This is a genomic window from Microbacterium sp. TW_SC_2, assembly GCF_055361165.1.
In genome coordinates this window covers 112,237-1,021,586 of sequence record NZ_CM143952.1, presented here as the reverse complement: position 1 = coordinate 1,021,586, position 909,350 = coordinate 112,237, and the positions used below count along the sequence as shown (strand labels likewise).

Here is a 909,350-nt window from a genome sequence, read left to right as displayed (position 1 = left end):
GAGCCGGAGCCTTCCCCGCGGGAGCCTTCTTCGTCGCGGCCTTCTTCGCGGGCGCCTTCTCGGCAGCCGGAGCCTTTTCGGCAGCCGGGGCCTTCTCGGTAGCCGGAGCCTTCGCCGCAGCCGGAGCGGCCGCGGCATCCGCGGCGGGACGCGGTCGGGCAGCGAACTCTTCGAACACGTAGCGCGGGTTCTGTACGGTCTCGAGGTTCACGAGATCCCGGCCGAGCCACAGGTTGTTCCACCAGCCCCAGACCACGCGGAACTTGCGCTCCCACGTCGGCATCGCGAGACCGTGGTAACCACGGTGCGCGACCCAGGCGACGAAGCCCTTGAGCGCGATCTTGCCGGACTGGAACACGCCGTTGTACAGACCGAGCCCCGCGACGGCGCCGAGGTTCTTGTGGAAGTACTCCTTCGGGTCCTCACCGCGCAGCACGGCGACGATGTTCTTCGCGAGCAGCTTCGCCTGGCGCACGGCGTGCTGGGCGTTCGGGACGCAGAAGCCGCCGACGCCACCGCCGGACAGGTCGGGAACCGCCGACACGTCTCCGGCGGCCCACGCGCCCTCGACGAAGGACTCGGGGGTGCCGACGCGCAGATCGGCGCGGGTCTGGATGCGACCGCGCTCTTCGATCGGCAGATCGCCGCCGCGCACGACCGTCGGGTTCGCCATGACACCGGCGGTCCAGACGATCAGATCGGTCGGGATGATCTCGCCGGTGGACAGCTCGACGTTGCCGTCGACCGCGCTGGTGAGCTGCGTGTCGAGGTGCACGTTGGCGCCGCGCTTGGCGAGGTCCTTGAGCACCCATTCGCTGGTCTGCAGCGACACCTCGGGCATGATGCGGCCCATGGCCTCGATCAGGTGGAAGTGCGTGTCCTCGAAGCGCAGCTGCGGGTACTTGCTCACGAGAGAGGAGGCGAGCGAGCGCAGCTCGGCGAACACCTCGATGCCGGCGAAGCCACCACCGACGACGACGACCGAGAGCAGGCGGTCCCGCGCGGGGCCGGCGGGCAGCGATGCCGCCTTGTCGAAGTTCGACATGAGGCGGTCGCGGATCGCGACGGCCTCTTCGATGGTCTTCAGTCCGATCGCGTTGTCGGCGATCCCCGGGATCGGGAACGTGCGCGACACGGCGCCGGCGGTCACGACGATCTGGTCGTACGCGAACTCGTACGGCTCGCCCAGCGGCGGCGTGATCGTGGCGACCTTCTCGGCGTGGTTGATGTTCGTGATCTTCGCCGTCACCACGTGGGTGCGCTTCAGGTGACGACGGTGCGCGACCACGGAATGGCGCGCCTCGATCGATCCGGCGGCGACCTCGGGGAGGAACGGCTGGTAGGTCATGTACGGCAGCGGGTCGACCATGGTGACCTCGGCCTCACCCTTGCGGAGGTGCTTCTCGAGCTTCCAGGCGGTGTAGAAACCGGCGTAGCCGCCACCGACGATCAGAATCTTGGGCACAGGGAAGAACTCCTTGGAGTCAGGGTTGTGGCGTGCGATTCGCGCGCGCCGATCGGATGCGCCGGGCAGCAGCGGTGACGCCAAGCGCTATCAGGATACCAGGGACTGTGACCGCGACCAGCGGAAGGGTACCGTAACGCAGTGAATCGGCGCTGGGAAGGAGCGGGGAACCGGCTTCCGTGGGGGCATCCGCATCGGGCAGCGGAGGGATCGTGACGGGGGTGACAGTGGGCTCCGGCTGCGGCTGCGTGTCGGCTCGGCGGAACAGACGGATCCACTCCGCGAGATCCCCCATCGGGTTCTCGTCCACCGACGGCAGGCTCGCGGAGATCGCGGCCTCGGCGTCGATCAGCCCGAACCCGTACAGCGGATCGCGCGGCTTGACGGCGCCGTCGACCGGGATCGCGGTCTTGATGATGCGGTTGATCACATCGTTCGCCGAGAGGTCCGGGTGGGCTGCGCGGATGAGCGCCGCGATGCCGGACACGATCGGTGCCGCGCCGCTGGTGCCGCTCCACGAGGCCAGCTTGCCGTCGGCCGACATCCCCAGCAGTCCCTCGCTCGGCGCCGAGATGCCGATCGTGATGCCCTGCGTGGAGGCCTCGACGCTCGCGATGCCGGTCTGATCCACACCGGCGACCGTCAACACGCCGGGGATGGTGGCCGGTGCGCCGATGATGCTGGTGCCGCTCCCCCGGTTCCCCGCCGCGACCACGACCACGACATCGTTCTCGAACGCGTACAGGAAGGCGTCGTCCCAGCTCTCGTCCCAGTCCAGGGTGTTCGTCGTGAAGGACAGGTTGATGATGTCGGCTCCGTTGTCGACCGCCCAGCGCATCGCCTCGGCGACCTGCTCGGTGAACGGGACCGCAGCGGCGGCGCCGAAACCGACCGAGATCGACAGCAGGTCCGCCTCGGGGGCGACGCCGATCATCCCGGTCCCGTCCGCGGCGCCGCGGCCGGCGGCGAGGGAGGCCACCCACGATCCGTGGTTGCCGTCGAGTGCGCCCAGCGGCGTTCGTCCGTCGGGGGTCCCCGATCCCGACACGTCGGTGCCTCCGACGACCGCATCGCCGAACGTCCCCGGAATCTTTCCGATACCGGTGTCGATCACGGCGATCGTGACACCGTCACCGCGCGTCGTCTGCCAGGCCTCCCGGATGCCGGCGCCGTCGAGCCAGTACTCGGCGGCGCGTACCGGGTCGCTCGGGTCATCCGGTACCGGCCCCGTGCTGGGCGGCGCCGTCGCACCGAGCAGCAGCACGGATGCCGCCACCACCGCGACGGCGGCGACGCTGCGCCATGGCCTCCGTCGCGTCATGCCGTGGGCGCATCCTCGACGCGGAGGGCGGCTCCGGGATCCTCGCACCGACACACGGTCGGCGACCAGGCCGATCGCGCCAGGGCCTCGTCGCCGATCGGGTTGACGCCGGGGCCCGCCGCGAGGGCGTGCCCCGCGAGGGCGTGCAGGCACTTGACGCGCGTGGGCATGCCTCCGGCCGAGATGCCGTCGATCTCTGCGACATCCCCGAACCGCGTGCGGTCGGCCAGGTACGCCTGGTGCGCCGCGAGATACGCGGCCGCGACCATCTCGTCGTCGGTGAGCAGAGCGGCGAGCTCCGGCATGACCTGGGTCGCCTCGAGCGTCGACATCGCCGCGGTCGCCGCGGGATGAGTGAGGTAGTAGAACGTGGGGAAAGGCGTGCCGTCGGGCAGTCGGGGCGCGGTCGCGACGACGGTCGGGTTTCCGCAGGCGCAGCGCGCGGCGATGCCGACGACGCCGCGCACGGTACGGCCGAGCTGGGCCGACACCACGGCGAGCTCGGCGGGCGTCGGGGCGGAGAAGGGCGGCGTGGTCACCTCACCAGCGTACGGGAGCGGACCCGGGAGGATGCCGCGACGCGGTGTGTGTGGAGGGGCGAGGTCAGGGCGCGACGGCGGCGGTGTCGCTGAGACCCGCGGACGTCAGCGTGCGCAGCAGCTGCGGCATCCAGTCCGACTGCTTCTCCTCGAGCGTGTCGCTGACCGGATCCTGCTCGCGCGGCAGATCCGCGGCATCGAGATCGTTGTCGATCAGGTAGACCACCTCGCCGGGCTTGACGTAGTAGAGGCGCTCGCGCGCCTGCGTCGTGATGTACGCCGGGTCCTGCCAGCGATCGCGCTCCTTCTGCAGCGCGATGATCTCGGTCTCGCTCACCTGCACGGAGGCTTCGAGCGCGGCGATCTTCTGGCGCTGGTCGATGAACGTGCCGAGCGTGGGGACCAGCACCCATGCCCCCAGCACCACGAGCGAGAGCATGATCACCGAGAATGCCGACAGCCGGATGCCGGACGCCCACTCGCGGACGTCCACGCGGTCGGCGCCGCCGCGGTCGGTCCGCCGAGCCTTCGTCGATCGTCCCGACCGCCCAGGCGGGACCGATCGGGATCCGGACGCCGTCGGAGACGACGAAGGAGGAGCCGGTCGACGTGCCACGGCCCCTCCTTCTGCCACTGCATCAGTGGCGTGTCCTCTCACACCGCCGAAGCGGCATGTCCTGTCTCAGCTGCGCTCAGCGCTGCGAGCGCGGGAACGCCGAACGACCGGCGAAGACCGCGGCGTCGCCCAGCTCTTCCTCGATGCGCAGAAGCTGATTGTACTTCGCGACGCGCTCGCTGCGAGCAGGCGCACCCGCCTTGATCTGACCCGCGTTGGTCGCGACCGCCAGGTCGGCGATCGTGGTGTCCTCGGTCTCGCCGGAGCGGTGCGAGAGCATCGCCGTGTAGCCGGAGCGCTGCGCGAGGCTGACCGCGTCGAACGTCTCGGTGAGCGTGCCGATCTGGTTGACCTTCACCAGCAGCGAGTTCGCGACGCCGCGCTTGATGCCCTCGGCCAGACGCTCGGGGTTCGTGACGAACAGGTCGTCTCCGACGAGCTGGACCTTCGAGCCCAGAGCGTCGGTGAGGTGCTTCCAGCTGTCCCAGTCGTCCTCGGCCAGGGCGTCCTCGATCGTGACGATCGGGAAGTCGTTGACCAGACCCACGTAGTACTCCGTGAGCGCGGCGGCGTCCCAGTCCTTGTTGTCGAGGCGGTAGACGCCGTCCTTGAAGAACTCGGTCGCGGCGACGTCGAGACCCAGCGCGATGTCGGTACCGGGGGTGAAGCCGGCCTTCTCGATCGCCTTGACCAGGAAGTCGAGGCCCTCGCGGTTGCTGGGCAGGTCGGGGGCGAAGCCGCCCTCGTCGCCGAGACCGGTCGCGTAGCCCGCGGCCTTCAGCTCGGCGCGCAGGACGTGGTACGTCTCGACGCCCCAGCGCAGCGCCTCGGAGTAGGTCTCTGCACCGACCGGCGCGAGGAAGAACTCCTGCATGTCGATGCCGTTGTCGGCGTGCTCGCCGCCGTTGATGACGTTGAACAGCGGAACGGGCAGCACGTGCGCGTTGGGTCCGCCCAGGTAGCGGAACAGGGGCAGGTCGGCCGAGTCGGCCGCCGCCTTGGCGACCGCGAGGCTCACGCCGAGGATGGCGTTCGCGCCGACGCGCTTCTTGTTCTCGGTGCCGTCGACCTCGTTGAGGATCTCGTCGACGATGCGCTGCTCGCTCGCCTCGACGCCCTCGAGCGCCGGTCCGAGCTCGTCGATGACTGCCTCGACGGCCTTGCGCACGCCCTTGCCGCCGTAGCGGCCCTTGTCTCCGTCGCGCAGCTCGTACGCCTCGAAGGCGCCCGTGGATGCCCCGGACGGGACGGCAGCGCGCTGGACGATGCCGTCGTCGAGCAGCACCTCCACCTCCACGGTCGGGTTACCGCGCGAGTCAAGAATCTCGCGTGCGCCTACAGCCTCGATCAGTGCCACTGATGTGCTCCTTGTTCAGGGGAAAGGTGTGTGTGGAGCGTCGTCGATCCGCGCTCAGTCTAGCTCGCCCCCGCCACGCGCCCCGTGTCCGTTCCGACGCTGTTCAGACGACGAGCGCGATGGCCACGCCGTCCCAGCCCTTGACACCGACGGTCTGCAGTGCCGTCGCGTCGAAGCGCGGGTCCTCCCCCAGCATCCGCAATCCCGCGCGGGTGCCGATCACCTTCGAGTCGGTCGAGTCCTCGCGCACGATCTCTCCCTCGCGCCCGATGTTGTCCAGCACGATCACCGTGCCGGGGTGGCCCAGCTTCGCCGCCCAATCGAGGTAGACGGTGTTCGACTCCTTGTCGGCGTCGATGAACACCAGGTCGAATCCCCCGACCAGCGTCGGGAGCACGTCGGCGCCCCGGCCGATGCGGATGTCGACGCGATCGCCCACCCCGGCGGCGTCGATGCTGGCCCGCGCCACCACGGCGTTCTCGGCCTCGGCCTCGATCGAGACGACGCGCCCGTCCGGGCCCACGGCCTGGGCGAGCCAGATCGTCGAATACCCGCCGAGCGTGCCGATCTCGAGCACCCGGCGCGCGCCGCTCAGGCGGGCCAGCAGATGCAGGAGCTTGCCGCTGACCGGGGCGACCTCGATCTCGGGGAGACCCGCCGCACGCTGCGCCTCGAGGGCATGCTCGAGGGCGGGGTCGTGACCGACGAGCGTGTCGGAGAGGAAGGCGTCGGCGTCGGCCCAGGCGGCGGGAGTGGATTCCATGGGCCTCAGCCAACCGCGGGCATCCGCGAGCGTCAAGGGGTTCGCGTGGTCAGGAGCGGGGCGCCGAGAGCAACCGTCCCTGTGCGCCGGCGAGCTCGGGCTGCTTGCGGAACTGCCCCGTCAGCATGAGCACGACGACGACCACGGCGATCACGATCCACGCCGCCACCCCCAGGGGACCTGCGAGGGCGAGATCGGGCTGGGTCGCCGCGAAGATCACGATCATGCCGCCGGCGGCGTTCAGGGAGCCGTGCGCGATCACCGCGGGCCAGACCGAGGCGGACCGCAGGCGCAGCCATCCGAACAGCACGCCCCAGGCCACACATCCGCCGATCATGAACAGCACGCCGGTGATGTCGGTGCGCCCGAAGTTGTAGCCGAGCAGGATCACCGGGCTGTGCCAGACGCCCCAGATCGCGCCGCTGATCAGCAGCGCGGGCCAGGTGCCGAGCGGACGCAGGGCAGGGACGAGCCAGCCGCGCCAGCCCAGCTCCTCCCCGAAGGCGGGGATCGCGTTGATCAGGGCGCCCAGCGGGATCGACGCGATCTGCGCGAGCACGATGAGCTCGATCGGCGGCGCGGCGACCCCCGCGGGCAGCAGAGCCTCCAGCTGCGCCGCGAACGTGGCGAAGGTGAGATCGAGCTGAACGACGCCGAGGGCGGTGGCCACCAGGATGCCGAGCGCGACGAGCACCGGCGGGACGAGCCAGGCCAGCACGATCATCCAGACCACCCGCTTGGCAGGGCGCAGCGGCCAGAGTCCGAGGAAACGGAGCCGTTCTCCCTTCGCGGGGACCCCCAGGGCGACCATCACCACGATCGCCGCGATGGCCGGCGTGAACATCATGATCGGCAGGATGACGGCCGTGAGGGGTTCGGCCAGACCGTCGCCGAGCCACAGCGGCAGGCTGACGAGCCAGGCCAGGGCGCAGGCCAGCACCGTGAAGGCGATGATCGCGCCCCACGCGACTCGGTTCGAGGACGAAGCGTTCGGGTACGTCATGGGTCTCACCCTTTCTCTCGTGCGGAGGTCGCTCGGGCCGCGGTCGCCAGGACCGATGCCGCCGTCTCGGCGTCGTCGATCGTGACCACGAACCGCCGTCCATCCGTCCGTGTGACCTCGAGCGCGTCGCCCGCCCGCAGGACCACTCCGGAGCGGCCGTCGAGACCGTGACGCAATCCCCAGCCCCCGAAATCGCCGAAGGGGCTGACGGTGACCGCGCGCACGGCGGTGACCTCGGACGCCGGGATCTCGATCGTGGGCCAGCCGGCCGCCGACCGCACGCGCAGTCCGTTCGGGCCGATGCGCACGCGGAAGACGAGCGTCACGAGGAACGCGACGAGCAGGAGCACCGCCGTCGCGACGAGGATCGCGGACGCCCAGGCATCCGCCGTCCCCGTACCGATCAGCACCGTGTCGAGCGCGAAGACGAACACCACCAGACCGCCGAGGATGCCCCGGCCGGCGCGGGAGACGGTCGCGGTCCCGATCCAGATCACCCGTTCGGAGGGCGCGAGCCCCAGCGCGTCAGCCGGGGCGGTGGCCCCGGAAGGCGCGGGGCGGACGGAAGGCTGCGCGAACCAGCCGATCGCGGTGAGGGCGAGCAGGGTCGAGAATCCCGCGAACGCCGCGGGGCCGCCGACGTTCGGGGCATCCACCGCCTGCTCCACACCGCGCTGGGCGCCGACCGCGGCGAGCGCCGCGACCGACATCAGCCCGGCCAGACCGAGGTTCAGTGCGCCCAGGAAGCGGGCGGTCACCGACCACGGCGAGCGCGGGTGGCCGGGCGAGCTCGCCCCGGCAGGGCCGTCGTCTTCCGGACGGTGCGCGAACCGCACCAGGAGGGCGGAGGCCAGGACCATGCCACCGCCGAGACCTGCCTGGATGGCGAGGAAGGTCCAGCCGGGTGCGAAACCGTCGACCCGATCGCCCGCCCAGTGGATGGCGGCCGGTTCGGGGATCTGCGGGAGCCACGCGGCGATGACGAGGGCGGACACCGCGATCACGAGGAGCGGGACGATGACCCCGACCCAGAGGAACGCGACGCGGGCTCGACGGATGTCGGTGGTCATGGGGAGATCTCCTTCACGAGAGCGGCGAGCGAGGCGGGTGGGAGGCCGAGTGCCGCGGCCCGGGCGACCAGGGCGCGGATGTCGTCGGTGAGTTCGGCGAGCGGCCCGACGGAGGCGGCGACCACAGCCCCTCTGCCGCGGCGCAGATCGACGAGGCCCTCGTCGCGCAACTGCTGGTAGGCGTGCAGGACCGTGTGCAGGTTGATGTCGAGGGTCTCGGCCACCTCGCGGGCGGACGGCAGGCGGTCGCCCGCCGCGAGCCGACCCGCGACGATGTCGGCGCGCACCGACGCGGCGACCTGTTCGTAGAGCGGCCGCGCACTGTCGACATCGATCCGGATCAGCATCTCGCCTCCCTCCCGCTTCTTTTATAAGTTCTACTAAAACTATAACAAATGAAAGCGACGTTCTCCCGCGTCGGCGGCTACCCGCCGTTCATCGGTGCATGCCACGATGAGGGGGTGCCGCTCGCCCGACGACTGACCCTGAACGACGCCGTGGCGATCGGTCTCGGTTCGATGATCGGCGCCGGCGTCTTCTCGGTGTGGGGTCCGGCCATCGGCGTCGCCGGCAGCGGTGTGCTGGCCGCCCTCGCCATCGCCGCCGTCGTGGCCTACTGCAACGCCACCGCATCCGCCCAGCTTGCCGCGGCCCACCCCGTGGCCGGCGGCACCTACGCCTACGCGCGGGCGGAGATCGGTCCCTGGTGGGGGTACATCGCCGGGTGGAGCTTCATCGTCGGGAAGATCGCGAGCTGCGCGGCCATGTCGATGACCTTCGCCGCCTACGCCGCCCCCGCGGGATGGCAGCCGCTCGTCGCCGCCGTCGCGGTCGCCGCCCTCGCGACCGTGAACTGCTTCGGGGTCACCCGCACGGCCCTGCTCACCCGCATCCTGGTCGTGGGCTCACTGCTCGGCCTCGCCCTGGTCGTCGCGCTCGGCCTCTCCGGCGCCTCCACCGCATCCCCCGCTCCCCTGCCCGACGTCACCGCCTACGGCGTGCTGCAGGGAGCGGGGTTGCTGTTCTTCGCCTTCGCCGGCTACGCGCGCATCGCCACCATGGGCGAGGAGGTCGTCGATCCCGCGCGCACGATCCCGCGAGCGATCGTGTTCGCCCTCGCGGGCGCAGCCGTCGTCTACACGCTCGTCGGCATCACGGTGGTACTCGTGCTCGGGGCGAGCGCCACGACCAGCGCCGCCCCGCTCGCCGAGGTCATGGACGTGGTCGGCTGGCCTGCACTGGCCCCGGTGGTGCGCATCGCCGCGGCCGCCGCCTCGCTCGGCGCCCTGCTCGCGCTGCTCACGGGGATCGGCCGCACGACGCTCGCCATGTCCCGCGAGGGCGACGTGCCGCGGTTCTTCGCCCGGATCGACGAACGCTGGCAGGTGCCTCGCCGGGCGGAGGTGACGATCGCGCTGCTGGTCATCGTGATCGTGCTGCTCGCCGACCTCCGCGACGCGATCGGCTTCTCGTCCTTCGGGGTGCTGCTGTACTACCTCATCGCGAACGCGGCGGCGTTCCGGCAGCACGGCGCCGCCCGGCGGTACCCGCGCTGGCTGCAGGTCGTCGGGGCGCTCGGCTGCCTGCTGCTCGTGAACACCCTGCCGATCGGGGCCTCGCTCGTCGGCACGGCGGTGGTCGTGGTCGGCGTGCTCGCGCGCCTCATCCGCCTGCGCGTGCCGCGTCGACGCGCCTGAGGGCGCGCGTGGCGGCCCTCGTCACGGCGGGCAGCAACGCCTCCGCCGTGCGGCGATAACCGAGCGCGCTGGGGTGGAAGCGATCGAGGCTGAACATCTCCTCCGGTGCGTCGAAGAACAGCGGTCCGACCGACCGGCGAAGGTCGACCGGCTCGGCACCCGCGTGACGCGCGGTCTCGGCCTGCACATCGGCGAGGCGTCGCGACAGGCTCGACGCCAGGCGACGCAGCGGTTGCGGCACGGCGCGCAGCGCACCGAGGTCGGGGCAGGTGCCGACCACCACTTCGGCGCCGCGCTCGCGCAGTCGCCGGATCGCGTCGTTCAGGTGGCTCGCCGACACCGAGACGGGCAGGCGGTGGGTGACATCGTTGCCGCCCACCACGATCACCGCGACGTGGGGACGGCAGTCCTCGGGCAGCGCGTCGAGCTGGCGGGCGAGATCCGGGGACTCGGAGCCGACCATCGCGGCGGTGCGCAGACGCACGGGTCGATGCATCCGCTGTCCGAGGCCCTTCGCGAGGCGTCCGCCGAGCGTCTCCTTGCGTCGGGCAGCGCCGAGACCCGCCGCGAGCGAGTCGCCGAGCAGCAGCAGGTCGATCGGCTCACCCTCCAGGGCAGGGCGCCAGACGCGATCGGCGTCGAGTGATTCCTCCCCCAGCGGCTTGCCGATCCTGCGCCGGGCGATCGCCGCCTGCCTCGCCAGCAGCGTCTTCGCGCCGACCAGCATGCCTGTGATCGCGACGATCCCTCCGGCGACGACCACGTGTGCGCGTCCCATGCCCCGATTCGACAGCCTCGGCGTGAACGTCGAGTGAACGGGATCCGATTCGGTGCTGTGTGCTCGTGCCGTGCGCTCGTGCCGCGCGCGCCGCATGCAGGAGGATGTGCGGGATGCAGGGCGAAACGCCGCCGAATGCTCCTGCATCCGGAGAACACTCCTGCAGATCGCGCGCCTCACGCTGCCGTTCAGGCGACGGATGCTCAGGCGAGGGGCTTGACCTCGGGGGCGGCTCCCCCGGCCGAGACCGTCGCGAAGCCGGTGTAGCCGTCGGCGGAGGCGCGTTCGAGCAGCGCCTTGAGGTTCTTGGTGCGCCGCTCCAACCGCACCCGCGCGCCCGATGCGATCAGCGCCGTCTTGTGGGCGACGAGCTCGGCCACCGGCACGTCGGCGTCGTGGATCAGGACAATCGCCTGCGCGTCGGTGTCGGGGCCCGTCGAGACCAGATCGACCAGCCGCTCGAAGCCGAGCGAGAATCCGACCGCCGGCACCTGCTGGCCGAGGAAGCGGCCGATCATGCCGTCGTACCGACCGCCGCCGCCGAGCGAGTAGTCGACCGAGGGGTGCGCGAGCTCGAAGATCGTGCCCGTGTAGTAACCCATGCCGCGCACGAGGAACGGATCGAACACCAGCGGGATGTCGGTCGACGCGCGACCGGCGGCGACCGCCTCGCCGATGCCGACGAGGTGGGCGACGATGTCGTCGGGCGCCCCCTCGGGCAGGGCCTTGCGGATCTGACGCTCACCGTAGACGTTGTACTCCAGGGTCTGCGGACGACGCAGGAAGGCCTCGAACGCATCGACGGCAGCGGGGGTGGCCGCACGACCGCGCAGCTCGGCAGCCACACCGTCGGGGCCGATCTTGTCGAGCTTGTCGATGGTGATGAGCACGCCGGGTCGCTCGTCCGCGGTGAAACCGAAGCTGTCGAGCATCCAGTCCAGGGCGCGGCGGTCGTTGATGCGCACGGTCGCCCCTTCGAGGCCGAGGGCATCGACCGCGTCCAGCGACGCCACCAGGAGCTCGGCCTCGGCGCGCGCCGAGTCGTCGCCCATGATGTCGATGTCGCACTGCACGAACTGGCGGTAGCGCCCCTTCTGCGGGCGTTCGGCCCGCCAGACGGCGCCGATCTGGATCGAGCGGAACACGGCGGGCAGCTGGCCGCGGTTGCTGGCGTAGAAGCGGGCGAGCGGCACCGTGAGGTCGTAACGCAGCCCCAGATCGGACAGGGCTGCCGGGTCGTCGGCACCGGCGCGGATCGCGTCGGCGTCGAGACCGCGGCGGAGCACGTTGTAGGCGAGCTTCTCGTTGTCGCCGCCGATGCCGGCGTGCAGCCGCGAGTACTCCTCGACGACGGGAGTCTCGATCTCGTCGAATCCGTGGGCGAGGTAGCGCTCGCGGATGACGGCGAGCACGCGCTCGCGTCGAGCCTTGTCGGACGGGAGGATGTCGCGCATGCCGCGCGGCGGGTTCACAGTGGCCACGACTCCATCTTTCCAGGTCCGCCCGCCCGCGCGCGCGGTCAGGGTGCGGCTTCGGCCGCGTGCACCTCGTCCTCGAGACCGCGGAGCCGTTCGCGCAGCGCCCGCTCGGCGTCCCACCCCGCCGTCCGCGCCTGCACGACGAGCGCCAGCAGCGCCTCTCCGAGCTCCTCCTCCGACGCGGGAGCGCGCGAGACGGAAGCGGGCACGGCGGGCATCACCCCGACACCGGCCGCGCGACCGACGATCTTCTGCGCCAGGGCGAGAGCAGGCATCCCTCGCGGCACGCCGTCGAGGACGCTGCGGCGCGTGCGCTTCTCGGCCGCCTTGGCCGCGTTCCAGTGCACCAGGACCTCGTCGGCCGTGGCGGCGCTCTCCCCGGCGAAGACGTGCGGATGCCGGCGCACCATCTTCTCGTCGAGCGTCCGGGCCACGTCGTCGATGTCGAAGGGGTCCTCGGGGTCCTGCGCCGCGATCGCCGAATGGAACAGCACCTGCCAGAGCAGATCGCCCAGCTCCTCCCGCAGGTCGGCACGCGTGCCCCCCTCGACCGCGTCGATCACCTCGTGCGACTCCTCGATCAGGTACGGCACCAGGTCGCGATGGGTGATCCGCTGCGACCACACGCACCTCTCCCGCACGGCGCGCATCGTGTCGGCGACGGCGCGCAGCGGGTCGACGGCATCCGCGCTCTCCGCTGGGGACGACATGGTTCCTCCTTCGACGACGCGGCACCACCGCTCGGAGGTGCCGCTCGCCCCATGCTAGGTCGTCACCGTCGGTCACACCTCGTCATGCGTTCACCCGGTCGCGCCGACCCGGGATACGCTCGAACGGTGACCCCCGAACACACCTTCCCCGAGCCCACCAACACCGAGGCGATCCGCGTGATCGGCCGTTTCGAAGCCGGTCGCGGTATTCCGGATGCGATGCGCTCCGACGTCCGCATGCTCGGCGGCCTGCTGGGTCAGGTCCTGCGCGAGGCCGGCGGCGACGATCTGTTCGACGACGTCGAGCGCCTGCGTCTCGCGACGATCCAGGCCTACGACGAGGAGACCCCGGACGCGTTCGAACGGGCGGCCTCCATCGCCGAATCGTTCACCGTGGGCCGCGCGGACGAGGTCGCACGCGCCTTCACCTGCTACTTCCACCTCGTGAACCTCGCGGAGGAGCACCAGCGCGTGCGCGTGCTGCGCGAGCGCGCGGGACAGCCCGGACGGGAGGATGCTGCCGACACGGTCGCCACCGCCTACGCCCGCCTGCAGCGCGAGGTCGGCGACGACGAAGCCCGGCGTCGCCTCGACGGCCTGCGTTTCCACCCCGTGTTCACCGCACACCCGACCGAGGCGCGCCGCCGCGCCGTATCGTCGAGCATCCGTCGTCTGTCGGAGCTCCTCACCCAGCACGACGCGGCGAGCGACGAGGGCGCCGAGGCGCACCGCGCCCAGCGACGGATGCTGGAGGAGATCGACACGCTCTGGCGCACGGCGCCGCTGCGGTCGCAGAAGCCGTCCCCCACCGACGAGGTGCGCACCGTCATGGGCGTGTTCGACGAGACGCTCTTCACCACCGTCCCGCATGTCTACCGCCGCATCGACGACGCCCTGCGCGGAGAGGCCTCGGGATCCAGCGCCCCGGTCGTCCCCGCCTTCGTGCGCGTCGGCTCCTGGGTCGGCGGCGACCGCGACGGCAACCCCTTCGTCACGGCCTCCGTGACGCGCGAGGCGTCGGACATCGCCGCCGACCACGTCCTGCGCGGGCTCGAGCGCGCGCTCGAGCGCATCGGACGCGCTCTCACGCTCGACGCGGAGGGCACCCCGCCCAGCACCCGGGTGCAGGCGCTCTGGGAGCGCTTCGCCGCGGCCGAGCCGGTCGCAGCCGGCGAGCTCGCGGCGCGCTCCCCGGAGGAGCCGCACCGTCGAGTCCTCCTCGCGCTCGCACGCCGGGTCGCCGCCACGCGTGCTCGCGAGAGTGCCAACGCGTACGCCCGTCCGGAGGAACTGCTCGAAGACCTGCGCGCGGTGCAGTCCTCACTCGCGGCGAGCGGTGCCAAGCGTCACGCCTTCGGCGGGGTCCAGCACCTGATCTGGCAGGTCGAGACCTACGGCTTCCACCTCACCGAACTCGAGGTGCGCCAGCACTCGCAGGTGCACGCCAAGGCTCTGGCCGAGATCGAGAGCGGCGAGCCGGTCAGCGCGCAGACCGAGGAGGTGCTCGAGCTGTTCCGCGTGATCGCCGACATCCAGCGCGACCGCGGTCTGCGGGCGGCCGGTCGCTACGTGGTGTCGTTCACCCAGGCGGCATCCGATCTCGCGAACGTGTACCGCCTCGCCGCGCACGCGCTCGGCGACCAGGCACCGGTGCTCGACGTCGTGCCGCTGTTCGAGACTTTCGCCGATCTGCAGGCCGCACCCGAGATCCTCGCCGAGGCCGTGATCTTCCCCGAGTTCCGGGCGCGCATGGCCGAGACCGGCAACCGGCTCGAGGTCATGCTCGGGTACTCCGACTCCTCGAAGGACGTCGGTCCCGTCGCCGCGAACCTCGCCCTGTACGAGGCGCAGGAGAAGATCGCGCTCTGGGCCAAGGACGCCGACATCGAACTGACCCTGTTCCACGGTCGCGGCGGCGCCCTGGGCCGGGGTGGCGGACCCGCGAACTCCGCGATCCTCGCGCAGCCGCCGCACTCGGTCGACGGCCGGTTCAAGCTCACGGAGCAGGGCGAGGTGATCTTCGCGCGCTACGGCGAGCCCGCCATCGCGATGCGCCACATCGACCAGGTCGCCGCGGCGACCCTGCTGGCCTCCTCCCCCTCCGTCGAGGAGCGCACGAGCAGCGCCGCCGCCCGCTACGCCGAGGTGGCCTCGATCATGGACGCCTCGTCCCGGGAGCGCTTCTTCTCCCTGGTGAAGGCGGAGGGCTTCGCCCCGTGGTTCGCGACGGTCACCCCGCTGGAGGAGATCGGTCTGCTCGCGCTGGGGTCCCGACCCGCTCGTCGCGGCCTCTCGGTGGAATCGCTCGAGGATCTCCGCGCCATCCCGTGGGTGTTCGCGTGGACCCAGGCCCGGATCAACCTGGCCGGCTGGTTCGGACTCGGCACGGCCCTGCAGGCCGTCGGCGATGAGGACCTGCTGATCGAGGCGTATCGCGAATGGCCGCTGCTGCGCACCATGATCGACAACGTCGCGATGAGCCTGGCGAAGACCGACGAGCGCATCGCCCGGCAGTACCTGGCGCTCGGCGACCGTGACGACCTCGCGGCTCTCGTGCTCGACGAACTCGCGCTCACCCGGGAATGGGTCATCCGCCTGACCGGCGGAGAGGGCCTGCTCGTCAACAAGCCGGTGCTGCAGCGTGCGGTGCAGCTGCGCAGCCCGTACGTGGATGCGCTGTCGCTCCTGCAGCTCCGCGCGCTCCGAGCGCTCCGCTCCGCCGCGAGCGAGGACGCCACCGGATCGGGCGCGGACGCCGAGCAGCAGCGACTGCTGCTGCTGTCGGTCAGCGGCGTCGCCGCCGGCCTGCAGAACACCGGGTGACCCCGGGGCGGCGCCCGCGACCCCGGGCGATAGAGTGAAATATTGCGCTCATCCGGCGCCGCATCCTGCGACACGATCGCCTGCCCCTCGTTTCCCTTCAGAGAGCCTTCTTCGCGTGACCGCAACGACTTCCGCCGATTTCCATCCCCTCGCCGCCGCCGTGCAGCCCGTCTTCGACACCGTGCTGTCGCGCAGCCCGCACGAACCGGAGTTCCACCAGGCCGTGCACGAGGTGCTGTCCTCGATCGCCCCGGTGCTCGAGCGGCGACCGGAGTTCGTCGACGGCGGGATCCTCGAACGCCTTGTCGAACCCGAGCGGCAGATCCTGTTCCGCGTGCCGTGGGTCGACGACGCGGGCCGGCTGCAGGTCAACCGCGGCTACCGCATCCAGTTCTCCTCCGTCCTCGGCCCCTACAAGGGCGGACTGCGGTTCCACCCCTCGGTGAACCTGTCGATCATCAAGTTCCTCGGCTTCGAGCAGATCTTCAAGAACGCCCTCACCGGGCAGGGCATCGGCGGCGGCAAGGGCGGGTCGGACTTCGACCCGCACGGCAGGTCCGACGCCGAGGTCATGCGCTTCTGCCAGTCGTTCATGAACGAGCTGTACCGCCACCTGGGCGAGCACACCGATGTCCCCGCGGGCGACATCGGCGTGGGCGGGCGCGAGATCGGCTATCTCTTCGGGCAGTACCGCAAGGTCACCAACCGTCACGAGTCGGGCATGTTCACCGGCAAGGGCACGGGCTGGGGCGGTGCGGAGGTGCGCACGGAGGCGACCGGCTACGGCGCCGTGTTCTTCGCGCAGGAGATGCTCGCGGTGCACGACGACTCCCTCGCCGGCAAGCGCGTCGGCATCTCGGGCTCGGGCAACGTGGCCATCTACGCCATCCAGAAGGCGACGCAGCTCGGCGCGACCCCCGTCACTGCTTCGGACTCGTCGGGCTACGTCGTCGACGACGCCGGCATCGACCTCGATCTGCTGCGCCAGCTCAAGGAGGTCGAGCGCGCCCGCATCGTCGAGTACGCGAACCGTCGGCCGAGCGCGCGGTTCGTCGAGGGCGGCAGCGTGTGGGAGGTGCCGGTCGACATCGCGGTGCCCTCCGCCACGCAGAACGAGGTCACCCTCGCCGACGCCGAGGCCCTGATCGCAGGCGGCGTGCGCGCGGTGTCGGAGGGGGCCAACATGCCCTGCGTCCCCGCGGCCGTCGACGCGTTCCAGAGCGCGGGGGTGCTCTTCGCCCCCGGGAAGGCGGCGAACGCCGGCGGTGTCGCGACCTCGGCCCTGGAGATGAGCCAGAACGCCTCGCGCCAGCGCTGGAGCTTCGGCGACAGCGAGAACAAGCTGCGCGAGATCATGTCGGACATCCACGCCGCCGCCTTCGAGGCCGCCGAGCGTCACGACGTCGCGGGAGACTACGTCGCCGGCGCCAACATCGCCGGCTTCGAGCGGGTCGCCGCCGCGATGCTCGCCCAGGGCGTCATCTGACCGTCGGCCGCTGACCGGCCGCCCCTGTCCAGGAGAAGAGCCGCCCCCGTCCGGGAGGCGGCTCTTCCGTGTGCGCGGCGCGTCGTCAGCGCTCGTCGGCCGGCACCGGGACGACCTTGTTGTATCCGGTCACCGCCTGGTTCTCGTCGAAGGCGACCACCTTGTGCCGGAAGCCCTTCGTGATGACGGCGAGATAGACCAGACCGATCGCGGTCCACACCAGTCCGCCGCGCAGGGCGTCCTCGTGCAGGTTCACCCACAGCAGTCCCGTGAGCAGCATGCCGATTCCCGGCATCACGATGAAGCTGAAGATCTCGCCCGGGGTCTTGCGGCGCCCCTGGCGGACCGCGAACCAGGCGATCACCGAGATGTTCACGAACGTGAAGGCGATGAGGGCACCGAAGTTGATCCACGCGGCGATCAGCTCGAGCGTGAACGGGATCGCGAGGAGGGAGATCGCCCCGACCAGCACGATGTTGAACGTGGGCGTGTGCGTGCGCGGGTTGATGTAGCCGAACGCCTTCTGCGGCAGCACGTTGTTGCGCCCCATCACCAGCAGCATGCGCGACACCGAGGCGTGGGAGGCCAACCCCGAGGCGAGCGTCGCACAGAAGCCCGCCGCCGTCAGCACCGCCATGAGCACGGGGCCGCCGACCAGGTTGCCGATGATGGGCAGGGTGGAGTCCTCGACGAACTGCATGTCGCCGTCGGGGGCGAACTCGTTCCAGTCCGGGAAGCGCAGCTGCGACAGGTAGCCGGCGATCAGGAAGATCGCGCCGCCCAGCATCACCGTCAACAGGATCGCCTTCGGCATGATCTTCGGGTCCTTGGCCTCCTCCGCATACATGGTGACGGCGTCGAAGCCGATGAAGGAGAAGCACACGATCGTGGCGCCCATCAGCACCGCACTCATGGTGGCGCCGTCGTGCAGGAACGGAGCGACCGAGGCGATGGTCCCCGCGCCCTCGCCGCGCATCAGCTGAGCGACGACCAGCACCACGAACACGGCCATCACGACGATCGAGAAGACCAGCAGGATCATGTTGAGGTTCGAGGTGCCGCGCATGGTCATGTAGATGATGCTCGTGACGACGATGCAGTACAGCACGACCCAGATCCAGCCCGGGATCTCGGGGAAGAGTGCTTCCAGGTAGCTCCGGATGATGAGGCAGTTGACCATCGGCAGTAGGACGTAGTCGATGAGCGAGGTCCAGCCGACCATGAAGCCGAGGTTGGGGTGGATCGACTCCCGCACGTAGGTGTAGGCCGATCCGGCGCTGGGGATCGCGCTCGAGATCTTGCCGTAGCTGATCGCGGTGAAGACCATGACCACGAGCGCCGCCAGATAGGCGGCCGGCACCACGTTGTCGGTGTCGCGCGCGACCATGCCGAAGGTGTCGAAGACGACGGTGGGCGTCATGTAGCCGAGGCCGAGACCGACGATCGCCCACAGTCCGAGGTTGCGTTTCAGGGTTCCGCCGCCCTGGGCGAGCGGCTTCGTCTTGGTGGCCATGTGTACTCCTCGAGGAACAGCGCATGGGTCGGACTTCGGGGCGTCCGACGCTGAGGATCAGTATGGACCCGAGGTATTCCTCAGCGCGACCCCCATTCCTGATACGAAATACGCATTTAACAATCGAAAAGGGAACGGGATTCGAAGAAGACCCCGCGGAGGCTACCACCCGGTGTCGAGCACCCGATCCAGCATCGCGACCACGTGATCCGCGCTCTCCGCGGTGAGGCAGAGCGGCGGCTTGATCTTCAGCACGTTGGAGCGCTCCGAGGCCGTCAGCACGATCACCCCGAGTTCGCGCAGCCGTTCGCAGATCGCCGCCGCCTCGGCGGCGGCCGGCTCCAGAGTCTCCCGGTCGCGCACGAGCTCCACGCCGAGATACAGCCCCTCGCCGTGGACGACGCCGATCAGCGGATGCCGCCGCTCCACCTCGCGCAATCCCTCGGCGAGGCGGCGTCCGATCGCCGCGGCGTTGCGCTGCAGATCGTCCTCGACCATCGCATCGAGCACCGCGATGCCGACCCGGCAGCTGAGCGAGCTGCCGCCCGCGGAGGAGAAGAACTGGCCCTGCGACGAGAGCGCGTCGGCGATGCGGCGCGACGTGATCACCCCGCCGATCGGGAAGCCGTTGCCCATCGGCTTCGCGATCGTGACGATGTCAGGGACGACGCCGGCGAGCTCGAACCCCCAGAACGCGGATCCGAGGCGCCCGAACCCGACCTGCACCTCGTCGGCGATGCACACTCCTCCCGCCGCACGCACCCGCGCGTAGGCCCCGGCGAGGTACCCCGGCGGCAGCACCACGCCTCCGGCGTTGCCCAGCAGCGACTCGCACAGGAACGCGGCGATCTCGCGCCCCTCGCCGGTGAGCCCGGCGATGTCGGCGTCGAGATCGGCGAGATAGGCGGCGGCGGTGTCGTCGCCGCGATGGGTGCCGCGGAACGCGTTCGGGACGTCCGCGACATGCACCCAGTCGGGGCGCGTGGCCAAGGCGTGGGGATTGTCATAGGCGCTCGTGGTGACGGCATCGCTGGCCATGGTCCAGCCGTGATACGCCTCGCGGAGCGCGACGACCGTACGCCGGCCGGTCGCCGCCTGCGCGAGTCGGAGTGCGAGGTCCACGGCCTCCGACCCGCTATTGACCAGCAGCACCGTGTCGAGATCGCTCCCGGACGGCATCAGCGCCAGCAGGCGTTCGCTGTACTCGGCCAGGTCACGGAACAGGAACCGCGAGTTGGTGGCGAGCGTGCGCAGCTGCCGGTGCGCGGCGTCGGCGACCTTCGGATGGGCGTGCCCGAGACCGGCGACGTTGTTGACCATGTCGACGTAGGTGCGGGCGGTCGTGTCGATCAGGTGATGCCGCCAGCCACGCTCGATCTGCGGCGGATGCGTGTAGTAGCGCTCCTGGGCGGCGGCGAAGATCCGTCCGCGCCGCTCCAGCTCCTCCGCCGCACCATCCGCCTGCGCGCGCGAGGGCAGCCCGAGCAGGGGCGCCGGATCGGCGGTGAGGCGGCTCCATGCCGGAACCCGGTCCGGCGTCACGAGCGCCGCACCGTCCTCGGGGGTCGGCGCGTCGTCGCGGCGGATCCCGACGGTCAGACGCCGGGGTTCGAACGATGCGGCGAGCCAGCCGATCGTCTCGGCGGCGCTCACGGGGCGTTCACGACGTTCCTGCGCGTCGAGCCCGTCGATCTCCAGAGTCCAGTCCGGGCCTGATTCCGATCCTGCCCGATCCAGGACGAGGCGCAGGAGTCCGCCCCGCTGCGTCGCTCGACCCGGCGCGGGAGCGGTCACCCGCACGCGCGGTCCGGGCGGGAAGTGCATCTCGCACACGGCCGGCCAGGTCGCCGCCGGATCCGCGGCGTCCACGCGGGCGCGCGTCAGCCGGAAGACTCCGTACGGGACGACGGCGACGGCGGCGCCGGTCTGCATCGCATCGGCGATCAGTCCCTGTTCCCCGGTGTCCTCGAGCCAGCGTCCGGCGTCCAGGCCGGCGGACTCGACGCCGGGGTCGATCACGAGCACCCGACCGGTGACGTCGGGCAAGAGCCCCGCGAGCGGCGGGGCATCCGCGGGAGTCGGGGCCGCGATGAACTCCGGCGCCGCGATGCCGACCGTATCGAGCACGTGCTCGGTCATCTCGACCAGCGGCAGCAGGGTCGCGGCATCGAAGATCGCCTGCTCGCCCGCGATCCGCTCCCGGGCATAGTCGTTCGCGCCGTCGATCTCGAGCTGACGCCAACCGCTCGCCACGAGCAGAGCAGCCCGCAGCACCAGCAGCGGCCAGACCGCCCGGGCCTCCGCCTCGCTGAGCGGGGCATCGCGATGGAAGGCGGCGACGGTCGCCAGGACGCGCAGGGGGCGTTCCGGCTCGTGGTGCAGCATCGACGAGGCGCACACCGCGAGCTCCGCGACGCGCCAGCCGAACCCGAGGTCGCCGAGATCGAGAACCATGTGGGGGTGCAGACGAGAGTCCGCGCCCCGCTCCCCCATCACGTTGTCGTCGGTCAGGTCGCCGTGGATCGCCTGCACGGGGAGAGCGTCGGCGAGCGGGGCGAGCGCCGCGGCCGCCTCGTCGGACGCCCGGAGCACACGCGCGCGCAACCCGGCATCGGCGATCGCCGGGGCGAGCGCCTCGGTCTGCGCGTGCGCGACCCGCATGTCCCACATCTGTGCGCGCTCCAGCCCCGGATGCCGCAGCGAGGCGAGCGCGTTCACCGACGCGGCGGCGAGCGCTCCGAACTCGGCCAGCACGACGGGGGCGAGATAGCCCGCATCCACCAGGGGCTCCCCCGGGGCGAACGCACTGCGCCGCGCCGCGAATCCGTTCCAGCGCTGCGTGAGGGCGCCGTCGAGTCCGGGCAGGACAGCCGGCACGCTCACGCCGGCCTCGCGGTACGCGTCGAGGGCGGCGTGCTGGGCGTCGCGTTCCTCGTCACGGAACACCGCGTTGTCGATGCGCAGCACGCTGCGCGCCCCGTCATCCGCCGTCAGCAGGAAGTTGCGGTCCTGGTTGCTGCCCAGCTCCTCCGCGGTCGCCGTGATCCCGTAGCACTCGAGGGCGATGCGGGCCGCATCGGTCGTGCTCACCTCGGGTCGGACAAGCCCCGATCCCTCCCTCATGCGCGGTGCTGCCGGGTGTGTCCGTCGCCCAGGGGCACGTCGTACGCGTGGCGCGCGAGCGAGCTTCCGTAGCGCTCGGTCAGCTGCACCATGAGATCGGGCGTGTCCCGGTCGACGCCGAACACGTGGCCGGGGAAGTCGAGGTCCGGCTGTGCGGCGGCGATCTCGTCCTCGCGATCCGGCGAGAGCAGTCGTACCGGATCACCGACGGCCACCCAGCCGATCGGCACCACCGTCCCCTCCGGCAGCACCGCCCGACGCAGCACGATCGCGTTGACGCGCACCTCGCAGCGCGGTCCGATCAGCGCCCCGTTGAACAGCCGTGAACCGGACGCCAGGAACACTTCCTCGCCGACCGTGGCTCCGGCGATGCTCGACAGCGTCCCGATCAGGGTGTGGGGCCCGATGTGCACCGCGTTCGCGGCGGTCGCCCGGATCAGCGCATTCTCCATCACGATGACATGCTCGCCGAGGGTGATCGGTCCGCCCTCGGCCGTGATCACGGCTCCGTGCAGGATCTGGCACCCCGCGCCGATCTCGACGTCGCCGGAGATCACGGCGGTGGGAGCGACGACGGCGGTGTCATGGATCCGGGGCCGAGCCCCGAGGTGCTCGTACAACATGACGTCAGGATAGCGGGCGGCAGGCGCTCCGCGACCCCGGATCTCGACCGGCGCAGCGCGCTTCTGCGGGGTCTACAGTTTGGTCGCGGCGCGTCGTCGGAGCATCCCGACCACGAGGGTCACCAGGAACAGCACGATCCCGAGCACGGCGAGCCACAGCAGGCCCTCGACGACGAAGCCGAGCACGGCGATCCCGGCCCACGCCAGGAGCAGGATGATCAGCAGAATCCACATGGGGACAGCATGCTCCTGTTTCCCGTGACGCGCACCCCGTTGACCGGCACCCGGAGGTGGGCTACCGGATCCGCGCCGTCATCCGGCCTTCACCGGTTCGGGGAAGATCGCGGTGAACAGCTGGTTCACCCACTCCAGCAGCGCCTCATCGGGCAGGGGTTCGAGCCCGACACCGACCGCCGCCGGCACCGTGGGCATCGGCACGACCATGGCCTCCCCGCTCGCCACGATCTTCGCCTTCGGATACAGCCGCTGCAGTCGCACCTTGATGGAGTCCTCGAGGTGGGCCGGCGCGATGCGCAGGTTCGATCCCATCACCACGACGTCGGTCAGCCCGGCACGAGCCGCGCGCCGGCGGAGACGCGCCACGGCGAGGAGCCCCTCCACCTCTTCCGGCGGTGTGCCGTAGCGGTCGGTGAGCTCCTCGATCACGAGGTCGAGTGCGTCGTCCTTCGCGGTCGCCGCCGAGGCCGCCGACAGCTTCTGGTACGCCTCGAGGCGCAGGCGCTCGCTGTCGATGTAGTACTCCGGGATGCGGGCGTCGAGGGGCAGCTCGAGCCGCAGCTCCTGTCCCGTCTCGACCTCGTCACCGCGGAACGTCGCGACCGCTTCGCCGATCATGCGCAGGTAGAGGTCGAACCCGACGCCGGCGATGTGCCCGGCCTGCTCCGCGCCCAGCATGTTGCCCGCACCGCGCAGCTCGAGATCTTTCAGGGCGACCTGCATGCCCGAGCCGAGCTCGTTGTTGACGGCGATCGTCTGCAGACGGTCGGCCGCGGTCTCGCTGAGCGGCTTCATCTCGTCGTACAGGAAATACGCGTAGGCGCGCTCGCGCCCGCGGCCCACCCGACCGCGCAGCTGATGCAGCTGGCTGAGGCCGTACTTGTCGGCGCGATCGATGATGATCGTGTTGGCGTTGGCGATGTCGAGCCCGGTCTCGATGATGGTGGTCGAGACCAGGACGTCGAACTTGCGCTCCCAGAAGTCGTCGACGACCTGCTCCAGCTGATGCTCGCCCATCTGCCCGTGCGCCACGGCGATCCGCGCCTCGGGGACGAGCTCGGCGAGTTCGCTCGCGACCCGCTGGATGGACTGCACGCGGTTGTGCACGAAGAAGATCTGCCCCTCGCGGAGGATCTCGCGACGGATCGCGGCCGCCATCTGCTTGTCGCTGCGGGGCCCGACGAACGACAGGATCGGATGCCGGTCCTCCGGGGGCGTCGCGAGGGTCGACATCTCGCGGATGCCGGTGACCGCCATCTCGAGCGTGCGCGGGATCGGCGTGGCGCTCATCGCGAGGATGTCGACGTTCGTCTTCAGCTTCTTGAGCGTGTCCTTGTGCTCGACCCCGAACCGCTGCTCTTCGTCGATGATCATCAGTCCGAGGTCCTTGAACAGGACCCCCTCGGTGAGGATGCGGTGCGTGCCGATCACCATGTCGACGGATCCCTCGAGGAGGCCCTGCAGCGTGAGCCGGACCTCCTTGTCGGTCTGGAACCGGGACAGCGCGCGCACCTTCACCGGGAACCCCGCGAACCGCTCGGTGAAGGTCTCCATGTGCTGCTTGACGAGCAGCGTCGTCGGCACGAGCATCGCGACCTGCTTGCCGTCCTGGATCGCCTTGAACGCCGCGCGCACCGCGACCTCGGTCTTCCCGAAGCCGACATCGCCGCTGAGCAGCCGGTCCATCGGGATCGGCCGCTCCATGTCGGCCTTGATCTCGTCGATGGTCTGCAGCTGGTCGGGCGTCTCCGCGAACGGGAACGCCTCCTCCAGCTCGCGCTGCCAGGGGGTGTCGGGGCCGAAGGCGTGGCCCTTGGCGCTCATCCGCGCCGAGTACAGCTTCACGAGCTCGACCGCGATGTCGCGCACGGCCTTGCGCGCCTTGCCCTTGGCCTGCGCCCAGTCGCTGCCGCCCATCTTCGACAGGGTCGGGGCCTCGCCGCCGACGTACTTCGAGAGCAGGTCGAGCTGATCCGTGGGCACGTAGAGCTTGTCGCCGGGGTAGCCGCGCTTGGACGGCGCGTACTCGAGCACGAGGTAGTCGCGGATCGACTTGGTCGCGTTGCGGCCGCCCGTCGACACCTCGCGCTTGGTCATCTCGACGAAACGACCGATGCCGTGCGTGCCGTGCACGACGAAGTCGCCCGGCTTGAGCTGCAGCGGATCGACGACGTTCTTGCGGCGGGAGGCGAGCTTCTTGACGACGCGCTGGTCGCCGCCGATCGTGCGGCCGTAGAACTCGTTGTCGGTGAGCACCGCGAGCCGGGCCTCGGCGACCTGGAACCCCGCCTCGACCGAACCGCACACGAGGGTGGCGATGCCGTGCTCGGGTGCCTCGGTGAGCTCCTCCACGATGCGGGCGGCGATGCCGCGGTCGGCGAGCACATCCCGCGCGCGGTCGACGAGCCCCTGACCGGTCGCGATCACCACGACCCGCCAGCCGTCGGCGAGGCGCGTCTCGACGAACGAGATCGCCCCGTCGACGTTCCCGTGGAACGAGGGGATGACGGTCGCATCGAGGTTCGTGGCATCCGCATCGCCCTCGCCCAGGCCCGCGCCGAAGGGGCTGAGCCGCCACCACACGCCTCCACGGTCGCGCACGACCTCGCGCAGCCGCGCGATCGTGAGGAAGTCGCCGGCGCCGAGATCGATCGGTGCCGATGCGCCCGAGGTCGCCGCGCTCCAGGCGGCGTCGAGGAACTCGCGGTTCGTCTCGCCGAGGATGATCGCACGGGCCGAGGAGCGCTCGGGGTCGACGACGGCCGTGGCGGTGCCGGCCGGCATGTATTCGACCAGCGACTTCAGCGGGCCCGACACCGCGGGCAGCAGGGACTCCATGCCCTCGACGGGGATGCCCTCCGCCATCTTCTCGAGCATGCCCGCGATGGCCGGGAAGCCGCTGATCAGGGCACGCGCACGGTCGCGCACGTCGGCGGTGAGCAACAGCTCGCGGCTCGGCGGCAGGTCGACCCCGTCGACATCACCGGGGAGCGAGCGCTGGTCGGCCACCGAGAACGCGCGGATCTGATCGATCTCGTCGCCGAAGAACTCGACGCGGTAGGGGTGCTCGGAAACAGGGGGGAACACGTCGAGGATGCCGCCGCGCACCGCGAACTCGCCGCGACGCGAGACCATGTCGACGCGGGAGTACGCGCGCTCGACGAGCTGCTCGGCGACCGTGTCGAGCTCGTTGCCGCGGCTGCCGGTGCGCAACTCGAGCGGGGTGATCTCGCCGAGGTTGCCCGCGATCGGCTGCAGCGCGGCGCGCACGGAGGCGACGACCACGAGCGGGCGCTCCTCGGACCACTCGGCGATGCGGCGCAGCGTCTGCAGGCGCTGGCCGACGGTGTCGGGGCTCGGGCTCAGCCGTTCGTGCGGCAGCGTCTCCCAGGCGGGGAAGGTGAGGATCTCGGCATCCGGCAGGTACGCGCCGAGCGCCTGCGCCACGCTCTCGGCTCGGCGGCCGGTCGGCGCGACGGCGAGCAGGGCCGCCGGATGCCCCGCGGCGCTGCGCTTGGCGAGCAGACCGGCGAGCGTCGGGGCGTCGAGTCCGTCGACCAACCCGAGGTCGGCATCGGTCTGCGCCCAGCCCAGGGCGTCTCGATACAGGGTCGCCTCTTCCAAGGCGCGCAGAATCCCGGGAACAGTCACCGGACAAGCTTAGACGCGGCATCCGACATCGCAGCGCGCCGTGGAGCCCGCCGCACACCGCCTGCCGCGCCCGTATCGTGACCGCATGGAGAAAGCGACACTTCAGACCGCACGACTCGTCCTGTCCGCACCGACGGACGCCGACATCGACGCCATCACGCGGGCGTGCCAGGATCCGGAGATCCCGCGGTGGACGACGGTGCCCCACCCCTACGCCCGGCAGGATGCCGCCGACTTCGTGCGCCTCGTGGACGAGTGGTGGGCGGACGGGAGCCAGACCGTCTGGGCGATGCGCGCAGGCTCCGAGCTGGTCGGGATGATCGGGCTGCACCACATCACGGCGCACGCCACCGGCGGTGACGCCGAGCTCGGGTTCTGGGTCGCGGCGGAGGCCCGCGGGTCGGGCTACCTCGTCGAAGCCGCGCGCCCGGTGCTCGACTGGGGCTTCCATGAACTCGGCCTCGTCCGCGTCCGCTGGCGGGCCGTCGCAGGCAACGTCCCCTCGGCCCGGGCCGCCCGCGCGCTCGGCTTCCGCTACGAGGGACTGCAGCGACAGGCGCTGACGAGCCCTCGGGGCCGCGACGACGGATGGTCCGCGGGTCTCCTCGCCGCCGACGACCGCACCCCCGTCGACTGGCCCGTGCTCTGACGGCATCCTCTCCTCCTGCCCTCCCCCTCTTCCTCTTCCTCTCTTGCTCTCCCCGCCTGCTCGTCGAGCCACCCCTTTGTGTGCGACCCACCCCTTTTTGTGCAGGCACAAAGGGGCCGTTCGCACAGAAGGGGGTGGGTCGTCAGTGGAGGGTGAGGGGGAGTCTGCAAGCAGGGTGTGTGGGAAGGGGAAGACGGAGGTGACAGTGTCGGACGGCGGTGACAGGATGGCTCCATGCCCGAGATGCCGGAGGTCCAGGGGCTCGTCGCCTTCCTCGGCGAGCGCGCCGTCGGTCGCACCATCACGCGCGCCAGCGTCGCGGCGATCGCGGCGCTGAAGACGTACGATCCCCCGATCTCCGCGCTGCACGGCGCGACGATCACGGCGTCGGCACGTCTGGGCAAGTTCGTCGTGCTGTCGTGCGGCGACGACCTGCACCTCGTGTTCCACCTGGCGAAGGCCGGCTGGCTGCGCTGGTACGAGACCCTGCCCACGACCCTCATCAAGCCGGGCAAGTCGCCGATCGCGTTGCGCATCGCCCTCGACGACGGCAGCGGCTTCGACCTCACCGAGGCGGGCTCCAAGAAGTCGCTCGCGGTCTCCGTGGTCCGCGACGTGCAGGAGGTGCCGGGCATCGCGCGACTCGGGCCCGACCCCCTCGACGCCTCCTTCACCCGCGACACCTTCGCGGGGCTGCTGGAGGATCGGCGGATGCAGATCAAGGGCCTGTTGCGCGATCAGGCCGTGATCGCGGGCATCGGCAACGCCTACTCCGACGAGATCCTGCACGCCGCGAAGATGTCGCCCTACGCCGTCGCCGCGAAGCTCGACGACGCCGAGGTCGACCGTCTGTTCGCCGCGATGCAGCACACGCTGACGGATGCCGTGGCCGCGGCCTCGGGCAAGCCCCCGGCCGACCTGAAGGATGCCAAGCGCCGTGGTATACAGGTGCACGCCCGCCGCGGGGAGACGTGCCCGGTCTGCGGCGACACGGTGCGCAGCGTGTTCTTCGCCGACAGGTCGCTGGAGTACTGCCCCACCTGCCAGACCGGCGGCAAGGTCCTGGCCGACCGTCGGCTCTCACGACTGCTCAAGTGAGGCGGTGCCGGGCGCCGGGGCCCGACATCGGTCAGCGCTGAGGCGGCGGCATCACCGAGGCGCGGTCGACGAAGCGGGTGCTCAGGGTGTGCAGCCGGGCCGGACCCGACTCGCCGTCGATCGCCGCGAACAGCACCTCGGCCGCGCGAGCGCCGAGCGCCAGGGTCGGTTGCTCGATCATGGTGAGCGGCGGCTCCATGACGGCGGCCCACGAGCTGTCGTCGAAGCCGATGAGGGAGACGTCGGCTCCGACGCGGAGACCGCTCGCCCGCAGCGCGCGCAGCGATCCCGTCATCGCGTCGTTCTCCGTGCAGAACAGTGCGGTGGGCGGTGCGTCGAGCGCGAGCATGCGCGACACCTCGGCCTGGGCGTGCTCCTCGTTCTTCGCGCCGACCATCACGAGGTCGGCATCGAACACGATGCCTTCGTCGTCGAGGGCATCGAGATACCCCTGCAGGCGCTCTCCGTCGGTCCAGAGGTTCCGGGAGGCGACGTCGATGAGGTCTCGGCGGCGGCGCGGCCGCTCGTCGACCGGCGGACCCCACACGAATCCGATCCGGCGGTGCCCGGCCTCCAGCAGGCGCGCGACGGCCTCGCGGGCCGAGGCGCGGTTGTCGATGACCACGGCGTCGAGCGCGAGTCCGGGCACGGCACGGTCGACCAGCACCACCGGGATGTCCCGCGACCGCGCCTGCTCGATATGTCCGGCGGACGCCGCGTCGAGAGCCGCCGATGCGACGATGATGCCGTCGACCCGCTTGTCGATGAGCACGTTCGTCGCCGCGATCTCCTCGTCGAGGTCTTCATGCGTGCTCAGCACGAGCGTCTCGAAGCCGCGCGCCCGCGAGGCGTCGGAGATGCCGCGCACGACGGCGCCGAAGAACGGATTCGCGATGTCGGCGACGATCACGCCGAGGGTCTTGCTCACGCCGGTCGACATGCTGCGCGCCAGGGCGTTCGCCCGGTAGCCCAGGCGCTCGGCGGCCGCGAGCACGCGCTCGCGCAGCTCGGGGCTCACGTAGCCGTAGCCGCCCAGCGTGCGGGCGGCCGTGGACCGGCCCACCCCCGCCGCCTCCGCGACTTCGGAGATGGTGGGAGGGACGGAGCGTTCGGAGGTCATCGCCCTCGCCCCTTTCCGCATCAGACGTTCACCACATGCTAGCCGGGACCGGGTCCCCGCTCCGGCGCCCGCGCGCGAACGCTCCCTCGACGAGGCACTGGTCGTGCGCGGCATCCGCTCCGGCTTCGAGGGCGGCCTGGAGGGCGGATTCCGACGGCGCCGACTCGCGTCGCCAGCCGGAGGCGTGCAGATCGACGAGGAATCCCGCGAGGAACGCATCGCCGCAGCCCATCGTGTCGACGAGCCTCTCGGCGTCGGTGAGCAGCCGCGCCGACGCCGTGCGCCGCACTCGACCGTCGGTGACGAGCGCGCCGTCGGTCCCCCGCGTGCCGAGCGCCAGCCGAGCGCCGTGCGCCACCGCGTGATCGAGCAGAGCGAAGGCGGCACCCTCGTCGAGGCCGGCGCAGGACAGCAGCACCAGGTCGGCGTGGGGCGCGACGCGCTCGAGATACGCCGAGGTGCGGAACTCCGTCTCGCTGGAGAGATCGAAGGTGACGAGCGTGTCGTGTCGGCGGAGCCGTGGCAGCTGCGACTCGGTGCGCGAGTAGACGCTCGAGTGCACGAGGTCGAATCCGGCCGCGTACGCCTCTCTCTCGTCGTCGAGATCGATCGGGTCGGTCACCGTCACTCCCCCGCCGTTCCAGCCGAGGAACACGCGCTCGCCCTCGTCCACCCGCAGCGAGGAGACACCGGATTCGCCGGCGCGGATGACGCTGTGCGCCGTGCCGACACCGGCATCCTCGATCGCGGCGCGGAGGAAGACGCCGGCGTCATCGTCGCCGAACACCCCGAGATAGTCCGCATCCGCGCCGAGTCGATGCGCGTACACGGCGACGTTGACGGCATTGCCTCCCGGGTAGTCGACACCACGATCGAGGAACCGGTCGACGATGTTGTCGCCGAAGCCGAGTACGCGCATGTCCTGCTCGCCTCTCGTCTCAGTAGTCCATGACGCGGTAGTACCGGCGCAGGTCGAGGGAGTGCTCGCGCACACGCTCGAGGTGCTTGCTCACCCGGCCCATGACCGTGTCCAGCACGATCGGCGCGATCAGAGCCCGGTTCTCCGCGCTGAAGCCCTCCAGCGCGTAGTCCCGGGTGTCGAAGACGGTGACATCCTTCGAGATGCGCTTGCTGAACGCCTCCGCGCGATCGGTGAGAGGGCGCGTGCTGTCCTCGCCCTGGAAGATGAGCACGGAGGTGTCCTCTTCGAGCAGTTCGAGGGATCCGTGGAAGAACTCCGCGCTGTGCACCCGCGTGGTGCGCAGCCACTGCATCTCCTCCAGGATGCACATCGAGTACAGGTACGCGAAGGACCAGAGGGGTCCCCCACCGATGAGGAAGTAGTAGTCGGTGTCGGCGTGCGCCTCGGCGAAGGCCGCGGCGACGGGCTCCGCCTGCTCGGCGGCGGCGACCAGAGCGTCGGGAAGGTTCACCAGCTCGTCGGCCAGCGAGGTGTATCCGTCGAAGTCGCCGCGCTGGTGGAGCAGTCGTCCGACGAGGAGAAGCAGCTGCATGTCGAACGGCCAGGTCTTGGGCTCGGAGATCAGGGCGTGGTCGACGCCCGTCGCGATGGGCGAGTCGGCGTGACCGGTGAAGGCGACGGTCGTCGCTCCGGCCGCCTTCACGAACTGAATCGCGTTCACGACGTCCTCCGTCGTCCCGGTGACGGAGGTGACGACGACGGCGGTCCGCTCGCTCAGCGACGCGTCGCCGGCGACCACCAGCTCGGCCGCGATCGCGGTGCGCACAGGCAGGGTCGACCGCTCCCGCGCCAGCAGTTCGTACGGCCACATCTGGCTGTAGGTGCCACCGGCGCCCACGAGCATCACGTTGTCGATGCCCTTCGCGAGCAGCTGGTCGACCAGCTCCTCGATCTGCGGGCGCAGTGCGACCGCGCTGGCGATCTGGGTCCGGAAGGCGGTCTCGTCGAAGCCGAGCATCATTGATCCTTTCGCGGGGGAGGCCGAGGCCTGCCCGAGTGGGTGTGGTACCGGTGTCAGGTGGAAGTCATGGTGACACATCGGAGGCGAGGTCGTCAAACATCATTGATATTCCGGTCTTCTGAGGCGAGATCATGAGATTTCTCTCTGGTCCGCTGGTACCGGTGTCAGCTTTTCGCTACACTCACTCGACAAGGCACGCACCGAAGTTCCAACGGCGGATCGGTGACCGCGACTCCCGCGGCCCTCGGTCCGCCCCCTCAGAGAGGCAGACCATGCGCACGTCACGCACATTTCCGATCGCCACCGCCGTCGCGGCGTCCGCGCTCGTCCTCGCCGGTTGCGCGGGCGGCACGCCGCAGCCCCCCGCTGCGGACATCACTGCCGATCCCGTCTACGAGGGCACCCTGTCGATCCTCACGAAGTTCGGCGGAGCGCCGCTCGAGACCTACTTCGAGGATCTCGCCGCGGCCTACGAGGCCGAGCACCCCGACGTCGAGATCGAGCTGATCCAGGAGACCGATCAGTCGGTCAAGGACAAGACGAAGACCCTCACGGCATCCCAGGCGCTGCCCGACATCTACTTCACCTGGACCGGCGACTGGGCCCAGAACTTCATCGACGGGGGCCTCGCCGCCGACCTCACCGAGGTGATCGCCCCCGGCACGGAGTGGGGCGACCGCTTCGGGGAGGCATCGCTGTCCGCCTTCCGGTACGACGACAAGTTCTACGGTGTCCCCCTCTACAACAACGGCAAGTTCATGGGCTACAGCAGGTCGGCATTCGACGCCGCGGGCATCGAGGTGCCCACATCGCTGGAGGAGCTCATCGACGCGTGCGGGCCGCTGCGTGACGCGGGATACGAGCCGATCGCGTTCGGCAACAAGGACGGATGGCCGGCCCTGCACTACCTGCAGCAGCTGTTCGCCTACAACGTGCCCGGTGACGTGCTGCAGGCGGATTTCGACCCGGAGACGGCGGAGTGGAGCGACCCCGGCTACATCGCCGCCCTCGAGCAGTTCGACACCCTGGTGACCGAGTGCACCGACAGCGGCCAGGGCACGAACGGCGTGCTCTACACCACGGCTCAGGAGGCACTCGCCGGCGGTCGCGCGGCGATGTACTTCCAGGAGATCCTCGAGTTCGACACCGTCACGGCCGAGGGCTCGACGCTCACCACCGACGACTTCGGCATCTTCCCGCTGCCGGCTCCCGAGGGTGCGCCCGGTGACACCTCCGCCATCGAGGGATCACCCGAGGGGTATCTGATCAACGCCAGGTCGCCGCAGGCGGCCCTCGCGGTCGACTTCATGAAGTTCGTCACCGATCCGGAGAACGCCACCGTGCTCTCCTCTCCCCCGTACGGCCAGCCGAGCACCGTGGTGGGTGCCGTGACCGAGGAGACCTCGAGCGCTGCGGTGTTCGAAGGCATCACCGCGGTCAACGAGGCATCGCAGATCGTCGTCTGGCTCGACACGGTGACGGTGCCCGAGGTGGCCGACGCCTGGCTCGCCGGAGGCGAAGCCATCATCAGCGGCTCCACCACTCCCGAGGAGGTGCTCGAGAGTGTCCGCGCCGCCAACGACTCCGCGCGGTGACACGACGTCGGGGCCGGGCTTCCGCCTGCCCCCGACCGTGACCGAGGCGATCACGACCGGCCGCGGCGCCGGGCGACCGGGCAGCCGATCGCGCCGTTCCGGTCTTCGGCGCCTCGCCGGCCTGGCCTGGGTGGTGCCGGCGGTCGTCGTGCTCGCGGTGTTCGTGTACCTCCCGCTGGCGCAGAACATCGCGTTCTCGACGCAGGAGTGGGACATCTACTCCGGGGTCACCGAGTTCGTCGGCCTCGCCAACTACGAGAAGCTCGTGAGCGACCCGGTCTTCTGGACGGCCCTCGGCAACAACGTGCTCTACGCCGTGCTGTCGATCCTGTTCCAGGTCGCCGGAGCGCTCGTGCTCGCGGCCATGATCGAGAGCCTGCGCAGCATCGGCTGGCGCAAGGTACTGCGCGCGATCTACTTCGTGCCGTCGGCGATCTCCCTCACGGTCGCCGGCCTGCTGTTCTACTTCATCTACGAGCCCAATCTGGGTCTGCTGAATCATCTCCTCGATGCGCTCGGGCTCGGCGCACTCGCCCAGCCGTGGCTCGGGCAGGAGTCCACCGCCATGGTCGCCATCATCGCGATGAGCCAGTGGCAGGGCTTCGGCTACTCGACCCTGCTGTTCGCCGTCGCGATCCAGCGCATCCCGTCGGAGCTGTACGAGGCCGCCGCGCTGGACGGCATCGGACCGGTGCGACGGTTCTTCCACGTCACGATGCCGCTCGTGCGCGAGATGACCGGCCTCATGATCATCGTCACCATCTCGGGCGCCTTCCAGGTGTTCAACGAGGTCATGGTGATGACCAGCGGCGGACCGAACAATTCGACGCAGGTGCTGTCGACCTGGCTGTACCGCAGCGGATTCGTCCGCAACGACTTCGGCTATGCCGCCGCCATCGCCACGGTGATCTTCGTGGTGACTCTGCTGATCGCACTCGCGCAGCTCTGGTACACACGACGCAGAAGGGTGGAGTTCTGATGACCCGCACCGGATTCCTCGGCGCGATCACCCGCGTGTTCCTGTGGGCGTTCCTGCTCGCGCTCGTGGTGGTCGTCGTCTATCCCCTGCTGTGGATGGTGATGAACGGGTTCAAGTCGAACGCCGAGCTCTTCGGCAATCCCTTCGCGCTGCCGCTGCAACTCGACTGGGAGAACTACGCGGACGCCTGGAACCGCGGTGTCAGCGACTACCTCACCGCCAGCGTGCTGGTGACGGTGACCTCCACGATCGCCACCGTGTTCATCAGCGCCTGGGCAGCCTACGGCCTGACGCGCGTGCGGATGCCGTTCGGCCGCGTCGCCTCCGGTCTGATCCTCGGGGGCCTGATGCTGGCGCCCGCCGTCGCTCTCGTCCCGCTCGTGCGCATGTTCCAGGCGATGGGGCTGTACAACACGTTCTGGGCGCTGCTCATCCTCTACACCGCGTTCCGCATCCCGTTCACGACGTTCCTCATCCGTGCGTACATGATCGATCTCCCGCGCGAGGTCGACGAGGCGGCCGAGGTCGACGGTGCGAGCCGCTGGACCACCTTCTGGCGCATCACGCTGCCGATGTGCAAGCCGATCATCATCTCGACGGTGATCCTGCACGTGCTGTTCGCGTGGAACGAGTATCTGTTCGCGATGGTGTTCACGAGCGGCACGGGCGTGCAGACGCTTCCCGTCGGTCTCACCAGTCTGATGAGCAAGCACGGAACCGACTATCCGGTCGTCTTCGCCGGCATGGTGATCGCCGCCCTGCCCGTGATCGTGCTGTTCTTCGTCAGCCAGCGCTACTTCATCAAGGGCCTCTCCGAGGGGATCGGCAAGTGAGCGGCCGCCTCCGCTGAGCGGTGGGGCGCCGTGTCCGCGGACGCGCGGCCGGACGCGGAATGAAATGCGTCCGGTCGCGTTGAGTACACTCAGAGCATCGAACGTGCTCCGGGGTCGGTGGGAATCCGAACCGGCGGTGACAGTCCGCGAGCGTCACGGTTCATCCGCGATGCCGATCCGGTGGAATTCCGGGACCGACGGTGATGCGAGGGAGACCTCGCTAGTCCGGAAGGGAGGCAGCACGAGGCGCCGCTGTGCGCGCCTTCTGCCTTCCTCTCCGTTCAGGGAGAATCCCCGGAGCCTCACAGGAGGACGACGGATGGCAGTCAACGGGACGGAGCGCGAGGCCATGAGCCGCGCGCTCGCACTCGCCGCCCGCGGGCCGCGTGGCGTGAATCCCCAGGTCGGCGCCGTCATCCTCTCCCCCGACGGCGACGTTCTCGCCGAGGGGTGGCACCACGGCGCCGGAACCCCGCACGCGGAAGTCGACGCGCTGTCGAAGCTCGCCCCGGGCGAGGCGAAGGGCGCCACGGCGGTGGTCACCCTCGAACCCTGCAACCACACCGGACGCACCGGCCCCTGCTCCGTCGCGCTCCTCGACGCGGGTATCGCGCGTGTCGTCTACGCACTCGACGACCCCGGCGCCGCATCGGGCGGCGGAGCGGAGCGACTGCAGGGCGCGGGCGTGAGCGTCGAAGCCGGAGAGCAGGCGGATGCCGCGCACGCACTCATCGACGGGTGGCTCACGGCGCAGCGTCTCGGGCGCCCGCACATCACCGTCAAGTGGGCGCAGAGCCTCGACGGACGCGCAGCCGCCACCGACGGGTCCAGTCAGTGGATCACCGGACCTGCTGCTCGCGCCGACGTGCACCGCCGCCGCGCCGCCGCCGATGCGATCGCGGTCGGCACGGGCACGGTGCTCGTCGACGATCCCTCCCTCACCGCCCGAGACGGCGATGCCCTGCTGTCGCACCAGCCGATCCCCGTCGTCATTGGATCACGCCCGACGCCGGCGGACGCGGCCGTGCACCGCCACCCGCGCGCACCCCTTTTCTACGACACGCACGAGCTGCCCCAGGTCCTCGCCGATCTGCACGCCCGCGGCATCCAGCGCCTGTTCGTCGAGGGCGGCCCGACCCTGGCCAGCGCGTTCATCGCCGCCGGCCTCGTGGATCAGGTGCTCGCCTATGTCGCGCCGATGCTGCTCGGTGGCGGCCGTCTCGCCCTCACCGATATCGGCGTCGACTCCATCGACCACGCTCTGCTGCTCACCGTCGACGAGTGGGTTCCGCTCGGGGCGGACCTGCTCGCGATCGCGCACCCCACCCACGCATCCCGCACCCCGACGGAAGGAGCCGCCTGATGTTCACCGGAATCATCGAGGAGATCGGCGAGATCACCGCCATCGCTCCGGCCGGCGACGGCTGGCGCCTCACGGTACGGGCGCCCCGCGCCGCCATGGACGCCGTGCACGGCGAATCGATCGCGGTGTCGGGCGTCTGCCTGACGGTCGTCGCGTCGACTCCGGAGACCTTCGACGCGGACGTCATGAAGCAGACCCTCGACGTCGCGGCGCTGGGCGGCGCGACCGTGGGAACCCGCGTCAACATCGAGAAGGCCATGCCCGTGGGTGCGCGCCTGGGCGGACACATCGTGCAGGGCCACGTCGACGGCACCGGCGAGGTGCTCGAGGTGCGCCCCGGCGCACAGTGGAGTGTGCTGCGGATCAGCCTCCCCGACGATCTCGCACCGCTCGTCGTCGACAAGGGATCGATCTCGGTCGACGGCACCTCGCTCACGGTGAGCGCGGTGAGCCCGCCCCCGGGCGCGGGAGGCTCGGACGGCCACTGGTTCGAGATCTCGCTGATCCCCGAGACGCTCGCCGCGACCACGCTCGGGGCCCGCGCGATCGGCGATCGCGTGAACCTGGAGACCGACATCCTCGCCCGCCACGTCGAGCGCCTGCTCGCGTTCCGCACGTACGACGACGCCGCACCGGAAGGAGGCTCACGATGAGCCTTTCCACCATCCCTGAAGCGCTCGACGCTCTGCGCGCCGGGCGCCCCGTCCTGGTCGCCGACGACGAGAACCGCGAGAACGAGGGCGATGTCATCCTCTCCGCCGAGCTCGCCACACCCGAATGGGTCGCCTGGACCGTGCGCTGGTCGTCAGGATTCATCTGCGCTCCGATGCCGACCGACCTCGCCGACAACCTCAACCTGCAGCCCATGGTCGCCGCGAGCGAGGATGCCCGCTCCACCGCGTACACCGTGAGCGTCGATGCCGCCGAGGGCGTCACCACCGGCATCAGCGCACACGACCGCGCCCGCACGCTCAACGTGCTCGCGAACCCCGAGTCCACGGCATCCAGTCTGATCCGCCCCGGTCACGTGCTGCCGCTGCGCGCCGTCGACGGAGGCGTGCGCGAACGCAGCGGACACACCGAGGCCGCGGTCGAGCTGATGCAGCTGGCGGGACTCCGTCCGGTCGGCGCGATCGCCGAGGTCGTGGCGGAGGACGGCAGCATGATGCGCCTCCCCGGGCTGCTCGAGCTGGGTGCCCGCGACGGGGTGCCCGTCATCACGATCGAGCAGCTGATCGCGCACCTGGAGGAGACCGATCCGCAGAGCGGACCGGCCAGCGCGCACCGCGGTCGACGCGTGAGCCTGCGCGCGGATGCGACCGTGCCGACCACGCACGGCACCTTCCGCTTCCTCGCCTACAAGGACCGCGTGACCGGGACCGACCACATCGCGGTCGTATCGGGTGAGATCGGCGAGACCGCCCTGGTGCGCGTGCATTCGGAGTGCCTGACCGGCGAGGCGTTCGGCTCGCTCAAGTGCGAGTGCGGACCGCAGCTCGACGCCGCGCTCGACGCGATCGAGAAGGACGGCGGCGTCGTCATCTACATGCGCGGCCACGAGGGCCGCGGCATCGGTCTGATCAACAAGCTGCGCGCCTACAGCCTGCAGGAGGAGGGCCTCGACACGGTCGACGCCAACCTCGCGCTCGGCCTCCCCGCCGACGCCCGCGAGTACGCGGCCGCCGGCGGCATCCTGAACGATCTGGGTGTGTCGAAGGTGCGCCTGCTCACCAACAACACCGACAAGGTGAATCAGCTGCGCACCCTCGGCCTCGATGTCGTGGAGCAGGTGCCGCTGATCGTCGGCGTCGGGCCGAACAACCACCAGTACCTCGAGACCAAGCGTGACCGGATGGGTCACATCATCGGCGCCGCGGAGCTCGCAGAAGCTCTCGCGGACGGAAAGGACGACGCATGAGCGGCGCAGGAGCACCCCGGACCGAGAAGATCGACGCACGCGGACTGAAGGTCGTCGTCGTCGCCGGCACCTGGCACGATGTCATCACGAACGGCCTGATCGCCGGCGCGGAGCGCGTGCTCGACGCCGCGGATGCCGCCTACCGGATCGTGCGCGTTCCCGGCTCGTTCGAGCTGGCGCTCGCAGCCCAGGCCGCCTTCGCGGGCGGGGCAGACGCCGTGGTCGCGCTCGGCGTGATCGTCCGCGGGGGCACGCCGCACTTCGAGTACGTGTCGGCCGCGACCACCGACGGGCTCACGCGGGTGTCGCTGGACGCCGGCAAGCCGGTGGGCTTCGGCGTGCTCACGCTCGACGACGAGAAGCAGGGCCTGGATCGCGCCGGGCTCGAGGGCTCGCATGAGGACAAGGGGGCCGAAGCCGCGGATGCCGCGCTGCGCACCGCCCTCCTGGTGCGGGAGCTGCGCGGCTGAGGCGAGCCTGGCCTTGCTGGCGGAATGACGGGCGGAATCGTACGGTGAGGGCATGGAGACCCTGCGCCACATAGTGCTCTTCGTCCACCTGATCGGCTTCGCCGTGCTGTTCGGAGCCTGGGCCGTGCAGGCCTTCGGCGGCAAGCGGCAGTTCACGCGCCTGATGAGCATGGGATTGGCCATCGCCGCGGTCGCGGGCCTGGCCCTCGCGGCGCCGTGGGGCATCTCGTACGAGCTGAACTACGTCAAGATCGGCGTCAAGCTCGTCCTGCTGCTCGTGATCGGCGCCCTGCTGGGCATCGGTACCGCGCGGCAGAAGCGCGGGGCCGCCGTGCCGCCGGCGATGTTCTGGCTCGTCGGCATCCTCACGGCAGCCAACGCCGCGATCGCCACGATCTGGCGCTGAGCGTTCAGCGTCGAGGCGGCGGAGCGGTGCTGCCGCGCACCACGAGCTCGGTACCCACGAGAGGCGTCCGCTGCCTCTCACGGCCGTCGAGCTCGGCCAGGAGGGCGTCGACCGCGAAAGCACCGACACGTTCCGGGTGCTGCAGCACGGTCGTCAGCGGAGGCCAGAGCTGCGCGGCATCCGGGAGTCCGTCGAACCCGACGATGCTGACGTCCTCGGGCACCCCGCGTCCGGCCTCGCGGAACGCCCGCAGCACGCCGATGGCCATCTGGTCATTCGCCGCGAAGACCGCGGTCACTCCCTCGATCTCCCGCAGAGCCACACCCGCCTCGTAGCCTGAGGCCGCGCTCCAGTCTCCCGGCAGCGGCTCCGGCACCGGGCGTCCGCCGGCCTCGAGCGTCGACTGCCAGGCCTCACGGCGGCGCTCCGCCGAATAGGACTTCGCCGGACCCGCGACGTGCCACACGGTCTCGTGCCCGAGAGCGAGCAGGTGCTCGGTCGCGAGCCGTGCCCCCTGCGCCTGATCGGTGTCGACGAAGGGATGGTCGGCCGCGCGGTTGGAGTCGACGAACACGACCGGGAGACCGCCGGGGATCTCGATGTCGGCCTCATCCAGCTGATGCGCCTCGATCACGATGATGATGCCGTCGACCGCGTGCTCCTCCAGGCGGCGGAAGGCCCCGACCACGGTATCCCTGGCACTGGACTCCACGGGGATCAGGGTGAGGGCGTAGCCGAGTTGGGCGGCGCGCACGGCGATCGCGTCGAGCGTGCGCTGGTTGCCGTAGGAGCTGAACGAGAACATGACGACGCCGATGGTGCGGAATCGCCCGGATCGCAGCGCTCGGGCCGCGCTGTTCGGACGATAGCCGAGGCGCTGCATCGCATCCTCCACACGGACCCGAGTACCGGCGCCGACGTAGCCCCGCGCGTTCACGACGCGGGAGACCGTCTGTCCGGACACCCCGGCCTCGCGCGCGACGTCCTCCATCGAGGGCTCTCTGCGGCGGGGCGACTGCTCTGTCGAGGGTTCCAGGGTCACAGGGGATCATCCATTCATGTGTTGACGTTGACACACTAGCAACACATCGCATATGTTGACGTTGACACACAGCGCATCGCGCGCCACTACCCGGAGAAGGTCTCGTCGATGACGACTGAAATCATGGCAGCGCCCGTCGCGGCCGCCCCCCGCCGCGAGAAGCGGGACTGGAGAGGATGGGCCTTCGTCGGCCCGTTCATGATCGTGTTCGCACTGGTCTTCCTGACACCGCTCGCCTACGCGCTCTACCTCAGCTTCTTCCAGGAGAAGCTGGTCGGCGGCACCGCGTTCGTCGGCTTCGACAACTACGTCCGCGCCCTCGGCGACGCGCAGTTCTGGGAGGCCTTCGGCCGCGTGCTGCTGTTCCTGGTGGTGCAGGTGCCGATCATGCTGGCCCTCGCGCTGGCCGCCGCGCTCGCCCTCGACAGCGCGCGCCTGCGAGGCGCCTCCTTCTTCCGCATCCTGATCTTCCTGCCGTACGCGGTTCCCGCCGTCGTCGCCGTGCTGATGTGGGGCTACATCTACGGCGACCAGTTCGGTCTGGCCTCCAACGTCAACGACCTCCTCGGCAGCGACCTCATCACGCCGTTCGCCAAGGAATGGATCCTGGTGTCGATCGGCAACATCGTGACGTGGCAGTTCGTCGGCTACAACATGCTGATCTTCTACTCCTCGCTCAAGACGATCCCCACCGACATGTACGAGGCGGCGTCGCTCGACGGCGCGGGTGCCTGGCGCACGATCTTCTCGATCAAGATCCCCTCGGTCCGCGGCGCTCTCGTGATCGCGACGATCTTCTCGATCATCGGCAGCTTCCAGCTCTTCAACGAGCCCAACATCCTGCGCCCCCTGGCCCCGAACGTGATCACGACGTACTTCACCCCCAACATGTACGCGTACAACCTCTCGTTCGCGGGACAGCAGTTCAACTACGCCGCGACGATCGCCATCATCATGGGCATCATCACCGCCGTTATCGCCTACGTCGTGCAACTGCGCGGCTCGAAGTCGGAGGTGCGCTGAGATGGCACTCCCCCTCGCCCGTCCCGCCCGCCGGAGCACCGGCCACCTGACCCCGCGGTCATCGAAGGTGCTGCTGACCGTCATGGTCGTCTACGCGCTGTACACGCTGGTGCCGCTGGTCTGGCTCCTGTTCAGCTCGACCAAGACGCAGTCGGGGCTGTTCAGCTCCTTCGGACTCTGGTTCGCCGACGACTTCGCGTTCTTCGACAACCTGGTCGCGACCTTCGCGTACCGCGACGGCATCTTCCTCCGCTGGCTCGGCAACACGCTGCTGTACGTCGTGGTCGGCGCCGGCGGCGCGACGCTGCTGGCCACCATGGCCGGGTACGGGCTGGCGAAGTACCGCTTCCCCGGGCGTCCCGCCGTGTTCGCGATCGTGCTCGGCGCGGTCGCGGTGCCCGGCACCGCCCTCGCGGTCCCCACGTTCCTGCTGTTCAGCGAACTCGGCCTGACGAACACGCCCTGGGCCGTCATCATCCCGTCCCTGATCAGCCCGTTCGGCCTGTATCTGATCTGGGTGTTCGCGACCGAGTCCATCCCGACCGAGCTCCTGGAGGCCGCCCGCATCGACGGTGCCGGCGAGTTCCGCACCTTCTTCACGATCTCGATGCGGCTGCTCGCCCCGGGGATCGTCACGGTCGCGCTCTTCACGGTCGTCGCGACCTGGAACAACTACTTCCTGCCCCTGATCATGCTGTCCGACCCCGCGTGGTACCCCCTCACGGTCGGCCTCAACCAGTGGAGCTCGCAGGCGATCGGCGCCGGATCCCAGCCGATCTACAACCTCGTGATCATGGGCTCGCTGCTCACGATCATCCCGATCGTCATCGCCTTCCTGCTGCTGCAGCGGTTCTGGCAGTCAGGTCTCACCGCGGGAAGCGTCAAGCAGTAGCTCCTCGCCTCCTCGGCATCACCCCGTCGGTCCGACGCCGGATCGCCACCCCCCGAAAGGACACAGCAATGAAGCACCTTCCTCACCCCGCTGCGCGCCGCACCCTCTCGGTGCTCGCCGTCGGAACCGTGGCCGCCCTGGCCCTGGCCGGCTGCGGAGCCGGCGACTCCGGCGCCGGCAGCGGTGCCGCCGCCGGCGACGGCACGTTCGATCAGGTCGAGGCCGCGCTCGAGAAGGGCGGCGAGATCACGTACTGGTCCTGGACCCCCTCCGCCGAGGCGCAGGCCGAGGCGTTCATGAAGGAGTACCCGAACGTCACGGTCAACGTCGTCAACGCCGGCACGAACAACGACGAGTACACCAAGCTGCAGAACGCGATCAAGGCCGGCTCCGGCGCGCCCGACGTCGTGCAGATCGAGTACTACGCCTTCCCCCAGTTCTCCCTCACCGACGCCTTCACGGACCTCTCGCAGTACGGCTTCGCCGACTTCGAGGACGACTACACGGCCTCGACCTGGAACTCGGTCACAGAGGGCGATGCCATCTACGGCCTGCCGCAGGACTCCGGACCCATGGCGCTGTTCTACAACAAGGCCGTCTTCGACGCGGCCGGTCTCGCCGTGCCGACCACGTGGGACGAGTACTACGAGGCGGCGAAGGCCATCCACGCCGCGAACCCGAACGCCTACATCACGAACGACACCGGTGACGCCGGTTTCGCCACCTCGATGATCTGGCAGGCGGGCGGACAGCCCTTCTCCACCGACGGCACCGACGTGTCGATCGACCTGGAGGACGCAGGGTCGAAGAAGTGGACCGAGAACTGGAACCGTCTCGTCGAGGAAGACCTGATCGCGCCGACCAGCAGCTGGAGCGACGAGTGGTTCCGTGCGCTCGGCGACGGCAGCATCGCCACCCTGGTGATCGGCGCCTGGATGCCGGGCAACCTGATCTCGGGCGCTCCCGACGGTGCCGGTGACTGGCGTGTGGCCCCGATGCCGACCTACGACGGCACCCCCGCGAGCGCCGAGAACGGCGGCGGCGGCCAGGCCGTGACGAAGCAGAGCGAGAACCCCGCCCTCGCGGCCGGGTTCCTGTGGTGGCTGAACAACTCCGAGGACAGCATCTCGCTGTTCATGGAGAGCGGCGGATTCCCGTCGACCACGGCCGAGCTCGCGAGCCCGGAGTTCCTCGCCGACGCCCCCGAGTACTTCGGCGGTCAGAAGATCAACGAGGTCCTCGCGGCCGCCGCGGACGACGTCGTCGAGGGGTGGAACTACCTGCCCTACCAGGTCTACGGCAACAGCATCTTCGGTGACACCGTCGGGCAGTCGTACCAGAACAGCACCGACCTCAACGCGGGTCTGACCACGTGGCAGGACGCCCTGGCCGAGTACGGCAACGCACAGGGCTTCGCCGTCAACAAGTGACCGTGTCGGGGTCGGGCGGGGGCCATCCCCCGTCCGACCCCTGCGCGGTCCGGCCCGACACACTCTCACGGAAAGCACTTCGACTGTGACCTCCTTCTCCCTCGGCGAGACCGACTTCCTCCGCGACGGCCGACCGCACCGGGTGATCTCCGGTGCCCTGCACTACTTCCGCGTGCACCCGGATCAGTGGCAGGACCGCATCCGCAAGGCGCGGCTGATGGGCCTCAACACGATCGAGACGTACGTCGCCTGGAATGCGCATGAACCGCGGCGCGGCGAGTGGGATGCCACGGGATGGAACGATCTGGGCCGCTTCCTCGACCTGGTGCACGCCGAGGGGATGGACGCGATCGTGCGTCCGGGACCGTACATCTGCGCCGAGTGGCACAACGGCGGCCTGCCGACCTGGCTCACCGGCGGAGAGCGCGCGCTGCGCTCCTCCGACCCGGCGTTCCTCGCCGAGGTCAGCACCTACCTGCGCCGCGTCTACGAGATCGTGGCCCCTCGGCAGATCGACCGCGGCGGCCCCGTGGTCCTCGTGCAGATCGAGAACGAGTACGGCGCCTACGGCTCCGACAAGGCATACCTCGAGGCACTGGTCGCGCTCACGAAGGACGCCGGGATCACCGTGCCGCTCACGACCGTCGACCAGCCGCAGGACCGGATGCTCGCCGACGGCAGCCTGCCCGGACTGCACAAGACGGGCTCCTTCGGCTCGCGCAGCGCCGAGCGTCTGGCCACGCTGCGCGCGCACCAGCCGACAGGACCGCTGATGTGCTCGGAGTTCTGGGACGGCTGGTTCGACTGGTGGGGCGGAGTGCACCACACGACCGACGTCGCCGCGGCCGCATCCGACCTCGACGCCCTGCTCGCCGCCGGCGCCTCGGTCAACATCTACATGTTCCACGGCGGTACCAACTTCGGTCTGACGAACGGCGCGAACCACAAGGGACGCTACCTGCCGATCGTGACCTCCTACGACTACGACGCCCCGCTCGACGAGGCCGGGAATCCCACCGAGAAGTTCTTCGCCTTCCGCGACGTCATCGCGAAGTACGCCCCGGTGCCCGCCGAGGTGCCGTCGCACGCCGCCGAGGCTCCGGTGACGACCGTGCCGCTGACGCCGGTCGGCGCGTGGACGGATGCCATGGCATCCACTGCGACCACCGACGCCCCGCTGACCTTCGATGCTCTCGGACACCTGAGCGCGCTGGTGCGCTACGACGTCGCGCTGCCCGAGATGTCCGGCCCCGGTCTGCTGACCATCGACGCCGTGCGCGATCTCGCCTGGGTGCGCGTCGACGGCCAGCCCGTCGGCACCCTCTCCCGCACGCGCCACGACCGGACGCTGCGCATCCCCGCGGGGCGGACGCTGAGCATCCTCGTCGAGGACCAGGGGCGGGTGAACTACGACCAGCGGCTCGGCGAGGAGAAGGGAATCCTCGGCTCCCCCGCGCTCGACGGCGCACCGTTGACGGGGTGGACCTCGACTCCGCTCGACGTCGTCGAGATCGCCCGTGGCGTCGCCACCCGCGCGGATGCCGCACGGCCCTCCTCCGCGCCCACCGCGTGGATCGCGGACGTCAACCTCGACTCCCCCACCGACCTGTATCTCGACACCGCGGCGTGGAGCAAGGGATACGCCTTCGTGAACGGCTTCTTCCTGGGCCGCTACTGGCGCAACGGCCCCCAGCGCACGCTCTTCGTTCCGGCCCCCGCGACGCGCGCGGGCGGGAACAGACTGGTGGTGCTGGAGCTCGAGGACCTGCGGGCGCCGGAGGCGTCCTTCGTCGACGGTCTGCGCCTCGGCGACACCGAGGAGTGAGGCGCCGCGCCGGGTGACCTCTCAGTCCGCGGTGCTCTGCTGCCGGTACAGCAGACCCGAGAGCCGGGAGACGTCGTCGTCCCTGATGCGCTGCCAGTTGCGGCCGCCACGAGCGAACGTGGCACGGACGGCCGCCGGCACGCGGCTCTCCGGCACCGGGGCGGGCAACCAGGCGCAGGGGCGGACATGCACGAGATCGACGGCGGACGCCTCCGCGGCGGCGTCGTAGTGCCAGGAACCGGTCAACCGGCCGAGCCAGGCGAGACCGTCGACGTCGCGCGTCCACACGAACGCGCCGTCCGGAGCATCCGCGAACCGCTCGAGGCGTCGCGCCGTGCGCTCGTCGAATCGCGCGTCGACCGCGGCGAGCGCCTCGGTGAGCGCGGGCGGAGGGGCGTCCAGTCGGCCGCCGATCCCGCAGAGGCCGAGCGCGAGCGCCCGCTCCACCGCGCCGCCCGGCGGCACGCGGTCGTCACGGGAGCGCATCGGGGCGCGGTACACGGGTGGTCCGTGTCGGGGATCGCCGTTCGGCGTCACGAGAGCGGCACCAGGGTGGCGTCGATGCCACGGCCGTCGATCTCGACCGTCATCATCGTGTGCACCGGCTGACGCCGGCGGTCCGTGGGAGAGCCGGGGTTCAACAGGCGCATCCCCGCGGTCGACACCGAATCCCAGGGGATGTGGGAGTGCCCGAAGACGAGGAGGTCGGTCTCGGGGAACTGCGCGTCCATGCGGTGCTCGCGCCGCGCCGCCTGTCCGGTCTCGTGGATCACCGCGACGCGCACGTCCTCCACGGTGAACCGGGCGATCTCCGGGAGCCGGGCGCGCAGCTCCGCACCGTCGTTGTTGCCGTACACGCCCTGGAGGACCCGCGCCCGCGAGGCGAGCAGTTCGAGCGTCGGGAGGTCGACCCAGTCGCCCGCGTGCACCACGACATCGGCCTCGTCGATCGCGCTCAGCACCGCGTCCGGCAACGTCCGCGCGCGTTTCGGCACGTGCGTGTCGGCGAGCAGCAGCAGCCTCGTCGTCATGTGTCTCCCTCTCGCCTGCCCGTCGGGCATCGGCCTCGACTCTACGCACCCGAGCAGGGGGCGCCGGGAAGTGCGCACGGCGCACCCAGGCAACTCCCAGGAAGGCGTAAACTCACCCGGGTGCCTGGGAGAACCAGGGCCTGAATCGGAGGACATCCCTTGAGTACCACCACTGCGCCGGCCAATCCGCGCTCGCGTGTCATCACCGCGAGCCTGGTCGGCACCACGATCGAGTTCTACGACTTCTACGCGTATGCGACGGCCGCTGTGCTCGTGTTCCCCGCGCTGTTCTTCCCCACGGGGAACGACACCACCTCCCTGCTCTCGTCGTTCGCCGTGTTCGGTGCCGCGATGGTCGCCCGCCCGATCGGCGCGGTCGTCTTCGGCCACTTCGGCGACAAGTTCGGTCGCAAGGCCACGCTGGTCGCCTCGCTCCTCACGATGGGCATCGCGACGTTCGCGATCGGACTCCTGCCCACGTTCCAGGACATCGGCTGGTGGGCTGCGCTGCTCCTGCTGATCCTGCGTCTCGCGCAGGGCTTCGCGCTCGGCGGCGAGTGGTCGGGGGCCGCACTGGTCGCCACCGAGAACGCGCCGAAGGGCAAGCGCGCCTGGTACGGCACCTTCCCGCAGCTGGGCGCACCGCTCGGGTTCATCATCGCCAACCTGCTGTTCCTCGTCATCAACTGGCTGCTGCCGCACGCCGACAGCCCGATCCTGAAGTCCGAGGCGTTCCTGTCATGGGGATGGCGCATCCCCTTCCTGTTCTCGGCCGTGATGGTGATCGTCGGGCTCTGGGTGCGGCTCAAGCTCGTCGAGTCCGACACGTTCAAGAAGGCCGAGAAGACCGGCACGATCCGCAAGCTCCCGCTCGCGACCGTGTTCCGGTACCACTGGAAGCAGCTGATCCTCGGCACGTTCATCATGCTGGCGACGTACGTGCTGTTCTATCTGATGACGAACTTCACCCTCGCCTACGGCACCAAGGCCTCCTCGCTCGAGACGGCATCCGCCGCCGCGCAGGCCGCTGCAGAGGCCGCCGGAACGGACTTCGACGCCTCCGCCTTCGCCGCGCAGTTCTACCCCGGCCTCGGCTTCGGGTACACCGACTTCGTGCTCATGCAGATCATCGGTGTCGTGTTCTTCGGCATCTTCACGCTGCTGTCGGGCCCGATCGCCGACAGGATCGGCCGCCGCACACTGCTGCTCTGGGTCACCGGGCTCATCATCGTGTTCGGTCTGACCTTCAACACGTTCCTGCTGCCGACGGTCGACCCGAAGTTCAGCGGTGCCCTTGTGCAGGCGTTCCTCGTGTTCGGGTTCCTTCTGATGGGGGCGACCTTCGGCCCGATGGGTGCACTGCTGCCGGAGCTGTTCCCGACGAACGTCCGCTACACGGGCTCGGCGATCTCGTACAACGTCTCCTCGATCCTCGGAGCCGCGGTCGCCCCGCTGATCGCGGTGGCGCTGTGGGAGCTGGGCGACGGCGAGCCGTGGCTCGTCGGCCTGTACCTGTCGGCGATGGGCGTGCTGACCTTCATCGCCCTGCTGCTGAGCACGGAGACCAAGGACGTCGACTACGAAGACGACCTCGGCGTCGCCGCGAAGGCGTAGCCGGAGCATCCGATCACAGATCGTCGATCGTCGATCACCGGAAGGCACCCGCTTCCTCCGAGGCGGGTGCCTTCCTGGGTGTCAGGAGCGTGCGGTCGGCGAGCGTTCTACCAGGAACTCCTCGATCGCCGCGATCGTCGCCGCGTTGTCGCGATGCAGGATGCCGCGGATGCCGACGACTGCAGCTCCCTCGATGGGTGCCGTGTTGTCGTCGATGAAGAACACCTGCTCCGGCGCAGCACCGAGCCGTTCCAGCGCACGGAGGTAGGCCTGCGGCTCCGGCTTGTTCACGCCCTGTTCGTGGCTGTAGCAGATCGGGTCGAAGATCGTCGAGAATCCGAAGCGGCGCTCTTCCTCCTCGCGGGCGCCGTCGACCGAGTTCGACAGGATGGCGGTGCTCGCGCGTCCGCGCAGGGAACGTGCGTACGCGATCAGCTCGGTGTTGCCGGTGCCGCAGTAGGCGTCCCAGAAATCCGCACGCATCGTGACGCGGTCGGTCTCCCCGAGCTCGAGAGCCGTGGCGAGCCTGTCCCAGAATTCGTTCTGGGTGCCGACCGTCACATCGATCGCGGGCAGCTCCGCGCCCTCGACGCGCGCGTCGAACTCCGTCCGCGGGAGCCCGCTGCGGACGCACCAACGCTGCCACCACTGCTCCTGCCAGGTGTCGTCATCGACCAGCTCGAGCACGCCCCCGACGTCGAACAGGATCCATTTCGCGTCGTTCATCCGGTCACCCTAGGACAGAGTCCTGGGAGTCAGGCTTCGGGGAGTCAGGGTTCGGGGAGTCAGGGTTCTGGGAGTCAGGGTTCTGGGAGTCAGCGTCAGAACTGCGCGGTCAGCGTCCGGGTCTCGCCGTCGAGCGTCATGATGCCGCCGTAGGGCAGGATCCACTGCGGGCGCGTGTGGCCGAACGGCGGGCCGATGCACACCACGGCCTCGGGGTTGTAGCGGTCGACGGCATCGATCACCGCATCCCGCTGCGCGTCGCGCAGGGCGCGGGCCTCGTCGGGCGACGGCTGGAACTCGAAGTCACTCACCGGGGGCCGGGCGACCACGATGCCGGAGACGGCCGAGAGCACCCCGCGCTCCCCCAGTCCGCGGAGCCACCGGGCCACCCAGCTCGCGGACGGACGCTCCTCGCTGGTCTCGAGCAGCAGGATGCCGCCGGTGAGATCGGCGACGGGTGGTAGCAGGTCGGCGAGCGCGAGGGAGTCGATGACCTCGAGGCATCCGCCCCAGGTGCGCCCCTCGACCCGTCGCTCCGGGCCGGACCAGGTCCACGGCTCGGTCGCGGTACGGATGCCGAACTCGGTCAGCGCGCGAGGATCGTCCCAGCGCCGACCCACATCCTCGGACTCCCCTGGTTCCGTGATCTCGACCGTGCCCCCGTCGATCAGCGCCGCCCGGAGCGAACGGAGGTGCACATCGTCGACGCCGGGCCCGGGGCCCAGGTGCACGGCGGTCGATCCGCCGTAGTACCCGCGGATGCCGAGCGACCACAGCCAGTTCAGGATGTTCGTGTTGTCGCTGTACCCGAGGAAGGGCTTGGGATCGGCGAGCGCGAGGGCCGAGTCGAGGTGCGGCACGACGAGGATCTGGTCGTCGCCGCCGATCGTCGCGAGGATGGCCCGGATGCTCGGGTCGGCGAAGGCCGCGTTGACATCGGCCGCGCGCGCTGCGGGGCTCGCGTCGAGCAGCCGCGTCGTCGGATACTCGACCGGCACGAGACCCGTGAAGGCGCGGAGGCGGCGCATGGCCTGCTCGTGCAGTTCCGGCGCCACGGCAGGCGCGGCGAACGCCGGGGAGAGCACGGCGACGCGGTCGCCGGCATGGAGTCTCGGTGCGGTCAGCATCCCTCCAGTCTGGCGCAGGGCGCCGGCCCCTGTTCTCTTCCCTCCGCCGCCCGACTGCGGAGGAGATCCAGGTTGCGGAGGACCGATGCCGCGCAAACCTCCTCCCGAACCGGGATCTCCTCCCCACGCGCATCGATACCGCGAGTCACGCGAGAACGCCACGGACCGGCGTCCGATCCCCTCCGCAGGAAGTACGGTCGTAGTACCCCCTTTTTCTCAGAACGAGGTCACCCATGTCCCGCACGGCGACTCCCCGCCGACGCGGACGCGGCGCGCAGCAGGACGGTCCGCGCGCCACGTTCCGCCAGCTCCTCCCCTTTCTGTTCGAGCACAAGCCCACGCTGATCGTGGTCGCGGTGCTCAGCGTCGTCGGCGCGGCCACCTCGCTCGTGCAGCCGCTGCTGGTGGGGCAGGTCATCGAAGCCGTGCAGTCGGAGGGCACCATCACGCTCCTGGTGTGGCTGCTCGTGGGCTTCGTGATCGCCTCGTCGATCATCTCCGGCTTCCAGCACTACCTGCTGCAGCGCACCGGCACCGCCGTGGTGCTGTCCAGCCGCCGTCAGCTGATCGCCCGCATCCTGCACCTGCCGACCTCGGAGTTCGACGCGCGTCGCACGGGCGACCTCGTCTCGCGGGTGGGCACCGACACGACGCTGCTCTATGCGGTGCTGACGCAGGGACTCGCGGATGCCGTCGGCAACGTCGTGCTGTTCCTCGGAGCCCTCATCGCGATGCTCGTGATCGACCCGATCCTGCTGCTGCTGATCGTGATCGTGATCGGGGTGTCGGTGGTCGTGGTCGTCGCGCTCAGCGGGCGCATCCGCACGGCGTCGACCGCCCAGCAGGAGAAGGTCGGCGAGCTGGCCTCCGGAGTCGAGCGCGCGGTGGGGTCGATCCGCACGATCCGCGCCTCGGGTGCCGCCGAGCGCGAGACCGCCGCCGTGTCGGGACTGGCGACCGAGGCCTACGGGATCGGCGTCCGGATCGCGAAGATCTCCTCACTCGTCGTGCCGATCGCGGGCATCGCGCTGCAGCTCTCCCTGCTCGTGGTGCTGGGCGTGGGCGGATTCCGTGTCGCCGCGGGCGCGATCACGATCGCCTCCCTGATCGCCTTCATCATGTTCCTGTTCCTGCTGGTGATGCCCCTGGCCTCGACGTTCGGCGCGATCACCTCGGTGAATCAGGCCCTCGGCGCCCTCGGCCGCATCCAGGAGGTCCTCGACCTGCCGACCGAGACGCAGCGCGATGCCGAGATCGCCGCCCGCATCACCCGCGACGATCCCGATCCGGACGCTCCGGCCCTGGAGTTCCGCGACGTGCACTTCCGCTATCCCGAGAACGTGGTCGCCGCCCGCCGGGCCGCCGCGAAGGAGGCGCAGAACGTGCTCGCCGACGCGCACCTCGAGAAGACGGATGCCGAGGCCGCTCCGGTCGCCGACGAGCACGACGTCCTGCGCGGCGTGTCCTTCGCCGTCCCGCGGGGCGCCCGCGTGGCGCTGGTCGGACCGAGCGGGGCGGGCAAGAGCACGATCCTGTCGCTCGTCGAGCGCTTCTACGACCCCACCGGCGGCTCGATCCGCCTGTACGGGCACGATGCCCGCACCTACCCGCGCGACGAGCTGCGCGCCCAGTTCGGGTACGTGGAGCAGGACGCCCCGACGCTCGCCGGAACGCTCGCCGACAACCTGCGCCTCGCCGCCCCCTCCGCCACCGACGCGGAGTGCGAGCAGGTGCTGCGGGCCGTGAACCTCGGTGACGTGCTCGAGCGGAGCCCGCTCGGCCTGGAAGCACCGGTCGGGGAAGACGGCGTGATGCTGTCGGGCGGCGAGCGCCAGCGTCTCGCGATCGCGCGCGCCCTGCTCACCGACGCCCCCATCCTGCTGCTCGACGAATCGACATCGTCGCTCGACGGCGTGAACGAGCAGCGGATGAGGGAGGCGATCGACGCGGTCTCGACCGACCGCACACTGATCGTGATCGCGCACCGGCTCTCGACCGTGGTCGACAGCGACCTGATCGTCGTGCTGCAGAACGGCGAGGTCGTCGGCCAGGGCACGCACGCCGAGCTCGTCGTGTCGACTCCGCTCTACCGAGATCTCGCGCGGCACCAGCTGCTGGCGTAGCGGGACGCACGCCGCGGCCATGCGCCGTCGCTCGCGCAGACGGCACAACGCGAAGGCGGGATGCCGGAGACCACTCAGCCATGGGTTCGTCTCTGACTTCCCGCCTTCGCGGGTTCGGGGGGCACGTCGGCGCGGAGCCGTCCTGCCCGGAGGGAAGGTGCCGACTCCCCCGAGTCGGCACCGGTCTGTGGGGCGGCGGGGCTAGGCCTTCGCCAGCCGGTACCGCAGCGAGGCGAGCTCGCTGCGCAGCGCCGCGGGGACCTTGTCGCCGAAGGTGTCGTAGAACGCCTCCGTCAGATCCGCCTCGGTCTTCCAGGCCTCGGCGTCGACGGAGAAGAGCTCCTCCAGGTCGGCCGCGGGGATGTCGAGTCCGTCGAGGTTGAGGTCCGACGTGACGGGCAGACGTCCGATCGGGCTGTCGACGGCCGGCACGTCGCCCGCGACCCGGCGGATGATCCAGTCGACGACACGCGAGTTGTCGCCGAATCCGGGCCACAGGAAGCGGCCGTCGTCACCGCGGCGGAACCAGTTCACCTGGAAGATGCGCGGCGCGCGGTCGAAGCGCAGGCCCCGACCGACCTTGAGCCAGTGCGCGAAGTAGTCCGCCATGTTGTAGCCGCAGAACGGCAGCATCGCGAACGGGTCGCGGCGCAGCTCGCCGAGGGTTCCTTCGGCTGCGGCCGTGCGCTCGGACGAGATGTTCGAGCCGAGGAAGACGCCGTGGGTCCAGTCGGTCGCCTCCACCACGAGCGGCACGTTGCTCGCACGGCGTCCGCCGAACAGGATGACGTCCAGCGGCACCGCCTGCTCCCAGTCCTCGGAGATCTGCGGGCACTGCGCGGCCGACACCGTGAAGCGGGAGTTGGGGTGCGCGGCGGGACGGCCGGAGTCGGGCGTCCACGGGTTGCCCTCCCAGTCGATCAGGTTCGCGGGGGCCGTGTCGGTCAGCCCCTCCCACCACACGTCGCCGTCGGGGCGGAGAGCGACGTTCGTGAAGATCGTGTTGCCCCACAGCGTCTCGACCGCGGTGACGTTGGTCGACTCGCCGGTGCCCGGCGCGACGCCGAAGAACCCGGCCTCGGGATTGATCGCCCACATCCGGCCGTCCTCGCCGGGACGGATCCACGCGATGTCGTCGCCGAGGGTCTCGACCTTCCAGCCGGGGATCGTCGGGCGCAGCATCGCGAGGTTCGTCTTGCCGCAGGCCGACGGGAACGCGGCGGCGACGTGGTAGGCCTTGCCCTTCGGGTCGATCACGCGGATGAGGAGCATGTGCTCGGCGAGCCACCCCTCGTCGCGGGCGATCACCGAGGCGATACGCAGGGCGAAGCACTTCTTGGCGAGGATGGCGTTGCCGCCGTAGCCGGAGCCGAAGGAGTAGACCTCGAGCGTCTCCGGGAAGTGGACGATGTACTTGTCGTCGTTGCACGGCCATTCGACATCGGCCTGACCGGCCGCGAGAGGCGCACCGACCGAATGCACGGTCTTCACCCACGGGGCACCGTCGGCGATGCGGCGCGTGACGGCATCGCCGACGCGGGTCATGATGCCGATGGATGCCACGGCGTAGGCGCTGTCGGTGATCTGGACGCCGATGTGCGAGAGCGGCCCACCGACCGGGCCCATCGAGAACGGCACGACGTACATCGTGCGGCCGCGCATGGAGCCGGCGAAGATCTCGTCCATCTTCCGGTGCATGTCGGCGGGATCGGCCCAGTTGTTCGTGGGACCGGCATCCTCCTCGCGCTGCGAGGCGATGAAGGTGCGGCCCTCCGTGCGGGCGACGTCGCTGGGGTGCGACCGGGCGAGGTAGGAACCGGGCCGCCACTCGGGGTTCAGCTTGATGAGCTTGCCCTCGGCCACCAGGCCGCGCAGGAGCCAGTCGTTCTCGGCCGCCGACCCGTCGACCCAGTGCACGGAGTCCGGCTGGGTGAGGGTGCGGATCTCGTCGACCCAGGCGGCCAGCTCCGCCATCGCGGGAGTGTCGTAGCTCGGCGCCGCACCGAACGTGCGCACGGCGGCGACGGGAGAGGTGCGAGGGGCGAAGACTTCGGCGATGGCCACGATGGTGCTCCTTCGATGTGTGGGGCGTTGAGTCCATCTTCTTCCGGGTTTGGGGAGTCTTTCGGCCAAATCGGCGGATAAGAAACGCAGTTCTTTCGCTAAGCTCAAACTATGGCTCCTTCCGGCATCCACCTCACGACTCTCGGCCACCGCATCCGGCATCACCGGCTCCAGAACGGGTTCACCCTCGACGAGCTCGGTGCGCTGGTCGGCGTGGCCGGCTCACAGCTCAGCCTGATCGAGAACGGCAAGCGCGAACCCAAGCTCTCGCTGCTGCAGGCGATCGCGCAGGCGACGAGCACCGAGGTCACCGACCTGATCTCCGGTGAGCCGCCGAACCGCCGCGCGGCGCTGGAGATCGAGCTCGAGCGGGCGCAGGAGAGCCCCGTCTTCCGGCAGCTCGGCGTCGCCCCCGTGCGGGTGACGAAGGGCATGAGCGACGAGACGATCGAATCGCTGCTGGGACTGCACCACGAGCTGCAGCGCCGCGAACGCGAGGCGATCGCCACCCCCGAGGAGGCGCGCCGCGCGAACACCGAGCTGCGGTTGCGCATGCGGGCGCAGCACAACTACCTCGGCGACATCGACAAGCTCGCCGAGAAGCATCTGCGCTCGGCGGGGCACGTGCAGGGAGCGCTCACGCATCGCACGGTGAGCATCATGGCCGAGAAGCTCGGGTTCGAGCTGATCTACGTCAACGACCTCCCGCACTCCACCCGCTCGGTCACCGACCTCGAGAACGGTCGCATCTATCTGCCACCCGCGTCGATCCCCGGCGGACACGGGCTCCGGTCGATGGCGCTGCAGGCGATGGCGCACCGGATCCTCGGACACACGCCGCCCACCGACTATGCGGACTTCCTGCAGCAGCGGCTCGAGATCAACTACTTCGCGGCATCCTGTCTGATGCCCGAGGCCGCCGCGGTGGCCTTCCTGCAGCAGGCGAAGAAGGATCGCAACCTGGCCGTCGAGGACTTCCGCGACGCCTTCGGGGTGACGCATGAGGCCGCCGGCATGCGCATGACCAACCTGATGACCCAGCATCTGGGCATGTCGCTGCACTTCCTGCGCGTCGACGTCACCGGCGCGATCACCCGGGTCTACGAGAACGACGATCTGCCGCTGCCCATGGACGTCACCGGTGCGGTCGAGGGCCAGCGCGTGTGCCGGAAGTTCCAGGCGCGCGCGGCGTTCACACAGCAGAACCGCACCACGGAGCACCACCAGTACACCGATACGCCGTCGGGGACGTTCTGGTGCTCCACGCAGACCGGTTCGTCGCGTGACGGCGAGTTCTCGATCACGGTGGGAGTGCCCTTCGACGACGCCCGGTGGTGGCGCGGGCGCGAGACGAACGACCGAGCCGTCTCGACCTGCCCGGACGAGGCCTGCTGCCGCCGACCGTCGGCCGAGCTGCAGGACCGGTGGAGCGGACGCGCGTGGCCGAGCGCCCGCGTGCACACGCACATGTTCTCGCCGCTCCCCCGGGGCGCGTTCCCCGGGGTCGACGACAACGAGGTCTACAACTTCCTCGGACGGCACGCCGACGAGTGAGGCGCCTGCGGGGCGGACGGTGCAGCCGCCGGTTCCGTTGACCTCGGCCGATCTCAGCCGTCGAGGAACCGGCGGAAGCGCGTGAGAGCGGTACCCACCGCGTCGGGGTCGGGGGCATCGGCATCGGCATCGGCATCGGCATCGGCATCGGGCTGGAAGTACTCCGGCGGCGCGTCTCGCGCGACGCTCGCGGGGCTCCAGCATCCGACCGCACGCCCCTCGGACAGCAGGATCGGGCGCACCATGCCGTTCTTGCCGGGGCCGACCGTGGCGAGGTGCGCGGGCGGGCAGACCGCGGAGCGATCGGCGTAGGAGATGTAGTACTCGTCGAAGGCGCCGAGGGCGTGCACGGACGCCGCGCGTGGAGACCGTCGCGGTCGCTCGGCGCACACGAAGACGCCGCTCTCGACCTCGACCAGGCGCGCGGACGCTCGCTCCGCCGCCTCACGGGAGAGACCGAGCGTCAGCCCCGACCACCAGGCGAAATCCGCGACACCGGCCGGGCCGTGACCGGCGATGTAGCGCACGAACAGCTCGGCGAGCGGGTCCTCAGGGCGCGCATGATCACGGATGTGATCGTCGACGAGCACGAAACGCTGCTCGCGGGTCACGCCGTCGCGCGCGACGACCGGCCCCTGACAGAGCAGCCCGTCGATCGTCAGGGTGAAGAGCAGATGGAGCCCGCGCTGCCCGCGCGGGTCGATGCCGATTCCGTCGAGGATCTCGAAGACCTCCGCTCGCGTGCATCCGCCGTCGCGCAGCGCCGGGATGAGGGCGGATGCCGCGGCGGCGACCATCGCGTCGTCGATTCCGAGGTCGCGGTGCCGTCCGGCCGCCTGCTGCCGCTGCCTCTCCGCCGTGACCGACAGGATCCAGCCGAGGTCGCGCGCGGGAACCGTGTGCAGCGTGCCCCGCATGGTCCAGGCCCGCACGAGATCACCGCGGTCGAAGGCGCGGTCGAGGGACCGGAGCGTGGGCTGACCCGTCGTGCGCACGGCGAGCGCCCACCGTCCGGCGGTGAAGTCCTGGCTCTGCACCGCGAGCATGTGGCTCGCGGCCTCCGTCACGGTGCGCGCCGGCGCGGTGAGCCGGTGCGACCGCAGACGCTCGGACAGCAGAGTCGTGCTCTTCATGCCCCCATCATGCCCTCCCCTTCCCCCCGCCTCCCCGTGCCGACCGGCCCCTCTGTGCACGACCCGGCCCTCTTTGTGCGTTCACAAAGGGGTGGCTCGCACAAAGAGGGGCCGGTCGGCGAGGAGGACGGCGGAACGAGGGGTCAGGCGTGCAGCGTCACCTCGCGACGCGCGGGGAGCACGACGGGGTGGGAGCCCGCCATCACCTCGAGCACACGGATGACCTGGCACGAGTAGCCGTACTCGTTGTCGTACCAGACGTAGAGCACCACGTCGCGATCGTTCGCGATGGTCGCGAGACCGTCCACGATGCCGGCGCGGTGCGAACCGACGAAGTCCGTCGACACGACCTCGGGGCTCTCGACGTAGTCGATCTGCTGACGGAGCTTCGAGTGCAGCGACACCCGCCGCAGGTAGTCGTTGAGCTCATCCCGGTCCGCTGCACGCTCCAGGCTCAGGTGCAGCACCGCGAGCGAGACGTCGGGCGTGGGCACCCGGATCGCCGACCCGGTGAGCTTGCCCTCGAGCTCCGGCAGCGCGCGGGCGACGGCCTTCGCGGCTCCGGTCTCGGTGATGACCATGTTCAGCACGGCCGAGCGCCCTCGGCGGTCGCCGCTGTGGAAGTTGTCGATCAGGTTCTGGTCGTTCGTGAACGAGTGCACGGTCTCGACGTGGCCGCGCACGATGCCGTACGCCTCGTCGATCGCCTTCAGCACGGGCGTGATGGCGTTCGTGGTGCAGGAGGCCGCGGTGATGATGCGATCGTCCGGCGTGATGGTGTCGTCGTTGATGCCGTGCACGATGTTCTTCAGCGTGCCCTTGCCCGGAGCCGTCAGCAGCACCCGGGCGACGCCCGGCGCCTCCAGGTGGCGACGAAGGCCCTCCTCGTCCCGCCAGCGCCCGGTGTTGTCGACCACGATGGCGTCGCGGATCCCGTACGCCGTGTAGTCGACGGATGCCGGGTCGTTCGAGTAGATCACCGGGATGCGGGTGCCGTTCGCGATCAGCTGCTCCGCCTCCTCGTCGACCGTCACCGAACCGGCGAAGCGCCCGTGCACGGAGTCGCGCAGCAGGAGCGATGCCCGCTTGATCAGGTCGTTCTCGGAGCCGCGGCGCACCACGATCGCCCGCAGGCGCAGTCCGCTGCCCCCGCCGGTGTGGGCGATCAGGATGCGCGCGAGCAGGCGCCCGATCCGACCGAATCCGTAGAGCACGACATCCGTCGGTGCCGCGGCGACCGCATCGATCGCGGGCGCGAGCACCTCCTCCAGATACGCGTCGAGCGGCAGCTCGCTCTCGGCATGCCCCTCGGCGAGGCGGGCCACGTCGAGCGACGACGCACCGGGGGCGAGCTCATGGATCGCCTCCAGCACCGCGAGGGTGTCATCGAGCGGCAGCTGCTCGTGGCCGAGCTGGGCGACGCGCTCGTGCACCTCGACGAGTCCGGTCGCCGAGAGTCCGAGAAGTCGATGTCCGTGCAGCGAGGTGACCACGTCGCGCTCGCGCTTGAGGGCGCCGATCAGCGGGATCATCCGCTCGGCCAGTTCCTCTTTCGCGGTCCAGTCGTCGTGGGGTGCGGGGGTGACGTTCATCTGCGTCCTTGCATTGTGAGCGCGCGCCGAGGAGTCGCCGGCGCGCGAGGTTGCCGGGTGAGCTTCGGGGGATGCCTCCAGGGTACGCGCCCCGGGCGACGGCTTCGAATCAGGCCCGCGCCCGTTCACCGACAGGACAGGGAATCGTGCGAGCATCCGACACGTTGTCTCTCCCGGACACCCTCGAAAGGCGACCGCATGCCCTCCCCGCCCCGCCGCTCGGCCGGCCGCTCACGCCGTGCCTCCCCCTGGCCTCCCCTCCTGCTGGCGATCGCGCTCGAGGTGACGGCGACGCTGTCCCTGCGCGCGGCCGAGGGTGTGACGCATCCCCTCTGGCTCATCCCCGTCGTGATCGGCTACTCGTCGTCGCTGTGGCTGCTCTCGATCGTGCTGGATCGCGGGATGCCGGTCGGCGTCGCGTACGGCATCTGGTCGGCGATCGGGGTCGTGCTCACGGCGATTCTCGGCACCGTCCTGTTCGGCGAGCTGCTCGGCCCCGTGCAGCTCGTCGGCGTCGGGGTCATCGTGGTGGGCGTGCTGCTGGTCGAGCTGGGATCGCACGCGCGCCCGTCGAGCACGTCGACCGCGTCGGCCGCATCGACCGAGGCCGTCGCATGACCTGGCTGCTGCTCGCCCTCGCGATCGCGAGCGAGGTCACCGCGACGCTCAGTCTCCGTGCATCCGAGGGGCTGCGGCGTCGGCGGTGGATCCCGGTGATCGTGGTCGGCTATCTCGCCGCGTTCACGCTGCTCGGGACGATCCTCGCGCTGGGGATGCCGGTCGGCGTCGCCTACGGCATCTGGGCCGCCGCCGGGGTCGCCGTGACCGCGGTGCTCGGACGTGTGATCTTCAAGGACCACTTCTCCCTGCTGATGGGCGTCGGCGTCGCCCTCATCGCCACCGGAGTCGCGCTGATCGAGTTCGGCGGGCACTGAGGCAGGCGCTGAGAGCCCGGCACCGCGAGGCAACCCGACGCTGAGAGGCAGGCGCTCGCTCAGAACTGCGCCGAGAACGCCCCGTCGCTCTTGAGCAGCTGACCGGAGATCCATCGGCCCTCGTCCGAGACGAGGAACTCGACCACGGCGGCGATGTCGGTCGGGCGGCCCAGACGGCCGAGCGGCGTCATCTCGCTGAGGCCGGTGCGCGTCTCGTCGTCCATCCATCCGGTGTCGATCGGACCGGGATTGAGCACATTGGCCGAGATGCCGCGCGGGCCGAGCTCGCGCGCCGCCGAGATCACGAGCCGGTCGAGCGCCCCCTTCGAGGCGCCGTACGGCAGATTGCCGGTCACATGATCGCTCGTGAGCGCCAGGACGGCTCCCCCGTCGTCGCCGATCTGACGCGCGAAGGCCGCGATCAGCAGCAGGCTCGCCCGGGCGTTCACGGCGACGTGCCGGTCGAAGCTCTCGGCGGTCGTGTCGAGGATGCCGGACTCCACATCGTGCGCGTGGCTCAGGATGAGCGCCGAGATCGTGCCGTGCCGGCGGGCGACCTCGGAGATCAGCGCCTCCGGTCCCTCCGGCGTCGAGAGATCGGCGGGATGATCCGCGTCGTGCAGATCGCTGGTGACGACGGTCCAGCCGGCGGCGCGCAACCGCGGGACGATGCCGGCGGCGATGCTGTTCGCCCGCGCGGCGCCGGTGATGAGAGCGAGAGGCATCCGGCCACGGTACCGGAGGACCCGGGCGTCTCCCGTCAGGACAGCGCGGCGATCGCGTTGCGCAGGATGCCGTCGGCGTCGCGCAGCGCGAAGGCGGCGGACTCGGCGTCCGCACCCGTCATGACCATGAGCAGGGCGAGCTTCACGGAGCCCTCGGCCTCTTCCAGCGCCGCCGACGCCTCGTCGACATCGACGCCGGTCAACTGCGCCACCGTGCGGATCGATCGCGCGTGCAGCTTCTCGTTCGTCGCGAGCAGGTCGACCATCACGCCCTGATACGTCTTACCCAGCTTGATCATGGACAGCGTGGTGAGCATGTTCACGACGAGCTTCTGCGCCGTGCCGGACTTCAGTCGCGTCGAGCCGGAGATGAACTCGGGGCCGGTCACGACCTCGATCGCGATCTCGGCCGCGGCACCGATCGCGGACGACGCGTTCGAGGCGATCGCGACCGTCAGAGCGCCGAGACCACGCGCATAGTCGAGGCCGCCGATGACATAGGGCGTGCGACCGGAGGCGGAGATCCCCACCACCGTGTCGAGGGACGACAGACCGAGGTCGCGCAGCGACGTCTCGGCAGCCTCGCCGTCGTCTTCGGCGTTCTCGACGGCCGAGCGGATGGCGGTCTCTCCCCCCGCGATGAGTCCGACCACGAGCGACGGGTCGGTGCCGAAGGTGGGCGGGCACTCGCTCGCATCGAGCACGCCGATGCGGCCGGCGGTGCCGGCGCCGATGTAGATGAGGCGGCCGCCGCGGCGGAACCGCTCGGTGATGCCGTCGACCGCCGCCGCGATCTCGGGGGCGCATTCGGCCACCGCGACGGGGACCCGCACGTCCTCCGCGTTCATGCGCCGCACGAGTTCGACGGTGTCGAGGAGGTCGAGGTCGCCGCGCTCGGTGGTCGAGGCCTCCGTGTCGAGGCTCGAGAGCACGGAGAGGAGTTCGGTCAGTCGGGTCTCATTCGGCACGGTGCACGAACCTTTCGTGGGGAAGATCGGAGTGGCGGGCGAGCAGCAGGGCCCCGTCGAGGGCGCTGCCCGCTGCCGGGATGCTGTGGCGGCCGGCGGCCTTCAGCGCGCGGGCGAGCGTGTCGTGGAAGCCACGATGGTCGGTGAGCCCGCCGTGCACGACGACGTCGAGTGTGCGCGTCGACGCGGCGACCGCGGATGCCGTGAGCAGGCGCGTGGCCTCGCGAGCGATCTCCACGGCCACCGGATCGCCGTCGGCGGCGGCGTCGAGCACCAGCGGCGCGAGCGTCGCGAGCCGTCGCGGCAGAGGTTCGGGCTGCGCGAGCCAGCCCACGATGTCGGATGCCGCGCCGATGCGCTCCTCGATCGCCTCGCTCAGCACCGTGCCGCCGCCGAGGCCGGCGGAATGGCGGAGCACGGCGCGCAGCGCTTCTCGTCCGAGCCAGGAGCCGCTTCCGAAGTCGCCGAGCTCCGGACCCCAGCCGTCGACCAGTCGCGCACCGTCGTCGTCGATGCCGAGCGCGGCAGCGCCCGTTCCGGCGATCAGCAGCACGCCCGCACCGCCGTTCAGGGCTCCCGCGTGGGCGGTCACGACGTCGGAGGCGACGGCCACTCGGGCGCCGGTCTCCGCCGCAAGGGCGTCGGCGAGCTGCTGGGCGGCGACGGGAGCGGTCCAGGCGCCGGCCGCACCGACGCCGAGCAGGTCGATCGAAGAACCGTCAGCGGGCAGCAGCGGTACGATCGCGGCCAGGGCGTCTTCGACGCCTGAGCGGGCCGCGAGGCCCGGGGCGCCGATGCCGTCGGCCGCGTACGCGCCTGCAACGACCCGGCACCGCGATTTACCGAGGTCCACAGCGACGGCTCGGACAGAAGAACTCATGAAAATAGTGTACGCATTGATCGGCGTACATGAAACAATTATTCAGATGCGGGTCGACGCTGAACACCTGCGCACCGAGGGAGAGCAATGAGCATCCAGACGACCATCGCGACGGCCGCTGAGACGCTCCCACCGTCCCTCGCCCGGATCGCCCGCGTCATCAGCGACGATCCGACGACAGCGGTCGAGAGCACCATCTCCGAACTCGCCGCACTGTGCGAGACCTCGGTCGCCTCGGTCGTGCGGTTCTGCCGCGTGATCGGTCTGCGCGGCTACGCCGCGCTGCGCATGGCCCTCGCCGCCGAGCTCGGGCGCGAGTCGGTGCAGTTCAGCGCGCCGGCCGGATTCGGCTCCGAGATCGCGGTGGGTGATTCGCTCCGCGACGCCGCCGGGAAGATCGCCGCACTCGAACTCCTCGCCATCGAGGAGACGGTCGGCAACCTCGACTACGACACACTGGCCACGGCTGTCGATGCGATCGACGACGCGCACCGCATCCTGCTGTTCGGTGTCGGGGCGAGCCGGCTCGTCGCGGACGACCTGGGTCACAAGCTGCTGCGCATCGGACGGACGGCGATCGTGCTGTCGGACGCGCACGAGGCGAGCGCCGCGGCCGCCCTGAGCACACCGAAGGCTGTCGCGATCGGCTTCTCGAACTCCGGCACCACTCTCGAGACGTTGCGCTTCCTGCAGGCTGCCCGCGCTGCCGGGACGGCGACGATCGCCGTCACCAGCACCGTCGGCTCCCCCGTCGCGGACACCGCTGATCACCTCCTGCTCACGCACGCACGCGAGCCGCGCTTCCGCGCCGGAGCCATGGTGAGCCGGATCGCGCAGCTCGCCGTGGTCGACTGCATCTTCGTCGGCGTCGCGCAGCGCCGCCACGCGCACACCGTGCACGCGCTGCAGCGCACCGCGGATGCCGCCAGGGCGCTGCGTTCGGAGTGAAGGCGGACGACGCCGCTCCGGCGTGATCGGCGGCCCCTGTCCGTCGGGTTAGCCTGGTCGGGTGACCGAGACCCTCCACGCCCGCGCCGTCCTGCTCGACATGGACGGCACCCTCGTCGACTCGACCTCCGTCGTGGAGCGGCTCTGGCTCGCTTGGGCGGAGCCCCACGGCATCGACCCGGCGACGGTGCTGCGGGTCGTGCACGGGCGACAGGGCCATCAGAGCATGGCGATCATGCTGCCCGAGCGCGACCACGCCATCAATCTCCGGGAGAACGAGATGATGCTGGCGAACGAGTCGAGCGACGTCGAGGGCGTCGTCGCGATCCCCGGTGCCGATGTCCTGCTGGACGCGCTCGCCCCCTTCCCGCACGCCGTCGTCACGTCCGCGAACATCGCGCTGATGACCGCACGGATGCAGGCCGCCGGTCTCACGGTCCCCGATCTCGCGGTCACGGCGGAGAGCGTCTCGGCGTCGAAGCCCGACCCGGAGGGATTCCTGCTGGGCGCCCGCCTGCTGGGTATCGATCCGGCGGAATGCATCGTTTTCGAGGACTCCGGCGCCGGCATCCAGGCCGGTCTCGCCGCCGGCATGCGCGTGATCGGCGTGGGACCGCACGCCGCGGCGCACCAGCCCACGGTCACCGTCGACGATCTCACCCAGGTCAGCATCGCTCCCACCGCGGAGGGTTTCGCGCTCACCGTCCGCTGACCGGAAAGGTTCCGCGGCGCTCCGAGCGGATCACGTCCGGATACGATGAGCCGATGCGACGCTTTCCCGCCTCGGTCTACGGCATCGGTGAGGAACCCGATCCTCGATTCTCGATGGCGAACGAGCGGACGTTCCTCGCCTGGACACGCACCGCGCTGGCATTGATCGCCGGAGGCGTCGCCCTCGAGGTGCTCGGACTCGATCTCCACCCCGGATTCCGACTCGCGGCATCATTGCTCCTCATCGTCGCGGGGACGATCTTCGCGCCGCTCGCGTGGGTGGAGTGGATGCGCGCCGAACGGGCATTGCGCCAGTCGAGGCCGTTGCCGAGCGCCTCCTCCGCCGTGTTCCTCATGGTGGTCGTCGTCGCCGTCGGGCTCCTCGTCGTCGCCGGCGTGCTGTGGCGATGAGCGAGCGGGCGCTGTTCGATCCCGGGCTGCAGCCGGAGCGCACCGAGCTGGCGTGGAGACGCACGGCTCTGGCCATCGCGATCGGTTCCCTGCTCTCGCTGCGCGTCCTGCCCCTTGCGCTTCCGCCGGCGCACGAAGCCTGGGGGTTCGCTCCCGGGCTCGTCGGTCTTCTCGCGGCGGGCGGAGTGTGGCTCGCCGCGCGACGCCGCCAGGTGCGGGTGAGCGACGTCCTGACCGGGCCCTCGCCGGGAACCGGGTTCCCGGGCGCGAGCCTGATGCTCGTGCTGACCGTGCTCGGGGTCGGGTTCGGGGCAGTGGCGCTGGTGTTCGTGGCGCTCTCGGTGCAGCCTTCGGGCATCTGACATGCCGACGCAGCACTGCGTCACTATCCGGTGAGGGTGGTGGGGAGCAGGGGGCGGGGTGTGCGCCATCGTCGGGCGGGGTCCCACCACGCCGGGCCGCGCACCAGCGGGGTCCCGTTGGTCATGCGGATCTCCCACCCGGAAGTGTCGAGGGTGCGGTGATGGTGCCAACACAACGCGACACCGTTGTCGGTATGGGTGGGTCCACCGCGGGAGTGTTCGTCGACGTGATGGATCTCACACCACGACGCGGGGACATGACACCCGGGGATGAGACATTCCTTGTCCCGGAGGGTGATCGCCCGTCTCTGGTGGACGGTGAAGATGCGGTCGGTGACCCCGATCCCGATGATGCGGCCGTCCGGGTCGAACAGCACCCGCTGTACCGTGCCTCCGCATGCGGTGTGCGCGGCGGTGGCGACGGAGACCGGAGTGTCGATGCCGTCGACGTGCGCCCATCCGCGCCCGGTGGCGTAGTCCTCTGCCGTCACGGACACGGTCAACGTGGGCGCGGCGCCGCCGAGTCGGGGCATGTCGTCGTGCCGCGCCGCGATTCCGAGCGCCGCGGCGAGAGCGTCGTGCTGTTTCTGCGGCCGGGTGCGGGTATCGATCATCCCGCCGTCGTCACCCGACGGAAGGGTGACGTCGTCGTCGAACTTGTCCGCACCGAATCCGTCACCGGTTACGACTGCTTCGTCGTCTGACGGGGTGAACTGCACACCCGGAAGGGGTGGTCCGTCGACTTTCGGGTTCAAGTACGCGTCCCAGATCCGCTGCATCTGCGCCGCGACTTCGGGGAGCAGGTCGCCGTGCAACGGGATCAGTCCGTCCTTCTCCCGCCCGAACCGCACACCACGCCCCCGCATCGCGGTCTCCGCGGAGGGCTTCGCACCATCGGGGTCGAGGTAGGCCATGATCACCCGGGCGAACAACCGCAGGTCTCCCGGTGTCGCCGGAGGGGCGGAATCAGCAGCGTCCTCACCGTCGACGGCACCCTCGCCGTCGCCGTCCGCCGCAGTCATCCCGCGCGCCAGGTCCGCCAACTGCGCGTCCGCCTGCACCCGCTCCTCGACGGTGATCCGCCGCCCCGCACTGAGGATCGGCCCCGTGGCGGCCGCGAACCCGGAGACCCCGATCACGCCATCCATGAGCGCCTCCCGCAGCGCCGGGAACAACGCCGGCTGCCACCCGCCGGTCGAGAAGTTCAACTCCCGGTGCACCCCGGCGGCGACCTTCAGCACCCGTGCCGCTTCCCGCCCGTCCACGCGCAGAACCCGCTGCAGCAGCTCGTTCATCGTCGCGCAGCCGAACAGCCCGCAGAACCCCGGAGTTCCCGACCCGGCCGGAATCGACGGGACCGTCGCGACGGTCTCCACCACCACCGCATCCACGAGCCGCTGCAGCTCACCCGCCTGCCGCAACAGCTCCATCTTCTCGGCATCCGACAGGACGGCGATCGCATCGGTGGGCACACGACCACGGCCGTTCACGACCGTATCGATGATCCCCGCAGCACTGTTCATACCCCACAGTCAACCCCCGACCACCGACATTCCGACCTTGAAAACCGCAGATCACGGCGGTATTCCGGTACTCCAACCGACCCGGCCCTTCATGCGCCGAACGGCCCCTTTCCGTCCACGACAAGACCGCACACGGGCGCGAACAACCCACGCCTCACACCTGCGTGAAGTCCTCGAAGATCAGAATCGTGCGGGTCGAGCGGATCGACGGGATCGCCTGGATGTCCTCGAGCACGATGCGGCGCAGGTCGCGGGCATCGCTCGCGCGGACGAGCAGGATCACGTCGTAATCCCCGCCCACCAGCGCCATGTGCTCGATCTCCGGAATCGCCCGCAGACGCGCACTCACGTCCTGCCACGTCGCCTGCTCGATCGCCAGGGTCACGTACGCACTGGCGTGATGTCCGAGCAGCACGGGGTCGGTGCGCACGGTGTACCCCGTGATGATGCCGGCATCCGTCAGCCTCTTGATGCGCGCGTGCGCACCGGCGCGGGAGATGTGCACGGCGTCGGCGATCGCGGTCATGGAGGACCGGGCATCACGTCGCAGCTCCCGCAGGATCGCATGGTCGATCTCGTCGATCATGGTCATGGCCACCCCTTCGTCACGTCCCCGAATTCTGTCACTTCGACACCGAATGCGGCAATCGGGCGACATTCGTCCAGCATCCGCCGACATCTGTTGGACGAGTGACGATCCCGCGGCAAGCTGTCCTCATCGAGTTCGGCAAGGAGGGCGAACAGATGGAACACACCGACCTGCTCCCCCGCGACACCCCGGTGCGTCTGATCGGCGAAGACGGCGTCGCCGTCGCCGACGCGGACTATCCGATGCCCGAGGCGGACGCACTGCTGCGCGCCTACCGCGGGCTCGTCGAGGGACGACGCATCAACGACCAGGCCGGGGCGCTCGTCCGGCAGGGCCGGCTCGCCGTCTATCCGTCGTCGCACGGGCAGGAGGCCTGCCAGGTCGCGGCGTCGCTGGTGCTCGGCGACGGCGACTGGCTCTTCCCCACCTACCGCGATTCGGTGGCGGTGATCGCCCGAGGCGTCGCGCCGGCCGACGCGCTGGTGCTGCTCAAGGGCGACTGGCACTCCGGATACGATCCGCACACGCACCGCGTCGCCCCGCAGACCACGCCGCTCGCCACCCAGTTGCTCCACGCGGTCGGCTTCGCCCAGGCGGCCGTGCACCGCGGTGAGGACACCGTGGTCATGGCTCTGTGCGGCGACGGCGCCACGAGCGAGGGCGACTTCCACGAGGCCCTGAACTTCGCGGCGGTGTTCCATGTGCCCGTCGTGTTCTTCGTGCAGAACAACGAGTTCGCGATCTCAGTTCCGCTCTCCCGGCAGACCGCGGCGCCCTCCCTCGCCCACAAGGCGATCGGCTACGGGATGCCCGGGCAGCGCGTCGACGGGAACGACGTGGCAGCTGTGCTATCCGTGCTGGGCGAGGCCGTCGCCCGCGCGCGATCAGGAGGCGGTCCCACACTCGTCGAGGCGCACACCTACCGGATGCAGGCGCACACCAACGCCGACGACGACACCCGCTACCGCGAGCGCGCCGAGGTGCAGACCTGGGAGGCGCGGGATCCGCTGCGGAGGATGCGCGCCCATCTGACGACCGCCGGGATGCTCGACGCCGATGCCGAGGAGCGATTCGCCACCGGCGCCGAGGAGATCGCGACCGCCATGCGCGCCGCGTTGAACACCGACACGGACCTCGACCCCGAGGATCTGTTCCGCTTCGTGACCGCCACGCGCTCCCCGCAGCGCGCCGAGCAGTGGGAGTTGCTGCGCGGCGAGATCGAACGAGCCGAGCCCGCGACCACCGGAGGTGCCGCATGACCATCGCCCACGATCACCTGCTGCACGGGACGACGACCACGCAGCGCGACGTGACGACCATGAGCATGGCGGCGGCGCTGAACCTCGCCCTCGCCGATGCGATCGAGGCCGACCCCGACGTCGTCGTCTTCGGCGAGGACGTCGGCGCGCTCGGCGGGGTCTTCCGCATCACCGACGGCCTCACCGCACGCTTCGGCGAAGCACGCTGCTTCGACACCCCGTTGGCCGAGGCCGGCATCATCGGCACGGCGGTCGGCATGGCGATGAACGGCCTGCGCCCGGTGGTCGAGATGCAGTTCGACGCCTTCGCGCTTCCGGCTTTCGAGCAGATCGTCAGCCACGTCGCGAAGCTCGGCAATCGCACCCGCGGAAGCATGCGGATGCCGCTCGTGATCCGCATCCCCTTCGGCGGCGGCATCGGCGGCGTGGAGCACCACTGCGACTCGTCGGAGGCCTACTACGCCCACACCCCCGGGCTCACGGTCGTCAGCCCCTCCACGCCGCAGGACGCGTACTCGCTGCTGCGTGCCGCGATCTCCTCCCCCGATCCGGTGATCTTCCTCGAGCCGAAGAAGCTCTACTGGACCAAGGGCGAGGTCGACACCGCGGTCGCGGCTGAGATCGGGACGGCACGCATCGCGCGCGACGGCACGGATGTCACGCTGCTCGCCTACGGCGCTTCCGTCCCGCTGGCGCTCGAAGTCGCCGAGGCTGCGGCCGTCGAGGGCCGCAGCGTGCAGGTGGTGGATGTGCGCTCCCTCTCCCCCTTCGACGACGAGACCGTCACCGCTGCCGTGCGATCGACCGGGCGCGCCGTCGTGATCGCCGAGGCGCCGGGATACGTCTCCGTGGCCTCGGAGATCCAGGCGCGGGTGTTCGAGCGCTGCTTCGAGTTCCTCGCCGCGCCCGTGCGGCGGGTGACGGGCTTCGATGTGCCCTACGCACCGCCCAAGCTGGAGCACTGGTACCTGCCCGACGTCGACCGCGTGCTCGACGCGATCGACACGCTGCACTGGAGCGAAGACGAATGAGCACCGGCCCGACGAACGACACGACGCAGGTGTTCCGGCTTCCCGACCTCGGTGAGGGCCTGACCGAGGCAGGGCTCGTGCAGTGGCTGGTCGCCGTCGGCGACACCATCACGACGGATCAGCCGATCGCCGAGGTGGAGACCGCGAAGAGCGTGGTCGAGCTGCCGTCGCCCTTCGCAGGCGTCGTGCGTGCCCTGCACGGCACCGCCGGCGACACGATCGACGTCGGCGCCCCGGTGCTGGAGGTCGGCGAGTCGGCGGCATCGCCCGCGTCGTCGGACGCGGCGTCGACGCCGTCCGCATCACCGGACACCGCGTCCCCCGGCTCGGCCTCGGGCGATCTCGAACGCGAGTCCTACCGCGAAGAGGAACGCGCGGGATCCGGGAACGTCCTGATCGGGTACGGCACGAAGGAGCGCTCCGCCCGGGGGCGACGTCGTCGTCCGGTCACGGCGGCTGCGTCCCGGGAGGCACCCGCTCCGGCGGCGCCACCCGCACCCGCACCTGCACCCTCCCCCTCAGCCGCACCCGCACCCGAGGCTCCCCGCGGACCCGTCGCCGTGCGCTCGCCGCTCGTGCGGCGTCTCGCGCGCGACCTCGGCCTCGACGTCCGCACGATCGTCGCCACCGGAGCGGACGGCGCGATCACGCGTGCGGATGTCCTCCGCACCGCGGTGGACAGCGCCGTCGACGGCGCCGCGGCGCAGCACCGGGACACCGCGGCGGTCGCCCCACCGGTCGACGGCGAATCCGTCGACGGCCTCACAGTGCGGGCACGCGAGCGCCTGTCTCCCCTGCGCAGAGCGGTCAGCGCCACGCTCACCCGCAGCCGCTCGGAGATCCCCGAGGCGACGGTGTGGGTCGACGTGGATGCGACCGAACTCTGGACCCTGCGCACCCGCATGGCACCCGAGGGCACCAGGGCTCCCTCGATCACGGCACTGATCGCCCGCTTCGTGCTCATCGCCCTGGAGGATCACCCCGTGCTCGCCTCGCGCCTGAGCGAGAGCGCGGACGAATTGATCTCCTTCGACGGCGTGAACCTCGGCGTCGCCGCCGACACCGCGCGCGGACTGATGGTCCCCGTGATCCCGCGCGCGCACGACCTCCGCATCGAGCAGCTCGACGAGGCCCTGCGAGAGCTCGCATCCTCGGCGCGTGCCGGATCCCTGCCACCCGAACGACTGCGCGGTTCGACCTTCACCCTGAACAACTACGGCGGACTCGGCGTCGACGGCTCGGCCGCGATCATCAATCACCCCGACGTCGCGATCCTCGGCATCGGCCGCATCATCGAGCGCCCCTGGGTGATCGACGGCGCGATCGTGGCCCGGCGCATCGTGCAGCTCTCCCTCGTCTTCGACCACCGGGTCTGCGACGGCGGGTACGCGGCGTCGTTCCTGCGCCGCGTGACCGAGCTCATCGAGCATCCGCTCCGCGCGTTCGGACGCGTCTGAGGCGATCGCCCTCGATTCCGACGCCCCGGATGCGCTACGCTCGGCAATTACTGACCGATCATTCGGTTATGCAACAGGGGGATGCTCCGCATCCTCTCCCCACAGGATCAGAACAACGGAGTTCTCATGACGTCAGCCGTCTCCGACCAGCCGCGAACCGGGCGGATGCCCGCCGAGGAGCGACGAGTGCTCGCGAGCACCCTCGTCGGAACCTCGATCGAGTGGTACGACTTCTTCATCTACGCGCAGGCCGCAGGACTCGTCCTCGCCCCGCTCTTCCTCGCACCGATCGCCGAGGAGAACCGCGGCTTCGCCCAGGTGCTCTCCTTCGCGACGATCGGCATCTCGTTCCTGTTCCGCCCCCTGGGCGCGATCGTCGCGGGTCACCTCGGTGACAAGCTGGGACGCAAGAAGATGCTCGTCTTCACGCTCATCATGATGGGGCTCTCGACCTCGCTGATCGGTGTCCTCCCCACGTATGCGGCGATCGGCGTGGCGGCTCCGATCCTGCTCATCCTGCTGCGTATCCTGCAGGGCTTCTCCGCGGGCGGCGAGTGGGGCGGTGCGGCCCTGATGGCCGTCGAGCACGCACCGCGCGGACGGCGCGGCCTGTTCGGTGCGTTTCCGCAGATCGGCGTCCCGATCGGCATGATCCTCGCGACGTTCACCCTGTGGGCGCTGACGAGCTCGATGTCTCCCGAGGCCTTCCTCGAGTGGGGCTGGCGCATCCCCTTCCTGCTGTCGATCGTGCTGATCGGCGTCGGCTACGTGATCCGTCGCGCGGTCGACGAGAGCCCGATCTTCGAAGACCTGGTGCGTCGCCGCAAGGAGGCCTCCGCACCGCTCAAGCGGCTGTTCCAGAAGAACACCAAGCAGGTCATCCTCACGGCGGTCATCTTCATCGCGAACAACGCCGCGGGCTACCTGCTCATCGCCTTCTTCGCGACCTACGCCGTCACCGCGCTCGGCATGGAGCGCCCTCCCGTGCTGCTCGCGACGACGCTGGCATCCTTCGGCTGGCTCGCCTTCACGCTGTGGGGCGGCCATCTGTCCGACCGCCTCGGCCGGATCCGCACGTTCCAGATCGGGTACGTCGCGCTCGCCGTGTGGGCGGTGCCGATGTGGTTCCTGATCGACACCGCGAACATCCTCTGGTACTTCGTGGCGCTGTTCGTGATGACGTTCGCGCTGGGGCTCTCCTACGGACCGCAGGCCGCGCTCTACGCGGAGATGTTCCCGGCGAACGTGCGGTACTCGGGGGTGTCGATCGGGTACGCCCTCGGCGCCATCCTCGGCGGCGCGTTCGCACCGATGATCGCCGAAGCGCTGATGAACCAGTTCCAGGCGTCGTGGACCATCGGGCTGTACATCGCCGTGGCGGCCGTGATCTCGCTCATCGGCGTCTCGATGGTCAAGGAGACCAAGGACGTCGACCTGACGGTCTGACCGATCACCCGGCACCGCCCGACCGTCACGACAACGCAGTCAGGAGATCCGCATGACCGAGGCCTACCTCGTGGGAGGCACCCGCACCCCGGTCGGACGCTACGGCGGGGCACTCGCCTCCGTGCGACCGGACGACCTCGCCGCCGTCGTCGTCGGTGAGGCGCTCCGGCGCGCGGGCATCGATCCCGGGCACGTCGAGATCGACGAGGTGATCCTCGGCGCCGCGAACCAGGCCGGGGAGGACAACCGCAACGTCGCTCGGATGGCGGTGCTGCTGGCCGGCCTCCCCGACAGCGTTCCGGGCATCACGGTGAATCGACTGTGCGCCTCCGGGATGTCGGCGGTCACGATGGCGGCGCAGGCGATCCGCGCCGGAGACGCCGACGTCATCATCGCCGGCGGCGTCGAGTCGATGACGCGCGCCCCCTGGGTGCAGGCCAAGCCGGAGAAGGCGTGGGCGAAGCCGGGGGCCGCCTTCGACACCTCGATCGGCTGGCGGTTCCCGAACCCCCGCCTTCTCGCCCGCGACAAGGCGACCTTCACGATGCCGGAGACCGCGGAGGAGGTCGCCCGCCTCGACGGCATCAGCCGGGAGGAGGCGGACGCCTTCGCCGTGCGATCCCAGCAGCGCGCCGCCGCAGCCATCGCGGCAGGACGTTTCGCGGCGGAGATCGTCGGCGTACGGGTGGGCTCCGACGAGATCCTGGTCGACGAGGGGCCGCGGCCCGACACCACGCGGGAAGCGCTCGCGCGCCTGCGCCCGGTGGTCGCCGGCGGCAGCGTGGTGACCGCCGGCAACTCCAGCGCACTCAACGACGGCGCCTCCGCGATCGTCGTCGCGAGCGCGGAGGCCGTGGAACGCTACGGCCTCGTGCCGCGGGCGCGGATCGTGGTGGGCACGAGCGCGGGACTCGCCCCGGAGATCATGGGACTCGGCCCCGTCCCCGCGACGGAGAAGGCGCTGCGCCGGGCCGGTCTCACGATCGACGACATCGGATCCGTCGAGCTGAACGAGGCGTTCGCGACCCAGTCGATCGCCTGCATCCGGCGACTCGGGCTCGACGAGGCGAGGGTCAACGCCGACGGCGGCGCGATCGCGCTCGGTCATCCGCTCGGCTCCTCCGGCTCCCGCCTGCTGGTCACGCTGCTCGGGCGCATGGAGCGCGAGGGTTCGCGTTACGGCCTCGCGACCCTGTGCGTCGGTGTCGGCCAGGGTGCGGCGATGATCCTGGAGAAGGTGTGATGTCCCGGGATCCGTCGACCACCGAGACGTCTCTGCGCATCGAGTGGGGCGCGGATCGCGTGGTCGCGACGATCGATCGCCCCCACAAGCGCAACGCGATCGACCAGACGATGATCGACGCACTGCACCTGCTCTGCGCCGAACTCGAGGAGACGCCACGAACGGTGATCCTCACGGGCGCCGGAGGCGTCTTCGCCGCGGGTGCCGACATCGCCGAGCTGCGCGAGCGACGAGCCGCCGATGCGCGACGGGGCATCAACGCGAACGCCTTCGTGCGCCTCGCCGAACTGCCGATGCCGGTCATCGCGGCGATCGACGGGTATGCGCTCGGCGGCGGCGCCGAACTCGCCTACGCGGCCGACATCCGCATCGCCACACCCTCGCTCGCGATCGGCAACCCCGAGACGGGCCTGGGCATCCTCGCCGCGGCCGGAGCCAGCTGGCGGCTGAAGGAGATCGTCGGCGACGCCCGGGCGATCGAACTGCTGCTGACCGGGCGCACGGTGAAGGCCGAGGAGGCTCTGCGCATCGGACTCGTCTCCGCGATCCATGAACCCGCCGACCTGCTGCCCGCGGCGCACGCGATCGCCGATCGCATCGCGCGCAACGACCGGGCGGCCACGATCGCCACCAAGCGCGTGTTCCGCGCGCCCCGCCACCAGCACCCCGCGGTCGATCAGGAGGCGCAGGCCGAGCTGTTCGAGAGCCCGGAGAAGTTCCGGCGGATGACCGACTTCCTCGAGCGGAGAGATCGATGAGCGACCGCACCCCCACCACCCCCGCGCATATCGGAGTGCTGGGCGGCGGGCGCATGGGCGCCGGCATCGCGCACGCGTTCCTGCTGGCGGGCTCCCGCGTCACCGTCGTCGAACGCGACGCGGAAGCCGCGGCCGCCGCATCGACGCGCGTGCTCGAATCGGTCGACGCCTCGCTCGCCCGCGGCACGGCCACCGAGCCGGTCGAGGCCTATCGCGCACGCTTCGAGACGGGCACGGACGCCGCGCTCTTCGCCCCATGCGCGCTCGTGATCGAGGCGGTGCCGGAGGACCTCTCCCTCAAGATCGACGCGCTCACCCGCGTGGAGGCGCAGATCGCCCCCGACGCCGTGCTCGCGTCCAACACCTCCTCGATCTCGATCGATGAGCTCGCCGCGGTGCTCGCACACCCCGCCCGCTTCGTCGGCATGCACTTCTTCAACCCGGTGCCCGCCTCCACGCTCGTCGAGATCGTCCGCGGGGCGGCCACCGCTCCCGCGCTCACCGACGCCGCCCGTGGATGGGTCGAGGCGCTCGGCAAGACGCCGATCGTCGTCGCGGACGCCCCGGGTTTCGCCTCCTCGCGTCTGGGACTCGCGATCGGCCTCGAGGCGATCCGGATGCTCGAGGAGGGCGTCGCCTCCGCGGCCGACATCGACGCCGCCATGACCCTGGGCTACAAGCATCCGGTCGGCCCCCTGCGCACCACCGACATCGTAGGCCTCGACGTGCGGCTGGGCATCGCCGAGTATCTCGCCGCGCACCTCGGGGACCGCTTCGAGCCCCCCGCGCTGCTGCGCCGTCTCGTCGCCGAGGGTCACCTGGGTCGAAAGAGCGGACGCGGCTTCTATGAATGGAACGCCTCAGGAAGGGAACAGACATGACCGAGATCCTCCCCAGCTATGTGCAGGGGTCCTGGTGGGTGCCCGCGTCGGCGGCGGACGCCACCGAGGTCCGCGACGCGTCGACCGGAGACATCGTCGCCCGCGTCTCGACGGAGGGCATCGATCTGGCCGCCGCCCTGGAGTTCGCCCGGAGCACCGGCCAGGCCTCCCTCGGGGAACTCACGTTCCACCAGCGCGCCGTGCTGCTCAAGAAGCTCGCCCTCGCCCTCACCGAGCGCAAGGCCGAGCTGTACGAGATCTCCAGCCGCACCGGCGCCACCACCCAGGACTCGTGGGTCGACATCGACGGCGGCATCGGCGTGCTGTTCGCTTACTCCGGCAAGGGGCGACGCGAGATGCCGAACGCGAAGGTGTACGTCGACGGACAGGTCGAGAACCTCTCCAAGGACGGCTCCTTCCTGGGGCGCCATATCTACACACGGCTGCCCGGGGTCGCCGTGCAGATCAACGCCTTCAACTTCCCCGTCTGGGGCTCGCTGGAGAAGTTCGCGCCCGCATTCCTCGCCGGGGTGCCCACGATCGTGAAGCCCGCGACCCCGACCGGCTATCTCGCCGAGGCCATGGTGCGCATGATGGTGGAGTCCGACCTGCTCCCCGCGGGCTCCCTGCAACTCGTCTCCGGCAGTGTGCCCGGACTGTTCGACGAGCTGCGGTTGGGCGACCTCGTGGCCTTCACCGGATCGGCGTCCACGGCGGAACGCCTGCGCTCCCACGACTCCGTGCAGACCGGAGGAGTGCGCTTCACGAGCGAGACCGACTCCATCAACGCTTCGGTCCTGGGGACGGATGCCGTGCGCGGCACTCCCGAGTTCGACGCCTACGTGAAGCAGCTCGTGGCGGAGATGACCAGCAAGGCCGGACAGAAGTGCACCGCCATCCGGCGGGCGATCGTGCCGGATGCCGCCGTCGATGACGTGATCGACGCCGTGCGTGCCCGGCTCGACCAGCGCGTCGTGCTCGGCGACCCGCGGGCCGAGGGCGTCACGATGGGTCCGCTCGCCTCGACCGCGCAGCGCGACGAGGTGCTGCGCCAGGTCGAGCGGCTGCGGGCCGGAGGAGGCGAGCTCGTGATCGGCTCCCCCGACGCCCCGGCCGTCCGTCACGGCGACGGCAGCGAGGGGCCGGCTCCCGACGGGGCCTTCGTCGCGCCGATGCTGCTGCGGTTCGCGGATCCGGAGAGCGCGGCCGTCAACGAGATCGAGGCGTTCGGACCGGTCTCGAGCATCGTGGGGTACGGCTCGCTCGCACAGGCGAGTGCGCTCGTCGCCCGCGGCGGCGGGTCGCTCGTGACCAGCGTGGCCACGCATGATCCCGAGGTCGCCGTCGCCCTCGCCACGGGGATCGCGGCCTTCAACGGACGACTGCTGTTCCTCGACCGCGACGACGCCCGCAGCTCGACGGGCCACGGCTCCCCGCTCCCCAATCTCGTGCACGGCGGCCCCGGCCGCGCGGGCGGAGGCGAGGAGCTCGGCGGCATCCGCGCGGTGCTGCACCACATGCAGCGCACCGCCGTGCAGGGATCCCCCGAGATGATGACGGCCCTGACCGGTGTCTGGCATCAGGGGGCTGCCGCGCGGCCGTACGCGGAGAGCGGTGCGGTGCACCCGTTCCGCAAGTCGCTCGCCGAACTGCACATCGGCGATCAGGTCGCCAGCGGCTCCCGCACCGTGACGCTCGACGACATCGAGACGTTCGCGACGTTCACCGGCGACACCTTCTACGCGCACATGGATGAGGAATCGGCGGCCGCCAACCCCTTCTTCCCCGGTCGCGTCGCGCACGGCTACCTGCTGGTGTCGTGGGCGGCGGGCCTCTTCGTGGAACCGGCTCCCGGGCCGGTGCTCGCGAACTCGGGCCTGGAGAACCTGCGCTTCCTCACGCCCGTCTCGCCCGGAGACTCGATCCGCGTGGAGCTGACGGCGAAGCAGATCACGCCGCGCGAGACCGACGAATACGGCGAGGTGCGCTGGGACACCGTGCTGAAGAACCAGCACGACGACATCGTCGCGACCTACGACGTGCTGACGCTCGTGTCGAAGGAGCAGGCCGCCGCCTAGCGACGGCTCACGACTGCCGGCGTCGGGTCAGACGGCCGCGGCGTCGGCAGTACCGTCAGCAGTGTCGTCGACGGCGCGCCGGCGAAGACCGTCGAGGGCGATCGCGACGACGTCGTCCGCGAGCCGGTCGGCGCTCTCGCGTCCACCCGGCCGGTACCACTCCACGATCGAGTTGATCATGCCGAACGCGAGACGGGCGACGACGCTGGCGTCGATGTCGGTCCGCAGCGCGCCCTCGGCCTGTGCCTCGGACACGAGCGCCGTGATCCGCCGGTCGAACGCCCGACGACGGGTGAGCGCCTGACGCTCCACCTCGGTGTTCCCGCGCACGCGCAGCAGCAGCGTGACCGCGGGCAGCTGCGCGACCAGCACGTGGACGGCGCCGCGCAGCACATGTTCGAGACGATCGGCCGCGCTCCCTGCGCGGTGTCCCTCGGCGGACTCCGCCGGATGCCGGACAGGGAGCGGGTCCTCGACGACGGCCTCGAGGCCGCTCAGGGCGGTGTCCAGAGCGCGAGCGAGGATCTCGTCCTTGGACCCGAAGTGGTGATAGATCGCCGACTTCGACAGACCGAGACGCTCGGCGAGCATCCCGATCGACGTCGCGTCGTATCCGTACTCGTTGAACGCCGCGACCGCGACGGCGAGGATTCCCTGCTGGTCGTACCCCGGGCGGCCCCGCCGCGTGCTCTGCATCTCGGACATCACCCCCAGTGTCGCATCTCGCCGTGCTCTCGCAGCCCACCGCGGCGTCGGGTCTCACCGCAGGTCGTACACCCGCTTGTATTTCCCTTCGCTCCGGGGCAGCGAGCCCGGTTCCTCCAACTGCACCGCGACCGTCGAGCCGATGTGCACCTTGATCCGCTGCACCAGCACCGCGGCCGCGCTCTGACAGGTCTCGATCGACAGCTCGGGATGACGCTCGATGCGCACCGTCAGCGCGTCCAGACGTCCGTCCTTCGACAGTTCGAGGACGAAATGCGGCGTGAGGTGCTCGATGCCGAGCACCAGCTCCTCGATCTGCGTCGGGAAGAGGTTCACACCCCGCAGGATGATCATGTCGTCGTTGCGCCCGGTGATCTTCTCCATCCGTCGCATCCCGGGGCGCGCCGTGCCGGGCAGGAGCCGGGTGAGGTCGCGCGTGCGGTAGCGGATGACCGGGAACGCCTCCTTGGTGAGAGACGTGAACACCAGTTCGCCCAGCTCGCCGTCGGGCACGGCGGCGAGCGTCTCACCGTCGATGACCTCGGGCAGGAAGTGGTCCTCCCACAGGTGCGGGCCGTCCTTGGTCTCCAGGCACTCGCTGCCGACGCCCGGGCCCATGACCTCGCTGAGTCCGTAGATGTCGAGCGCGTCGATCCCGAGGCGGTGTTCGAGTTCGCGGCGCATCTCGTTCGTCCACGGCTCGGCTCCGAGCACCGCGACCTTCAGCGATGTGGAGCGGGGATCGATCCCCTGCGCGACCATCGCGTCGGCGATCGTGAGCAGGTAGCTCGGCGTGCACAGGATGGCATCGGGCTCGAAGTCGCGGATGAGCTGCACCTGACGCGCGGTCTGACCCCCCGACATCGGGATGACGGTGGCGCCGAGCGCCTCGATGCCCGCATGCGCGCCCAGGCCGCCCGTGAACAGCCCGTACCCGTAGGCGTTGTGCACCTTCATCCCTCGGCGGATGCCGGCCGCACGCAGCGACCGAGCGACGAGCGTCCCCCAGCGGTCGAGGTCGCCGCGGGTGTAGCCGACGACGGTCGGGCGCCCTGTGGTGCCGCTGGACGCATGGATCCGCGCCACGTCGGACATCGGCACCGCGAACATGCCGAACGGATAGGTCTCGCGCAGGTCGGCCTTGGTCGTGAACGGCAGCCTCCGGACGTCGGCGAGCGTGCGGATGTCGTCCGGATGCACTCCCGCCTCGTCGAACTTGCGGGTGTACAGCGGCACGTTCGCGTAGGCATGGTGCACCGTCCACTGCAGGCGCTCGAGCTGGAGCGATTCGATCTCGCCCCTCGTCATCCGCTCTTCCGCATCGAGCTCGGACGCGGCGGGGGGCCGGACACGGGAGGGGGCTGCGGTCGTCATCGACACGGGATTCTCCATCAGGCTCATGGCGCGGTCAGAGGGTCTGTCCGGTGATCCGGGAGCGACCGCGGAACTCGGCGACCGGATCGCCCTGTTCGTCGGCCACGGTGACGTCGTAGATGCCGGAGCGGCCGGACAGCGACCGCCGCACCGCTGTCGCCGTCAACGTCTGGCCGGACACGGTCGGCTTGAGGAAGGAGATGTCGGCACCGGCGGCGACCGTCACCCGATCGTCCTCGTTGCAGGCGATGGCGAAGGCCGTGTCGGCGAGGGCGAAGACGAAGCCGCCGTGCGTGATGTGGAAGCCGTTGGTCATGTCCTCGCGCACACGCATCGACACCACGGCGTGACCGGGATCGTCGCGTTCGACCACGAGACCCAGCGAGGCCGAGGCGCGATCGCGCTCCATCATGGCCCGGTTCGGGCGCACGGCATCCGGCGCCTGCGTCGTCGCTTCCGTCATCGTCGACCTCCTCGTCGCGGGGACGCCGCAACGGCGTCCGACGCGCTAATACTAACTGAACGATCGGTTAGTATTAAAGGGTTCCGCGGAAGGTGTACTCACGACGGAGCGTTGCGTCCTCCGCCGTGATCCCCACGATCATCGCGCCGTCCTCGGCGACCTCGCGGTCCGTGTGGAACAGGATCACCCGCCCGTCGCGCGTCGCGACCTCGTAGGAATACAGCCCGGCCGACACGATGCGGACGGCCGTTCCCTGCGGGAAGGCCGCGACGGCGCTCGTCACCGGGTCACCGACACCGACGCCTCCTGCGCGAGGAAGGACGCTGCCGTCCGGCGGCGCCTCTCCGTACAGCCCGATCACGCCGGCGCGGAGGGTGGCGACGGCGCTGCCGTTCTCCTCCGGCGTCACCGTGAGGCGTGTGCTGCCCTCCGGGGAGGTGAGCTGCGATTCCCCGATCCCGGTGTCCACGATCTCCGCGCCTGGCGCAGCCGCGAGAACGTCGTCGAGCTCCTCACCGACGCGCAGCGGCCCGATGCCGTCGAAGCCGATCTCCCAGGCGCTCCACGGCGCGGCCGGATCCACATCGGGCATGTCCTCCTCGGCGGCCGGAGGGGTCGCCGTCAGCTCTTCGACGAGGCGGTCTCGGGCCTGCGCGACGCGATCGCTCAGCAGGTCTGCGGCAGCGGCGTCGTCGAGCGCCGGCTCCCCCGCGAACGGCTGCCAGAACTCGACCAGCACGTTGCCCACGGACGCGATCCCGAAATACGTGTTCCCCTGGTCGTCCGCTCCCGCATCCTGCGAGAATCGGAGCGCGCCGGCCATGGCTCGCACGCCGTCGCCGCCGTCGACCACGGTGTGCGCATATGACGACGCCTGCCCGTCGATCGAGAAGTCCGAACAGGCCCCCGCCGCGGCCGCATAGTCATCCATGCGATTCTGCGCCTGCGCCTCGTCGGCGAACTGCAGCACACGCAGCACCCCGTCTCGCTGGTCTCCGGCCGCGCCGGTCCAGGCCACGGTGCGCGCGCCGATCGAGCCCAGTGACGCCTCGGTGAGGAAGACCGTGCAGATCTCCGGCTGCAGCACGGAGCCGAATCCGTCGGAGACCTGCACCAGCGACGCGTCGGGCTCGGCGATGTCGGCGGAGCCGGGGATCGTGGTGGCGATCTCGTCCGCCGTGAGGAGGAACCAGTCCAGCTCGTCGCCCACGAAGTGCAACGGCCCGGCGTACGGTTCCGGGGCGGGAGTCTCGGGTGCGGCCGTCGCCGTCTCGGTCGCCGCAGGCTCCGGCTCGGGGGCACACGCCGAGAGGACGAGGATCGAGGCGGCGACCACCGCACCGACCAGGATCGTGATCGACGGACGCGATCGCGGCATGTCACCCTCCCACGGAACTCGGGCGTCGCCCATCGACGCGCTCGGGTGCGAGCCTAGGCCCGCGGGCCCCTCGCCGCGAGCGCTCACCCCGGATGCGCCGCGGCGACCGCTGCACGCGCCTCGCCCGCGGTGGAAGCCGCGACCGCCGCCTGCGCGGCCCGACGGCAATCGTCCGCCGTCATCGCCCTGAGGGCCGCGGCCACACGGCCGAGCGCGCGCGGTGTCATCGACAGCGAGGTGACCCCGAGCCCCACGAGCACCGGCGCGAGCGCCGGGTCGCCGCCCGCTTCCCCGCACACCCCCACCGGTTTGCCCGCCGCACGACCGGCCTCGCCGACCATGCCGATCAATCGCAGCACCGCCGGCTGCCACGGATCGTTCAGATCTCCCAGCTCGCTGAGCAGACGGTCCGCCGCGAGCGTGTACTGGGCCAGGTCGTTCGTGCCGAGGCTGACGAAGTCGACGATCTCGAACAGCTCCGGCGCGAGGAGCGCGGCCGAGGGCGTCTCGATCATGATGCCCACGCGTGCCAGCCCCGCGGTCCGACAGCGCCGCGCGAACTCCCGCGCCTCCTCGACGGTCGCCACCATCGGCGCCATGACCTCCACGAGCGCCGACTCCGCCTCCGCGGCGAGGGCGAGCGCGCGCAGTTGGTCGTCGAGCAGCTCGGGACGGTGGCGAGCGATACGCAGACCGCGCACACCGAGGGCGGGATTGTCCTCGTGCGCCGCGTTCGCGAAGGGCAGGGGCTTGTCGCTCCCCGCGTCGAGCGTGCGCACCACCACCTTGCGCCCGGGGAAGGCGGCGAGCACCCCGCGGTACGCGGACACCTGCTCGTCGATGCCGGGCGCGTCTTCGCGGTCCAGGAAGCAGAACTCCGTCCGGAACAACCCGACCCCCTCGGCGTGCGCGGCCGAGGCGGCCTCCGCATCCGCTGCTCCCCCGACGTTCCCCGACAGGGGCACCGGACCGCCGTCCGCGAGCACCCCGGTTCCGTCGAAGGCGAGCACGGTCGCCGCGGCCGTCACCTCCGCGATGCGTGACGGGGACGGGTCGACGTCGACGGAGCCGCGGTCGCCGTCGATCAGGACCATCGTGTCCGGTGGGATGCGGGTCGCCCCGGACACGCCGACGACGGCGGGGAGACCGAGCGAGCGAGCGATGATGGCCGTGTGCGACGTCGGCCCTCCCTGTTCGGTGACGAGGCCGACGCAGTGCCCGCCCTCGAGCGCCGCCGTGTCGGCGGGGGCGAGGTCGGTCGCGACCAGCACGAACGGCTCCTCCCGTTCCGGCGCTCCGGGCAACGCCGTCCCCTGGATCTCGGCGACGATCCGATCGCGGACGTCGCGGATGTCGGCCGCGCGTTCGGCCGTGCGCCCGCCGAGCCGTCGCAGCGCCTCGCTCTGAGCGCCCGCCGTCTCCCACACCGCGCGTGCGGCGCTGCGGCCCTGCGTGCGAACCAGCGCCGTGGCGTCGGATACCAGCTCCGGGTCGGAGGCGAGCAGTCGCGATGCCTCGAGGATCGCTCGCGCCTCTCCGGTCGCCTCCGCGCTCCGGGACAGCAGCTGATCGGCGACCACTCCGACCGCACGTCCGATCGCGGCGGCCTCGTCTGCGCGATCATCCGGCGGGATCACCGTCGACGCCGCGGGCTCGGGAAGCGGTGGTGCGAGACGCACGACGGGCGCCGCGACCTGACCGGGACTCACCCCGCGCCCGCGCAGCACCGCACCGGGAGCGATCGCTGCCGACGCTGCCGCCGGGCCGGCAGGGGCTTCGGCGGGCAGCGGCACCGGAGCAGGCGCATCCGGGCTCGCGGCGTCCGGCGACGCATCCGAGCTCGATGCCTCCATCCCCTCGCCGAAGCCGTCCGCGAAGAGCGTCGCGATCCGCTCCAGGGCGGCATCCGCCTCCGGGCCCCGCGCGGTCAGCTCGACCTCGTCCCCCGCGCGTGCGCCGAGAGTCAGCAGCCGCGTCAGGCTCGCGGCCGATGCGTCCGGGCCGTCGGGCAGACGACGCAGCCGGATCTCCGCCCCCGCCGCGGTCCGGGCGATCAGCGCGGCAGGCCGCGCGTGGATGCCGAGCGGGTTGCGCACCCGGACGACGCGGGTGACCGCGGGGCCGGCGTCGATCGTCGCATCGGGTACTCCCCCGCGCCCTGACGACTCCGGCACGGACGTCCCCGGATCCGGCTCCCCGGCAGGCTCTGATCCCGGCGTCGCGAGCTGGCCCTCTTTCGCCCCCAGCGCGGCGCCGGCCTCCGCCGCCACGGCAGCGAGCGTTCCTCCCGCCGCCGCCGACACCACCGCGGCGAGGAGGCCCTCGACGAACGGCGCGGGCGCCAGCGTCACCGGCACCTCGCTCGCACGCAGCTCCAGCGCGAACTCGGCGCTCAGCACGGCGGATCCCAGGTCCATCAGCACGAGCACCCCGTCGCAGTCCGCGGCGAGTTCGTCGATCGCGCTCGCGACCGCCACGGCGTCCGTGCCGAGGATCGGTGCACCCTCGGCATCCGTGCCCGCTCCCGCGGCGACCGTCACGCGCACGCCTCCGCCGGGGACCATCTGCAGGGCAAGCTCCAGCGCCGCCTCCCCGAGCCGAGCACTGTGGGAGACGGCGACGATCCCGATCATCCGGGGCTGCCGGAGAGCGCTGCGGAGAGCGTGTCGAACAGGATCGCCGTCGAGGCCGCCCCGGGGTCGAGGTGCCCGGCGCTGCGCTCTCCGAGGTAGCTTGCGCGGCCCTTGCGCGCCACGAGGGGTTCGGTCGCATCACGCCCGGCGGCCGCGGCCTCCGCGGCCTTCCGCGCCGAAGCCGGCAGGTCCTGCCCCTCGGCGATCGCCGCGTCGAACGCGTCGACGGCCGGCGCCATCGCGTCGAACATCGTCTTGTCGCCGGCTTCCGCCTTGCCGCGGGCGACGATGCCGTCGAGCCCCGCGCGCAGCGCCCCGGCGAGTCCGGCGGCATCGAGTTCGGTCACCGCCCCGGCGGACATCCCCATCCGCAGGAAGAACGTGCCGTAGAGCGGACCGCTGGCACCTCCCACCGAGCTCACGAGCGTCATGCCGACCGTCTTGAGCAGCTCGTCCGCCGTGGCCGGCACTCCCGCGCCGAGCTTCTCGCTCACGGCACTCATGCCGCGCGCCATGTTCGCGCCGTGGTCGGCGTCGCCGATCGCGGAGTCGAGTTCCGTGAGCCACTCGCGATTCTCCGCCATGGCCGCACCGAACCGAGAGACCCAGTCGGCCAGAAGAGCGGTGTCGACGGCCGCCATCAGGCGCCCCACCGCAGTCCGGCCGTGTTCACGGGGGCGTCCCACAGGCGCAGCAGCTCGTCGTCGGCCTTGAGCACCGTGACCGAGCACCCGGCCATGTCGAGCGAGGTGATGTAGTTGCCCACGAGGTTGCGGGAGATCTGCACGCCCGCCTTCTCCAGCAGAGCGGCGACCTCGGCATACATCAGGTAGAGCTCGATGAGAGGCGTCGCGCCCATCCCGTTCACCATCACGATCGCGGGCCCCGCGAAGTCCAGGTCGGCGAGGATCGGCTCGACCAGCTGTCGCGCGATGTCGGCTGCCGGTGCGAGGGGCTCACGATGGCGGCCCGGTTCGCCGTGGATGCCGATGCCGATCTCCATCTGGTCGTCGGGGAGGTCGAAGGTCGGCTTGCCCGCGGCCGGCACCGTGCAGCTCGTCAGAGCCATGCCCATCGATCGGCCCTGACCGTTGATGCGCTTCGCGAGCTCGACGACCGCAGCGAGGTCCTGCCCCTCTTCGGCTGCCGCGCCCACCAGCTTCTCCAGGAGCACCGTCAGTCCGACACCGCGGCGGCCCGCGGTGTACAGCGAGTCCTGCACGGCGACGTCGTCATCGACCACGACCGTGCCGACCTCGATGCCGTCCATCGCGGCGAGTTCGGCCGCCATCTCGAAGTTCAGCACGTCTCCGGTGTAGTTCTTCACGATGTGCAGCACACCTGCGCCGCGATCCACCGCCTTGGTCGCCGCCTGCACGCGATCCGGCGTCGGCGAGGTGAACACCTGCCCCGCGACCGCGGCATCCAGCATCCCGACGCCGACGAACCCGCCGTGCAGCGGCTCGTGTCCGGACCCTCCTCCCGAGACGACCGCGACCTTGCCCTGCGCCTTGGGCGTCGCGCGGGTGATCACGTGCGTCTCCAGATCGACGGACAGCTCGGGGTGAGCGAGAGCCACGCCCTTCAGGGATTCGACCAGTACGTCCTCCGGGGCGTTGATGAGCTTTTTCATCGTGCGATCTCCTTCGATCCTTGATGTCTCGCGATCTCGCCGCGAAATTCCGAAAGCAATTCGTTAATGTCGAATATGCTCGGGACCGCTCGGGTTGTCAAGATCGTTCCGGAACACCGGAACGACGATCCGGCTCGACGATGAATCGGACGATGAAGGGATGCCCGTGATCCAGGCGATCGACCGCGCGGCGAAGATCCTCGAACTGCTCCAGGGCGCCCGCCATCTGGGCATCACCGATCTGGCCGCCGCACTCAGCCTCCCGCCCTCCACGGTGCACGGCATCGTGAAGTCGCTGCGCTCGCACGGGCTCGTCGCCAAGGAACGCGGCGGCCAGCGCTACATGCTCGGACCCACGCTGCTGCGCCTCAGCAACGTCTATCTCGACACCCTCGACGTGCGCGCCCGCGCGATGCGGTGGACGCAGGACCTCGCGCGCCGCACCGACCTCTCGGTGAGGCTCGGCGCCCCGCACTTCACCGATGTGCTCGTCATCCACCACAACCTCCGCCCCGACGACAGTCAGCAGATGCTCGAGACCGGGGTGGCGATCCCCGCTCACGCGTCCGCGATGGGCAAGGTGCTGCTCGCCTACGACCTCGGCTTTCAGCGGAGCGTCTTCGAGCTGCCGCTGCGCAGTCTCACCGGCGACACGGTCACCGACATCGCGCGACTGACTCTCGAGTTCCCCGCGATCGTCGAACGCGGCAGCGCACGCGAGTCCGACGAGGCCGTGCTGGGCGAATCCTCGCTCGCCGCGCCCATCGCCGACGCGTCGAACGACATCGTCGCGGCGGTGGCGGTCGTGATGCCGACCTCGCAGGCACCGGCATCGGACGCGGTCGTCCACGCCCTGCGCGAGACCGCGCGCAACATCTCCCGCGAACTCGGCGCGACCGCGTGGCCTCCGCGCGTCGCCCCCGCCGAGGACTGAACGGGGCGCGCGATCGGGCCGCGTGATTCAGCCGCGAGCGGCGAGCGCGAACGGGAGCACGCCCGTGGCCCCCGCCCGACGGAGCACTCGTGCGGCGACCGTCATGGTCCACCGACTGTCGACCAGGTCGTCGACGAGCAGCACCGGGCCGGCCGGCACGTCGAGGTGCTGGGCGCGGAAGCGGTCCCAGACGCCGGCGAGCCGGAAGACGCTGTTCCCGCCCGCCTGTCCGGTGGGGCCGCCGTCCACGGCGTCGAGCGCCCCGAGGTAGGGCAGTCGCCCGATCTCAGCCAGGCCGCGGGCGAGGGAGTCGACCCGCAGCGGATACGAGCGCGAGGGCATCGCGACGACCGCGACCGGGCGCTCGGCCCAGCCCCAGCCGGCCAGCACCCGCACGCATCCGTCGAGCACCTGCGGCGTGACGGCCGCGTCGGGCGCTCCCGCGGCGAACAGCTCGCGCAGGGTGTTGCCCCACCCCAGGTCGGTGAGGCGGGCGAGCGCGCGTCCCTCGGCGGCCTGCTCCTCGACACCGATGCGTCCCTTGACCGGCACGTTCAACCGGTCGGCTCCGGTCGGCCACGCCCGACGCGGCTCGATCGGCACCCCCACCCGGTCGAGCGACGCGGCGGCGTGCGTGCTCGCGGCCGCTCCGATCTCGGTCGGGAACCACGCCCCCGCACAGTTGTCGCACCGCCCGCAGGGGGCGGCCGTGTCGTCGTCGAGCGACCGCTGCAGGAACTCCATGCGGCATCCGTCGGTCTGCTCGTAGTCGATCATGTGCTTCTGCTCGGCGAGGCGCTCGGCGGCGATGCGCGCGTAGCGCTCGGCATCGTAGCTCCAGGGCTGGCCGGTCGCGACCCATCCGCCCTGCACACGCCGGACCGCGCCGTCGACGTCGAGCACCTTGAGCAGCAGCTCCAGCGGCGTGCGGCGGATGTCGACCATCGCCTCGAGCGCGGGCGTCGAGACCGGCGCATCGCCGAGCGCCCCGATCACCCGCTCCGCCCGCTCCCTGTCCGGCATCGACGCGGTCGCGAAATAGTGCCAGATCTCGCGGTCCTCGACTCCGGGCAGGAGCAGCACGTCGGCGCTCTCGCTCGCACGCCCCGCTCGGCCGACCTGCTGGTAGTAGGCGACCGGCGACGAGGGAGCACCGAGGTGCAGCACGAACCCGAGATCGGGCTTGTCGAACCCCATGCCCAGCGCACTGGTGGCGATGAGCGCCTTCACCTCGTTGCGCTTGAGCATGCCCTCCGACTCGGCGCGCTCCTCCGTGTCGGTCTGGCCGGTGTACGCCCGCACGTCGTGCCCGCGCTCGCGCAGCAGGCGGGCGGTGTCGACGGCCGCGGCGACGGTCAGCGTGTAGATGATGCCGGAGCCGGGGAGCTCGTCGAGGTGGCTGAGCAGCCAGGCCAGGCGGCTCGCCGAGTCGCGCAGGCGCAGCACGCCCATACGCAGGGAGGTGCGGGCCAGCGGGCCGCGGATCGTGAGCACGGGCTGCGCGCCGCCCGCGGTCCCCGCGTCGTCGTGCAGGCTCTCCAACTGCTCGGCCACATCCGCCACCACGCGGCTGTTCGCCGTGGCCGTGGTCGCCAGCACCGGCACGTCGGCGGGCATCTGCGCGATGAGGTCGCGCAGCCGACGGTAGTCGGGGCGGAAGTCGTGCCCCCAGTCGCTGATGCAGTGCGCCTCGTCGACCACGAGCATGCCGATGCGGCGCACGAGGGCGGGCAGCTGCTGCTCGCGGAACGCGGGGTTGTTGAGGCGTTCGGGCGAGACCAGCAGCACGTCGACCTCGTCGCGCTCGAGCTGCGCCAGCACCTCGGTCCACTCGTGCGCGTTGGTGGAGTTGATCGCGACCGCTCGCACCCCGGCGCGTTCGGCGGCGGAGATCTGATCGCGCATGAGTGCCAGCAGCGGCGACACGAGCACGGTCGGGCCTGCTCCCTGCCGCCGCAGCAGCAGCGTGGCGACGAAGTAGACCGCGGACTTGCCCCACCCGGTGCGCTGCACCACGAGGGCACGGCGCCGACCCTCGACCAGGGCCTCGATCGCCTCGTACTGCCCGTCGTGGAAGTCGGCGTCGGGGCGCCCGACGAGTTCGCGCAGGGCGCCGAGCGCGGACGTGCGCGGGTCAGAGGGAGAGACGGAGGTCATGTCCCCACTCTGCCTCACGCGTCCGACACCGCGATCCGCTGATCCACAGGTTCGCCGACCCTCGACTCGGATCACGTCGTCTAGCGTGGAGGGGTGATCACCCGAGAACTCGCTGTCGCCCTGCGTGATGCCGGCCTGTCGTGGCATCCGGCCGAAGGAGACCGCTTCCAGCTGGACCTCCCCGACGACGTGGAGCTCGAGGCGGAAGCCGACGTCTTCACGGTCAGTGAGATGACGATCGAGGCGCGGCAGACTCCGGCCGGCACCGATCTGGCGTTCAACGGCACCACCGAGTGGGCGCTCGATGCCGTGACCCTCGCGGACGCCGTGTGGCTTCCCCGGGAGGATCAGCTCCGCGACCTCCTCCGTGCGACCTTCCGCTCTCTCACCCGCCTTCCCGATGCCTTCGTCGTGGAGGTCGAGATCGCCGGCGAGACGCTGCGCTTCGAGCATCCGGACCCCTCCGAGGCCTACGGCCGAGCGCTGTACGACCTCATCTCGCGCTCGCACTGAGTCCCTCGCCCCGCACCGGCGCTGAGCCTCCCGTCTTGCGCGCCGCGGACCGTCGTGTGAGAATTACCTAACGAGCGGTCAGTAAAGCGGATCGCCTATCGAGGAGTCGATGATGACCAGCCCCGCAGACCTCAGCCTCGTCGAGGGCGAGCAGTCCCCCGAGGAGCGCCTGTTCGACGAGCTCATCGCGAACGAGCAGCGCATCGAACCGCGCGACTGGATGCCCGAGGCGTATCGCAAGACCCTGATCCGACAGATCTCCCAGCACGCGCACTCGGAGATCATCGGCATGCAGCCGGAGGGCAACTGGATCACGCGCGCGCCGAGCCTCAAGCGCAAGGCGATCCTGATGGCGAAGGTGCAGGACGAGGCGGGTCACGGCCTGTATCTCTACTCCGCCGCGCAGACCCTCGGCATCGCCCGCGACGAGATGATGGACCAGCTCATCAGCGGCAAGGCCAAGTACTCGTCGATCTTCAACTACCCCACCCCCACCTGGGCCGACATGGGCGCGATCGGGTGGCTCGTCGACGGTGCCGCGATCGTCAACCAGGTGCCGCTGTGCCGCGCGTCGTACGGTCCCTACGGGCGTGCGATGGTGCGCGTCTGCAAGGAGGAGTCCTTCCATCAGCGCCAGGGGTTCGAGATCCTGCTCAGCCTCATGCAGGGCACCGAGGAGCAGCGGCAGATGGCGCAGGACGCCGTGAACCGCTGGTACTGGCCGAGCCTGGCCATGTTCGGCCCGCCCGATGACCAGTCGCCGAACTCCGCGCAGTCCATGAAGTGGAAGATCAAGCGCTTCTCGAACGACGACCTGCGCCAGCGCTTCGTCGGGATGCTGGTGCCGCAGGCCGAGATCCTCGGCATCACGCTGCCCGACCCCGAGCTGCGGCTCGACAGCGAGACCGGCGAATACGTGATCGGCGAGATCGACTGGGACGAGTTCTTCGAGGTGGTGCGCGGCAACGGTCCCTGCAACGCCGAGCGGCTCGAGCGTCGCCGCACGGCGCACGAGGAGGGCGCCTGGGTGCGCGAGGCCGCGGCCGAGTACGCCCGCAAGCAGTCCCTCCGCCGGGCTCAGGGACCGGTCGGGAGCGTGGCGTGATGGCGACCCCGGGTTCCGACGAGCGCGAACCCTGGCCCCTGTGGGAGGTGTTCGTGCGGGCGAACCGCGGACTGAGCCACGTGCACGTCGGCTCGTTGCACGCCCCGGACGCCGACATGGCGATCCGCAATGCCCGCGATCTCTACACGCGGCGCGGTGAGGGCGTGTCGATCTGGGCCGTCCCGGCGGACGCCATCACCACGAGCGACCCCGACGCCAAGGGCGCCTACTTCGAGAGCCCCGCCGGCAAGAACTACCGGCACGCCGTGTACTACACGGCATCCGAGGGGGTGCCTCACCTGTGACCGCCGCCGCCCCTCAGAACGCCGACGTGCGCGCGGACGTGCACGGCGACGTCTCGGTCGACGAGCTCCGCCTCGCGCAGGAGCTCTCCGGAACGGGCGCCGCAGCGGCATCCGCCGACATCGCCGAGTACGCGCTCCGTCTCGGCGACGACGCGCTCATCCTGTCGCAGCAGCTCGGTGCGTGGATCTCCCGTGCCCCCGAGCTCGAGGAGGACGTCGCGCTCGGCAACATCGCCCTCGACCTGCTCGGCCACGCCCGCTCCTTCCTGCACTACGCCGGTTCCTACGACGGACGCAGTGAGGACGACCTCGCGTTCTTCCGCGATGAGCCGGACTTCCGCTGCGCGTGGATCGTGCAGCAGCCGAACGGCGACTTCGCGCAGACCATCGCCCGCCAGTTCGTCGTCTCGACCTTCCTGTTCGAGCTCTACTCCGCGCTGCGCGCCAGCAGCGACGAGACCTTCGCCGCGATCGCCGAGAAGGCGCTCAAGGAGGTCGACTACCACCGCGATCATGCCGTGCAGTGGATGCTGCGCCTCGCCGGGGGCACGGAGGAGTCGCGCGAGCGGATCATCCGGGCGAACCGCGACGTGTGGCCGTACGTCGACGAACTGTTCCGCGACGACGACCTCATCGAACGCCTCGGCGACGCCGCCGTGCGGCCCTCGAGCCTGCGCGCGGGCTTCGACGGCGTCGTCGACACGGTGTTCGCCGACGCCGAGCTGTCCGTCCCCGCGGTGGTCGCGTCCTCCGCGGGCGGACGCCAGGGGGCCCACGCCTCCCCGCTCGGGCATCTGCTGGCCGAGATGCAGGTGCTCGCACGCCGGCATCCGGGGGCATCGTGGTGACCCGCGCGTCGCGCCCCCTGAGCGAGGATGCCGCCGACGACCCGGCCGGGACCCGGGCCTGGCGCATCGCCGCCGCCGTTCCCGATCCCGAGGTGCCGGTGCTCACGATCGAGGATCTCGGTGTGCTGCGATCCGTCGTGGTCGACGGCGACCGCGTGCAGGTCGACATCACTCCGACCTACAGCGGATGCCCCGCGATGGACACGATCCGCGACGACGTGATCCTGTCACTGACCGCGGCGGGCTTCGCCGATGTCGATGTGCGCCTCGTGCTCTCTCCCGCCTGGACGACCGACTGGATGTCGGATGCCGGGAAGCAGAAGCTGACGGAGTACGGCATCGCCCCGCCGTCGGGACGCGCGGCCGTCTCGACCGGCCCCATCCGTCTGGCGATCAGCGTGCGCTGCCCTCGCTGCGGCTCGCTCGACACCCGCGAGGTCTCCCGCTTCGGCTCGACGTCCTGCAAGTCCCTGTTCGAGTGCCGGGCCTGCCTGGAACCCTTCGACCACTTCAAGGTGCACTGAGATGCCGCTGTTCCGCTCCGCCCCGACCGCCGCTCCGGCATCCGCTCCGCCGCGCCGGGCCGGCGAGCGCACCCGCGCGCGGTTCCACACCCTCACGGTCGAGGACGTGCGACCGCTCACGGCCGACGCGGTCGAGGTCACCTTCACGGTGCCCGCCGCCCTCGCCGATGACTACGACCACCTGCCCGGTCAGTACGTCGCGCTGCGCACCACGCTCGACGGCACGGAGGTGCGCCGCTCGTACTCGCTCTGCCGTGCGCCGGAGCACCGCGGCGACGGTCTCGACACGCGGCTCAGCGTGGCCGTGAAGCGCGACGAGGGCGGGCTGTTCTCGACGTGGGCGCAGACCGGACTGCATCCGGGATTCCGCATCGACGTGATGAGCCCGCAGGGCACCTTCACCTCGGGTCTCGACGACCTCGACCATCGGCATCTCGTCGGCATCGCGGCCGGTTCCGGGATCACCCCGCTCATGGCCCTCGCCCACACGGTGCTGTCGCGCTCCGAGACCTCGCGGTTCACGCTGCTCTACACCAACCGCTCGGCGCTCGACGTGATGTTCCTCGACGATCTCGCCGACCTGAAGGACCGCTATCCGACCCGCGTCACCCTGCATCATGTGCTGTCGCGCGAGCAGCGCACCGCGCCCGTGCTCTCGGGGCGCATCGACGAGGAGAAGCTGCGCACGATCCTCGGCGCGCTGATCGATCCGACCGACGTCGACGAGTGGTTCCTGTGCGGCCCGCTCGCGCTGGTCGACCTGTGCCGCGAGGTGCTCGCCGATGTCGGCGTGGCGCGTGAGCACATCCGCTTCGAGCTGTTCACCACGGGTGACGAGCCGGTGCGCGCGGCGCGGCCCGTGGAGGTGCGCGCGGGGGCGAGGACGTTCCGCATCGAGGTCACTCTCGACGGTGTCTCCTCGACCGTGGAGAGCCCGGTCGACGCGCACGAGTCGGTGCTGAACGCGGCGCTGCGGGTGCGCCCGGATGCGCCGTTCGCGTGCGCCGGCGGGGTGTGCGGCACGTGTCGCGCCCGCGTGCTGGACGGCAGCGTCTCGATGACCGAGAACTACGCGCTGGAACCCGACGAACTCGCGCGCGGCTACGTGCTCACCTGCCAGTCCCACCCCACGAGCGACCGCGTCGTCGTCGACTACGACGTGTGATCGGATCGAGAGGATCCCCATGATCGACCTCCGCATCGCCGACGACGTCGCGCACATCACGCTGAATGCCCCGGCCACGCTGAACGCGCTCGACGAGCAGGCGCTGCACGGCCTGGACGCCGCCTACGCCGAGGCGGAGGCGGCCGAGGTCCGCGCGCTGATGCTGCGCGGCGAGGGCCGGGCCTTCTGCGCCGGGCGCGACATCTCGGGCGTCGATCCCCGCGACGACGACGTGATCGGCTACCTCGGCGGACTCGTCACACCGTTGCTGCAACGCATGTCGCGGTTCCCCGCGCCGACGTTCGCGGTCGCGCACGGCGCCTGCCTCGGCGTCGGGCTCGGGCTGCTGATCGCCACCGACGTCGTCTACGTGGCGGAGTCCGCCAAGATCGGCTCGCCGTTCGCCGCACTCGGGGCGACCCTCGACTCCGGGGGCCACGCGCTCTTCCTGGACCGGCTGGGCGCCCACAAGACGCTCGACCTCATCTACACGGGACGCCTGATGAGCGGGTCGGAGGCCGTGGCATCCGGACTCTTCTCCCGCGTCTTCCCCGACGACGAGGTCGTCGCCGCGACCACGGATGCCGCGGCTGCCGCTGCCCGCGGGGCGACCGCCGCCTTCCGCGCGAGCAAGGAGCTCGTGGCACGCATCCGCGACGAGCGGCTGGCGCTGTGGGAGTCGATCGATCTCGAGAACGCGGCGCAGGCCGCACTCTGCGACACCGACGACTACCGCGAGGGCTTCGCCGCCTTCCAGGAGAAGCGGAAGCCGCGGTTCCGCGGGGTGTGACGCCCTCAGCACCATCCCTCCTCGGCGATGTCGGTGCCGGGTGGGAGAATTCGGGAATGCTGCTGTCGGAGCTCGTCACCACGACCGAAGAGGTCACCGCCACGTCGTCGCGTCTCGCGAAGATCGACATCCTCGCGCGCCTGGTGCGCGATGCGGCGCCGGACGAGATCCTCCCCCTCACCGGTCTGCTGCTCGCCCACCCGCGCCAGGGTCGGCTCGGCGTCGGCTGGCGCGGGATCTCCGCCCTCGAGGTCTCCCCCGCAGACACGCCGACGCTGAGCATCGCCGACGTCGATGCCGCCCTGACGGCTCTGGCGTCGGCGCTCGGCTCCGGCTCCGCGGCCGTGCGCACCGGACTGCTCTCCGATCTCGCGCACCGCGCCACCGCGACGGAGTGGGACTTCCTGGTCCGCGCGATGCTCGGCGAGCTGCGCACGGGTGCACTCGGCGGCGTGCTGCTCGACGCGATCGCCCGCGCGGCGGATCGCCCCGTCGCCGTCGTCCGCCGAGCCGCGATGCTCTCGGGCGACCTCGGTGAGACGGCGCGCATCGCCCTCACCGCCTCTGCCGAAGAACTCGATGCCGTCGGCCTGCGGGTGGGGCGCCCGGTGCTGCCGATGCTGGCCGGCACCGCGTCGACGGCGGCAGCGGCCGTCACGGAGACCGGTGAGGCATCCGTGGAGTTCAAGCTCGACGGCGCGCGCATCCAGGTGCACCGGCACGGCGAGGAGGTCGGCGTGTACACGCGCTCCCTCGCCGACATCACGCACCGCGTGCCCGAGATCATCGAGATCGTGCGCGGTCTCCCCGCCGACGACCTGATCCTCGACGGCGAGACGCTGTCCCTCGACGAAGACGGCGGGCCCCGCCCGTTCCAGGAGACCATGTCGCGCTTCGGCGCCGATGCGTCGCGCGACCTCGTGCTGCGGCCCTGGTTCTTCGACGTCCTGCACGTCGACGGACGCGATCTGCTCGACGAGCCGCTCTCGACCCGTCTCGCCGAACTCGAGCGCGTGGCCGGAGACTGGCGGATGCCGGGCATCGTCACGGCCGACGCGGAGGCCGCCGAGCAACTGTCGCGCGAGGCTCTCGCCGCCGGACACGAGGGCGTCGTCGTGAAGGCGATCGACTCGCCCTACGCCGCCGGACGGCGCGGCAAGTCCTGGATCAAGGTGAAGCCGGTGCTGACCTACGACCTGGTCGTCCTGGGTGCGGAGTGGGGCTCGGGGCGCCGGCAGGGCTGGCTGTCGAACCTGCACCTCGGCGCCCTCGACCCCGAGGGCGAATTCGGCGAACCCGGCGGCCACGTCATGGTGGGCAAGACCTTCAAGGGACTCACCGACGCGCTGCTGCGCTGGCAGACCGAGACGTTCCCCGAGTTCGAGACCCGGAGGACGCAGAACACCGTCTTCCTGCGCCCGGAGATCGTCGTCGAGATCGCGATCGACGGCGTGCAGCGCTCCCCCCGGTATCCGGGCGGGATCGCCCTGCGTTTCGCTCGGGTGAAGGGCTACCGCTCCGACAAGACCGCGGCGGGGGCCGACACGATCCAGACACTGCGCGCGCTGCTGCGGGCCTGAGCCCGCACAGGGGGCTCAGGCGGCACAGGCAGCGCAGGCGCCTCACGCCGACGGCGTGAGGCCCTCATCCTCCTCGCGCACCGTGCCCTGGAACGACCACGGGAAGTCGATCCAGAGGTCGGTGTCCTTCCAGGAGTAGTCGGGCTGGATGATGGTCGACGGCTTGGTGTAGATCGTCACCGAGCGCACCTCGGCGCCCTTGTCCTGCAACAGCTGCACCGCGAGCGCCAGCGTGCGCCCCGAGTCGGCGACGTCGTCGACCAGCAACACGCGTCGCCCGTCCAGGTAGGCCATGTCGAGCTCCGGGGGGAGCACCTCGGGAGCGTCGAGCACCGTGCCGATGCCGGTGTAGAACTCGACGTTGATCGCGCCGCAGTTCTTGGCACCCAGCCCGTACGCGATCGCCCCGGCCGGGAGGAGTCCCCCGCGCGCGATCGCCACCACGACCTCGGGCTGGAAGCCGCTGTCGAGGATCGTGCGCGCGAGCGCGCGGGTCGCCGCGCCGAAGCCGTCCCAGGTGAGCGTCTCGCGCTCGATCGTCGTATCCGTCATCCGGTCATTCTCCTGCATCGCCGCCCTGCCTGGCCTTCCTGCATCGCCTTCCTGCATCGCCGCGTCAGTCGAGACGGGTGACCTCGACCGAGACGAACAGCTCCGACACGCTGGGCCCGGCGTACACGCCGCGCAGGGGCGCCACGTCGGAGTAGTCGCGACCGTGCCCCACGTAGACGTGGGATTCGGCGATCTCCGCGAGGTTGGTGGGGTCGTAGCCGTGCCACTCCCCCGAGTACCACTCGACCCAGGCGTGCGACTCTCCGATCACCGGTTGACCGACCGGGGCGGTCGGGTCGGGATGCAGGTAGCCCGAGACGTAGCGCGCGGGGATCCCCACCCCGCGCAGCACTCCGATGGCGACGTGGGCGATGTCCTGGCAGACGCCGGAGCGCGCCTGCCACGCGTCGCGTGCCGTCGAGTTCACCCCGGTGACGCCGCTCTGATACTCCATGGCCTCACCGATCGTGCGGCAGATGTCGAGCGCCGTCTCATCGATCGACGCGCCCCGCGCACGGGCGGTCACCGCGAGCTCGCGCAGCTCGGCATCCGGCGCGGTGGCCGGGGTCTGCACGACGCACTCGGCCAGCGACAGCGACAGCGGGATGCGCGCCGCGAGCTCGTCCCAGCCGAGGCTCCCCGCCATCTGCGGGACGGCGCGCACATCCACGACGCTCGTGGCGGTGACCGACAGCAGCCGGTGCGGAGTCAGGACCTCGAACGTCGACACCCGGGTGTCCCAGTAGTCGGCGTAGGAGTGCTGCGTCGCGGTCGGGGAGATCTCCAGGCCGGCCTGCAGCACGAACTGCCCCTCACGCGCATGCGGCAGCATCCGTGCCTCGTTGTAGGAGGCGGTCGCGGGCTCCTCGTACCGATACCCCGTGCGATGCACGATCCGCAGGCGGCTCACAGCGCCTCCCCGATCCACACCGGCATCGCGATGGAGGGGAAGTAGCGTTCTCTGATCGCATCGCTGGCCATCGACATCCCCGCCTGCACCTCTTCCATGCTCTCCGACAGCCGCTGCACGATGTCGCCGACCGGACGATACTCGAGCTCGGAGCGCATCCGCCCCAGCACCCGATGTGCGCGGTCGGGCGTGCCGAACGCTCCGGCCGGATCGATCCCTCGCAGGCACTCCTCCGCCTGGAGGACGCTGGCGAGCACCGACCGCGGGAAGAGCTTGTCCACGAGCAGGAACTCGACAGCGGAGGCAGCCGTCGGCACCGCCCGGTGGCTGCGCAGATGTGCTTCGTAGGCCCCGCAGCTGCGCAGCAACGTGGTCCAGCTCGGCCCGCCGACATCCGTCAGCGACCTCGTCGCCAGCAGCCGCGCCGTCATGTCCGCCCGTTCGATCGACCGACCGAGCACGAAGAACTGCCAGGCCTCATCGCGGCTCGTCGAGGAGTCGACCACGCCGAAGGCCAGAGCGGATCGATCCCGGACCCACCGGAAGAACGGGTGCGTCTTGTCCGAGGCGACCCAGCGCGGCATCCGCGCATTCGACTCGTTGAGGGTCTCCCAGAGGTCGGTCGAGATGATCTCCCGCGCGCGGCGGGCGTTCTCCCGGGCGGCGGCGATCGAGTGCGCGATCGACGCCGAGTGCTCGCGGTCGAGGGCGAGCAGGCGCACCACGTCGTCGCGGCCGACGGCGCTGTCGTCGTCGACCGTCGCGCCCATGACGGACAGCAGCGCGCGACAGGCGGTGTCCTCCTCGACCCAGGGGTCTTCGAGCAGCAGCTGCAGGTGTACGTCGAGGATGCGCGCGGTGCCGTCGGCGCGCTCGACGTACCGCCCGATCCAGAAGAGCGCCTCGGCGATGCGGCTCAGCATGTCCCCTCCCCCGTCCCCGCCTGCTGCTGTTGCTGCTGTTGCTGTTGCTGCTGCTGCTGCTGGTGATGGCGCGTCTCGACGTCCTCGTCCTGCGGCGACGAGAGGAACGGCGGGTTCGGCTCCTCCCGCGGCGAGACGACCGTGATGGCGCCGGTGGCGAGCGAGACCTCGTCGGATGCCGGATCGGAGTCCCCGTCGAGCGTGGTCATGGGGCCGGTGAACAGCGAGGGGTCGAGCACCCAGGTGTCTTTCGAGCCGCCGCCCTGACTCGAGTTCACCACGAGCTGTCCCTCGGGCAGGGCGACCCGGGTGAGTCCGCCGGGAAGCACCCAGATGTCCTGGCCGTCGTTCACCGCGAAGGGACGCAGATCGACGTGGCGAGGACGGAAGCCGTCCTCCACGAGGGTCGGGATCGTCGACAGCTGCACGACGGGCTGGGCGATCCAGCCCCGAGGGTCTGCCCGCAGGCTGGCGCGGAGGGCGTCGAGCGTCGCGCGCGAGGCATCCGGTCCGACGACCAGCCCCTTCCCTCCGGATCCGTCCACCGGCTTCACGACGAGCTCGTCGAGGCGGTCGAGCACCTCCTCCAGCGCCCCCGGGTCTTCCAGCCGCCAGGTGTCGACGTTGGGCAGCACGGGGTCCTCCCCGAGGTAATAGCGGATGAGGTCGGGAACGTAGGTGTACACGAGCTTGTCGTCGGCGACGCCGTTGCCGATCGCGTTCGCGAGCGTGACGTTGCCGAGTCGGGCCGCGAGCATCAGGCCGGGGGCTCCCAGCACGGAATCGGGCCGGAAGTGCTGGGGGTCGAGGAACTCGTCGTCGACCCGTCGGTAGATGACGTCGACACGGGTCGGGCCCGCCGTGGTGTGCATCCAGACGCGACCGCCGGAGCAGAACAGATCGCGGCCCTCCACGAGTTCGATCCCCATCATGCGGGCCAGGAGGGTGTGCTCGTAGTACGCGGAGTTGTAGACGCCCGGGGTCAGCACGACCACGGTCGGATCGTCGACACCGGCCGGGGCCGCCGCGCGCAGTGCCTGCAGCAGGCGCCCGGGGTAGTCGACGACCGGCCGCACGCGCAGGCTCGTGAACAGCTCGGGGAGCGTCTGGGCCATGATCCGACGGTTCGCGAGCACATAGCTGACGCCGCTCGGCACGCGCACGTTGTCCTCGAGCACCCGCCAGGCGCCCTTCTCGTCGCGGATCACGTCGATCCCGGCCACGTGGATGCGCACCCCGTTCGCCCCCACGATCCCGGCCGCCTGCCGATGGAAATGCGACGACGAGCTGATCAGCGATGCCGGGATCACGCCATCGCGCACGGCGAGCTGGGGACCGTAGACGTCGGCCAGGAAGGCCTCCAGGGCGCGCACCCGCTGCTTCACCCCGGATTCGACATCGGTCCAGTCGTCCGCGGCGATCACGCGCGGGACCACGTCGAGCGGGAAGGGGCGCTCTTCGCCGGCGAAGTCGAAGGTCACGCCCTGGGCGAGGTACGAGCTCGCGAGAGCATCCGTCCGCGCTCTCAGCTCCGCATCGTCCATCCCGGCGAGGGCGGGATACATGTCCTTGTAGGGCAGCCGCACGTCGATCCCGCCCGGCCGGGCGTCCGCCGGGAACATCTCGTCCCAGGGTTCCGGGCCGCGTCGCCGCGCCGAGCGTCGAGAGGTGTATCCGCCGAACAACGAGTCCATCTGCGCATACTTCCGTGACCGGATTTCGATGATGTTTCGCCGGGAAGACGACGCGGCGACAGCGCCGCCCCGCCAGTACACTGAGGAGGTCCGGCCTCTCCGCGCCGGTGCCCGAAAAAGGGGCACGAAGTTCTCCGCATCGATGCGCGAGCGAGACACATACGGATCCTCTGGTTCTCCGTCCCTGTCTCGAAAGGCTCTCGCATGCCCACCGTCTCCGCGCACGTCGCCCTCACCCTCGCCCAGCACATCGACGCGGTCTTCGGCGTGATGGGCAACGGCAACGCCTATTTCCTCGACGCGATCGAGACGCAGACCGAGGCGGTCTTCACCGCGGTCCGCCACGAACAGGGCGCGGTCGTCGCCGCGGACGCGCACTTCCGTGCGTCGGGCCGCATCGCCGCCGGAACGTCGACGTACGGGGCAGGCTTCACGAACACGCTGACCGCGCTGGCCGAGGCCGTGCAGGCGCACGTGCCCCTCGTGCTCGTGGTGGGCGACGAGCCGACCTCCGGCCCCCGCCCCTGGGACGTCGACCAGATCGCCCTCGCCTCCGCCGTCGGCGCCCGCACCTATACCGTCGGGCGCGCGGATGCCGCGGCCACCACCGTGATCGCGATCGAGCACGCGCTGACCTACCGCGTGCCGGTCGTCCTGGCGATCCCCTACGACGTGGCGGCGCTCGAGGCCGGGCCCGTGCCGGAGGCCCCCGCGCCGCGGCTCCCCGCCCCACTCGCACCGCGCGGCGAGTTCGCCGACGGCATGCTCGACGAGATCGCCGCCGCGCTCGCTCAGGCGCAGCGCCCGTTCCTGCTGGCCGGACGCGGCGCGTGGCTCGCCGGGGCGAGTGCGGCGCTCGGCGCCCTCGCCGAGGCGACGGGCGCGCTGACGGCATCCTCCGCCCTGGGTCGCGGGGTCTTCCCCGATGACCGCTACGACCTCGGCGTCACCGGCGGCTTCGGCGCGGACGGCGCCATGGAGCTCGTGCGCACCGCCGACGTGGCCGTCGTGTTCGGCGCCTCGCTCAACCAGTTCACGATGCGCTTCGGCGAGCTGTTCGCGCCCGGCACGCGCGTGTTCCAGATCGACATCGCGCCGGCGGCGACGCACGCGCACGTCGGCGGATTCGTGCGCGCCGACGCCCGCATCGCGGCGGAAGGACTGGTGGCCCGGATCGCGACCCGCTCATCTCTTCCCTGGCGCGAGAGCGTCGACGTGGCCGCCGCCCGCGCGTACGCCCCGGGCGACGAGCTCGCCCCCGACGGCCGCGTGGATCCGCGCTCTGCGGCCCGTCGCATCGCCGCGCTGCTGCCGGAGGACCGCGTGGTCGTGTCCGACGGGGGCCACTTCATCGGCTGGGCGAACATGTACTGGCCGGTGGCGGCGCCCGATCGCATGATGATGATCGGCACGGCGTTCCAGTCGATCGGACAGGGCTGGCCGAGCGTCGTCGGTGCGGCGCTCGCGCGCCGGGACTCCACGATCGTGCTGACCTCCGGCGACGGCGGGGGGCTGATGGCGATCGCCGACCTCGAGTCCGCGGTGCGGGCGGCAGGCGGTCGCGGGTTGGCCGTGATCTGGAACGACGCCGCCTATGGTGCCGAGATCAACCTCTACGGGCTGAAGGGCCTCGCGCAGGGGCCGATGCGCATCCCCGAGGTCGACTTCGCGGCGTTCGGTGCCGCCGTGGGCGCCGAGGGCGTCGTCGTGCGTGCGCTCGGTGACCTCGACCGGCTCGGCGAATGGGCCGCGGAGGATGCCGCGACCCGGCGGTTCCTGGTGCTCGATCTGCGCATCTCGGGCGACGTGATCGCGCCGTACCAGCAGGAGATCATCCGCGTGAACTCCTGACGGAGGGCGTGCGGCTCTTTCCGGGGCGGGAGGAGCGGCGCCGACGCATCGTCCGCGTCGGCGCCACTCCGCCCTCTGACTCCGCGGCTCAGCCGAACCGGCGCCGACGGATCACGAGCAGCCCGGCACCCGCGGTCAGGAGCAGGAGCGCCGCGACCACGAGCGGCATGCTGTCCGCGCCGGTCGTCGCCAGGCCGCCGTCATTCCCTGTGCCGGTGCCGGTGCCGTCCGTGCCGGTGCCGGGAGATGTGCCCCCGCCTCCGGACGTGTCGTCCGGGTCACCGGTTCCCGGCTGCTCGACCACGGGCAACGCGGTCACCGCGAGGGCGGCCTCGGTCTCCCGGCCGGATCGGTCGATCACGACGATGCGATGCGCACCCGCCGGCGTCGCGGCCGGAACGGTCACGGAGGTGCGGAACGCGCCCGCGGCATCCGCGGTCACCGTCCCCACCTGCACGGGAGTGGAGCGAAGCTCGATCGTGAGTCCCGCGTCCGGGGTGAAGCCGCTCCCCGACACGGTGACGCTGCCGCCCGCCACCACGGACGCGGTGTCCAGCGCGACCGTCGCGGGTTCGGGCTCCGTCTCCGCGCAGCCGTCGGCGCAGATGTGGAAGTTCGCGAGCACCGCCTTGTGGTCCGAAGGCCAGACGGCATCCGGGGTGAGGATCTCGTCCGCGCTGTCGTCGACGACGCGCTCGTTGCGCACGATCGTCGACTGCGGTCCGACGACCGAGGCACCGTCGATCGACAACCGCTCGTCCGGCGTCGCGAAGATGTAGTCGATGCGGTCGCGCTCATCCGCCTCGGGTGCCCAGGTGAGGGTCGAGGTCGGGAACAGCGCGTTGTCCGACGGCCAGGTGAAGCCGGGGTTCGCGGCCGGGTCGGGGTGCACGGTGCGGAAGGCGTCGACCAGTCCCCCGTCGAGCAGCGTCTGCGTCGTCTGCCAGGGGATCACGACACCGTTGTGGTCGAAGAGATCGGCGGTCGCCTCGGTCCAGTCCTGCGAGGGCGGCTCGTTGAAGTCCCCGCCGACGATCGCGAGCCGGCCCGCGGCCCGCTCGGTCGCGATATCGGCGACCAGTTCGGCCGCGGTCGCGGGACGCCCGGATTCCACGTTCGCGGCGAGGATCGAGTCGACGTCGGTGACCGGGGCGTCGAGCTTGTCCCACGTGTTCCAGCCGGGAGGCCAGTCGCCGTGGATCTCGCCGCCGTAGCCGCGCGGCAGGTAGGTCGTGTACCAGCGGTACTCCAGGTGACCGCCGTAGACGACGACCTCGGAGCCGTTCACGTCGATGACGGCCTTCGACCACCACTTCCCGACCGTGTCCGTGGACAGGATCGGATAGCGCGAGACGATGCCGGTGTCCGTGGCGATCAAGTGGTCGTATCCGAGCAGCGCCGCGACCTGCGCCGGGGCCTGTCCCACCTCGGGGAGGAAAGTGACGTCGGCGTCGGTCTCCTGGATGATGTCGGCGATCTGCTGCGCGCCGTCGGCGACCTGGGTTCCCCCGTGCCAGACGTTGAACGTGAGCACGTTCAGGCTGCTGACCCCGTCGACCTCGGGCTTGGGTTCGGCCGGCGGCCGAGGCGGCTCCATGCCCTCGCCGGTGATCGCGAGGTCGATCGGGCCGGCGAGCACGGTGTAGCCGTCGTCTTCGAGCAGATAGACGTCATAGTCGCCCGGGTCGACGGTCGCGGTGTTCCGGGTCCATCCCTCACGGTCGGAGGGGCCCCAGCGGAGTTCGCCGCTCGCCTCCGGCACGTAGCGCCAGTCGAGGGACGCCGGACCACCGGGAGTCGCACCGTCGCGGTAGATGCCGACCCAGTTGCGGTCGTGGACCGCGTCACCGGCGTCGAAGGTGATCGACACCGTCTCGTCGCTGCGGATGCTGGCGGTGTCGAGCGACAGTGCGGAGTCGGCCGCGTGGGCGGGCGGAGCGATGAGGAGGCCGGCGAGGGCGGCGCCCGCACCGAGAAGGGCGAGAAGCCCTCTCCGTGGTCGGCGGGAGGGGGAGGTCATGAACAGCGGTCCTTTCGAGAGCGGGGATGCCTCGGGAGAGTAGGAGCGACGGATGACCGGTTCGTGGCGCAGGGGTGAACGCGGTGCGGGTGGGGCGGACGGAGGGCGGTTACGTGCCGGGGTCGTGGGGTGGGCGGGCGAGGGGATGGCGTCATTGGTGGGGGTGTTGTGTGCGCAGAAAGGGGTGGTTCGACACTCTTCGGGCCGGGTGGATTGGAGTATTGGAATACTGCGTTGAACTGGGCTTTTCGGGGTCTGAATGTCGGTGGTCGGGGGTTGACTGTGGGGTATGAACAGTGCTGCGGGGATCATCGATCAGGTCGTGACAGGCCGTGGTCGTGTGCCCACGGACGCGATCGCGGCCCTGTCGGATGCCGAGAAGATGGAGTTGCTGCGGCAGGCGGGTGAGCTCCAGCGGCTCGTGGATGCGGTGGTGGTCGAGACGGTCGCGACGGTGCCGTCGATTCCGGCCGGGTCGGGAACTCCGGGGTTCTGCGGGCTGTTCGGCTGCGCGACCATGAACGAGCTGCTCCAACGGGTGCTGCGCGTGGACGGGCGGGAAGCGGCACGAGTGGTGAAGGTCGCCGCCGGGGTGCACCGGGAGCTGAACTTCTCCACGGGTGGGTGGCAGCCGGCGTTGTTCCCGGCGCTGCGGGAGGCGCTCATGGATGGCGTGATCGGGGTGTCGGGGTTCGCGGCCGCGACGGGGCCGATTCTGACGGCGGGGCGACGGATCACCGTCGAGGAACGGGTGCAGGCGGACGCGCAGTTGGCGGACCTGGCCCGCGGGATGGGTGCGGCGGACGGCGGCGACGACGCCGTTGGTAAGGATGCCGTCGATGGCGACGTCGCCCCGCCGGCGACCCCGGAAGACCTGCGACTGTTCGCCCGCGTGATCATGGCGTACCTCGACCCGGACGGCGCGAAACCCTTCACGGAGACCGCGATGCGGGGCCGCGGAGTGCGATTCGGGCGGGAGAAGAACGGCCTCATCCCGCTCCACGGCGACCTGCTCCCGGAAGTCGCCGCGCAGATGCAACGGATCTGGGACGCCTACCTGAACCCGAAAGTCGACGGACCACCCCTCCCGGGTGTGCAGTTCACGCCCTCAGACGACGAAGGCGACGCCTCGGACAACGACCGGTTCGGTGCGGACAAGTTCGAGGACGACGTCACCCTTCCGTCGGGTGACGACGGCGGGATGATCGACACCCGCACCCGGCCGCAGAAACAGCACGACGCCCTCGCGGCGGCGCTCGGAATCGCGGCGCGGCACGACGATATGCCCCGTCTCGGCGGCGCCGCACCGACACTGACCGTGTCCGTGACGGCGGAGGATTACGCGACCGGGCGCGGTTGGGCGCACGTCGACGGCATCGACACTCCAGTGCCGGTTTCCACCGCCGCACACACCGCATGCGGCGGGACCGTGCAACGGGTGCTGTTCGACCCCGACGGCCGCATCATCGGAATCGGAGTCACCGACCGCATCTTCACCATCCACCAGAGACGAGCCATCACCCTCCGCGACAAAGAGTGCCTCATCCCCGGATGTCACGTCCCCGCATCCTGGTGCGAGATCCACCACGTCGACGAACACGCCCGCGGCGGACCCACCCACACCGACAACGGTGTCGCGTTGTGTTGGCACCATCACCGCACCCTCGACACTTCCGGGTGGGAGATCCGCATGACCAACGGGACCCCGCTGGTGCGCGGCCCGGCGTGGTGGGACCCCGCCCGACGATGGCGCACACCCCGCCCCCTGCTCCCCACCACCCTCACCGGCTGAACCCCACCGCGCCCACCCCGCGATCGCAGCATCCCCGCGATCGCCTGACAGACTCGGGGGATGGCGGGCTTTCATCACGTGGAGTTGTGGGTGTCGAGCGTGCACGAGATCCACACGGACTGGCGCTGGCTGCTCACGCATCTGGGCTTCTCGCTACACAGCGAATGGGAAGAAGGTGAGTCCTGGGTTGCTGACGGCGGCTATCTCACCCTCGTGGTCTCACCGAACCTCTCCGACCCTGTGCACGACCGCCGTCGCGCCGGACTCAACCACCTGGCGTTCCGTGCACGGACGCGCACCGAGGTCGACGCACTCGTCACCAGCGCGCCCGCCCACGGCTGGCGACCGCTCTATCAGGAGCGGTATCCGCATGCCGGCGGGCCGGACCACTACGCCTGTTGGCTGGAGAACGACACCGGATTCAAAGTGGAGATCGTCGCGGATGACGGCTGACACCGACGACGCGCACGATCCGGGGAATCAGGAGTCGTAGCTCGGCAGCTCCTGCAGCGTCCAGGTGTTGCCATCGGGGTCGGCGAACGTGACGAACCGGCCCCAACCCTGCTCGTCGACGCCCTCAGCCTCCACGCCCAGACCGCGCAAGTGCGCGAGTGCCTCGTCGGCATCCGGCACCACGACCTGGATCGTGTTCTGCTGCCCCGGCTCCAGGCGGATGCCGAGACCCGTCCCGAAGGCGATCGAACAGGCCGACCCGGGTGGCGTGAACTGCACGAAGCGCAGCCCCTCCATGGGCGTCTGATCATGATCGGCATGGAAGCCGATCTTCGAGTAGAAGTCCTTCGCCCGGTCGACATCCGACACCGGCACGAAGATGAGCTCGATCTTCCAGTCCATCACGCACTCCTCCTGGTGGGCGCCGTCGCCCCTCCGCGCTCACGGTACGCCGGAGCACCGACATCTCACCACCCTGTGCCGCTTCGACACCGTGCCGCCGCCACGTCAGGAGGAGGTCACGGCGTCGGGAGGAGGCTCGCCCGCGAATCCTCCGCCCCACGGCGCGAACTCCGCCCCCACGGCACACCCGCCGACCCGCGGCCCACGGCACACCCGCCGACCCGCGGCATCAGGATGCCGGCAACAGCGCGCCTTCCAGGAACTCCGCGAGCTCGATCGTGTCGCTCAACGGCAGGACGGCCGCGACGTACTGGTCCGGGCGCACGACGACGACCACTCCGTCGCGTGACAGATCGCGCGCGGCGAAGATGTCCGTCTCCGTCCACTTGCTGGGCCCGGCCGCGTACACCTTCTCCCAGTCGGTCAGCCCCAGCGGGCCCGACTGCGGTCGGAACAGCGCCGGAGCCGACGTGACCTCGAGCTCCTCGAACGGTTGCTGGTACACAGCCTTGACGTCGAACACCGCATCCGCGTCCGCATCCACCGGGGTGAACCGCGCGAACAGCGGCTCCGCCTCTGCGGCCCACGCCGCGAGGACCTCGCCCGAGCGGTCGCCGAACGCGTACACACGCCAGCGTCCGTCGGCCTTCGCGTGATGCCCGAGGTGGATGACGTTGCCATCGCCGACCCGCACCACCTCGGCCGACTTGAAACGCTTGCCGAGCGGGAATCCACCCGCCAGCGCCTGATGCGCGTCGGAGCCGGTGATCATCGACGGCGTGTACTGGGTCATGAACCCCGAGGGGAACTCCGCGGTGGCGAGGTAGTAGGTCGCGAGCTCGTTCGGGTCGGAGATCTCCTCCGGCTTCCGCGCCATCAACGAGGACCACTCCCGATCGAAGTCGATCAGCTGCTGCGCGACCGGTCGCCGCTCCGCTCCGTACGTCGACAGGAGGGTGTCGGGTGCCCGTCCGGTGAGCACGGAACCGAGCTTCCATCCGAGGTTGAAGCCATCCTGCATCGAGACGTTCATGCCCTGCCCGGCCTTGGCGCTGTGCGTGTGACAGGCGTCGCCGGTGAGGAAGACGCGCGGGGTGCGGTCCGAGTCCTGCGGCACGTCGTCGAATCCGTCCGTGACCCGATGCCCGACCTCGTAGACGCTGTGCCAGGCGATCTCCTTCACCTCGAGCGTGTACGGGTGCAGGATCTCATTGGCCTTGCGGATGACGTCCTCGATCGGGGTCTGTCGCACCCGCCGGTCGTCGCCCGCGGGGACCTCGCCGAGATCGACATAGACCCGGCTGAGGTAGCCGCCCTCGCGGGGGATGTGCAGGATGTTGCCGGCCTGCGAGTTGATCGCGCACTTGGTGCGCCAGTCCGGGAAGTCCGTGTTCACCAGGACGTCCATGACACCCCAGGCGTGCGCGGCACTCGCCCCCACGTGTGTGCGGCCGATGGCCTGACGCACGCCGCTGCGCGCGCCGTCGCAGCCGACGACGTACTTCGCCCGCAGGGTGCGCTCCTGGCCGGCGTACTCCCCCGCGACCTGCCGCACGCGCACCTCGACCGGATACTCGCCCTCCTCCCGCACCGTCAGCCCGAGGAACTCGACCCCGTAGTCGGGCGCGATGCGCGCGGGTCCGTCGGCGGCGGCCTCGGCGAAGTAGTCGAGCACCCGCGCCTGGTTCACGATCAGGTGCGGGAACTCGCAGATGTCGTACGCGTAGTCCGCGGTGCGCGAGGTCCGTACGATGTTCCGCGGGTTCTGGGGGTCGGGGCCCCAGAAGTTCATCCAGCCGATGTTGTAGGCCTCGGCCATGATGCGCTCGGCGAACCCGAACGCCTGGAAGGTCTCGACGCTGCGCGGCTGGATGCCGTCGGCCTGCCCGAGGACCAGCCGCCCCTCACGCCGCTCGATGAGTCGCGTCGTGACCTCGGGGTACTGCGACATCTGCGCCGCGAGGAGCATGCCGGCCGGCCCGGAGCCCACGATCAGCACGTCGACGGTGTCGGGGAGGCCGTCCGGGCGATCGAGCCCGACCCCGGCGGCGTTCTGCACGCGCGGGTCTCCGGACACGTAGCCGTGGTGGTGGAACTGCATCGTCATCGATTCCTTCCGTGAGCTCTCATCATGCGCCCCGTCAGGCCTTCGCGAGGCCGCGGATCGGGCTGACCGACTGCTCGTCCTCGTGGTCCGGTCCGAGCGGGATCCCGGAGCGGTCGCGCAGCAGCAGCGTCGCGACGAGGCCGAGCAGCGTCATCCCGGCGAGGTACCACGTGACGGCCTGGGTCGAGCCGGTCGCCTGCACGATCGCGGTCGCGATGGTCGGCGCGAACGCACCACCGGCGATCGCACCGATCGCGTACGAGATCGAGACGCCCGAGAAGCGGATGCTGGCCGGGAACAGCTCGGTGTACAGCGCCGCCTGCGGGCCGTACGTGAAACCGAGGCCGATCGTCAGGATCGCGAGACCGGCGAACAGCAGACCGATCTGGCCGGTGTTGACGAGCGGGAAGAGCGTGAACACACCCACCAGCTGGAGGACCCAGCCGATGATGTACGTCGTGCGACGCCCGATGCGGTCGGACACCCACCCGGCGAGAAGCGTCGTGATCAGCCAGGTCACGGCGGAGCCCGCGACGGCCCAGAGCACAGCCCCGCGCTCGAGCCCGATCGGACCCTCGGGGTTCGTGGCGTAGTTCTGGATGTACCCGCCCGTGGTCATGTAGCCGACGGCGTTGTTGCCCGCGAACACGAGGGCGGCGATGATCACGAGAAGCGCGTGCTTGCGGAACAGCTGCACGATCGGCATGCGCGCCTTCTCCTTGCGCGCGGCGAGCTCCGTGAACACCGGGCTCTCCTCCACCTTGCGGCGCACGTAGTAGCCGACGAGGATCAGCACGACGCTCAGCAGGAACGGCACACGCCAGCCCCACTCGAGGAACTGGTCGCCCGGGGCCACGACGGTCATGATCGCCATGACTCCGGAGGCGAGCAGGAGTCCGAGCGGCACGCCGATCTGCGGCGAGGCGCCGAAGATGCCGCGCTTGGTGCGCGGGGCGTGCTCGACGGCCATCAGGACCGCGCCGCCCCACTCGCCACCCGCCGAGATGCCCTGCAGGATGCGCAGGAGCACGAGCATGATCGGCGCGGCGATGCCGATCGCCTCGTATGTGGGCAGGACGCCGATGAGAGCGGTGGCCGCACCCATCAGGATCAGGGTCCACATCAGCACGGTCTTGCGTCCGAGCTTGTCTCCGTAGTGACCGGCGAGGAAGGCGCCGAGCGGACGGAACAGGAAGCTGACACCGACGGTCGCGAAGGCGATCAGCGCGCTGTTGGCGCCCAGCGGCTCGAAGAACAGCTGTCCGAACACCAGCCCGACCGCGGTGGCGTAGATGAAGAAGTCGTACCACTCGACGGTGGTTCCGACGACGGTGGCGAACACCACACGGCGACGATCGATCGCGGAGGCGATGGTTCCGGTGGGGGTGAATCCCACCTGTGACTGCCCGCTCATGGGGTGTCTCCTTCTGTCTGTGACTGCACTGTCACGGCCTGCGAGGGATCGAGATCCGATGCTTGCCGGGGGTTGAAGCGATGATATATGATTTCGAATACGACGCACAAGGCGTCGACGACAGCGCGAGGAGGCGCCCCGTGACGGATACCATCGCCCGCCCCGGCAAGATCATCGCGATCCATCTGAGCTACGCCTCCCGCGCCGATCAACGAGGACGACGCCCCGCTGCTCCCTCCTACTTCTTCAAGCCGGCGAGTTCCGTCGCATCCACCGGCGGCACCGTCGAGCGCCCCGCGGGCACCGAGCTGCTGGCCTTCGAGGGCGAGATCGCCCTCGTGATCGGCACCGCGGCCCGTCGCGTGAGCCTCGCCGACGCCTGGGCGCACGTCGCCGCCGTCACGGCGTCGAACGACCTCGGGCTGTACGACCTCCGAGCGAACGACAAGGGCTCCAACGTCCGGTCCAAGGGCGGCGACGGCTACACCCCGCTCGGCCCGAGGCTGATCGACGCCCGCAGCGTCGACCCGACGGCGCTGCGCGTGCGCGCCTGGGTCAACGGCGAGCTGCGCCAGGACGACACCACCGCGGGGATGATCTTCCCGCTGGCCCAGCTCGTCGCCGACCTCTCGCAGCACTTCACGCTCGAGCCGGGGGACGTGATCCTCACCGGCACTCCCGCCGGCTCCTCCGTCATCGTGCCCGGTGACGTGGTCGAGATCGAGGTGGATGCGCCGGATGCCGAAGGCGCCCCCACGTCAGGCCGCCTGGTCACCACCGTCACCCAGGGCGAGGCCCCCTTCGACGGCGAGCTCGGATCACTCCCCGCGGTCGACGATCTGCAGCGCGCCGAAGCCTGGGGCTCGCGGGAAGCGGCCGGCCTGCCCGCGGATGCCGTGGATCCTGCCCCCGCGCCGGCACCGGATCCCGCCCCCGCCCCCGCGTCCGAAGCGGGTGACGGCCGACTGTCCCCCGAGCTGCGCGCGGCGCTGCTCGAGGCACCGACGGCGGGACTCTCCGCCCAGCTGCGCAAGCGCGGCCACCTGGCGTGCTTCATCGACGGCGTCTCCGCGAACATCCCCGGCACCAAGATCGTGGGCACCGCCAAGACGCTGCGGTTCGTGCCGTTCCGGGAAGACCTCTTCGCCCGCCACGGCGGAGGCTACAACGCCCAGAAGCGCGCGTTCGACGCCGTGGACGAGGGCGAGATCATCGTGATCGAAGCGCGCGGCGATGCCACCACCGGCACGCTCGGCGACATCCTCGCCCTCCGTGCCCTGACCCGTGGCGCCGCCGGCGTGGTCACCGACGGCGGGGTGCGCGACTTCGCGGCGGTCGCCGAGATCGGGCTCCCGGTGTTCTCGCAGGGTGCCCACCCCTCGGTGCTCGGGCGCAAGCACGTGCCGTGGGACGTCGACGTCACGATCGCGTGCGGCGGCGCCGCCGTGCAGCCCGGAGACATCATCGTCGGGGACAGCGACGGCGTGATCGTCATCCCGCCGTCGCTCGCCCGGGAGGTCGCGGATGCCGCGGTCGCCCAGGAGATCGAGGACGCCTGGATCGCGGAGCAGGTCGCGGCGGGCCACCCGGTGGACGGCCTCTTCCCGATGAACGCGGAATGGCGCGCGCGATACGAGCACCATCGCTCCGCGAGCGCGGAGCGGTCGTGAGCACCGTGGCCACCACGAGCAAGTCGGAGCAGGCTTACACCTGGATCCGCTCCCGCATCTCCAGCCACACCTTCGGTCCGGGCTACCGGCTCGTGCTCGGATCGCTCGCGGAAGAGCTCGGCATGAGTGTCGTTCCGGTCCGCGAGGCGATCCGCCGGCTCGAAGCCGAGGGTCTGGTCACCTTCGAACGCAACGTCGGCGCTCGCGTGACCCTGGTCGACGAGAGCGAGTACGCCCACACCATGGAGACGCTCGGTCTCGTGGAGGGGGCGGCGACCGCGCTGTCCGCTCCCTTCCTCGACGCCGGCGCTCTCGACGCCGCCGCCGAGGTCAACGAGCGGATGACCCGCATGCTGGGCGATCTCGACGCCCACGCCTTCACCGAGCTGAACCGCCGCTTCCACTCGGTGCTGTTCGAGCCGTGCCCGAACCCGCACCTGCTCGATCTCGTGCACCGCGGCTGGTCGCGGCTCTCCGGCATCCGCGATTCGACGTTCGCCTACGTCCCCGGCCGCGCACAGCACTCCGTCGAGGAGCACACCCAGATCCTGCAGCTGATCCGCGACGGCGCCGACCCGCTCGAGATCGAGCTCGCCGCCCGCAACCACCGCCTCCGCACGAGGGATGCCTTCCTCGACGCGCTCCACGCCCGTTCCCACAGACTCCATGGAGAAGCATCATGACCGACTCGCGCATCCCCGCCGATCTTCCTGACCACATCCAGCACTACATCGACGGCGCCTTCGTCGACTCGGTCGACGGCGACACCTTCGACGTGCTCGACCCGGTGACCAACCGGACCTACACGACCGCGGCCGCCGGCAAGAAGGCCGACATCGACCGCGCCGTCGCCGCGGCGGCCCGCGCCTTCACCGAGGGCCCCTGGCCGCGCATGCTCCCCCGCGAGCGCTCCCGCGTGCTGCACCGGATCGCCGACATCGTGGAATCCCGCGATGCACGGCTGGCCGAGCTCGAGTCGTTCGACTCCGGCCTGCCGATCACGCAGGCGCTCGGTCAGGCCCGTCGCGCCGCCGAGAACTTCCGCTTCTTCGCCGACCTGATCGTGGCGCAGTCGGATGACGCGTTCAAGGTGCCGGGGCGCCAGATGAACTACGTCAATCGCAAGCCCATCGGCGTCGCCGGGCTCATCACGCCGTGGAACACGCCCTTCATGCTCGAGTCCTGGAAGCTCGGCCCGGCGCTCGCGACCGGCAACACCGTGGTGCTCAAGCCCGCCGAGTTCACGCCGCTGTCGGCCTCCCTCTGGGCCGGCATCTTCGAAGAGGCCGGACTCCCCCAGGGCGTCTTCAACCTCGTGAACGGTCTCGGTGAGGACGCCGGCGACGCCCTGGTGAAGCACCCCGACGTGCCGCTGATCTCGTTCACGGGTGAGAGCTCGACCGGCCAGCTCATCTTCGGCAACGCGGCTCCGTTCCTCAAGGGGCTGTCGATGGAACTCGGTGGCAAGTCTCCTGCCGTGGTCTTCGCCGACGCCGACCTCGACGCCGCGGTCGATGCCACGATCTTCGGTGTCTTCTCGCTCAACGGCGAGCGCTGCACCGCAGGGTCCCGCATCCTGGTCGAGCGCTCGATCTACGAGGAGTTCGTGGAGCGCTACGCCGCGCAGGCGAAGCGCGTGAAGGTCGGTTATCCGCACGACCCGGCGACCGAGGTCGGCGCGCTGGTGCACCCGGAGCACTACGACAAGGTCATGAGCTACGTCGAGATCGGCAGGAGCGAGGGCCGGCTCGTCGCCGGGGGCGGACGCCCCGAGGGCTTCCCCGAGGGCAACTTCGTCGCCCCGACCGTGTTCGCCGACGTCTCCCCCGATGCCCGGATCTTCCAGGAGGAGATCTTCGGACCGGTCGTCGCGATCACCCCGTTCGACTCGGATGAGGAAGCGCTGTCGCTCGCGAACAACACGAAGTACGGGCTCGCCGCCTACATCTGGACCAACGACCTCACGCGCGCGCACAACTTCTCGCAGTCCGTCGAGGCGGGCATGGTGTGGCTGAACAGCAACAACGTGCGCGATCTGCGCACCCCGTTCGGCGGCGTGAAGGCCTCGGGGCTCGGGCACGAGGGCGGCTACCGCTCGATCGACTTCTACACCGACCAGCAGAGCGTGCACATCACGCTCGGCGGCGCGCACAATCCGACCTTCGGCAAGAACTGACACTGCCCGCTCTGATCTGCAAGGACGCTGACATGACCGACCGCGAAGACATGACCCTGACCTCCGCCGGATACTACGTCTCGCAGGAGGCGCCGATCCGCACCGACAACCCGGTGGCCACGCCGACGAGCCTGCCGCCCGACATCCTGCGCTGCGCCTACATGGAGCTCGTCGTGACGGATCTGGCGGCCTCCCGCCAGTTCTACGTCGACGTCCTCGGCCTGTACGTGACCGAGGAGGACGATCAGGCGATCTACCTGCGCTCGACCGAGGAGTTCATCCACCACAACCTCGTGCTCCGTGTCGGCCCGGTCGCCGCGGTCGCGGCGTTCTCGTACCGGGTGCGCACCCCGGAAGACCTCGATCGCGCCGTGGAGTTCTACACCGAGCTGGGCTGCGACGTCCGGCGTGCACCCGAGGGGTTCGTGAAGGGCGTCGGCGATTCGGTGCGGGTGGTCGACCCGCTCGGCTTCCCGGTCGAGTTCTTCCACCGGTCCGATCACGTCGAGCGGATGTCATGGCGGTACGACCTGCACATCCCCGGCGAGCTCGTGCGCCTCGACCACTTCAACCAGGTCACCCCCGACGTCCCGCGGGCCGTGAAGTTCATGCAGGACCTCGGCTTCCGCGTCACGGAGGACATCCAGGACGACGAGGGCACCGTGTACGCCGCGTGGATGCGCCGCAAGCCCACCGTGCACGACACCGCCATGACGGGCGGCGACGGACCCCGCATGCACCACGTGTGCTTCGCGACCCACGAGAAGCACAACATCCTCGCGATCTGCGACAAGCTCGGCGCCCTCCGGCGGTCCGATGCGATCGAACGCGGTCCCGGCCGCCACGGCGTCTCGAACGCGTTCTATCTCTACCTCCGCGACCCCGACGGACACCGGGTCGAGGTCTACACGCAGGACTACTACACGGGCGACCCGGACAACCCGGTGATCACGTGGGACGTGCACGACAACCAGCGGCGGGACTGGTGGGGCAACCCCGTGGTTCCCTCCTGGTACACCGACGCCTCGCTCGTGCTCGATCTCGACGGAGACCCGCAGCCGGTCGTCGCCCGCACCGACAGCTCCGAGATGGCCGTGACGATCGGGGCCGACGGCTTCTCGTACACCCGCGCCGATGAGGGCGAGAAGAAGCTGGGCAACCAGCTCTAGAGAGGAAGACGGATGCTGTCCGCAGACACCATCGCGCAGATCGCGGCCGAACTCGCCGAAGCCGACCGCGCCCACTCCGTGATCCCGCGCATCACCGCACGCCACCCCGAGGCGACCGTCGAGGACTCCTACGCGATCCAGGGCGTCTGGCGTGACACGCAGATCGCCGCAGGCCGCCGACTCGTCGGACGCAAGATCGGGCTGACCTCCAGGGCGATGCAGCAGGCGACCGGCATCACCGAGCCCGACTACGGCGTCATGTTCGACGACACCGTGTACGCGTCCGGCGCCGAGATCCCGGTCGACCACTTCTCCAACGTCCGCATCGAGGTCGAGCTCGCCTTCGTGCTGAAGCACCCCCTCGCGGGGCCGGACTGCACGCTCGACGACGCCCTCGCCGCGATCGACTACGCGGTCCCGGCCCTCGAGGTGCTGAACTCGCACATCGAGCTCGAGGGGCGCACGATCGTCGACACCATCAGCGACAACGCCGCCTACGGGGCGATGGTGCTGGGCGATGTGCACCGCCGCCCGGACGAGATCGACCTGCGCTGGGTCCCCGGCGTGCTGTCGCGCAACGGCGAGATCGAGGAGACCGGGGTCGCCGCCGGGGTGCTCGGGCATCCGGCGACCGGGGTCGCCTGGCTCGCGAACAAGTTCCACCAGCACGGCGCGCGTCTGGAGGCGGGCGAGATCATCCTGGCAGGATCGTTCACACGCCCGATGTGGGTGTCGCGCGGCGACGAGGTGCTGTGCGATTACGGACCGATGGGAACGATCGCATGCCGCTTCATCTAGCCCCCTCCTTCCGCGAGAGGCTCACCGACTCCGAGCGCGCGCTGATCGGGATGTGGGCGTGCTCCGGCAGCTCGCTGGTGACCGAGGTCGCCGCCGGCTCCGGACTCGACTGGCTCCTGATCGACATGGAGCACTCGGCGAACACGCTCGAGTCGGTGCTCGTGCAGCTGCAGGTCGTCGCCGCCTACCCGATCACCCCGGTCGTGCGGGTGGCGTCGAACGACGCGGTCGCGATCAAGCAGGTCCTCGACCTCGGCGCGCAGAACCTGATCGTGCCCATGGTGTCCTCCGCGGACGAGGCCCGGGCCGCGGTCGCCGCCACCCGGTATCCGCCGGAGGGGGTGCGCGGAGTCGGCAGCGCGCTGGCTCGCAGCGCGCGCTGGAACCGGGTGGACCGGTACCTGCAGGAGTCCGCCGCGCACACGTCCCTCACGGTGCAGATCGAGACCTCCGCCGGCGTGGCCGCGGCATCCGAGATCGCCGCGGTCGACGGCGTGGATGCCGTGTTCGTCGGCCCGTCCGACCTCTCGGCCTCGATGGGACTGCTCGGACGGCAGACCCACCCCGATGTCGTGACGGCGGTCGAGCGCGTGTTCGCCGCGGTGACCGAGGCCGGGAAGCCCGTCGGCGTCAACGCCTTCGATCCGGCCGCCGCCGACGCCTACCTCGCCGCCGGTGCGCGCTTCGTGGCCGTCGGTGCCGATGTGGCCCTGCTCGCCCGCGCCTCCGAGGCACTGGCAGCTCGCTTCCTCCCGGACGGCGACGCCGGGCGCGCCAGCTACTGAACGACGCGCCTCGGGCCGGTGGCGGATTCATAGCAACCCGGGCGAAACTGTACGCATGACCTTCGCCGCGCTCCAGCCCCTCGCCGACCGTGCCGCCCTGTACACCGCACTCCGTCAGGAGGCCCTGTCGGCTGCGGCCGATGCTCTGGGCGAGCACCGCTGGGATGCCGACATGGCGGCCGGCACCCTCACCTTCACGGCGAACGCCGATCCCTCGCGCCAGCTGGTCGCCCGGGCGCACCTGATCGCGACGATCGCGCCGGGTCCCCGGTCGATGCTCTGGGCCTGGGCGCACCCGCAGGGAGACCCGCAGGGTGTCGCCGCCCAGCTGCGGGCCTACGGGGCCGAGCACGGCATCGCCGAGCTCACGAGCCCCGAGGTCCCCTTCCCCGCCGACTCCCCCGCCGACGACGGCTGGATCGCGCAGGCCGCGCACACGGTCGGCGGCGTCGCGGTCGAGCTCAGCGGTCGCGCTCCCTCCTACTCGGCACCCGTCGGGGGCGGCACCCGTGCGGTGTTCCTGCTCGACGCCCCGCTCGCCCCGCTCACGGTGGCGGATGCCGTCGTCGCGCTGCCGCGCGTGCTCTCCGGCCTCTCCCTCGCCGACGCCCGGACGTCGGTGTGGGACCTCGCCCGGCTCGCGAACTGGACCCTGACCTGGACCGACGAGGCGTTCTCGGGCGCCACGGTGGTCGACGCCTCGGGCTCCGCGACCTTCCGCTTCGACGAGCAGGCCCGCATCTCCGGCATCGAGAGCACGCTCGCGCCGCAGGCCTGACCGGCACCCCGCAGCCCCGGACAGAGAGAGGCGTCCGATCCTCGGGATCGGACGCCTCTCTCTGTGCGCGCGTTCGCGGCGGCAGCGGGTCAGAGCCGCTCGGCCGCCTCCACGACGTTCGTCATGAGCAGGGCGACGGTCATCGGCCCCACCCCGCCCGGGTTGGGCGAGAGGAATCCGGCGACCTCCGCCACATCCGGGTGCACGTCGCCGAAGACCAGGCTCTTGCCCGTCTCGGGGTCGGTCTCCCGCGTGACTCCGACATCGAGCACGGCCGCGCCGGGCTTGACGTCCTCCGCACGGATCAGGTGCTTCACCCCGGCGGCGGCGACGATCACGTCGGCCTCTCGCAGGTAACGGGGCATGTCGACGGTGCCGGTGTGCGTGAGCGTGACCGTCGCGTTGAGGTCACGACGCGTGAGCAGCAGACCGATCGAGCGACCGATCGTCACCCCGCGTCCGACCACGACGACGTGCTTTCCCCGCAGGTCGTAGCCGTTGCGCAGCAGGAGCTCGATCACGCCCCGCGGGGTGCACGGAAGCGGCGTGTGGATCGGGCTGTTGACGTTCAGCACGAGCCGGCCCAGGTTGGTCGGGTGCAGGCCGTCCGCATCCTTCGCCGGGTCGATGCGCTCGAGGATCGCGTCGGTGTCGAGGTGCTTCGGCAGCGGCAGCTGCACGATGTACCCGTGGCACTCGGGATCGGCGTTGAGCTCGTCGATCAGCGCCTCCACCGCGGCCTGGGTGGCGTCGGCGGGCAGCTCGCGCTGGATCGAGTTCATCCCGATCGCCTCGGACTGCCGATGCTTCATGCCCACGTAGAGCTGCGACGCCGGGTCGGCGCCCACCAGCACGGTCGCGATGCCGGGCGTCACGCCCTTCGCCTTCAGGGCGGCGACGCGCTCGGTCAGCTCCGCGCGGATCGCGGCGGACGCCGCCTTCCCGTCGAGGACGACAGCGGTCACTGCTGCAGGTCCGGGTAGAGCGGGAAGCCGGCGGCGAGCGCGTCGACCCGCGCGCGGAGAGCCTCGACGTCGGCGCCGGGCAGCAGGGCCAGCGCGATGATGTCGGCGACCTCGGTGAACTCGGCGTCGCCGAAACCGCGGGTCGCGAGCGCCGGCGTGCCGATGCGCAGACCCGAGGTGACCATCGGGGGACGCGGGTCGTTGGGCACGGCGTTGCGGTTCACGGTGATGTGGATGTCATGCAGCAGATCCTCGGCCTGCTTGCCGTCGACCTCGGCGTCGCGCAGGTCGACCAGCACCAGGTGCACCTCGGTGCCGCCCGAACGCACGGCGATGCCGGCATCCGCGACGTCCTGCTGCGAGAGCCGGTCGGCGATGATCGCCGCGCCGCGCAGCACGCGCTCCTGCCGTTCCTTGAACTCGGGGGTCGCCGCGAGCTTGAACGCGGTCGCCTTGGCGGCGATCACGTGCATGAGCGGCCCGCCCTGCTGGCCCGGGAACACGGCGGAGTTGATCTTCTTCGCCAGATCCGCGTCGTTGGTCAGGATGAAGCCCGAGCGCGGGCCGCCGATGGTCTTGTGCACGGTCGACGAGACCACGTGCGCGTGCGGCACGGGGTTCGGGTGCAGACCGGCGGCGACGAGACCGGCGAAGTGCGCCATGTCGACCCAGAGCAGCGCACCGACCTCGTCGGCGATCGCGCGGAACGCCGCGAAGTCGAGCGTGCGGGGGTAGGCGGACCAGCCCGCGATGATGACCTTCGGCTTGTGCTCGATGGCGAGGCGACGCACCTCGTCCATGTCGATCGTGGAGGTCTCGGGGTTCACGCCGTACGCGACGATGTTGTAGAGACGGCCGGAGAAGTTGATCTTCATGCCGTGCGTGAGGTGGCCGCCCTGGTCGAGCGACAGCCCGAGCAGCGTGTCGCCCGGACGCGCGATGGCGTGCAGCACGGCGGCGTTCGCGGATGCGCCGGAGTGGGGCTGCACGTTGGCGAACTCCGAGCCGAACAGGCTCTTGGCGCGCGAGATGGCGAGCTCCTCGGCGACGTCGACCTCTTCGCAGCCGCCGTAGTAGCGGCGGCCCGGGTAGCCCTCCGCATACTTGTTCGTGAGCACCGAGCCCTGCGACTGCAGGATCGAGACGGGAACGAAGTTCTCGGACGCGATCATCTCGAGGAAGGTCTGCTGGCGCTTCAGCTCGCGGTCCAGGACCTGGGCGATCTCGGGATCGACCTCGGAAAGCGGGGCGTGGAAGTAACGATCGGTCATGATGACATGCTCCTCTGACGACGGATTCGAAGGGTGTACCAATCGGCCCAGGCGCGCGGTCGAATTCCGTGTTCAGTCGCTCCCCGGTGGTAGTCCACCCAGACGCCAGTCGCGACGGTTACGAGCATAGCGGATTCCTCCTGTGGCTCTCGCCTTCCCCGGGGTAGGTTTTGTTTATGGTCCTTCCCCATTCCCTTCCTCTGGTCCCCCTCCCCGCCGTCGCCGACGCCGGAGAAGGACGGATGCCGATCGGCGCGACGTCGCGCGTGCTCGGCGTCTCCCCTCTCGTGGCAGAGCTGAGCGATCGCATCGCGGCACGCACGGGCATCCGGCTCGCGTCGACGATCGACGGGGAGCCGACCGCGGGCGACATCGTGCTGCGCCTCGACCCCGCCGTCGGACCCGCCGAGGGCTACCGTCTGCGCGTCGCCGAGCACGTCGAGATCGTCGGCGCCGATGAGGCCGGTCTCTTCTACGGCGTGCAGACCCTCCGGCAACTGCTCCGCGAGTCCGACGACGGCTGGGCGATCCTCCACGCCGAGATCGAGGACAGCCCGCGCTTCTCGCACCGCGGCGTCATGCTCGACGTCACGCGTCACTTCTTCGACGTGGACGAGGTCAAGAAGTTCATTGACGCCACGAGCGCGCTCAAGCTGAATCGCCTGCACCTGCACCTCAGCGACGACCAGGGCTGGCGCGTGCAGATCGATTCCTGGCCGCTGCTGACCGAACGCGCGTCCGCGACCGCGGCAGGAGGAGACCCGGGCGGCTTCTACACGAAGGACGACTATCGCGAACTGGTCGCCTACGCCGCCGCGCACCACATGGTCCTGATCCCCGAGATCGATCTGCCGGGGCACACGCACGCGATCGGGCTCGCCTATCCCGAGCTCGTCGAGGCGCCGGTGCTGAACGACGCGCTGCTCGCCGATGCCGAGCGCCTGAACCAGGCCCTGCCCGTCGCGGGAGAGCCCTACCTCGGCTGGGGCGTCGGTCACTCGAGCGTCCGCATCCACGAGGAGCGCACGTACGACTTCGTGCGCGACGTCGTGCGCGAGCTGGCCGAGATGACTCCGGGGCCGTACCTGCACATCGGCGGCGACGAATCGCTCGGCACCCCGCAGGCGGACTTCGATCTCTTCGTGGCACGCGCGACGCAGATCGTCGTCGAGGCGGGGAAGGTCCCGATCGCCTGGCACGAGGTCGGCGCCGCCGCGGGGATCGCCCGCGGCACCGTCGGGCAGTACTGGGGCATGAAGGTCCCGATGGGCTCGCACGCCGAAGAGGCGGCCCGCTTCGTCGAACGCGGCGGATCCCTCATCATGTCGGCCGCCGACGCCGCCTACCTCGACATGAAGTACACCCCCGAGTTCCTCCTCGGCCTGACCTGGGCCGCCGTGGTCGATGTGCGCGCGTCGTACGACTGGGAGCCGACCGCCGTCCTCGACGTGCCCGATACCGCGATCCTCGGCATCGAGGCGCCCCTGTGGTCGGAGACGACGCGCACCCTGCGCGACGTCGAGCAGCTCGTGTTCCCCCGCGCTGCCGCGCAGGCCGAGATCGCGTGGTCGGCGCAGGAGGCTCCCGGGCGCACCTGGGACGCGTTCCGCGAGCGGCTCGGATCACTGGCCCCGCTGTGGAAGGCTGAATCGATCGACTTCCACCCCGCCGACGATGTTCCCTGGAGCGAGCGATGACCGTGCATTCTTCCGAACGCGGATCCCTGGTGATCCACTCCGCCCGCCTGATCGACGGCGGCGGGATCACCGACGACGCCTGGCTGCGGATCGAGGCCGGTCGGGTGACCGCCCACGGCACGGGTGCGGACTGGACGCCCGCCGACGACGTCGTGGACGCCGCGGCGGTCGCAGGACCCGGCGCGATCCTCACTCCCGGCTTCATCGACATCCACGGGCACGGAGGCGCCGGCGTCTCGTTCGACGACGGCGCCGAGGCGATCCGCACCGCGCGTGCGCTGCATCGCGCGCACGGCACCACGCGGGCCGTCGTGTCGCTCGTGACCGCGAGTGTGGACGACCTCGCTCGCAGCGTGTCCCTGATCGCGGATCTGATGCGGACGGATGCCGACATCCTCGGCTCGCACCTGGAGGGACCGTTCCTCGACCCGGGGCACCACGGCGCGCACGAGCCCACGCTCCTCCGGGAGCCGGTCGCCGCCGACGTGGCACGTCTGCTCGACGCCGGGAGGGGCACGATCCGCCAGGTCACGATCGCCCCCGAACTGCCCGGTGGACTCGACGCCATCCGTCAGATCGTCGCCTCGGGCGCCGCCGCGGCCGTCGGGCACACCGACGCCGACGCCGCGACCGCCCGTGCCGCGTTCGCGGCCGGAGCGTCGATCCTCACGCATGCGTTCAACGCGATGCCCGGCATCCATCACCGCGCCCCCGGCCCCGTGCTCGCGGCGGCGGCGGATCATCGGGTGGTGCTCGAGGGCATCGCCGACGACGTGCACCTCGACCCGCAGGTGATCGCGCTGCTGTTCGCCGCAGCGCCCGGGCGGGTGGCGCTGGTCACCGACGCGATGGCGGCCGCGGGCAGCGCCGACGGTCACTACGACCTCGGGGCCGTGAGCGTGACCGTCACGAACGGGATCGCCCGCGCGGATGACACGGGCTCGATCGCCGGGTCCACCCTGACGCAGGACGTCGCCCTGGCGCGCGCGGTGAGTGCCGGCGTTCCCCTGGCGGAGGCGGTGCGTGCGTTGACCGAGACGCCGGCGCGGGCCATCGGTGTCGATTCCGAGATCGGCGGTCTGACCCCGGGGCGCATCGGCGATGCCGTGCTGCTGGATGAGGAGCTGCGCGTCGTCCGCGTATGGCTGGGAGGGCGCCTCTCCGTGTGAGAGGCCCGTCCGCTGATCGCGTGACGACGCGCAGCTCTGCGCTCTCCGGTCCCTTCGACCGCGCCGGGGGCCACCGTTCCCCAGGATTGGTGGCCCCGCTTCGCGGTCGGAGTGAGGGGCCGAGAACTCCTCCCCCGAGGCTCCCGACCCGCCCAGCCGGTGCGGTCTCCCGACACCGGCGCCTGAATCTCGCCCCCCGGTGAGTTTCGTCTGGCTGTCTCCATGTGATGAGACGAGCTTCTGCCCGATTCATTACGCGAACCTCGGAGGTTTTTTGAAGATTCTCCGCCCCGGTGCGCGAAAGTAGCTTGGGAACAGGGATTATCTGCTTCGAAGAGATTCGGAGACTTCCTCAGAGGGGTGGTTCTGCGGGACGATCCGCGTCAGAATGAACGAGGCGCGTGATGAAACGCCCTTCCGCGCGTCTCTCTTGAGAGGGCACGCACGCGCCCCGAATCCCGACGCTTGCGCTTCCCGAGACAGATGGACCCCTGTGCACCACGCCACCTCCCCGAACGACGAGCCGATCGCTGACGCCGATCTGATCCTCCGCACCCGCTCCGGCGACACGGAGGCATTCGGGGAACTCTGGCGACGCCACTACGTCTCGGGAATGGCGGTGGCCCGCTCGGTGACATCGTCGATCGACCCCGACGACCTCGTGCAGGAGTCGTACACGCGCATCTACCAGGCGATCGTCAAGGGCGGCGGCCCGAACGGTTCCTTCCGCGCCTATCTGTTCACCAGCATCCGCAACACGGCCGCGGCCTGGGGACGATCGCGTCGCGACTCCGCGATCGACGAGCTCGACTCGATCGCCGACCCGGACAGCAGCGAGCAGGCGGCGAACGAAGCCCTCGATCGCAGCCTCACCGCCCAGGCGTTCCGCAGCCTCCCCTCCCGCTGGCAGGAGGTGCTCTGGTACACCGAGATCGAGCAGATGAGGCCCCAGGAGGTCGCGCCCCTGCTGGGCATGAAGTCCGGCGCCGTCTCGCAGCTGGCGTTCCGTGCCCGCGAGGGGCTGCGAGAAGCGTGGATCCAGGCGCACCTGCGCAGCGCCGCCCCCGGCTCCGAGTGCCAGTGGACCATCGAGCACCTCGGCGCATACTCCCGAGGCAACCTCAGCACGCGCGACCACAAGCGCCTCGAACTCCACCTGGACGAGTGTGCGCGATGCATGATCGTCGCGGCTGAGGCCAAGGACGTCTCGATGCGGCTCGGCCTCGTGCTGCTGCCTCTCGTGCTCGGCATCGGCGGCTCCGCCGGATATCTCGCCTCGCTGCAGTCCGGCGGCGTGCCCGTGATGGCCGCCGCCGCGGCACCCGTCGCGATCCCGGCCGCGGTGTTCGCGGGGGCTCCCGATGCGGCCGCGTCTGCCGCTGTCGGTGGTGGCGCGATGACCGCTGCCGGATCGAGCGCCAGCGGAGGTGCGGGCGCCGGCGGCGCGGGTGCGGCCACGGGAGGAGCGGCCGGCGGTGTCTTCACCGGCATCGGCGCTCTCGTCGGCGCCGGATCGGCGGCGGTCCTGGTGGCCGGAGTCGTCGCGGCGGCGACCATCGTCCCCGGTCTCATCGACCCCCGCCCCTCCTCGGTGCCCAGCGCCGGAGATGCGGACTCGTCGTCGATCACTTCGGAGATCTCTCCGGATGAGTCGATGAACAGCGACCAGTCGATCGTCATCGAGATCCCCGCACCCTCACCGCGCCCCGAGCCGGAGAAGAAGACCGTCCCGCCCGCCGACGACGCGGAGGAAACGGATGCGGAGTCGGTCGGTCCGCTCGTCGACGAGCGCCCGACCCCGCCGATCGTGGTCCCGCCGGTCATCGCCCCTCCCGTCGATCCCGTCGATCCGGTCGATCCGGTCGATCCTGTCGATCCTGTCGATCCGGTCGATCCCGTCGACCCCGTCGACCCCGTCGACCCCGTCGACCCCGTCGACCCCGTCGACCCCGTCGACCCCGTCGATCCTGTCGACCCGGTCGACCCCGTCGACCCCTCGGTCCCGACCGAGGCGCCGACCTGGGGTGCGGCGACGATCACGCTCGACCTGAACCTGGTGCTTCACTACAGCGTGCCCGTCCAGGGTCTGCCCGGCGCGACGATCGAGGCCTTCATCGGCTCCGGCGGGCGCGGCAGCACGGTCACGCTCGATGAGAACGGCGCCGGCGTCGTCGACCTGCGACCCACGGCCCTCCAGCACCTGTTGGGCACGGCGAGTGTCACGTTCCGCTACGTGCTCGAATCCGGCCCCGGACCGTCGGGCGAGACCACACTCGGCGCCCTCGCCCAGGGCACGCTCATCGAGCTGCCCAGCGACGAGACCGCCCTGGGCGACGAGAGCGCCCTGGGCGACGAGAGCGATCCTGCGGTCGACATGGCCGTCGTCGAAGAGACCGCGCCCGCCGCGGAGACTGTGCCCGCCGCGGAGACCGCACCCGTCGAAGAGACTGCGCCCGTCGAACAGACTGCGCCCGTCGAAGAAGCCGTACCCGCCGAGGAGACCGCACCTGTCGCCGACCCGGCGCCCCCGGTGGAGGTCGCCCCTGCGTCCGAGACCGAGGTGACGGACCCGCTCGCGACCGAGCAGCCTGCCCCGCTCGACGCGGACGATGGGCTCGCGAGCGCCGAATAGACTGGTGCCATGTCCTCGGATCCCGCTCCCGTCCCCGGCGTCGCGCGTCCGGTCATCACCGTCCTCGACGTCGTCCGCGCCATCATCCTGGTGATCGCCATCGGCTCCCTCGCCGTGTGGGGGTTCCTGACGTGGGAGTTCCCCTGGAACATCGTGGCGGGCATCGGCGCGCCGGTCGTCGTCCTGCTGGTCTGGGCGCTCTTCCTGTCCCCGCGTCCCGTCCTGCGCGTGCACCCGTTCCTGCGCGCCGCGGTCGAACTGTTCATCTACGCCGGCGTCACCATCGCCTGGTGGTCGATGGACCAGGCCCTGATCGGCTCGGCATTCGGCCTCGTCGCCATCGCCACCGGCGTCATCTCCGGGCGACGCGCACTGTCATGACCGCCCTGGCGCAGCTCCAGGCAGCCCTCGGCCCCCTCGTGGACGTCGATCCCGTCGCCCTGGACGCTGCCAGAGCCGACCGTTCCGGTCACGCCGCACAGGGCTCGCCGATCGCCATCGTGCACGCCGAGACCGTCGCGCAGGTGCAGGAGACGCTGCGCATCGCGACGGCGACCCGCACCCCCGTGGTCGTCCGCGGAGCGGGAACCGGGCTCGCGGGTGCCGCGAACGCGGGAGAGGGTGAGATCGTGCTGTCGACCGCGCGCATGACCGCCCTCATCGAGGTGCGCGCCGATGATCTGCTCGCGGTGGTCGAACCCGGCATCCTGAACGCCGACCTGAACCGGCAGCTCGCCGGGCACGGCGTGTGGTGGGCCCCCGATCCGGCCAGCCGGGACATCTCGACCGTGGGCGGCAACATCGCCACCGGCGCCGGCGGACTGCTGTGCGCCAAATACGGTGTCGTGCGCGACGCCGTCCTCGGCGTCGATCTCGTGCTCGCCGACGGGCGCCTGGTGCACCTCGGTCATCGCAGCGTGAAAGGCGTCACCGGGCTCGACCTCACCTCGCTCGTGATCGGCTCGGAGGGCACGCTCGGCGTGATCGTGGGAGCCACCCTGAAGCTGCGTCGTCTCATCGAGGGGCCCGTCTGCACGATCACGGCGATCTTCTCCGATGTCCGCACCGCGGCTGCGGCCTCCGCGGCCGTCACCGCCTCCGGCGTGCAGCCCGCGATCATGGAGCTGATGGATGCCGCGAGCCTCGCCGCCGTGCATGCGCTGCTCGCGCTGCCGGCACCGGTCGCGGGCGTCGCACAGCTGACGATCCAGACCGACGGCCCCGCCGCCGTGGCCGAGGCGGAGACGATCGCCGCGGTGCTGCGCGCGCACGCAGGCGCGACGACGCTCACGCACGACCCCGTCGAGGGCGAACGGCTGCTCGCGATCCGGCGCTCCATGCACGCGGCGATGGCCTCGCTGGGAACGACGCTGATCGAAGACGTCGCGGTGCCGCGCAGCGCGATGCCGGCCATGTTCGACGAGATCGCCCGCATCGAGCGCGACTACGACCTCGTGATCCCCACGGTCGCGCATGCCGGCGACGGGAACCTGCACCCGAACTTCATCTTCGAGGGCAGCGAGACCCCGGCCCACGTCTGGGCGGCGGCCGACGAGATGTTCCGCGCCGCGATCCGGCTGGGCGGCACCCTCACGGGAGAACACGGCATCGGTGTGCTGAAGAGGCGCTGGCTGGCCGATGAGCTCGGCGACGCGCAGTGGGAGCTGCAGCGGGAGATCACGCGCGTGTTCGACCCCCTCGGCATCCTGAACCCCGGCAAGGTCTTCCTCCCCGACGCGGAAACGCATGCCTGACATCCACGTGAGCGCGGCCGTGATCGTCGACGCGGCCGACCGCGTCCTGGTGGTGCGCAAGCAGGGCACGGTGCGGTTCATGCAGCCGGGGGGCAAGCCCGAAGCCGACGAGACCGCCGTACAGACCCTGATCCGCGAACTCGAGGAGGAGCTCGGGCTGCGTCTGCCCGAGAGCGCCCTCACGCCACTCGGCACGTTCGTCTCCGCTGCCGCCAACGAGCCGGGGCACCGCGTGGTCGCCGCCGCCTTCTCGGCCACGATCGATCCGGCCGCGGTGACGGTTCAGGCCGAACTGGCCGAACTGCGGTGGATCACTCCGGCCGACGTCGGCACCCTGCCGCTCGCGCCGCTGAGCGTCGAGCATCTGCTGCCGCTCGCCTGGCCCGCGCTGCACCGCTGACCATGACTCAGAGGTGACGACGGCTCAGAGCGGGGGACGGTTCAGATCCCCTGCCAGGCCGGCTTGTTCGCGAAGGTGTACCGGTAGTAGTCGGCGAGCTTCAGCTTCGAGGCCGCGGCCTCGTCGACGACGACCGTCGCATGGGGGTGCAGCTGGATCGCCGAGCCCGGGAGGATCGCCGCGAGCGGCCCCTCGACGGCATCGGCCACCGCCTGCGCCTTGCCCGCGCCGAACGCCAGAAGCACGAGGTGACGGGCCCGCAGGATCGTGCCGAGCCCCTGCGTGATGCAGTGGCGCGGGACGTCGTCGATGGAGTCGAAGAAGCGCGCGTTGTCCTCGCGCGTCTGCTCGGTGAGCGTCTTCACCCGCGTCTGCGACGCGAACGACGATCCGGGTTCGTTGAATCCGATGTGGCCGTCGGTGCCGATGCCGAGGATCTGCAGGTCGACACCCCCGGCCGCGGCGATCGCGGCCTCGTAGTCGCTGCCCGCGCGCTGGATCGTCTCCAGCGCGCCGTTGGGCACCTGGATGCGCTGCGGGTCGAGCCCCAGCGGCTCGATGACCTCGCGGGTGATGACCGACCGGTAGCTCTCGGGATGCTCCGGAGCGAGCCCCACGTATTCGTCGAGCGCGAAACCGCGCACCTGGGAGAGATCACGGCCCGCCAGCTCGCGGCGCAGCGCCTGGTAGACCGACAGCGGGGTCGATCCCGTCGCGAGGCCCAGCACGGCGTCCGGACGCTGCGCGATGAGTTCCGCGATCTCGGTGGCGACCAGGGAACCGGCGGCTTCCGCGTTCTCGACGATGACGACCTCAGCCATGGGGGACGATCTCCTTCTCGGTGATGGAAGCGCCGACGAGTGCGGCGCCGAAAGCGGCAGCGGGTGAGCCGGACGCGAGCATCTCGATCCTCTCATCCAGGCGCAGGGAACGCATGAACGGTGACGCCTCCGCGTCGGTGAGCAGCGAGCGGCGGATGCCGGCCTCGAGCCGGTCGCCGAGCGCCGTGAGGCCCCCGCCGATGATCACGGTCTCCACGTCGGCGGACAGCACGAGCACGCGCACGGCGGCGGCGGCTCCGCGATGGAGGTCGTCGCGCAGGGCGAGCGCCATCCGATCACCCGCCTCGGCGGCGTCGAGGATGTCCTTCACCGGGAGAGCGCCGGGGCGGTCCCAGGCCCGCGCGAGAGCGCCCCCGCCGCAGAAGGTCTCGATGCAACCGCGCTGACCGCAGCCGCAGAGTCTCCCGTTCGGGTCGACCGAGATGTGCCCCACCTCTCCCGCGGTACCCCGTGCCCCGCGCCAGATCCGGCCGTCGACGACGATGCCCGCCGCCACGCCGGTGCCGAGGTTGAGGTAGGCCATGGAGCCCGTCATCCCGCGGAGGGCCGCCGCGCCCAGCGCCGCCGCCTTCACATCGTTCTCGACGCGGAAGGGCACCCCGAGCGCACGCTGCGCCTGCACGGCGAGGTCGAGCGACTCGACGCCGAGGTTCACCGCGTGCAGCACCCGTCCGGAATCGGCGTCGACCAGACCGGGGATGCCGATCCCGACCGAGCGGACCTCCGACAGGGCGATGCCGGTCTCGTCCGCGAGCGCCGAGACCGCCAGGACGATGCTCTCGACCACGGCGTCCTCACCCCAGCCCGTCGGTCGCCGCAGCCGGCCCAGGATGTCACCGGACGGGGACACGGCGACCGCGTCGATCTTGGTGCCGCCGACGTCCAGGCCCACGCGAATGTGCCGACCGTCGAGGTCGGCGAAGTGTGCATCCGTCATCGGATGCCGCCCCCGGCGCCGGTCAGGGCCGCGCTCACGAGACACCCAGCTGTGCGGAGAGCACCATGACGGCGGCGCCGCGGAGCACGATGTCCTCCTGCGCGGTGAGACGGATGAGCGTGTCCTCGAACACGCCCTCCAGCGTCCTGGCGTGGAGGGTCTCGATCGCGGAGTCGATCAGGATGCCGTCGAGCAGATCCGCAGGACCCGAGACGACGACCTCGGACAGGTCGAGGGCGGCGACGATCGGGGCGATCGCGATGCCCATCCGGGTGCCGGCGTCGCGGAGGATCGCATCGCGCGACGCGGGCTCGGCCGCGAGGGCCGCGCGCAGCCGGCTCACGCTGAGCCAGGCTTCGAGGCAGCCGTCCTTCCCGCAGGCGCACCGCGGTCCGCCGTCGGTGCCGACGACGACGTGACCGATCTCCCCCGCGGCGAATCGGCTGCCCAGCAGGGGCTGGCTGCCGGTGATGAGCCCGGCACCCACGCCTCGACCGATCTTGATCAGCATGAAGTCGGCCTTGGCGTCGCCGAAGGTGTACTCCGCGAGCACCGCGGCGTTGGCGTCGTTGCGCGCGAGCACGGGAAGATCCAGCTCGGCGCCGAGCTTCGCCTCGAGCGGGAAGTTGGTCCAGCCCAGGTTGGGCGAGCTGAGCACGAGCCCGTCCGGCCGCACGACGCCCGGGGTGCCGATGCCGACGCCGAGCAGGGGCCGCGTGGATGCCGCGACGAGCTGTCGGGCGAGATCGAGCGCGGCGGCGTAGACGCCCTCCCCCGCGGCTTCGGCGGGGCGCGCCACCTCACGGCGCTCGAGCACGTCGCCGTCGAGGCTGAGGACCGCCCCGATGAACGCGGTGGGTCCGGACAGGTCCAGACCGATGATCTGATGGCCCACGCGATCGATGTCGATCAGGATCGGGGGCTTCCCGGGTCCGACCGTCTCGCGGACTCCCATCTCGATCACGATGCCGTCCGCGATGAACTCGGCGACGAGGTCGGAGATGGTGACGCGGGTCAGACCGGTCTCGCGGGAGAGATCCGCGCGGCTCATCGCCCCCGCGTGATACAGCGTCTGCAGCACGAGCGCGCGGTTGTGTCCGCGGGCGTGCTCGGGAAGGACCTTCGCGCGGGAGCGCAGATGACGCCCTGGCCCGAAGGCGTGGTTGTTCCCTCCGACGTACGCTGCCGTCATGGCGGGACGCGATGGATCCGAAGCGGACATGTTTGTTAGTAGACCTTACGAACCAGGTTTGTGCAACTTCCCTCGCGCGGGGCGCAAGGAGGGTTACCGAAACGTTACTTTTACTGCGGTGCCGGATCTGCCGCGTCGGCGGCCCGTCTGACGAGCCGCTCCACCAGTCCCGCGACGATCTCCTCGCGCGCCCGGATCGTCATCGGCTTGCCGGCCACCCCGGGGCGGCGCTGATCCGGAGTCGGTCCGTCGAGGGGACGATACCGCACCCCGGACGCCGCGAGTCGGATGAGGTGGGTCGGCAGACGCCGGGCGAAGTCCGGGTAGTCCCCCGCCTCCCCTCCGGCCCACAGCCGTTCGGCGATCGCCGCGAGCCGCGGGAACATCGCGAAGTCGACCCGCTCCCTCGTCGGCAGGTGCTCGGTCCAGACGTTGGCCTGACCCCCGACAGCGCCCTCGGGGACCCGCAGCGAATAGGCGCGTTCGATCGTCAGCGGCGGCCCGACCCGCACGGGCTCGTCCGGTGAGTCGGACTGCGCGTAGTCGAGGTACACCTCGAGATCGGGGCATGCGATCACCGGGATGCCGCGGCGCAGCGCCTCCTGCATCGCGACCGGGCCCCGCCAGGCGAGGATCCGCATCCCCTCCGGCACATCCCCCTCGAGCACCTCGTCCCACGCGAGTGCGGTGCGGCCTCGGGCGCGGACGTGCGCGGCGAAGTGCGCCGTGAACCACGGCTGCACGTCGTGCGGCGTCTCGAGACCGAGCTCATGCATCCGCTCCTGCGCCGCCGGGCTCTCGGCCCACTCGGTCACCGGCACCTCGTCGCCGCCGATGCCGATCCACTCCGCGTCGAAGATGTCGCACAGCGCATCGATCGCGGCCCGCCCGAACGCGAGCGACGTCTCGGTGGGCGCCAGCGTCCGCGGGTTGACCCCGAACCGTTCCCACGGCGTCGTGACCGGGGCCCCCACATCGGTGTTGCCGAGCTCGGGATAGGCCGCCAACGCCGCCTGGATGTGTCCGGGCAGCTCGACCTCGGGCACCACCGTCACGAAACGCTCGGCCGCGTACTCGACCAGAGCACCGAGCTCCGCGGTCGTGTAGTACCCCTCGTGCACTCCCGGTTCCACGGTGGCCCGCGTGCCGTGCCCGAGCTGGGTGGCAGGCCGGCGCGCGCCGACCTCGGTGAGCCGCGGGAAGCCCGGCACCTCGAAACGCCAGCCCTGGTCATCGGTGAGGTGCAGGTGCAGCACGTTCAGATGATGGTCGGCCAGGAGGTCGATCAGTCGGCGGATGTCGTCGACGGGACGAAAATGACGCGCGACGTCGAGCATCGTGCCGCGCCAGGCGTGGGCGGGCGAACCGTGCCAGACGCCCGCGGGCAGCAGCGCGGCCTCGGCATCCGGCGAGCGCAGCTGGCGCAGGGTCGTGGCGCCGCGGAACACGCCGGCGGCGGTCGCACCGACGATCTCGACGGCATCGCTCGCGACCGTGATCCGGAACGCCTCGGCACCGATACGACCCGATGCCGCGGCGTCTTCGCCGATCCGCTCGTCCACGCGGAGACGGATGACCGGCTGTGCGGGCTCGACCGACGCCCCCGCGCCGAGGCGTGCCGCGATGCCGGCGAGTTCCGCGGGAGCGTCGACGGGGGTGTGCACGGTCCAGGGGAAGCAGGGCGCCGCGGGGTCGATGCGCGACTCGATCAGCGGCAGCGTCGCACGGTGCGGCACCGGTGGCATGCGCAGTGCGCGGCCGGGGGTTCGTCCGGTGGTTTCCCCGTCCGACACCACGGGCACGCCGCCGACCAGCACCTCGATCACTCCGACCGGCGGGGTGAGTGGCGCTTCGAACGTGGCGCCCGCGGCGATCGTATGCGGGTCGAACAGGACCAGGTCCGCCGTGGCGCCCGTGCGGATCACACCGCGGGGCGCGTCGCCGCGGTCGAGTCCCAGTCGCGCCGCCGGCGTGCCGGACAGGTGACGCACTGCCTCTTCCAGGCTGAGGATGCCGAGCTCGCGCACGTAGTGTCCGAGATAGCGCGGGAAGGTGCCTCGCCCGCGGGGGTGCGGGCGTGCGCCGATCAGGATGCCGTCGCTGCCGGCGGTGTGTCGCGGGTGGCGCATGATCTCGCGGACGTTGTCCTCATCGCCGATGTGCATCAGGATGCCGGTGGCCCCGGCGTCGGCGATGATCGTGTCGATCACGATGTCGACGGCTGCCCGGCCGCTGCTCTCGGCGATCTCGGCCACCGTGCGACCGATCAGTCCGGCGAGCTCGGGTCGCGCGGTGCCGGAGATCTGGATGGCGCTCCAGTCGGCGCGTTCGCCGTGGAAGCCGTCGCAGCCGATGTCCTCGAGCTCGGCCCGCACGCGCTCGCGCCCCTCGGCATCGAGCTCCGCGAGCACGCGGACGAGGTCGCCGCTCTCGGCGAGACGGCTCGGCAGGAGTGCGGAGAGAGTCGTGGCCCCCGGGAGGTATGGGTATGTGTCGAGCGTCACGTCGACCCCGTCCGCGAGCGCCTCGTCCACGAGTGCGAGGAGCTCCCCGGCACGCCCGCGGTTGGGCGCGAAGTTCATGGTGGCGTGCGTCAGGTGGATCGGGCATCCCGTCCGGCGGCCGATGTCGAGCGCCTCGCGGTAGGCGTCCAGCGCGCCGCCGCCGTAGCTGCGGGTGTGCGGCGACCAGTAGCCGCCGCGCTCGGCGACGACCCTGCACAGCGCCTCGAGCTCGGCCGTGTCGGCGTACATGCCCGGGGTGTAGGTCAGACCGCTCGACATGCCGAACGCTCCGGCGTCGAGCGCGGCTCCGAGCAGCTCCGACATGCGGGCGATCTCGGCGGGTGTCGCCGGCCGATTCTGATGGCCTACGACCATCATGCGCAGGTTGCCCTGAGGTACGAGCACGGCGGAGTTCCCGACCGCGACCGTGTCGATCGCCTGCAGCAGATCATCCATGGTGCGCCACGGTGCGGACGGCGGCAGGCCGTTCCATCCCGCGATCTGCGCGGGGATGACGGCCGCGGTCGCGTCGTCGAGCGGTGCGTAGCCGAGACCGTCCTGGCCGAGGACCTCGGTGGTGACGCCTTGACGGATCTTGGCGGTGTGCGCGGCGCCGCTGAGCACGGCGAGCTCGCTGTGCGCGTGCATGTCGATGAACCCGGGAGCCAGCACCAGACCGCGGGCGTCGATCTCGACCGTCCCCTCCGGGAGATCCCCCTGCTCGGCGCCTGCTTCACCGGCAGCGTCTAGCCGGTGGATCGCGACGATCCGTGCGCCCTCCACGGCGACGTCGGCCTCGTACCGAGGCGCCCCGGTGCCGTCGACCACGCTCGCTCCGCGGTAGAGGCGCACGAGCCCGCCGGCCGCCTTCTCGGCGCTCAGAAGCATGTCGCCACCGCCCCGATCACCCGCGGATCATCGGCGTCGGGGTCGTCGATCACCGCGACGACGCGCCACTTGTCGAAGGCCGTGCACGGATGCGAGAGGCCCAGCCGCACGACGTCGCCGACCGCGACCGTCGCGTCCGCGGCGAGCCGTAGGAACGCGTGCTGATCGTTGAGCGCGGTGATCTCCCCCGCCACGGACTGCGGCGTGGGCAGGTCGATGTCGAACGGCACGTCGCGCCGACCGGCGTCGAGCAGAGCCAGATCGTCTTCCGGATGCGACAGCACCCTCGACCAGGCGTGCATGGCCGAGCGCAGCGGCGCCGTGCCGGCCACCGGACCGAACGGCGACATGCGGGAGTAGAAGCCGTCATCGTGGATCTGGAAGGCACCCGAGCGCAGCACGACGTCCGCGGACTCCCGGTGCGGAGCCAGCACCGCGGCGACGCGATCGGGGAAGGAACTGCCGCCGGCGCTGAGCACGGGACGTGCCCCCGCGGGATAGGTCAGGCGGTGGTGGAGCTCCACGAGCGTCCCCAGGTAGGCATCGACCGCGGCAGTGGACGCGGACGCGCGATCGGGACCGAACGGCCCCTCATAGCCGGCGACGCCGGCCAGACGCAGTCCGGCCGCGTCCGCGATCGCTTCCGCGATGCGCTCCCCTTCCTCGATCGTGCGCGCTCCCGTGCGTCCGTGCGCCCCGCCGAGTTCGACCAGGATCTCCAGGGGGCGTTCGGCCTCGCCCAGGGCCCCCGCGAGGATCTCGACCGTCGCGACGGAGTCGGCCCAGCACAGGATCCGCAGGGCCGGCTCCGCGGACAGCAGCGCTCCGAGATGGGCGGCGGCTGACGCGTCGGTCACCGCGTTCGCGATCAGGACCGTGCGCACCCCGGCCGCCACGGCGACCTCGGCCTGCCACGGGGTCGCGACCGAGATCCCCCATGCGCCGGCGTCGAGCAGGCGCTGCCACAGCGCGGGGGCCATCGTCGTCTTGCCGTGCGGCGCGAGCAGCACTCCCTGCGCACGAGCCCAGGCGAACACGGTCTCCTCGTTGTGCGTGAGCGCGGCCTCGTGCACCGTGAGCACGGGCGTCGACAGGTCGGAGAGCCGCAGGCCGGCGCCCGCCACGTCGGAGAGCCGGAGCCCGGCCGCGCGCGCCGGGAACCCCTTCGCCCAGGGGCCGAGCACGGGGTCGGGGATTTGTAGAGGCATCTAACAAGGCTACTAGGCTGGCCTCATGACTGCGAAGATCCGCGTTTCGACCGACGCCGCCCCCGCTCCCGCTCACACGTTCTCCCAGGGTATCCGCAAGGGGCCGTTCGTGCAGGTGTCGGGTCAGGGTCCCGTCGACCCGGCGACGAACGAGTACCTGTTCCCCGGCGATGTCGCCGCCCAGACGACCCGCACTCTCGAGAACGTCAAGGCGATCGTCGAGGCCTCCGGCGCGACCTTCGATGACGTCGTGATGCTGCGCGTCTACCTCACCAAGCGCGAGGACTTCGCCATCATGAACGACGCCTATGGCGCTTTCGTGACCGCCCACACCACCACCGATGTGCTGCCCTCCCGCACCACGGTCTTCACGGGCCTCCCCCGCGAGGAGATGCTGGTGGAGATCGACGGCATCGCGATCATCGACTGACACCGTCCCGCCCAGGGGTCGGGAGCCGCGGCCGGAGGCCGGCGGCGCCCGGCCGCCCCAGGACCGTTGCCTCCCCGTTACCTCCCATCCCGTACCATTGTCAAATAGGACACGTTTGATGACCGGGGGGTGAGTGCGTGACCGATCTGATTTCCGCGCAGAACGCGAGTACCGAGCCGATCGGCGAGACCCGCACCACCGCGATGCCGTCGTCAGACGAGACCTCCTCCGCGCAGCCGCCCACCGGCGAGCAGCCGCTGGCCTGGGCGCCGATCGAGCCCACGCCCAGGAAGCGTCGTCTGGGTCTGTGGATCGGGCTCGGACTGGGCGTGGTCGCGCTGGGTGCCGGCACCGCCTCGCTGTTCCTGATCGCTCCCGGCACCTCGGTCGCCGGAATCCCCGTGGGATGGATGACGCCGGGCGCAGCCGCCGAGGCCGTCGACGCGCACCTGGCGTCGACCGAGATCACCCTCACCGGCGCGGGAGGAGACGTCGTCCTCTCCGGCGCCGACCTGGGCGCCGCGATCGACGCGGAGACACTGACCGAGACCGCGTTCGCGGAGCGCCCGATGTGGAACCTCAGCACATGGATGGGCGAGCCCGTCCCCGGCGAGATCACGCTCGACCCCGCGCTCGCGACCGAGGCCCTCCGTGCCGCGGTACCCGGCAGCTACGTCGATCCCGTGGATGCCGGCGTCGTCTTCGACGCCGCGACGCTCGCCTACACGGTGACCCCGTCCGTGACCGGCACGGGCATCGACGTCGACGATCTCACGACCGCGATCAGCGCCGCCGTCGCGGACGGGGCGACCGCGCTCGAGTACCCCGGCGGACCCGCCGAGGCCCCTGCCGCGATCTCCGACGCCGACGCGGCCGCCATGGCCGCCTCCATGAACACGATGCTGACGACCATCGGCTTCTACGTCGGTGACGAGCGCACGGTCCCGGTCGCGCCCGCGCTGGCGGCGACCTGGCTGTCTGTGGTCGACGACGACGGGCAGCTGCGCATCGCCGCCGACGCCTCCGTCATCCAGCCCACCGTCGACGGTCTCGCCGCGGTCGTCGACCGCGCCGCCGTCAACGAGACCAACATCGTCGACTCCGCGGGAACCGTGCTCCGACAGGAGCAGGTCGGCGCGAACGGACGCGCCCTCGGCGACACCTCGGATGTCGCCGCCGACTTCGCCCAGCAGCTCGAGGCCGGCGACGGGGTCTTCGCCCTCGAGGTCGCCGAGACGCCCTTCGAGGTCGTCTCCCTGGCGCGCCGTATCGAGATCGATCTCGGCTCGCAGCGCGCGTACCTGTTCGAGAACGGCTCCGTCGTGCAGTCCTGGGCCGTCTCGACCGGCCTGCCCGGCACGCTGACGCCGACCGGCAACTTCAAGGTCTTCGCCCACACGGCCATGCAGGACATGGGCTGCTACCCCGGGGCTCCGTACTGCACCGAGGACGTGCCCTGGATCACCTGGTTCACGACCAACATCGGCTTCCACGGCACGTACTGGCACAACAACTACGGCACGCGCATGAGCCACGGCTGCGTGAACCTGCCCATCGACCTCGCGAAGTACGTCTACGACTGGTCGCCCGTCGGCCTCGAGGTCGCGGTCTACAACTGATCCTCCGGGCAGCCGACACCGGGTCGCCAGCCCTTTTCGTGTCGGCAGCCGACACCGAGTCGCCGTCCGTCGCCGCGTCACGAACGACGAAGGGGCGGATGCCGCAGCATCCGCCCCTTCGTGGTCTCCGACCGCGGCTCAGCCGAGGGCGTCGATGATCCCGTTCAGCGTCGCCGACGGACGCATGGCGGCCTCGACCAGCGCGGCATCCGGGCGGTAGTAGCCGCCGATGTCGACCGGCGAACCCTGCACCGCGTTCAGCTCCGACACGATCTTCTGCTCGTTCGCTTCCAGGTCGGCCGCGATCGGGGCGAAGGATGCGGCGAGTTCGGCATCCGCCGTCTGCTTCGCGAGCTCCTGCGCCCAGTACAGGCCGAGGTAGAAGTGGCTGCCTCGGTTGTCGATGGTGCCCAGCGCACGCCCCGGTGAACGGTCCTCTTCGAGGAACGTGCCGGTCGCGGCGTCGAGGGTCTGCGCGAGCACGCGGGCCTTCTCGTTGCCGGTGCGGTCGGCGAAGTGCTCGAGCGAGGCCGCCAGCGCGAAGAACTCGCCCAGCGAATCCCACCGGAGGTAGTTCTGCTCCACCAGCTGCTGCACGTGCTTGGGCGCGGATCCGCCGGCACCGGTCTCGAACAGTCCACCACCGGCGAGCAGCGGCACGATCGAGAGCATCTTGGCGCTCGTGCCGACCTCGAGGATCGGGAACAGGTCGGTCAGATAGTCGCGCAGGACGTTGCCGGTGACGGAGATGGTGTCGAGACCGTGACGCAGACGCGCGAGCGTGTAGCGGGTGGCCTCCTCCGGCGCGAGGATCGTGAGAGTGAGACCGTGCGTGTCGAGCAGCGCCAGCCCCTGGTGCACCTTCGCGATGATCTGCGCATCGTGCGAGCGGTTGGCGTCGAGCCAGAACACGGCGGGGACACCCGACGCACGCGCACGCGTGACGGCCAGCTTGACCCAGTCCATGACCGCGATGTGCTTGGTCTGCGTCGCGCGCCAGATGTCGCCGGCGCCGACCTCGTGCTCGATGAGCGCGTTGCCCTCGCTGTCGAGCACCTGCACGACGCCCGCCGCGGGGATCTCGAACGTCTTGTCGTGGCTGCCGTACTCCTCGGCGGCCTGGGCCATCAGCCCGACGTTCGGCACCGTACCGATCGTGGTGGGATCGAGCGGGCCGTTCGCGATCACGTCGTCGATCACGGCCTGGTAGACGCCTGCGTACGAGGAGTCGGGGATGACGGCGATCGTGTCGTCCTCTCCGCCGTCCTGGCCCCACAGCTTGCCGCCGTTGCGAACGAGCGCCGGCATCGAGGCGTCGACGATCACGTCGCTGGGCACATGGAGGTTGGTGATCCCCTTGTCCGAGTTCACGTACGAGAGCCGCGGGCCCTCCGCGATCGCCCGGTCGAACGCGGCCGCGATCTCGTCTCCACCGGAGATGCCGGAGAGACCGGCGAGGATCGATCCGAGCCCGTCGTTCGGGGTGAGACCGGCCGCGGCGAGCTGGTCGCCGTACTGCGCGAACACGTCGGCGAAGAACACCCGGACCACATGTCCGAAGATGATCGGGTCACTGACCTTCATCATCGTGGCCTTCAGGTGCACCGAGTACAGCACGTCGTCCGCCTTCGCCTGCTGCAGCGTCTCGGCGAGGAACGCGTCGAGGGCCGAAGCCGACAGGAAGGTGGCATCGATGATCTCGCGCGGGAGGACCTTGAGCCCCTCCTTCAGCACCGTGACGGTGCCGTCGGTCGCGGTGTGACGGATGCTGAGCACGTCGTCGCTCGCGGCGACCCAGGACTTCTCGTTCGCCTTGAAGTCATCGTGGCCGAGCGTCGCGACGCGCGTCTTGGACCCCGCGGGGAAGGGCTTGTTGCGGTGCGGGTGCTTCTTGGCGTAGTTCTTGACCGCCAGCGGCGCTCGACGGTCGCTGTTGCCCTCGCGCAGCACGGGGTTCACGGCGGAGCCCTTGATGCGGTCGTAGCGCGCGCGGATGTCCTTCTCCTCGAGCGTCGAGGGCTCGTCGGGGAACGACGGGATGTCGAAGCCGTGCTGCTGGAGCTCGGCGATCGCCGCCTTCAGCTGCGGGATCGATGCCGAGATGTTCGGCAGCTTGATGATGTTCGCCTCGGGGAGCGTGGCGAGTCCGCCGAGCTCGGCGAGGGAGTCCCCCACCTGCTGCTCCGGGTCGAGCTTCTGCGGGAATGCCGCCAGGATGCGGCCGGCCAGCGAGATGTCCCGAGTCTCGAAATCAATGCCCGCCTGCCCGCCGTAGGCCTGGATGATCGGCAGGAACGAGGCGGTGGCGAGCGCCGGTGCCTCGTCTGTGTAGGTGTAGATGATGGCGTCGTCGGTCACCGGGAGGTTCTCCGTTCACGAGGTCGATTTGTCTCGATACCAAGATACCTGAGGACCCTCCGCCCGCGTTGCGCACCGGATTCCGGTGCGCCTTCGGGGCGACACCCCGGCCCACCGCGGGGAAAATCTGCGTCGCGATGCGTGTGCGCTCGCGCGGGAGGCGTTAGCCTGGGGGCATGTCCGAACTGCGCATGGTCGAACTCTCCGCTGCGACGATCGTCGCCGTGAACAACCTGTCGCTCAAGCCCGGACAGGAGCAGTTCCTCGCCCCGGTCTCCTACGGCATCGCGGCGACCGTCATCAACCCGCAGACCTCCTGGCAGCGCGTCGTGCTCGACGGCGACGACGTCGTCGGCTTCGTCAGCGCGAACTTCGACGACGAGGCCCCGGAGGAGCACTTCCGCTCCGTGCTGTGGCGCATCAACGTCGACGCCGAGGGCCAGGGTCGCGGCGTCGGCCGCTTCGCGGTGGAGAGCCTGCTCGACGAAGCCCGCCGTCGCGGCGTCGATCACCTCAACGTCATCTACGAAGCCGGTGACGACGGACCGGAAGCCTTCTTCCTGCGGGTCGGTTTCACTCCGGTCGGCGAGACCGAGTACTCCGAGGTCATCGCCCAGATCCGCGTCGACTCCTAGGCCGGCGGCGGGGTCTCGAATCCCCTCCCCCATCGAGGCTCCGTCGCCCTCCTCGGGATTTCGTTGCTCCTTGGAACAAAATAGTGGCGACCCGCATTAGGGTGTGATCATGTCTTCTCTGTCGACCTGGTCGTGGCCGGCGCTTCACGACGCGCAACGCAGCGTGCTCCTGGAAGTCCTCGTGCATGGGTCGCGGTCGCGCGCCGACCTGACTCAGCGCACCGGGATGTCCCGGGCATCGCTCTCCCGGCTCTCGCACGATCTGATCGACCTCGGATTCGTCATCGAAGGCGAGGTTCAGGCGCGACCGGGCCGAGGACGCCCCTCGGAGACGCTCCACGTCCGACCTGATGCCGCCCAGTTCGCGGGGATCAAGCTCACGGGCGATGCCCTCTATGCGGCCGTCATCGATCTCTCCGCCACGGTCATCGACACCGTCGAGCATCCCCTGCCTTCCCGAGAGGTCGACGATGTGGTCGAGCTGATCGGAACGGTGCTCGAGGAGATGCGAGCGCGTCACGCCCGCATCTCCGCGGTGGGGGTCTGCCTGGCCGGAGACGTCGTGGGTGTGGAAGGACAGCGTCGCATCGTCGGCTCGCACTTCCTGGGATGGGAGAACGTACCGCTCGCCGACCTGGTCCGCGCCCGCACCGGGTTGCCGACCGAGATCAGCAACGACGTGCAGTCGCTCACGGCGGCGCACCACTGGTTCGGCGCCGGCAGAGGCATGAGCTCGCTGGCCCTCATCGGTCTCGGAGCCGGCATCGGCGCCGGTCTCGTGGTCGGAGACCAACCGATTCGCGGCGCGCACGGGCATCCCGGCAAAGTCGGACATCTGCGCGTGTCCGACCGAGGGCCGACCTGTGACCGCGGGCATGTCGGCTGCGTCTCCGCGTTCGTCACGATTCCCGCCATCGAGCGGCACGCCGGAGGCACTCCGTTCGACGAGGTCGTGAGCAAAGCCCTCGACGGACAGCCGGCATGCCTGGAGGTCATTTCCGGGGCCGTGCGGGCTCTCGGCGTCGTGATCGCCGACCTCATCTGCATCGTGGACGTCGAGAAGGTCATCCTCACGGGCGAAGGGCTGCCCCTCGCCGCGGAGTTCCCCGAGATGCTCGCGGTCGCGATCAGAGAATCGCTCGACCCCGCAGCCGAAGTGCCGCCCGTGCACCTCCAGCCCTTTCAGTTCGCAGACTATGCCTGGGCGGGGGCCGTGAGCGCCATCCGCCTCGTGCTCTGATACCGAGGACCCCGTGATCGCCGCACCCCGCCCCGCCCTCCGACCGTCATCCCTTCTGTTCGGCGGCGACTACAGCCCCGAACAATGGCCGGAGGCCCTGTGGGCCGACGATGTGGCACTGATGCGAGAAGCCGGCGTCAACACCGTGACGCTCGGCGTCTTCTCGTGGGGACTGCTCGAAGTGGACGACGACCGCTGGGACTGGGGGTGGTTCGATCGCATCATCGACCTGCTGTCCGAGGCGGCCATCGGGATCGATCTCGCGACGCCCACCGCGTCGCCGCCGATCTGGCTGCACCGCGATCACCCCGACATCCTCCCGATGGACCGCCGGGGCCTTCGATACCATCAGGGCGGCCGCCTGCAGTGGTGCCCGAGCCATCCGGTGTGGCGCCGATATGCGAGCCGGGTCGTCGAGCGCCTGGGCGAACGCTACGGTGACCATCCTTCCGTCATGATGTGGCACGTCAGCAACGAGCTCGGGGGCGGCAACCGACGTTGCTACTGCGATCACTCCGCCCGAGCGTTCCGGGCCTGGCTGGAGCACCGCTATGAGCGGGTCGACGCGATGAACGCGGCGTGGGGCACCGCGTTCTGGGGGCACCGGTACCGGGGCTTCGACGACGTCATCCCTCCCTTGGACAGCGAGTCGCAACAGAACCCGTCTCTGCTCCTCGATTTCGACCGCTTCAGCTCGGACGCCTTGCTCGAGCACTACCGACTCGAGCGAGACACGCTGCGACACATGGGAGTCCGTACACCGATCACGACCAACCTGATGGTGGCGCCGCACGGCAGCGTCGCGGATTACGCCGCCTGGACGGATGAGCTCGATGTCGTCGCGATCGATCACTACACGACGGCGGCGGACCCGCATCGGGAACGGGAGCTCGCCTTCGTCGCCTCCCGCACCCGGGGACTCGACCCCGCACGACCCTGGCTCGTGATGGAGCACTCGACTTCGGCGGTGAACTGGCAGCCTCGAAACGTTCCCAAGGCTCCGGGAGAGATGACCAGGAACAGCGTGCAGCACATCGCGCACGGCGCAGACGGCGCTCTCTTCTTCCAGTGGCGTGCCTCCGCCTCCGGGGCTGAGCAGTTCCACTCCGCCATGGTGCCGCACGCCGGCGTCGACACCCGTCAATGGCGGGAGGTGGTCGAGCTCGGCGGTGTGCTCCGCCGCATCAGCGAGACCGTCGGCAGCCTCGTGGAGCGGTCCGACGTCGCGATCATCACCGACGACGTCTCGCTGTGGGCCTGGGACGCCGGACAGAAGCCGTTGCACCACCACCGCCTGCACCACGATGCACTGCGATGGTTCGACGCCCTCGCGGCCCGCGGGCTGGGCCCCGACGTGGTGCCACCGCGCGCCGATCTGCACGGACGGAAGCTCATCGTCGTGCCCTCGCTCTACCTGGTCGATGAGGAGACGTCCGCCCGGATCTCGGCAGCGGCGGAGGCCGGCGCCACCGTCGTGGTCGGCCCGCTCTCCGGCATCGTCGACGCCGACAGCCGCGTACGTCTGGGCGGATATCCCGGCGCCTTCCGCGATCTCCTCGGGGTGGTCGGCGAGGAGCTGGTACCGCTACTCGACGGACAGCGCTTGATCCTCTCGTCCGGCGCACAGGTGGCGGACATCTCCGCACGGGTTCGCGCCCCGGACGCCGAGACGGTGTGGGTGCACCGCGGCGGAGATCTCGACGGATCGCCGGCTGTCACGCGACGCATGATCGGGGCTGGAGCCGCCTGGCACGTCGCCGGATTGATCGACGAAGGGTTCGAAGACCTCGTCGATCGCATCGCCGCCGATGCCCGTGTCAGTCGCCGCCTTCCCGGTTCCTCCGACGTCGAGGCCGTGCGCCGAGTGTCGGACGAGACGTCCTGGCTGTTCCTGATCAATCACGGCACGACCGACGCTCTCGTCCCGGCGAACGGCCTCGATCTGGTCTCGGGTCACAACGCCGACGGACGATTCGCTCTGCCCGCCGGCGCCGTGGCCGTGCTCAGAGAGCCACGCGCCTCCTGAGCCACTCGGCCTGCCGCACCCACTGATGGGTCTGGCCACCCTCGTGTCCGTTGAACGGATAGACCGCGATCTCACGATCCGGTGTCGCGAGGTGGTTGTACGCGGCGAAGACACTCGACGGCAGCACGATGCCATCCATGAGGGCCACCGAGAACAATGTGGGGGCGTTGATCCGACGGGCGAAGTTCACCCCGTCGAAGTACGAGAGTGTGCGGAAGACGCGCTCATCCTCATCGCGATGGACCGCCAAGTAGCGAGTGATCTCCATGAACGGCTGGTCGGGCGTGAGCTGCACCGAGCGGCCGAAGTGGCAGAGGAACGGCACATCCGGAAGGATGCCTTGCAGGCCAGGGACCAGACCGCCCACGGCCAGCGCGATCCCGCCGCCCTGGCTCGCGCCGGTCACGGCGACACGCGACGCATCCACGAACGGGAGCGCGCGAACCGCGTCGATGAGTCGAACAGCATCGGTGAAGAGACGTCGGTAGTAATACGTGGCAGGATCACGGATCCCGCGGGTCATGAATCCGGGTACCGCTCCATCCGAGCCATGGGGATCGGGGGTGTCGCCGCCGCTCCCCCATCCACTGCCTTGGCCTCGGGTATCCATCAGCACGTGTACGTAGCCGGCCGCCGCCCACTGGAGTTTCTCGCCCGCCAGCCCGCGACCTCCGTTATAACCGATGTACTCGACCACGGTCGGGCGCGGCTGGTCGCCCTTCGGCCTGGTGACCCAGGCGCGCACGGGCTCTCCCGCATAACCCGGAAATGTCAGATCCTCGATCATGAGCTCGTGGATGGGGGTCTGGGCTGGCAGCAGCTCGACACCCCCACCGGCCGCGCGCGATTCGGCGATCGTCTCCTGCCAGAACTGGTCGAAGTCCTCAGGCTCGGCGACCACCGGCCGGAACTCGCGCAACTCTTCGATGGGCAGATCGGTCAACGGCATGGTTTCTCCTCGGCATACATCCGATCAATTTCGGATAATCACTTGACTTTATGTTTCAGCACGACACAAAATAGCATCAGCAGCCTCCGACTCTGCTTCCTCGGCAACGAAGCCCTCCCGAGTCACTGACATCGCCGTCTGAAAGGAACTATTCCATGACATCGATCCGCCCCCGCACGCGGACTGCGACCCGCTGGGCCGCTGCACTGGTCGCCCCTGCTCTGGCCGTCACGGCTCTCTCCTCGTGCGCGGGCAGCGCCGGGGAACCCAGCGCCGACGATCCCGTCACGATCGACTTCTGGGGCTGGGTACCCGGCCTGGAAGATCTCGTCGCGGAATGGAACGCGGAGAACGAGGGCATCCAGGTGACCTTCCATCGCATGACCGGGGACGACGGCCAGAAGGTCGAGGCCGCAGTCGACGCCGGGCAGGGTCCCGATCTGGTCCAGCTGTCGACCCACGGGCTTCCGGAGTACGTGATCACGGAACGCGTCGTGGACATCACGGACTACGTCGCGGAATACGCAGACGATTACACCCCGGCATCCTGGGCGGCCGTCTCCTTCGATGGGCGCGTGTTCGGAGTTCCGCAGGGCATCGGGCCCGCCGGCACGATGTACCGCACCGACATCTTCGCGGAAAGCGGGCTCGAGTTCCCCGAGACCTGGGACGACTACCTCGAAGCCGCTCGGGCGTTGAAGGCCGCGAATCCCGATGTGCGGATCGCCAACATCTCACCCGGCGAGATCGGTCAGTGGGCCCAGGAGATCCAGCAGGCCGAGAGCAGCTGGTACGGCATCGAGGGTGACTCGTGGACTCTGGGCGTGAACGATGAGGGCAGCAAGCTCGTCGCCGAGCGCTGGCAGACCCTGCTCGATGAGGACCTCGTCACGACCGAGCTCATGTGGACCCCGGAGTACTGGGCACTCGTGAACAGCGGGAAGATCGCCACCATCTCCTACGCCGCTTGGTTCCCCAGCATCCTCGCCGAGAATGCTGCCGACCTCGAGGGGAAGTGGGGCGTCGCGGCGATGCCCAAGAACGCCGGCTCCGAGAACTCGGGGGACTCCGGCGGTGCTGCCGTCGTCGTGTTGAAGAACACGAAGAACGCCGAAGCCGCGGCGACCTTCGCCGCCTGGCTCAATGGCTCGGATGAGACGCAGGAAGCACTGATCACGGTCGGTGGACTCTTCCCCTCCACTCAGAACGGACTCGATTCGCCGGCCCTGCTGCAGGAATCCGACTTCTTCGCCGGGCAGGTCATCAACGAGGTCTTCATCGACTCCGCACGGCAGACTCCTGACACCTGGGTCGAGGGTCCGAACTACGGCACCATTCAGACAGCCCTTCTCGACGAGTTCGCCAAGGTCGTCGCCGGCCAGCAGACCTTCAGCGAAGCCCTCGACATCGCTCAGGCCGCCGGAATCGCAGACCTCACGTCGCGCGGTCTCAGCGTGACGGAGTGATCTCCCCGTGACCACGCCCTCCGCCTCGATTTCCCGGCGTCGGTTCTCCGGCGCCGGGAAGCCCTGGGTCCCGTACGCGTTCATCGCGCCGTTCGTTGTCCTGTTCCTCGTCTTCCTCGTCGCCCCGATCGTCGTCGGCATCGTGAACAGCCTCTTCTCCCGCCGCTCGACCGGCCTGGGGTTCGGCGGTTCCACGATCGATTTCGTGGGCATCGACAACTTCGCCCGTGCGCTCGCCGACACCGACTTCCTTCTCGGCTTCCCGAAGGTGCTGCTCTACGGTGCGATCCAGGTGCCGGTCATGATGATCATCGCCGCGGGCCTCGCCCTGCTCTTCGACACCGCCTTCGTCAAGGCGAAGCGCTTCTTCCAGTTCGCCGTCTTCCTCCCCTATGCCGTGCCCAGCGTGATCGCCGCTCTGCTCTGGGGATTCCTCTACCAGCCGTCCGTGAGCCCGATCCTGCAACTGCTCTCATCGCTGGGTATCCGAGCCGACCTCCTCGCCCCCGGAACCGTCTGGTGGGCGATCGGGAACATCAACCTGTGGTCCCTGATCGGCATCAACATGATCATCCTCTTCGCAGCGCTGCAATCAGTGCCGCGGGAGATGTACGAAGCCGCCCGCATCGACGGCGCCGGCGAGGTGCGCACCGCGATGCAGATCAAGCTCCCGATGATCGCGCCCGCGCTGCTGCTCACCACGCTCTCTTCCGTGATCGGCACTCTGCAGCTCTTCAACGAACCGCAGGTGCTGCAGTCGATCACCTCCAACATCCCCAGCGACTTCACTCCGAACATGGCGGTTTACGCCGCATCGACGCTCGGCAAGGACCCGAATCTCTCCTCCGCGATGGCCGTGATCCTGGGACTCGCGACGCTCGTCGTCTCGCTCGTCCTGCTCGCGGCGAATCGCCGAACCACGAAGGCGGCATCCGATGGCATCTGACACGCTCACGCCGGAGGCCCAGTTGCACACGCGGGCGGTGGTGACGGGCGGCGCGCAGGCCCGGCGGCGGACCACCTTCGTGAACGGGGACAGGGTGCACCGCGGTTGGATGGTTCTCGTCACCGCCGTGATGGTGATCATCGCCGCCTATTTCCTGATCCCCGTCGTCTGGCTCGTGATCGCGTCGACCAAGTCGACCGGCGACCTGTTCTCGACGCCGGGCTTCGCCTTCGCCGACTGGCATCTCTGGGAGAACCTCGCCGCTCTGAGCTCCTACGATGACGGCATCTTCTGGCGATGGAGCCTGAACTCGATCATCTACAGCGTCATCGGATCCGCGTTCACCACGCTGGTCTGCGCGGTCACCGGATACGCGCTCGCGGTCTACCGCTTCCGCGGACGCAGCACGCTGGTCGCCGTGGTGCTCGGGAGCCTGCTCGTGCCGGGAACCGTGATCGCCCAGCCCACGTACGTCCTCCTGGTCGGCATGGGGCTCAACAACACTTACCTCGGGCTGCTTCTGCCCGCGCTCGTCTATCCCTTCGGGGTGCTCCTCTGCTTCATCTACGCGCAGTCCTCCGTGCCGATCGAACTCATCGAGGCTGCCCGTCTGGACGGCGCCGGTGAGTTCCGGATCTTCGGCACGATCGGCCTGAGGCTGATGTCGACGGGCATGGTCACCGTCCTGCTGTTCGCATTCCTCGGAAGCTGGAACAGCTACATCCTCCCCCTGCTCGTGCTCACCGACTCCTCCCTGATGCCCCTCACCGTCGGGCTCACAGGCTGGAGCCAGGCCTCGATCACGATTCCAGGCCTCCAGATCCTGACCGTGGTGGGATCGCTCGTCTCGATCATCCCGATCGCGATCGTGTTCCTCTCATTGCAGCGCTTCTGGCGGGCAGGGCTCACCGCGGGAAGCGTGCGCGGCTGACACATGAGTTCGATCCGACTGACCGGCGCCGCCCGGACCTGGCTGGAGTGCCTTCCCCTCGGGGACGGCCGCATGGGCGTCATGACCGATGGAGGTGTGACGCGCACGACCCTGCATCTGAACGACGCGGGAGCATGGTCGGGGTCACCCGACAGCGAAGGGGTGGACGGGTTCCCCGACTCGCTCGCCTGCGCCCGCCTGCTCTCCGACGCCAGAGCGGCGATCGATGCGGGCGATCCGGTCGCGGCAGAATCGCCTCTGCAGGGGATGCAGACGCGCTACGCCCAGTCCTTCCTGCCTCTCGGCACCGTCGTCGTCGACGTCGCCGAGCCGGAGGGCGGTCCCGTCGAACGTGCGCTGGACCTTCGCTCGGGGGTCCATCGCGCGACGGACGGTCGCCTCCGCACCACGACGTTCCTGGTCGAATCCGAGAGTGTGCTCGTGCACGTGATCTCCGCGCCCGTCTCCGTCACCGTGGCCCTGCACTCGCCGCTGCGCGCGCCCGACGGCGCGGAACCGACGGCGGAGCAGAACGGCGACGCCACCGCCCTCCTGCTCCGATTGCCGAGCGACGTCGCTCCCGGACATGAGCCCGATCTCCCGGCAGCGCGCTGGGACCACGGAAGCGTGGAAGCGGCGGTCGTCTCCCGTGTCGTCCGGCACGCCGACCGGACCATCGTCCTGGTGGCGACCGCGACGACGTTCACCGGTCCGGGAGCACGCCCGCTCGGCACCGCTCAGGATGCGTATGCCGATGCCGTCGCGCGCACGGACCGGGTCGCGACAGGGGATATCGATACGCTGCAGCGCGAGTCCTGCGCCGGAATGCACGCGCTTCTCGATTCCGTGGTTCTGCGCCTCGACGCCCCCTCCGGCACCGAAAGTGAGGAGCACGACACCGCGACACGATTCGCGGCGGCTCGCGCCGATCCTCGCGGCGTGGCGGCAAGCGATCCCGGGCTGGTCGCGCTGCTCTTCGACTTCGGCCGGTACCTGCTCGTCTGCTCGTCCCGGCCCGGCGGCCTCCCGGCCAACCTGCAGGGGCTGTGGAACGCGGACATGCGGCCGCCGTGGGGCAGCGGCTACACGCTCAACATCAATACGGAGATGAACTACTGGGGTGCGCATGTGACGGATCTCTCTTCCCGTGCCGCTCCCCTCACCGATTTCACCATCGCCCTCGCGACGGCGGCGTCCTCGCACACCCGTCGCCTCTACGGTGTCGCGGGGTGGACCGTGCATCACAACACGGACGCCTGGCTCTATGCGACGACCCCGGGTCGCGGTACCGGTGACCCGCGCTGGTCGTTCTGGCCTCTGGGTGGAGCCTGGCTCGCGAGCCAACTGACCGAGTCCTGGAGATTCGGTGCGTCCGCCGCGGAAGAGCTCGCGCGTGTCTGGCCCACGCTGAGGGGGGCGGCGGAGTTCCTGCTCGAGTGGCACCGGGACGGCAGCACCTCACCGGCGACCTCCCCGGAGAACGCCTTCATCACCGGCGGAGGCCGATCGGCATCGCTGGTGCGCACGAGCACGATGGACCTCGCACTCGTACGCACCACCCTCGATCGCACGGTCGAGACGGCCGCGGCCCTCGGCCTCGCAGACGACGCGGTCGCCGCCGCGGCCGCAGAACGGCTGGGGAATCTGCCCTCGCAGCCGACGATCGGCGCCGACGGCGGGATCCTCGAATGGGAATCAGACCGGACGGAGGAAGACCCCCGACATCGACACCTCAGTCCACTGTTCGGACTTTTCCCGGGCGAGGAGGAGTGGGATCCGGCGCACCGTGCCGCCGCGGCCGAGACCCTGAACCGTCGCGGCGACGACTCGAGCGGATGGTCCCTGATGTGGAAGATGGCTCTCTGGGCACGTCTCGGTCGTCCAGATCGGGTCGACGACCTCCTCGCCCTGGCGCTGCGCGATGCCGATGATGCCAGCGGTCCCTGGGCGGGCGGCCTCTACCCGAATCTGTTCGCCGCCCATCCGCCCTTCCAGATCGATGCGAATCTGGGTTTCGTCGGCGCATTCACCGAGGCACTGCTCCAATCACACGACGACATCCGGTTGCTCCCTGCCCTGCCTTCCGCCCTGTCCACGGGCTCGGTGACGGGCCTCGTCGCACGCCCGGGCATCACGGTCGACATCGCGTGGAGGGGCGCGCGGCTCGTCGAGGCGCGACTTCGCGCGCGCCACGACGGCGCGGCCGGCGCCCACCGCGTGCACTGGAACGGCCGCTCGATCGTCGCGCGCATCTCCACGACGCACGAGACCGTGCTCGACCCCCGTTCTTTCCCCACCGAGGAGGTACACCCGTGAGATTCACCGACGGGTTCTGGCAGCTGCGTGAGGGCGTCACCGCTCAGTACGCCCGCGAAGCGCACGACATCGAGGCCGCCGAGGGTCGCCTCATCGTGACCGCCCCGACCAAAGTCATCGAGACCCGAGGCGACACACTCAATCGCCCCGTGCTGACCGTGACCCTGTCTGCCCCGCACGACGGCGTGATCGGGGTGCTGATCGAGCACCACACGGGCGGTCGCGCTCACGAGGGCTTCGATCTCCCCGGTCTCGACGCGGCTTCCCTCGGCGGCATCGCCCGCGTCGATGAGAGTGGCGGAACGCTCACCAGCGGATCACTGCGTGCGACCGTGCGCACGGGAGCAGGATGGTCGCTCTCCTTCGATGACGCGGGTCGTTCGCTGACACGCGCCGAAGAGAAGTCGATCGCGATGATCGACGTCGATCCCTCGGTCGCTCTCGACGGGCAGCTGGAGGATCAGCTGCGCGAGCACCGGGGTGGCGGCTCCCAGCGATATCTGCACCAGCAGCTCTCGCTCGGTGTCGGCGAACTCGTCTACGGTCTCGGTGAGCGATTCGGCCCCCTGGTGAAGAACGGGCAGTCGATCGAGACCTGGAACGCCGACGGCGGCACCTCGAGCGAACAGGCGTACAAGAACGTGCCGTTCTACGTGACGAACCGTGGTTATGGCGTGCTCGTCGATCACCCGGGACATGTGTCTTTCGAAGTGGGCTCGGAGAACGTGGAGCGTGTGCAGTTCGCCGTGGCAGGGGAACGCCTGCAGTACTACGTCATCGCCGGAGCCGGCCCTCGCGAGATCCTCGATCGGTATACCGCGCTCACCGGTCGACCCGCCCTGCCCCCCGCGTGGTCCTTCGGCACGTGGCTGTCGACGAGTTTCACGACCGACTACGACGAGCAGACGGTGTCCTCCTTCATCGACGGCTTCGCCGAGCGCGACCTTCCGCTCTCGGTCTTCCACTTCGACTGCTTCTGGATGCGCGAGTTCAACTGGTGCGATTTCGAGTGGGACCCTCGCGTGTTCCCCGACCCCGCGGGGATGCTGCGGCGCCTGCATGCGAAGAACCTGCACGTGTCGGTGTGGGTGAACCCCTACATCGGGCAGCGCTCGCCGCTCTTCGAGGAAGCCAGGAGCAACGGCTATCTTCTGCATCGCCCCGACGGCGCCGTCTGGCAGTGGGACATGTGGCAGGCGGGCATGGCGATCGTCGACTTCACCAATCCGGCCGCTCGCGCCTGGTACCAGCAGAAGCTGCGCGCCTTGGTCGCTCAGGGCGTCGACACGTTCAAGACCGACTTCGGCGAACGCGTGCCGCTCGATGTCCTCTGGCACGACGGCAGCGCCCCCGAGGGGATGCACAATCGCTTCGCGCAGCTCTACAACGAGGCGGTGTTCGAGGTGCTGCAGGAGCGGGACGGGACCGATGCGGTCGTGTTCGCTCGCTCCGCGACCGTGGGAGGACATCGTTACCCGGTGCATTGGGGAGGAGACAGCGCCTCGACCTTCATCTCGATGGCGGAGACGCTACGCGGGGGGCTATCGCTCGCCTTCGGCGGGTTCGGGTTCTGGAGTCACGACATCGGCGGGTTCGAGGGCACGCCCGACCCGGCGGTGTTCAAGCGCTGGACAGCGTTCGGATTCCTGTCGAGTCACAGTCGCTTCCACGGCTCCCGCTCGTACCGGGTCCCGTGGGCTTTCGACGAGGAGGCCGTCGAAGTGACCCGGATGTTCTCGACGTTGAAGATGCGCCTCATGCCCTACCTGTTCTCGGCGGCTGCCGAGTCCGCCGCCGCCGGAGTGCCGGTGATGCGCCCGATGCAGCTCGCGTTTCCCGACGACCCGGCCGTGGCCTACCTCGACCGGCAGTACATGCTCGGGCCGGACATCCTTGTCGCGCCCGTGTTCACGGAGCAGGGCGACGTGGAGTTCTATCTCCCCGAGGGCGGGTGGACCCATCTGCTCACAGGCGACCGTGTGAGCGGAGGCGGGTGGCGCCGAGAACGGCACGACTTCACGAGTCTTCCGCTCTATGTCCGCGACGGGGCCGTGCTGCCGTGGGGGGCCCGCGATGATCGTCCGGACACGGACTGGCTGGAGGGGCTGACGTTGCGCGTCTTCGGGTCGCCGGAGGATCAGGAGATCCGTGTCACGGACCCATCCGGCAGCTCCGCCACGTATCTGGTGGCATCCCGAGATGGCGGAGTGTCCATCACGACGGATCACCCGTCCGAGTTCGGCATCGCTCGCGGCAACGGACCTGCTATCACGGCCATCGATGGAAAGGCATGGATCACCCGATGACCACCCCCCTTCCCCCCGCCGACGACTACCGAGGATCCGGTCTCGTCCTCCCCGCGGACTTCACCTTCGGTTCGGCGACGGCCTCGTACCAGATCGAGGGCGCCGCCGCCGAGGACGGCCGCACGCCGTCGATCTGGGACACGTTCAGCAAGACCCCGGGCCGCGTCTGGAACGGCGACACCGGCGACGTGGCGTGCGACCACTACCACCGCACCGAGGAGGACCTCGATCTGATGGCGGAGCTCGGGCTCGAGGCCTACCGCTTCTCGATCGCCTGGCCGCGCATCGTCCCCGAGGCCACCGGCGACGTCAATCAAGCCGGCATCGACTTCTACTCGCGGCTCGTCGACGGGTTGCTCGAGCGCGGCATCCGCCCGGTCGCGACGCTGTACCACTGGGATCTGCCGCAGTACCTCGAGGATGCCGGAGGCTGGACCTCGCGCGCGACGACCGACGCCTTCGAGCGGTACGCGGAGATCATGGGGCATGCACTCGGCGATCGGGTGCACACCTGGACCACGCTCAACGAGCCCTGGTGCTCGGCGTACCTCGGCTACGGACAGGGCGGTCACGCACCGGGACGGCACGAGCCGGCATCCGCGCTCGCCGCCGTGCATCACCTCAATCTCGCGCATGGCCGTGCCGTGCAGGCGCTCCGTGCGACGTCCACGGGCGACCCCGACTACTCCGTCACGTTGAACTTCCATGTGCTGCGCGGACAGGGCGACGGCGCCGCCGAAGCCGTTCGTCGTATCGACGCGCTCGCGAATCGGGCGTTCACGGATCCGCTCCTGCGCGGTGAGTATCCGGCGGATCTGCTGGCGGACACCGCCTCCGTGACCGACTGGGGCTTCGTGCGCGAGGGCGATCTCACCGAGATCCACCAGCAGATCGATGTGCTGGGCGTGAACTACTACTCCACCGCGACCGTGCGGCTCTGGGACGGCGTCTCGGAGAAGCAGCAGAACGACGGGCACAAGGGCGCCGCGGGCGGCACCGCGTGGCCGGGCAGCGACCAGGTCGTGGAGTTCGTCGCACAGCCGGGTCCGTATACGGCCATGGGCTGGAACATCGCCCCCGAGGGACTCGAGGAGCTGCTCGTGTCGCTCTCGGAGCGGTTCCCCGAGCAGCCGCTCATGGTGACCGAGAACGGCGCGGCCTTCGACGACACGGTCGCGGACGACGGTTCGATACCCGACCCGGAGCGCACCGACTATCTCCGGCGGCACTTCACGGCCGCGCACCGTGCGCTCGCCCGCGGCGTCGATCTGCGCGGGTACTTCGTGTGGTCGCTGTTGGACAACTTCGAGTGGGGATACGGCTACGCCAAGCGGTTCGGGATCGTGCGTGTCGACTTCGACACACTCGAGCGCACCGTCAAGGACTCCGGTCTCTGGTACCGCGAACTGGTGCGCACCCGGACGATCGAGGGCTGACCCGAGGAGCGCCGGCGCTACCGCGTGTCGCGCGGGGGCTCGGGATCCTTCCGCCCGCGCTTCGTCCACGTGCTGAGAGCGGATGCCGCCATCCCCGCAGCGCGATCCAGGGCTGCGGCGGAGCGCGTCAGGGCGTCCTGCGCCGCGTCCTGCCATCCGGGCGCCCCCGAGATCTCCCCGGCCGTGACGCGCGCCGAGTGCTCGGCGACGTCGAGGGCACGGGCGAGCTGGGCCACGGCGTCCCGATAGGCCGCGAACTCCGCCGGGGTCGGCCGGTCGCCGGCCTCGCGCCGCAGGTCGGTCGCACGACCCGCCGCGCGCAGATAGGCGGCCGTCGCGGGCTGCTTCACGTCGGTCATGCCGGGATAGGCGATCTGCCACGCGGGGTCGGTCTCGTACTGCATCCACCGCACCACGATCGCGTCGTGCTCGGAGCGCAGCCGGTCGAGCGGCCGCGGGGCGGAGGCGGAGGGGATGGCCGCGCGGGCGGCCGTCAGTCGGGCGTTCCGGGCCTTGATGTCGGCGATCGCCGCCTTGACGTCTCGCTCGGCGTCGCGCAGCATGCGCCGTGCGCTCGCGACCTGCTCGGGGGACGCCCGACGGGCCGCACGTTCGGCCGAGACGTGCGCGACGTCGGCCTTCGCGATCTTCACCGCGGCACGCTTCTCAGCGATCCCCGCACGCGCGATGCGGAGGTCGTGCCGGGCCGCGTCGACCGCGAGACGGCGTCCGCTCGACCTCGCGCGATGACGCAGGCCGATCGCCCCGGCCGTGACGCCGCCGACGGCGACGGGCGCGATCCACCACAACTCGACGGCGAGCGACAACGGATCCATACGTCGATGCTACCCAGCCCGCGATCCGCCCGCTCCGGTGTCCGGGGCAGGATGTCCTGACCCGGACGTCCCGCCCCGACCCGTCGCGACCTAGACCAGGGTCTCCTGCCACGCGGCGTGCAGCTGCGCGAACTTGCCCGTGCCGCTGATGAGTGCCGCGGGGGTGTCGTCCTCGATGATCTTCCCGTGCTCCATCACGAGCACGCGGTCCGCGATGGCGACGGTCGACAGCCGGTGCGCGATGATGATCGCCGTACGGTCGGCCAGCAGCGTCTGCAGGGCGTCCTGGATCAGCCGCTCCGAAGGGATGTCGAGCGAGGCGGTGGCCTCGTCGAGGATCAGCACCGCCGGGTCAGCGAGGAAGGCGCGGGCGAACGAGATCAGCTGACGCTGCCCCGCCGACACGCGACCGCCGCGCTTGTTGACGTCGGAGTCGTAGCCGTCGGGCAGCGCCGAGATGAACTCGTCCGCGCCGACCGCCCTGGCCGCCGCCCGGATCTCCTCCATCGTCGCGTCGGGCTTGCCGAGCGCGATGTTGTCGGCGACCGTGCCGCTGAACAGGTAGGCCTCCTGCGTCACCATCACGATGGCGCGGCGCAGATCCTTGGGGTGCAGGGAGCGCAGATCGACGTCGTCGAGGGTGACATGCCCGGCGGAGGGATCGTAGAACCGCGAGATGAGCTTGGCCAACGTGGACTTGCCGGCGCCGGTCGTGCCCACGAGGGCGATCGTCTGCCCGGCCGGGATGTCGAGCGAGAAGTTCGGCAGGATCGTCTTGTCGCCCGAGTATCCGAAGGTCACCTCGTCGAAGCGGACGTGTCCCTGCGCCTCCCACAGGTCGACCGGCTTCTCGGGGTCCGGAACCGTCGGGACCTCCTCCAGCACTCCCGACACCTTCTCCAGCGCCGCCGTGGCGGACTGGTAGGAGTTCAGGAACATCGCGATCTCCTGCATCGGAGCGAAGAAGTTGCGCACGTAGAGCACGGCCGACAGCAGCACGCCCACGGTGAGCGCGTCGGTCGAGACGCGGATGCCGCCCCAGAGGACGACGAGCCCGAGCGTCAACGCGGCGACGCCCATGAGTCCCGGCTCGAACGTGCCGAACAGCAGCATCGAGCGACGGTTCACATCGCGGTACTCCCCCGCGACGCCCTGGAACGTCACGTCGTTGCGCGGCTCCTTGCGGAACGCCTTGACCGCGCGGATGCCCGTCATGGTCTCGACGAACTGCACGATCACCTTGGCGCTGATCACGCGCGACTCGCGGTACACCAGCTGCGAGCGCGAGTAGAACCAGCGCATCAGGAGCACCAGCGGCACGCCGGCCAGCGCCAGGATCACGCCGGACTGCCAGTCCCAGATCAGCAGGGCGATGAACGTGAAGGCTCCGAAGAGCACGCCCGAGACGAGGTTGTTGAGCCCGCCGTCGAGCAGCTCGCGGATCGAGTCCAGGTCGCTGGTCTGACGCGAGATGATGCGACCCGACGTGTACGACTCGTGGAACTCGAGGCTCAGCCGCTGGGTGTGCAGGAAGATGCGCTTGCGGAGGTCGATCAGGATCGCCTGCGTGATGCGTGCCGCGATGATCACGTACCACGCGATCAGGGCGGCTGCCGCAGCGCCCGCGAGCAGGTAGATCCCGCCGATCATGAACGTCGGCATCCAGTCCGCCTGCTCCAGCACCGCCGGGAGGGCCCGATCGATGCCGATGCTGATCAGGATCGGGCCGGCCACCTGCAGCGCGGTCGACAGGACCAGCACCACGGCGGCGACGATGACCTGCGGGCGCAGCGGACGGATCAGCGACCCGAGCAGGCGCAGCGAACGGCGACGGATCGCCCTGCTCTCCTCGCGGGTGTAGGTGGAGCGGTCCTCGTCCTGGGTTCCGGTGATCGCGGAGCTCATGCCTGGACCTCCCTCTCGGTGACTCGTGCGTCGTCGTCGGTGGCGCCGTCTGCTTCGTCGGTTGCGGAGCCTGACGACGCATCGCGGATGATGGGGATCGCCCCGGTCCGCGCCGCCTCCTCCGCTTCGAGGCTGGAGATGACGTGGCGGTAGTGGCGGCTCGTGCGCAGCAGCTCGCTGTGCGTGCCGACCGCGGTGATGCGGCCGGCCTCGAGCAGCGCGACGCGGTCGGCGAGCGCCACGGTCGAGGGGCGGTGCGCGACGATCATGGCCGTGGTCTCGGCGAGCACGCGGCGCAGGGCTTCCTCCACCAGAGCCTCGGTGTCGACGTCGAGCGCCGACAGCGGATCGTCGAGCACGAGGACCTTCGGTGCCGCCGCCACGGCGCGGGCGAGCGCGAGTCGCTGGCGCTGACCGCCGGAGAGGCTGAGCCCCTCCTCGCCGATGATCGTCTCGACGCCCTCCGGCAGCGCCTCGACGAAGGAGGCCTGGGCGACCTCGAGCGCCTCGCGCAGCACGAGTTCCGCCTCCGGGCTGTGCACGTCGAGCTCGGCGCGTCCGAGCAGCACGTTCTCGCGGACGGATGCCGAGAACAGCGTGGCGTCCTCGAAGGCCATGGCGATGTGTCGGCGCAGCTCCGCCAGCGGCAGATCGCGCACGTCGACACCGTCGAGAGTGACCCGACCTCCGGTGACGTCGTAGAGACGTGTGGGAAGCGTGGTGAGGGTGGTCTTGCCGCTTCCGGTCAGGCCGACCAGCGCCATCGTCTCACCGGGACGCAGCACCAGGTCGATGCCGTCGAGCAGATCGCGTTCGTGCGCGCCGGCATCCTGATAGCGGAAGTGCGCGTTCTCGAAGGCGAGCTCACCGCGCGGTTCCGCGATGTGCACGGGGTTCTCCGGGTCGGTGATCGCGTTCGTCTCCGAGAAGATGTCGAACACGCGGTCGGTGGCCGTGCGGGCATCGAGCATGAACGAGAACAGGAAGCCGATCGATTCGATCGGCCACCGCAGCACGACGGCCATCGCGAAGAACGCGAACAGCTGCGCCTCGTCGATCTGGCCCTGCGAGATCAGCCAGATGCCGGACATCAGGCTGAGGCCGAACGCGATCTGCGGCATGAGGTCGAGCCAGAACCAGATCGACGCGACCGCACCGGCCTTGCTCATCTCGGTCTCGCGCAGCGTCTCGGCCTGACGGCTGAAGCGACGCAGGGCGTGCGAGCCCCGACCGAACGCCTTCAGCACGCGGATGCCGTGCACGCTCTCCTCGACGCTGGTCGCGAGGTCGCCGGCCTGATCCTGGCTGCGACGGGTCAGCGCCCCGTAGCGCTTCTCGAACAGGTATCCGCGCACCCACAGCGGGATCGCGGTCACCAGGAAGATGGTGCCGAGCAGCCAGTGCCAGCGGAACAGCAGCACGGATCCGATGACGATCGTGAGCACGTTCACGACCAGCAGCACGAGACCGAAGGCGAGCCAGCGGCGGATCAGGCCGATGTCCTGCATCATGCGGCTCAGGAGCTGCCCCGACTGCCACCGGTCATGGAACGAGACCGGCAGCGCCTGCAGGCGCGAGTAGAGCGTCGTGCGCATCTGGTACTCGACCTCGGTGGCCGGATTCAGCACGAACTGACGTCGGAGCCACACCATCACGGCCTCGCCGAGAGCGAGGGCGAAGACGATCAGCGCGCCGACGACGATCGCGCTGATCTCGCCGGAGCGCACGGGACCGGCCATGATCTGCTCGAGGACGATCGGGATCATCAGGGCGATGATCGCGGCGATGAGCGCGCTGGCGGCACCGCCGGCGAGTCGCCAGATGACCGGCTTGACGAAGGGCTTGAGCCGCCACAGCGCGGCAGGGGTGGACAGGGGCGCGGTGTTCTGCGGGGAAGGCGAGGAAGACATGTCTCTCAGATGAGTTTCGTATGGAAAGCGGTTACTGACGGGGCCGGGCGCAGGAACGGGCTCTCGGAGCCCGGCGTCCGGTGACGAGATGACGGGTGGTGGCTCTAGCGGAGCGGTCGCGCCGGGTGGGTGCCGAGAGCCGCGATCTGCACAGAGGCGATCGATGTCATGGTGTCCTCCTCAGGGGCTCGGCGTCGTCGTCCGGTCGGTGCGACAGCCCACCAGCCTATGTCTGTGAACCAGCTGGGTGCAAGAGTCATTCCCGATCGGCGTGTCCGAATGCGCGGCCTCCCCGGGCACCTCCCCCGAGGGCCGGGCCGAGCGGAGTGCGGTCCCTAGCCCCGCGCGGCGGACTCGCGGGCCAGGAGGCGCTCCTTGACACCGAGGCCCCAGGCGAACCCGCCGAGGGTTCCGTCCGTGCGCAGCACGCGGTGACACGGCACGAACAGGGCCGGGGCGTTGCGCGCGCAGATCGACGCGGCCGCCCGCACCGCCCGCGGGTTGCCGAGCCGAGCGGCGAACGAGGAGTAGGTCAGCGGCTCTCCCGGCGCGATCCCGCGCAGCGCAGTCCAGCCGGTCAGCTGCAGCGGGGTGCCGGTCTGAGCCACCGCGACCGAGTCGATCGCCGTGACATCACCGGCGTAGTACGCGGCGACGGCGTCCGCGGCCTCGGTCTCCGTCTCGCGCACATCCGCCGGGCGCCGTGCGGCGGGCAGGCGACCGAGCACGGTCTCGGCATCGGCGGTCCAGCCCGAGGAGAGCACGCGCTGACGGTCATCGGTCAGGATCGTGAACGGCCCGTCCGGCGTGTCCACGGTCTGGATCAGCGCGGTCGTCAGCATCAACGCGGTCATGAGTTCTCCTTCGAGGTCGAGCCGGGCTCGATGATCGGTCGGCGGCGGGCGGCCGCAGGGCGGCGCACCGGAGCGGCACGCCAGAGGTGCGCGGTCAGGTAGCTGCGCCAGGGCGCGGTGCGCTCGGCCCAGGCGGTCAGCGGGGCGGGGTCACCCGGGAGGCCGGAGGCGGCGGCTCCCGCGCGCATCGCGACATCGCCCGGCAGCAGGATGTCGGGATCGCCGAGCACCCGCATGCGCACGTAGTCGGCGGTCCACGGCCCCACTCCCGGCAGCGCGAGCAGGGCCGCGCGCTGCGCGGGCCCGTCGTCGCCGACGCTGAGCGTGAGCGAGCCGTCGGCGAGCGCGGCCGCTGCCCCGGTGATCGCGCGGATGCGGGCGGCCGGACCGCGCAGCACCTCGGGTCCGTGCGCCGCGATGGCGTCCATGGTCGGGAACAGGAGTCCGTCTTCGGTCCGCTCCCCCAGTGCCTCGGCGAGCGCCGACAGCGCCATACGGGCGGCCACCACGGTGATCTGCTGGCCGACCATCGCGCGGATCAGCATCTCGTGGGGGTCGGCGGATCCCGGCACCCGGATGCCGGGGGTCTGCGCGACGAGCGGTGCGAGCTCCGGGTGCGCCGACAGCGCTTCGTCGATCGCCTGCGGATCGGCGTCGAGGTCGAAAAGGCGCCGCACCGTCGAGACCAACGGCGCGAGGTCGGCGAGCTGGGTGACGCGAGCGCGCAGGTGCAGGCGCTCGGCGGCGTCCTGTCGCACCTCGAACCATGCCGGGCCGCCGGACATCCGCAGGTGTCGCGCGAAGGAGGTCGGCGTGGTCTCCTCGACGCCGGGCAGGGCACGCGCCTGCATCCACGCGAAGATACCGCCGGCATCGAGCGGACCCCGATAGGGCAGCACCAGATCGATGGTGCCCGGCACCACGGATGCGTCGGTTCGGCGCCGTGCTCTGAGCTCGCCGGGGGCGAGGCCGAACACCTGGCGGATCGTCTCATTGCCCTGGCGGATGCTGGCGAACCCCGCAGCGTAGGTGACGTCGGAGATGGGCATGTCGGTGCCGACGAGCAGCATGCGGGCCGTATGGGCACGGTGCGCCCGGGCGAGGGCGAGCGGGCCTGCGCCCAGCTCGCCGGCGAGCAGCCGCGTGAGGTGCCGGGGCGAGTAGCCGAGTCGGGCGGCCAGTCCCGGCACCCCCTCGCGCTCCACCACTCCCGAGGAGATCAGCCGCATGGCGCGCGCCGCGGTGTCGCCCCGCACGTCCCACGCCGGGGAGCCGGGCGCGGCCTCGGGGAGGCAGCGTTTGCAGGCGCGGTATCCGGCCTCGTGCGCGGCCGCACTGGTCGGATAGAAGGTGACGTTCTGCGGCTTCGGCGTGCGCGCGGGGCAGCTCGGCCGGCAGTAGATGCCGGTGGAGCTGACCGCGGTGACGAACTGGCCGTCGAAGCGGGTGTCCCGCGCGCTGATCGCGCGGTACCGCTCGTCGAAGTCGGTCACGGGGAGGCTCATGCCTCCACTCTGCCACGCACCGCCGACTCGAACTGGCGGAAATCGGACATCGCGGTGGCGCCTCCCCGTGCAGGACTCGGGGACCGGTGCCTCAGTGGAAGAAGTGCCGCTCTCCCGTGAAGAACATCGTCACGCCGGCCTTGCGCGCCGCATCGATGACCTCGCCGTCGCGCACCGAACCGCCGGGCTGCACGATCGCGGTGACACCCGCGTCGATCAGCACCTGCGCACCGTCCGCGAACGGGAAGAACGCGTCGGACGAGGCCACGGATCCGGCGGCCCGGTCTCCTGCGCGCTCGACCGCGAGACGGCAGGAGTCGACGCGGTTGACCTGGCCCATGCCGACGCCGACCGTGGCGTTGTCCTTCGCGAGCACGATCGCGTTCGACTTCACCGCGCGGCAGGCCTTCCACGCGAAGATGAGGTTCTCCATCTCCGCGTCGCTCGGACGCTCGCCCGAGACGAGCTCCCAGTCCTTGGCCACCGAGACGATGTCGTCGGGGAACCGGTCCGCGTCCTGCAGCAGCAGACCGCCCGAGACGAGGCGCACGTCCATCCGCTCCTGCTGCCAGTCCTCCGGCAGCTGGAGCAGACGCAGGTTCTTCTTCGCCTTGAACACCTCGAGCGCGGCCGGTTCGAACGAGGGGGCGACGATGACCTCGGTGAAGATGTCCTTGAGGTTCTCGGCCATCTTCAACGTGACCGTGCCGTTCGCGGCGATGACTCCGCCGTACGCCGAGACCGGATCGCACTCGTGGGCGCGCAGGTGCGCGCTGGCGATCGGGTCGAGCGCGTTCGGGGCGGTGGTGGCGATGCCGCACGGGTTCGCGTGCTTGATGATCGCGACGGCCGGCTTGATCATGTCGTAGGCGGCGCGCAGCGCGGCATCCGCGTCGACGTAGTTGTTGTACGACATCTCCTTGCCCTGGAGCTGGGTGGCCTGCGCGATGCCGTGCCCGCCGGCGCGCGTGTAGATCGCTCCGCGCTGATGCGAGTTCTCGCCGTAGCGCAGCGTCGCGAGCCGCTCCGCCTGGATCGTCAGGTGGGCGGGCAGATCACCGCCCGCGTTGAGCGTGCCCTCGGCGAACCAGGAGGCGACGGCGGTGTCGTAGGCCGCGGTGTGCGCGAACGCGCGGGCGGCGAGCTCGCGGCGCTGCGACAGCGTGGTGCCGCCGTCGGCGATCGCGGAGACGACGGCGGGGTACGACTGGGGCGAGACCACGATCGCGACGTTGGCGTGGTTCTTGGCGGCCGCGCGCACCATCGCCGGACCGCCGATGTCGATCTGCTCCACCACGTCGTCGCCCTCGGCGCCGGACGCGACCGTCTCCACGAACGGGTACAGGTTGACCACGACGAGATCGAAGGGGGTGATGTCGAGCTCGGCGAGCTGACGCTCGTGCTCCTCGAGGCGCAGATCGGCGAGCAGACCGCCGTGGATCTTGGGGTGCAGAGTCTTCACGCGACCGTCGAGCATCTCGGCGACGCCGGTGACCGCGGCGACGTCGGTCACCTCGAATCCCCCGTCCCGGATGGTCGCGGCCGTCGAGCCGGTCGAGACGATCTCCGCTCCCGCATCGGCGAGCGCCGCGGCGAGCGTGAGCAGCTCGGTCTTGTCGCTCACGGAGACGAGCGCGCGGCGGATCGGCACCGTGTCGCGATCGCGGTAGAGCGAGTGGTCGTGGCGGGGGCCGGCCATGAGGGGCTCCTTCGTGCGTGAGAGGTGAGGCGTACGGATCGGTGGGTCAGGAAGCGGGGGTCAGGGCGAGCTCGCCGGTGGCGATCGCGCGGACGACGTCGATCAGCAGGCGGCGTTCGACGGGCTTGATGCGCTCGTGCAGGCTGTGCTCGGTGTCGCCGCCGAGGATGGGCACTCGCTCCTGCGCGAGGATCGGACCGGTGTCGACGCCGTCATCGACGACGATGACGCTCGCGCCGGTCTGCGTGGCTCCGGAGGACAACGCATCGCGGACTCCGTGGGCGCCGGGGAACTCCGGGAGGAAGGCCGGATGCGTGTTGATCAGACGCGGAGAGTACCGGGCGACCAGCGACGGGGGGAGCAGACGCATGAGCCCGCTGAGCACCACGAGATCCGGCGTCCAGACGTCGAGCTGACGCCCGAGCTCCTCTCCCCACGCCTCGCGACTGTCGTGCTCGTGCCACGGGACGGTGAAACTGGGGATGCCGAACTCCTCGGCGTGGGCCAGCCCGTCGGCCTCGCGGTCCGCGCCGACCACGACGACCCGCGCAGGGAAATCGGGATGACGAGCGGCCTCGAGGAGGGCGCGAAGATTCGAGCCGGTGCCCGAGATGAGAACGGCGACCGTGAGCACGCGCCCAGTCTACCGGGGCACGGCACGTCGTTTCGTCGGCGGCCGCGCGCGGCCGGAGCTCAGTCGCGGCGTTCGCTCGGAGGACGGAAGCGGTCCGCGTCGAGCGGCGCCGTGTCATCCAGCCCCGCCGCGTCGATCCCCGCCGCTGCCCCGCGCGCGCGGTCCGGCGCCGACATCTCGGCGTTCCAGCGATCGAGACGTTCCTCGGCCAGCTCGTCGCGATTGCGGGGCGCCAGCAGGAGGATCGCGGCACCGAGCAGCACCTCGCCGCCCAGGGCGAGCGCGAACGGCAGGGGCGCGGGCCCGACCTCCGCCAGCCTCCCCGGCCCCATCGAGCCGTGCACGAACACCGCGGAGAGCGCGGCGACCCCGGCCGTGACCGCTCCGATCCCGACCGCGATGAGTGCGCGAGGACCCATCGTCAAGGGCGTCCCCTCCCACACCAGACGCGAGCGGACCGCCCACCCGGCGACCGCTCCGGCCGCGATCGGGATCAGGATGACGATCAGCATCCACATCGAGCTGTTCTCGGGCAGCAGTCCCAGGATCGGGATGCCGGGGACCACTCCGAGCTGCGTGCCGGCCGGCGAGACGGCCGTGCCGACCCCGACGGCGAAACCGGGCCCGGCGAACCACGACACCGCCCAGACCACCAGGGTGGGCAGGTAGACGAACTGTCCGAGCGCCAGGATCACAGCACCGAGCGCATCCACGCGCGACGACTGGAAGAGTGCGACGACCTCTCCCCCGCGCACGAGGGTCATCACCGCGATCGCCGATGCCCCGGCGCCGAGGAGTGCGGTCACCGTGAACGCGGTCCCCCGCACGATCGCGGCGGGTACCGGACCCCAGTCTCCCCAGGAGTCGACGATGTCATGCCCGCGGTCCACGAGGCCGCCGTCACCGTCCTCCCAGGCGATGCGCACCGCTCCGATGATCGCGCCGACGAGGTACGCCGCTGCCGGGGCGATGATCGCGAGCACCGGAGACGTGCCTGCGGCCTCCACCCACGACGTGAACGCGACGGCTGCACTGATCGCGGCGAACACGACCGAGCCGGAGAGGACTCCGGTCAGCCACGCGCCGGACTTCGCGGCGCGGGTGCCGGAACGCGCGGCGAACAGCACCGTGAAGAGGAGGAACGCCAGCGGAGTGATCGACACCGTGAACGTCGCGGCGGCCGGCGGGATCGCGAGGGCCACGAGCAGTTCGGGCGGGATCACGACGTCGATCGGAACGCCGTGACCGAACGCCCACAGCGTGCCGGTGAGCGGCCAGAGCGCTCCCCAGTCGGCGGTGATGCCGAACGCCAGCGTCCACAGCAGCGTCAGGGGCGCGAGCAGCACGACGAGACCGACTGCCGCCGCGATGGCGGCGTCGATGGCGGCGAGAAGCGCGACGAGGAGGCGTTGCATAGCGATTCGAGACTACGACGAGAACCCGCTCACCCCCTGCGGGCGCGCGCGGGGCGGGCGACACGATAACGTCTTCTCCGGAGGTTCCCCCGATGACAACTGCCCCGTCCCCTGTCCGCCCCGACGCCGAGCCCAAGAACGCTCTCGATCGCTTCTTCGAGATCAGCAGACGCGGATCCACCGTCGGTACCGAGATCCGAGGCGGACTGGTGACCTTCGTCACCATGGCGTACATCGTGATCCTCAACCCGATCATCCTCACCGGCGCCGCCGATGTCGACGGCACGACGCTGGACTTCAGCGCCGTCGGCGCCGCGACCGCCCTGACCGCGGGTGTCATGACGATCCTGTTCGGTCTCGTCACGCGCCTCCCCTTCGGCTTCGCCGCAGGCCTCGGCATCAACGCCTTCGTGGCCTTCTCCGTCGTGGGTCAGATCACCTGGGCCGAGGCCATGGCGCTCGTGATGATCAACGGCATCGTGATCGTGCTGCTGGCGGCCACCGGGCTGCGCAAGCTGATCTTCGACGCCGTGCCCTTCCAGTTGAAGATCGCGATCACGGTCGGCATCGGCTTCTTCATCGCGTTCATCGGCTTCGTGAACTCCGGTTTCGTCACCGCGACCGGCGCGGCGTCTCCGCCGGTCGGGCTCGGCGTCGCCGGCTCGATCGCGACGGTTCCCACCGTGCTGTTCGTCGCGACGCTGGTGCTCACCGGCATCCTCGTGGCCCGCAAGGTCAAGGGCGGCCTCCTGATCGGCCTGGTCACCGGCACCGTGCTCGCGGTGATCGTCGAGGCGATCTGGCACCTCGGCCCGCAGGTCGGCGCCGACGGCGAACTGAACCCCGGCGGCTGGAGCCTCACCGTCCCCACCCTGACGGGATCTCCCGTCAGCCTGCCGGATCTGAGCCTGATCGGCGCCGTCGACTTCGGGTTCGACTTCTCGAAGGTCAGCCTCGTCGCCCTCGTGATGATCGTCTTCACCCTGGTGTTCTCGAACTTCTTCGACGCCATGGGCACCATGACCGGTCTCGCGAAGGAAGCCGGTCTCGCGAACGAGAAGGGCGACTTCCCCCGGATCAAGTCGGCGCTCATCGTGGAGGGCGTCGGAGCGATCGCCGGTGGTGCGACGTCGTCATCGTCGAGCACCGTGTTCATCGAGTCCGGTGCGGGCATCGGCGAAGGAGCCCGCACGGGACTCGCCAACGTGGTCACCGGCGGGATCTTCCTGCTGGCGATGTTCCTCACCCCGCTCACCTCGATCGTCCCGACCGAGATCGCGGCGGCGGCGCTGGTCATCGTCGGAGCCATGATGATGGCGCAGATCAAGTACATCGATCTGGGCGACTTCAGCGTGCTGCTGCCGGTGTTCCTCACGGTGACGGTGATGCCGCTGACCTATTCGATCGCCAACGGCATCGGAGCCGGCTTCGTGAGCTGGGTGCTCGTGCAGTCCCTGTCGGGCAAGGCCAAGCAGATCAGTCCACTGCTGTGGGCCGTCGCCGCCGGGTTCGTGCTGTTCTTCGCACGCGGTCCGATCGAGGCGCTGTTCGGCGTCGGGATCTGACACACGGATTCACGAGAGGGGCGGATGCTGCGGCATCCGCCCCTTCTTCGTGCCTGTCCCGTGCGGCGTTCAGCGTCGTCATCCGGGCATGAAAGAAGGCCCCAGAGTGGAGTCCGGGGCCTTCTCTTCGATCCTAACGCAGATCAGAGCGCTTCGACACTTCGACGCGTCGCTGTGCTCCTCGCTCAGCTACCGGTCGGAGTCGCTCCGCGACTAGAGCGATTCGATCAGTGCGCGCATCAGGTCGGCCGTCTCGGACGGCGTCTTGCCGACCTTGACGCCGGCGGCCTCGAGGGCCTCCTTCTTCGCCTGCGCGGTACCGGCGGAACCGGAGACGATCGCGCCCGCGTGCCCCATGGTCTTGCCCTCGGGAGCCGTGAAGCCCGCGACGTAGCCGACGACCGGCTTGGTGACGTGCGCCTTGATGTACTCGGCCGCGCGCTCCTCGGCGTCTCCGCCGATCTCGCCGATCATGACGATCGCCTTCGTCTCGGGGTCGGCCTCGAACGCGGCGAGCGCATCGATGTGCGTCGTGCCGATGACCGGGTCGCCGCCGATGCCGATGGCGGTCGAGAAGCCCAGGTCGCGCAGCTCGAACATCATCTGGTAGGTCAGGGTGCCCGACTTCGACACGAGGCCGATCGGTCCCTTGCCGGTGATGTTCGCGGGGGTGATGCCCACGAGCGCCTCACCCGGGGTGATGATGCCGGGGCAGTTCGGGCCGATGATGCGCGTCTTGTTGCCCTTGCTCTGGGCGTACGCCCATGCCTCGGCCGAGTCGCCGACGGGAACGCCCTCGGTGATCACGACGAGCAGCGGGATCTCGGCATCGATGGCCTCGATCATCGCGTCCTTCGTGAAGGCGCCGGGGACGAAGGCGATCGACACGTCGGCGCCGGTCTCCTTCATGGCCTCGGCGACCGAGGCGAAGACGGGCAGCTCGACGGCGTTGCCGTCCTTGTCGGTGTGCGAGACCGTGGTGCCGGCCTTGCGGGCGTTCACGCCTCCCACGACCTGGGTTCCGGCCTTCAGCATGAGCGCCGTGTGCTTGGTGCCCTCGCCGCCGGTGATGCCCTGGACGATGACCTTGGAGTCCTTGTTGAGGTAGATCGACATTCTCTTAGTCCTTAAATTCCGGTCCCTGAGCCCGACGAAGGGTCAGGCGTTGGCGAGCTCGGCGGCCTTGTCGGCGCCCTCGTCCATGGTGGCGGCCAGGGTGACGAGCGGGTGCGCATACTCGGCGAGGATCGCGCGACCCTCGTCGACGCGGTTGCCGTCGAGGCGGACGACGAGCGGCTTGGACGCCGTGGCGCCCAGCGTCTCGAGGGCGCCCTTGATGCCGTTGGCGACGGCGTCGCACGCCGTGATGCCACCGAAGACGTTGACGAACACGCTCTTGACCTGCGGGTCGCCGAGGATGACGTCGAGGCCGGCGGCCATGACCTCGGCCGAGGCTCCGCCGCCGATGTCGAGGAAGTTCGCCGGCTTCACGCCGTCGTGCTTCTCGCCGGCGTACGCGACGACGTCGAGCGTCGACATGACCAGCCCTGCACCGTTTCCGATGATGCCGACCTCGCCGTCGAGCTTCACGTAGTTCAGACCGGCGGCCTTGGCCTTGGCCTCGAGCGGGTCGGCGGCGTCCTTGTCCTCGAGCGCCTCGTGCTCGGGGTGACGGATCTCGGAGGCGTTCTCGTCGAGCGTGACCTTGCCGTCGAGCGCGATGATGTCACCCTCTTCGGTGAGGACGAGCGGGTTGACCTCGACGAGCGTGGCATCCTCGCCCTTGTAGACGTCGTAGAGCGTGACGAAGACGTCGGAGACCTTCTCGATGAGCTCGTCGGGGAAGTTCGCCGCACGAGCGATCTCGACGGCCTTCTCCTTGTCGATGCCCGTGAGCGGGTTGACCTCGATGCGCGCGAGCGCTTCGGGACGCTCGACGGCGAGCTCCTCGATCTCCATGCCGCCCTCGACCGAGCAGAGGCTCAGGTAGGAGCGGTTGGCGCGGTCGAGCAGCACGGAGAAGTAGAACTCCTCGGCGATGCGGGCGCCCTGGGCCACCATGACGCGCTTGACGACGTGGCCCTTGATGTCGAGGCCGAGGATGGCCTTCGCGGCTTCGTAGGCCTCGTCGGGGGTCTTGGCGACCTTGACGCCGCCCGCCTTGCCACGGCCGCCGGTCTTCACCTGGGCCTTGACGACGACCACTCCACCGATCTTCTCGGCGGCCGCCCTCACCTCTTCCGGGGTGTCCGCGACGATGCCGGCGAGAACCGGCACTCCGTACTTTTCGAAAACGTCTCGTGCCTGGTACTCGTACAGATCCACTGTGGTTCCTTCACTGGGCTGCTGTCTGGTAATTCTCTCGATGTCGAGACATCGACCAGTCCCCCAGCCTACTACCTCGGCGTCGACGTTCTTCCTGCCCCTGCGCCCCGCGCGCGGCGAGGTCTAGGCTTTCGCCCATGCACGAATCCGCAGAACTGCGCACCGGCGTCGTGGCCGCCGCGCTCGAGCTCTTCGCCACCCAGGGCTTCGACCAGACCTCCGTGGAACAGATCGCGAAGGCGGCGGGAGTCTCGCGGTCGACCTTCTTCCGCCAGTTCGGCGGCAAGGAGGACGTGGTCTTCGCCGATCACGAAGCCCTGCTGAACCGGCTGCGGGAGTTCCTCGCCGAGGGGCACGACGACCCCTGGGGCGCGGTGTGCGCGGCATCCGAGTCGGTCTTCTCGCATTTCGCGAACGATCCGGAGCTCGCCCGGCGCCGCTACCAGATCGTGCGCGAGGTGCCGGTGCTGCGCGAGCGCGAGATCATCACGGTGTTCCGGTACGAGCGGCTGTTCGACGAGTACCTGCGCGGCGCGCTCCCCGGAATCGATCCTCTGGATGCCGTCGCCTTCGCCGCCCTCGTGACCGCCGTGCACAACCATGTGCTGCGGCAGCTGCTGCGCGGCACGAAGAAGGTGCCGCTGTCGACCCTGCAGTCCGCGTTGGCCGATGTCCGGCGCCGCTACGGCGTCGCCGCGGAGACCCCGCCGAGCGCTCCGGATGACGTCGTGGTCGCGGTCTTCCCGCGCTCGATGCCGGTCGCGGAGATCACCCGCCGCCTGCGCAGCCAGCTCGACTGAGCACTGCTTAGCCGTGCGGCGTGCGTCCCGGCGCGCCGCGACGCACGTCCTGCTGCGTCAGGTGGTGGAACCGAGTATCGAGGCGTACGATACCTGGTGTCATCGAAGGAGTCTCCATGAGCAGCGAAGCCCTCCCGTTCCCCGGCGAGCGCGTCTCGTCGTACGACGTCACCGGACGTCGGGACAGCGACTACTACGCGGTGTTCAGCGACATCCCCGCCCCTGACCGCGCCGTCTGGGATCGGGCGAAGGCCTACATCGACGAGGTCGGCCCGCAGATGGCGGATGCCTGGGATCGCGCGGAGTATCCCCTCCACGCCGCCCGACGCATGGGCGAGCTGGATCTGGTGGTCGACGGCATCGAGCACCCGGGCCTGACCCGTCTGTCCCCTCTGGCGGCGGGGCTCGTGAACATGGAGATCTCCCGGGGGGACGGCTCGCTCGGCACGATCCTCGCCGTGCAGGGCGGCCTCGCACTGCGCACGCTCGCCCTGTTCGGCTCGTCCGCTCAGCAGGAGCGCTGGCTCGCGGCACTGGCCGATGCCTCGGTCCTCGGCTCCTTCGCGCTCACCGAGCCGGACCACGGCTCGGACTCCGTCTCGCTCGAGACCACGGCGCGGCGCGACGGCGAGAGCTGGGTCATCCGCGGCACCAAGAAGTGGATCGGCAACGGCGCCTCCGGCGGCATCACCTTCGTGTGGGCGCGGGTGGACGACGAGACCGCCGACGAGCACGGTGCCGTGCGGTGCTTCCTCGTCGAGCAGGACACTCCCGGGTACACCGGCACGGTCATCCGCGGCAAGGCCTCGCTCCGCGCGATCCATCAGGCGCACATCGTGCTCGACGACGTGCGCGTGCCGCTCGACGCCGTGCTGCCCGGCACCCACAGCTTCAAGGACGCCTCGGTCGTGCTGTACGCCACGCGCTCCGGCGTCGCGTGGTCGGCGCTCGGCCATGCCACCGCCTGCTACGAGGCCGCGCTCTCGTACGCCCAGCAGCGGGTGCAGTTCGGCAAACCGCTCGCGAAGTTCCAGATGGTGCAGGAGCGCCTCACCCACATGCTCGAGGATCTCACCGCCATGCAGCTCTACTGCCGGCGGATGGCCGACCTGGAGACCGCGGGTGCGCTGCGACCCACCCAGGCGTCACTGGCGAAGTTCCACAACACCCGAGCCGCCCGCCGCATCGCGTCGACCGCCCGCGACCTGCTGGGGGGCAACGGCATCCTGCTCGAGAACGGCGTCATGCAGCACATGGCCGACATCGAGGCCATCCACACCTACGAGGGCACCGAGAGCGTGCAGGCGCTGCTGCTCGGTCGCGACATCACCGGGATGAGCGCCTTCGCCTGAGCAGGGCACCGCGCACTCAGTCGCAGCCGCAGCCTCCGGAAGGCGTCTTCACCATGAAGCACACGTCGCACACGCCGTAGTCGCGCTCCTCGACCGGTTTGGACCCCTTCTCGACCCGAGGCGCGGAGACGCGCGGAGTCGTGGCGCGCTTCGCCGCGCGGGCGGGAGCCAACGGGATGAACTCGCTCGGGTGGCTGACGTAGAAGTACGGCGCCCGCCCCTCGCTCGGCTGCAGGCGCAGCGGCGTCGCGCCCACGATCAGCCGCTCGTCCTCGGTGAAGCCGTTGGTGTACGTTCGGCCGATGTGCAGGGCCGCACCCTCACCGCGACGGATCGCCTCGATGTAGCGGCCGCGGTCGATGAACGAGGAGATGCCGACGGCATCCACGATCGCGGTGATGAACGCGTGGTTCGACGGATCGATGCGGTGCGCGCGCAACGCTTCCGGGAGTGAACGGTATGGACGGGAGGTGCCTGCGGGGGTCGGCCCCTGTACTTCTTTCATCCCCTCCAGGATCGCACGTCCAGAGACCCGGTCCGGCCGTTCTCCGTATTCCTGCGTGCAAGACTGGGGGCATGGCACGTGCAACCGTGATCGGCTCCGGCCCGAACGGCCTCGCAGCGGGGGTCTCCCTCGCTCGCGCCGGCTACCGGGTCCGCGTCCTCGAAGCCGCCGACAGCCTCGGCGGCGGCGTCCGCACGGCCGAGTCCACCCTCTCCGGCTTCCGTCACGACGTGTGCTCCACCGTGCATCCGGCCGCCGTGGTGTCCCCGTTCTTCCGCGCGTTCGGGCTCGCCGACCGCATCGACTGGGTCCGACCCGAGATCGCGTACGCACACCCGCTCGACGGCGGTCGCGCGGCGATCGCCTGGAACGACATCGAGCGCACGGCGGCAGGCCTCGGGATCGACCGGAACGCCTGGCTCTCCCGGCTGCGTCCGCTGAGCACCCACGTCGACGGACTCGTCGACTTCACGAACAACCAGCTCCTGCGCCTGCCGCACGACCCGCTCACCGCGGCACGCTATGCGATCCGGATGCTGGATCAGGGCACTCCCCTCGCCCGACACTCATTCCTCACCGATGGGGCGGCCGCGCTCATGGCGGGCGTGGTGGCGCACGCCAACGCGCCTCAGCCGACGTTGGCCGGAGCAGCCGCCGGGATGCTCCTCGGCGCGCTCGCCCACGACGGCGGGTGGCCGTACCCCCGCGGCGGGTCGCAGCGGATCGCCGATGCGATGATCGCCGACATCGAGGCCCACGGCGGCACCTTCGAGACCGGGATCCGCGTGACCGATCTCGCCAGTCTCGACGCGGGCGATGCCCGACGCGGCGACCTGGTCATGCTCGACACGACGCCCCGGCTCGCCCTCACGCACCCGGACGTGCCGGCGGGGTACGAACACGCCGTCACCCGGTTCCGCTACGGTGCCGCGGCGGCGAAAGTCGACTTCGCGCTCGACGGCCCCGTGCCGTGGACGAACCCCGAGGTCCGCCAGGCCGCGACCGTGCACGTCGGGGGGACCCAGGCCGAGATCTGGGCGAGCGAGAACGCCGTCGCCGCAGGACGCGTGAGCGAGCGTCCGTACGTGCTCGCGGTGCAGCCCTCCGTGCACGACGACTCGCGCGCTCCCGCGGGCAAGGCCGTGCTGTGGGCCTACATCCATGTGCCGAACGGGTCGGATCTCGACCCGACCGAGCTCATCACGGCGCAGATCGAGCGTTTCGCACCCGGCTTCCGCGACCGGATCCTGGCGCATCACGCGGTCCCGGCTTCCTCGCGCGAGGCGGTCAACCCGGCCGAGATCGGCGGGGACATCTCCGGCGGCGTGTTCGACATGCGGCAGGCTCTGCGCCGACCGGTGCTGTCGACCGCCCCGTGGCGCACGCCCATGCGCGGGGTGTATCTCGCCTCCGCCTCCGCCCCTCCCGGCCCCGCCGTGAACGGCATGGCCGGCTGGCACGCCGCGCGAGTGGCTCTCGCGGATGCCGGCACCCCGATGTCCCTCGCCGACCTGTTCGGCTGAGCAGACCCGCCCCGCACGCGTTGCGCCCTTCCGCGGCGCCCGCCCGGCGGCCAGGATGGGACCATGCCCTACGACATCCCCGCCCCGATGCTCGCGAAGGCGGCAGCCGCGGTCCCCGACCCTGCGAGGACGACGGGCGGGCTGCTGTACGAACCCAAGTGGGACGGTTTCCGCGGCCTCATCTCCTGGGACGGTGAGACCGTGGAGATCGGTTCCCGCGGAGCGAAACCGCTCACCCGCTACTTCCCCGAGCTCGTCGACGCGGTTCCTCAGCTGCTCCCCGGACCGTGCCTGCTCGACGGCGAGATCGTGGTCGCGACCGGACCCTTCGGGCGGCAACGGCTCGACTGGGAGGCTCTGAGTCAGCGCATCCATCCCGCGGCCTCACGCGTGACGAAGCTCGCCGCCGAGACACCGGCGATGTTCATCGCGTTCGACCTGCTCGCGATCGGCGACGACGACCTGCTCGGTGCCCCGTTCCAGGATCGCCGCGCGCGACTGGAGACCCTGATGTCGGGCGTCGCGCATCCGCTGCACATCACCCGCACCACCCGCGACCGCGATGCCGCCGTCCGGTGGCTGGCGGAGTTCGAGGGCGCGGGGCTCGACGGCGTCGTCGCGAAGCCTCTCGACCAGCCCTACGCCCCGGGCAAGCGCACCCTGATCAAGATCAAGCACGCGCGAACGGCCGATGTGGTCGCCCTCGGGTACCGCGTGCACAAGTCGGGGTCGGGCGTGGGGTCGCTGCTCGTCGGTCTCCACGACGAGGACGGCGTGCTGCGCCAGGTGGGCGGGGTCGCCGCCTGGAGCGATGTGCGCCGTCAGGAGCTCGTCGCGGAACTCGCGCCGCTGGTCGAACGCGACGACGAGGGCGCGGTCGTCACCGGTGCCGGCGAGCGATCGCGATTCTCGGGTTCGAAGGACGTGTCCTTCGTGCGACTGCGACCCGAGCGCGTGCTCGAGGTGCGCTACGACCAGCTCGAGGGCGCCCGATTCCGCCACACCGTGCAGTTCGCGCGCTGGCGCCCGGACCGCGAGGCCCGCTCCTGCACCTACGGTCAGCTCGACACGGTCACCGGCTACGACCTCGCCGACGTCCTGGGCTGAACCGGATCAGCCGTCTGCGGCGGGCGACCCGTCGGCATCCCAGTTCGCGGCGACCTTCTTGCTGGGCTGCACGCGCGGCGGCTCCCCGGGCATCTTGGGGAACTCCGGAGGGAAGGGCAACTCGCCGAGCCCCTCGGCGACGTCGCGCTCCCACCAGGCGAGCAGCGTGTCGATGCGCCCCGGGGCATCCTGCATGTGCGCCCACGGGTCGCCGACGTCGGAGAGGCGCTGCGGGAGGCTGCGCACCGTGAACGAGGCAGGATCGAGGCCGTCGAGCTCCTCCCAGTGCACCGGGGTCGACACGGTCGCGGCGGGGAGCGCGCGCGGGCTGTAGGCGCCGGCCATGGTGCGGTCGCGGTTCGCCTGGTTGAAGTCGACGAAGATCCGCTCCCCTCGCTCCTCCTTCCACCAGTTCGTGGTGACCTGCGTCGGCATCCGGCGCTCCAGCTCTCGCCCGGCCGCGATCACCGCATGGCGCACGTCGAGGAACTCGTGAGCGGGCTCGATCGGCGCGAAGATGTGCAGGCCGCGGTTGCCGCTCGTCTTGGCGAAGGCTTCCAGTCCGGCCTCGCGCAGCACCTCGCGCAACGCATGGGCTGCCCTGACGGCATCCGCGAAGTCCGTGCCCGGCTGCGGATCGAGGTCGATGCGCAGCTCGATCGGGTTGTCGGCGTCGGTCGCGAGCGAGGCCCACGGGTGGAAGACGATCGTGTTCATCTGCACGGCCCACACGATCGCGCTCGGTCGGTTCAGCACGATCTGCGGATGCTGCCGCCCGCTGTTGTAGGTCACGGTCACGGCGTCGACGAAGTCGGGGGTGCCCTTCGGAGGATTCTTCGAGAAGAAGCCCTCGGCCCGGGGACCGGCAGCGGGCCCGATGCCGTCGCGGAACCGTTCGAGGGACACCGGACGGTTGCCGTTGGCCGCGAGGAACGGGGTGGCGACGGTCTGCACGTAGTCAGCCAGCTCCGCCTTCGTGATGCCGACGTCGGGCCAGATCACCCGGTTCGGACTCGACAGCGCCACGTCACGGTCCTGATCGGAGTCGGCGACGGTCAGGGTCACACGTTCGGAGGCCATGCTCCGACCCTAGGCCGCGGCCGCGCGACGGGGAACCCCCCGTGAGCTCACTCCCCCAGGTCGACCGCGAGCACCAGGACGGGCGCGAGCGCGGCCCGATCGACGAGGATCGAGGGACCCGCGGCGTCGACGATGACCCCGGCCATCTCGGCGTGACTCGAGATGACCTTCGCGAGCTGCTCCGGAGTGAACGGCAGCGGGCGGTCTCCACGCCCGAGAGCGATCACCTCGAGCGGGTGGGAGAAGAGCTGAAGGAACCGCTTGCCGTCGGCGGTCTGCGACTCCGCGATCCCCACCTGGCCGCTGCCGGTGCCGTCATTCACGGCCACCCACATCCGCGTGGACGCCAGCGCTTCGCCGACCTTCTTCGGGGTGTCCTGCGCGCGGGGCGCGGCGAGGAGCGACTTCACGCGCATGTCGACATCGGCCTGCTCGAGCGTCTTCTCCAGCAGTTCGGTGGGGAAGATCACCCGGTGCGGAGCCGAGGCGTTGTCGACGATGAGGCCCGCGAAGTCTCCGGAGACGACCTGCTGCAGCACCGACGTGACCGGCTGTGCGACAGCGGAGGTCGCCGCGGGGTCGGACTCCAGCTTCACGGAGTCGCGGACCGCGGCTGCCGAGCTGAAGGCGAGCATGAACTGGCGATCGTCGTCGCGCACGACCGCGACCGAGAGGGGCTTGCCCTCGCTGATCTGCGCCCGAGCATCACCGTTGACGCGGATGTACAGGTGTCCCTGCAGCGCCTGCCGCATGACCCCGAGAAGCTGTTCGTTCGTCGCGCCCGCTTCGATCTGGGCGAGCGCCTCCCGCAACAGGACGTTGTCCTTCATGCCGGCGACGGTCTCCGTCTGCTCCGGCGGCAGCACGGGCGCGAGGGGCAGGCGGCGTGCCTCCGGGTCGGCCGGGACCGTCGGGGCGACAGGCTGAGCCGGTCGGGGAGGCGTGATCGACGGACTGGCCGACGTGGGCTTCTCGTCCGCGTCCGGCAGGGTGACCGCGGGGCCGGCGGCGGCACCGACTCCCCGGAACGCCTGCACGGAGATCCCGATGGTGGGCACGGCGGTCTCGGTCTCTGCGGTCTCGGACGCCGCCGTCTCGGACGCCGCCGTCTCGGACGCGTCGTCGTCGGATGCCGCGGTGTCGGCCGCGCCCGTGGCGGCGGGCTCCGCGGGCGCCGCCGTCTCGGTCACCGGCGCCGCGAGGGACGACCCGTCATCGGTCGCGGACACATCGGCGGAAGCGACAGCATCGTCGTCGGACTTCTTGCGGCGAGAGAAGAGGGCCATATCTGCCAGCCTAACCCGCCGCCGGGCGCGGATCACGCGGGAGAGATCTTCTCGATGGGTGCCACCTTGATGAGCAGCTTCTTCTGCCCCGCCGAGTCGAAGCGCACGTGCGCGATGCGTTTGGCACCCTCTCCGGTCACGGCGTCCACACGTCCCTCACCGAAGTCGGAATGCCGGATGCGGTCGCCCGCGGTGAGTTCGAGGTCGCCGTTGTCGCGCATCTTGGCGGTGACGCGATTCGGGAACTTGTCCATCGCGGTCGACAGCGGGCGCAGCGAGTCTCCGCCCGACAGCGGCTTCACGCCGAAGCGGTCGCCCGATCCCGAACCGGATCCGCCGTAGCCACCCGATCGGCGGGCATTGAGAGCCCGGGACTGCGTGCCACCGCGGGAGTTCACATCACCGGGCGACTGGCGCCAGTCGATCAGCGCGGCGGGGATCTCCTGCAGGAACCGGCTCGGCATCGCGACGGTGACCTCGCCGAACTGCGCCCGGGTCATCGCGAGCGAGAGATGCAGCCGCTTGCGTGCGCGGGTGATGCCCACGTAGAACAACCGGCGCTCCTCCTGCGGTCCCCCGGGCTCGCCCGCCGAGATGCGGTGCGGGATGAGGTCTTCCTCGACGCCCGTGACGAAGACCGCGTCGTACTCCAGTCCCTTCGCGGTGTGCATCGTCATGAGCGACACGGTGCCGGATTCGTCGTCGAGGTCGTCGGCGTCGGAGACGAGGGTGACCTCCGTGAGGAAGTCGACGATCGTCCCCTCCGGGTTGTTGCGGGCGAAGTCGCGGGTGACCGCGACGAACTCGTCGAGGTTCTCGACCCGCGCCTCGTCCTGCGGATCGCGGCTCGCGCGCAGGGCGTCGAGGTAGCCGCTCTTCGACAGCAGCAGGCTCAGTCCCTCCGCCACCGAGGTGGGCGGGGGCAGCTCCCCGGACGCGGGCAGCAGGATCTCGGTCGCCTCGGCCAGCACGGCATCAAGATGCGCGATCGCGGCCTGGATCTTGGGCCCGAAGCCCAGTTGGGTGGAGTTGGCCAGAGCATCGCGGAAGCTGATGCCGTGCTCCTCCGCGAAGCGCGCGATCGCGGTCTCGGTGACGTCTCCGATGCCACGGCGCGGCTTGTTCAGGATGCGACGCACCGACATCTCGTCGGCGGGATTCGCGACGGCCACGAGATACGCCAGGGCGTCCTTGATCTCGGCGCGCTCGTAGAACTTGGTGCCGCCCATGATCTTGTACGGCACGGCGGAGCGGATGAAGATCTCCTCCAGCGCGCGCGACTGCGAGTTCGTGCGGTAGAACACCGCCATCTCGGAGTACGCCATGCCGGCGCGGTGCAGCGCCTCGACCTCGTCGGCGACGAACTGGGCTTCGTCGTGCTGCGAGTAGCCGGTGAAGCCGATGATCCGATCGCCGTCGCCGCGGTCGCTCCAGAGCTTCTTGTCCTTGCGGTCGAAGTTGTTGCCGATCACCGCGTTCGCGGCCGAGAGGATGTTCTGGGTGGAGCGGTAGTTCTGCTCGAGAAGCACCACGCGTGCACCCGGGAAGTCGCGCTCGAACTCGCTGATGTTGCGGATGTCCGCCCCGCGGAAGGCGTAGATCGACTGGTCGGAATCGCCGACCACCGTGAGCGAGGCCCCTGCGGTGTCCTCCGCGGCCGGAGCGGGGTCGGGCTCGAAGATCATCATGCCGTTGGAGGCATACGGGTCGGGCGCGGAGCCCGATGCCGCCCCCGAGACGGGGCGGGTGAGCTCGTGGATCAACGCGTACTGCGCGTGGTTGGTGTCCTGGTACTCGTCGACGAGGATGTGGCGGAAGCGCCGTCGGTACGTGTCGGCGACCTGCGGGAAGGCGCGGAACAGATACACGGTCTGCCCGATCAGGTCGTCGAAGTCGAACGCGTTGGCCTTGCGGAGCTGTCGCTGGTAGTCGGCGAACAGCTCGACGAAGATGCGCTCCGCCGGATCGGACATGTTCGCGTCGCGCGCGTAGGACTCGGCATCCGACAGCTCGTTCTTGAGCTTCGAGATCCGCGACTGGACCGCGCCGGGGGTCAGCCCGTAGGCGTCGGCCTCGTGTTCCTTGACCAGGCGCTTGATGAGCGCCCGGGAATCACCGGAGTCGTAGATCGTGAAGGTCTTGGTGAAGCCGAACTGCTCGGCCTCACGGCGCAGGATGCGTACACAGGCCGAGTGGAAGGTCGAGATCCACATCCCGCGGGCGACGTCTCCGACCAGGCCGGCCACGCGCTCGCGCATCTCGCCGGCGGCCTTGTTGGTGAAGGTGATCGCGAGGATCTGGCTCGGCCAGGCCTCGCGCTTGCGCAGCAGGGAGGCGATGCGGCGGGTCAGCACGCTGGTCTTCCCCGAACCGGCACCCGCGACGATGAGCAGGGCGGGGCCGCGGTATGTGACGGCTTCGAGCTGCTGGGGGTTGAGTCCGGCGAGGAGCTCGTCCTGACCCTCGGCCCCTGAGGAGCGAGGGCCGACGGTTCCGGGGACGATGAGAGGGGCTTCGGTCATGGCCTTACGAGTCTAGGCGGCGGCACCGACACGGCGGCACGGATCGGACGCGCGGAGGGGCGGAGGAGACGAGCTCCCCCGCCCCTCGCAGGACCGATCCGGATCAGACCTCGCGCCGGCGGGCCCGGAGAGCGATGCCGCCGGCCGCCAGGAGCAGCAGGGCGATCACCGCTGCGGCCACCGGCAGCTCGGAGCCCGTGGTGGCGAGGGAACCGTCGCCGGCGCCGTCGCCCGTCGAGCCGTCTCCGGCCGAGCCGTCTCCTCCGCCCCCGTCGGCCGGCGGGGGCGTGGTGTCGTCGGGGTCCTCGGCATCGACGCCCGGGAGGGTGCCGACCCGGAGCGCCTCCGACGCGAAGCCGTCCGCGAACCACCACACCGGCCGCTGTCCGTCGACCGAGAGCGAGGCGGGGGCCGTGGCGAAGCCCTCGTTGTTGATGTCGGGCATCCCGGCCGGCCGATCGTGCTGCACGATCGCGGGCTGCGCGGTGCCGTTCAGGGTGATCTCGGCGGAGCGTCCGCCGCAGCCGTCGTCGCACACCGCCCAGAGGACGCCGCGCACGCTGTCGTGGTCCAGCGCCATCACGCCCGCGAGTCCGGGATCGATCTCCGAGACGAGGGTGGCGCCGCCGTCCGCGCCGAGGGCGAAGGCGTACACGTGCCCGCCGTCCTCGACCGCGACGAGGAACAGTCCGTCGCCGTGACCGGGATGCGAGGCCGGGTCGTACGCGGCACCCGTGGTGTCGTCGAACAGCGCACCGGCGAGCGCGGCATCCGGCACCCACTGCACCGCCTCCATGCCGAGGTTCGCACCGACGGCCGGCAGCAGCGCGGTGAGATCCCACTCCTGCTGCGCGACGAGGTCGCCCGCCGCGGCATCCGGATCGACCTTCAGCAGGATGTTCTGGTTGACGCCCTTGGCGCTGTTGTCGCGCTCCGAGGCGACGTAGACGAACCCGTCGCCGTCGACCGTGATGCCCTCGGTGTCCGGGCCTGCCGCGCCGGGATCCGCGGCATCCTTCGCGAAACGCACGCGCTTGCCGTCCGCCCAGCCGTCCACCAGGGCGACCGAGCCGTCGGCCTCCGCCGCGAGCTTCCAGATGCGCCCCTCGCCGTTGTCGACCGCCCACAGGAACGCGCCGTCGGCGGTCTCCTGCACGTCGAGACCCGAGCTGTCCTCCAGGAACATCGGGACGTCGTCGAGCACGCGCACCTCGGCAGAGCCGGGCCACGGCGTGACCTCGACCTCCCCGATGCACACGTTGGGTGCTCCCCTGGTCGATTCCGCCGTCGCCGCGAACGCGCCGGTCGTGTCGGGGCACCGCCCCCAGGTGGGGGACGCGTGGCCCTCGCCCCAGGTGGTCTCGTCGATCAGCAGGTCGCCGTCGAACAGGCGCACCGCGTCGCCCCCGCCGAGCCCGAATCCGAGCGCTTCGCGGTCGATCACGAGGTGGCCGCCTGCCGCGATGCGCGTGCCGGCCGGGATCGTGTAGGCGTGGGTGTCGTCGTCGTCCTTCACGATCACGCCCGCGACGTCGAGCTCGCTCGCGGTCGGATTGACCAGTTCGATCCAGTCATCGGGCGATCCGCCGTCGGACTCGACCTCGTTGATCCGCACCGGGTTGCCGCAGGCGTTGCGCAGCCCCTGGGTGGAGACGGCGATGTCGACGAACTCCCCGATGCCGTCCGCGCAGCGTGCCAGGACGCCGGCCGCGTGCGCCGTGTAGACGTGCTCGGCCACGGTGGTGCCGTCGGCATCGCGGATCGTCACGGTGTCGCCGTTGCCGAGACCGAACACGAAGTTCGTCGGCTGGTCGAACACGAAGTAGGCGCCGGGTGCCAGGGTCGTGCCGGCCGGCAGCGGTGTGGTCTCGTTCGCGTGGCCGTTCGGGTCGGCGTCCATCACGGTCCAGCCCGACAGGTCGACGGCCGTCGTCCCGGTGTTCATGACCTCCACCCAGTCCGTGGCGTCGCCGTTCGACTCGATCTCGTTGATCACGACCGAGGGCAGCACGCAGGAGTTCGTCGCCCCCGGCGTGGCGTAGGCGAGCACGAGATCGCCGACGCCGTCGGGGCAGCGCGCCAGCGTCGCCGCGGCGGTGTCGCCGTCGATCGCGGCATGCCCGTTCCACGGCTGCGTGTCGTCGATCGGCGCACCGGTCGTGTCGAAGAGGCGGATGCGGTCAGCGCTGCCGATGCCGATCGGATCGCGGAACGCCGTCTCGACCCCGTCGACCAGACCGATCGTCCCTTCCTCCACGAGCAGGTACTCCCCCGCGGCGATGGTCGTCCCCGGGAGGAACTGCCAGCGGTGGTCGTCGGAGTTGTCGCGGATCTCGTAGCCGGAGATGTCCAGCTCCGCCGTCCCCGGGTTGTGGAACTCCACCCAGTCGGCGGGCTGCGAGTCGACCTCGTTGATGCGCAGGGACCCCGCCACGGGTGCGATCGAGCAGTCGTTCGCGCCCCCGGGCGTCGCCGCCGTCGCGGGCGCCCAGTCACCGGTCCCGTCGGGGCAGCGTGCCCAGACCGAGAGCGGCGCCGTGTTCTCGTAGGCGTGGGCGTCGACGACGGCGCCGCTCGGGTCGTACAGCACGACCTCATCGCCCTTGCCGAGTCCGAAGTCGAAGTCGACATCCTTCACGAGCACGAGGAACGCCCCGGGGGCCAGGCTCGTGCCGGCCGGAGCCTGCCCGAAGACGTCTCGCTTCTCGTCGGAGATCGTCCAGCCGTCGAGCGCGACCGTCTCGGTACCGGCGTTGAAGATCTCGACCTGATCGGCGAGGCCCGTCTGCGCGTCGTCGTAGACGATCTCGTTCAGGACCAGTGTCGACGCAGCGAGCGGCGCGACGACCTCGGTGGGGGCGGCAGGGGCCGCCGAGGAGACGGCGGGGGCAGCCGAGGCGGCAGCGGGGGCGGCGAGCAGGGCGGCAGCGCTGAGAGCGCAGACCACCGTGACCGAGACCCCGCGGTGCAGGCGGGACATGGAACTCCTGATCGGGTACGCGGACGGGTACCCGATCAGACCATCGATGTCGGATGGCCGCGCCCGGTCTCCCGGATGGACTCGCGGTGAACGCGCGGTTGCCGTTGCACGTTCCCCGTCCCGTCCGGGTGTCTCAGGCGATGCGCGTTCCCGGCGGCAGCCGTCGGGCCGGAGTGCGCGTGCGCGACCAGGCGCCGGCGAACAGCCCGCCGGCGATCACGATCTGCACACCGAGTCCGACGAACCAGCTCGGCACGGTGGAGTCCAGCACCTCGCGGGGCGTCGGAGTCGTCGTCCCCTCCGTGGAGCATTCGTCCCAGCGCTGCTCGACCGGCGGCAACTGGGCGCTGCGGACTCCCAGCTTGATCTGACCGAACAGGTCGACCGGGTAGCCCTCGGGCGAGAACTCGGTCGGCGTCGCATCCGCGAGCACCACGAACGGGTTCGCGGCGAGCGCCCACCACACGTAGTCGAACCGCGGGACCTCGTAGGTGTAGGTCTGCCAGTTCTCGCAGTCGACGTTGCCCGCCGCGTCGTAGGGTCGGCTGTAGTTGGTCGCCTCGCTGCGCACGGCCAGACCGCCCAGGGCGAACGCGATCAGGGTGCCCAGCACGAGCCCCGCGACCACGAGATAGGTACTGGCGACGGAGAAGAGCGGTCGAGCGATCAGCCCGCTGAGCCCGACACCGATCGCCGCGACGATGACGATCTCGACGGCCAGCACCAGCAGTGACACCAGCAGCACGAGGGCATCCGCCCCGCCGCCCAGCAGCGAGATCGCGAGGAACGGCAGCGCGACCAGGAGGAAGGCCCCGCCCGTGGCGATCGCCGCGAGAAGCTTGCCGAGCATGATGTCGCCGGTCGTGGCAGTCGTCACCTGGATCGCCGCGAGCGTCGCCGCGTCCCGATCGCCGTTGATCGCATTGCCGCTCAGCGTCGGCGACACGAGCACGACCAGCAGCAGCACCATGTTGACGACGATCGAGTAGACACCGGCGCCGACGAAGTCACCCCAGGAGTAGACGGCGAACGCGAGCACGGTCACGCCGATCAGCACGACGACGAAGACGCCGAGCAGCACGTACCAGCCGACGCTGCGCAGCCGCTGCGTCAGTTCGAGACGGGCGATCGTGGTGATGTGCGAGATGCTCATGCGTCGGCCTCCGTCGCCGTCGTGGGGCCGGGCGGCGGGGGCGGGGGCGTTCCCTGGCCCGGGGCCGCTGCCGGGGAAGGAGCGAACGGCGCGGCATGCTGCCGCAGGTTCAGGAAGGTGTGCTCGAGATCGCTCTGCGCCGGGGCGAACTCCGACACCGGCAGCCCGGCCTCGATCAGTCGGCGCAGGGCATGCACGGCCGCATCCTCGTTCTGCATGCCGATCAGCAGGTCACCCCGATCAGCACCCAGCACGTCGGGGCTCACCCCGAGCGCGGTCGCGACCTGCCAGGCATCGGCACTCGACCGCGCGGCCGTGGCTCCGGCCAGCCGGAGTCGCCAGGGCCGCACCGACGCCTGCGCCGGTGCGGCATCGACCACGGAACCGGCCACCATGAACACGGCATCGTCGGCGACCTCCTCCAGCTCGGACAGGATGTGGCTGGAGATCAGGACCGTGCGGCCCTCCGCGGCGAATCGACGCAGCAGCACGCGCAGATGCACGCGCGCCTCGGGATCGAGACCGGATGCGGGCTCGTCGAGCAGGAGCACCCGGGGGTCGTGCACGAGGGCGCGCGCGAGGCCCAGCTTCTGCTTCTGCCCGCGGGAGAGCACGCGGGCCGGGGAATCGGCGAGGTCGCTGAGCTCGACGAGCGCGAGCAGCTCGGAGGCCCGCGTGGCGGCGTCGGCCGCGGGGATGCCGTAGAGCCGCGCCGTTGTCGCGATCGTCTCGCGGGCGGTGAGCGAGGGCCAGGCGCCGAGAGCGTCGGGCATCCAGCCCAGCAGGCGGCGGGCGGCGAGGGGGTCCTCGACGGGGTCGACGTCTCCGATTCGGATGCTGCCGGTGTCAGGCGCGAGCAGGGAGGCGAGCATCAGCAGGAGCGTGGTCTTGCCCGCACCGTTGGGTCCGATGAGTCCCGTGACCCGGCCCGCCTCGGCCCGGAACGTCGCGGAACGCACCGCCTGGACCGTTCCGAACGATCTGCTGACGGCGTCGACGATGATTCCACTCATGCGGTCAGTCTGGCATCCGCGTGCGGCCTTCCCCGGGACCTCGGAGAAGATCTCCAGCCGGATCGCCCGCGGGGTGACATGATCGGGGCATGCGCACGATCCTCAACATCATCTGGGTCATCCTCGCCGGATGGGCCCTCTTCCTCGGCTACATGCTGGCTGGCGTGCTGCTGTGCATCCCGATCGTCACGATCCCCTGGGCCATCGCCTCGTTCCGCATCGCACGCTACGCGATCTGGCCGTTCGGTCGCGAGGTCGTGAGCCGGCCCACGTCCGGGGTGGGATCGTTCCTCGGCAACGTGCTCTGGGTCGTCCTCGCGGGCTGGTGGCTGGCGATCGGTCACATCGTGTCGGGACTGGCCCTGTGCCTCACCATCATCGGCATCCCCCTGGGCATCGCCGACTTCAAGATGGTGCCGGTCTCGCTGGCCCCCCTGGGCAAGGAGATCGTCTCGACGCGCAAGGGCGCGTTCGACCGCACGCTCTGACCGACCCCGTTCAGCGGCGGAAGAACTCCACGCCGAGATCGGGGTGGTCGACGAACACCCCGTCGACACCGGTGTCGCGGATCACGGCCCACTCCGCCTCGTAGTCGCCGTATTCGTCCGCGCCCCCGTCTGCCCGGAACTCCGGGGCGAGGAACGCGTTCTCCGGGCGGCACGTCCACGTGAAGACCTGCAGCCCTCTGGCGTGCGCGTCGGGCACGATCGTGTTGTCGCGCGTCAGCAGCATCTTCTTGCTCACGCTGACGCCGTCGACACGGCCGATGAGGCCGTCGAGGCCCTGCGCGGTCACGGTCGCCTTGTACGACGGAGCCTTCCTGCCCTGCGCGACCAGCAGGTCGTACGGCCGGCCGGCCGCCTCGATCAGATAGATGTACGACGCCGCGATGCCGGTGGCCTGCAGCTGCGCCAGGACGGTCGACTCGAACGACTCGATCACGAGAGGCCGGCGGCCGTCGTGCCATCCGGCGGCCCGGAGGTCGCGCTCGATCAAAGGAACGAGGTCGAGGCCGATGCTCGCGAAGTACGTGGCGTGCTTGACCTCCAGCACCACGCCGATCTCGCGCCCGTGCTCGAGCGAGCCGGCGCGCACGAGGTCGAGCAGGTCGGTGAGCCGAAGGATGCCCTGGGCGCCGTCGAAGCTCGCGCTCGTCGCCCGCACCTCGGGCAGCCGCTCCCGACCGCGCAGCACCGAGAGCTCCGCCCACGTGAAGTCCTCCGTGAACCAACCGGTGAGCGTCTGTCCGTCGACGCGCTTGGTCGTCCTGCGGTCGGCGAATTCCGGATGCCGGGCGACGTCGGTCGTGCCCGAGATCTCGTTCTCGTGGCGGACCACGAGCACCCCGTCCTTCGTGGCGACGATGTCGGGCTCGACCGCGTCCACGCCCATCGCGAAGGCGAGCTCGTAGGAGGAGCGGCTGTGCTCCGGTCGATAGCCGGGGGCTCCGCGGTGGCCGATCACGAGCGGCGATTTCCTGGGCACGCTCACAGCGTAGAACACCCCCCTGACGGGCCCACCCGAGTATCGTTGTACCAAGCGACCTATGACCCCCTTCGGAGTGAGGCCCACCATGAGCAATTTCGCATTCAACAACCCGGCGTTCCAGCAGCAGGATCCGCGGAACGTCGCGACCTACCCGGGCGGACCCCAGGCTGCTCAGAGTGCGCAGGCCGCCTCCGTCCAGCACGGGGCGATGGACGCCGCCGCCAATGCGCAGCTGGAGGGCATGTACGCCGCTCCTCCGGCCGGCGCGATCGAGACCGACCGCATGTCGGTCGAGGACACGGTGTGGAAGACGGCGGGTCTGTTCGCCATCCTCCTCGTCACGGCGGCCGTCGGCTGGGTCTGGACCCTCGGCGGCACTCGTCTCGACCCGACCCAGGGCGTCACGATGATGCCGATGCTGGTCGGCGCCCTCGCCGGCTTCGTGCTCGCGATGGTCATCACCTTCACGTCGCGCAAGAAGGTGCGCCCCGCGCTGATCTTCGCCTACGCCGCTTTCGAGGGTCTCTTCATCGGCGGCATCTCGGCGTTCTTCGAGGTCATGTGGCCCGGCATCGTCCTGCAGGCCACCCTCGCGACGGTCTCGGTCGTCGGCGTGACGCTCGCCCTCTTCGCGAGCGGCAAGATCCGCGCCTCCAAGAAGGCCACCAAGATCTTCATGATCGCCATGGTCGGCTACCTCGTGTTCTCGCTGCTGAACCTGGTCCTGATGTGGACCGGAGTGCTTCCCGCCGGCCAGGCGTTCGGCCTGTACAGCGCCGAGATCATGGGCATCCCGCTCGGCCTCATCATCGGCGTGCTCGTGGTCATCATGGCCGCGTACTCGCTGGTGCTCGACTTCGACCAGATCCAGCAGGGCGTCCGCAACGGCGCTCCCCGCAAGTTCGGCTGGATGGGTGCCTTCGGCATCATGGTCACGGTCGTCTGGCTCTACGTCGAGATCCTGCGCATGATCGCGATCGTCCGCGGCAGCAACTGACGCACGACGCTCGTCGAGAGGCCCGTCTCCGTTTCGGAGGCGGGCCTCTTGCCATATGCGGGGGTCTTGGCGCAAGGGGATGCGCGAATCGTGATTTCCCGGGATAGTGGTCTCTCGGATCCTCGGCACCCCGGGAGTCCTCCACAGCACACTAGGAGCAGACCATGAGTTTCCTCGGATTCCTTCTTCTCGGCCTGATCGCCGGCGCCATCGCCAAGCTCATCCTCCCCGGCAAGCAGGGTGGCGGATGGTTCATCACGCTGCTGCTCGGCGTCGTCGGCGCACTGCTCGGCGGCTGGCTCGGCAGCCTCATCCTCAACCGTCCCCTCACCGAGTTCTGGGACCTGGGCACCTGGCTGCTCGCGATCGGCGGCTCGATCATCGTGCTGCTGGTCTACGGCCTGATCGTGGGTCGCAAGGGCAGCCGCGCCCGCAGCTGACGCATCGCGTCCCGGAGCCCGTCCTCATCCTCAGCCCTGCTGAGCGATGAGGACGGGCTCTTCTCATCCTCCCTGCGCCTTGCTCTCGAGCAGGGCGCGCTCCCGGTCGTTGCGGGTGAGGCCCGCCGCCACCGCGAACTCTCTTCGTGCCTCCTCCTCGCGCCCGAGCCGGAGAAGCAGCTCGCCGCGGGTCGCCGGCAACAGGTGGTAGCCGCGGAGGGCCCCGGTCGCCGAGAGCTCGTCGATGATGCGCAGGGCGGATGCCGGCCCGGTCGCCATCGCGACCGCCGCCGCCCGGTTCAGCTCGACCACGGGTGACGGTGCGATGCGGCCCAGAGCCTCGTAGAGCAGCACGATGCGGTCCCAGTCGGTGTCGTCGACGGACGACGCGAGTGCATGGCACTCCGCGATCGCGGCCTGCAGCGCGTACGCGGCGCGGCCGCGTCCACACGCGTCGGCCCGTGCCAGGGCAGCACGGCCCCGGACGATGCGACTGCGGTCCCACCGTCGGCGGTCCTGATCGGCGAGCAGCACCGGATTCCCCCGCGCATCGGTGCGCGCCGGGAAGCGCGCTGCCGTGAGCTCCATGAGAGCGAGCAGCCCGTGGGCCTCCGGCTCTCCCGGCACCAGCGCGACCAGCACACGCGCGAGGCGGATGGCCTCCTCGCTCAGCTCCGGGCGCATCCATTCGGATCCGCTGCTGGCGGCGTGCCCTTCGTTGAAGATCAGGTACAGCACGCCGAGGATGGCGCTCAGACGCGCCGCCTGCTCGTCGCGCGGGGGCAGCTCGAACGGTGCGTTCGCGGCGGCGAGCGTCTTCTTGGCGCGGACGATCCGCTGCTGCACCGTGGCTGCGGGCACCAGGAAAGCGCGGGCGATCTCTTCGCTCGACAGGCCGCCGACCACCCGCAGGGTGAGGGCGACCTGCGCTTCCCGGGAGAGCACAGGGTGGCACGCGATGAAGATCAGCCGGAGCACGTCGTCGTCGACGGCATCCGGGTCCCACGGAGCATCCGGCGCCTCGCCCTGTGCGCGCTCGAGGTCATGGGCGATCACGGCGATCCGATCGTCGAGACGTTCGCGCCGACGCCACCCGTCGACGGCCTTGCGCTTCGCCACCGCGGTCAGCCAGGCAGCCGCGTTGCGGGGCACACCGTCGACCGGCCACTGCCGCAGGGCGTCGACCACAGCCTCCTGGGCGAGGTCCTCGGCGAGCGAGAAGTCGCCGACCAGTCGCGTGAGCGTGCCGACGATACGCGCGGACTCGATGCGCCACACCGCGGCGACGGCGCGCTCCGCCGACGCGTGATCGGGGGCGGAACGCGCCGTGTCGCCTCCCGCAGGGGCGCCGGTCATGTCAGCGCTGCGCGCGCTGCGCCTGCTCGTCGCGCCAGCCCGCTTCCTTCTCCACCCACTCGTTGTCAGCCGGGAAGTCGGAGGCGTCGGTCACGCGGCGCACTTCCAGGAAGGATCCCTTGCCCAGCGGAGCGCGCCGCGCCCACTCCGCGGCCTCCTCGCGGCTCGACACCTCGAGGATCCAGAAGCCGTTGAACAGCTCCTTCGTCTCCCCGTAGGGACCGTCGGTGATGAGCGGTGCCTCGGCGCCGAAGTCGACGACGAAACCTTCGGCGGCATCCGAGAGTCCTTCGCCCGCGACGAGGACCCCCGCCTTCATCATGGATTCGTTGTACTTCCCCATGGCCTCGATGACCTGCTCGAACGGCATCTCCTTGTACGCGTCGACGGCCTCGTCGGTCGCTCGCATGATGAGCATGTACTTCATGGTCTTCTCCTTGATCCGGGGTCGGCGTCTCGACCCTCTCACTGAAGACGTCGAACGGGAATGGGGAAGATCGACATTCCCGCGGTTTTTTTCCGGAGGCGAGGATCGAGGTCAGCGGCGCGGGGGGCGCGCGACCGCGTCGGAGATCACGGCCGTGAGCGCGGCGAGCGACCGCGCGGGACTCCAGGCCGCGGCGACCGCGGGGGCCTCGGCGCTCAGACGTCCGCGCAGCGTATCGTCGGCGAGCACGCGGCGCAGCGCCTCCGCGAGGGCGTCCTCGTCGCCGTAGGGCACCAGCACACCACCGCCCTGCTCCAGCACGTCGCGGATACCGTAGCGGGCGTCGTAGGCGATGACCGGCGTGCCGTGCAGCAGCGCCTCCACGATCGACAGCGGCTGGCCCTCGAACGCGGTCGCGGTGACGACGACGGATGCCCGGTCGAGCACGCGCCCCGGGTCGTCGGTGTAGCCCGCGAGGTCGATGCGATCCCCCGCACCGAGGTCGGCGATCAACGCGGCGAGACGCTCCTGCTCCGGTCCCCCACCCCAGATCTCCATGCGCGTGTCCGGTACGCCTGCGGCGAGGAACGCCCGGATCGCCTGATCGACGCGCTTGCCCGCCGCCAGTCGACCGAGCACCACGACGAGGCCCGGTTCGCGGAGGTCATCGCGACGCTCCACGGCAGGGATCGGGTTCGGCACGACCTCGTGCTGCGACGCCGCACCGAAGCGCGCCACCACGTCGTCGCGCTGCGTGGCGGTCGGCCAGATCACGGCGTCGAAGCGGTCGGCGAGGCCGAGCCACCGCGTCCAGAGGGAGTTCATCGGAGCATCCGCGGTGTACGGCGCCTCGAGGTGGATCGTGTGGATCGTATGGAGGATGCGCACGCGCGGGTCCGACCAGCCGACGATGAGTTCACCGAGCTGCCGGGACTCGCAGATCACCACGATCGGGCGCTCCCCCAGGTCGGCGACGACGTGCTGCAGCCAGGCGCGGTAGAGACCCCCGAAGCCGGGAACGGCGCCCACGGGTTCCCCGTCGGCATCGTGGATCAGCACGGGCGCCGTGCTGAGGTGCCAGTCCGGATCGCCCGCGATCACGGGCAGAGCGACGAACGGTCGTCCCTGCGCATCCGTGATCGTGCGGTACTCGATGCCGTCCTCGGCACGCAGAGCCGGGTCGGCGGCGGCGCGCAGCCAGGCGGCGGCACCCCCGTCGTCGGCACGGGCCTCGTCGAAGAGGTTGCGCAGGCGCGAGGGATCGGCCAATGCCTCCCGCTCGGCGAAGGTCGCTCGGTGCGCGGCGTGCGCCTCGAGCGTCCCCGGGTCGAAGGTCAGCAGCTGCGGTCCACGCCCCTCGCCCACACCGGCTCCCGCGAGCTGGCGTGCGCGCGCGAGCGTCGCGATCGTATACCCGCCGTCGAGCCCCGGGATCAGGCGGCTCGACAGCACGAGGTACTCGGCATCCGGCAGCACGGGCTCGCGCTCGTCAGCAGACACCGACACCGCTCACTCCCACTCGATGGTCCCCGGCGGCTTCGACGTCACGTCCAGCACGACGCGGTTGACGTCGCGCACGCCGTTCGTGATGCGGTTCGAGATCTTGGAGAGCACGTCATACGGCAGACGCGTCCAGTCGGCGGTCATGGCGTCCTCGCTGGACACCGGACGCAACACGATCGGGTGACCGTACGTGCGTCCGTCGCCCTGCACACCGACCGAGCGCACGTCGGCGAGGAGCACGACCGGGCACTGCCAGATCTCCTGATCGAGGCCGGCCTTCGTGAGCTCGTCGCGCGCGATCGCGTCGGCTTCGCGCAGGATGTCGAGGCGGTCCTGCGTGACCTCGCCGATGATGCGGATGCCGAGGCCGGGGCCGGGGAACGGCTGCCGTCCCACGATCGCCTCGGGGATGCCGAGCTCGCGACCGATCGCCCGGACCTCGTCCTTGAACAGGGCGCGCAGGGGCTCGATCAGCTCGAAGTCGAGGTCATCGGGGAGGCCGCCCACGTTGTGGTGCGACTTGATGTTCGCGGTGCCGGCGCCGCCGCCGGACTCCACGACGTCCGGATACAGCGTGCCCTGCACGAGGAACTTCACCGGAGCGCTGCCCGATGCCTTGGCCTCGGCGACCAGGTCGAGCTGCACCTTCTCGAACGCGCGGATGAACTCCCGCCCGATGATCTTGCGCTTCTCCTCGGGGTCGGTGACACCCTTCAGGTGGCCGAGGAAGGTGTCTGCGGCGTCGACCGTGATCAGACGCACGCCGGTGGACTCGACGTAGTCCTTCTCGACCTGCTCGCGCTCGCCCTTGCGCAGGAGCCCGTGGTCGACGAAGACCGCCGTGAGCTGGTCGCCGATCGCCTTGTGCACGAGAGCCGTGGACACCGCGGAGTCCACGCCGCCGGAGAGCGCGGAGATCACCCGGGCGTCGCCGACCTGCTCGCGGATCCGCTCGACCTGCTCGGCGATCACGTTGTCGCTGTTCCAGTCGGAAGCGAGACCGGCACCCTTGTGCAGGAAGTTCTCGAGCACCTGCTGGCCGTGGTCGGAGTGCTTGACCTCGGGGTGCCACTGCACCCCGTAGAAGCCGCGCTCCTCGTTCGCGAAGGCGGCGACCTTGGTGGCCTCCGTCGTCGCGAGCACGTCGAAGCCCTCGGGTGCCGTGGCGACCTGGTCGCCGTGGCTCATCCACACGTTCTGCGCCGCGGGCTGTCCACCCAGCAGCGTGCCGCCGTCACCCGTGATCACGGCGTCGGTGGCGCCGTACTCTCGCAGCCCGGTGTGGGCGACCTCGCCCCCGAGGGTCTGTGCCATGTACTGGAATCCGTAGCAGATGCCGAGCGTGGGCACTCCGAGCTCGAAGACCGCGGGGTCGAGGCGCGGCGCACCCTCCTCGTACACCGACGAGGGCCCGCCGGAGAGGATGATGGCCACCGGGTTCTTGGCGGCGATCTCCGCGGCGGTGGCGGTGTGCGGCACGATCTCGCTGTACACGCCCGCCTCGCGGACGCGACGGGCGATCAGCTGCGCGTACTGCGCGCCGAAATCGACGACGAGCGCAGGACGCTGCTGGGTCTCGGACTGTTCGGTCAACGGACACCTTCCGGGGCGGGGGCGGAGGCCGCTGCGGCCTCCCTGGTGGCGAGATAGGTCTTGACTTCGCGGGCGACGATGGACTCCATGAAGAAGGAGAGCAGCGGGATGACGCCGCCGAGCGCGAGCAGGATGAACCGCGGGAACGGCCAGCGCATCAGGCTCCACATCCGGAAGCACGCGAACAGGTACACGACGTAGAACCAGCCGTGGGCGACCAGGATGAACAGCGACAGGTTGAACCCGTCACCGAGCGAGGTCATCTCGCAGGAGTTCGTCATCGGGGCGAAGAGCGACCACCACTGGCAGTCGGGGCCTGCGAGGACGCCGGCGAACCAGAGCGCTCCTCCGGACCCCCCGACGAAGAGCTCGAGGTGGATCGGCGTGTACTTGAGCACCATCTCGGCGAGCAGCAGGAGCAGCATGACTCCGGTGATGATCGACGCGATCTGGTAGAACTTCAGCGCACCGCGGATCGCCGGAAAGCTGGCGACTTTCGGTTCGGGCATGCGACCAGTCTAGCCGCCGCGAGAATGCCCTGAATGAGCGTCGCGGGCCTCACGCGGAGGCGTCCGGCGCCGAGCGGGAGTGAGCCCGGTCACGACTCCGGCGGACGGGCGATCAGCAGCTCGCCGCCGCCGTGCACCCCGAGGCCTCCCGCACTCGCCGGCACCAGCAGCGTCGAACCGGCGTCGAACCGCTCCCCCGCGATCTCGACCGTGCCGTCCGCGACCACCACGATCGAGAAGCCCGGTTCGATCCTGGCCTCGCCCTCGACCGGGAGCCGGTGCAGACGGAAGTATTCGTCGGCCTCGCTCGGGAACACCGATCCCGACGGCGGGGCCGTCTGCACGATGCCGCGCATGTCGGCGTCGCTGCGCCCGCGGGTGTTCACGGCGGTGAGGGCGAGGTCGAAGCCGAGTCCCAGATGACCGAGCCCGGGACCGTCGATCGCGAATCCCTCCCACTCGAGCAGGATCGACAGGTCCTCCGGCTGCTGCAGCTCGAGCAGCAGCACTCCGGCCCCGATCGCGTGCAGCTCCCCCGGCGGCACCCAGACGACGTCGCCGGGGGCGACCTCGACCTCGTGCAGGAGCGCGAGCAGTTCGTCGACGGCCTGTTCCTCGACGAGTCCGGCCAGCCGGGCCGGGTCGATGTCGCGCTGGAGGCCGACATGCACCGTGCCGCCCTCCAGGATGTACCAGGCCTCGGCCTTGCCGTGCGCGCGGCCGAGGTGCGACGCGGCGAAGTCGTCGTGCGGGTGGGCATGCACCGGGAGTCGCTGCCCCGCATCGAGGATCTTGACCAGCAGTCGGATGTCGGCGCCCCAGCGGTCCGCGTGAGCGGTCCCGAGCCAGGCGACGGGGTCGGCTTCGACCGCGTCCCGCAGGAGGCGTCCGTCGGGGAGCGTGCTCAGGCCGAGCGACTGCTCGCCGCGGATCGTGGTGGTCGAGGCCACCCAGTCCTCCGGCACGCGTTCGGCGGCGCCGCTCTCGCCCCGGAAGGCGTCGAGGCGCGCGCCGCCGCGGTAGAAGCGCTCGGGCGGTCGGTTCGAGGAGAGTCGGATCGGGTTCATCTCGCCGGTCCTTCCTGCGCGTGCGCGGGGGCGGGCACGCGGGCGTGCAGCGGTCGGGGGGCGTGGGCGGAGAGGAAGCCGCCGACGAAGCTGTCGCCGAGCCCGATCGTGGTCGGGCGGGCGACATCGAGCGCGAAGGCGGGCACCCCGACGGCATCCGGCAGCGCGGCCTCGACAGCGGCCACGAGTGCCGCGCCGCCCCGGTGCCGGGCCATGCCCGCGGTCGCCTCCGCCTCGGCCGCGGTGAATCCGTCGCCCAGGCGGTAGCGGGTCGCGGCCACACGCACCGCGCTCTCGAGGGCCTCCCGATGACGCGCGGCATCCGCACCGACCACGATCGCCCAGTGCCGGGTGTGCACGACGAGCGCCGGAGTGGGGATGAGCGCGCGGACGTCGTCCAGCGCCGCGATCACATCGCCCGCGTCGAGCAGGTTCACGGAGCGTCCGAGGTACTCCTGGAGCTCGTCCTCGTTCATGCCGTACACGTCGATGCGCGACAGCAGGCGCGCCCGCACGGTCTCGGCGAAGGCCCGCGTGTAGAAGCCCGCGTCCTCGTAGTACACCAGCGCATCCGCCGGCAGTCGCCGCATCGCGACCAGGATCTCCTCGAGACGCCGCTCCAGGAGGGCGTGGTCCTGCATCGTGTTGAACCCCGAGATCAGGAACGCCGAGGCGTGGGCGAGCGCGTCGGGCAGCCCCGCGGCGAGCGCCATCTCCCGGTTCGGAGGGTCGTTCGCGAAGATCAGCCGATTCGCCCCCGGCGAGACGATGTCACCGTCGAGCAGGCGCACCCGCGCGCCCACCGGGTACTGCACGATCATGTGCGGATCGAGCGTGTCGCGAGTCGCCGAGGAGAGGATCGTGATGCCGGCCGGCAGCAGCCGGCGGACGTTGTCGTCGATGCTCACCAGGTGCTGCACGCTGGGGATGCCGAGGCTGTCGAGCACGAGACCGGCCCGCACCCCGGTGCCGCCGAGGGTCACGTCGTACGCGAAGTGCGAGGCGAACCCCTCGACGACCTCGGAGGAGGCGACGAAGCGCTCGGCCCCGGTGCCGGCCGCGACGAACGCCAGGATCGTCACCAGGAGGGAGCGCTCATCGGTGATCGGCGCCGAGGGGGTCAGCTCGTGCCGCCGCACGCGGTGCTCATGCGCCAGTCGGTCGAGCACCACGGCATCCCACCGCAGTTCGAAATCGACCGTGCCGCCGAGCCCGAGCACGAGCTGCCTCTCCCCGTCGCCGATCATCCGTCGATCGTCCTCCCCGTCGAATCCTCGCTTCTCAGTACAGCTCGGCCTTGCCGTCGGCACCGAAGAGTCTGATCTTCTCAGCTGCGGTGACCTTCATGGCTGCGATCGGCTCCGGCTGGATCGCGTTCGGCTCGCGCAGACGCTCGTCGGTGCCGAGGATCTCGCGCATGCGGTTGTGGTACGACACCTTGATGTCGCTCGAGATGTTGATCTTGTTGACGCCCAGTTCGACCGCGCGGCGCAGCTCGGAGTCGGGGTTCGACGATCCTCCGTGCAGCACGAGCGGGATGCCGACGGCCGCCTTGATCTGCTCGAGCAGATCATGACGCAGCTCCGGGTTCTTCTCGGCCGGGTAGAGACCGTGCGAGGTGCCGATCGCGATCGCCAGGCTGTCGACGCCGGTCTCCTGCACGAAGCGCACCGCGTCGTCCGGGTTCGTGTAGATGATCTCGGCGGCGCCGGACTCGCCGTAGCTGTCGTTCGCGCCGATCGTGCCGAGCTCGCCCTCCACCTGCACGCCCACCGCGTGCGCCGCCTCGACGACCTTGCGCGTCAGGGCGACGTTCTCATCGAACGGCAGCAGAGAGGCGTCGATCATGACGGAGGTGAATCCCGCCTGGATCGCGACGATCATCTGCTCGTAGGTGCCGCCGTGATCCCAGTGGATCGCCACCGGCACGCTCGCGCGGTGCGCCCGCGAGTGCATCGCCGCGATCAGGTCCGTCGTGATGTGAGAGACCTCGTCGGGGTGGATCGCGATGATGACCGGTGCGGCCAGCTCCTCGCTGATGTCGATGATGCCGTTGAACATCGCCCAGTCGCTGATGTTGAACGCGGGGATCGCGAAGTTGTGCGTGTTCGCGACATCGAGGATGGATTTGCCGGTGTAGAGCACGTGATTTCTCCTGTTTCGTGGTGGTCGAAGTCTGGGGTGACGGATGTCAGCTCTTCACCGAGCCGGCCGTGAGACCGCTGATGAAGTAGCGCTGGAAGAAGAGGAAGAGGATGAGCACCGGGATCGAGCCGAGCACGCTCATCGCCATGATCTGGTTCCACTCGTAGGAGTGCTGACCCATCAGGAGCTGGATGCCGATCGGCACCGTGCGCATGTCGATCGTGCGGGTGAGCGTCAGCGCGAACAGGTACTCGTTCCAGGCGATCATGAACGTGTAGATGCCGACCGACACGATGCCGGGGATCGAGATCGGCACGAGGATGCGCCACAGGGCGGTCATCGACCCCGCCCCGTCGACGCGGACGGCCTCGTCGAGCTCCTTCGGCAGGGTGTTGAAGTAGCCGGTCATCATGATGATCGCGTAGGGCAGCGTGAACACCATGTAGGTGAGGATCAGGCCCAGGTACGAGTTGTAGAGCCCGAGGGCGACCATGAGCCCGAAGTACGGGATCAGCAGCGTGATGGGCGGGACCGCCTGCACGCTCACGATCACGACGTTGAGGATGCGCTTGCCTCGGAACTCGAAGCGGCTGAAGGCGTAGGCGGCCTGGATCGCGACGATCAGGGTGAGGATCGTCACCGCCCCGGCGACGACGTAGCTGTTGAGGAAGAACCTCATCGTCTCGGGGTTGGTGAAGATCGCGATGTACGCGTCGAACGAGAACGTGTCGGTGATCAGACGCGGGGGCAGCTCGAAGATCTGCGTGTTCGACTTGAACGAGCTCGACAGCATCCACAGCACCGGGCCGGCGGCGAACACCGCACCCAGGATCAGGCCGATCGTGACGCCGGTCTTGGCGGCGATGCGCTGGTTCTTGACGGTGAGAGCCATGATCAGTCCCTCGCTTTCTGGTGCCGCACGTAGAACACGGCCAGCACCATCGACATGAGGAGGACCAGCACGGCGGAGGTCGCCGCGAGCGAGAAGTCGTACTTGGCGAAGGCCAGCTTGTAGGTGAACGTGCTGAGCACCTCGGTGACGTCGATCGGCCCTCCGCCTGTCGTCATCCAGATCAGCGCGAACTGCTGCGAGGTCCAGATGAGGTCGAGCAGCACGAGGCTGACGATGATCGGGCGCAGCTGCGGGATCGTGACGTTCCAGAACCTCTGGATCGCACCGGCGCCGTCCACGGTCGCCGCCTCGTTCAACTCGTTCGGGATGCCCTGGAGGCCTGCCAGCAGGCTCACCATGAAGAAGGGGTAGCCGGCCCAGATGTTGATGAAGATGATGGTGCCGAGGGCGAGCTGGGGCGAGGCCAGCCACTCGATGTCGGTGTTGAGCAGGAAGTTGATGACGCCGTTCGGGGCGAGCAGCATCCGCCACAGGACCGCGATCACGGCGACCGTGAAGAGCCACGGCAGGACGTAGAGTGCCCGGAAGATCGACCGGGCGAAGCCGCCGAGCAGCGGGCTGTTCAGCATCATGGCGAAGCCGAGGCCCAGCACCAGGTGCGCCACGACGCTCGCGACGGTGAAGAGGATCGTGTTGCCGGTGGCCTTCCAGAAACCCGGGTCGGAGAGGATCTCCACGTAGTTCGCGATGCCGACGAACTCCGGCGACTTGTTCAGGATCACGTTGTCCTGGAACGAGTAGCCGATCACCATGACGATCGGGACGATCATCAGCACGAACAGCAGGATGATCGTGGGCGAGAGGAAGGCGTACGACTCGGTGGTCTTGCGCAGCTGACGGCGTCTGCGCGACAGCGAGACTCCGGTGACGATCACCTCGGTGTCGTCGTGGGTTCTGAGGCTCATGGGAACCGGTGCTCCTAGGTTGGTCGGGTGCCGCATCGCATCCGCGATGCGGCACCCCGTTCATGCGGGGAGACGGGTGATCAGAACTCCGCCGCCCAGGCCTCCTGCGCCTTCTTCAGCGCGTCGTCGATCGACTGCTGTCCGTCGAAGGCCGCTTGCAGCTGCTCGCCGAGCAGACGCATGAGCTCCTCTGCCACGGGCAGTCCGGTGAACTCGTTCGCCGGGTATCCCGCCTGGTAGATCTCGAACGCCTTCTTGAACAGCTCGTCGTCGTTCACGAAGTCGGGCACCGACTGGGAGTTGCCGGGGAACGCCTTCGCCATGGTCGACAGCTCGGAGTTGGTGTCCTCGCTCATCAGGAACTCGACGAGCTTGAACGCGGCTTCCTTGTGCTCGGAGTTCTCCGCGACACCGATGCCCCACGATGCGTAGGGGATGCCGCGTTCGCCGTCGTAGCCGTCTTCCGCGGGCAGCGCCGAGATCGAGAACTTCAGATCGGGATTCGTCTCGCGGATCAGGTTGATGTGGGCGAGTGTGTCGATCATCATGCCGACACGGCCGTTCGCGAACTCCTCGACCTTGTCCTGCTCCTTCATCGTGAACGAGCCGGAGGCGATCACGCCGTCGTCCCAGAGACCGCCGATGTACTCGACCGCCGAGGTCACGTCGGCGTTCGTCAGGTCGGGCTGACCGTCCTTCAGCATGGATCCGCCGGATGCCCAGACCCACGACATCACGTCGTTCTGCACGCCGTTGGGCGCCTCGAGCGAGAGCGGGAGGACCCAGCCGGAGGCGTCGCCGCCGAGGGCGGAGATCTGTGCCGCGGCGTCCGCGAACTCGCTGCGCGTGGTCGGAGGGGCGGCGACTCCCGCCTCTTCCAGCAGGGTGTCGTTCGTGAACATCGGGTAGACGAAGTTCACGACCGGGATCATGTAGGTGCTGCCGTCGACCTGGATCTGGCTCGCCAGCTCGCTGTCGTCGTAGTCGTACTCCTCCATGAGCGCGGTCAGGTCGGCGATGACGCCCTGCGAGGCGAAGTCGTTGACCCAGGCACCGTCGAGGCCGACCACGTCGGGCATGGTGCCGGATGCCGCACCGGCGAAGAGCTGCTCCTTGGTGGAGGCGTACGGGCCGCTCACCAGATCGACGGTGATGTCCGGGTTCGCCTCCTCGAACTTGTCGATGAGTGCGCGGAATTCGCCGTCGGGAAGCTCAGGCTCCCACCACTGCGCGAATTCGATCGTCACGTTGCCTTCGCTGTCGCCGCCGTCGGCCGACGGGCTGGAGGTGCACCCAGCCACCGCCAGCAGGGAAACGGCTGCGGTCGCGGCTCCGACGAGCGTGAGGGTGCGTCGCTGCCCTCGTCCCACTGTGATCATCACTTCTCCTCTTCGAGATCGTGCCGCACAACGCGCTTCAATGCTTGTTCATGCGGTTTTGAGCAATGTTATGCCGACATCTGCAGAAACGTCAAGCAGTATTCGCGATGAAACCAGACCGTTATCTGCGAACTCCTGCGTCCTGACGCGGATCATGGGGCCTCCGGCACATTGTGCGGCTTTCTGCGCATGTATGCGGTGTTGTTCGGGATCTTGTGCTAAAGATGTCTGCATGGATGCTTCAGCAACGGCACAACGACGTCGCCTCCCCGCCGGACGGAAAGCGGATCTCGCCTCCTACGTCGAGCAGACCGGTCAGGTCACCGTCAGCGATCTGGCCGAGCACTTCAGCGTCTCGATCGACACCATCCGACGTGATCTGGATCAGCTCGACCGCGAAGGCGTGCTCGTGCGCACGCACGGGGGCGCGGTCAGCGCCGCGAGCGGTCCGCTCAAAGACCGTGCACTCGATGTGCGCATGCGCGTGCAGACCGAGGAGAAGGAACGCATCGCTCGCATCGCGGCCGGACTCGTCGAGGACGGTTCCGTGATCATGCTGAACGCCGGCACGACCACTCTCGCCGTGGCCCGGGCATTGCGCAATCACCAGGACCTGACGATCGCGACCAACAATCTGCGCATCCCGGCCGAGATCGCGCCGTCCGCGTTCCGCGACCTCTACGTCTTCGGCGGAGCCGTCCGCTCGATCACCCAGGCGACGACGGGGCCCGTGACGTTCACGATGACCCCGGGCGGGCCGGAGGTCGACATCCGCTGCGATCTGGCTCTGATCGGTGTCGGCGCCGTGGACGAGGGCGGCTATTCGGCATCCAACCTCGGCGATGCCGCCATGATGTCGGAGATGATGCAGCGGGCCGAGCGCACCGCGATCCTGGCGGACTCCTCGAAGGTCGGGCGCCGATTCTTCGCACAGATCGCCCAGCTGGAGCGGGCGGACTACCTGATCACCGACGCTCCCCCGCCGCCGAGCGTCGCCGCGGCCCTCGCGCAGGCCGATGTGCAGGTGCTCACGCCCTAGCGCCCGCGTCGCGACGAAGTCGCGTCCGATGACATGACGAGGGCCGCCGGGATCTCTCCCGACGGCCCTCGTCGCGTCATCCGCGCCGCCGGGTCACCACCACCCGGTCAGCAGATCCCAGAGCCAGTCGAGGATCGACCCGATGATGCCGCCGGCCTTGGTGACCGTGACGGTGGCCGTCGCTGCGTCCCCGTCGTTCTGCGAGACCGCGACCGTGTACTTGCCGGCCTTGGTGCTCTTGGGCACGGTCACGGAGGTGGTGAAGTCACCCTCTGCCGTGACCTGCACCGTGCCGACGTCGATCGGGGCGCCCTTCTTCGGTCGCAGCTGCACCGCGACCGTCTCGCCGGGCTGGTATCCCTCACCGGTGATGACCAGCTTCTTGCCGGCCGCCACCTTCGAGGAGCCCAGGTCGATGCTGCCGGCGAAGGCGGCCTCGCCACTGATCGTGAACGGCACCTGCACGGTCGTGCCGGTTGCGGCGACAGCGACGGTGAGCTGCTGCTCGCCGAACACACCGGACGGAACCGTGAAGGTCAGGCTCGCACGCCCCGCCTCATCCGTGGTGTCGACCACGGCGGGGTCGACGACCCCGGTCGCGAGCTGCGTGCCGCCCAGGGAGAGCGTCACCTCGCCCGGAGCCGGCTCCCCCGCGCTGAACGCGAGCGACGACAGCGCCACCGTGACCTGATCGCCGGCCGTGTAGCCGTCGGCGTCGGCCGCACTGACGGTGACTCCCACCGCACGCTGGGCCTGGTCGGGCGTCGCCGTCTTGTTGGCGTCGAACCAGTCGACCATGGACTGCAGGTCGATCTTGCCCGTGTCGCGCTTGTCCGCGCCCTGAGCGAGGGTGGCGAAGTTGTCGCCGCCCGCCGCCAGGAACGAGTTCGCCGCGACGGTGTAGCTTGCGGTCGCATCGACGGGTGTTCCGTCGAGCGTGATCCCGGTGATGCGCGCGCCCGGGGCCGCGGCGGGGTCGTAGGTGTACACGAGCCCCTCCGAGACGCCGAGCTTCAGGAACGGCCGCGCCGAACCCGCAGGCTGCCACTGCTCCTCCAGCACGCTCTTCAGCTGCGCCCCGGTGAGCGTCATCGTCACGAGCGTGTTGGCGAACGGCTGCACCGTGGCGGCCTCGCGGTACGTGACGTTGCCCGCGGGGTCGGATGCGCCGGAGGAGGCGTACGTGAGGTTCGCACGGATGCCGCCCGGGTTCATCAGGGCGATGTCGGCGCCCGTCGACCACTTCTGCACGTCGGCGACGAAGTTGCCGATCGTGGACTCGCCCCCGCGGTTCTCCGAGCCGTTCGTCTGGCGAGCGCGGTTGAAGTCGGCGGTGATGTCCCCGACCTTGATCGCACCGAGCACATCCGCGTCGGCCTTCGCTTTCGCGACGATGTCCGCGACCTCCGGCACCGCCGGGTAGAGCGGCTTGCCCGCAGCCGTGAGGGGCTTGATCTCGTTGGTGATCGAGAGGAGCTCCTTCGTCGTCGGGTCGACCTGCAGGTTCATCAGGCCCAGGTTCTCGCCGTACTGCCCCGCCGAGACGACGGGGCGACCGTCGATGACGTGGTTGTACGCGAGGTGGGTGTGCGCCGAGACGATGGCGTCGACGTCCTGATCGACGCCGTACACGATCTCGCCCAGCGGGGAGTCTTCCGTGATGCTGGAGAGCTCCGCGCTCGACGCGCCCTCGTGCACCAGGAGGATGACCACGTCGGCCTCGCCGTTGGAGGCGTCGCCGTCGCGCAGATCGTCGGCGACCGCGTTCACGGAGTCGACGATGCTGCGGACCTCGAGGTCGGCGATGCCGTCGGGCGACACGAGAGAGTCGAGGTCTTCCGTGACGGCGCCGACGAAGCCGACCTTCACTCCGTCGAGCTCCTTCACCCAGGCCGGGGCGAGCGCCGGCTCACCGGTCTCGGTCAGGAACACGTTCGAGGAGATGTACTCCCAGTCCGCGCGATCCTGCACGCGGTCGCGCAGGTCCTCCCAGCCCTGGTCGAACTCGTGGTTGCCGGCCGCGCTCACATCGAGACCGGCCGCGTTCAGCGCATCGATCGTCGGGTTGTCGTCGTTGATGAACGACGTGAACGTCGACGCGCCGATCAGGTCGCCGGCACCGGCGAAGATCGTGTTCGGGTTCTCCGCACGGAACTGCTGCACGGCACCGGCGACGACCGCGGCCCCCGCGGCAGCACCGTCGGCTTCGATGCGTCCGTGGAAGTCGTTGATCGTGACGACGTCGATGCTCACCGGCGGGATCTCCGAGGAGACGCCGACGATGATCGGGTCGTGGTCGCTGGACCGGTACGGCGTTCCGGCCTCCGTGGCACCGAACGCGTAGCCGCGATCGCTCCACTCGGGAGAGTTGATGGTCCAGACACCGGCACCCGTGATGGAGGCGCTCAGCGAGGGCGAGGCGATCACGTGGTCGAGCGAGCCCAGCTCACCGTCGAACGTGTAGGTGTACTCGCCGTCGGTCGTGTCGGCCACCAGGTCGCTCCACCCGTTCGAGGTGAAGACATCGATCGGGTCTTCCTCGCTGTAGGCGTTGAAGTCGCCGATCAGCAGCATGTCGCTGCTGCCGGTCGTCTCCTCGAGCTCCTCCGTGAAGGCCAGGATCGCCTGCGCCTGAGCGACACGATCGGCGTTGAAGAAGCCCTGGCCGTCGGCCGGCTCCGCCCCCGCGCCCTGCGGCGGGGACTTGGACTTCAGGTGGTTCGCGACGACCGTCACGACCCGTCCGTCGATGTCGAACGCCTGTGCGATCGGCTCGCGCGCGTTGTCCCAGACCGTCTCATCCGTGACCGTGGCGCTGTCGCCGACCGTCGTGACCGCATCCTTCTTGTAGATGATCGCGTTCGTGATGAAGTCGGTCGTCGCCGCGTCGTTCAGTGCATCAGGGGTGGGCACGTAGTCCCACACGTCGCTGCCGGCGTCGGCGTTGAGTCCGTCGACCAGGTCGGCCAGCGCCGAGTCGATCGGCTCGCCGAGCTTCACCGAGTTCTCGATCTCCATCAGGGAGACGATCTCGGCGTCGAGCCCGTTGATCGCCGCGACGATCTTCGACTTCTGGATGGCGAACTGCGCGGCCGTCGAGGCACCGCGAGCGTCGGAGTTCTCCGACTTCAGGGTCGTGAAGTAGTTGTACACGTTGAACGACGCGACCTGCGCATCGCCGCCGACCTCGGGGGCCGACTCGGTGCGGGGGTTGGTCGGGTCGAAGGCGACCGTGAGCTCGGCCGGGGAGGAGTCGTCGATGGGGATCGTCGGCTGCAGGCGCCAGTCGTCGAAGCCCCACTGCAGCACGTAGCCCTCATCGCTGAAGTCGACCGTGTCGCCGTTGCGCACGACCGCGTCCTTCGTGAAGTAGGGCTGCTCGCCCGGGTGCCCGTTGTTGGTGACCTGGAGCGACCAGCCGTCGTCCAGCAGCACCCGGTTCGCCCGGTTCGCGGCGGCGATCGCGGAGGCGGCGTCGCCGGGGCGCGTCGTCTCCGTGCTCTTGACGTTGAGCTCGGCCCCGGCGTTCAGCCACAGGGTGCCGAAGTTGTAGAGCTGGTGGCTCGAGGCGAGGCGATAGGTGCCCGACGGAGCCACGTACATGTTCTCGTACTGCTCGCGGTCGCCTCCGAGCACGGTGTCGGGCAGCGGGGTGAGCGCCGGAACGCCGACGCCGGTGGACAGGACCTCGACGTCGGTCACCGCGCCGGGGTTCAGCTGCGTCTGACCGAAGTACTCGCTCACCGAGCCGGTCACCGAGACGAGGTCGCCGATCGCGACGGTCGGGGCCAGCGCGTTCAGGAAGACGAAGACGCCGTCGGAGGCTCCGGGCGTCGCGTCGGCCTCTCCACCGGATCCCTGGGTCTGGATCACGATGCCCTTGTAGCCGCCGGTGCGGTAGTCGGCCGTGACGACACCCTCGACCCGGACGGTCTGCCCGCTCAACGGCGAGACGTCGGTCGTGCCCTGGACCTCGGCGATCGTCGCCGTCGTGGGCTCGGTCGGATCCGTGGGATCGGTCGGATCCGTGGGGTCGGTCGGATCGGTCGCACCCGAGCTCTGCGGGGTGATCGTCGCCGAGAGCGTGAAGTCCGCGCTGTTGTCGTCGGTGTCGGCCCCGCCGGTGCGGTTGAGCGACTTGACGTCGGTGTTGCCCGTGGGCGAGGTCGCGGCCGCCGTCTCGAACGTGTTCGAGGTGCCATAGCCGAGCAGATCGATCACGCCGTCGGCGCCCACCGTCGAACCGGGGGTCAGCGCGACCGCCGCCGTGCCCTCGACGAGCGCGAGGGTGCCGTTGGTGCCGCTCGGGGTCAGCGTGCTGACCGCGTCGGGGGCCGGGAGCTCGGCGCCGTTGGTGCCGTTGCTGTTGCCCTGCACGAGATAGAAGCCCCCGGCGGGGATCACGCCGGTGAGCGGGGCGACGCCGTTGAACGACCCCGTCCCCGTCGCCGAGCGGTACTGCAGCGACATGCCGTCGAGGGTGATCGGCTGCGACGTGGGGTTGTGCAGTTCGACGAACTTGTTCCGGAACGCCGCACCGGCGCTTCCGCCCGAGAGGTATGCCTCGTTGATCACCACCCCCGTGCCTGCGGTGTCGGCGATCACGGGCGCGGAGGTCAGCGAGCCGAAGCCCAGTGCTGCCACGCAGGTCACGGCGAGAGCGCCGAGGCGCCGCCTGTTCGAACGGTGCGAGACGGGGGCCATGCGGGCCCCGTCCTCGGGAGCGGACATCATCGGTGCTGTCTCCTCTGTCGGTGTCGCGACATCTCTCAGGAATCTGTCACGGCGCGAACTGAGATCTTTCAGCCCGCACACATGTTGCGAGCTTACGGAGCGGCTCCGACATCCTCAACGGTGTTTGCCGATTGGTCACCGAGCGCTCATCGGATCGTGGGCGAGGGTCGGAGATCGCCCACAATCCGAGCAGACATCTGCGCACGGCACCCTGCGCAGACGCGCACCGGATCACACGGATGCGGGCTCGGCGTCCTCGAACTCCTCGACCTCGCGCTCCCAGGCGTCCTTCGCCAGGCGGTACCAGAGGTAGAACGCGAAGCCCGCGAAGATCGCCCACTCGGCGGCGTAGAACACGTTCAGCCAGTTCACCGGCGAGAGCTCGTCCGGGGCGGGCGAATCGATGTCGACGAGACCCGCGGAAGCGGTGGTGGAAGCGAGATACGGGCGGTAGACGTCGAGCTGCTCGGTGTCGTGCCAGCGACTGAGCAGTGCTGCCGGCGACATGCGGTCCATGCGTTCGGGCTCCGTGCGCGGCGGCACCGAAGGACCTTCGTCCGAGATGATGCGGCCGGTGATCGTCACCTCGGCGCCGTCCGCGCCGTCGTTCAGCTCCGCGGCTGCCGCCCGCGCGGTCTCCAGGTCGGGCGCCCACCCGACGGCCACGGCGATCGAGGTGCGCTCGGCGACGCGCAGCTGTCCGGTGACCCAGTACCCCTCCACCTCGTCGTTGAAGCGGTGGGAGACGACCAGGAAGTCATCGGCGACCCACACGCCCGCGGTCTCGACGCGCTGACCGACCAACGGCTCCGGCAGGTACTCGCCGGGGGCGAGCGTCTCCGCGAGCGGCTGCACCTGCTCGGTCACTCCCGCGGGCGGCGGATCCGTCTCGATCGCGCGTTCGAGCTGCCACTGGCCGAGCCACGCGAACAGGCCGGCCACGACCAGACACAGCAGCAGCATGCCGATCCATCGCCCGCGGAGCATGACCTCGCGCAGGGTCGGCGGGAACAGCTGGGGGGAGGTCACGGTCGTGCGCGCGCCCGTCAGGCCTCGTAGGGCGCCAGGACGACCTCGACGCGCTGGAACTCCTTGAGGTCGGAGTATCCCGTGGTCGCCATCGACTTGCGCAGTGCACCGATCAGGTTGGCCGTGCCGTCGGCGACGGGCGCAGGACCGTAGAGGATCTCCTCGAGCGTGCCGATGCCGCCGACGCGCACCCGGTGGCCGCGGGGCAGCTTCGGGTGGTGGGCCTCCGGCCCCCAGTGGAACCCCTGTCCCGGTGCATCGGTGGCGCGGGCGAGGGCGACGCCGAGCATCACCGCATCCGCCCCCATGGCAAGCGCCTTCACGATGTCGCCGGACGTGCCGACGCCGCCGTCGGCGATCACGTGCACGTAGCGTCCGCCCGACTCGTCGAGGTAGTCGCGACGGGCGGCGGCGACGTCGGAGACGGCCGTCGCCATCGGCGCGTGGATCCCGAGCGTGGCCCGGGTGGTGGAGGCCGCTCCCCCGCCGAAGCCGACGAGGACGCCGGCGGCGCCGGTGCGCATCAGATGCAGGGCGGCGGTGTAGGTGGCCGCACCGCCGACGATCACCGGCACGTCGAGGTCGTAGATGAACTTCTTGAGATTCAGGGGCTCGGCGACGCTCGAGACGTGCTCGGCCGAAACGGTGGTGCCGCGGATCACGAAGAGGTCGACACCGGCGGCGGCCACCGTGTCGTAGTACTCCTGCGTGCGCTGCGGGGTGAGGGATCCGGCCACCGTCACGCCGGCTTCGCGCACCTCCGCCAGTCGGCGCGTGATGAGCTCGGGCTTGATCGGCTCGGAGTACAGCTCCTGCATCCGCACCGTCGCCTGGTGCTCGTCGAGACCCGCGATCTCCGCGAGCAGCGGCTCGGGGTCTTCGTACCGGGTCCACAGGCCCTCGAGGTCGAGGACGCCGAGACCGCCGAGCTTGCCCAGCATGATGGCGGTCTGCGGGCTCACGACGGAGTCCATCGGCGCACCGAGCACCGGGATGTCGAAGCCGAAGGCGTCGATCGTCCACGAGGTCGACACGTCCTCCGGGTTGCGCGTGCGCCGCGAGGGCACCACCGCGATGTCGTCGAACGTGTACGCGCGGCGTGCGCGCTTTCCTCGGCCGAGCTCGATCTCCATGGTCACCCGTCCAGCCTACCCGGGCGTCGGGGGCGGTGATGGCTGGGAGACTGGATGCGACTCAGGAGGCAGCGTGAAGACGGAGACCGTGGACATCGCGATCGTCGGCGGTGGCGTGATGGGGCTGGCGACGGCCTGGGAGCTGACGCGCCGTGGACACCGTCCGGTGGTGTTCGAGCGTTTCGCCCGCGGCCACCACGAGGGCGCGTCCCACGGCGCCACCCGCAACTTCAACAACGCGTACACCGAGGAGCACTACCTCGACCTCCTCGGACGCTCCCGTGCGGGGTGGGATGCGCTCGGCGCGGTGGGCGACGAACCGCTGCTGCGCCTGCACGGACTGGTCTCGCACGGTGCGATCGACACGGTCGCCGTGCACGACGCTCTCGCGGCGCACGGCATCCTCGCAGAGCCGCTGACAGCGGCGGAGGCCGCGCGCCGCTGGCCCGGGATGCGCTTCGACGGCGATGTGCTGTGGTCGGCGGACGCCGGCGTCGTGCGGGCCGCCGATGCCCTGCGCGAGCTCGAGCGGCGCATCATCGCGGGCGGCGGAGAGGTGCGCTGGAACACGCCGGTGGCCCACATCGGCGAAGACCCCGCGGGTGCGGTGGCGCAGCTCGCCGACGGCACCCGGGTGCATGCCGAGACGCTCGTCGCGACGGCCGGCGCCTGGACGCACGCGTTGCTCTCCCGCCTCGGCCTGCCCCGGCTGACGGTCACCGAGGAGACGCCGGCGCATTTCGCGATCCGGACGGATGCCGCATGGCCCTCGTTCAACCACTTCGTGGGGCTTCCCGAGCACCCCGCCACGGTGTACGGCATGCCGACGCCGGGAGAAGGCGTGAAGGTCGGCTTCCATCGGGCGGGCGACGAGGTCGATCCGGATGCGCGGCCGCACCACCCCACGCACCAGGCGGCGCTGAGAGACTACGTACGCGAGTGGATGCCGGGGCTCGACGCCGACAGCGCCGTGCCGATCAGCTGCACCTACACCTCCACGGACGACGGCACGTTCGTGCTCGACCGCCGCGGGCGGATCGTCGTCGGCGCCGGGTTCTCGGGCCACGGCTTCAAGTTCGCGACCGGGGTCGGCGCGGTCCTCGCCGAGCTGGCGATCGATCCGGGCGCCCGCGCCGCCGACCCGTTCCGGCTGCCCTGAGCGGGGCTCCCGTCCCGCCTCACTCCGACAGGCCGAGAGCGGTCAGCACCTCCGTGCGCGGCGCCGCGGGCAGCGTGAACCGGAACTCGGTCCCCACGCCCTCTTCGCTCGTGACGTCCATCGTGCCGCCGTGCGCGATCACGATGGCCCGGGTGATCGTCAGACCGAGGCCCACGCCGGGGACGGCGTTGCGGGTGGCCGTCGAGGCGCGGAAGAAGCGGGTGAACAGCATCCCCTGTTCGTCCTCGGGGATGCCGATGCCCGTGTCGCGCACCGCGAACTCCACTCCGCCGTCGATCGTGCGCACAGAGGCCGTGACGCTGCCCCCGGCGGGCGTGAACTTGATCGCGTTGGAGAGCAGGTTGTCGATCGCCTGGCCGATGCGCCCGCCGTCGACGAGCAGTCGCACCGCACTCTCGGGGACCTCGGCCGTGATCGTGATGCCCTCGCGCTGCGCGTGCGGCCCCGCGGAGGTCACCGCCGACCGCACGATCTCGGCCACGTCGACATCCGCGCGATCGAGCGGGAACCTCCCCGACTCCACCTGGGCGGTGAAGAGCAAGTCGCCGACGAGGTTGAGCAGACGCTGGGCGTTGCGCTCGATGATGCCGACGAACTCCTGCTGGTCGGCGGTGAGGGGCTGTCCCGGGTCGTTCTGCAGCAGGTCGAGGAAGCCGATGATCGCGCTCAGCGGCGTCCGCAGCTCGTGCGAGATCATGCCGACGAACTCGTCCTTCATGCGGGCGACCTCGACAGCCCGACTCTCGTCGGTGACCACGAGCAGGTAGCCCTGCTGCGCGCCGGAGGCGTCGAGATGAGGGTTGACCGTCACCCGCGCCGGTACCGAGGTGCCGCCCGCCGTGACGACGTCGATGTCGCGCTCGACGTTCTGCTCGTCGTCCGCCCCCGCGAACAACGCCCGGAGCCCGGGCGGGAGGTCCGTCTCGACGCCGTTCAGCGCCGTCGGCGCGCACTCCGCCGCCAGGGCGGACAGCGAGGCGTCGGCGAAGAAGCGGTCGACCCGGACATCGGCCACCGCCTCGGCGTACGAGAGCCCGAGCAGGCGCTCGGAACCGGGGTTCCAGGCGGTGATCCGTCCGCTCAGGTCGGTCGCGATGACCGCCTGCGCGGTGATGGATGCCCAGAGACCCTCGTACGATTCCACGAGCGACCGGTACTGGTGCTCCTTCTCGCGCAGCTGCACGATCATCGCGACGTTGTCGCCGAGCGCCGCCGTGCGCTGGGCCACCAGTTCCTCGGCCTGCTCCGCACGCACCCGTTGCTGGCGCGAGAGCTCGTTGACGACCGCGGCCATCGCCGAGAACACGAGGGGGCCGATGACACCGCGCAGCCAGACGACAGCCGTGTCCGGGGGGCTCACGACATACGGCATGAGCAACGCGACCGAGGTGAGGGCGCCCACCAGGAACACGAAGCGCAGCCCGGGCGCGGCGGCGAGCCACACCACCGGGAGCAGCACGAGCGAGGAGAAGATCGACGCGGCTCCCCCGGTGCCCGCGCGGAACAGACCCAGCCCCAGGATGTCGATCATCGGGATCATGAGCACGACCCAGCCGCTGTACACGCGCATCAGCGTGAGCGCGGCGGCCTGCACGGTCGCGCCCAGCACCAGCGCCAGGCCGGCGAGAGCCGAGAGTCCCTCGGTGAAGGCCAGATCGGGGTTCAGCCAGGCGATGAGGGCCGCGAGCACGATGGCGATCGCCGTGGGCGCCTGCTTCATGAGCGGACTGGGATCGTCGAACAGCTGATACCACCGGTTCTCGGCGCGATCGAGCGGAGTCGCCGCGTTCATCGCCGTACCCCCGCGAGCGCTCGATGCAGCGCCGCGCCGGTCAGGGGCTTGGGCAGCGCGGCGTCGGCGGGCGGGTAGTCCACGGCGTCCAGCACCGAGCTGACCACCACGAAGCAGTCGGGGAAGCGCGCCCGCAGCAGAAGGATGCACTCCGAACCGGACATCCCGGGCAGCAGCAGATCGACCACCGCGACGCACGGATCGATCTCGGAGAACGCCGCGACGGCCCCCTCCGCATCCGCCACCGCGAACACGTCGAACCCCTCGCGGTCGAGGTAGCGGTGCAGCAGCGCGCTCTGGTCAGCACTGTCCTCGACGATCAGGGCGAGCGGCCGCGCGGTCACCGCAGCAACAGCTCTCGCACGACCACGACGGCCGCGACGATCACCAGCGCGATCAGCGCCTGCGGGACGAGTCGTCGCTCGCGGCCCAGGTCGGCGGCGATCTCCTCGACCTCGTCATCATGCGATGGTGCGTCGGTCATGAGTCGACCCGTCCGATCTTCTCGGTCTTGATCCAGGAGGCATCGGCTCGACGCCACTCCTTGACGTAGGAATCGGCGGTGATGGCGCACAGCAGGGAGCCGTAGCCGCAGACGTAGAGCAGGAGACCAGCGAAGAACCTCCCGGCGGGGAGGGGCTCCACCGCGCGGGCGAGCCAGATGCCGAGCATCGAGATCGGGCCCCAGAGATAGAAGATCGCGGCCCAGGTGAAGCGGGTCTCGTCCGTCAGCGAGAGTCCCAGTTGCGCCAGGCCGTCCTCGAACAGCCAGGGGAACAGGGCGATCGCCATCAGCAGCAGAGCCCCGAGCCCGGGGAACATCAGCGCCTCGCGCCAGGACTGCCGCCCGATCCGCCGGTCGAGCTGCACCGCGTACAGCATCGAGAACAGGTAGATGCAGGCCGCGGAGATCCACATGAAGCGGAAGACGAACTCGGCGATCTCGCTGTGCAGGATCAGCAGCACCAGCATCGCGGCGGCGGCGAGCACCATGAACGCCGGCAGGAGCAGGATCGTGAACCAGGCCAGGCCGAAGGCGAAACTGCCGAGGTTGTGGACGCGGCTCGGACGGAACCAGAGCTTGCGGTAGATGGAGGTGAGCTGCACGTTGCCCCGCGCCCAACGCAGGCGCTGCTTCCACAGGCTGTCGATCGTGCGGGGTTCCTCGGCGAGCACCACGGCGTGCGGCTCGAAGACCATCCGGCGCCCCTTGAGCTGACCTTCGAAGGTCGTCATGGTGTCCTCCGCGAGGGTGCCGGTGGGGATCCGCCCGCCGATCGCCTCGAGGTTCGCCCGCGAGTGCAGCTGCGCCCCACCCGCGAGGCAGGCGATCGCTCCCGCGACGTTCTGCGTCCGCCGGGCGGAGAGCTGCCCGATCACATATTCGATCGCGATGAATCGGGTGAGGTAGTTGCGGTCGCGACTGCCTTCGGCGATGTAGGCCGTGACCGCTCCCACCCTGTCGTCGGCGAGGTGCCGGCTGAGCTTGCGCAGCGAATCGCGCGCGAAGATCACGTCGGCGTCCATGATCAGCACGGCTTCGGTCCACTCGTCGGCGAGCACGATGTCCAGCCCGTGGTTCAGGGTGTGCGCCTTGCCCTGACCTCCGACCTCGCGGCGCAGATGGTGCACACGGCCGGGGTGGGCCGCCATCTTCGCGGCCAGGAGCTCGGGGGTGTCGTCCGTCGAGGCATCGTCGACCACGAACACGCGCAGGCGGTCGGCGGGATACTCCAGCTGCAGCAGCCGTTCGATCGCCGGACCGATCACCATGCCCTCGTTCCAGGACGGGATCAGCACCGCGATGCGCGGGTGGTACGGGGCCGCCTTGCCGTAGTGGTTGCGGAACGCGTGCAGGGGCAGCGTCAGGAACTGCAGCCCGGTGTTGACCACCGGGAGCGTCCCGACGAAGACGCACAGGAGCAGGAAGACGACCAGAGCGGTCTCCAGCCACGTGAGATCCGCCATCAGGATCCTCCGCCGGTGGCGAGCAGTTCGGGCACGCGCGTGTACCGCCCCACATCGGAGGCGACGTGGCTGTCGGTGGACGCGACGATCTCGGCGCCCGCCGCCCGGAGCGCGCGCAGGGTCTGCGGTTCGGGGCATCCCCACTTCTCGTTCACTTCGACGAGGGTGTCGGATGCCGCGGCGGCGCGCGCCCAGGCCTCCAGGCGCTGTGCGCCCAGCGCGTCCTCGGCGAGACCGATCTTGGGCAAGATCGAGAAGCAGTGCGCGAGCTGATTCCCCGGGTACCGCTGCATCGACGCGATCAGCGAGGAGAGTAGCTGATCCAGCACGTCGTCCGGAGCCCATCCTGCGGCGATGCGCTCCCGCACGGCCGTCGGACCGAGCGGTCCCTCGCTGCCGGGGAACTGGTGGTCGGCGATCAGGATGCGGTCGATGCCGTCCGGCAGCGCCGGGATGTCGAGCTCCCCGGTGGTCGAGAGGATCTTGGCCTCGACGCCCGTGAGGACCGTCAGTCCGTCCGGCACGTCGAGCGCGCGCACAGCGGCGAGGTAGTCCGGCACCCACGTCGTGCTCTGCCGCACGTGGTCGACGAGCCGAAGCGTGGTGAGTCCGACCGCGGCGGCCGCGGCGACGTTCTCCGCGAGCGTGGAGACCGCGTCGTCCGAGAACGTCGAGTGGACGTGGTGGTCGCCACGCAGCACCGCGTCGCTCATGATTCCTCCTGATGCCCCGCATGCGCGGAGACCAGCACGTCCTCGATCTCGACGATGACGTCTTCCAGGAAGCGCACGGAGGCCACTTCGCGGAACGGCACCTTGGCCGGCAGTTCGCGCCCCAGGAACAGATCGACCACGAGGGACGGGATGTCGACCCCTGCCGCGATCGTCAGCGGGAGAGCCCCGGGGAACCGTGGGTTGATCTCGAGCAGCACGGCGCGACCGGAGCGATCGCGACGCAGCTGCACGTTCGCGACACCGACCAGGCCGATGGCCTGCGCGAGCGACGAGGCGGTGGTCTCCAGTTCCGGATCGCGCACGGTCCGCCCGGCGATCGCGACGCCCGAGTCCACACGCGCCCGGGTGCGCGGGACGGCGGCGACGACGGTGCCCTGCGCATCGGCGATGACGTCGACGGAGTACTCCTCCCCCGGAAGGTACTCCTGCACGATCAGCCCCTCGTCCGTGGGAAGGGCCTCGAGGGCGGCACGATCCGGCACCAGACGCACGCCGCGGCTGCCGGCGCCCTGCCGCGGCTTCGCGAAGACCGGGAACTCCCAGTCGACGGCGAGCGCGTCGGGGCCGGCGAGCACCGTACGCGGAGCGTAGCCGGTGGCGGCGCAGCGCTCCGCCAGCGTGAGCTTGTCGAGTGCGGCGTGCAGGGTCTCCGCCGAGGGGGCGGCCAGGACGGCCGGTGCGAGCTCGGCGCGCCGACTCGCCAGCGCGACGAGTTCGACGTCCACGGTCGAGATCACGAGATCGAGGGCGTCCGCCTCGACCAGCCGGGCGAGCGCGGACACGAAGCCGTCATCGCGACCGGGCGGGACGAGACGACGCCGGTCGGCGGGGACGAGATAGAGGCCCGCGGCCCAGCCGTCCATGTCGGCGGCGAACACGGCCAGATCGGACCGCTGCAGCAGCGATCGGATCACGGCGACTCCCGCCGGTCCCCCGGCGCCGGTCACGAGCACTCGCTGTGTCATCAGTTCTCCCGTTTCGTGAGCTCATGGGCACCGACGAACTCCGCGGTCTCGCGCACCACTTCCAAGGGCTCGACGGCGACGCCGCCGCCGAACCGCGACCAGTAGCGCGCGGTGGCGCTGACGAAATCCGGCTCGAGGTAATCCCTGCTCGCGGTCTGCGAGTGGAAGCACGCCAGCAGCCGCAGCTTCTCCGGCAGATAGTCATCGATCCGCACGAAGCGGGTCGGTCGGTAGTCGATCGTCGACGAGGGACTCTGGTAGCACGCCACGGTGCCGACGCGACGGGTCGCCGCGATCGTGGCCTCGCTGACCGCGCGATGGTCCTGGTGCCGGTCATGCTGCGAGTGCGTGTAGACGATGGTCGGCTGGATCTCCCGCACGACCTCCTCGATCAGGCGGATGGTCGTTCCGCCTCCGGAGATCTCCGTGTCGACGAGGTCCTTCACGAACAGCCGGGCGCCGAGGAGCTCGGCGGCCGCGAGCGACTCGTTCTGCCTGCTGTCGGCGTCGCCGCCGCGCGAGCCGCGGGAGAGGGTGAGGATCGTGATGTCGTCGTTCGCCTGCGCGTGAGCCGCGAGCAGACCGCCGACGCCGATCTCGACGTCGTCCGGATGCGCGCCGATCGCGAGCACGACGTTCTTCGGGCGGCTCTCTTCGCGGCGCCGCGCCTCCTCCACGAGACGGGTCACCGATTCCACGAGTCGGGCGTTGTCGAGCGGCTTGGTCAGGAACTCGTCCGCCTGCGCGCGCAACGCCGACACCGCGTACTCCACCGAGACGTGCGCGGTCATCACGATCACCGGCACCGTCGGCACCGTGCGGCGCAGTTCGGCGAGCAGCTCGAGCCCGTTGAGACCGGGCATCTCGATGTCGGTGACGACGATGTCCGGTCGGACCGCGGCGACGCGCTCGATCGCGCTGCGACCGTCGGCGGCGACGTCGACGAGGCAGCCGGCGCGCCTTTCGAGCACGGTCTTCACGAGCAGGGCGACGTCCGGGTCGTCATCGACGACGAGAACGCGTGGCGCATCCTGGGGCATGTGTTCAGCTCTCCTTGGGGAGGTTCCCTGTCGGAGGCGAGGCCTGCGCTGAGTTCTCGATGCCCTTCAACACCGGGAGCTCGGAGGGAAAGTCGAGCGGGGTTTTTCTAAATACTGGCATACCGGTTACCGGTTCAGCCGCCCACGGCTCCGCGCGCCACGGGCGCACCGCCCACGGCGGCGGGCGCTCAGCCCGCGATACGCCGATCCGCGCCCGCTTCCTCGGATGCCGCCCGCGACGCGCGCTTCTGCTCCTGGAAGACACGGATGGCCTCGTAGCGCTCGGCGGAGCGCGCCCGACGCTTCTCCGCCTCCTCCTCCCGCACCTTCGGGGGCGCCGTCGTGACCAGGTCGTCGACGAGCTGACGCGTCGCGCGGGCGATCTCGGCCACCGCACGATCGAAGACCTCGCGGTTGGCCCTCGAGGGTGTGGTCGTGCCGGCGATCTTGCGCACGAACTGCAGGGCAGCGTCGTGGCACTCCTCGTCGGTCGCGGCCGGTGCGAAGTTGTTCAGCGGAACGATGTTGCGGCACATGCCGACCAGGGTAGGCCGATCCGAGCCACTCCTCCAGAGCCCCCGGGGGACTACTTCTTGTAGTTGGGCGCCTCGACGACGATCTGCACGTCGTGCGGGTGGGATTCCTTGAGACCGGCGGAGGTGATGCGCACGAACTTGCCGCGCTCCTTCAGCTCGTCGATCGTGCGGGCCCCGACGTAGAACATGGACTGACGCAGCCCGCCGACGAGCTGGTAGGCGACGGCCGCGAGCGGGCCGCGGTACGGCACCTGGCCCTCGATGCCCTCGGGGATGAGCTTGTCGTCGCTGGGCACATCGGCCTGGAAGTAGCGGTCCTTGGAGTACGAGGTCTGCTTGCCGCGGGTCTGCATCGCTCCGAGCGACCCCATGCCGCGGTACTGCTTGAACTGCTTCCCGGACTGGAAGACGATCTCGCCCGGCGACTCGTCGGTGCCGGCGAGCAGCGAGCCCAGCATCACGGCATCCGCCCCCGCCACCAGCGCCTTGGCGATGTCGCCCGAATACTGCAGGCCGCCGTCGGCGATCACCGGCACACCGGCCGGTCGTGCGGCGAGGGATGCCTCGTAGACCGCGGTGACCTGGGGCACACCGACACCGGCCACGACGCGCGTGGTGCAGATCGAGCCGGGACCGACGCCGACCTTGACGGCATCCACGCCCGCGTCGACGAGCGCCTGGGCGCCCTCTCGCGTCGCGACGTTGCCGCCGATGACGTCGATGTGCGCGAAGGACTCGTCGGCCTTCAGCCGGCGCACCAGCTCGATCACACCCTGGGACTGACCGTTGGCCGTGTCGACCACGAGCACGTCGACGCCCGCATCGCGCAGCGCCTCGGCGCGCTCCCACGCATCGCCGAAGAAGCCGATCGCCGCGCCCACCCGGAGCCGGCCCTGGTCGTCCTTGGTCGCGAGGGGGTACTTCTCGCTCTTGTCGAAGTCCTTGATGGTGATGAGACCTGCGAGCTTGCCGTCGTCGTCGATCAGGGGCAGCTTCTCGACGCGGTGCTTCGCGAACAGCGCGATGACCTCGCCGGCAGCGACGCCCACGGGCGCGGTCACGAGGTTCTCCGACGTCATGACGTCCTTGACGAACGTGGTCTGCCGCTCGAAGCCCGAGACGAACCGCATGTCGCGGTTGGTGATGATGCCCACTAGGCGTCCGTCGGGGTCGACGACGGGGAGACCCGAGATGCGGTACTGCGAGCACAGCGCGTCGACCTCTTCGACGGTGGCGTCGGGGTTCGTCGTGATCGGGTCGGTGATCATGCCGGACTCGCTGCGCTTCACGCGGTCGACCTGCGACGCCTGGTCGGCGATCGAGAGGTTGCGGTGCAGGATGCCGATGCCGCCCTCACGGGCCATGGCGATCGCCATCCGGGCTTCCGTGACGGTGTCCATGGCGCTGGAGAGCAGGGGCGTCGCGACGGAGATACGGCGGGTGACGCGCGACGAGGTGTCGGCCTCGCTGGGGATCACGTCGGTGTGCCCGGGAAGAAGAAGCACGTCGTCGTAGGTGAGTCCGACGAAACCGAAGGGGTCGTGCTGTTCCATGGGGGCTCCTCCTGCGCGGTGCGCGCGATTCCGAGTACGTGTGAGTCGGTCGACGTCGTCCGATACGAGCCGAAACCCGTATGGAGATTCTAAGCGAGACACGCCCCAGAACATTCCCGGAGGCTCTACGCTGAAGCATCGACCGAACACCCGAGCATCGCCGCCATCACGAGCGAGTCGAGAACCCTGCGCCTCGTCTCGGTGCTGTTCGAAACACGGTCGTCATATTACGCTCGTAGTGTCGTGCATCAACGCAGATGCACAGCAACCCGAACAGGAGACTCTGTGAGTCCGACTAACGCAGCCGTGAGGCGCGTCACCCCCTGGGCGACGGCACTCATCGGCGCGCTGCTGGCGATGGTGGTGGTGCTCTTCGGAGCACCCAGCGGGGCGCACGCCGCCGCACCCGACACCCCCGGCGGCGACCAGGAGCAGACCGACTTCTACTTCGCCGGCGTCATCACGCTCGACGGCGAGCCGGTGCCCGATGTCACCGTCGCCGTCGACGGCGGCGGCTTCGACGCCGAGACCGTGACGGATGCCGAGGGCAAGTGGCGGTTGTACGTGCCGGAGAAGGACACGTTCACGCTGACGGTCGACGAGTCGACCCTGCCCGAAGGAGTCATCGTCGAAGGCTCCTCCGCCTCGCAGGAGGTGGAGTTCGGGCTGACCGGATCGAAGGTCGTCAACCTCTTCCTCGGCGAAGGCGTCCGGGAGACGACCTCCTTCGTCGATCAGCTCGTGGAACGACTCATCAACGGCCTCAACTTCGGACTCCTGCTCGCTCTCGCCGCGATCGGCGTCTCGCTGATCTACGGCACGACGGGTCTCACGAACTTCGCGCACGCCGAGATGGTCACCTTCGGTGCCGTGATGGCCATCATCGTCGGCTCGACGCTCGCCGTGCCGATGTGGCTCACGATCCCGATCGTCATCGTCATCGGTGCGGTGTTCGGCTGGGCGCTCGACGCCGGCCTGTGGCGACCGCTGCGGCACAAGGGCATCGGCATCGTGCCTCTCATGATCGTCAGCATCGGCCTGTCGCTCGCGATCCGCTACACGTTCCAGTTCTTCATGGGAGGCGCGACCTCGCAGCTTCCCGGAGCGGACTCGACGAAGATCCCCCTGTTCGGCGCGGTGTCCCTCTCCCCGGTGAGCCTGATGTCGATGGGATTGAGCATCGTGGTGCTCATCGGCGTCGCGTTCTGGTTGCTGAAGACGCGTGTCGGCAAGGCGACTCGCGCCATCTCCGACAATCCCGGTCTCGCCGCGGCGTCCGGAATCAATGTCGACAGGGTCGTGCGCATCGTCTGGATGCTGTCCGCATCGTTGGCTGCCCTCGGCGGCATCCTCTGGGGCTATTTCCGCCCCGGAGTGCGCTGGGACATGGGCGTCCACATCCTGCTGCTGATCTTCGCGGCCGTGACCCTCGGCGGTCTGGGCACCGCCTTCGGCGCCCTCGTCGGAGCCCTGATCGTCGGAATCCTCGTCGAGGTCTCCACGCTCTGGATCCCCTCGGATCTGAAGTACGCCGGCGCACTCGCCGTGCTCATCCTCATCCTGCTGGTACGGCCCCAGGGCATCCTGGGCCGCAAAGAGAGACTCGGTTAGGAGGCGACCATGGATTGGGGAGGAATTCTCAACAACACGGCCGGCTGGCTGTTCAGCCCGACGACCATCGCCTATGCCCTCGCGGCGACGGGCCTCGCGGTGCACTTCGGCTATGCGGGACTGCTGAACTTCGGTGTGGCGGGTTTCATGGCCATCGGCGCGTACAGCTACGCGATCTCGATCCTGAGCTTCGGGCTGCCCTGGTGGCTCGGCATCCTCATCGGGATGCTGATGGCGGTCGTCTTCGCTGTCATCCTCGGCATCCCGACACTGCGGCTGCGTGCCGACTATCTGGCGATCGTGACGATCGCGGCGGCCGAGATCGTGCGCCTGATGTTCACCACGACGGTGTTCGACGAGTTCACGAACTCCGCTGACGGGCTCGGCGGGTATCACGCCGGATTCCGGGCGGCGAACCCGTTCCCCGAAGGCACGTACGGCTTCGGGCCGTGGACGTACACCGCCCAGGAGCTCTGGGTCCGCGTCTTCGGCGTCATCCTGCTCGCGATCGCCGTGTTCATGGTCTGGTCCCTGATGCGCAGCCCGTGGGGTCGTGTGCTCAAGGGCATCCGCGAGGACGAGGATGCCGTGCGCTCGCTCGGCAAGAACGTGTTCGCGTTCAAGATGCAGGCGCTCATGCTCGGTGGCATCTTCGGTGCTCTGGGCGGGGTCGTCTTCGCACTCCCGTCCGCCGTGATCCCGGGTACGTACACCACGAGCCTCACGTTCTTCGTCTGGACCATCCTGCTGTTGGGCGGCGCGGCCACCGTGTTCGGTCCGGTGGTCGGATCGGTCATCTTCTGGGTCATCATGGCGTTCCTGGACAGCGTGCTCCCCGCGCTCGCCGCTCAGGGCATCCTGCCGATCACGCCCATCCAAGCGGGTACTCTGCGGTTCATCTTCGTCGGCATCGCCCTGATGCTCCTCGTGATCTTCCGTCCGCAGGGGATCCTCGGCAACAAGAGGGAGCTGACCTTTGTCAAATAGCAGCGCGACGCCTGACGACGCGTCGGCGGCCGATGTGCCGCCGACGACGGGAAGCATCGCCCGCCCGAAGACGGCCGGTCTCGCGAAAGGCGATGCCGTGCCCGGTGTGCCCAAGGTCGACCCGATCATCGTCGCCGACAACGTCACCCGGCGCTTCGGCGGCCTGACGGCGGTCGATGTCGAGCACCTCGAGATCCCCCGCGGCGCGATCACCGCTCTCATCGGCCCCAACGGTGCCGGCAAGACGACCCTGTTCAACCTGCTCTGCGGCTTCGACAAGCCGCAGAGCGGTACCTGGAGCTTCGACGGGAAGCAGCTCAGCGGCATCCCGTCGTTCAAGGTGGCGAAGATGGGCCAGGTGCGCACGTTCCAGCTCACCAAGGCTCTGTCACTGCTCACGGTCCTCGAGAACATGAAGCTCGGCGCCACGGGTCAGACGGGAGAGCGGTTCTGGACGAGCATGCTCCCCTTCACCTGGCGCGCGAAGGAGGACGCGATCGAGGAGAAGGCCCGCGAGCTCCTCGCGCGCTTCAAGCTCGACACCAAGGAGTCCGATTACGCGGCATCTCTCTCCGGCGGGCAGCGCAAGCTGCTCGAGATGGCCAGGGCGCTGATGAGCGATCCGACCCTGGTGCTGCTCGACGAGCCCATGGCCGGCGTCAACCCCGCACTGACGCAGTCACTGCTCGACCACATCCTGGATCTGAAGGACCTGGGCATGACGGTGCTGTTCGTCGAGCACGACATGCACATGGTCCGCCATATCGCCGACTGGGTCGTCGTGATGGCGGAGGGACGAATCGTCGCCGAGGGACCGCCGGATCAGGTCATGCACGACCAGGCCGTCATCGATGCCTATCTCGGCGCCCACCAGGACGTCGATCTCGGCGTGGTGACCGGACGCGTCGAAGGCGAGCTCGACACGTCGGCCATCGCGATGCTCGACGAGATCCGCGAGGAAGAGGCGGAGCACCTGAACCCTGAGGAGAACAGCCGATGAGTGCTGCGAAGACCGACCCGGCTGTCGCCGGCGAAGCGGCCAAGACCGACCGCGTCGTGGTGCAGGTGACCGACCTGGATGCCGGTTACCTCCCCGGCATCAACATCATCAACGGCGCCAACCTCACCGCCCACAAGGGCGAGCTCATCGGCATCATCGGACCGAACGGTGCGGGGAAGTCGACGCTGCTGAAATCCATCTTCGGAATGGTGAAGGTGCGCGCCGGCGAGATCACCGTCAACGGCGAGAGCATCGTGGGACTCAACTCCGACCGTCTCGTCCAGCGCGGTGTCGGGTTCGTCCCGCAGACGAACAACGTCTTCCCCTCGCTGACCATCGAGGAGAACCTCCAGATGGGCGTGTATCAGCGCCCGAAGGCGTACGACGAGCGTCTGGAGTTCGTGACGAGCATCTTCGCCGAGCTCGGCCAGCGCCTCAAGCAGCGAGCAGGGTCTCTCTCGGGCGGTGAGCGTCAGATGGTGGCCATGGGCCGTGCTCTCATGATGGATCCGGCCGTCCTGCTGCTCGATGAGCCGAGCGCCGGACTCTCGCCCGTTCGTCAGGACGATGCGTTCATCCGCGTCTCCGACATCAACAAGGCGGGCGTCACCACGATCATGGTGGAGCAGAACGCCCGACGCTGCCTTCAGATCTGCGACCGTGGCTACGTGCTCGACCAGGGCCGCGTGGCCTACGAGGGCAGCGGACGCGACCTGCTGAACGACCCGAAGGTGATCGGGCTGTACCTCGGCACCCTGGGTCAGGACGACTGACCGCCTGCGGCACCACCGGCAGGAACACGAATGAGGGGCCCCGGCGAATGCCGGGGCCCCTCATCTGTGCGTCAGCGGATCAGTTGATGCGCGTGTGCATGTTGTCGGCACCGTACTCGAAGACACCGATGGTGGCTTCCGTCGGGTCTCCCGCGTCGTCGAATGCGACGCCGCCGGAGTAGCCGTCGTAGTCGGCCGTCCCGCCGTCGAGGATGATGTCGGCGCAGTCGGCGAACGTCTCGCACTTCTCGCCCTCGCCGGCACCGCCGGAGACTTCCTGCAGCTTTCCGGCGATGTCCGCGGAGTCCGTGGAGTTCGCGGCCAGCGCTGCCAGAGCGAGGAGGACGACGGCGTCGTACGACTCACCGGCGTAGTTGAGATCGGCGAGCTCTTCGCCGCTCTGCTCCATCCACTGCGCGTTCAGGCGCTCGAGGAAGTCGTCGGCGAGCACCGGTCCCGGCTGCGTGCCCTTCGATCCCTCGATCGAGACGGGCATGTCGGCACCCCACTGCGAGGTGTTGCCGTCGACGAAGTAGAACTTCGATCCGTCGAACCCGCTGTTGATGAACGACGGGACGATGGTGGCCGTCTCCTCGAACCCGATGACGGCGATCGCGTCGGGGCTCTGGGCGAGGATGGACGACACCTGCGCGCTGAAGTTCGTGTCTCCGGCGTTGTACGACTCGCTCGCGACGACCTCGCCACCGGTGGCGGTGAACGTCTCCGACAGGGACGCCTCGAGGCCGGTGCCGTACGCATCGTTGAGGTACAGGATGCCGAGGGCCTGGTGACCGTCCTCGGCGACCAGGTTGCCGAGGACCTCGCCCTGGAGCAGGTCGCTGGGCGCGGTGCGCCAGTACAGGCCGTTGTCATCCCAGTCCGTGAAGTCCGGCGAGGTGTTCGCCGGCGAGAACGTGATGACGCCCGCACCGACCGCCTGGTCGAGGAAGAGCTTGGTCACACCCGAGGACGCCGCGCCGATCAGAGCCTGGACGTCATTGCCCAGCAGACGCGGAACGGTGGTCTCGTATGCCTTGTTGTCGGGGTCGCCCGAGTCGCCGTACTCGACCTCGATGGTGATGCCCTTGGCTGCTTCGTTGATCTCAGCGGTGGCGAGGCCGACACCGGCTTCCTCGGGCGGGCCGAGGAACGCGAGGGCACCGGTCTGCGGGAGGACCGTGCCGATGCTGAGGGTGAGTTCGCTCCGCTCTTCGGCCGCAGGTGCCTCCGACTCCGTCGGCGTCGCGCCATTGCTGCAACCTGCGAGGACGATTGCGCTGGCGCTGAAGGCTGCGAGGCCCCCGAGGATCTTGCGCGCACGCGAGCTGGTGAAGACGCTCATGCTGCTCCTTGCTATTCGTGAGGCGGGACGACACATACGTGGTCCCGGTTGCACTAAACGTATAGCGGCTGACGTCCGTGGAATGTTTCGATGCGTTAACGGTGTGAAACAGAGCGGTCACGAATCGATAACACCGGAGCGGGGGTCCGTACGGCTGTTCAGATGAGCTCCGGCACGACTCGTCGGCCTCGACGTCCGGCGAGCAGCAGGTCGACCACGAAGACCGCGATCGCGATCCAGACGATGATGAAGCCCGCCCAGCGCTCGGTCGGCATCGGCTCGTGCAGCACGACCACCCCGATGAGGAACTGCATCACGGGCGTGACGAACTGGATCATCCCGATCACCGTCAGGTCGATCCGGCGGGCACCCGCGGCGAACAGCAGCAACGGCACCGCTGTGGCCACCCCCGCGAAGGCGAGCAGCAGCGCATGCCATCCGCCGTTCGCCCCCATCGTGAGACCGGACGGGGTCTGGGCGACCAGGATCAGCTGCACGGCCGCGATCGGGATCAGCCAGAACGACTCCAGCGTGAGCCCGCTGACGGCGTCGACCGCCGGGCCGATCTGCTTCTTGATCAGCCCGTACAGCCCGAACGACGCCGTCAGGGTGAGCGCGATCCACGGAAACGCGCGATAGGCGACGACGATCACGATCACGGCGATCGCGGCGATCGCGATCGCCGCGCCCTGCAGTCGCCGGATGCGCTCCTTCAGCACGAACACGCCGAGCAGGACGGTCGTGATGGGGTTGATGAAGTAGCCGAGGCTCGTCTCGACCACGTGTCCGGTGAGCGTGCCGATCACGAAGACCTGCCAGTTGACGTAGATCAGCACGCCGGCCAGCGCGGTCCACCCGAGCAGTCTCGGCTGCCGGATGATGGCCCCCAGCGCAGCCCACCCCCGCAGGACGGTGAGCAGCACGAGGCAGAACACGAAGGAGAGCAGGACACGCCATCCGACGATCTCCCACGGGCCGGTCGGCACCAGCAGGAGGAAGTAGAGCGGGAGCACTCCCCAGAGCAGGTATGCCCCTCCGGCGTAGGCGACTCCGGCGGACTGCGTGGCACGACGGGTCGACTCGGAGATCACCGGTCAACCCTATGCCCGGCCGGACCGGCCGGGGTCGGGTGAGCGCCTGCAGACGCAGGAAGGGCCCGGATGCACGAAGCATCCGGGCCCTTCCGAGAACCTGGGTTCAGGAGATCAGCGAACGACGACCGCCAGGACGTCGCGAGCGGACAGGACGAGGAACTCGTCTGCACCGAACTTGACCTCGGTGCCGCCGTACTTGCTGTACAGGACACGGTCGCCCACGGCGACGTCGATCGGAACGCGGTTGCCGTTGTCGTCGATGCGGCCGGGGCCGACAGCCACGACCTCGCCCTCCTGGGGCTTCTCCTTGGCGGTGTCGGGGATGACCAGGCCACTCGCGGTGGTCTGCTCGGCCTCGACCTGCTGGATGACGATGCGGTCCTCGAGCGGCTTGATGGAAACCGACACGGTCTACCTCTTCTTTCTTGACGCTGACACGAAAGACTTGTTCGCACTCTCAACCCGAGAGTGCTAATCCAGTCTATGCGCTCCGCTGGCACTCATGCAATGCGAGTGCCAATCGTGAGCCGGTGCGCCGTAGGCTGAGGGGGTGGAGATGTCCGAGTTGCGAGCCCTGCTGACCCCCGACGGACTCGCGCTGCTGGACAGCATCGAACCGATCGCCTCGACCGGCGAGGTCGCCCGCGCCGTGTCCCGGCTGAGAGCGGCGGGCCACGCGCCCGAACTCGTCAGCGCCGTCGTCGGGCAGGCCGCCCTGCGCGCCCGCGCGACCGCGAAGTTCGGTCCCTTCGGCGCGCGGATGCTGTTCACCCGCGCCGGTCTCGAGCAGGCCACCCGGCTGAACGTCGCCGCCCGTCATGCGCAGCGCATCCGACAGGCCGGGATCACGAGCGTGGCCGACCTCGGATGCGGGATCGGCGGCGACGCCCTCGCTTTCGCCGGAGCCGGACTCGGCGTGCTCGCCGTCGACGCCGACGAGGTGACGGCCGCGATCGCCGCCTACAACCTCGCGCCGTTCGCGCAGCCCGACGCCGGGGAGTCCGCCGTCGTCGTGCAGCACGCCGCCGCGGAGCAGACCTCGCTCGAGGGATACGAGGCCGTGTGGATGGATCCCGCTCGACGCACCTCCGGACACAGCGAGACCCGTCGCGTCTCCGCCGACGACTACTCCCCCTCGCTCGACTGGGCCTTCGCGCTCGCCGCCCGCACGCCGGCGGGGATCAAGCTCGGCCCCGCCCACGATCGGGAGGCGCTTCCCGCCGATGCCGAGGCCCAGTGGGTGAGCGCCGACGGCAGCGTGGTCGAACTCGTGCTCTGGACGGGCGCGCTCGCGCGCTCCGGCGTGCGCCGTGCAGCTCTCGTGATCCGCGGCGAGCGCTCGCACGAGATGACCGCCGGCGCGGACGCCGAGGACGCCCCTGTGCGCGAGCTGGGCGCGTTCGTGCACGAGCCGGACGGCGCCGTGATCCGCGCGCGGCTCATCGGGGACGTCGCGCGGAGCCTGGAGGCCGGGATGCTCGATCCCCGGATCGCCTACCTCACCTCGGATGCCGCGCTCACCAGTCCGTTCGTGCAGTCGTTCCGCGTACGGGAGACCCTGCCGGCGAACCCGAAGGCGATCAGCGCGGCCCTGAAGGGCGCCGGGATCGGCACCCTCGAGATCAAGAAGCGCGGTGTCGACGTCGATCCCGCCGCGTTCCGCACGAAGCTCACGCTCCGCGGCGATGCCTCGGCGACCCTGATCCTCACCCGGGTCGGAACGCGTCGCCTGGCGATCCTGGCCGACCGGGTGCCGGCGGCCTCCTGACCCCCGGCGCTCAGCTGTCGGGAGCGGGGTCCGGCGTGGGCACGACGGGGTCCCCGTCCTCGCCGCCGACCTCGAGGCCTTCGCTGTATTCGCTGAAGGTCACACTCCCCGGCGCCGGGTCGCGGGTGATGACGAGGTAAGGCGTCTGCCCGATCGTGTAGGCGACCTGGATGGACCAGGCCTCCGTGCCCGAGGGGTCGCTGTCGGCGAAGACCAGCATGCCGACCCCCTCCTGGGTCGCGACCTCGACGGGCTGGCACTGCATCTGCGCCTGCATGGCGTCGACGATCAGACACGTCTCCGTGCGGTTCTCCCACGACCGGTCCATCAGCCAGACGGGCTCGTCGAGAAACGTGCCGACGATGGTCAGATTCATCACATCGTGCTCGGACAACAGCTCCGAGGCCCGGGAACGCTCCTCTCCGCCGAACTGCCAGAGGAAGGCGTCGGCCCTCTGCGTCCAGCGCTGGATCGACACCATCGGCTCTCCGGTCGTCGAGAACACCAGCACGGCGCTCACCCCGACGCCCTCGGAGCTCTCCGCCCCCTCGTCCGCCGGCACGGTGACGCTCGCCGAGAGCGCGAAATCTTGCGCGTCGGCCGCCGACAGGCACTGCTGGCCCGAGATCTCGTCCACATCGAGGACGAGACACGCCTGCTCGCCGCCGTCCGTGGTGCCGTACCAGACGAGCGCCCCCTCGTCGTCCTGACCGATGGCGCGCAGGCTGCCCTCGTCGTACGTCCGCTTCTCCGACAGCTCGATCCGGCGCTGCTGCTGTTCCGCGGTCAGCACGATGCCGTCGTCGGGCCGGCCGAAGAGCGCCCACCCCGCCGCGAGTCCGACCGCGAGCAGCAGGGCGGATGCGGCGGCCACGACCAGGGCGTGCCGCCGCAGATCGGCGATCGCCGCACGAACGGGGCGCGCGGGCGCATCCTCGGGCGGCAGATCGTCTGCGGAGGGAGCATCATCCGCGGAGGGCCCCGGGGAGTGCTGCTCGCGGTTCACCGCGACGTGCACCTCGTCCGAGGGGAACGATTCGAGGAAGTCGTCGGCGGGGTCGGACGAGGTGGCGGCTGCCGCGGCGGGCGCGGACGGCGCGGCGCGGCGGATGCTCCGACGCTCGAGCTCCTGCAACCGGCGCGCCTCGGTGTCCGTCAGTCCGCCGTCACGCCCGTACGCCTTGCGCTGGAGCGCCTGCCGCTCGGAGCTTTCACTGTCGTACGCCATCATCCACACTCTCGCTCGTGGTGATCGTGAGCTGCGGGCCCGGACCCGACGTCTCGGTCCAGACCACACCCGTCGTCAGGTCCGTCCGTTCGTCGGTCCGCTCCACGGTCAGATCCTGCTCCGCGTCCGTCGTGCACTGCGCCCAGGACTGCAGCGGCAACACGGAGTACACCAGACACCGGCTGCCGTCGTCGATGCGCACCGCCCTCCAGATCGGATTGTCGCCGTCGTACCCCACGATCTGCACCGACGACCGGCGGAAGCCGTCGCCCACGAGGGCGGCGGCGAAGCGCTCCTCGTCCGGGCTCCCGTAGGACGTCGCCAGCCCCTCGATGTCGGTGTCATAACGGAAGAGACGCAGCGACACCGCCGGGTCGCCACGGAGCGACAGCAGCATCTCGCCGGTGATCCGCCCCGCCTTCTGCTCACCGACACGCGTGAGCGTCAGGGACAGTCCGCTCTGCTGCACGAGTTCCGTCGGCCGACAGGATGCGCCGGCGCTGTCCCTGTTCCCGATGAGCATGCAGGTCGCCCCGCCCCCGTGCTTCGTCGCGCCCCAGACCACGACATCCTCCTGAACGGACACCGCATGCAGCGATCCCGGGTCATACCCCGCATCGCGCGAGAGATCGTCCTGCCACTCCTCCTGATCGGGGGTGAGCACGATCGGCGCGCTCGTGGCGGACGGCACCGCGACCGGCCTGAGGCCGACCGCGATGCCCACACCGACCGCCACGCCGACGATCAGCGCGGCCACCGTCACGCCCACGAGCAGGCGACGCTGTCGCCCGGCAGGTGGGGACACGTCATGCGGGTGCAGCGAGGAAGCGGGTTCCCCCGGCGCCGATCCGACGCCCTCGGCCCGCGCGGGCTCCGCGGCGTGCGGAGCAGCACCGGTCGGCGCGTCCGGCCGTGGACGGGCGGCGGCGGGCGACGTCGCCCCGCGTCGAGTCACGAGCTCGTGCAGCCGAGCTGCCTCGGCGGCGCTCAGCCCGCCGTCGCGTCCGTACGCACGCGCTTGCAGGGCCCGCAGTTCGTCCGGCTCGTCGGCAGGGCGCATGGTGTCACCCGAGCCCCTCGAACTGCAGCCCGGCCCAGACCAGCCACACCGCGCTGTACAGCGTCGCGCAGAGCCCGAGCACGAGCGCCCAACGGGCGATCGACCGGCTCTCGACCGGGCGACGCAGCGAGATGATGGCGGCGATCACCGCGACGATCGCGAGCGGGATGCCCCAGCCGACGAAGAACGACGCGCCCAGTGCCACGATCGCGGCAAGCAGCGCCCAGGGGGCCAGCCGCGTGTCGTCGACGGTCGACACGGCGGCGGTGGGCGCCCACTCCGCCTCTCCTGCCGCATCGAGATCGGGACCCGTGGCGCGCACCGGCTCGACGGCGACCGGTCCGGTCGGCAGTGTCGTGTAGCCGTCGCGGCGAGCCCCGGGCAGGCGTGCCGCTCCCGCGGGCCGTTCGACCTCCCCGCTGGGCTGCTCGATACGCGTGGGCGTGGCGGCGGCATCCGGGGCCAGCGGCGCCGCCGCGTCGCCGCCCGGCCTTCCCGAGCGCGGGTCGTGCGGTGCGTCGGTCACGAGACCACCGCCTCCGCGATCTGGATCTCGGTCACGGGCAGCGTGGAGTCGGCGCCGAACGCGAGCGTCGACGGGCGCCGTCCTGAGGCGATCAGCTCCGCGGCGAGCGCCGCGATCATGGCCCCGTTGTCGGTGCAGAGCGACAGCGGGGGGATGCGTACGGTCACGCCCGCGGCGTCGGCCCTGGCCAGCGCCACCTCGCGCAGGCGGCGGTTCGCGATCACTCCGCCCCCGAGCAGCAGCCGGGGCACGCCCAGGTCAGCACAGGCGGCGAGCGCCTTGGTCACGAGCACGTCGACGACGGCCTCCCGGAAGCTCGCGGCGACGTCCGCGACCGGCACGTCGACGCCCTCGGCCTCGCAGCGCTCCACCCAGCGGGCGACCGCGGTCTTGAGGCCCGAGAAGGAGAAGTCGTAGCGGTGCTTCGCGAGATCGGACGCGCGCGAGAGACCGCGGGGGAACCGGATGGCGTCGGGGTCGCCGTCGAGCGCGGCACGGTCGATCTCGGGCCCTCCCGGATACGGGAGGGACAGCAGACGGGCGACCTTGTCGAAGGCTTCTCCTGCGGCGTCGTCCATCGTCTCGCCGAGCAGCTCGACGTCGGTCGTGAGGTCGCGCACGTGCAGCAGCGACGTGTGCCCACCCGAGACCAGCAACGCGATCGTGGGGTACTCCAGCGGCGCCGAGTCGGCCGTCAGGATGTCGGCTGCGATGTGGCCGACGAGGTGGTTCACGGCGTAGAGCGGCTTGTCGAGCGAGACCGCCAACCCCTTGGCCGCGCCCACTCCGACCATGAGTGCTCCCGCGAGCCCGGGACCGCTCGTGACCGCCACGGCATCCAGCTCGTCGAGCCGCACCCCCGCTTCCGCGAGTGCCGCGTCGATCGAGGGTTGCAGGGCTTCCAGGTGCGCGCGTGCCGCGACCTCGGGCACGACCCCGCCGTAGCGCGCGTGCTCGTCCATGCTGGAGGCGATCGTGTTCGACAGCAGCGTGCGGCCGCGGACGATCCCGATCCCGGTCTCGTCGCAACTCGTCTCGATGCCGAGCACCAGCGGCTCGCTCATGCGCTCGCCTCCTTCTCCGGTTCGGCCGGCGTCTTCTGCGGACGTGCCGCGGCGCGGTCGCGCAGATCGACGCGCATCACGATCGCATCCACGTCATCCGGCTGATAGTAGTGCGGACGGCGTCCGATCTCCTCGAAGCCCTCCGAGAGGTACAGGCCTTCCGCTGCGGGGTTGTCGGCCCGCACCTCCAGGAACACCTCCCGGGCCCCTCGATCGCGCGCGATGTCGAGCAGGGCGCGCAGCAGGGCCCGCCCGCGTCCCGCCCCCCGGTGCTCGGCGAGGAACGCGATGGTCTGGATGTCGGCGTCCGCGCCGCCCTGCAGGGCACGCACACCGCCGTATCCCACGATCGCTCCGTCCTGCTCGTCGACGAGGTAGCGGCCGTGCGGGCTCACGATCTCCGCCGCCATCCCCTCCGGGCTCCAGGCGTCGGTCGGGAAGGAGCGGTTCTCGATCAGCATGATGGCGTCGAGGTCGGCCGGCGCCGCCGGGCGCAGCGTCATCGCCCGACCTTCTTCGGAGCGCCGGGCAGCGTCACGTCGGGGTGCCGCAGATACAGCGGCTCCTCCCCCGTGAGCGTGCGACCGGCCGCGATCGCCCGGGCGCCGACTCGGGCGAGGTCCCGTGCCGACAGCGACACGACGTCGATGCGAGGCAGCCCGCCCAGGTGCGTCTCGGCGTCGGCGTGCCGGACCAGCACGGTGTCGGCGACGATGCGCGGAATGCCGTCGGCATCCGTCCCCTCGAACACGGTGACCGCCACCTCGCGCCGTCGGGCATCCGTCACGATCGCGAAGGACCCGGTGAGACCGTCCGTCTCGATCGCCGAGAGAGCCGCCGCGAGGTGGCTGGGGACGGGCACGACCGGGATGCCGCGGCCGAGAGCGAAGGCGCGGGCGGCGGCGATCCCGATCCGCAGTCCCGTGAACGGCCCGGGACCCATGCCCGCCACGACGTGCGTGATCTCCGCGCGAGCGCCTTCGCCCGGCCCGGACTCGGAGACCACCTGAGCGAGCAGATCGCCGATGACCTCGGCATGCCCCAGGGGGTTCGCGGTGCCGGCGTCGGCCCGCGGCGCTCCGTCCGCGTCGATGACGGCGACGGCTGTTCCGAGAGAGGTGTCGACAGCGAGGATCACTCTCCCAGGGTAGTCGTGCGCGGCCCCGTCAGCCCGGCGATCCGCTCTCGACGCGGGCGATCGTGACGATGCGCGGGGCGTCCGCGTCGAGCTCCGACGGATCGATCTCTTCGCCGTCGTTGCCGACCGGGCGCTCGAGCTCGATGTCCCACCAGACGTCGGCGAGGTCCTCCGCCATCCCTCGCCCCCACTCCACCACGACCACCGAACGGCCGAGGTCGAGATCGAGATCGTCCAGCTCGGCCGCAGAGCCCAGCCGATACGCGTCGACGTGCACGAGCGGGGCGCGGCCCACGAGCGAGGGATGCGTGCGGGCGATCACGAACGTGGGGCTCTGCACCGGTCCGCGCACCCCCAGCCCCTCGGCGAGTCCGCGGGTGAACGTGGTCTTCCCCGCCCCGAGCGGTCCGGTGAGCACGATGAGATCACCCGCCTCCAACTGCTCCCCGATGCGGGCGCCGAGCTGTTCCATCGCCTCCGAGGTCGCGATCTCGGAGCGGCCGAGGAACACCGGGTCGATGCTCATGCGGACCGCCGCGGCACGCGCGCGCCGATGCGCGTGACGATGTCGTAGTTGATGGTGCCCGCGGCATCCGCCCAGTCCGACGCGGACGGCAGCCCGAGGGTCGGATCGCCGAACAGCACGACCTCGTCGCCGATCGACACCGGGGTGTCGCCCACGTCGACCACGAACTGGTCCATCGCGATCCGTCCGACATTGGTGAATCGACGACCGCCGATGGAGACCGGCAGACGACCGGAGGCGTGCCGGGGCACGCCGTCGGCGTAGCCGAGCGGCACGAGCACGAGCGTGGTGTCGCGGTCGGTGCGGTGGTCGTAGCCGTACGAGACCCCGGTGCCCGCCGGCACCCGACGGACCGCGGCGATCGCGCCGCGCAGGGTCATCGCCGGGCGCAGGCCCAACTCCGCCGAGGTGCGGTCGTCGAAGGGTGAGAGTCCGTAGATGCCGACGCCGACGCGGACGGCGTCGAGGCGCATCTCCGGGTGATCGATCGCGGCGGCGGTGGCGGCGATGTGGCGGATCTCGGGTCGGACGCCGAGGGAGGCCGCGGCGGCGACGCCCTCGGCGAACTTCGCCGAGGCGGCGCGGTCGTCGTCGAGCGAGGTGTTGGAGAGATGGCTGAACAATCCGACGACGCGCAGACGTCCGATACGCTCCAGCCGTGCGGCTTCGGCGAGCACGCGGCCCCAGTCCGCCGGGGCGATTCCGTTGCGCGAGAGGCCGGTCTCGAGCTTGAGGTGCACACCCACCGGACGGTCGACCGAGGCGACGGCGGAGGCGGCCTCCAGCTGATCGAACGACGAGATGCCGAGCTCGATGTTCTCGGCGGCGGCCTGCTCGAACCGCTCTCCGGGCGCGTGCAGCCAGGCGAGGATCGGGGCGTGCACTCCCTGTCGGCGCAGCGCGAGCGCTTCGCCGATCTCGGCGACACCGAGACGCGTGGCGCCGCCTGCGAGCGCAGCGACGGCGGCGGTCGCGGCGCCGTGCCCGTAGCCGTCGGCCTTCACCACGGCGATGACGTCGACACCCGTCAGACGCCGGAAGTGACGCACGTTGTCGGCGACGGCATCCATGTCGATCGTGGCTTCGCGGAACGGGATCGTCACAGCGGTGCTCCTTCGGCGACGACGAACGCGGTGGCGAGCCCCGCATCGTGGGACAGCGTGAGGTGCAGGGCGAGGATCCCGCGCTCCTCCACCACGGCAGCGGTCGAGCCCGAGAGCACGAAGTGCGGGCGGCCGGACGGTTCGGAGGCGATCTCGATCTCGTTCCAGTGCACACCGTCCGATCCGCCCAAGGCCTTGATCAGGGCCTCCTTGGCGGCGTAGCGGGCAGCGAGCGACGACAGGCGCAGCGTGCGCTCGGCCGGAGCGAACAGCCGCTCGCGCAGGCGCGGGGTGCGCTCGAGGGTCCGCTCGAATCGCGGGATGTCCACGAGGTCGATGCCGGTCCCGATGATCACCGCTCAAGCCTACTCGCGCTGCCTCCCCCGCCCTCCCTCGCCGAGCGGCCCCTCTTTGGTCGACCGGCCCCCTTGTGTGCGTTCACAAAGGGGTGGGTCGCGCAGAAAGGGGCCGGTCGGCGAGAAGAGAGAAGAGACGAGGGAAGGGGCTTACTCGACGGTGACGGACTTCGCGAGGTTGCGCGGCTGGTCGACGTCGAGTCCCTTGGCCGTCGCGAGCGCCATCGCGAAGATCTGCAGCGGCACGACCGCGAGGAGCGGCTCGAACAGCGCCCCGGCCAGCGGGATGTGGATGACCTCGTCGGCGAACGGCAGCACCGCGGCGTCACCCTCTTCGGCGATGACGATCACCCGAGCGCCGCGGGCGCGGATCTCCTGGATGTTCGAGACCACCTTCGAGTGCACGAGCGCCGAGTGACGCGGCGAGGGCACCAGCACGAACACGGGCTGGCCGGGCTCGATGAGCGCGATGGGACCGTGCTTGAGCTCGCCGGCGGCGAAGCCCTCGGCATGGATGTAGGAGATCTCCTTGAGCTTGAGCGCACCCTCGAGGGCGATCGGGAAGCCCACGTGGCGGCCGAGGAAGAGCACCGATCGGGTGTCCGCCATCCACCCGGCGAGCTGGGTGACGTGCTCCTGCTCGCTCTCGAGCACCTTCGCGATCTTCTCGGGGAGTCCGAGGAGCTCCTCGACGTCGCTCGAGGCGTCGGCGAGGGCTCCGCGCACGCGACCCATGTGCAGGCCGAGCAGCAGCAGCGCGGTGATCTGCGCCGAGAACGCCTTGGTCGACGCGACGGCGACCTCGGGTCCGGCGTGCGTGTAGACGACCGCGTCGGACTCGCGCGGGATCGTCGCACCCTGCGTGTTGCAGATGGAGAGCGTGCGGGCTCCCCGCTCGCGGGCGTACTTGACGGCCATGAGGGTGTCCATGGTCTCACCGGACTGGCTGATCGAGACCACGAGCGTGTCCTCGCCGATCACCGGGTCGCGGTAACGGAATTCGTGCGCGAGCTCGACGTCGACCGCGACGCGCGCCCACTGCTCGATCGCGTACTTGCCGACGAGCGCCGCGTAGGATGCCGTGCCGCATGCCGTGATGATGACGCGGGTGATCCCGGTGAAGAGCTCGTCGAGGCCGTCGAGCTCGGGGATGACGACCTGGCCGTCCCGCACGCGGCCGCGGATCGTGTTCGCGACCGCCTCGGGCTGCTCGGAGACCTCCTTGGCCATGAAGCTCGACCATCCGCCCTTCTCGGCGGCGGCGGAATCCCACGACACCTCGAAGGCCTCCGCTTCGACGGGGTTCCCGTCGAAGTCGGTCACCGACACGTTCGAGGGGGTGATCGAGACGATCTGGTCCTGCCCGATCGCGAGGGCCTTGCGGGCGTGCTCCACGAAGGCCGCGACATCGGACCCGAGGAAGTTCTCGCCCTCGCCCAGTCCGATCACGAGCGGGGAGTTGCGACGGGCGCCGACGACGAGGCCCGGGTGGTCCTGGTGCATCGCGAGGAGGGTGAACGCGCCCTCGAGTCGGTTCACGATGCTGCGGAAGGCGAGCTGCAGGTCGCCGCCGTTGCCGGCGTACTCCCGACCGAGGAGCGCGGCGGCGACCTCGGTGTCGGTCTCGCTGCGGAACTCGACGCCCTCGGCGAGGAGCTCGGTACGCAGCGCGGAGAAGTTCTCGATGATCCCGTTGTGGATCACCGCGAGCTTGTCGTCATCCGCGAGATGCGGGTGCGCGTTGACGTCGGTCGGACCGCCGTGCGTCGCCCAGCGGGTGTGTCCGATGCCGGTCGCGCCGTCGGGCAGCGGGGCATCCGCGAGGGAATCGCGCAGCATGGCGAGCTTGCCCGCCTTCTTGCGCATCCCGAGGGTGCCGTCTCCGTCGATGACGGCGACGCCTGCGGAGTCATATCCGCGATACTCCAACCGGGCCAGGCCGGCGAGAAGGACTTCCTGGCTGGGGCGCGGGCCCACGTATCCGACGATTCCACACATGGGATCAAAGATAAGCCGCTTTTTTTGAGAGTCGTCCGAACAATATGCCGGATGGCACCGCTGCCCGTCGGACGCCGCGAGCTAGAGCTTGCGCAGCAGCACGGTCTCGACGTTGTGGTCGGCGCCCTTGCGCAGCACCAGCCGCGCACGATGCTTCGTGGGCATCACGTTCTCGACGAGGTTCGGCATGTTGATCTCGTTCCAGTACCCGAGGGCTGTGGTGATCGCCTCGTCATCCGTCAGGTGCGCGAACACGTTGAAGTACGACGAAGGATTGCTGAACGCGCCCTGGCGCAGCGCGAGGAAGCGATCGACGTACCACTTCTCGATGTGGGCGGTGTCCGCGTCGACGAAGATCGTGAAATCGAACAGGTCGCTCACGGCCACGTCGTTCGGCGCGGCCGGCGGCTGCAGCACGTTCAGTCCCTCCACGATCACCACGTCGGGTCGGCGCACCACCACATGGGCGTCGGGCACGATGTCGTATCGCATGTGCGAGTAGAAGGGAGCCCGCACCTCGGGGGCGCCACTCTTGACCTCAGTGAGGAACTCGATGAGCGCGCGTCGGTCGTACGACTCCGGGAACCCCTTGCGATCCATCAGACCGCGGCGTTCGAGCTCGGCGTTCGAGTGCAGGAAGCCGTCGGTCGTGACCAGCTCCACACGCGGGGTGCCGGGCCACCGGCTCATCAGCTCGCGCAGGAGCCGCGCGATCGTCGACTTGCCCACGGCGACCGATCCGGCGACACCAACGACGAACGGCGTGGTGGTGTCGTCTTCCTGGAGGAACGAGCTCGTCGCGGCTCCCAGACGCTTCGTCGCGGTCGCGTACAGGCTCAGCAGACGGCTGAGCGGCAGATACACCTCGCGGACCTCGGTCAGGCTGAGGCGATCGCCGATGCCGCGCACTTCCACGACCTCCGTCTCGCTGAGCGGCTGGTCGAGGTCGGCGGCGAGCTTCGCCCATTCCGCGCGACCGATCTCACGATACGGAGACAGCGGCGGCGTGGGGTCGGCGGTGGTCACGCGTCCATCGTATCGGCGCACGTCCTCCGCGAGACGCGGAGCGGTAGTGTCATCCCGTGCGCCTGGGAGTCCTCGACATCGGATCGAACACCGTCCATATGCTCGCCGCCGACGTCCGCCCCGGCGGCCGGCCGCTGGCGACGACGAGCAACCGCACGGTGCTGCGCCTGATGCGGTATCTCACGCCCGACGGCGCGATCGCCGAGGAGGGGGTGCGTGCGCTCGAGGACGCCGTGACCCAGGCCCGGGGCGTGGCCGAGAACGAGAACGTCGACGCGCTGCTGGCGACGGCGACCAGCGCCGTGCGCGATGCGCGCAACGGCGCCGAGGTGATCGCCCGCATCGAGGCCGCGCTCGGGCAACCGCTGCAGGTGCTCGACGGCGAGACGGAGGCCGAGCTGACGTTCCTCGCGGTTCGTCGCTGGTTCGGCTGGTCGGCGGGACAGCTGCTGCTGCTCGACATCGGCGGCGGCTCGCTGGAGATCGCCGCGGGAGCCGAGGAGCTGCCGGATGCCGCGGCATCCGTCCCTCTCGGTGCCGGGCGCATGACGGTGCGGTTCCTGCCGAACGACCCGCCGGGAGAAGACGACGTCGAGCAGCTGCGGGTCCACGCGACCGAGACGCTCCGGGCCGTGCTCCCCCGATTCGCCGCGCTCCCCCGCCCCGACCACGTGGTGGGCTCGTCCAAAGCCATCCGCTCCCTCGCCCGGCTCGTCGGCTACCCGGCGCCGGGCTGGTCGGGAAGCGAACGGATGCTGCTTCCGCGGGAGTCGCTCGGGTCCTGGATCCCGCGGCTCGCCCGCCTGCCCGCCTCGGCGCGGCAGGAGCTGCCCGGCATCACGCCCGACCGCACCTTCCAGATCGTCGCGGCGGCGGTCGCGCTGCACACGGCGATGACGGTGCTGGAGGTCGAGGAGCTCGAGGTCTCCCCGTGGGCACTGCGCGAAGGCGTCCTGCTGCGGTACATCGAGCAGGTGAACGGGAGCGGCGAGCGCCCCTGAGCCGGCCTCGGCGGCCTCGCTGCACGGGGACCGAACACCCAGCCTCGCCCCGTAGGCTCGCCCCATGCCCGCGCCCCGCATCCCGACGCTCGCCGTCATCGCCCGCGTGCTGCTGGTCCCGTACGCGATCGGGTTGGCGCTCATCGTCTGGCTGCCGGCGTCCATCGCCGGGCGGGTGACAGGCATCGCCTTCCGAATCGCCCGATACGCGTCGGAGAACTTCGGCATCGCCCTGTCGACCAGCTACACCGTGTTCGAGTTCCTCGCGAACATCGCCCTCTTCGTTCCGTTCGGGCTGCTGCTCGCGGCCGCGTGGCCGCGCACGAGCCCGTGGATGGTGATCCTGATCGGGTACGCGGTCAGCGCGACGATCGAGCTGGTGCAGACGCTGCTGCCCAGCCGCTACCCGACGCTGTCCGACGTGATCGCGAACACCCTCGGAACGATCATCGGATGCGTTGCGGCGCGCCTGGCGCTGCGCCTGTCCCCGACTCATCGCCGGTTCCGAGCCTCTACGGTGGGAGCATGAGCTTCCCCTTCTCCGACGGACCTCCGCCCGGTGTCAGCCGCCGCGAGTGGCGCGAGCGGACGGAGACTGCCTCCGCACCGAGCGCCCCGGCGACGGATGCCGCAGCGCCCCTCGCCGGTCTCCTCGGCGACACCGCCCCGACGGCGAAGACCAACGCTCCGCCCACGATCCTCACGGTCTGTACGGGGAACATCTGCCGCTCTCCGCTCGCCGAGGTCCTGCTGCGGGCGCGGCTCGAACCGCTGGGCGTCCGCGTGCACAGCGCGGGAACGCATGCGCTGGTGGCCCACGGCATGACCGAGCAGGCGCAGGAGATCGCCGTGCGCTCGGGCGCCGATGCCGCAGCCGCCGCCGGCCACGCGGCGCGGTACCTCGTGGAACCGCTGCTGACGGAATCCGATCTGGTGCTCACCATGGCACGGGAGCATCGGTCGCACGTCGTGCAGATGATGCCGAGCCGCCTCCGTCAGACCTTCACCGCGCGTGAGTTCGCCCGGCTCGCGGCCACCGTCACCGATGACGATGTCCGCGCCGCCGCCGACGCCGCGGGCGACGACCCCCGCGCACGCCTCGCGGCCGCGCTGCGTCTCCTGGGTGATCAGCGCGGCCTCTCCCTCGCCGCCGCCGAGGACGACGATGTGATCGATCCGTACCGCCGTTCGCAGACGACGTACGAGACCTCGGCCGCTCAGCTGATCCCCGCGATCGACGAGGTCGAGCGGGTCGTCCGCGCCGCACTCGCCTGACCGCCAACCGGCATATCGCATACTCGCGCGGGCGCCGTGGCCCCGTATGCTCTTTCTCAATGCCTTCCCGTGTGTCGATTCTCGGGATATGTGAGGGGAATCACAGGTGGAACTGACCGACTACTTCCGTATTCTGCGCGCGCACTGGATCGTGATCCTCGTGGCGACCGTCCTCGGCGCCGGGGCCGCGTTCGGATGGAGCGCGATGCAGCCTCGGGTCTACGCGGCCGACACGACCGGGATCGTCACGGCGGTCGGCGGAGACGGCACCTCCGGGAGCGCGCTCGTCGGCAACCAGCTCGCCCAGAGCCGCGTGAAGTCCTACCTGAACCTCGGCTCCTGGCGCGCGGTCGCCGAGAACGCGATCGACGATCTCGGACTCGACGCGACGCCCGAGTCGCTCGTCTCACGCGTCACGGTGACGAACCCCACCGACACCACCGCGCTCAAGGTGACGGCGACCGGCACGACCCCGGAGACGGCACAGGCTCTGGCGGAAGCGTGGATGCGCGGCATGTCCGTCGAGATCGAGAAGCTCGAGGGCGGCACCGAGACGACTCCCGCTGCCGTGAGCCTGATCGTCGGAGACTCGGCCCGTCTTCCCACCTCCCCCTCCTCCCCCAACACGCGCCTGAACCTCATCATCGGCGCGCTGGCCGGCCTCGCCCTGGGGCTCGTCTACGCCGTCGTGCGTCACACGGTCGACCGCCGCATCCGGCACCCGCGTGACATCGAGCGCGAGACCGGGGTCTCCGTGATCGGCACGCTGCCCCTGGAGAAGGCGATGGAGGGCGAGCGCCAGATCATCGACTTCTCGCTCGACACGCAGCACGGGGTCTCGCATCACACGATCGAATCGATGCGCGAACTCCGCACCAACCTGCAGTTCATCGACGTCGACAATCCACCGCGGATCATCGTCGTGACGAGCTCGGTGCCCGGTGACGGCAAGTCGACCGTCGCCGTGAACCTCGCGTCGAGCCTCGCGGCTGCCGGGCAGTGGGCGATCCTGATCGACTGCGACCTGCGCCGCCCGGTCGTGGCCGACATCTTCGGCATGTCGCGTGACGTCGGACTGACCGACATCCTCGCCGGCCGTGCCGAGCTGCAGGACGTCGCGCACCGCCCGAACAAGGACGTCCCCCTCGCGGTGCTGGGTGCCGGCCGCATCCCGCCGAATCCGAGCGAGCTGCTCGGCTCGCATCGCATGCAGGACTTCCTGGCGGAGATCAGCAAGAGCGCGATCGTCGTGCTCGACTCCCCGCCCGTGCTTCCGGTGACGGATGCCGCCGTGCTCGCCGCGAACGCCGACGGCGTGCTGGTGGTGGTCTCTTCCGGCAAGACCACCTTCGACATGCTGCAGCGGGCGATCCACAGCATCCAGCGCACCAAGGGCCGCGTGCTCGGCGTCGTGCTCAACAAGGTGCCCCGCAAGGGCGCCGAGTCGGCGTACTACGGGCGCGAGTACTACGGCGCCTACGAGCGCTACGGTCGCGATGCCGAGGACGAGGCGACGAGCGCCCCGACGACCGAGGCCGATTCCGAGCCGGGTGTCCGCCGACGCGGCGCTCAGGTCTGAGCGGGAGCGCGCTCCAGCAGTCCCGCCGCGGACAGCTCCTGCACCGCGGCCTCGACGGTCCGCGTCGCGTCGATGCCTTCGGGCGTGCCGTGCTCGGCGACCACCGCCGCGACGATCCGTTCGAGCGTGACCCCCTGCGCGGCGGCCCAGACGGTCGGTCCGATGCCGTCGAGCACCCGCAGCGTCGTCCCGACGTCGGAGCGCTGCAGCACGGCGACACGTCCGTCGCCGAGGTCGAGTTCATCGACCACGGCAGCGCGACGATAGCCCGCCGGCTCCGTCGTGTCGACGACCGCGCGCGCGGGGGGTGCGCCCACCTGGACGGCGGCCGTCTCGGCGCGCAGCAACGCGGCGATCGTCGCATCGATCGTCGCGACCTCCCGGTAGCGCAGCCTGACCGCCCCACCGGTCGCGGACAGAATCGCGTGGATGAGATGCAGCGGTGCCTGCGCATCGCCGAGGTAGCTGGACTGCGGCGCCAACTCCTCGAGCGCCGTCACCACGTCGAGCTCCTCGAGCTCCGGCGCGTCCGGGCCGTCGGCGCTGCGCTGCAGGACCACGATCTTCGCCACGCGCAGCGTCGCGGGCACCGGGCGCGCGCCGTCGATGCCGGACAGGGCGATCTGCACCTTGTGCTCCGCGTCGTCCTGGATGACCGACAGCGGCTTGCGGTAGGCGATGACACCGCCGTGGGCATCGATGCCGACCGTCTCATCACTGATGTAGGCGTAGCGCTGCGCGAGATGACGGGCCGCCGTCGTCTTCCCGGTTCCCGACGGGGCGCTCAGCACCACCACGTTGCCGTGCTCGTCGGCGAGTCCGGCCGCGTGCACCATCCACAGCGCCTCGCCCTTGCGGTGCGCCAGGGCCTGCAGCGTCACGTCGGTGGACAGCATGGCGAGCGCCGCATCGTCGGACAGGTCCGCACGATCCGAGGCCACGGCGTCGGCTGATCGCGCGCCCTCATACAGGGCGTCGGCCCACGCGGCGTGCGCCCGATCCTGGAACGACGCGTCGCGGCGGGAGACATCGACTTCGATCACGGCGCCGACCGCGCTCACGAGAAAACGCTCAGGCATGTACGTAGCCTAGCCAGCATCCGCACAGCCTCCGGCGCGCTTTCGGCCCCTGCGCACAATCCGCGCAACAGCGCACAATGCGCGCAGAGTTAACGCGCATTGCGCGCTCTTCATGCATTCGATGCAGAAGTGCGTTCCGCCGCCATAGCGTGTGTGCCACGGAGAAGCTCCTGGGGGATGCCGAAGACGTTCGCGTCGTTTCACCGTGTACGTGAACCATGCCTGCCCCGAACAGGAGAACCCCGACATGAGCAAGAAAGCCCAGGCCAGTGGGCCGATCTGACCGCGCCTCGACGGGACGCAGGCGCCTCTCGGGACTCTCGGACCACCCGGACGCCGTGCGCCGCGGGGACACCGTCGTGGTCGGATATATAGCCCGCGACATAGGCCTCGGACGATATCGACCGATATACACACGGCGAGCAACACAACGCGCAGCGGCGGGACTGTAGCCTTGCGATCAACGGCATTCGCGCTGCGAGTCGAGGGGGCCTCGGTACCAGTCGGTTGTCTCGTCACGCACTGGAACCGGGTAGGAGGAACTCGTGAACCATGCAAAAGCCCGGTTGATCGACGACTGTGATCTCTCACAGCACGGGATCAGCCGGACCGGCGATCGCGCCATGATCCAGTCGCGCGAGCGGGCATCCGGCGCCGTCCTGATGCTCACTCTCAGCGGCTCGTCGACGGAGCTCCTGATCGACACGGCGACCGCCTACCCCGACCACTCCGTCTTCGCGTTCGTGGAAGCGGAGGCCATGTGGGCGAGGGCCGACGGAGAGCCCTGGGTCGAGACCGGAAGCGGCCTGGTGATCGCGCCCAACGGGATCGCCAGACGCTTGCGCTGGTCGGGCGCGTGGCGCTTCGTCTCCGCGATCGTGCCACGTGCGGCCATCGCGTCGTTCGTGCCCGCGTTGCCGCCCGGAGCGACCGTGTACCCCGATCGCCGTCTGCTGGACACCTCGATGCAGCTCTTCGTGAGCAACCTGCTCGAGGCCGAGGGCCGCGCGTCGGCCATCGAGCAGTACGCCATCGAGCAGCTCGTGATGGAGATGAGCGGCGCTCTCCTGCTCGATCGCATGGGCGCGGTCACGGGTCAGGGCTCGCCGCACGAGGTGCTGCGCGATCGGGCCATCGCGGTGATCGCTCAGCAGTGCGGCGACCCGTCGCTGAACCCCGTGCGGGTCGCGCGGGAAGTGCAGTCGTCGTTGCGACAGCTGCAGCTGGTGTTCTCGGAGGCCGGTTGCACGGTCGCCGGCGAGATCCGCCGGCATCGGGCGCGTCTCGCGCACTCTCTGCTCGTCGACAGCCGGTACGACGTGCTGAGCATCGAGCAGATCTCACAGCGCGCTGGATTCCACTCTCCGATGAGCCTGCGTCGGGCTCTCGACGAGGCTTTCCAGACGACGCCCCGCGCGCTCCGCGCCGGCCGTCAGAGCTGACCCCGAACCTCTCTCAACGCACGCTGCGCGCAGGATCAGCGCACAGTGCGCGGACTTCGCCGCAACCCCTCAGATGGCCCTCTTCTGCGCCATAGCTTGACTCTCGAACGAGGCTCCTGGGGGATGCAGACGAACGTGTCGCCTCTTCATGACACGCGGGAAACCGCACATGCATCTAGAGGGAGACACTCGAATGACCGAAGAAGTCCAGAAGAACAAGGGCCTGTCCCGCCGCGCCGTCGTGAAGGGTGCCGCCTGGTCGGTCCCCGTCATCGCGGCCGCCGTCGCGACGCCGTTCGCCGCCGCCTCCGTCGCGGGTGCCGACCTGGTGCCATCGCTGGCCGGTCCGCTCACGCTCAGCCTCACGGCGCTGGGGCTGCCGGTCGCCACGATCAACACCCCGAACACGCTCACGATCACCAACCTCACCGCGACGCCGTCGACCGCCGGCAACACGGTCAACCTCGTGTTCCCGTCATCGCTCCTGACGCTGAACATCACGGGCACGGGCATCTCGCTGCTCGGCAGCGACGGCAACTACACGATCACGCTGCCGTCAATCCCGGCGAACGGCTCCCTGACCATCGGCCTCGGGACCGTGCTGGACTCCCTGCTGAACCTCAGCGTCCTCACGGGTCTGCTCGGCGGAGGCACCCCGCAGATGGTCGCGACCGTTGCCGGCGACGCCGTCACGAGCAACAACACCGCGGCGTCCAACCTCGGCGTCACCGTGCTCTGACGATCGGGCAGCGAGAAGGGGAGCGCATCACGGCGCGCTCCCCTTCTCCGCTTCCACCCGGCGCCCTCATCCGCTCTCACCCGGAGTGTTGACGACATGACCGCGTTCTCCGTGCCGCTGGCACTGTTCCTCGCCGCGGTCTTCGCAGTGAGCGCTGTGGGCAAACTCCTCTCGTCCGATCGTGGCCGCGCGGGATTCGACGCCCTCCGCATCCGGGTCGCGAGTCCGAACATCGCCGCCACCTCTCTCATCGTCGTCGAGGCGATCGTCGCGATCTCACTCGTCGCGACCGCAGGCTGGGTCTTCGTGGCGGCATCTGCGGCGTCCGTCGCCTTGACCGCCGCTCTCCTGTTCGTGGTGCTGCGCGCACACCGACTCGGCTCCTCAGATCAGTGCGGATGCTTCGGCGACTGGCTCCCCACGACGATCGGTCCTCGACTGATCGCTCGCGACGCCGTGCTCCTGGTGATCGCGGTCGCCGTCTTCGCCACGGCGTTCCTCGCCCACGCCCTGTTCGGGGTGCCGGTCGGGGTACCGCATGCCCTGATCGCCGGGCCCGGTTCGGTCACCGCCTTCGGGGCCCTGCTCGCTCTCGTCCTGACCGCCTTGGCCACCTGGTCGATCGCCCGCGCCTCGGTCGGGGCGTCCGGCAGCGCACCGATCGCGTATGGTGGCGGTGCTGTCGTGGTGCCCGGCTCCGGCCAGGTCGTCGACGTGCTGGCACCGGGTATGCGCGCACGCCTGATCCTGTTCGTCTCCCCCGGATGCCACGCGTGCGCGACGGTTCTCGCACGCCTGAACGAGGTGCAGGCGGAGGTCGACGCCCTGACCGACGTCTACGTCGTCCAGCGGGTGGTGCACGGACCGATCCTGGCGAGCGTCGATCACGGGGTACCCGAGACCGCGCATCTCGCACTCGACGTGGGCGGCTCCCTCGGTGCCACCCTGGCGCTCGGCGCCGGACGGCCGGTGGCGGCCCTGATCGGCGCCGACGGCACTCAGGCCGGGCCGCTCGCGCTCGGAGGCGCCGAGGCCACGGCGCTCATCGACAGCATCGTCTCGCTCGTCGAGACGCCGACCTCGTGAGCGCGCACAGGGCGGTCGTCAGCGTCGGACGCCGCGCCAGGTCTTGCGCCGACCGGTCACCAGGCCCAGGAGCCATTCGACGGGGCCCGTGCCGATGAATCGCCACCAGAGCCAGCCGATCAGGATCATCCCCGGCACGACGATCACCCACCCCGAATACACGTTCACGCTCGGTCGGCCGCTGTCGACGTTCCACCACGCGATCACGGCGACATGCAGGAGATAGAGGCTGAGCGCCAGTTGGCCGCAGGCGCGGACGGGCACGAACACGGCATCCCAGAATCGGCGGAGGCCGTCGCGCCGCGCCGTCGCGGCGAGGACCACCAGGACGTAGACCCCGAAGACCAGTCCGATGTCGTGCAGCGTGTCGAGGTAGTCGCCCGACCGCACGTCGAACGTCACCAGACGGAGCGCAGCGAGCCACACGCCGTAGGCGACCACGGCCGTGACCCCGAGGCCGAGCAGGACCCGGTCCCTCCGAAAGCCGTGTCGAAGCAGCAGCGCGCCCAGCAGGAAGAAGGGCAGCAGGTTCACGATCCGGTAGGAGTTCCCGAGGAAGAGGATCTCGGCCAGGTCGCGCACCGGGGACGGCTGCGCGGAGGCCATGGCCAGCGCGCTCCTCGCCCACCGCAGCAGAGGGTCGCTGACCAGGAACAGCGCCACCGTGACCACGAGCAGCGCGCGGGTGCGCAGAAGCAGCAGAGGCACGCCGATCAGAAGCAGCACCCCGAGGTACGCCAGGATCACGGCCACCCAGGAACCCCAGGTCACCATCCAGAAGCCGAGAGCCACCAGGATGAGGGCGCGGATCCCCTGCTGCAGCAGCGTCGTTCCCACGCGTTCGGTGCGGTTCCACACGATCTGCGCCGAGATGCCCATCACCAGCGCGAAGAGCGGCGAGGCCAGGGAGTTCAACTGCGCGACGGGGAACTGCACCAGCAGGGGGACGTTCGGGAGGAACGGTGCCGCATGAGCGAAGAGCATGGCGATGATGGCGATGCCCCGCAGCACGTCGGGCACCGGCAGACGCTGCGGTGCGGATCGGCGAGTACGGGCCGCTGCGGTCGTCGTCACGTGCGATTCTCCTCCGTGGTCGCCCCAGCGCCTGAAGGTAGTCTGGCAGTTCACGAGGGATTCACACCGCATCTGGAGCCGAATCGATGAGCGAAGCAGCCGCCCGCCCGCGATGGCGCCGGGTCACCGGGAGCGTGTGGTTCCAGCTCGTGCTCGCGTTCGCGGTCGTCGGCCTGCTGCTGACCTTCGTCGCGAAGCCCTATGCGGTGCCCAGCGAGTCGATGCAGGGCACTCTGGAGCCGGGCGACCGCCTGCTCGTGAACCGGCTCGCCTACGTGGGCTCCGAACCCGCGACCGGCGACATCGTCGTGTTCGACGCGGATGAGACCTGGGGCGAACATGCCGCCGGCGACGGCAATGCGCTCAAGAGCGTCGCCCGGTGGCTCGGCGAGGTGACCGGCTTCGGCCCTTCCGGCCCGCACACGCTGGTGAAGCGGGTGATCGCCGGTCCGGGGCAGACCGTCGAATGCTGCAGCGACGAGGGCGCGCTCATGATCCACGGGCAGCCCCTCGACGAACCCTACGTCTTCAACGACCCCGCTTTCGTCCCCGGGGAGCTCGACTGCACGACCACGCCGATCTCCGACCGCTGCTTCGCCGCGGTGACCCTTCCCGAGGACTCCTACCTCGTGCTGGGCGACAACCGGGGCAACTCCGCTGATTCGGCGATCGGCTGCCGCCGGCTCGAGACCGGGGACGACGGATGCTGGCGCTGGATGAAGCGCGACGACGTCGTCGGCAAGGTCGGGGTCATCCTCTGGCCGGTGGGACGCTGGGCGATTCCGTAACGGTCAGCGGCTCGATGTGCCCGAATGCGCCGATGAGCCCAACCGATGCGAAGGTTTCAATCGTTGCTCGCCGGCTTCGATGCCGTGCTCGATGGGCATCTCCACGAGCGTGTGCGCGCCGGGAGCCGCGAGCTTCAGTGCTGCATCCTCGTGGAGGCTAGTTGCTGCGCGACGACTGCGCTGTCGATGCCCGCATTAATCAGCGACTCACTGTCAGGCAGAACATCCGGGCGTTCGGCGACACCATACGATTCCCTGCCGGGGTCTGCAGTGGCCACCAAGCGGCCCTTCCCTCCGAGCGAAGCGCGGCGACGCTGCACTCCAGGTCGTTGGCGCTGAGCGAGGGGTGCACTGGGAGAGACGACCTCGCGGCCTGAATCAGCAAACTGGGCAGCAACGAGAAGGGCCAATCTTGCCAAGGGCCACTACACCTGTACGCACGATTTCCTCCCTGTGGCAAATGTGCGCCGCCCAGAGTGACGATCTCACGATCACGCAACCGCATAGAAGCGACGACCTTCGATTCTTCTCGACCTGTCGGCGCCATCCGCAAACTCATCAGTCGCGCCGCAGGAAGGTCACACCGGCCCGGAGGAGTCGGTACAGACGCGCCACCGAGCGCCCGAACCAGGTGGTGCCAGGCATTTCACCCGCGGCCTTGAGCACTTCTGCACTCGGCCAAAGCAGCCGGCCGATAACGACGAGGCGCAAATGAAGAGGCACAGTGGCAAGAGCTCGCATGTGCCGGCGCGGGGCAGACGCAGTGAGCCGCCAGGTCCAGTCGGCCGGGGGCCGGGCATCCGGGTAGGATCGCGCAAGTTCGGGAAAGGCGAGCCTCAGCGACGGTTCGAGCGCGTAGACGGCGTTCAGACGCTCAGCCATGTCGATCGCGCCAGCACCGGCTTGACCAAGTGCGTGCGCCGCTTCGCGGTGATCTGAGTCGCGAGCAGGGGTCCCGATGAATGGGCGGACGCTGTGGAGCGCCGCGATGATGCCGTGGAGCTCGTGTCGAGGAGTTGCGCACACCGTGCTCGCGAAGACTCTCGGTTCCGTTTCGGCGAGTGCCAGCTCGAAGGCGTCAGTCATTGCCAGATCGATGCCGGGGTATCTGGTGTGCACATCGATCGAGCATCCCCATTCCCCCGCCTCCAGGGTCAGAGAGTGCGTGACTCCGGTGCCGGTGAACGGCGAGAAGAGCGGAGTCCATCCCCAGCTCCTCATTGCTTCAGCCAGCCGCACATCGTCGCCCGGCCTCACCCAGCAGTCGACATCACCCGAGTGCTCGCGCTCCCGCAGACCCTGAGCGTGCAGCGTCGGACCTTTGATGAAGAACACGTCGATCGCATGGGCCCGCGCGACCCGAGCAATGAGCGCGTAGACGAGCTCGTGCAGGGGAGACACGAGCCATGGAGCCGTCAACTGTGAGACTCGTGCTTCAGTGTCTTCGTCCCGCGAGGCGAGGCCCATCTGCTCAAGCGTCGCGAGCACCTCGAGCGTCTCGCTGTCCACTTCACGATCGTCGACGGGATCGTCGAGGAGGGAGAGCCACACCTCGGCTCCTTGGCCCATCAGGAACACTGGGACCCCCGGCTGCACGGGCACCACGACAATCTCGAAGCCCTGGTCCTCGAACGCACTCTCGCGGAGATCCAAAGCTCCGAACGCGACTGCTGTCCACATCGGCACCTCCCAATTGTGTCAGTTGATCGAGGTTTGCAACTCCGCGTTCCCGGAGCAGTCTCGTCCTACTTGCACCCTGGAGCGTCGATAGTGACAGGAGTGGCCCGAACCATCGGTGTGTGTCGCACGGCGACCGGACCTAAGCCGTCGGCGCTCGCACCGTCGGAGCCCACCATGTTGACGACGAACGTCGACGTAGTGACCGGTGGCGTCAGCGCACTGATGCGCACTGCATCTCGACCCAGGTGCGTGGTGTGCGCGATCGCTGGGTGTTCGTTCCCATCGAGCGTCCAACTCTCGATCCTCGCTCCGACGGGGGCGTACACGATGAAGTCCGTCGCAATGTCCCCAGGGTTGTAGTACGGGCCGGTGATGTACAAGGGCAGACCGCCGGCGTCTTCTCGACTGATCGAGTTGGCGAAGGCGACGGTCGTCGTCCATGTCGGAGGGCCGTCTGCAGAGCACTGATCGGTAGATACGGTGACCGAGGCGTCGACGTAGTAGTCCATCTTCGATCCCGTCGTGTCGTTGAAGAAGACGCCAATCGTCGTCTCGTCCTCGTTGTCGCGAGGCAAAACTCCCGCGGTCGGCGACGTGTCGAGCAACTCCTGAGCGTTCGCGTCCGCCGTCCAGATCTTTATGCGCCCCTCATCAGCAGAACGAGTCAACGCGTTCACCAACGCGACAGGGTCCGCGGAGCCCTGAGTCAATGCCGCGAAGACGGTGGCGCTCGCACCTGCGAAGAACACATTCGATTCCACGCCCGTCGGATAGTCGAAATACGCGGTGTTGAGAAGCAATGCCACTGCATTCTCGCTGGTGAGCGTCTCGCCCGTGGGCAAGGGCAGTGGGCCGGTCGCGGTGAGCATATAGCTGAGCGCCACCGGGTCCACGGAGATCACGCCATCGATCTGATCGTTGAATCGATCCGCCCACCAGGCCTTGGCCAGCGCAGCACTGGTCGGGAAGTTCGGCGTGGCACTCAGATTGGCGATCCACCGCCCGATGGTGTCCGAATACAGTGCTTCAGTCTCCGCATCGAGCGGCGTGATCGGCTCAGGAAGCGCAATCTCGAAGTCCGTCGCTGCCGCCTCGTTCGCGATCGTCAGCCCGCCATTCTCCACTCGGATGAGGATGAATGATCCGGGTCCGCCCCCTCCCGCACGCGCCTCAGCATTCCCCTGGAACATCAGCAGGTAGTTTCGTGGTCCGTCAGCCCCGAGCGCCTCAGGCAGCACAGACAGTACGCCCTGGGCTGGGCCGATGACGTCTTTAAGCTTCTGGAGCGAGGACTCGATGTCGGTGACTCCTCCGTCGACCTGCTCGATCAGCGCACTACGGTCGAGCTCACGGACGGAATCCAAAGACGAGGTGACCGCGCGATCGATGCTGTCCACGGTCTCGGAGAGCCCCTGCAACGTCGCGAGATCGATGCGACCCTGAACCGGCTTCAGCGCGTTCAGATCAAGGGTGCTGGCTGGAGTCAGCACGTCATCGCCGAGGCGCACCGCAATCTCCGTGACGAGGTGCACCGCGCGCAGATTCTCAGTCAGCGGGAGCGGGATTCCAGACGCGAATTCCCACAACCGCCCGCTTGTCGCCGCCTGTGCCTGCGCCGCCTCTGCGATGAAGGACTGCGTCGCGGCGGCCGAGGCGTCCGTATCAGATGCCAGCAATGCCGTCTGAGCTTCCCCGGCGAACGGCAGAGCCGCGACGAGGTGCTCCCGCGCGGTCTGCGCTTGCGTGTACAGCCGCTGTCCTGCCCACACGGTGAGGGCGATAGCGAGAACGAGCAGGAGGGTTATCGACCCTACCCAGATCCAGATGCGCCGCCTACGCCTTAGTTGCTGTGGCGGCTCAAGGAGCGCCTGGTCGGCCTGGTGACGCAGTTCGCGTCGCGTGGGTACCGGAATATTGGATTCTGACATCGGCTCTATCGTCGCATGTCGCGGGGCTCATCGGGAAAGTAGATGAGCTACCGACCACGCTGGCGCAACGCCGACACGATTGCGACGAATGCGCGGCGACGCACCAGCAGCCACAGGATCATCAGAATCGCCGCGGCCGCAGCGGAGTACCAGCCGTTTTGCGCCCACGCATCGCGCCCAACGACGACGATAACGAGAGTCGTCGCGATAACACCGACGATGGTGAACGCTTCGCCCGCCCATTTCATGCTGTAACTGCGCCAGGCAATTGCAAGTGGCACTACGGCGATAGCCGTTGTTCCAATCGCAAACCCGAGCGGGACGGCGATCTCATTGCCTGTCGGGATCATCAACAGCCACACGCTGATACCCAACACCGCCCCACCGACACTAGACCCTGCTGAGATCGCCATGCCGCGATTCGACGAGGCTGTGAGCGCGCTCACGGCTGGCACCGCGATCGTGCTGATGACGATCGCGGGAAGTATGAACAGCATGATCCAGGCGGTCTTGGGGAATTTGTTCCCCCAAAGCAGATGTACCAACAACTCAGACGTAACCGCTATGGGTATGAAAGCAGTGAGCATCATCGTGGTCACCAGGGAGGTCACACTTTCGAGTCTTTGCCTCACGGCTCCTTCTGGAGCGATTCCGTGGGTCGCAGCAAGTGCCGGAAACAAGACAGCGCCTAAAGCCGCCGCGATCACCCCCAGCGGCGTGGTCATCGTCAGGGCTGCTGAATACTGCCCGACATACGATAACCCTTCCACAAGCCCGGCGACGAGCACTGCTCCCTGGCCGAAGCCGGTACTGGCCAATGTCCCTGCGACTGCGAACGCGATAAAGGCCCGGATCTCTCTCGACAGGCCTCGGTCGAGTCGGGGAACACGTCGGCGAGGCCAGGATAGAAAAGTAAAGATGAGGTTCAACAGGATAAGTGGGGCAATCACCCAAACGTTGCGCACGCCAATCAGAAGCAGCAGCACCGTAGATCCGGCACTAACCAGTCCAATCGATACGCTCCAGGCTGCGAGACGGCCCCCTTCTCCGCCCCCGAAATGCAAGCCCTCGATGAACGCGCGACCAGCGACCGCCATCACCATGAGTCCGCTCAGCAGCGCAACCGACACCGTTCCGTGACCGCTCAGAACAACGATCGCCGCTACCACGAGGGCTGCCGCGACTGAGGCCACGACGACTCGTCGGGCAAGGTGAGTCGCCACAGTTCCTGCAAGCCTACGTTGCCCCCCAGCACCCAACTTCGAAACATATCGGCTAGCGGCACCACCTGCTGGGTACGCGAGCGCTGCGATCGACGCGCCGGAAACTACCGTTTGCGTGAGCCCCAGCAGTGCGCTTCCTCCTAGTCGCCCGATGGCGACATTCACAACCAAAGTCGCGATTCCGGGAGCCAATCTACTTAGGAGTGCGAACGCTCCTTTCCGACCTAGCCCGTCGGTTGTTGGTTTGTTGTACTCCGGGCGAGAGAACATACTCGACACGATCACCGCACCTTACTTTTCTGTCGCCGAGCGTGGGGCCGCGTACGCCCCTGCACGTTCCGCCGAGCTACGGTCACACAAGTCTCCCCGGATACACTAGCGATGCACCGGCCATCCGCGCCCGTGGCGAGACCCTCAGCCCGCGAAGGACCCGTTGTGAATCGAACCCTCTCGATCGGCCCCCTGAACTCGGCATCCCAGGGGAGCGCATGGTCGACGGCGCTGCGGGCCCGCACCGCGAATGAAGCGTTCACGATGGCGTTCGACGGAAGACTGGCGAGGGCGCTGCGAGATCGCCGTGTCAACGATCTCTCCGATCGCTCAATCCCGCATTACCGACTTTCACCCGCCTGGTGGCGCAGGTTCCGCGTCGAATCCGTGCTCGCTGCCGGAACGCATCATCTCAACGAAAGCAACATGCCGCTCGTAGGTAACCCGTCTCTATCGAGATTCGCGGATGAAGCTGCGGGCTACGAACGGCTAGGGGTGGCGGCAGCCGTGGTGTTCCACGGCAGCGATGCTCGCGATCCGCGACTCAGCGTCGAGCTTAATGAGCATTCCTTTTTTCGTGACGCCGACCCTGCGTGGGCGAAGCAGTTGGGGGATCAGGCCCGTCGCAATAGAGAATCAGTGAGGGACGTGGGACTCGATACCTTCGTAACGACGCCGGACATGCTTCAGCATGTGGACGGGGCAAGGTTCTTGCCCATCAGCCTCTCGTTACGCGGGTGGAAGTGCAAAAATCCGCCACTCGAACGCGCTGTCCCCCGAGTACTTCATCGCCCGAGCGGGCGATCGGCGGTCACCAAGGGCACTTCATACATCGAGAGTGTCCTGAACTCGCTCGAAACGCGCGGTTTGATAGAGGTTTGCCGCACAGACGTAGTGCCTCACACGGAGATGCCTGCTCTGCTGAACGGTGTCGACGTGGTCATCGACCAGATTCAGACAGGCGCATACGGAGTCGTCGCCATCGAGGCGATGGCTGCCGGTCGGGTTGTCGTGGGCGGCGTCTCGGAGCAGACGAGAAGCGTGATGGGCGACAATATTCCCGTCATCGACGCGAACCCTCAAACCTTGGCGGCAGTTTTGGATGACATTCTCGGCGAGCGAGAACGCTTTCGAGATCTTGCTGCTACCGGGCCTGCATTCGTGCGCAAATGGCACGACGGACGCGCAGCTGCCTCGGCGTTGGACACATGGCTCACGAACACGATCGTCGCGCCCTCGCCGGGTTAGACTTCATGAGCGTTGACGCCATGGCTGATGAGCCAGGCCATCGTGCGACTACCAAGCGTGGAGAGGACCGCATGGAACGGGTGAGCCTGCGGGAGCCGTCCCATTCCACACTCCCCACGCCGACGCGCTTGGGGAGTAACGGTGTAGAGCGGGCAATGTTCTTTGTCCTGCCCACGCTCTCGGCGCTTGGTCCGCTGTTCCCGCTGTTTGGGAGCGTCTTTGCGTTCAGAGCAGCGACGTTGGTGCTTCTCCTCGGCGTTCTGTTCAGAAAGATCTCCCGGCCTGAAGCGCTCGCACGCATGTCGTCGCGTCTACGAGCATCCACTTGGATGCTCCTCCTCTTCGGCACCATCGCCGCCGTGGTGCTAAGTGCCGCGCATGGGATTGATGGATACGCGGCATCAGAGCTGAACTCGAGTTTCTTTGGCGCACTGCTTCTTATCGGAGTACTTCTCGCGAGGGTCGACACGTCCCTCATTCGCGCGTTGTTCCTCGGCTGGATAGTGGCCGTTTCCGTCACCGGCGGGCTAGCGCTGCTCGAAATGCAGACAGGTTGGCGCGCTAGTAACTACTTCGCAAACCGTGATGCCGAGACAGTGCTCACGGACCCCGGACTCGCGAGCTCGTTTGGCAACCCCAACGACTTCGCCTATTTCCTGCTCATTGCGTTTTTGATTCTGGTCGCCAGCTTCGCTGTCGTGCGGAGCAAGTTGCTCGGACTAGTAGTAATAGCCTACCTTCTGGTCATCGCATTCCTGACTCAGCGCACGGAGTCGACGCTGGGATTCGCCGTTCTGGCTATCATCCTGCTAACCCTGGTACTTGCGCGCTTCCCGCTCGTCGCCGCCATCGTCTCCCCCGCGCTGGCTGGTATCGCGCTCTTCGTAATTAATTCTCCAGGGGGTATCTCGGGCGTCTTCGGAGGCGATGCGTCACCAGCGAACTTGTTCGACGAGGGGCAAACGGGAGCGGTACGCCTGAATCTGCTCATCAACGGCACCCGATTCGCGTTTGAAAGCGGATTCCTGGGCCTAGGTCCGGGTGGCTACGAGACCCGCACGGCGCAGGGGTATCCAGGAGACTTGGATACGAAGGGGATCCTGAGCCCGCACAGCGCGCTGATGGAGATCCTGAGCCAGTATGGAATCTTCGTTTTCGTCGCGGTCGCGATAGTGATCGTCTGGATCGCACGTATCGGATGGCGATCGTTTAACAATCACTCCAAATCGCGAGGTTCGAGACTTTCGGGACTCGTTCTCTTGATGTTCGCGCTACTCTCGCCATTGATGACCGTAATGGCGAGTTCGAGTCTCGAGCCCTCATACTCTTGGATGGCCTTCGCATCGATTTTGTCGATTGCGATTTGGCTCGATACCCAGCCGGAAGAAGGAGCTTCTGCAGTCAGCGACGCAAACTACGCTCGTCACGTCGGTGTGCCTATGACCCGACGTCCGCCAGCGCGATGATCGTCTCGGGCTCTGGGTAGGTAATGAGAACCGCGTCCCGACGCCCGTAGAACACGAACCGACTGCCAGCTGCGACAGCGCTCGCCCCGGCGGCAATCGCCTCAGCGAAGTGACTATCACCGGCCGCTCCGCCGAGAGCGATCACCGGCACACGAACCGCATTCGAAACCAGTCGCAGCGCGTCGAGGTCATAACCTAACCGCGTCCCCTCACGGTCCACGGCCGAGACGATAATCTCGCCGACACCGAGTTCGACGACGCGGCGTGCCAGCGTCTCAATGTCGTCGTATTCGGTGCGGGCCCCTGAGTCGCTTAGCGCGATGAGCGCGCCGTCCTGAGCACGTCGGATATCGAGGCTCGCCACGATGCTCTGTGACCCCAGGTCGCTCGCCATGGCTGTGACCGCATCCGGCTCGCGGAACAGAGCGGAGTTGACGATGACCTTCTCCATACCGAGCCCCACGAGCGCCCTGGCCTGGGCCGGCGTGCGCACTCCCCCGCCGTACGCCACCGGCATGAAAGCCTCGGAGGCGATGTCCGACAGCAGATCGTAGGCGGGTTCGCGCCGGGCTCGGCTGGCTGCGAGGTCGATCACGACGAGCTCGTCGACCTGCTTCTCGTTGAAGATCTTCACGGCATTGATCGGATCGCCGAGATACCGAGGACTCTGGTACCGGGTCGTCTTGACGAGCCAGCCGCCTTCGTCAATCTGAAGGACGGGGATCACGCGGGGGCCGATCATGACGCACTCCACTGGTCTAGCATCTGCATGCCGAAGGCGTGGCTCTTCTCCGGATGGAACTGCGCGCCTGTCACATTCTCACGGGTCACCATCGAGGTGAAGGTCCCTCCGTACTGGCTTCGAGCCAGTTCATCCCTCTCGTCCGCGACGACGACCCGGTAGGAGTGCACGAAATAGAACCGGTGCGCCTGTGACAAGCCTTCAACGAGTGGAGCAGGCTTTCGCACATCGAGCTGATTCCAGCCCATATGCGGGACCCGAAGTCCCGCGGAGTCGTCGAACCTGATGCTCTGCCCTGGAATCAAGCCCAGCCCCTTCGACGTGCCCTCTTCGCTCGAGTCGAGGAGCAACTGCATACCGAGACAGATTCCGAGGAGGGGGCGCCCGGTCCGGGCCTGTGCGCGGATCGCATCATCGAAGCCTCTTGAACGGAGTTTCTCCGTTGCGACGTCGAACGATCCAACCCCGGGGAGCAGCAATCGATCAGCCTCGGCGATTCGATCAGGGTCGGATGAAAGCTCGGCCGTCCTACCGATGCGTCGGAACATGTTTACCAGCGAGCCGATGTTTCCGACCCCGTAGTCCACGATCGTGATCATCCTGCGCTCTTCTCCATCGATGTGGTGCACTCCGCCAACAGATCATCCAGGCGCGCCGCCAGTGCCCGGTAGTCATAGTTCTCAATCACGTGCGCCCTGGCGTTTGCCGACCATCGCGACCTTTCGGACTCGACGCTCGGTGACGCCATCTCGATCATCGCAGCGCTCAGCCCCTCGGCGTCATCCGCCGGCACGACTATTCCAGCATCCGCCTCGGCGACCAGGTTGTTGCGAGCGCTACTGGCTATCACGATCGGCCGGGCGGAGGCCGCGTAGTCGAACAGCTTGTTCATACTGACCCCGTAGCGATAGACGTCGAGATCCAGCACGTTGATGACCAAGGCGTCGGCGCCGGTGATCATCGCGGGCACCCGTTCCTTCGGCACAGGTGCGGCGAAGGCGACACGTTCGCCGTGTGACGACAGCGTGGCATGCTGCTCGAGCGCTGCCCGCTCGGCTCCGTCCCCGACGATCGTCAGGCGTATGCGTGCATCGGTCTCGGCTGCCGTCAGGAAACCGTCGATGATGGCCCGGACCCCGTTCGCCCGTCCCACCGAGCCCAGATACATGTACACGAAATGGTCTGTGTTCGGTTTGGCGACACCCTCAAAGTCATCGGCATCGGTGCCGTTCGAGATCCAAACGACCTTCTCTGCAGGCACACCTTGCGCGATCAGGTACTCCGAGGCGAAAGGAAGCAGTGTGATGATCGCAGTCGCCCGCGCGCACAAAGCGCGCTCGAGCCGCCTCATTAGCCACGTGACCGGTCCGTGCTCGGGGAGCTTCCCCATGTCGATGAGCGTCTGCGGCCAGAGGTCGCGTATCTCGAACACGAATGGCACCCTGGCTCGTCGAGCAAGCACGGATGCGGCCCAGGCGGCGAGCGGGTGTACCGTACTTCCGACCACGATATCGGGGCGTTCGAGGTCTCGGATGCTCGAAGGCCGAAGCAGCGCAGCCGTGAAGATGATCATGTTGCGCAGGCGCGCCAAGCCGCCTCGGTACTCCGGGGTATGGAGGAACCGAAACCTCACGCCGTCGCGGACACGATCCGTCGTCTTGCTGTCTGGGTCGATGCCGCGACGACGACGACCGGAGGGATGCTCTGTGCTCGCGGCGAACAGGACGGGTGTCCAGCCTCGAGCGGCGAGCCCACGGGCAAGCGAGAAGTGTCGAGAACCTGAAGGGGTCTCCTGCGGATCCGTCGCGTAGTGGTTCACGATCCAGACGGTCTTCACGCGACCCCCATCACTCGACGATATTCTTCGAGCATCCGATCGGACTCACGGTTCCAGTCAGGCAGCGTGACGGACTCGATCGCTGCCCGGCCCGCCGTGATCTGATCTGCCGTCAGCTCGTCCATCGCCGTCGCCAGGGACTCCGAAGTCCCACCGACCTTCCACTGAGATTCGTTTGAGCTGAGCAGACGGTCCACCTCGACAAGATCGGTGTAGAAGAACGGTACGCCGGCCATCGAGTATTCGAGCGCCTTGTTAGGAAGGGAGAGCGCGTACGACAGGCAAGTCGACTCGATGAGGCAGAGTCCAACATCACCGCCGGCGACTGTGTCGACCACAGCGTCCGCTGCCACCCGCTCGTGCAGGTGAATGTTCGGGTACTTTTCGACGTAGCTCTGCACCAGATCAGAGAGCGAGCCGCTGCCGATGAACACGATGTGGTCTCCGGATGCTGCCCGCGCCGCGAACACGTCGAGAATCTCGGGTATGAACCGGTGCGCAACGATGTTCCCGACGTGCACATACACGCGGCAGGAATCTTCGATGCCGTACTTGGCGCGGAGGTTCGCGGAACGCTGGCCCCCGCTTGTCGTCGGCGCATTCCGCACCGAGGTCACCCGGACGCCGGGATATGCGCGTCGATACCACTCTGCGATCGAATCATTGACCACCAGCACGGCGTCGCACCTGCGGATGAACAACCGTTCGATGACTCGAAAAACCTTGCCCTGGAGTCCGCCCGATGTCGAGGTCTCCGTCTCGAGCTCATGCGTGTCGTAGATGAGCACGGCACGGTGCTTCCGCGCAATCGCGTAGCTCACTGGCAGCACGGCGACGGAATGTGCGTTCACCGCACTCACGGGGCGCGTTCGCCACGCTCTGTACACCCGGAATGACCAAGTGAGCTGTTCGCGAATGCGGCCGACGAAGGAGCGCGGGCGTTGATCCGATGGCACGCCGATCCGCTCGATCGAGCGATGCTCGTCCAGCACATCAACGTCGGGAAGACCCTCCGCACGCTGGCCGACGACGACGAGACGGTCGAAGAGTCCCGCATCGGCGACGGCGGCGGTCTGACGGAAGATCCGGCTCTCGTTGACGATCGGAGCGGGATAGATGTGGAGGTTCACCGTGTAGCTCATCTCGGATACAGCCCCAGTTTACGGAGCCGGTTGACGAGTCCTCGGAGAAACTGGACGAACCCGTACGAGTTCCGATACGCCCGGTAGCTGGAGGGCTTGGACTGCACGATCTCTGCCAACTGGTCAGGACTTAGCGACAATTTCTTCCGAAGGAGGATCTCGTCCTCAGACCGAAGACGTTGGCTGTAGTCGCTATTTTGAACCGCAGCGAGCGCATCATCGCGCGTGATCTGGCCGGAGTTGATGAGATCGCTGTAGTGTCCGCGGCGTTTGTCGATCTGGAACTTCTCGGGCAGGTAGTAACCCTGGACCCAGCGAGTGAATATGGACTCGTAGTGCTTGCCTTCGTAGGGCACCCAGCCCAACTCTGAGACGAGGTCGTTCATAGCATTCGACTTGTCGTATTCGAGGTAGTTGAGGATCGACACGATTCGCACGCGGCGAACAAACGTGGTCCATGCGAGCGTTACGAATCCGAAATGCGGGTAGGTGCGTAACGGCACTCGCCCAAAGCGTCGGTGCACATCTTTGAGATACCGCCAGTCCGAGTGTCCGTAGGACCAGGAAGGCACGCTGATGGATTCCGTCGCGAAGTTCATCCCAGAGATGATGAAGCGAATGCCGTGCTCACGCGCGATGCGCCACAGTGTGGCCTGGATCGCGTGGTCGCTCGGAATGTCTGCGTCCGGCGTTGAAGCTCGGAGGAAGGATCGTTGAAGATCGTAGAACTCATCCAGTCGAAGCACCTCGGTGTGCAGATCGATGTCGAGTACACGGAGCAATCGCTCGATGTTGAGCACGGCGAGCGCTGAGTTCCAACCATTGTCGACGTGCACGGCGAGCGGACGCAGACCTAGCTGTTTCACCTGAAGGGCGACGTAGGTGCTGTCGACACCACCGCTGACTCCGATGATGCAGTCGTATGGTTTCCCCTGACCCGCGCGCGAGATCGCGTCCACCACCTGCGCGAGCTTGGCAGGTCGCTGCTCGACAGGCACGATACGAGACTCCAGGAGTGCGTCGTAGCGGATGCAATGATTGCAGACCCCATCGACGACGACAATATCTGGGTCCACCGTTGAGTTCATGATGCACCGAGTGCATTCGCGTACGGTCATCGAGCAGGAACACCTTTCACTGTCATGCCGGACGGCACGTCCTTCGTCACGCACGCCGCCGCGCCCACGATCGCATCCGAACCGACTGTGAGCCCCTGCAGCACGACCGAACCGGCTCCGAGGAGCGTGCCCGTCTCGACCACGACGTTGCCGGAGACGATCGCGCCGGGGTTCACCGACACGCAATCCGCGAGGGAGGCGTCGTGCCCGATGACGCACGCCGGGTTGAGATGCACGTGATCGCCGAGGGTCACGTTGGTCGAGACCTGCACACCCGAGGCGATGACGACACCCTCCCCGATGCTCGCCTGCGTGCCGATGACGGCGCGGGGATGGATCAGCGTCTTCGCACGCAGCCCCGCGGCGGCGAACCGCCGCGCGACGAGGGAGCGGATGCCCGGCGAGCCGATCGCGACGACGAAGCGCTCGTCACCCGTCGCGGTGGGCAGCCAGTCGTCTTCCGTGCCGAGGTAGGCGATTCCGCGCGCGCCGAGCCGGCCGAGGTCATCCTGACGCGGCCCCGCATCCACGACGCCGACCAGGTGCAGGGGCTCCCCCGCGTCGATGAGCGCCTCGATCACATCGAGCGTCTCGCGTCCGAAGCCCCCGGCTCCGACCACCACGATCCGTTCAGCCATCTGCTTCTCCGAACTTCCGCATCGTCACATGCCCCTCCGCGCTGATTCCCTCGCGCGCGACAACGGACCGAACGGTGTCCTTGAGGATCCGTGCATCCAGGGCGAGGCTCCGGGCGTCGACGTACTGCACGTCGAGCGCGAAGCGCTGCTCCCACTCCACGGTGTTGCGTCCGTTCACCTGGGCGAGGCCGGTGATGCCGGGCCTTACCTCGTGGCGGCGGCTCTGCTCGGGCGTGTAGCGCGGCAGATACTCGACGAGGAGCGGTCGCGGACCGACGACGCTCATGTCGCCGTGCAGCACGTTCCACAGCGAGGGCAACTCATCCAGGCTCGTGGAGCGCAGGATGCGGCCGAAGCGCGTGAGGCGCTGTTCGTCGGTGACCCATCCGCGGGACTCATCCACACTGCGCATCGAGCGGAACTTGTACAGCCGGAAGATGCGGCCACCCCGGCCGGGCCGAGGTTGGGTGAAAAGCACCGGGCTGCCGAGGTTGACCCGCACGACGAGCGCGGTGATCACGATCACGGGGCTGAGGACGACGAGACCGACGGCCGCTGCCGCGGCATCGAGCGCGCGCTTGAGCGCGTCATAGGGGCGTCGTGCCGGCCGCTTCATCTCAGCGCCCATCGAGGAAGGCGGCGATCGCCGACCGGACGCGCTCGCGCTGCTCCGTCGTGAGCGCCGAGCCGCTCGGCAACGTGAGACCGCGTGCGAACAACGACTCGGATGCTCCGGTGATGACACCGCGGGACCCGGCGAACACGGGCTGCAGATGCATCGGCTTCCACAGCGGGCGGCTCTCGATGTCGTCGGTGGCGAGCACGGCGGCGAGCTCCTGCGGCTGCCACCCGGTGACCTCGGGATCCACGAGGATCGAGGTCAGCCAGACGTTGTCGTCGTGATCGCCCGCCGCGCCGAAGACCTCGACGCCGGCGACATCGGCGAACAGCTCCTTGTAGAGCTCGCGCACCTCACGGCGTCGCGCGATCATGCTGTCGAGGCGCTGCAGCTGCGCGCGTCCGAGAGCCGCGAGCAGGTTGCTCATGCGGTAGTTGTAGCCGATGTCGGTGTGCTCGTAGTGCACGACCGGCTGCCGGGCCTGGGTGGCGAGGTAGCGGACGTGCCGGGCGATCGCGGGGTCATCGGTGAGCAGCATCCCGCCACCCGACGTGGTCATGATCTTGTTGCCGTTGAACGAGACGATCGACGCACGGCCGAAGCTGCCGGCGGCTCGTCCGCGGTGGCTCGCGCCCAGCGACTCCGCGGCATCCGAGAGCACCGGCACGTCGTACTCGGCCGCAGCCTCGAGGATCGCGGTGTAGGCGACCGCCTTGCCCAGCAGATCGACCGGCACGATCGCCGCCACGCGCTCCCCCGCGGCGTGCAACTGCTGCAGCGCCTGGCGCAGCAGCTGCGGGTCCATGTTTCCCGTCGCCGGATCGGCGTCGATGAAGTACGGCTCGGCGCCGGTGTAGACGATCGCATTGGTGGTGGCGGCGAAAGTCATGGTCGAGGTCAGCACGATGTCACCCGGCTCGACGCCGAGCGTCAGCAGGCCGAGATGCAGCGCCGCGGTCCCTGAGCTCAGCGCGACGCCGTGGGCGACGCCGACGCGCTCGGCCAGTTCGCGCTCGAAGGCGTCGACATCAGGGCCGAGAGGGGCGATCCAGCCGGAGCGCATCGCGGCGAGGACCGCGTTCTCCTCGAGCTCGCCGACGTCCGGGGAGGACATGTAGATCCGTGCGGTCACTTCTTGTACTCCGTGGTGTCCAGCCGGATGGGCTCGATGATGGCGGTGTCGTTGTCGCGCGGCACCGACAGCATCCGCGCCTCCCAGCCGGCCTTGTCGAGGCGTTCGGGTGAGATGGGATCGGCGCGCGTGTGCGACACCTTCGGGTGGAAGGGCCGTTCGAGGTTCTCGCTCGAGCCGACCAGCACCTCGTGCAGCTTCTCGCCGTGGCGCAGCCCCGTGAACACGATCTCGATGTTCTTGCCCGACATCGCGATCATGCGCTTGGCGACCTCGAGGATCGACACCGGCTCTCCCATGTCGAGGATGAGCACCTCACCCGGGCGGCCGATGCCGCCCGCCTGGATCACGAGCTGGCAGGCCTCGGGGATCGTCATGAAGTACCGCGTGACGTCGGGGTGCGTGACGGTGATCGGCCCACCCCCCTCGATCAGCGTCTGGAAGGTCGGGAGCATGGATCCGCGGCTGCCGATCACGTTGCCGAAGCGCACCGAGAGGTAGCGCATCCCGGTCTCCTCGCTCGCCCAGGCTGTGAGCTTCTCGGCCACGCGCTTGGAGTGTCCGAGCACGCTGGTCGGGTTCGCGGCCTTGTCGGTGGAGATGTTGACGAAGGTGTCGACGCCGACCTCGCGCGCGGCCGTGAGCACGTTGAGGGTGCCGAGCACGTTCGTCTTCCAGGCCTCGTCGGGGTACTGCTCGAGCATCGGCAGGTGCTTCAGCGCCGCGGCATGGAACACGACCTCGGGTCGGCGTTCCGCGAAGATGCTGCGCAGCGTGTCCTCATCGCGGATGTCGGCGAGCACGACGTCCTTCGAGTCGAGCAGTCCGTGGCCGAGCGTGCCGAGCTGCGCCATCTGCAGGCCCGTCTCGTCGCGGTCGAGCATGATCAGGTCGCTCGGACCGAACTTGGCGAGCTGGCGGCAGAGCTCCGAGCCGATCGACCCTCCCGCGCCCGTCACGAGCACGCGGCGCCCGGTGACATAGCCGGCGATGAGCTCGACGTTCGTGTCGACGGGATGACGGCCGATGAGGTCTTCGATGCTGATGTCGCGCAGGTCGATCGCCGACTGCGCACCCGACATGAGGTTGGTGAGCGTCGGGGTGATCCGCACGCGGAGCCCGGCGGCCGCGGCGTCGTCGGTGAGGCGGCGCAGCAGCGTGCTGTCGGCTCCGCCGATCGCGATCACGATGGTCGTCGCGCCGGTGTCCTGCGCGGCGGCTGCGATCTCGCTGGTGCGTCCGATCACGGGAACGCCGCGCAACCGGAGATTCTTCTTGGCGGGGTCGTCGTCGAGGATGCCGACCGCGCGGAGCGGCGAGGTCGGGTCGGTCGTCATCTGGTGCAGCAGCACGTCACCCACGTAGCCGGCTCCCACGATGAGGGCGGGCTCAGCCTCGGCACCGGGCTTGCGTCGTCGCTCGATGACGAGGCGGGCGATGTAGCGCACGCCGAACATGAGCAGGAGCACGAACGGGAAGGCCAGGATCACGGTGCCACGGGGCAGCCCCACGAAGGGACCGACGACCATCACGAGCGCGGTGAGGACCGCGGCCTGCACGACCACGGCGATGCCGAGCGCTCTCACCTCATCGAAGGATCCGTAACTGAATCGTCCTCGGTAGAGGGCGAGGTAGTAGCCGACGACGACCTGACCGGCCGCGGCGAGCGCCGCCAGCGAGGCCATGCTGATCCACCCTCGCGCGGTGGGCTCGAACTCGAAGCGCAGCACGACGGCGACGACGATCCCGACGATCCAGGCACCGCTGTCCACGATGGCGGCGGTGAGTCGCCGCCGTCGTTGCCAGACCGACACGTCGTCTTCTCGTTTCCAACCCGATGACACTTTTCCCCCCGGCACACGCGTGAGCGTGCGTCCTCCCGCCCGGTCTGGGGCCCGGCGGGAGCGGTCGTAGTCTGCGACACAACCAATGTATTGGTTCCATCGTGACACACCGATCGCGTCCGGAATGCTGGGATGCCGGAATTTCCGCGAGGGGGCGGACCGAGTCGGCCCCCGCGGTTCCGTCCGAGACCACGTGCGCTCTCTCGAGGCGAGGGAGACCGGGAGCGGGAATCAGGCCCCGTCACCCTGGTCGGGCTCGGTGGGCGCGGTCGGGTCCTCCGGCGGCGTCGGCTCCTCGGTGACGGGATCGGTCGGCTGCTCGGTCTGCGTGTCGTCGTACCGGCGCTGATCCTCGACCCGCTGGCGCTCGGCCTCCTCGGCAGCCCGCCTCTTGTCGTCGCGCACGGCCCGCACCGCGTCGCGATATCCCTCCAGGGCCGCCGCTCCGGCCGCCGTGGTCAGGTCGGCCGAGCCCACCGCCGTCGATGCGGTCGACAGGGCGTCGCGCAGGCTCTGCTCCGCGAATGGCGCGTCGTCGAGCACCGCCTGCGTGCTCGCACTCACACTCGCCCGGAAGGCACTGACGCCGGCCGCGAAGGTGGCCGTCGCGCCTTCGAGACTCTGCCGCGTGGAGCGCACCTCGGCGCTCGCATCGTCGACGAGCGCCGCGCGCGCCTGCACCTCGTCGATCGCGGCCGCGACGCTGGCGAGCGATTCCTCGTCGACCGGCGGGGCTGTCCATGCCGGGAGAGCCTCCGGAACGGTGATCGCCTCGAGAGCCACCTGGTACTGCGTCGCCGCCGACGCGGCCGCCTCGAAGACCGCGGGCTCGACGAAGGGCTGCTCCTCCTCGGTGGGGACGAGGGCGGCGAGACCGGTCTCGAACGTCTGCGCGGCCGACGCCCCGGCGGCGATCTGCTCCTCGATGCGCACGTGGGAGGCGGTGAGGCCGAGCTCGGCGGAGGTGAGGGCGTCCTGGTCGGACCGCAGCAGGGCGGTGGCGTCTCCGGTCGGGCTGGCGTTGGCGGCCTGCACCACCGCGAAACTCGACGCGACGGACACGGCCACGACCGCCGCAGCGCCGGCGAGCGTGCTGACCCAGTCGATGCGACGACGAGAGCGGCGGACCGACGAGGGCGCGGAGCTGGCCGGCATCGGTGCACGGTTCGCGGCCGCCGCTTCCACCATCGCCACCAGTCGCGGCAGATCGTGGCCGACGTCGTCCGCCCCCCTGCTCATCCGAGGGCGCCCGACGAGAGCCTCGAGCCCGCTCGGGGTCGCGTCAGCCTTAGGTTGCGGCAGCCGAGAGCGGTCACGCGTCTTGTCCAAGTCGAAGATCTCATCGTGCGCCATGTGTGCATCCCCCGGGTTCCCGTCGCGCCGCGCGTGGGCACACTGCAATATACCGGCGATGCGAACAGGTAGTGTCGTGAGCGGATTCGGCGATCGCCGGAGGATCTGACGTCGTGAGGGGCCATGAAAATCCAGCTGTCGCTGCGCGCGCTGAGACACAATCTGGTGCTCATCGTGTCCCTGACGCTCATCGGACTCTCGCTGGGCGTGCTGCACGCCCTCACCACTCCGACCCGGTACACGACCACCGCCGACGTCTTCGTGATCGGTCAGGCGCAGGGCGCGACCGGAACGCCGACCACCGCAGAACTCAATCTCGCACGCACCTACGCGGTCCAGGCGGTGAGCAGCTACGTCACGATCATCCCGAGCGCTCTGGTGCTGCAGCCCGTGATCGACGACCTGGGTCTGACAGAGACCGCCGTCGAACTCGCGAGCCGGGTCTCGGCCTCCGCCGCCCCCGCCTCCACGACCATCTCCATCACCGTCGACGATGCCCAGCCGGGACGCGCAGCCCGCATCGCGAACGCCGTCGCCGACAGTTTCGCGACCGTCGTCGCCGAAGACCTCGAGCGCCCCGCGGAGGGTCTCGCCAGCATCGTGCGCATCGACGTGATCCAGCCTGCCTCGGTCCCCAGCGCGGCCTCCGCCCCCAACCCTCCGGCATCCCTCGTGGCCGGCGGCGTGCTCGGGCTCGCGGTCGGCATCCTGCTCGCCGTCCTGCGCACGACGCTCGACGCCCGCGTGCGCTCGACCGAAGACGCCGTCGAGGCGACAGGGGCGCCCCTGCTGGGGACGACGTCGTTCGACAGATCCGCCGGCGCTCGTCCACTGATCGTCACCGGCGGCGGCGGCGATCCGCGCGCCGAGGCCTACCGGGCGCTCCGCACGAGCGTGCAGTTCCTGGCTCCGTCCGGCGAGACCCCCACCTATGTCGTGACGAGCGCGGGCCCCGGCGAGGGGAAGTCGACCATGGTCGCCAACCTCGCCATCGCCTTCGCGGAGTCCGGCGCCAAGGTCGCGCTGATCGATGCCGATCTTCGTCTTCCCCGTCTGGCCGACTACTTCGGGGTCGAGGGCGGTGTCGGTCTCACGGAGGTGCTCGCCGGACGCGTCTCGACGGCCGACGCGATGCAGCGCTGGGGTCGCGGCACCCTCTTCTTGCTGCCCTCGGGAACGGTGCCCCCGAACCCGGCCGAGCTGCTGGGATCGTCGGAGATGGCCCGGCTGCTCGGAGACCTGCGAGAAGCGTTCGACATCGTCCTGATCGATGCCCCGCCGGTCGTCCTGGTCACAGACGCCGCCGTGATCGCTCGTCGCGCGTCCGGAGCGATCCTCGTCACCGCCGTCGACAAGGCGGTGGTCCCCCGCGTGCGCAACGCCGTCACCCACATCGAGAACGTCGGCGCCCGCGTGCTGGGCACCGTCGTGACGATGCTTCCGACCCGCGGCCCCGACCGCGCCCTGGCGGCTGCCTACGGCGCCGGCGCCGACTGACACGACTCCGACGCCTTCGAGCGTCCGACAGACACTGATCCGAGTCGCGCCCCGCGCGCGGCGACTACCAGAGGGAATCATCACGTGGAACTCCGCGACTACATCCGCATCCTGCAGAAGAACTGGATCGTCGTCCTCGTCCTGCTCCTGGTCGGACTCGCAGGCGGAGCGGCCTACGCGTCCCTGCAGGCGCCGAAGTACGTCGCCTCGACGCAGCTGTACGTCTCCGTACGCACCGAAGGCGCGGCGACCGGCGATCTGGTGCAGGGCACGACCTTCGCGCGACAGATGGTCACGAGCTACGTCGACACGATCGGCACGGCCCTGGTGCTGGACCCCGTGATCGAAGAGCTCGGGCTCGACCTCACGTCGCGCCAGTTGGCGGGCAAGATCTCCGCCAGCACGCCGCTCAACACCGTCATGATCAACGTCACCGTCACCGACACCGATCCCGAGCGCGCCGCGCAGATCGCCGACCAGACCGCGATCAGCTTCACCGATGCGGTGCAGAACACGCTCGAGCGGCCCGCCGTCGAAGGCGGCGTCAGCCCCGTGAACGTCACCGTGACCAACCCGGCCGCGGTGCCCACGGCGCCCTCCAGCCCGAACGTCCCGCTGCTGGTCATCATCGGTGGCCTGCTCGGCCTCGCTGCGGGTCTCGGGTTCGCGGTGCTGCGGACCGTCCTCGACACCCGCATCCACACCCTGCACGACCTCGAGGTCATCACCGATCGACCGCTGCTGGGTGGGATCGCCTTCGACCCGGAGGCGACCAAGCGCCCGCTCATCGTGCACGTCGACCCCCGCAGCCCGCGCGCGGAGTCCTTCCGCACGCTGCGCACCAACCTGCAGTTCCTCGACGTCGACGCCGAGACGCGGGCCTTCGTGATCTCCAGCTCCGGCCCGGGCGAGGGCAAGTCGACGACCACCGCGAACCTCGCGATCGCGCTCGCCGAGACCGGTGCCCGCGTCGCGTTGATCGACGGCGACCTGCGTCTGCCGCGCATCGCGGACTACATGGCGATGGAGGGCGGCGTCGGTCTGACGAACGTGCTGATCGGGCAGGTCCCGCTCTCGGAGGCGCTGCGCAAGTGGGGCACGAACGAGCTCTACGTGCTGCCCAGCGGGCCGGTGCCGCCGAACCCGAGCGAGCTGCTCGGCTCGACCGCGATGGACACCGTGCTCGCCACGCTCTCCGAGTACTTCGACTACATCCTGATCGACGCACCTCCACTGCTGCTCGTCACGGATGCCGCGGTGATCGGCAAGAAGTCGAGCGGCCTCATCCTCGCCGCGGCCTCGGGGAAGACCCGCAAGCCCGAGCTGCAGGGGGCGATCCGGACGCTCACGACGGCGGGCGTCGACCTGCTCGGTCTGGTCATCACGATGCTCCCGACCAAGGGTCCGGACAGCTACGGCTACGGCGCGTACACCTACGGGTCGACGCACGAACTCGGCGGCGAACCGGGCACGCGCGCCTCGCGCAAGGCCGCGAAGCGTCGCGCGTCCGCCTGAGCGCGATCGCGCTCAGGCGGCGGGTCGGGGTGCGGGTGAGCGGAAAACGATCAGGTGGTACAGCACGAACCGCAGCGCCACCACGATCACGATGCTCACCAGGTTGACCACGTTCACCGCGATCGGTCCCGGGGTTCGGCCGAGCACCCCCTCCGCCATGCCGACGCCGATCCAGACGAGCCCCGCGCCGATGGCGGTGCAGATGGCGTTCGTGAGCACGAAGAGCACGAGTTCCGACACGCGTCCTCGGCGGTCGCGGTGCCGGAACGTCCACTCGCGGTTGCCGATGTACGCGTTCACGAGGGCGACCAACGACGCCACGATCTTCGCCGAGACGACATCCCATCCCCACACGAAGACGAGGAGGTTGAAGACACCGATCTCGATCAGCGTGCTCAGCCCCCCGACGACGAGGAAACGGCTGCCCAGGCTGGCGAGACGCCGCAATCGAGAGGTGTGAGTCATGACTCGACTAGAGTACTGGGTGCGTATGCCCCCATCGAACGCGCCATCTTCTGAGGAACAAGTGCCGATCACCCATCTCGCCATCGTGATGCCCGCCTTCAACGAGGTCGAGGGGATCAACGGCTTCATCGACGAGATCAGGGATGCCGTGGCGCCTCTCGCGGACCGCGTCTCCTTCCACATCGCCGACGATCGCTCCACCGACGGAACGGCGGCGGTCTTCGACGGCGCCGACGACGTGTCCGTGCACGTGCAGGCGCAGAACCGCGGACACGGACCGACCGCGCTGGCGGCCTATCGTGCGGGCCTCGACTCCCACCCCGACGTGCTCGTGCACGTCGACGGCGACGGCCAGTTCCACGGAGCCGACTTCCCGCGTCTCATCTCCGCTCTCGTGCGCGAAGACGCCGACGTCGTGCACGGCGTTCGCGACGGCCGCACCGACCCCTGGTACCGCACGGTGCTCACGGCCGCTGTGGGCGTGCTCATCGCGACCACGGCAGGACGCCGCATCCCCGACGTGAACACCCCGCTGCGGGCCTACCGACCCGACGCTCTCCGTGTCCTGATCGACGCACTCCCCGCCGAGGCGACCGTGCCGCACGTGCACTTCTCCCTGGCCGAGGCGCGCGCCGGATTCACCGTCCGTTACCTGCGCGTCGCCAGCATCCCCCGGCGCGGATCCTCCACGACCGGCACCATGTGGGGCCGCGCTGCCGGCGCCGGCCTTCCGCCGAAGCGACTCCGACAGTTCGTGCGGTCCGCGCTCGGCGAAGCATGGCAGCTGTCGCTGCGCCCCTCTGCTCCGCTGCGCGACGTGCGTCGACCGGAGCCGCTCGGCCGATGACTCGAGCCCGCACGGTCGTCTTCTGGGTGCTCGCGGCAGCACTCGTGGTCGGACACGTGATCGTGGCCTGGCACAGCCTGTTCGTCTGGCGCCTGTGGGAGGACGAGGCGTTCAACCTCACGGTGCCGCGGAATCTGCTCGACGGCCTCGGCTACGCCAGTGACGGCGCGTTGTCGGGGTCGACCATCACCCCCTTCGACCCCCGTATCTCCACGGGACCGGTCGTCCTGCTTCCGGTCGCCGCCGTGCTCGCGACCGGCGCCGACCTGGTGATCGGCGCACGCCTCATCCCCCTCGCCTACTGGGCTCTGCTCCTGGTCGGTCTCGCGATCCTCGGTCGGCGGATCGGCGGCCGATGGGCGGCTCTGGCTGCCGTGACGGTGCCGCTCGCCTTCACCACGAGCGCGGGCGTCTCCCCCATCCAGGGGCCTGCAGACCTGCTCGGCGAGATCCCCGCAGCCGCGCTGCTCGTCTGGGCTCTGATCGTGCTTCCGCGCCGCGCCTGGCTCGCCGGTCTTCTCGTCGGCCTCGCGGTTCAGGCCAAGCTCATCGCGCTCCTCGCGCTGCCGGGATTCGCCATCGCCCTCTGGGTGCTCGCCGAGGGTCGCGGCTGGGCGCGGGTCCGCGACGCGCTGCGCCGCGCATGGCTGCCGCTCGTCGGCGTCGGAATCCCCACGCTGCTCTTCGAGCTGAGCGCGCTCCTCTCGCTCGGCGGTGGTGCCTACGTCCAGCATCTGCGCGACCTCGTCCGCTTCGTCCGCAGCGGCGGGCAGGGCGCGTCCACGACCGTCGGTGAGAAGCTGGCCACACTCGCGGACTCCTGGTCGGTCCCTCCGCTGGTCGCCCTGGTCGCCGCGCTGCTGACGGTCGCACTCGTGACGGCCGGACTCCTGGCCGTTCGACGCGATCCTCAGCGGAGCGATCACCGCGCGACGATCGCCGTGCTCACGGTCGCCGGAGTCGGCACCGTGACCTTCGTGGCGTGGTGGGCCACGGCCTCCCAGCTTCCCCTCTGGGTCCGTCACCCCGCGGTCGGCCTCTTCGCCTTCGCGCCCGTGCTCGCCGCCGGGGCGATCTGGGCCGTCCGGCGACTGCCTGCCGCACGCGTGTCCGGACGTGTCGCCACGGCAGCCGCCGTGATCGTCGCGATCATCATCGGAACCGGGGCGGTCGTCCACACGGCGTCGAGCTATGCACCGCGCGGGCAAACGCTCGACCGTCAGCGTGCGGCGGTGGCTCCGCTCACCGAGTGGGTCGACGCGACGGGCACGACCTGGTTGGCCGCCGAACCCTGGGGCGCGGCCGTATCGGCCATCGTCCTGACGGGAGCGCACGTGGGCCTCTTCGATGCCCCGGCGATGACCGGGACGCCCCGTCTCACCGGGCAGGACTGCGCCACCGAGACACTGGCCGAGGGCGGCTACCGCATCTGCGCCGCGCCCTGACCCGCGGGTCGGGTTCGCGAGCGCCACGGCGGACACGCTCTGACGACGGGAACGGCCGGGTGCTGATCCACGATCAGCACCCGGCCGTTCCTCGAAGTGGGCTCAGCTCAGAGCGCGAGGCGCTCCCGCACGACATCCACGAGTCGGTCGGCGTACTTCTGGGCGGACTCCGCATCCGCGGCCTCGACCATCACCCGCACGAGCGCCTCGGTACCGGACTTGCGCAGCAGCACACGACCCGTGTCGCCGAGTTCGGCCTCGACGGCACGGACGGCCTCCTGGACGGCCTCGTCGTCGGCGACGCGGTCCTTGTCGACCCCGCGCACGTTGATGAGCACCTGCGGGTACACCGTCATGACGGCGGCGAGTTCGGCGATCGTCTTGCTCTGGCGAGCCATCTCGGCCACCAGATGCAGGCCGGTCAGCAGACCGTCGCCGGTGGTCGCGTACTCGCTCATGATCACGTGGCCGGACTGCTCGCCGCCGAGCGCGTAGCCGCCCCGGTCCATGTCTTCCAGCACGTAGCGGTCGCCGACCGCGGTCTGACGCACGGTGATGCCGTGCTCGCGCATCGCGACGTGCAGGCCGAGGTTGCTCATCACGGTCGCGACCAGGGTGTCGTCGGTCAGATGACCGCGCTCCTTCATCGAGACCGCGAGGATCGCCATGATCTGGTCGCCGTCGATGACCTTGCCCTGCGCGTCGACCGCCAGGCACCGGTCGGCGTCGCCGTCGTGGGCGATGCCGATGTCGGCCCCCAGACGCACGACCGCCTCCGCGAGGTTGTCGAGGTGGGTCGATCCGACGCCGTCGTTGATGTTGAGCCCGTCGGGCTCGGCGCCGATCACGGTCACCTCCGCGCCGGCGTCGCGGAACGTCTCCGGAGACACCCCCGATGCGGCGCCGTGCGCGCAGTCGAGAACCACGTGGATCCCCGCGAGACGGTTCGGCAGCGAGCCGAGCAGATGCACGACGTACCGGTCCTCCGCGTCGGAGAACCGATCGATGCGGCCCACTCCGGCCCCGGTCGGACGCAGCATCTCGCCGGACATGGCGTCCTCGATGCGCTGTTCCACGACATCGGGCAGCTTGACGCCGCCCCGGGCGAAGATCTTGATCCCGTTGTCGGGTGCGGCGTTGTGCGAGGCCGAGATCATCACGCCGAAGTCGGCATCGCGATCGGCGACCAGGAACGCCAGCGCCGGCGTCGGGATGACGCCCGCTTCGAGCACGTCGACGCCGGAGGAGGCGAGCCCGGCAGAGACGGCAGCGGTCAGGAAGTGCCCGGAGACGCGAGGGTCACGGGCGACGACGGCGAGGAGCCGCTTGCCTTCGGCCTTGCGGGACTCCGCAGTACGGCCCTGGCCCAGGACGACAGCAGTCGCCTGGGCCAGGGTGAGCGCGAGGTCGGCGGTGAGGATGCCATTGGCAAGCCCTCGCACGCCGTCCGTGCCAAAGATCGGCATCGGAGCAGTGGACCTTAACGCTTCGAGTACTGAGGCGCCTTGCGGGCCTTCTTGAGTCCAGCCTTCTTGCGCTCCTTGACGCGAGCGTCGCGGGAGAGGAAGCCGGCCTTCTTCAGCGCCGCGCGGTTGTTCTCCTCATCGATCCCGTTCAGCGAACGAGCGATGCCGAGACGCAGGGCGCCGGCCTGACCCGAGGGGCCACCACCGGAGATGCGCGCGATGACGTCGTAGCCGCCGGCGAGGTTCAGGATGGTGAACGGGTCGTTGATCAGCTGCTGGTGCAGCTTGTTCGGGAAGTAGTCCTCGATCGTCCGGCCGTTGACCGTGATCGTGCCGGAGCCGGGGACCAGACGCACGCGGGCGATGGCCTGCTTACGACGGCCGACCGCGGCACCCGGGACGTTCAGCACGGGGCGGGGAGCCGCCTCGACTGCATCGGTCTCGGGGGTCGAGGTCGAGAAGCTCTGGGGGGTTTCGGTGGTGTCCTGGATGTCAGCCACGAGTATGTCCTTAAGTCTTTACGGCGCTTACTGGGCGACCTGGTCGAGGGTGTACGTCTGCGGCTGCTGAGCCGCGTGCGGGTGCTCGGCACCGACGTAGACCTTGAGCTTCGTCAGCTGCTGACGGCCCAGGCTGTTCTTGGGGAGCATGCCACGGATGGCCTTCTCCACAGCGCGGACCGGGTTCTTCTCGAGAAGCTCGGCGTAGGTGACCGACTTCAGGCCGCCCGGGTAGCCCGAGTGGCGGTAGGCCAGCTTCTTCTGGAGCTTCTGACCGGTGAGCGCGACCTTGTCGGCGTTCACGATGATGACGAAGTCACCCGAGTCGATGTGGTTGGCGAAGGTCGGCTTGTGCTTGCCACGCAGGAGCGTAGCGGCGTGCGAAGCCAGGCGGCCGAGAACGACGTCGGTGGCGTCGATGACGACCCAATCGCGCTGGACTTCGCCAGCCTTCGGGGTATAAGTGCGCGTCACGATAGTGCTGCTTTCTTGTGTCGAACGGAGAAGTTCGTGAATCCCACTCCGGGGTGGTTCTTCCCGGAGGGAGGAACACGCCAGTGGAGGGCTCACGTTCGGACGATGACCGGGACCCGCGAACGGGAACGGCACCAAAGAGACAGCATACGCCACAGGGAGCGATTCCCCCAAATGCGGACGCACCCGCCGGCCCCCTCCTGGCGCGGAGTCAGTCCGGCTGGGCGGTCACGAGGATCGGGCGGTGATCGCTCGATGCCTGCGGGAGCGTCGTGACGCCGTCGACGCGGAACCCCACCGAGGTCGCGAAGTCGTAGTGCCCGCGGAACACGCGGTAGCGGGTGTAGGTGTGATCGTCGCTGAGCGTGAGCGCGTAGCCGTGGTCGCGGACCGCCTGCCCGAGGTTCTCCTTGAACACGGGGTAGTTGTAGTCGCCGACCATCAACTGCGGCAGGCCCTCCCCCAGCGCGGCGAGGGCGGTCAACGCGGCCCTGATCTGGTGGCGACGCAGCGAGTTGAGGGCCGTCAGGGGCGCCGCGTGGAACGATGCCACCACGATCTCCCGACCGTCGTCGATGTCGCGCAGGCGGGCACCGAGCACACGCTCGTGCGCCGGCTTGAGCATCCTGTCGTGCAGGGATTTCTTGAGCTCGATGGCTCGGATCTGCTGCAGCTGGTACGTGTTGGTCCGGTAGTACAGAGCCAGACCGAGCCGGTTGCCCTGCGTGGCATCGGCGAGCGCGAGCTCGCCGATGCGCTCGGGAAGCCCCTGCACATCGCACTCCTGCAGACACAGGATGTCGGGATCGTGCTGGGCCACGAGCGCGACGAGTTCGGTCGCCGCACGGTGCTTGCGCAGGTTGTAGGAGATGACCTTCATGACTGATCCCACGCTACTCGCCCGACCTGTGGACCGGCTTCGCCTCACCGACCATCGCCCCAACGGATCCCCAGGACGCCCGGTCCGAACCGGTGGCGCGACGCATGCACCGCTCCACCTCTGACCGTGCGGCGCATCACGGTGTCGCCCGCGTCGCTCTCGACGTACTCCTCGCACCAACCAGGGAGCGCGTCCGGCGGGAACCGCACCCAGATCAGGGTCTCGCGTGCGGCACGCGAGGTGGCATGCCACACGGAGCGTCGCGGAGGGCATCCGGGCGGAAAGGTCTCGGCGTACTCGATGATGGTGGTCTCGCCGGTCGCGATCGGTTCGTCGAGCACGATCACCGCTCCGGAGAGCATCCGCCCCGGGTGCAGGTACTCGCGATCGACACGACCCCCGACGACGTCGGAGATCACGGGGACGACGTCCGTCTCCTCCGGGGCGACATCGATCAGCGGCAGTTCGACGATGGTTCCCCGCGTCGCCTGGACCAGCGCACGGGTGACGACCCGTTCGACGGCCCCGTCACGGCCGACCTGCGCCGTCATGTGGGTGGAGAGGTCGCGCAGAGAGTCCTGAGGCGCGGATCGCAATGCGGCGATCGTCTCGGCCAGCTCCCGCTGCTCCTGCTCCCCCTCGAAGGGGAGCCGGGCCGGGGCGACGGGGCCGAGACGCGTGGAAGGCCCGAGGAGGCGGGTGAGATGCCCGGACGCGAGCCCCAGCCGATCCTCCAGTCCCTCGACGACGCTCATCGAGAGGGCGCCCTCCGGTCGACGCGCCCCCGACCGCCAGTAGCTCAGCGTCGCGATCGACACGGGATTGCCGTCCGACGCCAGCAACGACTGCACGCGGGAAAGGGTGAGGCCCCGCTCGGCGATCGCTTCTCGGAGGGCCGTCGCGAAGGCGTTGCTGTTCTCTGCCGGTGGTTCCATCTCGCAGTCCCCCGTTCGTCGGTGAAGGCGGTCGCTGAGGGTCAGCATACGCGCGGCTCCGCGGCGCACCCGTCAGCGGAGGGCGGGCTACTCGTGCGTGGCGTCGCGGCGAGCGCGGGTCTGCTCGGCGCGGACGGCGAGCAGGTCATCGGCCGGGTAGCCGACCTCCGTGAGCATCAGTCCGCGTGCCGCCATCACCCGGAACTCGCTCGTGCGCACCCGCGCATCCCGCAGCGCCGCGACGTCGCCGACGTCCAGGCGCGCGTTCCCCACCTCCACGCATGCTCCGACGAGCGCGCGCACCATGCTGTGGCAGAACGCGTCGGCCTTGACCTCGGCGACCAGGACGCCCTTCTCATCGCGCTCCCAGCGGTAGTCGAGGAGTGTCCGGATGGTCGTGGCCATCTCGCGCGGCTTGCAGTACGCCGCGAAGTCGTGGAGACCGATGAGGGTCCGGGCAGCGGCATCCATCGCCTCGACGTCGAGCGCGCCCCGCACGACCGTGGTGTCGAACCGGCGGAGCGGGTCGAAGCCCGCCCCCTGGTCGGCCACGCGGTAGCGATACCGTCGCCAGACCGCGGAGAAACGCGCATCGAACCCGTCCGGGGCGATCGACGAGCGGGTGACCGTGACGTCGGAGTACGTGCCGAGCACACCGCGCAGGCGGCCGGCGAGTGTCGCCGCAGGATCCTGCGGCGCGCGGCTCCGGCGTGCCTCGATGCGCGCCCACTGCACGTCGTCGAGATCGACGTGCGCGACCTGACCGCTCGCGTGCACGCCCGCATCCGTGCGCCCGGCCACCACCAGCCGCACGTCGGACCCGACGATGCGACCGAGAGCCGCCTCCAGGGTGCCCTGCACCGTCCGCAATGTGGGCTGGACGGCCCATCCGCGGAAATGGGTACCGTCGTAGGCGATGTCGAGCCGGATGCGCACGGCACAAGTCTAGGTCGCGACCATCCGGGTCAGATTCCTCCGTCGATCGAGCGGATCGTGACACTCGGCTCGTCCGGCACCATGACCTGGGTGTCGCGGTTCAGGCTCTCGCCGCGGAAGAAGCGCTTGCTCCGCGGGAACGCGTACCAGACGAACATCAGCACGAGTCCGAATGCGAGCGAGCCGATGCCGATCACGAACGTGCCCCCGATGCCGAACAGCACGGTGTAGCCGTAGTCCACGTCCCACATGTCGATCGCCGACTGCACGAACGCGTACGTCAGCATGAGGGCGCCGAGCAACGGGAACAGCCCCTTGAAGAAGAAGTCCCGCGCCGAGCGGAAGATGTCGGCCCGGAAGAACCAGACGCAGGCGAAGCCGGTGATCGCGTAGTAGAACGCGATCGCCAACCCGAGCGACAGGATCGAGTCCTGCAGGATGTTGTCGCTGATCAGCGTCATGCCCACGTAGTAGAGGGAGGCCACGACGCCCATCACGATCGTCGAGAACGACGGCGTCTTGTACGTCGGGTGCACGTCCTTGAACTTCGCGGGGAGCGCCCGGTACACCCCCATCGCGAGCGTGCCGCGCGCGGTCGGGAGGATCGTCGTCTGCGTCGAGGAGATGGCCGAGATGATGACCGCGACCACGAGGACCCAGCCGAACGGTCCGAGCAGCCCGTCCTTGATCGCCAGGAAGAAGTCGTCGGCGTTGGCCTCGTTGCCCAGTCCCGTCCCGGTCTCACCCAGGCCGGCGTACATCATGGCGGCGATCGTGACGGCGACGTACGTGAACAGGAGGATCACGGTGGTCAGCAGTGCCGCGCGGCCGGGGATGCGCTTCGGATCCTTGGTCTCCTCGTTCAGGGCGAGACAGGTGTCCCAGCCCCAGTAGATGAAGAGCGCGAGCAGGATCGCCTCGATGAAGCCCGAGTAGTCGGTGAACGCGAAGGGGTTCATCCACTCCCAGTCGAAGGGAGTCGGGTTCGGCGCGTCACCGGTGGTGAACTGCCAGATCGCCGCCACCACGAAGATCGCGAGTGCGAGGTACTGGATGCCGAGCAGGATGTTCTGGATCCGCTCCCCGATCTCGACACCGCGCCAGCTCACCCAGGTCATCGAGGCGATGAAGAACACCGCGACGAGGATGATGCGCCAGTCGTTGTTCTCCAGGTCGAAGCCGATCAGGGACCAGAAGTAGACCGAGGCGATCTGGGCGAGGTTCGCCAGCACGACCATGCCGGCCACGGCGACACCCCAGCCGCCCATCCAGCCCACCCACGGCCCGAAGGCCTTGGTCCCCCAGGTGAACGTCGTGCCGCAGTCGGGCACGGCGTTGTTCAGCTCGCGATAGGCGAAGGCGATGAGCAGCATCGGGATGAAGGCGATGATGAACGCGATGGGCGCCTGCGCGCCGACGGCGAGAACGACGAAACCGAGCGTCGCGACCAGCGAGTACACCGGAGCGGTGGACGCCAGACCGATGACGGTCGATCCCCAGAGTCCGAGTGTGCCGGTCGCCAGGCCTTTGCCGTCGGGACGTTCCAGGCGGATGGGCGTGGTAGCTGACATGTTCAGAACAGTAGGGCTACTACGGTATCGAGTCAATCGTTTTCTTCGAACAACCGATTCCGTTCCTGGATCAATCCGAGGCGACGGAATCCGCAGATCGGTCGCGTCCGAGCATCCCATCGGCATGGTCGGCGACCCACTCCATCAGGGGCAGCATCCGCTCCATCAGATCGCGTCCCAGCGGCGTGAGGCTGTACTCGACGTGCGGGGGCACCGTGGGGAACGACTCCCGGTGCACGAGTCCGTCGTCGGCGAGGGTGCGCAGGGTCGACGCCAGCATCTTCTCGCTGATGCCGTCGACCTCCCGACGCAGCACTCCCCAGCGGCGCGTGCCGTCGGACAGAGCGGACAGGACCAGCACGCCCCACTTGCTCATGATGTGGTCGAGCACCACCCGGGTGCCGCATCCCTGCTCGAAGACCAGAGGAGAGGAGGCCTTGATCTGCGCAAAACTCACCGTCATGTAGGTACCTTACGTCAAAGTGGGTACCCACCACGTGGAATGCTTCTCCGCCTCCGCACGGTTGCCGATGAGGTCACCTACGAAAGGACCCTCATGACCATCCTCGTCACCGGCGCCACCGGACACCTCGGTCGCCTCATCATCGACAGCCTGCTCGAGCGCGGCACGTCTCCGCAGTCGATCGTGGCCGGAGTTCGCGACATCGCCAAGGCCACCGAGCTGCACGACCGAGGCGTGAGGATCGCGGTCGTCGACTACGACCGCCCCGAGACGCTCCCCGCCGCCCTCGACGGCGTCGATACCGTGATGCTGGTCTCCGGCTCGGAGGTCGGTCGCCGCGTCCCGCAGCACGCCGCGGTGATCGAGGCGGCGGCGGCCGCCGGCGTCACGAAGCTCGTGTACACCAGCGCGCCGAAGGCCCCCACCAGCGCCCTCGTACTGGCGCCGGAGCACAAGGCGACGGAAGAGCTCATCGCCGCGTCCGGCCTCCCCGCGGTGATCCTGCGCAACAACTGGTACACCGAGAACTACGCCGCCGACCTGGCGCGCGCCGCGCAGACCGGCACGCTCGCGGCCGGTGTCGGTGAGGGCCGCGTCGCCTCGGCCAGCCGGGAGGACTTCGCGGAGGCCGCTGCCGTCGTCCTGCTCGAGGACGGACACGTCGGCGAGGCGTACGAACTCGGCGGAGACGTGGCCTGGAACTACAGCGACCTCGTCGCCGCCATGACCGAGGTCACCGGACGGCCCGTGGCGTATCAGCCGCTCTCCGCCGAGGAGCAGCGGGCGGCGCTCGAGACCGCCGGTCTCGATGCCGGGACCGCCGGGTTCGTCGTCGCCCTCGACGCCGGCATCCGCGAGGGCGCTCTCGCCGACACCGACGGAACACTCTCACGCCTCATCGGTCGCCCGACCACGCCGCTCATCGACGGCCTGCGCGCGGTTTCCTGAGCCGACCGCGATCGCGGCAGACAAGACAGAAGGTGCCGTCCTCCTCCCGCGGAGGACGGCACCTTCTGCGCCTTCATCAGCGCGAGGTCACGAAGCCTCGCGCGATTGCACATAGACCACGGTGAGCGTGATGCTCTCCCGCGGCACGCCCCGAGCGGCGAGGAGCTCATCGATCGCCGCATGCGTCTTGCGCAGGGTGTCGGCGGCGCTCGCCGTGAAGTCGATACCGATGGCCGCCGTCACGGCCACCCCTCGATCACCGCGCGCGACGGCGATGAGCGGCTCGTCGTCGCTCCGCACCCCGAGCGCGACCGCGCCGGCGCCGATCGCGTTCGAGACCAGGGATCCGGCCCGGTAGACCGAGCGCACGCCCGGCGTCGCCCGCACGGTGGCCTCGATCTCGGCGGCGAGCGCCTCCCCCGGCTCCGTCGCCATCAGTTCTGCTCCGTCCATGACGACACCTCCTGGATGTCTCGGATCACGATGTCGATCGTGACGATGTTCAACTCGGTGTGCGCCTGCAGGCGCGTGTCGACCTCGGTGCGCAGATGATCGGCGAGCTTCACGATCGACTCGCCGTACAACGCACTCGCGTCGATGTGGATGCCGATCGGGGTTCCGGGAACGGTCACGTCGCCGTCGAGACGGCATCGGCCCACCAGCAACCCGGGCACCGCGTTCTCCGCCGACCGGATCAGGCCACGCACGGCACCCTCGGTGATCCCGAGATCGATGTCGGGCGTCTCGGAGGCGAACGGGATCCGTCGGCCGGCGCGGGCGTCCAGCGCGATACCGTCCAGGATGCGCTCGACCCAGCTCGCGTCGACCTCGGGAGATTCCGCGGCATCCGCATCGATCAGCTGCCCGCCCAGTCCCCCGAGCCGTTCGAGCGCATCGAGGGCCAGCTGGCATCCCGGCGACTGCTCGATCGAGGGGTCGAGCGGTTGCCGACCGGATTCCAGATAGTCGGTGAGCTCTTCGAGTGTGTGGCCGTCGAGGTCGGTCGGTTCCAGACTCAGCCGGCGCAGCTCGGGGATTTCGTGGTCATCAGTCATCGCCACTCCTCCATCCGTACGATCATGTATTTTCGCGCACGGGCCAGCAGGCCGCGTGCGGTGCTTGCGGAGATGCCGAGCTCGTCAGCGATCTCGTCATAGGAATAGCCGCCCATCTCCCGCAGCACCCAGCACTCGCGCTGCGCGTTCGGGAGCTCCTGCAGCGCCGCACCGAGAGCGGCGACTCCCGCGCGTGCCTCGACGACCTGCGCGGGCGAGGTGTTCAGCGGAGCGGGGCGCTCCATGTCGTCGATGTCGAGCACCGGGCGGAGAGCGCGGATGCGATCGACGGCCTTGCGGCTGACGATCCTCATCAACCAGCTCTTCACCTTGGACGGGTCGTCGAGTTCGCTGAATCGCTGCCACGCGGTGATGAACGCCTCCTGCACGATGTCGTCGACATCGGACGTCGCGTTGAGCATCCGCCGGGTGTAGGCCCGCATCATCGGCGTGTACCGGCGGACGAGGACCGCGAACGCGGCGACGTCGCCGTCCATGGCGCGCCCCGCGACGATCCGATCGTCCGCCTGTTCCAGGACGCTCTGAAACCGTTCAGTCACTTCCCCACTCCCTCACTCGTCCCCCCAGGAGATTCGGAGCGGATGAGCCACCGGATGGCGCGGCGTCCCCGGAGGGGCGGCACGCCATCCTGCGGTGCATCCACATCGTCCGCCTCAGCGGGTCCTCACGCCTTCTTCGAGCCGCGTCCACGGATCACGCCGTAGATGAGCAGCACGATGAGCGAGCCGCCGATGGCGAGGAGCCACGACGAGATCGAGAAGAACTCGTCGACCCGCACGTTGAAGAGCAGTCCGCCCAGCCAACCGCCGAGCATGGCTCCGACGACGCCGAGGAGCAGGGTGATCAGCCAGCCGCCGCCCTGCTTGCCGGGAAGGAGGGCCTTGGCGATCGCGCCGGCGATCAGGCCGAGGAGGAGAAAGGCGAGAAAACTCATAGCAGTGTCCTGTCGAGAGTGGGAGGGGAACGGGATCAGCTGACGCGGGTGTCGGCAACGACCTCGACGACCTCGTCGTCGGTGTCGTCGTCGCCCGGGATGTGCACGTCGTTGATCGTCACGTTGATCTCGACGACCTCCTTGCCGACCAGCTCGACCAGGGCGCGGTCGACCGACTCGCGCACGTCATCGGCGACCTTCTGCAGCGAGACCGGGTACTCCGCGACGATCGTCACGTCGACCGCGATCTGCGTCTCGCCGACCTCGACGCGGATCCCCTGCGTCAGGTCCGTGGTGTTGAGGGCGTCGCGGATCGCACCGACCATGCGCGCGGCGCCTCCGCCGAGAGCGTGCACGCCGCTCACCTCGCGGGCGGCGATCCCGGCGATCTTCGCGATGACGCCGTCCTCGATGATCGTCGTCCCGACAGCGGTCTTGCGCGACTGTCCTGCAGAGACCTGAACCGGGGTGACATCGGTCGGGTTTGCCATGGTGAGCTCCTTCGTCGGTGTGTCCGCCTCCACCTCGGGATGCGGGTCGCACGTTCGCGACACTACTAAGACGGTGACACCGGGCGAAACGTCACAAAACAGTGGAAATCCACTTCCGCACCCGCGGGAGCCCGTCCTCGTCAGGCACTCACCGCATGCATGTGGCGGGTCTCGTCGAGACGAGGAGCGTCCGGCCGCAGGCGGCGATCGGCGAGGTCGATCCCGCCGGAGGTGTTCGCCGCCTCCATCATCGACGCCAGCAGCGGGCGTTGCAGGTCCACGCCCTCCTCCACGGCGAACTGGATCGGGATGGCGGAATGGATCCAGAGAGTGGCCCGGGCCTTCCCCGCCGTCGGAATCGTGAGCGCGAAGGACTCGCCGCGACGGAGCTTGGTGATGGTGACCGTGCGGAGATGCGCGAGCACGTCATCGTCGATCTCGATCGGTGCGGTGCTGTTGGCGTACGTGAGCTGTCCCATGATCCACTCCCTGCAGATTTCCCTTGTAAAACTAGATTACTAGTTTAACTAGCTAAATGGGAATCGTGGAAAACGGCGCCGCGCCCGACGCGTGCGCAGGGCCGACGATTACGGAAGGTCGGCGATCTCTTCGGACAACCGGCGCAGGAAGCGCGTCACGGCCTCCAGGTGCTCGGCACTGAACTCGTCGGCCAGCCCCTCGACGCGGCGCGCGAGATCATCGGTCGGCGAATGCAGATCGCGCAGTGAGGGACGCAACACCTTGGACCGCGCATCCTCGGGATGCGGGGCGACCACGATCTGTCCGCGCTCCTGCAGCCGGCGGATCAGGCTCGTGATGGCCGCCGTGCTCACGGCGAGGTGGCTTGCAAGGCCGCCGGGGGTGACAGGAGCATCCGCCGGGGCCGATGCGATGAAGCGCATCGCCGCACGGTCGGTGTCGTTCGGAACGCGCATCGCCGCGAGACGTCGTGACAGCTGCGCCTCCGCTCGCCGCAGCTCCTCGACACCCCTGACGAGATCCGCGGGCGAGGTCTTCGTGTCATTCAGCATGCCGGCCACCACCCTCTCTCCCCTCCATGCTACTCGACCGCCAAGTAACCAGATGGGCTAGCGAAAAACCGGCGCCTCGACCGGAGGCGGGAATGCGAAGATAGAGGAAGGTCCGCGGTCGCGAAAGGACGCCATGGCTGAGCCACTCACCCTTCAGGACGCCGGGTACGTCCTGTACACCGACATGCTGGCCCGTCTCCACGAGCGCTACCCCGAGGTTCCGCTGCGTCGTCTCGAGCAGATCATCAGTGCCGAGAACGACGCCATCACGGGCGGGGTGCTGCGCATCGTCCCCGCGGAGGTCGAAGAGGGCTCGAGTGAGATGCTCCTGCGCGAGCAGTGCCTCGCGCAGGAGGACGGAGAGGTGGCGTGATGCAGAAGCCGGAAGAGTTCTCCCGATCGGGATACTGGTACCCCGACGGCGAGAGGGCCAGCACGGTCGATGTGCTGAACATGCTCCGTCGCTACCGCGGCGCCGAGACCGCGATGCGGGCACGCACGCGCGCCTCCATGGGCATGAACGAGACCGACCTGCTGGCGCTGCGCTTCCTGCTGCGCGAGCAGAAGGCGGAACGGATCGTGCGACCGATCGACATCGCCCGCACCCTGAACATCTCGACCGCCTCCACGACGACGCTCATCGACCGACTGGAACGGGGCGGCCACGTCCGCCGCGAAGCACACCCCACCGATCGCCGCGCCGGCGTCGTCGTGCCGACGGTCAGCAGCGACGAAGAGGTGAAGTCGACGCTCGGCGCGATGCATCGACGCATGCTCGCGCTCGTCGATGAGCTGTCCGACCAGGAGCGGGCCATCGTCACCCACTTCCTCGCCGGCATGACCTCGGCGATCGAGGAGGCCTCCGACCTCGATCAGGAGTTGCGCGAGGTCATCCGCTCGCACGAGGAGTCCGACGGCGCGCGCGACTGAACCGCGCCGATCAGGCGTTCTCGGTGCGCTCGGGGAAGAGCTCGTCGAGGTCGAGGTCCGGGTTCTCGTCCTGTCCCTCCACCAGCTCCACCGCCTCCTCCGGCGTCTGCACGCTCGGCATCGCTCCGGGCAGCGGGCGGCGGGCGGATTCCTTGAGCACGACGGTCGCGATCACTCCCGCGATCGACGTGCCGATCACGTAGAACGCCGGCGTGAGCGCCGATCCGGTGAGTTGCACGAGCGCCTCCATCACGAACGGGGCCGTACCGGCGAACAGCGCCACCGCCAGGTTGTAGGAGATGCCCATCCCGCCGTAGCGCGACGAGGTCGGGAAGAGCGCGGGAAGCGATGAGGCGAGATTGGCGACGTAGAACGTCACCGGGAACGCGAGCAGCATCAGCCCGAGCAGCGTCGACCAGATCTCCCCGTGCATCATGAACAGGAACGCCGGGACCGCCAGCACGATCGCCGAGATCGACCCGATGAACAGGACCCGGCGGCGACCGATGCGATCGGAGAGCCTGCCCGCGAGCGGAATGCACAGCGCCATGACGACGAGGACCGGCAGTGTGAGAAGCGTTCCGTGCACCTCGTCGTACCCCAGGGTTCCGGTGAGGTAGGTCGGCATGTACGACGTGAGCGCATAGCCGACCGTGTTGGCCGCCGCCACCAGGACGAACGCCGTGAGCAGTTCGCGCCAGTAGGCACGGACGAGGGCGATGACACCCTTCGGTGCATCGACCGCCTGCTGGGCGTCATCGGCGGCGCGCTGAGCCGTCGCCTGCGCCTCCTGGAACGCCGGGGTGTCCTCGATCTTGAGGCGGAAGTAGATCGCGATCAGGCCGAGCGGAAGGGCGACGAGGAACGGGATGCGCCAGGCGAAGCCCTGCATGACCTCGGCCGAGAGGGTCAACTGCAGGATCGAGACGAAGGCCGCACCCACGGCGAATCCCATGTAGGACCCGAGGTCGAGCAACGAGGCGTAGAAGCCGCGGCGCCTGTCCGGGGCGTACTCGGTGATGAAGGTGGTCGCACCGGCGTACTCTCCGCCGGTCGAGAATCCCTGCACGAGCTTGAGCACGATGAGCAGGATGGGGGCCCAGAAACCGATCACCGAGAAGTCGGGCAGGATGCCGATCAGGAAGGTCGCGGCCGCCATCATGATCAGCGTGAAGGCCAGCACGCGCTGGCGGCCCATCCGATCGCCGAGCTGTCCGAGAACGACGCCGCCGAGGGGTCGCGCGATGAAGGTCACGGCGAAGACCCCGAGCGAGAACAGCGCCTGCGCGCCCGCGGAGGCGTCCGGGAGGAATGCGCGTCCGATGATCACGGCGAGATAGCCGTAGATACCGATGTCGTACCACTCCATCAGGTTGCCGACCACGGTGCCGGCGACGGCACGACGGAGCATCGGCCGGTCCACGACGGTCACGTCGTCGACCGTGAGACGGCGGGGCTCGTGCCGAGACGGCAGCACGCGCTGCACGATCCGGCGCCAGAAGGACTCGTTGCGAAGGGGGTCGGACATCTGCTTCTCCTGTGACTGCGACCGTGCCGGGACAGACTTCGGGGAGGCGGTGATTCTCCCGCCTCCCCGAAGGTTCTGCTGTTCGGCTCTTTACTTGAAGGCGTCCTTGACGTTCTCGCCGGCCTTCTTGACGTCGGCCTTGGCCTGGTCGGCCTTGCCCTCGGCCTCGAGCCTCTCGTTACCGGTCACCTTGCCAGCAGTCTCCTTCGCCTTGCCGGCGACGTCCTCTGCGGCGTTCTTGATCTTGTCATCGAGTCCCATGGGGGGCTCCTTTCTCTAGCGGTGGTCGAAGAGGAAGGGGATGCGGAGCAGACTCCGGAGGCGCCGGCGCACACCGAAACGCTCCAGGCCCGAGTCGAGCCCGACCGCGTGACGCGCCGGGAGCGGTGAGAGCTCGACCCGCACGGTCGGCGCGGGCCTCGCCGTCGCGGACCGTGGCGCGACGAAGGCCGCAGGTGTCGTCACTGTGATGTCGCTCATCGCCTCCTCCTTCGCTAAAAAGATTACTAGACGAACTAGATAAATGGAAACCGTGGCATACCGGTCCGGACCCCGTCGTGGGAACAGGGATGACGAGCAAACCCTCATGTCGCACCTGAACCCTTACCTGGGAATAGCCTGAATGTAACCCTGTCTGTTTGCTGTGAACTGTTAGCTTGAGCCGATATATTCCATTCATCAATACGGGGGATTTAAACGTGAGATCACAACACCGTCGGTGGCTTACCACTGCGGCCGCGACTGTCGGCGCTTGTGCGTTGACCTTGGGTGGTGCGGTTCTTCCCGCCGCCGCCGAAGACACGTCGAGCGAAGCGACGACCATCAACGCCGGCGTGGACAAGTACGAGCTCGCCGCTGCGAACAGCGCGAGCACGGTGGAGGACGTCAAGCGACTCGAGGCCTCCGGGTCCATCGCGGTCTCCGACAACGGCTTCGTCCTGCACATCGACGACGCGCAGGATGGCGCACCGATCTCGATGCGCAATCTCCGCGCTGCCCCGTCGGGTGCAGCCATCCCGGGCGACCCCGCCGGTGGCTCGCGTCCGGGAGCCCCCGTCACCGTCTACCTGGACTTCGACGGTGAGGTGCTCGAGGGAACCAACTGGAACCTCCTCGCCGAGAACCCGTCCCTGAACTTCGTGGCCGCCGCGTCGGCCGACGGAGGCTTCCGCGCCCAGGTGTGGGCCGCGGTCGCCGAGGACTTCGCGCCCTTCAACGTGAACGTCACCACGACGCGTCCCAGCGACGCCGCGCTCTACAAGACGTCGGCCGACGACAACGAGTACGCCTCGCACGTCATCATCACCGACTCGTACGACGAGGTCCTCCCCGCTGCAGCCAACACCTCGGGCCTCGCCTGGGGCGGCGGCGCCGGCTCCGACTTCCTCACCGGCGCCCTGGTCTTCACCAACGGCGTCGGCGGCGGCAACACGGCCGCCGCGTCGGCGAAGAGCGTCGCTGACACGGCGTCGCACGAGGCGGCGCACAACTTCGGTCTGGAGCACGACGGCATCGCCGACTCCCCGACCGGCGAGTACTACTACCCGACGGCCGGCGTCTGGGGCCCGATCATGGGCGCCACCTACGACGTGCCGCTGAGCCAGTGGTCGAACGGCAGCTACGCCGGCGCGACCAACGACCAGGATGACCTGGCGACGATCACCGATCGCGGCGCTGCTCGCGCGATCTTCACCGGCGCCACGACTCCCGACGGCACCCCGTACACCGGCTCGGTCTGCGCCGTCCCGCCGGCGGACCCGAACAACCCCCAGCCGGGTGACGAGTTCTACGTTCCCAACGGCAACGTCTGCGACGGAACCGGCGCGGCTCTCACGCTCTCGTTCACCTACACGGACCGTGCTGATGCTGCCTCCGACACGGTCGGCAACACCATCGCCGACGCGTCCACGCTCGACAACGCCGCCGGCACCTTCGCCGGGGCCGGGGTCATCCTGAACGCTGCCGATGTCGACGTGTTCCGCGTCACGACCAACGGTGGCCCGCTCACCGCCACGGTCGAGGTCGCGGACATCGCGCCGAACCTCGACGCAAAGCTCACCCTCACCAACGCCGCCGGCGATGTTCTCGTCGAGAACGACCCGGCATCGAGCGCGGTCTCGGCAGACGTCGCCGCCGGCCTGAACGCGTCCGTGACCACAGAGGTCGCCAAGGGCACGTACTACCTCTGGGTCGACGGCGTCGGCGCGGGAGACCCCACCACGGCCACCCCCGCGAACGCGAACGGCTACACCGACTACGGCAGCCTCGGAAACTACACGATCACGGGCGCTGCGGTTCCCGGTATCGCCGAGCAGCCCATCGTGATCGAGACGCCGGCTGACGGCGCAACGGTCGCGGGCGGCTCCGACGTCGCGGTGACCGGAACGGCGACGCCGGAGGCGACGGTCGACCTGTCCATCGCCGGCACGGTCGTCGACAGCGTCACGGTCGACGGAGACGGCGCCTGGACGGCGAACGCCACGGCGAACGCCTACGGCAACACCGTGATCACCGCTTCGCAGACGGTCGACGGTGCTCCGGTGCCCGAGACCGACTCGGTCACGGTGACCGCTCCGGTCACCGCCCCGGTGATCGTCGCTCCGGCGGCCGACTCCACCACGGAGGACAGCACCCCGACCATCAGCGGCACCGGTATCGCCGGCGCCACCGTGACGGTCGCGGTCGTCCACGCCGACGGCACCACGGTCTTCGCCACGACGACCGTGGACGCCGACGGGGCCTGGGAGCTGGCCGTGCCGAGTGAGCTCGCCAACGGCACTTACGCGGTGTCGGCCAACCAGGCGATCAACGACGTCACCTCCTCCACCACCAGCCCGATCTCCTTCACGGTGAGCGCGGCGACCACCGGCGGCGGCGGAGACGACGGCACCGGTACCGGTACGGGTGACGACGATCTCGCGACCACGGGTGGCGACTTCTCCGGAATGCTCTTCACGGCCCTGGCCGCATCGGTCCTCGTGATCGGTGGAGGCGCCGCAGCCTTCGGTCTGCGTCAGCGTCGGAAGCAGCTGCAGGAGAGCTGATCTCTGAAACGGACATGAGAATGTTCTGATCGTGTGGGGCGGGAATCACGGAAGTGATTTCCGCCCCACACTCATGTGAGGAGGATGACAGGGTGGACGACGTGATCGAAGACAGGGACCGCCTCCGATGGGGCCGCATCGCCGTCCTCGCCGGGGCCGGGCTCCTGGTCGTCGCGGCGCTCGTGTTCGGGCTGACACAGCTCGTCACCGGCGCCCCCGAGACGTCTCCCTCACCGTCGCCGTCCTCGCCGTCGGCGACGCCGACCTCCACGCCCACCCAGAACACCGACGACGAGGACGATGACGTGCCCGGAATGAGCTCCGACTTCAGCCCCCTGCTTCCCGAGGCCATGAACGGTCAGGAAGCGATCGATGCCCTGGGCGACAGGATCGAGACTGCGGCGAAGCGCAACGGCAAGACCGTGGAAGAGCTGGAAGAGCTTCTGCTGCGCGACACGACCGCGCACATCTCCCCCAACGGCTACCTCGTCTATCTCGACGACTTCGGCGGCAACGGCTGAGGGCTCCGCGGAGGCATCTGCGCGCGCTCGGCACAGGCGATTCGCCCACCTGCACCGGACGGCCTTCCGCGCAACCCCCTCCGCGCACGGGAGATGTGCGCGTACCGTCGGCGGATGAGCGACTCACGAACCGTCACACGGACCCGTGTCGCCATCGACGGCACCGAGTACCTGCTGAGCCCTGGACAGGACCTCATCGACTTCATGACGAGGGTCGAGAACGCTGCGCGCGGAGGAGGCGCCTTCGTCCACTTCAGCGCCGGAAACCTCTTCATGAGCGCGCTGATCACTGCGACGAGCCGCGTCACGATCATGGTCGACGTGGCGTACTCCCCCGCTCCCCCGTTCGACTTCTCCGATGACACGCACATCGATTGGTCGCGCGGTGGCGAGTAGCTGCGGCGCCCCCGCATGTGCGTCTGTGCGCCGTCGCCGGTAGTGTCAGAGGGATGAACTCGCAGACGATGGTCAGAACCGAGATCGCGATCAACGGGTCGAGTGTCTTCCTCGCCCAGGAGCAGAACGTCGACGACGTGAAGCGTCGCATGGAAGCGGCCGTGCAGGCCGGCGGCGCGTTCGTCGACTTCGTGGTCGTCGGCAATCGCAGTGTCAGCGTGCTCGTCGGCCCGCACACGCAGATCACCATCTCGGTCGCGACCGTGGTGTTCGATCCCCGCGACACGGGCGACGAGGCGCAGCCGTTCGGCGGCTTCTACGATCTGTGAGCTGAACAGCGACAGATCTCTCACACATCCCCGCGTCGCGCAATGCCCTGTGCCGTGTTCTGCGACCGGGGTTAGTGTCGCCGTATGAGCGAATGGCGAGAGCGCGAACACCAGACCATGGTGAGGACAGCCGTCGAAGTGAACGGCGTGAGTGTCTTCCTCGCTCAGGATCAGGATCTGGACGCCCTCAAGGAGCGGTTCCAGGAAGCCGCTCGCACGTCGGGCACGTTCGTCGATCTTGTGGAGGTCGGCAACCGGGCGGTGAGTGTGCTCGTCTCCTCGAACACCACGGTCGTGATCTCGCGTTCGACGGTGCCGTACGACCCCCGCGACACCGGAGATGACTCGAGTCCCTTCGTCGACTTCCTCCACGACTTCTGAGGTCCCTCCCCGGCCGTCTCGCGCACCCTCTCCCCGACGAAAGCAGCCATCCATGGGCACGTTCATCTACGAGGGCGGCCCCAAGGTCGATCTGGAGGATCGTGCGCTCATGCACCTCCAACTCGTCATCACGGCGAAGCTGCGGCGCGGCGAACCGTTCTGCTTCACCTGGCGCGAGGACATGAGCATCGGGGGCGGTCGTACGACCGTGTGGCTCCACGCGGAGAGCTCGCTCGTGTTCAAGCTCGACGGAAGTCGGCATGCCGCGATCAATCGCGCGTGGGTGGATGCTCTCGCCTTCACCTCGAACTCGCCGGGCGGGCTCTACCTCGTGCACGAGCCCGCAGAGAGTGCGTCCGACGGCGCGGCCGTCGGTGCGTGACCCCGCGCGCCCGCCGCCGGTCGCGTGGCGGCGCGTGGATGCAGAAAAACCCCGGCGGGCCGGGGTTTCATTCTGTAGCAGGAGCGGGGCTTGAACCCGCGACCTCACGATTATGAGTCGTGCGCTCTAACCAGCTGAGCTACCCTGCCGCGAGGCATCCGTCCGCGTGAGAAGAATGCTGCGAGCCCCGAGTCAGGATTGAACTGACGACCCCTTCCTTACCATGGAAGTGCTCTACCACTGAGCTATCGGGGCGTGCTGCCCCTGTCGGGGCAACCGTACGAGAATACCATCACAGTGGCGTCCTCAGGAAATCGAGCCGATCAGTACGAGTACCGACCTGCGTTCTCCCGCAGCCAGGGCAGCGGGTCGATGGTCGTGCCGTTCACGATGAGCTCGAAGTGCAGGTGGGCGCCGTAGGAGCGCCCGGTGTTGCCGGTCTTCCCGACGACGGTTCCGACCTTCACCGTGTCGCCTGCACTGACCTGCAGGGACCCGTACTGCATGTGCGAGTAGTGGCTGGTGATGACCTGACCGTCGATGATGTGGTCGATGTACACGGTGACGCCGTAGGCGCCGCCCTGCTCCGTGGCGATGCGGACGGTGCCGTCGGCGATCGCCTGGATGGGAGCTCCGTCACCGGGCACGAAGTCGATGCCCTCGTGGAGCCGACCGCTGCGCATGCCGTAGCCGTAGCTCATTCCGACGCCGACCATGAACGGCCACTGGATCGCCGCTTCCGCGTCGTTCGTGAAGATCTCGTTGGAGTAGTTGATGCCCTGCTCGGCGGCGACCTCGACCAGAGAGATCGTGCTGAAGTCGTCTCCGCGGGCGAGCGTCTCGCTCTGCACATCGGACGGAGCGATGAAGGCCTGGATCTCACCGTCGGCCGCCGTGCTCTTCTCGTCAGCCGACGTGGCGACGAGCGAGGTCGCGGCGACGGAGGTGCCCTGGGCTGCGGCGACGGCCTCGGCCGGCAGCGTCATCGAGACGGCGAGCAGACCGGCGAGGCTCATCACGCCGACGGTTGCGCCGAGGGTGAGGAACTTCCGCGATCCGCGAGGACGACGGGAGGCGACGTGAGAGACGTCGATGCGCCCGTCGCCGGCCGCCGAGGAGGCGGCAGCGGTCGCAGCCACGCCCACCGTGCCCACAGGGCCGGTGCTGGTGCGGAAGGCGCGGGAGGCCCGCTCGAACGCGTCGGTTCCCGTGTCGGTCGTCGCGGAGTCGAAGGAAGCGGCGTCGGCCCGGAACGGAGACGTCGGCGTCTCGACATTCTCGGACAGCACTTCGGCGGGGGTGGGGATGCGGGGAGCCGACGGCGGGGAGACCTCGTCGACCGGAGCGGCCGACGTCGCGGACAGGTCGAGCGTCATGCGTTCGCGCACTGCCCGTCGGGACAGAGGAGCGGCAGCGGGTGCGGCGACGGCGGGTGAGGCGGCGTGCTCTGCGGAGACGGATGCCGTCGTTCCCGCCGCGGCAGCCACGAAGGCTGCGGTGCGGAGTCGGCTGGTACGGCGCGTGGGCGCAGCGTCAGCCTGGGATTCTTCGAGGGGCAAAGGTTTTTCTCTCGGGTCGCGCGTCAAAATCGGGGGGAATCGGTCTGTCTCCACGTTCGGGGCGTGAAGATAACGATCGCATAAACCCTACCTCGTAGAGCCTGAGAATGCCATGTACCGATCATGCCATCGTACCGACGAGCGAGCGGAGGCGCTCATGCACGTCGGGCCCTCCCGCGATCAGCATCGGACGCGCGGAGTCGACGTCGGTCCGCGAGACCACTCCCCCGGCCTCCTGCACGAGAAGAGCGCCCGCGGCGTGGTCCCAGGGCTTGAGCCCGCGCTCGAAATATCCGTCCAGCCTTCCGGCGGCGACGTAGGCGAGGTCGAGCGCGGCCGCGCCCATCCGTCGGAGATCACGGGCCATGGGCATCACGCGACGCACGGTGGCGATGTCACCGTCATGCGTCGCCGGGTCGTAGCCGAACCCGGTGCCCAGCAAGGCGCCGGCGGGCGTCTCGGTGTTCACCGCGAGGCGGATGCCGTCGCACCATGCCCCCTCACCTCGCACGGCGGTGAACAGCTCGTCGAAAGCCGGGGCGCAGACCGCAGCGGCCACGGCCTCCCACGTCTCCGGGTCGGGCTCGCCTCTCACGACCGCGATGCTCACGTTGTAGGAGGGGATTCCATACGCGTAGTTCACCGTGCCGTCGATCGGGTCGACGACCCAGGTGAGACGCTCGGCACCCGTCGCGGCGCCTGAGCCTGGCTCTGCGCCCGACTCCTCGCCGAGGAAACCGTCGCCGGGCCGTGCCGACTTCAGCCGGCCGCGGATGAAATCCTCGACCTCGCGGTCGGCCTCGGTGACGATGTCGGCCAGAGTGGTCTTGGTCGCCGCCAGCGACACACCTTCACTGCGACGTCGACGCGCGAGCTCTCCTGCCTCCAGGGCGATCTCGGCGGCGAGCCGGCCGAGGTCGATCTCGAGCGTCACTGCGGGGGCTGCGGGGCCGTGGGAGGCGCGGGAGGAAAGGCATGGCCTCCGGGCGCGGGAGCCGCAGGAGCGGGAGGCACCGGCGGCGCGGGTGTGGTCGGCCGTGCGTCGTAAGAGGTCGGTGCGGGCGGCGGTGTCGGGGGCGACGGGGAGGCGGCGACGGGGAACGAGGCACTCGGTGTGCTCGGGAGCTGTTGCTGCTGCGGGGCGACCGACGGATATCCCGTGTAGTACGCGTTCCAGTCGGGCGTCGCGTCCGGCAACGCCGGCAGCGGAGTGCGCCCGTCGGCGTACGTCGGCCAGGACGGCGCCGCGGCGGTGACGCGGGGAGCCGCCGGCTTCTTGGGCGCGAACAGCGCGTTCAGAAGCGGGACGAGCGTGGTGCCGACAGCCGCGAGGATCGTGAGTGCCACCACGATGCGCCAGTACAGCTCGCTGTAGTCGAAGACGTAGGTGAAGGTGAGGAAGAAGATCAGCAGGGCCACGAGAGCGCCCAGGAACACGATGGTCGCGATGTAGATGATGCGCGTGAACGTGGTGCGGTGCCGCTGCGCCGCCGGGGTGAACAGACGCACGTGCAGCAGAGCGAGCTGCAGGATTCCCACCACGAGCAGCAACTGGAAGAAGCGCTCCGCTCCGCCGCCGAAGTATCCGCCCTCCTCGGGGAGCCAGATCTTGACCGCACCGACGAGGAGCGCGACGATCCAGGTGACCATGCTGGCGAGAGCCAGCCAGTCGGGACGGTTCGGCGCCAGCCCCGCCTCGAGGATCGCGATGCCGGCGAAGGCCGCGAGCAGCAGGATCGTGAGGAAGGCCCGCCCGATGAGTCCGTCCTGATCTCCGATCAACACCCAGACGACACAGACCAGCGCGGCGGCGATGAGCGCCCCGATCGCGATCCAGATGGCCCCTCTGATGAGCAGGGATGTATTGGTCTTCTCGGTTGTCGCGACCTGGGGCTGAGACATGGCGGTCCTCTCGTGGAGCGGCGTTGCCCTCATCCTCCCACGCGCGGGACCGGATGCCGGGGAGCCGGACGATCCCGTGGAGACTTCTCCGCCGACTCGCATCGGTGGAGAGAGAGTCAGACGCCCTTCTTGGCCGACGCGGCCGCGAAGGCGGAGATGCGCGCCTGCGCATCGGGGGTGCCCATCGCCGCGCCGATCGAGCGGGCCTCCTCGCTCAGCTGCTCCGCGAACGTCCGAGCGGGCTGCGAGCGCACCAGGCGCTTGGCCTGCCCGTATGCGTCGGCCGCGCCGGCGAGCCAGAATCGAGCGATCTCCTCGCCTCGCGCACGCACGAGAGCGGCCTCGCTCGCGGCGTCGTCTCCGGCGACCACCTCGGCGACCAGCCCCCAGTCCTGAGCCTCCTGAGCACTCAACAGCCGGTCCTGCAGCACCAGCTGGAGTGCCCGGCGCTGACCGACGGCGTGCGCCAGCTGGGCCGAGACGGACAGGTCGGGGGTGAGGCCGATGTTGGCGTAGAGGCTGCCGAGGCGGGAGCGGGACCCCACCACGGCGTAGTCGCTGCAGAGCAGGATGCCGAGCCCGCCGCCCGCCGTGGTGCCGTGAGCCGCGGCGACGACAGGCACGGCGGACTCGGTGAGCGAACGGATGCCGGCGTTGATCACCTCGGCGAGTGCCGTGATGTCGGAGGGACCTCCCATGGACGTCGCCATGTCGATCACATCCCCGCCGGCGCAGAAGGCCGGACCGGAGGCGTCGATCAGGATGGCCTTCACATCCGCACGCGACGTGGCCTCGGCGGTGGCATCGCGCCACGCGTGCGCGAGATCGGCGTTGAACGCGTTGAGTCGCTCCGGACGGTTCAGCGTGAGCCGAGCCATCCCCTCATCGATCGAGAACAGGATGGCATCGTTCATGGCTTCTCCTTCGAGCGCAGACGGGTGCGTCCAGCGTAACCTCCGCGCGCATCACTCCCAGACGCGAGCGATGAACCTCTCCATGCGCCGCCTGGTGCCGTCGATGCGGAAATCGATCTGGCCCGCCGTGCGCACCTCGTTCGGCCTCAGCGGATGCGCCAGCCGCACGTTCTCATGGCAGGAGAGATCGGCGCAGATGTAGGTGCCCACGGAATCGCCCCGGCGTCCGGCATCACCCGCGCGACGAGCGGAGAACAGCGTCACCTGGTTGCCCGTCTGCATCGTGTGGCAGATGTTGCACATGCCTGAACGACCGCGTCCCGGTCCGGAGGCACGCACCACGACGCCCGTCACGACACCCTCGTGCTGCACCAGGACGTAGCCCCGATCGCCGGCGTGCGGGTCGCGCCAGGCGTAGAAGTCGCGGTAGTCCCAGTCGATCAGCACGAAGTCGTGCGGCATCGCCATGATGCGCATCTCGTCGGCATCCGCGTTCACGAACGACGCCCGTACGTCGGTCTCGGTCAGCGCTCGCATCCGTCCAGTCTATGAAACTCCGGCGAGCGCGGGCCGATGCGCGGCCGGATCGCGCCCGCGTCAGGAGGCGTCGAATGTCGCCGTGGCGACCGGGCCGAACTCGCCGGTCTGCGCATCCATGTATCGGACGCGGACCGTGTGACGCCCCGGAGGAACCGCGAGGTTCTCCTGCCACACCCCGCTGGAGGGCACCGACACCGGCTCCGGCGGGACCACTCCGACGATCTCACGCTGCACCACGGAGAAGCTCTGCGCTGAGATGACCAGGGTCATGCACGATGCGAGGACGTACCCCCCGTCCGCGGGATGGCTGACGAGGGGCGGAGGCGCGGTCTCGAAGAACATCTCCCCGCTCGGCGGCGAGACCCGGTCGCCGACGACCTGCACGGCCTGGATCGCGTGTCGCCCGCTCGCGCCGTCGACCACCGGCGCCGTCCACCGCCCGAACTCATCCGCTGCGCCAGCCCCGACGATGTATCCCTGCTCGTCGATGAGCAAGATCGATGCGCCGGGGCGGGCATCGCCGCCGCTGGCCCGGGGGTAGAAGCGGGGGTCGCTCTGTGTGAGCGCTGCCGCGAGCGCAGGCGGTGCCTCGCCGTCATCCGTCGGCGTCGTGGGGAAGGTGGTGATCCAGGACGTCTCCTCGTCCGAGGTGTCGCCTTCGGAGTCCTCCACCTCCACGACGTCCTCCGGCGGTGTGATCACTTCAGGGGCAACACGCCGTGTCTCGACGGGGGCAACCGGTTCCGCCGGCGCAGGAGACACCGGGGCCGCCGGCGGGGCAGGATCCGGAAGCGGGGTCGCCTCCGCATCCGGCGTGGGGACAAGGGTCCGCACGACCGATGTGGGAGCGGGCGTCGGCAGTGCCGCCGAGGAGAACGCGGACGGCGGATACCACGGCGCCGTCTCCGCCGGTGTGACCACGGGTTGCGCGGTCACGATCACCACGGTCACGATTCCGAGAACCGCCGTGACGGCGGCGGCGATGAGGCCGGCTCCACCCAGTGCCGCGGGTGCGGCAAGCGCGGCCGGTGCGGCCGGTGCCGCCAGTGCGCCGGACGTGCCCAGTGCGCCGGATGTCCCCGACGCGACCATCGTCGCCGACGCCCCTCCGCCGGATGCCGAGGCCGCCCCCGCAGCGAGCGCCAGCGGCAGCGGAGGAGCCGTGAGCGTGGTCGTGTAGCCCGCAGCGCCGGCGACACCCGCGACGAGAGGGAGAAGGGAGAGGATCAGTGACGACGCGTGCCGGGCCTCCTCGTGTGCCGATCGACAGCTCGCGCAGACGCTCAGATGGGCCTCGACGGCCGTGGCCGATCGTCGCGACGCCCGCCGACGGGTGTAGGCGCCGAGCTCCCGAATCGTCGCCGCGCATTCGGGCGAGCTCGCCGTGGCGAGATGCGCAGAGACCCAGGCGTCGCGCAGGCCCCGCTTCGCCCGGAGGAGGAGGGCGGACACCGCGTTCGCCGGAATACCGAGGTACGTCCCGATCGTGGCGACCTTGAGCTGATCCACCTCGCTGTACCAGAGCACTTCCTGCCACCGCACCGGGAGAGAGTGGAACGCGTCGAGTGTCACGCTGCGTTCGAAATCCTCGACGGCCGCGACCTCCCCGTTCGCCGTGTCGGAGCCGTGCCAGTGGAAGTCGGTGTCGATGAGCACGACCTCGCGCACGTGGAGCGACCGGCCGATGTTCCGCACCGTCATGGTGATGTACGGGCGGAACGCGCGGGCGGGGCCTCCCCCGGAGCGGATGGCTCCGAGCACCTTCGTGAAGGCCTCGGACACGAGGTCGTCCGCGTCGAGGAGCGTGAAGGTGCGCGCGACGCCGTAGGCCGCACCGGCGTGCCGGCGCCACAGCGTCGCATACGCCCGGGTGTCACCCGCGCGCACGAGTTCGACCAGCTGCTGGTCCGCAGCATCGTCGAGGTGCTCGACCCCCGGTGATGCAGAGGTTTCATCCATACGCAGGCTCCTGAGCGAGCCTCACCCTGTCGGGTCAGAGCGAGAGCACCCGTTCGATCGGGCAACGGAAGACGAGCAGTCCGAAAACCCCAGTTGACACATTCGCTCGGCGCCGTCGCAACCGCGACAGCGTCCCCTCCGAGCGATGAGACGCACATCTGCCTGCATCATACGGGACCGGGTGAAACGAAGAAGTCCCCGAGAAACTCGGGGACTTCTTCGCGGTGGTGGTGGCGAGTGAGGGATTCGAACCCCCGAATGCTGAGCAGTCTGATTTACAGTCAGATCCCTTTGGCCGCTTGGGTAACTCGCCAGAGCGCACCCGTCCGACTTGGACAGCCAACCGGGGGCACGAAAGATAATCATACCCGTCAGAGGCAGGCGCATGAAATCGAGCCGTCAGCTGCCGTTCACGCCTCGCCCGGCGTCGGCGAGCGACTCCGGCGTGCGCAGCAATCCGCCCTCCGCGCGGCACGTCGCCGCCGCGATGTCCATCGCGCGCTCCAGCAGGGCACGCCACTCGTCCTGCGCGGTCGGAACCGCACGGACCAGTCCCGCGGCGACCGCGGCGAGGGTCGCATCACCGGCGCCCACCGTGTCGATGATCGGCCCCGGTAGCGTGGAGATGGGTGCCGTCACCACGCCGGCACCGGCATCGACCGCCGCGCCCTCGGCCCCCGCGGTGGCGAGGACCGCTGCGGCACCCAGGGCGCGCAGGCGCTCGCGCAGCGCATCGAGATCACCGTCGTACAGGATCGTGGCGTCATCGGCCCCGACCTTCACGATCACCGACCGGGCCGCGACGCGCTCGAAGCCGCGCACGAACTCGGCGCGATCGCTCAGCATCCCCGTGCGCGGATTGGGATCGACCGCCACCCTCGCGTCCGCGAGCGCCTCGACGAGCGCATCGACCTCATCGGGAACATCGAAGGGGAAGCAGCTGATCGCGACCAGCCCGGCATCCGCGATCGCCTGCACGGCTTCCGGCGAATAGCGGATGCTGCGCGACTGCGCAGCCTCGTTGAACACGTACTGCGGTTCGCCGCTCGCCGCGCGCTGCACGATGGCCCGGGACGAGCCTCGCGGCGCCGCGCTCGCGATCAACCGCACCCCGTGATCTGCGAGGTAACGGCGGATGTGCGCGCCCGGTGCGTCGTCGCCGACCATGGCGATGAGGGTGGTGTCGACGCCCAGGCGACGCAGCCCGACCGCCACGTTCAGCGCGGCACCGCCGACCAGCTCGCGCACTCCCGCCGCATCGCGGATCTCGTCGATCAGAGCGTCACCGATGACGACCACGGATCCGGACGGAGAAATCTCTGTACTCACCCGCCGAGAGTACCGCGCCCTGACCTCCCGAGGCGCACGGCGATCCGCGCCCCGCGATCTCTCCGGGAGCAGTACCGTGTGCGCATGAACGCTCGCGTCCTGGTCGTTGCCGCCCTGCTGTGCCTCACCGGCGCGCTCACCGCGTGCGGATCGATGTCCGACAGCCCGAGCGCACGGCCCTCCGCGAGCGATGCGGCGTCCGAGACGTCCTCCCCTGACGCCACTCCCGCACCGTCCACCAGCCCGACGCCCACGGCGACCCCCGTCGCGCTGCCGACCGACTGCCGCGCCATCCTGTCGGAGCCCGTGCTGGCCCAGCTGGAGGGAGTCCCCCTCAACGATGCGGCCTTCGGGCCCTCCGGCGTGGGCGCCGACGGCACCCTCACCTGCATCTGGGCAGACCCCGCCGCCGACACCACGGCGCTTCGAACCACGATCTCAGCGATGAACCGCGGCCCGGCTCTCGACATGCTCAACGCGCTGGCGGACACCGAGGGGTTCTCCTGCTTCACCCCCGACGGCGGCACGCGCTGCGAGAAGACCTGGCCGAACCCGCAGTACCCGGTGACGGACGGGCGGACCCTGTTCTGGCGCGACGACGTGCTGATCGACACGCAGTACTCGAACCTGGCGCCCGACGGCTACACCTCGAGCATCATCGCGCACCTCTTCGGGTAGCCCCCGGCATCCGTTCGGGCGGACATCTCCCTGATCGGCGGAGGTCTGCGCCGAATCCCTCCTCCCCCGCGGAGTTCTCCTCCCTACGCGGAGAGGGAGAGGGCGACGGAGACACGAAGAAGGCCCCGGGCGATCGCCCGGGGCCTTCTCTCACTCAGTCACACCTCAGTTGTAGGTACCGGGGGTGATGTCGTCCGTCGAGAACGCGTCGAAGTCGACGTAACCGAAGTCGCCGTCGGCGTACGCACCGTCGGATGCGAAGATCCGGTTCGGGTAGCGCTCGCTCTTGGCCTCTTCCGTCGCCTCGACCGTGACGTCGCGGTAGCGCGAGAGTCCCGTTCCGGCAGGGATGAGCTTTCCGATGATGACGTTCTCCTTGAGACCGACCAGCGGGTCGCGCTTGCCCTCCATGGCGGCCTGCGTGAGCACGCGGGTCGTCTCCTGGAAGGAAGCGGCCGACAGCCACGACTCGGTCGCGAGCGACGCCTTCGTGATACCCATCAGCTCCGGTCGACCGGACGCGGGGCGCTTGCCCTCTGCCACGGTCTCGCGGTTGATCGACTGGTAGCGCTTCAGGTCGACCATCTCACCCGGCAGCAGGTTCGTGTCGGCGTGATCGACGACCGTGACCTTGCGGAGCATCTGACGGACGATGACCTCGATGTGCTTGTCGTGGATCGGCACACCCTGCGAGCGGTACACGCCCTGGACGCCGCCGACGAGGTAACGCTGCACCTCGCGCGCACCCATGACACGCATGATCTCCTTGGGGTCGAGCGTGCCCACCAGGATCGGCTGACCGACCGTGACGTGCTGGCCGTCTTCCACGAGGAGCGTCGCACGCTTCAGCACCGGGTAGATCACTGCCTCGTCGCCGCTGTCGGGCGTGAGGATGACCTTCTTGCCCTTGTCGGTCTCGTCGATCGTGATCCGGCCGTCGGCCTCGGCGATCGGGGACGCACCCTTGGGGGTACGAGCCTCGAACAGCTCCTGCACGCGGGGAAGACCCTGCGTGATGTCGTCCGCCGATGCCGAACCACCCGTGTGGAAGGTACGCATCGTCAGCTGGGTACCGGGCTCACCGATCGACTGGGCCGCGATGATGCCGACGGCCTCACCGATGTCGACCGTCTTGCCGGTCGCGAGCGAGCGGCCGTAGCACTGCGCGCACACACCAACAGCGGAGTCGCAGGTCAGGACCGAGCGCACCTTGATGGTCTCGACACCCAGACCGACGAGCTTGTCGATCAGCACGTCTCCCACGTCGTCGTGCGCAGAGGCGAGGATCTCGCCCTTGCTGTCGACCACATCGGAGGCCAGCGTACGAGCGAACACCGAGTTCTCGACGTTCGCGTCGCGGACCAGCTCACCCTGCGAGTTCGGCGAGGCGATCGGGAGCTCGAGGCCCTTCGACGTGCCGCAGTCCTCTTCGCGGATGATGACGTCCTGCGAGACATCCACCAGACGACGGGTCAGGTAACCCGAGTCGGCGGTACGCAGAGCGGTGTCGGCGAGACCCTTACGGGTACCGTGCGTCGCGATGAAGTACTCCGCCACCGACAGTCCCTCGCGGTACGAGGAGATGATCGGACGCGGGATGATCTCACCCTTGGGGTTGTTCACCAGACCACGCATACCGGCGATGTTCCGGATCTGCAGCCAGTTACCACGAGCACCCGACGACACCATGCGGTTGATGGTGTTGTCCTCGGGGAAGTTGGCCTTCATGGCCGCCTGCACCTCGTCGGTCGCCTCGGTCCAGATCTTGATGAGCTCCTGGCGACGCTCGGTGTCGGTGGTCAGACCCTTCTCGTACTGGGACTGGACCTTCGCGGCCTGCTTCTCGTAGCCCGCGACGATCTCCGCCTTGTTCGGCGGGGTCAGGATGTCGCTCAGGGCGACGGTCACACCGGAGCGCGTGGCCCAGTAGAAGCCGGCGTCCTTGATGCGGTCCAGCGAGGCAGCGGTCTCGACCTTGGGGTATTCCTCGGCGAGCTTGTTGACGATCTGCGACAGCTTGTTCTTGTCCGCCTGCTCGCGGACGAACGGGTAGCCCTTCGGCAGCGTGTCGTTGAAGATCGCCTGACCCAGCGAGGCGTCGACGAGACCGTGACGCTCGTAGCCCTCGGGAGCTTCGCCCTCGAGGAACGTCAGACCGGGGATGCGGATGCGGACCTTGGCCTGCAGGTCCAGGGTTCCCTCGTCCTTCGCCAGGATCGCCTCACCCACGGAACCGAAGGCACGGCCCTCGCCGGCTGCGCCCGCCTTGACCGTGGTCAGGTGGTGCAGGCCGATGATCATGTCCTGCGAAGGCAGGGTGACCGGACGTCCGTCCGACGGCTTCAGGATGTTGTTCGAGGCGAGCATCAGCACGCGGGCCTCGGCCTGAGCCTCGACCGAGAGCGGCAGGTGCACAGCCATCTGGTCGCCGTCGAAGTCGGCGTTGAACGCCGCGCAGACGAGCGGGTGCAGCTGGATGGCCTTGCCCTCGACGAGCTGAGGCTCGAACGCCTGGATGCCGAGACGGTGCAGGGTGGGTGCACGGTTCAGCAGCACGGGGCGCTCGCGGATGATCTCCTCGAGCACGTCCCAGACCTCGGGACGCGTGCGCTCGACGGCGCGCTTGGCCGCCTTGATGTTCTGCGAGTGACCGAGGTCGATCAGGCGCTTGATCACGAACGGCTTGAAGAGCTCCAGAGCCATCTGCTTGGGCAGACCGCACTGGTGAAGCTTCAGCTGCGGGCCGACGATGATGACCGAACGGCCCGAGTAGTCGACGCGCTTGCCGAGCAGGTTCTGACGGAAACGACCCTGCTTGCCCTTGAGCATGTCGCTGAGCGACTTCAGGGCGCGGTTGCCGGTACCGGTGACCGGGCGACCACGGCGGCCGTTGTCGAACAGTGCGTCGACGGCCTCCTGCAGCATCCGCTTCTCGTTGTTGACGATGATCTCGGGGGCACCGAGGTCGATCAGACGACGAAGACGGTTGTTGCGGTTGATCACACGACGGTAGAGGTCGTTGAGGTCGGAGGTCGCGAAGCGGCCACCGTCGAGCTGCACCATCGGGCGCAGCTCCGGCGGGATCACCGGGACGACGTCCAGCACCATGGCGGCCGGGCTCATGCCGGTCTCCAGAAAGGAGCTGACGACCTTCAGGCGCTTGATCGCGCGGATCTTGCGCTGACCCTTGCCCTCGGAGATCTGCAGGCGCAGGTTCTCGGCTTCGCCCGCGAGGTCGAAGGCCGCGAGGCGACGCTGGATCGACTCGGCGCCCATGTAGGCCTCGAAGTACTGACCGAAGCGGTCCTGCAGCTCGTGGAAGACGTCGTCCTCGGGACGGAGTGCGCCGACCTCGAGCGTGCGGAAGTCCTCCCACACGCGCTCGAGCTTGGCGATCGCCTCGTCGGCACCCTTGCGGGTCAGCGACATCTCCTTCTCGGCGGCGTCCTTGACCTTCTTCTTGGCGTCGGCCTTGGCACCCTCGGCCTCGAGAGCAGCGAGCTCCTCCTCGAGACGCGCGAGGCGCTCCGCGATCTTCGCGTCGCGACGGTCGCCGAGCGTCTTCAGCTCGAGACGGATGTTGTTCTCCTGCGTGCCCAGGTCGCGGTGACGAGCTTCCTCATCGACCGAGATGACCATGTAGGCGGCGAAGTAGATGACCTTCTCGAGGTCCTTCGGCGCCATGTCGAGCAGGTAGCCCAGACGCGAGGGAACACCCTTGAAGTACCAGATGTGGGTGACGGGAGCGGCGAGCTCGATGTGACCCATGCGCTCGCGACGGACGGAGCTCTTGGTGACCTCCACGCCGCAGCGCTCGCAGACGATGCCCTTGAAGCGGACACGCTTGTACTTGCCGCAGGCACACTCCCAGTCACGGGACGGTCCGAAGATCTGCTCTCCGAAGAGACCGTCCTTCTCCGGCTTCAGTGTGCGGTAGTTGATGGTTTCAGGCTTCTTGACCTCGCCGAAGGACCAGGCGCGGATGTGATCCGCGGTTGCCAGGCCGATGCGAAGCTCATCGAAGGTGTTTGACTCGAGCACTAATTCTCCTGTGTCGGAATTCTTCTGAGGAAATCGGGGAGGGAGGGCCGCCGCGGAGACCGCGGCGGCCCGCACCTTAGATCTCGTCGATCGAGGCGGCCTCGAAGCGGCTGGAGATGTTGATTCCGAGCTCTTCCGCCGCGCGGAAGGCCTCGTCATCGGTGTCACGCAGGTTGACGAGCGTGCCGTCTGCCGAGAGGACCTCGACGTTCAGGCAGAGCGACTGCATCTCCTTCATGAGCACCTTGAAGGACTCGGGGATGCCGGGCTCCTGGATGTTCTCGCCCTTGACGATCGCCTCGTACACCTTGACGCGGCCGAGGATGTCGTCGGACTTGATCGTGAGGAGCTCCTGCAGTGCGTAAGCGGCGCCGTAGGCCTCGAGAGCCCACACCTCCATCTCACCGAAGCGCTGACCACCGAACTGTGCCTTACCACCGAGCGGCTGCTGGGTGATCATCGAGTACGGGCCGGTCGAGCGGGCGTGGATCTTGTCGTCGACCAGGTGGTGCAGCTTCAGGATGTACATGTAGCCCACCGAGATCGGCGCCGGGAACGGCTCACCCGAACGGCCGTCGAAGAGCTGCGTCTTCCCGGTCGAGTCGATGAGGCGGACACCGTCGCGCGTCGGGGTGGTCACGTCGAGGAGACCGGCGATCTCCTCCTCGCTCGCACCGTCGAACACCGGGGTGGCGACCTTCGTGCCGGGAGCGGCCTCGAAAGCCTGCTCCGGCAGACGGGAAGCCCATTCCGGCGTGCCCTCGACCTTCCAGCCCTGCTTCGCGATCCACCCGAGGTGGGTCTCGAGGACCTGGCCGAAGTTCATTCGACCCGGGATGCCGAGCGGGTTCAGCACGATGTCGACCGGGGTTCCGTCCGCGAGGAACGGCATGTCCTCGATCGGGAGGATCTTGGCGATGACACCCTTGTTGCCGTGACGGCCGGCGAGCTTGTCGCCCTCGGTGATCTTGCGCTTCTGGGCGATGTAGACCACGACGCGGCGGTTGACGCCGGAGCCGAGCTCGTCATCGCCGTCCTCGGCGTTGAACTCCTTGACCGCGATGATCGTGCCCTGCTCGCCGTGAGGCACCTTCAGGGACGTGTCGCGGACCTCGCGGCTCTTCTCGTTGAAGATCGCGCGGAGCAGGCGCTCCTCGGCCGACAGCTCGGTCTCGCCCTTCGGCGTGACCTTGCCGACGAGGATGTCGCCGGGGCGGACCTCGGCGCCGATGCGGATGATGCCGCGCTCGTCGAGGTCCTTCAGCAGCTCCGGGCTGACGTTGGGGAGGTCACGGGTGATCTCCTCCTTGCCGAGCTTCGTGTCGCGCGCGTCGACCTCGTACTCCTCGATGTGGATCGAGGAGAGGGTGTCGTCCTTCACCAGGTCCTGGCTGAGGATGATCGCGTCCTCGAAGTTGTAGCCTTCCCACGTCATGAACGCGACGAGGAGGTTCTTTCCGAGCGCGAGCTCGCCGTTCTCGGTGGCGGGACCATCGGCGATGACCTCGCCGACCTCGACCCGCTCGCCCTCGTTGACGACGACCTTCTGGTTGTACGACGTGCCCTGGTTGGAGCGGTCGAACTTGCGCAGGTGGTACTCCTGCGTTCCGCCCTCGTCGAGCATGACGACGACGCGGTCCGCGGAGACCTCGGAGACGACACCGGCCTTCTCGGCGGTGAGCACGTCACCGGCGTCGATGGCCGTGTAGCCCTCCATACCGGTTCCGACGAGCGGCGAGTCGCTGCGCAGCAGCGGCACAGCCTGACGCTGCATGTTGGCACCCATGAGGGCGCGCTGTGCGTCGTCGTGCTCGAGGAAGGGCACCAGCGAGGTCGCGACCGACACCATCTGGCGCGGGGAGACGTCGATGTAGCCGATCTCCTCCGGCAGGAACAGGTCGACCTCGCCGCTGCCGCCCTTGGGGCGGGCCAGGACGTGGCTCTCGCGGAAGCGACCCTTGGCATCGAGCGGGGCGTTGGCCTGCGCGATGTTGAAGTCGACCTCTTCGGAAGCCGTGAGGTAGTCGATGTGCTCGGTGACCACGCCACCCTCGACCTTGCGGTACGGGGTCTCGATGAAACCGAACGAGTTGATGCGCGCGAAGGTCGCGAGAGCACCGATCAGACCGATGTTCGGGCCTTCCGGGGTCTCGATCGGGCACATGCGGCCGTAGTGCGACGGGTGGACGTCACGGACCTCGACGCCGGCGCGGTCGCGGGAGAGACCACCCGGGCCGAGCGCGGAGAGACGACGCTTGTTCGTCAGACCCGCGAGCGGGTTGTTCTGGTCCATGAACTGCGACAGCTGCGACGTTCCGAAGAACTCCTTGATCGCGGCGACGACGGGGCGCACGTTGATCAGGGTCTGCGGCGTGATGGCCTCGATGTCCTGCGTGGTCATGCGCTCGCGGACGACGCGCTCCATGCGAGACAGACCGGTGCGGACCTGGTTCTGGATCAGCTCGCCGACCGCGCGGATGCGACGGTTGCCGAAGTTGTCGATGTCGTCGGTCGCGAGACGGATCTCGGCCTTCTTGCCCGAGCGGATGCCGGAGAAGGTCTCCTCGGTGCCCGCGTGCAGACGCACCAGGTACTTGATCGTCGCGACGATGTCCTCGACGGTCAGCACCGACGAGGTCAGCGGCTGGTCGAGACCGAGCTTCTGGTTGATCTTGTAACGACCCACCTTGGCGAGGTCGTAGCGCTTCGGGTTGAAGTAGAAGTTGTCCAGCAGCGCGCGGGCGGCCTCGGCGGCGACCTGCTCGCCCGGACGCAGCTTGCGGTAGATGTCGCGGAGCGCGTCTTCCTTGGTGACGATCGTGTCCTTCGCGAGCGTCTCCTCGATGGAGGTGTAGCCGGCGAACTCGGCGAGGATCTCCTCGCTGGTCATGCCCAGCGCCTTGAGGAAGACCGTGACGGACTGCTTGCGCTTGCGGTCGACGCGCACGCCGACCTGGTCGCGCTTGTCGATCTCGAACTCGAGCCAGGCACCGCGGCTCGGGATCACGCGGGCCGACACGATGTCCTTGTCGGACGTCTTGTCGGGCGTCTTGTCGAAGTAGACACCGGGAGAGCGCACCAGCTGCGAGACGACGACGCGCTCGGAGCCGTTGATGATGAACGTTCCCTTGTCGGTCTGCAGGGGGAAGTCGCCCATGAACACCGTCTGGGTCTTGATCTCGCCCGTGAGGTGGTTCATGAACTCGGCCTCGACGTACAGCGGAGCCGCGTACGTCTTGCCGCGCTCCTTGCACTCCTCGATCGAGTACTTCTCCGGCTCGAGGTAGGGGTTCGTGAACGACAGCTGCATCGTTTCGCCGAGGTCCTCGATCGGTGAGATCTCCTCGAAGATCTCGCCGAGGCCGCTGTTCTCGTTCACGTCGGTGCGGCCGGCCTTCTTCGCCTCGGCAACGCGCGCCTTCCAGGCGTCGTTGCCGACCAGCCAACCGAAGGACTCGGTCTGCAGTGCGAGAAGGTCAGGGACCGTCAGCGTGTCGGAGATCTTGGCGAACGAGAGGCGGGAAGCTCCGCGTCCGTTCTTAGTGGTGGTGGATGTGGATGCGTTGCGAGCAGCAGCCAAGGGAATAACCTCCGTGAGCCCCGCAGGGCTTCTCGATTCCTTTGTCGTCAGGTGGAGTGTGCGCTCGAGAACTCAACGAATGCCGACCACCATATGAGGGCAGGGTGAAGCGAGCGCAACTACCAACTATACGGGCGAATCCACGACATGGCAAGCTCAGTACTTGACCGATGTCGGATGCTGCGGTAAAAGCATCCGACACCGGTCACGACGAGGGCGATCAGGATGCGATGTTGAGCTCGTTCCCGGGGATCGAGGCCAGCAGCCGACGCGTGTACGGGTCGCGCGGATTCGTGAAGATCTCCTCCGAGGAGGCTGCCTCCACGAGCGCGCCGTCCTTCATGACGCAGACGTAGTCGCTGATCAACCGCACCACCGCGAGGTCGTGCGAGATGAACAGGTAGCTCAGGCCGTATTCCTGCTGCAGGTCTCCCAGCAGTGTGAGGATCTGGTCCTGCACCAGCACGTCCAGCGCCGACACCGGCTCATCGCACACGATCAGGTCGGGCGACAGGGCGAGCGCCCGGGCGATCGCGACGCGCTGACGCTGACCGCCGGAGAGCTCCGACGGGTAGCGACGCAGCATCGACTGCGGCAGGGCGACGTCGTCGAGCAGCTGACGCACGCGCTTCCGCCGCTCGGCCGCGCTCCCCCGCTTGTAGAAGTCGAGCGGCTCCGCGATCAGGCGCTCGATCGTGAACATCGGGTTCAGGCTCGAATACGGATCCTGGAAGATCGGCTGCACCCGCTGCCGGAAATCGCGGGTCTCCGCCTTGGTCAACGAGGCCACGTCCTTGCCCTCGAAGCGGATCAGCCCGCTGGTGGGCTCGACCACCTTCAGCAGCATGCGCGCCGTGGTCGTCTTGCCCGACCCCGACTCCCCCACGATCGCGACCGTCTCGCCGCGAGGGATCGCGAGCGACACGTCGTCGACCGCGACGAAGTCCTCCTTCTGGCCGCGGACCGGGAACACCTTCGTGAGGTGCTCGAACTCCACGATGTTGTCGACCGGCTTCTCCGCGACCGGTGCGGCGTCGGCGGCATCCGCCTCCGCCCGCTCGGTCACCCGGAACGCGGCCGGCTGCAGTCGGGCGACGGCCACCGACGGGGCCGCCTGGACGAGCGACTGCGTGTACGGATGCTGGGGATCCTCCAGGATCTGGCGGGCCGAACCCTGCTCCACGACCTTGCCCCGGTGCATCACGATCACCCGTTCCGCGCGCTCCGCCGCCAGCCCGAGATCGTGCGTGATCAGCAGCACTGCGGTGCCCAGCTCGCGCGTCATCGCCCCGATCTGATCGAGGATGGTCTGCTGCACCGTGACGTCGAGCGCACTGGTGGGCTCGTCGGCGATCAGCAGACGCGGCTTGCACGCGAGTCCGATCGCGATCAGCGCCCGCTGCCGCATGCCGCCGGAGAACTCGTGCGGGTACTGCTTGGCCCGCCGAGCCGGATCGGGCAGCCCGGCCGCCGTGAGCGCCTCGACCACCTTCTCCTGCACGTTCTGCCGCGTGGCGAGGCCGTGCGCGAGCAGCGTCTCGGCGACCTGGGTCCCGATCTTCGCGACCGGGTTGAGGTTCGACATCGGGTCCTGCGGCACGAGCCCGATGTCACGCCCGCGGATGCCGCGCAGCTCGTGCTCTGAGGCGCGAGTGATCTCGCGTCCGTCGAGGCGGATGCTCCCCGAGGCGATGCGTCCGCCTCCGGCGAGCAGGCCGATGATGGCCATCGCGGTGGTCGACTTGCCGGAACCCGACTCCCCGACGATCGCGACGGTCTGGCCCGCCGCGATCTCGAGATCCACGCCTTCGACCGCGTGCACGACGCCGTCCATCGTGGCGAAGTCGACGGCCAGGCCCTGCACCGACAGCAGCGGGGAGTCGGACATCTGATTCTCCTTCGTGGCGTTCATCGTGCCCTCGTCCTGGGGTCCATGGCTTCGCGCAGCGCCTCACCGAACAGCGTGAAGCCGAGTGCGGTGATGGCGATGCAGACGCCGGGGAGGAACGCGAGCCAGGGCGCGATCGCCAGCTCCGCCTGCGCGTAGGTGAGCATGCGCCCCCACTCCGCCGTCTCGGGCCGGCCGCCGCCGAGTCCGAGGAACGACAGCGCGGCGGCATCGATCACGGCGGTGGCGAGCGTCAGGGTGCCCTGCACGATCACCGGACCGATCGCGTTGGGGAGCACGTGCGACATCGTGATCTGCCCTCGGCCCAGACCCAGGGTCTGCGCCGACAGCACGTAGTCGCTCGAGCGCTGCTGCAGCATGGAGGCGCGCAGCAGTCGGGCGAAGATCGGCACCTGCGAGGCGCCGATCGCGATCATCACCGCGAACGGCGTCTGACCCAGGATCGCCGCGATCGACACCGCGAGCAGCAGGTTCGGGACCGACAGGATGATGTCGACGATGCGCATGATGAGCGTGTCGACCCAGCCGCCGAACGTGCCGGCGAGCAGCCCGAGGATCATTCCGCCGACGAGGCCGAGGGCGGTCGAGATGACACCGACGAGCAGCGACGCCTGCGCACCCCAGATGAGCTTGGACAGCACATCACCGCCGAACCGGTCGAGGCCGAGCGGGAACTGCGCGAGTTCGCCCGGACCGGGGATGTAGGTCGGGGTGATGAACTTCGCCCCGGGCAGAGCGGTCTCGGGATACGGGGCGAGGATCGGCGCGAGCACCGCGACGAGCAGGAACAGCAGCACGATGGCGGCGCCGATCCAGGCGGTCGGGTTGCGGCGGAGACGGCGGAAGACGTCGCGCCAGAATCCGCCGGGCCCCTCCTTGAGGGTGGACTGGGCGATGGCGACGGTGTCGATGATGCCGCCGCCCTGGGCGGGAGGAAGTGCGACGCTCATGACGCGGCCTCCGTTCGCATGTCGATGAGACGCATCACTGCACCCTCACTCTCGGGTCGATGAAGCTGTAGGACACATCGACCGCGAGGTTGATGAGCGCGTAGGCGATCGCGATGAAGATGATGAAGCCCTGCAGCACCGGGAAGTCGCGTGTGAAGATCGCCCGGGCGAGGAACGATCCGATACCGGGGAAGGCGAACACGGTCTCCGTGAGCACCGCCCCGGAGATCAGCAGACCGGTCTGCAGACCGATCGTCGTGATCACGGGCAGCATGGCGTTGCGCAGGATGAAGCGGCTGCGCAGCGTCGACGCACCGACACCCTTGGCGCGTCCGGTGCGCACGTAGTCGGCGTTCTGCACCTCCAGGACGCTGGCCCTGGTGATGCGGACGATGATCGCGAGCGGGATGGTGCCGAGCGCGAGCGCCGGCAGCACGAGATGCAGGATCGCGTCCCACGAGGCGTCGAATTCGCCGGTGATGATGCCGTCCCACACGTAGAAGCCCGTGGGATGGGTCGCGTCGATCCGCGGATTCTGCCGACCGTCGGACGGCAGCCAGCCCAGCTGCACCGCGAAGATGTATTTCAGGATGAACGCGAGGAAGAACACCGGGATGGTGATGCCGACGAGGCTCAGCACCACGGAGGCGTGATCGGTGAACTTGCCGTGGCGCCGTGCCGCCCAGTAGCCGAGGGGGACGCCGACGCCGACCGCGAAGATCAGCGCGAGGACGCTCAGCTCGAGAGTCGCCGGGAAGCGGCGGAAGAACTCCTCCACCACCGGACGGTTGGTCTGGATCGAGGTTCCGAAGTCTCCCTGCAGGAGACGTCCGACCCAGATGAAGTACTGCTCCAGGAGCGGCTTGTTGAAGCCGTAGAGCTCGTTGACTCGGGCGATGGCCTCGGGGGTCGCCTTCTCGCCGAGAAGTGCGACGGCCGGACCGCCGGGAAGGGCCCTGACCCAGGCGAACAGCAGGATGCTGAGGCCGATCAGGGTGGGGATGAGGAACAGCAGTCGCCTGCCGATGGTGCGCAGCAAAAGATCTCCGTCGATCGCGGGCGGCACCCTTCGTCTCGCTTCGCTCGCTCAGGGACCGGGAACCGGACCTGCGCTCAGACCGGAGACCGGACCTCCCCGCTCGGGGACCGGAAGGCCGGTCCCCGAGCGAGGAGCGAAGCGACGAGACGAGGGGTGTCGCGTCGGTCAGGGCTACTTGGTGAGGACGATGTCCGTGAAGACCTCGTCGTTGACCGGGCTGGCCGGGTAGCTCTCCACGCGCGAGTCGAACGCGAGAGTCGGAGCCGGGTGCGCGAGCGGGACACCGGGGATGAACTGCGCCACATCCTCGTTGATCTCCTCGTACAGCGCGGTCTGCTCCTCGAGGTTCGAGACGCCGCGCGCCTCGTTCAGCTTCTGGAACAGTTCCGGGTTGTCGAAGCCCCACTCGGAGCTCTGCTGACCGAAGAACACGCCGACGAAGTTGTCGGTGTCGTTGTAGTCACCGGTCCAGCCGAGCAGGTGGATGCCGTGATCCGCGGTGCCGGTGGTGCGGTCGAGGTACTCGACCCATTCCTCCGAGACCGGGGTGGTCTCCACGCCGACCTCCGCCAGCTGCGTCGACAGCACCGTGAAGATCTGCTCGGGGTCCGGCATGTACGGACGCGAGACGTTGACCGGGTAGTTGAAGTCCAGCTTCAGCGGGTTCGCCTCGGTGTAGCCGGCCTCGGCGAGGAGCGACTTGGCCTTCTCCTGGTCGAACTCGTACGTCGTGACGTCCGCGTTGTAGCCGTTGACGACCTCGGGAACGAACTCGATCGCCTTCTCCGTTCCCTCCGGCAGCACCTGCGTGATCAGGGCGTCCTTGTCGATCGCGTAGGACAGTGCCTCGCGCACCTTCGGGTCCTGCAGCTCCGGGATCGCCTGGTTGAAGGCGAGGTAGAGGATCGTGAACGGAGGCCGGGAGACCATCGTGAACCCGTCGTCCTCGAGAGCCTTGGTGTCGGCGGGGCCGACGAGGTCGTAGCCGTCGATCGAGCCGGACTCGAGCGCCTGGCGGCGCGCGGTCGGGTCGTCGATCGTGCGGAAGATGATCTCATCGATCTGGCCGGCGTCGCCCCAGTAGTCCTCGTAGGCCGTGAGCGTGACCTGCTCGCCCGGTGCCCACTCGTCGAACATGTACGGCCCGGTGCCGACCGGGTGACCCATCGCGTACTCCGAGAGCACCGGGGCCTCCGCGGAGCCGCTGACGTCGTCCGCGCCGAACTCCTGCAGCGCCGACGGGCTCTGCATCGAGAAGGACGGCAGCGACAGGGAGGCCACGAAGCCGGCGAACGGCTTGTTCAGCTCGATGGTGACCGAGGCCTCACCGTCCGGCGTGCAGGACTTGTACACGGCGTCGGCCGGGTTCGAGGCGTAGCCCTTGAAGAGCTTGTTGTAGTAGTAGCCGAAGGCCTCGGACGCGGCCAGACCGGTCCAGTTGAACCAGCGGTCGAAGTTGACGCAGACGGCTTCGGCGTTGAACGGCGTGCCGTCGTGGAAGGTCACTCCCTCCTTCAGCGCGAACGTGTGGGACATGCCGTCCTCCGACGACTCCCAGCTCTCGGCGAGGAGCGGTGCGGGGTCGGCGGTGCCGGGTTCGGTGCCGACGAGGCCCTCGAACATCTGGCGGGAGACGCGGAACGACTCGCCGTCCTGCGCGAACGCGGGGTCGAGGCTGGCCGGGTCGGAGGAGGCCGCGAAGACGAACGTGCCGTCCACGTCACCGGACGCCTCTCCCGAGTCGTTGTCTCGATCACTGGCGACGCATCCCGCCAGGACGAGCGCTGCGAGTGTCGCTCCGGTTATGGCGATGAGACCTCGCCGACGCGTGACTGACTGGTGCATTGTGTGACCTTCCCTGTCGGGCGCTTCTTTGCGCGTGCCCGAAGCCGTTGCGCCTCGGGTCACGGTGATGCCTCGACGCTACCCAGCGGATCCACAGATACCAAACACATCCATGTTTCGATCCGGTATCGACGTCGAACGCCTCGAGGACGTCCGGTAATGTCCGAAGAGTGCCGGACTCCGCCCCGATCGCCGTCTGTGTCGGCGAGGGCCTCATCTCCCTGGTGGCCGCCTCCGCGGGCCCGCTCGAGGACTGCCGGAGCTTCCACCGCTCTCTCGCCGGCGCCGAGTGGAACACCGCCATCGCGCTCGCCTCCGCCGGCATCCGCACGGCCGTCGTCTCCCGCATCGGCGACGACGGCTTCGGCCGGTTCCTGCTCGCCGAGCTGCGCCGGCACGCGGTCGACACCTCCGCCGTGGAGGTCGATCCGGATGCCCCCACGGGCCTGTACGTGAAGGAACTCGTCCCGCGCGCCGACGGAGCGGTCGACGGCCGGATGCACTACTACCGTGCGGGATCCGCCGCTTCTGCGATGTCCCCCGAGTCTCTCGCCGCCCCGGCGGCGGCCGCCCTGCTGGACTCCGCGGCGCTCGTGCACACCTCGGGCATCACTCCCGCCCTGTCACCCTCCGCCCGCGCCGCACAGGACAGGCTCTTCGACGCTCGACCCGCGGGCCGTCTGCTCAGCTTCGACCTCAGCTGGCGTCCCGCGCTGTGGCGCGGTCGCGAGCCCGAGGGGAAGGCGGTGCTGACGGCGCTCGCCGGCCGCGCGGACATCGTCTTCTGCACGCGCCCCGACGCCGAGGCCGTGCTCGGGACCTCCGACCCGGCAGCGCTCCGCGCCCTCCTCCCCGACCCCCGCCGCCTCGTGATCACCGACGTGCAGGGGGCGGTGGCCTTCGACGGCTCAGAGCGCGCCACGAGCGAGGCCCCCGCCGCGCCCCTCGTGGAGTCCATCGGGGCGGCCGATGCCTTCGCCGCCGGGTTCCTCGCCGGCATCCTCACCGGACTCTCCCTGACAGGAAGCCTCGCGCGCGCCCAGCGCATCGCCCTCCGAGCGCTCACGAGCACCCGGGATCACATCGGCTGAACCCCGCGGCCCCGGGGGCTTCTCCGGGTCAGCCCTCGATGCGCGGCTGGGAGCGCGAGCGCACCACCGCCGCGTCGTGCGTGCGCTGCAGCGGCACCACGACGGGCTCGCCCCGATGCTGCACCACGCGGACGAACAGCACGTCGACCAGGGCGAGCTGCGCGATACGACTCGACATCGCCCCCATCCGGAACGGCGACTCATGCGCGTACGTGAGCAGCACGACATCCGCCGCCAGCGCGAGCGCCGACTCCGCCACACTCGTGACCGCGACCGAGAGCGCACCGGCATCGCGGGCCACCTCGAGGGCGCGCACGGTCTCGAGCGTCTCACCGCTGTGAGAGAAGGCGATCGCGACGTCGTCTCCGCTGCGCAGCGCGGCGGTGGTCAGCGCGAGATGCGGATCGGCGAAATGCGCCACCGAGCAGCCGATGCGCGCGAGCTTGAGGAGCAGGTCCTGCGCCGTCAGCGCCGATGCCGCCTGCCCGAAGAGGTCGATGTGCCCGGCTTTCACCACGGCCCGGGCGACCCGGTCGAGCGCCGCGGCATCCAGCCCGAGGGCCGTCCGCTCGATCGCGTCGATCTCCTGCGCCGCGAGCTTGGCCGCGATCGCCATCGGCTCGTCGTCGGGATCGATCGCCGTGGTGTCGAGACCGAACCGCGCCTGCTGCGCCTGCTCGAGCGTGACGGTTCGCGCGACGGCGACCCGCAGCTCGCGATACCCGCTGTAGCCGAGCGACTGCGCGAAACGCGCCACGGTCGACAACGAGGTGTGGCACAGCTTCGCCAGATCGTTGATCGCCAGATCGATCACCAGGGTGGGGTCGGCGAGGATGGTCTCCGCGACGCGCGCCTCGGCGGCGCTCAGCCGAGAGACCGAGCGTCGCACCAGTGCGAGTACGTCTGCATCCACTGCCGGCCCCGATTCAGCCTGTTCTGCCCAGCAGCAGTCTCTCGCGCGCGACCTCCGCGCCCACGCGACTCGCCGCAGCGACCTCCACGGTCGGCAGCGGCAGCGGCGTCCGGACCGGCAGCCCGACGTTCACGACGACCGCGTGCGGGTCGCGGGCAGCCGCGCGTTCGACCAGTGCGCGCTGAGCGGCATCGGTGTCGGGCCGGTCGATCAGGATCACGGTGGTTCCCGGCTCGGCGATCATCTCGTCGAGCACGCGGTCCTGGTCCGCGATGCCCGCGCTCGCGACATCCAGCCGCGCCTGTCGCGCGTCACCCGCGAGCGCACGGGCGACGTAGCCGGCCGCGCTGTCCACCGCGAGCGTCGAACGCCGCCGCGCATCGATCACGGGCAGAGCGGAGGACGCCTCGGGGAGCTCCCCCGTCACCGAGACCATGCGGCGCAGGATCGATGCGGCGTCGAAGTCGGAGAAGGTGTCCGTGACCGCGGCGGCGTCGGACGCCCGCCGTTTCTCGGCGAGAGCGGCCACGCGTCCGGCGGCCTCTTCGACGCGCTCACGGGAGAGCGAACCGTCGCGGAGTGCTGCGACGATCCCGTCGCGCGCGGCGAGGAAGTCGCGTCGATCCTGGTCCGGCGCCGCGGCGTCGCCCGGGTTCGTCGGGTTGCCGATGCAGAGCAGATCGGCGCCGGCGGCCAGGGCCAGTGCCGCTCCCCCGCCGATGCCGACGGTCTCGCGGATCGCGGCCATGTCGAGTGCATCCGTGATGATCACACCGTCGAAGCCCTCGTCGCGCAGGATGCCCAGCACCCGAGGGTTCAGGGTCGCCGGAGCCTCGCCCCAGGCGGGGACGACGATGTGCGCCGTCATGATCGCGTCGACGCCGGCCTCGATCGCCGCCCGGAAGGGCTCGACGTGCACGCGTTCGTACTCCTCGATGCCGAGGGCGATCTCCGGCAGCGCGTGATGCGAGTCCGTGTGCGTGTCGCCATGACCGGGGAAGTGCTTGACGCAGGCCGCGACCCCGCCGTCCTGGATGCCGTCGATCGTCGCGACCGCGTGACGCGTCACCAGGTCGCTGTCGGCGCCGTACGCGCGTACCCCGATCACCGGGTTGCGCGGGTCGGTGTTGACGTCGGCGACGGGGCCGAGCGCCACGTTGGCGCCGACTGCGGCGAGGCGACGCGCGAGCTCGGCGCCCGTCCGCTCCGTCGCTGCGACGTCGTCGAGCAGTCCGAGCTGTGCCGCTCCCGGGACCGTCGACCCCTCGGCCGCCTCGAGTCGGGTGACGCTGCCGCCCTCCTCGTCGACGCCGATCAGCGCGTGTGGATTGGCGGCGCGGATCGAGGCGCTCAGCGCGGGCAGACCGTCGCCGATGTTCTGGGCGAAGTACACCACCCCGGCGAGGCCGTCCTCGAGCTCGTCGAGCAGCCAGGCCGGCGCCTCGGTGCCCAAGAACCCGGGCCAGAGCACGCCGTTCGCGAGACGCGCGAGGTCGTCGCTCATCCCTTCACGGCTCCCGCCACCATGCCGGCGGACAGGCGACGCTGCACGATGATGAAGAAGATCATGACCGGGAGCGTGATGATCGTGGAGGCGGCCATGATGCTGCCCCAGTCGTTCGCGAACAGACCGAAGAAGGACTTCAGGCCGATCGAGACCGTGTACTGATCGGTCTCCGCTCCCAGAATGGTCATGGCGAAGATGAACTCGTTCCACGCCGTGATGAAGCTGAAGATGCTCGTCGCGACGAGGCCCGGCATCACCAGGGGCAGCAGGATCGAGCGGAACATCCGCCACCAGCTGGCTCCGTCGATGTAGGCGGCCTCCTCCAGCTCCACGGGCACCGCGGCGACGAAGCCGCGCAGCATCCAGATGCCGAACGCCAGCGACAGCGCGATGTAGACGACCATGAGTCCGAGGATGCTGTTGAGCAGTCCGAGGCTCTTGACCTGGAGGAAGAGCGGGATCACGAGCGCCTCGAGCGGCACCATCTGCACCACGAGGATCATCATGAGCACCGTGGTGCGGAGCTTGAACCGGAAGCGTGCGACGGCGACGGCTGCCAGAAGGCAGACCAGGGCGCTGACGAGCACGGTGACGAGCGCGACGATCGCGGAGTTGCGGAGGAACGTGCCGAAGCCGCCCTCCGTGAGCACGAAGGCGAAGTTGTCGAACGTGAACTCCTGCGGCAGGAGCGACTGCCCGCCGCTCGAGGCCTTGGCGTCGAAGGCGCTGGCCACCATCCAGTAGACGGGGAAGAGCGTGAAGATCAGGACCGCGGCGACCGCGATGCCGATGCCGATCCGCGATCGGAGAGACGCACGGGGGTTCACAGCTCGTCCTCCTTCATGAGCGAACGGATGTAGACGATCGTGATGCCGATCAGCACGAGCGTCAGCAGCACGGCCAGGGCCGCACCGAAGCCGTACCGGTTCTGTCCGAAGGACTCCACGTACGACCAGACGCCGAGGTTCAGCACGGAGCGGTTGCCGCCCCCGCCGCCGGGCATCAGGTAGACCTGCGCGAAGACCTTGAAGTCCCAGATCGTGGACAGGATGATGACCACCGTGAAGACGGGCTTGAGCGTCGGGAAGATGATCTTCCAGAAGCGGCGCCACGCACCGGCGCCGTCGAGTGCCGCCGCTTCGAGCATCTCCTTGGAGACGCCGAGGAGGCCGGCGAGGACCGTGATCGCCACGAACGGGAAGCCGTGGTGCACGACGTTGAGGAGCACGATGGCGTAGAACGACCACTGGTTGGTGAACCAGTTGACCGAGCCGTCCATCAGCCCGAGGTCCTTGAGGACCGAGTTGAAGATGCCGCGATCGGCATCGAAGATGAAGGTCCAGACGTAGGTGCCGGTCACGGCGGGCATGGCCCACGCGACCATGATGCAGCTGGAGACGATGGTGCGCCAGACGATGCCGAGGCGGGCGAGGAGCAGCGCCACGAGCGTGCCGACCGCGACCGTGACGAACACGGCGACGACCGCGAACCCGACGGTGTTCGGGAGCACCACCGTCCACAGGATCGGGTTGGTGAGCGCCTCGACGTAGTTCTGGAAGCCGATCCAGTTGCTTTCACCGGTGTTGATCTCGCGCAGACCGTAGTCCTGCAGCGAATAGATGAAGACCTGGACCAGCGGCCAGAGCATGAGCACCGCGAGGATGATCAGCCCGGGGGCGAGAAGAAGCCAAGGGCGGGCCGTGACGAGCGAGAATCCCCGCTTGCGCGGCCGGCCGCCGGCCACGGAGGCGGAGGTGGACTCCGCCTTCGTGACCGGCAGTGGCGCTTGCACCATCGACATGGAAGGGAGGCGTCCTTACTGGTTGAGCAGCTGGGTCATCTCGGCAGCGGCGTCCTTCGTCGCCGTGGCGACGTCCTTCTGTCCGCTGAGGATGGCCTGCATCATGGAGTTGGTCGTCTTCTTCGCCTGCACGGCGCCGAAGTTCGGGGTGACCGGGACGGATGCTCCGCCGTCGACCATCTGCTCGGCGAACGGGGCGATGAGCGGGTCGGTCGAGGCGAGGGCCTCTTCCATCGCGGACTGGACGCCCGGGAAGTAGCCGGTCTCGTTGGACCACTTCTCGGCGAACTCGCCCGTGGTCATGAGCTGGACGAACTCCCACGCCAGGTCGGCGTTCTTCGTCGTGTTGAAGACCGAGAGGTGCGATCCGCCGAGGACGGAGGGCGCGATGCCGCCGTCTTCGCCGGGGATGACCGCCGCGCCGATCTTGCCCTCGAGCTCGGGGTTCGCCTCGATGAGCGTCTTCGGGGTCCACGAGCCGGAGAGCATCATGGCGACGTTGCCCTGCGTGAACGCGTCACGGAGGTCGGTCTCCTTCCACGTGGTCGCGCCGGCGGAGGAGAAGCCGTGCTCCGTGGCCAGGCCGGTGTAGAACTCGATGCCGGCCTGCGACTCGGTGCTGTCGAGCTCGCTGGTCCAGGTGTCGCCATCCTGCGTGGCGATCTCGCCACCGGCGCCCCAGACCCACGGGTACACCTGGAACTCGGCGTCACCGGCGACCGGGAACGGCAGCATGTCGGGCTTCGCGGCCTTGATGGCCTCGCCCGCGGCGACGATGTCGTCCCACGTCTTCGGAGCCTCGAGGCCGAGCTCCTCGAAGACGTCGGCGCGGTAGACGATCGAGCGCACACCGGCGTACCACGGCATGCCGTAGAGGGCGTCGTCGTAGGTGCCGGCGACGGCCAGACCCTCGACGAGGTCGTCACGAAGACCGTCTTCCGCGTCGACGTACTCGTCGAGCGGCTCGAGCGCGCCGGCGTCGGCGAACTCGGCGGTCCAGGTGGTGCCGGTCTCGGCGATATCGGGAGTGGTGCCACCGGCGATCGAGGTCACGAAGCGGTCGTGCGCGTCAGCCCACTGGATCTCCTCGATGGTGACCGTGGCTCCGGTCTCCTCTTCGAAGGCCGTGGAGACCTCGTCGTAGAAGGCCGTGGCGTCGGGGTTGGTGCCCTTCATGATCCAGACGGTGAGCTCCTGGCCCTCTCCGTCGGTGCTGCCGGTGTCGCTGCCGCCACCCGCGCAGGCGGCGAGACCGAGCGTGGCCACGGCGCCGAGCGCCACGACCGGAAGAATGCGCTTGTGCATCAGGAAGATCTCCTCTTTGAAATGTGACTGTGCGGGCATCGGGTGCTCGCCGGTATGGAAAAGTATTTACGACTAACTAATTATCTGCAAGTTCTTCTCACAATCGTCACACTCTCGTGACAACTCTTTCCATGGGTAGGCTCGCGACCATGAGCCGCAGTCACCGACGCGACGATCGCACCCCGGTCGGTCGTCACGCGAGCGCTTCGCCGCGTCGTCGCACCTCGTCCTTCCTCCGCGCCCTGGGCATCGGCCTGGCGGTCGTCCTCGTCTCCGCCATCGGCGTCGGCGCCTTCGTCGTCACCGATCTCCTGAACCGCGTCGGAGAAGACGCCGTCACGCTCGAGGGCGCACCTGAGGTCGAGCCGCCGTCGATCGACGCCTACCCCGGCGAGTTCAGCCTGCTCCTCATCGGCACCGACGAATGCGGCGAGGTCTCGACGAGCATGCTCGGGGAGAGATGCTCCGAGGCCGACGGTTCCGTGCTCAACGACGTGAATCTCCTGGTGCACGTCTCGGCGGAGCCCCGCAACGTCACCGTGGTCTCCTTCCCGCGCGACCTGATGCTCGAGACGCCGGAGTGCACGCTCCCGGACGGCACCGTCGTCTCGGCGACGAGCAAGACGCAGATCAACGCCGTCTACCAGCGCGCAGGACTCTCCTGCGTCGCCAGGACCCTCACCGATCTCACCGACATCCCGATCCCGTTCGCCGCGAAGATCGGCTTCGACGGGGTGATGGAGGTCACCGACACCATCGGGGGCGTCGAGGTGTGCATCGGCGGCGACGGCATCCGCGACGGGCAGACCGGCATCGATTGGCCGCCCGGAACGCGCACCGTGTCGGGACCCGAGGCGCTCCAGTTCATCCGGACCCGCCACGGCGTCGGCGACGGCAGCGACCTCGCGCGCATCTCGAACCAGCAGCAGTACATGTCGCGCCTCGTCAAGAAGATCCTGAGCGAGGAGGTGCTCACGGATCCGGGCACCGTGCTCGGGCTGGCGAACACGATCGCCGACAACATCGAGCCGAGCGACGAGCTGGCCAATCCGATCCGTCTGGCCCAGCTGGCGCTGACGATCAAGGACGTGCCGTTCTCCGAGTTCGTGTTCCTGCAGTACCCGGTGTTCGTCGACCCGGACGACGAGGACAGGAGAGTCCCCGACCTCGATGCCGCCGCGACCGTCTGGGACGCGCTGCGTGCGGGGCAGTCCCTGCAGCTCACCGGCGACGTCACGAACAACGGCGGCGTGGAGCTGGTCGAACCTGCCCCCGTCGACACCGGACAGCCCGTGACGACGGAGACGCCGTCGGCCGAGGAACCGCAGGCGCGCGCCACCCTCTCCCCCAACATCTCGGGGCAGACCGCCGCCCAGGAGACCTGCGCGAACGGCAAGCAGGACTGACGGTCGGACCCACGGCGTAGGCTCGACCGCATGGGCCGGACGCGATCACGGGATGCCGAGCATCCGCAGACCCGGCTGGACCACGGCGGCATCGCCCGCGTCGTCCCGTCCGACTTCACGAGCGGCTTCGAGCTCGTCGTCGACGACACCCCGCAGTCGCACGTCGATCTCGACGACCCGACGCACCTGCACTTCGAGTACATCGTGCGCATGGGGGCGGTCGTCGATCAGCTCCCCTCCGGTCCGCTCACCGCGGTGCACCTGGGGGCCGGCGCGCTCACGATCCCGCGCTACATCGATGCCACCCGTCCCGGTTCGCGTCAGCAGGTCATCGAGCTCGAGGCGCCCCTGGTGCAGCTCGTGCGGGAGCACCTCCCCCTGCCCCAGGGTGCGCCCATCCGCATCCGCATCGGCGACGCCCGGGAGGGAGTGCGCCGGCTGCCCGGGGCGCTGGTCGGCAGCTGCGATCTCGTCGTCTCCGACGTGTACTCGGGGGCCCAGACGCCCGCGCATCTGACGAGCATCGAGTTCTACCGCGAGCTCGCAGCGCTGCTCGGGCCGGCCGGCGTCCTCCTGGTGAACGTGGCCGACGGACCAGGGCTGGCGTTCGCCCGGCGCCAGGTCGCGACCATCGCCGAGGTGCTGCCCGAGATCGGCGTCCTCGCCGACACGCAGGTGCTCAAGGGGCGCCGCTTCGGCAACCTGGTGATCGCGGCATCGGCCGCCCCGCTGCCGACCGAGTGGCTGCCCCGTCTGCTCGCCGCGGGCCCGCATCCCGCCAAGATCGCGCAGGGCGCCGAGGTGCAGGCGTTCACGCAGGGCGCCCGAGTCGTGACGGATGCGGATGCGGTCGCCTCCCCTCGTCCGGATGCCTCACTTTTCCTGCGCTGACGCGCGCCCTCCCCGCGCCGGGGCACGTCCGCAGGATGCGTTCGGGTGGCGGTATGCCGGGTCGCGGGCGCGCCGCCTCGTCGTGCGCCGGACGGACAGGCAGACTGGACGAGGTGCCGTGGCAGGAGGAGTGCAATGAGTTTCATCCGGGGATACGACCGGGACGACCTGCGTGAGCTGGTCGACCTCGAGGAATGCGCCGCGCGGCTCGCGGAGATCGAGAACCAGCGCAGCCTGCCCTCGCTCCTGGAACGCGTCTGGCTGCTGAAGGTGCTCGGTCGGCTCGACGAGGCCCTCACGCTCGCCGACGAGGCCGTCCGCCAGGCCCGCATGGCAGGAACACGCAAGGACGTCCTGCGCTCGCGGGTCCTGCACGCGACGATCCTGCAGTACCGCGGCGCACACGCGGCAGCCGAGCAGGAACTCGCGACCTGCGCCGACGAGGCCGAGGGGCAGGGCTGGATCTCGATCGCAGCCTTCGCGCATCACCATCACGGCAAGAACGCCTATGACGCCGGCGACTACGACACGGCTCGCGAGAGCTTCAAGCGCTCGCTCTTCCTGCGACGCGAGGCGGGCGCCGCCGACCGTGATCTCGAGGTCGTGCTGCTGGCGATCGAGGCGGCGGAGCGCCGCCGGACCGAACAGCTCGTCGCCGGCTGAGCCGACCCGCCTCCTCGCGCCGGTGTCGGCGGCATGGCTTAGCCTGATTCCATGGCGGATCTAGACCGTGTGCGCATCTGGGGCGAGGCGCTCATCCGGATGCACCTCGACCCCAGCTGGTCCTTCGGCTTCGACAATGCCAAGCGTCGAGCCGGGCAGTGCGACTACACGAAGAAGCGCATCTCGGTGTCGCGCTACCTCGCCGCGCGGTTCGAAGACGACGAGATCCACCAGGTCCTCCTGCACGAGGTCGCCCACGCTCTCGCGGGTCACGAGGCCGCCCACGGAGCGACGTGGAAGCGTACCGCTCGCGACCTCGGCTACGTCGGGGGCACCACGCATCACGGCGAGACCGCCGTCGAACTGGCGCCGTGGGTCGGTCAATGCCCCGCCGGACATGTCACATACCGGCATCGGCGCCCGACGCGCGCCACCTCGTGCGCGCGGTGCTCGCGGTCGTTCGACCCGCGACACGTGTTCGCGTGGGAGCGACGCGAGATCACCCGTGACACGCGCCTCTCCGCACAGATGCCGCGCTGAACCCGCGGGTTCAGTCCCGGGTCTCGTCCGACTGCCCGGACGGAGTGTGCGGGACGTCGTCGGCGGAAGTCTCATCGGCGGGGCCGACCGCCTCGACGCGCCCTGAGCGATCGGCATCAGCGAACCCGTCAGCATCCGTGGCATCCGTGGCATCCGTGGCATCCTGCGAGGCGGGCGTCACCGCGCGGCGACGGCGCAGCAGGGCGGTGACGGCCCGCCAGCCGATCAGCAGCACTCCGAGGGTGAGCGTCGCGACGATGATGAACGGCACCTGCGCGGTGTCGCCGCTCGCGATGCGCAGCAGCAGACCACCCATCACGGTGATCACCCAGACCACCAGACCCCAGAGCACCGACCACGGCCGGCGCGGACGCCCCGGGAGCAGCGCCGCGACCAGGTGGCCCAGCAGCAGCGCGACCAGGAACGGCCAGGCGGTGAGCAGGAACCCGGCGGGATCCTCCTCGTGCGACGCCCGGCCGATCACCGCGAACACGAGCACGAGCACGACATCGACGATCACCGCGGGAACGAACCTCATGTCCCGACCCTACGCGCGCTTCCCGCGCACTCCTGGTTGGCGGGGTGGCGTGCCGCGGGGCGCCGTCAGACGAAGGGGAGGAACCGGCGGTCGTCGAACCTCGGCACGACCGCCACGGCGTCGAGCCGTGCGGCGGTCGCGACGGAGCCGGCGTCCTCGGCCTCCTGGCCCGATCCGCTCGCGGAGAGGAGGTGCCCCAGTGCTCTCCGCAACGCCCGGAAGCCCTCGGCCGCGACCGCTGCATCCGGGGCGGTGTGATCGATCCCGAGGTCGGTCAACGCGGCGATGATCGCTCCGGCCCCGAGCTGATCCTCCACGGTGAAGCGCACGTCGTTCGAGGCGTCGCGCGCGCCCGTCGCGATCAGGGCCACCGAAGTGCGCGCCTGCCGCTGCTCCTGGATGACCTGCACGGCCCGCGCGACGGCGCTCGCGTTGCGGATGCTGCCGATGAGCACCACGGCACCGCCGGCAGCGGCGGTCACCGCGATGGCCGGAGCGACGGCATCCGACGACCACTCCGCCGCCTGCGACAGGTCGACCTCGCCGCCGGCCGCGACGGCGTCGACCACAGCGGTCGAGAAGTGCAGCACGTCGACGATCACGACCACGTCGGCATCCGCCAGACGCTCGAGTCCCGCGAGACCCCAGTCGAGGCGGACCTGATACGTGGACTGATCGAACGGCGAGGGCATCCGTCCAGCCTAGACGCGCACCCGCACCCTCCGAAGAGCGAGGGGCGGGTGCGCGGGCGCTCAGTCCGCGGCGAGCGCCTCCACCGGAGCGATGCGAGTGGCCAGGCGCGTGGGGGTCGCCGCGGCGATGAGCGTGAGCAGCGCCGTGGCCACGACGATCACCACGACGGGGATCCACGGGATCTGCGGCGCGACGAGTCCGGCCGGCGTGTAGTCGGGAAGCGTGGGGACCGAGCCCAGCACGGACTGCGCGGCGATCCAGCCGTAGACGATGCCCAGGACGAGTCCGGTGAGGGTCGCCGCGACCGTGATGTGCGTCGCCTCCAGCAGCACCATGCGACGCACCTGGCGATTGGAGAGCCCGATCGAGCGGAGCAGCCCGAGCTCGCGACGCCGCTGCACGACGCCGATCGTGAGCAGATTCACCAGTCCGACGGCGGCGATCACCGCGGACACCGCGACCAGGACCATCATGATCGAGGCGAAGGCGTCGAACGGGGCGAAGAACTCATCCGGCACGTCGCCGGTCTGGTTCATCATCAGCCTCTTGGCGGACTCGAGCGCCACCGCGAACATCGTCACGAGCGTGACGCCCATGACCACGCCGATCGCCATCCGCGAGGACCGCTCCGGGTACCGCAGCGCGTTCTCGGCAGCCAGGCGCGCGGTCGCGCTGGATCCGAACATCCGACCGACCAGGCGCAGCACCGGCGGCATGAACAGGACGGATCCGAGCGCGAGACCCGTGAACGAGAGCACTCCTCCGAGGAACGCCACCACGACCCCGAGAGGGGTGATCAGTCCGATCACGACGCCGCCGGCGAGGAGCGCGGCGCCCGTGATCAGCAGCACCCAGGCGCCGACGTGACGCCCCGCCCGCCCGGTCAGGTCGTCGTGGGTGCGCTCGACCGCGCCGCCGATCGCCTGCAGAGGGGTGACCGCGAGCACACGCCGGGATCCGATCCACGCGGCGAGCCAGGTCGTCAGCGCGACTCCGACGGCGGGCAGCGTGAGGAACGGCTGTGCGAGGGTGAACCCGGCGGGGTCGTTCGCGAGCAACGCCGAGCCGACCTGGACGCCGAGTGCCGAGATCAGCAGTCCGGCGATCACGCCGAGACCGGCGCCGATCACGCCCACGATCAGCCCCTGCTTCCCGACCTCCGCGCGTTGCGATCGCGCCGTCGCCCCGATCAGGCGCAGGAGGGCGATCTGCCGCGTGCGGCCCGCGATGATCGTCGAGAACGTGTTCGCGGTCACGATCGCCGCGACGTACATCGCCACGGCGGTCAGCAGCACCGACAGCAATCCGACCACGATGGCCAGCGTCTCGCTGTCGCCGATGAAGGGATCCGCCTGGAGTGTCGCGCCGATGTAGGCCGTCATCTCGACGAGCAGCACGCCGAACGCGGACGAGAGGGCGGCGACGAGGATGCTCGCTCCCATGCCGCGCTCTCGGAGCCAGCCCCACCGGGGCCCGGTCGCCGCCGTCTGCGGGACGACCGTCGCGAGGGCGGGGGCGACGGCGGTCATGCCGCCACCTCAGCCGCGAGCATGTAGGCGGAGATCTGCTCGGCGCTCTGACGCGGGTGATCGGCGACGATGCGACCATCCCCCAGGTACAGCACCCGGTCCGCGAAGCTGGCGGCGATCGCATCATGCGTGACCATCGCGATCGACTGCCCGTGCTCGCGGCTCGCCGCGGCCAGCAGCTGCAGCACCTCGCGGCCCGTCTTCGAGTCGAGGTTGCCCGTGGGCTCGTCGGCGAACACCAGGTCGGGGCCCGTCGCGAGAGCCCGCGCGATCGCCACCCGCTGCTGCTGTCCGCCGGAGAGTTCGTGCGGTCGGTGGCGCAGACGGCTGCCCAGGCCGAGCGTTTCGATCAGCCCGTCGATCCTGGCCCGTTCGATCGCACTCGGACGGCGGCCGTCGAGCTCGAACGGCAGCATGATGTTGCCGAGCGCGTCGAGCGTCGGCACGAGGTTGAACGCCTGGAACACGAAGCCGACGCGACGACGGCGCAGGATCGTGAGGTCGAGGTCGCCGAGACCCGTGATCTCGGTGTCGCCGATCCACGCGCGTCCCGCGGACGGGGTGTCGAGTCCGGCCATGATGTGCATGAGCGTGGACTTGCCCGAGCCGGAGGGGCCCATGATCGCGGTGAACTGCCCGCGGCGGATGCCGACGCTGATGTCGTCGAGCGCATGGACGGTGCCCTCGCCCGATCCGTAGGTCTTCGTGAGGTGCTGGACGCGGGCGGCGAGCCCGAGGTCGGTGGTCGTGATCTCCATGTCATCGACGCTACGGAGACGCGCTCTCCTGCGCGTCGCCCGCCCGGAGCATCCGCCTACATCGCAAGGATGATCCCGCCGCCCGCGCTCGCACCGACCCCTCTCGCCGACCCGGCCCTTTCTGTGCGAGCGGCCCCTGTGAATGCGTCCACAAGGGGCCGGGTCGACCACAGAGGGCCGGGTCGGCAGCGCGGCAGGGTCGGCAGCGCGGCCGGGGCGAGAAGACGGTCAGGCGAGGCCGTGCTCGAACGCGAACACCACGAGCTGCACGCGGTCGCGCAGAGCGAGCTTCGCCAGGATGCGGCTGATGTGCGTCTTGACGGTCGCCTCGCTGAGGAACTCGCGCGACGCGATCTCACCGTTCGACAGGCCCCGCGCCGCGAGGGCGAAGATCTCCTTCTCGCGCTCGGTGAGCGAGGCATACGCCGACGGGACGGGCTTCGGCGCTTCCGCGAAGTGTGCGAACAGCTCGCGCGTGGCGGAGGCGGCGATCACGCTCGACCCGGCGTGCACGGTGCGGATCGCGGCGAGGAGGAACTCCGGGTCGGCGTCCTTGAGCAGGAAGCCGCTGGCCCCCTGGCGGATGGCCCGCGCGGCCGCCTCGTCGAGATCGAACGTCGTCAGCATGACGATCCGCGGCGGGTCCGGCTGCGCGAGGATCTCGGCGGTCGCGGCGAGGCCGTCCATCACCGGCATCCGGATGTCCATCAGCACGACGTCCGGGTGTGCGGCAGCCACCACGGTGAGCGCCTCGCGTCCGTCGCCCGCTTCGCCGACCACCTCGAGGTCGGGCTGCGAGGCGACCAGCATGCGGATGCCGGCACGGAACAACGCCTGATCGTCGACGAGGACGACTCTGATCATGCGGAGGGACTCCCTGTTCGTGAATGGTTCATCCGGGGACGACGGCGTGCGACGACGGACCGATCGGGAGCGTCGCGTGCACGACGAACTGCGTGCCTCGGCGCTCCGCCTGAAGAGTACCGCCCATGAGCTGAGCGCGCTCGCGCATGCCGATCAGCCCGTGTCCGCCCGCGCCCGTCGTCGATCCGTGCCGGATCGTGTTGGTCACCCGCACCTCGACCCGCTCCGGCAACCAGGCCAGGTGCACGTCGACGGCGCCCTCTCCGTGCCGGATCGCGTTCGTGAGCGCCTCCTGGAGGATGCGGTACACGGCGAGCTGGATCGCCCCGGGCGGCTCCCCCGGCGGCATCGGATCGACCGTGATGCGCGGCTCGATGCCCGCCTGACGCACCTGCGCGAACAGCGCCTCCAGATCCGCGAGCGTCGGCTGCGGCCCATCGCCCTGACGGTGCCGGAGCTGCGTGAGGAGCATGCGCACATCGGAGAGCGCACCCCGCGCGGTCTGCGCGATCGTCCCCAGCGCCTCGGTGGCGAGCTCGGGTTTCGCCGCCACGGCATAGCGCGCACCGTCGGCCTGGGCGATCACCACCGCGAGCGAGTGCGCGACGACGTCATGCATGTCGCGGGCGATCCGCACCCGCTCCTGCTCCTCGGCCGTGCGCATCTCGGCCTGAGCCCGCGCGACCTGCGTCGCCCGGCCGCTGACGATCACGCGCCACAGCAGACCGGCTCCCCACGACATGACCATCGCGAGGAGGAACACCGACCCCAGCAGCGCCGCGATCGTCACGGCACGCATCGCGCTGGCGGCATCCGTCAGCAGCTCCCCCGAGAAGGCGAGGCCGAAGTACACGCCTCCGATCACGCCGCCGGCGACCGCGGAGATCCCGCCGATCCACAGCAGACGCCTGCTCCCCCACGCGGCTGTCGCGAACAGGACCACGAGGATGCCGAGATCGTAGGCCGACGGCGGAAGCCCCATCGACATCTGGAGCACCGCCCCGAACCACGCGATCCCGAGCGCCAGCGTGGGTGACAGGCGCGCGATCGCGGCGCCGCCCCACAGGATCACGCCGACGACGATGTACGCGACCGTCGCCATGGCGGAGTCGGTGACCCAGACGCTCAGTCCGGTGACCCCGGTGACGAGGGTCAGAGCCGAGGTGAGGGCGAACCCGACCACCGCGCCGATGATGTCGGCGACGAGCCAGGCGCGGGAGATGGGACGGATCACTCCTTCACGCTACGCGAGCCGTCCACGCCCGGCGTCCGTCTGCGGATGTAGTTGCTCCGGCGCCGTTCCGCGGCTCAGACGCGGCAGAGGATCTCGCCGTGCGGCACGAGGTACCAGCCGTCGCCGTCCTCGGCCCAGCGCATCCACGCCGCGCTGATCTCCTCGAGCTCCCGTCGCGACGCCATCCCGCCGCTGACGAGTTGGTGCGCGAGGGCGGATTCGAGGATGCGGTCGGCCCACATCCCGCCCCACCACCGGCGCTGCTCGGGCGAGGCGTAGCACCAGGTGGATGCCGTGGCGGTGACATCCGAGAATCCGGCGGCGCGCGCCCAGGAGAGCAGCCGCCGTCCGGCATCCGGTTCTCCCCCGTTCGCCCGTGCCGCCGCGCGGTACAGCGCGAGCCAGCGATCGAGCTCGGGGAGCACCGGGAACCAGTGGAAGCCGGCGTAGTCCGCATCGCGCGCGGCGACGATCCCGCCCGGCACGGTGACGCGGCGCATCTCCCGCAGCGCCTGCACCGGATCGGCGACATGCTGCAGCACCTGATGCGCGTGCACCACGTCGAAGCTGTCGTCGGCGAAGCTCAGGGCATGCACGTCCTCGATCGAGAAGTCGAGGTTGCTCAGCGCCCGGTCGGCCGCGAGATCGCGCGACAGCGACAGCGCCTCGGCGCTGATCTCGGTCGCCGTGACATGCGCCACGATGCCGGCGAAGTCCGCCGTGATCGTGCCCGGCCCGGCGCCCACGTCGAGCAGACGCGTGGTCGGCAGGAGGTGCGGTCGAAGGTACTCCGCGGAATTCGCGATGTCGCGGGTGTTGTGCGAGCGGAGGACGGATTCGTGATGTCCGTGCGTGTACGTGGCCATGCCTCAGTCTGACAGCCCACGCCTCCCTCTCGCCGACCGGCCCCTCTCTGTGCGAGCCACCCCTCTATGAACATCCGCAGAGGGCCGGGTCGCACAGAAGGGGGTGGCTCAGCGCCGAGAGGAGGGGGCAGTGCGAGGGGTCAGCGCAGCTCGGCGACGGCGGCGCGGATCGCCTCGCCGTCGGGTTTTCCGGATGCCCGCATCGGAAGCTCGTCGACGAGGATCAGTCGCGCGGGCCTGGCGTGCTTTCCCAGCTCGGCCTCGACCGCGTCGCGCGCGTGCACCAGCTGATCGGTCTCGCTCCGCCGCAGTGCCGCGCCCCGGGCCGCCACGATCACGGATGCCTCACCCCACCGTTCGTCGTCGACGCCCACCACGACGGCATCATGCAGACCCGGCACCTGTCGCACGACGCGTTCGACCAGGTCGAGAGAGATGTTGATGCCGCCGGACACGATCACGTTGTCGGCGCGCCCCTGTACCCGCACCACCCCGTCATGGACGAGGCCGAGATCACCGGTGCGGTACCAGCGCAGTCCGTGGTCGTCGCGCACGAAGGTGCGGTCCGTCAGTGCCTGGTCCCCGAGATAACCGTCGGCCAGTTGGGGGCCGGCGATGCGCAGCTCGCCGTCCACGACTCGCACCGCGACCCGATCGAGCGGCACGCCGTCGTACACGCAGCCCCCCGCGGTCTCGGTCGAGCCGTAGGTGCGCACGAGGCGGATGCCGAGATCGGACGCCCGCTCGCGCAGCGGCTCCGGGAGCGCCTGCCCGCCGACCAGGATGGCGCGATACGCCCCCAGCGCCCCCCGCACGGCGGTGTCGTCCGCGGCATCGAGCAGCGTCGAGAGCTGCGCGGGGACGAGCGCGGTGTAGAGCTCGGGGAGGGTTCCTCCCGCCCCGGCTGCCGGGCGCAGCATCGACAGCGTGGCCTCCGCGAAGGAGCGCGGCGAGAAGCGGCCCGCGAGCGCGACCGGCGCGGTGCCGGCGACCAGAGACCGCACGAGCACCTGCAGGCCCGCCACGTAGCCCGCGGGAAGCGCGAGCAGCCAGCGACCGCTGCCGATCCGCTCCGCCGTGGCCTCCGCACCGGCTCGCAGCGCCTCGGCGCTGAGCACGACCCGTTTCGGGATGCCGGTCGACCCCGAGGTCGCGATCACGGCCGCCGTACCGTCGGGCACCTGCTCGGCGGCGCCGTCGATCATCCCGAGCCCGAGGGCCGGGCCGCCGCTGAGGGCCCCGCGCAACGCGTCCTGCAGCGCGACCGGATCGTCGGCGTCCGTCGGGATCAGGGAGACCATGCGCGTGCTCTCAGTAGTGCCAGGGGAACGACGACCAGTCGGGCTCGCGCTTCTCGAGGAAGGAGTCCCGCCCCTCCACAGCCTCATCGGTGCCGTAGGCGAGGCGCGTGGCCTCGCCGGCGAACACCTGCTGGCCGACGAGCCCGTCGTCGACCGCGTTGAACGCGAACTTCAGCATGCGGATCGCGGTGGGCGACTTGGTGAGGACGGTACGCGCCATCGCCAGCGCCTCGCGCTCGAGCTCGGCATGCGGCACGACGCGGTTCACCGCTCCCGCCTCATACGCGCGCTGCGCGGAGTACTCCTCCGCGAGGAAGAACACCTCGCGGGCGAACTTCTGGCCGGTCTGGCGGGCCATGTACGCAGAGCCGTAGCCGGCGTCGAAGCTGCCGACGTCGGCGTCCGTCTGCTTGAACTTCCCGTGCTCCGCGGAGGCGATCGTGAGGTCGCACACCACGTGCAGCGAGTGCCCGCCGCCCGCGGCCCATCCCGGCACCACGGCGATGACGACCTTGGGCATGAAGCGGATCAGCCGCTGCACCTCCAGGATGTGCAACCGCCCGCCGCGCGCCGGATCCTGCACCGCGGTCTCCGACTCGGAGTACTTGTAGCCGTCGCGCCCGCGGATGCGCTGGTCCCCGCCGGAGCAGAACGCCCAGCCGCCGTCTTTGGGGCTGGGGCCGTTGCCCGTCAGCAGCACCGCGCCGATGTGCGAGTCCTGGCGGGCGATGTCGAGGGCACGGTAGAGCTCGTCGACCGTGTGCGGGCGGAAGGCGTTGCGCACGTCGGGCCGGTTGAAGGCGATCCGCGCGACGCCGCCGTCGGTCGAGACGTGCGCGGTGATGTCGGTGTACTCCTCCGCCCCGGGCGCGAGCCGCCACTGGTCGGCGTCGAACAGGTCGGAGACGAATGTGCTGGTCACGTCATCCACCCTATTCCTGCGGACGCCTCAGAGCAGGGTGTGGACGACTCGCCAGGGGCGGGGATGCCGTGCCGCGGCGCGCACGGAGCAGAATGGGGCCATGCTCCCCTCCCTCGCAGACCTGCTCGATTCGGCCCGCGTCGTCGCGCTGCCGATGCACACGCGCTTCCGCGGCGTCGACACCCGCGAAGCCCTGCTCTTCGAGGGACCGGAGGGTTGGGCGGAGTTCTCCCCGTTCACGGAGTACGACGATGCCGAGGCCGCGACGTGGCTCGCCGCCGCGATCGACTTCGCGTGGAGCCCGCAGCCCGCGCCGCTGCGCGAGCGGATCGGCGTCAATGCCACGATCCCCGCGATCGAGGCAGCGCGCGTCGCGGAGGTGCTCGAGCGGTTCCCGGGATGTCGGACCGCCAAGGTGAAGGTCGCGGAACCCGGACAGTCGCTGGCCGACGATGTCGCGCGGGTGCGCGCCGTGCGCGAGGTCATGGGACCGGAGGGCCGCATCCGCATCGACGCGAACGGCTTCTGGAACGTCGACGAGGCCGAGCACGCGGTGCATGCGCTGGGCGAGTACGACCTCGAGTACGTCGAGCAGCCGTGCGCCACGGTGCCGGAGCTCGCCGATCTGCGCCGACGGATCAAGTACATGGGCATCCCCGTCGCCGCGGACGAGAGCGTGCGCAAGTCGGCCGATCCCCTCGCGGTCGCTCGGGCGCGGGCCGCCGACCTCCTGGTGATCAAGGCGCAGCCGCTGGGCGGGGTCACCCGGGCGCTGCAGATCATCACGGCCGCCGGGCTCCCGGTCGTCGTGTCCAGTGCGCTCGACACCGCCGTCGGTCTCTCCCAGGGCGCCGCATTGGCCGCCGCGCTCCCCGATCTCTCCTTCGACTGCGGCCTGGGGACGTCATCGCTGTTCCTCGACGACGTCGCCGACATCCGCCCGCACGACGGCAGCATCTCCGCCGCCCGGGTGACCCCGGACGGCGACGCGCTGCACCGGCTCGCCGCCCCGGACGAGCGGCGCGAGTGGTGGGTGGCGCGTCTCGCGCGCTGCCACTACGAGCTCAGCACCCGGGAGAGCTGACTCCCCCACCGGCTCCGTCGACGATCAGCTGCACCAGGCGGCCGAGCTCGTCGCTGCCGAAGTGGCGGAGCCCCTCGTCGTCCTGCCCCTCCATGGCGCCACGGACGGTCATGCCCTCCCAGACGATCATGAGCATGCGGGCCGCGACGTCGGCCGGCAGGCGCAGCTCGAGCGGCCCGGCCTCGACGATGTCCTCGATGATCCGGGCGATGCTCGCGACCATCTCGCGCTCCTGCGCCAGGTAGGCGATGCCGAACGCGGGGTCGCGCAGGGCGCGGATGCGGATCTCGCTCATCAGCATCACACCGAGGCGGTCGTCACCGCCGAGCTCCATCACCTGTCGGACGATGTCGACGGGATCGCAGCCCGCGGCGAGCGCGCCGTCCGCGGTCATCTCCTCGACTCGCGTGCGCACGGCGTTGAGGCGCACTTCGGCCACGCTGGCCGTGAGCATCAGGAAGAGCTCGTCCTTGGACTCGAAGTTGGAGTAGAAGGCCCCACGGGTGAAGCCGGCGCGTTCGCAGACCTCTTCGACGGAGGCGCCGTCGAGACCGACCTCCGCGAAGACCTGCGCGGCCGCCTCGAGGAGCCGCGCGCGGGTGTTCTCGCGACTGCGGGGAGCGGGTGTCGTCATCGAAACCTCCTGGCCCTTCACTCTCGCACGATTCACACCCCGCACACAGGCTGTGGCGGGTGGATGACTTTACGATACATCTATGTATTGGATACACCTGTGTATCCGCACGACATCCCCCGGAGGAACGCGTGTCCACTCTCCTGTCTTCGCTCGGTCGCTGGTCCTTCCGGCACCCGTGGCGGGTTCTCGTCTCCTGGCTCCTCGCTCTCGGCCTCGCGGGGGCGGGTGCCCTCGTGCTCGGCGCCGGCACCGACAACTCGTTCTCGATCCCGGGGACCGAGTCGCAGGCCGGACTCGAGCAGCTCTCCCGCTCCTTCCCCCAGGTGAGCGGCACGAGCGCGCAGATCATCGTGGTCGCCGCCGACGGCGACTCCGTCATGGACGACCCCTACCGCGACGACATCGAGGCCGCGGTGGACGAGCTGGGAGATCTCGACGGCGTGCTCGCCGCGAACTCGCCGTATGACGAGATGGTCAACGGCATGATCAACGACGACGAGACGGCGGCGATCGTGCGCCTGCAGTTCGACGGCGAGTCGACCGATGTCTCGGAGGAGACGAAGGACGCGCTGCGCTCGGTGTCGGATGCCCTCGCCGAGGAGCTCCCGTCGGGGGCTCGCACCGCGCTCGGCGGCGACCTGTTCGCCACCTCGATCCCGGGGCTGACGCTCACGGAGGCCGTCGGACTCGTGATCGCGCTCCTCGTGCTGATCGTGACGTTCCGCTCCTTCGTGGTGGCCGGCCTCCCCCTGCTCACCGCGGTGCTCGGTGTCGGCATATCGATGGCGGGCATCTTCGCCGCGACCGCGTTCGCCACGGTCTCCTCCACGACCCCGCTCCTGGCGCTGATGCTCGGCCTGGCCGTCGGCATCGACTACGCGCTGTTCATCATGGCCCGGCACCAGGACCAGGTCCGTGAGGGCGTCGATCCCGAAGAGTCCGCCTCCCGCGCCGTGGGCACCGCCGGATCCGCCGTCGTCTTCGCCGGTGTCACGGTGCTGATCGCCCTGATCGGCCTGGGCTTCGCCGGCATCCCGTTCCTGACGACCATGGGCATCGCCGCCTCCGTGGCGGTGGCCATCGCCGTGGCCATCGCGGTCACGCTGACCCCCGCGCTGCTCGGCTTCATGAAGGGCCGGGTCGTCGGCCGCCCGAAGCGCGAGCGCAAGGCCCGCAAGGGCAAGCCCGCCCCGGCGCCGCGCCGCGGCTTCAGCGAGCGCTGGGTCGGCGGCGTGACCCGACACCCGATCCTGGTCTCGGCCGCTGTCGTGCTCGGCCTCGGCATCGTCGCCGTGCCCGCCCTCAGCCTGAACCTCGCTCTGCCCAACGCCGGGGTCCTGCCCGAGTCCTCCGAGGCACGCCAGAGCTACGACCTGGTCGGCGAGGAGTTCGGCCCCGGGTTCAACGGCCCGCTGATCCTCACCGGCACGATCGTCACCTCCACCGACCCGCTCGGGCTGATGGAAGACCTCGGCGATGCCGTCGCCGACATCCCCGGCGTGAAGGAGGTCGCCCTCGCCACCCCGAACGAGACCGCCGACACCGGCATCGTCCAGATCGTGCCCGAGACGGCGCCGGACGACCCGGCGACCGCCGATCTCGTCCGCGAGCTGCGCTCCCACCACGACGAGTGGCTCGACGAGTTCGGGATCGACCTCAAGGTCACGGGCTTCACGGCCGTCGGCATCGACATCTCCGACCAGCTCGGCAATGCGCTGCTGCCCTTCGGCATCTTCGTGATCGGGCTCTCGCTGATCCTGCTCACGATCGTGTTCCGCTCTCTCTGGGTGCCGATCACCGCCGCCCTCGGCTACCTGCTCTCGATCGTCGCCGCTTTCGGCGTGGTCGGCGCGGTGTTCGAGTGGGGCTGGTTCGCCGATGCCCTGCACGTCGCGAAGGTCGGCCCCATCATCAGCTTCATGCCGATCATCCTGATGGGGGTGCTGTTCGGCCTGGCGATGGACTATCAGGTGTTCCTGGTGTCCCGCATGCGCGAGGACTTCGTGCACGACAAGGCCCTTCGACAGGGTGAGGGATCGCAGGGCGTGGATCGCGCCACCCGTCGCGCGGCGGCCCTGCGCGCGGTGCGCAGCGGCTTCACGGGCTCGGCCAAGGTCGTCACCGCCGCCGGACTGATCATGTTCGCGGTGTTCGTGGCGTTCGTCCCCGAGGGCGACTCCTCGCTCAAACCGATCGCCCTCGGCCTCGCGGCCGGCATCGCGATCGACGCGTTCCTGGTACGCATGACCCTGATCCCCGCACTGATGGCGATCCTCGGCGAGCGCGCCTGGCAGCTGCCCGCGTGGTTGGAGAAGATCCTGCCGAGCGTCGACATCGAAGGAGAGGCCGTCGAGCGCGAACGTCACCTCGCCTCCTGGCCCGGTGACGACTCCGTGATCGCCGCCGACGAGCTGTCCCTCGGCGCCGATGCCCCGGTGATGGCCGGAGCCTCGTTCCGCGTCGCCCCCGGCGGAGCTCTCATCGCCACCGGGAACGACGGCCGGGTCCGCCGCGCGCTCGCGCTGACGGTGGCCGGGCGCATCCCCGCAGACGAGGGCCGACTCCGGGTCGCCGGGCATCTGCTCCCCGGCCGGGCCGCCTGGGTGCGGGCACACGTGGGCTGCGTGCTGATCGACGACGCGGATGCCGCGCTGCTCGACCTCGAGGAATCCCTGCGCGGCCGATCCGCGGTCGTCGTGATCGACGGCATCGACCGTCTCGCCGGCGGGCAGCGCGACCAGGCCGCCGCGATGCTGCGCGACGCGGCGGCATCACGCCCCCTCGCGGTGTTCGCCACCGCCTCCGACGCCGCGGCGGCCCGCTCCCTCCTCGCGGAGGCCGGTTGGTCCTCCGCCGACGTCATCGACACCGGAACGGCCCGCCGTTCGTCCGAACACTCCACCGAGGTGACCGCATGACCCTCCCCATCGAGCGCGCACGCTCCCGCAAGCCCATCACGTGGCTGACCATCCTCGGCATCCTGCTGCTGCCCGCCGCCGTCGGGGGCGTCCTCGTCGCGGCACTGCAGGACCCGACCGAGCGTCTGGACTCGATGACGGCCGCGATCGTCAACCTCGACGAGCCGGTCACGATCGACGACCAGGTGACCCCGCTCGGGCGACAGCTCGCCTCCGGACTCGTCGAGGGTTCGGACGACTTCGACTCGAACCTCACCTGGGTGATCTCGAACGAGGACGACGCCGCGGAGGGGCTGGCCGACGGCTCCTACCAGGCGGTCATCACGATCCCGGAGAGCTTCTCGGCCGCTGCCACGTCCTCCGGCCAGGCGATCGCCGACGGCGGGGGCGACCCGGAGCAGGCGACCATCCGGGTGACGACGCCGGAAGACGGACTCGTGGCCGACGACCTCATCACCGGCCAGATCGCGAACGTCGCCGCGTCGACGCTCGGCACCATGCTCTCCGAGGCGACGACCGAGAACATCCTCGTCGGTTTCACGACCATCGGCGATCAGATCGGTGAGGCCGCCGACGGGGCGGTCGACCTCGCGACCGGCGCACGCAGTGCCGCGGACGGGGCCGCCGAGATCCCCGACGGCGCCACGCAGCTGGCCTCCGGGGCTGCAGACCTCGGCTCCGGTGCCTCCTCCCTCGCGTCGGGACTCGACACCATCGCCGCGAACACGCGCGACGCCGCGTCCGGCGCGGGCACGCTCGGTGCCGGCCTGACCGACGGCGGCACGCAGCTGCAGAACAACGTCGGGGACGTCACGCAGCTCGTGGGGGCGGTGCAGTCGGGTGCCGGAGCGGCACAGGATGCCGCGACGAAGACCGGCTCGCTGGCACAGGAGCTCGGTGCGCTGGCGGCGCAGTGCGTGCCCGCCACGTCCTCCCAGGCCACCTGCGATGCGATCGCCGCTGCCGCCGCCGACGCGGTCTCGGCCGCGACAGCCGCGGGCACCGCCTCCGGCATCCTGAACGCTCCGGAGGTGGCGGGTGGCGTCGCCGCCATCCCGGGCACGTTCGGCACGCTCGCGTCGACCCTCACGCAGGCCGGAGACGGCGCCACGGAACTCGCGGGCGGACTGAACCAGCTCGCGAGCCAGGGCATCGACCAGTCGGCCGCCGGAGCGCGCGCCCTCGCCTCGGGTGCGACGCAGCTCTCCGACGGCGCCACCGCGCTCGCGGACGGCACGACCGAGCTGGCCACCGGACTCGACACGCTCGCCTCCGGCACGGGCGAACTCGCCGGCGGCCTGCGCACCGCCGCCGATTCGCTCCCCTCGTTCAGCGACTCCGAGTCGACCTCCCTCGCCTCGGTGATCGCCGACCCGGTGTCGACGGACTCCTCGACGACGACCCTCTTCGGACCGACCGCGATCCCCCTGCTCGCCGCCGTGGTGCTGTGGTTCGGCGGGCTGGCGTCCTTCATCGTGATGCGCGCGCACACCGCGCGCACCCTCACCTCGCGCCGCTCCTCGGCCGGCCTCACTCTGCGGGCGTTCGCTCCCGCCGCCCTGATCGGCGCCGGACAGGGCCTGCTGCTGTCGGTGATCGTGCAGTTCGTGGCCAGTTACGACGTCGCCGCGTGGTGGACCTTCGCCGGGACCGCCGTGCTCACCGGCGTCGTGTTCGCCGCCGTGAACCAGGCCCTGGTGGCCGTCTTCGGCGGCATCGGCCGCTGGGTCAGCGCCGTGGTCGGTGTGCTCGCGGTGGCGACCGGGCTGATCTCGACGGTGCCCGGCTGGCTGTCGACCCTCGGCGGCGCGCTGCCGACCGCCCCCGCGTTCACCGGTCTCATCGCCGGGAACGGTGCGGCCGTGGCGGCTCTCGTCGTCTGGGGCGTGCTGTCGATCGTGGCGACGACCCTGGCGGTCGCGGTGCGCCGGACGACCTCCACGAAGGCGGTGCTCGCGACGGCCTGACCGCGGGATGCCGTCGGCGCACCTACGATCAAGAGATGCGCCACCCCTTCATGACGTCTCCCGACCAGCTCGCCGCACTCGAGGGACAGCAGTACCTCGTGCTGCGTCCGGAGCGCGCCGTGGCGGACATCTACCGCGCCGAACAGCGCACGGCACTCACCCGCGCGGCCGTGCCGGTCCCGCACCCGAATGCCGCGCACGTCACGCTCCGGGCCTTCCAGGAGCCGGAGCGCCGCGAGGAGCTGGCGGCGTTCCTGCGAGAATGGGCGGCCGCCCAGCAGCCGATCGATGTGGCCGCCGAGGCGGTCGACGTGTTCCCCGCTCCCTGGCAGGTCGTGCTCCTGCGACTCACCCGGAGCGCGACCCTGGTCTCGGCGTACACCAGTCTGAGCAATGCTCTCGAGACCACGGACTTCCGACGGGTCGACGAGCGCACCGTCGCGGACTGGACGTTCCACGTCTCGCTGATCTACGCGAAGACGATCGCCCCGGCCAAGTGGACCGAGCTGTCGCACTCGTCCCGCCGGTCACTCGGATCACGGCCGGCCGAGCGCATCGCCGAGCTCGAACTGGTGTCGTACCACGACGGCACCGAGCACGCCGAGGTCATCCCGATGCGGCCGCACGTTCGCGCCTGATCCCGCGGCGGACCTGCAGGTGCGCAGGATCCTTGCCGAGGGCTGCGGGCCGCGCCCGGGTTCAGGAGATGCCGGAGTAGGCGTGCAGACCCTTGAAGAAGACGTTCACGATCGTGAAGTTGAACATGACCGCCGAGAACCCCACGATGGCGAGCCACGCCGAGGGGTTGCCGCGCCATCCGCGGGTCGCCCGCGCGTGGATGTACCCCGCGTAGAGCACCCAGATCACGAAGGTCCAGGTCTCCTTGACGTCGAAGCCCCAGAAGCGGCTCCAGGCGTAGTACGCCCAGATGGACCCGGCGATCAGGGTGAACGTCCACAGGATGAAGCCGATGATCGTGAAGCGGTAGGCCATGCTCTCCAGGCGCTCCGCCGTGGGGAAGGTCCGCAGGAAGCCGGGGCCGGCCTTCTCCGCCCCCTCCTTCACGAGACGCTCGCGGCGGGACTGCATGAGCTGGATGACCGACAGGGCGAACGCGAGGGCGAAGAACGCGGTTCCGAGCGACGCGACGAACACGTGGATGACGAGCCAGACGCTCTTGAGCGGGTCCATGAGCGGTGAGACGTCGACATAGAAGTTCGTCGAGGACAGCCCCAGGAGCACCACGACCAGACCGGTGATGAACGTGCCGAGGAAGCGCAGGTCCATGCGCGTGAGCACGATCAGGTACACCGCGATGATCAGGAGCGTCCCGATCATCGCGAACTCGTAGAGGTTCGCCCACGGCACGCGTCCCGCCGCGATGCCGCGTGTCAGCGTGGCGCCGAGGTGGAAGAGGAAGGCCAGCACCGTCAGCGAGGTGCCGATGCGCGCCATGACGAAGCGCGGAGGCCGGGCATCCGACGAGACCCCCGATGCGGCGCCGGCCGTGGCCCCACCGCGCGCACCGACCGAGGCGCCGACCAGTTCGCGAGCCGTCTGCGAGTCCGCGGACAGCTGCGAGCGACGCGCGAGGTCGAAGGCGTAGGCCACGAAGGCCGCGGCGTAGACCGCGATCGCCGTCCACAGCAGGATCGGCGAGATCACGTTGAGGTCGAACATGGTGTCAGTCTACTTTCGGGGTGTCGGAGGCCGGGCGGTCGGAGGCCTCGCTGTCGGGTGCCGAGCTGTCGGGCGCAGCGTCGTCGGGCGCCGGAGCGGCGGTCGTCGTGCCGTCGGCGTCGAGAAGTCGGGCATGCCCGGCGACGAGGTCGTCGAGCGCGAGGGCGATCGTCGGGTCCTCGCCGCGGGCGAGACCGGCGTATTCGAGCGCGACCCCGTCGTCGCCGGCGGTCGCCTTGACCCACATGCGGCGGCGGGGAACGAACAGCGCCAGCATGAGCCCGCCGAGGGCGAGCAGCGCGAAGGCGAGCACCCACGGTCCGGAGTCATCGCGGTGGATCTGCAGCGAGGCGAAGCGCTTGACCGTCTGCGAGGCATCGGTCGCGCCCGCCGGCGACTCATCCTCGAAGGTCACCGTGCCCATGCCGTTCGGCAGGTCGGCGGTCTCGCCGGGGGCGAGTTCGATCGATTCGACGTCGGTCGTCCGTCCGGTCAGCTTGGTCAGATCGGTGGTGTCGAGCACGTACACCGACCGCGGCGTGCCGTCGTTGATGCCGAGGTCGCCCGAGTACACGTCGAGCGTCAGAGTGGGGTTCGTCAGCGCCCCGTAGGCCGAGAAGAAGGCCCCGCTCTCGAGCACGCCCGTCGTCGGGTAGAAGAAGCCCAGCAGTCCGAGCTGCTCGGGGAGCCCGTCGGTGACCTTGATGACGCCGAGCGACGTCATCTGCGTGTCCTGCGGCAGGAAGGGGATGCTGTTGGTGAACACCACATCGCCGGCCGCGTTGCGCACCGTGATGGTGGGGGCGTAGCCGTTGCCGAGCAGGAAGACCGCGTCATCGGCCACGCTGAGCGGCTCGTTGACCTTGACCGCACCGGTGCGCTCCTCGCCGTTCTCGTTCACGGTGACGTTGGCCGAGAAGTCTCCGGCCTGGCCGGAACCCGCCTCACCGAAGGGCTGGTACGTCACGTCGAAGCTGTCGAGCCGCATCGAGTAGGGAGCGAGCGCATCGTCGCCGACGAATCGTCCACGGTTCATGGAGTCGTAGTCGACGAGCGTGTTCGCGAACGTCTCGCCCTCGACCAGCACGCGCTGACCCGTGTACGAGAAGCCGCCGCCGATGCCGACCGTGATCAGCACGCCCACCAGTGCGAGGTGGAACAGCAGATTGCCGGTCTCGCGCCAGTAGCCGCGCTCGGCTGAGACGGAGAAGGTGCGGCCCCGGTCATAGCGCTCCACGCGGTAGCCGAGCGCCTTGAGCTGGCTCGTCGCGATGTCCACGGAGGTGGACGCTGCGGCCTCGGCGTCGCGCGCGGACGCGTCGGCGGGCACGCGCCGCACGGAGCGGAAGTCCTCGAGCCGCTGCAGGCGGGCGGGCGTGCGGGGAGGGCGCGCCCTGAGCGCCTTCGCGTGGTGACGGATGCGCGGGATCACGCATCCGACGAGCGAGGCGAACAGCAGCAGGTAGATCGCCGAGAACCACGGGGAGAGGTAGACGTCGAACAGCTTCAGACCGTCGAGGATCGGGAAGAGATCGGGGTTGTCGCGCTCCCACTGGCTGACACCGTTGGGGTCGGCCATGCGCTGCGGGAAGATCGACCCCGGTATCGCCGCGATCGCCAGCACGAGCAGCAGCACGAGGGCCGTGCGCATCGACGTGAGCTGGCGCCAGCCCCAGCGCAGCCAGCCGACGAGGCCGAGGCGCGGCTGGGCGATGGTGTCGTCGCCGTCGACGTGATCCGAGGGCCGGAGCGGATCGCTGCTGTCGTGGGGCTGGGAGGTCACGTCGTCCTTGATGGTCGAGCCTGCGTTCTTGTTCTCAGAGCGGGAGGAGGACACTGCTCATCACCGCCGTCAGTCGGGACATGATGTCGGTCCACAGCCCGGTCAGCATCAGGATGCCGAGGAGGATCAGCAGCACGCCTCCGATGATGTTCACGATGCGGATGTGCCGACGAAGGAAGCCGACCGTCTTCGTCGCCCAGCCGAAGCCGAGCGCGACGAGCAGGAAGGGGATGCCGAGTCCGAGCGAGTAGGCCAGCCCGAGGAAGCCCGCGCGCACCGGGTCGCCCGCGTTGAACGACAGCGCGAAGATCGCCGTGAGGGTCGGGCCGAGGCAGGGCGCCCAGCCGATGCCGAGCGCGATGCCCAGCAGCGGCGCACCGAGCACGCCGTACTTCGGATCGATGTGGAAGCGGAGCTCGCGCTGCGCGAACCCGAACAGCCCGAGGAAGACCAGTCCCATGAGGATGATGACCGCACCGAGCACGCGCGTGATCAGCTCGCCCCACTGGATCATGAAGACGTTCGCCGCACCGCCCAGCGCCGTGATCGCGACGAAGACGATGCTGAAGCCGAGGATGAACAGCAGCACGCCGAGGACCAGGCGCCCTCGCCCGGGACCGGCGGCATCCGCTCCGGCGACGGCGCCCTTCGGCGCGCGCGGCGTGACCGCACCGCCCAGGAAACCGAGGTATCCCGGCACGAGAGGCAGCACGCACGGCGAGAGGAAGGAGATCAGCCCGGCGAGCATCGCGACCGGGATCGCCAACCACAGGGTGCTGGAGCCGATGATGACGTCGACGTTCACCGCGCGCCCGCCGTGATCACGGTGACTCCGCGAGCGCGTCCTTGACGAGCGTGGAGAGGATGGAGGTGCCGTCGATCGGTCCGATGATCCGCGCGGCCACACGACCCTGCTTGTCGAGCACGAGAGTGGTCGGCGTCGCGGCGATGGGCACGGCCTCCGCGAACGCGAGCTTGGCCTCGGCCGTGTCGACATCGATCAGGCTCGGGTACGTGATGGCGAACTCGTCGGAGAAGGAGCGCGCGGTGTCGGCCTGATCACGGGTGTTGATACCGACGAAGGACACGCCCTGGTCGCGGTACTCCTGCCAGACGCTCTCCAGGTCGCCGGCCTCGAGACGGCATGGCGCACATCCGGCATACCAGAAGTTGACCACGGTGACCTGTCCGGCGAGGTCCGCGCTGTCGAAGTCCTCGCCGTTCTCGGTGACGCCGCCGAACTCGACGGGCTCGCCGCGTTCGGCGACCGGGATCTCGGAGATCGCGCCGTCGGCGGCGATGTAGCCCGTGTTCTCCCCGCTCAGGAAGGACTGGCTGACGGGATCGGGAGCGCAGGCGCTCAGACCGATCGCGACGACCGCGGCGAGCGCAGCACCGAGCGCACGGCGCGAGCGCCGGGTGCGGGTGGAGCGGCCGTCGCGGGGCGGAAGCCCGTCGACAGGCTCGGAGACCCAGAGAGCAGGAGGCACGATTCCCAGTTTACGCGCGGCTTCCTATGCATAGGCCCGATGCGGAGGCCGCCCGCCCGGAGGCCTTCAGAGCCGCGCGAGCACGTCCGCGACGCTCGCTCGGAAGCGCGGACACGTGGCGATGTCGTGTGAGCGGCACCGCATCGCGTGCTCGGTCATCTCGCGCGAGAGCCGCATCTCCTGCATCCGGCGATCCAGGTCGTCGAGGTGCGCCTGCAGCACCACGTGCCGCCCCGCACTCCCGTCGTCGAGGAGCACCGCGATCTGCTCGAGACTCATGCCGGCCGCCTTGCTGCGCTGGATCACCGCGATGCGGACGACCTCGTCCTCCCCGTACCGGCGCCGCCCCGCGTCGTCGCGCGCCGGCCGCAGCAGCCCGACCGCCTCCCAGTGCCGGAGTACGTTGGTGGGGAGATCGAAGCGCGCGGCGATATCGCCCACGGACCAGGGATGACCGGAACTTGACTTCATGTTGACATGAAGTCACAGACTGAGACCGCACGCAACCCCGTCGGTCGAAAGGACCCTCCATGTATGACGCGATCGTGATCGGCGCCGGCCCCGCCGGCCTGCAGGCCGCCCTGACGCTCGGGCGGATGCACCGCTCGACCCTGCTGCTCGATTCCGGGGAGTACCGCAACGGCATGGTGCCGCACATGCACAACGTGATCGGCAACGACGGCACACCGCCGGCGGAGTTCCGGGCCACCGCCCGCACCCAGCTCGCCGCCTACGCCGACGTCGAGATCCGCCGCACCACCGTCGAGAACGTGGCCGGCGTGGAGGGCGACTTCGTCGTCTCGCTGCTCGACGGGTCGTCGGCGTCGGCCAGGACGGTGATCCTCGCGACCGGCGTGGTCGACGAGCTTCCCGAGGTCGAGGGGTTGGCAGCGCTGTGGGGCACGCGCGCCTTCGCCTGCCCCTTCTGCGACGGACACGAGCACGCCGGCCTCCCCATCGCCCTGCTCGTGCGGGGCGGCGCCGCCCGCGCGCAGCACCTGATCGGCCTGCTGGGGCGCATCGTGAGCGACATCACCGTGGTGCCGATCGGCGAGGCCTTCACGGCGGAGGAGCGCGCCTCGCTGAAAGAGCGGGGAACCCTCGTCAGCGGAACGCCCGTGGACTCGGTCTCCGCAGAAGGGACCGGCGTCCGCGTGCGCACGGCCGATGCCGAGCACGATGTCGCGGGGGTCTTCGTCGCCGCGGGAGCGATGCGTCAGCGCGCCCCCTTCGCCGCCCAGCTGGACCTGCACATGCTCGAATCCGGCGCGATCGAGATCGACGACTTCGGCCGCACCTCGACCCCCGGCGTGTACGCGGCGGGAGACCTCGCGCACCGCGCCTCGTTGCCCGGCCCCCTGGCCGCGGTGATGATGGCCGCAACGGCCGGCCAGTTCGCGGCCATCGGAGTCATCCAGTCACTGCTCGCCGCCGAGCACTGAGCCGGACGCTGCTCAGACCGCGCCCACGTCGACCGCGCCGTCCACCTCCGCCGGGGCGGCATAGGCGACCTCGCGCCACACATCGCCGACGCGTTCGAACGAGGTCACGCTCGACAGCGCGCAGCGCCGGGTGCGCGGGTCATGCTGCAACGGCAGACCCGCAACCCGGAGGTGCGTGATCCAGATCGGCGCCTGATGCGACACCATGACCACGTCTCCGGCGCTCTGCCCCGGGCCCGTCGCCGCATCCCACGCCTCATCCATGGCGCCGAGCATCCGCTCCGCGATCGAGGTGTACGGCTCACCCCAGCTCGGCACCGAGGGCTGCCGCAGGTGCCACCAGTTGAGGGGATTCAGCAGCGATCGCCGCATCTGCGTGCCCTCGAACACGTTCGTCGGCTCGATGACCCGGATGTCGATCTCGGGGACCAGGTCGAAGCGCTGCGCGAACGGCTCGGCCGACTCCTGCGCCCTCTCCAGCGGCGAGGAGTAGAGAGCGACGACCGGACGCCCCAGACCGCCGACGTGATCCGCCGCGGCCTGCGCCATCCGTTTCCCGGCTTTGCTGAGGTGGAAGTCCGGGAGGCGCCCGTAGAGCACACGGCGCGGGTTGTGCACCTCTCCGTGGCGGACGAGGTGCAATCGCGTCGCCGTCATCCTCAGGCCCTGGAGTACCGCGCGTCGCCGAAGCCGAGGATCAGGTAGCCGATGTAGGGGAAGACGAACAGCAGGAAGAACGAGAACAGCCCGCCCTTGCCGAATCGCTCACCGAGCTTGATCGCGACGATGATGCCGAAGACGATGTTGACGATCGGGATCAGGTACAGCAGCGCGAACCACCCGGACATGCCGGCGATGCGCACCAGGAAGATGACGTTGACGATCGGGATGATCGCGAAGATGCCGGGCTGGCCTGCCTTCGTGAACACCTTCCACAGTCCGATCACGACCGCGACGTAGAAGACGAGGGCGATCAGACCGGAGGTGCCGGAGAAGATCGATGCGTACAGGTCGGAGATGCCGTTGGAGTCCATGGTGCGCCTTTCGTTCGTGGCGATCCTACTGACGATCGCCCTCCCGCCGCGGGAACGACGCCGATCGGGCACGATCGGCCCCCGTAGAATGGGCGGGCTCCCCATTTCCCAGATCAGAAGGAATACTCCGTGCTTCGCACCCACTCGGCAGGCTCACTGCGAGCCGAGCACATCGGTCAGACCGTCACCCTCACGGGCTGGGTCGATCGTCGTCGTGACCACGGAGGAGTCGCCTTCATCGATCTGCGGGATGCCTCGGGCATCGCCCAGGTCGTCATCCGCGACGAGGAGATCGCGCACCCGCTGCGCAACGAATTCGTCCTGAAGGTCACCGGCGAGGTCTCGCAGCGACCGGCGGGCAACGCGAACCCCAACCTCCCCACCGGCGAGGTCGAGCTGATCGCCGCCGAGGTCGAGGTGCTCAACGAGTCCGCTCCGCTGCCCTTCCAGGTGTCCACGGCGGTCGCCGAGACCGAGACGGTCGGGGAAGAGGCGCGCCTCAAGTACCGCTACCTCGACCTGCGCCGCCCGGCCCAGGCATCCGCTCTGCGCCTGCGCTCGAACGTCTACAAGGCGATCCGCGACGTGCTGCACGCCGAGGACTTCACCGAGGTCGAGACGCCGACCCTCACGCGCTCGACGCCCGAGGGCGCCCGCGACTTCCTGGTGCCGGCTCGCCTGAGCCCCGGCAGCTGGTACGCCCTGCCGCAGTCGCCGCAGCTGTTCAAGCAGCTGCTCATGGTCGGCGGTGTCGAGAAGTACTTCCAGATCGCCCGCTGCTACCGCGACGAGGACTTCCGCGCCGACCGTCAGCCCGAGTTCACGCAGCTCGACATCGAGATGAGCTTCGTCGACCAGGAAGACGTCATCACGCTGATGGAGTCGCTCATCGCCGCGATGTGGTCGACCATCGACGTCGAGGTGTCGCTGCCGCTGCCGCGCATCACGTATGCCGAGGCCATGGCCAAGTACGGCTCCGACAAGCCCGACCTGCGCTTCGGCCTCGAGCTCGTCGAGGCGACTGAGTACTTCGCCGACACCCCCTTCCGCGTGTTCCAGGCCGAGTACGTCGGTGCGGTGCGGATGCCCGGTGGCGCGAGCCAGCCGCGCAAGCAGCTCGACGCGTGGCAGGACTGGGCCAAGCAGCGCGGCGCCCGCGGCCTCGCCTACGTGCTCTTCAACGAGGACGGCTCGCTCGGCGGCCCTGCTGCCAAGAACCTCTCCGAGGCGGAGCAGGCCGGACTCGCGGAACTCGTCGGAGCCGAAGCCGGCGACTGCGTGTTCTTCGCCGCGGGTTCCGCCAAGGACAGCCGTGCGCTGCTCGGTGCCGCCCGCGTCGAGATCGGTCGCCGTCTCGGCTACCTGAACCCCGACGAGTTCGCCTTCACCTGGGTCGTCGACGCTCCGATGTTCGAGCCCGCCGCCGACGCGGTGGCCTCGGGCGACGTGGCCGTCGGTGCGGGGGCCTGGACGGCCGTGCACCACGCGTTCACGGGACCGAAGCCGGAGTTCGCCGACACGTTCGACACCGACCCGGGCTCGGCACTCGCCTACGCGTACGACATCGTGTGCAACGGCTCGGAGCTTGGCGGCGGCTCGATCCGTATCCACCGCGAAGACGTGCAGAAGCGCGTGTTCGAGGTCATGGGCATCAGCGAGGAGCAGGCCGACGAGCAGTTCGGCTTCCTGCTCGACGCGTTCAAGTTCGGCGCCCCGCCGCACGGCGGGATCGCACTCGGCATGGACCGCGTCATGCAGCACCTGACCAAGACCGACTCGATCCGCGAGGTCATCGCGTTCCCGAAGTCGGGAAACGGCTTCGACCCGCTGACCTCGGCTCCCGCGCCGATCACCGACGCACAGCGCGCCGAAGCCGGCGTCGACTTCGAGCCCGAGGACGACGAGGCCTGATCCGCGCCCGTCCGATCTGACGAGACCCCGTGCTGTCCGCCGTACGGGGTCTCGTCATGTGCGGATCCTTCGGCCGTGTGCGCTCCGCTCGGACGGATCCCGGGAATCCGGCCGCGCGAACCGCACGAAGCCGAGGAAGCGCACGGCCGAAGGGAGCGCACGGCCGAGGAACCACGGTCGAGGACGCGCTCAGCCGAGCAGTGCGAGCGCCGGCAGGATGTTCTCATTCCAGACGTCGACGCCGAGCTTGCCGATCAGCCCGATCACGACGACGAGGAACACCACCCGGATGAAGGTGGTGCCGCGCGCGATCGCCATGCGCGAGCCGAGGTAGCTGCCCGCGACGTTCGCGACGGCGAGGATGCCGCCGAGCAGCCAGAGCACCGAGCCGTGCGGGATGAACAGCAGCAGGGCGCCGGCGTTGGTGGCGAAGTTCACGATCTTGGCCTTGGCGCTCGCCTGCAGGAAGTCGTAGCCCATCAGTGCGACGAGGGTGATGACGAGGAACGTGCCGGTGCCCGGGCCGATCATGCCGTCGTAGAAGCCGATGCCGAGCCCGGCGGCCCCGGCCATGACGTGATGCCGCCGGCCCTGGAACCTCAGCTTCGTCGCGGCACCCAGCTGCGGTCGGAACGCGGTGAACAGCGCCACCGCGAGCAGAGCGACGACGATGATCGGCTTGAACGCGGCCGGCGGGAGGATGGTGGCGACCGCGGCTCCCCCGAACGATCCGACCAGAGCGATCACCGCCATCGGCACCGCGGTGCGGATGTCGGGTCTCGCGCGCCGGTAGTAGGTGACGCTGCTCGTGGCGGTGCCGAAGACCGAGGCGAACTTGTTCGTCGCGAGAGCCTGCACGGGGGCGATCCCCGGGATCAGCAGCAGCACGGGGAGCTGCAGCAACCCGCCTCCCCCGACCACGGCGTCGATCCAGCCGGCGCCGAAGGCCGCGAGGATCACCAGCAGCAGCAGGCCCCAGGTGAGCTGCTCGAGCCCGAGCACTGCGCCGATATCCATCCCGCCAGAATGCCAGATGCGCACCACCCCGGCCGACGCGCCCCGACGTTCACGATTCAGGACAAGGGGTCGCGTTCGGGGCGGCAGACGCCCGATCCTCGCGACTCCGGCGCGATCGTGCGGAATGGTTAACTGGTCGGCTGACAGACTGGGGTCATGCTCGACGCTCTGCCCCTCCCCCACGCGTTCGACTCCCGCGTCGGTCGCGCCCTGCTCCGCCGCGCGACGAGAGCGGACGCGGATGCCGTGATCGCGCTGCTCGCCGACGACCCGATCAGCGCGGCGCGGGGCGACGTGGCATCCGACGCCGACCGCCCCGCCTACACGGCCGCCCTCGACGAGATCGTGGCCGAACCCTCGAATGATCTGCTCGTCGTGGAGCTCGATGGCGCGATCGTGGGCACCCTGCAGCTCACCTCCATCCCCGGCATGGCCCGACGCGGCGCGCGTCGCCTGCTCGTCGAGGCCGTGCGGGTGCGCAGCGACCTGCGCTCGTCCGGCATCGGCTCGACCGTGATGCGCTGGGTCGGTGACGACGCCGCCCCCGCCCTCGGCGCGGCGATGGTGCAGCTCACCTCGGATGCGGCCCGCACCGAGGCGCACCGCTTCTACGAGCGGCTGGGGTACGTCGGCTCCCACCGGGGCTTCAAGCTCACCCTCCCCGGCTGAGTCCGCGGCGTCGAGACGCCACGCACCGGATACCGCGCGTTCACTCGATCCGCGATGACCGGTAACCCGCGGCCCATAGCCTCCTCTCGCACCCCCGCACCGGCGCTCGCCGGTCACCCGAGAGGAATCACATGGCTCGCATCACCCGCCGCGCGCGCTTCGGCGCCGGCATCGCCCTGGCCGCCACGGCCGCACTCGCCCTGTCCGGCTGCGCCTCCGCCGCCGACGCCGCCCCGGCCGACGGCGGAGAGACCGTCGACGCGGCGACCGCGACCTCCGTCGCCGACTTCGGTACGTTCGCCGATCTCGAGGCGGCCGCCAAGGAGGAGGGCGCGCTCAACGTCATCGCTCTTCCCCGTGACTGGGCCAACTACGGCGAGATCCTCGACCTCTTCGCCGAGCGGTACCCCGAGATCACGATCAACGAGGCCTCCCCGGATGTCTCGAGCGCCGAGGAGATCCAGGCCGCCGAGACGAACAAGGGCCTCGACACCGCACCCGACGTGTTCGACATCGGCTTGACCGTCGCCCTGCAGAACACCGACTACTTCGCGCCCTACAAGGTGCAGACCTGGGACGACATCCCCGAAGAGCTCAAGGAGCCGACGGGCCTCTTCGTCGGCGACTACGGCGGGTACATGTCGATCGGCTACGACTCGTCGAAGTTCGATGCACCGTCCGAGCTCGCCGACCTCCTGTCGGCCGACTACAAGGGAGCTGTCGCGATCAACGGCGACCCGACCCAGGCCGGTGCGGCCTTCGCCGCCGTCGGACTCGCGACCGTCCAGTCCGAGGGGACCCTCGACGACTTCCAGCCCGGGATCGACTTCTTCTCCGAGCTGCAGAAGGCGGGCAACCTCCTCAAGGTCGACGTCACGACGGCGACGGTCGCAAGTGGCGAGACCCCCGTGGTCTTCGACTGGGACTACCTGAACGCCTCGCACAAGGCCGACAACGAGAACTGGGAGGTCGTCGTGCTCGACGGCACCGGGTACGCCGGCTACTACAACCAGGCCGTCAACATCGACGCCCCGCACCCGGCCGCCGCCCGCCTGTGGCAGGAGTTCCTCTACAGCGACGACGTGCAGAACCTGTGGCTGGGGGGCGGCGCCCGCCCGGCTCGCATGGAGGCCATGACGGATGCCGGCACGATCGACGCCGACCTCGCGTCCGCACTCCCCGAGGTGCCGGAGGACACGGTCGTCCCGACCGAGGAGCAGAGCACGAAGGCCGGCACGCTGCTCGGCGAGAAGTGGGCAGCGGCGGTCCAGTGACCACTCTCACCACACCGGGGGTGGATGCCGCGGCATCCACCCCCGCCTCCCCCGCCGGGTCCTCGCACAGCGCGAGGGCCCGGCGGTCCGCACCGTCCTGGGCCTGGCTCGGACTCGTCCCCTTCGCCGCCTACGTTCTGCTGTTCCTCGCCGTGCCGACGATCCTCGCGATCGGCTCGGGCCTGTTCACCGAGGAGGGCGATCTCACCTGGACCAACATGTCGGCCCTCGCCGACCCGGTGGTCCTGACGACGTTCGCCAACTCGGCCGGGCTGTCGTTGCTCACCGCCGTCGTCGGGGCGATCGTCGGCGCTCTGGTCTGCTACGCGTTGCTGGGGCTGGATCCGGAGGGCCGCACCCGGTCGACCGTCGATGCGGCCGCGGGCGTTCTCGCCCAGTTCGGCGGCGTCATGCTCGCCTTCGCCTTCATCGCGACGATCGGCCTGCAGGGAGTCATCACGGTCTTCCTCGAGGAGCAGTTCGGGATCAGGCTCTTCGAGAACGGCGCCTGGATCTACGAGATGCCCGGTCTCTACCTGCCGTACTTCTATTTCCAGATCCCTCTGATGGTGATCACGTTCATGCCGGCTCTCGCCGCACTGAAGCCGCAGTGGACCAAGGCGAACCTCACCCTCGGCGGCACGCGCACGAGCTTCTGGCTGCGCATCGGCCTCCCCGTGCTCGCCCCGTCCTTCCTCGCCAGCCTGCTGCTGCTGTTCGCCAACGCGTTCTCGTCGTACGCCACCGCTGCGGCACTGTCCAGCCAGGGATCGCAGATCGTCCCGCTGCAGATCCGCACCGCCCTCACGAGCGAGACCGTGCTGGGCCGCGAGAACCTCGCCGGCGCGCTCGCGTTCGGCATGATCGTCGTGGTCGGAGTCGTCATGGCGCTGTACTCCCTCATCCAGCGCCGGGCAGCGAGGTGGCAGGCATGATCCGTCTGGGTCCCTCCGTCGCCACCCGCTGGATCATCGGTGTCGTCGTCGGCGCCTTCTTCCTGATCCCGCTCGTCTCCACCTTCCTCTACACGCTGCGCGACCCCGCCGGCGGCCTGTCGTTCGTCCGGTGGGCGGCAGTGTTCGACCCCGCCACGTCGGCAGCGCTCAAGCCGATCTGGACCGGCCTCGGCAACTCCCTGGTACTCGCACTGGTCACGGTTCTGATCGTGCTGTTCCTGCTGGCCCCGACCATGATCCTCATGAACCTGCGCTTCCCGAAGCTGCGGCCGTTCTTCGAGTTCGTCGTGCTGTTGCCGATCTCGATCCCGGCGATCGTGCTCGTGGTCGGGCTCGCCCCGATCTACCTCCAGATCGGTCGCACCCTGGGCACGGGCACGTGGACACTGGCTTTCGCCTACGGCATCACCGTGCTGCCCTTCGCGTACCGGTCGATCCAGGCGTCCATCGACGCGGCCGACATGAAGACGCTCGCGGAAGCCGCCCGGTCGCTCGGCGCGAGCTGGCCGACCGTCGTCTTCCGGGTGCTCGCGCCGAATCTGCGTCAGGGTCTGCTCGCGTCGTCGCTGATCTCGATCGCTGTCGTCCTGGGCGAATTCACCATCGCGTCCCTGCTGAACCGGCCCGTGTTCCAGACAGCGCTGGTGGTCGTGCAGAAACAGGACGCCTACGCGCCCGCGATCTTCACCCTGCTGGCCCTGCTGTTCTGCTTCCTTCTCCTCCTCCTCATCGGCCGCGTCGCCCGCGGCACCGGAAAGGCCCGCTCGTGACCCTCGAACACGCACTCCGCCGCACGGCCGACAACCTGTTGCTCGCCGAGGCCGGTGAGGGAACCCGCGTCGAGCTCCGCGGCATCGTCAAGAGCTACGCGGGCACCCGCGTACTCCACGGCGTCGACCTCGACATCGCTCCCGGTGAGTTCGTCTCCCTGCTGGGTCCGTCCGGCTGCGGCAAGACCACACTGCTCCGTGTCCTCGCCGGGCTCGAGGTCGCCGACGAGGGCGCCGTGCTGCTCGGCGGCGGGGACGTGTCGCGCGTGCCCACGAACAAGCGCGACATCGGGATGGTCTTCCAGTCGTACTCGCTGTTCCCGCACCTGCGGGTCGCCGACAACACGGCATTCGGACTGCGGCGTCGCGGGGTCGGGAAGACCGAAGCGGCGAAGCGCGCCCTCGACGCCCTCGCACTCGTCGGACTGACCGACTTCGCGGACCGATTCCCGCACCAGCTCTCCGGCGGTCAGCAGCAGCGTGTGGCGCTCGCGCGCGCGCTGGTCACCGAACCGAAGGTCCTGCTGCTCGACGAGCCGCTCTCCGCCCTCGACGCCAAGGTGCGCGTGCAGTTGCGCGACGAGATCCGCCGCATCCAGTTGCGCCTCGGCATCACGACCGTGTTCGTGACGCACGACCAGGAGGAGGCTCTGGCCGTCTCCGACCGGATCGCCGTCATGAACTCGGGTCGCATCGAGCAGATCGGCTCGCCGGAAGAGCTGTACACGACCCCCTCCACGGCCGGTGTCGCGGCGTTCGTCGGACTCTCGAGCATCGTCTCGGGAGTCGGCGAGGGCGATCACGTCATGGTGTGGGGACAACGGCTGCCCCTGCAGACCCCGGCCGAGGGTCCGGTCGACGTGTATCTGCGCCCCGAGAACGTGTACTTCGCCTCCGAGGCGGATGCCGCCACGGATGCGCTCGTCGAGGAGAGCACCTTCCTCGGAAGCATGCGCCGCACACTGGTGCGCACGGAGTCCGGAGACCTCGTGCGGGTGCAGCACGCGCCCGGCATCCGCCCGGCCTTCGGAGATCGCGTGCGCATCGCGGTCTCGCCCGAACCCGTGGCGGTGCACCCGCGCGGCTGAGATCACTCTTCCCCTGATGTGGGGCTGGGGCTACCGTGAGCCTCGAGGGGCCCGACTCCTCGATCCGTCAGAGAAAGGACGCCTCATGGCAGGCACGTTCGAGCTGTACACCGACGCCTCCGGCGAGTACCGCTTCCGTCTGAAGGCCGGCAACGGCGAGGTCATCGCGATCAGCGAGGGCTACTCCTCCAAGTCCGGCGCCCTCAGCGGGATCGAGTCCGTCCGGCGAAACGCCCCCGATGCCGAGGTCGTCGAGGCCTGACACCGCCGAGATCCCGGTCGTCGAGCGAGGAGCACAGCGGCGAGACGAAAGCCTCACGTTCTGCGGAACATGAGGCGTTTCGTCCCGCTGTGCCCGCTCACCGAGCGGCGGTCGCTACAGCACGCGGGAGAGGAAGTCCTTCGTGCGCTGGTTCTGGGGGTTGCCGAGCACCTCGCGCGGGTCGCCCTCTTCGACGATGTGGCCGCCGTCCATGAAGATGAGCCGCGAACCCACCTCGCGCGCGAAGCCCATCTCGTGGGTCACGACGAGCATCGTCATCCCCTCGTCGGCGAGAGTGCGCATGACCTGCAGCACCTCTCCCACCAGTTCGGGGTCGAGGGCCGAGGTCGGCTCGTCGAACAGCATCATGTCGGGGTTCATGCAGAGCGCCCGGGCGATCGCCACGCGCTGCTGCTGTCCGCCGGAGAGGTGCCCGGGGAAGGCATCCGCCTTCTCGGACAGGCCCACGCGGGCCAGCATCTCGTGCGCGATGCGTTCGGCCTCGGCCTTCGCGCGCTTCTTCACGCGCTGCTGCGCGATCATGAGGTTGCCCATCACATCGAGGTGCGGGAACAGGTTGAAGCTCTGGAACACCATCCCGATGCGCGTCCGCACGCGGTCGATGTCGACGTCGGGATCGGTGATGTCGATCCCCTCGATCAGCACCTTGCCGCCCGTGGGCTCCTCCAGCAGGTTGATGGAGCGCAGCAGCGTCGACTTGCCCGATCCGGAGGGACCGATCACGCAGACCACCTCGCCGGCGGTGACGGTGAGGTCGATGCCCTTGAGCACCTCGTTGTCGCCGAAGCTCTTCACGAGCCCCTGCAGGTCGATCGCGGGGGCGTGGACATCAATCAGGTCGGTGATCATCGCTGCTTCGCCATCCGTCGTTCCAGCCACGCACTGAAGCGTGTGAGGGGGATCGTCACGATCAGGTACAGGATCGCCGCCATGATCAGCGGCGTCGCGTTGGTGTTCTGGGTCGCCGCATCCCGAGCGAAGTTGGTGAGCTCCTTCGACCAGATGAACGTGCCGGCGACGAAGAGCAGCGAGGTGTCCTTCAGCAGCAGTACGAATTCATTGGTCAGCGGCGGGATGATGATGCGGAATCCCTGGGGGACGATGATCCAGAACGTGGTCTTCATCGGTGACATCCCGAGCGAACGCGCCGCCTCGGTCTGCCCCTTGGGAACCGCCTGGATGCCGGCCCGGATGGTCTCCGCCATGTACGCCGAGGCCACGAGGATGAGGCCGACCAGGCCGAGCACGACCGGCCCGCCCAGGTCACGACCCGAGATCCCCAGGGCGATCGGCAGGATGAAGGCGACGCCGAAGATCGTCAGGATCGCGGGAAGCCCGCGGAAAAGCTCGATCCACGCCGTCGCGATCCACCGGAAGGGTCCGATGGACGACAGCTTCAGCAGCGCCAGCACGATACCGAGCAGCAGCCCGGCGACGAACGCGACGGCGGTGAACCACAGCGTGTTCACGAGCGCGGTTGTGATGATCCCGGGGAACATCTTCGCCGCGATCTCCGGGTTGAAGAACAGCGGACCGATCTTCGCCCAGTCGGTGCTGACCGCCGCCCAGACGACGATGGCGATCAGCACCGCATAGACGATGTACCGGTAGAGCTTGCTCTTCGTGGTGCGCCTCAACGCCATTGTCAAGGTCTCCCTGTCCTACGCTGCTCGCCGATTACTTCGCGGTGAAGTAGTTGTCGTAGATCGTCTGGTAGTCGCCGCTGTCCTGCAGCTCCTTCAGCGCACCGTTGATCGCCTCGCGCAGCTCGTCCTTCTCGCCCTTGGCGAAGGCGAAGCCGTAGGACTCGGCGGTGTCGTAGGTCTCGACGATCTCGTAGGCGGAGTCGGCCTTCTCGTGCTCGAGGTTCACCGGCTGGTCCTGCAGGATCGCATCGATCTGACCCGCCTGCATGGCCGGCCACAGCTCGCCGTCGGAGGGGTACTGCACGAGCTCGGCACCCGTCGCGTTCGCGGTCGCGTAGCTCTCGCCCGTGGTGCCCTGCTGCACGCCGACGTTCTTGCCGTCGAGGTCGTCGATCGACTCGATGCCCGAGTCGGTGCGCACGAGGAGCGACTGCAGCGAGTCGTAGTACGGGTCGGAGAAGTCGATGTTCGCCTTGCGCTCATCCGTGATCGTCATGGCGGATGCGCCCACGTCGCAGGTGCCCGCGGCGAGAGTGGTGCCCGACTGCAGCGCGTCGAAGCCGACGTCCTGCACGGAGAGCCCCAGGTCGAGCTTCTTGGCGATCGCGTCGAGCAGGTCGATGTCGAAGCCGGTGTACCCGGTGCCGTTGTCCCCGCCCTCGAACTCGAAGGGAGCGTAGGGGATGTCGGAGCAGACCGTGAGCGTTCCCGCCTCGACCAGGCCGTACTCGTCGCCCGCTGCCGGCTCGCCGCTGTCGGAGCCGCCCGAAGAGCCGGCACAGCCGGAGAGGACGAGAGTGGCGGTCGCCGCGAGCGCGAGCCCGGCGAAGATGGTGCGACGCTGCATGACAGCTCCTATGAGACGTGGGTGGATGCCCGGGGGAACGTAGGAGTTCATCTAAACATGCGGCCTGTCGCCGCGACCGACGAGTTCCCCGTCTGGCGGATCACATTTGTGTTGCAAGTGAGTCTGGTCGAGTCGTACCGCGGGATCAGACCTCGAAGTCGACGCCGGCCCGTGACGAGACCACCGAGCGGACGAAGTCCACGACCTCGAGGTGCGCCGGGTGCACCTGGTACTCCTCGAGCGCCTCCAGTGACGCGAAATCGGCGACCAGCGTGACATCCCAGTTCGCTTCCGGGTAGGCCACGTTGACGCCCGCGCTGATCGCGAGGATCTGCGGGATGTGCGCCTGCAGCGCGGTGAGACGCCGGACGACCTCGGCCGCCTGCGCCTGGCGCTCGGCGGCGTCCTCAGTGGCGAGCTTCCAGCTCACGACATGGCGAATGGTCATCGGATCTCCTTGGTGTCATCGAGCGCGACGGAGCGGACAGCCGCTTCGAGGGCATCGCGCAAGCGGTGGGGCGAGACGCGCCAGTGCGCGTGGAACTCGCCGTCGATGAGGACGACCGGGATCTTCTCCCACCACAGGTCGGCGAGTGCGGGGTCGTCGTGGATGGACGCCTCGACGATCTCGATCTGCTCGGCGGCGGCGTCCGGCAGTTCGGCGACCACGGCATCGATCACCTCGGATGCGACGGCGCAGAGGTGGCAGTCGGGCTTCCCGATGAGCGTGAGCGTGGTCACGCCGAGGGCGTCTCCAGTTCGCGGCCCTGGGCCACCCATTCGCTCGTGCCGCCCTCGACGTTCGTCGCGTCGTATCCGCGGGCCTCGAGCGCCTCGACGACGCGCGCCGAGCGTCCGCCCAGGTGGCAGATCACGTCGAAGGACTCGCTCGGGAGCTCGTCCAGGCGGTTGCCGATCTCGGACATCGGGATGTTGATCGCCCCCGGTACATGACCGCCGGCGAACTCCTCGGTCTCACGGACGTCGATGAGCGGTGTGGCGGAGCGGTCGGCGAGCTCGGAGACGGTGATCGACTTCATGTCGTCCTCACGGTGTGGCGGGTGCGGGAAGGGCCGGAGACACAAAGCGCCCGTCCGAAGACAGGCGCTCGTGTGTCGTTGCTTTACTTCTTGTTGCGACGCTGGTGGCGAGTCTTACGAAGCAGCTTGCGGTGCTTCTTCTTCGCCATGCGCTTGCGGCGCTTCTTGATGACAGAACCCACGGAAACCTCACTAAGTCAGCGGCTGGGCGTCGCGTGAAATCGGACACCCGGGTACGAGCATGGAAAAAATGCCTCGGATCAGTCTAGCAAACCGCGGGACCTCGGCGGACATCACCGGGGAGCGCGGTCTCCAGGACTCAGCCGACGTCGGCGATCGGGCGCTGGAGGGCGTCCGCGACGGCCGACTCGGGCACGCGGTAACTGCGGCCGAAGCGGATGGCGGGCAGATCGCCGGAGTGCACGAGTCGATAGACGGTCATCTTCGACACGCGCATGATCGCGGCGACCTCGGCCACGGTCAGGAACCGGACTTCAGGAACTTCGGGCATCCCACGTACCCCTTTCTCAATGTGCACACTCTATGGGGTAGCTGGGACAGCTGTAAACCCGTGGGGCGTCTGTGGTCTGTGGGACTCGAGTGATCAGGCCCCGAGGCGCTTGAGCGCCGTCGCGACCACGTGCTTGGCCGATGCCGCGGCACGGCCGACGGCCTCGGCCGCGTGCGTGGCACTCTCGTGAAGAGGGAGCGTCGGGTACTGGATGTCAGGGGCGTCGTCACCGTACGCGTCCATCAGGAACGGGACGAGCCAGTCGTCGACCGCCTCGAGCGGCTCGACGGCGAGGCTGTAGAAGCGACGCTGGCCGTCCTCCCGCACCGAGACGAGCTCGGCATCGCGCAAGACCTTCAGGTGCTTCGACACGGTGGGCTGGCTGATGCCGAGGTCGGCGACGATGTGGCTGACGCTGGTGCCCGCATCTCCTTCGGTGGTGCGCCGCAGCAGAAGCTGGAGGATGTCGCGCCTCGTACCGTCTGCGATCACGTCGAAGATGTCCGTCATGAAGTTCAGGGTAGTCGCCCCTGGCACGGAGTACCATGACGAAGGCTCGGCCGACGGCGCCGCGCGTCCGCCGAGGGCGGTTCTGGAAGCACGGAGGGGGATGCGATGTCGGGCTTCGTGTCGACGTCGTCCTCGCGCGGCGTGTGGCGAGATCTGGCCTCCCGCGTCAAGCATCTGGTCACCTCCTCCCCCTCACGCTTCGCGATCGTCATCTTCGCCTCGCTCATCCTGGTGTTCACGGGGCTCCTGTCCCTGCCGATCGCCTCCGCCTCGCGCACCGTCACACCGCTGAGCGACGCCCTCTTCACCGCCGTGTCGACGATCTGCGTGACGGGCCTCGCGACGGTCGACATGGCGACCCACTGGTCGCCGTTCGGGCACGTGCTCATCTTCATCGGCGTGAACATCGGCGGAATGGGCGTGCTCACGCTGGCGTCGTTGATGGGCCTCGTGATCTCGAAGCGGCTCGGTCTGCGCGCGAAGCTGATGGCCGCCGGCGACACGAACCCCCTGCGCGCGCACGGCGGTGTCGTCAACGAGAGCCAGACCGTGCGACTGGGCGAGGTCGGACAGCTGCTCACCACCGTCGCCCTGTCGACCCTCCTCATCGAGGGCATCGTCGCGGTGCTGCTGTACCCGGGCCTCGTGATGGCAGGGATCGACCCCATCACCGCGCTGTGGGAGGCGCCCTTCTACGCGGCGATGTCGTTCACCAACACCGGCTTCACCCCGAACGCCGGCGGCGTCACCATCTTCGCCGACGACTACTTCGTCCTTTCCGTGCTGATGGCGAGCGTCTTCCTGGGCAGCATCGGCTTCCCGGTGATCTACACGCTCGCCAAGCACGTGTGGCACGTGAAGCGCTGGTCGCTGCACACCAAGCTCACGCTCGTCACCACCGTGCTGCTGTTCGTGCTCGGCGCAGCGGTGTTCCTCGTGCTGGAGTACAACAACCCCAAGACCTTCGGCTCGATGGATGCCGTCGACACCACGTTCCAAGCCTTCTTCCTCTCGGCGATGACCCGCTCCGGGGGCTTCAGCGTGATCGAGATCGCCGACCTGAACGGTTCATCTCTGGTCGCCGCGAGCATGCTGATGTTCGTGGGCGGCGGGTCGGCGTCGACTGCCGGCGGCATCAAGGTCACGACCCTCGCCGTGCTCGCGATCGCGGTGTGGTCGGAGGCGAAGGGTCGCCAGTCGGTCGAGGTCTTCGGCCGTCGCATCCCCAGCGATGTGCAGCGTGTCGCCCTCAGCGTCGTCGCGTGGGGCGCGACGATCGTCGCCCTCTCGACCATCACGATCGCTCAGATCACCAAAGCCGACATCAGTTTCGTGCTCTTCGACGTGATCTCCGCGTTCGGCACCGTCGGGCTGAGCACCGGTCTCACGGCGGAGCTCCCGGATTCCGCGACCTATGTCCTGGCCGCGACGATCTTCATGGGCCGCATTGGTACAGTGACACTCGCCGCGGCGATCGCGGCGACCTCTCGATCGCAGTATTACTCACTTCCCGTGGAAAGGCCGATCGTTGGTTGAAGTACTCCGCAGCGACGCTCCCGTACTCGTCATCGGCCTCGGCCGATTCGGCGCGGCCTGCGCCGGGGAACTCGATCGTCTCGAGCGCGAAGTGCTCGCGATCGACGGCAACCTCGGGCTCGTGCAGAAGTGGTCGGATCGCGTCACGCACACCGTGCAGGCAGACGCGAAGAACATCGACGCGCTGCGCCAGATCGGCGCCCAGGACTTCCAGGTCGCCGTCGTCGCCGTCGGCTCCTCCATCGAGGCCTCGGTGCTCATCACCGCGAACCTGGTCGACCTCAAGGTGCCGCAGATCTGGGCGAAGGCCGTCTCCCAGTCGCACGGCAAGATCCTCGCCCGCGTCGGCGCGAACCACGTCATCTACCCCGAGCGGGAGGCCGGTGAGCGCGTCGCCCACCTCGTGAGCGGGCGGATGCTCGACTTCATCCGCTTCGACGACGACTTCGTGCTGGCCAAGATGTACCCGCCGAAGTTCATCCGGGGAGTCGGCCTGAACGAATCCGGCGTGCGCACGAAGTACCGCGTCACCGTGGTCGGCGTGAAGAGCCCGGGCAAGCCCTTCCGCTACGCCGAGGCGAACACGATCGTCACCAACCACGACCTCATCATCGTGTCGGGCACCAACAGCGACATCGAACGGTTCGCCGCACTCGACCGCTGAGTCCGCTCCCTCACCGGGTGCCCGCGGCTCAGGCGTCGATGTCGAGCGTGAGCTCGACCGTGTCCTCGACCGCGACGCCCTCTCGGTCCTGCAGCAGCTTCTTGACGGGGACGATGTAGCCGCCGTCCTTGGGCCACAGGGCCGTCGTCACGGTGGTGTCGCCGATCGTGACGGATGCCGGGATCATCCCCCAGCCATACGTCACGACGGACGCGATCTCGTGGATCATCTCGCTCTCGGCCGGCGGCACCGTGACGAAGTGGTACGGCGCGGGGCCGCGCCAGTACCAGATCTCGCCCGTGATCCGCAGCCGCATGGCTCAGGCTCCCGCGGCGAGCTCCTCGGCCCGCGCGAGCGCGGCGGCCGTGGCATCGGCGAACGTCCGATCGAGCCGTGCCTGCTGCAGCACGGCGACCGCACGCTCGGTGGTCCCCTTCGGGCTCGTCACCCGGCGCCGCAGTTCGGCGGGGTCGACGTCCGAGGCATCGAGGAGTGCGGTGGCACCGATGAAGGTCTGCTCGACCATGAGACGAGCATCGGACTCGTCGAAGCCCCTCTCGACAGCGGCCTTCGTGAGCTCCTCCATCAGGAGGAAGACATACGCGGGACCGGATCCGGAGATGGTCGAGAGCGCGTCGATCTGTGATTCCGGAACCTCGATGACAGCGCCGACGGTCTCGAATAGCCGGCGGACGAGCGCGAGGTCGTCCGCACTCGCGGCGGGACCCGCGGCGAGACCCGTGACACCCTTGCGCACCGTCGCCGGCGTGTTCGGCATGGAGCGGATGACGCGCGCGCCGTCGCCGAGCTCCCGGGCGAAGGTCTGCAGCGTGACACCGGCGGCAAGGCTCACCACGATCGTGTCGGGCGCGAGACGCGGGGCGATCTCGCGCAGCAGTTCCGGCACCATCGCCGGCTTCACGCCGACCAGCACGATGCGTGCGGATGCCGCGGCATCCGCACTGCCGGAGGGCTGGGACTCGAGCGCGATGCTGGTGACACCGTCGAGATCGGCGAGGTCGTCGGCTTTCTGCTGCGTGCGGTTGGTGGCGACGATGCCGCCGTCCACGCGAATGCCGGAGGCGACGACACCGCGGAGGATCGCCCCTCCCATCGAGCCGGCACCGAGGAACGCGAGGGCGGGAAGCGAGTCGACCATGTCGTCATCCTACGGCGGGCGCACCGGGATTCCGGTGGCCGGCGGTCTTAGAATCGGGGCATGAGTGCATCCGGAGGCAACAAGGCCATCGTCGCGGCGTTCCTGGCGAACATGGGCATCGCGCTGGCGAAGTTCCTCGCCTGGGCCCTCTCCGGATCCGCCTCGATGCTCGCGGAGGCGATCCACTCCGTGGCCGACTCCGGCAATCAGCTCCTGCTGCTGCTGGGCGGCCGCAAAGCGCGGCGCGAAGCCGATCGCTCCCACCCCTTCGGCTACGGTCGCGAGCGCTACGTGTACGCGTTCGTCGTCTCGATCATCCTGTTCTCGGTCGGTGGTCTGTTCGCGATCTACGAGGCGATCGACAAACTCACCAACCCGCACGAGATCGATCGCACGTGGTGGTGGCTTCCGCTCGTGGTGCTGGCGGTCGCTATCGGACTGGAGTCGTTCTCGCTGAGCACCGCCGTGCGAGAGAGCAACCTCGTTCGTGACAAGGGGCAGTCATGGGTGTCCTTCGTGCGCCGCGCGAAGGCACCGGAGCTTCCGGTCGTGCTGCTCGAAGACGTGGGGGCGCTGACCGGACTGACCTTCGCTCTGCTCGGCTTCGGGCTGACCCTGATCACCGGGAACCCGGTCTTCGACGCGCTCGGCACCCTGATGATCGGCATCCTGCTCGTGATGATCGCGATCGTGCTGGGGATCGAGACCAAGAGCCTGCTGGTCGGGGAGGGCGCGACCGTCGGCGATCACGACCGGATCGTCGACGCCATCAACGCGGGGCCCGAGGTCGAGAAGCTCATCCACATCAAGACCCTGTATCTGGGACCGGATGAGCTGCTCGTGGCCGCCAAGGTCGCGCTCACCTCGGACAAGTCGGTGCGCGAGGCCGCAGACGACATCGACGAGATCGAGGCCCGCATCCGCGAGGCCGTGCCGGTCGCCCGCGTCGTCTACATCGAGCCGGATGTGTACCGGCCGGCGATCGACCCCGAACCTCCGACCGACGTTTTCGTCCTCAAGTCCTCGGACTGAGCAGGGGAATACCCCTGTCGTTCAGCGCCGGTCGGCGAAGAACGCGCGCAGCAGGGCGGTCGCGGCATCCGCCTCGACCCCGCCGACGACCTCGGCACGGTAGGGCAGTCGCCGGTCGCGCAGGACGTCGTACATCGACCCCGCGGCGCCGGCCTTGTCGTCCCATGCACCGAACACGACCCGGCCGATGCGGGCCTGCAGGATCGCCCCGGCGCACATGATGCAGGGTTCGAGGGTCACGACGAGCGTGTGCCCCTCCAGGTTCCAGGAGCCGAGGGATGCCGCAGCGGCCCGCAGCGCCTCGACCTCGGCGTGGCCGGTGGGGTCGTGGGTCTCCTCGCGGGTGTTGCGCCCCTCGCCCACGATGCGTCCCGTTCGGTCCAGGACGACCGCACCGACCGGGATCTCGTTCGCCGACGCCGCCTCCGACGCCAGGGCGAGTGCGCGGCGCATCGCGGAGGCATCGGATGCGGTCATGGGTCGAGCCTACGACCGCATCCGATGTCGTGTCGGACCGTGCGGCGCATTAGCCTGTATCCATGCGTGTTCACGTCGCCGACCACCCCCTCATCACCCACAAGCTCTCGGTGCTGCGCGATGCGCGTACGCCGTCGCCCGTCTTCCGTCAGTTGACCGAAGAACTGGTGACCCTCCTCGCGTACGAGGCGACCCGCAACGTCAAGGTCAGCCCCATCGAGATCACCACCCCCGTGACGACCACGATGGGCGTGAAGATCTCCGAGCCGCGGCCGATCGTCGTCCCGATCCTGCGCGCGGGTCTCGGCATGCTCGAGGGGCTCGTCACGTTGCTGCCCACCGCGGAGGTCGGCTTCCTCGGCATGGTCCGCGATGAGGAGACCTTCGAGCCGAAGACGTACGCGGAGCGCCTTCCCGACGATCTGAGCGACCGCCAGTGCTTCGCGATCGACCCCATGCTCGCCACCGGCGGCTCCCTCGCCGCGGCCATCCAGTTCCTCTTCGACCGGGGAGCCAGAGACGTCACCGCGATCTGCCTGCTCGGCACCCCGGAGGGCGTCGCGGCGATCGAGGCCATGGCGGGCGACCGCGATGTCACCCTCGTGCTCGGCGCGCTCGACGAGCGTCTGAACGAGAAGGGCTACATCGTCCCCGGTCTCGGTGACGCGGGCGATCGCCTGTACGGCACGGTCTGATCTCGCGGGCTCAGTCGAGCCGAAGGCGATACGCGCGCTCGTCGCCGTACTGCGTGAACCCGGCGCGGGTGAGGATCGGTGCCGAGGTCGTGACGCGCCCCTTGACGAGGGCAGTCGATGCTCCCCATTCCGCACTCACCCGGAGTCGTTCCGCGAGAACCGCGCGGTAAGCCCCGCCGCCGCGTGCGCGCTCGAGCGTGGCGGCACCCCACAGGCGCGCGAAGCCATCGATGACGGTGCAGCCACCCGTGCTCACCGGATCGCCGCCGAGTCGCCCGAGCACACGGAATCCCGCGCCCGTGGTCAGGCCCGTCTCGATCTCGGCGAGCTCGTCGCGCAGCCCCTGCGCGTCGAGGGGCTCCTGCTGCCAGACCGGCACGTTGATCGCGTCGACCTCGCGCACCTGCTCGAGGGTGCGGACGACCTCGGCGTCCGCCGTCGGCGGCACCTCGACCGACGCACCCTCGATCCCGAGCGCGAACACCGTCACCGTGTCGATGTGCGCCGCACCGCGTCGACGCAGCTCGTCTTCGAGGTCGGGACCGTCTGACGGGTTCGTCCAGAAGGTGAGCGTGGCCTCGCCCCAGGCTCGGGTCCGCGCGATCGCGTGGTCCAGGACATCGGCGGCCGTGCGGTCAGACCGGACCTGCGAGCCGCGCACGCCTCCGCCGAAGCGGGCGGGATAGCGCACGAGTTGCAGCTCACCTCCTTCGTGTCCACCGTCGCGAGGCACCCAGAACCACGCCGCGGCGGCGCGGAGGATCTCTTCGGTGGAGTGCACGTCGGACTCAGTCCACGACCCCGACGAGGCGCGCGAAGGCGCTCAGCCGGGCGACGCCCTCCGGCGTGTACGGCAGGTCGTCGAGCAGAGCGGGCGAATGGATCAGGTAGGCCACGCACTGCGCCCGCGAGATGGCCACGTTGAGTCGGTTCTGCAGCAGCAGGAACTCCGGCCCCCGCGGCGCATCACGGCCGCTCGATGCGGCGAGCGAGGTGATCGACACGACCGCCTCCTTGCCCTGGAAGTTGTCGACGGTCCCCACCGGGACGTCCGGGTATCCGGCCGTGGACAGCGCATCGAGCACCAACTGGCGCTGCGCGTTGTACGGGGTGACCACGATGATGTCGCTCTGCGTCAGCTCTCGGGTGGTCAGGGGCTCATCGTTGTCGGTGAACGCCCGGCCGACGAGGTCGCCGACCAGCCGCACGACCTCGGCGGCCTCCTCCGGCGACTGCGTCGAGTTGCCACGGTGACGCAGCGGCACGATGTGCAGACCCGGGTCGACACCGTGCACCGCGCGCCGCTCGGTGCCGGGCGCCGACGCGAGCTTCCCGGCGTACGAGAGCCGTGACACAGGTGCCGCGATCGCGGGATGCATCCGCCAGGACCGCGCGAGGAAGTACCCGTATTCGGGGCGCACCACCGCATCGCCGTCCATGACCCACCCCAGTGCCGAGGTGTCGACCGGCTCCGGGTGGGCGCCCTGGCTGACCTGTGGCAGCTGCTGCGGATCGCCGAGCAGGAGCAGTCGCTTCGCCCCGGCCGCGACGGCGATCGTGGAGGCGAGCGAGAACTGTCCCGCCTCGTCGATCACCAGCAGGTCCAGACCGTCGCGGTCGACGCGCGACGTGTTGCTGAAGTCCCAGGCCGTGCCGCCGACCACGGCCCCCTCGTCGCGATGCTCGGCGAGGAAGGACGCCATGCCGCTCTTCGGAATGACCGTGTACGGGGGGTCGGCGGCCGGGTCCTTGGGAGCCTTGCCGACCTGACCGGGCGGCACCCCGTCGGCGACGATGCGCCCGAGCAGGGTCTCGATGATCGCGTGCGACTGCGCGACGACCCCGATCGTGAACCCGTGTTCGGCGACGAGCCGCGCGATCACACGAGATCCCGTGAAGGTCTTGCCGGTGCCGGGCGGGCCCTGCACGGCGAGATAACTGCGATCCAGGTCGAGGACGGCGCGCACGATCGCGTCGATCACGTCGTCGCCGGCGGGCGGGATCGCGCCGCCGGAGAGAGTCCGCGGCGGAACCCGGCGCAGGATGTCCGTCGCGGCGTCTTCGGGGAACGAGGGGGCCGCCGCGTGCACGGAGTCCGCCCACTCGTCGATCGCGCCCTGCAGCGAGACGACGCGCGGTGGCGCCGCCGGAGTCAGCGCGAGCGGAATCTCCTCCCAGGTCTGTCCCTGGATCGCCGTCTCGGTCACGAGGTATCCGTCGTCGAGCACCTCGGCCACCGTGACCGTGTGCGGTACATGCACGGCCCGAGACGGCACCTCGATGTCGAACGGAGCGGGTGCCTCGTAGAGCGCGAAGGGCTGCGCACCGACGCCCAGCGTCGTTCCCGGAGACACCTCGCCGCGGATCTCGACGTCTCGCGACATCACGCGTCGCCCCTCCGCGACGCTCCAGTCCCGGCTCACCACGGAGGAGGGTCGATCGATGCGCACCACGTCGCGCGTGCCGTCCCACATCGTGACGGGCTCCCGGAGCCGCTGGAAGTGCGAGACCCAGAAGCTCTTCGCCTCGCGCGGGAAGTAGTCGATCGCGGCGGCGGCGATGCGATGCACCTGGCCGTCGTCTCCGGCCTCGACCGCTGCCTCGGCATCCGCGAGCAGGGCGACCGACCGGGGCGACGGTTCGTACACGACATCGTCCGCGGCATCCGGCGGCGCGGGGTTCACGCCCTCGCGACGTGCGATCTCGATCAGCCAGTTGCGCAGCCGCCTGGTCGACACGCAGTCGTACCGGTTGTAGTCGGCGAGGTCGGCGAGCACGGCGTCGGCATCGGCCTGCTGCCCGGCTGCCGCGAACTCGCGTGCGGCGACGTACTGCACGATCGAGTCGTCGCCCTTCTGCACATCGCTCGTGCGGACGTCGTCGCCCATGTACAGGGGTTCGAGCTTCTTGATCGAGTAGGAGCGCGATCCGACTCGCACCGTGCGCAGGACCAGAGGGTAGAGATCGACGAACACGCCCTCGCGCAACAGCCGATCTACTTCTGCCTCGCGCACGCCGTGATGTGCGGCCATCGCGACCAGGTGGGCGGTCTCATACGGGGCGTAGTGGTAGATGTGCATGCCCGGATGCGCCGCTCTGCGCAGCTTCACGAAGTCGAGGAACGCCTCGAGGGCTCGCCTCTCATCGGCGAAGGTGTGCGCCCACAGCGCCGAGTACTGATCATCGTTGTCGACCCAGCCGAAGAGGTAGTCGATTCCCCAGTGCGCCTCGCCGTCGGGCGACGGCTCGGTGTACAGCGGATCGCCCTCGAAGTCGAAGAAGATGTCGCCGAGGCTGGGTACCGGCAACGTGTGGATGGCCGCCGCATAGTGCACGTCGTACGCGGGCACGCCCTCGGCATCCGCGCGCAGCTGCACCCGTGCCTGTGCGCGGAGCGTCGCGAACGAGTCGGCGTTCATGCCCTGTGGCGCCTCGATCGCCGATGCGAGCGCGTCGATCGTCTCGATGCCGGCGGCACGCAGCCGCGCGCGCTGCACCGGCCGCATGCGTGCGACCATCAGCAGGTCGCGATGCGCGATCACCTCTTCCTCGCAGGTGGCGCAGCGCCCGCAGGCGACGACGTCGAGGTCGCCACGACCGTCGCCCCACGCGAGCGGCGCACCGCTCGCCGCCTGCTCGATGCCGCGGTCGGCGATGAGGGCGCGCAGGCGCGACCTGCGGACGTGGAAGAGCGGCAACAGGTCGTCGACCGCGTGCGTGCTGATCGAGCCGTCGCCGAGGATGAGGTCGACCTCGTCGGATCTCGGGATGCCGAGGCGATCGAGCTGATCGACATATGCCGCGAGCTGCATGAGAGCGGTGACCCGCGCCTTTCGGGCGAGCTTGGAGTCCTGCACGCGCCAGCGGCCGTCGTCGTCTCGTCGGAGGAAGTCCGCGAAGCCGACGAACTCCTCGGTCGCGAAAGCAGCCTGGAACACGACGAGAGCATCGGAGCCCAGGGCTTCGATCGTCTCGGCGACCGCGGCGGACAGGGCCTCGGCATCGACCGACGACACCTTCTCGATCTGATGCACGCGCTCGTCACCGAGGTCGTCCACGTACCGAGCCAGGACGTTGCGTTCATGCACGTCGCCCAGCAGCGCAGCCCGCGCGAGCGTGGCGTCCTCCGGCTCCTCGACCGCCGGCACCCTGCCCAGCTTCGCGTCGATCGCGCGGCACCACGCGAACTCGCATTCGGCGGCCGCCTTGAGGTCGCTCGCGCTCCAGATCACGCGCCGCGCCTGAGTGTCGATCCGCACTGTGCTCCCATCGATCGGATGCTTCGACCCTAGCCGCGGCATCCGACACTCAGGCGCTCCGCCCGCGCCGATGACGCGCCCCGCGCGTGTCCGTCGAGCGACTCAGGCGCAGGTGCGCGTCCGTCGTATGGTCAGCGCCACCAGCTGTCGTCCGGCGTCACCGGGAGGTTGCGCTTGTGCTGCGTCGCGAGGTACTTGGCCTCGATACGTCCGGCGACTTCCGGATCGACCTCACGGCCTTCCAGGAAATCGTCGATCTGCTCGTAGGTGAGACCCAGTTCGTCCTCGTCCGCTCGACCCGGCTGCCCGTCGAGCAGGTCGGCGGTCGGCACCTTGAAGGCGAGACGGTCCGGAGCGCCGAGCACCTGGAGCAGCGCACGTCCCTGACGTTTGCTCAGTCCGGACAGCGGCAGGATGTCGGCCGCCCCGTCGCCGAACTTCGTGTAGAAGCCGGTGACGGCCTCGGCCGCGTGGTCGGTGCCGATCACGAGCTGGCTACCGTGACCTGCCAGCGCATACTGCGTCACCATTCGCACCCGTGCTTTGATGTTGCCGCGGTTGAAGTCGCTGATGTCGCTGGTCACCGCGAACTCGATGTCCTCCTCGACGCCGTCGACGCCGTTCTGGATGTTCACCTCGACGGATTCGTCGGCCGCGATGAACGCGAGCGCGGCCTTCGCGTCGTCGGCGTCGTGCTGCACGCGGTACGGCAGGCGCACGGCGAGAAAGGTCGCCGCACCGCCCTCCGCGCGCACCCGCTCGACCGCGAGCTGCGCGAGTCGTCCGGCCAGCGTCGAGTCCTGCCCGCCGGAGATGCCGAGCACGAAGCCCTTCGCACCGCTGGCTCGCAGGTAGTCGGCGAGGAACTGCACGCGGCGCTCCACCTCGGCTGCGGGGTCGATCTCGGCCGAGACGCCGAGCGCTTCAGAGATCTGCTTCTGCAGGGACACGTGATCCTCCGGTCTTCTCGACGCCAGTATCCTCCCCCAGTGTTACATCGGGATGACACCGCCCGCACGCGCGCGGGCTTCGCACCACCGGAACGACCTGGCAGGATGGCGAGGTGAAACTTCTCGTCGCAGCCATGGCATCCGAACTCGAAGCGTTCCCGGAGGAGCTCGACGGATTCGATCAGCTCGTCACCGGCGAGGGCAAGATGCAGGCCACCTACGCCCTCACCCGCGCCCTCGACGCCAAGGAGTACACGGAGGTCGTCGTCGTCGGAACGGCCGGCGGCATCGACCCGAACCTCGAAGCGGTCGTGCACGAGATCGGGAGCGCGCTGCAGCACGACGTCTTCGACCTCGACGGCGTCCCCGGTCAGCACGTCTCGCTGCCCGCTCGTGTGTCGACCGGGCGCGAGGGCGTGCTGATCGCCACCGGCGACAGCTTCGTCGGCGATGCAGGGATCACGGCCGTCATCCGGCCCTCCGGAGCAGGACTGGTCGACATGGAGACGTACGCCTACATCTGGGTCGCGGAGAAGTTCGGGGTGCCGATCCGCGCCTTCCGGGCCATCTCCGACCGGGCCGAGGACGGCGCCCTCGTCGACTTCCGCGCGGCGATCGCCCGCTGCAGCGTCCAGTTGCGTGAGGTCATCCGCCGGGAGTACGGCGTCTGACCTGACCGCCGCTCCGACCGTCGAGCGCGCTGATGGTCAGCGCGCTTCGATGACGCTCGGCCCCTCGGGCGTCGCCCGCACCCGCAGCTGCGCGGGGATCTGTTCCTGCATCGCCTCGACATGACTGATCACGCCGACCGTGCGCCCCCCCTGTCGCAGCTCGTCGAGGGTGCGCATCGCGACATCGAGGGTGTCGCCGTCGAGCGAACCGAAGCCTTCATCGATGAACAGCGTGTCGAGTCGGATGCCGCCCGCCCGCGCGGTGACGACCTCGGCGAGGCCGAGCGCGAGGGCGAGAGAGCTCAGGAAGGTCTCGCCCCCGGAGAGCGACTGCGCGGGTCTACTCTGTCCGGTGAACGCGTCGAAGACGACGATCCCGAGACCGGAAGCCGCGCCCCGTGCGGCGAGCGCGTCGGAATGCTGCAGCTGGTATCGCCCGGTCGACATGTCGCCGAGTCGGCGGTTGGCGGCCTCGACGATCTCCTCGAGCTCGGCGGCGAGCACGAAGGTCTCGAGCGTCATCTTCCGCGTGTTCGCCCCGCGGCCGGCGATGGTGTCGGCCAGACCCCGGATCGTCTCGAACGCGGCGGACTCCTCTGCGGTACGCGCGTGCTCCGACGCGGCAGAGTCGATCAGCCCGCTGAGCCGCTCCGCGGTGCCCGCTGCGCGCGCCGCCTCGTCGAGCGCTGCCGTCCATGCCGCGCGGGCGGTGGCGGCGGCGAGTTCGACCGGCGCGAGATCGATGAGCTCGTCCGGCAGCATCCGGAGTTCGAGGTCGAGCAGGATCGCACGCTCCTTCTCGCGGCGCACGACGTGCTCGGTGATCCGCGCATCGAGCGCCACCTGGGAGGCTTCGGAGCGAAGAGCTCCCTCTGCCGCCGCCGGGTCGGCGAACACGGATGCCGCGAGTGCCTCCTGCTGCTCCCTCTCCGCGTCCCGCACGGCGGTTCCGCGGCGCGCATGCTCGGCGATCGCGTCGGCGAGGACGCGCGCGGCCGTCACCTGGACCGTCGATGCCGCCAGTCGCTCCGCAACACTGGACGCGTCTCCGCGGGCCTCGGCGATCGCCGCCTCCGCGTCGGCGTTGCGCTGAATCAGAAGCGCGCGCTTCTCGCGGGCCGAGACCAGCTCGGCCGTGTCTGCGACGTGCGCGGTCTCGAGCTGCTGTGTCCGCGCCACGAGCTCCTGCAGTCTCGCGTCGAGCACGCGCTGACGTTCCGCGGCGGCGATGCTCTCCGCGTGCGCCGTCCTGGCCGCGTCGCGCTCGGCGGCCGCCTGGTCGGTGGTGCGACCGTCCGCACGAGCGACCGCGGCGGCGAGCTCGGCACGCACGGTCGATGCCGACGCCGTGGCGGCGCGTTCCCGCTCGGCCGCCTCATCGCGGACGCGCTCGGCGCCGGCGATGTCTTCTGCGGAGACCGGGTCGGTGTGCGGTGCGGGTGCGGGGTGCTCATGCGCGCCGCATACCGGGCAGGCTGCCCCGTCGGAGAGCCCCGATGCCAGCTCTCCGGCGAACCCGTCGAGTCGTCGCGCACGGAGGCTCGCGAGGATGTTCTGTGCGTCGGCGTGCGCGGTGGTGGCCTCGGCGAGGGCGCGTTCTGCGGCCTGCTGAGCCGCTTCGAGCCGCGCGGCCTCCTGGCTCGCGGCCCAGCGCGCCTCGGCCGCGTTCGTCGCCGCGAGAAGGTCCGGTGCCCGGTCGGCAGCTCGCCGTGCCTCGTCGCGCGCCGCGGTGAGTTCTGCGAGCTCGGCCGGAGCCGCCGCGCGTGCGATCTCGGCCACCTCGATCCGAGCCTCCACCGCGACGATGTCGGCGTCGGCACGCTGCAGCTCGGCGCGGAGCGTCGGCGCCTCCTCTTCCAGAACACGTGCCCGCTGCCACGCGCCGATCTCCGCGGTGCGCTGAGCGACCCAGTCGTCGAGGTCGTCGGTCGTGATGCCGAACACGTCCCAGGCGGATCGAGCGGTCTGCAACGCTTCAGCCGCGTCGGCGAAGGCGCGGCGGGCTCGTGCGGCCGCATGGATGGGCCCCCGGAGGATCTCCGCCGAGCGCGCGTTCGCCAGTTCGTCGCGAGCCTCCGAGATCTGCGGTTCCTGGTCATCGAGCAGCTGGAGCGCCGTGCGGGCGCGCTCGCGCTCCGCCTGGTCGCGGCGCTCCTCGCGCGCGGCGGCGAGTGCGGTGTCTGCCGCGGCCGAGCGCTTCTCGGCCTCGTCGCGCTCGAACGCCCGTCCCTCCGCGCGGTAGTCCGCTCGGGCCCGGGCCCGGCGGAGCTCGGCGAGACGCTCATCGGTCGACGGCGTGCGGCCGGGGGCCACAGCATCCGGCTCCTGTTCCGACGCCGCCGAGTCCTCGGCATCACCCGTGAGATCCGCGCTGCGGACGAGCCGCTCGGCTTCCTCGAGTCGGGCCGTGACCGTCGCGGTCCTCGCGCCGAGCGACTGCTCCGCGGCGCGTCGGCGCTCGTCGAAGCGCGCCTGCACGTCTTCGAACCGCTGCGTGCCGAACAGTCGACGCAGGAGCGTCTGGCGATCCTTGCTGTTCGCGAGCAGGAATTCGGAGAACCGGTTCTGCGCCAGCAGGATCACCTGCAGGAACTGCTCCCTGCTGAGCTGGAGGATCTCATCGAGGTCGTTCGCCACGTCGACCGCACGAGCGGAACGGCCGACCCAACCCGCATCCGTCCACTCGTCGAGCCCGACGGCCGCGGCCTGCTTCGTCAGCCCCCCTCCGCGCTTGGCGGGGCGCAGGTATTCCGGCGACCGCGTGACCCGGAAGCGACCGGTCGGGGTGCTGAATTCGACCACGACCTCCGACAGGTCATCGGGGCCGGAGTGGTCGCTGCGCAGCCGCTTCTCCCCGCCGTCGTACCGGGGAACACCGCCGTAGAGCCCGAAGCACACCGCGTCGAGGATGCTCGACTTTCCGGCCCCGGTGCGCCCCGCGATCAGGAAGATCCCGTCATCCGCGAAGGCATCGAAGTCGACGACCTGGCGCGACCGGAACGGGCCGAAGCCCTCGACCTCCAGACGGTGCAGCCTCATCAGACGAGGGCGTCTGCGCGCACACGCTCGTCGAGCACCTCGCGGATCAGCGCGGTCTCGGTCTCGGTCGCTCCGTGTCCGGCGCGCACGTGCTCGAGGAAGGCCTCGACCCGCTCGACGTCCGTCACCGCGGCTCGCAGACGCTGCGCGTACGAGCGCTGCTCCTTCTCGGGGGTCGCCACCGGTTGGTGCTGCACCATGGCGCAGAACGGGTAGCTCTCGCGGAGTCGACGCATCGGCTCGGTCTGCGGCAGGGCATCGGTGTAGATCGCGCACACCCAATCCGCGGAGTGCATCACGACGTTCTCGGAGGCGAGGATCTCGTCGAGCGTGCCGGTCAATGTCACGAGGCGTCGCGGCACGGGCAGGTCGAGCCAGTCGACCGCGGCGAGGCCGCCGGCGTCGAGGTCGATGAGCCACGAACCGCGCGGCTTGTGCTGCTCGCCGAAGCTGTAGTGCAGCGGTGCCCCCGCATAGCGGACGCGCTCGCTGAGCTGCTGCCGGCCGTGGATGTGGCCGAGCGCCACATAGTCGGGGCCGTCGAACACGCCGAGCGGCACGACGTCGAGCCCTCCCTGACGGACTTCGCGCTCCAGTCCTGCCGTGGCGTCGACGCCGGCAGCGAAGCAGTGCGCGATCGCCACCGAACGCCCCGGGTTCTCGCTCATGCCGGCACGGACGAGCTGCATCGCGTGAGCCATGGTCTGTGCCTGTGTGCGCAGCTGCCGGCCGTCGGAGTCGCCCTCCGGCCAGTGCTGACGCACGATCGCCGGCTCGAGGTAGGGGATTCCGAAGAACTGCACCGGACCGTCGACGTCGTCGACGGTCACCGGGGTGCCGATCGCGAGCGGGTCGGTGAGCACGTGGATGCCCTCGCGCAGGAGTCGAGCCTGGAACCCGAGTCGGGCGGCGGAGTCGTGGTTGCCACTCGTCACGATCACGGTGGCGCCGGTTCCGTGCAGCGCGACGAGGGCGTCGCCGAGCAGCGTGTACGCCGCCGCGGACGGCGTGGCCGAGTCGAACACGTCGCCGGCGACGATCACGACATCGACAGCGTTCTCGCGAACCTGCTCGGTGAGCGCTCCGAGCACCTCGGACAGCGCGTTCATGGTCGATGAGCCATGGAAGGTGCGGCCGATGTGCCAGTCGGAGGTGTGCAGGATGCGCATACTCACACGGTACGAACGACCACCGACATTCGGCCCCAGGCGTGCCGCAGCATCCGTTCCCGACTGCCGAATCAGCCGGGAACGCCCTGTCCGGGAGCGGAAGATCCCCTGACCCACCCTCGTCATGACGATCGACACGTGGTGATGCCTGGTGCGCTGTGCGCTTTCACCGGTGCGGTGTGCGGGGCTGCGCGATGCGAGATCCGGGCTGCCCTCCGCCCTCCGGTTGTGCCGGGAAATGCCCCTCCCGGCTGGGGGTGTGCCCGCTTCGTCGTGACTACCGACTTCCGCTCCGCTCCGCTCCGTCAGTCCTTCAGATCGTGGAGCCAGTTCGCCTGCTGGATCCGGTTGTCGAGCTCGCGCAACTCCTGCGCGACCGCATCGGCCCTCGTGCGCAGCTCCGCGACCGGAAGCGCGGAGATCTTCCGCAGCTCCGACCTCATCTGGCGCGCGAAGCTGTCGTTCGATCCGGATGCCGCGGCGGCGGCATCGGCCAGCAGGGAGTGCTGCAGACGCAGCACATCGCGCGCGGCGAGCGCATCCGTCATCGTGCCGTCCGCCCCGAGGTCGAGCCGCGCGTTCGTGGCGTTGATCCGCCGGATCAGGTCGCGCAGCTGCTCGAGATCGGCATCGGCGTCGACGAGCAGGGCTGCGGCGTCCTCGGCGGGCTCCTCGCCCTCCTGGTAACGCGCGTTGGCGGTGATGCGAGCGCGCAGCTGCTCGATGCGGCGCTGCAGATCGGCTCGGGCGGTCAGGGCCTCTGCGAGTTTCATGCGTTCATCCTGACAGTGCCGGCGCGTGTAACACGACGTCACACGCGCATCCGGTCATCGAGTCCGCAGCAGGTGCGCGTGCTCGGGATGCGCGCTGAACCAGTCCGCGACGTACCAGCACACGGCGTCGACCTTGCGATCACCTCGGGCGAGCAGGTCCGCGACCGCACCGGCGGTGACCGTCCCCGCATAGCCGTGACCGCGAAAAGTCGGGATCGTGAAGGCTCGCGTGAGAGCGACGGTGCTCCCGTCGTCACGGTAGTCCAGCACGCTGACCACCTTTCCGTCACGGGTCAGGGTGTACCGCGAAGCATCCTTCTCATCGGTCAGCAGGAAGCCGTCGGCGAGCGTCGAAGTCGTCATCTCTCCACGGTACGCCCGCCGCACGCGGGTGTCGCCGTTTTGACACGGGCCGACATGATCGGACATAATCCCCCCATGACCACCAACGCACGCCCTTTGTCCGCCCAGGAGGCGAACGGGACTGCCGGGATGATGATGCCCGGTCGCGTTGGCATGTGTTGCCGAATGTGTAGCTGAACGACCAGCCACCCCGCACGACCCGTGAATCGCGATCTGTGATCACCGGGTCTCCGAGCATCCACCCTTTGCTCGCCCTCCGGCCCCGCCCGGTCATTCCTGCAACGCATCAGAGCCCCGCCGGCTCATACGTCCAGAGGACTTCATCATCATGTCGAACACCGCACTTCTCGAGCGTCCCACTGCCACCGCCGTGATCAACACCACCCCGCAGCCCGAGCCCACGGCTCCGCTCTCCGGCGCCACCGCCGACCTCCCCGCCGTCCGCTCGCCGCGCGGCTTCGCCCTCTACGTCGGGCTCGACGAGATCAAGGCTGCGGAAGCCGGCGTGAGCCTCCCGCTCCTCGTCGACGCCCTGCGCCGCACTCTCGCCGAGCTCGCTCCCGGCGCCGAGACGCACGCCACGGTCGCCCTCGCCCCGCACGGCTCCGGCGGTCGCGACCTCGACGTCGTGCGCCTCGCCCTGCAGGAGCCCGGCGCGATCGCCCGGACCAAGGCCGCGGCCGAGGAAGAGGTCGCCGATGTCGAGGGCGGCGTCGTCGTCGACATCTCGCGCAAGCGCGTGCTGATCGACGGAGAATCCGCCGCCTTCACCTACAAGGAGTTCGAGCTGCTGCAGTACCTCGTGCTCCGCGAGGGCCGCACGATCGAGCGCTCGGAACTCGTCTCCGCGCTCTGGCAGGCGCAGGACGACGAGACGCCCGGCGAACGGACAATCGATGTGCACGTGCGCCGCCTGCGCGCCAAGCTCGGCCGCTACGAGGACATCGTGCGGACGGTGCGAGGCATCGGCTACCGGTTCGACCGGCACGCCGACGTCGTGATCCGCTACGGTCACGGCACCCCCTCCCCCGACCGGTTCTGATCGCGGGGAGCCCCCTGTCGGACACCCGACGTAGGGTGGGCGCATGACGATGACCACGGATGCCGGAGCGGCCGATGCCGTGACTCCCGGGGCTCCGCGGGAGACCGTCTACCGTCCGTCTCATCCGCTCGATCTCCTCCGGACGGTGGGGATGCTCCGCCGCGGGCGGAACGACCCGACCACGGTCATCGACGGCGGCGTCATCTGGCGGGCGCTCCGCACGCCGGCCGGCCTGGCCACGCTGGCGCTGCGAGCGGTCGGCGACGAGGTCCGCGCCTCGGCGTGGGGACCCGGAGCCGGAGAGGCGCTCGAGCGGGTGCCGCGGCTCTGCGGCTCCGACGACGACCCCTTCGGTTTCGACGCCTCCCTGCATCCGCTCATCGCCGACGCCGCGCGCCGCAATCCCGGCCTGCGGCTCGCGCGCACCGATGAGGTGTTCGACGCGCTCGCCTGCGCGATCCTCGAGCAGAAGGTGACGGGCATGCAGGCGTTCGGCGCCTGGCGCTTCCTGGTCTCCCGTTTCGGGGAACGAGCGCCCGGTCCGGCCCCGCGCCCCCTGTTCGCCGCGCCCCCGGCCTCCGTCTGGCGTCTCATCCCGTCGTGGAAGTGGCAGCGCGCCGGAGTCGAGCCTCCGCAGTCGCGGACCATCGTGCGCGCAGCGCAGCGGGGCGACAGCATCGAGCGCGCCCTGCGCTCCGCGGCGACCGGCGACGAGCGCGATCGCGTGCTGACGAGCCTTCCCGGCATCGGGGTGTGGACGTCGGCCGAGACCCGCATCCGCGCGCTCGGCGACCCGGATGCCGTCAGCGTCGGCGACTACCATCTGGCCCACCAGGTCGGCTACGCGCTCACCGGCACACGCACCGATGACGACGGGATGATCGCGCTCCTCGAGCCCTGGGCGGGACACCGTCAGCGGGTCGTGCGACTGATCTACGCCAGCGGAGTGATGGAGCCGCGGCGCGGCCCGCGTCTGGCCCCGGAAGACCACCGCGACCGCTGATGCCTGCTCGCGCAGAGCACGGCCTAGGCTGAGAGCATGAACGCTCGCCGCCGCACCGGTCTCCGCCTGATCGTCACCGTCGGGCTGCTCGTACTCGGCGTGGTCGTCGGACTGATCCTGCAGAACGTCTGGCTGGGCGTGGTCCTCGCGGCGATCGTCTGGCTCGGGTGGTTCCTGGGCTACGAATCGCGGCGCGGACACAACGCCGGCGTGAACGACGAGGACAACGGCGTCGAGCTCTGACCCCGCGGTCGACGCCGAGGTCGGCACCGGAGCCCGACCAGGCTCAGTAGTACACCGCCATCGGGCCGGTCGGCCCTGGGACGACCCGGACCGGGGTCTCGAAGACGCGCGTCAGCACCTCGTCGGTCATGATCTGCTCCGGCGGACCGAACTCCACCACGGCTCCGTCCTTCATCGCGCAGATGTGGTCGGCATAGTGACCGGCGAAGTTGATGTCATGCAGCACGATCACGATCGTGCGCCCGAGCTCCTCGGCGGCCCGACGCAGATGCTGCATCATCTGCACCGCGTGGCGCATGTCGAGGTTGTTCAGCGGCTCGTCGAGCAGCACGAACTCGGTGTCCTGCGCGAGCACCATCGCGACGTACGCGCGTTGACGCTGCCCACCGGAGAGCTCGTCGAGATAGCGGGACTCGAGCGGCCCGAGGTCGAGGAAGTCGATCGCCCGGCTCACCACGGCCTCGTCGGCGCGGGTCAGTCGTCCGCGCGAATGCGGGAACCGGCCGAAGCCGACGAGCTGGCGCACCGTGAGCCGGGTCACGAAGTGGTTCTCCTGCCGCAGGATCGAGACGATCTTCGCGAGGTCGGCGGAGCGGGTCGAGGCGACGTCGTACCCGGCGATCTCGATCGATCCGGCATCCATCCCGTTCAATCGGCCGATCATGGTCAGGAGCGTCGACTTGCCCGCACCGTTGGGGCCGATCAACGCGGTGATGCCGCCGGCCGGGATCTCCAGGTCGACCGGACCGATCGCGACCTCGCTGCTGTAGTCACGGCGCACGCCGTCGAGTGCGATCACAGTCGCCCCTTCCTGAGGATGACGATGAGGAACACCACACCGCCGACGAGTTCGATGAGGATCGACACCATGCCCTGCGCGTAGAAGACGTTCTTCATCACGAACGAGGCACCGGCGAGGATCGAGAATGCGGTGAGGACCGCCACGGGGAAGATCAGTCGGTGGTCGTGGGTGTCGGCGAACTGATAGGCCAGCGTGGCGACGAGGAATCCGAGAAAGGTCATCGGTCCCACGAGAGCGGTCGATGTCGCCATGAGCACCGCGACGAGGAACAGCACGATCATCAGCTCTCGGCGATGGTCGAGACCGAGCGATCGCGCGGCGTCCGGACCGAGAGACATCAGGTTGAGCCGCCGCGCCCGCATCCAGATCAGACCGGACGCGCCGACGCAGAGCGGGATGGCCAACGGCAGATAGGAGGGGTCCGCGTTCGAGACGTTGCCGAACAGACGAGCGGCCAGCACATCGAACTCGCTCGGTGTCAGCAGGCGCTGCATGAACGTGGAGATCGCACCGAGTCCTCCGCCGATGATGATGCCCACCAGCAGCATGATCTGAAGATTGCCGTACCGACCAGAGAGCAGCCAGCCGTACAGCGCCATGGCGAGGCCCACCATGATCGCGATCTGCAGCCCGAACTGCCCCACTCCCTGGATCGCCACGAGCCCGGCGACGCCGAACAGATACACGGTCGTGGTCTGCACGACACGGTACAGCGACTCGAAGCCCATGATCGACGGGGTGATGATGCGGTTGTTCGCGATCGTCTGGAAGGAGACGGTCGCCACGGCCTGGGCGACCGCCACGACGGCCATCACCGCGACGTTGGTCGTGCGATGCTTCGCGATGCGCCAGAACCCGTCACTACCGAAGGGCATCGGGTTGTCCCAGAGCAGGACACCGGCGCCGGACACGAGAGAGGTGACGGCCAGGACGCCGAGCACCACGAGGTATCGGCGCCGCGCGCGCCCGCTCACGAACGCTCCGGACGAGCGGCGGTCGGGGCTGCTCAGGCCGCTCGCGTCGGCCTCGATCGCCGCCCTAGCCACGACGGCGCTGCCGGAGCAGGAGGAGGACGAAGACGACCGCGCCGACGATGCCCAGGATGAGGGAGACCGGGATCTCGAACGGCATGATGATGGTCCTTCCGATGATGTCGCAGACCGTCACGATCGCGATGCCGAGCAGGCACACCCACGGCAGGTTGCTGCGCAGATCGTCGCCTCGGATCATCGCGACGATGTTCGGCACGATGAGCCCGAGGAACGGCAGATTGCCGACGACCACCGTGACCACGCCGGTCGCGATCGCGATCAGGACGGTGCCCAGCAGGATGATCCGGTTGTAGTCCACGCCGACGTTCGTGGCGATCTCCTCGCCGAGTCCGGCGATCGTCAGCCGATCCGCGACCAGGAAGACGACCACCGCCACCACCGCGACGATCCAGAGCATCTCGTACTGTCCGCGCAGCACCGCGGTGAAGCTGCTGGCGAACCACACGCCCAGGTTCTGCAGCGAATCGGTCGCGAGGGCGAGATAGGTCGACACGGCACCGATGACCGCACCGAGCATGATGCCGATGATCGGGACGATGAGGGACGATGCGAGCGACACCCGGCGGAGGAAGGCGAAGAACACCATGGTGCCGACGAACGCGGCGATCACGGCGCCGAGCATCCGCAGCGGGATCGAGGGCTGCGGCACGAGCACCATCACGGTGAGAAGTCCGAGGCCCGCCCATTCGGTCGTGCCCGTGGTGGTGGGTTCGACGAAGCGGTTCTGCGTGAGGAGCTGCATCACGAGGCCCGACATGGCCATGGCCGCGCCCGCGAGCACGAGCGCGATCGTGCGCGGGACGCGGGTGATCTGGAACATCTCGCCGCCGTCGGCGGCACCGGCGATGTCGTAGACGCCCGTGAAGAGGGAGACGACGAGGAGCGCGGCGACGGCGAGCACGCCGAGCAGCAGCTTCACGTCGAACAGCCGACCCGCCGTGCGGATCGGCTCGCGAGGAACAGTGGTGGTGTCCATGAGAGGTGAGGCGGCCTCCGGAGCTCTCCGGAGGCCGCCGACGTGTCGCCGGGTCAGGCGCTCTTCTCGAGCGCGTCGGCGAGGTCGGTGAAGAACTCCGTGTAGGTCTGGATGCCCTCGTTCAGGTAGGTGTCGGTGGGCAGGTAGACGATCTGGTCCTGTGCGACCGCGGTGACGCCCGCGAGCGCTTCCGAGCTCTCGAGGATCTCGGCCGCCTGCACGTAGTCGGGGGTCTCGTCCGCGAACACGGCATCGCGATCGAGCACGAGCATCCAGTCGGGGTTCGCCGAGGCGATCGCCTCCACCGAGATCTCATCGCCCTGGTGGTCCTCACTCGCATCCTCCACCTCGAGGGCGGGGGTGAGACCGAGGATGTCGTAGACCGGTCCGAGCGAGCGACCGACGGTCGGAGCGAGGTAGCCGATCGCGCCGCCCGACGTGTTGACGGCCATGACGGTGTCGGCGTCGTCGTAGGCGGCCCTCGCACGCTCGATGGCGGCCTCGAAGTCGTCGACCAGCTTCTTCGCCTCCTCCTGCTTGCCGAAGATCTCCCCGAGCACCGTGGTCTGCCGGATGAGCTCCGCGTCGAAGGACTCCCCCTCGCGGGGCTCGAGGTCGATGATGGTCGCATCGGGAACGAGGTCGGTGATGGCGGCGTTGTGCTGCGTGAATCGCTGTCCGCTGATGATGAGGTCGGGTTCGACGGCGACGATCGCCTCGAGATCGGGTTCGCTGTGCAGACCGATGTCGATGATCGCGTCATCGTCGACGTACGAGACGGTCTCGGGCATCAGGGAGACCGCAGCCGCCGAGAGATCGACGCCCCAGTCGGAGAGCGTCTGGAAGGTGCGGTTGTCGAGGGCCACGACGGATGCCGGCGGCGTGGCGATCTCGTGCTCGCCGGAGTTGTCCTCGATGGTCACGGTCGACGCGGCGGGCGCGGACTCGGCGTCATCGGCACTGCCGGAGGCGCATCCGGCGAGGGCGAGGAGACCGACGAGACTGGCGCTCGTGGCGGTGAGGGTTCTGGGCATGGACATGGAGAGGCTCCTGTTCTGCGGGGGGGGTGTCGCGCTCCGACGGCGCCGGCGTGGAGCGAAGTAAGGGCATGCTTACCTCGCTCCAACATAGGTTAGCCTTACTTTATGAGTGAGATGCAAATCGGATTCTCCATCGAGCGCCGCGGACTCGATCTGCGCTTCCGCATGGCCGCGTTGACCGCCCGCGAATGGCTCGCCCCGGGCTACGTGCGCGTCCGCCTCTCCGGCACGGATCTCGCGGGTTTCGACTCCCCCGGCTCCGACGACCACATGCGACTGTTCTTCCCGACCGGGCCGGTGTCTTCCGTGGAGGAGCTGCGCGCGGCACCGAGCCGCGAGTACACGCCGCTCGCCTGGGGCGAGGACTGGCTCGACGTCGAGTTCGCTGTCCACGGCGACGCCGGAGTCGCTGCACCGTGGGCGGCGACGGCGCCGCTCGGCTCCCCGATCGGCGTCGGCGGCCCCCGCGGTTCGGCCGTCCTGGTCGGCGCTCCCTCCTCCTGGTTCCTGGTGGGCGACGAGACGGCGATCCCCGCCATCCGCCGTTTCGCCGCCCTCATTCCGGCGCAGGCGACGGCGCGCATCGTGATCGAGGTCGCCTCGGCCGGGCATGAGGTCGAGATCGACGCTCCCGTCGAGGTCGCGTGGCTGCACCGCGGTGACGCGCCGTCCGGGTCCGCGCAGATCGCATTCCTCGACGGCCTCACCGACGACGACACCCGCGGCGACGACCCCTTCGTCTTCATCGCCGCGGAGCAGTCGATCGTCAAGTCGGGCCGAGCACTCCTCGAGCGCTGGGGCGTGGACACGGCGAAGGCCGTCGTGAAGGGGTACTGGAAGCGCGACGAAGCGGAGTACCACGCTCCGCACTAGTGCCGCTTGCGCGCTCCTGGAAGACTGACCGCATGGCTCTCCTCGATCACCTGGGCATCACCGTCGCCGACCTCGAGCGCGGCCGAGCGCAGTTCCATCCGGTCCTCACCGCGCTGGGCTATCGGAGCGGCGGCGAGGACGACCACTCGATCTCGTGGAACAACGGCGACGAGACCGAGATCATCCTCTACGCGTGGGATGAGACCTCCGAACCGCACCGGCACGGTCGGATCGGGTGGCAGCACCTCGCGTTCGCGATGGACTCCCGCGACGCGGTCGATCGACTGCATGCCGTCGCGCGGGAGGCCGGGTGGTCCGCCGTGCGCGCCCCGAAGGAGTACCCCCGCTACACCGACCGCTACTACGCGTCGTTCGTCGAGGACGCCGACGGCATCCGCATCGAGTTCATGCACAACCCGCCGCGCGATCCCGCGTGACTGCCTGAACGCCCGCTCCGACACCACGGATTCGAAGCTCGCAGGACTCGACCTCGAGGTGCACGCGCTCATGTCGCACACCGTCGGCGACGATCGCGACGGAGCGCGGCCCTCGGCAGTCGGGTCAGAGGATCGGCGCGACCTCGGCCTCGACCGTGCGATCGGTGAACGCCGTCTTGGGCACGAACACCAGCGCGACCGCGGCGACGAGTGCTGTCACGCCGCACACGATCCATACCGTGAAGTATCCGGCGAGCGACCCCGCAGTCCCCTCGGCTCCACCGGCCGTGGTGGCGACACCGTGGAGGAGCGCGATACCGAACACGCAGGAGGCGATCGCGCCACCGACCGTCTTGACCGAGTTCGTCAGTCCGGTGGCGACTCCGGTCTGCGACGCCGGCGCGGCGGACGCGGCGGCGGCGGGCAGCGCGGCGACGAGAGCACCGGATCCGAGCCCGACGATCACCATGTTGGTGACGACCTGCGCGTAGGTGTCGTGGTTCGGCAGGAACAGCAGGAAGCCGAGCCCGACCAGGACGGACGCCCCCATGAGAGTGAGACGCGGAGAGAGCCGGCGGGCGAACATCGGGAACGTCAGCGCACCCCCGATCATCGCGATCAGATAGACGCCGATGATGAGCGAGGTCGCGAACCCGGTCGTGCCGAGACCGTATCCGTAGACCGCCGGGTCGGTACGGGCGAAGGTCGACAGCGGAGCCTGCGCGCCCAGCACGCTGACTCCGAAGAGACCGGCGGTGAGGAAGACCGGGCCGAGGGCGGGCGAGCGGAACATGCGCACGTCGATGAGCGGATCGACGTGGCGGAGTTCCCACAGCACGAAGGGGATGACGAGCAGGAGTCCGAGGAGCACTACCGCCCACGACCAGGGGTTGACGAGTCCGCCTTCGAGACGCAGCAGGCTGAGCCCGCCCGTGAAGCACACGAGTGCGAGGGAGATGAGGATGAGGCCGACCGTGTCGAACACGCCCCCGGCCGGCTCCGGCGACTCCTTCACCCCGAGCAGGATCACGAAGAAGCAGACCACGATCAGGACGGCGGGCACCAGCAGCACCATGGTCAGCGGCAGGGCGTCGATCAGCGCGCCGCCCACGAGAGCACCGATGATCGCGCCACCCTCCAGCGCCGCGACCAGGAGCCCGGCGGCCTTGGCGGTGATCGTCGACCGGCCCTCCATCCGCCGGGAGCGCGACCAGATCAGGGCGATCTCGAGCGGCAGCCAGACCACGTAGAAGCCCATCAGCGCCCACGCCACGAGGAACACCTCGAACGAATCGGTGAACGGCAGGACCAGGGCGGCCGCCGCCGTGAGCGCGGTCGAGATGAGCAGCATCCGCTTGTGACCGACCATGTCGCCGAGCTTCGCGAACGCCGGGACGACCAACGCGGAAAGCATGAGCTGGGCCCCCTCGAGCCAGTTCACGTCCGCGTCGTGGATGCCGAGGTGCCGTGCGATGTCGGAGAGCATCGGGGTGTAGTACCCCTGCAGGACACCGCTCGTGAACTCGACGAAGGCGAGGTACCCGACGACGGCCGCGAGGGTTCCCAGTGTCCGCGTGCGCGTCATCGCGTCTCCTGCTCATCGCTCGGCCCCTGAGCAGTTCGAGGGGCGGGTGAGATCACCCTATAGCCGTTCGAGAAGGGCGCGATGGAATCGCTCCCCGCGCTCCAGCGCGACCACCTCGACGTTCTCGTCGACACCGTGGATGGACGCGCGCTGCGCATTCGACATCTCGAGCGGAGCGAAGCGGTACACCGCGGGCGAGAAGCGGTGGAAGTGCCGCGAATCGGTCGCCGCCATCATCACGTACGGCACCGCCGGAACCCCGGGATGCGACACGGCGAGCGCGTCGGCGAGCAGCGCGAACTGCGCGTTCTCGGTCGACGACTCCGGGGACGGCTCGCTCGCCTCGATCACCTCGACGGAGACGAGCGGGTCGCGGATGCGCCGACGCACGCGCAGCACGGTGCGCTGCGTGGTCTCGCCCAGCGCGATCCGCAGGTTCACGGTGGCAGATGCCTGCGAGGGCAGCACGTTGGCCGCGGTGCCGCCGGACTGCAGGGTCGGGGCCACCGTGGTGCGGACGAGCGCCGCCGGCTCCCCACCGAGCAGGGCGAACAGCCGGGCGGTCAGCAGAGGCGCGGAGCCGAGCAGACGCAGCAGGTACCGCGCGGGCGCCGGGGTCTGATCAGCCAGCCGCGAGAGCATGCGCAGCACGGCGGTCGAGGCCCGCGGGCGGAACGTGGTGGGGCCGAGCCGGTCGACCGCACGGGCGATCCGGCGGACGGCGGTCAGCGACGGCGGCGCGGAGGCGTGCCCGCCCTCGCCCCGTGCCGTCAGCCGCACGGTCAGGACGCCCTTCTCGCCGACGCCGATCATCGCGGCACGGCCGGGAACGAACGGCAGCGGCGCATCGACCACCGCACCGCCCTCGTCGACAACGAGCCACGGCACGATCCCGCGCCCGCGCAGCACCGCCGCGATCTCCTGGGCGGCGTGGCCGTAGGTCTCCTCGTTGCCGCCGAACGACAGGTACACGTCGCGCGCCGGCACGAATCCGTCGGCCAGCAGGTTCTCGACCGCCTCCATCACCACGATCAACGGACCCTTGTCGTCGAGGGAACCGCGTCCGTAGACGATGCCGTCGGCGATCACCCCGGCGAACGGCGGGTACGTCCAGGCATCGCTCTCGTCGACCGGCACCACATCGAAATGCGCCATCAGCACGAGCGGACCGTCCGAGGCCGCACCGCGCCCCCGCCAATGGAAGAGCAGACCGAGATCGGTGTGCCGCTCGAGCGACAGCTCCGCGTGGATGCGTGGGTAGAGCTCGGCGAGCAGGGCGACGAAAGCCTCGAACGGCTCGGCGCCGCGCTGCTCACGCTCCGCCGAGACCGTCGGCAGTCGGATCATGCGGGAGAGCCGCTCGTCGATACCGGGGCGCACGGTGGGTGAGGTCACGGTCGTCATCGTAGCGAGGGTGGGTGGGCGGGTTCGAGGTCCCGCCAGGAGGACAATGGAGCGGTGAGCCTGTTCGCCTTCGCCCCGTCCCCGGGGCCGCGCTGGCCGCTCGCCACTCAGGCGGCGCTCGGTATCGCGGTGCCGATCGCGGTGATGACGCTGCTCGGAGAGGCGTCGCTCGGATACGTCGCGGCCTCCGGGGCCTTCACGGTCCTGTTCGCCGGTTCCGCCGCGGTCGTCGACCGGGCACGGGTTCTGCCCTTCGTCGCCGCGGGACTCCTGGCATCCGCCGCACTGGGCGCGCTGACCGCCGGCGACGACCTGCTCGCCGGCATCGGTGTCGTCGTGGTCGCCGTCGTGAGCGCGGCGCTGTCGTTCGGGTTCCGCCTGGGACCGCCCGGACCGCTGTTCTTCGTACTCGTCTTCGGGCTGTCCGGCCACGTGCTCGACACCGGCGCGATCAGCCCGGTCCGCTACCTCGCGGCACTCGCGTCCGGATGCCTCTTCTCCTACCTCGTCGCGATGACGCCGCTCGTGCTCGCCCGCACCCGCGCCACCAGGGCGCGGCCGCTGCGCGAACTCCTGCCCGGCCCCGCCCTGACCGCCGACTCCCGGCTGCTGCTGCTCCGGGTGGCGATCGTCGCGGTGCTCGGCGTCCTGCTCGGCATCGTGATCGACCCCGAGCGCACCTACTGGATCGTGGGCTCCGGCATCGCGGTGATCGGCGTCGCTGCGGCGCGCCGAGCGGCACTGCACCGAGGCATGCACCGGATGCTGGGCACCGTCCTCGGCGCCGGACTCTACCTCGTCCTCTCCCTGCTGCATCCGGGCGGGCTGTGGCTCGCGGTTCTGCTCGGCGCGCTGCAGTTCACGATCGAGCTCGTCGTCGTGCGCAACTACGCCCTGGCCCTCGTGTTCATCACGCCTCTGGTGCTGCTGCTGACGGGAGCGGCGACCGGATCCATCGGTTCGACCGACATCGCGATCGAACGCATCATCGACACGGTCGTGGGGGCCGCGCTCGGTGCGGCCTCCGGGATCCTGCACCCCCGGCCGGGGAACAGCCGGCCGTAGGAGCCGGTTGCACCCGACGAGACGCGGGCGCGTCCGGGAAGGCTCCGATGGAACTGACGCTGGTCACCTCGTCGTTCTGCGGCGCGTGCGCGCGCACGCGTGCGGTGCTGAGCGACGCCGTCCGTTTCCTGCCCGATGCGACGATCACCGAGATCGACGTCGCTCGCGACCCCGAGCGGGCGGAGGAGCTCGACATCCGCTTCACGCCCACCGTCATCATCCGCGATGACGCCGGGGCCGTCGTGTTCCGCGCCGAGGGCGTGCCGACCGTTCCCCAGGTGCTGACAGCGGCCGTCAGGGCGCTTCCCGACTGACCGTCGCCGGCGCCCCGGAACCCCTTGCGGCGCCGGTGCCCCCGGCGCAGAATGAGCGTGCGCGGCCGCGCCCGGCGGCCCCTCCAGGAGCACTCATGGCGAACCTCAACCCGTACCTCTCCTTCCGCGACGATGCCCGCCAGGCCCTGGAGTTCTACCAGGGTGTGCTGGGCGGTGAGCTCGAGATCACCGAGTTCGGGGCGTTCCCCGACATGGTGCAGGACGCGAGCCAGCACGACCTCGTCATGCACGGCCAGCTCACCACACCCGACGGCCTGGTGCTGATGGCGTCGGACACGCCGAACGGCATGCCCTACCAGGCGCCGCAGGGCTTCTCCGTGTCATTGAGCGGCAACACCCAGGCCCGCACGCGGGAGATCTGGGATCTCCTCGCCGACGGCGGAACCGTGACGATGCCGCTCGAGGTGCCGCCGTGGGGCGGCACGTTCGGCATGCTCGTCGACCGCTTCGGAATCGCCTGGATGCTGCACGGCGACCCGGAGTGAGGCCTCCGACCGCGTCTAGGCCTGCGGGCGCAGGGCGTGCGCCGCGATGAACGACCGGAGCACGTGCTCGTCGTCGGCCATCTCGGTCACGTGCTGCGGAGCATCGAGCATCTGCCGGAGCTCCGGCGAGTAGTCGAGCTCGACACCGATCGCCTCGTGGATCGTCTCGGCGAACTTCTGCGGCTTCGCGGTCTCGAGCACGAGCATCGGCACGCCTGCTTCGAGATTCTCGCGCGCGACCTTGACGCCGTCCGCCGTGTGCGGGTCGATGGTCTCCCCGACCGTCTCGTACACCGAGCGGATCGTCGCGAGACGGTCGTCATGCGTGCTGGTGCCGCTGATGATGCCGAACTCGCCGGCGAACCGCGACTGCTCCTGCGTGAAGTCCACGAAGCCCTGCTCGTCGAGCTCGTGCCAGGCGGAGACGACGCGCTGCGGATCACGGTCGACGAGCTCGAAGATGAAGCGCTCGAGGTTCGACGCCTTCGAGATGTCCATGGACGGGCTCGACGTCGCGAGCGTCTGGGCGGCGCTGCGCGGGCGGTAGATGCCGGTGCGGAAGAACTCGTCCAGCACGTTGTTCTCGTTCGCGGCCAGCACGAGGCGTCGGATGGGCAGCCCCATCTGCTTCGCGAAGAATCCGGAGAGGATGTTCCCGAAGTTCCCCGACGGCACGGTGAACGACACCTCGGTGGGTCCGTCGGCGTCCGTCGCCCGCAGCCAGGCCCAGAAGTAGTACACCGTCTGCGCGGTGATGCGCGCGAGGTTGATCGAGTTCACGGCGCCGAGGTGCTGCGAGCGCTTGAACTCGAGGTCTCCGGCGAGGTGCTTGACGAGGTTCTGGCAGTCGTCGAAGACGCCCTCGATCGCGATGTTGTGGACGTTGTCCTCGGCGAGCGAGAACATCTGCGCGCGCTGGAACGTGCTCATCCTCCCTTGCGGGGACAGCATGAACACCGACACCCGATCCTTGCCCCGGAGGGCGTGCTCGGCGGCGGAGCCGGTGTCGCCCGAGGTCGCTCCGAGGATGTTGAGGACCGAGTCCTTGCGCTCCAGGATGTACTCGAGCACCTGCCCGAGGAACTGCATCGCCATGTCCTTGAACGCGAGCGTCGGCCCTTCGGACAGGCCCACCAGCGTGATGCCGTCGCCGATCGAGCGCAGCGGTACGACGCTCTCCGGGAACGGCGCGTACGCGGCCTCCGTCATCCGGGCGAGGTCCTCCCGAGGGATGTCGGTGGCGAAGAGCCCCAGGACCTCGGTCGCGAGCTGCGGGTAGGTCAGCGCACGCCAGCGCTCCAGCGTCTCCGCGCTCACGGTCGGCATCTCGGCGGGGACCGCGAGCCCGCCGTCGGGCGCGAGGCCCTCCAACAGCGTCTCGCTGAACGGCTGCGGCGTCATGCCGCCGCGGGTGGAGATGAACTGCACGTTGGCTCCTCGGATCGGGACTCGGCGTCCTTCATTCTCTCAGGCCCGGATGCCCGCGGTTGACGAGATGACGGATGCCGGGAGTCGTCACCGGCGGTGTCAGATCCAGCCGCGCTCCTCGGCGACCACGACCGCCTGCTGTCGGGTGCCGACGGCGAGCTTGCCCAGGATCGTCGAGATGTGGTTGCGCACGGTGCCGGGCGCGAGCGCCAGCGCCTTCGCGATCTGTCCGGTCGTCTCCCCGCGCCGTCCGGCACGCAGGACGTCGAGCTCTCGACCGGTCAGCGGCGAGCGCTCGTCGCTGAGGGCATCCGCCGCGATCTCCGGATCGACGTAGCGCCCTCCGGCGGCGACCCGGCGGATCACCGCGGCGACCTCGTCGGCTCCGCGCGACTTCGGCAGGAACCCGGAGACCCCCGACGCCAGCGCGCGGCGCAGCACCCCGGGTCGCGCGTGGCGGGTCACCACGACGCAGCGCGTCGCGATGGCCCGCTGGAGCTTCTCGGCGACCTGCACGCCGTCCAGACCGGGCATCTCGAGATCGAGCAGGCAGACATCGGGCAGCAGTCGCAGCGCCTCGGCGACCGCCTGGTCCCCGTCGGCGCACTCGGCGACGACCTCGATGTCGTCCTCCAGCCGCAGCAGCGCGGCGAGGGCCGAGCGGATCATTCCCTCATCATCGGCCAGCAGCACACGGATCATCGCGCCCCCTCCCGGGAGTCGGGAACGGTGACCGTCACGACGAACTCCTCCGGACTCCGCGCGACGTCGATCGTTCCGTCCGCCTCCGCGATCCGGCGCCGGATGCCGTCGAGCCCGGAGCCGTCCGCGCGCGGTTCTGCCCCGGCGATCACATCGTTGGCGATCAGATAGCACCACCCGCCGTCCGCCCGTCGGAGCTCGAGTCGGGCGCGACGTCCGCCGCCGTGCCGCAGCACGTTCGTGGTCGTCTCCCGGATCACGGGGCCGAGGTCGGATGCCGGGGCGAGGTCGGCATCCGGGGCGATGTCGGACTCGACGCTCAGGCCGGCCGCCGTGAGCAGGTCGCGGGCGTTCGCGAGCTCGTCGCCGAGCGGAACCGAGCGGAACCGGGTCGCCAGGTCGCGTGTGCCCTGGCGCGCGTCATCGACGCTCGCGCGCGCCGCCCGGAGCTGCTGCAGCGCGGCATCCGGGTCGCGACTCATGAGTCGCTCGGCGAGTTCGAGCTGCAGCGCGATCACCTGCAGATGATGCCCCTGCAGATCGTGCACATCGGTGGCCACACGCAGCCGCTCCTGCGTCGCCGCGAGGCGCGCCTCGGACGCCCGGGCACGGTCGAGCGCGTTCAGCACGTCCCACCACCAGAGGGAGCTCACGCTCATCGCGGGCAGCAACGCGGTGTAGGCGACGGGCAACCACCAGGCCAGGCCCGTCCCGAAGATCCCCCGGGAGACGTCGACCACGCTGAGCACCGCGAGCACGAGGGTGCCCGCGATCACGACGCGGTAGCGGACCCCGCGCTGCCAGTTGAGGAGCACCAGCGACTGGATCGCGGGCATCAGGGCGATCTGCCAGCTCTCCACGAGCACCCCGGCCACCGCGCCGTAGACGACAGCCACGAGCATCGGTCCGCCCAGGCGTCGCCAGGCCACGCCGGGCTCGGCATCCAGCCGGTGACGGTAGTCGTTGAGCAGCGGCACGGTCGACGCCGCCCAGAGGACGCCCCCCGCGCCCACCACGACCGCGGCGGCGTCCGACGCTCCCGATGCCAGAGCCAGCGACACCCAGGCCACGGTCATCATGACCTCGAACAGCAGGACCGCCGAGACGGTGTACCACCACGTCGCCGTGATGCCTCGCGACAACTGGCGCGCACCCGGGCCCGGATCCACCGACACATCCACGATTCCGCTGCTCACGAGCACCACGATACGGGCGTGACACTTGTCACGCAGGGACCGTGCAGGATGCCCGGCATCCGGTGACAGTCCGGCACTGGTCCCCCGAGGCGTGAGCCGATGGACTGGAGGCATCACGACGGACATCCCGTCGACATCGACCTCCAGGAGCATGACCATGAACCTGATCGACACCTTCCAGAACCTCGTGGCCCAGGTGCCCGAGCTCGTCCAGCCGCTGATCGTCGCGCTCGCCGGGGCGATCCCCTTCATCGAGGGAGAGGGTGCGGCCTCGATCGGCATCATCGGCGGCATCCACCCCGTCGTCGCTGCGATCGCGGCGATCGTCGGCAACTTCGCCTGCGTCGCGATCCTCGTGCTCGCCAGCTCCGGTGCCCGACGGGCGATCGTCTCGCGGTCTCGCGTGCGCCAGAGCGTCGCGTCCGACGGCTCGATCATCGACGAGTCCGTCGTGTCGGATGAGTCGGGTCGCAAGGCCGCGCGCCGCGAGAAGTTCCAGCGCGCGTTCACCCGTTACGGCGTGCCCGGGGTGAGCCTGCTCGGCCCGCTCCTGCTGCCGACGCACTTCACCGCGACGATGCTCGCCGCCGCCGGCGTGAGCAAGGCGCGGGTGCTGTTCTGGCAGGCTCTCGCGATCATCGGATGGACCACGGTCGTCACGGTGATCATCGCGACCGCGGTCTCCGTCATCCGCTGACGTCGCCCCCTGGCCTCGCTTCCGGAATGGTCAGCATGCGCTGTATAGTCAGCGTATGCTGACCATTTCCTCGCGTCTCGACGTCATGAACCGGTGGGGGCGGGCGATGGCCGACCCGACCCGGTCGCGCATCCTCCTCGCCCTCCTGCAGGCCCCCGGCTACCCGGCGCAGCTCGCCGCCGAGCTCGACCTCACCCGGTCGAACGTCTCGAACCACCTCGCCTGCCTGCGCGGATGCGGCCTCATCGTCGCCGAGCCCGAGGGCCGTCAGACCCGCTACGAGCTGGCGGACCCGCACATCGGGGCGGCGCTGGGCGCGCTGCTCGAGGCGACCTCCGCCGTGGACGAGAACGAGCCCTGCCGGGATCCGGCGTGCGCGGTGACCGGATGCTGCGACCCGGCGGCCGGCGCATGAGCACCGAGAGCGCGGTGTCACCGGCTCGGCGCACGACGCTGCACCGCCGCATCCGCCTGATCGTCGCGATCACGATCGGCTACAACCTGATCGAGGCGGTCATCGCGCTCACGGCGGGGTCGATCGCCTCCTCCGTGGCGCTGATCGGATTCGGGCTCGATTCCACGATCGAGGTGCTCTCGGCGGCGGCGGTCGCCTGGCAGTTCACGCGCCGCGATCCCGAACGCTGGGAGAAGCCGACCCTGCGGGTGATCGCGATCGCCTTCTTCGCCCTCGCCACCTACGTCACGGCGTCGTCGGTGTTCGCGCTCCTGACCGCCGAGCGCCCCCAGCACAGCGCCGTCGGCATCGGGCTGGCGGCGGTCAGCGTCGTCGTCATGCCGTTCCTGTCGTACGCCGAGCGGCGCGCCGGGCGCGAGATCGGGTCGGCCACGGCGGTCGCCGACTCGATGCAGACGCTCATCTGCACCTATCTGTCGGCTGCCGTGCTCGTCGGACTCGTGCTGAACTCGGCATTCGGCTGGTGGTGGGCGGATGCCGTGGCCGCTCTCGTGATCGCCGCGTTCGCGCTGCGCGAGGGGGTCGAGGCGTGGAAGGGCGATGCCTGCGCGACCTCGGTGGGCATGATCCTCGAGAGCGAGGAAGACCACGACCCGCACCACCACCACCACGACCACGACCACGACCACGCGGGCGACCGGTCGCACTGAGGGCGGAGGCCGCGCGGACACCTGACACAATGGAGCTGTGCACCAGTCCAGGAAGCCCGCGGTCCTTCGGGGCTTCGCGGCATCCTCCGTGGCGATCTTCGCGGCGCTGGCCGGTCACGTCTCCGCCGGAGGTGCGATGCCCGGCGGACTCGGCATCGTCGTCCCGTGGATGCTCTCGTTCATGGTGTGCGTGCTCCTGGCCGGCCGGAGACTCTCCGCGATCCGCCTGAGCATCTCGGTCGCCGTGAGCCAGTTCCTCTTCCACGTGCTCTTCGTGCTCGGGGCGATCACCCCCGCAGGCTCTGCGGCTCCGCACGTGCACGGCGCCCCGCTCGTGCTTCCCGTCGCGGCCACCGGCATCCCCGAGACCCTCGCCACCGGCGGCATGATGTGGTTCGGCCACGCCATCGCCGCCCTCGCGACCATCATCGCCCTGCACCGCGGCGAGCGCCTGCTGCTCGCCCTGCGCGACCTCGCCCAGCAGAGCGTCCGCTGGCTGCAGCGCCGGGTCGATGCCGTCCTCGCCCCGCACAGTCCCCGTCCGGCGCCGCGTCCGACTCTCCGTGTGGAGATCGCGGTCCTGCGCAGCGCCGCCCTCCTCTCCCCCCTGCGCGGACGCGCCCCGCCTCGGCACGCGACGGTCTGATCCCCATCTCCCCCGGCCCCTGGCCGGGTGGCGATCTGCTCCTGCGCGCCGCTGATCGGCGCCGGGAGATCCGTACGCACGCACGGCGTCGGTCGTCGACGCCCGTCGAGAGGTCTGTCCCATGTCCCCTGTCCGCAGAATCGCCGTGGGTCTGGCGGTGGCGGCTGTCGCGGTCTTCGCGGTCGCCGCGCCTGCATCGGCCCACGACTCGCTCGTCCACAGCACCCCCGGAGCCGAAGAGCGCCTGGATGCCGCGCCGGAGAACATCGTCCTGACGTTCTCCGGCGAGCTCCTGGTGCTCGGCGACTCCACGCTCGGCGCGGTCGTCCTCGTGATGGACGAGGCCGGCCGGGACTGGGCGACCGGCGACGTCGAGGTCAGTGGCAACGCGGTCACGGCCAGCGTCGAGGAGGGCATGCCGGACGCCGGGTACCAGGTGCGCTGGCAGGTCGTCTCGGAAGACGGTCACCCGATCTCGGGCATCGTGCCCTTCACGATCGGGGATGCCGCTCCTCTGGCATCCCCGAGCGCGACCGGCGGCGGTTCGGCATCCGGTGCCGACGCGGATGATGCCGCCGGCGCAGGCCCCGGCACCGGAGATGCGGACGCCGACAGCGCACAGGATCAGACCACCACGGACTCCCCGGGCATCCCCCGGGTGCTCCTCATCGGTGCGGGCGGAGCGGCTCTCGCTGCCGCCGCCTTCGCCGTCTACCGAATCCTCCGCCGTCCCCGCACGGCCCCCGCAGTGCCGGACACCGGCGATGCTGCGGAAGAACAGCTCTGAAAGGCAATCTCGTGAACACCACGACACACACCACCCCCTCCCGTCCGACCGCGAAGCGGGGCCGGGTGACCCCGACCCGCTTCGCGTCCCTGATCGCCGTCTCGATGCTCGCGCTCAGCGGCTGCGCGGCGACCGGCGCAGCGGCCCCCACCGCGTCGGCTCCGGCCGGCGACACCGTCACGATCGAGGACGGCTGGGTGAAGTCGGCGGATGAGGGCATGTCCGCCGCGTTCGGCACGCTCGTCAACGACGGCGACCAGGATGTCACGGTCGTCTCGGCCGAGTCCCCCGCCTCGAGCATGCTCGAACTCCACGAGACGGTCGAGAACGAGGCCGGCGAGATGATCATGCGCGAGATCGAGGGAGGCTTCGTCATCCCCGCGGGTGGCTCGATCGCCCTGGAGCCCGGAGCCGATCACCTCATGCTGATGGACCTCACAGGACCGCTGCAGGCCGGGGACACCGTCTCGGTGACCCTGACCTTCTCGGACGACTCGACCTACGAGTTCGAGGCGCCGGTGAAGGACTACTCGGGCGCGAACGAGAACTACGAAGACGGCGGCGACGAGCACGAAGGCATGGATCACTGATGCCGGCGCCCGCTGAGGGCGCGCGCACCGAACGCACCGGGTCGACCCGGCGGCAGTTCCTCCTCGGAGGGGCTGTCGCCGGTGTCGGCGCGGCTGCGGCGATCGGTGTCGACCACGCGCTCACTCGTCCCGCGGCATCCGCCGCCCCCGCGGTCCCCATGAACGGTGAGGAGACCGTACCGTTCTTCGGCGCGCATCAGGCCGGGATCGACACCGCGGCGCAGGCCCACGGACAGTTCCTGGCCCTCGACCTGCTCAGCACCGCGGATCGGGAGGGGCTGACCCGACTGATGCGGATCCTCTCGGACGACGCCGCCCGGCTCACGCAGGGGAAGCCGGCCCTGGCCGACTCCGAGCCGGAGCTCGCGCTCGCGCCCGCCCGCCTGACGATCACGTTCGGGTTCGGGCCGGGGCTCGTCGCCCGCGCCGCGGGATCCACCCCGGCGTGGCTCGCCCCGCTCCCCGCCTTCTCGATCGACCGGCTGCAGCCCGAGTTCAGCGACGGCGACCTGCTGCTGCAGATCGCCGGCGACGATCCGCTGACGGTGGCGCACGCGGCACGGATGCTGCTCAAGGACGCCCGCAGCTTCGCGACGCTGCGCTGGAGCCAGACCGGTTTCCGCCGCGCCTACGGCACCGAACGACCGGGCACGACCATGCGCAACCTGTTCGGGCAGGTGGACGGCACCACGAATCCGCAGCCGGGTACGGAAGACTTCGACGCCGTCGTCTGGGCGGGCGAGGGCTGGATGGCCGGAGGGACCGGTGCGGTGATCCGCCGCATCCGGATGGATCTCGACAAGTGGGATCGCCTCGACAGGGGCGGTCGTGAGGCCTCGGTCGGACGCACCATGGCGAACGGCGCACCGCTGACCGGAACGGAGGAGTTCGACGAGCCGGACTTCGAGGCCACCACCGCCGTGGGGTTCCCGGTGATCGCGCCGTTCGCGCACATCCGCCGGGCGCGCGGAGACGATTCCGCGCGGATCTTCCGCCGCGGCTACAACTATGACGAGCGCCCTTCCGGGGCGGGCGTCTCGGAGTCCGGGCTGCTCTTCGTCTCCTTCCAGGCCGACATCGACCGCCAGTTCACCCCGATGCAGAAGCGGCTCTCCGAGCTCGACCTGCTCAACGAGTGGACGACGCCGATCGGGTCGGCCGTCTTCGCGATCCCTCCCGGCTGCGTCGAGGGCGGATTCATCGGCGAGACGCTGCTCACGGGCGGGGGCGCGGCATGACCGTCGTGTCCCCCGCGCCGCAGAGAGACCCGGATGCCCGACCCTCCCCCGGGCCTCGACGGGGCTGGTTCGGGGCGCTCCTGCTGCGCCTGCACTTCTTCGCCGGGATCCTGGTCGGTCCCTTCATCCTGATCGCCGCGGTGAGCGGGGCGCTCTACGCGCTCACCCCCCAGCTCGAGCAGGTGGTCTATGCGCACGAGCTGCATGCCCCCGTGACCGAGGAGCGTCTGCCTCTCGCCGCGCAGATCGAGGTCGCCGAGGACTACATCGGTGGGGAGGCCGTGCTGTCGGCGGTGCGCCCCGCGCCCGAGCCCGGCGACACGACGCGGGTGATGTTCGCCCAGGAGGGGCTCGGGGCGAGCGAGTCGCGGGCGGTGTTCGTCGATCCGGGGACGGGCGAGATCCGCGGCGATCTGACCGTGTACGGAACCAGCGGCGCCCTGCCGCTGCGCATCTGGGTCGACAATCTGCATCGCAACCTGCACCTCGGCGACGTCGGGCGTCACTACAGCGAGCTCGCGGCATCCTGGCTCGGGATCGTCGCCCTCGCGGGACTGGCGCTGTGGATCATCCGGGTGCGCCGCGCGCGGGTGAAACGTGACTTCGTGCGTCCGAACCGCGCCCACCGCGGGTACCGGCGGATCTTCGGGTGGCACAGCTCGCTCGGGATCTGGGTGCTGCTGGGTGCGCTGTTCCTCTCGGCGACGGGGATCACCTGGTCGCAGTACGCCGGAGCGAACGTGTCGAACCTGCGGGCCGCGCTCGACTGGAGCACGCCGGCCCTGAACACGACGCTGGGTGATCAGGACGATGCGTCCGCGGACGAGCACGCGGGGCATCACGGCCCGGCGTCCGCCCCGACCGGCGCGGCGAACCCGGCCACGTTCGACGCTGTCCTCGCGATCGCGCAGCGGACGAACGTGAACACGGGTCTCGTCGAGATCACACCCCCCGCCGAGCCGGGCAGCGCCTGGGTGGTGCGCGAGATCAAGGCGTCGTTCCCGACCGAGGTCGACACGGTCGCGATCGACGGCACGACCCTGGAGGTGGTCGACCGCGTCGATTTCGCCGACTACTCGCTTCCCGCGAAGCTCGCGCGCTGGGGCATCGATCTGCACATGGGCGCGTTGTTCGGCCTCGCGAGTCAGATCGTGATGTTCCTGGTCGCCTCCACGATCGCCGCGATGGTGGTCCTGGGGTATCTGATGTGGGGCAAGCGACGCCCGACGGGCGATCCCCGACGCCCGGTCGGCGCGGCTCCGCGTCGGGGCGCCCTGGGCGGGGCGCCGTGGTGGGGCCTCGGGGCCGTGGCCGTCGGAGCGGTGCTGGTCGCGCTGTGGCTGCCGCTCGTCGGGTGGACGCTGCTCGGATTCGTCGTGCTCGACACTCTGCTCGGGTGGCGTGCCTCGCGCTCCCGCTCCTCCCGCTCGCGCATGCCGCGTTCCTGACCGCCTCCCCCGCCGCGTCGAGCCACCCCCTTCTGTGCAAGCCACCCCTTTGTGGCGACATATAAGGGGGCGGTTCGCGCACAAGGGGGTGGCTCGGCAGGAGTTAGGTTGAGGGGATGAACGCCTCCGCCGACCTGCACGGCCGCACGATCCTGGTCACGGGGGCCAATGCCGGGATCGGCTACTGGTGCGTGGAACAGCTCGCGGCACGCGGCGCGCGCGTGCTGCTCGGATGCCGGTCGGAGAAGCGAGCATCCACAGCGGTGTCCGCCGTCCGCACGCAGGTACCCGATGCCGACCTCGCCGTCGTCCCGCTCGACCTCGGCTCACTGGCGAGTGTCGCCGCCGCGGCATCCGGCATCCACGAGCGCGTCGATGCGGTCATCTGCAACGCGGGCGTCAAGGCCGCCGATCATGCGGCACGCACCCTCGACGGGCTCGATCTGATGGTGGGAACCAACGCCCTCGGACACTTCGCACTGATCGCACACCTCGATCGCACGCTGGCGTCGGACGCCCGCGTCGTGGCGGTGGGCTCGCTGGCGCACCGCTTCGCCCGCATCGACCCGGCGACGCTCACCGCTCCCTGGCGCGGTCCGTCGCTGCGCCAGTACGGACGCTCGAAGGCCGCGCTGATGTCGTTCGCGTTCGAGCTCGATCGCCGCTGGTCCGGCTCTGCGCGGTCCGCGGTGTCGGCGCACCCCGGTTACGCGGTCGATCCGCTCACACCGCCGCGGGCGGGCGCGGTGTCGGTTTCCGCCCCGATCCGCGCCCTCGCGTCCACCACCCGCGCGCTCGTCCAGGGGAAGGACGGCGGCGCCCTGCCGATCGTGCATGCCGCCGTGCACCCGGACGTCCAGGGTGGCGACTACTGGGGACCCGGCGGCCTGCTGGAGTTCCGCGGTGCGCCGCGACGCGTCAGGGCATCGGATCACGTGCGCGCGCCCGATGTCGGTGCCGCGCTGTGGGACGCGGCCGAGACCGCCACGGGCGTGTCGTTCTCGCCCTGACCCGCGACCGGCTCAGTCCTCGCTGACGGCGGCGGCGGGGACGACCCGCACCCGTGCGATGCGCCGACGATCGAGTTCGACGACTTGGATGGTCGCGCCGTCCACCTCGATCGTGTCTCCGACGGCACCGAGCCGACCGAGCTGCTCCGTCACGAAGCCCGCGATGGTGTCGGACGAACCACGGGGCAGCTCCAGCCCCGTCGCCTCCTCGAAGTCCTGCAGGTTCAATCGTCCGTCGAGGTCGCCGCCGGGCGACTCGAGCACGGCGGTGTCGTACTCGTCGAAGATCTCACCCACGACCTCTTCCACGAGGTCCTCGAGTGTGACGAGACCGTCGGTCCCGCCGTACTCGTCGACGACGACCGCGATGTGGTGACCGTCGGCGCGCATCCGGGTGAGCGTCGGCAGCACCCGCGCCGTGGACGGGATGTACGGGATCGGGCGCACCAGCGCGTCGAGCGGACGCTCCGGCTCCGCCGCGAACACCTCGAACAGATCGCGCACATGCACGAATCCGGTGATGTCGTCGATCGACTTGTCCGAGACCGGGTACCGCGAGAACGGGAGCTCGCGCACCTGCGCGATGGCCTCCGCCACGGTCGACGTCTCATCCAGCGCGACGACCTCCGGACGCGGGCGCATGACCTCGCTGATCTGACGTCCGCGCAGCGACAGGACATCGTCGAGGATGCGGCGCTCGTCGTCGGGGAGTCCCTGATGCGTGGCGACGATGTCGCGCACCTCTTCGTCGGTGAGCTCGTCGGAGGTCTTGTTCGGGTCCCCGCCGAGCAGACGCACGAGCGTGTTCGTCGAGATCGACAGCAGCCAGATCACCGGGCGCATGATCGTCGCGAACCCGTTGAGCGCGGGAGCCACCGCGTAGGCGAACTGCGCATTGCGCTGGATCGCGAGCCGCTTCGGCACCAGCTCGCCCAGCACGAGCGAGAGGTAGGCGATGATGAGCGTCAGCACGAGCGTGGCGATCGTCAACGCCAGCGGCGGCGCGATCCCCCACGATTCCAGCACCGGAGCCAGCGACGGCGCGATCGAGGTCGCTCCGTACGCGGCGGAGGCGAAGCCGGCCACCGTGACGCCGATCTGCACCGCCGAGAGGAACGTGTTGGGGTTGCGGGCGAGGGCGGCGACCTTCATGCCGCGCCGGCCGCGCAGGCTGATCGCGTTGAGCTGACTCTCACGGAGCGTGACGAGCGCCATCTCGGTCGCCGCGAACACGCCACCGATCAGCACGAACACGAAGACGAGAGCGATGTTCCAGAAGAGGTCGCCCATCAGCGGCTGACCTGCGTCGAAGCGGGGTGAGCGCCCGGGGTGAACCGGGCGCTCGTACTGTCGGAGTCCGAAAAGTCAGAACAGTGATGCGCGCTCACGAGAGCTCCTTGTCGTCGCGGGCGGCGCCGGCGCCGGCGGGAACACTGTCCGGTGCCCGACGTGTCTTGAGGAGGCTGGCCACGGTCGCGATCGCGATAGTGGCGGCGATGAACAGCAGCGAGAACCAGATCGGGATCTCGGGAGCCCACAGCATCGGCTCGCCGCCGTTGATGAACGGCAGCTCGTTGACGTGCATCGCGTGCAGCACGAGCTTGACGCCGATGAAGGCGAGGATCACCGCGAGGCCCTGCGCCAGGTAGACCAGACGCTCCAGGAGCCCGCCGATGAGGAAGTACAGCTGACGCAGACCCATCAGGGCGAAGGCGTTGGCGGTGAAGACGATGTACGCCTGATCGGTGAGGCCGTAGATCGCGGGGATGGAGTCGACGGCGAAGACGAGGTCGATGAAGCCGATCGCGATGATCGTGAGCAGCATCGGGGTGACGAAACGCTTCCCGTTCTTGACCACGGTGAGCTTGTCGCCGTTGTACTCGTCGCTCACCGGCAGGTGGCGGCGGACGAAGGTCATGAAGCGGCCGTTGGCCGGGTTGCTCTCGTGGTTGCTGAACGCCTGACGGTAGGCGAGGACGAGCAGCAGCGCGCCGAAAAGGTAGAAGATCCAGGAGAAGTTCTCGATGAGCGTGGCGCCGACCGCGATGAAGATCCCGCGGAGGATCAGCGCGATGACGATGCCGATCATCAGCACCTTCTGCTGATACTTCTTCGGCACCGCGAACCCGGTCATCACGATCAGGAACACGAAGAGGTTGTCGATCGACAGCGCCTTCTCGGTCAGGTAGCCGGCGAAGTACTCTCCGCCGTACGTCCACCCGGAGACGACGCCGATGCCGACGCCGAACAGCAGCGCGAGGCTGATGTAGAAGATCGACCAGCGGGCGGACTCGCCGATGCTGGGCTCGTGCGGCGTGCGCACGTGTGCGAAGAACTCGTACACGAAGAACGCGATGGTGACCGCGATCGTGATGATCCAGATGAGGGGGGTAACGTCCACGTCAGGCTCCAGGGGTCGGCGTAGCGGAAAGCAGCGCCAAAGTCTCCCCCATTCCCGAGATCAGGAACCGATGGCCCGGGATGCGACTGCATCCGTAATGACGAAACCACCGTGTCGGAGTACTCCCCTTGGTCCGTCCAGTGTACGGGATGCGCAGGGGCACTTCCTGCAGAGACCCCAGGAACAGGGGCGGGACGACGCGCGGTGCGGGCCCCGCGTTCAGTCGATCGCGCCGGACACCGCCACGATGTGCGCACCCTTGCGCACCGCGCGCTGCACCGTCGTCGGGTCGGCGTCGCGTTCCAGCAGACGCCAGGGGCGGGCGGCGATGTCGGCTCCACCGGCCGCGCACGCCAGTCGCGCGAGCGGGGCGAGCACCGCCCAGAAGCCCCGCGGCGGCTGCATGTCGACGACGCACGCACGGGCCTTCGGTCGCAGCGCCGCCGTCGCGCGGCGCCAGGCCTCCTCACGCCCGGTGATGACACTGAGCGAGTACGTCGCGAGAAGCGCGTCGGCGTGGGCGCCCCTCTCCCCCGGCGCGGCCGCGAGCACGTCTTCGATGTGCTCCGCGCGGAGCTCGGCGGCATCCGCCCGGAGCAGCCGGACGCGATCGGCCCAGCCTTCACGATCCACGCGCCGCTGCGCCATCGCGAGCATGTCGGGGCTCCGGTCGATCCCGATCACGAGCCCGGTGGGCCCCACGGCGTCGACGAGCGCGGGGAAGTTCAGGCCGGTTCCGCAGCCGAGGTCGATCACGACGCTGCCGGCATCCGGCGCGAGCAGGGCGATCCCCGCCCGCCGTCCCGCGCGGTACACCCACCGTTCGCCGGAGAGGATGTCGTACCACCGCGCCCCGACACCGTATCGACGCAGCATGCCCACCATCCGACCTCCCGCTCCGCGTCCACTCTAGGCTCTTAGCCATGAACACATCCCGCCGCAGACCGGCTCGCCCTCTCACCGCGTCGGAGGCGGCACGCTCCCCCTGGGATCTGCTCGTCATCGGTGCGGGCAGCGCCGGCCTCGTGGGCGCACGCACGGCCGCGGCGCTCGGGGCGCGGGTGCTGCTCGTGGAGGCCGAGAGGTTCGGCGGGGAATGTCTGCACACCGGATGCGTGCCCTCCAAGGCGCTCATCGCGGCCGCGGCGACCGCGCATGCCGCACGGCACGGGGCGAGCGTCGGCGTGCACGCCGGGGAGGTCCGCGTCGACTTCGCGGCCGTCATGGCGCACGTGCGGGAGGCCATCCGCCGCATCGAGCCGGTCGACTCCCCCGAAGCGCTCGCGAGCGACGGCGTGCACACCCTCGCCGGCCGCGTCCGCTTCGAGGGACCACGCTCCGCCGTCGTGGACGGCCGACGCATCGAGTTCCGCGACGCGCTGATCGCCACCGGCAGCGCGCCCGTGCTGCCGACGACCGAGGGCGCGACGCGCATCGACATGCTGACGAACGAGACGTTCTGGGATCTCGACGAGCTGCCCGCCCGTCTCCTCATCGTGGGCGGCGGCGCCATCGGCTGCGAACTGGCCCAGGCCATGGCGCGTCTGGGCAGCACCGTGACGCTCGTGCACCGGGGAGCGCGTCTGCTGCCGAAGGAGGATGCCGCGGCGAGCGCCGTGGTGCTGGCCGCTCTCCGCGCCGACGGAGTCGACGTGCATCTCGGCACCGAGGTGACCGCGTTCGCCTCGGACGGGACCGAGAGCGCGCCCGCCCGCTCCGGCACCGCCCGTCTGCGCGGCGGCGTCGAGATCCCGTTCGATCGGATGCTCGCCGCGCTCGGCCGCCACGTCGAGGCGGACTCTCTCGGGCTGGATGCCGCCGGAGTCCGTCGCGACGAGAACGGCGCGGTCGCGGTGGACCGCAGCCTGCGCACGTCGAATCCGCGCGTGCGGGCCGCGGGAGACGCCACCCCTCTGCCACGCTTCACGCACACGGCGGGCATGTACGGCAGCGTGGCCGCCACGAACGCCGTCCTCGGACTCTCCCGCAAGATCGACGTCGACGTCGTCCCGCGCGTCACCTTCACCTCGCCCGAGGTGGGGGCCGTGGGTGTGGCGCCGGCGGACGCCCGCAACCGCGGCATGCGGGTGATCGTGCAGCAGCACGAGCACGTCGACCGCGCGATCGCCGACGGCCACACCGACGGGTACACGAGCATCGTGGTGGACCGCCGCGGCCGGGTCGTGGGCACGACGATCGTCGGCCCCCGCGCCGGAGAGTCCCTCGCCGAGTACACGACCGCGGTGAAGACCCGCATGAGCGTGCGGACGCTCGCAACGACCATGCACGCCTATCCGACCTATTCGGATGCCGGGTGGAACGCCGTCGTGAAGGAGGCGCAGCGCGGCCTGCGCGGTGGTGTCGTGGCGCGCGCGATCCGGCTCCTGTCGGCAGTGCACCGTCGGCGGACCTGACCCCGCCGCGGAGCCGTGACCGTGCGGCGCGGGCTCAGCGCAGGCTGCGGTAGCCGACGATGATGCGCTGCACGGCGCTGAGCGCGACGAACAGCGCCCACACGAGCGCGATCTGCCAGGCCCAGAACGGCAGGAGCAGCCAGAGCGCGTGCACGACGATCGTCTCCGTGCCCTCGGCGATGCGGCCGAGGAACGACAGCGAGCGCCCGTCGTCGAGCGTGCGACCAGCGCGCTCCGCGATCGAGGAGAACGCCAGGAACGCCGTGCCGTTGACGTAGTACACCAGCAGCACGAGCAGGAACGGCCACCACGGGGCGTCGAACTGCGCGGTCGCCCCGAACGCCACCCCCACGACGGTGGCGCCGTAGACGACGAAGTCGGCCGTGATGTCGAGGAAGCCGCCCGCGTGCGAGGGCACGGCGGGTGCACCCTGCTCCCGAGCGCGCCGTTGACGACGCCGGGCCAACGTGCCGTCGAGTCCGTCGGCCACACGGGACACCAGCCAGAGCACCACGGCGATCGCCCACAGCTGCAGCGCGGCGGCGACCGCCGAGGCGACACCGAGCGCGAGTCCCAGCACCGTCAGCCGGTCGGGGGTGATGCCCGGTCGGTCGATCGCCGCCGCGACGGCCTCGAGGGGGCGCGCGAGCACAGCGCGCAACGACCGATCAAGCATCGCCGGCCTCTGCCGTGGGAGTCGCGGATCCGACCGTCCCCGGGGCGCCGCGACGCCGCAGGATCGTCGCCGCCACGACCCCTCCGAGTGCGAGGACGCCGAGCACCCCGAGAGCCACCCAGAACGGGGTGCCCAGCTCGAAGCCGAAGGCCCCGAGGGCGACATACGCCGCCGATCCGGGGATGATGCCGAGCGCCGTGCCGAGGGCGTAGTCGCGCCGGCGCACCGCGGTGAGGCCCGCTCCGTAGTTGATCAGCGTGAACGGGATGACGGGTACCAGTCGCGCCCCGAGGACCGCGAGCAGGCCGCGATGCGCCAGGGCCGCGTCGAGCCGCGCGACGCGTGCGCCCGTGAGCCTCTCGACCGCCTCTCTTCCGAGCGCGCGGCCGATCACGAACGACGCCGCCGCTCCCAGCAGCGCGCCGATGTAGACGAGGGCCAGTGCGAACCAGAAGCCCCACACGAGACCGGCCGCGATCGTGAGCAGATTCTTGGGCACCGGCGTCAGCGTGAGGGCGGCGTACCCGAGCACGAAGAGCACGGCGCCACCGGCTCCGAGTCCGGACGCCCAGTCCCGCACCGCCTGCAGATCGGTCGGCGCGAAGAGAAAACCAACCGTTCCGACGAGGGCGACGAACAGAAGGAGCAGAAGCAGACGGGTCACCGCCCGACGCTTCGAGGGTGCGGCGCTGACACGCGACTCACCTGCGTCCACAGCATCCCCTCCGACCTCCTATAGCCTAGTCCGGCGCGTCGCAGCCCGGTCGACGATCCCGAAATGAGGACCCCATGAAGAACCCCGGACGCCGCCGTCGACAGGCTGTCGCGCTCGCACTGACGTTGCCTTTGGTGGCACTCAGCGCCTGCGCCGCGCCCGACACGAGCGGATCGAGCACCTACGACGACTGGGACAGCGTCCTCGCCGACGCGAAGGGCCAGACCGTGCAGCTGTGGATGTACGGCGGTGACGACCAGGGCAACGCCTACGTCGACGACATCCTGGCCCCCGCGGTCGCCGAGTACGGCGTCACGCTCGAGCGCGTGCCCGTCACCGACACCGGCGACGCCCTGAACCGCGTGTTCACGGAGCTGCAGGCGGGGCGCTCCGACGGCACGGTCGACCTGATCTGGGTGAACGGCGACAACTTCCGCACCGGCAAGGAAGCCGATGCGTGGCTGTGCGGTTGGACCGACCTGCTCCCCTCGATGGCCGGCACCGACCCTGAGGATCCGCTGCTGCAGTCCGATTTCGGCACCCCCGTCGACGGCTGCGAGGCCCCCTGGCACAAGGCGCAGTTCACGCTCGCCTACAACGCCGAGGCGATCCCCGACCCCCCCACCACGCTGGAAGGCGTGCTGGAATGGGCCGAGGCGAACCCCGGCCGCTTCACCTACCCGGCACCGCCGGACTTCACCGGATCGGTCTTCGTGCGCGAGGTGCTCGCGAGCGTCTCCGGCGGCGCGGACGAGGTGTCGACGCAGTACAGCGACGAGGCCTTCGACGAGCTGACCCCGGCCCTCTACGACCGGCTGAACGAGATCGCCCCCAGCCTGTGGCGCGGTGGCGACACGTACCCGGCGAACGAGGCGGAGCTCGGACAGCTCTTCGCCGACCGTCAGATCGACATCACGATGACCTACGGTCCGGCGACGCTCACCGATCTCGTCGCCGACGGCACCTACCCGCCCGGAACCACCGTGCTCCCGCTCGAGGACGGCACGGTCGGCAACGCCAGCTTCCTCGGTCTGCCGGCGAACTCCGACTCGATCGCCGGCGCGATGGTCGTCGCCGATGTCGCGCTCTCGGTGGAGCAGCAGGTCGCCAAGGCGCGGCCCGACGTCTGGGGCCAGTTCACCGTGCTCGACATCGACGGCCTGTCGGATGCCGATCGCGCGCTGTTCGACGCTCTCCCCGACTCCCCCGTGGTCCCCGGCTTCGAGGTGCTGTCCCGCGGCGCCCACGCCGAGCTCGCCGCCGAGTGGGTGCCCGAACTCGACGAGGGCTGGCGCACCGGCGTCCTCAGCCGATGAGCTTCGCGCCGGTCGCCCGCCGACCCGGCAGCGGCCGCCAGCGTCTGCGGGGAGTGCTGCTCGTGCTCCCCGCAGCGCTGGTGACGCTGCTGGTCGTCGGCGGCGGCATCGGCGCGACCCTTCTCCAGGCGCTCGGCCTCATGCCCATCGCGGGCCCGATGACCCCCGGTGTCGACGCCTTCCTCGCCCACCCCGACGACCTCGCCGCCGCGACGGGCGTCTCGCTCGCCGTCGCGACGGTCTCCACGCTGATCGCGGTCGTGGTGGGCACCTCCGCCGCGGTGGTGATCGTGTCCGGTCGGGCCGGGAGCCGTCTGATCGCGGCGCTCGGCGCCACCACCGTCACTGTTCCCCATCTCGTGGGTGCCGCGACCATCGGCCTGCTGCTGTCCGACGCGGGCGTGCTCCCGCGACTGCTCGGCATTCCGCCCGAGGCGTGGGCGCCCTGGGTGGGTGGGCCGCTGTGGGGCGCCGCGATCGCCGAGTTCGCGTGGAAGGAATCGGCCTTCGTGGCCCTCGTGGTCACCGGCACGCTCGCGACCCGGATCGCGACCTACGACGAGACGGCCGCCCTGCTCGGCGCCGGCAGGTGGCGGCGCTTCCGCCACGTCCTGCTGCCGCTGACCGCACCGTCCATCGTGATCTGCGCCGCGATCAGCTTCGTCTACGCCCTGGGGTCCTACGAGGTCTCCTGGCTGCTCGGGCGCACCTACCCCGAACCGCTGCCCGTGCTCGCGGTGCGCCTCTTCCAGGGCGTCTCGCTCGCCTCCCGTCCCGAAGCCGCTGCGGTCGCACTCGTCACGTGCGCGATCTCGCTCGCCGCCGTGGCCGGCACCTTCGCGGTGCTCCGACGCACGGCCGTCTGGAGATGACCTCATGACCTCCAGCACCCTGACCACACCCCGCGGCCCCGGCCGGGTCATCCGCATCGCGCTGACGGCCGCCCTGCTGGTGTGGTTCGCGCTGCCCTTCCTCCCCCTCCTGCTCTGGTCGTTCGCCGACGGCTGGTCCTACCCCTCGGCGCTGCCGACCGCGTGGGGGTTCCAGGGCGTCGAGGACGCCATCGGCTTCGGCCTCGTGCCGGCGTTCGGTCGATCGGTCGTGCTCGGCCTCGTGGTCGCCGCGATCGCCACTCCGCTGGGCGCTCTGGCCGCGCGCGCACTGACCTTCGGCGCCGTGCCCTTTCCCCGGGCGTTCTCGGCCGTGCTGCTCGCCCCCATCGCCCTCCCTCCGTTCGCCGCGGTGCTCGGGGTCAACGTGCTCCTGCTGCGGGCGTACGTCCCGCCCGTCGTCGGTGTGGTCGTGGTGCTCGTGGTGATGGCACTGCCGTACACCGCCTTCGTGATGCGGGCCGCGTACGGTGCGTACGACCTCTCCTACGAGGAGGAGGCGCGGCTGCTCGGTGCGGGCGCCGGCCAGGTCCTGCGCCGTGTGCAGTTGCCGATGATCGCCCCGGCTCTCGCGCGCGCCGCGTTCCTGGCGTTCCTCGTCGCGTGGAGCGACTACATCGTGACCGTGATCGTCGGCGGGGGCGAACTCGTCACGCTTCCGCTCGTGGTCGCCGGCGCCGCAGCCGGTGTGGGCAACGACGCGGCGGTCGCGGTGATGTCGCTGGGAGCGGTCATCCCCCCGGTGGTCCTCCTGCTCGTCCTGCTGACCCTGCGCGGCTCCGGGAAGCCCTCCTCCCGACGGCGGGCCTCCCCGTCGGTCCCCTCGCCCGCCCCCTCGACCTCTGGAGCATCCGCGTGAGCGCCGCCCTCGTCCTCGACGGACTCGACAAGAGATTCCCCGACTCCCCCACCCCGGCCCTGCACGGGTTCTCGCTCACCGTGGCCGCGGGCACCTGCACGGCCGTGCTGGGTCCGAGCGGTTCGGGCAAGAGCACCCTGCTGCGGATCATCGCCGGGCTGGAGGATCCGGATGCCGGGGCCGTGCGCATCGGCGGCACGGATGTCGCGGGGGTCGCCGCGGAACGGCGCGGCGTGGGCATGGTCTTCCAGCGCTCGCTGCTGTTCCCGCACCTCACGGTGCTCGACAACGTCGCCTTCTCCGATCGCGTCTCGGGCATGAGCCGCATCGCAGCCCGCTCCCGCGCGGCGGACTACCTCGACATGGTGCAGCTGGGCGGATTCGGCGACCGCCGGGTGGGCGAGCTGTCGGGCGGACAGGAGCAGCGCGTCGCGATCGCGCGTGCCCTCGCCGCCGAGCCGGCCGTGCTCCTGCTCGACGAGCCCTTCAGCGCTCTCGACCCCGCCCTGCGCAGCGACATGCACGATCTGCTCGAGGCGGTGCGCGAGAGCGTGGCGCCCACGATCGTCCTCGTCACGCACGACCGCGACGAAGCCGCCCGGGCCTCCGATCGCATCGCCCTGCTCGAGCACGGTGTGCTCCTGCACGAGGGGACCGTGCTCGAGGCGTACCGTCGCCCGCAGAACCTCCGAGCCGCGCAGCTGATGGGCGGACGCAACGAGATTCCCGGTGAGGTCCGCGACGGGCACCACCACAGCGAGATGGGGGCGGTGCCGGTGAGGCCGGAGATCGCCGACGGACCCGGGATCCTGCTGATCCGTCAGGAGGACGTGGCGATCCTCGACCACGGGGGCACGCCCTCGGGATCGGCGATCTGCGGTGTCGTCGAATCGGTCCGCGTGGCCGGTGCGCGCTCGGAGGTCGTCGTCCGTTGCGGGGACGCGCGACTGCACGCGGAGGCGCCGCCCACGCAGCGTCGTCAGGTCGGGGACCGCGTCGTGCTGGTACTGCCGGCCGAGGCCGTGCAGGTCGTCACGGGCTGACCCGGCGGTCGAGCCGCCGGGTCACCCCGCGCGGCTCAACTCGTGGCGCGGGCCGAACCGGTCTCGCGCACGCCGGTGAGACCGGACGGGCGTGCGATGACCTGCGGCTCGGCGCCGTCGCGCACCGAGGGCAGCGGGAGCAGACGGCGCAGCTCGATGTTCTCGATCGGGTCGAGGACCGAGTGCTGCACGCACGCGGGGACCAGACGGCCGTCCTCCGGGTGCGCCATGGCGTACATGCACGAGCCGAGGCGCTCCTGCGTCTCCAGCAGCAGCGGGTCCTCGGCGACGATGCCCTGCTCCATGAGCTTCCAGGCGGGGTCGACCTGCTCGGCGTCCATGAAGTTGTGGACGACGAAGGTCTTGAACGACACCTTGCCGCGACGAGCTTCGCGCAGCACGCGGCGCAGTCCACCGGCGCGACGCAGCACGCGGCGCGCGAGTCCGACCAGCGGCGGGAGGTCTCCGGGGTGCGCGGCGAGCGCCCGCACGACCTTGACCACGAGGACGGGCTTCGGGATGCCGCCGAAGATCATGCCGCCGAAGTGGTCGAGGAAGCGATCGCGGGCGGCGATGTCCTTGGGCTCTTCGGGATCGAGCAGCGCGGCGAAACCGCCGCCCACGCGCACGCCCACCGTGGAGCGGTTGCAGCGGGGGTCGCCGAACTGGGTCGCCTGCCAGGGCAGCTTGTGCCCGGCGCCCTTCTCGATGCGGTCCCACACGGCGTCGATCGTGACCTCGCCGAAGTCCTCGCGCCACCGACGGTCGTCGCCGATGAAGGCCGCGGGCTGGAACGACATCATGTCGAAGGGCATCTCGAGCACGTCGCGGGTGACCTGCTCGACCTCGTCGACGTTCGAGGGCGTGACCGTCATGTTGTGCGCGAGGTAGCTGTCGACGCCGTGGTCGCGCTTGAGGTCGATGAACATCTGCGTGAACTTCTCCCGGAACGGGTTCAGCTCGGCTTCGCTGTGCGGACGCACGGCGCCGCGACGACCGCGCATGAGCGAGTCGAAGTGGGCGGCGAAGGAGACCTTGTCGAAGCGCGGCTTGCGGTCCTGGTCGAGCACGAGGTCGAGCAGGTAGTCGTACTCGAAGTCGCCGTGCGTCATGGACATCGGCTCGCGCCCCACTGCGCGCATCGCGAGGAGGGACTGCGCGTGGTCCTCGGCGGAGAGGAGGCTGACCTCGCCGCCGATCAGCTGCGCGTGCGCCCGCGGCCCGCGGATCTGGCGGAGGTACTGCATCTGGCGTGCCACGTTGTCGACCGTGTGATCGCCGTCGATCCGCACCTTGTTGGCGTCGGCCGAGTGGTAGCACGGCGAACAGGTGAGATTGCACTTGGGGAAGACGCCGTGGGTGCCCTCACAGCCCACCGCGCAGCGGCCGAGCAGCTGGTTGGGCGTCTTGACGTGGTCCGGCAGCTGCTCCCAGCGCAGATCGAGTGCGCGTCGCGTCTCCGGATGGATCGGCCGAGTGTCGAGCTCGATCTGCTTGAGCGTCGTGACGATTCCCATGGCTTCCTTTCGACCCGCGTGCGGCGTCCTGCCGGCGATGGGTGTGGTTCTGAGGATAGTTCGTCACCGGCGGCGACACGGATTGGTGCGACTTGGTGCCGCGGCGCGTCGCGCCGAGCGGAGGGGGGTGCGTGCGCGCAGCGCTTCCCGCGTGTCCCCCCTCGACCTAGGCTGACGGGATGACGGATGAGCGGGACGAGGGGCCGTTCTTCCACGGCACCAAGGCAGACCTGCGGGTCGGCGACCTGCTGACGGCGGGGTTCCGGTCGAACTATCGGCCGGAGGTCGTGATGAACCACATCTACTTCACGGCCCTGCACGACGGGGCCGGGCTCGCGGCAGAGCTGGCCGCGGGCGACGGCGCGCCGCGGGTCTACGAGGTCGAGCCCACCGGACCCTTCGAGAGCGACCCGAACGTCACGGACAAGAAGTTCCCGGGCAATCCGACACGGTCGTACCGCAGCGCCGCGCCCGTCCGGGTCGTCCGTGAGGTCCTCGACTGGACGCGCCTGTCGCCCGAGGCCCTCGCGATCTGGCGGGAGCGGCTGGCCACGATCCGCGAGCACGGCGAGATCATCAACTAGCGGGACGCGCCACGCCGGCGACGGCGAGTACCCGCTCGGCGGCCCGCACCATCGCGATGTCGATGAACGTCCCGTCCTCCAGCAGGAACGCACCGGATCCGTCGGCAGCGGCCGCGCGCACGCGGTCGACGATGCGGCGCGCCCGCTCGATGTCGGCCGCATCGGGCAGGAACGCGCCGCGGATCACCGCGATCTGACGCGGATGCACCGCGGTGCGACCGGCGAATCCCAGGGCACGACCTGCTCGACAACTCGCCTCGAGGCCCGACAGGTCGGCCACGTCGGCATGCACGGCCATCAGCGGAGCCGGAAGGCCCGCGGCCGCGGCGGCGTTCACGATCCGACTCCGCGACCAGGTCAGTCCCACCTCTCCCCCCGGGCCCGCCGGCACGCCGAGTTCGGCGCGCAGATCGGCCTCTCCGGTCGCGATCGAGGCGACCCCCGAGCGCGCGATCTCGAATGCGCGCTCGATCGACAGTGCCGACTCGAGCAGCGCGTGCACGGAGCGTCCCGGGAGTGCGCCACGCACCGCCGCGACGTCATCGGGCGATCGCGTCTTGGGAAGCCGCACCCCGAACTCCGACGGAAGGGCGGCGACGGCGGCCAGATCGGCGTCATGCCAGGTCGATCCCTTCGCGTTGACGCGGATCTGCACGACCGGCGCGCGCTCTCCCCGCGCGCGCCAGGCCGCGGCGACGTCGGCCAGCGCCGCTCGTGCCGTCTCCTTCCGCGCTGCGACGACGGCGTCCTCGAGATCGATGATGACGGCATCCGCTCCGGCATCCAGGGCCTTCTCGAAGCGCTCCGGTCGATCGGCCGGCGCGTACAGGGCGACGATGACGGGCTTGGTCATCCGATGCTCCCCTCCTCGCGCAGGGCGATGAGCTCGCCGGGGCTGTACCCCAGCTCGCTCAGCACGGCGTCGGTGTCGGCACCGTGCGCGCGCCCGGTGAAGGCGATGGTCGCGTCGTCTCGGGACAGGCGGAACAGCGGCCCCTGCATCGCCATGTCGCCGAGGTCGTCGTCGTGGATCCGGTGGATGGTGCCGAGCGCGGTGAACTGCGGGTCGGCGACGATGTCGGACGGGTCGTAGATCGGCGCGATGGCGGCTTCGGCCCGCTCGAACGCGGCGAGGACCTCGTCGCGGGAGTGCCGGCCGATCCAGCCGCCGACGGCCTCGTCGAGGACGTCGGCGTGCTCGGCACGCCCCGCGCCCGACGCGAACCACGGCTCCTCGGCGAACTCCGGGCGCCCCACCAGGGCGACCACACGCTCCGCGATCGACTGCGCGCTGGTCGACACCGCGACCCACGAGCCGTCCGCCGTGCGATAGGCGTTGCGCGGCGCGTTGTTCACGGAGCGATTGCCCGTGCGCGGCTGCACGGTTCCGAGCTGATCCCACCGGGTGATCTGCGGGCCGAGCATGGCGAGGATCGGCTCGATGATCGCGACGTCGATCTCCTGACCCACCCCGTCGCGATCCCGGGCGTGCAGGGCGACCATGATGGCGTATGCCGTGGCGAGGGAGGCGACGCCGTCGGCGAGGCCGAACGGAGGCAGCGTCGGCGGACCGTCCGGCTCTCCCGTCGACGAGGCGAACCCGCTCATCGCCTCCGCGAGCGTGCCGAAGCCGGGGCGTCGCCGGTACGGTCCGATCTGACCGAACCCGGTGACGCGCGCGAGGATCAGCCCCGGGTTCTCCTTCGACAGCGCGGCATGGTCCAGTCCCCAACGCTCGAGCGTCCCGGGTCGGAAGTTCTCGATCACGACATCCGCCGTGCGCGCGAGACGCAGGAACGCCTCGCGTCCCCCGTCGGTGTGCAGATCGATCGCCACGGTCTGCTTGTTCCGGCCCAGGGTCTTCCACCACAGGTTCTGGCCGTTCTTGCTCGGTCCGTGGCCTCGCGCGGGATCCGGCCGGTCAGGATGCTCGACCTTGATGACCTCGGCCCCCATGTCGCCCAGGTGCATCGCCGCCATCGGACCGGCGAACAGCGTCGACGCATCCACGACCCGGAGTCCGTCCAGCGCGCTCATCCCGCGACCTCGCGGCAGACACGGAATCCGATCGAGGGAGATGCGTCCTGGCCGAGGCCGGGGAGCAGCAGCTTGGCGCTGAACTCCGGCGGCTTCACGCCGCCGTCGAAGTACCAGTCCGATCCGTCGCTGCGGTGCGCGCTGCCGCCCTTGAGCATGACGAAGCGCGTGCGGCCGTCGGAATGCTCCGACTCGGTCCAGTTCCAGACCTCGGGAGCGCGCCGGACGAACCCCGCCCGCCCCGCGGCGAGCTGCCATTCGTCTTCGGTCGGGAGCCGGCCCCCGGCCCACGCCGCGTACTGACGTGCGCGGGCGAAGGTCATGCCGGTGGCGGGGCGGTCGGGGTCGCGCACCACCGCGACCTCGCCGATCGCGTCGAGGAAACGGGCGTACTCCGCCTCGCTGACCTCCGCGGCGTCGACCTGCACCGACCGGGGAAGCGTCACCGAGCGCTCGAGCGTGCGCTGGTCGTGCAGACGGGGAGGGAGCGGCTTCCATTCGTCGACGTAGGGGGCGCCGTCGTACATCCCGGTCTCGCGCATGCGGAAACGGACCGTGAGCGTGTACTCCCCGGCGGGCACGGCCACGGGGTCGGAGGCCGGAGCCGCGGACGCGACCGGCCCGTCCCACGGCGGAGCCGCACGGCGGACCGCACGGCGGTGCGGGAAGGAGGCGTCCCCGACGGCGATCCGTGCGCTGAGGCGCTCCTGCACTTCGGCCATCTCCGCGGGGGCGGCCACGCCGTCCGGGATTCGCACCGCGGCGGCGATCCCGCCGGCCGGAACGGTGATCGCCTCGCCCGCGTCCCCCGGGTGCAGCGCCGACCACCGATCCCCGGAGGGGCGGAACACGGCGTCGTCGTCCGAGGTGTTGGCGAGGAGGAGCAGGGTCGTGCCGTCGAGCTCGAACGCCGAGGCGACGATCGCTCCGTCCTGGACGGCCAGCGGCGTCCATTCCCCCTCGACCAACCAGCGGTGGAATCCGCGCAGCACGGGGAGCATCCGGCGCAGCGTCGCGGCATCCCGGGGGTTCCACCCGACCCAGGCGCCGAACACGACCTCCCACACCATGACGCCCACGCCGTTGAGCCAGGCCGAACGCAGCTCGGCGGCGTGGTCGCGATGCCACCGCCGGATGTGATGCTGCATGTGACGCCGTTCGAACCAGCGCGCGCGGAGCACGCCGGGGGTCTCGGAGTCGGCGAACCACTGCGCCCAGGACAGCGTGTGGTCGGCGATGCGCTCGGTGGCGAGCTTCGATTCGCCCTCCAGGCCGATCCCTGGGCGGGCGGCATCCAGCGCCGAGACGAGCTCGGGGTCGGCCTTCTTGAGCGTGTCGAGGAACACGCCGTCGGCGCCGAGACGCTGCACCGTCGCGGCGAGCTCGGCGGCGTCCTCCCCCGCGCGACGGGTGCCGGTGTCCCACGGGTTGTAGTCGAGGAAGACGGCGACCCCGGCCGCCCGGAGTTCCGCGGCGACATCGGCGAGTCCCGGCACGTCGTAGAAGTCCCACTGATTGCGGTCGTCGATGCCGATCACCGGGTAGGCGTGCCACAGCACGACGCCGTCGAGACCGCCGAAGCGTTCGCGGGCGTCGTCGAGGAACCGCCCGGGCGTGAACCGTTGCGCCTCGAAGTCGAAGAACAGCTCGTCCCACAGCCAGACCTGCGCCACCGTGAAGCACCGGCTGGCCCAGCGCGATGGCGGATCGTCGTACCGGGTGGGTGCTCCGTGGCGCTGCCGGGCGCCGCCGCGCCACGCCGTGAGCTGCTCCCGCCATCGCACGGCGTCCGCCGGGTCACTCGGTGCCGCGAAGATCTTGCCGTCGTCGAGAGCCTGAGCGATCGCGCCGGTCGTGACGTCGGCGTCGAGCGGGATCCGGGTCGGCAGGTCCAGCTCCCGCGGCTGCAGCGGATCGAAGCCGCCGCTCATGCCGCCGGCTCCGAGAGTCGGCGTGTGCGCGCGGCGAGATCGCGGATGGACCTCTCGCCACCACCGGGCATCGACGTCGCGATGCTGTCGCGCAGTGGGGACGTCCAGGCGTCGTCGATGCCGTCGGGGCCGAGCAGACCGCCGACGACCGAACCGACCGTGGCTCCCACGGAATCGGTGTCCCACCCGCCGGAAACCGCGAACGCGACCGCCGCACCGAAGTCGTCGCCGTACGCCTGGAGCGCGCAGGCCGCGAGCGCGGCGTTGTTGAGGGTGTGCACCCAGTGCATGTCGGCGAATTCGGCGTGGAGCCGATCGAGCGCCCCCTCGGAGGACAGCGCCCCCGCGGCGAGCTCTCGTCCCCGGTCACGGCCGAACCGCACGGCGGCAGCGAGACGGGAGGCCGGCGGCACGACCGTGTCCGCGGCATCCAGGACCTCGTCGACGGTGGCCGCGACGAGCGATGCGGAGCAGAGCGCGGCGGCCCACATCGCACCGTACAGGCCGTTGCGGGTATGGCTGAGGCGGGCATCGGTCCACGCCGATGCGGCCGCGGCGCGCGCGTCGCCCGGGTGGGCCCAGCCGTGCACGTCGGCCCGGATCAGGGCCCCGATCCACTCCCGGAACGGGTTGAGGTGCGTGGCGGTCTCGGGCACGGGTCGGGCATCGAGGATGTTCCGGTACGCGGCACGCTCCGCGGTGAAGACCCGACCGGCCGGGAGTGCAGCCAACCAGGCCTGCGCCACGTCGTCCGTGGTCAGGTCGTCGCCGTGGGCCTCGAGCATCGCGAGCGCGAGGATCGGGAAGTTGAGATCGTCGTCCTCCGGCATCCCGTCGATGTTCTCGAGCAGTGAGGTCGGCGCCGACCGGCGGTTCCACGGCCACCGCTCGGCGACATCGGTCGGAAGACCGACGGCGGTGAAGTAGCGCTGGATCGGCCAGTTCCCGGTGGCACGGGCGATCGCCTCGATACCCTCGCGGGGGATCTTCTCGACCGGCTTGCCGAGCAGGCAGCCGGCGGCCCGGCCGAGCCACGCACCGTGGACGCGGTCGAACGATGCGGACGCGGCGGCTGTGCGACCGGCGGGAAGCAGCGCGACGATGTCCTCCCACTCGTCCGGCTCCTGCACGGACGGCGTCTGCAGGACCTGCAGCTCGTCCAGCACTCCGCGCGCGAGCAACCGCAACTCCGCGGATGCCGCCTCCACGCTCGCCCCGGACGGTGCGAGCAGCGTCGACCCTCCGGCATCCGTCCACCTCTGCTCGATCGCGGCGAGATCGTCCTCCGCCACGCCCTGTTCGCGCAGCGCGGCGAACTCGGCCGGAACCAGATCCTCGGGCTGGGCCCAGGTCAGTCTCACGCCATCGCCTCCTGCCCGAGCAGTCCGGCGATCGTGGTGGCGCGCTGCGCGGCCCGGTCGGCGTCGAGGCGGGCGATGTCGCGCACGACCTCGGTCATGGCGGACACCACGCCGTCGAGATCGAGTCGACTGGCGGTGGTGACGCCGGTCACCCACTCGGCCGGAACCGCCTCCGCTCCGTGCAGGCCGCCGCAGATCGCCCCGGCCATCGTCGCGATCGAATCGGAGTCGCGACCGTAGTTGACGGCGTCGAGCACCGCCGCGCGCAGATCGCCGTCGCGGGCCACGACGAAGCCGAGAGCGACGGGAAGCTCCTCGATCGACTTCGTGCGCGAGGGAAGGCGCGCATCCATCGCCGGGGCCCGGTACTGCTCCCCCACGGTGTCGAAGGGCGCGACGGCCGCACGCACGACCTGCGCCAGATCCCGCGGGTCGTCGGAACCTCCACCGGCGAGGAAGGCATCGACGGCGTCGAACACCGCACGGATCGCGGCAGCGGTGCCGTCGTGGGCGACGTCGAGCACGGCGGCGCGCACGGCGGCGACGGTGGCCCCGGGCGCGGCGGATGCCGCCACGGCCGCGGCGAAGACGCCCGCCGCCTCACGCCCGTACGACGACTGGTGCGCCCCCGCGATGTCGATCGCCTCGGCGTACGCGCCCCGATGGTCGCCGATGTGCACGAGTCCGACGGGCGCCATGTACATCGTCGCTCCGCAGTTGACGATGTTGCCGACTCCCGCCTCGCGGGGGTCGGCGTGACCGTAGTGCAGCTTCGCCACGATCCACTTCTCCGCGAGGAACACCCGCTGCAGGATGAGAGCGTCGTCTTCCAGTTCGGGGATCCACCGCCGCTCACCGATCATCAACGGCACCAGATCGGCCGCGACGTCGTATGCGTCGAGATGCCTCCGCCGCTTCGCGTAGACCTCCACGAGCGCGTGGGTCATCAGGGTGTCGTCCGTGACGTGACCGTCGCCCTTGTGGTACGGCGCGATCGGGCGCGCGGTCTTCCAATCGGCCAGGAACGGGCCGACGATGCCCTCGACCCGACCGCCGTGCCGTTCCTCGATCTGTTCCGGGGTCCACCCCTCGGTCGCCCCTCCCAGCGCGTCTCCCACGGCGGCGCCGGCGAGCACCCCGGCCACTCGATCCTGCAACACGAACATTCCCACTCCTTCTTGCCTCGACGGTCGACGGGGGCCGAGGGCGGACGATGCGTCCGCCCTCGGCCTGCCGGTCAACCGGCGATGTCGGTCCAGCCGTCGGACAGCTGCGTCGCCAGCTCGTCGCTGGTGATCTGGTCGGCCAGGTACTGCTGGAAGGCCGGCGTCGCGATGGTGTCCTTCCACTCGGTGTACTTCTCCACCTTGAGGAAGGGCGGACCCACGAGCCCTTCGCCCGAGGCCAGCACCTGCGTCCACGCCGGGTTGTCGGCGGCCAGCGTCTCGACCTCGGCACGCGCCGAGCCCGACGACGGGATCAGGGCGTCCGCGTAGGCGATCTGCGCGAGGTTGTCGCCGCTGAGGAAGAAGTTCAGGAACTGCGCCGATTCCTCCACGTACTCGGAGTCGATGTTCACCGAGTAGGTCTGCGGGTTCGCGGCCTGGACGGCTCCTTCCGATCCTTCGAGCGGCGGGAGCGCCACCCAGTTGAAGCCCTCCGGGGCGTCGTTGGCGATGTTCGTCGCCTGGAACGAGCCCTGCACGGTCATCGCGACCTTTCCGCCGTAGAACGACGCGAGCACGTCCGACCCCGACTGCGTCAGGGACGTGGGTTCGATGGACTTGTCGGTGTACGCCATCTCGTGGATCCGCTCCGGCACGGCGAGCTCGTTCTCGCCGACCTCGATGGAGGCATCGGTGCCCTCGCCGGAGAAGTAGCCTCCGTCGAAGCCGAGCGAGAGGCTCATCACGGTCGCGGTCGGTGAGGCCAGGCCCCAGCCGAGACCGTAGGTGTCGCCCGTGGTGGTCGCCGCGGCGATCTCCTGGAGCTGGTCCCACGTCATCGTGTCTCCGGTGGGGATCTCCACGCCGGCCGCTTCCAGCAGATCCGCGTTGGCGAAGGCCATGTACGACTGGAGCGTCGACGGATAGGCGATGATCTGATCGTCCTGGGTGACGGACTCCCAGATGCCGTCGGAGATGTCGGCCTTCAGGTCCTCGTCGATGAGATCCGTCAGGTCGGCGAGGTAGCCGTCGGCAGCGAACGAGCTGATCGAGCTCGCCTCGAAGTGGATGATGTCGGGGGCCGTGCCACCGGTGAACTGCGTGATGAGCTTGTCGAAGGTCCCGTCCCATCCGGCCTGGATGATCTCGACCTGGATGTCGGGGTTGTCCGCGTTCCACTCGTCGACGATGGATTTCACCGCCGCCTGCGTCGCTGGTTGGTCCGACAGCGACTGGAACTGGATCGTGACGGCGCCGTCACCCCCGTCCGATCCGCTGTTCGCGCTGCCCTGTGCGCAACCGCTCAGGGCGAGGACGGCGACGCCCGCGAAAGCGATGGCGCCGATGCCTCGGATGCTGTTCATGATGCTCGCCTTTCTCCATGTGATTTCTCGTGATGCCCGGTCTGCGATGACCGTGTGGGGTGAGTCTCGGGGGCGGGTCAGCCCTTGACGGCACCGGCGAGCATGCCGCCGGTGAGCTTCTTCTGCAGGATGCCGAAGATGATGAGCGACGGGATCGTCGCGAGGATGGCGCCGGCGGCCAGTGGCCCCAGCTGTGTCTGGCCCTCGGCGCCCAGGAAGGAGCGCAGGGCGATCGGGAGCGTGTAGAGCTCGGGGCTCTGCAGCAGCACCAGCGCGAGGAAGAACTCGTTCCAGGCCGACACGAAGGTGAACATCGCGGTGGCCACCAGTCCGGGGGCGAGCAGCGGGAGGATGATCGTGCGCAGGATCGTGATCCGGGAGGCGCCGTCCATCTCTCCGGCCTCCTCCAGCTCGGTGGGGATCGCCGCGACGTAGCCCTGCAGCATCCACAGCGTGAACGGCAACGTGAAGGTGACGTACACGAGGATCAGCCCGAACAGGGTGTCGTTCAGGTTGATCGAGCGCAGCACGAGGAACAGCGGGATGATGATGAGGATCGTCGGGAAGACCTGGCTGGTGAGGATCCAGACGGTCCCGGCCGCGCGGAGCCGGCCCTTGAGTCGCGCGAGCGCGTAGGCCATCGGCATCGACAGCAGCACCGTGATGACCATGGTCGCGACCGACACCAGGAGAGAGTTCCCGGCGGCCGTGATGAGGTTCTGCCGTTCGAGCGCGGAGCTGTAGTTGCTGAAGTCCCACTCCGCGGGCAGCAGGTTCACGGCGAGCGAATTGAGCTCTCCGGTGGATTTGAACGACGCGGACAGCAGCCACAGCAGGGGGAATCCGAGGAAGAGCAGGAATGCGGCGAGGGCCGCGTACATCAGCACGGTCCCCCACCAGGGGCGCCGGGCGATCATGCGCGTGCCCCTCTCGTCTGACGGAACTGATTGATCAGGTACAGCGACAGGATCAGCAGGATCGCGACGACGAGCACATCACCCATGGCCGAGGCGTATCCGATCTCCCTGTTGCGGAAGGCCTCGAGGTAGGTGAACAGCGGCGGGATCATGGTGCGTCCGCCGGGTCCTCCCTCGGTCAGGACGTAGATCAGCCCGAAGGAGTTGAACTGCCAGATGAAATCGAGGGCGGTCACCGCGATGATGACGGGGCGCAGTGCCGGCAGCGTGATGTGCCAGAAGCGACGGAACACTCCGGCGCCGTCGACGGCCGCCGCCTCGTGCTGCTCGGCCGAGATCGACTGCATCCCGGCCAGCAGGAGCACGGTCGTCTGCGGGATACCGGCCCACACGCCCACCACGATCACCGCGGGGAGGGCCGTCGAGAAGTCGCCGAGCCAGTTGACGCCGGGGATGCCGACCGCCTCGAGCACACCGTTGAGGGGCCCCGAGTTGGGGTTGTAGATCATCCGCCAGACGATCGCGATGACCACGGGCGGCATCGCCCAGGGGATGAGCGCGAGGATGCGGGTGAGCCCCTTGAGCCGCAGGTCGCTGTTCAGCAGCAGGGCGAGTCCCATCGCGCACACGAGTGTCAGGAGGGCGACGGAGCCGGCCCAGACGATTCCGATGCCGAACGATCCCCAGAAGCGGTGATCGCCGAGCAGCTCGATGAAGTTGCCGAAGCCGATGAACTCGATCTCCGCGTTCCGCTTGAGCGTGGCGTTGGTGAACCCGAGCGCTACTCCGCTGACGAGGGGGATGACGGAGAAGATGATGATCGGCAGGAGCGCCGGCACCACGAGGGCGATGGCCTCCTTGCGCTGCGCACGGGCCCGATGCCCGAGCTTCTTCGTCGTCCGAGCGCCCGTGCGCCCGATCTTCGTGGCGTGCGTCGGGGAGGTCTTCGGAGTGTCGATGCTCATCCGGCGGCCCTCGTGTCCTCGGTGTCCGCGTCGCCGACGCGTCCGACTCCGTGCAGCTGGGCGAACGAGGAGGAGCCGCGCACCACGAGCGAGGGAGCGACGGTGACCGTGTGCGCCGCGCGGGCGGGTTCGCTGATCCGCGCCAGCAGCAGGTCGGCGGCGACCCGTCCGCGTTCCTCGGCCCCGAGGTCGACGCTGGTCAGGCCGGGCCGCACGACTCCGGCGAGCTCGGTGTTGTCCACGCCGGTGACGGCGACGTCGTCGGGGACGACGAGCCCGAGGTCTTCGGCGGCACGGAGCGCGCCGATGCCGATCAGATCGTTGGCGGCCACGATCGCATCCGGCCGGCGGTCCGCGCTCAGAGCGTCGAGCGCGGCGGTGTATCCGGCGGCGATCGTGAAGTCGAGCGCGTCGACGCTGCGCGTCGCGACGAGCGGATGCGCGGATGCCGCGGCGGCGAATCCCTCCCGGCGATAGGTACCGGGGGTGGTGTCGGCGGGGCCGTTCACGAAGGCGATGTCGCGGCGGCCTTCCGCGACCAGATGATCCACGATGAGTCGCATCGCCGTGAGCGAGTCGGCGCGCACCGTGTCGAGCCCGGCGTTGTCGGGGAGCCGCCCGAGGACCACGACCGGCACGGGCGTCGCCGTCAGCGCGGCGAGCAGCTCGTCGGTGACCCGGAGCGGCGAGAGGATCATGCCGTCGACGTAGCCGCGTCCGAGGTCGCGGACGACGTCGACGGACGACGACGACGTGCCGGTGGAGGAGAGCACCAGGCGATATCCGGACGCGGAGACCACGCGCTCGATCGCGGTCATCATCTCCACGTAGACCGGGTTGCCGATGTCGGCGACCGCGTAGGCGAGCTGATCCGTGCGCCCCCGCTTGAGGGACTGCGCGGTCGCGTCGGCGACGTAGCCGAGGGTCGCTGCCGCTTCTCGGACCTTGGCGATCGTCTCGGCGCTGGCGATCTGACCGTTCAGCGCACGCGAGGCCGAGGCGATGGAGACGCCGGCGAGCGCCGCGACCTGCGTGATGGTGACTCGTGCCACGAGCGCCTCTCCTTCGAGTGCTGTAAACGTTTCCAACGTGTACATGACGATGCCATCGAGAGGCGTCGCTGTCAAGAGGGGCGAAGTCGCCGTTCGCGGGTCAGCGCAACTGTGCGAACCGCTCGACGTTCCTGGTCGGCCCGACCACGAGCACCGTGTCGCCGTCGTGCAACACGGTGGCCGCCTCGGCGTTGCGCCAGTCGCCACCGCCGGAGCGATAGGCCGCGACCGTGATCCCGTGCGTGCTGCGCACCGCTCCCTCCGACAGCGTGACGCCGTGCAGGTGGCTCGGCGCGACCGTCTTCACCATCGCGTAGCCGGGATCGATCTCGAGGTAGTCCGCGGCGGCACCCCGCACGAGATGCGCGACACGGCGCCCCATGTCCTTCTCGGGGTAGATCACGCGGTGCACGCCGAGCTGCTCGAGGACCGCGCCGTGCTGCTCGTCGACCGCCTTGGCCCAGATGACCGGGACCTTCAGCTGGAGCAGGAGCGAGGCCGTGAGGATGGATGCCGTGATGTCGTTGCCGATGGCGACGACGACACGGTCGAACTCCCCCACCGCGAGCTGCTGCAGCACGTCGAGGCGCGTCGAATCCGCTCGGACGACCTGCGTGAGCTCGCCGTTGAGCGACTGCACGATGTCTTCATCCGAATCGATGCCCAGCACCTCCGTGCCCGAGGCGATCAGCTCGAGCGCGAGCGAGGTGCCGAATCGTCCGAGGCCGATCACCGCGACGGAGTCGGCCTCCGCGATGCGTCGGGCGTCCTGTGCGAAGGAGAGGAACTTGGCCATGGGTGGTCCTTTCGAGGGACGGTCGGGACGGAGATCGATCAGCCGATCGCCGGACGCTCTTTGGGCAGCTCGTACGCCGTCTGGCGCTCGCGAAGCGCGAGAGCCGATCCCAGGGTCAGCGGCCCGAGGCGCCCGAGGAACATCAGCAGCACCAGGATCAGTTGGGCCGCCGCGGGGAGCCCGGCCGTGATCCCGGTGGACATCCCGACGGTGCCGAACGCGGACACGACTTCGAAGAGCACCTGGTCGAGATCGAGGTCGGTCATGGCGAGGATGGCGACGACTCCCGACATGACCGCGGCGAGTGCGACGATGACGACCGTGATCGCCTCACGGTGCACCGCGCGCGAGAGCCGCTTGCCGAACACGTTCACGGCGACGCCGCCGCGCAGCTCGGTCCACATGATGAAGAACAGCACCGCGAAGGTGGTGACCTTGATGCCGCCGGCCGTGCCGGCGGGGCCGCCTCCGATGAACATCAGGACATCGGTGACGAGCCACGTCTCGTCGTGCATCTGGGCGACATCGACGGAGTTGAACCCCGCCGTCCGGGACTGCACGGAATGGAAGAATCCGGCGAGCACGCGGGACGCGGGGTCGAGCGCGCCCAGGGTTCCCTGGTTATCCCACTCGACCACGACCACGAACACCGTCCCGAGGGCGAGCAGCGCGAGCGTGGCCACGAGCACGATCCGGGTGTTCATGGACCAGTGCAGCGGCCGCCGGAACTCCTTGCGCAGCTGCCGGAGCACGGGGAATCCCAGCCCGCCCAGGATGATCGCCGCGCACACCGGGATGCACACCCACGGGTCCGACACGAAGCCCATCAGGCTGTCGGTGTACAGCGCGAAGCCGGCGTTGTTGAAGGACGAGACGGAGTGGAACACCGCATGCCACGCCGCCCGCCCCGGGTCGTACCCGTAGCCGGTGAGGAAACGGACGAACAGCAGCACCGCGACGACCACCTCGATCGCGAGCGTGGTGATCAGGATGCCCGTGGCCGTGCGCTTCATGTCGCCGACACCGGCGGACTTGGTCTCGGTGCCCGCGAACATGCGCGACCGCACGCTGAGTCGCCGCGCCAGGGCGAAGCCGACCAGCGCCGCGAACAGCATGATCCCCAGTCCGCCGACCTGGATCAGCAGGAGGATCACGAGCTTCCCGAAGGGACTCCAGTACGTCGCCGTGTCGACCACGACCAGTCCGGTCACGCACACCGCCGAGGTGGAGGTGAAGAGCGCCTCCACGAAGCCCGTCCACCCGCCGTGCCGCGACGAGAGCGGCAGCATCAGCAGCACCGTGCCGATCAGGATCGCCGTGCCGAAACCGGCGGCGATGGCCTGCGCGGGAGCGAACCCGCGCCGCCGCGACAGACGTCGCGCAGGGGCGGAGAGGATCGACACGAGACCTGAGGCTACTCCCTCCGGCGACAGGTCTCATCACCGGATGACGCCGGTGGTGTCAGACGAGCTCGCTCACCAGCTGCTCGATGCGCGCGCGGATGTCGTCGCGGATCGGGCGGACCGCGTCGATGCCCTGGCCGGCCGGGTCGTCGAGCTTCCAGTCCTCGTAGCGCTTGCCGGGGAAGAACGGGCACGCGTCGCCGCAGCCCATCGTGATCACGACGTCCGAGGCCTGCACGGCCTCGGTCGTGAGCACCTTGGGCTGCTCGGCGGTGATGTCGATCCCGAGTTCCGCCATGGCCTCCACCGCGGTCGGGTTGATCTGGTCGGCGGGCATCGATCCGGCCGACCGGACCTCGACGCGGTCGCCCGCGATGTCGCGGAGGAACCCGGCGGCCATCTGGGAGCGTCCGGCGTTGTGCACGCAGACGAAGAGAACGGAGGGCTTGGTGGTCGTATCGGTCATGGGAACTCCTGATTCGATGTCTGGTCGAGGGTGGTCGGGTCGGGTCGGGGAAGCCCGGGCTCAGGGCAGGAGGTCGTCGACGAGCACGCGCACGCGGGCGGCGATGTCGTCGCGGATGGCCTCGACGCCTGCGCGCGAGGCGAGGGCGGGATCGCCGACCGCCCAGTCGTCGTAGCGCACACCGGGGATGATCGGGCAGACATCGCCGCAGCCCATCGTGATGACGACGTCGGCGGCGCGCACGGCGTCGTCGGTCAGCGGCTTCGGGAAGCGCTCCGCGGCGGCGTCGCCCTCGATCTCCGCGAGCAGCGATCGCACGTGGGGGTGGATGACATCGGCCGGGCTCGACCCTGCGGAGCGCGCGGTCACCCGACCGCCGGCGAGGTGGTTGACGAGTGCGGCAGCGAGCTGCGAGCGGCCGGCATTGGCCACGCAGACGAACAGGACCTGGGGCACCGAGGCGTCATGGTCGCGAGTGAGGTCGCTGAGGCGCTGACGCGCGAAGCGCTCCGTGAGCGGCACGAGCGCCGAGGTCACCCGCGCGGTGCGGGCGAGCGCCGTGTACGACTCGCGCACGATCGAGAGCACGACATCCGGGTCGAGCGAGGAGACCTCCGCGGCGAGCTCCTCCGCCAGACGGGTGATCCGCGCATCGAAGTCCGGACGGAGTCCCTCCTCCGGCTGGTCGCTCCAGGGCTCGGCGACCGTCGCCGGGGCGAAGGAGTCGAGGAGCGCCGTGACCGCCGCGCGGCGGTTCGGGTTGATGCGGTACCAGACCCAGGTGCCGCGTCGCTCCGCCATCAGCACATCGACGTCCTTCAGCACCTTCAGGTGATGGGAGACCGTGGGCTGGGAGACCTCGGCCAGCTCGGCGAGATCGCAGACGCACGACTCGCCGCGCGGATCCGAGGCGATCGCCGACAGCATCCGGAGCCGCAGCGGATCCGACAGCGCCTTGAGCGTGGACGCCACCGAAGACGCGGCCTCGACGCCGATGGCGTGGGTCGTGACGGGATTGCAGGTGTCACCCTGTGTGGTCGGTGCGGCGTTCATCACGGCATCCTCTCAGCGGTGTACGGGTCGGTGTGGAACCAGCGTCGGGCGGCCCAGAGCGAGACGTAGACGAGTCCGACCAGGACGGGAACCTCGATCAGCGGGCCCACCACCCCGGCGAGAGCCTGACCCGATGCCGCGCCGAAGGTGCCGATGGCCACCGCGATCGCGAGTTCGAAGTTGTTCCCCGCCGCGGTGAAGGCCAGGGTCGACGATCGCGCGTAGCCGAGCCCCAGCGCCTTGCCGGTGAAGAGCCCGATGAACCACATCACGAAGAAGTACACCAGAAGAGGGACGGCGATGCGCGCGACGTCCCACGGACGGCTCGTCACCTGCTCTCCCTGCAGCGCGAACAGCAGGACGATCGTGAACAGCAGACCGTAGAGCGCCCACGGACCGATTCGGGGGAGGAAGCTCTCCTCGTACCAGTCGCGGCCGCGGGCGCGCTCGCCGATGAACCGGGAGGCGAAACCCGCGACGAGGGGGATCCCGAGGAAGATCAGCACGTTGAGGGCGATCTGCCAGACGGACACGTCGAGACCCTGCGAGTCGAGGCCGATCCACCCGGGGAGCACCGTGAGGTAGAACCAGCCCAGCAACGAGAAGGCGACGACCTGGAAGACCGAGTTGATGGCGACGAGCACGGCCGCGGCCTCCCGGTCGCCGCAGGCGAGATCGTTCCAGATGACGACCATCGCGATGCAGCGCGCGAGGCCGACGATGATCAGGCCGGTGCGGTATTCGGGAAGATCCGGGAGGAACGTCCAGGCGAGGGCGAACATCAGCGCCGGCCCGACGAGCCAGTTGAGCGCCAGCGACGAGAAGAGGAGCTTCCTGTCGCCGGTGACGGCGGCGACCCTGTCGTACCGGACCTTCGCGAGCACCGGGTACATCATCACCAGCAGACCCAGAGCGATCGGCACCGAGATGCCGCCGATCTCGAGCCGTGCCAGGAGTTCGGAGACGGCGGGGATGAAGCGCCCGACGACGATGCCCCCGACCATCGCGAGGCCGATCCAGAGGGGCAGCCAGCGGTCGAGGGTCGAGAGGCGGCGGGCCGTCGGGGCGGCGGCCTGCACGGTGGCGGTGCTCACGCGAAGACCTCCACGGCCGAGGTCAGCGGTTCGGACGCCGACACGGACACGACCTCGGCGAGGGCCGCGAGGTGGTGCTGCGCGTCCTGCGCGGCGGCGCATCCGGTCCCCGCGGCGGTGATGGCCTGCCGATACGTGTGGTCGACGAGATCGCCGGCCGCGAAGACCCCCGGCACGCTCGTACGGGTGGAGGGGTGGTCGACGAGCACGTAGCCCTCGGCATCGGTGTCGACGAGGCCCGCCACGATCTCGGAGCGCGGGTCGTGGCCGATCGCCACGAACACGCCCGTGGCGGGGAGCTGCCGCTCGACCCCGGACACGGTGTCGCGCAGTGTGACGGCTTCGAGCTTCTCGGCGCCGACGAGGCCCGCGACCTCGCTGTTCCAGGCGACCTCGATCTTCGGGTGGGCGAGCACGCGCTCCGCCATGATCTTCGAGGCGCGGAACTCGTCCCGACGGTGCACGACGGTGACCTTCGATGCGAACCGGGTGAGGAAGAGCGCCTCCTCCATCGCGGAGTCGCCCCCTCCGACGACGACGATCTCCTGCTCGCGGAAGAAGAACCCGTCGCAGGTGGCGCACCACGACACGCCCCGCCCGGTGAGCCGGTCCTCGTCGGACAGTCCGAGCTTGCGATAGGCGGATCCCATGGTGAGGATCACAGCGCGGGCCCGGAACGTCTCACCCGCCCCGGTCTCGATCGTCTTGATCGCGCCCTCGAGGTCGACGCGGACGGCGTCGTCCAACAGGATGCGCGCGCCGAAGCGCTCGGCCTGAGCGCGCATCGACTCCATCAGTTCCGGCCCCTGCACGCCGTCGACGAAGCCGGGGAAGTTCTCGACCTCGGTCGTCGTCATCAGAGCGCCGCCCGCGGTCACGGAACCGGCGAGGACGACGGGCGCGAGACCGGCGCGCGCGGCGTACACGGCTGCGGTGTATCCCGCGGGACCGGAACCGATGATGACCAGCTCGACATCTTGAATCGACATGTGTCTATATTGACAGATTTCGATCCAAGAGACAAGCTCAGCCCCCGACGGTGACGGGTCGCGCCCCGATCTGCAGCACGGACGGCGCCGCACAGCATCCGGTGGCCGCCTCGTCGAAGTCCCCCGCGCCTCCGCAGACCCCGGTGTCGGGGAGCTCGAGCTCGTTGCGCTGCGAGCCCGCCACGTCGCCGGCGAGATGCGCGGTCACGCTCCGCACCTGCTCGAACCCGGTCAGCGCCAGGAACGTCGGAGCACGGCCGTAGCTCTTGGCCCCGACGATGAAGAAGTCCTGCTCGGGCTGCACGAGCTCGCGCGCGCCCGTCGCCCCGATCGAGCCGCAGGAGTGGATGTTCGGATCGATCTGCGCGGCGATCCCGGCGACCGCCTGGAGCGAGGAGTCGAGGTCGATGCGGATCTCGGACAGGATGCTCGTGTCGGGGCGGAAACCCGTGAGCGCGAACACGTGTGCGACGCCGGAGACCTCGGCGCCGTTCTCCGCGACGATCGTCAGCCCCGCCTCCTCCTGCCGGAACTCCGCCACGCGGAAGCCGGTGACGACCTCGACGACGCCCGATTCGATGACGGAACGCGCCCGCCCGCCCAGCGCCGCCCGCTCGGCGAGCTCGTCGCCCGCTCCCCCGCCGAACACGTTCGCGGTGGTCCCGCGGCGCAGCAGCCAGGTCACACGGGTCCCCGGCACCCGGCGCGCGATCTCGCTGAGCCGCAGGACGGCGTGCGTGGCGGAGTGACCCGCGCCGATGACCACGAGGTGCCGACCGCCGCACGGGGACACGTCATCGGGGATGCGGTACGAGATCCGGGAGGCCGCCGCCGCCTCCCCCTGGGCGGGGAGCCCGTCCGCGCCGGCGGGGTTCGGGTGCATCCAGGTGCCGCTGGCATCGATCACGGCACGCGCGGCGATCCGTCCTTCCTGCCCGTCGCGGTCGAGCGTGTGCACCAGGAAGGGCTGGCCCCGGCGACCGCTGTCGACCGTGAGGTCCCGCCCCCGGCGCGCGACGCCGGTGACCGTGGTGGAGAAGCGCACACGCTCGCCCAGCGCCGCGGCGAGCGGCGCGAGGTAGCCGCTGATCCATTCCGCTCCGGTGGGATACCCGGCGGACGGGGCCGCCCATCCGGTCGGCTCGAGCAGGCGCCGCGCCGCGGTGTCCGTCAGTTCCGGCCATCCCGAGAAGAGCCGCACGTGGCCCCACTCGGCCACCGCCGCGGCGGGACCGTCGCCGCGCTCGACCACGATCGTGTCGACGCCCCGCTCGGTCAGATGGGCGGCGGCGGCGAGACCCTGCGGGCCCGCTCCGATGACGACGACAGGAAGCTCGGACATCACATCTCCTCGGATCGAGAAACTTCGATACGATCACCCTGATTCATCTATTGACGATTGTCAATACGTGCCATGATGGGTCCATGACCCTTCCCGTGACCATCGAGGCCGCCACCGCCTGCGGCGTCCCGCGCGTCACCGGCGTGATCACGGCGGACGACGCCGAGCGCGTCGCGCGCGTGTTCAAGGCTCTCGGCGATCCGACGCGCGTGCGACTGCTGTCGCTCATCGCCGCCGCCGAAGGGGGTGAGGCCTGCATCTGCGACCTCACCGCGCCCGTGGGCCTCTCACAGGGAACCGTGTCCCACCACATGAAGCTGCTCACCGAGGCCGGACTGGTCACGCGCGAGCAGCGCGGCAAGTGGGCGTTCTTCACCGTCGCCGCGGGCGCGCTCGACGCCGCGGCCGACGCACTCCGTTCGGTGTGACCCCACCCCACCGCGGGCTCAGCGCGGTCTGACCACGCGTGGGACCAGGGCGACGAGCAGCACCATCGCCAGCAGCTCGACGAGCGTCTGCGTGACCACGATCAGCGGCGTCAGCGCGGAGGCCGGTGGCAGCGCGAGGGCGATCGGGAGCACCACGAGCGAGTTCCTCGTCACGCCGCTGAACGCGAGTGCCCGCGTGCCCGCGACGTCGAGCCGCAGCGCCCGTCCGAGCGCGACGCCGATGGGCGCGAGCACGACGACGAAGACGATGAAGAGGGGGATCGCGATGAGCACCTCCGCGGCCGCTCGGCCGACGGCCGCGATCTGCGAGGCGACGACGACCGCGAGGGTCAGCATCATCAACGGCACCATGCCCGCCGCCATCAGCGACTCCGCAGCCCGCGCCGCACGCACGCGGCGTGACAGGACCTGCGTGATCACCGCGAGCGCGAGCGGAGCGACGATGAGCGCCAGGAACGCCTCCAGGAACGGTCGCACCTCGAAGGAGTCCCGCACGCCGGGACCGGCCATGAGCCACAGGAAGAGGGGCAGGAGCAGGATCTGAGCGACCATCAGCACCGGCGTCACCGCCAGAAGCCGCTCGCGCGCACCGCCCGCGAGACCGGCGAACACGATCACGTAGTCGACGCAGGGCGTGAGCAGCACCAGGAGCACCCCCACCAGCACGGCCTGCTGATCCGCGACGAACCGGCTGAGCGCGAAGACCACCAGCGGCACCACGACGAAGTTCAGCCCGAGCACGGCGACGAGGAACCGTCCGTCTCTTGCCGCCCCCGCGATCGCGCGAAACGGCACGGCGAGGAACGTCGCGTACAGCAGCCCCGCCAGCACGGGCGTGATGCCGACCTCGAGCCGGGAGGCTCCCGGGAGCAGGATCCCGACCAGGACGCCGACGAGGATCGCCGCGAGATACAGCAGCACCTGCCGCCGATCCCACCACGCCACGATGTTCGCCATGGGGCCAGCATGGCGGGATCGGAGACGGATCCGCGAATCGGAATGACGACGGATAGGGTGGTCGGATGCCTTCTCTGCCCATCGCCCCGCACGAACTCTGGCGGGGTATCCGCTCGAATGCTCGCAGCGATGTGCTCGGCGGGGCCCTGCTGCTCGGGGCCACCGTGCTCGCGCTCCTGCTCGCCAACAGCCCCGCGGCTCCCTGGTACGAATCCGTGCGCGATTTCACGTTCGGCATCCCCGCCCTGCACCTCGACCTCAGCGTCGGCACCTGGGCGGCCGACGGGCTGCTCGCGATCTTCTTCTTCGTCGTGGGTCTCGAGCTCAAGGAGGAGTTCGTCACCGGGCGGCTGCGCGACCCGCGGCAGGCCATCCTGCCGATCGCCGCGGCGGCGGGCGGCGTGGCGGTGCCCGCCCTCATCTTCGTCCTGGTGAATCTGAACAACGGAGCGGATGCGCTGCGCGGATGGGCGATCCCCGCCGCGACCGACATCGCCTTCGCCGTGGCGGTGATCGCTGTGGTCGGCAAGTTCCTCCCCCCGGCTCTCCGGGTGTTCCTCCTGACGCTCGCCATCATCGACGACCTCATCGCGATCACGATCATCGCAACGTTCTACACCGAGACGATCCAGTTCCCCTGGCTCATCCTCGCGCTGCTGCCGCTGGCCGGTTTCGCGTTCCTGGTGCAGAAGGGCGTGCGCGCCTGGTGGATCCTGATCCCGCTCGCCGTCGCGGTCTGGGTCTGCATCCACTCCGCCGGTGTCCACGCGACCGTCGCCGGAGTCCTGCTCGGCTTCGTCGTGCCGGTCATCCCCACCGAGCGCGCACGGGTGCGCGCCGGGGAAGACGCGCAGGGAACACCGCTGTACGACGGCATGGCGCCGCACTTCGCCGACCGTTGGGGCGTCGTCGCGACGCTGTTCGCCGTCCCCGTCTTCGCCTTCTTCGCCGCAGGTGTGACGGTCGGCGGTGTCGAGGGGCTCACCTCCGCCCTGGCCGACCCGATCACGATCGGCATCATGCTCGGTCTCGTGGCCGGCAAGCCCATCGGCATCCTCGCCACCACCTTCCTGCTCACCCGGCTGCCGGGCCTGCGGCTGGACAAGACGCTCGCCTGGGCCGACCTCACGGGCATGGCCTTCCTCGCCGGCATCGGCTTCACCGTGTCGCTGCTGGTCGGCGAACTCGCGTACGGGGCGAGTTCGGTCGCCGACGAGCACGTGAAGATCGGCGTCCTGCTGGGTTCTCTCATCGCGGCGCTCATCGGCGGCGTGATGCTGGGCATCCGGAACGCCCGCGCCCGGGCGGCCACGCTCAGCCGCTGAGCGCCCCGCCGACCATCGCCGCGATCGCCGACGGGATCGTCTGGCTCATCGACGACGCCGCGAGGGGCCCCGCACCTCCCTTCATCGTCGGGGGAGGCGCGATCCGGACCTCACCGAGAGCGCCCCGCCGATGACGATCAGCAGCGCCGCGGCGAGCAGCGCGAACCACATCGGCGCCGACCCCGTGGTGGCGAGCCCCGAGGGCACCGGCACCGCGGGGGGAGCGACAGAGGGCACGCTCACGGTCGACGGTGGCGATTCGACCGGCGTACCGGAGGGGGGAACGCCCGTCGCCGTGGCCGCGTTCACGAGCCGGTCCTCCTCCAGATCGGCGCGGGTGACGACATACGTCGCCGTGAACGTGGCCGATGCCCCCGGCGCGAGCGACTCGACGGAGGCCGGCGTGGTCGGACCGAGCTTCCCCGAGCCGGTGAACGCGCCCTCCTCGACGACGACATCCGTCAGGGTCGTGCTCCCCGTGTTCGTCACGAGGAACGAGTACGTCAGTTCCTCACCGACGGTGGCGATGCTCGGGCGATCGGCCGACTTCACCACGGTCAGTCCCGGCGCGGGGATCGACGGGATCTCGACCGTCGACGGCGGCGACACGAGGGGAGGACCGGTCGGCGGGACCCCTGTCGAGGTGGCCGTGTTCACCGTGGTGCCGCGGTCGATATCGGCCTGCGTCATCGTGTACGTCGCGGTGAACGTCGTCGACGCCCCCGGCGCGAGCGAGGCGACCGCGGAAGGAGTGATCGCCCCCAGCTCACCCGAGCCGGTGAACGCGCCCTCATCGATCGCGACGTCCGTCAGCGTGGTCCTGCCCGTGTTCGTCACGAGGAACGAGTACGTCACCTCGTCACCGACCCCGGCGGTCTGCCCGCCGTCCGGCGCGACGGACTTCACCAGGGCGAGGTCCGAGATCGGGTGCGTGGTGCACGCCGAAGAGGCCGGCTCACAGGTGGTCGGCGGGGTCGTTCCCGTCGGCACGACGTGGTTCGTGAGCTGATGGTCGCCGGTCGCGGGATCGGCGATGCGCACCGCGTACGTGATGGTGGACTGCTCCCCCGCCGGGATGATGCCGCTCACGCGGAATCCGCCCCCGGTGATCAGGTCGATCGTGAGGTCTGTGCCGGCGGACACGATCGGCTCGCTCGCGAGCGTCGCGTCGTCGAGGACGCCGGCGAGGTCGTCCGTGTGGTCCACCTCGGCCGGAGCCGTGCCGTTCGCGTTGGACAGGGTCACCGTGTACGTGACCGTCTGGCCGAGTGCCACCGCCGTCCCACTCGCCGGATCGGCGGACTTCGCGATCGTGAGCTCGGAACACAAGCCGCTGTCCTGCTGCGACGTCGCCCCGTAGAAGGGCAGCCCCGTCGACGCGATCGTCGTGATGGCGGCCGGCTCCGTCGACGCGGTCGTCGGGACCGTCGAGATCTCGTGGATGTCCCCGCCCGATCCCGCCAGGTAGATGCGCCCGCCGCTCTGCGCGGCGCCGAAGACCTCGGGGATCGTGCCGACCTGCGTCAGGGAGAAGTCGGGGGCGATACGGAAGAGCGCGTCGCTCGTGGGTCCGTCCCCGACGGCGAGGATGTCACCGTCGGGGAGAGAGAGGAAGTCTCCCGAGGAGCCGAAGCCCGCCGGAAACGACGCCGGGTACGGCGTGGCGTCTCCGGTGGCAGGGTCGATCCGGTGGATCTGCTGCGCCGTGGCCCCTCCCATCCGGGCCGCGCCGGTGAGGAGAGAGCCGTCGGCCAGGGCGGTCAGCGCGTTGACGTAGTAGTTGGCGGTCGGAAGGCCCGTCACCGGGATCGCCGCTGTCTCCGCGCCGGTCGCCAGGTCGATCGTGTACAGGACCGGCGGCGCGCCGGGGAAGATTCCGTACAGAGTGAGCCCGTCGGACGAGAAGGCGATGTCCGTGTACGAGCGCACCGTCGGGATGCTCGATACGAGTTCTCCGGTCGTGGTGTAGCGATCGATCTGATCGACCGCCCCACCGGTGTTCGCGTAGATGACTCCCGGCGGGCAGATCGGCATGGCCTGCGCCGTCTGCGCGGGACCGGACACGGTCAGGATCGCTGCGAATGACGCGAACAGCGCGAGAAGCGCACCCCGGCGCTTCCGTCGCTGATCGTTCGGATGTGCACCCACGGCACGCGCACTGCTGTTCATTTTTCCTTCCCTGGCGGACGAAGCGGGTGATTCGTCTGCCGAGGCTTCCCCACGCGCGCGTGAGTCGATGAAGCGCTCTTTCATCAAACGATTGTGGCTTCAACACTCGTGCACGGTCGGCGGAGATCCGCGTCAGGGAGCGAACTTCCCCCGATTGTGGGGGCCTTCTCGCGCGATGCCTGTGCGATCGAGCACTCTCGCGAGGGCGCTCACAGATCGAGGAAATCGACCGCGTTCTCCTGCCGGCGCCGCGCGGCGAACCACAGGCCGAAGGCGATGAGCAGCGCGCCGACGAGACCGCCACCGATCCACACCGCACCTCCCGTGATCGCGAGCCCCGGGGGCAGCACGGTCGTCGACGTGATGCACTCCGGTGCGGGCGCGTCGTCCGGGCAGCTCGCGCCGGACTCGTCGGGAGTGACCACCACGTTGCGCAGCTGTCCGACCTCGCGAAGCGTGACGGAGTAGGTGATCACGATCGTCTCGCCGATGTCCAGCGCTCCCTGCCAGGAAAGCGTCGGCCGGTCGTAGACCGCGCCGTTCGTCGCGTCCTGGTTGTAGGACGCGATCGCGAGCGCCGGGGTGAGATCGTCGGTGAACGACGCCGGCGCGTCATCCGTATACGCCACCCGGCCTGTGTTGGTGACCGTGATCGTGTAGGTGAGGCGGTCGCCGACCACCGCCCTGTCGTTGGAGACCGTCTTGCTCACCGCGTACGTCGCGACCCGCGTCTCGGCGACGCAATCGTCGTCGTCGGCGCAGACACCGCCGCGGCCGTCGGGGTCCACCGTGTTGCGCAGGACGAGGTCACCGGTCGCCGGTTGATCCACCGTGACGGAGTAGGTGACCGTGATCGACGCGCCGATGTCGAGCGCCCCCGACCAGGTCAGGGTCGATCCGGAGAGCGTCGCGCCGTTCGAGGCATCGCCGTTGTAGGTCGCGTCATCCAGCACCGCGGACAAGTCGTCGGAGAACGATGCCGGGTCGCCGTCGAGGTACGCGACCTCGCCGGTGTTGGTGACCGTGATCCAGTACGTCACGACACCCCCGAGCACGGCACTGTCCGCATCACTGCCCTTCACCACGCGGTACGACCCGATCGGCGTGTCGGTGACGCACCCGATCTCTCCGCATTCCCCGCCGGGCGCAGAGGGCATGACCAGGTTCCGCAGCGCGAAGTCTCCCGTCACCGAAGCGTCGACCGTCACGGAGTAGCTGACCGTCACGACCTCGCCGACATCGAGCGGCCCGGACCAGGTGAGCGTCGCGCCGGAGACCGATCCGCCGAGCCCGACGTCTCCGTTGTACGCGGCGTCGTCCAGCACGCGAGAGAGGTCATCCGTGAACGATGCGGGCTCGTCCGCGGTGTAGGCGACTTCTCCCGTGTTCGTCACCGTGATCGTGTAGCCGACGACATCGCCGGGCAGCGCCGTTGCCGCGCTCGCCTGCTTCTCCACGGTGAACGAGCCGGACAGGACGTCGACGACGCAGGCGGGATCCGTTGCTCCCGGTGCACAGTTGCCGCCGGCCCCCGGCGGCGTCTCGACGAGGTTCACGAGGCTCCGGTCACCCGTCGCCGGATCGTTCACCGTCACCGAGTAGGTGATCGTGGCGGTCTCGCCGATCGCGAGGGGGCCCGTCCACGACAGGCGAGGAGCCTCGTAGGTGGTTCTCCCCCCACCGCTGCTGGCGGCATCGCCGTTGTAGGTGGCGTCATCGATGACCTCGGACATGTCGTCGGAGAACACGGCCGGGAGGGCGTCGGTGTAGGCCACCTGACCGGTGTTCGTCACGGTGACGGTGTACACGATCGTGTCACCGGGGGTGACACCGGTGCTGTCGGCGGACTTGACGACCCGGAAGGAGCCGACCGGAGTCTCGGTCCGGCACTCGCCCCCGCAGGAGCCACCGGGGCCGTCCGCGGTCACGACGTTGCGAAGCACGAAATCGCCCGTGATCGGATCGCCGACCGTCACGGAGTAGGTGATCTCGACGAATTCCCCGGCGAGGAGAGCTCCCGACCACTCCAGAGTGCTGCCTCCGACCATCGCCCCCGCGGAGGCGTCCTCGTTGTAGACGGCGTCATCGAGCACGCCCGACAGATCGTCGGAGAACGATGCGGGCTCCGCATCCGTGTAATCGACCTGGCCGGTGTTCGTCACCGTGATCGTGTATCTGATGACCTCGCCCGGCAGCGCCGTCCGGGCATCCGCGGATTTGGCGACAGTGAACGAGGACACCGGCGTCTCCACGCTGCAACCGTCATCGGCGTCGCACACGCCGCCCGGCGACGTCGGCACGACTGCATTGCGGAGGACTCCGTCTCCGGTGCGCGGGTCGTTGACCGTGACGGAGTACGTGATCGCCACCGAGTCTCCGGGTGCGAGGGGCCCGGCCCAGGTGAGCCGACCGCCGCTCACCGTTCCGCCGGCGCTCACATCGCCGTTGTACGTCGCATCGTCGAGAACCCCCGAGAGGTCGTCGGCGAAGGTCGCAGCCGCGGCGTCGGTGAGATCGACCTGGCCGGTGTTCGTCACCGTCACGGTGTACGTCACCACATCGCCGGGGGCCGCGTTCTCGACATCCGCCGCCTTGGACACGGAGTACCCCTGGATCGGGGTCGCCGTGCACTGCGCGGTCGCCGGATCGCACGTCTCGGCAGGCGTCGTGCCGGGCGCGACCAGGTAGTTGCTCGCGCGACTGTCGCCCCGGTCGGCCGCCGGCTTCACCGTGACCGTGTAGCGGATCTGGGCCGTCTGGCCGGCCGGCAGCGTTCCACGCAGGGCGAGGATGTCATCCGTGGGTCCGTCGACGGTCACCGACGCGGTGTCGGATTCGGGCGCCGCGTTCAGCGTCGCGTCGTCGAGGACGTCGGTGAGGTCGTCGTCGCGGTCGACATCGACCTCGGTGGCGCCGGTGTTGACCACTGTGACCGTGTAGGTGAGCTCGGTGCCCGCCGTGACCGGGGATTCGGATGCATCGACCGTCTTCGTGTACGTCACCCCGGAGATCGGGTTGCGGGTGCAGTCGGGCAGGTCCGGGTCGGCGGGATCGCACTCCGGGTCTGCCGGTGGCGTCTCGCCCGGCGCCAGGAGGAAGTTCGAGGCGATGCTGTCTCCACGATCCGCGTCAGGCCGCACGGTCACGGTGTAGCGGACGGTGTACAGCGCGCCGGCGGGGATGGAGCCGGTGATGACGATCCGCTCACCGTCGCGCACGATCGTGAGTCCGTCAGCGGAGGTCGGCTCGACGGTCACCTCCGCGTCGTCGAGGACGTGGGTGAGATCGTCGACGGCATCCAGGTCTGCGGGCGCCTGTCCGTCATTCTCGAAGGAGAGCGTGTACGTGATCGTGGACCCGGCCACGAGGGGACTCGATGACGGATCGGCGGTCTTCCCCTGGCGCAGGCCCGCGCCCGGCGTGGTGACACTCGCACAGGGTGCGGCGCCGGGCGCGGCCAGATCGTCGGGCACGCAGGCGCGGTTCGTCAGCGTCGTGTCGCCGTCGGCGGTGTAGGTGACGGAGTAGCTGATCGTCGCCGTCTCCCCCGCGGCGAGCGGTCCGCTCCAGGAGATCGTGCTGCCGCTGCGGTCGACCGTGCCGACGGTCGCCGTGAGCGATCCATCGTCGAACGTCGCGTCGTCGAGGACGTCGCTCAGATCATCACCGGCCGTCGCCGGAGCGGTGGACGTGTAGTCGCCGGGGCCGTCGTTGGTCACCACGATCGTGTAGACGACCTGGTCACCGACAGCAGGCAGGGTCGCCTGATCGGCGGACTTCTCCACCGACAGTCGCGGGAGCGGCTGGCTGGTGGTCGCGCACGGCTCGCCCGAGACCGGGTCGGCGCCATCGACGGGTGCGGCACAGGCCGGGGCTGCAGGATCGGCGGGGTCGTCCGGGATCCACGAGACGTTGCGCAGCGACCCGTCTCCTGCGGACCCGAGGGTGACGCTGTAGGTCAGGGAGACGGAGTCGCCCGCGACGAGGGCGCCGGACCAGGAGAGCAGCGGCGAGGCGAACGACGGCTCCGCCCCGATCGACGCTTCCGCGTCGTCGTTGAAGGTCGCGTCGTCGAGGACGCCGGAGAGGTCGTCGAAGACGACGGCGGGATTCGACGCGGTGTAGTCCTGGTTTCCCGTGTTCGTCGCGGTGACGGTGTACTCGACCACATCGCCCGGCCGCGAGTCCGCCGTCGCGGTCGAGGTCTTCTCGATCGTGAGCTCCGGCTCGCTGAAGAACTCGACGGTGGCACACTGCGGCAGGTTCATGCCGACGACGTTCGAGATGTTCGCCGCGCAGTTCTGATACCTCGCGGGCGACGGCTGGGAAGGGGTGGGGCTGCTGGAGGTCACGTCGACGGTGATCGTGCACGATCTCTGCCCCACGGCGAGGACGCCGTTCGTGATCGCGATGGTGCCCGACCCGGCGGACGTCGCGCGGTTCGCGACACACGATCCGCCGAGATTCGGTGTGGGAGCGACGACGAGCCCGGCCGGGAGATCGTCGGTGAAGGCCCATCCGCTCTTCGCGGCGAGCTCGCTCGTGTTGGTCACCGTCAAGGTCAGCGTCGACACCCCGCCCACGGGAACGGACGTCGGAGCGAACGACTTGTCGAGCTGCGGGGTCACGTCGAGGACGCGGATGTTGTCGAAGGCGTGATCGTTTCCGTTGGTCTGCGCCTGCTCGTTGCGCATGACGATCCCGAACGTGGTTCCCGTCATGAGCATCGAACCGTTCGCGGCGAAGGTGCCGGAGCGGACCGTGATCCCGTCGATCGTGCGCGTCGTTCCCTGCGGCGACGTGCACGGGTTGATCGCGGATGACGACACGGCCTGCTCGACGTTGTTCGCGTCCTTGAGGTAGAACCTCAGCAGCGGCTGGGCCAGATTGCACGCCTGAGCGGCGGCGTCCACCGAGAAGGTGACGAAGCGATTGGACACGGGAAGACTCAGGTTGGCGTTGGTGGCGAACTCGCGCTGGTTGTTCGGGACCACGGTGCCGTCCTGCGAGAACAGATCATTGTTCGCGAATCCGGAGCTGTTGCTCGAGACCGCGCGGTTCGATGCAGGAGTCTGCGGAGAGCTCAGGTACCCGAGAGCACTGGCCATCGCCCGGACAGCCACCCAGTTGGTGCTGCGGTTGTTGCAGTACCCGGTCGGCTGCGCCGCATCGCCGTAGGCGAGGATGAAGCCGTTGCAGCGCATGGCGCGCAGCCAGTAGGAGTCAGCCCCGTAGGTCGCGCCGCTCTCGCCGACGTAGGTCTCGATCTCCTGCACACCCGTGCCGTTCTCGAAATCCTCGAGATACACCTCGACCGGAGCGGATGGTGTTCCCGGCGTTCCCGGCGCCGCGACGGCGGAGTCCTCGACGGAGGGCGTCAGCACCCCGACGGCGACCAGCAGGCTGGCCGTGATCACGGCGACGGTGAGCGCCGCGCCGCGTCGGACGAACTGAGCACGGACCATCTGATGCCTCCCCGGGAGCCGGGCCGGAATCCTCCGACCTCCACTCGATACGACTGGTGCTTCGCGGTCTGTCCGCGAACGCGTGCCGACCGGTCCACTCGTATCGGATGCCAGAGGCGTTTCACCGCCCTGTCCCCAGCCAGGCGGGCCCACACTATTGCGGTCCTCGAGGATGTCGCACATTCCGGGTGCCGACAGCTCCTTGACCTAGGGGTTCATCAAGCGCGGAGGCATCGATCGGCGGAAGACCACGTATAGTTCTTCGCCGCATCGGCATCCGTCTCGCGCGGCGAGGAGGGGTCCGCGGGTGCATCCGTCGGCCCTCCCCGCCTCGCCGTCAGCCCTGCCGCCCCTTGAAGCGCGGATTGAGCTTGTTGATCACGAACACCTTTCCGCGACGACGCACGACCTGAGCGCCCGGCTGATTCTTCAGCGACTTGAGCGATGCACGCACCTTCATGACAGACTCTTTATTGATAATCCTTCTCATTAACAGACTAGGGTGGGCAGGAGATCCCGTCAAAAGAAGGAGAGCAGGTCGATCGTGGAGAGCAGCAGTCCGCTCGTCGTCGTCGGAGTGTGCGTGCCCGAGAGGCGGGCCTATGCCGCCCGGCTCGCACGAGCGATCGACGGACATCTCATCCCGCTGGTCGAGCGGACGTCGCCGGGAGGCCCTCAGCCTCTCGCGCTGTCATCCGAGCACCCCTCGGTGGCGCGGAGAGCGTCGGGCATCGTGGCCGACGTCGCGAGCGAGCTCGACCTCCCGCACCTCGGCCTGGCGAACGACCCGCACTCCTCCGTCATCTGCGTCGTCGACGCGGTGCACCTGGCGGATGACCTCCGCGACGGCGCACCGCTCATGCAGACGGTGGGCGAGGCCGACGACCGGGGCGACTTCGGGTCGAGGGCACGTCGCGCGGTGTCCTACCTGGAGGCCGCGACGCTGATCTGCTTCGTGAACTGGGGATCGACCCCGACCGCCGAACTCTCCCTGTCGATGGCGCTCGTCTCGCACCTCAACCCCGCCGCCCGCGTCCGGCTCTCCCGAGGACCCGCGGAGGACCTCCGTGCGCTGCGCGCATCACGGCCGCCGTCACCCCCGCTGCTCGAGCGCGCGGGATGGGTGCATGCACTCAACGACGAGCACGATCCGCACATGACCGATCTTCGGGTCACCACGCTGCGCTACGAGCAGCCGCGCCCGTTCCACCCCGGCAGGCTCATCGACACGCTGAACGACATCGACTCCGGCCGACTCGGCACGGTGCTCCGGTCGGCCGGGTTCTGCCGTCTCGCCACGCGCGCCGGCGTTCTCGCCCGCTGGGACCAGGTCGGTTCGGCGATCTGGATCGACCCTCTCTCCTCCGAGCTGGAGGCCGCGACGACCGCGCAGGACCTCGCCTTCACCGGACTCGACCTCGATCGACGCGGGATCCGGGATGCCCTCGACGCCGCAGCCGTGACCGACGACGAACTCACGGCCGGGCCCGACGCCTGGTGCCGGTTCCCCGACCACCTCCCCGCCTGGCCCGTGATCGTCGAGGAGTCTCCGTGAGCGATCAGGCGTCGATGCAGACACGCCCCTCGCTCAAGGGAACCAGGAATCCCGCATCGGCGATGACCCGGGGATCATGCGAGACGCAGACGACGGCGCGCCCCCGCACCGCCTCGGCACGCAGCACCTCTCGGATGCGGAGTCCGCTCGCCGCATCCAGGCCCGTCGTCGGCTCGTCGAGCAGCAGCAGGCCGGCATCCCGCGCCAATCCCTGCGCGAGAAGAGCCCGTTGCTGCTGGCCGCCCGAGAGCGTCGCGAACGGGTGTCGCGCCAGCGCCGTGATGTCCAGGCGCTCCATCGAGCGGTCGACGAGCGCGCGCGCCGCAGCATCCGCTCGACGCCACAGTCCCAACCGGCCCCACGTTCCGACGTTCACGATGTCTTCGACCGATACCGGGAGGCCCGGCGGGATCGCCGCGCGCTGGGGCACGAAGGCGACGGTACCGCTGACGCTCCGCACCCCGGCATGCTCCCGCGTCCCGGCGAGGACCTCGAGCAGCGTCGACTTCCCCGCGCCGTTCGGACCGGTGATGACGGTCACGGTCGCCGACGGAACCTCGACGTCGACGGCCGACAGCGCCGCGCGACCGTCGAAGGAGACCTGGATGCCGGTCAGGCGCGCAGCCACCGCGCGGAGGGAAGGGACGCGATTCATGACTTCAGTTTATGAGTTTGATAATCGTTCTCAAAAACGTCTAGGCTCGCTCCTCGTGACCGTGCATCCGATCGCCCTCCTCGATCCGTTCTCCCTCGACTTCCTCCAGCGCGGGATGCTCGGTGGCGCACTGGTCGCGATCCTCTGCGCCGTCGTCGGCACGTGGGTCGTCATCCGCGGCATGGCGTTCCTCGGCGAAGCCCTCGCACACGGCATGCTCCCGGGGGTCGCTCTCGCCACCGTGCTCTCGCTGCCCGTCCTGGTGGGCGGCGCGCTCAGCGCCATCGCCATGAGCCTGGGGATCGGCGCGCTGCAGCGTCGCGCCCGCCTCTCGTACGACACCAGCATCGGCCTGCTGTTCGTGTCGATGCTGGCGGTGGGGGTCATCATCATCTCCCACTCCGGCAGCTTCGCGACCGATGCGACCGCGATCCTGTTCGGCGACATCCTCGCGATCAGCTCCGGCGACCTCGTCCTGCTCGCCGCGGCCACCGCCACCGGGCTGATCCTCGCCGCTCTCTTCCACCGCTCGTTCGTGGCGCTGTCCCTCGACGCGCGCATCGCCGCGGTCCTCGGGCTGCGTCCGCGGACCGCGCAGGCCGTACTGGTCGGTCTCGTCACGCTCGCCGTCGTGGCGTCGTATCAGGCCGTCGGTTCGATGCTCGTCGTGGGGCTGCTGCTCGCCCCCGCGGTCGCTGCCGGGCACTGGACCACCCGCATCCCGAGTCGCATGGCGGTGGCCGCGGCCGTCGGCGTGGCCGCGGTCTTCCTCGGCCTCCTCGTCTCCTGGTACGCCGCGACCGCGGCCGGAGCCTCCGTCGCGGCATCGGCGATCCTGCTCGCCCTGCTCTCCTGGGCAGTACGCGCGACCCTCACCTCTCTCGGGACTCGGACGCCGCGCGTCTGAACTCCCCCGTCGCGACGACGCGACCCTTCGCACGACACACGACAAGGAAGGTTCCTGTGCGCTCTCGCATCGCCCTCTTCGCCCTCGCGGGCACCCTCACCGCTGCCCTGACGCTGTCGCTGTCCGCCTGCGGAACCACGCCCGCCGATCCGGACCCGTCGAGCGATTCCACCGCGGACGGGCACGGTGCGATCGCCGGAGCCGAGGAACTGGCCGAGCCGCAGCTCGGTCTCACCTCGATCGACCGGGCCGGCGCCGTCACCCACCTGGACCTGCTCGACGAGAGCGTCACCGACATCGGCGAGATCGCGGCGCCGACGGCCGTCACGACCGACGGGCGCTACCTGTTCGCGCAGACCGCCGAGGGCATCGAGATCGTCGACAGCGGCGTGTGGACCTGGGACCACGTCGACCACTTCCACTACTACCGGGCCGCGCCCGCGCTGCTCGGTGCGGTGGCCGGCTCCGGCGACGCCACGATCGCCACCACGAATCTCTCCACCACGGGCGGCACCGGGGTGTCCTTCGCCGGCTCCGGCGACGCCGTCCTGCTCGACACCCAGGCGCTGTCGAAAGGCGAGATCCGCGAGCAGTTCCGCATCGAACGCGAACCGCACGCCGGACTCGTCGTCCCGGTCGGCTCGTTCGCCCTGGTCACCGAGGCGTCCGCCGGGGTCGGGACGCGTGTCGTCGGCTACACGTCCGACGGGGAGCCCACAGACCTCGATGAGCCGTGCGCCGCTCCGGCCGGCACGATCACGACGCGCGTCGGCGCGGTGATCGGATGCGAGGGCGGGGCCCTCCTCGCGCATGTCGACGGCGAGGAGCTGCAGGTGGAGCACATCCCCTATCCCGCCGGGACGAGCGCGCCCGCCGCGCGATCGTTCGACAACCGCGAGGGACGTCCCACGGTCGCCGGCCTCGCGGGCACGGAGGGCATCTGGCTCCTGAACACGCGCGAGCGGTCCTGGACCCTGCTCCCCGCCCCCGCCCCGCTCGTGCATGTGACCGCTGTCGACGACGAGGACGGGCATCTGCTCGCACTCGCTCAGGACGGTCGCGTCCTCGTGCTCGACGACGAGACGGGCGCGGTGATCGCGGAGACCCCGCCGCTGGTGGCGGAGTCGCTCGCCGCAGGCGCGACCCCCGCGCTCATCGCCGATCAGCATCGCGCGTACCTGAGCGCGCCGGCCGAACACGCCCTCCACGAGATCGATTACGCGGATGCCGCGCGCGTCGCCCGCACCTTCGACACGACCACCGAACCGGCGTTCGTCGCCGAGACAGGACGCTGACATGCGCTCGGCACGCCTCGTCGCGACCCTCACCCTCGCCGCGCTCACGACGGGCGGCCTCACCGCCTGCACGACCGCGGATGATTCGCGCCCGACCATCGTGGTCTCGACCAACATCCTCGGCGACGTCGTCGAAGAACTGGTCGGCGATCAGGCGCAGGTCGTCACCCTCATGAAGCCGAATGCCGATCCGCACTCCTTCGAGATCTCCGCGCAGGATGCCGCGACCCTGCGCGGGGCGGACCTGCTGGTGTCGAACGGGCTCGGGCTCGAGGAGGGACTGCAGCAGCACCTCGACGCCGCCGCCTCCGATGAGGTGCCGATGTTCGTCGCCGGCGACGTGATCGACGTCCTCGACTACAGCGAGGGCGATGCCGAGGGGATGCCGGACTCCCACTTCTGGACGGATCCCGGACGCATGATCGACGTCGTCGACGCGATCGCCCCGGTGCTCGCCGACATCGACGGGATCGACGCCGCGACGCTGGACGTCGCCGTCGACGCCTATCGGGACGAGCTGCGCGCGGTGGACGCGGAGATGTCCGAGGCGTTCGCCGCCATCCCCGAGAGCCGCCGCGCACTGGTCACCAACCATCATGTCTTCGGCTACCTGGCCCAGCGCTTCGACTTCGACATCGTCGGCGCCGTGATCCCGGGCGGTACGACACTCGCGGCGCCCTCGGCATCCGATCTCGCCGACCTCGTCGACGCGATCGAGGAGACCGGCGTGCCCGCGATCTTCGCCGAGTCGTCGTCGCCCGATCGCCTCGTCCAGGCGCTGGCGAGCGAGGCGAACGTACAGATCGACGTCATCGAGCTGTACACCGAGTCCCTCACCGGGCCCGATGAGGGCGCCCCCGACTACCTGACCATGATGCGCGTCAACACCGAACGCATCACCACCGGTCTCACCCCGTGAGACCTCACCACAGAGAAAGAGGCATGCCCATGCGCACCTCCCCCCTGCGCCGCGCGTTGATCAGCGCGGCGGCCATCGGCGCCGTCGTCACCCTGGCGTCGTGCTCGACGGCCGGCGACTCGACCGCCCCGGCGTCCAGCCCGGACGACGCCGGCTCCCCGTCCGCCGCCAGCGCCCGCGTCGCGGTCGCCTATGAGGGCGGCATCCTCGTCCTCGACGGCGAGACGCTCGACACCGTCGCCGACTTCGATGCGGAGCCCTTCACGCGGCTCAACCCGGCCGGCGACGGCCGGCACGTCATGGTCACCATGAGCGAGGGCTTCCAGGTTCTCGACACGGCCGCCGGAACCTCGGACGAGCCCGAGCTCACCGAAACGATCTTCGAGGCCGACACCCCGGGGCACGTCGTGCGGCATGCCGACAAGACCGTGCTCTACGCCGACGGCACGAGCGACACCACGATCTTCGACACGGCGGATCTGGCGAGCGCCGACGGCCTTCCCGAGGTCGAGACCATCGCCGGCGTCGAGGCGCACCACGGCGTCTCGGTCGTGCTCGAGGACGGCACGTTCCTCACCACCGTCGGCAACGCCGACGGCCGCAACGGCATCGTCGCAAAGGATGCCGAGGGCGCCGAGATCGCGTCGTCGGACCAGTGCCCCGGCGTGCACGGCGAGGGAACCGCGAAGGACGAGGCCGTGGTCTTCGGCTGCGAGAACGGCGCGCTGATCTACCAGGACGGCGAGATCACCAAGGTCGACGCGCCCGATCAGCCGTACGGACGCATGGGCAACGCCTACGTCAGCGAGACCAGCCCGATCGTCGTCGGAGACTACAAGGACGACATCGACGCGGAGGGCTACCTGCTCAGCGCCGTGACGCTCATCGACACCGAGGCCAAGACGCTCGAGGTCGTCGATCTGCCGGAGGGTGTCGAGTACACCTTCCGTGACGTGGTGCGCGGACCGGAGGACCTCGCCTACATCCTCAGCAGCGACGGAGCGATCCACGTTCTCGACCCGGAGTCCGGTGAGATCACCGACAGCTTCCCCGTCGTCGAAGCGTGGGAGGGACCGGCCGACTGGCAGGACGCCCACCCTGCCATCGTCGTCGCCGGGAACATCGCCTACGTCACGGAGCCCGCAGCGGACAGCGTGCACGCCGTCGACCTCACCACCGGTGAGGTGCTCGCGAGCACCGAGCTCGACGTGACTCCGAACGAGATCGCGCCCGCCGCCGGCTGAGATCCGTCCACAGGAAGGGCCGGGGCGATTCGCCCCGGCCCTTCTCCGTTCCCCGCGTCAGACCTCGCGAGCGGTCACTGCGGGGCGGCGGACGCGGGAAGGATCTCGCGGAGCAGATCGTCGAGGGTGACGACCCCGACCAGCCGGTCGCCGGCGACCACGGTGGCCAGTTGCACGCGCGCCCGTCGCATCCGCGCCAGGGCGTCGTATGCCGACGTCTCCGGCGAGACGACGAGCGCATCGCGGGCGATGTCCGACGCGAGCGAGCCCGGCGACGCGTCGAGGGTGTCGCGCACGTGAGCGACACGTGAGGTCGCTCCGGACCCCACGAGGATGCGGAGGTGGCTCGACGACGCCGCGGCTGCCTGGAGCTCGGCGACGGTCGCACCGTCCGGGACCGCGGTCGGGATGCGGTCGGTCCGGACGATGTCGCCGACGGTGATCGTGCTGAGCGCGATCGCCTGAGCGATGGGTGCCGAGTACTTCTCCTCGAGGGTGCCGGCAGCGCGCGAGTGCGCGACGAGTTCGCGGATCGTGTCGGCGTCCTGACCTCCCGCGGCCGCTTTCTCCACGGGTTCCACGCCGGATGCCTTCACGAGCCGGTTCGCGATGTGGTTGATCCACAGCAGGAACGGTCGCAGCGGCCACGTCAACGCGCGAGCGAGGATGCTCGTCGCCTTGGCCGCCACCTCGGGGTGCGCGATCGCCCACGACTTCGGGGCCATCTCGCCGATCACGAGGTGCAGGAACGTCACGACGATCAGGGCGAGCATGAACGCGATGACGTCGGCGAGGATGTAGGGAAGCCCCCACTGCTCGAACACCGGCGCCAGCGCGTAGTCGATCGCCGGCTTGGTGACCGCACCGAGCAGGAACGTGCAGGCCGTGATGCCCAGTTGCGCGAACGCCAGCATCACCGTGAGCTCGTTCATCCCGCGCAGTGCCGCCCGAGCGGACGCGCTGGTGTCGGCCTCCTCCTCGAGGCGGTGTCGTCGGGCGGCGAGGAGCGCGAACTCGACGATCACGAAGAACGCACTCGCGACGATCAGCGCCGTCGTGATGATCGCCACGGTCCAGCCGTTCATCGAGCCGCTCCTTCGTCGTCCCGGTCCGCGTCCGTGGTCGACGCGACCTCCTCCGCGGGGTCGATGTCGTCGAGGTTCCGCTCCTGCAACCGCATCGCCACACGCGACGGGACCAGGCGCGCGACCTCGGTGACCTCGACATCGAGCCAGCGTTCGATCCGCAGCCCCTGGACCGTCTCCGACGCCCGCTCGAGCAGATCGAGCCGGACCCGGGAACCGACCGGCAGCAGGTCGCCATGCGCGCTGACGACCAGACCGGCGATGGTCTCCGCATCATCCCGCGGCAGGTCGTGGCCGATGAGACGCTCGACCTCGTCGAGGTGCACGTCCCCGGGGAGGGACCAGTGGTTCTCGCCCTCGTTCACGACCTCGTGGATGTCGGTGTCGTGCTCGTCCGAGATCTCGCCGATGACTTCCTCGGTGAGGTCTTCGATCGTGAGGATGCCGTCGAAGTTGCCGTACTCGTCCACGACGCACGCCAGCTCGTTCCGGGTCTGCCGCATCCGGTCGAGCGCCACCGGCAGCTGCATCGTGGTGGGGAGCACGACGGCCGCTCGCATGACGCTCGACACGGGGGCGTCGTCGGCGGGCTGCAGACGGAGCAGGTCGATGAGCTCGACCACCCCGACGGGGTAGTCCTCATCCCCGACGACCGGGTAGCGGGTGTGTCCCGTGGCCATGAGAGTCCGCACTTCGCCCACTGTCGTGTCGGGTGAGATCGAGTCCGCACGGGAGCGCGGCACCATCGCGTGCTCCACATCACGCTGCGGGAAGTCCAGGATCCGGTCGATGATCATCGACAGATCGTCCGGGAGGTCACCGCTCACGCGGGACTCCTCGATGATGGCCTCCAGGTCCCGCGCCGTCGCGCTCTCGTCGACGTCTTCGAGCGGCTCGATCCGCAACAGTCGCAGCAGGGCGTTGGCCGCCTTGTCGAACACGGTGATGAGCCACCCGAAGAGCATCAGGTAGAGGCGCGTCGGCATCGCCAGCGCGCGTGCCAGAGGTTCCGGGTTCGCGATGGCGAGGTTCTTCGGGTAGAGCTCACCGAAGATCATCGTCACGATGGTCGCCAGCAGCAGCGCGCCGATCGTTCCGATGAGCACGGAGATCGCCGGGTCCACGCCGACGCCGCCCAGAAGCGTGCCGATCGATCGGCCGATCAGCGGCTCGGCGACGTAGCCGATGAGCAGACCCGTGACCGTGATGCCGAGCTGCGCACCCGACAGCATGAACGAGGTGCGCTTGGTGATCGCCAGCACTCGCCGCGCCTGGGCGTCGCCCTTCTCCGCTTTCGCGGACATCCGGGATCGGTCCACGGACATGTACGCGAACTCCTGCGCGACGAAGAAGCCGCAGGCCGCGATGATCGCCAATGTCAGCAGGATGCCGACGAGCAGCGTCAGGACTGCTTCCAGCATCCGATCTCACCCCCTCTCGAAGAGAAGGGGTCGGGATATCGACCCTCCTGGTCGGTGGAGGCACGACGATGGCTCACGGGTGTTCTTTCTCGTAGGGCACAGGTGGGCATGCTGAGCTTATCTCGGCGACCGCGTCCTCCTCTGGGAATCCGCCGGTCGCAGCGCGAGAGACGCGCGGAACGGGGTGGGTGAGGCCGAGTCGGGCGTCAGCGACGATCAGGCCGGCCGGTTGTTCGCGCGCTCACGCGCCGGCCATCGGAACTGCTGGACGAATCCGGCGATCCGCGTCGAGCGCGTCAGGAGGACGAACAGCCCGTATCCGATCATCCCGCCCAGGATGTTCGTCAGCCAGTCGTTGATGTCCGCGAGGTGTCCGCCGTGTGCCAGCCGCGAGGTGGCCATCTGCGTCAGCTCGATGGCGAGGCTCGCACCGGCGACGATCGCCAATGCCTTCCACCAGCGCGGGCGCGCGGTGAGCAGAGGGACGAGTCCGCCGAGCGGGATGAACACCGCGACGTTGATGAGAGCGTCCTCGAGCCCGTAGTCGGCGAACGGCACGAGGTAGAGCGGGAACGGGCGCGGCCCGTCATAGAACCCCGTCCCGACGCGGAGGAAGATCGGGAAGACCGTGTTGGCGAGCACCCCGCCCGCGTAGACCGCGAGGACCGCGGCCACACTCGCCCGGGCAAGCGTGACGCGTCCGCGGGAGCGGAGGACCCCGAGGAGCACGAGGAAGATCACGACTCCGAACGGGATCACGATCGGGAGCATGGGCACTTCGACGAACTTCATTCACTGCTTCCGGAGACTGCATGGTGCGGTGCAAAAGCACCGCAGCGATCGTACCGGGATCGGGAACTGCAAGAACGCCCCGCACGACGGTCCGATCTCACCGGAGTCGTCACGAGTGGAGACACGGGAGACACGGATCTCCGCAGAAGATCTCGCCCACGCAGAGGCGACTCCGTCGCACTGGCTGGGCGTCGATACCGAACGCTTCCTCGAGACCCGGTCCTCGAAACTTTCGTGACCAAACCGTTGCATTCGTTATCCGGCCGTTATACAGTGATCACACGGTGAATGTTTGCTGTGGCACTCACCGCATGTGATTGCAGGACACTCTTGGTGCAAGGGACAAGGGCCGGCCGGAAGCCTCTCCGACCGGCCCTTACTGTTCGCACTATTCTGTGAGGATGACCGATCGCAAGCTCGCCCTGGAAGCCTGGGAGAGCCTGTTCCGCGCGCAGCACGAACTGTTCACGGAGATGCTGGCCGACTTCGAGCACAGCGAACTCGCCCAGGCCGAGTACGACGTGCTGCTCACCGTCACGCGCTCGCCCGACATGGTCGCCCGGCTGCGTGACGTCACGGCGAACATGCTGATCAGTCAGCCCAGCGTCTCCCGCCTGGTGGATCGCATGGTGTCGCGCGGACTCATCGCCAAGTGCCCCGACCCGGACGACGGGCGCGGCTCCCTGATCCGCGCGACGGAGGCCGGGGCCCGCACGTTCCGCTCCCTCGCCACCGTGCACGGCCGGTCGATCGCCGAGCGGATGTCGCGGCTCGACGACGCCGAACTGCGCACCCTCCGCGACCTCGCCGAGAAGCTCCGCCAGGGCTGAGCACCTCTGCCCGCTCCGCCCGCCCCGGCTATCTGGCAGGGTGGAGCCTGACGGCGTGCACCACGGCGCGCCAGACCGCCCCCTCGGGGGGAACCAGGGAGGTCATCCATGGAGATCGCCGGAGCTGTCGGCATTCTCGTCATCGTCGGGGCAGCGATCATCGCCGTCATCGTCATCCTGCTCATCCTGCTGCTGTTCGCGCGCAGCTGGATCAAGGTGGCTCGGGCCGACGAGGCCCTCGTCATCTCGGGCCGCAAACAGAAGGTGCAACGCGCGGTCATCGGGGCCGACGGATCGAGCCGCGATGAGATGTCGGAATCGCCCGTCACCGTCATCGTCAACGGCAAGTCGCTCGTCAACCCGATCACGCAGCGGCACGAGATCATCTCGCTGCGCTCGCGCCAGGTGTCGCTCAACGCCGAGGCCCAGTCGCTCGACAGCGTCACGCTGAACGTCGACGGCGTCGCGATCGTGAAGATCGGCTCCGACCCCATCCTGGTGCGCCGCGCCGCCGAGCGTTTCGCCTCGCAGGACAAGGCCATCGAGCAGTTCACCACGGAGCAGCTCGAGGGTGCCCTCCGCGGCATCGTCGCCACCCTCTCGGTCGTGGAGCTCATGCGCGAGCGCAAGAAGTTCTCCGATCAGATCGCCGCCGACGTCTCGCAGGAGCTGGCCGAACAGGGCCTGATCCTCGACTCGTTCCAGATCAAGGGGATCACCGACAAGGTCGGCTACATCCAGTCCCTGGGTGCCCCCGAGATCCAGGCGAAGCGCCAGTCCGCGGAGATCTCGCAGACCAACGCCGACCGTGCGATCAACCAGAAGAACATCGCGAACCAGGAAGCCAACCTGATCGAGCAGACCGCGCTCGACACGAACACGGCCAACTCCAACGCCGGCATCGGCCGCGCCCGGGCCGAAGCCGAGCAGGCCGAGAACCTCGCCCGTGAGCAGGCGCAGCAGGCCGTTCTCCAGCAGCAGGCCGAGAACCGGCAGGCGCAGCTGGATGCCGACGTCAAGCGCGTCGCGGATGCACAGCGGTACGAGGCCGAGACCCGCGCGCAGGCCGAGCTGTACACACGCGAGCGTGCGGCCGAGGCGGCTGCGATCGAGCAGGTCAAGCAGGCCGAGGCCCGCACCCGCATCGCGGAGCAGCAGGCTCAGGCCGACAAGGCCCGCGCCGACGGTGAGGCCGCGGCCGCGGTCGCGAGTGCCACCGGTGAAGCGGATGCCCTGCGCTCGAAGGCGGAGGCCGAGGCTCACGCCCGACGCCTGCAGTCCGCCGCCGAGGCCGAGGCGATCCGCGCCGAGGGTGACGCGCGTGCCGCCGCGCTCGAGGCGGAGGCCAAGGCCATCGCGTCGAACCAGGACGCGTTCCTGTCGCAGCGGGTGCTCGAAGTCCTGCCGTCGATCATGGCGGAGTTCGCGAAGGGCTACTCCGCGATCGGCAACGTGTCGATCATCGGCGGCTCCGGAGAGGACGGCGCATCGAGCGTCGTCGGCGCCGACAACGCCATCGCGATGCGATCGGTGTTCGACAGCGTGCATTCCGCGACCGGGCTCGACCTGGCCGGCATCATCCAGGGACAGGCCGTCGGCCGTGGCATCGGCGAGGGCGTGGCTGCGGCCACTGCTCCCGCCCCCGCCAAGACCCGGGTGTCGAAGCCGACCACTCCCCCGCCGCCGCCCGCGGCGCCCTCGCCCAGCGACGAGTAATCCAGGGAGCACAGCGGATGCCGCGACCGATCCGGTCGCGGCATCCGTCGTATGCGGGCCCCTGCGACCGGGCAGACTGGGGGCATGCCACCCGCCGCCTTCGACATCGACGCGATCGGCGCGGGCCTCTCGTTCGCGGCCGCGATCGACGAGCTCTCGGCGGCACTCGGCACGAGTTCGTCCGCGGTGGTGAGTGCCCCTCCCGGCACGGGAAAGACCACGCTCGTGCCGCCGCTGCTCGCCTCGCGCCTCCCCGGTCGCGTGATCGTGACCCAGCCGCGTCGCGTCGCCGCCCGAGCCGCCGCGCGCCGGCTCGCCCACCTCGACGGCTCGCCGCTCGGCACGCGCGTCGGGTTCACGGTCCGCGGCGAGCGCGTGGTGGGACGGGAGACGCGGGTCGAGTTCGTCACGGCCGGTGTGCTGCTGCGTCGCCTGCTGGACGACCCCGGCCTCACCGGCGTGGATGCGGTGATCATCGACGAGGTCCACGAGCGCGCGCTCGAGACCGACCTCCTCATCGGGTTGCTGTCGGAAGTGCGCGAGCTGCGTGACGACCTCGTGCTGATCGCCATGTCGGCGACCCTCGACGCGGCGCGGATCGCCGATGTCCTCGGCACGGACGATCAGCCCGCTCCGATCATCGACCACGACGTCCCCGCCTTCCCGCTGACCGAGCACTGGGCCCCGAGTCCCGCACCGCGTCTCGACGAGCGGGGCGTCACCCGCGCGTTCCTCGACCACGTCGCCCGGACCACGGCATCCGCCGCCGGGCAGCTGATCAGCGACGATCCGGCGGCCGACGTTCTCGTCTTCGCGCCGGGCGCCCGCGAGGTGTCCGAGATCGCACGCCGCCTCCGTGACGCGACCTCCGCGTTCGATGTGCGGGAGCTGCACGGCCGGATGCCCGCGTCCGAGCAGGATGCCGTGATCCGGGGGCGCCGACCGGACGACCCGCCCCGCATCATCGTCACGACTTCGCTCGCGGAGTCCTCCCTCACGGTGCCGGGCGTGCGGCTGGTGGTCGACACCTGCCTGGCCCGGTCTCCGCAGCGCGACGCTGCCCGCGGGATGACGGGACTCGTGACCGCCGCGGCCTCCCGCTCGTCGTGCGTGCAGCGTGCCGGCCGCGCCACCCGCCAGGGCCCGGGGACCGTCGTCCGCTGCGTCGACGCGCGCACCTACGCTTCCGCTCCCGCTCGCCCGGCCCCCGAGATCGCATCGAGCGACCTCGCGGATGCCGCCCTGCTGCTCGCCTGCTGGGGCGCACCGGGTGGCGACGGTCTGCGGCTGATCGATCCGCTGCCCGCCGACAGCCTCGCGGAGGCGGTCACGGTTCTGCGTGCCCTCGGGGCGATCGACGACGAGGGTCGCGCGACCTCCGAGGGCCGTGCCCTGGCGCGCATCCCGACCGATCCGCGGCTGGCCCGTGCGCTGCGTGTCGGGGCACCGGTGGTGGGCGCCCGGCTCGCCGCCGAGGTCGTCGCGCTCGTGGGCGGCGACATGCGTATCGCGGACTCCGACGTCGCGCAGGCGCTCATCGCGCTCCGCGGCGGGCGGACACCGGATGCGCGTCGGTGGCGCAGCGAGGCGGATCGCCTCGAGCGCATGATCCCCTCGACTCCGGCCGTGCGCTCAGACCTCGACGGGGTCGGCCTCGTGATCGCCTCGGCATTCCCCGAACGGGTCGCGCACCGCGTGGACCGGAGCGCCGGCGGCGCGACGTTCCTGTTGGCGTCCGGAACCCGCGCCGGAGTCACCGGTCCGCTGGCGGCACTCGAGTGGTTGGCGATCGCCGATGTCGCCCGCGCATCCGGCCGCGCCTCAGCCGGCTCCGGCGCGATCGTCCGCGCGGCGGCGGCGCTCACCGAGGCCCAGATGGGGCAGGCGGCGAGCCACCTCCGCACCGACCGGGTCGAGGCGGAGTTCGTGGGAGGTCGCGTCCAGGCACGCCGTGAACGCCGGGTGGGCGCGATCCTGCAGGCCTCGGCACCGGTGCGCGCGTCGGCGGACGAGGGGCGGGATGCCGTGCGCCGCGCGCTTCGACGTCAGGGTCTGGCCCTGTTCACCTGGTCCGCGACCGCCGCCGAGCTGCGGAGCCGCCTGGCGCTGCTGCACCGGGAGCTGGGATCGCCCTGGCCCGACGTCTCGGATGCCGGGCTCCTCGCCGCCCTCGATGAATGGCTCGCGCCGGAGCTCGACGCCCTCGCGGGCGGCACCCCCGTGTCACGAGTGGACCTGTCGTCCGCGCTGCGCCGATTGCTGCCCTGGCCCGAAGCGGTCCGCCTCGACGAGCTCGTGCCGGAGCGGCTCGAGGTGCCCAGCGGGTCCCGCGTCCGCATCGTCTACCCCTCCCCGGACGACCCGGACTCCCGCCCCGTCGTCGCCGTGAAGCTGCAGGAGTGCTTCGGGTGGGCCGAGACTCCCCGGCTCGTCGACGGCCGCGTGCCCGTGCTCTTCCACCTGCTCTCGCCCGCTGGGCGCCCCCTCGCCGTCACGGACGACCTCACCTCGTTCTGGTCCGGACCGTATGCCCACGTGCGCGCCGAGATGCGGGGCCGCTACCCCAAGCATCCGTGGCCCGAAGACCCCTGGGCCGCCGTGCCGACCCGTCACACGAAGGGCCGCGCCGCGCGGTGAGTCCGACCGGGCGTTCATGATTCAGTCAGTTCGGCGCCGTCGTCCTCGGAACCGGGGTGTTCAGCCCGATTCGGCCACATCCATCCTGAATTGTGAACGCCGAACCATGGTGAGCGCCCTCACGGCGTCCGCCGGCGCAGCGTCAGCGACGCCAGCACCAGGGCACCGATCGCGAACGACACCACGATCAGGAGCGGACCGAACACGTCCCACCCTTCCGCTCCGGTCGCAACGGCGTTGATCGTGTCGATCGCGTGGCTCAACGGAAGCCAGTCGGAGATCGCGTGCAGGACGTCCGGCATCTGGTCGCGCGGCATGAACAGTCCACCCAGGAGGATCTGTGGGAACACCAGCAGCGGCATGAACTGCACCGCCTGGAATTCTGTCTGTGCGAAGGCGCTCGCGAGCAGTCCGAGCGCGGTGCCGAGCAGCGCATCGACGACCGCGACGAGTCCCAATTGCCAGAGCGGCCCGTCGACGTCGAGCCCGCAGACCCCCACCGCGAATGCCACCGTGATCGCCGCCTGCACGACCGCCATCGCCCCGAACGCCAGCGCGTAGCCCGCGACGAAATCGGCTTTGCCCAGCGGCGTCGTCATCAGTCGCTCGAGAGTGCCGGATCTGCGCTCACGCAGCGTCGTGATCGAGGTGATCAGGAACATCACGATGAACGGGAACAGCGCCAGGATCGCCCCTCCGACGCGGTCGAACACGCCATCCTGGTCGCTGAAGAGCCAGGCGAAGAGCCCGACCAGGAGACTCGGTGCGACGAGCATGAGCGCGATCGATCGCGGATCGTGCCGCAGCTGGGTCAGCACGCGGTGCGCCGTCGCCAGCGTCCGCCCGCCGTTCACGATCTCGGCTCCGCGGTGGGATCGTCGTGGTGCCGCGCCCCGCGACGGGCGCGCCTCGACGCCCGTGTCACCCCTGGCCCCCTGGTCTGGTCCCGCGCGATCACCGCGAGGAACGCGGCATCAGGGTCGTCGGCGCCGGTGTCCTCCAGCAGTGCGCTCGGGGTGGTGTCGGCGATGATCCGCCCTTCGCGCAGGAGCAGCAGCCGATCGCAGCGGAGCGCTTCGTCCATCACATGGCTCGAGACGATCAGGGTGACGCCGCGGTTTGCGAGCGCGCGGAAGAGCTCCCACAGTTCGGCACGGAGCACGGGGTCCAACCCGACCGTCGGCTCGTCGAGCACGACCAGCTCCGGCGCGCCGATCAACGCCACCGCCAGCGAGACCCGGCTGGCCTGCCCTCCGCTGAGCGAGTCGACCAGCTGATCGGCCTGCGCACCCAGGCCGACCTCGGCGATCACGCGCTCCACGTCCCGCGCCGGTGCCTTCAGCAGTGCCCCGAAGTAGCGGAGGTTCTGGCGCACACTCATGTCTGCGTAGACGGAAGCGCCCTGCGTGCCGTACGCCACGCGAGTGCGCAGGGGCGAGGACCCGCCCGGCTCGCCGAGCACGGTGACCGTTCCCGACCCGAGGCGCTGCACGCCCACGATCGAGCGGATCAGCGTGCTCTTGCCGGATCCGGATGGTCCGAGCAGTCCCGTGATCTGCCCGCGCGGGATCACGAGATCGATGCCGCCGAACACCTCGGACGCGCCTCGGCTCACGCGCAGCCGAGAGATGTCGACCGCCGGCTCGCTCATCGGGTGCGCTCCAGTCTCCAGTGCGGCGGGGACGAACCGGCGTCGACGCGGGACAATCCGCGGCCCGCCCCCGGCGGCTCCCCCCGCAGGTCGGCCGCGATGTCGTCGAGCACCGGCGTCGACATCGCGAAATAGCCGTGCCCGAGGAAGGTGTCGTCCACGGCCGACACATCGATCGTCGTCATCCCCGCCATCGTGGTGACCGGCGGGAGGAGCCCCACGCGGTCGACGCCGTGCAGGAACCTCGACAGGCCGAGCGCTCGGTCGGAGGTCGAGGCGTACGAGGTGATCGATTCGCACACCGACCGGTAGAAGGCCGAGCGCTGACGCAGGATGTCGGGGTCCATGTCGGCCGCCGCCAGATAGAGGCGTTCGATCGCCGCTCCGGAGCCCCCGAGGCGCTCCATCGCCCAGGACAGCACGCGGTTGCCCATCGAATGCACGAGCATGTCGATCTGTTCGACACCGGACGCGCGCAGGTGACCGACGAATTCGACGAACAGCTCCCACGCGGATTCTGCCTGGGAGAGATCCGGGATGTACTCGATCTCGGATGCCCGGGACGGCCAGCTGAAGGCGGTGACCACGCCGTCGACGTCGAGGTCGACCGCCAGCTGCGCCGCGCAGATGATCGCCGCCTCGAACGACGAGTTGTACCCGTGGACGTACACCAGCGCTCGCCGGGAGCCGGCGCCGTCCAGTCGCTCCCTCAGGACGCCGTCGAAGTCGTCGCCGTGCAGCACGGTCTTCTGCAGCTTCAGGGCATCGTCGCGGAAGTCCAGCCGCAGCACCTTCTGCCACCACGGCGAGCCGTCCGATCCGCGTCGATGAGCAGACGGCACCGACACATGGCACTGCCCGAGAAGCAGCGTCGGGGACCGCTCGGGGCCGAACTCCGAGGTCGTGCCCGCGCGCAGCGACCGCGTGGTGCCGAACCAGACCTCGACCGTCTCGGGCCCCTGCCTCTCCGGCCTGGAATCCGGCTCCACCTGCCATGCCGCGCTGAGGTCGAGATCCTCGTACTCGCGCAGCGCCGTGGTCGGCGTGGGCAGCAGCGGGGTCGGTGGCACGGCGGGCGCCACATCGGGGAACGCGATCGCGCTCTCCTGCAGAAGGGCCCGGAGATCGGCGACCGACGTCCACACGGTCGTCGCCCGAGCCGCGGACGTGGGTGCCTGATACCCGAGCACGTCGCCCCAGCGATCTCCTTCGATCACGTGCGCGTACCAGGGGGCGCGGTCGACATCCTCGCGCGGCCCTCCGCCCAGGGAAGCCGCGCCGGCCGCCGCCCGCCGCAGCGACGCGGAGATCGCGCGGAGATCCCGCACCCGCCCGGCGTCACCGCGCAGCGCCTGGGTCTCCGCGGTGCGCGCGAAAGCCTGGACCGTGATCAGCGCCCGCGAGAGCGTCTCGTCCGGGCGGAGATCGCGACGCGCCCAGAGCTCCCCCAGCGGGAAGGCCAGCTGCAGGTTGGCGTCGCTGACCCGCGGTCGACGGCACGCCGACAGCACGTATTCGACGATCGCGCGCGCCGTGCGCAGGAGCGCGGTGAGCGGGGCATCCGAAGCGGCGTCGGCGAAACCGCCCGCCGTGGAATCCGCCCCCGATGCCGGCAGACGGCGCACGGACGCCATCGCCGTGTCGACCAGCTCGAGGTAGTTCTCGGTCCGCTCGTCCATGAGCCCTCCCGTGGTTCCCCGCCCCTCTTCAGGTCATGCTAGCGACGGCGGAGCACCGGGGATAGACACGGCGAGCGCGGAGGTCTAGCGTCACAGGTATCGCCGGGGGGACCGAGTCATCGAGGGAGATGATCGCGTGGGACTGGTGGACAAGATCAGGCAGCTGTGGCGCCGTGAGACGACGCAGGTGGTGCACGGCTGGGTCGGCCTCGTCGACGGCGTCGCCGAGGCACCCGATGAGATCCCGCCCAGCGAGCGCTACGTCGAACTCGTGGCCGCCGGCTTCGGGCTGCGGTTCGCGCAGGAGCGAGCGGCCGGCCGCAGTCCGGTGTTCGCCAGCGCGGTCACCTGGCAGAGCCCGAGCGGGGAGGTGCTGCACATCAGCAAGACCCTCAGCGACGAGGATTTCGAATCGATCGGCGCGGGGGGAGCCTTCGTGACCATCCATTCGCAGGTCCCGCTGACGACCTTGCTGCCACTCGGCGCGAGCAACGTCGAATACACCGTGGGGCTTCTGTCGGCCCCCGGGGATTCCCTGTTCGCCGGCGTCGCCGCCTTCCTCTCGAACGTCGCCGATCTGACCCAGCGCACCGAGCTCACCGCGGTCGGCGCGGTGGCGGACAAGGTGGCGACCGGACTGGACACCATCCTGGGGAACGACAAGATCACGGGCCGCCTCGGCCTCCACGGCGCCGTGCTGGCGTCCGAACCTCGCGCCGGGTACTACGTGGTCACCTCGCTCCCCTCCGCACCTCCGCTGCTCGATCACCTGACCGTGATCGACGGTCGACTCAGGTTCTTCTCGGAAGGAGTCTGGGGCGACCCCGCGGGGTTCGACTACCTGCTGCTCCGCGTGGCGCTGCGGGGCTCGCAACCGGATCGATGGCGCGACCTCGAATCCGTCGCCGGGCCATGGAAGGCGGCCGAGGAGAAGCTGGCCCAGGCCACCACGGCGCAGGCCGTCACCGAGGCGGGCGTCGCGTTCAAGCTGGCGGTCGCCCAGGCCCGCAACGATCCGAACCTCGCGGTCGGCGATCGTGATCTCGCCGCCGAGGAGATCCGCGCGCACTGGGAGCGCAGCTCGCGGGACGCCTTCGGCCCGGGCTCCGTCGGCGCCTCCGGGTTCGTCGACGGTGCCGACGCCGCCGCTCTCCTCGAGCTTGCCCGCTCCATCGGCGACGCGGCGGCGGTCTGACCGTGTACCGGCGTGACCGGACCCTCGCCGCCGAGATCCTCGGCCACCCGCGCGACCGCCACAGGGAGGCGATGATCACGGGGTACGTCGAGGAAGCGGAGAAGATCGCGCACCGGGCACCGAGCGTGTGGTCGGACGATCCGCCGGGCGCCGAGCAGACCCTGCACGTCGTCGAGGGCGACCTTCTCCTCGACGATGACGAGCTCGTCGTCTACGCCGCACGGAACGCCGAGCGACCGCTGATCCCCAGCGCCCCCCTGGGCGACTCCGGACTGGTCGGATTCGAGACCGCGGGCCAGGCCACCCGCTGGGATGACGGCGTCGTGCTGCGCTACAGCGTGATGCGGCAGTCGTTCCTCCGCGAGACGGACTACCGTGTCGCGGTCCGGAACCTCCGACGGGCGGCGAGCGACTGGGAGCGGGTGTGCGGGGTGCGCTTCGAGCACGTCGACCGGTTCGACGGCCACCCCGACTACGCGCGACCCGCACCCGAGATCCATGACGACCTGGTCTTCACCGCGCGATTCCAGGATCAGGAAGGCCGACTCATCGCTGCCGCGTTCTTCCCGACCCAGCCTCCCCCGCGGCGCAAGGTGATCTTCGACGCCTCGTACTTCCGTCCCGGTCTGCGGTTCAACCGGGTCGGCGTGCTGCGTCACGAACTCGGGCACGTGCTCGGCTTCCGCCACGAGCACATCCGCACCGGCGCGCCCGCCGTCTGCCCCGGGGACGACGAGAGCGTCACGCTCTTCCCCTTCGGGGAGTACGACCCGAAGTCGGTGATGCACTACTTCTGCGGCGGCGTGGGGAATCCTCGTCTGAGCTTCAGCGCCGGAGACCGGAAGGGTGCGCAGCTTCTCTACGGACCGCCGCTCACCTCGCCCTGACGCTCACTCTCGATGATGTCGCTTCCGCCGAGCGGTCCCTTTCTGTGCGAACGGCCCCCTTGTGAACGCAAATAAGGGGTGGCTCGCGCAGAAAGGGGCCGGTCGGCACCCGGAGTGAGGGGGCGAGCGCTCAGCACTCGATGACGTTGACCGCCAGGCCGCCCTCGCTCGTCTCCTTGTACTTCGTCGACATGTCGATCCCGGTCTGACGCATCGTCTCGACGACCGCATCGAGGGACACGTAGTGGCTGCCGTCGCCGCGCAGGGCCAGTCGCGCCGCGGTGACGGCGGTGGACGCCGCGATCGCGTTGCGCTCGATGCAGGGGATCTGCACGAGCCCGCCGATCGGGTCGCACGTGAGTCCGAGGTGGTGCTCCATGGCGATCTCGGCGGCGTTCTCGATCTGCCGGTTCGTGCCGCCCATCACGGCGGTGAGCCCGCCGGCCGCCATCGCGCACGCGGATCCGACCTCGGCCTGGCATCCACCCTCCGCACCGGAGATCGACGCATTGGCCTTGAACAGCGAGCCCAGCGCGGTCGCGGTCAGCAGGAAACGACGGATGCCGCGGCGGCGGTTCGCCTCCGCGGTCTGCTCGCTGTCGAGCCCGGCGTCCGCACCCGCGGCGAGCGCGCCCGCATCGGGGCCGAACCCGAGAAGTGCGCTGCCGACGAGCTCGCCGTAGGGGGTGACGGCGTTGCCCGCCCCGAGCCCCGAGTCGGCCAGGAAACGCCACCAGTACATCGCCACGGCCGGCAGGATGCCGGCGGCGCCGTTCGTCGGTGCGGTGACCACGCGTCCGCCCGCCGCGTTCTCCTCGTTGACGGCGAGCGCGAATGCCCCCAGCCACTCACCGGGAAGCTCGCGGTGACCCTCGGATTCGACGGCTTCCAACTGCCCGCGGATCAGACCGGCCCGCCGCTTCACCTGCAGGAAACCCGGCAGCACACCGTCGGCATGCAGCCCCGCGTCGACGCATCCCGCCATGGCATCCCAGATCGCGTCGAGTCCCTCCGCGACCTCTTCCTCGCTGCGCAGCGACGACTCGTTGAGCCGTGCGACCTCCGCGATCGACAGTCCGCGTTCGTCGCAGAGCGCGAGCAGCGACGCGGCATCGGCGTAGGCATAGGGGAATCCGGCCGTGGCGAGCGCCTCCCCCTCGCCCTCTCGGCGGATGAATCCCCCGCCGACCGAGTAGTACGTCTCCTCCGCGACCGTCGTGCCGTCGTGCGCCCACGCCGTGATCGTCATCGCGTTCGGGTGTCCCGGGAGCCGGGTCCGCGGAGCGAACACGATGTCGTCCTTCACGAACGGCACCGCATGTTCGCCGCCGAGAAGCAGTTCGCCTCCCGGCGGGAAGGCCGTCCAGGCGGATCGCACCTCGGCGGGATCGCAGGTCTCCGGGGAGAGTCCGCGGAGGCCCGCGACGACGGCATCCGGAGTGCCGTGCCCGATACCGGTCGCTCCGAGAGACCCGAACAGCGTGCTGCCGAGGCGGGCGACGCGCGCCAGCGATCCCTCGGCGTGCAGCCGCTGCACGAAGTCGAGCGCCGCGCGCATCGGACCGACGGTATGGGAGCTCGAAGGCCCCACTCCGATGGAGAAGAGGTCGAAAGCCGAGACGTACGCAGTCACGCCTCCAGGCTACGCCGCATCGCCCTCGTTCGGTTCATCGTGGTTAACCAGATTCGCGACGGGGCGCTCGTCCCGATGACGTCAAGCCCCTTCTGCCGACCGGTCGGGGACGACATCCTGGGGGGACACATCGCGAAAGGGTCGATCATGACGAACACCACCCCGGACCAGGAATCCACCCCGGACCAGGAATCCGCTCCCGTGCAGGACACCGCCCCCGAGCAGGCCGAGACTCCTGAACAGGCCGAGACTCCTGAACAGGCCGAGTCGCCCGAGGACGCCGACGCGCAGGAGGTCCCGAGCACGGAGGAGCTGGAAGAGCCCAGCACCGAGAAGGCGCCCGGCGAAGAGCCGAAGGCTCCGAAGCGCGACGAGGCCGAGCCGGATCATGAGGCGGTCGGCATCGGGATCGTCGGTCAGCCGCAGATCGATGAGGACGCCGCGGCCGGGAGCTGATGCCCGCCCCCGGCCCACGGGTCGGAGGGGTTACTCGAGGAGCTTGCCGTCGGCATCGACCTCACGCATGAGTTCCGCGATCTCCGCGGGGATCTCGGGGATCTCCTCTCGGGTCACCCCGGCGGTCGGCGACCAGACGAGGTTGACCTGCAGCGCGGGGTCCATCTCGGGATAGTCGCTGCGGTTGTGGCATCCGCGAGTCTCCCGGCGCTCGAGCGCGGCTTCCATCGTGGCGCGCGCCGCGAGCACGGAGGCCTTGAGGTCGAAGGCGTGTGCGAGGTCCTGGAACCCCGCGATGTCGGGATGGATGCCGATGTCGGCCATCCGCTCCTCGATGCGGTCCAGTTCGGCCAGTCCGCGGAGCAGGCCCTCCTCATCGCGCACGACGCCCGCGTGCTCGGTCATCGTGTTGCGGATCGCGCGCTGTAGAGCGCGCACGTTCTCGCGCCCGTCCGCGGCGAGCAGGTCGGCGATCTCGGTCCGCGCCTGCGCGACGGCCTCGGCCGAGCGCCGCTGCGCATCGAGTCCGGCCGCGTGATCCATGGCCGCCTGTCCCGCCCAGACGGTTCGCCCCGTGCAGGCCGCTGGATGCCTCGCCGATCGCGTACAGCCCCTCGACGTCGGTCTGGTGATCGTCCGGCCGCACCCAGACACCGCCCATCGAGTAGTGCGCCGTGGGGGCGATCTCGATCGGATCGGTCGTGATGTCGAGCATCTGCAGCTCCATCATCGTCTGATAGACGCGGGGCAGCCGGGTCATGATCGTCTCGCGCGGCAGGTGTGAGACGTCGAGCCAGACGCCGCCGTTCGCGGTGCCACGTCCCTCCTTGATCTCGGTGTACGCCGCGAGGGCGACGCGGTCGCGGGTCGACAGCTCCATCCGCTCCGGGTCGTACTTCGCCATGAACCGTTCGCCCAGCGCATTGCGCAGCACTCCTCCCTCGCCGCGCGCGGCCTCCGAGATGAGCGTGCCCGCGGCGTTCTCGGGTTCGATGATCCCGGAGGGGTGGAACTGCACGAGCTCGGGGTCACGCAGACGCGCCCCCGCCTCCACCGCCAGACGGAAGGAGTCGCCGGTGTTCTCGTCGCGGCGGGAGGACGTGCGACGCCAGATGCGGTTGTGACCGCCGGCGGCGAGGATCACCGAATCGGCGTGGATCAGGTAGCGGGTGCCGTCGGACTGGTCGAACCCGTATGCCCCGAAGATCACGTTGTCGCGCACGAGCAGGCGGGTGATGTAGACGTGGTCGAGGATCGGCACCTCGAGCTGCTCGGCGCGGCGCACGAGCGTGCGCTGGATCTCGAGCCCGGTGTAGTCGCCGGCGAACGCCGTGCGGCGGAAAGTGTGCGCTCCGAAGAAACGCTGCGAGATGCGGCCGTCGTCCTCCCTCGCGAAGTCCATGCCCCAGCGCTCGAGATCGCGGATGCCGCGCTCGGCCCCCTGGGTCACGATCTCGACCGTGTGCGGGTTCGCGAGCAGGTAGCTCTCCTTGATGGTGTCCGCGGCGTGCTGCTGCCAGCTGTCGTCTTCGTCCATCGTGCCGAGGGCGGCGTTGATGCCTCCGGCGGCGAGCGAGGTGTGGGCATCCTGTCGGGGTCGCTTGCCGACGGCGAGGACGTCGATGCCGCGTTCGGCGACCTCGATCGCCGCGCGCAGCCCGGAGCCGCCGGTGCCGATGACGAGGACCGTGGTGGAGATCTGGCGTTCGCGTGTACTCATACGTCCGACGCTAATCAGGGGAAACTGATAACTCCAATGCATAGTTCGAGTGCTGTCCATGCGAGTAGGCTATGACCATGAACCTCGAGCAATTGCGCGGGTTCGTCGAGGTCGCCCGCCTCGGCCACTTCACCCGCGCCTCCGAGCACCTGCATCTCGCCCAGCCGTCGCTGAGTCGACAGATCTCGACCCTGGAGCGCGAGCTCGGCACCGAGCTGTTCCACCGCGCCCGCGGCCACATCGCGCTCACCGCCGCCGGGGAGACGCTGCTCCCCCGCGCTCAGCGGATGCTCGCCGAGGCCGAGGCGATCCGCGAGGAGATGGACGAGCTCGCGGGTCTGCGCCGCGGACGCGTACGCCTCGGGGCTCCGCCGACCCTGTGCATCAGCCTCGTCGCGGAGGCGATCGGCGTGTTCCGCTCGGCGCACGCCGGCGTCGACCTCGAACTCACGGAGGCGGGTTCGCGCACGCTGGTGGAGCAGCTCGCGATCGGCGCCCTCGACATCGCCCTCGTGACGACCGCCGAGGGGCAGGCGCCGACCGGAGTGAGCCTCACCCGCACCGACCTCCTCGCAGAGGAGCTGGTCGTGGTGTCCTCGGCCGCGCAGCCTCCCGTCACGGCCGCGGCATCCGTCGAACTCGCCGAGCTGGCCGAGCTGCCGCTGATCACGTTCGACGAGAGCTACGAGCTCCGGGCCACGACGGATGCCGCCTTCCGCGCGGCGGGGCTGTCTCCCCGCCCCGTGCTCGCCGGCGCCGAGATGGATGCGGTGCTGCGCTTCGTGGAACGCGGCATCGGTGTCGCGGTCGTCCCCGCCATGGTGCTGCTCGATCGCCCCGGCCTGCGCTCGGTACGGCTCGCGCATCCGATGATGAGCCGGACCGTGAGCCTCGCGCACCGCTCCGACGTCACTCCCGCCGTCGCGGTCGCCGCGATGCGCCGGGTGATCATGGCGACCGCGGTCGAGGTCGCCCGCCGTGACGCCGCGATCACGAACCTGATCCCCGCCACCGCCCGGTGATCGGCCGGAAAGGCATCCCGGAGCGTCCGTGCGGATGCGTGTCCGACCGCGCACCGAGGAGTCGGATGCGTTCGTCGGGCCGAACACCGCGCGAACGTCAGCCCTCGCTCGACAGGCGCGGTCGCGAGAACGACGGCAGTCGACGACCCTCCCGCGCCGAGGCGCACCACGCGAAGAACCGCTTCCACGACATGTCCCGCACGAAGACGAGATCGAGAGCGATCATCGCGATCGAGAACGGCCACAATCCGAGGAACAGGCCGATACCCAGATGCATGACCATGATGACGATCAGAGCGGCGTCGCGCGTCGGTCTCCACAGCAGCAGGACGGGAAACAGCAACTGCACCCAGAGGGAGACCCAGGACCCCACCATCACGAGCGGGGTGGATTGCCATGCCGCCGAACTGAGCTCCGGGAAGACCTGGAAGACGTCGAGCTGCAGCGCGTAGTAGAGAGCACTGCCCTGCAACCATTCATCGCCCATGAGCTTGAAGATCGCGGAGTTCACGTAGATCAACAAGACCTGGTACGAGCACAGGAGCACGGCCGTATTGTGAGCGGCGACGCGCGCCCATTCTGGAATCCGGCTCGTCACGGCCACGGGATAGATCGAGGCGGTGCCCCGATACTGACGTATGGACGAATCGATCGACCAGTGCGCGGAGAGGTTGGCCACGATGCAGAACAGCAGCACGAGCCGGATGACGACGTCGCCGCCGTTCGTCAGGAAGACGCTGTTGGTCGAAAGGGCGAGCCAGTAGAACAGCAGCAGGGGCGTGACGAGTCGGGTTGCGAAACCGAGGATGAAGAGGATCGCGAGGGTGACGAGGATGCCATAGCTGAGATCGAACATCAGCGGATCATCCTTCGGGAACACCGCCCGAAGGAACTCCGGGTAGCCGCGGCGGTCTACGGCTGGATCGACCCACGCCGATCCGGCGCCCCACAGGTAACGCCGGTCCGCTGCGCTCGTGACGAGAGACCAGAGGATCGCCGTTCCGATCAAGATGCGCAACGCTGACATGCTGTACGTTGCCTGCTCGACGCCCGCCACCCACTCGACCAGGCGATGGGGCGGGGCGCGGCGGGGATCGCGCGCTGTCCGCGGCGCCGGATTCACGATCCATCACCGTATCGTTCGATGACCTCTTCGAAGGCAGCGAGCGCGTCTTCACGAACCCGATCGTCCGCCTGCCGCCACCCGAACCGCGTGACAGTCGGTTCGTGCTGTGGGACGTCATCGAACCGTCGGTCGAAATCGTTCGGCCGTTCCCGGTAGACCTCCCACCGGACACGAACGATCTCCTCGTCGAAAGCCGCGGTCGCAAAGTACGTCGCGTACTCCTTCAGCATGAAGTCATACCGAAGCGACTCGAGCACGTCCCCACGATTGTCTGCGAGCGACGTCAGGCGATCGATCAGCTGCTCCGCCGGAATCCCCCGGTAGCCGCCGTCGAACCTCTCGATGAAGGTGTCCTGCACCACCGCCTTCTGCTCCGCGCTCAGATCGCCGAAACGCGCCATGTAGGAGGAGAGTGCGTTCCACGAGAGCTTCTGGATGCGCGACGGAAGGACATTGCCGGTGACCGCGCGGAACTCCACGGCAGTCACGTTGATCCACGTGCTCTTGACGAGGCGCCCCTCCTCATCACGCCACTGCGCCTGCACCCGGAGCTGCGGGTTGGACTTGGAGATGTGAGGCGCGAACACATTCCATTTCTGCGTGAGATAAGGACTCGCCGCCGATGTCAGGCCTGAGAACGCCGTCGTGATCGGACTCGGCCGCGTGACGATCAGGAGCGACACGAACACATACGTGATCACCACGAGCAGTGAGACTGCCGTCGCGATCACCCGGCCGCTGACGCCCCCCTGCATCACGCCCCGGGCATCGTGCCCTGCCTGCTCGGTCAGGACTGGCGCCCGGGGCGATTTCGCCGGACCAGCAGCAGCACACTTCCGACGGTCAGCAGCGCCGCACCCACCGGCAGCAGCCCCCACCCGTCGAATCCTGTCGCCGGGAGGTCGCCGTCGGTATCAGCATCGGCAGCGCCGTCCGCACCATCGGCATCGACAGCGCCGTCCGCACCATCGGCATCGACAGCGGCGTCCACATCGACAGCGGCGTCCACATCGACAGCGGCGTCCACGTCGACCGAGCCATCCGCGTCTACCGCGCCGTCGACATCCACCGCTCCATCGGTCGCATCAGTATCGACCGCGCCGTCGACCGAGCCGTCCACGCCATCGACATCGCCGTCGACCGAGCCGTCCACGCCATCGACATCCACCGCACCATCGACATCCACCGCACCATCGACATCCACCGCGCCATCGGCATCCGCGTCCGCATCAGCATCCGGGTCGTCGCATCGCGGGTCCACGAAGACGTTGTTGTCGAGTGTGACTGCTCCGTTGATGGCGAGAGCTCGCCCTTCGACCGTGGTGCCCGAGACGACGGTGACGGATGTGAGCGCCATGATCGTGCCGACGAAGTCGGTGTCCGTTCCCAGCGTGGCAGAGCTTCCGACCTGCCAGAACACGTTGCAGGCCTGAGCCTGATTGACCAGGACCACGGAGCTGTCCGTGGCCGTGGTGAGCGTCGAGCCGATCTGGAACAGCCACACCGAGGACGGGTCGTTCTGAGCGTCGAGAGTGAGCGCCCCGGTGAGTCCCGCCGACGTCTGGGCGGTATAGACACCGGGGACCAGTGACTGACCGCCGAGGTCGGCGGTGATGTCGAAGTCGGAGGGCTGGCCGGCAGCCGAGCCGTAGGCCGAGGTCAGGTCGACCTGCGCTTGCAATGCAGCGGCGTCCGCGGAGTGGATCACGGAGGGCGGGACGACGATTCCGGGCGGGAAACCCGTGATCGCCGTGCCGGGAGCCACACCGAGGTCGCCGTTCAGGACGCTGTTCCCGGTGTTCGTGACGGTCGATCCCGCCAACACCACGTACGATTCTGCGGTCTCGAGATTGACGGCGGTGGCCGCCTGTGCGCTCGGCAAACCGATCCACAGAGCTGCCACGGTCAGGGCGACGACGCCGCCCGCCGCAACGGGCCCGCGCCTGAGGAGCAGGGCTTTCGATCGGCCGGGCTCTGATGTCGTCCGAGTATTCACATGTCCGCCTATCGTCGTGAAGAACAGAAAAGCAGACAGCCCCAGGTGCGCTATCCTCACGCTAACCCACGGCGATAACCGCGTCAATGATCACGCAGCGGATGCGAGGGCACCCGGCGGACACCGCTCCGACTCACGCCGGGGTGCATCTAACGAAGAAGACCCGGCCTGGATGTGGATCCCGGCCGGGTCTTTCTGTGATGTGCGCCCGAAGGGACTCGAACCCCTAACCTTCTGATCCGTAGTCAGATGCTCTATCCATTGAGCTACGGGCGCTCCGACCCGCTCAGCGGGCCGTGGAACAGCCTACAACAGACGCGACGGGAAAGCGAAACGACGCGTCAGCCGTCGGCATCCGCCGACTTCTGCTTCTTGGTGCGCTTGGACTTGGCCCGCTGGAGCGAGGACAGAGCCTGCAGATCCACGAGCCGGAGCGCCTGCATCCGCGCCTCGCGCATGCGGTCGTAGTCGGGATCCTGGTCGGGGCGCATCCCCTCCACCCGCAGTCGACGGTCGAGGTTGTGCCGCACATCCGACCACGCGGCCTCACGGGCCTCCTCGACGATCACGCCGAGCTTCTCGGAGTCCTGCATCACCTCGCGCAGCTTGGCGGCGACGCCCGCGGACTGCTTGGCCCGACGCCGCAGATTGCGCACATCCCGGTCGCGGTAGTCGTGCGTGCCCGACGGATCGGAGTGCCGTCCACGAGCCCTCTTGCGCAAGGCGGTGACGTTGGCCGCGGCCTCTTCCGACTCCTCGGCCATCGCCCGGAGAGCCTCACGCGCATCCGCGATGTACTTCTCGGTGTCGTAGACCCCGTTCTGGGCGATCGTGCCGATCAGGATGTGATTCTTCACCGCCAGGCGCGCCGCAGCCGTCGCGATCGCAACGCCCTCTGCGATGGCATCCGCCGTACGTCCCACACGAACCTCCCCTTCGAGCGTACCGGTATCGCTCGCGCAAGACGTGGGGAAGAATGGGCGCATCGGGTACTCCGCGCCCGACCCGAGCATGTGGAGACGGGGTGCGGTGACTCGCGCCTCACGAAGGAGGATGCCCGATGCGCCTCGATCTCGCAGGCAGCACGACGGTGATCACCGGCGCGGCCAGCGGTATGGGCGCAGCCGTCGCCCGTCAGCTCGCGGAGGCCGGAACCCATCTCGCTCTGGTCGACCAGAACGCCCCCGCACTCGCCACGCTCGCGGCGGAGCTGCGCACGACCACGACCACGCACATCGTCGATCTCCGCGACGATGAGGCGGTCTTCGAGGTCGCCGCCCGGATCACGGCAGCGCACCCGCGGATCAACGCACTCATCACGTGCGCGGGGTCGTCGATGCTCGGCACCCTCGACCAGCTGACGATGGAGGAGATGCGCTGGCTCACCGACGTGAACGTATGGGGGACGGTGTCGATCACGAAGGCACTGCTGCCCGCGTTGCGCCAGGCGCCGGCCGCGCATATCACCCACCTGGCGAGCGTCTACGCCCTGGCCGCTCCCGCCGGCCGCATCCCGTACGCACTGACGAAGTTCGCGGTGCGCGCCTTCTCGGAATCACTCCGGCACGAGCTCGAGGGGACGACCGTCACGGTCGGCGCCGTGTACCCCGCCGGCGTGCGCACCGGCATCATCCTGCACGGACGCTACGCCGCGGCCGTCGACCCCGCCGTCGCGGCGCGTGCCGCATCCGCGCAGGCCGCGATGTACCACACGGAACCCGCGGACGCCGCGGCGCGCATCATCCGGGCGACCACCCGCCGACGCGCGCGCACCATGATCGGGCGGGAGGCCCGGCTGGTCGATCTGCTCGTCCGTCTGGCGCCTGCCGCGTACTGGCGGGTGATGCGCGGCCCGCTGCGGGATGCCGTCGACACGACCACGCCGGCCCGCTGACCCCGCGGGATCCGGCTGCCCCTCAGCGCACCGCCCCGACCCAGATGCCCGAGGCCCACGCCTGCTGATCGCCGGTGCAGCTCTGGTTGCCGGGGTATCCGCGCACCACGGCCATGCAGTTGGCGAGGAACTCCGGATCTCCCCCGAACATCGACGCATACGACCCGGATGCGTTCAGGGAACCCCAGACCTGGAACTGGTAGATGTGCGCCAGTTCGTGCGCCATGGCCCAGTTCAGGCGGTCCGCGGTCCACCCTGCCACGTCGGCGCGGTACTTGATGTAACCGTTGCTGTTGGCGCACGCGGGGGCGGTGCCCCCGGCGCACGACGCCGACTCGTACAGTCCGACCCCGCCGCCGCCCACGAGATCGAGCGCGGCCCGCACGCGGGCGTAGCCGTCGGGTCCGCTCGAGGAGAACGCAGGTCCGCCCGGTCCCGCGGTGCGCACGATCTGCGCGGCCTGCCACGTCGCGACCTCCTCGCCGACCTTCGCCGTGAGGGCGTGCACGGTCGCGGTCGCATTCGTGACGATCTGCGGGTCGGCATGCTCGGCCAGCACCGTCTGCTGCGCGGAGACGGCGGCGGCGAGATGTGCGGCGGTGTCGACCTTGTCGGTCGCGGTCGTCATGGCCGTGCGCAGCGCCGCGATCTCGGCGAGGAATGCCGGGCGCGCCTCGAGCACGGTGGCTCGATCCGCGGTGTCCTCCTCGGCGCGCTCCACCGCACCGCGCAGGTGATCGGTGCGCTGCAGCGCCGTGCGCGTGGTGTCGGCGAGAGCGGTCAACTCGGCCACGGCCGTGGCGCGTTCAGCCTCGAGTCCCTCCGCTCGGGCGACGATCCCGGCGGACAGGAGGACGCTGATCGCGATCGTCACCGACAGGGTGCGCCGCATCACGGGAGGAATCCCGTGGCGTCGGCGATCGCGGCATCCTGCTCGGCGATCCGGGTGCGCAGGCTCGTGAGCGCACCGGCGAGATCGAGATTCCGCTCCCGCGTCTCGGCGAGTCGTTCCTCGGTCTGCGTCAGCTGCAGGCGGACGGCGTCCAGCGACGCCTGACGCTCCTGGTCCGCGACGACGACGAGCACAGCGCCACCCACCAGCAGCAGGCTTCCGACGGCGACAGCAAGACCCCGCATCTCGCTCCCCAGGACAACGTGGCGTTTTCCGGAACGGTTCCGGTAGGCCCAATATATAGAACGGTGGCCACCCGGGCGCCCCCTGCCGGCACCGGACGGCGGGCAGAGCCCCCCTTACCGAGGGCTCTCAGGCCGAGGCGTTGCCGCTCTGCAGACGACGGACCGCGCCCTCACGACCACGCGCCATGTGCTGCGGGACCAGGACGCGGATGGCGTCGACGTCGCGCGCCGCGATCGCCTCGAGGATGATCCGGTGCTCCTCGGCCATGGCGGGAAGGTCGTCATGCTGCCCGAACAGCCAGCGCAGACGCGTGAGGAACACGCTGATCAGCTCCGTCAGCATGTCGTTTCCCGCCAGGTCGCCCGCGATCTCGTGGAATGCCGCGGCCGCTCGGCGCGCGCTCTCGACATCCCCGTCCCGCGCCGCCTCGGACTCGGCTTCGTAGGCCGCGCGAAGCCGAGCGAGACCCTCCTCGTCGTGCCGTTCGGTGGCGAAGACGAAGACCAGCGTCTCGATCGACTCGCGCACTTCGGCGAAGTCGCGGATGTCGCGGTGGGTGAACTGCCGCACCACGGCCCACGACCGGGGACGGGCGACGACCACGCCCTCGTTGACGAGCGCCCGGATCGCTTCGCGCACGGGCAGCCGTGACACGTGCAGTTCTGCGGCGATGTCGCGCTCGATCAGCCGCGACCCGGGGGCGCGACGGCCGAGGAGGATGTCATCGCGCAGAATGCGCGTCACCCTGACCGACTCGAGTTCGCCGGCCGCTCCCGCCTGCGTCATGACGGCATTCTCGCACTCGGCGTGAAAGATCCGCAATTTGGTATGCCACCGTGGGGCCGAGGCGCGGCCCCACGGTCAGCGCTCACGGCAGACGGTTCGCGATCGCGAGATTCGCCTCGAGCTCGGCGGCGTTCTGCCGCACGACGTAGGCGGGCCGGTCGCGCTCGACGCGCCACGACTCACTCAGCGGTCCCACGTTCACGGTGTCGAACCCGAGCTCGTCGTAGAACTTCGTCGCGAAGGCGACGGCCTCCGCGTCGTCACCGGCGGTCGCGAGCGCCCGACGGTTCTCGGTCCCGGCGGGCGAGCCGTCGGTGGTGATGTCGGCCGCCGGGATGTGGTTGAACGCCTTGGCGATCTTCGAGGTGGGCAGGTGCTGCTGCACCATCTCGGATGTCGTGGTCTCGCCCTTGTCGAGCGCCTCGATGTGGCCGTCGCGCTCGAAGTAGTAGTTGTTGGTGTCCAGCACGATCTTGCCCGCGAGCGGTTCGACGGGGACCTGATCGAGCGCGTGCAGCGGAACGGTCACCATGACGACGTCGCCCGCTGCTCCCGCCTCGGCGGGCGTCGCCGCCCGGGCCTTCGGGCCGAGCTCCGCGATCAGCGTGTCGAGCGTCTCCGGGCCGCGCGAGTTCGAGATCACGACGTCGTAGCCCTGCGCGACGGCCGCGCGCGCGACCTGGGAGCCGATGTGTCCTGCACCGATGATTCCGAGAGTAGTCATGTGTCTGACCAACGCCGCGCTGGGAGGAGTATTCCCCGCCGCGCCGCGCTCAGGCCGACTTGCGCAGCGCGTCTTCCGCCGCGACCCACGCGAGCATGGCGCACTTCACGCGCGCCACGTAGCGCGAGACCCCGCCGAGCGCCGCGGCGTCGCCGAGCAGCTCCTCGTCGGGTTCGATCTTGCCCCGGGAACGCATGGCATCCCGGAATGCGGCGATCCGGACCTCGAGGTCGGCGACCGAGAGTCCCTCCGCGAGTTCGGCGAGCAGCGACGCCGACGCCTGCGAGATCGCGCAGCCGTGACCCTCCCATGCGATGGTTTCGACCGAGCCGTCGGCCGCACGGTGCACCTGCAGCGTCACCTCGTCGCCGCATGTGGGATTCACCTGGTGCGACTGCGCCGCGATCTCGCCGCGCAGTCCGAACCCGTGTGGGGTGCGGGAGTGGTCGAGGATGAGCTCCTGGTACAGGTTCTGCAGGTCACCGGATGTCATGCGCGCACTCCGAAGAAGTCGATGGCCGCGGCGACGCCGTCGATCACGGCCTCCACCTCGTCCTGTGTCGTGTAGAGATAGGTGCTCGCCCTGGTCGACGAGGTGACGCCGAGCCGGCGATGCAGCGGTTGGGCGCAGTGGTGACCGACGCGCACCGCGATGCCGCGGTCGTCGAGGAACTGTCCCATGTCGTGCGAGTGGATGCCGGCGACGTCGAAGCTCGCCAGCCCCACGCGGGGCAGGTCGATACCGGCACCGAGCACCCGCACGCCGTCGATCGCCTGGAGCCCGTCGACGAGACGACGACCGAACGCGGCTTCGTGCGCGGCGATGCGGGGCATGCCGACCGCGCTCAGATAGTCGACCGCCGTGGCGAGGGCGATCGACTGGGAGACGCGCTGGGTGCCCGCTTCGAAGCGCTGCGGCGGCGGGAGGTATTCGGCGTGCGTGGTGGTGACCGTGGTGATCATCGATCCGCCCGTGAGGAACGGGGGCATGACCTCGAGCAGCTCGCGGCGTCCGTAGAGCGCGCCGATGCCGGTCGGGCCGAGCATCTTGTGTCCCGAGAGCACCGCGAAGTCGATATCGAGCGCGTGCACATCGAGTGGGAGGTGCGGGGCCGACTGGCAGGCGTCGAGCAGCACGAGCGCACCGACCGCGCGCGCGAGAGCGATGAGCTGCTCGACCGGGTTGATCACCCCGAGCACGTTCGAGACATGGGTGACCGCGACGATCCGTGTGCGTTCGGAGATGAGCCGCGCGGCCTCGTCCATCCGCAGCGCGCCGTCATCGTCGAGCGGGATCACCCGGAGTGTCGCACCGGTGCGCGCGGCGAGCTCCTGCCACGGGATGAGGTTCGCGTGGTGCTCCATCTCGGTGGTGACGATCTCGTCGCCCTCGCGCAGACGCAATCGTTCGGCGTCGGCTCCCCCGCGTCCGAGCGAGGCGTTCGAGAGCGAGTAGGCGACCAGATTGATGGCCTCGGTCGCGTTGGAGGTCCACACGATCTCGTCGTCGTCGGCGCCGAGGAAGCGGGCGAGTGTGGCGCGGGCGTCTTCGAACAGCTCGGTGGCCTCGGCCGCGAGCGTGTGTGCTCCGCGGTGCACGGCGGAGTTCAGGGTGCTCGCGAACTCGCGCTCGGCGTCGAGCACCGCGAACGGTCGCTGCGACGTCGCCCCGGAATCGAGGTACGCGAGCGGGTGTCCGCTGACCTGGGTCTGCAGGATCGGGAAGTCCGCGCGGAGACGCCGGACCTCGTCCTCGCTCAGCGGGGCGCGCACGTCGGCGAGGGGGGGAAGAGCTCATCCTTCTAGCTTCTCACCTGACGGCGCGGGCCGGGTCACCACTCCGACGAGCGGTGACCGGCCCGCGGCGGCTCAGGAGAGGGCGGGTCCGACCACGGCGGCGGCATCCGGGGGCACGGTCACCCGGCCCGATGCGTGCGCCACGGACTCCGTCGACAGGAGCACCGCGGCATCCGAGGCGACGTCGAAGTCGAGCGGGGCGGCCGTGAGGTTGATCAGCACCGCGCACGCGCCGCGATCGATGCGGTATCCGCGGGCGTCCGGCGCCTCACCGGCGGGCGCGACCGTGACGACGGTGTGGCTCATGTCGGGGTCCGTGAACTCCGCGCGGTCGCGCCGCAACGCGATCAGGTCGCGGTGGAGGGCGAGCAGACGCGCGTGCGCGGGGTCCTCGACCTCCGTCCAGTCCAGGTGTGAGCGCTCGAACGTCTGCGGATCCTGAGGGTCGGGGACCTGTGCCGGGTCCCACCCCATCGCGGCGAACTCGGCGATGCGGCCCTCTGCGGTCGCGCGCCCGAGTTCGGGCTCCGGATGCGAGGTGAAGAACTGCCAGGGCGTCGAGGCGCCCCATTCCTCGCCCATGAACAGCATCGGCGTGCCCGGTGCGGTCAGCGTGAGCACGGCGGTCACCGCGAGGCGCTCCGGCGAGAGCGTGGCGGAGAGCCTGTCGCCGGCCGCGCGGTTGCCGATCTGGTCGTGATCCTGCGCGAAGGTCACCAGACGCCAGCTCGGAACCGCCGCGGGAATCGGAGCACCGTGCGTCCGGCCGCGGAACGACGAGAACGTGCCGTCGTGGAAGAACCCGTGCTCCGCGACCTTGGCCACGGCATCCGGTGAGGCGAAGTCGGCGTAGTAGCCGGCCACCTCGCCCGTGACGGCGACGTGCGTGGCGTGATGCCAGTCGTCGGACCACTGCGCGGTGAGACCGTAGCCCCCGGCCTCGCGCGGCAGGATCAGCGTCGGGTCGTTCATGTCGGACTCGGCGATCAGGCTGAGCGGGCGGTTCAGCTGGGCCGACAGTGCATCGGACCGCTCGGCCAGCTCCTGCAGGATGTGCGTCGGACTGTCGTCCTTCAGCGCGTGCACCGCGTCGAGGCGCAGCCCGTCGACGTGGAAGTCGCGCATCCACCGCAGAGCGTTCTCGACGATGTACGCACGGATGGCCGGTGCATCGAGGTCGATCGAGTCGCCCCAGGTGTTGCGGTCGCCCTCGCGGAAGTACGGGCCGAACTCCGGCAGGTAGTTGCCGCTGGGTCCGAGGTGGTTGTACACGACGTCCTGGATCACCGCGAGGCCGCGGGCGTGCGCGGCATCCACGAAGCGCTGGTAGGCCGCCGGGCCCCCGTACCCCTCATGCACGGTGTACCAGAGCACCCCGTCGTATCCCCAGTTCCATCGGCCGTTGAAGCCGTTGACGGGCAGGAGCTCGACGTGCGTGATGCCGAGCTCCACGAGGTGATCGAGCCGGTCGATCGCGCTGTCGAGCGTGCCCTCGGGAGTGTAGGTGCCGATGTGCAGCTCGTAGATCACGGCGCCGGCGAGCGGGCGGCCCGTCCATGCGGAGTCCTGCCACGCGTGCGCGTCGACGTCGAAGGCGGCGGATGCCGCATGCACCCCGTCCGGCTGTCGCGGCGACCGGGGGTCGGGGCGCAGCTCCTCGCTGTCTCCCAGCAGGAAACCGTAGCGCTCCCCGTCGGCGAGCGTGAGGTCGGCGCGCCACCAGCCGGCCCCGAGCGGGTGGTCGGCCGCAGGGCGGAGCTCGTGGTCATCGGCCGTCGCTCCCTCCGCGGTGAGCCGTCGTACTCGCACGCGCTCCGCGCGCGGCGCCCACACCTCGATCATCGTGCCTCCACCAGCAGAGCGACCGGGTAGGTCGACAGGAGTTCCGCGAGCCGGACCGGCCCCGGTTCGATGCGGCGACCCGTGAGCACGTCGACCGCGGCGATGTCCGGGCGCACGAGCTGCGTGTCGTCCCATCCCCCCCGCGCCGCGAGTGCGACGGGAAGCCGTGTCGCGACGGCCGTCACGCCGCCCCGGTCGACGGCGACCACGTGCCCGGATGCCGCGCCCACGGCGACGCCGGGTCGGTACACCGTGAACAGCTCGGGGTGGTCGCGGCGCAGACGCAGCGCGCGCGAGGTGACGAGCATCTTCGCCAGACCGGAATCGTCGATCTGCGGAAGGACCCCGCGCGCGACGTCACGGTCGAGCGTCTGCAGCAGGCGCGCCCGCTCGGCGAAATCGACCGGGCGGCGGTTGTCCGGGTCGACGAGCGAGTGATCCCAGAGCTCGGTGCCCTGGTACACGTCGGGAACGCCGGGCCCGGTGATCTGCAGCAGCTTCGCCGACAAAGAGTTCGAGCGCCCGTGCGCGTCGATCTCGGCGACGAAACGCGATATCACGCTGCTCGCGGCGCCGTTCGCGGCCTCGGCGAAGGCCGAGAGACCCTTCTCGAACTCGGCATCCGGATGCTGCCAGTGCGTCGACTCCGAAGCCTCGCGCGCGGCCTTCTCGGCATACGCGAGCAGCCGATCGGACGCGATCGGCCAGGCACCCACCGCGGCCTGCCAGAGCAAGGCGTCGAGCGGACCGTGCCCGGTGGACGAGATCGCGCGCAACTCGCCGAGCACCTCGGCCCAGCGCTCCGGAACCTCCGACAGCACGCTGAGTCGGGCGCGCACATCCTCCGAGCGCTTCGTGTCATGCGTCGAGAGCGTGGTCATCGAGTGCGGCCAGGAGGCCAGTCGCGCCTGCTGCGCCGCGTGGAACTCCTCGGCGGTGAGCGCCGCGATGGACGGGTCGGCGCCCACCTCGGTCAGTGTGCCCAGACGCGTGGAGCGGTAGAACGCCGTATCCTCGACGCCCTTGGCCATCACCGCGCCGCTGGTCTGCTCGAAGCGCTGGGCGACCTCGTTCTTCGGGTCGGTGAGCAGCGGCTCGAGCTCGTCGAAGGTCGCGGCCAGCTCCGGTCGGCGTCGACGGGCGTCGGCGAACGCGTGATCGAGATGCGCGCGACCCGCGGGCAGGTACGAGCGGTAGACCGGGAAGCAGGTCACCAGTTCCGCCAGCGCGTCGTCGGCGTCCACGACGCCGAACGGCAGCGTGCGCACCAGGCGCCGCACCTCGGACTGCAGGAGTTCGTCCGCGATCATCCGCTTGGTGGAGTGGATCAGATCCTGCCACGACAGCGCCTCGGGAAGACCCGTGTCGGTGCGCAGTCGGGCATCGAGCCGGGTGAGCGACTCCACGCCGTCGGCGTCGATGAGCAGCCGATCGATCTCGGCAAGAGCGTCGTAACCCGTCGTGCCGTCGGTGCGCCACCAGGAGGGCAGCGCCTCCCCCGGTTCGAGGATCTTCTCCACCAGCGTGTACGCACCCCCGGTCGCATCCGAGAGCTGCTCGAGGTAGGCGCCGGGATCCGCCAGGCCGTCCGGGTGGTCGACGCGGAGTCCATCCGCGAGCCCCTCCGTGATCCAGCGGACGATCTCCTCGTGCGACTCGGCGAACACATCCGGCAGTTCCACGCGGATGCCGGCGAGCTCGACCACCGCGAAGAAGCGGCGATAGTTGAGCGCTGCGTTCTGGTCCTGCCAGAACCGCAGGTCGTAGTGCTGGGCGGCCAGCAGCGCCGGAAGGTCACCGGCGAGCTCCCCGGTGCCCGGGGCGAGCGGCAGCACGTGGTCGAAGTACGACAGGGTGCCGTCCGGCGCATCGGCCGACGGCGTCGTGTCCACGACGAGGTCGCCGCTCGCGATCACGGCATCCGGTTCGGCTCCGAGGATCGGCAGACGCACCCGGTCGCCGCCGAAGCGCCAATCGACGTCGAACGCGACCGCATGCCGAGACCCGCGGCCGAGGCGCAACAGGTCCCACCACCAGGGATTCTCGCGCGGCACCGCGACCCCCACATGATTCGGCACGATGTCGATCAGGATGCCGAGATCCTGCGCGCGCGCCGCTGCGGCGAAGCGCCGGAGGCCCTCCTCACCGCCGCGGCTCTCGTCGATGCGCGAATGATCGACCACGTCGTAGCCGTGGTCCGACCCCGGCGTCGCCGCCAGCAGCGGCGACAGGTACGCCCACGACGCCCCCAGCTCCGCCAGGTAGGGCGTCACCGCGGCGGCATCGTCGAGCGTGAAACCCGAGCGGATCTGCAGACGATACGTCGAGAGAGGTCGCCGGGTCATGCGCGGTGCTCGGGGGTGGGCGCGGGGGCCGCGGGCACGGACTGCTCGTTCTGCACCCGCAGCGAGGCGTTCACGGAGTCATCCGTGTCGACCTCGACCGTGTCGACCTCCGACAGGACGACGAGCGACTTCGCGTCGATCGGGAGCACGGCGCTCGCGGCGAGCGCGGTGTCGTTCCCCCGCTCCCCGGCGGTGTCGACCATGATCTGCCAGTTCGCGCCGTGACGCTGATCCGGCAGGGTCAGCTCGACGGGCTCATCGCCGCTGTTGAAGTAGACGAGGAAGTTGACGTCCGTCACCGGCTGCCCGCGCAGGTCGCGCTCGCGGATGCCGTGGCCGTTGAGGAACATGCCGACCGCCAAACCGAATCCCGAGTCCCAGTCCTCCGGCGCCATCGGCACCGCATCCGGTCGGAGCCAGACGACATCGGGAACCCGCTCGCCGTCTTCTGCCCGCACCGGGCGACCGTTGAAGAAGCGGCTGCGACGGAACGTGGGGTGCGTCCGGCGCAGTCGGCTCACAGCGGCCGTGAACTCGATGAGCGGGTGATCCGCCGACTCCCAGTCCACCCATGTGATCTCGTTGTCCTGGGCGTAGCCGTTGTTGTTGCCGCCCTGGGTGCGCCCGAGCTCGTCGCCGTGCGCGATCATCGGCACGCCCTGCGACAGCAGCAGCGTCGCGAGGAAGTTGCGCTGCTGGCGCGCCCGGGCCCGGTTGATGCTCTCGTCGTCGGTCGGACCCTCCACTCCCATGTTGGAGGAGCGGTTGTGCGATTCGCCGTCGTTGTTGTCCTCGCCGTTGGCCTCGTTGTGCTTCTCGTTGTACGACACGAGGTCGCGCAGCGTGAATCCGTCGTGCGCCGTGACGAAGTTGATGGAGGCGACGGGTCGCCGCCCGGAGTGCTCGTACAGGTCGGCCGAACCGGTCAGACGCGAGGCGAACTCACCCAGTGCCTGCGGCTCGCCGCGCCAGAAGTCGCGCACGGTGTCGCGGTACTTGCCGTTCCATTCGGTCCACTGCGGCGGGAAGTTGCCCACCTGGTAGCCGCCGGGGCCGACGTCCCACGGCTCGGCGATGAGCTTCACCTGCGAGACCACCGGATCCTGCTGCACGAGCTCGAAGAACGTCGCCAACTTGTCGACGTCGTAGAACTCACGGGCGAGCGTGGAGGCGAGGTCGAAGCGGAATCCGTCGACGTGCATCTCGGTGACCCAGTAGCGCAGCGAGTCCATGATGAGCTGCAGCGCGTGGGGGCTGCCGGCGTTGAGGCTGTTTCCCGTGCCGGTGTAGTCGGTGTAGTACCGACGGTCCTCCTCGAGGCGGTAGTACGCCTCGTTGTCGATGCCGCGCATCGACAGGGTCGGGCCCAGGTGGTTGCCCTCGGCCGTGTGGTTGTAGACCACGTCGAGGATGACCTCGATGCCGGCGGCATGCAGCGCGCGCACCATCGCCTTGAACTCCTGCACCTGCTGGCCGTGCTGGCCGCTGGAGGCGTACTGGCTGTGCGGAGCGAAGAACGCGAGGGTGTTGTAGCCCCAGTAGTTCGACAGGTCCTTCTCCTGGAGCGTCGAGTCGTGCACGAACTGGTGCACGGGCATGAGCTCGATCGCCGTGATGCCCAGGCGCACGAGGTGCTCGATGATCGCGGGGTGCGCGATGCCGGCGTACGTGCCACGGAGTTCCTCCGGGACGTCGGGGTGGCTGACCGTGAGCCCCTTCACGTGCGCCTCGTAGATCACGGTCTGCGCGTACGGGATCTTGGGGAGGCGGTCGCCGGCCCACTCGAAGAACGGGTTGATGACCACGCCCTTCACCATCGCCGCAGCCGAGTCCTCGTCGTTGCGGGAATCGGGGTCGCCGAAGTCGTAGCCGAACAGCGACTGCCCCCACACGATCTCCCCCGAGACGGCCTTGGCGTAGGGGTCGAGCACGAGCTTGTTGGCGTTGAACCGCTTGCCCTCGGCGGGCTCGGCAGGACCGTGCACGCGGTAGCCGTAGAGCTGTCCCGGCTGCACGGAGGGCAGGAAGCCGTGCCAGACGAAGGCGTCGAACTCGGTCAGCGGCACGCGCTCCTCGTTGCCCTCGTCGTCGAACAGGCACAGCTCGACGCGCTCGGCGCCTTCACTGAACAGGGCGAAGTTGGTTCCCTGGCCGTCGAAGGTCGCTCCCAGCGGGTAGGGCGATCCGGGCCACACCTCGTGGCTCACAGCGCGCGCTTCGTTCGACGGGACTGCGACGCCCGGTCGAGGACCGTCTGCACGGCCTCGTGGAAGTCATGGACCTGGGCGATCTCCTCGGAGTTGCGGTACGGGTCACCTGCGTAGCAGACGAAGACCGGCGACACCCATTCGACGAAACCGACGGGGCCATCCTGGATCACGACGTAGCGGTCGAGATCGACACGCTCGTATACGGACTCGGGCGGTGAGACCTGCTCTGCGGGAGCGTCTTCCGTGCCGGCCGATTCGAAGTCAGGAGCAGTGGGGGCTTTCGCAGACAAGAGAACTCCTTTTTTTCTTTTAGTAGTCATGACGATAAGCGCGCGAACGAAAAAGGTGAATGGTGTTGCCAGAATGGACACCCAACGGCTACCATCGATGGCCCGTCGCGCGACGGGTACGTGGCCGAGATCACGGTCCACTCGGTCCACATGCGGCTCCCTCTCGGTGACGTGGCGGCGACCGAGGTCGGCGACCTCGTCTCGACCACGGTGGTCCTCGTCAGCGAGGACCAGGATGCCGAGGACCGGTTCTGGAGCGAGGCCTGATGAGCAGGGTGCGCGCGCTCACGCCGGCCGGATCACCGGCTGCCGCAGGATCGTGCGCCGCTTCGCGGGCTCCACGCGGCGGAAGTCGCTGAAGTAGATCTCGTGATGCATCCCGCGCATCGCGAGCCCGTTCTCGGGGATGAAGCGGTGATGCATCTCGTCGAGCACCGGACCCTCGTCATCGAAGGCTCCGCGGTGCAGCGTCTGCACGCAGAGACCCTCGTCGAGCGTCTCCAGCCGCACCGTGCTCAGGCTCGGCGAGGCGTTCTTCTTCGCAGACGCGGCGGTCTTCGCGCGTGCGAACATCTCGGGGGTGATGGGGGCGGGCACCATGATCATGAGCGTCCACCGCCAGGCGCTCTTGTCGCGGCGCACCGTGAAGACGTCCATGTCCGGCGCGTGCCACAGCCCCTCGAGCGGCATCACGACGGTGTCGAGACCGAGTTCGGCGCGAGGAACTTGAGGGCGTAGGCCACGGGGTACAGGGCCGTGACGGCATCGGCGAAGGCGGTCGCGGTGTTCGGGTCGCCGGCACCGTCGACCATCAGGTACTGCATCCGCGGCACGTCGACCAGGCGGAACTCGCCGTGCTTCGCCCGGTAGGCATCGAGCGTCTTCTTCAGGTCGATCGCCATGCGGCGCCTCCTCGATCGTGCGCCTCAGTGTGCCAGAGGACGCGACGAGATCGGCTCACGGCGGAGAATCCGCGCCGCCGCAGGCCCCTACGGCGCCGCCGTCCCGCCCCTCATCGCCGACCTGCGGATCCTTGAAGCGCTCGATGCCGTCGGCACTCGTGCACGCGGCCGGCGGCCCGGAGCCTGAATCCGCTCAGTGATCCGAAGCCGCACGATCCGACCGCTTCCGTCCGGGCCTCCCCGATCACAGCGCGATCTCAGGTATGTGAAAGGCGTCGGCCTATTCTCGACAGTGGGGACGACTTCTGGGGAAGGCTTGTCATGAAGGTGAATGATGCGATCGCCGGCGCACCACTGGGGGCGCCTGCGCTGTCCGATGCCGAGAACCCGTTCCTTCATCCGGATCTCCTGCAGGATGCGCAGATCACGCTCATCGTCGTCGACGTGCTGGCGGGGACCGTCGGCATCCTGCTCGAGCTCCGACAGGCGCCGCATGTCCGCGCGAACACCGGCCTGATCCGGGTGACCGGGGTCGCACAGCAGAACTGGATCTGCACCGCGGTCGCGAACGAGTTCACGGCCTGGTCGATCACCGGGGCGACGGTGCACGCCGCCCCGAAGGAGTTCCAGCTGGCCGCCCAGTGTCTGCCCACCGGCATGCTGCGCGTGATCGGCACCGCGGCCGAGTTCATCCTGCTCGACGCCGGGACCCTCGATGTCGCCCCACCCGACTACCGCGCCGACTCCCGTACACTCATCCGCTTCGGCGTCGCCGATCAGAACACGGACTGCGAGGTCGTCGGCGTCGCCCGATCGAATCGAGTCGCCGTCGTCTGACCTCGCGGCCGTCCCCCCTCAGCGGGGGAAGGCGGCGAGCGCCTCATCGATGAGGTCGAGCCCCCGCGTGGCCTCCTCCGCCGTGATCACGCACGGCGGCACGACGTGCAGTCGGTTGTCGGCGAAGAACGGCAGCAGACCCCGGGAGAGCAGGTCGCTCTTGAGCGCTCCGACCGAGGCGGCGGCGAGCGGCGCACGCGTGTCGCGGTCCTCGACGAGCTCGACCGCCCAGAACACCCCGCTGCCGCGCACCTCGCCGATCAGTTCGTGCCTCTCGGCGAGTTGCGCGAGACGCGGGCCGATGACCTCCGCGCCGACGCGGCGGGCGTTCTCGACGACGCCCTCCTCGCGCATGGCGCCGATCGTCGCGACCACGCTGGCCGCGGCGAGGGGGTGGCCGGAGTAGGTGAGGCCGCCGGGGAACACGCGCGCGTCGAAGTGGTGCGCGATCTCGGACGGGATGATGACGCCGCCGATCGGCACGTACCCCGAGTTCACGCCCTTCGCGAAGGTGATCAGATCGGGGCGCACCTCGAAGGCGTCCAGCGCGAGCCACTGCCCCGTGCGTCCGAATCCCGCCATCACCTCGTCGAGGATGAGCAGGATGCCGTAGCGATCGGCGATGGCGCGCACGCCTGCGAGGTAACCCGGAGGCGGGGTGAGGATGCCGGCTGTGCCGGGGATCGTCTCGAGCAGGATCGCGGCGATGCTGTCGGGCCCCTCGGCCTGCACCACTCGCTCCAGGTGATGCAGTGCGCGGGCGGACTCCTCCTCGGGGGTCGTGGCCCAGAACTCCGAGCGGTACAGGTAGGGACCGAAGAAGTGGACGTGTCCCCGCGCGTACTCGTTGGGGACACGGCGCCAGTCCCCCGTCGCGACGACCGCGGCGCCCGTGTTGCCGTGATACGAGCGGTAGGTCGAGAGGATCTTGTCGCGCCCGGTGAACAGTCGCGCCATCCGGATCGCGTTCTCGTTCGCGTCGGCCCCGCCGTTGGTGAAGAACACCTTCTCGAAGCCCTCGGGGGCGATGTCGACGATCAGTCGCGCCGCTTCCGCCCGTACCGCGTTGGCGTGGGCGGGAGCGACGGTCGTGAGCACTTCGGCCTGCGCCTGGATCGCCGCGACGACCTTGGGGTGCTGGTGACCGATGTTGACGTTCACGAGCTGGCTGGAGAAGTCGAGGTAGTGCGTGCCGTCGGCATCCCACACGGTGGTTCCGCGTCCGCCGGCGAGAGCCAGCGGCGCGAGCGTGCCCTGTGCCGACCATGAGTGGAAGACGCGCGAGGTGTCGGCGTCGGACACCTCGGCGCTCGTGAGCAGGGAAGTGGCGGGAGGGGTGTTCGACATGGAGGTCCTTCTGTCCGGTCGGCGGCGTACGCCGATCCTCCCAGCGCACTCCCTCCTCACCAAGAGACAATCCGTACACCACGAACCGCCTTGACGGACAGAACGGCAATACGTGAGGATGCGAAGATGCCTGCCACCCTCCGCGCCCTGATCGATGACGACCGGTTCGGCCTCCGCGCGATCGGCGATGTCGATGACGCGGTGCTCGTTCACCCGTTGCTGTGGGCGCACAGCTCCGACCTGCCCGACCCCACTCCGTGGATCAGTGCGGGTGGCCTCCTGCTGACCGATGGGGCGCAGTTCCGCGCACCCGAGCCGACGCCCGCCGACCCCTATGTGCAGCGCCTGGTCGCGCACGGCGTGCTCGCCCTCGGCTTCGCGACGGGCATCGTGCACGAGCGTCTTCCGGCGGCGCTCGTCGCGGCGGCCGCGGCGCACGGGCTGCCGCTGTTCGAGGTGCCGCGTCGCACTCCGTTCATGGGCATCATCCGCTTCGTGTCGGATGCCGTGGCCGACGAGGACCGGCAGATGCTCGAGAAGTCGCTGCGCGCACAGCGCTCGGTCGCCCGCGCCGCCCTCCGCCCGGACGGGCTCGCGGAGATCCTGCGCGAGCTCGAGCGGAACCTGGAGTGCTGGGTGGCTCTGTTCGACGCCTCGGGAGCGCGGGTGCGGGTTCCGACGCGACGCGGGATCCCGGAGTCGACCGCCCCCGAGGTCGAGGCCGCGGTCGCACGGATGCTGATCCGGGGACGGACAGCGGCGGAGCGCCTGAGCCTCGCCCACGCCGGAGAGGTCACGCTGCAGACTCTCGGCCAGAAGGGGGAGCTGCGCGGCATCCTCGCGGTCGGGACCGGAACAGGCGCGCTCGATCGCGCCAGGGCCGACCTGGTCGACGCCGTCATCGCGCTCGCGAGCATCGCGCTCGAACAGAGCCGCACGCTCGACGAGGCGCGGCGCCGCCTGCGCACGGGCGTGCTCGAGCTGCTGGTCGCCGGCATCACCGGCGTCGCCCAGCGCACGGTCGCGCATCTGTGGGGGCCGCTGCCCGCCGACCCGATCCGCATCGGCCATCTCGCCCCGGTGCAGGATGACGACGGCGGGGCGCAGAACCTGCGCTCGGCCCTGGAGCTGCTCGCCGGCGACCGGCAGGGCGCGCTGTTCTTCGCCGAGCAGGACACGGCGATCGTGACGATCACCCCGGCCGACGACCGCGATGAGCTGCTCGCCCTGCTCTCCCGGCACCGCACCCTCGCCGGGTTCTCGGCGTCGACGACGTGGGACCACGTCGCCGGCGCGGTGTCGGAAGCCCGTTCCGCGCTCACCCGATCCACGCCGACGCGGCCCGTCAACGACTTCGACGATCTCGCGCACGACGGGCTCCTCGGGCATCTCGAGCACACACGCGCACACGACATCGCGCGTCGGATGCTGCTGCCGCTGACCGACCCCGCGGCTCCGGCGGACCTGCGCCGCACCCTCGAGGTCTGGCTGGAGCACAACGGCGCCTGGGACCCCGCGGCGAAGGCTCTCGGCATCCATCGGCACACGCTGCGCGCCCGTGTCGACACCGCCAGCGTGCTGCTGCGGCTCGATCTGTCGACCTTCGCCGCCCGCGCGGAGGTCTGGTCCGCTCTGCAGCTCACGCGTTCTCTCCCCTGACCCCTTCCCTGACCTGCCGAGCCACCCCCTTATGTGCGACCCGGCCCCTTATTACGGTTCACAAGGGGGTGGTTCGCACACAAGGGGGTGGCTCGGCCACGCAGCAGAAGGCAGAAGCCAGAACCCAGAGCGCGAGCGTCAGGAGTTCTGGGGGAAGCCGAGGTTGATGCCGCCGTTGTCGGAGTCGGCGCGTGCGGCAGGGTCGATCCAGCGCGCGGTGACGGCCTTCTCGCGCGTGAAGAAGTCGAAACCGTGCCGGCCGTAGGCTTTCGCATCGCCGAACAGCGACTTCTTCCAGCCGCCGAAGGAGTGGTACGCCACAGGCACCGGAATCGGCACGTTGATGCCGATCATGCCGACCTGCACCTCGCTCTGGAAGCGGCGCGCGGCACCGCCGTCGTTGGTGAAGATCGCGGTGCCGTTGCCGAACGCGCCCGAGTTGATCAGCGCCAGCCCCTCGTCGTAGGACGCGACCCGCACGACCGACAGCACCGGTCCGAAGATCTCCTCGGTATAGGCCCGCGACGTCGTCGGGATCGCATCGATCAGCGTGGGCCCGAAGAAGAATCCGTCCTCGCGTCCATCGACCGTGAAGCCACGCCCGTCGACGACGATCCGCGCGCCGTCCGCCTCGGCGATGTCGACGTAGCTCGACACCTTGTCACGGTGCACATCGGTGATCAGCGGTCCCATGTCAGGCTCCACGCCGTCGACGCCCGCACCGTCGCCGATCGTCAGCGCAGCGATGCGCTCCGTGATCTTGGCGATCAGCTCATCCGCGACCGGCTCGACCGCGAGGACCACGCTGATCGCCATGCACCGCTCGCCCGCGGCGCCGAAGCCCGCATTGACCGCCTGATCGGCGACGAGGTCGAGATCGGCGTCCGGCAGCACCAGCATGTGGTTCTTCGCGCCGCCCAGCGCCTGCACCCGCTTGCCGTTGCGGGATGCCGTCTCGTAGATGTACTGGGCGATCGGGGTCGAGCCGACGAAGCTGATCGACTGCACCACCGGCGACTCCAGGAGCCCGTCGACCGCGAGCTTGTCGCCCTGCAGCACCGTGAAGACGCCGTCCGGAAGGCCGGCCTCCTTCCATGCCCGCGCCAACCACAGCGCGGCGGAGGGGTCCTTCTCCGAGGGCTTGAGGACCACCGCGTTGCCGCCGGCGATCGCGATCGGCACGAACCACAGCGGCACCATGACGGGGAAGTTGAAAGGCGAGATGACGCCGACCACGCCGAGCGGCTGCTTCAGCGAATACACGTCGACGCCGGAGGACGCGTTCTCGCTGAACTCCCCCTTGAGGAAGTGCGGGAAGCCCGTGGCGAGCTCGACGACCTCCTGTCCGCGGAGGATCTCGCCCATCGCGTCGGAGACGACCTTGCCGTGCTCGGCGGTGATCAGTTCGGCCAGCTCTCCCTTGCGGGCGTTCAGGATCTCCCGGAACGCGAACATCACGGATTGCCGTTTCGCGATCGAGTAGGCGGACCAGACACGGAAACCGGCGTCTGCGGAGGCGATCGCCTCGTCGATCTCGGCCTGGTCGGCCAGGGCGACGTGCGCCTGCACGACACCCGTCGCCGGGTTGTAGACCGGAGCCGTCCGGCCCGAGGAGGAGGAGCGCGGGGCGCCGTCGATCCAGTGCGCGATGACGGGAACGGATGCGTCGGAGAGGGTCATGGCATCAGTAAAGCAAGCGGCGACGCGGGAGGTGGTGCCAGTGCGTCCATCCCGGCGCCGTGAGTTCGACAGACGGGCAGATCCGGTCGTCGCGACCGGATCTGCCCGTCAGCGTCAGAGCTCGACGGGTGCCGACGGTTCGGCGTCGTCCATCTCGGGGTGCTTCGCCAGGTTCACGATCCCGGCGATCAGCCCGCCCCAGACCGTGACCATGGCGATGATCATCATGACGATGGCGGTGGGGGTCATGCGCCTGCTCCCTTCTGCGTGGATGACTGGATCTGCACGGCACCGGTCTCGGCATCCGGCTCGTAGTCCTCGTCGAGGAGGAACTCGTCGTACTCCGGGTCGTCCTTCGCGTGCGAACGTCCGCTCCAGGGCAGCAGCGACAACAGCATCGCGAAGACCACCAGCGCGATGACCATCCCCCAGCCGAACACGCCGAGGAACCACACGGGGTAGCCGCTGTAGGGCTCGGAGATCTTGGTGATGAGCTCCGTGACGAGCAGGTAGCCCAGCACCACCGGGGCGAGCACCCCGATCGCGATCTTCCAGATGCGGCCGACGCGGAAGCTGGAGCGCCGGTTGAGGTGCTCCTGCAGCGTCGGCAGCTTGTGGAGCATCCACGCCACGACGACGACCGCGACCAGCGCCACTGCCATGATGCCGAAGGCGTTGACGAAGGCGTCGGCCGTGTCGAGCACCGAGAGCGCCGTGGTGGTGGAGAAGAGTGCCATCGAGATGACCGCCAGCGGGATCGAGACCGTGAGCGTGGTGCGCAGGCGACCCCAGCCGAGCTTGTCCTGCAGAGCGGCGACGACCACTTCGAGGATCGAGATGAGCGAGGTGATCCCGGCGAAGACCAGCGCCCCGAAGAACAGCACGCCGATGATCGATCCACCGGTCGCCTGCGACACGATGGTCGGGAAGGCGACGAAGGCGAGGCCGATGCCCGAGGTGGCGACGCCCGCGACGTCGGTGGCCTGCGCCTGCGCCATGAATCCCAGGGCGGCGAACACCCCGATGCCGGCAAGGATCTCGAAGCCGGAGTTGGCGAAGGCGACGACCAGGCCGGAGCCGGTGAGGTCGGTCTTGCGCTTCAGATACGAGGAGTAGGTCACCATGATGCCGAACGCGACCGACAGGGAGAAGAAGATGTGGCCGTACGCGGACGCCCAGACACCCGGGTCGGCGAGGGCCTCCCAGTTCGGGGTGAAGAACGCGTTGAGTCCGTCCATGGCGCCGGGCAGGAACAGCGACTGCACGACCAGTACCGCGAACATGAGCGTCAGCAGGGGCATCAGGATCATGTTGGCCTTGCCGATGCCGCGCTTCACCCCGAGCGCCATGATGCCGATCACGACCAGCCAGACCCCGATCAGCGGGATCCCCACCTGCGGCACGAAGTCGGTGGAGACTCCGACCTCCGCGACGTCCGCCGACTTCAGGAAGTCGGTGAAGAAGAAGCCCTCCTCATTGCCCGCTCCCCAGGTGAGCTGGGCGGAGAACCACGTGTACATCGCGGCCCAGGCGACGATCACGGCGTAGTACACCGCGATCACGACGCAGATCAGCACCTGCCACCACCCGAGCGGCTCAGCCGCGCGGTGCAGGCGACGGAAGGCCAACGGCGCGGAGCCGCGGAACCGGTGGCCGATCGCGTAGTCGAAGAACAGCAGCGGGATGCCGGCGGTCAGCAGCGCGCACAGGTACGGGATGAGGAACGCCCCGCCGCCGCCCTCGTAGGCGACGTAGGGGAAGCGCCAGATGTTCCCGAGTCCGACGGCGGAACCGATCGCCGAGAGGATGAAGACGTTCCGCGACCCGAAGGCTTCGCGTTTCGGGGTCTGCGTCGTTGCGGTTGCCATGCCCGAGACCCTACCGGAATCAGTGCGGCGAGCGGAGGACACGCGGTGGGGCGAGAGGCGTGCGCGGCAGCCACGCGACCACGCCGAGCAGGGCGACGACGAGGATCAGCTGGACCGCGCCGGTGGTGAAGTAGATCACCTGCAGCCACGACATCCCTCGGATCATGCCGGTCTCGACGAAGATCCAGATCAGCATCCCGAAGCCGGACACCGCCGACCACAGCAGGGCGGACTCCCGGCGCACCAGGAGCAGCCCCAGCGCGAGGAGCTGACTGCCCCCGACGACCAGGAGCAGGATGATCCCCGGCCACAGGAAGCTCGTGAACGGCCCCTCGGCCAGGAAGGATGCCGGCATCCCCATCCCATCGGTCGCGAGCATCGCGATCCCGCCGCCCACGGCGGAGAGCGCGTTGAATCCCGTCACGGCGACCAGCGCCCAGAACACCACGGATCTCAGACGTGCGTCCCGCCGGGCGGCACCCCGTTCCCCGTGACGTGCAGCACGCGAATCGTCCATGTCGGCCATGCTCGCCGGTGCCGTGCGTCACGGACCAGAGGCGAAGGTCCTGCGGTGAGACCGGGGCGCATCGACGGACGGACCGGGTTCCGTCCGATGCCCCCACACATATCGGTGGACAGCCCCGGCTCCCGCGCGCATAATCAGAGCACAGGACATGGCCCAGCGAAGGAGCACCCCATGAGCGAGTCGAACGAACCCTCCGAACTGTTCACCTCCGCCTCCGGACCCAGCGGCGCGTCGATCACCGACTGGACGGATCTCGGACGCGAGATGTGGGCCTACCTCACCGGCCGCGGGGCCGCCGTGAACTACACGTTCGACGACATGACCGTCGAGGTGCCCCGCGACATCGGACCGGATGCACCCCGGGCGACCTGGAAGTTCAACGGCACGCTCCGTGTGACGACCAGCGACAGCGCGTCGCCGGGCTCCGGTTCCTCGGTCTGACCGAAGCCGACCCCGATGATCCGCCTCGACATCGACCTGCACGTCGAACAGGTCGGACCGGACGACGACACCCCGACGACGTTCCACGTGCACGCCGCCGGGAACGAGGTCGTCGTCACCCTCGATGACACCGCGCTGCTCGCCGGGATGGGACGACACGATCTCGCCCAGCTCGCACCCCTCGCCGACGGCCTGGCCCGTCGAGGGATCAGTGTGCGCGTGGAGGGACCGAAAGGCACCCTGGTCCGCCTCGGAGATGTGAAATCCGGCCCCGTCGGCCGGTTGGTCGCCGGCTCCCCGCACATCAAGCTCGGCCATCTGACCGCGCTGATGGCCGACATGCGCCGCACCGATCGAGGCGGCGTCCGACTCGCCGTGCCCCCGTCGACGCTGTTCCCGCTCGTCCCCACACTGGTCCGGCACGTCCGCCGACGCGTGACGACGACGCACTACCTGCCCGGTTCCGGGCGCCCTCGCCTGATCTTCGCCGTCGGATCCGGCGACTGGAACGGCAGCAGGCCTCGCGAATTCGATCTCCTGCCCGGGCGGACGACGATCGGCTCCGGTCCCGACGCCGACCTGCGCCTGGAGGGACTGGAGGCGCTGCACGCCGAGATCCGTCACAACGAGGACGACGAGTACGTGCTGTACCCGTTCGCGCCGACCGGGGGCGGTCGACCGAATCTTCCGCGCAGCACGGACAACGCCCGGATCCTGCGAACCGGCTCCCGGATCGAGATGGGGCCGTGGCGGCTGGCGTACTACCGCGAGGAGTTCGCCGACCACGGGCGTCCGCACGGCGGGCGTCAGGGCGGGGAGTACGCCTTCCAGAAGCAGCAGCCCGTGCGGCCATACGGCTCCGGCGAACTGGGCTGACGCCGCCCGGAGGGGGACGAGAGGGCTCGCGCCTCGGAGCGCCATGCGACAGCATGGAACGATGTCCCTTCGTCTGAGAATCGCCTCGTCCACGGTCCCGCTCGCGGCCCTCGCCCTGCTGGCGGGCTGCTCCTTCGCGTCGCCGCAGCTCGCGGTCCTCGACACCGATCGGGTCGCCGCGGACGAGCTCCCGACACTCGTCGACGGGGATTACGAGCCGGTGGACGAGTCATCGAGCCGCGCGGTCGGAGAGTACGAGGGTGTCTCACTGTGGGTCGCGCGGGGCACGGAGTCGCCCGTCTGTCTGATCGCTGTGGCCGCCGCTGACGACTGGATCATCGGATGCGGTGGGGCCCCGGTCCGCGTCGGCGGTGGCGATCACACGTTCGAGCTCCGTGCCGACGGAGTACCCGCGCCCGACGGGATGACGCGCGTGTCAGACAACGTGTACGCGCAGTGAAACGTCGCGATGAATAAAACGCTGATCAGGACTTCTACTGCGGAGACGAGGGGATTTGAACCCCTGGTCCCCGTGAGGGGACTCCACCTTAGCAGGGTGGTGCACTCGGCCGGACTATGCGACGTCTCCAGGCATCCGACCCGAAAGCACGGATGCACATAGCCATCATAACGGGTCGTCGGAGCCGTGACGAACCGGGACCGATCAGCCCGCGGTGGACTGCCGCACGATCAGCTCCGGCCGGAAGCGCACGCTGCGCTCGTAGTCGCCGTCGGGGTCGCTGATAGAGCGCAGCAGCAGCTCGACCGCGGTGCGGCCGATCAGCCGGGCCGGCTGCCGGATGGAGCTCAGCGGCACCACCGCGGCCGCGGCGAAGTCGATGTCGTCGTACCCGATGAGCGCGATGTCTTCCGGAACCCGCAGGGCTCGCGACATCGCCAGCGCCTGCAGCAGCCCGACCGCCAGAAGGTCGTTGGCGGCGAAGATCGCCTCGGGGCGGGCGCTCTCCGCCCGACCCGCGATCTCCTCGCCGGCCGCTCGACCGTGCAGCACGGTGAGCGCCGGCATCCGGATCACCTCCAGCGTGGCTCCCGCGACCGCATCGACGGCACGCTGCGCCCCCTCGAGGCGATGCGCGACCTGCGCGATCGAGCCGGGGCCGCCGACGAAGGCGAGCCGTCGCCGCCCGATCTCCAGCAGGTGCTGCGCCGCCAGGAACCCGCCCTCGACGTCGTCGACCGACACCGAGCAGAACGCCGACCCGGCGACCTCGTGGTCGACCAGCACGACCGGGACCCCCGCGGCCTGCATGCCCACCAGCTTGTCGATGTCGTCGGAGGCGGGCGTGATGAGCACGCCGTTCACGCGCTGCTCGCGGAAGAGCGCCAGGTAGTCGTCCTCGCGCGCCGGGTCCTCGTCGCTGTTTCCGAGGAGGACCGCGAGCATGGCGTCGTCGGCACGCGCCTCGGCTCCCCGCGCGACGTCGGCGAAGAACGGGTTCCCGGCATCCGGCACGACCAGGCCGATGCTGCGACTGCGTCCGGCCCGCAGCTGTCGAGCGGCGTCGTTGCGCACGAAACCGAGCCGCGCGATCGCCGCCTGCACCCGGGCCACGGTCGCCGGCGAGACCTTCTCCGGCTGGTTCAGCACGTTCGACACGGTCCCCACCGAGACCCCCGCCGCCGAGGCGACGTCCCGCACACTCACTGCCACTGCTGCTCCTCGTCGCATCCGGATGCTGTCCGAGAGTGTACGTCACCCGGTACGTGGACTCCGCGCGGGGGTCCTCGTCGCGCTTGACAGGGCGTCGCGCCGCGATCTATCGTTGTGGCGAGCTTGAAACGATTCAAAAAGGAATGGTGAAGATGATCGAGGAGAGATCGCAATGACGCGCGTCGCCTTCCAGTTGCAGGTGCGGCCCGAGATGCTCGACGAGTACCTCGCCCGGCACTCCCCCGTGAGACCCGAGATGCTCGCGGAGATCGCCGCAGCCGGGCGGCGAAACTACACGCTGTTCCTCGGGGACGCCGGACGGCTGATCGGCTACTACGAGACCGACGACGATGCCGCCGCTCAGGCGTACCTCGCGGCCTCCCCGATCGCCGCGCGGTGGGAGACCGAGATGACGCCGTTCTTCCTCGACCTCGACGGCCGTCCCGATCAGGCCGCGACCACGCTCACCGAGGTCTTCCACCTCGAGGACCAACTCGCCGCCGAGCGCGGAACCACACCGGACATCGACGAAAGCAGCGCCCCGTGAGCATCCTCACCCCCGACATCCTGTCCGCCCTCGAGCAGCAGAGCATCGAGCTCCCGAGCTGGGCGTTCGGCAATTCCGGCACCCGCTTCAAGGTGTTCGGTACGCCCGGCACGCCGCGGGACCCGTGGGAGAAGATCGCGGATGCCGCACAGGTGCACGCCCACACCGCACTCGCCCCGAGTGTGGCGCTGCACATCCCGTGGGACGTCGTCGACTCGTACTCCGACCTTCGCGCGTACGCGGAAGACCTCGGGGTCGCCCTCGGCACCGTCAACTCGAACACCTTCCAGGACGACGACTACAAGTTCGGCGCCCTGACGCACGAGGACTCCGCGATCCGCCGGAAGGCGATCGACCACCACCTCGCGTGCATCGACGTGATGGATGCGACCGGCAGCCGTGACCTGAAGATCTGGCTCGCCGAAGGCTCGAACTATCCCGGGCAGGCCGACCTGCGCGGCCGCCAGGACCGTCTGCAGGACTCCCTGCAGACGATCTACGCGCGGCTCGGCGACGACCAGCGGCTCGTGCTCGAGTACAAGTTCTTCGAGCCGGCGTTCTACCACACCGATGTTCCGGACTGGGGAACCTCCTACGCGCAGGTGAGCGCTCTCGGCGACAAGGCGATGGTGTGCCTCGACACCGGCCACCACGCTCCTGGCACGAACATCGAGTTCATCGTCATGCAGCTGCTGCGCCTGGGCAAGCTCGGGTCCTTCGACTTCAACTCGCGCTTCTACGCCGACGACGACCTGATCGTGGGAGCCGCCGACCCGTTCCAGCTCTTCCGCATCCTGTTCGAGGTCGTCCGCGGCGGCGGGCTGAACAACCCCGACGTCGCGTTCATGCTCGACCAGTGCCACAACGTCGAGGAGAAGATCCCGGGTCAGATCCGCTCGGTGCTGAACGTGCAGGAGATGACGGCCCGCGCGCTGCTGGTCGATCGCGACGCCCTCACCGCGGCGCAGCGGGCCGGAGATGTGCTCGCCGCCCACGCGGTCTTCATGGACGCCTTCTACACGGACGTGCGTCCGGCTCTCGCCGACTGGCGCGTGTCGCGCGGGCTGGCCGCCGACCCCCTGGCTGCCTACGCGGCGTCCGGCTACGCGGAGAGGATCGCCGCCGACCGCGTCGGCGGCGTGCAGGCCGGCTGGGGCGCCTGACGCCATGGGCGCCGTCGAGATCGCCGACCGACTGCTGGTCGGACCGCACGGGGCGCTCCGGATCCGCCTGTATTCGCCGCCCGCTCCGTCGCGCCACGGACTCGTCTGGGCGCACGGCGGCGGCTTCGCCGGAGGCGACCTCGACATGCCGGAAGCCGACGGGGTGAGCCGCGCCTTCGCCGCGCGCGGCATCACCGTCGCGTCGGTCGAGTACCGCCTCGCTCCGTCGCCGGGGCGTGCCGGGGTGCACTACCCGATCGCCTCCGAGGAAGTCGAGTTCGCCTACCTCTGGGCGCGATCTGCAGGACTCGTCGACGGCCCCTGGTGTCTCGGCGGGGCGAGCGCCGGCGGCAACCTCGCGGCCGGAGCCATCCTCCGCCTCGTCCGCACCGGCGGCCCGGTTCCCGCTCTCGCCGTCCTGGCCTATCCGACGCTGCAGGCCGTGCAGGACGCCCCCGACGCCGCTCTGCGTGCGCTGCTCGACGCCGAACCCGATGCCGACCGATTCCGGCCGGCGGCGGTGCGCGGCATGTACGAGAACTACCTGGGTGGCCCGCTCGACGGTGCCGACATCTTCGCGATCCCCGGTACGGCGACGAGCACCGAGCTGACCGGATTCCCTCCGACCACCATCATCGACAGCGAGGCCGATGAGCTGCGGGTCTCCGCGGAGTCCTTCGCCCGCACCCTGCGCGCCGCCGGCGTCGAGGTCGACATCGACGTCGAACCCGGTACCCAGCACGGACACCTGAACCGGCCGGAGGCGCCCGCCGCGGCCGCGTCTATCGGCCGCTTCGCCGCCCGCATCCTCGCCCTCCCGCTCCCCGCGCGGGCCGCGCACGAATGACCCTCCTCTCGCTCAGACCGACCCAAGGACTCACATGACGAACCCCACCGCCGCCGCGCTCATCGAGCGGTCGAACCGTCTCGGCGCCGACCCGAAGAACACGAACTACGCCGGGGGCAACACCTCGGCGAAGGGCACCGAGATCGATCCGGTCACGGGGCAGCCCGTCGAGCTGCTCTGGGTCAAGGGGTCCGGGGGCGACCTCGGCACCCTGACGGAGAGCGGCCTCGCGGTGCTGCGCCTCGACCGCATGCGCGCGCTCGTGGACGTGTATCCGGGCCTGGACCGCGAGGACGAGATGGTCGCGGCGTTCGACTACTGCCTGCACGGCAAGGGCGGGGCCGCTCCGTCGATCGACACCGCGATGCACGGTCTGGTGGATGCCGCGCACGTCGACCACCTGCATCCGGACTCGGGCATCGCGATCGCCACCGCCGCGGACGGCGAGGAGCTGACCGCGAAGATCTTCGGGGACAAGGTCGTGTGGGTGCCCTGGCGCCGCCCGGGCTTCCAGCTCGGACTCGACATCGCCGCGATCAAGAAGGCAAACCCGCAGGCGATCGGCTGCATCCTCGGCGGGCACGGGATCACGGCCTGGGGTGACACCTCCGAGGACGCGGAGGCGAACTCGCTGTGGATCCTCGAGACGGCGTCCGCGTACATCGAGGCGAACGGAACCACCGACCCGTTCGGCGGTGTGCGCGCCGGCTTCGCGGCGCTTCCCGAGACCGAGCGACGCGCCCGTGCCGCCGCCCTCGCCCCGACCATCCGCGGTATCGCCTCGCAGGACAGGGCGATGATCGGCCACTTCACCGACTCCGACGTCGTGCTCGACTTCCTCGCCTCGGAGCGCGCCCCCGAGCTCGCGGCGCTCGGCACGAGCTGCCCCGACCACTTCCTGCGCACCAAGGTGAAGCCGCTCATCCTCGACCTGCCGGTCACGGCATCCGCCGACGAGCAGATCGCGCGACTGCACGAGCTCCACGCCGAGTACCGCGACGACTACCAGGCCTACTACGACGCGCACGCGACGGCCGAGTCGCCCGCGATCCGCGGCGCCGACCCCCTCATCGTGCTCGTGCCCGGCATCGGCATGTTCTCGTACGGCGCGAACAAGCAGACGGCCCGCGTCGCCGGGGAGTTCTACGTGAACGCGATCAACGTGATGCGCGGCGCCGAGGCGCTGTCGACGTACTCCCCCATCTCCGACGCCGAGAAGTTCCGCATCGAGTACTGGGCGCTCGAAGAGGCCAAGCTGCTGCGCATGCCGAAGCCCAAGTCGCACCAGGGGCGCATCGCGTTCGTGACCGGCGCCGCCAGCGGCATCGGCAAGGCCACCGCCACGCGTCTCGCGGCGGAGGGCGCGTGCGTCGTGATCGCCGACCTCGATCTCGCGAAGGCGCAGGCCGCCGCGGCCGAGCTCGGGAACACCGACGTCGCGATCGGCGTCGCGGCGAACGTCGCCGACGCGGATGCCATCCAGGCCGCGCTGAACGACGCCGTGCTCGCATTCGGCGGTGTCGACCTCGTCGTCAACAACGCGGGCCTGTCACTGTCGAAGCCGCTGCTCGAGACCACCGAGAAGGACTGGGACCTGCAGCACGACGTCATGGCCAAGGGGTCGTTCCTGGTGTCGAAGGCGGCAGCCCGCGTGCTGATCGACCAGAAGCTCGGCGGCGACATCATCTACATCTCGTCGAAGAACTCCGTCTTCGCCGGCCCCAACAACATCGCCTACTCCGCCACGAAAGCCGACCAGGCGCACCAGGTGCGGTTGCTCGCGGTCGAGCTCGGCGAGCACGGCATCCGCGTCAACGGGATCAACCCCGACGGCGTCGTGCGCGGCTCCGGCATCTTCGCCTCCGGCTGGGGCGCCAACCGCGCGGCCACCTACGGCGTCGCGGAGGAGGACCTCGGTCAGTACTACGCGAACCGGACGATCCTCGGGCGCGAGGTCGTGCCGGAGAACGTGGCGGATGCGGTGTTCGTGCTGACCGGTCCCGAACTCAGCCGCACGACCGGTCTGCACATCCCCGTCGACTCCGGCGTCGCCGCCGCCTTCCTGCGATGACCGAGCCGAGGGCGGTCGCCGCGGTCGACCTCGGCGCCACGAGCGGGCGGGTCATGATCGGGCGGATCGGGCAGGGGGTGCTGCAGCTGGAGCTCGTATCGCGGTTCGCGAACGGACCGGTCTCACGTCCCGACGGGCTGCACTGGGATTTCGATGCCCTCCGTGCGCACGTCCTCGACGGGCTCGCCGAAGCCGTCCGACGCGAACCGCGGATCGAGAGCATCGGGATCGACTCCTGGGCCGTCGACTACGGCCTGATCCGCGACGGTCGACTGCAGGCCGAGCCGTTCCACTATCGCGACGACCGCTCCGACCGCGGGGTCGCCGAGGTGCACGAGATCGTCCCGTTCGCCGAGCTCTACGCCCGCAACGGGCTGCAGTTCCTGCCGTTCAACACGCTCTACCAGTACCGCGTCGATGACCGTCTGGCAGAGGTCGACGCCGCCCTGCTGATCCCCGACCTGCTCGCCTTCCTCCTCACCGGCAACAGCGTGGCCGAGCGCACCAACGCCTCGACCACGGGCCTGCTCGACGTGCACTCCGGCGCATGGGACACCGAGCTGGCATCGCGTCTCGACATCCCGATCACCGCGCTGCCTCCGCTCGTCGACCCCGGCGCGGTGATCGGCACGCTTCGGCCCGAGATCGCCGCCCGCGTGGGCGCCCACCTCCCCGTGATCGCCGTCGGCTCCCACGACACCGCCTCGGCGGTCGCGGCCGTGCCGCTGTCCTCACCGAACGCGGCGTACATCTCCTGCGGCACGTGGGGACTGGTCGGTGTGGAGCTCGCCGAGCCCGTGCTCACCGCTGCCGCCCGCGACGCGAACTTCACCCATGAGCGCGGTGTCGACGGGCGCTACCGCTTCCTGCACAACGTGACAGGGCTGTGGTTGCTGAGCGAGACCGTGCGCGCGTGGGAGGCCGATGACGGTGTTCCTCTCGATCTGCCCGCACTGCTCGCCGCGGCGTCCGAGGTCACCGGCGACATCCCGATCTTCGACGCCGACGACGAGTCGCTCGCCGCGCCCGGCGACATGCCGCGGCGCATCGCCGCGGTGCTGACCGCCGGTGGCGCCGAACCGCCGGCGTCTCGGGCCGCCGTCGCCCGCAGCATCGTCGAATCGATCGCCGCGGCCTTCGCGGACGCCGTGCAGACGGCATCCGCGCTCACGGGACGCGCGCTCGACGTCGTGCACCTCGTCGGGGGCGGATCACTCAACCGGCTGCTGTGCCAGGCCACCGCCGATCGCACCGGACTCCCGGTGCTCGCGGGGCCGGTCGAAGCCACCGCGCTCGGCAACGTGCTGGTGCAGGCGCGCGCGCTCGGCGCCGCCCCCGGCACGCTCGAGGATCTGCGCGCGCTGGTCGCCGCCACCCATGCTCCCGTGCGCTTCGCACCACGGGGACAGCGTGTCGGCTCCTAGCGGACGTTGCCGTTCGAGCAGGTCTGCTGCGCCGCGGAGTTGCCCTTGATCGAATCCGGCAGGGCCACGACGTTCTCGGGAGTCGCGGTCGGGTCAGGGGTGACCTCTTCGGTCGGCGTCGTGGGCTCTTCCACGACCACACCGTCGTTGCTGGTGTTCTCGTGCGTGATCTGCAGCTGCGCGTTCGCCTCGAGCGCGTCCCACAGGGCGGTCGCGGCTTCCTCGTTCGGCACCACCTTGTTCGGGTTCTCGAAGTCGGCACCGGTGGGGTACTGCACGAACACGATGTCCTCGAAGGGGATCTCCTTGACCGCGAGCGCGATCTGCACGATCGTCATCGGGTTGTTGGCGAGAGAGGTGCTGGCCTCGAGGTTGCTCAGAGCCGTGTTGGCGAGCTTGAGCATGACGGGGACGTTGCCGAGCACCTCACCGCTGATGAGCTTGCGGGAGAGGCTCGACATGTACTGCTGCTGGTTGCCGATGCGCCCGAGGTCGCTGCCGTCGCCGACGCCGTGACGCGTGCGGAGGAACTGCAGCGCCTGCAGCCCCTGGACGTTGTGCGTCCCTGCCTCCATGTCGAGACCCGTGTAGCGGTCCCGGATCGGGTTCGCCAGGCACACGTCGACGCCGCCGATCGCGTTCGTGATCTCGATCACGCCGCCGAAGGTGACGGATGCCGCGAACTGCACCTCTTGGCCGCTCAGAGCCGAGATCGTCTGCACCACGCAGTTCAGACCGCCGTCCGTGTAGGCGACGTTCAGAGGCTGCTTGCTCATCGCCGAATGGACATTGCCCTCGTCGTCGGTGCACTCGGGGATCGGCACCATGAGGTCGCGCGGGAAGCTCACCACGGTGATGCGGCGCGGCTCGTCGGAGACGTGCACCAGGAGGTTCACATCGTTGAGGGAACCCTCGGAGTCGCTGCCGCTGCACCGATCGCCGAAGAGGGAGGCGTACTTCTCCTCGCAGGTGTCGACTCCCGTCAGCACCATGTTGAAGCCGCCCTCGTACTCGCTGATGTCGGGCGGAACGGCCTCCTGGCCCTCCAGCTCGACCGCGTTCGCGGAAACGGTGCTCGACAGGTCGTAGACCACGTAGGCCGCCACCCCGAAACCGCTCACCAGCACCACGGCCAGGCCGATGGCGATGAACTTCAGAAGCTGGCTGACGGGACTCGGCGTGGAGAGCTGGCCGTGCCGGGCGATGGTACGCCGTCGGGTCTTCTCGGTCACACGGTGGCCTTTCGATTCAGCAGACGATGCGGGGTCGCCGTGCTCGCATTTGCGGAGGGTGTGGGATTCGAACCCACGAGACATCTCTGCCCACTGGTTTTCAAGACCAGCTCCATCGGCCGCTCGGACAACCCTCCCGACAGACGAATCTGCCGACAACGCGTGAGTCTAGCCGAGTTCTATTCTCCCGCGTGCACCTGGGCGGGCGCTGGAAGCGTGTTCAACGCCCGCGCGAGACCGCCGTCCACGACGTCGCTCGTGACCTCGGAGGCGGCCTCTCGGACGACGTCGGGAGCCTGTCCCATCGCGACCGCACGACCCCCGAGCGATCGTGCCCATCCGAACATCCCGATGTCGTTCCGGCCGTCTCCCGCCACGAGCACCCGCTCGCCCGCGAGACCGAGTTCGGTGCGCACCTGCTCGAGAGCAGTGCCCTTGTCGACGCCCTGCGGCGCGATGTCGAGCCACGCGGTCCAGCCGATCGCGTACGAGACCTCGTTGAGTCCGGCGTCGGCCACCAGCCGGTGGAAGTCCTCCTCGTCGTGACCGGGCGAGACCACCACGATGCGCGACACCGGGGCCGCACCGAGCTCGTCGAAGTCGACGCGGCGGCCGCCGTCGAGGGTCCAGTCATCCAGCTGCTCCGTGAAGAGGCGCTGCCCCGAGGCGAGCTCGACCATGTAGCGGGCCTGGGGCAGGCGCTCCTGCAGCAGGGTCAGCACGGGGCGCGGGTCGAAGGTCTCGACATTCCAGCGTTCCCAGTCGTCACCGACGCGGCGCATCGTCACGGCCCCGTTCGAGCACACGACGTAGTCGGCGGTCAGCCCGAGCTCCTCGACGTAACGGCGCGTGGCCATCCAGCTGCGGCCGGTCGCGATCGTCACCACGTGTCCGGCGTCACGCACCCGGGCCACGGCCTCGGGAACGCCCGGGCTCATGGTCTCGTCCTGCAGCAGGATCGTGCCGTCGACGTCGAGCCCGACGAGCCAGGGCGCGCTCATGCGTCCGTCTCCGTCGCCGCGTCGGCCCCGTCGGGCCCCGCCGCCCAACCGACGGGACGGATGATCTCCAGCCCACCCAGATAGGGGCGCAGCACCTCCGGCACGCGCACCGAGCCGTCGGCCTGCTGATGGGTCTCGAGCAGTGCCACGATCCATCGGGTCGTGGCGAGAGTGCCGTTCAACGTCGCGACGTGCTGCGTCTTCGCCGCGCCGGACGGAGCCTCCCCGGCGCCGGGCGCGGGGACGGGGCGATGCCGCACGTCCAGGCGGCGCGCCTGGAACGTCGTGCAGTTCGAGGTGGAGGTGAGCTCGCGGAACGCGCCCTGCGTCGGCACCCAGGCCTCGATGTCGTATTTGCGTGCGGCGCTGGAGCCGAGGTCTCCCGCCGCCACGTCGATCACGCGGTACGCGAGTCCGAGTTCGGTGAGCATCTCCTCCTGCAGCGCGACGAGTCGCAGGTGCTCCGCCTCGGCGTCCTCGGCGTCCGTGTAGACGAACATCTCGAGCTTGTTGAACTGGTGCACACGGATGATGCCGCGGGTGTCCTTGCCGTGCGAGCCTGCCTCACGCCGGTAGCAGGTCGACCAGCCCGCATAGCGGAGGGCGCCCTGGGTCAGATCGACGATCTCGTCCTTGTGGTAGCCGGCCAGAGCGACCTCGCTCGTGCCCACCAGGTACAGGTCGTCGTCCTTGTCGAGGTGGTAGACCTCGTCGGCGTGCTCGCCGAGGAAGCCGGTCCCCTGCATGATCTCGGGACGCACCAGCGTGGGCGTGATCATCGGCACGAAGTCGTGCTGCAGCGCCTTGTCGAGGGCCATGTTCATCAGCGCGATCTCCAGCCGCGCTCCGATGCCGCGCAGGAAGTAGAAGCGCGCGCCCGACACCTTCGCGCCGCGCTCCATGTCGATCGCGCCGAGGATCTCGCCGAGCTCGAGGTGATCGCGCGGTGCGAAGTCGAAGTCGGGAACGTCGCCGACACGGCGCAGCTCCACGAAGTCGGCCTCTCCTCCGGCAGGTACGCCGTCGATCACGACGTTCTCGATGCGGGCGAGCGCGGCGGCCGCGGCATCCGAGGCCTCGCCGGCGACCTGCTGCGCCTGCTTCACGCGATCGGCGAGCTGCTTCGCCTGGGCGACGAGGGCGGCCTTCTCCTCCTTGGGCGCCTTGGCGACCTGCTTGCCGAAGGCGTTCTGCTCGGCACGCAGCTCCTCGAAGGCCGTGAGTGCCGCCCGGCGCGATCGATCGGCCTCGAGTGCGACGTCGACGGATGCCTGGTCGTTGCCACGGGCGGCCTGTGAACGGCGGACGATCTCCGGGTTGTCGCGGAGCAGTGCGAGGTCGATCATGACCCAAGTCTAGAGCGCGCCACCTGCCCGCCCGCCGTGCTCGGGTGCGGCATCGCCCCCGCGATCCCGCGCATCGCGAGCGGTCGGGCGCGGGCGGCGGCGGGTTTAGAGTAGCGCCATGACGACCCCTGCCTCCCGACGCCAGGCAGCTCTCGTCTACAACCCGATCAAGGTCGATGAGAAGCGGTTGCGCACGACCGTGCGGGACATGAGCCGTGAGGCCGGGTGGGAGCATCCGGCCTTCTACACGACGACGATCGACGACGCCGGCCAGGCGGCGACAGCGGCCGCCCTCGCGCGGGGGGTCGACGTGGTGCTGGTGGCGGGAGGCGACGGCACGGTGCGTGCGGTGTCCGAGGCCATCGCGAACACGGGGGTGCCGCTCGCGATCCTCCCCAGCGGCACCGGCAACCTCCTCGCCCGCAACCTGGGCCTGCCGCTCGGCGATGCGGCGCCGATGATCCGCGCGGCGCTCGGCGACACCCGGCACGCGATCGACCTCGGGTGGGCACGGATCGCCCGCACCGACGGCACCGAGTCCGAACACGCGTTCGTCGTGCTCGCCGGCATCGGGCTGGACGCGGACATGATCGCCAACACGCGTTCCGACCTGAAGAAGTCGGTCGGCTGGATCGCCTACGTCGACGGCGCCGCCCGTTCTCTGGCGACGGCCAAGCCGTTCCGCGCCGTGTATCAGGTCGACGACGGGCGCCTGCATTCGACGAAGGTGCACAGCATCCTGTTCGCGAACTGCGGCACGCTCCCCGCCGGCATCGCATTGATCCCCGAGGCGTCGGTCGCGGACGGCACGCTCGATGTGGCGGTGATCCAACCCGCCGGCATGCTCGGCTGGCTGGGCGTCTGGCGCAAGATCTGGTGGGACAACTCGGTGCTCCGGCGGTTCCGCGCCGGTCGCCGCGTGCTCGAGCGCCGGGGGAAGGATGCCTCGGTGCACTACTTCCGCGGACTGGCGGCCGAGGCGGCCGCCTCGCAGCCCGTCCCGATCGAACTCGACGGGGACGAGTTCGGCGAGGGCCAGCGCATCATCTGCCGTATCGACCCCGGAGCACTTCTGCTGGCGCTGCCCGAGGGACACCCCATCGACCTGTTCTGAGCGGGTCCGGCCCGGGTCTCGCGGTCAGCCCACCTGGAGCGTGCCGTCGAGGCCGCCGCCGACCAGCGTCAGGGTGAACGGCACGTCGTCGTCGACGACGTCGTCCCCGAAGTCGAGGACGGTCGCCCGCGGCGCCATGTCCATGGTGCAGATCTGCTCGTCATCGGTGACGAAGGTCACCATCCCCGCGGTTGCCGAGGCCTCCAGCGACTCGACCACCGGTGCGCAGCCGGAGGAGCCCCAGCTGAGGAGCACCAGACCGCCGTCGTCGAACCACGCCGCCGACGGTGTGCCGGAGTCCAACCCCGACGTCCCGGTGGCCTGGGGATCGCCGTCGAGCTCGACGTCATCCCGGAGATCGCCGTAGGTCACCTGCAGCGTGATCTCGGCGGTGGGATCCACGCCCGCCGGAAGCTCGCCGAGGCTCGCCCGGGGCACCAGATCCTTCGTGCACGCGGCCGCCTCCCCGTCATCGCCCTCCGGGTCGACGAGAGTCACGGTGACCGTCTGTCCGTCTGCGGAGACCTCACCGACCTGCGGCACGCAGGTCGACGACCCGGTGGTGATCACGGCGAACATCACGCCGTCGTCGAGGAGTGCGCCCTCGATGTCATCCGCGTCGTCGTCCGTTGCGGCCTCGCTGCCGGCGCTCGGAGCGGAGGAGCTGGTCGGGGCACCCGAACCGGGCGTACCGGTGCAGCCGACGATGAGCAGTCCTGCCGCGATGATGCCGGCGGCCGACGTGAGAAGACGCAGCGGGGAATCCATGCTCCCAGGGTAGCCGCGGGCTCGACCCGCCGCACCCGCGACTCGTGTCACGCGGACTCGCGCCACACCACCTCGCACTCCAGGATGCGCCCCTCCGCCGGCGGCTTCTCCCCGCGCAACTGCGCCAGGACGGATTCGGCGGCCGCACGGCCCAGACCGTTCGCCGACTGCCGCATGGTGGAGAGCGGAGGGTCGCAGCGGAGCGCCCACGAACTGTCGTCGAAGCCGACGATGCCGACGTCGCGCGGAACGTTCCGGCCCGCGGCCTCGAGCACGTCCATGGCTCCGGCGGCGACCGCATCACTCGCGGCGAAGACGCCGTCGATGTCGGGGCATGCCGCCAGGAGAGCGCGCATGCCCTCCTGTCCGTCGGCGTAGGAGTACAGGGGTACGCGCTGCACCAGCTGCGGGTCGAAGTCGTTGCCGCGGGCATCGATGAAGCCGGCGAGGCGATCGGCGCCGGAATCGCGGTCCAGCGCCGCGGCGATCATGCCGATGCGCTTCCGACCGGTGGCGGCGAGGCGGCGGGTGATCTCCCGCGCGGCGCTCCGGTTGTCGATCGCGACGTAGGCCGCATCGCCGATGTCATGCGGGTGGCCGACGAAGGACGCGGGGATGCCCAGCTCGGCGACGGCCTTCGTGATGGGGTCGCCTTCGCGCGCAGAGACGATGATCACGCCGTCGATGAGACCGCCGGTCAGATAGCGCGCGAGCCGGTCGATGTCACGGCTCGAGTCGGCGATCAGGCAGGAGAGCTGGTAGTCGGCCTCGGAGAGGGCAGCGTTGGCGCCGAGCAGGATCGCGCCGATGTTGGGGTCTTCGATGAAGAGCGAATGCGGCTCGTGCACGATCAGGCCGATCGCCTGCGTCTGCTGCATCACGAGGCTGCGCGCTGCGCGGTTGGGGACGAAGCCGACCTTGGCGATCGCGGCCTCGATCGCCTCGCGGGCCTCGGAGGAGACATAGGGCTGCCCGTTCAGCACGCGGCTGACGGTTCCCCGAGACACCCCGGCCTCGGTCGCGACGTCCTTGACGGTCGCCCGATGCTTACGCTCGCTGTTCATCAGGGTCCATCGTATGTGCACGCGCACATGCCACGCGTGGCAGTTGACAGCGAGATCGCGGTTTGCTTACTCTGTACACGTTCACAGATACTCAGTGCGGAGATCAGACGCTCGGAGCTGTGCACGTTCACAGAACCGAGGAGAGCATGACCACCCCCGCCCGGCCCTTCACCCACGACGGCATCGCCTTCGGCTGCGACTACAACCCCGAGCAGTGGACGCCCGAGGTGTGGACCGAGGACATCGCCCTGATGCAGGAGATCGGCGTCGACCTGGTCGCGATCAACATCTTCGGGTGGGCGCACATCGAACCGCGGGCGGGCGAGTACGACTTCGCCCGCCTCGACGACATCATCGCGCGCCTGCATGGCGCCGGCATCCGGGTCAACCTCGGCACCGGAACCGCCTCCCCTCCCGCCTGGCTCACCACCGCGCACCCCGAGATCCTCCCGATGGTGGAGGACGGCACGCGCCGTTTCCCCGGCGGCCGCCAGGCGTTCTGCCCCAGCTCCGCGACCTATCGGAGCGCGGCGCTCGCCCTCGTGGAGCAGGTGGCGCTGCGCTACGGCGATCACCCCGCCGTCGAGCTGTGGCACGTGTCGAACGAGCTCGGGTGCCACAACGCCCTGTGCTACTGCGACGAGAGCGCCGAGGCGTTCCGGCACTGGCTCCGGGGACGCTATGACGACATCGCGGCGCTCAACACCGCCTGGGGCACATCGTTCTGGAGCCAGACCTACCGCGACTGGTCCGAGGTCCTTCCGCCGCGCGCCACCCTGTCGCTGCGCAACCCCGGCCAGATGCTGGACTTCCACCGCTTCAGCTCCGACCAGCTGCTCGACCACTACCGAGCGGAGGCCGACGTGATCCGGCCGCTGAGCACGCGCCCGATCACCACCAACTTCATGGTGACGACGCACATCGAGAACCTCGACTACTGGTCGTGGGCCGGCGACATGGACGTGATCGCCAACGACCACTATCTCGATCATCGGCTCGCCGACCCGACGGCCGAGCTCGCCTTCAACGCCGACCTCACGCGCGGACTCGCGCAGGGCGCCCCGTGGCTGCTCATGGAGCACTCCACCGGCGCCGTCAACTGGCAGCCCCTGAACCTGCCCAAGAGCGAGGGCGAGATGCTGCGGAACTCCCTCACCCACGTCGCGCGCGGCGCCGACGGCGTCTGCTTCTTCCAGTGGCGCGCCTCGGTGCAGGGCAGCGAGAAGTTCCACTCCGCGATGCTCCCCCATGCCGGCACCGACTCGGCCGTCTGGCGCGAGGTCGCCGACCTCGGCGGCGTCATCGCACGGCTCGCCGACGTCGCCGGATCGCGCGTCGAGGCCGAGGCCGCCCTCGTCTTCTCGTGGGAGTCCTGGTGGGCGATGAGCACGGATGCCCGCCCGAGTCACGCGCTCGGCTACCTGGACCAGGTGCACGCCGCGCACAAGGCGCTGCACGATCTCGGCATCACCGTCGACATCGTGCCCCCGGGCGCCGACCTCAGCGGCTACCGCCTGGTCGTCGTTCCCGCGCTGCATCTGGTGAGCACGGCGGATGCCGCGGTCATCACCGACTGGATCGACGCCGGCGGCACCGCGCTGATCACCTTCGCGAGCGGAACGGTCGACGAGCAGGATCGCGTCTACACGGGCGGCTACACCGGACCGTTCCGTGACGCCCTGGGCGTGCGGATCGAGGAGTTCGCCCCGGTCGCCCCCGGCACCACGATCACGCTGAGCGACGGCACGACCGCGAGCCTGTGGTCGGAGCGCGGGCGCGCCACCTCCGCCGAGGTCATCGCGACCTTCGCGGGCGGCGCGGCCGACGGCTCCCCCGCCATCACCCGGCACGTCTGGGGTCGGGGCACCGCGTGGTACCTCGCCACACTCCCGGACGCCGAGGGCTATCGTGCGCTGATGGAGCGTCTCGTCGACGAGGTCGGGCTCACCCCTCCGGCATCCGTCCGCGGCGACCTCGCCGCACTCGAGCTCGTGCGGCGCCGGGGCACCGACCACACCTACCTGTTCGTCATCAACCACGGCTCGGCCGAGGTCGAGGTCGACGCCGAGGGTGTCGACCTCGTCACCACCACCGCGGTGCACGGACACGTGGTCGTGCCCGCCGGAGCCGTGCGCATCATCCGAGAGGAGGCGATCGCATGACCGCCACAGAACTGCTCGTCACCGAGGGCCGGAGGAAGAGGCAGCGACCAGAGCGCCGGGCCACGCCGCACAAGGGGGCGATCGCCTTCTTCGCGGCCCCGTTCGGCATCCTGTTCCTGCTGTTCTACCTGGTGCCGATCGGGTACGCCGTCTACCAGTCGATGCTGGTCGTCGAGCGCGAGGGCACCTATGGACAGCCGCAGGAGGTCTTCGGCGGCCTGACCCAGTACGCGAACGTGTTCTCGAATGCCCCGTTCTGGGAGTCCGTGGGACGTGTGCTGCTGTTCGGTGTGGTGCAGGTGCCCGTGATGCTGGGCCTGGCTCTGCTGTTCGCGCTGCTCCTCGACTCTCCCGTCCTGAAGGGTAAGAAGTTCTTCCGGCTCGCCTTCTTCGCGCCCTACGCCGTTCCCGGCGTGATCGCGGCGATCATGTGGGGCTTCCTTTACTCGCCCAACCTGTCGCCGTTCACCGACGTCACCCGGGCGATCGACTTCCTCTCCCCCGAGTTCGTGCTGTGGTCGATCGCCAACGTCGTCACCTGGGTCTTCGTCGGCTACAACATGCTGATCATCTACTCGGCGCTCCTCGCGATCCCCGCCGAGGTGTATGAGGCCGCGCGCCTCGACGGGGCCGGTCAGATCCGCATCGCCTGGTCGATCAAGATCCCGATGGTCGCCCCCGCCCTGGTGCTCACGACCGTGTTCTCCATCATCGGCACCTTCCAGCTGCTCGCCGAACCGCAGGTGTTCCGCTCGTTCAGCGCCGCGGTGTCGAGCACGTTCACCCCCAACATGACCATCTACGCGACCAACTCGATTCCCAACACGAACCTCGCGGCGGCCTTCTCGGTCGTGCTCGCTCTCGCGACGTTCGTCCTGTCGTTCACCTTCCTCAAGGTGTCCCAGCGGAAGGCGGAGCAATGAGCATGCTCACTCTGAAGCGCGGCGCGACCGCCGACGACCTCACCCCGGCACGCGGACCCCGCGAGAGCTTCCTCTCCCGAGGCGCGGCACTGCTGATCATGGGGGTCTTCACCCTCTACTTCCTCACGCCGATCTGGTGGCTGTTCATCGCCTCGACCAAGGACCGCGGCGACCTGCTGACCACGGCCCCGCTGTGGTTCGCCGACTGGAACCTGTTCGAGAACATCGGCGCCCTGATCAGCTATGACGGCGGCATCTACCTGCGCTGGATCATGAACAGTCTCGGCTACGCCGGTCTCGGCGCCCTGCTCGCGACGGTGTTCGCCGGCATGTGCGGCTACGCCCTCGCGAAATACCGGTTCCCCGGTCGCGAGCTGCTGTTCAACGTCGTGCTGGGCGGTGTGCTCGTGCCGGCGACCGCGCTCGCGCTGCCGCTGTTCCTGCTGTTCAGCCAGGTGAATCTCACGAACACCTTCTGGGCTGTGCTGCTGCCGAGCATCGTCAGCCCGTTCGGGGTGTACCTGACGCGCATCTTCGCGGCGGCGTCCGTGCCCGACGAGCTGATCGAGGCCGCGCGCCTCGACGGAGCCGGCGAGGTGCGCACGTTCTTCACGGTGTCGGTGCGCCTGATGACCCCCGCGCTGATCACCGTGTTCCTGTTCCAGTTCGTCACCATCTGGAACAACTTCTTCCTGCCGCTGATCATGCTGCGCAGCCAGGAGCTGTTCCCGATCACCTACGGCCTGTTCGCCTGGAACACCCAGCTCAACCAGATCCCGGAGCTGCGCACCTACGTGCTCGTCGGGTCGTTCCTGTCGATCATCCCGCTCATCATCGCGTTCCTGATGCTGCAGCGGTTCTGGCAGAGCGGCCTCGGAAACGGCTCCGTGAAGTGACCCCCGCCGCCGTTCCTGCGGCGGTCTCCCTGAAAACCCGAACCACCCACCGAAAGAGGAAGATCATGCAGCACACCACGAGGGCAGTCGCCACCGGCGTCGCACTGCTCAGCGCGATCGCGCTGGCGGGATGCACGGCAGGCAGCGGATCCGGCGACGGCGCGGATGCCGCGGCCTGCACCCCCGCCGACGGAGACGTCACACTCGAGTTCACCTCCTGGATCCCCGGCATCGAAGACGTCGTCGCGCAGTGGAACGAGGAGAACCCCGAGATCCAGGTCAAGGTCCAGACGGGCCCGAACGGCAACTCCGGTACGTACCAGAGCTTCTTCAGCCAGCTGAAGGCCGGCAACGCTCCCGACCTCGGACAGATCGAGTACGACGCCCTGTCGAGCTTCCTCGTGCAGGACGGCCTCGAGAACCTCGCCGCGTGCGAGGACGTGGTGGCGGCCGAGTCCCAGTTCATCCCCTGGACCTGGGGGCAGGTCACGCTCGGCACCGCCGACGGCGTCTACGGCATCCCGCAGGACTCGGGCCCCATGGCCCTGTTCTACCGCTCCGACCTGTTCGAGCAGAACGGCATCGACGTCCCGACGACGTGGGAGGAGTACAAGGAGGCGGCCGTCAAGGTGCGCGCCGCCGGTGGGTACATCACCAACTTCTCCACCGCCGACATCAACCAGTTCGCCGGCCTCGTCTGGCAGGACAACGGCGACTGGTTCACGAACGACGGCGACGCGTGGACGGTCGACATGACCGGTGACGCGACCACGAAGGTGGCCGAGTACTGGCAGGAACTGCTCGACGAGGACCTCGTCTCCACCTACCCGGCCTGGACCGAGGAGTGGAACAACGCCTACAACTCGGGCGAGGTGTGGTCGTGGAACTCCGCTGTCTGGGGCGCCAACTCGATCTCGAGCGGTGCTCCCGACACCGCAGGCAACTGGTCGGTCGCCGCATCCCCGCAGTGGGAAGAGGGCGGCAAGAGCGCCGGCAACTGGGGCGGCTCGTCGATCGCCGTCTTCAAGGGCACGGATCACCTGTACGAGGCCACGAAGTTCGCGCTGTGGCTGAACACCTCCGACGAGGCGCTGACCGCGCTCAACACCTCGGCGAACATCTACCCCGCGACCACCGACGGACTCGGACTCGCCTCGCTGCAGGAGGGCGTCGACTTCTACGGCGGTCAGGTCATCTACGACGTCTTCGCCGAGGCTGCGGCCCAGGTCAACCCCGACTTCGTGTGGGGTCCGACCATGACGCAGACCTACGCGGACGTCTCCGACGGCTTCCAGAAGGCCGTCACCGGTCAGGGCACGCTGCTGGATTCGCTGACGGCGGCTCAGGAATCGACCATCGAGACGCTCAAGGCGCAGGCGATCCCCGTCGCCGAGTAGTCCCCGCGTCGATGCCGCGGGAGTCAGCCTCGAGCCGACTCCCGCGGCATCGTCGTCTCCGGAATGATTCCCCGGCGACCGCTCACTGCAGGGCGGAGGTCAGCCGCGCGAGGTTGTCGAGGACGGTCGAGCGCAGCGGCTGCCGCTGCCACTCCTCGAGAGTGAGCTCCCGGCTGAGCGAACGGTATCGGTCCTCCACCTCGCGCATCTCGGCGACGAACTCCTCGCCGCGGACGAGCATCGACACCTCGAGATTCAGACCGAAGGAGCGCATGTCCATGTTGCTCGACCCGATCACGGCGACCTCGTCATCGATCGTGAGGCTCTTGGTGTGCAGGATGTACGGCTTGCGGTACATCCAGATGCGCACTCCCGCCGTGAGCAGCACCTCGTAGTAGCTGCGCTGGGCGTGGTAGACCATGGCCTGATCGCCCTCTTCCGAGACGAACAGCTCGACCTCGACTCCGCGGTCCACCGCCGCCGTGACCGCCAGCAGGAGAGCCTCGTCGGGCACGAAGTACGGGCTCACGATCATGATGCGCTTCTTGGCCGCGTACAGCAGAGCCAGGAACAGCCGCAGATTGTTCTCGACATCGAAGCCGGGGCCCGAGGGCACGACCTGGCAGTCGAGGTCTCCCGAGCCGATGTCGGCGTGACGGATGTCGATGCCCTCCAGGACCGTGTCGGTCTCGCTGTACCAGTCCGCGACGAAGATGGCGTTCACGCTCAGGACCACGGGGCCGTCCAGGCGCACCATGAGGTCGACCCAGTGCAGTCCGCGCTTGATGTTCTTCGGCAGGTTGTAGGTCGAGTCCGTCACGTTCTGCGAGCCGAGGAAGGCGACCTTTCCGTCGACGACCAGGAGCTTGCGGTGGTTGCGCAGGTCGGGGCGCTGCATATGGCCGCGCAAGGGCAGGACGGGGAGCATCAACCGCCAGTCGGCCCCCATGGCGTCCAGCCGGCGGAGGGTGTCGCGGTAGCGCGGCTTCCGAAGGTTGGCCCAGTGGTCGAGCAGCACCCGCACCTCGACGCCGCGGGCGGCGACCTCCTCCATGGCGCGGAAGAAGTTGTCGGTCGCGGCATCCGCCTGCAGGATGTAGAACTCGATGTGCACGTACTGCTGCGCGCCGCGGATCTCCTCGGCCATCGCATCGAGCGACTCCTGGTAGTCCGGGATCAGGTGAGCGCCGTTGTCGCCGGACAGCGGCAGAGCCCCGAGCTTCTGGTTCATCTGGACGATCGGTCCGAACCAGTTCGGCGCGTGCGGCCGCAGAGTGCCGAAGTGCAGGTGCTCGCTGGCCTCCGCGATGTACTCGTTGATCTGATCCTGCTTGCGACGTCGCGCGCGCGGGAGCCGAGGGTTTCCGATCAGCAGGAAGAGGAAGACGCCGATGAAGGGGATGAAGAACACAGCGAGCAACCAGGCCATCGCGGCCGTCGGACGCCGGTTGCGCGGGATCACGATGATCGCGGTGATGCGGATCGCGACGTCGAGCAGCAGGAGGAAGGCGGCGATCAACCATGCCACGGTCTCCGGCGTCATGGTGTCCCCTCACTGATTCCGCGCCGATCGGCGCGGATGCGCACCCTCGCCCGGGCGTTGGCTACACAGTAGCCGATGGCGTCGACGTCGCTCAGGAGCGGGGAGGGAGGCCCCGCGCAGCGCGCTCCTCGGCCTCGATCTGCGCGTGCACCTTGCGCTCCGTGCGATCGAACCGGAGGATGCCGCGCACGACCATGAAGAACACGATGCTGACACCGATGGTCGGCAACAGCGACCACGCCACTGCGAGCCAGAAGTTCTCCATGCCTCCATCGTACGCGCCCGCAGGACCGCACTCTTCGTCCCCTGAGGCGAATGCACGGCGGATGCATCCACACCCCGCCCTTTCGCCGCCGTCAGCCCCCGAGAACGGCGACACTCGCTCCATGACCACAGTTCTCCGAGCTTCCGACTCCGCCGCCTTCCTCCGCATCGTCCCGGCCCTGGCGGGCTTCACCCCACGCCGCAGCATCGTGCTGCTCCCCTTCCGCGGAAGCCGCACGCACGGCGCGATGCGCCTCGACCTCCCCCGACCCGAGGTCGATCTCACCCGGTTCGCCGACGCCGCGATCGGACTGGCGGCGCGCGTCGACGGCACGGACGCGATCGCCGCGGTCGTATACACCGACGACCGCCCCGAGCTCACACCCGACGGGCTGGTCCTCCCCCTGGCGGTCGCCGTCGATGAGCTGCTCGGTCGCGCCGAGGAAGCGGGCCTGCGCATTGTCGACGCGCTGTGCGTGACCCCCGTCGGCTGGTCGAGCTATCTCGTCGACGATCCGCAGGTGGGGGTGCTCGACACCGGATCTCCTGCCCCCGAGGTGCCGGGGCTCGGCGACGTCACCGGTGACCAGCTCGCCGGCACGGCTCTGCCGCACGCCGACCGTACCCTCCGGGAGCGCGTCGCCCGGGCGCTGCGCGACATCGGCGCGGCGCTCGATGCGGACTCCCCCGCGCCATCCGCGCGGCCGGAGAATCCGGATGCTCTGGCGGCGATCGCCGCCCTCGACGACATCCCCGCGTTCTTCGAGTCGCTGCTCGACCGTCCGGAGCAGACCCCGGCCTTCGCGACCACCGCACTGCTGTGGTGCCTGGAGCGCCCGGTCTTCCGCGACGTCGCGATCGCGCAGTGGGCGACCGACATCGACGGCGGGATCCGCACCCTCGATGCGCAGTTCGCCTTCGCGCGCGAGGGGCGCATGATCTCCGATGATCTGGGAGCGGTGTTCCTCGGCACGGGCCCCGCCCCGGATGCTGATCGACTCCGGGTCGCCCTCATGATCGTGCGGCATGCCGCGGCGGTCGCGCCCCGACGGATGCGGCGTGGGCCGCTCACCGTCGCCGCATGGCTCTCGTGGGCGCTCGGTCGTGCGAGTCACGCCGCGCACTATCTCGACCTCGTGCGCGCGATCGATCCGCAGTACGGCCTCGCGGCTCTGATCCGCACACTGCTCGACGCCGCGGTACTGCCGGAGTGGGCGTTCCGCGGGATCGCCCACTCCGACAGGGAGACGGCGACCGACGCGGGCGCGGCTACTTGACCAGCGGGAAGAGGATGGTCTCGCGGATACCGAGTCCGGTGATCGCCATGATCAGGCGATCGATACCCATCCCCATGCCACCGGACGGCGGCATGCCGTGCTCGAGAGCGCGCAGGAACTCCTCGTCGATCGGCATGGCCTCGACATCACCTCGGGCGGCGAGCTTCGACTGCTCCACGAAGCGTTCGCGCTGGATCACCGGGTCGACGAGCTCGGAGTATCCCGTGGCCAGTTCGAAGCCACGGATGTACAGGTCCCACTTCTCGACCACACCGGCGATCGAGCGATGCTCGCGCACGAGCGGGGAGGTGTCGACGGGGAAGTCCATCACGAACGTGGGGCGCACCAGATCGCCCTTCACGAAGTGCTCCCAGAGCTCCTCGACGAGTTTGCCGTGGGTCGCCTGGGGCGGAAGATCGACGTCGTTGGCCTCGGCGAAGGCGATCAGATCGTCGACCGAGTCCTGCGGCGTGACGGTCCGACCGGATGCCGCCGAGAGCGACTCGTACATCGAGATGCGATCCCACTCCCCGCCCAGGTCGTACTCCGTGCCGTCGGCCCACGTCACCGTGGTGGAACCGGCCACGGCGAGCGCCGCCTTCTGCACGAGCTCCTGCGTGAGGCCGGCCATCTGGTGGTAGTCGCCATAGGCCTGATACGCCTCGAGCATCGCGAACTCGGGGCTGTGTGTGGAGTCGGCGCCCTCGTTGCGGAAGTTGCGGTTGATCTCGTAGACCCGCTCGATGCCGCCGACCACGGCGCGCTTGAGGTAGAGCTCGGGGGCGATGCGCAGGTAGAGCTCGGTGTCGAAGGCGTTGGAGTGGGTGACGAAGGGCCGGGCCGAGGCACCGCCGTGCTGCACCTGCAGCATGGGCGTCTCGACTTCGAGGTAGTCGTGCGAGGAGAAGGTCGCGCGCAGGCTCGCGTTCACGGCGGCACGTGCCCGCACGGTGGAGCGCGCCTGCTCGCGCACGATCAGATCGAGGTAGCGGCTGCGCACGCGGCCCTCCTCGCTCAGTTCGGCATAGGCGTTCGGCAGCGGGAGGATGGCCTTCGCCGCGATCTCCCAGGAGTCGGCCATGATCGACAGTTCGCCCCGGCGGCTCGAGATCACCTCGCCGTGCACGAACACGTGGTCGCCGAGGTCGACGTATTCCTTCCAGTCGGCCAGCGACTCCTCGCCCACGTTCGCCAACGAGATCATGGCCTGGATGCGGGAGCCGTCGCCGGCCTGGAGCGTCGCGAAGCAGAGCTTCCCGGTGTTGCGGCTGAACACCACCCGGCCGGCGACACCGACGATCAGGCCGGTCTCGTCCCCGGGCTCGAGGTGCGCGTGCTCGGCACGGAGAGCGGGGATCGCGTGCGTCACCGGCACGCTCACCGGGAACGCGCCACCACCGGCATCCGTCCGCTTCTGGATCAGGCGCTCGCGCTTCGCGAGACGCACCGCCTTCTGCTCGTGGATGTCATCGTCACCGCCGGCTGCGGGGTCGGTCGTGGTCTGCGCGGGCGCGGCGGACGCATCAGTCATGTGCGGGGCTCCTTGGAAGTCGATTCCAGTTTACCGAGGCGGGGGCGCTTGCCCGTCGGCCCCGGCTCGATAGCCTCGAAGAATGGCCTCCCCACGGATCGTCCGCATGCTCGCCGCCCTCGCGCTCGCCGCCGTCGGGTTCCTGGGCCCCGCCGCTGCCGCCGTCGCAGCCCCCGCTTCCTCGCCCGCGGCGGAGGGCGCCGCCGACGCCGGCACGGTCCTGCCTGCCGCTGCCGGCATCGCCGCGGACGTCGTCGCCGACGTCGATGACTTCTCCTACGCGTCGTGGGATGCCCGCTACGACCTGGGTCTCGATGCGGAGGGGCGCGCGCAGCTGAAGGTCACCGAGACGCTCGTCGCGCGGTTCCCCGACGTCGACCAGAATCGTGGCATCGTCCGCGGCCTGCCCAGCACCTACGAAGGGGCGCGCATCGACACCAGGGTCGTGTCGGTCACCGACGCCGACGGCGCCGAGATCCCCTACGAGACCGAGACCGATGACGGCGTGCTGTTCATCCTCACCGGCACCGACGACTACCTGCAGGGTCTGACGACGTATGTGATCGAGTACACGATGCGCGATGTGATCCTCGCGGCCGACACCGGTGTCGACGAGTTCTACTGGGATCTGCTCCCCCTCGACAGCACCCAGCCGATCGACAGCTTCCGCGCCGACATCGTCCTCGATCCGGCGTTGAGCGACCGCCTCACCGGCTCCGCACGCTGCTACACCGGCTTCTCCGGCTCCACCGACGAGTGCGACCTGCAGGGGCCGCGGACCGAGGGCGACTCCGCGGTCTTCCGCGTCGAGTCCGGCCCGCGTGCCGCCGGTGAGGGAGTGACCATCGCGATCGGATTCGAGGCGGGCACCGCGACGCCGGCCCCCGCGCGGCAGCCGAATCCGGTCACCGACGTCGTGCCCGGAGCCGCCGCGATCGGCGCGATCGGTCTCGCGGTCGGCGGATGCGTCGCGGTGTCGGTGTCCGCGCGACGCCGACGCGTCGCCGACGGCATCGTGGTGGCACAGTACGACGTGCCCGATCGGATGCCTCCGCTCCTCGCCGCCGCGCTCATCCCGGGGGCGAAGGACCCGGTGCCTGCGGAGATCGTGCATCTCGCGGTGCGCGGCACCCTGCGCATCGAAGAGGGAGACGACACCGAGCGCCACCGCCTGCGCCGCCTGCCCGGGACGCGCATCCCCGACCAGCTCGACGTCGAGGCCCTCGACGCGCTGTTCGTCGGCGCAGACGCCTCCGGCGTGGTGGACCTCCCCGCGTCGAGCGAGGCTTTCGCCGGACGGATGTCGGCTCTGGTGCGCAGCGGCACCGAGACCGCCGCGGCGCAGGGATTCACGACACGGGCGCGTTCGCGCGGTGCCATGATCCTGCAGGGCATCGCGATCGCCCTCACGCTCGCCGGCCTCGGGCTGGGCCTGTGGGGAGTGATCAGCGGTCGCACCTCGGCCACCCCGGCGATGGTCGCGATCTCGATCGGCGCGGTCGCCGTCCTCCTGACGAGCTTCTACGTCTTCGCGAAGCACACCGTGCTCACGGTGGAGGGCGCGCGCGAGCTGGAGTACCTGAAGGGCGTCGAGGAGTTCATCCGTGTGGCCGAGGCCGACCGGCTGCGGATGCTGCAGTCCTACCGCGGAGCCGAGCGCCGTCAGGACGGCAGTGCGAACGTGATCGTGCTGTACGAGCGGCTGCTCCCCTACGCCATGCTGTTCGGGCTCGAAGACGAGTGGGGCGGCGTCCTCGAATCCGCGTACTCGCAGGAGCACCGCGGCGCCGGCTGGATCGGCGACCCCACGTCTCCGTACCTGCGGACGCAGCTCGCCGCCTTCGCACTGACGTCGCACGCCGCGGCGACGTACTCGGCACCCTCGACCGGCAGCTCCTCGAGCGCGGGGGGCTCGTTCGGCGGCGGATTCTCCGGCGGCGGTGGGGGCGGCGGCTTCTCGGGAGGACGCTGAGCCGCGCCGATCTCCGAGCAGTCCCGCCGATCTCAGAGCAGCCGCGCCGATCTCAGGACAGCGGCGGTGGGGTGGATGCCGTGCGGAGCGCGTGCTCGACGGTCGACTGCACGAGCGCGGAGAGGTAGCCGCCGGGATTCTCGACTCCGATCTCGCGGAGCCGGGCCGTGGACTGACCGATGATCGACCGGGAGAAGTCGGCGGCGGTCTGGACCGCATCGGCGTAGACCCCTCGATCCTGCTCGGCGATGACGACCGGTTCGCAGCCCATCTCGACCGCGAGCGCCTGCGCGATCGGCAGCACCGCGGCCGGCGCCGTGACCGCGGCGAAGCTGGCCGGCAACTGCCGGAGATCGATCGAGGTCCCCGTGAACGTGATCGCCGGATGCACGGCGAGCGGGATCGCTCCGCGCTCTGCCGCCGGACGCAGCACCTCGACCCCGTACGCGGGGTCGGTGTGCAGTACGAGTTGCCCCACCTGCCACCCGCCCAGCTCGGCGATCCCCGTGACGAGCGAGGGCAGCTCCGTGTGCGGGACCGCCAGGACGACCAGCTCCGCCCTTCGCACGATCTCGAGTGCGTCCAGCACGGGCACGTTCGGCAGCACCGCGGAGACGCGCTCGTCGTCGGACCCGCTGGTGATCCCGACGATCGCGTGCCCCGCTCCACCGAGGGCGGCTCCGATCACCGGACCGACGCGGCCCGCGCCGATGATGCCGACGCCGAGGCGTCCATCGCGCACCATCCGATCAGTCCTCCGTGGGAGGCGCGACCGGACGCGCCGAGCGACGGGTCAGCGGAGGATCCGTCGGCTCCACCACCGGAGGAGCAGGCGGATTCGCCGGAGGCGGCGCCGATGACACAGGCGGCGCAGGAGGCGCAGGCTGCGACACGGGCGGCGCCGGCGGGGCGGGAGGTGCCGGCTCCGACACGGGCGGCGCCGGCGGCGCGGGCGGCGCGGGCTGCGACACGGGCGGCGCCGGAGGCGGGCTGACGGGCGGCGCGAACGGCGCCGGAGGCGCAGTCGGTGCGGGAGGGGCAGCCGGTGCGGGAGGCGCCGGCTGGCTCACCGGAGACGCGGAAGGAGCCGGAGCGCCCGATGGCGCGGGGGGCGCGAAGCGCACGTCCGGCGACGGCGCCGTGGCGGCGTGCTCGCTCCACCGGTGTGTGGTGTCGCGCAGGGCGGCGGCGGCCGCCGCGCGGCTGACTCCGTCGAGAAGCGTGAGCGCATCGTCCCGCTCGAGACCGGAGAGCAGACCGGTGATCGGCCCGGGGGCGGTGTGCACCTGCGCACCCGAGACCCGCTGCATCCGATCGATCGGCCCCTGGCTGAGCGACACGCCCTGCAGACGCGCGAGCGGGAACACCGCGAGCTTGCGCCACACCACGCCCCGTCGCAGAAGCAACCCGAATTCGGTGAGCAGGAATCCGTGCCGCTTCCAGGAGACCGGACGACGCCACCGGGCACGCCGCGGCATCGAGCGATAAGGATCTCCCTCGATCGGACCGAGCACGCCCTGCTCCCAGATCACCGGGATGTCGGCGGCCGGCACGTCGGGGAGGATCAGACCGAGAACGCGCTCGACGTCGGCACGCTTTCCGACCGGCAGCACGATGTTGAACTGCTGCGCGGTTCCCGACTGCTGCTGCGTGATGCTCTTGCCGCTCATGCGGTTGATCTTGATGGTCCACCAGCCGAACGGACGCCACAGCAGGGACTGCGACACCTCGACCGCGAAGATGCGGCCGGGCGGCAGAGTCTCGGTGACGGTGGTGAACAGGCCGTAGGTGATGCGCACGCCGTCCGGGGTGGGCGCGATCGAGTAGCGCAGCGACTTCGAGATCTGCGCCCAGGTGATACCGACCGTCGCGACGACGAGCGGGATGCCCATGCCGAGCCCGATACCGAGCAGGATCACGCCGCCCTCGGGGTCGCCGTCGGCGAGGATGCCCCATGCCGCACTGCCCAGCGCGACCGCGAAGATCACGCCGAAGAACAGCAGCCACAGCACGCCGGCGATCAGCTGCGAGCCGACGAGACGGCCGGTGGGGATCTTGACGACGCTCTCGGGCGCGACGTCCTCGAGGTCGACTCCGGTGATCAGTCCGGTGACCCCGTCGTTCATGGAGCCGACGAGCTGCGCGCGCGCACCGGGGGCACCCGGCTCGACCGGCATCCCGGCGGCGGGCCCGGACGCGGATCCGGCGCCACCCTGTCGCGCAGCACGCGCACCCGATGCCAGTCGCAGGATCGACGTGCGCACCGATTCGGCGCGGGAGGTCGCGAGGTATTCGAGTTCCACGTTCGCGTCGTTGCCGGCACCGACGACTTCGAGCTTGGCGAGGCCGATGATGCGCGCGGGGAACGGACGCGTGAGGTTGACGCCCTGCACCCGATCCAGCGGAGCACGCCGGTGCGAGCGGAACACGATGCCCTTGCGCACCTCGACGTGGTCGCCGGTGATGCGGAACTGGTGGAACCGCCAGACCACCCAGAAGATGAGCACCAGCACGAGCACGAGCGCGAGCACTCCGAGCAGCACGATCAGGATCAGGTTGTTCTCGAGGACCCAGTCGACGGGATCCCCGCTCGTGTAGTCGCCGTAGTGCGCCTCGGGCGAGAACAGGTCGACCACCCAGGCGATGACCCGGTCGCGCATGTTGGCGATCAGGATTCCGGCGATGATGATGAGCGCCAGCCCGCCCTTGAACAGCGGGGTGAGCGGATGCATCCGGTGCCACTCGCCGTCGGCGAGGGAGTTCGACGAATCGCCGCGAGGCTCGGACGTCTGCGGCGCCGGGGCCTGCGGTCCCGGGTTCTGCGGCGCCGGGGTCTGCGACGACGACGGGGCGACGGGGAACTGCGGCTCGCTCACAGGCCGGTCCGACGGGTCTCGGCCACTTCGATGAGCGTGTCGCGCAGCGCCTCCGCTGCCTGCTGCGTGAGCCCGGGGATCTGCACGCCGGTCGTCGCGGCCGCCGTGACCATCTTCAGCTGCGACACCCCGAACGCGCGGTCGAGGGGGCCCTGCGTGATGTCGACGAGCTGCATCCGTCCGTACGGCACCGCGATCATGCGCTGCCACAGGATGCCCTTGCGGAAGACGATGTCGTCGGCGCGCAGCATGTACCCGATCGCCTTCGCCTGGCGGGGAAGGATGATGAGCGTGAGCAGGGTGATCACGATGATGACCCCGGCAGGGATCCACACCCAGTCCTGCTCCCACGCGATGTTGAGCACGACGGCGGCGGCGACGACCACCGCGAGGAAGATCGCGTTCTGCACGAACTGCGACACCACGTAGCGCGGTGAGATCTGGTGCCAGGTGCCGTCGAGTTCGAGCCGCCCCTCGCGCCGCGACGTGCGCAGCTGGGTGTACGTCCCCTGGTCCAGCGCGTCGAGGTCAGTGCCCTCCGCGGGGTTCAGGGGCGAGGTCTCGGGGTTCTGAGTCATCAGGATCCTTTGGCAGAGTGCAGAACTGTTCCGCGATGAGAGCGGCGATCACGAGCACGATCGCACTTGCGATCAGAGCCAGCATCGCCACAGTCGACCCTACCGGGGGATCGATGGGGCGCGACAGGAGGAACACCAGCAGCCCCGCACCCAGGCCGGCCATGATCGCGCCGAGCAGGCTCGACGCGCGCGCGAGCGTGGCGGCACGCAGTGCACGGAACGGATCGATGCGGATGCCCGATCGCACGCTGTGCCGCACCGGCCACGCGACGCCCAGGGCGGCGGCGGCGATCAGCAGCAACAGCACCGGAAGCAGCAGCGACGGAGTGAACGTCGCCCGACCGCTCGCCGTGAGGACGTGGTCCAGAAGGTATCCGCCGCCCGTGCCGAGCAGCGCGAGGACGACGAGCAGGCCCAACGACGTGCGCTTCATGCCTCGCCTCGCGCACGCAGCGCGTCCGCCAGAGCGGCGACGCGGCCGTGTCCGAGCAGTTCCGCCTCGGGGTCCAGGTCGAGCCAGGGCTCCAGGACGAACAGCCGCTCTGCCGCGCGCGGATGCGGCAGCTGCAGGCGGGGCTCGTCCGACACGACGTCGCCGTAGGCGATCAGGTCGAGATCCAGGGTGCGGTCCCCCCAGCGCACGTGCCGCTCCCGCCCGTTCTCGTCCTCGATCGCGTGCAGCATCCCGAGCAGGATCTCCGGAGCCAGGCGCGTGGTCACCAGCGCGACCGCGTTGACATATCCCGGCGCCGCGGGATCCGGTCCGTCCGGGCGCAGGGCGACCGTCTCGAACAGTGCGGAGAGTCGCACATCGCTCACCAGCGGCAGGCGCGCGATGCGTTCGGCGGCGTGGCGGATCGTCTGCTCACGGTCGCCCAGATTCGCGCCGAGGGCGATCACGGCCGCGGTCGGGGCCCGCCCGGGTCGCGCCGGCGGGACATCCGGCGGGATGGTCAGGTTCCGACTCATATCCGGATGTCCTCGAGCGGTGCGGCCTGACGGGACCGATGCACCGTCACCGCGACATCGGAGAACGACAGCGGAATCGGGGCGTGCGGCTTGTGCACGGTCACCACGACGAACTGCACGCGATCGTCCGCGAGAGCGACGTCGGCGATGCGCGATGCCAGCGTCTCGATCAGGTTGACCGGCTCCCCGGACACGACCTCCGCCACCTTCTCGGCGAGTTCGCCGTAGTGCACGGTGTCGGCGACGTCGTCCGAGCTCGCGGCCTGCTCCAGCGAGAGCGACAGCCGCAGATCGATCGTGAACTCCTGGCCGTTCTCGCGCTCATGGTCGTGGACACCGTGACGTCCGAAGACGGTGAGTCCGGTCAGGGCGATCTCATCGAGGGGGTGCATCCCCCTAGCGTACGGGGGGCCGCCCGCCGACGCTCGGCCGCGCACGAGCCGGGGGTCTGCTCAGCGTCCGTGCCAGGCGTGGGCGATGGCGAGGGCATCCCGCGTGGCGGCGACGTCGTGCACGCGCACGGCCCACACTCCGACCGTCGCGGCGAGAGCGCTCGTGACCGCTGTGGCCAGATCCCGCCGCGCTTCCGAGATGTCGGGCTCGGCATGCGCTCCCCGCAGGGTCTCTGCGAGGAACCGCTTGCGTGAGGTGCCGACGAGCACGCGTGGTCCCAGTGCGACGATCTCCTCGAGTCCGCGCAGCACGTCCCAGTTCTGCGCGCCGGTCTTGGCGAAGCCGATGCCCGGGTCGACGATCAGGCGCGAGGGGGCGATGCCCGCCGCTGCCGCCTCTCCGATGCGCTCCTGCAGCTCGCCCGCGACTTCCCGCGGCGCGCGCCGGTACTCGGCGTGCGCGTACATGTCGTCGGAGAACCCGCGCCAGTGCCCGATCACGAAGTCCGCTCCCGATTCGGCCACCGCGGCGCGCATCTCCGGATCTCCCAGGCCTCCCGAGACGTCGTTCACGATGCGCGCACCGGCGCGGACCGCCGCGACGGCGGTCGAGGCGTTGAGGGTGTCGATGCTCACCGGCGCCCCGGCCGCGACGAGCTGCTCGATCACGGGGATCACGCGCTGCTGCTCGGCCGCCGCGCCGACGCGCTCCGCGCCGGGCCTCGTGGATTCCCCGCCGATGTCGAGCACCGTCGCACCGTCGGCGCGCAGCCGCAGGCCGTGGGCCACCGCACGGTCGACCTCGAGATACCGGCCGCCGTCGCTGAACGAGTCGGGAGTGACGTTGACGATGCCCCAGATACCCGTCACGAGGCGGACCCGCCCGGGAGGGCGACGCCGGACGGCAGGGCGATCAGACTGATGAGCTCGGCGCGCGCGACGGGATCGGTGTATTCCCCGCGTGCGGCGATCGTGAGGGTCGAGGCCTCGGGCTGGCGTCCGCCGCGCAGCGTGACGCAGCCGTGGGCGGCGTCGAGCACGACCAGGACCCCGCGGGTGTCGAGGTGCTCGGCGACGGTGTCGGCGATCTGCTCGCCCAGGCGCTCCTGCACCTGGGGGCGCGACGCGAGGATCTCGACGACGCGCACGAGCGCGCCCAGCCCCACGACCTGCTCCCCGGGGAGGTAGGCCAGGTGCGCGCGGCCGGCGAACGGCAGGAGGTGATGCTCGCACACCGAACGGAACCGTATGTCGCGCAGCAGCACCGCCCCGGAGGGCAGCGTGTCGGGAGCGGGGCCGCGGGTCACACTGATGGTCCGGGCGAGGGGTGCCGCGGCATCCTCTCCCACTCCCGAGAAGAACTCGGAGTAGAGCTCACCCATCCGGGTCGGCGTCTGCTTGAGACCCGGGCGGTCCGGATCCTCGCCGATCGCCTCGAGCAGTTCCCGCGTCAGCCTCTCGACGCGCGCCCGGTCGACGGCCACGCTCAGGCCGTCGCTGGTCGTGCCTGGCCGGCTCCCGCCGATCCCGGCTGGGTGCGCGGAGCCGCGGTCGGGGCCTCGACCGACGCCACCAGGGAGACATCCTTCTTCGGCACCTCGATCGGCGGACGCTCGGACACCGGACGGTCCTCACTCGACAGCCACAGCGGCCGCTCGGGGAGCTTCTTGATCTCGGTGAAGATCTCCGCGATCTGGTTGTGGTCGAGCGTCTCCTCCTCCAGCAGCGCCAGAGCGAGCCGGTCGAGGATGTCGCGGTTCGCGCTGATGACCTCGTACGCCTCGTTGTGCGCTTGCTCGATGAGCGCGCGCACCTCGGCATCGACCCGCTCGGCGACCTTCTCGGAGTACTCGCGTCCGCGGCCCATGTCGCGGCCGGCGAAGGGCTCGCCGCCCTCACTGCCGAGCTTGATCGGCCCCACCTGCGTGGTCATGCCGTATTCGATGACCATCTTGCGGGCGATCGAGGTCGCCTTCTCGATGTCGTTCGAGGCGCCGGTGGTCGGATCGTGGAAGATGATCTCCTCCGCGACGCGTCCGCCCATGGCGTAGGTCAGCTGGTCCTGCAGCTCGTTGCGGGTGATGGAGTACTTGTCGTCGAGCGGCAGCACCATCGTGTAGCCGAGCGCCTTGCCGCGGGGAAGGATCGTGATCTTGGTCACAGGGTCGGTGTAGTTCATCGCCGCCGCCGCGAGCGCGTGTCCGCCCTCGTGGTAGGCCGTGATGAGCTTCTCCTTGTCGCGCATGACGCGGGTGCGGCGCTGCGGTCCGGCGATCACTCGGTCGATGGCCTCGTCGAGGGCGCGGTTGTCGACCAGCTGCGCGTTCGAGCGCGCGGTCAGGAGCGCGGCCTCGTTGAGGACGTTGGCGAGGTCGGCGCCGGTGAACCCGGGAGTCTTGCGGGCGACGACCTCGAGGTCGACGCTCTGCGCGAGGGGCTTTCCCTTGCTGTGCACCTCGAGGATCTTCTGGCGTCCCTTGAGGTCGGGGGCGTCGACGCCGATCTGCCGGTCGAAGCGACCGGGACGCAGCAGCGCGGGGTCGAGGATGTCCGGACGGTTCGTCGCCGCGATCACGATGACGTTCGCGTTCGGGTCGAAGCCGTCCATCTCGACCAGCATCTGGTTGAGGGTCTGCTCGCGCTCGTCGTTGCCGCCACCCATGCCAGCGCCGCGATGACGACCGACGGCGTCGATCTCGTCGATGAAGATGATGGCGGGAGAGTTCTCCTTGGCCTGACCGAACAGATCACGCACGCGGGAGGCACCCACACCGACGAACATCTCGACGAAGTCGGAACCCGAGATCGAGTAGAAGGGGGCACCCGCTTCGCCCGCGACGGCGCGGGCGAGCAGCGTCTTGCCCGTTCCGGGAGGGCCGTAGAGCAGCACGCCCTTCGGGATGCGGGCACCGATCGCCTGGAACTTCGCGGGGTCCTGCAGGAACTCCTTGATCTCATGGAGCTCTTCGATCGCCTCGTCGGCTCCGGCCACATCGGCGAAGGTGACGGTCGGCGTCTCCTTGCTGACGAGCTTGGCCTTCGACTTGCCGAACTGCATGACCTTGCCTCCGCCGCCCTGCATCGACGACAGCAGCCACCAGAACAGCAGGCCGAGCAGCACGAGAGGGAGCAGCAGCGAGAGGAATCCGTCGAACCACGTGGCACGGGGGACGGCGTCGTCGAAGCCGTCCTTCGGGTCGGCCGCGTTGATCGCGGTCACGACCTCGTCCGCGCGGGCCTCGACGTAGTAGAACTGGACGTTCTCCGAGCCCTCGAACGCCTTCGACAGGGTCATGTCGACGCGCTGGTCGCCGTCGGTGGTGACCACCTCGCTGACCGTGTCTCCCGAGAGCAGCTCCAGACCCTGCTGGGTGGTGATCTGCTTCGGGGCCCCGAGGTTCGAGATCAGCAGGAAGCCGCCGAACAGCAGCAGACCGATCAGCGCCACGTAGATCAGGGGATTCCTGGTGATCTTCTTCACATTCATGATCCGATCAGCGTATCGCGCGGGCCCTAGGCCCCCGCTGTGCGTTCACCCACGGCGTAGCCCTCGCGCGGCAGATCCGGCGCGGGGGTCGTCGGGCGTCGCGGCAGGTCAGGAATACACGTGCGGGGCGAGCACCGCGACGTCGCGCAGATTGCGGTAGCGCTCGTTGTAGTCCAGTCCGTACCCGACCACGAAATCGGTCGGGATGTCGAAGCCGACGTAGCGGCAGTCGATCTCGACCTTCGCGGCCTCGGGCTTGCGCAGCAGGGCGAGCACCTCGATCGACTCGGCACCGCGCGATCCGAAGTTCTCCAGCAGCCAGCTCAGGGTGAGACCGGAATCGATGATGTCCTCGACTATCAGCACATGCTTGCCGTTCAGGTCGGAGTCGAGGTCCTTGCGGATCTGCACCACACCGCTCGACTTCGTGCTGGCGCCGTAGCTCGACACGGCCATCCAGTCCATGGGGGCGTGGAAGGGCAGCGCCCTCGCGAAGTCCGCCATGACCATGACCGCACCCTTGAGCACGCCGACGAGAAGAAGGTCCTTGCCTTCGTAGTCCGCGGCGACCTGCGTCGCGAGCTCGTCGAGCTTCGCGAGGATCTCCTCCTCTGTCACGAGGATCTGGGCAAGGTCATCCTGGATTTCCGCGGCACGCATGCATCGATTTTAGGTGACATGGCCGGCGGTGTCGTCCCGCCGGCCATCGATCCTCCTACGAGGCTCCCCCACGTCGCGGCATCGGCACTACTCTGAGCGGTGAAACGGGTCTGAGCGGTGAAAAGGACTCGTGCCCACCGACGGAAGGATTCCCATGCCCCTCGACGACATCCTCGCGAAGGCACCCATCGATGACATCGCGGCGAAGCTCGGCGTCTCCCCCGCGGTCGCCAGGGACGCGGTCGAGCAGGGCGGCGCGGTCCTGCTGGGCGGTCTCGCCAAGAACGCCGAGACCGAATCGGGGTCGGCTGCGATCCAGAACGCATTGAAGAAGCACAAGGGCGCGACGGGCGCGACCCGCGTCGACGACATCGATCAGGCCGACGGCGGCAAGATCGTGTCGCACATCCTCGGCGCGGATGAGCAGAAGGTGACCTCCACCCTGACCGAGTCGAAGGCCACGGCCGGCATCGACTTCGGCAAGCTGCTGCCCATCCTCGCTCCGATCGTGATGGGTCTCATCGCCAACGCGACCTCCGGGAAGTCCGACACGGCGGATGGCGGCGGAAAGAGCTCGGGAGGGATCGGCGACCTGATCGGCGGCATCCTCGGAGGCGGCGGATCAGGAGGTTCCGGGGGCTCCGGAATCGACCTCGGCGGTCTGCTCGGCGGCCTCTTCGGCGGCAAGAAGTAGGCCTCAGCCGCAGCGCCGCGGTGGGGGCGGCGGTCAGTCGCGAGCGGCGAACACGATCCGTCCGCCGCGACGAACCGCGGAGCACCCGGGGAGATCGATCGGCCCCTGCCCCGTCCAGTCGGTGCAGAGTCGAGCGACCTCGAGGGTCTGCGCGCGCGTGAGGCTGACTCCGAACTCGCTGTCGACGACGAGGCGGATGATGCGGTTGCGCAGCGCCGCCGGGTTGGCCGCGAGCGCCGCCACGCTGACCGAGATGCCCGCCTCGGCGTGCTCGACGATGTCCTCGATCGTCTCGTGGATCATCTCGTCGAAGGCCTCGGCGTCTTCGCGCAGCTGCTCGGCCGTGCGCGCGAGGGCCTCGGCGATCCCCGGCCCCAGCTCGGACTCCAGCACCGGCAGCACCCGGTCGCGCACCCGCACGCGGGCGAAGCGGTCGTCGCGATTGTGGGGGTCGTTCCAGGGCTCGAGTCCGGATGCCGCGCAGAACGCCTGCGTGGTCTCGCGTCGAACGCTCAGCAACGGACGGATCCAGCGGATGCCTTCACCGTCGTCGCGCGACGGCGCCATCCCCTGCAGGCTCGCCGCCCCGGAACCACGAGCGAGACCGAGCAGCACGGTCTCCGCCTGATCGTCGAGCGTATGCCCGAGCAGCACCGCGACGGCTCCGGCATCCGCCGCCGCCTCGCGCAACGCCTGATACCGGGCGTCACGGGCGGCCGCCTCGGGCCCTCCGGTGCCGTCGACCTCGACCCGCGCCACCCGGGCGGTGAGCCCGAGCGCCGACGCCGTTGCTGCCGCGCGGGCGGCGGTGTCGGCCGAGCCCTCCTGCAGACCGTGATCGATCGTCACCGAGACGGCCCGGAGCCCGCGTCGGGGCGCCTCGAAGGCGGTCGCCGCGGCGAGCGCGAGGGAGTCCGCTCCTCCGGACACCGCGACGAGGACGGTCGCATCTGCGGGAAGGTCGGTCAGGGACGACCGGATGGCACGGCGGATCTCGGCGATGGCGGGAGAGAGGGAGGGCACACCTCCACGGTAGGACACACGCTCTCCCGGGCGCGCGTCCAGCGCCTGGAGATCCTGACCGGTCCGGGCACAGCGGTCTAGTCTGGCGCCGTGGCAGATCGCAGCAGCAGGACACCGCCTTTCACGACCGAACGGTTCACGGCCTTCGCAGACGCCGTCGTGGCGATCGCCATGACTCTGCTGATCCTCCCGCTGCTGGAAGCCGTGTCCGAGGCCGGCTCCCAGGGGCTGAGCACCGGGGAGTTCCTCGCCGAGAACACGGGACAGCTGTTCAGCTTCGCGCTGAGCTTCCTGCTGATCGCGAACTTCTGGATGGAGCACCACCGGCAGTACACCGAGGTGACCGCGATCACTCCGGCGCTGCTGTGGATCAACATCGCCTGGATGGCGACCATCGTGTGGCTCCCCGTACCGACAGCGATGCTCGGGCAGATGGACTCCGATCCCCTGCAGGAGACGATCTACATCGGCACGCTGATCCTGACGCAGGTCACCACTCTCGCCGCCAAGCTGTACCTGCTGCGGCATCCTGCGCTCACCTCGGCGTCGCGGTCGCTGTTCCGCGAGGGCGTCGCGGGCGACCTCGCCGCCATCATCCTCTTCGCGGTGGCGCTCGCGGTCGCTGTCAGCATCGGAGAGAACGGCTACTTCGCGCTGCTCGTGCTGCTGCTCACGGGAGTGCTGGCGCGCCTCCTCTCCCGTCTCTGGATGCGACTCGCGCCCGGACGCCGGGATGACTCGACCGCACCAGGGGCGCGACATGATGACCCGGGCAGTTCCGGCACGCGCGGGTAGGCTGGTCCGCGGCATCCAACCGAACCTTTCCTGAGGAGCACACGCATGGGCGCACACGACGCCGTCATCGAGATCCCGCGCGGCAGCCGCGTGAAGTACGAGGTCGACCACGAGACCGGACGAGTGCACCTCGACCGCGTGCTCTACACGACCTTCGGCTACCCGGCCGACTACGGCTACTTCGACAACACGCTCGGCGAGGACGGTGACCCGCTCGACGTGCTCGTGCTGCTCGACCACGCCATCTACCCCGGTGTCATCGTCGAGGTGCGCCCGGTCGCGGTGCTGAAGATGAGCGACGAGGCCGGCGGAGACGACAAGCTCGTCGCCGTGCTGGCGAAGGACCCCCGCTGGGCCCACATCCAGGACATCGGCGACCTCGCCGAGTACACGAAGAAGGAGATCGAGCACTTCTTCGAGCACTACAAGGACCTCGAGCCCAACAAGTGGGTCAAGGTCGACGCGTGGGGCGACGCCGCAGAGGCGCAGCGCATCCTCGACGAGGCGATCGTGCGCGCGGGCGAACAGGGTCACTGACCCTCGACCCGGCGGGTGCATCAGCCCGGACGACGAAGACCCCCGGTACCGCTCAGCGGCCGGGGGTCTTCTCTGTCCGGGGACAGGATGCTCAGATGGAGATGCCCCGGGCACCCATGAAGTCGGCGGGGTTGGTGTAGCGGCCGTTGATGTACACCTCGAAGTGGAGGTGGCAACCGAAGGAGCCGCCCGTGTTGCCGGCGTACGCGATGACCTGGCCCGCATTCACCCACTGGCCGTTGCGCACGGCGAATCCGCCCTGCTTGATGTGCGCGTAGCCGGTGGCGATGCCGTTGCCGTGCTGGATGCGCACGTAGTTGCCGTAGCCGCCGTTGTAGAACGCCGCATCGACGGTGCCGGACTGGGCGGCGTAGATGGCCGCACCGCAGCCGTTGGCGAGGTCGATGCCGTAGTGCCAGCTGGATGAGCAGCCGTTCGAGTTGCACTGCTGCGAGCGGGGTCCGTATCCGGAGCTGCGCGAGCCGCCGTGCGGGCGACGCCAGCCGCCGCTCCCGGCATTGCCGCCACCGCCACCGCCGCCACCCCCGCCGCCGTCGTTGCCGGCGGCGTTTTTCTCGGCTTCGGCTCGGGCGGCTGCCTCACGGCGCTTGCGTTCCTTCTCGGCGGCGATGACACCGGCCTGGTAGCCGGCCACGGTCGTGGCGGTCGTGTCCTTCAGCGCGGCGAGCTGTGCCTGCATGGTCGCGAGGTTCGCCGACTGCTCGTCCAGAGCGGCCTGGGCGGCGTCGGCGGCTTGCTGCGCGGCGACCATCTTCTGCTCGGCGATCTGCTGCAGACGATCGCGCTCCGTGCGGGCGACGACGGCCTGGTCGCTCAGCGACTGGGCGGAGTTGCGCGCCGCGACGGCGTCGTCGTACACCGTCTGGTTGTACTCGAGGAGCTTGTCCATCGTGCCGAGGCGCGACAGCAGCTCGTCGGCGTTGTTGGCCGATCCGGCGAAGAACAGTTCGAGGGAGGTGTCGTCGCCGCCGTTGCGGTACAGCTGCGCGGCGACCTGTCCGGCCTTGCGCGCCGATTCGGTGGCCAGCGCGGACTGCTCATCGGCCTTGGCCTGCAGTTCGTCAGCGCGGGCGATCGCGGCGAAGTACTCCTGCTGGGCGGCGTAGTACTCGTTGGAGGCGACCTCGGCGGCGGCCTGTGTCTCGGCGACCTTCTGGGTCAGGGACTGGATGAGGCCCTCGATGCGCGAGACCTCGGCGGCCTTGGCCGCTTCGTTGCCCTTGGCGCGCTGCACGTCGTCCCAGCTCGGGTACGTGGCGGCATAGGCGGCGGAGACACCGGACGTGACGCCGAAGGCGCTCAGGGCGACGACACCGAGGGCGCCGAAACCGAGGGCGCCACGACGCGTGATGCCCTTCTTCTGAAATGCACTGCTCTCTTGAGGAGTGGGAGCGCACCCGCACCCCGCGGAGGCAGCTTCTACCGCGCCCGCTGTGGTCTGGTCGTTCACACGACCCCTTTCGCCGGTTTCACAAATGCCACAGTAACAACAACATTCACATCAGCAACAGTGCTGAGGCACGATGGAAGCACGGTGGTCGTGACTCCATCGTCCTCCTCCGACCACCTCCTCGAGGCACGCCGCGCCCTCGATTCGCGATTTGCTCCAGACTTCGCTTATGCTTGAGCGTCGGCAAGGAAGTCCCCCCGGGGATCGACTCCGGCCCCATCGTTTAGCGGCCTAGGACGCCGCCCTTTCACGGCGGTAGCACGGGTTCGAATCCCGTTGGGGTCACTCTTCCGATATAATTGAAAAACGTATGGCCCTGTAGCGCAGTTGGTTAGCGTGCCGCCCTGTCACGGCGGAGGTCGCGGGTTCAAGTCCCGTCAGGGTCGCTCCGGTTCGTCGGGCTCTTTCTTCGGAGAGGGCCCTTCGTCTAGGATGCGACAGGTTCGCCGGTCGCACGGCTCTGTAGCTCAGTTGGTAGAGCGCACGACTGAAAATCGTGAGGTCACGGGATCGACGCCCGTCGGAGCCACAGGGTGATCATTACAATCACCTTAGAAACCCTCGCCTAGCTTCTACATGGCGGGGGTTTTGCTTTGCCCTGGTGAGGGCTGGATTCTCGGCCTGAATCATCGCGCACACCGCTGTCGCCGGCGCTCAGGTCCACCCCGAGCACCGGCGACGCGTCGCGGTGGTCAGCTCTCGGAGCGATCGCCCTCATCCGCAGGCACCCGCCGACGGCGACCGAACACCGGCTCGACCGCCGCGAGCTCCTCCGCGGTCGCGATCCGGAACGCACCGGCGGCCTCCGTCTGCACTTCCTGACGCCCCTGCCCGCGGGTCGCGCGGAGGCTGGCGATGATGGAGATCGCGATGACGGTGGCGACGACCGCGAGGCTGACCGTGGTCGGGATGTAGAGGACATCGAGGAGGAGCATCTTGATGCCCACCCAGATCAGCACGAACGCGAGCCCGATCTTGAGGTAGATGAACCGGTGGATGAGGTCGGCGAGGAGGAAGTACATCGCCCGCAACCCGAGGATCGCGAACGCATTGGCCGTGAAGACCAGGAAGGGTTCGCTGGTGACGGCGAAGATCGCGGGGATGGAGTCGACGGCGAAGATGATGTCGGTGACCTCCACCAGCACGAGCACCGCCAGCAGCGGCGTCGCGACGACGATGCCGGCTCTGCGGATCAGGAACTTCTGCCCGTGGTACGCGTCGGTCATCGGCACGAGACGGCGGAACAGCCGGAGGATGCGGGACTTCTCCGGGTGCACGTGGTCGTTGCGGGAGCGGAACATGCGCCACCCGGTGTAGATCAGGAACGCGGCGAACACGTACAGGATCCAGGAGAAGTTCTCGATCAGCGCGGCTCCGGCGGCGATGAAGATCCCGCGGAAGATCAGCGCACCGAGCACACCGAGGAACAGCACCCGGTGCTGGTACTCGCGAGGCACGGCGAACGCGGCGAAGATGATCGCCCACACGAACACGTTGTCGACCGCGAGGGACTTCTCGATCAGGTACCCGGCGAAGTACTGCTGCCCGAATTCTGCGCCCCACAGCGACCACACCAGCACGCCGAAGGCCACCCCGAGGGCGACCCACACGATCGACCAGACGGCCGCCTCTCGGACGGCGATCACATGGGCTCTGCGGTGTGCGATCAGGTCGACGGCGAGCATCACCAGGATCACACCCAGGACAGCGAACCAGGCCCACAACGGAACGTTCATGACAAAGACCTCCACGATGATTCGTGAAGGTCTCATCGGCCTCTCGGCCCTGCGCACCGGATCCCGCGGCGGGAACGTACTGACGGCGCGGAGCGAGGATTACTCCCCTTCTGAAAGATAGTGAACCGGAGGGGTGCGCTCGTCGTCAAGACGCTCCTGCTGAGCGATCCCTGTGAGCCCCTCGCCTGTCACTCGGCCGCCGTCTCCCGGATCGTGAATAATCGGGATCACGATGACTGACACCGCTTCACCGTCCCGCCGGATCGAGCTCACCCTGCACCGCCCCTGGTTCGCGCTGTACGCCGGGGTCCGGCCGACGGTCGTGATCGACGGACGGGGTCAGCCCGCCCAGTGGGGACTCGGCACCTGGCAGGTCTCCGCCACGCAGCCCGAGACGATCGGCGTCTTCCTCTTCAACCGCCTGTGGCGCTTCGGGCAGGCCGAGGTCACCCTCGACCCGGAGCACGCCCCGGCGCTCGAGTATCGCGCCCCTGCACTCCCGTTCCTGCCCGGCCGCTTCCGTTCGGACGGCTGACACGACGAGCGCGCCACCTCACCGGAACACGGTGAGGTGGCGCGCTGTGCATCGGGCGTCCGGCGTCGACTCAGGCGGTCGCGCGCGCGGCCTCGAGGGACGGGTAGTCGGTGTAGCCCTCCCCGGTCCGGCCGTAGAAGAGCTGCGGGCGGGCGTCGTTCAGCTCGGCATCCTGGCGCCAGCGCTCCACGAGGTCGGGGTTCGCGATGACCGCACGACCGACGGCGACGGCCTCCGCCCACCCCTCGGACACGAGGGTCTCCGCCTCGTCGCGGCTCGTCGGCTCGGCGAAGCCCGAGTTGATGATCAACGGGGCACCGACGGCCCGGCGGATGTGCTGCACGAGCTCGCCGGTCGGGGAGGCGTTGAGGATGTCGACGAAGGCGAGGCCGAGAGGAGCGAGTCCTTCGGCGAGCGCCGAGTACGTGGCACGGGCATCCGCGTCGTCCTCTTCCAGCACACCCTGGATGTTGTGCTGGGGCGAGAGCCGGATGCCGGTGCGATCCGCCCCGACCGCGGCGACGACGGCCTCCGTGACCTCGATCGCGAATCGCGCCCGGTTCTCGGGCGATCCGCCGTACCGGTCCTCACGGATGTTGGAGACCGGTGAGAGGAACTCGTGCACGAGGTACCCGTTCGCTCCGTGCACCTCGACTCCGTCCAGGCCCGCCGCGATCGCGTTCCGTGCGGCCTGGGCGAACTGCTCGATCACCTGCGGGATCTCCTCCGCGGTCAACGCGTGCGCGACCGGCATGGCGGACTTCCCCTCGGGCGTGTGCGTCTCGCCGGGAGCGGCGAGCGCGCTCGGCGCCACGACCCGCGACTCACCCGAGATCGCCGGGTGCGACACGCGACCACCGTGCATGAGCTGCATCACGATCGTCCCGCCGGCCTCGTGCACGGCGTCGGCGATCCGACGCCATCCGTCGATCTGCGCGGGCGTCACGATGCCGGGCTGTCCGGGGTACGACTTGCCCTCCGCGGCAGGCCACGTTCCCTCGGTGAGGATGAGCCCCTGCCCGGCACGCTGGCGGTAGTACTCCACCATCGTCTCGGTGGGCACGCCGTCATCATCGGCCCGCGTGCGGGTGAGGGGCGCCATGACGACACGGTTGGACAGGGACAGAGCACCGAAGGTGGCCGGTTCGAAAAGAGTCACAGAGGGAGTAAGCCGTCCGTGGGGCCTGATATTCCCTCGTCCGCTGCGTCACATTGTCGAAACGGTGCCTCCGGACTAGGCAGACGCGGCTGCGGCCGGTACCGTTCCCCTTGCACGTCATCGGGTGCAGACGAGGCTGGGGCCTCGGCATATGACAGCGATGACAGGAGGTGAAGCCCGGGGTTGGCGGACATCATGACTGACGATGATCTTCGCAAGATCAAAGCCGACGCCCTCCGCGACGCCGCGGAGGGTTTCCGACGTGTCTCCGCCTCCGGCACCGACCCGGAGCTCAACGACCTCCTCGCGTCCCTGCTGGAGGATCGTGCGGCTCGCGTCGCGTCCGGCGAGGACGATCACACCGGCATCGGACGAGACGCCGACGAATGGCCGCCCGAGATCTCCGAGACGGAGGGACTCGATCCCCGCCAACCGTGATCCCGGGCGATGCGCCTCACTCGATCTGGAAGAACGCGTCCCAACCCGGTCCGATCAGTGACGCAGGTCCCACCGATCCGGTCCCGGTGCCGGCGTAGAGGAAGATCTCCCCGGATGCCCCCCGACCGATGAGATCGGTTCGGCCGTCGCCGTTGTAGTCCACGCCACCCGTCAGCGCGGTGATGCCGGACCAGTCCCCCGGAACCACCCGCCGTGATCCGAAGGAACCGTTGAGCCCGGGGTAGAAATACATCACGCCTGCGGTGTCGACGGCCATGAGGTCGCCGATCCCGTCACCGGTGAAGTCTCCGCCGACGAGGAAGCGCATGTTCTGCCATCCGCCGCCGAGCGTCGCGTGCGGGGCCACCAGACCACCGGCGCCGTTCCCCCGGTACACCGTGAGAGTGCCGCTCGATGAGACACCCAGCACATCCTGCCTGCCGTCGCCGTTGTAGTCGGCGCCCGAGGTGACGTGGAGGAGCGAGGACCAGCCTGATCCGATGACCTGGTGCACACCGAAGCCTCCGGTGGGACTGCCCCCGTAGAACTCGAGGGCGCCGTCGGTGCGGACCGCGAGCATGTCTCCGAGCCCGTCGGTGTTCAGGTCCGCGTGAGTGAGGTGCTTGTGGGCGCCCCACGCCGAGGCGATGATCGTCGGCGTGCCGAAGCGCCCCGTGCCGGTGCCGGGGTAGTGCAGGAGGTCACTGTCCCCTGCGACGGCGAGCAGGTCGGCCTTGCCGTCGGCGGTGTAGTCCGCGGAGAGCACCGCCGCGTTGCGCGGGAGGCCCAGCCCCGGGAGGTAGAGAGGGATGAAATTGCCGCGCGTCACGTTCGACAGGCAGGTGAAGCCGTTGTTGACGGCGGTGTACACCGCACCGTTGCGACGCACCTCGAAGTGCAGGTGATAGGCCGAGGTGGCGCCCGTCTTGCCGATCACGCCGATCTGCTGCCCCCGCTTCACCGGGGTGCCCGGCGCGTAGATCCCGGCACCCGCCATGTGCGCGTAGCGCGTGACGTAGCCGCCCGCATGCTCGATGTCGGTGTAGTTGCCGTAGCCGGCGTTCGAGGTCCGCAGCTTGATCACACCGTCGTAGGCGGCCAGGATGGGCGTCCCGCCCGGACCGGTGATGTCGATCCCGTCGTGCGCACGGTAGTTGCTGCGGCACCCGTCGCCGACCTTCGACTGGATGTTCCCGGATGCCGGGTACACCATCTGGCCGTCCGTCGCGGCGACCGCCGGCGACCCCGGTGCGACCGTGGGTGCGACCGCTCCGACGAGCATCGCGATCACGGCGACGACGATGCCAAAGCGGGCACGGCGTGACCGTGTCGATCGCTTCATCTCTCGAGTTCCCTCTTACTCGGTCGGCCCCAAGGACACTCGTCCATCCGCTGTCACCGTATCAGCGCGTCAGACCGCGCCGATACCTCCGGGCGTGGCGCGCCCCGCAGACCCGCTGAGCGCGCGGCAGGGAGCCGATGCGTCGGCCGATCGAGGGGCCCGTGCTGGTGTAGCGTTTGCGCATGGGCAGGCTCCGATACGACGGCACTTCCGATCCGATCCTCATCGAGGACGAGACGCTCGCGCACCTCAAGATCGTGATCGCCACGAAGCTGCGCCGTCAGGAGAGCTTCATGATGACCTGGCGCCCGGTCAGCGACGGCCCCGACCGTCGCGCGACGGTCTGGATCCACCCCTCCATCCCGCTGCAGTTCGGCTACGACGCGGAAGAGACGCCCCAGGTCGACGCCAAGCTCATCGCCGAGATGATGCGCGTCCTGAACGCGACGGGCGAACTCGTGCTCGATCACCTGATCGCCCCGGCCTGATCCTGCCCCACCCGACCTGATCCAGCCCACGGAAACCGGGGAAGAATCTCACAGCCTTCGCAACTAGGCTGTGATCGCATCGCGCACGTCCCGATCGCGGCAGGTCGGAATCGCGAGGCGCCTCCCTTCACGACATCTCCGGTCCACGTGTTCGCTCTCGTCCGCATCGCACTCGGGAGCGAGTCCCTCGACGTGGCCACGCCAGAAAGGCACGAACCATGAGCGAATCCTCCGGACACGCCGATCGCGATGGTCAGCGCTCCCCCGACTTCTTCGACCAGCTGATCGAGACCAACCCGCAGGACGATTCGACGTTCACGATCGGATTCCGCGGCTACGACAAGGCGGAGGTCGACGCCGCCCTGGCGACCCTGCGCGCCCGTCTCCAGCAGGCGAACGCGGAACTCGCCGATGCCGAAGACCGCCACTCGTCGACGGTGGAGTCGATCCGCGACGAGGAGCGCCGGGCGCGGGAGGCCCTCGAGAGCGAGCTGACCGCCACCAAGGTGCAGGTCTCGGACGCCGAGCAGCAGATCACCACTCTCACCTCGGAGCTCGTCGACGCCCCCACCCCGGATGGCAAGGAGGCGCCGTCGCGCCAGCAGTTCGAAGCGATCCTGCGGGTCGCCGAGGAGCAGGCGAACGTCCTGATCCAGAATGCCGCGGTGCAGGCGGACCGTCTGATGGCCGCAGCCCACGACGAGGTCGCCACCCGACGCAGCGAGGCGGAGGCGGAGGCGCAGCGCATCACCGCGCAGGCCCAGCGCGACGCCGACCAGGTGCGCCTCAAGATGGAGACCGAATACACCGCGCACGAGGCGCGCATCGATCGCGAGGCCAGCCACGCCGCCGAGAAGGTCAACCAGGCCGCACAGGAGGCCACGGCGATCCGCACCGAGGCCGAGAAGGGCGCCGCCGCACTCCGCTCGCTCGTCACACGTGAGACCACCCAGCTGCGCAGCGACGCCGAGCGCGACGTGCGCGACATGAACGCCCGCGTGCTCGAATTCGAGGAGACGCTCACGCGGCGTCAGGACGACGCGCAGCAGGAGTTCCTCGTGCTGCACAACCAGGCGGTCGCGCACGCGGAGCGGATCACCGCGGACGCGAACGAGCAGGTGACGGCGTCGCTGGAGCACGCGCAGCGCATCTCGGCCAAAGCCGAGGACTATGAGCGCCTCATGCGCAGCCAGTCCCAGTCGCTCGAGGCCGACGCGCAGGTGCGCGCCCGCGAGATCCTCGAGCGTGCGCGGGTGAAGTCGCAGAAGATCGTCGACTCCGTCACCAACCACACCTCTGCCGTGCTGCGCGACGCAGAAGACCGCACCCGTCAGTTGCGGTGGCAGCAGCAGCAGCTCACCAGCTTCATGGCCGAGGTGCGCGAACTCATCCGCCCCGACGGGATCTTCTCGAACGAGGCTCCCCAGGCGGCCGCGGCATCCGGCACCGCGGACGAGGCCGAGCTCGAGGACGACGGCACCGACCACATCGCGCCCTCCGAGGAGTTCCTCGGCGACGAGGTGCTCGAGGACGAGGCGATCGGCGACGACGCACCGCTCGAGAAGATCACGATCGACGTGGTCGAGACCGGGAAGTCCTCGCAGCGCTGAGCGAGACGGACCCTGACGGGGGCGCGTGCGGGAGATCCGCACGCGCCCCCGTCGTCTCTCCGGGAGGCATCGGGTCACCGAATCCGGAGATTCCTCGTGGGATCGCTACCCCTCGCCGGTCACGACCGGCAAGCTGGGGTCATGACAGAGAGCGTGATCGCGGTCCGCGACCTCCGCAAGGACTACGACGGCCACCCGGTCGTCGACGGAATCAGCTTCGACATCGCCCGGGGGGAGACGTTCGCTCTGCTCGGGCCCAACGGCGCAGGCAAGTCGACGACCATCGAGATCCTCGAGGGCTACCGGCATCGCACGTCCGGAGACGTCCGGGTGCTGGGTGTCGACCCGCAGCGCGGCGGCCTCGACTGGCGGGCGCGCATGGGCATCGTGCTGCAGTCGACCGGCGAGGCCGGCACGTTCACGGTGCGCGAGATGCTGAAGGAGTTCGCGGGCTACTACCCGAATCCGCGCGACGTGGACGAGGTGATCGCCTCCGTCGGACTCGAGGAGAAGCAGCGGACGCGGGCCGGTCGGCTCTCCGGTGGTCAGCAGCGGCGCCTGGATGTCGCGCTCGGCATCATCGGCCGCCCGGAGCTGCTGTTCCTCGACGAGCCGACCACCGGCTTCGACCCCGAGGCGCGGCGGCAGTTCTGGGACCTGATCCGCTCGCTCAAGGCCGAGGGCACCAGCATCCTGCTCACGACCCACTATCTCGACGAGGCTGCCCAGCTCGGCGACCGTGCCGCGGTGATCGTCGGGGGCGTGATCGCGGCGATCGGCAGGATCGACGAGCTGGGCGGCGCCGAATCGCGCGTCCCCCTCGTCCGCTGGCGGGATGCCGGCGGCGTGCTGCAGCAGGAGCGCACCACAGCCCCGGGCGCACTCGTCGCCGCCCTGCACCGCGACGGCGGGGAACCGCGCGATCTCGAGGTGCTCCGGCCGACGCTCGAGGACATCTACATCGAGCTGATCCGCGAGGTGGAGGCGGTATGAGCACCACGACCCGGACGGCGCCCCCGAAGAGCGCGCACTTCGGCATCGCCCGCACCGTCCGACTCGGCGTCCGCCGGATCGCCTTCGAGCTTCGGCAGTACTTCCGCGCCGGCGATCAGGTCTTCTTCACCTTCCTCTTCCCCACACTGATGTACGTGGTGTTCGCCACGATCTTCACGGGAGAGGTCGGTCAGGGCCCCGACGCCGTGAGCATGGCGACGTACTATCTGCCGGGACTCGTCGCCGGCGGCATCCTGCTCTCCGGCGTCCAGGGCCCGGCGCTCGAGATCGCCATGGAGAAGAGCGACGGCACGCTCAAGCGTCTGGGCGGGGCACCGATCTCGCCCGTGACCTACTTCATCGGCAAGATGGGCGAGGTGTTCGTGACGGCGATCCTGCAGATCGCCCTGCTCATCGTGGTCGCCGTGGTCGTGTACGGGGTCGAACTGCCGACGGATGTCGCGGTCTGGGGCCGCTTCGCCTGGATCTTCGCCCTCGGGCTGATCACCTGCACGCTGCTCGGCATCGCGCTGTCGGCGGTGCCGCGCTCGGGGAAGTCGTCCGCCGCGGTCGTGATCCCGATCGTGCTGCTGATCCAGTTCGTCTCCGGCGTGTACATCGCGTTCTCGATGCTTCCGGAGTGGCTGCAGAACGCGGCGGGCATCCTGCCGGTGAAGTGGATCGCTCAGGGGATGCGGTCGGTGTTCCTTCCCGACTCGTTCCAGAGCGTGGAGACCGGCGGCTCCTGGGACATCCCGCTCATCGCGCTGATGCTCGCCGTGTGGCTCGTCGTCGGTCTCGTGCTCAGCAGACTCACGTTCCGGTGGATCCGCCGCGACGGTTGAACCGCGCGGGATCCACCGGACCGGAAGAGCCTACGGACGACCGAACTTGGCGACGGCCGGGCAGTCGAACGGATCGGCACCGGCGGACAGACCCACCCGGTTCAGGTACTCGATCACGATCATGTACGAGCGGCCGAGGCTCGTCTCGGTGTAGGGCACGTCGTTCGAGGCGCAGTAGTCGCGGACGATCTCGCGCGCCTTGGCCAGGTGCGGCCGCGGCATGCTCGGGAAGAGGTGGTGCTCGACCTGGTAGTTCAGGCCACCCATGAGCCAGGTCGTCCACCATCCACCGCTGATGTTGCGGGAGGTGCGGACCTGCTTGGTGAAGAAGTCGAGACGGGCGCTGGGATCGATGATCGGCATGCCCTTGTGGTTCGGGGCGAAGGCCGCGCCCATGTAGACGCCGAAGACGGCGAACTGCACGCCCAGGAAGGCGAACGCCATGCCGAGCGGGAGCATCATGAAAACGGGGACGAGGAGCAGGGCGAAGCGGGCCGCGATGATGCTGAGCTCGATCCAGCGGCCCTTGACGTTCTTGGTGGTCAGCAGGTACTTCAGACCGAGGAAGTGGAGGTTCAGTCCCTCGAGCGTGAGCAGCGGGAAGAAGAACCAGCCCTGCTTGCGCGTGATCAGCTTGATCAGGCCCTTCGCCTTGGCGGCGTCCTCTTCGAGGAAGGAGATCGTGTCGACCTCGATGTCCGGGTCCTTGCCGACCTGGTTCGGGTTGCCGTGGTGCTTGGTGTGCTTCGAGTCCCACCACGAGTAGCTCATGCCGATGCTGGCGATCACGATGCGGGCGAGCTTGAAGTTCGCCGGCCCCGTGGTCAGGATCTGACGGTGCGCTGCCTCGTGCCCGAGGAACGCGATCTGCGTGAGCACGATGCCGAGGCCTGCCGCGATGAGCAGCTGGAACCAGCTGTCGCCGAGCAGGATGAATCCGGTGATCAATCCACCGAGGGCGATCGCGATACCGCCCGCGACCAGGGCGTAGAACCATCGGGCGCGGCGGAGGAGGCCGGTCTCCTTGACCACCTGCGACACCTGCTTGTATGCCTGCGCCATCGGAGGGAACTCGGCGTTCCCGGAATAGGTCTGACGAATCGGTCCCAGCGTTGCCGCGGTCGTTTCGATCTGCGTGACGGAGATGATGATCTCCTCTCGATCAGAGCCCTTGAGCCTTGGAAGCCGAAAGGCGGATCGCCCATCGCTTACCTCAAGATAGCCCGCGTCTCATGCAGCGCGGGGAATACTTCGGGGGGCCTTGACGGGTGCGGAATCGTCTGAGTCGGGCGTCACGCCCGGGCGTGCCGCGGACGTCGGTGCAGAGCACGCGCGGATGCCGAGGGGAAGCTGCGACGGCGGCGCCCCGAGGCGTGCGCGCCCTCGAGCGCCTGCCGCGCGTCGTCGAGACTGTCGAACGTGCCGAGGTCGGTTCCGTGGTTGTCGTGGACGAGGTGCGCGGCACCGTCGTACTCGACGAAACCGGCGAACTCGCCGTCGCGGGTCGCGACGTGCACATCGGCGTCGGCCTGCTTCCAGGACAACGGATCGGTCGGGGGGAAAGTGGTGATGCTCATGGTGATACTCATTGCTGTGTGACGGGCGCACGGGGGCGCTCCGCAGATCGTGGATCAGGGCGGATACCGCGCGCATCGATGTGCGTGGTCCTGGATGGCCCTGAACAGTGGCGACGTGGCGGCCCAGAGGGGCGAAACACACACGCTGCGTCGACAAGCATAGCAGGTCTCGCCCCGCCCCTCTCCGGACCTTCGCCGGCACCCCGTCAGTTCGCCGGTGGACGGCCCCCGCCCGCCGCACCGGCGGCGGGAGCCGTCGCGGTGTCCACCCCGACGGCGAGCGCGGCGACATAACCGGTGCCGACATCGCCCGTCACGGTCGCGAGCTGGCGTTCCCCCGAGTCCTCGCCGAACACGTTGTCGCTCGCGAGCGTGATGCCGCTGAGGTTGCGGGCCGAGCCGTCGTAGCGCGCGTCCGCGTAGACGGTCGCGCAGTCGGCCTCCGGGAGCGCGAGCTGCGACGTCGCGATCGCGTTGTCCGCGTCGGTGATCGACGCGGCATCGGGGAACACCTCGAAGTGGATGTGGGGCCACCGGCCGGAATAGCACCCGGGGAAGATCGACGTGAACGAGACCCGCCCCTCGGCATCCGCCACCTGCACGCCGCGCAGGTAGGTGACGTTCTCGAGTCCCGAGGAGTACATCGAGTACGCCCCCTGCGCCGTGCAGTGCCAGGCATAGACCGCCACGCCGGCGAAGGGGATCCCGCCGTTGGCCAGGTCGATGATCTGCAGGTCGACGCGCAGCGGTACTCCCTCGGCGGTGGCCCCGCCGTCGATCGACGAGCGGATGTCGGTGCGCACGATGCCGGAGTCCTCGAGCACGTCCGGGCCGTTCGAGCCGTCGCCCGGATACGGACCGGCCGTCTCATCGGGGATCTCCGCGGTCCCGGTCGTGGGTGTGGTCGCGGCGGCGGAGGGGGAGGCGGTCGGGGTCGCGGTCGTTCCGCCGCCGGACGCGGCCGGAGTGCAGGCGGCGAGGACGAAGGTGCCGAGCCCCAGACCGGCGAGCCCGAGCACACCGCGCCTGCTGACCACGGTGCGGATGTCGAAGGCCGCCCCCTGGTCGACGACCTCCTCATCGGCTCGGTCGAGGAGACGCCCCTCGTAGGCGGGACCGTCGGGGGTCGGGGTCGGCTGCGGGATCCTGCTCATGGGGTGTCCTCTCGTTCGGAATGACCCCACCTTCGCGCGGTCGCCGATCGGAGAGCCCTGCGCGGCCTATGCCTTCGCTATGCGAGGGCAGGCTCGCTCCTCCGCACCGGAGGGCGAAGGATGAGGACCACCACCACGGCGACGAGGATCACGGCCGTGAGCGTGACGGGGATCGGAAGCACCGGATCGAGCAGCACCAGGACCGCACCGAGAGGGACCGCCGTGTTCACCACGCGATCCGCGTTCGCCCTGATCGCGATCCACCAGATCCCGAGGAGGAAGACGGCGATCGGCATCGTGACCATGAAGGATGCCGCGACGCTCGACAGATGACTGACGCCGGTGAGCACATCGATCTCGACCTCGATGCCCGCCGAGAACGCGGCGGCGCCCGCGAAGACGAAGTAGTGCCCGTATCCGTAGCGCAACGAGCGTCGGAAGGTCGTGACCACGCGGTGGTGCGGAGGCCAGAAGTAGATCCACCACAGGGACGCCGTGACCAGGAGGGTGAGCACGGAGATCGCGATGAGCGGCCCGAGGGACGCCACCTCGTGGAGGGCGTCGATGATCGCGTTGGCCGACGCCAGCAGGCTCTCCCCCAGCACGATCAGGGTGAACAGCCCGTACCGCTCGGTGATGTGATGGGGATGCCAGGGCGTCCGACGTCGGTGCTCCGCGAACACCGGCACGCTGACCTCGAGCAGCACGCACAGCACGAAGGCGACGATCTGCGCGGGGCCGACGGGCACCAGGAGGAAGAGGATCCACAGGATCTGCACGCCGGCGATCCCGAACGCGTAGCGTCGCGTGACGCCCCTGAGCTCACCCGCGGACCGCGAGGCGCGGAGCCATTGCGCGATCATCGCGGCTCTCATCACGACGTAGCCGACCACGAGAAGCGCGAAGTCGCCGTGCTCGAACGCGTTCGGGATGCCGGCCGCCAGCACCAGGACTCCGCCCATCTGCACGATCGTGGTGAGCCGATAGAGCCAGTCGTCCGTGTCGAAGGCGGTGGCGAACCAGGTGAAGTTCATCCACGCCCACCAGATCGCGAAGAAGATCATCGCGTAGGACACCACCCCGTGGATGATGTCGCCGTGGCTGAGGGCGTGGTGCAGCTGACCCGATGCGATGCTCACCGCGACGACGAACACGAGGTCGAAGAACAGCTCCAGCGGGCTGGCGGTGCGGTGCGGCTGGGCCGGATCCCGCGGGACCATGCGGGTCAACGGGAAGCGTGCGGGCGATGCGGGGGCGTTCACGGCGCCAGGATAGTCCCGCGCGCGCCGGCGGAAACGGGCACGGAGAAATCTTTGCTCCATTCTCCGAAGTTATCTTCCGGGATCGACCGGGGTCCGCTATGCTTTCGCTTGTCTGCAGTGTCCGCTGTCAGCACCCGCCGTGTGGGACGGCGATCGCAAGTCCGTGATGTGGGATCACGGAAGTGGCAGCGGAAACCCGAGGGGTCGGGAATGCAGACGGATGCCGTGAGCGTTCGTTCGCGGTCTGGGGATCATCTGGGGAACACATGTCGCACTGGGGAATTCTGCGTACATCAACGGCTTTCGGGGCCGGGGCATGACCTCCGTCGAGGATGCCCTGAGCATCACTCGCACGGGAACCGGCTTCAAGCCGGTCGCCGCACCGAGAGCCACTAAGTCGGTGACGCGCACCGTGGTCACGCCGCGCGCGTCCGCGACGCTGGAACGACGCCGTCAGTGGGAACGTCGCTATCGGATGCGACTGCGAATCACGGATGCCGCGGTCATCCTGTTCGCGGTCGGTCTGACCGCCGCGGTCCAGCTGATCAGCGGGGTCGCTCCTGCCGAGGCACTTCGCGGCGGGATCCCCCTCGCCGCCGTGTGGTTCCTCATGCTCAGTGCACTGCACACGCGGGACGCCGCGCTGTTCCGTGCGAGCGCAACCGAGTACCGCGGCGTCGTGCACGCCAGCGGTCTCGCATTCGGGGCGATCGCGATCCTCGCGGTCCTCCTGAAATGGGAGTCGATGCAACTGACGCTGCTGCTGGGGCTGCCGCTCGGAGTGCTCACTCTCCTCGTGACCCGCTGGGTTTGGCGCCACTGGCTCCAGACCCAGCGCGGCCACGGCCGGTTCGCCTCACGCACTCTCGTCGTCGGAAACCGCGACGACGTCGAGTACGTGGTGCGGACCCTCCACCCCATCGGCGCCTCGGGCTACCAGGTGGTCGGTGCGACCCTTCTCGACGGCAATGCGCGCGAGATCGAGATCGGCGGCGCCACCTTCCCGGTCCTCGGCAACGTGAACACGGTCTCCGGTGTCGCCTCGGAACTCGGCGCCGACACGATCATCGTCGCGAGCCGTCCGGAGGGCGACCCGGAGTTCGTCAAGCGACTGAGCTGGCAGCTCGAGGGAACCGCCGCCGAGCTCGTGCTCTCCAGCCGTCTCACCGACGTCGCGGGGCCCCGCATCTCCTTCGCCCCTGTCGAAGGGCTCCCCCTGATCCAGGTGCAGATCCCGCGGTACGAGGGCGGTCAGCACGTGCTGAAGCGCGCGCTCGACGTCGCTGTCGCCACCGTGGCACTGATCCCGATCGCGCTGATCGCTCCCGTGCTCGCGCTGCTCATCAAGCTCGACTCGCCCGGACCCGTCTTCTTCTTCCAGGAGCGCGTGGGCCGCGACGGCCAACGGTTCAAGATGGTCAAGTTCCGCTCCATGAAGACCGACGCCGAGCAGCAGCTCGCGGCGCTCAAGGAGCAGAATCAGGGCGCCGGTCTGCTGTTCAAGATGAAGGACGACCCCCGTATCACGCGCATCGGCCGGGTCCTGCGGAAGCTGTCGCTCGACGAACTGCCGCAGTTCTGGAACGTGCTGATCGGCAACATGAGCGTCGTGGGCCCGCGTCCGCCGCTGCCCAGCGAGGTCACCGCCTACGACGGCACCGTCTTCCGCCGGCTCTACATCAAGCCCGGGATCACGGGCCTCTGGCAGGTCTCCGGACGCAGCGACCTCTCGTGGGACGAGAGCGTCCGCCTCGACCTGCGCTACGTCGAGAACTGGTCGGTCATGAACGATCTGCAGATCATGTGGCGCACCGCGAAGGTCATGGTGCAGCCCAGCGGGGCATACTGAACGGATGAGCACCAAGAAGCCACTCACCATCGCGATGGTGGGGACCCGAGGAGTGCCCGCCGCCTACGGAGGCTTCGAGACGGCGATCGAGGAGGTCGGGCGCCGCCTGGCCGACCGCGGCCACGACGTCGTCGTCTACACCCGCGGCTCCGAGCGCCGCGAGAAGGAGTACCTCGGCATGCGGGTGGTGCACCTCCCGGCGATCCCCGTCAAGCAGATCGAGACTCTGAGCCACACCGGACTGTCGACGCTGCATCTTCTGTTCCGTCGGCGTCCGGACGCGACATTCGTCTTCAACGCCGCCAACTCCCCCTTCCTCCCCCTGCTGCGCCTCCGACGTGCGCGGGTGGCGCTGCACATGGACGGTCTGGAGTGGCGGCGATCGAAGTGGGGCCCCCGCGGCAAGGCGTACTACCGGTGGGCCGAGCAGTTCGGAGTGCGCACGGCCGACGCGCTGATCGCCGACGCGCCGGGGATCGCCGACTACTACCGCCACCAGTTCGACGTACCGACCGAGATGATCCGCTACGGCGCGCCGATCCTGGACTCCGTCGCCGAGGGGCGCATCGAGGAACTCGGCGTCACCCCCGCGGGCTATCACCTGGTGGTGGCGCGCTTCGAGCCGGAGAACCACGTCCTCGAGATCGTCGAAGGGTACCGGCGCAGCGCAGCGACCCTGCCGCTGGTCGTGGTGGGCTCGGCCCCGTACAGCAGTGAGTACACCCGGCAGATCCAGGACGCCGCGGCGGGGGACGACCGCATCCACCTGGTCGGCGGGATCTACGACCAGGAACTCCTCGACGCGCTCTACTTCCACGCCCTGACCTACGATCACGGGCACTCGGTGGGCGGGACGAACCCGTCTCTTCTCCGCGCCATGGGCGCCGGGACCGCGGTGATCGCGTTCGACGTGGCCTTCAACCGCGAAGTGCTGGACGACGAGGGGTGGTTCTTCTCCACACCCGCGGAGGTCTCCTCCGCGTTCGAGCAGGCGGAGACGGACGCCGACCGCACCCGAGCGCTGGGAGCGCGCGCACGCGATCGCGCCCGCGCGGCATTCCGCTGGGACGACGTGGCAGACGCCTACGAGAGGCTCGCCCGATCGTTGACCGCACGCGTCAGCATCCACCGTGCTGCCCGGCGAGCCCGGCGGCACACGCAGGAGTGGTGAATCCCGCCGCTCACGAGTCCGGTGCGAGTGCCCGGGTCAGGCGGAGCGCGAGTTCGCGCGTGTCGTCCGCGGCCCGCTCCAGGGCCTTGCGGTGAGTGCGGGCGCCGAGATGGTGGACATCGGCGACGTCCAGCGGATGCTCGGGCTGCCGCTGCCAGGGAAGCGATCGTCGCGTCGGAAGATCGAGAGTGCCCCGCCGGGAGTCCAGCGTCTCCGCGTAGGCAGCCAGTGACTCCGCCGAGACGATCGGCTGCTCACCGAGCAGGAGCGCCTCGCGCAACGTGAAAGCGCGGGAGCGGGCGCTCGGACTCATCCGGACGATCGACGAGCGCTCCGCGAGCGATGCGGCCACGACCAGATCCGCCGCATCGAGGGCGTCGTTCGTCAACGGCGTGGAGAGATGCCCCAGAGCGGGAGGGATGACGGCCACGGCGTACCGGCACGCACGTCGACCGGGCGATGCCTCGGTCCCCGCCGAGGAGACCGTCCACACGCTCGCGCCCGGACCGATCTGCGCCTCGAACACCGAGGCCATGAGCGGCGAACGGCAGATGTTCTGCGCACAGACGAACAGCACCTGTCGGGTCATCCCGGCTCTCCTCCCGCACGGATCTGTGCGGGCGCGGGCCGCGAGGGTTACCTCCGGGCCGCGTCGACACGGTAAGAATGATTCTATATGTCGCCGATCGGCTCGCGCCGTGGCCTCGACACCGAGAGAACGGGGGACGTCGTGCGCGTGCTCATCGTCCACCCCGGAGCCGAACTCTACGGCGCCGATCGCGTGATGCTGGAGTCCGCTGCCGGCCTCGCCGCGGCCGGGCACGCTGTCGTGGTCGCACTCCCGGAACAGGGTCCGCTGGTGGCGGCTCTCGAGGCCCATGGCGTGACCGTGGTCGTGCAGAGCATGTTCGTCCTGCGCAAGCAGTTGCTCCGCCCGCGCCGCTGGCCGGCGCTGGTGTCGTCGGCCGTCGGCGGACTCCTCGCCTCCTGGCGGTTGATCTCCCGCCACCGCCCCGAGGCCGCCTACGTGAGCACCGTCGTCCTGCCGCAGTGGCCGGCGCTGTTGCGTCTCCGCCGCGTCAGGACCATCACTCACGTGCACGAGGCCGAAGCGAATACGCCGTGGGCCATGCGCGCCTTCCTGTACAGCCCCCAGCTCTGGGCGCACACCGTCATCGCGAACAGCGGCTTCACCGCCGAGCTCCTGCACCGATCCCTGCCGGCGCTGCGCCGGAAGACCACCGTCGTCCTCAACCCGGTGCCGGGTCCCCCCGCCGCGACTTCCCCCCGCGCGCATCTGGACACCGTGCGCATCGGGTTCGTCGGCCGGCTGTCCCCTCGGAAGGCGCCCGATGTCGTCGTCAGCGCGCTCGCCGTGCTGCGCGACCGCGGCCGTGACGCGCGGCTCACGATCGTCGGCGACGTCTTCCGTGGCTACGAGTGGTACGCCGCCGAACTCGCGGCGCAGATCGCCACGGAGGACTTGACGAGCCGGGTGACCTCGCACGGCTATGCGACCGATGTGTGGCCGCACGTCGCGGACTGCGACGTGATGGTGGTCCCCTCGCGCACGGACGAGTCCTTCGGCAACACCGCCGTCGAGTCCGTCCTCGCCGAGCGGCCGGTCATCGTGAGCGATCTGACCGGTCTGCGCGAGGCGGTCGGCGAGTATCCGACGGCGCGGGTCGTTCCGCCCGGTGACGCCGAGGCGGTCGCCGATGCCATCCAGGGGATCGTGGACGACTGGGACGATGTCGTCCGGCAGACCGCAGACGCCGCGGCCGCCGCCGCCGCCCGTCATTCCGTCACGAGGTACCGACGAATCATCGCGAAAACGGTGGAGAGCGCGCGCGGAGTGACACACTCGGAGTTCACGGCGGATTGACGGCAGTGAACAGGGGAGAATGGTCAATGGTCGAGCATCTCGGACTCTGAGGCCGGACGCTCGATCCTTGGGGAGGAACAACATGTCACTGCAGGACTACCTCGACGCCCTGCGTCGACAGTGGATCGTCATCGTCGCGCTCACGATCATCGGTGCGGGGGCGGCGTTCGGCTATTCGCGCACCCTCCCACCCGAGTACAGCTCGACGGCGGCGGTCATGGTGATCCCGCAGCGCGGCGACAGCACGAACGAGCTCGTGCAGGGGTCGAGCTACGTGCAGAGCCTCGTGCAGACCTATGCGGTGCTCGCCTCGTCGCCCCGGGTCCTCTCCCCCGTCATCGACGACCTCGGGCTGGAGGAGACCGCGACCCAGCTCGCCAATCGTGTCACCGTGGTGAACACCCTGAACACCGTCGTGATCGAGATCTCCGTCACCGACGACGACAAGGAACGGGCGCAGGAGACCACCGCCGCCATCACCGACTCGCTGATCGAAGCCGTCGCGGATGTGTCGCCGAGCGACGCGACCGGCCAACCGGCTGTGCGCTTGGAGACGATCGCGCCGGCGCGCATGCCGCAGGCGCCGATCGGCCCCAACACGCGCCTGCTCACGCTCATCGGCGCAGCGCTCGGCTTCGCCCTCAGCGTCGCGTACGCGCTCATCCGTCGCGCGCTCGGCACCAGGGTCGCGGAGCGCGGCGACATCGCATCGGTCACCGATGCCCCCGTGATCGGGGAGATCGTCGCCTGGCGACGCAACTACACCGTGCTGTCGACCATGCTCCGCAGCCGTGACAGCCGCGCGGCCGAGTCGTTCCGCGCGCTGGCGGCGAACCTCAAGTACGTCGCCGTCGATCGCGAGCTGCAGGTGGTCATGATGACATCGTCCGCCCCCCACGAGGGCAAGTCCTCCGTGAGCATCGGGCTGGCTGCCGCTCTCGCCGAATCGAACCACGACGTGCTGGTCATCGACGCGGATCTGCGCCGGTCCTCCGTCGCCGCGCAGCTGCAGCTCGAGGGCGCCGTCGGCGTCACCTCGATCCTGGTCGGCGAGGCGACGTTCGACGAGGCCGTCCAGCACGCGAAATCCATGAACATCGACATCATCGCGGGGGGATCGCCTGCCCCGAACCCGGGTCAGCTGATCACATCGCACCGCCTGCGCGAGCTCGTCGCGGAGGCACGCGAACGCTACGAGTACGTGATCATCGACAGTGCGCCGGCGCTCGTCGTGTCGGACGCCCTGTGGCTCGCGGATCTGTCCGACGGCGTGCTCGTCGTGGCCCGCTCGGGGAAGACCCGCCGCAAGCAGGTCAGCGCCGTGCTCTCCGCTCTCAAGTCGACACACAAGGACGTCATCGGCATCGTGCTCAACGCGGTCAAACGCAAGGAGCGCGGACCGTACTACGTTCCGGAGACACCGCCGCGCCGTCTCTCACGGGCGGCGAAGCGCACGAACACCCGCGCTGAGGGAAATCCAGGCGAGCCCGCCCGCGAAGACGCATGAGCGTCCTGTTCGCCCTCGCAGCGCGGGCCGTCTCGATGGCGATCTCGCTCGTCTGCGGGGTGCTGACGGTCCGGCTCATCATCGGCGACGCCGGCGTGGAGTACTACGCGCTGTACACGCTCGTCGCGTCCTTGCCCGGCCTGATCGCGTTCTCCGACCTCGGATCGGGGGCCGTGCTGGTGAACAGCATCGCGGTGAGCGACACTCCCCGCGAGGATCGTGTGATCCGTGCGCAGCTCACCACCGTCGGCCGCATCATGGTCGGTTTCGCGGGTTCCGGCATGGTCGTCAACGCGATCCTCTACCTCTCCGGTGGATGGCGCGCGGTGCTCGGCGACGCCGGCACGATCCCGGGCGCCGACCTGGCCGCGTTCGTCTCGCTGACCGTCTTCTGTCTCGGCATCCCGCTCGGCATCTGGCAGCGTGTGCTGCTCGGGCTGCACAAGAACCACTGGATCATCCTCATCCAGGCAGCACAGGGGCCCCTCAACCTGCTTCTCGTGTGGCTCCTGGTCTCCTTCGCTCCGCCGTCCGTGGGCGCGTTCCTCGCGCTGTCGTCCATGGTGTCCGGGTTCGTGGTCGCCGCCGCCGGTTTCGGGGTCGCGCTCGGCGCGCTCTCGCCGCTGCTCCGCCGTGCGATGAGAGACCTCCCGCGGGTGCGCGCCGTGCCCGGGGTCCGCGTCATGCACATCGGCTGGCCGATGCTGGTCCAGCTGATCTCCGCGCCCCTGTCCGTCGCCTCGCTGCGGTACATCCTCGCGCAGTCGGGGACCACTCACGAGGTCGCCGAGTACGGTGCCGTCGGTCAGGTCTTCTTCGCGATCAACGGTGTCGTGGCAGCCGGTGGCCTGGCGCTCTGGCCGCTGTTCACCCGCTCCCGTTCCCGCGGGACACTCACCCGGGGCCCCTACGCGATCGCCGCCCTGTTCGCCGCCGGGGCGGCCGTGATCTGTGCGCTCGTCTGGGCGGTGTCTCCCTGGCTGTTCGGATTCATCACCAACGACTCGCTCGAGGTCTCCGGCGCGACCGTGGTCGCCTTCGGTCTCATGGTGGTCTGCCAGGCTGCGCTCTATCCGCTCGGCATGTTCCTCATGGATGAGGCGGGCATCCGTTTCCAGATGATCCCGGTCGCCCTGATGACGGTCTCCACGATCGCGCTCGCCCTGCTGGTCACGCCGACACTGGGTGCCGCGGGTCCGGTGCTCGCGAACGCGGCCTCCGTCCTGGTCTTCCAGGTGCTCCCGTTCGCGGTCTACATCGCGCGACATCGCGACCGCCTGATGGGCGCCTCCCCCGCTCCTGAGGACGGCACGACATGAAGATCCTCGCGGCGCTGATCTGCGTGATCCTCGCCGCACGGATCACCGTGGTGCAGGGCGTGACCGCGGGCATCATCGTGAGCATCCTGCTGCTCCCGGTCTGGGCGGTGACCCTGTGGCGGCACCGCGGCGGGTCGGCCATCGTCACGCTCGGCGGCCTGGCCATCATCAGCGGGGTGGTGCTGACGGACTTCTTCGCGGTGGATCACCCGACCAGTGAATCGCTGGTGCAGCAGAACAGCTTCTCGCTCCTCAGCGTGATCGGCGGGATCGGCGTGGTGGTGTGGGTGCGCGGCCTCCTCGGCAACGCCGCCACGGCCCTCTGGTACGGCGTCGGGCTCCTGGTCGGCGTCGTGTTCCACGGCCTCGACACCGACAACATCTGGAAGTTCGACCTCTCCGTCCCGGCCACCGTGATCGTGCTGGCCCTGTGCATGATGAGTCGCCGGCCGTGGGTCGAGATGATCGCACTGCTGCTGCTCGCGGTGGTCTCCGCGCTGAACGACTCCCGGTCCGCCGGATCCATGCTCCTGGTCGCTGCGGCGCTCGTCGTCTGGCAGGCGCTGGGCTCGCGCCTGTCCAAGAGCTCGACGACGGTGCGAACACTCGCCGTGTTCGGATTCACCGCCGTGATCGGCTATGCCGCGCTGCAGGCCTTCATCCTGGAAGGGTGGTTCGGCAAGGCCGCAGCGGTCCGATCCGAGGAGCAGATCGCCCAGTCCGGTTCGCTCCTGCTGGGTGGACGTCCGGAGCTGGGGGCATCCACCGAGCTCATCGCCGCGAACCCGTTCGGATTGGGGTCGGGAACTCTGGCGAACGGCGTCGACCTGCTGATCGCCAAGACCGGCATGGCGCGGCTCAACTACGATCCGAACAACGGCTATGTCGAGAAGTACATGTTCGGCAACGGCTTCGAAGTGCACTCGATGCTCGGCGACCTGTGGATCCGCTTCGGGATCTTCGGCGCCGCAGTCCTCGTGGTCGCACTCGTGATCATCGCACTCGGCACAGCCGGTCAGGTGGCGACCCGCCAGGCGAGCGGTCTGATGATCTTCCTCGCGATCCAGGTCTTCTGGGACTCCCTGTTCGCGCCGCTCTTCTCCACCTCGATCTCGACCCTCGTGCTGGGAGTCGCGCTCGCGATGGTCCCGCGAACGCCGCGGAAGCGGTCAGCCTCCGAGGATGCCGCGTTCGTGAGCTTCGAGCGCTGACCGAACTCCCCTCGGGGCGACGGAACCCGCGCACCGGAAGCGACGGTGCCGGGAACGACGGTGCCGGGAACGACGATGCCGGGAGCCCGCTGTCGCGAGCCCCCGGCATGTGTCGTCTCTGAGAGGACGTCTCAGGGCTTGACGACCGTCAGGTCATCCCACCGGAAGACGGTCGTCGGCAACGTGGATGCCGAGGAGACCGTGTTCATCAGGCCGACCGTTCCGGCTGCCTGCATGGCCGCCGTGGTGTCGGTGGCGGTGATCTGCCAGTTCGCCGGTTCGGCGTCCGTCGCGACCCAGACCTTCGCACCCAGGGTGGTCGGGTTCGTCCCGGTGACCGAGAGCGCGACGTTCAGCACCGTTCCCGGCGTGTAGGTGAACGCGGGCATCAGGTACGAGCCCAGCGACACCTCATCGCGGAGGACGTACAGACGGACGCCGCCGCCGACCTCGAACCGCACGCGGGTCGAGTAATTGGATGCTCCGACCTGACGGCCGATGACGGTCGCCGTCGCCGCGCCTCCGGCGACGACCGCGTCGCTCGACAGCGACACCCGGAGCACCGCATCGGTGCCCGAGACGCCGGTCAGACGCGCGATCCTGGTCGACGACGGCGTCAGGGTAGCGACGCCCTTGCCGTCGGCGACACTGTAGGCCGCCGCGCCGTTCTGGAGGGTCCAGGCACCCCCGACGTCCGCGGAACCCCAGCTCCCGGCGGCCAGCGTCCGCGCGAACGCGTCCGCCGCCAGCGAGGCAGCGACCGGCGGTGCGGTCACCGTGACCTGCTTCGTGAGGGAGGTGGTGGCACCGGTGTTGTCGGTGACCGTGAGGACCACGTCGAACGTCCCCGCCGCGGCGTAGGTGTGCGAGGCCGTCGCGCCGGTGGCCGTGCCCCCGTCACCGAACGTCCAGGCATACGACTGGATCGTGCCGTCGGCGTCGGTCGAGGCCGACCCGTCCACCGATACGGCGAGGCCGGTCGCGGTCGGCGTGAACGCCGCCACCGGAGCCTGGTTCGGCGCCGGCGCCACCGTGACGTCGGTCGACTTCGTCGCGACACCGCCGCGGTCGTCCGTCACGGTGAGCTTGACCGTGTAGGTGCCCGCCGCTGCGTAGGAGTGCGAGGCCGTCGCGCCGGTGGCCGTGCCCCCGTCACCGAACGTCCAGGCGTACGACTGGATCGTGCCGTCGGAGTCGGTGGAGGCCGCAGCGTCGACCGAGACCTTGAGCCCCGCGGCCGTCGGCGTGAACGCCGCGGTCGGAAGCTGGTTGGCCGCCGTCGGCGCGGTCGGGTCGACCACGTCGAACGAGCGCAGGCTCATCGTCGCGTTCGGTGTGGCCGAGGTGCCGCCCAGGTAGGCCGACAAGCCCACCGAGCCGGCGACCTGGAGAGCCGCCGTGGAATCGGTACCCGAGAGCTGCCACGTGGCCGGTTCCGCATCCGCGGTGCGCCAGACCTTGGCCCGGACGGTGGTCGGCGAGGTTCCCGTGACCTGCAGACGGACCGAGAGCTCGGTGCCCGCCGTGTAGGTGCCGGGCACCACGTACGAGGCTCCGATCGCGTTCTCGCCGCGCAAGATGTAGAGCCGCATCGTGTTCCCGGCCTCGAAACGCACCCGGGCGGAGTAGTTGTCCGTGGCGACCTTGCGGCCGAACATCGTCCACGAGTATCCGGGACCCGTCCGGTCGACAGAGAACCTGGCCGTCGTGTCGGTGTTCTTCGAGGAGACCGCGTTGAGCATCGCACCACGAGTGTCGTAGATGTTCGTCACGATCCGACCGGCCGATCCGTTCGCCGAGAAGCTCGCAGCCCCTCCGGACGTGGTCCACGCGCCACCCTGATCCGCCGTTCCCCACCCGGAGGCGACGGTGCGCTGGAACTTGTCGCTCGCCAGCACCGTGAACTTCGGCGGCTCGACCGCAGTGACCTGCTTCGATGCCGTCGCCGTGCCACCGCGGTTGTCGGTGACCGTGACGGTGATCGTGTAGGCACCGCCCGCGGCATAGTCGTGGGTCGTCGTGGGCGTCGTGGTCGTGACCGTGGTCGCGTCACCGAAGTCCCAGGCGTAGGAGACGATCTGACCGTCGGAATCCGCGGATGCCGAGGCGTCCACCGAAGCCGTGAGGTTGGCGATCGTCGCCGTGAGCGCGGCCGTCGGCGCCACGTTCGGCGCCAGTTCGGCCGTCACCTGCTTCGTCGTGGTCGCGCTGCCGCCGCGATCATCGGTCACGGTCAGGGTGACCGTGTACTCGCCCGGCGTCGTGTAGGCGTGCGTCAGCGTCTTGCCGGTTCCCACCGAGCCGTCGCCGAATGCCCACGAGTAGGTCGCCAGGGTGCCGTCGGAGTCGGTGGACGCCGAGGCATCGACCGCGACGCTCATGTGCGTCGTCACGGCGTCGAACGCGGCGGTGGGCAGCACGTTGGCAGCCTGCACCGTGATCGGCTGGGTGATCGACGCCTTGCCGCCCCGGTCGTCGGTCACCGTGAGCTTCACGTCGTACGTCCCGCCGGCGGCGTAGGTGTGCGCGGCGGTCGGCCCGTCGGTCGATGTCCCTCCGTCACCGAACTCCCACCGGTACGACGCGATCGTGCCGTCAGGGTCGACCGAGGTCGAGGCGTCGAACGCGACGTCGAGGTCCGTCGGGATCCCGCTGAAGGCGGCCGTCGGGGACTCGTTCACCGAGCCGAAGGCACCGAGCTGGTAGTGCTCGTCGACCTGGGCAGCGGTGAGCGGGGTGCTGTAGACCGCGACCTCGTCGATGGTTCCGGTGAAGGTGGTCGCACCTCCCCAGCCGTTGTCGTTGCCCACGCGCCAGTACCCGTTGTAGGTCTGAGCGACCGTGTTGGGGTTGGTCCCCAGCAGATCACCGTCGACGTAGAAGGCCATGCCTTCGCCCGAGAGCTGCCCGACGACGTGGTGCCACTGCCCGTTGTTGAACGACTCGGTGGTGCTCACGAGGTTCTGCGAACCGTTGTACACGCCGAAGTTCAGCTTGCCGTCCGGCGTCATGTAGATGTGCCGGTCGTTGCTGCTGCTCAGGCCCGTGTTGCTGTTGCCGAAGCCGACGATCTTCCCGCCGGCCGTGGTCGTGGTCCTGAACCAGGCCTCGACCGAGAACACCTGCGGGTTGACGTACTGCTTCGTGCCCGCCAGGCGCACCGTCGTGGTGCCCGTCGTCGGCGCCCATCGAACGGCGGTGCCGGATGTGCCTTCCAGCGCACCCGTCTGGCCCTTCACGAGCACGCTCGTGCTTCCGGTGTAGGTGCCACTCGACGCGTTGAGACCCGCGTCCGCCGCTGTCGTCGCGCTGCCGGTCTCGTCGAGGCGCCAGAACAGCGTCGGGTCGAGGTCGAACACCGCCTTGCCGTAGCTGTCGGCGGGAGCCGCCGGGATCGACGACGCGCGCCCGCTGGCGACCCAGTGCTCGTCGACCTCGGCGCGGGTGAGCGCCCGATCGTAGATCGCCACGTTCGAGATCGCGCCGTTCAGGAAACCGCTGGTCCCGGCGCTGGGCCAGGAGCCGACGGTGTCGCCGCCGACCCTCCAGTAACCGGTGTACGCCTGCGCCGACGTGGTGTCGGTGCGCTCACCGATCTTGACGCCGTCGATGTAGAGCACCTGTCCGGCCGGACTCAGGGATGCCGCGACATGGTGCCACTGATCATCGTTGAAGCCGGTGCCGCTGGTGATCGTCCGCGTCGCTCCGGGATACACACCGAAGGTGACGCGTCCCGAGTTGTCGAGGTAGACATGGCGGTCGTAGCTCGACGAGTTGCCGGTGGCGGAGGAGCCGAAGCCCACGATCTTGCCGCCGCGCGTGCTGCTGGTCTTGAACCAGGCCTCGACGGTGAAGGTCTGCGGCCCGGTGATCGAGGTCGCGGTGCGGGCACCGGACGCGGATGTTCCGGTGAACGAGGTCGCGGACGTCGTCGCCGTCGTGTTCGGCCCGGTCGCTCCGCGCGTCGCTCCGGCGACCACGAGGTCGTTGCCTCCGGCCCAGTCGTACCCGGCGGTGCCGGTCGCCTCGCCCAGCGGCCAGTAGTCCACGGCACCCGCGGCGAGCACTGTCTCGTCGTACGCGGTCGACACGCCCTCCGCGGCGGTGGTCACGGGCGTCCAGTCGCCCTGCGTGCTGTTCCCGAAGGAATCGATCGCCTTGACGCGGTAGCTGTAGGTGGTGCCCGGGACGGCCGTCTTGTCGCGATAGGTCATCGCGGGGCGCGTCCAGAAGTTCGAGAGCTCATCGGTCTCGTAGATGGGCGTCGCCATGCCCTTGTCCTGACGGAAGACCTGGTAGTGCAGGCTCTGGTTGTCGCGGTCGTAGTTCGCGCTCCACGAGAGCCGGTTCACGCCGGTCTGGACGGACGCGGCGCTGAGAGTCCACGCACCACCCTGGACCTGGGGTCCCTGCTTGTTCGGTGCGACGTTCTTCTTCGCAAACCGGACGATGCCCTGCTGCGATGCGCCGTTCACCTTGAGGAACTCGCCTCCCACGAGCAGGTAGTCGCCGGCGGAGCTGACCTGCCAGGGCCCCTGGTACTGACCCGTGTAGTTTCCGGGCACGTACTCGGGGTACCACTGCAGCAGCGAACCCGCGGGCTGCCCTGCGAAGTTGCGGTAGCCCTGGGTGTCGTTGGTGATCAGCTGACCGCTCGCGGTCTTGGAGAAGGCGAGCGAGTGCTTGTACGACCGGGGGTTCGTCTCGGGGAACCCGTTGACGTTGCCGCAGTAGTGCGGGTGACCCACGACATAGATCGCGTCGCCCACTGGAGCGACGTCATAGCTGTCGCCGTGGCAGTCCTCCATCCACTGCAGGCTGCCGTCGCTCCAGTTCGCGCGGAACGCTCCTTCGAAGCCGTCCTGCGAGGTTCCGCCGTAGTCGAAGCCCGTGCCGTAGACGCTGTCGCCGTCGGACGACAGGGAGTACATGGCCGCCACCGTGCCGGCGTTGCGGAGCACGCTGTTCATCGCCCAGGGAAGCAGGGTGCCGTCGTTGGCGTCGAGCGCGGTGATGCCCCGGCCGGGGTTGCTCGAGCCGTTCACGGAGGTGAACGATCCGGCGATGACGACCTTGGAGCGGTCCGGGGAGATGACGACGCCCTTCGCGCCGTAGCCGCCCTGAACGTCGGCGTTGAAGCCGGTGACCGCACCCGTCGACGACGACACGGCCGCGACCTTCGTGCGCTGCGTGCCGTTGATCGTCGTGAACTCACCGGCGAGGTAGACGGTGGAGTCGGTGAGTGCGATCGAGTCGATGCGGCCGTTGGCCTCCGGGGCCCACGACGTGATGAGCGCACCGGTGGCGGTGTCGAACGCCGCGATGCGGTAGCGCCATGCGCCGGCTGCCTGCGAGAACATTCCCGCGACGTAGAGGCGGGACCCGTCTGCCGACTTCTTGATGTCGAGGACCGTGCCGTTGGTGCCCGGGTTCCACGAGGTGATGAGCGCCCCCGTGGTCAGGTTGTAGGCGAGCAGGTTCGCTCGCGGAGTCTCGTTGGTCCCGGCAGCGGCACCCGCCGGTCGCGCCTTGGCGAAGCTTCCCCCGACGTAGACGGTGTTCCCGACGACTTCCTGCGCGTACACGACACCGTCGATCTGCACGGTGGGCAAGGCATCGGCGGCGAAGGTCTCCGGCGTACCGGCCACAGGAGTCGTGTCTGCGACGGCGGCGACGGGAACGGTGAGCGCTCCGATCGTCAGAGCGAGTGCCGTGGCGATCGCCCCGGCTGCTGTGATCCCGCGCGAACGAGTGCTGCGCTTTTCAGCCGCGCCGACGCGGCGTCCCCAATTGAAGTGCACGTTGTTCTCCCCAGAGTTCTGCACTGCGCACGCCGAAGCCACGCATTAATGAAGGCCGTCCCCCATAGACGACCTTTCCCCTGCGCTGATCCTAGGGGAAACGGGTCAGATCGGCAAGGTGCAGTCCACGGTCCGCGACACGCCGCCGACGGAGCTCAGCCGACGTCGCCGCGGAAGACGAACGCGGGCTGACCGGCCCGGTAGTCCAGCGTCACGGTGACATCGCCGCGCTCGCCCTCGGGGATGCTGTAGACGTAGACGCCTTCCGCCGACTCGCCGACGTCGAGCGTTCCCTCGAACGGCGCGGCTCCGGGCTTCACGAGGCCTCCGGCGGGAGTCTTGGCCGCACCGATGTAGGCGTTGACCGCGATGAGCCCCAGATCGAGGGGTGCATCCGTGTCGTTCGTCAGCCGCAGCGTGAACTGGACGGCCGGACCTGCGATCTCCCCGGCCTGCACGGCCTCACCCTCGACCGCCTTCATCGCCGCGATCTCCGCGACGAGACCGTCGCCGTTGTCGGCCGGCTCGTCGGGCGCCACGGGAGCCAGCTCCGGCATCGTGCCCGGGGTCTCCGAGGGATCGGGGGTCGGGGCACCGGTCGGGTCGTCGCCGCCGGCGGACGCGGTGGCGGACGGTGAGGGGCTGCCCTCGGGGGCACCGTCGTCCGAAGAGCCGGCAGTGACGGCCGCGTAAACGATGGCGGCGATCACCAGCACGCCCACCACGGCGAGCACGATCCACAGCCACGTCTTCCGCCCGGCGCTCCGCGTCGATCCGTCCGCTTCTCCGACCATGGTCGACCCTCCCCACCCCACGCCGTCGGGATGTCGACGGATGCCGCGATCCTACCGGACCGCCCGGTGGCCCGTCGGGGGACGCCCTGCCGCACCGCGGGCGATGCGACGTCCGTCGCGCCACCCGCGCCACACCGCGCTCACGGGGCGCCAGGGGCGCAGGAGCTGGCGCCGGCCGCCGCGCAGCAGCACCTCCCGAGCGGCCGCACGCGAGCTCGCATCCCACCGGTGAACCGTGTCGGCGTCCAGGAGCTTGTGCGCCAGCAGCATGCGGTTGCGCACGTTGTAGTAGTAGTACAGGGGCGACTTGGCGTGCATGTCCGGATCGCCGATGCCCTGGGTCCCGCCCTCGTCGTGCACCGCCTTCGCGTCCTCGACGAGGAGCAGCCTGCCCCCGGCATCCTCCACCCGCAGGGAGAAGTCGACGTCTTCCCAGTAGAGGAAGTAGTCCTCGTCGAACCCGCCGACCGCGATCCACGCGGCGTCGTTGATCATGAGTGCGGCGCCCGTGAGCCAGCGACGCACCCGCGCGTGCGGATGGCGCTCCGCCCAGGCGCGGCCGTGCGTGGCGCCGTCGTCGAGGTCGAGCACGTGACCCGCCGACCAGATCCGTCCGGCACCGTCCTCGATCAGGGGAGCCGCGACCACCTTCTCGTCGACGTCGACGGAGTCCAGGAGCAGATGCACGGCGGCGGCATCGATCGACGCGTCGGGATTGATCAGCAGGTGTCGGGTCCGACCGTCGGCGCGGGCGGCGTCCACGCCTCTGTTGACGCCGGCGCCGAAGCCGAGGTTCTCGGTCTGCAGCAGCGCGACCCAGCGTTCACGCTCCGCGAGCGCCTGGATGGTGCGGGCCTCGTCCGCCGTCGACCGGTTGTCGACGACGTACACCCGGGCGGCAGGAAGATCTCGGCTCGCCGCGACGAGATTCCTCTCGAGGAGTGCGGAGGATCCGTAGTTCACGACGATGATCGCCAGCGCCGACTCATCCGCCATTCTGCGCCCCGGTTCCCAGACGACGCATCGCGCGGAACCAGCGCACCGCTGCCAGGAGGCAGAAGGCGGCGGCGGCGGCGAAGAAGAACGCGTACGCGACCGTGAAGACGCTCGCCCACCCCCACAGCACGTACACGAAGCAGACGATCCCGTAGTCGACCGGCAGCAGGATGATCGAACGGAGCGCTCCGCCACCGCCGTCCTGTGCCGAGGAGGCGATGCCCTTGGAGGACTTCAGCAGGTCGTTCAGGATCATGCCGAAGAACGTCGCGGTGGCGACGACCGCGAAGGCCAGCGGTACCAGGAGGTACACCGGCGGCACATCCGTGAATCGATACAGCCCGACGGCGGTCGCGATCGGCAGCGAGACGATCTTGATCGCATCGATGAAGTGGTCCAGCCACTCGCCGGCGAGGGAGCCGCCGCCGCGCAGCCGCGCGACCTGACCGTCCGCGGAATCGAGGGCGTAGCCGACGGCGAGCAGGAGCCAGACGATCAGCCCCGTCCACCAGACGGGAGCCACGAAAGCGAGCACGAGGATGCCGGAGAACGTGAAGACCGCGCTGACCGCGGTGACCCCGTTCGGGGACAGCCCGAGACGGTGGGCGATGGCGGCGAACACCCGTCCGACCGGACGGTTCACGTACACGCTGTACGCCGGCGCTCCCTTGGCGCGCCCCTTCTGCGCCGTCGACAGGCGTCGCATCGAATCCGCAAAACTCTCCGTGGCCATTCGGCGCGTCCCCTCGTCGAACCCCGCAGGAAAGGGCCCTCATCCACCAGATAGAGTATGCCTTGCCGAGGGGGCACGCATCTGGGGAGCGTCGCTGACGCCGCGGCGAAGGGGAGGACCACTGCAATGACCCTCGTCGACCCTCCGAACGGAGAACATCGGCCTCGCGTCCTGATCAGCGCTTACGCCTGCGGTCCCGACCAGGGCCCGGAGGCATCCGCCGGCTGGGCCCTCGCCCGGGCCGCGGCCGAGACCGGCGATGTCTGGATCCTCACCCGCGAGCGTTTTCGCGATTCGCTCGCGTCGGCGCTGGCCGCATCACCCGAGCTCGCCGCCCGGGTGACGGTCGTGCACATCGACCTCCCCGCCCGCGTGATGCGCTGGAAGAGGCGCGGCTGGGACCTCTACTGGTACTACGCGCTGTGGCAGCGCCTGGCGGGCAGGACCGCGGCACGTCTGCACGCCGAGGTCGGGTTCGACGTCGCGCACCACGTCAGCTTCGCGAACGACTGGCTGCCGTGCGGCATCGCCCGGCTCGACGTGCCGGTCGTCTGGGGTCCGGTCGGCGGCGCCAGTCGTGTGCCGATCTCCGCGCTGAGCCGCTGGCTGGGCGTGCGCGGCACCGTGACCGAACTCGCGCGCACGGCGCTCACCGCCCTCCCCCGCGCGATCTGGGGAGACTCGACGGCCCGCCGGGCCGCTCTCGTGGTCGCCCAGAATCCCGATGTCGCCCGGCGGTTCCACCGGGCGCGGAACGTCGTGGTCGAGCCGAACGCGGCCTTCGCCGAGGAGATCCCGCCCCATCGCGGGAGCGAGACGGGGAAGACGGCCGTCTTCGCCGGTCGCCTTCTGGCGTGGAAGGGGGCGGCCCTCGCGATCGATGCGATCTCGCGGCCCGCGGCGGACGGATGGCGACTCCTGATCCTCGGCGAGGGCTACGAGCGGGCGCGCCTGCAACGACTCGCGCGGAAGCTCGGCGTGGCCGACCGCGTCGATTTCCGCGGGCACCTCCCCCGCGCCGAGACGCTCGCGACCCTCGCCGCGGCCGATGCGCTGCTCTTCCCGTCGATGCACGACCAGGCCGGGTGGATCGTGGGCGAGGCGAGCGCGATGGGGCTCCCCGTGGTCTGCCTCGACCTCGGCGGGCCGCCCACCCTCGCCGACGTGAACGCTCGTGTCGTGTCGGCGACGGCTCCCGGCCTGCCCGACCGGCTCGCAGAAGCGCTGCGGGATTCGTCCGACGAGCCGGGTCGTGCGCACCGGCGGTGGGCGGAGGACCGCCTGCCCGCGATCGTCGGCTCCTGGTACGCCACGGCCAGGAGCGGCCGACGGCGTCCCCTCGTCGTGATGGAATCGCTCACCCGCCTCCGTCCGACGACCAACCCGTACCTCGTGCAGCTCTGCGAGGCGCTCGAGCGCACGCCGGGCATCGAGCTGTCGTTCTTCAGCTGGAAGCGCGCCCTCCTCGGACGTCTCGACGTGCTCCACGTGCACTGGCCGGAGCTCCTCGTCGGCGGTCACCGCCTGTCCGGCCGGATCGCCCGGCGCGTGCTCACCGCGCTCTTCCTGCTGAGGGCACGCCTGACGAAGGTCGCCATCGTCCGGACGCTGCACAACCTCGAGCGCCCCTCGGACATGGCGCGCATCGATCTCCTGCTGCTGGATGCCGTGGATCGCCTGACCACGCTGACGATCACGCTCAACGACGACACTCCGCTCCCGGCGGGACAGCCGCGACGGACGATCCTCCATGGCCACTACCGCGACTGGTTCGCACCGCACCCGACGCCCGCCGCGATCGACGGGCGGATGGGCTACGTCGGACTGGTGCGCCGCTACAAGGGAGTCGAGCAACTGATCGACGCCTTCCGCACGCTGGACGCCGAGGGCTCGAGCCTCTCGGTCGCCGGACGCCCGTCGACCGACGAGCTGGCTGCCGAGCTGACGGCCCTCGCCGCCGACGACGACCGCATCGATTTCCACTTCCGCTTCCTGGACGATGCCGAGCTGGTGGCCCGGATGTCCGAGGCCCAGATCGTGGTCCTGCCGTACCGGCATATGCACAACTCCGGCACGGCGCTGGCCGCCCTGTCGGTGGCCCGCCCGATCCTCGTTCCCGACAACGAGGTCAACCGGGCGCTCGCGGTCGAGGTCGGCGAGCAGTGGGTGCACCTGTTCGACGGCGAGCTCACCGACGCCGATCTGTCCCGCGTGCGCACCGCGATCGCGGCCGGCCTCGAGGGGGCACCCGACCTCTCGCAGCGCGACTGGTCGACGGTGGGAGCCGCGCACTCCGCTGCCTTCCACGCTGCGGCCGCCCAGCGGCGGGCCGGGCGGTGACCGACGGAATCCGGATCGCCGTGGCGATCCCGACGTACCGTCGACCGGCACGTCTGCGCAGCCTCCTGGCGGTGCTCCCGCTGCGTTTCGCCGAGCTCGAGGCGAGCGATGTCGTGGAGGTCTTCGTCATCGACAACGACCCGGACGGCAGCGCCCGGGACGTGTCCGCCGCGCCGCCGTCGGGGGTCCGGGTGACATACGCACCGGAGCCGACGCCCGGGATCGCGGCCGCCCGCCAGCATGCGCTCGAGGTGACCGCGGACTTCGACCTCCTGGCGTTCATCGACGACGACGAGGTCCCCCGTCCCCTCTGGCTGCGCGCGCTCGTCGACACCTGGCGCCGCACGGGCGCAGCCGCCGTGGCCGGCCACGTGCAGACCGACTTCCCGGTGGGGACCGACCCCTGGGTGCTGGCGTCCGGCCTGTTCGCGCGTCCGCTCCGAGGCGACGGCGAGCTGCTTCCGGCGGCGGGGGCCGGAAACCTCCTGCTCGATCTCGCGCAGGTCCGCGCGGCGGGCATCGCCTTCGATTCGTCCCTCGGCCTCTCCGGCGGCGAGGACACCCTGTTCACGCGCGCGATCGTCCGCGCCGGCGGCCACGTCGTCGCGTGCCCGGCATCGGTCGCCGAGGACTCGCTCGAGGAGGGGCGGGCCACACGCCGTTTCGCCCTGGCACGCGCGCGGCACCACGGGCAGACCCAGTCGGTGATCGATCTGCGCCTGGCTCACTCCCCCGCGAGCAGAGGGGTCGCGCGGGTGCGGAACATGCTCAAGGGCGTCGTCTGGATCGCGCGGGGCATCCGCAAGAGCATCGTCGGGAAGATGTCGCGATCCCTCGCGCACCGAGCCCGCGGGGCGCGGGATGTGCAGCGGGGAATCGGGCTCATCCAGGGCGTGTTCGGCGCCGCCGCTCCCGAGTACGCCCGCGAAGGCGTCCGTCCACGACCCGGTCTCCGACGGGCGGGGGCCGTGCTGCGTCGCGCTGCGCGCACCCTGTCGCCGGTGTTCCGCTCCGTCGTCGGTGTGCGGACCGCCCGACCGGTCGTCGTCCTCACCCTCGACGACGGGCCGGATCCGGAGTGGACCCCTCGGATCCTCGACGAACTGTCGCGCCGGGGAGCGACGGCCACGTTTTTCGTGCTGCTCACCCGCACGCGCGCGCACCCCGAGCTGGTCCGCCGGATCGTGGCGGAGGGCCACGAGGTGGCACTGCACGGCGCCGACCACCGACGACTGACGTCGTACCCCCGTTCAGCCGCGTCGCGGATGCTGCGCGACGCACGCGCGGAGCTCGAGGCCTCGGCCGGTGTTCCGATCCGCTGGTACCGTCCGCCGTACGGCGCCCTGTCCCCGTCGCGGTGGTGGGCCGTGCGTCGCTCCGGGATGATGCCGGTGCTCTGGACCACCAGTGTCCTCGACGGTCGCGATGCGGAGCACGGGGAGCGGATCTCGCGGGCGACCTCCGGCATCGTCGCGGGGGCGATCGTCCTCGCTCACGACGCGCGTGCCGGGGCGGCGGACGGAGTCGACGACCCCGAGATCACGCCGTTCGACCGAGCGGCGCTGATCTCCGACGTCCTCGACGAGTACGACAGGCGCGGGTTGGCGACGGTCTCACTCACGAACGCTCTGCGCTCGGGCCGGCTGCGCCGACGGATGGTGCTCGTCGGCTGACGACGCCGTTCGGGCATCGTCAGCCGACGAGGTCTAGCGTGCGGTCACGGGTGCATTCGGAGCGCCGAGCGTGCGCGTCTGCAGAGACACGCCCAGCGCGTCCGCCACCTTGCCGGGGAGCGCCACGATGCCCACACCGGGGTTCGCCGCCGTGAGCTTCCACGTGGTGGGATCGACGATCGGTGCGCCCTCGACCAGCACGGACTTCGCATCGTTCCCGGTCAGCGCGCGGAACTCCTCGATCGTCGTGATGCCGCGCGTGCCCTTCGGGCCGTCCGCCCAGCACGCGAAGTTCGCGGGGGACGACGCGGAGGTCCGGTGGTAGAGGTTGGCGTCCTGCGAGATGCCGAACTGCCCGCCGTACCAGGTGGTGGTCAGATCCTGCACCAGCATCGGGCACGCCTGGCCGCCGTAGGAGAGGACGTTGTTCCGCACGATCACGTCGCTCGTGACCCACGGGATCAGCGTGCGGAGGCTCGAGACCTCCTGCCGGCGCTCGTCCTGCATGTACGTGATCGTGCGTCCGTTGCCGACGATGGTGTTGTTCCAGATGTCGACGTCGCCGGAGTCGAAGACGAACACACCGCTGTTGCCGTTGCCGATGATGTAGTTGCCGGCGACGGTCGCGGTCTGGCTGAGCTCGATCTCGAGCCCCTCCCTCCCGTTGCCCTCGAACACGTTGTCGGTGACGGTGAGCTTCGAGCTCGAGACATCGAACCACAGACCGGTGGACCCGACATTGTCGGAGATGATGCTGTCGGAGACGGTGACGTTCGATGCCCGCGACATCTTCACTCCGCCGGCCACCGGGGTGTAGTTGAATCTCGAGGCGTTGTTCCCCGTCACGAGCGAATCCTGCAGGCGGAGATCGTCGGCGTCGTTCACGGCGATGCCCAGCAGGCCGTTCCCGGTGACGGTGAGGTTGCGCAGCGTCTTGTCGTCGTTCCAGACGAACAGCCCGACCGTCGCGTTGTCGCGGATCACCATGTTCTCCAGCGTGAGGTCGTCGACCTCGGCACTGACGGCGCCCAGGAGCGCGACCGTGGTGGCGTAGCGCTGCACGCCGATGCCGCGGAGGGTCGTCCCCTCGCCCTGGACCTTGATGGCCTTCGCGAGCGCGCTCGCCTCGACCAGGCGGCCGCTGGGGTTGGTGCCGACGACGATCTGCTTGGCGTTGCGATCCACGAAGAACGTTCCGGTCGACACCTGCGAACGGCTGCCGACCTGCGTCAGCGGTGCGCCGTCGATCCACAGCTGATCCGGGTGGCCCGCCATCGGGTTCGATCCGTTGACCCACCAGCTCGTCTCGTCCTGGCCCGAGCTGAACGAGACGCGCGAATCGAAGAACGTGCTCCAGGGAGCCGCCCAGGCGCTACCGGACTGCGACCAGCCCGTGACCGGACGCGAACCGTCGAACCACACCGCCTCACCGGGCGCGGACTGGATCGTCAGCTTCTTGAAGAACGGCACGGTGACGCTCTCGCGATAGACACCCTCGCGCAACACCAGCGTGGAACCGCTGGGGGCGGCGTCGATGGCCCGCTGCGCACCCGCGACGGGGCTGGACTTCGTCCCCGATCCGGACGCCCGAGAGCCGTCGGGGACGACGTAGATCGCCCCCGCGGGGGCGGGGTAGGACGAGTCGCCGACAGGGACGGACCCGGCGGTGCCGGTGGAGGCCGGGGGCTCCGGCGTCGTGGGCGGCTCCGGCGTCGTCGGAGGCACCGGGGTCGTCGGAGGCACCGGCGTCGTCGGAGGCACCGGGGTCGTGGGGGTCGTCGGCTCCGGGGTCGGAGTCGTCGGGGTGGTCGGCGGCACGTCCGCTGACTCCACGCTCACGTCATCGACGCGCACGGTCATCGCCGGGTTTCCGGGCGACAGGTAGGTCTGGATCCCGGGGGTGCCCCCGTCCGTCACAGCATCGGCGGAGCCGTCGGTGACGGACATCTGCCAGTCCGGGGTATCGGTGCCGGCGAGCCAGGCGCGCGCACGCACCCTGACCTCGTCGGTGCCCGCGGTGTCGATCTCGACGCGCACCGCCGCACCCGCCGGCACCTCGTCGAGCAGGAGCAGATCCTGCCGGATGACGGTCTGGGTGTCGTTCGCGTCGTATCGGGCGATCGACAGAACGCCGCGCGACCGGGTGTCGAGGCGGAACCGCGCGCCGTAGTATCCGTCATCACCGTTGCGGGTCGTCACGATGGTCGTGGCGCCGTAGCCCGCGGTGGGCACGGCGGAGTAGCGGATCGTCGCACCGACCGTCGCATCGGCCGCCTCCGCCGTCGTGGCGACGTGGATGCTCCTGTTGCCGCCGCGCACGGCGATCGCGCCCGCGTCCTCGGAGACCGAGGCGTCGGAGGCGGGCCGCGAGACGTAATCGTCGCCCCACCCTCCGGTCGAGGATCGCGTGAACGTGTCGGTCCACGTCGGGGAGCCCTCGGCGTCCGGCGCACTCGGATCGGCGGCGGACGCCAGCGCGCTCTGCGGCTGAGATGCCGCAGCGACGGCGGCACCGGCCGGCGACGGGACGGCGAGAGCGCCGATGACGAGAGCGGTGGTCATCGCGATCCAGCGGGATCGAGGGAGGAACGGACGGTTCGACGAGCGCGAGGGCGCGGTCTTGCGGAACGAAGTCATAGGGGGGAGCCGGGGCCTTTTCGTGGGGGATCTTGCTTCTGGCAGCGAACTCAGGCGATCCCTGTGACATCCGTCGCGGTGTCGACCGTCACGGATGCGTCTTGCGGGAACCACACGAGTTCTGGTCCCTCCCCGCTGGGCACCATACCCCATGAAGCTGGAAGACGTCGCGGCGCCGGGGCGGCATCCCCCGGATCCCGCGCCCGGGCCCGGGGTGAGGTGCGCCGCCTCCTCCCCGGCCGTGCCCGGCCCGACCCGCTAGAGTCGAGCGGTACGACTGTGGGGGTCGTGGTGGACGCTTCGGGGGATGCTGTCCGTTCCCTGACGCCACCACGGGCACGACATATTCACGAGGGGGATCATGAAGGGCATCATTCTTGCGGGCGGTTCGGGCACACGTCTGCATCCCATCACGCTCGGCGTCTCGAAGCAGCTGATCCCCGTGTACGACAAGCCGATGGTCTACTACCCGCTGTCGACCCTCATGCTCGCCGGCATCCGCGAGATCCTGATCATCACCACCCCGCACGACGCCGCTCACTTCGAGCGCCTGCTGGGAGACGGGTCGCAGTTCGGCATCACCCTGACCTTCGCGCAGCAGGAGTCCCCCGACGGCCTCGCGCAGGCGTTCACGATCGGCGCCGACTTCATCGGTGATGACAGCGTCGCACTCGTCCTCGGAGACAACCTGCTGTACGGCCCCGGACTCGGCACACAGCTGAAGCGCTTCGCCGACATCGACGGGGGCGCGGTGTTCGCGTACTGGGTGGCCGAGCCGGAGGCGTACGGCGTCGTCTCCTTCGACGGAGAAGGACAGGCCGTCTCGCTCGAGGAGAAGCCGAAGCGACCGCAGAGCAACTACGCCGTCCCCGGCCTGTACTTCTACGACAACGACGTGATCGAGATCGCCAGGAACCTGGCGCCGAGTGCGCGCGGCGAGTACGAGATCACGGATGTCAATCGCGAGTATCTCGATCGCGGCAAGCTCCAGGTCGAAGTCCTTCCGCGCGGCACCGCCTGGCTCGACACGGGAACCTTCGACCAGATGACGGATGCCGCGGACTACGTGCGCACGATGGAGCGCCGCACCGGTATGAAGATCGGGGTGCCGGAGGAGGTGGCCTGGCGACAGGGATTCCTCGACGACGACGAGCTGCGGACCCGTGCGGAGGCGCTCGTGAAGTCCGGCTACGGCTCCTACCTGCTCGCGCTTCTGGAGAGGGGCCACGCATGACCCGCCTGCTCGTGACCGGTGGTGCCGGCTTCATCGGATCGAACTTCGTGCACCATGTCGTCGCGCACACGGATGCGCACGTCACCGTGCTCGACAAGCTCACCTACGCGGGCAACCGGGCGTCGTTGGCGGGTCTCCCCGCCGACCGGGTCGAGTTCGTCCACGGCGACATCGCGGACGCCCCGCTGGTCGACTCGCTGTTCGCGACCGTCGACGCCGTGGTGCACTACGCCGCCGAATCGCACAACGACAACTCCCTGCACGACCCGCGGCCGTTCCTCGACACGAACATCATCGGGACCTACACCCTGCTCGAAGCGGCGCGCCGCCACGGCCGACGCTTCCACCACATCTCCACCGACGAGGTGTACGGCGACCTCGAGCTCGACGACCCGCAGCGGTTCACGGAGGACACGCCGTACAACCCCTCGTCGCCGTACTCGTCGACCAAGGCGGGCAGCGATCTGCTCGTACGCGCCTGGGTCCGCTCCTTCGGGGTGCAGGCGACCATCTCGAACTGCTCGAACAACTACGGGCCGTACCAGCATGTCGAGAAGTTCATCCCGCGTCAGATCACGAACGTGATCCGCGGTATCCGCCCCAAGCTCTACGGCGCGGGCGAGAACGTGCGCGACTGGATCCACGCCGACGACCACTCGTCGGCCGTGCTCACGATCCTGGAGAAGGGCGCGATCGGTGAGACGTACCTGATCGGCGCGGACGGCGAGAAGGACAACAAGTCGGTCGTCGAGCTGATCCTCGCGCAGATGGGGCTCCCCGCCGACGCCTACGACCACGTCACCGATCGCGCCGGCCACGACCTGCGATACGCGATCGACTCCACGAAGCTGCGTAGCGAGCTGGGCTGGCAGCCGCAGTTCTCGGACTTCGAATCGGGGCTGGCATCCACGATCGACTGGTACCGCGCGCACGAGGACTGGTGGGCGCCCTCCAAGGACGCCACGGAATCGTTCTACGCCGGCAAGGGACAGTGATGACCGCGTTCGGAAAGGCGCTCGCGATCTCCGAGACGCCGATCCCGGGTCTGCTCCTCGTCGACCTCCCCGTGCACGGCGACTCGCGGGGCTGGTTCAAGGAGAACTGGCAGCGGGAGAAGATGGTCGCCGCCGGCCTGCCCGATTTCGGGCCGGTCCAGAACAACGTCTCGTTCAACGACGCCGTCGGCACGACGCGCGGGATCCACGCGGAGCCCTGGGACAAGTGGGTGTCCGTGGCGACCGGGAGGATCTTCGGCGCGTGGGTCGATCTGCGCGCCGGGGAGACGTTCGGCACGGTCTTCACGGCCGAGATCGATCCCTCGCGCGCCATCCTGGTGCCGCGCGGCGTCGGGAACTCCTACCAGACGCTCGAGCCGGACACCGCCTACACGTATCTGGTGAACGATCACTGGTCGCCCGATGCCGCCTACTCCTTCCTCAATCTGGCGGATGAGACGGCGGCCATCGCGTGGCCCATCCCCCTGTCGGAGGTCGAGATCTCGGCCAAGGACCTCGCCCATCCTCGCCTCGGGGACGTGACGCCGATCGGTCCGAAGAAGGTCCTGGTGATCGGGGCTGCGGGTCAGCTCGGCCTCGCGTTGCACGCGGAGTTCGGCGATGCCGCGCACATCGAGTACGCGACGCGCGCGACGCTGGACCTCCGCCGCCCCGATCTCGCCTCCGCCCGACGCTGGCGCGAGTACGACGCGATCATCAACGCCGCCGCCTACACGGCGGTCGATCTCGCCGAGACGCCGGAAGGCCGCGAGGAGGCCTGGGCGGCGAACGTGACCGGCGTCGCCGCCCTGGCGCGCATCGCCGCCGAGCACGGCGTCACGCTCCTGCACGTCTCCAGCGACTACGTCTTCGACGGCACGAACACCGAGCCCTACACCGAGACCGATCCGGTGCGACCCCTCGGCGTGTACGGGCAGACGAAGGCGGCGGGCGATGCGGTCGTGAGCACGGTGCCACGCCACTACATCCTGCGCACCTCCTGGGTGATCGGAGAGGGTCGCAACTTCGTCCGCACGATGGCGTCGCTCGCCGCCCGCGGCGTCGCCCCGCGCGTCGTCGGCGATCAGATCGGACGGCTGACCTTCACGGCCGACCTGGCCTCCGCGATCCGTCACCTGCTGACCGTTCGCCCCGTCTCCGGCGTCTACAACGTGACGGGAGGCGGGAGGGCGCAGTCCTGGGCCGACGTCGCCCGCGACGTCTACCGTCTGACCGGCCACGACGAGGCGAGCGTGCAGCCCGTGACCACCGCGGAGTACTTCGCCGACCAGACCGGCCCCGTCGCCCCCCGACCGCGGAACAGCGTGCTGGACCTCAGCCGCATCACCGCGACCGGATGGACGCCGCGCCCGGCGGACGCGGGTCTCGCCCGGTACCTCGCGGCGGCGGCCGCCGAGGCGCCGACCGTCTAGAGTTCTCCCGGCCGCAGCGCCTCGGCGTCGATCGCACGGATCGCGCGGACCGCGGCGGTGTCCGCGTTCGGCTCCGTGCCGGTCTTCGGGCGCCGCGGGGCGTAGACGACGAGCGAGTGGAAGAGGAAGCGGGCGACGAACGCGACGATCAGCGTCAGCCCGGTCGCCAGCACGCTCGAGATGTGCCACGTCTCCACCATCAGCGCCATGACCGGGATGCGGACGGCGGCCTCGACGTTGTTGAACGTGAACGACGTGACGAATCGGGTCCCGAGGGCGCGGGCATCGGTGCGCATGTCCGCGAAGACGAAGCGCTCCTGCAGGATGAAGTTGCCGATGATCGTGGCCTCGGCGCCGATGATCGCGGCCCAGATGTAGGGCACCCCGACCAGGGTGAGCACCCACATGATCCCGAGGTTGGCGAGCGCGCCGATCACACCGATCGTCGCGAAGAGGGACATCTTGCCGAACCGCAGCCGCGCGAGGTGGGCGATGAAGGTCGCGCCCTGCCGCAGACTCGCCTTGGACGTGCCGTGTCGACGCTCCCCGAACTCCATCGGGATCTCGGCGATGCGCAGATCGTTGCGCGCGAGGATCTCGAGCAGCACCTTGAAGCCCTGGGGTCTGAGCGCGGACACGTCGAGGCGTGTGCGGTCCACGAGGAAGAACCCCGTCATGGGATCGGAGCTGCGCGCCAGGCGGATCGGGAACATCGCCCGGGTCAGCCAGGTCGCCGCCCGGGAGACCCCGAAGCGCACGGCGGTGCCCAGTCCACTGGTGTCGCCGCCGCCGACGTACCGCGAGGCGGCGACGAGATCGGCATCGCCCTCGGCATGCCGATCGATCAGCTCGGGGAGCAGCTCGGGGGGATGCTGGAGGTCGCCGTCCATGACGATGCACACGTCACCTGCCGCAGCGGCGAGACCGACCACGACGGCACCGCTGAGCCCGCCGGTGTTCTCGGTGCGATGGATGACGCGGACCGGCAGCGCGGCATCGATCGCGACGCGCGCGACCTCGTCGGCCGTGTCATCGGTGCTGTCGTCGACGAACAGGATCTCCGCGTCGCGCCCGTGCAGAGCAGCGCCCGTTCGGCGCACGAGCTCCGCGACGTTGTCGCGCTCGTTGAAGGTCGGCACGATGACCGTGACCGCTGTCCCCACGCGCCGTCCTCCCGCCCCGATCCGCCTTGTCAGACCCATCGTCGCACGGAGTTCTGTGCGCGCGGAAACCGGGGCCGGCGGCGCCTGCGACGTTCGAGGCTCGCGCGTGTGCCGACTCATCCGCTAGGCTGGGCCGATGCGGCTGTGGGAGTCGCTGGGCGGATGGGGATCCGCCTTCTGGGGAATCACTGATCTGGGGAGATCATGGCTACGCGTATCGGCTATGCCGCTGGGGCTTTCGACCTGTTCCATGTGGGACATCTGAATCTGCTCCGTCACGCCAAACAGCACTGCGACGTTCTGATCGCCGGTGTCGTGAGTGACGAGATGCTGCGTCAGGTGAAGGGCATCGAGCCCGTCATCCCGACGTCGGAGCGCGCGGAGATCGTCCGTCACATCGCGTTCGTCGACGATGTGCACGTCGAGACGAGCCCGTCGAAGATGGACGCGTGGGAAGAGGTGCGGTTCACGCACTTCTTCAAGGGCGACGACTGGCGCGGCACCGAGAAGGGACTGCGCCTCGAGCGCGACTTCTCGGCGGTGGGCGTGGAGGTCGTGTACTTCCCGTACACCGCGCACACCTCCAGCTCGTCGCTGCGGCGCGCGCTGGATGCGATCACGGCGAACGCGAGCATTCCGGCTCTGGCCGCTTCCCGCTGACACCGGGCGCCCGCAGACCGCCTCTTGGTCAGCGCGCGACGCCCAGAAGGCTCCGGGCCATCCTCGCCACATGCGGCGGCGTGTGCGGCCCGAGCCACACGGTCCAGCGCGCCGGCGGCTCTGTACAGGTCCACTCGAGGCACCACGCGTGCACGGCGTTCACCAATCGCTCCCCCGGCGCGTGCGGCCGACGCCCCTCCCCTCGACGCAACCACCTCACCTCGACGCCGTCGGGTGCCTCGAGACGCTGTGTCCGGTCGGAGTCGGCGACCTCGAACACGATGCTGCCCTGCGCGTCCCAGGGCAGTCGGGCGGCGATCGCGGCGATCAGCGCCGCATCGGCCGCGTCTCCGGCGATCAGGAAGGGTCCGTCGAGGTGCTCCCAGTCCGGGTCGCTCAGATGCTCGCATGCACTCATGAGAGACAGCATAGGTAAGGCTGCCCTAACTCGCAATGCATCGTGTGGACGTGGTGGCTCTCGACGTCGTCCCAGCCGGGCACGCTTAGCCTTGTCGTATGACTTCACTCGATGAATCCACGATCACGATGTTCGGCGCCGACTGGTGCCGCGACTGCATCCGCACCAAGAAGCAGCTCGACGAACTCGGCGTCGACTACACCTACATCGACCTCGTCGCCGAGCCGGCCGCGGCCGACGTGGCCAAGGACATCAGCGGCCGTATGAACATCCCGGTGGTCGTCTACCCCGACTCCTCGCACCATGTCGAGCCGTCGAACGCCGACGTCGAGTCGAAGCTGCGCGAGCTCTCCCTGATCTGAGCCCGCGCCGCGTCGCTACACTGGCGCGATGAGCACCGAGGCTCGATCCGAGCGGGCATCCGTCCGTCTTCCCGCGCGCACGGTCGTCCGGTATGCGATCGGATCCGTGGGCACCGGCGGCTACGCCACGCTTCCGGGTCTCGTCCTGACGTACTTCCTCACCGATCATCTCGGGGTCGCTGCGCTGGCGGCGGGCCTGATCGTGACGGCGGCGAAGGTCTGGGATGTGGTGATCGATCCGCTCATCGGCGCGGCTTCCGATCGTCAGCTCGCGCGCACCGGATCCCGCCGCGGCTTCATGGTGATGGGCGCGCTCGCGCTGCCCGTGTTCTTCGTCGCGACGTTCGCGGTGCCGCCGAGCTGGGGGGCCGGTGCCGGGGCGGCCTGCGTGCTGCTGGCGTTCCTCGGTACGGCGACGGCGTTCAGCCTGTTCCAGGTGCCCTACGTCGCGTTGCCCGCTGAGCTGACCGACAGCTACGACGAGCGGACCCGGCTGCTCGGCTGGCGCGTGGTCGTGCTCACCGCGGCGATCCTGCTGTTCGGCGCCGGTGGACCGGCGTTGCGCACCGCCGGCACCGACCGCGTCGCGGGATATCTGATCATGGGCGTGGTGGCCGGGGTCGCCATCGGGATCGGCATGCTCCTCGCGGCGAGGGCGGCGGATGCCACGGGGGCTCGCACCGGACCCTCCGGCTCGCCCGTCGCGCCGACCGCCGGCATCCGCGCGCAGTACGTCGCGGGCTTCCGCGCACTGCGCCGCAGTCGGCCGTTCCGCACGTTGCTCGGCACGTTCCTGCTGCAGGCGCTGGCGACCGGGACCATGCTCGCCGGCGCGCAGTACGTCGCGACGTGGGTGCTGCGTTCGGAGGACGCCGTCACGCTCATCTTCGTGGCACTCGTCGGTCCTGCGCTGCTCGCCGCCCCGGCCTGGACCGCGATCGCCCGCCGCGTGGGCAAGGAGCGCGCGTTCGCGATGGCCAGCATCCTGTTCGCCGCCGCCGCGGCATCCCTCGTTCTCGCCGTCAGCGCCCCCGGTGCGTGGATCTACGCCTCGGTCGCCGTGGCCGGCATCGCCTACGCCGGCCTGCAGTCGCTGCCGATGGCGATGCTCCCCGACGTCATCTCCTACGACGAGCGCACGAGCGGGCCCGGTCAGGCCGGTACCTTCACCGGGATCTGGACGGCGGGCGAGACGGTGGGGTTCGCGGTCGGAGCCACCACGGTGTCGCTCGTGCTCGCCGCGACCGGGTATGTGTCCACGGTCGCGGGGGCCGCCGTCACACAATCGGATGCCGCCGTGACCGGCATCGTGCTGAGCTTCAGCATCCTGCCCGCGGTCCTGATGCTCGCCAGCCTCCTCCCCCTGCACCGCTACCGCCTGCGCCGCACCGACTTCCCCTGAACTCCCTGCGTCTCTCTCGCTGCTTGTCTCCTCGCCGACCGGCCCCTTTCTGCCCGAGCCACCCCCTTATGTGCGTTCACAGAGGGGCCGGTCGCACAGAGAGGGGCCGCTCGGCAGAGAGGAAGAGAGGGAGCTTAAGCTGGGAGCCCGCATCAAGGAGACGCCGATGACTTCCGCGACCACCTCAGCCGCCCCCGCCGCAGCATCCGAGATCGACGACGACGAGCGTGTTCGCCTGGACGCCGCGATCGCCGACCTGAACACGGGCGCCCGCACGTGGTCCGCGCTCGCGCTGTCGCAGCGCGCCACCCTGCTCCGGTCGGTCCGCGCGAGCGTCGCCGCGGCCGCCGAGGACTGGGCGCGTACCGCCGCCGCGTCGAAGGGACTCGACGATGCGCACCCGCTGCGCGGCGAAGAGTGGCTCGGCGGGCCCTACAGCGTGCTCGGCGCCCTCGATGCCCTGATCGAGACGCTGTCCCGCCTCGCCCGAGGGGGTAATCCCCTCGACGGCATCCGGATCGACCGCGCACCCGGCGGGCGCACCCGCGTGCACGCCTTCCCGGTGACGGGGACCGACCGCTTCCTGCTGTCGGGCTACACGGGCGAGGTCTGGCTCGAGCCGGGCATCTCCCCGCGGGCCGCCCGCGCCGCCGCCGGCCTCGCCCAGCGCACCCCGACGGCATCCGGCGGTGCGGGGCTCGTGCTCGGCGCCGGCAACGTCACCTCCATCCCGGTGCTCGACGTGCTGTACGAGCTGCTGGCTCACAATCGCACCGCGCTGCTCAAGGTGAATCCCACGCAGGACCCGCTCGTCCCCGTGTACCTGCGCGCCCTGGCACCGCTGATCGAACCCGGCTTCCTGCGGATCGCGCGGGGAGGCCCCGCGGTCGGGGCCCACCTGACTGCTCATCCGGGCCTCTGCCACGTGCACATCACCGGGTCGGCCGCCACCTTCGACGCGATCGTGTGGGGCCCCTCCACCGGATCACCCGCGCAGAAGGCCGCGGTGACCCGACGACGCAACGAGAACCGACCACTGCTGACCACGCCGATCACGGCCGAGCTGGGCGGCGTGTCACCGATCATCGTCGTGCCCGGCCGGTGGACCGACGCGGATCTCACGTACCACGCCGAGCACATCGCCACGATGCGGCTGCAGAACAGCGGACACAACTGCATCGCCGGTCAGGTCGTGATCCTGTCGTCCGACTGGGATCAGGCCGATGCTTTCCGCGCCGCTCTCCGACGGGCCTATGCGAGCGCCCCGGAGCGCCCCGTCTGGTACCCCGGAGCCGCCCAGCGCATGCACCAGGCCGCCGACACCTACCCGGATGCGCTCATCCTCGGCGACCGCGTGCTGGTGGAGCTCGGCCCCGACGACGACGCGACCGCCCTGCAGAACACGGAGTACTTCGCTCCGGTCCTCGGCGTGGTGTCGGTGCCCGGCGACGGGCAGGCATTCCTCGACGCCGCCGTCACCTACGCGAACGACGAGCTGGAGGGCACGTTGGGCGCGAACCTGCTCATCGATCCCGCGACGGAGCGGTCACTCGGCGCCGGCTTCGAGCGTGCCGTCGCGGCGCTGCGCTACGGCTCGATCGCGATCAACGGATGGACCGCGTTCTCCTTCATCACCCCCACGCTCACCTGGGGCGCGTTCCCCGGCGGCACGCTGGCCGACGTCGGGAGCGGAATCGGCGTCGTGCACAATGCCCTTCTGCTGGACAGTGTCGAGCGCTCGGTCCTGCGGGCGCCCTTCCGCCCTTTCCCGCGTTCTCTGCCGATCCTGAACGGCGGCGGCCGCTTCACGATCCTTCCGAAGCCGCCATGGTTCGTCTCGTCCCGCACCGGCGCACTCGTGAGCGAGGGGCTGACCCGGTTCCGGGCGAGCGGGAGCATCCCGGGTCTCGTGCGCACGCTCGCGCAGGCCCTGCGGGCCTGAACCCGCGGAAGCGCTAGCCCAGTTCGCTCTCGCTCAGGGTGAACGCCTCCGCGCACACGTCGATGTCGTTCTGGTAGCCGTTCGCGAACCAGAACTGACGCTGCTCACTCGATCCGTGGGTCCAGCTCTCGGGATTGACGGCACCCGACTGCTCCTGGATGTTGTCGTCGCCCACCGTCGACGCCGCGTTCAGGGCATCGGTGAGCTCCGCCTCGGTCGGGGCGATCAGATACGGGTCGCCGTCGGCGTCCTGCTGCTCCGTCATCCGTCCGATCCACGCACCCGCGTAGCAGTCGGCCTGCAGTTCCATCCGCACACCGTTGCTGCCGGGGCCGGTGCCGTTGTTCGGGTAGCGCTCCATGTCACCGGTGAGGTTCTGGATGTGGTGGCCCCACTCGTGCCCGACGATGTACAGCTGGGCGAGGTTTCCGGCGGATGCCCCGAACTGCTGCTGCATGAGGGAGAAGAACGTCGGGTCGATGTAGACCGCCTCCTCCGGCGGGCAGTAGAACGGTCCCACCGCGTTGGAGGCCGTGCCGCACCGCGTCGACGTCGCACCGTCGACGACGACCATCGCGGGAGCCCGGTAGGCGGTCACGTTCTCGGTCCAGAAGGCATCGAGCGCGACCTGCGCGCCCGCGAGGCGGCAGTCGACGTCCTCGTTCGCGTCCTGCCCCGTCTTGCAGTCCTCGATCACCGACTCGCCGCTCGATCCCGCTCCGCCGCCGGGAGCCGCGCCGCCACCCAGCAGACCCGTGAGGTCGATGCCGAGGAGGGGGCCGGCGATCAACGCGATGAGGCCCAGCAGGCCGACGCCGGAGCCGCCGACGATGGCAGCGTTGCGCCCCCGGCGGCGGGTCGAGTTGCCGGAGATGTCGGCATCGGGATTGAAGGTCATGAGACCGAGATTACTCCGGACGCCCACCCTCGATGCGACGTAGGCTCGGGTCATGACGACCACGATCACGATCACCGGTGCCGGCGGACAGATCGGCTACGCCCTGCTCTTCCGCATCGCCGCCGGAGACATGCTCGGCCCCGACGAGAAGGTGCGCCTGCGACTGCTCGAGATCCCTCAGGGACTCGGCGCGGCGGAGGGCGCCGCCCTCGAACTGCAGGACGGCGCCTTCGATCTGCTGGAGCACGTGGAGGTGACCGATGACCCGGCGGTGGCCTTCGACGGCGCCGATCTCGCCCTCCTGGTGGGCGCGCGCCCGCGGGGGCCCGGGATGGAGCGCGGCGATCTGCTCGCCGCCAACGCCGGGATCTTCGGTCCGCAGGGTGCCGCGATCGCCGCGCACGCCGCTCCCGGTGTCCGCGTCGCCGTGGTCGGCAATCCGGCCAACACCAACGCGCTCATCGCGGCGGCCTCCGCGGACGGCGTCCCCGCCGAGCGCTTCAGCGCCCTGACGCGTCTGGACGAGAACCGTGCCCGCGCTCAGCTCGCGCAGATCCTCGGGGTTCCCGTCTCGACCGTGCGGCGTGTGCCGATCTGGGGCAACCATTCCGCGACGCAGTTCCCCGACGTCTCGCATGCGACGGTCGGCGGGGCGCCGGTGGCGGAGGCGCTCCGGGCCTTCGTCGACGACGTGCCGGACTGGCTGGAGCACGTCTTCATCCCGCGGGTCGCGAAGCGGGGCGCCGAGATCATCCAGGTACGCGGCTCCTCCTCGGTCGCCTCCGCCGCGAACGCGGCCATCGAGCACGTGCGCGACTGGGTGCGGGGCACCGAGGACTGGACCTCGGCCGCCGTCGTCTCGCACGGCGAATACGGCGTGCCCGCAGGACTCATCTCCTCGTTCCCTGTGCAGGCGATCCGCGGAGAGTGGCGGATCGTCGAAGGCCTCGAGGTCACCGACTGGGCGCGTGCACGCATCGACGCCTCGGTCGCCGAGCTGCTCGACGAGCGGGAGACGGTCCGCGCGCTGGGCCTGCTCTGACGGCCGCGCTCGACGACGCGCACGTCACCACCGCGCAGCACCGGACAGAACGGTGCGCGACAGGGCAGAATGGAGACGGAGGTGCGCGATGAGCGAGACGATCGATCCGATGAAGGCCACAGCATCCGTCGACGATGCCCTGACCAGCCCGTTGCACCTGCCCCACGCGGCGGCGGAATGCCCCAAGTGCTTCACCGAGATGCAGCAGAACCGCGACTGGTGGCTCGCCCGCCCCACCGGTTCCCGCCTGGTCGGACTCGTCGTCGCCCGCGAGGGCATGCCTCCGGTGGTCGAACAGCGTGAGGATCTGACGCGATTCGGCGTGCAGATCGACGGCTTCCGGCATCCGGCCCCCGACATCCTGGAGAGCTGGAGCGACCGCCTCACGCGACTCATCTCGACGCTCCGGCCCGGCGACGTCGTCGTCGTGGCCACGACCGCCGCGCTCGGCCGCGATCCCGAGGAGAGTGCGCGCACCGTCTCGGACCTGCGCCGTCACGGCATCATCGTGAAGGTCCTGAACCACAACGCGCGGCACCTCGCCGACGCGGTGCGCTGACCGAACGGCTCGATCGCGCCGTCAGTCGCTGTCGGAGTCGCTCTGCGTCCGCAGCGTCTCGTCGTCGAGCAGCGGGAGGTCGGCACGCGTGACCACCTGCGACGTCACGGCGTATTCGACGAGGCGGGCGCGGCGATTGGTCGCCAGCTTCCCGGGTCCGCCGCGCAGACCCTGGACCCCCATGCGGTCGAGCTTGTCGCACACGTTGTCGAGTTTGCGGTTGAACTTGCTCATCGTCCAGCCGAGCCGCTGGGCAGCGTCGCTCGAGGACGGCAGCTCGTTCATGCTCACGCCCTCGCGCCGCAGCATGGGCTCGGCGAGCGCGACCATCAGCTGCTTCTGCAGGGCCGTGAAGCTGGCCGGCATGACCGTCGTCTCACCGCTCATCGACGACTCGACCTGTCGGGAGACCTCGTAGGGCGCCTGCTCGGTGTGCAGGCTCAGCTCGTAGGTGAAGGGACCCGCGGTGAAGACGATCACGCTGCGCTCGAAGACGAGGGGCATGCGCGCCCCCGGAGAGAGCCAGGACTGGACCGCCCCGCCGGCGCTCGAGATCGTGGCCGCGAGACGCACACCGATGTTCGCGAGCCACCAGAGTCCGTCGCGATGCTGGAGCTCGAGGAAATGCCGATGCAGATACGGGTTGTCGTCGATCTCGAGATCGCCCTCCCGCCCGATGATGAACGGCCGGTCGACGGGCAGATCGTGCCACTCGCCCGCGAACTCGAGGCGCAATGGCGCCACCTCGCCGTCCGACACGTCGACTCGCTCGAGTTGCGCTGCAGCATCCACCTCAGTCACGAAAATACCCCCCGCGCAACATACTGCCATGGAGGGGACGGAAACCGCTCGCCCAGCGTGCGTTCAGTGCCCGATGACGCCCTGCAGGTCGACGGCCACCTGGATCGACGCGATGGTCTCGCGCTTCTTCAGGTTCTCCACCGTGGCCTGTCCGCCGAGCGACAGCAGCGGCACGAAGATGAAGGACTGGTCGTACGGCAGTTCGCCGTGCGCGGCGACGGCCTTCGGGAAGATGTCCCAGTTCAGCGCCCGGGACAGGTGGGCGGGTCCGCCCCGTCGCACGAGATTGAGGAAGGTGCGCAGCTCGCCGAGTCCGCGCGTACGGCCCTCGCGGTAGAGGATGCCGACGACACCGGTGTCGGGCTCCCAGGTGATCAGATCGCCCAGCCCCGTCACCAGGATGGGGATCGCGATGCCGTCGCCCTGGGTCTTGCCGATGCAGTCCCCCACCTCGGCCTCGTACTGCTTCGGATCGATCACCCGCAGGAACCCCGCCCCGAAGGTGCCGTATCCGTACTTCTCCCAGATCTCCACGAGCTCGTCCGGAACCCGGCCGCGGTACTCCTCGACGATCTGGGCCGGGACGGGCGCGTGCGTGACGAAATCAGCGATCTCCACCATGCTTTCCAACCTATCGGAGGACGACGTTGATCGAGACGTCGTCGAGATTGACGCCGGGGTTCCGGTTCACGAAATCGATGATGGCGTTGTCGATGTCGCCCACACGCGACCGCCACTGCGACCCGAGCGAGGAGTTGATGCGGCTGTCGCCGACACCGGAGATGTCGGTCACGTCACCGCCCGCGATCCCGTCCAGGCGGTGCGTCGCGGCCTGGCCCCTCATCCAGTTCTCGGCCGCCGACACCGCGTCGTCGTAGTCGAGGTTCTCATCGGCATCGAGCAGCTCGTTGATGCGGTTGTCGAGCGCGGCGTCGCGAGCGTTCTGCTGGGCGCGGAGAGAGTCGGAGGTGCGTCCGTTCTCGAGGTAGTCGATGCGGTTCCGCAGCCAGTCTCCGGCCGACATCGACTGCAGCGTGTCCATCTGCTCGGTGTACTGCCGGTTGTACTCGACGGAGTCGTGGTCTCTGTTCCGGTTGAAGCGGCGGAGGCTGACATCGACCGTGCCGTCGTACCGGTCGGTGTCCCTGACCTGGCGGACGACCGTGTCGAGGTGGTCGTTCACGTTGTCGGTCAGCTGGTGCAGCCGGTCCCGGGCGTGCACCCCGCCCTTGAGGGCCGCCTGCTTGAGCTCCCGGATGATGGGCTTGATCGCGCTCATCAGTCATCCCCTCCGAAATCGAGTGCCGAGAACTCCGCGAAGAAGGTCGACGTGATCGTCTGGATGTCGGCCCCATGGACCTTCATCGCCGACTGCGCGTCCTCGAGCGCCGCGAGATCGGCGTAGAACTCGTCCGAGTCGCCCGCGGTCGCCTCGACCATCGGAGCATCGAGGATCGCGTCGATCACGGCAGGAAGGTGTTCGGCGAGCGGCTCGATGGCCATCGGCGCCAGCTGCATCAGCAGCTGCTCCACCGCGATGTCGACCGCCGCGTTCAGCAGCTTCTTCTTGATCAGCAGCATCGGACCGGCCCCGGCCGCCGTGATCGGGTTCGTGAGCATCGCGACGAGCGTGATCAGTGTCGAGGACACGTCGACGATGACCTTCATCTTGAGCGCGAAGATGGCATCGGCGCCCACGTCCATCGCGGTGGCCGCCGGCGGCATGATGTCGATCAGCTTCTGCAGGTTCTGCGAGCGGTTCGTGTTCCAGGCGCCCAGGGTGGCCGGGCCGGTCTGCCCCCGCATCGCCGCCGTGATGTCGCCGTTCATCTTCCGGTCGACCGCCTGGATCGCATCCTCCAGGTCGTTGCCGAGATCGCGCACGAGGACAGATCCTTTGCGGACCTCGTCCTCATCGATATCCGGCCACTCGAATCCGAGCTTCTCCATCACCCAGACGAGTTCGTTCGGCAACATCATTCCCACGGCTCGACCTCCTGCAACGAAGGTACTTTCCGCACGCGGGTCGCACCATGGGTAGCACTTCCCACCGGGCGCCGAGGCGCGAGGTCAGCGCGTCAGGTCGAGTTCCCGCAGCGTGTAGGAGGAGGGCACCGTGTCGGTCGAGAAGTACGCGAAGAACACCTCGGCGGCCTCGTCGGCGGTGAACACCTCGTGCGGGTGCACCGTCGTGCTGTGGCGCCCCTCATCCCATCGGACGACCTCGGTCGGCTCGCCGTCCGGCTCTCCGCCGGGCTTGCCGACCGTGTACTGGTGCGCGACACCCGCATCGTCGACGACACGCATCTCGATGGTGAGCGCCTCTGCCGTCCCCGCGCTCTGCAGGTACTCGTCGGAGAGCGGGATGTCCTCGAGGAGGTCGGCGTCCTCCGGCGCGCGCCAGAGACTGAACGCCCAGAACGAGGTGCCGTTCATCCGGTTCAGGGAGAAACGCAACTGCTCCGGGTAGGGGCGGATGCTGTCGAGCAGGGGGCCTCGACTGAATCCGTTGGACTCCACGACATGGGTACGCCGGCTCATGGCACCCTCTCCAGAATGACTTCGACGATACGGATCGGCCCGACGTTCGGAAGTTGCGCGATCGCGGGCGTCTCTACACTAACCGCTCCGTCGAACAGGTTCTGTGCGGGGTTGCGGCTCGCCGAACCGCTCTTGACCTCGATGCCGGTCCAGGAGCCGTCGGCGTTCTGGAACAGCCCGTCGTAGAAGCGGATCTGGTCGCCCGTGTGGGGGTGCCGCGATGCCACCTGGTCGCGGACGACGTCCACGCCCAACCTGTCGGCGACGTTGTCCAACCCGATCTGCTCCCGGTCGACCCAGGGGCGGTTCTCGCCACCGACGAACCGGCCGCGGTCATCGCGTCCGTCGTTGCGTGCCGGCGGCGCGTCGTCTCCGGGGCGGTCGGTGTGCGGTCGGTTGGGCGAACTCGGCGCGTCGGGCACGCCGTCGGGTGTCTGGTCGATGTCGTGGACACCGTCCTGGTTGCGCCTCTGCTGGCGCTTCAGCAGCCGGGGCACGTCCCCCACCGGGCGCAGGTGCACGGGTGCGTCGTCCAGTGCGCGGATGATCGGGCGGAAGACCTCGTCGCCGATTCTCGTCATCAGTCAGTCCCCCGTGATGTTCAGGCTCGAAAGATCGACCTGCAGCTGGTCGATCAGCGTCTCGATGTCGCCGGCGTGCATCTCGAGATCTTCCTCCGCCGCCTCGAGCGCGGCGAGATCGGCGTAGAACTCGTCGGAGTCTCCCGCGACGGCCTCGACCACCGGCGCATCCAGGGCCGCCATGATCACGCCGGGCAGTTCCTCGGCCAGAGGCTCGATGATCATCGGCAGCACCTGGGTGAGCGCCTGCTCGACGACGATGTCGACGGCGGCGTTCAGGAGCTTCTTCTTGATGATCAGCATCGGTCCCGCTCCGACCGCGGAGATGGGGTTCGTCAGCATGGCGACCAGGGCGATCATCGTCGTCGTCACATCGGCGATGACCTTGATCTTCAGACCGGTGACCACGCCGGCCGCGACCTCCATCCCCGGAGGGACGGGCCCGAGCACGTCGAGCAGCTTCTGCAGGTTCTGCGACCGGTTCGTGTTCCAGGCGGAGACGAACGCCGGGCCGGCCTGCCCCCGCATGGCGGACGCGAGGTCGCCGTTCACCTTGGCATCGACGGCCTGCAGGCGGCCCTCCAGCTCATCGCGGAACGTGCCGATGATCACCGCGCCGCGGCGCACCTCGTCCTCGTCGATATCCGGCCATTCGAAACCCAGCTTCTCCATCACCCAGATCAGCTCGTTCGGCAACATCATCCCCACGGCGACACCTCCTGCACGAACTGTACGTGCGGGGTGCCCCGGTGCACCATGGGCACCTCTTCCCCTCCGGCGTCAGTCGCCGGGGCGGGAGATCTCGATGCTGACGAAGCGGGAGTCGGGCACGACCTTGATCTCGACCGTCGCATCGCCCAGCGACCCGGTCTCGAGGCCGAGGCGCGACTCGAGCTCGGCGTTGCTCAGCCCGTCGAGGTCTCCGGCCTCGCTGGCCGGCGCCAGGAACCGCATGTCACCCTCGCTCGTCTTGCCGTACTTGTCCGGGTCGTCCTGACCGATCGCGTCCTCGTAGAGCTCCTCGAGCACCTGCTTGGGCACGGTACCGGGCACGCCCTTCACCTCGTCGACCACGTCGCCGGGGAGCCGGCGGACATCCTTGCCGAACGACGTTCCGAGATCGCGCATGGCGTTGTAGTCGGGGTCGCGATGCCGCGGGGTCGTTCCGAGCGCATCGACGCCGCGCCGCACGTCCTCACGGATGTCGTAGTCCTTCGCGTGCGAGGTGGGCTTCTTCCCGTCGGAACGGTGCGTCGGCACGTGGTTCGACGAACGCCGGTCGAGACCGCGGATCGCGTCGGCGTCGGCGCGGTGCTTGCCTCCGCGCTTGCGGAACGCTCCGGAGAACCCCTTCTTGAACTCGTGGCCCGCGCCGTCCACGGCATCCACGAGATCGTGCATCAGTTTCTTCAACGTCATGGGTCAGTCCCCCGAGATCTGCAGGTTGGCGATGTCGGCGAGCAGCCGATCGGTGAGCTCCTCCACGTCGGAGGCGTGTGCGTCCATGTCGTCCGCGGCCTGGTCGAGGGCCTCGAGGTCGGCGTAGAACTCGTCGGTGTCGCCGATGGTGCCCTCCACGATCGGTGCGTCGAGAAGTGCCATGACCAGCACGGGCACCTGCTCGGCGAGCGGCTCGATCGCGAGGGGCAGGACCTCGTCGATGACCTTCTCGAGCGTGATCTCCATCGCCATGGAGAAGAGCTTCTTGCGCGCCAGGATGAGCACGGCGGCCCCACCCGCTCCGAAGGGACCCGCTGCCAGCAGCGGGATCAGCTGTGCGAGCGTGATCGTGACGTCGGCGATCACCTTCACCTTCAGCGCGAGCACGATGTCGGCGGCGATGTCGATGCCGACGGCGGCCGGACCGAGCACGTCGAGGAGCTGCTGCACGTTCTCCGAACGGCTGCGGTTCCACCCCGTCACGTGCGCCGTGCCGGTCTCTCCGCGCATCGCAGCGGCCAGCTCGCCGTTGATGCGACGGTCGGCCGTCTGCACGAGCGTCTCCATGTCGTCGCGGTACCCGCGCACATACACGGCAGCCTTGCGCACCTCGTCCTCATCGATGTCGGGCCATTCGAGACCCAGCTTGTCCATGATCCAGATGAGCTCATTCGGCAGCATCATTCCCACTGCGACCACCTCCACCCCTGACGCTAGCGAGCAGCGGGCGGGGTGCGCGATGGGGAGAACAGCCCACCCTCAGCGGGTGGCAGTGCCGAGCGCCGGACGCCCGTGCGCTCAGCGGGGCGGTTTGCCGGGCACGAAGTAGCGCACCGGCGACAGACCGGTGCGCACGACGGCGTCGCCGGCCGCCGTGAGGAACTCGTCCATCGTGGTCACGCTGATCGCCCCCGACGGGTTGGCGACCATCACGTTGTCCACCACGGGCAGCAGCGTCGCCGTGCCCTGGGGCCAGGCGGCGAACGTGAGCGTGACGCCGTCTTCGCGCACGTGGATCTTGGGGTCGGCGATGTGCACGTCCGGACGCTGCAACGCCACCGTCTGCGCCTCGTAGGCGCGCACGCTGAACAGGCGGAGCGCCCGCTGGATGCGCAGCTCGAGGGCGGGGAACCGGTCGAACCAGCGGAACGGGGCCCATCCGTCAGCGGTGAGGACGATCGGGTGGATGCTCACCAGCGGCCCGCCCTCCTCGTACAGGGACTCGGCCAGATCCAGCACGCGTCCGACACCGGCTTCGTCCTCGGCGCCGAGGATCACGAAGCGCTCCCGCGACAGCGCGAACACGACGGGGTCGCCCTCCAGGGGAGCCGCCGCGGCGCGCGCACGATCGACCAGCACGGCGGCGGCGATCGTCTCGTCCTCGACGATGATCACGCCCTCGACCGGATCCGGCAGTGCACCTGCCGAGGCGACCGACGCGGCCACCATGTCGGCGAACGGCCGCGTCGACCCCTCGACCTGGCCCTGGGTGACGGCTGCGCCCGCTTCGTCGAGTCCGACGAACAGCTCGCCGCCGATGTACTCCACGCGCGGATGCGCCGCGCCCGGCGCGGTCAGGGAGAGCACACCGAGCTCGCTCGCACCGTAGACCCGCGGCACCGCGACCACGCCGACGTTCCCGAATGCACCTGTCATGAGCTCTTGCCCTCTCCTCGAGTACTCCCCAGACTATCCGGCCCCGCGGGCGCTCCCTGCGGTCCGCGCACCTGCGCGATCGACCAGCTCAGGTCGATCCCGTCGACGGCTGCGGCCGCACGTCGCTCGATGATCCAGCCCGCCGGCACGAGGTGCACCGCGAGGGCGAGGGTGCCGGCATCCTCCTCGCCGGTCCACACCAGCAGGACCGCGTGATCCGGGCCGTACGCCCAGTAGTCCGCTCGCTCGGCGGCCGCGTCGCGCAACGCCGACACGTACGACCCGACGCTGTCATCGCCGCCGCGGTCCAGGTCGACCCGGATGCCACGCCCCTCGCGGTACTCCAGAGCATCCCCCACGTCCGCGGCCAGCACCGCCATGCGCCGGCGTTCCTCCTGCGTGTCTCGCCCCCCGGCCCGCGGATCGGCCTGTGCGGCGAGCGGCAGGACGCGCGCCGCGCCCCGGTCGATCACGGGGACCCCGAGGTGCGACGGCACACCGGAGAGGACTCCGTCGACCGTCTTCACGATGTCGCCGGAGCCGGCGGACACGCGCCACCCGTCGGCCGGATGCGCGAGCTCGTCACTCGTTCCCGGTGCATCTCCCGCGACGCAGTCGTCGAGACGGGCGAGCGCCGCATCGATGGCCTCGAGCCCGAAGCGGTCCCGTGTCGGCGGCGCGCCGGCCGCGAGCATCGGCTCCCACTCGCCGAAAGCGGGCAGCGCCGATCGGTACTCCGCGAGGGAGACGCCGGAGGCCTCCCGGACATCGTCGTCGCCGATCGGGGAGGCCAGCGTCGCCTCGACCACGCCGTCGGCGGAGATCTGCTGGGTGACCGAGAGGACCTGGGCGTACGGGACGCGCCCCGCCGGGTCGCCGTCCGGGTAGAAGAGGTCGATGATCCGGCGGCAGAGCAGGCCGTCTCCGTCCTCCTCCCAGGTCACCTCACGCAGAGGAGTCCTGCTGTCCGCGTAGTAGGTCACGAGGAAACGGTGCCGCTTCGGCGACACGAGGAGGAACCATGCGGGCGGATTCCCCTCGGGCACCACGCGGATGCTCTGACCCGCGTCGTACCGCTGCCGCGCGTCATCGACATCGAGGTACGGCGGTTCGCCGGACGCCTCGAGACGGCTCAACTCGAACTGCTGCGGGTAGAGCACGCCCGTCATCGCGAGCCCTCGCGGCGACCGAGCCGACGGGACAGTGCGAACGAGGCGGACGTGAGGCTATTCGACATAGAACTGCGTGTAATTTCCGGTTCCCATATCGGAGACGTCGAACACCGCCTCGGGGATGCCCTCCGGGAGGTACCCGCCGGGAATCCACTGCGCGTTCGCCCCGGCCTCGGTGCCCTGCGGCATCCGCAGATTCCCGTTGGTGATGTCCTCGTAGGAGAAGTCGGCACGGACGATGTCGACCGCGTTCCCGTTGCCGTCGACGAAGAAGTTCTCCCCGAGCCCGAGCATGACGCCGAGCCTCTGCGGATCGCCGTTCGCCTGCGTGATGATGGTGTCGATCTCGGAGGTCGGGAACACGAAGGTCGTCCCGTTGTTCCCCGGTCCGTACGTGGCGAGGCTGTCGGCCCGGTAGAAGCGCGTGGCTCCATCGCCGAACTGATCGATGTGCTGCTGGATGTAGTCCGCATCGAGGTACTCGCCCGGGTACGGGCGGTTCTGCCGCCCCGCGTCGACGACACGGTTCGGCGTGTGCCAGGAGTCCGTGCGCCATCCGTCCCGCAGCGACTGCGGCACATCGGTGCCGTCGAGGTCGGTGACCCCGGCGTTGTTGCGATTCTGCTTCTGGCCGTGCTTGCGGAACATCTCCGAGAGCTGCCGCACGTGGATGGGCATGCCGTCGAGCGCGTCCCTGAGCGGCCGGATGACACTGCTTCCGATTCCCATGTCAGTCTCCCCCGATGTTCAGACTCGATAGATCCGACATCAATCGTTCGGTCAGCGTCTCGACGTCGGCGGCGTGCTGCTCCATCTCGCCCTCGGCCTGCTCGAGCGCCTGCAGGTCTGCGTAGAACTCATCGGGATCTCCGGCGACGGCCTCGACGATCGGCGATTCCAGCGCGGCCATGATGACTCCGGGAAGCTCTTCCACGAGCGGCTCGATCACCATCGGCAGCACCTGGTTCAGCACCTGTTCGATCGCGATGTCGACGGCCGCGTTCAGCAGCCTCTTCTTGATCAGCAGCATCGGACCCGCCCCGACCGCGGTGATGGGGTTCGTGAGCATGGCGACCAGGGCGATCATCGTGGTCGTGACGTCGGCGATGACCTTCATCTTGAGGGCGAAGACCGCATCGGCTGCGATGTTGATGCCGGTCGGCGCCGGCCCGAGGATGTCGAGCAGCTTCTCGAGGTTCTGCGAGCGGTTGGCGTTCCATGCCCCCACGTAGGAGGGACCCGCCTGACCCCGCATCGCCTGGGCGAGATCGCCGTTCACCTTGCGGTCCATGGTCTGGATCTTCGTCTCGAGATCGTCGCGGAAGACCCGCACCATCTCGGACCCTCGACGCAGTTCGTCCTCGTCGATATCCGGCCATTCGAAGCCGAGCTTCTCCATGACCCAGATCAGCTCGTTCGGCAACATCATCCCCACGGCTCCACCTCCACAGATGACTCTACGAGGTGCGCGCCACCGACGACGACGGACCGCACGGGTAGGACTGCCCAGGTGGCGGCGCTCACGGCACGACCGCCCATTGCGTGACCCCCGAGGTGAGTGCTCCCGCCGCGCCGTTGCGGGGCGCGATGCCGGTGACGTCCTTGTCGACGATCGTGACCCGGGGGTTCATGGCGAGGGGCAGCGCGACGGCGGCGCGGACGATGCTCGCCTCGATCTGGGCACGCAGTTCCCTGGCCGCGTAGATGTCATCGGTCTGCGCGAGCTGCGCGATCAGGGCATCCCGCTCGGGGTCGGGGTGGCCCGTGATCGAGGACTGCCCCTGGCTCCCCCACTGCGCGGTGAGCTGCGCGGTGCTCTGCGGGACGGCCACCCGGGTGATGACGGCATCCCAGCCTCCCGCCCCGATCGCGGTGTCGAGGTCGTCGCTCGCACAGTCGACCGCGGCCCATCCGGCCTCGCGCGCGGCATCGCGCAGCGCCGCGAACGCCCCGGTGGCGAATTCGCTGGCTCGGTCGTAGAGCACGCACACCTGGGCCCCCGCGGTCACGCCAGCGGCCTCACGTTCCAGCGCCGCATCCTCGCCGGGAGACCCGAGGGCCGTGGCGAACCCCGAGTCCTCGCTCACGATGTCGTAGGCGCGAGAGCCGGGCGCCGACACCATCGACGAGCTCGGCGTGTACGCCGAGGCCCACACGCCGCCGCCGCGCTCGACCAGGGCGCTCGCGGGCACCGCGCGGATGAACGCCGCACGCGCCGTCGCGGAGGTGAAGATGCCCGCGGGCTTCAGCAGCACCGCCCAGACCGTGCCGTCGTTCGAGGTGCTGACCGCGAAGTCCTTGCGCTCGAGCTCGTTGATGCGCTCGCGGTTGACGGTGGCCGGGGCGACCTGCAGCACGTCGAGGGTTCCCCCGATCGATGCGATCGGGTCCTCGCCCGGGGGAACGAGATCGATCTCGGCGACCTGCGGCGTCACGGGGCCGCGGTAGGCCGCGTTCGGGACGAGCGTCACGCTCTGCCCCTGCTCCGCATCCGCGACCTCAGTCACGCGGAACGGACCGCTGGAGATCAGCAGCTCGGCCGGGATCTCGCCGTCGTCCGGGATGTCGAAGCCGGTGTTCCACACCTCGGCGATCGCGGCGAGCGCCTCGGTGTCGTCGTCACGGATGGCGGTGATGACGGCCTGCTTGGCTTCCATCGCGTCGTCCACCCCGAGCGCGAGGCGCCCCACGACGTGCGCAGGCACGGGGACGGTGACGCGTTGCTGCCAGTCGACCACCGGCTGCGGGAAGGTCACCTCGATCGCGCGCGCGAACTCGTCGACGCTCGGCACCGTGAGGCCTTCGCCGCCCGATTCGGCGCCCTCGCCGCGCTCGAGATACCCGGAGCCCGCGGCCCATCCCAGCAGCAGATCGGCGGCGTCGAGGGGGATGTCGTCGGACCACGCGGGTTCGGCCAGGTCGTAGCTCACCGTGAACGGGTCGTCGCTGACGATCGTGATCTCACCGAAGCCCTCATCGGGGACGAACTCCCCGTCGACCAGGTCGCCGAAGTCGGCGCGGATGGTCTCGGCGATGTCGATGTTCCCGGGCGTCGGCGCCGCGGCGGCGTTCGCCGAGGTGAACTCCCCCGTCCACCCCGCGGTGACCTTCGTGCCGGCGATCACGGTCGCGGGCAGCGCCGGGGCGCACGCCGCCAGCCCCACGGCGACCACCACGAGCATCGGTGCCGCCCAGCGACGTCTCCCCCTCATGACGTCGCCGTCACACGAGATCGATGCCGTCGTCGCCCTCGGCCGCCATCTCGCGGAAGGGCTCGCTCTCTTCGCTCTCGAGCCAGGCACGGGCGTGCTCCAGCAGCACGGCAGGGGATTCCTCCGCCTCGGCCGCGGTGCCGAAGGGACCGATCGTGTCCTCCGACGGGCGCTCGTTCGCGCGCTCCACGGACTGGGTCGTCAGGTTGTACCAGTAGGGCTGTCCACCACTCATCAGCTCTGCACTCCGCTCATGTTCCCGATTCTATGCGCCGCCCCCGGCGCCGCACCGACAAAGACAGAGGTCGTGGTGTCGGTCCGAGAACCGTCACCACGACCTCTGCGCGTGCGAGGATCAGCCGCCGGCGAGCTCGGCGTCCTTGTCGCGGATCGAGTCCGCCATGCGGTCGAGCGCCTGAGCCATGTCGTTCACGGCCTCTGCCGCGTCGTCCAGGGAGGCGGTCAGCTCACCGTACGCCGTGGAGTACGCCTCGGAGGCGTTCTCGGTCTTGAAGCCGTCCTGCACCAGGTCATCGATGACGCCCTGCAGCTCCTTCAGCGTGTCGGTGACGCTGCTGCGTCCGTCACGGAGTCGCGCAGCCGCGCCTTCCATCTCGCTATAGGTTGCACCAAAATCATGTCCGGCCATGAGAAACCGCCTCCCGAATTCGTCTTCATCAGGCCGCTTCGGCCTCTTGAGTCGAGGTTAGCCCGTAATGCCACCCCGGCAAACGGGGAGCAGTACCCATGGCACCTCTACCCATCAGTCGGCGGCGTCGCCACGAACGGCATCTGCATGGTGACGGCCCGGCCGGCCTGCACGAAGATCCCTCGGCCGACGGGGAAGTCCGCCCGCTTGACGCGGCCGAACGGAGACTTGAAGATCGCGTCGCCGTCGTAGGTGTCGGGCTTGAGCACGATGCCCTGACGTCCCGTCTTCCATTCCCCGAGCACACCGATGCTGCCGCTCGCGCGGCTGATCTCGGCCTCGCCGATGAGCAGGTGGTCGCTGTTGTTCATGGCCTGCAGGAGAGCGCGCATCGGGCGGTCGGCAGGACCGTCGGCCAGATGCGGGATGTCCTCGATCACGATCATGATGCGGCCGCTGGTCGCATCGCTCACGACCAGCTCCGCCAGCTCCGTGGCGAGATCCTTCGCGTCCTCCGGCTTGGTGGCGGTGCGCACCCAGGGTCGGAAGTCCTTCAGCTCGGCCCGACGGCTGCCGAAGTGGAACATCCGGACGGTCGGGTCGAAGCGCTCCATCGCGACGACGAGCGCCTTCAGGGCGTTCGTGCGTCCGGATGCCGGAGGACCGGAGATCACGAACGATCCGATCGGCTCGAAGCCGTGCGGGGCGAGCGTGTCGTCGGCCACGCCGAACACCGGCATGCCGTCGACCTGCGCCGGCATCTCGTCGACGGGCACCATGGTCGGCAGCGCACCGATCTCGGGGAGATCGCGCACGCCCTCCGCCCGCAGCCGGTCTCCCAGCGCGACGAGGGCCTTGGTCTGCTCGACCACGTTCATCGTGCCCCCGAGCACGGCGATCTGCGCCTCGTGTCCGTCGACGATCGCGCGCCCCGGACCCGACTGGTCGTCGAGCACGTCGCGCGGCGCCCCCAGCAGCATGTACTGGCTCGGATCGCCCATGCGCAGCACCACGCGGCGCGAGATGTTCGCGGCCACCGCGCTGGGCACGGCGTTGCCGCGGTCGGCCGTGATCACGGTGTGCAGACCGAGCGTGCGGCCCTCGCCGAGGATGCGCATGAAGATGCGGTAGAACGGACCACGGCCCGCCGCGACCTCCCAGTCCTTCTTGAACTCGGGGTAGTTGTCGATCAGCAGCAGGATGCGCGGCATCCGCGGGTCGACGAGCTCACGGTACTCCTGGACGTTCGCGGCGCTGGCCGCCGAGAAGGCGGCGGCGCGGCGATCCATCTCGCCGTCCAACGTGCGCAGGAGTCGCTGGATGCGCTCGACGTCTCCGCCGTCGACGACCGATCCGACGTGCGGCAGGGACGACAGCGCCCCCAGCGCCCCGGAGGCGAAGTCGAGGCAGTACACCTGCACGCGACCCAGGTCCGGTCGCATGCCCGCGGCGGTGCCGATGGTCTTCAGCAGGGTGGACTTGCCCGATCCCGAGGTGCCGTAGATCACCAGCGAGCCGTCGCGGTCGGGCAGGAAGACGCCCGCCTGCTGCAGCTGCTTCTCCGGGACGTCCAGGAGCGCGAGCGGGATGCGCGTGTCGCCCTCGTTCGGCAGGTCCTGCAGGTCGACCAGCGGCGAGAGGTCGTCGAGCCACGGCCGCCGGGGCCGCAGGAGCTGCGCCTTGTCGGCCGCGTTGATGAGCGTCGACACGATGCGCTTCTGGTCGTTCGGGCCGAGATCCTCGAGGTGGGAATCCGACTCGGCCGGGCGATCGGGCTCCCATTCGGCACTGGATCCGAAGCGCAGCTCCGCCACCCGCACCTCGGCCGCCGCGGAGTCGTCATCCGCGGTCCAGCCACCCGCGTACGCGGACTGGAAGGGCACCAGACGTCCCGGACCGGTCTTGGCGATCGCGCGGCCCGGGATCGAGGCGGGGAAGGTGGAGGCGATGCCGTCGTCGACGACGTCGCGCGAGTCGGCCTCGTCGGCCATGCGCAGCGCGATGCGCAGGTTGGTGTTGGCCCGCAGGTTGTCCTTGATGACACCGGCGGGGCGCTGCGTGGCCATGATCAGGTGGATGCCGAGGGAGCGACCGCGCTGGGCGATGTCCACGACGCCGTCGACGAACTCGGGCATCTCGGAGGCGAGAGCCGCGAACTCGTCGATCACGAGCACGAGAGCGGGAGGGCACTCCGGATCCTGGCGCTTCTCGAGCTCGAGCAGGTCCTTCGCCTTCTTGCGGTTGAGCAGGTGCTCGCGGTGCTGCAGCTCGGCGCGCAGGCTGGTCAGCGCCCGGCGCACCAGGTGCGGGCTGAGGTCGGTCACGAGCCCCACGCAGTGCGGCAGCTCGACGCAGTCGGCGAACGCCGAGCCGCCCTTGTAGTCGACGAAGAGGAAGGTGACCCGGTCGGGGCTGTGCGCGGCGGCCATGCCCAGCACCCAGGCCTGGAGGAACTCCGACTTGCCGGCACCCGTCGTACCGCCGACGAGGGCGTGCGGGCCCTGCGTGCGCAGGTCCAGGGCCATCGCGTCACTCGGCCCCTGACCGATGATCGCGCGGAGCGTGCCGGACTTCTTCAGCCGCGGACGGGGCGTGGGGCTGCGATCGACGATCGTGTTGTTCTGGCGCCAGCGCTCGATCACGACCTGCGGGTCTTCCGCGATCGCCGGATCGACCAGTTGCAGGAACATGACCGCGCTCGGGATGTCCGAGGAGTCGTGCACCGCGGTGCTGGCGTCGACCACCGGAGCCAGCCGTCGCGCGAGCATCTGCATGTAGGCGTTGGAGACCCCGTCGACGCGCACGTGCTCGAAGTTCTCGCCGTTGCGGACCAGGCCCACCTGCGCGTCCTCCAGCCCGGTCGTGACGTCGATGTAGCTGCGGCACACGGCGGGCAACGACTCGACCGTGGGCGAGACGAACACCGCGTGCACGCCGTGGTCAGCCCCTCGTTCGAGCACGTCGGTGAGCCGCCCACGATCCACGGGGGCGTCGCTCGTCACGAACACGATCACCGACACCGCGGGCGTGCTCTTGTGCTCGGATGCCGCGCGCGCCACATCCGTGCCGTACAGCAGCGGGTTCCAGTCCTCCTTGAAAGGACCGCGGGGCTCGCCGCTGCCGGCCGCGGCGGCCCGCGACACGTACTCCTCCAGCGTGCTCAGGAGCGCCGCACTGGTGGGAGCGGAGTCCGCGAGGGCCATGTCGCGGAAGGGGCTGCGCTCGCTGGAGGTGTGCGGCATCCACTTGAGCCAGTCCAGCTCGGGTGTCCACGTGGAGTCCGTGAAGGCCACGGCGACCAGGTCGTTCGGCGCGTGCAGGCCGAACAGCTGCACGGCGATGCCGCGCATGGCGTCGGCCACCGGCCCCTGCGGACCCGCGATGCCGATGGATCCGGCATCCGCGAAGGTGTCGAACACGGGCACGTCGTCGACGTACTGATAGCGCTCGCGCAACCGGTCGACCCGATCGATGAAGTCGGGCAGGCCGTCGGGCGCCTCGGCATCGTCGATCCTGTTGCGTGCCGGGAGCCGGCAGCTGCCCAGCCGCAGCCCCAGGAAGTTCCAGTGCTCCGGTCTCCTCGTCCACAGCATCGGGCCCAGGCGCATGGCGTGGTCGAAGACCTCGGCCACCGGCGGGGCTTCCGCGTTGCGGGCGCGCTCCTCCTCGGGCTTCCCGTGGAAGAAGTCCTCCTCGAGCTGCTCGTACTGGCGCTCGAAGAGGAGGAACTCGTGGTTCTCGCCCTTCTTGCTCTGCGCCGCCTGGTTGATGATGTTGCCGAACGCCATCAGCGGCGTCATGACGATCATCAGGAGCGAGCGGGGGTTGCCGTTCAGGGCATACAGCGCCATGCCCATCAGGATCGGCGCGATCAGGATCGGCCACGGGAACATGCGCCCGATCTTCTCGGTGGGCAGGCGCGGCACCTTGAACAGGGTGCCGGGGTAGCGCACCTCGACGCGGGGGCTGCGGTTGAACAGCAGGCCGCCGCCGCGTTCGATGATCGGGTCCTCGGTCGCCGAGCCGTCGAAGGAGCGTGCCAGGCGCAGCACGAGCGTGGTGCTCCCGATCACGAACGGCTCGCCCTCCTCGACACGGACGCGCTGCACCGCGACGCCGTCGACGAGCACGCCGTTCGCGGAGTTCAGGTCGACGACCTCGATGTGGGTGCCGACCTCGAGCCGCGCGTGCCGCTTCGAGACCATCGGATCGGCCAGGACGACGTCGTTGCCCGCCTCCCGTCCGAGGAAGACCGGGCCCGCGGCGATCGGGAACTCCTGGCCCGCGAGTGCGCCCGAGGTCGCGAGCAGCACACCCACGACGTCGCGCTGCCCGCCGAAGGTGTAGTCGGGGCCGTAGTTGACGAGGGAGGCCGCGAAGCCGGAGCCGATCGGGGCTTCGCCGATCGGCACGTCGGGCTGCAGCGGGATCAGCCGCTCGCCGGTGGGGGGCGCGACGGCGAGCGTGAGCACATCCCCCTCGGCGACCGGCGTGGACCGCGTCGGATCCGCCGTGGCGACGTGGCGGGCGACGTCGCCCGCGGTCGCGGTGGAGTCCGTCTTGATCACGATGTCGACGGGGTCACCGCCCTGGCGATGCAAGGTCAGCTTGAGCCTCATCGTTCTCCCCCGGTCCCGCGGCGCTCGCCGGCGGTCATCATCAGTCGGTCACCATCGGTCACATCCGGATCACGGCGGCGACGCGGTCGCCCAGCCGGATCATGTCGCCATCCGTCGCCGTCACCGGCGCGCCGGCCGCGGCGCTGTACTCCACACCGTCGCGGATCAGCCCTGACCCGTTCGTGGAGTGGCAGTCGACGACCTCGAGTCCGCCGTCGACGGGACGCACGTGCAGGTGCGTCTTCGAGAGGGAGCGACTGTCGTCGGTCAGCGCGATGGCTCGGGCACCGGCGTGCGCTGTCGCATCGGGGTTGCGCCCGAGGAGCACGGGTTCGTCGATCAGGATGCTCTCGCCCGTGTCGAAGCGGAGTCCGAGGCGCGCGGGCGCCGCGGGTTCGGGCGCGGGCTGCGGGGCAGGCGCCTTCACCACGGCGGGCTGCACAGGAGCGGGTGCGGCCGTCGGCACGGGAGCGGGCGCGGCTGCGGCTGTCGGGACAGGAGCGGCGGGTGCGGGTGCCACGCGAGGGGTCGGCGCGGCGGGCGCGACCGGCCCTGCCGTGGACAGGGCGCCCCCCGCCGGACGCTCGGCGTCGGCGATCCGGTAGCCGCCGAGCACCGGCTTCCCCGCCTCGCCCGGGGAGACGTCCGTCGGAGCGGCCGCCGGCGGCAGCCCCACAGTCGGGCGCTCGTTCGCCTCGTACGGCCGGGCGACGCCGAGCACGCCGGCACTCACCCGGTTGCCCGGGCGGTACTCCGGCTGCGCGCGCGGATCGCGGGGCGTGGCGAGAGAGGGCAGCGCCCCGCGCTCCGGGGTCGGCTCTGCCTTCACGACCTTGCGGGCGACGCGCATCCGCTTCTCGTCGTAGGGATTGAGCCCCTTCCGCACGTCGACGAGCCAGACCTGGGCGAGCTTGTCGTGCAGGCCCCGCCCCCGGCCGTCGGGGTCGAAGGTCGGGGAGAGGAGCAGCACGGCGGGCCCCAGCAGCGGAACGATGCCGGAGACGCCGACGAGGAGGAAGCGCAGGAGCACCGGACCGGCCTTCGGGCGCTCCAGCGTGCGCACGTTCACCGTGCGGATGCCGACGACGGCCTTGCCGATCGTCATCCCCTTCCGCCCGTGCAGGATCCACTGCACCAGGACGAAGACGAGACTGAGCAGCGTCGTGACGGAGGCCATCACGACCGCGAGCACGAAGTCGGGATGATTGATCAGACCGTAGGCCGAGATCGAGCCGGTGGCGAACTTGAGCAGCAGGGGCACGGCGCCGAGCCACAGCGGCAGCTGCAGCACGACCCAGATCGAGGCGTCGATGAGCGCGGCGAGCGCGCGGCGACCGAACGGCGCGCGCAGCAGCCCGAGCGCGGCCGCGTACGCGGGGTCGGGACGCCCGGCGGCGTCGAGACCCTCGATCGCCTGCGCCTTCTCGTCGATCTCCCAGATCATGCCCTCGGATGCCTCCCCGCATTCGTCACGCCGCCTGCGGCTGTGGTCAAGATTACTCAGTGGATGTGTCGTCGAAATACCGGCCGCGGACGCGGTGACGCGCGCGGTCGCCGCGTCAGTCGACGCACCCGCGGACGGGCTCGGAGACGCGCCCGTCGTCGCGTCGCAGCAGGACGTCGATGCAGACGGTGCCGCTCCCGGCGGTGAACTGCGCCTGCGGGACCTCGGTGTTCTGCGGATCGACCGTGCCGGCGACATCGACGACGTTCCAGATGAACGTGTCGCCCTCCTGCGCGCTCGCGTTCACCCAGGAGAAGACGGCCTGGTCGCCCTGACGTGTTCCCGTCAGATCGGTCACCTTCGGCACGAAGTCCGGCACCACATCCTGCGGCTCGGTGGTCTCGGTGGTCTCGGGTTCGGTCTCGATGCCCGAGACCAGCACGTTGAGGCCGACGATCCCGCCGACCACGATCACCACGGCGGCGGCGGCGAGTCCGATCCACAGTCCCTTCCGGCTGCGCGGCGCAGCCGGATCCGTCGTCCCGCCGGCGGGTGCGACCGGCGGCGCCGGCGACGAGGGAGCGGCAGGGGCCGCGGATCCCGGGGAGACCACCATGGGAGGTCGCATGATGGTGCTCGCATCGGCGGATGACGCGGGAGGCGCGGCGGGGACGGGTGCGCGCATCTGGGTCGCGCCGTCGACGGCGTCGGCCCCCTGCGGGGAATCGAAGCGCGGCACTTCGGGGAACACCGTGGCGGCACCCTTGGGCTGTGTGGTCGCCGAAGGACGCGTGAAGGAGCCGAGATCCGGGTCGATGCTGACGATCTCCCGGACGCGCGTGAGACCGTCGTTGTCGTCGTCGAGGTCTTCCGCCGGCGGATGATCGTCGACGATGTCGATGGGGGTGACCGAGTGCGACAGCTCGATCTGCACCTTCTGCAGCGCACGCGCGAACGCGACGGCACTGGGGAAGCGGTCGTCGGGGTTCTTGGCCATCGCGCGGTCGAGCACGCGCTGCAGACTGGCCGGCGAGTCCGGTCGCCCGATGGACGTGAGGGCCGCGCGCTCGATGCGCTCGATCAGATCGGCGCTCGAGTTCCGCTCGCCCGGACGCTCGAACGGCGACCGTCCCGCCAGCAGCGTGTACAGCGTGGCGCCGAGCGCCCAGACATCGGTGCGCGGACCGCTCTGCGGCACTTCGGCGAAGGACTCCGGAGGCGACCACGGGATCGACATCCCGGAAGCCTCCCCCGTCGCGCCGGTGGTCGAGGCGATGCCGAAGTCGGTGAGCGCCGGACGGTTGTACTCGGTGACCAGGATGTTGGCGGGCTTGATGTCGCGGTGCAGCACACCCGCACGGTGCGCGGTCTCGACGGCCCCGGCGACCTGCACGCCGACGCGCAACGCCTCGGCCACCGAGAACGGCTCCTTGCGCGCGCGCAACTGGAGATTGGGACGCGGGCAGTACTCCATCACGAGGTACGGGCGCCCGTCGCCGGCAACGCCGGCCTGGTAGATCGTGACGATCGCGGGATGCGTGGAGAGCATCGCCATCACGTTCGCCTCATCGGCGAACTCCTGTGCCGCGCCGCTCGAGATCCGGTCGGCGAGCAGCACCTTCACGGCGACGCGACGCCGCGGCATCTCCTGCTCATAGAGGAAGACGTCGGCGAAGCCACCCGTGCCGAGCGGTTCCACATACGTGAAGCCGGGCAGCTCAGGCGGCGGAGAGGGACGCCTGTTCACGGGAGGTCCTCGAAGACGACGGTGACCCCGTCGCCGAGGTCGACGACGTCGCTCGAGAGCACGAGCGTCTGCTCTCCCGGGTGCAGCCGCATCGGGTCGGCACCCGGGCGCAGCAGCGTCGAGCCGTTCGTCGTGTGCAGGTCGATCACCACGACGGTGTCCCCCTCGGGGCGGATCTCGAGGTGGCTGCGCGAGATGTCCTGCTGCGGGCTCTCGACCGCGATCAGGTGCGGCATGTTCGCACCGCTGGCCCGCGAGGAACGCGGGCGCCGCCCGATGATGACCGTGCGATCGAGCGTGACGACCTGACCGGTGGAGACCCGGATGCGTCCGGCGACCGCGGCATCCGTCACCGGCAGCACGGCCGTCGGCGCGTCGTTCGCGATCGGAGGCTGCTGACGGAGGCGGCGCAGCTCGGCGGCCGAGATCGTGGCCCCGTCGTGGTCTCCCTCGCCGGGCACGGCAGGAGCAGCGGGCGCGGGCATCGGCGGAACGGGCGGGGCCGCGGCGGAGGGGGCCGCGGCGGAGGGGGCCGAGTGCACGGTGGCACCCCAGAGCTGATCGAAGTCCTCATCGGCGGACAGCGTCTCCCCCGATGCTCCGAGCGTGGCCTCGACCGGGGCGGCCGGGTCGGCGGCCGCGGCGTCTTCCGCGATCTCGTCGAGCGCCTCGGTGACGACCGGGTCCGTCGCGGGCGGGGCGGCGGGCTCGGGCTCGGACCCGGCATCCGTCGATGCCTCGGAGGCGTCGTCGGTTCCGGAGTCGGCGCCGCCCATGACCTCGACGGAGAGGACCGATTCGATCTCGGACTCGAGCTCGCGATCGGGTGCATCGGCCGGCGACGGCACCTCGGCGGAGGGTGCGGCCTCGGCGGGCTCCGGCGCGGGCGCGGCGGGCGCCTCGGCGGACTCCGGGGCGTCCGCGACGTCGGGAAGGTCAGCGGTGACGGGCTGCTGCGCCGCCGGCGCCGCGGCCACCACGACGGGGGTGGGGCCGAGGGTTCCCGCGAGCGGATCGGCATCGCTGGACTCCAGCTCCGCCTGGGCGCCGGCGCTGCGGACCACGCCGCTGTGCACCGGGAGGGCGACGTCGGACTCCGCCTGCTCGACCGTGATCTCGATGCGGCTCGCATCGCTCACGAACCGTTCGCTCCAGGTCGTGACGTCGACGCCGGTCAGCTCCTGCGTGTCGCCGGATGCTCCGTGCACCTGCGCCTGCACGTCACCGCGCAGCGCGATGCGCACGTCGGAGCCCTCCGCCACGGCCGCGACGAACGAGGGCAGCCCGGCGAACGAGCCGCCCGCGCTCGAGGTGAGCACGTCGATCACGGTCGCGAGGGTCTTCTGCTCCGGCATCCGCTCCCAGAGCCGGGTCACCACGTCGCCGGGCACGTCGGGCGGCAGTGCCACCAGCGCCCCCGGGATCACGATGAGGTACCAGTGTCCCGGTCGGTAGATCGTCTGCATCAGCGAACCCCTCCTGCTGTGGATTCACGCGGACGCGTGTCCATGTCGATGTCGGAATCCGTCTCGAGGAGCGTGCCCGGGCGCGAGGCGACCGAGACGGCATCCACGATGACGACGGTGATGTTGTCGCGTCCGCCCGCACTGACCGCGTCATCGACCAGGATGTCGGCGGCCTTCTGCGGGTCGGGGGTGGTCTGCAGCACCTGGTGGATCCGCGCGTCGGACACCTCGGAGGTGAGCCCGTCCGAGCACACCATGATGCGGTCGCCCAGCTCGGCGGGGAACAGCCAGTAGTCGGCATCCCCCGTGCTGCTGGCCCCGATCGCGCGCGTGATGATGTTGCGTCGTCGATCGGTCGCGGCGTCCTCCACCGTGAGCTCGCCGGACTCGATGAGTTCCTGCACGACCGAGTGGTCGACGCTGATCTGCTCCAGCTCGCCGTCGGCCAGGCGATAGGTGCGGGAGTCGCCGATGTTGACCGCGAGCCAGTAGCCCATGCCGTCGACCGAGGCGATCACGACCCCGCTCAGGGTCGTGCCGGCGCGACCGTTGCCCGCGGTCGACAGCTCTTCGACGTGTGCACGGGCCCGCGAGAGCGCGAGCCGCACATCGTCCAGCTCGAGCGATGCCCGGCCGATCGAGCTGGAGAACTCGGCGATGACGGCGGCACTCGCGCGCTCTCCGCCCTCGTGACCGCCCATGCCGTCGGCGACCACGAACACAGGAGCACTGGCGAGATGCGAGTCCTCGTTCAGCGCGCGCCGGAGTCCGGGATGCGTGGCCGATCCCGTCGAGACGATCAGTGCGGGCCTCATGCGTAGCCTCCGACGGTGACGATGCGATCACCGATCTCGATCGCGTCTCCGAGTCGCACCGGCACGCGCTGTCCGGCGGGGCACGCGATGCGCTGGCCGTCGCGGACGAGGGTCATGCCGTTCGTGGAGTGGCGGTCGAGCACCCAGCCCCCGGAGGGCTCGGCGGCGGCCTCGAAGTGGGTCTTGGAGAGCGACAGCGTCTCATCGCGCACGGGGACGATGATGGCGCCCTCCTCCGCGGCGGGATTGCGGCCGAAGATCGTGCGGCGCGACACCGACACCCGGGTGCCGTCGTCCCACGTGAAGACGAGACGGTGACCCGGGATGCTGATCTTCGTGTCCTCGATGTCGTCCGATTCCTGGAGGACGGGTTCCGCGGCAGCGGGTGCGGGGGCCGAGGCGACGGCCGACGCGGGCGCTGCGGGTGCCGGTGCTGCGGGCGCCGGTGCCTCGGGCGTCTGGCGGAGCGTCGCGTCGACGGGAGTCCCGCTCGACGCGGGCGCCGTCGCGCGCGGGGGCGGCGCATCCTGCGTGATGCCGGGGACGAAGGCGATCAGCGAATCCGCGTCCGCGGCGGGCGCGGCCGGAGCCGCCTGCGGTGTCGGCGTCGGAGTCGCGGCGGGCGCGGCGGGCTGCGCCTGGGGAGCGGCCGGCGGCACGTTCGGGGTCGCGGGCCAGGACGCGGGCATCGCCGGTGCGACCGACGGGGGGAAGGCGGGCGCCGGGAACGCGGGAGCCGGGGCCGCGGTGCCGGAAGGCGCCGAGGGGTGCGGGATGCCGGGGATGGCCGGGGCCGCCGCACGGGCGGACGCCGCGGGGTACCCGGGCGTGACCGCCGGGGACGGCGCGGGAGCCGCACTCGCGGCGGATGCCGCGGGCCCCGCCGTGCGCGCGTCGAGCATGAGCGAACCCGCGACCTTGTCGTGCCAGCCCTGGAATCGACCGGAGCCGTCGAACAGCGGCGTGAAGTAGCCGACCACGATCGACCCCGCGAGCCCGAAGATGATGTTGCGCAGCAGTGCGCGCCCGATGCTCAGTGGGACCTCATCGGCGGCCGAGACGAGTCGCAGTCCCTGCGCGCGCATCCCGATCGACCCCTTGCCGGTCTGCATGATCGTGTAGACGACGAACCAGCCGAGCAGCACGAGCGAGACGAGCGGACCGCCGATCGTGAGCGTGGCGAGCATGCCCTCCAGGCCGCCGGCGAGCGTGGCGGCGACGAGCAACCCGCCCCCGAGGACGATCGCGAGTCCGGAGGCGATGAGGGCGTCGATGACGTAGCCGATCGCGCGACGGGAGATCGGCGCGATGTGTGCGACGGCGGGCTGCGTCATGGGGTCTCGCTCTCGGGTGCGGCGGGTGTGCTCGTGGTGCTTCTCTCGATGGTGCCAGGTTCGCGGCGGATGCGCGCGGTCGCGGCATCCCGAAGACCCTGCAGGCCCGACGAGATCGCCGATCCGCCCAGGAGCGACCGCAGGCTCAGACGCGCCTTGGTGCGCTTCCAGAACCCGGCGTCCTTGCCGAGGCCGCCGACGATCGCGTCGACCTCGGTCCAGAACGCCTCGACCTGTTCCGGCGTCGGGTCCGTCGGGCCGAACACCTCGGCGTCGGCGCGGTCCGCGAGCGAGACGACCTGCGGCACCGCGAGCGAGGTGACCACGGCGGTGGCCTCTTCCGTGCGCGTTCCGCCCGGTTGCAACCGGGCGCCGTAGTCGACGGCGCGATCGGTGAGCTCGTCCCAGCCGCCGCTGATGCGGTCGGCCGTGCGTGCCGCCGATCGACGCGCGCGACGCTTGGACGCCTTCCAGGCGCCGATCACGATGAAGGGCGAGGCGAGCAGCGCGATGATCGCGAGCGAGATCCCGCCGATCACGAGGATCGCGCCGATGATGCCGGCGAGATTCAGGCTCTCGTCCTCGGATTCGCGATCATCGGGCAGCGTCGGGGGCAGGTCGACGGGCTCCTGCGGCGGGGGCGGCGGCTGCAGCACCTGCGGCTTGGGGTCGACGCGGGGCTTCGTGTTCTGATCGTTCGGCACCTGGTCCTCGGGGGGCGTGGGGTTGAAGGTCACCCAGCCGATCCCCTCGAAGTTCACCTCGACCCAGGCGTGTACGTCGTCTCCGGTGGCGGTGAACTCCGCCGCCTCCGCGTCCTCCTCGTCGGGGTAGTACCCCAGCACGACGCGGGCCGGGATCTGGAGCTCGCCCGCGAGCAGCGCCATCGCCACCGCGTACTGCTCGTCGTCGCCGATCATCTGATCGCCGCCGATCAGCGTCGAGATGCGCTCGGCGGTGTGTCCGGCGCGCGAGAGCACCTCCCCCTCGAGCCCGTGGCTGAAGAACCCGTCCTCCGAGAGGAAGGTCTCCAGCGCCCTGACCTGATCGATCGCGGTCTCGGCCCCCGAGACCGTCTCCGCGGCGAGCGAGGTCAGCTCTTCCGGAACATTGCTCGGCTTCGGCATCGCGACCTTGCCGAAGGGGACCTCGGCGAGCTGCTCGTCGCTGTAGGCCGCGGGCATGACCGCATCGACCGTGTACTCGTCGCCCGTGGTGAGCTTCGGGGTGGCGACCGCCGTGCCCGTCTCGGTGTTGACGTAGGTGCCGCGACGCAGCTCCTCTGCGCGATCGCCGGTGAAATCGATCTCGGACAGCACCCCGGCGGTCGGCATCCACACCTGGTCGTACGCCTGGATCTCGACCTTGAGCGTGACCGGCACACCCTCCGCCTCGGGCGCCATGTCGGATCGCACGGGCGTGAACGCGCTCGACGACGTGGGGCCGCCGTCGGTGACGTTGAAGACCATGCCGTCGAACTGGTCCATCACGGCGGTGCGGATGCGTGCGCCCTTGGGCAGACCCTGCACCGTGAACAGGTCTTCATCGACCTCGTCGCGCACGTTCTTGCGGAACGACTGCAGGGGGCTGGCGTAGTCGCGGATGTTGAACGGCGGGATGATCACGTCGCGGAAGACGTGGCGCGTCTCGGTCGGCGCGGCGACGGCGTTGGTCGCGACGCCCGCGCCGCCGGCGACCGCGAGCACCGCGACACCCGCGAGCAGGCGACGGGTGCGCATGTGCGAGGCGCGGGAGGGATCGACGTCGCCCACCGAGATGGCGGCGTTCTGCGGCGCCCAGATCTGGCGCAGTGCGAGCCAGGCGATCGAGACCACCGCGAACAGGATGCCCTGCACGAGCGGGAACGCGGGCTCCGGCGTGCCGAGGGCGATCACGAGCATGAGCAGCACGCCCGCGGGGATCAGCGCCCAGGCGACCGAAGCGAAGCGCAGCGCGAACGAGGCCGTGACCGTGGAGACGACGAGCCCCAGCAGGAACGGCACGATCAGGTGGCCGTCGGTGGCCGAGACCGGGGCCACCGTGGTGAGCAGCTGCTTCCACGCCGTCACCGGCCCGACCGCGAGCTTCTGGAGCGTGTCGAGCGAGGGGATGAATCCCGCGATCGCGGTCTGCGGCAGCGCGAGAGCACCGCCGAAGACGAAGTACGCCGCGATCACGAGGCCCGCGATGAGGAGCACGCCCCAGCGACGCCAGAACGCGACGGCGGCGATCGCGAGACCCAGCAGGATGCCTCCGAGCGCTGCAGGGAGGAACGATCCCCCCGCGAAGGTCGGCCAGAAGCCGAGGAGGGCGAGACCCACCAGGAGCAGGGTGGCGCCGAGATCGAGGATCCAGCGACGCAGTGGGAGGACGGCGGATGCCGTCGACGAATCGGTCATGCGAGAACCTTCTGGAGCGCGAGGGGAACCTGATCGAGTGCTCCGACGGTCACGACGTCGGCCTCGCCGATACGGCGCAGCGCCGGCGAGGTGGCGCGGGTGTCGGCGACGACGGCGAGCACGCGGGCACCGTACGGGAGGCGCGAGCAGGCGAGGCGGAGATCGTCCGTCGACACCTGGGAACCGCACACCAGCACGACGACACTCGCGAGCGGCATCTTGGCCGCCACGATCCCGGCGAGCTCGGGGATCCCGCCCTCGCGGGGCTTGCTGTCCTCGAGCCCGGCGAGCGAGTCGAGCAGCTGCTTCCCGGTGCCGGCGGGGAGTTCGCGCCCCTGCACCCGCACGTCGACCCGCTGGGAGTCGCGCAGCGCGCGCAGGCCGATGGACCCTGCCGCCGAGATCGCGAGCTCGAAATCCTGATCCGAGGCGTAGTCCCCGCTGGAGCGCGAGAGCCCGATCACGAAGTGCGAGCGCCGGGTCTCCTCGTACTGGCGCACCATCATGGTGCCCGTGCGGGCGGTCGACTTCCAGTGCACGTGACGCAGATCGTCGCCCGGCTGGTACTCGAGCAGGGCGTGGAACGACACGTCGTCGCGCGAGAGGTCGGTCGCGGGCATCCCCTCGAGGTCGCGCAGGTAGCCCAGCGACTGCCCGTCGAACAGCACGGTCCGCGGGTGCACGAACAGATCGACCGGCTCGTCGCGGCGATGCGCCCGCTCGAAGAGGCCGAGCGGGTCGCCGCGGACCACGCTCACCGGCCCCACCTTCACGACGCCGCGCTTCTGCGTGGGGATCGCGAAGAGCTCCTCGGCCTCGTCTCCGGGGGCGAGGCGTTGGATGCCGAACTCCCCGCGGCCCGATCCCACCGGCAGCACGACGCGCGACGGCAGGATGGCCCGCGCTCCGCGGTTCGCGAGGGTCAGCGCACCCACCGCACGCTCGCCCACCACGACGCGGGTGCGAGCGAGGTCGAGCGACACGTCGTAGGCCGTGCGTCCGATCAGGAACAGAGCGCACAGCGCCACCGTGATCGCGATCACGATCGCCGCGATCGTGAACTCCGACCAGCCGGCGATCTGTCCGAGGATCCAGAAACCGATCGCGAGGCCCATGAGCACCCAGGCCAGCGGACGGATCGCCGAGGCGATCAGCCGGAGGCGCGTCAGGACGCGCGCGCCGAGGAGCGCCGCGATGTCGCGCCATCCGGCATCGCGGTCCGCCGGGGCGGGTGCTGTCTGAAGGGCCTCCGCGGTCATCAGGCGGCGGCTCGGGCCTGGGGTGCCGCGACCGCGTCGAGCACGCGGGCGATCACGGTGTCGCTGCTCGTGCCCGCGAACTCCGCCTCGGCGTCGAGCAGCAGACGGTGCTGCCACACCGGCCGCGCCAGCACCTTGATGTCGTCGGGCAGCACGAAGTGACGTCCGTGGGCGGCCGCCCAGACCTTCGCCATGCGGATCATCGCGATCGCGCCGCGCACCGAGACGCCCAGGCGGATCGCGGAGTCCTCGCGCGTGGCCTCGGACAGCTCCGCCACATAGCGCAGCACCGCGGGCTCCACGTGCACCGAGGCCGCGAGATCGGCCATGTCGGCCACCGCACCGGTCGTGATGATCGCTCCGAGGCCCGCGGAGGGGTTCCGGTCGGACGCGCCGGCCAGGATGCTCTCCGTCACGGCGAGGTCCGGGTACCCGATCGAGGTCTTGATCAGGAAGCGGTCGAGCTGCGCCTCGGGGAGCTTGTACGTGCCGGCCTGCTCGATCGGGTTCTGCGTCGCGATCACCAGGAACGGGCGACCCGCCTCATGCGTGACGCCGTCGACGGTCACCCGCGACTCCTCCATGACCTCGAGGAGGGCCGACTGGGTCTTCGGCGACGCGCGGTTGATCTCGTCCGCCAGCACGATCGAGGCGAAGATCGGACCCTTGTGGAACTCGAACCGATGCGACTGCTGGTCGTAGATCGTGACACCGGTCACGTCGGAGGGCAGCAGGTCGGGCGTGAACTGGATGCGCGCACTGGTGCCCTGCACGGTCGCAGCGAGCGCCTTCGCGAGGCTGGTCTTGCCGGTGCCGGGAGCATCCTCGAGGAGCACGTGGCCCTCGGCGAGCATCGACGCCAGCACGAGCCCGACGATCTCCTTCTTGCCCTGCACCGCCTTGTCGATGTTGTCCACCAACCGACCGAACGTCCCCTGGAACCATGCGGCCTGCTCGGGAGTCATACTCATGTGCTGTTCTTTCTCTCGTGTGTCGTCTGTCGATGCGGGCGAGCGGGGCTACCAGCCGCGTTTCTCGTAGGCCTTGCCGTTGATCTCCACCCAGACGTTCACGCCGGGGTAGCCGAAGTAGCAGTTCAGCTGGGCCGTGTCGTTGGCACCGAGATTCTTGTTGTACGTGCCGGAGCCGATACGACCACGGTCCGAGTGACAGGTGATGTTGTAGTTGCCCGCATTGAAGTCCTTGGTGTTGACCGTGAAGTAGGCACACCCCGACGTGCTGCAGCCGTCCTGGCCCTGCGCGCTCGCTCCACGCGTCACCCACGCTCGCGGGTCGGGCGGATTGTTCGTGGTGGCCGAGTCGGAGGCGACGGGCGACCAGGTGCCGGTCGAGTCCTGGGCACGCACGCGGATGCTGTGGGTCTGGTTGTACCCGTTGCCCAGCGTGCGCGACCCGTTCCTCGCGACGTCCTGCCAGCCGTTGCCGACATCGATCTGCGTGGTGGTGATCGCCCGGCCGTTGTCGGAGCCGCGGGAGTCCCAGCTCACCTCGACGCTGGTGCCGAGGTTCCTGGCGTTCGCGGTCGGGGCCTTCGGAGTGCCGTACGGCGTCTCGGATACACCCGCGGAGGGGCCGCCGGTGTACGTGGTTCCGTCGACCGTCGCCACTCCGCGCACCTCGACCGTGTACCGGGTGCCGTTGGTGAGGCTGCCGATCACGCCGTTGCCCGGCATCCCCTGCCATCCGCCGCCCCCGTTGAGGCGGTACTGGTAGGACACTTCACCCTCGCGGGCACCGTTGCGGGAGCCGGGGTTGAAGGCCACGGTCACCTGACGGTCACCGGGACGTACGGCGGTGATCTGCGGCGGGGACGGCGCGATCACACCGCGGCGCGGCGGCGACATCGCGCTCCACTCGCCCCAGCCGGCCTTGTTGTGCCCGCGGACGCGGTACGTGTACGCGGCCTCGGAGGTCGGCACCACGACGGCCTGGCTGTTCGTGCCCGCGCCGGGGGTCAGGGTGTTGCGCAGGCTCGACCCCTCCCAGATCTCGAGCTGGTATCCGTCGATCGCGTCGCCGTTCGCCGGCGGTGTCGGCCAGTTCACCTGCATCTGGGCCTGCTGGCCCACGGGCTGCAGCTCCGCGGTCGAGGGCGCCCCGCCCGCGAGCGGAGGCCCTGCGGGCACCTCGGACGACGACCAGTTGCTCCAGCTCGACGGCTCCGGTGCACGGTTGTGCGCCTGCACGCGAACCTGGTAGTTGCCGCCGTTCTCCAGCCCCTCCCAGGTGAGGGAGTTGCCCGTGGCCTGCTTCTGCGAGACGCCGGAGGGCGGAGCCGGTGAGATCTCCAGCGTGTACCGCTCCACCGGAGAGCCCGGAGTCGTCGGCGTGGCCCACGCGACCTGCAGCGACTTGTCGCCGAAGACCAGGGTCGGCGGGTTCGGGGTGTCCGGACGGGCGTCCGGGCGTGCGACGGCCGAGGTTCCCGAGGGATCGGAATCGCCCACCCGGTTCGTCGCGGTCACCTGGAAGGTGTACTCGACGTTGTTGGTCAGGCCGTCGAGAGTGCAGGTCGTCGATCCGCACTCCTTCGAGTAGGGGCTTCCCTGCACCGAACGGACGGTGTACTTGGTGATCTCGGCACCGTTGTTCGACGGCGCCCCGTACGAGACGACCACCGTGCGGTCCTGCACGCTCGTCACCGTGGGCGCGCCCGGAGCGTTCGGGACCCCCTGCACGGTGAGCACGATCTGACCCGTGGCCTCGCGGTCGGGGTCTTCCGTCGCGTCCTGGATGCGATAGCGCACGACCAGCGTGCCGACGAAGTCCGCGGTCGGGGTGACCTGCACGTTGTCGCCGTCGAGACTCACGCGTCCGGCGCCGGTCTCGACATCCGCGGTGAGGACCTTGAGCGGCGTCTCCGGGAAGGGGTTGTAGTCGTTCGCGAGCACGGGCACCGAGACGGTCTTGCCCTGATCCGCCTGCGCGATCGTGTCGGTGTTGGCGGCGGGCATCGCGCGGTTCGATGCGGTGACCTGCACCAGCACGTTGCCCTCGACCGGCTCCGTCTCTCCGTCGGTGATCCGCAGCGTCAGCGTCGTCGCCGTGCCCTTCTTGGCGCTCGAGGCGGCCTCCACCGAGAGCTTGTCTCCGTCGATGGTCGCGCTGATGCCCTTGCCCTCGCCGTCGACCAGCGTGTAGCGGTGGTTTCCGGCATCCTCGGGATCGGGGTCGGTCGTGAGCGCGGCGAGGTCGAGCACCGTGGCCGGTTCCCCGGGGGCGACGTTCATCTCGCTGCGGACGAAGGTCGGCTGCTGGTTGTCGGGAGGCAGCACGTTGACCGGGATGCTGAGCGTGGCCTTGCGCCCTTCGGGGTCATCGGGGCCGGTGCCGTCGGTGACCTCGAACGTGAGGGCGTCCTGCCCGAAGTACCCGTCGGCCGAGGTGTAGACGAGCGTGCGCTCGTCCTTGACCAGGTCCGAGCCGTCGGCGTTGATCGCGCTGACCTTGGCGTGCTCGGTGATCACGACGTCGCCGCCGCCGGCGACCGTGACGTACTGCGACAGCGGCACCTCCTTCGTCTCGCCGCTGATGACTTCGAGGGGCTTGGTCGAGGTCAGCGTCGGGCGCAGGCCGTCTTCCGACGGGACGAAGATGAACGCGGAGGCCTGGAGACCGTCCTGATCGGTGAGCGTGTAGCGGATGAGCTGCAGCTCATCGGTCACGGTGACCCGGACCTTGCCGTCCTCGAGCAGTGTGCCGCCCGCGCCGACCTCGACGTCGAGGCGATCGGTGGTGCCGTCGGGGTCCTCGTCGTTCTCGAGGATGGTGAGGTCGGCGGTCAGGGCGCCGTCGACGAGGTCCACGGGCCGCAGCCGGTCGTCGCGCGCGACGGGTGCCTGGAACGGCACGTCCTCATCCACCGTGATCTGCAGCACGGCGGTCGCGGTGGCCCCCCGCGAATCGCTCACGGTGTACTGCAGCGAGGTCTCGAGGGAACGGTTCGGCGCCTCGACCAGCACGCGGTCACCCGAGACCCGTGCCGACAGCCCGTCGATCTCGGGCACCTCCAGGCCGTCCTCGACGAGAGAGACCTTGTCCCCCTCGGGGTCGGAGTCGTTGAGCAGGACGGGCACCGCGATCTCGCGCCCCGGGCGCACCACGACGGCGTCCTTCACGGCGTACGGCGCCTGGTTGAGCTCTTCGGACGGCGCGATGCCGACGCGAACCGTCGCGGTGCCCTCCTTGCCGAGCCGGTCGCGCACGCGGTACTTGAAGACATCCACGCCGGTGGAGTCGTCGAAGGCCTCGTAGGTGAGGTAGTTCTGCGCGATCTCGACGATGCGACCCTTGGTCGGGCTCGTGGACACGTCGACGAGTTCGACCGAGTCGCCGTCGGCGTCGATGCCGTCCAGCGGGACCGCGATGTTGGCCTCACCGCCGCTGAGGGCGCGGGCGACGAGATCGCGCGGGCGCGGAGCGGCATTGGTCTCGGCGTCGACGGGAAGGATCTGGATGGTGACGTATCCGGCCGCCTTCTGCTGCCGCGAGTCCGCCACCTCGTAGGTGAGATAGACGGTCTTGGGCTCGGTGCCGGCCTTGAACCGCACGGCGTCCTGCGAGACGAACGCCTCGCCGTCCTCCGGTTCGACCGTCTCGATCAGCTCGGGTTCGACGTGCATGGCGTCGTCGCTGGGATGCGTGTCGTTGTCGAGGACCGGGATCGTGACCACATCGCCCGCACGGACGGTGGCCGAGTCGGGATTCGCGAGCGGTTGCAGGATCTCGGCGGGGGCGGGGATCGGGACGACCACGACCTCGCCCTCGGCCGACTGATCGCCGTTGGAGATGCGGTACGCGATGCGCACCTGCTCTTCCAGCGTTCCCTGATCGGTGATGCGCAGGGTCTCGTGGTTGAGCACGGAGACCGAGATGCCGAGGTTCGGCTCCACCGACACGGACTGCACCACGAGGATGCCGCCGGCGGGGTCGGTGTCGTTGCTGAGCACGCCGATGAGCACATCGCCGCCGGAGGGCAGCAGCGCCACGTCGCGCACGGCGACCGGGGGGAGGTCCACCTGGTTGGCCTCGGTCACGTCGATGCGCACGAGGCCCTCGCCGTTCTCCGGACCGGCGGTCGCCAGGTACTGCACGTAGTAGACGCCCACGGTCGGGGCCGTGAAGGTGAAGGTCTTGTTCGGGAAGTCCGGAAGCACGGTGGCGCCGGGCACCTCGTCCACGCGGCCGAGGCGCAGGGGCTCGCGCCCGGAGCTGGTGTCGTTCGCGAGGGGTGCGACGATGATCTGCTCCCCGACGCGTGTCACGACGTGGTCGGCGTTGGTCTTCGGCTTGGTCGATCCCGGGGCGCGCACATCCAGGGTGATGGTGGTCGTCGAGACCTCGCCGAAGCCGTCGGCGACCGTCACCTGGACGTCCTTGCGGCCCTGCAGGCTGGCCGTGGCCTTGTAGGTCAGCTGACCGTCGGTGCTGAAATCGACCTCGTCACCGGGCGCGGCGACGACCTCCTTGAGGTAGATGTCGTCGCCGTCCGGATCGATCCAGTCCGGGAGGATGTTGTACGACACCGTGCCGCCGGACTCCACGGTGAGGGACGTCTTCCGCTTCGGCGTCGGGGCGCCGTTCTCGTCGGCGGGGTGCACATCGAGCGTGACGACGGCCGTGTCCTTGCCCCCGCGGCCGTCATCGACCTCGTACTCGAACGTGGAGGTGCCGGTGGCATCCTCGGCGACGGCGATCTGCAGCGATCCGCCGTTGTAGATGGGCTGCACGGTGCCGATGGACGGCTGCTCCCCCGCCATCGCGGCGACCAGGACGTCGCCGTCGGGGTCGTTGTCGTTGTCGATCACCGGGAGCAGAGCCGAGGCTCCGGGACGCACTCCGAACGAGTCGTCCTCCGCCACCGGTGGGGTGTTGATCTCGCTGCGTTCGGGAAGCGTGGTCTCGACGGTCTCCTCCGTCGAGTCCTCCTGGTTCTCCGTCTCGCCCTCCGGCGGAGTCAGATCATTCCAGTTGTCCACCCGCTGCAGACTCTCGTTCGCCAGCCACGCCGCCCCACCGACCGCATCATTCAGGATGATCACATCACGGTTCACACGGAACGTCAGCGTCGCCGCCTCCTCCGCACCCTCCACCGTCGCCACCACATCATTCGCGTCCCCGGCACACTCCCGCATGAACACCGCAGAACCCGCCCACGCCCCATACGTGCACCCCCGCAACCACACCGGCTCCGTCGGCGACCCGTTCCCCCCCGACGACGTCACAGACGGCTCCGCACCATCCATCGGCACCCGCACCAGATCAGAACCCGTCGCCACCGCCACCGCATCCGACTCCGCAGACGCCTTCTGCAACACCGCATCCGCCGCATTCGGAATCTCCGTCCGGAAACCCCCCGGCGTCATCACCACACCCGCCACCGGATCCAACACCACCGGCGTGTCCCCCACCGCCGTGATCGTCGGCTGCTCGGACGCGTCGATCTCACCGATCGATGCCGTGGAGGGGTCGAGCGCCTCTCCCTCGAGCGGATCGACCGGGATCGTCACGACCTCGCCGCGCTCCGTGGACAGCGCGAACACCGTGCCGTCCTGCCCGACCGCGACGTCGCTCTTCTCGCCGAGTTCGGCGACCGGATCCACGGCCTCGATCTCGAAGGAGGCGACCGCGCTCACGGGCATGACCCACAGATCGCCCGACTTCTGGTCGAGGATCGCCGCCGTCTGGTTTCCGAGCGCCACCTTGGCCCCACCGGGGATCGCCGCGGAATCGCCCAGGGACACGCGTGCCGGGTCGACGGTGGTGAGGGTCGAGGAGGTCTCGTCGACCACCAGGATGTTCGCGGCGTCCTGCAGGATGTCGTAGTTCTCCCCCGTCGTGCGGAGGCCGCCGTCGAGAACCGTCGACTCGTGGTTGAAGTGGCCGACCATCAGAGCCGACGTCTTGGTGATCCACACGCCGCCGTCGTTGAGATCGACCTTCGTCGTCGGGAAGCCCTGGTAGTTGATCGCCATCGTCGTGATGGCGATGACCCCGACCGTGATCCCGGCCGCCGACGCGAGCGTCTTCGGGCGCGCACGCATCCACGACAGTGCCTTCATTTCCCGGTCTCCCCCCGGCCTCGCGTGGCGCACGGCGATCAGCAGTGCGCCCACACGGACGACTCTGATCATCCTAATCGGGCGACGGCGAGGCTCAATGGGGAGAGTTGCCCATTCAGGAGCGAATCCCGCCGGCTCCCCCGCCGAAGGGCGCCGCTACCAGTTCGTCCGCTCGTAGTCGGCGCCGTTGATCGTGACCCACACCTGGTAGCCGCGACCGCCGTTGCCGTGGAAGCAGCTGATCTCGATCGAGCCGGACGCGGGGATGTTCCACGACCGGCCTCCTGCGAACCGCGCGCCGCCGCCCGGCGAATCGCTGTTGCAGTACACCTGGTAGGTGCCCGCGGGGAAGTCCTGGGTGTTCACGACGAACTTCGCGCACGTCGGATCGGTGCACTGCCCGGGCTCGTAGACGCTCGCTCCCCGCGTCACCCAGGCGCGCGGCGTGGGCGGCGGACCGGACTGCGCCGAGGCGGCGGCCTCGGGCGTCCACTGCCCGGCGGCATCCTGGGCTCGGACGCGGATGCTGTGGCCCTGGTTGTAGCCGTTGCCGACCGTGGTGCTGCCGGAGATGGCGACCCCCTGCCAGCCGCCGCCGTCGATGCTGATCTCCACCGCGGTGATGTCCCGACCGTTCGGCGATCCGCTCGCGTTCCAGCTCAGCTGCACCTGTGTGGGAAGACCCGTCGCTCCTGCGGCCGGAGCCTGGGGCGCCCCGTACGGGTTGCCGGTGGTCCGGTTCGAGGCGGCGCCCGCGTAGGTCACGCCGTCGACCGACGCGACCCCGCGCACCTCGATGGAGTAGTTCTGTCCGTTGGTGAGGCCGCCGATCGTCCGATCGCCCGGCACCGGCGCCCAGTTGCCGCCGTTGAGGCGGTACTGGTACGCGATCTCCCCCTCGCGAGCACCGTTGCGCGACCCCGCGGTGTAGGCGATCCGCAGCGCGCGATCGCCTTCGGCCTCGACCCGCAGACCGGTGGGAGCGCCGGGCGCGGTCACCCCGCGGCGCGGCGCCGACTGCTCGCTCCACGCTCCCCATCCGGCCTTGTTGTGGGCCCGGACGCGGTACGTGTACGCGGACTCGGACGTCGGCACGACGACCGCCTGGCTGTTCGCCTGCGCACCCGGGGTGACGGTGCGCACCGTGCGGCCGCCCTCCCGCACCTCGAGCTGATAGCCGTCGATCGCGTCGCCGTTGCGATCCGGGGTGCTCCAGTCGACCCGCATCTGGGCCTGGTTGCCGACCGGGGCCAACTCCTGCGTGGTGGGGGCGCTCGCGGCGAGCGGGGGGCCCGCCGGGATCTCGGAGGCCGACCACGCGCTCCAGGTCGACGGCTCCGGTGCGCGGTTGTGCGCCTGCACGCGGACCTGGTAGTTCGAGCCGTTCTCGAGGCCCTCCCACGTGGTCGAGTTGCCGGTGACCTGCTTCTGCGTCACCCCGGAGGGCGGGGCCGGGGAGATCTCGAGCGTGTACCGCTCGACCGGGGATCCCGGGGTGGTCGGGGTCGTCCACGACACCTGCAGCGACTTGTCACCGAAGACGAGCCGCGGCGGGTTCGGGGTGTCCGGACGCGCATCGGGGCGCGCGATCTCCGACGATCCGGAGGGCGGGGATTCCCCGACACGGTTCGTCGCGGTCACCTGGAAGACGTACTCGACGTTGTTGGTGAGGCCGTCGAGCGTGCAGGTGGTCGACTGGCACTCCTTCGCGTACGCACTCCCCTGCACCGACGACACGGTGTAGGTCGTGATGGGGGCGCCGTTGTTCGACGGCGCCGAGTAGGAGACCACGACCGTGCGGTCCTGCACGCTGGTGACCACGGGGGTGCCCGGCGCCGCCGGGACGTCCTGCACGGTCACGACGATCTGGCCGTTCACCTCGCGATCGGCATCCTCCGTCGCGTCCTGGATGCGGTAACGGACCACGAGCGTGCCGACGAAGTTCTGCGCCGGCGTGATCGTCACCTCGCTCGCCGTGAAGGACACCTGGCCGGATCCCGCCTCGGTCACGGCCGAGACGATCGTCAGCGGCGTCTCGGGGAACGGGTTGAAGTCGTTCGCCAGCGCCGGCACGGTGATCGCCGTGCCGGCATCCGCCTCGGGAACCGTGTCGGTGTTGGCTGCCGGCATGGCACGCGTCGACGCGGTCACCACGGCGGTCACCGTGCCCTCGATCGGTTCGGTCTGCCCGTCGGAGATGCGGATGGTCAGCGTGACCGCGGTGCCCTTCTTCGCGTCGGAGGACGCTTCGACGAGCAGCGTGTCGCGATCCTGGATGCGCGCCGAGACGCCGTCGCCCTCGCCGCCGACGAGCGTGTAGGTGTGCTTCCCCTCGTCCTCCGGATCGGGGTCCTCGGTGAGGGCGGCGAGATCGAGTGGCGTGGCATCCTCGCCCGGCGCCACATCCACCTGCCCCTGCAGGAACGTGGGCTGCTGGTTGTCGGGCGGCAGCACGTCGATCGGGATGCTGAGCGTCGCCTTGCGCCCCTCGGGGTCGTCGGGCCCCGTGCCGTCGGTGACCTCGAAGGTCAGCGCGTCGGGCCCGAAGTAGCCGTCCGCCGAGGTGTACACGAGCGTCGTCGCATCCTGCAGGAGGTCAGCGCCGTCGGCGTTGTTCGCACTGATCTTGGCCTTCTCGGTGATCGTCACCGTGCCACCACCGGCGACCGTCACGTAGTCGGCGAGAGGCAGCACCGCGGTCTCGCCGCTCATGACCTCGAGCGGCTTCGTCGACGTGAGGGAGGGACGCAGGCCCGCTTCCGACGGCACGAAGATGAACGCGGAAGCCTGCAACCCGTCGACGTCGGTGAGCGTGTAGCGGATCAACTGCAGCTCGTCCGTGACCGTGACCCGCACGCTGCCGTCGTCCTGCAGGGTGCCCCCGGCGCCGACCTCGACATCGAGGCGCTCCGTGGTGCCGTCGGGGTCCTCGTCGTTCTTCAGGATCTCGATGTCGGCGGACAGGCTGCCGTCCTCGAGATCGACCGGCTGGAGACGATCGTCGCGGGCGATCGGTGCCCGCAGGGGCACGTCGTCGTCGACGGTCACCTGCACGGTCGCGGTCGCGGTGGCTCCGCGCGCATCGACCACCGTGTACTGCAGCGAGGTCTCCATCTCCCGGTCGGGCACCTCGACGAGCACGCGGTCGCCCGACACACGCGCGGTGATGTCGTCGGGAGTCACGAGGCCCTCCGTCACGAGGAACAGCTTGTCGCCCTCAGGGTCGGAGTCGTTCTCGAGCACCGGCACGGCGATCTCGCGTCCGGGCCGCACCACGACGGCATCCTTCACGGCATAGGGCGCCTGGTTGACCTCTTCGGACGGCGCGATGCCGACGCGGATCGTGGCGATGCCCTCTTTTCCGAGCCGGTCGCGCACCCGGTACGTGAACACGTCGATACCAGCGGCGCCGTCGTCGGCCTCGTAGGTGAAGTAGTTCTGCCCGGTCTCGATGACGCGCCCCTTGGCAGGGCTCGAGTCGATCCCGAGCAGCTCGACGGAGTCGCCGTCGACATCGATGCCGTCCAGCGGCACGGCGATGCTCACCTCGCTGCCCGCGAGAGCCCGGGCCACGATGTCCTGCGGGCGCGGGGCGGCATTGGTCTCGGCATCCACCGGGAGGATCTGGATCGTGACGTAGCCGGCGGCCTTCTGCTGGCGCGAGTCCGACACCTCGTACGTGAGATAGACGGTCTTCGCCTCCGGCCCGGCCTTGAAGCGCACGGCGTCCTGCGAGACGAAGGCCTCTCCGTCCTCCGGCTCGATGAACGGCTCGATCAGCTCGGGCTCGACGTGCATCGCGTCATCGCTCGGATGCGTGTCGTTGTCGAGCACGGGGATCGTGACCACGTCGCCCACGCGGACCGTGGCGGAATCGGGGTTCGCGATCGGCGCCAGGATCTCGTCGGGCGCGGGGATCGGGATCACCACGACCTCGCCCTCGGCCGACCGGGATCCGTTCGAGATGCGGTACTTCAGACGCACCTGCTCTTCGAGCGCACCCTGATCCGTGATCCGCAGGGTCTCGTGGTTCAGCACCGACACCGAGATGCCGCTGTTCGGATCGACCGACACCGACTGGACGACGAGGATGCCGCCGGCCGGATCGGTGTCGTTGTTCAGCACGCCCAGCAGCACATCGCCGCCGCGGGGAAGCAGCGCCACATCGCGCACGGCCACCGGAGGAAGGTCGGACTCGGACTCGGGCGTCACATCGACCCGCACCAGCCCTTCGCCGTTCTTGGGGCCGGTCGTGACCTGGTACTGCACGTAGTAGACGCCGGGACTCGGCGCCGTGAACGTGAAGGTCTTGTTCGGGAAGTCCGGGAGGATCGTCGCGCCCGCGGTGTCGAGCACGCGGCTCAACCGCAGCGGTTCGCGACTCGTGCTGGTGTCGTTCGCGAGCGGGGCGATGGTGACCTGCTCACCGGCCCTCGTGACAACATGGTCGGCGTTGGTCTTCGGATTCGTCGAGCCCTGGGGCCGCACGTCGAGGGTGATCGCCGAGGACGACTCGAGGCCGAACGCGTCGGCGACGACGACCTGCACATCCTTGCGGCCCTGCAGGCTGGCCGTGGCCTTGTAGGTCATCTGCCCGTCCTGGCTGAAGTCCACCTCGTCGCCCGGCGCGGGGATGACGTCCTTGAGGTAGATGTCGTCGCCGTCCGGGTCGATCCAGTCCGGGAGGATGTCGTACGAGATCGTGCCGCCGGTCTCGACCGCGAGGGCGGTCTTCCGCTTCGTCGCCGGAGCGTCGTTCTGGTCCTCCTCGTGCACCGAGAGCGTGACGACCGCGGTGTCGGTGCCGCCGCGACCGTCATCGGCCTCGTACGTGAAGCTGGCGGTGCCCGTGGCCTCGTCGTCGACCGTGATCTGCAGGGAGCCGCCGTTGTTGACCGCCTGGATCGTGCCGATCGACGGCTGCTGCTCGACCAGGGTCGCCACGAGCACGTCGCCGTCGGGGTCGTTGTCGTTGTCGAGCACGGGGAGCAGGGTCGTCGCGCCCGGACGCACTCCGTAGGAGTCGTCTTCCGCGATGGGCGGGGTGTTGACGTCGCTGCGTTCGGGAAGCGTGGTCTCGACGGTCTCCTCCGTCGAGTCCTCCTGGTTCTCCGTCTCGCCCTCCGGCGGAGTCAGATCATTCCAGTTGTCCACCCGCTGCAGACTCTCATTCGCCAGCCACGCCGCCCCACCGACCGCATCATTCAGGATGATCACATCACGGTTCACACGGAACGTCAGCGTCGCCGCCTCCTCCGCACCCTCCACCGTCGCCACCACATCATTCGCGTCCCCGGCACACTCCCGCATGAACACCGCAGAACCCGCCCACGCCCCATACGTGCACCCCCGCAACCACACCGGCTCCGTCGGCGACCCGTTCCCCCCCGACGACGTCACAGACGGCTCCGCACCATCCATCGGCACCCGCACCAGATCAGAACCCGTCGCCACCGCCACCGCATCCGACTCCGCAGACGCCTTCTGCAACACCGCATCCGCCGCATTCGGGATCTCCGTCCGGAAACCCCCCGGCGTCATCACCACACCCGCCACCGGATCCAACACCACCGGCGTGTCCCCCACCGCCGTGATCGTCGGTGCGGCGCCCCCGTCGAACTCGCCGACGGCGGCCGTGGAGGACTCGAGCGGGGCCCCCTCGGCGTCGACCGGGATCGTCACGACCTCGCCGCGCTCCGCGGACAGCGCGAAGACGGTGCCGTCCGCGGCCACGACCACATCGGCGTTCTCGCCGAGCTCGGCGACGGGTTCCGCCGCCTCGATCTCGAACGAGGCGATCCCCTGCACCGGGACCACCCAGAGGTCGCCGGACTCGCCGTCGAGGATCGCCGCGGTCCGGTTGCCGAGAGCCACCTGCGCCGTCGAGGGGATCGCGGCGGAGTCGCCCAGCGACACGCGGGCGGGGTCGACCGCGGTCACCGTCGAGGCCCCGTCGTCGACGACGAGCACGGTCGCGGCTTCCTGCAGGATGTCGTAGTTCTCCCCCGTCGTGCGGAGGCCGCCGTCGAGAACCGTCGACTCGTGGTTGAAGTGGCCGACCATCGAGGTCGACGTCTTGGTGATCCAGACCCCGCCGTCGTTCAGGTCGACTTTCGTGGTGGGAAAGCCCTCATAGGTGAACGCCATGGTCGTGATCGCGATCACACCGACCGTCACCGCCGCGGTCGATGCCAGCGTCTTCGGTCGCGCGCGCATCCACGTCAACGCCTTCATACCCGGTTCCCCCCAGGGTCAGCACTCTTCGACTCCCACCGCGGCTCGACGGCCGCTCGGCGCACCCGCCCATCCTAACGGCCGCCGGAATACCGGCCGCCGGAAGAACTCCCCATCTGGCCGTCAGGCGCGCCAGCATCCCTCGATGTGGTCGTCGACCATGCCCGCCGACTGCATGAGGGCGTACATGGTCGTCGGCCCGACGAAGCGGAACCCGCGGCGCCGCAGCTCGGTGCTCATCGCGGTCGACTCGGGCGTGACGGCCGGCACCTCGGCGAACGAGGCGGGGCGCGACGACGAGGGCGGGGGTGCGAACGACCACATCAGGGCGTCGAGTTCTCCCTCGGCCATGTCACGCACCAGGCGGGCGTTGCCGATCGTCGCCAGGATCTTGGCGCGATTGCGGATGATGCCGGCATCCGCCATCAGGCGCTCCACATCCTCGTCCCCGAACTCGGAGACCAGAGCGGGATCGAACCCGCCGAACACCTCCCGGAACCGGGGGCGCTTGCGCAGGATCGTGATCCACGACAGCCCCGCCTGGAACCCCTCGAGGGCCGCTTTCTCGAAGAGCGCGCGGTCGCCGTGCAGCGCCACGCCCCACTCCTCGTCGTGATAGCGCCGGTACTCGACGTCGTCTCCGACCCAGGCGCAGCGCGCACGGTCGTCCGGACCGGTCAGGAGTGAGGTCATGAGAAGACGCTATCGGCCACGGCGGACATCGCCGTGGCCGACAGCGTCGCGGAGTCAGTCCGCCAGGGTCGCGGCGTCGATCACGAAGCGGTACCGCACGTCGGAGGCGAGGACCCGCTCGTAGGCCGCGTTGATCTCGGACGCGGGGATGACCTCGATCTCTGCCCCGATGCCGTGCTCGGCGCAGAAGTCGAGCATCTCCTGGGTCTCCTGGATGCCGCCGATGTTGGAACCGGCGAGCGAGCGGCGGCCACCGATCAGGGACATGACCTGCACGGGAAGCGGCTCGGCCGGTGCGCCGACGCACACCATCGTCCCGCCCACATCGAGCAGGCTCAGGTACGCCCGCAGATCGACCACGGCGCTGACCGTGTTGAGGATCACGTCGAACGAGGAGCGCAGGGCGCGGAACGTCTCCTCATCAGCGGTCGCGTAGTAGTGGTCGGCGCCGAGTCGCAGTCCGTCGTCCTTCTTGTTCAGCGTCTGCGAGAGCACCGTCACCTCGGCGCCCATCGCGTGCGCGATCTGCACGGCCATGTGTCCGAGTCCGCCCAGCCCGACCACGGCGACGCGCGATCCGGGGCCGACGTTCCAGTGCCGCAAGGGCGAGTACGTGGTGATGCCGGCGCACAGCAGCGGCGCGGCGACGTCGAGCGCGAGCGCCTCGGGGATGCGCACCGCGAACTTCTCCGTGACGACGACCTGCTGGGAGTATCCGCCCTGGGTCACGGTGCCGTCACGATCCGGGCTGCCGTAGGTGAACACGGGGCCTTCGCTGCAGAACTGCTCGTCACCGCGCAGGCAGTTGCGACACGTGCCGCAGGAGTTCACGAGGCAGCCGACACCGACGCGGTCGCCGACCTCATGCTTCGAGACCTCGGCGCCCACCGCGGCGACGGTGCCGGCGATCTCGTGCCCGGGAGCGAGCGGGTAGCTCTGCGGGCCCCAGTCGCCGCGCACGGTGTGGATGTCGGAGTGGCAGATGCCGGCGAAGGCGATGTCGATGAGCACGTCGTGCGGGCCGAGTTCGCGACGCTCGATCGTGGTCTTCTCGAGGGGGGCGGCTTCGCTGGGTGCAGCGTAGGCGTTCACGGTGGTCATGGGGGGGTTCTCCCTGCTGTCGATCCTGTGCCGCGTCGGGCGGCGGATCGACGTTACACGGGCTGTCCGTGTACGCGATTCAGCAAGAGCACGGGGGTGATGCCGCGATCCCGCCCCGAACGCGGCCGTTCGGGGCGGGATGACGGGATGGTGAACGCGCCGCGTCAGCGCTTCTTGGCCTTGAGCGCCTTCTCCTGGAGCGGCGCCTCGCCGGAGGCGGCGAGATCGGCGTAGTACGCGCGGGCCTCGTCCTGGCGCTGCTGCTCCGCACCCGAGGCGATCGGGGCACGCACGTGCTCCGGCTCGTAGCCGAAGGCCTCGACCAGGTCGAGGGCGTGCGGGCGCAACCGGGCGCAGAGACGGTCGATGTAGCTCGACACCGCGGCGGCGCGCTGCGTCGACAGGCGCCCGTGGATGAGGTGCCAGGCGAGGTGCTTCTCGATCAGCTGCAGCCCGAACAGGTCGCGCATCCACGTGAGCACCTGCCGGGTGTCGGCGTCGTCGATCGTGTGCACGGCGTCGGTGAACGCCTCCCACTGCAGCAGTTCGCCGTGGGCGCGGGCGGCCTCGATCAGTTCGGCCTGGTTCTCGTTGAACAGGCGAGCACCGAGGGCCTTGTCCTTGGCACCGGGACGCAGGCGCCCCGCGATGTCGGCGACCATCTGCTGCACCCGACCCGCGAGCAGTTCGTGCTGCTGCTCCTCGCGCAGACCGTTCTCGACCGAGCGGGAGACCTGGCCGAGATCGACGAACGCCTGACCCAGCTGACGCAGCCCGGCACCGTGGAACACCTTGCCGGCTGTCATGCCGACCGCGAACTTCGCGAGTGCCGCGGCATCCTTGCCCGTGAACTGCTTGGCGTAGTCGGTCAGCAGGCGCTTGCCGACGAGCTGCAGCAGCACGTTGTTGTCACCCTCGAAGGTGACGTAGATGTCGAGGTCGGCGCGGAGACCGACCAGACGGTTCTCGAACATGAAGCCCGCACCGCCGCAGGCCTCTCGTGCCTCCTGCAGCGTGTCGAGCGCATGCCAGGTGGACAGCGGCTTGAGCGCGGCGGCCAGGGTCTCGAGGTCCTCACGGTCCTCCGGGGTGTCGATGCGTCCCGAGAAGACGCCGTCGAACTTCTGCAGGAACTCGTCGTGCGCGAAGATCTGCGCATACGTGGTCGCGAGGCGGGGCAGCAACCGGCGCTGGTGCTTGCCGTAGTCCATCAGCACGACCTCCTGCCCGTCGACGCCGTCGAACTGACGGCGCTGCGTGGCGTAGGTGATCGCGATGTCGAGCCCGAGGGCGGATGCCCAGCACGCGGCTCCGTCGAGGGAGACGCGGCCCTGCACCAGGGTGCCGAGCATCGTGAAGAAGCGGCGCCCGGGGCTGTCGATGGCGCTCGAGTACGTGCCGTCGGCCGCGACGTCGCCGTAGCGGTTGAGCAGGTTGGTGCGCGGGATGCGCACATGGTCGAAGGACAGGCGCCCGTTGTCGATGCCGTTGAGTCCGCCCTTGAGGCCGTCGTCCTCGCGCCCGATGCCGGGCAGATCGACGCCGTCCTCCCCGCGCAGGGGCACGTAGAAGCAGTGCACGCCGTGGCTCACCCCGTTCGTGATGAGCTGGGCGAACACGGTCGCCGCGACACCGTGCAGGGCGGCGTTGCCGAGGTACTCCTTCGTCGCCCCGCGGAACGGGGTGTGGATCACGAACTCCTCGGTCTCGGGGTCGTAGGTCGCGGTGGTGCCGGCGGAGGCCACATCGGAGCCGTGCCCGATCTCGGTCATCGCGAAGGCGCCGGGGATCGAGAGATCCATCACACCGGGCAGCCACTTCTCGTGGTGCTCCTTCGTGCCCAGCTGCAGGATGGCGGAGCCGAACAGCCCCCACTGCACGCCCGACTTGATCTGCAGACTCGGATCGGCGACCACGAGCTCTTCGAAGCCGGCGATGTTGGCGCCGTTGTCGTCTTCACCCCCGAGGGCGGTCGGGAACGCCCGGTGCACGGCCTTGTTCTGCACCAGGAGGTGGAGCTGGCTCAGCACGCGCTCGCGGTGCTCGTCCTTGCCGAGCTCGTCGTCACGCCAGAAGGCCGAGTCCTTGATCATCTCGCGCGCCTGGCGCCGGGTCTCACCCCACGTGCCCATGAGCAGGTCGTTGACCCGGGACACGTCGATCTGCGGGGTGCGCGATGCGGCCTGTGTCGTCGAAGAGCGGACGGCGGTGTCGACCATGAGGCTTCCTCTCGAGGAGAAGTACGAATGCCTCCATGGTAGGTCTGCCACAAACCATGGCGAAGTCGCCTGTGCGGTTCCTCTAACGTGTTCCCGCCGCACCCCGGCATCCGATTGTCGTCAGCCGACAGGTCGCCCTGAGCAGGACACGGACCGGCTCAGTTCGCGGCGATCACCGCGAGCACGCCCTCACCGTAGGCCTCGCGCTTCTTGGCACCGATGCCCGTGACCCCGTCGAGATCGCCGAGCGAGGCCGGACGATGCTCCGCGAGTGCGCGCAGCGTGGCGTCGCCGAACACGATGTACGCCGGAACCCCCTGCGCCTTCGCGGTCTCGGCCCGCCAGACGCGCAGCGCCTCGAACAGCGGGCGATCGCCCTCGCCGAGGGCATCCGCGGCCGAGGCCTTCCGCACGCGGGGAGAGGACGCCGGGCGTCCGATCGTGTCCTTGCGCAGCGGCACCGCGGTCTCGCCGCGCAGCACCCCCGCCGACTGCTCACCGGGCGCGAGCGTGCCGTAGTCGCCCTGGGCGACCAGGATGCCGCGGGCGAGCAGCTGCCGGACGACGCTCCGCCAGTCCTGGTCGGAGAGATCGGCGCCGATGCCGTAGGTCGCGAGCTTCTCGTGCCCCTGCTGACGGATCCGCTCGGTCGAGGCCCCGCGGAGGATGTCGATCAGATGCCCGGCGCCGAACGACTGATTGCGCTCCCTCTTGAGCCGCACGATGGTCGAGAGCAGCTTCTGCGCGGGAACGAGCCCGTCGAACGTCTCGGTCTCCTCCAGGCACGTGTCGCAGTTGCCGCACGGCTGCGACTCCTGGCCGAAGTAGCCGAGGAGGTTCTGGCGGCGGCATTCGACGGTCTCGCACAGCGCGAGCATCGCGTCGAGGTGCTGGCCCATGCGCATCTTGAAGGTGCGATCACCCGGGCTCTGGTCGATGAGACGGCGCTGCTGCACGACGTCGCCCAGACCGTAGGCCATCCACCCCACCGCCGGCTGACCGTCGCGGCCCGCGCGACCGGTCTCCTGGTAGTACCCCTCGACCGACTTCGGCAGATCGATGTGGGCGACGAACCGCACGTCGGGCTTGTCGATGCCCATGCCGAACGCGATCGTGGCGACCATCACGACACCGTCTTCGCGGAGGAAGCGCGACTGGTTGGCCGCGCGCACCTCGGCGGGGAGACCCGCGTGATACGGCAGGGCATCGAGGCCCTGCGCGGCAAGGTACGTGGCGGTCTGCTCGACCGATTTGCGACTCAGGGCGTAGACGATGCCGGCCGCTCCCGGTTCCTGCGCGCGGATGAAGGCGACCAGCTGCTTGCGCGGGTCGACCTTCGGCACGATGCGGTACTGGATGTTGGGGCGGTCGAAGCTGGCGACGAAGTGCTTCGCGGCATCGAGGCGGAGTCGTTCCGTGAGCTCCTGATGCGTGGCGCGGGTGGCCGTGGCGGTCAGCGCCATGCGCGGCACCCCGGGGAACCGCTCGCCGAGATCGCCGAGCGCGAGGTAGTCGGGGCGGAAGTCGTGGCCCCACTGCGACACGCAGTGCGCCTCGTCGATCGCGATCACGCTCAGCGTGCCGCGCTGCAGCAGGGCCGTGGTCTGCGGGCTCGACAGCCGCTCGGGCGCGACGTAGATGAGGTCGAGCTCGCCCGCGACGTACGCGCGCTCGACCTCGCGTCGCTCGTCGATCGACTGCGTGGAGTTGAGGTAGGCGGCGCTGACGCCGTTGGCGCGCAGCGCGTCGACCTGGTCGTGCATGAGGGCGATGAGCGGGCTGATCACGAGACCGGTGCCCTCTCGCACGAGCGCCGGCACCTGGTACGTGATGCTCTTGCCGCCGCCGGTGGGCATCAGCACGACCGCATCGCCCCCCGCGATCACCTGGTCGACGATCGCGGCCTGGTCGCCGCGGAACTCGTCGTAGCCGAACACGGTGTGCAGGGCCTCGCGCGCGGTCGGGTATCGGCTCGGCGTCGCGGTGCGGGCGGCCGGGGTGCGGGCCGGTCGAGGCGATGCCGACGACACGGGCGTCGTGGGACCGGGGCCCCAGTCGAGCGGCGGTTCGAAGCCGGCGCCCTGCGGCTCCCAGTCCATCGGCTCCGGCGGCTCGGACGGCTCCCATCCGTCGCCGTCGAACGGCTCATCGGCGTAGGGCAGATCCGCGTACGGGTCACGAGGAGTCTGCGGCATCCCTCCAGCGTAACGACCCCCGCCGACCTCGGCGGCTTCTCCACCGATCCGGGACGTCTGCACGGGCGTAGGTTAGGCGGAGACGACCGAAGGGACATCCGATGACCGACATCAGCGTCACCCGCAACGACGAGGCCTCGCGCTACGAGATCCGCTCCGCCGACACGCTCGCCGGGTTCGCGGAGTTCGAGCGGCGCCCGGGAGCCATCCGCTTCACGCACACCGAGGTCGACCCCGCGTTCCAGGGGCAGGGCCTGGCCGGAAAGCTCGCGGCCTTCGCGCTCGTGGATGCCGCGGCGTCCGGCGACGCGATCGTGCCGCTGTGCCCGTACATCGCGCGGTACCTCGAGAAGCACGAGATCGAGGACGCCGAGATCCGCTGGCCGCAGCGCCCCGGGTCGACGACCCCCGACGCCGGATGATCGGCCGGCGGCGCCTCATCCTCGAGCCGCGCGAGGTCCCGCTCGGCGGGGTGCGCGGCATGTCGGTGCTGCGCGCGCTCCCGCACCGCAACCTGCCGACGATCGGCGCCTGGTGCTTCCTCGACCGGTTCGGCCCGGCCGAGACCCGCATGCGCGTCGAGCCCCATCCGCACATCGGGCTGCAGACCGTGACCTGGCCGCTGGTCGGCGAGATCCGGCACCGCGACTCGCTCGGCAGCGATGCCGATCTGCGACGCGGCCAGCTGAACCTGATGACCGCCGGCAACGGGATCTCCCACTCGGAGTACTCGATCGGCGAGGGACCCGTGCCCCTCGACGCCCTGCAGCTCTGGGTCGTGCTGCCCGAGTCCGCGCGCCACGGTGCCGCCGGGTTCGAGCGGCACACCGAACTGCCGGGGCGCACGCTCCCCGCCGACGAGGGAGCCGATGCCGCGGCCACCGTCGTGCTCGGCGAGTACGCCGGGGTGCGCTCCCCCGCCACCGTGCACACGCCGATCGTCGGGGCCGAGATCGTGCTCTCCCCCGGGTCCCGCGTGCACCTGCCGCTGCGCGCCGACTGGGAGCACGCGCTGATGCTCGTCGAGGGCGATGTCGTGGTGGCGGAGCATCCGCTCGACCGCAACGGCCTGCTCTACCTCGGCGACTCCCGCGACACCGTCGAGGTGTCGAGCACCGCGGGGGCGCTGCTGTTCCTGCTCGGCGGAGAGCCCTTCGAGTCCGACATCGTGATGTGGTGGAACTTCGCCGGCCGGACGCACGAGGAGATCGTGACCGCGCGCGCGGAGTGGGAGGCGGCATCCGAGCGGTTCGGTGTCGTGGCGGGACACGACGTGCGCATCCCCGCCCCGCCGCTGCCCGATGTGCGACTCATGCCCCGCGGACGCCGGATCTGACCCGATGGCGACCACGGACATCTTCCCCGGGGCGCTCGCGCCGATGCCGGATGCCACGACATCCACCCTGCTGATCGTGCCGGGCGGTGAACCGTTGCCGCCCGCGCGCTTCGTGGACGGCTTCGAGCCCTTCGTGACGTACGCGCGCGCGGCCGGCGCGGACCCCGCCGTGCTCGCCGCCAACCTCGTCGCGCTGTGGGACTTCGTGGCCGCGCACGTGGATCTCCTCGAGTCCCCGGCGACGGCGGAGGCGGCGGCGCGGTTCTTGGGGAACGCGATCGCCGTGGCGCATCCGGCGGCGACGTGGCGGATGACGAGCGAGCCGGAGGTGGGCACCTCGACCATGTCGATCCCGGTCGCCGGCCTGCTGCGGGGAATCGTGGAGCACCCGGAGCGGCGCGAGCCGTTCCGGGAGATGCTCGCCGCGTGGCCGCAGGCGGACCGAGACGATCAGGAGCTCGCGGCTCTCGCGCACCACGAGGTCGAGGTCGACCTCGTCGTGCCCCCGGTGTCGTTCACGCGTCCGCCCCTCGCGATCCCGGAGTTCGTCGACGACGACGGACAGGTCATCGCCTACGGATCCCGGTGGTCCGGCGGCTCCCCGCCGGAGGACGCCTACTCCCGGGTCTCCCATCCCGAGCGCTTCGCTCCGGTGTTGTCGGTCGTCGATGCGCTGGTCGACCACCTCGAGACCTGGTACACCGTCGACGTCGACCGACGAACCGACGGGCCGGGGACGCACGTCGTGCACCTGCGACCCACGACAGGCGCGGCGATCACCCTCACGGCGACGGCCGAGTCCGTGGAGATCGAAGCCGGAGCCCTGTTCCGCGAACTCGTGCCCGGCTGCACCTGCGACGCCTGCGATGAGACCGCCGAGACCGTGGCCGATCAGCTCGAGGAGACCCTGCTCGCGATCGCCGCCGGCGGGCTCAGGGAAGTGTTCCCCGTCGGGCAACGGCGCTGGCTGCACACGCAGATCCGCACCCCCGACGGCGGCGGCCGGTCGAGCGGCGGAGAGCCCGATCCGTCGCTCCCGCCGGATCGGCTGAACGACGCCGCGGAGACCCTGGAGGGCCTCTCCGACGGCTGGTGGTCGGCCTGGTCGCTCCGCGCCACCCCGCCCTGAGGCGGCTCAGCCGCGCTCGGGCGTGTGCACGCGGTCGAGCGGCACGGTCTGCGCGACGAACGCATCCCGGACCGCGTGTTTTGCCCGGTCGCGCGGCGGGTCCGGGGCCGACGTGCGCCCGTAAACTGGGAGGGTGGCGCGCACCCCTCTCCTGACGACCAGAGTCCTGCTGGTCTGCGCCGCCATCGGGGTCGCGACGGGCATCTTCGGCGGCATCGCCGGGTGGGTGACGATCCCCGTGCTGGCCGGGCCCGCGTTCCTGTACGGGTTGGTCCTCGGCTCCCACGTGCTGCCGGGCATCATCGCGCAGGAAGTGCTGCGCACGCCGCTCGTGGCGTTGGTCACCCATCTGATCGCCGCTCTGGTCGCGAGCGCCTTCAACCCCGCGTGGTCGCTGAGGTTCATCGGCACGGCGCTGCTGTTCGGGGCGATCCAGGAGGGCGTCGCCGCGCTCACCCGCTACCGCGCCTGGGGTGCGTGGCGCTTCTTCGTCTCCGCCGCGGTGATCGGCGTGCTCGTGGCGGTGGTCGTGTTCTTCGCGGCGAACCTGGCCACGCTCGCCCCCTGGGCGCAGATCCTGTACCTGATCGTCTCGGTGCTCGGACCGGTCGCCTGGACGGCCGTCGGACTCGCCATCGGCACCGCACTCACCCGCGCCGGCGTCGCGCGGCGCTGAGCCGGCCGTCGCCGCGGCCGAAGCGGGCGCAGCGACCCGACCGCCGGATGGCGACTCAGGTAAGGCTCAGCTAAATTGGAAGCGTACGATCCACCGAACCGGGGTACCGCCGTGCGCCCACCCGCGCCTCTCCTCCGCGTGCGTGATCTCTCCCTCACCCACGCGGATGCGGCGCACCCTTCTCCCGGTCACGTGACGTTCGACATCGCTCCGGGGGAGGTCGTGCTGCTGCTCGGCCCGTCCGGCTCCGGCAAGTCCACGCTCACGCTCGCCCTGAACGGCCTCATCCCGCACGCGCTTCCGGCCACCATGAGCGGAACGGTCGAGGCCGGCGGGCTCGACACCGCGACCGCGCAGACCGCCGAGCTCTCGACGCGCGTCGCGATGGTGTTCCAGGATCCGGATGCGCAGATCGTCACCGGCACCGTGTACGACGAGGTCGCCTTCGGTCCCGAGAATCTGCTGCTCCCGCTGGAGGAGGTGCACGCCCGCACCGGCGACGCCCTGCGCCGCGTGGGGCTCTGGGAACGTCGGGGCGAGAACCCCGACCGGCTCTCCGGCGGCGGACGGCAGCGGCTCGCGATCGCCTGCGCCCTCGCGATGGAGTCGCCGTTGATCGTGCTCGACGAACCGACCGCCAACCTCGACCCGCGGGGGATCGACGACGTGTACGCCGCCCTCGGCGACGTCATCGCGACCGGCGATCGTGCGATCCTCCTGGTCGAGCACAACCTCGACGCCGCGATGGGCTTCGTCACCCGCACGATCGTGCTCGACCGCGCGGGGACCGTGGCCTTCGACGGACCGGCCTCCGAGATCATCCGCGCGCACGCCGACGAGCTGCGGGAGATGGGCGTGTGGCTGCCCGCGGCCACCCTCGCCGCGCTGCGACTGCGCGACGACGGCATCCTCGATCGCTCCGCCCTCGACCCGCTGCCCCTCACGCCCGACGACCTGACCCGAGCACTGGCAGCGCACCCCGGCGCGCTGCGCGCGAGCATCGCCGCGGGACCGGTCCCCGCGACGACCTCGACCCCGCTCATCCGTGCCCGTGGGCTGACCGTCACCCGGCAACGCACCGAGATCCTGCACGGGATCGATCTCGACATCGAGAGCGGGAGCCTCACGGCGATCGTCGGCGCGAACGGGGCGGGCAAGACCACGTTGATCCAGGCGCTGGCGGGCGTCCTTCCCCCGCCGAAACGCCAGGTCGACGTCGACGGTCTCGACCCGGCCACCGCGTCACCCCGCGAGCTGGCCGCGCGGATCGGCTTCGTGTTCCAGAACCCGGAGCATCAGTTCATCACGCACACCGTGTTCGACGAGCTCGCGCACGGCCTCCGGTTGCGGCGGGTGGCGGATGCCGAGGTCGCCGCGCGCGTCGCGGAGATGCTCGAGCGGTTCGGGCTGACCCCCAAGGCCGCCGTGCATCCGTTCCTGCTCTCCGGTGGGGAGAAGCGCCGGCTCTCGGTGGGCACGGCGCTCCTCACCCGACCCCGGGTGCTCGTGCTCGACGAGCCCACCTTCGGGCAGGATCGCGCCCGCGCCTCCGAGCTCCTCGCCCTGCTGCGCGACCTGCGCGACGAGGGCACGACGATCGTGATCGTGACGCACGACCTGCAGCTGGTCGCCGAGCACACCACGCACACGGTGGTGCTCGCGCAGGGTCGCGTGCACGCGGCGGGCCCCACGGCGGCGCTCTTCCAGGACGAGAGCGTCTTCACCGACGCCGGGCTCCGCCTCCCCGCTCTCCAGCGCGCGCTGGCCGCCCACGCACGGACGGCGGGACCATGAGCTCGGTGCGGACCGACCCGTACGCCCCGCCGGTCGCGACCTCCCGGCGGCAGTTCCTGTACGCGCTGAATCCGCTCGCGAAGATCGCCGCGGTCACCCCCGCCCTCGTGCTGCTCGTGTTCGTGCGCGACCTGGCGACACCGACCGCCTTCCTGCTCCTCGCCTCCGCGCTGATCCTGGTCGGCGCGCGCCTGACCCCGCGCCTCCTGCTGATCCTGCTGCTGGCCGTGCCCGGAGGGATGCTGGCGATCGGGTTCGGCTTCTCGCTGTGGGTGGACGCCGCGCTCGTGAGCGACACCGCCCCCGCGCTGCGGATCGGCGCGTGGACGCTGTTCACCGGGGCGCTGGAGATCGGCGCCGCCACGGCGCTCCGGCTCGGCGCGATCATCACGCTCGCCCTCGTCGGCGGCCTCACCACGACCGGACCGGATCTCGTGCGCGCGAGCGTGCAGCAGCTGCGGGTGCCGTACCGCATCGGCTACACGGCGCTGGCGGCGTTCCGCTTCGTGCCGCGCTTCGGTCAGGAGCTGTCGGTGATCCGCGCCGCCCACCGGGTCCGGGGGCACCACGGCGGACGCGGACCCTTCGCCCGGATCGCCCGCGGCTGGGGGTACATCGTGCCGCTCCTGGCGGGGGCCATCCGGCATGCCGAGCGCGTCGCACTGGCGATGGACTCCCGGGCCTTCGGCGCGTATCCGGACCGCACCGAGCGCCACCTCGTGCCGTTCCGCGCGCGCGACACCGTCTTCATCGGAGCGTGCCTGACGGCATCGGCCGCGATCTTCGCGGCCTTCTTCCCCTGGCAGTTGTCCTGACGCCCGCTGCATCCGTCCCGCTGCATCCGCCGCTGCGGGGTCAGAAAGGCATCCCGAATCGTGAATCGGGATGCGAATCTGACCCCGCGACGCGAAGGGAGGTGTGAAACCGACCCTGCGGGGCTCGCGTCAGCGCTTGCCCGCGATCTGCCGCCCGACGATCTCGCGCATGATCTCGTTCGTGCCGCCGTAGATGCGGTGCACACGGGCGTCGAGGAAGGCGCGGGCGATCGGATACTCGGTGATGTACCCGTAGCCGCCGTGCAGCTGCACCCCCGCGTCGAGCACCTCCCACTCGCGCTCGGTCGCCCAGAACTTCACCTTCGCGGCCTCTTCGGCCGACAGCATCCCCTTCGAGTAGGCGAGCAGCGCACGGTCGATGTAGGCCCAGAGCGCGTCGACCGTCGTCGCCATGTCGGCGATGGTGAAGCGCGTGTTCTGGAAGTCGATGATCCGCTCGCCGAACGCCTCGCGGTCCTTCGTGTAGGTGATCGTCCAGTCGAGGGCCGCCTGGGCCGCCGCGGCTCCGGCGACGCCGATCGACAGACGCTCCAGGGGCAGGTTCATCATCAACTGCACGAAGCCCTTCCCCTCGACGCCGCCGATCAGGTTCTCCTCCGGCACGAACACGTCGCTGAACGACAGCTCGGCGGTGTCGTGTCCCTGGAATCCCATCTTGTGCAGCTTCTTGCCGTGCTCGAAGCCCTCCATGCCGTCTTCGAGCAGCACGAGGCTGAACGCATCCGGCCGGTTGCCCTCGCCGGTCTTCACGAACGTGACGACGAGGTCGGCGGTCGCGCCCGACGAGATGAACGTCTTCGCGCCGTTGACGATGTATCCGCCGTCGACCTTCTTGGCCGTGGTCTTGATGCCGCGCAGGTCGGATCCGGCGCCCGGCTCCGTCATGGCGAGCGCGCCGATGATCTCGCCCGTGGCCATGCGGGGCAGCCACTTCTCCTTCTGCTCCTGCGTGCCCATGTGCACGAGGTACGGCACGGCCAGATCGTCCTGGATGCCGAACGCACCGGCGAGCGATCCCGCTCCCGCCGCGATGACCTCTTCGTTCACGACCGCGCGGAAGCGGTAGTCCTGCAGCATCCCGGCTCCGCCGAACTCCTCCGGCACCGACAGTCCGATGATCCCGGCCTCGCCCGCGGCGAGCATGGTCGCGCGGTCGACTTCCCCGTCGGCGTCCCACTTCTCGATCGTCGCACTCGTCACGTAGCGCTTGACGAAATCCTTGACGAGGTCGCGGAAGGCCTCGTGATCCTCTTCGTAGATGTCGCGTTCCATCGCGTCCTCCTCGACGTCGTGTGCTTCTGGCTCCCGCGATTCTATGTCGCGGGGAGCGCCGAGGGCATGACGTTGTGAGAATGCATCCCACAATCCGTGAGACTCGGTCCCGCGATTGTCGGATGCCGCAAGGTGGCCGCGGACGACCGGATCAGCCCACGTAGTCCGGGGCCGCGGGCAGCGCGAAGAACTCCTCGAGCGTGCGATATCCGCCCTCGTGGTACGCCGCGGCCAGGTCGACGCCGACGTACCGGAGGTGCCACGGCTCCGGCGCGTAACCGGTCACCGGGCTGCCGCCGTCCTCGTAGCGGACCACGAATCCGTACTCCCACGCGTGCTCGGCCACCCAGGCGCTCTGCGCGGTGGCCCCGAAGCCGTCGAGCCCTCCGCACCGCGTGTCGCAGGCGACGACGTCGAGCGCGAGACCCGTCTGGTGCTCGCTGTGACCGGGGCGCGCCGAGCCGACGTCCGCGCCCTCCTGTCCCTGCGCGCGCACGTGCGAGTCGTAGGTCGTGACCTGCAGACCGTACGAGCGGTAGCCGTTGTTCGCCCCCACAGTGCCCGCCCCCGCGGCCTCCGCCGCATCGGCCATCCGCCCCACCGCGACCGCGACGTCGCCGCGCACGAGCCCCGATAGCGTCGTCATCTGCAGCGGCACCTCACCGAGTCCTGCCGGGGTGAAATCGGAGGGCTCGAGGGGGCGCGCCTTGTTCACGACGACCCAGATGCGCGCGGGGTCGCTGAGCGAGATGCAGGGGGCGTTGCCCGCGACGACCGCCGCGCGGAAGCCCTCGCCGCCACCGAATCCGGCGATCACGGCCGCGTCATCGCCCTTCGCGAGGGCGTCCTGCACGCCCGCGCTCGCACACGGATCGGCCGCCGTGGTCGCATCCCGCTGGACGGCGGGAACCTGCAGCACCGCGACCGGCTCCGGCATCGCCGCCGGCGCGGCCGGGGCGAGCGGCGCCCCGGCGAGCGAGAACAGCACGCCGAGCGCGGTGACCGCGATGCCGAGCGGCAGAGCCGGGCCGCGCAAGGGGGAACGCGCGGCCGCATGCTGAGCGTGCGGCAGGGAGGGCATTGCTCCATTGTCTCCCGCGCGACGGGGAAAGCCAGCCCGGTACCGATGTATCGGTGTCCGGGAGCGGGGAGCGTCCACGCTCCGGAATCGTCCATGTCTACGAAATCAGCTTGCATAGCATCCGTTCATATGTTCGAATGAAGCATGCGCTGGCAGGGACAGAAACTCGAAGAGACGGATGCTGCCGCGCTCCCCGGCCTGGAGGAGCGCCGAGGCGTGCTGCGCACCGTCACGACCCCCGAGTTCGCGGGGATGACGTTCCACGAGGTGCTGTCGAAGTCGGCGCTGAATCACGTGCCGGGCGCGTCGCGCATGCCGTTCGCCTGGACGATCAACCCCTACCGCGGATGCAGTCATGCCTGCATCTACTGTTTCGCCCGCGGCACGCACGAGTACCTCGACCTCGACGGGGGCGCCGACTTCGATTCGCAGATCGTGGTGAAGGTCAACGTCGTGGAGGTGCTCGAGAGGGAACTGCGCAAGGGCAGCTGGCAGCATGAGACCGTCGCGCTGGGCACGAACACCGATCCGTATCAGCGGGCCGAGGGGCGCTACGCGCTCATGCCCGGGATCATCGAGACGCTCGCGGCATCCGGCACCCCGATCTCCATCCTCACCAAGGGCACGCTGATCCGCCGCGACATCCCCCTGCTCGTGAAGGCCGCCGAGCGCGTACCGATCGACGTGCAGATGTCGATCGCGATGTACGACGACGCGCTGCAGAAGGCGATCGAGCCCGGCGCCCCGACCACGCAGGCCCGGCTCGACACCGTGCGGGCTTTGGCGGATGCCGGTTTCCGCGTCACCGTGTTCCTGATGCCGATCATGCCCCACATGACCGACTCGGTCGCAGCGATCGACGACGCCCTGACGCGCATCAAGGCGGCGGGCGCCCGCACGGTGATCTACGGGGCCCTGCACCTGCGTGCGGGCGTGAAGCCCTGGTTCATGCAGTGGCTCGGCGAGGCACGCCCCGATCTCGTCTCGTCGTACCGCGGGCTGTACCCCGGTGTCTCCGCCGAAGCCCCGAAGGCGTACCGGCAGTGGCTCGCCAAGCGGGCTCGCCCCCTGATCCGGGCGCACGGCCTCGACGGTCGGCACGAAGACGACTACCCGCAGCGGGGCATCCGCCCCGGCCAGGGACACGTCGAATCGATCTGGCGTCAGGGAACCGTGCAGAGCACCGGCCGCCCGAGCGCGGCCGTCACCTTCCGGACGACGGGATCGGGGGCGGCATCGCCCGCGCAGCCGATGCTGTTCTGAGGACTCGCCTTCCGGTCGGCGAGGACTCCCCGGCCGCGTAGGCTCGGGAGTTATGGCTCTCGGCGCGACAATGCACACCTTCGACGTTCAACTCGCCGACACCGACCGCGGAGTCTACGAGGACTTCTCGCTGCGGGTGGCGCGGCATCCGTCCGAGACCGACGCCTACATGGTGACCCGACTGCTCGCGTACGGCCTCGAGTACACGGAAGGGATCGTGTTCAGCGAGGGCATCTCGCAGACCGACGAGCCCGCGGTACTGGTGCGCGACATGACCGGGGCGATCACGGGGTGGATCGAGATCGGAGCACCCGACGCCGAACGCCTCCACTACGGCAGCCGCCTCGCCGAACGCACGGTCGTGTACACGCACCGCGACCCCGCGAAGGTGATGGCGCCGTGGGCGGGGAAGAAGATCCACCGCTCCGACGCGATCCGCGTCTACAGCTTCGACCCGGGCTTCGTGGATACGGTCGTGCCGCATCTCGCGCGCCGCAACACGCTGACCCTCACCGTGACCGAACAGCAGCTGTACCTCGACCTGAACGGCACCTCGCTGACCTCGTCGATCCTCGAGCACGCGATCGCGTAGCGCGCCCTCCGCGCACCCGCGTCGCCGCCCTCGTCAGAGGCCGGTCGCGTCGTTCCAGGCGTCGACGAACACCTTCTTCTCGCCGTACCCGTTGATCAGATCCGGATGCAGCTTGCCGCGCACGTCGAACGAGAAGGCCGGACGCCCTCGCTCGAGTCCGCGCGGCAGCGCTCCGAACACCTCCGCCTCCTGGTCGCGGATCGCGGCTGCCTTCAGCGCCGCCGCGACGGTCGCCACGTCGGCATCGCGCGTGAGAGTGGCCTCCAGCTTCGAGGGGGTCACGAGCACTTCCCCGAGGATGCCGTCGGTCTCCGCCAGCTGGATCGCGCGCTCGAGGTTCCCGACGTGCCCCGTGTCCCCCGTGCTCAGCGCGCGCAGAGACGTCCCGGGACGATCCGCGTTCTCGACCGTGAACTGCAGCGACCGGTACGGCTGCAGCGTCGCAGGATCGGCGAGCAGCGCCTGCTGCGCATCGATCGCCGTCTGCACATCGGACGTTCGGACGATGAGCACGGCGATGTCGCGGGACCGCTGTTCGACCAGGACGTCGGCGACGCCGGGCATCGGTGCGAGAAGTCGCTCCACCGGGGCCGCGGCGGCTTCGGCTTCCGAGCCGGGAACGAAGATGCCCGTGCTCGGGCCGACGATACCGAAGGGCACGTCGATACCCGATCCGCCCGCGGCCTCCATCACGCTCTGGATCGCCGGCGTCGCCGCGGCGGCTCCGTCCGCCGTACGCATCCGCACGCTGAGCGCGCTCTCCGTCACCCGATACTGCTGGATCTCACCGACGGATGCGGCCGCCTGCACCGCGGCGATCCTCGGCTCCAAGCGGGAGACCTCGCCGTCGATCGTGAGCCGGTCATGCAGATCCGTCAGGTCCACGTGCACCGGTTCGGGGAGCTCCGCGGCAGCGGCGGCATCGACCACCGGTGTCACCAGGGAGCTCGGATCGACCCCGGCAGCCGACACGATCGTCACGAACAGGCCGTCCTCGCTCACTCCGACCGAGCCGTCGTACACGCCCTCGATGCTCTGCAGCGCGGCGACCGCTTCGGCGCGGGCCGTCGACTGCTTCTCGCTGCCGCGGATGCCCCACGACCACGCGGCATCCCGCACCGAGAAGGTCTCGTCGCCATCGGTCGCCGTCTCCGTGATGGCCCAGAGCCGCTCCGTCGTCTCGATCAGCTCGTCCGCGTCGAGCGCGTCGTCGACGGTGATCTCGTAGTGCTCCGGGCTCGACCCCGGCACCAGGTCGACCGACGCGACCGACGGGTCCTTCGCGAGCTCCTCCGCGATGTCGACCTCGGCGGTGCGTGCGCAGCCGGCGAGCCCGGACAGCGCGATCACCCCGCCGAGCAGCAGAGCAGCACCACGAACGATCCCCCGGTTTCGACGCATTCTTCCACCATATGGGGATATCCGGGGGTGCCGCGTGGGCAGGGCTGCCCGTCTCCCCGTTCACAATTCAGTCTGATCGATGCCGAAAGGGCCCAGGACGCGGGGTCCTGGGCCCTTCCGGGTCGTTCTTCCTGAATCGTGAACGGGACGGTCACCCGCCCCACCGCGTCAGGAGGTGAGCTGAGCGGCGGTCGGCATGCGACCCGTGATCTCCTCGATCACGTCGTCGTCGAGCCGAGCGCTCTCGAACGGCGCGTCGATCTCGGCCCTGTCGAGCATCTCGGTCATGCGACGCTGACGCTGACGCGTGATCAGCGTCACGACACGACCCGAACGGCCGGCACGACCGGTGCGTCCCGAGCGATGCAGGTACGTCTTGTACTCGTCGGGAGCGTCGGCCTGGATGACCAGGTCGATGTCGTCGACGTGGATGCCGCGGGCGGCGACGTCGGTCGCGACCAGCACGTTCACGCGACCCGAGGTGAGACGCTCCAGGTTGCGCGTGCGCTTGGCCTGGTTCAGGTCGCCGTGCAGCGACACCGCCGGGATACCCGCGTCGTCGAACTGCTCCGCGAGCATGTCCGCATAGGCGCGGGTGCGGGCGAAGACCAGCGTCTTGCCCGGGCGGTCGACGAGCGAGGTGAGGATGTCGGCCTTGTCGCGGTGCTCGATCACGAGCACACGGTGCTCGATCGTGCTGGAGTCCTGATCCTCTCCGGCAACCTCGAAGACGGCGGGATCGATCAGGAACTCGTCGACGAGGGCGGCGACCTCACGGTCGAGCGTGGCCGAGAACAGCAGCTTCTGGCTGCCCTCCGCGGTGTGGCGCAGGATGCGCTGGACCGGCTCGACGAATCCGAGCTCGCACATGTGGTCGGCCTCGTCGAGCACCGCGATGCGGCAGTCGGAGAGGTCGAGCTTGCCCTGGTTGATCAGGTCCTCGACACGACCGGGCGTGCCGATCACGATGTCGACGCCCTTCTTGAGCGCACCGACCTGACGGCCCTGCGGCACCCCGCCGTAGATCTGCGTGGTGAACAGCCCGACGCTGCGGGCGATCGGCTGGATCGTCCGATCGATCTGCAGCGCGAGCTCGCGCGTCGGAGCGAGGATGATCGCGCGCGGCGAGCGACCGAACTCCCGACGCTTGCCGGCCTGCGACTGCAGCACCCGCTCCACGAGCGGAGCGCCGAAGGCGATCGTCTTGCCCGAGCCGGTGCGGCCGCGGGCGAGGACATCGCGTCCTTCGAGCACGGCCGGGATGCTGGCCGCCTGGATCGCGAACGGCGATGCCGCCCCGAGCCCGGCGAGGGTCTCGACGATGTTGGAGCCCAGACCGAGGTCGCCGAAGCTCACGCCGTCGACCTCGACCGCGGCGACGGACTTCGCCTCGAGACGCTCGTGCACGACGTCTTCGCCGGGCTCGAACTTCTTGGCCGATGCCGACCCCGCGTGCGAGCTCGCCGTCGCGTTCCAGTCGTTGCGGCTCGGGCGCTCGTTGCGGGCCGGGCGTCCGCGGGTGTCGGAGGTAAGCGGACGCACGCGCTCGGTGCGGTACGCGCCACCGGTCGACGGACGCGGGCGGTCGCCACCACGGGCGTCGCGGCTCGGTCGGGCGTCACGGTCGTAGCGCGGGCGCTCGGTGCGGTCGGCGGTGCGGGGGCGCTCATCGCGTCCCCCGTCGAACGAGCGCTGAGTGCGGTCGCGGTCGAAGGCACGGCGGGCGCGGTCCGCGTCGAAGGACCGGTCGCCATCGCGGTTCGGGCGGTCGCCGTAGCCGCGGCTCGGGGCGCCGGCACCGCGGTCGAAGCGCGGGCGGTCGCCGCGATCGAAGCGCGGGGCGCTCCGGTCGTCGCGACGCGAGCTGTCGCCGGAGCGGTGGTCGCCGTCGCGGAAGCCGCGACGCTGATCTCCCGAGGCCGAGGACGGACGCGAGCGGTCGTCGCGGTCGAAGCGCTGTCCGCCCCGCTCATCGCGGTACGTGCCGGGGCCGGTGGGCCGCTGCGACGTGCGGTCATCACGACGCGGACGCTCGTCGCCGCGGTGGTGGGGTGCCTCGCGGCGCCCGGACTCGGCGCGGTTGCGGATGCCGCGTGCCTCGTCGCGACCAGCACGCTCCTGCGCGCTCCACCGCTGCTTGGGGGCGCCGGACTCCGCTTCGGCCGGTCGGTATCCGCGGTGGCCGGCGCTGCGGCTGCCGGGGCGACGGTCGTACCCCGTGGTCGCGGCGGTGCGCCGGTCACCGGCATCCGCACGGCCACCGCGCTCGTCGCGCGCGCCGTCCCGCGACGGGGCGGCGTGGTGACGATCGTGGAAGGAGGTCTTGTTCGCGCCGTATCGCGGCTCGAAGTTGCGGGCGGGTCGCCCGCCCTGGGGCTTCTTGTTCTTGGGCATGGAGTGATCCTTCGTTCTCGCACGAGAACAGCGCTGCGCACACGCGCGCACCCGGAGTCGAACTCAGGGTGCCGGTTGGGAGGAGCCGGGGCCGTTCATGTGATGGTTCATGTGCGTCGATGGACGCTCACCATCGGCCCCTGGACTCACACTTCCTCCATGAGGAACGTCCGCACACCTGCGCGGGTATCCGAAGCCGACCCGGAAAGCCTAGCCGACGCACCTGAGAGAGTGCCCAGCCCCTACGATGACGGAGTGATCCTCGTTTCCCCCACCGGCACCCAGGTCTCCCTCCACCTCGGAGACGTCACCGCGCAGATCGCCCAGGTCGGGGCGTCGCTCCGTGCGCTGCGCGTGGGAGACGTCGACCTGATCCCCCCGTATCCCGATGATGCACCGACCCCCTCGTGCTCCGGTGTCGTGCTCGCGCCCTGGCCGAACCGCATCCGCGACGGCCGCTGGGACGACGAGGGCACGCCTCGCCAGCTCGCGATCACAGAGCCGAAGTTCCACAACGCCAGTCACGGCCTGCTCCGCTTCACGGCGTACGAGGTCGCTCAGACCGACACGTCCGCCGTGCTGCGGGCGAGCATCGTGCCGCAGACCGGCTACCCGTATCTGATCGAGACCACGGTCACCTACACGCTGACCGCCGACGGCATCGAGGTGACGCACACGCTCACCAACCAGTCGCCCGAGGCAGCTCCGGTCGCGCTCGGCGCGCACCCCTTCCTCATGATCGGCGGCGTCGACACGCACGACCTGATGCTGCAGGTCCCGGCCGCGACCGCGATCGAGACCGACGAGCGCATGCTGCCGACCGGCACCCGTCCGGCGGAGACCGCGCTGCGCGAAGGCGTGCGCCTGGGCGACGTCACGCTCGACACGGGCCTCACCGACCTCGTGCGCGATGCCGACGGACTGGTGCGGACCACGGTGGCGGCTCCGGACGGACGCCGCCTCACCCTGTGGCAGGGCGCGGGGTTCGACGTCGTCCAGGCGTTCACGACCACGAAGTATCCGGGGCAGGCGCTCGCACTCGCGATCGAGCCGATGACCGCCCCCGCCGACGCGTTCAACAGCGGCATCGGCGTGCGGCGCCTCGGCCCCGACGAGACCTGGACGCTGCAGTGGGGCATCACCTTCGGCTGATCCGCCGCGGTCACGCGTCGTCCCTGTTCACAATTCAGTCAGAAACCGCGGCGCCGCGGGTGAGATCCCTCGATCTCGCCCCCGGCGCCCCGATCTGACTGAATTGTGAACGGCCGACGCCGCCTACTCCCCGCGCTCGCGCAGCTCCCGGCGCGTGAGCGCGTGCGCGTCGGCATCGTGCACGGCGGAATCGTGCACGGCGGACTCCTCGGCGGCTGCCGGGTCCCCGGCGTCGGCGCGCTTGCGCGCGTGACGTCGCTCCTTCGCGCCCTCGACCAGGTTGTACAGCGTCGGCAGCACGATCAGCGTCAGCACGGTCGAGGAGATCAGTCCACCGATCACCACGATCGCGAGAGGCTGCGAGATGAACCCGCCGTGCCCCGTGATGCCGAGCGCCATCGGCGTCAGCGCGAAGATCGTCGCGAGGGCCGTCATGAGGATCGGACGCAGACGCTTCTCGCCACCGGCCCGCACCGCGTCGATGGTCGAGAGCCCCTTCTCGCGATACTGGTTGACGAGGTCGATCAGCACGATCGCGTTCGTCACCACGATGCCGATGAGCATCAGCACACCGATCAGCGAGGCGACACCGAGCGGCACACCCGTGACGATCTGCAGCAGGATCGCGCCCGTCGCCGCGAACGGCACCGACACGAGCAGCAGCAGCGGCTGACGCAGCGACTTGAACGTCGCCACCATCACCACGTAGACGATCAGGATCGCGGCGAGCATCGCCAGCCCGAGCTGCGAGAACGAGTCGGCCTGCTGCGAGGCGACACCGCCCACCTCGGCGGACGCGCCGTCGGGCAGATCGACCGCGGCGATCGCGGCGGTGACCGATGCCGTCGCGACGGCCAGGTTGTCGGATGCCGGGGGCACGGTGACCGTCGAGGTGCGGCGTCCCTGCTCGGTCGTGATCGAGGTCGGGCCGTTGCGCTGCTCGACCGTCGCGATGTCCTGCAGCTGCACGACGCCGAGCGGCGTGGGGATCGCGAGCGCCTTGAGGGCGTCGACCGTGGTCGGGGGCTCGGGGGCCACGAGGTACACGGTCAGGGCGGTGTCGTCGATCTCGACCGAGCCGAGCTGCTGCGGACGCATCGTGTTCGAGACGATCGATCCGACCGCGACCTCGGAGAGGCCGCGCTGTGCCGCCGCGTCGCGGTCGACGACGACGGCGATGTAGGGCAGCGCTGCGGCCAGGTTGTCGGTCACCTGGCCCACGCCGTCCCGCCCGTCGAGTTCGTCCACGAGCGCGGTGGTCGCGGTCTGCAGGTCGTCGCCGTTCGAGGCCGTGAGCGTGATCTCGATGTCGCTCGATCCGAAGCCGGCGGATGCCGCGACCGCGACATCGCCCACCTCGTCGCCGAGGCCGTCGATGGACTTCTGCACGTCGGCGCGCAGCTGCTCCTGATCGGCGTCGGCGTCGGTCAGCACCGAGTACGTGATGCCCGCGCCGCCGGAGAACGCGTCGCGCAGCGCCGAACCGCTCGAGCCGATCGACGCCTGCACGTTCTCGACGCCGTCGATGTCGAGGAGAGCCTCCTCGACGCTGACGGCCGCATCCGACTTGGTCTGCAGGCTCGCGGTCGGGCCGAGGTCCTGCGTGACGGTGAGGGTGTTCTGGCCGGAGTCGCTGAGGAAGTTCACCTTCATCAGCGGGGCGGCGGCGAGCGTGCCGGCCAGCACCACGACCGCGAGGAGCACGGTCACGACCGAGTGGCGGAGCGTCCAGCCGAGGAGAGGACGGTAGGCGCGCTGCAGTGCCGTGGGCGGAGCATCCTGATGCTCCGGGTCGATCGCGTTCCCCTGTTCGTCGAGGAGCGGCTTGCCGGGGCGGAGGAACCAGTACGCGAGCACCGGCACGATCGTCAGCGAGACCAGCAGCGACGCGACCATGGCGATCGCGACGGTCACCGCGAACGGACGGAACAGCTCGCCGACCAGGTCTCCCACGAAGACGATCGGGAGGAACACCGCGACCGTCGTGATCGTGGATGCCGTGATGGCCATCGCGACCTCGCGCACGGCGAGCCGGATCGCATCCCCCTTGTCGGCATCGCCGACGTAGTGACGCTTGATGTTCTCGATCACCACGATGGAGTCGTCGACCACGCGCCCGATGGCGATCGTGAGCGCGCCGAGCGTGAGGATGTTCAGCGAGTACCCGAACGCCTGCAGGCCGATGAACGTGATGAGCACCGAGGTCGGGATCGAGATCGCCGTCACCAGGGTGGAGCGGACCGACAGCAGGAACACCAGGATCACGAGCACCGCGAAGACGAGTCCGAGCAGGCCCTCCGTCGCGAGGCTCTCGATGGACTGCACGATGAACGGCGCTTGGTCGAAGATCACCGTGAACTCGGCATCCGGGAACGCCTTGCCGACCTCGTCCAGGGCGGCGATGACGCCCTGCGACACCTCGACCGTGTTCGCCGCGGGCAGCTTCGTGATCGAGATCGAGAGGGCGTCCTTGCCGTCGACGCGAGACAGGGAGGTGACCGGATCGGCTTCCTGCACGACCGTCGCGACATCGCCGATGGTCAGCGCGGCGCCGACCAGGGGGAGGGCGGCGATCTCCTCGACCGAGGTGATCTTCGCGCCCGTCTGGACCGTGAGGGTCTGCCCGTTCTCGGTGATGTCGCCACCCGGGAACAGCGTGCCGTTCTGCTGCAGCGCCGACGAGATCGCCTGCGTGCTCTGACCCTCGGCCGCGAGCCTCGCGGTGTCGGGCGTGATGCTGATGCGCTGGCCGACCCCGCCGATGATCTGCGCCGCGTTGACGCCGTCGACGTCTTCGAGCTCGGGGATCGCGACGGTCTCCAGCTGGGCCTGCGCGTTGTCGGCATCCTCGAAACCGGTGACGGCGACCTGAATCACCGGGAAGTCGTCGATCGAGACCGCCAGGACCTGCGGGCTGACGTCTTCGGGAAGCTGACCGGAGATGCGGTTGATCGCCTGCTGGATCTTCTGCTCCGCGGTCGCGAGGTTCGTGCCGTAGGCGAACGTGGCCTGCACGATCGACGCGTTCGTCGTGCTGGTGGCCGTGGTGCCCTCGAGACCGGGAACGCCCTGGATCGCGGCCTCGACCGGGGTGGAGACGTCGTTCTCGACGACCTCGGGGGATGCGCCCGGGTAGCTCGTGGAGACGATGAGGTTCGGCAGCTCGAGCGACGGGATGAGCTCCTGCTTGAGGTTCGTCAGCGCGAGTCCGCCGAACACGGCGGCGACGATCGTGACGAGCGCGATGAGCGCCCGGTTCTTCAGGCTCAGGACGGCGAGATTCGACAAGGCTGTTCCTCGGTTCAGGGTGCGGACGGCGCTGCGGTGCGACCGGAGGTGTTATCAGTCTCGGGCATGCCGAGGATCTGGGTGAGCACGTTCTCGATGAAGGCGCGCTCCAGGGTGGTGTCGCGGATCTGGGTGCTCCACATGACGCCGTCGATGAAGATCATCGCGGCGGTCGCGCGGTCCACTCCGTAGGCGGGCTCCAGGAGGCCGACCAGTTGTTCCGACAGGTGCCGGGCGAGCTCGCGCAGCCGGGGGTCGTGCACCGCGGCGGTCACGACGGCGCGATCGGCCTTCACCGCGCGGGCGTCGTCGAGGCCGTCGCCGATCAGGTCGGCGATCACGGCCGGGGTGGTCCCGCGCTCGGCGAGGGCGATGCGGACGCCGTCGAGCCGGGCGTCCACCTCGTCCGCGAGTGCGCGCAGGGCGGCGGAGCGCAGGTCGTCGAGCGTGTCGAAGTGCTGCGTCGTCGACCCGAGCGGCACGCCGGCGCGGGCGGCGACCATGCGGTGGGTGATGCCGTCGGCCCCGACCTCCACGATCAGTTCCGCGGCGGCAGCGACGATCTCTCGGCGGCGCGCCTCAGGGTCACGTCGTCGACGCGCGTTCTCCCCCATGGTGCCTCCCCGGGACATCCGTACATGTACTTTTGTACATTTCCGGATTGTGAGGATGCTGGGAGACGCTCAGCTCAGAGCACGGAACCGAGCGCCAGCCCGAGGCCCGCCGCGAGCAGGGCGAGCAGCAGCATCCCGATGGCGTTCGCCGCGGCGGCGACCCTCTCGCCGTCCCGCCACAGGGCCACCGTGTCGAGCATGGCGGTGCTGAAGGTCGTGTATCCGCCGAGCAGACCAGCGCCGAGCACGAACGCCGCATCCGGCAGCGCCGCCGTGACGAGCCCGAGGGCGAAGGAGCCGGTGACGTTCACCAGCAGGATCCCCCAGGGGAAGCGCCGACCGGCGAACCGCGCGACACCGAGGTCGGCGAGGTAGCGCAGCACGGCTCCGAGACCGCCGGCGAGCGCGGCTCCGACGAAGAGCAGCGGGGTCATGACACCACCCCGGCGTCGTGTCTCCGCTCGCGGCCCCGACCGAGCCGCAGGCCGAGTGTCGCCGCGACGACTCCGAGCACGAGACTCCCGACCGCATACGCCGCGGCGAGCAGCGGAGCCTCCGCCCAGAGCTCCAGCGTGCCGGTCATGAACGCGCTGTAGGTCGTGAAGCCGCCCAGCACTCCCGTGCCGAGCAGCAGCCGGATCTCGCTCGACGACGGAAGGCGTGCGGCGAGCACGCCGATGAGCAGCGCGCCCCCGACGTTCGCGCTCAGCACGGCCACCGGGAGGCCGCCGTCGTCCGGGACCAGGAGGCCGAGGGCGAGACGCGCCGCGGTGCCGATCGTGCCGCCGAGGGCGACGAGGAGGACGCGGCGGAGGTTCACGTTCGCCACTTTAGCCGCCGATGGCAGTGCAGCCCGGGAAAGTCAAGGCGGTGCGCGCGGAGGGTGCGAGGGCGTTGACTGACGACATGAACCCCCTGTGGAAGACCGATACCGCCCCGCCCGTCGGCTCGCCGTTCGAGGCGGGCGCGCGCCACGACGTCGTGATCGTCGGCGCCGGGCTCACCGGCCTCGCGACCGCCGTGATGCTCACGCGGGCCGGGCTCGACGTCGCCGTGCTCGAGGCCGGCGAGGTGGCGCAGCTCGCCAGCGGCGCCAACACCGGCAAGCTGTCGCTCCTGCAGGGCGCACGACTGGCGGAGATCCGTCGGCATCACTCCGCGGACCTCGTGCGCGCCTACGTCGACGCCAACCGGGAGGGCATGGACTGGCTGACCGCGTTCGCGGATCACGCCGGGGTCCCCTACACGCGCCGCATCGACCACTCCTACGCGCAGAGCGCGAGCGGTGGGGACACGCTGGAGGCCGTGCACTCGGCCGCCCGGGAAGCAGGACTGCCGACGCGTCTGCTCGGCCGCACCGAGCTGCCGCCCACACCGTTCCCGATCTCCGGCGCGGTCGCGCTCGACGACCAGGTGACGATCGATCCGGTGACCGTGACCGCCGCGCTCGCCCAGGAGTTCCTCGCCGCGGGCGGCACCCTGCACACCGGCATCCGCGCCACCGGGGCGCACGCCCTCCCCGACACGCGCGTCGAGACGGCCGAGGGAGCGCTGTTCGCGGAGCACATCGTGATCGCCACCGGCAGTCCGATCCTCGACCGCGGCCTGTACTTCACCAAGATGAGCGGCATGCGGTCGTACTGCGTCTCGTTCCGCGTTCCCGGCGACCTCCCGATGGACACGTTCCTGTCGGTCGACAGCCCCTCGCGCTCGATCCGCCCGGTGTCCGACGCCGACGGCCCCGGCGGCACCGCGCAGCTCATCGTGGGCGGCAACGGGCACCCGGTCGGACGCTCCGACAGCGAGGCCGCCGCGATCGACGATCTCATCTCCTGGACCCGGCAGCACTTCCCGGGCGCCGAGGAGACGCACCGCTGGGCGGCGCAGGACTACCAGTCGCACAACCAGATCCCGTTCGTCGGTGCGATGCCGCGGGGTCTCGGCCGCATCCGCCTGGCCACGGGCTACGCCAAATGGGGGCTGTCGAACGCTCCGGCCGCCGCGCTGCGCCTCACCGCCGAGATCCTCGAGACGAGCTGGCGCGACAAGCCGTCCTGGATGATCGCCCTCGGCACGCGCCTGACCGTGCCGGCCGATCTCGCCACGGGCGCCGTCGAGGGTGCGAAGGTCGGAGCTGCCGCGGCATCCGGCTGGCTCGCCGCGCAGAAGAACCCGGTTCCCGTGCCCCGCCCCGCCGAGGGCGAGGGCGTCGTGGCCACCCGTGCGGGCCTTCCGGTCGCCGTCTCGACGGTGGAGGGCGTCACCCGGGCGGTCAGCGCCGTCTGCCCGCACCTCGGCGGAGTCCTGGAGTGGAACGATGCCGAGTGCACCTGGGACTGCCCCCTGCACGCCTCGCGCTTCGCGGCCGACGGCACCCGCATCGAGGGACCGGCGGTCAAGGACCTGAAGAAGCTGCCCCGCTCCGGCCGCGACTGAGACGCGTCGCGCTCAGTCCGCGGGCGGCGCGAGCGGGGCGTCCCATCCCTGCTGGGGCGTCTCGCAGCTCTCGCGGAACACGTACTGCGAGGCGAGCTTGCGCTGGTGGCTCGACCAGTCGATCGCCGGGCGACGCTGCTCGGGCGGCAGGTAGCCGAGGCGGTAGACGGCCATCAGCTCGAGGTCGTCCGGCACGTGGAGCAGCTTCACGATCTCGTCCCAGCGCCCCGGAACCTCCATGGGGAACGAGATGAACTGGATGCCCATCCCGAGCTCGACCGTGGTGAGCCAGACGTTCTCCATCGCGGCGCCCATGCTGAACACCGAGTAGAACGACGACAGCTGGCCGGGCCGGTACTCGCTGCGATCGAGCATCACGCCCAGCAGCAGCGGGGAGCCGCCGACCAGCTTGTGGTTCTCCTCCCCCAGGGTCTTGGGCACGCCGAACGTGTTCATCAGCTTCTGACCGCGCTTGGTGAACACCTGGCTCGTGAAGGGGCGGAGGGCCGCGGGGAGCTTGTCGAACAGCATCCCGCTGCGCTTCTCCTCCATCTCGGCCTGGCTGAAGCGGAAGTACGGCTTGTACCGTTCGAAGAACGTGCCGTTCGACATGGCCTCGGTCATGCTCTCACCGGAGATCCGGGCGATCTGATCGATCGTGTCGCGGTTCTCGATCACGACGAACCGCCACGGCTGACTGTTCAGCTGCGAGGGGGCGCGTCCGGCCGCCTCGAGCAGGATGCGCTGGTGCTCTTCCGACACCGGGTCGGGCAGGAACGGCCCGTTCGTGGTTTTGCGGCGGCGGATGGCGTCGAGCAGTTCCATGCGTTCACTTCCGGTCGGTGGCGAGGCGCGAGCAGAGGAGGCCCGCGACGATGAAGGGGGCCGCGGCGAGCGCGACGAGCGGATGCCGCCGGCTGTGCGTGCCCAGGTAGGGGATCGCGGCGAGCGGCGCGGCGGCCGGAGCCAGGGCCAGCGCGGCGCGGCGGCTCGCGCGCTTCGGCCTGCCCCAGATCACCGCGGAGAACGCGGCGGCGGAGGCGGCGCACGTGGCGATGTAGATCGCGTGGTGCAGCCAGCGGAAGTCGCGGGTGTCGATGACCCGGGCGGCGACAGCCGACCCGAGGGCGACGTTCGCGGCATAGGCCACGGTCGCCGCCGTGAACAGCGGCGCCGCGTTCGTCCGTCTCCGGCGGTGGGGCATGGCACGACACTACGCCCCGCACCGGCATCCGATCTCGGCCTTGCCGTGGTGTCCCGATCTGTGCAAAGCGCGCCGCCCGCTACAGGGTGCCTTCTGCGTAGATGCGGAGCGCGTCGCGGACGAACTCCGCGCCCTGCGTGCCGCCGGCGGACGTCGCGTAGTTCGCGCCGAAGCGCGGGTCTGCGACGTACATCTCACCGAGTCCGATCACGTACCCCTTGGCGTCGCCACCGGGCGCGGCCGCGGGGGTTCCCGGGATGCCGGTGAGCCACTCGACGTGGCGACGAGCGACGTCCTGAGCCTCGGCGGATGCCGGGTCGATGCCGCTCTCTGCGGCGGCGATCCAATCCCGACCGAGGTCGGAGACGCGCTGCTGCCAGTCGGCACGCTCGGCGTCGGTCATCCCGCGCCACCAGCGGTCGCTGTCGGCGTAGGCCTTGCGACCCCAGCGCTCTTCGACCTCCTCCTTGTACTGGGTGTGGTCGAAACCGTCGAACATGTTCTCTGCCATGAGTTCTTCACCTGCTTTCAATGCGTTGATGGTGTTCTCGACCGACGCGATCTGTCGCGCCAGCCGGTTCTGCTCCTCGCGCAGCAGCGCGAGGTGGGTTTCGAGAGCGGACTCCTCGCTCTGCCGTGGAGTCACCGGGTTCAGCAGCTCGGCGATCTGCGGCAGACCGAGTCCGAGCTCGCGCAGCAGCAGGATGCGCTGCAGGCGCACGAGCGCGGCCTCGTCGTAGTGGCGATAGCCGTTGTGCGCGATGCGCGACGGCGGCAGCAGGCCGACGTCGTCGTAGTGACGCAGCGTTCTGCTGGTCGTGCCCGCGAGTCGGGCGACCTCCTGGATCGACCAATCGCGACCGGTCATCGCGTCCTCCTTCCGTGGATCCGTTCTTCGATAACTCCACGGTAGAAGTTGACGCTACGTCAAGGTCAAGCGAGTTCTCGCGAACGATGTCTCCCGAAACGGCCCGCGGCTCGCTACGGTCGTCACGTGCCCGAATCACCTTCCGCCTCGCATCCCCTCGCTCTCGCTCCCGTGATCGCTCCGCCGAGCACCGCGGACGAGTTCACCAAGCGCTTCCTGCACAACCTCAACTTCGACCGCGGCGTCGCGCTGTCGGCGTCCAGTGCGAACGACCGCTACCTCGCGCTCGCGCACACCGTGCGCGACTACCTGATGGCCCGGTGGCTGGAAGACGTGCGCCACCAGAAGGAGGTGCAGGCCAAGGGCGTCTGCTACCTCTCGGCCGAGTACCTGCTGGGTCGCCAGCTCGACAACAACCTCCTCGCCGCCGATCTCACCGAGGTCGCGAGCGAGGCTCTGGCATCGTGTGGCGTCTCCCTCGACGAGCTGCGTGCGCACGAGGTCGAGCCCGGACTCGGCAACGGCGGGCTCGGACGCCTCGCCGCCTGCTTCATCGACTCGCTCGCCACGATGGCCGTGCCGAGCATCGGCTACGGCATCCGCTACGAGTACGGGATCTTCCGCCAGACGTTCGTCGACGGCCAGCAGGTCGAGCAGCCGGATGCCTGGCTCGCTCTGGGGTCGCCGTGGGAATTCGCCCGACCCGAAGACGCGCAGACGATCGCGTTCGGCGGCCACACCGAGAAATACGACGACGACGGCGTCACCCGCAGCCGCTGGGTCCCCGCATGGAACGTCCAGGCCGTGCCGTACAACTACATGGTCCCCGGATTCCGGAACGGCCGCGTCAACACCCTCCGCCTGTGGAGCGCGGTCGCCACCAGCGCCTTCGACCTGCGCATCTTCAACTCGGGCGACTACGAGGAGGCCGTGCGGGCGCAGACCTTCGCCGAGAACATCTCGAAGGTGCTCTACCCCGAGGACTCCACCCCGCAGGGAAAAGAGCTGCGTCTGCAGCAGCAGTACTTCTTCGTGGCCGCATCCATCCACGACTTCCTCGACAACATGCTCGCCGACGGCTTCGACCTGACGAACCTGCCCGAGCGCGTGATCTTCCAGCTCAACGACACCCACCCCGTGATCGCGGTTCCCGAGTTCATGCGCGTGCTCATCGACGAGAAGCACCTCGAGTGGGATGCCGCCTGGGCCATCACCCAGCAGTGCTTCGCCTACACGTGCCACACCCTGCTCCCGGAAGCGCTCGAGGTGTGGCCCGTCGAGCTGCTCGGCCGCCTGCTGCCCCGGCACCTCGAGATCATCTACCGCATCAACGACGAGTTCCTCGTGGCGGTGCGCGAGCGCTTCGGCGATGACGAGATGCTCGTGCGCGACATGTCCATCATCGCCGAGCATCCGGTCCGCTCGGTGCGCATGGCGTACCTCGCGACGGTCGCCGGAGCCAAGGTCAACGGCGTCGCCGAACTGCACTCGCAGCTGCTCCGCGACAAGGTGCTCCACGACTTCGACACCTTCTTCCCCGGCAAGTTCACGAACGTCACCAACGGGGTGACCCCGCGCCGGTTCCTGCGCCTGGCGAACCCGGAGCTGTCGGCGCTCATCACCTCGGCCATCGGCGACAGCTGGACCACCGACCTCGAACGACTGCGCGAACTCGAGCCGTTCGCCGAGGATGCCGGGTTCCGCGCCGCCTTCGCCGCGGTGAAGGCCGCGAACAAGCGTCGCCTCGGTGCGGTGCTGCACGAGCGGGACGGATTCGACATCAGCGACGGTCACATGCTGGATGTCATGGTCAAGCGGCTGCACGAGTACAAGCGGCAGCTGCTGAAGGTGCTGCACATCGTCACGACCTACGAGGGAGTGATCTCGGGGCGCATCGCCGTGTCGGATGTCGTGCCGCGCACCGCGATCTTCGGGGCGAAGGCTGCCCCCGGATACGCGATGGCGAAGCGCATCATCCATCTGATCAACGCCGTGGGCGAAGTCGTGAACACCGACGCTCGCCTCGAAGGCCGGCTCAAGGTCGTCTTCCCGCCCAACTACAACGTCACGCTCGCCGAGCGCGTGATCCCCGCCGCCGACCTGTCGGAGCAGATCTCCCTCGCCGGCAAGGAGGCCTCGGGCACGGGCAACATGAAGTTCGCCCTGAACGGTGCCCTCACGATCGGCACGGACGACGGCGCGAACGTCGAGATCCGCGAGCTCGTCGGCGATGACAACTTCTACCTGTTCGGGATGAGCGAGCCCGAGGTCGAGGCGCTGAGCACCCGCGGGTACCAGCCCCAGGAGCTGTACCAGGCGGACGAGGGGCTCCGCCGGGCGATCGACCTCATCGCCTCCGGCGCCTTCTCGCAGGGCGACCGTTCGGTGTTCGAACCCGTCGTGTCGAACCTCCTCTACGAGGACCGCTTCATGGTCCTCGCCGACTACGCGTCGTACATCGCCGCCCAGGACAGCGTGGATGCCGCGTACGCCGACCAGGAGGCGTGGACCCGCTCCGCGGTTCTCAACGTCGCCCGCACCGGCTTCTTCTCGTCCGATCGCTCGATCCGCGATTACATCGACCGCATCTGGCACACGCCCCCTCTCGTCTGACGCCGCTCGCCGTGGTGCGCCCGAGAACTTCCTCCCCATATCGAGATATATCGTGTTATGCTCGCCACACACGATATATCGTGTTTCCCAGACACAGGAGAAGCAGACATGACCGAGAAGTGGCTCATCGCCCCGGGCGAGGAACGCGTCATCGACATCGAATCCGCGACCCGGCTCAAGGTGGGCCTCGTCGGCGGCCAGGTCGATGTCATCGCCCATGACGAATCGAACATCCGCATCGAAGTGCACGGCGTCACGACGAAGGATCTCCGCGTGGAGGTCAACGACGGCGAGATCGAGATCGACCACCCGCAGCTGGGATGGGACAACTTCCTCGAAGTCTTCCGCAACTTCGGCTCGGGCGGCCCCCGCGCCGAGGTGAGCGTCGCCGTCCCCCGCGCGATCGCCCTCACCCTCGGGGTCGTCAGCGCCGGAGCCCTCGTCTCCGGCCTGCGCAACGACGCCCGCCTGAACACCGTCTCCGGCGACATCATCGTCGACACCCTCATCGGCGACCTCACGGTGAACTCCGTCTCCGGCGACGTGCAGGTGCGCGGACTGACCGGGTCGATCAACGCCAACAGCGTCTCGGGCGATGTCGCCGTGACCGGCACGATCCGCAAGGCGACGGTCGACATCGTCTCCGGCGCCACCCTCGTGGATGCCGCGGGCGATGTGAACACCATCAGTGTGAACTCGGTCTCGGGCGGCACCACCGTGCGCCTCGACGAGTCGCTCGCCGCGAACTACGTGATCCGCTCGCTCACCGGCCGCCTGCTGATCGACGGCGTCGATCGCAGCACCTCGGGCCCGCGGAACTACACCGGCACCAAGGGCGAGCTCGCGGGTCGCTTCGTCGACCTGCGTGCCAACTCCGTCTCGGGCGGCGTCACGGTCCTGCGCCGGGCACCCGAGTCGATCACGAACGATGCGGAGTGGGAGTCATGAGCCCCGCCGTCTTCTCGCACGGAGACCTGCGCCTCTACCTCCTGTCGCTGCTGGCCGAGGCCCCGCAGCACGGATACGGCATCATCCAGTCGCTGACCGACCGCACCGGGGGCACCTACACGCCCAGCGCCGGGACCATCTACCCGCGACTCGCGAAGCTCGAGGAAGAGGGGCTGGTGTCGAAGACCGTCGACGGCCGCACCACGATCTATGCGATCACCGACGCCGGACGCACCGAGTTGGCCGCGCGCGAGGGAGACCTCGCCGGCATCGAGTCGGGGCTGGCGGATTCCGTCCGCCTCATCGCGAACGAGGTGCGCCAGAGCGTGAAGGACGCGATGAAGAGCCTGCGGGCCGACCTCGCCTCCGCCGAGCAGGGCGAACGGGCCGCGGCGCAGAGCCGCCCGCGGGGAGCATCGGACGACGTCCGGGCGATCAGCCGCGAAGAGCTGCACCGCGCGGATGCCGTGATCAACGCCTTCCGCGCGCGAGTGCGCACCGACCTGCGCACGCACGTGGCTCAGGGCGGGGTGCTGGCACCCTCCGTGGTGTCGGAGCTCGAGGATGCCCTCGACGCGGCGGCCCGCACGATCACGGTCGGGATCTCACCGTCCTGACGCCCGCTCTCGCGGGAGGAGCATCTGTACGGAGCGGGATCCCTACTCCGGCCAGATCTCCTTCTGCGAGTCCGGCACTGACTCTCCGAGCGGGACCACGAGCACCGAGCGGTGCTGGCGATGCGTGAGACGCGCGGCCACGGACCCGGTGAAGAACTCCCGGATCGACTCGCCGATCCCGCGCTTGCGTGTGCCGACCACGATCAGCTGCGCATCGAGCTTGTGCGCGAGCTGCTTGATGGCGAGAGCGGGGTCGCCGATGAGCTGGCGGGCCGTCCACGTGATGCCCGCGTCGTCGAGCACGGCGGCCGCCTGCTTCTGCACGGTCTCGAACTCGGCGGCGCCGGCGTCGAAGTTGATGTCGATCGGGGCGGAGTGCACGTAGCCGTCCGGGTCCTCATAGGTCACGAACCGCGTGACGTCGACATGGGCGACCACGAGCGGCACACCGAGCAGACGCGCGAAGCGCAGCGCCTCGTCGACGACGCGCCGAGGCTGATCCGGTTGCAGGCCGACGATCACGGCCTTCTGCAGTGCGGCGTTCTGTGCGGCCTCATCGGAGGGAGTGGCGGTGTTGTCGGTGTTCTCGGTCATGACGATCGCTCCATTCACCAGCCGGGCCTCGGCCGGTGGCCCTTACCCGCGTGCTATTCTGAATGCTACTCTTACCGGCTGCGCGCCGGTGTCGTGAATGCCTCGGGCCTGTCGCCCGCAGCTTAACTCGTGAGGGGGTCTCGCGCATGGGCCGTGGCCGTCAGAAGGCGAAGCACACAAAGATCGCCCGCGAACTCAAGGCGTACAGTCCGTCGGTGAACTACTCCGCGCTCGAGCGCGAATTGGGGCATCCGACCGACGAAGACGCCTATGTCGACAAGTGGGCAGATGATTATGCCGACGAAGACGAGGACGAACTAGAGAAGGCGTGACCGTCTCCTCACTCGTCGCCCCCGTGTGACCCACGGGGGTTTCGTCGTGTCCCAACATCCGGCAGCTCGTGTGGTCGCGCTGTATCGTCACCCGATCAAAGGGCTGACGCCGCAGTCCGTCGACACGCTCACCGTCCAGGCCGACGGCCGAGTCGCCGGAGACCGCGTGCTGGCGTTCCGCTTCGCCTCCGCTTCGAACCCGGAACAGCGCGACGGCCTCGACCACTGGCCCAAGTCGCACGGACTCTCGCTGCAGGACTTCCCCGCGTTGGCCGCGCTGCGCACGAGCTTCGACGACGCCGCGCACCGGGTGCGCATCGAGCACGGGGGCCGGGTGCTCGTCGACGCGGGTCTCGACGCCGCCGGGCGCGAAGAGCTGACGGATGCCGTCACGGAGTTCGTCCTCGCGACCCCGGAAGGACGGCGCCTCCGGCGGCCGGGACGGCTGCCCCTCGTGCTCGTCGGCGACGGCAGGACCTCGCGATTCCAGGACCGCGCGCGCGGCTACGTCTCCCTGCACGGTGTCGGCAGCACGCGGGCGCTGGGCGACGCGGTCGGCGCACCGGTCGACGACCGCCGCTTCCGCTCCAACATCGTGGTCGACGGCATCGGCCCATGGGAGGAGCTCGACTGGACCGGAGAGGTCCGCGTCGGCGAGGTGCGCCTCCGCACCGCCGGACCGATCGTGCGCTGCCTCGCGACGCATGCCGACCCCGACACCGGCGTGCGCGACATGAAGGTCCTCACGACCCTCACCGGCGCACTGCATCAGACCGAGCCGACGCTCGGGCGGCTCCTGCTCCCGGCGGCGTCTCCCGACGACGACGCCGCGGGGGTCATCCGGCTCGGCGACGAGGTGCTCGCCGGCTGAGCACGACGCCGGGATCCGCTCAGGTCAACGGCAGAGCGGCTCGCACCACCCACTCGTCCCCCTCGATCCCCTGGGCGAACTCGCCCCCGAGCAGCCCGACCCGCTCGGCCAGCCGAGCGGAACCGAAGCCCCCCGAGGGAAGCGGCTCACGCGATCGGTGCGCACGGCGCGGATTGCTGACCTGCACCCAGGCCTCCTCCGCATCCACGCCGACGCGGATGCGCACCGGGCCCGGCCGCCCGTGCTTCATGATGTTCGTGGTGCTCTCGCGGAGCACCCGGGCGAGCGTCCCGTCGACCAATCGAGGGATCGGCTGCGCGAGGTCGGTGGTCACCTCCGGCGTGTATCCCGCGGTGCGCAGCGTGGCGGCCATCTCCGCGAGGGTCGTGTCGAAATCGTCGATCCGCTCCGTCGGTGCCTCCCCCGGTACGGGAGTGATGAGCCGGCGGATGTCCCGCAGCGCCCGTCGGGCCGCATCCCCGATCTCGCGCTGGGTCTGCGCCCGCTGCACCGGGTCGTCCTCGCGCTCCATCAGACGGGCCTGCATCGCGATCGCCGTCAGGTCATGCGCGATGACATCGTGCAACTCGTCGGCGATGAGGAGGCGCTCGTCCCGCCGGAGCTGAGCCATGACGGATGCCTGCTCTCGGAGAGCGGCATCCAGGCGCTGTTCACGACCGCGGGCCGAGCGCAGCAGGATCCCCGCCGCGCCGGCGACGGCGGCGATCAGCAACCCGATGCCCACGAACACCGGCTCCTCGGGCTGCCGGAGGACGATCGCCGCGGCCGTGAGCAGCAGCAGACCCGTGAACGCGACCATCAGGCGTGTCGAGCCCGTCCGGGTCACCAGCCCCGTGGCGACGGCGAGCGCCGCGAATCCCGGACCGCTCCAGTCGAGCAGAAGCGCGGGGACCATGATCGCGGCCAGCGTGGCGACGGCGCTGGAAGGGGAGATCAGGAAGAGGGCGAAGGTCGCCGTGACGGCCAGGTCGAGGAGGATCAGGAATGAGAAGGGCTCGTCGCCGAAGGTGGCGCCCAGCACGGTGGTGAGGAAGGCCCCGGCGATCGCGACGATCAGCACGATGCGCTCGGCGCGGCTCAGCGGGACCGGGGCGTCGGCCCCTCGCAAGGTGCGCGGCGACGCCACGACGGGCCGGAGTGTGCTCATACCGTCGATTATCCCGGTGTCGCGCGCGCCGCCCCGCATCCGGCTTCCGTCCGCGGCGGAGGAGGGCTCCTGCGCGCCGACGATACAATCCATTCGTGGGAGTAATCCGTGTGGCGATCGTCGACGACGACAAGCTCGTCCGTCGGGCGCTGACGGTCTTCCTCGACGAAGCCGATGACATCGAGGTCGTCGGCGAGGCGAGTGACGGCCTCTCCGGCATCACCCTCGTGCAGACGACGCGACCCGACATCGTCCTGCTCGACATGCAGATGCCCCGCATGGGCGGAGTGCAGGCGGCGATCGAGATCACCGCGACCCGTCCGGAGACGCGGGTGCTGGCGATCACCACCTTCGGATCCGTCGACATGATCCTGCCGATGCTGCGCGCCGGCGCCGCCGGGTACCTCCTGAAGGACGCCGAGCCCGAGGCGATCGTCGAGGCCGTCCGCCTGGTGCACGCGGGGGTGGCGGCGCTGTCCCCCGCGATCACCGCCCGCCTGATCGAGACCGCGCAGAACGGCGAGGTCGAGATGACGAAGGAGTTCCCGTCGGGTCACCAGCTCTCCGACCGCGAGCAGGAGGTGCTCGCGCATCTGGCCCTGGGGCATTCCAACGCGGAGATCGCGCGCACCATCCACGTGTCCGAGAGCACGGTCAAGACGCACGTCAGCAACATCATGACGAAGTGGGATGTGAGCAACCGGGTGCAGATCCTCGTCCGTGCGGCGCGCGGCGGACTCGTCCGGTTCCAGTGATCCGCCCACGCGGCTGATCACGGCCGCAGCACGACACGGGCCGCTGTCTCACCACCGGCCGTGGCGGCGCTCCCACTCGTCCTCGATCGTCCGCCGGCGGCCGGCGACGATGCCCGCGGGGATCGACAGGATCAGCACGGCGCCGATGACGAGCAGCGGCACCTGCCATCCCGCGGTGGTGTCGTGCAGCAGACCGATCAGCAGGGGGAACACCGCGGCGATCGCGTAGCCGATGCTCTGCACGAAACCACTGAGGGCCACGGCGCTCTCGGGGGTCCGCGCACGGATGCTGAGCAGCACCAGGCTCAGCGGGAACATGATCGCGGTGAGGCCGAAGAAGCCCACCCACAGCGGCAGCGCGACGGTCGGCGCGAGCAGCAGCCCGAGAAGACCGATCACCCCGCCGGCCACGGCGACGAAGAAGAGCGGACGCGTCGCCTGCTGCCGCACCACGAGGATCGGCACGATCATCGAGCAGGGCAGACCGATCAGCGCGAACAGGGAGAGCAGCAGGCCGGCGGTCGCCGGGGTGACGCCTCCGATGTCGACCAGCAGCGTGGGCAACCAGGCGAACGAGACGTAGGCCATCGTGGACGAGGTGCCGAACACCAGGGCCAGCGCCCATGCCAGCGGGAGACGCCACAGCCGGCCGAACGAGCGACGGTTGGCCGGTGCGGTCGCGATGGGACCGGTGGCGACCGCCACGGCATCCCGCACGTCGTCGATGCCGTCGGTGGGATCGATCTCGCCCGCCTCGACCGGAGCGGGCATCGGCGCCAGGCGCTCGCGGAGCATCAGCGTCACCCACGGCACCAGGGCGATCGCGGCGAACACTCCCCACATCCCCAGCGACACGCGCCAGCCGAGCGAGTCCGCGAGCGGCACCGCCACGAGCGGCGGGAGGAACGTGGAGGCGGCCAGCGTCGTCGAGTACACCGTCATCATGAGGCCGATGCGGTCGGGGAAGTACTTCTTCACCAGGGGTGGCAGCAGGACGTTTCCCGAGCCGACCCCGGCGAACACCAGCGCGGTCGCCGCCAGCAGACTCGCCGAGTCGACCGCGAACCCGCGGAGCAGCATTCCGGTCGCCATCAGCACGATCGCCGCGACGGCGACCCGCTCCAGGCCGAACCGGCGTTCGAAGAGCGGGGTGAGCAGACCGAAGATCGCGAAGCACACCGGCGGCGCGGCGCCGATCAGCCCGACCACGACCGATGACACCGCGAAGTCGTCGGCCACGTGATCGAGCACCGGCGACAGCGAGGCGACAGCGGAGCGCAGCGAGAACGCCACGAGCACGATGCCGATCAGCGCGACGGCCCTGCCCTGCCAGAGCGGGCGGGCGGCGGAGGTCATGACGTCTGCGAGCCCTCGACCCAGGCGAGGTACTCGTCGCTGACCGTACCGGTGACGTAGCGACCGTCGAAGCAGCTCATGTCGAGGTCGGTCATCGCCGAGCCCTCGGTGATCGCGGCCTTCAGGTCGTCGACCTCCTGGTACACGAGGTGATCGCAGCCGAGCACCTCGGCGATCTCCGGGATCGTGCGTCCGTGCGCGATGAGCTCGTGGCGCGAGGGCATGTTGATGCCGTAGACGTGCGGATGCCGCACCGGAGGCGCCGCGGAGGCGAAGGTCACCGAGGTCGCCCCGGCATCCCGCGCCATCTGGATGATCTCCTTCGACGTGGTGCCGCGCACGATCGAGTCGTCGATCAGCAGCACGTTCTTGCCGCGGAACTCGGTCGACATGGCGTTGAGCTTCTGACGGACGCTCTTCTTGCGCACCGCCTGCCCCGGCATGATGAAGGTGCGGCCGACGTAGCGGTTCTTGTAGAAGCCCTCGCGGTACTCGATGCCGAGCTTGCGGGCGACCTCCATCGCGGCGGGGCGCGAGGAGTCGGGGATCGGCATCACGACGTCGATCTTGTCCATCGGCACGTGCTTCGCGATCGTGTCGGCCAGGCGGTCGCCCATGCGCAGGCGCGACTCGTACACCGAGACGCCGTTCATGATCGAGTCGGGGCGCGCCAGGTACACGTACTCGAACGCGCACGGGGTCAGCTGCGTGACCTCCGCGCACTGCTTCGAGTGCAGCTCGCCCTCGGTCGTGATGAACACGGCTTCGCCGGGCTCGATCTCGCGCACGACCTCGTAGTCGCCGTTCTCGAGCACGAGCGATTCGCTCGCCACGACCCACTCGTCACCCCCGGGCGTGCCGTCTTCCGAGCGGCTCACGCGGTGGCCGAGGATCAGCGGGCGGATGCCGAAGGGGTCGCGGAAGGCGAGTAGACCGTAGCCCGCGATCACCGCGATCACGGCGTATGCGCCCTCGATGCGCTCGTGCGTGCGGGCGACGGCCTCGAAGACACGCTCGGGATCGAGGTCGACCGTGGAGGTGGTGTTCTGCAGTTCGCCGGCGAGCACGTTCAGCAGCAGCTCGGTGTCGCTGGAGGAGTTGAGGTGGCGACGGTCGCGCTGCGCCATCTCGGCCGTCAGCTCCCGCGTGTTGGTGAGGTTGCCGTTGTGGATGAGGATGATCCCGTAGGGCGCGTTCACGTAGAACGGCTGCATCTCCTCCTCGTTCGATGCGGTGCCCTTCGTGGCGTAGCGCACGTGACCGAGTCCCACGTTGCCGAGCAGCGCGCGCATGTCACGCGTGCGGAAGGCCTCGCGGACCATGCCCTGCGCCTTGGCGTTGTGCATCACGCCGTTGGATTCCGCCGTGGCGATTCCGGTGGCGTCCTGCCCGCGATGCTGCAGGAGCAGAAGCGCGTCGTAGATGTCCTGATTGACCGGGGCTGTCCCCACCATTCCGACGATGCCGCACATGGGGTGTCTACTTCGCTCCGTCCGCGTAAGAACCGACGAGGCGCACCGCTCCGCCGTCGACGCCCTTGGCGCCCTGTTCGAATTCTCCTGCCGGCCGCGCGCCGAAGCCCACCGTGGCGACCTGCCATGACGGCATGCCCTCGGCGTTCAGCGCCGCGATCGCGGCATCCTTCTTGTCCGCCGCGATCACCGCGAGGAAGCCGATACCGAGATTCCAGGTGCCCTCGGACGACTCGAGCGTCGAGCCCGCGATGTCGCTGAGCACGCGGAAGACCGGGCTCGGCGACCACGTGCTGCGATCGACCTCGGCCCAGCTGCCCTGCGGCAGCACGCGGGCCAGGTTCGCGGCGATGCCGCCACCGGTGACGTGGCTCAGGGCGTGCACGCCGCCGTCCCGCGCGTCGGACGAGCCGAGCCGGTCGATCAGACGCAGCAGCGGAAGCGTGTAGAGGCGCGTGGGCTCGAGAAGAGCCTCGCCCCAGGTGGTGCCGAAATCGGCGGCGTTGTCGGCGTACGAGATACCGGCGTTCGTGATGATGTGCCGCACGAGCGAGTAGCCGTTGGAATGCAGTCCGCTGGAGGACACCGCGATGACGGCATCCCCGTCCTGCACGCGCTCGGCGCCCAGGATCGCGTCGGCCTCGACCACGCCGGTCGCGGCGCCCGCGACGTCGTAGTCGCGCGGACCGAGCAGACCGGGGTGCTCGGCGGTCTCCCCGCCGACCAGCGCGGTGCCGGTGGCGGAGCACGCCTCGGCGATGCCGCGCACGATGTCGGCGATGCGCTGCGGGAAGACCTTGCCGCACGCGATGTAGTCGGTCATGAACAGCGGCTTCGCGCCGACCACGACGATGTCGTCGACGACCATGCCGACCAGATCCTGGCCGATCGTGTCGTGCTTGTCGATCGCCTGCGCGATGGCGACCTTCGTGCCGACGCCGTCGGTGCTGGTCGCGAGCAGCGGGCGACGGAAGTCGCGCAGCGCACTGGCGTCGAACAGGCCGGCGAATCCGCCGACACCGCCCAGCACTTCAGGGCCGTGCGTCGCGCGCACGGAGGACTTCATCAGCTCGACGGCGAGATCACCTGCAGCGGTATCGACGCCGGCTTCGGAATAGGAGTTGGTGGGGGAGGCAGCCACGCCCCCAGCCTACCGCCCGGAGCGCCCCCGGTATTCCGCCCGCACGATGACGTCGCTCGCCTACGATGGGGCCATGGCCGACAAGCCGCAGTGGCTCATCCGCGAAGACGCGAGCGTTCCCGTTCTCGTCGCCCTCGCGCTGCGTCAAGCGCTCGGCATCCGCGCGCCGGAAGACCTGCCGAGTCTCCGTGAGCTCCCGGTCCGGGCGCCGGATGCCGCGGAGGCATCCGCCGAGCTCGAGAAGCAGTGGCGGGATTACTGGGACATGACGGTCGAACCGCGCGCCCACCGCTCCGAGGTGCCGCTCGAGCTCATCGACGGCTTCGACACCCTGGTCGCGCTGCCGGCGACGGGGGCCGAGGAGCTCACGGACGCGGTGGGCCCGCAGGCGGCATCCGCCCTGCGCTACGCGCGTGCCGCCCACGACCGCTACGTGCACTCCATGAAGAGCAACACGGGCGGCGACGCCTACCGCGCCTACGCCAGCGCGATCGCGGAGTTCGAGCGCGAGATCGGCCGCCGCGCGCACTCCTTCGAGCTGAACGTGCAGGTGCTGCCGTTCTCGCAGCGCGGCATCTGGTGGATCGGGGCTCTCACGGTGGCCGTCACCGACGGGCTGCGTCGCGACGTGGTCGCGTTCGACGCCGCCATCCGCCCGATCATCGCCGAACTGGCGTGATCCGCGCGCGGGGGATCAGTCCGCTTCGATGACCGTCTCACGGTCGACGCGCACGACGCGATCATGGCGTCGCGCGAGGCGCTCGAGCACGAGTCCGGCGACGCCGCCGAGCGCGATGCCGATCGGGGCGGTCCACAGCAGCAGGAAACCGAACACCTGACCGGCCGGGTAGACCACGTCGAGCGCCTGCGACTCCTCGAAGCTCCCGGTGAAGGTGAGGATCGCGGCGACGATGACGCCGAGCACGCCGCCGACGGTCATCAGCACGCCGTACCGCGGCACGTGGCGCACGGTCGCTTCGACGGTCTGGTGGGAATCGGTGGAGGACATGCCTCCATTCTCCCACCGCTCGGACATACCGGGGGCCCGATCCGGGGCGGAGTGCGGGGCCGGGTGCGAGGTGGGTGGGGGCGTGGGTCGGGCGGAACGTGTGCCGGGGCGGAACTACGGACGCAGGGGGAGGACGTCCGCGAGATCGGCACGCGTGCCGGAGGCATGGATGCGACCCGATGCGGCGGCATCCGCCCAGATCTCCGTCCCCGTGGCGACGGCGATCCAGGTCGCGGCATCCATCTCGACGACGTTCGGCGGCGTGCCGCGGGTGTGCCGCGGGCCCTGGATGACCTGCACCGCACCGAACGGCGGCACCCTCACCTCGACGCTGTTGCCGGGGGCCTTCTCGTCGAGCAGCTGCAGGAGATAGCGCACCGCGGTGGCGAGGTCGGTGCGCGGAGGCTTCGTGCCGTCGGCATCCGCTCGTCGGACGGCGTCGAGCGCCGTCCGTCCGTCGATGATGTCGATCTTGCGGGCCATGGGAATCAGGGTACGCCGCCGCCGTGCACCTCGCTCGGAGATGTGCGCCTCGCGCGGCCCGCTCGCCCGGATTCGACCGCGTGGAGCGCACAGCTCCGAGGGAAGCGCCCGCCCGCACGCGGCAGGCCTAGGCTCGGATCATGAGCACGCAGCATCCGGAAGGCGCCCGCGCCGAGCTGATCGCCGCGGTGTCCGAGCATTCCTGGGGCGGGCCCTTCCCGGCGCTCGCCGACCCGGACTCGGCGCACGACGCCTCCGTGCTGATCCTGTTCGGCGTGCTGGACAGCATCCCCGCGCCGACCGCCGTGGCCCCTGTCGCGCGTGACCTCGATGTGCTGCTGCAGCGTCGGGCCGAGACGCTGTCGTCGCACCCCGGTCAGGTGTCGTTCCCCGGCGGCCGCGCCGAGCCCGACGACGCGGATGCCGTGGCCACCGCGCTCCGCGAAGCGGAGGAGGAGACCGGACTCGATCCCTCCGGCGTCGAGGTCCTGGCGACCCTGCCGGAGATCCCGCTCGCCGCGAGCAACCACCGGGTGACGCCGGTGCTCGGGTGGTGGCGCACGCCGTCGCGGGTCGCCGCGGTCGATCACGCCGAGACCGTGGAGGTGTTCCGCGTGCCGGTCGCCCAGCTGCTCGACCCCGCCACCCGTTACACCTCGGTGCGCAGGTACGGAGATCTGACGTTCCGTGCCCCCGCGTTCGACGTCGACGGCACGATCGTGTGGGGCTTCACCGCGATGGTGCTCAGCGGCCTGTTCGACGCCGCCGGGTGGACGATTCCCTGGGACGCCGCGGACGAGCGTCCGGTCTGAGTCGCCTCGGACCACTGCCACACGCGCACGGACACCCCGACCGCGACCCTCGGTAGTCTGGACGGGTGAAGATTCTCGTCCTCGGTTCCGGTGCCCGTGAGCACGCGATCATCCTCGCCCTGCGGGCAGAGCAGACGGAGCACGAGATCCTCGTGGCTCCCGGCAATGCCGGCATCGCGCAGGATGCCACGCCGGTCGCGGTCGACCCGCTCGACGGGGGCGCGGTCGCCGAGTACGCCAACGAGCACGCGGTGGATCTCGTCGTCATCGGCCCGGAGGCGCCACTCGTCGCCGGCGTCGCCGACGCCCTGCGCGCCCGCGGCATCCCCGTGTTCGGTCCGGGCAAGGCGGCGGCCCAGCTCGAGGGATCGAAGTCGTTCGCCAAGCGGATCATGGACGAAGCCGGTGTTCCGACCGGCCGCGCCGCCCGGGCGACCACGATCGCCGAGGTCGAAGCCGCATTCGACGACCTCGGCGCCCCGCACGTCGTGAAGGCCGACGGGCTCGCCGCCGGCAAGGGCGTCATCGTGACCTCGGACCGCGCCGAGGCTCTCGCGCACGCCGAGCGCTACCTGCCCACGGGACCCGTGCTCGTGGAGGAGTTCCTCTCCGGCCCCGAGGTCTCGCTGTTCTTCCTGAGCGACGGCGACACCGTTCGCGCGCTCAGCCCCGCCCAGGACTTCAAGCGCGCGCTCGACGGTGACGCCGGGCCCAACACGGGCGGCATGGGGGCGTACTCGCCGTTGCCCTGGCTCGCCGAGCAGTTCGGCGGCGAGCAGGAGTTCGTCGCCGAGGTCACGCGCGACGTGGCCCTCCCCGTGATCCGTCAGCTCGACGCCGAGGGCACCCCGTTCATCGGCCTGCTCTACGCCGGACTCATCCTCACGCCCGCCGGCGTGCGCGTGATCGAGTTCAACGCGCGCTTCGGCGACCCCGAGACCCAGATCGTGCTCCCCCGCCTGGTCACCCCGCTGTCGGAGCTGCTCTTCGCCGCGGCATCCGGAACCCTCGAGGACCAGCCGGAGCCGGTGTTCAGCGATGACGTCGCGATCAGCGTGGTGCTGGCGAGCGAGGGCTACCCCGAGGCGCCGCAGACCGGCCGTCCGATCGAGGGGCTGGCGGATGCCGCGTCCGTCGAGGGCGTCCGCATCGTGCACGCCGCCACCGCCGCGCCCGACGCACCCGGCGGATCGCTCATCGCGACCGGGGGGCGGGTGCTGAACGTCGTGGCCGTGGCATCCGACTTCCGCACGGCCCGGGCGCACGCCTACGACGCGATCGCGCGCATCAGCCTCGACGGCTCGCACTTCCGCACCGACATCGCCGCCCGCGTCGAGTAACCCCGCCCGCCGAGCCACCCCCTTGTGCGCGAGCGGCCCCTTCATATGCGCGCAAAGAGGGGCCGCTCGGCGGCGGTGGCCGGGGCTAGAGCGCGATCCAGTACCGGCGCAGCATGCCGTGGCCGCGCTCCGACTGATCCCGTACGTCCTGCAGCACCCCGCCGGCGCGCTCGATCGTGCGCGCCGAGGCCTCGTTGTCGTCATCGCACGTGACCAGCACCCGGTCGAGACCGATCTCGCGCGCCCGCTCGAGCGCGAGGCCGAGCGCCGCGGAGGCGTACCCCCGGCGTCGTCGCGACTCGCGCACCGCGTATCCGATGTGGCCGCCGACCTCGCGCAGATAGTCGTTCAGCGCATGCCGGAACGAGAGGAAGCCCACGACCTCGCCCTCATCGACGATCCAGTACAGGTCGTTGTGCACCCGGCCCTCGGGCGGATCGACCTCGGTGTCGCCGAGCCGGATCGCGGTCGCGATGAGCTCGTCGAGCGTCGCCCGATCCGGGGTGACGGGCGCCGTGAGTCCTGCGCCGTCGATGTGCCCGTCGCCGAACTCCGCCACGGCCGCGGCCCAGCTGTCGAACAGAGCGGATGTCGGATGCACGAGATGGACGGCCATCCCCCCAGCACACCAGATCGGCCCCGCCCGCGCAAAAGGGGGCGGGGCCGCGACGCTCACGCGCCGGATGCGGATGCCGGGGCTTCGGCCGCCGGGGCCTGCTGCTTCGGCACACCGCGCAGGAAGAGCGAGGCGATGAGGCCCACGCCGATCACGCACGCCGGCAGGAGGATCGCCTGCGACATCGCGGCCGCGAACCCCTCGGCGACGGCGTCGGGCAGGGGCGATCCGGAGCTGATCGATCCCGCGGCATCGCCCATTCCGGGGAGGTTCGCCTCGAGCCGCGCCTGCATGAACGTCGCGATCGCGGCCGAGCCGACCACGGAGCCGATCGTGCGGGTGGTGTTGTAGATGCCGGCGCCCGCGCCGGCCTGGCGCATCGGGAGCATCCGCGTGGCCGTCGTCGCGAGCGGTCCCCACATGCCGGCGGACCCGATGCCGAGCAGCGCGGACGGGAACAGGAACATCCACAGCTCACTGTCCATGTTCACCAGCGCGGAGTACCAGAACAGCGCCGCGCCGACGGCGAGAAGACCGGGGATGAGGATGAGCCGCGGATCGGTGCGATCGAGGATCTTGCCGGCGAGCGGGGCCAGCACCCCCGAGAACACCGCCATGGGGATCATCAGGAGCGCGGCCTGCGTGGGGGCCAGCCCGCGGGCGATCTGCAGGAAGAACATCAGCGGCAGGGACATGCTCGTGACCGTGAAGCCGACCGCCGCGATCGCGACGTTCGCCCCCGAGAAGTTGCGGTCGCGGAAGAGCTCGAGGGGCACGAGGGCCTCCGTCTTCGTCTTCCACTGCTGCAGGACGAACAGCGCGAGCACGACGATGCCGGCGATGATCAGGCCCCACACCGAGATGGGACCCCAGATGACGCCCCAGTCGTACTTCTCGCCCTCCTGCAGGCCGAACACGACGAGGAAGATCGCGGCGGCGCTGAGCACGACGCCGAGGATGTCGAACCGGTGCGGGTGCGTGGCGAGCTTCGGCACGAGGATCCACGCCGCGACGAACGCGATCACGCCGACGGGGAGGTTGACGAAGAAGATCCACTCCCAGCCGAGACCGTCGACCAGCACGCCGCCCAGCAGCGGTCCGACCAGCGTCGCGACACCCGCGGTCGCGCCCCAGAGGCCCATGGCGGCGCCCCGGCGGTTCGGCGGGAAGGTGCGGGTGATGACGGCCATGGTCTGCGGGGTCATGAACGCCGCCCCCAGCCCCTGCACCGCGCGGGCCGCGATCAGGCCTTCGAGCGAGCCCGACAGACCGCACCACAGGGAGGCCAGGGTGAACACCGCGAGGCCGATCAGGTAGATGTTCTTCGGACCGAAGCGATCGCCGAGACGGCCGGTGATGAGCAACGGGACGGCGTAGGCGAGCAGGTACGCGCTCGTCACCCACACGACGTTGTCGAGGTTGTTGGTGTCGGGATCGAGGGCGGCCTTGATCGCCGGGTTCGCGACCGAGACGATCGTGGTGTCGACGAGGATCATGAAGAAGCCGATGACGAGTGCCCACAGGGCGGGCCACGGGCTCTTCGGACGCTGCCCGGCGGCGAACGTGCCCGTGTCCGGACCCGTCGCCTGGCGTGTTTCGGTCATTGCTGTGCAGCCTTTCGCTGAGCGAGATAGCGGTCGGAGTCGGAGAAGGCGGACGGACCCCAGGGGAGGTCATCGCCGTCGAGGCGGGCGAGGAGGGTGTCGAGCCAGTGCAGCTCGGCGCCGAGCAGCACCTCCTCGCGTTCGATCTCCACGAGCACCTGCGCCGGGACCGCGGCCTCGCGCGCCGCGCGCAGCCCGTCGCGGTGCGTCTCGTGCGCGTCTTCGAGGGCGCCCCGGCGCTCGCGGAGCAGCACGATCACGTCGGCGCGTTCGAGGTTGTGCGCTTCGGCGAGCGCGAGGCGGAAGTCGGTCTCGCGGTCGATGCGGGGCAGCTCTCGCCGCACCCACGCCATCACGGTGTCGCGGCCGGCGTCCGTGAGCGTGTAGGTGGTGCGCTCGGGCCGATTGCCCTCGCGGTCCGTTCCGATCTCGGCCAGCAGGCCGGACTTCTCGAGCCGTGCGACCGTGTGGTACAGCGTGCCGTTGGTGATGCTGAGGAGGCGATCGCCGCCGCGAGATCGCAGCAGGCGCACCATCTCGTACGGATGCATGTCGCCCTCACGCAGCAGCGCGAGCACCATGACGGCCATGGGCGTCAGCGTGTCCACGGGGTCCTTCGTCATCACCCGCTCCCTCCGATTAGTCCACGTGGACTATACGCCTGTTCGCGGGGTCCGGCAAACGGCGCCGGAGAGTCAGCGGGAGAGTCGGCGCAGCGCGGATCCCTTGTGCGCGGCCTTCGCTCCGGTCTTCTCCGAGGCGACGATGTACGCCGGTTCGTCCTCCGAGGCCGTGAAGTCCTGGTCGGCGAACCGGAAGTCCTTCGTCTTCTTCTCCTCGACCGTGCCGCGCGTGCGGCCCTGCGAGGTGTTCCAGCTCACACGGTCGCCCGTGGACAGATCCTTCGTCATGGTTCCTCCATCTCGATCCCCCGAGCATCGCGCAGCGATCGCGGATGCGCGTGCGGGTTGACATCACGGCTTCCGCCTGGGTGTCGGGCCGGAGCGCCGACCCGGGATAATGGGCGGGTGAGCACACCTTCAGAAGGCACGGCACAGAGCATCCCCGGCTGGCGGCACATCTACTCGGGCAAGGTCCGCGACCTGTACGCGTCCGAGGATCCGGGCGACACGCGCATCCTCGTCGTCGCGAGCGACCGGGTCAGCGCGTTCGACGTCGTGCTCTCCCCCGGCATCCCGCAGAAGGGCGCCCTGCTCACCCGGCTCAGCCGCTGGTGGTTCGCGCAGCTCGACGACGTGCCGAATCACCTCGCGGACGGCGAGATCCCCGCATCCGTCGCGGAGCGCGCCATGCTCGCCCAGTCGCTCGAGATGCTGCCGATCGAGTGCGTCGTGCGCGGGTACCTCACCGGATCGGGCTGGGCCGAGTACACCGAGAGCGGCACCGTGTGCGGCATCCCGCTCCCCATCGGCCTGCAGAACGGCGACCGCCTGCCGGACCCGCTGTTCACCCCCGCCTACAAGGCGCCGATGGGCGAGCACGACGAGAACATCACGTTCGAGCAGACCGTCGAGCTGGTCGGTGCGGAGCGGGCGACCGAGCTGCGCGATGCCTCGCTGTCGATCTACTCCCGCGCTGCCGCGATCGCCGAGGAGAAGGGGCTGATCCTCGCCGACACCAAGTTCGAGTTCGGCACGGATGCCGACGGCACCCTGCGCCTCGCCGACGAGGTGCTCACGAGCGACTCCTCCCGGTACTGGGACGCCGAGTCGTGGCGCACCGGCTCGACGCCCGCCGAGCGGATGGCCAGCTTCGACAAGCAGATCGTGCGCGACTGGCTCGCCGCGAACTGGGACAAGCAGGGCGAGCCGCCGCTCGTTCCCGAGGACATCGTCGAGCGCACGGCGGACCGCTACCGCGAGCTGCTGGACCGCCTCGGGGCCTGACGCCCGGCGTCCGTCCTCCGCGCGAACTGCAGGAGGAGATGCGGGATGCCGGAGGAATCGGCCCGGATCCTTCCGGCCATCCGCAGAATCTCCTGCAACCCGCGCGACGAGTCGCGCCCGCGCGCCCCGGAGGCACCCAGGGAAAACTCAGGAATCGGTAGTGTTGCTCCGGCACCTCTCCGCCCCCTCCCCCGAAACGTCAGGAGCACGCATGCCCGTGTGGAAGATCCATGGAAACGGCCGCACGGTCGAAGCCGGCGCCGTCGTCACCCCCGAAGAGCGCCTGAACTGGCCCGCCACGATCGCGATCGGTGCGCAGCACGTCGTCGCGATGTTCGGCGCGACGTTCCTGGTGCCGACCCTCACCGGCTTCCCCGTGTCGACCACGCTGCTGTTCAGCGGCGTCGGCACGATCCTGTTCCTGCTCATCACGAAGAACCGGCTGCCCAGCTACCTCGGCTCCTCGTTCGCCTTCATCGCCCCGATCACCGCCGCCGTCGCCGCGGGCAACACGGGCTCGGCGCTGGCCGGTGTGGTCGCCGTCGGCATCCTGCTCACGGTCGTGGGTCTGGTGGTGCAGTTCGCCGGCCTCCGCTGGATCGACGCCCTGATGCCGCCGGTGGTCGCCGGTGCGATCGTCGCCCTGATCGGGTTCAACCTGGCCCCGACCGCCTGGAACAACTTCCAGCTCGACCCCGTCACCGCCACGATCACGCTCGCGGCCATCATCCTGTTCGCCGTGCTCTTCCGCGGCTTCCTCGGACGCATCTCGATCTTCCTCGGCGTCGCGGTCGGCTTCGTGTACGCCGCGTTCACGGGCTCCTTCGACGTGCCGAACGCCCTGCGGGGCGGTCAGACCCCGGCCGAGCTCATCGCCGACGCCCCCTGGATCGGGCTCCCGGTGTTCCAGCTCCCCGACTTCGTGGAGCCCGGCACCTGGTCGACGATCGCGATGTTCCTGCCCGTGGTCCTGGTGCTCGTCGCTGAGAACGTCGGACACGTGCGCGGCGTCGCCTCCATGACGGAGGATCCCTCGATCAACAAGAACACCGGCCGCGCCCTGATCGCCGACGGCGTCGCCACGACGCTGGCGGGTGGCTTCGGTGGCTCCGGCACGACCACCTACGGCGAGAACATCGGCGTGATGGCCGCGACCCGGGTGTACTCGACGGCGGTCTACTGGGTCGCCGGCCTGTTCGCGATCCTGCTCGCGTTCTCGCCGAAGGTCGGCGAGGTGTTCAACTCCATCCCCGCCGGCGTGCTGGGCGGGGCGACCACCGCGCTCTACGGCCTGATCGGCATCATCGGCATCAAGATCTGGGTCGACAGCCGCGTGGACTTCTCCCGCCCCGTCAACCAGTACACCGCGGCCGTGTCCCTCGTGATCGGCATCGCGGGCTTCTCGATGCAGCTCGGCGACTTCGCGTTCGGCGGTATCGTGCTCGGCACGGTCGCGGCCCTGCTGATCTACCACGTGGGCAACCTGATCGCCCGGGCGCGCAAGACCGGCGCCGACGACCCGAAGCCGCTCGAGGCGGTCGGCCCGCTGGGCGGCGATCCGGCCTAGACCGCGGCCCGCGTCAGCGGACAGCCGTGCACAACTCAGGAAGAACGCCTCGAACAGGCGTCCGCGACGCCGATCTCGGCCTGAGCTGATCGATTCTTCCTGAGTTGTGCACCGCGCGGCGGCGGAAGCTCCGACCTCAGGCGATGCTGGCGAGCACCCCGTCGGCGGCGATCACCGCGGCGAGCTCGGTCCGCTGCGACAGAACGCCGGCGCGGTGAGCGGTGACCGTGGTCTCCATCTTCATGGCGTCGAGCACGGCGACCGCATCCCCCTCGGACACCGTCGCCCCGTCGTCGACGAGCCAGCGCACGAGCGTCCCGGGGGCGGGGGCGCGCAGCTCGGAAGGGTCGGATGCCGCCGGCGCCGCCGCGTCCGCCGGCCGACCGAGCCCGGCGAGGAGCGCGGAGGGCAGCCCGAGCACCATCCGACGGCCGTCGAGCTCGACCGGGAACCGCCGGAGACCGGTGTCCGCGGCCGGCGCCGGCCGCAGCTGCGGCTCCAGCTCGGGCAGCAGCGTGCTCTCGATCCACTGTGTGTGCACGGCGAAGGTGTCGGTGGCGAAGGCCGCGTGGTCGAGGGCGAGGCGGTCGAAGGGGATGACGGTCGCCGGGCCCTCCACCGCGAGTTCGCGCAGGGCCCGCCGCGCACGCACGAGGGCGGCGTCGCGCGTCTCCGCGTGCACGATGAGCTTGGCGATCATCGAGTCGAACGCGGGCTGGACGACGTCGCCCGCCTCGATGCCGCTGTCCCACCGCACACCGGGGCCGCCGGGCACGCGCAGGATGTCGACGCGGCCGGGGCTCGGCAGGAATCCGCGCCCCGCATCCTCCGCGTTGATGCGGAACTCGAAGGCGTGCCCGACCGGCGTGGGCGTCTCGGAGAGCGACATGCCCTCCCCGAACGCGATGCGGAACTGCTCGCGCACCAGGTCGGTTCCGGTGACCTCCTCGGTGACCGGATGCTCCACCTGCAGGCGGGTGTTCACCTCCAGGAAGGAGATCGTGCCGTCGCCCGCGAGCAGGAACTCCACCGTGCCGGCTCCGCGGTACCGCACCGCGGCGCAGATCGACCGCGCGGCCTCGTGGAACTCCGACCGCTGCGCGACGGTCAGCCCCGGCGCCGGGGCCTCCTCGATCAGCTTCTGGTTGCGGCGCTGCATCGAGCAGTCGCGGTCGCCGACCACGACGACGCCGCCGATGCCGTCGCCCAGCACCTGCACCTCGATGTGCCGAGGGCTCTCGAGGAACCGCTCGACGAAGCACTCCCCGCGGCCGAACGCGGCGATCGCCTCCCGGGTGGCCGCGTCGAACGCCTCGGCGACCTCGGTCAGCTCGCGCACGACCTTCAGCCCGCGCCCTCCTCCACCGAAGGCGGCCTTGATCGCGATCGGGAGCCCGTGCTGCTCCGCGAACGCGACGGCCTCGTCCGGCCCTGCCAGGGGCTCGTTGGTGCCCGCCGCCAGTGGTGCTCCCACCTGCTGCGCGATGCGGCGTGCGGTCATCTTGTCGCCGAGCGCGTCGATGCTCTCGGGCGAGGGACCGATCCACACCAGACCAGCGCCCTCCACGGCCCGCGCGAACGCGGCGCTCTCGGAGAGGAACCCGTACCCGGGGTGGACGGCATCCGCGCCGACCCGGCGGGCGGCATCGCACAGCGCGTCGCTCGAGAGGTAGGTGGTCGCAGCGGTGTCGCCGCCCAGTCCCACCGCCTCGTCCGCGAGGCGCACGTGCAGCGCGTCGGCATCCTGGTCGGCGTACACGGCGACCGAGGTGTACCCGGCCTCGGCGCAGGCACGGATGATCCGCACCGCGATCTCGCCGCGATTGGCGATCAACACCTTCTTCATGAGGTCTCCTTGACGATGAAACGCAGACGCGCGCCCGGCGGCAGCTGACCGGCGAGGTCGAGGCTCCGGTCGGTGACGGCGCCGATGATCGGGTAGCCGCCGGTGAGCGGGTGGTCGGGCAGGAACAGGACCGGCTGGCCGTCGGGCGGCACCTGGATCGCCCCGGTCACGGCACCCTCGCTCGGCAGTTCCCCGGGGAGGGAGCGCGCCAGGGGAACGTCTCCCTGCAGGCGGATGCCGACCCGGTCGGAGCGCGGGGTGACCGCCCACTCCTGATCGGTGAGCGCGATGACGGCCGCCTCCGTGAACCAGTCGTCGCGCGGGCCGAGCGTGATCTCCAGCTCGACGAGATCGCCGGAGGCCGGGAGCGGGCGCGGGACGGCCTCGGGCTCGACGCAGAACGGCGCATCGTCGCCGACGCGGATGACGGCACCGGCCGCGAGGGGCGCGGGGCCGAGCCCGGCCAGTGTGTCGCTGGCCCGGCTGCCCAGCGCGGATGCCGCGTCGAGCCCGCCGCGCACGGCGATCACGAAACGCAGCCCGCGATCGGGGTGGGCGAGGGTGAGCTCGTCGCCCTCGACCGTGGCGAAGGGCTCCCCGTGCGCCACGGAGCGGACGGTGCCGTCCGCATCCGTCAGGGTGAGCGGGGCGACGGCACCCGCGACGGCGGCGACGCCGGGGCCGCGGAAGCGCAGCACCGCTCCCCCGACGCTCTCGATCACTGCGGCGGTGGCGTGGTTTCCGACGGCGCGGTTCGCGTCGCGCATCGCCCGGCGGTCGGCGACCCCGGATGCCGCGACGCCGAGCGCCGCGAATCCCGGGCGCCCGGCATCCTGCACCAGCATCTGCAGCGAGGGGCGCACGACCTCGACGGACCGCGCGGCGGGTTCGGCCGTCGGCGCCGGGAGGGAGTCGGGGGCGGGGGCGGGTGCGGCGGCCTCCTCCGCGAGGCGCGCCTGTGCGCGGACGCGGTCGAATCGCACCTGCGACCCCGGGGACAGCAGGGCCGGCGGGTCGCGGTCGATGTCCCACATCACGGCCTCGGTGTGACCGATCAGCTGCCAGCCGCCGGGGCTCTCGCGCGGGTACACACCGGTGAACTGCCCGGCGAGCGCGACCGCCCCGGCCGGCACCCGGGTGCGGGGAGACGAGCGGCGGGGCACCTGGAACAGGGGATCGTCGCTCACGACGTATCCGAAGCCGGGCGCGAAGCCCGAGAACGCGACCTGCCATTCGGCGGCGAGGTGGCGGTTCACGAGCTCCTCCGCCGAGACGCCGAGCGCCGAGGCGGCCTCCGCGAGGTCCTCCCCGTCGTAGCGGACGGGCACGGTGACCTGCCCGGTGCGCACCAGCTGTTCGGCGTCGACCTCGGTCTCCGCGAGCACGCGCGCGAGGGCGGACGCCGAGACCCGCAGCGGGTCGAAGCGCACCAGCACGGTGCGCGCCCCGGGGATGCGTTCGACGACGCCGGGCACGCCGTCCCACGCGCGGTTCAGGCGCATCGCCTCGTCGAGGTCGGACGCCTCGACGAGCAGGGCCCGATCGGATGCCGTGAGGATGCGCATCAGACCAGGTACTCCGCGTCGGGCACGTCGGTGACGAACATGTAGCCGGGGGCGTGCGTCACGGCGAACGGCGGCTTCGAGGCCATGATCGCGGCCTGGGGGGTCACGCCGCAGGCCCAGAAGACCGGCACCTCGCCGTCGCGCACCTCGGGGGCATCGCCGAAGTCGGGCCGCGAGAGGTCGGTGATGCCGAGGGATGCCGGGTCGCCGATGTGCACGGGAGCGCCGTGCACGGCCGGGGTGCGACCCGAGATCTGCACGGCATCCGCCACCCGATCGGCGGGGATGGGGCGCATCGAGACCACCATCTCGCCGCGGAGCCGACCCGCCGGCGCGCACGGCACGGCGGTGCGGTACATCGGCACGTTGCGTCCGAGCTTCTGGTGGCGGATCGGGATGCCGGCCTGCGCGAGTCCGCTCTCGAAGGTGAAGCTGCAGCCGATCAGGAACGCGACCAGGTCGGGCTGCTCCGCCCAGGCCGCGCGCGCATCGGCGACCTCGTCGACCAGCTCGCCGTCGCGCCAGATGCGGTAGCGGCCGATGTCGGTGCGGATGTCGCTGCCGGGTGCGAGCCGCGACTCCACCTGGCCCGCCTCGATGACCTCGATCACCGGGCAGGGCTTGGCGTTCCGTTGCGCGAAGAGCAGGGTCTCGAACGCCCAGTCGGCGGGCACCGCGATGAGGTTCGCCTGCGTCAGACCGGCCGCGATCCCGCTGGTGGGCGCGGCGTGCCCCGCCCGGTGCGCGGCCCGAGCCGCCCGGGCGTCCGCGAGCTGATCGATCGTGGCGAGCACCGGCATGTCAGACCCCTGCGAACGGGGCGATCGTGACGCCGGCGTCCTGCAGCATCCGCCGGGTCTCCGCGGCCATCGCGACGGAGCCGGGGCTGTCGCCGTGCACGCAGATCGACTGCGCCTCCACCGCCACGTCGGTGCCGTCGATCGCACGGATCACGCCCTCGGAGGCGAGCCGCAGCATGCGCTCGGCCACCACGGCGGGGTCGTGCAGCACGGAGCCGGCCTCGGAGCGCGAGACGAGCTGGCCGTCGGACCGGTACGCGCGATCGGCGAAGGCCTCGGCCGCGACGGCGAGTCCTGCGCGGTCGGCGACCTCGAGCACGACCCCACCGGCCAGTCCCAGCAACACCAGACGAGGGTCGATCGCCCGGATCGCGGCCACGACGGCCTTCGACTGGCGTTCGTCCCGCGCGATCGTGTTGTACAGCGCACCGTGCGGCTTGACGTACGAGACCGTGCCGCCCACCGCGGCGGTGAGACCGAGGAGCGCGCCGAGCTGGTACTCGACGTGCGCCTGCAGCGTCGCGGAGTCGATGTCGACCGCCGTGCGACCGAAGTTCTCGTAGTCGCGGTAGCCCGGGTGCGCGCCGATCACGACGCCGCCCCGGACGGCGGCCGTCAGCGTCTCGCGGATGCCCTCGGGGCTGCCGGCGTGGAACCCGCATGCCACGTTCGCGCTCGTGACGATGTCGAGCATGCTCTCGTCGTCGCTGACGATCCGGTCGTCGACGTTCTCGCCGAGGTCCGAGTTCAGGTCGATCGTGGTCATGCGATCACGCTCCGATTCCGAGAAGGGCGAAGATGGGGCCGACCGAGACGACACCCATGTACCAGGTGAGCAGGGTCACGACGGTGCCGGCGATCAGGAGCCACAGCGGGTACTTCGCGGTGCCGAGCAGGTCGCGACGGAACCATCCGATGTACATGAACACGGTGAGACCGATGGGCAGGATCAGGCCGTTGAAGCCGCCGACGAAGACGAGGATCGCCGCGGGCGCCGTGCCGATCGACAGGTACACGATCAGCGACACGACGATGAACGCGACCGTGGCCAGCTGCAGCGGCCAGCCGCCGGACAGCTTCTTCGTGAAGGTGGAGAGGAAGGTCGCCGAGGTGTACGCCGCACCGATCACGGAGCTGATCGCGGCCGCCCAGAAGATCGCGCCGAAGATGCGCAGACCCGCGTCGCCGAGCACCGCACCGAAGGCCTGACCGGCCGGGTTCGCCGCCTGGCTGGAGAAGTCGAGCGCGACGCCCGAGGCCACCACGCCGAGGATCGCGAGGAACAGGACGTACCGCATGATGCCGGTCACGAGGATGCCGTTGGCCGCCGCGCGCATCACGGGTCCGGCGTGCTCGGGACCGGTGTGGCCGGAGTCGAGGTAGCGGTGCGCCCCGGAGTAGGTGATGTAGCCGCCGACGGTGCCGCCGACGATCGTGGTGATGGTGGCGAAGTTCAGCTCGTCGGGGACGAACGTCTGCCGCAGGGCCTCGCCGATCGGCGGCTGGGCGATGACGGCCACGATCACGGTCATGATGATCATCCCGACGCCGAGCACGACCAGCACGATGTCCATGACGGGTCCGGCCTTCTTCACCAGGAAGATGATGATCGCGAGGGCGGCGGTGAGCATGCCGCCGATCTTGGGGTCGACGCCGAGCAGCGCGTTCAGCCCCAGGCCGCCGCCGGCGATGTTGCCGATGTTGAAGGCCAGACCGCCGATCACGACGAGCACCGCGATCAGGTGGCCGGAGAAGGGGATCGCGCTGTTGGCCAGCTCGCCGGCGCGCTTGCCGGACGAGGTGATCATGCGCCACACGTTCAGCTGCACCGCGATGTCGACCAGGATCGAGACGAGGATCGCGAACGCGAACGCGGCACCCATCTGGGCGGTGAAGGTCGCGGTCTGCGTGATGAAGCCCGGACCGATGGCGCTGGTGGCCATGAGGAAGATCGCGCCGATGACGGCGCTGCGCCCGGCGCGCTTCTTCGCGGTCGCCAGTCGCGCCTGGTCTTCGGTGCTGATCGCTGCAGAGGAGTGATCGGACATAGGGGGATCCCATCGTCGTTGGTGGGTGTCGGGTGACCCCCAGTGTAGAACGGATTGCCTCCGATTGTTCAACAAGATTGTTTCGTCCGTGCTACAAGAAGGTTGCCTTCGTGTGAGGACTCGACGGCATCCGCCCCCGATCCGCGCCCTCCGGCACCTACGATGAAGGCATGAATCAGCAGGGCGTGCTCGCCGACGTGCTCCGTCAGCGCATCATCGACGGCGACTTCGCGCCGGGCTCCCGCCTGTCGGAGTCGGCCCTCGCCGAGCAGTTCGACGTGTCGCGCAACACCCTCCGCGAGGCCTTCCGGGTGCTCGCCGAACAGGGTCTCGTCGAGCACATCCCGCACCGGGGCGTCTCGGTGGCCTCGCCGACCATCGCCGACGTGGTCGACATCTACCGCGCCCGGCGGGTGATCGAGTGCGCGGCCCTGCGCCAGTCCGAGCCGGAGCATCCCGCCGTGCAGCTCATGCGCAACGCTCTCGCGGAGGCCGAGGAGCAGCTGCCGCACGAGGACTGGCGACGGATCGGCAGCGCGAACATGGCGTTCCACGACGCGATCGTCGCTCTCGCCGACAGCGCGCGCCTCGCACGCACCTACCGCGACGTCGCGGCCGAACTCCGCCTCGTCTTCCTCGAGATCGACGAGCCCCGTTCGCTGCACGAGCCCTTCGTCCGCCGCAACCGGGCCGTGCTCACGACACTGCTCGAGCGCGGCCCCGAGGCCGCGGCCGACGAGCTCGAGCGCTACCTCACGGCATCCGAGCGCAGCGTGCTCGGGGCGTTCGCCCGCATGGGGCACGCCTGATCGCTGCCCGTCGGCGCAGAGGCGGGAAGCGAGAGGCGATCAGTCCTTCGCGCCGCCCACGGCACCGGACGCCCGGAGTCGCGGGTCGCTCTGGCGCGGGGGCAGATCGAGCGGGAGCGGCGCAAGCGGCTCGGCAAGCGCGTAGAGGCGGTACATCCACCGCCGCGAATCCTCGAGCGGGAAGGTGTCGCCGTACACGGCGTACTTCATGAAGATGCCCTCGAGCGTGCTGCGCAGCATGATCTCCTCGAGCGCGGGATCGGCCGCACCGCGCTCCCGGAACATGCCGCGAACGGTGTTCTCCGCGACGAACGCCTGCTCGGCGTGGCGGTCCTCGGACTCCGCGTACAGGCGATGCGTGGACGGCTGCTGCTGCATCGCGAACACCGCGCGCTGCACCGGCAGCGCATAGGCGGTCGCCGACAACGCCCCGTCGATCACGCCGGCCAGACGCTCGTCGGCGGTGCCGTCGACCTGCGGGATCGAGAACAGCGTGCCGAACCAGGCGTCGATCACCGCGGTGATCAACTGCTCCTTGCCGCCGAAGTGATAGCTGACCATGCCCTGCGCGACCCCGGCGCGACGCGTGATGTCGGCCACACTCGCCCCGGCGACACCGCGTTCGCTGAAGACCTCGATCGCGGCGCGCACGATGTTCTCCCGCGCACGCTCGCGCGCCGCACGGTTCTGCTCTTCGGAGCGCGCCACGGGGTTCCACCTCCTGCGTCAGCCGATGGCTTCCGGATCGATCCCCCAGGAGATAGATTACTCACTGAACACTCATTCAACCTATGGGTGGACCGACATCGGGTGCGGGCTTGTCCTGGAGGGGCGTCAAGCCCGCCCCCGCAGGTCGGCCACCGCACCCCCGCACGCGGGGCGTCGCCGGTGACACCCCTAGGCCGAGGCGCGCACCACGAGCTCGGTCGGCAGGATGGTGGTGTGCGGGGGCTCGTCCCCGCCGAGACGGGCGAGCAGGACCCGGGCCATCGACTCGCCCTGCGCGTACATCGGCTGCCGGATCGTGGTCAGCTGCGGATCCGTCGACGTCGCCACGGCGGAGTCGTCGAAGCCGACGAGCGCGATGTCCTCGGGCACGCGCACTCCGGCGCCGCGCAGCACCGTGAGGGCGCCGCGGGCCATGAGGTCGCTGGCGACGAAGATCGCGTCGGGTCGTCCGGCCGCGAGGATGCGCCGCGCGGCGTCCGCGCCGCTGGATTCGCTGTAGTCCCCGGCCTCCTCGGCGAAGGGCCGGAGTCCGGCGTCGGCGAGGGCGCTGCGAAAGCCCTGCACGCGGTCGACCGATGACACCATGCTGGGGGTCCCCGAGATCGTCGCGATCCGCGTGCGTCCGATGTCGATCAGGCGACGCGTGGCCTCGCGAGCGCTCGACACGTTGTCGACGTCGACCACGTAGTCGCCCTCGCGCTGTCGGACGGGCCGGCCGCCGTAGACCACGGGGACGGCATCCGCGATCCGGTCGAGGAACGCGTCACTCATGTGGTGCGACACGATCAGCGCGCCGTCGACGCCGCCGTTGAGCACGAAGCTCGACATCTTGTCGCCGGGGTCATCGCTCGCGATCAGCAGGTTCAGCAGATAGTCCGAGGTGCGCAGCGCCCCGGTGATGCCCGCGACGATCGCCGCGAAGAACGGGTCGCCGAAGAAGCGCGTGGTGTCCTCGGGCACGATCAGCGCGATCGCCTGCGTCTGGTTCGATGCGAGCGACCGGGCGGCGCGATTGGGCACGTACCGCAGCCGCTCGATCGCCGTGCGGACCGCGACGAGGGCCTCGGGGCTCACGGCGGTCGAGCCGTTCACCACCCGCGAGACGGTCGACCGGGACACCCCGGCGGCGGACGCCACCTCTTCGATGGTCGCTCGTTGGGACACGCTTCTCCCTCTGGTCCGACAGCGGGCCGGCTGCTCCGCCCGCATCGCCGCCGCGGTCAGAGACCGCGGGCGGCGATGATGCGAGCGTACTCCCGGCCGGAGTCCTTCAGACTCCGCTCCTGGGTGTCGTAGTCGACGCGCACGATCCCGAAGCGCTTGTCGTAGCCCCAGGCCCACTCGAAGTTGTCGAACAGCGACCAGTAGAAGTAGCCCCGCACGTCGACACCCGCCTCGACGGCATCCAGCACCGCCGCCAGATGGAGCCGGAGGAACTCGGTGCGCTCGGCGTCGTGCACGCGGGTCTCGTCGTCCTCGACCACCGCGACGTCGTCGTAGGCCGCACCGTTCTCGGTCATCGACAGCACGGTGCCCGCCGGCTCCGCGTACTCGGTCCAGATGCGCTGCAGCAGGCGGGTGAGCCCCTCGGGCTGCACCTCCCAGTTCTGCGCCGTGCGGGGCAGTCCGCGCTCGACCGCGTGGATGCGCTCGTACGAGGGATAGGGGCTGCGCACCGTGCGTCCGGTCTCCGGCACGCTCACGGCGGCGGCGTCGGATGCCGCGGGCGCCGTGCCCGAGACGTAGTCGCCGTGGTAGTAGTTCACGCCCTGGGTGTCGATGTGCTGGGAGATGATGTCGAGGTCGCCGGCGTGGATCGCCGACTCGAACAGCTCGACGGCGTCCGGATCCACCGCGCGGATGTCCTCGACGATGTCGGCCGGATACGCACCGCGGTAGATCGGGTCGAGGAACCAGCGGTTGAACTGACCGTCGACGCGGCGCGCGGCATCCCGGTCTCCCTCGTTCTGAGGATCGACCGGATCGGCGACCGTGTGGTTCAGGGTGATGCCGAGGTTCAGCGAGGAGTCGCGTGCGCGGAGCTCCCCGACGGTCTCGCCGTGCGCGAGCAGAAGGTGGTGCGAGGCGAGCAGCCCCTCCGCGACGCTCGTGTGCCCCGGCGCGTGCTCACCGCCGGTGTAGGAGAGGAACGAGGAGCACCACGGCTCGTTGAGGGTGGTCCACACGTTCACCCGGTCACCGAGGGCGTCGTGCATGGTGCCGGCGTACTCGAGGAAGCGGCCGACCGTGTCGCGATTGGTCCAGCCGCCGATCTCCTGCAGCGCCTGCGGCATGTCCCAGTGGTACAGGGTCAACCACGGCACGATGTCGGCCGCCAGCAGTTCGTCGACGAGGCGCTGGTAGAAGTCGACGCCGGCCGGGTTCACGGCGCCACCGTCGGGCCGCACGCGCGACCACGAGGTGGAGAACCGGTAGGTCTGCAGTCCGAGCGTCGTCATCAGCGCGACGTCGTCGGCGTAGCGGTGATAGTGATCGCAGGCGACGTCGCCCGTCTCCCCGCCGATCACGGCGCCCGGCTCGCGCGAGAACGTGTCCCAGATCGACGCGGTGCGCCCGTCCTCGAACGCCGCCCCCTCGATCTGGTACGCCGCGGTCGCCGCGCCGAAGAGGAAGTTCGAGGGGAAGGCACGTGTCATAGGGGTCATCCTTTCACCGCGCCCGCCATGATGCCACTCACGAGCTGCCGTCCCGCGACCACGAAGAGCACGAGGAGCGGAAGGGTCGCGAGCACGGCACCGGCGAGCACGATGGAGTAGTCGATGTAGTAGCCCGACTGCAGCTGGCTGAGCGCCGTCTGCAGGGTCGGGTTCTGCGGGGAGAGCACGATGAGGGGCCACAGGTAGTCGGTCCACGCCGTCATGAAGGTGAACAGGCCGAGGATCGCCATGGCCGGGCGGGCCGCGGGGAGACCGACCGTGAGAAAGGTGCGGAACTGGTTGGCACCGTCCATCCGCGCCGCCTCGATCAACTCGTCGGGGATCACGTCGACCAGGTACTGCCGCATGAAGAACACCCCGAACGCGGTCACGAGGGTCGGCACGATCACGGCACCGATGGAGCCGGTCCAGCCGAGTTCCCGCATGAGCATGAACAGGGGGATGATGCCGAGCTGCGTGGGGATCGCCATGGTCGCGATCACGAAGATCATCAGTCCGTCGCGGCCCTTGAAGCGCAGCTTCGCGAACGCGTAGCCGGCGAGGGTCGAGAACGTGACGACCGAGACGGTGATGATGCCCGAGATCAGGAACGAGTTGCCGAGCGCGAGCCAGAACGGGATCGCGTCGAACACCTTCGCGGCGTTCGCGAGGAAGTTGCCGCCGGGGATCAGCGGCAGCGTCTCGCCGCGCGTGGAGTTCGTGCCGCTGGCGACCACGAGCGACCACCACAGCGGGTACACGCTGCCGATGATGAACGCGGCCAGCAGTCCGTACGTGAGGAAGCCGGGGCGGCTGCCGAGACCGGCGCTGCCTCCCGCCAGGGCGCGGCGGCGACGGATCTTCTCGGGCACGCTGAGTGCCTGCGTGGCGGTCATCGTGCGTCCTCTTCGGTCGGGGCGCTGGCGGATGCAGCGGTGCCGGATGCTGCGGCGGTCATGGCGGGCGTCGTGGCGGTGACGCGGGCGGTGCGCGTGCGCCGACGCGCGGCGCGGCTCTTCGGGGCGTCCCCGGTGGCGATGCGGCGCGAGATGAGGAAGTTGACGAGGCCGATGCCGACGATCAGCAGGAACAGCAGGATGGCCACCGCCGATGCCTCCCCCAGGTCGCGACGGAAGAAGGCCAGCTCCCACAGGAAGAGCACCGTGGTCTGGAACTGCCGGTCGCTGCCGCCGATGCCGCCGGCGGTGGAGACGTCGAAGAGTCGAGGCTCCGCGAAGATCTGCAGCCCGCCGATCGTGGCCGTGATGATCACGAAGATCAGGGTCGGCCGGATGGTGGGGATCGTGATGGAGAAGAATCGGCGGGCTGCGCCGGCGCCGTCCAGGGCGGCCGACTCGTAGAGGTCGCGCGGCACGGACTGCATGGCGGCGAGCAGGATGAGGGCGTTGTACCCGGTCCACCGGAAGTTCACCATCACGGCGATCGCGAGGTGCGAGAGCGCGGTGTCGTGCTTCCACTCCTGGTCGGCGATGCCGATCAGGTTGAGCATGTTGTTGGCGAGACCGTCGGCCTCGTTGAAGATGCTGGAGAAGATGATCGCGACGGCCACCGGCGTCACCACGAAGGGGATCAGCACGCTCATGCGCCAGAAGGTCGGGGCACGCAGGCCGCGATCGAGGAGGTAGGCGACGAGCAGGGCGACGGCGAGCTGCGGGATGGCGGAGAGCAGGAAGATGCTCAGCGTGTTCCCGATCGAGTTCCAGAACATCGCGTCGCCCAGGATCTCGGCGAAGTTCTCGAAGCCGATGAAGCCGCCCTGCCCCTTGAGCAGATCCCACTCGTGCACGGCCACGTAGACCGTGTACAGCAGCGGGAACAGGCCGACGAGTCCGAACAGCAGAAAGAACGGGGAGATGTAGAAGTACGGCGAGGCGTTCTGATCGAAGCGGGACAGCCGGTGGCGCCACGGCCGTCTGGGCGCGGCATCCGGTGCTTTCTCGGATGCCGCCGCCGGGCGCTCCGCAGGCGGGGCGGTGAGAGTCATGTTCCGTCTTTCCGTGACGCGCATCCGGGATGCGGGGCCGATGGTGCGGGAAGGGGTGATGCAGGCGGGGGCGGCAGGTCCCGCGGGGTCGCGGGGGATTCCCGCGGGACCTGCCGATCGGCGATCAGTCGACGAGGTCGCCCAGCAGCTGCATGGCCTGATCCCAGGCACCCTGGGTGTCGGTCTCGCCACGGTCGAGCGCGCTCAGCGCCGGGCCGAAGACGTTCTCCTGGATGACCGAGTCATCCGGTCCCTTGAACTGCGCGACCACGCCCTTCGCCCGCTCGGCGAGGATCGCTCCGGTCGGGGCGTCGTTGAAGAACGCGTTCGGCGTCGCATCGGAGGCCAGCGTCTCCTGCGCCTTCACGGTCGAGGGGAAGTTGCCGGCGGCAGCGGACTGCTTCACCTGCTGCTCGGGCTGCGTCAGCCAGTCGGCGAGCTCCGCCGCGGCCTCCTTGTGCTGCGAGCTCTCCGGGATCGACAGGAATGCGCCGCCCCAGTTCGCCGCTCCGCCCGGGAAGACGTCGGCGAAGTCCCAGCCGGTCTCGGCGTCGCCGCCGCCGGCCTCGACCGATCCCTGCACGTTGCCCAGCATCCAGCCGGGGCACACGAACGTCGCGAAGGTGCCGTCGACGAACGACTTGCCGCCGTTCCAGTCCCAGGCCGTCTGAGCCGCCGACTGACCGCCCTCGGTCGCGGCGCCCAGCAGCTCGAAGCGCTCCTGCAGCTCGGCGTTGCCCTCGACGTTCAGCTCGCCGTCGGCCGTGTAGTAGCCCTCGTCGAGCTGGTTGACCATGGCGTTCCAGACGAAGCCGGAGTGGTCGTACCAGGCCTTGCCCGTCTTCTCGGTGTACTCCGCGCCGACCTCGAAGTAGTTGGCCCAGTCGCCGTCGAGCAGTTCGGCGACGCCTTCACGATCGCTGGGCAGCCCCGCGGCCTCGAGGGCCGGTCCGTTGAAGCACATGCCGCTGGGACCGATGTCGGTTCCGTAGCCGATCACGCGCCCCTCGGCATCCGTGGCCTGGCCGTACTTCCAGTCGACCCAGTCGTCCTTGCGGTCTTCGATGCCGTAGTCGCGGAGGTCGACGAAGGTGTCGGAGACGTCCATGACGGCGCCGAGCCAGCCCTCCTCGATCGCGACGATGTCGCTGAGGCCGGAGCCGGCGGCGATCTTGGTGAAGGCGTCGGTGCGGGCGTTGCCACCCGTGTCGATGTTGTTGGCCTCGATGGTCACGTTCGGGTGGAGTTCCTCGTACTCCTTGTAGAGGTCCTCGTAGCCGAAGGTGCCGAACGTGGTGACGGTCAGTGTGACGTCACCGTCGGCGCTGTCCTCGCCGCCGGAGCCGGATGATCCGGCGGTGCAGCCGGTCAGGGCGAGGGCGGCGACGGATGCCGCCGCGGCGGTGGTGAGCAGGCGATTGCGGGCACGGGTGTTCACGGTTCACTCCTTTGTGTGGTCGTGCAGGGGATGATGCCTCGGGCCGTGGGAGCGCTCCCACGGATTGTTGAGCCACTCTATGGGAGCGCTCCCACGAGTGTCAAGGGTCCTGTTCGTGCCGAGTCGCGAACGCGGCGTACCCTGGACCGGTGCCTTCCGCCGAGCTTTCCCCCGCCCTCGTCCGCGCCTCCACCCTGATCCGGAGCATCCCGGACTACCCCGAACCCGGCATCGTCTTCCGCGACATCACGCCCCTCCTCGCCGACGCCGAGGCGCTGCAGGCGACGACCGCGGCGATCATCGAACCGTATGCCGGCCAGTTCGACGTGGTCGCGGGCATCGAGGCGCGCGGGTTCATCCTCGCGGGCGCCGCCGCCATCGCCGCAGGGGTGGGACTCATCCCGATCCGCAAGGCCGGCAAGCTCCCCCGTCCTGCCGCGTCCGTCGACTACGCGCTCGAGTACGGCACCGCGACGATCGAGATGCACGACGATCTCCCCGCCGGATCCCGCGTCCTGCTGATCGACGACGTGCTCGCGACCGGAGGCACCCTCGCCGCGGGTCGCCAGCTCGTCGAACAGCTCGGCAGCCACGTGGTCGGCATCTCGGTGCTGTTCGAGATCGACGGCCTCGGCGGACGCGACCTGATCGGCGACCTGCACACCGTCTTCCACGCCTGATCCGCGCGCGGTCGCCGCGTCGAGGCGCGGCGCCCCCGGGCCGGTAGACTGGTCGCGCCAGCCTTCCCGCGACTTCCGGAGCCTTTCATGCCCACCATCGTCGTCGACGTCATGCCCAAGCCCGAACTGCTCGACCCGCAGGGGAAGGCCGTCTCCGGAGCATTCACCCGCCTGGGCGTCGAGGGTTTCGCCGACGTCCGCATCGGCAAGCGCTTCGAGCTCACGGTCGAGGGCGAGGTCACCGAGGAGCTCCTCGCCGAGGCCCGTCGCGTCGCCGACGAGGTGCTCTCGAACTCCGTGATCGAGGATGTCGTGGGCATCGAGGTCGTCGAATGACCGTACGCATCGGCGTCGTCACCTTCCCCGGATCGCTCGACGACCGCGACGCCCAGCGCGCCGTGCGCATCGCCGGCGCCGAGCCGGTGGCCCTGTGGCACGGCTCGCACGACCTCGAGGGCGTCGACGCACTGGTGCTGCCCGGCGGCTTCAGCTACGGCGACTACCTGCGCGCCGGGGCGATCGCGGCGCTGTCCCCGATCATGAACGAGGTCAAGGATGCCGCGGCACAGGGCATGCCCATCCTCGGCATCTGCAACGGCTTCCAGATGCTCGTCGAGGCGCATCTGCTGCCGGGCGGCCTGATCCGCAACGACCACCAGCACTTCGTGCGGCGCGACCAGAAGCTGACCGTCGCCAACTCCGACACCGCGTGGACCAACACGTTCCGCACCGGTCAGGAGATCGTGATCCCGCTCAAGAACGGCGACGGCGGATACATCGCCGACACCGAGACGCTCGACCGCCTGGAGGGCGAGGGCCTCGTCGCGTTCCGCTACGCCGGCGTGAACCCGAACGGCTCGCTGCGCGACATCGCCGGACTCACGAACGAGGCGGGCAACGTGGTCGGTCTCATGCCGCACCCCGAGCACGCCGCCGAGGCCGGCTTCGGCCCCGACACCGCGGTGGCCATGCGCAGCGGCGTCGACGGGCTCGGCTTCTTCGCCAGCGCGATCGCCGCCGTCATCCGCGTCGCCGCCTGAGGTCCGATCGGGTGAACACCCGCCGCGCTCAGTCGGCGGGGAGCGCGAACGGGTTGTCGCCGAGCGCGGCGAGCAGGTACCACGCCGTCGTGCCCGAGTGCAGGCTGGCGTAGTAGAGGTCGCCGAAGCCCGAGTCCAGACCGTCGGTCGAGGTCGCCACGATGCCCTTGCCGTCTCCGTTCGGCGCGTCGCGCTGAGCGAGGCGGATGCTGTCGAGCAGCGACTCCGCGCGGGCGGCGTCGCCCGCTCCGTCGCGCAGGCGCAGCGCCAGCGCCAGGTGCCCGCTGCCCTCGAACCACACCTTCGAGACGTCGGCGTCGCTGATGGACGGTCCGCTATGCACCCCGTCGGTCGCGATCAGGTGCGAGAGCGTCCAGTCCATCGCGGCGCCGAAGCGCGGGTCCCCCGTGGCGAGGGAGGTCCAGGTCTGGGCGTCGAGGGGGATCGGACGCGTGTTGACCGTGCTGCCGTCGAGCAGGGTCCCCGTGTCGACGTGGCCGTCGGCCGCCTGCATCGCGACGACGAAGTCGGCCGCGACGTCGGCGCGCTCGGCCCAGACCGGATCGCCGGTGAGCTGCGCGAGCTGCGAGAAGAACCCGGCGATGTCCGCGTTGTGCTCGGTCGACTTCCAGGCCAGCGACGTGCCGTCCTCGAGCTGTCCGCCCGTGTACCCGTAGGGGGCCCTGGCCATGTCGGCGGTGTTCGCCTGGATCCAGCGGGCGATGTCGAGCGCGCCGTCGAGGTACTTCGTCTCGCCGGTCGCGTGGAACAGGCGCGCCAGCGCCATCCCCACCCAGGCCTGGTTGCCGGTGAAGGTCCCCGGTCCCGTGATCTCCATCCGCCCTTGACGGATCCCGTGCGGCTCGTAGGAGGTGCGCACGCGCCCGTCGCCGATCGGATCGTTCTCCTGCACGAAAAGCAGCGTGTCCCCGACGGCCTCGGCGCGACGGAGGTCATCCGGAAGGCCACGCGCCGTGTACGCGATGACCACGAGGGCGTCGTCGTACACGAACGACGGCGTGAAGTCCCAGCTCGGGGTGGTGAAGAATCCACCCTCGTAGCTGCGCGGCAGACAGTGTCCGGCACCGTCGCAGAACTCGTCGACGCGCGCGTCGAGGAACTCGTATGCCCGCGACACCGACAGCGTCGGATCCGGGGCGCCGGTGTCCGATGCCGGATCCTCCGCGGCCCCGGCGACCAGCACGGTCGACACGGCGCCGGCGAGGACGGCGGCGAGGACGAGCGCGGAGGCGGTCGCAGCAGACATCGCGCGACGCGGAGCTGCGGGCATGGGATCCCTCGAAGAGCGGTGGGGGCACTCGCGACGGAGACGTCGCGAGATGATCTTGGCACGACCTGGAGGCATTCGGGAAGCCTCGATGTCCACGGCATCCGCACCGCCCTCGCGTGTAGCAAGGATTCCGGCGAGGTGCAAGGCTTTTGCCTCCCGCCCCGACCGCGCGCACCATGGGGTCATGCCCTCCGCGTCTCCCGATCGTCCGCTCGCGGACTACGCACCGATCGGCGACGGACGCACCGTCGCGCTGATCGGGATCGACGCCGGCATCGACTGGCTGCCCCTGCCGGGGCTGACCGATCTCCCCGTGTTCGCCCGCCTGCTCGACCGCGACTCCGGGGGATGCGTGCAGCTGCAGCCGACCGCCGAGTTCCGCAGCGAGCGTCGCTATCTCCCGGGCACGAACGTGCTCGAGACGACCTTCACGACCGACTCCGGCACGGTGCGCGTGACGGATGCCCTGGTGTCCGGGATCGCGGGACGGCTCCCGTGGGCCGAACTCGCGCGACGCGTCGACGGCGTGCACGGCGAGGTCGCGATGCAGTGGCGGGTGCAGCCGGGAACCTCGCTGCAGACCGCGGCGCCGTGGATGGAGACCACTCCGCACGGAGCCGTGGTGCGCAGCGGCAGCACGGCGTTCGTCGTGGTGGGTTTCGCACACGGCCCCACCTCCCCCGAGGTCGACGGCGTGCACGGCCCGGAACTCGCCGGCGCCTTCACGACATCTCCGGGCTCGCGGCACCTCATCGCCCTCGCGGCGACGCACGATGAGCCGCTGCATCTTCCCGATCCGCACAACGTCGACGACGGCATCGATCGCACGATCGAGAACTGGCAGCACTGGTCGTCGGTGTTCTCCTACGACGGCCCCTGGCAGGAGCACGTGCAGCGCAGCGCGCTGGCCCTCAAGCTGCTGATCCACAGCCCCTCGGGCGCGATCGCCGCGGCCGCGACCACCTCGCTCCCCGAGTCGCCCGACGGCGGCAAGAACTGGGACTACCGGTACGCCTGGGTGCGCGATCTCGCCTACACGACGCACGCGCTGGTGCGTTTCGGGCTGCGCGAGGAGACCCACGCCGCGCTGTCGTGGCTGCTGCGCACGATCCGCGACCACGGTCCGGAGCTGCACGTCATGTACACGCTCGACGGCGACCTCGTCCCCGGGCCCACGGAGTACGACGTCGCCGGTTGGCGCGGCATCGGCCCCGTGGTCACGGGAAACCCGGCCAGCGAGCAGCTGCAGCTCGGTGTCTACGGCGACCTGATGGCCATCAGCCGCACCTATGTCGACGCCGGCAACGTGCTCGACACCGGCACGGCGCGGATGCTCGCGGGCATCGCCGACCGCGCGTGCGACCTGTGGCGCAACCCCGACTCGGGCATGTGGGAGCTTCCCGAACTGCGGCACTACACCTCGTCGAAGATGGGCTGCTGGAAGGCTCTCGACGATGCCGTCGCGCTCGCCGAGTCCGGCGCGATGCCCGGCAGCGCCGATCGCTGGCGCGCCGAGCGGGAGCGCATCCGGCTCTGGATCGAGGAGCACTGCTGGTCGCCGACGCGCAGGGCGTACACCTTCTTCGCCGGCTCCGACGACCTCGACGCGTCGGTGCTGCTGCATGCGCCGAGCGGCTTCGACCGCGGCGAGCGCATGTCATCGACCATCGACGCGCTGAGCGACGAGCTGGGCGCCGGCGCGCTGATGTACCGCTACAGCGGCGCGCAGTCCGAGGAGAAGACGTTCGTGGCCTGCGCGTTCTGGCGCGTGGAGAGTCTCGCGTGCGTCGGCCGCCACGGGGAAGCGCTCGAACTCATGGACGAGCTCGTCGCGGCGGCGAACGACGTCGGCATCTACGCCGAGATGATCGACGCCGACGACGGCTCGGCGTGGGGCAACACGCCGCAGGCGCTCAGCCACCTGGCCTTCCTCTCCGCCGCCATGACGATCCGCGACATCGTCCCCGCCGACCTGCTGCGCGATCGATGACGACGCCGCTGCCCCCCCGATCCGACAGACCCACCGGAAACAGAGAAAGGACACACCATGTCCCGTGACCAGTACACCTTCGTCAACCCCGCCGAGCTCTACTCGGACATCTCGCCCGAGAAGCAGGAGATGCCGGAGCCCGGCCTCGACGCCGATCTCACCCCGAAGGCCGACCTCGGCGAGAAGACCTACCGCGGCACCGGACGCCTGACCGGGCGCAAGGCGCTCATCACCGGCGGGGACTCCGGCATCGGTGCGGCCACCGCGATCGCCTTCGCCCGCGAGGGCGCCGACGTCGCGATCTCCTACCTCCCCGAGGAGGAGGAGGACGCCACCCGCATCGCCGGCATCCTCCGCGAGGCCGGGGCGACCGTCGCGACCCTGCCGGGCGACCTCCGGGACCCCGAGTACTGCCGCGCCCTCGTCGCCGACGCCGTGTCGGCGCTCGGCGGGCTCGACATCCTCGTCAACAACGGCGGCAAGCAGGTCTTCCAGGAGACTCTCGGCGACATCACCGACGAGCAGTTCGACGACACGTTCAAGACGAACGTCTACGCGATGTTCTGGATCACCAAGGCGGCGCTCCCGCATCTGCCCGCGGGCTCGGCGATCATCAACACCACGTCGATCCAGGCCTACTCCCCGTCGGACATCCTGGTCGACTACGCCTCGACGAAGGCAACGATCAATGCCTTCACGAAGGGTCTGGCTCAGCAGCTCGCCCCGCAGGGCATCCGCGTGAACGCCGTGGCACCGGGTCCGATCTGGACCCCGCTGCAGCCCAGCGACGGACAGCCGCAGGAGAAGATCGACAGCTTCGGCGAGGACACCCCGCTCGGGCGCATGGGACAGCCGGCGGAACTCGCTCCGGCGTACGTGTTCCTGGCTTCCGCGGAGTCGAGCTACGTCGTCGGCGAGACGCTGAACGTCAACGGCGGCATGCCGACTCCCTGACGGTCGACGCATCGTCCCGCTCCGACTCCGGGGGGCGTCGGAGCGGGATCACAGGCCGGGGGCGCCGAAGTGGGGCGCTCCCGGTGCAGTACCCGGGTGCGGTCACGCGAGGGCGGGCGGCCACACGCCGATCAGCACCGCCATCACCAGCACGGTGACGAGTTCGTGTCCGATGTTGAGGGTCGTGAGCGAGGTCGGCCGCCCTTCGAACGCGTCGTGCGTGATGAAGCGTGCCGCGGTGAAACCGGCCCAGAGGGTCACCGCCGTCACGATCGTGCCCCAGAAGAACGGCCCGCCGTAGAAGTGCCAGGCGATCGCGGATGCCCCGGCCAGCACCCACGCCGTGACGAAGCTCACGATCACCGTCGTGACGATGGGCAGGAGCGCCGTCGAGGCCGGGCGATCCATGTCGACGTTCGCGAGCTTCGCCCAGCGCGTGCCGAACACCTTCGGCGTGTACCAGATCGTGCCGACGAGCATGCTCGACGCGGTCGCGAGCAGCACCGCCCAGTAGTTGATCTCGGGAACCATGATTCCTCCTCGATTCGGATGCGGTCAGGCTACTCCCGCCCTCTCGCCGAGCGGCCCCTCTTTGTACGAGCGCCCCCTCTTTGTGCAGATTCAGAGGGGCCGGTCGCACAGAAAGGGGCCGGTCGGCGAGAGGGGTGGTGGAGGAGAGGGAGGCGGGGGATGCGTTGCTGCAAGCGCTTGCAGTAGCGTGGGGGCATGACCCAGCTTGAGCAGATCGCAGCCCCCGGTTCCGAGTGGTGGCGCAGCGCCGTCATCTACCAGATCTACCCCCGCTCGTTCGCGGATGCCTCGGGCGACGGCATCGGCGACCTGCCCGGCATCACCGCGCGGCTCAACGCGCTGCAGGACCTCGGCGTCGATGCGATCTGGCTCAGCCCGTTCATGACGAGCCCGCAGCGCGATGCCGGATACGACGTCGCCGACTACCGCGACGTCGACCCCCTGTTCGGCACCCTGACCGACTTCGACGAGATGCTCGCCCAGGCGCACGCGCGCGACATCCGGGTGATCGTCGACCTCGTCCCGAACCACTCGTCCGCCCAGCACGCGTGGTTCCAGGCCGCTCTCAAGGCCGCCCCCGGGAGCCCCGAGCGCGCGCGCTACATCTTCCGCGACGGCCGGGGCGAGAACGGAGAGCTCCCGCCCAACAACTGGGAGTCGGTGTTCGGCGGTGGCATGTGGGAGCGCGTCGTGGAGGCCGACGGCACCCCCGGACAGTGGTACCTGCACATCTTCGACCCCACCCAGCCCGACTTCGACTGGAGCAACGAGGAGGTGCGCGAGGAGTTCCGCTCGATCCTGCGCTTCTGGCTCGACCGCGGTGTCGACGGCTTCCGCGTCGACGTGGCCCACGGCATGATCAAGGCCGACGGCCTGCCCGACTACACGCCCCCGATCGACGCCGACTCGATGGGCGGCGGCGAGGCCCACGTGCCGTACTGGGGGCAGGAGGACGTGCACGACATCTACCGCGACTGGCACACTCTGCTCGCCGAATACGACGGCGACCGGGCGCTGTGCGGCGAGGCCTGGCTGCCGACGCTGAAGAAGACGGCCCTGTGGGTGCGCCCGGACGAGATGCACCAGACCTTCAACTTCCCCTACCTGCAGACCTCGTGGAACGCGGACGAGCTCCGCGACGTCATCCGCGAGTCGCTCGACGAGTTCGGCGCGGTCGGCGCCCCGAGCACCTGGGTGCTGTCGAACCACGACGTCGTGCGCCATGCCACGCGTCTCGCACTGACCGCCGACAACCCCCAGGGCGAGGGCATCGGACCGAACACTCCGGACAAGCCCGACACCGCGATCGGTCTGGCCCGCGCCCGCGCGGCGACGACCCTGATGCTCGCGCTCCCGGGTTCCTCCTACCTCTACCAGGGCGAGGAGCTCGGCCTGCCGGAGGCGATGGAGATCCCCGACGCGTTCCGTCAGGACCCCACCTGGTTCCGCACCAACGGCGAGCGCTACGGACGCGACGGATGCCGGGTCCCGCTGCCGTGGACGGCGGAGGGCGCCGCCTTCGGCTTCAACGACACGGGACGCTCGTGGCTGCCGCAGCCCGCCGAGTGGTCGGCCTACGCCCGCGACGTCGAGGAGGGCGACCCGACCTCGACGCTCTCGCTGTACAAGCAGCTGCTCGCCACGCGCCGCTCGTACGGCTTCGGCAGCGGCTCGCTGGTCTGGGAGGACGCCGGAGCGGAGGCGATCGCGTTCCGCCGCGGCGACGTGCACGTGCTCGTCAACCTCGGCTCGGCGCCGCTCGACCTGCCGACCGGTGCCGAGATCGTGGTGCGCAGCCAGCCCTTCGAGGGCACCGCGCTGCCGGTCGACACGGCCGTCTGGTACACGCAGGCCTGAGCGCATCTCCTCCGTCCGGTCGCGAGCCCGCCGTCGGTCGCCGCAGCGGCCGACCGGGATCGCGACCGGGACGAGGACGGACGGAGGACCGTGATGGCGAGCATCGACGAGGTCGCCCGGATGGCCGGGGTCTCGACGGCGACCGTGTCGCGCGCCCTGAGCGGACGCGGGCAGGTGTCGGCGGCGACCCGCGCCCGCGTGCAGTCCGCGGCATCCGCGCTGGGCTACGTGGTCTCCTCGCGGGCGTCGAGCCTGGCATCGGGACGCACCCGCAACATCGGGGTCATCGTGCCGTTCCTGGACCGCTGGTTCTTCAGCACCGTGCTCTCGGGCCTCTCCGCGGCGGCGATGCGCCAGGGCTACGACATCACGCTGTACAACATCACGGCCGACCGCGCGGTGCGCCGCGAGGTGTTCGACACGTTCCTGCGCCGGCAGCGCGTGGACGCCGTGATCGCGGTGTCGATCAAGCTCGACGACGACGAGACGCAGCGGCTGCTCGGCCTCGGGCTTCCCGTGGTCGCGATCGGCGGCCCGCATCCGCGACTCGACACGCTCATGGTCGACGAGGTCGCGGTCGGGCGGGCGGCGACCGCGCACCTGCTGCAGCTCGGCCACCGCATGATCGGACACATCGGTGCGAGCCCGGAGTTCGACGGGGACTTCCGTGTCCCCACTCAGCGCCGCGAGGGTTTCGCGCAGGCGCTGGCCGGAGCCGGGCTCGCGCCGGAGCCGACGCTGCTCGAGCTCGCGGACTTCACGATCGAGGGCGGATATCGCGCCGCCACCCGGATGCTCGCGCGCCCCGGCGTGCGTCCGACCGCGGTGTTCGCGGCATCCGACGAGATGGCGATCGGTGCGATGCTCGCCGCGCGCGATCGAGGCCTCCGGGTGCCGGAGGACCTCTCGGTCATCGGCGTGGACGGCCACGAGCTCGGGGCGTTCTTCCAGCTCACCACGGTGGACCAGTTCCCGCTCGGCCAGGGCGAGCGGGCGGCGGATGCCGTGTGCGCGCGCCTCGCCGACCCGGATGCCGCGCGCGGGCCGATCATCCTGCCGTCCGCGCTCACCGTGCGCGGATCGACCGCCGCGCTGTAGCGGATCTCGGATTCTGCACGTCTCGCCGCCATACTGGGCCGATGGATGCGCTGAACGACTTCGTGGTTTTCGCCGGCGACAAGCTGTGGACGTGGGCCGTACTCCCCCTCCTGCTGGGCCTGGGCCTGTACTTCACCGCCCGGTCGGGCGTGGTGCAGTTCCGCATGATCCCGGACATGTTCCGCACCCTCACGAACAAGACGCCCCGCACCGCGAGCGGTGAGCCGCAGTCGGTCTCGGCCTTCCAGGCGTTCACGATCTCGGCGGCCTCCCGCGTCGGCGTCGGCAACATCGCCGGTGTCGGCACCGCGATCGCGATCGGCGGACCCGGGGCGGTCTTCTGGATGTGGACGATGGCCTTCATCGGCGGCGCTTCCAGCTTCATCGAGTCGACCCTCGGCCAGGCCTTCAAGGTGCGCGACCCGGAGGGCTTCCGCGGCGGCCCGGCGTACTACATGCAGCACGGCCTCAAGGCCCGCTGGATGGGGATCATCTTCGCCTGCGTGCTCATCCTGTGCTTCCCGCTTTCGTTCAACTCCCTGCAGGCCAACACGATCAGCGCGACCATCTCCGGCAGCTTCGGCGGCGAGGTGACCTGGATCCCCTGGGTCGTCGGCGGCGTCCTCGCCCTCCTGACGGCGCTGGTGATCTTCGGCGGTCTGCGCCGCATCGCGAGCGTGACCCAGGCGGTCGTGCCCGCGATGGCACTCATCTACCTGCTCCTCGGTCTCGTGATCGTCGGCATGCACTTCGACCGCCTCCCCGAGGTCTTCGCCTCGATCTACACGCAGGCGTGGGGGACGCAGGAGGTCGTCGGCGGCACGATCGGCGCGATCATCATGGTCGGCGCGCAGCGCGGCATGTTCTCGAACGAGGCCGGTCTCGGGTCGGCGCCGAACGCGGGCGCCAGCGCAGCCGTCACGCACCCGGTCAAGCAGGGGCTCGTGCAGACCCTCGGCGTCTACTTCGACACGTTCCTGATCTGCTCCATCACGGCCTTCATCGTGCTGGTCGCGACCCCGGATCTCGCCGACGCCGAACGCGGCATCGTGCTCACGCAGAACGCGTTGGTCAGTTCGCTCGGCTCCTGGTCGAACATCCTGCTCAGCGTCATCATCTTCCTGCTGGCGTTCAGCTCGATCATCGGCAACTACTACTACGGCCAGTCGAACATCGAGTTCATCAACGCCAAGCCCGTCGTCCTCACGATCTTCCGCACAGTCGTCGTCGCGGTCGTCTTCCTCGGATCGATCGCCTCGGCCGACCTCATCTGGAGCACGGCCGACGGCATCATGGGCGTGATGGCCCTCGTGAACCTGATCGCCATCGCCCTGCTCTCCGGCATCGCGTTCAAGCTGCTCCGCGACTACTCCGAGCAGCGGCGGGCCGGGCTCGACCCGGTGTTCACCCGGGCGCGGCTGCCCGAGGTGACCGGCATCCAGTGCTGGGACGACGAGCTCAGCGTGACCGGACCGATCCCGGTGCACGAGGGGCGCCGCTCGACGCGCGCCTGATCCCGGGGCGCCGAGGCGCCCGGGTGCCTCAGAGGCTGTCCAGGCGCGCGAGGAACTCGTCGGCCATGTCGACCTGCGCGGCGAGCTTCTCGCGCCGGATCCGCGCTTCCTCGCGGATCTCGGTCAGCCGGGCGCGCAGGTCGGTGCGCTCCTCGCGCTCGAGTGCGTCGACCACGTGCAGCAGGGCGCTCATCTCGTCGAGCGTGTACCCGAGCGGCTTCATGCGGCGCACGATCAGCAACCGGGCCACATCGCGATCGGTGTAGAGGCGGAAGCCTCCGTCGGTGCGCCCCGACGGGATGACCAGGCCGATGTCCTCGTAATGACGCAGCGTCCGCAACGACAGCGACGTCTGCTCGGCCACCTCGCCGATGCGCATGGTCTTCACCTCGGTCACGATCCCGCCCTCCCGATTCGCCCACAAACCTCACGTTACGTTAGAGTCTGTGTCGAGCGCGGCATCCGCACTCGCCCCCATTCTTCCGTGTCCGGGCTGTCCGGCACCTGCGCATCCGCGCGCACTCCCCCCATCGCTCCGCCGCGAGCCGTCCCAGGAGGACCCATGACCGCCATCACTCCCCCGCGCGACAGCGCGTCCCGATACCGCATCGAACCCACCGTGCTGCAGGCACTGCGCAGTCCGCGCCTGCTGACCCGTGAGGTGCTCGCCGGACTGGTCGTCGCCCTGGCCCTGATCCCGGAGGCCATCGCGTTCTCCCTGATCGCGGGCGTCGACCCGCGGGTGGGACTGTTCTCGTCGTTCATCATGGCCGTCGCGATCGCCTTCCTCGGCGGCCGGCCCGCCATGATCACCGCCGCGACGGGCGCGATCGCGCTCGTGATCGCGCCCGTCGCCCGCGAATACGGCATGGACTACTTCATCGCCACCGTGCTGCTCGGCGGCGCGATCCAGATCGTGCTGGCGGTGCTCGGCGTCGCGAAGCTCATGCGCTTCATCCCCCGCTCCGTCATGGTCGGGTTCGTGAACGCGCTCGCGATCCTGATCTTCATCGCCCAGCTGCCGCAGCTGTTCGACGTGCCGTGGCTGGTGTATCCGCTCGTCGCGGTCGGACTCGTGATCCTGTTCCTGATGCCGCGCCTGACCAGGGTGGTCCCCGCTCCGCTCGTCGCGATCGTGCTGCTGACCGGCGCCGTCGTCGTGTTCGGCTGGAACGTGCCCACCGTGGGCGATCAGGGCGAGCTGCCGCAGAGCCTCCCCGAGCTCTTCCTCCCGAACGTGCCGCTGACGGGCGAGACCCTCGCGATCATCGCGCCCTACGCGCTCGCGATGGCCGCAGTCGGTCTGCTCGAGTCGCTCATGACCGCCAAGCTCGTCGACGACATCACCGACACGCACTCCCGCAAGACCCGCGAGGCCTGGGGCCAGGGCGCGGCGAACATCCTCTCCGGCGCCTTCGGGGGCATGGGCGGGTGCGCCATGATCGGGCAGACCATGATCAACGTGAAGGCCTCGGGTGCCCGCACGCGGATCTCGACGTTCCTCGCGGGAGTCTTCCTGCTGATCCTCGTGCTCGCCCTCGGCGACGTCGTCGCGGTGATCCCGATGGCGGCTCTGGTCGCCGTGATGTTCCTGGTGTCCTTCGCGACCTTCGACTGGCACAGCATCCGCCCGGCCACCCTCCGGCGCATGCCCAAGAGCGAGACCGCCGTCATGCTCATCACGGTGATCGCGACGGTCTGGACCCACAACCTCGCGATCGGCGTCGTGCTCGGCGTGGTCGCCGCGATGATCATGTTCGCCCGCCGCGTCGCGCACTTCACGACCGTCACCCGCACGCTCGGCGCCGACGACACCGCGCTCTACACGGTCGACGGCGAGCTCTTCTTCGCCTCGAGCAACGACCTCACGACGCAGTTCGCGTACGCCGACGACCCGGCGCACATCGTGATCGACATGAGCGGCTCGCACATCTGGGACGCCTCGACGGTCGCCGCACTCGACGCCGTCGTGACCAAGTACGAGCACCGCGGCAAGACGGTCGAGATCCGCGGACTCAACGACACCGCCTCGGCCCTGCACGCCCGCCTCTCCGGGCGCCTCGACGGGGGTCATTGACCCCGCGCGCCCAGCAGCCCAGCGGGGTCACCCCCGCTGCGCGTTCACAATTCAGGACGAATCGGCGTTCGCGGCCCCGAAACCGCTGTTCTCGAGCCCGCGTCGCCGTTTCCGACTGAATTGTGAACGCCATCAGCCGCCGATCGACGCCGCCCGGGCTGCGGTCAGGCGTCGCCGTCGGACGGCAGGGCGTGGAATCGCCGATCCAGGTACACCAGGGGCCGCCCCTGGGGCCCGGTGAGCACCTCGAGCACCTCGGCGATCACGACGGTGGAGGTGCCCACCGCGACCGTCGTCATCGCCCGGCACCGCAGGGCGGCGCGCGCGTTCGGCAGGTAGGGCTCGCCGGTCGGAAGCGCCTCCCAGCCCTGATCCGGCGTGAACCGTTCCGAGCCGCTCACCGCGAACCGCAGCGCGAGCTCGGAGTGCTCGTCATCGATCAGGTGCACCACGAAGCTCCCGGCGGACAGGATCGCCCCCGCGCTCCCGGTCGCGCGCGTGACCGAGAACACGATCGCGGCGGGATCGACAGCCACCGAGGCGACACTCGACGCCGTGAGGCCGACGGGCCCTTCGGGGGTGGATGCCGTGATGATCGCGACGCCCGCCGGATGCGTGCGGAACGCCGCCTTCAGCCCTTCCCCGACGGGGCTCGGCACCGGGGCCTGAGGCTCGCTCATTCCGCGGCCGCCTGAGGAGGGAGGACGGAGATCACCGGGTGGTCGAACGCGTACACGCCGACCTTCGCGGCGCCGCCGGGCGATCCGATCTCGGAGAAGAACTCCACGTTCGCCGTGTAGTAGTCCTGCCACTCCTCGGGCAGGTCGTCCTCGTAGTAGATCGCCTCGACCGGGCATACGGGCTCGCAGGCGCCGCAGTCCACGCACTCGTCGGGATGGATGTACAACGAGCGTTCCCCCTCGTAGATGCAGTCCACGGGGCATTCGTCGATGCAGGCACGATCCTTCACATCGACACACGGCAGGGCGATCACATAGGTCATCAGGCAGCTTTCCTCGGGTACATCAACCGTAAGACCTCACGTACGCTTGAGGTCAATCCGGCACGGCGGGGAAGGAATCTCATGAGCTCCGAGGCAGGCGAGGGAACCGCCGCGCACACCGCCGACGAGCCCCTCACGATCGGCGAGATGACGCGCCGCACGGGTGTCGCGGCCTCGGCTCTGCACTTCTACGAGAGCCTCGGGCTGATCGCCTCGACCCGCAGCGCGGGCAATCAGCGCCGCTTCGCCCGCCACATGCTGCGGCGCGTGTCGCTCATCTCGGTCGCCAAGCGCCTCGGCATCCCGCTCGCCGACGTGCAGGCCGCCTTCGCCGACGTGCCCCTCACCGAGACGCCGACCCACGACGACTGGCAGCGGGCCTCCCGCCGCTGGAAGCGCGAGCTCGAGAAGCGTCGCGAGGGGATCGAGCGACTGGAGCGCGAGCTGACCGGATGCATCGGCTGCGGCTGCCTCTCCATGAAGGCGTGCGGACTGCTGAACCCGGACGATGCGCTCGGCAGCCGGGGCGTGGGTCCGCAACGGCTGCGCGACGCGCCCGCGAGCTGAGTCGCGACGCTCTCGGTGAGAGGCGCCGCGACCGCGGCTCACGGGCGCTCCGCGGTCAGTCGACGAGGAAGCCCGCCGCGAGCAGTGATTCCTCCCGCGAGGACGGTCCCACCAGCAGCTCGAAGGCCCCGGACTCGACGATGCGGTTCCCCGCGGCGTCCACGATCGAGCAGTCGGCGACCGGCACCTCCACGCGCACGGTCTCCGAGGCCCCGGGCGCGATGTCGACCTGGCGGTAGGCCTTGAGCTCGCGATCGGTCCAGCTCACACTCGTCACGGCATCGCGCACGTACACCTGCACGGTCTCGCGCACCGGGCGCTCGCCCGTGTTGGTCACCGTGACGTGGCCGACCACGACGTCGTCGCGCCCCACCGAGGTCCGCTCGATCGCGAGGTCGGAGTAGGCCACGGTGGTGTATGACAGCCCCTCCCCGAACGCCCACGCGGGCGACTGCGTGAGATCCGCGTAGCGGTCGCCGTGCTGCCCGCGGATCTGGTTGTAGTACGTGGGCTGCTGCCCCACGTGCCGGGCGAACGAGATCGGCAACCGCCCGGAGGGCTCCACCGCCCCGGCGATCAGCTCGGCGAGCGCACGACCGCCCTGCATGCCCGGGCTCGCGGCCCAGATCACGGCGGCAGCGCGGGCGACGGATGCCGGGAGCACCAGCGGCTTCGAGGCCAGCAGCACCACGACCACGGGCGTCCCGGTCGCGATCACGGCATCGAGCAGGGCGATCTGCCCGCCGATCAGCTCGAGCGTCGCGGTGGAGCGCCCTTCGCCGACGAGCTCGATCCGGTCGCCGACGACGGCCACCACCACGTCGGCGTCCTCGGCGGCGGCCACGGCCTCCGCGATCATCGCCGCATCCGGTTCGCACGCCCGGATCACGGGCGGGCGGGGCTGACCGTCGGGGAACAGCGCGCCCTGCGGGTCCTGCTCCAGGGTCAGGATGTCGGCCCCGCGCGCGTGCGCGATCGACCAGCCGTCGATGTCGCGCAGGCCGTCGAGCACGGTCTTGATCATCTCGCGCGGCTGCCCGTCGAGCCAGCCGGCCTGACCGGAGCCGCCGGCCCAGTCGCCGAGCTGCGTCTGCGCGTCGTCCGCCAAGGGTCCGACCACGGCGACCTTCGTCGGCGTCGCGGCGTCGAGCGGCAGCGTGCCGTCGTTCTCGAGCAGCACGAGCGAGCGGCGGGTGATCTCGAGGTTCAGCGCGGCGTGCGCGGCACTGCCGACCACGGCATCCAGCTCCGTGCCGGGCAGCCGCGGGTCCTCGAACAGGCCGAGCTCGAACTTGAGGGTCAGGATGCGCGCGGCCGCGGCGTCGAAGGCGTCGTCGGCGAGCATCCCCTGCGCGACGGCGTCCAGCGCCCCCTCGAAGAACCGGGGCGTGGTCATGATCATGTCGTTGCCGGCGCTCACCGCGGCGGCCGAGGCGTGCGTGTAGTCGGGCTGCACGCGCTGCTCCCACACCATGCGCCCGACGTTGTCCCAGTCGGTGATGAGCGTGCCGGTGTACCCCCACTCGCCGCGCAGCACATCGCTGAGCAGCCAGTCGTTGGTCGTGATCGGCACGCCGTCGGTGGTCTGGTAGCCGAGCATGAACGTGCGACAGCCCTCCCGGGCGACCCGCTCGAAGGGCGGCAGGAACCACGAGCGCAGCTTGCGGCGCGAGATGTCGGCCTCGCTCGCATCCCTCCCGCCCTGCGTCTCGGAGTACCCGGCGAAGTGCTTGGCGGTCGCGAGGATCGCGGTCGGGTCGTCGAGCCCGTCGCCCTGATAGCCGCGCACCATCGCGGAGGCCATCTCGCCGATCAGGAACGGGTCCTCACCGAAGGTCTCGTCGATGCGTCCCCAGCGCAGATCGCGCGCGATGCAGAGCACGGGCGAGAACGTCCAGTGGATGCCGGTGATCGCGACCTCCTCGGCCGTCGCCCGGGCGACGCGCTCGACGAGCTCCGCATCCCACGAGGCGGCCATGCCGAGCTGCGTCGGGTAGATCGTGGCGCCGGGCCAGAAGGAGTGCCCGTGGATGCAGTCCTCCGCCACGAGCAGCGGGATGCCGAGGCGCGTCTGCGCCGTGAGCTCGTTGGCGCGGAGGATGCGCTCGGGGGAAGTGTGCAGGATCGACCCGGCGTGGCGGCGCAGGATGTGGTCGTCGAGATCGTCGCGCGCGTCGAGCTGCAGCATCTGCCCCACCTTCTCCTCGAGCGTCATGCGTCCGAGGAGATCGGCGACGCGCTCGGGGATCGTGAGGGCGGGGTCCTGATAGGGCAGGGCCGTGGTCAGAGTCGGAGAGGTCATCACTTCATGTTCTGTGTCGTCGGGGCGTGCGGGGTGTTCTTCTGCGGCGGGTTCTCGGAGGCCGGCGCGACGCTGCGCACCGCGGTGACGGCGTCGTTCACGTTCAGCCCCTTCTTCTTCATGGCCCTGGCACGCTCTCCCGCCGATCGCAGCCGCGGGTTGACGTACTCGTCGATCCCGAAGTTGATCAGCGAGAGGGCGACGCCCAGGATCGCGATGCAGAGCCCGGCGGGCACGTACCACCACCAGTAGTTCGGGAATGCGCCGTTCTGCTGCGCCCAGAACAGGATCGTTCCCCAGTTCAGGTTGCTGATCGGGATCACGCCGATGAAGGCGAGAGTGGTGAGCCCGAGCACGGCGGCGGTCACCGTGCCGACGAAGCTCGAGGCGATGATCGCCATCAGGTTCGGCAGCATCTCGACGAAGATGATCCGCCGCAGCGGCTCTCCGTTGGCGCGGGCGGCCTGGATGAAGTCGCGGTTGCGCAACGACATCGTCTGCGCGCGCATCACGCGCGCCCCCCACGCCCATCCGGTGATCGCGAGCACGGCCGCGATCAGCACGAGCGGCGGGTTCTCGAACTGCGAAGCGACGATGATGATGAGCGGCAGGCCGGGGATCACCAGGAACACGTTCGTGAGCGCCGACAGCGATTCGCTGCGCCAGCCCCGCGTGTAGCCCGAGACCACGCCCATGATGACCGCGATGAACGTGCCCATGATGCCGGCGAGGAAGCCGACGACGAGCACGCCTCGGGTGCCGTAGATGATCTGGCTGAACACGTCCTCGCCCATGTGGGTGGTGCCGAGCAGGTGCGCCCACGACGGTCCCTGACGCAGCGCCGAGTAGTCCTTCTCGAGGGGGCCGTAGGGGGCGATCAGGTCGCTGAAGACCGCGACCAGCACGAACACCCCGAGGATGATGAGACCGGTCAGCGACTTGCGGTTGCGGAACATCGCGAAGGCCGCGGTGAACTGCGACCAGAACGACTTCTCCTTCGGCGGGCGCACGGCGGGCGTCTGCAGCGTGGACGTCTCGGGCACTCCGGCCCGGGCCGCACCGGACTCTGCTGAGGGGGAAAGGGTCATCTCAGGCCTCCGACTGACGGGTCCGCGGATCCAGCACCGCATAGGCGATGTCGGCGAGGATGTTGGCGATCAGCACCGCCATGGTGATGATGAGGAACAGCCCCTGCATGAGCGGGTAGTCCTTCGCGTTGGTCGCGTCGAGCAGCAGCTTGCCGACCCCCGGATAGGAGAACACCATCTCCATCACGATCGTGCCGCCGACGATGAAGCCGATCGACAGCGCGAAGCTCGACAGCTGCGGCAGCACGGCGTTGCGGGCCGCGTAGCGCCAGAGCACCCGCTTGTTCGGCATGCCCTTGGCCTGCGCGACGGTGATGTAGTCCTCGTCGAGCACGGTCAGCATCATGTTGCGCATCCCGAGGATCCAGCCGCCGAGCGAGGCGATGATGATCGTCAGCACCGGCAGGGCGCCGTGCGCGATGACCTGGCCGATGAAGTCGAGCGTCCACTCCGGCCGCGCCCCCTTGTCGTAGGCGTGCGAGGCGGGGAACCAGCCCAGCGTCGTCGAGAGCACCGCGATCGCGATGAGCCCGAGCCAGAAGTAGGGCACGGTGCTGAAGAACGTCGAGATCGGGACGATCACGTCGGCGCGGCTGCCGCGGCGCCATCCGATCACCGCACCGGTGGCGGTGCCGATCAGGAACGACAGGATCGTGGCCACGCCGACCAGGCCGAGCGTCCAGGGCAGGGCGGAGGCGATCACGTCGCCGACCGGGGCGAGCCCGTTGGAGAACGAACGCCCCAGGTCGCCGCTGAACAGCAGCTGCCAGTAGTCGAGGTACTGCTGCCACACCGAGGTGTTCTGGTCGAGGCCGAACAGGATGCGCAGGGCGCGCTCGGCCTCGGGCGTGATCTGTCCGGCGTTCTTCTGCATGTAGGCCGTGACCGGGTCACCCTTGAGCAGGCGCGGCAGGAAGAAGTTGATCGTGATGGCCGCCCAGGCGGTGAAGAGGTAGAAGGCGGCACGGCCGGCGATGAAACGGAACGGGATTCTCATTCGGCTCCTCCGAACGGTCGGGGCGCCGCCGAGGAGAAGTGCTTCTCCGGGTCGGGGGATGCCGCGCGCAGCTCGCGCGTGTACTCGTGCTGGGGGTTCAGGATGACGTCGTCGGCGGGGCCGTGCTCGACGACCTTGCCGTGGTGGAGCACCATGATCTCGTCGCTGAAGTGCCGGGCGGTGGCGAGGTCGTGCGTGATGTAGAGCACGCCGAGTCCCTCCTCGCGCTGCAGGTCGGCGAGCAGGGTCAGCACGCCGAGACGGATCGAGACGTCGAGCATCGACACGGGCTCGTCGGCGACCAGCAGGGCGGGCCGGGACGCCAGAGCGCGGGCGATCGCGACGCGCTGACGCTGGCCGCCGGAGAGCTCGTGCGGGCGGCGGTCGATCACGACGTCCGGGTCGAGCCGCACCCGCTCCAGCAGCCGGCGTACCTCGGACTCGACCTCGTCGCGGGGGACGACGGCGTCGAGACGCAGCGGACGCTCCAGGTGGTAGCGGATGGAGTGGTACGGGTTGAGCGAGGCGAAGGGGTCCTGGAAGACCATGCGCAGCTGCTGCCGGTACCGGCGCAGACCTCGGCCGTGGCGCGGGATCGGCGAGCCGTCCAGCAGCACCTGACCGGAGGTGGGGGTCTCGAGCTGCGTGAGGATCTTCGCGATCGTCGACTTGCCGCTGCCGGACTGGCCGACCAGGGCGATGGTCTGCCGGTCGCGCAGCGTGAAGCTGACGTCGTCGAGGGCGAGCAGCGGAGCGGCGCCGCGCACGGAGTAGCGCTTGGAGACGTGGCGGAATTCGAGCAGCGTCATCGGACCAGCACCCCCCGCTCGCCGGTGAGGCGGGGGAACGAGGCCAGGAGCTTGCGCGTGTACTCGTGCTGCGGGCGCTCCCACAGGTCGCGCGCGGTCGCGAGCTCGACGATCTCGCCCTCGCGCATCACGGCGATGCGGTCGCTGATCTCGAGCAGCAGCGGGAGGTCGTGCGTGATGAAGATCACCGAGAAGCCGAACTCGTGCCGCAGCTGGGAGATCTGGCGGAGGATCTCGCGCTGCACGAGCACGTCGAGCGCCGTGGTGGGCTCGTCCATCACCATCAGCTGCGGGCGGAGGGCGAGCGCCATCGCGATCATCACGCGCTGGCGCATGCCGCCGGAGAGCTCGTGGGGGTACGAGCGGATGCGGTCCTTGCCGACCGCGACCAGCTCGAGCAGCTCCTCCGCGGCGGCGCGGCGCTCGCGGCGGCTGAGCTGCGGCCGGTGCACCTCGAAGACGTCCTCGAGCTGCGCGCCGATCGTCGCGACCGGGTTCAGGGCGTTCATCGCACCCTGGAAGACCATCGAGACCTTGTCCCAGCGGAAGCGCTGCATCTCGTCGACGCCGAGGGTGTTGATGTCGACGTCGACGCCGGAGGCATCGTGGAAGGTCACGTCGCCGCTCGTGATGACGGCCGGGGCGCGCAGCAGACGCTGCACGCCGTACGCGAGCGTGGTCTTGCCGCATCCGCTCTCGCCGGCGAGTCCGAGGATCTCGCCGCGCTGCAGGGTGAGGGTCACGTGCTTCACCGCTTCGACGGGCGGGTCGACGTCATACGCGACCGAGAAGTCGCGCACGCTGAGGAGGGGGTCAGACATGGGAGTTCGCTTTCGGGGGGACGGCCCTTCGTCTCGCTCCGCTCGCTCAGGAAACGAGCGAGCGGAGCGAGACGAGCGGGTCACTCGGCGGGGGTGAGCTTGGTGAGGATCAGCGGCACGGTGACCTGCGTGGGGTCGGCCGTGGCGTACTGGTCGTCCTCGTTCGGCCACCCGACGTAGTTCCGGGTGTTGTACTCGCCCAGGTAGGGGTGCGTGCCCACCGGGATCACCGGAACCTCCTCGACGAAGATCTGCTGCAGCTCCTCGAGGGCGGCCGTGCGGTCCTCATCGGTCGACGCGGTCGCGTAGGTGTTCAGCAGCTCGGTCGCCCGCGGGTTCTCGTAGCGGCCGAAGTTGTAGTCCACGTCGTCGCCGACCAGCAGCCAGCGGCCGTCCATGGTGTCGGAGTACAGGTCGTACGGCGTGGTGCCGCTGTCGGTCCAGTGCATGATGGCGTCGAAGTCGCCGGAGCGCTTGTTGGCCCACCAGGTGTCGGCATCCGGGGTGTTCACCTTGGCGTCGGCGCCCAGGGTCTCCTTGACCTGGTCGGCGATCAGGCTGATGCCGGTGACGTAGTCGTTCCAGCCCTGCGGGACCTCGAGCGTGAACGAGACCGGCTCGCCGTCGGGGTCGATCAGCGCGTCGCCGTCCCAGGTGTAGCCGGCATCCTCGAGCAGCGCCTTGGCGCCGTCGACGTCGATCGAGAACTCCTCTCCCTGGTAGTCCGGGGCGATGTACTTCTCGCCGACCGGCGTCGGCAGGCCGGTGACGCTGGTGAGCACGGGACCGGCGTTCTCGCGCGCGATCTCGGTGTGGGCCGGGCGATCGATCACCATGTTGACGGCCTGGCGGAAGGCCACGTCGTCGAAGGGCTTCTTCTGGTGGTTCAGGAAGAGCACGTCGGGTGCCATCACATTGGCCGCCCAGAACACGTTGTGCTCCGGGTCCTTGTCGACGAACGCGCCCTGCACGTCGGGGATGAACGCCTGCGCCCAGTCGGCGTCACCGTTGGCGAGTGCCGTGGTGAGCGCCGTGTTGTCGTTGTACGAGATGTAGTAGAGCGTGGGCACGGCGAGGTCGCCGCCCCAGTAGTCGTCCCGCGCGTCCATCGTGACGGACTGGCTGCTGAAGCTGTCGAGCGTGTACGGCCCGGTGCCGACCGGCTCGGGGTTCTCGAACGTCGTGGGGTCGTCGACGTCGGCCCAGACGTGGGCGGGGACCATCGAGATGTGCAGCACCTGCGCCTGCTTGACGAACTTCGACTCCGCGAACGAGAGCACCACGTCATCGCCGTCCTTGACGACGTCGGTCAGCTGCAGGTTGCCGGTGTCGAGCGCCGGGGTGTTGCGGATCAGGTCGAACGTGAACACGATGTCGTCGGCGGTGAAGTCCTCGCCGTCGTTCCAGGTCACGCCCTCACGCGGGGTGACGCGGAGCTGGGTGTAGTCGTCGTTCCACTCCACCTTCTCGGCCAGCCACGGGGTCGTCTCGTTCTCGCCGACGAGGTTGACCATCGCGAGCGGCTCGAACAGGACGTTCTTGTAGCCGAGCTTGTTGGCCGACGAGTCGCCGATCCACGGGTTGTTCGACTCGGTGGTGATCGCGCCGTCGGGCTTCGCGATCGTGAGGGCGGGCGATTCGCCGTCGCTGTCGTTCGAGCCGCCGCCGGACGAGCATCCGGCGAGGACCGAGACGCTGAGGGCGGAGACCGCGGCGACCACGATCAGAGACTTTCTGAGCTTCATTGCTTCTCCTTGGCACGGGTCATTGTGCTGCTGCGCGTCCGGACGAGGTCCGGCACTGTGTGATTTGCTTACTGTCGAGAAAGTAAGCTTACGTGAGGTTACCCACTGGTAAGTAAGATGGCAAGCGCAGCATGACGATGACCCCGAAGGGAGGGCCACGATGAGCGATGACACCGAGACCACTCGCGTGCGCCCGGCGACCCGCGCGAAGCGGGAGCAGATCCTGAAGGCGGCGGTCGAGATCTTCGGCAACAAGGGCTCGACCAACGGTACGCTCGCCGACGTCGCCGAGCAGGTGGGCATCACGCATGCCGGCGTGCTGCACCATTTCGGCTCCAAGCAGAAGCTGCTGCTCGAAGTGCTCGCGTACCGTGACCAGGCCGACGTCGCCGAGCTCGCGAAGAAGCACATCCCCGACGGGCCGGAACTGTTCCTGCACCTCGTGCGCACCGCGTTCGCGAACGAGCTGCGCCCCGGCATCGTGCAGGCGTACACCGTGCTGTCGTCGGAATCCGTGACCGACGATCACCCCGGGCGCGAGTACTTCGAAGAGCGCTACACCACGCTGCGCCGCGAGGTCACGTCCGCGTTCCGCGACCTCTGCGCGCAGGAGGGGGTGACCGAGCCCGACACGGTCGCCGCGGCATCCGCCGGCATCCTCGCGGTCATGGACGGTCTGCAGCTGCAGTGGCTCCTGCATCCCGACGTCGTGGGGCTCGGGGAGGCGAGCGCGTTCGCGATCGAGGCGATCGTGAACGCCGTGCTGCACCCCGGCCCGCCGCTCGCCACCTACTCCCGCCCCTCCTGACCCCCTCTCCCCCTCGTCGCCGAGCGGCCCCTTTCTGTGCGATCGGCCCCTCTATGACTGCACACAGAGGGGCCGATCGCACAGAAGGGGCCGGGTCGGCTCCCGGGGTGAACGTTAGGCTCGGGTCATGACGATCGATCTCGAAGCGCTCTACATCGACCTGCACCAGCACCCGGAGCTGTCGTTCCAGGAGACCCGCACCGCCGGCATCGCCGCCGGCCACCTGCGCGATCTCGGTCTCGAGGTGCACGAGGGCGTCGGCGTGACCGGCGTCGTCGGAGTCCTCGAGAACGGCGACGGCCCGGTCGTGTGGGTGCGCGCCGACATGGATGCCCTCCCCGTGAGCGAGCAGACCGGCCTGGCCTACGCGAGCACCGCCACGGGCATCGATCCCGCCGGCAACGTCGTGCCCGTGATGCACGCCTGCGGACACGACATGCACGTGACCGCGATGATCGGCGCCGTCGAGAAGCTGGTCGCCGAGCGCGCGGACTGGTCGGGCACGCTGGTCGTGCTCATCCAGCCTGCCGAGGAGTACGGTGCCGGCTCCCGGGCCATGCTCGACGACGGCCTGCGCGATCTCGTGCCTCACCCCGACATCGTCCTCGGCCAGCACGTCACCCCGCTGCCCGCGGGCACGATCGGGGTGCGCCCCGGCACTCAGATGGCAGCATCCGACGGCCTGACCGTGACTCTGCACGGACGCGGCGGACACGGCTCGCGCCCGCACTCCACGATCGACCCCATCGTGATGGCCGCGGCGACCGTGATGCGCCTGCAGACGATCGCGTCGCGCGAGACGGACCCGCGCGAGGTCGCCGTGGTCACGGTCGGCTCCATCCACGCGGGACTCAAGAACAACATCATCCCCGCCGAGGCGAAGCTCGAGCTCAGCCTGCGCTACCCCGACGATGCCGGTCGGGCGAAGGTGCTCGCGAGCGTCGAGCGGATCGTGCGGGCGGAGGCCGCCGCATCCGGCGCCGAGCGCGAGCCCGAGATCCGCACCGACCACACCCTCCCCCCGACCATCAACGACGACGCGGCCACGGCACGCGTGACGAGCGCCCTGCAGCGCGCCCTCGGTGAGGCCGCGGTGGTCGATCCCGGCATGTTCACGGGCAGCGAGGACGTGTCGTGGTTCGCCCGCGACACCGGCGTTCCGCTCGTGTTCTGGTTCTGGGGCGGTGTCGACCCCACCCGGTTCGCCGCGGCGATGGCGGGCGGCACGCTCGACAGCGACATCCCCACGAACCACTCCCCGTACTTCGCGCCCGAGATCCACCCGACCATCGAGGTGGGCGTCACTGCTCTGTCGGCCGCCGCGCGGGAGTTCCTCGGCTGAGATCGGCGTTCACAACTCAGGACGGACGTCGCCGCTGAGGGCTGTCACCGGCTAAAACGCGGCGGAACGCGCGTTCTCGCCTGAAAACGGAACGGCGACCGACGCCGACACCCGAACGGCGACCGACGCCGACGCCCCTGCCGACGCCGATCAGGTCTCGTCGCGCAGCGCGTGGATCATGCGCCGGAGGCTCGCGCGCGCCCCCGCGCGCTCCTGCGGGCTCATCCCGGACAGCATCCGGACCTCGACGGAGCGCACCGCGGCGCTCGCCTGCTCCCGCCGTCGCCGCCCGAGCGGCGTGAGCTGTGCGGGGAGGACCTTTCCGACGGCCGCCTCCGCGGGCCGGATCACCGAGCCGTCGCGCTCGAGCGCCTGGAGCAGCACGTTCATGGACTGCCTCGTCACGAACGCACCTCGCGCGAGCTCCGAGTTCGACAGCCCGGGCCGCTGCGCGAGCAGCTCCAGGCAGGAGTAATGCGTCACCGTCATCCCGAGCGGCCGGAGCACATCCTCCATCGCGACGCGCAGGGCGCTCGACGCCTCCTTCAGCAGATAGCCCAGGGAGGTCTCGAGATCGATCTCATCGGCGCCTTGACTCATGTCAGCATTCTGACATACAGTCAGACATGTCAGAAAACTGACACATAACAGGAGGAACACCATGCCCGTCACCGGCCCCGATTTCATCTCTCTCCAGGCCAGCGATCTCGACGCGTCGCGAGCGTTCTACGAGCAGTACCTCGGCCTCGTCCGCGCCCCCGAGGGCCCGCCGCACGCCGTGGTCTTCCAGACCGCGCCGATCGCGTTCGCCCTGCGCGAGGTCGTGCCGGGCACCGACCTCGCCTCCGCGGCCCACCCGGGTGTCGGCGCCGCGATCTGGCTGCACGCCACGGACGTGCAGGAGATCCACGACGCCCTGTCCGCCGACGGGCACGAGATCGTCGCGGCCCCGATCGACGGCCCGTTCGGCCGCACCTTCACCTTCGCCGACCCGGACGGCTATCGCATCACCCTGCACGATCGCGCCTGACGCGAGGGACCGGCCCTAGCCGAGCGGGACGAACCGCACCGCGGCGGGGTCGACCCGCACGGACAGCATGTCTCCCGGTGCGAGCCCTGCCGCGTCGGTCACCGCGACGTCCACCTGGCAGAGCTCGGTGTGCACGCGCACGCCGGCGAGCGTCGCCTCGAGCCGCGTGATGCGGGTGGGCCACACGTCCGACGGCTCGGAACCGTCGGCGGCGTCCGGCCGCCCGACCCGCGCGGCGGCCGGGGAGAACACGGCGGCCAGCGGCACGCCGTCCGTGACGGCCAGGGCGCACGATGCGGCATCCGCACTGCGCAGCCGCACGCCGCCGCCGCGCCACCCACCCCGCTCGGCCACCCCGATGATGCGGTTCACCCCGGCGATCGAGGCGACGAAACCGGATGCCGGCGCGGCGAGGACCTCGCGCACCGGCCCGCTCTGCGTCACCCGCCCCGCCTCCACGATGATCAGCCGGTCCGCCAGTGCGACGGCGTCGGCCGCATCGTGGGTGACCGCGATGGTCGTGGTGCCGCGGAGCTGATCGCGCAGCATCCGCCGGATCTCGCCCGCGGTCTCGGGGTCGAGCGCCACGAGCGGCTCGTCCAGCAGCACGGCCCGCGGGGATGCCGCCAGCGCCCGGGCCACCGCCACGCGCTGCCCCTCCCCGCCGGAGAGTTCGCGCGGCATGCGATCTCCGGCCCCGGGAAGACCGACGCGCGCGAGCCACTCGTCGGCGCTCGCGCGGGCACGGCGCACCTCGACGCCCGCCGCCCGCGGCCCGAAGGCGACGTTCTCCCGCACGCTCAGGTGCGGGAACACGCGCGCCTCCTGCCCGAGCAGCACGACGCCCCTCCCCATCGGCTCCGTGTGCACGCGCGGCGCGGCGACGCGGTCGACCACCCGGCCGTCGATCACGATCTCGCCGGCCGTCAGCGGCAGCAATCCGGCGAGCGCCTGCAGCAGCGTCGACTTGCCCGCGCCGCTCGGCCCCATCACCGCCACGGTCTCACCGGGATGCACCTCGAGCGCGACATCCACGACGAAGTGCTCGCGGGCGACGACGACGTGGGCGCGCAGGCCGCCGGCTCCCGCCTGCCCGCCCTCGCCACGGGCACTCATCGCGCGGCCCCCGGTCGCCATCCGCGCACGAGCAGCAGCACCGCGACGGCGGTGGCGAGCAGGAGCAGCGCGAGCGCGACGGCGGCTCCCTGCGTCACCCCGGCGCCGTTGAAGGCGGTGTAGATGGCGAGCGGCATCGTCTGCGTGACGCCCGGTCGGTTGCCGGCGAACAGGGCGGTGGCACCGAACTCCCCGATCGCCCGCGCGAAGCACAGCACGATGCCGGCGACGATCCCGGGGCCGGCGAGCGGCAGTGTGATCCGACGCAGGATCGTCCAGCGACCGGCCCCGAGCGCGGCGGCCGTGCGCTCGTATCCGACACCCGCGGTGCGCACCGCTCCCTCGACCGCGAGCACGAGGAACGGCAGCGCCACGAAGGTCTGCGCGAGCACCACCGCCGGGGTGCTGAACGACAGCCCGAGTCCGCCCAGCCAGCCGGCGCGGCCGAACAGGTACAGCAGCGCGACACCGCCCACCATGGGCGGCAGCACGAGCGGCACGGTGACCGCGGCCCGCAGCACCGCGGCGAGACGGGGGCCGGAGCGGGCGATGAACAGCGCCAGGGGCACCCCGACCACGATGCACAGCAGGGTCGCGATCACCCCCGTGCCGAGGGAGAGTGCGAGCGCCGAGAGCGCAGCCTCGGAGGTCACATCGGCGACGAAGGTCGACCAGTCGACGCGGGCGATCAGCGCCGCGAGCGGGAGCACCAGGAACGCGAGGCCGATCAGCGCGGGAACCGCGAGCGCGCGCGGCGCATAGCCGGTGCCTGCTGCCGCGGTCATGGGGCGCCGAACCCGAAGTCCGCCAGGATGCTCCGGCCCGCCTCCGACCGCACGAAGGCGATGAACGCGTCCGCCGCGTCCGGATTGCGGGCGTCGTCGAGAGCGGCGATCGGGTAGTGGTTGACGACGTCCTCCGCGCCCTCCGGCACGATCGACTCGACGTCGTCGCGGCCCACGACGTCGGTGGCGTACACGAGTCCGGCATCGGCCTCGGCGGCGGCGACCTTGGTCAGCACGGCGGTCACGTTCTGCTCGACGCTGGCGGGGTCGACCGCGACGTCGGCGGCGGCGAGCAGCGCCTCGGACGCCGCACCGCAGGGCACCTCGGGGGCGCACAGCACGGTGGTCACGCCGGCGAGGTCGGCGAGCGTCCGCACATCACCGGGGTTGCCGACCGGCACGGCGATCACGAGCGTGTTCGAAGCGAACAGTTCCGGCTCGTCGGTGACGGCTTCCGCCTTCGCCATGGTCGCCTCATCGGCCGAGGCGAACACGTCGGCCGGAGCGCCCGCGAGGAGCTGCGTCACGAGGGTGGAGGATCCGTCGTACACGGCGCTCACCGTGACGTCGGGATGCTCTTCCCGGAACGCCTCGCCGATCGCATCGAACGCCGAGGAGAGTGAGGCGGCCGCGTACACGATCAGTTCTCCGCCCGGTGCCCCGTCGGCGGACTCGGCGCCGTCGGGCGTGGATGCCGGGGACCCGGCGCATCCCGCGAGAGCCAGCGCCCCGGCGGCCAGCAGAGCGGCGGCAGCACGAAGAACGGCGCGGCGGGTACGGGTCATGTCAGCCCGCCGGGAGGTCGATGACGACCTGGGTCGCCTTGACGGATGCCGTGGCCAACGACCCGACCTCGAGCTTCAGCGCGTGCGCGGCCTCCGCCGACATCAGCGAGACGACGCGGTGGGGCCCGGCCTGCAGGTCGACCTGCGCCATCAGACCCTCGATCTGCACACGGGTCACGATGCCGGTGAAGCGGTTCCGTGCGCTCGAGAGGGCGTCGTCCTCCGCCCGCGCCTCGTCGGCGAGCGCGACCGCCCGCGCCGCGAGCGCATCGCCGGGGATCTCGGCGGGAACGGCATCCGTGACGGGGAGGAGTCCCTGGTCGACCCAGCGCCGGACGGTGTCGTCGCTGACCCCGAGCAGGCGCGCGGCGCGGGAGATCCGGAAGGCGTGCATGCCATGACACTACCGCAGATGCGGATCACCACGCTGATTTCCTCCGCATGAGCGTCGATAGCGGCGGCATATCGGGCCATCGTCCTCGCTGCACCCCGACGGCCGTCACCCCCACGCCGCCGGGCACGGACGCCGTTCTGCCCTATCCTTGCCGCGTACGTCCTCGAGAAGGAGCGCCCATGGCCGCAGCCGTCGTCCTCGTGTCCGGCGGTGCCGCCGTGACCCCGTTCACCGACCCCGACCGCGCCGCCGGCTCCGGTCTCGCCGCCGGGAACACGCTCACCGCCCTCCGCGCGCATCTGCTCGGTCGCGGTGCCTCCGTGTTCACCGCCCCCGCCCGCCTCGGCGAGGGCGAGGTGCGCGAGGATGCCGGATGGCAGGGGTTCGCCGACGTCCCCCTCGTCCTGCCCGCCGAGGTCACGGTCAATGCGGTCGGCACGATCGACGACGGTGGTGTCCGCCTGGCCGCGTTCCTGCGATGGCTCGGCGAGGAGCACGGGATCACCGACGTCGATCTCGTGGCGCACTCGATGGGCGGGCTGTTCTCCCGTGCCGCGATCCGTGAGCTGCACGGGGACGGCCCGTCGATCCGTCGCCTGGTCACCCTGGGCACGCCCTGGGACGGGTCGCTGCTCGGCGACGTGCTCTCCGAGGACATCGCGATCGCCGACGCGCACGGAGATCCGGGAACCACGCAGATCCTGGAGCGATCGCGCAGCTATGCGGCCGAGAACTCCCAGGGCGCGGCCGACCAGGTCTCCCACCGCTTCCTGCGGGAGTGGAACGCGACGCAGGCCGGCGTGCTCGATGCCGTGGCCGTCACCGCCGTGGGTGCGGGGTATTTCCACGCGGCTACCGAACCGGGCCTGCTGTGGCCGCACGACGGTCTCGTCGCCCGCCGGAGCGCTCGCGCCGACGAGGTGTCCCCCGCGGTGCTGCCCGATGTCGTGCGGCACAGCTTCGACGACGACGTGCACAGCATCTTCTTCGCCGACGCGTTCGCGCTGCCCTGGGAGCGCGCGCTCACGTGGGACCCCGAGGTGTTCGCGGTCGTCGACGACGCCCTCCGCGCCTGAACACCCGGCCCGTCGCAGACACCGCCCCGCGCCCTCGTCGGCCCCGCCGCTTCCGGGCATACCCTGAACCCATGCACCCTCTCGTCGCACCCGCGCCGGCCCTGGAGCCCGCCGAACTCGTCCGCACCGCCCGGCACGCGGTCCTCGCCGGCATCGGCGAGGAGGGGCAACGCCGTCTGAACGCGGCCCGCGTCACCGTCGTCGGGGCGGGCGGGCTCGGCTCCCCCGTGCTGCTCGCTCTCGCGGCGGCCGGCGTCGGATCGCTCACGGTGATCGACGACGACGTCGTGGAGCTGACGAATCTGCAGCGCCAGCTCGCGCACCGCGTGGAAGACATCGGCACCCCCAAGACCGCCTCGGCCGCGCGTGCGATCACGGCGCTCGCCCCGCACACCGCGGTCACCCAGATCTCCGAACGGCTCGATGCCGCCAACGCCGAAGCCCTGTTCGCGGGCGCCGATGTGGTGGTCGACACGAGCGACTCGTTCGCCACCCGCCGCGCGGTCGCCGCCGCCGCCGAATCCCTGGGCGTTCCGCTGGTGTGGGGTGCGGTGCAGGAGTGGCACGCGCAGGCCACCGTCTTCTGGTCCGCCCCGCCCGCAGGCGACCCGGTCGTGCTGACCGACCTGTTCCCGCTGGGCACCGAGGGCGAACCTCCCAGCTGCGCACAGGTCGGCGTGCTCGGCGCACTGTGCGTGCAGGTGGGCGGGATGCTGTCCGGCGAGGTCGTCAAGCTCATCACCGGCGCCGGCACCCCCCTGCTCGGCCGTCTGGCGCTGATCGACGCGCTCACGGGCCGCCAGCACGAGGTCGCCGTCCGCGCCGCCGCTCCCTCGTCGGCTCCCCCCTCGTCGACCGCCGCGACGGAGGTGTCGGCATGAGCGCGCTGCGCACGGTCGAGGAGCAGCTCGCCCGTGTGCTCGCCGCCGTGCGGGTGCTCGAGGCGGAGACGCGCGCGATCGGGGATGCTGCGGGGCGCACGCTCGCGGAACCCGCCGCCGCCGCGCACGACATCCCCCTGTTCGACAACTCCGCGATGGACGGCTTCGCGGTGCACGCCGCGGATGTCGCGACGGCATCGCCCGAGCATCCCGTGACACTGCGGGTCGTCGCCGATCTCCCCGCCGGCACCGACGCCGACCCCGCGCTGGGCGCCGGTGAGGCCGCGCGCATCATGACCGGTTCGGCCTGCCCCACGGATGCCGATGCGATCGTGCCCTTCGAGGACACCGCGGGCGGCCTGGCCGACTCTCTCGGCGAGGTGCGGGTGCTGCGCGCTCCGGCGAAGCCCGGCGCCTTCGTGCGTCGGCGCGGGGCGGACCTGCACGCGGGTGACACGGTCGTGCACGCGGGCGAGCGACTGGGCGCGTTCCAGATCGCGGCGGCCGTGGCCGCGGGGGTCTCGGAGGTCCGCGTGACCCGCGCCCCGCGTGTGGCGGTCATCTCCACCGGCAGCGAGCTGCTCGCCCCGGGCGAGCCCGCCACCCGCGGCCGCATCCCGGATTCCAACGGACCGCTGCTCGCGCAGCTCGTGCGCGATGCCGACGCCGAGGTCGTGCACATCGCGCGCGTGCCGGACGACGCCGACGCGGTGAGGGCTGTGACCGCCGACGCCATCGCCCGGGGTGCCGACGTGATCGTGTTCTCCGGGGGAGTGAGCGCCGGCGCCTACGAGCCCGTGCGCGGCGCCTTCGACGGTCGCGGTGAGGTCGAGTTCGCGGGGGTCGCGATGCAGCCGGGCAAGCCGCAGGCCTTCGGCGTGCTGGATTCCGGGTGCCTCGTGTTCGGGCTGCCGGGCAACCCCGTCAGCGTCGCGGTGTCGTTCGAGGTCTTCGTGCGCCCCGCCCTGCTCGCACTGCAGGGCCGCACCGGCATCCACCGCGCGACGGCACCGTTCACCGCCGATGCCGCCTGGACCCCTCCCCCCGGCCGGCGGCAGTACCTGCCCGCCGTCGTCGATCTCGTCGCACGCACCGTGCGCCCCGCGACGGCCGGCGGCTCGGGCTCGCACCTCGCCGGCGGACTCGCGCGCGCGCACGCCTTCGCGATCGTGCCCGCCGAGGTCACCGCGGTCGCCGTGGGCGACCCGATCGATGTCATGCTGGTCTGATGAGCTTTCCGCATCTCGACGCCGCCGGCCGCGCGCACATGGTCGACGTCACCGCCAAGCAGCCGACCGTGCGCACCGCGACCGCACGCGGCTTCGTCCGGTGCAGCACCGCGGTGATCGCCGCGCTCCGCGACGGCACGATGCCGAAGGGCGACGTGCTCGCCGTGGCCCGCATCGCCGGCATCCAGGCCGCGAAGTCCACCCCCGCGCTGCTGCCCCTGGCGCACGTGATCGGCGTGCACCGCGCGAGCGTCGAGCTCGACATCGTCGACGACGGCGTGCGGATCGAGGCCACCGTGGGCACGGCCGACCGCACCGGCGTCGAGATGGAGGCGCTCACGGCCGTGTCGGTGACCGCGCTGGCCGTGGTCGACATGATCAAGGGCGTCGATCGCACGGTCGTGATCGAGAACGTGCGCATCGTCGCGAAGTCCGGCGGACGCTCGGGCGACTGGGTGCGCCCCGGGGAGACCGCGGCGGGTGAGGCATCATGACCCGTGTGCGCTATTTCGCGGCCGCCGCCGAGGCCGCGGGTGTCGACTCCGAGGAGCGCGGGGAGCCGACGCTGCTCGCCCTCCGCACGGCGGTCGTGGCCGCGCACCCGGCGCTCGCCGACATCCTTCCGCGCTGCGCGGTCATGGTCGACGGCGTGCGCGCCGACGACGACCGTCCGCTTGAGGCGGCACAGCTGATCGACGTGCTGCCGCCCTTCGCGGGCGGCTGAGGCCCGTCCTTCAGCCCCCGATGCCCTTCCAGGCGGTCGTGCCGTCGGACTCGAGCTGACGCTTCCACACCGGCAGGTCCTGCTTGATGGCCTCGATGACCGCGCGGCAGACCTCGAAGGCCTCGGCGCGGTGCTCGGAGGCGACCGCGATGACCACGGCCGCATCGCCGACCTCCAGCCGGCCGATGCGGTGACTCACCGCCACGACGGCGGGAGCCGCGGCGTCGGCTCCGGCCTCCTCCGCGATGCGACGCAGCGTCGCCTCGACGTCGGGATGCGCGCTGTACTCCAGCCCGACCACCGGGGTCTGCGCGTCCGGGTCGTTGTCGCGCACCCGCCCGACGAAGGTCGTGACGGCGCCCAGGCGCGGATCCTCCACCGCGCGCAGATGCACATCCAGGTCGAGGTCCTGCTCGCTCACCGCTGCCAGACGTACGTCGTTCATGTGTGGTCTCCGCCCTGTACCTGATCCACGATGTGCGCGGCGACGCCGAGCACGAGGGGCATGCCCGATGCCACGGCACGCGTGGACCCGGGAAGATTCACCACGAGCGCGCCCGCGGGATCGATGATGCCGGCGAGGCCGCGGGACAGCACCGACAGCGGGGTGTCGCTGAGTCCGCTCCGGCGCAGCTCCTCGGCGATGCCCGGCACCTCCCGGGTGATCACGGAGCGCGTGCCCTCGGGGGTGAGATCGCGGGGGCCGACCCCCGTGCCGCCGGTCGTCACGATCAGGCGGATGCCGCGCGCGGCGGCTCGGCGCAACGCGTCGGCGACGGAACTCGCGCCGTCCGGGATGATCTCGGCGTCCGGGCAATGCCAGCCGGCGTCGCGGAGGAGTCCGACGGCGATGGGCCCGCCGCGGTCCTCGCGCTCACCCGAGAACGAGCGGTCGGAGACGGTGATCACGCAGGCGGGGAGCGACGTCATGGCTCCACCCTAGAGGGTGGGCACGACGCCGCACCGGGCCTCACGAGACGCGGATCAGCGAGCGCTGCCAGCCCGAGGAGCCGTCGGGAGCGATCGGGGCACGTTCCTCGATCTGCAGGTCGCCGTTCTTGTTGACCGCCCGCACGGCGACGTAGTGGGTCCCCGGGGTGGCATCCCACTCCATGAGCCACTGCACCCAGGTGTCGTCGTTGATGGGCGTCGACAGCGTCGCGGGAACCCAGTCCCCGTTGTCGATGCTGACCTCGACGCGCTCGATGCCCACGGACTGCGCCCAGGCGACGCCGGCGATCGGGATCTTGCCGGCCGCGACGGCCTCGCCGATCTTGGGGGTGTCGACGCGCGAGGAGAACTTGATCGGCGCCTCGGCGCTGTACCCGCGCGGGGTCCAGTAGGCCTCGTCGTCGGCGAAGGTCGTGACCTTGAGCTCGGTGAGCCACTTGGTCGCCGACACGTAACCGTACAGGCCCGGCACCACCATGCGCACCGGGAAGCCGTGCTCGAGGGGCAGGGGCTCGCCGTTCATGGCGACCGCGAGGATCGCGTCGAGGTTGTCGTCGGTCAGGGCCGAGAGCGGCGTGCTCGCGGTGTAGCCGTCGACGCTGCGCGAGAGCACCATGTCGGCACCGGACTTCACGCCCGCCTTCTTCAGCACGTCGCGCAACGGCACGCCGAGCCACATCGCGTTGCCGACCAGCTCGCCGCCGACCTCGTTCGAGACGCAGGTGAGGGTGATCGCGTATTCGTCGAGACCCATGTCGAGGATGTCCTGGAAGCTCATCTCGACCCGCTGGTCGACCATGCCATCGATCACGAGCCGCCAGGTCTCGGGGTCGATCGACGGGACGGTGAGCGCGGTGTCGACGCGGTAGAAGTCCTCGTTCGGCGTGAAGAGCTTGCTGAGACCGGGCACGTCGAGCTCGGCGCCGTCGGGGACGGTGACCTTCGTGCGCGGGCTGGGGATCTTGAGGGCGTCGCGCAGGGTCTCGACCGAGGAGACGGTGGTGCTGACCACGCGCGAGGCGACGCCGACGATGACGGCGGAGGCTCCGGCGATCGCGGACAGCACGAAGAAGCGCCGACGGTCGATGCCGGCCGGGGACGCCGCGACCTCGCCCGTGTCGGCGGGCTTCGTGAGAGGGTTGTCCGCCTTGTCCTTCTTGTCCTCCGTGACCGCCGGGGCGGCGGCGACGGCGGAGGACCGCCAGGCGCGCAGACGACGGGCGAGGAGCACGAGGACGACGGAGCCTGCGACGGTGCCGAGCACCGGGGGCAGGAACGCGAGGGCCGTGACACCGGCTCGGGTGACGATCGCGGCGGTCGAGAGCGCGCCGGCCACGACCAGGGCGATCACGCCGAGCGGAGGCTTGACCAGCTGCAGGATGCCGGCGATCGCAGAGGCGATGACCACCGCGAGCCCCAGGCCCGCGAGCAGGGCGATCTTGTCGTACTCGCCGAAGGTCGCGATCGCGAACTCCTTGAAGGGCTGCGGCACGATGTCGATCACGAAACCGCCCACCGCGAGGATGGGACTGGCCGCGCGCGCGAACAGCAGCGCGAAGAGCTCGGCTGTCGCGAGGAAGACCCCTCCGCTGATCACGCCCGCGAGGGCGGCCCATGCGATGAATCTCTTGCCACTGCTGCGCTGCGCCATGGTCGTCTCCTCCTACACCGGTGCGGTGTTCTCCGGGTTGTTCGGAGACGGAGGGCGATCGGATCGAATGGATCCGCCTGAGGCCCTCAGACCCCGACGACGTGCGGGGGCGGCGGCGGCGCGAGCTTCCGGTGCGACTCGCCGTGGGCCTCGCGGTGCAGCCGCTCCATGCGCGTGTCGAGCTCCGAGGCGGCGGCCGCGGCATCCGTCAGGCTGTCCACGAGATGCGAGGGCACCTGATTCGAGAACTTGTAGTAGATCTTGTGCTCGAGGCTGGCCCAGAAGTCCATCGCAATGGTGCGGAACTGCACCTCGACCGGCACCGACAGCGGCCCCGTGGAGAGGAAGACCGGCACCTCGATGATCGCGTGCAGGCTCTTGTAGCCGTTCGCCTTCGGCGTCGCGATGTAGTCCTTCACCACGCGCACCGTCACGTCGTCCTGCTGGGTGAGCAGATCGAACAGGCGGTAGACGTCGGCGACGAAGCTGCAGGTCACGCGCACGCCGGCGATGTCGGTGATCTCGGAGCGGATGCGGGCGAAATCGGGTTCGTCGATGCCCTTGCGCGCGATCTTCTCGACGATGCTGTCGGGCGTCTTCAGCCGACTCTTCACGTGCTCGATCGGGTTGTACGCGTGGTCGTGCGTGAACTCGTCGCGCAGGATCGAGATCTTGGTCTCGACCTCGCGCATCCCGAACTCGTACTCGCGCAGGAAACGCTGGAACTCGTCACGCAGTTCGCGCGTCTTGCGGATGGAGTCCTCGGTGACCTGCAGGGTCGTCATGTCATCGACGTTACGGGTTCGTGATCGGAAACCGCTGTGCATCGTCGATGCGTCGCGGAAGCCGGACACGATCGGTTCCCGACCCCCGTGAGGATTCCGTGAGGGGCCACGACGCAGCCGTAGGGATTCCGTGAGGATTCCGTGCGGATGCCGTCGGTGAGCGTAGTGTCGGCCGACGTGTCAGACGAAACCCGAAAGAGCACGGATGCCCCGCCGCTGGCCAAGCGCATCCTGATCGGCGACCCGCTCACGAGCGAGGAGGTCGACGACCAGTTGCTCCCCAAGCGCATGGCGCTGCCGATCTTCGCGTCGGACGCCCTGAGCTCGGTGGCCTACGCGCCGCAGGAGCTGGTGATGATCCTGCTGATCGGCGGACTCACGTTCCTGTCGTTCACGCCGCTCGTCGCCGCAGCGGTCGTGCTGCTGCTGATCGTGGTGGTGCTCAGCTACCGCCAGCTCATCAAGGCCTACCCCTCGGGCGGCGGCGACTACGAGGTGGCCTCGAAGAACCTCGGCGAGATCCCCGGCGTGATCGTCGCGGCCGCGCTGCTGGTGGACTACGTGCTGACGGTGGCGGTCTCGGTGGCCTCGGGCGTCGACAACATCATCTCCGCCGTGCCGGCTCTCGACCCGGCGCGCGTCGAACTCGCCGTGGGCTTCGTGATCCTGATCATCATCGTGAACCTGCGCGGCGTGCGCGAGGCGTCCCTGGTGTTCGCGATCCCGACCTACGTGTTCATCGCCTCCGTCGGCGTCATGATCGTGACCGGCCTCTTCCGCACCGTGCTGGGCGATGCCCCGGTCGCGTCGAGCGCCGCGTTCTCCGTGCAGGCCGAGAACCTCAGTCAGGCCGCCGTGATCCTGCTCATCCTGCGCGCGTTCTCCAGCGGATGCTCGGCCCTCACCGGGGTCGAGGCCGTGTCGAACGGGGTGCCGGCCTTCCGCGCCCCCAAGGTGCGCAACGCCCAGTCGACGCTCGTGCTGATGGGGTCGATCGCGGCGTGCCTGTTCGCGGGTCTCACCGCCCTCGCCCTGATCACCGGGGTGCACTACGCCGAGAACCCCTGCGATCTGATCGGGTTCGACTGCTCGACCCCGCAGCCCAGCCTGATGGCGCAGATCGCGAGCGCGACCTTCGGCGGCGGCAGCATCCTCTTCTTCATCGTGCAGGCGGCCACGGCCTGCGTGCTGCTGCTCGCGGCGAACACCGCGTTCAACGGCTTCCCCCTGCTGGGGGCGGTGCTCGCGCGCGACGGCTACGCCCCCAAGTCGCTCAACACCCGCGGCGACCGGCTCGTGTTCTCGAACGGCATGATCCTGCTCGGCATCGGCGCGGTGATCGTGCTGGTGGTGTTCCAGGCGCGACTCACGACCCTGATCCAGCTCTACATCATCGGCGTCTTCGTGTCGTTCTCGCTGGGGCAGATCGGCATGGTGCGGCACTGGCGGCGGGTGCTGCGCGGGCCCGCCGAGGCGACACCGGGTTCCGGGATCGACGGGGCATCGGCATCCGACCGCCGTTCGGCGAAGATCGGGCTCATCATCAACTCGGCCGGCGCCGCGATGACGGTGGCCGTCCTCCTGATCGTGACCGTCACGAAGTTCACGCACGGCGCGTACCTGGTGTTCTTCGCGATCCCGATCCTCGCCTTCCTGATGCTGGGGGTGAAGCGGTACTACCGTGACGTGGAGCACGAGATCGAGATCGACGACACCACCCGTTTCGGCGCCACGGGCGATGTCGCGCTCGTGCTGGTCAGCCGCCTGCAGAAGCCGGTCGTGAAGGCCGTCGACTACGCGGTCGCGGCGAAGCACAGCAAGACCATCGCGGTTCATGTCGCCGTGGATGCCGCGACCGCCACCGACCTGCAGAAGCAGTGGGCGGACCACGCGATGCCCATCCCCCTCGTGATCCTCGAGTCGCCGTACCGGTCGTTCGCGCAGCCGGTCGCGCAGTTCATCACGCAGTACCGCGCCACGCACGGCTCGTCCGTCGTGACCGTGTACCTGCCGCAGTACATCGTGGGGCACTGGTGGGAGTCGTTCCTGCACAACCGGCGTGCGCGGCGGATGGCGAACCAGCTGATGCTCGTGCACGGCGTCTCGGTCACGCTGGTGCCGTGGCTGCTCGATTCCTCCGAGCTGATCTACGGCCGGCGCTCGCGTCCGCTGCCCGGACAGGAGCGCGCGGGGCGCCCGGTCATCGTCACCGGCCGGCGCGCGCACCGGCCGGAAGGTCCGCCGGAGGACTGACCCCGGGGACGACGGGCGGCGACGACGACCGGCGGCGCCTCAGCCGGAGACGAGAACGAGCACGAGCGTCGCCACCAGCACCGTCGGCACCGCGACGACGAGACCCCAGAGCATGAAGCGCCCCCAGCGGATGTCGACGCCGAGCGACACGACCCGGTGGTGCCACAGCAGGGTCGCCAGCGACGCCCAGGGCGTGACGAGCGGGCCGAGGTTCACCCCGATCAGCAGCGCCATCAGCGCGACGGGGTCGGTCGCGGCCGGCTCGAGGATCAGGTAGGCGGGCAGGTTGTTCACGCCGTTCGCGGCGAGCGCGCCGACGGCGGCCAACCGCAGCAGCTCCCCGACGCCGTGCCCCTCCGGGGCGATCGACAGCAGGAAGTCCAGGAGGCCGCCGGCGTGCGCGGTCTCCACGAGCACGAACAGCGCGGCGGCGAGCCCGAGCGCCTGCCAGGGCACCAGCGTCAGCCGCAGCACGTGCCGGCGGCGCACCGCGAACAGCACGACCATGAGCAGCGCGGCGGCCGTGGCGGGGATCCATACGTCGTGCGTCAGGGTGAGGAGCGGCAGGAGCACGATCAGCAGCGCGGCGGCTCCCCAGAACAGGGTGCGGTCGGACGGCGTGCCCGGCGGCGGCACCCGGTATGCGCCGAACAGGGTCCGGCGGTGCATCACCGTGAGGATCGCCACCGGGATCAGCACGCCGACGAGCGTCGGCGCCCAGCTCAGGGCGAGTAAGGCGGCGGGCTCGGCGCCGATCGCGGGGGCGGCCAGCAGGTTGGTCAGGTTCGAGACGGGAAGCGCGAGAGAGGCCGTGTTCGCCAACCACACGGTGGCGAGCGCGAACGGCAGGGGCGAGACGCCGACGCTCTGCGCCAGCACCACGACGACCGGGGTCACGATCACGGCCGTCGTGTCGAGCGAGAGGAACACCGTGCTCACGACCGCGAGCACGACCACGGAGGCCCACAGCGCGGCGACCCGGCCGCGACCCGCACGCGCGAGACGCTGCGCGAGCACATCGAAGACGCCGGCATCGCGGGCGAGTTCGGCGACGATCGTGATCGCGACGACGAAGCCCAGCACGGGCGCGATGCGAGCACCGAGGGCACCGGCATCCGCGGGTGGGAGCAGCCCGCTGACCACGCACACGGCGGCAAGGACGATCAGCGCCAGGACGATTCCCGTCCCCGCTCCGATCCGCCGCCTCGTCACACCCACTCCGAGAGCATAGATCCCCGGTGCCGCACCCCGAGAACAGGGGGAGCCGTGGATGCCGTGAGCAATCCGCATGCGTTGACGGCGCAGGCGTAGGGGAACCGTGAGGATCGCGGTTCGCCCCTGTCTCGGGGAGTTGTATCGACTCGTGCTCGACATCATCTACCTCGCGCTGACCTTCGCGCTGTTCGCCCTCGTCTCCCTGATCGCGAAGGGGGTGGAGCGACTGTGATCGTCTTCGGAATCGTCGCCGCCGCGCTCGCACTCGGCGCCGTCGTCTACCTCGTGATCGCCCTCGTCGCCCCGGAGAAGTTCTGATGAGCGCGCAGATCTGGTTCGGCATCCTCCAGGCCGCGGTGCTCATCGCCGCGCTCGTCCTGCTCTATCGTCCCCTCGGCGACTACATCGCCCGCGTCTACACCTCGGCCCGCGACAGCCGAGTCGAACGCGGTCTCTACCGCCTGGTCGGCGTCGATCCCTCGTCCGAGCAGACGTGGCGGGCATACGCACGCAGCGTGCTCGCGTTCTCGGTCGTCGGCATGGTCCTCGTCTACGGTCTGCAGCGCCTGCAGGCGTTCCTGCCGGAATCGCTGGGACTGCCCGCCGTCCCCGAGGGGTTGGCGTTCAACACCGCGGCCTCGTTCGTGGCCAACACCAACTGGCAGTCCTACTCGCCCGAACAGACCATGGGCTACGTCGTGCAGTTCGCGGGCCTCACGGTGCAGAACTTCGTCTCGGCCGCGGTCGGTCTCTCGGTCGCCATCGCGCTCACCCGTGCTCTCGCCCGTCGCGGATCGACCACGATCGGCAACTTCTGGGTCGACCTCTTCCGCGGACTCGGACGCCTGCTGCTGCCCCTCTCGGTGATCGCGGCTCTCGTGCTCCTGGCCGGCGGCGTCGTGCAGAACCTCGCCGGCTTCACCGAGATCACCACGGTCTCGGGTGCGACCCAGACCCTCCCCGGCGGCCCCGTCGCCTCGCAGGAGGCCATCAAGCTGCTCGGCACGAACGGCGGCGGCTTCTTCAACGCGAACTCGGCGCACCCGTTCGAGAACCCGACCGCGTGGACGAGCCTGTTCGAGATCCTGCTGATCCTCGCGATCCCCTTCTCGCTGCCGCGCACCTTCGGCCGCATGATCGGCGACCACCGTCAGGGATACGCGATCGCGGCCGTGATGGGCACGATCTTCCTGATCTCGACCTTCGCGCTCTCGGCGCTCGAACTGGCCGGACGCGGCACGGCGCCCGAGCTGGCCGGAGCGGCGCTGGAAGGCAAGGAGCAGCGCTTCGGCATCCTCGGATCCACGCTGTTCGGCAGCGCCAGCACGCTCACTTCGACGGGTGCGGTCAACTCGATGCACGACTCGTACACGGCGCTCGGCGGCATGATGCCGATGCTGAACATGATGCTCGGCGAGGTCGCCCCCGGCGGCGTCGGCTCGGGGCTCTACGGCATGCTCGTGCTCGCGATCATCGCGGTGTTCGTCGGCGGCCTGCTGGTCGGACGCACCCCCGAGTACCTCGGCAAGCGCATCGGCCCGAAGGAGATCAAGCTCGCGAGCCTGTACATCCTCGTGGTGCCCGCGCTCGTGCTGGGTGGCACCGCGCTGAGCTTCGCGATCCCCGGCATCCGCGCCGACGTGGAGGCGACCAGCATCCTGAACCCCGGGGTGCACGGCATGAGCGAGGTGCTCTACGCCTTCACCTCGGCCGCGAACAACAACGGCTCGGCCTTCGCGGGTCTGACCGCCAACACGCCGTGGTTCAACACCGCCCTGGGCGTGGCGATGCTGCTGGGTCGGTTCATCCCGATCGTGCTGGTGCTGGCGTTGGCCGGTGCGTTCGCCGCACAGGAGCGCGTGCCCGCGACATCCGGCACGCTTCCCACCCACCGGCCGCAGTTCGTCGGCCTGCTCCTCGCCGTGACGGTCATCGTCACCGCGCTCACCTACTTCCCGGTGCTCACCCTGGGCCCGCTCGCCGAAGGACTCGTCTGACCATGAACACGAACATCGACACCGACGTCTCGTCTCACTCCGCTCGCTCGACGACCGAGGGAGCGTCCGCGACCGTCGCACCCGCCCGCACCTTCGGCTGGGCCGCGCTCGTCCAGGCCCTGCCCGGAGCACTGCGCAAGCTGAACCCGGCCGCCCTCGTGCGCAACCCGGTCATGCTGCTGGTCTGGGTCGGCGCGGCGTTCACGACCGTGCTCGCGATCGCCGAGCCGTTCCTCGGCGGGCCGGGCGAGTCCGGCGGCACCGCGGTCCCTCCCCTGTTCACGGCGGGCATCGCGGTGTGGCTGTGGCTCACGGTCCTGTTCGCGAACGTCGCCGAATCCGTGGCCGAGGGGCGCGGCAAGGCGCAGGCCGCGAGTCTGCGCCAGACCCGCACGAGCACCATGGCGCGGCGGGTGCTGCGCCCCGCGGCGGATGCCGGTTTCGCCGATGTCGAGACCGTCGAGGTCTCATCGGCCGAGCTGCAGCGCGACGACGTGGTCCTGGTCGAGGCGGGAGATCTGATCCCGGGCGACGGCGACATCATCGCGGGCATCGCGACCGTCGACGAATCCGCGATCACGGGCGAGAGCGCCCCGGTGATCCGCGAGTCCGGCGGCGACCGCAGCGCCGTCACGGGTGGCACCCGCGTGCTGTCCGACCGCATCCTGGTGCGCATCACCTCGAAGCCGGGCGAGACCTTCGTCGATCGCATGATCGCCCTCGTGGAAGGCGCCAGCCGCCAGCGCACCCCCAACGAGATCGCCCTGAACATCCTGCTCGCGAGCCTGTCCATCGTGTTCGTGATCGTGGTGCTCGCCCTCAACCCCATCGCGGCGTACGCCGCCTCGCCGGTCAGCATCCCGGTGCTCATCGCCCTGCTGGTCTGCCTGATCCCCACCACGATCGGCGCCTTGCTCTCGGCCATCGGCATCGCCGGGATGGACCGCCTGGTGCAGCGCAACGTACTGGCGATGTCGGGGCGCGCGGTCGAGGCCGCCGGCGACGTGACCACGCTGCTGCTCGACAAGACCGGCACCATCACGTACGGCAACCGCCGGGCACACGAGGTGGTGCGGATGCCCGACGTCGACCCCGATGAGCTGCTGCGGACCGCGGCCCTGTCGTCGCTCGCCGATCCGACCCCCGAGGGCGCCTCGATCGTCGAGCTCGCCGCCGCCCGCGGCATCCACGTCGAGCTGCCGACGGACGCGGTGGTCGTGCCCTTCACGGCGCAGACCCGCATGAGCGGACTCGACCTCGCCGACGGCACGCAGATCCGCAAGGGCGCCGGCTCCGCGGTGCAGGCCTGGCTCGGGCTGACGGAGGCGGATGCCGAGCTCACGAGCCGGACGAACGCGATCGCCGAGAGCGGCGGCACGCCGCTCGTGGTCGCCGTGATGACGCCGGATGCCGCGTCATCCGGGCGGATCCTCGGTGTCGTGCACCTCAAGGACATCGTGAAGGACGGGCTGCGCGAGCGGTTCGACGAGCTGCGCAGCATGGGCATCCGCACCGTCATGATCACCGGCGACAACCCGCTCACGGCGAAGGCGATCGCGGCCGAGGCCGGGGTCGACGACTACCTCGCCGAAGCCACTCCCGAGCAGAAGCTGGCACTGATCCGGCGCGAGCAGGAGGGCGGACGCCTCGTCGCCATGACCGGTGACGGGACGAACGATGCCCCCGCACTCGCGCAGGCCGACGTCGGCGTGGCGATGAACACCGGCACCTCCGCCGCGAAGGAGGCCGGCAACATGGTCGACCTCGACTCCGATCCGACCAAGCTCATCGACATCGTGCGCATCGGCAAGCAGCTGCTGATCACCCGCGGCGCGCTCACCACGTTCTCGCTCGCGAACGACATCGCCAAGTACTTCGCGATCATCCCGGCGATGTTCATGGGGGTGTTCCCCGGGCTCGCGGTGCTCAACGTGATGCAGCTGCACTCCCCGGCCTCCGCGGTCACCAGCGCGATCATCTTCAACGCCATCGTGATCGTGTTCCTCATCCCGCTCGCGCTGCGCGGCGTGACCTACCGCCCCGCGAGCGCCAGCCGGATCCTCCAGCGCAACCTGCTGATCTACGGCCTCGGCGGCGTGATCGCCCCGTTCATCGGCATCAAGCTGATCGACCTCGCCGTCTCCCTCATCCCGGGCTTCTGACCTCGTCCTTCGTCTCGTCGCTTCGCTCCTCGCTCAGGATGCGGACCTCCCGGTTCCTGAGCGAGCGAAGCGAGACGAAGAGCCCACCCACGTTCTGAAAGGCACCTCATGTCCTCCACCCGCTCCTCCGTCCGCACGGCCGGTGTGGCTCTGCGCGCGATGCTCGTCATCACGCTCGTGCTCGGCCTCGGGTACACGGCGCTGATCACCGCCGTCGGTCAGCTCGCGCTGCCCTGGCAGGCGAACGGCTCGCTGCTCGCCGACGACCGGGGCAGCGCCCTGATCGGGCAGTCCTTCACCGATGCCGACGGTGACGCCCTGCCCGAGTACTTCCAGTCCCGTCCCTCCGCGGCCGGCGACGGCTACGACGGCGCCGCCTCGAGCGGCAGCAACCTCGGCCCCGAGAACGCCGACCTGATCGCGGCGATCGCCGAACGTCGCGATCGGATCGCCGCCCGCGAGGGCGTCTCCCCCGCCGATGTCCCCGCCGACGCGGTCACGGCGTCGGGCTCCGGTCTCGACCCGCACATCAGCGTCGCGTACGCGCTGCTGCAGGTGCCGCGGGTGGCCGAGGCGCGCGGGCTGACCGAGCAGGAGGTCCGCACGCTCGTGGAGTCTAGGATTCAAGGGCGGGATCTGGGATTCCTCGGCGAGGAGCGCATCAACGTCGCCGAGCTCAATCTCGCCCTCGATCAGCGGGAGGGCGCATGACACGAGAGCGACGGGGTCGGCTCCGCGTCCTCCTCGGCGCGGCCCCCGGCGTCGGCAAGACCTACGAGATGCTCGAGGAGGGCCGCCGGCTGCTCGACGAAGGCCGCGACGTGGTGATCGCCGTGGTCGAGACGCACGACCGGGCCGCGACCCTCGCGCAGACCGTCGGCCTGCCGGAGATCCCCCGCCGCACCTCCGTGCACCGCGGCGTCGCCCTCACCGAGCTCGACCTCGATGCCGTCCTCGCCCGCGCTCCCGAGATCGCCCTCGTCGACGAGCTCGCTCACACGAACATCCCCGACTCCGCGCACGCGAAGCGCTGGCAGGACGTCGACGCGCTGCTCGAGGCCGGCATCGACGTGGTCACGACCGTGAACGTGCAGCACATCGAGTCGCTCAACGCCGTGGTCGAGAAGATCACCGGCATCGCACAGCAGGAGACGATCCCGGATGCCGTGGTCCGCGCCGCCGACGAGATCGAGGTCGTCGACCTGGCCCCGCAGTCGCTGCGCGATCGGCTCGCGGCGGGCCTGGTGTACCCGGCCGAGCGCATCGACGCGGCGCTGTCGAACTACTTCCGCCTCGGCAACCTCACGGCCCTGCGGGAGCTCGCCCTGCTGTGGCTGGCCGACGAGGTCGACAGCGCGCTGCGCACCTACCGGGCCGACCACGGCATCGAGAACGTCTGGCAGGCGCGCGAGCGCGTGGTCGTGGCCCTCACGGGTGGCCCCGAGGGCGAGACCCTGCTGCGCCGCGGTGCGCGCATCGCGGCCCGGTCGGCGGGCGGCGAGCTGTTCGCGGTGCACATCTCCACGCAGGACGGCCTGCGTGATCAGACGCCGGGCGCGCTGGCCGCCCAGCGCACGCTCGTGGAGTCGCTGGGCGGCAGCTATCACCAGATCATCGGCGACGACATCCCCGGCGCGCTCGTCGAGTTCGCGCAGGGCGCCGACGCCACGCAGCTCGTGATCGGCGTGAGCAGACGGGGCCGGCTGATGGCCGCGCTGACCGGACCCGGCATCGGCGCCGAGGTCATCCGCCGCTCCGGCGACATCGACGTGCACATCGTCACGCATGCCGCGGCCGGAGGACGAGCCGCTCTCCCGCGCATCACCGGCGGGGCGCTCGGGTGGCGTCGGCAGCTGCTCGGCTTCGCGGTCGCCCTGGTCTTCGGGCCCCTGCTGTCGTGGCTGATGTTCACCTTCCGCAGCCCCGAGTCGATCACCGCCGAGGTGCTCGCGTATCAGCTCCTGGTCGTCGTGGTCGCGCTGATCGGCGGCATCCGGCCCGCGGTCTTCGCCGCCGTGCTGTCGGGGATCACGCTCGATCTGCTCTTCGTCGCTCCCCTGTTCACGATCACGATCGCGCATCCGCTGCACGTGCTCGCCCTCGTGCTGTACGTCGTGATCGCGATCCTGGTGAGCCTGATCGTCGACCAGGCCGCCCGCCGCGCCCGCACCGCCACCCGCGCCACCGCCGAGGCCGAGCTGCTCGCCGCGGTGGCCGGCAACGTGCTGCGCGGAGACAACGCGGTCCTCGCCCTGGCCAGCCGCGCCCGCGAGGCCTTCGGGCTCAGCGGCGTCCGGGTGCTCTCCCCGACCGGTGAGGTGCTGGCGCGCGACGGCGAACCCGTCGCCGACGGTCGGGCGACCCGCATCCCGGTGGGCCCCGAGGGCTCGGCACGCGCCGTGCTCGAGCTGCACGGCGACTCCCTCGACGCGCCCGCCCGACGCCTGCTCGACGCGATCGTCGCGCAGCTCGCGGCCGCGATCGAGCACACCGATCTGCGCGCGACCGCGAAGGAGGCCGCGGCCCTCGCCGAGACCGACCAGGTCCGCAGCGCGCTGCTCTCCGCCCTGAGCCACGATCTGCGGCGCCCCCTCGCCTCGGCCGTCGCGGCGATCGGCGGGCTGCGGGCCGCGCAGACCCTCTCCGACGAGGACCGCGCCGAACTGCTCGCGACCGCCGACGAGAGCCTCGCGACGCTGTCGACGCTGGTCACGGATCTGCTCGACGTGAGCCGCGTGCAGGCGGGCGTGCTCGGCGTCTCGGCGACGCGGATGGACGCCACGAGCCCGATCCTCGCGGCCATCGACGAGCTCGGCCTCGGCCCCGCCGACGTGGACCTCGCGCTCGATCCCGCTCTGCCGCCGCTGCAGGCCGACCCGGTGCTGCTGCAGCGCGTGCTCGTGAACGTGCTCGCGAACGCCCATCGCTACGCCCCGACGGGCACGCGCATCCTGGTCTCGACGAGCGCCCTCGGGGAGCGCGCCGAGATCCGCATCGTCGACCGCGGCGAGGGCGTGCCGGTCGAGCGACGCGACAGCATCTTCCAGCCCTTCCAGCGCTTCGGCGACACCGACAACACCACCGGCCTCGGCCTGGGACTGGCGCTGTCGCGCGGGTTCACCGAGGGCATGGGCGGTAGCCTGACTCCCGAGGACACCCCCGGCGGCGGCCTCACGATGGTCGTCTCCCTGCCTCTCGCCGGAGCGGCCGCGGGCCCCCGACAGACGCAGCAATCGCGAGAGACAGAGGCACAGTGAAGCTCCTCATCGCCGACGACGATCCGCAGATGGTGCGCGCCCTGCGCATCACCCTCGCCGCCCACGGCTACGAGGTCGTGGTCGCCTCCGACGGTGCGGCGGCCATCGCGGTCGCGGCCCAGACCCACCCCGACATCATCATGCTCGACCTGGGGATGCCGCGGCTCGACGGCATCGAGGTGATCCATGCCCTGCGCGGCTGGACGAGCGTGCCGATCATCGTGATCTCCGGCCGCACGGGCTCGGCCGACAAGGTCGACGCCCTCGACGCCGGCGCCGACGACTTCGTCACCAAGCCCTTCCAGGTCGACGAGCTGCTCGCGCGGCTGCGCGCGCTCTCGCGGCGGTCGGCGTCCGCGAGCGGCGAGTCCGCCGTGAGCTTCGGCGACGTCGTGGTGGACCTGGCGACCAAGACCGTCACGCGCGCCGGCACCCGGGTGCACCTGACTCCCACGGAGTGGCGGATGCTGGAGCATCTGTCCCGGCATCCGGGCGCCCTCGTGACCCGACAGGATCTGCTGAAGGAGATCTGGGGCAGCGAACAGGTCTCGGACTCGGGCTACCTGCGCCTCTACATGTCGCAGCTCCGGAAGAAGCTCGAGCGCGAGCCCAGCGCCCCGGTGCATCTGCTCACCGAATCGGGGATGGGCTACCGACTGGTGGTGTGAGGCTCGCGACCGAGCTCGCGGCGGTCAGGCCGGCGCGGCGACCCGGCGGCGATGCAGCACCGCGACGGCGCCGGTCGCGACGAGCACCACGGCCACGATGATCGCGGCGATCGCGGTGGTCGTGCTCTCGGGCTCGCCCGTGAGGCGTCCGACGGCCAGCCACGCGAGACCCCAGGAGGTCGCGAGCGCCGGCACGAGACGTCCGGTGAACCACGCGCTGGCGGCACCGATCACGAGCACGGCGACGAGCACCGCGACGGCCCAGACCTCGGCCTGATCCGCCCAGCTCGGCGGGGCGATCTGCGTGAGCCATGCGGTGGCGTTCGCGACGGTCGCGATCGTGACCCAGCCGAAGTGCAGGCCGTTCGCGCCGTCGGTCAGGATGCGGTCGGCGAGGGTGCGCGCGGGGAAGCGACCGAGGATCACGATCACGCGGGCGAGGGTCGCCAGCAGCAGCGCGATCACGAGCACGGTCAGCGGGAGCGTGAGGAACTGGGCGGTGACCAGCCACAGTCCGTTCAGGACGAGGGAGGCCGCGATCCAGCCGCCGACCGCGCGCTGGCGTTCGTCCGCGCGCTGGGCGGGGAGGGCCTGCCACACCGTGTAGGCGAGGAGTCCGAGGTAGATCAGCGACCAGATCGAGAACGCCGGACCGGCGGGGGCGAGGTACGACCCCTGCTCCGACAGCGCACCGTCCTGCAGGGCGTTCACCGAGGTCCCCCCGAACGCGCCGGCTCCGATCGTCGCCGCGATCAGCATGAAAGCGGCCGCGGCGATGATCACGGTCTGGCGGGCGATGTCCTGCTTCCGGGTGTCCATGACAGGGACGCTACCATGATTTCGCTAACTTGGTTAGCGACTTGCCGCGGCGACCGGGGGGCGGAGGGCGATCGCCGCATCGATCAGCACGGCGGCGGCATCGCGAGCCTGCACGGCCACCTGCGGATCGGCCGAGATCGCGGCCGTGCTCTGCGCCCCTTCCGCGAGGATCGCCAGCTGCGCCCCGAGCGCGGCGGGCGCCCCGATCTCCGCCACGAGCCCGGCCATGTACGTCTGGAACGACGCCTTGTGCGCGCGCACGATCCGCGTGACCTCGGCATTCGTGCCGCCGAGCTCGCCGAAGGCGTTGATGAAGGCGCAGCCGCGGAAGCCGTCGGTGCAGAACCAGTCCTCGAGGTAGCCGTACACCGACAGGAGCCGCTCGCGCGGGTCGGCACCGGCATCCGCCACGGCGGTCGACAGAGATGCCTCCCACTCCTCGTGCGTGCGTGCGAGCACCGCGGTCACGATGTCGGTCTTCGCGGGGAACAGCGCGTACAGCCGCCGCAGCGAGACTCCCGCCGCCGCACGCAGCTCATCCATGCCCACGGCCGCGTAGCCCTTGCGGTAGTACAGCTCCTCGGCGGCGGTGAGGATGCGGTCGCGTGCCTCGATGTCGGTCATGGGCAAGAGTTTACTTGACATGAGAACGAACGTTCTCTATGTTGGACCTATCGAGCGAGAACGATCGTTCTCACCGGAACCGAAAGGATCAGATCATGGGCTACATCACCGTCGGAAACGAGAACAGCACCCCGATCGAGCTCTACTACGAGGACCAGGGGTCCGGGCAGCCTGTCGTCCTGATCCATGGCTACCCGCTCGACGGCCACAGCTGGGAGCGCCAGACCCGCGAACTGCTCGCCCAGGGCTACCGCGTCATCACGTACGACCGCCGCGGCTTCGGCGGCTCGTCCAAGGTGCATGCCGGCTACGACTACGACACGTTCGCCGCCGACCTGAACACGGTGCTCGAGACCCTCGACCTGCGTGATGTCGTGCTCGTCGGCTTCTCGATGGGCACCGGCGAGCTCGCCCGCTACGTCGCGACGTACGGTCACGACCGGGTCGCCAAGCTTGCGTTCCTCGCCTCGCTCGAGCCCTTCCTGGTGCAGCGAGACGACAACCCCGAGGGTGTGCCGCAGGAGGTCTTCGACGGCATCGAGGCGGCGGCGAAGGGCGACCGTTTCGCCTGGTTCACCCAGTTCTACAACGACTTCTACAACCTCGACGAGAACCTCGGCTCGCGCATCAGCCAGGAGGCCGTCACCGGTAGCTGGAATGTCGCGGTCGGCAGCGCTCCCGTCGCCGCCTACGCCGTCGTCGCCTCCTGGATCGAGGACTTCCGCTCCGACGTCGAGGCCGTCGCCGCCGCGGGCAAGCCCACGCTGATCCTGCACGGCACGAAGGACAACATCCTCCCGATCGACGCGACCGCGCGCCGGTTCCACCAGGCCGTCCCCGCGGCCGACTACGTCGAGGTCGAGGGCGCCCCGCACGGGCTGCTCTGGACCCACGCCGATGAGGTCAACGCCGCCCTGAAGACCTTCCTCAGCAAGTAGGCCCTCGCGGTCAGCCTCCGCACGCGGCACCGCCGCGTGGGCGCCTGACACGGCCCTGTGCGCCTCGCTCGGTCGAGATCCTCGGATCCCTCCGCGTCAGGCGCACAGGGCCGTGCTCCGTGTACGGATGCCGCAGCTCAGCCGCGCATCGCGACGCCGCGGCGCCAGTACCCCATGAATGCGACCTGCGAGCGATCGATGCCGAGATCCTTCACGAGGTGGCGGCGCAGCGTGGTCACGACGCCGCTCTCCCCCGCGATCCAGAAGTACCGGTCCGCCGCCGCGTGCGTGGCGGTCTCCTCGCCGAGGCTCGAGTACTCCGGTGTCTCCCAGACCAGCTGCTCGCCCTCGAGATCCTGCACCTCGACGTGCGCATGGCAGTCGCCCAGGTGCGTGAGCACGGTCGGGATCAGCTGCGCGCCGTGCGCCTCGTCCTCGTCGCGTGCCAGCCAATGCACGTCGACCCCCGCGGGGGCGTCGATGGTCAGGATGTCGGCGGCCGACGGCACCTCGATGAACGCGGTGCCGCGGAGGTCGCGCGCGGCATCCTCCAGGATGCGGGCGATCGCCGGAGCCGCGGTCTCGTCTCCGGCCAGCAGCACCGACGGGGCCTCGCCCGGGGCGTACTCGATGCCGCCGTGCGCGGTCACGCCGCGACGCGGGCCGATCACGAACAGCTCCTGACCCGCCTCCGCGGCGCTCGCCCAGCGCGATGCCGGCCCGGTGAGCCCCGGCTGCAGGTGCAGCACGAAGTCGACGTCGACCTCGGTGCCGGCCGGCGTGATCCGCAGATCGCGGATCGAGTAGGTGCGCATCGATCCGCGCTCCTCCTCGGGCACCGCGAGGTACGAGCCCCACCAGTCGTCGGTGTCGCGGTCGAGAGGGGGGAGGATGCCGGATGCCGGCGGGAAGATCAGCTTGATGCGCGAGTCGTAGGCCTCGCCGGGCGTCCCGAAGTCGGCGAGTTCCGCGCCGCCGAAGGTCACGCGCACGAAGTTCGGCGAGACCCGCGTGACGGCACGCACCTCGGCGCGGGCGAGCACGTAGGTGGGACGCTCGGTGGTGGTGGTCTCAGCGGACATGGTGCCTCCCGATGGGTGTGACCATCGGCTTGCCCGAGACGGGGTCGATGGTGATCTGATTGGCGAGGCCGAAGACCTCTTCGACGAGCTCGGCGGTCACGATGTCGGCGGGTGCGCCGATCGCATGCACGGCCCCGTCCTTCATCGCGACGAGCTCGTCGGCGTAGCGGGCCGCGAGGTTCAGGTCGTGCAGCACCATGACGATGGTGGTGCCGCGGGCGACGCTGAGGTCGGTGAGCAGGTCGAGCACCTCGACCTGGTGCGCGACGTCGAGGAAGGTGGTGGGCTCGTCGAGCAGCAGGATCTCGGTCTCCTGCGCCAGCGCCATCGCGATCCACACGCGCTGACGCTGTCCTCCCGAGAGCTCGTCCACGCTGCGGTCGGCGAGGTCGGCGATGCCGGTCGCGTCGAGGGCATCCGCCACGACCTCGTAGTCGTGGGTGCTCCAGCGGGCGAGGGCCTTCTGGTGCGGGTGGCGTCCACGCCCGACCAGGTCGGCCACGGCGATGCCCTCCGGCGCGAGCGGCGACTGCGGCAGCAGCCCGAGGATGCGCGCGACCTCCTTGGTCGGCCGCGCGTGCACCGATTTGCCGTCGAGCACGATCTGCCCGGCGGTCGGGGAGAGCAGACGGGCGAGCGAGCGCAGCAGCGTCGACTTGCCGCATCCGTTCGCTCCCACGATGGTCGTGATCTTGCCGGCCGCGACGGACAGGTCGAGACCGTCGATGATGGTGCGGTCGCCGTAGGAGAGGGTGACTCCTTCGGCCGACAGGCTGTGCGAGACGGTCACAGCGATCCTCCCGAGCGGTTGGTGCGGATGAGCAGGTAGATCAGGTACGGGGCGCCCAGCACGCCGGTCACGACGCCCACGGGGTACCGGGTGCCGAGCGCGAACTGCGCGATCAGGTCGCCGCCGAGCACGAGCACCGCACCCACGAAGGCGCTGGGGAGGAGCAGGTTCGCGCCGGGTCCGGTGATGCGGGCGGCGATCGGCCCGGCCATGAACGCCACGAAGGCGATCGGCCCGGCGGCGGCGGTCGCGAAGGCGAGCAGCGTGACCGCACCGAGGATGAACAGCAGGCGGGTCGCGGTGACGCGGACGCCGATCCCGGAGGCCGAGTCGTCGCCGAGCTGCAGGGCCCCGAGTGCGCGTCCCTGTGTGAGCATGAGCGGCACCACGATCGCGGCGGCGATCAGCAGGGGCAGCGCTCGCTCCCACGACGCATTGTTGAGGCTGCCGGTGAGCCACTGCATCGCCGTCTGGATGTCCCAGTTCGCCGCGCGCGACAGCATGTACGAGATGACGCTCTGCAGCATCGCCGCGATGCCGATGCCGATCAGGATCAGGCGCGTGCCCGCGAACCCGCCCTTGATCGAGAGGAGATAGATCACCAGCGCGGTGACGACGGCGCCGACCAGCGCGAACAGCGAGACCAGCGGGCCGTTGAGCGACAGGACGACGATGCCGAACACCGCCGCGGCGCCCGCGCCGTTCGAGATGCCGATGATGTCGGGCGAGGCCAGCGGATTGCGCAGCAGCGTCTGGAACGAGACACCGGCGATGCCGAACCCGATCCCGGTGAGCACCGCGAGGATGGCGCGGGGCAGGCGCAGCTCTCCGACGGTGAACGAGGCGCCGGGGACCGTCTCACCCAGGATGACGCGGATGACCTCGCCGGGCGTGTAGAACGTGTTGCCGATCATGAGGGCCACCGCGAACAGGGCCAGCACCACGACCCCCAGGATCGTGGTGGCCACGGTGTGCCGACGATGGCGTGCCCGACGGCCGGCGACGATGCGGGCGACGCGGTGCGCCGGGGATTCGTCCGACCGGTCGAGCGTGTGCTCGGTGCGTCCGGCCGGCGCGGTGTGCGCGGTGTGCTCTGTCCTGCTCACAGCTCACGCACCTTCTGACGACGGACGATCCAGATGAAGAACGGCGCACCGATGAGCGCGGTGATGATGCCCACCTGGATCTCCTCCGAGGTCGGCGCGATCACGCGGCCGACGATGTCGCTCGCGGTCAGCAGGGCCGCCCCCGCGAGCGCCGAGAACGGCAGCAGCCACCGGTGGTCGGTGCCGACGAGCATGCGGCAGATGTGCGGCACGACCAGGCCGACGAAGCCGATCGGTCCGGCGATGGCGGTGGCGGCGCCGGCGAGGATCACGGCGCCGAGGGCCGACAGCATCCGCGTGCGGAACACGTGCTCGCCGAGCCCTTTGGCCATGTCGTCGCCGAGGGCGAGCGAGTTCATGCCGCGCGCGCAGAGGACGCAGATGAGCGCGCCGATCGCGAGAACAGGGGCGGTGAGCGCGATCCGCGGCCACTCCGCGCCTCCGACGCCGCCGATCTGCCACGACTGGAACGTCTGCAGCAGGTCGACCCGCGGGAGCATGACGGCGCTGATCAGCGAGGCGAATGCGGCCGAGGTCGCGGCCCCCGCCAGGGCGAGCTTGAGCGGGGTCGCTCCCCCGCGCCCGAGCGAGCCCACCGTGTACACGAACGTGGCCGCGACCGCGGCTCCGACGATCGCGAAGGCCATCTGCCCGAACGGGTTGCTGAGGCCGAAGAACGCGATGCCGAGCACGACGGCGAGCGAGGCGCCGTTCGAGACGCCGAGGATGCCGGGATCGGCGATCGGATTGCGGGTGACGGCCTGCATGGTCGCGCCCGAGAGCGCGAGCGCCGCACCGACCAGCAGCGCGAGCACGGTGCGCGGGATGCGCTTGACGATCGCGGCCTGCTCGATCGTGTCGGTCTGTCCGGAGAAGGCCGCCACGATGTCGTCGAAGGTGACGGCCCGCACGCCGAACGAGATCGACAGGATGCTCAGAACGAGCAGGAGCCCGACCCCGGCGAGGAGCCAGAGAGTGCGCGCCAGGGCCGGGCGCCGCAGGACTGCGGCGCCCGGCGCGAGGGCGGTGGCTGTGGTCACGTCGTCATCACTCCGCGGGATGCGGATGCGGGACTAGTCCGCGAGCGGAGCCGCCAGCAGCGCGAGGTAGTCGCTGAGACCCCACGGGATCGACAGCGGCGACGGGTTGGCGGATGCGGCGATCGGCGTCGCGTTGGGCAGGATCGCGATGCGGCCCTCGGCGATCGCGGGGATCTTCGACAGCAGCGGGTCGGCCTGCAGCTGCGGGATCAGCGAGTCGTCGCCGTACGTGACGAACACGTCGACGTCATCGAACTTCGCGGCGTCCTCGGCACTGACCGTGAGGTCGAACTTGTCGCTGCCGACGGAGTCCTCGACGATCGACGGGAACGGCAGGCCGAGGTTGTCGTGCAGGAACCCGGGGCGCGTGTCGGTCGCGGTGTAGTAGCCGATCTGGCTGAGGTCGGTGGGGTCGAGGTAGGCGAACAGGATCTTCTTGTCGGCCAGGGCGCTGTTGGCCTCGAGCGCGGCATCCGCGTCGGCATCCAGCTCGGCGATCAGGGCCTCGCCCTCGTCCTCGAGCCCGAGGGCCTTCGAGTTCATCTCGATCATGTCGTCGACCGAGGTGCCCCAGGCGACCTCGGGGTACGCCACGACGGGCGCGATCTTGGAGAGCGTGTCGTACTCCTCCTGCGTGAGGCCGGAGTAGGAGGCGAGGATCACGTCGGGCTCGGTGTCGGCGACGGCCTCGTAGTCGATGCCGTCGGTCTCGTCGAACAGCACCGGGGTCTCGGCGCCCAGCTCGTCGAGCTTCTCCTCGACCCAGGGCAGCACGCCGTTGTCGTCGTCGTCGCCCCACGTCGCCTTGCTCATGCCGACCGGCACGATGCCCAGCGCCAGCGGCACCTCGTGGTTCGCCCACGCGATGGAGGCCACGCGCTCGGGCTTCTCGGTGATGGTCGTCTCGCCGAACGCGTGCTCGATCGTCACGGGGAAGGCGTCGGCGGAGGCCGGGTTGCTCCCGGCGTCGGAGGATCCGTCGGCGGTCGAGGTCGCGCAGGCCGTGAGGCTCAGAGCGAGCGCTGCGGCCGTGCCGACGGCGGCGAGGAGTCGAGAGGTGCGCACAGGCATTCCCTTCGGAGAGATGGAGGGGTGACGACGCAGAGTGCGTCAGGCTTTGGTAAGCCTCGCCTAATCTAACAGAAAGTTAGGGCATCCTCAGTCGCCGATCCTCCGGGGAGGCGCCGGGCGCACGAGAAACCGGCCGGACCCCGTGAGGGATCCGACCGGTTTCCGTACGATCAGTGCGCGCTCAGAGAGGGCGGATGTTCGCAGCCTGCATGCCCTTGGGGCCACGCTCAGCGTCGAATTCGACCTTCTGGTTCTCGCGGAGCTCCTTGAAGCCCGAGCCAGTGATCGCCGAGTAGTGGGCGAAGAGGTCGTCCGAGCCGTCATCGGGAGCGATGAAGCCGAAGCCCTTTTCCGCGTTGAACCATTTCACAGTGCCAGAGGCCATGTGCTTTCTTCTTTCTGTTGATCTAGCCGCTGTTTTACACGGCCTGTGCATCGCACCGGAGCATCCGGTGGATACGAGGGAGCCGCCTCCGGATGGAGGGGGCGAGATTTCGGGGGATCCGTGCCGAACCAATCGGCGCAGAATTCGGATCCAGATGTCGGGCCACACACGTCGCAGCAAGCGTTCGCGGGCCGGTGATGAATGACGCCCCCGGAAGGAGGCACGTTGCCAACCGTATCACGTCCCCCCGTCGAGCGCCGCCCCTTCTTTCCAGGCCGCCTCCGTTCGCCGACCGGCCCCTTTCTGTTCGACCCGGCCTTTTGTGAACGCGCACAAGGGGCCGGGTCGAACAGAAGGGGGTGGTTCGGCGAGAGAGCAGAGAGCGTCAGGCCTTGACGTCGCCGCGCCAGGAGCCGGTCGCGCCGCCCTGCGTCTCGATGAACTCCTTGAAGTTCTTCAGATCCTTCTTCACTGCATGCGATCCGACACCGACGAGCGAGCCCAGCTTCTCGGCCAGACCCTCCGGCTCCCAGTCGATCTGCACGGTGACGCGCGTCTCGACGTCGGACAGCTTGTGGAACGTCACGACTCCGGCGTGCTCGGTCTCGCCGCCGATGCTGTTCCAGGCGACGCGCTCGTCCGGGTGCTGCTCCGTGATCTCGGCGTCGAACTCGCGTGTCGCACCCGCGACCTTGACGGTCCAGTGCGTGTGGGTGTCGTCGGTCTGCGTGATCGACTCGACCTCGTCGAGGAACTTCGGGAAGGTCTCGAACTGGGTCCACTGGTTGTAGGCGATGCCGACGGGGACGTCGACGTCGATGGTCTCGATGATCTGCACCATGGGTGCTCCTCACTGCTCGTCGTTCGTGTCCCCCTATTCAGCGCGTGTCGGCGCTGTCTGGCGATGGGGTTGACATCGCGTGTGCAGACACCCTTCTGCTCAGGAACGGATGCCGGACGCCCGCGCGGCCACGGCTGCCTCCGTGCGGGTGCGCACTCCGAGCTTGCGCAGCACCGCGGAGACGTGGACGCTCACGGTCTTCGCACTGATGAACAGGCGCTCGCCGATCTGCCGGTTGCTGAGCCCCTCCGCGATCAGCGCGAGCACCTGATGCTCGCGCTGTGTGAGCACCGAGGCCTTCGCCGCACCACCACCCCGGAGCCCCGCCGCCGTCGCGAAGGCGTCGACCTCGGCCTGGAGCTGCACGTGGCCGAGAGAGTCGGCGATCTTCTCCGCCTCGAGCAGCACCGTCGACGCGGCGGCGCGATCGCCGTCCTGCACGAGCATCCGGCCCTGTTCCAGTCGGGTCACGACACGGAAGGTGACGGGCACATCGTCGCCGTCGGCGAGCGCCACCGCGTCGGCGACGAGCTCGGGCGTCGGATGCAACAGGGCCTCGAGAATCGCGGACCAGGCATCGCCGAGCAACTGGGCGGGCTGGGCGGCCCACGCGCCCCCGACGATCCGGACCGCCTCGGACACGTCGTCTCCGGCTGCTCGCAGTCCCGCGATGATCGCACCCGACTGCAGCAGAAGTCGTCGCTGGTGCAGCAGCACCGGCCCCGCGTCGGCGACCATCCCCAGGATCGCGGCGAGCGCGCCGCGCGGATCCCCCTCGCTCTCGGCCACCGCGACCGCCATCACGACCCCGTCGTACCAGACCTGACGCTCGACGAGCCCGGTCTCCCGGAACGCCGGCGCCCAGTCGCGCATCGCCTCGGCCGCCTCGGCGGAACGGCCGCGCCACGCCAGCACCCGCACACGGGTCATCGTCACGTACATGCGGAACACCCGCAGCGTGCCCTGCATGAAGTCGCGGGCGAGCATCTCCTCCACCCGGTCGATCTCGCCGCGCTCGAGCAGAGGCACCACCATGTTCTGCGCCATGATCGACCCCGACGTGCGTTCGACGCCGAGCGTCCGCGCCCGGGCGAGACCCTCCTGCGCCAGGTCGAGCGCCTCGGTATAGCGACCGAGCAGGCACAGCAGATCCGAGTAGTTGACGCGGTAGCGCATCTCGGCCGTCGTCCCCCGGGCCAGCTCACCCGCCCGCGCGTACTCGCGGATGCCGCCCTCGATGTCGCCCAGGTGCGCCCGCGAGGCGCCCCGCACGTTCGCAGCGACCGACAGCTGGTCATCGGAGTGCGCCCGCTCGGCGACCTCCGCGGCCTCGCCGGCGATGCGGATGGCCAGCTCACGGTCGCCCGCGATCATGTGACGACTCGCCAGCTGGTTCAGCAGTTCGGCGCGGAGCGCGTCATCCGCCGACCCGCCCGTGCGCGAGCCGTCGACGATCGCGAGGGACTGCCGCAGCAGGGGGATCGCTCCCGCGCGACCGAGGTTCACCAGGTAGAGCGCCTTGTTCCGGAGCAGCCGGGCGTGCAGGGGCGGATCGACGGCGGCGGGGTCGACCTCGTCGAGGGCGAGATCGGCGACCGCCAGCGCCCGCTCCCCGTCGCCCGCATTGCGCAGGATCGACCCGAGCACGTGGAGCAGCTCGAGATGCTCGACGCCGGTGACCTGCGCGGCGTCGGACACCTGCGGCCAGAGGTCGAGGGCGAGTTCACCGAACCGGGCGGCGGTGCCGAACGCGTAGCGCGCCTTGGCATGGTTCATCGCGTCGACGGCGGCGCTCAGGGCGCGACGATCATCGCGCGCGAGCTGCCAGTGGTAGGCGAGGGCGGCGGCATCGCCGCTGTCGGTGCTCGCGCCGAACGACTCGAGCGTCTCGGCGTAGGCGCGATGCAGCCGCGCGCGCTCCCCCGGCAGCAGGTCGGCATGCACGGCCTCACGCAGCAGCGCATGGCGGAAGCGGTACAGGTCGTCGACGACCACGAGGATGCCGCTCTCCGCGGCCTCGCGAAGCCCCTCGTCGAGGCGCGTCTCGTCGAACCCGTCGCGCTCCGGTCCGAGAAGGCGCGCCAGCAGCGGATGGGTCAGCGGGCGCTCGGCCCCCGATGCCACCTGGACCACCCGCCGTGCTTCCTCGCTCAGGCGGTCGAAGCGCGCGAGCAGGATGTCGCGGAGACCGTCGGGGAGAGGACCGGCCGCGGAGCCGGCGATCTCCTCGACGAAGAACGGCACCCCCTCCGCGCGCTCGTGCATGCGTTCGAGAGCGGCTTCCGTGAGCGGGCGCCCGGTGATCTGCTCGGCGAGTGTCCGCACGGCATCGCGGCCGAGACGGTGCAGGGCGACACGGTCGAGGACGCGAGCCCTGGTCGCCTCCGCGATGAACCGGCTGACCGCATCGCCCCGGCGCACGTCGTCGGAGCGACAGGTCAGCAGGAGGAGCACACGGCCGCGCGTCACTGCGCGCAGCAGGAAGGAGAGGATGGCGAGCGTCGACTCGTCCGCCCAGTGCAGATCCTCGACGATCAGCACCTGGGGGGCGCGCTCCGCCGCCGTCTCGATGAGCGTCGCGATCGCGTCGCGGAGTCGCTCCGGGCTGGTGTGTTCGCGGTCGGTCGACCCGGAGACCAGTTCGGGCAACAGCATCCCCAGGGCTTCGGCGCCGACCCCCACGGCGTCGCGCACTCCGTCGAGGCCCACCTGCGCCACGAGGGAGCGCAGGATGCCGGTCAGGGGTCCGTACGGTGTCCGGGCGGCCCCCAGATCGAGGCACCATCCGACGTGCACGTCGGCTCGTCGCGCGACCTCGGATCCGAACTCCCGGAGGAGACGCGACTTGCCGATCCCGGCCTCTCCCTCGACGAGAAGCGCGGTCGGCGTGCCCTCGGCCGCGCGCGCGAAGGCCCGGTGCACGCCCGCGAGATCGACATCGCGACCGACCATCGCGGAGCTCGGGGCGAGGAAGGACATGCGTTCATGCTCCCACTCGCCGACGACATCCGGAGGCGGGACGGCAGCCGGCGGGCGAGGTCCCGTCGCGAGCGTCGTCGCGCTCACCGGGCGGGGATCGCGCCGCACGCACCGGGCGCGCGGTGCTCGGAGGGACGGGACACCGCAGCGGGGCTCGCGGGCACCGCCTCCCGCACCGGTGCCGGGGGAGCATCGCGCAGGCGACGCAGCATCCTGCGCACCGCGCCCGGCGGACGGGGCACGATCTGATCGGCGTGCTCGCGCAGGAAGCGGCGCCGCTCCCCGGCTCTCTCGAGCTCCGCACGCTCCGACTCGATGAGCCGATAGGTGAGAGACGGGTGCTCGTACATGACTTCTCCTGACGGCGGGCGATTCCCCCACACTCCGCTCTGAGGCCCCTCCCCCGCATCGGACGGATGCCCTATCTTCCGCTCCGCCCCGCCTCAGACGGAGCGCGCCCAGAGCATCCGCGGGACTACCGTGGTGAGCATGCGCATCCCCGCCGCGATCCGCGCCTCCCAGCGCTCCTCCCTGCTGCAGGTCGTGAAGTCGGCCGCGGCGACGATCGCGGCCTGGCTGATCGCGGGGTGGGTGTTCCCCGGGCAGCTCCCCGTGTTCGCCGCGATCGCCGCGCTGCTGGTCGTGCAGCCGAGCGTGAACCAGTCGCTGTCGAAGGCGCTGGAGCGCAGCATCGGCGTGATCGTGGGGGTCGTGATCGCGGTCGCCCTGGGGTTGCTGCTCGGATCCCCCAGCTGGATCGTGCTGCTCGCGATCGTGGTCGCGATGCTCGTGGCGTGGGTCTTCCGCGCGACGCCGGGCACGGGCAACCAGGTCGCGATCTCGGCCATGCTCGTGCTCGCGCTCGGCTCGAACAGCCCGGAATACGCGATCGCGCGGATCGGCGAGACCCTGATCGGCGTCGTGATCGGCATCGTCGTCAACGCGCTTATCGTGCCACCCGTGCTCGTCGCGCCCGCACGACGCGATCTGGGACTGCTCGGCGCCGAGCTCGCGGCGAGCCTCGACCGGCTCGCGGCCGCCCTGCCGGAGCCGCAGACCCCCGCACGCCTGCAGGAGATGATGCTCGAGGTGCGGCTGCTGCGCCCGATGAAGGATGCCGCGGAGGCGACGATCGCAACCGGTGAGGAGTCGCTGACGCTGAACCCCCGGCGGTCGAACCATCGCGACGACCTGCGCGAGATGCGCGCCCTCCTGGACCGCCTGTCGCCGATCGTGACCCAGACGATCGGCATGACGCGCGCGTACTTCGACCACTACGACGACTCGCTCGGGCAGGAGCCCACCGTGGCCGCGATCGCCGAGGAGCTGCGCCGCGCAGGGCATGACGTGCGGCTCGCCGTGCAGATCGCGGACGTCACTCCCGATCCCGAACCCCTGACCTCCGCGATCCCCGCGCTGACGGCTCCCCTCGTGATCCGGCCGCCCTCGTCGCAGCACTGGATCCTGATCGGTTCTCTGCTGGAGGACCTCCGCCGCATCCGCGCCGAGCTGCTCGACGAGGACTAGCCCCTCGCTCGCCCTCTCGCCCTCTCGCCCTCTCGCCCTCTCGCCCTCTCGCCGAGCCACCCCTTTGTGTGCGAGCCGCCCCCTTGTGAACGCATACAAAGGGGTGGGTGGCACACGAAGGGGCCGGTCGGCGAGAGGGAGGAATACCCTGGGGGCATGGGTGAGATGACGCTCGCGGAGGCGCTCGGCGAACTCGCGGCACTCGAGGATCCGAAGATGCGCGCGGCGAACGAGAAGCGCGGCGACGACCACGGCATCAACCTCAGCCGGATGCGCGGCGTCGCGAAGAGGATCAAGACGGATCAGCCCCTGGCGCGCGAGCTCTGGGGCACGGGCGAGACGGCGGCCCGACTGCTCGCCCTGCTCGTCTGCCGACCCCGCGACTTCAGCGCCGACGAGCTCGACGCGATGCTGCGTGAGACCCGACCACCCAAGGTGAACGACTGGTTCGTGAACTACGTCGCGAAGAGGACTCCCCTGGCGGAAGAGCTGCGCCTGCGCTGGTTCGACGACGCCGATCCGACGGTCTCGGCCGCCGCGTGGTCGCTGACCTCGGTGCGCGTGGTGCGCGAGCCCGACGGCCTCGATCTGGAGCACCTGCTCGACCTGATCGAGCGCGACATGAAGGATGCTCCCGCTCGCCTGCAGTGGTCGATGAACGAGACCCTCGCGCAGATCGGCATCCATCACCCCGCTCTGCGCACCCGGGCGCTCGCGATCGGCGAACGCCTGCAGGTGCTCGCCGACTATCCGACCGCGCCGGGGTGCACCTCGCCGTTCGCACCGCTGTGGATCGGCGAGATCGTGCGGCGCCGCGAGGGCTGATTACGCTGGAGGCATGAGCACGCACATCGCCGCAGAGCCCGGTCAGATCGCCCCCCTCGTCCTGTTCCCCGGCGATCCGCTGCGCGCGAAGTGGATCGCCGAGACGTTCCTCGACGATGCCGTGCTGTACTCCGAGACGCGCGGGATGCTGGGCTTCACCGGCACCTGGGAGGGCCATCGCGTCTCGGTGCAGGGCTCCGGCATGGGGCAGCCGTCCATGGCGATCTACGCGAACGAGCTGTTCGACTCCTACGACGTGCAGACGATCGTGCGCGTCGGATCGTGCGGCGCACTGACCGAGAAGGTGAAGATCCGCGACATCATCATCGCGAACGGAGCCAGCACCGACTCCGGCATCAACCGCGTGCGCTTCCACGGGCTCGACTACGCCGCCGTGGCCGACTTCTCGCTGCTGCGCGCCGCGGTCGAGGCGAGTGAGGCGGAGGCTCTGACCTCAGCCGTGCACGTGGGCCAGCTGTTCTCGAGCGACCAGTTCTACAGCACCCGTCCCGAGCTCATGGAACCGTTCGTGCAGCACGGCATCCTGGGCGTCGAGATGGAGGCGGCCGCCCTCTACACGCTCGCGGCGTCGTACGGCAGGCGGGCCCTCGCGATCTGCACGGTGAGCGACCACATCGTCACCGGCGAGGAGACCACCGCGCAGGAGCGCGAGCAGACCTTCGGCGACATGATCCGCATCGCGCTGCGGGCGGCCACGCGGGTCTAGTGCGTCGGGCGGACGCCGTCGCCGTTCACCTGCCCGGGATGCGATGATCGAGGGACCATGTCATCGCTCCTCGACGCCGCCCCTCCCGCCGGAGCCGATGCGGACACCGTGTACCTGGCCTTCGTCGAATGGGCCGAATCCACGGGTCTCAGCCTCTACCCGGCGCAGGACGAAGCGGTCATCGAGATCGTCTCCGGCCACAACCTGATCCTGTCGACCCCCACCGGCACCGGCAAGTCGCTCGTCGCGGTCGGCGCGCACTTCGCCGCCCTCAACGCCGGCGTCCGCAGCTACTACACCGCCCCGATCAAGGCCCTGGTGAGCGAGAAGTTCTTCGCCCTGGTCGATGTGTTCGGCGCCGCGAACGTGGGCATGATCACGGGCGATTCGTCGGTGAACGCGGATGCCCCGATCATCTGCTGCACGGCCGAGATCCTCGCCAACCTCGCGCTGCGTCAGGGCACGGATGCCGAGGTCGGCCAGGTCGTGATGGACGAGTTCCACTTCTACGCCGACCCCGACCGCGGCTGGGCCTGGCAGGTGCCGCTGCTCGAACTGCCCCAGGCGCAGTTCATCCTGATGTCCGCCACGTTGGGCGACGTCACCACCCTCTCGAACGATCTCACCCGCCGCACGGGTCGCGAGACGACCTCGGTCACGGGTGTCGAACGGCCGGTCCCGCTGCACTACTTCTACGAGACCACGCCGATCCATGAGACCGTCGATGATCTGCTGAGCACCGGGCAGGCACCGATCTACGTCGTGCACTTCTCGCAGGCCGCGGCGATGGAGCGGGCGCAGGCGCTGTCGAGCACGAAGATCGCCACCCGGGAGCAGCGCGACGAGATCGCCGCGCTGATCGCCGAGTTCCGCTTCACGACCGCGTTCGGCAAGACGCTCTCCCGCTTCCTGCGCGCGGGGATCGGGGTGCACCACGCCGGCATGCTGCCGAAGTACCGCCGGCTGGTCGAGCAGCTCGCCCAGCGCGGACTCCTGCGCGTGATCTGCGGCACCGACACCCTGGGTGTCGGCATCAACGTGCCGATCCGCACGGTGCTGCTGACCGCACTGACCAAGTTCGACGGGACGCGGATGCGGCAGCTCAACGCGCGCGAGTTCCACCAGATCGCCGGTCGCGCAGGACGCGCGGGCTTCGACACCGCCGGAACCGTGGTCGCGCAGGCCCCGGAGCACGAATCCGAGAACGTCGCCGCGGTGAAGAAGGCCGGCGACGACCCGAAGAAGAAGCGCAAGATCGTGCGCAAGAAGGCACCGGACGGCTTCGTCTCCTGGGGCGAGCCGTCGTTCCGCAAGCTCATCGACGCGGTGCCGGAGACCCTGACCTCGCACATGCAGATCACGAGCGCGATGATGCTCAACGTGATCGCGCGCGGGGGCGACGTCTTCGGCAATATGCGCTCGCTGGTATACGACAACCACGAGCCGCGGAAGAGGCAGCGCGAGCTCGCGATCCGTGCGCTCGGCATCTACCGCACGCTGCGCGAATCCGGCATCGTCGAGCGGACGGATGCCGGAGAGATCCGCCTGACGGTCGATCTGCAGCCGAACTTCGCCCTGAACCAGCCGCTCTCGCCGTTCGCCCTCGCCGCGTTCGAGCTGCTCGACCCGGAATCCTCCGCCTTCGCGCTCGACATGATCTCGATCGTGGAAGCCACTCTCGACGATCCGCGCGCGGTGCTCGGACAGCAGGAGTTCCTGGCCCGTGGCGAGGCGATCGGCGCCATGAAGGCGGAGGGCATCGAGTACGACGAGCGGATGGAGCTGGTCGAAGAGGTGACGTATCCGCGCCCGCTCGAAGAGCTGCTCACCGCGGCCTTCGAGACCTACAGCGCTGCCCAGCCGTGGATTCGCGACTTCGAACTGCATCCGAAGGCCGTCGTGCGCGACATGTACGAGCGCGCCATGTCGTTCGGGGAATATGTCGCGTACTACAAGATCGCGCGCTCCGAGGGAGTCGTGCTGCGCTACCTCTCCGACGCCTACCGCGCGGCATCGCAGACCATCCCGGAGGAGCTCAAGAACGACGACCTCCGCGACCTGATCGAGTGGCTCGGCGAGCTCGTGCGGCAGGTCGACTCGAGCCTGCTCGACGAGTGGGAGGAGCTGGTCAACGGCGTCATCCCCCCGCACGGCGACGATGCCCCGGTCGTCCCGCCGGCCCCCGCACGTCTCACGAGCAACGTGCGCGCCTTTCGCATCCTGGTGCGCAACGAGATGTTCCGCCGCGTGCAGCTGGCGGCGCGCGACGACGTGGATGCTCTCGCCGAGCTCGATCCCTCCTTCGGTGCCGAGGCCTGGTCCGACGCGCTCGACGGCTACTTCGCCGACCACGACGAGATCCTCACCGGCGCCGACGCCCGCAGCTCGACACTGCTCCTGCTCACCGAGGGCGCCGGCTCCTGGACCGTCCGTCAGATCCTCGACGACCCCGCGGGCGATCACGACTGGGGCATCTCCGCGACGATCGACCTGGTCGCCTCCGACGAGGCGGGCGAAGCGGTCGTCACCGTGACCGCGGTGGACCGGCTGTAGGAGCCTGCCCGCCTCCGCTCGACGACGTCACAGCGCCGCGCGCACGAGCCGCGTCACCAGGTCGACGTACGTCACGCCCGCCGCCGCGAACATCCGTGGCACCTGCGAGGCGGCGGTCAGCCCCGGCATCGTGTTGACCTCGTTCAGCACCGGCCCGCCCGCCGTCAGGAAGAAGTCCATCCGCGCCACCCCCGCGCAGCCGAGTGCGTCGAACATCGCGATCGCGGCCCGCTTCAGGGCCGACGTCTCGGCCGCGTCAAGCGCCGCGGGCACGGTGAAGCGCGCGCTGCCGTGGTATTTGGTCGCCGTGTCGAACAGTCCGCTCGCCTGGATCTCGAGCGGCGGGGCGGCCCAACGGATGCCGCCGGCCTCCCGCAGCACGGCGACGTCGATCTCCCGCCCCCGCACGACCTCCTCGACCAGGATGCGGCGGTCGAAGCGAGCCGCCTCCTGCAGGGCCGCGAGCAGCTGATCCTCCCGGGTCACGAGGTTCACCCCGTAGCTCGATCCCGCCGAGGCGGGCTTCACCACCACCGGGCCCTCGAACTCGATGTCGCCGATGTCCCCGGCCGCGACGAGTCTGCCCCGGGCGGTGCGGAGCCCCACGGCATCCGCCACCAGCTTCGTGGTCCACTTGTCCATGCCGATCGCCCCCGCCCGCACTCCCGCTCCGACCACGCGCACCCCCGCGAGTGCGCACAGCGCCGCGAGGCTCCCGTCCTCCCCCGGAGCGCCGTGCACCGCGGGGAACACGACGTCGGCCCATCCCAGCAGCGGCAGTGCCTGCGTGAGGGAGTCGGCGACCGTGGCCCCGGGTGGTACGCCGTCGGCACGCCAGCGGCCCGCCCGGTCGATCGTCACGCACCGCACCTCGTGATCGCCCAGGCGCAGCGCCGCCGCGACCGCCGACGCGGAGGCGAGGGAGACGTCGTGCTCGGCATTCTGGCCGCCGCCGATCACCAGCACCCGCGTCACCATGCGACGCTCCGGCGCACGCGGGTGCCGATGCCGGTCACGATCGTGTGCGGGATGGTCCCCGCCCACCGCGCCCAGTCCTGCACCGACGGCACCGCGCCGCCCTCCGGTCCGAACACGCGCACGATCGCCCCGCGCGGCACTGCTTCCTCGCCCGTGTCGACGACGATCTGGTCCATCGACACCCTCCCCACGATCGGATGCCGCCGACCGTCGATCTCGACCCCCGCCGCGGCGGCGAGCTCGCGCGGGATGCCGTCGGCGTATCCGACACCGATCACACCGAGGTGCGTGGGCCGGTCGGTGACGAACTCTCCTCCGTACCCGACCGCGGTCCCCGACGGCACCACGACGCTCTGCACGACCGCGGCGGTGAGGCGCGCGGCTCCGTGCAGCGCGACGGTGTCGGACGGATCGATGCCCACGAGCCCCGCGCCGATCCGCACCATGCCGAAGTGCGTCGCCGGATCGGTGAGCGCTCCCGCGGTCGCCGCGAGATGCACCAGCAGCGGCCCGAATCCCGCCCGCAGTGCGGCATCCCGCGCCTGCCGCAGCCGCAGCACGGCCGGAGCGTTGGCCGCGGGGTCACCCTCCTCGGCCCGCGGCAGATGTCCCATGACGCCCACGACCTCGATCCGGCCGCGGGCATCGCGGGCGCGCTGCAGCAGTTCGTACCAGTCGTCGAGCGGACAGCCGCCTCGAGACATGCCCGTATCGACATGGAGGTGCACGCGCACGATCCGATCGGCATCCCGGGCGAGCTCGCGCAGCTCGACCACCGACCCGACCGCGATGTCGATCCCGTGACGGGCCGCCCTCCCCGCGTCGACGCCGCCGGGGTTCAGCCACGACAGGATCGGCACCGCGATGCCGGCGTCGCGCAACGCCACCGCCTCCGCGACCTCCGTCACCCCGAGCCACTCGGCGCCGGCGGCGATCGCGGCCTGGGCGACCGTGAGCGCCCCGTGCCCGTAGCCGTCGGCCTTGACCACGGCCATGATGCGCGCCTCGGAGGCCGCCCGCACCCGGTGCACGTTCGCCGCGACCGCCGCCGGGAGCGTCCCGAGGGTGGGGGGCTGCAGGTGCACGAGCGTCGCCGGCACGGGCGCGAGCTGGGCGGTCATCGCTGCATCCTCGGGTCGTCGCTGGGGTCGTCGAACATCTCGGGGCATCCGTCGTGGACCGCCTCCGGCCGCAACTCGTAGTGCCACGACTCGTTGGCGTAGATCTGGCAGAGGCCGTAGCCCGCGCCGCGCTGGGCGAGCCAGTCGAGCGTGGGCAGGGGCCCGAGATCGACCGCGTCGCCGGAGACGTGTGCCGACGTCGCGGCGCTCGCGACCCAGCGAGCGGCCTCGTCCTCCGAGCCGTACCGCACGACGGCGTCCTGCAGCATCCGCTCCTGCAGTGCCGCCGACCGCCAGCCGCTGTTCACCCGCAGCACGATCCCGTCGAAGTCGGCATCGGTCGCCGCGCGCTGCAGCGCCTCGAGCAGCGCCGGGTCGAGGTTGCCGACCGCCACCCGGTCGGTGTCGAAGACGGTCGGCTGGTCGCCGTCGCGGATCACGCCGTCCGCCTCGCTCGGCGCGAGCACCGATCCGTCGATCGGCGCGGCGGTTCCTCCCGCCGTCGATGTCGGGGCGGCGGAGGTCTCCGCGGATGCCGCGGAGAGGGACTGCTGCACGGCGAGAGCGGCCAGCAGGGCGACCGCGAGCACCGCCGCGACGAGCACGAGGGAGCGGACGCGATGCGCGCGTCGGGGGCGAGGGAGACCGGTGGTGTTCATGCCTCCAGTGCAGTCGTCCGCCCGTTGCCAGGGCGTATGCCGTTTTCCATACGCTGGCGATATACCGGGGTGCGTAGGATCGCAGCCATGCGTGTGCTGATCGTCGAGGACGAGCCCTACCTCGCCGAGGCGGTGCGCGACGGGCTGCGCCTGGAGGCGATCGCGGCCGACATCGCGGGCGACGGCGACACCGCGATGGAGCTGCTCCGCATCAACGCCTACGACCTCGCGGTGCTCGATCGCGACGTGCCCGGCCCGAACGGCGATGCGATCGCGCGGTGGATCGTGGCCTCCGGCAGCGGCATCCCGATCCTCATGCTCACGGCCGCCGACCGGCTCGCCGACAAGGCGTCCGGATTCGAGATCGGCGCCGACGACTATCTCACGAAGCCCTTCGAGCTGCGCGAACTCGTGCTGCGCCTGCGCGCGCTCGACCGTCGGCGCCGGCGCGCCCGCCCGCCCGTGCTCGAGATCGCGGGGCTGCGGCTCGACCCGTTCCGGCGCGAGGTGTACCGCGACGGACGCTACGTCGCCCTCACGCGCAAGCAGTTCGCCGTGCTGGAGGTGCTGGCCGACGCGGCCGGCGGAGTCGTGAGCGCGGAGGAACTGCTCGAACGCGCCTGGGACGAGAACGCCGACCCGTTCACCAACGCCGTGCGCATCACGGTGTCGTCGTTGCGCAAGCGGCTGGGCGAGCCCGGGCTGATCGTCACGGTTCCCGGGGTCGGCTACCGGATCCAGGCGGATGCCGGTGCGTAGGCGTCGCGGGATGAGCGCCCGCCTGAAGCTCACGCTCAGCTACGCGGCGATCGTGGTGTTCTCCGGCGTCCTGCTGCTCGCGGCCGTCGGGCTGTTCCTGCTGCGATACGTGCCGGACGTGCAGATCGTCGCCGACATCTTCGTGCCCAACCGCTCCGATCTGCTGCGCGCGTTCGTGCCGGTGGCGACCGCGGTCATGGTCGCGCTGATCGCGCTCGGGCTCGGCGGCGGCTGGCTGCTCGCCGGACGGATGCTGGCACCGCTCGACCGCATCCGCGAGGCCGCCACGCTCGCGACGCACGGCTCGCTCGCGCACCGGGTCGCGCTGGAGGGCCCCCGCGACGAGTTCCGCGATCTCGCCGACGTCTTCGACTCGATGCTCGAGCGCCTCGAGGCGCAGATCGCCGAGCAGCAGCGGTTCGCCGCGAACGCCTCGCACGAGCTGCGGACTCCGCTCGCGATCTCGCAGGCGATGCTCGACGTCGCCCGCTCCGACCCCGATCGAGACGTGGATGCGTTGATCGCCCGCCTGCACGACGTCAACGCCCGGGCCATCGAGCTCACGGAGGCCCTTCTCCTGCTGAGTCGGGCCGAGCGCGGGTCGTTCCCCCGCGAGACCGTCGATCTCTCCCTGCTCGCCGAGGAGGCGGGGGAGGCGCTGCTCCCGCTCGCCGAACGCCGTGGCGTGACCATCGAGGTCGCCGGAGCCCCCGCGCTCACGCTCGGCTCGGCGGCGCTGCTGCAGCAACTCGTGACGAACCTCGTGTCGAACGCCGTCGTGCACAACCTGTCGTTCGGCGGTCGTGTGGCCGTGCGCACGCATGCGCAGCCGCAGGCCCTGGCGCTCGTGGTCGAGAATACCGGTCCGGTCATCCCGGCGCCCCTCGTCGCGACCCTGATCGAGCCCTTCCAGCGGGGCGCCGAACGCACCCGCGGCGAGGATCACGGAGGCACCGGGCTCGGCCTCGCGATCGTCGAGCGCATCACCCGCGCGCACGGCGGCACTCTCGTGCTCACGCCCCGCGGCGAGGGTGGGCTGATCGTGACGGTGTGGCTGCCGCATCCATATCCCGCCGGACCCCCGGACTGAGGCCGGCCGCGCCGCGCTGTGCACGGGGCTCGGTGATGTGCGCGTGGCTCGGCCAGATACGGCCACGAGGGCCGAGCCGAGCGCACATCACCGAGCAGGTGTGCACGGTCGCTCACCGGTCGTCGCCCGCTCAGCGCGCGGGCGACGCCGTGGACGCCCGCGGGATCAGGGTGGGCAGGGCACGCGTGATGCTTCCCGCGGGTCCTCCGAGCAGGTCGAGGGCGCTCGTGGCGATCTGATCGAAGGCGGTGCGCACCGAGGTCAGCGGTACGGGCAGCATGGCGGCGAGCGGGATGTCGTTGTACCCGACGACCGACAGATCGCGCCCGATGCTGAGCCCGGCGGCGGAGGCCGCGGCGACGACGCCGATGGCCAGATTGTCGTTCGCGGCGAAGATCGCGGTGGGCGGGGGCACCGCATCGCTGAGCAGGGAACGTCCGGCGATGTGGCCCGCCTCGATGCCGTACCCGGTGGAGATCACGCGGTCGTTCGCGAGCTCGATCCCGCCCTCGGCGAGCGCGCGGCGGGCCCCCGCGAGGCGATCCCGGGCACTCGACGTGAACCACGGGCCGGTGATGACGGCGATCTCCCGATGCCCGAGGTCGACCAGGTGACGGGCGGCGAAGTACCCCCCGGCCTCGTCGTCGCCGAGCGCGGAGGGGCTGACGCCATCGGTGCGGAGCACGAGCGCGTGCGGCACTCCCCGTTCGCGGAGGGAAGCCGGCAGCGTGTCATCCAGGCGCGCGGTCGCGAGCACGAGGCCGTCGACGTTCCTGTCGAGCAGGGTCTCGGTCGCGCGTCTCTCCTCGACGGGGTCGTCGCCGCACGTGGCGACCACGGCGAAGGAGCCGCGTGCACGGGCGGTGCGCTCGATCGCCTCGAACATGAGCGCCATGACGTGGTCGGTGAGCCGAGGCACCAGCACCCCGATCGTGCCCGTCGCCCCTCGGCGGAGTCCGGACGCGAACATGTTGCGGCGGTAGCCGAGATCGTCCGCGATGCGTCGCACACGCTCGGCGGTCGATGAGCGCGAGGGCGGGGTGCGGTCGTCGAGCACCCGGCTGACCGTCGAGATGCTGACGCCGGATGCCGCGGCGACGTCCTTCAGCGTGACGACGTGTCGCTCCTGCTGCTCGTCCACGGCATCCTCCTCGATGGAATCCGGATCCGGGTGTTGACAACCCCGGCACCCCCGAGCATACTTGCAATCGTTCCTGCAAACGTTCCCGCGAACGTTCCCACCTCCTCGATGACGAGAAACCAGCGAAGAAGCTCCAAGGAAAGGACCGATCATGACCCTCGACCTCCGCGGCCTCAACCCCGCCCCCGTGACCCCGTTCACCGAGGACGGTGCCGTCGACTATGACGCCATCCAGCGCCTCGGCTCCTGGCTCGGCTCGATCGACGGCGTCAAGAGCCTCGTCGTGCTCGGCCACGCCGGCGAAGGCACCTTCCTCACCGAGGAGGAGCAGCTCGACGTCATCCGCGCGTTCGTCGCCTCGACCGACGGCCGCGTCCCCGTGATCGCCGGCATCACCAAGGAGGGCAACAAGACCGCCGCCCTGGAGGCCAAGGCCGCCGTGGATGCCGGTGCGACCGCCGGCCTCGTCTACCCGTCGCACGGCTGGCTGCGCTTCGGCTACCAGCAGGGAGCGCCGCAGTCGCGCTATCGCGAGATCTACGAGGAGTCGGGCCTGCCCCTCATCCTCTTCCAGTACCCCGACAACACCAAGGCGACCTACGACCTCGACACCCAGCTCGAGATCGCAGGGCAGGACGGCGTCTTCGCCACGAAGAACGGCGTGCGCAACATGCGCCGCTGGTACACCGAGATCCCTGCCCTGCGCGCCGCCTACCCCGAGCTGCAGATCCTCTCCTGCCACGACGAGTACCTGCTGCCGACGATGTTCGACGTCGACGGCCTGCTGGTCGGCTACGGCAACGTCGCACCCGAGCCCCTCATCGAGCTCATCGCGGCGGGCAAGGCCCGCGACTACGAGGCCGCGCACGCCATCCACGAGCGCCTGCTCCCGGTGACGCAGAACGTGTACCACCGCGGCTCCCACATGGAAGGCACCGTGGCGCTGAAGTGGGGCCTCGTCCAGCGCGGCATCCTCGACCACGCCACGGTGCGCACCCCGCTGCTGCCGCTGCCGGAGGGCGCGGATGCCGAGATCGCCGCCGCCTTCACCCTGGCCGGCCTCGGCGCGGTCACCGTCCCGGCGTGACGCCCCGGGTGGGGCGGTCGCCCGAGACCGCCCCACCCGCCACCTCCCTGCAGTCAACGACGACTCGAAGGACACATCATGAACGACCGCACGAAGACGCGTCACGCCTCTCCCACGCCCGGCACTGGCTATGGGCGGGTCTCCACTGAGACGATGAAGAACATCGTCACCTCACGCAAGCAACGGCGCCCGTTCTGGCAGCACCTGGCCCTCATCGGTCCGGCGTTCGTCGCGGGCGCCTGGCAGTTCGGCCCCGGCAACCTCACCACCGCGGTCCAGGCCGGCAGCGGCTTCCAGTACGCGCTCATCTGGGTGATCGTGGTCTCGACGATCCTGATGATCTTCCTCACCGACATGGCGGTCCGCCTCGGCATCAAGTCGCCCACCTCGCTCATCTCGTCGATCAAGGACCACCTCGGCGGCTGGGTCGGGGTGCTCGCAGGCATCGGCGTGTTCCTCATCACCCTTTGCTTCTCGGTCGGCAACGCGGTGGGATCCGGTCTCGGCCTGTCGATGCTCTTCGGCGGCAGCCCGATCATGTGGACGATCATCTGCACGGCCGCGGTCGCCACGCTGCTGCTGCTCCGCAACGTCTACCGCGTGGTCGAGAAGGTCCTCGTCGTCGCGGTGGCACTGATGTCCATCGCATTCATCGCATCGGCGTTCATCTCCAATCCCGACTGGGCCGCCGCCGGCGCCGGACTCCTGCCGACCTTCCCGGGCGGCGCCTGGCTGCTGATCGTCGCACTCGTCGGTACGAACTTCTCGATCAATGCCGCCTTCTACACGGCCTACGGGACGAAGGAGCGCGGGCGCACCGAGGCGGACTACCGCGACGTCACGATCGTCGACACCATTCCCGGCATCATCGCCCCGGGCATCATGACCGCACTGGTGATCGTGGTCGCGGCATCCGTGCTGGGAAAGACCGGGGAGGCCGCGCCCACGATCGTGGCACTCGCGGGGATCTTCGAGCCGCTCGCCGGCCCGGTCGGCTCGACGGTGTTCGCGCTCGGATTCTTCGGCGCCGCGTTCTCCTCGATGATCGCGAACGCGACGGCCGGGGGCACGATGCTGTCCGACGGGCTCGGCCGCGGGGCGTCGTCGAGCTCGCTGACCGCGAAGCTCGTGAGCGCAGGCATCCTGACCTTCGGCATCGTGGTCACGATCACGTTCCAGGAGTCGCCGGTGCAGTTGATCGTCATCGCTCAGGCGCTGACCGTGTTCGTCGCCCCGGTGCTCGCCGCGGTGATCATCATCATGGCGAACCGCGGGAAGCTCATGGGCGACATGCGCAACACGTGGTGGCAGAACGCGGCCGGTGTCATCGGCCTCGTGGCGGTGCTCGCGCTCTCGGTGCGCCTGTTCCTCACGCTGATCGGATAGGCCGCCGGGACACTGCGTCGAGGTCTTCACGGATGCAGGGCCGGAGCGCGCGCTCCGGCCCTGCATCCGTCCTCGTCTGCCGGCGGGCACCGAGCGGCCAGTGCGCGGGTCAGGCGACCTGCGGACCCCGCAGCGCTGCCAGCTCCCGACCGTAGGCCCTGGCATCGTTCTCGGCGTTCTCCTTGAGGTCGCGAGCGGCGTCGGCGAAGGCGTCGAGGGCCGGGTTCACGCCCACCAGCGTGAACGGGCGCTGCACGACACGCAGGTCGAGTCCCCACACGTCCTCCAGCACGCGACGCAGCCAGGCGGTGGAGTGGTCCCAGCCCTCCTTCGGGGTGCCGGGCGCGTAGTTCCCGCCGAGCACGGTCACGAGTGTCGCGGGCTTGCCCCGCAGCGCGGTGCCGCTCGGATCGATGCGCGCATCGGTGTAGGCCAGGTCGAACCAGGTCTTGAAGTGCTGCGAGACGCCGTAGTTGTACAGCGGCACGGCGAAGAGCAGGGCATCGGCGCCGATGAGCTCATCGGCGAAGGACGTCGCGAGGGCACGGGCCTCGTTCTGGCGCTCGGTGCGCTGGTCGGCATCGATGAACGCGGAGGTCACGGCATCCGCCCAGGCCGTCGCCGGCACGGGGTCGGCGGCCACGTCGCGGCGCGTGACGGTCGAGTCGGGGTGGGAGGCCGTCCATTCGGCTTCGACCAGGTCGGCGAGCGAACGACTGGCGGACGACGCGGGCAGGATGCTGGCATCCAGGCGGAACAGGGACATGACGAGCCTCTCGTTTTCGTAGTCGCTAGGTTTTTCTTAGCGGCATCGGTTAACGTAGCACGAGTAGGATGGGGGCATGCCCGAGGTGGAGCACGAACTGCACCAGTGCGACGCGGCCGTCACGCTGGCCTTCAGCGTGCTCGGGAAGCGCTGGAACGGCATGATCGTGTCGTCGCTCGGCGGCGGTCCGTCGACCTTCGTCGCGCTGCGTCGCGCCGTCGCCGGCATCAGCGACACCGTGCTCTCGGATCGACTCGCCGCCCTCGCGGATGCCGGGCTCGTGGCCCGCACGGTCGACGCCGGCCCCCCGATCACGGTCTCCTACGCGCTCACCGAGAGCGGACAGGGGCTGCTGCCGATCCTCGATCAGCTCGGCGCCTGGGCATCCGCCAACCTCGAGATGCGCGCCCCCTGACTGCCGGATGGCGTGCCGACTGCAGGGGAAATCGCGACCTGCAGGACGAATCGCCGTCACATCGTCCTGCATCCGTCGAACGGTCCTGCAACTCGCGCGGCCGGACCAATCCGCGGCCGCCGGCGGCAGGACTCACCACGGACTGGGCTGATAGTCCTTCAGGAACACGCCCTGCACGTCTTCGCCGGCCTCGCCGCGCACGATCGGGTCGTACACGCGGGCCGCTCCGTCGACCAGGTCGAGCGGAGCGTGGAAGCCCTCCTCGGCCAGGCGCACCTTCGTGTAGTGCGGGCGCTCGTCGGTGATCCAGCCGGTGTCGACCGCGGTCATCAGGATGCCGTCGGTCTCGAGCATCTCGCCCGCACTGGTGCGCGTGAGCATGTTCAGTGCGGCCTTGGCCATGTTCGTGTGCGGATGCCCCGGCCCCTTGTAGCGGCGCGAGAACTGTCCCTCCATCGCCGACACGTTCACGACGTACTTGCGACGGGATCCGGATGCCGCCATCGACGCCCGCAGACGGCTGATGAGCAGGAACGGCGCGGTCGTGTTCGCGAGCTGCACCTCGAGCATCTCGAGCGGGTCGACCTGGTCGATCGACTGCACCCAGCTGTTGGTGCGGTTCACGTCGGGCACGAGACCGCCCGCATCGATCGCCGTGCCGTCGGCGTGCTTCTCGAGCGACGACGATCCTGGCGCCATCGCGAGGCGCGCGAGATCTTCCGCCGTCAGCGCCTGCCCGCCCTGCTCGGCGACCGTGCCCCCGAGTGCCGCGACCGAGAGCAGCGGATGCGCGTCGACCGACGCCTGCAGGGCCTGCGGGTGCGGGTCGGCGGTGTGCCCGAACGTCTCCATCTCGGGCAGCGGTCCGTCGGGAAGCGGCTGCAGCTCCGCATCCGCCAGCAGGGAGTACGAACCGGGCGAGCGCCGCACGGTCTGCGCGGCGTTGTTGATGAGGATGTCGAGCGGGCCCTGCGCCGCGACCGAGTCGGCGAGTCCGATCACCTGGGCCGGGTCGCGCAGATCGATGCCGACCACGCGCAGCCGGTGCAGCCAGTCGGCCGCATCCGGAAGCGCCGAGAACCGCCGCACGGCGTCGCGCGGGAACCGGGTCGTGATGGTCGTGTGCGCACCGTCGCGCAGCAGCCGCAGGGCGATGTGCATGCCGATCTTCGCCCGGCCGCCGGTGAGCAGCGCGCGCTTGCCGGTGAGGTCGGTGCGGGCGTTGCGCTTGCCGTGGCTGAAGCGCGCGCAGTCGGGGCAGAGCTGGTGGTAGAACGCGTCGACGACCGTGTAGGGCTGCTTGCAGATGTAGCAGTTGCGCGGTTTGAGCAGCTCGCCCGCGATGGGGGCGTCGGTCACGCTGGTCGCGAGATCGTGGCCGCGCGTCTCGTCGTCGATGCGGTCGGGGGCACCGGTGGCGGTGCGGGCGACCACGGCCTTGTCGGCCTCGGCGATCGCGTCGCGGATCTCCTTGCGCCGCACGCGCTTGACGGCCTTGAACATCGCCGCGGTGGCGTGGCGCACGGCGACGAAGTCGGGATGCTCGTCGTCGATCTCGTGCAGGTGGGCGAGCACGCGCAGCGTGGTGGCGAGATCGTCGGGGTCGACGCCCGGTCCGAGGTCGGGTGCAGCGTCGGAGGGGGCGTCGGTCATTGTGCTGATTTTACGCGAGTGTCCTGGGGGTACGCCCGACCCCGCCCGCCGGGCACATGAGCCGGTCGTCGAGTGCACGGCTCGACGTCGAGAGCCCGCGCACTCGACGGAGTGCGCGGGCTCACCGCAGCTACGCGATCCCGCCGCCGTCCACGACGAGCGCCGACCCCGTGACGTACGAGGAGTCGTCGCTCGCGAGCCAGACCACGGCCTGCGCGACCTCGCCCGGCTCGCCCATGCGTCGCAGCGGACGATCGGCGGCTTCGGCGAGGAAGGCGACGGGGTCCTGCGCGAGCTGACGAGCCTCGTCGCGCAGCATCCCGGTGTTCACGTCGCCGGGGTTGACGGAGTTCACCCGGATGCCGGCAGGGCCGTGGTCGATCGCGAGCGCACGCGTCATGTTCACGACCGCCCCCTTCGAGGCACAGTACGAGAGGGCCTGGCCGCCGCCCTTGAGGCCCCAGCCCGATCCGGTGTTGATGATCGAGCCACCGCCCGCCGCCTCCATGATCGGCACGACATGCTTGCACATCAGGAAGATCGAGCGCACGTTCACGCCGAACACGCGATCCCACTCCTCGACGGTCGTCTCGACCGCCGAGGTGCGACGGATGATCCCCGCGTTGTTGAAGACGACGTTCACTCCGCCGAGCTCCTGGAGAGAAGTGGCGATGACCCGTTCGATGTCGGGTTCGCTCGCGACGTCGGCCGCGATCGCGATGGCGGTGCCACCTTCGGCACGGATCTCCTGGGCGACGGCCTCGGCGGCCTCCGCGTTCAGGTCGACGACAGCGACGGCCGCGCCCTCGGCGGCGAGCGCGAGCGAGGTGGCACGACCGATGCCGCCGGCACCGCCGGTGACGATGGCCTTCTTGTTCTCGAGACGCATGGGGTGTCCTTTCGGGTTCGTTCAGAAGATGTCAGACGCAGTCAGGGAGTCAGTTCGGGGGCGCTCACGGCGTACAGGCTGCTGGTACCCGCGCCGGTGACGATGCGCACGTGTCCGGCGAGTCTTGCATCCAGTTCCGGGGCGCCGGTGTCGACGAGGAGCGGGCGGCCGTGCAGGTCGATGAGCTTCTGCTCAGGGGCGACGACGAGGAGTGGGTCGTCGCCGAGAGCACGCAGGACGGCAGCCGAGAGTTGCTGGTTGCCGCGCCCGAGCAGGAATCCCTGGCCGCCGATCACGGTGACCACGGCCTGAGCCGGCCCCTCGGCGATCTCGGCGAGGAGTTCCTGCTCACTCGCGCCGCAGACGACGACCGTGCCGTCGAGCACGACATCGACTCCGAGCGGGGATCCCCCGACGCCCAGCTGCCGGGAGATCTCGGCGGTCGTGCCGCCGGGACCGAGCAGGTAGCGGACGCCCGGGAGCATGCGGGCCACGGCGCCACGGGCCGCCGCCTCGACCGCCGCCGCCTCGGTCACGGGTGTCGGCGCTTTGCGCGCCTGGGTGCGGCCGCTCCGGTACGGCACCCGCAGCATGCCGTACAGCGTGGGGTCGACGCGGGCTCGCCGCATCGCGGCCTCGTCGATGTCGAGCACCTCGCGCTCGTCGGTGGGAAGCCCTCCGAGGTCGATCCAGTCCGCGGCGATCGCCCCCGCCGCCCGCGGACTGACCGCGAACACGGGCGAGTACATCTTCACCCCGGCCGGCACCCCGAGCACGGCGGGCGTCCGCGTATCCGCGTGCTCGGCCCCTTCGAGCCCCGCGACGGCATCCCGCAGCGTCCCGTCACCGCCGACAACGAGGATCAGGTCGACGCCGTCCGCGGCGAGCGCCGCCACCGCACGCGAGGTATCCCCCGCCTCCGTCTCGTTCCGCTCGACACCGGGCGCGGGAGCAACGACACGCGGAACCAGCCCGGCCGCGCGCGCGGCGTCGGCGCCCATCGCACCGGCGGCGGTCGCCACCTGAAGCCCGGGATGCCGTTCGGCGAGCGTCGTCAGGGCGAGGATCGCCCGCTCCTGGACGCGCGAACGGGCGCCGCGCGCGAGGGCGAGGCGCTGCACGTCCGCGCCGTCGGAGCCGGCGAGGCCCGCAGGCCCGCCGACTCCGGCGACAGGGTTGACGACGAGGCCGATCACGACGCGACAGACTCCGCGCGGAAGTACTTCCGCTGGTACGCGCGCCACGTGATCGCCCACCGGTCGGGGTCGTCCAGATCGTCGTGGTGCGTGTGGTGCACGGTCTGGTTGTGCGGGGCGGTGCGCACCACCTCGGGGGTCTCCCGTGCCTCTCGCGCCACTTCGGCCAGGGTGTCCGCGTATTCGTCGAGCTCGGCCATCGAGTACGACTCGGTCGGTTCGAGCGTGAAGGGCTGCGGCACCACGTAGGGGTGGTGGCTGGTCCAGTAGTGCATGCCGAAGTCGGTCATGCGCACGCCGATCTCCTCCGACGAGATGCCGGTCTCCTGGTACAGCTCCTCCCACGAATAGCGCACCTGCTCGATGCGACGGCGGCCGGTGGCGTACGGGGCCGAGGCTCCGGGAATCCCGAGAACGCGAGCCATCAGGTAGTTGTTGTTCAGCACGGCGGTCTCGGCGGCGGCCCGCAGCCCCTCGGCTCCGAGCGCCATGATCCACGAGTAGGCCTTCACGAGGGCGGGGATGACGCCGAAGAACGGCCCGACCGCACCGATCGAGAGCTCTCCGCCCTCGGCGACCGCGAAGGTTCCGTCATCGTCGCGCACGACCCGCGGACCCGGCAGGAAGGGGGCCAGCGCCGCGCTCACGGCGTTCGCGCCCGATCCGGGTCCGCCGCTGCCGTGCGGGGTGCCGAAGGTCTTGTGCAGGTTGAAGTGGCACACGTCGAAGCCGGCATCGCGGGCTCGCGTGACCCCGAGGATGCCGTTCGCGTTGGCCTGGTCGTACGAGGCGAGGGCCCCGACGGCGTGTGCGGCATCCACCCACTCCCGGATCGCCGGGTTGTAGATGCCGGTGTCCTCGGGGTTGGTGACCATGATCGCCGCGGTACGGGGCGACAGCGCCGCCTCCAGCGCGTCGAGCGAGGGGTAGCCTTCGGCGTCGGGGTACACGGTGATGACCTCGTAGCCCGCGGCCTTCGCGGCGGCCGCGTTCGAGGGGTGGCTGAAGATCGTGGTGATGACCTCGCGGCGCTGCTCGCCCTCGCCGTTGGCCTCGTGGAAGGCGCGGATCATGGCGATGTTCGCCCAGATCGCAGCCGATCCGCCCTGCGTGTGCAGCGAGACCTCGTCCATGCCGGAGATCTCGGCGAGCATCCGCTCCAACTGCCAGATGATCTCGAGCACACCCTGTGCGTCGGCCGGGTCCTGGTGCGGGTGCATCGCGGTGAGCTGCGGGGTGTTCGCGAGCTGGTCGTTGATCTTCGGCGCGTACTTCATGGTGCAGGTGCCCTGCCCGATGTCGACGTTGAAGTCGGCGCCGAGGTTCTCCTGCGACAGGCGCAGATAGTGCTTGAGCACGCGCATCTGCCCCATCTCGGGCAGCTTCGGCTTCGACGCACGGCGCAGGGAGGCGGGTAGCGCGGCGACCACGTCGCCCACCGCCTCGCGCACGCCGGGCTCGACCTGCGAGACCAGCACGCCGCGCTCGCCGGGCGTGGTCAGCTCGAAGATGATCGGCTCGTCCCAGCGAGCCTGCTGGAAGCGGCGCAGCGCCGGCTTCGGGGCGACGGGGAGGCTCATCGGTTCTGCTCCTTCGCGAAGAGATCGGATGCCGTGACCTCGGCGAGTGCGCCCGCCAGAGTGTCGATGTCGGCCTGGGAGGTGAGTTCGGTGACGCAGACGAGCAGGCGGCGCTCGTCCACGACCACTCCGGGTTCGATGCCCTTGGTGCGCAGCGCGGTGACGACCGCCTCCGCCGTGACGTCGGCGAAGGTCACCGTGAACTCCCGTAGATGAACGGCATCGTCGTCGAGCGCGACACCGGGCACCGCGGCGAGCGCCTGCTGCGCGTACCGGGTGCGGGCGAGGAGCACCTCGCCGAGCTCGGCCATGCCGGCGGGTCCCATGAGCGCGAGATAGGCCCCGGCGGCGATGCCCCAGAGAGCCGCGGCCGTGCCGACCCACTCCTTCCCGTCCTCGCGATGGGCGAACGAGGTGCGGTCGTAGGCCACGTCGCCGAAGCCGTACTCGCCGGGCACATCGGTGGTGGCGAGCCCGAACAGCCGCGACGGCATCTCCATCACGAAGGTCGGGTCGTCGTGCACGGCGATGAAGCCGCCGTGGGCGCCGCCGAACCACTGGTGCAGGCCGAGGGACTGGATGTCACCGGTGACGATGTCGGCTCCGGCCACCGCGGGAGGGGTGAGCACCCCGTAGCCGATCGGATCGGTGCCGACGACGACCACGGCGCCCGCCGCGTGCGCGGCATCCGCGATCTCCGACAGCGCGGCCTCGACCGCTCCCGTGGCGCTGGGCGTCTCGACCCAGACCGCAGCCACGTCATCGCCCAGTGCCGCACGAACGGCGGCCACGTCGGCCGTGCCGCCGACGGTCGGCCGGTGCTCGAGCGTGAGGTGCGCCCGGACGTAGTCATGCACCTTCGCGAGCTTCGCGGGGAGCACGTCGCTGACGACCAGCACCCGGCCGCGGCCGGTGAGGCGTCCTGACATCGTCAGGCCCGTCGCCGTGGCCTGGTAGCCGTCGTAGGTCGGCACGTTGACGACGTCCATCTCGAGCAGCTCGGCCATCAGCGACTGGTACTGGAACAGCGCCTGGAACCGGCCGTGGTCCTCGTAGGGCTCACCGGCGTAGGCGGTCAGGAACTCGCTGCGCCCGATGACCTCGTCGACGACCGCCGGCACATAGTGGTTGTAGGTGCCCGCGCCGAGGAAGCTCAGCCGCTCCGCGGTCGAACGGTTCTTGGTGAGCAGCCCCCGCACGTGGCGGGCGAGGTCCTGCTCGGCCACGAAGGGGGCCGGAAGGTCGAGCGGACGGCTCAGTCGCAGCGACGCCGGTATGTCGGCGTAGAACTCGTCGACCGACGCGGCACCGACGGCTGCGAGCATCGCCGCTCGAGGCTCCGGGGCGGTGTTGGGGATGTACGGATGCACGAACGGGGCGGTCATGCGTCCTCCTTCTGATCGTTGTTGCTCAGGGACGTGTCACGCGAAGACGCGATCGGGGTGGCGAAGGGGATGGATGCGGAGCGGGGCGCGGCGAGGACGGCGACCCCGTAGCGGTCGAGCTCGAGCCGGTCCGCGTGACGGATGCCGGTGAGCAGGTCGACGCCCGGGGTCGGGATCTCGAAGGCGACAGGAGAGCGTCCGTGGTTCAGATAGAACGTGTAGTCGGTGGTGTCGTCGGCGCGCGTGACGACCTCGACCTCGATGTCGGTGTGCGCGCGGGCGGGAACGCCGGCCGTGCGCAGCACATCGCGGAAGACCGGGAGCAGGCCCTCAGGGTCGAACATCGCGCTCACGTACCAGGCCGAGCCCGCCCCCGCCGTGCGACGGGTCACCGCGGGCAGGCCGTCGAGCTCGCCCCTCGCATAGGTGCCGCGCACCTCCACGTCGTCGTCGGCCTCGAGCCACTCGCTCCACGACGGCACGGTCAGGGTGTCGCCCGCGTAGTCGATGCGCTCGGTCAGACCGTCGGCGATCGGCCACTGCTCGTCGACCTCGATGCCCAGCAGGTCGCGCAGCGGTCCCGGCGCTCCACCGTCGTGCACCTTCTCGGTGGCGTCGACCACGCCGGAGAACGGTCCGACCACGAGGTGCCCTCCGCGCTCGACGAAGGCCCGCAGCGCGTCGGCCTGCGGCTGCTCCACGATGTAGAGGTTCGGCACCACGACCACGTCGTACGCGTCGAAGGGACCGGTCGCCCTGACGGCGTCCACCGGCTGGCCGAGCGTGTACAGCGCCCGGTGCCAGGCTCGGGCCTGCTGCGCCCACTGCAGACGCTGCGAGGGCAGCGACTCGACGGCGCTGGTGCCCCACCACGAGTCCCAGTCCACCACCAGCGCCACGCGCGAGCGCACCCGGGTGCCGCGCACGGGTTCGAGCTTCTTCAGCTCGTTGCCCAGCGCCTTGGTCTCCCGGAAGCTGCGCGAGCGCTCTCCGCGATGACCGAGCATCGAGGAGTGGAACTTCTCCTGGCCGTACTTGGCCTGACGCCACTGGAAGAACATCACGGCGTCGGAGCCGTGCGCGACCGCCTGCAGGCTCTCGATGCGGATCTTGCCCGGCGCCTTGGGTACGTTCACGTCGCGCCAGCTTGTCGCACTGGCCGAGGACTCCAGCAGCAGCCACGGCTGCCCGCCCTTGAGCGAGCGCATGAGGCCGTAGTTGAGGGCCGCACCGACGTGCGAGGTCGGGTCGGCGGGCTCGGGGTAGGCGTCATCGGTCACGACATCTTCGACAGCGGCGAAGTCCCAGTAGTCCAGGTCGCGGAACATGCTCATGAAGTTCGTGGTCACCGCGATGTCGGGTGTGACCTCGCGCAGCACATCGATCTCGACCTGGAAGAGCTCCAGCAGCGCGTCGGATGAGAAGCGCTCGAAGTCGAGCAGCTTGGTGGGGTTGACCGGCCCCGGCGCCTTCTTCGGCGTCTCGATGTGCTCCCACGACGTGTAGCGCTGACCCCACACGTTCACGCCCCACGCCTCGTTCAGCCCGTCGAGGTCGCCGTAGCGGTCCTGCAGCCAGCCACGGAAGTGCCGTGCCGACTCGGGGCACCAGCAGCGCGAGGTGTGATCGCCGTACTCGTTGGAGATGTGCCACATGGCGAGAGCGGGATGGTGTCCGTACCGTTCTGCCATCGCCCGGGTCATCCGCGCGACGTTCTCCCGCCAGATCGGCGACGACGGGCAGTAGGTCTGACGGGATCCGAACTCCAGGCGGTGACCGTCGGCATCCCACGGTGCCATCTCGGGATGAGCGCGCAGCAGCCACGACGGCGGGGTAGCGGTGGCTGTGGCGAGGTCGATCGCGATGCCCGCCTCCCAGAGCAGGTCGATGATGCGGTCGAGCCACGCCCAGTCGTGGACGCCGGGCTCCGGTTCCAGCTGGGGCCAGCTGAAGATCGGCAGGCTCACCATGTTCACGCCGGCTTCGCGCATCAGACGGATGTCTTCGTGCCAGGTCTCTTCCGACCACTGGTCGGGGTTGTAGTCGCCACCGTAGGCGAGGGCATCGAGGCGGACGCGTCGGGTGGGCTGGTCGCCATCGGGTGCGGGCACGAAGTCTCCTCTCTGAGTCGTCACCGGCTGATCCGGCGGTGCACTGTTGCGAATCCCGGATCAGCTGTATTCTGTATACAACACACTAGGACGTCGCCCGGGGCCCGTCAACCCATAGGCTGACGGGCAGGCGGCAGAAGAGGGGACGCATGGCGATCGAACGCAAGAACCTGCGCTCGCAGGTTCGGCAGGAGCTGCTGAACCGCATGCGCGCCGGACTCGTGCAGCCCGGGGAGGGCATCAACGAGGTCCAGCTCGCCACCGAACTCGGCGTGAGCCGCACTCCCCTGCGTGAGGCGCTCATCGCCCTCGAGTCGGAGGGGCAGATCGAGAGCGAGAACGGCAAGGGCTTCCGTTTCGTGCCGCTCAGCGCCTCCGAGTTCCGCGATCTGGCCCCCGTCCTGGCGGCGCTCGAGAGCCTCGCGATCGAGCTCAGCCCGCCCGACGAGCTGCGTCTCATCGGCGGACGGCTCAAGGAGATGGCCGACGCCTTCGCCGATGAGCTCGTGGAGCATCAGCTCGTCATCACCAAGGACGACGAGTGGCACAGCGTGATGCTGTCGGCCTGCCCGAACGCCCGGCTCCTGGCCGTGATCGACAACGTGCGCAGCTCGTTCCACCGATACGAGTCGCTGCTCGTGCCCGAAGACGTCAAGGTCGAACGCGTCGCCGCCGAGCACGTCGAGATCGCCCGCCACCTCGCCGACGGCGACATCCCGGGCGCCGTCGAGGCCCTCAAGCTGAACTGGATGCACGGCATGCAGCGCATCCTCGACAACTCCACGAGCTCGTACTTCACGGCGTAGACCGCCCCCGCATCCCCTCACCCCTTCACCGCGCCGCCGAGGAGACCTGCGACGAACTGCTTCTGGAAGATCAGGAACAGCAGGAGCAGGGGCAGGGTGGCCAAAAGTGAGCCGAGCATCAGGCCCGAGTAGTCGACGCGGCTCATGCCGATCATCGTGTTCAGCGCGACCGGAACCGTGTAGTTCGCCTCGGTGTTGAGCATGAGAAGCGGCCAGATGAACGCGTTCCACTGGCTGATGAACGTGTAGATCACGAGCGCCGCAATCTGCGGCTTCGCGACCGGCAGCACGATCCGATAGAACGTGCGCAGCTCGCTCGCGCCGTCGATCCTGGCCGCCTCGATCAGGCTCGGTGGGAAGTCGAGGAAGCCCTGGCGCATCAGAAAGATCCCGAACGCGTTCGCCAGGAACGGCAGGATCACGGCCTGATAGGTGTCGATCCACCCCATGCCCGCCATGATCTGGAACAGCGGCACCAGCAGCACCTGCATCGGGATCATCATCGTCACGAGCACGACAGCGAGCAGCACGCCGCGTCCACGGAACCGATAGGTGGCGAGCCCATAGCCGCACATGATGCTGACGATCGAGCTGAAGACCGTGTAGATCACCGCGATCAGGAGGCTGTTGAGCATCACTCGGCTGAACCCGATGCTCTCCTCCAAGCGGGCCAGGTTCTCCCACAGCGCGTCGCCGGGGAGCACCGGGAGCGGAGTGCCGAACAGCTCAGAACTCGGATGGGTGGAGGCGATGACCATCCACAGGAACGGGATGATCGACACCACCGAGGCGGCGATCAGCAGCAGGTAGAGCGGCAGCCGCAGCATGCGCGGACGGGCGCCGCGCTCCCCCGCGCCGAGGCTGCGGGTGTCGCGGCCGGAGGTGACCAGGGTGCGGGTGGTGAGATCTGTCATGGCTTCTCCCTCATGACCCGGAACTGCACGACGGCGATGATCGCGGTGATCAGCACCAGCATCCAGGCGATGGCTGATGCGTAGCCGAAGTCGAACTGTCGGAACCCGACCTTGTACAGGTAGAGCACCGGGGTGAGCGTGGCGTCGTTGGGGCCGCCGCCGGTGAGGATGAAGTTCTCGTCGAACAGCTGCAGGGCGCCGATCGTTGAGGTGATCCCCGTGAAGATCAGCACCGGTCGCAGCTGCGGCAGCACGACGCTCCAGAACGTCTGCCAGCGTCCGGCGCCGTCGACCTTGGCCGCCTCGTAGAGCTCCGGGGGGATCGGCTGCAGGCCGGCGAGGATGATGACCATGTTGTAGCCGGTCCAGCGCCAGGTCACCGCCGCGATCACGGAGACCCGAGCCCACCACTCGTTGTTCAGCCAGTCGATCGGGGCGACGCCGAGAACCCCCAGCATCTGGTTCACGGCGCCGCCGTCGGTGGCGAGCAACACCCGGAACACCACCGCGTACGCGACGAGCGTGGTCACCGCCGGGAGGAACGTGAGAAGGCGGAATCCCGATCGCCAGCGCAGCCACGACTGGTTGAGCAGGTAGGCGAGACCCACGGCGAGCACCATCATCAGCGGCACCTGGACGATGAGGATCAGTCCGGCGTTGAGCAGGCTCTTCGCGATCAGCGGGTCGGAGAACAGCCGCTCGTACTGGCCGAGTCCGACGAAGCTCGTGACGCCGCCCTCGGTGCGGAAAAGGCTCTGCCAGAGCGAGGCACCCAGCGGATAGGCGAAGAAGAACAGGAGCAAGGCGGCAGCCGGCAGCACGAACCAGCGTCCGGCCCTGCCCGGGTCCAACCGTCGACGGCCCGACCCGGGCGAGGTCGCGGAGGCCATGGTTACTCCGCGACCTCTCGACCGGTGGAGGTGGCGAGCTGCGTGGCAGCATCGGCGAGCACGGTGGCGGGGTCGGCGCCGTTCAGCACGGCGGCGGCGACGGCGTTGGCGACGATGTCCGAGGCCTCCGCACTGTCCGAGGTGTAGACGATCGGCGGGATCTGGCCCGTGAGCTCGGCGAAGGTCTCGTAGACCGGCTGACCGCCAAAGTACTCGACCGGCTTCGAGAAGTAGTCCGACTCCAGCGCGGGCAGATACGACGGGAAGAGACCCTCGTTCGTCATCATCGACACCTGGTTGTCGTCATCCGCGAGCACGAAGTCGACGAACGCCGCGGCCAGCTGCGGGTTCTTCGCCTGCGCAGGCACCGCGAGGCCCGATCCTCCGTTGTTCGACGTGCGGGCGCCGCCCTCGTCGAACACCGGGAGCGGGAGCACGGCGTACTCGCCGCTCAGCTCGGGGGCATCGCCCTGGAGCGTGCCGATCCACCAGACCGCGTCTGCGGTCACGGCGGAGTCGCCGTCCTTCGCGGAGGTGACCCGCCCGTCCCATCCGGTGACGTTCTTGATGAGACCGGCCTCGTTCATCTCCTTCAGCATGGTGAGCACGCGCACGGCTTCCGGCGAGTCGAGCGTGATCTCTCCCGCCTCGTTGAACAACCCCTGCCCGAGCTGTTGCAGCAGCATCTGGAAGCCGCCGCCGGCGGAGAGGTCGGTGGACAGCAGCGTGTGTCCGGTCTTCTCCTTGATGACCTTGCCCACCGCGATCAGATCGTCCCAGGTCTCCGCGGCCTCGATGTCGACGCCCGCCTGCTCGATGATGTCGGTGCGGTAGTACAGTGCGACGGTGCCTGAGTCCCACGGGGCGATGCGCAACGAGCCGTCGGCATCCGAGCCCGCCGACCACTTGAACGGGTCGAAGTCGGCCTCGTCGTCGCCCACGATCGGGTTCAGATCGAGCATGCCCTTCGTGAATTGCGTGATGTAGCCGGGGGCCGCATCGGTCTCGATCGTGACGACGTCGGGCAGCCCGGTGCCGGCCTGGAAGCCGACCGACATCTTGTCGTACGCGTTGTCGTATCCCACGTCGATCACCTTCACGGTGGTGCCATCGTGAGCCTTCTCGAAGTCGGCGGCCAGACGCTCGAGCGCGACGGCGCCCACGTCCCAGGACCAGACCGTGATCTCGCCGTCGAGCGTCGCGTCGGGGTCGAGCGCGACCCCGGATCCGCCGTCGGGCACTCCTCCGGCCGCACATCCGGCGAGGCCGACTCCCACTGCCACGAGCGCGACGATTCCGGTGAGCTTCTTCTTCATGACTGACTCCTTCGTCCGTGAGATGAATATTGAATACAAGAGGAGCGTGCACAGCCCCACGGCACTCCGCTACGCGGCGTCAGCTGAGCTGCACCGCGAGGTCGACGAACAGCGCGGCCGACCAGCCGAAGGCGGTGGTGGCGGTGCGGGCCTTCTCGCCCGTCTGCGGATTGAAGTACTCGTGCGGGCCCCCGCCGTGGATCACCATGGCCACGGTCTGCTCACGCACCTCCCGCGCGCGCTCGGGATACCCCGACGTCTCCAGCCCCTCGGCGACGAGCATGCTCGTGTTGACCCACACCGGCCCGCGCCACATGCGCTCCTCCGAGAAATCGGGATCGGAGGCCGCGACGGTCGGCAGTCCCCAGGGCAGGGCGAAGCGCTCGGGGTCGTCGACGGCCTGGCGCAGCGCCGCGGTGATCGGAGCCGGCAACGTGCCCGTGAGCAGCGGCATCAACCCGACGACGGTGTCGCTGAGCTGCGGCTCTCCGCCGCCGAAAGCGAGGAACCGGCTCTGCTCGGGATCCCACATGCGCAGCAGCAGCTCCTGCGTGGTCTCGGCCCGCGCACGCAACCGCGCCACGTCGGCATCCGGTTCGTACTTCTGCAGCAGGGAGGCGAGCTCCCGATCCTGCTGCACGAGGTAGGCACCGAGGTCGGGAGCCGCGGTCGGCAGGGGACCGTCGAAGATCGGGCTGTCGTCGAGCCCGGACGAGTACGGATGCCCGTACTCGGGCATCCCGTCGTGGTCGAGGTCGCTCCCGGCGAACCACCAGTCCTGCGAGCGTACGATGCGAGCCAGCTGCCTGCGTGCATAGTCGGGAGCATCCTCGACCTCGAGCACCTTGCGCAGCGCCCACGCGGCGAGCGGCGGCTTGGTCAGGGGCACCGGCGCACTCGGATCGGCGACCTGCGACCCGGCACGACGCAGGTTCGCGCGGTCGCTCTCGGGGAGGTCGTCACTGGTCGCCAGCACTCCGAGCTCGTGCACGACATCGGGCAGCTGCCCATCGGGCTGCGGGAACCGGAAGGCGATATCGAGCTGCTCACGAGCGAGCTCGGGGTCGCCGTGCCGCAGACCGACGGCGATGAAGTAGGCATCCCATTGCCAGAGACCGACGTAGCCGATCTTCGACGGCACGATCGCCCTGGCATCGCCCAACGACGGCAGTTCGACGATGTTCGCGCCGAGCACCCACCAGCACAACGCCGTCATCTCCTGCAGATCGTCGCGCACGCTCGGGCACTTCGCGAACCAGTCGGCCCAGATCGCCTCGGTCGCGGCGAGCGCTGCGGCGTGGTCTCCGCGCTCCACCGCGACGGCACGATCCGCGGCGACGCGCAGCCGGATGCCGCCGCCGAGCAGATGCTCCTCGACATGACCGTCCGGACGCCGCAGTCGCACCCGAGCCCCCGCCTCTCCCCCGAGGCTCAGCGTCGACGGATCGGCGAAGGTCAACGTCGCGGCAGCAGTGCCGAACGTCACTCGCGCGGGATGCACATCGGTCACCGGGAGCACCTCACCCTCGGCGCCGACCACGGTCAGCGCATCCAGCACCCGGCAGTCCGACAGCCGCCGCTCGTACTCCGAGGTGTGCACGCGCACGCCCTCGCCGTCGTCGGCGCGGAACACCAGCACGCGCGAGCGCGGGAGCGTGAACGGCGCGGACACCAGGTCGAGGCGGCGCCCGGCGAGAGCGGCGGCATCCGCCATCATCGTCCTCCGAGTCCCGAGGCGGCCATGCTGTTGAGGATCTTGCGCTGACCGATCACGAACACGATCAGCATCGGCACGGTCGCGATCGCGGAAGCCGCCATCACGAGTCCGTAGTTGATGGATCCCTGCTGGCCCTCGAAGGCGTTCAGCAGGAGCGGCACCGTGAACAGGTCGGGCGAGTTCAGCAGCACGAGCGGGAACAGGAAGGCGTTCCAGACGTCGAGCGCCACGATGATGCTGAGCGCCGCGAGACCGGGCTTGAGGTTCGGGAGCACGACGCTCCAGAAGATGCGCCAGCGGCCGGCGCCGTCGACGATGGCCGCCTCTTCCAGCTCGCGCGGCAGGGCGAGCACGAACTGCCGCATCAGGAACACCGCGAAGGGGTTCGCCATGATGCCGGGCACGATCAGCGCGAGGTGCGAATCGACCCAGCCGAGGTTCGACATCAGCAGGTAGAACGGGATCAGCGTCACCTGCTTCGGGATCATCTGCGTCGCGAGGAAGACGATGAAGAGCACCTTGCTGCCGCGGAACCGGATCCGCGCGAACGCATATCCCGCCATCGACGCCGTGAGCAGCGTGCCGACCACCACGAGGATCGCGATGTACGCGCTGTTCAGGTACGCCTGACCGAACGGGACCGCGTTCCAGGCCTGCGTGTAGTTCTCGAAAGTCCAGGGATCAGGGAGGAACTGCAGCGGGTTCTTCAGCAGCTGCGGCAGGGTCTTGAACGAGGTCAGCAGCATCCAGACGAATGGGAACACCATTCCGATCCCTGCCATCACGAGCACCACGTGCAGCAGGGTCGAACCGAACCGGCGACGCGCGCGATCGACGGAGGGGCCGCCACGCCCGCGCGAGCGGTATCCGGGCGCGGTGATGGCGATGGTGGAGTCGGTCGCCGGAGCGGGGCCGGTCAGCGGAGGAGTCTGAATGCTCATGCGGGGTCATCCTCGTAGTGGACGAACTTCTTCTGCGCGCCGAACTGCACCGCGGTGATGACGAGCGTCAGCAGCAGCAGGATGATGCTCGCGGCACTCGACGGACCGAACTCGAAGCGCCCGAAGCCCAGATCGAAGATGTGGTAGACGATGGTGCGCGTCGCGTTGTCGGGGCCAGCGTCCTGCACCAGCACGTAGACCGTGTCGAACGTCTGCAGGGAGGAGATGAAGGCGACCACCGACGAGAAGAACACGATCGGGGAGAGCAGCGGCAGGCGGATGCTCGTGAACAGCCTCCAGGGCCCTGCGCCGTCGATGCGGGCGGCCTCGATCACCGAGGGGGAGATGTTCTGCAGCCCGGCGAGGAAGATCACGACGTTGAGGCCCATCGACGACCAGATGGTGACGATGCAGACGGCGAGGAGGGCGAGCTTCGGGTCCTGCAGCCAATCGGGCGGGGTGACCCCGAAGACCTTCGAGATCGTCGTGGACAGCAGTCCGTCGGAGCGGAACATCTGCTGCCAGATCATCGCCACCGCGACCGTGGAGGTCACCACCGGGGCGAAGAAGAGGATCAGGTAGAGCGTGCGCGTCTTGAGCTTCTCGAGCGCGACGGCGACGATCACCGAGAGCCCGAGGCCGATCGGCACCGTGACGATCGCGATGATGAGCGTGTTGAGGATCGCGCGACCGAGGAGCGGGTCGGTCAGCTGATCGGCGAAGTTGGCGAAACCCACCCAGGTGAGGTCGGTCAGACCATCCCAGTCCGCGAAAGCGAGCACCAGGCTGGCGGCGAACGGCAGCACGACGAACAGCCCCATGCCGATCATCTGAGGGCCGACGAAGACGTACCCCCACAGCCGGTCCCGGCGACGCCAGAGCGCCTCCGTGCGCAGGGTCGGGGCGGATGCCGCAGGGGTGACCTGCGGCATCCGCCCGTTCTCGGTGAGAGTGCTCACTCGTTCTACTCCGACCGTTCCTTGACCACGTCGGCGATGGTGTCGAGCGTCTCCTGCGCGTCAGCCTTGCCCTGGTACAGCTTCAGGAACTCGTCGGCGATGGCGGTCGGCAGGCCGGGCACGCGCGCCTCGGCGGGGTAGTCCTCGAAGCCGATGTCGCGCATGTCGAGGAAGGTCTGGGCGTGTGCGGGATAGTCGCCCTCGAGCACGACCTCGTCGGCGCCCTTGATCGATGGGACCGCGTTGCCGCCGCCCTGCAGACGGAAGGTCTGCCCCTCGGCGGAGAGGAATTCGGTCCAGAACGTGAAGGCCGCGTCCTTCACCTTGGTCTTGCCGTTGATCGCGAGGAAGCTGGTCGCCACACCCGTGGGAGCGGCTTCGCCGTCGGGGGTCGGCCACTGCACGATGTCGTAGCTGTCTTGCTCGCCCGTCGCATCGACCGTGCCGATCGTGTAGCGGCCCTGCACGAAGAAGCCGGCCTTGTGCGTGACGAACACACTGTCGGCGCCGGCACCGTCAGGGAGCGTGTCGGCGACGACGAAGGTGCCGTCCTCGAACAGGTCGCCGAGCTGCTGCACCGACTCGACGGTGTCGGCATCCTTGTTCGCGACGAAGGCTCCGGAATCGTCATAGGGAGCATCGAGGCCCTGCGACGAGAACCAGCTCCAGTGCGTCGCCCAGTAGTTCCAGTACATGGTGCCGGTGAGACCCGCGTCGTGGAGCTTCCTGTTCATCTCCAGGAACTTGTCGGTGGTCCACTCGCCGTTCGCGGCCAGGGTCGCGGGGTCCTCGGTGATCCCGGCGGTCGCCAGCGCCTGCTTGTCGTACCAGAACACGTCGGGGTTGGAGTCGTTCGGCGCAGCGTAGACCTCTCCGTCGTTCTCGGCGGCGCCGAAGAGACCGGGGAAGAAGTCGTCCTTCTTGGTCTTGCTGTCCTTCGAGTCCATCAGCTCGCTGAGCGGCATCAGGCGCTTCGAGTCGACGAACTGACCGATCTTGTCGTCACCGACGTAGAACACGTCGGGCGCGGTGTTGCTGGTGAGCTGCGCGAGCAGCTTGGAGTGGTAGTCGCCGTAGTCGGCGACGGGCTGCAGCTTGACGGTGATGTCGGGGTGGCGCTTCATGAAGTCCTTGTTGAACTCCTCGTAGCGGGTGAGCTCGTCGGCCGTGCCCCAGGTGGACCAGACGACCGTGGCCTTGCCGTCGGCATCGACACCCCCTCCGCCTCCTCCACCCCCACCGCTGCACGCGGCGAGTCCGAGTGCCAGAGCGCCGGCGGCACCCAGTGCCAGATACCGCGTCACGTTCGCACGTGCCATCTCGCTACCTCTTTCATCATTGGAAGATCTAGGTGGGATCACCCCTTCGGGCGTACTGGTATTCTGTATACAGAACGCAATCCTGTCAAGGATCACCGGTCCGGGATCGCCCCATCGAGACCATCCCGTGACGTGCCGGTCACCCGTGGCGCAGACTGGATGCATGACCGATTCCGATCCGCACCTGCTCGGCCCCGGACTCCTGCCGACGCCGTTCACCGCCGCCGAGATCCGCGACGCCACCGGAACAGGCACCGTGATCCGGCTTCTGCTGGAAGGCGCGGACGGCCCGATCGCCGAGCACGTCAACCGCTTCCACGACACCGATGACGAGGGAGCGACCCTCGATCGCTGGGCCGCGGAGGACCCCAAGGCCATCGTCTCGAACCGGGTGACCTGGGCCGAGCTGCAGGGCCATGCCGCCTTCGACGCCGGCACCACGAGCGTGTCGACTGTCAGCCTGTCGACACCGCTCGGCGCGCTCACCTGCCGCCGGTACGACACCGACGACGGCATCTTCTGGTTCTCGATCGACCACCCGGGCATGCCCGTGCAGTACGAGTCCGGCGGACTGCGTACGACCGTTCTGAGCATCGGGCGCGACTGACCGAGGCGTCGAGCGGAGAAGTTCCCCGGAACGCGGGCGAGACCGCTCGAACGTCGCCACCCCGGCGTAGGGTCTCAGCATGAGCAGCGCATTCGGAGCATCCCGCGGAGTCGTCCCCTCGTATCTGCTCGCGCGCCTGGCCGAATCGGGTCGTTTCCCGAAGGCCGCAGCCGCCGCGCGACAGACCCTCACCGCGGGACGCCCGCCGTTCCGTGCCCGCCTCGACCTGTCGATCGACGAGAACGGCGACCTCGTGGCGCAGCTCTCCGACGCCCCGCACCGCACGATCAGCGACGCCGGCAACACACAGACCCTGCCGGGCGCCGTGGTGCGCACGGAAGACGACGACCCCGTCGCCGACCCGGCGGTGAACCAGGCCTTCGACGGACTCGGGGCGACCTTCGAGCTGCTGCTCAGCGCGTTCGGCCGCAATTCCCTCGACGACGCCGGCGCTCCTCTCGACGCCACCGTGCACTACGGCGTCGACTACGACAACGCCTTCTGGGACGGCGAGCGCATGGTGTTCGGCGACGGCGACGGCGAGGTGTTCCAGGGCTTCACCTCCTCCACCACCGTGATCGGGCACGAGCTGGCGCACGGCGTCGTGCAGCACACCGCGAACCTCGAGTACCAGGGGCAGCCCGGCGCGCTGAACGAGTCGATCGCCGATGTGTTCGGCGCCCTGACCGAGCAGTACGCCCTGGGCCAGACGGCCGACCAGGCCTCGTGGCTGATCGGTGCGGAGATCTTCACGGATGCCGTCCAGGGCGCGGCGCTGCGCTCGATGATCGCGCCCGGCACGGCGTACGACGACGACGAGCTCGGCAAAGACCCGCAGCCCGCCCACATGAGCGACTTCGTGCGCACCACGGAGGACAACGGCGGGGTGCACATCAACTCCGGCATCCCGAACCGGGCGTTCGCGGTCTTCGCGCTCCACCTGGGCGGCAACGCCTGGGAGACCGCGGGCACCGTCTGGTACCGGGTCCTCACCGGCGGACTCTCGAGCACGGCCACCTTCCGCGAGTTCGCGGAGGCGACGGTCGCCGCGGCCGGCGAGATCGACCAGGCCACCGCCACAGCCGCTCGACGCGCGTGGACGACCGTGGGAGTCTATGAGGATGAGCGAGTCCCCTCGGCCGACTGACGACCACGTCGTCGTCGCGGTGGTGCGCTCGGGAGGCATCGCGGGTGTCCGCCGGGAGTGGCAGGTCGAGGCCGAACCGGCCGCGGCCTCCGAGTGGATCACGCTGATCGAGCGTTGCCCGTGGGATGCCGATGCGGATGCCGCCACCGGCGCCGACCGGTACGTCTGGAGCATCCGCGCCCGCACGCCCTCGGAGCGACGCGAACGCGAACTGCCGGATTCCGCTCTGGCCGGGCCGTGGCTGACGCTCGTGCAGGCGGTTCGGGATGCCCCGCGGTCACGCGATCACCGCGCCGGTCGCGCGACGGAGTAGCCCGTCGCCGCGCACGGGGCGACAATGGTCGCATGGGACTGTTTCAGCATCGCCCGGAAGACGAAGAGAACCAGTGGGCGGGCCTGCCCTCCGAGCCCCTCGAGCAGACCGGGGCCGATGTGCTCGACACCGCACCCGCGGTCGACCCGATGAGCATCGACTTCGGCGGCTCGGTGAGCTCGATCGTGTTCCCCGTCGCCCCGCCGGCGCCCGCCGCCTCGGCGACCGAGGACCGCGAGCCGGACGCCGACCCGGAGACGGACGCGGACTCCGAGCCCGGAGACCGGCCCGAGGCCTGACTCAGCGGGGCGGTCCGGCGCCGTCCGCGCCGGCGCTGTGCCCCGACCCGAGGTCGACGCGCGTGCGCGGCAGCGCTTCCGGGTGCTCGCGCTGCAGCCAGGCCATCATCTTCTCGCGCACCTCGCAGCGCAGCGTCCACTGGTCGTCCGAGTCCTTCGACGACATGACGAAGCGGACCGTGACGAAGCCGCCCTGCGCATCGGTCACCAGGGCGCTCGACGAGCGGCCGTCCCACGCCGGCGATGCCTCGACGATGCGCTGGAACTCGGCGCGCAGCGCGTCCATCGGCACACGCCAGTCGAGGTCCATGAACACGACGCCGAGGATCTTGTCGGAGCGCCGCGTCCACGTCTCGATCGGTGTGGTGGTGAAGTAGCTGCACGGCACGACCAGTCGCCGCTCGTCCCAGATGTAGACGACCACGTAGGACAGGTTGATCTCGCCGACCCGACCCCACTCGCCCTCGACCACGACCACATCGCCGACGCGGATCGCATCGGTGAACGCGACCTGCACCCCCGCGATGAGGTTGCCGAGGATCGACTGCGCCGCGAGACCGGCGATGATGCTGACGATGCCGGCCGAGGCGAGAAGGCTCGTGCCCAGCGCGCGCATCTCGGGGAAGGTGAACAGCACGGCACCGAGGGCGAGCACCGCGATCGTGACCAGCACGAGGCGGTGGATCACCAGCAGCTGCGTGCGGCGGCGGCGCGCCTCGGGCCCGACGAGCAGGGTCTCCTCGCGGGACATCAGCCGCTCGAAGCCGAAGGAGGCGGAGGCGGCGAGCAGCCAGGAGCCGGTGATGATCGTGGCGATCAGGAAGAGGCGTGAGACCGCGGGCCACCAGTCCTGCGCGGCCGGATCCGAGACGGCGCACGCGATCCAGACGGCGACCACCATGGAGGTGGTGATCAGAGCGTTCCGCGCGCGTCGGAACAGGTCGCGCACCCAGCCGAGGCGACGACCGACCAGATTCGTGATCAACGAGAGCAGGATGAGCGCCGCCGAGGCGCACACCAGGGCGATCGCGATCGCCACGATCGTGCCGAGCAAGGAGTCCCATTCGAAGCCGGATGACATCCGTCCACCCTAGGTCGGCCCCGGTGCACCCGTCGAATGCAGGAGTGTCGGGTTGCCGCGCGGGGGCCGGTGCGGCGGCGTCGGCGCCCGCGGCTACGGTGGAGGGATGACGATCACCGCCGCTGCAGACGGCTCCGCGCTGGGCAATCCCGGCCCCAACGGCTGGGCCTGGTACATCGACGACGACAACTGGGGCGCCGGCGGATCGCCGCACGGCACGAACAACCAGGGCGAGCTGCAGGCCGTGCTCGAGCTGCTGAAGGCGACGGCGGGGTCCGACGAGAAGCTGCACATCTGGTGCGACAGCCGGTACGTGATCGACTCGGTGACCAAGTGGATGCCGGGGTGGAAGCGGCGCGGCTGGCGCAAGTCCGACGGCGGCCCCGTGCTCAACCGCGACCTGCTCGAGGGGATCGACGAGGCGATGCGCGGGCGCACCGTGGAGTTCTCCTGGGTCAAGGGGCACGCGGGCGACGATCTGAACGAGGCCGCCGACGAGCGCGCGAACGCCGCAGCGACGGCCTACAAGAACAAGCAGGAGCCTCAGCGCGGGCCCGGGTTCACCCGGGGAGCGGATGCTGGTGCGGCCGAGTCCGGGACGGCAGCGGCATCCGCGACGGCAGGAGCTTCCGCGACGGCGGCGACGGCGACCGTGGAGGCGCCGGCGACGCGCCCCACCCCGCTGTGGGCCGACACGGCCGACCTGCTCGACGGTCTCGACGCCCCGCGCGCGGAGCCGATCGAGGTGCGCCTGGCCCTCTCCGGCGACGAGCATGCGCGGCTCCGTGATCGTGCCGAGGCCCAGGGCATCTCTCTGGACGAAGCCCTCCGTCGCCTCATCTGACCGCGCGTACACTCGCACCATGACCTCTCCTGCTCGCACGATCGGCCGCGTCGCCCTGGGTTCCGCCCTGGTGTTCGCCGGAATCTCGCACCTCACCGTCGCGCGCGACGAGTTCCAGGCGCAGGTGCCCGAGTCGCTGCCGCTCGATCCCGACGTCACGGTGGTCGCCTCGGGCGTGGTCGAGGTCGGACTCGGCGCAGCCCTCCTGTTCGCGCGTCGTCGCCGCAGCCTGGTCGGCACGATCGCGGCGCTGTTCTTCGTCGCCGTGTTCCCGGGCAACATCGCGCAGTGGATGCACCACCGCGACGGCTTCGGGCTCGACAGCGACATGAAGCGCTTCGGGCGCCTGTTCTTCCAGCCGGCACTCGTGGCGCTGGCCCTGTGGTCGACGCGCGAACGACGCCGCTGAACGTCGCCGTGCCCCGCGCGATGACGGGCAGAGTCCGCGCGCGTCCGTAGACTCGGTTGATGGACGGGATGGTGACGCAGCGGTGAAGACGCGTACCGTCTTCGGCCTGCTCCGCCTGAGCGCCGCCGCGCTGTGCCTGGTCGCGCTGATCCACCGGCTCGCCTGGGGCCTGGCGTCCAACACGATCGCGAGCCAGAACTTCTTCGCGTATCTGACGAACCAGTCGAACATCGCCTTCGTGGTGCTGCTCGCCGCCGCGGGGGTACTCGCGCTGCGGCGCGACCGCGATCCGCGGTGGCTCACCGTGGCGCTGGCTCTGGTGCTGACCTGGACGATCACGGCCGGCCTCGTGTTCGCGCTGCTCGTATGGCAGGCGGGTCTGCGCGGCATCCGCATCGACGTGCCGTGGTCTGATCAGGTGCTGCACTTCTGGCTGCCCGCCTGCACCGTGATCGCGTGGGTGCTCGCCCCGGGGCATCGCCGGGTACCGTGGCGCGTGATCCCCGTCACGCTGGCGTATCCCCTGATCTGGGGCGCGTTCACCATGATCCGCGGTCCGCTGATCGGGTGGTACCCGTACTACTTCCTCGACCCGCGGCAGGTGAGCGGACCCGCGGAGTTCCTGCTGTCATCGGGTCTCGCGCTGGTGGTGTTCGCCACCGTCGCGACGGCGCTCGTGGTGATCAGCCGCCTGCCGGAGCCGAAGCTGCTGCAGCCGAAGGAGCCGGCACAGGAGTCCGCGGGCGACGGGCGGGGCGGCAGCGCGGAGACCGGCGACGCGGCCGACGGCGCAGCTGCCGACGACCGTGCGGACGCGGAGGCTGACGGCGTCCCGCGCCGCGGACGGTCGGCAGTCGGGGCCACCCGGGCCTGACCGCCGTGCGAGCGCGGGGCCGCGAGCGCGCGGCCCGAAAACAGCGCGGGGCTCAGGCGTAGACGCGAAGCGACGCGAGCGCCGCGTCGAGCGCATCGGCGTCGTCGAGCGCGGCGAACTCCTCGGCCGCCGTTCCTCCGACGATGCCGACCAGGATGTTCTCGCCGGTGGCCGGTCGCAGATTCACCCACGTGCGGATCAGCGCATCCCCGCCGACCGTGTGCCAGAGCGCGGCATCCGGATCGCCGAACTCCTCGTCGAAGCGCAGCCAGATCGTCTCGATCGCGCCCATCCCGAGGGCCGCGATGGCGCCCCGGTTGGCGAACGGCAGGGCCGGTTCGAACTCGATGCCCTGCTGCTGGAGCACGCCGAGCGGCACGGTGACGACCACGCGATCGAACGACAGCGCCTCGCCGGTGCCGAGCCGCAGGCTGACGCCCGTGTCGTCGTGCGCCAGACCGCTGACCGGAGAGGAGAGGCCGACCTTCACGCCGTCGAGCGCCTGCTCGATGAAGGGGATGAGGCTGTCGCGCGCCGCCTTCTGCGCCCCCGGCTGGAGGGCGGGCGGGAACCAGCTGGAGAGCTGATCGGCATCCGCGCCGACGCGGCTCGTGAGCAGTGCGAGCAGCGCAGCCGTCGCCGGATCCGTGGGGTCGGCGCCGGCCGCCGTCAGCGCAGCCGTGAGAGAGACGTCTTCGACGCCCGCCTGGGCCGTGGTGATCGCGGCTTGCAGCGGCTCCTCGCTCACGGCGTCGATCTCGCCCTCCGCCGAGAGCCACTGCGCTCCGGACAGGTCGACCACGCCGACGTCGCTTCCGCTCAGCCGATCGATCAGCTCGCTGTCGGCCTCGCCGAACAGCCAGGCGCCGAGCTGCACCGGCATCGGCCAGTCATCGCCCGCGGCCGAGTGCACGCGTCCGCCCACGCGATCGCGTGCTTCGAAGACCGTGACCTCCATGCCCTGCTCGACCAGACGTGCGGCGGCGGTCGCTCCGGCGAGCCCGGCACCGATGACCGCGACCCGTTCCCCGCGGTCGGCCTGCTCGCGAAGGTCGGAGGCCACGCGCTCACCCGAGCGGATCGCGCCGCGCATGGTGCCCGGGGCGTCTTCGTCGGTGGCCTCTCCGGCGAAGAACACCCGGTCGTTCACGGGGCTGGCCAGAGTCGTCCGGGTGCCGGCGATCACGCCGACGGGGGTGAAGCTCGCCGCGCCTCGGGAGAAGGCGTCGCTGCCCCATGTGCTGCGCGCATGGGCCGCGGGGACGGGCACGCCGCCTTCGGGCTCGGGGGTGCGCGTCGGCGTGGGGGTGGGCGACGGCCCCGGCGTCGGCTCGGGGGTGCAGGACGCGAGCAGCACCGAGACAGCCCCGGCGCCGGCGCCCAGAAGCAGAGTGCGGCGAGTGATCCTCATCGTCCCGCCACTGTATCCCGCCGCGCGGCGGGGTGCGTGCCCGCGCGCCGGGTCCGGCGTCGTCCGGCCGGGACGCCGCCCGTTCACAATTCAGGACGAACGGGCCCCGACCACGCGAAAACCGGCCGATCCGCCGGGGATCGGCCGGTTCTGACGGAATCGTGAACGCCGACGTGCCGTCGCCGGCGCGTCGCAGGGGTCAGACGGCGAGCAGTTCGCGCTCCATGCGGGAGTACGAGGTCTCCATGCCGTCGGCCATGCCGGTGGCGAGGATCATGTCGCGCGTCTCCTTGTCGGGGTACTCGATGTAGAGCGTGATGAGGGTCGCGCCGTCCTCCTCGTACAGGTTGAGGTCGTTGAGCGTCTCGACCGGCATCCCGACCATCCGCTCGGTCTGGACCGAGCGGCGCGGGGCGTCGATGACCAGGGCCTCTCCCTCGAAGCCGAACGGCTGGCCCTCGGTGTCGCCGACGGGTGCCCAGGCGTTGCGGTACGTCTGGCCGACCTCGGTGGCGACGACGCACTCCGTCATCTCCCATCCGTCGGGCCCGAGCAGCCACTGCTTCATGAGCTCGGGGTCGTTGTGCGCGCGCCAGACCAGGTCGCGCGGCCCCTCGACGAGACGGGTGATGCGCACGTGCACGTCGTCGAGCAGTTCGACCTGCGTGCCCTTGCCCTGCGCGTAGTCGCGGAGGTCCTGCAGCACGGCGTCGAGCTGGGTCATGGCCATCGTGGTGCCCTCGACGGCGCCCATCGCGACGAGCTGCTCGAGCGCCTCGGCCGAGTCGAAGTAGCTCGTGGTGACCATGCGGGTGCCGTCTGCGGTCGACTCGAAGCGGAAGGTCATCCGCATCGCCGGCAGCCCTGGGACCGGAGCGCCGTCCTCATCGACGAACGAGTCGATCACGTCGAAGCCCGAGGGCTCGTCGATCGACAGGAACTCCCACGCCCCCGACGCCGTCTCGCCCCGCGGACCGTGCATCGTGTACAGCGCGCGACCGCCGACCGTGTGGTCCCAGGAGGTGAAAGTCGCGGGCCATCCGGGAGGTCCCCAGAAGCGCTCGAGCTGACGCGGATCGCTGTAGGCGGCCCAGACCCGTTCGCGGGGGGCGGCGAGATCGGCGACCACGGTCATGGTCAGGTTCTCGGCGTCGGTGGTCACTTCGGTGACAGGCATGTCAGACTCCCTCGTCGGTTCGTGCGGTGGTGGTGCCGGTATCGGTGGCGGTGCCGGTGTCTTCTCGGCCTGCGGGTTCGGCCAGCAGGTCGTCGAGCCGGGCGATGCGCGACCGCCACAGTTCTTCGTATCGGGCGAGGAGCGCCCTGGCGCGGGCGATCATCTCGGGGTTCGCGCGGACGAGCCGCTCGCGTCCCTCGGCGCGCTTGACGATGAGGTTCGCGGCCTCGAGCACGGACACGTGCTTCTGCACCGCGGCGAACGACATCTCGTATTCCGAGGCGAGGGTCGAGACGGACTGCTCCCGCTCGATCGTCCGGCGCAGGATGTCGCGCCGGGTCGACGTCGCCAGTGCGTGGAACACACGGTCGACCTCCGCTTCGCTCAGTTCTCTTTGTGCAACCATTTGGTTGTACGTTAGACCTGCGCGGAGGCGGTGTCAAGAGATCTTCGGCCCGACTCAGCCCTCGACGACGTCGATCCGGGTGAGCGCCGGAGGCGTCTGCACCGCGCCGGTCTCCACGGTCTCGATCTCGCGCCGCCCCGTGAGCCGCGCGACCGCATCATCGAACTGCTCGTCGAGCGCGCGCAGGGCCGCGTCGAGATCGCCGCGCGCGAGGGCCGCGATCAGCGCCGCGTAGGTGGGCGACACCGAGGCGGGCACGGTGTAGCCCTCGGGCGCGCTGAAGCTCGCGATCCGCGTCTCGAGCGCCAGCGACACCATCGCGCGGGAGAGGCGCGGGCTCCCCGCGGCGTCGACGAGGGACTGATGGAACACGATGTCGGCATCGCCGATCGCCCGCGCATCGGCCTGCCCGCTCGCGCGCTCCAGGTCGGCGAGCGCCGTCTCGAGGGTTCCGACCACCGAGGACGTGCCGGTGCGGATGATCGCCCGCACCGCCTCCCGTTCGACCGCGCGGCGTGCGGTGTACAGGTCGTCGATGCCCTCGACCGGGATGACGCTCACCCGCAGCCCCCGGCCGGGAAGGGCCGTCAGCACGCCCTCCTGCACGAGTCGCTGGGCGGCTTCCCGTAAGGGTCCGCGGCTGACGCCGAGCTGTGCCGCGATGTCGACCTCGCCGAGGGGACTTCCCACCGAGAGCGCGCCGGAGAAGATCGCGGAGCGCAGCTCGGAGACGATCAGGTCGACCGTGGACGGACGCGCCACACGGAGGACCGAGCCGGGCAGCCCGGACGGGGCGGACGAGTGCGGCATGGACGCTCCTGAGGATCGGTCGACGATGAAGTCCATTCTGCCTCCGACTCGTGGTGCTCACGATCCGGGGTGCGACCCCACAGTAACGACTTTGTATAGATGTAGACAATCCGACAATCTGAATGTGCACAATCGGGGAATCCGTCATAACGTAGCCGACGGTCCGAACCCGAAGCGAGACCCCGCCGGCCCGATCCGGCGAGGTCGCTCGACACCGAAAGAGGAACCCATGACCTCCACCCGCACTCTCGTGCGCACCGGCGCGGCACTGACCGCCACGGCCCTGACCGTGGGCCTGGTCGCCTGCTCGTCCGACTCCGCCTCCGAGGGCGGATCCACCCTCGAACAGCTGCAGGAGGCCGGCACCATCACCGTCGCGATCGCCGACGAGCGCCCCTACTCCTGGGTCGAGGGCGGTGAGCCCACCGGCGCGACCATCGCCATGCACGAGGAGATCTTCGCGGGAATGGGCATCGACGAGGTCGAGGTCGTGGAGGTCGACTGGAACTCCCTCATCCCCGGGCTCAAGGCCGGACGCTTCGACGCGATCAGCGCCGGCATGTCGATCCTGCCCGAGCGCTGCGAGGAGGCGGCCTTCAGCGATCCGGAGATCATGTACACCACGGCGCTGATGGTGCCCGAGGGCAACCCCGCCGGCCTGACAGACCTCGACTCCGTCGTCGACGCCGGAGACGTGCGGCTCGCCGTCCTCGGCGGCGGCATCGAGAGCGGGTACGCCGAGAAGCTCGGCATCTCCGACACGGTCTCGGTCGACAACGCCCAGTCCGGCATGGACCTCGTCGCCAACGGCCGGGCCGACGCGTTCGCCATGACGGCGATCTCGCTCAACTGGATGGCCGACAACAACCCGGATGCCGGTGTCGAGACGACCGACGCGTTCGTGCAGGAGATCGACGGCGTGCCGCAGATCGGCGCCGGCTCCACCGTCTTCCGCAAGGGCGACACCGCCCTGCTCGAGGCATACAACGACGAGCTGGCCACGATCACGAGCGAGGAGCAGAGCTATCTCGACCTCGTCGGCGAGTACGGCTTCACGGCGGAGAACCTGCCGCCCGCCGACCTCACGACCGCGCAGCTGTGCGCGGGCGACCTCAGCTGAGGCCCGCCCGAATGGACGATCTGTCCGCGCTCTGGGCGGCTCTGCCCGCGATCGGCGACGGCGTGCTCATCACGCTGCTGCTGACCGTGGGCGGAGCCCTCCTGGCCCTCCTCGTCGCCGTGGTCCTCGGACTCGCGGCGCGTGCCGACAGTATGATCGTGCGCGGCGTCGCGCGCGTCGTGATCGAGTTCTTCCGCGGCACCTCCCTCGTCGTGCAGCTGTTCTTCCTGTTCTTCGTGCTGCCGCAGCTCGGCGTCGAGATCTCACCGATCGCCTGCGGCATCCTCGGCCTGGGGCTGAACTACGGCGCCTACGGGGCCGAGGTCATCCGCGGATCCATCGGATCCGTGCCGACGGGGCAGTGGGAGGCGGCGACCGCGCTCAGCATGACGCGGATGCACCGGATGCGCCGCATCATCTTCCCGCAGGCCTGGGCGCTCATGATCCCCTCGCTCACGAATCTGCTGATCCAGCTGCTGAAGGGGACCGCGATCGTCGGATTCATCACCCTCGCCGACCTGACCGTGGCGCTCGACCGCCTGCGGATCGACACCGACACCTTCTTCTACGGCATCGTCGGACTCACGCTCTACTTCGTGATCGCCTCCGTGCTGACGCTGGCGATGAACGCCCTCGAAGTGCGCGCGAAGCACAAGCTGGGTCGAGGCGAATCGCTCGCCGACACGCTGCGCTTCCGCTCGCCCGTCACCCGAGGGGAGACCGCCGCATGAACGGTCCTGTCTGGAACTGGGACACCGCCTGGGCGGCGCTCCCCCCGCTTCTCGAGGGCTTCTTCACCGTCACCCTCGTCGTGACCCTGGTGGGCAGCGCGATCGCCGCCGTGCTGGGGCTGGTCATCGCGGTCGTGCGACGGTCCGCCCCGCGGCCGATCGCGGCGGTCGTGGGCTTCGTGGTCAACTTCATCCGGATGACGCCGATCGTCGTCCAGCTCCTCTTCGCGTACTTCGCCCTCGTCACGATCGACCCGCTGATCATCGGCATCGGCGTCTTCGGCATCCACTACGCCACCTACATGGCGGAGGTGTACCGCGCGGGGATCGAGGCGGTGCCGCGCGGCCAGTGGGAGGCGACGACCGCTCTGAGCATGTCGCCCCGCCGCACCTGGACCGCGGTCGTCCTGCCCCAGGCGATCCGCGCCACGGTCCCCTCGCTCGGCAACTACGTGATCTCGATGCTGAAGGACACCCCGTTCCTCATCGCGATCACGGTGGCCGACATGGTCAGCAACGCCCTCGAGTTCGGCGGCAACAGCTTCCGCTACCTCGAACCCATCACTCTCGCCGGAGTGATCTTCTTCCTCGCCAGTTACCCGGCATCCGTCCTCGTCCGCAGATTGGAGAAGCGTCTTGCCTACGCCTCCTGAGACCACCCGCCCCGCCATCCGATTCGACAAGGTGCAGAAGCGATACGGCGATCACGTCGTGCTCGACGACCTCGCCTTCGAGGTGCAGCGCGGCGACCGCGTCACGCTGATCGGCCCCAGCGGCTCGGGGAAGACGACGATCCTCCGCCTGGTGATGACCCTCGAGGAGGCCGACGGCGGGTACATCTTCGTCGACGGCGAACCGCTCACCCACGTCGAGCGCGGGGGGAAGCGCGTCCCGATGCGCGAGAAGCACCGGAACGAGGTGCGCAAGCGCATCGGCATGGTCTTCCAGCAGTTCAACCTGTTCCCGAACATGACCGTGATGGAGAACCTCATCGAGGCTCCGGTGCACGTGCTCGGGATGTCGAAGGCGGCCGCGACCGCGAAGGCGACCGATCTGCTGGAGAAGGTGGGGCTGTCGGACAAGGCGGATGCGCATCCGCTGCAGCTCTCCGGCGGCCAGCAGCAGCGAGTGGCGATCGCCCGGGCGCTGGCCATGGATCCCGAGATCCTGCTGCTCGACGAGGTCACCAGCGCACTCGACCCGGAGATCGTGGGAGAGGTGCTCGGCGTGCTGCGCGACATCGCCGAGACGACCGACATCACGATGCTCATCGTCACGCACGAGATGCAGTTCGCGCGCGACGTCTCGAACCGCGTGCTCATGTTCGACCGGGGGAGCATCGTCGAGGAGGCCGACCCCGAGACCATGTTCTCGGCGCCGCGCGAGCAGCGCACGCGCGACTTCCTCGCGGCGGTCCTGGGGGACTGACGGCTCCGCTTCCCGCCCGATCCGGCCTCGGCGGGCAGCGGTCATCGCCGCCCGCGGAGGCCGGGGGAGATCCATCCACGTGAATCCATACCCCGGAATCGCGCGTAGGGTGGAGTGAAGGACGGACCGTCCGAGAAGATCTCCCGGCACCGCGCCCGCCCGGAAGTGGAGTCACCCGTGGCTCAGTACGACGTCTCGAACCGCTCGGCGATCGTGACGGGAGCAGGCAGCGGAATCGGACGCTCGACCGCTCTCCTCCTCGCGAAGAACGGCGCCTCGGTCGTGGTCAACGACCTGAACGCGGAGCACGCGCACGCGGTCGTCGAGGAGATCCGCGCCGCCGGGGGGATCGCCGAGGCATCCGTCGGCGATGCCACCGACCGCGACTGGATCGCCTCTTCCGTGGAACTCGCCAACACGCTCGCCCCGCTGCGGATCGGCGTCAACAACGCCGGCATCGGCGGAGCATCCGCCCCCACCGCCGAGTACGACGACGAGGCCTGGGACAAGGTCATCGCGATCAACCTCAACGCCGTGTTCCGCAACATGAAGGCGCAGATCCCCTCGATCCTCGCGAACGGCGGCGGTTCGGTCGTGAACATCGCGTCGATCCTCGGCAGCGTCGGCTTCGCCAACTCCCCCGCCTACGTCACGGCCAAGCACGGCGTCGTGGGCATGACGAAGTCCGCGGCGCTGGAGTACTCCGCGCAGGGCGTGCGCGTGAACTCGGTGGGACCCGGCTTCATCGACACGCCTCTGCTGGCGAGCATGGATGCCGCCGCCCGCGAGTTCCTCGTGAGCAAGCACCCGATCGGACGCCTCGGTCAGGCCGACGAGGTCGCGAACCTCATCGCGTTCCTCGCCAGCGACGCCGCGAGCTTCGTGACCGGCAGCTACCACCTGGTCGACGGCGGCTACACCGCGCTCTGATCCCTGCGGGTCGCGACCGGCCACCCTTTGCGCCGACCGGCCCCCTTACGTGCGAGCGGCCCCCTTGAGTGCGTACTCAAGGGGGCCGCTCGCGCACAGAGGGGCCGGTCGGCAAGAGGAGTGGACGGATGCCGGAAGCTGTCCCACCCCGTCCGACTACTCGAACGTGGCGAGCCTCATCGTCGCGGTGGCGCTGTGCGCGGCCATGCCCTCCGAGTCGGAGATGACCTGCACGGCGTGCGCGAGCTCCGGGGTCGCGGCCCGCGCGATGCGCTGATACGTCAGCGGCTTGAGGAAACGCGAGACCGACAACCCGGCGCTGTGCTTGGCGCCCCCGGCGGTCGGCAGCACGTGATTCGTGCCCGCCATGCCCTTGTCGGAGTAGGCGACCGTGCTCCACGGACCGAGGAAGAGCGAGCCGTAGTTGCGCAGGTGCTCGTGGTACCAGTCGTCGTCGGCCGTGAGCAGCTCGAGGTGCTCGGGGGCCAGATCGTCCATGAGCGCCGCAGCGGTCTCGCGATCCTTCGCCACCGTGACCACGCCGTAGTCGCGCCAGGCCGGACCGCAGATGTCGGCCGTGGCGAGGGTCTCGAGCTGACGCTCCACGGCGGCGATGACGGCGCGGCCGTGCTCCTCCGACGTCGTGACCAGGGCGGCGGGCGAGTTCGGACCGTGCTCGGCCTGACCGAGCAGGTCGGCGGCGACGATCTCGGGGTCGGCGGTCTCGTCGGAGATCACCGCGACCTCGCTCGGTCCGGCGAGCAGATCGATCGCGACCGTGCCGAACAGCTGACGCTTGGCCTCGGCGACGAAGGCGTTGCCCGCGCCGACGAGCATGTCGACCGGCAGCTCGCCCAGCAGGCCGTACGCCATGGCGGCGAGCGCCTGCACGCCGCCGATCACGAACACACGGTCGACGCCGGAGAGGTGCGCGGCATACACGACCGCGTCGTTCGCACGGCCGTCGGGCTGCGGCGGGGTGCACGCGATCACCGTCGGCACCCCGGCGGCCTTGGCGACGCCGACCGTCATGAACGCGCTCGCGGTGAGCGGGAAGCGTCCGGCAGGGAGGTACGCGCCGACGCGGGAGACGGGGATGTACTTGGCGCCCGTCACGATGCCGGGGACGAGTTCGGTCTCGAAGTCGGTGAGGTGCGCGCGGGATTCCTTCGCGAACGCCTGCGTGCGCGCGGCGCCCAGCTCGATGGCGGCGCGCAGGTCGGGGGCCAGGCGGTCGCCGCTGGTCGCGATCTGCTCGGCGGTGAGCTCGATGTCGGTGCCCTGATAGTCGTCGAGCGTGCGCGCGTAGTCGAGCACGGCATCCATCCCGCGCTCGCGGATGTCGGCGAGCATCCGGGTCACGGTCTCGATCACGGCCGGGTCGCGCTGCGCGGCGGGCGCGTCGATCAGCGGGGTCTTGAGGTGGTGGAAGGCGCCGTCGAGGCGGGTGAGCACAGGTGAGGAGTAACGCATGCTGGAAGGCTAGAGCGGCCGCATCCATCCGGCAACCCAGATGATGCGAGGGCAAGCATCGGGTTTACCATTGGTTCGTGACCCTCACCCAGCTAGCCGCCTTCCTGGCGGCTCTCGAGCACGGCTCCTTCACCGCCGCGGCCGCGCACCTCGCGATGACCCAGGCCTCGGTCTCCGAACTCGTCGCCCGTCTCGAACGCGAACTCGGCGTCACGCTGTTCACCCGGGGCAGCCGCCGGCTCGTCCCCACGGCGGCGGCGCTCGAGCTGCGCCCGCACGCGATGCAGGCCGTGAGCGCGGTCCAGAACGGCATCGACACGATCCAGGCGCTGACCTCGCTCGACCGTGGCACCTGCACCTTCGGTGTGCTGCGCAATGCGGCCTATTACGCCCTCGCCGACCTGGCGGAGACCTTCCACCACCGGCATCCGAACGTGCGACTCCGGCTCGTCGGCATCAACTCCGCGCATGTCGCCCGCTCGATCGCGCGCGGCGAGCTGGAGGCCGGGCTCCTCGTGCTGCCGGTGGACGAGGACGGCCTCGAGGTGCGCCCCCTGTTCCGCGACGAGGTGCTCTACGCCTCGGCCACACGGCGGGTGGATGCCGGCCCGCTCACGATCGACGAGGTCGTGGACGCGAAGCTCGTGCTCTACGACGCCTTCGCCGGCTGGGACGACCCGACCCGGCGGCAGCTGCTTGAGCGGGCACGCCTGCGCGGGCTGACGCTGGAACCCGCGATCGAGGTCGAGCACGTCGAGACGGCGCTCAGCCTGGTCGCCGCCGGCACCGCCGACACGATCGTGTCGCGCTCGATCGCCGAGTCCGAGGGCTTCCCCGCCGGCATCCGCACGTTCCCGTTCGCCGAACCGATGCACGACACGATCGCCCTGGTGCAGCGCGAAGGGATGCTGCTGTCTCCGGCGACGCAGCGTCTCGCCGACCTGGCGGAGCGGATGCTGCGCGAACGCCTGCCCGAGCACGAGGGGCGCACGCCGCTCGGGTGAGGGCTTTCCCGTTCGGGAGGAGTTCACGCCCTCGGGAGGGGCCTCGGACGCGGATGCTCCGCCCGAAGCCGAGTTCTCCTCCCGAACCCGCGCCGCCCCGAACCACGACGCGTCAGTACAGCTCGCCCCGGCGATCCGCGAACAGGTGGTTGTGCGGCGGGAGCGACTTCTCGCGCACGGCCGTCAGCGACAGCACGGCGCCGGCGCCCATCACGGCGCGGAACGCCACGATCCAGCCCTGCTCGTCGATGATCGCGCTGCCGTCGGTCCAGTCCACGCCGCGCTCCGCCCCCCAGCGGTCGGCGATCACGACCGGCACCCGCGACGAGCGCGCCGCCGCCATGGCCTGGATCAGCTCCGGAGCGTGTTCGCCCTCGGGCCGCGGCACCAGGGGCCAGTTCACGGGCACCGCGAGCACGTCGGCGCCGGCCAGCGCGAGCCGGCGCGGCACTTCGGGGAACTCGATGTCGTAGCAGAGGGCCACCCCGAGGCGTCCGAAGGGCGCGTCGACCACGAGGCCCGCATCGTCGCCCCGGTCGAACACGAGGGTCTCCGCTCCCCACAGGTGCGACTTGCGGTAGTCCGCCAGGCGCGTCGTCCCGGTGAGCACGGCGGCGGAGTTGTACAGCTGCTCCCCGTCGCGTTCGGCGTAGCCCACGACCACCACGGCGCCGTCGGGGATGATCGCGTGCACGGCGGCCCAGCGGGCGTCGTCCGCCGTCAGCGCCAGCCCCTCGGCTTCGGCACGATCCGCGAACACGTAGCCGCTGGTGGAGAGCTCCGGCAGCACGATCAGCCGGGCCCCCCGGTGCCCCGCGGCGACGATCGCGGCACGGATGCGGTCGAGGTTGCCGTCCACGTCGCCGAACACGATCTCCGGCGACACCGCGGCCACGCGCAGCTCGTCATTCCCTGCCGTCATGTCGGCCCTCCTCCTGTGTTCTCCCGCAGCCCCTCCCGACGCCCCCGGGGAACGGATGCGAGAGGCGGATGCCGAGGGGCCCCCGCCCCTCGGCATCCGCCCGGTCTCAGTCGTCTTCCGTGGCGGTGACCATCACGCCGAGCGGCGCGAGGTACCCGTTCGGGTCGATCGTCCAGTCCGCGGCGGCCGCGGCCTCGACGACCTCCGGAGCCCACTCGAGGTAGACCCGGTCGTCGCCGCCGTTGATCACGAGCACCGTACCGGTGCCGGTCTCGTCGCCCTCGACGCAGCGGTAGGAGCGCCAGGCCCCCTCGGGCACCGAGAACGCGTCGCCGGGGCCGAGGTTCACGGTCGTCGACGAGTCGTCGTTCAGCGTGACCTCCCAGCGTCCGGTCTTGAAGAGCAGCGCCTGCGTCTTGTCATGACGGTGGCGCAGCACGCCCTGCCCGGCCTCGGCCTTCACCCACGCGAGGTTGAAGGAGTGGGGCTCGTGCACGTTGGGCACCTGGCGGCGGTCTTCCGACATGCCGTAGCCGATCGCGGTGGCGAGCTCGACGTGCCCGCCGTCGACGGCCGCGCACAGCAGCGCCGCCGCCGAGTACCGACGGTCGCCCGGCTGGATGACGCGCGAGCGCATGTCCTCGACCGAGTACGCCGTGAGCTGGTCGATGTAGTGCTGCTTCATCGGCGTGATCAGAGCCACGTCCTCGGGCAGCACATCACCCGCGACGGTGTCGATCAGCTTGTTGTCGGCGGTGAGGTGCAGGCCATAGGACTCGGCCTCGCGCAGCACGGACGGGCCCCAGATGATGCCGCCGTTGTCGTCGCGCCCGAGCACCGTGTAGAGGATGCCCTCGTCCGGTCCCTCGTTCGTGAAGCCGCGGAAGATCCAGGTGGGGATCGTCACGATGTCGCCGTCATGGCTGATGTACTCGCCCTGCGTGCCGTCCACGCCCCAGCGGAGGCGGAACTCACCCCCGAGGTTGATGAAGACCTCGGCCGTGAAGTGCATGTGCAGGTTGTTCGAGATGCCGTTCGGCATGCCCGCGGCCCCTGTGTTGAACCCGTGGTTCTCCTCGAGGTTCACGTACTGGTTCGCGTTCTGCGAGACACCCGCGCCGATGAACGCGTAGTTCTCCTTGCGGTCCGATCCCGGGGTGCGGCAGTCGATGAAGGCCGAGTTGCACGGCACCCAGTCGGTGCGCCGGATGGTCCGGCGACCGATCTCTTCGCTGTCGACGATGACGTCGCTCATGGTGTTCTCTTCTCCTTGTCGATCAGGAACTGATCAGTAGATGTTGCTGAAGGCCGCGGGCTCGTCGCCGCGCATGCCGGCGATCTGGGCCCGGAGGGCGATGTCGTCCCACAGGCGCACTTCCTTGACGAGTGCGCCCTGGTGGAACGTGAACTGCGAGATGCCGAGCACGTCGACCGGCTTGCCCGTGAGGGGGCCGTAGGTGGGGACGCCGTTGTAGTCGCCGACGAACTTCCATGTGACGGCCACGCGGAGCCCCGCGTACCGCACGTCGTAGTTGGTCTGGATGTCGCGGATCTCGAACTGCCCGCCCGGGAACGACTCGAGGAAGCGCAGCAGCGCCCGGCGATACCCCTCGGGGCGGATGACGAGGCGGTTGCCGACCGTGAGCAGCACGAGGTCGCGGTGGAAGAACTTCTCCACCTTCTGCAGGTCGCGGTCGTTCCAGACCGTCTGGATCATGTCGATCACGGTCTCGACCTCGGAACGGTGGTCGTCGGGACGGACGCCCGAGTCGCCCTTCGCGATCGGATCGGCGGGAGCCGCGTCGACCCAGCTGCCGGAGTAGCCGCGGAAGGCCTGCGCCCGGGCGAGCTCGTCGAGGTCGCTCCCGCTCTCGAGAGCGCCGGCGAGCGTGTCGCGCACCACCCACTCCTCGACCATGCGGCCGCGGCGGTACAGGCAGTTCGCGATCGTGCGGCTGAACGCCGAGGTCTGCAGGTGCCCGGAGAGCACGAGGTGCGAGCTGAGGAACGCGTCGTCGCCGCGGGCCTCCCAGATCACGTCTTCGGCCTGCCCGGTGCGGTCCGGCGTCGCCGAGATGCGCATGAGCGTCCCCTCGATGACCTCGGCGCGGTTGCTCGAGGTGCCGTAAGCCCCGTGCACGATCGAGTCGGGCTCGTAGTTCTCGCGGATGTAGTGGATCGACCGGTCGACCCAGATGAGGTCGGTGACTTCACGGATGAAGTCGTCGGGGTCCGTGTACGGCAGATAGGCAACCGGGTCGAGAGACACGCTTTTCACTCCTTCGAGATCCGAGTCTGCGGTTCATCCGTGACCACAGGCTTCGTCCTCGTCAGTGTATGCGTATGCACAACACAGCGCAAGAGTCGGTCCAGCGCACACGGTGGACAGCGTGCGGGAGCCGGTCAGCTCGCGCGCGCGGTGGTGAGGGTGCTCCGCGGCACGAACACCGACGCGAACCGGGAGTTCTCGCGCGCGGCATCCGGATCCTCGATGCGCCGCACGATGAGGTCGGCGGCCGTCCGGGCCATGCCGTCGATGTCGAACCCCACCGTGGCCAGATCGATGATCGGCCACGCGGCCTCCGGCAGGTCGTCGAAGCCGATGACCGAGAGGTCCTCGGGCACCCGCAGGCCCGCACGACGGGCGGCGTTCAGCGCGCCGTAGGCCACCACGTCGTTGCCGCAGAAGAGCAGGGTCGGGCGGTCGTCGCCGGCCAGGATCTCGGATGCCGCGGCCTCGCCCTCCGCGGCGCCGTAGGGCACGCGTCGGGTGTCGCTCCCGCTCAGCGCGAGCCCGTGTTCGGCGAGGGCGTCGCGCAGCGCCGCCTCGCGACTCTGCGCCGTGCTGGTGTTGCTCGGGCCGAGCACGGCGCCGATGTGCCGGTGGCCGAGCTCGACCGCGCGGCGGACCGCCTCCCGGTAGCCGGGCACCGGATCGACGACCGTGGCATCCGCGTCGACGAGCGAGCCCGTGCGGTTGAAGTACACGAAGGGCAGCCCGCGGTCCTTGAGCCGCAGCGGGGCGACCGAATCGACCGTGGTCGTGGCGAGGATGACGCCGTCGAGGCCGTTCGCGAGCAGGCGCTCCACGATCGTGCCGTTGTCGGCGGACTCGGTGTGCAGCATGAGCTGATACCCCAGAGCCTCGAGCTCGCGGTGCACGGGCGCGATGATGTGCGAGTAGAACTGGTTGTCGAGATCGGTCAGCAGCAGCGCGATGCGGCGCGTCCGGCCGGAGGACAGGGCGCGACCGGCCTCGCTCGGCACGTAGCCCAGCAGTTGTGCCGCCTCGCGCACGCGCAGCTTGGTCGCCTGCGACACCCGCGAATCGTCGCGCAGCGCGCGCGACACGGTCGGTTGGGAGACGCCCGCCAAGCGGGCCACATCACGACTCGTGACCACCATCTGATGCCTCCCCTGAGATGCAACGGATTCTACCGCTCTTGACGCCGGAATGCATACGCGGTCATAATAAGCACATACGTATGCAACGAAAGGACGGGCCATGCCCCTGCATCTGAAGACCGCGCCGACGAAGACGTTCGCGGACACCGCTCAGCTGGATGTCGCTGAACGCGTGCGGTCGATCATCGGCGACATCCGCGAGAACGGCGACGTCGCCGTCCGCCGGTACGCCGAGCAGTTCGACGACTGGAGCAGGGACTCGTACCGCCTCTCCGACGACGAGATCGACGAGATCATCGCGACGCTGCCGGCGCAGGTCATCACCGACATCGAGTTCGTGCAGTCGCAGGTGCGCCGCTTCGCCCAGGCGCAGCGCGACTCGCTCGTCGACATCGAGGTCGAGACGCTCCCGGGCGTCTTCCTCGGACAGAAGCACGTGCCGGTGCAGGCCGCCGGGGCCTACATCCCGGGCGGGAAGTACCCGCTCACGGCATCCGCGCACATGACGATCATCACCGCGAAGGTCGCGGGTGTCCCCCGTGTGGTCGCGTGCACCCCGCCGATCCGCGGCGAGATCCCCGCTGCGACCATCGCCGCCATGAAGATGGCGGGCGCCGACGAGATCTATCTCCTCGGCGGCGTGCAGGCCGTCGCCGCCATGGCGGTGGGCACCGACTCCATCGAGCGGGTGAACATGATCGCCGGACCGGGCAACGCCTACGTGGCCGAGGCGAAGCGCCAGCTGTTCGGCGAGGTCGGGATCGACCTGTTCGCCGGCCCCACCGAGATCCTCATCGTCGCCGATGAGCACGCCGACCCGTTCTTCACGGCGGTCGACCTGCTGTCCCAGGCCGAGCACGGACCCGACTCCCCTGCCGTGCTGGTGACGACCTCACAGGCCCTCGCCGAGGAGGTCATGGACTGGATCGAGAAGATCCTCCCCGGCATGCCGACGCGCGACTACGCCGAGCCCGCCTGGCGCGACTGGGGCCAGGTGATCGTGGCCGACGATCTCGACGAGGCTTACCGCATCGCCGACGGGTTCGCCTTCGAGCACGTGCAGATCTTCACCGAGAACCCGCGTGAGGCGCTCACGAAGATGCACGACTACGGGGCGCTGTTCCTCGGCGAGAACACCTGCGTCTCCTACGGCGACAAGGTCATCGGCACGAACCACGTGCTGCCGACGCTCGGCGCCGCGCGGTACACGGGCGGCCTCTGGGTCGGCAAGTATCTGCGCACCGTGACGTACCAGGAGGTGCAGAACACCGAATCGTCGGCCGAGCTCGGCGCCGTGTGCGGCCGCGCCGCCCGCGTCGAGCTGTTCGAAGGACACGCCCGCTCGGGTGACGCCCGCGCCTGGCGTCACGCCGGCACGGAGTTCGCGTGGATCGAGGAGAGCCACGCGGCGGCGGGCGCGGAGTCGCGATGACCGACCTCGCGGGTCGCCGTGCCGTGGTCACCGGCGGCGGCAGCGGACTCGGGGCGGCCATCGCCCGGTCGCTGCACGCCGCCGGCGCCGAGGTGATCGTGGTCGGGCGCGACGCCGGCAAGCTGGAGACCGTGGTCGCCTCGCTGGGGTCGCGCGCCCGAGCGCTGACGTGCGACGTGTCGGATGCGGCATCCGTCGACGCCCTGCGCGAGGCGCTGTCGGAGACGCCCGTGTCGATCCTCGTGAACAACGCCGGCATCCCCGGGCCCGTCGCGGCCCTCACCGACATCGCCGTCGCGGACTGGGACGAGGTGTTCGCGGTGAACGTGCGCGGCACCTACCTGCTCTGCAAGGCGCTGTTGCCCGGCATGATCGAACGCGGCGACGGCGACATCATCAACATCGCGTCGGTGTCGGGCAAGCGTCCGCTCGCGCACCGCACCCCGTACTGTGCGTCGAAGATGGCCGTGATCGGGCTGACCTCGACCCTCGCGTTCGAGGTCGGACCGGCCGGCGTACGGGTGAACTCGCTCTCGCCCGGCCCGGTGCAGGGTCCGCGGATGGAGCGGAACTTCCGTCTGGAGGCCGAGCGCTCCGGCACCCGTGCCGAGGAGGCCGAGCAGGCGTTCGTCTCCCGCGCGGCGCTGGGCCGCATGGTGACCGAGGACGAGGTGGGCGCCGCCGTGCTCGCGATGCTCGCGATGCCCGGCATGTGCGGGGCCGACGTCGACCTCTCGGCCGGGATGGTGGCGTGATGGGGGATGGTGGCGTGCGGGAGTCCCTGCGGGCGCGGGCTCGTGCGGGCGAGAAGCTGCTCGGCGCGCTGCTGCGGATGCCGTCGGAGGAGCTCGTGGAGATGCTCGCCGTCGCCGACTTCGATTTCGTGCTGATCGACTGCGAACACGGACCGGCCGACATCATCGCGCTGCGGCAGCACATCGCGGTCGCCGCGGTGCACGGCGTGCCGGTGATCGTGCGCGTCGGCGAGGGCGACCGTGGGCAGATCCTGCGCGTGCTCGACCAGGGCGCCGAGGGCATCCTGGCCCCGCACCTCGACACGGCCGCCGACGCCGCCGCGCTCGTCGACGCCACGCTGTATCCGCCGGTCGGCTCGCGCGGCTTCGCGACATACAGTCGCGCCGGGCTCTTCGGCCTGATCGATCCCGCCGCACACCGCGACTGGTGGCTCGAGAACACGCTCGTGCTCGGCATGATCGAGTCGCCACGAGGCGTGGCGAACGTCGACGCGATCGTCGCGACGCCCCGGCTCGACGGCATCATGGTCGGTCCCGCAGATCTCGCCGCGAGCTCCGGTCCGGACGACACCCCGGTTCCCGAGGCGATCGCCGCCGTTCATGCCGCCCTGGCGGAGGCCGGCTCCCTGCGGATGGACATCGTCGGCACCCGCACGGCGGCCGAGGCATCCTTCGCCGCCGGCGCCGACCTCGTCGTGTACAACCTCGCATCCTCGCTGCTGGGTCACCTGCGCGACCTCGCCTCCCCGGCCCGCTAGGTGCGGGGACTCCACCCCCACTCGGGAGGACCTCTCCCTCAGGGACGGATGCTCGCGCCGAATTCCTCCGCCCGAGACTGAGATCTCCTCCCGAACCCACGCGAGGTCCCAGAGACAGCCCCCGCCCCCGCGCCCTCGAGCCCCGCCCGCCACGACCGCAGCAACGCACCGAAGGCCTCGCCACGCTCCAGCGGCAGCAGGTGACCGGCATCCAGGGTCACGAGTCGCGCGTCGGGCATCCGCTGCACGATCTCGGTGTGGAAGTGCGGCGGGCAGATCGCGTCGTCCAGTCCGGACACGACGAGCGTCGGCGTCGCGATCCCCGGCAACGACGCGAGCAGGTCCCCGCGACTGAGCTGCAGGTGCAGTTGCGCCCGCAGCCGAGTGCCACCCGTATCGGTCCCCATCGCGAGGGTGCGCTCCACGAGGTCGGGCCGATCGCGCACGGCATCCGTCCCCAGCAGGGCCGGCAGGATGCGGGACTGCAGCGTCCGGGCATCCACCCCCTCGTCGAGCTGTGCGAGCCACTCCCGCCACCCGTCGCGCTGGGTGTCGGTCGGCGCCTTCGCGTTGGTCGAGACCAGGCACAGCCCGCCCAGGCGCTCGGGCGCGACTGCGGCGAGCGCCATCGCGACGATCGCCCCGAGCGAGTGCCCGACGAGCACGAACCGCTCGGGCAGCGCAGCCCGCAGCGCCTCCACCTGCCCCGCGACGGAGGGGCGGTCCAGCACCGGCCGGACCGCCCCCTCGATCGCCGCGTCCGCCCACAGATCGTCCGTGCAGTTCATGCCGGCGAGCAGCACGAGCGGCAGCATGTCAGCCCTTCACGGCACCGTCGCTGAGCCCGGCGACGAGATACTTCTGCGCGATGAACGCGATCACGAACACCGGGATCGTGAGCAGCATCGAGGCCGCCCCCGCCTGCTGCAGCATCGGCAGGGTCTGCCCGAGCTGGGTGGCGATGAACACCGGGACGGTCTTCGACGAGGTGTCGGTGAGCACGAGCGCGGTCAGGTACTCCTGGAACGCGAACAGGAACACGAAGATGCCGGCGGTCAGGATGCCGGGGCCCATCAGCGGGATCATGACGCGGCGCAGCATGCCGATGCGGGTGCAGCCGTCGATCATCGCGGCCTCGTCGAGCTCTTTCGGGATCTCGGCGAAGAAGTTGCGCAGCAGCCAGATCGTGAACGGCTGGTTGATCGCGACGAGGGCGATCGCGAGGGCGAACGTGGTGTCGTAGATGCCCAGCGCCCGACTGATGTCGTACATCGGCAGCACCACGGCGAAGCGGGGCAGTGCGCGGAAGATGAGCGCGACCACGAGCAGCAGCGCCGACACGTAACTGGGGAATCGCGACAGCGCGTAGGCCGCCGGGATGCCGATCACGAGCGCCACCACGGTCGACACCACGGCCACCACCACGGTGTTCACGAGGTAGTCGGCGAAGTAGGTGGTCTGCCAGAGATCCACGAAGGCCTGCAGCGTGGGCTGGTAGTCCCACAGCACCGGCGGGTTGGCGAAGGCGACGTCGGTGGGCTTGGTCACCGAGAGCGTCATCCAGATGAACGGGCTCAGCATCACCACGCAGAGGATGCCGAGCAGCAGCCCGGTGATGTAGGGCGGGCGGTTCACGCCGCGGCCCCGGCGCTTCGGTGCGCCCTTGGTGGTGATGGCCCTGGTGGAGAGGTCAAGCGCCGTGAGACTCATCGTTCTGCCTTCGCTTCCTTGAAGATGCCTTGGATGAACGGGATCAACATGATGAGGATCAGGATGATGGTGAGGACGTTGATCGCACTGCCGAGGCCGAGGTTCTCGGCGCCGTCGGCGAACGCCACGGAGTAGACGTAGAGCATGATCGACTCGTTCCCGATGGACTGCGCCTGGGGCGACAGTGGGATGAGGTTGTCGAACATGCGCAGCACGTCCATGATCGTGATCAGCGTCACGAAGCCCAGCACCCCGCGGATGGTGGGGATGATGACGTTGATGTGGGTCTGGAATCCGCTGGCGCCGTCGATCTTGGCGGCCTCCTTGAGCTCGTTCGGGACGCCCTGCAGGCCCGCGAGGATGATGAGCATCGCGAACGGCAGCATGTGCCAGACCGTGTTGGCGATCACGAGGATGCCGTTGGGCACCTGGTCGGTGAACCAGAGCACCTGCGAGCCGCCGAAGAATCCGATGAGCCGGTTCACCACCCCGCCGAAGTTGTCGTCGAAGAGCCACGAGAACGCGACGGCGCCCACCAGGTTCGGCAGCACGTACGAGACGAGCATGATGCCGAGCACGAGCGGGCGGCTGGTGGTGATCCGGTTGATGCCGGTCGCGATGATGTAGCCGAACACCAGCAGGATCGCGGTGGTGACCACGGTGACGGCGACCGTGAAGAGGACCGCCTTGTGGAAGCGCGGATCCGTGAGCGCGTCGGTGAAGTTCTCGAGCCCGACGAACGTGCCGGGTGTGCCGTAGCGGACCTGTTCGAAACTCCACTGCACCGTGCGCACCAGTGGAAGCACGAGGAGTGCCGCCATCACCAGCAGGCTCGGGGCGAAGAGCAACCAGAATTCACGTGCCTTCATGTGCGTCCTCCCTGGGACGGACTGTGGCCTGAACTCGCGCTCAGGCCACAGTCATGGACGGTCGGGTGTCAGCCGGCGATCTTCTCGCCTGCGGCCTGCATCTGGGCGAGTCCGTCGTCGACGGAGACCTGGCCGTTGAGGATCGAGACCAGGATCGGGCGGATCTCGTTGGTGATGTCGGCGATGATCGGCGACACGATCGGCGGCATCGCGCTGGCGATCGAGTCGTTCGCGGCGGCACCGTAGGGCGAGTTCTCGTCCGTGACCATGCCCTCGCGTGCCGGGTAGGCGGCGGGGACGGATGCCGTGGACGCGTCTTCGCTGACCGCCGAGGCCATCATGACGAACAGCATGTCGTGGTCGAGCTTCGTGTTGAAGGGGATGGACCAGCCGTCGATCGAGAGACGGTTGTAGGAGTACTCGGCGTCGGCGGAGACCTTCGGCGCTCCGGCGAAGCCGAAGTTCTCGAACAGCTTCGAGTTCGACTCGAGCGTCAGGTCGAACATGCGACCGGAGAACATGATCGACATGGCCGCCGTGCCGTTGAACATCTGCTGCTGCACCTTGGGCTGGTCGAACGTGGTGACCTGGGGGTCCATGTAGGGCTTGAGGGCGAGCATCGCCTCCACGGCCTGCTTGGCCTCGGGCCCGTCGAGCGTGACCTCCCCGTCGGCGGTGACGAAGTCGGCGCCGAGCGAGTTCATCGCCCCCTCGAAGCCCGTGGTGACGTCGGAGGTCGCGAGCCACGGCAGGGCGATCGGGTAGTCCATGAGGCCCGCGCTCTTGATCGCGTCGGCGGCGCTCATCATCTCGTCGAACGTGGTCGGGACCTCGAGGCCGAGGTCGTCGAAGATGTCGGTGCGGTACGCCATCACGAACATCTGCGCCTGCATCGGCACCGCGTAGATGTTGCCGTCGTACGACATGCCCTCGACCATCGACTCGCTGATGTCGCCCAGACCGTAGTCGTCGGCGTACTTGTCCCAGAGGTCGTTGAGCGGGACCAGCTTCTCCTCTTCGCCGAAGCCCGGGATGACGAATCCGTAGGTCTCGATGATGTCGTAGGTGCCGGTGTCGCCGGCGAGCGTGGCCGTGGTCTTGGTGACCTGTCCGCCGAAGTCGATCGGGTCGTGCTTCAGCGTCACGTCGTCGGTCGAGCAGCTCGATACCATCGTGTCGGTGAACGGGTCGATCGCGGAGGAGTTGTAGGCGAGGACGTTGACCGTCGTCTTGCCTTCGGGAGCCGTGTAGTCACACGACACCGTCGTCGAGTTCTCATTGTCGGTGCGGGAGCCCGCCCCGCAGCTGGTGAGGGCGATCATGCCGACGGCGACGAGTGCGAGAGCCGGCAGTGCCCGATGCTTAGTGTGTCCCATGTCGCTGATGGTATACGTATGCAGTCGACTTAGGAAAGCCTATGTTCTAGGAATCTTTCCGCTCTGAATACGTATACGGGGTAAGACTGCTGATACCGAATGTCGGCGCCCCGGCCTACGCTCTCTACATGACCGAGCTCACACAGCCCACCGGCCGCGAAGAGGAACTGCGGGCCGTCCCGCGCGCCGACGGGAGCGCCCCCCGCGCCCTGGTGCTCGGAGCGACCGGATACATCGGCGGGCGGCTGACGCCCCGACTCCAGAATGCCGGATACCGGGTGCGTCTGCTGGCGCGTGACGCGGCGCGAGCCGCCTCGTTCCCCTGGGGCGCCGACTGCGAGATCGTCGAGGGATCGGCCGACGATGCGGAGGCCGTCGCGGAGGCCATGCGCGACGTCGACGTCGTCTACTACCTGATCCATTCCATGACCGCGGGCAAGGGCTTCGAGGAGACCGACGACCGCGCCGCCACCACCGTGGCCGAGGCCGCGAAGGAGGCCGGGGTGCACCGCATCGTCTACCTCGGCGGGCTCCACCCCGACGACGTGAAGCTGTCCCCGCACCTGCGCTCGCGCGTGAAGGTGGGCGAGACCTTCCTGCAGTCCGGGGTCCCGACGGTCGTGCTGCAGGCGGGCGTCGTGATCGGCTCCGGCTCGGCGTCGTTCGAGATGATCCGCCACCTGACCGATGTGCTGCCGTACATGCCGGCACCCAAGTGGGTGCGCAACCGCATCCAGCCGATCGCGGTGCGCGACGTGCTGCACTACCTCCTCGGTGCGGCCCGGGTCGATGCCGACGTGAACCGCGCGGTCGACATCGGCGGGCCCGACGTGCTGCGCTACGGCCAGATGATGAACGGCTACGCGGTCGAGGCGGGACTGCCCCAGCGCGCGATCGCCGCCCTCCCCGTGCTCACCCCCGGTCTCGCCTCGCACTGGGTGAACCTCGTGACGCCGGTGCCGCGGTCGATCGCCCGCCCGCTCGTCGCCTCGCTGCAGAACGAGTGCATCGTGAAGGATCACGCGGTCGACGACCTGATCCCTCGTCCCTCCGGGGGCCTCACACCGTATCGCCGCGCGGTCGCCATGGCGCTCGGTCGCCTCGACGCCGACACCATCGAGACCAGCTGGCAGGACGCCGAGGTCACCGGCGCACCGAGCGATCCGCTCCCGAGCGACCCCGACTGGGCCGGTCGGACGGTGTTCACCGACGCCCGCTCGCTGGAGACGACGGCATCCGTCGACGACCTGTGGCGCGTGATCATCGGCATCGGCGGAGAGAACGGGTGGTACTCGTCGTCGTTCCTGTGGGCCGTGCGCGGTGTCATGGACCGCCTGGTCGGCGGCGTCGGACTGCGCCGCGGACGACGCAACCGCAGCACGGCCCGCATCGGCGACGCCATCGACTTCTGGCGCGTGGAGGCGGTGTCCGAGCCGGGTTCCGGCGAGGAGATCGCCGGGCTGCTGCGCCTGCGCGCCGAGATGAAGGTGCCCGGCGAGGCCTGGCTCGAGCTGCGCGCGATCGCCGACGGTGCGGGCGCGCGCTACGAGCAGCGCGCGGTGTTCTTCCCCCGCGGACTGGCAGGACGCCTGTACTGGCTGGGCGTCCTGCCCTTCCACGGGTTCATCTTCGCCGGCATGGCCGCCCGCATCACGGCCACGGCCGAGGAATCCGGCAGGCAGGAGAAGTCAGGCATGCCGGACGAGGCAGGCATGCCGGACAAGGCCGACGAGCAGGAGAAAGTCGCCTGATCAGGCGGGTCCTGATCAGGCGGGGTCAGGGCGCGTCGGTCCCGTGGTACCGGCACCCGTGTCTGCGGCGGCATCCGTGTCCGCGCCCTCCCCGGGGATGATGTCGATCGCCTCGGTCGCGGCTTCGTAGACCTCGGCGAGGCTGTCGTCGATCGCCTCCTCGTCGATCCAGGCGAGGTCGTCCTCCGAGTGGTCGTACTCGACGGGGACGAGGGCGAAGTCGTCGCCGTACTCCTCGAGGCCGGCCATGACGCTGTGCCGCACGGCCGCGCGGGCGTACTGCTCACGCAGGATCATCGGGTCGCGCCGCAGGTCCTTCATGAACGCGACCATCATGAACGCCATGATCACCGCGAACGGCAACGCCGCGATGATGGTCACGTTCTGCAGCGACCGCAGTCCGCTCCCCTCCTCGCCCGACACCAGCAGCACGGCGGCGATGACGCCGACGAGGGAACCCCAGACGATCGTGACCCAGCGCGACGGCTCCGGGCGCCCCTGTTGCGAGAGCGTGCCCATCACGAGCGACGAGGAGTCGGCACCCGTGATGAAGAAGATCGAGATGAGCAGGATGAGCAGGATGCTCGTCAGCAGCGGGAACGGGAGGTTCTCCAGCACGCCGAACAGCACTTCCTCCGGCGGGTCGACGACGAGACCGGCGCCGTCCATCTGCTGCTGGATCGCCGTGGTGCCGAAGATCGCGAACCAGACGAGCGAGATCGCGGAGGGGACCAGGATGACCACCGACACGAACTGGCGGAGCGTGCGCCCGCGGGAGATCTTGGCGATGAACATGCCGACGAACGGCGACCAGGAGATCCACCACGCCCAGTAGAAGATGGTCCAGCTCGACAGGAACATCTGCGCCTCGTCGCCCTGCGAGGCGGAGCGGGCGACCATCTCGGGCAGGTCGCCGAAGAACTGCACCGCGACCGAAGGGATCACGTTCAGGATCAGCAGCGTGGGTCCGACGAAGAAGACGAAGAACGCCAGCACGAGAGCCGCGACGGCGTTGATGTTCGACAGGGCGCGGATGCCCTTCGAGACACCCGAGACGGCGGACGCGATGAAGCAGGCGGTCAGCAGCGCGATGACCGCGATCAGCACGCCGTTGCCGAGCTCGCCGATCCCGCTGACGATCTCGACGCCGTGCCCGATCTGGAGCGCTCCGAGGCCGAGCGATGCGGCCGTGCCGAACAGCGTGACGATGATGGAGAAGACGTCGATCGTGCGGCCGAGCGGGCCGGTCGTGCCCTTCTCGCCGAGCAGCGGCGCGAAGATCGAGGAGATCAGTGGCGTGCGGCCGCGGCGGAAGGCGCCGTAGGCGATCGCGCCGCCGACGAGTGCGTAGAACGCCCACGCCTGCGGACCCCAGTGGTACAGCACCTGCGCCTGCGCGGTGTGCATGGCCTCGAGGGTGTCGGCCTGCACGGTGCCGGGCGGCGGGCTCTCGAAGAACGTCAGCGGCTCGGCAGCGCCCCAGAACACCAGACCGATGCCCATGCCGGCGGCGAACAGCATCGAGATCCACGAGAACATCGAGAACTCGGGCTCTTCATCGTCGCGCCCGAGGGGGATGCGCCCGTACCGGCTGAAGCCGATGAACAGCATGAAGACCAGGATGACGGTGGCGATCGTGGTGAAGAAGAAGCCGAAGAACTCCACGACCCAGGCGAGCACCGTGGACGTCGTGCCCGACATGTTGTCGCCGGCGAAGACGCCCCAGGCGATGAACGCCACGACCAGCGTCAGGGCGACGCCGAAGACGAGCTTGTCGGTGCGGTAAGTGCGTCCGGTCTCCTCGACCGAGACCCCGGGGACGAGCGCCGGATGCACGCTGCGCGGCGGCACCGCGGCGATGTCTCGGACGATCTTCTTCGCGGTCGGAACGATGCCCGCGCCCGTGTGGGTCTGCTCGGCGCGCGGGGTGGGCTTCTCGTCGGGAGTGTCCATGAGAAGCAATTGTCCCACGCGACGCGAGTGCAGCCCTCTCCGCGGGCGTCAGCGCGGCCCGCGACGACCGATGCCGGCGAACACGGAGTGCAGCAGCGGGAGACCCGAGACGCAGATGAGCGTGATGCCGAGCGGCGGGATCGTCGGGACGAGCAGGGCGCCGCCGACGAGCATCGCGGCGAAGAGCACGCCCGAGCCGATGCGACGGGCGATGCCCTCGAGCCGGTCGAGGCGGCGCTCGAGGCGGGAGGTGTCGAAGGTCACGTTGCCGTCGTCGACGCGCGTGATGATGTCGTCGATCCGCTTCGGGAGGCGCATCGTGACGGATGCCGTCGCCATGGCCTGTTGCGCCACGTCCTGCACCAGGTTGCCGGACTCCTCGCGCAGCAGCCGGCCCGCGTAGGGCTCGGCGGCATCCCAGACGTTGAACGAGGGGTCGAGGCTGCTGCACATGCCCGAGGTCAGGGAGACCGCGCGGATCAGCAACAGCATGTCTTCGGGCAGCTGCAGCGGGAGGGAGCGCACCATGTCGCCGAACTCGTTCGCGAAGTCGCGGAACTCGCGCGGGTCGACGGTGGCCAGCTCGGCGAACCCCATGCCGCCGAAGCGGTCGAACAGCGCCGCGAGCGCGCGCTCGAGTTCTGCCGTGTCGGCGGAGGGCAGCAGCACGCCGATCTCCTTGGCCGCGGTGACCAGCCCGCGACTGTCGCGGCCTGCGACGGCGATCAGGAGGGTGCGGAGCCCGGCGCGGAGGTTGGCGGGCACCTCGGCCATCATGCCGAAGTCGATGAAGGTGAGCCGGAAGTTGCGCTCCGGGACCGTCGTCGCCCCGGATGCCGCGTCGGCGTCGTCCGGCGCGTCCGCGCGGTCGGGTGCGGCGGGCACGGGCGTCACGAAGATGTTGCCGGGGTGCGGATCGGCGTGCACGAAGCTGTGCGTGAACACCTGGTCGAACATGACCTCGGCGAACACCTCGGCCACGGCGGCGGGGTCGATGCCGGCGGCGCGCAGGGCGTCGATGTCGTTGATCTTGATGGCCGTGACGTCCGAGAGCGTGAGCACCCGTCTCGTCGATCGTTCCCAGACGATCTCGGGCGTGCTCACGCGGGGGTCGTCGGCGAAGTTCTCGCGGAAGCGCTCGGCGCTGGCGGCCTCGTGGAGGTAGTCGATCTCCTCGAGGCTCGTCTGGGCGAACTCCTCGACCAGTGCGGGGGCGTCGACCCGGTCGGAGACCAGGCGGACGCGCATCGCCCAGCGGGCCACGCGGCGGAGTGCCGCGAGGTCGACCGCGACGATCTCATCGATGCCGGGGCGCTGCACCTTCACGATGATGCCGTCGAGTCCCGTGTCGGCGGCATCGGCCTCGGACAGTCGGGCGCGGTGCGCCTGGCCGAGGGATGCCGCGGCCACCGGGTTCTCGTCGAACCACGCGTAGGCGCGGCTGAGCGGCATGCCCAGCTCGGCCTCGGCGACGACCCGCAGGGCATCGAAGGGCACGGCGGGGACCTCGTCCTGGAGCCCCTCCAGTTCCGAGGTGATCTCGGGCGGCAGCACGTCGAGACGTGATGACATGAACTGGCCGACCTTGATCATCAGGCCGCCGAGATCGACCGCGAGCACATGGAACCGACGCGCGAACTTCTGCATCCGACGCGGCCTGCTGCGCTCGGACGACGCGGTCATCCCGAAGCGGGGCAGGACCAGGTCGAACCACCACACCAGGAAGAACTCGCGTGCCGCGAACGACACGATGCGGCGATAGCGGGCGCGGTGGACGCCCTGCGGCGCAGCATCCGTCATGTGGGGTTCCCCTCGCGCGGGCTCGTCCGTTCCGGGACGCCGGTGATGCGGCGCCCCAGTCCGTCCCCCACCCGATCAGTCCTGAGCGAGGATCGTGTAGAGCTTACGGCGCGCGTCGTCGAGGATCTCGATGGCGCTCTGCACCTGCTCGTGCGAGCCGCTGCGCCCGACCTGTGCGGCGGCGGCGGCGAGGTCGACGCCGGCCTTCGGGAGGGCGGTGAATCGCGGGTCGGAGCGGTGCCCGTCCTTGCTCGCGGACGACTCCCACGGGGCGGGTGCCTCGGACGTCTCGTGCGCGACGGCACGACCGGCCTCGGTGAGCGAGTAGGTCTTGCGACCGCCGTGCTCCTCGGCCGAGATGAGGCCTTCGTCGGCGAGCAGCTGCAGGGTCGGGTAGACCGATCCCGCGCTGGGCTTCCAGGAGCCGCCGCTGCGCTCGGCGATCTCGTTGATGATCTGGTAGCCGTGCATGGGCTTCTCGGCGAGCAGCGAGAGCACGGAGGCGCGGACGTCGCCGCGGGCCATGCGGGAGCCGCCGGAGGGGCGCGATTCGAAGCTCTTGCGGAGCTGCTCCATGGCGTCGAAGATGGCGGAAGCGGGGCCGCCGGGGCCTGCGCCGAAGCCGGATCCGCCGAACGGGTTCGAGGGGAATGCGTTGTTCATGATGACCTCCCAGTGATCGTGAGCGATAGTAAACGATATATCGTTCACCTGTGCGTGGGGTGGGAATCCGCGGGCTCTCGGTTCGGGTTCAGCGCGAGGGGGCGAGCAGCGCCGCCCCGGTGATCGCCGCATCGATGCCGAGATGCGCGGGCTCGATCCGCGCCGCCGCGGGCCCGGGCATGGCGGCCGCGAGATAGGAGCTCCGCACCTCCGACAGGTAGCTGTCGCCGATCTGCGCCACGCCGCCGCCGACGACGAGGATGTCCGCATCCAGCAGCGCGTTCGCGCCGGCCAGCGCCCGCCCGAGATAGCGCGCCCCGTCTCGGATGACGGTCGCGGCCAGCCGGTCGCCGCGAGACGCCGCCGTCACCACGTCCCGGAGGGGAAGGAACGCGCCGCTGCGCTCGGCGTACGTGCGCTCGAGTCCCGGACCCGACGCCACGGCCTCCAGGTGTCCGACACCTCCGCACGGACAGCGCCGCACAGCGAGCTCCGGCGGCAGGGAGATCTCGAGGTGTCCGATCGATCCCGCCGTGCCGCTCTCACCACGACGCAGTCCGTCGGGAAGCACGACCGCGCCGCCGATCCCCGTGCCGACCGCGGCCATGAGCACGCTCCCGCCCTCTCGACCGGCGCCCACCGCCGCTTCCGCCACCGCCGCGGCATGCACGTCGTTGACCACACGGACCGGCACGCCGATCGCTTCTTCCAGCCTCGCCTGCAGGGGGAAACCCACCCATCCGGTGATCGCGTCGGTGGCGGACGCGATCGCGCCGTCCGCGTCGACCACGCCCGCGGTGCCGACCCCGATCGCCTCGATCGCCGATCCCCCGACGGCGCGCATGGTCCGGACCACGGCGGCGACGATCGCGTCTCCCCCCGCGCGGCTGGGGGTCGGGATCGTGGAGACCTCGGTCAGCCTCTCACCGCGCGCACCGGCACGAGGGAAGCCGGCGACGGCGGTCTTGGTGCCGCCGATGTCGACGCCGATGATCATGATGACAGGGCCGTCGACGGGATGGCCGCGACGAATCGCCGGGTCAGCGCGATGGGATCCGTGATCGCACCTCCGACCACCACGGCGAGCGCACCCGCGTCGAACGCGGCGCGCACCTGCGCGGGCGTCTGATAGCGCCCTTCCGCGATCGTCGGCACTCCGGCTTCGGCGAGCGCGGCGACCAGGCGCAGATCCGGCCCCTCGCTGCGCTCCGAATGCGGGGTGTAGCCGGAGAGCGTCGTGCCGACCACGGCAGCGCCCGACTCCCAGGCGCGCATCCCCTCCTCGAACGTCGAGACGTCGGCCATGACCGGTCTCCCGGTCGCCGCGGCGATCCGGGCCAGCAGAGCGAAGTCGGTTCCCCACAGCTCGGCGGTGGCATCCACGGCGATGACGTCGGCGCCCGCCTCGGCGAGCCCCACCGCGAGACGCTCGTCGGGAGTGATGACGTTGCGGATGCCGTTGTGCACCTTGTGCAGGCCGATGATCGGCAGCGCGGTCGCGGGCCGCAGTCGGCGGATGTCGCCGGGCCCGTTCAGGCGCAGCCCGCCGGCTCCCCCCGCGAGGGCCGACTCCGCCAGGGCGGCGATGACGCTCTCCTCCCGGACCGGGCTGCCCTCCGCGGCCTGCACCGAGGCGATGAGACGCCCGGCGAGAAGGGGAAGGGGGTCATGGATCATTTGAGGGCTCCTGCACTCGCGCCGCCGATGAAGAACTTCTGACCGAGGAGGAAGATCGCCACGGCCGGGAGGGTGAACATGACGCAGGCGGCCATGAGCGGACCCCAGGCGACGTCGTTCTCGCCGAAGAAGGCGTACAAACCGATCGACAGCGTGTAGGTCGATTCGTCATTGAGGTAGATGAGCGGATTGAGGAAATCGGTCCACGCCCAGACGAACTGGAAGATCGCCGCGGTCACGATCGCGGGCCGCGCGAGCGGGAGCACGATCGTGGCGTAGGTGCGGAATTCCGATGCGCCGTCGAGCCGAGCCGCTTCGATGAGCTCGTCGGGGACGGCGAGCAGGAACTGTCGGATCATGAAGATGAAGAACGGCGTTCCCAGGAACGCCGGCACGATCAGCGGCAGATAGGTGTTCGTCGCCTCCAGGCCGTTCCACACCAGGAACAACGGGATGAGGGTCACCTGCGGCGGGAGCATCATGGTGGCGAGCACCAGGATGAGCAGCGGCCGTGATCCTCGCCACCGCACCTTCGCCAGGGCATAGGCCACCAACGGACAGGAGATGACCGTGCCGAGGATGCTCATGCCGGACACGAACAGCGTGTTGGCGAGATAGCGCCAGACCGGGATCTGCTCGAACGCCTCGGCGAAGTTGCCCGTCGTCCACTCGCTCGGCAGCAGCGTCGGCGGGGAGGAGAACACGTCGCCCGGCGTCTTGAACGCCGTCGAGAGCATCACCAGCAGGGGGAACAGGAACAGCAGCGCCAGCAGGGCGACGGAGATCTGCTGGCGGAGCCGGCGGAGGGAACGGCGGGTCCGCCGGGGACGGCGGACGAGGGTGTCAGCGTGCGCCATCGTGGACCCACTTCCGGGAGGTCGCGAGCACGATCAGGCTCACGAGGAGTGTGACGAGGAACAGCGTCCACGCCATGGCCGAGGCGTAGCCCATCTTCAGGAACACGAAGGCGTTCTGGTAGAGGTACATCGCGTACGACAGCATCGATTGGCCCGGGCCGGACCCCGCCTGATTGAGCCGCTCCTGCGAGAGGATGTACGGCTGGGTGAAGATCTGCAGGAACCCGATGATGCTGACGATGACCTGGAACAGGGTGACCGGCGACACGGTCGGCCAGGTGACGTTCGTGAAGCGCCGCCACGCGCCCGCGCCGTCGAGCTCGGCCGCTTCGTAGAGCTCCTTGGGCACTTCCTGCAGCGCGGCGAGATAGATGATCATCGTGCCGCCCACGGTCCACATCGACATCATGATGATGGCGGGTTTGGTCCACTCCGGCTGCTGGAGCCACGCCGGCCCTTCGACGCCGAACAGGGACAGGAAATGGTTGATGAACCCGTACTGCGCGTTCAGCAGCCACCGCCAGAGGTATCCGCCGACGACGACGGGGACGATCGAGGGCAGGTAGACCAGGGCGCGGTACAGCGGCTGACCCCGCACCGGGGTGTTGAGCAGATGTGCGCCCGCGAGGGCGATGCCGATCGCGAGTGGGACGCCGAAGACGGTGAGGATCGCGGTGTTGGCGAGGGACTTCCAGAAGACGCCGTCGGCCAGCATCTGGGCGTAGTTGTCGAGGCCCACCCACTCCGGAGCCTGGAACAGGTTGAAGTCCGTGAAGCTGTAGTACGCCGACGCGGCGATCGGGTAGGCGAACAGGAAGAGGAATCCCACGATGAACGGCGCCGCGAAGGCGAGGCCGATCAGCGTGGACCGACGCCGACGTCGCCGGCGCGGCGGACGGGGGCCGGGCCCGGCGGAAACGGAGTTCCGCCGGGTCCGGGATGCGGGAGCGATCGTCACGGAGTGCCGCTCACTTCGAGGAGTAGGAGGCCATGCGGTCCTCGACCGTGGCGAGGGCGTCCTCGGGGGTCGAGGTGAGGCGCACGACCTCGTCGAAGGCGGTCGCGAGGTCGGTGGCGTACTCGGCGCTGTAGGGCCGGCTCGCCAGCGACTGGGCGTTGGGGGAGGATGCCGCGGCGGCCCACACGTCGAAGTCCTGGAGGTCGTCGAACGCGGCGCTGTCGGCGAGCGATGTGCGCCCGGCGAGGTTTCCGAGGGCGACGGCGAACTTCTCCATGGGCTCGGGGCTGACGAGGTACGCCAGGAACGTGGCTGCCTCCTCCTTGTGCTTCGAGTTCGCCGGGATGAACAGCGTGCTGGCGGTGACCTGGGTGCTGTTCTCGAGTTCGGGCGAGGCGGCGGGGATCGCGGTGACGCCCCATTCGAAGTCGGGCGCGATCTTCGCGGCGCTCGCCGAGCGCCACTCGCCGTCGATGATCATCGCGACCTTGCCGCTGAAGAACGGGTCCTGCGCCGACAGGTACTCCCCCTGCCCGGAGACGAAGGTCGCCATGGCCTCGGCGCCGACCGGCTCGACGACGTTGTCCTGGTACCACTGGAGCGCCTCGAGGTTCCCGGATTCCGCCGGGGTGGGCCCGTCCGAGCCGTCCCAGCTCCCGCCGAACGCGTACCCGAGGGTGGTGAGGGTCGTGCTGTCGTTCGCGGAGCCCAGCCCGAGCTGCGTGATCCGGCCGGAGTCGTCCGTGACCGTCAGCTTCTCGATCGCGGCGGCGAGCTCGTCCATCGTGGTCGGCGGGGTGATGCCGGCCTCGTCGAGGAGGGTCTTGTTGTAGAGCAGCTGGAAGCTGTGGATGGCGATCGGGAGGGAGTAGATCTGATCGTCGTAGGTCATCTGCTCCATCGCGCTCGGGACGAAGTCATCCACGTCGATGCCCTCCGCCGCGATCGCCTCGTCGAGCGGAGCGAGGATCCCCTTCGACGCCCAGGCTCCCACCGTGTTGCCGAAGTTGTCCGAGATGTCGAAGGAGCCGTTCGACGACGACATCGACGTCAGCTGCTTCTGGGTGTCGGGGCTCGAGACGCCGGTGACCACGATGTCGTCCTGGCTGGCGTTGAAGTCGGCGATGATCTCCTCCAGCGCCTTGGCCTCCTCGCCGCCCCAGAGATACGAGAAGGTGATCTCGGTCGGGCCGCCGGCGTCTCCGCCGCCTCCCGCGCATCCGCTCAGGGCGAGGGCGCCCGCCGTGATCAGTGCACCGATCGTCATGACCCGGCGCCGCGTGTTCAGCTTCACCTGCATAGGAGTTCTCCGCTCATCATTGACCTGCATAGGATTGGAATAGACCAATTCGGAACCGCTGAGAACAGACATTGACACAGGAAGAGCCAGTCGTCAAGATTGGGTTAGTCCAAATGGGGGTGGTGCAATGTCGTCGATCGAAGGCGTGACGAAGCATGAGAAGGTGCGGAGACACCTGGAGGACGTGATCCGCCAGGGTCTCGCGCCCCATGAGAAGCTGCCCACCGAGCGGGTCCTCGCGGACTCACTCGAGGTGAATCGGCAGACCGTGCGCCGCGCGCTCGACGAACTGGAGCGCGACGGTCTGGTGTACCGGTTGCAGGGCGCCGGGACGTTCGTCAGCGCGTCGCGCATCAGCAAGACGTTCGAGTTGACGTCCTTCTCCGAGGACATGCAGCTGCGGAACATGCGCCCGGGATCCCTGTCCGTCGACGTGACCACCGCTGCAGCCGGGCAGACCGCGGGGTATGCGCTCGACCTCAGCCCGCGTTCGCCGGTCGTGCGCATCCGACGCGTGCGCACCGCCGACGACGTGCCGATCTGCCTCGAGGTCTGCGCGATCTCCGCCGACGCCGTTCCCGGGCTCGAGGACGGCATCGTCGGCGACTCGCTCTACGACGATCTCCGCACGCGGTTCGGCATCTCCGCCGTGCGTGCGGATCAGGAGATCCACGCCGTGGTGCTGGATGAGGAGCAGGCCGCGGCGCTGCAGACTCCCCCCTTCTCTCCGGCGTTCCTGGTGAAGCGCACCACGTACGACGCCCGCAGCAGGCCCATCGAATACGCCGAATCGGTGTATCGGGGCGACCGCTACTCCTACCTCGTCTCCATCTCCCGCCCCTGACGAAAGGCCGACCGCCGTGTCCGCATCCCCCGACCGTCCCCGTATCGCGCTGCTCCCCCTCGACGATCGCCCGGTGAACGTGCGCCTCCCCGGCGATGTCGCCGCCGTGGCAGGCGTGACCCTCGACGTCCCTCCCGCCACGATGCTGCCCGCCTACCGCGACGCAGGCGACACGGCCGCGCTCGGCGCATGGCTCCTCGAGCGGGCCACCGATCCGGCGACCGCGCACCTGGTGGTCTCGGTCGACATGCTGCTCTACGGCGGTCTGATCGCGAGCCGTACGAGCGGCGACACCACGCGCGCGGTCCTGGAGCGGCTGGACCTGCTCCGCGAGATCCGTCGCCGCCGTCCGGAGCTGCCCATCTCCGCCGTGTCACTGGTGACGCGCGCCAGCAACTCCTACTCGGCGGCGGAGGAGCCGGAGTACTGGACGGCGCACGGCAAGGAGATCCACGCACTCGGCGGCGACGCGCACCGCCGACTCGGCGACGGCGACATCGTCGTACTGTCGGAGCTCACCCCGGTGCCGGCCGAGATCGTGGCGGACTACTCGAGCCGGCGGCTGCGCAATCACATCGCGAATCTCTCCACCCTCGGACTCGTGGAAGACGGCACGCTCGACTTCCTCGCCATCACCGCCGACGACACCGCCCCCTATGCCGCGGGCAGCGCCGAACAGGTGTGGCTGCGCCACTGGATGCGGATGCTCCCCACCGGCCGCACCGTGCTCATGTACCCCGGGGCGGACGAGGTGGGCGCCGCGCTCGTCGCTCGGGCCGTGGCGGCGATCACCGGCGCGACGGCGTCGTTCTCGGTGGCGTGCGCCGATGAGGACGGCATGACCCGGATCCCTCCGTACGAGAACATGTCGCTCGCGGCGTCGGCGAGCCGGCAGATCCGCGCGGCCGGGGCGACCGAGGTGCCCACCGGCGGCGATGTGACACTGGTGCTCCACGCGCCGGATCCCGAGCGACACGACATGTTCCGCGGGCGACCCGAGACCGCTGATCTCGATGCCGTCCGGGGGACGGTCTCTCTCGTGCGCGATCGCCTGGATGTCGGCGAGCGCGTGGCCCTGGCCGATGTGCGCTACCCCAACGGGGCGGATGAGGCGCTCGTGCGCGCGCTCGCCGACGCCGATCTGCTCGGCCGCCTGGAGTCGTTCGGCGGGTGGAACACCGCCGGGAACACGCTGGGCAGCGTCGTCGCCGTCGCGGCCGCGGGAGTCGCGGGTCGCGCGGTCGGCACGTTCGATGCCCGTGCGTCGCGCATCGCCCTGCTGACCCGTCTGCTCGACGATTTCGCCTACCAGGCGGTCGTGCGCACGGACAGCGGCCCGTCGCTGTTCCCCGACATCTACCCGATGCACGATGACGGCCGGGTCTCGGCGGCCGAAGCGGCGATCCACGGGGAGCTCTCGAGCCTGCTCGAGGGCATGCTCCCCGCCGACGGCATCCGCATCGAGGAGGTCACCCTGCCGTGGCGGCGGTCGTTCGAGATCGGACTCGTCCTGTCCTGATCCGGACGCGGCGCCCCTCCCGCACCCCCGGATGCTCGCTCAGCGGGGCAGCGTCAGGATCTCGGCCCCGGTCTCGGTGACGGCGACCGTGTGCTCGCTGTGCGCCGTGCGGCATCCGGTCGCGCTGCGCAGCGTCCAGCCGTCGTCGTCGGTCACGAGCTCCTTGGTGTCGGCCATGACCCATGGCTCGAGCGCGAGCAGCAGTCCGGGGCGCAGGATGTAGCCGCGGCCGGGGCGTCCGTCGTTGGCGACGTGCGGGTCCTGATGCATGGTCGATCCGATGCCGTGGCCGCCGAACTCGAGGTTGACCTGGTAGCCGTCGGCGCGCAGCACGGTGCCGATCGCGCGCGACAGGTCGCCGATGCGGGCGCCCGGACGGACGGCGGCGATCGCGGCGGCGAGCGCACGCTCGGTGCTGTCGATCAGCGCCACGTCTTCGGGGGCGCGCGTCTCGCCCACGATGAAGCTGATCGCCGAGTCGGCCGCGATCCCGCGCAGCGAGACGGCGAGGTCGAGCGTGAGCAGGTCGCCGTCGGCGAGCGCGTAGTCGTGCGGGAGGCCGTGCAGCACGGCGTCGTTCACGGCGGTGCAGATGTAGTGACCGAAGGGCCCTCGTCCGAACGAGGGCGCGTAGTCGACATAGCAGGACTCGGCGCCGGCATCCACGATCATCTGCTGCGCCCACCGATCGATGTCGAGCAGGTTCGTGCCGACCGTGACGCGCTCGCGCAGGTCGTGCAGGATGCCGCCCACGAGGGCTCCGGCGTCGCGGGCCCGGGTGAGCTCGTCGGGGGTCAGGATCTCGATCATGATGTGCTCCAATAACTATCCCGGTAATACTATCCCGGGATTAGTATGGGCGTCATGATGGTCCGCCTGCCGCACACTCCCGCCGAGGTCGAACGCGGCGAGCGCCTGGGTGCTCTGCTGCGGCGGGTGCGCGGCGAACGGTCGATGCTCGCCGTCGCTCTCGATGCCGGCGTCTCGCCCGAGACCCTGCGCAAGATCGAGTCGGGCCGCGTCGCCACCCCGGCCTTCTCGACGATCGCGGCGATCGCGGCGGTGCTCGAGATCTCGCTGGACGCCGTGTGGGCCGAGATCGAACCCGCGATCGAGCCCGTGGGCTCGCACGAGCCGGGTCGCGCACGGGTCGCGTCGTAGCCCCATGGCCCACGCCCTCGTCACCGGAAGCTCGCGCGGCATCGGTCGTGCCATCGCGCAGACCCTCGCCCGTCGCGGGGATCGGGTCGTGGTGCACTACGGCAGCGACCGGGCGGCAGCCGCGCAGACCCTGGCGTCGCTGGACGGCGACAGCCACGCGATCGTCGGCGGAGACATTCGCTCCGCCGCGGGCGCGCAGAGCGTGGTCGAGGAGGCCGCGGCCGCCCTGGGCACCCTCGACATCCTGGTGAACAACGCGGCGGTCGCCCCGAATGCGGACAACGCCCATCCGCCCGCATCGACACCCCTGGCCCAGTGGCAGGACGCCTGGATGCCGATGCTGCAGGTCAATCTGCTGGGCACGTCGATCGTGACGCTGCTGTTCGCCCAGCACCTGATCGAGCGCGGAGCGGGCGGATCGATCGTGAACATCGGCTCGCGCGGGGCCTACCGCGGAGAGCCCGATCACCCCGCCTACGCCGCCACGAAGGCGGGGCTGCAGGCCTTCGGGCAGTCGATGGCACTGGCCCTGGCACCGCATGACATCGCGGTCTCGTCGATCGCGCCGGGCATGATCTCGACCGACCGCCAGGCCGCGAAGCTCGAGGGCGACTCCGGCGAGCGCATCAAGAACCAGAGCCCGTTCGGTCGTGTCGGCACCCCGGAGGAAGTGGCGGATGCCGTCGCCTACCTCACCTCCCCCGGCGCCGTGTGGGCGTCGGGCACGGTGCTCGATCTCAACGGCGCCTCGTACTTCCGCTGACCCACCCCCGCTCACCTCACACCCCCACTCACGCCACCCCCACTCACACCACACGCGCTCATGCCGCGATGTCGAATCGCGCGCGGCCCCCGAGTCTCGGCGTTCCCGCGGGGTCGACGCAGCGGGGAGGGATGAACCACACGCGCGCTCCGGTGCCGCCGCCGTCGATGCGGATCTGCCAGTCGTTGTCGTGGATGCGGTGGTGACACGTCTCGCAGAGGAGCACGCCGTTCGACAGATCGGTCGGTCCGTGATCCCTTTTCCACCAGCGGATGTGATGCGCTTTGGTCATCTCGGGAGGAAGTCCGCACATCGCGCATCCGCCATCGCGTTCGACGAGCGCCAGGCGTTGCGCCCGCGTGAACAGCCGCTTCTCGCGCCCCCAGTCGAGGATCTCGCTCTCGCCGCCGAGCACGCACGGGATCACCCCGCCCCCGGCGGCCATCCGCCGGGCCGCCCCGACGCTGACCGGCTGGTCGAGACCGTCGATCGTCGCCGATCCAGCTCCGGACTGCAGATCGTCGAGGTCGACGCGCACGACGACGGTCGCGCCGGCGAGCGGCACGCGCCGCGCCTCGCACCCCAGCACGTGCGCGCAGAACACCGCGAGCGCATCGGCCTGGATCATCGGGACGGTGCGCCGGTCGGCATCGGGGGCATCCGGCTCGGGAGCATCGACGCGCGCCGCGAACGCCGACCGTACGAATCCCCGGATCGCCGCGACGATCGGGGCCGCGGTCTCGGGGTCGAGCCGCGCGTTCAGGTGCACCATGCCGTCGCGCTCGAACAGCGTCAGCGACCTCGCGCCCCGGCGCTCGTCGTCGCGCGGCTCGATGCCGTCGGGGTCCAACCACGCCTCGGCCCGCGCGAGGATCTTGCGCAGATCATCCAGCGACAGCCCCTCGGCGTGCGCGACCAGCAGTCGCTCCGCCTCGGCGGTGCGCTCCGCCCCCGCCGCCACACGACAGCGCTCGAGCAGCGCGACGATCAGCGCCGCCGCGGGCACCCCGATCGCGCCGGACGAGAGCGCCTCGCCGATGACCGGGTACCGGGCCGGAAGCCGCACCCCCAGGAGGTCCCATCGCGGCGCCGTCGCCTCCCCCACCGTCACGAGCCGCGCGGCATCTCCCGTCGACATCCCCGTCGACCCCGCGATGAGCTTCGCGGCCGTTCGTGACCCGTGTTGACGCGCCAGCCCCTCGGAGCCGAGCTCCGGCCGGGACTCCCGCGCGATCGTCGCCGCCACGTCGGCATGCACGCCGCTCAGTCGCCGCTGCAGAAGACCGATCGCGTCGTTGACCGCGACGAGCTGCTCCCGTGAGAGGTCGCCGGCCGCACCGGCATCCGCCCACACCGCATCGAGGCGAGTGATCGCCTCGTGAATTCCGCTGAGTGTGGACATGCCTCATTTTATCGCGGCAGACTTCGACATTCGAAGCTTTGTTCGAACCACATATCGGCATATCGATATCCTCCCGGGCCCGCACTCGCCCAACCCCGGCCCCGCGCACCCACGCCCCGCACCACTCCCGCGCACGCTCCTCGAGAGCCCCAACCGTTCACCCGCACGCGCCCCTGCGTTCACCCGCCGCGCCTAGATTGAGTGCGGACGCGCGACCGCGCTCACGAATACACGCAATCTTTGTGCCTTCATCACAAATACTGGGTAAAGTCGACTCGACATACCTCGAAGGCGAGAAAGGACGAACATGGCCGACATGCGGAAGAAGCGCTGGTCTCTCATCGGAATCACGGCGGTGGCGGCGATCGCCCTGACCGGTTGCACGACGGGCGGCGACGGTTCGTCCGACGACGCGGGCGACGGCGGCGGCTCGGGCGACACGCTCATCGTGTACACGAACTCGAACAGCGACGGCCGCGGCGAGTGGGTCACCGAGAAGGCGGCCGAGGCGGGCATCGACATCGAGATCGTGGGCCTCGGCGGCGCCGACCTCACGAACCGCATCATCGCGGAGAAGAGCAACCCGGTCGGCGACGTGGTCTTCGGACTCAACAACATGTTCTTCGAGCAGCTCAAGAGCGAAGAGGCGATCACCGCCTACGAGCCGAGCTGGAGCGGTGAGGTTCCCGCCGACGCCGGTGACCCCGCCGACGGCGCGTTCTGGCCGCTCGTGGAGCAGGCCATCGTCACGGTGTACGACGAGAACCGCATCACCGACGCCCCGACCGACGAGGAAGACCTCTGGACGGACGAGGAGTACGCCGGCCGCTACGAGGTCAACCCCGCGCTCGGCCAGGCGACGCCGCAGCTCGTGCTCGCCAGCATCCTGAGCCGCCACCTCGACGAGGACGGCGACCTGGGCGTCAGCGACGAGGGCTGGGACCTGGTGAAGGACTACTACGCCAACGGCTCGCCCGCGGTGGAGGGCACCGATCTGTACGCCCGCATCTCGCGCGACGAGGTCGACTACGGCGTGATCCCGTCGAGCGGCATCTCGGCCCGCGACGAGGAGTACAGCACCTCGACCGGCATGATCGTGCCCGAGTACGGCGTCCCCTACGTGACCGAGCAGATCGCGCAGATCGCCGGCACGGGCAACGAGGCGAAGGCGCAGGAGTTCATCGACTGGTTCGGCAGCGCCGAGGTGCAGGGCGAGTTCGCGACCGAGTTCAACTCGATGCCCGTGAACGAGGGCGCCGTCGACAAGGCCGCCCCCGAGGTCGCCGAGCTCATGGACACCCTGCCGCGTCAGGACATCGACTTCGGCTTCGTGAGCGAGAACCTCGGCTCGTGGGTCGAGAAGGTCACGCTCGAGTACATCGGCTGAGCCGCCCCGCGAGACACCACGCCCGCGAGATCGCCGACCGGCAGAGAGAGAACACGCATGATCCGTTTCGAAGACGTCGATGTCGTATTCGGCGACCACCGTGCGGTCTCGCACCTCGATCTGGAGATCCGGGAGGGTGAGTTCTTCACCCTCCTGGGTCCGTCCGGCTGCGGGAAGACCACCGCCCTGCGGGCCCTCGCCGGGTTCGTCGAGCCGACGGGCGGGCGCATCCTGATCGGCGGACGCGACGTCACCCGCGTGCCGAGCGAGAAGCGCGGCGTGGGCATGGTGTTCCAGAACTACGCCCTGTTCCCGAGCATGAACGTGCGCGAGAACATCGCGTTCGGGCTCTCGGTGCAGAAGGCGTCGAAGGCCGATCAGCGCCGCCGCGTCGACGAGATCGCCGACCGCACCGGGCTCGCGTCCTCCCAGCTCGACAAGAACGTCTCGGAGCTCTCGGGCGGACAGCAGCAGCGCGTGGCGATCGCCCGGGCGCTGGCGCTGACCCCCGGCATCCTGCTGCTCGACGAGCCGTTGTCGAACCTCGATGCCAAGCTGCGCGTGCAGCTGCGCGAACAGCTCAAAGAGCTGCAGCGCGAAGTCGGCGTGACCACGGTCTACGTCACGCACGACCAGGAGGAAGCCCTCACGCTCAGCGACCGCATCGCAGTGCTGGATGCCGGAACGCTGCAGCAGGTGGGCACGCCGGAGGAGATCTACGACCGCAGCGCGACCCCGTTCGTGTGCCGGTTCATCGGCGAGAACAACCGCCTCACCCCGGCGCAGCTCGTGAGCCTGGGCGGCGGGCTGGATGCCACGGCCGAGAGCTACGTGCGCCCCGAGAAGCTACACCTCGCGTCCCCCGCCGACAGCTCGAAGGCCCCGGCATCCCTCGACGGCACGATCGTCGACCGCACGTACCACGGCAGCCACAGCGTCTACACGGTGGCGGTGGAGGATGCCGCGCTGCGCGTGAGCGTGCCCGCCGCGGCGAGCGCGCACCAGTGGAACGAGACCGACCCCGTGCGCGTCGACGTGGACCCGCGCTGGATCCTGCAGTACCCGGCGGCCTGACATGTCGGATGCGCAGAAGTCCGGGCAGCCCGTCCCCCCGCCGTCCGCCGCGATGACGGGCGAGGCCGGAGCGCTCACCACGACCGCCGCGGTCGAGGGCAGCACCGACGTCGCGGACACCGGAGGCAACGGCACCGGCGGCAAGCCCGGCCGCATCCGCCGCGGACGCCCCGGCAGCATCCGCGCGATGCTGCGCTCCCCCCTCGCGTGGGTGACCGGCATCGTGGTGATCTGGTTCGCCGCGGCATTCCTGATCCTGCCGAACGCGGCGCTGCTCGCGACCACGTTCTTCCCCGACGGTCAGTTCAGCATCCGCGCCGTCGAGAAGCTGCTCGGCAGCGAACGCGCCCTCAAGACGCTCGGCAACAGCTTCCTGCTCGCGATCACCCTGTCGATCACGGTCAACGTGGTCGGGGTGTTCATCGTGCTGGTGACGAAGTACTTCCAGATCCGCGGCGCCAAGCTGCTGTGGCTCGGGTACGCGACCACGCTCATCTACGGCGGCATCGTGCTGGCCGCGGGCTACAACTTCATCTACGGCCGCTTCGGGTTCTTCACCAACATGATGGTGAACGTGTGGCCCGACCTCGACCGCGACTGGTTCTCGGGGTACTTCGCGGTGGTGTTCGTGATGACCTTCGCCACCACGACCAACCACATGCTGTTCCTGTCGTCGTCGCTCGGCAAGGTCGACTACGCGTCGATCGAGGCCGCCAAGCTCATGGGCGCCTCGACCTGGACGATCCTGCGCCGCATCGTGCTGCCGGTCATGAAGCCCATGCTGTTCGCGGTCACGGTGCTCACGTTCCTGATCGGCCTCGGCGCGCTGACGGCTCCGCTCGTGCTCGGCGGGCCCGACTTCCAGACCGTGGCCCCGCTCATCATCGATCTCTCGCGCAGCCCCATCACGCGCGACATCGCGGCGCTGCTGGCGATCGTGCTCGGCATCGCGACGATCATCCTGCTCGCGGTCATGAACCGCTTCGAGAAGTCGGGCGTGTACTTCTCGGTCGCCAAGGTGGCGACGCCGATCCAGAAGCAGCGGATCCGCAACCCGTTCGGCAACGTCGTCGTGCACGTCATCGCGTATGCGCTGTGGGTGATCTACCTGATCCCGGTGGTGCTGATCGTGATCTTCTCGTTCGTGGATGCCCGCAGCATCCTGGCCGGCGCGATCACGTTCGACAGCTTCACGCTCGACAACTACATCACCGTGTTCTCGAGCGCGTCGGCGATCCGTCCGTTCATCGTCAGCGTCGTGTACAGCGCGGTCGCGTCGATCGTCGTGGTCGGCGGGCTGCTGTTCGTGGCACGGATGCTGCAGAAGCACCGCAACCTGCTCACGACCGCGATCGAGTACGTGCTGCACATCCCGTGGATCCTGCCGATCGTGCTGATCGCGCTGGCCCTGCTGACCGCGTTCGACGAGCCGCAGGCGATCGTGGGCAACATCGTGCTCACGGGCACGCCGATCCTGCTGCTGGTCGCGTACATCTGCGTGAAGATCCCGTTCACGCTGCGCCTGCTGAAGGCCGGGTTCGCCTCGGTGCCCGACTCGCTCGAAGACGCCTCGCGCATCCTCGGCGCCAAGTCGCTCACCACGTTTCGGCGCGTGCTGATCCCGCTGGTGCTGCCGACCGCGGCCGCGATCACGGCGCTGAACTTCAACAGCCTGCTCGACGACTACGACGCGGCGATCTTCCTGTATCACCCGCTGTTCAAGCCGCTGGGTGTCGCGATCCAGGAGAGCACGCGCGGCGAGAACAACCTCGACGCGATGCCGATCACCTTCGTCTACACGGTGCTGCTCATGATCATCATGGGTGTCACGATGTATCTCGTGTACGGACGCGGTGCGCGGGCGGGGGCGCCGCGTCGGGTGAAGACTCAGCGGAAGAAGCAGGCATGAGCGGAACGGATGCCGGCACTCCGGCGCTGCGCGTGACCATCAGCGATGTCGCGGCGGCGGCCGGGGTGTCGCGCGCGACCGCGACCCGGGCATTGAAGGGCGAGGGGCGCTTCAGTCCCGAGACGCAGCAGCGCATCGTCGAGGCCGCCGAACGCCTCGGGTACGTGCGCAACACGATGGCCGCGGAGCTCGCGGCCGGCCGCACCGGCACGGTCGGGCTCATGCTGCGGGATGCCAGCAACCCCGCGTACGGTCTGCTGTTCTCGCGGCTGCAGGACGAGGCACACCAGCGCGGACTCGACCTCGTGACCGTCACGATCGGCGCCGACGAGCAGGGAGCCGAGCAGGTCAACGCGCTGCACCGGCTGCTCGGCATGCGCGTGGCGGGGCTGATCGTCGCGACCGGTGGCATCGGCGCCGCGCAGCTCGAGCCGTTCGCCGACCAGGTGCCGATCCTGCGGGCGGGACGCGTGGAGTCGTCGGAGCGCATCCACACCGCGCACTACGACGACCCCGCGCACGGACGGATGCTGGCGGCGCACATCGTCGCGCTCGGGCACCGTCAGGCCGTGGTGCTGGCGGGAAGCCCGGAGGCCTCGTACCCCGAGCATCTGCGGGCGATCGCGATGCGCGACACCCTCGTGACGGCGGGCGTGGCCGTGACCATGATCTCGGCCGGCGCACGACCCGACGAGGGCGTCGACGAGGCGCTCAAGGCCGTGCGGGCCGGGGCCACCGCGATCCTGTGCGCCTCCGACTACCGCCAGCTCGCCGTGATGCGGGCCGCGCGGGCTGCGGGGCTGGACGTGCCCGGCGACGTGAGCGTGACGGGGTGCGACGGCATCCTGCCCGGGGCCGACCTGCTGGGCCTCACGACCGTGCGCATTCCCGTGGAGGCCGTGGCCGCCGCATCCGTCGAGACCATGCAGGCGCTGCTGTCGGGCGAGGTCGACGGGCCCGTGCAGCGGGCCTTTTCGGGCTCACTCGTCGTGGGGAGCACCGCCTCCGCCGTGTGATGCCGCCCATGTGCCCGTCGGCGTCCTCCTCGGCGTCGTCGTCGACCGTTCCGTCCGTTCCGCCCACTCCGACCTTTCTGCCCGATCTGCCCGTTCGCTGACCTGGAAGAGACATGATCCTCACCGAACACCCCCGTCCGTCGCACACCTTCGTGCACATCTCCGACACGCACCTGCCCCGGGAGCGCGCCCCGCTGTACGGCAGCGGGACCGATGCCGATGCGAACCTGGCGTTGATGCTGTCGCGACTGGTCGCCTCGGGCATCCGACCCGATGCGCTGCTTTTGACGGGGGATCTCGCCGATCGGGGCGACGCCTCGTCGTATCGGCGACTGCGGGCGCTCATCGAGCCGGCGGCCGAGCTGCTGGGGTGCGAGGTCGTGTGGGCGGCGGGGAACCACGACGACCGTGCGGCGATGCGGGCGGAGTTGGGCTTGGGAGCCGCGGCCGTCGGATCCGTGGGGGCGGATGCGGCGGCCGTGGCCGGCGACGCGTCGGGGGGCGCGTCGGGGGGCGCGAAGCCGGGGGGCGCCGTGCCGGGGGGTCTCGCGTCGGAGGGCGCTGTCTCGGGAGGTCTCGCCGCCGGGGGTGCTGCCGTCGTGGGTTCGCCTGCCTGGGCGGCGTCGGTCTCGGCGTCGATCTCCGCGTCGGTCTCAGCGGGGGCGGTTGCTGCTGCCCCGTCGGTCGCGGATGCGGGATGCCTGGAGGGGGATGCCGCAGACGCGCCGAGCGCCGACCCGATCACCGAGGTGCGGTGGTTCGGGGGGATGCGCGTGATCGTGCTCGACTCCACCGTGCCCGGGGCGCACTGGGGGGAGGTGTCGGAGGCGCAGCTGTCGTGGCTGGCGAGGGAGCTGTCGACGCCGGCGCCGCGGGGCACGCTGCTGCTGATCCATCACCCCCCTCTGCCGACCGTGCTGCCGCTCGCGGTGACGGTCGAGCTGCGGGGGCAGGCGCGGCTGGCGGAGGTCGTGCGCGGGTCGGACGTGCGCGGGATCCTGTCGGGGCACGTGCATCACCCGTCGTTCGGGATGTTCGCCGGCATCCCGGTCACGGTCGCGTCGTCGAGTGCCTACGGGCAGGATCTGTCACAGCCCGTCGGGGCGACGCGGGGGCAGGATGCCGCGCAGGGCTACAACCTCGTGCAGGTGTACGCCGACACCGTGGTGCACTCCGTGGTGTCGCTGGAGTCCGGGCCGGACGTCGGCGAACCGGTCGGCGCCGAGGAGGCCCTGGCGCGCATCGAGGGCCGCGGGATCGGCTGGCGCGACTGGGGGTGACCCCGGTCACGCACGTTGAGCGAGCGAAGCGAGACGAAACGCGCACCTGCAGCACCCGCACGTTGAGCGGTTCCGCACCCGCCTGTTGGGCGAGCGACTGTGGGTCTCACAACGAAGGCCCGACAGCATCCGCCATCGGGCCTCCCTTCCGCGCGAGGGCTTACGGCTGGATGAAGACCTCGTCTGCGAAGTAGCCCGGCGTGACACGGATGAGGATGGTCTCTCCATCCGGCACCAGGAAGGCCTGCGAACCGGTGGCGCTGGCATCGGTGAACAGCTCGTCGAAGCCGAAGTCGTCGGAGAGGACGACGAGGCTGTCGTAGCTGTTCACCACGTTGCCCGACGACGTGACGACGTCGACCGTGACCTCAGCGGAGTAGGACGACTCCGCGCCCTTGTAGGTGACGGTGTAGTTCACGATCTCGTAGTGCGAGCCTGCGGGAGCGGCTTCGTTGAACTGGTTGGCTTCGGAGACGACGGCGTTGCCGTCGGGGTTCACCGAGTTCACGACGACCGACCAGTCGCTGTTGCTGATCTCGGAACCGATCGGGAACGGGTTCTCGCGGCTTCCCTCAGCATCGCCAGCGGCCTCCTCAGCCTCCGGTTCGTCGCTGGGCTCCTCGGATGCGCCGGGCTGGGTCACCGTGGTGTCGCCGCTGCCGAACGCCTCGTCGACCGACGTCGCGAGCACGGCGAAGAACACGATCACACCGATGATCGTGCCGACGATGGAGAGCACGAGACCGACGATCCCGAGCCACTTCTTGTCACCCTTGAGGAACAGGGAGACGATGCTCACCACGAAGGCGATCGGCAGCAGGATCCAGCCGACGATCAGCGCGCCGGGGATGCACGCGAAGATGAAGCCGATCGCGGCGACGATCGCGCTGATCAGAGCGAGGACGTTGAGCTTCTTCGGCGGTGCGGCGACAGCACCCGCGCCGGCGTAGGCATCGGGCGCGGTGGTCGTCGTCGTCGGGGCCGGAGCGTACGCTTCGTCGGCGAAGCTCCCCCACTGCTGGCCGTCCCACCAGCGCTGGCGGCCGGACCCATCGTCGTACCAGCCGGCGGGAGCATTGTTCGGAGTTGTCATGCGCTCATCCTGTCAGAATCCTGTGAGCCGGCTGTGCGGCGTCGCCGCTTCATTACGAGGGGTGTGGCTGAGTCGGGCATGGGTGCTCCTTCGGCGTGCTCAGGCCGACGTGCGTCGGCGCTCGCAGGGAAGGAGCCGCTGTCGACGCTCGTGATACACACCGCTCCGAACACGGTGCGGGAGACCTCTGCTAGCGTCCGGGGATACCGTGTCGCGCATCAAAGGAGAGCGCCGAGATGAGACCGCTTCGCTACGCCATCAACGTCACCCTCGACGGATGCTGCCACCACGAGGCCGGGCTTCCGCCTGATGAGGAGTCGATGCGTTTCTGGGCCGCCGAGATGGAGTGGGCGGATGCCGTGATCTACGGCCGCGTGACCTACCAGATGATGGAGTCAGCCTGGCGGCGTCCGGCGAATGGCGTGTGGCCCGACTGGATGGACGAGTGGGAGGTCCCCTTCGCCGAGGCCATCGACCGGAAGAGGAAGTACGTCGTCTCGAGCACGCTCGAAGCTGCCCATTGGAACGCGGAGCTGTTGCGCGGCGATCTCGGGGATGCCGTGCGGCGGCTTAAGGAGCAGCCGGGCAGGGGGCTGTCGATAGGTGGTGTGACGCTTCCGCTCGCGCTGGCGGACCTGGGGCTCATCGACGAGTACGTGTTCGTCGTGCATCCTGTGATCGCCGGGCACGGGCCGACGCTGCTCGCGGGGTTGCGGGAGCGGATTCGGTTGGAGCTGGTGGGCCGGGAGGAGTTCCGGTCGGGAGTGGTGGTTCAGCGGTACCGGGCGCTGTGATTCGCGGTGGTCCGAAAACCCATCGCCCCGCAAGAGCCTGGAGGGCCTTACATGGGCCATGATCGTGACTAGGCCCATTGGCGGGTCGCAGACGAAAGGCGCCATGCATGGATGATGTAGATCTCCGGGAGATCGAACTGATCACCGATGGCGACGGCCTCGCACTGATCGGACCATCAGCCAGTGTGGAGCAGTTCTTGACTGCCAACCGCCTCGAGTCGCGTGACCTCGAACTCGCGCGACTCGGAAAAGTATTCGGCGGGGGTTCGGCTGCTCTCAAGGCAGGTTCCGAGATCTCGGCGAACTCCGGCCGTTGGATGAAGCTCACCGAAGAGTCCTGGAAGGCCGCGCAGAAGCTCCCGAAGGTGAAGAACTCCTCGAGCGGGAACCTGCACGCCACTCTTCGAGCGCCGAACGGGCAGTTCGCGAAGAACTTGCAGTTCCTCAGGACGCCGGGTGCGATGCTGACAAATCCGGCCATGCTCGCTGGCGTCGCGGGAATCATGGCGCAGATCGCGATGCAGCAAACCATGGACGAGATCACCGACTATCTCGCCGTGATCGACGAGAAAGTCGATGACGTGCTCCGAGCCCAGAAGGATGCCGTGTTTGCCGACATGATCGGCGTGGACATGATGCTCGAGGAGGCACTGACCATCCGCAAGGAGGTCGGCGGTGTGTCCGAAGTGACCTGGTCGAAGGTGCAGGGGTCGTCGATGACGATCGCGCGCACGCAGGCGTACGCCCTGCGCCAGATCGACGCGCTTGCTGAGAAGCTCGAATCGAAGTCGGTGAATGAACTCGCCGATCTGACGAAGACAGTTGATCGACAAGTGCAGGATTGGCTTGCGATGCTCGCTCACTGCTTCTACCTGCAGGAGGCAACGGGAGTCATCGAGATCGACCGCGTTCTCCAGACGTCACCGGACGAGCTCGATCGGCATCGCATCGCACTCAGAACTGCTCGCGCAAACCGCGCGGAGCTGATCACTCGAACCACACGACAGCTCCTCGAACGAATGGACGCAGCAGCGTCCCTGGCGAACTCGAAGGTGCTCTTCAATCCGATCGAGTCGCCGGCGATCGTCCGGTCGAGGAATACGATCAGCGATTCCGTCGGAACCTTCCACGGCCGACTCGGCCTCGAAGCGGCGGCAGACTCCTTGGAGTCCCGTCGTTGGTCGGCGGCCGTCTCTGACACTCGCAACGATCTACTGAAGGCCGGCGGTGACGGCGTGGACGCGGCGCTCCGCATCGGCGCTGACGGTGTCGAAGCAGCTGCGCGCATCGGCGCAGAAAGTGTCGACAAGGCGAAGGAGCTCGCCGGATCGTTGGCCGATTTCGCCGGGCGGACGTTCTGGCGCCGAGCTCCGAAGGGCGAGGTTGACGAGTGAGTAGTAGTGCCGCGATTGGCGATGTCGATGGCGACACCGTCTCAAGGACATATTTCGAACTCTTCGCTATGCCGAAACCCGTCCGAATCACGGGCCGCAGCTCGAGTATCACCAACTCATTCGTGAATGGAGTCATCCCGGTCGTCATTCCGAGCGAGTGGGAGGTCCGGGAGGCGCTTCACACTCTCGGGATGCTTGAACAGATCTCTTGCGCATACTGCGGCGACACGAGCACCGAGTGGGATCACCTTCGGCCTCTCGTCGAGGGTCAGCGCCCGACCGGTTACATCTCCGAGATTCGCAATCTCGTACCCGCGTGTGGCAAGTGCAATCAGAGCAAGGGCAACAAGCACTGGCTCACCTGGATGCGCAGCACAGCACGGTTATCGCCCACGAGCCGGGGCATCGTTGACATCGAGGAGCGGATCGCCCGACTCCAGGAGTATGAGAGCCGCGGCGTGCCGACGAAGATCGACTTCGAAGCGGTCGCTGGCGCCGAGCTGTGGGAGCGCCACTGGGCGCATCACAAGCGGCTGTTGCAGCTCATGCGCGACGCCGACGCGGATGCGCAGCAGATACGGATCCGGGTTCGCGAGGCATACGCCGCGCAGCGGACGGCGTCCGGCTGATGGTATCGGTCGTCACCTGGCTCGACATCTCGGTCGACGAGCAGCGACGCATGCGGGAGCTCGCAGCGCTCTTCACCCTCCGCGACAGCCGCGACGAACTCGGCTTGGGCCTACTACGCGACAGCATTTCGGACGCCCTCTTTCCCGGCACTTCGACTCTGCACACCCGCGCCCGCTACCTCCTTTTTGTCCCCTGGTGCTTCCAGCATGCCGCCCGCGCGAAACCCGAGCAGCGCTGGCGACGACTAGACGAGATCGAGCGATCGATCATCTCCCCAATCCGATCGTCTGCCGATCCGACCGGTCTCCTCGGCGAGCGTGCGGGTATGGCCCTGAAGAATCTCCCATCGTCGGTTTACTGGTCGATGCTGCAGCGGTACGGAATCCTCTCTCATCCGGCGACCCGTGCGGACGCCCTCGCTGCCTCCGCAATGAGGCGCTCTGTCGATGACGACGGCCGGACAACCGTCTCATCGATCTGGTCTGCACCGGCTATGCCGGACGGGTTTCCCGAGCGCATTCCAGCGGGGTTCGCCCTCACGCATGACGAGGCAGCCTGGTTGCGCGACCGCATACTCGAACATGCACACGGCTCTCTCCTGGCGCACCTCGTACAGCACCGCCCCGAAGACGATAGTTCGGCGCCATGGAAGGATACGGCCGCAATCACCGGCCCAGAACGCGCCGCCAGAATGCTTCAGCAAGCCGAAGACTTCTCCTCTGTGATGCACGGCGCACAATTGCTCTACAACCTCATGCTCGCCAGCGATGCTCACCGTCTTGACCTCGCCGATGAATCTCGGATCGCCGAGTATCGCGAGCGGCTCGACACGTGGGCGCGAGAGTTGACGCCACGAGCTCGTGAATGGCAATTGAGCGATCTCATCCATGTCTTGCGCGAGGAGCACGGCTCCCCGCCGACGGTCGCGCTGAGCACTCGCGACTTCATCATGCGTTGGACGAGTCTCGTGCAGAGCACGGAAGCCGGCGCGCTCATGGATGATGAAGGTGCGCAGGCGCTCATAAGACAGAGGGAGCGCGTGGCGAAGGGCGCCAAGGCACGCCTGAACAACCACCGACGGCTCGCGAGCTGGGGCGGCGCATCGGGCAGTGCACGACTCACGTTCCGCTGGAGCACAGTGCGCGGGATCCTCACTGACATCGATGACGGGCTCCAACGTGCTTGAGCCCGATTCGCGGTCCCTGCTGTCCGAGCTCCTGCGCCCGCCGCCCGGATTCACGCTCTCACACGCGGTCGGCACGACGTTCACACTGACCCTCGAAGCCGCCCTCGCCGTGCCGCTCTCTCTTGTCGGCTCAGGAACTACTGACGACGATGCTGTCGGGATGATCAGCGCGGTGCGCCGTGCGGTCGAACGCATCGATGTGTTCGCCCAAGCCGGTTACATCGGTCTCGGCGCCGCGAGCGACCTGGTCGCCGTACTTGAACCGATGATTCATCCAGTAATTACCAAGCCGGGCCGGCTGTTCCACCCCAAGGTATGGTTCCTCGAGTTCGCTGCCGGCGAGGAGCGCCGCTACCGCTTCGTCTGCAGCAGCCGCAATCTTACGAACGACCACACCTGGGATGCAGTGGTCGCACTCGACGGTGTACCGGCCGAGGCGGCGGACGCGTCGGCGCTTCGCACGAACGAAGGAATGGTGCGTCTTCTGCGCTGGCTGGCCGAGGAAGCCCGCGTCACTCCGCGGATGAGTGCTGCACGCAGTTCTCGCATAATCGAGCTCGCCGAATCATGGCGGACGATTCGATGGGAGCACCCGGAGCACGTGCGCCGCCTTGGGGTCCATGTGCTCGGCATCGGTGTAGATACCGTTCCTTCTGTCAGCGCGGCCAGCACGCTGATCGTTTCGCCGTTCGTGACCGACGAAGGGCTCAGGCTTGTGCGCGACCGCGGCGAGACGATCCTTGTCAGCCGTCCTGAGCAGCTCGACCGCCTGAATCCGCCCTCGTTCGACAACCTCTCCATGCGAATACTCGACGGCTTCGTCGACCAGGCACTGACCGATGCCGAAGCCCGCGAAGCCGTCACCACCGGACTAAGCGGCCTCCATGCCAAAGTGATCGTGCATGACCGCCCGGGTGGTGGTTCGACGGTGCTCATCGGGTCTGCGAATGCGACCGGTCCGGCTTGGAGCTCGAACGTCGAAGTCATGGTGGAGTTCGACGGGCCAACGAAGAAGCTGGGCGTCACTGCCGTGTCCGGGTCCATCGCACCGCTGCTCGAGGAGTATGTGACGGCAGGTGGAGCCACGGCGACCGATGACGAGACAGTCGAACGCAACCTCGATAACGCGCTCAGGGGTATCGCCTCCACGCCTATCGCCCTGCGAATTCACGAAGGTGATTCCTACACATTCTCGCTCTGGGCAAACAATCACGTCCTAAGCGTGCCCGAAGATGTCTCCATGTCTTGGCGTCTTCTGACCCAGTCTGAAAACGTGCCTGGCGCTTTTCCTCCGGAAAGCGCTCCGTTCATTTCGCGATCGATGTCACTCGCCGAGATCACACCGTTCATCGTGGTCTCTCTCGAAGATCAATCGGGCCGGCGCGCGCAGACGATCCTCGTCGCCGAGGTCATCGATGATGTGCCCGGAAGGCAGGATGCAATCGTCGCGGCCCACCTGACGGAGCCTGGCGCTTTCGCCCGGTTCATCCGGCTCATGCTTCAGCAGTCGGGGACCGGATTGGGATCAGCAGGAGGGGCTTCCGGTCCGTTCCGCTCGACCTTCGGCGGAGGCGTCACCGAAGACGGCTCGGGGTTGCTGGAACTGCTGATACGCGCGGCGGCAACGAACCCGGAAGCCCTTGCGGACATCGAGTGCGTACTGTCGCATCTGCGTCTCGACGACCGCGCCGCTACCTTACCCTCGGGCTTCAGCGAGGTCTGGGCATCCGTGATCAACTCTCTCCGGATGGAGGCTTTCGATGGCCGTTGACGTCGAAGCGGTCATGCGGGGGTTGAAAGGCTTTCAACGAGACGCCGTCAGCCATGTGATCGATCGGTTCTACGGTGATCACGACGGCAGCGGGAGGTTCCTCGTCGCCGACGAGACGGGCCTCGGTAAGAGCGTGATCGCGCGCGGAGTGATCGCGAAGACGATAGAGCATCTGGAGCCTGATGACGGTGTCGATCGGATCGACATCGTCTACATCTGCAGCAATGCCGACCTCGCGAACCAGAATCTGCGACGGCTGAACGTCACCGGAGACAAGCACATCGCAGTCGCAACCCGACTGACTCTGCTGGCCCGCGAAAGCCACCGGCTCACAGAGCACGACGGGGCGAGCGGCAAAAAGGTCAATCTCGTCTCGTTCACCCCCGGCACCTCTTTCAAAGACAGCGGCCTCCGCTGGGGCAGCGCAGAGGAGCGCGCGCTCCTCTGCATCCTGCTCGAAAACATCTTGCAGCCCGAGCGTGACCTGAAGCGCGCGGGCCGGCTGATCCTCCAGGGCGCAGTGCAGAAGCTGACGAGCTTCGAGTGGCGCATCAGTCGGATGCTCGACGGCCTCGGCCCCAGCGGTCCCGACAAACGGATCGCGGACGTTTTCGCCGACGCCATCAAATCCGACGGCACGCTCCAGAGGTTCGTCGCCCTGCAGGAGCGCGTGCACCTTCACGGACGCAAACCAGACACCGGCGATTTGTGGCGTGAGGCGGCCGACCTCATGGCTGCGCTACGTCGCCACCTCGCTCAAGCCGGCGTTGACGCACTCGAGCCCGACCTGGTCATCCTCGATGAGTTCCAAAGATTCCGGTCGCTTCTCGATCCATCGAGCGGAAGCGAGGCCGCGGAGCTTGCCGACAGCCTCTTCTCTTACGGTGATGCAAAAGTGCTGCTGCTCTCAGCAACTCCTTACAAGCCGTTCACAACCGCTGATGACGCAGATGACGATCACCAGCGCGACTTCCTCGAGACAATCGGATTCCTCGCAGGGCGCGACATATCGCGGGTTACAGAAGTGAAGAACGCGCTGGAGGCCCATCGCCTGGCATTGGTCACGGACGGCGATGCGGCAGCGTCGGCGGTGTCCGTTCGCAAAGCACTGCTCCCCTACATGTCGCGATCTGAGCGCCCTCCGCTGGCTCGCAACCAGGACATGGTGATCGATCGCCCGCTCGACGGCGGCGTACCGAGCGCGGCCGAGATCGCCGACTGGGGATCACTGCATCGGCTCGACCGGCATCTGGGCGCGCACATCGACATCGAGCAGTGGAAGTCGATCCCCTACTTCGCGACGTTCATGGATACCTACAAGTCCGGGTCACGCGTGCGCGACGTGCTGGATGGCAACGGGATCAAGACCATCGCTCCGCTGCTGTCCGCTGCGCGCGGGATCCGACTTGACGACGTCCGAGACCGAGCGGAGATCGATCTCGGGAACGGGATGCTCCGCGCCCTTGCCGCGGATACCGTTGGCCAAGGGTGGTGGAAGCTGCTGTGGATGCCGCCCTCGATGCCCTATCTGCGTCCTGGACGGATCTATTCCAGCGTGAATGGCGACGTGACGAAGCACGTGGTCTTCTCCGCATGGAATGGAGTACCCACAGCGATCGCCGCATTGCTGAGCCATGAGGCTTCGCGACTAGGGCACCGCGGCCGGAGCCGCGTTTTGGATTCGAGCGCTGCGCGCTTGGCGTGGTCGGTGAACGAGGAGGGACGCCCCACCCAGATGAGTGCCCTGGCGCTTTTCTGGCCGCATCCGGGCCTTGCGTCCGCGGCCGATCCTCTGGTGTCGGCGCGTCTACTTGGGGGGAACACGGACGCCGAGACGGTGGCAGAGATGGTGGACTCGGGCGGAGACGATATCGAGCCCTCGTCAGCGTTCTTCACGTACCCAGGGGCGCTCCCGCCAGGAGTTATGCCGTCCCAGCTGCCTGCCCTGGTCGGTGGAGAGCCGGATGACGAGGAGTCTGGCACGAGTGGCCGGTTGGCGGACTATCTCGAGGCAGCCGCCGCGGCGATGAGTGGTACGACATCCGGACACCCCGATCTGGGGTGGCTAGCCGCCCACGCGCCGGGTTCGATCGCATTCCGGGCACTGCATGCGGCCTCGTCCCCCGAAGCGACCGGGACAGGTGTCTGGCGGGCCGCATGGCATCTGTCACTCGCGTTGCGTTCGCTGTTCGCGAGACCGGAGACCTCGGCGCTGTTGGACACTCTGGATGAGACGGATGCGCCCTACTGGAGGGTTGTCCTCGACTACTGCGCCGACGGTAACTTGCAGGCCGTGTTGGACGAGTATCTCTACCAGCTCCGCAGCGAGGCCGGTGGCAGGTTGCTCGACGACGAGGGACTGATGCTCGCGGCGATCCAGATCAGCGCGGCAGTGCGGATGAAACCTGCCATGTTGCAAGGGCACGAGGCGACGGCAGAACGCCAGCCGATACGGTTCCCCACACGCTTCGCCGTTCGGTACGGCGGGGCGGGCACGGATGCCGACGAGAAGGTCGCCGCGCGGCAGAGCGGCGTGCGGTCCGCGTTCAACAGTCCATTCGCACCCTACGTTCTCGCGTCGACGAGTGTCGGGCAGGAAGGCATCGACTTCCATTGGTGGAGTCATGCGGTCGTGCACTGGAACCTGCCTTCCAACCCCGTCGACTTCGAACAGCGCGAGGGCCGCGTGCATCGTTACATGGGTCACGCTGTGCGGAAGAACGTTGCGGCGAGGCATTGGGACGACGTGTTGTCGTCCGAAGGTTCGCCGTGGGATGCGGCCTTCGACGCAGCGCTCATTTCATCGGCGACGTCAGAGTTGGGGCAGTTCGCACCGTGGTGGGTCTACGACGGCGATGCCCGGATCCATCGACGTGTCGCGTCGTTCACGTTGAGTCGCGACCACGGACGGTACGAGCGGTTGCTGGATGCGTTGACGATGTACCGCCTGACCTTGGGTCAACCTCGGCAAGAGGACATGCTGCGGTTGATGCGGCAGAACGGGGTCGATGACGGCGAGGCTATCCGCGTCGGGGGAATAGATCTGCGGCCACCTGTCCGCCGCGACTGATTTACTCGAAGAAGTCATCGTCAATCTCGACGATGTGCACAGTCTCGCGCGTCTGCACGCCGACGCCGAAATGAATCACTAGCGACGTGAGGCGCGCCCCGTCAATCAAAATGACCGGTGTCGGGACTACATCTGGAAACTCGCGGGCACCGGGGCTGAACCACCCCGTAGTGATGAAGACACCGCCGTCGTCCTTGCTACTTAGCGCGCCGACGAAACCCTGAACGTCGGGGCGGCAGACAACGTTGTCCGCCGAGTAGCGTCTTGCCGGGACGAAGACGCGGCTGAGGCCAAGGGTGTCCTTGTCGATGACCCCATCTACCCCTCCGTCATTCGTGAGCGCCATGGCGAAAAGCAGATCGACCACAGTCTGTGCCGAAGAAATCGGGCAACTTCGCCCAGAGGCGGATTAGTAATTCGGAAGCTACGTCCGCGCGGATCTGCTTGATCACTCGATCGATGAGCTCGGCTGGGTCGGTCGAGTCTTCCTCGCCGACCACATCCTGGGACGTTCCGGCGTCGGCCTCACTCGCCGAGAACCAGTGATCGCCTCGACATCCGCGCGGCTGACCCCCGGCCGCTGCTCAAGAAGCCGATGACCAACCGCGGTCGTGAAATACCAGCCGCGCTCGGGCCGCTTAAGCGCGCCAGCCCTTGTCAGATGTGAGATCGCTCACCCAGCCCGATTGGCGTACATCGGCTGACCCGTCGTCAGAGTGATCGCTCTGTCTACCTCGGTCACCGCCGCCGCGCTCGCTGCATCCGCCGTGATCTGGCTACGGGCGCGGAGTGCGCCGTCCGCCATGACTCGCAGAACTGGAGCCAATAAATTCGTGCCATCTTGGACTCGACATTCACCCCTCCGCAACCACGTGCCGTGAAAATGCTCCGACTCCAAGGTATCGAGCCGCAGCCCGAGGCGTTCCGTTCCCACCCACGACCGGTCGCTTCGCTCCGACACCGGAAGTCGGCGACTGACGACTGTCGGCGCGGGCTTGTAGGCTCAGCTCGTGGAACGAACAGAGAAGTCTGCAGCGGTCGAATCGCTTGTCAGGTCGCGCCAGCGGGTTACTGACCATGGGGAGGTGTTCACACCTCGCTGGCTTGTGGATGACATGCTCGATCTTGTTGAAGCCGAGACAGAGCGCATCGATTCTCGATTCCTTGAGCCTGCATGCGGGTCCGGGAACTTCCTAATTCCTGTACTCGAACGCAAGCTCGCTGCCGTTAGGGCGCGCCATGGCCGGAGCGAGTTCGAGAACAGACACTACGCGCTGTTCGCGCTTATGTGCATCTACGGCATAGAGCTGTTGGCAGACAACGCTGCTGAGTGCCGCGAGAACCTTCGGAGCGTGTTCTCGCGCTACCTCAAGCTGGCCGCGGGCGACGAGTGGGAACGGGCGGCAGTAGCTGTTCTCGAAGCGAACATCATTCAGGGCGACGCTCTGGCGATGTCGACCAGCGTCGGTGAGCCCATTCTCTTCCCAGAGTGGGGCTACCTTGGCCGTGGGAAGTATCAGCGTCGCGACTTTCTTTTCGACAATCTCGCGCAGCGGGCTTCCGCATCGGAAGGACTCTTCGCGCATTTCCAAGAACATGAGATTTTCACTCCGGTGCGATCGTATCCAGCAATGTCCGTAAGCGAGCTCGCGGCATGACCGAGCAGGCGGCCTTCACTCTCCGTGGGCACAATCCGGATGTCCTCACATGCATTGCGAACCTCTCCAACGACGAAGTTTTCACCCCACCCGAATTCGCAAACGAAATGCTCGACACACTCGAGCACGTGTGGGCCGAGTCGAACGACGGCGCTTCAATCTGGGCTGACCCGACCGTAACCTTCCTAGACCCGTCCACTAAGTCGGGTGTTTTTCTACGGGAGATCACGCGGAGGCTCACCATTGGTCTCGAATCTCAAATCCCGGGTCTCGAGGAGCGCGTCGACCACATCCTCACGGAGCAGGTCTTCGGCATCGGAATCACCCGACTCACCGCGCTTCTAGCGCGCCGGAGCGTCTACTGCTCTAAGGACGCCACCGGCGAGCATTCGATCGCGCAGGGCTTCGAACGCGAGTGGGGCAACATCTGGTTCGACCGGACCGAGCACACCTGGGTCGGTGGGGTGGTCAAGCACGACCTCCTCGATGCAGAGGGCAGCCCAAAAATCATGGGTCAGCGGTGCAAGTTCTGCGGAGCCTCAGCGGACGACCTCGACCGCAGCTCTGGACTTGAGACTCACGCTTATGCGTTCATTCACAGTGATAATATCAAGGCTCGCATCGGCGAGCTGTTCGGAGCAGACATGCAGTTCGACGTGATCATCGGGAATCCTCCATATCAGCTCGACGATGGAGGGTTCGGATCGAGTGCGACTCCGATCTATCAGCGGTTCGTAGAGCAGGCCAAGAAGCTCGGCCCGAGGATGCTCTCGATGGTGATCCCGGCCAGGTGGTACGCCGGAGGCAAGGGCCTCGCTGAGTTCCGAGCAACGATGCTGGATGACCGTCGCATGCAGGTGCTCGACGATTACCCGACGACGACTGATGTCTTCCCCGGCGTGAATAACCGAGGTGGCATCTGCACTTTCTTGTGGAGTGCAGATTACGATGGAGATGTTCTCGTTCGAACGCATGAGAGCGGCAAGGTAACCTCCGTGGCATCACGTCCACTGCTGGAGAACGGCGCCGATACATTCATCCGGTACAACGAAGGTCTCGAGATTCTCCGCAAGGTCGTGGCAGTCGAAGGATCCGACCCCGGGGTGGTATCGCTCCCAGTCGATAGACAATTCGCACGCCTCGTTAGTTCCCGAAAGCCGTTTGGACTAGCCACCAATTTCAGTGGGCATGACGAGAAGTCCGAGGGAGACGTCCGGCTCTATAAGAACGGAGGAGTTGCTTTCGTATCCATAGGCGAGATCAAGACCGGTAGCGCGCTCATCGACGCAACAAAAATCTTCGTTCCTTACGCCAGCCCAGGCAATGATGACTACCCGCACCTCGTGCTTTCAAAGCCTATCGTGTCAGGCCCTGGCGAAGCAGCGACAGAAACATACCTAGCCATCGGACCGTTTGCTGACGAGAGTACCGCGCGCCATGCCGCGGCGTACATGGGCACTCAGTTTTTTCGATTCATGTTGACGCTTCTGCGAATCTCGCAGCACGTCACGCGCAGCGTCTACGGGTTCGTCCCACTACAGGACTTCTCGCAAACATGGACTGATGACGCACTCGCAGAAAAATACGCACTCACGGAAGGTGATCGGGCCTTCATGGATCGCTTCGTGAAACCGGTGGCTTGGGCGGGGGCATTCGAGTGAGCAGATCAGAGGACGAGCTTCTCCCGCCGAAGCCAGAGTCTCGCCTTCGCATCTATGCGTACTCGATCGCAGACGATGCGCATGCCGGTCTCCTCAAGGTCGGACAGACGACCAAGGGTGTTAAGGCCCGCGTAGCACAGCAGGTCAAGACGGCAGCCATCGAAAACTACGAGATTGTTCTTGATGAACCGGCCGACCGCCCCGATGGAACGACGTTCAGCGACTACGACGTTCGAGGCCGCCTCAAGCAGAAGGGCTTCAGGAATCCAACTCTCGAGTGGATGGAGTGTTCGCTGGCCGATGTTCACACGGTGATCGCGGAGCTTCGTGCGGGCCAAGTTTTCGGCGGGACGCATCACGCAGATTTCCCCATGCGCCTCGAGCAGCAGGCGGCGGTCGACAAAACGTTTGGGTACTACAAGTCGAGATGGGCCGAGGACTCAGACGCTGTGCCTGAGTTCCTCTGGAACGCCAAGATGCGCTTCGGTAAGACGTTCACCACTTACCAGCTCGCGCGGAAACTCGACGTCAAGCGCGTCCTCGTCGTAACTTTCAAGCCCGCCGTTGAGGATGCATGGGACACCGACCTCAGGAGCCACGTCGACTTCGACGGATGGCAGTACATCTCGAAAGCTACGGGCGGTGATCCGGCATCTGTCGACCCGGAGCATCCACTCGTGTTCTTCGGATCCTTTCAAGATCTGATGGGGCGGGACGCAGCCGGAAACTTCAAGGCTAAGCACCAGTGGCTAAGCGAACTGAGCTGGGATCTTGTGGTTTTCGACGAGTACCACTTCGGTGCGTGGAGGGACGCGGCTAAGGAGCTGTTTGAAGGTGAGGACGAAAAGGCCAAAAAGAAGGGCACTGATAATGAATTCAGCGCCGCTCTAGAGAAGTTTGCGGAAGAGCTTGAGGAACAGGGGCTCGATGAGGACGCCTTCGTACCGATCAAGGCGAATGCCTACCTCTATCTCTCAGGCACCCCGTTTAAGGTTCTAAACGAGGGCCGGTTCATCGAAGAACAGATATTCAACTGGACCTATACCGACGAGCAGCGCGCGAAGGCCGCGTATACAGCTCAGCATCCACACCTTCCAAACCCCTACGCATCGCTGCCCGAGATGCGCCTCCTCACTTACCAAATGCCGGACGAGCTTATTGCAATTGCCAACCAAGGCGAGTTTGAAGAATTTGATCTCAACACCTTCTTCGCGGCGACGGGTTCGGGCGCGGAAGCGCAATTTGTTCATAAAGACGACGTGCAAAAATGGCTCGACATTATCCGTGGAAGCTATGCACCAACGCAGGTGGATGCCCTGAAAGCCGGCCAACGTCCGCCCTTCCCTTACTCAGATACACGTCTGCTCCCGTATTTGCAGCACTCGTTGTGGATGCTTCCGTACCGCGCGTCCTGCGAAGCGATGCGAAACCTTCTTGCGGAGCAGCACAATGTGTTCTGGCACGACTATGCGGTCGTGAACGTGTCAGCGCCGGGTGTCGGCGTCGGGCTCGCTGCGTTACCTCCAGTGCGCGATGCTATCGGCAACGGGCACGACACCAAGACCATCACACTGACCGTCGGCAAGCTAACGACCGGCGTGACCGTGCCGCAGTGGTCATCGATTCTCATGCTTCGCAACCTCCAGGCCCCGGAAACGTATTTCCAGGCGGCGTTCCGAGTGCAGTCTCCGTGGACTATTCGAAACCCAGAAGGCGACGATCCATCGCGGATCGAAATTCTCAAGCCGGTCTGCTTCGTCTTCGACTTCGCGCCCACCAGAGCACTCCGGCAGATCAGTGAGTACGGGCGAGGACTTGCGCCCGAGAATCTGAACCCTGAGCGTGCGGTCGAGGAGCTCGTTTCATTCCTCCCCGTACTCGCGTACGACGGCTCACACATGACACAGGTCGATGCGGCCGGCATCCTCGATATCGCTATGTCGGGGACATCCGCAACTCTCCTCGCGCGAAAATGGGAGTCTGCGGTCCTAGTCAACGTCGACAACCTGACATTGAAGAAGGTTATGGCTTCCGAGGCAGCGATGACCGCTGTCATGAACATTGAGGGCTTCCGTGCGCTCGGCGCGGGCGTGTTCGAGACAGTGGTGAATAAGAGCGAGGCGGTGTCGAAGACTAAGAAAGCCAAGGGCGACGACATCACCCCTGAGGACAAGAAGGAACTCTCCCTCGAGGAGAAGGATTACAAGTCCAAGCGCAAGCAGATTCAAGAGAAGCTAATCAAGTTCGCAACGCGAATCCCGGCGTTCATGTACCTCACGGACTACCGCGAGAACACGCTCTACGACGTGATCACCAAGATCGAACCTGGCCTGTTCCAGGCGGTGACCGGACTCACAGTCGAGGACTTCAACCTCCTCGTGGGGCTCGGCGTTTTTAACGCTGGTCACATGAACCAGGCGGTTTTCGCATTCCGGCGGTATGAGGATGCGTCCCTGTCGTATACAGGGATTCAGTCGCACGAAGGCCTGACCCATTACGGACTCTACGACACCGTCGTCGCAGCCGAGTAGGGATCTCGTAATCCGCTCCCACGCACACGCAACGCGTCCTACCGAAGTGAGCGGCGCCACCGCGCAACGCTGGAAGTCATCGCTCAGAATCCTGATCCGGAAGCACCCGCGGGCGCAACAGCCGATCAGCTATCGCGCTCTACTCGCGGTCCGCTCCTACTGACATTTGCCTACGACCCTGAACTCACCGATGAGGAGGCCATCGATGGACGTGCGCGCTGGCACGGATCAAGCGTGCTGCGTGGCCATCAGCCATCCCCTCCTGAAAGCGTCGCCACTCTGCTCTCGTTGGCCATGCCGTATTGCTCGGCTCCGCGCGGGCGAATCGGGTTCGGGGTACGGCGAGAAGGGGCGGCCGCAGATAACCCGATCGTCGACTCGAACTAAGCTGACCGTCCTACACCCGATGACATGCACGAACGCACACGCTCCTGGGCCTCAACACCGGGTGTTGCACGGTCGATGCGTTCGAACAAAGGTCGAGGCACTGGACCGGAAAGAGCGATCCGCTCGCTGCTCCACAAAGCCGGCTTTCGGTACCGCGTCCATCACGCACCCGACTCGCAGAATAGACGTCGCCGCGCCGATATCCTTTTCACTCGAATCAAACTAACTGTCTTTATTGACGGCTGCTTCTGGCATGGATGCCCTGAGCACGCGACGATACCGGTCCGAAATCGCGAATACTGGGAGCCCAAGCTATTGCGGAACCGGCAACGGGATGTCGAGACGACCACAGCGTTGGAGGCACGATGGTGGTCGGTGATCAGGATCTGGGAACACATCCCTGCGGCCGATGCGTTCAACCTCATCGCAAACGAAGTCGAGCGCCTACGCTCGCATCGAGAAGGCCAGCAGTTTGGCGAAGACCGCCAGCGCGGGCCGAATCGGTAGTTAGTTTCTGCGACGCTCGAGCTCTTCGTCGCACCTGAGGAAAGCCCGAGCGCTGACGAGCGTCGGAGACGGTTTCTCTAGAACAGCGAGGCGAGGTCCGCGCGCCGTTCGCGACACTCGGGATTGCTGTTGCGCAAGAACAGCTCGATTCGTCGAAATACTGATCGGAGTCCGGCCTCGGTTCGTGGCCGATCTCGATTACAAGAACACTGGGGTGCTCATCTCGACTGCGCAAGCGTGTTGAGTACAAGTTGAGGACCTGTTCCGGAAACCCTTGGACTGACCGCCAGGACGACTCTTATATCGACAATCTCCACGAGTCGAGCAGCGAGCGCCGAGATCCGAGGCCGAGCAGCTCATTGATACCGCTCGCCGAACCTGTCCCCCGAACTCACCTGCTGCGCCACCCGCCGCAACGCCAACAACAACGGCTCCACCAACACTGACCCCAGCACCACGTACCGCACCGCCGCCTCCGCGGACTCCGTCGGCACCCCGGCGATCTCGGCATCCGCGATCCTCCGCATGCTCGCGAGGTACTCCGTCATCGCGGCATCCGGCACGACGAATCCCGCACTCTCCAGCCCCTGCAGTGCCCGCGCGACCGCGTTGAGCACGGCCTCGTCGCACATCCCCGGCTTCCACCCGAGCCCTTCGACGAGGCGCTCGGCCTCCGTCAGATCCAGCGCCTCATCCACCGGCGGAGTGATCGCCGCATGCGCAGTCCCCAACAGGTCGTGCGCGTTCTCGGGCGGATCATCCAGCGCCGCCAGCACCCGCCGCGTCTCGGCGATGCTCACCCCCGCATCGAGCAGCGCCCGGATCACCCGCAGCCGCTCCACGTGCCGCTCGCCGTACGCGGCCTGGGTCGGCGCACTGCGCTCACCCTCAGGCAGCAGTCCCTCGCGCAGGTAGTACTTGATCGTCGGCACGGTCACACCCGTCTGGGCTGACAGTTCGGAAATTCTCATGACCACCTCTTGACTTCGATAGTAGTGCTATCCATTATGGATAGTGCAGCTATCCAATCGAGGAGACACCATGTCGAAGGTCATCGCAGGACGCATGACGCACCGCCACGAGGGCGAGCTCGTCGTCTTCCACATCGGGATGCAGATCAACCGCTGGTGGCGCCCCGACCTGTGGATGCCGGTGTTCGCCGCCATGCCCCGGATGCTGCGCGAGCTCTCCATCGACCCCGACTCGGGCTTCCTCGGCTATGAGTTGCTGCTCGGCGCCGGCGGCCCCTATGTGGTGCAGTACTGGTCATCGACCGACAAGCTCTACGCCTATGCGTCCGCCCCCACCCAGGAGCACCGCCCCGCCTGGACCCGCTTCAACACGCGGGCGCGCAAGGCCCCGGGAGCGGTCGGCATCTGGCACGAGACCTTCCTCGTCGACCGCGCCGAGAGCATCTACGTCTCGACCAAGCCGATGGGGCTTCCGAAGGCGACGGAGATGGTCGCGGTAGGGAAGCGGCACGACCGGGCGCAGGCCCGGTTCGCGGACGGGCGGACCACGCCTCTCGCATCCTGAGCCGGCAGAGCGCCGGCACGCCGAGCGGCCCCCTTGTGTTCAAGTATATTGCTTTCGTCCTCATATGTAGGCTTCTATGGCTCATAAGAAGCCACCACATACGGAGACTGGGGACGCAGATGAAGACACGCACACAGGCCACGGCGCTGATCGCCGCCGTCGCGATCGGGATGCTGACACTGACGGGCGCCTCGTCGGCCTCCGCCGCGACGGGGACGATCGTCGACACGCGAGCGGTGTCGTCGGGCATCAGCTCCGCGACGCTCGGGACCATCGGTGAGGACGACACCGACGACGCCACGACGCCGGCGCAGGGGATCACACCGACCTGCGTCGTGTGCGGCGCACCCGTGATGAAGGCCGTGAAGGTGAGCGGCCCGACCCTCCAGCAGAAGAAGTTCGTCCGCTACCTCACCGGCGCCTGGGCCCGCTCGACCGGCTACTCCTGGAACTCATCGACCACGGTCGGGGCCACGATCACGTCCGGCATGGGAGTCACCGCGTCCGGCGCCTCGAGCAACATCGGCGTCAGCGCGAGCGTCACCAAGACCTACTCGATCACGGTCAACATCGCCGCGAGCAGCAGCAAGTACTCGAAGCTCGGCCTCGCCTCCGACTACAACCGCTACTACGTGAAGTCGGCATACCATCAGAACGGAAAGCCCGTCTCCGGAGCCACCTGGAAGTACGGCTACCTCTCCTCTCCGACGAAGAACCAGTACCTCGTCGTCTACTACCAGTGACAATGACGCCCACACCTCGCACGACGACGGCCGCGATCGCACTCGGTGCGATCGCGGTCGCCGCCGTGTCCTGCTCCTCCGAGCCGGTCGAGCCCCCGGCATTCGCCCTCACCTCGGCGAACGTCGTCGTGCCCGCCGGCGACACGTATCCGGTCAACCTCATCTTCGTCGCGAGCGACGGCGACCCGATCTGGACCGACCTCTCCGGCATCGCGCTGCCCGGTGATGCTTCCGTCGGCCCGGGTGAGTTCGACGTCATCCGCGGCGACGGGTCCGGCGGCTACCACCTGGGCAACATCACCCTCGAGCTCAGCGCCGACGAGGGCCTCACGTTCGACTCCGTCGGACTCATCTACGCCGACGCCACGGAGCCCGTGTCCGTCGACGTCGGCTCCTGGACCCTCGCCGAAGCCGCACCCGATGACTTCGCCACCGCCGACACGAAGGCCGAAGTCGCCGCGATGGCCGGCTGCACCAGCGCCGACCTGCCCGTCCCCGACACCGTGACTGCCGTCACCGAATTCCGCACGGGCTCGCCCGACGTGGAGGTCGACGACGCCACGCTCGACCAGGAATCGCCGTCCCTCCGCATCACGCTGACGTGCACCGACACCGCCGACTTCCACGTGATCAGCCCGGCGCTGGACTACACCGACGCCGACGGAGCCGCGCAGACCGCGCGCCTCGCCCCCATCGCCATCGGCTTCCAAGACATCGACGACGCCGATCTCGCCCGGATCCGGTCGCGCTGACCGCGCGGGCAGGTCAGGCGGGGCCCGTCTCAGCGGTGTCGGCCCGGGTCATGACGCCCCGCGCCGGTTCATCCGGGCGGTCAGGCGAAGGTGGCGAGGTCGGTGACGGTCGCGGTCACCGGGTTCCAGAGTCGCAGGCCCGTGGCACGTCCCTGGATCTCGCCACCCACGTGATCGAGAGCGCCCGCGAGGTCGACGGTGCGCAGCCGGCGACCGAGGGTGACGTGCGGCGTCCACGCGCCCGGCGCCGTGTGCGGGGCGTCGTCTCCGCCGCCGGCCAGAGCGTGGACTGCTGCGTGGATGTCGAGGAGCTCGACGGTCGGCACGATGCCACGCGCCAGCACGCGACGCTCGCCCGCACCGAACAGCACAGGGGCGCCGAGCGTGACCGCGAACGACGAACACTCGGCGAGGGTCCGCGCGTCGAACGCGGCCAGATCGCTTCGGGCGAGGAGGGTCACGTGGGGCCGGTTGCTCGCCGAGGTGTGCGGCGCGAGGCTCGACATCCCGTGTGCGGCGAGCACTTCCCACTCCGCTCGGACAGCCGCCTCCGTCGCCGGATCGAGCAGCAACTCGATCGACATGACGGGGCGCTTCAGCTCGGGATCTCGCACGTACCGATTATCGCGCTCGTCACGAGCGTCGGGACTTGGTCCGATCGCGACCCCTCACGGCTAGCCCGCAGAGATCCCCCGCAGCAGCACCGCGACCGTGGCATCCACGCGCTCCTCATCCAGCGGACGACCGAGCAGCGCGGCGTAGCTCGCCATCGCGATGAACTGGTCCGCGATCGCGGCGGCATCCGCATCCGCCCTCACGTCGCCGGCCGACACCGCCGAGGCCACGCGAGCCGCGACCCACTCGCGGATCGGCGCCGCGAGCCTCTCGTTCAACGCCAGCCCGAGCGCGGGATCGGATGCCGTGATCACGATCAGCGCCCGCGCGATCGCCACGCCCTCGGGGTCGCCGAGCGACGCGCTCATCGCCGCGAACCAGGCCCGGAGGTCGGCATCGAGGTCGTCGGTCATCGGCACCGCGACATCCGCCCCCGGCACCGACCCCTCAAGCAGCGCCTCGCCGAGGATCGCGGCCTTCGACGGCCACCACCGGTAGATCGTCTGCTTCGAGACGCCCGCGGCATCCGCGAGGCCCTCGATCGTCACAGCCTCGTATCCGCCCGCCGACAGGGCCGCGCGCATCGCGTCCAGCACGGACCGGCGGGCTTTCTCACTGCGAGGACGGGGCACCATCCGAGCGTACTCAGGCGTATGCTGAAAAATAAGTAGACGCACCGTTGCGTAACCCGAACAAGGAGAACGAGCATGGCCCTCACCGCACACTCCACCATCGGCGACTGGCTGAACGACGAGGTCGGCGGGCCGCTGATCCGCAGCCTCTTCGAGAAGACGGGCGCCGACCCCTCACTCCTCACCCCCGTGCTCGGACTCCCGCTGCAGCAGCTCGTGCCGATGAGCCAGGGCGCCATGCCGCAGTCGGTCGTCGACGACCTCGTGCGCGCGGCCAACGGTGGCGAGATCCCGACCGACGATGACTCCGCCGGCTGGACAGAGAAGCCCACCGCCGGACGTTTCGCCGGCAAGACGGTGATCGTCACCGGCGCGGCCTCCGGCATCGGCAAGGCGACCGCCTCGCGCATCGCCCGGGAAGGCGGGCGCGTGATCGCCAGCGACATCGCCGCCGAGAAGCTCGACGCCCTGAAGGCCGAGCTCGCGGATGCCGACATCACCGTCGTCGCCGGAGACCTCACCCAGCAGGAGCCGATCGACGCCGTCCTCGCCGCGGCCGGTGACCGCATCGACGGCCTCGCGAACATCGCCGGCATCAACGACGACTTCTCCCCCGCGGGCGAGACGACGGATGCCGTGTGGGACCGCGTCATCGCGATCAACCTCACCGCGCCGTTCAAGCTCATGCGCGCCGTGCTGCCCCTCATGGAGGCAGCCGGACGCGGCGCGATCCTCAACGTCTCGAGCGAGGCAGGCCTGCGCGGAAACGCCTCGGGCAACGCCTACACCGCGAGCAAGCACGGCATCATCGGCGTCACGAAATCCGCGGCGTTCATGTACGGACCGAAGGGCATCCGCGTGAACTCGGTCGCACCGGGCGGCGTCGCCACCGGCATCCCGATGCCCCCGCACATGTCGGAGTACGGATCGGGCCGGTTGGCACCGTTCCAGCAGGCGATCCCGACCGTCGCGACCGCGGAACACCTGGCCGCGTCGATCACGTTCCTGCTGTCGGACGACGCCGTGAACATCAACGGGGCCGTGCTGGCGTCGGACGGCGGGTGGTCGGTGCAGTAGCGGGTCGGAAACGCATCGCATTCAGCCCCGGGCGGTGCGGTTTCGAGCTCGCATCGGGCATCGGGCCCCGGACCCCGGCGCCCCGCCCTCAGGCCCGCATCCGCGCGAGGGCGGCGCGGACGAGGGCGGCGTTTCCGATGGCGGTCCGTCCGTCGGGCAGGGTGAGACAGTCCTCCAAACCGATGCGGGTGTCGAGGTGCCACGCGACCGCCAGATCGACGGCCGGCCAGGCCGACCGGTCCTCGCCGTGCAGCAGGATCGGCACCCCCGGCTTCACGCGGGTGACATGCGCGATGAGCCCCTGTGCGTGCGCGCGCACCTCGCCGGCGGCATCGTCGGGGAGCTCGATCAGCACGCGCCGGTAGGCACCGGGGGCGGTCGAGCGGCGCCAGGCGTCGAGCCCCGCGCCGTCCCAGATGCCCGCCTCGACGGCGACCCCGCGGGCGTGCAGGGCGGTGGCGACGGCATCCGCTCCCGCCTCGTGCCAGTTCACCGACGCGAAGTCGGGCAGCTCCGTCCACGCCTCGATCGCGGCGACCCGGCGTTCGACGTCGAGCTCGGCCCACTCACCGGTCGTCACGCCCAGCGGCACATCCGGACACACGGCCCGTACGGCGCGCACCCATCGCGCGACATCGTCCGGCGCGACGCTGTCGAGGCCCTCCGCGTCCTTCGGGTGCAGATGGACCTCCTGCGCCCCGGCGTCCACGGCCCGCGCCGCATCGACGGCGACGACCGACGGATCGGCACTCAACCACGGATGCTGCGCCACCGGGCGCGCGCCGTTGACGCAGACCTGCAGCAGCATCCGGCGCGGGGTGGAACCGCCGAACGGCGTGGGCATGTCAGCCGATGAGGTCGCGCGGGTGGCGGTCGTACCCGCTGTCGTCCTGCGAGGGGCCCTCGTCGCTGCGCACCGTGTGGGCGACCTGGCGGGTCACCGCGGCGCTGCGGCCGACCTTGACCGCCTCGTCCTCGGTGACGAAGCCGGAGCCGAGAGTGCGCGCTTCCCCTTCGATGCGGTTGAACCAGATGCCGTCTCGTCGATAGGTCTCGATGTCGCCTGCAGCCATGCGGGGGTCCTTTCTCTCACCTTCCTTTTTACGTCTCCGCGCGGAGGAAATCGAACCCTTGACAGGACCTCAGCTGGCGGTGCCCGACTCCGACCGCCGACTCCCGGCCTCCAGCACGTCTCCGGCGGGAAGCTCCTGGTGCCCGCCGAACTGCAGCCGCATGGCCGAGAGCACCTGGTTGGCGAAGTGGTCCTCGCCGCGTGAGGCGAACCGCTCGAACAGGGATGCCGCGAGCACGGGCACCGGCACCCCCACATCGACGGCCGCCTTGACGGTCCAGCGCCCCTCGCCGGAGTCGGACACCCGCCCCGCCAGCCCGTCGAGCGTCGGATTCTCGGTCAGCGCCGCGGCGGTGAGGTCGAGCAGCCACGACGACACGACCGACCCGCGCCGCCAGAGCTCGGAGACCTTGGCGGTGTCGATCGGGAACTGGTAGAACTCGGGCTCCTCGAGCGGCGCGATCTCGGCGGAGTGCTGGGCCTCACGGATGCCGGCATCCGCGTTCTGCAGCAGGTTGAGCCCCTCGGCGAGCGCGGCCATGATGCCGTACTCGATGCCGTTGTGCACCATCTTGACGAAGTGTCCGGCGCCGGAGGGACCGCAGTGCAGATACCCCTGCTCCTCGGGGGCGAAGTCTCCCGTGCGTCCCGGCGTGCGCTCGATCTCGCCCGGCCCCGGTGCGACCGTGCGCAGGATCGGCTCGAGGCGCTGCACCGCGGCATCCGGCCCGCCGACCATGAGGCAGTAGCCGCGATCGAGGCCGAAGACGCCGCCGCTCGTGCCGACGTCGATGTAGTCGATGCCCTTCTCGCGGAACGCCGCCGCGCGCCGCACGTCGTCGCGGTAGTTCGAGTTGCCGCCGTCGATCAGGGTGTCGCCCGGTTCCAGCACGGCGGCGACGTCGTCGGCCACGCGTCCGGTCAGCGAGGCGGGCACCATCATCCAGACCGCACGCGGGGCCTCGAGCTTCGCGGCCAGATCGGCCATGCTGTCGGCGCCGACGGCCCCTTCGGCGACGAGCGCCGCCACCGCATCCGGGTTCACGTCGTACACGACGCATTCGTGTCCGTCACGCATCAACCGGCGAACGATGTTCGCGCCCATCCGTCCGAGTCCGACCATCGCCAGTTGCATCGCGTTCCCTCCGGTTGCCTTCACGATCGGCCGCGGCCGACGGTGCGACCTGCGCACCTCGAGGGCGATGTTACGCCTGTCGCTGCGGCGGACGTCAGCGTGCCCGCACCGCGTTCCCCATCGCCGCGAGCGCCTCGGCGAGGATCGGACGCGGCGTCGCGAACACGATCCGCACGAACTGCTCGGAGCCGTGCCCGAGCAGACGTCCGTCGGTGAGCACGACGCCGGCCCGGTCGCGGAAGAAGTCGGCCGGGGAGCCGGGGAGCTCGAGCGCGCGGGTGTCGATCCACCCGATGTACGTGGCGTCCGGCGCGCGGAAGACGGCACCGGGCAGGTGCTCGGCGACCAGCTCTCCGAGCACCTGGCGGGAACCGTCGAGGTAGTCGATCACGCCGTCGAGCCAGGGCCGGCCCTCCCGGTAGGCGGCGGTCGAGGCGACCACGCCCAGAGTGGAGGCGCCGTGGTGCACCGAGAAGCCGAAGCGCCGGTAGCGCTGCTGGTCGACGTCGTTGGACGTGATCAGTTGCGCCGCCTTGAGCCCCGGGATGTTCCACGCCTTCGACGCGCTCGTGCCCGTGACGGTGTGGGAGGCCGCGGCATCCGACACCGAGGCGTAGGGGACGAACGGGCGACCCTCGTAGCGCAGCGGAGCGTGGATCTCGTCGGCGAAGACCCGACCTCCGTGACGCTCGACGATCTCGGCGATCGCCTCGAGTTCCGCGCGGTCGGCGACGGTGCCGGTCGGGTTGTGCGGATTGCACAGGACGAGCGTTCGTGCGCCCGCGGCGAAGGCCTCGTCGATGCGCTGCAGGTCGTGCCGCCAGCGCCCGTCGACCTCGACCCCCGGCACCTCGATGACCGGATGCCCGACCGCGGGAAGGTATGTCAGAAAGGGCATATAGGCCGGCGTGGGCACGATGACGGCGGATCCCTCGGGCGAGTACTCCCGCACCGCGACTCCGAGCGCGGCCATCACGTCCGACACGTGGTGCACCCGCTCGGGGTCCACCGCCCACCCGTACTCGGCCTGCATCCAGTCGGCGGTGGCGGCACCGAGCTCGGCCGCGACCGGGGGCGAGAGGTAGCCGAGGTTCTCCTCCGTGATCGCCCGCTGCAGGGCCGCGGCGATCTCGGGGGCGACGCCGAAGTCCATCTCGGCGACCCACGCGCCGATGCTCCCGGGGTGCAGGCTCCATTTGCGACTGTGCGGCCGGTCGAGCTGAAGGCGGGAGCGGGCGTCTAGCGGATGCGAAGGCGGACAGTCCTCGTTCATCTGCCCCAAGATACGGACCATCCCCCTCCGACGCCTCGTGCGTTTCCGCGGATGACGCCCGTCGCCGGAGCCGCGGGCTCGGACGGGCGGCGTACACAATTCAGGAAGAATCCGCTCGGCGCGAGGGCAGCCTCCCGGATTCAGGCGGGAAGCTGGTTCATGACGCGGCGTTCTGACTGAATCGTGCACGCGGCCGGACCGGCATCCGATGCCGCCTACCCCCGCATGCGGCCTGCCCACCCCCGGCCGGTAGACTGGAGCCGCCCCGCCGGCCCCTTCCTTTGGAGTGCGCGTGACCACCGCCCCTGCACCTTCTTCTCAGCACGTTCCCGATTCCGTCGAGAACGCGACCGCGACGCCCGAGAAGGAGCAGCCGTACGGCGCCCTCGGCCTCAAGGACGACGAGTACGCGAAGATCCGCGAGATCCTCGGCCGCCGCCCCACGTCGGGCGAGCTGGCGATGTACTCCGTCATGTGGTCGGAGCACTGCTCCTACAAGTCGTCGAAGAACTACCTGCGCCGCTTCGGCCAGAAGGTCTCCGACGAGATGAAGGAACGCCTCATGGTCGGCATGGGCCAGAACGCGGGCGTCGTCGACGTCGGCGAGGGCTGGGCCGTCACGTTCAAGGCCGAGTCGCACAACCACCCCTCCTTCATCGAGCCTTTCCAGGGAGCGGCGACCGGGGTCGGCGGCATCGTCCGCGACATCATCTCGATGGGCGCTCGCCCGGTCGCGGTCATGGACGCGCTGCGCTTCGGTGCGATCGACCACCCTGACACCGCCCGCGTCGTGCACGGCGTGACCAGCGGCATCAGCTTCTACGGCAACTGCCTCGGCCTGCCGAATATCGGCGGAGAGACGGTGTTCGATTCCGTCTACCAGGCCAACCCGCTCGTGAACGCCCTCGCGGTGGGCGTGCTGCGCCACGAAGACCTCAAGCTCGCCAACGCGACCGGCGTCGGCAACAAGGTCGTGCTCTTCGGCGCCCGCACGGGCGGCGACGGCATCGGCGGCGCCAGCATCCTGGCATCCGACTCCTTCGACTCCACGGGTCCGACCAAGCGCCCCGCGGTGCAGGTCGGCGACCCCTTCGCCGAGAAGGTGCTCATCGAGTGCTGCCTCGAGCTGTACCGGGGCGAGCTCGTCGAGGCGATCCAGGACCTCGGGGCTGCCGGCATCTCCTGCGCGACCAGCGAGCTCGCGGCCAACGGCAACAGCGGCATGAAGGTGTCGCTCGACAACGTGCTGCTGCGCGACCCCACGCTGACCGCCGAAGAGATCCTCATGTCGGAGTCGCAGGAGCGCATGATGGCGATCGTCGCTCCCGAGAAGCTCGACGCGTTCATGGCGGTCGTGGACAAGTGGGAGGTCGAGACGTCCGTGCTGGGTGAGGTCACCGGCGACGGACGCCTCATCATCGACTGGCAGGGCGAGCGCATCGTCGACGTCGATCCCTCGACCGTCGCTGTCGACGGCCCCGTCTACGACCGTCCGGTCGCGTACCCGGCGTGGATCGACGCCCTGCAGGCGGATGCCGCCGAGAACCTTCCCCGCTCGTCGGAGCCCGACGTGCTGCGCGAGCAGTTCCTGGCGCTCGTGGCGTCGCCGAACCTCGCCGACACGAGCTGGATCACCAACCAGTACGACTACTACGTGCTCGGCAACACGGCGCTCGCCTTCCCCGACGACGCCGGCATGATCCGGGTCGACGAGGAGTCCGGGCTCGGCTTCGCGATCTCGACCGACGCCAACGGCCGCTACAGCCAGCTCGACCCGTACGCGGGTGCGCAGCTCGCACTGGCCGAGGCGTACCGCAACGTCGCCGTCACGGGTGCCGTGCCCACCGCGATCACGGACTGCCTGAACTTCGGCTCTCCCGAGAACCCCGAGGTCATGTGGCAGTTCGGGCAGACCGTCGACGGTCTCGCCGACGGATGCTACGAACTGGGCACCCCGGTCACGGGCGGCAACGTCTCGTTCTACAACCAGACCGGTGACGTGCCGATCCACCCGACCCCGCTCGTCGGCGTGCTCGGCATCATCGACGACGTCTCGCGCCGCATCCCCTCGGGGTGGCAGGACATCGGCCAGAACATCTACCTGCTCGGCACCACCGCGACCGAGCTCTCCGGCTCGGCGTGGGCCGACGTCGTGCACGACCACCTCGGCGGACTCCCCCCGAAGGTCGACCTCGCCGGGGAGAAGCGTCTCGCGGGTCTGCTCGCGGCGGCCCGCGACGAGTGGCTGATCTCCTCGGCTCACGACCTCTCCGAGGGTGGGCTCGCCCAGGCTCTCGCCGAGGGCGTCATGCGCTTCGGCGTCGGCGCCCGCGTGTGGCTGAACGAGATCATCGAGCGCGATGGGGTGGATGCCGCATCCGCGCTGTTCTCGGAGTCGAGCGGTCGCGTGATCGTGACCGTGCCCCGCGAGGACGACGTGAAGTTCCAGGGCCTGTGCGAAGGTCGCGGCTACCCGGTGGCGCGCATCGGCGTGACCGACAGCGAGCCGCAGCTCGAGGTGCAGGGCGTGTTCACGGTGTCGGCCGACGAGCTGCGCGAGCGCTCGCGGGCGACGCTGCCGTCGTACTTCGGCCCGACGGTGTCGGAGCCGGTCGCGGGCGCCGGTGCTTCCGGTGCTGGTGCCGGTGCTTCCGGGAGTGACGCATGAGCGACCTCGACCGTCGCGGGGCCGGGGAGCCGGAGCGCTCGAGCCGGCCTGAGCTGAGCGAGGACTACGGCGATCTCGGCGAGCGCCGCAACCGGCGCATCCGCGTCGTGGCGTGGACCGTCATCGTCGCGCTGATCCTCGGTGGCGGCGGGGCCACGCTGATCGCGCTCCTGCCCATCTGACGCACTGGGGCACTGTGCGGCGCGCGTCTCAGGCGGGGATCTCCCGTCTCGGGCGGGGATCTCGGCGATCGGCGGAGGTTTCGAGCCTGAAGCTCCGCCCGAGGGATGTTCCTCCTCCCGAAGGGCACATGCGACGCCCCGGGGCTCCGACGGATGTCTGGCCCAAGGCGAGGGTGCGGCACCAGGTTGCGGAGGAGAACCCGCCGTCCGGCGGAGGTTTCGAGCCCGCGCCTCCGCCCGAAGCGGATTCCTCCTCCCGAAGGCAGGTTCCCGGAGCGAGCCGCTGAGCCCTGGCCCCGAAACCCGAAGCCGAAGACCCTGAAGCCGGAGCCCTACCCCCGAAGGCCCCGAATCCCGACGCCCGCAGGCCCCGAGCGCCCCGAGCGCCTCGACGTCCGCACGCCACGGCGCAGACCCGGCCGCCGAGCGGGCGCGACACGACGACGACTCTCACCCCAGCAGGAGACGTCGTGATGCTGCAGACACTCAACGACCGGGGTGGGATGCAGCGGTCCTCCCCAGCACCGCTGCTCTCGAATCTACGGCGGTGCCTCGATGCCGGCCAGGGGGAGAAGTGCCCATCGGGCGGGCGTGCACGAGCCCAGTGACTTGCCCTCCCCACGTCGACGGTCCGCACAGATCATCCCCCGTTCACGAGATCGACAGGCCGAATGGGGGTGCCCCCGGCGCACCATGGAGCGAACACGAAAGGGGCTCCCATGAGTGAAGCGAAGCTGGATCTGATCGCCAAGCTGCTGGCGAAAGCCGAGCGCACGACGCCCGCGGAGGCGGAGGCCCTCACCGAGCACGCCGAGCGGCTGATGGTGAAGTACGGCATCGAGCAGGCGCGAATCGACGAGCGTCGCGGGCAAGCGGGGAGAACGTCGGAGGAGATCGTCACGGAGCGGATGATCTTCACCGGGGTCTATGCGCGGGACATGCGCGAGCTCGGCGCCGGTGTGGCGGTCGCACTCGGCACGGTGCGTCCGCTCTACGGCGAGCACCCCGACGGCGTGATGCTGTATCTGGTGGGCTACGCCTCCGACGCACGGCAGGCCCACACCCTCACTGCCAGCCTGCAGGTGCAGGCCATGGTGGCGATGCGAGCGTGGTGGTCCGCGCACCGCGAGGCGTATGCGGAGTGCTCCGAGGGCGACCGGCGCCGCGCGCGCAGCGGGTTCGTGCGCGGCTTCGGGGTGGGCGCGTCGACCCGCATCCGGGAGAGTCGACGAGCGATCATCGAGGATGCCGGCAGCGGCACGGAGCTCGTGCTGGCCTCCCGCCGTGATCGCGTGGATGCCGCGGTCGACGAGATGCGCACACGGAAGTCCAGACCTCGTCAGGGCGCCGAGGCGGGGGCGTTCGTCACCGGCCATCGTCGGGGCCGCGACGCTCACACGGGCGAGAGAGCGGCGACCGGGGGACGGGGGCTTCCTCGATGAGGCCCTGTCGGCGGCCCCGCTTAGGGTGGGCGCATGAGCACTGACCCGCGCGTGCGGCTCGAGGAGCTGCGTGCGCACGCCGAGGCCCGGGTGGCGAGCAGTTCCGCCGTGCTCGCCGAACTCATGCACGACCGCGAAGGCTCGAACGATGACGACGAACACGACCCCGAGGGCGTCACCCTGTCCTCGGAGTGGTCTCGGCTCACGGGGCTCGCGGAGGCCGCGGCCTCCGAGCTCCGGCAGGTCGATCACGCCCTCACCCGGATCGAGGCGGGCACCTACGGCATCTGCGCGCACTGCGGCAACTCGATCCCTGCCGCACGGCTCGAGGTGCGTCCGTTCGCGGAGTACTGCGTGCGCTGCGCCGAGAAACTCGGGCACTGAGACCCGGGTGAGGCGAGTAGCATCCGGCTCATGCCCCTCACACTCGAGAACGTCGGGATCGCCGTGCGCGACCTCGAAGCGACCATCTCCTTTTTCACCGATCTCGGCCTCACCGTGCTCGGGCGCGATGAGGTGAGCGGGGAGTGGGCATCGACCGCGGTCGGATTGGACGGAAACCACGCCAGGATCGCCGTGCTGCAGACGCCCGACGGACACGGCCGGATCGAGCTGTTCGAGTACATCCACCCCACGGCGATCGAGACCGAACCCACAGTGCCGAACGAGATCGGGATGCACCGGATCGCGTTCTCCGTGGACGACATCGACGAATCCCTGGCGATCGCCGCGCGGCACGGCTGCCACCCGCTGAGAGGAGTGGCGAACTACCAGGACATCTACAAGCTCACCTATCTCCGGGGTCCCAGCGGGATCATCGTGATGCTCGCGCAAGACCTCACGAAGAGTTGAGACGCCCCCAGCGACGCTCCGCAGCCGGTCAGCCGATCGCGCGCACCAGGGAGGACACGTCGTGGGCGGCCACGTTGACGCGCAGTCGCGTGCCGGTCGACGCGGTCACGATCAGCGTGCGTCGGCCTCGTCCCGTCGTGCGGTGCGCGACGATGTCGCGGTAGCGGATCACCCGCTCCACGCCGAAGACCGTGCGGAAGGCGATCGCGTCGGCGCCAGGCGCGAGGTACCAGTTGCGGTACGCCAGCAGCAGGAGCAACCCCGCGGCGACCAGGACCACCGAGGCGATGCGGAACGGCACCGGGTCGCGCATGTTCCCGCTGCCGAAGCCGAGCAGCGACGCGAGGAGGCCGAGCACGAGCAGCGCGCCCGCCGTGATCGCGACCCACCGCGGGAGGCGAAGGCGCTCCGTCCGGGTGTTCGGCGGAGGTGATCGCGAGAACAGCGAGCGCACCAGCACCACGACCACGATCAGCGCGATCGCGAAGAGGACGATCTTCAGCACGAACGCGGGGATCATCCTCCGACGGTACCAAGCGGACGACCCACCCGCGGCCAGGCAGACGACGCGACGGATCGCGGTGGAGTGCGAACCCGCGCAAAGTAGGCTGAACACATCATGGAACCGTTGTTCGACTGGCTCGGGAACTACTGGTGGCTTGTCTTCCCCCTCATGGGCATGGCCGGTGGCGCCGCGAAGGCGTGGGAGCGCAGCGCGCGACGCCGGCACGAGCGCCGACTCGAGACGCTGCGCATGAAGGCCCAGTTGAAGACCGCCGAGATCGAGGCCAGGGCACTGAAGCGTCAGGGTACGCGGCGGGGGGCGTCGTTCGTCGACACCACGGCATCCGTCCCCTCGAACGATCTGCTCGGGCGCCTGTTCACCGAGCACGACGAGATCACCGCGCGGTGGCTCGATTACGAACTCGACGTCGCCAAGCTGATCGCCTTCCCTGCGATGAGCGACGGACGTCAGCCGCTCACGGCGGCGTTCCTGCGGGCGAAGAAGACCGCTGATGCGCTGCGCCCCTCGTCCGCCGACTCCCGCGTGAGCGAGCAACAGGTCGGCGAATACCTGCAGGCCGTCGGCGACTACGCGGTCGCCTTCGAGATCGCCGAGAAGGATGCCCGGCGCCTACGCGACTCGACCTTCACCGAGCCGGAGCGCAAGCGCCTCGACCGCGCGCAGCAGTTGCTGAAGGTCGCCATCGACGAATCCGCGACGCAGGCCGAGCGCAACATCGCGTACAAGCGCGTGCGGGAAGAACTCGACGGCCTCATCCTGCTCTCCGACGATGCCGTCACGGTGCTCGAGAAGCAGGTCGCCCGCGAGATCTCCGCCCCCGAACCGGAACGCATCCCCGCCGCCGAGCCGGAACGCATCCCGGTCGTCGACCCCCTGCGTCCTCCGCCCGCCGACCCGCTGCGTCGGCCGGGCGAGAGCGCATGACGCCCGAGAACACCGCCCGCCCCCACCAGAGAGCTTGAGGTCATCCGTGCCCCCGAAGACGATCGTCATCACCGGAGCATCCGACGGGATCGGGGCGGCCGCGGCCCGGCAGCTCGCCGCATCCGGCGATCGGCTGATCCTCGTCGGCCGCTCCCCCGAGAAGACGAAGGCCGTCGCCGACGAGACCGGCGCGGAGCACTTCACCGCCGACTTCGCCCGCCTCGACGACGTGCGCGAACTCGCCGCGAAGCTCACCGAGGCAGTCGGCGACGGCGGCATCGACGTGCTGGCGAACAACGCCGGCGGGATCTTCGGCGATCAGACGCCGACCGTCGACGGCTTCGAGAAGACCATCCAGGTCAATCACCTCGCGCCGTTCCTGCTGACGAACCTGCTGCTGCCGACCCTGCTGGCCTCGGATGCCGCGGTCATCAACACCTCGAGCGTCGGCCACCGCCTCTTCGGCCACATCGACGTCGACGACCTCGACAACCGCAAGAAGTACAGTGCGAACAAGGCCTACGGCGACGCGAAGCTCGCGAACGTGCTGTTCACGAAGAGTCTGCACACGAAGTTCCATCCCGACGGGCTGAGCGCCGTCGCGTTCCACCCCGGCACCGTGCGGACGAACTTCGCGGCGGATTCGTCGACGATCATGCGATTGGTCTACCGCACGCCGCTGAAGCACCTCCTCCTCACCAGTACCGAGGAGGGCGGCGCGATCCTGCGCTGGTTCATCGAGGGCACGCCCGACGAGACCTGGTTCTCCGGCGCGTACTACGACGAGCGCACGCTCAGCAGCAAGGTGAACCCGCAGGCCGAGGACGCCGCCCTCGCTGAAGCGCTCTGGCGCAGGAGCGCCGAGCTGGTGGGCCTCGACGCCTGATCCGCGCCGCCACGCCCCCCGGCACGCGCGCTGCGGGGTCAGATCCGCACGCTGACTGCGCTGCGGGGTCACATCCGCACGTCGGACGCGCCTATGAGGTGCGCCATCGACCCCGCACGCGAGGTCGCACCCGAGTCCACGGCGCGACCTCCCAGCGCGGAGGCGTATCATGGGCGGTCGGGCCTCCCGGCCCCCGAGGAGCGCGAAAGGCGGTGATGGCGATGTCCGGTGATAGTTACGACGTCGCCTCGGCTGCGTCGCGACTCCGTGCACTCTCGCGTTGAGCTTGTCCTCCGCGTCCGCACGTCGTTCTCTGCAGCCGTCGGTGGCGTCGTCCGCCCCCTGACGAACCCCGTGCATCCGACCTGACTCCGGTCGTGTGCACCAGCGAGAACGGAGCCACTCATGGCCCTCATCGACAACGGCGTCTACGTCCACGGACGCCGCGTGGAGACCCTACCCTGCAGAACCTCGACGAGACCTCACGTGCCCTCGGCGCGCTGGGTGGCATCGCGTGGATCGGCCTGTACCGCCCGAGCCCGCAGGAGGTCGCCTCGGTCGCGCACGAGTTCGACCTGCATCCGCTCGCCGTCGAGGATGCCCTCTCGGGTCACCAGCGCTCCAAGGTCGAGCGCTACGGCGACACGCTGTTCGCCGTGCTGCGGCCGGCGCGGTACCGGGACGAGCAGGAGTCGATCGAGTTCGGCGAGCTGCACCTCTTCGTGGGCCCTGACTTCGTGATCACGATCCGGCACGCCGAGTCGCCGAATCTCGCCTCCGTGCGCCGGCGCATGGAGGCGAACCCGGAGCTGCTCGCGATGGGGCCGGAGGCCGTGCTCTACGCGATCCTCGACGAGGTGGTCGACGGCTACGAGCCGATCGTGGCCGGACTGCTGAACGACATCGACGAGATCGAGGACCAGCTCTTCGGCGACAGCGACGACGATGCCCTCTCCCGGCGCATCTACGAGCTCTCGCGCGAGGTCATCAACTTCCAGCGCGCGGTGCACCCGCTCACCGGGATGCTGGAGTGGCTGCGTCGCGGGTCGCTCAAGTACCGCATCGACGAGGAGCTGCAGCGCTCTCTGCGCGACGTGCTCGACCACACCATCCGCGTGAACGAGCGCGTCGACTCGTTCCGCGCGATCCTCGAGAACGCGCTCACCGTGCACTCCGCCCTGGTCGCCCGACGGCAGACCGAGGCGGGGCTGGCGCAGAACGACGAGATCAAGAAGATCTCCTCGTGGGCGGCGATCATATTCGCACCGACCCTGGTCGGCACGGTCTACGGCATGAACTTCGACGTGATGCCCGAGCTGCACTGGGCCTTCGGCTACCCGATGGCGATCGGCGCGATGGTGACGTTCGCGGTCGCGCTCTTCGGGGTGTTCCGGTACAAGGAGTGGCTATGACCGACAGGGAAGCCGAATCCGACGCCGCGCGACTGTTCAAGGTCGCCCTGCAGTCGCCGTCCGCATCCACGCGCCTCCAGGCCGCCCTCACCGCCGGCACCCACCCGCGCTCCGAGTATGTCCCGGTGCTGATCGCGCAGTGCCGCATCGAGCCGGACTTCTCCGTCCGCGACACGCTCACGTGGGCACTCACCCGCCATGACCCCGACATCACGGTGGATCTGTTGCTGCCGGAGCTCGGCTCGACCACGGCGCAGGCCCGCAGTCAGGCGCTGCACTCGCTGTCGAAGATCGGCGATGCGCGCGCCTGGCCGGCGATCACGACCTCCCTGCTGACCGACGACGACACCGAGGTCGCGCGCGTCGCGTGGCGCACGGCCGCCGGCCTCGCCCCCGACGAGGAGAAGAGTCGACTCGCCGAGATCCTCGCCACGCAGTTCGCCCGCGGCGACCGCGCCCTGCAGGCCGGCCTCAGCCGCGCATTCGTGATGCTCGGCGCGCCCGCTGCCCCCGCCGCGGAGAGGGCATCGACCTATCCCGATCCGCAGGTGCGGATCCATGCGGTCGCGACCACGCATCTGCTGGAGAATCCCGACGACGACTTCGACGCCGCTGTCGTCGAGGCCCGACGCATCGTCGCTCTGCGCGCTGCGCCGCGACCCGAGGAATGACGACGCGGATGGCACGCGTGACCGTGCGACCGGACGGGGACCTCGGGCGGATCACTGCGGAACGGAGGAGTCCCGGTCTCTGACCTCGATGTTGGCGATCTCGAGCTCGTCGTCCAGCTGCACGAGGATGCGCGAGTCGGGGAACTGCTTCGGTGCGTCGAACGCGAGGAGGACGGCATCCGCGAACACGACGACCGAGGTCGCCTCGAGGTCGTCCCGCAGGTCGATCTGCTCGATCACGGGCTCGTCGTCGACCGCGTCGTCGATGTCGTCGGCGACCTCGTCGATCACCGCCCGCCAGCGGGACTCGGAGACCGAGAGGATGCGTGCGATGGCCTCGATCAGCGCCTCGACGTCGAGCGTGTCGTCGTCGTCCTCCAGCTCGGGGTCGACGTTGACGGTCACCACCGTTCCGGCGGCGTCGATGCCGGCGCGCCCGTAGACGAGGCCGTTCTCGACGACCGGTTCATCGAGGAGTCCGCTGTCGACGATACGGGCGAAGAGGGTGTCGAGAAGCGCGGAAGTCATGACACCAGTCTTTCGCATCCGGCGGGGGCGCGGGGTGCACACCCGCGGGAGCCGCGGCGGATCAGACGAACGCGGCCAGGGCCCGCCGGTACCGTGCGCTGTCGGCCCGGGCCTCGTCGGTGACGAGCAGGGCGTTGTCCCCGACTCTGCGATGGTGGTCGCCTCGACAGGGAATCGTCACGACCTTGGTCAGACCGGCACGCCAGGCGGGGATGAGCGCCTCGAGGTCGCGGCGCTCCGGGCTGTTCTCGAGCACCTCACGCCGCGTGGCGATGTGCGCATCGACCCCGTCCTGCTCCCAGACCAGGTACGACGGGTCGGCGAAGACGCCCCGCCCGAACTCGTCCTCCCACGTCGGCCCCACCATGTCGTCCAGCATCGACTGTCGCTCCGGAGAGCCGTCGGGGGTCTGGAGGAGCTGCTCGAACAGTCGCGGATCAGGCTCCTTCCCGGCATGGGCCACGACCGCGCCCCACACCCGCGCCCACGCACCCTCCCACTGCGCGCGAACGGCGTCATCGACGGGATTGCCTGCCGGCGCGGGCGTCTCCCGCAGCAACGGAGGCAGGTCGTCACCGGCTGGGCGGAGGTCGTGCGCCTCGCGCAGCCAGAGCAGTTCGAGGAGGAAGGTCGGCCGATCGTCGACGGTCAGCGTCATGTCGTGCGGCCAGGGATTGCCCGGCATCGGTCGTTCAGATCGCATCCGCCCAGTCCAGCCGAGATCCGCTCCCCCGTAAAGACCCTGTCGCGGATCAGCATCTGGACACGTCGCCCGGGCGGGCGCATGCTGATCCCATGACCGCATTCCAGACCACACACGCGTTCAGCGGATTCAGCGTCGACTCGATCGACGCCGCCCGCTCCTTCTACGGCGACACCCTCGGGATGGACGTCGCCGACAATGCCATGGGCTTCCTCCAGATCACCCTGTCCGACGGCGGGACGATCTTCATCTATCCCAAGCCCGACCACACGCCCGCCAGCTTCACCATCCTGAACTTCCCGGTCGACGACGTCGAGGCCGCGGTCGACGAGCTCAATGCCCGCGGCGTGGTGACGAAGATCTACACCGACCCCGACCACGGCACCGATGCCAAGGGCATCTCGCACGGCACGCCCGGTGAAGGACCCGACATCGCCTGGTTCCGGGATCCCGCCGGGAACGTGCTCGCGGTGCTCGCCGGCTGACGGTCGGCCGGAAGCCGCGCGCGGATCACCCGTGCGCGGCGATACCGCCCGCGATCACCTCGATCACGCACGCGGCGGCGCCGCGCGCCCAGTCGTCGAACACGTGCGGCCGCAGCACGATCGTGCAGTCGCCGGCCGCACCGAAAGCGTGCTCGGCGAAGGTCTCCCGCAACCGCTCCTCGTAGAGTCCGTATTCGGTGACGTTCTCTCCGGCGATGACGACCAGCTCGGGACCGGTGAGGTTGACGAGAGCGGCGAGCGCGGCGCCGATCACGCCGCCCGCCTGCTCGAACGCGGCCCGTGCGAAGGGGTCGTCGGCGTGCGCGAGCGTGAATGCGTCCTCGATCGTGAGCGAGGCGTCGGCGTGGCCCGCTCGCACGTCGGTCAGGATGGCCGCGGTCGACGCGACGGCCTCGACGCATCCGCGTCGCCCGCAGCTGCACAGCGCATCCCTCGGCGCGAGCGGCAGATGGCCGATCTCTCCCGAGACGCCGTGCGCCCCCTGCACGATCCTGCCGTTGAGGTAGAGCCCGCAGCCGATGCCGGTGCCGATGGTGATCACCGCGAAGGAGTCGGCGTCGCGCCCCGATCCGAACAGCACCTCCGTGGTGGTGAGCGCCCGCACGTCGTTCTCGAGGATCGTCGGGATGCCGAGGGACTCCTCGAGGATGCTCACGAGCGGCACGCCCCGCCAGCCGAGCAGGGGCGAGTCGCGGACGATGCCGGACTCACGATCCACGTCGCCCGAGACGGCGACGCCGATCCCGTCGACGGTGGCCGTCGACCCCGAGCGGAGCGTGTCGACGACGAGACCGACCGCGTGCACCACGTCGTCGACGGCGGCGGAGGCGTTGAGCTCGTCGGTGCGCGCGAGCACCGTCGCGCCCAGGTCGGTGAGCACGCCGTACGTGCGCTCCGCCGTCACCTTGACGCCGATGATGTGCGCGCGGTCGCGGGCGACCGCGAGCGGACTCACCGGGCGGCCGATGGAGGGCGCGGCACGCTCCTCCGTCTCGACGACGAACCCCGCGCCGAGGAGCGGGGTGACCGCCTTCGTCACCGCCGCCTGCGACAGGCCGGTGGCACGCGAGATGTCCACGCGACCCAGCGGCCCATGCGTCAGGATGCGACGGAAGACCGCCACCGAGGCGGGCGAGGTGACCGGTATGCGATTCACGGAGTCAGCCTTTCGGACCACGGAACGCGACGAACGATCCTTCGGGTTGCGGTCTTCGACGAGAGTACGCATCATTAATTCATGACGTCAAGTATTCAGGATCGGGATGCTCGGAAAGGTGCGGCCGCCTCGATCGTGCACCTGCGGAACGGCGGCGTGAGCCTCCTGCTCGCACCCGATTCCTTCGGCGTGCCCTGCATCGTGCACTGGGGCGCCGCCCTGCGCGATGCGGATGTGCCCGGCCTGCTGGCCACCGCGAGTCCTGCCGTCATGAACAGCTCCTTCGACATCCCCCGGTCGTTCTCGGTCGCCGCAGGACGGGAGCACGGATGGTCGGGCACCCCGGCCCTCGAGGCCACCGACGACGCCCGGCCCATCGACGGGTTCTCGCTCGTCGATGAGGATTCCGATTCCTCGCACGCGCGCTTCGTCCTCGCCGACGCCGACTCCACCGTGCACGCGACGTTCTCCTACCTGCTCGACGACGCCGGTGTCCTGCACACCTCGATCGCGATCCAGAACATCAGCGCCGAGCGCCGCGTCGACGTGACCGCGGTGCGTTCCCTCCTCCCTCTGCCGGGCAGGGCCGTCGAGACCCTCGACTTCACCGGACGGTGGACCCACGAGCACCACCCCCAGCGCCTGTCCATCCAGGACGGCACGTGGACGCGCTCGTCACGTCGCGGACGCCCCGGCCACGACTCCTCGTTCCTCACGCTCGCCGGCACCGAGGGCTTCCGCTTCCGGAGTGGCGAGATCTGGGCCGCGCACGTCGCCTGGAGCGGGAACCAGGAGATGCGGGTCGAACGCCTGCCCGAGGGGGCGGGCGTGCACCGCGCCGTCCTCGGCGGCGGCGAACTGGTGGATGCCGCGGAGATCCGGCTGCAGCCCGGCGAGACCTACGCCGCGCCGGAGGTGGTCTTCGCCTGGAGCGCGGACGGGATCGACGGGGTCACGGCGCGGCTGCACGCCTCCATCCGCTCCCGCCCCGGCCACCCGCGGACGCCGCGCCCGCTGCTGCTGAACACGTGGGAGGCCGTCTACTTCGACCACGACCTGGAGACCCTCGACCGGCTCGCCACGACCGCGGCCGAGCTCGGCGTCGAGCGGTTCGTGCTCGACGACGGCTGGTTCCGCGGACGGCGCGGCGATCACGCCGGCCTCGGCGACTGGTACGTCGATGCCGACGTCTGGCCCGACGGCCTGAAGCCCCTGTCCGATCGCGTGCACGAGCTCGGCATGCAGTTCGGGCTCTGGTTCGAACCCGAGATGGTCAATCCCGACTCCGACCTGGCGCGACAGCATCCGGACTGGCTCCTGCGCGAATCGTCGTCGCTCGAATGGCGGCATCAGTTCGTCCTCGACCTGTCGCGCGACGACGTCGTGGCCTATCTCCTCGAGCGACTCGACCGGGTCATCGCGGAGAACGGCGTGGACTTCGTGAAGTGGGACCACAATCGCGACCTGCACGCCGCCGCGGGCGCGGGAGGCGCGCGCCGGGTGCACGCGCACACGCTCGGCTCCTACCGACTCCTGGACGAGCTCCGGCGACGGCATCCTCGTCTGGAGATCGAATCCTGCGCCAGCGGGGGCGCGCGCGCCGACCTCGGCGTACTGGCCCGCACGGATCGCATCTGGGCGTCCGACTGCAACGATCCGATCGAGCGCCAGCAGATCCAGCGCTGGACGCAGACCCTGCTCCCGCCCGAACTCATCGGTGCGCACGTCGGTCCGACGCAGTCGCACACCACGGACCGGCACGCCGACTTCTCGTTCCGCGCCGTCACCGCCCTGTTCGGGCACGCCGGACTCGAGTGGGACCTCTCCGCCACGACCGCCGCGGAGCGCGCGGCGATCGCGGCGTGGACGGCCCTCTACCGGGAGTTGCGCGGCCTGCTGCACACGGGCGTGACGGTGCGCGGTGACCACGTCGACCCCGGCGCCCTCCTCCACGGCATCGTGCGCCCCGACCGCAGCGAGGCCGTCTTCGCCTGGGTGCGCGTGGAGACGACCAGCTCGGCGAGCACGCCGCGGGTGCCGATCCCGGGGCTCGACCCGGAGGTCTCGTACCGGGTGCGCGTGCGCGAGGAGGTCGGCGCCGCGAGCCGTCACGAGGTCGCCGACCCCGCCTGGCTGCGGACCGGGGATGACCTCGTCTGCACCGGCGCGGTCCTGACCGAGGGAATTCCCCTGCCCCTGCTGAATCCCGGCCAGGCACTGCTCCTGCACCTCACCGCCGTCGACTAGCCGCCCGACCCGCCCCGCGGCGGATGCGCGACGCCTCCTCGGTACTCGGTGTTGCCACGTACCGGTACTCAGTGTTACTTTGTACCGGTACCCAGCAACACTGAGTACCGACCGCACGGGAGGAGCCCCATGGGCAAGCAGATGACCGAGATGCTCAAGGGCACCCTGGAGGGCATCGTCCTGGCCCTCCTCGCCGAGCAGCCGGCCTACGGATACGAGATCACCGCGCGAATCCGCGACCACGGATTCACCGACATCGCCGAAGGCACGATCTACGCACTCCTCGTGCGCATCGAGCAGAAGAGCCTCGTCGACGTCGAGAAGGTCCCCAGCGAGAAGGGTCCGCCGCGCAAGGTCTACACGCTCAACACGCAGGGGCATGCCGAGCTCGACGAGTTCTGGAGCACCTGGGCGTTCCTCGCGGGACGCATCGACCGGCTGAACTCCTCAGCACACGACACGCACGACACGACCGAGAGCACGGAGAACTGATCATGGCCGCGAAATGGATCGAAGCCCTCACCGGATCACTCGAGCAGAAGAAGCAGTACAAGCAGGCGATGGCGCGGCTGGATGCGCTGCCGGCGCCGTACCGCGAGGTCGCCCACGCCCAGCATCGCTACTCGATGTACTACGGCGGTATCACCGACGGTGACACGCTGGTGCAGATGTTCCTCGACCTCGCCGACCTGTGGGAGCGCGCCGCGATCGACGGCACCCCGGTCAGCGCGATCGTCGGCGACGACCCCGTCGAGTTCGCCGAGACCTACGCGCAGGCGTACGGCGGGAACCAGTGGATCGACAAGGAGCGCGCGCGCCTGATCGCGGCCGTCGACGAGGCCCGGAAGACGGAGCGGGAATCATGACCGCCGCCATCCGGGTGCGCGGCATCGAGAAGGCGTACGGAGACCTGCGCGTGCTGCGCGGCGTCGATCTCGACGTGGAGGCGGGCAGCATCGTCGCCCTGCTGGGCTCGAACGGGGCCGGCAAGACCACGCTGGTGCGCATCCTCGCCACGCTCGTGCGGGCGGATGCCGGAGAAGCCGCCGTGCAGGGGATCGATGTCGCCGACGACCCTCGGGGAGTGCGCGCGAGGATCAGCCTCACCGGGCAGTTCGCCGCGGTGGACGAGCTGCTGACCGGTCGCGAGAACCTCGTGCTCATCGCGAAGCTGCGACACCTGCCCGACACGGGGAGCATCGCCGACGAGCTGCTGGCGATGCTGGGACTGACGGATGCCGGGGGCCGCAGAGCCGGCACCTACTCGGGAGGCATGCGCCGCCGGCTCGACATCGCGATGAGCCTCGTGGGCGACCCCGAGGTGATCTACCTCGACGAGCCGACCACGGGCCTCGACCCCGAGGCCCGCCTGGAGGTGTGGGACATCGTGACACGGCTCGCGCACACCGGCACCACGGTGCTGCTCACCACGCAGTACCTCGACGAGGCGGAGCACCTGGCCGACCGCATCGCGATCCTGCACGAGGGGCGCATCATCGCGGACGGCACGCTCGCCGAGCTGAAGACGCTGCTCCCCGCCGCGACCGTCGAGTACGTCGAGAAGCAGCCGACGCTCGAGGAGATCTTCCTCTCCCTCGTCGGACCGCGCCCCGGCACCGCAACCGGAAAGGAGACCGCCGCATGAGCACGCACCTCGTCGCCGACACCGCGACGCTCACCGGTCGCTCGCTGCGGCACATCTTCCGCAGCCCCGACACCATCATCACCACAGCGGTCACCCCGATCGCCCTGATGCTGCTGTTCGTGTACGTCTTCGGCGGGGCGCTGCGCACGAGCACCGGCACCGAGAACTACGTGAACTACCTGCTCCCCGGCATCCTGCTCATCGCGATCTCCTCGGGCATCGCGTACACGGCGTTCCGGCTGTTCACCGACCTGCAGAGCGGGGTCGTCGACCGCTTCCACTCCATGCCGATCGCCCGGTCGAGCGTGCTGTGGGCGCATGTGCTGACGTCTCTCGTGGCGAACAGCGTCACGCTCGTGATCATCTTCGCGGTCGGGTTCGTGATGGGCTTCCGCACCGGGGCGAGTCCGCTCGCGTGGCTCGCCGTGATCGGCATCCTGCTGCTGTTCACGCTGGCGCTCACCTGGCTCGCGATCATCGCCGGGCTCACCGCCCGCACGGTCGACGGCGCCAGCGCGTTCTCGTACCCGCTCATCTTCCTGCCGTTCATCAGCTCGGCCTTCGTGCCCACCGACACGATGCCGGGTCCCGTGCGCTGGTTCGCCGAGAACCAGCCGGTGACCTCGATCGTGAACACGATCCAGGCGCTGTTCGCGGGGGAACCGGTCGGCGCCGACATCGGCCTCGCGCTCGCCTGGTGCCTCGGCATCCTGCTCGTGGGCTGCGTGTTCGCCCTGCTCGCCTACCGCCGCAAGGTGCGCTGAGCCCGCCTTCCCCTCCCCCGACCCGGCTCCCTGATCCCGTTCGGGAGGTGAAAACGCCGATGGGCGGAGGATTCGCAGTGAATCCTCCGCCCATCGGAGAGAAGTCCGCCCAAGCCCCGGGCGGGCGACGTGAGGTCAGCTGGTGGCGACCCAGTCGAACTGGTCGCCGTACTCCTCGAGCCACGCGTCGACGGCCTCTGCTTCGTTGCCCTCGCCGTACTCGTTGACGACCAGGTCTTCCAGCGCGCCGTACTGCTCGTCGTCGAGCTTGATCTTCTCGATCAGCTCAGCGGCCTCGGGGAACTCCTCGGCGAAGCCCTTGGTGCCGAGGAAGTGCAGTCCCTCGGCCTCGCCCATGGCGCCCTGGGGGTCTTCGAGGTCCTTCATGCCGAAGGCGTCGTTAGCCCAGAACGGACGCCACAGCGTCACGACGAGGTCTTCCTGCTTGTCGGTGGCGGTCTTGAGCTCGGTGAGCATCGCCGCGGTCGACGAGGTGACGAGCTGGTACTCGCCCTCGAGTCCGTACGCCGGGATCATCTTCTCGGTCTGCGCGGTGAGACCGGCGCCCGGCTCGATGCCGATGATCTTGCCGTCGAACTCCGCGCCCTTGCCCTGGAGGTCCTCGATCGAGGTGAGCTCGGAGTACTCCGGCACCGCGAGCGTGAGCTTGGCGTTGTCGTAGTAGGTGCCGATGTCCTCGATGTCGTCGCCGTACGTCTTCATGTACTCGGCGTGCGTGAGCTCGGGCCAGGCCGACGGGTACATGTCGACATCGCCCTGGGCGAGGCCGGTGTAGAGGGGGCCCGCCTCGGTCAGCGTCTTCATCTCGACCGTGTAGCCGATCTTCTCGAGCTGGTCCTGCAGCAGGTACGCGGTGCTCAGACCGTCGGTCCACGAGGGGAGGAAGCCGAGCGTGATGGTGCCCTTGCTCTCGGCGTCGCCGCCACCGGAGTTCGTGCCGCCGGCACCGTCTCCGCTGCAGCCGGCGAGGGCGAGGGTGGTCGCGACGCCGAGCGCCGTGATCGTCAGGATGTTCTTCTTCATGTGTGTCTCTCCTGGTTCCGTATAGGTGTCGTTCTGGTGTTCCCTGCGGTGATGCGTGCTGTGTCGTACTGGTGCGTCAGGGAAGTTCGGGGGTCACTGGGCGGCGACGGGGGTCCGTCGCGGCGAGGCCTTCATGCGCTCGGCCTCGGCGGAAGCATCGCCGTGATCGTCGGGCGTGTGGCCGTCGCGGCGCTTGGTGCGGCGCGAGATCATCGCGATCAGCGACGACGGGTTCTGGCCCGCCGCGCCGAGTGCCGCGGTGACGCGGTCGAGGAAGACGGCGATGAGCACGACGCCCAGACCGGCCTCGACGCCCTTGGGGATGTTGATGGTCGAGATCGCCTCGACGACCATCTTCCCGAGGCCGTCGGCGCCCGCCATGCCGGCGATGACCGCCATCGACAGGGCGAGCATGATGACCTGGTTGACGCCGGCCATGATGGTCGGCATCGCGAGGGGCAGCTGGATGCCGCGCAGGATCTGTCCCGGCTTGGCGCCGAAGGCGTGTCCGGCCTCGACCGTCTCGGAGTCGACGCCGCGGATGCCGAGTTCGGTCAGTCGAACGCCCGGAGGCAGCGCGAAGATCACGGTGGCGACGAGACCGGGGACGACCCCGATGCCGAAGAACACGATCGCCGGGATCAGGTACACGAAGGCCGGCATCGTCTGCATGAAGTCGAGCACGGGCTTGAGCACGGCGCGGACCGTGGCGTTGCGCGCCGACCAGATGCCCAGGGGCACGGCGATCAGCACGGCGACGACGGCCGCGACGAGCACGAGCGCGAGCGTCTGCATCGCCGGGACCCACAGATCCATGGCGACGACGAGGCCGAACGACACGATCGTGCCGAGCGCGAGCTGCCACGAGCGGACCAGCCACGCGATGAGCGCCGCGATCACGATGATCACGGCGAAGTGCGGGGTGAGCAGGGCGCTCGTGAGACCGTCGACGAGGAACGTGACGATGAACGACACGACATCGAGCAGACCGTCGAGGTTCTGCTTGATCCAGTCGACGCCCGAGGCGACCCAGGTCCCCAGGGGAATGCGGAAACCATCCATCAGCGCACCTCTTCCGTGTTCGTGGTCGAGACCGGCGGTTCGGCGGTCCATCCGTCATCCAGCACCGCATCGATCTCGGCCTGCGGCATGGGCACCAGCGGCAACGTGAGCTCGCCGGTCGCTCCGGGGCCGGGGCCCAGCGCGGCGAGCAGCGTCACACGGGGGATCACACCGGTCAGACGCCCCTCGGCATCCGTCACGGCCAGTGGCAGCGGCGACTCGACGGAGGGCACGAACAGGTTCATGAGCACCTCGTCCTCGCTCACGCTCTGCGGCACGGGCTTGATGACGCCGCGGAGCGTGGAGGTGCCGTTGCGCACGAGCTTGACGGCATCGCGGTCGGTCACGATGCCGAGCAGCTTGCGGTCGCGGCCGGTCACGTACGTGGCCGACATGTAGGCGTCGCGCATCTGGCGGAGCGCCGTGCGGGGGCCGGCGGTGTCGGCGACGACGGGGCGCGCGCGCTCCATGACGTTCGCGGCGGTGAGCACGCGGGCGCGGTCGACGTCCTGCACGAACTGCTCGACGTAGTCGTTGGCCGGGTCGGTCAGGATGTCTTCCGGCGTGCCGATCTGCACGATGCGGCCGTCGCGCATCACGGCGATGCGGTCGCCGAGGAACATCGCCTCGTTGAGGTCGTGGGTGATGAAGACGATCGTCTTCTGGAGCTTCTGCTGCAGCTCGAGCAGCTGCTCCTGCATCTCGCGGCGGATGAGCGGGTCGAGCGCGCTGAACGCCTCGTCCATGAGCAGGATGTCGCTGTCGGCCGCGAGCGCGCGGGCGATGCCGACGCGCTGCTGCATGCCGCCGGACAGCTCGGAGGGGAGCTTGTCCGCCTGGCCGTCGAGGCCCACCAGGGTGAGGATCTCCTCGGCCTTGGCGAGGCGCTCGGCCTTGCCGATGCCCTTGAGCTCGAGCGGGTAGGCGACGTTCGCGGCGACCGTGCGGTGCGGCAGCAGGGCGAAGTGCTGGAAGACCATGGAGATGCGGTCGCGGCGGATCTCGCGCAGCCGGGAACCGGGGATGCCGGTGATCGCGTCGCCGTTCACGATGACGGATCCGTCGGAGGCCTCGTGCAGCCCGTTGAGCATGCGGATGATCGTGGATTTGCCGGAGCCGGAGAGGCCCATGATCACGAAGATCTCGCCGCGGTTGACGGTGAAACTCGCATCGATGACGGCGGCGGTTCCCGCGTCGGAGATCTCGGCTCTGCTCTCACCGGCCTTCAGCCGCCGGACGGCGGTGTTCGGATTCTTCCCGAACACCTTGTACAGATTGCGCGCTTCAAGTGCGATTTCGGACACGTTTCCCCTGCGGCTCGCCTTCGGGTGGCGGAGCCTGCTTCGGTTACGCCCGGGTGAGACTCACGAGGCCGTTCGACATGACTGCTGTGGCGGCACAGGCGGCGGATTCGGTTCCACCGCAGAGAGCATCGACCGTACGTCCACGCCTCTTCGCAGCACAGCTCATCGAAAGAAGGACGTGGCCGCGGACTGGTCTTCGGGCCGAAAGGCCCGCAGACCAACGTAACGAAATGCCCGGTCAGGGGCAAATCCGGGGCCGGCGGGCCGGTCGGGAATCGTCGTCTGACCGGGGAATTGCACAGCAGATTCATCATTGTCAGCGCGGCGGGTCGATGCGACAATGTCCCGCTCGCTCGGGCGGATCAGCCGCGACGGATGCTCCGCGTCACGGTGAACTTGGGCGTACGGCGCAGCTGCACGGTCTCCCCGATCGACCGGCTCAGTTCGCCGCGGTATCCGAGCGCGGAATTGAACACCGTGTAGAGCTCGCCGCCGGGTCGCAGCACCCGCGCCGCGGCCTCGAACAGGCGCGTCGCGGCACCGGTGTGCACACTGGCGCCGAGGTGGAACGGCGGGTTCAGCAGCACGACGTCGGCGCTCGCGGGGGCGATCTCCGACGCGGCGTCGTCGTGGGTCACGGTGATGCGCGGGGCGAGCCCGTTCGCCGCCACCGTCGCGCGCGCCGACGCCACCGCCGCCGCCGAGCGATCGGTCGCGATCACCCGGGCCTCGGGGTGCGCCAGGGCATAGGCCACGGCGAGCGCCCCGGTGCCGCAGCCCAGGTCGACGACGGTCGGCCCTGCGGCGCGGTCTCCGGCGTGCAGACGCGTATCGGCGAGCACCTCCAGCAGCACGCGGGTGCCGATGTCGATCCTGGCGCCCGCGAAGGCGCCGCCGAATGCCGCGAGCGTGAACCCCTCGTGCTGCGCGAGCACGGGGAAGGGCGGCTGCTCGGGCACGGGCAGCCGGTCCGCCGCGACGATCAGCCGCGACTTGCGGGCGGCCCGTTCGGCCTGCACGCGCCCGAACCGACCGGCGAGGACCTCGTTCTGCGCGAGGGTCATGTGCTTGACGCGGCCTCCCGCGACCAGCACCACGTCGGGTGCGGCGTACCGCGCCACGGCGTCGGCGATCTGCTCGAGCTCGGCGAGCGACTTCGGCAGCTGCAGCAGCACGAGCCGGGCGCCGGCGAGCAGGTCGGCGTCGAGCTCGTGCGGGGTGAAGTCGTCGGGCGCGGCAACACCGAGCTCCCGGGCGTTGCGCTCCAGCGCCCGTCGCCCGGTGGCGAGGTCCTGGTGCACGCGGATGCCGCGGACACCGGCGGCCGCGAGAGCCAGGGTCACCGCACCGTACTCGTCGCCGATCACAGCGATCTCCGCCCCGGGGACGTCGAGCTCGCGCGCCCGGTCGACGAGCAGCAGATCCGTCGCGTCGAACGCCTGCAGGTTCTCGGCCTCGACATCGGGCCACCGGCGCAGATGACTGTAGGAGAACTCCGGCACCTGTTCACTGTACGCGCTGGGCCGGACCCTCTTGACGCCGACCGAACAGGTGTTTAGCATGCTGTACATGCGTTCAGCATCCGACGACCTGACCGGGCGGGCCCGTATCCGCGACGCCGCCATCGACGCCTTCGCCCGCGACGGCTTCGGCCGGGTGAGCCTGCGCCAGATCGCTCGGGAGGCCGGGGTGAGCCCCGCCCTGATCGTGCACCATTTCGGCGACAAGGAGAGCCTCCGCGCCGCGTGCGACGAGCACGTCGTGAACGCGGTGCTGCGCGACAAGCAGGACCTGGGGTCGTCGGCCGCCCCCGACCTGCTGCGCGCCGCCCTCGACGAGATCGGCAGCCAGGCGGTCTACATCGACTACCTCTCGCACATGCTCGTCGACGACTCGGCCTCCGCCGACGCGCTCTTCGACCTGCTGCTGCAGGCGACCCGCGACTCCCTGGCGGCGCAGACCGCGGCCGGGATGCTGCGCCCCAGCGACGATCCCGAGGCCTCCGCGGTGCTGCTCACGCTGTACGGCCTCGGCCCGGTCATGCTGCGTCGCCAGTTCGCCCGCGCGTTCGGGGGCGAACGCCTCACGGTGGCCATGATGGAACGCGCCACCCTCCCCATGCTCGAGGTCTTCACGCACGGCATGTACGCCGACGACCGGATGCTGGTCGCGGCGCGCGAAGCCCTCGCCCGCGACCGGGGCCCCGGCGCGGATGCCGACACCGACGAGGCCCCCGGGTCCGCCCCCGAGCCGGCCCCCCGAGAGGAGCAGGCGCCATGAACCGACGAACCGAGCCCGCGGCCATCGACATCCGTGGATTGACCAAGCGATACGGCCGGCACACGGCGCTGCACGGCCTCGATCTGCGCGTGACCCCGGGGAGCGTGTTCGGCCTGATCGGCCCGAACGGCGCCGGCAAGACCACGACGCTGCGCACGCTGGTCGACATCATCCGTCCGACCTCCGGCACCGCGCGGGTGCTCGGCGAGGACCCCCGGCAGGGCGGCGCGGCGCTGCGTCGACGCATCGGCTACGTGCCGGGCGAGCTGCACCTGGACGGACGATTCTCCGGTCAGCGGATGCTGTCCTTCTACGCGGAGGCGTCGGGGCCGGTCGACCCCCGCGCCGTGCACGTGCTCGCCGAGCGGCTGGGCGTCGACCTCACGCGTCCCGTGCGCACGCTCTCGAAGGGCAACAAGCAGAAGCTCGGGCTCATCCAGGCCTTCATGCACCGCCCGGAGCTGCTGATCCTCGACGAGCCCACCAGCGGACTCGACCCCCTCGTCCAGCGCGAGTTCCTGCGCATGGTGCACGAGGCGCGGGAAGCCGGCCAGACCGTGCTGCTCAGCTCGCACGTGCTCAGCGAGATCCAGCAGACCGCCGACGAGGTCGCGGTGCTCGCGAACGGACGCATCGTGGCCGACGGCGATGTCTCGTCCCTGCGACTGGGGTCGATCCGACGGGTGCGCGCCGGGATCGCGACGACGGACGCCGCGGCCGCCCGCGCCCGCTTCGCGCAACTGCCGGGGCTGAGCGGTCTCGAACTGCGGGAGGCCGACGGCATCCTCCGCCTCGCGGCGACCGTCGACGGCGCGATCGATCCGTTCGTGAAGGCGCTCGCCCCGTTCGAGGTGCGCGACCTGACCGTCGAGGAGCCCGATCTGGAGGAGTCGGTGCTGCGGCTCTACGGCGAGGAGTCCGCCTCCGCGCATCCCGACGCCGCGCATCCCACCGACGCCGCAGCATCCCTGAGCGCCTCCCCGACCCGACGAACGCGTCGCGACAGAAAGGGGCAGCGATGAACGGCATCCTGCCGGTGTTCCGGCGCTCCGTGCGCGAATCGTGGCGGAGCCTGCTCGGCTGGACGCTCGGCATCACCGCCGTGCTGTTCCTGTACCTGCCGCTGTATCCGAGTCTCGGGGGCGGCGGGCAACTCGAGACCATCATCTCCTCCTTGCCGAAGGAACTCGTCGACACCCTGGGATACGACCAGATCGCGACGGGCGCCGGCTATGCGCAGAGCACGTTCTTCGGCCTCATCGGCTTCCTGCTGTTCACGATCGCCGCGGTGATCTGGGGATCGGCGGCCCTCGCCGGCGCGGAGGAGAGCGGACGCGCCGAGCTCGACCTCGCGCACGGCATCGGCCGCGCGCAGTACGCCCTCGAGTCCGCCCTGGCCGTGCTCGTGCGGCTGGTGTGGCTGGGGATCGTCGCAGGACTCGTCGTCGGGGGTCTGAACGGACCGTCCGACCTCGGTCTCGAAGGCTGGCGCATCGTGGGGGCGAGCGCCGCACTGACCGGACTCGCGTTCCTCACGGCCGCCGCCGCCCTGCTCGCCGGCGCGGCGACGGGCCGCCGCATCGGGGCGACGGGAGTGGGCGCCGGGATCGCGGTGATCGGATACATCCTCCAGGCGCTCTCCCGGCAGTCGGCTGACCTCGAGTGGCTGTCCGCATTGTCGCCCTACGCCTGGGTGTATCACCGGCCACCTCTGGCCGAGGGCGTCGACCTCGGCGGACTGGCGTTGACCTGGGGTCTGGCACTCGTGTTCGTGGCGGCATCGGCCTTCGCGCTGCGCGCCCGCGACCTCCGCGGCTGACCCGCTCCCGACGCGCCCCCTCTTGCGGAGGAAACAGGATCGACACACAATGGTCATCTAATAGATCAAATTGATCTGTTTGATAGGTGCAACGACGCACCCGAGGGAGACTCCCGCATGACCCTGACCATCGCCGGCCTGCAGCACCCCGGCATCCCCGGTGATGTCGACGCGAACCTCGCGATCATCGCGGCTGCCGCCCGCGACGCCGCGCAGCAGGGCGCCCGCGTGCTCGTGACGCCCGAGATGTTCGTGACGGGCTACAACATCGGCGCCCGGCTCGCCGAGCTCGCGTCACCGGAGCTGGTCGATCGGGTCGCCGCGATCGCGGCCGAGGTCGGGATCGCCCTCATCGCCGGCCTTCCCGAACAGCATCCCGACGGCGGGATCACGAACTCGCTCGTCGTGATCGACCGAGACGGCGCCGAGCTGCTCCGCTACCGCAAGACGCACCTGTTCGGCGACCTCGACCGCAGCCTGTTCGTGGCGGGCGCGAGCCTGCCGAGCACCTTCGCGATCGACGCGGTGACCCTGTCCGTGCTCATCTGCTACGACGTGGAGTTCCCCGAGACGGTGCGCGCCGCCGCACTGCAGGGAGCGGATGCCGTGATCGTCCCCACCGCACAGATGGAGCCGTTCGCGCACATCGCCGAACGGCTGATCCCCGTGCGCGCCTGGGAGAACCAGATCCACGTCGTGTACGTCAACCGCGTCGGCGGTGAAGGCGAGCTGACCTACGTCGGCCGCAGCAGCATCGTCTCCCCGGACGGCGTCACCCTCGCCGCCCTCGGCCCCACCGACACCGGACTCCTGATCGCCACGATCGATCCCGAGGCCACCCGGCGCGCGCGCCGCGAGAACCCGTACCTCGCCGACCGCCGCACCGACCTGTACTGACTCCACTCGCCGCATCCGCTCCGGATGCTCCGTCGAAAGTGACCTCATGACCGTCTCCCCTCTCACCGAGCCGCGCCAGCGCCTCGACGGCCAACTCGGCACCGGCGCGATCGTCTTCATGGTGATCGCCGCCGCGGCGCCCCTCACCGTGATCGGCGGCAACGTGCCCATCGCGATCGGTGCCGGGAACGGCCCGGGCGCACCGATCGGGTTCGCGCTCGCGGCCGTCATCCTGCTGGTCTTCTCGGTCGGCTTCGTCACGATGACGCCGTTCGTGAAGGAGGCCGGTGCGTTCTTCTCCTATGTCACCGCCGGCCTCGGATCACGGCTCGGGCTCGGTTCCGCCTTCACCGCACTGGTCGCCTACACGGCCATCCAGGTGGGGATCTACGGCTACATGGGTTGGGCCGTCGACGACCTCGTGACGTTCTTCGGCGGCCCGAGCCTGCCGTGGTGGCTCTACTCCTTCGCGACCATGGCGATCGTCGCGGTGCTCGGATACCGGCACATCGATCTGAGCGCCAAGGTGCTCGGAGTGGCGCTGGCCCTCGAGATCCTGGTCGTCGTCGTGCTCGACGTCGTGATCATCGCCACGGGCGGCGCCGAGGGCATCGCCCTCGAGACCTTCGATCCGGCGTACGTGTTCTCGGGCGGGATCGGCGTGGCCGTGCTGTTCGCCCTGACCGGGTTCATCGGCTTCGAGGCGACCGCCGTCTTCCGCGATGAAGCGCGTTCGCCCGAGCGGACCATCCCCCGGGCGACGTATCTCGCGGTGATCATCATCGGCGTCTTCTACGCCGTCTCGTGCTGGGCCCTGGTGATGGGTGTCGGTGCCGGCAATGTCGTGGCCGTCGCCCAGCAGACGCTCGCCGGCGAGGGCAACCTGCTCCTCGACACCACCACGCAGTACCTCGGACCGATCGTCCGTGACGTCGTGCAGGTGCTCCTGGTCACCAGCCTCTTCGCGTGCGTCCTCTCGTTCCACAACGTGATCGCCCGCTACCAGTTCACCCTCGCGCACAAGTCGGTGCTGCCCGCACGCCTCGGCCGTCGCCATGCCTCCCACCACTCGCCGGCGTTCTCCTCGGTGGTGCAGACCATCACCGCGGCGATCATCCTCGCCGTGCTCGCCCTGCTCGGCCTCGACCCGCTCGTCGGCGTGTTCGGCTCGATGGCCGGCGTCGCCACGGTCGGCATGGTGCTGCTGATGCTCACGACATCCGTCGCGGTCCTGGTGTTCTTCGCGCGGCGCCCCGAGCTCGCCGCCGGAAGGGTGGGCAGGGCGCGGGTGTTCCCCGTGCTCTCGGTGCTCGGTCTCGCCTTCGCCCTGTGGCTCGTGCTCTCGAACTTCACCCTCGTCACGGGCGGAAGCCCGGCCGTGAGCACTGCGCTCGCACTCATCCCCGTGATCGCCATGGTGATCGGTATCGTGTGGGGCAAGCGGTTCTCCCTCGATCCTGAATCGGGCGCGAGCGCCGCCGCATCGGGCGACGCGGAGGAGAGCGTGGCGCGCTGAGCCGGACATCCGGTCTCGACCGGTGCCGACCCGAGACGAGCACACAGGATGGATCTGGCCTCCCCGGCGCTCGGAGCGATCCGTCGCACGACCGCCGTCGACACCGTGCGGGCGCGGATCTCGCTCGCCGTCGAGCTCGGCATGCTCGCCCCCGGACAGCGCCTCCCCGGGACCGATGACACCGCTCGCGCCTTCGATGTGAGCGAGATGACCGTGCGCCGCGCCTACCGGGCGTTGAGCGAGGAGGGGGTGGTGGTGCGCCGGCCCGGCCACGCGGGCGGCACCTTCATCGCCGACGCACCGGCCGTCGGCACCGTCGCCTCGATCGACGCCTACCGGGCCGATGCGGCCCATGTGCACGCGCTCATCGACCAGCGCGCGGTGCTCGAAGCCGGGCTGGCGGCCCTCGCGAGCGGATCCCCCGACGCCGCGCAGCTCGCGAGGCTCGAGGAGCTCGTCGAGGAGATGCGGGTCACCCCCGATTGGACGGGGTTCCGCACCGCCGACGCGGAGTTCCACGACGTGCTCGCCCGCATCGCCGGGACCGACGGCGCGGTGGAGCTGCATCATCGCGTCACCCACGAGCTGTACGCCTACTTCATCCCTTACCGGATCGACTACCTGCGGGCGTCGAACGACGAGCACGCGCAGCTCGTCGCCGCGCTCCGCGCCGGCGATGCCGGCACCGCGAGCGCATTGGCGTTCGCCCACGTCGCCGAGCTGCACGGCTCGATGTACGTCGGGCATCCGCGGGTCTGACGGCGTCCGTCGCGTCCGCCCCCTCGGCGGCGGGCCCTTCACCGCGCCCGTCGGAGGGTGCTCTTGACACGACTCGGGTTACGTGGTTAGTTACTCATGTAAGTAACCACGTAACCACGGAGGCCCTGTGATCGACGAAGGCAAGCCGCTCTTCCTCCAGATCGCCGAGCAGATCGAGGACTCCATCCTCGACGGCTCGCTCGACGAGGAGACCCAGGCTCCGTCGACCAACGAGCTCGCCGGGTTCTACCGGATCAACCCCGCCACCGCGGCGAAGGGAGTCGCCATGCTCACCGACAAGGGAGTGCTGTACAAGCGCCGCGGCATCGGCATGTTCGTCGCCGCCGGCGCCAAGGACCTGCTCCTCGGCGAGCGCCGCGCGGCCTTCGCCGACCGCTATCTCGACCCGCTCCTCGCCGAGGCCCGCACGCTCGGCCTCAGCGCCGACGACCTCGCCGACCTCCTCCGCCGGCGCGCGAGCGACGCCGGCACCGACACGACCGCCCCCACCGCAGAAGGGAAGAACCCCGCATGACCGCCGTCATCGAGGTGCAGAACCTCACCAAGCGCTACAAGAACAAGAACGCCCTCGACGATGTGTCGCTCTCCCTCGAAGGCGGCGCGATCTACGGCCTGCTCGGCCGCAACGGCGCCGGCAAGACGACGCTGATGTCGATCCTCACCGCGCAGAACTTCGAGTCTTCCGGCACCGTGCGAGTGTTCGGCGAGCATCCGTACGAGAACGCCCGCGTGCTCGGGCGCATCTGCTTCGTCCGCGAGAGCCAGAAGTACCCGGACGACGCCCGCCCCGCCCACGCGTTCAAGGCCGCGAGCCTGTTCTTCCCGAACTGGGACCAGCGTCTGGCCGACGAGCTCATCGCCGAGTTCCAGCTGCCGATGACGCAGACGATCAAGAAGCTCTCCCGCGGCCAGCTCTCCGCCGTCGGCGTGATCATCGGACTCGCCTCCCGCGCCGAGATCACCTTCTTCGACGAGCCGTACCTCGGCCTCGACGCGGTCGCCCGGCAGATCTTCTACGACCGCCTGCTCGAGGACTACGCCGCGCATCCGCGCACGATCATCCTCTCGTCGCACCTGATCGACGAGGTCTCGAACCTGATCGAGAAGGTCATCGTGATCGACGACGGGCGGATCCTCCTGAACGAGGACACGGATGCCGTCCGCGATCGCGCCGTGACCGTGGTGGGCGACGCCGCGAAGGTCGACGCCTGGGTGGGCGGACGCGAGATCCTGCACCGGGAGGCGCTCGGCCGCGTGGCCTCCGTCACCGTGCTGGGTTCGCTCTCGCCCGCCGAGCGGGCCGAGGTCACGGCGGCGGGGCTCGACCTCGCGCCGGTCTCGCTGCAGCAGCTCGTGGTGCGGCTCACGCAGAAGGCCGAACACGACACGGGCAGCACCCCGAGAGCCGCCACCACGAGGAAGGGAGTCCGCTGATGCGACGCACACTCAACGTCATCCGCCTGCAGATGATCAACAGGGGCACCTTCCTCTGGTATCCGCTGATGATCCTCGGTGCGGCCGTGCTCATCTCGGTGCTGATCTACGCCATGATCCCGGGCGATGCCCCCAAGTACGGCGGCGGCGGTCAAGCCCCGCTGTGGTACTTCTTCGCGATCGGGATGTCGGCGATGACCCTCACCTTCCCGTTCTCGCAGGCCATGAGCATCACGCGTCGGGAGTTCTTCTTCGGCACGCTCCTCACCGCGATCCTCGGCAGCACGATCATGGGCGTGCTGTTCCTGATCGGCGGCGGCATCGAGCTCCTCACCGACGGCTACGGCCTGAACGGCTACCTCTTCCACCTGCCGTGGCTGTGGGATGCCGGTCCCCTCGGCGCCTTCGTGGTGTACTTCACGCTCGCGATGTTCTTCTTCGTGGTCGGCTTCACCGGCGCGACGATCTACAAGAGCTGGGGCCAGCTGGTGCTGATCATCGTGAGCGTGGTGCTGACGCTCGCGCTCGTCGGACTCGTGTTCCTGGCCAACCGCCTCGCCCTCTGGCCGCACGTCGGCGCCACGATCAACGACCTCGGGGCTCTCGGTCTCGCGCTGTGGGGGCTCGTCATCACGGCCGTGCTCACGGGCGTCTCGTTCCTCGCCTTCCGGCGGACGATCCCCTGAGCCGACCCCGTCGACGACGGCGGATGCCGCGACCGCACGCGCGGTCGCGGCATCCGTCGTTCCGGGGGAGTCAGATGCGGTCGTCGGCGGCGAGGATGTCGATCTGCCACGGGCGGCTGTCGGGGTCGTCGCGGTCGTGCGCCTCGACGGCCTCGGACAGGACGTCTTCGATGCGCTCGATCACCGCGTCGAACTCCGCCGGGGTGAGCCGCACCGTGCGCTGCGAGAAAGTCGCGTGCACCTCGCTCGTTCGGCCGCTGACGTACTCGGGAGTCCAGGCCATGACGCGGCGCAGCATGTCCTGATGCTCCTCGGCGAGCGCACCGATCATGACGGCGCTGAGCGCCTCATCGGGCACCGGGCTCTCGGGGCCGCCCAGGCTCAGCGCCTGGTGACGCGCGACCCAGACCCGATCGCGGCGGTCCCGCGCGTGCTCCGGCGCCTCTTCGATGAGCCCCGCATCCGCGAGCGCCCGCAGGTGGAAGCTCACGCTGTTCGCGGCGACGCCGAGTTCCGCGGCGATGTCGGTCGCCCGCAGATGCTCGTGGCGACGGAACAGCTGCAGCATCTGGCGGCGCAGCGGGTGCGTGTACGCCTTGAGCATGGCCGTCGTCATCCAGACCGGATCGGGCCGCGCGTGCTCCTCGCTCATCTCCCGAGTATATCCGCACCCCAAGTTGCGCAATAAGACTTGCGCAACTTGTCTTGCGCAATTATTCTCGATCCATGACCACCGTCACCGCCCCGTCCCGCTCGTGGCGCACTCCCCGCTACCTGACCTGGCTCGTGAGCGACACGAGCAAGGGGCTCGCCGCCGCGCTCTTCGCGTTCGCGATCCCCCTGCTCGCGCTGATCGTGACGGATGATCCGGCTCAGGCGGGCATCATCGGTGCCGCCGGCGTGGTCGCCCGACTGCTGACGACGCTCGCGGGCGGCATCCTGGCGGACCGCCATTCGCGCACGGCGCTCATGCTGGTCGGCTCCATCGCGGGCATCGTGCTCGCCGGCGTGTTCACGGCGCTCGCCCTGTGGGGCACTCTGACCTTCATGAGCCTGCTGCTGTTCAACATCCTGCTCGCCGCGCGCAGCGGACTCTTCGACGTCGCGGGCGAGAGCGCGATCAAGGAGATCGTGCCCGACGACAGGATGGGACGCGCGCAGGCCGCGAACCAGGGTCGGGATGCCGCGCTGCAGCTCGCGGGCGGGCCGCTCGGCGGACTCCTCCTCGGCGTCGGCGGGTGGCTGGTCGGGGTCGCGATGACGCTCTGCCACGGGATCGCCGCCGTCACGGCCTGGATGCTGGGACGCGCCCTGCCGCGCCAGGAGGCGGGGGACGATGCGGAGGCAGGTGTCGATTCCGGGCCTGCCCCCGACGCACCCGCGCGGAACGCATGGCGCGAGATGCGCGAGGGGTTCGCGTGGCTGCTCTCCCGCCCCGATCTCGGCGGCGTCCTGCTCATCATCACGATCATCAACCTCGGCTTCAACGCCGCGATCACGACCGTGATCTACGCCCTGCAGCAGGACGGATACCCCGAGCTGCTGATCGGTGCGATGTCGTCCGGCATCGGGGTCACCATGCTCGTGGGGGCATTCATCGCTCCCCTGCTCGTCCCGCGCATCGGCGCGGGGGTGCTGGCGATCACCGCGCTCTGCGTCGTGGCGGCCGGCGCGGTCGCGCTGTCAGCGGTGACCGCACCGTGGGCGATCGTCGCGGTGCTCGGCGCCGCCGTCCTGCTGCTGCCCGCGCTCAACGCCGGGATGATGGGCTACTTCATGGTCGCCACCCCGACGCATCTGCTCGGACGGGCCAACAGCGCGGCCGGCGTGCTGGGCATGGGCGCGATGCCGCTCGCGCCGCTGATCGCCGGATTCGGCCTGACCACGCTCGGGCGCGAGGGCACGATCCTCGTCTGCGCGGCGCTCTGCCTGATCGCCGTGGTGCTCGCCGTCAGCAACCGGGCGCTGCGCGGACTGCCCGTCGAGTCGCAGTGGGCCGCGCACGCGAAGACCTACGAGATGCGGTGACCCCGGGGCTGTCCGCGGCGGGGCCCGGGACCGGGGTGGCGATCGCGGGGCGGGGCGGGCTACAGGGCCCCGGCGAGCGCGGCGATGCCGGCCAGCGCCGAGACCAGCGCGAGCACGAGAGCGATCCCGATGAGCACGGCGTGCACCTTCAGGAAGGTCGTCGGCCGGCCGTTCGCATCCCGCGCGCGCGGATCCTTCGCGACCCGCTTGTAGAACCGCGGCCAGACGAGGACATTGAAGGCGGCGTTCACGAACAGCAGGATGGCGAGGGCGATCACCCCTCCACGATATCCGCGACAGCAGCCGCATCCGTCCCGGCATCCGGCCCGACTCCCCACACCCACACCCCCCACCGGGATGTATCAGAAAGCCCTTGCCCTGCTCCTGGTGTGTGTGATCACAATGGGCTTCATGACCGACGGTGCACCCGGCACCGCTCTCGATCCTGCATCGGATGACGGTTCCGCACGCTGGCTGCGGGCCGCCGATCTCTTCGACGCATGGCGTGAGGGCGATGCTCGCGCGATGGACGAACTGGTACGGCTGATGACTCCCGTGCTGTGGCACGTCGTGCGCGCGTACGGACTCGAGCGCACCCTGGCCGAGGACGTCGTGCAGACCACCTGGCTGCGACTCGTGCGCGGGCACCGGTCGATCGCCGATCCGCGGGCGGTCTCCGCCTGGCTCACCACCACCGCGCGGCGCGAGGCCTGGCGCATCGGGAAGGCGCACGGCCGCGTCGACACCACCGAGGCGGACGACCTCGACGTGCTTCTGCCGGAGCAGTCCTCGGCCGAGGATCATGCCGCGCTCGACGAGGAGCGACGCCGTCTCTGGTCGGCCGTGAGACGTCTCGCCGAGCGGTGCCAGCGGCTGCTGCGCGTGATCGCCTTCGAGGATCGCCCCGACTACGCCCACCTGGCAGAAGACCTCGCGATGCCCGTCGGCAGCATCGGCCCCACGCGACAGCGCTGCCTGGCCAAGCTGCGCACCCTGCTGGACGCGCCGCCCACTCCGCGGACGGAGGGACGGACATGAACGACGACGCCCACCCCGCCGACCCTGATGACGCCGAGATGTTCGCCCGACTGCGCACGCTCTGGCGCACGGTCGATCCGATGCCGGAGAGCCTGGTCGACCGCATGATCGCGGCGGTCGCGGCCGACGGCATCACGCGGGAGTACGCGCTCCTGACCCTGGTCGAGAGCCCGGTAGGGGCGGTGCGCGGCGAGACGGAGGCGCTCACGCTGCAGTTCAGCGACGGCACCACGAGCATCCTGCTGCACGTCACCACCACGGCATCCGGTCGTCGACGCGTCGACGGCTGGGTCGACACGGCTGCCGCCGAGATCGTGCTGACGCAGGGCGAGCGCGCACGCACCACCTCGCCCGCCGAGACCGGACGCTTCGCGTTCGACGAGGTGCCCCCCGGACTCACCCGGGTGCATCTGACGACGACGGTGGGCGACGAGAAGCGCACCCTGTCGACACCGCAGTTCGAGTTGTAGCGCCCCGCCGGGGGTGCGGTGTGCGGCGAGTCCGCACCGGAGAGGAGGACGCATGGAGCAGCCCAGAGGATGGACCTGGCAGGACCGCGCCGAGGGGTCGATCCGCCGCGGATCCGCGCTCGATCCGAGCATGGAGCCGGTCGACGGCGTCCGCGCGTTCCCGACCGCCTATCTGCCCGAGCGGCTGCTCGTCATCCGCGACGAGAAGGATCTCGAAGGGGCCGACCAGGAGATCCGCACGCTCCGTGACGCCGCCGACACCTTCGGCTGGCTGCTCGAGTTCGACACCGCCGAGCGCGAGACCCCCGAACTCGTGCCCGGGGTTCCCGGATTCCTGCGGGCACGGCTGACCACGCCCGACCAGCCGACGCGGGGCGAGTCGCCCGTCGCCCCCGATGCGTGGCGCGTGCTGCAGCGGGCACGGCGCATGTCGCGGTCGACCATGCCGCGGACGAGCCTGGATCACGTCCTCGCGATCGACCCGGTCGGGCTGAACCCGTTCAGCCGCACGAATCCCTTCAGCCGCACCAACCCGTTCAGCCGCACCAACCCCATGCGCGGCGAGGGCGCGGGCGGCAGCGACGACTATCTCGAACCGGGGCGCGGCGCCCGTCAGCCGGTGACGTGGCTGGGGCCGGCGCCGCGACGCGGTCCCGCGCCGAAGCGGGGGAGGCGACCCGTCGTCGCGATCCTCGACACCGGATGCGGGGTGCACGACTGGCTGCCCGACGACATCGTGACGCGTCACGTCGAGCTCGACGGGCACCCGGTGGGGCTGACGGACGACGCCGACCCCGAACGCTTCCCCGACCTCTACGGGCAGCTCGACGGCGAGATCGACGCGGTGGCCGGTCACGGCACGTTCATCGCCGGGATCATCCGCCAGACCGCTCCGGATGCCGACATCCTCTCGATCCGCGTGGCCGGCGCGCTCGGGGTGATCGACGAGAGCACCCTGCTCGGCACCGTCGCGCAGGTCGTGGAGCTGCTGCGTCGGCACCGCGCGAACCCGCGGACGGGGCATCCGATCGACGTGCTCTCCCTGTCGCTCGGCTACTACCACGAGACCCCGGTCGACGGGCTCTTCAGCCGCACCCTGTTCGCGCTGCTGGCGGCGGCGCGCGAGCTCGGCTGCGTGGTCGTCTGCTCGGCGGGCAACGACGCGATAGACCGCCCGGCGTTCCCGGCGTCGCTGTGGCCGTGGCCCGGCTCCGACAACGGCATCGCCCCCGACGCCGGCGCCCCGCACGTGTCGGTCGGGGCCCTGAATCCCTCGGCACGGTCGGTCGCACTCTTCTCGAACGTGGGCCCGTGGGTGCAGGTGTACGCACCGGGGGCAGCGGTGGTGAGCACCTCGCCCGCGTTCCTCGGCGGATCGCAGGCCGCGACGAGGGCCGACGTCTCAGGACTGGTGCGCGAGACGATCGACCCCGACGACTACCGCGGCGGGTTCTCGGTGTGGAGCGGCACGTCGTTCGCGGCGCCCTACGTCGCCGGCCACGTCGCCGCGCTGCTCGGCACGGTGCCCGTGAAGGGCGTGGCGGTGGATGTCGCGACCGAGGCCGTGCGCACGGTGGTCGAGGCGCTGCCGACCCCGATCGGGAAGGACTGACAGCGCCGGTCTTCTTCGCCTCTTCCACCGACGGGCCGCGGGCGGCATCCTGGGGGGATGCCCCTGTCTGCGAGTGAGCTGCATCGGCGCGGTGTCGAAGCGGCCAACGCGCGACGGTTCGCGGCGGCCCGGCGCGCGTTGGCGGCGGCATCCGCCCGCACCGACGACCCGGATCTGCGGGCCCGCATCGACGGCACCCTCGCCTACGTGCTCGCCCAGACCGGTCGGCCGGCGGATGCCGAGCGGCTGTGCCGTTCCGCGCTGGATCGCCCCGCCCTGCGCACCGAGACCACCGCGGTGCTCAGCGGACAGCTCGGCACGCTGCTGATGCACGCGGGGCGTCTGGCCGAGGCCGAGTCGATGCTCACCCGGGCGATCGAGGCGATCAGCGCCTCCTCCGCCCCGCCGAACGCGCCGGACGCGACCGCGCCGGCCGAGACCACCGAGCTCGCGAACTGCCTGATGAATCGCTCGATCGTGCGGATGCAGCGGCATGAGCTCGACGCGTGCGTCGCCGATCTGCAGCGCGCGGTGGCCGTCTACGAGGCGAGCGGCGAGGCGGAGCCCCTCGCGGAGGCGCGTCACAACCTCGGCTATGCGGCTCTGCTCGGCGGCGACCTGGTCACCGCCCTCGCGCTCATGTCCCGGTCGCGACCCACGCTCGCGGCGGTCGGCGATCTGGCGGCGGCGATCAGCGACCTCGACCGCGCCGAGGTGCTGCGCGACGCCGGGCTCACGACCGAGGCCGAGAGCCTGCTCGCTCAGGTCGCCGTGCGGTTCGGTGCGCAGCGGATGCCCCAGGCGCGCGGTGAGGCCGAATTCCACCTCGCCCGATCGCTGCTGCGTCATGATGCTCCCGCGGCGGAGCGTGTCGCCCGCACGGCCGCACGGCGCTTCGCGGCGCTCGGCAGCGCCGGATGGGCGGCGCGCGCCGACGCCGTGCGTCTGGAGGCCTGGGTGCGCGCGCGACCCGACAGCACCCCCGACCCCGCAGAGATCGACAGGGCGGCGAGGGCCCTCGACCGCGGCGGATTCCGCACCGAGGCGACGGCGCTGCGGCTCACCGCGCGGCGCGCCGGCGGAGGACGGATGCCGCGGGTCGCCGCCGATGCCCCGACCGCGCTGCATCTGCGCGCACACGAGGTGCGGGCGCAGCGCGCGGCCTCCGCGGGTCGTACCGGGGCGGCGCTGGCGGCCGCGGCATCCGGTCTCGAGCTGCTCACCACCTGGCAGCGGTCGTTCGGGGCGCTCGACCTGCAGGCCTCGGTCGCGATGCACGGCAGCGAGCTGGTTTTCGCAGGCCTCACCGCCGCGGCCCGCACGCGGGATCCGGCGACCCTGTTCGCCTGGTCGGAGCGCGCGCGACACCTGAGCCAGCAGGTGGCGCCCGTGCGCCCTCCGCACGATCCCGAGCTCGCGAGCGATCTCGCCGAGCTGCGGATGCTGCGCGCGGATCTCGCGGGGCATGACTGGACGACCGACGCCCGCGTGCGGGTGCTGCGCGATCGGGTGCGGGAGCGGCAGTGGTCGTCGACCTCGGCCGGCGCCACCCGCGGTCGCCTCGATCTGCCGGACGCCAAGGAACTGCTCGATGCCGACACCGCGGTGCTGTCGTTCGTGTTCACCGGAACGTCGCTGCACGCCGTGGCGGTGACGGCATCCGGTGCCGAGATCGTCGATCTCTCGGTCTCCCGCGTGCAGGCGGCGCTCGACGGGCTGCGCGCCGACCTCGACATGGCCGCGCTCACGCGGGGCGGAGCGATGTCGTCCGTGATCGAGAGGACGCTCGACGTGCGGTTGCGCGTGCTCGACGACGAGCTCCTGGCCCCCGCCCGTGCGATCGCTGCGGCGCAGCGCGTGGTGCTCACGGTGCCGGGGATGCTCGCCGGGGTGCCGTGGGCGATGCTGCCGAGCCTGCACGGCGTGCCGTTCACGCTCGCGACCTCGGTGTCGCGCTGGGGTGCCGACCGTCACGACCCCGCTGCCGCGCCCCGGCGCGTCGGTCTCGCCGTCGGCCCCCGCGTACCGCGCGCGGCGGAGGAGATGCAGACGGCGTCGGCAGCATGGCGCGGGAGTTCCGCCGTGACGACGCTGCTCGACGATGCCGCCGCGACGGTGTCGGCGATGACCGCGCTCGCGGGCGACTCGGACGTGCTGCACATCGCCGCGCACGGTCGGCACGCGGTCGACAACCCCCTGTTCTCCGGGGTCGAGCTCGCCGACGGCCCGCTGTTCGGCTACGACGTCGATCTGATCCCCCGCACCCCGGGCACGGTCATCCTGTCGGCGTGCGAGGTCGGCCGCTCCTCTGTGCGCTGGGGCGAGGAGGCGCTGGGGATGACCCGGGTGTGGCTGCACGCGGGAACCCGGTGCGTGATCGCGGCCCCGGTGATCGTCGCCGATGACGTCGCGTGCGAGTTGCTGGGCGCCGTGCACGGGGAGCTGGCGAGGGGAGCCACGCCCGCCGACGCCCTCGCCGCGGCATCCGTCGCGACCGGACACCGGGCGCCGTTCCAGTGCCACGGCAGCGGATTCTGACTTTCTCCGCCGCGATGTATCACGGACGCGGGTCGGTGCTCCTGATGTTCGGAAGGTGCTGATGCGAAGGGCTTCGGAGGTTTCCGGGGCGCGAGGGAGGCGCAGTCGATGGGGAGTTCGCGATGTGGGATCGCGACCGGACACAGACACCGACTTTCGGAGGGACGCCGCGGGTGGAGCCGGGGCACCCCGCGGGGCTTCGACGACTGGGGACGTCGAGGTCCTGCGGGGCATCCGAAAAAGTTTCTTGCGGCGTGCATCCGAACGAGACCTCCGACCGGAACAACGTAGGTGAAAGGGCCACATGGCCGCCTACGGTTCAAGGAGGAATATCGTGCGCAAGAAAACAACCGCGGGTATCGCGGTCGGAGTGATCGCCGCGTTGAGTCTGGCGCTGCCCGCGTCGGCGGCGACGAGTGATTCAGCCCAGTTGTCGGTGCTCCACGCGATCCCCGACACCCCGGTCGACGTCTACGTCAACGGCGAGCTGACCGTCGACGACTTCCAGCCCGGCGACTTCGCTGGTCCGCTGGAGCTCCCGGCCGGCGACTACGAGGTCGCGCTCACGGCGCCGGATGCCGCCGACGCCAGTGCCCCCATCCTCGGACCGGCGACGCTCACACTCGCCGCGGGGATGAACTACACCGCCGCCGCGCACCTCACCGAGGCGGGAGAGCCGGGGTTGAACCTGTTCACCAACGACATCTCCGCGACGGCCGCGGGTGAGGGCCGGTTGACGGTGCGCCACACCGCCGCGGCTCCCGCCGTGGATGTGCTCGCCGGTGGTTCGCCGGTCATCGAGGGGCTCACGAACCCGAACGAGGCGACTCTCGACCTGCCTGCCGGAACCGTCTCCGCCGCGGTGGCGCTCGCCGGCACGACCGACCCGGTGATCGGTCCGGCCGATGTCGCGGTGCAGGAAGGCGTCCTCACGATCGTGTACGCGTGGGGAAGCGCGGAGGACGGCAACCTCGCCATCGCCGCACAGACCGTCGAAGGCCTGCACACCAACCCGGACGGTGTCCCGTCCGGTACCGCGGGCTACCTCGCTCAGAACGACACCACGGCCACCGTGCTGCTGGTGGCCGGTATGGCCGGCATCGTTCTCCTGGTCGCCGTCGGTGCAGGTCTGACGGCTCGGCGACAGAAGAGCGTCCGCTGATGGCACGAGGAGCGTCGAGAGGTTTCCTGCGGCTCCCCCTGGTCGTCATGGCACCCCTCCTTTCGGCGCTCCTCGTCGCCTGCTCCCCGGTGGGGGCGGGAGGTGTCGCGTCGGCGCCTGTTCCCCCCAGCGCGTCGGCCACCCCCACGCCCGCCCCCACCTCCACCCTGCGTCCCGAGATCCGCTCGGGGGCGTTGACCGCCCCCGAGCAGACCATCGCCCCCGCGCGCCTGCGCATCCCCGATCTGGGCGTGGACATGCCGATCGTCGATGTGGGCGTGGAGTCGGCAGGGCCCATGGAACTCCCCGTCGACCCCGCGGTGGCCGGGTGGTACCGGTACGGCTCGGATGCCGACAGCGATGCCGGGGCCATGACGATCGCGGCGCACGTCGACGCGGTCGGCTATCCGATCGGACCGCTCGCCCGCCTGCGCGACGTCGCGACGGGAGCACCGATCGACGTCGTCGCGGCCGACGGCTCCGCCCGCACGTACGTGGTGGAATCCCTCACCTACTACGAGAAGTCCACCCTGCCGACGGAGGAGCTGTTCGCCCGGGACGGCGAGCCGATGCTCGTGCTCATCACCTGCGGCGGGCCTTTCGACTCTTCGACCGGGCACTATCGGGATAACGTCGTGGCCATCGCACGACCGCAGTGAACCCCCATGCACAGCACGCCGGATGAAGAGGAGGGACGGGATGGACGAGAGCGGCGACCGTGAGGGCGAAGCGCAGCTGAACGAGCGCTTCGTCGCCGGTGATGAGGCTGCCCTCGCGGAGCTGTATCGGCGGTGGGCGCCCGTGGTGTTCACCATCGCGTTGCGCTCGCTCGGTGACCGGGCCGACGCGGAAGACGTCACCCAGCGCACGTTCGTGTCGGCGTGGACGTCTCGCACCGCCTACGACGCCTCGAAAGCCCGCCTGTCCACCTGGTTGGTGACCATCGCCCGGCGCCGCATCGCCGACATGCACGACTCCCGGGCCCGCATCCGCCGTCTGCACGAGGAGATGGAACGCCTGACTTCCCCCAGCGACCTCATCACCTCGCCTGTCGATCTCTCGCACAGCATCCTCATCGCCAACGAGATGCAGCATCTGCACCCCGACGCGCAGAGTGTCATGAGGTTGGCCTTCTACGATGACCTCACGCACGAGGAGATCTCCCGCAGGCTCGACATGCCCCTCGGTACCGTGAAAAGCCATATCCGCCGCAGCCTGACCCGCATGCGCGATCGATTGGAGGTCAGCCGTGTCTCATCTTGATCCCGAGCAGCTGGCCCTGCTCGCCCTCGGCGAACCCGTCGCCTCCGACGACGAACGCGCCCACGTCGCGGAATGTCCCGCGTGTGCGGCCGAGATCACCGAGATGGCCCACGCCGCCGCCATGGCCAGGGCCACCATCAACGAGGGCGAGTTGTTCTCGCCGCCCGCGGGCGTGTGGGGACGCATCCACGAGGAGCTCCACCTGGGTGAGGCGCTCGCTTCCGACCCGCTCTCCGCTGCGCCGGGCACTCCTCCCGCCGCTTCGTCGCCCGCCCCCGCGCAGGCCTCCCTGCGGCCACGTCCGCGGCGACGCGCGTTCTCGCCCGCCGGCTGGTGGGCGCTCGCGGCCTCGCTCGTGCTGGTCGTCGGGGTCGGTGGCGCCGCCACGTGGTTCGCCGTGTCGGCCGCCCAGACGCCGTCGGTGATCGCCGCCGCGACGCTCGACGCCTTCGACGCGCACCCGGGTGCCGCCGGGCAAGCCGAGGTCGGCGAGGACGCCGACGGAGCCCGCACCCTGACCGTCACGCTCGACGGCGCCGGAGACACCGACGACTACCGCGAGGTCTGGCTCATCCGCAACGACGGCGAGGCCCTCATCAGTCTCGGCATCCTCGGGTCGTCCACCGAGACCTTCACGATCCCCGACACCGTCGACCTCGACGAATACGACCTCGTCGACATCTCCAACGAGACGGTCGACGGGAACCCCGCCCACTCCGGCGACTCGATCGTGCGAGGTCAGCTCGGGTCGGTGTGACGAGTTCGTCTCCTACGTCTGGACCGGATTCTGGAACACCCCTGCTGGTCCCCGTGGTGTAGGGCTGCCAAGGCCGCACCGGTGTACATGTAGACCGGTGGCGCGGTCAGCCGTGCATTCCGCTGACTCGGAGCGTGTTTGCGGCGGCCGCCTCCGCAACACGCTCTAGGCGTCGCGTCGGAGTGGCTGTCTGGCGGTGATGAGCGTAGCGCCGATGACGCACAGGGCGGTGACCATGAGCGCGGACAGGATCGGCAGGCCGAGACTGTGGATGCCGCTGGTCGAGCCGGTGAGGAGCGTGGTGGGGGTCCATGAGGACAGGGCCGGGAACTGGCTGAGCAACGGCAGGACCAGGGCCAGAATCGTGGCGATGGCGATGGCCGGTGCGGTGCGGCGGGTGAACGCCATCACAAGGAAGCCGATCGCCATCGCCATGACGAGGTAGATCGTGGAGCCGGCCCACACCCCCAGGATCAGGTCACTGCTGATTCGGCCGATGGTGAGGTTCGTGATCACCACGGCGAGCAGGAGCCCGAGGGAGTAGGCGAGGATCGCGGCGATCCAGGCGACCGCGAGTCGCGGGATGGTCACGGTGGAGAGGCGTGCCACGCGCGTCCGGTAGTAGATGGAGGAGCCGGAGCGGGCGTCCCACGCCATCGAGGTGACGGCGATCGCGACCGCCAGGATGAGTCCGAGCTGCATCGCGCTCTGGTTGAACAGGGTGATGCCGTCGGCGGCGGTCGCGGGGGCGGCTTCGATGGTGAGTTGCTCGGTGCTCGTCGCTGTACCGAGTATCGCCGGCATGGCGAGCGCCAGAGCGGGGCCGGAGAGCCCGAAGAACGCGAACGTGGCCAGCAGCCCGATGAGCAGTCCGGAGCGGGTGAGGCGGCGGGTTTCGACGCGTGCGGAGGCGAGGCTGGCAGACATCAATGGTCCTGTCTCTGGATGATCCGGGCGAATGACGCGTCGAGGTCGCGGTCCTGAAGGGTGACCTCGATGACGGGCGCGCCGAGCAGGGTGAGTGCGTGCGTCAGTTCGGTCGCGGCGGTGTCGAAGCTGGTGAATCGGGCCGTGCAGAGTGTGTCGGTCACGAATTCGAGGTGCATGTGCGGCACCTCGGCGACGAGGGTTTCGGTCGTCGTGGCGGTGGGAGCACCGAGTCGGATGGTCCATACCGGTTCCAGACCGTCGGTGAGGATCTCGGTCGTGGTGCCGTGCGCGATCATCCGTCCGTCGCTGATGACCACGACATCGTCGGCGAGTTGTTCGACCTCACTGAGCATGTGACTGGAGAGCACGATGCAGCGGTGCTGCTTCTGCTCCGTGATGAGGGCCCGGATGTCGGCGCGGCCGATGGGGTCCAGTGCGCTGTTGGGCTCGTCGAGGATGAGGACGTCGGGGTCGAGGACGATCGCCGCGGCGATGCCGAGACGTTGCAGCATGCCGCGAGAGAAATCAGCCACTCGTCGGGTCGCCACTTTGCCGAGCCCGCAGAGTTCGAGTGATTCACGGGCGGTGACGGTGCCGCGCATCCGGGCGATCGCGAGGGACGTTTCGACGACCTCGAGCGCCGTGAGCCATGGCTCGAATTGCGGAACGTCCGGGCAGTACGCCACCCGGCTGCGGCCCGGACCGAACGTGACCTGCCCACTGTCGGCAGGAAGCAGGCCGGCGATGATGCTGAACAGCACCGTCTTGCCGGCTCCATTGGGGCCGATCACAGCGGTCACTGCCCGGTCTTTGGCGGTGAAGTCGATGTCATGGATTCCGGCGCCGCCCGGGAAGGTGCGAGTGACGCGCCTGACCTGGATCGCGTGATCGGAAGGGTTCTGGTCCCGGGGGGTGATCGCGCGAAGCGGGGTGGTCATCGAATGTCCTGGTCTCGGAGAGCGGCGCCTCTGTCGCGACCGAGGATGAGATACAACACCGCGCCGAGCGGAATGACGAGCACGATGAGCAGAACCCAGACCAGCTTGGGGAAGTGCCGTGCGCGCGGTTTGCGGGCGATGTCGATCAGGCACGAGATGATCAGTACCGCCGCGAGGATGAGCGCCGGGATGAACGCGGCGAGTAGCCCGGAATCGAGGTCGATGAGGTTCATGGGTTCTTTCGGTCGGTCGAAGACGAGGAGCTGAGGACGTCGGACTCCGCGCGCGGCACCAACACGGTCGTGAGCTTCCGGCGTCGACGGCCACCCTCGGCCGTGTTGCTGAGAAGCGGCGTCAGTGCCCCCATGACGGCGTGGAGAAACTCGTCCACTTCTGCGGTGGTCGCCCAGAAGTCCGCCTGCGCGAAACTCACCCGATCAGCGGCCAGGTCCGGATCTCCTGCCTGCACGTAGGTGGCGAAGTCACGGATGAGACCGGAGCTGAACACGGTGAACATCGTCAGCAGATCTTCCCGGCTCAAAGCCGCCAACTCACCCTGCGACGGATTCACCAGCCCTGGGGCGACCCGATACGTCCTCTCACTCGCTCCGCGAATCTGACGCTCGCCCACCACCTCGAGCAGGCCATGCTTCACCAGCTGCGCCACATGTCGGTACAGCGTGGCGATCGGCACATCGGGCATCTGCTCGTGCATCTGAATCGTCGTCAGTTCCTCCTCGCCGAGGAGTGTCTGCACGATGCGCAGTCGAATCGGGTGCAGGAGAGCGGATGAAGTGGCCATACGGTAAAACTATCAGTATCGATAGTGATAGCAAAGAACGCCGCGCGGATGACGGGTGAGGGACTGTCGCCCCCGGCACGCGAGGACCGAAGGAATGTGGACTCAGGTACTGCCCCGCCCCCGCATTCGGGACTGGAGCCCGATGTGCGCGCGCGGCGGGGTTCGTAGCGTCGTGGGTGAACGAAAGGCAGAACATGATTCGAGTCCACTCACTCACGAAACACTACGGAGGGAAGGTCGCCGTCGGCGGGATCGACTTCACCGCCGAACCCGGCAAGGTGACGGGCTTCCTGGGGCCGAACGGCGCGGGAAAGTCGACGACGATGCGGATGATCGTGGGCCTCGACCGCCCGACGGCCGGGACCGCCGAGGTCAACGGTCGCCCCTACGCGGAGCTGCCCGCACCCCTGCGTGAAGTGGGCGTTCTGCTCGACGCTCGGTCGGCGCACAAGCACCGCTCGGCCTACCGGCATCTGCGGGCGATCGCCGCGACACACGGCATCGGCGCCGCACGGGTGCATGAGGTCATCGACCTGGCGGGCCTGGACGCGGTCGCCGACAAGCGGGTGGGAGGATTCTCGCTCGGCATGAACCAGCGGCTCGGCATCGCGGCGGCACTGCTGGGCGATCCGCAGACGATCATCCTGGACGAACCGGTCAACGGCCTCGACCCCGACGGGATCCTGTGGATCCGCGATCTGCTGCGCCAGCTCGCCGCCGAAGGGCGAACCGTGCTGCTGTCCTCGCATCTGATGAGCGAGATGACGCAGACGGCCGATCATCTCCTCGTCATCGGAAGGGGGGCGATCCTGGCAGACGGGCCCCTGCACGAAGTGGTCTCGGCTGCGACCCGCTCGGTGGTGCGCGTGCGCACGCGAGAGGTCGAGCGCTTGGTGAACGTCCTGACGGGGCCCGAGGTGACCGTGACGACCGGTGCGGACGACACGCTGGAGATCACCGATCTCGACGCGGAGAGCGTCGCGCGTGCGGCATCCGAGGCCGGGATCGTGCTGTACGAGATCGCCACCGTCGAGGGCTCTCTCGAAGAGGCGTACCTCGCGCTGACCGCGCAGGACACGGAGTACCGCGCGATACTGCGGCCGTCGAACGGAGCAGGAGAATGACGACGATGACGACGCACCGGGGGCGCGCGGACGCCCGGACGATCCGTCCGGCGTTCGTCCACGTCGTCCACTCCGAGTGGATCAAGCTGTTCAGCGTGCCGTCCTCCGTCTGGGGTCTGATCGGCATCTTCCTGATCGGAGTCGGCGGCAGTCTGTTCCTCGGTGTCACCCTGGAATCCTCCGGCGTGCCGTCGGAACCCTCGATCGAGCGCACGATGGCCGATGTCACCGTTCCGATGGTCGTGATCGGCCAGATCATCGCGGGCGTGATCGGGGTGATGGTGATCGGCTCCGAGTATGCCTCGGGCGGAGTCCGACCCACCTTCGTCGCCGTTCCCGATCGGCTGCGTGTCCTCAGCGCGAAAGCGATCGTGGCGTTCGCGGCGACGGCCGGCACCGCCGCCATCACCGTCTTCAGCGCGTGGGCGATCACGAGCCCGATCTACGCACAGTTCGGCCTCGCCGCGCCGCTGACCGCACCGGGCGTCCTGCTGGCGCTCGTCAGCTCCGCGATGTACCTCGGACTCTGCGCGCTCTTCGGCGTGGGAGTGGGGACACTCGTCCGGTCGACGACCGCGGGGTCCATCATCGTCTTCCTCACCACACTGCTGCTCCCGGTGGCGGCGTCTCTGCTTCCTTTCGGTCTGATCTCACGAATACTCCGTATCGTTCAGTTCGGGAACGCCGGAGACGCGATGACCAGGATCGGTGCAGAGGGCGGTCCGTTCCTCGACCTGTGGACCGGACACATCAGCGTCGGCGGCGGGTGGTTGATCGCAGTCCTCTGGGCCGTGGTCGCATTCGTGGCCGGCGCGATCGCCCTCAGAACGAGAGACGTATGACGAACAACTCCCTACCCCGCTCGGGCGTCGCCATCACGGCGGCGCCCGGCGTCGGCACCGCCGAGACGGGAAGATCGCGACTGCCCCGTCCGACTCTCGTCCTCCTCGCCGCCTACGCGGCGGTCTCGCTGATCCTGGGATACCTCTCCCTCGAGTCGCCGTTGAAGACCCCGGTCTGGTCGCTGCTGCTGGTCTTCGTGGTCGGACTCGCGATCATCGTGTCTGCGCGGCGGTATCCGGTCGCGTCGTTCATCGCCCTGCTGGTTCTCCTGCCGATGTCGTTCGCCGGCGGGTCAGGCGCAGAGGTGTTGCTGGTCTGCGCGGCCCTGTACGCGAGCGGCGCGCTCTGGCCGGCCGGCCGCGCGTGGGCCGCTTTCGCTCTCGCGGTCGCCTCCTCCGCAGTGGCGGCGCTGATCCTCGCCTTCCGGGTCCGCGTCGGCCCGCCGATCCTGGGCCTGGCGCCGCGCGCGGACACCGAGGCCTGGCCCCTGGACTGGCTCAGCGCCACAGCCGCCGCGATCGTCCTGGCTCTGATCTGCACGCTGGTGGGCGTGAATGTCGGTCACCGTCGCAGCGAGCTCCGCGGGCTCATCGAGCGGGCGGAGCAGCTGCGTCGCGAGCGGGATCAGGAGGCCCATATCGCAGCCGCGTCGGAACGGGAGCGGATCTCCCGGGAGATGCACGACGTGATCGCTCACAGCCTGGCCGTCATGGTCGCCCTGGCGGACGGGGCCCATGCGTCTGCCGCGTCTCGTCCCGAAGAGTCGCGCCGAGCGATCGGACGGGTCGCCGAGACCGGTCGGCAGACGCTCGCCGAGATGCGACGACTGCTCACCTCGGTGCGGGACGATGACCATTCTCTCCCTCACCTCTCCGTTCCGCCCGGCGTCGAGAGGCTGCCCGGGCTGATCGAGGAGTCGCGACTGGCCGGGTTGCCGATCCGTCTCCAGCAGACCGGGACCCTCGCCGCGGATGCCGTCGTCGGCCTCACCGTCTACCGCATCGTGCAGGAGGCGCTCACCAACGTCCTGCGCCATGCTCGCGGGGTCCGCGATGTGCAGGTGGACCTCGCGTTCACCGCGGACGACCTGACGATCCTGGTCGAGGATCGGTCCGACCCCGTACCACCGGTCGCCGATCCCGGGAGAGGTCTCGTCGGCATCCGGGAGCGCGCCGCGTTCTACGATGGTCATGTGGAGGCGGGCCCTCGCCCCGGAGGCGGATGGCGGGTCTTCGTGCACCTTCGGATGGAGTCCTGATGGCCGCAGACGACGCACCTCCGTCTCGGATCCGCGTGCTGATCGCCGACGACCAGGAACTCGTCCGCTACGGGCTGCGGCTCGTGCTCGAAGCCGAGAGCGACATCCAGGTCGTCGGGGAGGCATCCGACGGGGCGGCAGCCGTCGCCGCAGCACTGCGGCTCGCGCCCGACGTCATCCTCATGGACGTGCGGATGCCGGGCATGGACGGCATCGAGGCGACCCGCGAACTCGGCATCCGACTTCCTCGCGCACGGGTGCTCGTCCTCACCACATACGACCTCGACGAGTTCGCGTTCGGCGCGCTCCGCGCCGGAGCAGCGGGATTCCTCCTGAAGAACACCAGACCGGCGGAACTCGTCTCAGCGATCCACACCATCGCGACCGGTGATGCCGTGATCTCCGCCCGCCTCACCTCCAAGCTCATCGAGGTGGCGCTGCCCCAGCTCTCGCCGCGCGATCAGCCGGCTCCCCCGGAGGCGCTCTCCGCGCTCACCGACCGAGAGCGCGATGTCTTTCTCCACGTCGGGAAAGGCTTGACGAACGCGGAGATCGCGCAGGCCCTCCACCTCAGCGAATCCACCGTCAAGGCGCACTTCGGTCGCATCCTCACGAAGCTCGAGCTCCCCAACCGCGTCCAGGTGGTGATCCTGGCATACGAGCTCGGCATCGTGAGGGCCGCCGACTAGATGCCGGTCTTCGCCTTCGGAATCCTGATCGCCGCGATCCGCTCCATCCGCCCTCCGCGCTGAGCGGATGCCTGGGTGGAGCGAGGCTCAGTCGGTCGTCGAGATCGGGAGTCCGGTGGCCGAGGCGGCGGCGTCGAGTGAGCCGAGGTTGGTCAGATCGGTGAAGCCGGCTCGCTCGAGCAGGCTGATCGCTGTGCCGGCCCGATTCCCCGAGCGGCAGTAGATCAGGTACTCCGCCTCAGGATCGAGGTCGGGGATGGCCGCTTCCAGCTCGCCCGCGGTGACGTCGAGGAGCAGCGCGCCCTGCAGGTGACCGGTCTCGTGCTCTGCGGGGGTGCGGACGTCGATGACGATCGCATCCGGATTCAGGGCGGGCTGGGCCGACGGACCGCCGGCGCAGGACGTCAGCGCGGCGACGAGGGCGAAAGCGGACAGGGTGGCGACGGTCAGGCGGCGCATGATCGTCCTTTCTGGAGGAGAACGGGAAGGATTCAGGCGGCGACGGGCACGGCATCCGCGAGGGCGGCCCACGCGGCGTAGCTGCCCTCGATCTCGACGACGTCGTACCCGGCGGCACGCAACGCGCTGGCGGCGACGCTGTTGCGGACGCCGCTCTGGCAGTACGTGAGGATCGTGCCCGCGGTGGGCAGTTCATCGAGGTGCCACATCACGCGCCCCGCGGAGAGCTGCATGGCCCCGGGAATGTGACCGGCGGCGTACTCCGTGCGGTTGCGCACATCGAGCAGAAGCGCGGCGTCGACCCGGTCGAGGTCGGCCGGGGCGATCGTCTTCGGCTTCTCCTGTCGGAGCCCCGCGAGACTCGGGATGAATCCGCTCACGTCATCGATGCCCACGCGCAGCAGGTGGTCGCGGAATCGCTCGGCGGCCTCGGCGGACTCGGCCAGGACGACGAGGGGACGGGACTCCGTCTCCGGGTCGTAGACCCACGCACCGTAGGTCGCGGCCTTCGCCTCCTCGGGGATGTTGAGGGCCCCGGGGACCGTGCCCTCGTGCACCTCCTGATGGTGCCGGGTGTCGACCAGGATGACCCGGCGGTCGTCGAGCGCCGCCTGCAACTCCGACGCGCTGTACTCGGTCAACGCCGCGGGCTCTTCCCGCAGCGCCGGGCCGACCCTGTTCTGCGTCTTCATGCGGGCGAAGTAGGCGTGCGCATCGGGCTGGTCGTTCAGGAGCGCGTCGACGAAGCCCTGCTCGTCGCCCTGCGCGAGGAACGGCGCCCACCACGCGAAGCGGCGCTCGTAGCCGACAGTGGTGGATGGGACCGCACCGAGCGCCTTCCCGCACGCCGAACCCGACCCGTGCGCGGGAAGCACCTGGACGTAATCGGGCAGGGTGAGGAATCGGTCACGCAGGCTCGCGAACAGATCACGCGCACCGGCGAAGCGGGTGTCGACGCCGCCGGCTGCCTCGTCGAGGAGGTCGGGGCGCCCGACGTCGCCGACGAAGACGAAGTCGCCGGTCAGGAAGAAGCCGGGCTCGGTCGCCGCCGCGCCGTCGGTGACGAGGAAGGAGAGGTGCTCGGGGGTGTGGCCCGGGGTGTGCACGGCCTCGAGCGTGATGTTGCCGAGCGCGATGCGGTGCCCGTGCGGCATCCGCGTCGCGCTCGCGAATCCCGCTCCGTAGGACCAGTCCGGGCCGCCCTCGTCGGAGACGTACGGGGTGGCGCCGGTGCGGGCGGCGAGCTCGGCCGTGCCGGAGAGGTAGTCCGCGTGGATGTGGGTCTCGGTGACCGCGGTGATCGTCAGGCCATTCTTCGCCGCGAGGTCGAGGTAGACCTGCACGTCGCGGCGCGGATCGACGACGATCGCCTCGCCGGTGCGCTGACAGCCGATGAGGTAGCTCGCCTGCGCGAGGTCGTCGTCGTAGAGGCGTTCGAGGAGCATGGGGAGTTCCCTTCAGGTCAGGTCGGATCGGCTCGGGTCGGGGTGGTCGGCCGGGTCAGCGACCGAACAGGCGGGTGAGCAGACCGCCTTTCTGCGACTGCGCGGCCTGGATCTCGCTCGGTGTGTGGGAGCCGTTGCACCAGTCCGACGTCGGCACGCTCTTGCGCACGGAGGCCACGTGCTGGCCGCAGCCGGTCCACGTCGTCTTGCCGCACGTCCTGCACTTCACTGCTTGACACATGTCGACCCCAATCTGACGGATACCCCGGGGAGTATTTACCGGACGAGACAAACTATACCCCCGGGGGTATAGTGGATGTCAAGTTCCAGACCAGGAGGACCGATGAGTGCAGCGTCAGACGACGTCGAGGTGTTCGCCCACGATGCGGAAGCCAAGCGAAAGGTCGCCAACCGGCTGAAGCGCGCGCAGGGACAGCTCGCCGCCGTCATCACGGCCGTCGAGACCGACGCGCACTGTCGCGACATCGTGCAGCAGCTCGCCGCGGTGTCGAAGGCCCTCGACCGGGCGGGCTTCCTGGTGATCTCCACCGCGCTGCGCGAGTGCCTCACCGACCCCGACGGCGAGGGACGCACCGACCCCGAGGAGCTGGAGAAGCTCTTCCTGTCTCTCGCCTGAGCGCGGCCGACCCCTGCCGATCTCTACGATGGAGTCATGCCGTCGCTGGACACCCTCGCCCTGATCGGAGAGGTGCTGTCCTGGATCGGCTTGGGGATCGGCCTCCCGCTGCTGCTGGTGGCCCTGGTGGTCCGCCTCGCGGAGGGCGAATGGCGCGAGATCGACATCGCCGTCATCGATCGCGACGGCACCCCGACCGCACGCTGGTTCGCCGGCGGCGACTTCCACGAACGGCCGCTCCGACGCGACGAGGTCGGGCTCGCGGACGACGGATGGGGCACGGGATTCGTCAGCGCCCACGACCCGTCTCGCGCGCGGCTGGGAGAGCCGCCTCACCTGCGGCGCGTCCTCCGCACCCTGGGCATCGTGTTCTCCGGCGTCGGCCTGCTCGGCCTCATCGGCTCCCTGCTGCCGCTGTTCCTCTGAGCGCCGGCACCGCCGACCGACTCGCCGCTCAGCTCGCGAGCAGCACCTCGTGGCCGGCGGCGCGCAGCGCGGCGACGGCCTCGGCATCCGCCCCGGCATCCGTCAGCACGGTCGGGAACAGCTCGACGCCGCCCACGGCCGCGAAAGCCGCGATACCGAGCTTGCTGCCGTCGGTGACGACCACGGCGCGTCGCGCGCGCTCGGCCATCATCCGGTTCACGGCCGCCTCGCGTTCATCGTGCGTGCTGGCGCCGGAGAGCGCATCCATGCCGTTCACCCCGATGAAGGCGATGTCGAGCCGCACGCCGCGCAGCAGCTGCTCGACGAACGGGCCGACGAGCTCGTAGCTGCGGGAGTGGATGACGCCCCCGGTGACCACGACCTTGATGTCGGGGCGCGTGGCGAGCTGGGCGGCGATGTTGACGGCGTTCGTGACGACCGTGATGCCCGCCCCGGCCGCGAGGTCCTCCCGCGCGGCGAGCGCGGCGGCGATCGCCGTCGTGGTGGTGCCGCCGGAGAGTCCGACCACCATGCCCGGGGCCACGAGTGCGGCAGCCGCCTGGGCGATCGCGGCCTTCTGCTGCGTGCGGAGGTGGCTCTTGTACCGGATCGGCAGCTCGTACGCGACGGTCTCGGCGACCGCTCCCCCATGCGTGCGGGTGAGCAGGCGCTGCTCCGCGAGCGAGTCGAGGTCGCGGCGGATCGTCGCGGGCGAGGCGTCGACCTGCGCCACCAGTTCGTCGACCGTGACCTCACCGCTCTCGGCGAGGAGGTCGAGGATGGCGTTCAGCCGCGCCGCGCGTTTCATCCCGCCACCGTATCGCCCCCGACGAGCGCACCCCGATCGACCGCGAACAGGCGCAGCAGTCGGGCGGCCTCGGCGGCGAGCGCCTCGCGCGCGGGGGTGAGGTACTTGCGGGAGTCGACGAGCGCCGGATCGGCGTCGAGCGTCGCGCGGATCGCCCGGGTGAAGAACCCGTTGAGGTGCGTCGAGACGTTGATCTTGGTCATGCCCGCGCGCACGGCATCGGCGATCATCGCGTCCGCGACACCGGAGGATCCGTGCAGCACGAGCGGGACGGGTCCCCCGTCGGCGGCACTGTGCCGGAGGGCGGTGCGCAGTCGGGCGATCAGCTCGAGGTCGAGCGCGGCCGTGCGGTCGGTCATGGCGTGCGAGGAGCCGACCGCCACGGCGAGCGCATCCACACCCGTCGCGGCGACGAAGGCGCGGGCCTCGTCCGGATCGGTGCGCACACCGGGCGCGTGGGCGCCGTCCTTCCCGCCCACTTCGCCCAGCTCGCCCTCGATGTACACGCCCGCGGCCCGGGCTCGCGCGGCGACCTCGGCGGTGAGTGCCACGTTCTCGTCGTACGGCAGAGCGCCGCCGTCGAACATCACGGAGCCGAAGCCCAGCGCGATCGCCTCGTCGACCAGTCCGGGGCGCTCGGCATGATCGAGGTGCACCGCCACGGGAGTCTGCGCGCGGCGGGCCAGCGCCAGGGTCGCGAGCGCGATCGGCTCGAGGCCGCCGTGATAGTCGGCGCAGTTCTGCGAGATCTGCAGGATGACCGGCAGCTCGGCGAGGGCCGACGCATACACGAGCGCCTCGGCGGTCTCGAGATGGAGCACATTGAAGGCGCCGATGCCGGTGCCGGCCGCAGCGGCGGTCGAGACGAGGTCGCGCGCGGAGACGAGGGTCACGCAGGGTCCTTCCGGAGGGAGGGGGCAGGGGAGGAAGCGAAGGAGGCGGGGTCGGGGCGCGAGACGATCAGCTGCTGCGCGAGCTCCGGCCAGGTCGGCGCGATGTCGCCCGCGAGCGGCATCAGCACCGCGGCGGCCGACCACGCGGTGGCGCGGCGCAGGAGGGCCTCGGGATCGTGCTCGCCCGTGTCGAACAGGTGGGCGATCGCGGCGACGGCGGCATCCCCGGCACCCGTGGGGTTGCCCGCGAGCGGCACGTCGAGGCGGGCGTGCAGCAGATCGGATGCCGTGACCGCCAGCATCCCGTCGGCTCCGAGCGAGAGCAGCACGAGGGCGGCGCCGCGGGAGAGGAGCTCCCGCGCCCCCGCGATCGGGTCGGAGAGACCGGTGGCCTCGACGAGCTCTGCGCGGTTCGGCTTCAGCACCGTCGCCCCGGCATCCGCGGCCCGCAGCAACGCGGGACCCGAGGTGTCGACGATGACGGTCGCGCCCGCATCACGACCCACGGTGATCAGCACGGGGAGCAGGGACTCGGGTGCGCCGGGCGGCAGGCTTCCGGAGAGCACCAGCACCCCAGCGCCGGCCACGGTGTCGACGACCGCCGCGACCACGGCGGCCCATTCGGCGTCGCTCGGGTTGACCCCGCGTTCGTTGACGACCGTGGTGTCGCCGAGCGCGGCGTCGACGATCGCGATGCTGCGACGCGTGGCCCCCGCGACCGGCACCAGGGTGTGGGGCACGCCGCTCGTGCGCAGCTCCTCAGCGAACTCCTCGCCCGTTCGCCCACCCACGGTGGTGAGGGCGCGCACGGCGGCGCCCTGCGCGTGCACCACGCGCGCCACGTTCAGCCCCTTGCCGCCGGCACGGGAGGCGCCGGCATCCGCCCGATGCGTGTCGCCGACCGTGAGCGCGTCGACGTGCCAGGTGAGGTCGAGGGCAGGATTCGGGGTGACCGTGAGGATCATGTCAGCTCCCTGGCGCGCAGCGCGGCGCCGAGCAGGCCGGCGTTGCCCGAAAGCTCCGCCGGGACGATCACGGGCAGGCGGTGGAAGCTCAATCGCGCGGCCAGCCGCACGCGCAGTGCGTCGAACAGGGCACCTCCGGCCCGCGACAGACCCCCGCCGATCACGACGGCCTCCGGAGCGAAGACGGCCGTGATCTGGGCGAGGGAGAGGGTGAGCGCGTCGAGCGCGGACTCCCAGATCTCGGCGGCCACGGCATCCCCGGCGGCGGCGCGGGCGATCACGTCTCGCGCGCCGTCCGGCACGACGCCGGTGGCATCACGATAGCGGCGGGCGATCGCGCCGGCCGAGGCCACGGTCTCGAGACACCCCCGCGCGCCGCACGCGCAGACGGGCCCGTCGGCCACGGGCGAATGCCCGATCTCACCCGCGTACCCACCAGAGGTGTAGGCCTCTCCGCCCACGAGCAGGGCGCCCGCGATCCCGGTGCCGATCACGAGCATGACCGAGTTCTCGTAGGCCCGGGCGCCGCCCAGGCGATGCTCGGCCCAGCTCGCCGCGCGCACGTCGTGATCGAACGCGACCGGCAGGTCGAGCCGGGCGCCGGCCAGGTCGCGCAGCGGAGAGTCGTGCCATCCGAAGTTGCTCGCGAACACGCCGAGTCCGGCGTCGGCATCCACGATCCCCGGCACCACGAGCCCCGCCGCGTGCGGGTGCACGTCGGGATGCTCGGCGCGCAGCTCGGCCGCGAGCACACCGAGGCGCGCGATCACCACGTCGGTGCGATCGCCCTCGCTCGGGGGCGTGGGCGTGCGTCGGAGCCCGAGCACCCGCCCGTCCGCGTCGAACAGCGCCGACTTGATGTCGGTGCCGCCCACGTCGAACGCGAGCACGGGGGCCCCGGCGCCGAGCGAGTGGCCCGAGGGTCCCGCCGTCGCCGTGTCGTCAGGCCTGGTCATCAGCGGATCCGATCGTGCTCTCGGTCATGCATCCAGGATGACGGATCGGGTGAGGTTGCGCGGCTGGTCCGGGTCGAGCCCGCGTGCGACCGCGCGGTCGAGCGCGACGCGGTGCAGGCGTGCGAGGTCGGCCAGGGGGTCGATCGGGTGCTGCACGAAGCGCGCCCCCGTCGCCTCGACCTGCGCCGCGAGACCGTCGGGGGCCTGCCCGAACTGCCAGGTGACCCGGCCGGGAGCGGCGATCGCGAGCGGACCGTGGCGGTACTCCATCGAGGGGTAGGACTCGGTCCAGGACTGCGAGGACTCCCGCATCTTCAGCGCGGCCTCGTGCGCGAGGCCGATCGTCCATCCGCGACCGAGGAACGTGTACTGCTCGGCGTCGCGCAGCTCGTCGTCGATCGGCGCGGCGAGCGCGGCGGCGGCGTCGGCGATGGCCGGGGCGAGGTCTTCGCCCAGCGCGGCGCGGAACAGGGCGAGGGCCGTGGTCGCGAAGCGCGTCTGCACCACGGACTGCTCATCCGCGAACGGCAGCAGCACGGCCTCGTCGACGAGGGAGACGAGCGGCGACTCGGGGTCGCCGATCACACCGATCGTGCGCACCCTGCCCTTGATGCGCTCGACCAGTTCGAGCACCTCGGTCGTGGTGCCCGATCGCGTGAGAGCGACCACGGCGTCGTAGCCGCGGTCGATGAACGACTCGGATGCCGCGAAGGCATCGGTCTCTCCCTGCCCGGTGCTCTCGCGCAGGGCGGCGTAGGACTGTGCCATGAACCACGACGTGCCGCATCCGACGACCGCGATGCGGGCGCCCGCGGCGGGGAGCAGCGCCTGGGCGTCGCGCATTCCCGCGACCTCGGCCCAGGTGTCCGGCTGAGAGAAGAGCTCTTGGCGCATGTGCGCTCCGGGCAGCGGTTCGGTCATCGTGACACCTTTCTCGAGAATCTTTGCACGTTTGTGATTATTTAATGTCTGTTTCGATCATAGTATGACCATCACTGAACCAGTTCACAGGAACTTCTTGATTTGTATATGAGCCTGACAAATAATCAGGAAGGTTCCAGCCTGCACCATCACACAGTGAGGAAAGCAACACTCATGAAGAAGTCACTGCGATTCGGCGCCGTCGCTCTCGCGGCCACCGCCACGCTCACACTCGCCTCGTGCGGATTCGGCGGCTCCACCGGAGACAGCGGCGGCGACGCCGACGGGGCCACCACGATCGACCTGCTCGTGCCCAGCTACTCCGACGCCACGAAGGCCAACTGGGAAGCCGTGATCACCGGCTTCGAAGACGCCAACCCCGACATCGACGTCGAGCTCGAGGTGCAGTCCTGGGACAACCTCGAGAAGGTCGTCTCCACCAAGATCCAGGCGGGCGAGGCACCCGACATCTACAACGGCGGACCGTTCGCCGGCTTCGTCGGCGACGAGCTCCTCTACCCGGTGGAGGAGGTCGTCTCGGAAGACACCTACGCCGACTTCCAGGAGTCGTTCCTGGCGAACGCCGAGGTCGACGGCACCGCCTACGCACTTCCGCTGATCGCCTCGGCCCGCGCACTGTTCGTCAACAACGCCCTGCTCGCCCAGGCCGGTGTCGAAGCTCCGACCGATTGGGACTCCCTGCTGGATGCTGCGACCAAGGTCAGCGCCCTCGGCGGCGGCGTCGCCGGCTACGGCATGCCCCTCGGATCAGAAGAGGCCCAGGCCGAGGCGGCCGTCTGGCTGTGGGGCGGCGGCGGATCGTTCGGCGACGCGTCCGAGATCACGATCGACACCCCGGAGAACCTCGTCGGTGCCGAGCAGATCAAGAAGATGATCGACGCCGGTGCGACCCAGTCCGACCCCGGCTCCACCCAGCGTTCGCCGCTGATGGACATCTTCATCCAGGGCAAGATCGGCATGCAGGTCGGCCTCCCGCCGACGGTCGGCCAGATCGAGGAAGGCAACCCCGACCTCGACTACTCCATCGTGCCGATCCCGACCGAGGACGGCTCGCCCTTCACCCTCGGCGTGATGGACCAGCTGATGGCGTTCCAGAACGACGACGACAAGAAGGACGCGATCACGAAGTTCTTCGACTACTACTACTCGGCAGACGTCTACGTGCCGTGGGTGCAGGCCGAGGGCTTCCTCCCCGTCACGAAGTCCGGCTCCGAGGCACTGGCCGGCGAGGAGGCCCTCAAGCCCTTCCTCGACGTGCTGCCCGACGCGCAGTTCTACCCGTCCACCAACGCCAGCTGGTCGGCGGCCGACGGCGCGTTCAAGTCGCTGTTCGGTCAGCTGCAGTCGAAGCCGGCGCAGGACGTCCTGACCGAGATCCAGGCCCAGGTCGACGCGGGCTGAGTCCCCCAGACGGAGAGGTTCGGGTATTCCCATGAGCCAGACGAAAGAATCCTCGAACCTCGCGGGGGCGGCCCACGGCCGTCCCCGCACTCCGGGCGGCGCCGACCCGCTGCGGGGCAAGCCCGCCGGAGCGCGTGCCAAGGACCTGCTCCAGGCGCTGCCGTGGATCGCCCCGGCGCTGCTGCTGATCATCGGTGTCGTGCTGTTCCCGGCGGGAGTGATGTTCTTCAACTCCACGCGCGACATCTCGCTGTCTGGTCTGGACAAGGGGTCGGTCGGCTTCGACAACTTCGCGACCGTCTTCGGCTTCGCGGAGTTCTGGCCGATCATCGGCCGCACGATCATCTGGGTCGTGTCGGTCGTCGCGTTCACCGTCGTGATCTCGCTCGGGCTCGCGCAGATCCTGAACAAGGCGTTCCCCGGTCGCCAGTTCGTGCGGATGGCCGTGATCGTGCCGTGGGCGGCCTCCGTCGTGATGACGACCATGGTCTTCTACTACAGCCTCGAGCCGTACTTCGGGGTGTTCAACAAGTTCCTCTACGACATCGGCCTGTCCGACGATGCGGTCGGCTACGGGTGGACGAAGAACCCCGCGACCGCGTTCGCCTGGTCGATCGTGATCGCCGTCTTCGTGTCGCTGCCGTTCACCACCTACACGATCCTCGCGGGACTCCAGTCGGTCCCGGCGGATGCCATCGAGGCCGCGAAGATGGACGGCGCCGGCCCCGCCCGCACGTACTGGTCGATCGTGCTCCCGCAGCTGCGCAGCGCGCTGGCCGTGGCGATCCTGATCAACATCATCAACGTGTTCAACTCCCTGCCGATCCTGAAGGTCATGACCGGATCGATCCCCGGCTACGGCGCGGACACGATCATGACCATGATCTTCAAGTACATCGAGCTGCAGAAGAAGGTCGACGTCGCCAGCGCTCTGTCCGTCGTCGCGTTCCTCATCGTGATCGCGATCGTCGCGGCCTACGTGAAGATCGTCAAGCCCATGAAGGAGGTCTGATCGTGACCGTCACCGAGACCGAACTCGTCACCACCGCGGGCCCCGGCGCTCGCGCCCCGAAGGTTCCCGGACGCACGCGCCGCTACACCGAGGACCAGGTGACGCTCCCCCGCGTCATCCTGCGCATGGCCGCCGGATTCCTGGTGCTCGCGATCTTCGTGCTGCCCTACCTGATCATGTTCTTCGGATCGGTCAAGACCAAGTCGCAGATCCGCTCGGTCGATCCGACCTACCTGCCGATCGAGTGGCACTGGGAGAACTACCTCTCGATGTGGTCGACCCCCGAGACGCCCCTGCCGTACAACCTGATCTCGACGGTGATCATCGCGGTGTTCGCCACGCTGCTCGTGCTGGCCGTGTCCCTCCCGGCCGCGTACTACACGGCGCGGTTCAAGTTCCCGGGGCGCATGGTGTTCCTGTTCCTCGTGATCGTGACGCAGATGCTGCAGCCGGCCGTGCTCACCTCGGGTCTGTTCCGCCAGTTCACCGTCCTCGGCCTCAGCGACACCTGGGCCGCGATGATCTTCATCAACGCCGCGTTCAACCTGTCCTTCGCGGTGTGGATCATGCACTCGTTCTTCGCCGGGATCCCGAAGGAGATCGACGAGGCCGCCCAGATCGACGGGGCCGGACGCTTCACGGTCCTGTTCAAGATCAACCTGCCGCTGGTGTGGCCGGGCATCGTGACCGCGATCGTGTTCACCTTCGTCGCCTGCTGGAACGAGTTCGCGGCCTCTCTCGTCATCCTCTCCACCGACAAGAACCAGCCGCTGTCGGTCGCCCTGACCAAGTTCGTGGGGCAGTACGAGACGAGCTGGCAGTACGTGTTCGGTGTCTCGATCGTCGCGATCCTGCCCGTGGTCATCCTGTTCATGCTGATCGAGAAGCGCCTGGTCGGTGGATTGACCGCCGGCAGCGTGAAGTAGGAATCGGGGGCGCCGCGGTCGGCCGCGTCGCCCCCGCGCCCTTCCGGGATGACAGACTCGGAGGGGCGTCCGGACGGATGCCGCGGCACACCGGGAGGACACACCATCATGCAGGCACTCGTCATCGGCGCGACCGGAACCATCGGGAAGATCGTCGCGACGGCGCTCGAGTTCCGGGGTCACGAGGTCATCCGCGCCTCCCGCAGCAGCGAGCAGCCGGTCGACGTGACCGATGCCGCCTCCGTCCAGGCCCTGTTCGAGCGCGTCGGAACCGTCGATGCGGTCGTCGTCGCCGCCGGTTCCGTGCCCTTCCGGCCGCTCACCGAGCTCACCCGCGACGACTACGCCGCAGCGTTCACCGGCAAGACGCTCGCGCAGATCGAGATCGTCCGTCAGGCGCTCGCGCATGTGGTCGACGGCGGGTCGATCACCCTGACCAGCGGCGTGCTCGCGCGCGAGCCGATCGCCACGGGTGCCGCCGCCGCGATGGCCAACGGCGCCCTCGAGTCGTTCGTGATCACGGCTGCCGCCGAGGCGCCCCGGGGCATCCGCATCAACGCGGTCTCGCCCGATGTGCTGGCGAGCTCGCCCGGCTACCACGCCGCCTTCCCCGGTCAGCGTCCGGTCACCGACCAGGAGGTCAGCGACGCCTACGTGCGCTCGGTCGAGGGGATCGTGAACGGCCGCATCCTCGCGGTCTGAGACCCGGTCCCGGGCGGGCGGGCTCAGCGCCCCTCGGCCGCCTCGGTGTGGTGGCGGATGACCTCGGCCACCACGAAGTTGAACCACTTCGCGGCGAACTCCGGGTCGAGGTGCGCGTCTTCCGCGAGGGCGCGCAAGCGAGCGACCTGCTGCTCCTCGCGTCCGGGGTCGGATGCCGGCATGTCATACTCGGCTTTCAACTGACCGACCTGCTGGGTGGCACGGAAGCGCTCGGCGAGCATGAAGATGAGCGCGGCGTCGATGTTGTCGATGCTGGCGCGAAGGCGGAGCAGTTCGGCCCGGGGGTCGTCAGCGGCAGTCATGCCACCACTCTAGGGCCGCGACCGCGCACAGCGGAGAGATGGTCCGGGGTCGCGGGCATGCCCCCGCTATCGTGATCCCATGAGCAATGACGAGTCGCCGATGCCCGCGCCGGTCGAGAACAGCGACGACGCGACGGGTGCCCCCGGCTCCGACACGAGCGCCGCGGCGACACCGGCCGCCACCGCCGAGGCGACCTCCCCCGCGACCGAGCGACCACGCCCCGTCGAGGCGATGACGCCGAGCCGGTCGTTCTGGACTCGCATCGACAAGCCGTTCGTGTTCGGCTTCCTCGCGACGCTCGGCGGTCTGGCGGCGATCGTGCTCGGGCTCGCCCTCGCGAACCTGTCGACCGTGCTCATCTACATCGCACTCGCGCTGTTCGCCGCGCTCGGTCTCGACCCGGCGGTGCGCCTCCTCGAACGACGCGGCCTGTCGCGCGCGATGTCGGTCGTGGTCGTGATCCTGGCGCTGATCGTGGTGATGGGCCTCATCCTGTGGATGGTCCTGCCGATCGTGATCGCGCAGATCGCCAGCTTCGTGCGCTCGGTGCCCGGCACGATCCGGGACTTCACCCGCAGCGACCTCTACGCCACGCTCGACCGGCAGTTCGGCGACCAGTTCCAGAGTCTCGTCTCCGACGTGCAGTCCTTCCTCACCGACCCCGGCAACATCGCCAGCATCGGCGGCGGAGCCCTGCAGGTCGGCGCCTCCATCGCCTCCGGCATCTCGGGCGTCATCGTGGTCCTCGTGCTCACGCTGTACTTCGTGGCCACGCTCCCCTCCATGAAGAAGGGGCTGCTGAGCCTGGCGCCGGCGCGCGACCGCGCCCGTGCGAGCGACATCACCGAGCAGATCACCGATTCGGTCGGCGGCTACGTGATGGGGATGGTGATCCTCGCGTTCTTCAACGCGATGCTCGCCTTCCTGCTCTACTTCTTCCTCGGTCTCCCGTTCCCGCCGCTGATGGCGACCGTCGCGTTCTGCATCACGCTGATCCCGCTCATCGGTCCGGTGACGTTCTGGATCATCGGGACCGGCCTGGCCCTGCTCACCGATCCGCTCGGCGCCCTGATCTTTGCCGTGATCTACCTGATCTACATGCAGGTCGAGGCGTATGTCATGACGCCCCGGGTCATGAACCGCGCGATCGCGGTCCCCGGATCGCTCGTCGTCATCGGGGCCCTGGCCGGCGGTACCCTGCTCGGCCTGCTCGGCGCCCTGGTCGCCGTGCCGGTCGCGGCATCCATCCTCATCATCATCAACCAGGTGCTGGTCCCGCGACAGAACGCCCGCGTCTAGGGGCTCCGGCAGACGCAGACGTGCCCGGACCCATCGGGCCCGGGCACGTCGGAGACACGACGTCAGACGGTGGACTCAGCCGAGGTCGTTGTCCGCCAGCCACTTCTTGGCGATGTCGGCCGAAGACTGCTGGTCGACCGTGCTGAGCACGTTGAGCGAGACGAGCTCCTCGGCGGTCAGCTTGGCACTGATCGCGTTGAGCACCTCGGACACGTCGTCGGCGATGTCGCTCGAGACGATCGGCACGACGTTCGACGAGATGATCAGGTTCTTCGGGTCTTCCAGAGCGACGATGTCCTCGGTCTCGAAGGCCGGGTCAGCCGTGTAGATGTCGGCGACCTGGATCTCTCCGGCGAGCAGCGACTCGAGCGTCGTCGGGCCGGTGGCCGAGAACGCCAGGTCGACGCCGTAGACCTCCTTCGCGGCGGCCGGGTTGTACGGACGCTGCTCGAACTCCGGCGGGGCGCCGATCGTGACCTGCGAGGTGACGTTCTTGAGGTCCTCGATCGTGGTGAGGTCGTTCTCCTCGGCGAAGCTCTTGAGCACCGTGTACGTGTCCTGGTCGGACGCCTCGGCGTAGTCGAGTGCGGTCAGGCTGTCGGGGAGCACCTCGGTGAGGGCGGTGTAGACGTCTTCCGGCGAGGTGACGTCGACCTCGTCCTCCGAGAGGTACTCCAGCAGGCTGCCGGTGTACTCGGGGAAGACGTCGATCGCGCCGGACTCGACCTCGGGCATGTACGCGTCGCGCTGTCCGATGTTGAGCTGCTTCTCGACCGTGAAGCCTGCACCCTCGAGTGCCTGGGCGTAGATCTCGGCGATGATCTCGTTGGAGTAGTACCCCTGCGAGCCGACGACGATCGTGTCGGACGAGCCGGACCCGGTGTCCTCCGTCGGCTCGTCGAGCGG

General features: G+C 69.7%; 826 protein-coding genes, 9 tRNA genes, 3 pseudogenes and 2 riboswitches (2 of these 840 only partly in view). Of the genes and pseudogenes, 358 read left to right on the top strand and 480 right to left on the bottom strand.

Features of this window, described 5'->3' with window-relative positions; all coding sequences use genetic code 11:
* From ACWA14_RS04745 to ACWA14_RS04705, 9 genes are all read right to left on the bottom strand, one after another.
* On the bottom strand, nt 1-1,465 hold the 5' portion of the coding sequence (locus ACWA14_RS04745) for an NAD(P)/FAD-dependent oxidoreductase (RefSeq protein WP_463796336.1). Its footprint begins 56 nt before the window's first position; 1,465 of the gene's 1,521 nt are visible here — the first part of the coding sequence; its start codon is at nt 1,463-1,465; the stop codon falls past the left edge of the window.
* A gap of 19 nt (nt 1,466-1,484) precedes the next feature.
* Nucleotides 1,485-2,786 carry a S8 family serine peptidase gene (locus ACWA14_RS04740; RefSeq protein ID WP_463796335.1) on the bottom strand — a complete coding sequence of 434 codons (1,302 nt, stop codon included), beginning with the start codon at nt 2,784-2,786 and terminating at the stop codon, nt 1,485-1,487.
* Nucleotides 2,783-3,325: a DUF501 domain-containing protein gene (locus tag ACWA14_RS04735; protein WP_463796334.1), complete on the bottom strand. Its 543-nt coding sequence runs from the start codon at nt 3,323-3,325 to the stop codon at nt 2,783-2,785. Before ACWA14_RS04735 ends, ACWA14_RS04740 begins: the two co-directional genes overlap by 4 nt.
* A gap of 64 nt (nt 3,326-3,389) precedes the next feature.
* The gene (locus ACWA14_RS04730) at nt 3,390-3,818 is read right to left on the bottom strand and encodes an FtsB family cell division protein (RefSeq protein WP_463796333.1); all 429 of its coding nucleotides are present in this window, start codon (nt 3,816-3,818) and stop codon (nt 3,390-3,392) included.
* A 199-nt stretch (nt 3,819-4,017) separates the two neighbouring features.
* Nucleotides 4,018-5,298: a phosphopyruvate hydratase gene (gene eno, locus ACWA14_RS04725; protein WP_463796332.1), complete on the bottom strand. Its 1,281-nt coding sequence runs from the start codon at nt 5,296-5,298 to the stop codon at nt 4,018-4,020.
* Nucleotides 5,299-5,401: 103 nt separating this feature from the next.
* Nucleotides 5,402-6,061 (bottom strand): O-methyltransferase, encoded by a 660-nt coding sequence (locus ACWA14_RS04720; protein WP_463796331.1) that lies wholly within the window; start codon nt 6,059-6,061, stop codon nt 5,402-5,404.
* A 49-nt stretch (nt 6,062-6,110) separates the two neighbouring features.
* Entirely contained in the window at nt 6,111-7,064 is a 954-nt protein-coding gene (locus ACWA14_RS04715) for a lysostaphin resistance A-like protein (protein WP_463796330.1), read from the bottom strand.
* A 5-nt stretch (nt 7,065-7,069) separates the two neighbouring features.
* Entirely contained in the window at nt 7,070-8,134 is a 1,065-nt protein-coding gene (locus ACWA14_RS04710; protein ID WP_463796329.1) for a DUF1648 domain-containing protein, read from the bottom strand.
* Nucleotides 8,131-8,481, bottom strand: coding sequence for a GntR family transcriptional regulator (locus ACWA14_RS04705; protein WP_463796328.1), 351 nt, complete (start codon nt 8,479-8,481; stop codon nt 8,131-8,133). The genes ACWA14_RS04710 and ACWA14_RS04705 overlap by 4 nt, the downstream gene beginning before the upstream one ends.
* A 48-nt stretch (nt 8,482-8,529) precedes the next feature.
* Here ACWA14_RS04705 and ACWA14_RS04700 point away from each other — a divergent pair, with 48 nt between their 5' ends.
* Entirely contained in the window at nt 8,530-9,831 is a 1,302-nt protein-coding gene (locus ACWA14_RS04700; RefSeq protein WP_463796327.1) for an APC family permease, read from the top strand.
* Here ACWA14_RS04700 and ACWA14_RS04695 read toward each other — a convergent pair.
* The 3 genes from ACWA14_RS04695 to ACWA14_RS04685 form a co-directional block, all read right to left on the bottom strand.
* Complete coding sequence (locus tag ACWA14_RS04695; protein WP_463796326.1) at nt 9,797-10,609, bottom strand: SGNH/GDSL hydrolase family protein; 813 nt, start codon at nt 10,607-10,609, stop codon at nt 9,797-9,799. The genes ACWA14_RS04700 and ACWA14_RS04695 overlap by 35 nt on opposite strands.
* A 203-nt stretch (nt 10,610-10,812) precedes the next feature.
* A complete protein-coding gene (locus ACWA14_RS04690) occupies nt 10,813-12,063 on the bottom strand; it encodes a histidine--tRNA ligase (protein ID WP_463797357.1) in 1,251 nt (416 codons plus the stop codon).
* Between the two features lie 65 nt (nt 12,064-12,128).
* Nucleotides 12,129-12,797: a nucleoside triphosphate pyrophosphohydrolase gene (locus ACWA14_RS04685; protein WP_463796325.1), complete on the bottom strand. Its 669-nt coding sequence runs from the start codon at nt 12,795-12,797 to the stop codon at nt 12,129-12,131.
* Between the two features lie 126 nt (nt 12,798-12,923).
* Here ACWA14_RS04685 and ACWA14_RS04680 point away from each other — a divergent pair, with 126 nt between their 5' ends.
* On the top strand, nt 12,924-15,620 hold the full coding sequence (locus ACWA14_RS04680) for a phosphoenolpyruvate carboxylase (protein WP_463796324.1): 2,697 nt from the start codon (nt 12,924-12,926) through the stop codon (nt 15,618-15,620).
* 115 nt (nt 15,621-15,735) lie between these two features.
* Nucleotides 15,736-17,106 (top strand): NADP-specific glutamate dehydrogenase, encoded by a 1,371-nt coding sequence (gene gdhA, locus ACWA14_RS04675; RefSeq protein WP_463796323.1) that lies wholly within the window; start codon nt 15,736-15,738, stop codon nt 17,104-17,106.
* Nucleotides 17,107-17,191: 85 nt separating this feature from the next.
* Here the strand turns inward: gdhA and ACWA14_RS04670 are convergent, their stop codons facing one another.
* The 5 genes from ACWA14_RS04670 to mfd all read right to left on the bottom strand — a co-directional run bounded on the left by ACWA14_RS04670 (nt 17,192) and on the right by mfd (nt 26,253).
* The gene (locus ACWA14_RS04670; protein WP_463796322.1) at nt 17,192-18,619 is read right to left on the bottom strand and encodes an APC family permease; all 1,428 of its coding nucleotides are present in this window, start codon (nt 18,617-18,619) and stop codon (nt 17,192-17,194) included.
* 162 nt (nt 18,620-18,781) lie between these two features.
* Nucleotides 18,782-21,742, bottom strand: a complete 2,961-nt coding sequence (locus ACWA14_RS04665) for an aminotransferase (protein ID WP_463796321.1) — start codon at nt 21,740-21,742, stop codon at nt 18,782-18,784.
* Nucleotides 21,739-22,365 (bottom strand): gamma carbonic anhydrase family protein, encoded by a 627-nt coding sequence (locus ACWA14_RS04660; protein WP_463796320.1) that lies wholly within the window; start codon nt 22,363-22,365, stop codon nt 21,739-21,741. Before ACWA14_RS04660 ends, ACWA14_RS04665 begins: the two co-directional genes overlap by 4 nt.
* Nucleotides 22,366-22,437: 72 nt before the next feature.
* Entirely contained in the window at nt 22,438-22,599 is a 162-nt protein-coding gene (locus ACWA14_RS04655; RefSeq protein WP_463796319.1) for a hypothetical protein, read from the bottom strand.
* 78 nt (nt 22,600-22,677) lie between these two features.
* Nucleotides 22,678-26,253: a transcription-repair coupling factor gene (gene mfd / locus ACWA14_RS04650; RefSeq protein WP_463796318.1), complete on the bottom strand. Its 3,576-nt coding sequence runs from the start codon at nt 26,251-26,253 to the stop codon at nt 22,678-22,680.
* An 85-nt stretch (nt 26,254-26,338) separates the two neighbouring features.
* Between mfd and ACWA14_RS04645 the strand changes: the two genes are divergently transcribed.
* Complete coding sequence (locus tag ACWA14_RS04645; protein ID WP_463796317.1) at nt 26,339-26,902, top strand: GNAT family N-acetyltransferase; 564 nt, start codon at nt 26,339-26,341, stop codon at nt 26,900-26,902.
* 234 nt (nt 26,903-27,136) lie between these two features.
* Nucleotides 27,137-28,000: an Fpg/Nei family DNA glycosylase gene (locus ACWA14_RS04640; RefSeq protein ID WP_463796316.1), complete on the top strand. Its 864-nt coding sequence runs from the start codon at nt 27,137-27,139 to the stop codon at nt 27,998-28,000.
* 31 nt (nt 28,001-28,031) lie between these two features.
* Here ACWA14_RS04640 and ACWA14_RS04635 read toward each other — a convergent pair whose 3' ends face one another.
* From ACWA14_RS04635 to ACWA14_RS04625, 3 genes are read right to left on the bottom strand one after another with little or no spacing between them, the layout of a single operon-like run.
* Nucleotides 28,032-29,120, bottom strand: coding sequence for a LacI family DNA-binding transcriptional regulator (locus ACWA14_RS04635; RefSeq protein ID WP_463796315.1), 1,089 nt, complete (start codon nt 29,118-29,120; stop codon nt 28,032-28,034).
* Nucleotides 29,121-29,148: 28 nt separating this feature from the next.
* The gene (locus ACWA14_RS04630) at nt 29,149-30,039 is read right to left on the bottom strand and encodes a PfkB family carbohydrate kinase (protein WP_463796314.1); all 891 of its coding nucleotides are present in this window, start codon (nt 30,037-30,039) and stop codon (nt 29,149-29,151) included.
* Between the two features lie 19 nt (nt 30,040-30,058).
* Nucleotides 30,059-31,060, bottom strand: a complete 1,002-nt coding sequence (locus tag ACWA14_RS04625; protein ID WP_463796313.1) for an SIS domain-containing protein — start codon at nt 31,058-31,060, stop codon at nt 30,059-30,061.
* A gap of 275 nt (nt 31,061-31,335) precedes the next feature.
* Here ACWA14_RS04625 and ACWA14_RS04620 point away from each other — a divergent pair, with 275 nt between their 5' ends.
* The 8 genes from ACWA14_RS04620 to ACWA14_RS04585 all read left to right on the top strand — a co-directional run bounded on the left by ACWA14_RS04620 (nt 31,336) and on the right by ACWA14_RS04585 (nt 38,627).
* Entirely contained in the window at nt 31,336-32,658 is a 1,323-nt protein-coding gene (locus ACWA14_RS04620) for an ABC transporter substrate-binding protein (RefSeq protein ID WP_463796312.1), read from the top strand.
* Complete coding sequence (locus tag ACWA14_RS04615; RefSeq protein WP_463796311.1) at nt 32,627-33,637, top strand: carbohydrate ABC transporter permease; 1,011 nt, start codon at nt 32,627-32,629, stop codon at nt 33,635-33,637. Before ACWA14_RS04620 ends, ACWA14_RS04615 begins: the two co-directional genes overlap by 32 nt.
* On the top strand, nt 33,637-34,470 hold the full coding sequence (locus ACWA14_RS04610; RefSeq protein ID WP_463796310.1) for a carbohydrate ABC transporter permease: 834 nt from the start codon (nt 33,637-33,639) through the stop codon (nt 34,468-34,470). Before ACWA14_RS04615 ends, ACWA14_RS04610 begins: the two co-directional genes overlap by 1 nt.
* A gap of 100 nt (nt 34,471-34,570) precedes the next feature.
* Nucleotides 34,571-34,716: riboswitch (FMN riboswitch) on the top strand.
* A 73-nt stretch (nt 34,717-34,789) separates the two neighbouring features.
* On the top strand, nt 34,790-35,833 hold the full coding sequence (gene ribD / locus ACWA14_RS04605) for a bifunctional diaminohydroxyphosphoribosylaminopyrimidine deaminase/5-amino-6-(5-phosphoribosylamino)uracil reductase RibD (RefSeq protein WP_463796309.1): 1,044 nt from the start codon (nt 34,790-34,792) through the stop codon (nt 35,831-35,833).
* Entirely contained in the window at nt 35,833-36,486 is a 654-nt protein-coding gene (locus ACWA14_RS04600; protein ID WP_463796308.1) for a riboflavin synthase, read from the top strand. The genes ribD and ACWA14_RS04600 overlap by 1 nt, the downstream gene beginning before the upstream one ends.
* The gene (gene ribA / locus ACWA14_RS04595; RefSeq protein ID WP_463796307.1) at nt 36,483-37,751 is read left to right on the top strand and encodes a GTP cyclohydrolase II; all 1,269 of its coding nucleotides are present in this window, start codon (nt 36,483-36,485) and stop codon (nt 37,749-37,751) included. Before ACWA14_RS04600 ends, ribA begins: the two co-directional genes overlap by 4 nt.
* A complete protein-coding gene (ribH, locus tag ACWA14_RS04590) occupies nt 37,748-38,221 on the top strand; it encodes a 6,7-dimethyl-8-ribityllumazine synthase (RefSeq protein ID WP_463796306.1) in 474 nt (157 codons plus the stop codon). The genes ribA and ribH overlap by 4 nt, the downstream gene beginning before the upstream one ends.
* A 52-nt stretch (nt 38,222-38,273) precedes the next feature.
* A complete protein-coding gene (locus ACWA14_RS04585; RefSeq protein ID WP_463796305.1) occupies nt 38,274-38,627 on the top strand; it encodes a Fe-S protein in 354 nt (117 codons plus the stop codon).
* Between the two features lie 4 nt (nt 38,628-38,631).
* Here ACWA14_RS04585 and ACWA14_RS04580 read toward each other — a convergent pair whose 3' ends face one another.
* Entirely contained in the window at nt 38,632-39,618 is a 987-nt protein-coding gene (locus ACWA14_RS04580) for a LacI family DNA-binding transcriptional regulator (protein WP_463797503.1), read from the bottom strand.
* Between the two features lie 159 nt (nt 39,619-39,777).
* On the opposite strand from ACWA14_RS04580, the gene ACWA14_RS04575 reads away from it, so the two are divergent.
* The 4 genes from ACWA14_RS04575 to ACWA14_RS04560 all read left to right on the top strand — a co-directional run bounded on the left by ACWA14_RS04575 (nt 39,778) and on the right by ACWA14_RS04560 (nt 44,839).
* Entirely contained in the window at nt 39,778-40,692 is a 915-nt protein-coding gene (locus ACWA14_RS04575; protein ID WP_463796304.1) for a carbohydrate ABC transporter permease, read from the top strand.
* Nucleotide 40,693: 1 nt separating this feature from the next.
* Nucleotides 40,694-41,584, top strand: a complete 891-nt coding sequence (locus ACWA14_RS04570; protein WP_463796303.1) for a carbohydrate ABC transporter permease — start codon at nt 40,694-40,696, stop codon at nt 41,582-41,584.
* A gap of 68 nt (nt 41,585-41,652) precedes the next feature.
* A complete protein-coding gene (locus ACWA14_RS04565; protein WP_463796302.1) occupies nt 41,653-43,014 on the top strand; it encodes an ABC transporter substrate-binding protein in 1,362 nt (453 codons plus the stop codon).
* An 85-nt stretch (nt 43,015-43,099) separates the two neighbouring features.
* The gene (locus tag ACWA14_RS04560) at nt 43,100-44,839 is read left to right on the top strand and encodes a glycoside hydrolase family 35 protein (protein ID WP_463796301.1); all 1,740 of its coding nucleotides are present in this window, start codon (nt 43,100-43,102) and stop codon (nt 44,837-44,839) included.
* Between the two features lie 21 nt (nt 44,840-44,860).
* Here the strand turns inward: ACWA14_RS04560 and ACWA14_RS04555 are convergent, their stop codons facing one another.
* Nucleotides 44,861-45,325 carry a GAF domain-containing protein gene (locus ACWA14_RS04555; protein ID WP_463796300.1) on the bottom strand — a complete coding sequence of 155 codons (465 nt, stop codon included), beginning with the start codon at nt 45,323-45,325 and terminating at the stop codon, nt 44,861-44,863.
* A 47-nt stretch (nt 45,326-45,372) separates the two neighbouring features.
* A complete protein-coding gene (locus tag ACWA14_RS04550; protein ID WP_463796299.1) occupies nt 45,373-45,870 on the bottom strand; it encodes a metallophosphoesterase family protein in 498 nt (165 codons plus the stop codon).
* 159 nt (nt 45,871-46,029) lie between these two features.
* Between ACWA14_RS04550 and ACWA14_RS04545 the strand changes: the two genes are divergently transcribed.
* On the top strand, nt 46,030-47,484 hold the full coding sequence (locus ACWA14_RS04545) for an MFS transporter (RefSeq protein WP_463796298.1): 1,455 nt from the start codon (nt 46,030-46,032) through the stop codon (nt 47,482-47,484).
* 81 nt (nt 47,485-47,565) lie between these two features.
* Here the strand turns inward: ACWA14_RS04545 and ACWA14_RS04540 are convergent, their stop codons facing one another.
* A complete protein-coding gene (locus ACWA14_RS04540) occupies nt 47,566-48,210 on the bottom strand; it encodes an HAD-IA family hydrolase (RefSeq protein WP_463796297.1) in 645 nt (214 codons plus the stop codon).
* Nucleotides 48,211-48,305: 95 nt separating this feature from the next.
* A complete protein-coding gene (locus tag ACWA14_RS04535) occupies nt 48,306-49,337 on the bottom strand; it encodes an LD-carboxypeptidase (protein ID WP_463796296.1) in 1,032 nt (343 codons plus the stop codon).
* A 233-nt stretch (nt 49,338-49,570) separates the two neighbouring features.
* Here ACWA14_RS04535 and ACWA14_RS04530 point away from each other — a divergent pair, with 233 nt between their 5' ends.
* Entirely contained in the window at nt 49,571-51,460 is a 1,890-nt protein-coding gene (locus tag ACWA14_RS04530) for an ABC transporter ATP-binding protein (RefSeq protein WP_463796295.1), read from the top strand.
* A gap of 201 nt (nt 51,461-51,661) precedes the next feature.
* On the opposite strand, the gene ACWA14_RS04525 is transcribed toward ACWA14_RS04530, so the two are convergent.
* Nucleotides 51,662-53,524, bottom strand: coding sequence for a phosphoenolpyruvate carboxykinase (GTP) (locus ACWA14_RS04525; RefSeq protein ID WP_463796294.1), 1,863 nt, complete (start codon nt 53,522-53,524; stop codon nt 51,662-51,664).
* Between the two features lie 111 nt (nt 53,525-53,635).
* Here ACWA14_RS04525 and ACWA14_RS04520 point away from each other — a divergent pair, with 111 nt between their 5' ends.
* Nucleotides 53,636-55,078, top strand: coding sequence for a helix-turn-helix domain-containing protein (locus ACWA14_RS04520; RefSeq protein WP_463796293.1), 1,443 nt, complete (start codon nt 53,636-53,638; stop codon nt 55,076-55,078).
* 53 nt (nt 55,079-55,131) lie between these two features.
* On the opposite strand, the gene ACWA14_RS04515 is transcribed toward ACWA14_RS04520, so the two are convergent.
* Nucleotides 55,132-56,211, bottom strand: coding sequence for a winged helix DNA-binding domain-containing protein (locus tag ACWA14_RS04515; protein WP_463796292.1), 1,080 nt, complete (start codon nt 56,209-56,211; stop codon nt 55,132-55,134).
* Between the two features lie 143 nt (nt 56,212-56,354).
* Nucleotides 56,355-57,803 carry a glyceraldehyde-3-phosphate dehydrogenase gene (locus ACWA14_RS04510; RefSeq protein ID WP_463796291.1) on the bottom strand — a complete coding sequence of 483 codons (1,449 nt, stop codon included), beginning with the start codon at nt 57,801-57,803 and terminating at the stop codon, nt 56,355-56,357.
* Nucleotides 57,804-58,001: 198 nt separating this feature from the next.
* Here ACWA14_RS04510 and ACWA14_RS04505 point away from each other — a divergent pair, with 198 nt between their 5' ends.
* Nucleotides 58,002-58,421: a DMT family transporter gene (locus ACWA14_RS04505; protein ID WP_463796290.1), complete on the top strand. Its 420-nt coding sequence runs from the start codon at nt 58,002-58,004 to the stop codon at nt 58,419-58,421.
* Nucleotides 58,418-58,738, top strand: coding sequence for a DMT family transporter (locus tag ACWA14_RS04500; protein ID WP_463796289.1), 321 nt, complete (start codon nt 58,418-58,420; stop codon nt 58,736-58,738). The genes ACWA14_RS04505 and ACWA14_RS04500 overlap by 4 nt, the downstream gene beginning before the upstream one ends.
* Before the next feature lie 59 nt (nt 58,739-58,797).
* On the opposite strand, the gene ACWA14_RS04495 is transcribed toward ACWA14_RS04500, so the two are convergent.
* From ACWA14_RS04495 to ACWA14_RS04485, 3 genes are read right to left on the bottom strand one after another with little or no spacing between them, the layout of a single operon-like run.
* A complete protein-coding gene (locus ACWA14_RS04495; protein ID WP_463796288.1) occupies nt 58,798-59,463 on the bottom strand; it encodes an SDR family oxidoreductase in 666 nt (221 codons plus the stop codon).
* Nucleotides 59,464-59,498: 35 nt separating this feature from the next.
* Nucleotides 59,499-60,431 carry an N-acetylmuramic acid 6-phosphate etherase gene (gene murQ, locus ACWA14_RS04490; RefSeq protein ID WP_463796287.1) on the bottom strand — a complete coding sequence of 311 codons (933 nt, stop codon included), beginning with the start codon at nt 60,429-60,431 and terminating at the stop codon, nt 59,499-59,501.
* Nucleotides 60,421-61,311 carry an N-acetylglucosamine kinase gene (locus tag ACWA14_RS04485; protein WP_463796286.1) on the bottom strand — a complete coding sequence of 297 codons (891 nt, stop codon included), beginning with the start codon at nt 61,309-61,311 and terminating at the stop codon, nt 60,421-60,423. The genes murQ and ACWA14_RS04485 overlap by 11 nt, the downstream gene beginning before the upstream one ends.
* 87 nt (nt 61,312-61,398) lie before the next feature.
* Here ACWA14_RS04485 and ACWA14_RS04480 point away from each other — a divergent pair, with 87 nt between their 5' ends.
* The 4 genes from ACWA14_RS04480 (at nt 61,399) to ACWA14_RS04465 (ending at nt 63,743) form a co-directional block, all read left to right on the top strand.
* The gene (locus ACWA14_RS04480; RefSeq protein WP_463796285.1) at nt 61,399-62,259 is read left to right on the top strand and encodes a MurR/RpiR family transcriptional regulator; all 861 of its coding nucleotides are present in this window, start codon (nt 61,399-61,401) and stop codon (nt 62,257-62,259) included.
* Nucleotides 62,260-62,320: 61 nt separating this feature from the next.
* On the top strand, nt 62,321-62,971 hold the full coding sequence (locus ACWA14_RS04475) for an HAD-IA family hydrolase (protein WP_463796284.1): 651 nt from the start codon (nt 62,321-62,323) through the stop codon (nt 62,969-62,971).
* Nucleotides 62,972-63,024: 53 nt separating this feature from the next.
* Nucleotides 63,025-63,381, top strand: a complete 357-nt coding sequence (locus tag ACWA14_RS04470; RefSeq protein ID WP_463796283.1) for a YidH family protein — start codon at nt 63,025-63,027, stop codon at nt 63,379-63,381.
* A complete protein-coding gene (locus ACWA14_RS04465) occupies nt 63,378-63,743 on the top strand; it encodes a DUF202 domain-containing protein (protein ID WP_463796282.1) in 366 nt (121 codons plus the stop codon). The genes ACWA14_RS04470 and ACWA14_RS04465 overlap by 4 nt, the downstream gene beginning before the upstream one ends.
* Before the next feature lie 23 nt (nt 63,744-63,766).
* Here ACWA14_RS04465 and ACWA14_RS04460 read toward each other — a convergent pair whose 3' ends face one another.
* Together ACWA14_RS04460 and ACWA14_RS04455 are read right to left on the bottom strand one after the other, a co-directional pair.
* The gene (locus ACWA14_RS04460) at nt 63,767-65,266 is read right to left on the bottom strand and encodes an HNH endonuclease signature motif containing protein (RefSeq protein WP_463796281.1); all 1,500 of its coding nucleotides are present in this window, start codon (nt 65,264-65,266) and stop codon (nt 63,767-63,769) included.
* A gap of 154 nt (nt 65,267-65,420) precedes the next feature.
* Nucleotides 65,421-65,858, bottom strand: coding sequence for an Lrp/AsnC family transcriptional regulator (locus ACWA14_RS04455; RefSeq protein WP_463796280.1), 438 nt, complete (start codon nt 65,856-65,858; stop codon nt 65,421-65,423).
* Between the two features lie 152 nt (nt 65,859-66,010).
* Here ACWA14_RS04455 and ACWA14_RS04450 point away from each other — a divergent pair, with 152 nt between their 5' ends.
* From ACWA14_RS04450 to paaZ, 8 genes are all read left to right on the top strand, one after another.
* Nucleotides 66,011-67,114 (top strand): thiamine pyrophosphate-dependent enzyme, encoded by a 1,104-nt coding sequence (locus ACWA14_RS04450; protein ID WP_463796279.1) that lies wholly within the window; start codon nt 66,011-66,013, stop codon nt 67,112-67,114.
* Nucleotides 67,111-68,145 (top strand): alpha-ketoacid dehydrogenase subunit beta, encoded by a 1,035-nt coding sequence (locus ACWA14_RS04445; RefSeq protein ID WP_463796278.1) that lies wholly within the window; start codon nt 67,111-67,113, stop codon nt 68,143-68,145. Before ACWA14_RS04450 ends, ACWA14_RS04445 begins: the two co-directional genes overlap by 4 nt.
* Entirely contained in the window at nt 68,142-69,602 is a 1,461-nt protein-coding gene (locus tag ACWA14_RS04440; RefSeq protein ID WP_463796277.1) for a dihydrolipoamide acetyltransferase family protein, read from the top strand. Before ACWA14_RS04445 ends, ACWA14_RS04440 begins: the two co-directional genes overlap by 4 nt.
* Before the next feature lie 126 nt (nt 69,603-69,728).
* On the top strand, nt 69,729-71,048 hold the full coding sequence (locus ACWA14_RS04435; protein WP_463796276.1) for an MFS transporter: 1,320 nt from the start codon (nt 69,729-69,731) through the stop codon (nt 71,046-71,048).
* 52 nt (nt 71,049-71,100) lie between these two features.
* On the top strand, nt 71,101-72,291 hold the full coding sequence (locus tag ACWA14_RS04430) for a thiolase family protein (protein WP_463796275.1): 1,191 nt from the start codon (nt 71,101-71,103) through the stop codon (nt 72,289-72,291).
* The gene (locus tag ACWA14_RS04425) at nt 72,291-73,049 is read left to right on the top strand and encodes an enoyl-CoA hydratase/isomerase family protein (RefSeq protein WP_463796274.1); all 759 of its coding nucleotides are present in this window, start codon (nt 72,291-72,293) and stop codon (nt 73,047-73,049) included. Before ACWA14_RS04430 ends, ACWA14_RS04425 begins: the two co-directional genes overlap by 1 nt.
* A complete protein-coding gene (locus tag ACWA14_RS04420) occupies nt 73,046-73,930 on the top strand; it encodes a 3-hydroxyacyl-CoA dehydrogenase family protein (RefSeq protein ID WP_463796273.1) in 885 nt (294 codons plus the stop codon). The genes ACWA14_RS04425 and ACWA14_RS04420 overlap by 4 nt, the downstream gene beginning before the upstream one ends.
* Entirely contained in the window at nt 73,927-76,008 is a 2,082-nt protein-coding gene (gene paaZ / locus ACWA14_RS04415) for a phenylacetic acid degradation bifunctional protein PaaZ (protein ID WP_463796272.1), read from the top strand. Before ACWA14_RS04420 ends, paaZ begins: the two co-directional genes overlap by 4 nt.
* A gap of 27 nt (nt 76,009-76,035) precedes the next feature.
* Here paaZ and ACWA14_RS04410 read toward each other — a convergent pair whose 3' ends face one another.
* The 7 genes from ACWA14_RS04410 to dhaK form a co-directional block, all read right to left on the bottom strand.
* Entirely contained in the window at nt 76,036-76,713 is a 678-nt protein-coding gene (locus ACWA14_RS04410; RefSeq protein ID WP_463796271.1) for a TetR/AcrR family transcriptional regulator, read from the bottom strand.
* A 54-nt stretch (nt 76,714-76,767) separates the two neighbouring features.
* Nucleotides 76,768-78,087, bottom strand: coding sequence for a phenylacetate--CoA ligase PaaK (gene paaK, locus ACWA14_RS04405; RefSeq protein ID WP_463796270.1), 1,320 nt, complete (start codon nt 78,085-78,087; stop codon nt 76,768-76,770).
* Between the two features lie 34 nt (nt 78,088-78,121).
* Entirely contained in the window at nt 78,122-78,550 is a 429-nt protein-coding gene (gene paaI, locus ACWA14_RS04400) for a hydroxyphenylacetyl-CoA thioesterase PaaI (RefSeq protein ID WP_463796269.1), read from the bottom strand.
* 73 nt (nt 78,551-78,623) lie between these two features.
* Nucleotides 78,624-79,928, bottom strand: coding sequence for a hypothetical protein (locus tag ACWA14_RS04395; protein WP_463796268.1), 1,305 nt, complete (start codon nt 79,926-79,928; stop codon nt 78,624-78,626).
* Between the two features lie 83 nt (nt 79,929-80,011).
* The gene (gene ptsP / locus ACWA14_RS04390) at nt 80,012-82,561 is read right to left on the bottom strand and encodes a phosphoenolpyruvate--protein phosphotransferase (protein WP_463796267.1); all 2,550 of its coding nucleotides are present in this window, start codon (nt 82,559-82,561) and stop codon (nt 80,012-80,014) included.
* Nucleotides 82,558-83,202 carry a dihydroxyacetone kinase subunit DhaL gene (gene dhaL, locus ACWA14_RS04385; RefSeq protein WP_463796266.1) on the bottom strand — a complete coding sequence of 215 codons (645 nt, stop codon included), beginning with the start codon at nt 83,200-83,202 and terminating at the stop codon, nt 82,558-82,560. The genes ptsP and dhaL overlap by 4 nt, the downstream gene beginning before the upstream one ends.
* The gene (gene dhaK / locus ACWA14_RS04380; protein WP_463796265.1) at nt 83,202-84,194 is read right to left on the bottom strand and encodes a dihydroxyacetone kinase subunit DhaK; all 993 of its coding nucleotides are present in this window, start codon (nt 84,192-84,194) and stop codon (nt 83,202-83,204) included. Before dhaK ends, dhaL begins: the two co-directional genes overlap by 1 nt.
* 160 nt (nt 84,195-84,354) lie before the next feature.
* Between dhaK and ACWA14_RS04375 the strand changes: the two genes are divergently transcribed.
* The gene (locus ACWA14_RS04375) at nt 84,355-85,128 is read left to right on the top strand and encodes an IclR family transcriptional regulator (protein WP_463796264.1); all 774 of its coding nucleotides are present in this window, start codon (nt 84,355-84,357) and stop codon (nt 85,126-85,128) included.
* A 27-nt stretch (nt 85,129-85,155) separates the two neighbouring features.
* Here the strand turns inward: ACWA14_RS04375 and ACWA14_RS04370 are convergent, their stop codons facing one another.
* Nucleotides 85,156-87,285 carry a RecQ family ATP-dependent DNA helicase gene (locus tag ACWA14_RS04370; protein WP_463796263.1) on the bottom strand — a complete coding sequence of 710 codons (2,130 nt, stop codon included), beginning with the start codon at nt 87,283-87,285 and terminating at the stop codon, nt 85,156-85,158.
* A 93-nt stretch (nt 87,286-87,378) separates the two neighbouring features.
* On the opposite strand from ACWA14_RS04370, the gene ACWA14_RS04365 reads away from it, so the two are divergent.
* The 8 genes from ACWA14_RS04365 to ACWA14_RS04330 all read left to right on the top strand — a co-directional run bounded on the left by ACWA14_RS04365 (nt 87,379) and on the right by ACWA14_RS04330 (nt 94,115).
* Nucleotides 87,379-87,798 (top strand): pilus assembly protein CpaE, encoded by a 420-nt coding sequence (locus ACWA14_RS04365; protein ID WP_463796262.1) that lies wholly within the window; start codon nt 87,379-87,381, stop codon nt 87,796-87,798.
* A 112-nt stretch (nt 87,799-87,910) separates the two neighbouring features.
* Nucleotides 87,911-88,903, top strand: a complete 993-nt coding sequence (gene paaA / locus ACWA14_RS04360) for a 1,2-phenylacetyl-CoA epoxidase subunit PaaA (protein ID WP_463796261.1) — start codon at nt 87,911-87,913, stop codon at nt 88,901-88,903.
* On the top strand, nt 88,903-89,208 hold the full coding sequence (gene paaB / locus ACWA14_RS04355; RefSeq protein WP_210097303.1) for a 1,2-phenylacetyl-CoA epoxidase subunit PaaB: 306 nt from the start codon (nt 88,903-88,905) through the stop codon (nt 89,206-89,208). The genes paaA and paaB overlap by 1 nt, the downstream gene beginning before the upstream one ends.
* Nucleotides 89,205-90,056 (top strand): 1,2-phenylacetyl-CoA epoxidase subunit PaaC, encoded by an 852-nt coding sequence (paaC, locus tag ACWA14_RS04350; RefSeq protein WP_463796260.1) that lies wholly within the window; start codon nt 89,205-89,207, stop codon nt 90,054-90,056. The genes paaB and paaC overlap by 4 nt, the downstream gene beginning before the upstream one ends.
* On the top strand, nt 90,053-90,580 hold the full coding sequence (gene paaD, locus ACWA14_RS04345; protein WP_463796259.1) for a 1,2-phenylacetyl-CoA epoxidase subunit PaaD: 528 nt from the start codon (nt 90,053-90,055) through the stop codon (nt 90,578-90,580). The genes paaC and paaD overlap by 4 nt, the downstream gene beginning before the upstream one ends.
* A 1-nt stretch (nt 90,581) precedes the next feature.
* Nucleotides 90,582-91,745, top strand: coding sequence for a 1,2-phenylacetyl-CoA epoxidase subunit PaaE (gene paaE, locus ACWA14_RS04340; RefSeq protein WP_463796258.1), 1,164 nt, complete (start codon nt 90,582-90,584; stop codon nt 91,743-91,745).
* A 19-nt stretch (nt 91,746-91,764) separates the two neighbouring features.
* Entirely contained in the window at nt 91,765-92,535 is a 771-nt protein-coding gene (locus ACWA14_RS04335; RefSeq protein ID WP_463796257.1) for an enoyl-CoA hydratase/isomerase family protein, read from the top strand.
* A 56-nt stretch (nt 92,536-92,591) separates the two neighbouring features.
* A complete protein-coding gene (locus ACWA14_RS04330; RefSeq protein WP_463796256.1) occupies nt 92,592-94,115 on the top strand; it encodes an ATP-dependent DNA ligase in 1,524 nt (507 codons plus the stop codon).
* A 42-nt stretch (nt 94,116-94,157) separates the two neighbouring features.
* Here the strand turns inward: ACWA14_RS04330 and ACWA14_RS04325 are convergent, their stop codons facing one another.
* From ACWA14_RS04325 to ACWA14_RS04310, 4 genes are all read right to left on the bottom strand, one after another.
* Entirely contained in the window at nt 94,158-94,667 is a 510-nt protein-coding gene (locus tag ACWA14_RS04325) for a phosphoribosyltransferase (protein WP_463796255.1), read from the bottom strand.
* Nucleotides 94,668-94,731: 64 nt separating this feature from the next.
* Complete coding sequence (locus tag ACWA14_RS04320; RefSeq protein ID WP_463796254.1) at nt 94,732-95,577, bottom strand: transglutaminase family protein; 846 nt, start codon at nt 95,575-95,577, stop codon at nt 94,732-94,734.
* Nucleotides 95,574-96,500: an alpha-E domain-containing protein gene (locus tag ACWA14_RS04315; protein WP_463796253.1), complete on the bottom strand. Its 927-nt coding sequence runs from the start codon at nt 96,498-96,500 to the stop codon at nt 95,574-95,576. The genes ACWA14_RS04320 and ACWA14_RS04315 overlap by 4 nt, the downstream gene beginning before the upstream one ends.
* Nucleotides 96,494-98,194 (bottom strand): circularly permuted type 2 ATP-grasp protein, encoded by a 1,701-nt coding sequence (locus ACWA14_RS04310; RefSeq protein WP_463796252.1) that lies wholly within the window; start codon nt 98,192-98,194, stop codon nt 96,494-96,496. The genes ACWA14_RS04315 and ACWA14_RS04310 overlap by 7 nt, the downstream gene beginning before the upstream one ends.
* A 204-nt stretch (nt 98,195-98,398) precedes the next feature.
* On the opposite strand from ACWA14_RS04310, the gene ACWA14_RS04305 reads away from it, so the two are divergent.
* Entirely contained in the window at nt 98,399-100,045 is a 1,647-nt protein-coding gene (locus ACWA14_RS04305; RefSeq protein ID WP_463796251.1) for a thiamine pyrophosphate-binding protein, read from the top strand.
* A gap of 88 nt (nt 100,046-100,133) precedes the next feature.
* Here the strand turns inward: ACWA14_RS04305 and ACWA14_RS04300 are convergent, their stop codons facing one another.
* Nucleotides 100,134-102,065, bottom strand: coding sequence for an endonuclease/exonuclease/phosphatase family protein (locus ACWA14_RS04300; protein WP_463796250.1), 1,932 nt, complete (start codon nt 102,063-102,065; stop codon nt 100,134-100,136).
* A 289-nt stretch (nt 102,066-102,354) separates the two neighbouring features.
* On the opposite strand from ACWA14_RS04300, the gene ACWA14_RS04295 reads away from it, so the two are divergent.
* Both ACWA14_RS04295 and ACWA14_RS04290 read left to right on the top strand, forming a co-directional pair.
* Entirely contained in the window at nt 102,355-103,857 is a 1,503-nt protein-coding gene (locus ACWA14_RS04295; protein WP_463796249.1) for an HNH endonuclease signature motif containing protein, read from the top strand.
* Between the two features lie 60 nt (nt 103,858-103,917).
* Nucleotides 103,918-104,310, top strand: a complete 393-nt coding sequence (locus ACWA14_RS04290; RefSeq protein WP_463796248.1) for a VOC family protein — start codon at nt 103,918-103,920, stop codon at nt 104,308-104,310.
* A gap of 27 nt (nt 104,311-104,337) precedes the next feature.
* Here ACWA14_RS04290 and ACWA14_RS04285 read toward each other — a convergent pair whose 3' ends face one another.
* From ACWA14_RS04285 to ACWA14_RS04275, 3 genes are all read right to left on the bottom strand, one after another.
* Nucleotides 104,338-104,712, bottom strand: a complete 375-nt coding sequence (locus ACWA14_RS04285; RefSeq protein ID WP_463796247.1) for a VOC family protein — start codon at nt 104,710-104,712, stop codon at nt 104,338-104,340.
* Nucleotides 104,713-104,941: 229 nt separating this feature from the next.
* A complete protein-coding gene (locus ACWA14_RS04280; protein WP_463797501.1) occupies nt 104,942-106,813 on the bottom strand; it encodes an FAD-dependent monooxygenase in 1,872 nt (623 codons plus the stop codon).
* Between the two features lie 40 nt (nt 106,814-106,853).
* Entirely contained in the window at nt 106,854-108,233 is a 1,380-nt protein-coding gene (locus tag ACWA14_RS04275) for an MFS transporter (protein ID WP_463796246.1), read from the bottom strand.
* Between the two features lie 140 nt (nt 108,234-108,373).
* Between ACWA14_RS04275 and ACWA14_RS04270 the strand changes: the two genes are divergently transcribed.
* The 7 genes from ACWA14_RS04270 to ACWA14_RS04240 are packed head-to-tail and all read left to right on the top strand — an operon-like array spanning nt 108,374 to nt 115,609.
* Nucleotides 108,374-109,903 (top strand): fumarylacetoacetate hydrolase family protein, encoded by a 1,530-nt coding sequence (locus ACWA14_RS04270; RefSeq protein ID WP_463796245.1) that lies wholly within the window; start codon nt 108,374-108,376, stop codon nt 109,901-109,903.
* Nucleotides 109,852-110,586 (top strand): GntR family transcriptional regulator, encoded by a 735-nt coding sequence (locus ACWA14_RS04265; protein ID WP_463796244.1) that lies wholly within the window; start codon nt 109,852-109,854, stop codon nt 110,584-110,586. Before ACWA14_RS04270 ends, ACWA14_RS04265 begins: the two co-directional genes overlap by 52 nt.
* Entirely contained in the window at nt 110,583-112,079 is a 1,497-nt protein-coding gene (gene hpaE, locus ACWA14_RS04260; protein WP_463796243.1) for a 5-carboxymethyl-2-hydroxymuconate semialdehyde dehydrogenase, read from the top strand. Before ACWA14_RS04265 ends, hpaE begins: the two co-directional genes overlap by 4 nt.
* Before the next feature lie 32 nt (nt 112,080-112,111).
* Entirely contained in the window at nt 112,112-113,248 is a 1,137-nt protein-coding gene (gene hpaD / locus ACWA14_RS04255) for a 3,4-dihydroxyphenylacetate 2,3-dioxygenase (protein WP_463796242.1), read from the top strand.
* Nucleotides 113,249-113,260: 12 nt separating this feature from the next.
* Entirely contained in the window at nt 113,261-114,046 is a 786-nt protein-coding gene (locus ACWA14_RS04250; RefSeq protein WP_463796241.1) for a 2-keto-4-pentenoate hydratase, read from the top strand.
* Complete coding sequence (locus tag ACWA14_RS04245) at nt 114,031-114,831, top strand: HpcH/HpaI aldolase family protein (RefSeq protein ID WP_463796240.1); 801 nt, start codon at nt 114,031-114,033, stop codon at nt 114,829-114,831. The genes ACWA14_RS04250 and ACWA14_RS04245 overlap by 16 nt, the downstream gene beginning before the upstream one ends.
* 55 nt (nt 114,832-114,886) lie before the next feature.
* Complete coding sequence (locus ACWA14_RS04240) at nt 114,887-115,609, top strand: DUF6882 domain-containing protein (RefSeq protein WP_463796239.1); 723 nt, start codon at nt 114,887-114,889, stop codon at nt 115,607-115,609.
* Between the two features lie 89 nt (nt 115,610-115,698).
* Here ACWA14_RS04240 and ACWA14_RS04235 read toward each other — a convergent pair whose 3' ends face one another.
* Nucleotides 115,699-116,574, bottom strand: a complete 876-nt coding sequence (locus tag ACWA14_RS04235; protein ID WP_463796238.1) for a bifunctional methylenetetrahydrofolate dehydrogenase/methenyltetrahydrofolate cyclohydrolase — start codon at nt 116,572-116,574, stop codon at nt 115,699-115,701.
* Nucleotides 116,571-117,845: a serine hydroxymethyltransferase gene (gene glyA, locus ACWA14_RS04230; RefSeq protein WP_463796237.1), complete on the bottom strand. Its 1,275-nt coding sequence runs from the start codon at nt 117,843-117,845 to the stop codon at nt 116,571-116,573. Before glyA ends, ACWA14_RS04235 begins: the two co-directional genes overlap by 4 nt.
* A gap of 38 nt (nt 117,846-117,883) precedes the next feature.
* A riboswitch (ZMP/ZTP riboswitch) is annotated at nt 117,884-117,968 on the bottom strand.
* A gap of 53 nt (nt 117,969-118,021) precedes the next feature.
* On the opposite strand from glyA, the gene ACWA14_RS04225 reads away from it, so the two are divergent.
* The 6 genes from ACWA14_RS04225 (at nt 118,022) to ACWA14_RS04200 (ending at nt 125,497) form a co-directional block, all read left to right on the top strand.
* The gene (locus ACWA14_RS04225) at nt 118,022-119,542 is read left to right on the top strand and encodes a beta-N-acetylhexosaminidase (protein WP_463796236.1); all 1,521 of its coding nucleotides are present in this window, start codon (nt 118,022-118,024) and stop codon (nt 119,540-119,542) included.
* The gene (gene nagA, locus ACWA14_RS04220) at nt 119,539-120,711 is read left to right on the top strand and encodes an N-acetylglucosamine-6-phosphate deacetylase (protein WP_463796235.1); all 1,173 of its coding nucleotides are present in this window, start codon (nt 119,539-119,541) and stop codon (nt 120,709-120,711) included. Before ACWA14_RS04225 ends, nagA begins: the two co-directional genes overlap by 4 nt.
* 493 nt (nt 120,712-121,204) lie before the next feature.
* On the top strand, nt 121,205-123,343 hold the full coding sequence (locus ACWA14_RS04215; RefSeq protein ID WP_463796234.1) for a sigma-70 family RNA polymerase sigma factor: 2,139 nt from the start codon (nt 121,205-121,207) through the stop codon (nt 123,341-123,343).
* Nucleotides 123,344-123,352: 9 nt separating this feature from the next.
* A complete protein-coding gene (locus ACWA14_RS04210; RefSeq protein ID WP_463796233.1) occupies nt 123,353-123,724 on the top strand; it encodes a YrdB family protein in 372 nt (123 codons plus the stop codon).
* A complete protein-coding gene (locus ACWA14_RS04205; RefSeq protein WP_463796232.1) occupies nt 123,721-125,097 on the top strand; it encodes an FAD-binding oxidoreductase in 1,377 nt (458 codons plus the stop codon). Before ACWA14_RS04210 ends, ACWA14_RS04205 begins: the two co-directional genes overlap by 4 nt.
* On the top strand, nt 125,090-125,497 hold the full coding sequence (locus ACWA14_RS04200; protein ID WP_463796231.1) for an NUDIX hydrolase: 408 nt from the start codon (nt 125,090-125,092) through the stop codon (nt 125,495-125,497). The genes ACWA14_RS04205 and ACWA14_RS04200 overlap by 8 nt, the downstream gene beginning before the upstream one ends.
* Before the next feature lie 41 nt (nt 125,498-125,538).
* Here the strand turns inward: ACWA14_RS04200 and nagB are convergent, their stop codons facing one another.
* The 5 genes from nagB to ACWA14_RS04175 all read right to left on the bottom strand — a co-directional run bounded on the left by nagB (nt 125,539) and on the right by ACWA14_RS04175 (nt 133,068).
* Nucleotides 125,539-126,318 (bottom strand): glucosamine-6-phosphate deaminase, encoded by a 780-nt coding sequence (gene nagB, locus ACWA14_RS04195; protein ID WP_463796230.1) that lies wholly within the window; start codon nt 126,316-126,318, stop codon nt 125,539-125,541.
* Nucleotides 126,311-127,276, bottom strand: a complete 966-nt coding sequence (locus tag ACWA14_RS04190; protein WP_463796229.1) for an ROK family protein — start codon at nt 127,274-127,276, stop codon at nt 126,311-126,313. The genes nagB and ACWA14_RS04190 overlap by 8 nt, the downstream gene beginning before the upstream one ends.
* A gap of 34 nt (nt 127,277-127,310) precedes the next feature.
* Entirely contained in the window at nt 127,311-128,498 is a 1,188-nt protein-coding gene (locus tag ACWA14_RS04185; protein ID WP_463796228.1) for an ROK family transcriptional regulator, read from the bottom strand.
* Between the two features lie 80 nt (nt 128,499-128,578).
* Nucleotides 128,579-131,860, bottom strand: coding sequence for a family 20 glycosylhydrolase (locus ACWA14_RS04180; protein WP_463796227.1), 3,282 nt, complete (start codon nt 131,858-131,860; stop codon nt 128,579-128,581).
* Nucleotides 131,851-133,068, bottom strand: coding sequence for a type III PLP-dependent enzyme domain-containing protein (locus tag ACWA14_RS04175; RefSeq protein WP_463796226.1), 1,218 nt, complete (start codon nt 133,066-133,068; stop codon nt 131,851-131,853). The genes ACWA14_RS04180 and ACWA14_RS04175 overlap by 10 nt, the downstream gene beginning before the upstream one ends.
* 25 nt (nt 133,069-133,093) lie before the next feature.
* Between ACWA14_RS04175 and ACWA14_RS04170 the strand changes: the two genes are divergently transcribed.
* Together ACWA14_RS04170 and ACWA14_RS04165 are read left to right on the top strand one after the other, a co-directional pair.
* On the top strand, nt 133,094-133,498 hold the full coding sequence (locus ACWA14_RS04170; protein WP_463796225.1) for a RidA family protein: 405 nt from the start codon (nt 133,094-133,096) through the stop codon (nt 133,496-133,498).
* Between the two features lie 137 nt (nt 133,499-133,635).
* Nucleotides 133,636-135,117 carry a L,D-transpeptidase family protein gene (locus ACWA14_RS04165; protein ID WP_463796224.1) on the top strand — a complete coding sequence of 494 codons (1,482 nt, stop codon included), beginning with the start codon at nt 133,636-133,638 and terminating at the stop codon, nt 135,115-135,117.
* A 138-nt stretch (nt 135,118-135,255) separates the two neighbouring features.
* Here the strand turns inward: ACWA14_RS04165 and ACWA14_RS04160 are convergent, their stop codons facing one another.
* On the bottom strand, nt 135,256-137,475 hold the full coding sequence (locus ACWA14_RS04160; RefSeq protein ID WP_463796223.1) for an NADP-dependent isocitrate dehydrogenase: 2,220 nt from the start codon (nt 137,473-137,475) through the stop codon (nt 135,256-135,258).
* Between the two features lie 176 nt (nt 137,476-137,651).
* On the opposite strand from ACWA14_RS04160, the gene ACWA14_RS04155 reads away from it, so the two are divergent.
* The 3 genes from ACWA14_RS04155 to ACWA14_RS04145 all read left to right on the top strand — a co-directional run bounded on the left by ACWA14_RS04155 (nt 137,652) and on the right by ACWA14_RS04145 (nt 141,376).
* Entirely contained in the window at nt 137,652-138,110 is a 459-nt protein-coding gene (locus ACWA14_RS04155; RefSeq protein WP_463796222.1) for a GNAT family N-acetyltransferase, read from the top strand.
* 109 nt (nt 138,111-138,219) lie between these two features.
* Nucleotides 138,220-139,350 carry an ROK family transcriptional regulator gene (locus ACWA14_RS04150; RefSeq protein ID WP_463796221.1) on the top strand — a complete coding sequence of 377 codons (1,131 nt, stop codon included), beginning with the start codon at nt 138,220-138,222 and terminating at the stop codon, nt 139,348-139,350.
* Between the two features lie 13 nt (nt 139,351-139,363).
* Nucleotides 139,364-141,376, top strand: a complete 2,013-nt coding sequence (locus tag ACWA14_RS04145; RefSeq protein WP_463796220.1) for a beta-galactosidase — start codon at nt 139,364-139,366, stop codon at nt 141,374-141,376.
* On the opposite strand, the gene ACWA14_RS04140 is transcribed toward ACWA14_RS04145, so the two are convergent.
* Nucleotides 141,354-142,325 carry an acetylxylan esterase gene (locus ACWA14_RS04140; RefSeq protein WP_463796219.1) on the bottom strand — a complete coding sequence of 324 codons (972 nt, stop codon included), beginning with the start codon at nt 142,323-142,325 and terminating at the stop codon, nt 141,354-141,356. The two genes, ACWA14_RS04145 and ACWA14_RS04140, sit on opposite strands and share 23 nt — an antisense overlap.
* 155 nt (nt 142,326-142,480) lie before the next feature.
* Here ACWA14_RS04140 and ACWA14_RS04135 point away from each other — a divergent pair, with 155 nt between their 5' ends.
* From ACWA14_RS04135 to ACWA14_RS04110, 6 genes are read left to right on the top strand one after another with little or no spacing between them, the layout of a single operon-like run.
* Nucleotides 142,481-143,791, top strand: coding sequence for an ABC transporter substrate-binding protein (locus ACWA14_RS04135; protein WP_463796218.1), 1,311 nt, complete (start codon nt 142,481-142,483; stop codon nt 143,789-143,791).
* 7 nt (nt 143,792-143,798) lie between these two features.
* The gene (locus tag ACWA14_RS04130; protein ID WP_463796217.1) at nt 143,799-144,737 is read left to right on the top strand and encodes a carbohydrate ABC transporter permease; all 939 of its coding nucleotides are present in this window, start codon (nt 143,799-143,801) and stop codon (nt 144,735-144,737) included.
* A complete protein-coding gene (locus tag ACWA14_RS04125; RefSeq protein ID WP_463796216.1) occupies nt 144,727-145,668 on the top strand; it encodes a carbohydrate ABC transporter permease in 942 nt (313 codons plus the stop codon). Before ACWA14_RS04130 ends, ACWA14_RS04125 begins: the two co-directional genes overlap by 11 nt.
* A gap of 3 nt (nt 145,669-145,671) precedes the next feature.
* Nucleotides 145,672-147,984: a glycosyl hydrolase family 95 catalytic domain-containing protein gene (locus ACWA14_RS04120; protein ID WP_463796215.1), complete on the top strand. Its 2,313-nt coding sequence runs from the start codon at nt 145,672-145,674 to the stop codon at nt 147,982-147,984.
* Nucleotides 147,981-150,290 (top strand): alpha-xylosidase, encoded by a 2,310-nt coding sequence (gene yicI / locus ACWA14_RS04115; RefSeq protein ID WP_463796214.1) that lies wholly within the window; start codon nt 147,981-147,983, stop codon nt 150,288-150,290. The genes ACWA14_RS04120 and yicI overlap by 4 nt, the downstream gene beginning before the upstream one ends.
* Nucleotides 150,287-151,726 (top strand): GH1 family beta-glucosidase, encoded by a 1,440-nt coding sequence (locus ACWA14_RS04110; RefSeq protein WP_463796213.1) that lies wholly within the window; start codon nt 150,287-150,289, stop codon nt 151,724-151,726. Before yicI ends, ACWA14_RS04110 begins: the two co-directional genes overlap by 4 nt.
* A 17-nt stretch (nt 151,727-151,743) precedes the next feature.
* Here the strand turns inward: ACWA14_RS04110 and ACWA14_RS04105 are convergent, their stop codons facing one another.
* The 8 genes from ACWA14_RS04105 to ACWA14_RS04070 all read right to left on the bottom strand — a co-directional run bounded on the left by ACWA14_RS04105 (nt 151,744) and on the right by ACWA14_RS04070 (nt 162,484).
* Nucleotides 151,744-152,562: a hypothetical protein gene (locus ACWA14_RS04105; protein ID WP_463796212.1), complete on the bottom strand. Its 819-nt coding sequence runs from the start codon at nt 152,560-152,562 to the stop codon at nt 151,744-151,746.
* A 90-nt stretch (nt 152,563-152,652) separates the two neighbouring features.
* Nucleotides 152,653-154,467, bottom strand: a complete 1,815-nt coding sequence (locus ACWA14_RS04100; RefSeq protein WP_463796211.1) for an ABC transporter ATP-binding protein — start codon at nt 154,465-154,467, stop codon at nt 152,653-152,655.
* On the bottom strand, nt 154,464-156,377 hold the full coding sequence (locus ACWA14_RS04095) for an ABC transporter ATP-binding protein (protein WP_463796210.1): 1,914 nt from the start codon (nt 156,375-156,377) through the stop codon (nt 154,464-154,466). Before ACWA14_RS04095 ends, ACWA14_RS04100 begins: the two co-directional genes overlap by 4 nt.
* A gap of 335 nt (nt 156,378-156,712) precedes the next feature.
* Nucleotides 156,713-157,231: a methylated-DNA--[protein]-cysteine S-methyltransferase gene (locus tag ACWA14_RS04090; RefSeq protein WP_463796209.1), complete on the bottom strand. Its 519-nt coding sequence runs from the start codon at nt 157,229-157,231 to the stop codon at nt 156,713-156,715.
* Nucleotides 157,228-158,736: a DNA-3-methyladenine glycosylase 2 family protein gene (locus ACWA14_RS04085; RefSeq protein WP_463796208.1), complete on the bottom strand. Its 1,509-nt coding sequence runs from the start codon at nt 158,734-158,736 to the stop codon at nt 157,228-157,230. Before ACWA14_RS04085 ends, ACWA14_RS04090 begins: the two co-directional genes overlap by 4 nt.
* 91 nt (nt 158,737-158,827) lie before the next feature.
* Nucleotides 158,828-160,435: a bifunctional phosphoribosylaminoimidazolecarboxamide formyltransferase/IMP cyclohydrolase gene (gene purH, locus ACWA14_RS04080; protein ID WP_463796207.1), complete on the bottom strand. Its 1,608-nt coding sequence runs from the start codon at nt 160,433-160,435 to the stop codon at nt 158,828-158,830.
* A gap of 46 nt (nt 160,436-160,481) precedes the next feature.
* Nucleotides 160,482-161,069 (bottom strand): phosphoribosylglycinamide formyltransferase, encoded by a 588-nt coding sequence (gene purN, locus ACWA14_RS04075; protein WP_463796206.1) that lies wholly within the window; start codon nt 161,067-161,069, stop codon nt 160,482-160,484.
* A gap of 59 nt (nt 161,070-161,128) precedes the next feature.
* Nucleotides 161,129-162,484, bottom strand: a complete 1,356-nt coding sequence (locus tag ACWA14_RS04070) for a cell division protein PerM (RefSeq protein WP_463796205.1) — start codon at nt 162,482-162,484, stop codon at nt 161,129-161,131.
* 92 nt (nt 162,485-162,576) lie between these two features.
* Here ACWA14_RS04070 and ACWA14_RS04065 point away from each other — a divergent pair, with 92 nt between their 5' ends.
* Entirely contained in the window at nt 162,577-164,049 is a 1,473-nt protein-coding gene (locus tag ACWA14_RS04065) for an NCS2 family permease (RefSeq protein ID WP_463796204.1), read from the top strand.
* Between the two features lie 213 nt (nt 164,050-164,262).
* Here the strand turns inward: ACWA14_RS04065 and sucD are convergent, their stop codons facing one another.
* Both sucD and sucC read right to left on the bottom strand, forming a co-directional pair.
* Nucleotides 164,263-165,165 (bottom strand): succinate--CoA ligase subunit alpha, encoded by a 903-nt coding sequence (gene sucD / locus ACWA14_RS04060; protein ID WP_463796203.1) that lies wholly within the window; start codon nt 165,163-165,165, stop codon nt 164,263-164,265.
* A gap of 42 nt (nt 165,166-165,207) precedes the next feature.
* The gene (gene sucC, locus ACWA14_RS04055; protein WP_463796202.1) at nt 165,208-166,374 is read right to left on the bottom strand and encodes an ADP-forming succinate--CoA ligase subunit beta; all 1,167 of its coding nucleotides are present in this window, start codon (nt 166,372-166,374) and stop codon (nt 165,208-165,210) included.
* Between the two features lie 137 nt (nt 166,375-166,511).
* Between sucC and ACWA14_RS04050 the strand changes: the two genes are divergently transcribed.
* Both ACWA14_RS04050 and ACWA14_RS04045 read left to right on the top strand, forming a co-directional pair.
* Nucleotides 166,512-167,174, top strand: coding sequence for a TetR/AcrR family transcriptional regulator (locus ACWA14_RS04050; RefSeq protein ID WP_463796201.1), 663 nt, complete (start codon nt 166,512-166,514; stop codon nt 167,172-167,174).
* Between the two features lie 116 nt (nt 167,175-167,290).
* Complete coding sequence (locus tag ACWA14_RS04045; RefSeq protein WP_463796200.1) at nt 167,291-168,526, top strand: acyl-CoA dehydrogenase family protein; 1,236 nt, start codon at nt 167,291-167,293, stop codon at nt 168,524-168,526.
* 16 nt (nt 168,527-168,542) lie between these two features.
* On the opposite strand, the gene ACWA14_RS04040 is transcribed toward ACWA14_RS04045, so the two are convergent.
* A complete protein-coding gene (locus tag ACWA14_RS04040) occupies nt 168,543-169,031 on the bottom strand; it encodes an SLC41A family transporter (protein ID WP_463796199.1) in 489 nt (162 codons plus the stop codon).
* A 71-nt stretch (nt 169,032-169,102) separates the two neighbouring features.
* Here ACWA14_RS04040 and ACWA14_RS04035 point away from each other — a divergent pair, with 71 nt between their 5' ends.
* The gene (locus ACWA14_RS04035; protein ID WP_463796198.1) at nt 169,103-170,554 is read left to right on the top strand and encodes a phytoene desaturase family protein; all 1,452 of its coding nucleotides are present in this window, start codon (nt 169,103-169,105) and stop codon (nt 170,552-170,554) included.
* A 63-nt stretch (nt 170,555-170,617) separates the two neighbouring features.
* Entirely contained in the window at nt 170,618-171,661 is a 1,044-nt protein-coding gene (locus ACWA14_RS04030) for an ATP-dependent DNA ligase (protein ID WP_463796197.1), read from the top strand.
* 6 nt (nt 171,662-171,667) lie between these two features.
* Here the strand turns inward: ACWA14_RS04030 and ligD are convergent, their stop codons facing one another.
* The 6 genes from ligD to ACWA14_RS04000 form a co-directional block, all read right to left on the bottom strand.
* Complete coding sequence (gene ligD / locus ACWA14_RS04025; protein WP_463796196.1) at nt 171,668-172,741, bottom strand: non-homologous end-joining DNA ligase; 1,074 nt, start codon at nt 172,739-172,741, stop codon at nt 171,668-171,670.
* Between the two features lie 47 nt (nt 172,742-172,788).
* Nucleotides 172,789-174,027 carry an SseB family protein gene (locus ACWA14_RS04020; RefSeq protein ID WP_463796195.1) on the bottom strand — a complete coding sequence of 413 codons (1,239 nt, stop codon included), beginning with the start codon at nt 174,025-174,027 and terminating at the stop codon, nt 172,789-172,791.
* 32 nt (nt 174,028-174,059) lie between these two features.
* Nucleotides 174,060-176,549, bottom strand: coding sequence for an ATP-dependent helicase (locus ACWA14_RS04015; protein WP_463796194.1), 2,490 nt, complete (start codon nt 176,547-176,549; stop codon nt 174,060-174,062).
* A gap of 103 nt (nt 176,550-176,652) precedes the next feature.
* Nucleotides 176,653-179,529 (bottom strand): lamin tail domain-containing protein, encoded by a 2,877-nt coding sequence (locus ACWA14_RS04010; protein WP_463796193.1) that lies wholly within the window; start codon nt 179,527-179,529, stop codon nt 176,653-176,655.
* A 133-nt stretch (nt 179,530-179,662) separates the two neighbouring features.
* Nucleotides 179,663-180,682: an ABC transporter permease gene (locus ACWA14_RS04005; RefSeq protein WP_463796192.1), complete on the bottom strand. Its 1,020-nt coding sequence runs from the start codon at nt 180,680-180,682 to the stop codon at nt 179,663-179,665.
* A complete protein-coding gene (locus ACWA14_RS04000) occupies nt 180,679-181,695 on the bottom strand; it encodes an ABC transporter ATP-binding protein (protein ID WP_463796191.1) in 1,017 nt (338 codons plus the stop codon). The genes ACWA14_RS04005 and ACWA14_RS04000 overlap by 4 nt, the downstream gene beginning before the upstream one ends.
* A gap of 89 nt (nt 181,696-181,784) precedes the next feature.
* On the opposite strand from ACWA14_RS04000, the gene ACWA14_RS03995 reads away from it, so the two are divergent.
* Nucleotides 181,785-182,183, top strand: a complete 399-nt coding sequence (locus ACWA14_RS03995) for a YccF domain-containing protein (RefSeq protein ID WP_463796190.1) — start codon at nt 181,785-181,787, stop codon at nt 182,181-182,183.
* A 10-nt stretch (nt 182,184-182,193) separates the two neighbouring features.
* Here ACWA14_RS03995 and ACWA14_RS03990 read toward each other — a convergent pair whose 3' ends face one another.
* A complete protein-coding gene (locus ACWA14_RS03990; RefSeq protein ID WP_463796189.1) occupies nt 182,194-183,180 on the bottom strand; it encodes a glycerophosphodiester phosphodiesterase family protein in 987 nt (328 codons plus the stop codon).
* A gap of 88 nt (nt 183,181-183,268) precedes the next feature.
* Here ACWA14_RS03990 and ACWA14_RS03985 point away from each other — a divergent pair, with 88 nt between their 5' ends.
* Nucleotides 183,269-184,180: a Bax inhibitor-1/YccA family protein gene (locus ACWA14_RS03985; protein WP_463796188.1), complete on the top strand. Its 912-nt coding sequence runs from the start codon at nt 183,269-183,271 to the stop codon at nt 184,178-184,180.
* A gap of 164 nt (nt 184,181-184,344) precedes the next feature.
* Nucleotides 184,345-184,620, top strand: coding sequence for a GlsB/YeaQ/YmgE family stress response membrane protein (locus ACWA14_RS03980; RefSeq protein ID WP_463796187.1), 276 nt, complete (start codon nt 184,345-184,347; stop codon nt 184,618-184,620).
* A 63-nt stretch (nt 184,621-184,683) separates the two neighbouring features.
* Here ACWA14_RS03980 and ACWA14_RS03975 read toward each other — a convergent pair whose 3' ends face one another.
* The 11 genes from ACWA14_RS03975 to ACWA14_RS03925 all read right to left on the bottom strand — a co-directional run bounded on the left by ACWA14_RS03975 (nt 184,684) and on the right by ACWA14_RS03925 (nt 196,417).
* Complete coding sequence (locus ACWA14_RS03975; protein WP_463796186.1) at nt 184,684-185,976, bottom strand: RNA polymerase sigma factor; 1,293 nt, start codon at nt 185,974-185,976, stop codon at nt 184,684-184,686.
* 1 nt (nt 185,977) lies between these two features.
* The gene (locus ACWA14_RS03970) at nt 185,978-186,403 is read right to left on the bottom strand and encodes a YciI family protein (protein ID WP_463796185.1); all 426 of its coding nucleotides are present in this window, start codon (nt 186,401-186,403) and stop codon (nt 185,978-185,980) included.
* A 111-nt stretch (nt 186,404-186,514) separates the two neighbouring features.
* On the bottom strand, nt 186,515-187,909 hold the full coding sequence (locus ACWA14_RS03965; protein ID WP_463796184.1) for a glycosyltransferase: 1,395 nt from the start codon (nt 187,907-187,909) through the stop codon (nt 186,515-186,517).
* A gap of 3 nt (nt 187,910-187,912) precedes the next feature.
* Nucleotides 187,913-189,499, bottom strand: a complete 1,587-nt coding sequence (gene guaA, locus ACWA14_RS03960; protein ID WP_463796183.1) for a glutamine-hydrolyzing GMP synthase — start codon at nt 189,497-189,499, stop codon at nt 187,913-187,915.
* The gene (locus tag ACWA14_RS03955; RefSeq protein ID WP_463796182.1) at nt 189,496-190,008 is read right to left on the bottom strand and encodes a DUF3817 domain-containing protein; all 513 of its coding nucleotides are present in this window, start codon (nt 190,006-190,008) and stop codon (nt 189,496-189,498) included. The genes guaA and ACWA14_RS03955 overlap by 4 nt, the downstream gene beginning before the upstream one ends.
* A gap of 89 nt (nt 190,009-190,097) precedes the next feature.
* Complete coding sequence (locus tag ACWA14_RS03950) at nt 190,098-191,075, bottom strand: class I mannose-6-phosphate isomerase (RefSeq protein WP_463796181.1); 978 nt, start codon at nt 191,073-191,075, stop codon at nt 190,098-190,100.
* Nucleotides 191,072-192,322: an ADP-dependent glucokinase/phosphofructokinase gene (locus ACWA14_RS03945; protein WP_463796180.1), complete on the bottom strand. Its 1,251-nt coding sequence runs from the start codon at nt 192,320-192,322 to the stop codon at nt 191,072-191,074. Before ACWA14_RS03945 ends, ACWA14_RS03950 begins: the two co-directional genes overlap by 4 nt.
* Nucleotides 192,323-192,356: 34 nt before the next feature.
* Nucleotides 192,357-193,220 carry a ketose-bisphosphate aldolase gene (locus ACWA14_RS03940; RefSeq protein ID WP_463796179.1) on the bottom strand — a complete coding sequence of 288 codons (864 nt, stop codon included), beginning with the start codon at nt 193,218-193,220 and terminating at the stop codon, nt 192,357-192,359.
* A 46-nt stretch (nt 193,221-193,266) separates the two neighbouring features.
* A complete protein-coding gene (locus tag ACWA14_RS03935) occupies nt 193,267-194,112 on the bottom strand; it encodes a carbohydrate ABC transporter permease (RefSeq protein WP_463796178.1) in 846 nt (281 codons plus the stop codon).
* 2 nt (nt 194,113-194,114) lie between these two features.
* On the bottom strand, nt 194,115-195,038 hold the full coding sequence (locus tag ACWA14_RS03930) for a carbohydrate ABC transporter permease (protein ID WP_463796177.1): 924 nt from the start codon (nt 195,036-195,038) through the stop codon (nt 194,115-194,117).
* Nucleotides 195,039-195,118: 80 nt separating this feature from the next.
* On the bottom strand, nt 195,119-196,417 hold the full coding sequence (locus tag ACWA14_RS03925; RefSeq protein WP_463796176.1) for an ABC transporter substrate-binding protein: 1,299 nt from the start codon (nt 196,415-196,417) through the stop codon (nt 195,119-195,121).
* A 232-nt stretch (nt 196,418-196,649) separates the two neighbouring features.
* Here ACWA14_RS03925 and ACWA14_RS03920 point away from each other — a divergent pair, with 232 nt between their 5' ends.
* Nucleotides 196,650-197,456 carry a DeoR/GlpR family DNA-binding transcription regulator gene (locus ACWA14_RS03920; RefSeq protein WP_463796175.1) on the top strand — a complete coding sequence of 269 codons (807 nt, stop codon included), beginning with the start codon at nt 196,650-196,652 and terminating at the stop codon, nt 197,454-197,456.
* Between the two features lie 93 nt (nt 197,457-197,549).
* On the opposite strand, the gene ACWA14_RS03915 is transcribed toward ACWA14_RS03920, so the two are convergent.
* From ACWA14_RS03915 to ACWA14_RS03905, 3 genes are all read right to left on the bottom strand, one after another.
* Nucleotides 197,550-202,190, bottom strand: a complete 4,641-nt coding sequence (locus ACWA14_RS03915; RefSeq protein ID WP_463796174.1) for an ExeM/NucH family extracellular endonuclease — start codon at nt 202,188-202,190, stop codon at nt 197,550-197,552.
* Between the two features lie 231 nt (nt 202,191-202,421).
* Nucleotides 202,422-203,177, bottom strand: a complete 756-nt coding sequence (locus tag ACWA14_RS03910) for an SURF1 family protein (protein WP_463797499.1) — start codon at nt 203,175-203,177, stop codon at nt 202,422-202,424.
* A 59-nt stretch (nt 203,178-203,236) separates the two neighbouring features.
* The gene (locus ACWA14_RS03905; RefSeq protein ID WP_463797497.1) at nt 203,237-204,352 is read right to left on the bottom strand and encodes a GuaB3 family IMP dehydrogenase-related protein; all 1,116 of its coding nucleotides are present in this window, start codon (nt 204,350-204,352) and stop codon (nt 203,237-203,239) included.
* 73 nt (nt 204,353-204,425) lie between these two features.
* On the opposite strand from ACWA14_RS03905, the gene ACWA14_RS03900 reads away from it, so the two are divergent.
* On the top strand, nt 204,426-205,511 hold the full coding sequence (locus ACWA14_RS03900) for an FAD-dependent oxidoreductase (RefSeq protein WP_463796173.1): 1,086 nt from the start codon (nt 204,426-204,428) through the stop codon (nt 205,509-205,511).
* 19 nt (nt 205,512-205,530) lie between these two features.
* Here ACWA14_RS03900 and ACWA14_RS03895 read toward each other — a convergent pair whose 3' ends face one another.
* The 9 genes from ACWA14_RS03895 to guaB all read right to left on the bottom strand — a co-directional run bounded on the left by ACWA14_RS03895 (nt 205,531) and on the right by guaB (nt 214,120).
* Nucleotides 205,531-207,324: a sensor histidine kinase gene (locus ACWA14_RS03895; RefSeq protein ID WP_463796172.1), complete on the bottom strand. Its 1,794-nt coding sequence runs from the start codon at nt 207,322-207,324 to the stop codon at nt 205,531-205,533.
* Entirely contained in the window at nt 207,321-207,668 is a 348-nt protein-coding gene (locus ACWA14_RS03890) for a response regulator (RefSeq protein ID WP_463796171.1), read from the bottom strand. The genes ACWA14_RS03895 and ACWA14_RS03890 overlap by 4 nt, the downstream gene beginning before the upstream one ends.
* The gene (locus ACWA14_RS03885) at nt 207,665-207,808 is read right to left on the bottom strand and encodes a hypothetical protein (RefSeq protein WP_463796170.1); all 144 of its coding nucleotides are present in this window, start codon (nt 207,806-207,808) and stop codon (nt 207,665-207,667) included. Before ACWA14_RS03885 ends, ACWA14_RS03890 begins: the two co-directional genes overlap by 4 nt.
* Nucleotides 207,805-209,292, bottom strand: coding sequence for a glycosyltransferase family 2 protein (locus ACWA14_RS03880; RefSeq protein ID WP_463796169.1), 1,488 nt, complete (start codon nt 209,290-209,292; stop codon nt 207,805-207,807). The genes ACWA14_RS03885 and ACWA14_RS03880 overlap by 4 nt, the downstream gene beginning before the upstream one ends.
* Complete coding sequence (locus tag ACWA14_RS03875; RefSeq protein WP_463796168.1) at nt 209,292-210,005, bottom strand: PHP domain-containing protein; 714 nt, start codon at nt 210,003-210,005, stop codon at nt 209,292-209,294. The genes ACWA14_RS03880 and ACWA14_RS03875 overlap by 1 nt, the downstream gene beginning before the upstream one ends.
* Nucleotides 210,002-210,991, bottom strand: a complete 990-nt coding sequence (locus ACWA14_RS03870) for an ATP-grasp domain-containing protein (RefSeq protein ID WP_463796167.1) — start codon at nt 210,989-210,991, stop codon at nt 210,002-210,004. The genes ACWA14_RS03875 and ACWA14_RS03870 overlap by 4 nt, the downstream gene beginning before the upstream one ends.
* The gene (locus ACWA14_RS03865; RefSeq protein WP_463796166.1) at nt 210,991-212,031 is read right to left on the bottom strand and encodes a PIG-L deacetylase family protein; all 1,041 of its coding nucleotides are present in this window, start codon (nt 212,029-212,031) and stop codon (nt 210,991-210,993) included. Before ACWA14_RS03865 ends, ACWA14_RS03870 begins: the two co-directional genes overlap by 1 nt.
* A 188-nt stretch (nt 212,032-212,219) precedes the next feature.
* Entirely contained in the window at nt 212,220-212,567 is a 348-nt protein-coding gene (locus ACWA14_RS03860) for a DUF2277 domain-containing protein (RefSeq protein ID WP_463796165.1), read from the bottom strand.
* Nucleotides 212,568-212,617: 50 nt separating this feature from the next.
* Nucleotides 212,618-214,120, bottom strand: coding sequence for an IMP dehydrogenase (guaB, locus tag ACWA14_RS03855; protein WP_463796164.1), 1,503 nt, complete (start codon nt 214,118-214,120; stop codon nt 212,618-212,620).
* Between the two features lie 357 nt (nt 214,121-214,477).
* On the opposite strand from guaB, the gene ACWA14_RS03850 reads away from it, so the two are divergent.
* From ACWA14_RS03850 to ACWA14_RS03835, 4 genes are read left to right on the top strand one after another with little or no spacing between them, the layout of a single operon-like run.
* Nucleotides 214,478-215,731 (top strand): ABC transporter permease subunit, encoded by a 1,254-nt coding sequence (locus tag ACWA14_RS03850; protein WP_463797495.1) that lies wholly within the window; start codon nt 214,478-214,480, stop codon nt 215,729-215,731.
* Nucleotides 215,732-215,740: 9 nt separating this feature from the next.
* A complete protein-coding gene (locus ACWA14_RS03845) occupies nt 215,741-216,718 on the top strand; it encodes a branched-chain amino acid ABC transporter permease (RefSeq protein ID WP_463796162.1) in 978 nt (325 codons plus the stop codon).
* A gap of 55 nt (nt 216,719-216,773) precedes the next feature.
* Nucleotides 216,774-217,718 (top strand): ABC transporter ATP-binding protein, encoded by a 945-nt coding sequence (locus tag ACWA14_RS03840; protein WP_463797493.1) that lies wholly within the window; start codon nt 216,774-216,776, stop codon nt 217,716-217,718.
* Nucleotides 217,715-218,491 carry an ABC transporter ATP-binding protein gene (locus ACWA14_RS03835; protein ID WP_463796161.1) on the top strand — a complete coding sequence of 259 codons (777 nt, stop codon included), beginning with the start codon at nt 217,715-217,717 and terminating at the stop codon, nt 218,489-218,491. Before ACWA14_RS03840 ends, ACWA14_RS03835 begins: the two co-directional genes overlap by 4 nt.
* Nucleotides 218,492-218,570: 79 nt before the next feature.
* Here ACWA14_RS03835 and ACWA14_RS03830 read toward each other — a convergent pair whose 3' ends face one another.
* The 3 genes from ACWA14_RS03830 to groES form a co-directional block, all read right to left on the bottom strand.
* The gene (locus ACWA14_RS03830) at nt 218,571-219,833 is read right to left on the bottom strand and encodes an ABC transporter substrate-binding protein (RefSeq protein ID WP_463796160.1); all 1,263 of its coding nucleotides are present in this window, start codon (nt 219,831-219,833) and stop codon (nt 218,571-218,573) included.
* Between the two features lie 158 nt (nt 219,834-219,991).
* Nucleotides 219,992-220,921, bottom strand: coding sequence for an EamA family transporter RarD (rarD, locus tag ACWA14_RS03825; RefSeq protein ID WP_463797491.1), 930 nt, complete (start codon nt 220,919-220,921; stop codon nt 219,992-219,994).
* A gap of 117 nt (nt 220,922-221,038) precedes the next feature.
* Complete coding sequence (gene groES, locus ACWA14_RS03820; RefSeq protein WP_463796159.1) at nt 221,039-221,335, bottom strand: co-chaperone GroES; 297 nt, start codon at nt 221,333-221,335, stop codon at nt 221,039-221,041.
* A 142-nt stretch (nt 221,336-221,477) separates the two neighbouring features.
* On the opposite strand from groES, the gene ACWA14_RS03815 reads away from it, so the two are divergent.
* Entirely contained in the window at nt 221,478-222,695 is a 1,218-nt protein-coding gene (locus ACWA14_RS03815; RefSeq protein WP_463796158.1) for a THUMP-like domain-containing protein, read from the top strand.
* A gap of 10 nt (nt 222,696-222,705) precedes the next feature.
* Here the strand turns inward: ACWA14_RS03815 and ACWA14_RS03810 are convergent, their stop codons facing one another.
* The 11 genes from ACWA14_RS03810 to coaA form a co-directional block, all read right to left on the bottom strand.
* Nucleotides 222,706-223,923 carry a hypothetical protein gene (locus ACWA14_RS03810; RefSeq protein WP_463796157.1) on the bottom strand — a complete coding sequence of 406 codons (1,218 nt, stop codon included), beginning with the start codon at nt 223,921-223,923 and terminating at the stop codon, nt 222,706-222,708.
* Nucleotides 223,907-224,983: a hypothetical protein gene (locus ACWA14_RS03805; protein ID WP_463796155.1), complete on the bottom strand. Its 1,077-nt coding sequence runs from the start codon at nt 224,981-224,983 to the stop codon at nt 223,907-223,909. The genes ACWA14_RS03810 and ACWA14_RS03805 overlap by 17 nt, the downstream gene beginning before the upstream one ends.
* Nucleotides 224,984-224,987: 4 nt before the next feature.
* Nucleotides 224,988-225,509: a hypothetical protein gene (locus tag ACWA14_RS03800; protein WP_463796153.1), complete on the bottom strand. Its 522-nt coding sequence runs from the start codon at nt 225,507-225,509 to the stop codon at nt 224,988-224,990.
* Nucleotides 225,506-226,573 (bottom strand): tRNA (adenosine(37)-N6)-threonylcarbamoyltransferase complex transferase subunit TsaD, encoded by a 1,068-nt coding sequence (gene tsaD / locus ACWA14_RS03795; protein ID WP_463796152.1) that lies wholly within the window; start codon nt 226,571-226,573, stop codon nt 225,506-225,508. The genes ACWA14_RS03800 and tsaD overlap by 4 nt, the downstream gene beginning before the upstream one ends.
* The gene (gene rimI / locus ACWA14_RS03790; protein WP_463796151.1) at nt 226,570-227,076 is read right to left on the bottom strand and encodes a ribosomal protein S18-alanine N-acetyltransferase; all 507 of its coding nucleotides are present in this window, start codon (nt 227,074-227,076) and stop codon (nt 226,570-226,572) included. Before rimI ends, tsaD begins: the two co-directional genes overlap by 4 nt.
* Complete coding sequence (gene tsaB, locus ACWA14_RS03785; protein WP_463796150.1) at nt 227,073-227,711, bottom strand: tRNA (adenosine(37)-N6)-threonylcarbamoyltransferase complex dimerization subunit type 1 TsaB; 639 nt, start codon at nt 227,709-227,711, stop codon at nt 227,073-227,075. The genes rimI and tsaB overlap by 4 nt, the downstream gene beginning before the upstream one ends.
* A gap of 28 nt (nt 227,712-227,739) precedes the next feature.
* Nucleotides 227,740-228,237 (bottom strand): tRNA (adenosine(37)-N6)-threonylcarbamoyltransferase complex ATPase subunit type 1 TsaE, encoded by a 498-nt coding sequence (gene tsaE, locus ACWA14_RS03780; RefSeq protein ID WP_463796148.1) that lies wholly within the window; start codon nt 228,235-228,237, stop codon nt 227,740-227,742.
* Entirely contained in the window at nt 228,234-229,340 is a 1,107-nt protein-coding gene (alr, locus tag ACWA14_RS03775; RefSeq protein WP_463796147.1) for an alanine racemase, read from the bottom strand. The genes tsaE and alr (ACWA14_RS03775) overlap by 4 nt, the downstream gene beginning before the upstream one ends.
* The gene (locus ACWA14_RS03770; RefSeq protein ID WP_463796145.1) at nt 229,337-229,696 is read right to left on the bottom strand and encodes a holo-ACP synthase; all 360 of its coding nucleotides are present in this window, start codon (nt 229,694-229,696) and stop codon (nt 229,337-229,339) included. Before ACWA14_RS03770 ends, alr (ACWA14_RS03775) begins: the two co-directional genes overlap by 4 nt.
* A gap of 150 nt (nt 229,697-229,846) precedes the next feature.
* Nucleotides 229,847-231,694 (bottom strand): glutamine--fructose-6-phosphate transaminase (isomerizing), encoded by a 1,848-nt coding sequence (gene glmS / locus ACWA14_RS03765; protein ID WP_463796144.1) that lies wholly within the window; start codon nt 231,692-231,694, stop codon nt 229,847-229,849.
* 81 nt (nt 231,695-231,775) lie between these two features.
* Nucleotides 231,776-232,720, bottom strand: coding sequence for a type I pantothenate kinase (coaA, locus tag ACWA14_RS03760; protein WP_463796143.1), 945 nt, complete (start codon nt 232,718-232,720; stop codon nt 231,776-231,778).
* Between the two features lie 56 nt (nt 232,721-232,776).
* On the opposite strand from coaA, the gene ACWA14_RS03755 reads away from it, so the two are divergent.
* The 4 genes from ACWA14_RS03755 to ACWA14_RS03740 all read left to right on the top strand — a co-directional run bounded on the left by ACWA14_RS03755 (nt 232,777) and on the right by ACWA14_RS03740 (nt 236,575).
* On the top strand, nt 232,777-233,721 hold the full coding sequence (locus ACWA14_RS03755) for a Ppx/GppA phosphatase family protein (protein ID WP_463796141.1): 945 nt from the start codon (nt 232,777-232,779) through the stop codon (nt 233,719-233,721).
* 64 nt (nt 233,722-233,785) lie between these two features.
* Nucleotides 233,786-234,250: a VanZ family protein gene (locus ACWA14_RS03750; protein ID WP_463796140.1), complete on the top strand. Its 465-nt coding sequence runs from the start codon at nt 233,786-233,788 to the stop codon at nt 234,248-234,250.
* Nucleotides 234,247-234,996, top strand: a complete 750-nt coding sequence (locus ACWA14_RS03745) for an arsenate reductase/protein-tyrosine-phosphatase family protein (RefSeq protein WP_463796138.1) — start codon at nt 234,247-234,249, stop codon at nt 234,994-234,996. Before ACWA14_RS03750 ends, ACWA14_RS03745 begins: the two co-directional genes overlap by 4 nt.
* A 106-nt stretch (nt 234,997-235,102) precedes the next feature.
* The gene (locus tag ACWA14_RS03740; protein WP_463796137.1) at nt 235,103-236,575 is read left to right on the top strand and encodes a tyrosine-protein kinase domain-containing protein; all 1,473 of its coding nucleotides are present in this window, start codon (nt 235,103-235,105) and stop codon (nt 236,573-236,575) included.
* Here ACWA14_RS03740 and ACWA14_RS03735 read toward each other — a convergent pair.
* On the bottom strand, nt 236,566-237,654 hold the full coding sequence (locus tag ACWA14_RS03735; protein WP_463796136.1) for an ATP-binding protein: 1,089 nt from the start codon (nt 237,652-237,654) through the stop codon (nt 236,566-236,568). The genes ACWA14_RS03740 and ACWA14_RS03735 overlap by 10 nt on opposite strands.
* A gap of 545 nt (nt 237,655-238,199) precedes the next feature.
* Between ACWA14_RS03735 and ACWA14_RS03730 the strand changes: the two genes are divergently transcribed.
* The 3 genes from ACWA14_RS03730 to ACWA14_RS03720 all read left to right on the top strand — a co-directional run bounded on the left by ACWA14_RS03730 (nt 238,200) and on the right by ACWA14_RS03720 (nt 240,921).
* Nucleotides 238,200-239,096: a helix-turn-helix domain-containing protein gene (locus tag ACWA14_RS03730; RefSeq protein ID WP_463796135.1), complete on the top strand. Its 897-nt coding sequence runs from the start codon at nt 238,200-238,202 to the stop codon at nt 239,094-239,096.
* Nucleotides 239,097-239,289: 193 nt separating this feature from the next.
* Nucleotides 239,290-239,835, top strand: coding sequence for a hypothetical protein (locus ACWA14_RS03725; protein ID WP_463796134.1), 546 nt, complete (start codon nt 239,290-239,292; stop codon nt 239,833-239,835).
* A gap of 96 nt (nt 239,836-239,931) precedes the next feature.
* Nucleotides 239,932-240,921, top strand: coding sequence for a MauE/DoxX family redox-associated membrane protein (locus ACWA14_RS03720; RefSeq protein ID WP_463796133.1), 990 nt, complete (start codon nt 239,932-239,934; stop codon nt 240,919-240,921).
* Between the two features lie 18 nt (nt 240,922-240,939).
* On the opposite strand, the gene ACWA14_RS03715 is transcribed toward ACWA14_RS03720, so the two are convergent.
* Nucleotides 240,940-241,995, bottom strand: coding sequence for an acyltransferase family protein (locus ACWA14_RS03715; protein WP_463796132.1), 1,056 nt, complete (start codon nt 241,993-241,995; stop codon nt 240,940-240,942).
* Nucleotides 241,996-242,081: 86 nt separating this feature from the next.
* Here ACWA14_RS03715 and lepB point away from each other — a divergent pair, with 86 nt between their 5' ends.
* Nucleotides 242,082-242,783 (top strand): signal peptidase I, encoded by a 702-nt coding sequence (lepB, locus tag ACWA14_RS03710; RefSeq protein ID WP_463796131.1) that lies wholly within the window; start codon nt 242,082-242,084, stop codon nt 242,781-242,783.
* A 558-nt stretch (nt 242,784-243,341) separates the two neighbouring features.
* Here lepB and ACWA14_RS03705 read toward each other — a convergent pair.
* The 3 genes from ACWA14_RS03705 to ACWA14_RS03695 form a co-directional block, all read right to left on the bottom strand.
* Entirely contained in the window at nt 243,342-244,463 is a 1,122-nt protein-coding gene (locus ACWA14_RS03705) for a nucleotidyltransferase family protein (RefSeq protein ID WP_463796129.1), read from the bottom strand.
* A 65-nt stretch (nt 244,464-244,528) separates the two neighbouring features.
* Entirely contained in the window at nt 244,529-246,391 is a 1,863-nt protein-coding gene (locus tag ACWA14_RS03700) for a DUF4012 domain-containing protein (RefSeq protein WP_463796128.1), read from the bottom strand.
* A gap of 47 nt (nt 246,392-246,438) precedes the next feature.
* Nucleotides 246,439-247,584 carry an MATE family efflux transporter gene (locus ACWA14_RS03695; RefSeq protein WP_463796127.1) on the bottom strand — a complete coding sequence of 382 codons (1,146 nt, stop codon included), beginning with the start codon at nt 247,582-247,584 and terminating at the stop codon, nt 246,439-246,441.
* A 465-nt stretch (nt 247,585-248,049) separates the two neighbouring features.
* On the opposite strand from ACWA14_RS03695, the gene ACWA14_RS03690 reads away from it, so the two are divergent.
* Both ACWA14_RS03690 and ACWA14_RS03685 read left to right on the top strand, forming a co-directional pair.
* Nucleotides 248,050-249,132 (top strand): glycosyltransferase, encoded by a 1,083-nt coding sequence (locus ACWA14_RS03690; protein WP_463796126.1) that lies wholly within the window; start codon nt 248,050-248,052, stop codon nt 249,130-249,132.
* Nucleotides 249,093-250,598, top strand: coding sequence for an O-antigen ligase family protein (locus ACWA14_RS03685; protein ID WP_463796125.1), 1,506 nt, complete (start codon nt 249,093-249,095; stop codon nt 250,596-250,598). The genes ACWA14_RS03690 and ACWA14_RS03685 overlap by 40 nt, the downstream gene beginning before the upstream one ends.
* On the opposite strand, the gene ACWA14_RS03680 is transcribed toward ACWA14_RS03685, so the two are convergent.
* From ACWA14_RS03680 to ACWA14_RS03635, 10 genes are all read right to left on the bottom strand, one after another.
* On the bottom strand, nt 250,570-251,340 hold the full coding sequence (locus tag ACWA14_RS03680; protein ID WP_463796124.1) for a HisA/HisF-related TIM barrel protein: 771 nt from the start codon (nt 251,338-251,340) through the stop codon (nt 250,570-250,572). The two genes, ACWA14_RS03685 and ACWA14_RS03680, sit on opposite strands and share 29 nt — an antisense overlap.
* Nucleotides 251,337-251,939: an imidazole glycerol phosphate synthase subunit HisH gene (hisH, locus tag ACWA14_RS03675; protein ID WP_463796123.1), complete on the bottom strand. Its 603-nt coding sequence runs from the start codon at nt 251,937-251,939 to the stop codon at nt 251,337-251,339. The genes ACWA14_RS03680 and hisH overlap by 4 nt, the downstream gene beginning before the upstream one ends.
* Nucleotides 251,936-253,177, bottom strand: coding sequence for a glycosyltransferase family 4 protein (locus ACWA14_RS03670; protein WP_463796122.1), 1,242 nt, complete (start codon nt 253,175-253,177; stop codon nt 251,936-251,938). Before ACWA14_RS03670 ends, hisH begins: the two co-directional genes overlap by 4 nt.
* Nucleotides 253,174-254,319: a glycosyltransferase gene (locus ACWA14_RS03665; protein ID WP_463796121.1), complete on the bottom strand. Its 1,146-nt coding sequence runs from the start codon at nt 254,317-254,319 to the stop codon at nt 253,174-253,176. The genes ACWA14_RS03670 and ACWA14_RS03665 overlap by 4 nt, the downstream gene beginning before the upstream one ends.
* Complete coding sequence (locus ACWA14_RS03660) at nt 254,316-255,437, bottom strand: N-acetyl sugar amidotransferase (protein WP_463796120.1); 1,122 nt, start codon at nt 255,435-255,437, stop codon at nt 254,316-254,318. The genes ACWA14_RS03665 and ACWA14_RS03660 overlap by 4 nt, the downstream gene beginning before the upstream one ends.
* A complete protein-coding gene (locus ACWA14_RS03655) occupies nt 255,434-256,075 on the bottom strand; it encodes an acetyltransferase (RefSeq protein ID WP_463796118.1) in 642 nt (213 codons plus the stop codon). Before ACWA14_RS03655 ends, ACWA14_RS03660 begins: the two co-directional genes overlap by 4 nt.
* Nucleotides 256,068-256,703 (bottom strand): sugar transferase, encoded by a 636-nt coding sequence (locus ACWA14_RS03650; RefSeq protein ID WP_463796117.1) that lies wholly within the window; start codon nt 256,701-256,703, stop codon nt 256,068-256,070. Before ACWA14_RS03650 ends, ACWA14_RS03655 begins: the two co-directional genes overlap by 8 nt.
* A complete protein-coding gene (locus ACWA14_RS03645; RefSeq protein ID WP_463796116.1) occupies nt 256,693-257,808 on the bottom strand; it encodes a DegT/DnrJ/EryC1/StrS family aminotransferase in 1,116 nt (371 codons plus the stop codon). Before ACWA14_RS03645 ends, ACWA14_RS03650 begins: the two co-directional genes overlap by 11 nt.
* Nucleotides 257,809-257,822: 14 nt before the next feature.
* Nucleotides 257,823-259,640, bottom strand: coding sequence for a polysaccharide biosynthesis protein (locus ACWA14_RS03640; protein ID WP_463796115.1), 1,818 nt, complete (start codon nt 259,638-259,640; stop codon nt 257,823-257,825).
* A 261-nt stretch (nt 259,641-259,901) separates the two neighbouring features.
* Nucleotides 259,902-260,909, bottom strand: coding sequence for a hypothetical protein (locus tag ACWA14_RS03635; RefSeq protein WP_463796114.1), 1,008 nt, complete (start codon nt 260,907-260,909; stop codon nt 259,902-259,904).
* Between the two features lie 237 nt (nt 260,910-261,146).
* Between ACWA14_RS03635 and ACWA14_RS03630 the strand changes: the two genes are divergently transcribed.
* Both ACWA14_RS03630 and ACWA14_RS03625 read left to right on the top strand, forming a co-directional pair.
* Complete coding sequence (locus tag ACWA14_RS03630; protein ID WP_463796112.1) at nt 261,147-262,520, top strand: tyrosine-protein kinase domain-containing protein; 1,374 nt, start codon at nt 261,147-261,149, stop codon at nt 262,518-262,520.
* A gap of 84 nt (nt 262,521-262,604) precedes the next feature.
* On the top strand, nt 262,605-264,035 hold the full coding sequence (locus ACWA14_RS03625; RefSeq protein ID WP_463796111.1) for a tyrosine-protein kinase domain-containing protein: 1,431 nt from the start codon (nt 262,605-262,607) through the stop codon (nt 264,033-264,035).
* A gap of 12 nt (nt 264,036-264,047) precedes the next feature.
* On the opposite strand, the gene ACWA14_RS03620 is transcribed toward ACWA14_RS03625, so the two are convergent.
* Entirely contained in the window at nt 264,048-264,500 is a 453-nt protein-coding gene (locus ACWA14_RS03620; RefSeq protein ID WP_463796110.1) for a GtrA family protein, read from the bottom strand.
* A 61-nt stretch (nt 264,501-264,561) separates the two neighbouring features.
* Between ACWA14_RS03620 and ACWA14_RS03615 the strand changes: the two genes are divergently transcribed.
* A complete protein-coding gene (locus ACWA14_RS03615; RefSeq protein ID WP_463796109.1) occupies nt 264,562-265,347 on the top strand; it encodes a glycosyltransferase family 2 protein in 786 nt (261 codons plus the stop codon).
* Nucleotides 265,344-266,792: a hypothetical protein gene (locus tag ACWA14_RS03610; protein ID WP_463796108.1), complete on the top strand. Its 1,449-nt coding sequence runs from the start codon at nt 265,344-265,346 to the stop codon at nt 266,790-266,792. The genes ACWA14_RS03615 and ACWA14_RS03610 overlap by 4 nt, the downstream gene beginning before the upstream one ends.
* A 107-nt stretch (nt 266,793-266,899) precedes the next feature.
* Here the strand turns inward: ACWA14_RS03610 and glmM are convergent, their stop codons facing one another.
* From glmM to ACWA14_RS03570, 8 genes are all read right to left on the bottom strand, one after another.
* Entirely contained in the window at nt 266,900-268,258 is a 1,359-nt protein-coding gene (gene glmM / locus ACWA14_RS03605) for a phosphoglucosamine mutase (protein WP_463796107.1), read from the bottom strand.
* A 14-nt stretch (nt 268,259-268,272) separates the two neighbouring features.
* Nucleotides 268,273-268,758, bottom strand: a complete 486-nt coding sequence (gene rpsI / locus ACWA14_RS03600; protein WP_463796106.1) for a 30S ribosomal protein S9 — start codon at nt 268,756-268,758, stop codon at nt 268,273-268,275.
* Between the two features lie 27 nt (nt 268,759-268,785).
* Nucleotides 268,786-269,232, bottom strand: a complete 447-nt coding sequence (gene rplM / locus ACWA14_RS03595) for a 50S ribosomal protein L13 (RefSeq protein WP_029261158.1) — start codon at nt 269,230-269,232, stop codon at nt 268,786-268,788.
* Between the two features lie 211 nt (nt 269,233-269,443).
* Nucleotides 269,444-270,112, bottom strand: a complete 669-nt coding sequence (locus ACWA14_RS03590; RefSeq protein ID WP_463796105.1) for an endonuclease/exonuclease/phosphatase family protein — start codon at nt 270,110-270,112, stop codon at nt 269,444-269,446.
* Between the two features lie 44 nt (nt 270,113-270,156).
* Nucleotides 270,157-271,047: a hypothetical protein gene (locus tag ACWA14_RS03585; protein WP_463796104.1), complete on the bottom strand. Its 891-nt coding sequence runs from the start codon at nt 271,045-271,047 to the stop codon at nt 270,157-270,159.
* 87 nt (nt 271,048-271,134) lie between these two features.
* Entirely contained in the window at nt 271,135-271,983 is an 849-nt protein-coding gene (gene truA / locus ACWA14_RS03580) for a tRNA pseudouridine(38-40) synthase TruA (RefSeq protein ID WP_463796103.1), read from the bottom strand.
* 29 nt (nt 271,984-272,012) lie between these two features.
* Nucleotides 272,013-273,554: an APC family permease gene (locus tag ACWA14_RS03575; protein ID WP_463796102.1), complete on the bottom strand. Its 1,542-nt coding sequence runs from the start codon at nt 273,552-273,554 to the stop codon at nt 272,013-272,015.
* A 70-nt stretch (nt 273,555-273,624) separates the two neighbouring features.
* Complete coding sequence (locus tag ACWA14_RS03570) at nt 273,625-274,017, bottom strand: winged helix-turn-helix transcriptional regulator (RefSeq protein WP_463796101.1); 393 nt, start codon at nt 274,015-274,017, stop codon at nt 273,625-273,627.
* Between the two features lie 93 nt (nt 274,018-274,110).
* On the opposite strand from ACWA14_RS03570, the gene ACWA14_RS03565 reads away from it, so the two are divergent.
* A complete protein-coding gene (locus ACWA14_RS03565; RefSeq protein ID WP_463796100.1) occupies nt 274,111-274,965 on the top strand; it encodes an SDR family oxidoreductase in 855 nt (284 codons plus the stop codon).
* 87 nt (nt 274,966-275,052) lie between these two features.
* Here the strand turns inward: ACWA14_RS03565 and ACWA14_RS03560 are convergent, their stop codons facing one another.
* From ACWA14_RS03560 to ACWA14_RS03530, 7 genes are all read right to left on the bottom strand, one after another.
* Entirely contained in the window at nt 275,053-275,418 is a 366-nt protein-coding gene (locus tag ACWA14_RS03560; RefSeq protein ID WP_463796099.1) for a hypothetical protein, read from the bottom strand.
* Nucleotides 275,400-276,020 carry a hypothetical protein gene (locus ACWA14_RS03555; protein ID WP_463796098.1) on the bottom strand — a complete coding sequence of 207 codons (621 nt, stop codon included), beginning with the start codon at nt 276,018-276,020 and terminating at the stop codon, nt 275,400-275,402. The genes ACWA14_RS03560 and ACWA14_RS03555 overlap by 19 nt, the downstream gene beginning before the upstream one ends.
* Nucleotides 276,017-276,517, bottom strand: a complete 501-nt coding sequence (locus ACWA14_RS03550; protein ID WP_463797490.1) for an RNA polymerase sigma factor — start codon at nt 276,515-276,517, stop codon at nt 276,017-276,019. Before ACWA14_RS03550 ends, ACWA14_RS03555 begins: the two co-directional genes overlap by 4 nt.
* Nucleotides 276,518-276,705: 188 nt before the next feature.
* Entirely contained in the window at nt 276,706-276,975 is a 270-nt protein-coding gene (locus ACWA14_RS03545; RefSeq protein ID WP_463796097.1) for a GlsB/YeaQ/YmgE family stress response membrane protein, read from the bottom strand.
* A gap of 35 nt (nt 276,976-277,010) precedes the next feature.
* Nucleotides 277,011-277,466, bottom strand: a complete 456-nt coding sequence (locus ACWA14_RS03540; RefSeq protein ID WP_463796096.1) for an Asp23/Gls24 family envelope stress response protein — start codon at nt 277,464-277,466, stop codon at nt 277,011-277,013.
* A 140-nt stretch (nt 277,467-277,606) separates the two neighbouring features.
* Nucleotides 277,607-277,945, bottom strand: coding sequence for a DUF7882 family protein (locus ACWA14_RS03535; RefSeq protein WP_463796095.1), 339 nt, complete (start codon nt 277,943-277,945; stop codon nt 277,607-277,609).
* Between the two features lie 108 nt (nt 277,946-278,053).
* On the bottom strand, nt 278,054-278,497 hold the full coding sequence (locus ACWA14_RS03530; protein ID WP_463796094.1) for a MarR family winged helix-turn-helix transcriptional regulator: 444 nt from the start codon (nt 278,495-278,497) through the stop codon (nt 278,054-278,056).
* 133 nt (nt 278,498-278,630) lie between these two features.
* Here ACWA14_RS03530 and ACWA14_RS03525 point away from each other — a divergent pair, with 133 nt between their 5' ends.
* Together ACWA14_RS03525 and ACWA14_RS03520 are read left to right on the top strand one after the other, a co-directional pair.
* Nucleotides 278,631-278,870, top strand: a complete 240-nt coding sequence (locus ACWA14_RS03525) for a hypothetical protein (RefSeq protein WP_463796093.1) — start codon at nt 278,631-278,633, stop codon at nt 278,868-278,870.
* A complete protein-coding gene (locus ACWA14_RS03520; RefSeq protein ID WP_463796092.1) occupies nt 278,870-279,427 on the top strand; it encodes a MarR family winged helix-turn-helix transcriptional regulator in 558 nt (185 codons plus the stop codon). Before ACWA14_RS03525 ends, ACWA14_RS03520 begins: the two co-directional genes overlap by 1 nt.
* A 10-nt stretch (nt 279,428-279,437) precedes the next feature.
* Here ACWA14_RS03520 and ACWA14_RS03515 read toward each other — a convergent pair whose 3' ends face one another.
* From ACWA14_RS03515 to ACWA14_RS03505, 3 genes are all read right to left on the bottom strand, one after another.
* Nucleotides 279,438-280,955 (bottom strand): MFS transporter, encoded by a 1,518-nt coding sequence (locus tag ACWA14_RS03515; RefSeq protein WP_463796091.1) that lies wholly within the window; start codon nt 280,953-280,955, stop codon nt 279,438-279,440.
* 90 nt (nt 280,956-281,045) lie between these two features.
* Nucleotides 281,046-281,216 (bottom strand): CsbD family protein, encoded by a 171-nt coding sequence (locus ACWA14_RS03510; RefSeq protein WP_463796090.1) that lies wholly within the window; start codon nt 281,214-281,216, stop codon nt 281,046-281,048.
* 15 nt (nt 281,217-281,231) lie between these two features.
* Complete coding sequence (locus ACWA14_RS03505) at nt 281,232-281,435, bottom strand: hypothetical protein (RefSeq protein WP_463796089.1); 204 nt, start codon at nt 281,433-281,435, stop codon at nt 281,232-281,234.
* A 278-nt stretch (nt 281,436-281,713) separates the two neighbouring features.
* Between ACWA14_RS03505 and ACWA14_RS03500 the strand changes: the two genes are divergently transcribed.
* From ACWA14_RS03500 to ACWA14_RS03475, 6 genes are all read left to right on the top strand, one after another.
* Nucleotides 281,714-283,999 carry an Ig-like domain-containing protein gene (locus ACWA14_RS03500; RefSeq protein WP_463796088.1) on the top strand — a complete coding sequence of 762 codons (2,286 nt, stop codon included), beginning with the start codon at nt 281,714-281,716 and terminating at the stop codon, nt 283,997-283,999.
* Nucleotides 284,000-284,091: 92 nt separating this feature from the next.
* Nucleotides 284,092-284,520, top strand: coding sequence for a hypothetical protein (locus ACWA14_RS03495; protein ID WP_463796087.1), 429 nt, complete (start codon nt 284,092-284,094; stop codon nt 284,518-284,520).
* Nucleotides 284,521-284,634: 114 nt separating this feature from the next.
* The gene (locus ACWA14_RS03490; protein ID WP_463796086.1) at nt 284,635-284,916 is read left to right on the top strand and encodes a hypothetical protein; all 282 of its coding nucleotides are present in this window, start codon (nt 284,635-284,637) and stop codon (nt 284,914-284,916) included.
* 53 nt (nt 284,917-284,969) lie between these two features.
* Nucleotides 284,970-285,245: a hypothetical protein gene (locus tag ACWA14_RS03485; RefSeq protein ID WP_463796085.1), complete on the top strand. Its 276-nt coding sequence runs from the start codon at nt 284,970-284,972 to the stop codon at nt 285,243-285,245.
* Between the two features lie 84 nt (nt 285,246-285,329).
* On the top strand, nt 285,330-285,626 hold the full coding sequence (locus ACWA14_RS03480; protein WP_463796084.1) for a hypothetical protein: 297 nt from the start codon (nt 285,330-285,332) through the stop codon (nt 285,624-285,626).
* A 52-nt stretch (nt 285,627-285,678) separates the two neighbouring features.
* Nucleotides 285,679-286,008, top strand: coding sequence for a DUF7882 family protein (locus ACWA14_RS03475; RefSeq protein WP_463796083.1), 330 nt, complete (start codon nt 285,679-285,681; stop codon nt 286,006-286,008).
* 75 nt (nt 286,009-286,083) lie between these two features.
* Here ACWA14_RS03475 and ACWA14_RS03470 read toward each other — a convergent pair.
* The 10 genes from ACWA14_RS03470 to ACWA14_RS03425 all read right to left on the bottom strand — a co-directional run bounded on the left by ACWA14_RS03470 (nt 286,084) and on the right by ACWA14_RS03425 (nt 294,211).
* Nucleotides 286,084-286,157: transfer RNA gene (locus ACWA14_RS03470), tRNA-Met, on the bottom strand.
* A 34-nt stretch (nt 286,158-286,191) separates the two neighbouring features.
* Nucleotides 286,192-286,263 (bottom strand) — tRNA-Thr (locus tag ACWA14_RS03465).
* A gap of 68 nt (nt 286,264-286,331) precedes the next feature.
* Nucleotides 286,332-287,567, bottom strand: coding sequence for a M23 family metallopeptidase (locus ACWA14_RS03460; protein ID WP_463796082.1), 1,236 nt, complete (start codon nt 287,565-287,567; stop codon nt 286,332-286,334).
* Between the two features lie 121 nt (nt 287,568-287,688).
* Nucleotides 287,689-288,501: an inositol monophosphatase family protein gene (locus ACWA14_RS03455; RefSeq protein WP_463796081.1), complete on the bottom strand. Its 813-nt coding sequence runs from the start codon at nt 288,499-288,501 to the stop codon at nt 287,689-287,691.
* Nucleotides 288,498-289,469, bottom strand: a complete 972-nt coding sequence (locus ACWA14_RS03450) for a hypothetical protein (RefSeq protein ID WP_463796080.1) — start codon at nt 289,467-289,469, stop codon at nt 288,498-288,500. The genes ACWA14_RS03455 and ACWA14_RS03450 overlap by 4 nt, the downstream gene beginning before the upstream one ends.
* A gap of 116 nt (nt 289,470-289,585) precedes the next feature.
* Complete coding sequence (locus ACWA14_RS03445; protein ID WP_463796079.1) at nt 289,586-290,383, bottom strand: enoyl-CoA hydratase/isomerase family protein; 798 nt, start codon at nt 290,381-290,383, stop codon at nt 289,586-289,588.
* A gap of 51 nt (nt 290,384-290,434) precedes the next feature.
* Complete coding sequence (locus tag ACWA14_RS03440) at nt 290,435-290,920, bottom strand: FBP domain-containing protein (protein ID WP_463796078.1); 486 nt, start codon at nt 290,918-290,920, stop codon at nt 290,435-290,437.
* A gap of 60 nt (nt 290,921-290,980) precedes the next feature.
* A complete protein-coding gene (locus ACWA14_RS03435) occupies nt 290,981-292,882 on the bottom strand; it encodes an RNA polymerase sigma factor (protein WP_463796077.1) in 1,902 nt (633 codons plus the stop codon).
* Between the two features lie 228 nt (nt 292,883-293,110).
* Nucleotides 293,111-293,195: transfer RNA gene (locus ACWA14_RS03430), tRNA-Tyr, on the bottom strand.
* 86 nt (nt 293,196-293,281) lie between these two features.
* Complete coding sequence (locus tag ACWA14_RS03425) at nt 293,282-294,211, bottom strand: PfkB family carbohydrate kinase (protein WP_463796076.1); 930 nt, start codon at nt 294,209-294,211, stop codon at nt 293,282-293,284.
* 84 nt (nt 294,212-294,295) lie between these two features.
* Here ACWA14_RS03425 and ACWA14_RS03420 point away from each other — a divergent pair, with 84 nt between their 5' ends.
* Nucleotides 294,296-294,889 (top strand): hypothetical protein, encoded by a 594-nt coding sequence (locus ACWA14_RS03420; protein WP_463796075.1) that lies wholly within the window; start codon nt 294,296-294,298, stop codon nt 294,887-294,889.
* Nucleotides 294,890-295,054: 165 nt separating this feature from the next.
* On the opposite strand, the gene rpoC is transcribed toward ACWA14_RS03420, so the two are convergent.
* From rpoC to ACWA14_RS03390, 6 genes are all read right to left on the bottom strand, one after another.
* Nucleotides 295,055-298,930: a DNA-directed RNA polymerase subunit beta' gene (rpoC, locus tag ACWA14_RS03415; protein WP_463796074.1), complete on the bottom strand. Its 3,876-nt coding sequence runs from the start codon at nt 298,928-298,930 to the stop codon at nt 295,055-295,057.
* 76 nt (nt 298,931-299,006) lie between these two features.
* A complete protein-coding gene (rpoB, locus tag ACWA14_RS03410) occupies nt 299,007-302,510 on the bottom strand; it encodes a DNA-directed RNA polymerase subunit beta (protein ID WP_463796073.1) in 3,504 nt (1,167 codons plus the stop codon).
* Between the two features lie 220 nt (nt 302,511-302,730).
* Nucleotides 302,731-304,398 carry an ABC transporter ATP-binding protein gene (locus ACWA14_RS03405; RefSeq protein ID WP_463796072.1) on the bottom strand — a complete coding sequence of 556 codons (1,668 nt, stop codon included), beginning with the start codon at nt 304,396-304,398 and terminating at the stop codon, nt 302,731-302,733.
* A gap of 20 nt (nt 304,399-304,418) precedes the next feature.
* The gene (locus ACWA14_RS03400) at nt 304,419-305,369 is read right to left on the bottom strand and encodes an ABC transporter permease (protein ID WP_463796071.1); all 951 of its coding nucleotides are present in this window, start codon (nt 305,367-305,369) and stop codon (nt 304,419-304,421) included.
* A gap of 34 nt (nt 305,370-305,403) precedes the next feature.
* On the bottom strand, nt 305,404-306,408 hold the full coding sequence (locus ACWA14_RS03395; RefSeq protein WP_463797487.1) for an ABC transporter permease: 1,005 nt from the start codon (nt 306,406-306,408) through the stop codon (nt 305,404-305,406).
* A 171-nt stretch (nt 306,409-306,579) separates the two neighbouring features.
* On the bottom strand, nt 306,580-308,253 hold the full coding sequence (locus tag ACWA14_RS03390) for an ABC transporter substrate-binding protein (protein ID WP_463796070.1): 1,674 nt from the start codon (nt 308,251-308,253) through the stop codon (nt 306,580-306,582).
* A gap of 170 nt (nt 308,254-308,423) precedes the next feature.
* On the opposite strand from ACWA14_RS03390, the gene ACWA14_RS03385 reads away from it, so the two are divergent.
* Nucleotides 308,424-309,344 carry a sugar kinase gene (locus ACWA14_RS03385; protein WP_463796069.1) on the top strand — a complete coding sequence of 307 codons (921 nt, stop codon included), beginning with the start codon at nt 308,424-308,426 and terminating at the stop codon, nt 309,342-309,344.
* A 28-nt stretch (nt 309,345-309,372) separates the two neighbouring features.
* On the opposite strand, the gene ACWA14_RS03380 is transcribed toward ACWA14_RS03385, so the two are convergent.
* The 5 genes from ACWA14_RS03380 to ACWA14_RS03360 are packed head-to-tail and all read right to left on the bottom strand — an operon-like array spanning nt 309,373 to nt 314,870.
* Nucleotides 309,373-310,257, bottom strand: coding sequence for a MurR/RpiR family transcriptional regulator (locus ACWA14_RS03380; protein WP_463796068.1), 885 nt, complete (start codon nt 310,255-310,257; stop codon nt 309,373-309,375).
* Nucleotides 310,258-310,270: 13 nt separating this feature from the next.
* Entirely contained in the window at nt 310,271-311,761 is a 1,491-nt protein-coding gene (locus ACWA14_RS03375; RefSeq protein WP_463796067.1) for a glycoside hydrolase family 3 protein, read from the bottom strand.
* Complete coding sequence (locus ACWA14_RS03370; protein ID WP_463796066.1) at nt 311,758-312,591, bottom strand: carbohydrate ABC transporter permease; 834 nt, start codon at nt 312,589-312,591, stop codon at nt 311,758-311,760. The genes ACWA14_RS03375 and ACWA14_RS03370 overlap by 4 nt, the downstream gene beginning before the upstream one ends.
* On the bottom strand, nt 312,588-313,565 hold the full coding sequence (locus ACWA14_RS03365) for a carbohydrate ABC transporter permease (RefSeq protein ID WP_463796065.1): 978 nt from the start codon (nt 313,563-313,565) through the stop codon (nt 312,588-312,590). Before ACWA14_RS03365 ends, ACWA14_RS03370 begins: the two co-directional genes overlap by 4 nt.
* A gap of 15 nt (nt 313,566-313,580) precedes the next feature.
* Nucleotides 313,581-314,870, bottom strand: coding sequence for a sugar ABC transporter substrate-binding protein (locus tag ACWA14_RS03360; RefSeq protein ID WP_463796064.1), 1,290 nt, complete (start codon nt 314,868-314,870; stop codon nt 313,581-313,583).
* A 149-nt stretch (nt 314,871-315,019) separates the two neighbouring features.
* Between ACWA14_RS03360 and ACWA14_RS03355 the strand changes: the two genes are divergently transcribed.
* The 4 genes from ACWA14_RS03355 (at nt 315,020) to ACWA14_RS03340 (ending at nt 318,370) form a co-directional block, all read left to right on the top strand.
* Nucleotides 315,020-316,276: an LCP family protein gene (locus ACWA14_RS03355; RefSeq protein ID WP_463796063.1), complete on the top strand. Its 1,257-nt coding sequence runs from the start codon at nt 315,020-315,022 to the stop codon at nt 316,274-316,276.
* 30 nt (nt 316,277-316,306) lie between these two features.
* Nucleotides 316,307-317,167 (top strand): spermidine synthase, encoded by an 861-nt coding sequence (locus ACWA14_RS03350; RefSeq protein ID WP_463796062.1) that lies wholly within the window; start codon nt 316,307-316,309, stop codon nt 317,165-317,167.
* 135 nt (nt 317,168-317,302) lie between these two features.
* Complete coding sequence (locus tag ACWA14_RS03345) at nt 317,303-317,830, top strand: hypothetical protein (protein WP_463796061.1); 528 nt, start codon at nt 317,303-317,305, stop codon at nt 317,828-317,830.
* A gap of 51 nt (nt 317,831-317,881) precedes the next feature.
* The gene (locus tag ACWA14_RS03340; RefSeq protein ID WP_463796060.1) at nt 317,882-318,370 is read left to right on the top strand and encodes a SprT-like domain-containing protein; all 489 of its coding nucleotides are present in this window, start codon (nt 317,882-317,884) and stop codon (nt 318,368-318,370) included.
* A 10-nt stretch (nt 318,371-318,380) separates the two neighbouring features.
* On the opposite strand, the gene ACWA14_RS03335 is transcribed toward ACWA14_RS03340, so the two are convergent.
* From ACWA14_RS03335 to ACWA14_RS03295, 9 genes are all read right to left on the bottom strand, one after another.
* On the bottom strand, nt 318,381-318,908 hold the full coding sequence (locus tag ACWA14_RS03335; protein ID WP_463796059.1) for a DUF3054 domain-containing protein: 528 nt from the start codon (nt 318,906-318,908) through the stop codon (nt 318,381-318,383).
* Between the two features lie 65 nt (nt 318,909-318,973).
* Nucleotides 318,974-319,600: a 2-phosphosulfolactate phosphatase gene (locus tag ACWA14_RS03330; RefSeq protein ID WP_463796058.1), complete on the bottom strand. Its 627-nt coding sequence runs from the start codon at nt 319,598-319,600 to the stop codon at nt 318,974-318,976.
* A gap of 60 nt (nt 319,601-319,660) precedes the next feature.
* A complete protein-coding gene (locus ACWA14_RS03325; protein WP_463796057.1) occupies nt 319,661-321,130 on the bottom strand; it encodes an ABC transporter permease in 1,470 nt (489 codons plus the stop codon).
* A complete protein-coding gene (locus ACWA14_RS03320; RefSeq protein WP_463796056.1) occupies nt 321,127-321,888 on the bottom strand; it encodes an ABC transporter ATP-binding protein in 762 nt (253 codons plus the stop codon). The genes ACWA14_RS03325 and ACWA14_RS03320 overlap by 4 nt, the downstream gene beginning before the upstream one ends.
* 228 nt (nt 321,889-322,116) lie before the next feature.
* Nucleotides 322,117-322,752, bottom strand: coding sequence for a response regulator (locus ACWA14_RS03315; protein ID WP_463796055.1), 636 nt, complete (start codon nt 322,750-322,752; stop codon nt 322,117-322,119).
* Between the two features lie 28 nt (nt 322,753-322,780).
* A complete protein-coding gene (locus tag ACWA14_RS03310) occupies nt 322,781-323,986 on the bottom strand; it encodes a sensor histidine kinase (RefSeq protein ID WP_463796054.1) in 1,206 nt (401 codons plus the stop codon).
* 74 nt (nt 323,987-324,060) lie between these two features.
* On the bottom strand, nt 324,061-324,852 hold the full coding sequence (locus ACWA14_RS03305; RefSeq protein WP_463796053.1) for a class I SAM-dependent methyltransferase: 792 nt from the start codon (nt 324,850-324,852) through the stop codon (nt 324,061-324,063).
* A 140-nt stretch (nt 324,853-324,992) separates the two neighbouring features.
* The gene (locus ACWA14_RS03300; protein WP_463796052.1) at nt 324,993-326,153 is read right to left on the bottom strand and encodes an AMP-binding protein; all 1,161 of its coding nucleotides are present in this window, start codon (nt 326,151-326,153) and stop codon (nt 324,993-324,995) included.
* Nucleotides 326,154-326,163: 10 nt separating this feature from the next.
* Nucleotides 326,164-327,075, bottom strand: a complete 912-nt coding sequence (locus ACWA14_RS03295) for a 1,4-dihydroxy-2-naphthoyl-CoA synthase (protein WP_463796051.1) — start codon at nt 327,073-327,075, stop codon at nt 326,164-326,166.
* A 100-nt stretch (nt 327,076-327,175) separates the two neighbouring features.
* Here ACWA14_RS03295 and ACWA14_RS03290 point away from each other — a divergent pair, with 100 nt between their 5' ends.
* A complete protein-coding gene (locus ACWA14_RS03290; RefSeq protein WP_463796050.1) occupies nt 327,176-328,159 on the top strand; it encodes an o-succinylbenzoate synthase in 984 nt (327 codons plus the stop codon).
* Here the strand turns inward: ACWA14_RS03290 and ACWA14_RS03285 are convergent.
* On the bottom strand, nt 328,140-328,793 hold the full coding sequence (locus ACWA14_RS03285; RefSeq protein ID WP_463796049.1) for a TetR/AcrR family transcriptional regulator: 654 nt from the start codon (nt 328,791-328,793) through the stop codon (nt 328,140-328,142). The genes ACWA14_RS03290 and ACWA14_RS03285 overlap by 20 nt on opposite strands.
* Before the next feature lie 131 nt (nt 328,794-328,924).
* On the opposite strand from ACWA14_RS03285, the gene ACWA14_RS03280 reads away from it, so the two are divergent.
* The 3 genes from ACWA14_RS03280 to ACWA14_RS03270 are packed head-to-tail and all read left to right on the top strand — an operon-like array spanning nt 328,925 to nt 334,319.
* Entirely contained in the window at nt 328,925-331,714 is a 2,790-nt protein-coding gene (locus ACWA14_RS03280; protein ID WP_463796048.1) for an MMPL family transporter, read from the top strand.
* Nucleotides 331,711-333,681 carry a YhgE/Pip domain-containing protein gene (locus ACWA14_RS03275; protein ID WP_463796047.1) on the top strand — a complete coding sequence of 657 codons (1,971 nt, stop codon included), beginning with the start codon at nt 331,711-331,713 and terminating at the stop codon, nt 333,679-333,681. The genes ACWA14_RS03280 and ACWA14_RS03275 overlap by 4 nt, the downstream gene beginning before the upstream one ends.
* 35 nt (nt 333,682-333,716) lie before the next feature.
* Nucleotides 333,717-334,319, top strand: a complete 603-nt coding sequence (locus tag ACWA14_RS03270) for a 2'-5' RNA ligase family protein (protein WP_463796046.1) — start codon at nt 333,717-333,719, stop codon at nt 334,317-334,319.
* Between the two features lie 61 nt (nt 334,320-334,380).
* Here the strand turns inward: ACWA14_RS03270 and ccsB are convergent, their stop codons facing one another.
* The 5 genes from ccsB to ACWA14_RS03245 all read right to left on the bottom strand — a co-directional run bounded on the left by ccsB (nt 334,381) and on the right by ACWA14_RS03245 (nt 339,105).
* Nucleotides 334,381-335,361, bottom strand: a complete 981-nt coding sequence (gene ccsB, locus ACWA14_RS03265; RefSeq protein ID WP_463796045.1) for a c-type cytochrome biogenesis protein CcsB — start codon at nt 335,359-335,361, stop codon at nt 334,381-334,383.
* A 4-nt stretch (nt 335,362-335,365) separates the two neighbouring features.
* Nucleotides 335,366-337,144: a cytochrome c biogenesis protein ResB gene (gene resB, locus ACWA14_RS03260; RefSeq protein ID WP_463796044.1), complete on the bottom strand. Its 1,779-nt coding sequence runs from the start codon at nt 337,142-337,144 to the stop codon at nt 335,366-335,368.
* Nucleotides 337,145-337,178: 34 nt separating this feature from the next.
* Nucleotides 337,179-337,949, bottom strand: a complete 771-nt coding sequence (locus tag ACWA14_RS03255; protein ID WP_463796043.1) for a cytochrome c biogenesis CcdA family protein — start codon at nt 337,947-337,949, stop codon at nt 337,179-337,181.
* 16 nt (nt 337,950-337,965) lie between these two features.
* Nucleotides 337,966-338,634, bottom strand: coding sequence for a TlpA family protein disulfide reductase (locus tag ACWA14_RS03250; RefSeq protein ID WP_463796042.1), 669 nt, complete (start codon nt 338,632-338,634; stop codon nt 337,966-337,968).
* A 66-nt stretch (nt 338,635-338,700) separates the two neighbouring features.
* Nucleotides 338,701-339,105, bottom strand: coding sequence for a MerR family transcriptional regulator (locus ACWA14_RS03245; RefSeq protein ID WP_463796041.1), 405 nt, complete (start codon nt 339,103-339,105; stop codon nt 338,701-338,703).
* 59 nt (nt 339,106-339,164) lie between these two features.
* Here ACWA14_RS03245 and ACWA14_RS03240 point away from each other — a divergent pair, with 59 nt between their 5' ends.
* Nucleotides 339,165-340,076: an NAD(P)/FAD-dependent oxidoreductase gene (locus tag ACWA14_RS03240; protein ID WP_463796040.1), complete on the top strand. Its 912-nt coding sequence runs from the start codon at nt 339,165-339,167 to the stop codon at nt 340,074-340,076.
* A gap of 12 nt (nt 340,077-340,088) precedes the next feature.
* Here the strand turns inward: ACWA14_RS03240 and ACWA14_RS03235 are convergent, their stop codons facing one another.
* Together ACWA14_RS03235 and ACWA14_RS03230 are read right to left on the bottom strand one after the other, a co-directional pair.
* The gene (locus ACWA14_RS03235) at nt 340,089-340,733 is read right to left on the bottom strand and encodes a histidine phosphatase family protein (RefSeq protein WP_463796039.1); all 645 of its coding nucleotides are present in this window, start codon (nt 340,731-340,733) and stop codon (nt 340,089-340,091) included.
* A gap of 2 nt (nt 340,734-340,735) precedes the next feature.
* Nucleotides 340,736-341,110 (bottom strand): DUF5684 domain-containing protein, encoded by a 375-nt coding sequence (locus ACWA14_RS03230; protein WP_463796038.1) that lies wholly within the window; start codon nt 341,108-341,110, stop codon nt 340,736-340,738.
* A gap of 129 nt (nt 341,111-341,239) precedes the next feature.
* Between ACWA14_RS03230 and aspS the strand changes: the two genes are divergently transcribed.
* Nucleotides 341,240-343,021, top strand: coding sequence for an aspartate--tRNA ligase (aspS, locus tag ACWA14_RS03225; protein WP_463796037.1), 1,782 nt, complete (start codon nt 341,240-341,242; stop codon nt 343,019-343,021).
* Between the two features lie 189 nt (nt 343,022-343,210).
* Here aspS and ACWA14_RS03220 read toward each other — a convergent pair whose 3' ends face one another.
* Nucleotides 343,211-344,038, bottom strand: coding sequence for a sulfite exporter TauE/SafE family protein (locus ACWA14_RS03220; RefSeq protein WP_463796036.1), 828 nt, complete (start codon nt 344,036-344,038; stop codon nt 343,211-343,213).
* A 156-nt stretch (nt 344,039-344,194) separates the two neighbouring features.
* Between ACWA14_RS03220 and ACWA14_RS03215 the strand changes: the two genes are divergently transcribed.
* The 6 genes from ACWA14_RS03215 to ACWA14_RS03190 all read left to right on the top strand — a co-directional run bounded on the left by ACWA14_RS03215 (nt 344,195) and on the right by ACWA14_RS03190 (nt 349,057).
* Nucleotides 344,195-344,707 carry an N-acetyltransferase family protein gene (locus tag ACWA14_RS03215; RefSeq protein ID WP_463796035.1) on the top strand — a complete coding sequence of 171 codons (513 nt, stop codon included), beginning with the start codon at nt 344,195-344,197 and terminating at the stop codon, nt 344,705-344,707.
* 131 nt (nt 344,708-344,838) lie between these two features.
* Nucleotides 344,839-345,981: an ABC transporter substrate-binding protein gene (locus ACWA14_RS03210; RefSeq protein WP_463796034.1), complete on the top strand. Its 1,143-nt coding sequence runs from the start codon at nt 344,839-344,841 to the stop codon at nt 345,979-345,981.
* Entirely contained in the window at nt 345,978-346,916 is a 939-nt protein-coding gene (locus ACWA14_RS03205; protein ID WP_463796033.1) for an ABC transporter permease, read from the top strand. The genes ACWA14_RS03210 and ACWA14_RS03205 overlap by 4 nt, the downstream gene beginning before the upstream one ends.
* Complete coding sequence (locus ACWA14_RS03200; RefSeq protein WP_463796032.1) at nt 346,913-347,707, top strand: ABC transporter permease; 795 nt, start codon at nt 346,913-346,915, stop codon at nt 347,705-347,707. The genes ACWA14_RS03205 and ACWA14_RS03200 overlap by 4 nt, the downstream gene beginning before the upstream one ends.
* Nucleotides 347,704-348,795, top strand: a complete 1,092-nt coding sequence (locus tag ACWA14_RS03195; protein WP_463796031.1) for an ABC transporter ATP-binding protein — start codon at nt 347,704-347,706, stop codon at nt 348,793-348,795. The genes ACWA14_RS03200 and ACWA14_RS03195 overlap by 4 nt, the downstream gene beginning before the upstream one ends.
* An 85-nt stretch (nt 348,796-348,880) precedes the next feature.
* A complete protein-coding gene (locus tag ACWA14_RS03190) occupies nt 348,881-349,057 on the top strand; it encodes a YegP family protein (RefSeq protein ID WP_463796030.1) in 177 nt (58 codons plus the stop codon).
* Nucleotides 349,058-349,171: 114 nt separating this feature from the next.
* Here ACWA14_RS03190 and ACWA14_RS03185 read toward each other — a convergent pair whose 3' ends face one another.
* From ACWA14_RS03185 to ACWA14_RS03145, 9 genes are all read right to left on the bottom strand, one after another.
* Nucleotides 349,172-349,927 (bottom strand): amino acid ABC transporter ATP-binding protein, encoded by a 756-nt coding sequence (locus tag ACWA14_RS03185; RefSeq protein ID WP_463797485.1) that lies wholly within the window; start codon nt 349,925-349,927, stop codon nt 349,172-349,174.
* Nucleotides 349,924-350,721 (bottom strand): amino acid ABC transporter permease, encoded by a 798-nt coding sequence (locus tag ACWA14_RS03180; protein ID WP_463796029.1) that lies wholly within the window; start codon nt 350,719-350,721, stop codon nt 349,924-349,926. The genes ACWA14_RS03185 and ACWA14_RS03180 overlap by 4 nt, the downstream gene beginning before the upstream one ends.
* 34 nt (nt 350,722-350,755) lie before the next feature.
* On the bottom strand, nt 350,756-351,571 hold the full coding sequence (locus ACWA14_RS03175; RefSeq protein ID WP_463796028.1) for a transporter substrate-binding domain-containing protein: 816 nt from the start codon (nt 351,569-351,571) through the stop codon (nt 350,756-350,758).
* Between the two features lie 145 nt (nt 351,572-351,716).
* Nucleotides 351,717-352,019, bottom strand: a complete 303-nt coding sequence (locus ACWA14_RS03170) for a Dabb family protein (RefSeq protein ID WP_463796027.1) — start codon at nt 352,017-352,019, stop codon at nt 351,717-351,719.
* Nucleotides 352,016-352,312, bottom strand: a complete 297-nt coding sequence (locus ACWA14_RS03165) for a glutaredoxin family protein (protein ID WP_463796026.1) — start codon at nt 352,310-352,312, stop codon at nt 352,016-352,018. The genes ACWA14_RS03170 and ACWA14_RS03165 overlap by 4 nt, the downstream gene beginning before the upstream one ends.
* Nucleotides 352,309-352,611: a rhodanese-like domain-containing protein gene (locus ACWA14_RS03160; RefSeq protein ID WP_463796025.1), complete on the bottom strand. Its 303-nt coding sequence runs from the start codon at nt 352,609-352,611 to the stop codon at nt 352,309-352,311. Before ACWA14_RS03160 ends, ACWA14_RS03165 begins: the two co-directional genes overlap by 4 nt.
* A gap of 83 nt (nt 352,612-352,694) precedes the next feature.
* Nucleotides 352,695-352,793 carry a 30S ribosomal protein bS22 gene (locus ACWA14_RS03155; RefSeq protein ID WP_003792170.1) on the bottom strand — a complete coding sequence of 33 codons (99 nt, stop codon included), beginning with the start codon at nt 352,791-352,793 and terminating at the stop codon, nt 352,695-352,697.
* A gap of 137 nt (nt 352,794-352,930) precedes the next feature.
* A complete protein-coding gene (locus tag ACWA14_RS03150; protein ID WP_463796024.1) occupies nt 352,931-353,122 on the bottom strand; it encodes a helix-turn-helix domain-containing protein in 192 nt (63 codons plus the stop codon).
* Between the two features lie 93 nt (nt 353,123-353,215).
* Complete coding sequence (locus ACWA14_RS03145) at nt 353,216-353,632, bottom strand: ArsR/SmtB family transcription factor (RefSeq protein WP_463796023.1); 417 nt, start codon at nt 353,630-353,632, stop codon at nt 353,216-353,218.
* A gap of 105 nt (nt 353,633-353,737) precedes the next feature.
* Between ACWA14_RS03145 and ACWA14_RS03140 the strand changes: the two genes are divergently transcribed.
* Both ACWA14_RS03140 and ACWA14_RS03135 read left to right on the top strand, forming a co-directional pair.
* Complete coding sequence (locus tag ACWA14_RS03140; protein ID WP_463796022.1) at nt 353,738-355,168, top strand: TrkH family potassium uptake protein; 1,431 nt, start codon at nt 353,738-353,740, stop codon at nt 355,166-355,168.
* Nucleotides 355,161-355,832, top strand: a complete 672-nt coding sequence (locus tag ACWA14_RS03135; protein ID WP_463796021.1) for a potassium channel family protein — start codon at nt 355,161-355,163, stop codon at nt 355,830-355,832. Before ACWA14_RS03140 ends, ACWA14_RS03135 begins: the two co-directional genes overlap by 8 nt.
* Before the next feature lie 28 nt (nt 355,833-355,860).
* Here ACWA14_RS03135 and ACWA14_RS03130 read toward each other — a convergent pair whose 3' ends face one another.
* Nucleotides 355,861-356,148: a DUF1905 domain-containing protein gene (locus ACWA14_RS03130; RefSeq protein ID WP_463796020.1), complete on the bottom strand. Its 288-nt coding sequence runs from the start codon at nt 356,146-356,148 to the stop codon at nt 355,861-355,863.
* A 3-nt stretch (nt 356,149-356,151) separates the two neighbouring features.
* A complete protein-coding gene (gene proC / locus ACWA14_RS03125) occupies nt 356,152-356,991 on the bottom strand; it encodes a pyrroline-5-carboxylate reductase (RefSeq protein ID WP_463796019.1) in 840 nt (279 codons plus the stop codon).
* 60 nt (nt 356,992-357,051) lie between these two features.
* Between proC and ACWA14_RS03120 the strand changes: the two genes are divergently transcribed.
* Nucleotides 357,052-358,023, top strand: a complete 972-nt coding sequence (locus ACWA14_RS03120; RefSeq protein WP_463796018.1) for a cation diffusion facilitator family transporter — start codon at nt 357,052-357,054, stop codon at nt 358,021-358,023.
* A gap of 21 nt (nt 358,024-358,044) precedes the next feature.
* Here the strand turns inward: ACWA14_RS03120 and tadA are convergent, their stop codons facing one another.
* A complete protein-coding gene (gene tadA / locus ACWA14_RS03115) occupies nt 358,045-358,500 on the bottom strand; it encodes a tRNA adenosine(34) deaminase TadA (protein WP_463796017.1) in 456 nt (151 codons plus the stop codon).
* 62 nt (nt 358,501-358,562) lie between these two features.
* On the opposite strand from tadA, the gene upp reads away from it, so the two are divergent.
* Nucleotides 358,563-359,195, top strand: coding sequence for a uracil phosphoribosyltransferase (gene upp, locus ACWA14_RS03110; RefSeq protein WP_230114471.1), 633 nt, complete (start codon nt 358,563-358,565; stop codon nt 359,193-359,195).
* Between the two features lie 10 nt (nt 359,196-359,205).
* Here upp and ACWA14_RS03105 read toward each other — a convergent pair whose 3' ends face one another.
* The 3 genes from ACWA14_RS03105 to nadE form a co-directional block, all read right to left on the bottom strand.
* A complete protein-coding gene (locus tag ACWA14_RS03105) occupies nt 359,206-359,976 on the bottom strand; it encodes a hypothetical protein (protein ID WP_463796016.1) in 771 nt (256 codons plus the stop codon).
* Between the two features lie 7 nt (nt 359,977-359,983).
* Nucleotides 359,984-363,454 carry a TM0106 family RecB-like putative nuclease gene (locus tag ACWA14_RS03100; protein ID WP_463796015.1) on the bottom strand — a complete coding sequence of 1,157 codons (3,471 nt, stop codon included), beginning with the start codon at nt 363,452-363,454 and terminating at the stop codon, nt 359,984-359,986.
* A 131-nt stretch (nt 363,455-363,585) separates the two neighbouring features.
* Nucleotides 363,586-364,404 carry an ammonia-dependent NAD(+) synthetase gene (gene nadE / locus ACWA14_RS03095; protein WP_463796013.1) on the bottom strand — a complete coding sequence of 273 codons (819 nt, stop codon included), beginning with the start codon at nt 364,402-364,404 and terminating at the stop codon, nt 363,586-363,588.
* Between the two features lie 113 nt (nt 364,405-364,517).
* On the opposite strand from nadE, the gene ACWA14_RS03090 reads away from it, so the two are divergent.
* Nucleotides 364,518-365,075 carry a phosphorylase family protein gene (locus tag ACWA14_RS03090; RefSeq protein ID WP_463796012.1) on the top strand — a complete coding sequence of 186 codons (558 nt, stop codon included), beginning with the start codon at nt 364,518-364,520 and terminating at the stop codon, nt 365,073-365,075.
* Nucleotides 365,076-365,111: 36 nt separating this feature from the next.
* Here the strand turns inward: ACWA14_RS03090 and ACWA14_RS03085 are convergent, their stop codons facing one another.
* From ACWA14_RS03085 to ACWA14_RS03070, 4 genes are all read right to left on the bottom strand, one after another.
* Nucleotides 365,112-368,114, bottom strand: a complete 3,003-nt coding sequence (locus ACWA14_RS03085; protein WP_463796011.1) for an AAA family ATPase — start codon at nt 368,112-368,114, stop codon at nt 365,112-365,114.
* Nucleotides 368,114-369,283 (bottom strand): exonuclease SbcCD subunit D, encoded by a 1,170-nt coding sequence (locus ACWA14_RS03080; protein ID WP_463796010.1) that lies wholly within the window; start codon nt 369,281-369,283, stop codon nt 368,114-368,116. The genes ACWA14_RS03085 and ACWA14_RS03080 overlap by 1 nt, the downstream gene beginning before the upstream one ends.
* Nucleotides 369,284-369,588: 305 nt before the next feature.
* Nucleotides 369,589-370,056 carry a DIP1984 family protein gene (locus tag ACWA14_RS03075; protein WP_463796009.1) on the bottom strand — a complete coding sequence of 156 codons (468 nt, stop codon included), beginning with the start codon at nt 370,054-370,056 and terminating at the stop codon, nt 369,589-369,591.
* A 54-nt stretch (nt 370,057-370,110) separates the two neighbouring features.
* Nucleotides 370,111-370,419, bottom strand: a complete 309-nt coding sequence (locus ACWA14_RS03070) for a GNAT family N-acetyltransferase (RefSeq protein WP_463796008.1) — start codon at nt 370,417-370,419, stop codon at nt 370,111-370,113.
* Nucleotides 370,420-370,747: 328 nt separating this feature from the next.
* Here ACWA14_RS03070 and ACWA14_RS03065 point away from each other — a divergent pair, with 328 nt between their 5' ends.
* From ACWA14_RS03065 to ACWA14_RS03055, 3 genes are read left to right on the top strand one after another with little or no spacing between them, the layout of a single operon-like run.
* Nucleotides 370,748-371,461: a winged helix-turn-helix domain-containing protein gene (locus ACWA14_RS03065; protein ID WP_463796007.1), complete on the top strand. Its 714-nt coding sequence runs from the start codon at nt 370,748-370,750 to the stop codon at nt 371,459-371,461.
* Nucleotides 371,462-371,504: 43 nt separating this feature from the next.
* Nucleotides 371,505-372,464: a DNA-3-methyladenine glycosylase family protein gene (locus ACWA14_RS03060; RefSeq protein ID WP_463796006.1), complete on the top strand. Its 960-nt coding sequence runs from the start codon at nt 371,505-371,507 to the stop codon at nt 372,462-372,464.
* Nucleotides 372,465-372,500: 36 nt separating this feature from the next.
* Entirely contained in the window at nt 372,501-372,707 is a 207-nt protein-coding gene (locus tag ACWA14_RS03055) for a hypothetical protein (RefSeq protein WP_463796005.1), read from the top strand.
* Nucleotides 372,708-372,750: 43 nt separating this feature from the next.
* Here ACWA14_RS03055 and ACWA14_RS03050 read toward each other — a convergent pair whose 3' ends face one another.
* Genes ACWA14_RS03050 through ACWA14_RS03035 form a run of 4 tightly spaced genes read right to left on the bottom strand, consistent with a single transcriptional unit; the run spans nt 372,751 to nt 376,577 of the window.
* On the bottom strand, nt 372,751-373,506 hold the full coding sequence (locus ACWA14_RS03050; RefSeq protein WP_463796004.1) for an iron ABC transporter ATP-binding protein: 756 nt from the start codon (nt 373,504-373,506) through the stop codon (nt 372,751-372,753).
* Nucleotides 373,503-374,555 carry an iron chelate uptake ABC transporter family permease subunit gene (locus tag ACWA14_RS03045; RefSeq protein ID WP_463796003.1) on the bottom strand — a complete coding sequence of 351 codons (1,053 nt, stop codon included), beginning with the start codon at nt 374,553-374,555 and terminating at the stop codon, nt 373,503-373,505. The genes ACWA14_RS03050 and ACWA14_RS03045 overlap by 4 nt, the downstream gene beginning before the upstream one ends.
* Entirely contained in the window at nt 374,548-375,537 is a 990-nt protein-coding gene (locus ACWA14_RS03040; RefSeq protein ID WP_463796002.1) for an ABC transporter permease, read from the bottom strand. The genes ACWA14_RS03045 and ACWA14_RS03040 overlap by 8 nt, the downstream gene beginning before the upstream one ends.
* A 53-nt stretch (nt 375,538-375,590) precedes the next feature.
* A complete protein-coding gene (locus ACWA14_RS03035; RefSeq protein ID WP_463796001.1) occupies nt 375,591-376,577 on the bottom strand; it encodes a siderophore ABC transporter substrate-binding protein in 987 nt (328 codons plus the stop codon).
* A 105-nt stretch (nt 376,578-376,682) separates the two neighbouring features.
* Between ACWA14_RS03035 and ACWA14_RS03030 the strand changes: the two genes are divergently transcribed.
* Nucleotides 376,683-377,450: a siderophore-interacting protein gene (locus ACWA14_RS03030; protein ID WP_463796000.1), complete on the top strand. Its 768-nt coding sequence runs from the start codon at nt 376,683-376,685 to the stop codon at nt 377,448-377,450.
* A 32-nt stretch (nt 377,451-377,482) separates the two neighbouring features.
* The gene (locus ACWA14_RS03025) at nt 377,483-377,887 is read left to right on the top strand and encodes a VOC family protein (protein WP_463795999.1); all 405 of its coding nucleotides are present in this window, start codon (nt 377,483-377,485) and stop codon (nt 377,885-377,887) included.
* 124 nt (nt 377,888-378,011) lie between these two features.
* Here ACWA14_RS03025 and ACWA14_RS03020 read toward each other — a convergent pair whose 3' ends face one another.
* A complete protein-coding gene (locus ACWA14_RS03020; protein ID WP_463795998.1) occupies nt 378,012-379,472 on the bottom strand; it encodes an MFS transporter in 1,461 nt (486 codons plus the stop codon).
* Nucleotides 379,473-379,529: 57 nt separating this feature from the next.
* A complete protein-coding gene (locus ACWA14_RS03015) occupies nt 379,530-380,867 on the bottom strand; it encodes a M20/M25/M40 family metallo-hydrolase (protein WP_463795997.1) in 1,338 nt (445 codons plus the stop codon).
* A gap of 63 nt (nt 380,868-380,930) precedes the next feature.
* Between ACWA14_RS03015 and ACWA14_RS03010 the strand changes: the two genes are divergently transcribed.
* The 3 genes from ACWA14_RS03010 to ACWA14_RS03000 all read left to right on the top strand — a co-directional run bounded on the left by ACWA14_RS03010 (nt 380,931) and on the right by ACWA14_RS03000 (nt 382,761).
* On the top strand, nt 380,931-381,941 hold the full coding sequence (locus ACWA14_RS03010; RefSeq protein WP_463795996.1) for an FUSC family protein: 1,011 nt from the start codon (nt 380,931-380,933) through the stop codon (nt 381,939-381,941).
* Between the two features lie 47 nt (nt 381,942-381,988).
* Nucleotides 381,989-382,255: a glutaredoxin family protein gene (locus ACWA14_RS03005; RefSeq protein ID WP_463795995.1), complete on the top strand. Its 267-nt coding sequence runs from the start codon at nt 381,989-381,991 to the stop codon at nt 382,253-382,255.
* A 95-nt stretch (nt 382,256-382,350) separates the two neighbouring features.
* Nucleotides 382,351-382,761 carry a VOC family protein gene (locus ACWA14_RS03000; RefSeq protein ID WP_463795994.1) on the top strand — a complete coding sequence of 137 codons (411 nt, stop codon included), beginning with the start codon at nt 382,351-382,353 and terminating at the stop codon, nt 382,759-382,761.
* A 15-nt stretch (nt 382,762-382,776) separates the two neighbouring features.
* Here ACWA14_RS03000 and thrC read toward each other — a convergent pair whose 3' ends face one another.
* The 3 genes from thrC to ACWA14_RS02985 form a co-directional block, all read right to left on the bottom strand.
* Nucleotides 382,777-384,189 (bottom strand): threonine synthase, encoded by a 1,413-nt coding sequence (thrC, locus tag ACWA14_RS02995; RefSeq protein WP_463795993.1) that lies wholly within the window; start codon nt 384,187-384,189, stop codon nt 382,777-382,779.
* Nucleotides 384,190-384,288: 99 nt separating this feature from the next.
* A complete protein-coding gene (locus ACWA14_RS02990) occupies nt 384,289-384,891 on the bottom strand; it encodes a response regulator (protein WP_463795992.1) in 603 nt (200 codons plus the stop codon).
* The gene (locus ACWA14_RS02985; protein WP_463795991.1) at nt 384,888-386,087 is read right to left on the bottom strand and encodes a sensor histidine kinase; all 1,200 of its coding nucleotides are present in this window, start codon (nt 386,085-386,087) and stop codon (nt 384,888-384,890) included. Before ACWA14_RS02985 ends, ACWA14_RS02990 begins: the two co-directional genes overlap by 4 nt.
* A gap of 157 nt (nt 386,088-386,244) precedes the next feature.
* Here ACWA14_RS02985 and ACWA14_RS02980 point away from each other — a divergent pair, with 157 nt between their 5' ends.
* The 9 genes from ACWA14_RS02980 to ACWA14_RS02940 all read left to right on the top strand — a co-directional run bounded on the left by ACWA14_RS02980 (nt 386,245) and on the right by ACWA14_RS02940 (nt 393,628).
* Nucleotides 386,245-386,784, top strand: a complete 540-nt coding sequence (locus ACWA14_RS02980) for a small multidrug efflux protein (protein WP_463797483.1) — start codon at nt 386,245-386,247, stop codon at nt 386,782-386,784.
* Nucleotides 386,785-386,839: 55 nt separating this feature from the next.
* Complete coding sequence (cmtR, locus tag ACWA14_RS02975; RefSeq protein WP_463795990.1) at nt 386,840-387,199, top strand: Cd(II)/Pb(II)-sensing metalloregulatory transcriptional regulator CmtR; 360 nt, start codon at nt 386,840-386,842, stop codon at nt 387,197-387,199.
* A complete protein-coding gene (locus ACWA14_RS02970; RefSeq protein WP_463795989.1) occupies nt 387,196-387,909 on the top strand; it encodes a cation diffusion facilitator family transporter in 714 nt (237 codons plus the stop codon). Before cmtR ends, ACWA14_RS02970 begins: the two co-directional genes overlap by 4 nt.
* A 37-nt stretch (nt 387,910-387,946) precedes the next feature.
* On the top strand, nt 387,947-388,555 hold the full coding sequence (locus ACWA14_RS02965) for a hypothetical protein (protein ID WP_463795988.1): 609 nt from the start codon (nt 387,947-387,949) through the stop codon (nt 388,553-388,555).
* A gap of 121 nt (nt 388,556-388,676) precedes the next feature.
* Nucleotides 388,677-389,342 carry a copper resistance CopC family protein gene (locus ACWA14_RS02960; RefSeq protein ID WP_463795987.1) on the top strand — a complete coding sequence of 222 codons (666 nt, stop codon included), beginning with the start codon at nt 388,677-388,679 and terminating at the stop codon, nt 389,340-389,342.
* Nucleotides 389,343-389,353: 11 nt separating this feature from the next.
* Nucleotides 389,354-389,932 (top strand): copper chaperone PCu(A)C, encoded by a 579-nt coding sequence (locus ACWA14_RS02955; RefSeq protein WP_463795986.1) that lies wholly within the window; start codon nt 389,354-389,356, stop codon nt 389,930-389,932.
* Nucleotides 389,932-391,170, top strand: coding sequence for a Dyp-type peroxidase (locus ACWA14_RS02950; RefSeq protein WP_463795985.1), 1,239 nt, complete (start codon nt 389,932-389,934; stop codon nt 391,168-391,170). Before ACWA14_RS02955 ends, ACWA14_RS02950 begins: the two co-directional genes overlap by 1 nt.
* On the top strand, nt 391,167-392,618 hold the full coding sequence (locus ACWA14_RS02945) for a PepSY-associated TM helix domain-containing protein (RefSeq protein WP_463795984.1): 1,452 nt from the start codon (nt 391,167-391,169) through the stop codon (nt 392,616-392,618). Before ACWA14_RS02950 ends, ACWA14_RS02945 begins: the two co-directional genes overlap by 4 nt.
* Before the next feature lie 116 nt (nt 392,619-392,734).
* A complete protein-coding gene (locus ACWA14_RS02940; protein ID WP_463795983.1) occupies nt 392,735-393,628 on the top strand; it encodes an SDR family NAD(P)-dependent oxidoreductase in 894 nt (297 codons plus the stop codon).
* A 12-nt stretch (nt 393,629-393,640) separates the two neighbouring features.
* Here ACWA14_RS02940 and ACWA14_RS02935 read toward each other — a convergent pair whose 3' ends face one another.
* The 3 genes from ACWA14_RS02935 to ACWA14_RS02925 form a co-directional block, all read right to left on the bottom strand.
* The gene (locus ACWA14_RS02935) at nt 393,641-394,918 is read right to left on the bottom strand and encodes a hemolysin family protein (RefSeq protein ID WP_463795982.1); all 1,278 of its coding nucleotides are present in this window, start codon (nt 394,916-394,918) and stop codon (nt 393,641-393,643) included.
* A gap of 94 nt (nt 394,919-395,012) precedes the next feature.
* Complete coding sequence (locus ACWA14_RS02930) at nt 395,013-396,029, bottom strand: TerC family protein (protein ID WP_463795981.1); 1,017 nt, start codon at nt 396,027-396,029, stop codon at nt 395,013-395,015.
* Between the two features lie 219 nt (nt 396,030-396,248).
* Nucleotides 396,249-396,905: a class I SAM-dependent methyltransferase gene (locus ACWA14_RS02925; RefSeq protein ID WP_463795980.1), complete on the bottom strand. Its 657-nt coding sequence runs from the start codon at nt 396,903-396,905 to the stop codon at nt 396,249-396,251.
* Nucleotides 396,906-396,952: 47 nt separating this feature from the next.
* Between ACWA14_RS02925 and ACWA14_RS02920 the strand changes: the two genes are divergently transcribed.
* Complete coding sequence (locus ACWA14_RS02920; RefSeq protein ID WP_463795979.1) at nt 396,953-398,443, top strand: dihydrolipoyl dehydrogenase family protein; 1,491 nt, start codon at nt 396,953-396,955, stop codon at nt 398,441-398,443.
* A gap of 34 nt (nt 398,444-398,477) precedes the next feature.
* On the opposite strand, the gene ACWA14_RS02915 is transcribed toward ACWA14_RS02920, so the two are convergent.
* Together ACWA14_RS02915 and ACWA14_RS02910 are read right to left on the bottom strand one after the other, a co-directional pair.
* Nucleotides 398,478-399,119, bottom strand: coding sequence for a CDP-alcohol phosphatidyltransferase family protein (locus ACWA14_RS02915; protein ID WP_463795978.1), 642 nt, complete (start codon nt 399,117-399,119; stop codon nt 398,478-398,480).
* Nucleotides 399,112-399,783, bottom strand: coding sequence for a TVP38/TMEM64 family protein (locus tag ACWA14_RS02910; protein ID WP_463795977.1), 672 nt, complete (start codon nt 399,781-399,783; stop codon nt 399,112-399,114). Before ACWA14_RS02910 ends, ACWA14_RS02915 begins: the two co-directional genes overlap by 8 nt.
* 125 nt (nt 399,784-399,908) lie before the next feature.
* On the opposite strand from ACWA14_RS02910, the gene ACWA14_RS02905 reads away from it, so the two are divergent.
* The 4 genes from ACWA14_RS02905 to ACWA14_RS02890 are packed head-to-tail and all read left to right on the top strand — an operon-like array spanning nt 399,909 to nt 403,942.
* Nucleotides 399,909-401,150: an ABC transporter substrate-binding protein gene (locus ACWA14_RS02905; RefSeq protein WP_463795976.1), complete on the top strand. Its 1,242-nt coding sequence runs from the start codon at nt 399,909-399,911 to the stop codon at nt 401,148-401,150.
* On the top strand, nt 401,147-402,022 hold the full coding sequence (locus ACWA14_RS02900; protein ID WP_463795975.1) for an ABC transporter permease: 876 nt from the start codon (nt 401,147-401,149) through the stop codon (nt 402,020-402,022). Before ACWA14_RS02905 ends, ACWA14_RS02900 begins: the two co-directional genes overlap by 4 nt.
* Before the next feature lie 4 nt (nt 402,023-402,026).
* Complete coding sequence (locus tag ACWA14_RS02895; protein WP_463795974.1) at nt 402,027-402,899, top strand: ABC transporter permease; 873 nt, start codon at nt 402,027-402,029, stop codon at nt 402,897-402,899.
* Nucleotides 402,896-403,942: an ABC transporter ATP-binding protein gene (locus tag ACWA14_RS02890; protein WP_463795973.1), complete on the top strand. Its 1,047-nt coding sequence runs from the start codon at nt 402,896-402,898 to the stop codon at nt 403,940-403,942. The genes ACWA14_RS02895 and ACWA14_RS02890 overlap by 4 nt, the downstream gene beginning before the upstream one ends.
* A 35-nt stretch (nt 403,943-403,977) precedes the next feature.
* Here the strand turns inward: ACWA14_RS02890 and ACWA14_RS02885 are convergent, their stop codons facing one another.
* On the bottom strand, nt 403,978-405,459 hold the full coding sequence (locus tag ACWA14_RS02885; RefSeq protein ID WP_463795972.1) for a hypothetical protein: 1,482 nt from the start codon (nt 405,457-405,459) through the stop codon (nt 403,978-403,980).
* Nucleotides 405,460-405,638: 179 nt separating this feature from the next.
* On the opposite strand from ACWA14_RS02885, the gene arr reads away from it, so the two are divergent.
* Nucleotides 405,639-406,043, top strand: a complete 405-nt coding sequence (gene arr, locus ACWA14_RS02880; RefSeq protein WP_463795971.1) for an NAD(+)--rifampin ADP-ribosyltransferase — start codon at nt 405,639-405,641, stop codon at nt 406,041-406,043.
* On the opposite strand, the gene ACWA14_RS02875 is transcribed toward arr, so the two are convergent.
* The 16 genes from ACWA14_RS02875 to ACWA14_RS02800 all read right to left on the bottom strand — a co-directional run bounded on the left by ACWA14_RS02875 (nt 406,036) and on the right by ACWA14_RS02800 (nt 423,979).
* Nucleotides 406,036-406,896 (bottom strand): HpcH/HpaI aldolase/citrate lyase family protein, encoded by an 861-nt coding sequence (locus tag ACWA14_RS02875; RefSeq protein WP_463795970.1) that lies wholly within the window; start codon nt 406,894-406,896, stop codon nt 406,036-406,038. The genes arr and ACWA14_RS02875 overlap by 8 nt on opposite strands.
* Nucleotides 406,893-408,080, bottom strand: coding sequence for a CaiB/BaiF CoA transferase family protein (locus ACWA14_RS02870; RefSeq protein ID WP_463795969.1), 1,188 nt, complete (start codon nt 408,078-408,080; stop codon nt 406,893-406,895). The genes ACWA14_RS02875 and ACWA14_RS02870 overlap by 4 nt, the downstream gene beginning before the upstream one ends.
* The gene (locus ACWA14_RS02865) at nt 408,077-410,011 is read right to left on the bottom strand and encodes an SUMF1/EgtB/PvdO family nonheme iron enzyme (RefSeq protein WP_463795968.1); all 1,935 of its coding nucleotides are present in this window, start codon (nt 410,009-410,011) and stop codon (nt 408,077-408,079) included. The genes ACWA14_RS02870 and ACWA14_RS02865 overlap by 4 nt, the downstream gene beginning before the upstream one ends.
* A complete protein-coding gene (locus tag ACWA14_RS02860; protein ID WP_463795967.1) occupies nt 410,008-411,372 on the bottom strand; it encodes an ADP-ribosylglycohydrolase family protein in 1,365 nt (454 codons plus the stop codon). The genes ACWA14_RS02865 and ACWA14_RS02860 overlap by 4 nt, the downstream gene beginning before the upstream one ends.
* Entirely contained in the window at nt 411,369-412,538 is a 1,170-nt protein-coding gene (locus ACWA14_RS02855; RefSeq protein ID WP_463795966.1) for an ADP-ribosylglycohydrolase family protein, read from the bottom strand. Before ACWA14_RS02855 ends, ACWA14_RS02860 begins: the two co-directional genes overlap by 4 nt.
* Before the next feature lie 71 nt (nt 412,539-412,609).
* A complete protein-coding gene (locus tag ACWA14_RS02850) occupies nt 412,610-413,902 on the bottom strand; it encodes an ABC transporter substrate-binding protein (protein ID WP_463795965.1) in 1,293 nt (430 codons plus the stop codon).
* A gap of 77 nt (nt 413,903-413,979) precedes the next feature.
* Nucleotides 413,980-414,819 (bottom strand): carbohydrate ABC transporter permease, encoded by an 840-nt coding sequence (locus tag ACWA14_RS02845; RefSeq protein WP_463795964.1) that lies wholly within the window; start codon nt 414,817-414,819, stop codon nt 413,980-413,982.
* Nucleotides 414,816-415,784, bottom strand: coding sequence for a carbohydrate ABC transporter permease (locus ACWA14_RS02840; RefSeq protein ID WP_463795963.1), 969 nt, complete (start codon nt 415,782-415,784; stop codon nt 414,816-414,818). Before ACWA14_RS02840 ends, ACWA14_RS02845 begins: the two co-directional genes overlap by 4 nt.
* Nucleotides 415,781-416,836, bottom strand: a complete 1,056-nt coding sequence (locus ACWA14_RS02835) for a LacI family DNA-binding transcriptional regulator (protein WP_463795962.1) — start codon at nt 416,834-416,836, stop codon at nt 415,781-415,783. The genes ACWA14_RS02840 and ACWA14_RS02835 overlap by 4 nt, the downstream gene beginning before the upstream one ends.
* A gap of 100 nt (nt 416,837-416,936) precedes the next feature.
* Nucleotides 416,937-417,632, bottom strand: coding sequence for a potassium channel family protein (locus tag ACWA14_RS02830; RefSeq protein ID WP_463795961.1), 696 nt, complete (start codon nt 417,630-417,632; stop codon nt 416,937-416,939).
* 38 nt (nt 417,633-417,670) lie between these two features.
* A complete protein-coding gene (locus ACWA14_RS02825) occupies nt 417,671-419,035 on the bottom strand; it encodes a TrkH family potassium uptake protein (RefSeq protein ID WP_463795960.1) in 1,365 nt (454 codons plus the stop codon).
* A gap of 58 nt (nt 419,036-419,093) precedes the next feature.
* On the bottom strand, nt 419,094-419,501 hold the full coding sequence (locus ACWA14_RS02820) for an arsenate reductase ArsC (protein WP_463795959.1): 408 nt from the start codon (nt 419,499-419,501) through the stop codon (nt 419,094-419,096).
* 60 nt (nt 419,502-419,561) lie between these two features.
* Nucleotides 419,562-420,554: a metalloregulator ArsR/SmtB family transcription factor gene (locus ACWA14_RS02815; protein ID WP_463795958.1), complete on the bottom strand. Its 993-nt coding sequence runs from the start codon at nt 420,552-420,554 to the stop codon at nt 419,562-419,564.
* Nucleotides 420,554-421,648 (bottom strand): ACR3 family arsenite efflux transporter, encoded by a 1,095-nt coding sequence (gene arsB, locus ACWA14_RS02810; protein ID WP_463795957.1) that lies wholly within the window; start codon nt 421,646-421,648, stop codon nt 420,554-420,556. Before arsB ends, ACWA14_RS02815 begins: the two co-directional genes overlap by 1 nt.
* Entirely contained in the window at nt 421,645-422,637 is a 993-nt protein-coding gene (gene trxB / locus ACWA14_RS02805; protein WP_463795956.1) for a thioredoxin-disulfide reductase, read from the bottom strand. Before trxB ends, arsB begins: the two co-directional genes overlap by 4 nt.
* Before the next feature lie 37 nt (nt 422,638-422,674).
* Nucleotides 422,675-423,979 carry an FAD-dependent oxidoreductase gene (locus ACWA14_RS02800; RefSeq protein ID WP_463795955.1) on the bottom strand — a complete coding sequence of 435 codons (1,305 nt, stop codon included), beginning with the start codon at nt 423,977-423,979 and terminating at the stop codon, nt 422,675-422,677.
* A gap of 83 nt (nt 423,980-424,062) precedes the next feature.
* Here ACWA14_RS02800 and ACWA14_RS02795 point away from each other — a divergent pair, with 83 nt between their 5' ends.
* Nucleotides 424,063-424,407, top strand: coding sequence for an ArsR/SmtB family transcription factor (locus tag ACWA14_RS02795; protein ID WP_463795954.1), 345 nt, complete (start codon nt 424,063-424,065; stop codon nt 424,405-424,407).
* Between the two features lie 18 nt (nt 424,408-424,425).
* Here the strand turns inward: ACWA14_RS02795 and ACWA14_RS02790 are convergent, their stop codons facing one another.
* On the bottom strand, nt 424,426-425,385 hold the full coding sequence (locus ACWA14_RS02790; protein WP_463795953.1) for an arsenic resistance protein: 960 nt from the start codon (nt 425,383-425,385) through the stop codon (nt 424,426-424,428).
* A gap of 65 nt (nt 425,386-425,450) precedes the next feature.
* Between ACWA14_RS02790 and nhaA the strand changes: the two genes are divergently transcribed.
* Entirely contained in the window at nt 425,451-426,710 is a 1,260-nt protein-coding gene (nhaA, locus tag ACWA14_RS02785; protein ID WP_463795952.1) for a Na+/H+ antiporter NhaA, read from the top strand.
* An 81-nt stretch (nt 426,711-426,791) separates the two neighbouring features.
* On the opposite strand, the gene ACWA14_RS02780 is transcribed toward nhaA, so the two are convergent.
* The 3 genes from ACWA14_RS02780 to ykgO all read right to left on the bottom strand — a co-directional run bounded on the left by ACWA14_RS02780 (nt 426,792) and on the right by ykgO (nt 434,804).
* Nucleotides 426,792-428,879: a DUF7507 domain-containing protein gene (locus tag ACWA14_RS02780; RefSeq protein WP_463795951.1), complete on the bottom strand. Its 2,088-nt coding sequence runs from the start codon at nt 428,877-428,879 to the stop codon at nt 426,792-426,794.
* 209 nt (nt 428,880-429,088) lie between these two features.
* On the bottom strand, nt 429,089-434,344 hold the full coding sequence (locus tag ACWA14_RS02775) for a DUF7927 domain-containing protein (RefSeq protein WP_463795950.1): 5,256 nt from the start codon (nt 434,342-434,344) through the stop codon (nt 429,089-429,091).
* 337 nt (nt 434,345-434,681) lie between these two features.
* A complete protein-coding gene (ykgO, locus tag ACWA14_RS02770; RefSeq protein ID WP_137416250.1) occupies nt 434,682-434,804 on the bottom strand; it encodes a type B 50S ribosomal protein L36 in 123 nt (40 codons plus the stop codon).
* Between the two features lie 84 nt (nt 434,805-434,888).
* On the opposite strand from ykgO, the gene ACWA14_RS02765 reads away from it, so the two are divergent.
* Nucleotides 434,889-435,899 (top strand): GTP-binding protein, encoded by a 1,011-nt coding sequence (locus tag ACWA14_RS02765; RefSeq protein WP_463795949.1) that lies wholly within the window; start codon nt 434,889-434,891, stop codon nt 435,897-435,899.
* A 4-nt stretch (nt 435,900-435,903) separates the two neighbouring features.
* On the opposite strand, the gene ACWA14_RS02760 is transcribed toward ACWA14_RS02765, so the two are convergent.
* Nucleotides 435,904-436,554, bottom strand: a complete 651-nt coding sequence (locus ACWA14_RS02760; protein WP_463795948.1) for an ATP-binding cassette domain-containing protein — start codon at nt 436,552-436,554, stop codon at nt 435,904-435,906.
* Nucleotides 436,555-436,609: 55 nt separating this feature from the next.
* On the opposite strand from ACWA14_RS02760, the gene aztB reads away from it, so the two are divergent.
* The 4 genes from aztB to aztD are packed head-to-tail and all read left to right on the top strand — an operon-like array spanning nt 436,610 to nt 440,919.
* Entirely contained in the window at nt 436,610-437,461 is an 852-nt protein-coding gene (aztB, locus tag ACWA14_RS02755) for a zinc ABC transporter permease AztB (RefSeq protein ID WP_463795947.1), read from the top strand.
* 56 nt (nt 437,462-437,517) lie between these two features.
* On the top strand, nt 437,518-438,756 hold the full coding sequence (locus ACWA14_RS02750) for an ABC transporter (protein WP_463795946.1): 1,239 nt from the start codon (nt 437,518-437,520) through the stop codon (nt 438,754-438,756).
* Nucleotide 438,757: 1 nt separating this feature from the next.
* Nucleotides 438,758-439,675 (top strand): zinc ABC transporter substrate-binding protein AztC, encoded by a 918-nt coding sequence (gene aztC, locus ACWA14_RS02745; RefSeq protein ID WP_463795945.1) that lies wholly within the window; start codon nt 438,758-438,760, stop codon nt 439,673-439,675.
* A gap of 29 nt (nt 439,676-439,704) precedes the next feature.
* A complete protein-coding gene (gene aztD / locus ACWA14_RS02740) occupies nt 439,705-440,919 on the top strand; it encodes a zinc metallochaperone AztD (RefSeq protein WP_463795944.1) in 1,215 nt (404 codons plus the stop codon).
* A 74-nt stretch (nt 440,920-440,993) separates the two neighbouring features.
* Here the strand turns inward: aztD and ACWA14_RS02735 are convergent, their stop codons facing one another.
* The 3 genes from ACWA14_RS02735 to ACWA14_RS02725 form a co-directional block, all read right to left on the bottom strand.
* Nucleotides 440,994-442,004 carry a CNNM domain-containing protein gene (locus tag ACWA14_RS02735; protein WP_463795943.1) on the bottom strand — a complete coding sequence of 337 codons (1,011 nt, stop codon included), beginning with the start codon at nt 442,002-442,004 and terminating at the stop codon, nt 440,994-440,996.
* A complete protein-coding gene (locus ACWA14_RS02730) occupies nt 442,001-443,425 on the bottom strand; it encodes a hemolysin family protein (RefSeq protein WP_463795942.1) in 1,425 nt (474 codons plus the stop codon). The genes ACWA14_RS02735 and ACWA14_RS02730 overlap by 4 nt, the downstream gene beginning before the upstream one ends.
* 216 nt (nt 443,426-443,641) lie before the next feature.
* Entirely contained in the window at nt 443,642-444,217 is a 576-nt protein-coding gene (locus tag ACWA14_RS02725; RefSeq protein WP_463795941.1) for a VanZ family protein, read from the bottom strand.
* Nucleotides 444,218-444,618: 401 nt separating this feature from the next.
* Here ACWA14_RS02725 and ACWA14_RS02720 point away from each other — a divergent pair, with 401 nt between their 5' ends.
* The 3 genes from ACWA14_RS02720 (at nt 444,619) to hrpB (ending at nt 449,400) form a co-directional block, all read left to right on the top strand.
* Nucleotides 444,619-445,047 carry a MarR family winged helix-turn-helix transcriptional regulator gene (locus ACWA14_RS02720; RefSeq protein ID WP_463795940.1) on the top strand — a complete coding sequence of 143 codons (429 nt, stop codon included), beginning with the start codon at nt 444,619-444,621 and terminating at the stop codon, nt 445,045-445,047.
* Between the two features lie 108 nt (nt 445,048-445,155).
* Entirely contained in the window at nt 445,156-446,763 is a 1,608-nt protein-coding gene (locus ACWA14_RS02715) for an SPFH domain-containing protein (protein ID WP_463795939.1), read from the top strand.
* A gap of 84 nt (nt 446,764-446,847) precedes the next feature.
* A complete protein-coding gene (gene hrpB, locus ACWA14_RS02710) occupies nt 446,848-449,400 on the top strand; it encodes an ATP-dependent helicase HrpB (RefSeq protein ID WP_463795938.1) in 2,553 nt (850 codons plus the stop codon).
* 119 nt (nt 449,401-449,519) lie between these two features.
* On the opposite strand, the gene ACWA14_RS02705 is transcribed toward hrpB, so the two are convergent.
* From ACWA14_RS02705 to ACWA14_RS02695, 3 genes are read right to left on the bottom strand one after another with little or no spacing between them, the layout of a single operon-like run.
* Complete coding sequence (locus tag ACWA14_RS02705; RefSeq protein ID WP_463795937.1) at nt 449,520-450,254, bottom strand: ABC transporter permease; 735 nt, start codon at nt 450,252-450,254, stop codon at nt 449,520-449,522.
* Complete coding sequence (locus tag ACWA14_RS02700) at nt 450,251-451,051, bottom strand: ABC transporter ATP-binding protein (RefSeq protein WP_463795936.1); 801 nt, start codon at nt 451,049-451,051, stop codon at nt 450,251-450,253. The genes ACWA14_RS02705 and ACWA14_RS02700 overlap by 4 nt, the downstream gene beginning before the upstream one ends.
* Entirely contained in the window at nt 451,048-452,730 is a 1,683-nt protein-coding gene (locus ACWA14_RS02695; RefSeq protein WP_463795935.1) for an alpha/beta hydrolase, read from the bottom strand. Before ACWA14_RS02695 ends, ACWA14_RS02700 begins: the two co-directional genes overlap by 4 nt.
* A 145-nt stretch (nt 452,731-452,875) precedes the next feature.
* On the opposite strand from ACWA14_RS02695, the gene ACWA14_RS02690 reads away from it, so the two are divergent.
* Together ACWA14_RS02690 and ACWA14_RS02685 are read left to right on the top strand one after the other, a co-directional pair.
* A complete protein-coding gene (locus ACWA14_RS02690; RefSeq protein ID WP_463795934.1) occupies nt 452,876-453,925 on the top strand; it encodes a hypothetical protein in 1,050 nt (349 codons plus the stop codon).
* Nucleotides 453,926-453,927: 2 nt separating this feature from the next.
* Nucleotides 453,928-454,812: a matrixin family metalloprotease gene (locus tag ACWA14_RS02685; RefSeq protein WP_463795933.1), complete on the top strand. Its 885-nt coding sequence runs from the start codon at nt 453,928-453,930 to the stop codon at nt 454,810-454,812.
* Nucleotides 454,813-454,942: 130 nt separating this feature from the next.
* Here ACWA14_RS02685 and ACWA14_RS02680 read toward each other — a convergent pair whose 3' ends face one another.
* Nucleotides 454,943-456,445, bottom strand: coding sequence for an L-serine ammonia-lyase, iron-sulfur-dependent, subunit alpha (locus ACWA14_RS02680; RefSeq protein WP_463795932.1), 1,503 nt, complete (start codon nt 456,443-456,445; stop codon nt 454,943-454,945).
* Nucleotides 456,446-456,592: 147 nt separating this feature from the next.
* Between ACWA14_RS02680 and ACWA14_RS02675 the strand changes: the two genes are divergently transcribed.
* Entirely contained in the window at nt 456,593-456,901 is a 309-nt protein-coding gene (locus tag ACWA14_RS02675) for a hypothetical protein (RefSeq protein WP_463795931.1), read from the top strand.
* Between the two features lie 30 nt (nt 456,902-456,931).
* Here the strand turns inward: ACWA14_RS02675 and ACWA14_RS02670 are convergent.
* Nucleotides 456,932-458,621: pseudogene (locus ACWA14_RS02670) on the bottom strand (L-aspartate oxidase).
* Nucleotides 458,622-458,698: 77 nt separating this feature from the next.
* On the opposite strand from ACWA14_RS02670, the gene ACWA14_RS02665 reads away from it, so the two are divergent.
* Nucleotides 458,699-459,643 (top strand): LysR family transcriptional regulator, encoded by a 945-nt coding sequence (locus tag ACWA14_RS02665; protein WP_463795930.1) that lies wholly within the window; start codon nt 458,699-458,701, stop codon nt 459,641-459,643.
* A gap of 97 nt (nt 459,644-459,740) precedes the next feature.
* Here ACWA14_RS02665 and ACWA14_RS02660 read toward each other — a convergent pair whose 3' ends face one another.
* The 5 genes from ACWA14_RS02660 to ACWA14_RS02640 form a co-directional block, all read right to left on the bottom strand.
* Nucleotides 459,741-460,661 (bottom strand): HTTM domain-containing protein, encoded by a 921-nt coding sequence (locus tag ACWA14_RS02660; RefSeq protein ID WP_463795929.1) that lies wholly within the window; start codon nt 460,659-460,661, stop codon nt 459,741-459,743.
* A gap of 101 nt (nt 460,662-460,762) precedes the next feature.
* Nucleotides 460,763-461,647: a DUF5819 family protein gene (locus ACWA14_RS02655; RefSeq protein ID WP_463795928.1), complete on the bottom strand. Its 885-nt coding sequence runs from the start codon at nt 461,645-461,647 to the stop codon at nt 460,763-460,765.
* Complete coding sequence (locus ACWA14_RS02650; protein ID WP_463795927.1) at nt 461,557-462,651, bottom strand: ice-binding family protein; 1,095 nt, start codon at nt 462,649-462,651, stop codon at nt 461,557-461,559. The genes ACWA14_RS02655 and ACWA14_RS02650 overlap by 91 nt, the downstream gene beginning before the upstream one ends.
* A gap of 317 nt (nt 462,652-462,968) precedes the next feature.
* A tRNA-Arg gene (locus ACWA14_RS02645) sits at nt 462,969-463,041 on the bottom strand.
* A 65-nt stretch (nt 463,042-463,106) separates the two neighbouring features.
* On the bottom strand, nt 463,107-463,688 hold the full coding sequence (locus ACWA14_RS02640; protein WP_463795926.1) for an asparagine synthase: 582 nt from the start codon (nt 463,686-463,688) through the stop codon (nt 463,107-463,109).
* Nucleotides 463,689-463,825: 137 nt separating this feature from the next.
* Here ACWA14_RS02640 and ACWA14_RS02635 point away from each other — a divergent pair, with 137 nt between their 5' ends.
* Nucleotides 463,826-464,659 carry an SDR family NAD(P)-dependent oxidoreductase gene (locus tag ACWA14_RS02635; RefSeq protein ID WP_463795925.1) on the top strand — a complete coding sequence of 278 codons (834 nt, stop codon included), beginning with the start codon at nt 463,826-463,828 and terminating at the stop codon, nt 464,657-464,659.
* 22 nt (nt 464,660-464,681) lie between these two features.
* On the opposite strand, the gene ACWA14_RS02630 is transcribed toward ACWA14_RS02635, so the two are convergent.
* The 11 genes and pseudogenes from ACWA14_RS02630 to ACWA14_RS02580 all read right to left on the bottom strand — a co-directional run bounded on the left by ACWA14_RS02630 (nt 464,682) and on the right by ACWA14_RS02580 (nt 476,693).
* Nucleotides 464,682-465,551 carry a hypothetical protein gene (locus tag ACWA14_RS02630; RefSeq protein WP_463795924.1) on the bottom strand — a complete coding sequence of 290 codons (870 nt, stop codon included), beginning with the start codon at nt 465,549-465,551 and terminating at the stop codon, nt 464,682-464,684.
* Nucleotides 465,551-465,796 (bottom strand): hypothetical protein, encoded by a 246-nt coding sequence (locus ACWA14_RS02625; protein WP_463795923.1) that lies wholly within the window; start codon nt 465,794-465,796, stop codon nt 465,551-465,553. The genes ACWA14_RS02630 and ACWA14_RS02625 overlap by 1 nt, the downstream gene beginning before the upstream one ends.
* A gap of 127 nt (nt 465,797-465,923) precedes the next feature.
* A complete protein-coding gene (locus ACWA14_RS02620; protein ID WP_463795922.1) occupies nt 465,924-466,583 on the bottom strand; it encodes a GntR family transcriptional regulator in 660 nt (219 codons plus the stop codon).
* Nucleotides 466,584-466,665: 82 nt separating this feature from the next.
* Nucleotides 466,666-467,307 (bottom strand): NADPH-dependent F420 reductase, encoded by a 642-nt coding sequence (locus tag ACWA14_RS02615; RefSeq protein WP_463795921.1) that lies wholly within the window; start codon nt 467,305-467,307, stop codon nt 466,666-466,668.
* Between the two features lie 49 nt (nt 467,308-467,356).
* Nucleotides 467,357-467,800, bottom strand: a complete 444-nt coding sequence (gene sufU / locus ACWA14_RS02610) for a Fe-S cluster assembly sulfur transfer protein SufU (protein WP_463795920.1) — start codon at nt 467,798-467,800, stop codon at nt 467,357-467,359.
* Complete coding sequence (locus tag ACWA14_RS02605) at nt 467,797-469,080, bottom strand: aminotransferase class V-fold PLP-dependent enzyme (protein ID WP_463795919.1); 1,284 nt, start codon at nt 469,078-469,080, stop codon at nt 467,797-467,799. The genes sufU and ACWA14_RS02605 overlap by 4 nt, the downstream gene beginning before the upstream one ends.
* A gap of 96 nt (nt 469,081-469,176) precedes the next feature.
* Nucleotides 469,177-470,946, bottom strand: a complete 1,770-nt coding sequence (gene treZ, locus ACWA14_RS02600; RefSeq protein WP_463795918.1) for a malto-oligosyltrehalose trehalohydrolase — start codon at nt 470,944-470,946, stop codon at nt 469,177-469,179.
* Nucleotides 470,943-473,291 (bottom strand): malto-oligosyltrehalose synthase, encoded by a 2,349-nt coding sequence (gene treY, locus ACWA14_RS02595; protein WP_463795917.1) that lies wholly within the window; start codon nt 473,289-473,291, stop codon nt 470,943-470,945. Before treY ends, treZ begins: the two co-directional genes overlap by 4 nt.
* Nucleotides 473,288-475,498 (bottom strand): glycogen debranching protein GlgX, encoded by a 2,211-nt coding sequence (gene glgX / locus ACWA14_RS02590; RefSeq protein WP_463795916.1) that lies wholly within the window; start codon nt 475,496-475,498, stop codon nt 473,288-473,290. The genes treY and glgX overlap by 4 nt, the downstream gene beginning before the upstream one ends.
* On the bottom strand, nt 475,495-475,791 hold the full coding sequence (locus ACWA14_RS02585) for a hypothetical protein (RefSeq protein WP_463795915.1): 297 nt from the start codon (nt 475,789-475,791) through the stop codon (nt 475,495-475,497). Before ACWA14_RS02585 ends, glgX begins: the two co-directional genes overlap by 4 nt.
* 285 nt (nt 475,792-476,076) lie before the next feature.
* Nucleotides 476,077-476,693: pseudogene (locus tag ACWA14_RS02580) on the bottom strand (GyrI-like domain-containing protein).
* Nucleotides 476,694-477,014: 321 nt separating this feature from the next.
* Here ACWA14_RS02580 and ACWA14_RS02575 point away from each other — a divergent pair.
* The gene (locus tag ACWA14_RS02575) at nt 477,015-477,530 is read left to right on the top strand and encodes a hypothetical protein (RefSeq protein WP_463795914.1); all 516 of its coding nucleotides are present in this window, start codon (nt 477,015-477,017) and stop codon (nt 477,528-477,530) included.
* Nucleotides 477,531-477,548: 18 nt separating this feature from the next.
* Here ACWA14_RS02575 and ACWA14_RS02570 read toward each other — a convergent pair whose 3' ends face one another.
* Nucleotides 477,549-478,877 carry an aminotransferase class III-fold pyridoxal phosphate-dependent enzyme gene (locus ACWA14_RS02570; protein ID WP_463795913.1) on the bottom strand — a complete coding sequence of 443 codons (1,329 nt, stop codon included), beginning with the start codon at nt 478,875-478,877 and terminating at the stop codon, nt 477,549-477,551.
* Nucleotides 478,878-479,003: 126 nt separating this feature from the next.
* Here ACWA14_RS02570 and ACWA14_RS02565 point away from each other — a divergent pair, with 126 nt between their 5' ends.
* Nucleotides 479,004-480,536, top strand: coding sequence for a helix-turn-helix domain-containing protein (locus tag ACWA14_RS02565; RefSeq protein WP_463795912.1), 1,533 nt, complete (start codon nt 479,004-479,006; stop codon nt 480,534-480,536).
* A gap of 138 nt (nt 480,537-480,674) precedes the next feature.
* Here the strand turns inward: ACWA14_RS02565 and ACWA14_RS02560 are convergent, their stop codons facing one another.
* The 4 genes from ACWA14_RS02560 to ACWA14_RS02545 form a co-directional block, all read right to left on the bottom strand.
* Nucleotides 480,675-482,216: a CoA-acylating methylmalonate-semialdehyde dehydrogenase gene (locus tag ACWA14_RS02560; protein WP_463795911.1), complete on the bottom strand. Its 1,542-nt coding sequence runs from the start codon at nt 482,214-482,216 to the stop codon at nt 480,675-480,677.
* A gap of 114 nt (nt 482,217-482,330) precedes the next feature.
* The gene (locus ACWA14_RS02555; RefSeq protein ID WP_463795910.1) at nt 482,331-482,465 is read right to left on the bottom strand and encodes a methionine/alanine import family NSS transporter small subunit; all 135 of its coding nucleotides are present in this window, start codon (nt 482,463-482,465) and stop codon (nt 482,331-482,333) included.
* Nucleotides 482,462-484,084, bottom strand: coding sequence for a sodium-dependent transporter (locus ACWA14_RS02550; RefSeq protein ID WP_463795909.1), 1,623 nt, complete (start codon nt 484,082-484,084; stop codon nt 482,462-482,464). Before ACWA14_RS02550 ends, ACWA14_RS02555 begins: the two co-directional genes overlap by 4 nt.
* Nucleotides 484,085-484,103: 19 nt before the next feature.
* Nucleotides 484,104-484,601 (bottom strand): hypothetical protein, encoded by a 498-nt coding sequence (locus ACWA14_RS02545; RefSeq protein ID WP_463795908.1) that lies wholly within the window; start codon nt 484,599-484,601, stop codon nt 484,104-484,106.
* Between the two features lie 180 nt (nt 484,602-484,781).
* Here ACWA14_RS02545 and ACWA14_RS02540 point away from each other — a divergent pair, with 180 nt between their 5' ends.
* From ACWA14_RS02540 to ACWA14_RS02530, 3 genes are all read left to right on the top strand, one after another.
* Nucleotides 484,782-485,051: a hypothetical protein gene (locus ACWA14_RS02540; protein ID WP_463795907.1), complete on the top strand. Its 270-nt coding sequence runs from the start codon at nt 484,782-484,784 to the stop codon at nt 485,049-485,051.
* Between the two features lie 15 nt (nt 485,052-485,066).
* A complete protein-coding gene (locus ACWA14_RS02535) occupies nt 485,067-485,927 on the top strand; it encodes an FHA domain-containing protein (protein ID WP_463795906.1) in 861 nt (286 codons plus the stop codon).
* Nucleotides 485,928-485,988: 61 nt separating this feature from the next.
* Nucleotides 485,989-486,387, top strand: coding sequence for a hypothetical protein (locus ACWA14_RS02530; RefSeq protein ID WP_463795905.1), 399 nt, complete (start codon nt 485,989-485,991; stop codon nt 486,385-486,387).
* A gap of 40 nt (nt 486,388-486,427) precedes the next feature.
* Here the strand turns inward: ACWA14_RS02530 and ACWA14_RS02525 are convergent.
* A tRNA-Ser gene (locus ACWA14_RS02525) sits at nt 486,428-486,516 on the bottom strand.
* Between the two features lie 75 nt (nt 486,517-486,591).
* Nucleotides 486,592-487,599: a LacI family DNA-binding transcriptional regulator gene (locus ACWA14_RS02520; protein WP_463795904.1), complete on the bottom strand. Its 1,008-nt coding sequence runs from the start codon at nt 487,597-487,599 to the stop codon at nt 486,592-486,594.
* A 172-nt stretch (nt 487,600-487,771) separates the two neighbouring features.
* Here ACWA14_RS02520 and ACWA14_RS02515 point away from each other — a divergent pair, with 172 nt between their 5' ends.
* From ACWA14_RS02515 to ACWA14_RS02495, 5 genes are read left to right on the top strand one after another with little or no spacing between them, the layout of a single operon-like run.
* Nucleotides 487,772-488,146, top strand: coding sequence for an L-rhamnose mutarotase (locus ACWA14_RS02515; protein ID WP_463795903.1), 375 nt, complete (start codon nt 487,772-487,774; stop codon nt 488,144-488,146).
* Entirely contained in the window at nt 488,143-489,309 is a 1,167-nt protein-coding gene (rhaI, locus tag ACWA14_RS02510; protein ID WP_463795902.1) for an L-rhamnose isomerase, read from the top strand. The genes ACWA14_RS02515 and rhaI overlap by 4 nt, the downstream gene beginning before the upstream one ends.
* 4 nt (nt 489,310-489,313) lie before the next feature.
* On the top strand, nt 489,314-490,156 hold the full coding sequence (locus tag ACWA14_RS02505) for an alpha/beta hydrolase fold domain-containing protein (RefSeq protein WP_463795901.1): 843 nt from the start codon (nt 489,314-489,316) through the stop codon (nt 490,154-490,156).
* Nucleotides 490,157-490,190: 34 nt separating this feature from the next.
* Entirely contained in the window at nt 490,191-492,227 is a 2,037-nt protein-coding gene (locus ACWA14_RS02500) for a bifunctional aldolase/short-chain dehydrogenase (protein WP_463795900.1), read from the top strand.
* On the top strand, nt 492,224-493,651 hold the full coding sequence (locus ACWA14_RS02495) for a rhamnulokinase (protein ID WP_463795899.1): 1,428 nt from the start codon (nt 492,224-492,226) through the stop codon (nt 493,649-493,651). The genes ACWA14_RS02500 and ACWA14_RS02495 overlap by 4 nt, the downstream gene beginning before the upstream one ends.
* Here the strand turns inward: ACWA14_RS02495 and ACWA14_RS02490 are convergent.
* From ACWA14_RS02490 to serS, 4 genes are all read right to left on the bottom strand, one after another.
* Nucleotides 493,648-494,883 carry an LCP family protein gene (locus ACWA14_RS02490; protein ID WP_463795898.1) on the bottom strand — a complete coding sequence of 412 codons (1,236 nt, stop codon included), beginning with the start codon at nt 494,881-494,883 and terminating at the stop codon, nt 493,648-493,650. The two genes, ACWA14_RS02495 and ACWA14_RS02490, sit on opposite strands and share 4 nt — an antisense overlap.
* Nucleotides 494,884-494,935: 52 nt before the next feature.
* Nucleotides 494,936-495,020 (bottom strand) — tRNA-Ser (locus tag ACWA14_RS02485).
* Nucleotides 495,021-495,062: 42 nt separating this feature from the next.
* The gene (locus ACWA14_RS02480) at nt 495,063-495,884 is read right to left on the bottom strand and encodes an HAD family hydrolase (RefSeq protein ID WP_463795897.1); all 822 of its coding nucleotides are present in this window, start codon (nt 495,882-495,884) and stop codon (nt 495,063-495,065) included.
* Entirely contained in the window at nt 495,881-497,230 is a 1,350-nt protein-coding gene (serS, locus tag ACWA14_RS02475; RefSeq protein WP_463795896.1) for a serine--tRNA ligase, read from the bottom strand. Before serS ends, ACWA14_RS02480 begins: the two co-directional genes overlap by 4 nt.
* 118 nt (nt 497,231-497,348) lie before the next feature.
* On the opposite strand from serS, the gene ACWA14_RS02470 reads away from it, so the two are divergent.
* On the top strand, nt 497,349-498,344 hold the full coding sequence (locus ACWA14_RS02470; protein ID WP_463795895.1) for a diacylglycerol/lipid kinase family protein: 996 nt from the start codon (nt 497,349-497,351) through the stop codon (nt 498,342-498,344).
* Nucleotides 498,345-498,368: 24 nt separating this feature from the next.
* On the opposite strand, the gene ACWA14_RS02465 is transcribed toward ACWA14_RS02470, so the two are convergent.
* Nucleotides 498,369-499,112: a hypothetical protein gene (locus tag ACWA14_RS02465; RefSeq protein ID WP_463795894.1), complete on the bottom strand. Its 744-nt coding sequence runs from the start codon at nt 499,110-499,112 to the stop codon at nt 498,369-498,371.
* Between the two features lie 47 nt (nt 499,113-499,159).
* On the bottom strand, nt 499,160-500,176 hold the full coding sequence (locus ACWA14_RS02460) for a LacI family DNA-binding transcriptional regulator (protein ID WP_463795893.1): 1,017 nt from the start codon (nt 500,174-500,176) through the stop codon (nt 499,160-499,162).
* A 146-nt stretch (nt 500,177-500,322) separates the two neighbouring features.
* Between ACWA14_RS02460 and ACWA14_RS02455 the strand changes: the two genes are divergently transcribed.
* From ACWA14_RS02455 to ACWA14_RS02440, 4 genes are all read left to right on the top strand, one after another.
* Nucleotides 500,323-502,338: a beta-galactosidase gene (locus ACWA14_RS02455; RefSeq protein WP_463795892.1), complete on the top strand. Its 2,016-nt coding sequence runs from the start codon at nt 500,323-500,325 to the stop codon at nt 502,336-502,338.
* The gene (locus ACWA14_RS02450; RefSeq protein WP_463795891.1) at nt 502,335-503,261 is read left to right on the top strand and encodes a carbohydrate ABC transporter permease; all 927 of its coding nucleotides are present in this window, start codon (nt 502,335-502,337) and stop codon (nt 503,259-503,261) included. Before ACWA14_RS02455 ends, ACWA14_RS02450 begins: the two co-directional genes overlap by 4 nt.
* On the top strand, nt 503,258-504,157 hold the full coding sequence (locus tag ACWA14_RS02445) for a carbohydrate ABC transporter permease (protein WP_463795890.1): 900 nt from the start codon (nt 503,258-503,260) through the stop codon (nt 504,155-504,157). Before ACWA14_RS02450 ends, ACWA14_RS02445 begins: the two co-directional genes overlap by 4 nt.
* 65 nt (nt 504,158-504,222) lie before the next feature.
* Nucleotides 504,223-505,554: an ABC transporter substrate-binding protein gene (locus tag ACWA14_RS02440; protein WP_463795889.1), complete on the top strand. Its 1,332-nt coding sequence runs from the start codon at nt 504,223-504,225 to the stop codon at nt 505,552-505,554.
* An 82-nt stretch (nt 505,555-505,636) separates the two neighbouring features.
* Here the strand turns inward: ACWA14_RS02440 and cls are convergent, their stop codons facing one another.
* A complete protein-coding gene (gene cls / locus ACWA14_RS02435) occupies nt 505,637-507,097 on the bottom strand; it encodes a cardiolipin synthase (protein WP_463795888.1) in 1,461 nt (486 codons plus the stop codon).
* A gap of 91 nt (nt 507,098-507,188) precedes the next feature.
* On the bottom strand, nt 507,189-507,362 hold the full coding sequence (locus ACWA14_RS02430; protein WP_247629042.1) for a hypothetical protein: 174 nt from the start codon (nt 507,360-507,362) through the stop codon (nt 507,189-507,191).
* Between the two features lie 121 nt (nt 507,363-507,483).
* Between ACWA14_RS02430 and ACWA14_RS02425 the strand changes: the two genes are divergently transcribed.
* Nucleotides 507,484-508,638, top strand: coding sequence for a DUF4192 family protein (locus ACWA14_RS02425; protein ID WP_463795887.1), 1,155 nt, complete (start codon nt 507,484-507,486; stop codon nt 508,636-508,638).
* Here ACWA14_RS02425 and lysS read toward each other — a convergent pair.
* Nucleotides 508,631-510,169 (bottom strand): lysine--tRNA ligase, encoded by a 1,539-nt coding sequence (gene lysS, locus ACWA14_RS02420; RefSeq protein ID WP_463795886.1) that lies wholly within the window; start codon nt 510,167-510,169, stop codon nt 508,631-508,633. The two genes, ACWA14_RS02425 and lysS, sit on opposite strands and share 8 nt — an antisense overlap.
* Before the next feature lie 82 nt (nt 510,170-510,251).
* Between lysS and ACWA14_RS02415 the strand changes: the two genes are divergently transcribed.
* Complete coding sequence (locus tag ACWA14_RS02415) at nt 510,252-512,141, top strand: DUF2207 domain-containing protein (RefSeq protein WP_463795885.1); 1,890 nt, start codon at nt 510,252-510,254, stop codon at nt 512,139-512,141.
* Between the two features lie 52 nt (nt 512,142-512,193).
* Here ACWA14_RS02415 and ACWA14_RS02410 read toward each other — a convergent pair whose 3' ends face one another.
* From ACWA14_RS02410 to hpt, 10 genes are all read right to left on the bottom strand, one after another.
* Nucleotides 512,194-512,886, bottom strand: a complete 693-nt coding sequence (locus ACWA14_RS02410) for a DUF2520 domain-containing protein (RefSeq protein WP_463795884.1) — start codon at nt 512,884-512,886, stop codon at nt 512,194-512,196.
* 4 nt (nt 512,887-512,890) lie between these two features.
* Nucleotides 512,891-515,017: a PH domain-containing protein gene (locus tag ACWA14_RS02405; RefSeq protein WP_463795883.1), complete on the bottom strand. Its 2,127-nt coding sequence runs from the start codon at nt 515,015-515,017 to the stop codon at nt 512,891-512,893.
* Nucleotides 515,014-515,595 (bottom strand): PH domain-containing protein, encoded by a 582-nt coding sequence (locus ACWA14_RS02400; RefSeq protein WP_463795882.1) that lies wholly within the window; start codon nt 515,593-515,595, stop codon nt 515,014-515,016. The genes ACWA14_RS02405 and ACWA14_RS02400 overlap by 4 nt, the downstream gene beginning before the upstream one ends.
* On the bottom strand, nt 515,546-516,028 hold the full coding sequence (locus ACWA14_RS02395) for a DUF3180 domain-containing protein (protein ID WP_463795881.1): 483 nt from the start codon (nt 516,026-516,028) through the stop codon (nt 515,546-515,548). Before ACWA14_RS02395 ends, ACWA14_RS02400 begins: the two co-directional genes overlap by 50 nt.
* Complete coding sequence (gene folK / locus ACWA14_RS02390; protein WP_463795880.1) at nt 516,025-516,564, bottom strand: 2-amino-4-hydroxy-6-hydroxymethyldihydropteridine diphosphokinase; 540 nt, start codon at nt 516,562-516,564, stop codon at nt 516,025-516,027. Before folK ends, ACWA14_RS02395 begins: the two co-directional genes overlap by 4 nt.
* Nucleotides 516,561-516,956, bottom strand: a complete 396-nt coding sequence (folB, locus tag ACWA14_RS02385) for a dihydroneopterin aldolase (RefSeq protein WP_463795879.1) — start codon at nt 516,954-516,956, stop codon at nt 516,561-516,563. Before folB ends, folK begins: the two co-directional genes overlap by 4 nt.
* 60 nt (nt 516,957-517,016) lie before the next feature.
* A complete protein-coding gene (gene folP, locus ACWA14_RS02380) occupies nt 517,017-517,826 on the bottom strand; it encodes a dihydropteroate synthase (RefSeq protein WP_463795878.1) in 810 nt (269 codons plus the stop codon).
* Complete coding sequence (gene folE, locus ACWA14_RS02375) at nt 517,823-518,440, bottom strand: GTP cyclohydrolase I (protein ID WP_463795877.1); 618 nt, start codon at nt 518,438-518,440, stop codon at nt 517,823-517,825. The genes folP and folE overlap by 4 nt, the downstream gene beginning before the upstream one ends.
* 2 nt (nt 518,441-518,442) lie before the next feature.
* Entirely contained in the window at nt 518,443-520,443 is a 2,001-nt protein-coding gene (gene ftsH, locus ACWA14_RS02370; protein WP_463795876.1) for an ATP-dependent zinc metalloprotease FtsH, read from the bottom strand.
* A gap of 108 nt (nt 520,444-520,551) precedes the next feature.
* Nucleotides 520,552-521,103, bottom strand: coding sequence for a hypoxanthine phosphoribosyltransferase (gene hpt, locus ACWA14_RS02365; RefSeq protein ID WP_463795875.1), 552 nt, complete (start codon nt 521,101-521,103; stop codon nt 520,552-520,554).
* 154 nt (nt 521,104-521,257) lie between these two features.
* Between hpt and ACWA14_RS02360 the strand changes: the two genes are divergently transcribed.
* Nucleotides 521,258-521,797 (top strand): DUF937 domain-containing protein, encoded by a 540-nt coding sequence (locus tag ACWA14_RS02360; protein WP_463795874.1) that lies wholly within the window; start codon nt 521,258-521,260, stop codon nt 521,795-521,797.
* 33 nt (nt 521,798-521,830) lie between these two features.
* Here the strand turns inward: ACWA14_RS02360 and tilS are convergent, their stop codons facing one another.
* Nucleotides 521,831-522,820, bottom strand: a complete 990-nt coding sequence (gene tilS, locus ACWA14_RS02355) for a tRNA lysidine(34) synthetase TilS (protein ID WP_463795873.1) — start codon at nt 522,818-522,820, stop codon at nt 521,831-521,833.
* A 90-nt stretch (nt 522,821-522,910) separates the two neighbouring features.
* On the opposite strand from tilS, the gene ACWA14_RS02350 reads away from it, so the two are divergent.
* Nucleotides 522,911-523,615 (top strand): TMEM175 family protein, encoded by a 705-nt coding sequence (locus ACWA14_RS02350; protein WP_463795872.1) that lies wholly within the window; start codon nt 522,911-522,913, stop codon nt 523,613-523,615.
* 45 nt (nt 523,616-523,660) lie between these two features.
* Nucleotides 523,661-524,152 (top strand): inorganic diphosphatase, encoded by a 492-nt coding sequence (locus ACWA14_RS02345; protein ID WP_463795871.1) that lies wholly within the window; start codon nt 523,661-523,663, stop codon nt 524,150-524,152.
* A gap of 91 nt (nt 524,153-524,243) precedes the next feature.
* Here ACWA14_RS02345 and ACWA14_RS02340 read toward each other — a convergent pair whose 3' ends face one another.
* Complete coding sequence (locus ACWA14_RS02340; RefSeq protein WP_463795870.1) at nt 524,244-525,623, bottom strand: peptidoglycan DD-metalloendopeptidase family protein; 1,380 nt, start codon at nt 525,621-525,623, stop codon at nt 524,244-524,246.
* Between the two features lie 212 nt (nt 525,624-525,835).
* On the opposite strand from ACWA14_RS02340, the gene ACWA14_RS02335 reads away from it, so the two are divergent.
* From ACWA14_RS02335 to ACWA14_RS02325, 3 genes are all read left to right on the top strand, one after another.
* Nucleotides 525,836-525,908 (top strand) — tRNA-Glu (locus tag ACWA14_RS02335).
* Between the two features lie 27 nt (nt 525,909-525,935).
* Nucleotides 525,936-526,009 (top strand) — tRNA-Asp (locus ACWA14_RS02330).
* Nucleotides 526,010-526,079: 70 nt separating this feature from the next.
* Nucleotides 526,080-526,152: transfer RNA gene (locus ACWA14_RS02325), tRNA-Phe, on the top strand.
* Nucleotides 526,153-526,315: 163 nt separating this feature from the next.
* Here ACWA14_RS02325 and ACWA14_RS02320 read toward each other — a convergent pair.
* Nucleotides 526,316-527,359, bottom strand: a complete 1,044-nt coding sequence (locus ACWA14_RS02320) for a TerC family protein (protein ID WP_463795869.1) — start codon at nt 527,357-527,359, stop codon at nt 526,316-526,318.
* Nucleotides 527,360-527,591: 232 nt separating this feature from the next.
* Between ACWA14_RS02320 and ACWA14_RS02315 the strand changes: the two genes are divergently transcribed.
* Complete coding sequence (locus ACWA14_RS02315) at nt 527,592-527,894, top strand: hypothetical protein (protein ID WP_463795868.1); 303 nt, start codon at nt 527,592-527,594, stop codon at nt 527,892-527,894.
* A 70-nt stretch (nt 527,895-527,964) separates the two neighbouring features.
* Here ACWA14_RS02315 and ACWA14_RS02310 read toward each other — a convergent pair whose 3' ends face one another.
* Nucleotides 527,965-529,053 (bottom strand): alkene reductase, encoded by a 1,089-nt coding sequence (locus ACWA14_RS02310; RefSeq protein ID WP_463795867.1) that lies wholly within the window; start codon nt 529,051-529,053, stop codon nt 527,965-527,967.
* A 195-nt stretch (nt 529,054-529,248) separates the two neighbouring features.
* Between ACWA14_RS02310 and ACWA14_RS02305 the strand changes: the two genes are divergently transcribed.
* Nucleotides 529,249-529,491, top strand: a complete 243-nt coding sequence (locus tag ACWA14_RS02305; RefSeq protein WP_463795866.1) for a hypothetical protein — start codon at nt 529,249-529,251, stop codon at nt 529,489-529,491.
* 16 nt (nt 529,492-529,507) lie between these two features.
* Here the strand turns inward: ACWA14_RS02305 and ACWA14_RS02300 are convergent, their stop codons facing one another.
* Complete coding sequence (locus ACWA14_RS02300) at nt 529,508-530,833, bottom strand: peptidoglycan DD-metalloendopeptidase family protein (RefSeq protein ID WP_463795865.1); 1,326 nt, start codon at nt 530,831-530,833, stop codon at nt 529,508-529,510.
* A 182-nt stretch (nt 530,834-531,015) separates the two neighbouring features.
* Here ACWA14_RS02300 and ACWA14_RS02295 point away from each other — a divergent pair, with 182 nt between their 5' ends.
* The 4 genes from ACWA14_RS02295 to ACWA14_RS02280 all read left to right on the top strand — a co-directional run bounded on the left by ACWA14_RS02295 (nt 531,016) and on the right by ACWA14_RS02280 (nt 534,769).
* Nucleotides 531,016-531,321: a DUF7882 family protein gene (locus tag ACWA14_RS02295; protein WP_463795864.1), complete on the top strand. Its 306-nt coding sequence runs from the start codon at nt 531,016-531,018 to the stop codon at nt 531,319-531,321.
* Between the two features lie 218 nt (nt 531,322-531,539).
* A complete protein-coding gene (locus ACWA14_RS02290) occupies nt 531,540-532,931 on the top strand; it encodes a DivIVA domain-containing protein (protein ID WP_463795863.1) in 1,392 nt (463 codons plus the stop codon).
* Between the two features lie 141 nt (nt 532,932-533,072).
* On the top strand, nt 533,073-533,924 hold the full coding sequence (locus tag ACWA14_RS02285; RefSeq protein ID WP_463795862.1) for an ABC transporter ATP-binding protein: 852 nt from the start codon (nt 533,073-533,075) through the stop codon (nt 533,922-533,924).
* Nucleotides 533,921-534,769: an ABC transporter permease gene (locus ACWA14_RS02280; RefSeq protein WP_463795861.1), complete on the top strand. Its 849-nt coding sequence runs from the start codon at nt 533,921-533,923 to the stop codon at nt 534,767-534,769. The genes ACWA14_RS02285 and ACWA14_RS02280 overlap by 4 nt, the downstream gene beginning before the upstream one ends.
* A 30-nt stretch (nt 534,770-534,799) precedes the next feature.
* Here the strand turns inward: ACWA14_RS02280 and ACWA14_RS02275 are convergent, their stop codons facing one another.
* The 4 genes from ACWA14_RS02275 to ACWA14_RS02260 all read right to left on the bottom strand — a co-directional run bounded on the left by ACWA14_RS02275 (nt 534,800) and on the right by ACWA14_RS02260 (nt 538,720).
* Nucleotides 534,800-535,900: a fatty acid desaturase family protein gene (locus ACWA14_RS02275; RefSeq protein ID WP_463797481.1), complete on the bottom strand. Its 1,101-nt coding sequence runs from the start codon at nt 535,898-535,900 to the stop codon at nt 534,800-534,802.
* Nucleotides 535,901-536,061: 161 nt separating this feature from the next.
* Nucleotides 536,062-536,346, bottom strand: a complete 285-nt coding sequence (locus ACWA14_RS02270; RefSeq protein ID WP_463795860.1) for a hypothetical protein — start codon at nt 536,344-536,346, stop codon at nt 536,062-536,064.
* A gap of 206 nt (nt 536,347-536,552) precedes the next feature.
* Nucleotides 536,553-537,500: an intradiol ring-cleavage dioxygenase gene (locus ACWA14_RS02265; protein ID WP_463795859.1), complete on the bottom strand. Its 948-nt coding sequence runs from the start codon at nt 537,498-537,500 to the stop codon at nt 536,553-536,555.
* 77 nt (nt 537,501-537,577) lie between these two features.
* A complete protein-coding gene (locus tag ACWA14_RS02260; protein ID WP_463797478.1) occupies nt 537,578-538,720 on the bottom strand; it encodes a low temperature requirement protein A in 1,143 nt (380 codons plus the stop codon).
* 358 nt (nt 538,721-539,078) lie between these two features.
* Here ACWA14_RS02260 and ACWA14_RS02255 point away from each other — a divergent pair, with 358 nt between their 5' ends.
* On the top strand, nt 539,079-540,611 hold the full coding sequence (locus ACWA14_RS02255) for a sugar transferase (protein ID WP_463795857.1): 1,533 nt from the start codon (nt 539,079-539,081) through the stop codon (nt 540,609-540,611).
* A 4-nt stretch (nt 540,612-540,615) separates the two neighbouring features.
* On the top strand, nt 540,616-541,782 hold the full coding sequence (locus tag ACWA14_RS02250) for a DUF1972 domain-containing protein (RefSeq protein ID WP_463795854.1): 1,167 nt from the start codon (nt 540,616-540,618) through the stop codon (nt 541,780-541,782).
* Between the two features lie 10 nt (nt 541,783-541,792).
* On the opposite strand, the gene ACWA14_RS02245 is transcribed toward ACWA14_RS02250, so the two are convergent.
* Entirely contained in the window at nt 541,793-542,371 is a 579-nt protein-coding gene (locus ACWA14_RS02245; protein WP_463795853.1) for an arsenate reductase/protein-tyrosine-phosphatase family protein, read from the bottom strand.
* A gap of 87 nt (nt 542,372-542,458) precedes the next feature.
* Between ACWA14_RS02245 and ACWA14_RS02240 the strand changes: the two genes are divergently transcribed.
* From ACWA14_RS02240 to ACWA14_RS02225, 4 genes are all read left to right on the top strand, one after another.
* Nucleotides 542,459-543,667 (top strand): glycosyltransferase, encoded by a 1,209-nt coding sequence (locus tag ACWA14_RS02240; protein WP_463795852.1) that lies wholly within the window; start codon nt 542,459-542,461, stop codon nt 543,665-543,667.
* An 82-nt stretch (nt 543,668-543,749) separates the two neighbouring features.
* On the top strand, nt 543,750-545,174 hold the full coding sequence (locus ACWA14_RS02235; protein WP_463795849.1) for a tyrosine-protein kinase domain-containing protein: 1,425 nt from the start codon (nt 543,750-543,752) through the stop codon (nt 545,172-545,174).
* Nucleotides 545,171-546,493: a lipopolysaccharide biosynthesis protein gene (locus tag ACWA14_RS02230; protein WP_463795847.1), complete on the top strand. Its 1,323-nt coding sequence runs from the start codon at nt 545,171-545,173 to the stop codon at nt 546,491-546,493. Before ACWA14_RS02235 ends, ACWA14_RS02230 begins: the two co-directional genes overlap by 4 nt.
* Nucleotides 546,490-547,704 (top strand): hypothetical protein, encoded by a 1,215-nt coding sequence (locus ACWA14_RS02225; protein WP_463795844.1) that lies wholly within the window; start codon nt 546,490-546,492, stop codon nt 547,702-547,704. Before ACWA14_RS02230 ends, ACWA14_RS02225 begins: the two co-directional genes overlap by 4 nt.
* Nucleotides 547,705-547,835: 131 nt before the next feature.
* Here the strand turns inward: ACWA14_RS02225 and ACWA14_RS02220 are convergent, their stop codons facing one another.
* The 4 genes from ACWA14_RS02220 to ACWA14_RS02205 all read right to left on the bottom strand — a co-directional run bounded on the left by ACWA14_RS02220 (nt 547,836) and on the right by ACWA14_RS02205 (nt 556,001).
* The gene (locus ACWA14_RS02220; RefSeq protein ID WP_463795843.1) at nt 547,836-553,529 is read right to left on the bottom strand and encodes a PKD domain-containing protein; all 5,694 of its coding nucleotides are present in this window, start codon (nt 553,527-553,529) and stop codon (nt 547,836-547,838) included.
* A 131-nt stretch (nt 553,530-553,660) separates the two neighbouring features.
* Nucleotides 553,661-554,299, bottom strand: coding sequence for a hypothetical protein (locus tag ACWA14_RS02215; protein ID WP_463795842.1), 639 nt, complete (start codon nt 554,297-554,299; stop codon nt 553,661-553,663).
* Between the two features lie 51 nt (nt 554,300-554,350).
* Entirely contained in the window at nt 554,351-555,295 is a 945-nt protein-coding gene (locus ACWA14_RS02210; RefSeq protein WP_463795841.1) for a glycosyltransferase, read from the bottom strand.
* On the bottom strand, nt 555,285-556,001 hold the full coding sequence (locus tag ACWA14_RS02205; protein WP_463795840.1) for a CDP-alcohol phosphatidyltransferase family protein: 717 nt from the start codon (nt 555,999-556,001) through the stop codon (nt 555,285-555,287). Before ACWA14_RS02205 ends, ACWA14_RS02210 begins: the two co-directional genes overlap by 11 nt.
* A 153-nt stretch (nt 556,002-556,154) precedes the next feature.
* Here ACWA14_RS02205 and ACWA14_RS02200 point away from each other — a divergent pair, with 153 nt between their 5' ends.
* On the top strand, nt 556,155-558,368 hold the full coding sequence (locus tag ACWA14_RS02200) for a glycosyltransferase (protein WP_463795839.1): 2,214 nt from the start codon (nt 556,155-556,157) through the stop codon (nt 558,366-558,368).
* Complete coding sequence (locus ACWA14_RS02195) at nt 558,365-560,041, top strand: polysaccharide deacetylase family protein (RefSeq protein WP_463795838.1); 1,677 nt, start codon at nt 558,365-558,367, stop codon at nt 560,039-560,041. The genes ACWA14_RS02200 and ACWA14_RS02195 overlap by 4 nt, the downstream gene beginning before the upstream one ends.
* A gap of 33 nt (nt 560,042-560,074) precedes the next feature.
* Here ACWA14_RS02195 and ACWA14_RS02190 read toward each other — a convergent pair whose 3' ends face one another.
* Nucleotides 560,075-562,678: a right-handed parallel beta-helix repeat-containing protein gene (locus tag ACWA14_RS02190; RefSeq protein WP_463795837.1), complete on the bottom strand. Its 2,604-nt coding sequence runs from the start codon at nt 562,676-562,678 to the stop codon at nt 560,075-560,077.
* 361 nt (nt 562,679-563,039) lie between these two features.
* On the opposite strand from ACWA14_RS02190, the gene rfbA reads away from it, so the two are divergent.
* From rfbA to rfbD, 3 genes are read left to right on the top strand one after another with little or no spacing between them, the layout of a single operon-like run.
* Nucleotides 563,040-563,912 (top strand): glucose-1-phosphate thymidylyltransferase RfbA, encoded by an 873-nt coding sequence (gene rfbA / locus ACWA14_RS02185; RefSeq protein WP_463795836.1) that lies wholly within the window; start codon nt 563,040-563,042, stop codon nt 563,910-563,912.
* Nucleotides 563,909-564,907: a dTDP-glucose 4,6-dehydratase gene (gene rfbB, locus ACWA14_RS02180; protein WP_463795835.1), complete on the top strand. Its 999-nt coding sequence runs from the start codon at nt 563,909-563,911 to the stop codon at nt 564,905-564,907. Before rfbA ends, rfbB begins: the two co-directional genes overlap by 4 nt.
* Entirely contained in the window at nt 564,907-566,340 is a 1,434-nt protein-coding gene (rfbD, locus tag ACWA14_RS02175; protein WP_463795834.1) for a dTDP-4-dehydrorhamnose reductase, read from the top strand. Before rfbB ends, rfbD begins: the two co-directional genes overlap by 1 nt.
* Here rfbD and ACWA14_RS02170 read toward each other — a convergent pair.
* Nucleotides 566,337-567,542, bottom strand: a complete 1,206-nt coding sequence (locus ACWA14_RS02170) for a glycosyltransferase (RefSeq protein WP_463795832.1) — start codon at nt 567,540-567,542, stop codon at nt 566,337-566,339. The two genes, rfbD and ACWA14_RS02170, sit on opposite strands and share 4 nt — an antisense overlap.
* Before the next feature lie 165 nt (nt 567,543-567,707).
* Between ACWA14_RS02170 and ACWA14_RS02165 the strand changes: the two genes are divergently transcribed.
* Complete coding sequence (locus ACWA14_RS02165) at nt 567,708-568,163, top strand: FAD synthase family protein (protein ID WP_463795831.1); 456 nt, start codon at nt 567,708-567,710, stop codon at nt 568,161-568,163.
* A 28-nt stretch (nt 568,164-568,191) separates the two neighbouring features.
* Here the strand turns inward: ACWA14_RS02165 and ACWA14_RS02160 are convergent, their stop codons facing one another.
* Complete coding sequence (locus ACWA14_RS02160; RefSeq protein WP_463795829.1) at nt 568,192-568,581, bottom strand: SIP domain-containing protein; 390 nt, start codon at nt 568,579-568,581, stop codon at nt 568,192-568,194.
* Nucleotides 568,582-568,679: 98 nt separating this feature from the next.
* Here ACWA14_RS02160 and ACWA14_RS02155 point away from each other — a divergent pair, with 98 nt between their 5' ends.
* The 3 genes from ACWA14_RS02155 to ACWA14_RS02145 all read left to right on the top strand — a co-directional run bounded on the left by ACWA14_RS02155 (nt 568,680) and on the right by ACWA14_RS02145 (nt 572,287).
* Complete coding sequence (locus tag ACWA14_RS02155) at nt 568,680-568,943, top strand: glutaredoxin domain-containing protein (protein ID WP_463795827.1); 264 nt, start codon at nt 568,680-568,682, stop codon at nt 568,941-568,943.
* Nucleotides 568,944-568,971: 28 nt separating this feature from the next.
* Nucleotides 568,972-570,345: an MFS transporter gene (locus ACWA14_RS02150; RefSeq protein WP_463795824.1), complete on the top strand. Its 1,374-nt coding sequence runs from the start codon at nt 568,972-568,974 to the stop codon at nt 570,343-570,345.
* Between the two features lie 166 nt (nt 570,346-570,511).
* On the top strand, nt 570,512-572,287 hold the full coding sequence (locus ACWA14_RS02145) for an aldehyde dehydrogenase family protein (RefSeq protein WP_463795823.1): 1,776 nt from the start codon (nt 570,512-570,514) through the stop codon (nt 572,285-572,287).
* 13 nt (nt 572,288-572,300) lie between these two features.
* On the opposite strand, the gene ypfJ is transcribed toward ACWA14_RS02145, so the two are convergent.
* Entirely contained in the window at nt 572,301-573,185 is an 885-nt protein-coding gene (gene ypfJ / locus ACWA14_RS02140; RefSeq protein WP_463795822.1) for a KPN_02809 family neutral zinc metallopeptidase, read from the bottom strand.
* Between the two features lie 52 nt (nt 573,186-573,237).
* Between ypfJ and ACWA14_RS02135 the strand changes: the two genes are divergently transcribed.
* Both ACWA14_RS02135 and ACWA14_RS02130 read left to right on the top strand, forming a co-directional pair.
* Nucleotides 573,238-574,227 (top strand): malate dehydrogenase, encoded by a 990-nt coding sequence (locus ACWA14_RS02135; RefSeq protein ID WP_463795821.1) that lies wholly within the window; start codon nt 573,238-573,240, stop codon nt 574,225-574,227.
* 88 nt (nt 574,228-574,315) lie between these two features.
* Nucleotides 574,316-574,786 (top strand): recombinase family protein, encoded by a 471-nt coding sequence (locus ACWA14_RS02130; protein ID WP_463795819.1) that lies wholly within the window; start codon nt 574,316-574,318, stop codon nt 574,784-574,786.
* A 21-nt stretch (nt 574,787-574,807) separates the two neighbouring features.
* Here ACWA14_RS02130 and ACWA14_RS02125 read toward each other — a convergent pair whose 3' ends face one another.
* From ACWA14_RS02125 to recQ, 31 genes are all read right to left on the bottom strand, one after another.
* Nucleotides 574,808-575,530: an FHA domain-containing protein gene (locus tag ACWA14_RS02125; protein ID WP_463797476.1), complete on the bottom strand. Its 723-nt coding sequence runs from the start codon at nt 575,528-575,530 to the stop codon at nt 574,808-574,810.
* 120 nt (nt 575,531-575,650) lie between these two features.
* Nucleotides 575,651-576,208 (bottom strand): GAD-like domain-containing protein, encoded by a 558-nt coding sequence (locus ACWA14_RS02120; protein ID WP_463795818.1) that lies wholly within the window; start codon nt 576,206-576,208, stop codon nt 575,651-575,653.
* A 10-nt stretch (nt 576,209-576,218) separates the two neighbouring features.
* The gene (locus tag ACWA14_RS02115) at nt 576,219-576,866 is read right to left on the bottom strand and encodes a polymorphic toxin type 15 domain-containing protein (protein ID WP_463795817.1); all 648 of its coding nucleotides are present in this window, start codon (nt 576,864-576,866) and stop codon (nt 576,219-576,221) included.
* On the bottom strand, nt 576,866-577,567 hold the full coding sequence (locus ACWA14_RS02110; RefSeq protein WP_463795816.1) for a WXG100-like domain-containing protein: 702 nt from the start codon (nt 577,565-577,567) through the stop codon (nt 576,866-576,868). The genes ACWA14_RS02115 and ACWA14_RS02110 overlap by 1 nt, the downstream gene beginning before the upstream one ends.
* A gap of 90 nt (nt 577,568-577,657) precedes the next feature.
* Nucleotides 577,658-578,128, bottom strand: a complete 471-nt coding sequence (locus tag ACWA14_RS02105; protein WP_463795814.1) for a hypothetical protein — start codon at nt 578,126-578,128, stop codon at nt 577,658-577,660.
* Nucleotides 578,125-578,709 carry a hypothetical protein gene (locus ACWA14_RS02100; RefSeq protein ID WP_463795811.1) on the bottom strand — a complete coding sequence of 195 codons (585 nt, stop codon included), beginning with the start codon at nt 578,707-578,709 and terminating at the stop codon, nt 578,125-578,127. The genes ACWA14_RS02105 and ACWA14_RS02100 overlap by 4 nt, the downstream gene beginning before the upstream one ends.
* A 3-nt stretch (nt 578,710-578,712) precedes the next feature.
* A complete protein-coding gene (locus tag ACWA14_RS02095) occupies nt 578,713-579,411 on the bottom strand; it encodes a WXG100 family type VII secretion target (RefSeq protein WP_463795810.1) in 699 nt (232 codons plus the stop codon).
* A gap of 78 nt (nt 579,412-579,489) precedes the next feature.
* On the bottom strand, nt 579,490-580,128 hold the full coding sequence (locus tag ACWA14_RS02090) for a hypothetical protein (protein ID WP_463795809.1): 639 nt from the start codon (nt 580,126-580,128) through the stop codon (nt 579,490-579,492).
* Nucleotides 580,129-580,131: 3 nt separating this feature from the next.
* A complete protein-coding gene (locus ACWA14_RS02085) occupies nt 580,132-580,848 on the bottom strand; it encodes a WXG100-like domain-containing protein (RefSeq protein WP_463795807.1) in 717 nt (238 codons plus the stop codon).
* 99 nt (nt 580,849-580,947) lie between these two features.
* Complete coding sequence (locus tag ACWA14_RS02080; protein ID WP_463795806.1) at nt 580,948-581,805, bottom strand: hypothetical protein; 858 nt, start codon at nt 581,803-581,805, stop codon at nt 580,948-580,950.
* Nucleotides 581,802-582,974 (bottom strand): hypothetical protein, encoded by a 1,173-nt coding sequence (locus ACWA14_RS02075; RefSeq protein WP_463795805.1) that lies wholly within the window; start codon nt 582,972-582,974, stop codon nt 581,802-581,804. The genes ACWA14_RS02080 and ACWA14_RS02075 overlap by 4 nt, the downstream gene beginning before the upstream one ends.
* A gap of 57 nt (nt 582,975-583,031) precedes the next feature.
* Nucleotides 583,032-583,706: a hypothetical protein gene (locus ACWA14_RS02070; RefSeq protein ID WP_463795803.1), complete on the bottom strand. Its 675-nt coding sequence runs from the start codon at nt 583,704-583,706 to the stop codon at nt 583,032-583,034.
* Between the two features lies 1 nt (nt 583,707).
* Entirely contained in the window at nt 583,708-584,406 is a 699-nt protein-coding gene (locus ACWA14_RS02065) for a WXG100-like domain-containing protein (RefSeq protein WP_463795801.1), read from the bottom strand.
* Nucleotides 584,407-584,497: 91 nt separating this feature from the next.
* On the bottom strand, nt 584,498-586,189 hold the full coding sequence (locus tag ACWA14_RS02060; RefSeq protein WP_463795800.1) for a periplasmic substrate-binding domain-containing protein: 1,692 nt from the start codon (nt 586,187-586,189) through the stop codon (nt 584,498-584,500).
* A gap of 10 nt (nt 586,190-586,199) precedes the next feature.
* Nucleotides 586,200-586,424 (bottom strand): hypothetical protein, encoded by a 225-nt coding sequence (locus ACWA14_RS02055; RefSeq protein WP_463795799.1) that lies wholly within the window; start codon nt 586,422-586,424, stop codon nt 586,200-586,202.
* Between the two features lie 120 nt (nt 586,425-586,544).
* Nucleotides 586,545-586,838: a WXG100 family type VII secretion target gene (locus ACWA14_RS02050; protein ID WP_463795797.1), complete on the bottom strand. Its 294-nt coding sequence runs from the start codon at nt 586,836-586,838 to the stop codon at nt 586,545-586,547.
* A 107-nt stretch (nt 586,839-586,945) separates the two neighbouring features.
* Entirely contained in the window at nt 586,946-591,457 is a 4,512-nt protein-coding gene (locus tag ACWA14_RS02045; protein ID WP_463795796.1) for an FtsK/SpoIIIE domain-containing protein, read from the bottom strand.
* Nucleotides 591,458-591,515: 58 nt separating this feature from the next.
* The gene (locus tag ACWA14_RS02040; RefSeq protein ID WP_463795795.1) at nt 591,516-592,901 is read right to left on the bottom strand and encodes an RDD family protein; all 1,386 of its coding nucleotides are present in this window, start codon (nt 592,899-592,901) and stop codon (nt 591,516-591,518) included.
* 115 nt (nt 592,902-593,016) lie between these two features.
* Nucleotides 593,017-594,648, bottom strand: coding sequence for a serine/threonine-protein kinase (locus ACWA14_RS02035; protein ID WP_463795794.1), 1,632 nt, complete (start codon nt 594,646-594,648; stop codon nt 593,017-593,019).
* Nucleotides 594,645-596,114, bottom strand: a complete 1,470-nt coding sequence (locus ACWA14_RS02030; RefSeq protein ID WP_463795793.1) for an FHA domain-containing protein — start codon at nt 596,112-596,114, stop codon at nt 594,645-594,647. The genes ACWA14_RS02035 and ACWA14_RS02030 overlap by 4 nt, the downstream gene beginning before the upstream one ends.
* Nucleotides 596,114-596,929, bottom strand: coding sequence for a PP2C family protein-serine/threonine phosphatase (locus ACWA14_RS02025; protein WP_463795792.1), 816 nt, complete (start codon nt 596,927-596,929; stop codon nt 596,114-596,116). The genes ACWA14_RS02030 and ACWA14_RS02025 overlap by 1 nt, the downstream gene beginning before the upstream one ends.
* Nucleotides 596,926-598,263 (bottom strand): RDD family protein, encoded by a 1,338-nt coding sequence (locus tag ACWA14_RS02020; protein WP_463795791.1) that lies wholly within the window; start codon nt 598,261-598,263, stop codon nt 596,926-596,928. The genes ACWA14_RS02025 and ACWA14_RS02020 overlap by 4 nt, the downstream gene beginning before the upstream one ends.
* Nucleotides 598,260-600,662 (bottom strand): transglutaminase TgpA family protein, encoded by a 2,403-nt coding sequence (locus ACWA14_RS02015; protein ID WP_463795789.1) that lies wholly within the window; start codon nt 600,660-600,662, stop codon nt 598,260-598,262. Before ACWA14_RS02015 ends, ACWA14_RS02020 begins: the two co-directional genes overlap by 4 nt.
* Nucleotides 600,659-601,921: a DUF58 domain-containing protein gene (locus tag ACWA14_RS02010; RefSeq protein ID WP_463795788.1), complete on the bottom strand. Its 1,263-nt coding sequence runs from the start codon at nt 601,919-601,921 to the stop codon at nt 600,659-600,661. Before ACWA14_RS02010 ends, ACWA14_RS02015 begins: the two co-directional genes overlap by 4 nt.
* Nucleotides 601,921-602,892, bottom strand: a complete 972-nt coding sequence (locus ACWA14_RS02005) for an AAA family ATPase (RefSeq protein WP_463795787.1) — start codon at nt 602,890-602,892, stop codon at nt 601,921-601,923. The genes ACWA14_RS02010 and ACWA14_RS02005 overlap by 1 nt, the downstream gene beginning before the upstream one ends.
* A gap of 48 nt (nt 602,893-602,940) precedes the next feature.
* The gene (locus tag ACWA14_RS02000) at nt 602,941-609,003 is read right to left on the bottom strand and encodes an Ig-like domain-containing protein (protein WP_463795786.1); all 6,063 of its coding nucleotides are present in this window, start codon (nt 609,001-609,003) and stop codon (nt 602,941-602,943) included.
* A gap of 156 nt (nt 609,004-609,159) precedes the next feature.
* Entirely contained in the window at nt 609,160-615,237 is a 6,078-nt protein-coding gene (locus ACWA14_RS01995; RefSeq protein WP_463795785.1) for an Ig-like domain-containing protein, read from the bottom strand.
* A 123-nt stretch (nt 615,238-615,360) separates the two neighbouring features.
* On the bottom strand, nt 615,361-615,930 hold the full coding sequence (locus ACWA14_RS01990) for a DNA-3-methyladenine glycosylase I (RefSeq protein WP_463795784.1): 570 nt from the start codon (nt 615,928-615,930) through the stop codon (nt 615,361-615,363).
* Between the two features lie 54 nt (nt 615,931-615,984).
* Nucleotides 615,985-617,031, bottom strand: coding sequence for an NAD(P)-dependent alcohol dehydrogenase (locus tag ACWA14_RS01985; protein ID WP_463795783.1), 1,047 nt, complete (start codon nt 617,029-617,031; stop codon nt 615,985-615,987).
* A 164-nt stretch (nt 617,032-617,195) separates the two neighbouring features.
* The gene (locus tag ACWA14_RS01980; protein WP_463795782.1) at nt 617,196-619,250 is read right to left on the bottom strand and encodes an acyl-CoA dehydrogenase family protein; all 2,055 of its coding nucleotides are present in this window, start codon (nt 619,248-619,250) and stop codon (nt 617,196-617,198) included.
* Nucleotides 619,251-619,408: 158 nt separating this feature from the next.
* On the bottom strand, nt 619,409-621,445 hold the full coding sequence (recQ, locus tag ACWA14_RS01975; protein ID WP_463795781.1) for a DNA helicase RecQ: 2,037 nt from the start codon (nt 621,443-621,445) through the stop codon (nt 619,409-619,411).
* A gap of 101 nt (nt 621,446-621,546) precedes the next feature.
* On the opposite strand from recQ, the gene ACWA14_RS01970 reads away from it, so the two are divergent.
* The 6 genes from ACWA14_RS01970 (at nt 621,547) to ACWA14_RS01945 (ending at nt 627,195) form a co-directional block, all read left to right on the top strand.
* Nucleotides 621,547-621,867, top strand: coding sequence for a GNAT family N-acetyltransferase (locus tag ACWA14_RS01970; protein ID WP_463795780.1), 321 nt, complete (start codon nt 621,547-621,549; stop codon nt 621,865-621,867).
* Nucleotides 621,864-622,781, top strand: a complete 918-nt coding sequence (locus ACWA14_RS01965) for a pirin family protein (RefSeq protein WP_463795779.1) — start codon at nt 621,864-621,866, stop codon at nt 622,779-622,781. Before ACWA14_RS01970 ends, ACWA14_RS01965 begins: the two co-directional genes overlap by 4 nt.
* Before the next feature lie 4 nt (nt 622,782-622,785).
* Nucleotides 622,786-623,910 (top strand): DUF6226 family protein, encoded by a 1,125-nt coding sequence (locus ACWA14_RS01960; protein ID WP_463795778.1) that lies wholly within the window; start codon nt 622,786-622,788, stop codon nt 623,908-623,910.
* 133 nt (nt 623,911-624,043) lie between these two features.
* Nucleotides 624,044-624,586 carry an ECF transporter S component gene (locus ACWA14_RS01955; protein ID WP_463795777.1) on the top strand — a complete coding sequence of 181 codons (543 nt, stop codon included), beginning with the start codon at nt 624,044-624,046 and terminating at the stop codon, nt 624,584-624,586.
* A gap of 111 nt (nt 624,587-624,697) precedes the next feature.
* Nucleotides 624,698-626,380 carry an ABC transporter ATP-binding protein gene (locus ACWA14_RS01950; protein ID WP_463795776.1) on the top strand — a complete coding sequence of 561 codons (1,683 nt, stop codon included), beginning with the start codon at nt 624,698-624,700 and terminating at the stop codon, nt 626,378-626,380.
* A complete protein-coding gene (locus ACWA14_RS01945) occupies nt 626,377-627,195 on the top strand; it encodes an energy-coupling factor transporter transmembrane component T (RefSeq protein WP_463795774.1) in 819 nt (272 codons plus the stop codon). The genes ACWA14_RS01950 and ACWA14_RS01945 overlap by 4 nt, the downstream gene beginning before the upstream one ends.
* Nucleotides 627,196-627,324: 129 nt before the next feature.
* Here ACWA14_RS01945 and ACWA14_RS01940 read toward each other — a convergent pair whose 3' ends face one another.
* Both ACWA14_RS01940 and ACWA14_RS01935 read right to left on the bottom strand, forming a co-directional pair.
* Complete coding sequence (locus ACWA14_RS01940) at nt 627,325-628,488, bottom strand: acyl-CoA dehydrogenase family protein (RefSeq protein ID WP_463795773.1); 1,164 nt, start codon at nt 628,486-628,488, stop codon at nt 627,325-627,327.
* Nucleotides 628,489-628,639: 151 nt separating this feature from the next.
* Entirely contained in the window at nt 628,640-629,569 is a 930-nt protein-coding gene (locus ACWA14_RS01935; protein WP_463795772.1) for a M15 family metallopeptidase, read from the bottom strand.
* Between the two features lie 144 nt (nt 629,570-629,713).
* On the opposite strand from ACWA14_RS01935, the gene ACWA14_RS01930 reads away from it, so the two are divergent.
* Both ACWA14_RS01930 and ACWA14_RS01925 read left to right on the top strand, forming a co-directional pair.
* Complete coding sequence (locus tag ACWA14_RS01930) at nt 629,714-630,832, top strand: Rv2578c family radical SAM protein (RefSeq protein ID WP_463795771.1); 1,119 nt, start codon at nt 629,714-629,716, stop codon at nt 630,830-630,832.
* Between the two features lie 52 nt (nt 630,833-630,884).
* Entirely contained in the window at nt 630,885-631,424 is a 540-nt protein-coding gene (locus ACWA14_RS01925) for a YaeQ family protein (RefSeq protein WP_463795770.1), read from the top strand.
* A gap of 33 nt (nt 631,425-631,457) precedes the next feature.
* Here ACWA14_RS01925 and ACWA14_RS01920 read toward each other — a convergent pair whose 3' ends face one another.
* Entirely contained in the window at nt 631,458-632,825 is a 1,368-nt protein-coding gene (locus tag ACWA14_RS01920; protein WP_463795768.1) for a hypothetical protein, read from the bottom strand.
* Nucleotides 632,826-632,993: 168 nt separating this feature from the next.
* A complete protein-coding gene (locus ACWA14_RS01915; RefSeq protein WP_463795767.1) occupies nt 632,994-635,219 on the bottom strand; it encodes a DEAD/DEAH box helicase in 2,226 nt (741 codons plus the stop codon).
* Nucleotides 635,220-635,474: 255 nt separating this feature from the next.
* Here ACWA14_RS01915 and ACWA14_RS01910 point away from each other — a divergent pair, with 255 nt between their 5' ends.
* On the top strand, nt 635,475-636,371 hold the full coding sequence (locus tag ACWA14_RS01910) for an aldose 1-epimerase family protein (RefSeq protein WP_463795766.1): 897 nt from the start codon (nt 635,475-635,477) through the stop codon (nt 636,369-636,371).
* 123 nt (nt 636,372-636,494) lie between these two features.
* Here ACWA14_RS01910 and ACWA14_RS01905 read toward each other — a convergent pair whose 3' ends face one another.
* From ACWA14_RS01905 to ACWA14_RS01890, 4 genes are all read right to left on the bottom strand, one after another.
* A complete protein-coding gene (locus tag ACWA14_RS01905) occupies nt 636,495-639,659 on the bottom strand; it encodes an efflux RND transporter permease subunit (protein WP_463795765.1) in 3,165 nt (1,054 codons plus the stop codon).
* Nucleotides 639,660-639,673: 14 nt separating this feature from the next.
* A complete protein-coding gene (locus tag ACWA14_RS01900; RefSeq protein ID WP_463795763.1) occupies nt 639,674-640,273 on the bottom strand; it encodes a TetR/AcrR family transcriptional regulator in 600 nt (199 codons plus the stop codon).
* Nucleotides 640,274-640,347: 74 nt separating this feature from the next.
* On the bottom strand, nt 640,348-640,707 hold the full coding sequence (locus ACWA14_RS01895; protein ID WP_463795762.1) for a fluoride efflux transporter FluC: 360 nt from the start codon (nt 640,705-640,707) through the stop codon (nt 640,348-640,350).
* A complete protein-coding gene (locus ACWA14_RS01890; protein ID WP_463795761.1) occupies nt 640,704-641,093 on the bottom strand; it encodes a fluoride efflux transporter FluC in 390 nt (129 codons plus the stop codon). Before ACWA14_RS01890 ends, ACWA14_RS01895 begins: the two co-directional genes overlap by 4 nt.
* A gap of 86 nt (nt 641,094-641,179) precedes the next feature.
* On the opposite strand from ACWA14_RS01890, the gene ACWA14_RS01885 reads away from it, so the two are divergent.
* Nucleotides 641,180-642,709 carry an FAD-dependent oxidoreductase gene (locus ACWA14_RS01885; protein WP_463795760.1) on the top strand — a complete coding sequence of 510 codons (1,530 nt, stop codon included), beginning with the start codon at nt 641,180-641,182 and terminating at the stop codon, nt 642,707-642,709.
* 12 nt (nt 642,710-642,721) lie between these two features.
* Here the strand turns inward: ACWA14_RS01885 and ACWA14_RS01880 are convergent, their stop codons facing one another.
* From ACWA14_RS01880 to ACWA14_RS01870, 3 genes are all read right to left on the bottom strand, one after another.
* On the bottom strand, nt 642,722-643,534 hold the full coding sequence (locus ACWA14_RS01880; RefSeq protein WP_463795759.1) for a nitroreductase family protein: 813 nt from the start codon (nt 643,532-643,534) through the stop codon (nt 642,722-642,724).
* Between the two features lie 4 nt (nt 643,535-643,538).
* Nucleotides 643,539-643,913 carry a hypothetical protein gene (locus tag ACWA14_RS01875; protein WP_463795758.1) on the bottom strand — a complete coding sequence of 125 codons (375 nt, stop codon included), beginning with the start codon at nt 643,911-643,913 and terminating at the stop codon, nt 643,539-643,541.
* 79 nt (nt 643,914-643,992) lie between these two features.
* The gene (locus ACWA14_RS01870; RefSeq protein WP_463795757.1) at nt 643,993-644,781 is read right to left on the bottom strand and encodes a MerR family transcriptional regulator; all 789 of its coding nucleotides are present in this window, start codon (nt 644,779-644,781) and stop codon (nt 643,993-643,995) included.
* A 126-nt stretch (nt 644,782-644,907) separates the two neighbouring features.
* Here ACWA14_RS01870 and ACWA14_RS01865 point away from each other — a divergent pair, with 126 nt between their 5' ends.
* The 3 genes from ACWA14_RS01865 (at nt 644,908) to ACWA14_RS01855 (ending at nt 648,959) form a co-directional block, all read left to right on the top strand.
* On the top strand, nt 644,908-647,394 hold the full coding sequence (locus tag ACWA14_RS01865) for a glycogen/starch/alpha-glucan phosphorylase (protein WP_463795756.1): 2,487 nt from the start codon (nt 644,908-644,910) through the stop codon (nt 647,392-647,394).
* A 108-nt stretch (nt 647,395-647,502) separates the two neighbouring features.
* A complete protein-coding gene (locus ACWA14_RS01860) occupies nt 647,503-648,342 on the top strand; it encodes a DUF4097 family beta strand repeat-containing protein (protein ID WP_463795755.1) in 840 nt (279 codons plus the stop codon).
* The gene (locus tag ACWA14_RS01855; RefSeq protein ID WP_463795754.1) at nt 648,339-648,959 is read left to right on the top strand and encodes a PadR family transcriptional regulator; all 621 of its coding nucleotides are present in this window, start codon (nt 648,339-648,341) and stop codon (nt 648,957-648,959) included. The genes ACWA14_RS01860 and ACWA14_RS01855 overlap by 4 nt, the downstream gene beginning before the upstream one ends.
* A gap of 42 nt (nt 648,960-649,001) precedes the next feature.
* Here the strand turns inward: ACWA14_RS01855 and ACWA14_RS01850 are convergent, their stop codons facing one another.
* Nucleotides 649,002-649,553: a universal stress protein gene (locus ACWA14_RS01850; protein WP_463795753.1), complete on the bottom strand. Its 552-nt coding sequence runs from the start codon at nt 649,551-649,553 to the stop codon at nt 649,002-649,004.
* A gap of 146 nt (nt 649,554-649,699) precedes the next feature.
* On the opposite strand from ACWA14_RS01850, the gene ACWA14_RS01845 reads away from it, so the two are divergent.
* Both ACWA14_RS01845 and ACWA14_RS01840 read left to right on the top strand, forming a co-directional pair.
* Nucleotides 649,700-649,885 (top strand): DUF3073 domain-containing protein, encoded by a 186-nt coding sequence (locus tag ACWA14_RS01845; RefSeq protein WP_029259537.1) that lies wholly within the window; start codon nt 649,700-649,702, stop codon nt 649,883-649,885.
* A gap of 46 nt (nt 649,886-649,931) precedes the next feature.
* Nucleotides 649,932-650,756 (top strand): MOSC domain-containing protein, encoded by an 825-nt coding sequence (locus ACWA14_RS01840; RefSeq protein ID WP_463795752.1) that lies wholly within the window; start codon nt 649,932-649,934, stop codon nt 650,754-650,756.
* A 19-nt stretch (nt 650,757-650,775) separates the two neighbouring features.
* On the opposite strand, the gene ACWA14_RS01835 is transcribed toward ACWA14_RS01840, so the two are convergent.
* Entirely contained in the window at nt 650,776-651,924 is a 1,149-nt protein-coding gene (locus ACWA14_RS01835; RefSeq protein WP_463795751.1) for a sensor histidine kinase, read from the bottom strand.
* A gap of 95 nt (nt 651,925-652,019) precedes the next feature.
* On the opposite strand from ACWA14_RS01835, the gene ACWA14_RS01830 reads away from it, so the two are divergent.
* Entirely contained in the window at nt 652,020-652,679 is a 660-nt protein-coding gene (locus ACWA14_RS01830; RefSeq protein ID WP_463795750.1) for a response regulator, read from the top strand.
* Nucleotides 652,680-652,727: 48 nt separating this feature from the next.
* Here the strand turns inward: ACWA14_RS01830 and ACWA14_RS01825 are convergent, their stop codons facing one another.
* Genes ACWA14_RS01825 through purM form a run of 3 tightly spaced genes read right to left on the bottom strand, consistent with a single transcriptional unit; the run spans nt 652,728 to nt 656,648 of the window.
* Nucleotides 652,728-654,035: an MFS transporter gene (locus ACWA14_RS01825; RefSeq protein ID WP_463795749.1), complete on the bottom strand. Its 1,308-nt coding sequence runs from the start codon at nt 654,033-654,035 to the stop codon at nt 652,728-652,730.
* Nucleotides 654,032-655,507 carry an amidophosphoribosyltransferase gene (gene purF / locus ACWA14_RS01820; RefSeq protein ID WP_463795748.1) on the bottom strand — a complete coding sequence of 492 codons (1,476 nt, stop codon included), beginning with the start codon at nt 655,505-655,507 and terminating at the stop codon, nt 654,032-654,034. The genes ACWA14_RS01825 and purF overlap by 4 nt, the downstream gene beginning before the upstream one ends.
* A 7-nt stretch (nt 655,508-655,514) precedes the next feature.
* Nucleotides 655,515-656,648, bottom strand: coding sequence for a phosphoribosylformylglycinamidine cyclo-ligase (gene purM / locus ACWA14_RS01815; RefSeq protein WP_463795747.1), 1,134 nt, complete (start codon nt 656,646-656,648; stop codon nt 655,515-655,517).
* A gap of 73 nt (nt 656,649-656,721) precedes the next feature.
* Here purM and ACWA14_RS01810 point away from each other — a divergent pair, with 73 nt between their 5' ends.
* On the top strand, nt 656,722-657,327 hold the full coding sequence (locus tag ACWA14_RS01810; RefSeq protein ID WP_463795746.1) for a zinc-binding alcohol dehydrogenase: 606 nt from the start codon (nt 656,722-656,724) through the stop codon (nt 657,325-657,327).
* A 15-nt stretch (nt 657,328-657,342) separates the two neighbouring features.
* Here ACWA14_RS01810 and ACWA14_RS01805 read toward each other — a convergent pair whose 3' ends face one another.
* Both ACWA14_RS01805 and ACWA14_RS01800 read right to left on the bottom strand, forming a co-directional pair.
* Entirely contained in the window at nt 657,343-657,657 is a 315-nt protein-coding gene (locus tag ACWA14_RS01805) for a potassium transporter Trk (RefSeq protein ID WP_463795745.1), read from the bottom strand.
* A 114-nt stretch (nt 657,658-657,771) separates the two neighbouring features.
* Nucleotides 657,772-658,140, bottom strand: a complete 369-nt coding sequence (locus ACWA14_RS01800; protein WP_463795744.1) for a sterol carrier family protein — start codon at nt 658,138-658,140, stop codon at nt 657,772-657,774.
* Nucleotides 658,141-658,280: 140 nt separating this feature from the next.
* Here ACWA14_RS01800 and ACWA14_RS01795 point away from each other — a divergent pair, with 140 nt between their 5' ends.
* The gene (locus ACWA14_RS01795; protein ID WP_463795743.1) at nt 658,281-658,952 is read left to right on the top strand and encodes an NUDIX hydrolase; all 672 of its coding nucleotides are present in this window, start codon (nt 658,281-658,283) and stop codon (nt 658,950-658,952) included.
* Between the two features lie 65 nt (nt 658,953-659,017).
* Nucleotides 659,018-660,292, top strand: coding sequence for a phosphoribosylamine--glycine ligase (gene purD, locus ACWA14_RS01790; protein ID WP_463795742.1), 1,275 nt, complete (start codon nt 659,018-659,020; stop codon nt 660,290-660,292).
* 85 nt (nt 660,293-660,377) lie between these two features.
* Here purD and ACWA14_RS01785 read toward each other — a convergent pair whose 3' ends face one another.
* The 4 genes from ACWA14_RS01785 to ACWA14_RS01770 form a co-directional block, all read right to left on the bottom strand.
* A complete protein-coding gene (locus ACWA14_RS01785) occupies nt 660,378-660,908 on the bottom strand; it encodes a GNAT family N-acetyltransferase (protein WP_463795741.1) in 531 nt (176 codons plus the stop codon).
* A gap of 56 nt (nt 660,909-660,964) precedes the next feature.
* The gene (locus ACWA14_RS01780) at nt 660,965-662,512 is read right to left on the bottom strand and encodes a DHA2 family efflux MFS transporter permease subunit (protein ID WP_463795738.1); all 1,548 of its coding nucleotides are present in this window, start codon (nt 662,510-662,512) and stop codon (nt 660,965-660,967) included.
* Complete coding sequence (locus ACWA14_RS01775) at nt 662,509-663,135, bottom strand: PadR family transcriptional regulator (protein WP_463795736.1); 627 nt, start codon at nt 663,133-663,135, stop codon at nt 662,509-662,511. Before ACWA14_RS01775 ends, ACWA14_RS01780 begins: the two co-directional genes overlap by 4 nt.
* Nucleotides 663,136-663,207: 72 nt before the next feature.
* Complete coding sequence (locus ACWA14_RS01770; RefSeq protein WP_463795735.1) at nt 663,208-663,423, bottom strand: hypervirulence associated TUDOR domain-containing protein; 216 nt, start codon at nt 663,421-663,423, stop codon at nt 663,208-663,210.
* 117 nt (nt 663,424-663,540) lie between these two features.
* Here ACWA14_RS01770 and ACWA14_RS01765 point away from each other — a divergent pair, with 117 nt between their 5' ends.
* Nucleotides 663,541-664,419, top strand: a complete 879-nt coding sequence (locus ACWA14_RS01765; protein ID WP_463795733.1) for a phosphoribosylaminoimidazolesuccinocarboxamide synthase — start codon at nt 663,541-663,543, stop codon at nt 664,417-664,419.
* A gap of 211 nt (nt 664,420-664,630) precedes the next feature.
* Nucleotides 664,631-665,986, top strand: coding sequence for a uracil-xanthine permease family protein (locus ACWA14_RS01760; RefSeq protein WP_463795732.1), 1,356 nt, complete (start codon nt 664,631-664,633; stop codon nt 665,984-665,986).
* 136 nt (nt 665,987-666,122) lie between these two features.
* Here the strand turns inward: ACWA14_RS01760 and ACWA14_RS01755 are convergent, their stop codons facing one another.
* The 5 genes from ACWA14_RS01755 to ACWA14_RS01735 are packed head-to-tail and all read right to left on the bottom strand — an operon-like array spanning nt 666,123 to nt 672,245.
* Entirely contained in the window at nt 666,123-667,832 is a 1,710-nt protein-coding gene (locus tag ACWA14_RS01755; RefSeq protein WP_463795731.1) for an acetyl/propionyl/methylcrotonyl-CoA carboxylase subunit alpha, read from the bottom strand.
* On the bottom strand, nt 667,829-669,397 hold the full coding sequence (locus tag ACWA14_RS01750) for a 5-oxoprolinase subunit B/C family protein (RefSeq protein ID WP_463795730.1): 1,569 nt from the start codon (nt 669,395-669,397) through the stop codon (nt 667,829-667,831). Before ACWA14_RS01750 ends, ACWA14_RS01755 begins: the two co-directional genes overlap by 4 nt.
* Nucleotides 669,397-670,197: a putative hydro-lyase gene (locus ACWA14_RS01745; RefSeq protein WP_463795729.1), complete on the bottom strand. Its 801-nt coding sequence runs from the start codon at nt 670,195-670,197 to the stop codon at nt 669,397-669,399. Before ACWA14_RS01745 ends, ACWA14_RS01750 begins: the two co-directional genes overlap by 1 nt.
* Before the next feature lies 1 nt (nt 670,198).
* On the bottom strand, nt 670,199-670,963 hold the full coding sequence (locus ACWA14_RS01740; RefSeq protein ID WP_463795728.1) for a LamB/YcsF family protein: 765 nt from the start codon (nt 670,961-670,963) through the stop codon (nt 670,199-670,201).
* Nucleotides 670,964-670,967: 4 nt separating this feature from the next.
* Entirely contained in the window at nt 670,968-672,245 is a 1,278-nt protein-coding gene (locus tag ACWA14_RS01735) for an NRAMP family divalent metal transporter (protein ID WP_463795727.1), read from the bottom strand.
* 170 nt (nt 672,246-672,415) lie between these two features.
* Here ACWA14_RS01735 and ACWA14_RS01730 point away from each other — a divergent pair, with 170 nt between their 5' ends.
* Nucleotides 672,416-673,054, top strand: coding sequence for a GntR family transcriptional regulator (locus ACWA14_RS01730; RefSeq protein WP_463795726.1), 639 nt, complete (start codon nt 672,416-672,418; stop codon nt 673,052-673,054).
* 39 nt (nt 673,055-673,093) lie between these two features.
* Here the strand turns inward: ACWA14_RS01730 and ACWA14_RS01725 are convergent, their stop codons facing one another.
* The 6 genes from ACWA14_RS01725 to ACWA14_RS01700 all read right to left on the bottom strand — a co-directional run bounded on the left by ACWA14_RS01725 (nt 673,094) and on the right by ACWA14_RS01700 (nt 679,883).
* Entirely contained in the window at nt 673,094-673,762 is a 669-nt protein-coding gene (locus ACWA14_RS01725) for a TetR/AcrR family transcriptional regulator (RefSeq protein ID WP_463795725.1), read from the bottom strand.
* Between the two features lie 189 nt (nt 673,763-673,951).
* On the bottom strand, nt 673,952-674,947 hold the full coding sequence (locus tag ACWA14_RS01720) for a LacI family DNA-binding transcriptional regulator (RefSeq protein WP_463795724.1): 996 nt from the start codon (nt 674,945-674,947) through the stop codon (nt 673,952-673,954).
* A gap of 56 nt (nt 674,948-675,003) precedes the next feature.
* Complete coding sequence (locus ACWA14_RS01715) at nt 675,004-676,440, bottom strand: GH1 family beta-glucosidase (protein ID WP_463795723.1); 1,437 nt, start codon at nt 676,438-676,440, stop codon at nt 675,004-675,006.
* 5 nt (nt 676,441-676,445) lie between these two features.
* Complete coding sequence (locus ACWA14_RS01710; RefSeq protein ID WP_463795722.1) at nt 676,446-677,336, bottom strand: carbohydrate ABC transporter permease; 891 nt, start codon at nt 677,334-677,336, stop codon at nt 676,446-676,448.
* Nucleotides 677,333-678,445, bottom strand: a complete 1,113-nt coding sequence (locus tag ACWA14_RS01705) for a carbohydrate ABC transporter permease (protein WP_463795721.1) — start codon at nt 678,443-678,445, stop codon at nt 677,333-677,335. The genes ACWA14_RS01710 and ACWA14_RS01705 overlap by 4 nt, the downstream gene beginning before the upstream one ends.
* Before the next feature lie 124 nt (nt 678,446-678,569).
* The gene (locus ACWA14_RS01700; protein ID WP_463795720.1) at nt 678,570-679,883 is read right to left on the bottom strand and encodes an ABC transporter substrate-binding protein; all 1,314 of its coding nucleotides are present in this window, start codon (nt 679,881-679,883) and stop codon (nt 678,570-678,572) included.
* 149 nt (nt 679,884-680,032) lie between these two features.
* Here ACWA14_RS01700 and ACWA14_RS01695 point away from each other — a divergent pair, with 149 nt between their 5' ends.
* The 3 genes from ACWA14_RS01695 (at nt 680,033) to purQ (ending at nt 681,603) form a co-directional block, all read left to right on the top strand.
* Nucleotides 680,033-680,563, top strand: a complete 531-nt coding sequence (locus ACWA14_RS01695) for an adenine phosphoribosyltransferase (protein WP_463795719.1) — start codon at nt 680,033-680,035, stop codon at nt 680,561-680,563.
* An 87-nt stretch (nt 680,564-680,650) separates the two neighbouring features.
* Nucleotides 680,651-680,899 (top strand): phosphoribosylformylglycinamidine synthase subunit PurS, encoded by a 249-nt coding sequence (gene purS, locus ACWA14_RS01690; protein WP_463795718.1) that lies wholly within the window; start codon nt 680,651-680,653, stop codon nt 680,897-680,899.
* Nucleotides 680,896-681,603 carry a phosphoribosylformylglycinamidine synthase subunit PurQ gene (gene purQ, locus ACWA14_RS01685; RefSeq protein ID WP_463795717.1) on the top strand — a complete coding sequence of 236 codons (708 nt, stop codon included), beginning with the start codon at nt 680,896-680,898 and terminating at the stop codon, nt 681,601-681,603. The genes purS and purQ overlap by 4 nt, the downstream gene beginning before the upstream one ends.
* A gap of 28 nt (nt 681,604-681,631) precedes the next feature.
* Here purQ and ACWA14_RS01680 read toward each other — a convergent pair whose 3' ends face one another.
* A complete protein-coding gene (locus ACWA14_RS01680) occupies nt 681,632-682,870 on the bottom strand; it encodes a hypothetical protein (RefSeq protein ID WP_463795716.1) in 1,239 nt (412 codons plus the stop codon).
* A 208-nt stretch (nt 682,871-683,078) separates the two neighbouring features.
* On the opposite strand from ACWA14_RS01680, the gene ACWA14_RS01675 reads away from it, so the two are divergent.
* Complete coding sequence (locus ACWA14_RS01675; RefSeq protein WP_463795715.1) at nt 683,079-684,884, top strand: glycoside hydrolase family 15 protein; 1,806 nt, start codon at nt 683,079-683,081, stop codon at nt 684,882-684,884.
* Nucleotides 684,885-684,941: 57 nt separating this feature from the next.
* The gene (locus tag ACWA14_RS01670; protein ID WP_463795714.1) at nt 684,942-685,838 is read left to right on the top strand and encodes an SDR family oxidoreductase; all 897 of its coding nucleotides are present in this window, start codon (nt 684,942-684,944) and stop codon (nt 685,836-685,838) included.
* 102 nt (nt 685,839-685,940) lie between these two features.
* Here ACWA14_RS01670 and ACWA14_RS01665 read toward each other — a convergent pair whose 3' ends face one another.
* Entirely contained in the window at nt 685,941-686,369 is a 429-nt protein-coding gene (locus tag ACWA14_RS01665) for a DUF1761 domain-containing protein (RefSeq protein WP_463795712.1), read from the bottom strand.
* A gap of 195 nt (nt 686,370-686,564) precedes the next feature.
* Here ACWA14_RS01665 and ACWA14_RS01660 point away from each other — a divergent pair, with 195 nt between their 5' ends.
* From ACWA14_RS01660 to ACWA14_RS01650, 3 genes are all read left to right on the top strand, one after another.
* Nucleotides 686,565-688,226 carry a glycoside hydrolase family 13 protein gene (locus tag ACWA14_RS01660; RefSeq protein ID WP_463795711.1) on the top strand — a complete coding sequence of 554 codons (1,662 nt, stop codon included), beginning with the start codon at nt 686,565-686,567 and terminating at the stop codon, nt 688,224-688,226.
* 93 nt (nt 688,227-688,319) lie between these two features.
* Entirely contained in the window at nt 688,320-689,324 is a 1,005-nt protein-coding gene (locus tag ACWA14_RS01655) for a LacI family DNA-binding transcriptional regulator (protein ID WP_463795710.1), read from the top strand.
* Between the two features lie 41 nt (nt 689,325-689,365).
* Nucleotides 689,366-690,838, top strand: a complete 1,473-nt coding sequence (locus ACWA14_RS01650) for an alanine/glycine:cation symporter family protein (RefSeq protein WP_463795709.1) — start codon at nt 689,366-689,368, stop codon at nt 690,836-690,838.
* Nucleotides 690,839-690,866: 28 nt separating this feature from the next.
* Here the strand turns inward: ACWA14_RS01650 and ACWA14_RS01645 are convergent, their stop codons facing one another.
* Nucleotides 690,867-691,217: a MerR family transcriptional regulator gene (locus tag ACWA14_RS01645; protein ID WP_463797473.1), complete on the bottom strand. Its 351-nt coding sequence runs from the start codon at nt 691,215-691,217 to the stop codon at nt 690,867-690,869.
* A gap of 183 nt (nt 691,218-691,400) precedes the next feature.
* Between ACWA14_RS01645 and ACWA14_RS01640 the strand changes: the two genes are divergently transcribed.
* Nucleotides 691,401-692,915 carry a SulP family inorganic anion transporter gene (locus ACWA14_RS01640; RefSeq protein ID WP_463795708.1) on the top strand — a complete coding sequence of 505 codons (1,515 nt, stop codon included), beginning with the start codon at nt 691,401-691,403 and terminating at the stop codon, nt 692,913-692,915.
* A 164-nt stretch (nt 692,916-693,079) separates the two neighbouring features.
* Here the strand turns inward: ACWA14_RS01640 and ACWA14_RS01635 are convergent, their stop codons facing one another.
* Nucleotides 693,080-693,595 carry a flavin reductase family protein gene (locus ACWA14_RS01635; RefSeq protein WP_463795707.1) on the bottom strand — a complete coding sequence of 172 codons (516 nt, stop codon included), beginning with the start codon at nt 693,593-693,595 and terminating at the stop codon, nt 693,080-693,082.
* Nucleotides 693,592-693,918, bottom strand: coding sequence for a ferredoxin (gene fdxA, locus ACWA14_RS01630; protein ID WP_463795706.1), 327 nt, complete (start codon nt 693,916-693,918; stop codon nt 693,592-693,594). Before fdxA ends, ACWA14_RS01635 begins: the two co-directional genes overlap by 4 nt.
* 81 nt (nt 693,919-693,999) lie before the next feature.
* Here fdxA and soxR point away from each other — a divergent pair, with 81 nt between their 5' ends.
* Nucleotides 694,000-694,485 (top strand): redox-sensitive transcriptional activator SoxR, encoded by a 486-nt coding sequence (soxR, locus tag ACWA14_RS01625; RefSeq protein WP_463795705.1) that lies wholly within the window; start codon nt 694,000-694,002, stop codon nt 694,483-694,485.
* A gap of 55 nt (nt 694,486-694,540) precedes the next feature.
* Here the strand turns inward: soxR and ACWA14_RS01620 are convergent, their stop codons facing one another.
* From ACWA14_RS01620 to ACWA14_RS01595, 6 genes are all read right to left on the bottom strand, one after another.
* The gene (locus ACWA14_RS01620) at nt 694,541-696,787 is read right to left on the bottom strand and encodes an exo-beta-d-1,3/1,6-glucosidase (RefSeq protein ID WP_463795704.1); all 2,247 of its coding nucleotides are present in this window, start codon (nt 696,785-696,787) and stop codon (nt 694,541-694,543) included.
* Entirely contained in the window at nt 696,787-697,875 is a 1,089-nt protein-coding gene (locus ACWA14_RS01615) for an ABC transporter permease (protein WP_463795703.1), read from the bottom strand. The genes ACWA14_RS01620 and ACWA14_RS01615 overlap by 1 nt, the downstream gene beginning before the upstream one ends.
* 1 nt (nt 697,876) lies before the next feature.
* Nucleotides 697,877-698,872, bottom strand: coding sequence for an ABC transporter permease (locus ACWA14_RS01610; protein ID WP_463795702.1), 996 nt, complete (start codon nt 698,870-698,872; stop codon nt 697,877-697,879).
* A complete protein-coding gene (locus ACWA14_RS01605) occupies nt 698,869-699,681 on the bottom strand; it encodes an ABC transporter ATP-binding protein (RefSeq protein WP_463795701.1) in 813 nt (270 codons plus the stop codon). The genes ACWA14_RS01610 and ACWA14_RS01605 overlap by 4 nt, the downstream gene beginning before the upstream one ends.
* A complete protein-coding gene (locus ACWA14_RS01600; RefSeq protein ID WP_463795700.1) occupies nt 699,678-700,502 on the bottom strand; it encodes an ABC transporter ATP-binding protein in 825 nt (274 codons plus the stop codon). Before ACWA14_RS01600 ends, ACWA14_RS01605 begins: the two co-directional genes overlap by 4 nt.
* Before the next feature lie 80 nt (nt 700,503-700,582).
* The gene (locus ACWA14_RS01595; RefSeq protein ID WP_463795699.1) at nt 700,583-702,247 is read right to left on the bottom strand and encodes an ABC transporter substrate-binding protein; all 1,665 of its coding nucleotides are present in this window, start codon (nt 702,245-702,247) and stop codon (nt 700,583-700,585) included.
* Between the two features lie 160 nt (nt 702,248-702,407).
* On the opposite strand from ACWA14_RS01595, the gene ACWA14_RS01590 reads away from it, so the two are divergent.
* On the top strand, nt 702,408-703,055 hold the full coding sequence (locus tag ACWA14_RS01590; RefSeq protein WP_463795698.1) for a TetR/AcrR family transcriptional regulator: 648 nt from the start codon (nt 702,408-702,410) through the stop codon (nt 703,053-703,055).
* 127 nt (nt 703,056-703,182) lie between these two features.
* Nucleotides 703,183-704,397, top strand: coding sequence for an amidohydrolase (locus tag ACWA14_RS01585; RefSeq protein ID WP_463795697.1), 1,215 nt, complete (start codon nt 703,183-703,185; stop codon nt 704,395-704,397).
* A 150-nt stretch (nt 704,398-704,547) separates the two neighbouring features.
* Here ACWA14_RS01585 and ACWA14_RS01580 read toward each other — a convergent pair whose 3' ends face one another.
* Nucleotides 704,548-704,997, bottom strand: coding sequence for a MarR family winged helix-turn-helix transcriptional regulator (locus ACWA14_RS01580; RefSeq protein WP_463795696.1), 450 nt, complete (start codon nt 704,995-704,997; stop codon nt 704,548-704,550).
* A gap of 61 nt (nt 704,998-705,058) precedes the next feature.
* Here ACWA14_RS01580 and ACWA14_RS01575 point away from each other — a divergent pair, with 61 nt between their 5' ends.
* Nucleotides 705,059-705,427 carry a VOC family protein gene (locus ACWA14_RS01575; protein WP_463795695.1) on the top strand — a complete coding sequence of 123 codons (369 nt, stop codon included), beginning with the start codon at nt 705,059-705,061 and terminating at the stop codon, nt 705,425-705,427.
* A gap of 15 nt (nt 705,428-705,442) precedes the next feature.
* Here the strand turns inward: ACWA14_RS01575 and ACWA14_RS01570 are convergent, their stop codons facing one another.
* Genes ACWA14_RS01570 through ACWA14_RS01555 form a run of 4 tightly spaced genes read right to left on the bottom strand, consistent with a single transcriptional unit; the run spans nt 705,443 to nt 708,507 of the window.
* Complete coding sequence (locus ACWA14_RS01570) at nt 705,443-706,543, bottom strand: ABC transporter ATP-binding protein (RefSeq protein WP_463795694.1); 1,101 nt, start codon at nt 706,541-706,543, stop codon at nt 705,443-705,445.
* Nucleotides 706,540-707,328, bottom strand: coding sequence for a molybdate ABC transporter permease subunit (gene modB, locus ACWA14_RS01565; RefSeq protein ID WP_463795693.1), 789 nt, complete (start codon nt 707,326-707,328; stop codon nt 706,540-706,542). The genes ACWA14_RS01570 and modB overlap by 4 nt, the downstream gene beginning before the upstream one ends.
* Nucleotides 707,325-708,113 carry a molybdate ABC transporter substrate-binding protein gene (modA, locus tag ACWA14_RS01560; protein WP_463795692.1) on the bottom strand — a complete coding sequence of 263 codons (789 nt, stop codon included), beginning with the start codon at nt 708,111-708,113 and terminating at the stop codon, nt 707,325-707,327. Before modA ends, modB begins: the two co-directional genes overlap by 4 nt.
* A gap of 1 nt (nt 708,114) precedes the next feature.
* Complete coding sequence (locus ACWA14_RS01555; protein ID WP_463795691.1) at nt 708,115-708,507, bottom strand: TOBE domain-containing protein; 393 nt, start codon at nt 708,505-708,507, stop codon at nt 708,115-708,117.
* Nucleotides 708,508-708,686: 179 nt separating this feature from the next.
* Here ACWA14_RS01555 and ACWA14_RS01550 point away from each other — a divergent pair, with 179 nt between their 5' ends.
* The 5 genes from ACWA14_RS01550 to ACWA14_RS01530 all read left to right on the top strand — a co-directional run bounded on the left by ACWA14_RS01550 (nt 708,687) and on the right by ACWA14_RS01530 (nt 712,417).
* On the top strand, nt 708,687-709,583 hold the full coding sequence (locus tag ACWA14_RS01550) for an esterase/lipase family protein (RefSeq protein ID WP_463795690.1): 897 nt from the start codon (nt 708,687-708,689) through the stop codon (nt 709,581-709,583).
* Between the two features lie 71 nt (nt 709,584-709,654).
* On the top strand, nt 709,655-710,464 hold the full coding sequence (locus tag ACWA14_RS01545) for a HesA/MoeB/ThiF family protein (protein WP_463795689.1): 810 nt from the start codon (nt 709,655-709,657) through the stop codon (nt 710,462-710,464).
* A complete protein-coding gene (locus ACWA14_RS01540; RefSeq protein WP_463795688.1) occupies nt 710,461-711,693 on the top strand; it encodes a molybdopterin molybdotransferase MoeA in 1,233 nt (410 codons plus the stop codon). The genes ACWA14_RS01545 and ACWA14_RS01540 overlap by 4 nt, the downstream gene beginning before the upstream one ends.
* Nucleotides 711,693-712,187 carry a cyclic pyranopterin monophosphate synthase MoaC gene (moaC, locus tag ACWA14_RS01535; protein ID WP_463795687.1) on the top strand — a complete coding sequence of 165 codons (495 nt, stop codon included), beginning with the start codon at nt 711,693-711,695 and terminating at the stop codon, nt 712,185-712,187. The genes ACWA14_RS01540 and moaC overlap by 1 nt, the downstream gene beginning before the upstream one ends.
* Entirely contained in the window at nt 712,184-712,417 is a 234-nt protein-coding gene (locus ACWA14_RS01530; protein WP_463795686.1) for a MoaD/ThiS family protein, read from the top strand. Before moaC ends, ACWA14_RS01530 begins: the two co-directional genes overlap by 4 nt.
* 10 nt (nt 712,418-712,427) lie before the next feature.
* Here ACWA14_RS01530 and ACWA14_RS01525 read toward each other — a convergent pair whose 3' ends face one another.
* The 4 genes from ACWA14_RS01525 to ACWA14_RS01510 all read right to left on the bottom strand — a co-directional run bounded on the left by ACWA14_RS01525 (nt 712,428) and on the right by ACWA14_RS01510 (nt 715,804).
* Nucleotides 712,428-712,862 (bottom strand): molybdenum cofactor biosynthesis protein MoaE, encoded by a 435-nt coding sequence (locus ACWA14_RS01525; RefSeq protein ID WP_463795685.1) that lies wholly within the window; start codon nt 712,860-712,862, stop codon nt 712,428-712,430.
* On the bottom strand, nt 712,859-713,347 hold the full coding sequence (locus ACWA14_RS01520) for a MogA/MoaB family molybdenum cofactor biosynthesis protein (protein ID WP_463795684.1): 489 nt from the start codon (nt 713,345-713,347) through the stop codon (nt 712,859-712,861). The genes ACWA14_RS01525 and ACWA14_RS01520 overlap by 4 nt, the downstream gene beginning before the upstream one ends.
* A 40-nt stretch (nt 713,348-713,387) precedes the next feature.
* Complete coding sequence (locus ACWA14_RS01515; protein ID WP_463795683.1) at nt 713,388-715,019, bottom strand: molybdopterin-dependent oxidoreductase; 1,632 nt, start codon at nt 715,017-715,019, stop codon at nt 713,388-713,390.
* An 86-nt stretch (nt 715,020-715,105) separates the two neighbouring features.
* A complete protein-coding gene (locus ACWA14_RS01510) occupies nt 715,106-715,804 on the bottom strand; it encodes a GTP pyrophosphokinase (RefSeq protein WP_463795682.1) in 699 nt (232 codons plus the stop codon).
* 147 nt (nt 715,805-715,951) lie between these two features.
* Here ACWA14_RS01510 and ACWA14_RS01505 point away from each other — a divergent pair, with 147 nt between their 5' ends.
* Nucleotides 715,952-718,057 carry an APC family permease gene (locus tag ACWA14_RS01505; protein ID WP_463795681.1) on the top strand — a complete coding sequence of 702 codons (2,106 nt, stop codon included), beginning with the start codon at nt 715,952-715,954 and terminating at the stop codon, nt 718,055-718,057.
* 39 nt (nt 718,058-718,096) lie between these two features.
* Here ACWA14_RS01505 and ACWA14_RS01500 read toward each other — a convergent pair whose 3' ends face one another.
* Nucleotides 718,097-719,269: an SLC13 family permease gene (locus tag ACWA14_RS01500; RefSeq protein ID WP_463795680.1), complete on the bottom strand. Its 1,173-nt coding sequence runs from the start codon at nt 719,267-719,269 to the stop codon at nt 718,097-718,099.
* Nucleotides 719,270-719,375: 106 nt separating this feature from the next.
* Here ACWA14_RS01500 and ACWA14_RS01495 point away from each other — a divergent pair, with 106 nt between their 5' ends.
* The 7 genes from ACWA14_RS01495 to ACWA14_RS01465 all read left to right on the top strand — a co-directional run bounded on the left by ACWA14_RS01495 (nt 719,376) and on the right by ACWA14_RS01465 (nt 727,356).
* On the top strand, nt 719,376-719,504 hold the full coding sequence (locus ACWA14_RS01495; RefSeq protein ID WP_463795679.1) for a hypothetical protein: 129 nt from the start codon (nt 719,376-719,378) through the stop codon (nt 719,502-719,504).
* On the top strand, nt 719,501-719,590 hold the full coding sequence (locus ACWA14_RS01490; protein ID WP_463795678.1) for a potassium-transporting ATPase subunit F: 90 nt from the start codon (nt 719,501-719,503) through the stop codon (nt 719,588-719,590). The genes ACWA14_RS01495 and ACWA14_RS01490 overlap by 4 nt, the downstream gene beginning before the upstream one ends.
* Nucleotides 719,590-721,269, top strand: a complete 1,680-nt coding sequence (gene kdpA / locus ACWA14_RS01485) for a potassium-transporting ATPase subunit KdpA (RefSeq protein WP_463795677.1) — start codon at nt 719,590-719,592, stop codon at nt 721,267-721,269. Before ACWA14_RS01490 ends, kdpA begins: the two co-directional genes overlap by 1 nt.
* Nucleotides 721,270-721,271: 2 nt before the next feature.
* Nucleotides 721,272-723,431: a potassium-transporting ATPase subunit KdpB gene (gene kdpB / locus ACWA14_RS01480; protein WP_463795676.1), complete on the top strand. Its 2,160-nt coding sequence runs from the start codon at nt 721,272-721,274 to the stop codon at nt 723,429-723,431.
* A gap of 108 nt (nt 723,432-723,539) precedes the next feature.
* Entirely contained in the window at nt 723,540-724,142 is a 603-nt protein-coding gene (gene kdpC / locus ACWA14_RS01475; RefSeq protein WP_463795675.1) for a K(+)-transporting ATPase subunit C, read from the top strand.
* Nucleotides 724,139-726,688 (top strand): ATP-binding protein, encoded by a 2,550-nt coding sequence (locus ACWA14_RS01470; RefSeq protein WP_463795674.1) that lies wholly within the window; start codon nt 724,139-724,141, stop codon nt 726,686-726,688. The genes kdpC and ACWA14_RS01470 overlap by 4 nt, the downstream gene beginning before the upstream one ends.
* Nucleotides 726,685-727,356, top strand: a complete 672-nt coding sequence (locus ACWA14_RS01465) for a response regulator (RefSeq protein ID WP_463795673.1) — start codon at nt 726,685-726,687, stop codon at nt 727,354-727,356. Before ACWA14_RS01470 ends, ACWA14_RS01465 begins: the two co-directional genes overlap by 4 nt.
* 24 nt (nt 727,357-727,380) lie before the next feature.
* On the opposite strand, the gene ACWA14_RS01460 is transcribed toward ACWA14_RS01465, so the two are convergent.
* Nucleotides 727,381-728,175, bottom strand: a complete 795-nt coding sequence (locus ACWA14_RS01460; protein ID WP_463795672.1) for a TspO/MBR family protein — start codon at nt 728,173-728,175, stop codon at nt 727,381-727,383.
* Nucleotides 728,176-728,208: 33 nt separating this feature from the next.
* Entirely contained in the window at nt 728,209-728,799 is a 591-nt protein-coding gene (locus tag ACWA14_RS01455) for a TetR/AcrR family transcriptional regulator (protein WP_463795671.1), read from the bottom strand.
* 95 nt (nt 728,800-728,894) lie between these two features.
* Here ACWA14_RS01455 and ACWA14_RS01450 point away from each other — a divergent pair, with 95 nt between their 5' ends.
* Complete coding sequence (locus ACWA14_RS01450) at nt 728,895-729,737, top strand: alpha/beta fold hydrolase (RefSeq protein ID WP_463795670.1); 843 nt, start codon at nt 728,895-728,897, stop codon at nt 729,735-729,737.
* A gap of 137 nt (nt 729,738-729,874) precedes the next feature.
* On the opposite strand, the gene ACWA14_RS01445 is transcribed toward ACWA14_RS01450, so the two are convergent.
* The 9 genes from ACWA14_RS01445 to ACWA14_RS01405 form a co-directional block, all read right to left on the bottom strand.
* Nucleotides 729,875-730,819, bottom strand: a complete 945-nt coding sequence (locus ACWA14_RS01445; protein ID WP_463795669.1) for a siderophore-interacting protein — start codon at nt 730,817-730,819, stop codon at nt 729,875-729,877.
* The gene (locus tag ACWA14_RS01440; RefSeq protein ID WP_463795668.1) at nt 730,809-731,609 is read right to left on the bottom strand and encodes an ABC transporter ATP-binding protein; all 801 of its coding nucleotides are present in this window, start codon (nt 731,607-731,609) and stop codon (nt 730,809-730,811) included. Before ACWA14_RS01440 ends, ACWA14_RS01445 begins: the two co-directional genes overlap by 11 nt.
* On the bottom strand, nt 731,606-732,715 hold the full coding sequence (locus ACWA14_RS01435; RefSeq protein WP_463795667.1) for a FecCD family ABC transporter permease: 1,110 nt from the start codon (nt 732,713-732,715) through the stop codon (nt 731,606-731,608). The genes ACWA14_RS01440 and ACWA14_RS01435 overlap by 4 nt, the downstream gene beginning before the upstream one ends.
* Nucleotides 732,712-733,755, bottom strand: a complete 1,044-nt coding sequence (locus ACWA14_RS01430; protein WP_463795666.1) for a FecCD family ABC transporter permease — start codon at nt 733,753-733,755, stop codon at nt 732,712-732,714. Before ACWA14_RS01430 ends, ACWA14_RS01435 begins: the two co-directional genes overlap by 4 nt.
* 33 nt (nt 733,756-733,788) lie before the next feature.
* Nucleotides 733,789-734,820: an iron-siderophore ABC transporter substrate-binding protein gene (locus ACWA14_RS01425; protein WP_463795665.1), complete on the bottom strand. Its 1,032-nt coding sequence runs from the start codon at nt 734,818-734,820 to the stop codon at nt 733,789-733,791.
* Between the two features lie 187 nt (nt 734,821-735,007).
* A complete protein-coding gene (locus ACWA14_RS01420; protein ID WP_045277989.1) occupies nt 735,008-735,211 on the bottom strand; it encodes a cold-shock protein in 204 nt (67 codons plus the stop codon).
* A gap of 385 nt (nt 735,212-735,596) precedes the next feature.
* Nucleotides 735,597-736,052: an SRPBCC family protein gene (locus tag ACWA14_RS01415; RefSeq protein WP_463795664.1), complete on the bottom strand. Its 456-nt coding sequence runs from the start codon at nt 736,050-736,052 to the stop codon at nt 735,597-735,599.
* A 99-nt stretch (nt 736,053-736,151) separates the two neighbouring features.
* Complete coding sequence (locus tag ACWA14_RS01410; protein ID WP_463795663.1) at nt 736,152-739,031, bottom strand: helix-turn-helix transcriptional regulator; 2,880 nt, start codon at nt 739,029-739,031, stop codon at nt 736,152-736,154.
* An 83-nt stretch (nt 739,032-739,114) separates the two neighbouring features.
* Nucleotides 739,115-739,381 (bottom strand): hypothetical protein, encoded by a 267-nt coding sequence (locus tag ACWA14_RS01405; protein WP_463795662.1) that lies wholly within the window; start codon nt 739,379-739,381, stop codon nt 739,115-739,117.
* Between the two features lie 139 nt (nt 739,382-739,520).
* Between ACWA14_RS01405 and ACWA14_RS01400 the strand changes: the two genes are divergently transcribed.
* The 4 genes from ACWA14_RS01400 (at nt 739,521) to ACWA14_RS01385 (ending at nt 744,663) form a co-directional block, all read left to right on the top strand.
* Nucleotides 739,521-740,558, top strand: coding sequence for an FUSC family protein (locus ACWA14_RS01400; protein WP_463795661.1), 1,038 nt, complete (start codon nt 739,521-739,523; stop codon nt 740,556-740,558).
* A gap of 156 nt (nt 740,559-740,714) precedes the next feature.
* A complete protein-coding gene (locus ACWA14_RS01395; protein WP_463795660.1) occupies nt 740,715-741,383 on the top strand; it encodes a DNA alkylation repair protein in 669 nt (222 codons plus the stop codon).
* Nucleotides 741,384-741,396: 13 nt separating this feature from the next.
* Nucleotides 741,397-742,110 (top strand): purine-nucleoside phosphorylase, encoded by a 714-nt coding sequence (gene deoD / locus ACWA14_RS01390; RefSeq protein ID WP_463795659.1) that lies wholly within the window; start codon nt 741,397-741,399, stop codon nt 742,108-742,110.
* 57 nt (nt 742,111-742,167) lie between these two features.
* Entirely contained in the window at nt 742,168-744,663 is a 2,496-nt protein-coding gene (locus ACWA14_RS01385) for a DEAD/DEAH box helicase (RefSeq protein ID WP_463795658.1), read from the top strand.
* 27 nt (nt 744,664-744,690) lie between these two features.
* Here ACWA14_RS01385 and ACWA14_RS01380 read toward each other — a convergent pair whose 3' ends face one another.
* Genes ACWA14_RS01380 through ACWA14_RS01370 form a run of 3 tightly spaced genes read right to left on the bottom strand, consistent with a single transcriptional unit; the run spans nt 744,691 to nt 747,421 of the window.
* Nucleotides 744,691-745,641: a D-alanine--D-alanine ligase family protein gene (locus tag ACWA14_RS01380; RefSeq protein WP_463795657.1), complete on the bottom strand. Its 951-nt coding sequence runs from the start codon at nt 745,639-745,641 to the stop codon at nt 744,691-744,693.
* The gene (alr, locus tag ACWA14_RS01375; RefSeq protein ID WP_463795656.1) at nt 745,635-746,762 is read right to left on the bottom strand and encodes an alanine racemase; all 1,128 of its coding nucleotides are present in this window, start codon (nt 746,760-746,762) and stop codon (nt 745,635-745,637) included. Before alr (ACWA14_RS01375) ends, ACWA14_RS01380 begins: the two co-directional genes overlap by 7 nt.
* On the bottom strand, nt 746,759-747,421 hold the full coding sequence (locus ACWA14_RS01370; protein ID WP_463795655.1) for a M15 family metallopeptidase: 663 nt from the start codon (nt 747,419-747,421) through the stop codon (nt 746,759-746,761). Before ACWA14_RS01370 ends, alr (ACWA14_RS01375) begins: the two co-directional genes overlap by 4 nt.
* Before the next feature lie 87 nt (nt 747,422-747,508).
* Between ACWA14_RS01370 and ACWA14_RS01365 the strand changes: the two genes are divergently transcribed.
* Together ACWA14_RS01365 and ACWA14_RS01360 are read left to right on the top strand one after the other, a co-directional pair.
* Nucleotides 747,509-748,180 carry a response regulator transcription factor gene (locus tag ACWA14_RS01365; RefSeq protein WP_463795654.1) on the top strand — a complete coding sequence of 224 codons (672 nt, stop codon included), beginning with the start codon at nt 747,509-747,511 and terminating at the stop codon, nt 748,178-748,180.
* 10 nt (nt 748,181-748,190) lie between these two features.
* Nucleotides 748,191-749,270, top strand: a complete 1,080-nt coding sequence (locus ACWA14_RS01360; protein ID WP_463795653.1) for a sensor histidine kinase — start codon at nt 748,191-748,193, stop codon at nt 749,268-749,270.
* 130 nt (nt 749,271-749,400) lie between these two features.
* On the opposite strand, the gene ACWA14_RS01355 is transcribed toward ACWA14_RS01360, so the two are convergent.
* Nucleotides 749,401-750,411, bottom strand: coding sequence for a LacI family DNA-binding transcriptional regulator (locus ACWA14_RS01355; RefSeq protein WP_463795652.1), 1,011 nt, complete (start codon nt 750,409-750,411; stop codon nt 749,401-749,403).
* A 151-nt stretch (nt 750,412-750,562) separates the two neighbouring features.
* On the opposite strand from ACWA14_RS01355, the gene ACWA14_RS01350 reads away from it, so the two are divergent.
* Entirely contained in the window at nt 750,563-751,498 is a 936-nt protein-coding gene (locus tag ACWA14_RS01350; RefSeq protein WP_463795651.1) for a dihydrodipicolinate synthase family protein, read from the top strand.
* A gap of 153 nt (nt 751,499-751,651) precedes the next feature.
* Nucleotides 751,652-752,884 carry an Nramp family divalent metal transporter gene (locus ACWA14_RS01345; RefSeq protein WP_463795650.1) on the top strand — a complete coding sequence of 411 codons (1,233 nt, stop codon included), beginning with the start codon at nt 751,652-751,654 and terminating at the stop codon, nt 752,882-752,884.
* Between the two features lie 109 nt (nt 752,885-752,993).
* Here ACWA14_RS01345 and ACWA14_RS01340 read toward each other — a convergent pair whose 3' ends face one another.
* Nucleotides 752,994-753,650 (bottom strand): FMN-dependent NADH-azoreductase, encoded by a 657-nt coding sequence (locus ACWA14_RS01340; protein ID WP_463795649.1) that lies wholly within the window; start codon nt 753,648-753,650, stop codon nt 752,994-752,996.
* A 76-nt stretch (nt 753,651-753,726) separates the two neighbouring features.
* Between ACWA14_RS01340 and ACWA14_RS01335 the strand changes: the two genes are divergently transcribed.
* Nucleotides 753,727-754,065, top strand: a complete 339-nt coding sequence (locus ACWA14_RS01335) for a winged helix-turn-helix transcriptional regulator (protein ID WP_463795648.1) — start codon at nt 753,727-753,729, stop codon at nt 754,063-754,065.
* Between the two features lie 132 nt (nt 754,066-754,197).
* On the opposite strand, the gene ACWA14_RS01330 is transcribed toward ACWA14_RS01335, so the two are convergent.
* From ACWA14_RS01330 to ACWA14_RS01305, 6 genes are all read right to left on the bottom strand, one after another.
* Nucleotides 754,198-755,718, bottom strand: a complete 1,521-nt coding sequence (locus ACWA14_RS01330) for an SDR family NAD(P)-dependent oxidoreductase (RefSeq protein WP_463795647.1) — start codon at nt 755,716-755,718, stop codon at nt 754,198-754,200.
* Between the two features lie 130 nt (nt 755,719-755,848).
* Nucleotides 755,849-756,607, bottom strand: coding sequence for an SDR family NAD(P)-dependent oxidoreductase (locus ACWA14_RS01325; RefSeq protein WP_463795646.1), 759 nt, complete (start codon nt 756,605-756,607; stop codon nt 755,849-755,851).
* Nucleotides 756,608-756,648: 41 nt separating this feature from the next.
* A complete protein-coding gene (locus tag ACWA14_RS01320; protein WP_463795645.1) occupies nt 756,649-757,803 on the bottom strand; it encodes an ATP-NAD kinase family protein in 1,155 nt (384 codons plus the stop codon).
* Nucleotides 757,800-759,383, bottom strand: a complete 1,584-nt coding sequence (gene gcvPB, locus ACWA14_RS01315; RefSeq protein WP_463795644.1) for an aminomethyl-transferring glycine dehydrogenase subunit GcvPB — start codon at nt 759,381-759,383, stop codon at nt 757,800-757,802. Before gcvPB ends, ACWA14_RS01320 begins: the two co-directional genes overlap by 4 nt.
* The gene (gene gcvPA, locus ACWA14_RS01310) at nt 759,380-760,768 is read right to left on the bottom strand and encodes an aminomethyl-transferring glycine dehydrogenase subunit GcvPA (RefSeq protein WP_463795643.1); all 1,389 of its coding nucleotides are present in this window, start codon (nt 760,766-760,768) and stop codon (nt 759,380-759,382) included. Before gcvPA ends, gcvPB begins: the two co-directional genes overlap by 4 nt.
* Nucleotides 760,765-762,879 (bottom strand): beta-galactosidase, encoded by a 2,115-nt coding sequence (locus ACWA14_RS01305; RefSeq protein ID WP_463795642.1) that lies wholly within the window; start codon nt 762,877-762,879, stop codon nt 760,765-760,767. The genes gcvPA and ACWA14_RS01305 overlap by 4 nt, the downstream gene beginning before the upstream one ends.
* 149 nt (nt 762,880-763,028) lie before the next feature.
* On the opposite strand from ACWA14_RS01305, the gene ACWA14_RS01300 reads away from it, so the two are divergent.
* Nucleotides 763,029-763,685 (top strand): GntR family transcriptional regulator, encoded by a 657-nt coding sequence (locus tag ACWA14_RS01300; RefSeq protein WP_463795641.1) that lies wholly within the window; start codon nt 763,029-763,031, stop codon nt 763,683-763,685.
* Nucleotides 763,686-763,702: 17 nt separating this feature from the next.
* Here ACWA14_RS01300 and ACWA14_RS01295 read toward each other — a convergent pair whose 3' ends face one another.
* From ACWA14_RS01295 to ACWA14_RS01265, 7 genes are all read right to left on the bottom strand, one after another.
* A complete protein-coding gene (locus ACWA14_RS01295) occupies nt 763,703-764,599 on the bottom strand; it encodes a carbohydrate ABC transporter permease (RefSeq protein WP_463795640.1) in 897 nt (298 codons plus the stop codon).
* Nucleotides 764,596-765,489, bottom strand: a complete 894-nt coding sequence (locus ACWA14_RS01290; RefSeq protein WP_463795639.1) for a carbohydrate ABC transporter permease — start codon at nt 765,487-765,489, stop codon at nt 764,596-764,598. Before ACWA14_RS01290 ends, ACWA14_RS01295 begins: the two co-directional genes overlap by 4 nt.
* Nucleotides 765,490-765,491: 2 nt before the next feature.
* Complete coding sequence (locus ACWA14_RS01285) at nt 765,492-766,805, bottom strand: ABC transporter substrate-binding protein (protein ID WP_463795638.1); 1,314 nt, start codon at nt 766,803-766,805, stop codon at nt 765,492-765,494.
* A 79-nt stretch (nt 766,806-766,884) separates the two neighbouring features.
* Complete coding sequence (locus tag ACWA14_RS01280) at nt 766,885-768,519, bottom strand: amylo-alpha-1,6-glucosidase (RefSeq protein WP_463795637.1); 1,635 nt, start codon at nt 768,517-768,519, stop codon at nt 766,885-766,887.
* Nucleotides 768,519-769,463, bottom strand: a complete 945-nt coding sequence (locus ACWA14_RS01275; RefSeq protein ID WP_463795636.1) for a carbohydrate ABC transporter permease — start codon at nt 769,461-769,463, stop codon at nt 768,519-768,521. Before ACWA14_RS01275 ends, ACWA14_RS01280 begins: the two co-directional genes overlap by 1 nt.
* Nucleotides 769,460-770,422, bottom strand: coding sequence for a carbohydrate ABC transporter permease (locus ACWA14_RS01270; protein WP_463795635.1), 963 nt, complete (start codon nt 770,420-770,422; stop codon nt 769,460-769,462). Before ACWA14_RS01270 ends, ACWA14_RS01275 begins: the two co-directional genes overlap by 4 nt.
* Before the next feature lie 5 nt (nt 770,423-770,427).
* Entirely contained in the window at nt 770,428-771,741 is a 1,314-nt protein-coding gene (locus ACWA14_RS01265; RefSeq protein WP_463795634.1) for an ABC transporter substrate-binding protein, read from the bottom strand.
* Nucleotides 771,742-771,904: 163 nt separating this feature from the next.
* On the opposite strand from ACWA14_RS01265, the gene ACWA14_RS01260 reads away from it, so the two are divergent.
* From ACWA14_RS01260 to ACWA14_RS01245, 4 genes are all read left to right on the top strand, one after another.
* Nucleotides 771,905-772,348: a hypothetical protein gene (locus ACWA14_RS01260; RefSeq protein WP_463795633.1), complete on the top strand. Its 444-nt coding sequence runs from the start codon at nt 771,905-771,907 to the stop codon at nt 772,346-772,348.
* 79 nt (nt 772,349-772,427) lie between these two features.
* Nucleotides 772,428-773,495, top strand: coding sequence for a M4 family metallopeptidase (locus ACWA14_RS01255; protein ID WP_463795632.1), 1,068 nt, complete (start codon nt 772,428-772,430; stop codon nt 773,493-773,495).
* The gene (locus tag ACWA14_RS01250) at nt 773,470-773,808 is read left to right on the top strand and encodes a protealysin inhibitor emfourin (protein WP_463795631.1); all 339 of its coding nucleotides are present in this window, start codon (nt 773,470-773,472) and stop codon (nt 773,806-773,808) included. Before ACWA14_RS01255 ends, ACWA14_RS01250 begins: the two co-directional genes overlap by 26 nt.
* Nucleotides 773,809-773,840: 32 nt before the next feature.
* Nucleotides 773,841-774,107 carry a hypothetical protein gene (locus tag ACWA14_RS01245; RefSeq protein ID WP_463795630.1) on the top strand — a complete coding sequence of 89 codons (267 nt, stop codon included), beginning with the start codon at nt 773,841-773,843 and terminating at the stop codon, nt 774,105-774,107.
* 1 nt (nt 774,108) lies between these two features.
* On the opposite strand, the gene ACWA14_RS01240 is transcribed toward ACWA14_RS01245, so the two are convergent.
* Nucleotides 774,109-775,188: a mechanosensitive ion channel family protein gene (locus ACWA14_RS01240; RefSeq protein WP_463795629.1), complete on the bottom strand. Its 1,080-nt coding sequence runs from the start codon at nt 775,186-775,188 to the stop codon at nt 774,109-774,111.
* 106 nt (nt 775,189-775,294) lie between these two features.
* Here ACWA14_RS01240 and ACWA14_RS01235 point away from each other — a divergent pair, with 106 nt between their 5' ends.
* The 3 genes from ACWA14_RS01235 to ACWA14_RS01225 all read left to right on the top strand — a co-directional run bounded on the left by ACWA14_RS01235 (nt 775,295) and on the right by ACWA14_RS01225 (nt 777,315).
* A complete protein-coding gene (locus tag ACWA14_RS01235; RefSeq protein WP_463795628.1) occupies nt 775,295-776,032 on the top strand; it encodes a ribonuclease H family protein in 738 nt (245 codons plus the stop codon).
* Between the two features lie 19 nt (nt 776,033-776,051).
* On the top strand, nt 776,052-776,441 hold the full coding sequence (locus ACWA14_RS01230) for a DoxX family protein (protein WP_463795627.1): 390 nt from the start codon (nt 776,052-776,054) through the stop codon (nt 776,439-776,441).
* Nucleotides 776,442-776,523: 82 nt separating this feature from the next.
* Complete coding sequence (locus ACWA14_RS01225; protein ID WP_463795626.1) at nt 776,524-777,315, top strand: Pr6Pr family membrane protein; 792 nt, start codon at nt 776,524-776,526, stop codon at nt 777,313-777,315.
* A gap of 52 nt (nt 777,316-777,367) precedes the next feature.
* Here ACWA14_RS01225 and ACWA14_RS01220 read toward each other — a convergent pair whose 3' ends face one another.
* The 4 genes from ACWA14_RS01220 to ACWA14_RS01205 form a co-directional block, all read right to left on the bottom strand.
* Complete coding sequence (locus ACWA14_RS01220) at nt 777,368-778,726, bottom strand: flavin monoamine oxidase family protein (protein WP_463795625.1); 1,359 nt, start codon at nt 778,724-778,726, stop codon at nt 777,368-777,370.
* 199 nt (nt 778,727-778,925) lie between these two features.
* Nucleotides 778,926-779,903, bottom strand: coding sequence for an SRPBCC family protein (locus ACWA14_RS01215; protein WP_463795624.1), 978 nt, complete (start codon nt 779,901-779,903; stop codon nt 778,926-778,928).
* 1 nt (nt 779,904) lies between these two features.
* Complete coding sequence (locus ACWA14_RS01210) at nt 779,905-780,309, bottom strand: ArsR/SmtB family transcription factor (RefSeq protein WP_463795623.1); 405 nt, start codon at nt 780,307-780,309, stop codon at nt 779,905-779,907.
* A gap of 54 nt (nt 780,310-780,363) precedes the next feature.
* Complete coding sequence (locus tag ACWA14_RS01205; RefSeq protein WP_463795622.1) at nt 780,364-781,119, bottom strand: GntR family transcriptional regulator; 756 nt, start codon at nt 781,117-781,119, stop codon at nt 780,364-780,366.
* 229 nt (nt 781,120-781,348) lie between these two features.
* Between ACWA14_RS01205 and ehuB the strand changes: the two genes are divergently transcribed.
* The 5 genes from ehuB (at nt 781,349) to ACWA14_RS01180 (ending at nt 785,328) form a co-directional block, all read left to right on the top strand.
* Complete coding sequence (ehuB, locus tag ACWA14_RS01200) at nt 781,349-782,239, top strand: ectoine/hydroxyectoine ABC transporter substrate-binding protein EhuB (protein WP_463795621.1); 891 nt, start codon at nt 781,349-781,351, stop codon at nt 782,237-782,239.
* Between the two features lie 11 nt (nt 782,240-782,250).
* Nucleotides 782,251-782,970, top strand: a complete 720-nt coding sequence (gene ehuC, locus ACWA14_RS01195; RefSeq protein WP_463795620.1) for an ectoine/hydroxyectoine ABC transporter permease subunit EhuC — start codon at nt 782,251-782,253, stop codon at nt 782,968-782,970.
* Nucleotides 782,967-783,623, top strand: a complete 657-nt coding sequence (gene ehuD, locus ACWA14_RS01190) for an ectoine/hydroxyectoine ABC transporter permease subunit EhuD (RefSeq protein ID WP_463795619.1) — start codon at nt 782,967-782,969, stop codon at nt 783,621-783,623. The genes ehuC and ehuD overlap by 4 nt, the downstream gene beginning before the upstream one ends.
* Entirely contained in the window at nt 783,607-784,398 is a 792-nt protein-coding gene (gene ehuA, locus ACWA14_RS01185; RefSeq protein ID WP_463795618.1) for an ectoine/hydroxyectoine ABC transporter ATP-binding protein EhuA, read from the top strand. The genes ehuD and ehuA overlap by 17 nt, the downstream gene beginning before the upstream one ends.
* Before the next feature lie 177 nt (nt 784,399-784,575).
* A complete protein-coding gene (locus tag ACWA14_RS01180; RefSeq protein ID WP_463795617.1) occupies nt 784,576-785,328 on the top strand; it encodes an SDR family NAD(P)-dependent oxidoreductase in 753 nt (250 codons plus the stop codon).
* Nucleotides 785,329-785,484: 156 nt separating this feature from the next.
* Here the strand turns inward: ACWA14_RS01180 and hisD (ACWA14_RS01175) are convergent, their stop codons facing one another.
* A complete protein-coding gene (gene hisD, locus ACWA14_RS01175) occupies nt 785,485-786,801 on the bottom strand; it encodes a histidinol dehydrogenase (RefSeq protein ID WP_463795616.1) in 1,317 nt (438 codons plus the stop codon).
* A gap of 77 nt (nt 786,802-786,878) precedes the next feature.
* Here hisD (ACWA14_RS01175) and ACWA14_RS01170 point away from each other — a divergent pair, with 77 nt between their 5' ends.
* Complete coding sequence (locus ACWA14_RS01170) at nt 786,879-787,805, top strand: LysR family transcriptional regulator (RefSeq protein ID WP_463795615.1); 927 nt, start codon at nt 786,879-786,881, stop codon at nt 787,803-787,805.
* Between the two features lie 112 nt (nt 787,806-787,917).
* Here ACWA14_RS01170 and ACWA14_RS01165 read toward each other — a convergent pair whose 3' ends face one another.
* From ACWA14_RS01165 to ACWA14_RS01150, 4 genes are all read right to left on the bottom strand, one after another.
* The gene (locus ACWA14_RS01165; protein ID WP_463795614.1) at nt 787,918-788,727 is read right to left on the bottom strand and encodes a nitrilase-related carbon-nitrogen hydrolase; all 810 of its coding nucleotides are present in this window, start codon (nt 788,725-788,727) and stop codon (nt 787,918-787,920) included.
* Nucleotides 788,728-788,833: 106 nt separating this feature from the next.
* Nucleotides 788,834-789,982: a cupin domain-containing protein gene (locus ACWA14_RS01160; RefSeq protein ID WP_463795613.1), complete on the bottom strand. Its 1,149-nt coding sequence runs from the start codon at nt 789,980-789,982 to the stop codon at nt 788,834-788,836.
* Nucleotides 789,983-790,015: 33 nt separating this feature from the next.
* Nucleotides 790,016-790,996: a nuclear transport factor 2 family protein gene (locus ACWA14_RS01155; protein ID WP_463795612.1), complete on the bottom strand. Its 981-nt coding sequence runs from the start codon at nt 790,994-790,996 to the stop codon at nt 790,016-790,018.
* Nucleotides 790,997-791,130: 134 nt separating this feature from the next.
* A complete protein-coding gene (locus tag ACWA14_RS01150; RefSeq protein WP_463795611.1) occupies nt 791,131-792,132 on the bottom strand; it encodes a LacI family DNA-binding transcriptional regulator in 1,002 nt (333 codons plus the stop codon).
* A 100-nt stretch (nt 792,133-792,232) separates the two neighbouring features.
* Between ACWA14_RS01150 and hisD (ACWA14_RS01145) the strand changes: the two genes are divergently transcribed.
* The 3 genes from hisD (ACWA14_RS01145) to ACWA14_RS01135 are packed head-to-tail and all read left to right on the top strand — an operon-like array spanning nt 792,233 to nt 795,077.
* Complete coding sequence (gene hisD / locus ACWA14_RS01145; RefSeq protein WP_463795610.1) at nt 792,233-793,564, top strand: histidinol dehydrogenase; 1,332 nt, start codon at nt 792,233-792,235, stop codon at nt 793,562-793,564.
* Nucleotides 793,561-794,319 (top strand): SDR family NAD(P)-dependent oxidoreductase, encoded by a 759-nt coding sequence (locus ACWA14_RS01140; protein WP_463795609.1) that lies wholly within the window; start codon nt 793,561-793,563, stop codon nt 794,317-794,319. The genes hisD (ACWA14_RS01145) and ACWA14_RS01140 overlap by 4 nt, the downstream gene beginning before the upstream one ends.
* 14 nt (nt 794,320-794,333) lie before the next feature.
* Nucleotides 794,334-795,077 (top strand): HpcH/HpaI aldolase family protein, encoded by a 744-nt coding sequence (locus ACWA14_RS01135; RefSeq protein ID WP_463795608.1) that lies wholly within the window; start codon nt 794,334-794,336, stop codon nt 795,075-795,077.
* 38 nt (nt 795,078-795,115) lie between these two features.
* Here ACWA14_RS01135 and ACWA14_RS01130 read toward each other — a convergent pair whose 3' ends face one another.
* The 4 genes from ACWA14_RS01130 to ACWA14_RS01115 all read right to left on the bottom strand — a co-directional run bounded on the left by ACWA14_RS01130 (nt 795,116) and on the right by ACWA14_RS01115 (nt 799,032).
* Entirely contained in the window at nt 795,116-795,892 is a 777-nt protein-coding gene (locus tag ACWA14_RS01130) for an alpha/beta fold hydrolase (protein WP_463795607.1), read from the bottom strand.
* 1 nt (nt 795,893) lies between these two features.
* On the bottom strand, nt 795,894-796,787 hold the full coding sequence (locus tag ACWA14_RS01125) for a carbohydrate ABC transporter permease (RefSeq protein ID WP_463795606.1): 894 nt from the start codon (nt 796,785-796,787) through the stop codon (nt 795,894-795,896).
* Nucleotides 796,784-797,656 (bottom strand): carbohydrate ABC transporter permease, encoded by an 873-nt coding sequence (locus ACWA14_RS01120; RefSeq protein ID WP_463795605.1) that lies wholly within the window; start codon nt 797,654-797,656, stop codon nt 796,784-796,786. The genes ACWA14_RS01125 and ACWA14_RS01120 overlap by 4 nt, the downstream gene beginning before the upstream one ends.
* Before the next feature lie 68 nt (nt 797,657-797,724).
* The gene (locus ACWA14_RS01115; RefSeq protein ID WP_463795604.1) at nt 797,725-799,032 is read right to left on the bottom strand and encodes an ABC transporter substrate-binding protein; all 1,308 of its coding nucleotides are present in this window, start codon (nt 799,030-799,032) and stop codon (nt 797,725-797,727) included.
* A 128-nt stretch (nt 799,033-799,160) separates the two neighbouring features.
* Between ACWA14_RS01115 and ACWA14_RS01110 the strand changes: the two genes are divergently transcribed.
* Nucleotides 799,161-800,783, top strand: coding sequence for an SDR family oxidoreductase (locus ACWA14_RS01110; protein WP_463795603.1), 1,623 nt, complete (start codon nt 799,161-799,163; stop codon nt 800,781-800,783).
* A 15-nt stretch (nt 800,784-800,798) separates the two neighbouring features.
* Here ACWA14_RS01110 and ACWA14_RS01105 read toward each other — a convergent pair whose 3' ends face one another.
* From ACWA14_RS01105 to ACWA14_RS01070, 8 genes are all read right to left on the bottom strand, one after another.
* Complete coding sequence (locus ACWA14_RS01105; protein ID WP_463795602.1) at nt 800,799-802,736, bottom strand: BCCT family transporter; 1,938 nt, start codon at nt 802,734-802,736, stop codon at nt 800,799-800,801.
* Between the two features lie 48 nt (nt 802,737-802,784).
* Nucleotides 802,785-804,536, bottom strand: a complete 1,752-nt coding sequence (locus ACWA14_RS01100) for an ABC1 kinase family protein (protein ID WP_463795601.1) — start codon at nt 804,534-804,536, stop codon at nt 802,785-802,787.
* A 75-nt stretch (nt 804,537-804,611) separates the two neighbouring features.
* Entirely contained in the window at nt 804,612-805,199 is a 588-nt protein-coding gene (locus ACWA14_RS01095; RefSeq protein ID WP_463795600.1) for a PadR family transcriptional regulator, read from the bottom strand.
* A gap of 88 nt (nt 805,200-805,287) precedes the next feature.
* Complete coding sequence (locus ACWA14_RS01090; protein ID WP_463795599.1) at nt 805,288-806,196, bottom strand: ROK family protein; 909 nt, start codon at nt 806,194-806,196, stop codon at nt 805,288-805,290.
* Nucleotides 806,193-806,876 (bottom strand): N-acetylmannosamine-6-phosphate 2-epimerase, encoded by a 684-nt coding sequence (locus tag ACWA14_RS01085; RefSeq protein WP_463795598.1) that lies wholly within the window; start codon nt 806,874-806,876, stop codon nt 806,193-806,195. Before ACWA14_RS01085 ends, ACWA14_RS01090 begins: the two co-directional genes overlap by 4 nt.
* On the bottom strand, nt 806,873-807,733 hold the full coding sequence (locus tag ACWA14_RS01080) for a carbohydrate ABC transporter permease (RefSeq protein ID WP_463795597.1): 861 nt from the start codon (nt 807,731-807,733) through the stop codon (nt 806,873-806,875). Before ACWA14_RS01080 ends, ACWA14_RS01085 begins: the two co-directional genes overlap by 4 nt.
* Nucleotides 807,720-808,691, bottom strand: coding sequence for a carbohydrate ABC transporter permease (locus ACWA14_RS01075; protein ID WP_463795596.1), 972 nt, complete (start codon nt 808,689-808,691; stop codon nt 807,720-807,722). The genes ACWA14_RS01080 and ACWA14_RS01075 overlap by 14 nt, the downstream gene beginning before the upstream one ends.
* A gap of 10 nt (nt 808,692-808,701) precedes the next feature.
* A complete protein-coding gene (locus tag ACWA14_RS01070) occupies nt 808,702-809,991 on the bottom strand; it encodes an ABC transporter substrate-binding protein (protein ID WP_463795595.1) in 1,290 nt (429 codons plus the stop codon).
* A gap of 127 nt (nt 809,992-810,118) precedes the next feature.
* On the opposite strand from ACWA14_RS01070, the gene ACWA14_RS01065 reads away from it, so the two are divergent.
* Together ACWA14_RS01065 and ACWA14_RS01060 are read left to right on the top strand one after the other, a co-directional pair.
* Complete coding sequence (locus tag ACWA14_RS01065; RefSeq protein WP_463795594.1) at nt 810,119-810,835, top strand: GntR family transcriptional regulator; 717 nt, start codon at nt 810,119-810,121, stop codon at nt 810,833-810,835.
* A gap of 16 nt (nt 810,836-810,851) precedes the next feature.
* Nucleotides 810,852-812,354, top strand: a complete 1,503-nt coding sequence (locus ACWA14_RS01060; protein ID WP_463795593.1) for a DUF4127 family protein — start codon at nt 810,852-810,854, stop codon at nt 812,352-812,354.
* Nucleotides 812,355-812,393: 39 nt separating this feature from the next.
* Here the strand turns inward: ACWA14_RS01060 and map are convergent, their stop codons facing one another.
* Entirely contained in the window at nt 812,394-813,164 is a 771-nt protein-coding gene (gene map, locus ACWA14_RS01055; protein ID WP_463795592.1) for a type I methionyl aminopeptidase, read from the bottom strand.
* 57 nt (nt 813,165-813,221) lie between these two features.
* Between map and ACWA14_RS01050 the strand changes: the two genes are divergently transcribed.
* The gene (locus ACWA14_RS01050) at nt 813,222-813,515 is read left to right on the top strand and encodes a helix-turn-helix domain-containing protein (RefSeq protein WP_463797472.1); all 294 of its coding nucleotides are present in this window, start codon (nt 813,222-813,224) and stop codon (nt 813,513-813,515) included.
* 4 nt (nt 813,516-813,519) lie between these two features.
* Nucleotides 813,520-814,278 carry an SDR family NAD(P)-dependent oxidoreductase gene (locus tag ACWA14_RS01045; RefSeq protein ID WP_463795591.1) on the top strand — a complete coding sequence of 253 codons (759 nt, stop codon included), beginning with the start codon at nt 813,520-813,522 and terminating at the stop codon, nt 814,276-814,278.
* A 58-nt stretch (nt 814,279-814,336) separates the two neighbouring features.
* Here ACWA14_RS01045 and ACWA14_RS01040 read toward each other — a convergent pair whose 3' ends face one another.
* The gene (locus ACWA14_RS01040) at nt 814,337-815,680 is read right to left on the bottom strand and encodes an HNH endonuclease (protein ID WP_463795590.1); all 1,344 of its coding nucleotides are present in this window, start codon (nt 815,678-815,680) and stop codon (nt 814,337-814,339) included.
* Nucleotides 815,681-815,987: 307 nt separating this feature from the next.
* Between ACWA14_RS01040 and ACWA14_RS01035 the strand changes: the two genes are divergently transcribed.
* From ACWA14_RS01035 to ACWA14_RS01015, 5 genes are all read left to right on the top strand, one after another.
* Nucleotides 815,988-817,067, top strand: coding sequence for an extracellular solute-binding protein (locus ACWA14_RS01035; protein WP_463795589.1), 1,080 nt, complete (start codon nt 815,988-815,990; stop codon nt 817,065-817,067).
* Nucleotides 817,068-817,124: 57 nt separating this feature from the next.
* Nucleotides 817,125-818,141: an ABC transporter ATP-binding protein gene (locus ACWA14_RS01030; RefSeq protein ID WP_463795588.1), complete on the top strand. Its 1,017-nt coding sequence runs from the start codon at nt 817,125-817,127 to the stop codon at nt 818,139-818,141.
* Between the two features lies 1 nt (nt 818,142).
* Nucleotides 818,143-820,050 carry an ABC transporter permease gene (locus ACWA14_RS01025; RefSeq protein ID WP_463795587.1) on the top strand — a complete coding sequence of 636 codons (1,908 nt, stop codon included), beginning with the start codon at nt 818,143-818,145 and terminating at the stop codon, nt 820,048-820,050.
* Nucleotides 820,047-821,066: a LacI family DNA-binding transcriptional regulator gene (locus ACWA14_RS01020; protein WP_463795586.1), complete on the top strand. Its 1,020-nt coding sequence runs from the start codon at nt 820,047-820,049 to the stop codon at nt 821,064-821,066. The genes ACWA14_RS01025 and ACWA14_RS01020 overlap by 4 nt, the downstream gene beginning before the upstream one ends.
* Nucleotides 821,067-821,179: 113 nt before the next feature.
* Complete coding sequence (locus tag ACWA14_RS01015; protein WP_463795585.1) at nt 821,180-822,346, top strand: metallophosphoesterase; 1,167 nt, start codon at nt 821,180-821,182, stop codon at nt 822,344-822,346.
* A gap of 160 nt (nt 822,347-822,506) precedes the next feature.
* Here the strand turns inward: ACWA14_RS01015 and ACWA14_RS01010 are convergent, their stop codons facing one another.
* Nucleotides 822,507-823,439, bottom strand: coding sequence for a DUF2510 domain-containing protein (locus ACWA14_RS01010; protein ID WP_463795584.1), 933 nt, complete (start codon nt 823,437-823,439; stop codon nt 822,507-822,509).
* 236 nt (nt 823,440-823,675) lie between these two features.
* Between ACWA14_RS01010 and ACWA14_RS01005 the strand changes: the two genes are divergently transcribed.
* The 6 genes from ACWA14_RS01005 to ACWA14_RS00980 all read left to right on the top strand — a co-directional run bounded on the left by ACWA14_RS01005 (nt 823,676) and on the right by ACWA14_RS00980 (nt 832,284).
* A complete protein-coding gene (locus ACWA14_RS01005; protein WP_463795583.1) occupies nt 823,676-824,233 on the top strand; it encodes a dihydrofolate reductase family protein in 558 nt (185 codons plus the stop codon).
* A gap of 107 nt (nt 824,234-824,340) precedes the next feature.
* Nucleotides 824,341-825,627, top strand: a complete 1,287-nt coding sequence (locus ACWA14_RS01000) for a hypothetical protein (protein ID WP_463795582.1) — start codon at nt 824,341-824,343, stop codon at nt 825,625-825,627.
* Nucleotides 825,628-825,818: 191 nt separating this feature from the next.
* Entirely contained in the window at nt 825,819-826,256 is a 438-nt protein-coding gene (locus ACWA14_RS00995) for an HNH endonuclease (protein ID WP_463795581.1), read from the top strand.
* Nucleotides 826,256-827,443, top strand: a complete 1,188-nt coding sequence (locus ACWA14_RS00990; protein ID WP_463795580.1) for a DUF6361 family protein — start codon at nt 826,256-826,258, stop codon at nt 827,441-827,443. Before ACWA14_RS00995 ends, ACWA14_RS00990 begins: the two co-directional genes overlap by 1 nt.
* Nucleotides 827,421-829,214, top strand: a complete 1,794-nt coding sequence (locus tag ACWA14_RS00985) for a phospholipase D family protein (protein ID WP_463795579.1) — start codon at nt 827,421-827,423, stop codon at nt 829,212-829,214. Before ACWA14_RS00990 ends, ACWA14_RS00985 begins: the two co-directional genes overlap by 23 nt.
* Complete coding sequence (locus ACWA14_RS00980) at nt 829,204-832,284, top strand: helicase-related protein (protein ID WP_463795578.1); 3,081 nt, start codon at nt 829,204-829,206, stop codon at nt 832,282-832,284. Before ACWA14_RS00985 ends, ACWA14_RS00980 begins: the two co-directional genes overlap by 11 nt.
* Before the next feature lies 1 nt (nt 832,285).
* Here ACWA14_RS00980 and ACWA14_RS00975 read toward each other — a convergent pair whose 3' ends face one another.
* The gene (locus ACWA14_RS00975; RefSeq protein WP_463795577.1) at nt 832,286-832,651 is read right to left on the bottom strand and encodes a restriction endonuclease; all 366 of its coding nucleotides are present in this window, start codon (nt 832,649-832,651) and stop codon (nt 832,286-832,288) included.
* A 643-nt stretch (nt 832,652-833,294) separates the two neighbouring features.
* Between ACWA14_RS00975 and ACWA14_RS00970 the strand changes: the two genes are divergently transcribed.
* The 4 genes from ACWA14_RS00970 to ACWA14_RS00955 all read left to right on the top strand — a co-directional run bounded on the left by ACWA14_RS00970 (nt 833,295) and on the right by ACWA14_RS00955 (nt 839,028).
* A complete protein-coding gene (locus ACWA14_RS00970) occupies nt 833,295-833,942 on the top strand; it encodes an N-6 DNA methylase (protein WP_463795576.1) in 648 nt (215 codons plus the stop codon).
* A complete protein-coding gene (locus ACWA14_RS00965; protein WP_463795575.1) occupies nt 833,939-835,603 on the top strand; it encodes an Eco57I restriction-modification methylase domain-containing protein in 1,665 nt (554 codons plus the stop codon). The genes ACWA14_RS00970 and ACWA14_RS00965 overlap by 4 nt, the downstream gene beginning before the upstream one ends.
* Nucleotides 835,600-838,134 carry a GIY-YIG nuclease family protein gene (locus ACWA14_RS00960; protein WP_463795574.1) on the top strand — a complete coding sequence of 845 codons (2,535 nt, stop codon included), beginning with the start codon at nt 835,600-835,602 and terminating at the stop codon, nt 838,132-838,134. Before ACWA14_RS00965 ends, ACWA14_RS00960 begins: the two co-directional genes overlap by 4 nt.
* Nucleotides 838,135-838,545: 411 nt before the next feature.
* Nucleotides 838,546-839,028 carry a very short patch repair endonuclease gene (locus ACWA14_RS00955; RefSeq protein ID WP_463795573.1) on the top strand — a complete coding sequence of 161 codons (483 nt, stop codon included), beginning with the start codon at nt 838,546-838,548 and terminating at the stop codon, nt 839,026-839,028.
* 356 nt (nt 839,029-839,384) lie between these two features.
* Here the strand turns inward: ACWA14_RS00955 and ACWA14_RS00950 are convergent, their stop codons facing one another.
* Complete coding sequence (locus ACWA14_RS00950) at nt 839,385-839,999, bottom strand: MerR family transcriptional regulator (protein ID WP_463795572.1); 615 nt, start codon at nt 839,997-839,999, stop codon at nt 839,385-839,387.
* 70 nt (nt 840,000-840,069) lie between these two features.
* On the opposite strand from ACWA14_RS00950, the gene ACWA14_RS00945 reads away from it, so the two are divergent.
* From ACWA14_RS00945 to ACWA14_RS00935, 3 genes are all read left to right on the top strand, one after another.
* Nucleotides 840,070-840,564 carry a DUF4188 domain-containing protein gene (locus ACWA14_RS00945; RefSeq protein ID WP_463795571.1) on the top strand — a complete coding sequence of 165 codons (495 nt, stop codon included), beginning with the start codon at nt 840,070-840,072 and terminating at the stop codon, nt 840,562-840,564.
* A gap of 119 nt (nt 840,565-840,683) precedes the next feature.
* The gene (locus ACWA14_RS00940) at nt 840,684-841,307 is read left to right on the top strand and encodes a hypothetical protein (protein WP_463795570.1); all 624 of its coding nucleotides are present in this window, start codon (nt 840,684-840,686) and stop codon (nt 841,305-841,307) included.
* 2 nt (nt 841,308-841,309) lie between these two features.
* The gene (locus ACWA14_RS00935; protein WP_463795569.1) at nt 841,310-842,059 is read left to right on the top strand and encodes a hypothetical protein; all 750 of its coding nucleotides are present in this window, start codon (nt 841,310-841,312) and stop codon (nt 842,057-842,059) included.
* Nucleotides 842,060-842,139: 80 nt separating this feature from the next.
* Here the strand turns inward: ACWA14_RS00935 and ACWA14_RS00930 are convergent, their stop codons facing one another.
* Both ACWA14_RS00930 and ACWA14_RS00925 read right to left on the bottom strand, forming a co-directional pair.
* Nucleotides 842,140-842,673 carry a 2'-5' RNA ligase family protein gene (locus ACWA14_RS00930; RefSeq protein WP_463795568.1) on the bottom strand — a complete coding sequence of 178 codons (534 nt, stop codon included), beginning with the start codon at nt 842,671-842,673 and terminating at the stop codon, nt 842,140-842,142.
* 60 nt (nt 842,674-842,733) lie between these two features.
* Nucleotides 842,734-843,306: a TetR/AcrR family transcriptional regulator gene (locus ACWA14_RS00925; protein WP_463795567.1), complete on the bottom strand. Its 573-nt coding sequence runs from the start codon at nt 843,304-843,306 to the stop codon at nt 842,734-842,736.
* A gap of 75 nt (nt 843,307-843,381) precedes the next feature.
* Here ACWA14_RS00925 and ACWA14_RS00920 point away from each other — a divergent pair, with 75 nt between their 5' ends.
* Nucleotides 843,382-844,383, top strand: coding sequence for an SDR family NAD(P)-dependent oxidoreductase (locus ACWA14_RS00920; RefSeq protein WP_463795566.1), 1,002 nt, complete (start codon nt 843,382-843,384; stop codon nt 844,381-844,383).
* A gap of 88 nt (nt 844,384-844,471) precedes the next feature.
* Here the strand turns inward: ACWA14_RS00920 and ACWA14_RS00915 are convergent, their stop codons facing one another.
* From ACWA14_RS00915 to ACWA14_RS00900, 4 genes are all read right to left on the bottom strand, one after another.
* Nucleotides 844,472-845,227 carry a 3-keto-5-aminohexanoate cleavage protein gene (locus tag ACWA14_RS00915; RefSeq protein ID WP_463795565.1) on the bottom strand — a complete coding sequence of 252 codons (756 nt, stop codon included), beginning with the start codon at nt 845,225-845,227 and terminating at the stop codon, nt 844,472-844,474.
* A gap of 1 nt (nt 845,228) precedes the next feature.
* Nucleotides 845,229-845,456 (bottom strand): hypothetical protein, encoded by a 228-nt coding sequence (locus ACWA14_RS00910; protein ID WP_463795564.1) that lies wholly within the window; start codon nt 845,454-845,456, stop codon nt 845,229-845,231.
* 69 nt (nt 845,457-845,525) lie between these two features.
* On the bottom strand, nt 845,526-846,590 hold the full coding sequence (gene gnd / locus ACWA14_RS00905) for a phosphogluconate dehydrogenase (NAD(+)-dependent, decarboxylating) (protein WP_463795563.1): 1,065 nt from the start codon (nt 846,588-846,590) through the stop codon (nt 845,526-845,528).
* Nucleotides 846,591-846,684: 94 nt separating this feature from the next.
* Nucleotides 846,685-847,743 carry a MalY/PatB family protein gene (locus ACWA14_RS00900; RefSeq protein ID WP_463795562.1) on the bottom strand — a complete coding sequence of 353 codons (1,059 nt, stop codon included), beginning with the start codon at nt 847,741-847,743 and terminating at the stop codon, nt 846,685-846,687.
* A gap of 412 nt (nt 847,744-848,155) precedes the next feature.
* Here ACWA14_RS00900 and purL point away from each other — a divergent pair, with 412 nt between their 5' ends.
* From purL to ACWA14_RS00875, 5 genes are all read left to right on the top strand, one after another.
* A complete protein-coding gene (purL, locus tag ACWA14_RS00895) occupies nt 848,156-850,531 on the top strand; it encodes a phosphoribosylformylglycinamidine synthase subunit PurL (RefSeq protein WP_463795561.1) in 2,376 nt (791 codons plus the stop codon).
* Nucleotides 850,528-850,713, top strand: coding sequence for a hypothetical protein (locus ACWA14_RS00890; RefSeq protein ID WP_463795560.1), 186 nt, complete (start codon nt 850,528-850,530; stop codon nt 850,711-850,713). Before purL ends, ACWA14_RS00890 begins: the two co-directional genes overlap by 4 nt.
* A gap of 719 nt (nt 850,714-851,432) precedes the next feature.
* Nucleotides 851,433-852,155 (top strand): DUF2786 domain-containing protein, encoded by a 723-nt coding sequence (locus ACWA14_RS00885; RefSeq protein ID WP_463795559.1) that lies wholly within the window; start codon nt 851,433-851,435, stop codon nt 852,153-852,155.
* 33 nt (nt 852,156-852,188) lie between these two features.
* Nucleotides 852,189-852,539, top strand: coding sequence for a TraR/DksA family transcriptional regulator (locus tag ACWA14_RS00880; RefSeq protein WP_463795558.1), 351 nt, complete (start codon nt 852,189-852,191; stop codon nt 852,537-852,539).
* A 30-nt stretch (nt 852,540-852,569) separates the two neighbouring features.
* Nucleotides 852,570-853,007: a VOC family protein gene (locus ACWA14_RS00875; protein ID WP_463795557.1), complete on the top strand. Its 438-nt coding sequence runs from the start codon at nt 852,570-852,572 to the stop codon at nt 853,005-853,007.
* A 28-nt stretch (nt 853,008-853,035) separates the two neighbouring features.
* Here the strand turns inward: ACWA14_RS00875 and ACWA14_RS00870 are convergent, their stop codons facing one another.
* A complete protein-coding gene (locus tag ACWA14_RS00870) occupies nt 853,036-853,527 on the bottom strand; it encodes a hypothetical protein (protein WP_463795556.1) in 492 nt (163 codons plus the stop codon).
* Nucleotides 853,528-853,626: 99 nt separating this feature from the next.
* Here ACWA14_RS00870 and ACWA14_RS00865 point away from each other — a divergent pair, with 99 nt between their 5' ends.
* From ACWA14_RS00865 to ACWA14_RS00850, 4 genes and pseudogenes are all read left to right on the top strand, one after another.
* The gene (locus ACWA14_RS00865; protein ID WP_463795555.1) at nt 853,627-854,457 is read left to right on the top strand and encodes a hypothetical protein; all 831 of its coding nucleotides are present in this window, start codon (nt 853,627-853,629) and stop codon (nt 854,455-854,457) included.
* 46 nt (nt 854,458-854,503) lie between these two features.
* The gene (locus ACWA14_RS00860) at nt 854,504-855,343 is read left to right on the top strand and encodes an SDR family NAD(P)-dependent oxidoreductase (RefSeq protein ID WP_463795554.1); all 840 of its coding nucleotides are present in this window, start codon (nt 854,504-854,506) and stop codon (nt 855,341-855,343) included.
* Between the two features lie 405 nt (nt 855,344-855,748).
* A pseudogene (locus tag ACWA14_RS00855) lies at nt 855,749-856,755 on the top strand (magnesium and cobalt transport protein CorA).
* A complete protein-coding gene (locus ACWA14_RS00850; RefSeq protein WP_463795553.1) occupies nt 856,752-857,426 on the top strand; it encodes a HEAT repeat domain-containing protein in 675 nt (224 codons plus the stop codon). The pseudogene ACWA14_RS00855 and the gene ACWA14_RS00850 overlap by 4 nt, the downstream one beginning before the upstream one ends.
* A 51-nt stretch (nt 857,427-857,477) precedes the next feature.
* Here ACWA14_RS00850 and ACWA14_RS00845 read toward each other — a convergent pair whose 3' ends face one another.
* Complete coding sequence (locus tag ACWA14_RS00845; protein WP_463795552.1) at nt 857,478-857,954, bottom strand: cytochrome C5; 477 nt, start codon at nt 857,952-857,954, stop codon at nt 857,478-857,480.
* A 61-nt stretch (nt 857,955-858,015) separates the two neighbouring features.
* The gene (locus tag ACWA14_RS00840; protein WP_463795551.1) at nt 858,016-858,657 is read right to left on the bottom strand and encodes a hypothetical protein; all 642 of its coding nucleotides are present in this window, start codon (nt 858,655-858,657) and stop codon (nt 858,016-858,018) included.
* Nucleotides 858,658-858,749: 92 nt separating this feature from the next.
* On the opposite strand from ACWA14_RS00840, the gene ACWA14_RS00835 reads away from it, so the two are divergent.
* The gene (locus tag ACWA14_RS00835; protein ID WP_463795550.1) at nt 858,750-859,142 is read left to right on the top strand and encodes a VOC family protein; all 393 of its coding nucleotides are present in this window, start codon (nt 858,750-858,752) and stop codon (nt 859,140-859,142) included.
* 25 nt (nt 859,143-859,167) lie between these two features.
* On the opposite strand, the gene ACWA14_RS00830 is transcribed toward ACWA14_RS00835, so the two are convergent.
* The gene (locus ACWA14_RS00830; RefSeq protein WP_463795549.1) at nt 859,168-860,319 is read right to left on the bottom strand and encodes an ROK family transcriptional regulator; all 1,152 of its coding nucleotides are present in this window, start codon (nt 860,317-860,319) and stop codon (nt 859,168-859,170) included.
* Nucleotides 860,320-860,400: 81 nt separating this feature from the next.
* On the opposite strand from ACWA14_RS00830, the gene ACWA14_RS00825 reads away from it, so the two are divergent.
* The 5 genes from ACWA14_RS00825 to ACWA14_RS00805 all read left to right on the top strand — a co-directional run bounded on the left by ACWA14_RS00825 (nt 860,401) and on the right by ACWA14_RS00805 (nt 864,975).
* Nucleotides 860,401-862,566: an alpha-galactosidase gene (locus ACWA14_RS00825; protein WP_463795548.1), complete on the top strand. Its 2,166-nt coding sequence runs from the start codon at nt 860,401-860,403 to the stop codon at nt 862,564-862,566.
* Nucleotides 862,567-862,695: 129 nt separating this feature from the next.
* Nucleotides 862,696-863,058, top strand: coding sequence for a PadR family transcriptional regulator (locus ACWA14_RS00820; RefSeq protein ID WP_463795547.1), 363 nt, complete (start codon nt 862,696-862,698; stop codon nt 863,056-863,058).
* A gap of 2 nt (nt 863,059-863,060) precedes the next feature.
* Nucleotides 863,061-863,432 carry a DUF1048 domain-containing protein gene (locus ACWA14_RS00815; RefSeq protein WP_463795546.1) on the top strand — a complete coding sequence of 124 codons (372 nt, stop codon included), beginning with the start codon at nt 863,061-863,063 and terminating at the stop codon, nt 863,430-863,432.
* The gene (locus ACWA14_RS00810; protein ID WP_463797469.1) at nt 863,426-864,211 is read left to right on the top strand and encodes an ABC transporter ATP-binding protein; all 786 of its coding nucleotides are present in this window, start codon (nt 863,426-863,428) and stop codon (nt 864,209-864,211) included. The genes ACWA14_RS00815 and ACWA14_RS00810 overlap by 7 nt, the downstream gene beginning before the upstream one ends.
* Nucleotides 864,208-864,975 (top strand): ABC transporter permease, encoded by a 768-nt coding sequence (locus ACWA14_RS00805; RefSeq protein ID WP_463795545.1) that lies wholly within the window; start codon nt 864,208-864,210, stop codon nt 864,973-864,975. The genes ACWA14_RS00810 and ACWA14_RS00805 overlap by 4 nt, the downstream gene beginning before the upstream one ends.
* A 135-nt stretch (nt 864,976-865,110) precedes the next feature.
* On the opposite strand, the gene ACWA14_RS00800 is transcribed toward ACWA14_RS00805, so the two are convergent.
* The 4 genes from ACWA14_RS00800 to ACWA14_RS00785 all read right to left on the bottom strand — a co-directional run bounded on the left by ACWA14_RS00800 (nt 865,111) and on the right by ACWA14_RS00785 (nt 869,887).
* The gene (locus tag ACWA14_RS00800) at nt 865,111-866,019 is read right to left on the bottom strand and encodes a glycine betaine ABC transporter substrate-binding protein (RefSeq protein WP_463795544.1); all 909 of its coding nucleotides are present in this window, start codon (nt 866,017-866,019) and stop codon (nt 865,111-865,113) included.
* 93 nt (nt 866,020-866,112) lie between these two features.
* Nucleotides 866,113-867,081, bottom strand: coding sequence for an ABC transporter permease (locus tag ACWA14_RS00795; RefSeq protein WP_463795543.1), 969 nt, complete (start codon nt 867,079-867,081; stop codon nt 866,113-866,115).
* Nucleotides 867,081-868,385, bottom strand: a complete 1,305-nt coding sequence (locus ACWA14_RS00790) for a quaternary amine ABC transporter ATP-binding protein (RefSeq protein WP_463795542.1) — start codon at nt 868,383-868,385, stop codon at nt 867,081-867,083. The genes ACWA14_RS00795 and ACWA14_RS00790 overlap by 1 nt, the downstream gene beginning before the upstream one ends.
* A 362-nt stretch (nt 868,386-868,747) precedes the next feature.
* A complete protein-coding gene (locus ACWA14_RS00785) occupies nt 868,748-869,887 on the bottom strand; it encodes a class I SAM-dependent methyltransferase (RefSeq protein ID WP_463795541.1) in 1,140 nt (379 codons plus the stop codon).
* Nucleotides 869,888-869,954: 67 nt separating this feature from the next.
* Between ACWA14_RS00785 and ACWA14_RS00780 the strand changes: the two genes are divergently transcribed.
* The 9 genes from ACWA14_RS00780 (at nt 869,955) to ACWA14_RS00740 (ending at nt 877,797) form a co-directional block, all read left to right on the top strand.
* On the top strand, nt 869,955-870,665 hold the full coding sequence (locus tag ACWA14_RS00780; protein ID WP_463795540.1) for a TetR/AcrR family transcriptional regulator: 711 nt from the start codon (nt 869,955-869,957) through the stop codon (nt 870,663-870,665).
* Nucleotides 870,662-871,687: an ABC transporter ATP-binding protein gene (locus tag ACWA14_RS00775; protein ID WP_463795539.1), complete on the top strand. Its 1,026-nt coding sequence runs from the start codon at nt 870,662-870,664 to the stop codon at nt 871,685-871,687. The genes ACWA14_RS00780 and ACWA14_RS00775 overlap by 4 nt, the downstream gene beginning before the upstream one ends.
* Nucleotides 871,684-872,484, top strand: coding sequence for an ABC transporter permease subunit (locus tag ACWA14_RS00770; protein WP_463795538.1), 801 nt, complete (start codon nt 871,684-871,686; stop codon nt 872,482-872,484). Before ACWA14_RS00775 ends, ACWA14_RS00770 begins: the two co-directional genes overlap by 4 nt.
* A gap of 117 nt (nt 872,485-872,601) precedes the next feature.
* Entirely contained in the window at nt 872,602-873,381 is a 780-nt protein-coding gene (locus ACWA14_RS00765; RefSeq protein ID WP_463795537.1) for a carbon-nitrogen hydrolase family protein, read from the top strand.
* A gap of 46 nt (nt 873,382-873,427) precedes the next feature.
* Complete coding sequence (locus tag ACWA14_RS00760; protein WP_463795536.1) at nt 873,428-874,897, top strand: APC family permease; 1,470 nt, start codon at nt 873,428-873,430, stop codon at nt 874,895-874,897.
* 48 nt (nt 874,898-874,945) lie between these two features.
* A complete protein-coding gene (locus tag ACWA14_RS00755) occupies nt 874,946-875,656 on the top strand; it encodes a FadR/GntR family transcriptional regulator (RefSeq protein WP_463795535.1) in 711 nt (236 codons plus the stop codon).
* Nucleotides 875,657-875,783: 127 nt separating this feature from the next.
* Complete coding sequence (locus ACWA14_RS00750; RefSeq protein WP_463795534.1) at nt 875,784-876,191, top strand: GntR family transcriptional regulator; 408 nt, start codon at nt 875,784-875,786, stop codon at nt 876,189-876,191.
* The gene (locus ACWA14_RS00745; RefSeq protein WP_463795533.1) at nt 876,188-877,111 is read left to right on the top strand and encodes an ABC transporter ATP-binding protein; all 924 of its coding nucleotides are present in this window, start codon (nt 876,188-876,190) and stop codon (nt 877,109-877,111) included. The genes ACWA14_RS00750 and ACWA14_RS00745 overlap by 4 nt, the downstream gene beginning before the upstream one ends.
* Nucleotides 877,111-877,797, top strand: coding sequence for a hypothetical protein (locus tag ACWA14_RS00740; RefSeq protein ID WP_463795532.1), 687 nt, complete (start codon nt 877,111-877,113; stop codon nt 877,795-877,797). Before ACWA14_RS00745 ends, ACWA14_RS00740 begins: the two co-directional genes overlap by 1 nt.
* A gap of 70 nt (nt 877,798-877,867) precedes the next feature.
* Here the strand turns inward: ACWA14_RS00740 and ACWA14_RS00735 are convergent, their stop codons facing one another.
* Nucleotides 877,868-878,449: a helix-turn-helix domain-containing protein gene (locus ACWA14_RS00735; protein WP_463795531.1), complete on the bottom strand. Its 582-nt coding sequence runs from the start codon at nt 878,447-878,449 to the stop codon at nt 877,868-877,870.
* A 74-nt stretch (nt 878,450-878,523) separates the two neighbouring features.
* Between ACWA14_RS00735 and ACWA14_RS00730 the strand changes: the two genes are divergently transcribed.
* The gene (locus tag ACWA14_RS00730; RefSeq protein WP_463795530.1) at nt 878,524-879,825 is read left to right on the top strand and encodes an MFS transporter; all 1,302 of its coding nucleotides are present in this window, start codon (nt 878,524-878,526) and stop codon (nt 879,823-879,825) included.
* Nucleotides 879,826-879,884: 59 nt separating this feature from the next.
* Here ACWA14_RS00730 and ACWA14_RS00725 read toward each other — a convergent pair whose 3' ends face one another.
* A complete protein-coding gene (locus tag ACWA14_RS00725; protein WP_463795529.1) occupies nt 879,885-880,103 on the bottom strand; it encodes an SCO4848 family membrane protein in 219 nt (72 codons plus the stop codon).
* 133 nt (nt 880,104-880,236) lie between these two features.
* Here ACWA14_RS00725 and ACWA14_RS00720 point away from each other — a divergent pair, with 133 nt between their 5' ends.
* The 8 genes from ACWA14_RS00720 to ACWA14_RS00685 all read left to right on the top strand — a co-directional run bounded on the left by ACWA14_RS00720 (nt 880,237) and on the right by ACWA14_RS00685 (nt 888,665).
* The gene (locus ACWA14_RS00720) at nt 880,237-880,863 is read left to right on the top strand and encodes an RNA polymerase sigma factor (RefSeq protein ID WP_463795528.1); all 627 of its coding nucleotides are present in this window, start codon (nt 880,237-880,239) and stop codon (nt 880,861-880,863) included.
* Nucleotides 880,860-881,333, top strand: a complete 474-nt coding sequence (locus tag ACWA14_RS00715) for a hypothetical protein (RefSeq protein WP_463795527.1) — start codon at nt 880,860-880,862, stop codon at nt 881,331-881,333. Before ACWA14_RS00720 ends, ACWA14_RS00715 begins: the two co-directional genes overlap by 4 nt.
* 52 nt (nt 881,334-881,385) lie before the next feature.
* The gene (locus ACWA14_RS00710) at nt 881,386-882,945 is read left to right on the top strand and encodes a S8/S53 family peptidase (protein ID WP_463795526.1); all 1,560 of its coding nucleotides are present in this window, start codon (nt 881,386-881,388) and stop codon (nt 882,943-882,945) included.
* 57 nt (nt 882,946-883,002) lie between these two features.
* A complete protein-coding gene (locus ACWA14_RS00705) occupies nt 883,003-885,483 on the top strand; it encodes a CHAT domain-containing protein (protein ID WP_463795525.1) in 2,481 nt (826 codons plus the stop codon).
* A gap of 334 nt (nt 885,484-885,817) precedes the next feature.
* Entirely contained in the window at nt 885,818-886,645 is an 828-nt protein-coding gene (locus ACWA14_RS00700) for a DUF4397 domain-containing protein (protein WP_463795524.1), read from the top strand.
* 47 nt (nt 886,646-886,692) lie between these two features.
* On the top strand, nt 886,693-887,304 hold the full coding sequence (locus ACWA14_RS00695) for a class F sortase (RefSeq protein WP_463795523.1): 612 nt from the start codon (nt 886,693-886,695) through the stop codon (nt 887,302-887,304).
* 40 nt (nt 887,305-887,344) lie between these two features.
* Nucleotides 887,345-887,908, top strand: a complete 564-nt coding sequence (locus ACWA14_RS00690; protein WP_463795522.1) for an RNA polymerase sigma factor — start codon at nt 887,345-887,347, stop codon at nt 887,906-887,908.
* The gene (locus ACWA14_RS00685; RefSeq protein ID WP_463795521.1) at nt 887,895-888,665 is read left to right on the top strand and encodes an anti-sigma factor; all 771 of its coding nucleotides are present in this window, start codon (nt 887,895-887,897) and stop codon (nt 888,663-888,665) included. The genes ACWA14_RS00690 and ACWA14_RS00685 overlap by 14 nt, the downstream gene beginning before the upstream one ends.
* Before the next feature lie 165 nt (nt 888,666-888,830).
* On the opposite strand, the gene ACWA14_RS00680 is transcribed toward ACWA14_RS00685, so the two are convergent.
* From ACWA14_RS00680 to ACWA14_RS00665, 4 genes are read right to left on the bottom strand one after another with little or no spacing between them, the layout of a single operon-like run.
* A complete protein-coding gene (locus tag ACWA14_RS00680; RefSeq protein ID WP_463795520.1) occupies nt 888,831-889,592 on the bottom strand; it encodes a hypothetical protein in 762 nt (253 codons plus the stop codon).
* Complete coding sequence (locus ACWA14_RS00675; protein ID WP_463795519.1) at nt 889,592-890,533, bottom strand: ABC transporter ATP-binding protein; 942 nt, start codon at nt 890,531-890,533, stop codon at nt 889,592-889,594. Before ACWA14_RS00675 ends, ACWA14_RS00680 begins: the two co-directional genes overlap by 1 nt.
* Nucleotides 890,530-890,766: a PLDc N-terminal domain-containing protein gene (locus ACWA14_RS00670; protein WP_463795518.1), complete on the bottom strand. Its 237-nt coding sequence runs from the start codon at nt 890,764-890,766 to the stop codon at nt 890,530-890,532. The genes ACWA14_RS00675 and ACWA14_RS00670 overlap by 4 nt, the downstream gene beginning before the upstream one ends.
* Nucleotides 890,763-891,335, bottom strand: coding sequence for a helix-turn-helix domain-containing protein (locus ACWA14_RS00665; RefSeq protein WP_463795517.1), 573 nt, complete (start codon nt 891,333-891,335; stop codon nt 890,763-890,765). The genes ACWA14_RS00670 and ACWA14_RS00665 overlap by 4 nt, the downstream gene beginning before the upstream one ends.
* 194 nt (nt 891,336-891,529) lie before the next feature.
* Here ACWA14_RS00665 and ACWA14_RS00660 point away from each other — a divergent pair, with 194 nt between their 5' ends.
* From ACWA14_RS00660 to ACWA14_RS00645, 4 genes are read left to right on the top strand one after another with little or no spacing between them, the layout of a single operon-like run.
* Nucleotides 891,530-892,459 carry an ABC transporter ATP-binding protein gene (locus ACWA14_RS00660; RefSeq protein WP_463795516.1) on the top strand — a complete coding sequence of 310 codons (930 nt, stop codon included), beginning with the start codon at nt 891,530-891,532 and terminating at the stop codon, nt 892,457-892,459.
* 5 nt (nt 892,460-892,464) lie between these two features.
* Nucleotides 892,465-893,301, top strand: coding sequence for a hypothetical protein (locus ACWA14_RS00655; RefSeq protein WP_463795515.1), 837 nt, complete (start codon nt 892,465-892,467; stop codon nt 893,299-893,301).
* On the top strand, nt 893,298-894,560 hold the full coding sequence (locus ACWA14_RS00650) for a sensor histidine kinase (RefSeq protein ID WP_463795514.1): 1,263 nt from the start codon (nt 893,298-893,300) through the stop codon (nt 894,558-894,560). Before ACWA14_RS00655 ends, ACWA14_RS00650 begins: the two co-directional genes overlap by 4 nt.
* Nucleotides 894,560-895,249 (top strand): response regulator, encoded by a 690-nt coding sequence (locus ACWA14_RS00645; protein ID WP_463795513.1) that lies wholly within the window; start codon nt 894,560-894,562, stop codon nt 895,247-895,249. The genes ACWA14_RS00650 and ACWA14_RS00645 overlap by 1 nt, the downstream gene beginning before the upstream one ends.
* A gap of 87 nt (nt 895,250-895,336) precedes the next feature.
* Here the strand turns inward: ACWA14_RS00645 and ACWA14_RS00640 are convergent, their stop codons facing one another.
* Genes ACWA14_RS00640 through ACWA14_RS00630 form a run of 3 tightly spaced genes read right to left on the bottom strand, consistent with a single transcriptional unit; the run spans nt 895,337 to nt 897,394 of the window.
* On the bottom strand, nt 895,337-895,708 hold the full coding sequence (locus ACWA14_RS00640) for a rhodanese-like domain-containing protein (protein WP_463795512.1): 372 nt from the start codon (nt 895,706-895,708) through the stop codon (nt 895,337-895,339).
* Nucleotides 895,709-895,740: 32 nt separating this feature from the next.
* Nucleotides 895,741-897,153 carry an MBL fold metallo-hydrolase gene (locus ACWA14_RS00635; RefSeq protein WP_463795511.1) on the bottom strand — a complete coding sequence of 471 codons (1,413 nt, stop codon included), beginning with the start codon at nt 897,151-897,153 and terminating at the stop codon, nt 895,741-895,743.
* 55 nt (nt 897,154-897,208) lie between these two features.
* Nucleotides 897,209-897,394: a hypothetical protein gene (locus ACWA14_RS00630; RefSeq protein WP_463795510.1), complete on the bottom strand. Its 186-nt coding sequence runs from the start codon at nt 897,392-897,394 to the stop codon at nt 897,209-897,211.
* Nucleotides 897,395-897,496: 102 nt separating this feature from the next.
* Here ACWA14_RS00630 and ACWA14_RS00625 point away from each other — a divergent pair, with 102 nt between their 5' ends.
* Complete coding sequence (locus ACWA14_RS00625; protein ID WP_463795509.1) at nt 897,497-897,790, top strand: metal-sensitive transcriptional regulator; 294 nt, start codon at nt 897,497-897,499, stop codon at nt 897,788-897,790.
* 36 nt (nt 897,791-897,826) lie between these two features.
* Nucleotides 897,827-898,216 carry a hypothetical protein gene (locus ACWA14_RS00620; RefSeq protein ID WP_463795508.1) on the top strand — a complete coding sequence of 130 codons (390 nt, stop codon included), beginning with the start codon at nt 897,827-897,829 and terminating at the stop codon, nt 898,214-898,216.
* A gap of 28 nt (nt 898,217-898,244) precedes the next feature.
* Here the strand turns inward: ACWA14_RS00620 and ACWA14_RS00615 are convergent, their stop codons facing one another.
* From ACWA14_RS00615 to ACWA14_RS00595, 5 genes are read right to left on the bottom strand one after another with little or no spacing between them, the layout of a single operon-like run.
* Entirely contained in the window at nt 898,245-899,024 is a 780-nt protein-coding gene (locus ACWA14_RS00615; RefSeq protein ID WP_463795507.1) for a DeoR/GlpR family DNA-binding transcription regulator, read from the bottom strand.
* Nucleotides 899,021-899,917, bottom strand: coding sequence for a class II fructose-bisphosphate aldolase (locus ACWA14_RS00610; protein WP_463795506.1), 897 nt, complete (start codon nt 899,915-899,917; stop codon nt 899,021-899,023). Before ACWA14_RS00610 ends, ACWA14_RS00615 begins: the two co-directional genes overlap by 4 nt.
* Complete coding sequence (locus tag ACWA14_RS00605; protein WP_463795505.1) at nt 899,914-900,882, bottom strand: 1-phosphofructokinase family hexose kinase; 969 nt, start codon at nt 900,880-900,882, stop codon at nt 899,914-899,916. The genes ACWA14_RS00610 and ACWA14_RS00605 overlap by 4 nt, the downstream gene beginning before the upstream one ends.
* Complete coding sequence (locus ACWA14_RS00600; RefSeq protein ID WP_463795504.1) at nt 900,879-901,838, bottom strand: ROK family protein; 960 nt, start codon at nt 901,836-901,838, stop codon at nt 900,879-900,881. The genes ACWA14_RS00605 and ACWA14_RS00600 overlap by 4 nt, the downstream gene beginning before the upstream one ends.
* Nucleotides 901,839-901,862: 24 nt before the next feature.
* A complete protein-coding gene (locus ACWA14_RS00595; RefSeq protein WP_463795503.1) occupies nt 901,863-902,759 on the bottom strand; it encodes an SIS domain-containing protein in 897 nt (298 codons plus the stop codon).
* A 174-nt stretch (nt 902,760-902,933) separates the two neighbouring features.
* On the opposite strand from ACWA14_RS00595, the gene ACWA14_RS00590 reads away from it, so the two are divergent.
* The 4 genes from ACWA14_RS00590 (at nt 902,934) to ACWA14_RS00575 (ending at nt 906,821) form a co-directional block, all read left to right on the top strand.
* Nucleotides 902,934-904,181 carry an extracellular solute-binding protein gene (locus ACWA14_RS00590; RefSeq protein WP_463795502.1) on the top strand — a complete coding sequence of 416 codons (1,248 nt, stop codon included), beginning with the start codon at nt 902,934-902,936 and terminating at the stop codon, nt 904,179-904,181.
* 31 nt (nt 904,182-904,212) lie between these two features.
* Nucleotides 904,213-905,193 carry a carbohydrate ABC transporter permease gene (locus ACWA14_RS00585; protein ID WP_463795501.1) on the top strand — a complete coding sequence of 327 codons (981 nt, stop codon included), beginning with the start codon at nt 904,213-904,215 and terminating at the stop codon, nt 905,191-905,193.
* Between the two features lie 2 nt (nt 905,194-905,195).
* Nucleotides 905,196-906,119 (top strand): carbohydrate ABC transporter permease, encoded by a 924-nt coding sequence (locus ACWA14_RS00580; RefSeq protein ID WP_463795500.1) that lies wholly within the window; start codon nt 905,196-905,198, stop codon nt 906,117-906,119.
* Nucleotides 906,120-906,227: 108 nt separating this feature from the next.
* Nucleotides 906,228-906,821: a short chain dehydrogenase gene (locus ACWA14_RS00575; protein WP_463795499.1), complete on the top strand. Its 594-nt coding sequence runs from the start codon at nt 906,228-906,230 to the stop codon at nt 906,819-906,821.
* Between the two features lie 23 nt (nt 906,822-906,844).
* Here ACWA14_RS00575 and ACWA14_RS00570 read toward each other — a convergent pair whose 3' ends face one another.
* Complete coding sequence (locus tag ACWA14_RS00570; protein WP_463795498.1) at nt 906,845-907,144, bottom strand: chorismate mutase; 300 nt, start codon at nt 907,142-907,144, stop codon at nt 906,845-906,847.
* 79 nt (nt 907,145-907,223) lie between these two features.
* On the opposite strand from ACWA14_RS00570, the gene ACWA14_RS00565 reads away from it, so the two are divergent.
* Nucleotides 907,224-908,444 carry an AI-2E family transporter gene (locus ACWA14_RS00565; protein ID WP_463795497.1) on the top strand — a complete coding sequence of 407 codons (1,221 nt, stop codon included), beginning with the start codon at nt 907,224-907,226 and terminating at the stop codon, nt 908,442-908,444.
* A 75-nt stretch (nt 908,445-908,519) separates the two neighbouring features.
* Here ACWA14_RS00565 and ACWA14_RS00560 read toward each other — a convergent pair whose 3' ends face one another.
* Nucleotides 908,520-909,350, bottom strand: partial view of an ABC transporter substrate-binding protein gene (locus tag ACWA14_RS00560; protein ID WP_463795496.1) — the 3' portion only. The gene runs 87 nt beyond the window's last position; only the last 831 of its 918 coding nucleotides appear in the window; its start codon lies off the right edge, out of view; it ends in the stop codon at nt 908,520-908,522.

What these genes read in the sequence shown, in the direction of transcription:
- ACWA14_RS04740 (WP_463796335.1), bottom strand. Translation starts at nt 2,786, where the DNA reads ATGACGCGACGGAGGCCATGGCGCAGCGTCGCCGCCGTCGCGGTGGTG.
- ACWA14_RS04720 (WP_463796331.1), bottom strand. Translation starts at nt 6,061, where the DNA reads ATGGAATCCACTCCCGCCGCCTGGGCCGACGCCGACGCCTTCCTCTCC.
- ACWA14_RS04715 (WP_463796330.1), bottom strand. Translation starts at nt 7,064, where the DNA reads ATGACGTACCCGAACGCTTCGTCCTCGAACCGAGTCGCGTGGGGCGCG.
- ACWA14_RS04710 (WP_463796329.1), bottom strand. Translation starts at nt 8,134, where the DNA reads ATGACCACCGACATCCGTCGAGCCCGCGTCGCGTTCCTCTGGGTCGGG.
- ACWA14_RS04705 (WP_463796328.1), bottom strand. Translation starts at nt 8,481, where the DNA reads ATGCTGATCCGGATCGATGTCGACAGTGCGCGGCCGCTCTACGAACAG.
- ACWA14_RS04700 (WP_463796327.1), top strand. Translation starts at nt 8,530, where the DNA reads ATGAAAGCGACGTTCTCCCGCGTCGGCGGCTACCCGCCGTTCATCGGT.
- ACWA14_RS04695 (WP_463796326.1), bottom strand. Translation starts at nt 10,609, where the DNA reads ATGGGACGCGCACACGTGGTCGTCGCCGGAGGGATCGTCGCGATCACA.
- ACWA14_RS04690 (WP_463797357.1), bottom strand. Translation starts at nt 12,063, where the DNA reads ATGCGCGACATCCTCCCGTCCGACAAGGCTCGACGCGAGCGCGTGCTC.
- ACWA14_RS04685 (WP_463796325.1), bottom strand. Translation starts at nt 12,797, where the DNA reads ATGTCGTCCCCAGCGGAGAGCGCGGATGCCGTCGACCCGCTGCGCGCC.
- ACWA14_RS04670 (WP_463796322.1), bottom strand. Translation starts at nt 18,619, where the DNA reads ATGGCCACCAAGACGAAGCCGCTCGCCCAGGGCGGCGGAACCCTGAAA.
- ACWA14_RS04665 (WP_463796321.1), bottom strand. Translation starts at nt 21,742, where the DNA reads ATGAGGGAGGGATCGGGGCTTGTCCGACCCGAGGTGAGCACGACCGAT.
- ACWA14_RS04660 (WP_463796320.1), bottom strand. Translation starts at nt 22,365, where the DNA reads ATGTTGTACGAGCACCTCGGGGCTCGGCCCCGGATCCATGACACCGCC.
- ACWA14_RS04655 (WP_463796319.1), bottom strand. Translation starts at nt 22,599, where the DNA reads ATGTGGATTCTGCTGATCATCCTGCTCCTGGCGTGGGCCGGGATCGCC.
- ACWA14_RS04645 (WP_463796317.1), top strand. Translation starts at nt 26,339, where the DNA reads ATGGAGAAAGCGACACTTCAGACCGCACGACTCGTCCTGTCCGCACCG.
- ACWA14_RS04640 (WP_463796316.1), top strand. Translation starts at nt 27,137, where the DNA reads ATGCCCGAGATGCCGGAGGTCCAGGGGCTCGTCGCCTTCCTCGGCGAG.
- ACWA14_RS04635 (WP_463796315.1), bottom strand. Translation starts at nt 29,120, where the DNA reads ATGACCTCCGAACGCTCCGTCCCTCCCACCATCTCCGAAGTCGCGGAG.
- ACWA14_RS04630 (WP_463796314.1), bottom strand. Translation starts at nt 30,039, where the DNA reads ATGCGCGTACTCGGCTTCGGCGACAACATCGTCGACCGGTTCCTCGAT.
- ACWA14_RS04625 (WP_463796313.1), bottom strand. Translation starts at nt 31,060, where the DNA reads ATGCTCGGCTTCGACGAGACCGCCTTCCGGACCCAGATCGCCAGCGCG.
- ACWA14_RS04620 (WP_463796312.1), top strand. Translation starts at nt 31,336, where the DNA reads ATGCGCACGTCACGCACATTTCCGATCGCCACCGCCGTCGCGGCGTCC.
- ACWA14_RS04610 (WP_463796310.1), top strand. Translation starts at nt 33,637, where the DNA reads ATGACCCGCACCGGATTCCTCGGCGCGATCACCCGCGTGTTCCTGTGG.
- ribD (WP_463796309.1), top strand. Translation starts at nt 34,790, where the DNA reads ATGGCAGTCAACGGGACGGAGCGCGAGGCCATGAGCCGCGCGCTCGCA.
- ACWA14_RS04600 (WP_463796308.1), top strand. Translation starts at nt 35,833, where the DNA reads ATGTTCACCGGAATCATCGAGGAGATCGGCGAGATCACCGCCATCGCT.
- ribA (WP_463796307.1), top strand. Translation starts at nt 36,483, where the DNA reads ATGAGCCTTTCCACCATCCCTGAAGCGCTCGACGCTCTGCGCGCCGGG.
- ribH (WP_463796306.1), top strand. Translation starts at nt 37,748, where the DNA reads ATGAGCGGCGCAGGAGCACCCCGGACCGAGAAGATCGACGCACGCGGA.
- ACWA14_RS04585 (WP_463796305.1), top strand. Translation starts at nt 38,274, where the DNA reads ATGGAGACCCTGCGCCACATAGTGCTCTTCGTCCACCTGATCGGCTTC.
- ACWA14_RS04580 (WP_463797503.1), bottom strand. Translation starts at nt 39,618, where the DNA reads ATGGAGGACGTCGCGCGCGAGGCCGGGGTGTCCGGACAGACGGTCTCC.
- ACWA14_RS04575 (WP_463796304.1), top strand. Translation starts at nt 39,778, where the DNA reads ATGACGACTGAAATCATGGCAGCGCCCGTCGCGGCCGCCCCCCGCCGC.
- ACWA14_RS04570 (WP_463796303.1), top strand. Translation starts at nt 40,694, where the DNA reads ATGGCACTCCCCCTCGCCCGTCCCGCCCGCCGGAGCACCGGCCACCTG.
- ACWA14_RS04565 (WP_463796302.1), top strand. Translation starts at nt 41,653, where the DNA reads ATGAAGCACCTTCCTCACCCCGCTGCGCGCCGCACCCTCTCGGTGCTC.
- ACWA14_RS04555 (WP_463796300.1), bottom strand. Translation starts at nt 45,325, where the DNA reads ATGCGCTCCCGTGACGACCGCGTGCCGCCGGGCGGCGCGGTGGAGCGG.
- ACWA14_RS04550 (WP_463796299.1), bottom strand. Translation starts at nt 45,870, where the DNA reads ATGACGACGAGGCTGCTGCTGCTCGCCGACACGCACGTGCCGAAACGC.
- ACWA14_RS04540 (WP_463796297.1), bottom strand. Translation starts at nt 48,210, where the DNA reads ATGAACGACGCGAAATGGATCCTGTTCGACGTCGGGGGCGTGCTCGAG.
- ACWA14_RS04535 (WP_463796296.1), bottom strand. Translation starts at nt 49,337, where the DNA reads ATGCTGACCGCACCGAGACTCCATGCCGGCGACCGCGTCGCCGTGCTC.
- ACWA14_RS04530 (WP_463796295.1), top strand. Translation starts at nt 49,571, where the DNA reads ATGTCCCGCACGGCGACTCCCCGCCGACGCGGACGCGGCGCGCAGCAG.
- ACWA14_RS04520 (WP_463796293.1), top strand. Translation starts at nt 53,636, where the DNA reads ATGGCTCCTTCCGGCATCCACCTCACGACTCTCGGCCACCGCATCCGG.
- ACWA14_RS04515 (WP_463796292.1), bottom strand. Translation starts at nt 56,211, where the DNA reads ATGAAGAGCACGACTCTGCTGTCCGAGCGTCTGCGGTCGCACCGGCTC.
- ACWA14_RS04510 (WP_463796291.1), bottom strand. Translation starts at nt 57,803, where the DNA reads ATGAACGTCACCCCCGCACCCCACGACGACTGGACCGCGAAAGAGGAA.
- ACWA14_RS04505 (WP_463796290.1), top strand. Translation starts at nt 58,002, where the DNA reads ATGCCCTCCCCGCCCCGCCGCTCGGCCGGCCGCTCACGCCGTGCCTCC.
- ACWA14_RS04500 (WP_463796289.1), top strand. Translation starts at nt 58,418, where the DNA reads ATGACCTGGCTGCTGCTCGCCCTCGCGATCGCGAGCGAGGTCACCGCG.
- ACWA14_RS04495 (WP_463796288.1), bottom strand. Translation starts at nt 59,463, where the DNA reads ATGCCTCTCGCTCTCATCACCGGCGCCGCGCGGGCGAACAGCATCGCC.
- ACWA14_RS04485 (WP_463796286.1), bottom strand. Translation starts at nt 61,311, where the DNA reads ATGAGTTCTTCTGTCCGAGCCGTCGCTGTGGACCTCGGTAAATCGCGG.
- ACWA14_RS04480 (WP_463796285.1), top strand. Translation starts at nt 61,399, where the DNA reads ATGAGCATCCAGACGACCATCGCGACGGCCGCTGAGACGCTCCCACCG.
- ACWA14_RS04470 (WP_463796283.1), top strand. Translation starts at nt 63,025, where the DNA reads ATGCGACGCTTTCCCGCCTCGGTCTACGGCATCGGTGAGGAACCCGAT.
- ACWA14_RS04465 (WP_463796282.1), top strand. Translation starts at nt 63,378, where the DNA reads ATGAGCGAGCGGGCGCTGTTCGATCCCGGGCTGCAGCCGGAGCGCACC.
- ACWA14_RS04460 (WP_463796281.1), bottom strand. Translation starts at nt 65,266, where the DNA reads ATGAACAGTGCTGCGGGGATCATCGATACGGTCGTGAACGGCCGTGGT.
- ACWA14_RS04455 (WP_463796280.1), bottom strand. Translation starts at nt 65,858, where the DNA reads ATGACCATGATCGACGAGATCGACCATGCGATCCTGCGGGAGCTGCGA.
- ACWA14_RS04450 (WP_463796279.1), top strand. Translation starts at nt 66,011, where the DNA reads ATGGAACACACCGACCTGCTCCCCCGCGACACCCCGGTGCGTCTGATC.
- ACWA14_RS04445 (WP_463796278.1), top strand. Translation starts at nt 67,111, where the DNA reads ATGACCATCGCCCACGATCACCTGCTGCACGGGACGACGACCACGCAG.
- ACWA14_RS04440 (WP_463796277.1), top strand. Translation starts at nt 68,142, where the DNA reads ATGAGCACCGGCCCGACGAACGACACGACGCAGGTGTTCCGGCTTCCC.
- ACWA14_RS04435 (WP_463796276.1), top strand. Translation starts at nt 69,729, where the DNA reads ATGACGTCAGCCGTCTCCGACCAGCCGCGAACCGGGCGGATGCCCGCC.
- ACWA14_RS04430 (WP_463796275.1), top strand. Translation starts at nt 71,101, where the DNA reads ATGACCGAGGCCTACCTCGTGGGAGGCACCCGCACCCCGGTCGGACGC.
- ACWA14_RS04425 (WP_463796274.1), top strand. Translation starts at nt 72,291, where the DNA reads ATGTCCCGGGATCCGTCGACCACCGAGACGTCTCTGCGCATCGAGTGG.
- ACWA14_RS04420 (WP_463796273.1), top strand. Translation starts at nt 73,046, where the DNA reads ATGAGCGACCGCACCCCCACCACCCCCGCGCATATCGGAGTGCTGGGC.
- paaZ (WP_463796272.1), top strand. Translation starts at nt 73,927, where the DNA reads ATGACCGAGATCCTCCCCAGCTATGTGCAGGGGTCCTGGTGGGTGCCC.
- ACWA14_RS04410 (WP_463796271.1), bottom strand. Translation starts at nt 76,713, where the DNA reads ATGTCCGAGATGCAGAGCACGCGGCGGGGCCGCCCGGGGTACGACCAG.
- paaK (WP_463796270.1), bottom strand. Translation starts at nt 78,087, where the DNA reads ATGACGACCGCAGCCCCCTCCCGTGTCCGGCCCCCCGCCGCGTCCGAG.
- paaI (WP_463796269.1), bottom strand. Translation starts at nt 78,550, where the DNA reads ATGACGGAAGCGACGACGCAGGCGCCGGATGCCGTGCGCCCGAACCGG.
- ACWA14_RS04395 (WP_463796268.1), bottom strand. Translation starts at nt 79,928, where the DNA reads ATGCCGCGATCGCGTCCGTCGATCACGATCCTGGTCGGTGCGGTGGTC.
- ptsP (WP_463796267.1), bottom strand. Translation starts at nt 82,561, where the DNA reads ATGATCGGGATCGTCGCCGTCTCCCACAGTGCTCGGCTCGGGGAGGCG.
- dhaL (WP_463796266.1), bottom strand. Translation starts at nt 83,202, where the DNA reads ATGGCGGCCGTCGACACCGCTCTTCTGGCCGACTGGGTCTCTCGGTTC.
- dhaK (WP_463796265.1), bottom strand. Translation starts at nt 84,194, where the DNA reads ATGAAAAAGCTCATCAACGCCCCGGAGGACGTACTGGTCGAATCCCTG.
- ACWA14_RS04375 (WP_463796264.1), top strand. Translation starts at nt 84,355, where the DNA reads ATGCCCGTGATCCAGGCGATCGACCGCGCGGCGAAGATCCTCGAACTG.
- ACWA14_RS04370 (WP_463796263.1), bottom strand. Translation starts at nt 87,285, where the DNA reads ATGACCTCCGTCTCTCCCTCTGACCCGCGCACGTCCGCGCTCGGCGCC.
- paaA (WP_463796261.1), top strand. Translation starts at nt 87,911, where the DNA reads ATGACCAGCCCCGCAGACCTCAGCCTCGTCGAGGGCGAGCAGTCCCCC.
- paaB (WP_210097303.1), top strand. Translation starts at nt 88,903, where the DNA reads ATGGCGACCCCGGGTTCCGACGAGCGCGAACCCTGGCCCCTGTGGGAG.
- paaE (WP_463796258.1), top strand. Translation starts at nt 90,582, where the DNA reads ATGCCGCTGTTCCGCTCCGCCCCGACCGCCGCTCCGGCATCCGCTCCG.
- ACWA14_RS04335 (WP_463796257.1), top strand. Translation starts at nt 91,765, where the DNA reads ATGATCGACCTCCGCATCGCCGACGACGTCGCGCACATCACGCTGAAT.
- ACWA14_RS04330 (WP_463796256.1), top strand. Translation starts at nt 92,592, where the DNA reads ATGCTGCTGTCGGAGCTCGTCACCACGACCGAAGAGGTCACCGCCACG.
- ACWA14_RS04325 (WP_463796255.1), bottom strand. Translation starts at nt 94,667, where the DNA reads ATGACGGATACGACGATCGAGCGCGAGACGCTCACCTGGGACGGCTTC.
- ACWA14_RS04315 (WP_463796253.1), bottom strand. Translation starts at nt 96,500, where the DNA reads ATGCTGAGCCGCATCGCCGAGGCGCTCTTCTGGATCGGGCGGTACGTC.
- ACWA14_RS04310 (WP_463796252.1), bottom strand. Translation starts at nt 98,194, where the DNA reads ATGGACTCGTTGTTCGGCGGATACACCTCTCGACGCTCGGCGCGGCGA.
- ACWA14_RS04305 (WP_463796251.1), top strand. Translation starts at nt 98,399, where the DNA reads ATGCCCACCGTCTCCGCGCACGTCGCCCTCACCCTCGCCCAGCACATC.
- ACWA14_RS04300 (WP_463796250.1), bottom strand. Translation starts at nt 102,065, where the DNA reads ATGACCTCCCCCTCCCGCCGACCACGGAGAGGGCTTCTCGCCCTTCTC.
- ACWA14_RS04295 (WP_463796249.1), top strand. Translation starts at nt 102,355, where the DNA reads ATGAACAGTGCTGCGGGGATCATCGATCAGGTCGTGACAGGCCGTGGT.
- ACWA14_RS04290 (WP_463796248.1), top strand. Translation starts at nt 103,918, where the DNA reads ATGGCGGGCTTTCATCACGTGGAGTTGTGGGTGTCGAGCGTGCACGAG.
- ACWA14_RS04285 (WP_463796247.1), bottom strand. Translation starts at nt 104,712, where the DNA reads ATGGACTGGAAGATCGAGCTCATCTTCGTGCCGGTGTCGGATGTCGAC.
- ACWA14_RS04280 (WP_463797501.1), bottom strand. Translation starts at nt 106,813, where the DNA reads ATGCAGTTCCACCACCACGGCTACGTGTCCGGAGACCCGCGCGTGCAG.
- ACWA14_RS04275 (WP_463796246.1), bottom strand. Translation starts at nt 108,233, where the DNA reads ATGAGCGGGCAGTCACAGGTGGGATTCACCCCCACCGGAACCATCGCC.
- ACWA14_RS04265 (WP_463796244.1), top strand. Translation starts at nt 109,852, where the DNA reads ATGGCGCGCGCGATACGAGCACCATCGCTCCGCGAGCGCGGAGCGGTC.
- hpaE (WP_463796243.1), top strand. Translation starts at nt 110,583, where the DNA reads ATGACCGACTCGCGCATCCCCGCCGATCTTCCTGACCACATCCAGCAC.
- hpaD (WP_463796242.1), top strand. Translation starts at nt 112,112, where the DNA reads ATGACCGACCGCGAAGACATGACCCTGACCTCCGCCGGATACTACGTC.
- ACWA14_RS04250 (WP_463796241.1), top strand. Translation starts at nt 113,261, where the DNA reads ATGCTGTCCGCAGACACCATCGCGCAGATCGCGGCCGAACTCGCCGAA.
- ACWA14_RS04245 (WP_463796240.1), top strand. Translation starts at nt 114,031, where the DNA reads ATGCCGCTTCATCTAGCCCCCTCCTTCCGCGAGAGGCTCACCGACTCC.
- ACWA14_RS04240 (WP_463796239.1), top strand. Translation starts at nt 114,887, where the DNA reads ATGACCTTCGCCGCGCTCCAGCCCCTCGCCGACCGTGCCGCCCTGTAC.
- glyA (WP_463796237.1), bottom strand. Translation starts at nt 117,845, where the DNA reads ATGACCGATCGTTACTTCCACGCCCCGCTTTCCGAGGTCGATCCCGAG.
- ACWA14_RS04225 (WP_463796236.1), top strand. Translation starts at nt 118,022, where the DNA reads ATGGTCCTTCCCCATTCCCTTCCTCTGGTCCCCCTCCCCGCCGTCGCC.
- nagA (WP_463796235.1), top strand. Translation starts at nt 119,539, where the DNA reads ATGACCGTGCATTCTTCCGAACGCGGATCCCTGGTGATCCACTCCGCC.
- ACWA14_RS04210 (WP_463796233.1), top strand. Translation starts at nt 123,353, where the DNA reads ATGTCCTCGGATCCCGCTCCCGTCCCCGGCGTCGCGCGTCCGGTCATC.
- ACWA14_RS04205 (WP_463796232.1), top strand. Translation starts at nt 123,721, where the DNA reads ATGACCGCCCTGGCGCAGCTCCAGGCAGCCCTCGGCCCCCTCGTGGAC.
- ACWA14_RS04200 (WP_463796231.1), top strand. Translation starts at nt 125,090, where the DNA reads ATGCCTGACATCCACGTGAGCGCGGCCGTGATCGTCGACGCGGCCGAC.
- nagB (WP_463796230.1), bottom strand. Translation starts at nt 126,318, where the DNA reads ATGGCTGAGGTCGTCATCGTCGAGAACGCGGAAGCCGCCGGTTCCCTG.
- ACWA14_RS04190 (WP_463796229.1), bottom strand. Translation starts at nt 127,276, where the DNA reads ATGACGGATGCACACTTCGCCGACCTCGACGGTCGGCACATTCGCGTG.
- ACWA14_RS04185 (WP_463796228.1), bottom strand. Translation starts at nt 128,498, where the DNA reads ATGTCCGCTTCGGATCCATCGCGTCCCGCCATGACGGCAGCGTACGTC.
- ACWA14_RS04180 (WP_463796227.1), bottom strand. Translation starts at nt 131,860, where the DNA reads ATGCTTCTGAGCGCCGAGAAGGCGGCCGGCGGGCTCGTGCGCCTCTAC.
- ACWA14_RS04175 (WP_463796226.1), bottom strand. Translation starts at nt 133,068, where the DNA reads ATGCCTCTACAAATCCCCGACCCCGTGCTCGGCCCCTGGGCGAAGGGG.
- ACWA14_RS04170 (WP_463796225.1), top strand. Translation starts at nt 133,094, where the DNA reads ATGACTGCGAAGATCCGCGTTTCGACCGACGCCGCCCCCGCTCCCGCT.
- ACWA14_RS04155 (WP_463796222.1), top strand. Translation starts at nt 137,652, where the DNA reads ATGTCCGAACTGCGCATGGTCGAACTCTCCGCTGCGACGATCGTCGCC.
- ACWA14_RS04150 (WP_463796221.1), top strand. Translation starts at nt 138,220, where the DNA reads ATGTCTTCTCTGTCGACCTGGTCGTGGCCGGCGCTTCACGACGCGCAA.
- ACWA14_RS04140 (WP_463796219.1), bottom strand. Translation starts at nt 142,325, where the DNA reads ATGCCGTTGACCGATCTGCCCATCGAAGAGTTGCGCGAGTTCCGGCCG.
- ACWA14_RS04135 (WP_463796218.1), top strand. Translation starts at nt 142,481, where the DNA reads ATGACATCGATCCGCCCCCGCACGCGGACTGCGACCCGCTGGGCCGCT.
- ACWA14_RS04125 (WP_463796216.1), top strand. Translation starts at nt 144,727, where the DNA reads ATGGCATCTGACACGCTCACGCCGGAGGCCCAGTTGCACACGCGGGCG.
- ACWA14_RS04120 (WP_463796215.1), top strand. Translation starts at nt 145,672, where the DNA reads ATGAGTTCGATCCGACTGACCGGCGCCGCCCGGACCTGGCTGGAGTGC.
- ACWA14_RS04110 (WP_463796213.1), top strand. Translation starts at nt 150,287, where the DNA reads ATGACCACCCCCCTTCCCCCCGCCGACGACTACCGAGGATCCGGTCTC.
- ACWA14_RS04105 (WP_463796212.1), bottom strand. Translation starts at nt 152,562, where the DNA reads ATGGATCCGTTGTCGCTCGCCGTCGAGTTGTGGTGGATCGCGCCCGTC.
- ACWA14_RS04100 (WP_463796211.1), bottom strand. Translation starts at nt 154,467, where the DNA reads ATGAGCTCCGCGATCACCGGAACCCAGGACGAGGACCGCTCCACCTAC.
- ACWA14_RS04095 (WP_463796210.1), bottom strand. Translation starts at nt 156,377, where the DNA reads ATGTCTTCCTCGCCTTCCCCGCAGAACACCGCGCCCCTGTCCACCCCT.
- ACWA14_RS04090 (WP_463796209.1), bottom strand. Translation starts at nt 157,231, where the DNA reads ATGACCGCGTTGATGCTGACGACCGCGCTGATCCAGACCGTGGACACG.
- ACWA14_RS04085 (WP_463796208.1), bottom strand. Translation starts at nt 158,736, where the DNA reads ATGAGCCTCCCCGTGACCGACTTCGACGAGCGGTACCGCGCGATCAGC.
- purH (WP_463796207.1), bottom strand. Translation starts at nt 160,435, where the DNA reads ATGGCCGGCCCCCGCCACGACCACTCGCTCTACCGCGATCGCGACACG.
- ACWA14_RS04070 (WP_463796205.1), bottom strand. Translation starts at nt 162,484, where the DNA reads ATGCAACGCCTCCTCGTCGCGCTTCTCGCCGCCATCGACGCCGCCATC.
- ACWA14_RS04065 (WP_463796204.1), top strand. Translation starts at nt 162,577, where the DNA reads ATGACAACTGCCCCGTCCCCTGTCCGCCCCGACGCCGAGCCCAAGAAC.
- sucD (WP_463796203.1), bottom strand. Translation starts at nt 165,165, where the DNA reads ATGTCGATCTACCTCAACAAGGACTCCAAGGTCATCGTCCAGGGCATC.
- ACWA14_RS04050 (WP_463796201.1), top strand. Translation starts at nt 166,512, where the DNA reads ATGCACGAATCCGCAGAACTGCGCACCGGCGTCGTGGCCGCCGCGCTC.
- ACWA14_RS04045 (WP_463796200.1), top strand. Translation starts at nt 167,291, where the DNA reads ATGAGCAGCGAAGCCCTCCCGTTCCCCGGCGAGCGCGTCTCGTCGTAC.
- ACWA14_RS04040 (WP_463796199.1), bottom strand. Translation starts at nt 169,031, where the DNA reads ATGAAAGAAGTACAGGGGCCGACCCCCGCAGGCACCTCCCGTCCATAC.
- ACWA14_RS04035 (WP_463796198.1), top strand. Translation starts at nt 169,103, where the DNA reads ATGGCACGTGCAACCGTGATCGGCTCCGGCCCGAACGGCCTCGCAGCG.
- ACWA14_RS04030 (WP_463796197.1), top strand. Translation starts at nt 170,618, where the DNA reads ATGCCCTACGACATCCCCGCCCCGATGCTCGCGAAGGCGGCAGCCGCG.
- ligD (WP_463796196.1), bottom strand. Translation starts at nt 172,741, where the DNA reads ATGGCCTCCGAACGTGTGACCCTGACCGTCGCCGACTCCGATCAGGAC.
- ACWA14_RS04020 (WP_463796195.1), bottom strand. Translation starts at nt 174,027, where the DNA reads ATGGCCCTCTTCTCTCGCCGCAAGAAGTCCGACGACGATGCTGTCGCT.
- ACWA14_RS04015 (WP_463796194.1), bottom strand. Translation starts at nt 176,549, where the DNA reads ATGACCGAAGCCCCTCTCATCGTCCCCGGAACCGTCGGCCCTCGCTCC.
- ACWA14_RS04010 (WP_463796193.1), bottom strand. Translation starts at nt 179,529, where the DNA reads ATGTCCCGCCTGCACCGCGGGGTCTCGGTCACGGTGGTCTGCGCTCTC.
- ACWA14_RS04005 (WP_463796192.1), bottom strand. Translation starts at nt 180,682, where the DNA reads ATGAGCATCTCGCACATCACCACGATCGCCCGTCTCGAACTGACGCAG.
- ACWA14_RS04000 (WP_463796191.1), bottom strand. Translation starts at nt 181,695, where the DNA reads ATGAGTGGAATCATCGTCGACGCCGTCAGCAGATCGTTCGGAACGGTC.
- ACWA14_RS03995 (WP_463796190.1), top strand. Translation starts at nt 181,785, where the DNA reads ATGCGCACGATCCTCAACATCATCTGGGTCATCCTCGCCGGATGGGCC.
- ACWA14_RS03985 (WP_463796188.1), top strand. Translation starts at nt 183,269, where the DNA reads ATGAGCAATTTCGCATTCAACAACCCGGCGTTCCAGCAGCAGGATCCG.
- ACWA14_RS03980 (WP_463796187.1), top strand. Translation starts at nt 184,345, where the DNA reads ATGAGTTTCCTCGGATTCCTTCTTCTCGGCCTGATCGCCGGCGCCATC.
- ACWA14_RS03975 (WP_463796186.1), bottom strand. Translation starts at nt 185,976, where the DNA reads ATGACCGGCGCCCCTGCGGGAGGCGACACGGCGCGTTCCGCCCCCGAT.
- ACWA14_RS03970 (WP_463796185.1), bottom strand. Translation starts at nt 186,403, where the DNA reads ATGAAGTACATGCTCATCATGCGAGCGACCGACGAGGCCGTCGACGCG.
- ACWA14_RS03955 (WP_463796182.1), bottom strand. Translation starts at nt 190,008, where the DNA reads ATGCCCGAACCGAAAGTCGCCAGCTTTCCGGCGATCCGCGGTGCGCTG.
- ACWA14_RS03950 (WP_463796181.1), bottom strand. Translation starts at nt 191,075, where the DNA reads ATGAACCCGATCCGACTCTCCTCGAACCGACCGCCCGAGCGCTTCTAC.
- ACWA14_RS03945 (WP_463796180.1), bottom strand. Translation starts at nt 192,322, where the DNA reads ATGATCGGCGACGGGGAGAGGCAGCTCGTGCTCGGGCTCGGCGGCACG.
- ACWA14_RS03935 (WP_463796178.1), bottom strand. Translation starts at nt 194,112, where the DNA reads ATGGCTCTCACCGTCAAGAACCAGCGCATCGCCGCCAAGACCGGCGTC.
- ACWA14_RS03930 (WP_463796177.1), bottom strand. Translation starts at nt 195,038, where the DNA reads ATGAGCCTCAGAACCCACGACGACACCGAGGTGATCGTCACCGGAGTC.
- ACWA14_RS03925 (WP_463796176.1), bottom strand. Translation starts at nt 196,417, where the DNA reads ATGATCACAGTGGGACGAGGGCAGCGACGCACCCTCACGCTCGTCGGA.
- ACWA14_RS03920 (WP_463796175.1), top strand. Translation starts at nt 196,650, where the DNA reads ATGGATGCTTCAGCAACGGCACAACGACGTCGCCTCCCCGCCGGACGG.
- ACWA14_RS03915 (WP_463796174.1), bottom strand. Translation starts at nt 202,190, where the DNA reads ATGATGTCCGCTCCCGAGGACGGGGCCCGCATGGCCCCCGTCTCGCAC.
- ACWA14_RS03910 (WP_463797499.1), bottom strand. Translation starts at nt 203,177, where the DNA reads ATGCTCCGCGGGCGATGGATCGGCATGCTGCTGCTGTGTCTGGTCGTG.
- ACWA14_RS03905 (WP_463797497.1), bottom strand. Translation starts at nt 204,352, where the DNA reads ATGGAGATCGAGCTCGGCCGAGGAAAGCGCGCACGCCGCGCGTACACG.
- ACWA14_RS03895 (WP_463796172.1), bottom strand. Translation starts at nt 207,324, where the DNA reads ATGAACGCGGCGACTCCGCTCGATCGCGCCGAGAACCGGTGGTATCAG.
- ACWA14_RS03885 (WP_463796170.1), bottom strand. Translation starts at nt 207,808, where the DNA reads ATGACCGACGCACCATCGCATGATGACGAGGTCGAGGAGATCGCCGCC.
- ACWA14_RS03880 (WP_463796169.1), bottom strand. Translation starts at nt 209,292, where the DNA reads ATGGCGGATCTCACGTGGCTGGAGACCGCTCTGGTCGTCTTCCTGCTC.
- ACWA14_RS03875 (WP_463796168.1), bottom strand. Translation starts at nt 210,005, where the DNA reads ATGAGCGACGCGGTGCTGCGTGGCGACCACCACGTCCACTCGACGTTC.
- ACWA14_RS03870 (WP_463796167.1), bottom strand. Translation starts at nt 210,991, where the DNA reads ATGACACAGCGAGTGCTCGTGACCGGCGCCGGGGGACCGGCGGGAGTC.
- ACWA14_RS03865 (WP_463796166.1), bottom strand. Translation starts at nt 212,031, where the DNA reads ATGCCCCAGGATGCGCCACGCGTTCTCGTCGTCGATGACGACCCGGAC.
- ACWA14_RS03860 (WP_463796165.1), bottom strand. Translation starts at nt 212,567, where the DNA reads ATGTGCCGCAACATCGTTCCGCTGAACAACTTCGCACCGGCCGCGACC.
- guaB (WP_463796164.1), bottom strand. Translation starts at nt 214,120, where the DNA reads ATGGAACAGCACGACCCCTTCGGTTTCGTCGGACTCACCTACGACGAC.
- ACWA14_RS03850 (WP_463797495.1), top strand. Translation starts at nt 214,478, where the DNA reads ATGGTGGTGGTGCTCTTCGGAGCACCCAGCGGGGCGCACGCCGCCGCA.
- ACWA14_RS03845 (WP_463796162.1), top strand. Translation starts at nt 215,741, where the DNA reads ATGGATTGGGGAGGAATTCTCAACAACACGGCCGGCTGGCTGTTCAGC.
- ACWA14_RS03835 (WP_463796161.1), top strand. Translation starts at nt 217,715, where the DNA reads ATGAGTGCTGCGAAGACCGACCCGGCTGTCGCCGGCGAAGCGGCCAAG.
- ACWA14_RS03830 (WP_463796160.1), bottom strand. Translation starts at nt 219,833, where the DNA reads ATGAGCGTCTTCACCAGCTCGCGTGCGCGCAAGATCCTCGGGGGCCTC.
- ACWA14_RS03810 (WP_463796157.1), bottom strand. Translation starts at nt 223,923, where the DNA reads ATGGCGTACGACAGTGAAAGCTCCGAGCGGCAGGCGCTCCAGCGCAAG.
- ACWA14_RS03805 (WP_463796155.1), bottom strand. Translation starts at nt 224,983, where the DNA reads ATGCGCCCTGCCGACGAGCCGGACGAACTGCGGGCCCTGCAAGCGCGT.
- tsaD (WP_463796152.1), bottom strand. Translation starts at nt 226,573, where the DNA reads ATGAGCGAGCCGCTGGTGCTCGGCATCGAGACGAGTTGCGACGAGACC.
- rimI (WP_463796151.1), bottom strand. Translation starts at nt 227,076, where the DNA reads ATGACGCTGCGCCCGGCGGCGCCGGCCGACCTCGACGCCATCATGCTG.
- tsaE (WP_463796148.1), bottom strand. Translation starts at nt 228,237, where the DNA reads ATGAGCATCGACCCGGTGTTCCTCGGCCGCTCCGAGATCGCGACCTCG.
- glmS (WP_463796144.1), bottom strand. Translation starts at nt 231,694, where the DNA reads ATGTGTGGAATCGTCGGATACGTGGGCCCGCGCCCCAGCCAGGAAGTC.
- ACWA14_RS03750 (WP_463796140.1), top strand. Translation starts at nt 233,786, where the DNA reads ATGCCCGCGCCCCGCATCCCGACGCTCGCCGTCATCGCCCGCGTGCTG.
- ACWA14_RS03745 (WP_463796138.1), top strand. Translation starts at nt 234,247, where the DNA reads ATGAGCTTCCCCTTCTCCGACGGACCTCCGCCCGGTGTCAGCCGCCGC.
- ACWA14_RS03735 (WP_463796136.1), bottom strand. Translation starts at nt 237,654, where the DNA reads ATGCCTGAGCGTTTTCTCGTGAGCGCGGTCGGCGCCGTGATCGAAGTC.
- ACWA14_RS03725 (WP_463796134.1), top strand. Translation starts at nt 239,290, where the DNA reads ATGACCGAAGAAGTCCAGAAGAACAAGGGCCTGTCCCGCCGCGCCGTC.
- ACWA14_RS03720 (WP_463796133.1), top strand. Translation starts at nt 239,932, where the DNA reads ATGACCGCGTTCTCCGTGCCGCTGGCACTGTTCCTCGCCGCGGTCTTC.
- lepB (WP_463796131.1), top strand. Translation starts at nt 242,082, where the DNA reads ATGAGCGAAGCAGCCGCCCGCCCGCGATGGCGCCGGGTCACCGGGAGC.
- ACWA14_RS03705 (WP_463796129.1), bottom strand. Translation starts at nt 244,463, where the DNA reads ATGTGGACAGCAGTCGCGTTCGGAGCTTTGGATCTCCGCGAGAGTGCG.
- ACWA14_RS03700 (WP_463796128.1), bottom strand. Translation starts at nt 246,391, where the DNA reads ATGTCAGAATCCAATATTCCGGTACCCACGCGACGCGAACTGCGTCAC.
- ACWA14_RS03685 (WP_463796125.1), top strand. Translation starts at nt 249,093, where the DNA reads ATGGCTCACGAACACGATCGTCGCGCCCTCGCCGGGTTAGACTTCATG.
- ACWA14_RS03680 (WP_463796124.1), bottom strand. Translation starts at nt 251,340, where the DNA reads ATGATCGGCCCCCGCGTGATCCCCGTCCTTCAGATTGACGAAGGCGGC.
- hisH (WP_463796123.1), bottom strand. Translation starts at nt 251,939, where the DNA reads ATGATCACGATCGTGGACTACGGGGTCGGAAACATCGGCTCGCTGGTA.
- ACWA14_RS03665 (WP_463796121.1), bottom strand. Translation starts at nt 254,319, where the DNA reads ATGAGCTACACGGTGAACCTCCACATCTATCCCGCTCCGATCGTCAAC.
- ACWA14_RS03660 (WP_463796120.1), bottom strand. Translation starts at nt 255,437, where the DNA reads ATGACCGTACGCGAATGCACTCGGTGCATCATGAACTCAACGGTGGAC.
- ACWA14_RS03655 (WP_463796118.1), bottom strand. Translation starts at nt 256,075, where the DNA reads ATGGCTGAACGGATCGTGGTGGTCGGAGCCGGGGGCTTCGGACGCGAG.
- ACWA14_RS03650 (WP_463796117.1), bottom strand. Translation starts at nt 256,703, where the DNA reads ATGGGCGCTGAGATGAAGCGGCCGGCACGACGCCCCTATGACGCGCTC.
- ACWA14_RS03645 (WP_463796116.1), bottom strand. Translation starts at nt 257,808, where the DNA reads ATGTCCTCCCCGGACGTCGGCGAGCTCGAGGAGAACGCGGTCCTCGCC.
- ACWA14_RS03635 (WP_463796114.1), bottom strand. Translation starts at nt 260,909, where the DNA reads ATGAGCAGGGGGGCGGACGACGTCGGCCACGATCTGCCGCGACTGGTG.
- ACWA14_RS03630 (WP_463796112.1), top strand. Translation starts at nt 261,147, where the DNA reads ATGAAAATCCAGCTGTCGCTGCGCGCGCTGAGACACAATCTGGTGCTC.
- ACWA14_RS03620 (WP_463796110.1), bottom strand. Translation starts at nt 264,500, where the DNA reads ATGACTCACACCTCTCGATTGCGGCGTCTCGCCAGCCTGGGCAGCCGT.
- ACWA14_RS03610 (WP_463796108.1), top strand. Translation starts at nt 265,344, where the DNA reads ATGACTCGAGCCCGCACGGTCGTCTTCTGGGTGCTCGCGGCAGCACTC.
- glmM (WP_463796107.1), bottom strand. Translation starts at nt 268,258, where the DNA reads ATGCCGATCTTTGGCACGGACGGCGTGCGAGGGCTTGCCAATGGCATC.
- ACWA14_RS03590 (WP_463796105.1), bottom strand. Translation starts at nt 270,112, where the DNA reads ATGAAGGTCATCTCCTACAACCTGCGCAAGCACCGTGCGGCGACCGAA.
- ACWA14_RS03585 (WP_463796104.1), bottom strand. Translation starts at nt 271,047, where the DNA reads ATGGAACCACCGGCAGAGAACAGCAACGCCTTCGCGACGGCCCTCCGA.
- ACWA14_RS03575 (WP_463796102.1), bottom strand. Translation starts at nt 273,554, where the DNA reads ATGTCAGCTACCACGCCCATCCGCCTGGAACGTCCCGACGGCAAAGGC.
- ACWA14_RS03570 (WP_463796101.1), bottom strand. Translation starts at nt 274,017, where the DNA reads ATGACGGTGAGTTTTGCGCAGATCAAGGCCTCCTCTCCTCTGGTCTTC.
- ACWA14_RS03565 (WP_463796100.1), top strand. Translation starts at nt 274,111, where the DNA reads ATGACCATCCTCGTCACCGGCGCCACCGGACACCTCGGTCGCCTCATC.
- ACWA14_RS03560 (WP_463796099.1), bottom strand. Translation starts at nt 275,418, where the DNA reads ATGGACGGAGCAGAACTGATGGCGACGGAGCCGGGGGAGGCGCTCGCC.
- ACWA14_RS03555 (WP_463796098.1), bottom strand. Translation starts at nt 276,020, where the DNA reads ATGACTGATGACCACGAAATCCCCGAGCTGCGCCGGCTGAGTCTGGAA.
- ACWA14_RS03550 (WP_463797490.1), bottom strand. Translation starts at nt 276,517, where the DNA reads ATGGACGGCGACGTCGCCGCGTTCGCGGTCCTCGTCCGCCGGTACACG.
- ACWA14_RS03545 (WP_463796097.1), bottom strand. Translation starts at nt 276,975, where the DNA reads ATGAGTTTTCTCGCCTTTCTCCTCCTCGGCCTGATCGCCGGCGCGATC.
- ACWA14_RS03540 (WP_463796096.1), bottom strand. Translation starts at nt 277,466, where the DNA reads ATGGCAAACCCGACCGATGTCACCCCGGTTCAGGTCTCTGCAGGACAG.
- ACWA14_RS03535 (WP_463796095.1), bottom strand. Translation starts at nt 277,945, where the DNA reads ATGGGACAGCTCACGTACGCCAACAGCACCGCACCGATCGAGATCGAC.
- ACWA14_RS03530 (WP_463796094.1), bottom strand. Translation starts at nt 278,497, where the DNA reads ATGCTGAATGACACGAAGACCTCGCCCGCGGATCTCGTCAGGGGTGTC.
- ACWA14_RS03525 (WP_463796093.1), top strand. Translation starts at nt 278,631, where the DNA reads ATGGCTGAGCCACTCACCCTTCAGGACGCCGGGTACGTCCTGTACACC.
- ACWA14_RS03520 (WP_463796092.1), top strand. Translation starts at nt 278,870, where the DNA reads ATGCAGAAGCCGGAAGAGTTCTCCCGATCGGGATACTGGTACCCCGAC.
- ACWA14_RS03515 (WP_463796091.1), bottom strand. Translation starts at nt 280,955, where the DNA reads ATGTCCGACCCCCTTCGCAACGAGTCCTTCTGGCGCCGGATCGTGCAG.
- ACWA14_RS03510 (WP_463796090.1), bottom strand. Translation starts at nt 281,216, where the DNA reads ATGGGACTCGATGACAAGATCAAGAACGCCGCAGAGGACGTCGCCGGC.
- ACWA14_RS03505 (WP_463796089.1), bottom strand. Translation starts at nt 281,435, where the DNA reads ATGAGCGACATCACAGTGACGACACCTGCGGCCTTCGTCGCGCCACGG.
- ACWA14_RS03490 (WP_463796086.1), top strand. Translation starts at nt 284,635, where the DNA reads ATGAGCGACTCACGAACCGTCACACGGACCCGTGTCGCCATCGACGGC.
- ACWA14_RS03485 (WP_463796085.1), top strand. Translation starts at nt 284,970, where the DNA reads ATGAACTCGCAGACGATGGTCAGAACCGAGATCGCGATCAACGGGTCG.
- ACWA14_RS03480 (WP_463796084.1), top strand. Translation starts at nt 285,330, where the DNA reads ATGAGCGAATGGCGAGAGCGCGAACACCAGACCATGGTGAGGACAGCC.
- ACWA14_RS03475 (WP_463796083.1), top strand. Translation starts at nt 285,679, where the DNA reads ATGGGCACGTTCATCTACGAGGGCGGCCCCAAGGTCGATCTGGAGGAT.
- ACWA14_RS03450 (WP_463796080.1), bottom strand. Translation starts at nt 289,469, where the DNA reads ATGTCTCAGCCCCAGGTCGCGACAACCGAGAAGACCAATACATCCCTG.
- ACWA14_RS03445 (WP_463796079.1), bottom strand. Translation starts at nt 290,383, where the DNA reads ATGAACGATGCCATCCTGTTCTCGATCGATGAGGGGATGGCTCGGCTC.
- ACWA14_RS03440 (WP_463796078.1), bottom strand. Translation starts at nt 290,920, where the DNA reads ATGCGAGCGCTGACCGAGACCGACGTACGGGCGTCGTTCGTGAACGCG.
- ACWA14_RS03435 (WP_463796077.1), bottom strand. Translation starts at nt 292,882, where the DNA reads ATGGATGAAACCTCTGCATCACCGGGGGTCGAGCACCTCGACGATGCT.
- ACWA14_RS03420 (WP_463796075.1), top strand. Translation starts at nt 294,296, where the DNA reads ATGAACGCTCGCGTCCTGGTCGTTGCCGCCCTGCTGTGCCTCACCGGC.
- ACWA14_RS03405 (WP_463796072.1), bottom strand. Translation starts at nt 304,398, where the DNA reads ATGTCCGACTCCCCGCTGCTGTCGGTGCAGGGCCTGGCCGTCGACTTC.
- ACWA14_RS03400 (WP_463796071.1), bottom strand. Translation starts at nt 305,369, where the DNA reads ATGAGCGTCGCACTTCCTCCCGCCCAGGGCGGCGGCATCATCGACACC.
- ACWA14_RS03390 (WP_463796070.1), bottom strand. Translation starts at nt 308,253, where the DNA reads ATGCACCAGTCAGTCACGCGTCGGCGAGGTCTCATCGCCATAACCGGA.
- ACWA14_RS03375 (WP_463796067.1), bottom strand. Translation starts at nt 311,761, where the DNA reads ATGAGCGACGACCTCGCGCGTCTCGCGAACGGCGTGCTCTGGCCCGGG.
- ACWA14_RS03365 (WP_463796065.1), bottom strand. Translation starts at nt 313,565, where the DNA reads ATGTCGATGGTGCAAGCGCCACTGCCGGTCACGAAGGCGGAGTCCACC.
- ACWA14_RS03360 (WP_463796064.1), bottom strand. Translation starts at nt 314,870, where the DNA reads ATGCACAAGCGCATTCTTCCGGTCGTGGCGCTCGGCGCCGTGGCCACG.
- ACWA14_RS03355 (WP_463796063.1), top strand. Translation starts at nt 315,020, where the DNA reads ATGAGCCGCAGTCACCGACGCGACGATCGCACCCCGGTCGGTCGTCAC.
- ACWA14_RS03350 (WP_463796062.1), top strand. Translation starts at nt 316,307, where the DNA reads ATGGGCCGGACGCGATCACGGGATGCCGAGCATCCGCAGACCCGGCTG.
- ACWA14_RS03345 (WP_463796061.1), top strand. Translation starts at nt 317,303, where the DNA reads ATGAGTTTCATCCGGGGATACGACCGGGACGACCTGCGTGAGCTGGTC.
- ACWA14_RS03340 (WP_463796060.1), top strand. Translation starts at nt 317,882, where the DNA reads ATGGCGGATCTAGACCGTGTGCGCATCTGGGGCGAGGCGCTCATCCGG.
- ACWA14_RS03335 (WP_463796059.1), bottom strand. Translation starts at nt 318,908, where the DNA reads ATGAGGTTCGTTCCCGCGGTGATCGTCGATGTCGTGCTCGTGCTCGTG.
- ACWA14_RS03330 (WP_463796058.1), bottom strand. Translation starts at nt 319,600, where the DNA reads ATGCCCTCGCCGTTCGATCAGTCCACGTATCAGGTCCGCCTCGACTGG.
- ACWA14_RS03325 (WP_463796057.1), bottom strand. Translation starts at nt 321,130, where the DNA reads ATGACCGCCGTCGCCCCCGCCCTCGCGACGGTCGTCCCGCAGACGGCG.
- ACWA14_RS03320 (WP_463796056.1), bottom strand. Translation starts at nt 321,888, where the DNA reads ATGGAGATCACGACCACCGACCTCGGGCTCGCCGCCCGCGTCCAGCAC.
- ACWA14_RS03315 (WP_463796055.1), bottom strand. Translation starts at nt 322,752, where the DNA reads ATGATCAGAGTCGTCCTCGTCGACGATCAGGCGTTGTTCCGTGCCGGC.
- ACWA14_RS03305 (WP_463796053.1), bottom strand. Translation starts at nt 324,852, where the DNA reads ATGGCCACGTACACGCACGGACATCACGAATCCGTCCTCCGCTCGCAC.
- ACWA14_RS03300 (WP_463796052.1), bottom strand. Translation starts at nt 326,153, where the DNA reads ATGGTCTCCCTGATCCCGACGGACGCCGACGATCCGGTCGCGCTGCAG.
- ACWA14_RS03290 (WP_463796050.1), top strand. Translation starts at nt 327,176, where the DNA reads ATGCTCCCCTCCCTCGCAGACCTGCTCGATTCGGCCCGCGTCGTCGCG.
- ACWA14_RS03285 (WP_463796049.1), bottom strand. Translation starts at nt 328,793, where the DNA reads ATGACGACACCCGCTCCCCGCAGTCGCGAGAACACCCGCGCGCGGCTC.
- ACWA14_RS03275 (WP_463796047.1), top strand. Translation starts at nt 331,711, where the DNA reads ATGACCCTCCCCATCGAGCGCGCACGCTCCCGCAAGCCCATCACGTGG.
- ACWA14_RS03270 (WP_463796046.1), top strand. Translation starts at nt 333,717, where the DNA reads ATGCGCCACCCCTTCATGACGTCTCCCGACCAGCTCGCCGCACTCGAG.
- ccsB (WP_463796045.1), bottom strand. Translation starts at nt 335,361, where the DNA reads ATGTTCGACCTCAACGTGATCTCGCCGATCCTGCTGTGGACGGCGATC.
- ACWA14_RS03245 (WP_463796041.1), bottom strand. Translation starts at nt 339,105, where the DNA reads ATGAAGTCAAGTTCCGGTCATCCCTGGTCCGTGGGCGATATCGCCGCG.
- ACWA14_RS03240 (WP_463796040.1), top strand. Translation starts at nt 339,165, where the DNA reads ATGTATGACGCGATCGTGATCGGCGCCGGCCCCGCCGGCCTGCAGGCC.
- ACWA14_RS03235 (WP_463796039.1), bottom strand. Translation starts at nt 340,733, where the DNA reads ATGACGGCGACGCGATTGCACCTCGTCCGCCACGGAGAGGTGCACAAC.
- ACWA14_RS03230 (WP_463796038.1), bottom strand. Translation starts at nt 341,110, where the DNA reads ATGGACTCCAACGGCATCTCCGACCTGTACGCATCGATCTTCTCCGGC.
- ACWA14_RS03220 (WP_463796036.1), bottom strand. Translation starts at nt 344,038, where the DNA reads ATGGATATCGGCGCAGTGCTCGGGCTCGAGCAGCTCACCTGGGGCCTG.
- ACWA14_RS03215 (WP_463796035.1), top strand. Translation starts at nt 344,195, where the DNA reads ATGCTCGACGCTCTGCCCCTCCCCCACGCGTTCGACTCCCGCGTCGGT.
- ACWA14_RS03210 (WP_463796034.1), top strand. Translation starts at nt 344,839, where the DNA reads ATGGCTCGCATCACCCGCCGCGCGCGCTTCGGCGCCGGCATCGCCCTG.
- ACWA14_RS03200 (WP_463796032.1), top strand. Translation starts at nt 346,913, where the DNA reads ATGATCCGTCTGGGTCCCTCCGTCGCCACCCGCTGGATCATCGGTGTC.
- ACWA14_RS03190 (WP_463796030.1), top strand. Translation starts at nt 348,881, where the DNA reads ATGGCAGGCACGTTCGAGCTGTACACCGACGCCTCCGGCGAGTACCGC.
- ACWA14_RS03185 (WP_463797485.1), bottom strand. Translation starts at nt 349,927, where the DNA reads ATGATCACCGACCTGATTGATGTCCACGCCCCCGCGATCGACCTGCAG.
- ACWA14_RS03180 (WP_463796029.1), bottom strand. Translation starts at nt 350,721, where the DNA reads ATGGCGTTGAGGCGCACCACGAAGAGCAAGCTCTACCGGTACATCGTC.
- ACWA14_RS03175 (WP_463796028.1), bottom strand. Translation starts at nt 351,571, where the DNA reads ATGCAGCGTCGCACCATCTTCGCCGGGCTCGCGCTCGCGGCGACCGCC.
- ACWA14_RS03170 (WP_463796027.1), bottom strand. Translation starts at nt 352,019, where the DNA reads ATGACCATTCGCCATGTCGTGAGCTGGAAGCTCGCCACTGAGGACGCC.
- ACWA14_RS03160 (WP_463796025.1), bottom strand. Translation starts at nt 352,611, where the DNA reads ATGAAGTCGATCACCGTCTCCGAGCTCGCCGACCGCTCCGCCACACCG.
- ACWA14_RS03150 (WP_463796024.1), bottom strand. Translation starts at nt 353,122, where the DNA reads ATGCCCGAAGTTCCTGAAGTCCGGTTCCTGACCGTGGCCGAGGTCGCC.
- ACWA14_RS03145 (WP_463796023.1), bottom strand. Translation starts at nt 353,632, where the DNA reads ATGACGGACATCTTCGACGTGATCGCAGACGGTACGAGGCGCGACATC.
- ACWA14_RS03140 (WP_463796022.1), top strand. Translation starts at nt 353,738, where the DNA reads ATGTCGGGCTTCGTGTCGACGTCGTCCTCGCGCGGCGTGTGGCGAGAT.
- ACWA14_RS03130 (WP_463796020.1), bottom strand. Translation starts at nt 356,148, where the DNA reads ATGCGGCTGCGGATCACGGGCGAGATCTGGTACTGGCGCGGCCCCGCG.
- proC (WP_463796019.1), bottom strand. Translation starts at nt 356,991, where the DNA reads ATGGTCGACTCGCTTCCCGCCCTCGCGTTCCTCGGTGCCGGCTCGATG.
- ACWA14_RS03120 (WP_463796018.1), top strand. Translation starts at nt 357,052, where the DNA reads ATGAGTGCATCCGGAGGCAACAAGGCCATCGTCGCGGCGTTCCTGGCG.
- tadA (WP_463796017.1), bottom strand. Translation starts at nt 358,500, where the DNA reads ATGACCGCATCCGATGCCTCCGCGATGCGCCGCGCACTCGCCCTGGCG.
- upp (WP_230114471.1), top strand. Translation starts at nt 358,563, where the DNA reads ATGCGTGTTCACGTCGCCGACCACCCCCTCATCACCCACAAGCTCTCG.
- ACWA14_RS03085 (WP_463796011.1), bottom strand. Translation starts at nt 368,114, where the DNA reads ATGAGGCTGCACCGTCTGGAGGTCGAGGGCTTCGGCCCGTTCCGGTCG.
- ACWA14_RS03080 (WP_463796010.1), bottom strand. Translation starts at nt 369,283, where the DNA reads ATGCGCATCCTGCACACCTCCGACTGGCACATCGGCCGCACCTTCCAT.
- ACWA14_RS03075 (WP_463796009.1), bottom strand. Translation starts at nt 370,056, where the DNA reads ATGAAACTCGCAGAGGCCCTGACCGCCCGAGCCGATCTGCAGCGCCGC.
- ACWA14_RS03070 (WP_463796008.1), bottom strand. Translation starts at nt 370,419, where the DNA reads ATGACGACTTCGACGCTCGCCGACGGCTTCCTGCTGACCGATGAGAAG.
- ACWA14_RS03065 (WP_463796007.1), top strand. Translation starts at nt 370,748, where the DNA reads ATGTCGAACACCGCACTTCTCGAGCGTCCCACTGCCACCGCCGTGATC.
- ACWA14_RS03060 (WP_463796006.1), top strand. Translation starts at nt 371,505, where the DNA reads ATGACGATGACCACGGATGCCGGAGCGGCCGATGCCGTGACTCCCGGG.
- ACWA14_RS03055 (WP_463796005.1), top strand. Translation starts at nt 372,501, where the DNA reads ATGAACGCTCGCCGCCGCACCGGTCTCCGCCTGATCGTCACCGTCGGG.
- ACWA14_RS03040 (WP_463796002.1), bottom strand. Translation starts at nt 375,537, where the DNA reads ATGGACACCACCACTGTTCCTCGCGAGCCGATCCGCACGGCGGGTCGG.
- ACWA14_RS03035 (WP_463796001.1), bottom strand. Translation starts at nt 376,577, where the DNA reads ATGTCCATGCCCAGAACCCTCACCGCCACGAGCGCCAGTCTCGTCGGT.
- ACWA14_RS03030 (WP_463796000.1), top strand. Translation starts at nt 376,683, where the DNA reads ATGAGTGAGATGCAAATCGGATTCTCCATCGAGCGCCGCGGACTCGAT.
- ACWA14_RS03025 (WP_463795999.1), top strand. Translation starts at nt 377,483, where the DNA reads ATGGCTCTCCTCGATCACCTGGGCATCACCGTCGCCGACCTCGAGCGC.
- ACWA14_RS03020 (WP_463795998.1), bottom strand. Translation starts at nt 379,472, where the DNA reads ATGACGCGCACGCGGACACTGGGAACCCTCGCGGCCGTCGTCGGGTAC.
- ACWA14_RS03005 (WP_463795995.1), top strand. Translation starts at nt 381,989, where the DNA reads ATGGAACTGACGCTGGTCACCTCGTCGTTCTGCGGCGCGTGCGCGCGC.
- ACWA14_RS03000 (WP_463795994.1), top strand. Translation starts at nt 382,351, where the DNA reads ATGGCGAACCTCAACCCGTACCTCTCCTTCCGCGACGATGCCCGCCAG.
- ACWA14_RS02990 (WP_463795992.1), bottom strand. Translation starts at nt 384,891, where the DNA reads ATGATCCGTGTGCTGCTGGCCGATGATGAGGGAATGATCCGCTCGGCC.
- ACWA14_RS02980 (WP_463797483.1), top strand. Translation starts at nt 386,245, where the DNA reads ATGAACCTGATCGACACCTTCCAGAACCTCGTGGCCCAGGTGCCCGAG.
- cmtR (WP_463795990.1), top strand. Translation starts at nt 386,840, where the DNA reads ATGCTGACCATTTCCTCGCGTCTCGACGTCATGAACCGGTGGGGGCGG.
- ACWA14_RS02970 (WP_463795989.1), top strand. Translation starts at nt 387,196, where the DNA reads ATGAGCACCGAGAGCGCGGTGTCACCGGCTCGGCGCACGACGCTGCAC.
- ACWA14_RS02960 (WP_463795987.1), top strand. Translation starts at nt 388,677, where the DNA reads ATGTCCCCTGTCCGCAGAATCGCCGTGGGTCTGGCGGTGGCGGCTGTC.
- ACWA14_RS02950 (WP_463795985.1), top strand. Translation starts at nt 389,932, where the DNA reads ATGCCGGCGCCCGCTGAGGGCGCGCGCACCGAACGCACCGGGTCGACC.
- ACWA14_RS02945 (WP_463795984.1), top strand. Translation starts at nt 391,167, where the DNA reads ATGACCGTCGTGTCCCCCGCGCCGCAGAGAGACCCGGATGCCCGACCC.
- ACWA14_RS02940 (WP_463795983.1), top strand. Translation starts at nt 392,735, where the DNA reads ATGAACGCCTCCGCCGACCTGCACGGCCGCACGATCCTGGTCACGGGG.
- ACWA14_RS02935 (WP_463795982.1), bottom strand. Translation starts at nt 394,918, where the DNA reads ATGGGCGACCTCTTCTGGAACATCGCTCTCGTCTTCGTGTTCGTGCTG.
- ACWA14_RS02925 (WP_463795980.1), bottom strand. Translation starts at nt 396,905, where the DNA reads ATGCTGCGTCGATACGGTGTCGGGGCGCGGTGGTACGACATCCTCTCC.
- ACWA14_RS02920 (WP_463795979.1), top strand. Translation starts at nt 396,953, where the DNA reads ATGAACACATCCCGCCGCAGACCGGCTCGCCCTCTCACCGCGTCGGAG.
- ACWA14_RS02915 (WP_463795978.1), bottom strand. Translation starts at nt 399,119, where the DNA reads ATGCTTGATCGGTCGTTGCGCGCTGTGCTCGCGCGCCCCCTCGAGGCC.
- ACWA14_RS02905 (WP_463795976.1), top strand. Translation starts at nt 399,909, where the DNA reads ATGAAGAACCCCGGACGCCGCCGTCGACAGGCTGTCGCGCTCGCACTG.
- ACWA14_RS02900 (WP_463795975.1), top strand. Translation starts at nt 401,147, where the DNA reads ATGAGCTTCGCGCCGGTCGCCCGCCGACCCGGCAGCGGCCGCCAGCGT.
- ACWA14_RS02895 (WP_463795974.1), top strand. Translation starts at nt 402,027, where the DNA reads ATGACCTCCAGCACCCTGACCACACCCCGCGGCCCCGGCCGGGTCATC.
- ACWA14_RS02885 (WP_463795972.1), bottom strand. Translation starts at nt 405,459, where the DNA reads ATGGGAATCGTCACGACGCTCAAGCAGATCGAGCTCGACACTCGGCCG.
- arr (WP_463795971.1), top strand. Translation starts at nt 405,639, where the DNA reads ATGACGGATGAGCGGGACGAGGGGCCGTTCTTCCACGGCACCAAGGCA.
- ACWA14_RS02875 (WP_463795970.1), bottom strand. Translation starts at nt 406,896, where the DNA reads ATGACCAAGCCCGTCATCGTCGCCCTGTACGCGCCGGCCGATCGACCG.
- ACWA14_RS02870 (WP_463795969.1), bottom strand. Translation starts at nt 408,080, where the DNA reads ATGAGCGCGCTGGACGGACTCCGGGTCGTGGATGCGTCGACGCTGTTC.
- ACWA14_RS02865 (WP_463795968.1), bottom strand. Translation starts at nt 410,011, where the DNA reads ATGAGCGGCGGCTTCGATCCGCTGCAGCCGCGGGAGCTGGACCTGCCG.
- ACWA14_RS02855 (WP_463795966.1), bottom strand. Translation starts at nt 412,538, where the DNA reads ATGTTCGTGTTGCAGGATCGAGTGGCCGGGGTGCTCGCCGGCGCCGCC.
- ACWA14_RS02850 (WP_463795965.1), bottom strand. Translation starts at nt 413,902, where the DNA reads ATGAACAGCATCCGAGGCATCGGCGCCATCGCTTTCGCGGGCGTCGCC.
- ACWA14_RS02845 (WP_463795964.1), bottom strand. Translation starts at nt 414,819, where the DNA reads ATGATCGCCCGGCGCCCCTGGTGGGGGACCGTGCTGATGTACGCGGCC.
- ACWA14_RS02840 (WP_463795963.1), bottom strand. Translation starts at nt 415,784, where the DNA reads ATGAGCATCGACACTCCGAAGACCTCCCCGACGCACGCCACGAAGATC.
- ACWA14_RS02830 (WP_463795961.1), bottom strand. Translation starts at nt 417,632, where the DNA reads ATGGCCAAGTTCCTCTCCTTCGCACAGGACGCCCGACGCATCGCGGAG.
- ACWA14_RS02820 (WP_463795959.1), bottom strand. Translation starts at nt 419,501, where the DNA reads ATGACCGATACGACCACCAAGCCCTCCGTTCTCTTCGTCTGCGTGCAC.
- ACWA14_RS02815 (WP_463795958.1), bottom strand. Translation starts at nt 420,554, where the DNA reads ATGAACGCCGCACCGACCACACAGGGTGACACCTGCAATCCCGTCACG.
- trxB (WP_463795956.1), bottom strand. Translation starts at nt 422,637, where the DNA reads ATGTCGATTCAAGATGTCGAGCTGGTCATCATCGGTTCCGGTCCCGCG.
- ACWA14_RS02800 (WP_463795955.1), bottom strand. Translation starts at nt 423,979, where the DNA reads ATGTCCGAGCTTCCTGTCGTCGTCATCGGAGCGGGCCCGCAGGGTCTC.
- ACWA14_RS02795 (WP_463795954.1), top strand. Translation starts at nt 424,063, where the DNA reads ATGACCCTTCCCGTGACCATCGAGGCCGCCACCGCCTGCGGCGTCCCG.
- ACWA14_RS02790 (WP_463795953.1), bottom strand. Translation starts at nt 425,385, where the DNA reads ATGGCGAACATCGTGGCGTGGTGGGATCGGCGGCAGGTGCTGCTGTAT.
- nhaA (WP_463795952.1), top strand. Translation starts at nt 425,451, where the DNA reads ATGCCTTCTCTGCCCATCGCCCCGCACGAACTCTGGCGGGGTATCCGC.
- ACWA14_RS02780 (WP_463795951.1), bottom strand. Translation starts at nt 428,879, where the DNA reads ATGAACAGCAGTGCGCGTGCCGTGGGTGCACATCCGAACGATCAGCGA.
- ACWA14_RS02775 (WP_463795950.1), bottom strand. Translation starts at nt 434,344, where the DNA reads ATGGTCCGTGCTCAGTTCGTCCGACGCGGCGCGGCGCTCACCGTCGCC.
- ykgO (WP_137416250.1), bottom strand. Translation starts at nt 434,804, where the DNA reads ATGAAGGTGCGTGCATCGCTCAAGTCGCTGAAGAATCAGCCGGGCGCT.
- ACWA14_RS02760 (WP_463795948.1), bottom strand. Translation starts at nt 436,554, where the DNA reads ATGAATCGCGTCCCTTCCCTCCGCGCGGTGGCTGCGCGCCTGACCGGC.
- aztC (WP_463795945.1), top strand. Translation starts at nt 438,758, where the DNA reads ATGCGCTCGGCACGCCTCGTCGCGACCCTCACCCTCGCCGCGCTCACG.
- aztD (WP_463795944.1), top strand. Translation starts at nt 439,705, where the DNA reads ATGCGCACCTCCCCCCTGCGCCGCGCGTTGATCAGCGCGGCGGCCATC.
- ACWA14_RS02735 (WP_463795943.1), bottom strand. Translation starts at nt 442,004, where the DNA reads ATGAACGGCTGGACCGTGGCGATCATCACGACGGCGCTGATCGTCGCG.
- ACWA14_RS02730 (WP_463795942.1), bottom strand. Translation starts at nt 443,425, where the DNA reads ATGCTGGAAGCAGTCCTGACGCTGCTCGTCGGCATCCTGCTGACATTG.
- ACWA14_RS02725 (WP_463795941.1), bottom strand. Translation starts at nt 444,217, where the DNA reads ATGAAGTTCGTCGAAGTGCCCATGCTCCCGATCGTGATCCCGTTCGGA.
- ACWA14_RS02720 (WP_463795940.1), top strand. Translation starts at nt 444,619, where the DNA reads ATGACCGATCGCAAGCTCGCCCTGGAAGCCTGGGAGAGCCTGTTCCGC.
- ACWA14_RS02715 (WP_463795939.1), top strand. Translation starts at nt 445,156, where the DNA reads ATGGAGATCGCCGGAGCTGTCGGCATTCTCGTCATCGTCGGGGCAGCG.
- hrpB (WP_463795938.1), top strand. Translation starts at nt 446,848, where the DNA reads ATGCCACCCGCCGCCTTCGACATCGACGCGATCGGCGCGGGCCTCTCG.
- ACWA14_RS02700 (WP_463795936.1), bottom strand. Translation starts at nt 451,051, where the DNA reads ATGAGCGAGCCGGCGGTCGACATCTCTCGGCTGCGCGTGAGCCGAGGC.
- ACWA14_RS02695 (WP_463795935.1), bottom strand. Translation starts at nt 452,730, where the DNA reads ATGGACGAGCGGACCGAGAACTACCTCGAGCTGGTCGACACGGCGATG.
- ACWA14_RS02675 (WP_463795931.1), top strand. Translation starts at nt 456,593, where the DNA reads ATGACGAACACCACCCCGGACCAGGAATCCACCCCGGACCAGGAATCC.
- ACWA14_RS02665 (WP_463795930.1), top strand. Translation starts at nt 458,699, where the DNA reads ATGAACCTCGAGCAATTGCGCGGGTTCGTCGAGGTCGCCCGCCTCGGC.
- ACWA14_RS02635 (WP_463795925.1), top strand. Translation starts at nt 463,826, where the DNA reads ATGCGCCTCGATCTCGCAGGCAGCACGACGGTGATCACCGGCGCGGCC.
- ACWA14_RS02630 (WP_463795924.1), bottom strand. Translation starts at nt 465,551, where the DNA reads ATGCGGCGCACCCTGTCGGTGACGATCGCGATCAGCGTCCTCCTGTCC.
- ACWA14_RS02625 (WP_463795923.1), bottom strand. Translation starts at nt 465,796, where the DNA reads ATGCGGGGTCTTGCTGTCGCCGTCGGAAGCCTGCTGCTGGTGGGTGGC.
- ACWA14_RS02620 (WP_463795922.1), bottom strand. Translation starts at nt 466,583, where the DNA reads ATGACGCAGGCGGGAGCGGCCGGCGAACTCGAGTCGGTCAGGGTGACG.
- ACWA14_RS02615 (WP_463795921.1), bottom strand. Translation starts at nt 467,307, where the DNA reads ATGACTACTCTCGGAATCATCGGTGCAGGACACATCGGCTCCCAGGTC.
- sufU (WP_463795920.1), bottom strand. Translation starts at nt 467,800, where the DNA reads ATGACATCCGGTGACCTGCAGAACCTGTACCAGGAGCTCATCCTCGAC.
- treZ (WP_463795918.1), bottom strand. Translation starts at nt 470,946, where the DNA reads ATGATCGAGGTGTGGGCGCCGCGCGCGGAGCGCGTGCGAGTACGACGG.
- treY (WP_463795917.1), bottom strand. Translation starts at nt 473,291, where the DNA reads ATGACCCGGCGACCTCTCTCGACGTATCGTCTGCAGATCCGCTCGGGT.
- ACWA14_RS02575 (WP_463795914.1), top strand. Translation starts at nt 477,015, where the DNA reads ATGAAGGTGAATGATGCGATCGCCGGCGCACCACTGGGGGCGCCTGCG.
- ACWA14_RS02570 (WP_463795913.1), bottom strand. Translation starts at nt 478,877, where the DNA reads ATGTCGAACACCCCTCCCGCCACTTCCCTGCTCACGAGCGCCGAGGTG.
- ACWA14_RS02565 (WP_463795912.1), top strand. Translation starts at nt 479,004, where the DNA reads ATGCCTGCCACCCTCCGCGCCCTGATCGATGACGACCGGTTCGGCCTC.
- ACWA14_RS02560 (WP_463795911.1), bottom strand. Translation starts at nt 482,216, where the DNA reads ATGACCCTCTCCGACGCATCCGTTCCCGTCATCGCGCACTGGATCGAC.
- ACWA14_RS02555 (WP_463795910.1), bottom strand. Translation starts at nt 482,465, where the DNA reads ATGACCCCCACCGCCATCGTCATGATGATCATCGCCATGGTCACGGTC.
- ACWA14_RS02550 (WP_463795909.1), bottom strand. Translation starts at nt 484,084, where the DNA reads ATGGCAACCGCAACGACGCAGACCCCGAAACGCGAAGCCTTCGGGTCG.
- ACWA14_RS02545 (WP_463795908.1), bottom strand. Translation starts at nt 484,601, where the DNA reads ATGGACGATTCGCGTGCTGCACGTCACGGGGAACGGGGTGCCGCCCGG.
- ACWA14_RS02540 (WP_463795907.1), top strand. Translation starts at nt 484,782, where the DNA reads ATGAGCGAGTCGAACGAACCCTCCGAACTGTTCACCTCCGCCTCCGGA.
- ACWA14_RS02535 (WP_463795906.1), top strand. Translation starts at nt 485,067, where the DNA reads ATGATCCGCCTCGACATCGACCTGCACGTCGAACAGGTCGGACCGGAC.
- ACWA14_RS02530 (WP_463795905.1), top strand. Translation starts at nt 485,989, where the DNA reads ATGTCCCTTCGTCTGAGAATCGCCTCGTCCACGGTCCCGCTCGCGGCC.
- ACWA14_RS02515 (WP_463795903.1), top strand. Translation starts at nt 487,772, where the DNA reads ATGACGCGCGTCGCCTTCCAGTTGCAGGTGCGGCCCGAGATGCTCGAC.
- ACWA14_RS02505 (WP_463795901.1), top strand. Translation starts at nt 489,314, where the DNA reads ATGGGCGCCGTCGAGATCGCCGACCGACTGCTGGTCGGACCGCACGGG.
- ACWA14_RS02500 (WP_463795900.1), top strand. Translation starts at nt 490,191, where the DNA reads ATGACGAACCCCACCGCCGCCGCGCTCATCGAGCGGTCGAACCGTCTC.
- ACWA14_RS02495 (WP_463795899.1), top strand. Translation starts at nt 492,224, where the DNA reads ATGACCGAGCCGAGGGCGGTCGCCGCGGTCGACCTCGGCGCCACGAGC.
- ACWA14_RS02480 (WP_463795897.1), bottom strand. Translation starts at nt 495,884, where the DNA reads ATGAGCGCGCCCTGGCTCGTCGGGCTCGACGTCGACGGCACGATCCTG.
- serS (WP_463795896.1), bottom strand. Translation starts at nt 497,230, where the DNA reads ATGATCGACCTCGCACTGCTCCGCGACAACCCGGAGATCGTCCGCCGT.
- ACWA14_RS02470 (WP_463795895.1), top strand. Translation starts at nt 497,349, where the DNA reads ATGACGACCCCTGCCTCCCGACGCCAGGCAGCTCTCGTCTACAACCCG.
- ACWA14_RS02465 (WP_463795894.1), bottom strand. Translation starts at nt 499,112, where the DNA reads ATGGATTCCCCGCTGCGTCTTCTCACGTCGGCCGCCGGCATCATCGCG.
- ACWA14_RS02460 (WP_463795893.1), bottom strand. Translation starts at nt 500,176, where the DNA reads ATGAACAGCGAGCGTAAGCATCGGGCGACCGTCAAGGACGTCGCGACC.
- ACWA14_RS02455 (WP_463795892.1), top strand. Translation starts at nt 500,323, where the DNA reads ATGACCACCCCCGCCCGGCCCTTCACCCACGACGGCATCGCCTTCGGC.
- ACWA14_RS02450 (WP_463795891.1), top strand. Translation starts at nt 502,335, where the DNA reads ATGACCGCCACAGAACTGCTCGTCACCGAGGGCCGGAGGAAGAGGCAG.
- ACWA14_RS02445 (WP_463795890.1), top strand. Translation starts at nt 503,258, where the DNA reads ATGAGCATGCTCACTCTGAAGCGCGGCGCGACCGCCGACGACCTCACC.
- ACWA14_RS02440 (WP_463795889.1), top strand. Translation starts at nt 504,223, where the DNA reads ATGCAGCACACCACGAGGGCAGTCGCCACCGGCGTCGCACTGCTCAGC.
- cls (WP_463795888.1), bottom strand. Translation starts at nt 507,097, where the DNA reads ATGACGCCGGAGACCGTGGCATGGTTGATCGCCGCCTTCCTCCTGCTG.
- ACWA14_RS02430 (WP_247629042.1), bottom strand. Translation starts at nt 507,362, where the DNA reads ATGGAGAACTTCTGGCTCGCAGTGGCGTGGTCGCTGTTGCCGACCATC.
- ACWA14_RS02425 (WP_463795887.1), top strand. Translation starts at nt 507,484, where the DNA reads ATGACCACAGTTCTCCGAGCTTCCGACTCCGCCGCCTTCCTCCGCATC.
- lysS (WP_463795886.1), bottom strand. Translation starts at nt 510,169, where the DNA reads ATGACTGATGCGTCCGCCGCGCCCGCGCAGACCACGACCGACCCCGCA.
- ACWA14_RS02415 (WP_463795885.1), top strand. Translation starts at nt 510,252, where the DNA reads ATGGCCTCCCCACGGATCGTCCGCATGCTCGCCGCCCTCGCGCTCGCC.
- ACWA14_RS02410 (WP_463795884.1), bottom strand. Translation starts at nt 512,886, where the DNA reads ATGGTGCGCGATGGACGCCTCGGCGTCGGCATCATCGGCGCGGGCCGC.
- ACWA14_RS02400 (WP_463795882.1), bottom strand. Translation starts at nt 515,595, where the DNA reads ATGACTCAGAACCCCGAGACCTCGCCCCTGAACCCCGCGGAGGGCACT.
- ACWA14_RS02395 (WP_463795881.1), bottom strand. Translation starts at nt 516,028, where the DNA reads ATGAAGCGCACGTCGTTGGGCCTGCTCGTCGTCCTCGCGCTGCTCGGC.
- folK (WP_463795880.1), bottom strand. Translation starts at nt 516,564, where the DNA reads ATGAGTCGGAACCTGACCATCCCGCCGGATGTCCCGCCGGCGCGACCC.
- folB (WP_463795879.1), bottom strand. Translation starts at nt 516,956, where the DNA reads ATGCACCCCCTCGATGAGATCGCCCTGACCGGACTCACCGTCTTCGGA.
- ftsH (WP_463795876.1), bottom strand. Translation starts at nt 520,443, where the DNA reads ATGAATGTGAAGAAGATCACCAGGAATCCCCTGATCTACGTGGCGCTG.
- hpt (WP_463795875.1), bottom strand. Translation starts at nt 521,103, where the DNA reads ATGCGTGCCGCGGAAATCCAGGATGACCTTGCCCAGATCCTCGTGACA.
- ACWA14_RS02360 (WP_463795874.1), top strand. Translation starts at nt 521,258, where the DNA reads ATGCCCCTCGACGACATCCTCGCGAAGGCACCCATCGATGACATCGCG.
- ACWA14_RS02345 (WP_463795871.1), top strand. Translation starts at nt 523,661, where the DNA reads ATGGGCGCACACGACGCCGTCATCGAGATCCCGCGCGGCAGCCGCGTG.
- ACWA14_RS02320 (WP_463795869.1), bottom strand. Translation starts at nt 527,359, where the DNA reads ATGAACGTTCCGTTGTGGGCCTGGTTCGCTGTCCTGGGTGTGATCCTG.
- ACWA14_RS02315 (WP_463795868.1), top strand. Translation starts at nt 527,592, where the DNA reads ATGACTGACACCGCTTCACCGTCCCGCCGGATCGAGCTCACCCTGCAC.
- ACWA14_RS02305 (WP_463795866.1), top strand. Translation starts at nt 529,249, where the DNA reads ATGACTGACGATGATCTTCGCAAGATCAAAGCCGACGCCCTCCGCGAC.
- ACWA14_RS02300 (WP_463795865.1), bottom strand. Translation starts at nt 530,833, where the DNA reads ATGAAGCGATCGACACGGTCACGCCGTGCCCGCTTTGGCATCGTCGTC.
- ACWA14_RS02295 (WP_463795864.1), top strand. Translation starts at nt 531,016, where the DNA reads ATGGGCAGGCTCCGATACGACGGCACTTCCGATCCGATCCTCATCGAG.
- ACWA14_RS02290 (WP_463795863.1), top strand. Translation starts at nt 531,540, where the DNA reads ATGAGCGAATCCTCCGGACACGCCGATCGCGATGGTCAGCGCTCCCCC.
- ACWA14_RS02285 (WP_463795862.1), top strand. Translation starts at nt 533,073, where the DNA reads ATGACAGAGAGCGTGATCGCGGTCCGCGACCTCCGCAAGGACTACGAC.
- ACWA14_RS02280 (WP_463795861.1), top strand. Translation starts at nt 533,921, where the DNA reads ATGAGCACCACGACCCGGACGGCGCCCCCGAAGAGCGCGCACTTCGGC.
- ACWA14_RS02270 (WP_463795860.1), bottom strand. Translation starts at nt 536,346, where the DNA reads ATGAGCATCACCACTTTCCCCCCGACCGATCCGTTGTCCTGGAAGCAG.
- ACWA14_RS02265 (WP_463795859.1), bottom strand. Translation starts at nt 537,500, where the DNA reads ATGAGCAGGATCCCGCAGCCGACCCCGACCCCCGACGGTCCCGCCTAC.
- ACWA14_RS02260 (WP_463797478.1), bottom strand. Translation starts at nt 538,720, where the DNA reads ATGGTCCCGCGGGATCCGGCCCAGCCGCACCGCACCGCCAGCCCGCTG.
- ACWA14_RS02255 (WP_463795857.1), top strand. Translation starts at nt 539,079, where the DNA reads ATGACCTCCGTCGAGGATGCCCTGAGCATCACTCGCACGGGAACCGGC.
- ACWA14_RS02250 (WP_463795854.1), top strand. Translation starts at nt 540,616, where the DNA reads ATGAGCACCAAGAAGCCACTCACCATCGCGATGGTGGGGACCCGAGGA.
- ACWA14_RS02245 (WP_463795853.1), bottom strand. Translation starts at nt 542,371, where the DNA reads ATGACCCGACAGGTGCTGTTCGTCTGTGCGCAGAACATCTGCCGTTCG.
- ACWA14_RS02240 (WP_463795852.1), top strand. Translation starts at nt 542,459, where the DNA reads ATGTCGCCGATCGGCTCGCGCCGTGGCCTCGACACCGAGAGAACGGGG.
- ACWA14_RS02235 (WP_463795849.1), top strand. Translation starts at nt 543,750, where the DNA reads ATGTCACTGCAGGACTACCTCGACGCCCTGCGTCGACAGTGGATCGTC.
- ACWA14_RS02230 (WP_463795847.1), top strand. Translation starts at nt 545,171, where the DNA reads ATGAGCGTCCTGTTCGCCCTCGCAGCGCGGGCCGTCTCGATGGCGATC.
- ACWA14_RS02225 (WP_463795844.1), top strand. Translation starts at nt 546,490, where the DNA reads ATGAAGATCCTCGCGGCGCTGATCTGCGTGATCCTCGCCGCACGGATC.
- ACWA14_RS02215 (WP_463795842.1), bottom strand. Translation starts at nt 554,299, where the DNA reads ATGGTCGGAGAAGCGGACGGATCGACGCGGAGCGCCGGGCGGAAGACG.
- ACWA14_RS02210 (WP_463795841.1), bottom strand. Translation starts at nt 555,295, where the DNA reads ATGGCGGATGAGTCGGCGCTGGCGATCATCGTCGTGAACTACGGATCC.
- ACWA14_RS02205 (WP_463795840.1), bottom strand. Translation starts at nt 556,001, where the DNA reads ATGCGACGCCTGTCGACGGCGCAGAAGGGGCGCGCCAAGGGAGCGCCG.
- ACWA14_RS02200 (WP_463795839.1), top strand. Translation starts at nt 556,155, where the DNA reads ATGACCCTCGTCGACCCTCCGAACGGAGAACATCGGCCTCGCGTCCTG.
- ACWA14_RS02190 (WP_463795837.1), bottom strand. Translation starts at nt 562,678, where the DNA reads ATGACTTCGTTCCGCAAGACCGCGCCCTCGCGCTCGTCGAACCGTCCG.
- rfbA (WP_463795836.1), top strand. Translation starts at nt 563,040, where the DNA reads ATGAAGGGCATCATTCTTGCGGGCGGTTCGGGCACACGTCTGCATCCC.
- rfbB (WP_463795835.1), top strand. Translation starts at nt 563,909, where the DNA reads ATGACCCGCCTGCTCGTGACCGGTGGTGCCGGCTTCATCGGATCGAAC.
- rfbD (WP_463795834.1), top strand. Translation starts at nt 564,907, where the DNA reads ATGACCGCGTTCGGAAAGGCGCTCGCGATCTCCGAGACGCCGATCCCG.
- ACWA14_RS02170 (WP_463795832.1), bottom strand. Translation starts at nt 567,542, where the DNA reads ATGGGTCTGACAAGGCGGATCGGGGCGGGAGGACGGCGCGTGGGGACA.
- ACWA14_RS02165 (WP_463795831.1), top strand. Translation starts at nt 567,708, where the DNA reads ATGGCTACGCGTATCGGCTATGCCGCTGGGGCTTTCGACCTGTTCCAT.
- ACWA14_RS02160 (WP_463795829.1), bottom strand. Translation starts at nt 568,581, where the DNA reads ATGAGTGCATGCGAGCATCTGAGCGACCCGGACTGGGAGCACCTCGAC.
- ACWA14_RS02155 (WP_463795827.1), top strand. Translation starts at nt 568,680, where the DNA reads ATGACTTCACTCGATGAATCCACGATCACGATGTTCGGCGCCGACTGG.
- ACWA14_RS02150 (WP_463795824.1), top strand. Translation starts at nt 568,972, where the DNA reads ATGAGCACCGAGGCTCGATCCGAGCGGGCATCCGTCCGTCTTCCCGCG.
- ACWA14_RS02145 (WP_463795823.1), top strand. Translation starts at nt 570,512, where the DNA reads ATGACTTCCGCGACCACCTCAGCCGCCCCCGCCGCAGCATCCGAGATC.
- ypfJ (WP_463795822.1), bottom strand. Translation starts at nt 573,185, where the DNA reads ATGACCTTCAATCCCGATGCCGACATCTCCGGCAACTCGACCCGCCGC.
- ACWA14_RS02135 (WP_463795821.1), top strand. Translation starts at nt 573,238, where the DNA reads ATGACGACCACGATCACGATCACCGGTGCCGGCGGACAGATCGGCTAC.
- ACWA14_RS02130 (WP_463795819.1), top strand. Translation starts at nt 574,316, where the DNA reads ATGAGCGAGACGATCGATCCGATGAAGGCCACAGCATCCGTCGACGAT.
- ACWA14_RS02120 (WP_463795818.1), bottom strand. Translation starts at nt 576,208, where the DNA reads ATGGTGGAGATCGCTGATTTCGTCACGCACGCGCCCGTCCCGGCCCAG.
- ACWA14_RS02115 (WP_463795817.1), bottom strand. Translation starts at nt 576,866, where the DNA reads ATGAGCGCGATCAAGCCCATCATCCGGGAGCTCAAGCAGGCGGCCCTC.
- ACWA14_RS02110 (WP_463795816.1), bottom strand. Translation starts at nt 577,567, where the DNA reads ATGATGTTGCCGAACGAACTCGTCTGGGTGATGGAGAAGCTCGGATTC.
- ACWA14_RS02105 (WP_463795814.1), bottom strand. Translation starts at nt 578,128, where the DNA reads ATGAGCCGGCGTACCCATGTCGTGGAGTCCAACGGATTCAGTCGAGGC.
- ACWA14_RS02100 (WP_463795811.1), bottom strand. Translation starts at nt 578,709, where the DNA reads ATGACGAGAATCGGCGACGAGGTCTTCCGCCCGATCATCCGCGCACTG.
- ACWA14_RS02095 (WP_463795810.1), bottom strand. Translation starts at nt 579,411, where the DNA reads ATGATGTTGCCGAACGAGCTGATCTGGGTGATGGAGAAGCTGGGTTTC.
- ACWA14_RS02090 (WP_463795809.1), bottom strand. Translation starts at nt 580,128, where the DNA reads ATGACGTTGAAGAAACTGATGCACGATCTCGTGGATGCCGTGGACGGC.
- ACWA14_RS02080 (WP_463795806.1), bottom strand. Translation starts at nt 581,805, where the DNA reads ATGACAGGTGCATTCGGGAACGTCGGCGTGGTCGCGGTGCCGCGGGTC.
- ACWA14_RS02075 (WP_463795805.1), bottom strand. Translation starts at nt 582,974, where the DNA reads ATGACGGGCGTGCTCTACCCGCAGCAGTTCGAGTTGAGCCGTCTCGAG.
- ACWA14_RS02070 (WP_463795803.1), bottom strand. Translation starts at nt 583,706, where the DNA reads ATGGGAATCGGAAGCAGTGTCATCCGGCCGCTCAGGGACGCGCTCGAC.
- ACWA14_RS02065 (WP_463795801.1), bottom strand. Translation starts at nt 584,406, where the DNA reads ATGATGTTGCCGAACGAGCTGATCTGGGTCATGGAGAAGCTCGGCTTC.
- ACWA14_RS02060 (WP_463795800.1), bottom strand. Translation starts at nt 586,189, where the DNA reads ATGAGGGGGAGACGTCGCTGGGCGGCACCGATGCTCGTGGTGGTCGCC.
- ACWA14_RS02055 (WP_463795799.1), bottom strand. Translation starts at nt 586,424, where the DNA reads ATGAGTGGTGGACAGCCCTACTGGTACAACCTGACGACCCAGTCCGTG.
- ACWA14_RS02050 (WP_463795797.1), bottom strand. Translation starts at nt 586,838, where the DNA reads ATGGCCGGACATGATTTTGGTGCAACCTATAGCGAGATGGAAGGCGCG.
- ACWA14_RS02045 (WP_463795796.1), bottom strand. Translation starts at nt 591,457, where the DNA reads ATGAGGCTCAAGCTGACCTTGCATCGCCAGGGCGGTGACCCCGTCGAC.
- ACWA14_RS02040 (WP_463795795.1), bottom strand. Translation starts at nt 592,901, where the DNA reads ATGATCTGGGAGATCGACGAGAAGGCGCAGGCGATCGAGGGTCTCGAC.
- ACWA14_RS02030 (WP_463795793.1), bottom strand. Translation starts at nt 596,114, where the DNA reads ATGCAGACGATCTACCGACCGGGACACTGGTACCTCATCGTGATCCCG.
- ACWA14_RS02025 (WP_463795792.1), bottom strand. Translation starts at nt 596,929, where the DNA reads ATGAGGCCCGCACTGATCGTCTCGACGGGATCGGCCACGCATCCCGGA.
- ACWA14_RS02020 (WP_463795791.1), bottom strand. Translation starts at nt 598,263, where the DNA reads ATGACGCAGCCCGCCGTCGCACACATCGCGCCGATCTCCCGTCGCGCG.
- ACWA14_RS02015 (WP_463795789.1), bottom strand. Translation starts at nt 600,662, where the DNA reads ATGACCGATTCGTCGACGGCATCCGCCGTCCTCCCACTGCGTCGCTGG.
- ACWA14_RS02010 (WP_463795788.1), bottom strand. Translation starts at nt 601,921, where the DNA reads ATGACCGCGGAGGCCCTTCAGACAGCACCCGCCCCGGCGGACCGCGAT.
- ACWA14_RS02005 (WP_463795787.1), bottom strand. Translation starts at nt 602,892, where the DNA reads ATGAGTATGACTCCCGAGCAGGCCGCATGGTTCCAGGGGACGTTCGGT.
- ACWA14_RS02000 (WP_463795786.1), bottom strand. Translation starts at nt 609,003, where the DNA reads ATGAAGGCACTGTCGTGGATGCGTGCGCGCCCGAAGACGCTCGCGTCG.
- ACWA14_RS01995 (WP_463795785.1), bottom strand. Translation starts at nt 615,237, where the DNA reads ATGAAGGCGTTGACGTGGATGCGCGCGCGACCGAAGACGCTGGCATCG.
- ACWA14_RS01990 (WP_463795784.1), bottom strand. Translation starts at nt 615,930, where the DNA reads ATGACCTCACTCCTGACCGGTCCGGACGACCGTGCGCGCTGCGCCTGG.
- ACWA14_RS01985 (WP_463795783.1), bottom strand. Translation starts at nt 617,031, where the DNA reads ATGACCACCGTGAACGCCTACGCTGCACCCAGCGAAGCCGCCCCCCTC.
- ACWA14_RS01980 (WP_463795782.1), bottom strand. Translation starts at nt 619,250, where the DNA reads ATGGTCGACACCGCCGTCCGCTCTTCGACGACACAGGCCGCATCGCGC.
- recQ (WP_463795781.1), bottom strand. Translation starts at nt 621,445, where the DNA reads ATGCCGCAGACTCCTCGTGACCCGTACGCGGATCTGCCCTACGCCGAT.
- ACWA14_RS01970 (WP_463795780.1), top strand. Translation starts at nt 621,547, where the DNA reads ATGACCGACATCAGCGTCACCCGCAACGACGAGGCCTCGCGCTACGAG.
- ACWA14_RS01965 (WP_463795779.1), top strand. Translation starts at nt 621,864, where the DNA reads ATGATCGGCCGGCGGCGCCTCATCCTCGAGCCGCGCGAGGTCCCGCTC.
- ACWA14_RS01960 (WP_463795778.1), top strand. Translation starts at nt 622,786, where the DNA reads ATGGCGACCACGGACATCTTCCCCGGGGCGCTCGCGCCGATGCCGGAT.
- ACWA14_RS01945 (WP_463795774.1), top strand. Translation starts at nt 626,377, where the DNA reads ATGAGCTCGGTGCGGACCGACCCGTACGCCCCGCCGGTCGCGACCTCC.
- ACWA14_RS01940 (WP_463795773.1), bottom strand. Translation starts at nt 628,488, where the DNA reads ATGGAACGCGACATCTACGAAGAGGATCACGAGGCCTTCCGCGACCTC.
- ACWA14_RS01935 (WP_463795772.1), bottom strand. Translation starts at nt 629,569, where the DNA reads ATGCCCTCCCTGCCGCACGCTCAGCATGCGGCCGCGCGTTCCCCCTTG.
- ACWA14_RS01930 (WP_463795771.1), top strand. Translation starts at nt 629,714, where the DNA reads ATGCGCTGGCAGGGACAGAAACTCGAAGAGACGGATGCTGCCGCGCTC.
- ACWA14_RS01925 (WP_463795770.1), top strand. Translation starts at nt 630,885, where the DNA reads ATGGCTCTCGGCGCGACAATGCACACCTTCGACGTTCAACTCGCCGAC.
- ACWA14_RS01920 (WP_463795768.1), bottom strand. Translation starts at nt 632,825, where the DNA reads ATGCGTCGAAACCGGGGGATCGTTCGTGGTGCTGCTCTGCTGCTCGGC.
- ACWA14_RS01915 (WP_463795767.1), bottom strand. Translation starts at nt 635,219, where the DNA reads ATGCCCAAGAACAAGAAGCCCCAGGGCGGGCGACCCGCCCGCAACTTC.
- ACWA14_RS01900 (WP_463795763.1), bottom strand. Translation starts at nt 640,273, where the DNA reads ATGGGGGAGAACGCGCGTCGACGACGTGACCCTGAGGCGCGCCGCCGA.
- ACWA14_RS01895 (WP_463795762.1), bottom strand. Translation starts at nt 640,707, where the DNA reads ATGACCCCGCTGCTCTTCGTCGGAGCCGCGCTCGCCGGCGGTCTCGGA.
- ACWA14_RS01885 (WP_463795760.1), top strand. Translation starts at nt 641,180, where the DNA reads ATGAACCCCCTGTGGAAGACCGATACCGCCCCGCCCGTCGGCTCGCCG.
- ACWA14_RS01880 (WP_463795759.1), bottom strand. Translation starts at nt 643,534, where the DNA reads ATGGAACTGCTCGACGCCATCCGCCGCCGCAAAACCACGAACGGGCCG.
- ACWA14_RS01875 (WP_463795758.1), bottom strand. Translation starts at nt 643,913, where the DNA reads ATGCCCCACCGCCGGAGACGGACGAACGCGGCGCCGCTGTTCACGGCG.
- ACWA14_RS01870 (WP_463795757.1), bottom strand. Translation starts at nt 644,781, where the DNA reads ATGACCGGTCGCGATTGGTCGATCCAGGAGGTCGCCCGACTCGCGGGC.
- ACWA14_RS01860 (WP_463795755.1), top strand. Translation starts at nt 647,503, where the DNA reads ATGACCGAGAAGTGGCTCATCGCCCCGGGCGAGGAACGCGTCATCGAC.
- ACWA14_RS01855 (WP_463795754.1), top strand. Translation starts at nt 648,339, where the DNA reads ATGAGCCCCGCCGTCTTCTCGCACGGAGACCTGCGCCTCTACCTCCTG.
- ACWA14_RS01850 (WP_463795753.1), bottom strand. Translation starts at nt 649,553, where the DNA reads ATGACCGAGAACACCGACAACACCGCCACTCCCTCCGATGAGGCCGCA.
- ACWA14_RS01845 (WP_029259537.1), top strand. Translation starts at nt 649,700, where the DNA reads ATGGGCCGTGGCCGTCAGAAGGCGAAGCACACAAAGATCGCCCGCGAA.
- ACWA14_RS01835 (WP_463795751.1), bottom strand. Translation starts at nt 651,924, where the DNA reads ATGAGCACACTCCGGCCCGTCGTGGCGTCGCCGCGCACCTTGCGAGGG.
- ACWA14_RS01825 (WP_463795749.1), bottom strand. Translation starts at nt 654,035, where the DNA reads ATGACCTCCGCCGCCCGCCCGCTCTGGCAGGGCAGGGCCGTCGCGCTG.
- purF (WP_463795748.1), bottom strand. Translation starts at nt 655,507, where the DNA reads ATGTGCGGCATCGTCGGAATGGTGGGGACAGCCCCGGTCAATCAGGAC.
- ACWA14_RS01810 (WP_463795746.1), top strand. Translation starts at nt 656,722, where the DNA reads ATGGCCGACAAGCCGCAGTGGCTCATCCGCGAAGACGCGAGCGTTCCC.
- ACWA14_RS01805 (WP_463795745.1), bottom strand. Translation starts at nt 657,657, where the DNA reads ATGTCCTCCACCGATTCCCACCAGACCGTCGAAGCGACCGTGCGCCAC.
- ACWA14_RS01800 (WP_463795744.1), bottom strand. Translation starts at nt 658,140, where the DNA reads ATGGCCCGCAAGATCGACATCATCGACGGACGGACGGCGCTCGACGCC.
- ACWA14_RS01795 (WP_463795743.1), top strand. Translation starts at nt 658,281, where the DNA reads ATGAGCACGCAGCATCCGGAAGGCGCCCGCGCCGAGCTGATCGCCGCG.
- ACWA14_RS01785 (WP_463795741.1), bottom strand. Translation starts at nt 660,908, where the DNA reads ATGGCCGTCCATCTCGTGCATCCGACATCCGCTCTGTTCGACAGCTGG.
- ACWA14_RS01780 (WP_463795738.1), bottom strand. Translation starts at nt 662,512, where the DNA reads ATGACCGAAACACGCCAGGCGACGGGTCCGGACACGGGCACGTTCGCC.
- ACWA14_RS01775 (WP_463795736.1), bottom strand. Translation starts at nt 663,135, where the DNA reads ATGACGAAGGACCCCGTGGACACGCTGACGCCCATGGCCGTCATGGTG.
- ACWA14_RS01770 (WP_463795735.1), bottom strand. Translation starts at nt 663,423, where the DNA reads ATGACGAAGGATCTGTCCACGGGCGACCGTGTGAGCTGGAACACCTCG.
- ACWA14_RS01760 (WP_463795732.1), top strand. Translation starts at nt 664,631, where the DNA reads ATGCCCGTGTGGAAGATCCATGGAAACGGCCGCACGGTCGAAGCCGGC.
- ACWA14_RS01755 (WP_463795731.1), bottom strand. Translation starts at nt 667,832, where the DNA reads ATGAAGAAGGTGTTGATCGCCAATCGCGGCGAGATCGCGGTGCGGATC.
- ACWA14_RS01750 (WP_463795730.1), bottom strand. Translation starts at nt 669,397, where the DNA reads ATGCGCATCCTCACGGCATCCGATCGGGCCCTGCTCGTCGAGGCGTCC.
- ACWA14_RS01745 (WP_463795729.1), bottom strand. Translation starts at nt 670,197, where the DNA reads ATGCCGGTGCTCGCCACGATCGATCAGCTCGCGGACGCCCGGGCGGCT.
- ACWA14_RS01740 (WP_463795728.1), bottom strand. Translation starts at nt 670,963, where the DNA reads ATGACCACGATCGACCTGAACTCGGACCTCGGCGAGAACGTCGACGAC.
- ACWA14_RS01735 (WP_463795727.1), bottom strand. Translation starts at nt 672,245, where the DNA reads ATGTCCGATCACTCCTCTGCAGCGATCAGCACCGAAGACCAGGCGCGA.
- ACWA14_RS01730 (WP_463795726.1), top strand. Translation starts at nt 672,416, where the DNA reads ATGAATCAGCAGGGCGTGCTCGCCGACGTGCTCCGTCAGCGCATCATC.
- ACWA14_RS01715 (WP_463795723.1), bottom strand. Translation starts at nt 676,440, where the DNA reads ATGACACGTGCCTTCCCCTCGAACTTCCTCTTCGGCGCGGCGACCGCG.
- ACWA14_RS01710 (WP_463795722.1), bottom strand. Translation starts at nt 677,336, where the DNA reads ATGACCGCCACGCAGGCACTCAGCGTGCCCGAGAAGATCCGTCGCCGC.
- ACWA14_RS01705 (WP_463795721.1), bottom strand. Translation starts at nt 678,445, where the DNA reads ATGACTCTCACCGCCCCGCCTGCGGAGCGCCCGGCGGCGGCATCCGAG.
- purS (WP_463795718.1), top strand. Translation starts at nt 680,651, where the DNA reads ATGCCCACCATCGTCGTCGACGTCATGCCCAAGCCCGAACTGCTCGAC.
- purQ (WP_463795717.1), top strand. Translation starts at nt 680,896, where the DNA reads ATGACCGTACGCATCGGCGTCGTCACCTTCCCCGGATCGCTCGACGAC.
- ACWA14_RS01680 (WP_463795716.1), bottom strand. Translation starts at nt 682,870, where the DNA reads ATGTCTGCTGCGACCGCCTCCGCGCTCGTCCTCGCCGCCGTCCTCGCC.
- ACWA14_RS01675 (WP_463795715.1), top strand. Translation starts at nt 683,079, where the DNA reads ATGCCCTCCGCGTCTCCCGATCGTCCGCTCGCGGACTACGCACCGATC.
- ACWA14_RS01670 (WP_463795714.1), top strand. Translation starts at nt 684,942, where the DNA reads ATGTCCCGTGACCAGTACACCTTCGTCAACCCCGCCGAGCTCTACTCG.
- ACWA14_RS01665 (WP_463795712.1), bottom strand. Translation starts at nt 686,369, where the DNA reads ATGGTTCCCGAGATCAACTACTGGGCGGTGCTGCTCGCGACCGCGTCG.
- ACWA14_RS01660 (WP_463795711.1), top strand. Translation starts at nt 686,565, where the DNA reads ATGACCCAGCTTGAGCAGATCGCAGCCCCCGGTTCCGAGTGGTGGCGC.
- ACWA14_RS01655 (WP_463795710.1), top strand. Translation starts at nt 688,320, where the DNA reads ATGGCGAGCATCGACGAGGTCGCCCGGATGGCCGGGGTCTCGACGGCG.
- ACWA14_RS01650 (WP_463795709.1), top strand. Translation starts at nt 689,366, where the DNA reads ATGGATGCGCTGAACGACTTCGTGGTTTTCGCCGGCGACAAGCTGTGG.
- ACWA14_RS01645 (WP_463797473.1), bottom strand. Translation starts at nt 691,217, where the DNA reads ATGCGCATCGGCGAGGTGGCCGAGCAGACGTCGCTGTCGTTGCGGACG.
- ACWA14_RS01640 (WP_463795708.1), top strand. Translation starts at nt 691,401, where the DNA reads ATGACCGCCATCACTCCCCCGCGCGACAGCGCGTCCCGATACCGCATC.
- ACWA14_RS01635 (WP_463795707.1), bottom strand. Translation starts at nt 693,595, where the DNA reads ATGAGCGAGCCTCAGGCCCCGGTGCCGAGCCCCGTCGGGGAAGGGCTG.
- fdxA (WP_463795706.1), bottom strand. Translation starts at nt 693,918, where the DNA reads ATGACCTATGTGATCGCCCTGCCGTGTGTCGATGTGAAGGATCGTGCC.
- soxR (WP_463795705.1), top strand. Translation starts at nt 694,000, where the DNA reads ATGAGCTCCGAGGCAGGCGAGGGAACCGCCGCGCACACCGCCGACGAG.
- ACWA14_RS01620 (WP_463795704.1), bottom strand. Translation starts at nt 696,787, where the DNA reads ATGACCTCTCCGACTCTGACCACGGCCCTGCCCTATCAGGACCCCGCC.
- ACWA14_RS01615 (WP_463795703.1), bottom strand. Translation starts at nt 697,875, where the DNA reads ATGACCCTTTCCCCCTCAGCAGAGTCCGGTGCGGCCCGGGCCGGAGTG.
- ACWA14_RS01610 (WP_463795702.1), bottom strand. Translation starts at nt 698,872, where the DNA reads ATGAGAATCCCGTTCCGTTTCATCGCCGGCCGTGCCGCCTTCTACCTC.
- ACWA14_RS01605 (WP_463795701.1), bottom strand. Translation starts at nt 699,681, where the DNA reads ATGACGCTGCTCGAATTCCGCCACGTCTCCAAGCGCTACTCCGTGCGC.
- ACWA14_RS01600 (WP_463795700.1), bottom strand. Translation starts at nt 700,502, where the DNA reads ATGTCTGACCCCCTCCTCAGCGTGCGCGACTTCTCGGTCGCGTATGAC.
- ACWA14_RS01595 (WP_463795699.1), bottom strand. Translation starts at nt 702,247, where the DNA reads ATGAAGCTCAGAAAGTCTCTGATCGTGGTCGCCGCGGTCTCCGCCCTC.
- ACWA14_RS01590 (WP_463795698.1), top strand. Translation starts at nt 702,408, where the DNA reads ATGAGCGATGACACCGAGACCACTCGCGTGCGCCCGGCGACCCGCGCG.
- ACWA14_RS01585 (WP_463795697.1), top strand. Translation starts at nt 703,183, where the DNA reads ATGACGATCGATCTCGAAGCGCTCTACATCGACCTGCACCAGCACCCG.
- ACWA14_RS01580 (WP_463795696.1), bottom strand. Translation starts at nt 704,997, where the DNA reads ATGAGTCAAGGCGCCGATGAGATCGATCTCGAGACCTCCCTGGGCTAT.
- ACWA14_RS01575 (WP_463795695.1), top strand. Translation starts at nt 705,059, where the DNA reads ATGCCCGTCACCGGCCCCGATTTCATCTCTCTCCAGGCCAGCGATCTC.
- ACWA14_RS01570 (WP_463795694.1), bottom strand. Translation starts at nt 706,543, where the DNA reads ATGAGTGCCCGTGGCGAGGGCGGGCAGGCGGGAGCCGGCGGCCTGCGC.
- modB (WP_463795693.1), bottom strand. Translation starts at nt 707,328, where the DNA reads ATGACCGCGGCAGCAGGCACCGGCTATGCGCCGCGCGCGCTCGCGGTT.
- modA (WP_463795692.1), bottom strand. Translation starts at nt 708,113, where the DNA reads ATGACCCGTACCCGCCGCGCCGTTCTTCGTGCTGCCGCCGCTCTGCTG.
- ACWA14_RS01555 (WP_463795691.1), bottom strand. Translation starts at nt 708,507, where the DNA reads ATGCACGCCTTCCGGATCTCCCGCGCCGCGCGCCTGCTCGGGGTCAGC.
- ACWA14_RS01550 (WP_463795690.1), top strand. Translation starts at nt 708,687, where the DNA reads ATGGCCGCAGCCGTCGTCCTCGTGTCCGGCGGTGCCGCCGTGACCCCG.
- ACWA14_RS01545 (WP_463795689.1), top strand. Translation starts at nt 709,655, where the DNA reads ATGCACCCTCTCGTCGCACCCGCGCCGGCCCTGGAGCCCGCCGAACTC.
- ACWA14_RS01540 (WP_463795688.1), top strand. Translation starts at nt 710,461, where the DNA reads ATGAGCGCGCTGCGCACGGTCGAGGAGCAGCTCGCCCGTGTGCTCGCC.
- moaC (WP_463795687.1), top strand. Translation starts at nt 711,693, where the DNA reads ATGAGCTTTCCGCATCTCGACGCCGCCGGCCGCGCGCACATGGTCGAC.
- ACWA14_RS01530 (WP_463795686.1), top strand. Translation starts at nt 712,184, where the DNA reads ATGACCCGTGTGCGCTATTTCGCGGCCGCCGCCGAGGCCGCGGGTGTC.
- ACWA14_RS01525 (WP_463795685.1), bottom strand. Translation starts at nt 712,862, where the DNA reads ATGAACGACGTACGTCTGGCAGCGGTGAGCGAGCAGGACCTCGACCTG.
- ACWA14_RS01520 (WP_463795684.1), bottom strand. Translation starts at nt 713,347, where the DNA reads ATGACGTCGCTCCCCGCCTGCGTGATCACCGTCTCCGACCGCTCGTTC.
- ACWA14_RS01515 (WP_463795683.1), bottom strand. Translation starts at nt 715,019, where the DNA reads ATGGCGCAGCGCAGCAGTGGCAAGAGATTCATCGCATGGGCCGCCCTC.
- ACWA14_RS01510 (WP_463795682.1), bottom strand. Translation starts at nt 715,804, where the DNA reads ATGACGACCCTGCAGGTCACCGAGGACTCCATCCGCAAGACGCGCGAA.
- ACWA14_RS01505 (WP_463795681.1), top strand. Translation starts at nt 715,952, where the DNA reads ATGCCGTCGGTGAGCGTAGTGTCGGCCGACGTGTCAGACGAAACCCGA.
- kdpA (WP_463795677.1), top strand. Translation starts at nt 719,590, where the DNA reads ATGAGCGCGCAGATCTGGTTCGGCATCCTCCAGGCCGCGGTGCTCATC.
- kdpB (WP_463795676.1), top strand. Translation starts at nt 721,272, where the DNA reads ATGAACACGAACATCGACACCGACGTCTCGTCTCACTCCGCTCGCTCG.
- kdpC (WP_463795675.1), top strand. Translation starts at nt 723,540, where the DNA reads ATGTCCTCCACCCGCTCCTCCGTCCGCACGGCCGGTGTGGCTCTGCGC.
- ACWA14_RS01470 (WP_463795674.1), top strand. Translation starts at nt 724,139, where the DNA reads ATGACACGAGAGCGACGGGGTCGGCTCCGCGTCCTCCTCGGCGCGGCC.
- ACWA14_RS01460 (WP_463795672.1), bottom strand. Translation starts at nt 728,175, where the DNA reads ATGGACACCCGGAAGCAGGACATCGCCCGCCAGACCGTGATCATCGCC.
- ACWA14_RS01455 (WP_463795671.1), bottom strand. Translation starts at nt 728,799, where the DNA reads ATGACCGACATCGAGGCACGCGACCGCATCCTCACCGCCGCCGAGGAG.
- ACWA14_RS01450 (WP_463795670.1), top strand. Translation starts at nt 728,895, where the DNA reads ATGGGCTACATCACCGTCGGAAACGAGAACAGCACCCCGATCGAGCTC.
- ACWA14_RS01445 (WP_463795669.1), bottom strand. Translation starts at nt 730,819, where the DNA reads ATGTCCGCTGAGACCACCACCACCGAGCGTCCCACCTACGTGCTCGCC.
- ACWA14_RS01420 (WP_045277989.1), bottom strand. Translation starts at nt 735,211, where the DNA reads ATGGCCTCTGGCACTGTGAAATGGTTCAACGCGGAAAAGGGCTTCGGC.
- ACWA14_RS01415 (WP_463795664.1), bottom strand. Translation starts at nt 736,052, where the DNA reads ATGGTGCAGATCATCGAGACCATCGACGTCGACGTCCCCGTCGGCATC.
- ACWA14_RS01410 (WP_463795663.1), bottom strand. Translation starts at nt 739,031, where the DNA reads ATGTCCTTCCTCGCCCCGAGCTCCGCGATGGTCGGTCGCGATGTCGAT.
- ACWA14_RS01405 (WP_463795662.1), bottom strand. Translation starts at nt 739,381, where the DNA reads ATGTACGAGCACCCGTCTCTCACCTATCGGCTCATCGAGTCGGAGCGT.
- ACWA14_RS01400 (WP_463795661.1), top strand. Translation starts at nt 739,521, where the DNA reads ATGCGCATCCCCGCCGCGATCCGCGCCTCCCAGCGCTCCTCCCTGCTG.
- ACWA14_RS01395 (WP_463795660.1), top strand. Translation starts at nt 740,715, where the DNA reads ATGGGTGAGATGACGCTCGCGGAGGCGCTCGGCGAACTCGCGGCACTC.
- deoD (WP_463795659.1), top strand. Translation starts at nt 741,397, where the DNA reads ATGAGCACGCACATCGCCGCAGAGCCCGGTCAGATCGCCCCCCTCGTC.
- ACWA14_RS01385 (WP_463795658.1), top strand. Translation starts at nt 742,168, where the DNA reads ATGTCATCGCTCCTCGACGCCGCCCCTCCCGCCGGAGCCGATGCGGAC.
- ACWA14_RS01380 (WP_463795657.1), bottom strand. Translation starts at nt 745,641, where the DNA reads ATGGTGACGCGGGTGCTGGTGATCGGCGGCGGCCAGAATGCCGAGCAC.
- alr (WP_463795656.1), bottom strand. Translation starts at nt 746,762, where the DNA reads ATGACCGCCCAGCTCGCGCCCGTGCCGGCGACGCTCGTGCACCTGCAG.
- ACWA14_RS01370 (WP_463795655.1), bottom strand. Translation starts at nt 747,421, where the DNA reads ATGAACACCACCGGTCTCCCTCGCCCCCGACGCGCGCATCGCGTCCGC.
- ACWA14_RS01365 (WP_463795654.1), top strand. Translation starts at nt 747,509, where the DNA reads ATGCGTGTGCTGATCGTCGAGGACGAGCCCTACCTCGCCGAGGCGGTG.
- ACWA14_RS01360 (WP_463795653.1), top strand. Translation starts at nt 748,191, where the DNA reads ATGAGCGCCCGCCTGAAGCTCACGCTCAGCTACGCGGCGATCGTGGTG.
- ACWA14_RS01350 (WP_463795651.1), top strand. Translation starts at nt 750,563, where the DNA reads ATGACCCTCGACCTCCGCGGCCTCAACCCCGCCCCCGTGACCCCGTTC.
- ACWA14_RS01345 (WP_463795650.1), top strand. Translation starts at nt 751,652, where the DNA reads ATGAAGAACATCGTCACCTCACGCAAGCAACGGCGCCCGTTCTGGCAG.
- ACWA14_RS01340 (WP_463795649.1), bottom strand. Translation starts at nt 753,650, where the DNA reads ATGTCCCTGTTCCGCCTGGATGCCAGCATCCTGCCCGCGTCGTCCGCC.
- ACWA14_RS01335 (WP_463795648.1), top strand. Translation starts at nt 753,727, where the DNA reads ATGCCCGAGGTGGAGCACGAACTGCACCAGTGCGACGCGGCCGTCACG.
- ACWA14_RS01330 (WP_463795647.1), bottom strand. Translation starts at nt 755,718, where the DNA reads ATGACCGACGCCCCCTCCGACGCTGCACCCGACCTCGGACCGGGCGTC.
- ACWA14_RS01325 (WP_463795646.1), bottom strand. Translation starts at nt 756,607, where the DNA reads ATGCGTCTCGAGAACAAGAAGGCCATCGTCACCGGCGGTGCCGGCGGC.
- gcvPB (WP_463795644.1), bottom strand. Translation starts at nt 759,383, where the DNA reads ATGAGCCTCCCCGTCGCCCCGAAGCCGGCGCTGCGCCGCTTCCAGCAG.
- gcvPA (WP_463795643.1), bottom strand. Translation starts at nt 760,768, where the DNA reads ATGACCGCCCCGTTCGTGCATCCGTACATCCCCAACACCGCCCCGGAG.
- ACWA14_RS01300 (WP_463795641.1), top strand. Translation starts at nt 763,029, where the DNA reads ATGGCGATCGAACGCAAGAACCTGCGCTCGCAGGTTCGGCAGGAGCTG.
- ACWA14_RS01295 (WP_463795640.1), bottom strand. Translation starts at nt 764,599, where the DNA reads ATGACAGATCTCACCACCCGCACCCTGGTCACCTCCGGCCGCGACACC.
- ACWA14_RS01290 (WP_463795639.1), bottom strand. Translation starts at nt 765,489, where the DNA reads ATGGCCTCCGCGACCTCGCCCGGGTCGGGCCGTCGACGGTTGGACCCG.
- ACWA14_RS01285 (WP_463795638.1), bottom strand. Translation starts at nt 766,805, where the DNA reads ATGAAGAAGAAGCTCACCGGAATCGTCGCGCTCGTGGCAGTGGGAGTC.
- ACWA14_RS01280 (WP_463795637.1), bottom strand. Translation starts at nt 768,519, where the DNA reads ATGGCGGATGCCGCCGCTCTCGCCGGGCGCCGCCTCGACCTGGTGTCC.
- ACWA14_RS01275 (WP_463795636.1), bottom strand. Translation starts at nt 769,463, where the DNA reads ATGAGCATTCAGACTCCTCCGCTGACCGGCCCCGCTCCGGCGACCGAC.
- ACWA14_RS01265 (WP_463795634.1), bottom strand. Translation starts at nt 771,741, where the DNA reads ATGGCACGTGCGAACGTGACGCGGTATCTGGCACTGGGTGCCGCCGGC.
- ACWA14_RS01260 (WP_463795633.1), top strand. Translation starts at nt 771,905, where the DNA reads ATGACCGATTCCGATCCGCACCTGCTCGGCCCCGGACTCCTGCCGACG.
- ACWA14_RS01255 (WP_463795632.1), top strand. Translation starts at nt 772,428, where the DNA reads ATGAGCAGCGCATTCGGAGCATCCCGCGGAGTCGTCCCCTCGTATCTG.
- ACWA14_RS01250 (WP_463795631.1), top strand. Translation starts at nt 773,470, where the DNA reads ATGAGCGAGTCCCCTCGGCCGACTGACGACCACGTCGTCGTCGCGGTG.
- ACWA14_RS01245 (WP_463795630.1), top strand. Translation starts at nt 773,841, where the DNA reads ATGGGACTGTTTCAGCATCGCCCGGAAGACGAAGAGAACCAGTGGGCG.
- ACWA14_RS01240 (WP_463795629.1), bottom strand. Translation starts at nt 775,188, where the DNA reads ATGTCATCCGGCTTCGAATGGGACTCCTTGCTCGGCACGATCGTGGCG.
- ACWA14_RS01235 (WP_463795628.1), top strand. Translation starts at nt 775,295, where the DNA reads ATGACGATCACCGCCGCTGCAGACGGCTCCGCGCTGGGCAATCCCGGC.
- ACWA14_RS01230 (WP_463795627.1), top strand. Translation starts at nt 776,052, where the DNA reads ATGACCTCTCCTGCTCGCACGATCGGCCGCGTCGCCCTGGGTTCCGCC.
- ACWA14_RS01220 (WP_463795625.1), bottom strand. Translation starts at nt 778,726, where the DNA reads ATGAGGATCACTCGCCGCACTCTGCTTCTGGGCGCCGGCGCCGGGGCT.
- ACWA14_RS01215 (WP_463795624.1), bottom strand. Translation starts at nt 779,903, where the DNA reads ATGCCTGTCACCGAAGTGACCACCGACGCCGAGAACCTGACCATGACC.
- ACWA14_RS01210 (WP_463795623.1), bottom strand. Translation starts at nt 780,309, where the DNA reads ATGGTTGCACAAAGAGAACTGAGCGAAGCGGAGGTCGACCGTGTGTTC.
- ACWA14_RS01205 (WP_463795622.1), bottom strand. Translation starts at nt 781,119, where the DNA reads ATGCCGCACTCGTCCGCCCCGTCCGGGCTGCCCGGCTCGGTCCTCCGT.
- ehuB (WP_463795621.1), top strand. Translation starts at nt 781,349, where the DNA reads ATGACCTCCACCCGCACTCTCGTGCGCACCGGCGCGGCACTGACCGCC.
- ehuC (WP_463795620.1), top strand. Translation starts at nt 782,251, where the DNA reads ATGGACGATCTGTCCGCGCTCTGGGCGGCTCTGCCCGCGATCGGCGAC.
- ehuD (WP_463795619.1), top strand. Translation starts at nt 782,967, where the DNA reads ATGAACGGTCCTGTCTGGAACTGGGACACCGCCTGGGCGGCGCTCCCC.
- hisD (WP_463795616.1), bottom strand. Translation starts at nt 786,801, where the DNA reads ATGCGTTACTCCTCACCTGTGCTCACCCGCCTCGACGGCGCCTTCCAC.
- ACWA14_RS01165 (WP_463795614.1), bottom strand. Translation starts at nt 788,727, where the DNA reads ATGACGGCAGGGAATGACGAGCTGCGCGTGGCCGCGGTGTCGCCGGAG.
- ACWA14_RS01160 (WP_463795613.1), bottom strand. Translation starts at nt 789,982, where the DNA reads ATGAGCGACGTCATCGTCGACAGCGAAGAGATCGGTCGCCGGACCATC.
- ACWA14_RS01150 (WP_463795611.1), bottom strand. Translation starts at nt 792,132, where the DNA reads ATGGTGGTCACGAGTCGTGATGTGGCCCGCTTGGCGGGCGTCTCCCAA.
- hisD (WP_463795610.1), top strand. Translation starts at nt 792,233, where the DNA reads ATGCCCCTGCATCTGAAGACCGCGCCGACGAAGACGTTCGCGGACACC.
- ACWA14_RS01140 (WP_463795609.1), top strand. Translation starts at nt 793,561, where the DNA reads ATGACCGACCTCGCGGGTCGCCGTGCCGTGGTCACCGGCGGCGGCAGC.
- ACWA14_RS01130 (WP_463795607.1), bottom strand. Translation starts at nt 795,892, where the DNA reads ATGCTGCCGCTCGTGCTGCTCGCCGGCATGAACTGCACGGACGATCTG.
- ACWA14_RS01125 (WP_463795606.1), bottom strand. Translation starts at nt 796,787, where the DNA reads ATGAGTCTCACGGCGCTTGACCTCTCCACCAGGGCCATCACCACCAAG.
- ACWA14_RS01120 (WP_463795605.1), bottom strand. Translation starts at nt 797,656, where the DNA reads ATGAAGGCACGTGAATTCTGGTTGCTCTTCGCCCCGAGCCTGCTGGTG.
- ACWA14_RS01115 (WP_463795604.1), bottom strand. Translation starts at nt 799,032, where the DNA reads ATGGGACACACTAAGCATCGGGCACTGCCGGCTCTCGCACTCGTCGCC.
- ACWA14_RS01110 (WP_463795603.1), top strand. Translation starts at nt 799,161, where the DNA reads ATGACCGAGCTCACACAGCCCACCGGCCGCGAAGAGGAACTGCGGGCC.
- ACWA14_RS01105 (WP_463795602.1), bottom strand. Translation starts at nt 802,736, where the DNA reads ATGGACACTCCCGACGAGAAGCCCACCCCGCGCGCCGAGCAGACCCAC.
- ACWA14_RS01100 (WP_463795601.1), bottom strand. Translation starts at nt 804,536, where the DNA reads ATGACGGATGCTGCGCCGCAGGGCGTCCACCGCGCCCGCTATCGCCGC.
- ACWA14_RS01095 (WP_463795600.1), bottom strand. Translation starts at nt 805,199, where the DNA reads ATGAACAACGCATTCCCCTCGAACCCGTTCGGCGGATCCGGCTTCGGC.
- ACWA14_RS01090 (WP_463795599.1), bottom strand. Translation starts at nt 806,196, where the DNA reads ATGATCATCGGCGTCGACATCGGCGGCACCAAGACCGCCGTCGCCGGC.
- ACWA14_RS01085 (WP_463795598.1), bottom strand. Translation starts at nt 806,876, where the DNA reads ATGATCCATGACCCCCTTCCCCTTCTCGCCGGGCGTCTCATCGCCTCG.
- ACWA14_RS01080 (WP_463795597.1), bottom strand. Translation starts at nt 807,733, where the DNA reads ATGGCGCACGCTGACACCCTCGTCCGCCGTCCCCGGCGGACCCGCCGT.
- ACWA14_RS01070 (WP_463795595.1), bottom strand. Translation starts at nt 809,991, where the DNA reads ATGCAGGTGAAGCTGAACACGCGGCGCCGGGTCATGACGATCGGTGCA.
- ACWA14_RS01065 (WP_463795594.1), top strand. Translation starts at nt 810,119, where the DNA reads ATGTCGTCGATCGAAGGCGTGACGAAGCATGAGAAGGTGCGGAGACAC.
- map (WP_463795592.1), bottom strand. Translation starts at nt 813,164, where the DNA reads ATGATCGAGATCCTGACCCCCGACGAGCTCACCCGGGCCCGCGACGCC.
- ACWA14_RS01050 (WP_463797472.1), top strand. Translation starts at nt 813,222, where the DNA reads ATGGTCCGCCTGCCGCACACTCCCGCCGAGGTCGAACGCGGCGAGCGC.
- ACWA14_RS01045 (WP_463795591.1), top strand. Translation starts at nt 813,520, where the DNA reads ATGGCCCACGCCCTCGTCACCGGAAGCTCGCGCGGCATCGGTCGTGCC.
- ACWA14_RS01040 (WP_463795590.1), bottom strand. Translation starts at nt 815,680, where the DNA reads ATGTCCACACTCAGCGGAATTCACGAGGCGATCACTCGCCTCGATGCG.
- ACWA14_RS01035 (WP_463795589.1), top strand. Translation starts at nt 815,988, where the DNA reads ATGGCCGACATGCGGAAGAAGCGCTGGTCTCTCATCGGAATCACGGCG.
- ACWA14_RS01030 (WP_463795588.1), top strand. Translation starts at nt 817,125, where the DNA reads ATGATCCGTTTCGAAGACGTCGATGTCGTATTCGGCGACCACCGTGCG.
- ACWA14_RS01025 (WP_463795587.1), top strand. Translation starts at nt 818,143, where the DNA reads ATGTCGGATGCGCAGAAGTCCGGGCAGCCCGTCCCCCCGCCGTCCGCC.
- ACWA14_RS01020 (WP_463795586.1), top strand. Translation starts at nt 820,047, where the DNA reads ATGAGCGGAACGGATGCCGGCACTCCGGCGCTGCGCGTGACCATCAGC.
- ACWA14_RS01015 (WP_463795585.1), top strand. Translation starts at nt 821,180, where the DNA reads ATGATCCTCACCGAACACCCCCGTCCGTCGCACACCTTCGTGCACATC.
- ACWA14_RS01010 (WP_463795584.1), bottom strand. Translation starts at nt 823,439, where the DNA reads ATGACAACTCCGAACAATGCTCCCGCCGGCTGGTACGACGATGGGTCC.
- ACWA14_RS01005 (WP_463795583.1), top strand. Translation starts at nt 823,676, where the DNA reads ATGAGACCGCTTCGCTACGCCATCAACGTCACCCTCGACGGATGCTGC.
- ACWA14_RS01000 (WP_463795582.1), top strand. Translation starts at nt 824,341, where the DNA reads ATGGATGATGTAGATCTCCGGGAGATCGAACTGATCACCGATGGCGAC.
- ACWA14_RS00995 (WP_463795581.1), top strand. Translation starts at nt 825,819, where the DNA reads ATGCTTGAACAGATCTCTTGCGCATACTGCGGCGACACGAGCACCGAG.
- ACWA14_RS00990 (WP_463795580.1), top strand. Translation starts at nt 826,256, where the DNA reads ATGGTATCGGTCGTCACCTGGCTCGACATCTCGGTCGACGAGCAGCGA.
- ACWA14_RS00985 (WP_463795579.1), top strand. Translation starts at nt 827,421, where the DNA reads ATGACGGGCTCCAACGTGCTTGAGCCCGATTCGCGGTCCCTGCTGTCC.
- ACWA14_RS00980 (WP_463795578.1), top strand. Translation starts at nt 829,204, where the DNA reads ATGGCCGTTGACGTCGAAGCGGTCATGCGGGGGTTGAAAGGCTTTCAA.
- ACWA14_RS00965 (WP_463795575.1), top strand. Translation starts at nt 833,939, where the DNA reads ATGACCGAGCAGGCGGCCTTCACTCTCCGTGGGCACAATCCGGATGTC.
- ACWA14_RS00955 (WP_463795573.1), top strand. Translation starts at nt 838,546, where the DNA reads ATGCACGAACGCACACGCTCCTGGGCCTCAACACCGGGTGTTGCACGG.
- ACWA14_RS00950 (WP_463795572.1), bottom strand. Translation starts at nt 839,999, where the DNA reads ATGAGAATTTCCGAACTGTCAGCCCAGACGGGTGTGACCGTGCCGACG.
- ACWA14_RS00945 (WP_463795571.1), top strand. Translation starts at nt 840,070, where the DNA reads ATGTCGAAGGTCATCGCAGGACGCATGACGCACCGCCACGAGGGCGAG.
- ACWA14_RS00940 (WP_463795570.1), top strand. Translation starts at nt 840,684, where the DNA reads ATGAAGACACGCACACAGGCCACGGCGCTGATCGCCGCCGTCGCGATC.
- ACWA14_RS00935 (WP_463795569.1), top strand. Translation starts at nt 841,310, where the DNA reads ATGACGCCCACACCTCGCACGACGACGGCCGCGATCGCACTCGGTGCG.
- ACWA14_RS00920 (WP_463795566.1), top strand. Translation starts at nt 843,382, where the DNA reads ATGGCCCTCACCGCACACTCCACCATCGGCGACTGGCTGAACGACGAG.
- ACWA14_RS00915 (WP_463795565.1), bottom strand. Translation starts at nt 845,227, where the DNA reads ATGCCCACGCCGTTCGGCGGTTCCACCCCGCGCCGGATGCTGCTGCAG.
- ACWA14_RS00910 (WP_463795564.1), bottom strand. Translation starts at nt 845,456, where the DNA reads ATGGCTGCAGGCGACATCGAGACCTATCGACGAGACGGCATCTGGTTC.
- gnd (WP_463795563.1), bottom strand. Translation starts at nt 846,590, where the DNA reads ATGCAACTGGCGATGGTCGGACTCGGACGGATGGGCGCGAACATCGTT.
- ACWA14_RS00900 (WP_463795562.1), bottom strand. Translation starts at nt 847,743, where the DNA reads ATGGACTTCGGCGTCGCCCCCGAGATCGCCGCGGCCCTGCAGCGGGCG.
- ACWA14_RS00890 (WP_463795560.1), top strand. Translation starts at nt 850,528, where the DNA reads ATGAGCGACCTCGACCGTCGCGGGGCCGGGGAGCCGGAGCGCTCGAGC.
- ACWA14_RS00885 (WP_463795559.1), top strand. Translation starts at nt 851,433, where the DNA reads ATGAGTGAAGCGAAGCTGGATCTGATCGCCAAGCTGCTGGCGAAAGCC.
- ACWA14_RS00880 (WP_463795558.1), top strand. Translation starts at nt 852,189, where the DNA reads ATGAGCACTGACCCGCGCGTGCGGCTCGAGGAGCTGCGTGCGCACGCC.
- ACWA14_RS00875 (WP_463795557.1), top strand. Translation starts at nt 852,570, where the DNA reads ATGCCCCTCACACTCGAGAACGTCGGGATCGCCGTGCGCGACCTCGAA.
- ACWA14_RS00870 (WP_463795556.1), bottom strand. Translation starts at nt 853,527, where the DNA reads ATGATCCCCGCGTTCGTGCTGAAGATCGTCCTCTTCGCGATCGCGCTG.
- ACWA14_RS00865 (WP_463795555.1), top strand. Translation starts at nt 853,627, where the DNA reads ATGGAACCGTTGTTCGACTGGCTCGGGAACTACTGGTGGCTTGTCTTC.
- ACWA14_RS00850 (WP_463795553.1), top strand. Translation starts at nt 856,752, where the DNA reads ATGACCGACAGGGAAGCCGAATCCGACGCCGCGCGACTGTTCAAGGTC.
- ACWA14_RS00845 (WP_463795552.1), bottom strand. Translation starts at nt 857,954, where the DNA reads ATGACTTCCGCGCTTCTCGACACCCTCTTCGCCCGTATCGTCGACAGC.
- ACWA14_RS00840 (WP_463795551.1), bottom strand. Translation starts at nt 858,657, where the DNA reads ATGCGATCTGAACGACCGATGCCGGGCAATCCCTGGCCGCACGACATG.
- ACWA14_RS00835 (WP_463795550.1), top strand. Translation starts at nt 858,750, where the DNA reads ATGACCGCATTCCAGACCACACACGCGTTCAGCGGATTCAGCGTCGAC.
- ACWA14_RS00825 (WP_463795548.1), top strand. Translation starts at nt 860,401, where the DNA reads ATGACGTCAAGTATTCAGGATCGGGATGCTCGGAAAGGTGCGGCCGCC.
- ACWA14_RS00820 (WP_463795547.1), top strand. Translation starts at nt 862,696, where the DNA reads ATGGGCAAGCAGATGACCGAGATGCTCAAGGGCACCCTGGAGGGCATC.
- ACWA14_RS00815 (WP_463795546.1), top strand. Translation starts at nt 863,061, where the DNA reads ATGGCCGCGAAATGGATCGAAGCCCTCACCGGATCACTCGAGCAGAAG.
- ACWA14_RS00805 (WP_463795545.1), top strand. Translation starts at nt 864,208, where the DNA reads ATGAGCACGCACCTCGTCGCCGACACCGCGACGCTCACCGGTCGCTCG.
- ACWA14_RS00800 (WP_463795544.1), bottom strand. Translation starts at nt 866,019, where the DNA reads ATGAAGAAGAACATCCTGACGATCACGGCGCTCGGCGTCGCGACCACC.
- ACWA14_RS00795 (WP_463795543.1), bottom strand. Translation starts at nt 867,081, where the DNA reads ATGGATGGTTTCCGCATTCCCCTGGGGACCTGGGTCGCCTCGGGCGTC.
- ACWA14_RS00780 (WP_463795540.1), top strand. Translation starts at nt 869,955, where the DNA reads ATGCGTTCAGCATCCGACGACCTGACCGGGCGGGCCCGTATCCGCGAC.
- ACWA14_RS00775 (WP_463795539.1), top strand. Translation starts at nt 870,662, where the DNA reads ATGAACCGACGAACCGAGCCCGCGGCCATCGACATCCGTGGATTGACC.
- ACWA14_RS00770 (WP_463795538.1), top strand. Translation starts at nt 871,684, where the DNA reads ATGAACGGCATCCTGCCGGTGTTCCGGCGCTCCGTGCGCGAATCGTGG.
- ACWA14_RS00765 (WP_463795537.1), top strand. Translation starts at nt 872,602, where the DNA reads ATGACCCTGACCATCGCCGGCCTGCAGCACCCCGGCATCCCCGGTGAT.
- ACWA14_RS00760 (WP_463795536.1), top strand. Translation starts at nt 873,428, where the DNA reads ATGACCGTCTCCCCTCTCACCGAGCCGCGCCAGCGCCTCGACGGCCAA.
- ACWA14_RS00755 (WP_463795535.1), top strand. Translation starts at nt 874,946, where the DNA reads ATGGATCTGGCCTCCCCGGCGCTCGGAGCGATCCGTCGCACGACCGCC.
- ACWA14_RS00745 (WP_463795533.1), top strand. Translation starts at nt 876,188, where the DNA reads ATGACCGCCGTCATCGAGGTGCAGAACCTCACCAAGCGCTACAAGAAC.
- ACWA14_RS00740 (WP_463795532.1), top strand. Translation starts at nt 877,111, where the DNA reads ATGCGACGCACACTCAACGTCATCCGCCTGCAGATGATCAACAGGGGC.
- ACWA14_RS00735 (WP_463795531.1), bottom strand. Translation starts at nt 878,449, where the DNA reads ATGAGCGAGGAGCACGCGCGGCCCGATCCGGTCTGGATGACGACGGCC.
- ACWA14_RS00730 (WP_463795530.1), top strand. Translation starts at nt 878,524, where the DNA reads ATGACCACCGTCACCGCCCCGTCCCGCTCGTGGCGCACTCCCCGCTAC.
- ACWA14_RS00720 (WP_463795528.1), top strand. Translation starts at nt 880,237, where the DNA reads ATGACCGACGGTGCACCCGGCACCGCTCTCGATCCTGCATCGGATGAC.
- ACWA14_RS00715 (WP_463795527.1), top strand. Translation starts at nt 880,860, where the DNA reads ATGAACGACGACGCCCACCCCGCCGACCCTGATGACGCCGAGATGTTC.
- ACWA14_RS00710 (WP_463795526.1), top strand. Translation starts at nt 881,386, where the DNA reads ATGGAGCAGCCCAGAGGATGGACCTGGCAGGACCGCGCCGAGGGGTCG.
- ACWA14_RS00705 (WP_463795525.1), top strand. Translation starts at nt 883,003, where the DNA reads ATGCCCCTGTCTGCGAGTGAGCTGCATCGGCGCGGTGTCGAAGCGGCC.
- ACWA14_RS00695 (WP_463795523.1), top strand. Translation starts at nt 886,693, where the DNA reads ATGGCACCCCTCCTTTCGGCGCTCCTCGTCGCCTGCTCCCCGGTGGGG.
- ACWA14_RS00690 (WP_463795522.1), top strand. Translation starts at nt 887,345, where the DNA reads ATGGACGAGAGCGGCGACCGTGAGGGCGAAGCGCAGCTGAACGAGCGC.
- ACWA14_RS00680 (WP_463795520.1), bottom strand. Translation starts at nt 889,592, where the DNA reads ATGTCTGCCAGCCTCGCCTCCGCACGCGTCGAAACCCGCCGCCTCACC.
- ACWA14_RS00675 (WP_463795519.1), bottom strand. Translation starts at nt 890,533, where the DNA reads ATGACCACCCCGCTTCGCGCGATCACCCCCCGGGACCAGAACCCTTCC.
- ACWA14_RS00670 (WP_463795518.1), bottom strand. Translation starts at nt 890,766, where the DNA reads ATGAACCTCATCGACCTCGATTCCGGGCTACTCGCCGCGTTCATCCCG.
- ACWA14_RS00665 (WP_463795517.1), bottom strand. Translation starts at nt 891,335, where the DNA reads ATGGCCACTTCATCCGCTCTCCTGCACCCGATTCGACTGCGCATCGTG.
- ACWA14_RS00660 (WP_463795516.1), top strand. Translation starts at nt 891,530, where the DNA reads ATGATTCGAGTCCACTCACTCACGAAACACTACGGAGGGAAGGTCGCC.
- ACWA14_RS00655 (WP_463795515.1), top strand. Translation starts at nt 892,465, where the DNA reads ATGACGACGCACCGGGGGCGCGCGGACGCCCGGACGATCCGTCCGGCG.
- ACWA14_RS00650 (WP_463795514.1), top strand. Translation starts at nt 893,298, where the DNA reads ATGACGAACAACTCCCTACCCCGCTCGGGCGTCGCCATCACGGCGGCG.
- ACWA14_RS00645 (WP_463795513.1), top strand. Translation starts at nt 894,560, where the DNA reads ATGGCCGCAGACGACGCACCTCCGTCTCGGATCCGCGTGCTGATCGCC.
- ACWA14_RS00640 (WP_463795512.1), bottom strand. Translation starts at nt 895,708, where the DNA reads ATGCGCCGCCTGACCGTCGCCACCCTGTCCGCTTTCGCCCTCGTCGCC.
- ACWA14_RS00635 (WP_463795511.1), bottom strand. Translation starts at nt 897,153, where the DNA reads ATGCTCCTCGAACGCCTCTACGACGACGACCTCGCGCAGGCGAGCTAC.
- ACWA14_RS00630 (WP_463795510.1), bottom strand. Translation starts at nt 897,394, where the DNA reads ATGTGTCAAGCAGTGAAGTGCAGGACGTGCGGCAAGACGACGTGGACC.
- ACWA14_RS00625 (WP_463795509.1), top strand. Translation starts at nt 897,497, where the DNA reads ATGAGTGCAGCGTCAGACGACGTCGAGGTGTTCGCCCACGATGCGGAA.
- ACWA14_RS00620 (WP_463795508.1), top strand. Translation starts at nt 897,827, where the DNA reads ATGCCGTCGCTGGACACCCTCGCCCTGATCGGAGAGGTGCTGTCCTGG.
- ACWA14_RS00615 (WP_463795507.1), bottom strand. Translation starts at nt 899,024, where the DNA reads ATGAAACGCGCGGCGCGGCTGAACGCCATCCTCGACCTCCTCGCCGAG.
- ACWA14_RS00605 (WP_463795505.1), bottom strand. Translation starts at nt 900,882, where the DNA reads ATGATCCTCACGGTCACCCCGAATCCTGCCCTCGACCTCACCTGGCAC.
- ACWA14_RS00600 (WP_463795504.1), bottom strand. Translation starts at nt 901,838, where the DNA reads ATGACCAGGCCTGACGACACGGCGACGGCGGGACCCTCGGGCCACTCG.
- ACWA14_RS00595 (WP_463795503.1), bottom strand. Translation starts at nt 902,759, where the DNA reads ATGACCGAACCGCTGCCCGGAGCGCACATGCGCCAAGAGCTCTTCTCT.
- ACWA14_RS00590 (WP_463795502.1), top strand. Translation starts at nt 902,934, where the DNA reads ATGAAGAAGTCACTGCGATTCGGCGCCGTCGCTCTCGCGGCCACCGCC.
- ACWA14_RS00585 (WP_463795501.1), top strand. Translation starts at nt 904,213, where the DNA reads ATGAGCCAGACGAAAGAATCCTCGAACCTCGCGGGGGCGGCCCACGGC.
- ACWA14_RS00575 (WP_463795499.1), top strand. Translation starts at nt 906,228, where the DNA reads ATGCAGGCACTCGTCATCGGCGCGACCGGAACCATCGGGAAGATCGTC.
- ACWA14_RS00570 (WP_463795498.1), bottom strand. Translation starts at nt 907,144, where the DNA reads ATGACTGCCGCTGACGACCCCCGGGCCGAACTGCTCCGCCTTCGCGCC.
- ACWA14_RS00565 (WP_463795497.1), top strand. Translation starts at nt 907,224, where the DNA reads ATGAGCAATGACGAGTCGCCGATGCCCGCGCCGGTCGAGAACAGCGAC.